This window comes from Dyadobacter sp. BHUBP1, from assembly GCF_050587785.1.
In the GTDB taxonomy this organism is placed as follows: domain Bacteria; phylum Bacteroidota; class Bacteroidia; order Cytophagales; family Spirosomataceae; genus Dyadobacter.
This window is the reverse complement of the sequence record NZ_JBOBIH010000002.1, coordinates 575,247-1,326,348: the sequence shown is the minus strand read 5'-3', so window position 1 is coordinate 1,326,348 and position 751,102 is coordinate 575,247. Positions and strand designations below refer to the sequence as shown.

Below are 751,102 nucleotides of genomic sequence, written 5' to 3'. Positions count from 1 at the left end.
ACAGTCCGTATGGCAAGTCTTCGACTCCGCTCAGACTGACATTCAGCAAAAAACGAGCCCGCATTGCTGCGGGCTCGTTGCTATCAGAAGGCTTGCTATTCTTAGTTGAAGATATAACGGATACCCAACTGCGCCTGCCAAACGTCGTTGATCGTTCTTGACTTCACAAATGCGTCACGCAAAAGGACTGTCTCGCCATTCACTACCTGCGTACCCATGCGGTAAGCAGGAACACCCTGCGCATTTACGCTTGCAAAGTTGAGCGGGTTAGATTGTGTACTGTTTGAAGAAGCGGTTACCTGGTTGGCTACACCCCACTTGTTATTGATCATATTACCTACGTTGAAAATATCGGCACGCAGGCGAATGATATTTTTCTTATCCTTCTTGCCCACTTTCACATAGAAATCCTGCTCCACAGTAAGGTCGAAACGGGTCAGCCATGGATAAGCACCACCGTTACGCTCCGCGTATTTACCTTTTCTTTCTTTCAGATAAGGATGGTTGTCGATGTATTTCTGAAATGCTTCTGCCTGCTCCTCTGGCGAGAACGTGTATGTTTTGCCGTTTGCAGTGGTAGTCAAAGTAGAGAAAGTAATGTCGGTTGCTTTGTTTGGAACAAAGATCAGGTCGTTGTTCTGACCATCGCCGTTCATATCGGTAGAGCTGATGTAAGAGATTTTAGTACCGCTTGAAGATACGCCACCCAATGTTACCATCGTAGCACCACCGAATTTACCGCCGTATTCTTTACGGTAAGAAACATAACCCACAAAGCGGTGACGAACGTCGTTGCCTGAATAAGCGAGATCGAGGTAGTTCAAGCCATTTACTCCCGGCACGTTACCTTCCACTGTTGAAGATACCGAAGCGATGTCCTTAGCCATACCGTAAGTATAACCCACCATTCCACCGAAGCCGCGTGTAGCAGGTTTTTCGAGTTTACCCGTCAAAGAGTAAGAATATCCCTTGTTGGTGTTGGTCAGCACGTAAGTGTTCGAAACCTGGCTTGAAATCATACGCGCTGCCGTTGCCGCACTGCCGCTAAGACCAGAAGCCGGGAAACGATCGCGGGTATCAGGACCTGCAAACTGAGCATTCGGCGCTTTCAGGTTCACGTCAATGTAACGAAGTGAATTGTAGTTTTTGTTGAAAATACCTTCCACGGTCGCTACGACGCCCCAGCCTAGTTGCTGGTCGATACCAATGTTGCTTTTCCAGATTTGCGGGAATTTCAGGTCTTCATCCGATGCATTCACCTGGTAGCCTTTAAGTGGTGTTGTAGTGTTCGTCGGATTGTAGCGCGATGGATCGAGTGTGAAAGGATATGCGGTAGTATTGTTTCCTACAATCGTTGCAGAGTTCACCCCATTGTTACCCAACTGGTTCGAAATCAACACATAAGGAATACGAGAAAGGAACAAACCGGTTCCACCGCGGACCTGTGTGGTACGGTCGCCTTTTACGTCCCAGTTGAAGCCTACCCGTGGCGAAAGGTAAATGCGTGATTTTGGAACATTACCTGTATTCACATTGTAAGGGTCACCATTCGGCGATCTGAATACAATGGTATCCACTACAGCATTGTAATACTGTTTGGAAGTGTTAGGCATATTGATGTAATCCGCGCGAAGGCCGGCAGTCAACTTGAAGTTAGGCGTAACCTGGAACTCATCCTGCGCATACAAGCTGATCGTTTGCGTTTTGAATGTCTGCCATGGAGCAGCGCCGCCTGGAAGCAATGAGTAGCGGTAGTTGAAACGAACTACGGTGTCAGGAGCGGTCGTCAGGTTAGGATTAGCCAGGTATGCATTCGCTGCATTCTTGAAATCCTGGATAGATTTGAATACCCAAACACCATTTGAAGTCGGGAAAAACAAGTTGTTCGACTTGAAGTGCTCGTATGACGCGCCTACTGTGAATGTATGCTTTCCTGCGAAATAAGTCAGGTTGTCTGTAATGTTGAAAGTCGCGTAATCCAGACGGTTGTTAGGTGTAAATGGATCCGAACCGATAGTGGTGTAAGTCGATCCGTCTTTCTGGATTTCGATCGTCGGGAAGATCGGTGCTTTGTATTTACGGTCTTCGATTTGCTTGTTGAAGGTACCGATCAGGTTGTTGGCAAATTTACCGCCGAAGTTCGAGTTCAACTCCGCTACGAATGAACGGGTGTTGTCCTGGATAATATAGCCGGTGTTTTGCGGGGAAATCGCCGAAAGCGAGTTTGTCCGGTTACCGAAACCTGCCGTGTTGGAGCTGTTCGACTGGCTGATCAGCACGTCCGAATCCGAATCGTGGTGCGAGTAACGCAATGTCAGCTTGTGCTTGTCGCTGATGTTATAATCGATGCGACCGAGGAATTTCTTGCTTTTGTTCTCATTATTAAAGCCGTCCAATGCACCCACATTGTAGTTGAACTTCTCTTGCATAAAAGAAGCCAGGTCCTGCATATCCGCCAATGTGGTGCGGGAAACGTTTCCACCCGATTGGCCGCGGTTCAGAACGAAGTCCAAAGCAGGGCTTGAACGTTTTACAAACTCGCCATTTACGAAGAAGAACAATTTGTTCTTGATAATCGGACCGCCCAGACGGAAACCGGTTGTTTTTTCGTTGAATTCGGCAACCTTGAATTCAGTACCGTCGATTTTCTTTCCTGCCAGGCTCTTGTTCTTAAAGAAGTGGAAAACCGAACCCGAGAATTCGTTAGTACCTGAACGAGTTACAGCATTGATACCCGCACCCGCGAAGCCCGACTGGCGTACGTCATAAGGAGCGATGTTGATCTGTACCTCTTCGATTGCGTCCAGGGAGATCGCCGTTGAACCCGTACGACCACCTGCCTGCGCTTCGTTACCGAGACCGAAACCGTTGTTGAACACGGAACCGTCGATGGTGAAGTTGTTATAGCGGCTGTCCTGCCCGCCGAATGAGCGGCCATTGCTGTAAGCATTGTACTTGGTGATGTCGTTCAGCGTACGTCCGAGCGTAGGCAGGCTCGTAATGAGGCCTTTGTTGAAAGTAGTGGCGGCACCGGTACGGTCGGAGCTGAAAATGTCGCTTCCCGCACCGGTAACAATCACTTCTGCAAGGTCTGTGCTGCCATCTTTCAGTTCGAAGTTGACGTTGGCAGCGGTACCGAGGTTAGCGAAAATGTTTTCCTGAGATTGTTCATTAAATCCTACAAAAGAAACGGTCACTTTATAAGGACCTCCCACGCGCACCGCGGGGATCGTGTAAAGCCCTTGCTCGTTAGTTACCGAGCCATATTTTGTTCCTGACGGTTCGTGGACCGCTACGACCGTGGCGCCTGGGAGCACCTCGCCTTTGCCGTCTGCAACACGTCCCGTAATCGCTGATGAAGTAACCTGGGCTTGTGCTGTCGGCCCCAATAGAGAGAATAGAAATGCGGTAACCGCGAGGCACACCGCCCGGAAGAGTAAACTTTTCCCGTTCATAAATTTGGTGATTTGGTTTGTAAGAATACTAGCGGATTCATTCAAGGAGGATGAATAATTGATGCAAAATAATAGCTTTTTATATTCACAAACAAAAGGCTAAATCCTACTAAAATGCAATACTAGTCTTCATAACTCTCTGATCTATTGAAATAATGCAGATTCCTGCACCAATACTTCAATATTTTTCATTTTATCAAATCATTAACAAATCCGGAGAAGGGCCAAAGGCTTTTGAAGAGCAGATTGTAGCCAAAAAAAAAGATTTTTTATCTAGGATAACCAGCAATTATTGTACCATGAGATAACCAGCGTTTAACAAATTGTTAAATTTTAGAAAGGCGGGATTTTTTTCCATACCGGAATTCCTTGCAACCTTTGTATGATTATGGCTTTCGGCTTTCGGCCATCGGCTTTCGGCTGTTTGCCTGTTGAAATAAACAGCTGACAGCCGACTGCCTACTGCCGAAGTACTACATTAACTAAACTATGCAACTCAATTTCAAACAAATAGGCGAAACGGGCAGACCCCTGATCATTCTCCATGGTGTTTTCGGTTTTCTCGACAACTGGCTTACCATTGGAAAAACGCTTTCAGAACAAGGTTACCGCGTTTACCTCGTCGACCAGCGCAATCACGGACGCTCCCCGCACGAAGGCCCGCTCAACTTTCCGACGCTTGCGGCTGATTTAAAGGAGTTTCTCGACCAGCAAAATATCGAATCTCCGATCCTGATCGGGCATTCGATGGGTGGAAAAACGGTAATGGAATATGCAGTGACCTATCCCGGGACATTCGATGCCCTGGTGGTCGTCGACATCGGGCCCAAAGCCTACCCCATTCACCATACCAAGATCCTGAAAGGCCTGAATGCGATACCGATTGATGAGATCGAAAGCCGCAACCAGGCCGATGAAATACTGAGTGAATACGAGCCGCTGCTGGGCGTGCGGCAGTTTTTGCTGAAAAACCTTTACAGAAAGGACGAGGGCGGGTTCGCATGGCGCTTCAACTTGCCGTTGCTCACGACCGACATGGCCAATGTCGGCGCACAAATTAAATCCAATGCGCCGGTAGAAACACCGACGCTATTTATGCGGGGAAGCAATTCCAATTATATTCTGGATGAAGATCTGGAAGGTATCCTCGACCTGTTTCCCAATGCACAACTGAAAACGATCGAGGGCGCAGGGCACTGGGTGCAGGCTGAGCAGCCGAAAGCGTTTGTCAGCACCTTGCTGGAATTTCTAAATAGTGCTATCTGACGTATTTCATCCTGGGCGAGTTGCACGTGCCTATAATAAGCTGATCATCACTGATCGATATTTCCCAGGTGGGGCAGGTAATGCAGTTCAGCAGTTCGCATTGGGGATTATTGGGCAACGCAGTTGCGGGTTTCACATCGAGGAGGGTACCATTGATAATCATCGTGGCGGGTGCGCAACATCGGGGCGTGCCGTTGGCGTTGAGCACCACACCGTCGGCACGAAATATCAACGAATCAGATTTGGCAGCTTCAATCGGCTCCCAGGTACTTTTATTATCCAGTGAAGACCTTTCCACTTCGATAGAATGCCAAATGCCTGACACCGTCGTGAAAGCGGAATTAGGCGAAAGGTCATTGAAGCTATCCTTTTTACAAGACAATAACCACACCAGGACCAGGGGTATGTATAATAGTCTTTTCATACTTATTAAATAATTTTATTTACTCCGTAGATTCACAATCAGGACTTTTGGTTGGAAAGGATTGAAAAATTGAGACACCTATGAACGATTCCGGGATTTCCCTGTACTTAATCCCCACAATACTGGCGGAAGGCACCCAAAACGACGCGCTCGCTCCCCAGGTCAGGGATGCCGTGCAGCATCTGGATGTTTTCTTCGTGGAAAATATCCGCACTGCCCGGCGCTTCATCAGCAGCCTGAAACTTGGCAAAGTAATCGACGAGCTGACATTCATCGAATTGAACAAGGATACGCCCGAAACGGAAACCGTTGCATCACTGCGAACCCTTTCAAAAAGCGCCGGTGTTATATCGGAAGCGGGTTGCCCGGGCGTAGCCGACCCCGGTGCAGTGGCAGTCCGCATTGCGCACGAGTTGGGGATACGAGTAGTGCCGCTGGTTGGGCCGTCGTCCATTCTGCTGGCTTTGATGGCTTCCGGGATGAGCGGGCAATCGTTCGCATTTCACGGTTACCTACCCATTGATAAAGTGCAACGCAAGAAGGCATTGCAAACTCTTGAAAGAAACGCAAGGCAATTTCAGCAGACGCAGATATTCATGGAAACCCCTTTCCGTAACAACCAGCTGCTGGAAGCGGTGATCGAAGCTTGCTCGCCCGACCTGGCATTATGCATCGCCGCCAACGTCACCGCACCGGACGAGCTGATCAAGACCATGTCCGTCAGGAAATGGAAGGCACAAAAGCATGATCTGCATAAAATTCCAGCTATTTTCCTCATCGGATAGGCTTTTGGTGAACACTCTTTTAATTTTGCCAGTTACAACGCAGAAAGATTTTCCCGGGTCTTTCGTTCTTTTTGCAAACTGTTATTCATCTTGAAAAAATATATTCTGATAGCCATCCTGGCCGTAGCCGGACTCTGGGGTTGTAATGAAGACAGCCTAGATGCGAACATTACCGTCGATTCCAATTTCCAGTCAGGAACGGCAGGGGAAAATGGCTGGACGGCCGAATATGCAGGATATGCATCAACCGCCGACTCTTCCCAACTGGATACGGTAGCTGCTACGGCGCTGCTCCCAAGGGGCCTCGACACTACGCAATATGGTTTCCGGATCCTGTCGAGGTATTCGAAAGGCAATATGTTCAGTTATATCAAAAAGCGTGTAACGGGTTTTAAACCTAACAAGCCTTATGAAATGACACTTCAAGTCGACCTGGCAACCAAGTATACCGCAAGCGCCATTGTCGACAAGGTGACGTTCAAATCGGGGGTATCCACAAATGAGCCTGTGACTAAGAAACTGACTTCCGGTATATACGCGTTCAATCTGGACAAAGGTACTGGCACACAAGTGGGCAAGGATGTGCTGCTCAGCGGGAGCATTGCAAGTACTAACCTCGACACCCGGTATTATACATTATTAAGGTATTCCAATGACGGGCAGCCCGTTACTGTAACCACCAACAACCAGGGCGAGCTATGGTTTTATGCGGGAACCGATTCGGATTACAAGGATACCACCATATTTTACTTCGACCGCATTATAGCACGGTTCAAAGAACTGTAAAGTGTTTTGTAAATTCGCGCCCATTCATTAACCCACATATCCCTACCGGAATGGTACAGGTACAGACATTTGTCTTCAATCCGTTTTCTGAAAATACCTATCTCCTATACGACGAAACAGGCGAGGCGATCATCGTCGATCCGGGCTGCTACGACCGATCGGAAGTAAATGAGCTCACGGATTTTGTGCAACAACACGGTCTGAAACCCGTGCAGATCGTGAACACCCACGCGCATATCGACCATGTGTTGGGCATCGCAGCGCTCAAAAGAAAGTATGGCATCCCATTTGTGCTACATAAGCTGGATGAGCCGCTTTTGAAGGCAGTCAAGACTTATGCTTCCAATTATGGCTTTTCAGCATTTGAAGAGCCGGAGATCGACGGCTTTATCAAGGAAGGTGAAAACATTGAATTTGGCAATACATCCCTGAAAATAATATTCGTACCCGGCCACGCGCCTGGCCACGTCGCGTTGGTGAACGATGCCGGAAAATTCGTCATCGGCGGCGATGTGCTGTTCCGCATGAGTATCGGACGTACCGACCTTCCTGGCGGCGACCATGCTACACTACTGCGGAGTATCCGGGAGCAAATGTTTACATTACCCGACAATTATACCGTGTACGCCGGCCATATGGAGCCCACCACCATTGGTTTTGAGAAAAGAAACAATCCCTTCTTCAAATAGCGCCTATGATCCGTCGCAACATCCCCAATGCCCTCACCTGCGGCAATTTGCTTTGCGGCTGCATTGGCGTGGTGGAAGCATTCCACAACAACCTGCTGCTTTCCTGCGTACTCATTGGCGTCGCATTGATATTCGACTTTCTGGACGGTTTTATCGCCCGTTTATTGAAAGTCACCTCCCCTATCGGCCGCGACCTCGACTCGCTGGCCGACGTAGTTACATTCGGTGTACTACCGTCGATTATTATGTATCAGCTGCTCATGCAGAGCATTCCCGACTTGTTCGGTATCTGGAAGGCCTATGCCGCATTCATCATCGCGATTTTCTCGGCGATCCGCCTGGCTAAGTTCAACAATGATCCACGCCAGTCCGATTCCTTCATAGGAGTGCCCACGCCTGCAAATGCGATGCTCATCGCTTCTTTGCCTCTGATTGTCCATACAGAGAGCGAGATGTGGAAAAACATCATTATCAATACGAATAACCTGCTCATATTAAGTGCGGTAATGTCGTACGCGCTGGTTATGGAACTTCCGCTGATAGCGCTCAAATTCAAAAATTTCGGATGGCAGGGCAATGAGGCACGCTTCATTTTGATCGGCGCCACCGTGATGCTGCTAGCTACGTTAAAATTCCTCGCTATCCCGGCAATACTGGTCGTCTACGTGCTTCTTTCGATAGCCGCTAACGTCAGGAAAAAGCAGGCGTGAATTGGTACCGAAGACTTTTTTTTGCATTTTTGCGGTCTTTACCGGCAACGTATGTTGCTTATTATTATCATTTTAGCATTAAATACCGTTCTTATCTACCTTTAACCCTCGGTAGTTTTGAACCATCCCCAATAGCATGGCATTCTCCCGCATTACAGGTTTAGGCTTTTACGTTCCCGACAATATCATCACCAACGATGACCTTACCCAATGGATGGAAACTTCCGATGAATGGATCCGCGAGCGGACGGGCATTCAGGAGCGTCGGTATTTCGAATACGGGAAAGATACCAATTACAGCATGGCAGCCGCAGCGTCCCGACAGGCGTTGGACAGGGCCGGACTTACGCCGAATGACATAGATGTGATCGTGTACGCTACTATCACTCCCGATTACTTTTTCCCGGGCTCCGCGTTTCTGATGCAGCGCGAACTGGGTATGGACGGAAAGCCGGTGATCGATATCCGGGAACAGTGCTCGGGATTTGTGTACGCGCTTTCTATTGCCGATCAATTCATCAAATCGGGGATGTACAAAACAGCATTGGTGGTCGGTTCGGAAATTCAGTCGTCGTGGATCGACAAGAGCACGGCGGGGCGTAATACAGCGGTTATTTTTGGGGACGGAGCCGGAGCTGCGGTGGTTTCCGCCACGGATGATCCCCAACATTGTATATTATCTACACACCTGCATGCCGACGGCCGGTTTGCTGAAGAGCTCTTTGTGAAAGATCCAGGCAGCAGCCGAGAAGGTCGTCCGGTGAGCCCGGAGGTGATCGAAGCAGGCGGGCACAATGTATATATGAATGGTAATGCCGTTTTCAAACATGCGATCGTACGTTTTGGCGAGGTGATCCAGGAGGCTTTGGAGGCTAATGGCTATACGGCCGGCGATATTGATCTACTGGTTCCGCACCAGGCGAATATCCGGATCAGCGATTACGTTCGCCAGCAACTTGGGCTCGCCGAATCACAGGTTATCAATAACTTACAACGTTACGGGAACACCACGGCTGCCTCTATTCCCATTGCTTTAACGGAAGCATGGGAAACCGGCAAAGTGAAAGAAGGCGACCTGATTTGCCTTGCAGCATTCGGGAGTGGATTTACATGGGCGTCGGCGCTGATCAGATGGTAAGGTACCCGGCTAGAATTGTCCGGTCGACAGCATTACCAAAGTGCACCCCTCTATTGGTATGATATTTTTATCGATTAAAATATCCTTAAATTCAGGATTCTCTGTACCAGGGTTGAAGATAACGCGTTTAGGATTTAGAGAAACGATGTAATCGTAGTATTCAGGTTGGTGGCTCGGATTGATATACAATGTGACGGTATCTACGTCTTTCCAGTCAGTTTTGTCTGTGTTGATTTCCTCTCCTAATGCAAAACCTTTCCTGCGTCCGATGAGTAAAATGGGATGACCATAGTGCCTGAGTTTCTGTGCCGCCAGGTAAGCGTATCTGGAAGGATTGGAAGTCGCTCCTATGATGAGTGTACGTTTCATGCCAAAATCAATTTAATAAACAAATAATGGCTGCAAAGCGGTATCCGCAACAGCCACACACACTTTTGAAACACCAAAAGATCGTTCCCGATTCCCGGTAAGGGGCCGGAAGGCATGATCAACCATACAACGTTAAGAAACTATAATAATAGCTTTTATCAAAATGAATGAATCAAATGTAAGCCGGAGCTTCTGGAATGAAAAGTGGGCAAAAATTATATTCGACGAGATCGAGAACGCTCCCCATTACGAAGTATCCAACTATGGCAGGTTGAAAAGTTTCCAGAACAACCCAAAGGAAGGCGTTGTAATTAAGGGATCTGTCATTCAGGGATATAGATCATTGAATATCCGCGTAGCGGGTGGCAAGACCATCAACCGCTATGTACACAAACTTGTTGCCGAGCATTTCGTGGAAAAACCGGACGCCGATCATAACTTCGTGATCCATCTGGACTTCGATAAGCAGAATAACCATTACGAGAACCTGAAATGGGTTACAAAAGCGGAAATGATCGACCATAACCGTGAGAACCCCGCATTCATCAACCGGGTGATCCCCCGCCGTACCAAAAATTACAAGCTGACGGAAAGCAAGGTGCGGATTATCAAGAAGCTTTTGAAAAACGATAATAACCGCTTAAAAATGATCGCAAAACAATTTGGAATTACGCATACCCAGCTCAATCGCATCCGGTCAGGCGAGAACTGGAAGCATGTAACCGTTGAAGATTGATCAAAGCACTTATTTGAGTTTTTCAGCGGCGGAAACCGTATAACCGCTGCCGTTCGCCCCCTCTTCAAAGTCCACCGACACGCCGATCACGTACATTAGATGGCGCTTGTCTATCAATACCTTAATTCCCTCGATAAGGTATGTCTGGTCATGCTCTGTGGCTGTGTCGAACCCAAGCAGAAAAGATCCGCTGCACGCACCCCCTCTTAACCCTACCCGGAGCCCATAAGTGTCGGGGATTTTGTTGGCTTCCAATGTCGATCTGATTTCCAGCCTTGCTGCTTCGGTCAATTGAATCGGGTTATCCATTCCTGCTCGTTGTTCTTGATTGCGATAAATCAGTTAACGCAAACTGACGCTGTTCCATTCGCGTTTTGAAATAAATATCCGCCAAATGCGGCTAATCCTTTAATTTTGTGCCTCATTTTGGCACAAAATTACAATTTCACACCATGGAATATATTTGGATATTGACAATTCTGGTACTCGGGGGCGTCGTGACATTCGGCATGTACCTCACCATTACGACCGTCGCTAACAAGATATTTGAGAAACAGCGGTGGGATATCCGGAGCAAAAACATCGAAATCACATTGCCCTTGCGCTTGCAGGCTTACGAGCGAATGTGCCTGTTTCTGGAACGTATTACCCCTAATAACTTGTTGCTTCGATTGGTGCCTTCGGCGACAAGCGCGCTGGAACTGCAACAGATCATCCTGCACGAGATCCGGGAGGAATACAATCACAATGTGGCGCAGCAGCTCTATGTGAGTACCCATGCATGGGAGCAAATCGTGAATGCGATGAATGAAACTGTGGCAATTGTGAATCAGGCTGCGGCAGAAGTCAGCGCTGAAGCCCCCGCAGCCGACCTTGCCAAAAAAGTTTTTTCGCACGTGATCGAGAAAGAAGCTCAGCCCTCGACGCACGCGTTGAAGGTTTTGAAGGAGGAGATCCGAAACGTTTTTTAGAACGGCAGTCGGCTACTCAGGATCCAAAAATATACATTAACTAACAGTGCTGACGGCTGATTTCCGACAGCCGATTGCCATTCAATTACAATGCTGACGGCCGATCGCCGACAGCCGATAGCCATTAAAAATGCTTTACCCCAATACATTAGAACAAAAACTGGGATTCGATAAGCTGAGAGAACGATTGAAGGAGCTTTGTATCAGCTCTTTGGGTCAGAGCTATGTCGAAAAGATCCGGTTCTCTGAAAATTTCGGCATGGTCGAGAAGCTCGTAAGCCAGACCGCCGAAATGCAGCGCATACTCGAACTGGGCGAGAATTTCCCTTCCCAGAATTACATTGACGCGACGCCTTATTTAAAGCGAGCTTCCATTGAAGGAATGCTGCTCACGCAGCCCGAGTTTTCGGACCTGAAAGTTTCGCTGTTAACGATCCGCCTCTGCCTGCGCTTTTTCGAAAGCCAGGAGGCAGATGCATTTCCTATTTTGGGGGAATATGCCAAAACGATCAAAGTTGAAAAGGCCGTTACCGACGCTATCGACCGCATTATCGATGATCGCGGCCAGATCCGCGATTCGGCTTCGCCGGAATTGTCGCGCATTCGCAAGCGACTGATCTCCGAACAGGCTGGTATCCGTAAAAAGCTCGATACCATTTTGAAATCGGCCAGGAGCAATGGATGGATTGGTGATGATGTCTCATTGACTGTCCGTAATGGCCGTATGGTAATTCCCGTGGCTGCCGAGCACAAACGGAAGCTACGCGGGTTTATTCACGACGAATCTGCGACAGGCCAGACCGTGTTCATTGAACCAACGGATGTTTTTGAATCCAATAATGAAATCCGCGAGCTCGAATATGAAGAGCGCCGGGAGATCAACCGCATTCTGCTCGAACTGACGGCCTATATTCGCCCGTTCGTACCTGATCTGCAAAAGGCCTACGGTTTCCTGGGGCTGATGGATTTCCTGCGTGCCAAAGCAAGATTAGCGGGTGAAATGGGGGCCATTAACCCGCCGTTTGAAAACCGCCAGTTCATCGACTGGCGCGAGGCGCGACACCCTCTGCTGCATTTGTCGTTCCAAAAGCAAGGGAAAAAGGTAATCCCTCTCAACATCGAATTGCAGGAAAAACAGCGCATTCTGATCGTTTCCGGGCCTAATGCGGGTGGTAAGTCCGTCGCATTGAAAACCGTCGGGCTGATTCAGTATATGTTCCAATGCGGATTGCTGGTACCAATGCTCGAAGGCTCATCCATGGGCTTCTTCCAAAATATCTTCATCGATATCGGCGACGAACAATCATTGGAAAACGACTTGAGTACTTATAGCTCGCACTTAACCAACATGCGGCATTTTCTGTCGATGGCGAACAAAAGGACGTTGTTCCTGATCGACGAGTTCGGTACCGGAACGGAACCGGGTCTCGGCGGGGCCATCGCGGAAGCCATTCTCGAAAACCTGACCAAATCGGGCGCTTTCGGAATGATCAATACGCATTACACTAATTTGAAAGTGCTTGCGGATAAAACCGAGGGACTGGTAAATGGAGCCATGCGCTTTGATGGTGAGCATCTGGAACCGCTCTATCAGCTCGAAATCGGCCGTCCTGGCAGTTCGTTCGCATTTGAAATCGCCTCCAAAATCGGATTACCGAAGGCGGTGGTGGCCCGTGCGAAAGAGAAGTTAGGTACGCAGCAGGTAAACTTTGAAAAACTGTTGAAAGAACTCGATATCGAACGGCGCGTATTTGCGGAGAAAAACATTGAAATAGGGATTAAGGAGCGTAAACTGACGAAGCAGGTCGCTGATTATACTGCATTGAAGGAGAAGCTCGAAAACAACGAGAAGAAGATCGTCAATGAGGCCAAGCAGAAGGCAAAAAACCTGCTTTCGGACGCCAATCAGCTGATTGAAAACACCATCAGAGAAATAAAAGAGAATAAGGCTGAAAAGGAAAAGACCAAAACAGCACGGACAACGCTTGAAAATTTTGGCAAAAACAACCTGAAACTAGCGGAGGTAACCGAAGCGCAGCCCATAGAAGAAGAATACGAACCGGAAGGCGGCGACATTACGCCAGGCAGCTACGTGCGTATCAGCGGGCAAACGGCCATCGGGGAGGTACTTTCGATCAAAGGCAAGGACGCTGAAATTCGCATCGGCGACCTGAAATCGAATGTGAAACTGAACCGCCTCGAAAAAGTCTCACGCAAGGCTTACCGGGCCGCTACCGGTGAAAAAGGGCTGAAAACGACTTCCAAAGGCGTGGATATGAACGAGCGGATGCTCAATTTCAGTTTTAACCTCGATATGCGCGGCAAACGCGGTGAGGAAGCGCTGGGATTGGTCGATCAGTTTATGGACAATGCCATCATGCTCGGCTATGATGAGCTACGCATTGTGCATGGCAAGGGTGATGGCATCCTGCGTACGCTCGTGCGCAACCACCTGCGCGGTTACAAGCAGGTAGCGGGTATGTACGACGAGCACGCAGACCGTGGCGGTGCGGGCGTGACGATCGTGAAGCTCAGATAATGTCTTCTGAAATACCACTAATGCAAAACGGGCGCCTTATAAGCGCCCGTTTTGCATTGATATATCAGCCAAATCAGTGAACTGCTGCCGAAGAAGTAGTTACTGTTTTACGTCCTTTCATCCAGAAATACAGGATACCGAATGCGACGATCAACACCGCCGGGAACATCACCATTGTGCTCAATGTGGCCTGGCCCGCTGCTAGCTCCATTTCATCACCGGTAAGGCCCTGCGCGATCTTTTCAGCCTTGGCATCGTCCAGCCATTTACCGATCACCGGTTGCCAGATAGCTGTCGAGAACATTCCGATACCACCGACAATCGACATCCCTAACGCGCCGCTCAAAGGCACGTTTTGCGCCACGAAACCAATCATGGTCGGCCAGAACAACGCCACACCCATTGCGAAGATCACAGCTGCCGCATAAGCCGCAGGACCAGTGACTGTGCTGAACAAGTAAATACCCGCTGCTGCGAGGATTGATGAGCCCCACAGGATACCGGTTTGGCCAATTGCAGCCACAATCGGGTGTGCGAAGAAACGTGTGATCGCCATCAAACCTGTCACCAATGCGAGGATCAGCATCGGGCTTGCACCGCTTTTGCTCATGATCAAGCCTGTCCATTGTTGTGGACCGAATTCACTGATTGCAGTGAAGGCCATACAAACGAAGATGAAGAGGAACAATGGTGTGAACATCGCCTTCACGTTTTCACCGAGTGAAGTTACACCGTCCACGTGTGGTTTAGGGAATGTTTGTCCCCAGAAAAGAAATGCATAGATCACAGTCGGGATAAGGATCACCCAGATCTGCGCCTGCCAGCCGAGGTTGGCGTCAGTCATGAATTTCGAGATCAACGAACCGACTACGATACCACCGGGGAACCACATATGGAAGCGGTTGAGCATTTTGCTCATCTGCAAACCTTCGTAAGAATCAGCGATCATAGGGTTACAAGCAGCTTCGGTACAGCCATTACCTACTCCGATCAGGAACGTGGAGATCAGAAGACCGGTGTAACCGCCCGAGTAAATCGTCATGATAATACCAATCGCGTGACAAACGAACGCAACCTGCATGATCGTTTTCGGACCGATGGTGTGATACACGAGCCCTCCGATGATCATCGCGAGCGGGAACCCGAAGAACCACATCGAGTTGATAAAGCCCAGTTGTTCGGCCGTGAGGTTGAACTCGGTGCCCAGCTGGGGCAGAATCCCTGCACGGATACTGAATGAGAATGCAGTGGTTATGAGCGCAAAACAACTTGCATTGAAGAGCCTGCCGCTGTTAACTGATTGGGACATGTGACTAAATGGGTTTGATTATTTGAATTAGATGATTGATTTCGGGATACTATTTTTATTCAAAGATTTCACAAAAAAAACAAACTCCGGGGAATTCTACTGCATTTCGCTATTCCTTAGCAATGTTTTTTATGTCTTAAATTTATATTTGTAGGAAGTAAGAGTCTTTCCAAAGGCACTTTCTTATCTGTATAATTATTACAAAAACCTTAAACCAACTGGAATGTCAAGAAAGATCAGAATGGGCATGGTAGGCGGCTCCCTGGATGCATTTATTGGTGGGGTCCATCGCCGTGCAGCGATCATGGATGGAGAAATTGAGCTGGTTTGCGGAGTTTTCAGCTCCGATCCTGCCAAATCTAAGGAAACCGGAAAAGCGCTATATCTGCCTGAAAACAGGGTTTATAACGACTTTGAGGAGATGATCCTGAAAGAAAAGCAACTGCCGGAAGGGGAACGCATGGATTTTGTTTCCATTGTTACACCCAACCATATGCACGCTGCACCTACGAAGCTTGCGCTGGAAAATGGCTTCCACGTCGTATGTGATAAACCGATTACACTCAATACCGAAGAAGCAGAAGAGATAGTGGCTGTGGTTGAAAAAACCGGTCTGGTCTTCTGCCTCACGCATAACTACACCGGATACCCTATGGTAAAGGAGGCGCGCCAGATGATCGCCTCGGGCGCCATTGGAGAAGTCAGGAAGGTAATTGTGGAATATCCGCAGGGCTGGTTGGCCACACTGGTGGAAGTTACCGGCAACAAACAGGCTGCATGGCGTACCGATCCGAAGCGCTCGGGAGCTGCGGGAGGCCTGGGCGATATCGGTACCCACGCCGAAAACCTGGCCGAATACATCACCGGACTCAAAATAACCCAAGTTTGTGCCGACCTTACAATATTTGTGGAAGGCCGTTTGCTGGATGATGATGCCAATATTCTACTTCGCTTCAACAACGGCGCCAAAGGCATTCTACAAAACAGCCAGATCGCCAACGGTGAGGAAAATGACCTCAACATCCGTGTGTACGGCGAAACCGGCGGCCTGCAATGGAAGCAAATGGAGCCTAATACGCTGATTCACAAAACCAATCAGGGCACACGCATCATCCGTACGGGCGTGGGCACCCTGTCCAAAGCCGCGCAGGTGCACACCCGCATCCCGGCCGGTCACCCCGAGGGCTATTTCGAGGCCTTCGCCAATCTCTACCGCAACTTCGCCATTCATGTAAGGGCCTACTGGGAAGGCAAAAAGGCCGATCCGGTGTACGACTTCCCTACTGCACAGGATGGGCTTAGAGGTATGAAGTTCATCGACGCCGTCATTGCTTCGAACAAGACGGAGACGAAATGGACCGATTTCTGATCCTGAATACTCAATCAATTACTGTACATCTCAATTTAACCCGCGAGAGCGGACTGTTTTTCACCAATCATTCCATACCCATTTATGAACAAAATCAAAGTTGGCGTTGTCGGAACAGGCTTCATTGGCCCCGCACACATTGAAGCACTGAGACGTCTTCCTAATGTAGAAGTTGCCGCACTTTGCGAAGTGACCGCAGAACTGGCCAAGGAAAAAGCTGACGCGCTTGGCATTGCACGTTCCTACACGTTCGATGAACTGTTGAAACAGGATGACATTCAGGCTGTCCACATTTGTACGCCTAACTTCCTGCACTACTCACAGTCGAAAGCGGCATTGCTCGCCGGAAAACACGTGATTTGTGAAAAACCATTGGCAAAAGACCTCGCAGAAGCGGAAGAACTCGTAGAACTGGCTGCAAAAACAGGTCTCGTGAATGCCGTTCACTTCAACCTGCGTTACTACCCGCTGGCACGCCAGATGAAATCGATGCGCGAAAAAGGTGAACTGGGTGAGATTTATTCATTCATCGGTTCATATCTGCAAGACTGGCTGTTCTACAACACCGACTATAACTGGCGCCTCGAACCAGACAAATCCGGCGATTCACGCGCCATCGCCGACATCGGCTCCCACCTGATGGACATTCTCGAATACATTACTGGCCTCAAAACCGTTGCCGTGCTGGCCGATTTCAACACCGTTCACAAAACCCGCAAGAAGCCTTTGAAAGCCGTTGAGACTTACTCGGGTAAATTGCTGCAACCGGAAGATTACGCCGATGTGCCTATCAATACCGAAGACCACGCGAATGTATTGCTTCGTTTCGACAATGGAAACAAAGGGGTCATCACCGTTTCGCAGGTTTCGGCAGGTCGTAAAAACCGCATGTCACTGGAAATCTCCGGTTCTAAAAAGACATTCAGCTGGTGCTCTGAGTCCCCGAACGAAATGTGGATTGGCAACCGCGACAAAGCGAATGAAATCCTTATGCGCGACCCATCGCTCGTGAACGAGGACGTACGCTCAACGATTACCTTCCCAGGCGGCCACAACGAAGGCTTTCCGGATACCTCAAAACAAATGTTCAAGGAAGTTTACGCGGCAATCGCAGCCGGCAAACAGCCTGAAAACCCAACATTCCCAACGTTTGCGGATGGGTATCGGGAGTTGCTGATTTGCGAGAGAATTTTGGAAAGCAATAAGAAAGAGGCTTGGGTTAAAATCTAATTTTGAATGATTGAATGACTGAATGATTGAATGGGCGTCTGCGCTTTTTTGCTAGCACACTATGAATATGGCTGATGATAAAAAGGATTTTGTTTCTCAGTTGCAGGGGCGCACTAAGCAATTTGTATTGAGGAGCATTAGAGTCTTTAAAGCATTGCCACCGACAGAGGAGGCACGGGTTGTTGGAAAGCAGTTTCTACGATCAGCGTCGTCTATCGGAGCCAATTATCGAGCTGTGTGTAGGGCAAGAAGTCAGAATGAGTTCTTCGCGAAGATGAGCATAACGGTTGAAGAAGCGGATGAATCACTCTTCTGGATGGAGATAATGTCCGAAGCAGGTATTCTCCCCTCAGAAAAGCTGAAAGCTCTGATGGACGAAGCAGAAGAACTCATCAAGATCCTCTCCAAGGCCCGCAAAAACGCCAAATAACTACCCACAGTCATTCAATCATTTTTCATTCAGTCATTCAATCATTCAGTCATTCAATCATTTAAAACATGAAAACAATAAAAGGCCCCGGTATCTTCCTCGCCCAATTCCTTGGCGACGAAGCTCCGTTCAACTCACTGGATACCATTGCCGACTACATGGCCGGGCTAGGCTACAAGGGCCTCCAACTTCCTACCTGGGACCCGCGCGTGATCGACGTGAAGCAAGCTGCGGAATCGCAGACTTACGCCGACGAGCTGAAAGGCAAGCTCGCTGACAAAGGACTACAAATCACCGAATTGGCTTCGCACATTATCGGCCAGCTGGTAGCTTCGCACCCGGTTTATGACGATCTGTTCGATGGTTTCGCCGTACCGGAAGTTCGCAAGAACCCAAAAGCACGAGCGGAATGGGCTGTTGAGCATTTGAAACTAGTGGCGCAAGCCAGCCGCAGATTAGGGCTGAAGGCCTCCGCGACCTTCTCTGGAGCATTGGCATGGCCTTTCCTTTACCCCTGGCCTCAGCGCCCGGCGGGTTTGGTAGAAACCGCATTCAAAGAACTGGCTGCCCGCTGGAAGCCTATTCTGGACGTGTATGACGAAAACGGTGTGGACGTTGCGTACGAATTGCACCCAGGCGAGGACTTGTTCGACGGTACTACCTTCGAAATGTTTGTAGACTACCTCGGCGGCCATACCCGTGCAAATATCAACTATGACCCGAGCCACTTTGTGTTGCAGCAGTTGGATTACCTCCAATTCATCGATCTTTACCATGATCGCATTAAAGCATTCCACGTAAAAGATGCGGAATTCAACCCTAGCGGGAAGCAGGGTGTTTACAGCGGCTTTGCAGGCTGGGCTGATCGCGCCGGACGTTTCCGTTCGCTCGGAGATGGCCAAGTGGATTTCGGTGGAATCTTCTCCAAACTGTCGCAATATGATTACGACAGCTGGGCGGTCCTGGAATGGGAATGCTGCATTAAGTCGCCCGTACAAGGCGCGGCAGAAGGCGCACCGTTCATCGAAAGCCATATCATCGAAGTGACTACAAAAGCATTTGATGATTTTGCAGGAACCGGTGCAGACGAGGCATTTAACCGCAAGGTGCTCGGTTTATAATTGTCGATCTTACAAGTATATTGAAAACCTATCTTCCTTATGGAAGGTAGGTTTTTTCTACGTTAACCAATACCAACCAATCTAATGAATGAATCCCCTTTTCGAAAAGTTTTAAAACGTTTCAGGGTTGCCGGCGTGACGGCCCTGGCATGTTGCGGTCTGGTGGCTACGGCCCAGACGGTGACGCCGGAAAAGCGTGTGCTGGTATTCTCCAAAACCGCCGGCTTCCGGCACTCTTCTATCCCCGCAGGGAAAACAGCCATTTTAAAACTAGGTAAAGAAACTGGCTTTGCGGTAGACACTACTGAAAATGCGGCTGTTTTTACCAATAAAAATCTGCAAAAATACAGCGCAGTCATATTCCTGAACACCACCGGTAATGTACTGAACGACAAGCAGCAGGATGCATTTGAGCGCTACATCCAGGCGGGCGGCGGCTACGTGGGTATTCACGCGGCAACCGATACCGAATACGATTGGCGATGGTACAACAAACTCGCAGGCGCACAATTCCTGAGCCACCCAGGCAACCCGAATGTGCAGGAAGGCGAAGCGTTTGTAGTGAATGATCAGCACCCTTCGATGGATGGTTTTCCAAAAAAGTGGAAGATCAAGGACGAATTTTACGATTTCAAAAACTTTAATGAGAAAGTGAACGTCCTTGTGAAGATCGATGAAAAGACTTACAAGGATGGCAAAATGGGCGACAACCACCCGATGTCGTGGTACCACGAGTTCGATGGGGGCCGTGCATTTTACACGAACTTCGGGCATGAAGATGCTACTTATACCAATCCCGTTTTTGTAAAACACCTGACCGGCGGGCTCAACTGGGCCATGGCGTCGAAGCTGGATTATTCCAAATCCCGCCCGGAAGAAAACCGCTTTACTAAAAAAGTATTGGCTTCCAAGCTCGACGAGCCGACCGAACTCGTCGTTCTCGATGACCAACGTGTACTTTTCACCGAAAGAAAGGGAAAGGTTAAACTCTACAATCCCAAAACCGGGAAGATTAAACTCGTGGGTGAAGTACCCGTTTATACCAAACAGGAATACGGGTTAATGGGCCTGAATATTGACCCTAACTTCAAAACCAACAAGCTGGTATACATGTACTATTCTCCCCCATCGTCGGAAAAAGATACCGCGCAGCATTTGTCGAGGTTCAAATATGACGATGTGAAGGACACGGTGCTGCTCAGTACGGAAGAAGTGCTTCTGACTGTACCAGTAAAACGCACAGACTGCTGCCATACTGGCGGTTCTATCGCCTGGGATGCGAAAGGGAACCTCTATCTGTCCACCGGTGACGACGTGAACCCGTTCCAATCCAATGGATATGGGCCAATCGACGAACGCCCGGGACGTGAAGGATGGGATGGCCAGCACACTTCTTCCAATACCAACTCATTGAGAGGAAAAGTATTGCGTATCAAACCCCGCTACGGCGACCGTCGTGCGAATATGCCGGGCGGCACTAACCTGTACGACATTCCCGAAGGCAACTTGTTCCCTCCCGGAACAGATAAGACCCGTCCGGAGATTTACGTAATGGGTACCCGCAACCCTTATCGTATTTCAGTGGATCAGCACACAGGCTATTTGTACTGGGGAGATGTAGGTCCCGACGCGTCTAACGACGATCCCAAGCGCGGACCGAGAGGTTATGACGAGGTGAACCAGGCCAGAAAAGCAGGTTATTTCGGTTATCCGCTGTTTATCGCCAACAACAGGCCGTATATCGATTTCAACTTCGCCGACAGCACTTCCGGCAAGCCGTTCGATCCTTTGAAACCGATCAATAACTCGCCGCATAACACCGGTTTACAGGAATTGCCGCCTGCTCAGCCTGCGTTCATTTATTACCCATATGCCGATTCACCGGAATTTGGGGCGATTGTAGGCAAAGGAGGGCGTAATGCTATGGCTGGCCCGGTATATTATGCTGCTGATTATCAGGATAGCAAGGTTAAATTCCCTTCCTATTACAATGGCAAATTCTTCGCCTACGACTGGATCCGCGATTACATTAACATCGTGACCATGAACGAGAAGGGCGATCTGCAAAGCATCGAGCGTTTCATGCCGGGCACCAAGTTCAGCCACCCGATCGACATGCAGTTTGCGAAAGACGGTTCATTGTATACTTTGGAATACGGCCCCAACTGGTTCGCACAGAACGACGAAGCCAGCCTGTCACACATCACCTTCAATGCAGGTAACCGCGTTCCAGTGGCTGTCGCGAGCGCTACCAATACCACCGGAGCTACTCCTTTGAAAGTAAATTTCTCTTCCAAAGGCTCGCTGGATTATGACGGCGATCCGATTAAATATGAATGGTCATTTGGCAAAGGTCTGCCTAAAAGCACACTGGCTAACCCAAGCTTCACGTACGCTAAGGCAGGTGAATACACCGCAACTTTGAAAGTGACCGACAATGCGGGCAACTCCAACACCTCGGACGTGGTCATACGCGTGGGCAATGCTATTCCAAAAGTGGATGTGACTATCAAAGGCAATAAGACATTTTACTGGAACGATAAGCCCGTAAACTATGAAGTTTCAGTTTCAGATAAGGAAGACGGCAGCCTGGCCAACAAAAAGATCCCGGAAGACGAGGTAACGCTGACCATCAACTACCTCGAAGGTTTCGACAAAACGCAACTCGCACAAGGCCACCAGGCAAACAGCGGCTTCGAAACCGGTAGGCGAATGATCGAACTGAGCGATTGTAAAGCCTGCCACTCGATTGATAAGAAGTCAATCGGCCCCGCTTACCGCGAGGTCGCGAAGAAGTACGCCAGAGAGCGCAATTCTTTGAAAACGCTTACAGACAAGGTTTTGAAGGGCGGTAGCGGCGTGTGGGGCGAGCAGGCAATGCCCGGCCACCCGCAACACAAGCCAGAGGAAATCGAGGAAATGGTGAAATATATTCTGGACCTCAATAATCAAAAAGCTGTTGACAAAAAGCCGTTGAAGAGCTCTTATATAACCGAGGCTAAGAAAAAGCAGGGTTCATACATCTTCACAGCCAGCTATACCGACAAAGGTAACGGCAACATGGGTCCATTGACAGGCTCGAAAACCGTAGCATTGCGCCCCGCGACCCTAATGGCAAACATGGCCGACACCACCAAAAACACCTTCAAATACAAAGGTGACAATGGCAATGAAATGGTGATCGGCATGAAAGATGGCGGTTTCATCGCTTTTGATGATATCGACTTGAGCGAAATTTCAAAATTGGCTGTTGCGGTTGGAAGTAATGCGGCTCGCTCTGCCGGAGGAACGCTGGAAGTCCGCCTCGATGGCGTTGCGGGAACCAAAATCGGTGAAGGTAAAGTAGATAAGTCGGAAACGATCAGCATTCCGGTGAAAGTGCCAGCCGATGGCAAACTGCACAATGTCTATTTTGTATTTAAAAATGCAGAAGCGGGTAGCAAACCCTTGTTCTCGATTGAATCGGTGCGATTCGAGAATGCTGCATTGTAAAACTGATTTTCAGTAGAAATGGTAAAAGCGGGTTTCCTCTCGGGAGCCCGCTTTTGCTTTTAATGCAATTATAGTGTCTTATTTCTGAACCACCATTTTCTTCACGCCATTGCTCTTTCCATCCGTTACCAGATCATAAAGAAAAACGCCATTCTGAAAATCTCCTGCCGAAATCGTCAGCTGGCCTTCACCCCGCTCCTTCACCGGATAGGAATTCACTTTCATACCGTTTACTGCATACACATCCACTCTTGCCTCCTTCACCGAGTGCGGAATAAAGTATTTAATCGCCGAACTTCCGGTAAATCCGTTCGGAACATTTTGTTCGAGAACTACTCCATTGGCATTCGGCTCCATCCTCGCTGCACTGCCATTCAGAGGTTTCGCGGTATTAGAAGCTACGATCCGCTCCAATTGTTCGAGCCGCTTCGACAAATCAGCTACCTGCGCATTCATTTCTTTCAACTCCGCATCCTTCTGCTCAATAACCTGCTGCTGCTCTTTGACGGAGTTAATTAGAATGTAGGTTACGGCATTCGCGTCGTAATCCAGGTATTCCGTTTTATTTCCTAATGAATCCTGATAAGCAAATGTTCCGATGGTATATGGGGCAATTTTTTGCATTTCCTGGGCGATGACGCCTACGAACTTCTTGTCGCCGGTTTCAATTCCGGCCTGCCCGTTGTATTGGAACCAGACGGGACGGATTTGTTTCAACAAATCGAGGCCGTCTGTGAAGTTGGAAATGCTCTTTTTGAGACGGCTATCGGAGGCTACGATCCAATCCGGCGATCCGGCTTTGGCAGCGGCGTCGGTGCTGAGGTGGAGTTGGAAGGACGGTGCAGAATAGCCTATACCTACTTTGGCGCTATTGCCTAGTACAACACTGTTGCTAGCCGTCACCAACGCATTCGCCCCTATCGCCGTGGCATTGGTAAGTGTGGCATTTCCCCCGCTCTGATAGCCCAAATAAGTATTGTTGCTTCCAGTAGTATTGAAAATTCCTGCTTGATAACCAAAAAAAGAATTACTGTTTCCGATAGTAGTTCCATATCCGGCTTTACGCCCAAAAAAAGCGTTGCCAGTACCGCTTGTCGCATTAAAGCCCGCATGTGTTCCGATAAAGGTATTATAAGAACCTAGCTTGACCTTAAATCCGGTTCCCTTTCCAAAAAATGCGTTCTCATTTCCTGTATTTTCAGGTCCTGCATTGTAACCAACAATCGTATTGTCATCGCCTTGATGACCAGCATAAAGTCCCATGTACGTGTTCCAATTTCCATATATGTTCCCATCGCCAGCTCCGAATCCTATAAAAGTGTTGGAATGCCCTTTCGTATTTTGCCCAGCGGTGTATCCGATAAATGTATTTATTTGCCCTGTGGAGTTCTCACCAGCCCGCGCGCCGATCATTGTGTTATAGTTAGAATTCGTCACTTTCCCCGCGTTAAATCCAACGTAGGTATTCTGATAGCCAATAGTTCCATCCCTCCCTGCCTCATGGCCTATGTAAGTATTTTCTTTCCCCACATTCATTTTTCCGGCATCGACGCCAAAGAAAGCATGGCCTACTCCTTGCGTCCCTGCACCTTGCCCGTAATGAGTACCTTGCGCTTGTACTTGTGAAAGCGTGTGAATCCCAAGTAACAATACTCCTGCCGTTCTGTACCATTTTTTCATGATCAATAATGTTTTAAATGATTGAGGATTTACCTCGATTGATTTTGTAACTAGTACAAAACTGGCTGGAAGCTCCGGGAGAACGGAAAAGCAATGACGCAGCGGATACTCAGGGTTAGTTATCGGAGGTCTGTGCATCAGGCATGCCCCGTTATTCGATCATACTATTGTTCATTAGGAAACAAAAAGAGAGCTTCGTTACCAAAGCCCTCTTGATTCTGCTAATCATATCTCCTATTCTACTACCATCTTCTTTGCCCCCAAACTCTTACCATCCATAATCAGGTCATAGACGTGCACCCCGCTCCGGTATTTATCTGCTGAAATCACCAATTCACCTGCCCCACGCTCTAATATCGTATGAGAGCTCACTTTTACTCCCGCCACTGTGTAAATATCGATTACGGCTGTGTTTACAGATTGCGGAATGAAATACTTAATGGAAGTCTTATTCGAAAAGCCGTTGGGAACATTTTGCTCCAAACTGCCAGCCTCTTTTCCAGCGCTGTTGAAACCCCCTGGCGTAGCGCTCACTAAGCGCTCCAACCTTTCAAGCCGACTTTCCAGATTCTGTATTTGGGCTTCCTTATCCTCGATAATGCGCTGCTGCTCCTTCACGGAGTTGATTAGAATATAAGTAACCGCATTGGCATCATAATCCAGGTATTCTGTTTTGTTGCCCAGCGAATCTTGGTATACAAATGTACCAACCGTGTAAGGCGCTATTTTCTGCATTTCCTGCGCGATGATGCCTACGAACTTCGTATCGCCGGTTTCAATGCCCGCTTTGCCATTGTACTGAAACCACACGGGTTTGATTTGTTTTAATTGATTCAAGCCATCTGTAAACTCCGTTACATTCCTCTTAAGTCTTGAATCTGACACTACCGACCAAGCCGAGGACCCTGCCTTAGCTGCAATGCTTTTGCTTAGTTGTAGTTGATAGAACGGGGCAGAATAGCCGATACCGACATTGGCATTATTTCCCAAAACCAGGCAATGACTGCCCGTGACCATTGCTGATGCTCCGACGGCAGTCGCATTTACCAAACCGGCATTACCTCCCGCGGCATAACCCAAATAAGTGTTCTTTTCGCCGTTTGTATTACTTAGGCCTGCCCCATGGCCGAGGAAAGTATTAAAGTTTCCGGTTTCATTGCTGGTCCCGGCCTTGGCTCCCATAAAGACGTTGTAGCTTCCAGCTTCATTCATCAATCCGCTTTCATTCCCCAAAAAGCAATTTTGTGTGCCTTTTGATTTCTGGCCAGCCCAGCGTCCAATGCCTACATTAAGACTACCGGACGTGAACATTCCTGCTTGATAACCCATGTAGATGTTGCCATCCCCATTAGTATGATTCTGCCCAGCGGAGCTTCCAATAAAGATATTCGAAGAACTGTTCTCAGCCTTTTCACCGCTAAAACTCCCCAAATAAACATTCCCAAAGTCCGTAACGCCCTTCGTTCCCGATCCATAGCCGATGTAAGTATTGTATAACCCATTAGCTCCATTTGATTTACCGGCGTAGGTGCCGATGAATACGTGTCCTCCCCCAACTGTACCAACCCCTTCTCCAAAGTGTGTTTGAGCATTTGCATAAGGCAAGTAGAGGGCTCCTGCGAACAACGTAATTACCATTTTGTAACTGTTTTTCATAATCGTGCATGTTTAAATTGAATGAAATGGTCTTCAAATCGCTTTTTGACAGCACAAGTTTGAAAGGGAAATTTTGAATTAAGAATTGGTTGTACCAGCGGAACAATGACGTTACTTAGCGGATTTAGAGCATTTTTTGCCTTGAATTAATTACAAAGTACCCATGATAAATTGACAAAATACTTTGGTTTAAACCCTAATTATCTGGAAGTCAAAAAGCTTTTCTAATTGGCAAACCCCTCAATCCCCAATCCAAACAATGCAAAGTCATACTTCACAGGATCATTGGGATCAAGAAACCGCAGCGATGCAGTAAGCTCGGTGGCAGTCTGCCAGTCGGTAACAGGGCGTTTGATGAGACCCAGGATGCGCGCTACGCGGTCGACGTGGACATCGCAGGGGCAAACGAGTTGTGCGGGGCGGAGGGTGTTCCAGATGCCAAAGTCGACGCCGTGGCTGTCCTTACGTACCATCCAGCGCAAGAACATGTTCAGGCGCTTGCATGAGGATTTCCGGGCTGGCGTAGCAATGTGCTTGCGTGTACGTGCGGGGAAGATTTCGGAGTTCGAAAATAGGTCGTGGAAGCCAATTAGCGCGTTTTCGATCGTAATGTCGGTCGGCTTCAAATGACCGCTGAATGCGTACTCCAGTGAGTCGTGGATTTTGTAGTACTCCTGAAAAAAATGCAGGAAATAGAGGGTATCGGTAGCGTTGAAAGTACGGTGTTTGAAATGCAGGAACGGTTTCAGGTCGTTCTCGTGATGATTGCGCACGAAGTCGTAGGGCGCATTGTCCATTAATGCGGCCAGTTCCAGGCATTTGTTGATAATGGTTTTGCGCTGGCCCCAGGCAAGTACTGCCGCCCAGAAACCCATGATTTCAATGTCCTGCTTTGCCGAAAACCTGTGCGGGATACTGATCGGGTCGAAGGCAATGAAATCGGATTTGTTGTATTGCGCTACCTTTTTATCGAGCAGCTCGGCAACATACTCAGGCGGATATGCGGTGGAATCAATGTCTGGCATGACTACCTCCGAACAAGTAGGCCAGCACGCGTGAGATACCTGAAAAAATCATTACAATACCCGAAAAAAGGAATGTAAATACGGCGATAAACGGGTACAGAAGCGTAAACATAACACTCCAAACCTTGTACCCGGGCGTGTTTTTGAGCGCTTCCCGTTCTTCTTCTCTTTTAGAACGAAACTGTGGTGCGTGTTTCATAATATGTCTCCGTAGTTATTCAAGGTAACTCACTACGGCCCTGAATCGTTTGCTGTTGGGGGAAACTTTTTCAAATGCGCGTGACGACAGTTTGATCACGATGTCGTCGTTTACGCTGGTGTCGGGAATGCGGCCGATAATTCGGACGATGATTTTCTCCTGGTTGTATTCATTCAAAACCTCCACCAGCGAGCCGATCGGCGCGGTACGGTGCAAGCCCAGGAATTTGCTGGTACTTTCGTCCGTTTCAATCACTTCTGCAAGGCCCGATTCCGACTTTTTCTTGCTTTTCACCACTTTCGGCGGAGCTACTTCCTCCACGGGCTTCACCACTTTTTCCGGAACCGCCGTTTTGGCTTTCACAGAATCTTTCACAACCGTTGTTGCCACTTTCGCAGGCGGTGCTGCCACCGGTGCAGCCGCTTTTTCTATTCCTTTCTCGCTTACAATCAGTTCTTGGCCATCTTTAAGGTTATCGTCTGTCAAATTGTTCCATTTACGCAGATCAGCCATCAGCACGCCGTATTTCACAGCTACACGATACAATGTCTGGCCGGGTTCTACTTTGTGAATGCCATTGTCGGGAAGTGCTGCGGCCGAAGATGCCGACGGCGCAGAAGTACTGGTAGCTACCGAAGGTATATCAGCAACAGGCTTGGTTTCCTTCACCTCCGCTTTCACTAATTCCTTTTTGTCTTCTTTCTTTTCGTCTTTTTTGGCCTCTTTCTTGGTGACCTTAGGCGTGTAAGGCACCCTGATCGTCTGCCCCGATTGGATTTGGTCGCTCATGCCTGGATTGGCTTCGCGCAAGGCGTGAATGGTGGTTCCGTATTGCCGCACGACGGCGAACATCGTCTGGCCCTGGTTAACCTTATGTATAATGAAGATCTTCCCTCCTACCTTTTCAACCCCCACAGAGTCAACAGCATTCAATCCCTCAGCCCGGGCACTTGTCAAACCTGTCATCAATCCCGCCAAAAGGGCCAGGCAAAAAATATATTTCATTTATTATGAAAGCGTTAAACTCGAAAACTCGTTGCTATTTTTTAGATAAACCAGTGTGGACGCTTTCAGCATCATTGTCGAGCGGCCTATTCCTTCCCGCTCTTCCGATAGTTTCTCGTGTAAGACCTGCTGCTTCTGATCGGTCACTATGAGGAGGTATTGCACTGTTTTATCTTGCTCGTAAATATAATAAGAAAAGATTATATAGGGTCTTTTCTCCAAATAATCAATGGCTGCGGAGTTGTGACCGCCGGTTGCGTTGCTAATAAATTGCGCGAGCCGCCCGAAGTATGTATTCCCTTCGATGTAACGAACGGGTTCGGTTAAAATTATTTCGTACGCCGGTTCCGGCAGTTCCGTATTTAATGGTAGCAGCTCGCCCGTAGCGGCATTGCAATGCAGGTGTTTAAATAAATCGCCCTGCTTGGTAGCCACTTCCAGCAAGCCGTTTCCTGCATTACTGACCAGTAAGTGGTTAGGTAAAATCCATGACAACAATCCGGTTTCCGCATTCACGGCAAGGAGGTCCGTCGGTTCGGGAATCTCGGGATAGCGGTAATTGTGTAAAAAAATATGGCCATCGGAAAAAGCCATCAGGGACGTCCACCAATCCGTACCTTCCACCTGCCGCTGCCATTTTACGGCGAAGTTATGGATATCGATCACTGCAAACGAGACTTCACGTCTTTCAGGGTTACGTAACTCGATGGCCCACAGAGAACTACCTGGATCGGCATCGGGCATTACCCGCCAGATGTTTTCCGAAAACCGGAACGAAAAAAGATTTTGCAATTTTTTACCTTTATTTTGAATTCCAATTTAACTGATAACGACCTCGTGCGCATTCTAGGAATAATACCCGCCCGCTACGCTTCTACCCGGTTCCCTGCCAAAGCTTTGGTGGATATCGGAGGGAAAAGCATGATCCAGCGGGTCTACGAACAAGCTTCCAAAGCTACTCAACTCGATCAGGTTATCGTAGCCACGGACGATGAAAGGATACTGAACCACGTCAGCGAATTCGGCGGAACTGCGGTAATGACCTCACAGGACCATCAAAGCGGCACCGACCGCTGCTTTGAAGCACTGAGCAAAACAGACGGCCAATACGATTACGTCGTCAACATCCAGGGCGACGAACCTTTTATCAGCCCGGAGCCGATTGATCACCTCGCCTCCGTCCTGAATGGTGAAACCGAGCTGGCCACGTTGGTGAAGGTGATCGACAATGACGACATTCTCTTTAACGTGAATGTGCCAAAGGCGGTTCTGAATAAGCGAGATGAAGTGATGTATTTCAGCCGACAAACGATCCCTTACCTGCGTAATGCGCAGAGCCAGGAGGAGTTTCTGAAATCCCATGTTTTTTATAAACACATTGGCATTTACGCATACAGAACCGATGTTCTGGCCGAGATTACCAAACTTCCCGTTTCCTCGCTGGAAAAAGCCGAGGCCCTTGAACAATTGCGCTGGCTCGAAAACGGTTACGCGATCAAGGCGGTAGTCACATCAGATGATTCGCATGGCGTGGACACACCCGATGACCTCGACCGGGTCACCCGAAAATTTTTGTCTTAACAAGCCTTTGTGGAATACATTTTTTACAAGGAAGGTTAACGTATAAGGATTAGCCGTATATTTCTTAAAAAACGTTAAAACCGTTTTACGTATACGACCAGCTTCTTCCGATGCGTTAGCCTTTTATTGTTTTAAACTAATTACCATTTGAAAAAAGAGCCTTATGCAATATAACATCCTTTGGGCCGATGACGAAATAGATCTTCTCAAACCACATATCATGTTCCTCACCAATAAAGGTTACAACGTTACGCCCGTAAACAGCGGCGCGGATGCGCTGGACCGTATTGAGAATGACCGGTTTGACATAGTCTTCCTCGACGAAATGATGCCGGGCATGACCGGTCTCGAAACGCTCGCGCAGATTAAGCAACAGCAGCCGAACCTGCCGGTAGTGATGATCACGAAGAGCGAAGAGGAACACATTATGGAGGATGCCATCGGTTCCAAAATCGATGATTACCTCATCAAGCCACTGAATCCCAACCAGATATTACTTTCGGTTAAGAAAATTCTGGACAACAAACGTCTGGTGACCGAAAAGACTACTCTCAGCTATCAGCAGGAATTTCGCAGCCTGGCCATGCAATACCAGGACCGCATTGGGCACGAGGAATGGGCGGATATTTACAAGAAACTCATTTACTGGGAGCTGGAACTTGAAAGCTCCGACGACCAGGGAATGGCCGAAGTTTTCAGCATGCAGAAAAGCGAGGCGAATGCCAATTTCTGCAAATTCATTGAGGATGAGTACGAAGAGTGGCTCAACGACCCGCGTTCGGATAAGCCGATCCTCTCGCATCAGTTGATGAAACAAAAGGTATTCCCGCATTTGAAAGGATCGAGCGAGCCGGTATTTTTCCTCCTGATCGACAACTTCCGCTATGACCAATGGAAAATGATCCAGCCGATTTTGCAGGAGTATTTCAATATCGAGGAGGAATCGTCGTATTACTCCATTTTGCCAACCACGACAGGTTACGCACGTAACGCGATCTTCTCCGGCCTCATGCCCAGCGAAATGGAGCGTAAGCACCCGCAATGGTGGGTAAGTGACGAAAACACCCCGGAAGGCGAGGAAGGCCTGAACAACCACGAGCAGGATTTTCTTCAAAAACAACTGGAAATGAATCATTTGAATATCAAATTTTCATATTCCAAAATCCTGAACACCAACCAGGGCAAAGCACTGGTAGATACATTCAACAATCTGCTGACCAACCAGCTGAATGTGATTGTCTACAACTTTGTGGATATGCTTTCCCACGCGCGCACGGATGTGCAGATGATCAAGGAGCTCGCGCCCGACGAAGCGGCTTACCGCTCGATTACCCGCTCCTGGTTCCAGCATTCGCCACTGTTGGATTTCATTCGTAAAGTAGCCGAGAAGAAAGGCCGCCTGATCCTCACCACCGACCACGGCATGATCCGTGTGCAGAAACCCGTGAAAATCATCGGCTACCGCGAAACGAATACGAACCTCCGTTACAAACACGGCAAAAATCTCGGCTTCGACGACAATCATTTGATGGTATGCCGCAAGCCGGAGCGCATTTTCCTACCCAAACCGCACGTTTCGACGTCGTACGTCTTTACCAAAGAAGATTATTTCTTCGCGTATCCGAATAACTACAACCAATACGTAAACCTTTACCGTGACACTTTCCAGCACGGCGGCGTATCTCTCGAAGAGATGATCATACCGATCATCGATATGAAGGCAAAATAGGAGTTTAAATATGCAAAAAGGGCGTCTGAGTGGATCAGACGCCCTTTTTGCATATTTAATATCTTATTCGCTTACTGTAACCCCGCCATTCTCGCATTTGATCACGCGGGCGGGGAAGCGCTTGAGAAAATCGTGGTTGTGTGTTGCCATTAGTATCGCGGTTCCCGCATTGTTGATCGTGCGGAAAACCTGCATGATCTGGTCGCCTACCTCCGGGTCAAGATTACCGGTTGGCTCATCGGCGATCAGGATTTGGGGCTCGTTGAGCATCGCACGGGCAATTACCACGCGCTGCTGCTCACCGCCCGATAGCTGGTGGGGCATTCTTTTCTGTGCCGTCCCCAAACCTACCTGCATGAGTACTTCGGCAATGCGTTTGGATATTTTGCCTTTGTCTTCCCAGCCCGTCGCGCGCAGCACGAACGAAAGGTTATCCTCGACAGAGCGGTCGGAAAGCAATTGAAAATCCTGAAAAACAATGCCTATGCGGCGGCGAAGGAAGGGAATATCGGCCCTTTTGATATTGTGAAGCTCATACCCGGCCACTTTGGCAGAACCGGTATGCAGCCATAAATCGGCGTATAGTGTTTTTAAAAGCGAGCTTTTACCACTACCGGTGCGACCGATGAGGTAAACGAATTCGCCCTTATTGATCTCAAAATGAACGTCGTTCAAAACAGGCCTCTCACCCTGATAAATATCTGCCCTTTCCAGTCTGATTATTGGCTCCGTCGAATCGGTGGTCATATGATTGTGCTAAATGAAAAATGTGGAGCGGGATGCTCGAAATGAATAGTGTGGTGTATTCGGCCGTGTCACGCTGAGCGGAGTCGAAGCGTCGAGGCGTCTCCGCCCTTATCCTTCGACTTCGCTCAGGATGACTTAAACGTCCATCAATTACGAATTTCCCTTTTTGTAGTCAGAAAGGAATTTCTCAAGACCGATATCGGTCAATGGGTGTTTCAGCAATGCTTCGATAGCGCTCAACGGGCCGGTCATAACATCAGCACCAACTTCCGCGCACTGGATAATGTGCATTGGGTGACGAACTGAGGCTGCCAGCACTTGCGTATCGAAACCGTAATTTCTGTAAATAGTCAGGATTTGCTCGATAAGGCCGATACCGTCTGTTGAGATGTCGTCCAGGCGGCCTACGAACGGAGAAACGTAGGTTGCACCGGCTTTCGCAGCTACGAGCGCCTGGCCGGGAGAGAAGATCAGCGTACAGTTGGTACGGATGCCTTTTCCTGAAAAATATTTCAAAGCTTTGATACCTTCTTTGATCATCGGAATTTTCACGACGATTTTCTCGTCGATCTCAACCAGCTCTTCGCCTTCGCGAACCATTCCTTCGAAATCAACCGAGATCACTTCCGCGCTTACATCACCATCCACGATATCGCAGATAGCCTTATAGTGACGCATTATATTATCCTTACCTGTAATTCCTTCTTTCGCCATCAAAGATGGGTTGGTGGTAACACCGTCTAATACACCAAGCGCCTGCGCTTCCCGAATTTCGTTCAGGTTCGCAGTATCAATGAAAAATTTCATATTGAAAATTTATTGGTTAGAATATTCCACAAAAGTAGAAAACCCTGAACAAAACCAAAAAGAAAGAAAGACGGAATAACCTGAGGCGAAGAAATAAAAAAAGGCAAACCGAGAATCTCACCGCATCGACCACCTACCCTTGCTTCCGTCAGGACCTGGGGGATTCGGAAGGAGCTGGTAGTTCCGATTTGCCGGGTGCAAAGATAAGGACATTTTATTCACAAAAAGAAAACATTCGTGTAACGTTTCCGCTTACTTTTGTGCGAATCAACTAGAAATGAACCAGTATGCCTCGATTATTTTTTTTATTTTTTCTGATTTTCCTCTACTCCTGCTCCCCATCTTCCGAAGCATTTCTCCAAAAAGGCAAAGAGCTCATGCAACAGGGCAAGACGCGCGAAGCCATTGAGTTCATCAACAAAGCGATTGAAAAAAATACCGCCAATGCCGACGCGTTCAATCTTCGCGGTGTGGCCTACTACGAGCTGAAAGAGAACGACAATGCATTATTGGACTTCGCCCAGGCCATTAAACTGCAACCCGGCTCTTACCGCCCCTATTTCAACCGCGCATTGCTCTATACGGACGAAAACAAACTCGATTCCGCATTTGCTGACTACAACAAATCGGCCGAACTCGCACCCGATACCGCCGACATTTTCCTCAACCGCGGCCAATTACTCGTGCTCATGGACAAAACGCCGGACGCTATTAAGGACTTCGAAAAAGCAACCCAACTCGACGCCAATAACAAACAAGCCTGGTACAACCTCGGCAATACCTACTACCGGACGCAGGATTTCAAAAAAGCGACATTGGCATTTCGCCAAACGGTGAAACTCGACGGACAATACGGAAAGGCATTTTACGGCCTGGGCCTCGCACAGTACAACGATGGCGAAAAAGACTTGGGATGCACCAGCCTGAAACAGGCTATGAACCTGGGATATAGCGATGCCGCGAACGCACTGGCGCAATTTTGTCAGTAAAAGATATGTTAAAAAGATAGCACCGACGGTTAATATGTGAGCGGTGACGCCTTTTTAACGTAGTCTTTCATTTTCTTATTTCTTAACCCACTTTGTCATGAGACTTTTAAAGATATTTTTCGGGATCCTTTTCGTGATCTTTGCCTATTTGCAGCTCAATGACCCGGATTCCGGCACCTGGATTGCGATTTACAGCTTCGCGGCCCTCGCCTGCTTCATGAGTATCCGGGAGCTTTGGCCTTCATGGGTGTTTTATGTACTTGCAGCAGGTTACCTGGTTGGAGCAATCCTGCAATGGCCGCCAGAATTCGAGGGCATTTTCTTTGGTGAAACTGCTATGAGAAGCCTCAACATCGAGCTCGCACGCGAGTCGCTCGGATTAGGCATTTGTGCAGTGGTGATGGCCGTTATCGGCAAATGGGGCTGATCAATCCCTGACCCATTCGATTTCCTTCAAACCAAATTCCAATTCTTCCGGCTCGGTAGCTAATTTAACCCGCAACTTCCCAAGTTCGGTCACATTGGTTACCGAGCCATTTATTATATTCCCTTTGTACAGGAACCTCACATCTTGCTGATAACCATACAAATGACTCAGATATTCGGCGCGGATCGCATCGTGCTGGTTTCCTGACCTCAACCGGACATAATAGGCATCCAGGCATTTGAGCAGCTTGTGAAATTCCTCTGTTAACACAAATGTCGACCCGGTTTCACAGAAAAGTGAGGTGGCATGGCTATTCCCGAATTGCGACTGATTGATATTGACGCCGATACCTACAATCGAATGCGCATATCGCATTCCCTGAAGCGAGTTTTCAATCAATACGCCGCAGGATTTCCGGTTGTTCATGTAAATGTCATTGGGCCATTTCACTTTGGTGTCGGGCACGTAGCTGCCCAGGTATGCGCGTATTCCCAGTGCCGTGATCTGGCTAATCAGAAATTGGTCCTGAATACGCAGAAAAGTGGGTTTGAGTATGACAGAAAATGTAAGATTTTCGCCCGCATTAGCATTCCAGACGGTCCCGCGCTGGCCTCTTCCCTTCACCTGATTATCGGTAATGACAACCGTTCCTTCCTCAAACAGCCCCGCATATACTATTTCAGCCGCTATGTCGTTGGTGGAATGACAAGTTGGCAGATATATAACTTTTTTACCAATTATTAGCGTGTCCTGTGTAGAGTTGTACAATTTTTTTGTTTTACTTTAGGGTTTTAGAAAAGGAAACAACAACGCATGAAAGAACGCAAAAATAAAGAACTATCCTCAAAAGATCTCACCGAACTGGTTGTGAAGGGCATGACAGAAAAGAAGGGTTTGGACATTGCCATATTAGACCTCAGAAAAGTAAAAAATTCAATAACTGACTTTTTCGTGATTTGCTCGGGGAACTCCGACACTCAAATAGATGCTTTGGCCAACTCGGTCGAAGAAGAAGTTTATAAAATATCCAAAACAGAACCCTGGCAAAAAGAAGGAAAGGCGAATGGAGAATGGATTTTGATTGATTATGTCGACGTGGTCGCGCATATTTTCAACAAAGAACGCCGCAAACATTACGATCTGGAAGAACTTTGGGGAGATGCAGAGGTGACATACCTGGAAGACTCCATGGTATAAAGGCCCGCCGGGCGAACATAAGGCCTGCCGGGATTGTTGTTTAATATATTTCCTCTTAATTAAAACGAACGAATGTCTGAAAACGATAACAAAAGGGGGCCACTCAACCCTAAAAGTCCTCAGAAGGGATATCAAGGTTGGATAATAGCCGCTCTGATCGCTACTATACTCGGAATCACGTACCTTAACCGCACATCGACAATCCGCGAAACCACTCAGAAGCGTTTCGAAAAAATGATGGCTGACAAGGAAGTGGAGCGTGTCACCATTGTGAATGACAAATCAGTGGAAGTGACGCTCAAACCCGAGGCGCTCAAACTCGACAAATACAGGGTTGTTGCAAAGGAAAATAACTATTTCGGCGGGGAAAGTGCTTCCCATTACCAGTTTCAGGTAACATCGGCGGAGACCTTCAAAAAGGATTTCGATAAGATGCAGGAAGGTGTGCCTGACGACGATAAGGTACCCTTTGTGGTAGACACCCGCAACGACTGGACCAGCTTCCTCGGAACCTGGGGTTTTTTCATTGTCATGATCCTGGTGATGTACTTCATCCTCGGCAGAATGTCGGGCGGTGTAGGTCCAGGCGGCCAGATTTTCAATATCGGCCGCTCCCGTGCGACGCTTTTCGATGCGGAAAACAAAGTTAAAATCACTTTTAACGATGTAGCCGGCCTCGACGAAGCGAAAGAAGAAATCAAGGAGATTGTAGAATACCTTCAAAGCCCTGACAAGTTCAAAAAACTGGGTGCTAAAATCCCGAAAGGTGCACTGCTCGTGGGCCCTCCGGGAACGGGTAAAACATTGCTGGCGAAGGCTGTTGCGGGTGAAGCGGGCGTGCCATTCTTCTCGCTTTCAGGCTCCGATTTCGTAGAAATGTTCGTGGGTGTGGGAGCAGCGCGTGTGCGTGACTTGTTCAAGCAAGCGAAAGAAAAAGCGCCTTGTATCATCTTTATCGATGAGATTGACGCCGTAGGTCGTTCACGTGGCCGTGGTGCGATGCCCGGTTCCAACGACGAACGGGAGAATACCCTGAACTCCCTGCTCGTGGAAATGGACGGTTTCGCAACCGACTCCGGTATTATCATCGTAGCAGCTACCAACCGCCCCGATGTCCTCGACCCTGCGTTGCTGCGTCCAGGACGTTTCGACCGCCAGATTTCGGTTGACAAACCAGACGTGATCGGTCGTGAGGCGATTTTCAAAGTGCATTTGAAGCCATTGAAACTAGCTACCGACGTTAATATCCAGAAACTTTCGTCCCAAACTCCTGGCTTTGCCGGTGCTGAAATCGCGAACGTTTGTAACGAAGCCGCATTGATCGCCGCCCGCCGCAACCGGGAGGAAGTAACGATGCAGGATTTCCAGGATGCTATGGACCGCGTAATCGGTGGTTTGGAAAAGAAAAACAAACTGATTTCACCGGAAGAAAAGCAAATCGTGGCATACCACGAGGCGGGCCACGCCGTAGCGGGGTGGTTCCTCGAACACGCCGATCCTTTGGTGAAAGTGTCGATCGTACCGCGTGGTGTGGCGGCATTGGGTTACGCACAGTATCTCCCGCGCGAGCAGTATCTGTACCGTACCGAGCAGCTGTTCGATGAAATGTGTATGACATTGGGCGGTCGTGCTGCGGAAGATGTAGTGTTCGGAAAGATCTCTACCGGCGCATTGAGCGATCTGGAACGCGTCACAAAAGTAGCGTATAGCATGGTAACCATGTACGGTATGAACGAGCGCATCGGTAACATTTCGTTCTACGATTCTAAACAAACTGATTACGCATTCACCAAACCTTACTCCGAATCCACGTCACAGGCAATTGATGAAGAAGTAAGAAAACTGGTGGACGAGGCGTACCAGTTTGTAAAAAATTTGTTGGTCGAAAAACGGGATGCATTGGAAGTACTGGCGAAAGAGCTTCTTGAAAAAGAAATCCTGTTCCAGGCCGACCTCGAAAAGCTGATCGGCAAACGTCCTTACGAAAAGGAAACAAGCTACCAGGCTTATATCAACCGCCGTTCGAACGAGGAAGCTGCGATCCACGAAGAAGTGGTAAAACAGACGCTCGAAAAAGACCGTAAAGAAGAAGAAATGGCGGAAGCTGAAAAAAGCGCCGATAATGAATAGGCACTTTTAAGTGAATAAAAACCAGATAGCCGGACAATTCAACCTGTCCGGCTATTATTTTTACAACATATAGTAATAAACCGTTTGACCCTAAACCTTCAAAGCATATGGCTTTTGAAATCTTCAAACAGCAGTTCGGCGACCTTACCGAATACGTGATCCATGAAACAACCACTGAGAACCGCTGCGTAGTCGTTCCGGAACTGGGCGGCATTGTCCGTCAGCTTTCGTTACGGAAAGGCCTCACGCTTTTTTCGGTACTGAAAACACCTCCTACCCCGTCGGCATTGGTAGCCGATACCAAAAGCGCCAGCGAGCTGCTGTTTCCATTCGCGAGCCGCATTCCGGCAGGGAAATACAAGTTTTTGGGCAAAGAATACCAGCTGCACAAGAATGAGGACGGAGGCCTGAACGCCATTCACGGGCTTGTGCGTAAAAAACACTTCCACCTCGATGAACAAGTCATTCACGAGGATTACGCGTCCATTCAGCTATCTTACACCATCGATAATGCGGAAGGTTACCCATTCCAGGTGCATTTTTCTGTCCGCTACACATTACATGCGGATGGCCGTTTCGAGCTGAAATATGAGGCAAAAAACAATGGGCAGTCACCTTGCCCGGCGATGTTTGGCTGGCACCCTTACTGGATGCTGGGCAACGAGGATGTCGAAGCCTGGAAGATTAATATTCCTTCGAAACGCCTGGTAACTTTTAATGAAAGCCTGATTCCCGTCGGTACTGAGCCGTTCGACATGGCCATGCCTGCATTGCTGCACCGGAAGGAATTCGATAATTGCTTCATCGTAGACTCCGTTGGCGGACGCGCGGTTACCGAGTTGATTTCGAAGAATCAGAATGTGACCCTGCGTATCGAGCAGGAGACCGGGGAAGGGAAGTTCAACTACCTGGTCGTGTACACGCCTCCTGCACGGGACTGCGTGGCTATCGAGGCGCTCACAGCGAATGTAGACGCATTTAATACCGGCGAAGGTCTAAATATCCTGGCGCCCGGACACAGCGTTGACGGCACGATCACGGTCAGCCTCATCTGACGGTCCGCTACGGTACCAGCTGATCTTGTGCCACAAAAGTCTCCAATGGGTCAAATACCCCAAATGTGCCGCGACAATGGAAAGTTTATCCGACCATTTGTCGCGGTACTTTATATTATACAGAAAAATACGCCAGGTTTTAGTCTTCAACGACGGCCGCTCATTCTCCCAATGGGTCAATATATCCTTTAAAAAGCGCTCCGAAGGGTAATATTTCACCGGGCTCGCATATTTGACATAATCCCTGCCACTGAGATACCCGGCCACGCCCAGCGATTCCAGCAACAGTTTATGGAAGCCCTTTGCTTTGGTGATCTTATTAATGTATGGCCAATCCATCGAATCCGCCGATTTATCGAGCAGTCTTTGCAAGTCCGCCATGTATTTCAGCTTGTCCCATTGCTCGACGCCACCGTGGTGGATCACCATCATGATCAGCTGGATTTCCATTCCGGGAACCAGTACAGGTTTCCCCATCATATTGAACGCTACCAGGTTCCCGGCCAATTCATCCCATGTAAAATTGTAGCAATAGCGTGGATAGGTACAATTCCATTGTATTTCCAATGACTGCAATACGTGCTCTGCTATGGGCGTCAGCGGAAGTTGGTAATCGGTATTCAGGTAATCTTCGACAACAGCCTTCTCTTTCAGCAAATAATGGCGGTACTTATCTGCGGCGAAGCCTTCGTTGAGAAGAATATCCAGACTTTTGGAAACATCTTCTCTACCAATAAAATAATCGATGTCACCAAATTCCCGCAAGACAGGCTTTTCATAAAGCATCCAGGCCCACAATGCTCCTTTCATTGGGAAAGCGTGTACCCCGTCATCAATCAGTCGATTATACAACCGGACGCAAATCCCGAGGAAAGCCATATTGGTCACTGCCTGCCCGAGCGTGAATTCCCGCAGCATTCTGAGAACACTATCGGGAAGCGTCAACGCCTTCGCCTGCACATATTCAAATGCCAGCGGCCGGATCTGATGCCAGCTCACAAGGGCCGAAAATCTTTGCGGATCAAAAGGTTTGTCTTCGACTTCGAATGACTGATGCCCCGACGGCAATACCGCCGCCTCGATCAGATATGCGAGTTCACGGGAAACTTTGGGCCGTTGCATCCTATTCCGCAATTAATTGTTCACGGATACTCGCTTCCACCCACTTTTCCAAGTTATCAAACCCCTCAGGTCTCCTTTTACGAAGCAGCTCGGCTGACCGGGCACATTGAATGCTTTGAAAAAAGTGTTTTTTGAGATTATCGCCACTCATAAGCTCTGTTGCCAGCGGAAAGTTGCGTAGCAATTCGCCGGGTATTTCAGCCAGATTCATTTGTTGAACAGCGGGCTTATTTCTGGCTTTGTGCAGGAAGAATACCTTTTTTAACGGAACTGGTTGCGCCGGAAAGCGATCCCGGGGATGATAAGCAAATTTCTTAACGCCCTCACTGACGGGTTCGAGGTCGGATTCGGCATATTGCAAACCACTGACTGTCTTTTCCCAGATTTTGAGCTGTGGATAGGCTGGGACAATTAACGGCTTTCCGGTTTCATCAAATGTAATGGCGGTGAGATCGTCACTCAGCAACCTGCAACCAGCTTTAATAAACGCCGCTGCCGTACTCGACTTCCCGGCGCCGGGCATACCTATGAAACACCAGGCGTCATCGCCTACCTCAACCGCACTGGCGTGAAGTAAAAAATACCCTTTTTGAAACAAAATAAGTCCTAATGCTTCACTCACGGTAAACAGGCTGATCAAATTAGGCTCCGAAGCCACAGGAGAAACAAGCAGTTCATGGCCGCCGGAAGCCTTGAAAGATGCTACACCAGCCCAATCCAGAAACAGCGCCTGCTGTTCATCCTGGCCGAAAAATGCCCTGATACCCCGTCTGTAAATGGTCGTTGGCCGCATGGAAGGGAGTTCCACGGCACCCTGGCGGATATAAACATCTGCAATTGAATGCGGGTTACCTTCGGCCAGTTCGGGCAGGGAAATTTCTGAATGGATATGGAGCCCGAAGGCGGTGTAATGGTGCATGTGTGTAAAGTACAAATTAAATCATTCCCAAACCCAGAGCCGTTTGTAGGAAACAGTGTCGGGCCAACGCCCGATGATAATGTTGCCGTTTTGCTCTACCCAGGCATGTGCCTCAAACCGCTTGGCGGGGTTGATCTCAATTCCTATTTCCAGGGTCAATGCCGGTGAATTACGAAGCAGGTACTTGGCGGCAAGGGCACGCGGTAGGCACAAAAATTCAAATGGCAGCAGGTTCGCCGCCGTATCCACCGCCCAAACAGTCTGTTCCATAGTTTCCCGTGTGGTTTCCTGAACCCGGCTCGGGCGACTTAGCCTATGGTACCATTTTCTGAATAGCGGAAAAGGAAGTAAAAGAAGTCCGGCCTTGATCCACACCAGACACCATACAGCCCGCAGGAATATCCATTTCTCCCGCCCGGACAAGCTCCGCCATTTCCCTATCAGCTTACCGATCTTACCCAAAATCTATTTGATTATTTCAACCAGTCTCTCGGATATCAAATCCTTCAACAACCCGTCGATGTCGCGCTTGGCAGTGTCTGCATCGACATCATACTCGCTGATGACCACATCACACAACGCTTCGATCGTCTGCGGCCCTTTCTCTAATGTATCCCAGATCAATACCCCCACTTCATCCAGACCATAATAAGCTCCTTTGCTGTGGTTGAGAATGACTGTTTCCCCTGCAACTTTGGACGATATCTGTTCTGATGTAAGCTGGTATTTCATTCTGAAAAATTAAATCTGAAAGTATAATGTGCAACCGAATTGTACAAAGTTAGGCATTTTAATCACTCAATCTCAAACTTTATTCCCTGCGCCAACGGCAATGCAGTGCCGTAATTGATCGTATTAGTTTGACGTCGCATATAAGCCTTCCAGGCATCGGATCCCGATTCACGCCCGCCGCCGGTCTCTTTTTCACCGCCAAACGCGCCCCCGATCTCCGCACCGGATGTACCTATATTTACGTTGGCAATGCCGCAGTCGGAGCCTCCGAATGACAGGAAACGCTCGGCATCACGCAGGTCGTTGGTAAAAATCGCGGAAGAAAGTCCCTGCGGCACATCGTTTTGTAACGCGATGGCTTCGTCGGTATTGCTATAACGGATCAGGTACAGGATCGGCGCGAATGTTTCGTGCTGGACGATCTCCCAATGGTTTTCGACCTCCGCAATACAGGGCGAAACATAACAACCCGACGCATACTGATCTCCTCCCGGTACGCCCGGCGCTACCACAAATGAGCCTCCCGCCTGTTTGATCTGTTCTACGGCATGCTGATATTGTGCTACGGCCTGCTTGTCAATCAAAGGTCCCACGTGAATATCCGGATCCAGCGGGTTGCCGATTTTCAACTGGCCATATGCCTTTGCCAAACGGCTCTTTACTTCCTCAAATATCGCGTCATGTACGATTAACCGGCGCGTCGATGTACATCGCTGGCCCGCTGTACCGACCGCCCCAAAAACAATCGCCGGGATCGCAACCTTCAAATCGGCCGTGGGAGTTACGATAATCGCGTTATTCCCGCCCAGTTCGAGCAGGGATTTCCCCAATCGCCTCGCCACCGCCTCTCCTACCGAGCGGCCCATCGGGATGCTGCCGGTAGCCGATACCAGCGCGATCCGCGGATCGTTCGAGAGCCATTCCCCCACTTCGCGTCCGCCGGAAACAATGCATGACACGCCTTCCGGCACCTCGTTGTCTTTCAGGACGCCCCGTATAATGTGCTGGCAGGCGATGGCTGTCAGCGGCGTTTTTTCCGAAGGCTTCCACACGCATACATTCCCACATACCCAGGCGACCATCGAATTCCATGACCACACGGCCACCGGAAAATTGAATGCCGAAATGATCCCGACCACACCCAATGGATGCCATTGCTCGTACATGCGGTGCTGCGGGCGCTCGCTATGCATGGTAAGGCCGTAAAGTTGGCGGGAAAGACCGGTAGCAAAGTCGCAGATATCAATCATCTCCTGGACCTCCCCCAGCCCCTCCTGTAAGCTTTTCCCCATTTCGTAGCTGACAAGCGTGCCCAATTCCTGTTTGTATTCACGAAGCTTCACACCCATTTGCCGCACAATTTCGCCGCGTTTGGGGGCCGGTATACTTCGCCAGGTTTTGAATGCTAGCGAGGCTGTTTCCACCGCGCGGTCGTAATCCTCACGCGAGGCTTGCTTTACCGCTCCTATTTTGCGGCCATCCACCGGAGAAAAAGATTCCAGCAACGCACCGCCGCCTTCCCAGCTCAGCTGTCCGGTAGTTACGCCGTGGTTAATGCCCTCGATGCCTAGTTTTTCAAGAATTAAATCGATCCCTTTCATACTTTTTCAGCCTATATTCTTAAAAAACTGTCCATTCATTGTCTTGAAAAAATCATCGAGCACAATGTCTTCCTGCCGGATAAACCCGGTTCCGGGCAGTACGCCATCAGCCACCATTTCCACCACCGACGCAATGGAGGCTGCCGTGGTCCAGGAAATGGCCCGCCAATGCTGGCCGTCAATCTGAATAGGATGATAAGCCTGATAAAATTCTTCTCTTTCGAGGTGATTGCCTTTCCAGCCCTCCACCACGGCATACACATACACTACGTCCTGCTGCACGGGGGGTTTAGCCTCAGTCAGGATTTCCTCCACCAATGCGCGTTTATCTTTCAGGCACAGTTCGTATAACACGAAACGCATCAGATTGCAATGCCCCGGGTAACGAATAGTCTTGTAGTTCAAAGTATCCACCTTCCCTTCCAGGGTCTCACACATAGTGGCGAGGCCCCCCGAAGTACTGAATGCTTCGAATTCCTGGCCTTCGATATTGATCATTTCAATACCTTCGAGCGATGGCACCATCTTACGGACCCCGTTGTGGATGACCTCGGCGTCGTTCAGATATTCGTTCACCACGCCCGCGGGCGACCACGTGAAGGAGTATCCCATCTGCCCGTTCGGATAGCGTGGTAATGCGCCTACGCGAAGCTCGATATCCCGGATTTTGGTAAAACGCCTGGCCAGGTCCATTCCTACAATGCCGATAAAGCCTGGTGCAAGGCCGCATTGGGGTGCAAGCACGCTACGACTATCTTTGGCCATTTCACGGATGGCTGCAGTGGTAGGGACGTCTTCGGTGAGGTCGAAATAATGGATGCCCGCCTTGTGCGCACGTTGCGCGATGGGTAGGTTAAGGTTGTAAGGCATACAGGACACCACCGCGTCGAAACCGGCCAATACCTTATCCAGAAATGCACCGTCGTTCACATCACCGGCCATGACATCGAAGGGCAATTGCACTGCCGGCTCGGCCTTGTCGACCCCGGTAACCTGAAAGCGTTTACTCAGCAAAGTCGCTACCAGCGAGCCTACTTTTCCTAATCCGATCACAAGTACTTTTTGCATGTATAGTTTAAAATGGTTTTAGTTGAAATTTTTGAAGCTATTTTGAAAGATAGAAAAAGAAATTGCAGTTTTTAAAACTTGCATGTCATTTTTGTAGGACAAATCAGGCATTATGACAATCACCATTGTGGGCGGCGGCGCTTCGGGTTTCATGGCAGCAATTACGGCAGCGGAGAGGTTTCCGGACGCCTGCATTACCATTCTTGAAAAAAGCAGGACAGTCCTTAACAAGGTCCGTATTTCCGGTGGCGGAAGGTGCAATGTTACGCACCGGCACCACGAGCTGCGCCATTTCATCAAAAATTACCCGCGAGGCGAAAAGCTACTCCGAAAACTCTTGCCTCATTTCGATGCCGACGCCACGGTGGCGTGGTTTGAGAAAAGGGGTGTTCAGCTCAAAACCGAAGCCGACGGGCGCATGTTCCCCACCTCCGACTCGTCGCATACCATTATCGAATGCCTGATCAAAACAGCCCGTAACCTGAATATAGAGATCAGGACGAGCGTGCATGTAGATTCCTTTGAGAAAACGGGGGACGCATTCCAGTTGAAGCTTGTCAACGGAGAACCCATTCTAACCGATCGGCTGTTGATCGCAACCGGGGGTTATCCGAGAGCAGAAAGTTTCGACTGGCTGGAAGAACACCGGCACGTGATCGTACCACCGCTGCCTTCATTGTTTACATTTAATACGCCTGATAACTACCTGCTACCGCTAGCTGGTGTAGCCGTAAAAGATGCATGGGTCAAAATATCAGGCACCAAACATGAATGGCGCGGGCCGCTGCTAATCACGCACTGGGGTTTCAGCGGGCCGGCAGTACTGAAACTCTCGGCCTGGGGCGCGCGCGACCTTGCCGAAAAAAATTACCATTTTACCTGTCGCATCAACTGGCTACCGGAAATGAAGGAACAGGAGGTCCGCGACTTTTTACTCGCCGAAAAAAACAATACTGCCAAACAGCAGATCGCCTCGCACGCCCGATTCGGCTTACCTTCGCGGCTTTGGAAAGCATTTACCGAAAAAGCGGAAATCCCCGACACATTGCGCTGGGGAGATGCGAGCCATAAAGTACTGAACCGAATGACCGAGCTACTCACCAACAGCCAATATGAAGTGAAGGGCAAAACCACATTTAAAGAGGAATTCGTCACCTGCGGTGGTATAGCATTGGCAGATATCGACCCGGAAACATTACAAAGCCGTTCCCTACCCGGCCTCTTCTTTGCCGGGGAAGTGATGGACGTCGACGGCATTACCGGTGGTTTCAACTTCCAGAATGCCTGGACGACCGGTTATATTGTGGGAAAAAATATTGGTCTTTAATCCCCCGCCATGGTGTCGAAATAGGCCCTTACCTTTTTCGCCCGGTCGAGACCGATCAGATCTGTGAGCGTTTCGATTGAACTCTCGCGTATAGCACGCACGGAGCCGAAATGCTTCAAAAGCTTCGTAGCCGTCACCTTCCCGACGCCCACAACGCCTTCCAGCTCGCTTACCAGGCTCGCTTTGCTGCGCTTATCGCGGTGGAACGTGATTGCAAACCGGTGTGCTTCGTCGCGGATCTGCTGGATCAGTTTCAGCGATTCGGACCGTTTATCGATATATAACGGAAGCGGGTCTTCCGGGAAATAAATTTCTTCCAGTCTTTTGGCAATACCAATAATAGGCACCTGCCCGTAAATGCCCAGGCTTTTCAATGCATCACAGGCTGCACCCAACTGCCCCTTGCCACCATCTATCACGATCAGGTCGGGCAATGGCTGTTCTTCCGCGATCAGTCGGAGATAGCGGCGGCTCACGATCTCGTTCATCGAAGCAAAGTCGTTCGGCCCTATTACAGTTTTGATATTGAAATGGCGGTAATCCTTTTTTGACGGCTTTCCATCCTTGAAACACACCATCGACGCCACCGGATTGGTACCCTGAATATTTGAGTTGTCAAAACACTCGATATGCCTCGGAAGCGTTTTGATCTGCAAATCAGCTTTGAGACGGATCAGTACCCGGTCCTTTTTGGAGGTGGTAGCAGACGCTTCCACTTCGCGGCGCTCGGTCCTCTCCCTTCTGAAATACATCACATTTTTCATGGACATATCCAGCAGCTTCTTCTTGTCGCCGATTTGCGGAACGGTCACTTCGAGCCGCATGTCGAGATCCGGTTTCAGATTTGAAACCAATTCCTTCGCCTCCGAACCGTACGTCGACCGCATTTCCACAATCATCATCGAAAGGATTTCCATATCGCTTTCGTCGAGCTTTTTCTTCACTTCCAGCGTCTGTGTCGCCACCATGTAACCCTCTTTTATTTTCATAAAATTGAGGTACGCGGCTTCCTCGTCAGACACGATTGTGAGCACATCGATATTACCAATACGAGGGTTGATCACCGTAGCCTTGCTCTGGAAGTTAGACAAATGCTCAATTTTCGTCTTCCACGCATGCGCTTTTTCAAACGCCATTTGCTCCGCGGCTTCGAGCATTTTCTCCTTGAAATACTGCTGCGGCGATGACAAATTACCTTTCAATATATTATGTACCTGCTCAATCTCCGCATTGTATTCATCTTCGGCTTGCAGACCTTCGCACGGCCCTTTGCAGTTGCCAATATGGTATTCCAGGCAAACCTTGAATTTTTTGGCCTCGATATTCGACTTCGTCAGTGGCAGCTGGCACGAGCGGATCTGGTATAATGCCTTGAACATGTCGAGCAGCGTGTGCATCGAGCGTAAATTGGCAAACGGGCCATAAAAGGTACCTTTGGTACGGTCCATATTCCGCGTCGGGAATACCCGTGGGAATGGCTCGTCGGTAACGCAAATGAACGGATAAGTCTTATCGTCTTTAAGCAGAATGTTGAATTTGGGCTGCAATTGCTTGATCAGCTGGTTTTCCAGCAACAGTGCATCCCATTCGCTCAAAACGATGGTAAATTCGATCCGGCGGATCTGGCTCACGAGCCGTTTGGTCTTACGGTCGTGTTGGTTGTTTTTCAAAAAATAGCTCGAAACCCGGTTTCGCAGGCTTTTCGCTTTTCCTACATATATCACCTCACCAGTTTCGTCGAAATACCGGTACACACCGGGATCGAGAGGAATTTTGGCGAGTTCTTCTTTATAATTGAATTCAGACATTGATTGAGATTTAGGACTAAACGGCGCCCCTGTTGAAGAAAAACAACCGCATCAATTGAAAAGTTGCGTCGCTCACAAGCTGGAATGCTTCACTTTGTGCGGCATTCAAATCCATAGGCCTGTTCAAAACGGAAACGGCGTAGGTAATACCCACGGCCCGGGCCTGTTCCGGCGTAATCTGCAAAGTGCCGCAAACAACGGCGAGCGGCACATGATGGCTCGTGCAAAGTCCGGCCAACCCTTTTACTACTTTCCCAGCCAGCGTTTGCTCATCCACTTTTCCTTCCCCTGTGATCACCAAATCCGCATTGGCAACGAGCGAAGCAATATTGCACTGCTCCATCACAATGCTGATACCGTCTTTCAGCTCAGCATTCAAAAACCACATGCACCCCGCGCCAAGGCCTCCCGCTGCACCTGCGCCCGGTACGAGGCTTACGTCCCTCCTGAACGCACGCGTTGCTACCTGTGCGAGGTTTTCCAGTCCGTGGTCTAGCTGCACCACCATTTCAGGGTCGGCGCCTTTCTGCGGGCCGTATACAAATGCGGCACCTTCCTTGCCAAACAACGGGTTGGTCACATCACAAGCCACTACCACCGAAACCAACGCAAGCCGGGGATCCGCATTATGCGTATCGATCGACGCGATTTTCGCAAGCGATTCGCCGTTTGGCAGCAATGTATGCCCCCCCGCATCTTTGAATGCGTAACCAAGTGCCTCTGCCATCCCGATGCCTCCGTCAGTAGTAGCGCTCCCGCCGATTCCGAGAATGATCTTTTTCACACCGCGGTCCAATGCATCGACAATGAGCTGCCCCGTTCCAAATGTGCTCGTCCGAAGCGGGTTGCGTTCTTCTGTTTTCAGCAGTCCGAGGCCCGAAGCGGCAGCCATTTCGATAAATGCGACCTGCTGATCCTGCGAAAGTCCATAAGTGGCTTTGATTGGCCGGTTCAGCGGATCCATCACGGTTACCGTCACTTCGAATCCACTGGCTTGTTGCGTCAATATCTTCGAAGTCCCTTCTCCTCCGTCGGCTAACGGTATCGCCGTTACTTTCGCGTTGGGATATGTCTTTACAATGCCATTGATAACGGCATCGCAAACTTCCGCAGCTTCCAGCGAACCGCGAAACTTGTCAGGGGCAACTAGGATATTCACGGGCAGGGATTTAATAGGATCAGAACAGAACGCCTTCGTCGTCAGATCGTGACGGCGGAATGTAAGTATCGGTACTGTCGGTCGCTACCCCACCGCATTCACGGACGTAATTTTCGGGTTTGTTGAATGGCATCTTACGATATTGTACCAATGTAGGATCAGCATATACCTTTTGCATAAACAATCCCCAGGCCGGCATCGCAATGCGGCCGCCCTGCCCGTAAGCAATGGTACGGAAGTGGATGCTTCGATCTTCGCCGCCTACCCAGATGCCCGACACGAGGTTTTGCGTCATGCCCATAAACCAACCGTCCGAATAATTCGAAGTAGTACCGGTTTTGGCTGCGATCTCATTCCCTTCGGTAACGCCGTACTGTCGCAACCGGCCGGCGGTTCCTCCCGGATCTTCGACCGCGCCTCGCATCAGATACAACATGTTATAAGCCATATTAGCACTGATCTCCTGGTTCTGTTTCTGGAAAAATTCCTGCAATACATTGCCGTAACGATCTTCAATGCGCAGGATCGTCATCGGTTCCGTTCTGTGGCCGCCGTTTGCAAATGCGCAATAGGCGCCTACCATTTCATATACCGAAACATCACTGATGCCCAGACAGAGCGAAGGTACCTCCTGTAATTTGGAGGTAATCCCTAACTTATGCGCATATTCCACCACCGCCTTCGGCTTTACCATTTTCATCAGGTAGGCACTCACGGTATTCACCGATTTCCCCAATGCCTGCCGCAGCGACAGCGATTGATAAGAGTACTTGTTATTGGAGTTTCTGGGCGACCATCCCCCAGGTACACCGTCGGAAAGCCCGAAATAAACCGGCTGGTCGGTCACATGGTCACATGGCGTGAGAAAGTTCTTATCCAATGCCGAAACATATACAAACGGCTTGAAAGTAGACCCCGGCTGCCGCGACCCCTGCTTTACGTGGTCATATTTGAAGTATTTGAAATTAATACCTCCTACCCACGCCTTCACGTGCCCGTTACGCGGGTCCATGGACATCATACCTGCACGCAGGAAGCGTTTGTAATAAGCAATGGAATCGAGCGGGCTCATGGTCACTTCTTTCTCTCCGTTCCAGGTAAAAACCTTCATTTTGTAAGGCTTCTTCATGATCCTCCATGCTTCCTCTTCGCCCAGGTCTCTTTTCAGCGATATGAAATGCGGGGAGCGCTTTGCTGCGGTGGTAATGAAGCCGGGGATTTCCTTGCCGTTATCGAAGGTCCATGGGTTACGGCCTTTCCAGTGCTCATCAAACAGCTTTTGCTGAACTTTCATGTGCTCAGTCAATGCTGCTTCCTGGTAGCGCTGCATGCGCGAGTCGATGGTCGTATAAATGCGCAGCCCGCTCGTATAAAGATCGAGATCCGTATCGTGTTCCTCGTTGTAGAGCTTCACCCAGCTTTTGAGGTACCCGCGCATCGACTCGCGGAAGTAGGGTGCCAAGCCGGTATTATGACTATCGACCGTAAAATTCAGCCCCAGAGACTTTTCTTTATATTTCTCAAAATCCTCTTCGCGGATGTAATCATATTTATACATCTGAGCCAGAACTGTATTTCTTCTGTTCAATGCATTAGTCGGGAAGCGCAGCGGATTAAACAACGTCGGGTTTTGCAACATCCCCACGAGCAATGCAGCTTCGGTGACGTTCAGGTCCCAGGGCTCCTTATCGAAATAAGTTTTGGAAGCTACTTTAATACCATAAGTATTGTTACCAAAAGAAACCGTATTGAGGTACATCTGCATGATTTCCTGCTTGGTATACTTTCTCTCCAATACCACTGCCAGGACCCATTCCTTTGTTTTGGCTATGACAATACGGACTACCGGTATTTTACCGAGCAGCCCCTCATATTCTTCCGAACGGGTATTGAAAAGGTTTTTGGCGACTTGCTGCGTGAGCGTACTGCCGCCCCCGGAGCTGGAACTTCCCGAGACGACGCCTTTGAATACCCTTAACAAACTCCGTGGATCGATACCCGAGTGGTTAACAAAACGGGCATCCTCGGTAGCTACAAGTGCATCGATGAGATTAGGGGATATTTGTGCGATATCGATGGGCGTCCTGTTTTCGAAGAAATATTTACCCAACGATTTGCCGTCCTCGCTGATGAGCTCCGATGCCAGTTCGCTTTTAGGGTTTTCGAGTGTTTTCAGGTCCGGCATGCCACCGAACAACCACAAAAAATTAAAACTGACGGCAACGATGTAGAATATGATCAGACCCAGTCCCAGGCCAACTATCCGCCAGAGACGAACAATGGTGCGCCGATACTTTCCGGGTTGCAATTCAATCATAGATGTGGGGTGATAGGTTACTGGAAAAGGCAAATATACAATTTCAGCCTATTATCTCTTGCCCATGGAGAGGGAATTGAATTCCTGCATTTCTTTCAGACGGGGCAGGTAAATGCTGGTAGGATACAGCCGCATGAACTCGGTAATAGCTTGCGCGTAGGCTTCCTTACCTCTCACTTTACCGATCAAAAATACGCGCAGCAATGCGAACTTGTCCTCCATGGAACTGCCTTTGTAGGACGGCAGATTTTTCTCGATATCTTCCAGCGCTTTCGTGTAATTACCATCTGCGTAGAGCTTGTACATGGCTTCGTACTCTTTCGTCGCATTGCCGGAAGTGCCTCCGGTATCGGTCGTTTTATTAACGAGGCGGGCATAAGTCGATGTAGGATATTCGCTTAACAACTTCGATTTCCAGGATTCTTTCTGAGCGGCATTTTCCTCATTGCTCAGAAAAAGCAGGTAATAGATTTCGTCTTTATATTGCGTTTTAGGATACTCCGCCAGCACCCGCTCGAACGCCGCAATAGCTCGATTGGACTCTTTAAGATCAAATCGATAGATCTTGCCCAGATTGTAGAGCGCATCCTCCTTTTTCTTTTGCGAAGCTGCAAATGCCGTATCCGACAACGGAACGTCCTTTTTCAACATTGCATGTATCTGGTCCCACTGCGGCGTGCCTTTTTTCAATCCGGTACTTTCCGGCGCTGCCTGCGCAACAGCGGTGCTATCCGTACCGCCCGCACTATTGTTGCCTGCGAGCGTACGCAGAGGACGGCTGCTCCGGCGCCAGTCGTCTTCCAGCGGGCGGTTGCCCCAGGTCCTTTTAAAGTCGATCTTGCCCTTGTTGACCAATGCAGGGTCGAACAGCTCGAAGCGGCGTTCTCCGCCCGCGACCAACGGATTTCCTCCGCCTTGCTGCAGACTCGCGTTCTGTGCCGCGATTTGCGCTTTTCTTGCCTTTTCCTCCTCTTCGAGGCGCTTCTTCTCTCTCGCTTCGATGATCTGGTCAATCTTATTATCCAATTGTGCGGGGTTCATTTTAGCGAGCCTCTGGAGGCTGTCCTCCACCGAAACAATGGTGTATTGCGTCACAAAATTGTCGAGTGCACGTTTCCTGTCGGCCACGAGCCGGTATTCAGGCGCCTCCTGCGGCAGAATGGCCAACGCACTGTCGTAATAGGCCTTGGACATTTCAAAATTTTCGAGCGCTTCGTATTCTATCCTCGCCAGTTGCAGATAAGTGTAGGCTTTTTGCTGCATATTTCCTTTGGACGCCGCTGCCGCTTTCTGCAAATAGCTTACCGCTTCCGGGATCTGCTTTTTGTGTTCAGCCAGTAAACCCATCGTGAAATACACATGGTCTTTCAGGTCGTCATTTTTCCGATCACGGAGCATTTTATCAAAACCTACATTGGTAAGGTCACGCTTCGGATCCAGCACCACCTCGTTTTGCAGGGAATTCATATTGGAATAAAAGCCGAGGTCGTAGTTTGGCTTGTTCCTGTTTACACTTTTATAATGCCGGTTAGCCAATGCATACTGTCCAAGACGGTCGTACATCTGAGCCGCTGCGAAATGAATGCGGGCTGTTTCCGTTGATTTCTTCAAAAGCGGGAATGTCTCTTCCAGGATCGCAACGGAAGTCAGGTATTCGCCGTTTTGCTGATGCAAATAAGCTTTGGTGAGGTAAAAATCACGTTGAGATACTTTGCTCAGTGGCTGTTGGCTTAAATATTCGGCCACACCCAGCGCATTGGAGTAATCCTTATGCTCGATATAGGCCCGCATCAGCAGGATCAGGGCATTATTTTTGTCGTTCTCGTCGCGTCCGTTAGCATATACGTAGCGCAATGCTTCCAGGCCATCCGCCCATTGCCCAAGATACAACCGCGATTTGCCCAAAAGTATATAGCTGTTGTCGATCCATTTACTGTTCTGATGCTTCTCAGCTACAATTGAGGCTTTTTTAATCGCATCCTGCAACTTTGGCTTCACCGGCTGGGCGAGAATCGAATCCATCGGAAGCAGTATCGGGAGTAGCTGGTTATAGTTTTCTTTATACGCCTTCTTCATTTCAAACTCCGCTTCTGCCATATCCTGCTCCGCCATAAAATAGGCATTATAACGCGCTGCTACGTTGTGAAAAGTGATGGCACCGGGCCGCGAGCTATACTGAGAACAGGCAGCCGCAACGATAATCATGACAAGTAGCGGTAATGTGCGTCGGATATGGGAGGTAAAACGGTCGATCACGAAATTGACTTTATGGGGTGTTCGTCTTTCTGTCAGGTTGCAAACCTAAAACGGTATTTTCAATAAAACCGTATCGAAGATAATGCCATTTGCAAAATTTGAAGCAATTTTACCTTTATATTCTACCATGATGGAAGATCCGAAAAAGACCGTGGACAAAAGCACGTCGACACGCTTCCTGAAATACTCGGGAATGGCGACGCAAATGCTGGGCACTATCCTGGCATTCACCTGGGGCGGCTACAAGCTCGACGAGTGGCAGCAAAATAAGGTACCAGTGTGGACGCTCGTGCTCTCGCTTGTCTCCATTGCCGCCTCGCTCTACCTTTTGATAAGAAGTTTTACCAAACAATAATTGCTCCTCCCCGACGCACGCGTATGCTACGTACCCTGATCGCTACTATTTCGCTCGGAATTGTATTTTTCCTTGCTCAAAGATTCCACGCCGATTCTTTCCTGCATCCTTATATTTGGTACATTCTCATATTCTTTTTCGGGCTCGCATTTCTCGTCCACCGGCTCATGGAGTTCGGAATGCGGAACAAGCGTGAGAAATTTGTCACATTTTACATTTCCAGCATTGTTGCGAGGATCATTCTGAGCATCATTTTCATCGGCTTGTTTTTGTATAATGGGCTAACTGATTCATTCCTATTCGTTATCAACTTTTTTGCACTCTATTTATTTTATACATGCTTTGAAATATATGGTTTGTATCGTAACTTGCGCCGCGATTGACAAAGCATAGTATTTCAAGCATTTATGTATACCCATCTGAGACGGTTTTTTACTATCGCCCTTATAGCGGCAACATGCGTTTTCAACCTCCCGGCCCGTGCCGACGAACCTACTCAGCACGAGACTGACAAGGTCGCTCAGGCTGTGAACGAGGAAGAGCATAAAATTGAACATAAGCTTGAAGAGCACGAAGAGGAGTTCAAGATCGGCGAGATGATCATGCACCACATTGCCGACTCTCACGAGTGGGAGTTCTCTCACGGCGTATCGATCCCACTTCCTGTAATTCTCTATTCGGAAGACCGCGGCTTGGAGGTTTTCCTATCGTCTAAGTTCCACAACGAACACCACGAATACAACGGTTACCACCTGGTACATGGTGAATCCGAACAAATCGTGCCTGTTGACGAATCCCGTAAAATCTACGACTTTTCGATCACCAAGAACGTCGCTTCGATGCTATTAAGCGCAGTGATCCTGATCCTCGTTTTCACAAGCGTTGCAGGCTGGTACAAAAACAGCAAGGGCAAAGCGCCGAAAGGTTTCGCATCTGCGATGGAGGTAATCATCCTTTTCATCCGCGACGAAGTGGTAAAGCCAAACGTAGGACCGAAATACGAAAAATACCTGCCTTATTTGCTCACGTTGTTCTTCTTCATTCTGATCAACAACATCATGGGTCTGCTTCCTGGGTCGGCTAACCTTACCGGTAACATCGCCGTAACCATGACATTGGCAGTGCTGACATTCATTATCGTTCACCTGAACGCGAATGGCAACTACTACAAACACCTTTTGAGCCCTCCGGGAGTACCTGCTCCACTGTTGCTCATTATGATCCCGGTTGAGATCGTAGGGGTGTTCATGAAGCCGTTCTCTTTGATGGTCCGGTTGTTTGCCAACATCACAGCAGGTCACATTATCCTGTTGAGCTTGTTCGGGCTGATCTTTATTTTCCAAAGCTTCGTGATCGCCCCGGTAATCTCTCTGTTCGCATTGTTCCTGAACTTCATCGAGATTATGGTAGCGTTCATCCAGGCGTTCATCTTCACACTATTATCGTCTATGTACATCGGAAGCGCCATTGAAGAGCATGGCCACGCCGACCACGGACACTGATTCGAATCTCTTTTTTATTAATTTATATTTTAAACAAACAAATTATGTTCGCTCAAATTTTGCTTCAAGCTGCTGAACAAGGTGGTGCAGGTCTTGCAGTTTTCGGTGCTGCTATCGGCGCAGGTCTTGCTGCTATCGGTGCGGGTCTTGGTATTGGTAAAATCGGTGGTAGCGCTGTTGAAGGTATCGCCCGTCAACCAGAAGCTGCTGGTGCCATCCAAACTGCTATGTTGATCATCGCGGCTCTTATCGAAGCGGTAGCGCTTTTCGCAGCGGTAATCTGTCTGCTTATCTCTTTCAAGCTTTAACAGAGCTTCCCGAAAGGGGAACATTGCCCCGGCGCGCTAGGCCCGGACGCGATGCCAAAACATTCTCGTGGGAGCATTAGGCTTCCACGAAATTTTAATAATAAGAAGAGAGAAGATTTAGATCGTTCTTACACTCAAAAACTCATTTAACTATGTCATTGCTTACTCCAAACCCAGGCCTTATTTTCTGGATGCTGGTAGTATTTTTGCTGGTAGTGTTTATCCTGTCCAAATTCGCATGGAAACCTATCCTCAAAGGTTTGAAAGACCGTGAAAACGAAATTCAGGGCGCGCTGGACCTCGCAGAAAAAACACGTGCTGAAATGGCACAATTGAAGTCGGACAACGAGAAACTGATCGCAGAAGCAAACGCAATCCGTGACCAGATCCTTCGTGACGCAAAAGACGCTGCCGACAGAACCATTGCGGAGTCGAAAGACAAAGCGGCTGTTGAAGCACAAAAAATCATCGAAAGCGCACGCGAAACGATCCGCAACGAACAAGCGGTAGCCGTGAGCAAAATCAAGAAAGAAGTGGCTACGCTTTCATTGGAAATCGCTGAAAAAGTATTGCACCGTGAATTGGAAGACAAAGGAGCTCAGGAAAAACTGATCGCCGACCTTGCTTCATCTGCGCGTCTTAACTAACCAGCATTTAAAATCTCATTCCGATGTCAGTAAGTATTGTAGCATCCAGATATGCAAAATCGCTGATCGAGCTCGCAAAAGAACAAAACGTTCTGGACACGGTTTATCAGGATATGCTGCTGTTCAAAGAAACAGCGGACCAGAACCGCGGCCTGATGCTTGCATTGAAAAGCCCGGTGGTGCGTCACGAGAAGAAATCAGGGATTTTGAAAGGCCTTTTCAAAGAGCGCGTAAGCCCGGTTTCATTCGCGATATTCGATATTATCACCAAGAAGAACCGGGAGGCTATCCTCGACGAAATCGCGGTGGAATTCATTAAAGCTTATAATGTTTACAAGGGAATTGAAAAAGCGACGGTGGTAACCCCTACCCCGCTGACCGACGAACTTCGTAAGCAATTCACCGATATTGTTGCCAAAGCAACCGGAAAAACGGTTCAGCTTGCCGAGAAAGTAGACAATACGTTGATCGGCGGATATGTGTTGACAGTGGGCGATCGCCAGATCGACGCTTCGCTGCGCAGCCGTTTGAACGAACTTAAATTACAGTTAGTAAACTGAAATTTTTATCTGCATAATTTGGAAGACCCGGCTGCTATGCGGCCGGGTCTTTTTTTTGCTATACTTTCATTTTCACTACATTCTTGTAGCTCGTCTCAATGGCTTGTACCGGCGGTACTTTCGCTACGTCCTGCTCCACGAAGAAATGCGTCATGCCTGCCAGTTTACGGTTCGCAAATATTTTAGCGAAATCGATAGAGCCGGTTCCTACCTCTGCAAATGAGCCGTCTTTCTTGTCGATATCTTTCACGTGCCACAATGGGAAACGGCCCGGATATTTCTTAAACAATGCCACAGGATCCATACCTGCTTTTACGGCCCAGTACAAATCCAGTTCGAGCTTCACGAGTTTCGGATCGGTTTTGCCAGCGATGTAATCGTAAGGCAACTCACCACCGATTTTCTTGAATTCGAAATCGTGGTTATGATAACCGAACTGTAGGCCTGCCTTCTTGGCTACTTCGCCTGATTTGTTGAACAAATCGACATAGCTTTTATACTGATCGATCGTCTTGCGCTCGGACTCGGTCAGGTAGGCGCAGTTTACATACTTCTGGCCCAGTTCTGCCGCATCGTCGACCGCTTTTTGCCAGCTGTTACTCAATGTGCCTTTGGCTGTTTTGTTCTCCACGCCGGCGCCGTAATGGCCGCTTACGGGGTTCAAGCCCAGGTCGCCGAGGATCTTCTTGAACTCTTTGGGCGTTTTACCGAAGAATTTACCGTCTGAATAGCCGTAAAGTTCCACTTCCTTATAACCGATCGCCGAGACCTTTTTCAGCGTGCCCAGGAGGTCTTTCGATATTTCGTTACGAAGCGTGTACAATTGCAAACCGATTGGCGAAGGGGCTTTCACGTCCAGGCTCAATTTGGAGAGCATGGGGGTAGCCAGCATGAATGCACCGGCTTTCAGGAACGATTTCCGGGAAATCTTTTCGTTGTAATCCATTGGTTAAGATTCGAAAAATTAAAAAATAAAACTACGGGGTAATATCAACGGCGCCGGAGGCGGAAAGCTTGCGCTTCGTATCGTCGTCCAGTTTCCACTCTTGCGTGAAATAGTTATCGATCAGCAGGTTGGCGGATGAATCTTTAAAAAAAATAATATCTTTAAATTCCGGAAGCTTACGATGCATCACCGATACAAAGGGGAAACCCTCGTCTTTCACCCCGGTCCACCAGGGCAACCCCGAACTCACAGCTACATAATGGCCTTCCATTGGCAGTATATAAAACAGCCCATGCGCTGTGTCGCCTTTCTTTAAATGCACCGGGAGCATATCAGCGTGTTTTGCGATCAACGCGTTCGTTTCCTTCGTACCAAACAGTATGAGGTTGGCGCTTTCGATATCGCTTGGGCGCACTTCTTTATCAGCCAGCACGCGCGGGAAGAACATGATTCGCCCCAAAAACTCACCCCGGTACTGCGACCAGCTCGCAGCCTGCGTAGCAATGTCTACGCGTTTTTTCAACTCTTCGGGTGAAGGATTATCCGCCGTCCCGTACACATACACATGACGCGAAGCAAATGCGGCATATATCGGCCCCTCAGCACCTTTTTTCTTGCCTGTGTAAATGGACATGATCGTCGCACTCTCCACAGCCCATTTGCCACTCGCCGACTCGCGGAACAAGGTTACCACACTGTCTGTCTTCGCATTCACATTCGAACCATCGATTTTCAATGCCAATGCAGCGCCCGGTTTGAATTTGGAGTGGCCTTTGAGATTTAAGGTAAACTTTTCAAGATTTTGCGTTTTGATGTCCAATGTATTCTCCTTCGTAAACTTCGCATCAATCTCTGCCAGCTTTCCGACAGCCATTCGGTTCAACGTTACCCAAAACGCCTTATCATATTTGTATTGCTTACTCACAAACCGCACGCGATCCGGGTGTGGGTTACGTTTATAGTCGTCGAACCACTGGAAAATGTATTCATTGTCATAGGCATTCACCCAGCTGTCGTGCTTTACATCCACAAACTCCTTATAACTTACTTCCGTGCCCAGGTCCTGCAAAGTCGATACCCATTTCTGCGTTCCTGCTACGGGTACCACCGGATCCGCATCGCCATGGAAGAAATGGATAGGAAAGTTGGTCGCATTAGGCGCGAGGTCGAATGTGCCCGCGGGCGGCGCGGGGCACACGGGCGCAATAGCCGCCCATATATCCGGGCGCGTAAGACCGATCCAGAGCGTACCGCCGCCGCCCATCGACAGGCCAGTCAGATAAGTGCGGTCTTCATCGATTTTAAAGCGCTTTTTCACATCTGCCAGCACGTCGTAAACATCCTGTTCAGGAATTCCCTGATAACCGGCCGTTCCGCGTGCGTAGGGTGATGCCACAATGTATTCGACATTCTCCCATTTCGGGAAGTAGCGCGTGGCTTCCACGTCGGTTTCACCTTCTGCATTGCTTTTCCCAAACACGCGGCGCAATGCCAGGCGATGATTGGACCCGGCGCCGTGCAACATGATCACGAGCGGATACTTTTTGTTTTCGTCGAAATTTGCAGGGAGATAAAGGCCGTAGGGCTGCTCGGTATCGTCGGCGTCGGAGAAAAATGTGAGGACCTGAGGGCCAGAAGGTAATTTTTGTGCAGAAACGTCGGCATTAATGGCTGCAAGACTGAGCGTTAGGCTCAGCACAGCGTTTTTCCAGTTAGGTCCCATTAGTTATACGAATTTTCGATGGCTAAATATAAATAAAAAAGGCAGGTCTTCCGACCTGCCTTTTAAGCTACTTGTGCTTTCGGAGCATTACAAATCTAGTTTGCGAGCTCTTCTTCCTTCTTGCGAACACTAATAACGAGTTGTTCACTCTTCTCTTCATGATCGGCTACCAGTACATCGCCTTCGCGCAGGTCGCCTTTCAGTATTTCTTCCGCTACGGGATCTTCCAGGTATTTCTGGATTGCCCGGTTCAAAGGACGAGCCCCGTATTGCGGATCGTAACCTTTATCGGACAGGAAGTCTTTCGCAGCGATAGTCAATTCGATTTCGTAGCCCAGACCTTTCACACGGCTGAACAGTTTGCCCAATGAAATGTCGATAATGCGGTGCAAATCTTCGCGTTGCAGCGAGTTGAACACGATCACATCGTCGAGACGGTTCAGGAACTCCGGAGAAAATGCTTTACGCAATGCACTCTGGATGGTACCTTTCATAATGTCGTCCTGGTTCTCGGCTCTTGCTTTGGTAGAGAAACCGATTCCTGTTCCGAAATCTTTCAAATCACGCGCCCCGATATTCGAAGTCATGATGATTATCGTGTTACGGAAATCGACTCTTCTGCCCAAACCGTCCGTCAGAATACCGTCGTCGAGTACTTGCAGCAGGATATTGAACACATCCGGGTGCGCTTTTTCGATCTCGTCGAGCAATACGACGCTGTATGGTTTGCGGCGGATCTTCTCGGTTAGCTGGCCACCTTCTTCGTACCCCACATATCCCGGAGGCGCTCCTACCAGACGCGATACGCTGAATTTCTCCATGTATTCGCTCATATCGATACGCACCAGCGAGTCATCTTTGTCAAACAGGTAAGTCGACAATACTTTCGCGAGCTCGGTTTTACCTACACCAGTTGGTCCAAGGAAAATGAATGAACCGATTGGTTTCTTAGGATCTTTCAAGCCCACACGTGTACGCTGAATCGCTTTCACGAGTTTCTCGATCGGCGGGTCCTGACCGATCACTTTCGATTTCAGTTCGTCGGCCATATTTAGCAATTTCTTGCCTTCGTCCATCGATACGTTCGTCACAGGAATACCCGTCATCATCGCCACTACCTCAGCCACATTCTGTTCTGTGACGGTATAGCGTTTCTGCTTGGTTTCTTCTTCCCATGCCAGTTTAGCTCTTTCCAGCTGATCGATCAGTTTTTTCTCACGATCTCTCAATTGAGCAGCTTCTTCGTATTTCTGACTTTTTACTACCCGGTTTTTCTCCTGTTTGATATTCTCGATTTGCTCTTCAAGCATCAAAATATCCTCAGGAACCGTGATGTTGCTGATATGCACACGAGCACCTACTTCATCGAGCACGTCGATGGCCTTGTCCGGCAGGAAGCGATCGGTAATATATCTTTCCGACAGTTTCACCGCCGTGCTAATCGCCTCAGGCGTGTAGTTTACGTGGTGGTGATCTTCGTATTTGTCCTTGATGTTGGTCAGGATCTGGATCGTTTCTTCGATCGAAGTCGCGTCCACCATTACCATCTGGAAACGACGAGCTAATGCGCCGTCTTTCTCGATGTACTGGCGGTACTCGTCCAGCGTGGTAGCTCCGATACATTGGATTTCCCCGCGTGACAACGCCGGCTTGAACATGTTCGAAGCGTCCAGCGAGCCTGATGCACCGCCTGCGCCCACAATCGTGTGAAGCTCATCGATGAATAGGATCACATCCGGTGATTTTTCCAGCTCGTTCATGACCGCCTTCATTCTTTCTTCAAACTGGCCGCGGTATTTGGTACCAGCCACGAGCGAAGCAAGGTCAAGCGTCACGACGCGCTTGCCGAAAAGCACACGGGATACTTTTTTCTGAACAATCCGCAATGCGAGGCCCTCTGCGATGGCTGTTTTACCAACACCAGGCTCGCCGATCAGGATCGGGTTATTCTTTTTACGGCGGCTGAGGATCTGCGCCACACGCTCGATCTCTTTCTCACGTCCCACGATTGGGTCGAGCTTGCCTACTTCCGCCATTTTGGTTAAATCCCTTCCAAAGTTATCCAGGACAGGTGTACGGGACTTTTCAGCACCTTTGGATTCTTTACCGGAAGAAGAGCCACTACCACCTCCAAACATTCCGCCTCTGGCTTCATCATCCCCGTCTTCGGTCTCCGGCCCCATATGAGGTCTGGATCCGGATGATTGATATTCTAACATTTCCTTGATGACTTCGTAGTTAACATTGAACTTATGCAATATCTGGGTACCTACATTGTCTTCGTCACGCAATATCGAAAGAAGCAAATGCTCGGTGCCGATGAGCGTGCTTTTGAAAATCTTAGCTTCCAGATATGTAATCTTCAACACCTTCTCCGACTGCCTCGTCAGAGGGATATTTTGTAAATTTTTAACGTTGTTTGTGGCTGCACCTTTCGTTGCCTGCTCGATCGTCTGGCGGACATCGTCCAGCGATACCCCGAGCTTTTTAAGCAACCCTATGGCTACACCATCACCCTCACGGATCATTCCTAATAACAAGTGTTCTGCACCAATGTAATCGTGACCCAGGCGGAGGGCTTCTTCCCGGCTCATTGAGATTACCTCTTTCACTCTATTCGAAAATTTTGCTTCCATTGTGTAGCAATAAAAAGTGTTTATGTATTCTAAACGCTACTTGATCTCCGTTTGTTCAAAGTAGCTTTTATTGAGACTTACAGGATCTTAACAAAACACTTTTTGCTTCCGGCCCCATATTAAACAGTAAATCAACAATACTTAAATTCCCCACAAAATCATTCCCGAAGGTCTGGTAATAAGGCGCAGGGTGGTAATATTTATGCAAATCAGGCTGTTTTCGGTTGTTAATGAGTGAAATAGCGTTTACAACCGCATTTTCATCCATTTTAACTCCTGACAAATTGTACTGAATGTCCTTTTTTATACCAGTCAATCTAAGACAAATTGTCAACAATTCATAGTTCAGATCGACGAGGTATGCCAGCTTCTTTTCGTAAACACGCTTGAACTCGTGAGCGTAATACTCGTAAAAAGGAGACTTTCCGTAGGCTGACTGCAGGCAACCCAGATGGCGCCGTGTCCAATCCTGGTTATAGTCGATCAAAATATCTTTCGTGGAGCTCGCTGCCTTATATCCTTTCACAGGAATCGTCAGCGTATCTATTTTATTGGTAGTGAGTACATTGCAGCGATTTCTATAAGTCTGCTTCACATACCTCTCCTCAACGTCAATGTAGACCCGGTCGTACTGTAATATACAAGTAAAATACTCTAAACAAGGCAGATACTGCAATTCAATCCGTACTTCCGTGGACTGATCCTCTTTAACTAAAAAATCCGACACTATCAAATATGGTAAAGGCTTATGATATTATCAAAAAATTTATAATAATTATTTTGCACAGTCAACAATGTTCAACAGCAACTTAAATCATTACAATTTTTGATCTCAAAGGAAGATACTTACGTCACCCAGGCCTTCCCGAATGATCTCAAAATCATCGCCATCCGCCTTCACAATGGTAGACGCCACGTTACCCCCGTACCCCCCGTCGACCACCATATCTACCTGGTGCTGGAACTTCTCGAAAATCAGTTCGGGATCGGTCGAATACTCGATGATCTCGTCGTCGTCCCGGATGGAAGTCGTCACGATCGGGTTCCCTAACTCCTTTACGATCAAACGGGGAATAAGGTTGTCTGGCACCCTTATTCCGACCGTTTTTTTATTCGTATTCAAAAGCTTAGGGACATTGCTCGTCGCTTCGAGGATGAATGTGTACGGCCCGGGGAGCACCCTTTTCATGGTTTTGAAGGCAGTATTGCCCACTTTCGCAAAGTCGGAAATGTGGCTCAGGTCGTAGCAGATAAATGAAAAGTCGTTTTTCTGTGGCTTGATGCCTTTGATACGCGCTATTTTCTCGACTGCGCGGGTGTTGTAAATATCGCAGCCGAGACCGTACACCGTATCGGTCGGATAAATCACCAAACCTCCGTCGCGAAGACAGTCCACTACCTGACGGATTCGACGCTCGTCAGGGTTTTGGGGATAAATTTTAACAAACTCAGCAGGCATAAGGGAAATTTTTACTTTTTGACCTAACAAAATCAAAATGCAAATCCTTCCTGCGGCGTCATTTTTTTTAAATTTTCGATGTAGAACCTGTAAGCGAAATTCACCGGCAAATGCAGCCTGCACATTAGTACGATCAGCTCTGTCTGCAAGCCCGGGTTCTCAATATAGTTCAATAACCGGCGAAAACGTACAGCGAGTTCAAACTCTTGCGCGTACAGACATTTACGGATAAATGTACGTATGCGCGCGGCTAAAAGATCGAACTCTTTCTGGTCACGGTTCAGATCATATGCTTTGTTGCAAACCGCATAGTACGACTGCAGCATTCCACTTCCTTTTTTGTAAACACCAGTTGAAAGCGAAGTTTTGAGCACCCGCTTTTTGGTCAGGATTTCGTCGAGGTAGAAGTATTTAAAACGGACCGACGACCGGACCCAGAAATCGAAGTCCTCAAATGCCAGCGTTTCGTCATAGCCACCCAGGAGCTGCAATGTGGCTGTCCGCATCATCATCGTGGGCGTACAGATGAAATACCGTTCGAGGATATTTTTGTAAACATCGCCCGACGGTACCTTACAGGCCGCCTTCCCCCGGTTATCGGTTTCATAATGGTAATGCAGCTGCTGCCCGGACTTTCCGATGTACCGTGCGTTGGTAAACACAACGGCATAGTCCTCTGAAAGCGCTTCGAAAGTTTCCACCTGTTTTTCGATCCGGTCGGCGATCATTACGTCGTCCCCGGAGAGATCAATCACATATTTGCCTTGCGCGATGGTTAAGCCCTGGTTGAATGCCCTGCAAAGGCCCAGGTTATGGCGATTGCGGATTACCTGAAAGGCGGGCGCCTTCCTTTTGAAACTTTCGATCACACCCAGCGTATTGTCTTTGCTTGCATTGTCGATGACGATCAGCTGAATGTACGGATAAGTCTGGTAGAAAACGGAAGTCAAAGCTTCCTCAATGTACTTCTCCTGATTATAGGTCGTCAGGATAACTGTAACGAGTGGTTTTTCCAAGTTTGTCATGTCGTGCGCTCCAAGCGGTCCCTTCATTTACGGTGTGTATTCGGAGGGGATAAGGGCACCGCACCACAAAATTACCAACAACAAACCGGAGATGCCGATAATGTTATTATCCGGCAAATCACCGCTTTACCACGCGCTTGGAAGTCAGCCGACCGCGCGCCCGGTTAATACTCGCATTGATTTCAAAACCCAGAATAATCACAAATGCAAGCAGGTAAATCCAAATCATCAGCGCGATCATGGTGCCAATCGAACCATAGAGCTTGTTGTAGGAGCTGAAACGTGAAAGATAGAAGGAAAATCCATAGGTAGCCGCGAGGATAAGAACGGACGCAATCACCGAACCTGCGTTCACGAACGTAAACTGGCGCCCGTGCGAGGGCGCGAACCGGTAGATAATCGAAATCGTCAGCATCAGCGAGCCAAAGCTGATCAAATAACGCAGAATATTAAGCAAGGCAATGAGCCAGTTATCACGGATAATGTGCCAGTCGCCTATGATGTTCATCACGGCATCTCCCACGATCAGCAAAACCACCGAAAGAAAAAGCACCGCGATAAGCAGTAGCGTAAGCATCATAGCAATGGCACGAATGGCAAGAAAGCCGCGCGTTTCTGTATCATCATACACCATATCGAACGCCCGCATGAGCGACATCATGCCATTGGTGGAGGCGATCATCGCAAAGATGAAACCGAGCGAGAGTACACCGGACCGCGGCCGGCTCACAATGTCCAGGATCGTCTGATCAGCGGCTTCAAACGTGCCACGCGGCATATTGTCGCGAAGCAATGCGAAAATCATTTGATCAAAGTTCTTGATCGGGATGTAGGGAATGAGCGTAAAGAGGAAGATTATTCCCGGAAATGCAGCCAATGTGAGGCTATAAGCCACCGCCGAAGCACGCTGATCGATCTCGTGCTTCCTATTGCTGTTGATCAGGTTCAGGAGAATATCATACAACGACACTGTTCCCCGGAAGAGCGTCGTTTGCTGCAACCAGGTAATAATGCGCTTGATGTGGCGGTTTATCAGCAGTTTTTCAAGCATAACCGGCCGCGTGTTATCCCTTTGGTTCAAAATAGGGTTTCAGTTTTTCCAGCAGTTTATCGGGCGCCGGGCATAGTTTGCCGGTGTCCATTCGCTGGAAAACCAATGTGGTATCCCCGGTATTGAGCAAAACACGTTCCTGATTGCGGATTTCATAGGCGAACCGAATACGCACACCGGGCAATTCCTCAATTTTAACCAGAATATTCAGCTCGTCGTCATAGCGGGCTGGTTTCAGGTATTTGTAATGGCATTCATAAACCGGCATCATCACACCCGAATCTTCCATCGCCTTATAATGGAAATCCAGGCTGCGCAATGCCTCTACCCTGCCGATCTCATAATACCGGGCGTAATTTCCGTAATACACATATCCCATCTGGTCGGTGTCGGCGTACCGCACCCTGATGCCCTTAACTTCGTGAACAAACATCCTACTTCATGATTTTCAACCGGTTCAACTCAGCCTGATAAAGACGCGCATTGTTGAGGTGGTCAGCGTAATTCGTGGCAAAAGCGTGGTACCCCGAGAGGTCTGCTTTAGCACACATATAAGTATAATCGTGCTTTTCGTAGTTCAAAACCGCATCCAGCGAATTGAAATCCGCGACACGGATCGGGCCCGGAGGCAAGCCGGTATTAATGTAGGTATTGTAAGGCGATTTGATCATCAACTGCTGATTGAGAATCCGCTTGATCGCAAAATCCTGCAATGCAAATTTGATGGTAGGATCAGCTTGTAATGGCATGTTGGCATGCAGACGATTGATATACAACCCAGCCACGCGCGGCCGCTCGTCTACTTTGCGCGCCTGTTCTTCCTCCACAATGGAAGCCAGAATCGAAACCTGAACGGGTGTCAATCCAATTTCTTTGGCTTTCGCGATCTTCTCGTCGGTCCAGAACTTCTTGTATTCGCTGTGCATACGATCGAGGAACTTCTCCGTGCCGGTAGTCCAGTATATTTCGTAAGTGTTAGGCAGGAACATCGAAACGATCGTCAGGGTATCGAGGCCATATTTATTGCAAACCGCCGGGTCGTTCAGTGCTTTGCGGAAGTTGTCCTCTCCAAACTCGAACCGGGAACCGATGCGTTTGATCAAATCTTCTTTCAGACGGATATTGTTAAATGTCAGCTTCACCGCATCCTGGCTCCCTGACGAGAGTTTTTTGATTACCTCATAGTTGTTGCTCTCCGGCTTGATCACGTACCGGCCAGGCTTCACTTTCTCGGTGTATTTCAAAAATTTAGCCAGAAACTGGAAAGAAATATGGTCATTAATTACCTCATGACGATTCAATGAGTCCAGCACCGTTTTGTAAGTAGCATTTTGAGGGACGAGCAACACGAAGCTCGATTTTTTATCGACCTGCAAATTCGGCGTCCGGAAGATCTGCCAGAAATAGAAAGAGAAGGTGGTGACGAGGATCGCGATTGTAATGAACAACCCTATTCTAAAATTGCGCGACATATGTTTTAGCTGTCGGCCTTCGGCAGTCGGCCGTCGGCTTTTGTTTTTTCTTGTTTACAAATTGATTTCAAATGGTATGCCGAAGCGCTTCGCCAGCTCATCAAGTGACAAAACTACCGGTTCGAGCAGTTTGATACCGTTCACACTACGTTCAGCTTCCATTTCTCTTTCCGGATCACCGGGAATAAGCACCTTTTCGCCATCGACGGCCCGCGCATTACGGAATGCACCGATCCACTTGTCCATATCCGCTTTAAACTCGTCAGCCGGACGAAATCCGTCCACACGCATTGCGCCGAGAAAATGCCCGGTACCAAGCCCGACGCTCTGCTGCACGCCCATGAAACCTGCAGTAGCGAACGGCGGCACCCACGGCCCAAAGTTAGCACCTGAAAGCACTCCGGAAAAAATATCCACTATCGCACCCAGTCCGTAACCTTTGTGGCTGCCATGCTCGCGGTCGGAACCTAGCGGAAGCAAACCACCGCCGCTTTTTACGGCATTGGAATCGGTGGTAGGGTTACCATCCGCGTCCTGAGCCCAGCCTAGCGGCGCCGGAAGGCCTTTTCTTTGTAATATTTCAAATTTGCCGTAAGCCACGGCTGTCGACGCGAAGTCTGCCACAAAGGCAGGTTCTGTCAATGCGGGCACTGCTACCGCAATGGGATTTGTACCTAATAACTTATCCAATGAAAAGGTTGGAGTAACGAGCGGTGCCGCATTCGTCATGGTCCAGCCGATCATATCCTTTTGTAATGCAAGCATGGCGTGATAGCCCGCAATGCCGAAATGGTTTGAGTTTCTAACAGACACCCAACCGGAGCCCACTTTCTCTGCCTTTTCCATTGCAATTTCCATCGCTTGCGGCGCTACTACCAATCCCAATCCGCGATCCCCGTCCACCACAGCCGTGCTGGGAGTTTCATAAGCGATGGTGACATTTGGTTTCGGGTTCAAACGCCCGTGGTCGTAAAGTCTTACATACCCTGCCAAACGGGCGATCCCATGGGAATCCACGCCGCGCAAGTCCGCGCTGACCAATACTTCGGAGGCCAGCCGGGCCTCGTCCTGGGGACATCCTATTGCCAGAAAAACCTGCTCGGTAAAATGTTTTAAATAACTGGCCTGATACATATACGTCAAATAATGAACTTCTTGCTAATTTTGCCCTACCGCCAACCAGCGCACCTTGCGTGCCGCAACTAGCCGTTCGCAACTAGCCGTTCGCAACTAGCCGCCCGCAACTGGTCGTCCACGCCCGGCGTGCAAATATGGAAATTAAAAACGCATTCCTCAAACGCATCATCAGCTACTTCATCCGGGGGCTTGTGCTGGTGGCGCCACTCTACGCGACCGTCCTCATTATCTGGTCGGGCGTCGAATATCTTGACAATATCCTCCCCATCGAAATCCCGATCTCAAACCAGCAGATGGTATACCTGCCAGGCCTGGGCGTGCTGATCATCATTTTAGGCATTATCCTGCTCGGTTTCCTGTTCTCCACGATCGTCCCGCAGTCGTTTTTCAAGTTCACCGAAAGCATTATGCGCCGCATTCCGCTGGTGAGTTTGATATACTACTCTATCAAGGACCTCATTCTTGCATTTGTAGGAGATAAAAAGAAGTTCAACCAGCCTGTGCTGGTGACGATGTATAAGGATACTGATATTAAAAAGATCGGTTTCATCACCCAAACCGACCTCAGCCACCTCAAAATCGCTGACCATGTGGCGGTATACATGCCGCTCTCCTACTCGCTTTCAGGCGAACTTTTTATTGTGCCCACCGAGCATGTAACGCCCGTTGACGCCAAAGCGACGGATGTGATGAAGATGCTTGTATCCGGTGGTGTATCTGTAAAGGTTTCAAAGGAAGAAACGGCTGAGGACGATTAGTTTAACCCGTTTTTAATGAGCAACAATGCAACAGTTGTGCCCGTTTAAGAGAATGATTCCCTATATTTGAACCATTCTTTTAGTACTATGAGACAACTCCTTCCCATTGTCGTTTTGCTGTTCCTGGGGAATATCAAAGCATGGTCGCAAGACCATTATGACCCTAAAAAAACCCTTTCCAGTGAAGAACTCTTTCTGAAACAGGGCAGCAGCAGCCGGGTAATCGCCACGCCGGGACAAAAATATCTGGTACTCGACGCTTCACCTGTCATCGGCGGCTTTCACCGATACCGGTTCTTTCCGGGAGACAATATCAAATTCCGGATGAAGAACGAAACCATCCGCTTCAACGAAACGATCGCTTCGGTAGACGATTCCGCTTTCACGATCGGCGTAGTGAACGAGGCCGTGGGCCGGATGGACTATCAGCGCATATTGCTCGAAGACATTCGCCTGTTGAAGGTTTCCCGGAGAATACCCTTCGTTTCACAGGCCGCCCCATTGCTTCCGCTGGCCGGTTTGATCTTTATCGGAGCCGATTTCTTCAACAAAGGCGTCGACAACAAACGCTATACAACCGACACCTCCACGCTCGTCATCGGCGGTTCGCTCATGGCTGCGGGGTATATTTGTTATAAATTCACGTTCGCTTCCCTGAAAATCAATTCCAGGAATAAGCTGAAAGTGCTTGAAACCTATTAATTGCGAAACACCATATCTGAAAAGTGAAATCCATTCTCGTTCATCCCCCCCAACAACCCATACGTGCTGAAATACAGCTTGCCGCATCCAAAAGTGAATGTAACCGCGCTCTGATCATCAATGCGCTCACCGGTTTCCAGTCCGAGCTCACCAACATTTCCGAAGCCCGCGACTCGCAAACCATGCTCCGCCTGCTCAATTCAAACGACGCCGTGGCGGACGTGATCGACGCAGGTACCACCATGCGCTTTCTGACGGCCTATTTTTCGGTTACAGGCCAAAAGAAAACCATGACCGGCACGCCACGTATGTGCGAGCGCCCGATCGGGATACTGGTGGATGCGCTGCGCAAGCTCGGGGCGGATATTACGTATGAAAAAGTGGAAGGCTACCCGCCGCTACAATTGAATGGTTTCAATTACTCGGGAAACAATGAACTGACCATGCGCGGCGACGTGAGCAGCCAATACATTTCGGCATTGCTGATGATCGCGCCGCAATTACCTGCCGGTTTGAAAATCAAACTCGAAGGCGAGGTAGGTTCAAGACCGTACATTGAAATGACTTTGAACCAAATGGCGCATTTCGGTATCGAATACATCGCCGACTGGGAACATAATATACTGACGATCCCCCCATTCAAATACCAGCCCAAACCTTACGCGATCGAATCCGACTGGTCGGGTGCGAGCTACTGGTACAGCATTGTGGCATTAGCTGAGGATGCGGAAGTGGAATTGCTGGGATTGAAGAAAAACTCGCTGCAAGGCGATAGCGCCATTGTCGACATTATGCGCCACCTGGGTGTGGAAAGCGTATTCACCGACCGCGGTGTGCTTTTGACCAAAATTCCCGCGAAAGCATCGCTGGGCTGGGATTTCACCAACTGTCCTGACTTGGCCCAGACCGTAGCCGTCGTGTGCGCGATCAAAAAGATACGTCTGTCGCTAACCGGCGTAGAAAGCCTTAAAATCAAAGAAACCGACCGCATTTTTGCATTACAGCAAGAACTTAAAAAGCTGGGTGCAGAACTGAAAGAGGTTGAAAAAGATCATTTATACGAGGTAACGACCCTTTCCGACATCCCGACCGATCCGGTACCGTCCATTCACACCTACGACGACCACCGTATGGCAATGGCGTTCGCGCCCGTAGGCATGGTGAGCGAAATCCTTATCGAGGAACCGGGCGTGGTCGTAAAATCTTACCCCGGTTACTGGAAAGACCTCGCAAAGGTTACCACCTGGGAAGAAGTTTAGAATATTCACCATCTGGAATTGTTTATGGAAACTGTCTGGTCGTTCCTGGCATCGGTGCCTGTCTGGCTTTATATTATCCTGGCCATCGCCATTATTATCGCCCTCAGGGATGTGTTACAGAAAAGGCATACCATTCAGCATAACTTTCCATTGGTAGGGCATTTCCGGTATATGATCGAGACGATCGGGCCGGAGCTGCGCCAATATATTGTAGCCAACAATCGGGAGGAGCTGCCGTTCAATCGCAGGCAGCGCTCCTGGATTTATGCTTCTTCTAAAAAAGAAAACAACTACCAGGGTTTCGGCACCGACCAGAATATGCAGGAAGCGGGTTATGTGCTCATTAAGCCCGCCATGCTTCCTTTCCGTGTGGATTCCACCCACAGCCACCACGTCAAAAACGGCAACGATCCGCACCATTACACCATTCCGAGTGCCAAAGTCATTGGCGCGTACCACCAACGCAAGCGCCCGTACCGCCCGCGTTCGGTTGTGAACGTGAGCGCTATGAGCTACGGCTCGCTTTCTGCCCGTGCGATTGAATCTTTAAATAAAGGTTCTTTCAAATTCGGCAACTACCATAATACCGGCGAAGGCGGACTTTCCCCTTATCACAAATATGGCGCGGATGTAGTTTTCAATATGGGGACCTCGTATTTCGGCGTGCGCGACGATGACGGTAACTTTGTAATGGAGAAGCTCGTGAAGCTGATGCAGAACAACCCGAGTGTGCGGATGATCGAGCTGAAACTATCGCAAGGCGCCAAGCCGGGCAAGGGTGGCGTGCTGCCCGCGAGCAAAATCACGGCCGAAATCGCTGAAATCCGCGGGGTACCGATCGGAAAGGACGTTGTTTCGCCTCCCTACCACAGCGCATTCTCGAATGTGCGTGAAATGATCGACTTCATCGAAGCGATGGCCGCTCAAACCGGCTTACCCGTCGGTATTAAATCCGCCGTGGGCAAAACGGAAATGTGGGAGGAGCTGGCCGACCTTATGGTCGAAACTGGTAAAGGACCCGACTTCATTACCATCGATGGCGGCGAAGGAGGTACCGGAGCAGCACCTCCGTCATTTGCAGACCACGTGTCGCTGCCGCTCGTGTTCGCATTCAGCACGGTTTACAAAATTTTCCAGAAACATAACCTGAACGATAAGATCACCTTCATCGCCTCGGGCAAACTTGGCTTGCCTGCGCAAGCCGTAATGGCATTCGCTATGGGGGCCGATATTATCAATGTGGCGCGCGAGGCCATGCTTTCCATCGGCTGCATTCAGGCGCAGAGCTGCCATACCAACCGCTGCCCTACCGGCATTGCCACCAACAACAAATGGCTGGAATCGGGCATCGACCCGGCATTGAAAAGCGAGCGGTTCAACAACTACATGAAAACCCTGGCGAAGGAGATCATCGAAATCACCCACGCTTCGGGCTACGAGCATCCCTGCCAGTTCGGGATGGCCGATATCGACATTTCGATGGGCGATAACAACCGCACCATTACATTGGCCGATAATTATGGTTATCTCAAAACCGTCGTACCTTTCCCCGGCATCAAAGCATTGCTCGAATGCGACCACCTCGGCGGTCGCGATATACCGGGCGAAAAAGTAGCCTAGCCACAGGATAACCGCCACAATTTTGCCTTTGGAGAAGTATATGGAAACAGGAGCGGCGAACGTTGCTTTCAAAAAAACGCGTCCATGAAAAAAACTTTACTGCTTACCGCATTCTCATTACTGCTTGCCCAAGCCACTGCTTTCGCTCAGAGCAATCCGAGATATCTCGTGCTATTTAAGGACAAAGCCAATAGCACCTATTCCGTCGATAAGCCAACTGAATTTCTATCCCAAAGATCCGTCGATCGCCGTAAAAAACAGAACATCGCCATTACTGCAAACGATCTTCCCGTCAATCCAGGCTACCTGACGGCCATCCGGCAAACAGGGGCGAAGGTCATTTACCCTACCCGCTGGTTCAATGGTGCATTGGTGGAAGCTTCCGACGCGCAGCTTACGCAAATCAAGGCGTTGGCATTCTACAAAGGTATTGAGCTGAACCTGCCCGTTGCCAATATTACTTCCAAATCACCCGGCATTGCCCGTACCGCAGCAACGCACCAAAAACTAGGTACAACCGCCGATATCGATTACGGCAAAATGAATACGCAGCTTGCCCTCATGGAAGTGGCTGACATGCACAAAAAAGGTTTCCAGGGTGAAAACATGCTTATTGCTATTCTCGACAACGGCTTTGCCAAGGGTGACGAAGTGCCTTATTTTAAACAGGTGCGCGATGAAAACCGCATTATCGACACCCATGATTTCGTGGCCCGCGACGGCAATATCTATAACGACGGCTTCCATGGGCTGAGTGTGATGTCGACCATCGCAGGTTACCTGCCCGGCACATTGGTAGGAACCGCCTTTAAAGCCTCTTTTGCATTGTATGTGACAGAAAACAATGCAGGCGAATCTCCTTACGAAGAAATCACCTGGCTTATGGCGGCCGAGCGTGCCGACAGCCTCGGCGTGGACGTGATCAATTCTTCGCTCGGCTACACGACATTCGAGGACGAGTTCGACTCCCCCGCCTACAACCACACCTATAAGGATATGGACGGTAAAACGACGATCGTGAGCCGCGCCGCACGTTACGCCACGCGCAAGGGTATCCTGGTTGTGAATTCGGCAGGTAATGATGGAAACAACAGTTGGCATTACATAGGTGCACCCGCCGATGTGGATTCGGTACTGACCGTCGGGGCGACGAACGCCGATCGCAGCTACGCCTCGTTAAGTTCGACAGGGCCCAATTCCGCAGGCGTTCAGAAACCCGACGTTTCGGCCGTCGGCGCCGGCGCCACTATCGGAGACCTGACAGGCGGCGCCTCCAGCGGTTACGGCACTTCATTTTCAGCTCCGCAAATTGCCGGTGTCGCCGCGATTTTCTGGCAGGCATTTCCAAACCTGACAGCGCAGCAGGTTATTTATGTATTAAAGAAATCGGGGCACCTGGCCGCAACACCAAACAATATGCTGGGTTATGGCGTCCCCAACCTGATTAAAGCACAAGAAATCGCCCAAAACGAATTTTTCCCGCTAGGTACCGAAAGCGAGCTCCTGAGCTCCGTCATTCTTTCACCCAATCCGGCACAGGATGAAGTGACGCTGACCATTCCGCAAACGTTGATCGGTAAAACGGCGAATGTGAGCGTGTATGCAGCAAGCGGAGCAACCATGCTTGCAGCCGCCACGCGCCTGACCGGCAAACACACCATTGCCACCGCCCGGTTCGCATCCGGCCTCTACCTGGTCCGGCTCAAAGTCGACAACCAGGAAAGAACATTGAAATTTATAAAGCGCTAGTCTTCCTTACCATCCGCATAATCGACTCGGAGTCGTTGGAATGCTGTACTTGTGAAACAGGTACCCATTGCACGTCTTTGGATTCGCTATTCAATACTATTTCCTGCCCTGCGGCTGCCTTGAATGCGAAACGGATATCGTAGTGGTAATGCTCCGGGACGTCTTTATTGGCAGGAATTAAATGCACATCGACGTCGAAAATCCCGTCTTTCAATGCTTGGAGGTCGGTGATACCGGTTTCTTCCATTACCTCTTTCATAGCCACCTCCCTTACATCGGGGTCGCCGTCACAATGGCCTCCGGGCTGGAACCAGCGGTCGAGCTTGCGGTGGTGCATCAGCAACACCGCATCCTTTCCCGGCGAAAGCACCCAGCCGGAAGCCGTAATGTGCCCGATCAGCAGACTGCGGTCGAAACATTCGGAATGTTGTTTCACAAAATCGACTGTATCATTGTGCATTTCAGCCTCTAAGCCCGGCTCCGGTTCGTACGATGCAAGCAATGCGAGCAAACTGTCCCTGTTCATTTAGACTATCTGGGTTTTTCGTTCTAATTTCACCACAAGTTTAACAACTGAAAGCAATAAACCACCTTATTCAAAAATGAAAAAGTATCTATTATCCATGTCCCTCGCTGCCCTCATGGCGACCAGCGTAATGGCGCAGCGTGTGCCTGCCCCCAGCCCCGCAGCCACAGTAATGCAAACCGTAGGTGTAACCGATTTCACTGTCAAATATTCGCGTCCGTTCATCAAAGGCCGCAAAGTATTCGCCGATGGCTCCGCACTCGCTCCATATGACCAGATCTGGCGCACTGGTGCTAACATGGCCACCGTTTTCGAATCCAGCACCGAGTTCACATTCGGCGGCAAAAAGGTTCCAGCTGGCAAGTATGCATTGTTTTCGATCCCTAACGGCACTGCATGGACGGTTATTTTGAATAAAAACTATGAGCAGGGCGGAACCGACAACTATAAAGAGTCGGAAGACGTAGCACGTACCATGGTCGTGCCTACTTCAAATGAATACAATGAGGCATTCAAAATCGAAATCGAACCGGTGACCGACAGCACGGCGTTCCTGAACCTATCGTGGTCCTCCGTCAATATCCCCGTTCCCCTTGCAGTAAGCACCGAATCACTGACTATGACAGCACTGAACAAAGCCGTAGCAGAGAAGCCCGAAGATGTAGCTACATTGCAAAGTACCGCGGCTTATATGCTTTCAAAAGGCAAAGATTTGCAGGTAGCATTGTCACTAGCCGACAAAGCGATTGGTTTGAAAGAATCATTCGGTGCGTTGTGGACCAAAGCGCAGATTTTGAACAAACTGGGCAAGACCACCGAGGCAATCCCCGTAGCGCAAAAAGCATTGACAGTAGGCGCAGCCGCGCCAGATGGCGCTTACAACTTCTACAAACCACAGGTTGAGAAAGCGATCGCCGAAATGCAGGCCAAAGCCGCACCAGTGAAAGAAGCTGTTTCCACGGTTAAAAAGAAGAAGAAATAATATGTCATGTCACGCTGAGCGCAGTCGAAGCGCGGTATAGTGCCTCGCTTCGACTGCGCTCAGCGTGACATTTAACTACATCTGACACTCCATTTTCTATCATCTGAAAAAGCGGGGGACGCTCCATCCATTACGTACCGCCAGGATGCGTAGCACGATGATTACAAGTGCCGAAACGATGAATGTCGTGTTCCGCTCTACGCCCAGCCCATCGAGGATCAGGTACACACACGCGCCGGTAAAACAAGCCGTAGCGTAGACTTCCTTCCGGTAAATGATCGGGATTTCGTTTGTCATCATGTCGCGGATCACCCCACCCATAGTGGCGGTGAAGACGCCCATAATCACGGCTATCTCCGGCCGCACGCCCAAATGCAAGGCTTTTTCAGTCCCTACCAAGGTAAACAGCGCAATCCCGAAAGTATCGAACAAGAACAGCGTTTTCCTGAGCCTGAGCAGGAATTTGTAAAAAATGAATGTGACGAGAATGCCCAGCATAATGGCGTGGATGATCGTGATATCGCTGATCCACACCAGCGGGTAACTGTCCAGCAGCACGTCGCGCAGGGTACCACCGCCGATGGAAGAAATAAAGGCTGTGAAGCTCGCACCAAACCAATCCTGGTGCTTCTGATCCTTCACAGCCAATGCGCCGGAAATCGCGAATGCGAATGTTCCGACGATCTCTAATATGTATTGAATGCTCATCCCGCGACGACTATTACACCGCTACCGGGGCCTTGATACCCGGCCACGGGTTGTAGTTCCGCAGTTCGAAATCCTCGAAACGGAAATCCAGCACATTCTTCACTTCCGGATTCAGTATCATTTGAGGCAGTTCGCGCGGTTCGCGGCTCAGCTGCGTTTCTACCTGTTCCAAATGGTTGAGGTAAATGTGCGTATCGCCGCCGGTCCACACGAAATCGCCCAGGTCGAGGTCACATTCGCGGGCGATCATCATCGTAAGCAATGCGTAGCTCGCGATGTTGAATGGCACGCCGAGGAACACATCCGCGCTGCGCTGGTACAACTGACACGAGAGCTTGCTTTTCGTTTCACCGGCCTCGGTGTCGGGCGGCGCCACGTAAAACTGGAACAATGCATGGCACGGATGCAGCTTCATTTGCGGCAACTCGGCCGGGTTCCAGGCCGAAACGATAATGCGCCGTGAGTCGGGCGAGTTTTTGAGTTGTTTCAATACCTCCTGCAACTGGTCCACTGATTTCCCGTTCGGTCCTTCCCAGCTCCGCCATTGCTTGCCGTAAACTGGGCCGAGATCGCCGTTTTCGTCGGCCCACTCGTCCCATATCGACACGCCGTGCTCTTTCAGGTAACCGATATTGGTATCGCCCTGTAAAAACCACAACAGCTCGTGGATGATCGATTTGGTATGCACCTTCTTGGTCGTCACCAGCGGAAAACCTTTTTTAAGGTCAAAACGCATCTGGTAGCCGAACACGCTGATCGTGCCCGTGCCGGTCCGGTCGGTTTTCCTGACACCCTCTTTCAGAATATGGCGCAGCAGGTCGTGGTATTGTTGCATGATTATTTAAGCTGTGGCGATTTCAACATCATAAGTAATGGTCGCCAGCGCTTCCAGCTGAGCGGTTGCGGAGCAATATTTCTCCATCGAAAGTCCGATCGCGCGCTGGATCTTGGCCTCATCGAGGTTCACGCCCGCGAATTTGAATGTCAAATGGATTTTCCGGAACGGTTTGCGCTGGGTATCTGGCTCCTGCTCGCGATCGCCATCGGCCACAATGCGAAAATCGGTGATTTCCTGACGCTGCTTTTTGAGGATCAGCACCACGTCGATAGCGCTGCAACTCGCGAGCCCCATCAGCAATAATTCCATCGGCCTCACGCCGAGGTTCTGGCCGCCGATTTCAGGCGAGCCGTCGGTATGTACTTTTACTTCGGAGGAACCGGTGCCTTCGAAATGGAAGGCGTCATCTACGCGGACTAGTTCTACTTTCATAATGTTTGCCTGCTGTTTCGCTGGCTGTCGTTAATTAATCAATATGGCGCGAAGCTCCTGCCTCGTGCCGACTATTCGAAGGCCTCTGGCCGACATGCCCACCGGCACGTATAATCTCTAAAGCTTTTAACCGGGGTCAAAGTTCAAATATACTCGATCGGTCTTGAAAGGGCTAAGCCAGCGTGTAATTTCACGAAGAATAGCCTTATATTCGGGTGCAGAAATCCAGCCTGCCGTCGGCAATGCGGCAAGCCCTGGCATAAGTATTTTGGCAAGACCAACTCAACAAAACACCGAAAACCATGTGGCAGGAAGAAGATAACAAACTCAAAAAGAGCTTTTCATTCAAGGATTTCCGGGCGGCTTTCGCCTTTATGAACAAAGTGGCCGATGTTGTCAACGAAATGGACCATCACCCCTACTGGACGAATATGTACAACAAGGTCCATATTGAACTGAATACCCACGATGCCGGTGACACCGTAACCGAAAAAGACCATAAGCTTGCTGCGGCGATCGACCGGATTTATAACGCATGAAACTTTACATAGTACCCACGCCGATCGGCAACCTCGAAGACATTACATTAAGGGCTATCAACGTACTGAAAAGCGTTGACGCGGTCCTGGCCGAAGATACCCGTACATCCGGGAACCTGCTCAAACACCTGGGCATTTCGAAGCCTTTACAAAGCTATCACATTCATAACGAACACCAGACCGTCGCTCGCGTCGTGGAGCGTATCCGCAAGGGCGAGACGCTTGCGCTCGTATCCGACGCCGGTACACCCGCCGTTTCAGACCCGGGCTTCCTGCTCGTGCGCGCTTGCATCCGTGAGGGCCTGCCTGTGGAATGCCTGCCCGGGCCTACCGCATTCGTGCCGGCGCTGGTTAATTCCGGCCTGCCAAGCGACCGGTTTACGTTCGAGGGTTTCCTTCCTCATAAAAAAGGAAGGCAAACCCGGCTGCAAAACCTAGCCAATGAAGAGCGCACAATGATTTTCTACGAATCGCCCCACCGGCTCGTAAAAGCATTGCAGCAGTTTGCCGAGCATTTCGGTACCGACAGGCAGGTTTGTGTTTCGAGGGAATTAAGTAAAATGTTTGAAGAAAACGTGCGCGGGACCGTAACAGAGGTCATCGCGCATTTTGGCGACAAACCGGTAAAAGGCGAAATCGTGATTGTAGTGGCTGGCAAAGCCGATGAAAAGAGAAAATCGAACGACGAAGATGAGGATTAAAAATTTAAGATTAGCCCTATTAATCTGCCTTGTCTGGCTTGCCATGCCGGTTGTCTCCCGGGCGCAGTTTGGCATTTTGAGTCCTTCGGCCAAAATCAGCCTGGTTACGGTGGCCCCGGGCCAGGAGCTCTACTCCGGCTTCGGGCATAGTGTGCTTTGGGTATACGACCCTATGACGGGCGTCGACCGCGCATTCAACTATGGTACATTCAGTTTTCAGGAAGGTAATTTTTATATCAAATTCCTGAGGGGAACATTGCCTTACAGCCTTTCTGTTTCGCCGCTCTCCTATCAGATCGCGCATTATCAGGAAGAAAACCGCTCTATTTCCGAGCAGGTGTTAAATCTTTCAATTCCCCAAAAACAAAGGCTCTACAACTTTCTCGAAAACAATTACCTGCCCGAGAATCGCGAGTATCAGTACAAGTTCTTTTACGACAACTGCGCCACCCGCATGACTGTCGCATTGAAGGCAGCCGTGGGCGATAGCCTGATTTACAACGGCTATACCAAAGAAAAACGGAGCTTCCGCCAGTGGATCGATCTGTACGCATTCAAACAAAATCCCTGGGCTGACTTCGGGATGGACCTGGCCATTGGTGCCCCTTCGGACGAAATCGCGACACCCGAGCAAGCCACTTTCCTGCCCGATAATCTAGCCGCAGCTTTTGCGGATGCGAAGGTGAAAACCGCTACCGGCACGGCACCATTGGTTTCGGAAACACGGGAGATTTTCAAAGCAGCGCCATTCCCGCCCCCTGGCCCACTTACGCCTACCGTCGTTTTCTGGTCGCTCGCAATCCTGACGCTCGCATTTACCTATTGGCAAATCCGCACCGAGCGGGTCAATTTTGTGTTCGACAAAGTGCTTTTCGGCATTGCGGGCCTTGCTGGATGGATTCTTTTATTGCTTTGGTTCGGGACAAACCACGGTGTTACCAGCTGGAATTACGATGTGTTATGGGCATTTCCACTGTGGATGCCGCTCATTTTTTCGCTTTCAAAAAAGCATAAACCGGGGTGGTTTCAATTTCTGTTGATTTTTTATGCATTCCTCTTACTTTGCGCAACGGGTAACCTCGCAAAGCATAATCTGGTGTTAATTCCCATCCTGGCGATGCTGATCATCAGGGTTTATTATATTAACAATTCACTCTCTAAAATTCCTCAAAAGGAAATTGCGTATGGATCTGGAGTTGCTGACACAAAAAACCATTGAAATAGTAAGGCAGGCGTCCTCATTTATTCAGCAGGAAGCTGCCCTTTTTTCTCGTGACAAAATCGAGTACAAAGACCTCAACAACCTCGTTTCCTATGTCGACAAGGAGGCAGAAAAGCTACTTGTGGCCGGTTTGAAAGAAGTTCTGCCGGAAGCCAGTTTCATTACCGAGGAAGGCACTACGGGCCTGGAACCTGACCCGGACGCATTGAACTGGATCATCGACCCGCTCGACGGCACCACCAACTTCATCCACGGCATTCCCGTGTATTGCGTGAGCGTGGGCCTCGCACGCGGAAAGGAACTGCTGATCGGTGTAATCCACGAACCGGGCCTGAACGAGATGTTCTATGGCTGGCAAGGTGGAGGCGCATGGCTCAACGGAAAAAGCCTCAAAATATCGACCGTGCCGCAACTGGCCGATGCGCTCATCGCGACCGGCTTCCCCTACTACCGATTCGAGAAACAAAAACGCTACATGTACATTCTCGAATTGCTCATGCAAAGAACGCACGGCATCCGCAGAATGGGCGCAGCAGCGGTAGATCTGGCCTATGTCGCAGCTGGCCGTTTCGATGGCTTTTACGAATACAACCTGAACTCCTGGGACATGGCCGCAGGAACGCTGCTCATTAAGGAAGCAGGTGGCATTGTAACGGATTTCAGTGGTGGCGACAACTACCTTTTCGGAGGAGACATCATCGCAGCCGCGCCCGGCGCCCATCCGGAACTCGTTCAGGTCATCAGCGAAAATTTCTGAACGATCAAAAGTCAGGAAGTCAAGAATTGTCATTTATAGTCATTTGTAGTCATGATTAGTATTCAAATTGAAACCCACACCTGATTATAAATGACTACAAATGACCATAAATGACTACACTTGACCATAAATACCCACCACTCATTCACTCATCGCACCGGCGACCCGGTCATAATTAATACCGCACCATGGACTTACACGAACTTAAATACCCCATCGGCGAATTTCAATCACAGGAAAGCTACACACCTTCCGAGATCAAATCCAATATTCAGATTATCAGCGCATTGCCTTCTAAGTTTATCAACCTACTGGGCAATTGGGACGATCATCGCCTGGATACCCCCTACCGCCCCGACGGCTGGACGGTACGCCAGTTGATCCACCACGTGGCCGATAGCCATATCAATGCCTACACCCGCTGCAGGCTGGCATTGACGGAGGACAATCCGACGATCAAACCCTATGAGGAACACTTGTGGGCCGAGCTGCCGGATGCCAAAACAGCGCAGGTCGAATTGTCGCTGCAACTGCTGCGTTACGTGCATTTGCGTTGGGTACTGCTCCTGAATTCGCTGGATGAAAACGACCTGGCCCGGACCTATTTCCATCCCGGTTCGGAAAAGTCGTTCCGCCTCGACGAGGTAATTGCAAACTACGCGTGGCACAGCGAGCATCATTATCAGCATGCATTCAGGCTGGCACAGCGGAACAATTGGCCGTGATTTTAGGTTAACAAACTATGGAGCAGCAAATCATTATTTGGGCATTATTCCTGATCGCGGCGGGCTACATGAGCTGGCGGATCTGGAAGTCATTCGACCGGCGCAACAGCGGCGGTTGTGCCAAAGGTTGTGGCTGCGCTGCCGATAAAGTGAGTTCGGTTAAAATCAAATAGATTCTCGTTCAGAGAAAATGCAAAAGGCCCCGATCGGGGCCTTTTGACTTATATGTACATCCAAATCTTACAACGCACCTGACTTGATCTCGTCAACAACCGCAGGATCGAGCAATGTCGAGGTATCTCCCAGGTTACTCACGTCCCCTTCCGAAATCTTTCTCAGGATCCGGCGCATGATCTTGCCTGAACGCGTTTTAGGCAAACCTGATACGAATTGTACCTTATCCGGCTTCGCGATCGGGCCGATAATGCGGGAAACAGTGGCAGAAATGTCTTTACGGAACATTTCGGGATCCTCAGGCGTATGCTCGGTGATCACATAGGCATAAATACCCTGACCTTTGATGTCATGCGGGTAACCCACTACCGCCGATTCTACTACGCCCAAGTGCATATTGATCGCATTTTCCACCTCCGCGGTTCCGATACGGTGGCCGGAAACGTTCAGTACGTCGTCGACACGGCCGGTAATGCGGTAATAGCCATCCTCATCACGCAAACAGCCGTCGCCGGTGAAGTACTTTCCCGGATAAGTAGAAAAGTAGGTCTGGCGGCAACGCTCGTGATCGCCGTACGTAGTGCGGATAATACCCGGCCACGGGAATTTGATACAAAGATTGCCGCTCACACCGTTCCCTTCGATTTCATTGCCGCTTTCATCCACCAATACCGGTTGGATACCCGGCAATGGCAATGTCGCGAATGTCGGTTTCTCGGGTGTGACGCCAGCCAGCGGGGAGATCATAATACCGCCGTTTTCAGTCTGCCACCAGGTGTCGACCAGCGGGCAGTGATCGCCACCGATATTGGTTTTGTACCAGTGCCATGCTTCTTCGTTGATAGGCTCCCCTACCGAACCCAGTTTTTTCAATGAAGAGAAATCATGTCCTTTTACATAGTCCAGCCCAAAGCCCATCAGCGAGCGGATCGCCGTCGGCGCAGTGTAAAGGATATTCACTTTATGTCTTTCAACGATTTTCCAGAAACGGCTTGCATCCGGGTAAGTAGGAACTCCTTCGAATACCACAGAAGTAGCGCCATAGCAAAGCGGGCCGTACACGATGTAGCTGTGACCGGTGATCCAGCCGATGTCGGCAGTACAGAAATGCACCTCTCCGGGCTCATACTGGAATACATTCGCAAAGGTGTAGGTCGCGTAAACCATGTAACCGCCACAGGTGTGCACTACCCCTTTGGGCTTGCCCGTCGAACCCGACGTGTAGAGAATGAACAGCATATCCTCGGCATCCATCGGTTCGGCAGGACACACGGAGTTTACCTGTTTTACCTCGTCTTCCCACCACAGGTCGCGGCCTTTCAGCATATGCACCGGGGTGCGGGTACGGGTTAGCACGATCACCTTTTTCACAGTCGAGCACTGCACCAATGCCTCATCGACGGTATCTTTCATCGGGATCACTTTGGATCCACGGAAAGCGCCGTCGGAAGTGATCACCATCGAACATTCGGCGTCATTAATGCGGTCGGCGATGGATTTCGCAGAAAAACCACCGAAAACCACCGAATGCACTGCACCGATACGTGCACAAGCGAGCACGGCAATCGCCAGCTCAGGTACCATCGGCAAGTATATACAAACGCGGTCGCCCTTCTTCACGCCGTGCTTTTTGAGCACGTTGGCGAAACGGCAAACCTGTTCAAACAAAACATGGTAAGTTAATGTCACCGCCTGATCTTCGGGATTGTTAGGCTCCCAGATAATCGCAGGCTGATCGCCTCGTTCGGCCAGGTGACGGTCGAGAGCGTTCTCAGTGATGTTCATCACACCGCCTTCGAACCATTTTGTACGCGCTTCCTGAAAGTCCCAGCTAAGCACTTTCTTCCACGGTTTACGCCATTGAAATTGTTGGGCTACTTCCGCCCAGAAACCTTCGGGATCGTCTACACTTTGTTGGTAAGCAACCTTGTACTCTTCAAAGGTCTTAATTCTCATGATAAATAAAGGTTTTAACAGGAAATTTAGGATTTGGCTGTGAAGTTATAATTTTCATTTGGTTAGTCCTACTTGCATAGAAACAGTATTAAGGATACTTGAAGGCCATTTTATTGATAATCAACCGATAACGGAAGACCAGTAATTGTTATCATTCTAATAATATTTCAAAATCGCTCCTCCGGACGCGGCTGTTACCGCCGCTGGGTAAAAAGATGTACTTTCGGGCTACGAATTAATTGAACAAATGAGCAACTGGCAAGAAATGGCTGCGGAAAGCAGTGCACACAATGGATTAACGGAAGCAGAGATCGCATTTATCCGCGAACATTTGTACGACAATCCGGGCGAGCTGATCCTGAAAGCCGGCAAGTTCAGGGGATTGGACGTAAAGAAGCTCGCGGGCCAGATTCAGTCGCGGCAGAAGGCGTTGAAAAAACTGCCGGAATGGTCGGCCAATGAAAACCTGATATTTCCGCCCGCCCTATCGGTGGAACAATGCTCATCGGAAGCCACGGCGCATTACAAGGCCGGTATTGTTTCCGGAAAAACGCTGATCGACATCACCGGCGGCATGGGTATCGACTGCTACTACATGAGTCGCAGCTTTGCCCAAACTCATTATTTCGAGCAACAACTCCAAGTCGCATCCACGGCCGAGTACAACTTCACACAGCTGGGCGCCACACGCATACATGTACACGCCGGGGAATCCCTGACCGCATTACGGAACGGTCTCACCGCCGACTGGCTCTACGCCGACCCCGCCCGCCGCGATGCCAACAAGGAAAAAGTAGTGCGCCTGGCCGATTGCACGCCCGACGTGGCCGGAAATGCAGCGGTGCTATTAAATGCAGCCCCCAACATTTTAATCAAAACCTCCCCGTTGCTTGATATCGACCTGGCTTCGAAAGAACTTCAAAAGCTGAAAGAAGTTCATGTGATGGGTTACGAGCAAGAATGCAAGGAGCTGCTCTTTATCCTCGACCGCGAAATGCGGGAGCCTGATTTCAAAATCAAAGTCCGTATTATCGACGCAGCAGGCCAACCCATTCACGAGCTCGATTTCGACCGGGAAGAAGAGCGGAATGCATTAGTGGATTATTCCAGGCCGTTGGGCTATTTATATGAACCGCACGCGGCAGTGTTGAAAGCGGGTGCATTCAAAACGCTTTGTGCGCGGTTCAATGTTCGGAAACTGGCCATGCACAGCCAGCTGTATACTTCGGAAGATTATAGCGCCCCGTTCCCCGGCCGTTGTTTCAGGATCGTGGCCGTTTGCAAGCCCGATATCCGGGAGATTTTACAGCACATTCCAGGCGATAAAGCGAACATCACCACCCGTAATTTTCCCGCCAAACCCGAAGAATTAAGGAAGAAGTGGAAAATCAAAGATGGCGGCGATCATTACCTGTTCGCCACCACCCTTGCCGATCAATCGAAAGTCGTGATCGTTTGTGTGAAACCTATTTGAGGTAGGTCTCTTCGTAAATTTTTTCGTTGTAGCCCAGCGTCAGCGCTTTGCCGTTTTCGTCTTCGATTACCGGGCGCTTAATGGCCGTCGGGTTTGATGACAACAGTTTTGCCGCAGATTTCGCGTCGGTCACTTTCGCTTTTTCTTCTTCGCTAAGCTCTTTCCAGGTCGTCGAAGCCTTGTTCAGGACCTTATCCCACGGAAATTCGCTGAACCAGCTGCTTACTTTCTCGGGACTGATTCCGTCTTTTCTGTAATCGTAAAACTGATACGCCACCTTGTTTTTGTCGAGCCAGGTGCGGGCTTTCTTAATGGTATCGCAATTCGGGATTCCGTAAAGGGTCAACATAAAAATTTACTCTGAAAATAACTGGATTAAACTTCGGTAGCTTCGGCTTCCTCCACAACTTTGTCTGAATTGTGCATTTTCTCATCATCGAGCTCGCCTTCCCAACGGGCAATAACAGCGGTTGCCAGACAGTTACCCGTCACATTCACCGAAGTACGTGCCATATCCATCAGTTCATCGATCCCCATGATGAGCAATACAGGCCATTCGGGCATACCAAAGTTAGCGATCGCGCCCAACAATATCACCAAAGTAGCCCGAGGGATACCGGCCACGCCTTTACTGGTAAGCATTAATAGCAATACCATTGTGAATTGCTGCCCGATCGACATTTCGGTGCCGGTCGCTTGCGCCACGAACACCGTCGCGAGCGCGAGGTACAAGGTTGAACCATCAAGGTTAAAGCTGTAACCCGTTGGCATCACGAACGATACGATCTGGCGCGGGACACCGAATTTCTCCATTTTCTCCATCGCCTTCGGCAATGCCGATTCCGAACTGGTTGTTGCAAATGCAATAGATACCGGCTCGAAAATAGCTTTCGCGAATTTGATCACCGGGATTTTCGCGATCATCGCCACCGGTACGAATACCACCAGGATGAACACGATCAATGCACAATACAATGTAGCAAGGAGCAACGCCAGGTTTTTCAAAACATCGATTCCCATGTGGCCAACCGTTTCGGCAATGGCCGCTCCCACCCCGATCGGCGCGAAGTACATGATGATTTTGGTAAACTTAAACATCACCTCCGCCAGCAGCTCCACGCCATGCACAAATTTCTCTTTCTTCGCAGAAGGCAGCAATGCGAGGCTAATGCCAAAAAGCACACTGAAAACGACGATTTGCAGCACTTCACCATGGTAAATGGACTTGGCAATGTTCTCCGGGAACGAATGAAGTACGATTTCCTGCCAGGTTTGCTGGTTTACTTTGGGTAATGTCGCGTTCAGGCTTTCAGGCGGTACAATACCCACACCCGGTTTGAACCAGTTGGCAAACACGAGCCCGATGATCAATGCGAATGTGGTGACGACCTCGAAATACAACAGCGATTTCCAACCCATACGGCCCACCTGTTTCAGGTCGGAATGGCCGGCAATACCGGTTACGAGCGTGGCGAAAAGCAGCGGCGCGATGACCGTTTTGATCATTTGAAGGAATATCTGCCGCAGGAAGTGCAGCTCGGTACCCATCTTCGGGAAATCGTAACCGATCTCCGTTCCTACGAGCATCGAGATCAGGATCGAGGTAGTGAGGTTCTTTTTCAGGATCGCATACACGATCAGGCTCGCCAGCGCAAGCCAGCGCAGGCCGATGAGCACACTATCAGATAACGGCAGGAGACCGTAAGCACTTAAAACGGAGGCTATCGCGGCAATGGTAACCAGCACGATATTGATAATGGTAATCTTGCTCTTCATAAAGGGAATTTGGTATCCTAGATTAGTTTGTAACGGTAAACTTATAAAAAATCAAATTAATGATTGTCAACACAACCAATGCATTTTATCCAAAACGCAGAATTTAATTTATGCTTTGAACAATAAGAGTGAATGTTTGTACTAAACAGAAGAGAAAAAATAAAATAACCAATCGTTTACTTCAAAACCATAAACCTATTGGACAAATACAAAATGTACTGAGAGTCGCCTGTACGGAACAGGCTGATAGCGGCTAATCAGCATACAATTTGGCACAAAATTTGAAACCTCCAAGATTACCCCCGCATTAAATCTCTCCTGCAACGCATTGGGACACCGCCTCAGATACAGTTGAGACCCTGCCGCGGCCAAAAGATGACAAAAATCCTTGATTCAGGTCACTAAAATCGATATGTTAGGACAATCCATACCCAAAACATAACCCAACCCGACATGAGAAGTATCCTGATTGCCATTGATTTTTCGGAGAATGCCGAGCGTGCATTGGCCGCAGCAAAACTGATCGCCGAAAAAGAAGCGACCGAATTGCTGGTCCTGCACGCCTATCAGCCTTATATAGCCGACGTAAACGTAACACCCGGTAACGTGATGCCGGGCGTCGGTGGTGCCGATTTTCTGGCAATGACCTCCGAGCTGGAAGGAGAGTTTCACAAACGGCTTGATGAATATGTCGCAAATCTCGTTACAGAAGGCTACAATGCGAAGGCAATATGGACGCTCGGAAGCGTGCAGTCGGCCATTGAAGAGGCAATTAACGATCATGTACCGGATATGATCGTGATCGGGCGGACAGGTACCGGCGGCTTCCTCGATAAGCTGATCGGCAGTTCGGCAACGCATATTGCGCTCAACTCGCCTTGTCCGGTGCTGGTAGTACCTCCTCAAACGGAGCCTACGAAATTCAAGAAAGTGGTTTATGCCACCCAGTTCGAATACGAGGAAAACAATATCCTCCGCGAAGTGTTCGTGCTGATGAACCACCTCGGTGCCGACCTTACTTTACTGAAAATCAACTCCGACACACAACCGGACATTCAGCCTGACAACCAGTATATTGCCGAAATCAAATCGCATTTCACGATCCGCGAAGGCCAGATTGTGATCCGGGAAGCGAAGCACGTGCTCGACGGTATTGAAGCGTATTGCGATGAAGTACGGGCCGATCTGCTGATCATGTCTACCCGCGAGCGATCATTTATTGAAGAATATCTGATCAATCCAAGCATTACACGCAAGCTCGTTGTGGATACACACGTACCTTTGCTGGTGTTTCACCTCAAATAGCAAATTGGTTTGAACGGCACAAAGCACGAAAAACCTGCCGGAACCGGCCCCCATAACACCCGGAACGGCGGCAGAAAATCCAGAAAGTACCGTAAGCGTGGCCTGCTCACTTCGCCGGGCACGCTTACCTATATCGGTCCGGACATTGGCTTGAAGACCAAAATCCGCAGGATCAGGTACAGCGAGCACATGTATAAGGAAGAGACCGTGAAATCGCTCGATGAATGCAGGTCTGCCGAAAATGGTGAAAATTTTACGACCTGGCTGAATATCGACGGCATTCACGAAATCCCGCTTATCGAGAAACTGGGGAAATTATACCATTTGCACCCGCTGCTGCTCGAAGACGTCGTGAATACCGAGCACAAGCCCAAGCTGGAATTGTACGACACCGGGCATTTGTTCCTGACCTTGAAAATGCTGCACGTCGATTCCGAATCACCGATCAGCATTTCCTCCGAGCACGTAAGTTTTGTGTTAGGTAAAAATTTCGTACTGTCGTTTCAGGAAGAGCTCACTTCCGACATATTTACGACCGTCGAAAACCGGCTGGAAGCGTCCGTCGGCAAAACCCGCAGAAACGGGCCCGATTACCTGCTGTTTGCATTGATGGACGTGGTAGTCGACAACTATTTTATCGTGCTGGAAAAACTCGGGGATGCCCTCGACGCTACTGAAGACCAGGTGATCCGGGGCGTGCAGGAGCTTTCGCTCAAAGATATGTACGCATTAAAACGCGAGCTTACCCTTGCCCGCAGGCAGATATGGCCTCTCCGTGATATGGTGAACCAGCTCATCCGGGAGGATAATATGCAGATCAGCAAGGAGGCAATCCCCTATTACCGTGACCTTTACGACCACATCATGCAGGTACTTGACACCATCGATTCCTACCGGGAACTCGTGGCGAGTTTAGTGGACGTCCATTTATCTACAATCAGCAACCGCATGAACCAGGTCATGAAAACGCTCACCATTTTTTCGGCTGTTTTCATGCCGCTAACGTTTATAGTGGGCGTTTACGGGATGAATTTCGAGTTTATGCCTGAACTGAAAGATCCCAATGGCTACTACTATGTGTGGGGATTGATGGTCGCCGTCACGATAGGGATGATATTTTATTTCAAAACTAAAAAATGGATGTAGATTGATACCTTTGTGCTCTGATTAACGAGCATTGGAATGAGTCTTACCGTCAATACATCCCCCATTGTAACCACACAAGCCCAGTACATCCTGACCGACAGCCGTCAGGTTTCTTTCCCAGGCCAGAGTATCTTTTTTGCCATTAAAGGTGAGCGCCACGATGGCCACCGCTTCCTGCCCGAGCTCTATGCCGCGGGTGTGCGGGAGTTTGTAGTGGAAGAAGCGGCATTTACCGGCGAGCTGCGAGAAACCGCTGCCACATGGGACGACGCGCAAATCTGGGTGGTAGCATCGAGCATCCGTGCATTGCAGCAACTGGTGGCTTCCAAAAGAAAGCAATTCGACATTCCGGTGGTGGGCATTGCGGGAAGTAATGGCAAGACGATCGTCAAAGAATGGCTCGTGCAGCTGCTGTCGCCAGGCCGGAGCATTGTCGCCAGCCCCAAGAGCTACAATTCGCAGATCGGCGTGCCGCTTTCGGTATGGAACCTGAGCAAAGAGCATTCGCTGGCGATCTTTGAGGCGGGTATTTCCAAAGCGCATGAAATGGAGTATTTGCAGCCGGTCATGCAGCCCACGATCGGCATTTTCACCAATATCGGCCCTGCACACGACGACGGTTTCCGAAGCCGCAAACAGAAAATTACCGAAAAGCTGCGCCTTTTTACTAAGGTCAAAAAGCTTATTTACAGAAAAGACTATCATGAGATCGACGAGGAAATCAGCCTGATCCTGAAACCGGTGAATGCATTCCTTGAAACGCTGAGCTGGGGAAGCAACTATTCAGGCTCGCACGTGCAGGTGACATACACTCCGCAAAAAGACAAAACCGTAATTTCCCTTACCGGGAAGCTCGGCAGTCATACTTTCGAGACCGGTTTCCGCGACGACGCTTCGCTCGAAAACCTGACGCATTGCATTGTTTTCCTGCTCGATTTCGGACTTGAACCAGCAGTGATCCAGGAGAGAATACTGTTGCTCAAACCGGTTTCCATGCGTTTGGAGCTCAAAGAGGGTATTAACCACTCCTATATTATCGACGACGCCTATAATAACGACTTGCAAGGTCTGTCGATGGCATTGAACTTTCTAGCACAGCAAGAGCAGCGAAACCGCAAGACTGTTATCCTCTCGGATGTGCTCCAAACCGGCCAGACGCCTACTGAACTGTACAAGATGGTTTCACGCCTGCTGAGCGAGAAAAGCATCGACCGCCTGATCGGTATCGGCAGGCAGATCAGCAGCCAGGCGTCGTTGTTCAATATCCCCGAGCAGGAGTTTTATGACGATACGGACACTTTCCTTAAAACATTTGCTTTCCACACCCTCGCGGACACGCTCGTGCTCGTAAAGGGCGCGCGACCTTTTTCGTTTGAGAAAATCGTGCACCGCATTCAGCAAAAAGCGCATGGTACCGTGCTCGAAATCAACCTCGATGCATTGGTACACAACCTGAACTACTACCGCGCAAAAGCCGGACAGAGCACCAAAATCATGGCCATGGTGAAGGCATTCGCCTACGGTAGCGGCAGTTCGGAAGTAGCCGCATTGCTGCAATACCACCGCGTAGATTACCTCGGCGTAGCCTACACCGACGAAGGTGTGATGCTGCGCCAAAGCGGTATTACATTACCTATTATGGTCATGAATGCGACGCTGCCTACTTTCGACTTGCTGTGGCAGTACAAACTGGAACCGGAAATTTACAGCCGCCGCATCCTCACCGACTGGCTCGAATACATTTCCAGAAAAAGTGAGCCGGCCAATACGCCATCGGTGCATTTGAAACTCGATACGGGCATGCACCGCCTCGGTTTCGTGAAAGATGATTACGAATGGCTGATAGCGCAGCTTCGCGCAAACCCCGCATTGAAAGTAGCGAGCATTTTCACCCATTTGGTGGGCGCCGATGAAGGTGTGCACAATGAGTTTTCGAGAAAGCAATACGCGCAGTTTATAGAAGGCACCGAGCTGATCGAACAGACCTTGGGATATAAAACCATTAAACATATCCTGAACTCTGCGGGAATCGTCCGTTTCCCGGAATACCGCCTCGATATGGTGCGGCTGGGTATCGGATTATACGGTGTAGAAGCGACCGGGCAGGATCAACGTTCTTTGCAGTCGGTGGGCACATTGAAAACCATTGTCTCGCAGGTGAAATACCTTACATCAGGTGAAACGGTCGGGTACAGCCGCAAAGGCGTCGTTGACCACGATTCAGCCATTGCCACGCTGGCGATCGGTTATGCCGACGGCTACGACCGCGGCCTGGGCAATGGCGTGGGTAAGGTGTGGGTAAACGGCACATTATGCCCCACAATCGGCAATGTGTGCATGGACATGACGATGATCGACGTCACGCATGCCCAGGTAGAAGAAGGGGATGAAGTGATTGTTTTCGGCAAGGAAGTTCCTATTACAGAACTAGCGAAAACCATCCACACCATCCCCTATGAGATCCTGACGGGTATTGGGGACCGCGTCAAGCGTGTATTTTTCAAAGAATAAAACCTTACTGGCCGGCTTCGGCTTGCTGCGCTACTTCGGCATCTGCACCGTCAGATTCGGGAGTAGCGCTTTTTTCTTTCTCCTTGTTTTCAATGCGGAGATCCTCTTCCTCGAACAAATGCGTAGCCATTACCTGATCCAGCGTAACATCATAGAATGCCTGATGCACATTCAACGGTTCGCTGCCTCCTTCAATCTCGCATTTCACGTAATTGCCGTCCTCTTGCAGTTCGTAGGCATTCACGTTGTCTTTCAGACTGTAATACAAAATATGGATCGCTTCCTGGCGCACACGCGGGTCGACGAGCTTGAAAAGCGACTCGATGCGTTTGTCGAAGCTGCGCACCATCGCATCCGCGCTGCCTCCATACACCAGCGGGTTACCGTTCTGATGGAAGTAGAAAATACGGGAATGTTCCAAAAAGTCACCTACCAGCGAGCGGACGGTGATATTTTCACTTAATCCCTTCCGCTGCGGCCGCAGGCAGCACATGCCGCGGACGATCAGTTTAATGGGTACACCTGCCTCGGAAGCCTTATACAGCTCATAAATGGTGTCGCGGTCTTCGAGGGAATTTATTTTAATACAAATACCACTCTTTAACCCCGCTTTTGCATTCTCCGCTTCCTGCTGGATGAGCTCGATCAGCTTCGCACGCATGTAGCGTGGGGCGGTGATCAGGTTTTGATATTCCGACGGGATCGAATGCCCGGTAATGACATTGAAGAACTCCGAAATGTCGTGAGTATATTCCTCATTGGACGTCAAAAGCCCGGTATCCGTGTACAAACGGGAGGTATCCTCGTTATAGTTACCGCTCGACAAATGCGCGTAACGCAATACCCGGTTGCCCTCGTTGCGAACAATAAGCAGCAGTTTGGTGTGAGTTTTAAGCAAACCAATACCGTAAATCACGAAACAACCCGCCTTTTGCAGACGCTGCGCTTCCTTGATATTGTTTTCTTCGTCAAATCGCGCCTTCACCTCGAACAGCACCGCTACGTGCTTGCCATTTTCGGCTGCGTGCAGGAGCGCTTCCGTCACGCGTGAGTTCTTAGCGAGGCGGTAAATCGTCAGTTTAATGGACAACACCTTCGGGTCTTCCGCCGCTTGTTCCAGCAGCTGCAATACCGGCTCGAAGTTGTTGTAAGGGTGGTGCAGCAGGATATCCCGCTCCCGCATTACCTCGAAAATATCAGGAATACGCTCACGTTCGAGCCCCAGCGGCGGCACAGGCGGGCGGGTCGGCGGAATCTGGTCTTTAAATTCCGGGTGCCGGATAATACCCCAGAGCGCGGTGTAGTCGATCAGCGCGTCAGTCATGAACACGTTATGATCGTCGATCTCCCAACGCTTTTTGATAAGGTTCAGCAGGTCCGGGTTCACATCGGGCTCGATCGAAACCTGCACTACCCTTCCTAAACGGCGGCTTTTGATTTTTTGCTTGATTTCGTCGATAAAATCTGCCTCTATATCATCACTTTCTTCCAGGGTAAAGTCCCCGTTGCGGATAATGCGGAACAGGTTCGCCGATACGATATCGACATTCCTGTACAACTTGTTGATATGCGCCTTGGCAATATTTTCAATAGGCAGGAATAACAGCTCGTCCTCCCGCTCGATTACATAGAAACGCGGCAAGTTGGGTGGAAGCTGTACAAATGAGAGTTTTCTGTCTTCCTCGGAAGTGGTGCCTTTCACCTGCGTGATCACACCCAGGATAAGCACTTTCGCGAGCAGGACAGGGAATGCGTGTGTGTAATCGAAAAGCATCGGCGTCAGCATCGGGTACACCGTACGATCGAAGTACTCTTCTACGGCAATGTGCTCATCGCGGGTAACCTCATCCATCCCGATAATGCGGAAACCATGGCTCGCAAAAAGCGGCATCAGCTGGTTCTTGTAGCATTCGTTCTGCCGGCGCACAAAGTCATGTACTTCCTTCATCAATACCTTGCGGAAAGGGATCTCGCGCAAACCCGAGTAATCGAGGCGCTCCTTGCCGAAATCGAGGTAATTGTAAAGGCTACCTACTCGTATCGTAAAAAATTCATCGAGGTTGGACGACGTAATAGCGAGGAATTTGAGTCGGTCGAACAGGTTACGTTCATCGTTGGTCGCCTGATCGAGCACACGGTCATTGAATTTCATCCAGCTGAGGTCCCTGCTGATCAGGTCGCTTTGCTGCATTTGGGTATTGGCTTTTTCCGACGAACTGACTGCCTTGGCGTCCTCTGCCGCCGCCGGTTCCTTCGGACTTTTGAACAATGCGAACAAATTAGTCAGCTTACTTCGTTTTTCATTGCTATATATATTGTCGGATGAGCCGGACATAACGTTATGCTATTAAAAAGGTGTTTCAGGATGGCAATAAAAATTCAACGAATCTAAACAATCTATTGTTTTCGGTCCGGTGAAGTTTGTGTTAAATTTTCGTTCCAAAAAGAAACGGATGGCCGTGTTTCACAGCCATCCGTTCCAATATTGCGGTTTAAGCTAATGACTACACGTCGACGCGGGCATATTTCGCGTTTTTCTCGATGAAATCGCGGCGGGGAGCTACCTCGTCGCCCATCAGCATCGAGAACAGGTGATCCGCTTCGGCAGCTGATTCCACAGAAACCTGTTTCAAACTTCTGCGCTCAGGGTTCATCGTCGTTTCCCACAGCTGCTCGGCATTCATTTCACCAAGACCTTTATAACGCTGTACGTTCACCGAATCTTCCTTACCGCCACCAATCTCACGTACTGCCTCTTCGCGTTGTTGTTCGGTCCAGCAGTAACGCTCTTCCTTGCCTTTTTTCACCAGGTACAATGGCGGCTGAGCGATGTAGATATAACCATTATCGATCAGGATCTTCATATAGCGGAAGAAGAACGTCAGGATCAGCGTACGGATGTGGCTACCATCGATATCGGCATCGGTCATGATGACGATCTTGTGGTAACGCAGCTTGTCGATATTCAATGCACGCTCGTCGCCGTCTTTCCCTATCTGTACACCCATCGCGGTGAACATATTCTTGATCTCTTCGTTTTCGTAGATCTTGTATTCTTGCGCTTTCTCCACGTTCAGGATCTTACCACGTAATGGCAGGATCGCCTGGAATGCACGGTTACGGCCTTGCTTGGCAGTTCCACCCGCAGAGTCCCCTTCCACGAGGTATAGTTCGCAGACATTCGGGTCGGTTTCGGAACAGTCGGAAAGCTTTCCGGGCAAGCCGGTTCCGGTGAGTACGTTCTTGCGCTGCACCATTTCGCGTGCTTTTTTCGCTGCGATACGGGCTTTGGCGGCAAGGATCACCTTGTCGATGATCACGCGGGCTTCTTTCGGGTGCTCTTCGAGGTAGCTTTCGAGCATTTCGGCCACTACCTGGCTCACCGCGCCGGTTACTTCGCTATTGCCCAGTTTGGTTTTGGTCTGACCTTCGAATTGCGGTTCGGCCACTTTAATGGAAATAACGGCAGTAAGTCCTTCACGGAAGTCGTCCCCGCTGATCTCCACTTTTTCCTTCGCCAGGATACCTGACTTTTCAGCGTAGTTTTTCAAAGTACGCGTCAATGCGGCACGGAAACCGGATACGTGGGTACCACCTTCGATCGTGTTGATGTTGTTCACGTACGAGAACACGTTCTCGCTATACGACGTGTTGTACATCATCGCCACTTCTACGGGAATAGCGCCCTTGTCGCTTTCCATGTGGATCGGCTCGGGGATCAAAGGCTGGCGGGTAGCATCCAGGTAGGTCACGAATTCGTTCAAACCTACTTCGGAGTAAAACTCTTCGCCGCGGAATTTGCCGTTTTCGTCCTCTTCACGTTTATCTTCCAGCGTAATGCGGATACCCTTGTTTAGGTAAGAGAGCTCGCGCAAGCGGGTTGCGATGGTTTCGTATTTGTATTCCGTTACGGAGAATATCGTAGCATCGGGCAGGAAGTGGATAATCGTTCCGGTATCCTCAGCTTCACCGATCACACGGGTCGGGTAAAGCGGCTTACCTTCGCTGAACTCCTGCTCGAATATTTTGCCCTCCCGGTGTACTTCCGCGCGCAGGTGCGTGGAAAGCGCGTTCACGCAGGATACCCCTACCCCGTGCAAACCACCCGAAACCTTATAAGTGTCTTTATCGAATTTACCACCGGCGTGCAATACCGTCAATACTACCTCCAAAGCAGACTTTTTCTCCTTGGGGTGCATTCCGGTGGGGATACCGCGACCGTTATCTTTTACAGTGATTGAGTTATTGGGCTCTACGGTGACGTTGATCGTATCACAATAACCCGCCATCGCCTCGTCGATAGAGTTATCGACAACCTCCCAAATCAAATGGTGAACTCCTTTGAAGCCAGTGTCACCGATATACATGGCCGGTCGTTTACGAACGGCCTCTAAACCTTCAAGAACCTGGATATTTTCAGCCGAATAGCTGTTTACTTCTAGCACTGCTTCGTTTGACATATAGTTTGTTTTACACTTGGATAAAAAGAACCATTATCTGGCTTTTTAAGCACGTAAAGATACGAATTTTTTATGGTTTTACCTAGCAAAACGTATGGCAAACCTGCCATCCGACGCGCCCTTCGAACCGAACACCGGCTGGCGGGCGAGAGACGCAGAAATATGATATTTCTATGTTGGGGAATAACAGCGTAAGCCTGTCAATACCTATTCTCCAGTGTCTCAGCCGGATGAACATCCGGCCCTCCGGAATTAGCGCAGCGAGTACCCGTCGCCGGTGCAGATGAGGTTCCTGTCGAGACGGTAAAAAGTCTTCCTGCCATCCCCGGATACGTCCAGGATGCCGAGCTCGTAGGTTCCGGGGCCGAGATCGTTCTCGCGCAGCATGGTATTGAAACCGCTCTTATAGTAGTGCCCCTTTGTGATGATGTTCTTGCGTGCCTCTATTTTGGGATTTGCACTGATCAGGTAAGTCGAGTCCGTAGCAGTGCTTTTTATCGCCAGGAACCGGTCGTCCCAAAAATGCTTCCGTTGTGGTGAAACATTGCTGGATACAAAATAGTGGGTCAGTTCTTCTACTCTTTCCCGTGCTACCCGATGGACTTTCCAGGTCTCAAGGTACAGCTCATTATCCTTTACCGCCCCCTTTTTACCAAACATTGCATCCAGTTCTTTTTTTTCTATCACCGGTTCGGGAAGCCGGAAGAACCCTTTTTCATATCCGGGAATCAAATAAAAACTTCCATAATTGACAATGGATTTCTCGACGGAGAACATACTCCGGTTGTTTTGCCAATTGTAAACATCTGCGAGTAGCGCAGTTCTCTGTCGCGCTACGTTCCCAGTGAACCGGTAGTAACAATAAGCCCAATAAAAAACACTGAAACCGAGAACGGTCGCAAAAACCCATTTTGTGCGCAACCAATTGGTATAAAACAACAGGAGAATATAAAAAACAGCCGTAGAAAGAGCCGCATACATCTGGAAGCGGCTGGCAAGTGTGCTACCCGCCCAGGACCGGAATAGCGCAACAACCATGCTTGAGATAAAAATGAATGCAAAAAACGAAAGCAATTCGATTGTACCGGGTTTGACCGGCATGGACTTCTTAAAATAAACACTGGCTACACGGATCGTAACCAGTACCATACACACGATGATCAGGAAACCCCAGATCGCCGAGAACAGCTCCGGCATCGCCCACAGCGACATCGAAGCACCCACAAAGCCGAAAAGCGATGAGAAGAACTGCAATCCGTTTTTAGGCAGATTCACCGCCTGGCCGGACTCATAACCCGACATATAGATCCAGAGACAAGCAAACATGAAAACGCCTGTCAGAATCGCGTTACGGAAGTCTTTGTGACATAGATAAAAGAAAATGATCGCAGGAAAGCTCAGAATCCCGTTACCATGTGTAAAAGTCGCCAGAAAACAGCACAGAATAGCCCCATAAAAGGCAGGTTTTGTCCCCCGGGAAACAAGCAGGATGGCAGCGGCAAGAAAGGCTGTCAGGAAAGGGTGCTGCAAACTTGTAAGTGCCCAGTTCGAAACCTCATAGTACATGGGTTGGAAGAGCACAAGCGGAACGGGAATAAAATAATAGAGCGGCAACCCTGCTTTACGAAAGTTGACGTAAAGAAAATAGCAAATGTAAGTCACGGCTAATGTCCCAAGAGCAATGTAAAACCGGAAATGCAAATGCCCTGTAAGTTCATAATCAATTAAAGAAATGAATCTTGGAACCGCCGCTTTATGGTCATTGAAAGTGCGGAACATTTCCTCAATCACTTTGCTGAAACTCGTATTGTCGCCTGTAATTGCTTCAATGAACTGAATAAACAAAAAATCGTCCTGATAGGGAAAATCGACCGAAAAATGGAGATTATAAAGAAAAAATAACAGAATAACGGTGAGGATGGCGACAATTGATAAAAATCGAAGCATAGTAAAGCCGTAACGTGTGTTATATGATAGATTCGGATGAGTTATAAGCAAATCTAAATCTTTATCGCCTCGATTCGTAAGATAGTTTGCTTTTCTTAGTAACCGAAAATCGACGAATAAATTGCGATAAAAACAGAGAGAGCGGAGAAAAAATCTCCGCTCTCAAAAAGTATAGCAATTATCGTACCAGCCGCATTACTTCTCCATCGGATGATCCTTCAAAAGTTGTTCAGGTGAATAAAAGTCTTTTTTAGCTTCAGTAGCAGCGCGTACCTGCTTCACTTTTTCGGGAGAGATAGCCGGCCCTTTGTTTCCAAATGAATTGCGGACATAGGTTAACACCGCCGCTACTTCATCGTCTTTCAGCAACCCTGCGAAAGGTGTCATAGGAACCTGGCCAGGGTACTTTTTGCCATTCACTTCAATCGGCCCGAGCAGCCCCTTCAATGCGATCTTGATCAATCGTTCGTCGCTTCCGGTAACCCATGGGCCCGAAAGTGGTGGGAAACCGGATGCTTCGAGGCCCTTACCGTCTGGTTGGTGACAAGTGCCGCAATAACCCTCTTTTGCGTAAATCTGTCGTCCCTGGTTGAACAGGACCAGGTCATTCCCTTTCAGACTGGTAGTAGCCACATTCTTCTTTTCCTGTTTCACATTTTCGCCTTTGAGGTGTGCCTCCGCAGCTTCCTGTGCGTGGATCATCCAGTCGTCGAGCGGCTTTTTCCTAGCCTCAGCCAGAATCGGCAGGCCTTTTTCTTTACCGATCCACGACGCTGCTACGATGCCCATCAGGCGTACACGGCTGTTCTCGTCACGGACCGCTTGCATAAGCAAATCCGCCTGGTCGGGTACCTGGTGGCCCGTGTAGCGCACCACCTGCACGGCTGCTGCGCGGGCATGATAGTCTTTTGCTTTCAATACCTGCTTCAAAAGCTTCTGATCCACTTTGTCCAGACCCCAGCTTACCCACAGAGCTTCCAGCAAATGATGCTCGTAACGCGGGTCCTTTTTGTCCAGGTTAGCCACCCAGGTATTCAGTTTGGCCAAAACCTGAGAAGCATCACGGCCGCGCAGCTCACGACGGGTGCGGTAGCGTGTCCGGTATTCGGGTAATTTGAGGTTATCGAGCAATTCTTCAATGCTTGCTCCGTCCACTTTCGCAGGCGTTACCAGCGGGCGTGAGGGATACGTAATGCGGTAAATACGGCCGTGCGAGTGGTCACGCAACGGGTCACGTGCATTGTGCTGCATATGCCCGATGAGGATATTATGCCAGTCGATCACATATAATGAGCCATCCGGAGCAAACTCCATATCCACCGGACGGAAGTTGCGGTCTTCACTCACGACGAGGTCCTGACGATGGTGGCTCTTATAGCCGGTGCCGTCGTCGGTCAGCGTGTGCTCTTTGGTTCCCAGGAAACCAATGGTATTGTTGATCAGAAAATCACCCTGAATATCATCCGGAAAATGCCGGCTCGATACAAATTCCAGACCGGACGTCGGGCGTACGCGATGCTTGTCTTCCACCAGCTGCACCGATTTGTGGGTAGCTTCACCGTAACGCGGCAAAACGCTGCCAGGGAGCATCCAGCGCACATCGGGGCTCGATGTCTCTGCAAAAAACGGCTGGCCCCAATCATCAAATGCGATACCCCATGGGTTCGGGATCGAAAGCTGGGCCGTACGTTCCAGTTTTTTCAACTGAGGAGCATAACGGTAAAAACCGCCGTTGGTAGCACGCACCGGGCCATACGACGTTTCCACGTTGGTATGCAGAAATACCCCTTCACCGGAATAAATAGCGCCGGACGGATCCACCGTAAATGCGTGGCTGTTATGGTGGGTATCGTGGTCGTCGAAGCCGCTCAATAGAATCTCTTCTTTATCTGCCTTGCCATCGCCATTCGTATCGGTCAGCAATTTCAGGTTGGTACCCTGCGAAACGTACACACCTTCTTTAGCAATTTCAAAACCCAACGGCAAATGCAGGCCATCTGCAAAAACGCTTTGCTTGTCGGCCTTTCCGTCGTTATCGGTGTCTTCAAAAATAATGATCTTGTCGTTCGGCTTCGAGTCGCCCGGCTTGTAATGCGGATAACTCGGCATTGTCGCTACCCAGAGGCGTCCTTTGTTGTCGAAAGACATCTGCATTGGTTTTGCCAGATCGGGGAATTCCTGCTCGGAGGCAAAAAGCTCAATTTTATAGCCAGCAGGCACTTTCAGTTTCGCTAATGCATCATTGCCGTACAGATACGTAAGGCTACCATTTTTATCTGGATTGAAATTAGTTTTTACCTGCGGCAATGTGCGGGTATTTTTGTCAGCCGCGGCCAGATCCATCTTCTCCCCCTTCGAAGCTGCCAGCCATATCGCCTGGTCACGAATATCGGTCAACTGGCGGATCTTCTCGATCTCCGCGGGATAGTTATCCGGACCAAAAGGATTGTAACGACGGCCATAGACGTGTACCCCGTTCGGGATTTTGAAATCGTTATGCCACATCCAGTTCTTTTCGTTGACAGCCGCATGTACCAACTCCCTGTTTTTAGCTTTTTCCGGGGCCTTTCCGAAAATTTTGTCTACCAGTAGGACGCCCAGTTTTTTATAACCTTCCGCATTCAATTGCGATCCGTCGATCGTCAGGTCTTCTTTCGTTTCGGCATACCACTTTTGAGATGGGGTGAAGGCGTCGACAAAGAGTACTTTGTTCTGATCAGCTACTTCTTTCATCGCTTTGGTGTACAACAGGAGATTTTCATTCTCCTTCTTGCCGTTCGGCAGGTCATACTTAGCCGAAAGGTCTTCAAAAGCGATCGGTGAAACGATTACCAGCTGCGGCGCAGAAGTACCGTTGTATTTCTGCTGTAATGTCCATTTGATGAACGCATCGAGTTCCGCCTTGTAGTTAGCCAGACCTGCCTTACCTTCAAACGACTCATTGTAACCGAAAAAAGAAACAATTACATCGGTTTTCAAGCGAGTGAGCCATTGATCGGGCGTTTCGAAATGTCCTTCGCTTTCGGAAGGATTGGCCAGCTCTGTCTGGAACTTCTCGGCTCCCGGGAACGCCCACGGCGTATTGCGGCTTGCATGCGGGCGGAAGCCGGGCGTGTCACCACCATCGCACATGTTACGGATAATAAGGTTCTCGTCCGGATAACGCATATACAACTCCGTTTCGAAGTTGTCGTAATTCATCATCCTGGAACCCAGATTATTACCGATTAGTGAAATATGCGTCCCCTTGCCGATTTTCACCGGCGCTGGCTGGTTCAGCTGGAACGCGCTGAATGCAATAACTGCCAGTCCAAAGGCAATGAGCGAAGAATAAACGCTGATTTTTTTGGGTTTAGACATTTGAAAACGTTTTAGGTTGGGTTTTGAGGTAGCGTTATGTAAAACTATTTGGCCTCTCGGTAAGGCACCTGAATATCCATTTTGCCCTTCCATTCCTTCGGGATTTTCAGCCCCAACTCATAATGGATCGCATTGATAACAAGTCGCTGGAAAGGTTCCAGCCGGAAATCTTCGGGGTGGCCAAGGGTCGTCATGAACACTTTTCCGCCGAATGAGTTGGTACCTGTCCAGGCCACGGGGTTCTCGATTGCCTCCTTATCGGGGTTCACCGATTTACCCATCAGCAGCCAGGTAGAGCCTTTGGTAGGATAATCAGGCAGCACGCGGTACAGCCACGAGCGGACATGAAACGGGCCCTTCACGCCGGTCAGGATCGGATTTTTGGCTTGCTCGGGAATGACTGTGACATCGGTACTGCTGTTATGGCCGTAATGCGTGTGCTTCGCCGCGCCGCCCCATCCCGGAGGCGCATTCAATGCAAACTCCCCGAAAGCATTCCATTTTTCGCTTTCATGCCCTTTGGGAAAATTGAATGCGTGCGTCGTGGTGCGAAAGCCCATTACCGGCTTACCGGTTTTCAGATATGCTTCAATTAATGCCAGCTGGTCGGGCGGTAACTGACGCCAGCGCAGGTAGAAAACCGCCAGATCCGCGTCCTTCAATGCTTCCAGACCGGGGATATTTTTCTCACTATTGTGATCAGGATAGGCTTTGAGAACGATGGTACGCATGCCGTAGTTTTTTTCGAGTTCCGCGGCAACAATCGGTAATGTTTCTTCGCCGCTGTACTCATGATCACCCGTTACGAAAACAACAAGGGGTTTCTTTTTAGAGGATTGCGCGGACGCTACGTGCACACCGGCCACCACTGCAAATGCCGCAAAAATGAAGCACATGCAGAACTGTTTCAATTTCATGATGAATGGATTAAGGTTCAAGCTTTGTGAGTAAAGGGGTATATGAGGAAGACTGTTTAATGCAATTTTTCCCCTAGTTAATTATAAACGAAATATAATGCATCCTGTGTTATCCTGTTTTGGGAGTATCGGCGGGGTGTTAGGTATAATTAACGAATAGATTCTATTTGCACAAATGCTGTTTCAATTCTTCTTTCAGTGCATACTAATACCTCAATTTATGCGCAACAATATCCTTCTCCGTAATTCGCGGCCAGGTATTGCGCGGCGGATCATAGTCGCCTCCGATCACCGTGATCTGAATCCTGTCCCCAGGTTGTAACGCTGCTTTTAACCGGTCCACATGCACGTCGTCAACGCTATTAAGCCCACTTATTGTAATGTTGAGTTCCTCTTCGGGACTATCTTTCCGACGCGTGGCATCTAAAATACAGATTATGATGTAGTTATCTACACCCAAACCGACCCGGATTGGCGAGAGTGTTCAAGAAAGTGTGTCAAGTTAGATTTAGTAACTTGATGACCATATGGGAAAAAAACAGGACAAAAAAGTATTCGATTATTCGGTCTTTCGCCAGCAGGCTATCGATCGGCTGCTGTCTGGCGATAAGGAGCTGGGCGGCAAGGACGGTGTACTTGCTCCGTTGCTGAAAGACCTTTTGGATGCCGTACTTTCCGGCGAGGCACAGGCCCATGTTGAAGAGAGCCGCCCCAACCGTCGCAATGGGAGCAAATCCAAGTGTGTCAAGACTGCGCATGGGCCGATCGAGGTGGAGATGCCCCGCGACCGGGATGGTTCTTTCGAACCTAAACTGATCGCCAAAAGACAGACTACCCTGGGTGAAGGCCTGGACAACCGGATACTGTCGCTTTACAGCAAAGGTATGTCTTACGAAGATATCCAATCGCATTTGGAAGACCTGTACGGCTTGGAAATCAGCACTGGCCAATTGTCGGCTATCACGGACAAAATCCTTCCAGTAGTCGAGCAGTGGCGCTGCCGTCCCCTGGAACCTATTTATACTTTTATGTGGCTGGATGCTGTCCATTTCAAGGTTAGGCAAGATGGTAAAGTAATCAGTAAAGCGGCTTATAATGTCTTAGCTGTTGACCTTCAAGGCCGTAAAGATTTATTGGGTATTTATATTGGGGACTCAGAGAGCTCCCGATTCTGGCTTTCGGTACTGAGCGACCTGCAAAATCGTGGCGTCAAGGACGTTTTGATTTGCTCGATCGACAACTTAAAAGGCTTTGCAGATGCTATCGAAACCATTTTCCCTTTGACCGACGTGCAGCTATGCCTTGTCCATCAGGTGCGCAATTCGCTCCGCTATGTGACCAGTAAAGATCAGCGGGCCATAGCGTCCGAACTCAAACCGCTTTACCAGGTAAGCTCAATATCGGCAGCCGAACAAAACCTGGCTGCGTTTGCCGCTAAATGGGGCGACAAATATCCCCTGGTCATCGAGAGCTGGCAACGTAACTGGGCCAGGCTGACCCGATGTTTCGAATACCCGGCAGCCATTAGAAAAATCATATACACAACTAATACTGTCGAGGCTTTTCACCGCCAGATCCGTTCGGTCACCAAGTCGAAAGGGGCCTTTGCCTCCGAAACTGCGCTCATCAAACTCTTATACTTAACCACCCAGCGCATTATCGAAAAATGGAAAATCCCACTAGCAAACTGGCCGGTCACAGTACAACAGCTGGCAATCTTATATGGTGACCGGATTAAACAATACTTGAAGGTTTAAAATATGACACACTTAAATGAACATAACCGGATTGGCTGCTCGTCATTTAGCTTGATTCCAAAACCATGTCCCATGTTTCTATTGATCAAATTCTTAACAAACGCTTAGTTTTTTGAAATGCTTGAAGAAGTCTGCGATTGCGACGAGGATCTGGTAAATTACCGAAGGAATGTTCCTTTGGATAGCCATTCCGAATTTCGAAAATATTTAAAGATGAGACTTCGATAACCAGAAAGTCACAACTGTACGATGAATAAGTACTCCAAAAATAACCATCTAGAACCGGCTTTTTGTCGACGGCGATCACGAAATGCCTTCCGCAGCAAACAGGAATATCAAGCTCCCTCAACCTATCCCTTGCGATATCATTGAACACAATTGAGTAGACAGGTTCACGGTTTGGATAGGATTGTACCATCTGATACCCCAAGATTTCGCTATTTGTAATAAATGGAAGGGCCCAATGATCGATACGGCTCTGAGATCGCTCAGCCTCAAGTATCGAGCTATCTAGCAGATAAATTTCAACCTCCCATTTTGCTACGCTCACAGAACTAGAATTTTGGAAAGCCAGAATCAACAATAATATCCATTTCAACATCCTGACAAAAGTGAATTGACCGAAACTCGTCCCAAAAGAATATGCATTGCCTGAAACGGAAATTACTTGACGAACGCGGCAATTCGTGGAAGAAATGAACTAATGTAAAGGCTGGATTACCAGGCGCATCACAAAAACCGGAATCCCAGCGTTAGCGAAAATCTCGACAGATCCACACTATCATCCTTCGATAAATGTAATGTCTCCGTACTGAATTCGGTTTTACGCTGAAGCCGGTAGATGGCGCCCATCATAGCAGTGCCAGTGATGTTGAGTGCGAATTTGGGGCTTATAGGCTGTTCGATACCCACACTGACGCCCCAGTTCATCGTTTTGCCCAAAAACGTGAATTGCTGTACGCCTACGGCACTTTTATTTTCGTAGGGCTGATAGCCGAGCAACAAGGAAGTGAGAATGGCGGTCTTGCCATTTTTTAAAAAGGAACGATGGATCAATGCGCCGCTCAAGTGTTGGATCATCACTTTTTCACTTTGCAGGCTGTCCAGGTTAGCCTTCGCTTTATACATTTCATAACGCAGGCCAAAGCCGACATGCTTCCAGGGAAAATACGCGATATCACCTCCAAACGCGATACCGGATTTGAGGTCTTTGATATACTCCTGCTCGTCGTGGCTATTCACTCTACCCACGCGGTATAACCGGTAAGCATATCCCCCATTTAAGCCAATGCTCCAACGCGGAAGGCTGGGCTCATTCGCTTTTTTTTCACGCAGTACGGATGCTGAAGGTTGATCAAACGCCTCTTCGCGGTCCTTCTTCCATTCAGTAATGGAAGCTTCCTGAGCGCTGGCGCTATGGCTGAGCATACCCAAAATCAGTAAGAAAGCGACAAAAGATCTGATCATTATCTGCGGAACGCGCGAGTTTTAAGAACTCAAAACTACTATTTTCGGGGCATATTCAGCTTCCGGCCATTCAGAAATTGTCAGATTGCCGCTTTGACACCCGCTTTTTTGAGTTTTCCAACATAAAAATTACTCTTTGAACCCCTAGTGCAAACTCAGCCATTTCATTAAAAGATCCGGCCCTACCATTATTAAACCATTCGTGCCCCTACTCGTATTTCCGCCACGCGCCCAGAATCGCGCCCGTAAGTGCGTACACGATCACGCTCACGCCCCCGTTGATCAGCGAGAGTGCCAGCGCACGCATGGAAAACATGTCCTTGACGATCGTTTCGAACAAAACGAAGACGGTACCGAATAGTAAGCCTATGAGAAAGCCCATTATGAGGGATTTGACGGGGACTTTGGTGAATATCCAGGCCATAGTGTAGGCCATGAAGGAAGTAGAAACAATGCTGGCAAGATAAGGGATCGGGCTGGTGGCTGACTTAATCTGCTCCATCGTGAAGCCATTCAAAGCCATCCATTGTTCTGAAAATGTGCTGTACCACAACGCTGGTACTATCTGACCTATCACTACGCATACTAGCACGGCCCAAAGATTGACAGATTGTTTTCTCATTGTATTGAGTGTTTTATTCAGTCATCGAAAGGAACTCCCCGGCCCAAATATAAGATGTTTCAGATATAATTGTGCTTTTTACCCATCGGATATGACAAATTCGATATTTCGCTTTAAACCGGCATATTTGGCCCTTTTTACAGGCGATCGGCGGAATATTTCACGAAATATTTCTTCCGTAATTTCCACCCAATCGCCGTTTGAAAAACCGGCAAGCTCCTGTGGTAAATTGAACTGCGGGGTTGTGTGCGGCCGAGCGAACCGATTCCACGGACACACATCCTGGCATATATCACAACCAAATATCCAGTTATTGAACTTCCCTTTCACGTCTTCGGGTATAGCATCCTTTAATTCGATGGTATAGTAGCTGATGCATTTGCTGCCATCAACCACGAATGGGCCGGTAATGGCGTCAGTCGGACAGGCGTCGATGCATTTAGTACAAGTGCCGCAATAATCGCCGGTGGCGTTGTCGGGCGCAAGGTCGAGGTCGCATATAATTTCCCCGATGAAGAAAAAACTGCCCATTTCGCGATTAAGCAGATTGGAATGCTTACCTATCCAGCCCAAACCGCTTTTGGCAGCCCACACCTTGTCCATAACAGGTGCAGAATCGACGAAAATGCGGCCATTGACTTCACCAACTTCTTCCTGAATGGCCGTTAGCAATGCGCCGAGCTTTTCCTTTAATACATAATGGTAATCGGTACCGTAGGCGTACTTGGAGAGTTTGAGATCATCCTCGCCTTCCGCCAGACGCTCTTCAGGGTAATAATTTAATAATACGGAAATGACGCTCTTCGCACCCTCCACCAGCTTGGTAGGATCGAGGCGCTTGTCAAAGTGGTTGGCCATATAGGCCATGGCGCCGTGATGGTTGAGGGACAGCCATTTTTCGAGGCGAGGGGCTTCGCTTTCGAGGAATTCCGCTTTCGATATACCACAAAAATCAAAACCGCTTTCAAGGGCTTTCGCCTTGATAAACCGACTCCTCTCCTGCCTTACGATATCTGCTGCCGTCATGGTGCAAAGTTACAAATTGATTGTAAAATGCCATCTTGTCAGTAATTTAGCCGTGGCAAAGTAATTTAGAAGAAGAATGGCTGTTGCAAAAGTCACGTAACCGCGAAGAATTATGCCGGAAAATACAGAATTCAACATAGATCAAGACAAAAATTACGAAATGAACGAGGATAAAGCGTCATTGGAAACTGACAATCTGGTAAACGAAGAAAATTCCGAAATTTCCAACAATGTGCCGTTAGATAATGCAGGCCAGGAGATTACCGGTGAGGCCCCCTCGGGAGAGGCACCTGCCGGTGACCCTCTGACCGCCGCAAAGGCTGAAATCGCTGAGCTGAAAGATAAATACCTGCGTCTTTACGCAGATTTTGAAAATTTCCGCCGCCGTACAGCCAAGGAAAAACTGGAAATGATCTCCGGAGCAAGTGCCGATATGGTAAAGCTTATCCTCCCGATTGTCGACGATTTCGAACGCGCCAAGGTTTCTTTTGATTCTTCCACAGATATCGAAGCATTGAAAGAAGGTGTAGACCTGATTTACAACAAACTTTATAAAGCCCTGGAATCCAAAGGCCTGAAAGCCATGGAATCAAAAGGCACCGACTTCGACGCTGAAATTCACGAATCCATCGCGCAGTTCCCTGCAGCGTCGGAAGACCAGAAAGGAAAGGTGATCGATGAAATTGAAAAAGGATATTACCTGAACGACAAGGTCATTCGTTACGCCAAAGTAATCGTAGGCGCCTAATGCTCTCAACCTTCCTTACAGGATACATCAGTAATTAAAAATGGCAAAGAAAAGAGATTATTACGAAGTCCTTGGCGTGGATCGTGGCGCCTCCGCGGATGAAATTAAAAAGGCTTACCGCAAGCTCGCGATCAAATTCCACCCCGACAAGAACCCTGACGATCCTACTGCGGAAGACAAGTTTAAAGAAGCGGCAGAAGCATACAGCATTCTGAGCGACGATAGCAAGCGTCAGCGTTACGACCAGTTCGGACACGCCGGTGTAGGCGGGGCTTCGGGTGGCGGAGCCGGCTTCGGAGGCGGTTTCTCCATGGACGATATTTTCTCCCAATTCGGCGATATTTTCGGGGATAGTAGCCCGTTTGGTGATATTTTCGGCCGTCAGGGCGGAAACGGCCGCAGGGTACGCAAAGGCTCCGACCTGCGGATCAAGTTGAAACTGAACCTCGAAGAAGTCGCAAACGGGGTTGAGAAGAAAATTAAGGTAAAAAGACACGTTACTTGTAACACCTGCGGCGGCAATGGTGCCAAAAATGGCACGTCGCTGACTAACTGTAACACCTGTAACGGAACCGGCCAGGTGCGCAAGGTGGTGAGCACGATGCTCGGACAGATGGTTTCAACCACTACTTGTCCTACTTGCAACGGTGATGGCAAGATCATCAGCGAACGTTGCGACTCTTGCGCAGGTGAAGGCCGCTTGCTGCAAGACGACCTGATCACCCTCAATATCCCGGGCGGTGTGGCCGAAGGCATGCAACTTTCGATGTCGGGCAAAGGAAACGTTCCTGCACGCGGAGGTGTTGCCGGCGACCTGCTGATCGTCATCGAGGAAGAAGAGGACGCATTGCTCAAAAGAGATGGTAACAACGTCGTATTCGATATGCATCTGAGCTTTATTGATGCCGCACTCGGTACTTCGGTCGAAATACCGACCATCGACGGTAAAGCGCGCATTAACATTGAATCAGGCACTCAGGCAGGCAAAATATTGCGTCTCAAAGGAAAAGGTATCAAAGACCTGAACGGCTACGGGAAAGGTGACCAGCTCGTGCATATTAATGTATGGACTCCTCAGCAGCTGACCTCCGACGAGCGTTCGACCCTCGAATCGCTCCGTCACTCGCCGAACTTCCAGCCGAAACCAGGCAAGAATGAGAAAGGTTTCTTTGATAAAATGAAAGATTTCTTCCATTGATCATGCCTGTTTAATAAACCATATTCCAAAAGAGCTGCTTCCTGACCGAAGCGGCTCTTTTTGCTTGACATCAGTCGCGGTATACCGCCATTCATCATCGTTCATTACTAACCAGAAACATTACGAAATGAAATCTCTATTGCTTTCCGTTGCACTATTTTGCACGGGGTTCCTCAACCCCGGGCCTCTTTCAGCACAAACCACGCCGGCGGCCGCCGGATCGCCGGCCGCCGGACCGGCGTCAGAAATCACATTTGCTACTTACAACGTGAGTATGGAGGCCGAAAACTACATCCCGCGTGGCACACCAGGTAATTCCGAGAAGGTACTGATCAAAGAACTGGCTTCTGGTTCGAACCAGCAGATCAAAAACATCGCCCAAATCATCAAGACCATACGACCCGATGTGATTTTGCTGAACGAGTTCGACTATGTCAAAAACCCGGTGGAAGGCGTTGAGCAATTTATCAAAGGGTATTTAAAAGAGGATTCGAATGGCGCGAAAGGCATCGATTATCCTTACTATTATTACTCAACCGTCAATACCGGCCAGCCAACGCCCTATGACCTGGACAGAAACGGCAAAACGGAACAATACGGCTCCGACGCCTGGGGATTCGGCAACTACCCGGGGCAATACGGCATGGTACTGTTATCGCGCTTTCCGATCGATACCAAGGCAGTACGTACATTCCAGCATTTCAAATGGAAGGACATGCCTAATGCATTAAAAACCACTACCGAAGACGGCTCCGATTGGTACGCCCCCGAAGCCTGGGCGCAATTTCCCCTTTCTTCCAAGTCGCATTGGGATATACCGATCAAAGTCGGTAACAAAACCATCCACGTCCTCGCCAGCCACCCTACCCCGCCTTCCTTCGACGGCAAGGAAGACCGTAACGGCAAGCGTAACCATGACGAAATCCGCTTCTGGAACGATTACATCACTGGTGGCAAAGGCAACTACATCTACGACGACAAAGGCAAAAAAGGCGGTCTCTCCTCAAATGCCTCGTTCGTAATCCTCGGCGACCAGAATGCCTCTCCCGACGAAGGCAATGCGATCGCGGACGGCATCCGCCAGCTCATTGCAAATCCGGCTGTAAACGGCAGCATCGCCCCGGCCAGTAAAGGCGGCGCCGAGCATTCGCCCACCAATGCATTTGCCAAGAACCACACCGCATTCTGGCGCATGCGCGCGGATTATGCGTTGCCCTCGCGCAAGGGTTTCCAAATCGTCGATAGCGGCGTTTTCTGGCCTGCGAAAGGTGAACCGATGGCTGAGTTAGTCGAGAAGCGGGAGTCCAGCTCCGATCACCGGTTGGTTTGGATTAAGTTGAAGGTTGAGTAATGCACTTTGCCTTCGGCCCAAATACTCGTTAAGACATTACATGAACACAAGCGGCCCGGACAACCCGAGCCGCTTGTGTGTTTAAAAGACCTTTGTAACGATTTTCAAATGACCCTTTTTAGCCGTTCCGGGTATATAGTCAATCCGGATTTTCCTATCATAGAAATCCCAGCGGCCTGATGAATCGATCCGCCCGGGTGGAAGCTCAAAAGTCCACACCCGGTGTATCGTATCGGGATAGTATATCTCTACCCTGGCTGTCCCGTCTAAATTTCCAGTGATGGACGCTTCCACGACGTCTGCATGGCGTGAGCGGGAAGAATCCTCGAACATATACGCCTGAGAAGGATTGGCCACTTCGAATACGCGCTCGTCTTCCATCCAGTACGGCCACATTAACAGGAAGAATGCCAAGCCAACGAAGAACAGGATAATCGCTTTGGCTATGTTATGAGCATTCAATGTGTTTTGCCATTTCATTTTAAAAGATTGAAGTCTTGATTGTGAGATTCCCTTTTTTCGCCTCCCCCGGGAAATATTTGATGGCTATCTTTCTATACTCATAGAGATCCTGATGCGACTTGACGTTTACCTTGCCCTTTGGCAAATGAATACTATCGTTAAGTCCTCCGATCAAATAACTCTGAACAACTATCACCGCAGGTGCGTCCAGTGTTCCGGTCACGGTGGTTGCGACACAGCAGCTGGGGTGAAAGGAAGCCGAGTCTGTGAAGTAGTGCTTTTTAGATACATCCGTTATGTGAAACTCGCCCTTTTCGAATGAGCAACCTACGGCTATATGGATGAACAGCAGGATTATAAATAACCTGCTATCCACATATCTCTTACTTTCCGTCTTCATTTACGCCATTTTAAAAGATCAACGTCCTAATTTTCAGACTACCCTTTTTCGCTTCACAGGGGTAATATTTGATTGCGATTTTTCGATACCAATAGAAATCTCCCTGTGAGTTCTCGATATGACCTTACCCTTCGGCAAATGCAGGCTATCGATAAATCCTCCGATTAAATAACCTTCAACGATTATTAAGGCTGGTGCATCCAACGTGCCGGTCACGGAAGTGATAACGCAACAATCGAGATGGAACGATGCTGAATCGGTAAATATGTGCTCTTTCGATACGTCTGCGATGTAAAACCCGCCTTGCTCCATTGAACACGCTGTGGCTATCCCGCTGAGCAACAAGCTCACCAATAGCCTGATGCTCAACGGCTTTCTTTACAGCTCCTAATGCCCCCATTCTCACTCAGTGACATCGATTCGCCCCGTTTGTCCAAAAAAAAGTTTGGGGTGTTCCCGGGCTTACATTCTCAGGACTAAGCCTCTTCCCTTGTCCAACCGCAATTTTTTTCAAGACAGTATCAGCTATTAGACCTAGTTTTAGGCCAGAGACATGCGTAGGCATCCCAGCCAATGAAGCACTAACGCTCTTGTATACTTTAACACCCAAATCATTGTTGAACAAATCCATTTCCTGCTGATTCGGCGGTGATTCCAACTCATGATTATTGGTGATTTGAAGTGCAGTTGAAACCCCAAATTCCATGCACAAGATTGCCGACCATACCGCGTGCTTGAATGCATTCCAGTTACCATCATCCGAAAGATTACAATAGAACCAATCTGCGAAGGACATTGCTGCCGCAGTTGCGGCGGCAGCTTGGGGAATCATCCACATTCTATATAGAAAATAATCTTTCTCTGTGTCATTAATTTGGCCCCAAAAACTAGATATATAAGGTAACTGCAGCAATTCGTCTAAGACGACATTGCTGCCGCCATTCAATGCAACGTCCAGAGAATTCGACCATACAGTCCCGGTTCCGCTAGAACCCGCGCTTACGTACACCATCTCACAAGTAGTCTCCTGATAAACCCAACCCGAACAACCATAGCCATCCACACAGCCCTGATGATACCAATCCGTGCAGACTTCTACCATATCGGATGTCCGGCCGCCTTTGTTAGGACCGAATGCGGCTACTCGCGTTCCTTGTTCGTAAATCAACCCATTGACCAGCTTGCCATTCATATCGAAAAAGTAAACTTTGCCTTCAAAATTGGCGGGATCGATTTGGCCATTCTTTACTCTTGGCTCGTAATCCGCATCGAATACCGTCCGCATTTCCAGCGCTTCGATCTTACCACGCACCTTGCGTACAATGAGACTTCGCTGTATCCTTCCAGCCACATTTTCTTCGTCGGGCTTCCGCTTATCCTTCCGGCCGTCTTTGATGCGGCAGCCTAGAAAATTGCCCGATAACACCGGCGCTACCACGATTTCATCGTCGGCCGCCATCTTCCGCTGACTCGCAGCCGCCCAAATGACTTTATCATCAGGCTGCCCGACAATGCGGGCCGATTTGAGGAGATCGGAATACCATTTCTGAGCTTGTCCGACCGTGAAGTCGTCGGAGGGTAACACATTTGCTTTTTCACCCGTGTCTTTGCATCCAAACACAAAGGCAAAAGCAATCACCAGCGCTACGCGCCGGATAGAGCGTTCTTTCATAAATTTGAAAGGTTTTAGTTAACAACTTGACTCAAACCACAACCCCGCCCGTCAGGTACCAAGCTTACGGCGGGGTTTTGATTTTCGTGAATGTTGGGAATTCGAAGGGAGATATACAAGCGCCATTCAGTTCGCAGACGCAAGTTCTCGAAAAGTCCAGCTATGTAAAGAATTATCTAACGGAAACTAGCATTTTAATTAACTGCCTTTCAATTAATTAACAACAACCACCGGCAACTAACTTATTTTGCTATTTGATAATTACTTGTCTCACTACATATAGAAGAAGTTAATCGACATCCAAAAGACACAAAAAAGAAAGGGCGGCATCTGCTTTCGCAAATGCCGCCCTTCGTATTTCTTATTCAAATACTACTGCCCTCCACCATACATATTAAACGCAGCTAGATGCTTCTGGAAAATCGCTTCATATTTCTTCGCGGCCGCCTCCTGCTTCGCGTCGCGGCATTCCTGGACGATCACTTGCATGATGTACAGGTACACGTTGCTGTCGCGGCGGCGTGTGGTCGAATTATTCTTCGCCCATGTCAGTACCTCATCTGCGCGGGTAGCCATTGTTTCGGCGATTTCAAGCGCTTTCTTCGTTTCGCCCAGATCGAACAATGGACCTATAAAGTTAGCCGAGAACTGATCGTACGGAATACTCTTATCCGGCATGGTGGTTAGCGAACGCTCGATAGCCTTCTTCGCTTCTTCCTTGCGGCCGTCAGCGATCAGCTGGCCGGTGAGGCGCAGGAATGCGATGCGTGCCGTTGCTACCGGTGACCCCAGGTAAGTGTTGTCGTAATACGTGTTCGGATTGTCGAGCTCGCGCCAGAACATCTTGTTCATCATATTATTGTACATCACATCCGCATTCACGTAGCCGTCGCTGGCACCTGGTACCTTCACTGGCAACAAGCGATAGGCGTAGCCTTCGAGCTGCATGTATTCTTTCAGGTTCAGGTAGCTCGATCCGCCCAGGGTCGACGAGAAGTAAATAGGGCGTTTCCAATCGTTGGAGGCTATGATATCGAGCATGATCAGGTCTGATTTGTACAAATCACCTTTACCGATTGTCCAGCTGATCGAATCGCTCACGAATGGAACGAGGTCGCTTTTGATGATATTCATCTTTTTCACAGCTTCCGCATCCACCGGCAGGAACAATACCGACGACGGCAGGATAGACGTCATGTCGCCGCTTGTCAACGGTACCTGAATAGCCTTGTTTTCCTGTTTTACCAGTCCAAGATATTCTTTCAGGTTGATACCCGATTTCACGCTCGGGATTTCATAGAAAGGCACGATATCGTTCTTACCGAATGCGTAGTTGTTCTTGTCTAGCGAGATCGGCAGCGCTTCTGATTTGTAGGTGCGGCGCTTCATCTGATCAATGTACCAATCGGTACCGAGGAGGCTCAGGTTACATACACGCACATCCGTACGGAAGCCTTCCACTTCCTGCACGTACCACAATGGGAATGTATCGTTATCACCACCTGTGAAAAGGATCGCATTCGGCGCACAAGAGTTCAGGAGGTTCTTCGCGAAATCAACCGAATGGTAACGGTGATCACGGTTGTGGTTATCCCAACCTTTGGTACCCATAATAACTGGCGCCACCAGTCCTAATGCAGTCGCAACACCAGCGCGCGCAGTGCCGCTTTTCACAAACTTGCTGATCGCATCCGCAATGGCAATAACACCATAGCCAATCCAAATACAGAAAATATAGAATGAACCCACATAAATATAGTCACGCTCGCGCGGCTCGGTAGGTGGAGAATTGAGATAAACCACCAGTGCTACGCCTGTCAGAATGAATAACAGACCCAATACGAGGAGGTCGCGCTTCTGACGGAAGTAGCAAATCACGATACCAAACAATCCAAGGAGGAACGGTAGCATATAATAGTTATCGTGAGCCTTATTATTGGCGATCGGCTCAGGGTATTTGGTGGAGACATCCCAGGGCGTCATATTACCGGCCCCTTCTTCGTCACTCTCACGACCTACGAAGTTCCACAGGAAATAACGCCAATACATATGCCCGATCTGATACGAGAACATGAAAGAGAGGTTATGCGCCATAGTGGGTTTCTGGCCTTCCGCCAGCCCGGTCATTTGCATATACAATTGCGGGTGACCTGGCTGCGTGCTGTACATACGAGGCAGCAGCATATTAGCGCCTGGCTCATACTCATACTCCGGACGATAGTCGTAAATGACATATTTACCATCCTGCTTACGGTACATCGGCGCTCCGCGTTTCTGGCTTACCGGACGTGATACGAACGACGGCCCGTACAACAACGGACGGCTGCCATATTGCTCGCGTTTCAGGTAAGAAACGAAGCTCAAAACGTCATTCGGATTGTTTTCGTTGATCGGCGGATTATACTCAGCACGGACGAGCACCATCAGGTAGCTGGCGTATCCGATCAATACAAATGCCAATGAAAGCAAGCTGGTATTCAACAGCACATTGCCTTTCTTCTGGGAAAAACGGATTCCCCATATCAGCGCGCCGATGAACAATATGATGAAGAAGATCACCCCTGATTTGTAAGGCAATCCCAAAGTATTTACAAAGAATATCTCAAATTTACCTGCAATGCTCGGCAAGCCCGGGATGATACCGGAGTTGATAATCCCCAAAACCACCAGACCACCCACGAAAGCCATAATGCCTCCGAAAACACTGACTTTCTGATACTTCTTGAAATAATACACCAATGCGAGCGCGGGAATCGTAACAAGGTTCAACAAGTGAACACCGATAGATAATCCTACCAGATAAGCGATGAGGATCAGCCAGCGGTTCTCCGTAGCAGGGTCCTGAATACGCTCCCATTTGAATACTGCCCAGATGACAATGGCCGTAAAGAAGGACGACAAACCGTAAACTTCTGCCTCCACCGCCGAAAACCAGAAGGAGTCGGACCAGGTGTAGGCCAGCGCGCCAACGATACCGGCTCCCATTACCAGAAGAGTGTCGGCCTGTGTCAGCTCTTCGTCATTTTTGGCAACCAGTTTACGAACCAGCAGAGTAATGGTCCAGAAAAGGAACAGGATGGTAAATGCACTGCTCAGCACCGATACCATATTGATCCAGTATGCCACGTTTTGCAAATCACCAAATGCAAAAAGGGAGAAAAGGCGACCGATCAGCAGAAAGAAAGGTGCACCCGGAGGGTGAGGAACCTGCAATTTAAATGCACAGGCTATGAATTCCCCGCAATCCCAGAAGCTGGCAGTACGTTCGACAGTAAGGGCGTAGGTGATGAATGCAATAGCAAAGACAATCCAACCCGTAAGGTTGTTGGTACGGTTGAAACGGGTCATCTGAAAGACGGTAAATTTGAAAAAGTTATATGCACAATGCGCAAAGATGGCGACTCTTTTTGAGCAGTTCTATCAATGATCGGCCAAAATTAGCAAAATAACCACAATGGCAACGGTTTGCGAATCTTAAAAAAAGTTAACAAGGCTGTCGGCAGTCGGCTTTCGGCTATCATACTTGGGCTCCAGACTTTTTCCTTACTAAAGCCGATTGCCGAAAGCCGACAGCCGATGTCACTTATAAAATATCCACTTCACCAACTCCTTATAACTGACTTTTTTACCGTACATGAGGATACCCACGCGGTAAATGCGGGCGGCGACCCAGGTGGTGCCCATGAATCCTAGCACCAGAAGCACCATCGACAATGCAATTTCCCAGGCCGGCACACCGAACGGAATGCGGACCATCATGATGATTGGCGAGGTAAATGGAATAATGGATGTCCAGAACGCCAGCGTACCGTCGGGATCGCGAAGGACGAATTGGGCAAATACAAAGGAGAAAATAATGGGCAATGTAATGGGCAGCATGAATTGCTGTGTATCCGCGTCGTTGTCGACGGCCGCTCCAACTGCACCGAATAACGCGCTATACAGTAAATACCCACCCAGGTAGTAGAACAGAAAACAACCGATAATCAGCGGGAGGTTCAGGCTGGACACTGCTCCGAGTACTTCCGCTACCGGATTATCGACATTGCCACCGGGTAGGCCTTGGTTCGGCATTTGCGCTTTCTTCATTTCCTCCGCCATCTGTGCCGACTCTTTAGACATTTTGCTGGCAATCACGGCCGATGTGGCGCTTGTCAAAGCGGTAGTCAGTAAAATCCAAAGCACAAACTGGGTGAGCCCGACCAGCGCTACCCCGATAATCTTGCCGAGCATGAGCTGGAATGGCTTCACGGAGGAAATAATCACTTCCACAATTCGGCTGGTTTTCTCCTCGGTGATCCCGCGCATTACTTGAGTTCCGTAGATGAATACGGACATGTAAATCAGGAATGCACAAATCCCTCCGATCACAGTGGCCGCGCCCGAGCTGCTGGTTTTCTCGCCTTCTTCGCTCAGGCTGATCGTTTCAGAATTGACATTGACGCGTGAATCTTCCAGGATCTTATGCGTAATACCCGCCTCCGCGAGTTTGATGTCTTCGATTTCCTTCTCGATCACCTTTTCGATCTCCGACTTCAGTTCTAAACTCACATTTTTGGCTGCGTAAATGCGGACGCTTTTGGGTGATTGGATCACATTGGCCGGAATATAAACCAACGCATTGGCATCGCTGTTTCGAAATGCAGCCTTGGCGGAATCAATACTCTTGTCGGTCAGCTCGAATTTTAAGGTTTCCGAATCCTTGAATTTGTTCCGGAACAAACCGCTTTCATCCAGTACCTGCACTGTTTTGATATCCACTGAGCTCACGGCGGCCCAGAATACCGTCCCATAGAAAGCCACAAAAAGCAGCGGGCCCAGCACGGTCATCACCAGGAACGACTTCTTTTTGACCCTTACCAGGTATTCTCTTCTAATAACCAGAAATATATTTCGCATGGGAATCGGATTAATAACTGTGAATGGAATGCGCCCCGGTCATGCCTCGGGCACTTCATTGACCGCCTTCATAAAAATATCGCTCATCGTCGGGATATTCTCTCCAAACGCACGGATCTCCACTTTCGACACGAGATTGAGCAACAATGCATTGGCATTCGCATCGCCATCCAGGTGGACATTGGAGCGCAGATAGCCGTCTTCCAGGATCTTCTGATCGAGGATTTGGTATATCGGATCCAGCTCATCCAGGTGGCCTTTGTATTCGACAAAATAGGTATGTGTTTTGAATTGCTCTTTGATCTCTCGTTTCGCACCGTCGAGCACTTTGCGTGATTTGTGAATCAAAGCAATATGATCGCAAAGTTCCTCCACGGTTTCCATCCGGTGGGTCGAGAAGATGATCGTGCTGCCTTTTTGCTTCAATTCAAGGATTTCATCCCGGATCAGGTTGGCATTAATCGGGTCAAAACCGGAGAAGGGCTCGTCGAGAATGATCAGGTCGGGCTCGTGCAAAATGGTCGAAACGAATTGCACCTTTTGCTGCATTCCTTTCGAGAGGTCGCCGATCGTTTTATCCCACCAGGTTTTAATATCAAATTTGATAAACCAGGTTTTGAGCTTTTCCATCGCCTCCTTCTGCGAAAGCCCTTTGAGCTGCGCCAGGTAAAGCAGCTGTTCCCCCACCTTCATCTTTTTGTAAAGCCCGCGCTCTTCCGGCAAATAGCCAATCCGCGAAATATGATCAGGATTGAGGGGAACGCCGTCGAACAGTACTTCTCCGCTATCCGGACCAGTAATCTGATTGATGATCCGGATCAGCGACGTCTTCCCCGCCCCATTCGGCCCCAGCAGCCCGAAAATGCAGCCCTTGGGAATAGAAATGCTGACATTGTCCAGGGCGGTGTGGCTGGAATATTCCTTCGTTACATTCCTTACCTCTATGATATTCATAAATTTCAAAACGGTGTAACCGCAAATATGCGAAGTAATTTTCCTGGTCGCAGTAACCACAAGTACAAAAGCCTCATTTGACTGACCAATGGCAAAAATAAAAAGCGGACGGAATAATCCGCCCGCTTTACACGGCACAGGCCGGTTTAATATTTAAGCGTATTTCTCGCGGATCTGGAAAAGAACCCAGAAGCCGATAATTCCGCCGATGATGAAGCCCAAAATGCTCAACTGAATCAGATTGCTAACCAGGCCGATCAGCAATGCATAGTAGAGCAAGTTCCAGCCGGCACGTTTGCGCGCTTTAAGCGGAGAAAACGCCATCAGGTACATCACCAGCGTAACGATCCCGAGCGCAATCCCAATGTAAGCATTGAATCCAATACCTGCCGTAAGTCCCCCGGCACCCAAAACCGCACCACCTACACCCAACGCCGTTAGCAAGCCCAACACTCCGAGAATCGAGAGTATCAGGATAATGTAAGGACCATACTGCACGAGAAATTCTTTGACGCTTTCGGAGAATGGCGGGAATTTTTGGAGGAAAATGGGTTCGAGTTCCTTTTCGAGAAGTAGTTTAGATTCCATAGACTGGGGATTTTTTAGCTGAATTTCAAACAATTAATTTCTAAAACTAAAATAAAATTCAGGAACCCGATCCCCACGACCTAGTAAGCGTTCCAACTCTTTATTAAGCGGCCTTACGCAACTTTCCACACGGCATTCTGCCGCTAATCTTCGGGATATGGCACATATACAAAACCCGAAAACTCGCCAATCAACGCGAACAGGCAGCAGAATTCTTCCGGGTTTTTATAGTTTTCCGTGAAAAGCAGCACCGATTCCGGACCGATCAGCTTGCGATCGACAAATTCCTGCATGTACGACGCCTTGTAAATATAACGATTTGTCAGTTCCGTTGCATCGATAAGCAACACACCCAGATCGATCTCATTGTTGGTAACCGCGAAAATCGGATATTCCGAAAAACCGCGTTTACGAATCTGGTACGAGGCTTCTTTCAGCTGGTCGGCGACCTTGATAAAATCCTGCGATATATAACCCATCAATTTCTGATTCAAATCCGGAGAATTTGCATCGTCCATCAGGGTGTTTTCATTGCTGTTGTTGATCATTTTTGTAATATGCTTTAAGCTATAAGCCATAGGCTAAAGCTGATTGCGCGCTAGCACACGTAGTTTAATTGTCAAAAATATAAAAAGCTTACAGCCTAAGGCTTAAAGCTTATAGCCCCCTACATCCTCGCCGCCAAAAGCAACGTCAGATCCTTATACCTCATGTTAAAGCTCCGGGCGATGTGGGAGTTGGTGAGCGTGCCTTTGTGGCAATACACTCCTTTCATAAACCAACGATTGGCATAAATCATTTCCTCAATGCCTCCTATTGTACCGGTTTGGAGCAAAAAGGGCAAAAATACATTGCTAAGCGCCGTACTCGCCGTGTGCGCCACGCGCGAGGGGATGTTGGGCACGCAGTAATGGATCACTTCGTTGTATTTGAATGTCGGGTTTTTATGGGTCGTCATCCGCGAAGTCTCAAACGACCCGCCCTGATCGATGCTGACGTCGATGATCACCGAACCTGGCTTCATTTTCGACACCATTTCACGCGTTACGACCATCGGACTCAGACCATTCTCGGCACGCATGGTACCGATCACGACATCCGCCCGGCCAATGGCTTCGGCCAGCGTTTCGGATTCAATAATGGATGTGTACAGATTTTGCCCGATTGAATATTTGAGCCTTTGCAGGCGGTAAATGTGCTTATCGAAAACCTTCACGTCCGCGCCCACGCTAAGGGCTGCGCGTGTGGCATATTCGGAAACGGTACCCGCACCGAGGATCACGATTTTGGTCGGTGGTACGCCCGTAATACCGCCCAGGATAATGCCCCGGCCGCCATTCGGTGTTGAAAGGTACTCGGCAGCGATCAGTAGCACCGTGCTGCCGGCGATCTCGCCCATAGCACGGATAATCGGCTTCCCTCCTACCTTGTCTTCAATCAGTTCGTAGCCTATGCCGGTTACTTTCAGTTCATTCAGCTTTTCAAAATATTGTTTTTCCAACGCTGGAAGGTTGAGTGCCGAGATGAGCGTTGTCCCGGCTTTCACGTAACGGAACTCCTCTTCTACCAGCGGCTCCACTTTCAGAATCACATTGGCCTGATACACTTCCTCGGGACTGTGGACAATCTTCGCCCCGGCCTCGCTGTATTCATGGTCCGACAGATTGGCTCCTTTGCCGGCATCTTTCTCTACCCATACTTCGTGCCCGTTCCTGACCAGGATAGCCACTGCGTCGGGCGTGAGCGCGATCCGGTTTTCCTGTAACGAAACCTCTTTCGGCAAGCCGATATGCAGCGAATTCTGATCCTTCCGGACAGCCATTAATGATTCCTGGGGATACAGCACCGACTGCTTGGCGAGCTCTTCAAAACCGGTAATCTGAGGTTGTGCCATTGACTAGCAAAATGAAAGTGAAACTGTAACTGACTAAATGTGACCTCTTATACCTTGGTGACTTCCAATATTCTCATGCCAGTTTCATCCGCTTCCAGATGCAGCTGCATATAGTTCAGCGGCCAAAGGTTTTCAATCTTCTGTGGCCACTCGACAAAACAAAGATCTCCTGAATCGAAATACTCCTCCACACCCATGTCCAGGGCTTCTGTTTCGTCCTTAATCCTGTAAAAATCAAAATGATAGATTGTTCTGCCCTCCGCATCGTACTCATTCACCAGCGAGAAAGTGGGGCTCTGTACATGGGTTGTAACCCCGAGATGGCTGCATAATGCCTTGATAAGCGTCGTTTTACCGGCTCCCATCTGGCCTTCGAAGAGCCAGACGGGCGTATCTGCACCGAGCCTCAGAAGTGCTTCGGATACATTTCCGAGCTCGTCGAGTTCCTTAAAACGAATAACCGTGGGCTGTTCAATCATGTTACAAAAATACACAATTTGGAAAAACCCATGACAATTTTATGTGTCCGACAACATCAGACTTTCCATTCTTTCCGCATCGGCCTGCCCAGCAGTTGACTGGCCTTTTTATCCCCTTCAAAATCCTCGTTCACCGGATCCCATTTCAGCGAACGCCCCAAACCGTACGCGATATTCCCGATGTTGCAAACCGACGCCGTGCGGTGGCCAATCTCCACATCGCAAATGGGCGGCTTCCTCGTCCGGATCGCATTCAGGAAATCTTTATAATGGTTGGTGCTCACGTAAACACCTGCGTCGCCTGCATTGAAAATCTTATCCTTCAATGGCTCAGGAGTGGTCTTTAACTCGCCACGGGCTACGAATACTTCGCCGTCGGTACCCACAAAATGGCAATGCTGTTTGCCTTCCATGGGACGATGAACAACTTCAACGCCATTGGCATATTTGTAAACCAAACCCTTACCCGGCTCGGAATATACCAGTTCGTCCGGCCCGCTGGCGTCCATATTCAGTCCCCATTGCGCAATGTCAAACATGTGTGCACCCCAGTCGGTCATACCACCGCCGCCAAATTCAACGTAATCACGCCATTTTGGCCAGAACTTAGCGTCCATAGCAGGCGCAAGTTCGTTGTTATACGGCCTTTGGATCGTATTCGGGCCCATCCAGAAGTCCCAATCGAGGCCTTCGGGCTTGGTTTCACTTTGCAAATCCCACACTTTCGGAGGGCCGCCTACATTGACATACACCTTTTTTATCGTCCCAATGGCCCCGCTTCTTACCAGTTGCACGGCTTTCTTAAATTCCGGCGCCGAGCGCTGCATACTACCCGTTTGGAACACCCGGTTATGATTTCTGGCAGCATTCACCATCGCCCGGCCTTCCTTCACCGTCAGTGAAAGCGGTTTTTCGCAATAAATATCCTTACCCGCCTCGGCGGCACGTACAGCCATGGCAGCGTGCCAGTGATCCGGCGCGGCGATCACCACGGCGTCGATATCTTTTCTTAATAATAATTCCCGAAAGTCCTTCATGCCGGCCGCAGCCTTGTAAGTGCCCTGTTCGAGTTTTTCGGAGTACCATGTATTAGTAGCATTCACGAATGTATCCTGCTTGACCGCGTACACATCCGAAGCCGCGATAATGCGTGTTTCCTGGGTATCGAGGAAGCGATTGCGTAGGCCTCCGCTCTGCCGCCCGCAACCGATGAAACCCAGTGCAATCATATCACTTGGCGCTTTGTACCCTCGCCCGAGCACGTGCCGGGGCACGATCATGAAGGAAGAGACAACGGCACCGGCTTTCAGGAAATCGCGGCGGTTCAGACGATCGACATTCATATTTTTTCAGGCATTAGTTCCAATTGAATAAATTAAAGGCCGAAGTAAGTGATTCTACTGGATAATGAAGTCTTATATTCGGTTACATTCAACTTCCTAAACCACAGCCGTTATGATCAGACTACTACTGGCAATTGCCCTGGCAATCGTGTTGGCCGGGGGCGCCCAGTCCGGGGGCGCGCAGGTCGCCCCACGCAACATCCTCGCGCAGAAGTACACAGAAAGCGCATTCAAAGAAGCCCTCATCCCGCTCGGTCAATGGGCGCCCTATCCCAAAACACCAGAAGAATGGCGCAGTAAAACCGACCCTGCCGAACTCGCGAAGATTATCAGAGCTGGTGAAGAGGCATTAGAAAAGCCTGTCCCGATGGTCACGGCGAGCCTTTTGCTTGATTTCACCCGTAGCGGCGACCGTGAGCGGCACGCGGCAGCGTCATTCGGAAGGAGAAACCAGTTGATGAACCTTGTCCTCGCCGAAGCCGTCGAAGGCAAAGACCGGTTCATGGAAGCCATTCTCAATTCGGTATGGGCCATTTGTGAAGAAACTTACTGGGGAGTGCCTGCGCATTTGAGTGTACAAAAAGCCCAAAACGGCCTGCCCGACGTACAAGATCCGACCGTCGACCTCTTCGGAGCCGAAACTGCGGGTGTACTGGCACTTACTGATTACTTCCTGGGAGCGAAACTGGATAAAATATCGCCATTGATCCGCCCTCGTATTTACCTTGAAACCAATAAAAAGATATTCGAACCGCTGAACGATCCTAAACGATACAGCTGGCTAAGCACGACCAATCCGGTCAACAACTGGAACCCGTGGATCGTATCGAACCTGCTTATAGCCGATCTTTTACTTGAAAAAGATGCACAAAAGCGTGGCGATAATTCCTATCAGTATATGGTGTACCTCGACCGGTATTTCAATAGCCTGGGCGACGACGGCGGCTGCGACGAAGGCCCGAGCTACTGGTTCGCCGCAGGTGCCAGTGCCTACGACGCCCTGGCGATTCTCGAAAGCGTCACCAACGGAAAAATCAATATTTATGACAATGATCTGATCCGCAAAATGGCCTCCTACGTGTATAAAGTCCACATTGCCAACGACTATTTCGTGAACTTCGCCGACGCCGATCCGAAACTAAAACCGGATGGATTAATGCTTTACCGGTTCGGTAAGGCGGTTCAGGACCCGGAACTGGTTGCGCTTGGCGAATGGGCTTACGGGCAGTTTGGCGCAGTTACCGGCGGTAATGGCTTCCAGCGCCCCAGAAAGGTCTGGAACCTGCTCACGACTGCTGAATTGAAGCAAGATCAATCCAAAACTTATAAACAGGTACCACAATCGTGGCTTTCAGACATTGAAGTACTCACCGCCCGCTCCGACAACGGCCTGTACCTCGCCACCCACGCCGGCCACAATGCGGAAAGCCACAACCATAATGACGTTGGTGATTTCATCGTATACGCCGACGGCGAACCGGTGATCGTCGATGCCGGTCGTGGCAACTATACTGCAAGGACATTTTCTTCCAAAAGGTATGAGCTATGGTTCACGCAATCTCAATACCATAACCTGCCTATTATCAATGGCCTCGGACAGCCGGCCGGAAAACATTTCAATGCGAGGAATGTCAAAAGCAATGTCTCCGAAAACGAAGTTTCGCTCGCGATGGACATCGCGCCCGCATATCCGCAGGAAGCCGGCATTCAAAACTGGAACCGGCTGGTAAAGCTGAACCGCAGTAAAAACACGGTGGAAGTTTCCGATAATTATACCCTGAAACAAAAGCCCGACTCGTTGCAGCAAATATTCATGACAGTCTGTGATGTCGATATCAGTACGCCGGGCAAAATCATCCTCACCACATCCGGTAAAAAAGCCGTCTCGCTCACTTATGATCCAAGGAGCTGGACGGTTTCCACAGAACTTCCCTCGACCGAAGGAATGGAATATAACAGTTTCAAAACCAAATGGGACGGTGCACCGGTTACGCGCATTATACTCACCAGCAAGGTATTGAAACCCAAAGGCAAACACAGTTTTGTTATCACTAAATCCTGATTATTCGTCATGAATCTATCCCGCAGAGATTTTCTCATCAATAGCGCTCTCGCAGGCAGCATCATTCCATCGCTGGCGCAAGAATCGTTTGCAAGCCCGGCCAACAGGGCGGCTGACGACCTGAAAGTCAACATTTTTTCCAAACACCTGCAATTCCTGAACTACCAGGACATGGCCGAAGTGGCCAAAGAACTGGGTTTCGACGGCATCGATCTTACGGTTCGTCCCAAAGGCCACGTATTACCTGAAAAAGTAGAAACAGATCTTCCATTAGCTGTGGAAGCAATGAAGAAAGTGGGCCTTGCGCCGCAAATGTTCTGCACGGCCGTGGAAGATGCCGGGAATCCGGTCGATAAAAAGCTACTTGAAACGGCTGCCAAGCTCGGTTTCAAATACTACCGAATGAACTGGTACCGCTACAATGAGCAAAAAGCGATCCCAGAACAACTCGGCGAATTCAGTACCAAAATGGCCGGTTTGAGTCAGTTGAATGATAAACTGGGCATTTATGGCTGCTACCAGAACCATTCAGGAAGAATGGTCGGTGCGTCGATGTTCGAGATCTGGCAAATCCTCCAAAAGGCCAACCCCAAAACCATGGGAGCCCAATATGACATCCGCCACGCTACTGTCGAGGGCGGCCTCTCGTGGCAAACCGGTTTCAACCTGATCCGTCCGCATATCAAAACCATCGTGATCAAAGATTTTTACTGGGAGAAAAACAGCAGCGGCAAATGGGCCGTGAAAAGCGTGCCGCTGGGTGAAGGAATGGTAGATTTCAAAACCTATTTCAAACTACTGAAAGACCTGAAAGTGGAAGTACCGATCTGCCTGCACCTGGAATATCCGCTGGGGGGCGCCGATCAGGGGGCATTTCAGATTACCGTGGATAAAAAAGTAGTTTTCGATGCGATGAAACGGGATTTACAAAAACTGAAAGAACTCTGGGCAGCCGCTTAACCACCGTCGCATTCGATGAAATTAACGCCCGTCCTCTTATCGGCGTCCTTTGCCGTGCTATGCGGTTTTGTGATCAGCACACATTCCACCGACCAGAACTGGCCTGAATATAACGGCAATGGCGCGCGCAGCCATTATTCTCTATTGAATCAGATCACAAAGGATAATGTAGCGCAGCTCAAAGTCGCCTGGACGTATGCATCGGGCGGCGCGGACACGACGCGTAACCGTACACAAATGCAATGCAACCCGATCGTGATCAACGGCATTCTGTACGGCGTGTCGGCAGGAACACAGGCATTTGCAGTGAATGCGGCCACGGGACAGCCTATCTGGAAAACTAATATCACCGACAATGGTGGTACCACAAGCCGCGGGGTCACCTACTGGTCCGACGGCAAGGAGAAATGCATCTTTTTCGGGGCGGGGAAATACATTTATGCATTGAATGCGACCGATGGATCTCTCATATCAACCTTTGGAGAAAACGGGCGCATTAACCTGAAAACCGGCATCGAGCGCCCCGGCGCAGATGATTACGTGACGTCTAATACACCCAATACGATTTACAAAAACCTGCTGATTACCGGAATGCGGGTTAATGAAAACGAAACCGCGCTACTCGGAGACGTGCGCGCGTATGATGTGCGTACGGGAAAACTGGTATGGACGTTCCGTACCATTCCTGCCAAAGGTGAATTGGGCGCCGAAACATGGCCCGCTAATGCGCGCGAGCATTTCGGAGGTGCCAATGCGTGGGCCGGTATGGCCATCGACCGTGGGCGGGGAATCGTTTACATCCCGACAGGCTCGGCCGCTTATGATTTCTACGGCGGCAACAGGCCCGGCAACAACCTTTTTGCCAACTGCCTCATCGCCCTCGACGCCGCGACCGGTAAACGCCTCTGGCATTACCAGCTCGTGCACCATGACATATGGGACCGCGACCCGCCCTGCCCTCCGAACCTCGTTACCGTCACGCACAAGGGCAAGCGTGTGGATGCGGTCGTGCAGGTGACCAAGCAGGGTTATGTCTTCGTGCTCGATCGCGTTACGGGAAAGCCGCTGTTCCCTATCAAGGAAACCGCATTCAATTTCCCGGCCATCGAAGGCGAAAAAGTGGCCGCCACGCAGCCTATACCCACATTACCGCTCCCATTTACCCGCCAGACATTCACGGCAAAAGACTTCAACGCATTCGTTGCAGATCGGGATTCGCTTGTGGATTTGCTTTCCAAGGCCAAAACAGGCAGCGCCTATATTCCCATCACTTCCAGCATGACCATCTTCTATCCGGGTACCGACGGCGGTGCACAATGGGGTGGTGCGGCGACCGACCCAGGTGGCATAATGTACGTCCCGGCCAAAGAAATACCTGTTTATACTTCTCTTATCAAAAAAGAAATACCCAAAAACGCCACGAGCGTAACCGGTGCCCAGCTGTACCAGATGAACTGCGCAGCTTGTCACGGAGCCGACAAGATGGGCAATCACGATGGCTCCTACCCTTCCCTCGCCAACCTCGAAAAACGTTTGAAACCCGCCCAAATAGAAACCATACTGCAAAATGGCCGCGGTATGATGCCATCATTTACGCATATCCCGGACATTGAGCGAAAAGCCATTATCTCATATCTGATCAATCAGGAAAGTAAGGAAAACATTAAAATCGATTCCAAAACGCAAGTTCCCTACCAGCACACCGGCTACAATCGCTGGTACGACCGCAACGATTACCCGGTAAGTCAGCCGCCCTGGGGCACATTAACGGCCATCGACCTCAACACCGGTCAAAGAAAATGGCAGGTACCACTCGGCGAATACAAGGAACTCACCGCCAAGGGTATTCCGCCCACCGGCACCGATAATTACGGTGGCCCGCTGGTAACCGCCAGTGGCTTGATTTTCATCGCCGGCAGCCGTGACGAGCAATTCCGGGCATTTGACAAAGAAACAGGTGAAATTTTGTGGCAAACTGCCTTGCCGGCGGCCGGCTACGCCTCGGCAAGTACCTATTCAGTGAATGGCAAACAATATGTCGTCATAGCCTGTGGTGGCGGGAAGTTGAATACCAAGTCCGGGGATAAGTATGTGGCGTTTGCATTGCCATAGTGTATTTTTTTACTTCGCCAATTTAAATGTAAGACTAACTTTGCGAGCATTAGAATAAGCTCATTACCTTTTCAATTTAAAACTATGCCTTCAAAAATTCTCAATGTCGGTTTAATAGGTTTCGGTTTGTCGGGGCGGTATTTTCATTCGCCGTTCCTGAGTACCAACCCGAATTTCAAGATCAAAACGGTGGTCGAAAGGACCAAAAACGAGGCGCAGGAATTTGACCCTACCATCGGCAATGCGCGATCGGTGGAAGAGCTGCTCGCCGACGAGGAAATCGACCTGGTTTTCATTTGCACGCCGAATGATACGCATTACGAGTATGCGATGGATGCGCTCCAGAATGGCAAGCACGTCGTGATCGAAAAGCCGTTTTCAGCCACCGAAGAAGAAGCCCGCGAGCTCGTGAAAGTGGCCAAGGAAAAAGGCCTGATATTGACAGCCTATCAAAACCGCCGCTGGGATTCCGACTTCCTGACCATTCAGAAACTGCTTGGTGAAGGGAAACTGGGCGATATTATCGAATACGAATGCCGATACGATCGCTACCGTGAGGCTGTGGCCGGCTCATGGAAAGAACGTGCCGTGCCGGTCGGCGGTAATGTGTACAACCTCGGCCCGCATCTGATCGACCAGGCATTGGTGCTCTTCGGCGAGCCACAAACGGTGACGGCCGATATACGCATCGTCCGTCCGAACAGCGAGATCGACGATTATTTCGACATTCGCCTGGGCTATGCCGACAAGTCGGTGATCGTGAAATCGAGCCTGATGGTGTATGAGAACCATTTGCGCTATGTATTGCATGGTACCAAAGGCTCGTTCATCAAAGGCGGCCTCGACCCGCAGGAAGAAACGCTGCGCAAAAATGTACTACCCAGCGAAAAGCCCTGGGGCGTGGAACCGGAAGACCGCTGGGGTAAGCTGTATAGCGCGGCATTTACCGGAATTGTGAAAAGCGAAGCAGGTGATTACATGCCTTTTTACCAGAACGTATACGATGCGATCGTCAATGGCGCCGAGCTGGCAGTGAAACCGGAAGAGGTGTTGCGTACCTGCCGTGTGATCGACCTGGCATTCCAAAGCAGCAACGAGAAGAAAGTTTTGGCCTACTAACCGCTGCAATAAAAGCAAAAGGCAGCCCGAAACCCCCGGACTGCCTTTTTTCTTGCCTGATCGGCCTATATTACTTAATAACAGCTGTTACCTGACGTTTTGTTTCAGTCGAGATCGCGAATGGCTTTGTCGAGATTTCGCTGCCATTGTTGATAATGAAGCCATAATTTCCGTCTGCCAGGTTCGACAAGTCGAAGATCTTAGTGTAGTTTTCAGACTTCGGGATCGATGTGCTGTAAACGATTGTCCCTGTGTAGTCTTTGATCACCAGTGAAGATCTTTCTTTTACGTTTTCAAGAGACAATTTGAATTTCAATTCTGCACCTGAAACCAGCTCGATAGAAGCGTTGTTTTCTTTTACTTTGTCAGCAGCGATTGAAAGATTTGCAGTTGATACTCCCACCAATACTGCGATTGCCAAGATAGTCTTTTTCATTTTATTCTTAAATGTTTAATGTCTGAATCAATGTTGCCAATTTGTACTTTTCAGGCATTTCCCTGATCAAGTTCTCTGAGCAGCTTTACGTTTCCGCTTTTTGCTCTTTGGACATTACAAAGGTATCCAACACTGTGATTAAAAGTCAATAAGAGCATTTCACACCTGCAAAAGTTCTTTTTTGAATGGTGTATTAATATTGGAATAATACTATGATTATAGGAAAAATACAGCAAGTCGTTTGAAATTTGCCAGTTCTATTAGAATAGTACAAATCACCTATCATTGTACTATTTTTATATATTTGAATAGTATACTTAGTTAGTAGAATTGCCACGAAGGCACGAATATTCACGAATCCGTTAAATTCGTGAATATTCGCGGTCCGCCGCTGCGGTGCCTTCGTGGCAAAAAACTCCAAGCCAGTTAAAGTATTTTCAATAGCCAGCCGTCTACCCATCTGTAATAGCATTAAAAGTCCGTTTGACGCAGAAAAAGCCAAATATCATCCAAACCGTCGCATCCTATGGTAAGCAATTGCTCGGATTCATCCGGCAGCGTGTGAATACCGATGAGGATGCGGAGGATATTTTACAGGATGTTTGGTACCAGCTGAGCACCGTGCCGGAGATTGAGGCGATCGAACAGATGAGCAGCTGGCTGTACCGCGTGGCCCGCAACCGGATCATCGATAAGTACCGCAAACAAAAGCCCGAATCGCTCGAAGATTTCGGCTACGAAGACGAAGACGGCGAGTTCCACTTCAAGGACATCCTGCTGGCCGACGACAATACGCCCGAAACTGCCTATTTGAAAGACCTCTTTTGGGAGCAATTGAACATTGCTCTGGACGAACTTCCCGAAAATCAGCGGCAAGTATTCATCTGGAATGAGCTTGAAGACCAGACGTTCCAGGAAATCGCTGACCGTACCGGAGAAAATATCAAAACCTTAATATCCCGTAAGCGCTATGCAGTCCGCCACCTTCGTGAACGGCTCGAATGCGTGTACAGGGAGTTTGTAAATTATTAAATTTGTTGACCATGATGAACCCGCACAACAGAGGTAGGAGATTTCGGTTTGCGCTACCGGTTTTTATCCTGATCGCAGCGCTCGGACTTGGAGCAGTCGTACAGTGGCTCTGGAATGCCATACTGCCTGGCGCCGCCAATTTTAATCCAATCAGTTATTGGCAGGCGGTAGGTTTGTTTGTTTTGTGCAAAATACTCTTCGGCGGCTTCCGTGGAGGGGCTGGCCAGCACCGGCATCATCACAAATGGCAGAAATTCAACCGACATTTCGGTCGGGAAGGACGCGAGGGGATGTTGGCGTGGAGAAATAAATGGATGCAAATGACCGACGAAGAACGCCGGCGCTTCCGCCAGGAAATGCGTAACCGGTGGCGAAAACCACCTGAGAATATGTAATTTATATCAAGCCCGGCCCGACAGCCGGGTTTATTTTTTGCATTTGGTTAAAGTATTTTTTCGAACTGCACGTCTGCATTATTGTAGGTGCAAACGACGCGCCAACATTCATCAAAACCAGACAAGATCATGTTCATCGTCATTCTAAAATCCATTGGGGCAGCAGTCCTGGCAGGTTTATTTCTGTTCGCACTCCCATTCCTGATATTCAAAGCCATATTTTTCTTCCTTTTTGTAGGACTGATTTTCAGGCTATTTTCCGGAAGAAGACGCTATCGCAGATGGCGGCACTACCATTCGGGATATTACGGTTATCCTGAGGCAGGCTTCGGCAGTCCGCAGCGGGAATACCTGGCTGACCCGTTTGGCCCGATGCCCCAAAAAGTTTAAACAGTCATTCATCCAACAAACAATCAAATACCATGTGTGATAACAGATTCGGACGTCGCGGCTTTGGAATGCGGCACGACCATTATAGCAGGCATTTCGGCCCGCAACGCGAGTTCCGAGTACCCGTGAACATCGTCAGAAACGACGACAGCTACGAAATGCTCATCTTCGCACCCGACCGTAATAAGGAAGATTTCAAAATCAATGTGCAGGGACTGGAGTTGACTATTTCCTATGAACTGAAAGACAATCTGGGCGAAAAGCGCAACTGGATCAGGCAGGAGTTCAGCAAAAGCTCGTTTCAGCGGACATTCATGATCGACAACACCGTCGATACCGAAAATATCAGCGCCCAATACACCAATGGCATCCTCCAACTGACGCTGCCGATCGTACCCGGCCCGGAGAAGCCTGCGCAGGAAATCAATGTCAACTAAGTGATTAAAAAAAACCTTCATCAACTAAGAAAGCCCCTGCATATCCGCAGGGGCTTTTCTGATTACAAACGCTTAACAAATACTGGTTTTAACTAACCAAAGTCATTTATACGCAGGGTCTTGTATGAGCGTAGCTGCTCCCGCCTTGTACGACCGGTCGATCGCTTCCTGTGGAATCGGGAAAAACTCGTTCTTGCCTTTGGTAAATACTGCACCCTTTTTGTAAACTCTTTTATTGGCTTCTACGGCCACATAGGCATTCAATACCTCAGCCGCAATTCCCCAGCGGGTCAAATCGAAGAAACGGTGACCTTCCATCGCGAATTCGAGGCGGGTTTCGAAACGCACTGCCTTACGCGCGGTAGCGGCATCGGTCCAAGCTTGGTCGTACGTTTTGATCACATAGTTTGCTGCCGGCTCATTCAGAACAGAATAATCATCCCTCGATTTGGGACCTTGAACCGCTTTTTTAACAAAACCAGCCGGGTTTGCGGCGCGTGTACGGATCTGGTTTACCAGCTTCCGGGCATTTTCAAGGTTACCCAGTTCCACTTCGCACTCAGCAAGCCAGAGCAGGATCATGCCATAACGCATAATGCGATAGTTGTTGCTTGAAAGGTTACCCCAGCCATTGATACCAAATCCAGCCTTTTCGGAAATGTGCTTCTTCGGCGAATAGGGTCCCGCATAAGTCTGGTCGCGGATAAAGTCGCTACCGTGAATCTTGAAATCCTTGAAAAGAATACCACGACGACCTACTGTCTGATCCAGACGGGGGTCCAGTGTTCCGGTATAAGGCTCAAAGGGGTCAGTGTATTTCAAACCCTGATCGTTTTTCACGTCGCTGTCATTGAAATTATCCAGCATGGGCAGGCCGGCGGCAGTGGTTTTAAATGCATTCACGAGGTTTTGCGAAGGCTGATAAAATCCGCAGCAGCCCCATGGGTCAATGTAAGGGTGCGCCAAACCTACGCCTGCATCCGCAGCGTCACCCGAGGCACTGGAAACAGCATACTGTATTTCGAAGATCGATTCGACGTTATTACGGGTCGCAATCAGAAAGTTATCTTCAAACTTGGGAGCCAGCGAAAACTTGCCCGATGCAATGATTTGTTCCAGAATAGGCTTCGCTTTTTGCAAAACAGCCACATTAGCTGCACCGGTGGAGATATTCCAGCCCTGGTACATGTAGGCTTTGGCCAGAAAAGCCAGCGCTGCCCATTTAGTCGGGCGCCCCACTTGCGATTGTGCTTCCGGAAGCCCTTCTGATGCCGCTTTGAAGTCGGCTTCGATCATCGGCCATACGTCCTTGTCGTTCGGAACTTTAGTACTTTCGAGATCATCGAGTTTGTAAATCGTCTCGTCGATATAAGGGATCATCTTCCACATTTTCTTTGCTTCAAAGTGGAACAACCCGCGCAGAAAACGCGCCTCGGCGATGATCTGCTTTCTCCGTGCATCGCTTACCTCCGGCACCTCGGCCAACGTGTTGATTACATCATTGGTCCGGGCAATGCCTTTATACAATCCTCGCCATTTGTTTTTGATGTGGTTGTTAGTAGGCTGGAAATCCCACTTCTCAATAAACGATTCCTCAGGCTGGTCACCGGCATCGGTACCCTTATAGGAATCGTCGGAAGCAATCCCGCCGAAAACCCAGCTCTGAATGTCGTTGTTCCACGGATCTTGTCCGTCGAGGCCCTGTCCGTCGATCATCGCATAGGCCCCAACGAGCAAGCCTTCTACGCCCGCAGGTGTCTTGAGGGCCGTCGGGCTGTATTGTCCCTGCGGGTCACGGCTGAGGAATGAGTCTTTGCAAGCCGAAACAATCCCGATTGCGAGACCCACCGATAGCATGTATTTTACAAGTCTTGAATTCATATATATCGAATTTTTAAGATCAGAAGAAAAACCGGTTATCAGAATGACACGTTAAGGCCGAGCAGGAACGTCCGCGACACAGGCATGTAACCGCCGTCGAAACCAAGCGTACGGTCCTCACCGGTCTGAATCTCGGGGTTCAGACCCGTGTATTTGCTGACCGTGAACAAATTCTGTCCCTGCACATAGATCTGCGCGTTGCTGAAACCGATCTTCGCAGCAAGCGGCTTGGGCAACGTGTAAGTGAGTTGCACATTTTTCAGACGGAAATAGGTGCCTTTTTCAACGAAATAGCTCGATGGGCGGCTACTGATCTGGTCATCCGCATCCATAATAGGTACGGTACCTTCTTTGTGATCCGGCTGCCATGCATCGTACAATGCTCGTTTCGCACGATTACCCTGGAAGGTGTTGAAGTCGGTAAAGTAGCGCAGGTAGCTGAAAATTTCATTGCCCACCACACCATTACCAAAAACGGTCAGGTCAAAGGCTTTGTAGCCGATATTCACGTTTACACCATAAACAAAATCGGGGTGCGGGTTACCGATAACGGTCCGGTCGTCATCCGTGATCTTACCGTCGTTGTTAATGTCCGCAATTTTGAATTTACCTGCTTTATTGTAGGAACCGTAAGGTGCCCAGGCTTTGGCTTCTTCGTCAGACTGGAAGATTCCCAGCACTTTATATCCGTAGTAAGACGAAATCGGCAATCCTGCCTGTGTGAGCGTCACCGCGGGCACACGCGAGCCTGCGCCAAAGTATTTGGTATTCTCGCTTTCATCCAGTTTATCGACCGTGTTGCGGTACATCGAGTAGTTGAACGACGCACCATAACGCAAATCGCCTTTCATGGCGGTGTTGCGGTAGGATAGCCCGAGGTCGATCCCTTTGTTCGTCATCTGCCCCACGTTGAATGAAGGCGCGTTCGCGTCACCGGCTGTAAATGTAATCGGCGTCGAGAAGAGCATATCGGTCGTTTTGCGGTTCCAGAAGTCCAATTCAAGGGTCAGCGCGTCGTTCAGGAATGTCGCGTCGAGACCGATGTTATTCGAAGTTGTAGTTTCCCACTTCGCATTGGGGTTACCGAATGAGGAGGCGTCATAACCGATAGTAGGCTGGCTCCCCGAACCGTCGATAGGATAACCTGCGTGGAAAATGTCGGCCCGGTAAGTAGTGTAGGCATTGTAGTCCCCGATTTTCTGGTTTCCGGTTTTACCCCAACCATAGCGAAGTTTCATATCGTTAATGAAGCTCACCGATTTCATAAAGCCCTCATCCGACAACCGCCATCCCAAGCTGAATGCAGGGAACACCGCGCTTCTCGAAGCCTGCTGAAAACGGGAAGAAGCATCGTTACGCAAAATGAATTGAAACAGGTATTTGTCTGCGAAAGCGTAGTTAACTTTCCCGAATTGTGAATAAAGGCTGTAATCCCTGTTTACACCACCGTAGTTGGTCGCCTTTGTAGCGTCACCGAGGTTCAGGTAGTTGATAATGGAAGGAATTTCAAATGCATAACCGGAACGGGAGGCACCGAATTCTTCGGCAAATTCACGAATTGCTTCAATCCCCACATATGCATCTACTTTGTGATTGGTGCCGAAATTGTGGGAATAGCTCAAAGTATTCGTCCAAACCCATTGATACGAGTAGTAATCGGTCGAAGTCGATCCGTTATTAAAGCTACCCTCGACATATTCAGGGTTAGCCCGACCAATGTAGCGGCCCCTTTGGCTTACACCATCAATTCCCAAACTTGTCTTAACAGTCAGATTAGGAATGATATCAAACTCGCCGTAAACATTCCCGAATGCGCGCAAACGGTAGGTACGGTTATCTTTCTCGCGGTACAACGTCGCGTACGGGTTCGAGTTGTTACCAAGGTTAGCACCGCGTGAACCGGCAAAATTACCTTTGATATCGTAGATGGGCAACAACGGGTGGTGCTTGTAACTACCCGATACCGCGTTTTGTTCCTGGTTATTACCAAAACCTCCCTTTCTGTTATCGAACGAAACCGCCAGGTTCTCGCCTACACGGAACCGTTTGTTAGCAGTGGAAAACTCAGTGTTAGCCCGGACAGTGTAACGATCATAACCGATGAATTTCACGACACCATCCTGGCTGAAATAGCCTACTGACAATGCATACCGGCTGTTTTCGGTACCGCCGGTTGCGGACAACTGATAATTTTGAATGGGTGCTGAGGCAGTCAATTCTTTCCACCAATTGGTATCTGCCGCCTTGGTGATGGCGTAAATATTTCCAGGGACGAGCGAGTATTTCGCTGGATCTACCTCCGGCGTCCCCTCCTTGCCTTTGCTTGGAAATACGTAATCCGGAACGGTAACTTCGCCATTCGGGCCGAAAGTATACTGACCGTGCGAAGGGGTTTTCCCCGCGTATTTGTCAGCCAGATACAGGTACTGGCCCAGCTCTTTGGCATTTAATGCTTCTACATCCTTGTAAGCTTTCTGCGTTCCGTAGTAAGCATTGAAGGAAATCACCGGCTTCCCGATTTTACCGCGCTTTGTCGTGATGATCACCACCCCGTTTGCCGCGCGCGAACCATAAATGGAGGCAGAAGACGCGTCTTTCAGGATCTGGATCGTCTCGATGTCGTTGGGATTAAGGTTACCCTGGTTTTCAGTCGGTACGCCATCGATAATGAAGAGCGGATCGTTGTTACCAATTGTACCGAACCCCCGTATCCGCACGGTTGCGTTCCCGCCCGGTGTAGCATCGTTTACAATGTTCAAACCCGACGCCCGGCCTTGTAATTGCTGCGCGAATGTAGTTGCCGGAACAGATTGCAGATCTTTCGCATTGACGGTTGTTACAGAACCGGTAATATCCCGACGTGACTGTGAGCCGTAACCCGTCACAATCACTTCTTCCAGGGCACTTACGTCACTGGTCATCGATACGTCGATAACCGTCCGATTGCCTATCGCTACCTCTTTGGCCGTGTAGCCAATAAATGAAAAAACGAGGACCTGAGCGCTGGAAGGAACTTTAATGGAATACTTCCCGTCTGCGTCAGTGGTAACACCAATAGTTGTCGAACCTTTTAGTGTGACAGAAGCTCCCGGCAGGCTTGAACCGGACTGTTCATCCACCACTTTGCCGGTGACAGTGATATCCTGTGAAAAAGCAGTTAGGGAGATGAGAAAAAGAAGCACGCAAAAAACCAGCCTGCTTCCCAGGTGAAGGTAGTTTTGTTTCATCGTATTTAGTTAGGTTAATATTATTATGCTATTCAAAAATATTCATTTAGAATCATTAAATAATCTAATATCCGCAAAATATATTCAATCAAATATTGAATTGTACTATTCCATTCACATAAACAGATGAGAATTGACATTTTCCAAGAATAGACAAGTAAACGAGCCCGATTTTAATCTAATTTTAATGTTGAAATAAATAAGTGTCAGGTTTACAAATAACACAAAATCAACGATTTATAGTAAAAATCGGGTTACAAACGGCCAAATCAGTGAAGGATTCAAAAAGATAAAATATCCAGAAATGGCTCATCGACATATTTGGATACAAATCTGGAATAATTTTATATAATTAACTTAAATATTTACATTTTCAATTACCCAAAATTAACCTCAAATGAGAAAATTTATATTTCAATAAAAAAGCCGCTGTAAACTCACAGCGGCAAAAAATACTATAATCCGAATTATCTGATATTCCGACGTTTATCACCTATTTCAATACCCTCTTAACTCCTTTTGAGTCAGTTACGGTTACGGATGAAACATAATCGGGCAGAAACAATGCATGACCGGACTGCGAGAGGAACGAAGATCCGTACCCCGGCTCTTCCCGCCTTGACTTTCCGTTTTTTAGATGCAGCAGTACGGACGTCTCGCCAGTCGCCAGGCCAATTCTTCGGGCAGGCTTCGCCGCGCGGTGGAACCGCAACAAGTCACGGTTCTGAGAAGTAACCGAAAGCCAATTACTGTTCGATGAAGCTACCCGCACGAGAGCCTTCATGTTTCCACCCGCCATATAGCCGCTCTCCGAAATACTGAGCGGATGAAAACCACCCTTGCCGTCACCTTTGAGAACAAGCCCATACATTGCATCATACCGTCCTATCGACACCTCGGAGCCGTAATCGTTCCCGGAAAGCATCAGATCGAGGTTGCCGTCCTGATCGAAATCCTCCGCCATCATTCCGAAAAGCGGGGCAAACTGCGCCTGAACAGGCAGCTCTCGCAGAGAGAACTTTCCTCCTCCATGGTTCTCAATATAGCTGCTTTTCATCCACGTAGCCGTCAAATGCAATGCGTCTTTCAGCTCTTCCGGTTTCAGAATATCCGGTAAGCCCGACTCCGCAAACTTCCCGTACTCCTGAAAGCGCTGGCGTACCTGGATCACCTGCTTACCCATGTCGTCACGCGTGTTGTAAGGAAACTCCTTGTATGTATCGTCTTGCGCCTTGTAAAACACCGTCGGTATCGCGTCGAAATAGCCGTCGTTGTTAAAATCCTTCGCATATACGCTCACGGGGCGGCTTTCCGAAGCCCTGCTGAGGGTATTTGTGCCCAGATTCCCGCCAATGTAGTCCATGTCGCCGTCGTTGTCAAAGTCACCCGCTACAAGACTGCCCCACCACCCTTTTTGGGCTTCCAATCCGGTGGTAACCTTCCTGAATTTGCCTTTTTCATTTTTGAGGAAAGTCAACGGCATCCATTCACCTGCCAGTAACAGGTCGGCCCAGCCATCGTTATCATAATCAGTCCAAAGCGCGTCGCATACCAGCCCAACACCGGCCAGCTCCGGCGCCACCGCTGCCGTGGCATTTGAAAAGCGCACCATAGTTCCACGAGAGTCATTCCGTAGAATGTAGCTTGAAACTGGCTTCGGATACTTTCCGGACTCTACCCGTCCTCCAACAAACAAATCCAGATCGCCATCGCGGTCGAAATCAACGGCTTTTACACATGAACCATTCACCAAAAACGGGGGTAATGCGGCTGTGTCGCGTGTAAAATGACCTTTGCCGTCATTGACATACAGTGCGTTCTTCAATGCATCCGAGCCTTCCTGAATTTCATAGCTACCGCTAACGATATACAAATCCAGGTCCTGGTCCTGGTCGGCATCAAAAAGCAGCACCCCCATATCCTCCGAGGTTTTCTCAAAGCCTTCCGGCCCGGGCAGCAAGTCCGCAACCGTGAATTTACCGTCGGGTTTTTGAAGTAAAAAACGGCCTTTATGCAAGTATGCGCCACCAACAAATACGTCCTCCAACCCGTCTCCATTCACATCCCCCACCGCCAGTGCAGGCCCGAATTGTGACATTTTATGCGGCAGCAGTTTTTGAACATTAAAATCGATAATATCCGTTTCCTCATGGCGATAAGGAACATTCAGATCGCTGGTAATATCCGTAAACAGAGGCATAACAGTTGCTTCGGCAGGAGCCGGGGCCAGCACCGCATCTTTCTCCCGAACGACCAGCAACTGATTAGCTTTGATATTTTTCAAAACCTGGCTTTTTCCACCCGGCCAGGTGATTTTCACTTCTTGCAAAACTTTCTCTTTTCCCAGCCCGAAATGCAAAACCGGCTCAACCGTTGACAAATAGCCGCGATATGGTGAATTTTCCCCTATCTGTTTTTTTCCGCCTCCATAAGTGACTTCCGCAATGGCACCGATTCCCGCGCCATTATAACGATCCCCCTTAAACGCAACGCGCAGATAATTGCTTTCTTCCGGTTTTAGCTGAATACTGTTATTGCGATAAACCATCGCCGAATCGTTAATATTATTGACGATGTAATCCAGATCTCCGTCATTGTCCAGGTCGGCGTAGGCTGCTCCGTTCGAGAATCCAGGGGTTTCGATTCCCCAGTCGTTACTGACATCTTCGAAACCGAGATTACCTTTGTTTTTGAATGCAAAATTCCTGATCCTGACGCTTGGAATGTAATCAAGCATCATCATCGGAGCCATAATGCTCGATACCTCGTTGCGGTAAGCGATGAAGTCGAGATCGGTAATGTCCCTGGGAAAGCCATTTGTAATGATTATATCGCGAAGACCGTCATTATCAAAGTCAGTAACCATCGGCGTCCAGCTCCAATCCGTCTCGGCAACGCCGCTAAGCAGCCCTATTTCACTGAAAACCGGAGACTTACCTTTCCCCGAAGCACTTCCCATATTGAGTTGCAACGTATTTCTGGCGACCTGATACTGGTAACCGAATAAATCGTTGTTCTGGTAGGTAACGTAGCTATTTGCAGGCGTCATCATCTTTTTACGGCGATTGGTTGCCGGCATCATATCCACTGCCAACACATCCACAAGACCATCATTATTCAAATCAGCCACATCGTTGCCCATCGCCGAGTGCGAGGTATGTTTGAAATAATTTGCGGCCTGGTCGGTGAATGTACCATTACCATTGTTGATGTAGAGGAGGTCGTTCGTGAGGTAATCGTTTGTAATGTACACATCCTTCCAGCCATCCTGGTTGACGTCAGTCACATTGAGACCCAGGCTGTAACCTTCGATCAGGATACCAGCCTCTTTGGATACATTAGTAAAAACCGGATGATTCAATTTGGTGTCCCAGTCGTTACGATATAGCCGGTCGGTGCGGCGCGACGAGCCATCAACGATCTTTTTATGATACTTGTTGGGAAAGTTGTTATCATCCATTTCATTGACAATCAGGAACAAATCCAGATCACCATCATTGTCATAGTCGAAAAATGCCGCATTTGTCGTGTGCGTCGTATCTGCGATCCCATACTCCTTTCCCATTTCCTTGAAAACCGGCACTTTGTCTTTCCCCAATCCCTGGTTTACATACAGCAGGTTCTCACGCTGCTGCGCCACCTCGCGTACGGATGCGCACACATAGATGTCCAGCAAGTTATCATTGTTGATATCCACCAAAGCCACACCCGTCGACCATTTGTTCTCCGGCGCTACCCCTGCTTTTTCGGTAACGTCTTCGAATTTGAAGTCACCCTTATTTAAATACAACTTATTAGGAGCAGTGTTGCCGGTAAAATATACATCGGGCAGGCTGTCGTTGTTAAAGTCACCCAATGCTACTCCCCCTCCATTGTAGACGTACTCGAATGCCAGAATATTCATAGTATCGTTTTCGGCAATGCGGTTCGCAAACCGGATACCCGTTTCATCAGCGGGCAGTTCGGTAAACGTTTTGAGTTCTTTTTTACAGGATGCAAGCAGGACTGAGCCCACCAAGACAGGGAGTAAGCGCTTAAAAAGCATTTGCAGGGTGCGATAAAGTTGACAGAATCAGGATATCTCGAAATTAACAAAAGGAGATGGTAAATACATACCATCTCCTGTAAATTAGTCAGGTTTGAAATGCTTAGAAACCAGGGTTCTGTTTCAGGACGTCGGCGCCCTGAAGGTCGATTTGGCTCTGTGGTATCGGTAACAATTCGTATTTGGCAGCGAATTTGGCACCACCTAATGCACCGGTAAGTTGCTTCGATTCGAACGTCAGGTAGGCATTGAGTTCCTTTTCGGCAACACCCCAGCGTACCAGATCGAAAAACCGGTGGCCTTCGAGGTTCAGTTCCAGTTTTCTTTCAAAACGCACAGCGGTACGGGCTGCTTCCTTGTCAGTCCATGCAGTTTTATAAGTTCCGATCACATATTTCGCTGCCGGAGCCCCTCCCTTCTTTACGAACCCGTCGGGATTCGCCGCGCGGGCGCGCACCATATTTACATATTCCCGTGCTTTTTCAAGCGTACCAGCTTCTATTTCTGCCTCTGCGGCCATCAGGAGTACGTCGGCGAAGCGGATTACGGTGTAGTTGATCGCCGTATAACCCGGTGTCCAGGAACTGTTGTCCTGCAACGAGCCTACGTCGGTTTTGTAATAAGCATACTTTTTAGGACTGTACGGACCGCCATTGGCCTGGTTACGAATCCAGTCGGCGCCTGGGTGATCGATCCAGTCAAGGAATGGAATTCCGCGACGGCCTACCGAGTGGTCGAGCCGTGGGTCAAGATTACCAGCATCAGGGGTAAATTTGTCTTTGGAAAGCAAGCCCATATCCGATACCACCGCATTTTTGTCTGAATTGTACGAACCATCCAGCAGTGGCAAACCATTGGCATCGGTACGGTGCGAGTTCACCATTTCGAAGCTTGGCTGGAAGAAACCGCAGCAGTTACCGGGGCCATTCGCACCGGTGTTGTAAGGCCAGTTGAGGTCAAACTCAGGGTTCGCATTATTTACGCTACCTGTGTTGGCCGCTGCCTGTACCGCAAAAACAGACTCTGAGTTATTGTCATTCGAAGCGCGGAATACATCGGCATATTTAGGTACCAAAGCATATTTCTTGCCATTGGTAGTCTGCCCGTTTGCAATGATCTGATCAAAAAGCGTTTTAGCCTCAGGAAATTTTTTCTGATAGAGATACGCCTTGGCCAGGTACGAGGCTGCTGCCCATTTGTTGGCACGGCCCACGGCATCCTGTGTTACCGGCAGGTTATCAAACGCAAATTTGAAATCCGCCTCGATTTTAGGCCAAAGGTCAGCATCGTTCTTCACCTTTTCGATACCGGTTCCATAGTCAACCGACTCGTCCACATAAGGTGTATTGCCAAATGCCTTTTTCAATTCGAAATAATAATGTCCGCGCAGGAAGCGGGCCTCTGCGCTAATGCGCGTCTTAGTCGCATCCGTGACATCCGGATCAGCCTTGGCTACGAGGCGCAGTACGGCGTTCGCGCGTGAAATACCTTCATAATTACCTACCCATTTATCAGAGATAACCCCCTGAGTACTCAGGTATTCATAGCGCTGGATCGGGTTGATGTCGCTAAAATCACCGGGGTCGGTACCTTTGTTGGCATCGCCTCCGCGGATGCTTCCCCAAACCCAGTTGCTCGGGCTGGCCATCCTGCCGCCCGCGCCCTTGCCGTTGATCTGGCCATAGACCCCGATCAGCACCCCTTCGAGCCCTTTTGTAGAGGTAAGAAGTTCTTCACTCACCGCGCCTGTGGCTGGCTTATCCAGAAAGCTTTCTTTACAGGAGAAAAACACCGTCATAACGCCGGCGATAATCACCATACTATTTGTTAATATCTTTTTCATCGATTCAGAATATTAATGATTCATTCAATGTAGAAACAGCCTGCTTAAAGATTAGAAACCAAGGTTCACACCAAAAACCCAGCTTCTTGTTACAGGATAGTTCCCCACATCGATCCCGAATTGCGTGTCCGCGTTACCACCTACACCAGGATCGAGTCCCTGGTATTTGGAGATTGTGAAAATGTTGTTCGCTGAGGCATACAATCTCAGTTTCTGCATTTTTAGCTTAGCCAGCAGCGTTTTCGGCAGGTTATAGCCCAGCGAAATGTTCTGCATTCTCACATAGTTGCCATTTTCCACATAGAAGGAATTGGCTTGTGTATTGGTACTGAAGTTAGAAGCGCTTTCAAAAATAGGAATAGTAGCGCCGGTGTTCGATGGTGACCAGGAGTCTTTCACCCTTTCACTGATGGCTGCACCGGCAAACGAAGGATAGAAATCAGTAAACCATTTGGAAGCATTGAAAATCTTGTTACCAATCGAAGTATACATATAAGTTTCGACCTCGAAATTCAGGTAAGTCAATTTCAGATTCAAACCGCCGGTGAATTTCGGAACAGGGCTACCAAGATACATGCGGTCGTCGGCATTGATCATGTTATCGCCATTGATATCTTGATAGCGGAAACGGCCGACACCCTTTCCGTCCTGTGCGGGTGCTTGCTTCACTTCTTCCTCAGTCTGGAAGAGGCCGAGTACATTATAGCCATAGAATGCCGAAAGCGAATGACCCAATTGGTTACGGATTGGCTGCAGACCGCGGTACCCCGGGTTGATACTTGTCAGGTATTTATCACCGCCAAGATCGCCGATTTCGTTTTTCAGAATGCTACCAGTCACATTCAGCTCATAGCCCAGCTTGCCGCCCGCCTTGCCTTTTGTAATGACCTGAAAATCGATACCCTTGTTGGTAATGGTGCCTGCATTCACGTACGGAGGCGTCGCACCCGAGCCTACAACGGCCGGCACCCCTTTCTGAAACAGCAGATCTTTGGAATCTTTCTGCCAGAAGTCAAGGATCACATCGAGTTTGCCATTAAACAATGTCGCATCAAAACCGATATTTTTGGTCACACTGGTTTCCCATTTCGCTGAAGCATTGCCTAGTTTGCTGCGGTAATAGCCTTCGACGGCACTGGTGTTGGAGCCGGTAATATCATATGCCGATGTTCCGATACCCGCCGAGTAGAGGCTGAATTGGTTGTCGGGACGCACCGGATTGGAATTACCCATGTGACCATAACCTCCGCGGATTTTCAAATCGCTTAGGAATGTAAGGCTCTTCATGAAGTTTTCGGAAGTGACGCGCCATGCCACCGACACCGCTGGAAATGTCCCATAACGGGTGTCAAAGCCAAAGCGTGACGCACCATCTCGGCGTAATACCCCGGACACAATATACCGGTCGTTGAATATGTAATTCAAACGCCCGAACAGTGAATACATCGTTACGCCATTAGCAAGTTGGCTGTTTACGACTTTCGAAGACACGTTCGACATATTCACATAATTTATGTCATTCGAAAACGGGTTCAAGCCTGATGCCTGTAAATCGCGACTTTTGTCTAGAGTTAATGATTCCTGACCTACCAAAAAGTCCACATTATGCAAACCGAATGTCTTGCGATATTGCGCGGTGTTCGTAAATGTCCACGAAAAGCGGTATCCCGAACCTTCGCCATAGCCTACTGCTGAGTTATTTTCGGAGTTTTCGTATTGACGGCGCGAATAGTTCCAGTAAGTATAGTTGTTATACTGGGCACCCAGGCTGGATCGCAACGTCAGGTTTTCGATCGGATCGAATTCCAAGTAGATGTTACCAGCTCCGTTCGCGTTGAAAGCGTTGTTGTTTTTCATACCATCCCTGGTCGCCACGGGGTTTCTCGGGTTGTTGAAACCCTTCGCCGCCGTTCCCGCATAACCGCCGAACTCGTCATAAACGGGAATGATCGAAGGCATACGGAATGCACTTAGGATGTCGTTCTCGTCGTTCGCTACCCCCTGGCCGTTATTCGCTCCGCCAATACCGAGCACCTGACGGTAGGTTCCCTGAATGTTCTCTCCGAATCTCAGGTTCTTAAGGATATTGAATTCGGTATTCACGCGGAAAGTGTACCGTTTGAAGCTGTTGTTCAAAAGAATACCTTTCTGATCCTGCAAACCCAATCCTACAAAGTAACGTCCATTTTCACCGCCTCCTGAGAAGCCCAGCGAGTGACGAGTAACAGGTGCTGTGCGGGTGATCGCGTCATACCAGTCGGTACCTGCGCGGTTTGCCCTTACCACCTGATAGACCGTTCCTGCCGTAGGATCTACATTGTATTTTTTACGCTCCGCAGCCAGATCGACGTTACCGGTAACGCCATACGTTCCCCCCACCATCAGGTAATCGGGTATCACAGGCGTTGCGCCTGTACCGAATTGCGGGTGCGTCCAGTTTTTATCGCCCGGCTTCCATCCCGAGTTGCGGAATGCATTCCAGGTCCAGTCCGCAAAATCCGTAGGATTCATCATTTTCTGACCGCTGCCCGGGGTTGTAAAACCGACCAACCCGTCGTAGGTAACGCTCAGCTTTCTGTTGCGGGTACCTTTCTTGGTTGTATAAACCACCACGCCCCCAGCTGCCCGCGCTCCATAGATAGAAGCCGTGGTTGCATCCTTCAATACAGTGGTCTGGTCGATATCATCCGGGTTAAGGAAATCCGTCGAAGTCACTTGCAATCCGTCCACGACATACAATGGTTCATTATTTTCAAAAGAACCGAAACCGCGTACGCGGATCTGGCTATTGGTACCAGGCTGACCGTTAGTAATGACCGTCACCCCCGCCACGCGTCCCTGCAACTGCTGTTCAACGTTTCCTGAAGGTACCGCCGTAAGGTCTTTCGCTTTTACGAGTGATACCGCCCCGGAAGTTTCGCGGCGTTTGTCGGTCGTATAACCGGTCACCACCACTTCTTCCAACGCCGCTACATCGTCTTCCATTTTCACATCGATCACCGTCTGGTTCCCTACGATGATCTCTTTCGTTTTGTAGCCGACAAAGCTAATGACGAGCACATCTTTGTCTGATCTGACATTTACTGCAAAACGTCCTTCCGCATCTGTGTTCGACCCGAGCTGCGTACCTTTTATCAGAATGGTAGCTCCGGGAATTCCTGTGCCCGCGGGATCTGACACAACGCCAGTCACTCTCCGATCCTGAGCAATAGCTGAAAAAACAGTCAGAAAAAGGAGGAGGAAAGTGAATAAATCCCGACCGGGACTTTTGTAGATTATTTTCATATTCCTTAGTTAGGTTAATAAATTATTAGGCACATCAAATTTATAATTATTTAAGCAAATATTTATACGTCAAAAAGACACTATTTTATTTTTTTATAGAATAGTACCATAAATTGATAAAAGAGCGCCACATTATATCACTATCGGTTACATATGTTTTTTAACACGAAAACACCACTTAATCGTTTAAGGAGCCTTATACTATACGATATTAGCACACTTTAATAGAAGATGAGTGACAAATACGCAGGGGACATATGCGTTTTAAGCACAATGCTATGTTCACTCACAAAAAGGTGAGTAACCCAATCATTAGCTACGGAGATTGCTATACGTAAAAAGAAGGATGATTATTCGTCACGCTTCCAGTCAGCGGGAAGAAGGTTCGAGAAACGGTCGTTGCCAAGGTCGCCGGCAATTTCAAAACCCATGGGCATTACAACCCATCCTTGCGGTGTTGTAACCATGTAACCTTGCGGAAATGTTATCTGTGTATAAGCATAGGACATATCCGAATAGGGCGACTTGCCGTGCTTGTTCATGTTAAATACTTCCAGCTGTGTCCGCGACACCACCAATCGCTCGGTGGGCAGCTCTCCCGGGCGCACCAGGCGCATACCGCGCACAGGCTCGATCCGATTGTGGATATGATTATTAATGGTGTTATATCCGTTGACGCTTCTGACCGATTTAAAAATGCGGAGAGAATCCGGAATTACCTGAAAAACCTTGAAACCCTGCTCCTGCAAACTATCGGACACCATGCTCGTCAGCAAATGTTTGAGGGAACCTTTATAAGCTTCTTTCTGATTGGCGCGCCATTGCTTGCGCTGCGCGTCATCTTTCGGGGTCAAAAGCTCGAAACGCGTGGCACCGCCATAGTAAACCTTTCCATTGAAATAATCGAAATCATCCAGATCCTGGTGAATGCGGTAACCCAATGCGTAGTTCTCTATAATCAGCGGCTTCGTTGTCTGCGCTCCAAGATGCCCATCGTCGTCTTCCGATATCCGCAATACCTCCGGGTTCAGCACTTTACACAACTTGCTGAATTTACCCCTTCCCAACAGCTCACGAATAATGATTTTCAAATGCCTCTCGCGTTTTTTATTCTTTTTGGCCACAATGGTCACGCCTTTCAGCTCCTGCCCTTCGCGTAATTTGAAAATAACTGTCTTGGTCCCCGGCTGTTCAAAGCGGAGCGTTTGCTTCATGGTTTCGTAGCCCAGGAACGATACCACCAGTTCGAGGTTACCCACCGCGAGGCCAGGCAAACGATAATTGCCGTTTTCGTCGGAATTGGTCCCTATGGTCGAATTATTAATGAAAACATTGGCGAAAGGCAGCGGTTTACCGGTTTTCTCGTCGGTAACCTTTCCGGTAAGCGTAACTGTACCATTCTGTTGCGCATACGTGCTTATGTGCGCGAGAACAGTCACTACCAATAGCAATAAATAACGGGTAAGGGATATGTGGTTCAAAAAGGGGTGCATCGGATATTCAAGCTTTAAATCTCAAAGATAAATGAGGAGTTTGTAAACTCTGACCCGATACCCGAAATACCCTCCGAACGTTGCATACCCTTTCACTTTCAGCTAAGGCTTTGTTTTTAATGTGGCCGTCTTTTGGGACGAGGCATATGAGTTTTCCGCAACAATCTCAGCAAAAATGATCGAAGTCACGTTTTTGCCTTTTGGCGCCGTAATGGGCACTTTCATAACATAATTGCGCAGCTCGGCATCGTACTTCTGAGCACCAGCAGGAACGGTCGCAATAAGTGTCTGCGAACCCGAGGCCGTCGGCGCGGAATAGATTTTGAATTCCTTAACAGCTACTTCCGAGGTATATTCGATATTCACATTCACGGTACTGAGCGAATCCACCGTGATAGTCGTTTGGAGCACGCCGGCCGCATTATAGACTTTCGCATCGCCAAGCCAGACAACGGCGATCTGGGCGACCTTCCCGTTACTGACCAACAACTCCTCGAACAAATCCGGCTCTTTATAGCAGCTGGTAAGTATCACCATGGAAACCAGGCAGGCAAGAATATATTTCAAGATCAGTTTCATATTATTTCTGTTTTAAAAGTCTATTTGTTGATCAGCCACATCTGCACTTCGGGATCTTTTTGGTTAGCAAGCACAGTTTTGGAGTTCCGGGTAATTTCCGAATCGGGGTATTTCATCCGTTGAATGCGTTTGCCCTGCAAATCCGGGTTCGGGTTGGCAGGCATTGGAAAATCCAGGTAGTCATATTTTCGGATATCCGTCCAGATATCACCGATAAGCAGCATGGATTTGAACTTTTCGGTAACGATTTGCTTCGCAGTCAGCCTGGAAGCACCTACATCGATCTTGGCGTCTTTCAGGAATTTGTCAATATCAGCCTGCTCAACACCTACTTTTTTCATATTAGCAGAAATCATCTCCTGATAAGCCGCATATCCGGCCGCCGAGGTACCTCCGCCTGCATTGCCGGTCAACCTCGCTTCCGCTTCGATCCCTTTCAGCTCGGAATAAGTCATCATAACCAGCGGTGAATTAATATTCGAATGCCAGGCTTTGTTATTCAGATCGACGGTGGATCCGCTGCCGGAGCCCGGTATCACGCCGGAATAGACCGTCTGGTTGTTTTTCAACCCAATCACTTTCGATAGGCGCGGGTCGGCAACGCCCTGAGTGGTGCCATTAAAAAGATCCACAATCGTATTGGAAAACGTGACCGAGAGGTTACCCGTCGTATTCGGAATAGCCACTTTACTATACCAGGGGCTGAGGTTTTTGGAATTATACTGCAATTGAAAATCATCTTCATTTCCCTTCATACCCTTTTCCAATGCCGCAAGCGCCCCCTGTGCGGCCTGTTGGGGATTCCGCAATGAACCATGCCAAAGGTAACGGGCGCGCAGCGAATAGGCCAACCGGGTCCATTTGCCCAGATCCCCCTGGTAAATAAGGTCGTCCTGGCCAGGTTTGGCACCGGTGCTACCACTGAGCTCGGTCACCGCCTCGTCGAGGAGTTTGTTAATGGTCGCATATATCTGTTCCTGCGTGTCGTACGCGGGAGAGAAATTCTTCTGATCGGCCTGGCTGTATGGCACGTTCTCCCAATTGACGGTCGCCAGGCCGAGATTGTAAGCCGTAAGCACTTTTGCAATACCTACATAGGCCGGCGAGGCTTCCTCCTGCCCTTTTTTGATAATAGCATTCAGTTGCGGCAATGCATAGAGATAAAGGTTTGACCAGCCCAGTGTATTATCCGTTTCGGCATACGTATCAATGCCGTTAGCACCCAGCGCACTGCCCAGTTGCTGCGCATACTGACAAGCCACATAAGCCTGCTGAAAACTCGCTTCGGCGGTGTAGAACTGGGCGGTAGGCAACAGCTCCTGCATAGTCGCGTCGCCTTTTAGAGTTCCGTCCGTATTGACGTCCAGGAATTTATCACAGGCCGTCAGCAACAGAGCCAGCAAAGGCAGCAGTTTGAATATGTATCTGATATTTTTCATATTTTCCTAAAAATTGACATTGATACCCAACTGAAAACTGCGTGTAGCCGGATTGTTCCGTCCCACAAAGCCAATAATGTTGGTCCCCGAGCCAAACGTGAGGGCTTCCGGATCATACCCGCGGAATGGTGTATTTAAAAAGAGGTTTGTACCAGTAAAATTGAATCGAACACCTCCCTTGAAAATCGATTGGGCCAGTGCCGCTTTCGGTATCGCATAGGAAAGGTTCACCGTCCGCAAACGGAACCACGAACCGTCCTGAATATTAAACTGCGCCGAGTTGCCCATATAACGCGCTGTCGACGGGTTGTAGAACGCATCATCGAGCACCACCGACTTGGTGTTGGGAACGTATGTTACCGAGTTGTCCGCCCCTTTTTGTTCGACAACGCCTTTAAATACTACCCGTTCATAGCGCCGGCCTGTAATCTCGATCGACCCTGCGCGAAATGCGTTGCGCTCGCCCAGATCGACCACATCACCGCCCTGCCGCCATTCCAGTAGGAACGAAAGACCCAGTCCGCGGTAGTTGAAGGTGTTGGTAAGTCCGGCTGTCCAATCGGGTAACGCATTGCCCCAGGGAACAGTCACCTGGCTGGTAAGCGGGAAACCGTTCGGCTGAATGAGCAACTGGCCATCCGGCGCACGCAGGTAGTCGAGCCCCCAGAGCTCGCCGAGCTTGCTGCCTTCCCGCACTTTCAGCACGCCGCGGCTGCCATTATCGAAATAGGAGATTTCTTCAAGCTCATCCGGCATCTCGATCACCTTACCCGACATTTTGGTGAAATTCAATGACATATCCCAGGTGAAACGGCCAGTTGTCACCGGCTTGAAAGTGGCCAGCAACTCGATGCCCTTGTTTCGGATCAGGCCAATATTGGTGTAATAAAATGAATACCCGGACACATTCGAGACCGGCGCTCGAACGATCTGATCCTTACTATCCATTGTAAAATAAGTCGCATCTAGCATGAGCCGGTTCCTGAAAAAACGCAGCTCGGTACCGAACTCAATGGAGGTGGTACGCTCGGGTTTGAGGTTGTCTGCCGCCGTGGTAGACCGGCGGACATAGCCGGGTACCGTGTTGCCGAACGGAAAGTTGTCGGCCAGCTCGTAATACACGCCTATCACGTACGGGTCCGTACCTTTACCCACCTGCGCCCACGATGCGCGGAGCTTCCCGTAGCTGAGGATACTATTTTTAGGAAGATTTTCGGTAAAAATGTACCCGGCGCTGAATGAAGGATAAAAGAACGAGTTATTGGCCTTGGGAAGCGTCGACACGATATCGTTACGCCCCGTCGCATTCAGGTAGAGAATGTCCTTGTAGCTCAGTTTGGCATCTGCGAAGAAGCTCACGATCCGGTATTGCAGCGGTGAGTAAAAACGTTTTTGCTGGTTACGGTAGCTGCTGATCTCGTCGGTAAAAGGTGCCTTCCAACCTTCACCGCGCTCGTAATAGCTGTCGGGCCGCTTGCTGCCTACCACCGAATTTCCCACCATCAGCGAGCCATTCCAACTTTCGTTGAGCTGCTTGGTGGCCGTCACATATAAATTAGAGTTGATTTCGCGGTAATTGATATTTTCCTTAATTAAAAAGCCCTTAACGGCCGTGCCTACATCGAAAGTACTATCGACCTGCCGCTTGCGGCGCTCGTTGAACGCATCCATCGTGATCTGGTATTTGGCGCTCAGCCAGTCGGTAATGTTGTAGTTCAAGGTGACGTCGGCGATGTAACGGTTGACGGCATCGATCCGCGGGCTCTTTCTGACGAGGTAAACGGGGTTGTCGGTGAAACCGGGCAACAGGTTCTTGTAAGATCCGTCGGGATTCAGATAGTCGTTCACATCATAGGTGTTCGGCCAGTAGGACAATGCGCTGAAAACCGATTTATCGCCGGCAGGCGGACGCTTTCCACCCGAGCGAATGTAATTGAACGAGCCCGACGCCGAAAAGCGCTTCGTAAAATTGTAGGTACCGGCGATTTTGGCGGAAGTCCTTTCAAAATAGGTAGCCGGCACAATGCCTTGCTGGTAATTATGTCCCGCTGAAACATAAATGTTGCCCTTTTCGCTTCCCTTGGCGAGTGTAATATTATTGTTGGTTCGAAAGCCCGTTTGGTAAAACCCTCGGAAGTTGTCATAAATGCGGTCGGTAGTGTTACCGATGATTGACGGACCGAACGACTGATAAGGCGTCCGCTGGCGTACTTCGGTTGGCGAGATAAACTCTCCGAAACGGCCTTGCAGGAAGCGCGTCTGGATATCCGGTGATTTGCCCAGCACATCCACCCCACCTGACAACGACAACGAGACGTTGAGTTTCCCCGACTTTCCGCGCTTGGTGGTGATGATAATGGCGCCGTTGGAAGCCCGCAAACCGTAAAGTGCCGTTGCCGCGGGGCCTTTCAGTACCGAAATGCTTTCGACGTCGTCGGGGTTGATATCGGCAGCTCGGTTGGTGTTGGCAAACTGCTCGGCAGCTCCGGGAGAGGCCGAACCAGCGCTGGGCAGCGGGTTGCCGGCCGTAGTAGCATTGCTGATGATTATGCCGTCGATCACAAACAGCGGCTGGTTATCGGCGCTCCCGCTGAGCGAAGTAATGCCTCTCAGAATGATGTTCACCCCTGCCCCCGGCGCACCGCCAGAGCCGGTGATTACCGCGCCGGCAATCTTCCCCTGCAATGCGCCCACCATATTCGGATTGCCCGACTCTTTGATTTCATCGGACCGGATCGACTGCACCGAATAGCCGATCGCCCGCTTTTCCTGCGTCTGCCCGAGTGCAGTAACCACGACCTCGTCGAGCATCGACACATCGGCTTCCAATTGCACATTCACATTGGAACGCTGATTACCCAAAACGACTTCCTGCTTTTTAAAACCAATAAAACTGAATACCAGTACAGCTCCCGGCCCGGCCTGCACCGAATACGCCCCCTTTTCGTTGGTGGAAGTGCCTTGCGAAGTCCCTTTGACGCTTACACTGACGCCCGGAATCTCGGTACCGTCTTTGTCCGTGACTATCCCCGTCACCGGACCGTTTTGTGCCCGAACGGCATTCCAGCAGAAAGCCATCGTCAGGTACAGCAACATTGCGTTGTTGTGAAGTAGTTTTTTCATCATGCGTTAGCTAGGTGTCGTTATATGATACATGTAATTTACAATTCGTTCTTTAAAAAGTATCACTTAGAGTCATCATAAGACAACAAAAGGTAACATATTGATTACCCAGCGGTGTATCTGGCCTTACCCTGTGCATGTATTTCTTTTCAAGTTTTCGTCGGGAAATACCATTACTAGAAAAATAGTTTGTTAACTATAAAAATAGTTTTAATATTTACGACATGGAACTTGAAAAGCTCACCAACAAAGAAGAGGAAGTCATGCAGGTGCTATGGAAGCTGGGCACCGCATTTGTTAAAGATATGCTTCCGCTTTTCACCGAGCCGAAGCTACATTACAACACCGTTTCGACCATTATCCGGAATTTGGAAGAAAAGGGTTATGTATCGCATAGGCAATTCGGGAATACCTATGAATACTTTCCGGTCGTGAAGCAGGAGGATTACCAGAATCATTTTGTCTTGGGCAAGGTCGTTGGCGGGTATTTCAACGATTCTTACAAGGACCTGGTTGCCTATTTCGCGAAGCAGGAAAAAGTGACGCCGGACGATCTGCGCGAGATCATCCGGATGATCGAAGAAGGAGAATAGAGTATTGATGTATCACATTCATCCGCCGACTTATGCTGATCCCTTACCTCATGAAAGTCAGCCTCGTGCTGGCCGTGCTCACGTTGGCCTATCGCTGGCTGATCCAGTTTGAAACGTTTTCGAAGCTTAATCGTGTGCTGCTCTGGCTCAATGTAGCCGCCTCATGGACATTACCATTGATCAGCCTGCCCAGCTGGGGTCCTGTGGGGGTACAAACCGACTTCCACCACAGCATTCCGAAAGTAGTGGGGAAGCTGCCGATGCTCAGTGCACCGATCGCGACCATTCAATCACAGCCTTTCGCGGCATCTACAGAAGCAACGTTACCGGCAATGAACGCCGCAGATTGGATTAGTGCCATTTACTTTTCGGGCATGCTCGTAATGGCAGGATATTTCCTTTTTCAGATTTGCCGCTTGTTCCTGCTGGTTGCCCGCGGCCGGAACTAAGAGCACCCCGACGGCCCTTCCGTCGTGCATGTGGCTGGCGTTTCACCTTTCTCGTTTTTCAAATGGATAATGCTCGACCTTTCGAAGCATTCCGATCGCGAGCTGCGCAATATCATCGCGCACGAGGCTGAACACGCGCGGCAATGGCACAGCGCCGATTTGCTGCTGGCCGAGATCCAGAAGATTTGTCTGTGGTTCAACCCGTTTGCATGGGTTCATCAAAAACTGGTACAGGAAAACCTCGAATACCTCGCCGACCGCGCTGTGCTGGATAGTGGCTTTGAGAAAAAGCAATACCAATACAATTTATTGAATGCAGTCTTGCAAGCGCGGGAATTGCCGCTGACCAACTCATTTGCCCGGTCGCTGCTCAAAAAACGCATTCAAATGATGAACCGGGAGCCTTCGCATTACCTGGTTTGGGGCAAATATGTAGCTGTGGTGGCATTGGTCTATCTTTCGTCGGCTTTCGTGGCCCCATATCGGGAACAAATTGTTGAGCTAGCGCCCGAGGTGATCAAGCCGTTAGTGAAGCCGCTGGTCGGAGAAGTGATCTTACCACCCGTTGTAACGCAAGATTCCGTTTCGAACTCGGTGAAAAACGAAGAAGCTAGTCCGCTTCCGTTACACGCAACGCTTGCCGATCAAGTGCTTGACACGGTTCAGAGCGCGAAACAGCCCAAAGTGAAGGGTGTACAGATCGTGGGTCAAACTTTGTATTGGGCTATCATGCCGATGATGACCTGGGATGATATCAATGAAATCAAAGCGGAGGTTCAAAAGTTCGGGCAGGAGTTCCAGATCAATCAACTGCAATTCGATCCATTACAAAAATACATTACCGCCGTATCAGTCCGCATTAACACCAAAAATGGATTTGGAACAGGAGAAGAACACGCCAACAGCGAGTTTGAGCCTATGAAAGGCTACTCGGGATATATCTCCGAACAGGGAAGCGGCATGGGACAACTCCCTCCCGACCCCCTCGGCAAGGAAATGGAACAAGATTACCAACAATCCCTCGCTATCGCAAAGAAAAATGAAGTAGCCTATTTCGAATACAAGCTCGGGCAAAGCCTTGGAACGCACACGGCAAGCACATTTACACGGCAAGTTCTGACCGGGGCATCCGCGGAGAATTTTTATAACAAAAACGGTTTCGGCAAATCAGCCGACAATACTTTACACGTATCGGAATACCATAAAAATGCCACTTTTTACCTGAACACAAACCCTTCCACATTTACCGAGCTGAATAACATCCCATTTTCCAGAGTCGAACGGATAACCTTACTGGAAGATAACGCCAGGCGAAAATACATTGTGGTTTACGCCCAATAAAATGCGAAGGCGGCCCAAACGAGCCGCCTTCGCATTTATTAAACTATCAATAAGGCATTATTTCAAATTCAGCTCCTCGCCTATCGCCTTCACCTTCTCTTTCAAGGAAGCATAAACACTGTCGAAATCCTCGTTCTTTTCCAGCGCAGCACGCACTCCTACATAAAATTTGATCTTCGGCTCGGTACCGGATGGACGGCAAGTGAATTTCGTGCCGTCTTCGGTGAAGAACTGCAATACATTCGAAGATTCGATACCCATTTCACCTGACGGAATCGCAACCGTATTACCCGATTTGAAATCCGTTGTGGTCAATGCCTTGTAATCGTCCATTCTCACAACCGGCGATCCTGCGATGGTTTTTGGCGGGTTAGCACGGAAATCGGCCATCATCTGCTGGATTTCGTCGGCGCCTGACTTACCCTTTTTGGTCAGTGAGATCAGCCCTTCGTAATAGAAACCAAACTGTTTGTAGATTTCCATCAGCATATCGAAGAGGCTCAGCCCTTTGTCTTTCGCATAAGCAGTAAGCTCCGCGATCATCGCGCAGGAAGCGATTGCGTCCTTATCGCGCACCGCGTCGCCGATGAGGTAACCGTAGCTTTCCTCGCCGCCGCCGATAAATTGCTCCTGTCCTTCTTTTTCGCGGATTACCTGGGCGATGTATTTGAAGCCGGTAAGTGTATTGTAGCATTTCACGTCGTAAGCGGCCGCCATTTTGTCGATCAGGTCGGTGGTAACGATGGTTTTACACACAAACTGCGTTCCCGTGAGCTTGCCCGCGTCTTTCCACGCATTCAGGAGATAATAAATAAGCACACTGGCAGTCTGGTTTCCGTTCAGGAGCTGGATTTCTCCGTGGTGGTTTTTCACCGCGATACCCACACGGTCGGAGTCAGGGTCGGTACCCATTACCAGATCCGCATCAATTTCCTTCGCTTTTTCCACCGCTTTGGACATGGCTTCGCTTTCTTCCGGATTTGGATAAACGACCGTCGGGAACTGGCCGTTACCTTTCGGTTCCGCCTGTTCTTCAATCACCGTCACTGCTTCGAAACCCATTTTGGCCAGCAATTGCGGCACCAGCGTCACTCCGGTTCCGTGCAATGGTGTATAAACGATTTTCAGATCTTTCTGGCGTTCCAATGCACCCTTCGAAATAGAAAGGGAAAGAATATGATTGATGTATTTTTCGTCCACCTCGGCACCAATTTTAGTAATTTTCGAGGCATCGCCATCAAATTTCACCTGGTCGATCGACGTGATCGCATTTACTTCGTTAATAATATTGGTATCGTGCGGCGCCACCACCTGCGAACCGTCGGTCCAGTACGCTTTGTAGCCATTATATTCTTTCGGGTTGTGCGATGCTGTCACCACTACCCCACTTTTACAGCCCAGCAGGCGGATTGCGAAAGAAAGCTCCGGTGTCGGGCGCAAGCCTTCGAAAAGGTAAACCGAAATGCCATTTGCCGAGAAAATATCCGCGATAATTTTCGCAAACTCATCCGATTTGATACGGCTGTCGTAAGCTACGGCCACACTTTTTGCCTCGTTCGGGAATGCCTTGTTGAGATAATTAGCCAATCCCTGGGTAGCCGTACCCACGGTATAGCGGTTCATGCGGTTGGAACCAATGCCTATGAGGCCCCTTAATCCGCCTGTGCCGAATTCGAGGTCTTTATAAAACGCATCCGTCAATTCAGTATCATTGCCTTCATCGATCAATTGTTGAATGGATTGTTTCGTATCGATATCATAATCACCGTTGAGCCAGCTGCTCACTTTGGTCATCACATTCGGTTCCAATTTTGCAGTCATAATCGAGTTAAATAGAATTAATTAAGAGAATTTAAAATGTATGTACCGTTCCTATTTGCTAATCTCCATCGGTTCCTTCTCAATTGCCGAGAACTGTTCCTTCGCGGTTTTATGGATCAATTCTGCAACAAGGCCCGTCCAACCGGTCTGGTGGCTCGCCCCGCATCCGCGCCCATTGTCACCGTGGAAATATTCGTAAAACAGAACGTGATCGTTAAAGTTAGGGTCTTTCTGCATTTTCTCATCATGACCATACACCGCGCGCTTCCCTTCCGAATCCTTCTTGAAAATATCAATCAGGCGACAGGCAATGGCCAATGCCGCGTCTTTGATCGTTGTAAGGTTGCCGGAATTCGTCGGGTATTCGATCATGAAATCCTCACCATAATAGGTATGGAATTTCATCAGTGAGTCAAAAATGAGGTAATTGAGCGGAAACCAGATCGGCCCGCGCCAGTTGGAGTTGCCACCCATAATGTCGGTCAAAGCTTCCGCAGGCGTGTAATCAACCTGCAAGACCTCCCCGTTGATATAAAACTTATAGGGATTTTCCTCGTGGTATTTGGATAATGCGCGCACGCCGTAATCGGACAAGAATTCGCTTTCGTCAAGCATCCGCTTCATGATCATTTTCATCCGGTGGCCGCGCAGGATCGACAGCAATCTGTTTTCTCCCTTACCTGATTCAAACCAGCGGGAAATCAAACGTGCCAGGTCCGGCCGGTTGGCCAATACCCATTCTACACGTCTTTTGAAGATCGGAAGCTTGTCCAGATTCTGCGGATCAAGGATTTCCACCGCAAATAGCGGTATCAACCCTACGATCGAGCGGACTTTCAGTAGAATGCTTTGCCCATTCGGAATATGGATCACGTCATAGTAAAACTGGTCTTCCTCATCCCAAAGGCTGATCGACGAGTTTTTACCTCCTATCGACTCCATCGCACCTGCAATGTGCAGGAAGTGCTCGAAGAATTTGGAAGCCATATCCTGGTAAACACCGTGTACCAGCGCCACTTCCACAGAAATGCGCAGCATGTTGAGCGTGTACATCGCCATCCAGCCCGTCGCATCCGCCTGTTGCAGCTTACCACCGAACGGCATGGGTGTCGAACGGTCAAATACGCCGATGTTATCGAGTCCCAGGAAGCCGCCGCTGAAAATATTGTTACCGGTATCGTCCTTCTGGTTGACCCACCACGTAAAGTTCAGCAGCAGTTTATGGAATATCTTTTCCAAAAATTCAATATCCCCTACGCCATTGTTCTGCTCCCGATCGATCTCGTAGACTTTCCAGGTCGCCCATCCGTGTACCGGTGGGTTTACATCGGAGAAATTCCACTCGTATGCGGGTATCTGCCCGTTCGGATGCATGTAGTACTCCCGCAGAAGGATTTCGAGTTGTCTTTTAGCAAAATCGGCGTCCACCCTTGCCAGCGGCACACAATGGAAGGCCAAATCCCAGGCTGCAAACCACGGGTATTCCCATTTGTCAGGCATTGAAATAATATTGGCCGCATATAAATGCTTCCAACCCGAGTTACGGCCCCACTTACGGCCCTGATTTGGCCCTGGCTGTGCAGGGTCGCCCTTCAGCCATTCGTATACATTGTAATAATAGAATTGCTTGCTCCAAAGCATCCCGGCATAGGATTGCCGCTGAATCGAACGGAGGTCGGCGTCGGTTACGTCTCGCTGCAAGTCATCATAAAATTCATCAGCCTCGCGGATCCTTTTATTAAAAAGATCTTCAAAACCACCGAAAGGCTCTGAAATGGAATGATTTACAAATCGCAAGCGAAAAGTAGCGCTTTCGCCGCCCTTAATTGTCCGGGTAAAACGGGCAGCTGCTTTTGTACCAATATTGTTCGGGTTAACCGTATTCGATTTCTGACCGCTTACAATGTAGTCGTTGATACCATCCTTCGGATAAGCGGTATTGTTCGCCGTACCGTAAAGCTTTTTGAAGTTCGTCTCATTCTCGCAGAAGAGCAATTCATCCGCACCGTCGAGGTAAAGGTTATATTTCCCGTGCTTCCGATGCGTTACTTCGATCAGGCGGTTTGAAATGCCATTCATGATCGGTTTGTAATTGAAAGCTTCGTAACCCCACGACCAGGTGTTCCGGAACATAATCTGCGGCAGCACGGTAATCGGCGCATCTTCCTTACCCCGGTTGAAAACCGTCACTTTCATCAGAATATCCTCTTCGTCGGCCTTGGCGTGCTCGATAAAAATATCGAAATACTCGTCGTTATCGAACACACCTGTGTCCATGATTTCGTATTCGGGATCTTGTTTGCCCCGCCGGCCATTCTCCTGGCGCAGTTTGTCGTAAGGAAACGGCTGCTGCGGATATTTATACAGCATTTTGGTGTACGAATGTGTAGGTGTGCTATCGAGGTAATAATACATCTCCTTCACATCTTCCCCGTGATTCGACTCGCGGTTAGTGAGACCAAAAATGCGCTCTTTCAGTATTTTGTCCTTATGGTTCCAGAACCCGAAAGACAGACATATATGTTGCTTGTTATCAGAAAAACCACCGATCCCGTCCTCACCCCAGCGGTATGCTTTGGAAAGGGCCATTTCATGGGTAATATAGTTCCAGGCATCGCCATTACCGCTATAATCTTCCCGTACCGTGCCCCATTGGCGCTCCGATAAGTAAGGTCCCCATTTCTTCCATCCCTTATTTTCTGTTTGAAGACTTAACCTAACTTTTTCAGCTCCTTGTGCCATTAATCCGTCAATTTTTCGAAAGGAATGAATTTCAATAATTACCCAATTTAGAAAACCGGCTTTCAAAAACACCAGAAACCGGAAGAAAATTGAAAAAATTTAACAATCCAGGAGACGGTTTCGAGCGGCTACAAAATGGCGCATAAACGGCTCATAATGAGTCGTAATAAGTTACCATCGAATACTTACTACTAAATTACAGGGTCAACAGTCTGCGTAATGTCGTAGGAAACTTCGCCCGCGTAGAAACGAGTGAGCGCAGCCGCTTTTTGCGAGGTTTCAACCAACAACGGGTCGCGTTCGGCGTGCAGCAATTCCTCCACATCCGAAATATACTCCTTGAACATCAATGGATTGGGTAATTGATAAAACAGGCCGTCGGAAGCTTTCAGTACAGGCACCGGCTTCACTTTTCCTCCGGCATTCAGCAGGCCATAACGACGGCGCGCTTCTACGTAGGCTTCATCGGTAGCGTCGAAAACAATGTGTTCAACCGGTTTTTGGGCTGCAACACCGGCATTAATACGTTCGTCGAGCTTCGCGAGCAGCGCGCGTAGCGCCCATGTGTGCTTGCCCGTACGTATGCGCTCGCGCAGGGACTGGCGGACGAGGTAGGTCAATGCCTGGGTTACGTTCAAACCGATCTCCGCCATTTGCTTGAAGATGAAGGAGGTAGGCGACATACCTGGGATCGTATTTGGATCATGGAGCAGGATGGTGCCATTTTCTGTCAGGAAGCCATCGATCCGGACACATGCATTAATGCCCAGCTGCTGGAACGTCGCGGCGATCATCTGCTGAATTTCCTGGTTCTTTTCGAGCGTAGTATCCACCGGAGTTCGCTTGCGGCTTGCGCCAGGCTTATATTTTGTATTGAAATCAAAAACCTGCACCATTTTAATCACCTCGCTCGGCGGCAATGCGAGCGGCGAACCGTCGTCAAACTGGATGCAGCCGCAGGAAAATTCCTGGCCGTTCACAAATTCTTCCACCAATACCTGGTCTTCCGCATTGGAACTGCTCAGTAACGCATGGTCATTGCCTTCAGAGAAGTAAATTTCCAGCTCGCTGATCAAGGTCGTAGGATGGTAGATCGTCTTTCCGTCCAGGATCACCGGGAAACCGATACCTTCGTCCAGGTTAGCGATTTTTTGCCCCCAGGCCAGTTTTTCGGCTTCATCCAGCTCCTTCCACGTCTCCGCATCGAGCTCAATCTGGAAAAAGCATTGATTTACAGCAGACACGAATTCTTCCAAAGAATCCTCCTTCACAATCGCAACGCCGATCGACGAGCCCTGGTGCGGGGCCTTAATGACCAGCGGCAGTCCCAAATGTTTTTTCAAAACCTGGAAAAGCAATGGATAATCTTTCGGAACCCACTGGCTGTATTTGAGCGTCCAGCTCTTTTTCTCCTGCCCGTTCACGAGGGCAATCATTTCATTTTGTAATATCTTATCAATTCCGACAGCCGACCCCATCAGACCGGGACCACTGTACGGGATTTTATACCATTCCAACAAACCCTGGATCGCGCCGTCTTCGCAGTCGGGGCCGTGCATGGCCAGGAACGCGAAGTCGAAATGCTCCTTGAATTCGGCAGGTGAAATCAATTTACCGATTTCAGCAGAAACACTGGCCGCGGCCAGTTCGGGGAAAGATTCAATATAGGTTTTGAAACCATCTTTTTGAATGCCCGGCGCGGGATAGAACTCCCGGATCTCAGACGAATACATCAATTCCTTTTGCAACAGAATGAACCTGCCGAAGCTGTCCACAAAAACCGGTACCGGCTCAAAAAGTGACTTATCGAGGTATTCAAATGCTGTTTTACCACCTGCAAATGATATCTCCCGTTCGCGGGAAGGACCTCCAAAAAAAATTCCGATACGCATGTTGATATTCCTGATTAATGCATCCCAATGATGCCCGCAATATAAGCGACTAATCGGGAGGAATCAATTTCTGCCTATTTAGCGCGCAGATTAAAACGCAAAAAGCAGCTTCCCGTTCAGGAAACTGCTTTTGATCAATATTTGATATCAATTTTCCGCTGTTATGCCAGCTCCGGCACATTCGAGGATACTACCTTGTTAATGTTAGGCACCGCCTTCCGGATCGATTCTTCCAGGCCTGCGCGGAATGTCATTGCGCTCATCGGGCAGCTTTGGCAGGAGCCTTGCAATTCCAGCTTCACAGTCATGTCGTCCGTCAGCTCCACCAATTTCACATCACCTCCGTCTGCATGCAGGTAAGGACGCACAGTTTCGAGCGCCTGCTCGATCAATTCTATGGTTTTTTCTTTTGAATCCATTTTAAAAAAGTCTGTCTGCTAAGATGCAAGATTATATCCAAAAAATCAAATCATTCAGTTACTAACTGCTAAACCTGGACTTCAACAGCTTTTGTCTTCTCACGTGATGCATTGCGGATCGCAATCTGCTGTGCCAATGCCTCAGCGGCATCCCTAAATGCCTCATTCACGATTGGATTGGTGTCCATTACCGCCGGACGGCCGTCGTCGCCTGCCTCGCGAATGCCTTGTACCAATGGAATCTGACCGATCAGCGGCACATCGAATTTATCTGCCAATGATTGCCCGCCGCCTTTGCCAAAAATATGGTATTTGTGATCCGGCAGCTCTTCCGGCGTAAACCAGGCCATATTTTCAATCACACCTAAAACGGGGACATTGATTTGCGGCTGTTTGAACATCGACAGACCTTTGATTGCATCGGCCAGGGCCACTTTTTGGGGAGTTGTTACCACCACCGCGCCGGTTACCGGAACGGTTTGTACCAATGTCAGGTGAATATCGCTGGTACCCGGAGGCAGGTCGATTAACAAGTAATCCAGATCGCCCCAGTCAGTATCCCCAAAAAACTGCCGCAATGCCTGGCTCGCCATCGGACCTCTCCACACTACCGCGCTGTCCGGCGGCGTCAGGAAGCCGATCGACATCATCTTAATACCATACTGGCGGATCGGGTTAATATAGTTTTTGCCGTCTTTCGGTGTAATCGTGGGCTGCATATTCTCCGCGCCAAACATCACCGGGATCGATGGACCTGAAATGTCTGCATCAATAATACCCACTTTCGCGCCCGAGCGGTGTAATGCCATCGCGAGGTTGGCCGTCACCGTCGATTTACCTACCCCACCTTTGCCGGATGAGATCGCGATCACGTTTTTCACGCCGGGAATCAATGGGCCTGTGTGCCGGGTAGTCGTCACATTCGCCGTCAGTTTGATGATCACCTCCACTTCCGGGCTCAGATGCTCGTGGATCGCATTTTCGCAATTCTTTCTGATCAGTTCTTTGAGGGGGCATGCCGGGGTAGTAAGCACTACGGTAAACCGCACCTGGTTCACCCCGATTTCTATATCCTGGATCATACCGAGCGTCACCAGATCCTTTTTCAGATCGGGCTCTTCCACAGTACTCAATGCCTGCAATACTTTTTCCTTATTGATTGTAAATTCTCCCATTATTATGGTTGGTACTTTGACTTAATATTATGCAACACGAAATACCGCTAATGAGTTTGTTACATTCCCGGAAATTCTCCGATCCTGCGTTCCACTTCCTCCATTTCGGCCGAAACGTCCAGATTTCTTGAAAGCGCATTCAGCTTGCTCCACAGCGATTTCAGCATTTTTAAATGCCCCGGTGTGAGGCCGTGCTGCGGCCTGTGCGCTAGCGTGTCCCGGACGGATGCCCATTCGCTCATGAATTTCAATGAGTCCGCTTCGATATAGTTGTTTGCAAATGCATTGAAAATGTATTCTTCCGCAATACTGCTCGGATGGATCATGTCTTCCTTATAAAACCGATAATCGCGCAATTCGTCGATCATGATCTCGTATGACGGAAAGTACTCCACATGCTTGTATTTCTCCGAAAGCCGGTGGGCTACCAGACGCAACGTCGACTTACTCACCTGGTTGAGCGGAAGCGTGTCGCGCGTGTGACGCACGGGGCTTACCGTGAGCAATATCCGCAGCTTGCGGTTATAGGGTATCAATTTTTGGATTAACTGTTCAAATGCAATCGCTATCTGATCGAAATGGAGAAGTTCCTTGATAAAACGATCGGCCGGCACTTTATGGCAGTTACCAACGATCAGATTCGTCTTCCTGTGGCGATAGGCGTACGCCGTGCCCAGCGTAATCACCAGTAAATCCGCCTCTGCGAGGAATTCACGGATTTCGTCCAGCTTATCTGAAAGTTGTGCATCCAGCGCCGCCTGACCATTCGCCCATTGCGAAGAATGAAAATCGTGGTGTAGCCAGATCTGATCCGGATTTTGAAGAAACAATGCGGGATTAGGTCTTTTTTCTTCCACCGCGCTGTCAAGGATCTTACAAATCGTCAGCGGATTGAAAACCGTACCCATCGGATTATTGAGCACATCGAATTTAAAATCAGCCAATTGCCCCCCCAACACCTCGGCAAAGCAAGAGCCGATGGTTAGTATTTTAGTTTGATGATCAATCTTCCAATCCGGGGCATCCAGGGCAACTTCCGTACTCAACTTTATTTCCTTCATTACATAAAAACGACAAGCGGGCTACAAAATTAAGCATGAAAACCACAGGATTTCACTAAATGCTGGGGTTTAGCAATTTATAATTTGGGTTATAGAAAAATTTAATATGTTTGACCGCATTTCAGAACACACTATAAATCGTTAATCTATGGATAAAAGGGGCTACCCGTTCGAAATCGACGTTGATGGGCTCATTTATAAATTTGAGAGTGTTAGTGAGAATAAAAAAATTCTAAAAACTGTTTCGTTTGAGCGGATTGGCAACACCAATATCTTCAACGTTGCGTTGCTCGATCCCGTAGAAAATGGCGAATTAAGTGATCAGGTAGAAAGCAGAAACGGCGATCTTCAGCTAGTACTAGCCACCGTTTTTCAAATAGTCTGTGATTTCTTAAACCAGTTTCCCGATTCCGCGGTCGGTTTTCGTGGAAGTGATGCCCGCAGGCACAGGCTATACAGAATTGCCATTACACGTGAACTAGCGAATGTAGCTGGGAAATATGAAGTATACGGCATCACAGCAAGTCTGGCTGTGGTTGTCTTTGAACCAAATGTAGATTACGACCACTATCTTATTAGAAAATCAAGGCTATGGACAAGCGACAAAACTTCAAATTGACCCCGGAGCAGCAGAAAATAGTTGACGAAAAAGTAAGGGACCTCGCAAGAGCTGTAAGAAACGTCGACTTGAATAATCTCCCAAAACGTGAAAGCGATCCGGAGACTTCCAAGTCAACAAATGGTCCAAAACATACCGAAAGAGCATAAAGGGGTAACTCACAACTATGCCAGAAACCATCATACCTCTTCGCCGACTTACATTAGCGATTGTTATCATCGCGATTTCCACAGTTGCTAGCTGCGCCCAGCCGTCAGAAAAGCCTAGAGCGGCCGCACCACAATACGAATTCGCCTCCACTCCATCCTGGCAGGATGAATTCAATACGCCCGGCAAGCCCGACGCGACCAAATGGTCCTACGACCTGGGTGACCATGGTTGGGGGAATAATGAGCTGGAAAACTATACCGATAAAATCGAGAACGCCAAAGTCGAAAATGGCAACCTCGTGATCACTGCCATTAAAGAACCGTCGGGCAAGCAGCAGTACAGCTCTGCTCGGCTGGTTTCAAAGGGAAAAGCGGATTTTACGTATGGCAAATTCGAGATCAGGGCGAAGCTGCCGAAAGGACGCGGGACCTGGCCGGCGATCTGGATGCTGGCGAGTGGGAAGGATTATGGCAACAAAGGCTGGCCGGATAATGGCGAGATCGACATTATGGAGCACGTCGGGTTCGACCAGGACCGGGTGCACGGCAATATTCATACAAAAGCATTTAACCACGCCATTAAAACCAATAAGGGTAACAATGTAATAGTAGCAGGTCTTTCGGAGGATTTTCATGTGTACACCTGCGAATGGACGCCGGAAACCGTGACAATTCTCGTGGACGGCAATGCCTATTTCACATTCAAAAAGGAGGCTTCCTACCAATGGCCTGAATGGCCGTTCGACAAGCCTTTTCATTTAATTTTAAACGTCGCCGTCGGTGGCAACTGGGGTGGACAAAAGGGCGTGGATGACAGCATTTTCCCGCAAAAAATGGAAGTCGATTACGTGCGTGTGTACCCGCTCGTAACGAAGTAACGACTTTGAAAATCCAGTGTACGGAAGTATCTTGCACCATGGATCATTTTGTTGTTTCGGCCAGGAAGTATCGTCCCGTCACCTTTGATTCGGTGGTGGGTCAATCACACATCACTACCACATTAAAGAATGCCATTCGCACCAATCACCTTGCACAAGCTTTCCTTTTCTGCGGTCCGCGCGGTGTAGGAAAAACCACCTGTGCACGTATTTTGGCCAAAACCATCAACTGCCAGAACCTCGGCGACGATGTGGAGGCCTGCGGCGAATGCGAGTCTTGCGTGAGCTTCCAGAACAACGCTTCCTTTAATATCCACGAGCTCGATGCAGCTTCCAACAACTCGGTGGAAGATATCCGTAACCTGATCGATCAGGTGCGATACCCGCCTCAGACCGGGAAGTACAAGATCTACATTATCGATGAGGTCCACATGCTTTCGCAGGCTGCTTTCAATGCATTTCTGAAAACACTGGAAGAGCCACCTTCGTACGCCATTTTCATTCTTGCTACGACGGAGAAACATAAGATCCTGCCAACGATTCTTTCGCGTTGTCAGATCTTCGACTTCAACCGCATTCAATCGAAAGATATCACGCACCACCTTGCCGATATCGCGAAAAAGGAGGGTATCAATGCCGAACATGAAGCCCTGGAACTGATCGGCCAGAAAGCCGACGGCGGTTTGCGGGACGCGCTTTCGATGTTTGACCTTAATGTCACGTTTTCTACCAACAATCACCTCACTTATGCGGCGGTGCTGGAAAACCTGCACATCCTCGACTACGACTACTATTTCAAAATCACGGACGCGCTTACGGCGGGCAGTATTGCCCGTTCGCTGGTGCTGTTTGACGAGATTTTAAGGAAGGGATTCGATGGCCATCTGTTTGTGATAGGGCTTCTCGAACACTTCCGAAACCTGCTTGTGTGTAAGGACCCGGCGACAGTAACACTGTTGCAAGTTTCCGAATCGGCTGAGCGAAAATATCTTGAACAGTCCTTAATGGCCGATCTCAGTTTCCTGCTCTCGGCGCTGAGCATTACCGGGCAATGCGATATCAATTATAAATCGGCAAAAAACCAGCGGCTGCATGTGGAGATTTGTCTCATGAAACTCGCCAATTTGCCCCAGGTTCTTCAACTTCACTCTCTTGCAGCCGTTGATGAAACGGCAAAAAAAAAAGTTGAGCCTCAACAATCCCTGAATAATTCGGCGGCGACATCAGGAGCCGGAACTACGCCGCAGCCTGTTGCACCCACTAGTGGACAGCCGTCAAACGGAGCCAGCTATGCGCAGCCGGCAATGCCGAAAGTGCAATCTACACAAGCAGCGCCCCAGCAGACGCCTCCGCAGCAGCCCGCTACTTCGCGGCTCAAAAATACGATCTCACTAACTCCGTCACTGACACCGCCTGGACCGGCAGCCAAAGAGCCGACTGCCCCGTCGGCAATTGAATATGCCGCTGTTCCAAATGGTGCAAAAAGGGAAGAACTAACATTGGCGAACCTGCAACGTTTTTGGTACGAATTCTCTCAAAAGCGCCTTCAAGCCGGAAATTCAACCACGGAGCAAATCACATTGAACCGTGAAATTCAGCTCAATGGTTCTACAATCGAAATCGCGCTCGATAACGACCACCAACAGGATGCGGTCATGAATATGCGATATGAGTTGCTGGGCTTCCTAAAAGCGAGGCTCGATGCCCCGAAACTGGATATTAACCCTCGTGTTGCGCCACAGGAAGTAAACAGATTGCCTTACACACCTGCCGAGAAATTTAACTTCTTGGCCGAAAAAAACCCCTACTTGCTCGAATTGAAGCAAGCACTGGGACTGGATGTGGACTTCTAGCTTTGGGAGGATTTCCTTTTCAAGAAAAGTTCGTGCAAATGCAGTACTTGCGGGATCAACTCAGAAGCGTCGTCGTTATTCACAATATAATCGGCTATTTCGCGCCTCGATTCATCGGAAACCTGCCGTTCAATGATCGCCCTGATTTCCTGCTCAGGTCGTTTGTCCCTTTCCAATATCCGTTGAATGCGTAGCGCTACCGGCGCTTCCACCACGACCACAACATCCACTGCATTGGCCTGCCCGGCCCTGGCCATAATTGCAGCCTCCTTCACTACATACGGTGCGCCCGCATGTTGAACGACCCAATTTTGAGTGTCGCGAAGTACAACAGGATGAATGATCGCATTCAGTTTTTTCAACAATGGCTCATTTTTGAAAACTTTGGAAGCGACAAACCGGGTATCATACATCCCATTGCTGTTGTAAGCCTCGTTTCCAAGCAATGCAATTACCTTCTTACGAATCTCGCGATCGTTGTTAGTAAGCCATTTGGCGCGACTATCGGCATAATAAATGGGAATATCCAGACATTCGAACAGCCTGCAAACCATACTTTTACCAGAACCAATACCCCCGGTAATACCTATCAGAAGCGGACGATCCATGTGGTTGTTGGTCAAGTAAAAGAATAAGACTATTGCTGAGGCGGTGCAGTCAGGAATTGTGCGACTTCGAAACTCACATAAACGTCACGATGGCTCACTTCCACCAACGGGGAAACCGGCAGCGGGATAGGCAAGCTCTCGTCATAGTTGTTTTGAATTTTAGGCGTCGGCACCCGAACCTTGATCGTATCCGGGAAGGTTTTGATGATTGAAACCGGCCCATCTACCGAAATAAGCGAAGGCGAGACGTTGATAAAGCTGGAAATCACATAGCCTTCACGTATATCAATACCCGCGCTATCCACGCGAATAGGGATAATCTTCCTGATTTTGGGCTCGAAATTAAGCTCAAAAGTATCCGCTACCACATAGTTGACGTGCAGGTTCGGGAACATTTCCGTGATCTGGTCGGTAAGCGTCGTAGAGTTGATAAAACTGGATACCGTCGGGTTCTGAACGCGATAAACCACGGGATTCGCATTGAAATTCAGCCAGGATTTTTGAAGCAAAGTCCAGCCATCTCCCGTCACATTCACCGAAATCCGCTTGGGTAGCGGCTGCATCGGTACATAGGCTGCATTATCGTACTCGATCGACAGCGGATAATTCAGTTTAAGGGAGTAATTGTCCTTATTGAGGACATTCATTAACCAAAAAAAGGATGCTGCAAGCAAGCATCCTATAAACGTTTTGATCTTGTTCTGGTTGGGTGGGACTTGACTCACAACAATTTTGAAAATGCATGCATTAGTGCGAATGCATGCCGTTCATGATTAGTTTTACCCGGCAATGGTACGCGAAATCGCCGATTTCTCGACCGTCAGTTTCACTCCTTTATCCAATTCAAGCGTAACCGTCGCCTCTTCCACTGTGTAAACTCTGGCATGGATGCCGCCGATCGTTACCACCTGGTCTCCTTTTTTCAGGTTGTTAAGCAATTCCTTTTGTTCCTTTTGCTTTTTCTGCTGCGGGCGGATCATGAAAAAATAAAATACCCCGATGATACCAACCCACATTACGACCTGGTAAATCATGCCTTGGGAACCGCCGGCTGCTTGTGCTAAAATAGAATAATTCATTGTAGTAGTTGGGTTGTATAAAATATTACTTCTTCGTCGTTACCGAATCCGCTGTGGCCGGCTTAGGTGCCGCATTGACAATACCTTTCAGCCTCAACTCGGTATTCGCCGGTTCTGTATTGGCATAAACAGTGATCGTTTTCACTTGCGGACCTGCTTTATGCTTACTATCGAAACGGACCTTGATACTCGAAGTTTCCTTTGGTCCGATCGGATCCTTCGGCCACTCGGGTGTAGTGCACCCGCATGATGAGCTGATATTATTGAGAATCAGCGGATATTCGCCATCATTGCGGAACTTGAATTCGTGTTCTACAATGGCGCCTTCCTGGATAGTGCCGAAATCGTATTCCGCACTATCGATCAAAGCAAAAACAGGCAGTTTTGAATTTGCCTGTTTTCCTTCATCACTCTTTTCATTTTTGGAGCACCCGGAAATAGCCATCGCTAATCCCAGAAACGCGAAAAGGGCTATTTTTTTCATAGGTCATTCGCTGGCCTGGCCCTTGATCTGTGCCATCAGGCGGTCTACGTCTTCCAGAAGCTTTTCGGCTTTTTCGCGCGCATCATTCACAACGCGCTCGCCCTCCGTCCGGGAAAAATTGTCTGGCAAGTCTTTCTTATCCACCAGGTCCTGAATCACTTCTTGCAGTTTTTCACGGTATTTGGACAGCCTGTATGTCAGCTGGGTACGGAGCACCTCTCCTTTGTCAGGCGCATAAAGGATACCCAACGCTGCACCGGTGGCAGCGCCTGTCAGAAATGCGATTAAAGTATTACTGGTTTTACTCATGGTTTTTGCTGTTTTGTGCTGCAAACGGGTGTCAGCTCATGTATTTATAATGGCCTCCAAAAATTGTTCCATTATACCCGGTCACAATTTCGGCAGCTTTTACTTATTATCAATCAATCCGCGCCCGCTTTTTCTGATCACGCCTTCTTTGGCCAGTTTCACTGAAAGCACGTCCAGGACGCCGTTCACAAACTTACCACTTTTTGGGGTACTGTACCTTTTGGCGATCTCAATAAACTCATTAATGGTGACTTTCACAGGGATACCCGGAAAATGGATGAGCTCCGCGAGGGCTGTTTTGAGGATAATAAGATCCACCAATGCAATTCTTTCCAGTTCCCAGTTTTTCAACTGGTCTTCCAGATAAATATCGTACTGGTCGCTTTCTTTCACCACGATCTTGCAAAGTTCTTCCACGAATGCCCGGTCCTCTTCCCAATCTTTGGTAAGCGGCGCAAGCTGGAATGTCTCGGCAAAATCGGCAGTACGCAAAGTTTTGATCGCAAGGCTGCGGATCAGTTCGCTGTGATCTGCCCAGTAAAGATCGCGCTGTTCGAGGTATTCGAGCGACACCTCGTGTCTAAGGATAATCTGACGCAGGACGTGCTGAATAATCTCCTGGTCTTCCTCCGGCGTGTGTGTCGCCGACTTGCAATATGTTTCGTAGGTTTCGTCCCTCCGCAGCCCCTCCCGGTAAATCTTCCGGATCAGGTTCATTTCGTTGGTCCAGTTGATGCCGCTGCGGATAATCTCCTCTTCCAGCGCCTTATCTTCCTGCAAAACCTTGATCACCCGGTTGGTATCCAGCCCAGAATCCTTGGGAAATGGTGCCTCCGGATCGTCGTACCTGCGCTCGCGGTCGATTTTTGCCTGGTGTGAAAGTTCGATCAGCATCGACAGGATTCGGATAAAATCGGCGTAAATCGTCTCCGTTTCATTCAAAACCCTTCTAACGAGTTTTTCTCCATCCGTATTAGTCTGCCGGTTATATGCTTCATAGGCTGTCTGGGCAACCCTCAGCACGCGCTCGGGAAGTTCTTCGTCACCGTTGGGCTTGCCGTTCTTGATAAATTCGTCGAGCGTCATGTTCGCCAGTCTTTTCATACCCGAAAGCTTTTTCTTGTCCTGAAACTCCATCGAGTTAAGGTCAGGAGCAAATGCTTCTTCAATCTGATCGAGTGCCAGTAAACGGTTCGCATCGGCTGTAAGCTGCCGTGCATAAAGTGCCTGAACCGCTTTGGTTCTTAGTAATCTTCTATTCAGCATATGCCGGAATACTATTTGGATAAAAGGTACAGTAAATCAAAGAACGTGTCTGCATGTATTGCAGGGCCATTCTACCTGGTACCCTGCATGAATTGTTTTTAAAATCGACCGCAAAATTAGACTATTTTGTTCACAATCGGAAAATTGGGACGCGTCGTTTTAATTTTGCAACGTTTTGGTAAAATAGGATGTTGGCTAGAAAGCGTCCAGCACGGCTGATCAAAATCTGAACCGGTGAAAGCATTAAAATCTCTCAACAAATATTTGTGGAAATATAAGTGGTACCTCATCCTCGGTATCATTTTTACAATCGTATCCAATCTTTTCGGCATTATTCCGGCGCAGCTCGTTCGTTACGCGCTCGACCTAGTGATCGAAACGCTGGACATTTATTACCTCTACAATGGCGTATCGCTGCAAAGCGGTATGTATGACATTTTTGCGTTCAGTATCCTGCTCTACGGTTTCCTGATCCTGCTCATGGCGCTGCTCAAAGGAATATTTCTCTTTCTGGTCCGACAAACGATCATCGTCATGTCGCGCCATATCGAGTTCGAACTCAAAAACGATATTTACCAGCATTACCAAACGCTTCCGGCTGCGTTTTTCCGTCGCCACAGCACCGGCGACCTTATGGCCCGTATTTCGGAAGACGTGAGCAACGTCCGCATTTACGTCGGCCCGGCACTTATGTACGGCATCAACCTCATTGTGCTATTCTTCCTGGTGATCTCCTACATGATTTCTGTCAGCCCGAAGCTCACCCTTTACGTGTTATTACCATTACCGGTGCTTTCGGTAAGCGTATATGTGGTCAACAGCATGATCATGAAACGCTCACAGGAGATCCAGAAGCAGCTTTCGGCGCTCTCAACTTACGTACAGGAAGCATTTTCCGGAATACGCGTGATCAAATCTTTCGTTCAGGAGGGCCGGTCTTATGCCAATTTTCAAAAGGAGGCAGAAGTTTTTAAAACCAAATCACTGGGTCTTACGAAAGTCGATGCGTTCTTCTACCCTATGATTGTCCTTTTGATAGGACTAAGCAACATCCTGGTCATTTATGTAGGCGGTCAGGAAATTATCAATGGCCGCCTTACTCCGGGCAATATCACCGAGTTCATATTGTATGTCAATATGCTTACCTGGCCTGTGATGGCATTGGGATGGACTACAAGCCAGATCCAGCGCGCCGCATCGTCACAACTCCGGATTAATGAGTTTTTGAACGAAAAAACGACGTTGGTATCCGAGGAAAACATCACCAAACCGCTGGACGGCAAGATTACCTTCCGCCACGTCGGATTTGTCTATCCGGATTCTGGCATTAAAGCATTGCATGATTTTGATCTGACGGTCGAAGCCGGCGAAAGCGTGGCGATTCTCGGCACCACAGGCTCGGGTAAAAGCACCCTCGCCCACTTATTATGCCGCCTCTACGACCCAACCGAAGGTCAGATCCTGATCGACGGCATTCCGATGAAAGATTACGATGTCCACGGTTACCGTCGGCAGATCGGCTACGTGCCGCAGGATGTGTTCCTTTTCTCGGATAGCATTGAGAATAATGTACGATTCGGCACCGAAGACATGCCATTTGAAAGAATCGAACAGGCCGTGAAAGACGCCGATCTTTACAATAATATCAAAGACTTTCCGCAAGGCTACGAAACTATGCTCGGTGAAAGAGGCATTACGCTATCGGGCGGTCAGAAACAGCGTCTTTCGATCGCACGCGCCATTGCCCGCGACCCGAAAATCCTCGTACTCGACGACTGCCTCTCGGCGGTAGATACCAACACCGAAAACATTATCCTTAACAATATGAAGCGGATCATGGACCAGCGGACCTCCCTGATCATTTCCCACCGCGTATCTTCTGCCAAGCTCGCCGACAAGATCGTAGTCCTCGACGAAGGCCGCATTGTAGAGCAAGGCACCCACACGGAGCTCATGGCGCTGAATGGTGCTTATAAGGAACTGTATGAGAAGCAATTGATTTCCGAAGAGGTGTAAAATACAACCTACGATTGAAATGCAATAGTGATTGATTAACTTTAAAAATCATAAAAGCTAATTCATCACACTATGCAACAAACCATAACAATCGACATTGTCGACGAAAAGGCACTGGATCTTCTAAAAAATCTCGAAAGTCTGAACCTGATCCGTCTGCACCAGGCAACAATACCAATAAAAGACACCAGCGCAATACGTCTCCTGAGAGGCAAGATGACCAAGCAATCCCCCGAAGAAATCGAACGTCAATTCAAGGAACTGCGGGGGTCGTGGAGTTAGCCTATCTTTGGGACACCAATATCGCTATCTATTATCTGCAACAGGAATTTGCGCCTGCTCCGGCCCAAGTGATGAATGATATTGCTGATACCACACGAATTTGCATTTCTGCAATCACCGAAATAGAACTGTACAGTTGGAAATCAGGAGCCCAAGTCGACTTCGATATAGTTCGCCTTTTTGTCGATCTTTCCCGTTCTTTCGGCCTTGAAGAGGAAATCAGGTTCAAAGCCGCAGACCTGAGAAGACAGCGTAGGATCAAGCTTCCAGACGCCGTAATTGCAGCAACAGCGATAGTTTATAACTTAACTTTAATCACCAACAACACAAAAGATTTTGCCGGGATTGAAAACCTTCGTATGCTTAATCCATTTAGCCAGAAATAGTCAGACACTATAATCAAAACCCTTATTTAGCCAGTTTCTTCACCTCCTGCCGCAACTCCCTCATTTCCTGGTACAGGCCTTGCAAACTTATTTCTGTCTTGTCCTCTTCCAGGTTGAAAGACAATTTACTGTTTACCTGCCATACTTCTCGGATCTCGTTGCGGTCCACGCGGATCGGCGCATAGTCAGGATTGAGCGATATCAGGTTCACAAAGGCGGAATCTTTTTCTTTCCGGACCTTTTTAACCAGGACACTGTCGATTGTGATAACGACATACATATCCTTATCATTTATCGCATCCCAGTCATCCACCGCGCGAGCCCAAATCCATTCACCTGACTGCAACGCCGGTGTCATACTATCGCCATCGACCTGAAACCCTCTGAACGTCGCATTACGGTATTCCGGCAACGGTATTGTAAAGGCAGGCAAAGCTTCAAACCATTGCGCATCACCGATATTGTTGGGATAGCCGGCCGCCGCTTTCGCGCTAACGAGCACAATATTGTCGTTCCCCGCCTGATCGACCGTCACTACTTTCGGATTGACGAATACTCTGTCCGTATATAGGTACTTCTGCGGACTGTCTCCAAACAGCCAGAGTGGATTAATGTGGTACTTTTTGAGCAGCTCCTTCACTACCTGCCCGGGTATGCGCGTACGCCCCCGCTCGATGTCGGCAGTGGTGGCACTGATACCCAACTCCTCGGCAAATGCCGCCTGGGTCAGACTGAGCTCTTCTCTGATCTGCTTGAAACGCCTGAATTCTTCATCAATAGCCATAAGCATGGTAATGTTACCGATTGACAATGTCTTGACCCTTCAAACTTACAAATATTTTGGAATATTTCCTTTTAAGAAATGGATTTGATCCATATATTTGGAATAAATCCATAATTTTGTAAAAACTCCAAACAACAGTGAACCGTGCGATATTACATTTTGACCTGGATACCTTTTTCGTATCCGTAGAGCGCAAGCAGGATAGCCGGCTTAAAAACAAACCTATACTTGTGGGCGGCACCGGCGATCGGGGCGTAGTGGCGGCTTGCAGCTATGAAACGAGGCAATTTGGCGTACATTCCGGCATGCCTATGAAAATGGCCCGCATGCTTTGTCCCGAAGCGACTGTTATCCGCGGGAATGGCGAAGCGTATTCCAAACAGTCGAAGGAAGTGAGCGAGATCATCAGCCAGAGTGTCCCCGTGTTTGAAAAGGCCAGTATCGACGAGTTTTATGCGGATCTGTCGGGAATGGACAAATACCACAGTTGCTATGGAATGGCCAGCGAGCTCCGGCAGCGCATTATCCGCGAAACCGGCCTGCCTATTTCGTTTGGGCTGGCTACTAACAAGCTGGTATCGAAGGTTGCGACCGGGGAAGCCAAGCCGAACAATCAGCTTAAAGTGGATGCCGGCCAGGAAAAGCCGTTTTTGGCGCCGATGGAAGTACAGAAAATTCCGATGGTAGGTGAAAAAATGAACCAGACACTCCACAACCTCGGGATCCGGTATGTAAAAACAATCCAGGAAATGCCTATGGAGATCATGGGGCAGGTTTTAGGCAAAAATGGCATCTCGCTCTGGAACCGTGCCAACGGGCTCGATAACTCCCCTATCGTGCCATTCCACGAGCGCAAATCGATTTCCAGCGAGCGGACTTTCGGTAGGGATACCGGCGATGTGAAGAAAATGCGTGAAATGGTGCGCGCGATGGCAGAAACGCTGGCTTTTCAGCTGCGAACTGGCGAAAAGCTTACGTCCTGTGTTTCGGTCAAGATCCGTTATTCCGATTTCAACACATTTTCCAGGCAATTGAAAATCGCCTACACGTCCGCGGACCATGTGCTGATCCCGCATATCGAACGGCTTTTCGACCAGCTTTATAATCGCCGGATGATGGTAAGGTTGGTGGGGGTCAGTTTCAGCGACCTGGTGACGGGGAATTATCAGATTAACCTCTTCGACGACACCGAAGAGCGGCTGAACCTTTACCAGGCCATGGATTACATTAAAACCAAATACGCTTATAACAAAGACGGCGACCAGATACTGAGCTGGGCCAGCACAATGGGTATCTCGGACATCGGCGCGATGGGAAACCCGTTCAACGGCGAGCCGCCCTTTATTCCGGCGCATCGAAATGCCTAGCGACGTTCCGATTTTCAAGTACTCATGTTACTCAACTGCCATTCTTATTTCAGCCTTCGCTTCGGGACGATTCCCGAGGATGAACTTCTTGCGCTTTGTCGTGAGAATGGATACGACTGCATTGCGCTGACGGACATTAATAACACCTCGGGCTGCCTGAATTTCATTCGCATGGCACCCAGGTTCGATATCAAACCCATCGTCGGAATCGACTTCCGCAATGGAGTGACGCAGCAATTTGTGGCATTGGCGAAGGATAATAACGGCTTTCAGGCCTTGAATGCTTATTTGTCGGCTCAGAAACTGGCGGGCACTCCATTTCCTGACAGCGCGCCGGAAATGGAACATGTGGCGTTTATTTACCCTTTTGAAAAACTGAACAAAGAACGCCGCGAGCAGTTCCGCCCCAACGAATACATCGGTATTTCGATGCAGGACCTGGATAAACTGCACTACTCGCCGCTGCATCGGTTCATGGACAGGCTGGTTATTCAACAGCCGCTGACTTTCCGAAACAAAAAGGACTTCAATGCGCATCGGTTGCTGCGGGCCATCGACGGCAACACACTGCTGAGCAAGCTCACGGTCGGTGAAACGGGCAAAGAGAATGAACAGATCGTGCAAGCGAAGGTCTTGGAATATCATTTCAAACAAAAGGACTTTCGGACTATCCTCGAAAACACACGTAAGCTGATGGACGAATGCAATATCCATTTCAGTTTCGGGAGCGAACGTGAACACCAGAACCTGAAAGTTTTCAGCCAAAACGAAGAGGAAGATTTCAAACGGCTGAGATCGATGAGCTATCAGGCACTTGGCTACCGCTATGGCGACAATATCACTGATGAAATTTTCGACCGCATCGCCAAGGAACTAGAAATGATCCGGCAGCAGAATTTCGTACCGTTTTTCCTGGTCAATCACGACATTGTGAATTATGCCCGCCGAAAGGGCTATTATTATGTCGGCCGGGGCAGTGGGGCGAACAGCATCATCGCCTATTTGCTCAATATTACCAATGTCGATCCGATTGAGCTGGATTTGTATTTCGAGCGGTTTATCAACCTTCACCGCAAAAATCCGCCCGATTTCGACATCGATTTCTCCTGGCGCGACCGTGAGGATGTGACGCGCTATATTTTTGATACATACGGCAAAAACGGCCAGGCGGCGCTCCTGGCAACTTACAGCACTTTTCAACACAGCTCGGCCGTGCGTGAGTTAGGGAAAGTATTCGGTTTACCCGCTTATGAAATCGATGCATTAAGCAATGGTAAATATGACCCGAAGAAACTCGATCAGCTTTCGGGGCTGGTCATCAGGTATGCCGACTACCTGCAAACCAACAACCAACCGAATCATTTGAGCATCCATGCCGGTGGTATCCTCATTTCGGAGCGCCCTATGCATTACTTCACGGCCACGGACGTCCCGCCTAAGGGCTTTCCTACCACACAATTCGACATGGTGATTGCCGAGGATGTGGGGCTAAATAAATATGATATTCTGGGCCAGCGCGGACTCGCGAAGATCAAGGAAACACTTGAAATCATCCGGTACAACCGTCCAGATGCCGCTGATTTTGACATCAACGACGTGCGGAAGTTCAAAATCGACCCGAAGATTAACGATCTGATCAGGGAGGCGCAATGCATCGGCTGTTTTTATGTGGAATCACCGGCAATGCGGATGCTGCTGAAAAAACTCGAAGTGGACAACTACCTCGGACTCGTGGCGGCCAGCTCCATTATCAGGCCCGGTGTCGCCAAAAGCGGCATGATGCGCGAGTACATTCTGCGTCACCGCCATCCCGAAAAGCGTAACGAAGCTCATCCGCGCCTTTTGGAACTGATGGAGGAGACTTACGGCATTATGGTATACCAGGAAGACGTAATCAAGGTTGCACATTATTTTGCCGGGCTCACGCTCGGCGAGGCCGATGTGATCCGCCGTGGCATGAGCGGGAAGTTTCGCGGACGTGAAGAATTTGAACGGGTTAAAAAGAAATATTTCAAGAACTGCCGGAGCAAGGGCTACGACGAGGACATGACTATGGAGATCTGGAACCAGATTGCCAGCTTCGCCGGATTTGCCTTCGCCAAAGGGCATTCCGCATCCTATGCCGTCGAAAGCTATCAGACATTGTTTCTGAAAGCTTATTTCCCGCTGGAATTTATGGTAGCTGTCCTCAATAATGGCGGCGGCTTTTACGCGCCCGAGTTGTACATACACGAGGCACGCATGCTCGGCGCACTCGTACATGCGCCATGCGTGAACCACAGCGAAGCCCAGGCGACCATCGAAGGGCATGAAATTTATCTCGGCATGCAATTCCTGAATGCATTGGAAGAAAAAACGATCGAAAGGATTCTCAGCGCCCGGAGGCAAGACGGCCCGTTCGCATCCCTCAACGATTTCCTCGACCGCGTTCCCATTTCGATAGAACAATTGACGATCCTGATCCGGATCGATGCATTCCGGTTTACAGGTATCGGGAAGAAAACACTGCTTTGGAAGGCGCATTTCCGGCTGAGCACCACGCCTGTCAAAGTGCCTCAAAAGCAATTGTTCCATACCGAAATCAAGGATTTTAACCTGCCGGAATTTCATTCCTCTATCCTGGATGATGCCTATGACCAGATTGAATTGCTCGGCTTTCCGCTTTGCAGCCCTTTCAACCTGCTGAAAAACCCGTTGCCCAAGAGTGTCATGTCGCGCGATCTGCACAAGTATGTAAACCAGGAAGTGGTGCAATACGGCTATCTGGTAGCCCTGAAAAACACGCGAACGAACCGGGGTGAGTCGATGCAGTTCGGAACTTTCCTCGATTACGAAGGGCAATTTATCGATACTGTCCATTTTCCCACGGCGGCTGCCAAAGTGAATGGATCAGTTAAAGGCGTTTACAAAATTCGCGGCGTTGTGACGGAAGAATTCGGCTTTCTCACCGTAGAAGTAGCGGAAATTACGCGAATGGAGTCGGCGGCGCGGTAGTCTCGGACTTTCCGAAGATAGCCTCGTCGTTGACACCGTTCCTTAGGGCGCATTGCCTCCGGGCGTCCGGCTCGCGACTGCTATGTATTTCAAACTGCCGAATGCCCTCCCAAGCCGCCATTGTAATGATTTTTTTCCAGGATGGCTGCGATTTCCTACGACTGCTGCCATACTGTTGTCAACTGGCAAGCATTAATTGCAGCATTAATAACCTGAAAACAGCCCGGTCATGGAAAAAATTGATCTTACCAAAGAATTCAAAACTTACTATTCGGCGAAAAGCGAACCGGAAATCGTTCATCTCACGAAGGCTCAATACCTGTCCATTCAGGGAAAAGGGGACCCGTCGGATAAAGGTTTTGCGCAGAAAATCCAGACGCTTTATCCCGTGGCTTATGCGCTCAAATTTGCATTCAAAGCACGAGATAAGGATTTTGTAGTTGCCAAACTGGAAGGCCTCTGGTGGTACGATGAGAGCCGTTACCGGCACGCGACCATCCACAATGCACCCCAAACCATTCCCCGTAGCGAATGGGAATACAGATTGCTGATCCGCATTCCGGATTTCGTTACCCGAAAGGACGTCGAATCAGCTGTAAATGAATGTTATACAGCAAAAGGCATCGTGGACATTAAAGACGTAACCTTCTTTGAACTGGAAGAAGGGAAAGTGGTACAAATGCTGCATACCGGGCCGTTTGACAGCGAACCGGAGTCTTTAGCCAAGCTAATGGAATTTATGACAGCCCGTAATTTGGAGCGTAATGGTCTGCATCATGAGATTTATCTGTCTGATTTCCGCAAGACGCCACCCGACAAATTAAAAACCATTCTGCGCGAACCGGTTAAATAGATTATTTCAATATCTTTCGCCCCTCCTGAATTTCATCAAAATTAAAAGTAGAAAAATGAAAAAGGCGTTCATAGCATTATGCTTGGCCGGATGGGGTGTGGTTTCTGTCGCAACGGTGCACGCACAGGACCTGAACACTCAAAAAATCCCTCTCGACCCCAGTGTAAAGACCGGAAAACTTAAAAACGGAATCACCTACTACATTAAGAAGAACGCAGAGCCCAGGAACCGGGCAGAACTTCGCCTGGCGGTTAAAGCGGGATCGGTACTCGAAACCGACGCGCAACAGGGGCTGGCGCACTTCATGGAACACATGAATTTTAACGGTACCACGCACTTTCCTAAAAACGAGCTGGTCAATTTCCTCCAAAAAACGGGGGTGCGCTTTGGAGCCGACCTGAATGCCTATACCGGTTTTGATGAAACCGTCTATATGCTGCCCATCCCGACAGACTCCGCGGGATTGCTCGAAAAAGGGATTCAGGTGCTCGAAGACTGGGCCCACGGCGCATTGCTCGATCCCTCCGAAATAGAAAAAGAACGCGGCGTGGTGCTCGAAGAGTCGCGTATGGGGCGCGGCGCGCAACAACGCATGCGCGATAAATTCCTGAAAGTGATCCTCAACAACTCGCGTTACGCCGAACGGCTGCCTATCGGGAAGGACAGCATTTTGAAAAGCTTCAAACCCGAGACGATCAAGGCATTTTACCAGGATTGGTATCGCCCCGATCTGATGGCCGTGATAGCAGTCGGTGATTTTGATGTGGCCAAAGTGGAAGCCCTCATTTCCCAGAAATTCGGCTCCATGAAACCGCCGGTCAACCCCAAAAAACGCATTCGCTATGATATTCCGCTGGATGGTTCTACCAAAGTGGCCATCGTAACTGACCCGGAATACCCGCAGAATCTCGTTCAATTAATTTATAAACAGCCTAATACGAAAGAAAAATCGTTGCAGGATGTGCGGAACAATTTTGCCCAGGAACTGTATAATGCCATGATGGGCCAGCGGATGCAGGAACTCACCCAAAAGGCCAATCCGCCGTTCCTCTACGGTGCGAGCCAGTATGGCGATTTCCTCGGGAACCTGGATTCCTACACTTCTATCGCGCTTGCGAAGGACGCGGCTTCGATGAAAACCGCATTGACGACGCTCCTGGAAGAAAACGCGCGGGTGCAAAAATTCGGTTTTACGCAACCTGAACTCGATCGCGCAAAGAAAGACTTTTACAATGCCGTCGAAGAAGATTACAAGGAGCGGGACAAAACGAAATCCGCCAACCACGTGCAGGAATATCTCAACCACTTCCTTCACGACAAGGCGTTTATGGGCGCCGATGCCTATTTCGAATTTGTTAAAAAGCACCTGGATGGGGTGACGCTGGCCGAAATCAACAAACTGGCTAAAAAATACATTACCGACAAAAACAGGGCGGTGGTGATCATGGGACCTGAAAAAAGCAAGGATGCTCTCCCCACAGAAGCGGAAATCCGCACATTGCTGAATGAAGCCGGCAAAGATGTGACGGCGTATGTAGACGACGTTGTAGATGCGCCATTATTGAAATCGGAACCTGTTGCCGGCAAAATCGCAGGTGAAAAGACGCTCGACAAACTAGGCGTTACCGAGCTTACGCTTTCGAATGGCGTGAAGGTGCTATTGAAGCCTACCGACTTCAAAAATGACGAAATCCTGATCAAAGCGACTGCCAAGGGCGGATATTCGCTCTTCCCGGGTGAGCGCGAGACAGGCATTTTCACGAGCTACCTCGTCCAATCCGGCGGCGTGGGGCCTTATAACCAGACGCAGCTGCAAAAGTTCCTCGCGGGCAAAACCGCCAGCGCAGGCCCCTACCTGAGCGAACTTACCGAAGGCATCGGCGGTAATACGAATCCGAAAGACCTCGAAACGACATTTCAGCTGATATATGCCTATTTCACAGAGCCCCGCAAGGATGCGGATGTCGTGACGGGTATATTGGCTAACCAGAAGGCCTACCTGGAAAATATGCAAAAGACTTTAACTCCTGAAAAAGTCTATTCCGATTCGTTAAATGCGGTATTGACAAGCCGCAATCCCAAAAGGCAGCCGCTGAAACCGGAGAGCATCGACAAAGTGAATCTCGACCGGGCATTTGAAATCTACAAAAACCGCTTCGCCGACGCATCCGACTTTGTGTTTACGATTGTGGGGGCATTCAAGCCGGAGACGATCAAGCCATTGATCGAGAAATACCTGGGTAGCCTGCCGTCGAGCGATCGGGACGATACGTTCAACCACCCCGATATTTTTCCACCGAAAGGACGCATCGAGAAGGTGATTTATAAAGGTTTGGAACCCAAAAGCAGGGTAACACTCGTTTCGAGCGGGGAATATGACTATAATCCCGAAAACAATGTACAGATTGAGGCATTGCAGGAGATTTTGCAGATTAAACTGATCGAATCACTTCGGGAAGAAGAAAGCGGCGTCTACGGTGTAAGTGTTTCGGAAGGTACCGATAAATTCCCCACCGGCCATTACCGCTTCTCCATTGGCTTCGGCTGCGCGCCCGAGAATGTGGATAAACTGGTAAAAAGGGCGCAGGAAGAAATCGACAAGATCAAAACAAACGGTGCAGATCAGAAGGATATCGAGAAATTCGTCGCAGAAACCCAGCGCAAAACAGAGACGGCACTGAAGACGAACGGCTTCTGGCTCGATTACCTCGACGATAATACATTCCTCGGCGACGATCTGAATGAAATTTTCGAGCAAGACCGGTTGCTGAAATCAGTAACCGTGGCCAGTACCAAAGCTGCCGCGCGGAAGTATTTCAATGATGACAATTTCATCAAAGTGGTGCTCATGCCGGAGAAGAAGTAACTGATTAATGTAAACAAATGGCCCGGTTCCGCATTTGGAACCGGGCCATTTGTTTATGCGACTTTTCGCAACCCCTGGATCAGAGACTCTAATCCGTTCATCTTGATTTCCAGCATTGTTCCCAGCAACATGCCCAGCTTGCCGGATGGAAAACCCTCCCGGTAGAACCATTCGAGGTAGGATACCGGGAGATCGGCGATCACCTGATCCTTGTATTTACCAAAAGGCATTTTGTAGCTAATCAGATCTTTGAGGATCTCGCTGTTCGGATGTGTTAACTCTTGCATACTCGTGTTTTCACGCCTGATTACCTGCGCGAAGTTTAAAAATCAGGTTCGTTTTTAAATCAAATAATTCCTTTTCAAGCCCTACCGGGTATGTGTGCGGGTTTACAAAGCGTTTAATTCCCTTATAAAAATGTGCCAGCTGCTGCTGCAAACGCTTCCGGGTATCGTGTACAGACGGCAATTTGTAGATCAGCTGACCCTTTGCGAAAACGGGGACGAGCAAATCCTCGTAATGCACTGACTCGTCGAATGACCTATTTTTTGTAAAATCATACGGGTCCACCATTGTAGCCTTGCCGATCAGCGGAGTTTCGATATCGAATATCATATCCGAAACAAAGCCGCTCGCATCCTTGAACCGCCTTACCTGCTGAATTCCCGGCGTCGATACTTTGATCGCCTGCTCTGATAATTTCAGTTTGTAGTCCCATTCGCCCGAGTCGGTCCGGATCGCCGCGAGCTTGAAAACACCACCCAATGCAGGTTGATCAAATGCCGTGACGAGTTTTGTACCGATCCCCCATACATTGATTTTCGCTCCCTGGATTTTCAGGCTGTCCATAATATATTCGTCAAGGTCGTTACTCGCCACAATGCTGGTTTTTTCAAAGCCCGCTTCGTCCAGAATTTTCCTCGCTTCGATACTCAGATACGCAAGGTCGCCCGAATCAAGACGGATGCCAGCGAGATCGTGCCCTTGGGTGCGCAACTGCTTCCCCACTTCTACCGCATGCCGGACACCATTTAATGAATCGTAAGTATCCACGAGCAAAGTCACATTGTTGGCCATGTACTTCGCATAAGTTTCGAATGCTTCCAGTTCACTGTCGAACGACATCACCCAGCTGTGCGCGTGGGTGCCTTTCACCGGAATATCGTACAATTTCCCCGCAAGCACGTTGGAAGTAGCATCGAACCCGCCAATATATGCGGCACGACTTGCTGTTACACCTCCATCGGGTCCCTGTGCACGGCGCAGGCCGAATTCAAGCAATGCATCGTCCTTGGCGACCAGTCGCATCCGGGCTGCTTTGGTAGCCACCAGTGACTGAAAGTTAATCAGGTTCAACAAGGGCGTTTCAAGGAGCTGGCATTGCAGAATCGGCCCCTGAATGCGCAGTAACGGCTCATTCGGAAACACTACCGTGCCTTCCGGAATGGCGTCGATGCTGCATTGCAGCTCCATTTTGCGGAGGTAATCGATGAACCCGTCATCGAAAAGCCTGTTCCCGCCCCCGCCGGTGAGCGATGCGATATAAGCCAGGTCCTGTTCATTGAAACGGTATTCCTGCAAGTACTCAATCACGCTGCTAAGCCCGCACGCGACGGTAAATCCGCCCTGAAATGGATGTTTTCTGAAATAGAGATTAAAAACAGCCTCTTGCTCGGCTTTGCCCGACTTCCAGTAGCCGTAAGCCATGGTGAGCTGGTACAGGTCTGTCAGAAGGCTCATCGAAGTATCGTAAAGCTGGTTGATCATTTCACTAGGGATTGGTGTCTTAAAACCGCCTAGTTACTAAATAATCGGCATTATAACTACCAAAACTGATTTACCTGCCCGGCTATCGACCAAAAGGTAAATGGGGTAACTGTTAAAATAAAAAAGCGGAGCTGCCATGGTAGCAACCCCGCTCAATAATCCTATTCAAACTGATCAGATTGCTTCGAGAATACGCTCGATCGCTACCTGATAACCGATTTTTTCCTTCAATTCGCTGATATGCACACGTTCCTGCTCCATCGAATCGCGGTGACGGATGGTAACGGTTTCGTCCTCCATCGTCTGGTAATCCACCACGATACAGAACGGCGTACCGATCAGGTCCTGGCGAGTATAACGCTTGCCGATCGCCGCATTGTCGTCGTAAACTGTACGGAATGACGATTTCAATGAGTTAGCCAGCACCTGCGCTTTTTCTGCCAAACCATCTTTCTTCACCAATGGCAACACCGCCGCTTTGAATGGCGCCAATGCCGGGTGCAGTTTCAGAAAGGTACGTTCCTTAGCGCTGTCGCCCTCGCCTACCGATTCGACGGTATAGGCATTACAGAACGTCGCAAGGAAAAGACGGTCGGCGCCAACGGAAGTTTCCACAACGTAAGGAATGTAGTTACCGTACGGCTTGCCGTTTTCATCCAGATCTGCGTCGAAGTATTGTTGTTTTTTCTTCGAAAGTTCCTGGTGGTTGCGCAAATCGAAATCCGAACGCGAGTGGATACCTTCGATTTCGCGGAAACCGAATGGGAATTCGAATTCGATATCAACAGCCGCTTTCGCGTAATGCGCCAGCTTTTCGTGGTCGTGGTATTTCAATTTTTCAGCAGGCAGTCCGATCGCCTTGTGAAACTTCAACCGCGCTTCTTTCCATTTGTTATACCATTCTTCTTCCGTGCCGGGACGCACGAAGAATTGCATTTCCATTTGTTCGAACTCGCGCATACGGAAGATGAACTGGCGCGCCACGATTTCGTTACGGAATGCCTTACCGATCTGTGCGATCCCGAAAGGGACCTTCATACGGCCGCTTTTCTGCACATTCAGGAAGTTTACGAAAATTCCCTGCGCCGTTTCCGGGCGGAGGTAAATCATATTCGCATCCTCAGCCACCGATCCCACCTGCGTGCTGAACATCAGGTTGAACTGCCGAACTTCCGTCCAGTTGCTGGTCCCCGATACCTGGCATTTGATGCCCTCCGCGATGATCAGGTCGCGAACGCCATTGAGGTCTTCGGCACTGAGCAGACGGCCCATTTCAGCCAGCAATGCTTTGGCTTTTTCGGGCTCGCCGTCTTTTTCATATTGTTCAGCTTTACCTTCCAGCAGCTGGTCGGCGCGGTAACGCTTTTTTGAATCCTTATTGTCGATCATCGGATCGTTGAAACCATCGACGTGCCCGGATGCTTTCCAGGTAAGCGGGTGCATGAAGATCGCCGCGTCGATACCCACGATATTGTCGTGGAGCTGCGTCATAGCCTTCCACCAGGCCGCTTTCAGGTTGTTTTTCAATTCAACACCGTTCTGACCATAATCGTAAACGGCTTGTAATCCATCATATATTTCGGAAGACGGGAATACAAAACCGTATTCCTTCGCGTGCCCAACAATGTCTTGCAGAGAGGTAGCAGGTGCCTGGCTCATTCTATTCGTTTAAAATCAATAAGAAAAAAGACTATTAAATCCATCAAAATCATGAATTTGGCAAAATTAGGGATTTTGGCGGCATTGCGCATTCTTCGCCTGACGGAAATCCCGCGTTAATTTTTCGCAATTGCGCGTGCGCCGCTGAACAGGGATGTCCGTTAGCGAACAACCAACGTACCATTTCCAACCGTAAACCGCTAATAATCAAGTTAAAATACTATTGGCATGTAATTTAATTGTTTAGGTTCACTGACTAACAAACCTTGACTTATGCTATTCAACTACCTCAAAATATCGATCAGGAACTTCCGTAAACAGCGGTTGTTCAGCGGGCTGAATATCCTTGGGCTCGGGATCGGCATCGCGGCCGTGTGGCTGATGGTGCTTTATGTGGCCGATGAACTGAGCTACGACCGCTTCCACGCCAAGGCCGACCGCATTTATCGTGTGACTCAAGAGGCCGAGTGGGAAACCGGGAGTTTCAAGCTCGCTCCTACTTCCGCACCATTCGCGCCGGCATTGCAAAATGAATATCCTGAAATCGAAAAAACCGTTCGCATCAGCGCCGAGGGCGGTGGTAAAATCCGGTTCGAAGAGAAGCAGGTGGATGCACCTGATATCTTTTTTACCGATGGATCCGTTTTCGACGTATTCTCCTACTCATTCCTGTATGGTAACCCGGCAACTGCCCTGCGCGAGCCCCAGAAAATCGTCCTGACAAAAACCCTTGCAACACGCATATTCGGCGATGCTTCGAAAGCGATGGGGCAAACTGTGTTTTTCTCCAATAATTATCCCAACGTCATTACCGGCGTCATGGAGGACGTCCCTGCAAACTCCCACTTGAATTTCAGCGCATTGCGGTCGCTTCCCGCAGACTATACCGGCGGATGGCAGGACGGGGACATTTATACTTACCTACTTTTAAAAGACGGTACCGATGCGAAGAAGTTGGAAGCCAAGTTCCCCGCTTTTTATGCCAAATACCTGCAAAAACAAATGGGTAATGCCGATTACCACCTAAACTTACAACCGCTGACCTCCATTCACCTGCATTCGCACCTGGATTACGAGATCGGTACCAATGGAAATATTAAAACAGTTTACATCTTCTCGGCTATCGCATTCCTGATCCTCGTGATCGCTTGCATTAACTATATGAACCTCTATACGGCCCGCTCGCTCAAACGCGTGCGCGAGGTAGGCGTGCGCAAGGCCATCGGGTCACAGCGTTTCCAGCTCATCGGACAGTTCCTGACGGAGTCGTTCATGACGACCATCCTCGCCGGTTTTGTAGGTTTTTTATTAGCAAAAGCCGCATTACCGTTTTTCAACCAGTTGGCCGAAAAGTCACTAAGTCTTGATTTTCAAAACAATGATATGCTGACAATCGGTATCGCGGGTACTTTTCTGCTGCTGATCGGCCTTCTGAGCGGGCTATACCCTGCGCTCATGCTCTCGGGCTACCGACCCGTTATTGCATTGAAAGGCCAGCTCGGCAGCCATACGGGAGGTGCGGTTTTCCGGCAATCGCTGGTAGTATTCCAATTTATAGCCACCGTGGTGATGATCGCCTGCTCAGGCATTGTGTACCGTCAGATTCGCTATGTTAATCATAAGGATCTGGGTTTTAACAAAGAACAGGTCCTGACCTTTCATATCGATAAAAACGAGGTCCGGACGCAGGTGGGCGCATTGAAAGAAAAACTGGAACAGAATCCGGTCATCGAAGGCGCTGCCGCAGCCAGTAACCCCATCGGCAACAACACCATCGGATCGGCTGCTTTTTTTATTGAAACCAACCATGGGGAAATACCTTCCAGTACCCAAATGACGCAGCGTTTCATGGCCGACGCCGATTATCTGCGCACGATGGAGATCAAATTGCTCCGAGGCCGCGATTTCATCAAAAACTCCCCTACCGACCTGGCCGGTTCAATCCTCGTGAATGAGGCATTGGCCAATAAGCAGGGCTGGTCAAACCCGGTCGGGAAGAGATTGCGCTACCCTGCAGATAAGGACGGTAAAGCGAAGGAGTTGACCGTCGTGGGCGTTATCAAAGATTTCCATATTTATTCGCTGCAACACAAAATTGAACCACTGGTGATCCAGCTCGCCCCGCCCCAGGAGCAGGATAATATGTATGTACGCATTAATGTCGCCAAAACGCCCGAAGCGCTCGCTTACATCCGCGAGGTTTACAAGACTTTCGATGCCGAAGCCCGCCCGGAGTTTCAGTTCCTCGACGAGAATTTCGCCAAACAATACCAGGCTGAGCAGCGCCAGGGCAGTGTGCTGCTGGCATTCGCGATCCTGGCCATTCTGATCGCCTGTCTGGGCTTGTTCGGACTCGCCGCATTTGCTGCCGAAGCCCGTACGAAGGAGATCGGCGTCCGTAAGGTGCTCGGTGCGAGTGTCCAGGACGTGGTACTGATGCTTTCGAAGGATTTTGTCAAACTTGTGCTCGTAGCCATTGCCATCGGTACGCCGATAGCCGTTTACGCGATGAGCGAATGGCTGCAAAACTTTGAATACCGGGAAACATTATCCTGGTGGATATTCGCCGTGGCAGGCGTCATCGCGATCGTCATCGCACTGGCAACCGTGAGTTCGCAGGCATTGAAATCGGCGTTGGCAAACCCTGTTAAAGCTTTAAGAGCGGAATGAAGGGGAAGATGGAAAAGTTTCCTATTCTCCATGCTGCTTCTTCCCTTTCCTTCCCTTTCTCCCGTTCCTCCTTTCCTTTCAAACCCCAAAACCTATGCTCAAAAGCTACCTTAAAATCGCCATCCGCAACCTGTGGAAGCACAAGCTGTTCTCTTTCATCAACATCGTCGGTCTTGGCCTCGCTATGGCGTTTTGCTTTATGCAGCTCATACAGGTGCAAAGCAGTTTTGAAAAGGATTCTTTCCATCCCTATCCGGAGCGTACATTCCGCATCCTTACCGACGCTACCGACAATGTCGGCGAAAAGCATTCACTTGCTTCAACGCCGTTCCCCCTCGGCCAAATGCTGGCGAACGGGCAGAGTGTAATCGAAAAGACGGTGCGCATTAACCGGTCGTTCGGCACAAATCTGAGCAACGGCATCAAAACGCTCCGCACATACGGAATTTATGTAGAGCCCGCGTACTTTGAAATCTTTGGATTCCCATTGGAAAAAGGGAAACCGGCCACCGAACCCTGGACGGCCGTGCTCACGCATGAGATGGCGGAACGCTACTTCGGCGACGCCGATCCGATAGGCAAAACACTTACAAACAGCGAGGTAGGGACATTCACCATTACCGGTGTTTTCAAGCCGCTCAAAAGATTCCGGACGCATTTGGATACCGACATGGTGATATCAATGGCTACGCTGCCGCTCATGCAAAAGGACTTCAAAGCCGAGGACTGGCTTAGCTATAACACCTACACTTTTGTATTTCTTACCAAAGGCTCTTCCCGCACAGACCTCGATCAGGCGCTGGCCCGCGTTTCCGCAGAGAACCAGAAGACGGTCCGTTTCAAGGATATTAAAATGCATTCATTCCGCAGCCAGGCGTTATCAGAAATTTCTCCGGACTGGGAGGGGCTGCTGGACAATCCTGGTGTGGAGCCGATGTGGAAAATGGGTGTAAGCCTGCTTATTCCCCTGGTGATTATCGTATTGGCAGGTTTCAACTATATTAACCTCACGCTCACGCGATCGCTCAGCCGAGCACGAGAGGTGGGAGTACGCAAGGTCGCGGGCGCAAAAAAATTTCAGCTGGTCAGCCAGTTCTTAGTCGAAACGGTCGTGATTGCCTTGCTCGCGTTCGGGCTTGGTTATCTCGGGCTGTTATTTTTGCAGGAATACATCCATGTGGGCTGGCTCACATGGGAGGTGGGCGACACGCGCATGCTTTGGGCGATCTTCATCGGCTTCACATTGTTTACCGGCTTCCTGGCGGGCATTCTGCCTGCGAGGATTCTATCATCCTACCAACCGGTCCAGATCCTGAAAGGCGAAATGGCGCCCACCGGGCTGGGCAAATTCGGTTTCCGGAAAACACTCACCGTTATCCAGTTCGTGGTAGCATTGGTCTTCATGACCGGCACCGGCATTATGAACAGCCAGTTTGAATACATGGCTACCGACAACGAGAATTTCAACCGGAAAAACATCCTGAACGTTTCGCTGGCACCCGACAGCGATTTCAAACTTCTGGCCAATGAGATGGGCAGAGAAGCGGGTGTCAAACGCGTAGGCCTTACCTCCGCCACCTTGAATGAAGGCGCGGGAAAAGCTAAACTTTCACCATTATCTCAGAAAGGCCAGGTTAATCCGGTAGAAAGCTTCATTTATGCATCCGACCGGAATTTTATCGAGAATATGCGGCTGCAATTCATCGCCGGTGAAAATGTCCCCGCCTCTACTGACACCACCATCCATTTCGTGGTCCTGAACCAAAGAGCAGCCCAGTCACTCGGATGGAAAAATCCAAAGGAGGCGGTTGGACAAACTATCCTGCTGAATGAAACGCAGGTGATCGTATCGGGGATTGTGAAAAATTTCTGCTTTATGCGTTACGAACTGCCGGTGGCACCACTCGTGTTCGCTTTCGATCCGCGTGAAATCAAAGTACTTTCTTTGGAAGTAGCCGCCGGGACCGATCGTGAACGCCTCGCTGCCGCATTGGGCAAGATCTGGAAACGGTATCATCCGCACGAGTCGTTTGTGTATTCCTGGTATGAAGACCAGCTTTACGAGGATTATCTGGAAAATGAAGATCAGAAGATCACCGATTTGCTGGTATTCGTCGTATTCACGATCGCGGCAATGGGTTTGCTGGGAATGGTCACCTATTCCACCGCCAAGCGTGTAAAAGAAGTGGGCGTGCGAAAAGTAATGGGCGCCAGTACAGCCCAGATCATGCAACTACTATCCGGCGCATTTGTGAAGCTGATCCTGGTCGCAGCGATCATCGCGATGCCGATCGGCTATGGGCTTGGGGCGCTGTTTCTCAATATTTTCACCTACCACCCAAGCCTGGGCCCAGGCGTATTTCTCACTTGCATGGGTAGCCTCGGGCTCATTGGCTTGCTCACCATCGGTATCCAGACATACAAAGCGGCCGTTACGAATCCGGCGGAGACTTTACGGAATGATTAAAGGGGAGGAAAGGGAGGATGGAGAACACCACTGTTAAAAAACGTTAAACAAACTACCACTGACAGTCAGCCAGTTGATAAACTACTAGTTTTGAAACATGCTGAAAAACTACTTCAAAATCGCTTGGCGTAATTTGCTGAAACGCCGCTTTTATGCGTTGATAACGATCCTCGGTCTTACCGTCGGGATGACGTTCTCGTTCCTGATGATGAGCTACATCTGGGGCGAGCTTCGCGTGAATGCCGATCTCCGGAATGCAAAGAACCAGTACATCATCCGCAGCCAGTGGACCGACCCGAATATGGGACTGGATCTCACCACCCTGGGGCCGCTTGGAAAAGCATTGAAAACCGATTACCCCAATCTGGTTGCAAACTACTACCGCTACGACGCCATTACTGTGGCCGTATCGCATGGCGACAAGCATTTCAGGGAGGATGTGCAGACGGGAGACTCGACCCTCTTGGCTATGTACGGTTTCCCGCTCCGGTACGGGCAGGCAGAAACTGCATTGAATGCGCCCAATTCGATCGTAGTCACCGAAAACAAGGCAATGAAATACTTCGGCCGGACAGACGTCGTAGGCGAGTCGCTTACGCTGCACAATTTCTCAGGCGGCAAGCAGGAGTATCAGATTACTGCGGTGATGAAAAACCCTCCCTTCAATTCCGTAACCCATTTGTTGAATACCGGGGCGGAAATTTTCTTTCCATTCAGCAGCCTTGAAGGGCGCAAGGGCTCGGAGGATAACTGGGGCTTTGCATTTATGGTTAATTATATCGAACTAAAAGATGGCGTTTCACCCGCCGACCTCGCCAAACCCATCGCCCGCGAGCTCGCGACAAATGCACCGGAGGCCATCCGGACCAACCTGAAAATACACCTGACCCCACTCGGCGAGTACTACCGCGAAGCAAACAATGGGATCGTCAACAAAATGCTCCTGACGCTTTCGGGTATTACACTGTTTATTTTGCTGATGGCAATTGTCAATTTCGTAAACATCTCCATCGGCAGCTCATCATCCCGTTTGAAAGAGATAGGTGTGCGAAAAGTATTGGGCAGCCTCCAACAGCAGCTTATCGGGCAGTTTCTGGCCGAATCTGTCCTCCTCGCACTTTTGGCGATGCTTATTTCGCTGGCGTTATATGTGCTACTGCGACCATTTTTCAGTGGTATTTTGGGCAAGGAAATAGCGTCGCTCTGGTCACTGCCACCTTATTTGTTGATAGCCCCGATATTTATTTCCATACTGGTGGGACTGCTGGCCGGTTTGTTCCCGGCACTGGTGCTCTCGCGGATTCCGTCGGTGGAATCGATGAAGGGAAAACTGAAATCCGTCCGGGACAATATCCTTTTTCGTCGCTCGCTTATCGCATTACAGTTCGTGATCGCATTGTTTGTCTTTGCCGGGGCTGGCATTGTGACACGGCAGGTCGATTACTTTTTCAATAAAAATCTCGGGTATAACAAAGAATCAATGGTAACCCTCGGTGTCCCGCGCGACTGGACGCCGACAGGGCAGGCTAAAATGGAACGGGTGCGCGACGGACTCTCCCGCCTGAAAGAGATCAAGCACATTTCACTTTCCTACGAAATTCCAAACGGCAATGGCGGCTATTTTGGCTTCTACAAACCCGGTCAGGATTCCACAGAAGCTGTTCTGACCACCGTACTACGCACGGATGTCGCCTATGCCAAAACATATGATATAAAACTGATAGCCGGTGAGTTCTTACAATCGGCGAACACCGCTTACCAACCCGACCGCATCGTCATGAATGAAACGGGTGTCAAATCCCTCGGGTATGCAAGCGCGCACGAGGCGCTCGGGAAGCAGGTACGGGTACATTTTTATCCAAAACCACTAACCATTGTAGGCGTGGCGCAGGATTTCCACTTCGAATCCATGCACCAGGCCATTAAGCCACTGGTGTTCGCCGACGTCCGGGGCACCAATACCTACCGCTACCTGAGCATACGCCTCAACCCTGGTAATATTGGCAACGCTATGGCCACAATCCAGCAAAAATGGCGCGAACTCATGCCGGATGCCCCGTTCGAATACGTATTTATGGATGAAACCCTGCAGAAATTATATCGATCTGAAATCCAACTTAAAAAGGCCTCCCGCGTCGCGACATTTCTTTCAGTGGTTATCGTCTTGCTGGGCATCCTCGGAATGGTTTCACTCAATGTCGCCCGCCGCACCCGCGAGGTAGGGATACGCAAAGTACTGGGTGCAACCAGCGCGCACGTGGTAATGCTTTTTCTCAAAGAATTTCTGGCAATCCTGGCCGGAGCCTTATTAATCGCATTTCCGTTGGCAATGCTATTGGGAAACCGATGGCTGAAAACTTACGCTTACCGCACAGAAATCGGATGGGAAGTATTTGCGGGCATCGCGACGATCTTTGGAATGATGATCACCGCGCTCGTCTGTGTGCAGACGTACAAGGCTGCGGTAATGAATCCCGTTGAGAGTTTGAAGAATGACTAGTTAGAATTTAAAGACTTCGTAAATATCAAAATCTGCACTTTGTACGAAGTCTTTGATCGCTTGCGCTTTCTCACGGAGCAGATCTGAAAGTACTTTTGTGGAACAATTTCCTGCTCTGATCCAGACAATTTTAGGAGGTTGTGAAAACTGATTGATAAGTTTGATGAAGTCTTCATCCGCTGTAATCACCGCCTGATAACCGTTGTCGCGGGCAAACATAAAAATCTCGTAATCATCTGCGTCTGTAAGACCCAACTGCCGTACATGGTTCAAAGTATCAAACTGATGTGCCAGCAATGGCAAAATCCGTTGTGAGATATTCTGATCAATCAGAACCTTCATGCAGCAACGTCATAAAGCGTCCTCTTCAGTTGGTCCGCGGAGAATTCCAAGGCAACAGTAATATCTTCTCTGGTCAACTCAGGGAAATCCTCTAAAATATCATCAAATGACATCCCCGAGGCCAGCCAGCGCAAAATATCTTCGACTGTGATACGCATACCTCTGATACAGGGCTTACCACTCCTTTTCCCAGGTTCCAGCGTTATGATATTTTTGTAGATATACATACTGAGTAGTCTGTCTGATGCTTAACAAAAATAACGATTTACCACAGCATAAACCAAAGTACTCACTAACTCAATTTAACCGAAAACAAATCCTTCGAACGCAAGTACACCCAGGAGACGACAACGAGCGTCAGCACGCCTCCCATCATGACGGAGGGAACAGTACCGAATGCCTTGGCCATGACGCCGGATTCGAACGCGCCAAGTTCGTTCGAGGAGCTGACAAATATGCCGTTGACGGCCGCCACACGGCCGCGCATTTCGTCGGGAGGATAGATTTGCAGGATCGTCTGACGGATGATCACACTGACGCTATCGAACACGCCGGTCGCGAAGAGTGCGCCGCAGGAGAGCATGAAGTTGGTAGAAGCCGCAAACACCAGTGTGAATATGCCAAAGCCCGCTACTGCCACAAGCATGTTGCGCCACGCATTATGCGTAGGCGGGAAATAAGCCATCGCGAACATGGTCAGCATGGAGCCGATGGAAGGTGCCGCTCGCAGCAGACCAAGCCCTTCCGGCCCGACTTTCAGAATATCCTCGGCGAAAATGGGCAGCAAAGCAATTACGCCGCCGAAAAGCACCGAGAACAAATCGAGTGTCATGGCATAGAATACAATGCGCGTTTTAAAGACAAACTTGAAACCTTCTTTCAGGCTTTCCATGATCGGCGTGACAATCTTCGGAAACTCCGGGCGCGTTTTGATCATGCCCAGCAAAGCCCAGCAAACCACGAAGTTGACGATGACGATCAGCAATGTTTGGGTAAGCCCAAGGTAAGCGTACATAAAACCCGCAGCAGCCGGGCCGATAATGGCGCCTGCCTGCGAAAAAGAACTGCTCCAGGTAGATGAGTTATGGTAGATCGTTCTCGGTACAAGGAAGGGTTTGAGTGAGCTTGCAGCAGGCGAGTAGAAGCCTTTTGCAAAACCTATTAATCCAAAAACAGCATAAATGACCGCCAGATGCTGCCACTCCGCCAGCTTGTTATAAATACCCGGCTGAAAAGCGGTGTACAAGATCCCGGACCCTAGCAAGATCACCACCAGACTAATATGCATGATGCTGATCTTGTTCTTCTGATCGGCCACATAGCCCCCAAACAACGAAGTAACAATGAACGGAATCGCCTCTGCCAGTCCCACGAGGCCCAATGCGAGCGGATCGTGCGTGGTTTTGTACAGTTCATAACCCACGATCACTTCCTGAACGCGGATGGTGGCAGAGAAAAGGAAGGAATTCGATACAAAAAACCGGAAATCAGAATAGCGGAGCGCTGCGTAAGGATCGTTGGATGCTACTGTTTTCAAGTGAGTGTTTGGGTGGTGTAAAAAAGTAACATCGGTGCCGTAAAAGAATGTTCTGCTTTAACTGAAAATTAATGCCTTTTACTGACCCAATCCTATAAAAGGCTGTTAAAGTGCCAAAATCAATGTTTTACATTTCGTTTACATTGTTTTACAAGCATTTGTTCGCGTGCTCCACGGTCATCGGTACTTTTGGCCAGCAGTCAAAATCATCAAAACACATTTAGATATGAACTTCAAAGCAATCAAAATCATCTTCCCGGCAACGGTCCTGTTATACTCGCTGCAAGCCACGGTGGCGCTGCCGAAGTCTGCCGGTTCGTCTGACGAAAATACCCTGCTCGTAAACGGTCGCGTAATCTCGCCAGAGCAGTTTGCACACGTCACCCGGGGTACGCTGACGCTCGTAAAAAGTAATTCGGCTTCCGGCCAGCAAGCAAACGTACCCTTCCTGATTTACCTGAAACGCGGCGGCATGATCGTCAATCCCGAATCCCATGCACACAACTTTGCAGTATGGAGCTCCGAAATTCGCGATATTCTGGAATTCGCCGAGGCCGGCGACCAGCTCATTATCGATCCCGTCAAACCTCAAAATACCTCTGCGAGAAAAGTTATAATTATCAAAAAGACGCAAATCATCCCGCGATTCCAGTGGTTTTATGTTTCGAAACAGAAAAAGGACAATTGCTGAAATTCGTTAAATTTGATGATTGGTCCGAGGCTTTATGATGCGGTATTTCAAAGCGGTTTTCACAGGGTTCCTGCTCGTAACATGCATATGTGCGGGACGTCCGCTCATGGCCAACAGCGACGCCGTTCGCTTTTCTGAAAATGTCAACCTGTCGCTCCGGCGGACGGTCGATCTACTGCTGCGAGCCAATGGAGATTCCCTCTCACAGATCCCGCCGGTGAAGCAAACGGATGCCAACACGTTTTCGGTGCAAATGGACCATATGTTCGACTATGACAAACTACCCGAAACATTGCAACGTTCATTCGATTCCTATCATATCGACCGGCCGTACAGTGTCGCCGTATTGAATTGCAAAACCGGCGAAGTAAGTCTCGGATACCAGTTCTTCGACCTGAACCAACCCGGCGGGGTGCCGTGTAGAGGGCGCTCGCGCGAGGCGGGCTGCTACATGCTGCAAGTCCGCTTCACGCCGGAAGCCGCCAAACCCCAGGCTACCGGCAATACCTGGCTGCTGATCACAGTGGGCGGTACGCTGGCCGGGCTGGGTTTTATCGCCTGGAACAGGTCGCGGCACAAAAAAACACCGGAAAATGTACCGCAAAATACGCCGGCTTCACATTCGCGCATTGCATTCGGTAACTCCTGGCTGGACACCACCAACCAATCACTCTTCAACAGCCAATCCACCCTGACATTGACGTTCCGCGAAGCAAAGCTGCTTAGCTTGTTCGCCCGAAACATCAACCAGGTCCTGGAACGCGATGCGATTTTAAAATCGGTTTGGGAAGATGAAGGTGTTACCGTGGGAAGGAGCGTCGACGTATTCGTATCGCGCCTCCGCAAAATGCTGGCCGCCGATCCGCAAGTTAAAATCACCGCCATTCACGGCGTAGGCTACAAAATGGAAGTCCATTCCTGAAAATCCATGTTCAAAACCTTTCTGAAAATAGCAGTGCGTCAGCTCTGGCAGGGACGGCTGTATGCGGTGATCAACGTCATCGGTCTGGCAATTGGCACCGCCAGTATGCTCTTCGCGGCCATTTACATCACCGATGAACGCAGTTTCGACGGCTTTCATCACCATAATCCCCATCTCTACCGCATTACCAGTTCCTACCGGGAGCGCGGCGAGCTCATTTCTTCGGGTGGTACCGGCCAGGTACAGGGCCCGGCATTTCAGGCGCGGATACCCGAGATCACACGTTATGCGCGCGTCATGGGCGGGGACATCCACGGAGATGTGCGGCACGGGCACAATGCATTCAAATTACAGCTGCTTTTTGTAGATGCTTCTTTTTTTGACGTGTTCACCTTTCCGTTACTGCATGGCAATGGCCGTACCGCGTTGCAAAACGTCAATTCGGTGGTCGTTACCAAACGTACAGCGATGAAATTCTTTAACCGCACCAATGTGCTGGGCGAGCTGCTGCAAATGGACGCCGACCCGTCGGCAATGCGGATCGGGAAACCGCTGGTCATTACGGGCGTGGCAGAAGATCCGCCTGCCAATTCCTCGGTTCAGTTCGACATCCTCTTTCCATTTGCGTTTATGAAAGTATCGTTCAACGACGCGAGCTGGCTGAATGCCTATCTGGGAACGTTTGTCGTGCTGCGCCCCGATGCCCAGCCAGATCAGGTTATCCGGAAATTTAACCACATAGCCGGCGCATTATCCCAAACCCAACGAAAAGACCATCCCGAAGCATTCATCATTACCTATGGCTTACAAAAAATGACCGACATTCACCTGAATACGCAGGAAATTCCCAACCAAAACGGTGAATCCGGCATTATGAACGCGAGCAGGCCTGTTTATTCCTACATTTTCATCGGCATAGCCGATTTTATCCTGATCATGGCCAGTATCAACTTTATTAACATTCACATGGCTTCTTCGATGAAGCGTGCAAAGGAAGTCGGGATACGTAAGGCCACCGGAAGTGGCAGCGGAGCGATCGTCGTGCAGTTTCTCGGCGAATCGGCTATTCTGGTAGGGATCTCAATCGTTCTTGCATTTATACTCGTGATGTTACTGCTGCCGGCATTTAATCACTTATCTCAAAAGCAAATCGCACTGAATCGGCTATGGAGCCCGGAAACGGCAGGTTGGCTGGCATTTATTTTCGTGATAAACATCGCTTGCGCCGCACTCTATCCCGCCTGGCTAATTTCCAGGCTAAATCCGGTTGAAACGCTCTATTCGAAAGCCTCGCTTGCCGGTAAAAATCCGACCGGGAATGTGCTCATGGTTTTCCAGTTTGCGATAGCGATGCTGCTGGGCATCGCGAGTATGGTATTTTACAGGCAAATGCACTTTATCAGGTCCAAAAACCTGGGTTATAATCCTGATCAGATCGTCAAAATAGCCATTCACGGTGTGCGGGATGTTCAGCGGGTGCACAAGCGCTTCCGGAACGAGCTGGCGGGCGACCCTGCATTCGGGGCGATCTCGCTTGCGGGTGAGTTTGGCAACCGTGATGTAGTGGTGAAGGGGCAAAAAATTCTTGCAAATGTGCGTACGATCGATGCCGATTATCTTCCGATGCTTGAAATGAAGCTGCTTCAAGGCCGCAACTTCTCCCTCGCTTTCGCTTCCGACGAAACTTTCGGGGTATTGGTCAATGAAGCGTTTATCAAAAAAGCAGGCATTACCGACCCGGTCGGGAAGACGTTAATGCCCGACGATTATTTTGGAAAGCAGGGCCTGACCATCCTCGGCGTTATCGGTGACTTTCATTTCAGCTCGCTCAAAGAGCGCATCCGACCTATGATTATGCCTATGAGCACACATTACGGAGGCGGGGAACTATGGATTAAAATCGCCCAAAACAGGGAGTTATATGCCATTAGTAAGCTTAAAACGACGTTTAAAAAGATTTTACCCGACGCTGTTTTTGACTACACCTTCCTGCACGACGCTAACGCACGTGCCTACGCAACCGAACTTCGCTGGCAGCAGATCATCACGGTGGCGACCATAGTGGCCGTGGTCATTTGTAGCCTGGGACTCTTCGGTCTCACGCATCTTGCCATCACGCAACGCCGGCGCGAAACGGGCATACGGGTCGTGCTGGGTGCGACGGGTTATGATATTGCGCTGGTTTTTTCCAGAAACTTCATCCACATCATCTTTATTGCCTTTTTCATCGCTTCCATCTCGGGCCACTACCTGATGCAATCATGGCTTGGTCAGTTTACCTACCATGCCGGCCTGCAATGGTGGATGTATGTCTGCCCGGGAGCCGTGGCAATGGGACTGGCATTGTTTACTGTATTCGCCCAGGCTTTGAGTGCCGCCGCCGCGGATCCGGTGAAGGTTTTAAGGTCCGAATAACGTCCATTTCACAATGGCAAGTCCCAGGTTCCGAACGCGTCCGATTGCGTACACATTTTGTACGGTATCGGACGCACGCCCGTTAGCATCATTTTAAAACAACATGAAAATCAATTATTTACACTTTTGGCAAGGCTTTTTAAAATAGGACTGGCATAAGAGACGAGGATGTAAGCATTTGTTTTTAAAACAGGTTGTCCGTAATTACATACCAAATCTCAAACATCCAATTTTTATGATCCAGTTAGAAAAGATATCCAAATATTACCCGGCAGGTTTTGGCAAAACATACGTATTGCGCCACATTGATTTGAACATTAAAGAAGGTGAATTTGTGTCGATTATGGGTCCGTCGGGCTCCGGCAAATCCACTTTGTTACATATACTGGGCTTGTTGGAAGAGCCGTCCGAAGGTGAATACCTCTTCCTCGACGAGCCGGTTCAGAAACTCTCCGAGAAGAAGCGTACCGAATTGCACCGCCACCACATCGGTTTTGTGTTCCAGGCCTATCACCTGATCGACGAACTGACGGTTTATGAAAACATCGAGACCCCGCTTTTGTACAAAGGCACATCGTCGTCGGAGCGCAAGAGCCGGGTGGCGGAACTGCTCGACCGCTTCAATATGGTTGCGAAGAAAGACCTGTTCCCGCACCAGCTTTCGGGCGGCCAACAGCAACTGGTAGGCGTTGCCCGGGCGATCGTACACAACCCGAAAGTGATTTTCGCCGACGAACCGACCGGCAACCTGCATTCGGAACAGGCGATCGAGATCATGGAATTATTTCAAAAGCTTAACCAGGAAGATAAAGTCACCATCGTTCAGGTAACCCACTCGGAAACCAATGCAGGTTACGGCAACCGGATTGTCCGGTTGAAGGACGGATGGCTGGCGTAACCTAACTCAATCTATTAGCCATGAAACGTTTTATTTTACTTTTCTGCCTGTTGCCATTACCCGGTCAGGCGCAATCCAAGTTGAGCCTCGCCGATTGCGTGGACCTGCTGGCCAAAAACAACCTCATTTACCAGCAGGGTACATTGCAGGCGGAAGCGGCGCAGGCACAGCTACGGCAGACAAAATCACAGATCTTCCCTCAGATCTACATTTCGGCAGACCAAAGCCTTAACCTCGGCCGCAGTATCGACCAGTACACCAATACGTATATAGACCAGCTTTACAGCTACAATGCGATCAGTACGGGGTTCCAAATGCCCGTTTTCCAGGCCGGAAAGTTGCAGAACCAGACCCGCCAGGGGACATTGCTGAAAGAGTCGGCGATGGAAAACCGCACAGCCGTGCTGAATGCGCAAACCATCCTGCTCATGCAAGGCTACGTGAATGTGCTCGCAACCAAGGCATTGCTCGAAGCTGCCAATGAGCAGGTAGCTTCTTCGCAGCAACAGGTAGATAAGGTACAGAAGCAGGTAAACGCTGGAACAGCCGGGAACAACCTTCTTGCCGAGATCAAAGCCCAGCTTTCGAACGACAAGTATTTGCAGGTAACGGCACTTAGCAATTACCGTACGGCGCGGCTTGCATTGTTTCAGCGGATGAATATCACGCCGGATGACAATGTGGAATTCGAGCCGCTATTACCCAAGGAAAGCGTTACTCCCGCGGCTGCCAATGCTACGGAACTGTACGAGAATGCATCCAAGTCTTTCCCGGAAATCCGCAGCGCTGAGTTGAACCGCCAGAGCTACAAGTACCTGGTGAAGTCGATTAAGGCATTGAACTATCCTTCGTTGAACCTTAGTACGAATGTGCGGGCATTCTACGCGTCGACAAACGACAACCTCGATTATTTCAAACAGCTGAATGCGACACGCAACGGCTATATTAACCTGGGTCTGAACATTCCGATCATGGGCCGTTGGGTTACCCGGCCACGCGTGGAGCTGGCGAAAGTGCAGGAGCGCCAGGCGCAGAACACGTTGGACATTACCAACCAGCAGCTCCGCCAGGCAATTGAAACCGCTGTACTAAACCTGAACGCCATGGCCGACAAACATGCAGCTGCAGAAGGCCAGGTCGAATCACTCGGAGCTGCATTCGCGGTGGTGGAGAGCAAATTCAATGCGGGTGTAGCCAGTATTTTCGAATACACCCTCTCCAAAGCGAAACTCGCACAAGCCCAAGGTATCGCTATTCAGGCAAAATATGATTACCTGATGCAACAGAGATTATTGCAATACTACCGTCAGGGCAACTGGCAAGGGGTGTTTTAGGCGGTAGGCTGTAAGCTTTAGGCTCTAAGCTGTAAGCAGTAAGACATAAAAGGGAGATCAGCTTATAGCCTAAGGCTTACAGCTTAAAGCCCTAAAGACTGTTAGGTTAAATTTGGTATCGGTAATTCTTAGAGGCAGCCAGGCGCATTGGCTGCCTCTTTTTGTTAAATAAATTTAAATCAGTGGGTGGTTACATTATGGTGCGTAAATTAGGTGCAAACTAAATTTATGGACCATGAAAAAACTTTTTCTATTGTTACTGCCGGGAATGCTGCTACTGGCAGGAAGTGCGGAGGCGCAGTTGCAGAAAGGCGTGAAATATTGGGGCGCGACGATTAATTTCCGCGGTGAATTTTTCCATGATATGGAAGATGGCAGTAATGTTCATAACCGCAAAACCAGCAATCCTTCCGTTATGCCCGAAGCACAGATAGGCTGGTTTGTTTCCGGTAAAACCATGCTAGGAGTCGGATTAAGATACAGTCTGAGCTACCAAAAGGATGACCAAAGCCCACTTGACTACGAGGTCAGGTCTTTCGGTCAATCTCTGCAATTACTTCCATTCATCCGACAATACTACACTCTGAACGACCGGTGGGCCATCTTTGTCCATGGGGAATTAGGACCGACCTATTCCTGGTCGAAAACCAAAAACGGAGGGCTAATACCGTCCACCAGCAAAAGCGATTACTGGCAATATGGGTTGAGTGTAAAACCCGGTGTGGTTTACACATTTCCTAACAAGAAGTGGTCGATAGAGGCGTATACCAATTTTCTCGCCCTCAATTTCAACTATCAGCCTTCTTATGACGGTGCTGACCGGCAATTCAAATTCGGAACGGGCCTGACCACCAGTTTTCCGTCCTATTTCTCTCTCCGCATTGCCCGGTACATCCAACCTAAAAACTGATCAGCCATGAAAAATATTAAAACCAGCATCCTAATTGTCATGCTTGTATTGGTGCATGCACTCGCCAACGCCCAGTTCAAGGAAGGAGAGTCATTCATAGACGGGGCTTTCCAGGTAAATCTTTTTGATTCCAAGGCTAAGGACACAGACTCCCAATACAGGCTCTATGGACACAACATCGATGTGTCGCTGGGCAAGTTCCGGAGTGGTACAAAAGCTGTCGGGTGGTCGTTGAGCAATAATCTCGCTATCCAAAAAGTCAAAAGCTTGACTTTCGAGCCGAAACCACTTCAGAATCTCGGTTTCAGCATTTCGCGCTTCTGGGAATTTTACAAACCTCTGAATGACAAGTTTTCATTGTATGCTCGGCCTAGAATTGGCTTGGGATATAATCTGGCAAATACCTTTGATAACGCCAATGGCAATATCACGACAGAAACCCGCCTTAATTCCATTTCGCTGGTGGCCAACATAGGTGCTGGTATTGCATGGCGCATTGCCCCGAAATGGGCCATTTATGGAGGTGTCGCATTCTCAAATCCGCTCGATGTCTCCTATTCATTTGGTCGGAGGCGTGACGTAGCCAACCCGCGTCCAGACGGACAATATCCCCAAAACAACTTGCGGGGATTCAGCTACCGCTTTGCACCGGATCTGTCGTCCGGTTCAATCGGACTCGGTTTCCGATACTTCTACTGAGCCAAAATTCGAAGATAATCGCTCAAAAATCATTAAAAACCCCTTGGATATGGCTTTTAAGGCCATATCCATTTTTTTAGTAATGAAAAAACACTTTCTAATTGTCCTTTTCGCTGCGTTCAGCGCTTGCCATAAACCACAAACTACCAACCTCGCCGGGCCGTGGGAACCCGATTACGACGTGACCCGCTCGGAAAGCGCTATCAAGGAATTCGAGAGAAAAGACGCGGAACACATGCCGGCACCAGGCGGAATAGTTTTCACAGGCAGCTCTTCATTTACCAAATGGCAGGATGCCGCAAAGGACCTTGCGCCCCTGCCGATCATCAACCGAGGCTTCGGAGGCTCTACCTTACCGGAAGTAATCCATTACTCCGATCGCACGATTACCAAATACAAGCCGAAGACGGTCGTAATCTATTGCGAGAACGATATGTTCGGCAAAAAACCGAAGTCGCCCGAACAGGTACGCGATGCGTATGTGACGCTGGTGAAGAAGCTTCGCGAGAAACAGCCCGATGTGCAGCTTTACGGGGTGTCGCTGAAACCTTCGCCTTCACGCTGGGCGAAGCGGGAGGATGTGATCAAGGCCAACAAGCTGATCCAGGATTACATTAAAAAGGATAAGAACCACCATTATATCGACGTGTGGCCGGTGATGCTCAAAAACGGCCGCCCGGACGGCGCTATCTTCGTGAGCGACAGCCTTCATATGAATGAGGAAGGTTACAAAAGGTGGACGAAAGTGTTCCGCCCGATACTGGAAAAATCAGTCTGAAAGTATCCTGCACTTTACGGTTTTTTACAAAGATTTTAAAAGAATACATAAGGGTATTGGTTTTAACGTAAAGTCACTATATTGACCGAAAAAATACATTTCCGGGTAAAAAAGTGATATTCCAGTAATGAAAGTAACAGCGGTTTTTGATATTGGCAGGACCAATAAGAAGTATGTACTTTTCAACGAGAAGTATGATATCGTTCATGAGTTTTCAGAATCCCTCCCAGAAACAGTTGACGAAGACGGCTTTCCTACCGAAGATTGTGAATTGTTAACCAAATGGGTGCAGGACCGCTGGGCCGAATTGCTGGCTAATCCGGAATTTGACATCAAAGCGGTAAACGTGGCTGGCTATGGTGCCAGCCTGGTGCATCTCGACGCCGCGAACCGTCCCCTTACGCCGCTGTATTCTTACCTCAAACCGTTCCCGGAAGATCTGTTAAAGCAGTTTTACAGCACCTATGGAGACCCTACCCGCATTTCGTTGCAAACAGGCTCTCCGGCAATGGGGATGCTCAACTCGGGGATGCAGCTGTATTGGCTCAAACATACCAAACCGGAGATTTACAGCCAGATCGCTACAACTTTACATTTACCTCAGTATATCCTGTATCTGCTGACAGGCCGCAAAGTGAGCGATTACACCTCGCTGGGCTGCCATACCGCATTGTGGAGCTTTGAAATGTGGGATTACCACGAATGGGTGAAGCAGGAAGGTATTCATAAGAAACTCGCGCCGGTACTCGCGTCGTCGTCGTTCATTTACCGCCATGGCGACAAGGGCATTCAGTCGGGCTTCGGGCTGCACGACAGCTCCTCGGCGCTGATACCTTACCGGATGGCCGTTAAAAAGCCGTTTGTACTTCTATCGACCGGAACCTGGTGTATCAACTTCAACTCTTTCGCATCGAAACCGCTGACTTCTTACCAGCTCGAACGCGACTGTATGAATTACCTCACGCCGGAAGGCAGCGGCGTTACCGCTTCACGTCTGTTCATGGGGCGCGAACACGATTACCAGGTGGCGCGCATTGCGGAGTATTTCAAAGTAGCTCCTGATTTTTATAAAAAGGTGGTGTTTGATGAAGATATATTAAAACAGGACACTCCGAAGTTCTATACCGCCTGCATGACTGGCAACGGGCCGTTCCCCGAACCAAACACCCAAGAATGGCAGATCAGCGCATTTGCTTCGGCTGAGGCCGCATATCATCATTTGATTAAAGGGCTTTGCGAGCTGCTTTACGTGTCGCTCGACCTCGTGAATATCAACGATGTACATGCTATCTATGTAGACGGTGGATTTGCCCGGAACGAAATATTCACAAGGCTACTGGCGCGGCATTATCCGAACCACAAAGTTTACGTATCGGATCTCCCGTACGCGACGTCCCTGGGGGCTGCGTTGCATGTGACGCGCCCGCAGACGTACGAGTTTGCCAACGAAATTCGTGAAATAAAACCTTGATCAGCTGATCCGGCTCCAGTTGGTTTCTTCCTTGCGCAGATTTTCAAGATGGTTGCGTATGGGATAATGAACCGGCTGGAGCAGATCGGGATCGGCCATCAGAATTTCCTCCGCAGACGCCCGCGCGGCCTTCAATATCTCCCCATCCTGGGCCAGATTGGCCACCAATAAATCCACCAATCCGCTTTGTTGCGTGCCCGAAATGTCGCCGGGGCCACGGAGTTGCAGGTCCACTTCCGCTATTTCGAAACCGTCGTTGGTGTTGCACATTGTTTCTATACGCAACTTGGTGTCTTTGCTGAGCTTGTAGTCGGTCATTAGTATACAATATGACTGCTCCGCACCGCGCCCTACCCTGCCCCGCAGCTGGTGCAGTTGCGAAAGTCCGAAACGCTCCGCATTCTCGATTACCATTACTGAGGCATTCGGCACATTCACACCCACTTCAATCACCGTCGTCGCGACCATGATCTTTGTCTCGCCACGCACGAAACGTGCCATTTCAAAATCCTTGTCCTGCGAACGCATTTTACCGTGCACAATGCTCAGCGGAACGCCCGGAAAAGCCCGTGCCACGCTTTCGTAACCATCCATCAAGTCCTTCAAATCCATTTTTTCGGACTCTTCGATCAGCGGATACACCATATAAACCTGCCGTCCTTTCGCAATTTCATCTTTCAAAAACCCGAAAACCGAAAGGCGATGTTTATCGAACCGATGGACCGTTTTAATGGGTTTCCGGCCGGCTGGGAGCTCGTTAATGGCCGAAATATCCAGGTCGCCGTACAATGTCATCGCGAGTGTGCGCGGAATCGGCGTGGCCGTCATCACTAGCATATGCGGGTTAATGCGCGAGTTCTTGGCCCAAAGTTTGGCCCGCTGCGCAACCCCAAAGCGATGCTGTTCATCGATAATGCAAAGGCCGAGGTTTTTGAATTGCACTGCATCCTCTATCAATGCGTGGGTGCCGACAATAATATGCAGCGTACCATTCAGCAGTTCGCGATGAATGACATCCCGCTCCTTTTTCTTTGTCGAACCCGTCAGTTTCGCAATGTTGACACCTAGCAGGTCGGCAAATTTTTTGAGACCCTGGTAGTGCTGGTCGGTAAGGATTTCCGTGGGCGCCATGAGGCAAGCCTGCGCGTCGTTATCCAATGCAAAAAGCATGGTGATGAATGCCACGATCGTCTTCCCGGAACCTACATCGCCTTGTAGCAGGCGGTTCATTTGCTTGCCGGTTTTGAGGTCTTCATGGATCTCGTGCAGTACGCGTATCTGCGCGCCCGTAAGTTTGAAAGGCAAATGTTGTTCATAGAACTCTTTCACCAGCATTGTTTTATCAAAAATCAACCCCGGGTATTCCGTCTTATGTAGCAGCTTGTTCTTGATGAGCCTGAACTGGTTGTAAAATAGTTCTTCGAACTTCAGCCGCCGCTGTGCCTGGTGCAATGTGCGGGCGTCCTGCGGCAAGTGGAAATGCCAGAGGGCCTGCGCTTTGGAAACGAGTCGGTATTTCTCAACCAATGGAGCGGGCAGTGTCTCACGTATATGCGGATGCGCGATTTCGAGCAGGCTCCGCATCATTTTGCTCAAAGCTTTGCTATCGAGAAATTTCTTCCGAAGCTTTTCGGTGAGCGGATAAATCGGTTGCCAATAGCCTGCCGACGCGTTTTCCTGCGTCAGCACTTCTATTTCCGGGTGGGTAATGCTCCATTTGCCGCCATACCGCACCGGAGTTCCGTAAACAATATATTCGCCTCCGCGTTTCAGCCACTTCTCATACCAGGAAATGCTCTGGAACCATACGAGATCCAAATCCCCCGTTCCGTCCTGAAACTGGCCAACGAGCCGCTTTTTACTGCCCTCACCGATCACCGTAAATTCGCGCAGACGCCCCTTTACCTGCGTGGCCGACATTTGCTCGTTCAATTCGCTGAGCCTATGAAAAACGCTGCGGTCTTCGTGGCGGAAAGGATAATGCTGTATAAGGTCGCCGAAGGTAAAAATATTCAGCTCCTGATTGAGCAATGCGGCTTTTTGCGGGCCTACGCCTTTCAGGAATTCGATCTTGGTATCGAAAAAGCGGGTTCTAACAGATGGGTTTGTTTCAGAAGTCATTATTCAAATATAAACCGAAATCATAAAAAACACGGTTTGGAAGTCTCAAATGTTAATCTCTGTTAATGGGGTAGCTATTCCTGCGATTTCGGCTACAACCCGCTTGATTCGCAACTTACGAATGCTTTACTTGCTGCTTCGTATATCTTAACCACCAATCATTTACTAAAATCTACACAACTTATGAAAACCATTTTGTTATCGCTTTTCCTCACCCTGATCGCATTCACCTGGGCATCCGCACAAAGCCCGCATGTAACCGCCAACGGCAAGAATTTGAGCGTCAGATACGGCCAACCCTCTAAAAAAGGCCGTGTGTTGTTTGGGAAAGCAGGAAGCGGCAGCCTTGAACCATACGGCAAGCCATGGCGGATCGGCGCTGACAGTGCGACCACGATCACCTTCAAAAAAGACGCTACATTTGGCGGAAAGCCTATCAAGGCGGGCACTTACACGTTGTTCGCGACTCCCAACGAAAAAGAATGGACCATTATCCTGAACAGCCAGCTCGGACAATGGGGCGCCTACGAATACGACAAGCACAAAAGCAAAGACGTAGCGCATATTACCGTTCCGAACAAGAACTATCCTACATCGGAAGAAAAACTGACTTTCACCGTAAAAGACACTTCCCTGGATTTTCAATGGGATAAGGTTGGGTTTTCGGTGCCTGTGAAATTCTGAAACACATTTGACTGCAAAGCAAAACGGGGTGCCACTTTGATAGCACCCCGTTCCTTTTTCCTGCCCTCCTCTCCCTTTCCTCCATTACAAATTCTGCTTAATCATATTCTCCAACACCTGCAAATGCTCCGTGAACGCCTTGTGCCCGTGTTCGGTAGCTTTATAGGTCGTGAGCGGTTTGCGGCCGTTGAATTGCTTCTGAAATTCGATGTATTTGATTTCTTCCAACGCCTTTAAATGCGAGGCCAGGTTGCCGTCGGTGAGCTGCAACAATTCTTTCAACTCATTAAAACTCAGGGAATCGTTGACCACGAGCACGGACATAAGCCCAAGCCTGATCTTGCTTTCAAATACCTTGTTAAACTTTTCTAACCACTCCATTACAAATTCCCTGTTACGCGGACGCCTGACCGTCGGGCGCGTTATTGATTGGCTTCCAGAAACAGCATGGCATCCCGGTTACGGATCCAAACTGCCTGATCACGTTGATTATTGGCGGCCATCGTAAATCCGGAACCTACCAGGCCCGTTGCGACCGATATCCAGAAAAAAGTCTTCAAATTATCGCGGTTGCCCGAAAGCAGCGATATAACGGAACCTGCCGATCCGGCCAGCGAAATAACCAGTCCGATGCTGCGCGTTCTCCTGGATTTCAGATAGAGACCGAGGCCTTCCGGCGAAACCATAAATTCGTTCCGCAATGCCTTTTGTCCGACGTGAATGACATTGTTTTTGACAAAACTATTCCCATTTCTCAAATAAATGGTCTCCTTATCGTACCATTTTCTCGCTTTTGACGCTGTACTGTCCGATGGCATCCGTACCTGTGCCGAGCAAACCGAGCCCAAAGTGAGTATTAACAGCACCACTGTAAGGCCCGATTTCCCGCCGGACCGCCGGCCGCCTGATAACTCTTCGCCAGGCAATTTCTCTCTTTCGTACCGGTTATACATGGTAAGACCATAAACAATGTGCAAAACACCAAAGCCTATTGCCCAGAATATCAGCGAGTAGCCCGTCAGGAACAATGCGATACAACCGATACCGATTTCCGAAATACCCATGTAAAACACTTCCGGGTAAGTAAACCGGCTCGCGTTTACCAGTGCCAGTCCGTAGAATAGCAATGTCACCGGAAAAACCAGCCAGATAAAGCCGTAATGCAGCATCGCCAGAGAGAATATACCGCCTGTCCCAAGCGGGATCAGCATCGCGATCAGCAACCGCTTTGAACTGCCGTTCCAAACCGTAAGGCCTTTTTTCCGACCCCGGCGGACCGTAAGAATGATTCCCACCGCAAGCGACGATACAAGCACGCAGAGTCCATCGACAAACAAAAACTCGATCACATCCTGGCGCGAATGCCCCTGATAGGTACCCAATGGAGCTAAAATATCGGTCAACCAGTCGGTTTTAAAACGAACGTATGCCGTCCCTGCGCCGATCAGCGCGAATATGCCGGCAAAAACCCCGCTCAAACCACTGAGGGATAAAAACTTGGACGAGCGCTCCATCAGGTCGCGGATCTCGTTCAAAGTATGCAAAGAATCCTGATTCGGGTTCATAAGCGTGTCAAAATGTAAAAGTAACGGTCAGTGATTGTCAGAAATAGTCAGGTGTTGTCAAGTGTGGTTAGGCGTGGCGCTAAAAGAGCAGCAGAATTTTTGGGATAAACACAATTCCTCCTACTATCGCCGCCGAAATCGCCAACAGCAATACGCCGGCGGCCGCCGTGTCCTTCACTACTTTGATTACCGGATGGTAATCTGCCGAAACGAGGTCGGCCAGTTTCTCAATAGCGGTATTGAATGCTTCCGCCGCCCACACGAGCGCGATCTGGATCACGATCAGACACCATTCGGCGGCCGATATATTGAAAAACACGCCCGCTATGGCCACCACCACGCAGGCGATCAGATGAATGCGCGCATTGTTTTCGTAGCGGAACAGGCTATAAATCCCGGCACCTGCGTAACGGAAGCTTCGGACAGCTTTAAGAATATCGATGGGTCCGTTCATGTTGTTTCATTTCGGCAAAAATATGGAACGCAAAGTACAACAACATGAGCACGAACGAAAACGTAATGGTGTGTTTGATCGCCAGCGGATCCCTCAAACTATGGTAGATACCCTTCGCGAGTGCGCCCGGCTGCGTGACGATGTCCCAGCTGTTCCAACGGCCATAACGCCCCAGGAAGATTCCGAAACCACTCAGTACCATCGAGTTCAGGATCGCAAACCATGCCAAACGCTCGTTCCAGCGGTGCGAAATAATCCGGTGAACAATGCGAATACTGTAAAGGCCTGTCAGGAAACCTGCCAGGGAAAATGTGAAAATCATCAATGCATCATACCAAAGCATGTTTTCGGGCACGCCACGAAGGTGTTTCAAATCGGTAATAATGTAGGGAGCATTAGGGAAAAACAGGAGCCAAACTGCCAGGTAGATCATTAAAACTCCGAATGGTGCCGACCGGCGCTTCTCCATCTCCCACACCCACTTAATAAAAAGCAACGGTATCCACGCCAGAAACAGGTTCCAGGTCAAAAAGACGAAGTCCCAGTTTTGCAGGGCAATCCTGACAGTCAATAATGCCATCGCAGCGGCGGAAACAAATGCGAGGAGTGCCACTTTCAAATTGCCCTCCAGATAATTAACCAGGTTTCTCAGCATCGTTTAAGTTTATTTTAAAGTACTTTGAATTACAAAGTTAATATAAAACGATTGGAAACCGCAATAGCAGGAAGTGTATTTAAATAAGAGATGGGTTACTTTTTATTATTTTCGGCGAAAGCTTTCATCATCGCCCATTCACGACCGGCAGTTTTAGCCCTGAAAGTTTCCAGACAGCCGCGGTCTTGCAAGGTAATGTAGCAGGTTTTCCCGTTTTTACCCCCGAAACAGATGTTCGAAACCTTCTTTCCGATGGTGTGAATGGTATGGATAACTTTTCCTTCAGGGGAGAGCACCGCTACTTCTCCCTTTCCGTGCCGGGTAATATAGAGGTTACCATGCACATCGCAGCGCATTCCGTCCATGCCGCCGTCTTCGAAACGGTGCAACAGCTTTTTATTGGATAATGTACCATCTGCCGCCAGGTCGAACACCCACACATTCCGCTGAACGCTTTCGTTAACGTACAGCTTCTTTTCGTCAGGGCTGACGTCGATGCCGTTGGTGGTTCCCATATTTCCAAAGGCAAGATTCACTTTTCCTTCGGGCGTGATGTGCCAGATTTGCCCGGTTCCGTCTTTCCAATTGGGGTCGGAAGCAAAAACGTGTCCCGACGCGGTTACGGCAAGGTCATTGGGCTGGTTCATTTTCGGTTCGTTCGCGAAAACGGAAACGTCCTTGGTAATCATATCCACTTTCAGGATGTTGTGCCCCGTAAAATCAGCCACATAAAAAGTGTTTTTGTTCACAAACCGGATTCCATTGCCCGTGCTGCCTTTCGGCAAGGTCACGAAAAAGCTCGTATTGCCCTTCTTGCTGAGCTGCGCGATCGTACCGTCGCGGGCAAAGTTCACGGCGTAGACATTTCCGTCTTCATCCACCGCGGGGCCTTCACAATTGGTGGTAAATTCCCCTTCATTGGAGAACTTTTTACTTTTTGTCTGAGCCACACTGATTCCCCGCGACAACAGCGTGACGGTGAGGAGGATTGCTAAGATTCGGGTCATAAAGGTAATGTCGTCAAAATCACTGATTCTTCCACTTGATGGCGCAGCCAACCGGCTTTGTAACGGTGATTACCACGGGTTTACCTCCCACGAGGTTGGTCACCGCTTCGTCCACATACAGTTTCGTCACACCGGTTGCGTCCTGCGGGTTGTCGTCGATCATCCCCATATAGCGTACCGCGAACTGTGCGCCGTTTTTCTGCAATACAAATGCCTGTGGCGTACGGCCGGCCCCGAATTTGCGGGCTACCTGCTGCGTATCGTCGACAAGATAAGGATAACCGTAGTTCTTGGCGACAGCACGCTCCTTCATTTTTTCGAAAGTATCGTCCTGGTGCGTTCCAGGGTCGCTTGGGTTGATGGCGATAACCGGGTACCCCTGTCCCGCGAACTTGCTATTGAGTGCGATGATACGGTCCTCATAAGCCTTTGCGAATGGACAGTGATTGCTCGTAAAGACCACGATCACGCCTTTCGAGCTGGCAAAATCCGTAAGCGATACCATATTTCCGTCGGTATTTTTTAAACGGAAGCTCGATACGGCATCACCCACCTGGTATCCTGCCTGCGCCTGCGCGTCAGACAGCCGTGCAAATACAGCAAGGAACACGACCATCAAAACCCACCCACTGAATTTTATCTTCATGTTTTCTAAATCTATTGTCTCTATGACCCCAATAATAGGTAAAAGTAAAAGCGCGACCTGTTAAATTTTGTTAAGGTACCTCTTTACACTCCATGTCTAAACGCGGGAGCTCACCTGAACTATATAAAGGTAACTTTTTGCGCATTTTTAACCACATGGGCCATTTATAATTCAACCGCATGCAAGCCCTGGTGATGACAACCGAATAACGCCTTACCCTGAATCCCGGGGCGGGTTCCTGCGAGATATTAAAAAAAACGGAATATTCCGCTTAATACATTGTAATTCTGTCACTCTCTTTTTATCTTTGCACCTCAAATTTTGAATCCAGTTTAATATAATTATTAACATGTACGCAATCGTAGAAATCGCAGGTCAGCAATTTAAAGTTGAAAAGGGTCGCGAAATCTTCACGCATAGGCTTGAAGGTGACGTGAACGCTGCACTTGTATTTGACAAAGTCCTTCTCGTTGACAACGGAGGCACAGTACAGGTAGGTCTTCCGACAGTAGCGGGTGCTTCTGTAAAAGCAACTGTTCTCGAACACCTGAAAGGTGAGAAAGTGATCGTTTTCAAAAAGAAACGCCGCAAAGGATACCGTGTTAAAAACGGTCACCGTCAGTATCTGACTAAAATCAGCATCGACGAAATCGTTGCCTAATCATTGGGGCGGAAGCCTGAAACAGTTCAAAACAGGAAACTACAATTTAAGTATAAGATATCATGGCACATAAGAAAGGTGTAGGTAGCTCGAAAAACGGACGTGAATCGGAAAGTAAACGTCTTGGCGTAAAATTATTCGGTGGCCAGTTGGCAAAAGCAGGTAATATCCTGGTTCGTCAGCGTGGAACCAAGCACAACCCAGGTAAGAACGTAGGTATCGGCCGCGACCACACATTGTTCGCATTGGTTGATGGTAACGTAGTGTTCCGTAAGACCCGTGAAAACAGATCTTACGTTCACATCGAACCGATCGCGGTTGAAGCTGCTGCGGAAGCGTAATCAACGTGCCGTCAGTACTTCCAAAGAAGTTAAAAGAACCCGTCAGGCATCCGTTTGACGGGTTTTTTATTGGCTAATGCGCCCGCCGCTAAACCAAAAGGCCGCATTCCGTGTTGTCTAAACCGGAAAGTTGTTTTACCCTATCATTATCGACCATCCCCATGTTGTCACGACCTATTTTTGTATATACCGAATTGAGCCCCAACCCCAACTCGATGAAGTTCGTCCTGAATTTCGAGCTGGTACCCGACGGCCTTTCGTTCGATTACCCTTCACTGGAAGCCGCGCTGGAAGAAGGTAAGTCATCGCCGCTGGCGGCCGACCTTTTCCAGTTCCCGCATGTGAAGCGTGTGTTCATCGCAAGCAACTTCATTACCATTACCAAGGGCGACGATATCGCCTGGGAAGAAGTATTGCGCGATACGAAACAGTTCATCAAGATCTATTTCGAAGAAAATCACCCGGTATTCGAGCAAAAAACGATCGATAGTAACACGCTGATCGTCGATGCGCGGGATTCTGATACGGTGCAGAAGATTAAGGCTGCATTGGATCAATACGTGCGTCCGGCGGTTGAATCAGACGGTGGTGCGATCAACTTCCATTCGTTCGACGAAGGATCGGGCGTGGTGAAAGTGCTTTTGCAAGGTTCTTGCAGCGGCTGTCCGTCGTCGACGCTCACATTGAAAGCGGGTATCGAAAACCTGCTCACACGCATGGTACCCGATGTGAAAGAAGTAGTAGCAGAAGGCGTTTAATGCTTCAAACATATGCATTGGAAACCCTGTCGCAGCCCGGCAGGGTTTCTTTTTTTGAGGCGTTTTGTTAGTTTCGGCGAATGAAGTCAACGCTGGAAAAGTTTATCGACCGCATTGAGGCATTACAATCGACCGGTAATGCATTGTTCTCCAAAGGCATCTTTCCGGCGCAGCGCTCCAATTCCATAATCGGTTACCGGCGGCCGGACACAACGATGTTCTTCTCGGCTATTACCGCATTCACGCTGCAATCCATCCGGAAATATTGCAACGCAGAAAGCCAGGCGCAGATCGACTCGATCATCGCATTGGTAACCGCCAATTATCCCGACTTTCAGAATAAGGACGGGTTAAAAACCTATAATTTCTGGAAAACCAAACCTTCCCGTCATTTCCCGAATGGCCGCTGGTTTCACCGTTTCGAGCATTTCCGCATTCCTGACGACATCGACGATACCGCATTTGCTTATCTGACGACCAATCCTTCGGAGGAAGAATTGTTTTGGTTAAAGGAAAAACTGGCGCTCCACGCCAATGGAACCAAGCTCTGGATCAAAAACACTTATTCCGAATACCGGTTGCTGCGCGCCTACTCTACCTGGTTTGGCAAGAATATGTACGTGGAGTTTGATGTGAGTGTGCTTAGTAACATGCTGTATTGCATTCAGCATTATAATTTACCACTAAATGTGCATGACGAAGCCAGTTTCGAATATATCCGTTCGGTCATTGAAACGCGCCGGTACATTACCGCTCCTTTTCGATGCGCGCACCAGTACCCGCGAACACCGCTGATCATTTACCACGTGTCGAGGCTCATCGCCGCATTCAAACCGGCCGCATTGCTGCCCGTTTGGGAACAGTTGGCGAACGATACCGAGAACCTTTTGAAGACTACCCGCCACCGCATGGACCGGGTTTTGCTGGCCACTTCGCTCATGCGGCTCGGGCGTGCCACGGAGCGAATTCCGGTCGAAGATTTTTCCAAAGAGGATTTCAACGGTTTTTACTTTTTTATAGCCGGACTGCTCACCGCTTACGAAAATCCGGTGCTTTACAGACTATCTGTCAATCCGCTCGTGCATATGCATTGGACGTGTGAGGCCCATTGCTGGACGCTTTTGGCAGAATATGAAGCACTTTGGAACCCGCAACAGCCCCGCGGCGCTTTATAATTACCCAACCTGAACCGGCAGATGGCAGATCACACAATATCATTAAAGCTCCGCGAAATCATCCGTGAAACCGACGACGCTAAAACTTTCATTTTCGAAACGCTCGACGGCAGCACACTGCATTACAAAGCTGGCCAGTTTCTGACCTTCCTCGTTGATATGCACGGCCACGAGGTGCGCCGCTCCTACTCGATGAGCTCCGCGCCGGATGTCGATGCATTCCCGGCTATCACCGTCAAAAGAGTGCCTAACGGGGAGATTTCACGGTTCTGGATCGATACGGTGAAGACGGGCGACACATTTATCGTGCTGGCGCCATCGGGCAGGTTTGTGTTGGAAAAAGAAGATACGGGTGCCCGTGACATCGTGCTCATAGGAGCCGGCAGCGGCATTACCCCGCTTTTCTCCATTTTAAAACAAACACTCACACAGGATCCGGAAAGTCAGGTAACACTGATTTACGCCAGCAGAAATGTGCGCAATACCCTTTTCTGGACCGACATTATCGAATGGCAAGAGCGCTTTCCCGAACGGCTGCGCGTAATCCACATCCACAGCCAACCCGCGGAAGATTGGACGGGCATTCAGGGGCGCATTAACAACACGCGCCTGGAACAGCTTATAAACAAATCCATTCGTTTCAAACCAGAAGATGCCCGCTTCTTTATCTGCGGGCCGTTTGAACTGATGCGTTCTGCCGGCATTACCCTGCATTTCATGGGTTTCCGCAGCGAGCAAATCCGAAAAGAAAACTTCGTGATCCCATCCCCGCCTCCGCCGCCGCCCGTCTCGAACCCACACCGCATTATGCTCGATTTCCGCGGCTCAATGTATGACCTGCTCGTTCCTGCCCACTCGACCATATTGGATGCGGCATTGGCCGAAGGCATACAGCTTCCATACAGCTGCAAAGGCGGGCGCTGCTCCTCATGCGCGGCCGTGTGCACGAGCGGGAAAATACATATGAGTGTAAACGAGGTCCTTACCGATCGCGATCTTGCAGAAGGCTGGATATTAACTTGTTCCTCTTACGTCGACAGCGACGATGTGGCCATCGAATTCAGACAGGAATAAAAACAAAGAAGCGCACAGACGATGCCGTACGCTTCATTTAGGTTTAGGATTAGAGGAAATCCAATGAATGAATTCCTGAAAAGGTTAAGTGTTAGGAATATTAAAGAATAAAATTTTCTTTCTTATCTTATTTACAAAATTACTTGTCAAATTGGTTTTTCCTAACAAAATTTAAAAAAGTGTTCGAGCACGCATTAAAAAACACACCCTGTGCTCGTGCACAATAGTTACCACAAATAGTAGTTTTTAGTCAGGTAAAACTAATCGGCAGCACCTATAATCTCAAATTTATTATAGAAAAAATTTGAAAAATTTTGTTCAGCATAGTTGCCTTTCACTAGAAACACGCTATTTAACCCATCTTCATAATTACTTGTTAGATTTGCTGAACGGAACTGAAAAATCCCTGAATAATAGTCGAGTGTGAAAAAGAAAATTGTCAGAATAAAAGATATAGCGGAAAGGGCACAAACCTCCAAGGGCACGGTTGACCGCGTATTGCACAACCGGGGCAGAGTGGCCGACGATGTGCGTGAGCGAATCCTTGCCATCATTAAAGAGTTGAATTACGAGCCTAACCTGATTGCCCAATCGCTGAAATCGCAACGCGCGTTCAACCTCGCAGCGCTTATCCCCGACCCCAACCTCGACTCCTACTGGGAAGCACCGCACAACGGTCTTGAAAAGGCCGAGAAAGAACTCCGGCAATACGGGGTGCGCATTACCAGGTTCATTTTCAACTCACATTCCGACACTTCTTTTATAGCCAAAGCAAAGGAAGTAGGCCGCGAGCATCCCGACGGACTGCTCATTGCGCCGATCTTTTATAAAGAAGCATTGCCGTTCTTTAAGGAGTGGGCCGAAATGGGCATCCCCTACGTGCTTTTTAACACGCAGATCGAACATGTAAAGCCATTATGTTACATCGGACAAGATTCGTACAGGAGCGGTTCGCTGGCTGCTAAAATCCTGCGTTTCGGGCTGCATTCACCGGGGACCGTGCTGGTTGCGCACGTGAATGAGGACATTTCTAACTCTGCGCATTTGATCACCAAGGAGGAAGGATTCCGCGATTATTTCAAAAGCGAGCAACTCGAAGATACGTTCAGGGTGATCAGTAAGGAAATTAACTTCCCGGATGAAGAAGGGCCTGATAAGCAACTCGACGAATTACGTAAGCAATACACCGATCTAAGTGCGATATACGTCACCAATTCAAAAGCATTTGAAGTAGCAGCCTATCTTGAAAAAAATGCATTGAAGGATATCAAGCTGATCGGCTATGACCTTATTGGCCGTAATCAGCATTACCTTAACAAAGGCATTATCGACTTCCTGATCAACCAGAACCCATTAGGCCAAGGTTACTGGGGCATTCACCAGCTCGCAAACCATTTGATTTTCAAAAAAGAGATCCCCGCGATCAAATTCCTGCCGCTCGATATCATCACGAAGGAAAACCTCGATTATTATCTTGATCCACAATGACACGGTGCTGAAATGTCAGGCGTTGTCATTTGTGGTCAGGTATTGTCAGGAGAAGTCATTTGTGGTCAGGAATAGTCATGCATTGTCATGAAAGTCAGGAATAGTCATTGGAATACAATAACTGCCTCTTGACCACACCTGACTACAAATGACAATCAATGACTACACCTGACAAGTTCTCCTCCAGGTAGCGATACCTCGGGGCGTTACAAATCCCCAAACTGGCTGTACATTTCTTTCAGCTTCGGCTCGGTTTCCTTCGCGCGGATGTCTTTCCTGAGTGCGGTTACGCCCTGAATGTCGGTGAGCAGCCCCAGCGCCTGGAATGCGCCGAAACGTACAAAATATGAAGAATTGTCGCGCGCAAGGCCTTCCAGGATCGGAATGCTTTTGCGCTGGATATCCTGCTTCGATTTGATCAGGTATTTACCAAAAACTTGCAGGAAGTTGTATTTCTCCGTCGGTTTCATCGCATTCATTTTCGCGAGGAACCAATCGAAGCGTTCGGGCTGGGCAAGGCCGGCGTAATAATTGCCTACCGAGGTGATAATGGCGTCATTAGGCGAATTCTCGAATTGCGCTGCTACTTCCGCCGCATCGTTGGGCTGACTCATAAGGTATTTCTCAATGGCTACCGATGCTACGAGGTAGGAACTGTCGGACAATGCCGCTTTGAAAATCGGGTCGCTGTTATTGTCACCGAATGAAGCGAGCGTAATGATCGCCTCCGAGCGCACCTGCGGGTGAGGGTCCTTTTGTGCACGGTTCTGGATCACTTTTTCAATATCCGCAAAACCTTCGCCGGCATATTCCGCGAAATTACTGATCGCCATCTGACGCAGCTTCCAAAAAGGATCGTCCATAGCTTTCACCAAAATTTTGCGGGCCGTGGTATCGGCCAAAGCGCCTTCCAGGGAGGATAACGCCTCATACTTATGCAGGAAACGGTCAGAATTGACGTATTGAAACTCCATTTCGGGCCTGTTCTTCTCATGCTCGATAACCGCCAGCAGGTTCGCGTCGGCATCGAATATCACAAGGTCGGGCTTTTTCGCGGCCGGGAACTCCAGGGTCTGGTTCACTTTATCCACCACCACATCGTAACGGCTCTTTTTGCCGGAAACCCACACATCCACTTTTGTCGGTAGGCGGTAGACCGTCGTAGCCAGCGTGTCCTGAGTTTGTTTTATTTTCAAAACCACTTTGGATTGTGCAGGCACATATTGCTGGTCGATCTTCAACACGGGATGTCCGGGACGATGGAACCACTGGTCGAAGAACCAGTTCAGGTCCTGGCCGGCTACTTTTTCGAAAGCAATACGCAGTTCATCGATTTCGGCCGTGCCAAATGCGTGCAATTTGAGATACAGTTGCAATGCCGCGAAGAATGCATCATCCCCTATCAGCGACCGCAGCATATGCAAAATGCGGCCACCCTTGGCATAGGAATGCGCGTCGAACATGTTCTCACGATCCTTATAAAAATAGCGGATCATCGGCACCTGCTTGGTTTCCGATTCCGCCAGGTATTCTTTCATTTCCTGCAAATTCCCCCAATCGGCCTCAAAGCGACCATCATTGTATTCACTCCAAAGATACTCGGCATAGTTAGCGAACGACTCGTTCAGGGGCAATTGCCCCCATTCCTCGGCAGTCACATAATCGCCGAACCAATGATGCGCCAGTTCGTGCGCGATCACAGCGTCGGAATTGCCGTCAACAAGCGAGCGGGCGTCATTTTGGACACCTTCCTCATGGACCGTCGCGGTGGTATTCTCCATAGCGCCTGCCACAAAATCGCGTACGGCAATCTGCGCATACTTCTCCCATGGGTATTCCACGCCGAAAATATTGGTAAAGAAGCCCATCATTTCCGGCGTGCGCCCGAAGATCGCGTGCGCGTCGGCACCGTATTTGGGCTCAACGTAATAGCTCAGTTCCAACCCATTAGGCATCATATCCTTGGCCACCGCGAAATCTCCGACGGCGATCATGGCGAGGTAAGGAGCATGTGGCCGGGTTTGTTTCCAGTGATCGGTGCGCAAGCCTTTTTTACCTTCCTCCTGCCCTACGAGCAAGCCGTTGGAAAGGGTTTTATAGGTACTGTCTACCGTAATGTAGATATCCTGGGTAAACTTCTGGTTCGGCGCGTCGATCGTCGGGAACCAGCAGGAACTTCCCTCGGTCTCTCCCTGCGTCCATACCTGACGCGGTTTGCCTTCGTCGAGGCCGTCGGCATTGATAAAGTACAATCCCTTATCGGATGCGCTGTCATCTTCCTTTCCTCTCGGCACATCGTTTGGCTTGGCGATGTAATCGATTTTTACAAAAAGCGTGTCTTTCCGGGTATATTCCTGCCCGAGTTTAATGGTGAGCTTACGTTTGTCGTAAGTGAATTCAAGCTTCTTTTTGACTTTTCCAGCAATTTCTTCACCGGTCAAGTCGCCATACTCGCCACCGGCATCCAGCATAGAAATACCTTTTATTTCAAACCCTTTTGCATCGAGTTCGAGCGTATTCTGCGGATAAAAATGGGGCTTGAACTTCAAAATCGCGGATGCGGGCACCTGCTGTTTGACCCAATCCAGCTGCACATCCAGCCGGGTATACAAAATATCGTTTTTGCGGACTCTTTCGGGCCGGTAAGGTCCCTGCTTGGTTACCGTACCTGGATTTCTTCTGTAAAGTGTGTCAGCATCTACACCAGCCAGGGCCGGAACACTGAATGAAAGAGAAAGTATGCCAAAAACTGTAAAGATCAATCGGTTCAAAGAAGGCCTTTTAATATCACCGGTCATATCCGCTTTCTGATTGATTGCTAGGAAGTAAGTCAATGTAAATAAGTTAATAAACGATTTTCTGGTGTCTTCGGACCATTACTACACCCGCAACAGCGCACCGGCCTCCGCGGCCCTTCTGGCCGGAATGTATGAAACAACCATAGTTATCATAACGACAATTACGCCCGTATAGAGTATGTCTTCCCAAATTAATTTAACCGGATAGGCATCCACAAGTGAGGTGGTCATTCCCATGGAAACTAAACCGTACTGCATTTGCAGCCAGCATATCACAATACCGCCCAAAAGTCCCGCAATGGCGCCCGAAAATGCCACAATCGCTCCTTCGGCTATAAAGATCCTCCGTACCAGCGACTGCGTTGCACCCATCGCGAACAGCATCGAAACATCCTTCTTCTTCTCGATCGCTAACATACTGAGCGAGAAAAAGATATTGATTGCAGCTACTAAAATAATCAGCGAAAGAGTGACTGCCACAAAAAGCTTTTCCATTTTTATTGCCCGAAGAAGGTCCGCATTCAGCAAATCCCGGTCTTTCACTACAAAAGCCTTGCCCAGCTTCGCGCCGATCTCCTCGCTCACGTCGTTCTCGGTATAGCCTGGTGCAATGTAAACCTCCAGCGCTGTAAGCTCTCCATTGTAGCCCATCAGGCTTTCGACCTGTTTCAATGGGGCAATGATGTAATCGTCGTAGCGCGACTCGATGGAGAACACACCGCCGGGGCGCAGGTTCAATTGGTTGAACGCCTCGGGGGATGCCAGGTTCAGCGTCTTCGTGCCGGTACGGGGATACAGGAGTTCAAGCGGCGTGAATATGTCTTCGAGGGATATGGATAATGCATTCCGGATCCCTTCCGCAATGATCGCGTAAGGCGTCCCATTGTCCCCGAGGAGCTTTACTGAACCCTCGATGATGGCGGTATCGAGCTGTTTTTGCTGTTCGAATGTACTGTCGACACCTTTCAGACGGATAATGGTTTGCTGGCTTCCATAACGGGCCAACGCATTGTCTTCAATCACCTTCGTGACGAGCTTCACCCCTTTAACCGCTTTCAGTTCGTTCATCAGCGCCGGCGTCATTTTGAACCGCTTGCCTTCCGACGGTACAATGCGTACATCCGAATCGAACGTCTTGAAAATCTTCCGGTTGAGGTCCTCCATGCCGTTGAACACCGACAATACCACCACCATAGCCATCGTCCCGACCGCCACGCCGGCCATGGCAATGCGTGCGATCAGACTGATAAAACTCCTTTTGTTACGCGAAAAAAAGTAGCGAACGGCAATCCGGTAGGAAATGTCCATGGGCTCGAACTTGAAATCAGTAGCTATCTTCCTCCTCGTCGGGCTGTGCTGGCGGGATCACCAGATCCGCGAACAACTGATCCATTTTAGCCGCGTATTCGGCAGTGTCGTCGATATAGAATTGCAGATGCGGAACGATCCTCAACTGGTGACGGACGCGTTCGGCGAGCTTCTGGCGGATGAAGCGGGTATTTTCCCGGATCGTTTCCAGCAGCATGGTTTTGTTTTTATCGGGCAGGAAGCTGAGATATGCCCGGGCAATGCTCAGGTCGGGCGTTACGCGCACGGCGGTGATCGTCACAAACGAGCCGTGGGTAAGGTGCTGCGCATCTTTCTGAAAAATCTCTCCCAGGTCTTTCTGTATTTGTCTGCCTACTTTTTGTTGTCTTTTCGATTCCATGTCTTGAATGTTAAACGGAGGGGTTTAGCCGGTCCTGACCGCACATCCTGGTTCACCAGTTAGGGTGATGTAAACTAACATCTCCTAAATCATTCCCTCTCTCCTTTCAATAAGTACAAATATCCATACTTATTTTGTTTTTGTAGAACGCGGCATTGTAATTTCGTGAAACTTATTCCCATAAGATACCTAATCCACCAGCCGCTTGCTTAGTTTTTTTCGCGTCAATGCACGGTACCAGACCATCAGTTTAGTAGTATTCTTTCTGCTGCTCCGTCTCCCCTTTTTCCTGGGTGGCGCGCCGTTGCTGATACCTGAGCTGAGCTGGATGCTCGTCGGCGAGCAAATGGGCCGCGGCTTTATGCTCTACCGCGATGTGTGGGACAATGTCAGCCCGTTCTCAGGCCTCACCTACTGGCTCATCGACAGCCTCTTCGGCCGTGCACAATGGGTTTATCAGCTTGCGGCCATGGGCGTTTCGCTCGTGCAGATATTGTATTTCAACTACGTTATCCATTCCCGTGACGTTTTCCCCGAGCGCACATTCCTGCCTGGCGCATTGTATGCGCTGTTTCTGAATATTTCCTTCGATATGGGCACATTGTCGCCTATGTTGCTGGCCAATACCTTCCTACTGTTTGCATTCGGTTCTATTGTTAAAATGCTGGTCAGAAGGGAGGTAACCACACAGGTTTTCGAGCTGGGACTTTACATCGGTATCGCTACGTTGTTCTACCTGCCGGCGTCACTGTTCATGGTGTGGGCATTTCTCGCATTGCTGTTCTATACGGGCTCCACTTTCCGCCATCACCTGCTGGGTCTCTTCGGGTCGATATTCCCATTGCTGATGGTGGTGCTGTTTTTCTACCTCAACAACGGCATGGAAAGCCTGAACCGGAACCTGCTCACCTCGGTATTCCAGGTAAAACAATACAACCTCAACGACTTTTCGTCCCTGCTTGCGTCACTATTGCTGCCGCTGGGTTTCGGGATCATGGGTTTTATGCGGATTTTCACGACGCTCCGGTTCGTGAACTATCAAACGCGCATTCAGCAGGTAATGGCGCTGTGGTTTATCGCCGCGGTATTTACGATCCCGTTGATGCAGTTCCTGGCACCCATGCAATTTGTGATATTCATTCCACCGGCGGCATTCTTCGCCACGCATTACTTCCAGAGCTTCAAGAAGAACAGCTGGGCAGACGAGTTGCAGTTCACGCTCATGGGCGCGATGATTGTTTTGATACAATACCAGGGATTAAGAGGAGTGTTACCCGGTGTCTCCATGGGTAAGCTGGAAAACCTGCGGGCCAAACCGGCCAGTTTGCCCGAGCAGATCCAGAACAAACGCATTCTGGTTCTAGGACAAAACTCAGGAGAGTACATTAATAATTTCACTGCCACTCCCTACCTCAACTGGGAACTGGCGAGCTACGATTTGCAGAACCTTGATAATTTCGACAGCGTGATCCATGTCTACGATAACTTCCGCAAAGATCCGCCCGAATATGTGATCGACAAGGTGAATATCATGCCGAAACTCCTGAACCGGGTTCCGGCATTGAAAAAGCAATATATCCTAAGCCCCTGGAAAGGTATTTATCAAAGGGCTTATTAGCACGAAATCTTGTCGACGCGCGTCTGGTGGCGGCCTCCTTCGAATTCGGTGCTTAAAAATGCTTCCAGGCTGGCCAGAGCAGTTTCCAGCTCGATAAACCGCACCGGAAAACAGATCACGTTCGCATCGTTATGCTGGCGGGCCAAAGGTGCGAGCGGCAAATCCCACACGAGCGCAGCACGCACGCCCTGGTGCTTGTTCGCGGTAATGCATACTCCCTGTCCGCTTCCGCAAAGCAACACGCCCTTTTCGAACTCCCTGCTTTCCACACCGCTAGCCACCGGATGCGCAAAATCCGCGTAGTCCGCCGAGTCGGCACTGTATGTTCCGAAATCTTTTACTTCGAATCCATTGGTGGTAAGCCAGTCGATAACCGGTTGCTTGTAGGGGAAACCTGCGTGATCGGAGCCGATAGCAATTTTTCTCATTACTTTTTTGTTAATTACAGTCCACCGTTCGTTAACGACAGCGGACAGAGTGAAAAGTTTTTTATTATTGGGTTAATGGTGCAAAGTTACCATTATACTGGTCAACAACTCAATTGAATGCTAAATATGAGTGAAGAAGTAAAACCTACCAACGGAGAATTAGTGGACGTTTCTCTCCTCAACCCGGCGGTCCCCGAAGACGAGAAAAGGATCAAGGAGGCGTTTGAAGACCGCAACTGGAACGAAATCAAGAGTGCCGATTCATGGGTTGTGTTCAAAGTAATGGCCGAATTCGTAGAAGGATTTGACAAGCTGGCCAAAATCGGCCCGTGCGTCTCCATTTTCGGTTCCGCCCGTACGCTGCCCGACAACCCTCACTATAAAACCGCGGAAGAGATCGCGGCAAAGCTTGTTCGTCACGGCTACGGTGTGATCACCGGTGGCGGGCCCGGTATTATGGAGGCCGGTAACAAAGGCGCATTCCAACAGGGCGGAAAGTCGGTCGGATTGAACATCAAACTGCCGTTCGAGCAGCACAGCAACCCGTACATCGACCACGACAAGAGCATTAACTTCGATTTCTTCTTCGTACGGAAAGTAATGTTCGTCAAATATTCGCAGGGCTTCATCGTCATGCCCGGCGGCTTTGGTACACTCGACGAACTTTTCGAAGCGATGACATTGATCCAGACTAAAAAAATCGGCCGTTTTCCGATCGTTCTCGTGGGCACCGCCTACTGGTCGGGATTGATCGACTGGATCAAAGGAACTATGCTGACCGAGCATAATATCAATCCGGAAGACCTGAAACTGATCAGTCTGGTAGATACTCCCGACGAGGCCGTGAAAGTGATCGATACGTTTTATTCGAAATACCTCCTGAAACCCAACTTCTAACGACCAATATTCTCCCAGCCGGGTTCTCCAAACGGGGCCATACCGTCAGAACGACAGGTATGGCCCGGCTTTTTGTATCATCACCTCATCCAGCACTTTTACATTACGCAATTCTTCCAGGGAACGAAATGGCCCGTGCTGTGCGCGGTAATTGACCACGACCTGCAACTGCTTTCGATTCCGCAGATACGGATGCCTGCTAAGTTCTTCCGCAGTCGCATTGTTGATGTTGATCTTTTTAACCCCGCTACCCACTTTCGCGAAGCGCCTCAGCTCGGATAAGGCGACGGAATCCAGTCCGTAAACTTCATTGAACTGCTCGAGAGAATGAAACCCTCCCAGCCCGTCGCGGAACTTCACAATCCGCAGGGCCAGCTTGCTGCCGATCCCTTTCAGACGGATCAGCTCAGTCGTATCGCATTGGTTAATGTCGAACACCTGAATACTGCTTTTAACCTCGTACCTACGCGTTGTGCCCGAATAAGGTTTTGAAGAACTTTGCTGGATTGCTTCAAAACCCGGTTTCTGATTCTGAATTACAATATACTTCTCCAACCGCGCATACAGATCCGGAGGGAAATCGTAGATCTTCATCAAGTCCTCCTTCCGCCGAAACTTTCGTCCCTTGCTTCTGAACCTTTCAATGCGCCCTGCCAGGAACCCGGAAATGCCAACACCCATCAGTTCGCGCTCCGAGGCTGTATTGGGATCAAACATGACGAGTTTTATTTGTTCGGGCGGCAATGCAGCCGGCTCGCTATTAGCAAAAGATCGCTTTCGAGGCTTGTTTTTTGTTACCTGCTGTTGTTCCAAAAGCAATGCAATACTGTCCAGCACCCGCCGTTCGGGAAGCGGGTTTCCGGCAGGCACGAAAGGCAGGACCCAGCGCCGGAAAATGAAGGGCGTCCAGATAATCATAGCGCAGCATACCATCATTGCCAGAGCACCGCGCGCTTCTTTCCGGGATATTCCGAAAAAATCTTGTAACCCATTTAAAATTCTCTGATACATACGTCTCTGGATTGTTTTCTCCTTTTGACGCTGCATCAGCGTTTTGGTAACAGGTTTTAAAACACAAATGAGCAGACGGTAAGCCGCCTGCCCATTTTGAACCTTAATCGTGTATGTAATTATTGATTTACGTAAACACCACCCGCGCTGGCCGACAATGTTACCGGAATACCTCCCCCATTCATTTTACCCTGAACGCGGTCTTTTTCCGCCGAGCCATCGAAGTTTTTAAGCGGGATGGCCACTCTGTTGCCCCTCAGGTTCAGGTCGACGCCTTTATCCAGCGGCATCGTCACGCGCACGCTGCCTGCCGATGTGGAAAGGTCTACATATTTACCCAGCGATTTCAGTTCCAGCTCGATACTGCCGGCACTGGTATTAGCGCGCACGCTGCCCGAAACATCGGCCAACCGCACCGAACCGCCCGAAGTTCCGGCGTCGAGCGAACCGTCTACACCCTCACCGCGAATGCTTCCGCCGCTGGTATGCGCCAGGATATCACCATTCAGTTTGTTCAACTCAATGCTTCCGCCGGAGGTTTTCAGTTCGATTTTACCTTTCAACTCATTGGCTTTAATACTTCCGCCACTGGTATGCAGGTTAATTTCCTTGCTGCAATGCGCCACATCGATGCTGCCTCCGGAAGTACGACCGTGGATTACTCCATCAAGATCGTCGATTTTCAGGCTGCCGCCGCTTGTCTGAAAGTTCTGCGGGCCGGTCAGGGAAGCAATTTTGATACTTCCGCCGCTTGTTTTAAGATTGGTCGCCACGTTGCGTGGGGCTGTCACTTTAAACGCAATGGAAATGTTCCGTTTCTCATTCCATTTCAGGTTGCTTTTTCTTTTTGCGGTGGCGATCACTTTGCTGCCTTCGGTGCCGATCAGGATATCGTAGTCTTCGAGACGGTCTTCAATCTCCTCTTTACTCAATTCCTTATTGCCGTTCCAGCCATTGCTGCGTATGTACATTTCTACTTTGAAACCGTCGGATTGCCCACCCAAAACCGAAATCGAGCCACCGGACGTTTCTACCTGCAATTCTTTCAGGGATGAACCGTTGAAGTTTTTTGTAACGTAAGGTTTGTCATCATCGCCTTGTGCATACGCGCTTACATAACACAGCACGGACAAGACGAAAGTTAGTAATTGTTTAATTTTCATGGGATCTGTGATTTGTTTGTTCAATGATGTAAAAGCCGGCACCCAGGTTGCATACAGTGTCTTTAAAACTTACAACCCGGTACAATTTTTGCTATTTTAGAATCAAATACGAGCGAAAACTATGAAAACATACCGCGTAAAGACCATCCTTGAGTCTGAGGAACAATCGGTGCTCGAAATCCTCCAGAACTTGCAACTAAAAGGCACCATTGTGTTCGAAGAAGAGCCCATTGAACCAAGGTCTAAAGCAACTACACCTGCCACAGAGGAGCAGGTGCAGGAAATTATTGATGAAGCGGAGTTGATACCTTATTATTCCGAACAGGAGGCCAAGAAAATCCTCCATTTGTAGGGACTATTTTTTGTGAATTTCGATGACGTTGATTTCATCATAAGTCCCGGTGCGGCCCCAACCGCATTGGACGGTACTTTTTGAGCCTGTCAGGCTGTATTTCAAGTGAACCGGCGTAAAGCTGTAATAGTCTTCGATCTTACCCAGTTCCTTCTCTATTTTAGCGCGGGACGCTTCGCTTGGCAGCACCGAATAGGTCGAATCCTTGGAGGTAATAGAGAAATGCCATGAGCAACCGTCAGTGGCCAGCATGTTTGTCCAGGTCGCATCTGCTTCATAAACCTGCGCATTAATGTCGCCACTTTCATCATGGCAGCCTATCCAGGCCAGCAAACCGAATAAAACAATCAGGACTTTCATGGATAAAGGGGTTTAAATATGACGGTTAGACACACCCTTTCCCGAATTAGTTGGAAGCGAAATTACTTTTCTGCCTTTTTAAGAAATCGGGCAAACCACTTCCCCGATTCTTTCACGGTGCGTTCCTGGGTTTTAAAATCTACAAATACCAGGCCAAAGCGGGCAGAATAACCGTGCGCCCACTCAAAATTATCCAGCAGCGTCCATGCGAAGTAACCGGTAATATTGACGCCCTCGTTTTTCGCGTTCCTGACGGCATCGAGGTAATCCTGATAGTAAGCCATTCGTCCCTGGTCATCCACCTTCCCGTCTTGCGGCTTGTCTTTGAATGCGGCCCCGTTTTCAGTAATCACCAATTCACGAACGCCCTGGTAGCGATGAAACTGCTTTAATATCTCGTACATTCCCGCCGGACTGATTTCCCACCCCAAACCGGTCGTAGGGACGTTCCTGAGCGTGGCCGGTACTTCTTTCAGCCACATAACCGGCGCCAGGTACGAATGCTGCACCACTACACTGAAGTAGTTCTGCAGCCCCCAGAAGTCAAAATCGAATTTCAACCTTTCACGGTCCCCCTCGCGCATGAACCGTTTGATATTGGACAAAAAAGGAAATGCGTCTTTGGGATAACCCAGTCCCAATGCAGGCTCGATAAAAAGCCGGTTCATAAGCGCATCCGCCCTACGCGCCGCACGAATATCCGCCGCACTCTGACTATTGGGAACCACATAAGAGCAAGAAATTGCGTTGCCAATGCGGGCCTCTGGCAACAGTCGTCGCAACACCCGTCCACCTTCCGCCTGACTGAGAGCCAGGTGATGCACCACAGGCAGAAAATTATGGATCCCCTTATTCCCGGGAGCATGCTCACCTGTGGTATAACCAAGCCCAGCCACAGCCATGGGCTCGTTGAGCACAATCCAATGCCGCACGCGGTCACCAAATGCATGGGCACATACAGCGGTATATTCCGCAAACCATTCCACAATGCGCCTGTTCTTCCAGCCGCCGGATTTCTCCAATACCTGCGGCAAATCCCAATGGTACAGCGTGATCCACGGCTCTATGCCCAGTGCAATGCACTGGTCGATCAGCCTGTTGTAATAGTCAATTCCCGCCTGATTCACGCGCCCGTGCCCGTCAGGCAATATGCGCGACCAGGAAATCGAAAACCGGAACTGCTCAAAACCCAGCTCCTTCACCAGTTCGAGGTCCTGTTCGTAACGGTGATAGAAATCACAGGCATGCCGTGCATGATCACCATTCCGGATCTTGCCTTTCTTCCTTGCAAAAACATCCCAGACGCAATCGCTCCTGCCATCATGATCCACAGCTCCCTCAATCTGATATGCCGCTGTCGCCACCCCCCATTTGAAATCACTTCCAAAATCCGCCCGCGAAAGTGGGCTTGCCGTCGATGGCCTGTACCCCGATTGCTTTGTATGTTGATTAATAACTGTTGCCAAGTCCGTGTACGGTTACTTTCTGGTACGAAAGTTAAAACTAATATGTAAACAAAAGCCCCTCGTCCGCAGTTTGCGGGCGAAGGGCTTTCAGGAATACCGATCCGGAACTTACCTTACTACAAGGATTTTGCGCATCAACGGACCATTGTTGATTTTCACGTAGTAGGTCCCCTGCGCCAGTTTCGTAAGGTCTACTTCGTTGGCCGAATCCGGTGCTGTGCTCAGTACCAATGCACCTGTCTGGGCGTATACCTTCACGTTCGTGATCTGCTGGTTGCTGCTCACTTTGATACGGTCCGCAGTCGGGTTTGGATAAACATTCAGTTGCTCCTGGCCGTCGAAGTTCAGGCTCTTGATTGCACTGTAAGCGAATGTCTCGTCCAGATCTACCATTTTCAACCGGTAAAGGTTCACGGCAAATGGATTAGTGTGGGTATAGGTGTATGTTTCGAGTTCCTTGCTTTCACCTTTTGCCTCCACTTGTGCGAGCACCGTCCAGTTTTTACCATCCTGGCTGTGTTGTACTTCAAAATAAGCCGAGTTGGTTTCAGACGTCGTAGCCCAGGCCAGCTGTGCAAGCGAACCTTCCTTTTTCGCAGAAAATGCAGACAATGTCACAGGCAATGGAGGACCTGAGAAAGTAAGACATGCGTTGTCCACGAGTAAATCGTTTCCATTAGACGAGAGCAACACCCGTACATATTTGCTGCCCGATGGGACTGTTCCTGCCAATGTATATTTCTCGAGGCCCCAGGTGCCGTCGGCAAGCGGTTTGGTAACATCCTTCGTAATCTGGCCGAGTTCTACCTGAGCTTCGTTGAGGAATACCAGCTGGATTTTCTGGCTATTGGAAGTGCCAAATGCTGCGTAGATATTCAGGGTAACCTGGTTTCCGGTAGTAGTCTGCAACTCCACATCCTGCCAGAACTTACCCGCTCCGCTCAATTTTGCTCCATTTACTCCGCACACCGCATACGTTGATTCAACTGTCAGTGTACCGGTTACGTTCCAGTTGTTCGTACCGTTTTCGAAACTTGGGTTTTGCAATGTGTTACCATTACATTCCTGGCAGGTGGCAGGCTGGGTAATGTTCGTACAGATCGCGTCTACTTTGAAATAATCACCCGATGAAACAAGTGAGAAGCGAACTTTCGTGGCTCCTGCCGGTGCAGTAGCTGAAATCGAGAACTGTTTCAGTTTGCTGTCAACCACCTGATAGTTCATATTCACCACCGCTTCACCGGCGTTGATCTTGTTTCCTGCGCCATCGTAGAATGTAAGTTTAAACTGGTGGGTTGCGCCTGTATTATGCGTGCCACCGTATGCAGTCACATCCACTTTCGCACCTGCTACGACATTAATGTCCTGCCAGATAGAACCTGCACCGGTAATCAAACCATTGTAGTTGCCGCACATTTTATAGGATCCATCGATACCGAAGTTTGTACCGCTCGATTTCGACCAGTCGGCAGTTCCATTTTCGAAACTTGCATTTTTAATATATTGGTTGGAGTTCACGCAGTCGCAGTCGACCGGGGTAGCAGGAGGTGTGACCTTCATACATGCGGCATCCACTTTAAAGTAGTTACCGCTTGAATACAGCAGAAAACGAACTTTTGCAGTATTCGCAGGAGCCGTTGCCGACATCGTGTAAAGTTGTAACTGATTCCCACTTCCCACGTTGTAGTTCATCGGTTTCACAACGGCATCACCGATCTGGCTCCCGCCCGATGTCAGGAAAATCAGTTTGAACTCGTGCGTCTTACCGGTATCGTGCGTTCCACCATATACGCTCAGGTTGATTGTGCTTCCGGGGGCAACGTTGCTAACGTCTTGCCAAACAGACCCCGCACCAGTGATTAAACCATTGTAGTTGCCACACATGTTGTATGCGCCATCGGTACCGAAGGCAGTACCGCTGGATTTCGACCAGCCGGTAGTGCCGCTCTCGAAGCTGGCATTGGTCAGGACGTTGTTGTCACAACCGCAACTGGTTGTGGCATTGGCCTGGGAGGCGAAGCCCAGGCTCAATAGTAAAAGGGTAAAGAGAAACGTAAAATTTTTCATAACGTATTTGATTTGTAATTGATTAGCCTCATCGGCTTGCCAACAAAATGTACGTCACAAAGGTAAAGATTAGATTGTCTCAAAATAGCACTTTTTTTATATGACAAATGCGAAGAAATTACGTTTATACCAAATTTTCAATTATTTCTAAATTAATTTTAGGAAATATTTCTACAAAAAAATACAGATTTATTTGCCATCAGGGAGCATTTTTAAGTAAAAAGAATTCTAGTAATATCGCAAACTGGTTACATATCCACTTAAAATTAATAATAGTACTTTTCCAATAATACCAAATAACCTTCCACACAATGGCATCATCGACCGGTTACATTAAAACAGAAGAATATTTTGTCAACTAGCCGGTCACAAAGGCTTTTGCCCACGGCTTCCGATATCATCTTCGCTCAGCCCGAAATCATCAGATAGTCACAATGGTGACGGCCTCGTCAGTAAAACTTCTACACCTTAAAATGAGATCTGAGTCGTTTTTGAAAGCAAAATGCCCGTTTCAATCAATTAACGGCATCCCTGAAAAACGACCGGATATGTGGAGAACAATGAGTTTTCACTGAAGAATTTCGACAAAACTTTTTTCTGACAGCGCCCCGGGTTCTACAAGATTTCTACCGGTTACGAACAAAATGTCATCATTTCATCACTGTATCACAGCGATTTAGCTACGTTCTATTCGGTTTCAACTATAATAACATCCAAATAAATAGAAGCTCAATGTCAGTTGTACGATAGAAAATACTGCCTGACTAATTCCATGGCAAAACAAACGTTGATAGAACCAGCCCGTCAACCAAATATCCCTCGATTTATTTTTACAAAGTAAATCGATCTTGAAATAGGATTCCAAGCCGCTTTTTATGCATTATAAAGCCCAAAACATACCGGATAACTTCATTAGGAGCGCCGGATGCCTCTATTTCCAGCGTTCACAACGGGTTTCCGAATAACCTGTGTATTTTAGTCCCATAAGACTCAACCGATGATATCATGCTTAAAAGATACCTTACTATACTCACGTTTGGAATGTTGGCTGGCTCGTGCGGTACACGCGAAACAGCCGATCATCATGGCAATCGCATCGACAGCATCGCCAGGGAATACGTCCGGCTCGGGCTCTCGATAGGCCAGTTCGACGGCGATTTTGTCGACGCTTATTACGGCCCGGATTCACTGCGACCGGCTAAAACAGATACCTCCCAGTTCCCGAAAGATGCCTTCCTGCAGAGGACCATATCCCTGAAAAAAGCGCTGGCAGCATCAGTAACGAGTACTCAAAACGAGACCCTCATACACCGCGCTGCCTGGCTGACCGCCCAATTAACAGCATTTGAAAGGCGCATACACCTGGTTTCAGGCACATTCGTACCATTCGACGCCGAATCCAAAGACCTGTTCGACGCCGTGGCACCGGTGTATGACGAGCAGCATTTCCAGGACCTTATTGCGAAGCTCGACCGGCTGCTACCCGGCCAGGGACCTATCCCAGCCCGCTACCAGAAGCTTGCTAATCAGTTCCTGATCCCGGCGGGTAAGATCGATACTGTATTCAGGACAGCCATCGCGGAGGCACGTAAACGCACACTGGCGCATTACACGCTGCCGCCGGGCGAGGATTTCAAACTCGAATATGTACGGGATAAGCCGTGGTCAGGATACAACTGGTACAAAGGCGATTACAAAAGTGTGATCCAGATCAACGTGAGTCAGCCGATTTACATCGAACGGGCCATCGATCTGGCCTGCCACGAGGGATATCCCGGACATCACGTGTACAATGCATTGCTCGAAAAGAACCTTTACCGCGATAGAGGCTGGCCCGAAATCTCCCTCTACCCGTTATTCAGTCCGCAATCGCTGATCGCAGAAGGAAGCGCCAATTACGGCATTTCCATGGCTTTCCCGGGCAACGAACAGCGGGAGTTCTGCAAAAATGTACTGATCCCGCTGGCGGGCCTCGATACCACGATGGCCAATACCTACTTTGAAGCCCTGGCGGTCCGCTCGGCATTAAATTACGCCCGCAACGAAGTTGCCCGCGGCCTTCTCGACCGCGGCATGAGCGAGCAGGAGGCCAAGCGCTGGCTTACCGATTATTGTCTGCTGCCTGAAAAAGGCGCATTGGATTATCTGCGCTTCATTCGCAAGTACCGGAGCTACGTCATCAACTACAATTACGGGCAGGACCTGATCCGGAAGTACATCGAAGCACAGGGAGGCACGGCTGTCGCTCCCGATAAGCGATGGAAGCTCTTTGAAACATTATTGAGCAACGAAAACAAAGCCAGCGACCTGTTCGCCCCGTGAAAAAACACTGAATTGAAAGGCTAAGTTATGACGGAAACCGGGTCGTCAAAACCCACGATTTTGCTTCAAAATGCAGGAAAAATGACCTATATTCCGCATTTTGAACTACTCCCTTTTACCTATCTTGAAAAATTTTAATTTACTCACTAAAAAGAACATTCCTAACATTTTACAAACCGGTGCCGTGCTGGCACTGGCCGCCATAATCACCGTCGGCGCACGGGCGCAAACACCGCCTTCTCCCAAAACCTACACTTGCTACCGCGCCGAAAAGCGCATTGCGATCGACGGCCATTTGGACGAGCATTCATGGAAGAAAGCCGCCTGGACTTCGTCGTTCGTGGACATTGAAGGGGGCAAAAAGCCCCTGCCGCTCCAAGAGACCCGCGTGAAAATGCTTTGGGACGATCAGTACCTCTTCATTGCCGCGCAAATTGAGGAAGAGCATATATGGGCATACCAGGACAAAAAAGACCAGATTGTGTACCTGGAAAACGATTTCGAGGTGTTCATCGATCCTGACGGCGATACCGAGAACTACTATGAACTCGAAATCAATGCCATCAACAACACATTCGACCTCTTTTTGCCCAAACCTTATCGTAAAGGCGGCAGGGCTCAACTCAAATGGGATATCAAGGGGCTAAAATCGGCAGTGTCGGTGATTGGCACTGTCAATAATGCAAAGGATAAGGACAAGCGCTGGACCCTGGAAATCGCCATTCCATTCGAATCATTGTCAACTGAAAATGTAAAACCGGTAATCCCTGCCGACGGCTCCGAGTGGCGCATCAACTTCTCGCGGGTGAACTGGCAGCACGAGATCGGCGAGGATGGCCGCTACAAACGCAAGCGTCATGCAGAAACCGGAAAGATCATTCCCGAATACAATTGGGTATGGTCGCCGCAAGGCATTATCAATATGCATTACCCTGAATACTGGGGAAAACTGGTTTTCAGCGGAACGAAGGCCGGGGAAATCAAGGAAGAAACCACCCTCAAAACTGATAAGACATGACAAGGCCCGCTATTTTACTTTTCCTCACGTTGTTGACAGCGACATTGTCCGCACAACCCCAGGCAACCGGTAAAACGGTGGTCGATAAAAAACTGACAGCCCAACTCGAAGCGGCGCTCGCGGGCTTTCGCGGACAGGCAGGCGTATATGTGCGTAACCTGAAAACCAACCGCATTGCCGCCGTCCATGCGGATTCACTCTATCCGACCGCCAGCATGGTGAAGGTACCGATTATGTGCGGCATTTTTGACAAAATCGAAAAAGGGGAAATCACATTCGGTCAGGAGCTCGTTTATCGCGATTCGTTGAAATACGACGACGGCATCGTGGGCTCTTTCCGCGACAGTACGAAAATCGCCCTGCCCAAGGTGATCCACCTGATGATCTCCCAAAGCGACAACACCGGCAGCTTGTGGCTGCAAGCGATGGCTGGCGGCGGAGCCGCAATCAACGAATGGCTCGACCGAAACGGGTTCCCGAACACGCGCGTGAACTCCCGTACACCCGGACGCAAGGAATTTCAGGCACGTTACGGCTGGGGCGTCACCACACCACGCGAAATGGCCGAGCTGGTAGCAATGATCCGAAATGGGAAGGCCGTAGGCCCTGCGGCAAGCGACAGGATGTACCGCTACCTCGGAATGCAGTTCTGGGATGGCGAGGCTATTTCCCAGCTACCGCCGAGTGTAAAAGTAGCTGCCAAAAGCGGAGCCGTGAATCAGGCAAAGTCGGAGGTACTCGTAGTGCATGCGCCGCACGGCGACTATATTTTTTGCATTGCAACCAAAAATCAGGAGGATCAGCGGTGGCAGAAAGACAACGAGGGCTATGCATTGATCCGCAAGGTCTCGGCGATCATCTGGAAACATTTTGAGCCGAAAAGTGAATGGAAACCAGTCGACGGCTCTGAAAAATTCTGGTTCTGAAAGATCCCGGCAAACACCAAACTTGCCGGGATTTTATCAATGCCCTTCGCTGGACTCGAAACCCAGGATAGCGAGCCGGTAAGGCGTGGCGGAGACTTTCACCTTATTGGTTTTGGACAAATTCGCCGCATTTACCACGAGCAGTTCACCCGTCTTGGGTTGGGTAATATAGATATAACGGGAGGTCGCCTCCAGTTGCGGCTTCTGCGTTTCGTCTTTGGCAGTAACACCTGTCACCGCGCCGCTTATTTTCAACGTATTGGTTTTCAAATCGTAGATTCGGACTTCACCGCTGTGCAGCAATATCACCACGTTGTTCCCGGCGTAATCCACCTTCGCCTGCATAATATCAGTGCTGGCCAGCACCGGCGTCACCGATTTGGCGGCAACATCAATGATATAAACGCCTTTTGCAGCTGTGTAACCCAGGAATTTGCCTGCGCCTTTCGCTTCCAGGATCGACCCGAACCATGCTTCGCCAAAATCCGCCGGATGTGGAATAAGCTGCTGATGGCCGGTAGGTTCCACAACTAGAATGCCGCTGGAAGAGCCGAACAGCGAAACGCTGCCATTCGTCGCATTGCCGTGAATACCTTTGGTTTGAATGGTAGAAGCGAAAAGCGTTTTACCTGAAGCATCGATGATCTTCACGCGCTCCGGCAATGTTCCTGCCGCTGATCCGTCTTTTTCGGTAATTGCATAGGTGCCATTGTCGAATTTCGTCATCGCCCCGTGGTGCGCCACATTCCCGGCATTGATATGTGTCATTTTCTTGCCGGCGGTGTGGAAATCGGCCTCTTTCGCAATGCTCAGGGTACCGTCGCCATCGTTGAAAGTGATGATCTCGTCCCCCTTGCTTTTAAAATGCGTGGGCTTGTTCCCATCGCCCGTCAACGCTCCGAACTTCGGCGTTCCTTTTACATCCACATGGTCGCCGTGGCCTTCAAAACCGGTATCGAAAAGTTGTACGAAATTGTTGGCCCCATTCAAAATAGCGCCAAAACGCCCACCCTGCGTGCCGTACAAACTCGATTTTGCATATTGGGCTTCAAATTTCTCAACGGTAAGTTTCACCGGATCCACCAGCGAGAGCTCCTTTGAAACTTCGTCGTTCACAATCACCCGGATGAATTTGTACTCGGTTTCCTCCACCGGTGTTACATCGTCTTTCTCCTTGTCGTCGCAAGCCAGCAGCAATGCGCCGAATGCCATCGATAGTACTACTTTGAATAAATGCTTTTTCATAAAAAAATCTTTACATGCAACAATGATGCAAATGTAGTTTCAGAAAAACCACAAATGCAACAATGTTGCATATAAAGATTAAAAAAGAATTAAAGAGCCTTTAAATCCCATCAGGCTATTGCCTCTCGTAACAGGCTCCGGCTCTCCTTTTTCACAAATGTGATGGGTACAAACTCGTCGTTAGGTGCGCCGATATAATACACGGTCCATTCCGGATCGTGATGCGCCAGCATTTCGCTGATACAGTCGGCACGGTGCGCAACCGGATTGGTACAATCTTCCCAGTAAAACAGCTCGACCCTGTAAAACAGGTTTTGCTTGATTCCGTTGATCGTTACCTCAACTTTGATCTCCTGCTTACCTTGAAGCGGCGGGATAGGGATTGCAATGTGGCTCATGGGATTATCTGGTTAAAATTCAAATCATTGGTGCTGTTTTTTGTTGGGAGGAAAGGGAGAATGGAGGAAGGAGAAAGGGAACGGCCTGACTCCGTCCTCCCTTTCCTCCACCCTCACATTCTCCCCTATTCCGCTCGAAGACTCTTAACAGGGTTCATCAATGCCGCCTTGATACTCTGAAAGCTGATCGTGAACAATGCTACGAGCACCGCCAGCGCGCCGGCCAGGAGAAACATCCACCATTCGATGTCGATGCGGTAGGCAAAATCGTTCAGCCAGCTCCGCACAGCCCACCAGGCGATCGGCGTAGCGATCAGGAAGGCTACGAGCACGAGTTTAAGAAAGTCCCTTGACAGCAATGCTACGATGCCCGCTACCGATGCACCCATTACTTTCCGGACGCCTATTTCCTTGATCCGCCTTTCCGCTGAATAGGAGGCTAGCCCGAACAGCCCGAGGCAGGATATAAAAATCGCCAGCCCCGCCAGGATGCCCACGATTTCGCTGACCTGGCTATCCGCGCGGTACATTTCGTTGAAATGCTCATCGAGGAATGAGTAGGTAAATGGCTGGCCCGGAACAAACTTGTTCCACGCCGATTGAATGGTTGCCAATGCCTGTCGCGCATTTTTGCCTTTAATACGCACCGACATCTCGGAATAGGACCAATCCTTCTGGTTGAACATGCAAAGTGTTTCAATTTTGTGGTGCAGCGAATTGAAGTTAAAATCCTCTGACACACCCACAATCGTCGACAGCGAATCCATCCCCGAGAAGCCGAACCGCTTACCGATCAACGTCTCCATGGTAAGTGTAGGCTCATCTTTCAAAAGCTCTTTTGCCAGCGATTCGTTGATGATGTAGGCTTTGGCATTGTCCCCGGCGTTGTGCGTGAAGTTCCGGCCCGCAATCAGTTTGATTTTGTACAGAGACAAATAATCCGGGTCGACAACCACCTGAGAAGAAGTAAGCTCCCGCCGCGCACCCGCTCCCTGGAACGCCACGCCCGTCTGGTGCAGGTTGTTACCGAGGCGCTGCTGCGAGGCTGTTACGGCCTCAATGAACGAGCTTGTAAGCAATTCCTGTTTCAGTGCCTCATATTTTGTATTGGACTCCGTGTTCAAAGGCATGATCACTACCTGTTCCCGGTCAAAACCAGGATCTTTGTTCACCATATACCGCAATTGCTTCACCGCAAAACCCGTTGCGATGATCAGGAATACCGCGCTCGTAAACTGTGCAATTACCAATGCATTACGGAAACTACTCTTCCCTGCACGGACCGTTCCTTTCAATACCTTCACGGGTTCAAAAGCCGATAGGAATGCAGCTGGATATAATCCCGAAAACAGCCCTACAAGCACTGTTCCCAGCAAAACGGGCAGCAACAAACCGGGATTCTGAAATATCGAAAATTCGAGCCACCGCTGGCTAAAATCGGCCACCAAAGGCATTACCAGTTTCACAATAGCTACTGCCAGCATCAGCGCAAACAGCGCAAGCAATACCGATTCGCCAATGAACTGCCCCGCCAGCTGAAAGCGCTGCGCGCCGATCGACTTGCGTATTCCGACCTCCTTCGCCCGTCCCGTCGAGCGTGCCGTCGACAGGTTCATAAAGTTTACACAGGCGATAATCAACACAATGGCCGCTATGATCGAGAAAACATAGGTATACCGTCTATCGAACTTCTGGTAATTCACGTAGTCGTGCGTGATATCCACCGATTGCGCGTGCACCTCGTCCAACGGCTGTAAAAAGAGCCCGTAAAACTTCCAGCGGCCTTCCTCCATATGTTTTTTGAGAAAAGCCGGGAATTTCTTTTCAGTTTTGGCGATATCGGTTCCGGGTGCCAGTTCGAGGTAAGTCACGAGCCAGTTCCCGCCCCAGTTCTTCATAAAATCGGGCTTGGCAATGGTGCTAAAAGAAACAAGCGCTTCAAATTGCAAATGCGAATTTGCAGGCGCATCCTGCGCAATACCGGTCACTTTCAGTGTGACCGTGTCGCTGCCATAGTGGTTAATGTATTTACCGATCGGATCGGCGTTGCCAAAGATATTTCTCGCCGCTTTCTGTGTCAGGACAATGCTGTTAGGTTCTTTCAACACACGCTCCCTCTCGCCTTCAAGCAGTACAAAATCGAAGAGCTGGAAAAAATTGGAGTCGGTCAGAAAGACCTGCGACAGGTCGATCGTTCTATCCTGGTATTTCATTGGAAGCTTTGCTCCGGTATTTATTCTGACAAACTGCCTGACTTCGGGAAACTCTTCCTGCAACGTGGGCCCCATCGGAAACATCGAAAGCGCCACTTTTTGAGGTGCTACCATTCCTTCGAACTTCTGTACCTCGTCGAGGCGGTAAATGTTTTTGGAATGCATTCCGTCGAAGCTGCGCTCGTAAAATACGAACAGCATGATCACGATACAGGCGGCCATACTCACGGCCAAACCCACGATATTAATAGCCGAAAAAACCTTGTTCTTCCAGATGTTCCGGAGGGCGATTTTGAGGTAGTTTTTGAGCATGCCGCTGTTCTGAATAGGGTTAAAAACACCCGGCAACAAATTTATGCCAGATCAAGCAACAGTTTAATATTCAATATTTTAACCCCCTAAAACAGCAAAACACTGTCCGATTCCGGACAATCTTGTTCACCGATGGACAATACGGAAAAATAACTTACAGAAGCCGTTACCAGTTCTTACGAATGCCGATATACCCACCGGTCCTTCTCGTAAAAACATCGCCCCGATCCGCAGCCACGCGAGCGATAATGCTGGTGCTTTTCAAACCGGGAACCGCATATTGCGCTCCCAAGACCGATGAAAACTGCCCCCTCGGTGGATCAAAATCGGCGCCCGGTGTCCCGAAATTTTTGCTGTAAGACAACCTCAGAGTAAGCGCCAGCGAATGACCGACTCTTCCCTGTGCCCCCAGGTAATATACGGCCACCCGGTTATTGGGAAAGTACCTGTAATTCCCGAGTTTCGACTGGTCCATATCCTTGCCGGGAATAATAAACGGAGTCCCCACCGTCCGGCCCTGGTACGACCACCCTTCCGAATACTGGGTATGGTTGAAATAATTGTCGGCCCCCTGGTATTTGCTTCCGGGAATATAGAACTCGGAGCCGGATTGGTCTTTGGTACTAAGGAATTCCAACGTGAGATGCGTGAGCGCTACGCTATTTTCCGGACCAGGTAGCAGTCTCAGATTTACGCCATAAAGCCCGTCAGGAATGTTCTTGAAAAGCATGCTCGAAACATCCTCGAAAGGATGCTGGTGGTATAAAAAAAGCCGGTACCGATCGAATTTCGTCTCGAAAGCAATATCATAACTCCCCAGATGGTTCCCAACCCGGTAGCTGTCAAACGCCCCATATCCATTTTTTTCGAACCAGTTTTTGGAAGTGAACGCCAGCACCACATTCGGGTAAATAGACCACGACGATGGCAGTTCGCCATTCACCGCCAGTTCAGGATGAAGTTTCAGGTAGTCCGAATGACCCGCCCACATCACATTGTGATTGAGACCGACGTAAAACTTGCCTTTATGTTTACCCAGCCTCACATACAGGAACTTCTGATGCAAGCGAACACCCTGGATGTAGTCAGTATGAAACCACCCATGCGCAAACCCCGCATGCACGGCCACGAAGTTCCCGGTAAATTTCAGCGGCGAGAACCCCACCGTCCCGATCTGCACTTTGGGTATCGGTAATGAATTCCCGGACACCGCATAAAAGCCCGACGACAACGTAGTATCGCCCAGCCCCATTACCTCGCGCCTGCGCCCTATCCACAGCTCCACACGCTTGAACCGCACGCTCGCGTGGGCCTCGGGAAGCAACAGTTCAAACTTGTTTGCTTTATTATATATCCCTACCGGGCTCACGCCGGCACTCCAATCGAATTTTCGTGGCCTATTGGCTAAACTGTCGTAGAAAACGTAACTCCGTCGTGCAATCGCCTGTAACACGCCTGCCGTAGCGCGGTCGGGAACCGCTCCGAACTGGTTAGTCTGAAGCCAGAACGGTGTTTCACCATTGGAAGACAAGTAAACCCCAGCCTCTGCATTCACTTCGAGATTGGACACAACCCTGTTTTTCTGGGCAAATAGCTGCCCCGAAATGACTGCAAAAACCGCAAAGGCACTGAAAGTAAAGGTTCTGCGCAAGTGACTCGGATCGATAAAAGTTTCCTTCTGCAAGATAGGAACGTGCAAAGGAATATTTATTACCGATGGCAGCGTTTTAACTTAACGTTAATCATGTGGAAGGAGGATGGAGGAAGGGAAGATGGAGCGACAAGAAGGTCTCGACGGGGTCTACTCCGCCCTGAGACTCCTGACCGGGTTGATCAGCGCAGCCCGGATGGCCTGGAAGCTGACCGTCAACAATGTGATCAACAGCGCTCCCACGCCTGTACCTGCGAAAATCCACCAGGATAGCTCGGTGCGATAGTAGTAATTTTGCAGCCACCTGCTCATAAAATACCAGGCGATAGGCCCCGAAATGACGCACGCTAGCGCTACCAGCATGATGAAATCGGTGGAAAGCAGTTGCCACAGGTTGGCAATGGAGGCACCGAGGACCTTTCTGATCCCTATTTCCTTCGTGCGCTGCTCAGCCACAAAAGATGCCAGTCCAAAAAGCCCCAGGCAGGAAATAAATATGGCCAGCACCGTAAAGAAGGAAGCCAGCTTCCCGATCCGCTCCTCATCGGCAAACTTTTTCGAAAACCGCTCGTCGACAAACTGATAGGTAAACGGGCTGTTGGGATCATATTTACGAAAAACAGCTCCTACTTTTTCCAATGCATCGCTTAACCCGGCCGAAGGTGAGAGCCGGATGTTGATCACATTCGTATTCCCGTAATTAACCACAAAAAATGCCGGGCTATTCTGGCTAAACGGCGACTCGCGCACCATGTCCTTCACGACGCCGATCACCCTGAATTCCTTTCCGCCCCAGTTCAAAATCGATTCAAGCGGCTTTTTAAGCCCCATTAGCTTTAATGCCGACTCATTGATAATCATCGCCGTTGAATCCGTCGGGTACGCGCGGGAGAAGTCCCGTCCCTGGACTAACTGCCATCCGGCCGTCTTGCCATAATCATGCGAAATGTTGTTGGACATCAGCAACGGCACCGCATCGGGAGCCTTGCCTGGCCAGGTCAGATTGGTGATCCCGCCAGCTTGTGTCGTCATCGAACCCGACGATTGTGAATAGCCGCTCACCACACCGGTATTCATCAGGTCGTTCTTCAATGCATCATAATGTCCGTAGAGCGCAGGGGTGGTCATAGCTACTTCTATCAACCCCTGCCGGTCGTAGCCAACCGGACGGTTTTTAGCATGCTGTATTTGTCTGAAAACAACCACTGTACCGATGATCAAAGTTACCGATACCGTAAACTGCATCACCACCAGCACTTTCCGCGGCAATGCGGCGAACTTGCCTGCCTTGAATGTCCCTTTCAGCACTTTTAAGGGTTGGAAAGAAGAAAGGTACAGCGCAGGATAACTTCCGGCAATGAATGCGGTGACTAAACTAAAAACAATCCCGACGACCCAAAACAGCGGGTTAGTCAGCGGCAATGTGATCTTTTTCTCCGCCACATCATTAAATGCGGGCAACGCAAGTCCTGCCAAAACCAGCGACAGCACAAATGCGACGATCACCACCAGCACCGATTCACTGAAAAACTGGCTCACCAGCTGTATCCGTACCGAGCCTATCGCTTTGCGGATACCCACTTCTTTGGCACGTTTTTCGGACCGGGCGGTGCTCAGATTCATAAAATTGATACACGCCAGCAAAAGCACAAAAACGCCGATGGTCCCGAACAGCCACACAAATGTGACCAGCCCGCCGGTATTCACGCCATTTTGAAAATCCGAATACAAGTGCCATTTATCCATTGGGTGCAAGAAAAATTCCGGCTTATACCCCGGCGGGTTTTCCCGTTTCATGCGCGAGTCTTTGATTTTTGCCGAAACCGCTTTAAAATCAGCTCCTTCGCGAAGCTGCACAAATATCTGATAGGAGTTTTCGTCCCAATTCTTTTCCGCTCCCCTCACCGATGGGTCGGTAGCAACGTAAAGGTCCCACGGCGCCAGTACCTGCGTATCCCTGAATGTGCTGTTATTGGGTATTTCTTCGAAAACCCCTACTACTCTCACATCGCGGTTGCTATTAAGCTTTACAATGCGGTTCACCGGATTCGCATTTCCGAAAAGCGAGCGGGCAAAGGATTCTGAAAGCAAGACCGAATTCACATCCCTCAGGTTATCGCTGCCGGCAACAATCCGTATCGACATCATTTTTGTGAATGAAGGCTCCACGTACTGCCCCGATTTCGAAAACATCTTATCTCCATTGGAAATGATGATGTTGCGGTAAACCGATTTACTGATCTCCTCAAAATCGGGATACTTCTCCCGCATATCGGCCGCCAGTGGTAACGGTACCACATTATAAGATGATTTCTCCGGACCGAATTGTACAAACTGCCAAACCTGGCCGATCCGTCCATGATTGCGGTGGTAATGGTCGAATGACACCTCGTCGTAGATCCAGAGCCCGATCAGCACAGCCACAGCCATCCCTACCGAAAGCCCGCCAATGTTAATGGCAGAATACCCCTTGCTTTTGAGCAAGTTCCTGAATGCGATTTTGAAGTAGTTGCGTATCATGTTTGTTGGGAATGGGAAGAAGGAGAAAATGGAAGAAAGGAGGAAGGGGAGGAAATGGAGGAAGGGGAAGAAGGGAAGGGATACTTGTTATCCTTGACTCCCTTTCCTCCATCCTCCCTTTCCTCCCTACTCCGTCCTCAGCGATTTAACCGGATTCATCAATGCCGCCTTGATACTTTGAAAACTGATCGTAGCGAGTGTAACGAGCACCGCGGCCACCCCTGCGCCCAGGAACACAAGCGGACTGATGCTGATATGGTAATTGTATTTAGCAAGCCAGTTTTGGAGGAAATAGTAGGCCAAAGGCGACGCGATTGCGCAACTGATTAGTACGAGAAACACAAAATCCCGCGAAAGCAGAAGCCAGAGCTGCGATATCGAGGCTCCTAGCACCTTACGCACGCCGATTTCCTTCGTCCGACGCTCGGCCATAAACGAAGCCAGTCCGAAAAGTCCGAGGCAACTGATCAGGATGGCCAGCGCGGCGAAAATCCCTGCCAGTTGGCCAATCTGATCTTCGCTGCGGAATTTCTGATCGTATTCGTCATCTACAAAACGATATTCGAACGGGTAAGACGGGTTATATTTTTCGATCACCGGCTGAATGGCGGCGAGCGCTTTCTTTAAATCGGCCCCGCTTTTGAAACGGATCAGGCTTTGGAATGTGAAATAGGGGCGCATGAGCATCACTGCGGGTTGCACTTCTTCGTACGGATTTTGCTGGATCACATTTTTGGTCACCCCTATTACCGTCATATCCTCATCACCGAACTTCACATGGCTGCCAACCGGGTTCTTGAAACCCATTAATTTCACCGATGCTTCATTCAAAACGATCGCATTACTGTCGGATAGCATTTTTTCCTCGAAAAACCTGCCTTCTTTGAGTTTGAGACCGGCCGCTTTGAAATAAGCAGGATCAACCATCAATGCCGAAAACAAAGGCTGACTCTGCGGGTCCTTGCCAGGCCACGAAAACCCTTCCCATTGATTGTAGACACCCGTCATCGGACTCGATGTTTTACTCACCGCTTCCACATATCCGCTTTCCAGCAACTCGTTCTTCATCGGAATGAAATTCTTTTGAAGGTCGCTGGAAAGGCTCATCCAGATCAGCTTGTCGGGATTGTAACCCATAGGACGGCTCTTTGCATGCTGAATCTGCTGAAAAACAATTACCGTCCCGATGATCAGGGCGATCGAAAACGTGAACTGGGTAACGACTAATATCTTTCGAGGCAAATTGGCTGCCCTGCCTACCTGGAAAGTACCCTTCAGCACTTTTACAGGTACAAATCCCGACAGGTATAATGCCGGATAGCTTCCCGCCAGCAAGCCCGTGACAATGCAGCCCGCTAATGCGACGACCATCAATGGAATATCGTCCAAACTAAACGTAACATGCTCAAAACCGACATTTCTAAGGTAAGGTAATGTGACCTTGACAATCACCAGCGCGATCACGAAACCCAGCAGTGCCGTGAGCAACGATTCCGTGAGGAACTGTGCAATGAGTTGCTGCCGTTGCGAACCGACTGCCTTACGAATGCCCACTTCCCGCGCCCGTTTCTCCGACCGCGCGGTACTGAGATTCATAAAGTTGATGCAGGCAATGAGCAGGACCAGCATGCCAATCACCGAAAAAAGCCGCACATATTCGATCGCCCCGCCGGTATTCACCCAATCCTTGAACTCACCAAACAAATGCCATTTGGGCATAGGGTGTACAAAGAGCAGGCTTTCGTCTTTATCGTTCATCTTCGTCCGTACCAGGTTGGCAATGCGGGCCGAAAACGCCTCAGGCGTAACGCCATCGTTCAGCTGCACAAAGGTTTGCAGAAAATTATTCCCCCACTGATCCTGTGCTCCGCGTACGAAGTCAGAGGTAGCGATATTCAGTTCGTAGGGCATCAGGTAGTCGAACTGCAACGACGAATTCTTCGGAATATCCTTCAACACACCCGTCACCATCACTTCAAACTGGTTGTCGACTCTGATCACCTTGCCGACCGGCTCCGCATTACCAAACAGCGCATGTGCGAGTGATTCCGTGAGTACGATGGAATAAGGGTTCTTCAAAACTTGCTCCGCGTTGCCTTTGACGAGCGGGAAAGTGAACATTTTCAGAAAGTCGGGATCGGCATAATGGCCTGGCCTGCTCAATTTTTGGTCTCCGGCTACCAGGCTATGCTTATCGCCCCAATCGAGCCGCGTGACATACTTTGCCTCGGAGAAATTCGTACGCAGCTCGGTCGCCAATGGAAGCATGATACCGTTTCCTATACCCTTCTCACCATTGAAATGGGTCTTTTTCATAACCCTGGCAATGTTTGCCCGATTTTTATGAAAATTATCAAAACTCCATTCGTACCGCACCCAAAGGCCAATCAGCAGCGCCACCGCCATTCCCATCGCCAATCCCAGGATATTGATCGAAGCATAACCCTTGTTTTTCACAAGGTTGCGGAACGCGATTTTGAGATAGTTTTTTAGCATTGTTTTATTTGTTTTAGAAGGAAAGGGAGGAAGGGGAGACAGGGGGAAGGAGCTGTTATCCCTTTCTTCCATCCTCCCTTTCCTCCTTCATTGTAATTTGATCAACATCTCTTTCGCATCGTTATATAACCTGTCCTTCGCCGTCACATATTCCTTGTAGCGTACGAGCCGTTCGAGCATCGCCTTGGCCTTAACGGGATTCCGGGCCATTTGGTACTTTGCGACTTTCATCATCGCGTCCAGCTTGTAGGACTGCTCTTTGAAATCGTCACCAGCGGCCAATGCATTGTAAAATGCCATTGCCTTTTCGGTTTCGCCATTCTTTTCCATTATCAACCCGGCGTAAAAGGATTTCGCGGGATGTACCTTGCCTGTCCGGGCAAAAGCGGCAACCATTTTTTCACCAAAATCCAGTACCGTCTTGTCGTCCGATTCCGCTACGATCTCGAACGGGGCGGTAGCCTGCCAAAGCGAATGAGCCGGGTATTTTCGGATCAACATTTTCAGCAGGTCAAGACTTTTCGCCGTATTACCCGGGATGGTTTTGCCCGAATACGAGAGACTCATCACCACTCCAAACGCTTCGTGCACCAATACATCGGCCACGTCCGTTGCCCTCCGCTTATCCAGGCTCGCTTCAATACGCCCCACAGCTCCCCCGAAGTCGATGGATTCAGGCGCATTTAAAAGATAATTCCGCACAAACGAAGCCACAACAGGCGACATTAGCGGATTCCCGAAGCCCAGGAGCGCCGCCGCGGAATGCGCACTGGCAGGCGACAGCAATATCAACGACAAGTTCCGCTGCGGCACGCGAAGCAGCAATGCCGAGCTGTTATCGCCGTAGCCATACGACCAATGCAGGTCTATACCCGCCACAGAATAGGTAAACCAGCCCATTCCTTGCGGGCTACCGGGGTAAAATGGAGTCGTGATCTTTCGATACCGTTCGTCGGACAGAATGCGCTCCTCACCGATCGCCGCCGAATAGCGTACCAGATCGCGCAAGCTGCTCATCATCCCGAAGCCCGGCCCGCTCTGCATCCCCACCGGGTTCACAGGCCGCGGAACGTATCGTTTCATCGCATCATCCCAGCTGTATTTTACAGCTATCCATTTTCTCAAACTCCCGTGCTCCCGCTCTGTGAAGCGCGTAAGTGTGTGGGTCATTTGAAGCGGATTCAGAATACCTTTCTCGATCTGTATCGTAAACGGACGCGTCATTTCTTCGGTAGAATCCATCGGGTTGATGGCTGCAAATGCATTGAAAACAATGTTGTATCTGCTCCCGTTGTACACAAATGCTGATCCCGCCGGCGTACTTTCCGAAGTATGGCTCACGAGGTGTCCCAAGGTAGTCTGAGCATTCCAGCGCTCTTTCGTAAAAAAGCGGTTCGGAAACTTATCGACCGGGTCGTTCAACGAAAGCTTCCCGGCTTCTTCCAGTTGTTGTAATGCAATGGAGGTAAGCGATTTTGTAACAGAAGCTATTTCAAAAATATGGTCTTGGGTGATAGGCTCCTTACCCGCCGAATCTGCATAACCTGCGCTTTTGAAAAACACCAGCCTGTCGCCCTCGGCCACGCCCAGCGCGTACGCGGGCAAACCTATCATGTGCGCGTAATGCTCGACATCCTTCTCAAAACTGCCTATGGCCTGCGACCAGGATCTCTGAAAAGAGCATAAAAAACAAAGAAGCGTCAGGATATATCTCATTCCCTTTTCAACGATTTCACCGGGTCCATCAAAGCCGCCTTCACACTCTGGAAACCGACCGTTAACAATGCCACAAGTATTGCGAAAAGCCCCGTAACCGGGAAAATCCACCATTGAATGCCTACCTGGTAGGCAAACCCTTGCAACCACTCTCGCATGCCCCACCACGCCACAGGGGTGGCGATCACGAGCGCAATACATACGAGCGAGAGGAACTCCCCCGAGAGCATCCCTGCAATGCTGCCCACCGACGCACCCAGTACTTTTCGGACGCCGATTTCCTTTGTCCGCCGTTCTGCGGAAAATGCCGCCAGCCCAAACAAGCCCAGGCAAGCTATGACTACCGCAACGCAAGTGAAATACAGTACGATACTGCCCGTCCGCCGTTCCTTTTCGTAATTCTTCTGAAAATCCTGATCGAGGAATGAATAGGTGAATGGAATGTCAGGATTCAGCTTCTTCCAAACTGTCCCTACCGATGTCAATACGCCGGCGTAGTCTTTGGTTTTAACATTCGCAATGAAATACTGGTATTTGTCGGTAATGCTGGTTGTAAGCGCATAAGGTTTGATGCCTTCATGCAGGCTGCGGAAGTTGAAATCCTTTACTACACCTACCACCTGCAAACTCCGGCGCTTGCCGGCCAGCTCGAAAAACACGTTTTTACCGACTACCGAGGTTACGTCGTAACCCAGCTCCCGAACGGCCGTTTCGTTCAGGATAATACTGCTGGAATCCCCGCTGAATGCTTTTGAAAAGGAACGGCCAGCGGCCATTTTGAGTCCCAGGGTTTCAACATAATCGTCGCCGACGGTTGCAAAATGAATGTCGACGGCGTCATGAACAGTCTTATTCTCTGCATAAAAAAGCAGGTCTTCAATATTCTCAATGCCCGGATACACCGATCCGCTGGTTGCGGTCTCCACGCCGGGAATGCGCAGCACTTCCTCCCGGAACGCATTGAAATTAGCCGTCGTCTTTTCGTTTCTGAACGGTACTACCAGTTTCTGTTCCTTGTCAAAGCCCAGGTTCTGATTTTGAAGAAATGACAATTGCTGACCGATCACAATCGCTCCGAGGATGAGGATAATGGATACTGTGAATTGGAATACAACCAGTCCTTTTCGCAGCAGCACCGCCGAGGCAATATTCACCAGCCAGCCTTTGAGGACGCTCACCGGCCTGAAAGAAGAGAGATAGAAGGCTGGATAAAGTCCCGCTATGAGCCCGGTAAACAGGGTAATGCCCGCCATCCAATACAGGAAGGCCGGATGCACAAACATATCCAGGTCTTTGCCCGTCAGGTTATTGAAATACGGTAAAAGCAGCTGTACCACGAGCACGGCAATGGCAAGTGCCAGGATGGCCAGGATCATCGACTCACCCAGGAATTGGTACACCAGGGCATTCCTGACTGCCCCCAGCACTTTCCGCACACCTACTTCTTTTGCCCGTTTTTCGGAGCGCGCGGTGCTGAGGTTCATGAAATTAATGCAGGCAATGAAGAGCAGGAATACCGCAATTGACCCGAAAATATACAGATAAGTCATGCTGCCGTTCGGAGCGATCTCGTTCCCGATATTGGATTTCAGGTAAATGTCGGTTACCGGTTGAATGAACAGCTCCTTGGAAATGCCCAGTGCTTTCAGGTCCGCTGCACCATGCCGGTTGAGGAATGGGGTCAGTTTGGATTCAAATGTGGCTGGATCGGTACCTTCCCGGAGTTTGACGTAGGTATGAAAAATGTTATTCATCGCCCAGTTATTCTGGCTCGCCACCCAGCCGCCCATATCGCTATTCTGCATGGATAAAAAGAAGCGGGCATTGATGTGCGACTTTTGATTGTTTCGGTAAACACCAGTGACCGTGTAGTCAAAATCACCGAACATCAGCCCGACACGGATCACCTTACCCACAGGATCCACGCTCCCGAACAACTTTTCAGCCACCTGCTCGGAAAGTATCAGGGTATTGGGCCGGCTGAGTGCCTGACGGGCATTTCCATATTTGAAGTCGTAAGTCAATACATCGAACAGCGTCGAATCGGCATAATAGCCATTGTTTTCATAGAATCGTGTGGTTTGCCGGCCGTTACGGTTTTCGAGCAGCATACGGTCCATGCCCGAAAATTTCAGGACCCGCGCCACCGATTCCACTTCCGGGAAATCGGATTGGAGACCAGCTGCCAGCGGCCCCGGCGTCCCCGCCCATTTCTCATTCCGCGCCTCCATCGCAACGCGGAAAAGCCGGTCGGCCGACCGATGATGTTTATCGCAACTCAACTCGTCGGAAATATACAGCACAATCAGCAGGCAAGTCGCCAGCCCCAGCCCCAGTCCGAAAACATTAATAGTAGTATACCCCTTGTTGTTCAAGAGATTGCGGAAAGCGATTTTCAGGTAGTTTTTTAGCATTGTTTTTTTATTTGGGAGGAAGGAGGATGGAGAAAAGGGAGGAAGGAAAGGTAAAAGAAACTTCCTCCATCCTCCCATTTTCCTCATTCCGACCTTAACGATTTAACTGGATCCAGCAGCGCGGCCCTGATTGCCTGGTAACTTACCGTTGCAAGCGTTACGAACAGCGCGCCGCCCCCGGCGGCGGCGAAAATCCACCACGGAATTTCAGTTCGGTACTCATATTTTTGAAGCCATCCGTTCAGGAAATACCATGCGGTAGGCGCCGAAATCAGAAAGGATATGATGACCAGCAATATAAACTCTCGCGACAGCAGTGCCCATAGGCTGGATACGGAAGCACCCAGCACTTTCCGGACGCCGATTTCTTTTGTCCGCTGCTCGGCGGTAAAAGATGCAAGCCCGAACAATCCGAGGCAACTGATAAATATCGCCAACCCGGCAAACACCGTTGCCAGCGTAGCAATGCGTTCTTCGGCCGCGAATTTCCGTGCATATTCTTCGTCCGTGAATTTGTAATCGAATGGCGCGCCGGGATTTACTTCACGAAAAACCGCCGCCACCTTTGCCAGCAATTGCCTTAAAGGAAGCCCCGGTTTGAGTTTGATGCTGATAAAGTTCGCCCATCCGTAGTTAACCATAAATAATGTCGGACGTACCGGGCTGAACGGTGAGCCCATCACCATATCACGGATCACCCCGACTACTTTGTAAGGGGTATCACCCCATTTTACCGTTTGGCCCACGATATCCGACGGTTGCCGGAAACCCATATATTTCATCGCAGATTCATTCATTACCATCCCCAAAGAATCGGTGGAAAACTGGCGTGAGAAATCACGACCGCCGATGAATTGCCAGCCGACCGCTTTGCCAAAATCATGGGAGACCCCGATGGTACCAAAGTTATCGTGCAGGTTCGGATCCTTACCCGGCCAGCTAAAACCGCCATTGTTGGAGCCCAGGAATGTCGATGGCGACGAGGATGTGGCCATTTCCTCCACCGCCCCGGTTTCCCGCAATTCTCCGCGAAGCCGGTTGTACTGACTATACAGCTCGGGCGTATTCATTTCGACGGTGATGAGTCCGTTCCGGTCGTAACCAACTGGCCGGTCCTTGGCGTACTGGATCTGTTTGTAAACGATAGCCGTACCGATGATCAGCGTCACAGACACCGTGAACTGCAACACTACCAACACTTTACGAGGCATTGAAGCAAACCGGCCTGCATTGAATGTCCCTTTCAAAACTTTCACCGGCTGAAACGACGAGAGGTACAATGCCGGGTAACTGCCCGACATAAGCCCTGTCAGGAAACAGAATGCAAATCCTGCCAGCCAGAAGTAGCCGTTTCCCCACGGAAAGCTGATCCGCTTGTCGGCAATTTCATTGAACGACGGCAGCACAAGCACGACGATCAGGATCGCGAGCACAAATGCCAGAAAGACCACCATGAACGATTCGCTGAAAAACTGGTTGATCAGCTGTCCTCTTATCGAACCGATCGCCTTTCGGATACCGACCTCTTTCGCGCGTTTTTCGGAACGCGCCGTGCTGAGATTCATAAAATTGATCGACGCCAGCAGCAATACAAACGCCCCGATGATCGTAAAAAGCCACACGTAACGAATACGCCCGTCAGCCTGACCGGCATCGTCCCAGGTACCGTACAAGTGCCATTTCGACATCGGCAGCAGGTAGTTTTGCGGTTTCAGGAACCGTGCCTCCGGCGTGTGTTCCATTTTAATATTTCTGATTTTCTCAGTAACGCCTTCGAAAGTCGAGTTGGGACGGATTTGCGTCAGCAACTGCCATGAGTTGTTGTTCCATTGCTCCTTATCCCGGGCGTCACGCACCCAATTCTGCGTCGCGACATACAAGTCCCAGGGCGCGACGAACGTCAATTCCCTGAACTCCGTATTGTAAGGAAGGTCCTGATAAACACCCGTCACCTTCATATCGAACTGGTTATCGAGCTTCACAATCTTGTCCATTGGGTTTTCCTTACCGAATAATGCTTCCGCCACCGATTCCGAGAGCAGGATCGAATTGCGTTCTTTGAGACCGTCACGCGACCCCCTGAGCATGTGCAGTGTGAACAAGTGTGGCGCACCCGTACTCATATACGCGCCTTTTTTGGTAAACTTATTGTCCTTGTAGGCCAGAATATGCTCGTCCGTCCATGACGATTGGACCACATATTCGAAATCGTCCATGTGGTGCTGCTGGAGATATTGGCCCAGCGGATATGAAGTATGCTCTCCGCCGTCGTAGGTCTTTCCTTCGAAAACACCCCGCTCCACCACCTTCGCAATGCGATCGTAGTTGGCGTGATAGCGGTTAAACGCGAATTCGTCATAAACCCAAAGGCCTATCAGTATGGCCACGGCCATTCCCACAGCCAACCCACCGATATTAATAGCCGAGTAGCCCTTGCTTTTGACAAGGTTACGGAATGCGATTTTTAGATAGTTTTTAAGCATGGTCGTATTTTTTGGGGAGGAAAGGAGGACGGAGGATGGAAAGTGGGAGAAAGTTTACAACCCCCTTCCTCCCTTTCCTCCTTCCTCCTTTATTCCCTTTTCAAACTCGTTACAGGGTTCACCAGCGCCGCCTTCACCGCCTGGAAACCTACCGTGGCGAGCGTGATGAGCGCGAGGCCGGCGGCAGCGAACAGGAAAATTCCGGCATCAAGGTCAATACGGAACGCGAAATTGGCCAGCCATTGGTACATTGCCCAGCCTACCAGCGGAAATGCAATGAGCAATGCAATTACCAGGAGTTTGATGAAATCCATGGAAAGCATCAGCACCACATTGCTCACCGAGGCGCCAACCACCTTGCGAATACCGATCTCTTTCTGCCTGCGTTGGGCCGTAAATGCAGCCAATCCGAAAAGCCCGAGACAGGAAATCACAATCGCCAGCCCGGCAAAATAACGCGAAAGCACCCCTACCCGCCGCTCCGAGGCATATAGCGCCTTGTAATTCTCGTCCAGAAACTGGTAATCGAATACCAGGCCCTTGTGACGATCCTGAAAGAGTTTCCGCAGACGGGCAATCGTTTGCTCCTCAGCGCCGTTCTGAATTTTCACCATTACATTCGGCATAATGGGGTACATCTGGAAGAAGCAGGGTTTCACGGGTTCATACAATGATTCGAAATTGAAATCCTTCACCACGCCGACGATCTGCCGTTCCATACCCCAGAATTTAACCGTCTTACCGACGGGGTCTTTAAGCCCCATACTTTTAATAGCCGACTCGTTGAATATGATTTCGTTCCGCGCATTCTGGTTTTGGGAGAAAAACCGGCCCTCGCGCAGCGTCATACCTACTGTTTCCATGAAATTGTAACCTACTTCCAGGTTCGAGAACTCGATATCCGTCCCGGCAGGCTTACCCGGCCATTCGAAACCGGAGATTGCGCCATGTTGCCCGGTGAGGTTATGGTAATAGCTCGAAGCATTCACTACGCCCGGCGTATTTTTCACTTCACCCAGAAACCCCTCTGCCGCTTTCAATTTCAGCGAATCCATTTCGAGTGGTATTTCAAAATGAATAATATGGTCACGGTTGTAGCCCAGGTTCCGGTTCTGGATAAACTGGATTTGCCGGTAAACGACGATCACCGAAACGATAAAAATCACCGACACCGCAAACTGGAACACAACCAACCCCCGCCGTACAAGCAATTCCCCCGCGGTGTTTTTCAGTCTGCCTTTCAAAACGGAAACCGGATCGAAACCGGATAAATACAAGGCCGGATAGCTCCCTGCCAGCAGGCCCGTGACCAGCGTGATAGACAATGCGGCTAAAATCAGCGTCGGATCGGCGGAAAGGGTGATCTGCTTGCCGGTAATGCTGTTGAATTCCGGCAACAGGAGTATGACCATACCCACCGCCACAAGCAATGAAACAAAGGTGAGCATCAGAGATTCGCTCAAATGCTGCACGACCAGCGAGCTCCGCAATGCCCCCACCACTTTTTTGATCCCTACTTCCTTCATCCGGCCCGAAGCTTTGGCCGTGGAGAGGTTCATGAAATTAATGCACGCGATTACCAGAATGAACACCGCTATCACCGAAAACAGCCTCACGTACGTAATACGCCCGCCTGTCTGCACGCCATTTTCGAATTGTCCATGAAGGTATTTGTCAGAATACCGAATCGCGAAAAGCTGGAAATCGTTGTCCTTATTCTTGGTTTTCAGAAAATGCCGGATCTTCTCGTTGAACGACGCCAGGTCTGTGCCATTTTTGAGGATTACAAATGTATTCGGATCGCTGTTGCCCCAGTTTTCCATACCCGGCCGCCGCGCCTTGAACTGCTCGAAATTGAAGAGAATATCGAACTGGTTGCTCGCATTACGCGGATTGCTTTTGAACACACCTCCCACGCGGTAAAGCCCGCTGAACTGCCCCTCGTCCCATTTCACAGTCTTTCCAACCAAATCCTGTCCGGTACCAAAAAGCTTTTCGGCCATTTCCTCCGACAGCGCCAGGGTGTTCTTGTCGCCCGTCACCGCGCTCGCGTCCCCCTGCTTGAAGGGGCAGGTGAAAACATCGAAATAGTCGTGGCTGACGAACTGCCCCCCGGCTTTCAATTGAGTTTCTCCGACCGACACCACGCCTTTGTTCGAAAACCATTCTGCGGGGACCACCGTCGTAGCCAACTCCACCTCCGGCATCTCCGCTTTCAATGCATCGGCCAGCAGGCCCGGCGTATGCTCTCCTGTGTTGATACCATCCTCCTGCGGCTGGTTCACCATGATCTGGAACAGATGCGCGTCCTTGTCGTTATGCTTGTCCACTCGCAGCTCGTCGGTCACCCAGAGGTAGATCAGCAATGTACAAGCCAGCCCGGTGGAAAGGCCCATCAGGTTGAGCAGCGTAAACTGCCGATCCTTGATCAGGCTACGCCATGCGATTTTCAGGTAACTTCTTATCATAATAGTATCTTGGTTTTATGGGAAGAGAGGAGGAGGGAGAAAAGGGAAGAAAGGGAGGAAGAATTCGTGGTCCCTTTCCTCCATCTTCCCTTATTCCCTTTTCAAAATCGTCACGGGATTCACCAACGCCGCCTTAACACTCTGAAAACCGACCGTCAGCAAGGCAATCCCGGCGGCCAGAAAGCCTGCCCAGACGAAAATGCCCCAATGGATGTCGATCCGATAGGCGAAATCCTGCAACCAGCGATGCATGAAATACCACGCGACCGGGCTGGCGATCACGATCGCGACAAGCACCAGTTTCAGGAAATCCATCGACAGCATAGCTGTAATACCTGCTACGGAGGCACCGAGTACCTTCCGCACACCTATTTCCTTGGTTCGCTGCTCGATGGCAAAAATGGCCAGTCCGAACAATCCGAGGCATGACAGGCAAACGGACAGCAATGCAAAAGTGGTCGTCAGGCGCGTCGCGAGTTCTTCGCGTTGGTAGAACTTCGCAATCTCTTCGTCATAGAAACTGTATTCAAATACATTTTCAGGAAACTGTTTCTGCCAAACGGCGCTAATACGACTGATGGTCGATGCATTCACGTGGCTCAGCTTCACCCCGGCCCAGCGGTAGCGCGACTGATCGGCGAATATGATCGTCGGTTCGATACCCGTGTACAGGTCGCCATTGTTGAAATCAGACAATACCCCTACAATGGTACCGGTTTTGCCCGCGTCGCCAACATGTAGGCGGCGGTTCAATGCGGCTTCGGGCGATTTCAATCCTAATGCCCGCACCAGTTTCCGGTTGATCAGCAGCTCATGGAGCGTATCCGAATGCACCGGAACACGGCCTGCAACGAGTTTCAATCCGTAGGTCTTTACAAAATGGTCATCCGCGGCTCGCGACCGGGCCACGAATTTCTCCCAGTCGCGGTTTTCGAATTTGATCGTTCCGCCGCCGCTGGTCTGAACGGATGGAGCACTTCTGAAAAACGAAAGATCGGTAACTTCGGGCAATGCCGACAGTTCGTTACGCAGGGCCGTCAGCTTGCTGGTTTCAGTTTCGGGCAGGTTCAGATGCAGGATCAGGTCCTTATCCATTCCGAGGTCTTTGTTTTTCAGGAATTCGGATTGCAGGATGATCAGCGTCGCTACGGCTATCAAGACGAATGAAATGCTGAATTGTGTCACAACCAGCCCTTTTCTGACCGAAAAAAAACTTCGGTTATTTTCCTTCAATAACCCTTTAATGGCTTTCACGGGATTGAACCTGGCAATCACGAATGCAGGATAAACGCCGGCCAGCACGACCACAAACAGCAACAATGCCGTAAAGAAAGCCAGTAGCGGAGGATCTTTGAGAATGTCTATGCGCACATTCAAGCCCAGCCACTGGCTAAGCATCGGTGCAAAAAGCCAAGCAAGTGCCAGGGAAATAGCACCCGCAGCAAACGTCAACAATGCTGTTTCTTGAATAAAAAGCCAGAAAACCTGCGTCCGGGAGACGCCCAGCACTTTTCTCACTCCCACTTCCTTGCTGCGCTTGAATGCTTGTGCCGTCGAGAGATTAATGAAGTTGAAACAGGCAATGAGCACGAGCAATAAGCCCACCGTCGCCAACACGATGATCGTGTTATACTTGATTTTCCCGCCATAAGCCACATTGAAATGCACGTCCGACAAATCCTGCAAATGGTAATGAAAAACCTTGCCGTCGACACCATAGTATTTGTTGGCGAATGCGGGCATTTGCGCTTCAAATGCAGCCTTATCCTCCGGCGAACGAAGCGTTATGAAAGTTTCACGACCGCCGTCGATCCAGCCCCAATCCTCATAACCATATTCGGGAACGATCTTTTTTAACGTGGGCAGCGAAATGAAAATATCCTGCTTAAAATCGGTTTGATCGGGATAATCGGCCACGATGCCTGCGATCACAATATTTTCCCGGTTATTCGCGCGGATTACTCTACCAATGGCATTCCCATTCCCGAAGTACTTCCGGGCATAACGTTCTGTTACGACGGCCTGGTTGGGCGCAGCCATCGCCGAAGGGCTGCCGCTAATCCACTTATAGTCGAATATTTTAAAGAAGTCCGGGTTCGTAAAAGCCAGATGGTCCCTTTCAATAAACTTGCGTGAAGTCCCTTCATGATCGACCCTGATCGTGAGCTCCTTACGCGCCAGGTAAGCGGCGTCCCGGACGTAGCTGAACTCCTTTTTCAATGTTTCATGCAAAACGTAAGCCGAGCCCCGCTCCTGCTCCACGGAGCCATCTTCGAGGTGCAGATCCACCACCACGCGATAGGTCCTGCCGGCGTTGGCATGGTAGCTGTCTACACTGAGATGGTACTTTACGAGCTGGAACAACACAATTGCGCCAGCCATTCCCACGGCCAGGCCAATGAGGTTGATACCGGCATATACCTTATGTTTTGCCAGGCTTCGAAGGGTAAATTTCAAATAGCTTCCCACCATATTACTCGCTTCTTAAACTTTTCACTGGGTTGACCAACGCCGCCTTGATACTCTGGAAACTAACCGTCAGCAAAGCCACGCTCACAGCCAGCACACCCGCAACGAGGAATACCCACCATTCAATGCTGACTTTATAGGCAAAGTCCGACAGCCACTGGCTCATCCCATACCACGCCAGCGGCGAGGCTATGACGATGGCAACGCCCACCAGTTTGACAAAATCTTTGGAAAGCAATGAGACAATACTCCATACCGAAGCACCCAGCACTTTGCGCACCCCTATTTCCTTGGTCCGCTGGATCGTCGTAAACGCCGCCAGGCCAAACAGCCCCAGGCACGCGATCACGACCGCGAGCGCGGCAAAAATCCCAAACAGCCTTCCTACTCGCTGCTCCGACTCGTACATGTTATTAAAACGCTCATTCAGAAACGAATACCCAAACGGGTTATCCGTTGTTGCCTTCCAGGTCTTTTCCAGAGTTTTGAGCACACCCGGAATATCGTTCGTTTTAATTTTGACAGCTATTTGATACTGGTCGCCTCCATAAAACATCACCAGCGGGGCAATACGCTCGTGCATGGAGCGGAAGTGGAAGTCTTTGGTGACACCTACCACGGTATAAAACCGCTTGCTTTCGGGCGTGCCGTTACCGATGGTTCTGATACGCTTTCCGATCGGGTCTTTCCAGCCGAATTGCTTTACCGCCGCCTCGTTGATCAGTACGGAAGCGCTGTCGCCACCAAAGGCTTTCGAAAAGTTCCGGCCAGCAACCAGGCCGATTCCCAGCGTTTTCAGGTAGTCTTCGTCCACCTGGTAAGTCGTGAAACGATATGGCGTAATATTATTATCACCATTTTCAGGCAGAAAGCCGTCCGTACCGTTATTGGAGTTTCCCGCAGGCAGGTAACCTGCCAGAGTCACGCTGCTCACCGCCGAGAGGCCTCTCAGCTGCTCCTTGAAGGTTTTAGCCTTATCTCCCAGTAGATAGGTATCATGCAGGATCAACACCTGTTCTTTATCAAAACCCAGATTCTTGTTCTGGATAAAACGGAGCTGCTGGTAGACGACCATCGTGCCGATAATCATCACAATGGAGACTACAAATTGAATGGTAACCAGCGTATTCCGCAGCCATCCGCTTTTTACGCCCGCCTGAATACTTCCCTTCAGCACAGCTACCGGCCTGAAGGTAGACAGGAAAAATGCCGGATAGCTGCCTGCGAGCAGCCCCACGATCAGACATCCGGCCAGGGCATAGCCGATCATCCGTGCATTCAGAATGGATTGAAGATCGAACTGTTTGCCGGCCAGGTCATTGAAACCGGGTAGAAGCAATACCACCAGCAACAATGCTAGCAGAAGCGCAAAAAACGTCACCAAAACGGATTCGATCAGGAATTGCGCCATGAGTTGCTGGCGCACCGATCCCATTACTTTCCGGACGCCGACTTCCTTCGCCCGCCCGGCCGAACCCGCGGTCGACAGGTTCATAAAATTAATACAGGCGATCAGGAGAATGAATGCCGCGATGGCGGTGAATATGTATATGTATTTGATGTTACTATTGCCTTCCAGCTCATTTTCGAGATTGGAAGTAAGGTGAATGTCGGTCAATGGCTGCAAACCGAAACCAAACTTGTCGCCTTTGCGCAGGTACTCGTCGTAACTCATGCCCAGGAACTCCTGGATTTCCGGCCCGATGTACTTCCGCACCATCTGCGGCATCTGAGCCGAAAGTTTTTCAACCGGATAACCGTTACGCAGCAGAATGTAGGTATGGGCGCCACTCGACAGCCATTTGTCCCCCAGCGTGACCGATTTCATCGATCCGAAGAAATTATAGTGGAAATGCGAATTGGATGGCACATCCTCACAAACGCCCGTGACACGGAACGCACCGCTATTGCCCATATCAAGACTTTTCCCGATCGGGTCCTGATTTCCGAAGTATTTCAATGCCATGGATTGGGTCAGAACGACCGTCTTCGGCTCTTTCAGCACACTGTTGGCATCACCCTTCAAAAGGGGTATGGAAAAGAAATTGAAGAAGTTGGAGTCGGTAAAAATGACACGCTCTTCCAAAAAGCGCCTTTCGCCATTTTTGACGAGAAAAGTACCATGGTTGCTGAGTCTCGTGTACGCCTCCACGCCCGGGTAATCGCGCAGGAGGGCGGGCCCTGCGGGAGCGGACGCACCCGCGATGTTGATATCGTTCCCGCCAATCCGGCCATGTAATGTAACCCTGAATATACGGTCTGCATTTCGGTTGAAGCGGTCGTAGCTCAGTTCGTGCTGCACGAAAAGGAGGATCAGCATGCAAGTCGCTAACCCGATTGCCAGTCCGAAGATATTAATGGAGGCGAAAGCCTTCTTATTCCAAAGGCTCCGGAGAGCGATTTTCAGATAACTGGATATCATAACTGCGCAGGTTACGAGGATTGACGGATGGATTCTTCAATTCGATAGTCAAATTATGCACCAGTCAATTATAATATCACAATTATCTGAAAATCAATTTTTTACATATTAATAAAACAAATCCGTGGTGTTCGGTATCGGACACGTCCCGTTCGATTTGGAACGGGACGTGATTATAAGTCTATTCGCTGCGCAAACTCTTCACCGGGTTCATGACAGCAGCCCTGATGCTCTGGAAACTGACTGTCGCGAAAGCGATAACCGTAGATAACACTGCTGCGATCACGAAAACCCACCAGTAAATGTCGGTCCGGTAGGCAAAGTTCTCGAGCCAGCGGTCCATTCCTAAATAGGCAATCGGTGACGCTACCACAAACGCGAAGAGTACCAGTTTTAGAAAATCCATCGAAAGCATTCCCACGATGCTGGCGACAGACGCACCCATCACTTTCCTGACGCCTATTTCCTTGGTACGTTGCGTGGTGCTGTACGACGCCAGCCCGAGCAAACCGAGACATGAAATGAATATCGCCAGTATTGCAAAGTTGAAAAACAGCTTTTCAAAACGCTCTTCGCTCCGGTACTGGCGGTCAAAAAATTCATCCATAAAATAATAATTGAACGGCCTTCCTGGAATAATTTCCCTCCATTTCTCCTCCACTGCCGCTACGGTTTCCTTCAAGCGGTTGCCTTCAATTTTCACCGAAACAAGCTCCGTTCCTCCCGGCTCGATGCGCATTGTAAGCGGTTTGATCGTTTCCTGCAAAGACCGGAAATGAAAATCCTTGATCACCCCGATGATCTTGCCTTCACGTCCCCATTGCTTAAACCGCCTTCCGAGCGCGTCTTCCGGTTTGGCATAACCCAGCAATTTCACCGCAGCTTCATTGATGACCATCGCCTGGGTTGTATCCGTCCCGAATTCCCGGGAAAACGGTCGACCGGCAGCCATTTTCAGCCCAAATTGCGGGATATAGTCAAAATCAACAAAATAAAGGTCGAGGTTGGCAATCTGCAATTCGCCGCTTTTGTTTTCGATTTCGGAATAGGCACTCCTGTTTCCACCGCCCGGAACGCTGGACGATGCGGCAGTGGATTGAACGCCCGTCAATCCGCGCAGCGACTCTTTGAATGTCTCACGCTTGGGATCACCCTCGGTACTCACCACCAGCATCTGGTCCTTACTGAACCCGAGATCACGGTTACGCATGTAGTTCATCTGGATGTACACGACCATTGTGGCGATAATGAGCGCGATGGAAATGGCAAATTGAACGGTCACGAGCCCTTTTCTCAACAAAATACCTTTAATACTGGTCGTAAAACGCCCTTTCAAAACCGTCACCGGCTCGAACGAGGACAGTACCAATGCCGGATAAATACCGGCCAGAACCCCGATCAGAATCGCTGCCAACAGCATATATGCAAGGAACGCAGGATCCGCAAATATGCCGGAAACGATCACTTTACCTGCCAGATTATTAAATAGCGGAATGAGCGCCGCCGAAAGTATGATTGAAAACGCAAATGCGATTAAACAAAGAAGCACCGATTCACTCACAAACTGCCTCGCCAGGAGCCCTTTGGCTGCGCCTACCACCTTCCGTATACCCACCTCCTTGGCCCGCTCCGCCGAGCGTGCGGTAGTGAGGTTCACGAAATTGATGCAGGCAATGAGCAGAATGAATGCCGCCACTATCGAGAATATATATACGTTGTTCATGCTGCCTTTCTCCGCCACATCCCGTTCAGATTTCAAATGCACATCCAGCAGCGGTTCGAGGAAGAGCTTGTAAGACATTTTTGACTCACGCATGAGCTTCCCCGCGCGACGCTCGAGGTACTCGGGCAGTTTCTTTTCCAAAACCTTACTGTCGGTGCCGGGTTTCAAAAGCAAGTAAGTCATCGCCCCGAAATTGCCCCATTGTTCATCAATTTCACGGTTGATACGTTGCGTCATCGTCGTCATCGAAACGAACATGTCGCCCTTGATCAGCGAGTTTTCGGGAATATCTTTCATCACCCCGGTAACCTTCGCCGGGAGACCCTCGCCCGACAATAGCAGCGTCTGCCCCACCGGATCGCTATCGCCAAAATACTTTTTGGCCGCTTTCTCGGTAAAAACCAGGCTCAGCGGCTCTTTGAGCGCTGTTTTAGGATCGCCCTGGATTAGTTTGAAGTCAAAAACCCGGAAAAGCGACGAATCCGCGAATACAGTTGCTTCCTCCTGAAATTTGATATCCCCCTTTCGTACCAGGAAACTGCCGCTATTAATGCGCGTATAAGCCTCGACCTCAGGAAAATCCTGTTTGATCGTCGGTCCGAAGGCCCAGGAGGTAATGCCTGCGTGGATAGTTTCTGATGGCGTGATCACGTCCGTCACAAGCCGGTAAATGCGGTTGGATTTGGAGTGGAATGCGTCGTAAGTCAGCTCGAAATTGACGTACATGGAGATCAGCAGACAGGCCGACATCCCGACCGTCAGGCCCATAATGTTGATGAATGAAAAAATCTTATGCTTCCACAAGTTCCGGAAAGCGATTTTGAAATAGTTTTTTAACATGGCTGTCAGGTAAGATATAGCTTTCAATGTTCACAACTATTAAATGCATACCAGAAATTAAATCAATTGACACTCAAACACATACCATTATAAAACAAAATCCGGCTGTCCGAAAACGAACAACCGGGCATGATGCCTGTGTGACACCCGGAATCTACCTAATCATTCCTTAATGAAGCCGCCGGGTTAACCGTCGCTGCATGGACGGCTTTGAAGCCCACCGTCAGAAGTGTTATGAGCAACATCAATGCGATCGTGAGCAAATGCACCCACAACGGAACGCTGATCCGGTAGGCAAAATCTTCCAACCAATGCGACATGAAATACCATGCGACAGGCATGGCTATTACCCCTGAAATGAGTACCAGTACCACAAACTCCCGGGAAAGCATTCCGACAATGCCCGCAGCCGACGCACCCAATATTTTACGTATGCCAATTTCCTTCGTCCGCGTTTCAGTAGTAAACGTGATCAACCCGAATAGTCCCATGCAGGCAATGAAAATGGCCAGTACTGTAAATACCGAAAACATTCCCGAGAGCCGCATTTCGTTTTTGAAGGTCTCGTTGAAAGCGTCGTCGAGGAAGTAATATTCGAAAGGCCTTTCCAGGTCGTATTTTTTGAAAAGACGTCCTATTGCTTTCACATTAGCCATAATGTCGGCTTGTCCATCCATTCGTACATACATAATCCCTCGCGTTGCGCCCTGCATGCGGAGCATATTGGTGGTGTCGCCCGCTACCGACAGCATCATTGCTTTACCGCCGTGTTGCACATTCGAAAAGTCAAAATCCTTTACAATACCATCCAAAGTCAGCCCTTCTCTTATCTCCTGCCCCAGCGGATCGCCTTTGATACCCAGTTCGGTGACAGCCATCTCGTTCAGCACAGTCAGGTTGCGGCCCGTAGTTACCGTCGGTAATGTTTTCCATTGAAGGCCTAAGGTCTTTACAAACTGATCATCCACCACCATTTGCACTACTGAAATGTCCTTTTTGGTGATTTTGTTAGGAATAAAAAACATATTGTACCCTTTGAAAAGGCCCGCGTTCGCAAATGTGGCGTTGGATACACCCGCCTGTTGCCTTACCGCATTGCGGAACGGAATGTAATTCGCGGCCATGGATGGTCCAACGGGAATGCTCAGCACTTGTTCCTTATTGAGTCCCAGTTCTTTCCGTTGCATAAAAGACAGCTGCTCCCGCACAATCAGACTGGCAACGATCAGTGCCATAGAAACTGCAAATTGAAAAACGATAAAAACGCGCCGCACTCCTACCCCGCCGATACTGCCGGTAAACCGCCCTTTGATCACTTCCAGCGGCGCAAAACCCGATAACACAAATGCCGGATAACTCCCGGCCACCAATGCTGTTAGCGCGAGCAAACCTACCAGAAACGACAAAAAGAAGGGAGATACAACAAAGGAAGTATCGATTGTAAGCCCCAGCAGCGTATAAAATGGCTGGCTCAGGTAAAATACCATCAAGAGTCCCAGCACAAAAGCCACCGCACACACCATGGCCGATTCCATGTAAAACTGGCTGCCCAGGCCGGCACGCGTAGCGCCCACCACCTTGCGTACGCCTACCTCACGTGCGCGCTGCGTAGCACGTGCAGTGGTGAGGCTCATGTAGTTGAAAAGCGCGAGCATGAGAATCGCTATCGCAGCGACGGCGAAAATCGGGATGAGCTTGCTGTTATCGGCGTCATTGAATGCACCGCCAAGGTGCATGTCATCGAGGCTTTCGAGTGTGTATTGAGGTTTAAGTCCGACTTGCCCCTCCTTCAATGCCTCAAGGCGATTGATACCCTGCGCTACCAATTCCTTTGATTCTCCGGCGTTCAGAAGCAGGTATACGTTAAATATCCCGCCACCATTCTCCCAATTCCTACGGTTGGATTCACCCAACTTCGGATATGTGCCGCTTGAAATCACAAAATCAAAATCCAGCGAAGAATTGGACGGCGGATCCTGAGCAACGCCTGTGATCTGTATGAGGTGCTTGCCTTCATACAACAGCGCCTTTCCGATCACATCGGTATTACCAAAATATTTCACCGCCGTACGCTCCGATATCACCATCGAGAAAGGCTTTTGTAATGCGTCCCTGGGATTTCCCTTTTCAAGCGGAAAGCTAAACACACTGAAAAAAGACGGATCTGCAAACATGATATTCTTTTCCAGGATCGCTTCGTCTTTCCGCGCCGGGTCCGCCATGGCGGCATTACTATACGTCGGTAAAACCCTAACGTAATCCGCTACCTTCGGTATCCCTTCGAGCAGCGCCGGTGCGAAACTGGCCGCAAACCTATTCATCTTAAATTCATTATCACCCATTTTTACCTCGCCCAACACGCGGTAAATATCCTGATGCCTGCTATGAAACCGGTCATAACTATGCTCATGAACCACAAACATTAGTATGAGTGTAGAAACGCATATCCCGGCAGCAAGCCCGAGGATGTTGATCAGAGAGTACGTTTTATGCCGAAAAAGGCTTCGGACGGCGATTTTGAGGTAATTTTTAAGCATAGGGAACGATGAAGCGAATGTGTTTGCTATTCCACGAAACAGTCAATAAATCCGTGCCAGGAAATCAAAACACTAATTATCAAGCATTTACCATAAAATCAATGTCCAAAACCGGACATCTGTCATATCCTCCGTTACTATCAAACAAAAGTGTCCATTAGTAATGGATAGTTTTGTTTGATAGCAAAATATAATGCTGTATATTTGAAAGAGATGATATTAAAAAGCACCATAGCGAGCGTTGCAGAGGCACAAAAGGCCAACCTCTCCGTCCTTGAACTGGGACTGGCGAGAACCGCATTGGATAAATTGCCCGACATCACTTCTCACGCGCTCATTGTTTCGGGCGTGAGACGTTGCGGTAAAAGCACGCTGCTTCATCAATTGCTGCGCGAAAAACACCCGGATGCTTTTTACCTCAACTTCGAAGATACCCGCCTATACGATTTCGAACCCTCCGATTTCGTCCGCCTCGACAGCCTCGTCACGGAAATGGGACACACTGTATTGTTCTTTGATGAAATCCAGATCGTCGACCGGTGGGAAACCTACGTCCGGCAGAAGCTTGATGAAGGTTGCAAAATTGTGATCACCGGCTCCAACGCCTCGCTGTTAAGCCGCGAACTCGGCACGAAACTCACGGGTCGGCAGATCACGAAAGAGCTTTTTCCGTTTTCCTATACCGAATTTTGCGCATACAGAAACATCGTGCCCTCTGCCGATGCCACCCGTGACTACATGGGAGCGGGCGGTTTCCCTGAATATGTAAAATCCGGGCTGGAAGAGATCTTGCATCACTTATTCGAGGACATTCTGATACGCGACATTGCCGTTCGCTACGGCGTGCGCGATGTGCGGACGTTGCAAAGGCTTGCCTTGTACCTCGTTTCGAATGTAGGCAGGCTGATCACCGGTAACAGGCTGAAAACAATATTCGAGGCAGGTTCTACGAGCACGATGATGGACTATCTCTCATATTTCGAATACACCTACCTGTTCCATTTCGTACCTAAATTCAGCTATTCCCTGCGCAAGCAGCTCATCAACCCGCGCAAGGTCTACGCGATCGACACGGGACTAGTGAATGCCAATTCAGGATCATTTACGGATGATTTCGGTAGTGTATTTGAAAACCTGGTTTTCCTACATTTGAGAAGAAACTATAAGGAAATCTACTATTTCTCCGAAAAGAGCGAGTGCGACTTCGTAATATCGGAAAAAGGCACAGTACGGCAGGTGGTACAGGTTTGCTATGACCTCAGTCATGACAATATGGACCGTGAATTAAAAGGCCTATTTGAAGCCATAACGCATTTTGGATTAAAGGAAGGGACACTTGTGACGTTTAATCAGACAGACGAGTTCGAACGGGACGGTTTAAAAGCCAAGGTCGTTCCCGCTCATCAATATCTGGCAGAATGACAAATGCCGGACTTTCCAGTCCGGCGTTGTTTATCAGTTACCTCCATTCTGCACATCGTCGTTGCGAATGCCTCGTTTGTTCTTTTTGATACCGTCTTTCAGTTTCCCGAATTTGTAGTTCAGACTAAAATTAAAAGACCGGAAGTAATTCCAACGGTCGGTGAACTGGTCGAAGTCCGGACCGAAGGTCACGTTGTGATATCTTCTATACTTCGTAAAAGGATTACTCACGGCCGCTGAAAACGACAGTTTATCTTTCACTACATCCTTGTTCACACTGAAAGAGGTACTTTGAATCGAATTGGTAGTGCCTTGCAGGTTCACGCCCGGACCATTTGCATTCAGGTTGGCATTCACGCGCCAGTCCTTAGGCAACTTGTAACCCGTTGAGAGCGAAAACTGATACATCACCCCACTGTTGGTCGTCTCGATCCCATTCACCATACCGGTCACTTTGCCATGCGCAATGCGGAGATTAGTGCTGAAATTCCACTTTTTCGTGATCGGATAATTTGCATTCAGGTTACCGCTAATGAGCCGTGCGCGGCCGGTATTGCCGTACGAAGTGCGTGTAATCTGTGTTTCGGGATTATAAACGGCAATTTGGAAAATCAGGTCTTTAAAATGCGTGTAGCCCACACCGAAGTTGATACTCCCTTTTTTTGACTTATTATAACTCAATTGAAGATCGTTCACATAGGCAGGTCGGAGGTCTGGATTACCGGTGCGCTCGAAGCTCGGGTTCGACCGGTCGACGAACGGGTTGAGTTGCCAGATGCCAGGCCGTTGAATGCGTTGGGAATACCCGAAGTTAATTCCTGCATTGTTTTTAAGCTTCCGGTTGACCGACACCGAAGGGATGAGGTTGAAGTAATTCTGCTTCACTTTCGAATCGGTGGAAATGAAATCCGCGTCGATGATCGTCTGCTCCACACGTGCGCCCGCTTTCACGCCCCAGTTTTTGAAATTATACGAATATGTATTGTAGGCGCCAAATACCTTCTGCGTATTGTTGTATTTGTTGCTCATCGCCGCGTCCAGCGTGTATGAATTGGTTTCCGAATCGAAGACTAAATATTGGAAATCGCTTTTATTGTCACGCATAATACCCTTCAAACCGGCTTCTATATTCAATTTCTTGACTGGATATACCAAGTCGACCTGGAATGTCTGCTCCGAAAAACTCTGGTCATTGACCTGCCGGTAATCAGGACGAGTGTAATTGATACGATCGGAGATGCCGATGTTGCCGTTTTGTTTGTTGTCGTAGCCATAGTAGCGATAAGAGAAAGTCAGCAGCCGATTTTTATCAGCTTTGAAACCTTTCTGATAGTTCACTGCCGCATCCCGGCCATTACCACGGTCGGAACTATTGCTGGTAACATTGTAGCGTTCCAGGATTTCTTTATCCGCATTCAGGAGCGATGACTGGTAACCATTTTGACTATTTCGGCCACCGTTGACGTTGAGTTGCGCACTCAACAAGTTAAGCGTGTCCACCTCATAAGTGATCTCGTAGCCGATATAGCCATTCTTGTTGTTAATCTCGGTCCACCCGCGCTGGTCGAGCTCCGTGGGGTTGGTCCCCGTAGTCGTGCGGTTGGTGATCGATTGCGTAGCCGGGTTTTTGTACTGGTTCAAACCTGCATTCAGCGACATTCCGATCTTCCCGAGCTGGGCCGAGAGCGAGCCACCGACTCCCGGTCCGCCCGTCGGGAAGCGTTCACTGACATTGAGCGTTCCGTTATATCCGTTATCGATTTTTTTGTTGGTAATGATGTTGATAATCCCGGCGAGGCCTTCCGCATCATATTTCGCAGGCGGTGTCGTAATGACCTCAATGCGTACGATAGAAGACGCCGGCATGCTCCGCAGCACATCCTTGTAACTCCGCTCTACCATACTGGACGGCTTGCCGTTGATCAGGATCTTGAAATCGGTATTGCCTTTGAGAGAAATATTATCTTCGGCATCGAGAGACAGGTAGGGTACCTTACGCATCATTTCGAGCACGCTGTAAATCTTGCTTTCGGGATCGGCTTCAAGGTCATAGCTGATCCTGTCGACCTCCTGTTTGACAATCGGTTTCAATGCAGTAACGGTCACCTCTTTCAGTCCGACGGCTTGCTGGCTGATCGTGATATTCCCCAGATCGACGTGCCGGCGTGTGCTATCGGTCAGATCCACGTCGATCATCTTGTTTTTATATCCTACCCCAACCAGCACCAGCGCATATTTCATCGGTTTCAGGTTTTGAAATGCAAATGAACCGTCGGCCTTCGAAAAATCAGCTTTCACTGCGGTATTCTTGTCTTTCATCAGATTAACAGTAATGAAATCCAGCACCTTCCCGGTCGCAGAATCGGCCACAGTACCTTTGATACTCCCTCCCCCGGATATGCCTGCGGCAGGCGATCCCGCGGCAGGCGATCCCGCGGCAGGCGATCCCGCGGCAGGCACCCCTGCGGCAGGCTCCCCTGCGCCAGGCGCAACTTGTGCAAACGAGTCCTGACAGCAAACCAATCCCGGAATCAGGATAGACATAAGTAGTTGAAATAGTGTTTTCATGGAGAAAAATTTCATGGCTAATAAATTTTGTACGGGCATAGGAATTCCGATAAGAGATTTTGAGCTCTTTCAGACAGTGATCAGTGTATCAATGAATTAGACTATACCATTCTATTGACGCACCGATGCAGGCTAACTTAATTTGGCATTACAAATGTATTGGAAGGTACTTTGCGATGCAAGGTACTAGGCCTGATTTTTCATATTAAGTGATGAACGGCCGAATAGCATGGATGACTGGCGAAGCCTGTGAGTTACTCGCGGGCTCTGGTGTTATTTAAATGTCTTTCGATGAGAAAATTGAGGATCAGACTTAGACCTCCAAAGAGGAATACCATTGCGAGATAGGCTACACCTTTACTGAAATCGTACGTTTTGTCCAACCAGTTTCCCAGCAAAATACCGAGTGCAATGCCCACGAAGAGCATCCCGAATTTCAGTGTAGGATAATATGCCTGGTTCTTATCCGTAAAAATGGAAGCATCGGCACCTTTCTCGATCAGCGCTATACGTTCACGATGCCGTGTCATCAGGAACACATAAACGATCCCGAAAATACCCAGAAAAGCTGCAACAGAAACAAGTACGGCATTCATGACTAAAAGATGGTTAAATTTCGAATGTTACCCATTGGACGGCATCCTGGTATCCCCGGTTACAGTTTTTCCAAAAAAATTCATCAAAATAAATTGCTGAAAATTGTAACCGGCATGCTTTCAACACAGTCATATGGGCACGCGAGCCATGAAATGCATGAAAAACCAGGACGACCTGATCTATATTGAAAACGTAAAGCAGGGCGATCTGACCTCCTATACTTATCTGGTCGAGAAGTATAAGAACATGGCGTTTACCATAGCCAAGAAAATCCTGCCCAACGCCCAGGACGCCGAGGACGCGGCCCAGGAGAGCTTTGTGAAGGCCTATATGCAAATCGGGAGCTTTGAAGGAAAGGCCAAATTCTCAACCTGGTTATACACCATCGTTTATCGAACGGCAATATCGAAATTGCAGCAACCGCGGCTCGCACTGCAAAGTATTGACGACGATTTGGAAGAAAATTACCATTACGCATACAGCCCGCCGCCATTCGAGGCATTACAAGCGCGTGAGCGCGAGCAATTTGTGAAAGATGCGATCAACCGGCTGCCGAAACTCGAAGCACTGGTGATCACTTTGTACTATTTGAATGACAGCACGATTGAAGAGATCGCACAGATAACCGGACTAACGAGCAGCAACGTAAAAATCAAGCTTTTCAGGGCCCGTAAAGTCTTGGGCAAAGAATTGCAGTTTTTGTTATAATGCAGGAATTATGGAGCAGCAAGACGATAAACAGGAAGCGCATTTCAAAAAACTGATCGGCGAAACTGGCACCGACGCACCTTCGGATGCATTTACGCGGACGGTCATGCGGCGTGTGCATGAGGAAGCGGCATTCCGTGCCCTGGTTCGAACGAATGTTGCGGAAGTCCCGTCCGCCTCGTTCCGTTCTGCCATTATCGCGCAAATTCAGGCCACCCAGCCAACCGCTACGCCAAAGCCGGTCATTTCCAGGCAGGTATGGTATTGGATCGCCGCAGCATGGGCGACGCTGATCACTGCCGCGCTTTTCGTCTCCGGCAACGAACAGTCGGAATTCTGGGGCAAAATGAATGGCATGATGGTATCGAATCAGGTTTTCACTCAGAAATTTTCCGACATTCCGCAGCCCGTTATACTTACGATTATCGGGTTGTCGTGCCTCATGCTGCTCGATTATTTTCTCCGGAACAAATGGATAATGTTAAATAAAACGGCCAGATCCTGAGACCTGGCCGTTCGTTCATGGCTATCTTTTCAATCGGTTACCCTCTGCGGTTGTAACGGTTGTCAAAACGGTGCTGATAAGCGAACAAACGTTGGCGTTGCGCGGGTGTAAGGACGTCCAGGATCTCTTTTTGCTTCTCTTCTTCCAGTCTCTTCATGCCCTGGTAGGTATGGTATCGCTGGTTTCTATCGATCAGGCGATCATATTTGTTTTCGATCTTTTTGATCTGGTTCTCCTGCTTGCGGGTCAGTTTTACGATCTCGTCCAGCTTATTGATCTTAAACTCTTCGGCAGCATTGTCGGCGCGGGCGTCGATCACGGCTGGGTTAGGTCTGTTATATCGCTGAGCGAAAGTATTTCCAGCGGTGAAAGTAACTATTGCGGCGATGGCGAAAATGATCTTTTTCATGGTTTCCAGTATTTAAATTGTTTGTTTATGTCTTTTAGAGGCACATTTCCCTCCCAAGTTTAACGCACTGGAAACACAATCTGCGAAATGTCACTGCTGGTAGATGACAGCGGGTTTTCAATCGACGAATAGCGTCTTACTCAAGACCTCATTCGCTCCGCAATGACTTCACCGGATTCATCAGCGCTGCTTTAATCGCCTGGAAACTGACGGTGAGCAGCGTGATCGCGACTGCCAGCAGCGCCGCTACAACGAATACGACCCAGCTCAGTTGAATATGGTATTGGTATTTATCCAGCCAATCGTGCAGAAAATAGAGCGCGATAGGTGAAGCAATGACACAAGAGATGACCACCAGGTATACAAATTCCTTGGAAAGCATCGCCCACATCTGCGCGACACTCGCTCCTAACGCCTTACGAATACCGATTTCCTTCGTACGCTGCTCAGCAGTATAGGCTGCCAGTCCAAACAACCCAAGACAAGAAATAAACACGGCCAGCACCGCAAATACCCGTGACAGTTTCCCTATCCGCTCTTCGGCACGGAATTTAGCATCGTACTCTTCGTCGGCAAACTTGAATTCAAATGGCGAGTCGGGATCGTGCTTTCGGAAAACGGCTTCCACCTTCTTTAAGGCTTTATCGACCGGTGCTCCCGGGGTTAATTTAACGTTGATCAGGTTCGCCCAATCGTATTTCAGCATAAAGATGGTCGGTACCGCCGGCTCGTACGGCGATTGCATGACCATATCCTTGATCACCCCTACCACGTGATGCGGCTTGCCATTATAACGGATCGTTTTCCCTACGATATTTTTGAGACCGGTCAGCTTGACGGCCGATTCGTTGAGAATGAATCCGGCGCTGTCGGTTGAGAACTCCCTCGAAAAGTCGCGGCCCTCGATGATCTTCCAGCCGATTGTTTTACCAAAATCATGGGTACAGGCGATCGTTCCGAACAATGGCACAGAGCCCGGCTCCAATCCCTCCCATTCGAAGCCAATCTGGTTGGAATAAATACCGGTGGTGGGACTCGACGATTCACTCATTTCATATACGCTGCCCGTTTTCAGGAGGTCATTACGCAACGGGTCATATTTACCCCACAAATTGGGAGAGATATTGATCTGTAAAAGCCCCTGACGATCGTAGCCAACCGGCCTGTCTTTCGCGTGCTGGATCTGCTGGAACACGATGATCGTCCCGATAATGAGCGTGATCGAAACCGTGAATTGCAACACCACCATCACTTTACGCGGCACGGCCGAGTATTTCCCCACCTTGAAGGTCCCCTTCAACACCGATAGCGGGTTGAATGAAGAGAGGTAGAATGCTGGATAGCTTCCCGCAACCAGCCCGGTGAAGAGCGCAAAGAAGATCAGCAACAGCCAGAACTGCCAATAGAAGAATGGAAACTTCACATGCTTGCCCGCGAGGTCGTTGAAGGCCGGTAACGAAACGAGTACGATGAGGATCGCGAGCACCAGTGCAAACATCACAACCAGGAACGACTCGCTCAGGAACTGGAATACCAGCTGACTTTTCAGCGAACCGATCGACTTACGAATCCCCACTTCCTTCGCCCGTTTCTCCGACCGCGCTGTACTCAGGTTCATGAAATTGATACAAGCCAGAAGCAATACAAATGCGCCGATAATGCCGAACAGCCATACAAACTGAATGCGCCCGCCGACATTCTGCCCATCCTTGAAGTCGGAGTAAAGGTGCCAGCGGCTCATTGGGTGGAGCATGTATTGCGGCTTGTCGGTTTTGGAGAATGCGTGCGGCATTTCCACGTCCCGGATTTTACGCGAAACCGTGGCAATATCAGCGTGATCGGCCACTTGCGCGAACCATTGGAAAGAGTGGTTACCCCATTGCGTCTGTGCATCCTTTACCCAGCCTTCGGCTTGCAGGTAATCGTTCCAGGGCAGGATCAGGTACAGCTCATTGAAACTCGAATTGAAAGGGATATCCTCATAAACGCCCGTCACTTTCACGTCCTTCTTGATGTCGAGTTTGAGCGCTTTGTTCATCGGATCCGCGTCGCCGAAAAGCGCTTTCGCCAGTGATTCGCAGATCACGATCGACCCCGGGTTTTTCAAGGCATCATAGTCGCCACGGATCATTTTCAGTCCCAGCATTTCCGGAAACGACGGTTGAGCCCACATCCCCGTTTTATTGATCTTCTTATCTCCATTAGCCAGCAAATGCCCGAAATTCCAGGAAGCCAGCGCAGTATGTTTAAAGTCTGCGGAATACTTGGTTGCCATTTCAGTGACCGACGGAATCGAAACCGCTGTACCAGTCCCGGTCTGGCCATTAAAAGTCTGGCTGATCCACGCCTGCACGACACGGTCGTAGCTCTTGTGGTATTTGTTGAAGGACAATTCATCCCATACCCAAAGCCCGATCAGCATCGTGATCGCGATTCCCACCGCTAGCCCGACAATGTTGATCAGGGAATAAACTTTGTTTTTAAGCAGGTTACGGAGTGCGATTACCAGATAATTCTTGATCATGGCCAGGATAGGTATAATGGGAGTTTAGAACGCATTTCGCGAAAGATGTAAAAACCAGTGCGCCGGTTGCATCGGTAAATTCCTGATTATTCACTTCTTAATGCCGTTACTGGATTCGTCATCGCGGCCTTGACACTCTGAAAGCTGATGGTTACCAGCGCAATCAGTACCGCAGCGACGCCCGCCACAGCGAAAAGCCACCAGCTAATGCTCACTTTATAGCTGAAATCCTGCAACCATTCATTCATAAAATACCAGGCGATAGGCGATGCAATCGCCAGCGCAATGACTACCAGCTTGATAAAATCGATTGAAAACAGGCCAAAAATGTTCATTGCCGAAGCGCCGATGGCCTTTCGGATGCCCATTTCCTTGGTGCGCGATTCGGCCATAAACGCAACCACACCATACAAACCCAGGCACCCGATGAAAATTGCGATGAAACTCAGGATTTTAAAGAGTGAGAAGAACTTGGCCTCCTTCTCATAAAAACTATCGAGTGTCTGATCGTAGAACGTGTATTTGAATAAATAGTCAGGGAAAGCAGCCGTCCAAAGCTTTTCGATGCGATTGATCTGTCCCAACCCGGCATTTTTATCCAGTTTCACACTTAATGTCTGATAATTGTTGCGCATGGTCGTCATTACGCATGGAATAATCTCCTGGTGAAGTGTGTAAGTATTGAAATTTTTCACTACACCCACCACCGGGAGTTTCGAACCTCCCCCGCCGATCGTCAGCCGCTTGCCAATAATGCCTTCCGGATCTTTGAAGCCCATTTTTTTGGCAAATGCTTCATTCACGACGTACTCACGGATGGTATCCGCTGGCAAATACATTCTCCCAGCGGCCATTTTAAGTCCGTAAGTATTGAAATAGGCTGTATCGGCGGGACGCATTACCACGGTAAAGTCAAGATCATCGGCATCATTTTCATATCTGAACCCGGTTTGCCAGTTGCTTCTCGACATCGGAGTGAACGCACTGTACGCAACAGACTTCACGCCGGGTATCGCCCGGACCTCGTCCCGTAATGCTTCCAGCTTGCCTTCCGGCTGATCGGGAATGGCAATGGTCACGATCTCGTCCTTTTCAAATCCCAGGTCGAGCGTGCTGAAATACCTCATCTGGCTGTAAGCGATCAGCGTCCCGATCAGGATCACCTGCGAAATAGAAAATTGAAGTACAATAAGCCCTTTACGCAGATTAGATTGACCGCTGCCCGCCGTGCGCATTTTTCCCTTCAATGCTAAAATAGGCTGGTATCCCGACACGACCAATGCAGGATAAAAACCTGCTAGAAAGGTGGTAGCGATGGTCAATGCGACACAACAAAGCAAAATCGACGGATCCTGAAAAAATATCACGTCGCGGGTCTGGATATTGAGGATATCCGCAATATAAGGCAGTAGCAACTGCGCCGAAACCAATGCCAGGAACACCGAAAACACGGTTATGATGCCGGTTTCAGAAAAATATTGGCGTAGCAGTTGTCCACGGGTACTACCCAGCACCTTCCGCACACCCACCTCGCGTGAGCGGCGCAGCGCCTGCGCAGTGGCGAGATTCACGAAATTCACACAGGCGGTAATCAGGATAAAAACTCCGACCAGCGACATGGCCCAGATCATTCCCTTACTGATCGAACGGTTGGTATAATTGCCTGTTTTTGTCGCGAAATGAATGTCCTTAACCGGTTGCAGGACGAACTTCACCCGCTTGTCCTCCTTCGGTTCTCTGTATTTTTTATTGAATGCCAATAGCTGCTGTTCAAACTGCGCTTCGCTCACATTTTCGGGTAACATCAGGTACACCTGGCCACCGCCATAGGTTGAAACCCAATCATCCCAGTTGGTAAATGCGCCAAATTCCTTCAAGGATGCGAAGGAAAGCATGGTAGTAAACGGCAGGTTAGTCGTGGCCAGCGGGTCTGCCACAATGCCTGTCACCACGAAATCCATCTGGTTCCTCACCCGGATACTCTTTCCAATCGGGTCAACTTTTCCGAAATAACGCAACGCCTGCCCCTCTGTCAGCACAACCGAACCGGGATTTTTGAGTGCTTGCGAAGGCGAGCCTTTCAGCCACTTGTAATCGAACATCCCGAAATATTCCGGGCCAATGAATGCGATGTTGTAGCCTGGATCCGAAAACTTCTTTTTCTCCGAGCCCTGTATGACCGTAATCAATGTCTCCCGCAGGCCGTATGTACACGTAACTTGATTGCGGATCTCGGGATAATCGTTGCGTAATGCCGCCAGTGCCGGAAGTTGAATACCTGCATTGAAACCCTTTTCTCCATCTTCCAAGCTATGATTGAGCAGGCGGTAAAGTCTGTCGGCGTTCTTATGATGGCTGTCAAAACTGAGCTCGTACCGCACCGTAAAGAAGATGAGCAGACAGCACGCCAAACTCAAAGTGAGACCAGTAATATTGATCAGCGTAAAATTCCAGTTGCGGCGAAGGTTTCTGAATGAGGTCGTTAGATAGTTTTTGATCATGGCACCTTATTTTCTATTTTTGAATACAATCAAAATGATATCGCTATGTTGACATCCATTAGCGGAGTTTATGAAAACGGGAAAATTACATTGGATGAAACCCCCGTGATAAAAAAGAAATCAAAGATTGTCGTCACGTTCCTGGAAGAAATGGAAGAGCCAATTCACCCAAAGCGCCGCTTGGGCAGCTTGAAGGGGAAGATCGGTACTCCCGATGACTTTAACGCTCCATTGGATGATCTAAACGACTATATGCTTTGATGAAATACCTCCTGGACACTCAAATCGCGATCTGGTCACTGGAAGACCACCCAAATCTCACGACACCCATACGAGCAATTCTCGAAAACCCGCTTAACACATTGCTCGTCAGCCCGATCAGTCTTATCGAAATATCGATCAAGTTTAAACTTGGTAAACTTCCCGATTTTGTCGTAAGCGTCGAGAAAGTTACCCGTCAACTCCTGAACGACGGATTCGAATTACTGCCGATCGGACTGGGTCAAATTTATTCCTACCAGTCTATCCCACTTTTCGAAGATCACCCGGATCCATTCGACCGGATGTTACTTGCGATCGCATTGTACGAGCAAGTTCCGGTCATTACTTCGGATGAAAAATTCGAACGATACAGACCACTTATTCCAGTACTCTTAAACTGAACGCTTATTCGCTCCGTAGCGACTTCACCGGGTTCATCAGCGCGGCTTTGATGCTTTGGAAACTGACGGTGGCCACTGCAACGAGCACGGCGGCGAAACCGACGGCTACGAATACGAGCGGGCTGATTTCGATGCGATAAGGATAGTTATCCAGCCAGAGCTGCATGAAATACCAGGCTGCCGGCGTGGCGATCAGGATGGCAATGAGTACCAGTTTTACAAAGTCCTTGGATAAAACGAACACCAGGCTCGTGATGCTGGCACCCAGTACCTTACGGACGCCTATTTCCTTCGTACGCTGCTCCATGACGATCAGCGCGACGGCGAACAGCCCAAGACACGACAATATTACCGCAACAGCAGAAGCCAGACTGAAAATCTGCGAAAGCCGTTCTTCTTCCTTGTACCAATTGTTGGTGTTTTCATCCAGAAACGAGCCGATAAACTCCGATTCCGGCGTAATCTCCTTCCAAACGTTTTTCAGTTTTTCCATTGACGTTGCCAGCCCCTGAGGCGTCACACGCACAAAAATATACCCGATGCCATCCGTGTGAGACAGATACATCGTAATCGGCTTTTTCTCCGACTTGGAAGAATACAGGTTGAAATCAGGGACTACGCCGATGATCTGATGCTTGATACCGGCAGTATCGGTCTGAAAGAACTTGCCGACAGGGTCTTTTTCGCCAATGGCTTTGGCCATACTTTCGGTAATGATAACCCTTCCCATCGAATCCGTCGGGTAGGCCGGATTAAACTCACGTCCGTTGATCAGTTTAATATTAAGCGTTTTGAGGTAATCGTAGCTGATATGCAGCCAGTCGGTAGTCACTTCCCGCTCCTTGAAAGTGAAGCCAAGCACGCTGCGGGAGGTACTTCGGTCGAGTCCAGTTCCCAGGTTCACACCGGAGCCAGTAATACTCACGACATTAGGGTCGTTGGCCAAGCGATTACGCATTCTGCGCAGCGCTGTCTGCCCATTGACCTTATTCCCAACCGGAATGCTGATTATCTCCTCTTTCTGAAAGCCCAGGGGCTGCTTCCGCAGGTGATCGACCTGCTGCACTGCGATGATGGTACAGCAAATCAGCAGGCTGGAAAGCGCGAACTGCGCGACGATCAGTGAATTGCGCAATATGCCCGGCTTTTTGAGCGACACCTTTCCCTTCAAAACCTCTACCGCATTGAATTTCGACATTTGGAGCGCGGGATACCCACCGGCTATGAGGGTAACAAACAAGAACAGTCCGACCAACATGGCGATTTTGTCGGGTTCGAAGATGTATCCGAGCGTCAGTTTGGATCTGAACGTGGCATTAAATAGCGGCAAAAGCGATATGGCGAGTACTACACCCATCAGAAAGCCCAGGAAGCAAACAACGCCGGCTTCCCCCCAGATTTGGAAGAAAAGCTGTTGTTTCAATGCGCCCAGCGACTTGCGCACGCCTACCTCACGTGCGCGGATAAACGAGCGCGCGACATTCAGGTTAATGAAGTTAATACAGGCAATCAGCAGAATAAAGATGCCAATGCCCATCAACGCGTAAATCAGCGATCCCTCCTTGCCCCCGGAAATTTCCCGGTTAAAGTGAACATCTTCCAGTTTCTGAAGACGGAGTGCGTAGAGGTCACCCCGCTCGTCGGGCTTGGCTCCCTTCTTTTTGAGCTTTGTAATCGTTTCCGCGAAATACTTAGCCGTAAATGGTTTCAGCTTTTTTTCAAATGCCAGCTTATCTACCCCTGGTTTCAGTTTCAGGAAAATATTGTGAGAAAACGCATCCCATTGGTCCTTCTGCTGCTGATAGCCGCTCATATTCTCACTGCGCACAAATGCGTCGAACTGCAGGGAAGAATTCTCCGGAAAGTCCGCAAGGACCCCGCTCACGACGTACTCCTTCCTGCCCCCCTCCAATCCCACCTGAATGCGCTTGCCCATCGGGTTTTCGGCACCGAAAACAGCCTTGGCCATATGTTCGGTAATCACAATGCTGCTCAGGTCCTGCAAAGCGGCCTGCGCACTGCCCTGTTTAAAAGGGAATGAGAAAATCCTGAAAAAATCCGGCTCGGTGAATTTGATATTTTTGTCGAGAAACTTCCCCTTATATTCTACCACATCCGACCCGTTGACGACCCTCGCAATAGCCTCGATGTCGGGGTATTCAGCCTTCAACGCAGGCGTGATAGGGAACGGCATCGAAGCGGTACGATCCACACGTTCGGGATCATTGGAAAAGAAATAAGGCTCGAAGATCCGGTCTTTATCGGCGTGGAAATCATCGTATGATAATGCGAAATAGGCCGTCAGGAACAAAAAAACGCTTACGCAAAAAGCTACCGAAAGACCAGCGACATTGATAAAAGCATAACCCTTGCTCTTCCAAAGGTTACGCAATGCGATTTTGATATAGTTTTTGAACATAAGAAGGTGTTTTTAGGTCTTCAACGATTTCACCGGATTCGTTAAGGCTGCTTTGATGGCCTGACTACTCACAGTAAGCAATGCGATGATTACCGCCAGCGCACCCGCGCCAGCAAACATCCACCATTGCAGGCTGATCTTATAGGCAAAATCATTCAGCCAGCGATTCATGAGGTACCACGTAAGCGGGGTGGCTATCACAATGGAAATAAGGACGAGTTTCACAAAATCTCCGGACAGCAATCCAACAATATTCGGCACAGAAGCACCCAGTACTTTTCGCACGCCTATTTCCTTGATACGCTGCTGAGCGGCAAATGCGGCCAGACCGAACAACCCCAGGCAGGAAATCAGGATGGAAATGATGGTGAAGGCATTGACCAGCCTGGAAGTACGCGCGTCGGCTGCGTAATTTTTCTGAAAATCCTCATCAAGGAATGTGTATGCAAAAGGTTCGTTGGGTACGAGAGATTTCCATTTGCTTTCTATAAACGGAAGCGCAGCGGCCGCATCTTTACCTGCGATATGGGCAATCAGGTAATTGTAGCTTGGATTCATATTCAGGAAAAAGGCATATGGTTCAATGACCTTGTGCAAATCCTGAAAATGGAAATCTTTTACGACACCAACCACCTCCACCGAGCCGGGTGTATCTCCTCCGTTGTTGAACAGAAACTTCTGCCCTACCGCTTTATGTAACGGGACATTGAATTTGCGGAGCGTGGCCTCGTTGACTACGATTTTATAATTCGTATCTGCCGGAAATTCCTTCGAAAACATACGACCCACAACCGGCTTGAAACCCATTGTCTCCATGAAATCCGGCGCTACCCAATTCGTTTTGATCAGATTATCATCATTCACCGTTTGCCCCGGCAAGAATACTGACATGTCACTGGGATTGAGAATGCCCGGATAATAGGCAGTTCCGGAAGCGGCCGTTATCCTGCTGTCCTGCAAAAGCTCATTTTTTAACGCCGTATAAGCCTGCCTCGCCTCCTGGCTCCTGAACGGGATCACTATCTGCTGGTCTTTGGTAAAACCGAGCGGCTGATCCTTCATAAAGCGGATCTGGCCTTGAATAACGATCGTTGCCACTACCAACCCGATCGAAATCACAAATTGGAACACCACCAGCCCCCGGCGCAGCGTGATCGCTGATACCGAGTTCACAAACCGGCCCTTAATCACATCCAGCGGATTAAATACCGACAAATAGAATGCCGGATAACTCCCCGCCAGCAAACCGGTAATCAATGCGAGCAATATAAACCCACCGACAATTTTCGGTTGCAGGAGTTCATGCAAATCCAGTGATTTATCTGCAAGCTGGTTAAAGAATGGTAGCAGCAACACCACAAGGGCCACGGCAATCACCAGTCCAATGAACGTCAGTACCATCGATTCACCGAGGAACTGGCCGACCAGGCTGCCCTTGTTCGCCCCCATCACTTTACGCATGCCTACCTCGGCAGCCCGTTTTGCGGAGCGCGCGGTGGCCAGGTTCATGAAATTAATACAGGCGATCAGTAATGTAAATACGGCAATACTGGCCAGAACGTACAGATAAGTCGAACTTGTAGTGGATGAGACAATCCGGTCAATCTGGCTGAAAAGGTGTATATCCCGTACCGGAAGCAACGCCAGTTTCTTATCATATCCCGCGATTTTCAGATCCTTCCGCGCATACTTATCGATGAATGCAGGCAATTTCGCCTCGAACGCTGCTCTATCCGTGCCTGGCCGGAGGCGCAGGTAATGATAAAACATGTTGTTGTTGGTGAAATTGAGGTCAGGCTGCCGCAGGTAATCCCCTATCCAGCCCACTTGGAACGTCACGAAATAATGTGCATCGATATGAGAACGGCCGCTTTCGTCACGGAACACGCCGGTTACTTTGAAATTCTCGTTGTGGCCCGTCTTGCCGCCCACTTTTACCGTGCGGTTCAATGCGGGTTCATTACCGAAGAGCTTTTGAGCAAGGGCATCGGAAAGTACGATGGAATGCGGATCAACCAGTGCCGTGCGCTGATCTCCTTCCAGAAATTGGTAGGTAAAAACATCAAAAAACGTCGAATCGACGTGTGTTCCTTTGGTTTCATAAAATGAGAGCGGGCCTTTTCCCGGCTGCTCCACCGTCAGCAATGCCTTATCTTCCAGGAAATTCTGCCAAAGGCGCGTCACCTGTACCACTTCCGGGTATTCGGCTTTGAGCGCGTGCGCATAAGGTGCCGGCGCGCGGGGGTTATCCATTTTCTCCCCGTTCGGCTGTACATTTTCGGAGCGGACCAGGTACAAATCATTAACATGCTCCTGATGCTTATCGAACGAGACCTCGCTCAGAATATACAGCAGCAGGAGCATGCAACAGGTCATCCCGACCGACAGGCCGAAAACATTGATAACGGAGAACATCTTGTTTTTCAAGACATTCCTCCAGGCAATTTTCAGATAGTTCTTGATCATGGCTAGGTCATTGGATTGCATTCCGGTTTATCTGAAATGAAGAATTGTGCCAGCACAATCACAATCGCAATAATTTATTAATAATCAGGGCATTACGCCCAATATTAAACAACAAAGGTGTCCACTATCGGACACCTTTGTTCAGTATTGGACTGGACTCAAAGAATTTAATGTGAAAGTGGTTCTTGCCTTACGCTCCTTACACGGATAATATTCACTTTACGATTGACGTCGTCGATCACATAGGTAACCCTTATGTTGTAGACCTCAAATGATCTAAACGCTTCGTCGCCATCGATCCTAAACTTATCGGGAGTATATCGTCTTGGTTCCGATTTAAGATTGGCAATGCATTCCGAAATCTTCTTTTTTACTTTCAATGCATTCTGATAGGAATCTTTGCGGATATAAATAAAAATCTCCTTGAACTGAATCAACGCCTTTGTATCCCAACGAATTTGGTAGTAATTATCTACCATCCGTTAATCTCGGCTTCTGCTTCCTCCTGCGTCAGATATCTTCCAGACTTAATTCTGGCCAAGGCCTCATCCAGCTCTGCATTGTATTGCTCAATGGAAACTCTTTCGCCATGGTCAGGTTGCTTCAACTTCAAAAAAGCCTCAATAATGCCGAGCAACGACCTTTTTTCGCCTTCTCCTAACAACGGCAGATAGCTTACAATTTCTGAATCTATTGTCCTTGTGCTCATTTCCGGAACATTTTAGTCAATAACATCACGACTAAATATCGTTTACATAATATTAAATGTAATCAATTTCCAGTAGTTATCCACTTACTCACTCCTTAGACTCTTCACAGGATCTGCCAACGCAGCCTTAATACCCTGAAATCCGACCGTCAGGACTGTGAGTGCCAATGCGCCCAATGCAACAAGTACAAAAACATACCAGGGCAGACGGACGTGGTATTCGAAACTCGCCAGGTATTTGATCACAAACATGTACGCCAGAGGCAATCCTACCAGCATTGCAATGACCAGCAAAATGATAAAATCACGGGAAAGAAGCATGGCAATCCCCTCCACACTGGCACCGAGCACTTTGCGGATACCGATTTCCTGGGTACGTTTGCTCGCGGCGAGTGATATGAGGCCAAAAATAGTTGACAGGGCGATGACAATGGCCAGGAACGTCACAAAGTTGACCATTTTCCAAATCCCGTCGAGGTCGTTGTACTGCCGGTGCGAGTTCTTCCTGCATATAGAAAAACTGGAACGGGCGTTTGGACGGTATTTTCTTCATTTCTCTTTCAAGCTCCGTTAAAACGCCTTTTGCCTGCAAAATATCGGTAAACTTCAATGAGAGGTAGCTGTTCAAGCTTGGGGGGGAAAGGAGGAAAGAGAGGAAGAAGGAAGGGGAGAAAAGGGAAAACCCATCCTCCTTACTCCGTTCTTAAAGACTTAACAGGGTTCAACATGGCCGCGCGGATGCTCTGATAACTTACTGTCAGAACAGCGATCGCAACTGCCAGCACCGCCGCCCAGGCAAAATAGGTCCACGACATGGGAATACGGTAAGGGAAATCCTGCAACCACAAATTCGCCCCGTAATAGGAAATCGGAAGTGCGATAACGATGGAGATGACGACGAGTTTCACAAAATCCATTGAAAGCAGCGCCGTAATGCTCGCTACCGACGCTCCAAGTACCTTGCGGATCCCGATTTCTTTCACACGTGTCTCGGCATTGAACGTCGCCAGCCCGAACAAGCCAATGCAGGAAACAAAAATCGACAATACCGCAGCGAGGGTGATCATCTGCTTCCATTTAGCCTCGGATTCGTAGCGTTTCAGGTTTGCCTCGTCTTCGAACTTGTACTCAAAAGGCAGATTTTTGATATGGTTTCTGAAAATTTTCTCAATCGCCCTGATCGTTGCCGGCGTGTCCTTGCTATCCAATTTCGCGATAATGGTGCCGACGCGATAGTTTGGATCCTGGGTCATCACCAAGGGGGCGATGGTATCTTTCAACGACGCATAATGATAGTCGCGAATCACGCCGATGATTTTCATTTTCTTATTTTTCCATTCGAAATTCACCTCCTGACCGATCGGTTTTTTAAGCCCCGCGCGCTTCACAAATGCCTCGTTGACCACAATCGCTTCCTCCGGATCGGTAGAAAAGCTCTTCGAGAAATTCCGGCCTTTCAGCAAGGGAATCTGCAAAGCACTAAGGAACTCGTCGCTTACACCAATGTAACCGAATCCAATCTCACGGCCGTCTATTTTCGCAACTGTTCCGTTATAACTCCCATTAAATGCAGCCACCGAGGCAATACCTGATGTACCTTTCAATTCATTTTGAACAACCTCCATAACCTCATTGCCCGGCCCCCCGCGCCCCAGACTGAAACTTATCAGGTTTTCGTCGTTATAACCCAGGTCTTTGCTGGTCAGATATTTGAATTGAGAATAAATCACGATGGTGCCAATAACGAGGCATACCGACAATGCAAACTGAAAGATGACCAGCCCTTTCGTCAGGTAGTTTTTCTGCGTAAGCTTCGTGCGGTTGTAAAGCGTCTGCACCGGGCTGAAACCGGAGAGTACCAGTGCAGGGTACATGCCGGCAACGAGGCCGGTCATGAGAAACAATGCGACATAACCCGATACGAGCCCGGTATCCAGCAAATACGAAAGCGCAAGCTGCTTGTTAGCCAATTCATTAAAAACCGGCAACGCGATTTGTGTGAGTGCAATAGCCAGCGCAAATGCAAGAAAGGAAAGCAAGAACGATTCGCCCAGAAATTGGTACACCAGCTGTTTTCGTAAACCGCCCACCACTTTCCGTACGCCGATCTCTTTCGCCCGGTTAAGCGAACGCGCTACCGTGAGGTTCACAAAATTGATACAGGCGATCAATAAGATAAAAATCGCGATACCCGACAAAATATAGGAATAAATAGGGCTGCTGCCATGGTCGAGGCCGTTGCGCAGGTCGCCGTTATTACTCTGCAAATGCATATCCAGGAAGGGCATCAGGTCGAAAGTAACATAATTTCTGATCTCCCTCCCCTGACTAGCCTCGGCAGTTACTTTGCTTTTCGAGACCTGATTCATTTTACTCACCACCGCATGGTAATCAGCCTTTTCATGTAGCAAAACGAATGTATTCATATAAAAGCCCATCCATTCGCTGTCGGTCCAGCCTTTTGCTTCCTGGTATGCAAAGGGCAGCACGGCATCGAACTGGATCGACGAGTTCTGCGGGCAACGCTTCGCCACGCCGGACACGATGAAGGGCTCAAACTCATCTCCGACTTTGAGGTGCATTGTGTGCCCCACCGCATTTGTTGAACCAAAATACTTTTCAGCCAGGTCTTCGCTCAAAACGATAGAATGAATGTCTGAAAGGACCGTTTTGGGATCGCCGGAAAGCAGCGGCATCGAAAAAACCGAGAAAAACGGGGCGTCTGCAAACAGCACATCCTCTTTCAATACCTCATTCCCCTTTTTAATCACAAAAGAATTGGTCTGCGCCCGGATTATCTCTTTAATATCAGGGATATCCTGTTTGAAAGTCGGCCCGTGAATAGCATTAGTGCTTCCGAATGTGCGGGTTTCATGCTCGTCCTTGCTCGTGACCATCACCCGGTACAACCGGTTCTTGTTCACCTGAAACCGGTCAAAACTCACTTCGTCTTTCGTGTACAGCACGATGAGCATGCAGCAGGTAAGCCCCAGCGACAGGCCGGCAATGTTGATCACCGAGAAAACCTTGTTCCTCGTGAGATTTCGGATGGCGATTTTGAAATAGTTTTTTAACATGGCTTTATTCAGATTTCAACGACTTCACCGGGTTCATCAGCGCCGCTTTAATGGCCTGAAAGCTGACTGTAAACAGCGCGATCACTAATGCGGCCACACCTGCGACGGCAAAATACCACCATTCCATTTCGATACGGAAGGCGTACTTTTCAAGCCAGCCCGTCAGGAAATACCAGGCAACCGGGAATGCGATGACCGCCGCGATGCCTACCAGTTTCAGGAAGTCTGCCGACAGCATTCCTACCAGGGTGGAAACACTGGCACCCAGTACCTTCCGTACCCCGATTTCCTTCGTTCGCTGCTCCGCGGTAAATGCGGCCAGACCGAACAATCCCAGGCACGATATAAAAATGGCCAGGAATGCAAAGTAGTTGGAAAGCTTACCGACGACCATTTCGGCTTTATAAAGATTGCCAAATTCCTCATCTGCAAAATGGTATTTGAAAGGCGTACCCGAGTTATACCGCCGGAAAACTCTTTCCAGGCTTTCTATCGCCTGCTTTGTCTTACCCGCCTCCGCACGTACCATGCCTACGCCCCAGGCTTCCTTTTTGGGTTGAAGGCTGATGATCAAAGGTTCGATCGCCACGTGTAGCGAGCCGATATGAAAGTCCTTCATCAATCCGATGATCTTGCCCTTTTTACCCCACATCGTCAATTCCTTGCCCACCGGATCTTTATAACCGATCTTCTTCGCGGCGGCCTCATTTACCAGATAATTGGAAGTATCTGTCCCGAATGAAGGGCTGAAATCGCGCCCGTCCAGAAGCTTGATTCCCATAGTTTCAATAAAATTGAAACCTACCGGGTTTACATTAAAAAGCAATTGCTTGGTAGTATCCTTACCGGGCCATTGAACCCCCATTGTAGAGCTGCCATACGCCAGCGGACTCGCCTGCGACCGCGCCACCGACTTGATACCCGGTTCTGCTTCGAGTGCTTGCTTGAATGCGTCGAAATTGGTACTCATGGTATTTTCGATATCGGGAATGTAAAGCAGGTTTTCCTGACTGAAACCGAGGTTCTTATGCTGAATAAAATCGATTTGCCGGTAAATAACAATCATCGAGAGGATCAGCAGGATCGACAACCCAAACTGAAATACCACCAGCCCTTGCCGGAAATAAGTAGCATTGGGCTTGAATTTCAAAGCCCCTTTCAAAATCGTAACCGGGTTCAGCGACGACATGAACAATGCCGGATAACTGCCGGCCACCAGGCCGGTGATTAATGTCAATGCTAAAAGCAGCAACAGGAAGGCCGGATCCAGGAAGTCTAGGGAGAGTTGCTTTTCAGTCAGCACGTTGAAGCCTGGTAACAACGCCAGCACAATCGCTATCGCAACCACCAGCGCAAGCAGCGTAATGAGGATCGACTCCCCCATAAACTGTCCGATCAGGCTTGTTTTATAAGCGCCCACTACTTTCCGAAGACCAACTTCTTTCGCGCGTTTCACTGAGCGGGCGGTGGCGAGGTTCATGAAGTTAATGCAGGCGATGATCAGGATAAATATCGCCACGACCGTAAACATTCGCACGTAGTCGATTCGCCCGCCGTTCTGCTTGCCCGCTTCCCAGTTCGAATACAAGTACGATTTCCCGTAATTGATCAGGAACAGGTCGACGTTACTGTCCTTGTTTTTAGTTTTGATATAATCCTTGATCTTCGCGTTGACCTTGTCGATGTCCGCATTTTTGGCCAGCAGCACCGCACAGCGTGGGCCGTTGTTGCCCCATTCTTTTGCCCATGGTGCACCTTTGAGCCACCTGTCGTAGCTCATCATGAAATCGAATTTCATGGACGAATACCGTGGGATCTCTTCCAATACGCCGGTAACCACCACATCATCCTTATTATCGACGCGCATGGCCTTTCCGATCGGATCCTGGCCTTTGAAATACTTGTCGGCCAATTTTTGGGAAATTACAATGCCATCGGGACGCTTCAGTGCCGTACGGGCATCGCCTTGTTTGAGCTTAAACGAAAACATCGTCAGGAAGTCCCCCTGCACATAGCGGCCCTTTTCATTGTCATACACATTGCCGACCTTCAAAACCGGTGATTGTTCCCATAGCACCTGACTGGCCTTTTCGATCTCCGGAATATCCTTTACGATATTCTCCGCCAAAATCCCGGGCGTAGCTGCGAAGGTGTTGATCTCCCCGGAATAATGCTGGTTTTCCATCACCGAGTATAGTCGGGCATCGTTCTCGTGAAACCGGTCCATTTTGATCTCGTCTTGTACCCACAGCATAATCAGCAAGCTGCAAGCCATCCCAAGTGCCAGTCCAAGGATGTTAATCGAACTGAACATCTTGTTTTTCAGCAAATTCCGCCAGGCGATTTTCAGATAGTTTCTAAGCATACCGTTTGTTCATTGGTGATGGAATAAATAGGATGTGCAATATGTTATTGGATATATTTGATTGTCTGTAAATACAAATGCTATGGAACTGGTCAGAAAAATTATCGTCCCGACGAGTACAACCTTTACTTTGACGCTTCCCAAAGAAATGATTGGGAAAGAAATCGAGGTGGTTGCTTCCGAAGTAAAGGCGCCACGGGTGCTAACCGAACTTGAAAAGCAGCAGCGCATAGAAGCTATCGAGGCTATTTTCAAGGACAGTCGCGTAGACCTCAGCAACTTCAAATTTGACCGCGACGAAGCGAATAACTATGACGACTAATATTGCGCTGGACACAAATATTTTACTGTATTTGTACGATGCAAATGATCACACTAAAAGACGTGTCACTGAAGGTATTGTCGCTTCCTCTCCAATTATCAGCACACAGGTGGTCTCCGAGTTTATTAATGTTACGAAACGGGCGCTAAAACTTCCAAAACAGGAAGTTCTGTATAAATGCAACCTCATTTTTGACCGCTGTCAGATTATTTCTGTTGATCAGGATATTCTCGATCATTCGTATTATCTGCTGAAAAAATATGATTTTCAGATCTTTGACAGCATCATAATATCTTCTACCCTTGCTGCCGGCTGCGACACATTGTATTCCGAGGACTTACAGCACAGCCAGCTCATCGAAGGGAAATTAACGATTATTAATCCCTTCCGTAAAGGCCGGTAACCTACTCCGACTTCAACGACTTTACCGGGTTCATCAGCGCGGCTTTGATGCTTTGAAAACTGACCGTAAGCAATGCGATCACGATCGCGAGCAAACCCGCGGCGGCGAACATCCACCAGGCCAGGTCAACGTGGTAGGCGAAATCGCTGAGCCAATGGTTCATACCAAACCAGGCGATCGGGCTACCGATAACGATAGCGATGACGATCAGTTTAATAAACTCTTTGGATAACAGGGCAACAATATTCACCACACTCGCTCCCAATACTTTTCGAACGCCAATCTCCTTCGTACGCCGCTCGGCAGTAAATGCAGACAGTCCAAACAGCCCAAGACAGCCGATGACAATCGAAATCACAGCAAAGGTGACAAATATCTGCCCAACCCGCTGCTCGCTCCGGTAGACGTTGTCGAAATCCTGATCCATAAACCGGTAGTTGAAAGGCTGGCCAGGCGCCATTTTCTTCCACAATGCTTCCACCTGCGCAACGGTATACGGAGCATCACCGCCCTTCATACGGAACACGACCGATCCCGAGCTTTTATAAAGAATCAGACTCAATGCACCTATATTTCTTCGTAGCGATTCGAAATGGAAGTTTTTCACTACTCCGATGATCGTATAGTCAACCCGTTTCGTTAATGCAGCATCTTCGTAACCAAATATCTTCCTGCCAATCGGATTTCCCTCGCCCAGCACTTTCGCGGCAGCTTCGTTGATGATAATGCCCGTGGAGTCTGATGGAAAAGCTTCGTCGAACGCGCGTCCGCTCGCCATTTGAAGCCCCATTGTTTTCACAAAATCGTAATCAACAGCCCATTTCTGCATGTTGATACCTTTATCCTGTTGCATTTGCCCAACCGGGAAAAAAGTATGATCGGTACGGGAAGAGGGTGTTGGGAGGAAGCTGGTAACCGTGGCGCTTTCCACATTCGGAAGCTGCAATACCTGCTCTTTAAATGCTTTCACCTGATTATTCAATGCGTAGGCGTCATTCACAATCAGCATTTGATCTTTATTGAAACCCAGTTTCTTGGTTTGAATGTAGTTGAGCTGGCGGTAAATGACGCCCGTGCCGACGATCAGCATTACGGAAATCACAAATTGAAATACCACCAACGCATTGCGCAGGTAACCATTCCCCTTGCCTTCCAGTTCGATCGTGTTTTTCAGGACCTTCAATGGCTGAAATGCGGACAGGAAAAATGCCGGATAACTGCCGGCCAACACCCCAACTATCCCTCCCGTAAGCAGCAGTATTGACCAAAACCACACATTCGTGATCGGGAACTGGATTTGCTTGCTGGCGAGGTTATTGAACAGCGGCAATGCGAGGTAAGCAATCAGCATCGCGAGTGCGAGCGAAAAAAAGCTGAGCATGATCGACTCGGTCAGGAACTGGCTCACCAGCGACGACCGCTCCGAACCTAATGCTTTGCGTACCCCTACTTCCTTCGCCCGATTGGCCGAACGAGCCGTAGCGAGATTCATGAAGTTGACACAGGCAATGGATAGCAGGAAAATCGCTACTACCCCGAAAATATACACGTATTGGATATTGCCATTCGCATTGATCTCGGCCGTACGATCCGAATGCAAATGAATGTCTGTAAGCGGCATCAATGTATAAACCAGGTAATTGCCCGATTTCCGGACTTCATCCAGCGTGGATCCCAGAAAGCTCTTGATCCACTTGGAAGTATATTTCTGCAAAACAGTTTCAAAATTCGCTTCAAACTGCTTCGCGTCAACGCCTTCACGGAAAAGAATGTAAGTATTGAAATTATGGCTACCCCATGCATTTTGCCTGCTTTCCTCGGTCGAGCTCATGGAGAGTAACATATTCACATTGCGCATGTGCGATTGTGCGGGTATATCACGCATGACGCCGGTAACTGTATACGTAGTACTATTATCGACGGTCAGCGCCTTCCCCATCGGGTTGGCGTCTCCGAAATATTTTCGGGCATCTGTTTCCGAGATGACGACAGTTTGCGGGTTGCGCAATGCCGTATTCGGATCACCTTGCAACAGGGGAACCGGGAAAACTTTAAAGAAGGTCGAATCAACGTAGAATACATGATCTTCTTTCAGATTATCAGTCGCATCGGCACGTCGCACGAGCTGGCTGCCGTTTTCACGCATGCGCACCACCTGTTCGATTTGCGGGTAATCTTTTTTTAGTGTAAATGCCAAAGGATCGGGCGCTACTGCGAGCGCCATATCGGCACCGCCGAAACGGATATCTGCATTGATCCTGTAAATACGGTCGGCGTTCGCAAATGAGCGGTCGTAACTTAGCTCGTCTACCACATAAAGCGTAATGAGCAGGCAACTTGCCAGCCCAAGCGACAAACCGAATATGTTCAGAAACGTGTAAAACTTGTGTTTACGCAGGTTTCGCCAGGCAATTTTCAGATAGTTTTTCAGCATTATTTCAAGCTATTACATTTCCATGCCGTTCCCTGGCAGGCCCATTTCACTTTCAAAATTTTCGATGATCCGCTGCCGTTCTTTCTCCGATTTCTCGGTAGCATTCACCGTCTTTTCGTAGATATACTCGTCACCATCCTTCATAAACCGGTACTTGATGAACATCTCGCCGGTTTCGGAATTGTAACGCACGTGTTTGGAGAAGTCTTTCGGATACTTCGAAGCAGATTCTTTCATAAATCCTTTCCCCGACGACACCATTTCGGCATTCACTTCATTGGAAGAAAATGCCATTGTTTCAGGACTTTCATCGGAGGCACCATCATCCGTCCATTCGCCAGCCGAAGGTTCAGGAGCAGCAGGCGGTACTGGTGGTTTGGGCTTGCGTTTAGACGAATGCGACGCGACGGCAACCGATTCCTTGCAAACGCCTTTGGGGGCAGGCAATTCCAGATTTCCCTCGGCTATCGAAGACAATACCTTGTCGCGCAGCGCCTCGCGGTCCTCCTGGCTCATCCCCTCCACATCGAACGTCTTGTCGATATCAACGTCTTTCCCGTCCAGTGTCCCGGATATTTTGATGGACAACTTTTTACCATCGTCGTCGATGCTTCTGCTCAGGTAAGCCCTTTTCTGGGCAATGGCCAGTGTACTCACGCCGGCCAACAGGATGGTTAGGATTTTTTTCATGGTTAGATTTGGCATATTGTTCAAACTAGCTCTGGCACCATTAGGGAGCCCCTCACTGCATTCCAGGAGGCGTCCGCCCCCGCATCAAATGTTCCTGCTATAAAGCCGCGCTAGTCGTCAATAGCCGGAGGAATTCTAAACATGTATTTTTTCAGTCACGATCTTGCCGTCGAACAGGTTCACCACGCGGTGCGCGAAACCGGCATCATACGGTGAGTGCGTAACCATCAGGATCGTGGTTCCGGCGGCATTCAACTGGCTTAGCAGGTTCATTACCTCTTCACCATTTTTGGAGTCGAGGTTACCTGTCGGCTCATCGGCCAGGATTGTCTTGGGAGTCGCAACTACGGCACGGGCAATGGCGGTGCGCTGCTGCTGCCCACCCGATAGCTGCTGCGGGAAGTGGTTGCGGCGGTGCATCATGTTCATGCGGGTAAGCGCAGCCTCCACTTTCTCCTTGCGCTCTGCAGGAGGTGTTTTGAGGTACAGCAACGGCAGCTCTACGTTTTCATATACCGTCAGCTCGTCGATCAGGTTAAAACTCTGGAACACGAAACCGATATTCCCCTTGCGGATCTGCGCGCGCTGGCGTTCCGACATTTTGGCCACCTCCGTGCCATAAAACTCGTAGGAACCTTCGCTTGGATTATCGAGCAACCCGAGAATGTTCAGCAAGGTCGATTTCCCGCAGCCGGAAGGGCCCATAATGGCTACAAACTCGCCATCCTTAATTTCCAGGTCGATACCGTTGAGGGCAGTTGTTTCTACTTCTTCCGTAGAAAACACCTTGTGCATGTTGTTAATCTTGATCATTTGTTTTCTGGCTGTCGGCTGTCGGCTTTCGGCTTTCGGCCTGGGTTATGATAAAAAGGTTTTAAACTTCGGCTGTCGGCGATCGGCCTTGGGCCCTGGTACTGTTAATTCATTAACTAAAGGTTCCTTCAAAAAGCCGGCTGCCGATAGCCGACAGCCGAAGTCTTTTTAAAATTCAAGTACTTCATTATCTCCAAAGTTCTCATACGAGCTGGTAATTACCTTCTCACCTGGCTGCAAGCCTTCAAGAACTTCGAAATATTCAGGATTTTTACGGCCTAATGTGATCTTGCGTTTCGCGGCGCGTTTGCCACCGTCGGCTACTACGTATACCCAGTTTCCGCCTGTTTCGGAGAAGAAGCCACCTACCGGCAGCAAGGTTGCCTGCGAAGGCTGGCCGAGTTGCAAACGGATCGGAGCCGACTGCCCTCTTTTAACCATCTCCGGCGCACCGTTGTCGAATTTCATGTCTACTTCGAAACGTCCGCTGAGGATTTCAGGATAGATCTTGATGATCTTCAAACCGTAGTCTTTTCCGTTGAACTCCATGGAGCCCGTCAACCCGACAAAAATCCGTGATAAATAGTGCTCATCCACGCTGACACGCATTTTGAAACCATTCAAATCGTCGATCTGGCCTATATTTTGTCCCTGGCTGATGTTGGAACCAACCTCTATATTCATAGATGACAGCAGACCGGATACCGGCGCTTTTACTACGAGGTTGTCTAGCGTCTGGCGCCACAGGCTTACGTTTTTCTGTGTACTGGCCAAGGTCCCTTCCAGCTGCGTAATCTGCATTTTGGCGTTCTCTTCCTGGTATTTCTGCGATTCGATCTCAATTTCGCGCTGTCTTACCAGTTTCTCGTAATCCCGTTTCGTTTTCAGGTAATCGGCCTCGGGGATCACTTTGTCTTTATAAAGCTTCACATTACGCTCATGCGCGTCTTTTGCCTGGTCGAGCTGGAAATCGAGGTCGCTTAATGTTTTTTGGAGTGTAAAACGCGCCACTTTCAAGTTCTGCCGCGTATTTTGAAGATCGTTTACCAACCGGCTGGCTTCCGTTTCCGATTGCAGGAAGCTCAGTTTGAGATTCTGGTTTTCGAGGCGGAGCAACACATCGCCCTGTTTCACCATATTACCGCCTTCAATGAGTTTTTCTGTCACATATCCACCCACAATCGCATCGAGCTGGATAGTTTTAAGCGGTTGAACCACCCCGGTCACCACAATAAATTCGTCAAATTTACCTTTTTGAACCGTCGATATCGTCAGTTTATCCTGTTCCACATTCAACTTGCTTCTTGTGTCGGCAAAAAAGAACTGGTATATCAGGAAAGCCGCCAGCAAAACGCTACCACCAATGATGCTGATGCGTTTGGTATTCCAGAATTTCTTGGGTTTGACTCGGTCCATTGATGATCCTCCGGAAAATCCGTTACTGGTGCTTGTCGAGTTAGGTGTCTTAACTTCCATTATATGCTAGTGATTGAGTTCGCTTTTGTATTTGGCTTTACTAATCCAATCACTATGCCAAAGAAGGCAATGCTATATAAGCTATTGAAAATCAATACTATTTAAATTCAGAACACCACTAAAATTGTTCGTTATCGGACAAATTTGTTCGGGCGCGGACAAGCCTTTCAAGCCGCCTTTTTAAGGTAAAATAGTGACATTTTAGCTTGTTAGGAAATAATATTTCAAATTGCGTCCTTATCTTGACAAATAATTGCGTTAAGTCCCTATCCGGCAGTGTCAACCCGCCTGCGCACCACAAGAAAGAACAGCCATGCTACTATCAGAAGCCAAAATCCTGATTATCGACGATGATGTTGATGTACTCAGTGCCGCCAAACTTTTACTGAAACGGCACGCCAAAGCAGTCGACATTGAAAAGAATCCCCAGAAACTGCCATTCCTCGTTACCAACGGAGATTATAATCTGATCCTGCTCGATATGAACTTCACACGCGATGTGAACAGCGGGCGCGAAGGTTTCCATTGGCTCGACCGCATCCTCGACATCAATCCAGCCGCGAAAGTGATCATGATCACCGCTTACGGCGACATTGAAATGGCGATCCGGGCGATAAAGGCCGGTGCCATCGATTTTGTACTGAAACCCTGGGAAAACGACAAGCTGCTGGCGACAATCAGCACGGCGCTGGAAGGCGGCAAGGACAAAGTGATGCCCGTGCCGGAAGAAAAGAAAGATGATAACAAGAAAAATAACAAACCCGTCGGTGACACCATTGTGGCTACCAGCGACAGCATGCGACAGGTCCTTGTTACCGCCGAACGTGTAGCCTCGACCGATGCTAATGTGATTATCCTCGGCGAAAACGGCACCGGTAAAACGCAGCTTGCCAGGCACATACACCAGTATTCCAAACGCGCCGACAAACCATTCGTGGCTGTGGATCTGGGGGCGATCAGCGAAACGCTTTTCGAAAGTGAGCTGTTCGGCCACGTAAAAGGCGCATTTACAGACGCGAAAGAAGACCGCGCGGGGCGTTTCGAGGAAGCTAAAGGTGGTACGATTTTCCTCGACGAGATTGGTAACCTTACATTACCGTTGCAGGCCAAGCTGCTCACCGTCATCCAGGAACGCAAAGTAACCCGTGTCGGCTCGAACAAGCCCATCGCACTCGACGTCCGCCTCATTTGCGCGACGAATATGAATATCGAAAAAATGGTGGCCGACAAAACTTTCAGGCAGGATTTGCTTTACCGGATCAATACCATCGAACTCGAACTACCGCCTTTGCGCGACAGGCCCGAGGATATCAGCGCATTGGCCGATTACTATCTTAAACAATACGCCAAAAAGTATAACCGCCCCGTTAACGACATCAGCAATGCATTGGTGAAGAAAATGCAGCAGTACAACTGGCCGGGCAACATCCGTGAACTGCAGCATGCCGTAGAGCGAGCGGTGATCCTTTCCCAGGAAAAAACCTTGCAACCTGATGATCTTTTCCTCAAAAGTTCCGCCGGGCAGCCTGCTACCGCCACCGGTTTCGACCTCGAAGACATGGAAAAAACGATGATCATCAAAGCACTGAAACGCTTTAATGGAAACATCACCGACGCCGCCCGTGAGCTGGGACTCAGCCGCGCAGCACTTTACCGGAGGATGGAGAAATACGGTTTGTAATCCATTTCAAACCGCGCGGAAGTACAAACTTGGCATGTTTTTTGGGTTTAAATTGAATATAAGACTCAACTGCGTTCCAATTTTGTATTTCCGATGACCCAATCACTCCCCATATTCATCCTCGTTTTCTGCACTCATTTCCTACTTGCCCAAACCGGCAGCATCAAACCGGTACCGCTCAAAAACGTTAAAACTACGCAAGGCTTCTGGCACGATCGCGTGGAACTGGCGCGAGCGGTAACGGTACCTCATGCATTGCACCAATGTGAAGAAAGCGGCCGGTTCGATAATTTCGCGGTGGCCGGCGGGTTGAAAAAAGGGGTATTCAAAGGGGCAAGATTTGATGATTCGGATGTATTTAAAGTAGTGGAGGGTGCTTCTTATGTACTTCAAAATCAATACGATCCTAAACTGGACCGTTACCTTGACTCGCTGATCACGCTTTTCGCCGCGGCGCAGGAGCCGGACGGTTATCTTTACACGATCCGAACCATTAACAAGGACACCACCGGATCCTACGACTGGATTGCCGGCCCTTATCGGTATTCGTTCGAGAATGGAAGCCACGAATTGTACAATGTCGGGCACTTGTATGAGGCCGCAGTGGCACATTATGAAGCCACGGGCAAAAAAAACTTGTTGAATGTGGCCATCAAGAATGCCGATCATTTGGTGAAAACAATAGGCCCTAAACCCGGGCAACTAGTCGTGGTACCAGGCCATGAGGAAACGGAGCTTGCATTAATCCGCCTTTACCGCGTCACCGGCAAAAAGGAATACCTCGAACTTTCGAAATTCTTCATCGACATGCGCGGCCGCTCTGACAAACGCACGCTCTTCCTCGACGAACATAAGCTCGGCCCAGCGTATTTCCAGGACCAGGTACCCTTCGTGCGCCAGCGCGAGGCCGTCGGGCACGCCGTGCGCGCGCAATACCTGTACACGGGTGTAGCCGACCTGCTCACCTTGCAGCCTGATCCGAGAAATGACGCTGCTATTCACGCAATCTGGGACGACGCCACATATAAAAAACAGTACATCACCGGCGGAATGGGCGCCCGGGAGGACGGCGAAGCATTCGACAAACCCTATATTTTACCGAACGACAACGCCTACGCCGAAACCTGCGCCGCCATCGCAAATATGCTATGGAACCACAAAATGTACTTGCTCACAGGTGAGGCAAAATACATGGACGTCTTCGAGCGAGTGCTTTACAATGGGTTTCTGGGTGGAATGGGCGTGAAGGGCAACAGTTTCTTTTACGTAAATCCAATGTCGTCCGATGGCAAAAACGATTTCAACAAAGGATCCGGCGCAGTGAGGCACGAGTGGTTCGGTACTGCCTGTTGCCCCACGAATGTCTCGCGTTTCCTGCCCTCCATGCCCGCCTACATGTACGCAACGCAGGGCAATGCATTGGTGATCAATCTATTTGGCGATACCAAAGCAAATATTACGCTTCCAAATACCCCGGTTCAGGTTACCCAGCAGACGCAATACCCGTGGCAAGGAAATATCCGCATCCAGGTCGATCCTGAAAAAAGCGGTGCATTCCCGCTGCACATACGCATTCCCGGCTGGGCGAATGGACAGGCTATCCCGGGGGATTTGTATAGTTATGAAGACAAGCTGGTCAAACCCGTCGTCTTGACCATTAATGGTAAAAGAACAGAAGCTGCCATTGAAAACGGCTATCTAAAATTGAGTCGTACCTGGAAAAAGGGCGATGTGATCGAACTAGTACTGGATATGCCGATACGCAAGGTAATTGCCAGCGAAAAGCTGAAAAGCAACCAGGGCAAGGTCGCGATCGAGCGCGGGCCGGTGCTTTACTGTGCCGAAGGGCACGACAATGGTGGAAAGGCGCTGGCAATCAAGATATCCGGAACAGAAGAATTTACACCTACTTACCAGAACGAAATGCTAGGCGGCATGAATGTATTGAAATCCAAAGAGCAAAACATTACATTGATCCCCTACTACGCCTGGGCCAACCGCGGCGCAAATGAAATGACAATCTGGTTTGACAGGCAATAATAACGGCCGACCACTTTCAACGGTCGGCTGTCAGAACATTATTTTCTCTCCAAATTCTTCTGAAACGCCTCCACATCCTTTAATTCCCCGTCCATTACCAGGTTAATCTTACTATCGTTTAGCACTTCACTTTGAGATTTGATTTTACTTTTAAAATAGAATGTAAACGGCAATTCTTTTCCTTTTCCGATCATTTGTGCCCCTGCCTTAATCACTTTTCCCAAACTCACTTCCAGCGGAATTTCATAAATGTCTTTAGTTTTTGCTTTCAGTTTGGTAATACCTTTCACAGCGCCTTCTGCGAAACGTTTTTGTTTACCCAGATCCATAGCATAAACCGGATCCTGAAATTCCAGCGAGAACGGGTTCATATTACTTACTTCCACTTTCACCACAATATCCGACTCCTTCAAACCCAACTTTTTGAATTCATAACCGGCCATTTTGACCACTGGCAGCCGGTAAAGCGGTAATCGCTTGTCCATTTCAAGCACGAGCGAATCCTTTCCCAGCAGCGGTTTTTCGAAATGCAGGATCGTTTTGAAATGATAATCGGCGCTATCCCGACCCTTGCCTGCCTCTTCGTCACCCTCCACCCGCAGGTTTCGGATTTTCACCTTGGCAGGCAATGTCAGCAAGGAGCTGGCGGCTGCATTCACTTCAAGGGGTTTGCTGTAATGATCCTCCACGATCGTCCGGTCATTCATTCTCACGACATAATTAATCGCTTTCAAATGCATCCCGATCGGAAGCGGATTGTGGACGAGTGTCTTGAGTTCCATCTTAATAGTGCTGTCAGTGATCTCGCCGATATGCGCTATGCTCATTTCCACGCGTGGTTTTAAACCGGAAACCGGGTCAGGATCGCTCTTTCTGAAAAAATACCAGATTGCAAATGCCGCCGCCCCAATCAATACCAGGATCAGAATCCATTTAAATACATTTCCGTTGTTCATGCGTGTCGTTCAGTTAATGGAAGCTCCCGTTCAAAAAGCATTCCTGTCATTTTCACGCCCGTGCCACACGTATATGTGTAGGAAACTCGTCATACCCGGTCGAAACATTTCAGATAAGCTGGTTTTCCACTTTGGTATGGGTTTTTAAAGAAAGGGCGGCAATTGAATGGTGAGTGCCATTCTTTTCATCCAAACCACGACCATTAAAAACCAGTATTATGAAAGCGACAAAAAGCAAAACTGCTGCCAAGCAAATCACCGAGACGGACAGTGAAAAGTTGAAAGAACTATTTGTAGACGGCCTGAAAGACATTTACTGGGCTGAAAAACAACTCGCCAAGGCCCTGACCAAAATGTCGAAAAATGCGACTTCGGAAGAATTGAAGGCTGCATTCGAACAGCATACAACCGAAACCGAAGAACACGCCACAAGGCTCGAACAGGTTTTCGAAAGAATTGGCGAGAAAGCGCAAGCCAAAAAATGCGCGGCTATGGAAGGGCTCATCGAGGAGGCTAACGAAATCATTGAAAACACCGACAAAGGTACCATGGTACGCGACTGCGGGCTGATTATGGCCGCTCAGAAAGTGGAACATTACGAAATCGCTTCGTACGGCACGCTGCGTAACATTGCGCGCACGTTGGGCCACAGCGACGTAGCGGATCTGTTGCAACAAACGCTTGACCAGGAAGGTGAAACCGACCATAAGCTCACCGAACTGGCGGAAGCCTATGTGAATGAGGAAGCAAGTGTAGAGTAAAGGCTTCTGCCTTTTATAAAGCAGAGAGGCGATCGGGATTCCCGACCGCCTCTTTTGCATTCAAAATATACATCTACACCAGATTCAATTTACCATGATCGCCGCCGTCGGGCGTGGAGCCCGTGATTACCGCTTTAAGCATCGAGAGGAATACGACCATTTTGGAAGAAGTGCTATCCCAATACGCAGCCTCTTGTGTGGTAACCCTCAGGACCGCCAGGTCGGGATCGTCTTTCCCGCCCGGAAACCAGGCTTTCGACATCAGGTTCCACAGCTCCTCCTTGCGGCGCTCGCTTTCTACGATGGACGCCGTACCGGAAACGCTCAGGTAGGTATTGTTTTTAGGGTCTGAGTAAATCAATGTCACGGTGTCCCCATATTTTGCATCCTTCACTAATCCGGTGTGACGGCTAGTGAAGAACCATACATTCCCCTCGGCGTCGATATCGAGCGTCGTCATCGGCCGCGACACGATCTTGCCGTCTTCGATGGTCGTGTACATGCAGAACCGGATGTCTTCGGCAATCGATTTCAGTTTTTTAATGGCCTGATTATCCTCAAAGTCCTTTTCCATAACCGTTGTTTTTAGATCTGTTGATATTTTGGTTTGAATCCAAACCTGTAAAACAACCGTTCCAAGGATTTGCCTAAAATTCGAGGCGATAGTTCAGGATCGGCAGCATGCCTGTCTGGGTTATCAGCTTCACCCGATCTTCTTTCTTGTTGTAGTATCGATCAAATGCGTTCAACCGGTTGGTCACATTCTGAATATCCAGCGAGATGGTCGAAGTCGTCCGCTTTTTGTTTTTGGTATAACTCACCCGCAGATCAGTGCGGAAGTAGGCTGGCAGTAGTTCCGAATAGCTCCGCGACCAGTCCCGCTCTGTACGGCCTTTCTCTCTTGATTTTTCGAGGTCAACCGGCGTGGTACGGTTGCCGCCTGCCGCGAGAAGCTTGATATTCGCTGCGAAAATGTTGGTTTTATTCTTGCTTACCCGCCATTCCTTACCTGCCAGTAAATTCTGCACATATTTCCCATTGAAGCGGCTGTCTCGCTCGATACCGTCACGGCCGGTGTATTTGGATTGGTACAATGAAGTCGTGCTCATAAGGTAGATACCGGCGGTGAGCGATTTTTCGACAGTCAATTCCAAACCGTAACTTCTTCCCTTGCCGTCGCTCGTCAGTGAATCGCTCACGAAACCGCTGATCTCGTTCAGCTGTGAATTATGAAGCAAATAAGGCGTGGTCGTATTCGGCGGACCGATCGGGATATTATAATGATGCTGGTAATACGTTTCCGCAAGCACTCGCCAGCTCGCCGACGGCCGGAACTCATATCCTGCCACCAAATGGGCCGATTTGGTCAGTTTCAGGTTTTTATTTAGCAAATCGGTTTTATCATCCGATACTTTCACCTGGGCAAAGTAGGTAGAAATAGACTCCGTTTTGCTATGCAACCCAGCGCCGAAACTCAGGGTTGAGCGCGGTGCGACTGCCCATCTCACACCCACGCGAGGTTCGATCGAATAACGGTTGTTGAGCCCCAGCAACATGCCGTGCAAGCCCGCATTCAGTGTAACGGTAGGCGTTAAACGCGATTTCCATTGCGCATAGGCCTGAAACAACTGGGTATTCCCTTTCCGATCCACATTGACTTCATACGGACCGTCTTCATTGTCTTTGTCATACAGGTTGAAATCCAGGTGGTTGATGATCACGCCCAACCGCACCGTGTTGCGTGCGTTGAGTTTGTAATTATATAAAGAGGAGAGCCTAAGTGCCTGGTTTACAAACTTCTGCTGGTAGGTAGCGTCGATATTTTTGTCGTAAAAATCACCTGTCTGGCTCGTGGCCGAATAGGAAACGATATTTTCCATGTAGGATTTGCCATTGATATAGCGGAGGTAATTCACGCCGACCATCCCGCGGTTGGACTTAAAAGTTTCCTTCATGTCATCGTCGTCGACTTTGGACGTGCTCATACCCCCTAACCCCCATACACTCACCACCACCTTGTCGTCGTAAGGAATATATACTTTAAAAGCGCCATCCTGAAAATCAATCGAAGCATCGCCGTTAAGGTTAACGCCGATCTTATTAAGAACGGACAGTGTAGAATAGCGGTAATTGGCCAGATAAGAAGCGCCGCCCTTCGCGCCAATGGGTCCTTCGGCAGCGAAATCGAGCCCGAGAATGCCGGCTTGCATCGCATATTCGCGTTTTTCATTGTTCCCTTTTCTGAGTTTGAGGTCAAAGACACCGGATGTTGCATTACCATATTCTGCGGGGAAGGCACCAGTCAGGAAATCGGAGTTGCCGAGTACGTTGGCGCTCAACGCGCTGATGCCCCCGCCACTTGCGCCTTCCTGCGCGAAGTGGTTTGGATTGGGGATTTCGACGCCTTCCATGCGCCACAACATCCCTTTCGGGCTATTTCCGCGGATAATAAGTTGATTACTACCGTCGTCGGTCGCAGCCACTCCGGCAAACGACATGGCCATTCGTGCCGGGTCATTCACCGAAGCAGCGAAACGCTTCGTCTGATCCACGGTAAATGAGCGGCCACTTACGCTCACCATGTCGTTCAAAGGTGCCCCGTTCTCCTTTTGTGCTTTCACAACTACTTCATTCAGAGCACGAAACGATTCAGTCAGTTTGATATTCAATTCAACTTCCTTGCCCGATCCTACATTGATTTCCTGCACGAACGCGTCGTCATAACCGATGCTGGTAATTTTAAATGAATGACGTCCGACAGGCACTTTCTCAATGCGGAAATTCCCGTCGGTATCAGTCACACCACCGATAATTGGCGTCACGGAAGTCACGATCACATTCGCCCCGATCACCGGCTGCTGAGATTCCGTATCGACGACCCGTCCTTTGACGGTCTGGGCAGGCTGGGCAAAGGCCAGGGCGCTCACGGCCCCGGCCATTAAGGTCAAGATAAATTTTTTCATGGCTGGTTGTTTTGTAATTCTGACAACTCAGCCTGACGCGCCCCTAAAAATTCATTGAAAAATTTTTCAGCAGTTATGGGAGCGGTTCCAGATTACCGGCAGGTCATATTGCTGGAACTGCTTATCGCAGGATACCATTGTTAGTTGTTCCATGAGACATTGAGAAATAATCATCCGATCAAACGGGTCGTTGTGATGCAACGGCAACCTTGCACTTGATAGGATATGATTCATCGTGACCGGTAGAAGTATAAAGCCCGATTTTTCAATGGATTCAAAAAGCACCTCGATCTCGGCATAAAGCGATAGTTTACCGATGCAGCTTTTTATACCAATTTCCCAAAGAGACGCAATGCTTACAAAACAGCTGTTCGACCGGTCATCAATTTGCTTTCGCAAAGACACGGGGAGCTGAGGATCCTCTCCGATGTACCAGAGGACCGTGTGGGTGTCCAATAAGTATTTCATGTAGCCCTATTTGAATTCAAGAGGATCGTCAAACCCCTCCTTAATTTCAAACATGCCTTTTGCCAGGCCAGCCACACGCTTTTTGGGCGGCTGCGGTTCTTTGGGAAGTGACTCAATAAATTTCAGAACCGCCTCTCTGTTTTCGTCAGACAGTTCCAATAGCGTGAGGTATAGTTGTATATCTGTCATAAGAATTTGTGTTTAACCAAATTTACAAAAATAACTCATGACTAACCAACCATCTCAAACCATCCAGTGCTCCAACCGATAAGCACTATCCCAGAACACATATTCCAGCTTCGAAGCCGTCACATAAGCCTCGATCATTTTGCCCCGCGTCGCTTCCGACGCATTCTCTGCCAGCCGGTCGCAAATGTCCAAAGCCTTTTGTACGGAATGTGTGAAATCTTCGCCTGCGTAGGCATTAATCCAGTTTTGATAAGGATTTGGCGTAGCTTGATTCTCGTAAATGTAGTCGCCGATCTGCTTGTAAATCCAGAAACACGGCAGCAATGCTGCGACTGTCACTTCATACGATTCAAATGCGCTGGTAGCCATCAGGTAGTTAGTATAGGCAAAACAGCCTGGCGCTTTCCCCGATTGGTAATCGATAACGTATTCTTTGAAATACCCTAAATGCAATGCGCGCTCCACGAGGATGGCGTTTTGGGCAAATTGCAGAAAATCGAGCAATTCATGACTATTACCGGCCCTGGTGCCCGCCACCGCCAATGCACGCGCGAAATCCGCCAGATAAAGGGAATCCTGGTAAATGTAGAATTTGAACTTTTCGAGCGGCAATGTGCCCTCTTTCAGTTCCTGGTTGAACGGATGTTGTCGTATTTTCTCGAATATCGGCAGCGCTTCGGCCCAGAGCAGGTCGGTGAATTTCATGATAAAATCTGCATCGAAAGTGGTGAAAATGAGTGGTTCAGCGGGCCAGGACCATGACCTGTAACGACGTCCTTGCCCTCCCGGATCGCTCCGGCGATATATTCCTTGGCGAAAATGATCGACTCGGCCAGCGAGTTGCCCTTAGCCAGGTAAGCGGCAATGGCCGACGACAATGTACAGCCCGTACCGTGGACATTCCGGCTCTCGATGTAATCCGATTCGAGGATCAACGGCTCCTGCCCTCTCTGCGCCAGCACATCATAAATCGTGGGCGCCACCAAGTGCCCGCCTTTCAGCAACACAGCTTTGCAGCCTTTGTCAACCATCTGAATCGCTGCGCCTTTCATCGTTGCCGCTGTCCGGATCTGTCCGCCGATCAGTATTTCCGCTTCGTCCAGATTAGGCGTAATGAGATCCGCGCGGGGAAAAAGCTCTTTCCAAAGCACTGCGACTGTTTCATCCTGAATGAGTTTGGAGCCGCTGGTAGACACCATTACCGGGTCAAAAACGACAAAAGATGGTTTGAAACGATCTAAAGCCTGCGCAATTACCAGCGCTACCTCCGCGGTATTGACCATCCCGATTTTAACGGCATCCACGGTAATGTCCTCAAAAACAGCCTCCAACTGCTCCTGCAAGAAAGCCGGCGGCACGGGATGGATGGCCCGCACGCCCTGTGTGTTTTGGGCAGTGAGAGCGGTAATGGCCGAAGTCCCGTAAGCCCCCAGCGCTGCTATCGTTTTGAGGTCGGCCTGGATGCCCGCGCCACCTCCGCTATCGGATCCGGCGATGGTAAGTACGGTTGGGTAACGGTTCATGGGAATGTGGTTGGTGGTGTTGGTCAGGTGTGATCAGGTGTAGTCAGGTGTTGTCGTGTTCGGTCAAGTATTGTCAGATGCTGTGGTCGTTGGCCACAGAATGGCATTCCGGATGGCTTTTTTGAGCTCTTTTGCCGCTTCACGAGGTGATGGGGCGCTGCAAATGGCTGATACCACGGCAATACCGTTCGCACCATTCAGCATGGCCTCGTGCGCATTACCTGTATGAAGCCCGCCGATTACCACCAACGGATGCCTGCTTTGCTGCCGCGCCCATTGCAGCCCTTCAAGTTCCCAGGGCTGCTCGGTATCGGTTTTGGTGGGTGTCGCAAAAAGCGGGCTTACAGCGAGGTACGAGAGGTTCCAATGCTCCGCTTCGAGGACATCTGATTGCTTTTCAGCCGATAGCCCGATGATTTTACCCTCGCCGAGCAACCGATGAGCTGTTTGGAAAGGCATATCGCTCTGTCCGATATGCACGCCATCCGCGTCCACAGCTAATGCTACATCCACCCGATCATTAATGATCAAAGGGACATTATAAGATTCCAAAAGGTTCTTCAAACGCTTCGCCCGATCGATAAATGCACGGGTCGAAAGCGATTTTTCCCGCAATTGCACCATCGTAACACCACCTTTTACAGCCTCTTCCACGACCCAGAAAAAATCGCGGCCCAGACATGCTGCTTCGTCGGTGACCAAATATAGTTCGAGATTCAACATTATAGATTTATTTAAATGCCGTCAGGCATGTAATATTGGTAGCAAGTTCTGTCACATCCAAATCTCCAAAATGCCCTTGGGCATGTAACAACGATGGCCACTTGTACGGTCGTTACATCCCTCACGGGATTTCAAACATACGATTGCAACCGTTGCTACCAATATTACATCGCTACGCGATTGATTATTATTCAAATTTCACCTTGCTCAGTTCCGCCAGATGTGCCGGACTAACCTCCGCCAATTTATCCAAAAACGCGATCTGGAACGAGCCGGGTAATTTCGCTTCGCGGTAAGCCAGTTCCCCACAAACACCCATGGCCGCCGCCGCCGAAACTGCGGCTTCGAACGGATCACTGCAAATCGCCGCAAATGCCCCTGCGATAGCGGTTGCCGAGCAGCCCATACCCGTCACTTTGGTCATCAACGGCACACCATTGGAAACCCAGCCGGTACGGCTGCCATGCACGATCACATCTACCGCGCCGCTGACACTCACCACCGAGCCGAAGCGCGCGCTCAATGCCTGCGCCGCACCAATGCTGTTCATCGAGTCGGCGGTACTGTCTACACCCTTTGTCTGGAAGCCCGCGCCCGCCAATGCGAGTATTTCGGAGCCGTTACCACGGATAATTGTGGGTGGGGCGGTTTCGAGCACCTCGGTCAGCACCTTGTTCCGGTACGGTGTAGCACCGGCTCCTACCGGGTCGAGAATGATCGGCTTGCCGAGTTCAGCTGCCTTTCTCATCGCCAGTTTCATCGCTGCCACCCAATGCGCCGAGAGTGTACCGATGTTGATCACCAACGCCCCCGCGATCGAGACCATATCCTCTACCTCTTCCACAGCATGAGCCATTACCGGCGACGCACCCACCGCAAGCAATGCATTAGCGGTGAAATTCATTACAACGAAATTGGTAATATTATGTACCAACGGCGCCGAGGCACGCAGTTTTTCGAGGTTTGCTTCTAGTTGAGTTGCCATTGGGATTGATTTTATACCTTTTTGAAGGGAGAAAGAAGGAAAGGCACGATACTCTTCCACGTCACGGGCGAATGTAGTAGTTTTGGGTGGTTATCAAAAATCCCCGCACTCACCTGATCATGATCAAAGCAGCAATTTTCGACATGGACGGCCTGCTCATCGACTCCGAACCGATGTGGACGGAAGCGGCGCGTTCTGTCATGCAAAAAGTCAATTTCGAACTCACCGAAGCACTTCGCCTGCAAACTACCGGGCTATCTATCAAGCTCTTTCTTGATTTTTGCCACCAAATACAGCCCTGGAATACGCCTTCATTCGAAGAGCTTGAAACTGAAATACTGGAAAAGGCCCATCATGACATTCTGGCCCATGCCGAAGCCATGCCCGGCGCCATTCCGCTGGTCAGGGAATTAAAAAAACAGGGCCTGAAACTCGCAGTCGCGTCGGCTTCGCATATGGAACTCATTGAAGGGGTATTAAAAAGACTGGAAATTATTAACTATTTTGACACCTGGCATTCTGGCGAACTGGAAAAACACACCAAGCCCCACCCGGCGGTGTATCTTACCACCGCTAAGAAACTCGGTGTCTTGCCCGAAGAATGCATTGCCTTCGAAGATTCTCACGCAGGCCTGCGCGCGGCACACGCGGCGGGGATGATCACGATTTCGGTACCTGCGGCGGAAGTTTTTGAAGATAAAAAATTTGACATGGCACATTATAAGATACCTTCGCTCGAAAAATATATTTTACGCGAAATGTCGGGTGTGCCGCAAAGTGTGATCGAAAACTAAACCTCGACCCTATTCCGCTTACCCCGTATGATCGGACTCCGGCATTTCAGTATTATGATTATGATCAGGATAATAGTGATTGTCCTGAGCGTTATTGCCCTCGCCTGGCTGGCGTCCAAGCATACCAATGAAACGCTGGTGTACATCCTTGGCACCATATTCATATTCATCCAGGGATCGCTGCTGTACCAGTATGTCACGAATGTCAACCGCAAACTGACCTACTTCCTCGAATCCGTGCGGTATTCCGATTTCACGATCAACTTCCGTTCGGACAATAAAATGGGCCGGACTTTTAAAGAACTCAACCAGCAGTTCAACGAAGTATTGCTCGCATTCAGGCAGGCGCGGGCGGAGAAAGAAGCCAATTTGCAATATCTCAATACCATTGTCCAGCATATCGGCACGGGGCTCATTACATTTGATGCCAACGGGCAGGTTAACCTCATCAACAATGCGGCACTGCGCATGCTGGGCATTTACCGCCTCCACCAGCTGATCGAGCTCAAAGAAAAGCACCCGCGTCTTTACGAACTGCTCTCGGATCTCGACACAGGCGTCCGCGACCTTTACCGAACGCCCAACGATCAACCGCTCGCATTACAGGCAGCTGCCATTCAATTACGCGGAATGTGGGTCAAGATTGTGGTATTACAAAACATTCAGACCGAGTTGCAGCAACAGGAGATTGAATCCTGGCAAAACCTGACCCGCGTGCTGCGGCACGAGATTATGAACTCCATGACGCCCATCGTGTCGCTCGTGGGCACCATGCGCCTGATCGTGAACGAGGACATCGAGAAATCGACAAACGACCAGGAAGCAGTCAATGACTTGAAAGAAGCCTTATCGACGCTCGAAAAGCGCAGCAAAGGCATGATGCAGTTCGTAAACGCCTACCGCGATTTCACTACGCTGCCCAAGCCGGTGTTCGCGAGCCTGAGCGTGGCAGAGCTTCTGCAGGAGGTACTACAATTGCTTCAAACCGACCTCACACAATCCGGCGTACTCTGGAAACTGTCGGTAAAACCGGAAACACTCACCGTAAAAGCCGATGCCAGCCAGATCCAGCAGGTATTGATTAATCTCATCAAAAACGCATCCGAAGCATTCTCGCATCAGACTAACCGGCTCATTACGCTCTCGGCTTACCAGGTCGACGGCACCGTGATGATCGAAGTGGCCGACAATGGCGACGGCATTGAGCCCGAGGCATTAGAGAATATCTTCATTCCATTCTATACCACCAAAAAAACCGGTTCCGGCATCGGATTAAGCCTCTCCCGCCAGATTTTGCAGCAACATAACGGCCAACTGAACGTTGAGTCCCAGGTGGGCAAGGGAACGGTATTCACATTGGTGTTTTAGGTATTTGAACGCCGTTACAACCTTCCTCAACCTATCGTTGTCTTCCCGAAAACCTAAATGACAACCCGATGAAAAAGTATGTTTTCGTGCTTTTTGCCGCCTTGGCGGTAGCCTGCAAAAGCACTGGTGTGGACAAGAGAGATGAGGGCATCAAATACAAAGAAACTGTCGTATTAAATGGCGTTCCGACGGCTACCTTGACGTTTTTTGACGTGGAAGACAGCCGGTGCCCCGAGGGCGTAATGTGTATTTGGGGCGGCCGTGCGGCAGTCGATCTGCTGCTATCGGGAGTTACTACCGAGGGAGGCATTAAAGAGCACGTCAAAATGTGCCTGGGTGAATGCGATGCCAAGACGGGCTCAGATTCTTTGGAGAAGACATTTGCCGGCGAAAAATACAAATTTGTACTTACCGCCGTAAACCCCTATCCGAAGTTCGGTGACTCTACCCGAACCAAGGAAAAATATTCGATACAGTTGAAAATCGAGAAAAAGTAACTTACCAGCAAGAGATATTCAAAAAGGGAGGCCCGGCAGCTTCCCTATTTTTGTGCCAGTTTGCTCTGCTTATACCCGTAACTAAAATAGATCACCAGACCAATGACAAGCCAGATGACGAAGATCAGCCAGTTGGAAGCCCCAAGCTCGGTCATCAGATACAAATTGGTGAGAATTCCTGCGACCGGCAGCACGGAGAAATTATACTGGTAACTCAAAATAGAAAGCGCACACCACGTGATCCAGAAAATGATGGTCAGCAACTTGTGCTCCATGATTTCGGCGAAACTGAGCATTCTCCATTCGACAATTACGCTCTTTCCGTAAGTAAGCAGGCCCACGATCGCGACACAAAACAGGATCCCCACCAGGTATTTACCATTAATATAAGGCACGCGAAATTTGGAGCGCGCCGAAATGCCTTTATGATCGAGGTAAAGCACGCCGCCGCACACGAGGATAAATGCAAAGAACGTCCCTACGCTTGTCAGATCGACAAAGAAATCCATCTTGAAAAACAACGCGGGAATCCCCACGACAAAACCCGTTACGATCGTCGCAAAGGACGGCGTCTGGTATTTGGGATGGATTTTGGCAAAACGTTTCCATAGCAGCCCGTCGCGGCTCATCGTCATCCAGATCCTCGGCTGGCCCAGTTGGTACACCAGCAATGCACTCGTGATAGCGATCACCGAGCTTACCGAAATAACGCCAGCCATAAAATCCAGGCCATTCTTTTGAAATACAAATGCCAGCGGATCGCTCACTTTGAGTTCGGTATAGTTCACCATTCCAGTGAGTACGAGTGTGATCAGCACATATAATATGGTACAAATAACCAGACAGTAAATCATCGCCTTCGGCATGTCCTGCTGCGGGTTGCGGCACTCCTCGGCGGTGGTTGAAATCGAGTCGAAACCAATGAATGCGAAGAATACTGCCGCGACGCCGCTTAGCACACCTTTAACGCCATTGGGGGCAAATGGAGACCAGTTTTCAGGCTTCACATAAAATGCGCCCGCGAGTATTACCAACAATACGACTCCCACTTTGAGCACCACCATAATATTACTGGCCGTTCTCGATTCACGTATCCCGATATAAACCAATGCCGTAATGAACAAGGTAACCAGACCGGCAGGCAGATTGAGCAGAATATGAAAGTCGCCGATCGTAGGTGCCGACTCGTAGGCCGATGCCGCAAAACGCTCGTAATCCGACAACTGTGCCGCGCCTACGCTCTGCAATTTTTGAAATGCTTCCCGCGCCGACTCGCTATTGATCGTAAGCCAGCCGGGCAGGGTAATACCAAAGCCTTTGAGCATACTTACAAAGTACTCCGACCACGAAATGGCCACTACCATATTGGAAACAGCATATTCGAGGATAAGCGCCCAGCCGATGATCCACGCGAACAGCTCACCGAAAGCTACATATGCGTACGTGTATGCACTGCCGGACACAGGTACCGTACTCGCGAACTGCGCGTAGGAAAGCGCCGTGAATACACAGGCAACAGCCGTAAATACGAAAAGTAGCGACACCGCCGGGCCGCCGTTGTAGCTCGCCAGACCAATGGTACTGAATATCCCTGCACCCACAATGGCCGCGATACCAAGCGACACCAGGTCGCGGACACCCAGCACTTTGGCTAAGCCTCCCTCACCTCCCGAATGGGCATCACTTAGAATCTGGTCAACGGATTTTTTTCGGAAAAGAGGAGAATTCTGGCTCATGCAGGCGCTATTTATCAGGTATCAGTTTGTAATAAGCAGGGCTAAAAATAATGATATTCTAAAATGATCCCGGCATCGGCTGAAAATTTGTTCCTTTTATCCCAAAAAATCCGTAGAAAATTCTTTGCAAGGGAAATCAAACAGGGAATGATTGCGTTATCGAACTAATCCCCGTTACTCCGTTCCACCAATTTGCCCATGAAAAAAATCGCTACATACTTCATCAGCTTCATCCTGTCCATTCAATTCATTGCAGCCCAAAGCGTTAAATCCTATTCCACCGCCCAGGCGCATTCCCACAATGATTATGAAAGGGCACGCCCTTTTGAGGATGCGTACGAGCAGCAGTTCGGTTCCGTCGAAGCCGATATTTTCCTCGTCAACGACTCCCTTTTTGTAGCCCATAACCTGAAAGACATTCGGCCCAACCGGACTTTTACTGCACTATACCTGCTTCCCATCCTTCAAAAAGTAGAACAAAACGGCGGACACATTTATACGCAGGACAATGTGCCGCTGCAACTGCTGATCGACCTCAAAACGGAGGGCGAGCCGACATTGGCAGCGTTGATCAAAGTGCTGGAACCGCATAAGCATATTTTGGCACCTACGGGCAGCGTCAAAGTGGTCGTGAGCGGCAATGTACCCGATCCCTCCCGGTTCGAGCAGTATCCGAACTTCATCTATTTCGATGGGCGCCCCGAAAAAGTCTACACACCAGCGCAACTCGCGCATGTGGGGTTGATCAGCCAGGCATTTCAGCAATATTCAAAATGGAACGGCGAAGGGCCTCTTCTGGAAAAAGACAAAAAGAAGATCCAGAAGATGATCAACGAAGTGCACGACCTGGGCAAAAAAGTACGGATCTGGGCGACACCCGACAATATCAATTCCTGGAAAACCATGATGGCCCTGGGCGTCGATTACCTCAACACCGACAAAGTTCGCGAGCTCGGCGACTATCTCCGTACTGCACCACGGTAGTTTTGCAAAACAAAATACGGCTCAGGATAATTTTTCAGTAGTATCAAATGGCTTTGGAAGAGTTATAGACTATATTGTACTGCCATCAATTAGTCAAACCTATCCTTCATGTCTGCTGAACAAACCGCTGCGCTCAAAAAAGTCCTCAAACCAATCCACCTCTGGGCCATCGCCGTGGGGTTAGTCATTTCCGGTGAATATTTCGGCTGGAATTACGGATGGGGCGTGTCCGGCACCATCGGCTTTCTGATCGCGACGCTCGTGGTGACGGTCATGTATGTGACATTCATTTTCAGTTTTACCGAACTCACAACCTCCATTCCGCAAGCAGGCGGTCCGTTTTCTTACGCCTACCGTGCATTTGGCTGGTGGGGCGGGCTCGTGGCGGGTTATGCCACGTTGGTAGAGTTTCTGGTGACGCCGCCTGCCATCGCCTTCGCGCTTGGCAGTTACACCCATTTCCTTTACCCCAACCTGCAAGTACTGGAAGTCGCATTTGCCTGCTATGCCATTTTTATTGTCATCAATTTACTCGGGATCAAAGAATCGGCTACTTTTTCGCTGGTGGTTACGCTACTGGCGGTGGTGGAACTGCTGATATACATCGGGATCGTTGCCCCGCATTTCTCTTACCAAACCTTTGTCTCCGATCCCATGCCTTTCGGATGGGCAGGGGTATTTGCCGCGCTGCCGTTTGCGATCTGGTTCTACCTTGCCATCGAGGGAGTAGCGATGGTAGCCGAAGAAGTGGAAGACCCTAAAAGGACGATCTCGCGCGGCTATATTTATGGTATCCTCACGTTGGTAGTACTAGCATTAGCGGTCATGATTTTTACCGGTGGTATCGCTCCGTGGCAACAACTGAGCGACATCGACTATCCCCTGCCCGCAGCATTGGGTATTGTGCTCGGCCGCGATAGCGGGCTCACCCAGCTCTTCGCGAGCCTGGGCCTCTTTGGACTTATCGCGTCCTTTCACGGAACTGTCATTGGTTATTCCCGGCAAATTTTTGCCCTCGCCCGGGAAGGTTATCTGCCATCATTCCTGGGAAATGTCAATGCACGTTTCCAAACACCGCATTGGGCGCTGGTGGCGGGCGGCATCGCGGGTTGTCTGGCACTATCACTCGGCACGACCGATCAGGTCATTATCCTCGCCGCATTGGGCGCCGTGGTAATGTACATTATCAGCATGGTAGCACTTTTTGCACTAAGAAACAAAGAACCGCACCTCGAAAGACCTTTTATCGTACCTGCATTCCCCTATTTCCCGGCCATTGCACTGGCGATTTCCGTGCTGTGCCTGATCGCGATCGTGTATTACAACTGGAAACTCAGTCTCTGGTTCTTCGGCGGGCTGGCCGTTGTTGCTGTGATTTTCAGCCTGACCGGCCGCCACAAAAAGCTTGAAGTTTTACAAGAAGAAGAACGTCACGCCTAACTACCGTCAGCCGTTGCGGGTCAGCTTGCTGGAATATCCTTACCGAGCGTCTTCATTCAATATTTTCTCGACTCCATCGTATTTGTCGGTGGTTCTGCAATCGCTTGTGCAATAGCGCATTTTGCCGTTATTTTAATACGAGGTTGCCGCGAACGTTCCTCCTGAAAGATAATTCGACAAACTCCGCAAATCTCACTTTGCAATTAATTCGTATATTATCATATTATTTGTATAACGCTGTGCATTGCCGCAGCGATTCCAAACGTAACCCATTTTAAAAATCTCTTTTAGGACGACCAAAGGCTGACTACTTATACCAAAGATGAATATTCTAATCGTTGAGGACGACTTTATCATAGCGAAACATCTCCAATTTCTGCTGAATGGTTTCGGTTACGACGCAAACGATATCGCGACTGATTATACAACTGCCACAGAAATTCTCCATAGCAAAGTTTTCCACCTGGCCGTGCTGGATATTAACCTCAACGGTTATCAAACCGGAATCGACCTCGCGCATTATATACGGGAGAATTTCAAGATTCCCTTTCTATTTCTGTCGGCGCACGAAGATATCGCCGTTGTAAATGCGGCATTGCAAGCTGCCCCTCACGCATTTCTGCAGAAGCCTTTTCAAAAAATCACGGTGTACACGGCTGTCAAGCTGGCATTGAAAAATTACCGCCTGGCGACGTTGGCGGGTGAAACTACTTCGGAAGAGAAAGAGGATACGACGGTGATCAAGGATGCGTTGTTCATCAAGGAAAAACACATGTTCACCAAGATCATGCTGACAGACATCCTATACATCCGGAGCGACGACAACTACCTTGAACTGCACACGACCAAGAAGAAATACACCATTCGCGAGACGCTGAAAAACATGCTTCAGCAGCTTCCCACCAACTATTTTTTCAGGGTACATAAGTCGTTTATCATCAATCTGAACGCTATTACAGCGATCGATTACGTGCACGTAATGATCAACGATATCGAAATCCCGATCACGAACGACAACCGGACTGAGCTGCTAAGCCGCATCAGAACTTTTTCCTGACAACGCAATGCAATCCGCTAAAAAACGGTTACTTACGGTTTCCCCAGCTACACCCCATAAAAGCTATACTTCACCACTTTGATTTGTTGAGGAGTTACATGCGAATTAATTTTATAGCACGTAAACACCCTCTTCTATTATTACATATATATTTTACCCCGACGGAAGGCCTGGGCTTCAATAAATTTTGAAATTTTTCTGAGGTCCAGGCATCTGTTTCACTCCAAAAAACGTAATTACGGTCGATTGAGCATAGCTGGCATGATACTGAGCATTATATGCACACATTTGCTTCTCAAACGCACACCATATTTGCCCATACCAAACCTAAACTAAATCGCTATCAGTTTTAATTAAATATCGTTGAGAATAATTGAACATCCCCGGGAGTTTTCCCTGGGATGTTTTGTTTTCAGTCGCTGATAGTCAAAGGCCGTCCGTTATTGTGAGGGATGGTCAAGAGTTGTCAGAGATTGTCAAGGATAGATCAGGTATTTTTTTCGCATTTCCTTGTATTGCCCGAGGCCGGGCTCCCAGCTTTTACGTATGTTGTCCTCCGATGTCCCGGCGATAATCTGCTTTTTGAGATTTTCAGTCCCTGCTAACTTATCGAAGTTACCCATTTGCTTGCTTTGGCTCATATCGAAGAACTTCTCTTTATCGGGATAGGCTTTGTAGAGTTCAATGAGCCATTTCAGATGGAGCTTCCCACTTTTGCGGATATCTTTCAGGTCATATTTCCGCAAATCGAGGCCGTAGCATTCTTTGTCCTGATGCAGCGGCGTTTCACTCATGCCTTTGATGCTATGCGGGGTGAATGAAAAATCGTATTTGCCTTTCAGCAACGGCGCCCCCAGTACAGTAAACGGCATGTAAGTGCCGCGCCCCTGGCTCAATATCGTACCTTCAAACATACAGATGTGCGGGTACAGCATCACCGATTGCTGTGTATTGAGGTTCGGTGACGGCATTACCGGCAACACGTAAGGCGTATCATGTGTGTAATTGGCCACTTTGATGATCTTCAACTTGCATTGCATTTTGTTGGGCAACCAACCTTCGCCATTGATCATCTGCGCGAATTCAGCTATCGTGAGGCCGTGCGAGATGGGTATTTTGTACATCCCGATTCCCGAATGCAGATGATCTTCCAGCACTGGACCATCGACCAGAAAGCCATTCGGGTTAGGTCTGTCGAGGATGAGCATTTCCTTGTTGTTCTCCGCACAAGCCTCCATCACGTGCCCGAGCGTGTTGATGTACGTGTAAAAGCGTGCGCCTACGTCCTGGATATCGAAGATCATCAGGTCAATGGCCGCCATTTGCTCTTTAGTGGGCTTTTTGAGCTTTCCATAGAGGGAAATGGCCGGGATACCAGTTTTTGGATCGACGCTGTCGCTTACCTTGTCGCCATTGCTGGCTGTACCGCGGAAGCCGTGCTCCGGGCCGAAAATCGTTACAATGTTTACGCCCAGCGCCACCAAACTATCTACAATGGGCTTCGTGCCGATAATAGAAGTTTGGTTAACTACGATACCAATCTTCTTGCCTTTCAGGTAATCCAGATATTGTGAAACCTGGTCTGCGCCGGTGATCGGACTTTTGGCTTTTGTAAGGTCTTCGGGTGCTACGGAAAGCGAATCCGCTATGGCAGGGCTTTTCTGGGATGTAGAATTGACGCAGTTGCTGTTGGTGGCTAATGCGGCTGTGAGGCTTAGAGCTAATGCGATTGTTTTCATGGGGTTGGGATTAGGACGACTAAAATAGGTTAATTATGCCACGAAGGCACGAAGTAACACGAATTTCGTGCTTGTTCGCGGTCATCCGCTGTGGTGCCTTCGTGGCATTAATCTAGAAAAGCTTCATCTGCCCCGCGCGCATAAACTGCGAAGTATCCAACGGGGGCAATTCACGGCCGGCAAGATATTTCCTGCAGGAATGATCGTGCAGCTGCCGGATATGCTCCGCGAAGTTACCCTCTCCCACCATCCTGATTCCAAACCGCGAATCGTTCACCACGCCGCCGTGGCATTCTTTGATCTGGCTCAAAACCTTTGCCGCCCTATCGGGAAAATGGTGATGGATCCATTCTTCAAAAAGCGTTGAAATGGCCCCGTTCAGCCGCACTACGGTGTAATGCGACCATATTGCTCCATTTTCGGCGATTGCCTGTATCAGCGAAGGTATTTCCTGGTCATTCAATCCTGGAATGATCGGCGCTGTCATCACGCCCATAGGAATGCCGGCGTCACTTAATGTTTTCAACACCTGCAACCGCCGCTTGCCCGTTACCGTCCGCGGTTCCAATGCACTGCGCAGCTCCTCATTGAGCGAAGTAATGGAAAGTGCCGCGTGTACAAGGTTCAGCTTAGCCATTTTTTCCAAAACATCGATATCCCTCAAAATCAATGCATTCTTAGTGAGAATGCTCACCGGGTTGCGGTACCGCAGGCAGATTTCCAGCAGCTGCCGGGTAATGCGGTATTTTTTCTCTCCGGGCTGGTAGCAATCCGTATTGCCGGAAATGTGAATATTGCGCGGCACCCATTTTTTGGAATTGAACAGCTTTTCCAGCAATTGCGGCGCGTTCTTTTTCACCACAATCTTGGTCTCAAAATCCAGCCCCGCCGAGAATCCCCAATACTCGTGCGAGTTGCGTGCATAGCAGTAAATGCACCCGTGCTCACATCCGCGGTAGGGATTAATGGAGTGGAAATTAGGCAAATCAGGGCTGTCCGACACGCTCATAAGCGTCTTGGATTCCTCTTCGATGAATTGTGTTTTGGGATTTACCTCCGGATCTTCCCACTGCTGCCAGTCTTCCGAAGTGTACTCGATCTTGTGCTTGAAGAATTTGTTGGGCGTGTTGATAGCAGCCCCGCGCCCGCGTGCCCTGTTATCCATTGCTTTCCAGTAAGTTGATGAAGTTATAAAGTATGCTAACGAAAGTGTGTGTGAAATGTCATCCTGAGCGAAGCCGAAGGATACTTGCGATATCGCATGCGCTTCGACTGCGCTCAGCGAGACAATCTATTTAATGTACCGGAAGTCTTCGTCGCCTTTCAGCGACAGCAGTACGTCGTACATCAGTTGTATTACATTCTGCACGTCCTCTTTGGAAACCATTTCCACCGTGGTATGCATGTATTTCAATGGCAATGAAATCAATGCGGAAGCGATGCCTTCTGTTGAGTAGGCAAATGAATCCGTATCTGTACCCGTCGAACGGCTTACTGCCTGGCGCTGGAATGGAATGTTCTTCTCCTCGGCTACGCTGATCAGAAGGTCTCGTACATTATTCTGTACCGCCGGGCCGTAGCAAATCACCGGTCCGCTCCCGCATTTCAGGTCGCCCTGCTCTTTTTTGTTATACATCGGCGACTGCGTGTCGTGTGTAACGTCGGTGCAAATCGCCAGATCGGGCTTCAAACGACGCGAGATCATTTCCGCCCCGCGGAGTCCGATTTCTTCCTGCACCGCATTCACCACATATAATGTAAACGGCAGCTTCACATTGTTCTCGTGCAGCATACGCGCTACTTCCGCGATCATATACCCGCCCATGCGGTTGTCGAGCGCACGGCCGAGGTAATATTTGCCGTTGAGTTCGTCGAGGCCATCAGCGAATGTTACCACGGTACCCACGTGAATGCCCATTTCAAGCACCTCGTCTTTTTTGGCAGCGCCCACATCGATGAAAAGCTCGTGCACTTTCGGGACCTGGTCCTTGGCAACGTCACGTACGTGGATCGCCGGCCAGCCGAAAACACCTTTTACAACACCCTTGGCGGTGTGCAGGTTTACACGCATCGAGGGAGCAATAGCTGCATCGGAACCGCCGTTACGGCGCACGTGGATGTAGCCATCCTCGGAAATGTAGTTTACAAACCACGAAATCTCGTCGGAATGCGCTTCGATCACCACTTTGTAATCCTGGCCCGGGCCGATAACGCCCACCGCCGTTCCGTACACATCGATAATCTGTTCTTCGATATACGGCTTGATATAGTCGAGCCATATCTGCTGACCGGTCGATTCGAAGCCGGTCGGCGAAGCATTGTTCAGGTACTTATAAAGGAACTCTGTGCTCTGATCTGACATACTTTTAATTTAAATAACCACTAAAAATTACGTTTTCGAAGGTACTTCCACCATGCACAGAAACGCCGCCTCCGCAGATAACCGAGGTCGTGCTCGTGGGTGTAGGCTTCCCTTTCAAACGAAATATGAAGATAGGCTAAATAATGGTTTCTGAATTGTACGAATCGGATTAAATATTCTATCAAATACCACACATAAAAGATAACCAGCCCCATTTCAAGCTGTTGCTTCAAATGAATGCGTTCATGATTGAGAAAAACCTCCGAAGGAGCCTTACGCTTCGATAAAATGAATGGAAACAGCGCCATTCCGTCGACGCGGAGCGATGGTATATTGAGGAGGAAGCCTTTGATACGCATAGGTGTGGGAATGTGGTGTCGGGTGGTCATCACAAATCTCTACAAAAAAGTTGGGTTGCGAAACAGCCAGTTCCGCAACCCAACCTATTATATCCCTTAAAGATTACTCCCCGCTGAAACGGCTGATATCGAGTACTTCAAACTCCATCATGCCGGCCGGAACCTTGATTTCTGTCGTTTCTCCCACTTTTTTACCCAAAAGTCCTTTACCGATCGGCGAACCTACTGAGATTTTGCCTGCTTTCAGGTCGGCCTCTTCTTCCGACACCAGGGTATAGGTCACTTCCATCCCGTTCTTACGGTTTTTGATCTTCACCTTCGAAAGTACCGAAACCTGAGACGTATCCATCGTCGACTCGTCGATCACGCGCGCATTCGACAGGATTTCTTCCAGTTTGGCGATTTTCATTTCGTGCATACCTTGCGCGTCTTTAGCCGCGTCGTATTCTGCATTTTCACTTAAATCACCTTTGTCCCGCGCTTCTGCAATTTGTCGTGCAATCTCCGTGCGGCCTTTGGTTTTCATCTCATTCAGCTCGTTCCTCAGCTTGGTAAGTCCTTCTTCCGTATAGTATGAAATTTTAGCCATGACCTTTATTTTGTTTATAAGTCTTTTAATTTTTGAAATTCTACATAAAAAAAAAGAACGGCTCAAAGACCGCTCTACAGAGTTAACGAAACTCTCGTAGAAGGCTAGAAGACCTTTTCTTTTCGGTTGATATATGATTTTGTGTTCACCATAATTTTCTGTTAAGAACGACAAAATTAACAATATTTGTGAATGGTAGCACCATTTTTATCCAAAAGCGCCATCTGATATGTCAAATCCGCTGAGAATTATTTTTATGGGGACGCCCGAATTTGCTGTCCCAAGTTTACAAAGTCTGGTCGAAAGCAATTCTAACGTTGTGGCCGTCGTCACTGTTCCCGATAAGCCAGCGGGCAGGGGGCAAAAGCAAACGGCTTCGCCTGTCAAAATATACGCAGAATCCCAGGGTATCCCCGTATTGCAGCCCGAAAAATTGAAGAACCCTGACTTCCTGGAAGAGCTGAAATCCTATAATGCCGATTTGCAGGTAGTAGTGGCATTCCGGATGCTGCCGGAAGTCGTTTGGAACATGCCTCCGAAAGGCACGTTCAACCTGCACAGTTCGCTCTTGCCCCAGTACCGGGGCGCGGCGCCCATCAACTGGGCCGTCATCAACGGCGAAACAGAAACCGGTGTCACTACATTCTTCATCGAAAAAGACATCGACACCGGCAAGATTATCTTCCAGGACAGAGAGCCCATTTCGCCGGAAGATAATGCAGGTACATTGTATGAGCGCCTCATGCGGAAGGGTGCGAACCTGGTCGTAAAAACGGTGCATGCCATTGAAGAGGGCAACTACCCGCAGGAACCGCAATCAGAACCCGCAGACATTAAAACCGCCCCAAAGATCTTCCGCGAAACGTGCGAGATCGATTGGAGCAAGCCAGCTGTCGAAATCCACAATTTTGTAAGAGGCTTATCGCCTTATCCCGCTGCCTGGACGACGCTGAATGGACTTTCGTGTAAGGTATTTAAAACAAAAATCGCGGAATCGGAAAACGACGCCCAACCTGGCGAATACCGCTCCGACGGCAAGTCTTACCTGCATTTCAAAACCGGAGATAGCTGGCTGGCTATTGAGGAATTGCAGATTGAAGGGAAGAAGCGTATGGCGATTGGGGATTTTTTGAGAGGGTATAAGCTCTGAGGTGCCGGCATCGTTGAAACCCGTCAACACAAAATGATCGCGATTAATGGCATGAACGATCACTTGCACATGCTTGTTGGTTTCCGCACGACTCAGTCTATCGGCGATTTTATGCAGGATGTGAAGGCCGATTCCTCGCAGTGGATTAACGATAATCGGTTTTGTGGCGGCAGGTTTGAGTGGCAGGCGGGGTGCGGCGTGTTTTCTTATTCCAGATCGCAGGTGCCCAATGTGATCCATTACATCCAGACACAAAAAGAACATCATCGCAAAGTGACGTTTAGGCAGGAGTATTTGTCGTTTTTGGAAAAATTTGAAGTTGAATATGATGAGCGATATATATTTCAATCGCCAGCATAGCGGCAGCAAATCGCGTTAGCGATGTAATATTGGTAGAAGCAGAATATTGTGGGATCGTCAAATCCCGCTAGGGATGTAACAACAGCGGGAATGCTATGCATTGTTGTTACATGCCCAAGGGCATTTCCCGGGCGCCGGTTCCATCTTTTGCTACCAATATTACATGCCTGACGGCATTGGTTATGGCCATTTCGACCCATCTTTGCAAAAAATACTAATCACCTGCATGAAAATTTCAATCATCGTAGCTGCCGCCGAAAACGGAGCGATCGGGAAGGATAATCAGCTCCTCTGGCGGTTACCTGACGACCTGAAACGTTTTAAACAACTTACATTAGGACATCCGATGATCATGGGTCGGAAGACGTTCGAGTCCATTGGAAAACCGCTGCCGGGACGGACCTCGATTGTGATCACCAGGAGTACCGATTTCGCATTCGAAGGCGTAGTAGTTGTACATTCTCTTGAAGAGGCATTGAAAAAAGCGGAAGAAATTGACGGAAAGGAAGCGTGCATCGTAGGCGGCGGCGAGATTTACCGACAATCGCAAGCCATTGCTACCCACATTTACCTTACCAGGGTACATACCAAAATCGAGGGAGATACTTTTTTCGAAATCGAGAACCCCGACGCCTGGACCGAGACCGAAAGAGCCTTCCACAAGCCTGACGAGCGTCATTTTTTTCCGTTTGAGTTCATTAATTATATTAAAAAAGCTGATAAATAAGTACTTTTGTGCCCTTATAACCCATAGTGACTCAATGAAAGTACCAGAGTAGAATGCAAGTAGAAGTTGACACCCTTACCATTGAACTAAGCACAGTACCTTTCGATAATCGTCCGGTCTTTATCACGGGTAATTTCTGCAAGTGGCTCCCCGACCTTGAAGCTTATCGGATGACCATGGTAAGCCCGGGGCACTACCGCTACCAGTTTGCGGAGGATGAAGAGTTGCCCGATCCGATCGAATACAAATATACCCGCGGGGGTTGGAACCAGGTGGAGCTCGACCGCGCCGGCCGGCCTTACGGCAACCGCTTCATCAAAGCCGGTGAGACGTTCGTCAAAGACAATGTAATCCGCTGGCAATCCGACATTTCGACTAAAACAGATCTTTCACCCCTTGTCGAAACGGTTTCGGAAGCATTTGAAATCACGCAGTTCAACCGCACCCGTCGCGTACGCGTGCTGCTTCCACACGATTATTACGAAAATCCCGACCAGCATTACCCCGTCCTTTACATGACGGACGGCCAGAACCTGTTTGGCCAGGGGTCGGAATATGGTAACTGGGAAATAGACAAAAGCCTCGCAGCGCTCGCGAAGGAACATAAGGCAGGCGTTATTATCGTCGCTGTCGACCATGGGGAAGAAGATCGCGTGCAGGAGCTCTCACCGTATGACAATGCCAAATTGGGCAAGGGTTATGGCGCCAAGTTCCTGCAATTCATCGCCGAACCGCTCAAAACGCACATCGACACCCAATACCGCACCAAACCAGACCGGTTGAACACCGGCATTGGCGGAAGTTCGGTTGGCGGCTTGTTAAGCATTTATGCGGCATTAATGTTCCCCCAGACTTTCAGCAAATTCATGGTATTTTCACCGGCCCTGTGGATTTCCGAAAAGATCTATTTCGACGCCGTGCATTTTTTCGAGCCGTTCGAAACACGCATTTACCTTTATGCTGGCGGCAAGGAAGGCACCCACATGATCCCGAATGTTGCCAAGCTCCAGGAAACGCTCGAAACGCAAAGCTTCGGTTACAGCCGCGTGAAAATCAAATCATCTGTAGACGCCAAAGGCGGACACGACGAAAAGCAATGGAACAAAGAGTTTCCGAAGGCTTTTGAGTGGTTGTTTTATTAAAAAGGAAGAAAGGGCGGCCCGCGCAGGGAGGATGGAGGAATGGAGAAAAGGGAAGTATCAAACCCGATTCTCCCTTTCCTCCATCTCCCCTTCCTCCTTCTTCCTTTTTCAAAGAATATACTGACTCAAGTCCCTGTTCTTCACCAGCGCCGACAACCTTTCCTTCACCATTTCCGCAGTGATGGAAATTTGTGATCCGTCGCCGATGACGTCCGGAATATCGAACATGAAATCGTTGAGGAGCGAGCTCATGACGGTTTGCAGACGACGGGCGCCGATGTTTTCGACCTCGCTGTTTACCTCGAATGCGATCCGGGCGATTTCGCGCAATGCACCGTCTTCGAATTCCAGTTCTACGCCTTCGGATTCCATCATAGCAGCGTATTGCTTCGTCAGTGCATTCTTTGGCGCTTTAAGAATTTGGTAGAAATCACCTTCCGTGAGACTGTTGAGCTCCACCCGGATCGGGAAACGGCCTTGCAGCTCGGGAATGAGGTCGGATGGCTTGGAGACATGGAATGCACCAGCCGCAATGAAAAGAATATGATCGGTCTGGATTACGCCGTGCTTGGTATTCACAGCGCTCCCTTCCACGATCGGCAGCAAATCGCGCTGCACGCCTTCGCGGCTGACGTCGGGGCCGCTTCCGCCGGAGCGGCTGGATGCCACTTTGTCGATCTCATCGATAAAAATGATACCCAGGTTTTCTGCTTTTTTAATGGCTTCGAGTTTTACCTCGTCCATATCGATCAGCTTCGATGCCTCTTCGTCCAAAAGCAGCTTACGCGCTTCCTCGACGGTTACCTTACGCTTTTTACCCCGGCGTGGCATCATATTGCCGATCATCTCCTGGATATTCATCATCGAAACATCGTCGACAGCCCCGCCTATCATGCCAACATTGGGCACCTGGTTTTGCTGAACTTCAATTTCGATTTTCCGGCTATCGAGCTCACCATTACGAATCTTCTCCCGGAAACGCTCACGGGTGCGCTGATTAAGCTCTGCATCACTTTGCGGCATATCCTCCGAACCGTTTTCAGTAACCGGCTTAACCGCCCCTGAGCCATGTACCGGCGGGATCAAGGCATCGAGGATGATGTCTTCCACTGCCTGCTCAGCTTTGATTTTCACTTCTTCCTTCTTCTGCATCCGCACCATGCCTACCGCCTGCTCCACGAGGTCACGGACCATGCTTTCGACATCGCGGCCCACATAGCCGACTTCCGTAAACTTGGAAGCCTCCACTTTCACAAAAGGTGCATCCGCGATCTTGGCCAGCCGGCGGGCGATTTCAGTTTTACCGACGCCGGTCGCGCCTATCATTAATATGTTATTCGGGATAATTTCCCTCTGAATGTCCTCCGGGCTGTTCATGCGCCTCCACCGGTTGCGCAATGCGATGGCGACATTGCGTTTTGCGTCATTTTGTCCGATAATATATTGGTCAAGCTCGAAAACGATCTGACGCGGTGTAAGGCGGTTAAGGTGTTCTGTCATTTTGTTTGCTATGGATTCGAAACTCTCTTTGCCGGATCCCCCTCTTTCAGAACGCGATGCGGTAAACAGAGTTTATGTGTGAAAATTTCGTAAAGGCGGTGTGTCGCCTCCGTTCGTCAACGTTAAAAAGAATTATGCCGGTACAAAATGGCAGAAAACCTGCCGTTGGGAAATCTTTGGCTCCATTACTTTTTGTTCTCTGCCCTTCGATTACTTTTGTCCCTGCATTTGAATTCCGAAACCAATATAAAAAAGAATTATCCCCGACATGAAAAAACTCCTGTCCTGCCTTTTTACCATTATTGCCTCATTGCAATTATCCTACGGGCAAGGAACCGCCAATCTGGTCGACTACGTAAACCCTCTGATGGGCACGCAATCGAAATTCAGCTTATCGGCCGGTAACACTTATCCGGCGATTGCTCTGCCCTGGGGAATGAACTTCTGGATGCCCCAAACCGGTAAAATGGGCGACGGATGGGCTTATATGTACGACGCCGAGAAAATCCGTGGTTTCAAGCAAACCCACCAGCCCAGCCCGTGGATCAACGACTACGGCCAGTTCGCGATCATGCCGATTACCGGCAAGCTGAAAATCGACGAAGAAAGCCGCGCCAGCTGGTTCTCGCACAAAGCCGAAACGGCAAAGCCGCATTATTATAAGGTATACCTGGCAGATTATGACGTCACCACGGAAATCGCGCCGACCGAGCGTGCCGCGCAGTTCCGCATAACCTTCCCGAAGGCCGATACTTCGTTTGTACTTTTGGATGCATTTGACAGGGGTTCTTATGTAAAAGTCCTCCCCAAAGAGCGTAAAATCATTGGTTACACCACCAAAAACAGCGGCGGCGTGCCTGCCAATTTCAAAAACTACTTCGTTCTGGTTTTTGATAAACCATTCACATTCTCCTCCGCATTTCACGGCAAAACTCTGGCGAAAGACACGCTGGAACTCAGTGCCGCCCATGTAGGTGCAGTAGTTGGTTTTAAAACAAAAAGAGGCGAGCAGGTGGGTATCAAAGTGGCATCCTCTTTTATCAGTCCCGAACAAGCAGAACTGAATCTCCAACGCGAGCTGGGCAGTGATTCTTTTGACGCCACCAAAGCAAAAGGCGAACAAGCCTGGAACACCGAGTTGTCGCGCATTAAAGTAGAAGGCGATAATATTGATCAGATCCGCACTTTCTATTCATGCTTGTACCGCGTACTGCTGTTCCCGCGGAAATTCTATGAAATGGACAAAGCCAACAAAGTGGTGCATTACAGTCCTTACAATGGCGAAGTGCGCCCGGGTTATATGTTCACCGACAATGGTTTCTGGGATACTTTCCGTGCAGTGTTCCCATTCTTCACGCTAATGTACCCGACATTAAATTCGCACATTATGGAGGGCTTGGCCAATGCATATGACGAAAGCGGCTTCCTGCCTGAATGGGCCAGCCCCGGCCACCGCGATTGTATGATAGGCTCCAACTCCGCTTCACTCATCGCCGATTCGTATATCAAAGGCATCCGCGGCTATGATATCAATAAACTGTATGAGGCTATTCTGAAAAACACACAGAATGCAGGTCCGGTAAGCTCGGTAGGGCGTTTCGGACATGAATATTACAATGAGCTGGGGTACGTTCCTTATGATGTAAAAATCAATGAGAATGCAGCCCGTACACTGGAATATGCCTATGCTGATTTTTGCATTGCCCAATTGGCGAAAGAGTTGAAAAAGCCGCAGTCCGAAGTTGATCTGTATCTGAAAAGAAGCCAGAATTACAAAAACCTGTTCGATCCTGAAACGAAATGGATGCGCGGTAAGAACAAGGACGGCAAGTTCCAGTCACCATTTAATCCATTCAAATGGGGCGATGCATTTACAGAGGGCAACAGTATTCACTACACCTGGTCGGTTTTCCAGGACGTGAAAGGGCTGATCAACCTCGTAGGCGGTCGCGAAGCATTTGTACAGAAACTGGATACGGTTTTTACATTACCTCCGGTATTTGACGACAGTTACTACGGCTTCCCGATCCACGAAATCCGCGAAATGCAGATCATGAACATGGGTAACTACGCGCACGGCAACCAGCCGATCCAGCACATGATTTACCTGTATAATTACGCGGGAGCACCTGACAAAGCACAATACTGGACAAGGCAGGTAATGAAGCGCCTTTACCAGGCTACGCCGGACGGCTACTGCGGCGACGAAGACAATGGCCAGACTTCAGCATGGTACGTGTTCTCATCACTCGGCTTCTACCCTGTCACTCCGGGCACAACGCAATATGTAATCGGCTCGCCGTTGTTCAAAAAAGCGACTCTGACAATGGAAGACGGCAAGAAATTCACCATCGAAGCCCCCGCCAGCAGCGACAGCAACCTGTACATCCAGGGGGCCAAGCTGAATGGCAAGGCCTACGACAAGACGTATCTTGAACACGGCGATATTCAGAAAGGCGGAAGCGTGCAGTTCGACCTGAGCGGCAAGCCTTCGAAAAGCTGGGGAACGAAGCCGGAAGCCGCACCTTTCTCGCTCACGAAATAACAATGGCGCGAAGCTCCTGCTTCGTGCCGCATATTCGCAGGCCTCCGGCCGGTCAGGTATGCAAGACCGGCCAGAGGCCTGCGAATAGTGTGTGCAAAGCAGGAGCTTCGCAGCATCTTAACCCAAACATCACCATGAAACTATTGCTAACACTACTCTCAACCGCCATTTTCTGCGCCGCGATTCCGCGCACGCAGGACGACGAACTTGCCAAAAGCATCGAACGTGGTAAAATGGTTTACTCCGAAAACTGCATTTCCTGCCATATGGGCACCGGCGAGGGCATTACGGCCACTTTCCCACCGCTCGCCAAATCGGACTACCTGATGAAAACGCCCGAGAATGCGATCCAGGCGATCAAGTTCGGGCTGATTGGAAAGGTGACGGTAAATGGCGTGTCCTATGATAATATGATGCCGGAGCCGGGCCTTGCCAACGAACAAATCGCCGATGTGATGAATTACATCATGAATTCATGGGGCAATTCATCGGAAAAAAAGATGATTACCGTGAAAATGGTGGAAGCGGTGAAACCCGCAGAAGAAAAATAGCGGCGACATTTCATGCCGTATGCAGCCGCATCGCCTAGTGGGACGATGCGGCTTTTTTATGGCTAAAATATTTATGTAACAAACAGTTGACTACTATTTTAAATAAATCTAAATAAAACCTTGCCTCATAAGGTTTCCCGACAGATATTTGCGGCTCGTTAACTATTTAGTCCAATTTTAGATAAATGAAAAAATTTTATATTTTCTTCCTATTACTGCTGATAAGCGTTTCCGCATTTGCGCAAAACGGCAGAATATCAGGACAGATACTCAGCTCGGATGGACAGCCGGCCGAGCAAGTTTCAGTCGGAATAAAAGGATCTGCCCGCGGCGCCGTCTCTGACAATCAAGGAAAATTCACAATTGAAAGAATTAAACCCGGAAGCTATACATTGCTCGTAAGCTTCGTAGGGCTTGCCACCGTTGAAAAGGATGTGGAAGTAGCGGCCGGAGAAACGGTGAGCGTTTCTTTCACCCTCGCCGAAAGCGCCAATGAATTGCAGGAAGTGATCGTCAAAAGCGGTACTACTTACAAATCGGATCAGTTCTCATCCAGTATGAAACTCCTCACCCCGATTCTGGAAACACCTCAGAATGTACAGGTTGTCACCTCAAAAGTACTGGCCGACCAGCAGGTGATCAGCATGAGTGATGGTCTGATCCGCAATGTCAGCGGTGCGGTCCGTCTCGAACACTGGGGTGATATGTACGCCAATATCAGCATGCGCGGCTCGCAGATCCAGGCTTTCCGCAATGGTTTCAATGTCGTAAATTCCTACTGGGGGCCGTTGACAGAGGATATGAGTTTCGTCGATCACATCGAATTCGTAAAAGGCCCTGCCGGCTTTATGCTTGCGAATGGCGACCCGAGCGGTTTGTATAATGTAGTAACCAAAAAACCTACCGGTCAGACCAAAGGCGAAGTTGGTTTCAATGTGGGCAGCTTCGGCCTTTACCGTGCTACCCTCGACCTCGATGGTAAATTGAGCAAGGATAGCAAATTCCTGTACCGCCTTAATGTAGCAGCACAAAACAAAGGTTCATTCCGTCCGTATGAATACAACAACCGTTACAGCATTGCTCCGGTCATTTCTTACCAAATCGACGAGAAGACTAAGTTGACGGCCGAATATACACTGCAATATGCGAAAATGTCGAACGTAGGATCGTTCTATGTATTCTCACCCGACGGCTACGCTACGTTGCCGCGCGATTTCACGACAATGGCTCCCGGCATCGCCCCGACCAGAATCAACGACCAGAGTGTGTTTGTGAATTTACAGCACCAGCTCAACCCCAACTGGAAACTGACTGCGCAGGTGGGCTATTTCAATTACAACCAGACCGGCAGCAGCATGTGGCCGGATTCTATCAAATCGAACGGTCTTATGTACCGCGGCGTAGGTCTCTGGGATGCGAAGAGCGAAATGACACTCGGGCAGGTGTTTATCAATGGCGACATAAAAACCGGTGCGGTAAGGCACCGTATTCTGGGTGGTATTGATGTTGGCAGCAAACACTACTTCGCCGACTGGTCGCAATCGTACGCGCTGGACTCTGCCGGTGCTGAATTCGACCCTAAAAACCCCTACTATGGCACGCCGGTAATGGGTTACCCCACATTCGATCGCTCCATGCCCCTTGAATCGCGCGCAGCAGCCGGCGGAGGCTTGCAGGACCAGAACTATACAGGTCTTTACCTGCAAGACGAACTCGGTTTCCTCGATAACCGCATTCGTCTGACACTGGCTGGTCGTTACACTTATGTGAAGCAGTCGGCATACGGCGGCCCGAACCAGGAAGCGAAGCACTTCACCCCGCGTGTCGGCCTGAGCGTTTCGCTGACGAGGAATACCTCATTATACGCATTGTACGATCAGGCATTCATCCCGCAATCCGGCCGTTTGATCGGCGGCGGTTCGGTGAAACCCATTACCGGAAACAACACTGAGTTCGGGGTAAAACGCGACTGGGCGGAAGGCCATTGGAATACGACTCTTGCATTCTACAGAATTTTGAAAAACAACGAGCTCACTGGCGATCCTACCAATCCGAACTCAGGCCTGAGCATGGTATTGGGCCAAAAAAGAGCCCAAGGCGTTGAATTCGACCTTCGCGGCACGATCATCAACGGCCTTAACCTAACCGCCAACTACGCTTACACCATTTCAGAAGTAACGAAAGTGGCCGAGGGTGTAACGGACATGAAAGTAGGTGATTTGATTCCTGGGTATGCCAAGCACACAACCAATGCCTGGTTGAGCTATAAGGTACAACACGGCTCGCTGAAAAACGCGGGTATCTCTGCGGGCTTCACTTATCTGGCAGGACGTGCTACCACCAACTGGTCGACTACCAATAGCAGCCTCAACCAGCCTGATTATTTCAAACTGGACGGAGGTGTGTTTTGGGAGAAAAACAACATCCGCCTGACAGCGAACGTGTTCAACATTCTGGACAAATACCTGTACAGCGGCGGCTATTACGATTGGTTAAAGGCCTACTACTGGCAAACCGATCCTCCGAGGAATTATCGTTTGAGCGTTACTTACAAGTTTTAATAGGATAGTTAGATTTATGCAAAGAGGCTTCCCGTCGGGAGGCCTTTTTTGTTTCCCCGCCCAATCACACCGCGTGGGCCATCATCAGGTGAGCTCCCTTTTTGAATTTCCCGGCGAGTGCATCATATTGTTCATGAATGTCTTTGTGTGATGCAAATGCTTGTCCTGCCCGTGTAAAAGCAGTCAGTTCTGAAAAGTCTTTCACGGCACCCAACGCCTTCAACCCCATCATAGCGGCGCCTACCGCGCCTGTTTCGACTGTTTCATTCAGTTTCACCGTCTTACCAAACACGTCCGAAAGCATCTGTACCCAGGCAGCACTCCGGGCGAAACCGCCATTGGCATAGATCGTGTCGATTTCCTGCATTTCCATCAATATTTTGGCAATACTGTAAAGATTCAGCAAAATACCTTCCATGACCGCCCGTGCGAAATGCGCGCGTGTATGCGTAATGTCAAGTCCCGAGAACCCGCCGCGCACAGAGGAACTCCAAAGCGGTGCACGCTCTCCCAACAGGTATGGGTAAAAGAGCAATCCTTCCGCGCCTGGTTTAATCCCCTCGGCTTCCTTGAAAACCGCCTCGTACGACTCCCTGGGGAAGAATGTATTCATAAACCATTCAAAAATGACAGCTCCGTTATTGGATGGCCCTCCTACGATATAGGCCTTCTCATCGAGCACGTAGCAGAAAGTCTGCATCAGCGGGTCGGAGAATGGCTTTGCTGAACATATGCGCACGGCTGCGCTGGTACCGATTGTGACGGCCATAGAGCCGTTCCTAATGGCACCGCTGCCGAGATTGGCCAGGCAACCATCGCTCGCTCCCATGATCAGCGGAGTGCCCTCCGGCAATTTTGCGGGATTATCGCCGCGTAACTTTACAATATGGTAGGGTGATACTGCCTTGGGCAGTTTTTCTACTTTAAGCCCTAACTTCTTTAATGTGTAATCATCCCATTGCAATTCGCGGATATTGAACATTCCGGTAGCGGAAGCAATGGAATAATCCACCAGAAACTCTCCCGTGAGCCTATACACGATATACTCCTTCACGCCTACGAAGTTGCTTGTCTTCCGGTAAATATCCGGTGCATTTTTCTTCATCCACAGCAACTTGCACACGGGCGCCATCGCATGAATGGGCGTTCCGTTGTTATAGTAAATCTTCTTGCCTACCTGTGACGCCCGCAACCGGGTAGCAATATCAGCACTGCGGTTATCAGCCCAGATAATCAGGTTGGTGAGTTGCTTTCCGTCTTTATCAAGCGCTAACACACCATGCATGGCGGCGCTGAAACAGATACCAACCGGTCCGCCATGGTCCTTGCATTTAGCCGTTACCTTTTTTAACGTCTTGCAGGCTGCCTGAAAAATTTGCTCCGGATCCTGCTCGCTCCAATCCGGGTGCGGATGCTGCATTTCATAACTTTCACTATGCGACGCGAGGATTGTACCCGAAACGGTATCGAAGGCTACCGATTTGACGTTTGTTGTGCCGATATCACAACCGATAATATAGGGCATTGGCAATTGTTTTAGAGGCAAAACCCGCATTCCCGCACGCGGGAAAGACGGTCAGTGATTACTAAAACAAAAGTATGGATTTTGGGGTAACGAACAACCCTACAAAGCCGTAGCCATACGCTCCGTCCTTGTCGCTATGACGAAAGTCTGCACAAACTTCTCATTGCCGTCGGTCAATTCGAAGGTGTATTTACCATCTTTCATCACCGACAAATCGAAATTCTTGTGGTAACGCTTATAAACGAGCGTCTTCTCAACAAAAATAACGTTCTGCTCTTCGTCCCTGATCCGCACCAGCACACGGTCGGTTTTAGGGTATTTGTAACTCAGCTCGAATTGCATCGGTTTGACCTGCATCACGTAAAAATCGGCGAAGTAGGCGTCAGGTTCGGCATTTGTTACCGTTTGGGCGCGGGCAGCAAAGACGCTGCATAAAAAAGCGAGTAAGAAGGTGAAAGAGATTTTCATAGGAGTGAGGTGCTAGGTTTATTAAAATATTTCTATTTCATTAAATCCTCGACTTGCAGAACATAATTCCGAAAATCAATACCTCAAAAATACTTTATACTAAAATAGCATTCAACTACCAAATATAGAGACACTTGAAAGTTATTTAAATAGCCATTTCCATTCTTAGCAGGATACCACGAAACTGTCCATCACTATGCACATTGTTTAAATAGTACAAACTATCTCTGACTCTCAGCAAATTGCACTCAAATCCCGAAATCTGCATTACCGCTGCGCACCAGAACAGATTTCTGAAACAGGACTAAAAAATACAGGTGAATGCGAGAAACTTAACCCCGATTTACTATTTTCGCAGCATCGAAAGCTATTAATACATTCCGAATATGTCTGAAACATCGCATACCGAATCTACTTCGCTGCCAACCTTCGCTTACATCGCAGCGTTCATTATCCTTTTCATCATCCTGGCAGTATTTGGTGACCTGTTCGTATTCATCCTCGGCACCATCGGTCTGGTTGTGACTTTCGCAGCGTTTTACAAAGACAAAAGCCACGACGATCATCACTGACAAGCAGCCCGCGAGGGCATGATCATATTCAACGGACGGCCAGCTCGGGAAGGACATTAATCACCTCCCATTCGAGTTGGCCGTTCGCTTTGTTTACGGTCCAGCTTTCTTCCATCACGCACGTATCTTCCAGGTCGCGGTACTCGGCGACGAGCTTCTCGTTCCGCAGCAGCAATCGCGCAAACCCGTTATACCCCAGCGCACGGCCTTTGATTTCCTTCCTCACCCGTGTGTCGTAATAGTCGATTTTAAATAATTCTCCCGCATCGGGTGGCCTGATTTCGACCGGAAGTCCGCCGTGTCCGATGCAGCGCCCGTAAGCCTGCGGCCCCTTACCATTCCGGTCGAACCGGTATGCTACCAGGCGGTGGTCGTGCCCCCAGATCCAGACAACCGGTCGCTGTGCGTCGCCCATAAGCTTTTGCAACTGCTCGCCGGGCCGGATGTATTCTTCCCGGAATGCCGACATATACGGATGGTGGCTCAGGATTACAATACCGCGCGTGTCGAGCGGATCGCCGATCTTCACCACGTCGCGCAACCATGCCACCTGCTCTTTCCGCAAATGACAATCCGGCGGAGAGAGTATTTCAAGAAAAGGCCTGCCTACCGAGGTATAGCCGGTATCAATGCCGATAATGCGCCAATGGTCGTTCTCCAGACAAAAAAAACCGGCCTGTTGTGTTTTGCGCACATCACCCACTTGCGCATACATCGCGGGAAGCAAATGCTGAAAGAATGCATTGCCATTGGAATACATTTCGTGGTTTCCCGACAACGCCAGACTGCCCGAAGCGCCGTAATACCAGGAGGCGTATGGGGCTGTGAAGTTCTCTTCCACTTCTTTGGGGGTTCCTACGAAGTAAATATCACCCATATGAACGGTGTAATCGGGTGCATGGCGCGCTACAAGGTTCGCAACCGCATCGGATTCGGCCGTATCACTGGCCCAATCCGAAAGCAATGCAATGCTGATCTCATCTCTCGAAGCAATGGAAGACTGCAGCGGGTAAACGCCCGTGTCGCCATTACGCGGGTACGCCTGGTAGGGATGCCTTGCGCCAAACCGGCTGCGCAGGTAATGCCAGGCAAAGCCGATCAGATTGGTTTTGAAAAATTCAGAAATGACATTGGTGACCGACGACGTCTGTTCCACCCGCTTTTCATATAGTTCGAGTTGGGTTTTGGCATGGTTCTCTGCCTCGCTGTGGCCGAGATTGAGGTATTTCTGCGCACGTTCTTCGGAAGTTCCGGGCATAGCGGTCCTTTACATAAATGGGTGTGGATAGTAAATAAAATAATAACCCGCCTAACCTCCGCGATTATAGTCCGATTTTCTTGAAACCCGCCCAGCCGTATGTCACCCAGCGACACATTACCGTTGCTTAAATATTTGATTCCCGTGTTGACAATCGCATTCCTTACCGTTACCTTTCGCGAAATTTATCAACCACCAAACACAAAAATCGAATGAAAAAAATTGCTATTATCTGTATGCTTTTAGTGGCGGGCAAAGTGGCATCCGCGCAAACCATGACGGCCAAGTACATTAAGGATTGGGAGCGCGCAAAGGAATACACTAAAGAATACCTGGATGCAATGCCGGAAGACGGCTACGCCTTGAAACCTACCCCTGAAATCCGGTCGTTCGCGGCGCAGATGGATCACCTTGGAGATGCCAACTACCTGTTTGTTTCGGCAGCAACCGGCAAAGCGAAGCCCGAAGGTTCTCTTGAAAAGCGCGCTGACCAGTCGAAAGAAGCTGTAACTAAAGGCGTGATGGAGAGCTACGACTTCGTGATCGCAGCATTGAAAGGAATGACCGACGCCGACCTCGCGAAGGATGTAAAAGTATTCGGTATGGATATGAAGGCCGGAACTGCATTTGAAAAGGCTTTCGAACACCAGACTCACCACCGCGGACAAACGACCCCTTACATTCGCATGAAGGGTGCTACGCCTCCGAAAGAGAAGTTGTTCTAAAACAAAAATGGCCGGTTCGAACCGGCCATTTTTATTGCTATCATTTACCCCGATAACTTGCTTTTCAGGTTATAGAAATTCAGGGCGAAAAAGCTGTATATTTTCATAAAAAACGGCGGAATGATGAAATCCCGGATCACCTCCTTCTTCCGCTCCGGCGATGGGTCGGCCATTGAAAGGTACTTCACCGCATATTTGACGCGTGGCCAGTAAGTGTCGCCATATTCTCTCGAAAACAGCATTTTATAGTAGTACGTAGCGATATTCTTAGTGAGCCGGTCGTGGTATTTGTATTTCAATTCCTTATCGATATTGGAATACATTTCAATACGGTTGAAAAGGAAATCCTTCCCGTAATGATTATCCGCAAAGCTCGCGCCTCCGCGCTGCTTCCGGTAGACCGACATTACTTCGTCAATATAGCCAATCGGCCCGCGCGTTGCGAGCATGATGTTACGGGGAATATCACCGCTAGTTGATCGGTTCGTCCATTCAGGATCCGGATTTTTAGCAAAATCCTCAGTCCGGAACATCAGGCTCGACGTCGCGATAAAGCAAAGTTCGTCCTCTCCGATAAGGTCATCAACCGTAAATTCTTTCTTATTAATCCAATTGACCAGGTGCGGTGGGGCTGCGTTATCGTCATAAATCACCCTTGCATTATGAAAACAAGCCGAGTAATGCGGATTCGCATCCATCATTTCCACCTGCTTTTGTAGCTTGTCCGATACGATTAGATAATCGTCGCCATCGAACTGGGCAATATATTCGCCTCTGGCAGCGGCAAAGGTCGCCAATGCATTGAATTTCCCGTTCAGGCCCAGGTTTTTCGGGTGCAACAATAGCCTGATTTTATCGGGGAAACGCTGCTGGTATTCGGTTAATATCGCCCGGGTGTTGTCTTTGGAAAAATCATCTCCTACAATAATCTCGAAATCAAATGTAGTCTGCTGCATCAGGATCGAGTCCAGCATTTTTGCTACAAATTTTTCATGGTTGTAGGTGACTACACACACGCTCACTTTTATCATAGTCACTGTTTCATTGAATAAGCGGAGTCGCTCGGCACAAATTTAGCTGAATTCTACTCAAAATCTGTACCCCGCTATTTTACGGTTCGTTTACGGGGAACTCCCGGGCGCATAACGGCAATGCCTCAAAATAAATTCGGCCCGAAATGAATCCGGCGGTGCGATCGTTTAATTTTGATACCGATTTCCACTAATTCCAGAAGAATGCTCGCTTTCTCCACGACCGACAAGCAACCGATATTCCGTAAACCACAGATATTTAACCAGTTCCCTGAATTGGTTGCCGCTGAAAGTACACGCCACGGCGGTGTAAGTACCGGCCATTACGCATCGCTGAACCTCGGCGGATTTCAGGATAGTCCCGAAAATATCATGCAGAACAACCTGATATTCTTCGGAGCACTAGGTATACCGTTTGAAAACGTCGCAAAAGCGAATCAGGTGCATGGCACCGATATTGTAACGGTTACATCTCCGGCGCGTTTCGAGGGATTCGACGCCCTTGTAACCAACGTAGCAGGCATTCAGCTCGCGGTTACTGTCGCCGATTGCACACCTATCCTGATTTACGACCCCGTAACGGGTGCGGTGGCGGCCATTCATGCCGGCTGGCGCGGTACAGTAGGCGGCATTGTAGAAAAGACCGTCGCTACCATGCAGAAAAATTACGGCACGCGAGCCGAAGATTGTTTCGGATATGTAGGCACCTGCATTGATGAATGCAGCTTTGAAGTGGGTGAGGATGTTGCGCAGCATTTCACCCCGGCCTATAAACGCCGGGACGAAGGAGCCGGTAAATTTTTCGTCGACCTGAAAGCCTCCAACCGCGACCAGCTGACCCGCAGTGGTATAAAGCCTGAGCAAATAGAAGTTTCGCCTTATTCGACCGTGATCCACAACCAGGATTACTTCTCACACCGTGCCGAGAAGGGCCTGACCGGCCGCCTGCTCGTTACGATAGGCCGAACCAGCTAATCTAAAAGCAAAACGACCAGCAACGGGATTCCTTTGCTGGTCGTTTTTCAGGCATCTACCTTTTGTTATGCTTTCTCAGGTGCAGGCGCAGGTGCCTCAGTTTTCGGAGCAGCTGCAGGTTTCGCGGCAGGCTTGGCGGGAGCCGCTTTCGGAGCAGCAGCTGGTTTTGCCGCGGGCTTCGGAGCACTAGCTTCTTTACCTACAGTAGGCTTCGCAGGGGCAGCCACAGGCACTTTGGATGAAGCAGCTGCTACCAGCGCTGCTACTTTTTCTTTCTTCTCCGCTTTACTCTTCTTGCCTTCTTTCTTATCCTTTACTTTTTTCTCCGCATTCTTGGCCTCTTTGGCTTTCTTTTTTAGAGTTTCCTTTTCAAACTTGGCTACTTTTTTTGCCAGTTTTGCGGCCGCTTTTTCGATCGATTTCTTTATTTTCTTCGAACCGGCAGTGACTGCTTCAATCTTTCCGGTAAGTGTCTCAGCAATCTCTGTCGATAACTTTTTGGTAGCGGATTTCATAAATCTGATATTAAGAATTTCATAAATAATACATGGAGCCCGGCCCTGTACGGGAGCTGTTTCAGGTCAAAATTGCCGTCAGACAATAACCTACAAATACCCATTATTAATTTATAAATAGCAAATTTTCCGTATTATTTTTATGTTATATTTCTCTTTACAAAATCCCACAATACGATTCCTGCCGATACCGAGACATTGAAAGAATGCTTCGTCCCGAACTGTGGGATTTCCAGACAACCGTCGGATTCTGCGATCGCGGCATCACTCACGCCTTCTACCTCATTACCAAATACAAAGGCATAAGGAACTCCCCTATCCGGCTCGAAATTCTGCAGCAGCATACTTCCCTCGGCCTGTTCTACACACCAGACTTTATACCCCTCCGATTTCAACATTTTAACGGCCTCTGCCGCACTCGGGCATTTCTCCCACGCTACCGACATTTCTGCCCCAAGGGCGCTGCGCGTGATCTCGCGATGCGGCGGCGCCTGGGTGTAGCCGCAGAGGATTATTTTCTCTGCCCGCAGCGCATCCGCAGTCCGGAAAAACGAGCCGATGTTGTTCAGGCTCCTGATGTTGTCCAGCACGATCACAAACGGGAATTTTTCCGACTCCCTAAACTCTTCGACCGACATCCGGTCCATTTCATCTACACTCAGCTTACGCATGAATTTCACTCGATTGATTTCACAAAAAAAGGTTTCTGCACCTGGCACAGAAACCTTTTTCGGTATGGTAAGAATAATTTACTTAATCTTGGTAATCAGCTCTACAATGTTCTTAACGCCCAGTTTTTCGAAAATACGGGCTTTGTAAGTACTGACAGTGGAGAGCTGCAAGTTCAGTTTTTCTGCGATTTTTGCGGTTCCTAACCCCTCCTTCAAAAGGTTCATCACGTCGGTCTCGCGCGGCGAAAGGCTCACGATCGGGTCCGGCATATATTCCTTTGGATTGATGAGACGGTTGATATTCATTTGCTGCATATCTTCGCTCATGTACTTCTTATTATTCAGAACGCTCATAACAGCGGTTTTGAACTCTTCTTCCGGTGCATCTTTCGACAGGTATCCGTCAGCACCTGCTTGAAGGTACATCAAGCCATAGAGTTGTTCGTCATAACTCGAAAACATAAGAATTCTGACGCCTGGCGATTTCGCGCGAATGGTTTCCACCATTTTGGTAGTGTTACCGCCCGGAATATTGATATCCAGAATCAGGAGGTCATAAGCTTTGGTCTCGAGTTCCTGAAGAATTTTATCAAAATCGTCAACGTCCGAAATTGTTGAATCCGGAATTAGTGATTTGAGGAGGTGTTTGGTACCGATTCTTACCACAGCATGGTCTTCGGCGATCAGTATGTGTTTCATGGATGGGTTGGGTCCAATGGATGTAAAAACTACTGGTGTCAAATTAATCCGGACAATCAATTTCCAGCATGATGATTGCCCTTGAACTGAAAATCCTGATTACCAACCAGTACAATTTTGTACATCCTGGTTGAACTGATTTGATGAATTAACAAAAATAGTAATCAGCATTGTATTAAACATAAAAAATATCAAATTAGTATATCAATTATTTATCAAAATCCTTGATCTGAGCACATTTAACACACATACTATAACTTTTGAGCCCGATCAGTAATAGTTTTACACGCACTTCTCTTTGCTCCTGGACCAGCAACGACAGCGTCGTGGATGTATTTCCAATGCAGGAAGCGCCCTTTCCTACGACCGTCCCATGGCTTTTTTTTGGGAAGGAACAACTTGCCATGCAGAGTTCTGACCTAATTTATTCATTTATTCTTACTTCCAAAGAATCCGGTCATATTTTGGCCGTATTTCACTGCCTGCCAGGCGCTCAGCAATGGACTTCCCCGCCGTTAGCCCCGTTCGGCGGCATCATGCCCGTAGCACACTGCCATGAGCGCCAGTTGACATTCCTGCTTTTCTGCATCCGCAAATGGGCAATCCGAATGGGATGCAAAACACTCACCGTGAAAACAGCGCCGGCATGCTACCACCCGCTTACCCACGAAATTTGCCATCGCAGCTACCTCGCCGCCGGTTTTTCTCCCAATCATACCTATTCTAATCATTATATTCCTATTACTGGTCAGCGTTTTGACCAGATTATTGAGCCAGCGGAGCGTCGGCGATTAGCCAAAGGCAAAAACACGGGATTACATATTTATCTGAAACAGGGGTTTTGTGACGAAACAACAGGAACCATGCTTCGCGAATGCGACCGTGCGCACGGCCGACAACTGCGGGTGGCGCCTGGAGAATTGAACCGGATCGTTAGTGCCTCACCCGAAAGCTACGTTACAGTAACGGCTAGAAACGGGGAACAAACCGTCGCCGCGGCGTTACTGGTGCGCGTCGCCAGCCACGTGCTTTACCATTTTCTGTCTGGTTTTCTTCCGGAATTCCGCACCATTAGCCCTTCACTCATGCTTTTTGAAACCGCCTATCAATATTGCGGAAATAACGGCATACAAATTCTGGACCTTGGCATTTCTCTCGACCACCTCGGTCATGAAAAGACATCATTAGCGAGCTTCAAGCGGCGCATTGGTGGCCAGGGATGTCCCAAAATTATTTACGAGGCGATGATCTGAATTTTTACGGGATCGGGAATCTCCGATTCTTTTCGGAAGTTAGAAAAATTACTGACCTTACTACCTCATTCACGTACATTTCCTAAACTATGAGCCTTATTCGTAGGGTTGCCTTCCTTCTCTCTATCATTTACGTTCATTCAGCTGCATTTGCCCAAATCGATCTCGAACGAGGGCTAGTTGGCTGTTACCCGTTTTCAGGAACTGCAGAAGATTACAGTCCGATCGCAAATCACGGAGTCGTATCGGGCGCCCAACTTACCGCCGACCGCTTCGGTAATTCCAATTCCGCCTATCAGTTCGACGGCTACGACGACAGGATTGAGATCGGCGCCGCCGATTTGCAACTTAACAATTTCACTTACTCCGTATGGGCCTATCCCGATTACGCTCCCTCACCCACAACTGCCATGTTTCTGTTCTCGGTCGGGAGCGACTACGGTGACCAGCACATCCTCTTCGGCGACCATTATTCCAATGACAGGCATACCGGCTTTTCACACGGGTCGTACCTGGGTGTTGCCGACAATATCCTGTGTTCAGGACCATCAGTGGAGCCGACCAACCGATGGTATCACCTCGTGCTGGTAAGGGATGACGACAATTACTATTTCTACGTCAACGGCCAAGTGGTTTGCTCCAACAGTGCGAACGGAAAAAACGCTTTCTATGGAGTCAATACCGTGCATGCGATGATTGGCGCACGCAATAATTACGGGCAGGCCTTTTTTGGGCGCCTGGACGACATCCACCTCTATAACCGGCCGTTGAACAAGGCGGAGATAGATGCATTGTATAATGGTCCCAATATTCCTGCAGATCCCATAAACGGTCAGTTAACCGTGGACAGAAACCAGATTTGCGGCGGCGAGCCTGTTTCGCTGAAAGTTGTTTCCGACAAACCAGGCTCTCTTTTTAAATGGCAAGTCGATGATGTGGCACAATCCGAATCGTCATCGGTGCTATTACTAAAAACAGAGAAAAAAACGTTCGACTATCCAATAAAAGTGAACGTGACTGTTGAGTTCGATTTGACGTGCTTCAGCCAACCTGCTCCGTTCGAATTAAGCAAAATACTGCAAGTCAAAAACTGTGTGGATCCACCGGAAGAAGCGTCCTCATTACTGGTTCCCGACATTTTTACACCTAACCATGACGGCAAAAACGATACCTGGAAAATTTACAATGCCGAGGGGGTGGAAACGTTGCGCATTTACATTTTCAACCGGTGGGGTGAGGTAATTTATTATTCCCAAGGTTACACCACCGAATGGGATGGCAAGTACAGGGACAAACTGGTGCCGTCCGGCAGCTACGCATTCCGCATTTTTTCGGGAGAAAAGCTGGTAAAACAGGGTAGCCTCATGATAGTTTACTAGATCCAGCCATCGGAGGGACGTGTCAGGAACGTTTTGCTTACAGGGGGCAAATAGCTACATTAGCAGCCAAAATCTGCCCGGCCTGGCATAAAACCTCGAACAGCCTGATGAAGTTAAAGACGATCAAGACCATACTGAGTCACCCTTTAAATCAGAAAAACAAACTCCCGGCCTTGATGACGTTCTTCAAAAGAGGGATTGTCATTCGCTTGCATCACCACCCGATGGTGTACCCATTTCTCGAAAACACTTCACTGGTAGTCGAAAAGGGAATGTCCAGTGCCGAACTTCAGATTTATACAGGGCTGTATGACCTTCACGAAATGCTCTTCCTTACGCATTACCTGCGTCCAGGCGACACGTTCGTGGATGTAGGCGCCAATGTGGGAGTATACACGATCCTGGCTGCGGGCGTAGCGGGGGCCAACACAATCGCATTTGAGCCGATCCCGTCGACGTTCTCGAAATTAAAAAGAAATGTAACCTACAATCAGCTGGAAAGCCTGGTTGACCTGCGCAACCTTGGGGTAGGTGATAAGGAGGGAAAACTGGTCTTTACCAACAATTTAGACGCCACCAACCACGTAATCACCAACAGTCATGAATCCGCAGGCGCTACTATACAAGTTCCCGTTGACACGCTGGACCACCTGTTGGCAGACAAAACGGCGAACTTTTTGAAGATCGATGTAGAGGGCTTTGAGGCCAATGTCATCAACGGCGCGCCCAATACCTTGTCCAATCCCAATTTGAGGGTGATCATTATGGAAACGAATGGCCTCTCAGATCAATACGAGTTTGGACAAAATTACCTCCATAACAAGCTGCTGGACCTGGGATTTGTTCCGCACAGCTATGATCCATTTAAAAGAATCCTGCAAAAACTGGAAACCACCGGCTCCCACGACACCATTTATTTACGCGACCTGGAATTTGTACAGGAACGCATCAAAAGTGCACGAAGAATCCGGTTCCGGAAAATGGACATTTAATTATGCCGCGCTTCGGATCATTTACCATTCACGTAGGGCAGCCGCTTTTTGGCTGTCTCAAAAAGCGCCCTTATCTCCGGCGAAACATCCAGTTTAAGTATCAAAATTGCGAAAGCCACGCATAAAAACGCCGACCGGAGCACGATCGCGATCATGGCCGACAATTTGGAAATAGTATATGCCGGTTCAAGAAAAGTGCATAAATACAACACAGCCAGCACCAGTACAACTTTCACGGTTCCCTGCGAGAAAGGCTGAACGCCAAATTTACGCCAGACCAGAAATAACCTCGACATTGAATAAAGAAACGTCGTGATCATGGTAGCTAACGCAGCCCCGATAAAACCATACATGGGTATGAACAAGACGTTCAATAAAAAGCCCAAAACAGCCGACCCCAGAATGAGGTACGTTGCATATTTATAAAACCTCGAATAGAGGATTATTTCCGTATTGAGCCCTGTTCCGGTATCGAATACTTTTACCAATGCCAGGAAAAGCACCACGAGCTTACCTTCGCGATAGGTTTCGCCTTTGGGAATGAGCAGGAAAATATCATCAATACTGCTCCATATCAGCAAAAAGAATAATCCTCCTGCGATCAATTGGTTCAATGCTGATTTGACGTTGATCTGACGAACAAATTCATAATCTTCCTTTCCCAGGGAGGTAGATAATAAAGGAATCGATATTTGTGAAATAGCTTTCTTGGGTATTTCAATTACCCCGGCTATATATGCGGCAATGATAAATATTCCTGTCTGAATAAGCCCCCGCTCTCCCGCCAGCATCGAGCGGTCGATAAAAAGCATCAGGTTTACGCCTATGCCGCCGAGGATTGAGAAACTTCCGTAGGCGAGCATGCTTCTGAATAATGGCCTGGTGAGTATTTCCGGATTGGGTTTAAACCAATACCATTTTCCCAACCTGTGAATATAAACGATTAGAGAGATCAGGGCCAGCCCATAAGACGCGATCAGCATCCAGAGCATTACCTGGAAGCTCACCCAACCGAATCCGAACATCAGAATGACCATTATGTTGGCCAATCGCAGGAAAACTTCACGGATAAAATTGGGAACTGCAATGCGCGAATTATTCCGGCAATAAGATTCCAATACAGCCAGGTATAGCCAGAATATCGTCAGAGGAATTACCAGAATATGGTATTTGATCAATAACGGGGAATTTTCGGAATAATACTCTTGTATCCATCCCGAACATAGCAGGTAAAGGATCGTGAATAATAAACCTCCCACAAACGGCAAACCTAAAAGGAGTGGCAATATGCCATTGTGCCCGGAATCGTCATCCCTGAAGTTTGCAAAAAACTTGTCCGCGATAAGCGGCGTACCCAAATGTGCAAAAGCAGCAAAAAGTAAACTGTTCTCGAAAAGCAGCCGGGTCAGCGCCAATTCTTCTACCGAAAGAAATTTGGTAGAAACATACATTTGATTAATAATTCCAATCCCAACCCCGATATAGGAGCCAATCCCCGCCTTTAAGCTTTGTCGAACAACAATTCCCACATCAATCTATTTTAAATACTTCTTTTGGATTATTTGCACAATACGGTCCGATGCAAGGCCGTCCCATAGCGCAGGCAAAGAAGTTTGGTTCTTCTCTCCGTTTATAACTTCACTTATAATACCCATCCCATAAGCCACGTCCAAATCACCCACAAGTCTGTTCGTCCCCTCCCGGATTGTCGATGGACGTTCCGTGGACTTCCTGAAAGTCACACAGGGCACGCCCAAAAATGTAGTTTCCTCCTGCACACCGCCAGAATCGGTGATCACAAGAGCTGCATTGGAAATCAGATTAATAAATTCCAGATAACCCTGGGGTGGCAGCAAATACAAATCGTTGCAATTTTCGAGCTGATTCCAGAATTCATGACTGATAAGGTTCGATTTTGTCCTGGGATGAACCGGAAAAACCACCGGCCTGAGTTTACACAAGTTTTGTATCAAATCCACCAGCAATGCCAGGCCTGCAGGCGAGTCTACATTCGACGGCCGATGCATCGTCAACGCCACATAACTACCTTTTTCCAATCCCAAATCTTTCAGCAATGCGAGCTCCGATATTTTTTCCCGGCAAGAAACCAGCGAGTCGATCATTACATTACCCACGAAATGGATCTTGCCCGGTGCTATACCTTCATTTTGCAGATTGCTCACAGCCGCTTCCTCTGAAACAAAAAGCTCGTCGGACATATGGTCGATCAAAATGCGGTTGACTTCCTCGGGCATGCTTTTGTCGCCGCTCCGCAATCCGGCCTCCACATGCGCCAGCTTTATGCCTTCTTTCGCCGTCACCAATGCGCAGGCCAAACTCGAATTGACGTCGCCGACAACCACCACGAGGTCCGGGGTTTCGCTCGAAAGCACCTTTTCGAAAGCCAGCATGATTTCTGCCGTCTGTCTGGTGTGGGAACCGCCGTGAATGCACAAAGAGAAATCCGGTTCAGGAAGGCCTAGCTGCGTCAGGAATACCTTGTACATGGCATCGTCGTGGTGCTGACCTGTATGAACCAGGCTGACGGAAAATCCCGGATATTTTGAGAAGGCTCTGTACAGGGCCGCTACCTTCACAAAATTGGGCCGCGCGCCCATCACGCATATTATTTTCAACGACTTCGACGACAGTTTTTCTGCAAAGGTAGTACAGTTTGGCCACCAAAACTCGCCGCCCCGACATTTTACTACTTTCGCATTTGTTGTGATTTAGAAACGATTCGGCCTACTTTTGCAACGATAACAGACAAATGAGCTCATGCGCGCCCATGCCCCGATCGTTCTTTTTTGCTATAACCGCCCCTGGCATTTGCAGCAGACCGTCAAGAGCCTGCAAATGAATGCGCTCGCTTCCGAAAGCGAATTGTATATTTATTCCGACGGGCCAAAGTACACGCAAGAGGCGGAAGCTGTGAAAGAGGTGCGCGAGTACATTTCGGGCATTACGGGTTTCAAAAGTGTAACGATCTTCGAATCTCCGCAAAATAAGGGTCTGGCGGTTTCTGTGATCGAGGGAGTCAGCTATGTGCTTTCCAAACACACTGATGTGATTGTACTGGAAGACGATATGCTGAGCACCACAGATTTTTTGTCATTTATGAACCAGGCGCTGGACGTCTATGCCGGGCGATCTGATATTTTTTCGGTAACCGGTTACACTCCACCTATCGACGTTCCGGAAAGTTACCCGCATGACCTGTACCTGGTACCGCGGGCAAGCTCCTGGGGCTGGGGAACCTGGGCACACAAATGGGCAAAGGCCGATTGGCAGATGCGTGATTTTCAAAGCCTGAAAAACGACGACAAAAGGCAAAATGCGTTTAACCAGGGCGGTGACGACCTGTGGCCAATGCTGGCCAAGCAACAAAAAGGCGTGATCGATTCGTGGGCTATCCGCTGGACTTATTCACAGTTCGCCAACGACGCGTATGGACTTTATCCGGTCCATTCCAAAATCAAAAATATCGGAACCGACGGCAGCGGCACTAATTTCACTTTCAAATCCGGGGAATACGGAGAAGAAATGGCGGAAGGAGACGTGGTTATGCCCCCCGATTTGAAACCTGACGCTGGTTTGATCACTGCATTCCGGCAATATTACCGGTTACCTTTCCTTTTAAAAATCAAAAACCGGGTCAAATACGGCATTTGACCTACTATACATATGTATTGGCTCCGTTACCTGCTTAAAGAACCTTATCATGCCCTCGGCTCGGCCCGGAACCGGGAATTTATGGCATTGCTGCTCAAATACGGCAACCGCACCCGCTACAAGCTGACGGACGTCGCATTCGGCGGATTCAAACTTAAAGTCCCCGATACCATGTCGTTCGTTTGGCAGCATAAGGAAATCTTTGCAGACGAGTTCTATTACTTTGAAACCAAGCAATCCCAACCGGTGATTTTCGACTGCGGTGCGAATATTGGAATGAGCGTTCTGTATTTCAAAAGACTGTTCCCCAAAGCCAGATTGCTTGCATTCGAGGCTGAGCCCGCAATTGCCTCGCTGTTACGCCACAACCTTGGAAGCAATGGCGTGAACAATGTCGAGATTATTGACAAAGCCGTGTGGATCAATGACGATGGCATTTGGTTCGGCAGCGAATCGGCGGATTCTTCTTCCATTTATTCGACCGCCCAAAAGCGAAAAATCGATTCCATTCGCCTGAAAGACTTTCTGGAAAAGGAAAGCCGGATTGATTTTCTGAAAATGGATATTGAAGGAGCTGAGATCGACGTATTGCATGATTGCCGGGACTCACTCGCGCATGTGCAAAACCTTTTCGTGGAATTCCACTCCTACATCGGCAATGCGCAGGGCCTGGCTGATGTGGTGAAGGTTTTTGAAGAGAACGGTTTTCGTTATTATGTGGATACCAATCAGCACCGGCTCCGGCCATTTGTGAACCATCGCTACCGTGGTAACGACGTGATGGATTTGCAGCTGAACATCTTCGGATGGCGGGAATAAACACCGGTCACAGTCTTGAATCGACCATATCTTGTGGTAATACTGATTTCAAATCGAATACGACCGAATCCGGGACGGTAAACTCGCCGAACTCCATTGTCTTGAACTCCTGATGCGCCACGGCCAGGACAACCGCCTCGTACGTGCCCGCGGGCTTGTCCAGCAATGCAATATTATACTCTTCCAGTACCTGCTCTCCCGACGCCCAGGGATCGTACACTTCCACCCGCATGCCGAAGTCGGTAAGCTCGCGGTAAACATCGATAACCCGCGTATTGCGGATGTCGGGGCAATTCTCCTTGAATGTAATACCAAGAATCAGCACACGGCTGCCTTCGATCTTATGCCCTTTGCGGATCATAAGCTTCACCAGCTTGTTAGCCACAAATACACCCATCATATCATTTACCCTACGGCCGGAAAGGATTACCTGTGGATAATATCCCAACGACTCTGCTTTGTAAGCCAGATAATACGGGTCGACGCCAATGCAGTGCCCGCCGACAAGCCCCGGTTTGTATTTCAGGAAATTCCACTTCGTAGCAGCGGCTTCAAGCACCTCCGTGGTATCGATATTCATCCGGTCGAAAATCAGCGCCAACTCATTTACAAACGAGATATTTACGTCCCGCTGCGCATTTTCAATTGCCTTCGAGGCCTCCGCTACTTTAATACTGGACGCCAGGTGCGTACCTGCATCAATCACCGACGCATACAGACTATCCACGAAACGAGCCGTTTCCGGCGTTGAGCCCGAAGTTACTTTTTTGATTTTTGTGAAAGTGTTAACCTTATCCCCCGGATTGATGCGTTCAGGCGAGTAGCCACAGAAAAAACCTTCATTGAATTTCAAGCCACTTTCCCGTTCCAGCACTGGCACGCAATCGTCTTCGGTACAGCCAGGATAAACTGTGGATTCATAGATTACCACATCGCCTTTTTTTAGCATTTGTCCAATCATTGCACTGGCTCTCAGCAGATGAGTGAGATTGGGCTTTTTGTAATGATCTACGGGCGTGGGGACAGTCACGATAAACACGTTGCACTCCTTCAATGCCTCATCATCCCACGAAAACGTCAGGTTAACAGCCTCACGCAGATCCTGACGGGATATTTCCTTGGTCGTGTCATAAGCATCTTTCAGCTCCTGAATGCGCCTTTTTTTGATATCGAAGCCGGTTACGGGATACTTTTTGCTAAAAGCGACGGCCAGCGGCAAACCGACATAACCAAGTCCGATAACGGCAATTCTCACATCTGATCCGAGTAACATGGAAGGTACTTTATTGAATGTTCGCCCATAAAACTAGGCATATTTCAGCCTACCAAAAAATTATCAACGAACGTGTGACCAAAGTGAAATGCGAGCGTATTTGAATAAAGTGGTCATAACTATTCTTGGTAATCTTTATGGAATTAATGGTTATTCAAAACAAAGTTCACACGCTTCGCGGATGCAAAATCATGTTGGACTTTGATCTCGCAGAATTGTATGAAATTGAAACAAAAGCTTTAAAACAAGCCGTTAGGAGAAACATCGAGCGGTTTCCTGACGATTTCATGTTCGAGCTAACACGGGAAGAGTACCTTTCTCTAAGGTCACAAATTGTGACCTTAGAGAAAGGTAAAGGGCGTCACGCGAAGTATCTGCCTTTCGCCTTTACCGAACAGGGAGTAGCCATGTTATCGAGCGTTTTGAACAGCTACAAAGCGATACAAGTGAACATCACGATCATGCGCGCATTTGTAAACATCCGGCAGCATTATATTGATTCAAAGGAACTTGGAGCTCGAATCGACAAGCTGGAAGATGAAATGCAAATAAAATTCAACGACATCCACCAGGCACTCAGCTACCTTTTAGAACCACCGCAGAAGGAAAGAAGGCAGGTCGGTTTCAGGCAGAAGTCAGCAAAATAAAATACGCACGATCACCGGTTCAATCTCAATGTGCGTACGGGTTCGGCGGGAAAATATGCACTTGAAAACCCTCCTTTTGCATAGCCTTCATAACTTGTTCGGAAGGCAGTTTCTTGAAGATAACAGCGCACAACACCTGCGAAGGCATTAGTGAAGCCTTTACAAGAAAGTTATGGAACGCAAGCTTTCGCTTGATCTTACGGAACGCCGGCGAAGAATCGTCCGCCTTTTCACGACCATAGGACGGATGATAGTAATTGTTGTTGATACCCTTAAAAGCGACCGCCGGTAAGCCAATCCCATTCGCAAGCTTATCCATTTCCCGCTCCGACAGCTTGAAAACGTAGTTCCCCACTGTTTCGAAAGAATACCTGTTTTTCCAATATTTTTGCAGCGCCTTGGTATCGAAGCGATCGAAAATATTTCTTAATGCCAACAAAAAGGGCATTTTCGAGATCGGATCATGCGGCTCGACCAGGATCACAGCCTCGCGTGCGACCCGCAGCATCTCGTATACGCCCAGGTACGGACGCGGGAAATGATGGTACGCCTCCTTGCAGAAAACATAGTCGAAGCTATTGTCGGCAAATGTCAGGTGCTCTACATTCTCTACCGCATATTTTTCAATGAATCCTCTTTCTTTCGATAACGGCAAAAATGTGCCTGCAATGTCGCTCGCGGTAGCATCCAATCCTTTTTTGAAAAAATGATTGGCATCAAAACCATAACCATCCCCGACCGTCAGCCACGACTTCTTTTCGCTCACAAACGGGTCCGTCAGGTCCAGCATGCGCTTGTGAATCCAATGGTTAATGGTATGATTCGCATTATCGTATTCCCACAATTCGATGACCTTGTTCTTCGCCTCCTGAGTTCCGAATTGCAACTCATACCATTCCGAATGCGCTTCGTGGCTTCGTTTTTCGCTTGACATTTTTACGGGTTACTGATTTGGCGATAAAGATAGTTTCATCGAATAAAAAAGTATTTAAAGGCAGAACTATTAATTTTACCCGAATGGAATGCCTCATGGAATACTGCCTGAAACAAACATCCGGCCAAAACACGAATTATCGATAGCGATCAAATGGTGCTTCAACTAAGTACTTTTCACTGGGAAGGAGGCGCCGGGGTCGCGGCGGCAAGGTTGCACCAGGCGTTACTTAATGCGGAGGTCGATTCGCGTTTGATGGTCTCGGAAATCTCCTGCCCCGGCCCGCAGACCACTGCCTGGGCGGATAGCCCCTGGAAATCCAAAAAGGCGTGGGCGAATTTCGTCATGGAAAGGCTAAGTTTCCTTCCCTATGAAAAAGACAAATCGGTCCGTTTTGCCTTTTCTCCCGCTGTGATCGGAGCCGATATTGCCGATCACCCGCTCGTCAGGCAAGCCAGCGTCATTCATTTGCATTGGATCAATTTTGGATTTCTTTCGCTCCAGTCGCTCGAAAAACTGTTTGCGCTTGGGAAACCGATCGTATGGACATTGCATGATATGTGGGCATTTACCGGCGGCTGTCATTATAACCGCGGCTGCGAGCGCTATCTTTCGCATTGTTGCTATTGCCCTTACCTCAAAAAGCCAGGCAGATACGATATTGCATTTGCCCAATTCGAGAAGAAATATGGTCTTTTTCAAGGAGTGCCTGTAACATTCGTTTCTCCCAGCCGGTGGCTGGATAGCCTCGTTCAAAATGCCGCTTTGACCAGTGGTATGCCCTCGCAGGCCATCCCGAATTGCATCGACACCGATTTTTTCAAACCCGGTAACCACAACGAAGCGCGAAAAGCATTCGGTCTACCCGCGGATAAGAAACTGCTCCTTTTCGCCGGAGCCAACACACAGGATCCACGCAAAGGGTTTACATACTTTCAGGAAGCAATACGCCACCCCAATCTCGCGGACACCGAAGTGATGATCCTTGGCAAAGGGAAGGCTGACGATTTCAGGGATATGCCGGTAAGGGCGCATTTTCTGGGCAAAATCTCAGACGCAAGTCAAATGGTACAAGCCTACAGTGCAGCCGACATGCTCATAGTCCCTTCGCTGGAAGACAACCTCCCGAACACGATTATGGAGGCCATGGCATGTGGAACACCGGTCGTAGGTTTCAACACCGGTGGCATTCCGGAAATGATAGATCATCTGGAAAATGGCTTCGTAGCCGCACCCAAATCTGCGCCTTCACTTTCGGAGGGTATCGAATGGGTGTTGAAACACAATGGCGATGGTCGCATTTCGGCGAATGCACGCAGGAAGGTTTTGGAGCATTATTCGGAGACAGTGGTCGCCAGGCAGTATTCCCAACTTTATGACTCCCTGCTTCATGGATAATAGCCCGCTGTTAACGATTATTACAGTTACTTTCCAGGCCGAAAAATTCCTCGCACGCACGCTCGACAGCGTGGAAAAAGCGCTATCCGCCGTGAAGAATTCGACGCAATTGGAATATTTGATTATAGACGGCGGTTCCCAAGATCGGACACTTGCTATTGCGGAGAAGTATCACTTCATCTCGAAAATCATCTCCGAGAAGGACAAAGGCCTCTATGACGCCATGAACAAGGGACTGCGGCTTGCCTCCGGGAAGTACGTCTGGTTCTTGAATGCGGGAGATGAGGCTTTTAATAGCCAGACTTTACAAAACCTTTTATCCTCTCTTGAAACCGGGGCTGACGTCTATTACAGCGACGCTATGATGGTCCGCGAAGACGGTACCGAAGTCGGCTTACGCAGCCATTTCACACCCCACACTTTGCCCACAAAACTTCACTGGAAGGATTTCGCATTGGGTATGAAAGTCTGCCACCAGGCATTCATCGCGAGAAAAGACATCGCGCCGTTTTACGAATATGCCAATCTCAGCGCAGACATCGACTGGGAAATAGAATGTCTGAAACGGGCAGAGACTGTACAATTTCTGCCGTTCACGCTCTGCCGGTACCTCTTGGGTGGCCTGTCGGTCAAAAACCATCGCCGATCGCTCACCGACCGGTACAAAGTGCTCAGAAAACACTTCGGTCTGATACCAACGCTGTTCAATCACGTGCGCATATTCTGGCGGGGATACTGGTTTGCACGGAAAAACGGCAAATACTGGTAAGGAACCCGCTATTCCCAGGTAATCCAAGACTTCGCGTCTTTCGCGCTTACCATATCGTAGGTTTCATCCGACGTCTGGATCAGGTAAAAACCGCTGGGATCGTAAAGCAACTTGGCTGATTCTGCCGCTGCCCCTCCCGCCGGAATCGTGCCATAGGTACCTGCCGGCGCAAATATTGCCCGGCCGTCAGCCGTAAATGTAGGCGGAGCCGGTGCATGTCCGTAATCGAGGAAAATGCTCGCGCCGTCATAAAAAATAGGCGCAAACAAGTCATTCCGGCTGCTGACGCCGGGTTGATAGATGTAAAACGCGAATATCGACTCATCCGATTTCAGGTCAGCGACCTTGAATGCGTCATCCACTCCGTTAACATGGAATCCCTTCCACGACCGCCAATCTCCGCCCGACTCGATGGGGGTCTGCCACCATCTTTTGGACGCCGCCAGATCCACCGATATAGGCTTGATCGCACTTACGACGGTGCCTGTTGCTCCCCCACCGGAGAAACCCAGCTGGGTCGTATTCGCATTCCAGGTAATATTCCCGAAACCTGTGATCGTCTGCGAGCCATTTACAAGAGGAGATACGAATGCAACGCCCGCGGGTGTGAGGTAGTAGTTCGTTGTGAAAGTCTTCGGCGTGCTTCCGTTCAGCCAGGTAAGTTTAATAGTCCTGGAATTTTGATTAACGGTGATTTCGTAGGTATTCGCTCCCAGTGTAACACGCTTGAAGTAGGGAATGTATTTACCAATGTTATTGAATAGCAACGCCTTAGCCAAGTCGCCATTCGCATAAGCTGTTGCCTGTGCCTGGGTAGCCTTAGTGAGTACCAGTCGGCTCTGGTTTTTGCGACCAACGAACGCCATACGGTCCGCTGTTAGAGAATCACCATAAATGCTGAATTCGAAATCGGATTTGAGGCCTTCTCCAAGTGTACCGCCGTTTACCTCGTCGTCGGGATCCGCCAGCACATGCAGGTAAGAGTAAGTATCAAAGATCAATGAAGGCGTTTGCATGGCTTTTAGCCGATAGCTGCTTTCCTTTGATTTGGCAGCCGAGGCATCCGAAAAGTCGGAGTACATCGTTACCCTGTTTTTATCGTCGAATTTGAAATAAAACCCGTAACTACCTCCTCCCCCCGGATAAATCACCGCATTCCAGCCATAAGGTGCTTCCACAAGTTGCTTTTCGTACGAGGCCAATGCCGCATTCAACCGCACGTCCGCCGATTCTTCAAAAACCGTATCGTCTTTGTTTTCGCAGGAGAAGAAAACGGTAGTCAGGAACAATAGGTATAAAAAAGATCTCTTCATCTGCCATTAAAAAAGTTTATTCATCGAAGTCCGCACTCTTTTTTGCAGACTGTAAAAATCAATTTTCCACGTATTCTTATAATAGGCTACAATAATAGCCTCTTTTTGCCGTAACGCGGCCTGCGCCTGCGCCTTTGTTACGCCGCTCGGACTTGTCCCTTCCGGTATGGAGTTTACAATCTTGTCGAAACCGGCCTTTCCTTCGGTGAGCATCATTGCGATCATCTCCACAAAATCCTCGTCAAAAGCCGAGGAGCTGTAAGCCGTAATAAAGCCATCGCGACGTGCATCGGCATCACTCCAGTTGATCCAGTTCCCACCTTGATAATATGCTTTTGAAATGTTCTTGTATTCAACGGGATAAAACACTGTCTGATGTAGAATATGGCCGAATTCGTGGTGAATCGTGTGCAGGAACCAGTCTTTTACAAAAGAAGAATCTCTTCCGGGATCATAGCCTGCCATTCCTTTAATCTTAAAAAGATTCACGCCGTACAAAATCACTTTCCGCCCCCCTTCTGCGGTTCCCAGCGTAATAGAACCCTCGGTATTATACTCGTTACTACCCGAGAGAATGAAAAATTTGGGCGAATATTTGTTATAAAAGACCTTTCCTGCTTCCTCCACGTAGGGATTTGTCCACGCTTTTTTGATGGTGCTAAGCAACGGGATCACTTGCGCTTCATCCGGCGGCACGAGGGTCTTCGTTAAATTCCCGAACTCGAACTGGTCCCACTTATATTTTGCGGAAATATTGTAAGGTACAACCAGACTGTCCTGAATCCACTTGTCAATCGGCCCCTCCGCCCAGACGTCGCCGCCCAATCCCGGAATATCGTCCACATTGCCCAGGCTTTCTTCCTTGCAGGACATCATGGTCGTGCCCGCCAGCAGGGCAGCAATAATGCAGTGGGTAAAACTTCTGAATATCATTTTCATGGTTGAATGGCTTTCTTACCTGGGATTCTGTGCTATGCCTGAAAGTGCTGCTGTCTGCGGAATCTGCAATACCCTGCGGTTGTCCCCCGCAGGAACCGAAATAACCGATCCACTGCGGGTTTCATGTGTCACCGTCGTATTATAACGCTGGAGATCAAACCAGCGCATTCCTTCCTGTACGAACTCGACGCGCTTGAATGCCAACACGGTTTCTATAATGTTGTTCCTTAGATTACCTGTCCGGAAATAGCTCTGCATACTGGCCGCAGTAACCTTATGTTGTGACGCGTCGTAGTTATCGACCCGTTTGCTGATGTAAGTATTCAGATCGGTAATGCAGGCGGCTGTATTATTGAGATAAGCATTGGCTTCAATCCTGTTGAAGAGCACCTCTTCCACAGTAAAAGCGGGCAACATCACATAGGGAAGTCCGATCTCGGCATTAACCGACTCGCGCACGAAATACTCCGTCAGCTTGGGAATAAAGTAATTGTTATCGCCCCGATAGTAAAGTGGATACGCCCATCCGGCTCCCCCTGTGATAATCCGTTCACTGTCCGAAATCTCCTGCCATTTCGGATAGGTCATGCCATACCTGTAATTGGCCACATACCGTCCGTACGTCGATGACGTTTCGATGAGCAGCAAATTGGCATTCTGGTTTGCACGGGAATAGAGCCTGAACAACTCTTCCGGCGACAGGCTGGAATAAGTAGTGTTCCATGGACGGAGATTTTCGGCAAAATTGTTGCCCGGAAATGCGGCATTTGTGTATTGCAAAACCTTCTGATAGTCTTTTTTAACCAGATAAAAACGACTCGCAAATGCATTCGCAGCGGCGATATTGAAATGGTATTTAGGCACGGTGTACGAACCGTCACTAATCAGCGGAAGCCCTTCCAGCAAGTCCTTTTCAATCATCTGGTACACGCCGGCTACCGTTCCCCGCTCATACTGCTTGATCACAACATCCTCAGGTACCGTTACATAAGGAACACCCGGGCTATCGTTGGCTTGCTGCGGGTCAAAAAACCTGCAATAGTAATTTACCAGCATAAAATGCGCATATGCCCGGGCCAGCAGCGCCTCCCCTTTCTGTGCGTTGTATTTTTCGGGGTCTGCAACTTTACTGATAATGTCCAGCGCTTCATTCGCTACCGAAATCGCCCGGTAACATTCCGCCCAGTACTGATCAGGCGAATCCTGTTCATCTACGGTTGCTTCCACGACTTCGAAAAGGAAAGAAGCACGGTTTGTTTTATCGTCCTGACCGGCTCCCTTATCGGCCACATTATCACTCATTCCTTCCGAGAATACAATGTAGCCAGCCTGCGGATAAGCGGTCGTAAGCAACTGGGACACCTGTTTGGGGGTATTGATAATCGCCCGGGTGCTGTCCGGTTCCTTCGAAAGAAAGTCCTCACAACCGGCCAGCGCCAGAAGTGGGAGGATCAGCACGATTGTCTTTATTTTTTTGATGGTAGTCATATTCTTCCTAATAGATCATCCTCAAACCTTACAATGTCAGTTTCAACGCAACGGTAAATTGCTTTTGAATCGGCTGCGCCACTCCACCCGAGTTAAAAAACTCAGGATCCTGACCTTTCAGTCTTTTATCCGAATAAATCAGCCACGGGTTGATCGACGATAGCTGTATGCTCGCCGCCTTAAATCCATAGCGGGAAATCACCTGCAACGGTAACTTATAGGCCAGCGATACCGACTTCAACCGCACAAAATCCCCCTTCGCAACACGTTCAGTTGAATAGTTATAGATGTTGTACGGATAAGTGCCCTGGAGATACAGCAATTCCAGCTGATCCGAAATCGAAGGTTTTGCAGGATACCTTTCATCACCGGGAATCACCCATCGGTCGTAAAATTCTTTTGGCATCGCATCCAGATCACTGAATGCACCCCTGAACAAGGGATTAAGCCTGATTTTATTACCCGCCTGATAAGTAAAGAACACGTTTAGTGTTAGCCCCTTATAAGTCAATGTATTGTTGAAGCCACCTGTAAATGGCGGATCAACCGGCCCTTCATATTTGAGGTACTGGACATTCTGATCCTGCAAATACACATCAGAACTTACTTCGCCTTTTTCGTTGATAAAGACGGGGACACCGGTTTTGGGGTTCAATGCATTATAATCGATCGAGTAAAGGCTGCGCACCGGCTTGCCCTGCACATTGGCACCTTCGGCTTTCACGAGGTCGAATATACCAGGGCTGTTGTCCACATTCGTAATAAGCGTGTGCGAGTAGCCGAATGTAATACGGGAACGGAAATCCCAGTCGCGGGTTTTGAGCAATACGCCATCCACAGAAAAATCGGCACCATAAGATTCCATATCTGCGTAGTTGGCAACCTTATAGATTTGCCCACCAATTCCGGAGGTCTTGATCTGGTCGATCAGGTCAAAGCTATTTCGGATATAGCCGTCCAATGTAAAATTGATGCGGTTAGCAAATAATCCTACATCCAATCCGACATTCCCGCTGTACAACTTCTCCCACGTAAGCTCCTTGTTTTGCAGCGCAGCTAGCTGGATCGCCGATTCTTTCTCATCCGCATATGGCCTGCGAGTGATGATGCTTTGCAGCAACACCGCGGCATTGGTCGCCGGACCCGTATCTGCCGAAAGCCCGTAGCTCAACCGCAGTCGCCCCATGCTCAGCCAGCTCAGGTTTTTGAAAAAATTCTCGCGGTCGAAGTTCCAGGAACCGGCAATGGTGTACGTAGGCAACCACCGTGCAATCGCTGACTTCCCGAAGCGGTTCGAACCATCGTAACGAACATAACCTGTCACGTTATACTTTCCATCCAGCGTGTAACCAAGGCTTCCATAGAATGCCGCGAAACGCTCATAATCCATTTGCATTCCGTAGTATTGGAAGTTGGTTTCAATCGTTTGTTTCAAAATGCGGTAGTCGACAAACGGCGTCCCCCCCTGATCGTATTGGAACCCGTAACCGGTGTTATTGGAATTCTGTCGATTGGTAAATTTTACTTCCTGCCCAATCAATGCATTGACTTCGTGCCTTTCCCCGAATTTCTGGTTATAGCGAAGGTTGTTCCTGACGTTGTAAAAAAGCATCTGGTCTTCATTGCGGTTATAGAAACCGCCACTCGGCAGAACCACCACCGGATTCGCATTCGGGTCATCCGGGTCAACATAGAGATACTTATTAGCCGCCGCGATGGTGGCGTTGTCGGCCGCCCGGTAAGCGTTTGCCATGTTGCTGTGCTCGGTGATAATGTGCTCACGGCCCGTCTGAATATACCGCAAAGCACCCAGGAAATCGTAGCTCAGGTTATCCGTGATCTTATAGGACAGATTACCTTGTAATTTAATGTCCGCCAATGTCAGGTTAAGCCTGTTATTGGCAAGCTCGGATATGATATTGAACGGAGCGAAATTTCTTCTGAAGAATTCAAGATTGCCGTTCTGGTCGTAAGCAGTGAGCGTCCGGCTGGTATTCAATGCATAACTGAATGGATTGATATCGAAATCGCGGTCAAACTTACCTTCTACCGGGTTGCTTCTTCTACTTAATGAGCCAGGTGCCTGTTGCCGCCGAACCGACGCCAGCGTTGTCAAACCAATACTCAGGCGGTCAGAAAGCTGGTAATTATTATTGAAATTGAGTGTATACCTTTTTACCTTATCTGCGATCGTCCAGCCATTGTCGTCCAGGTAACTGACCGACGCGTACGAATTGGATTTCTCCGTCCCGAACGAAACACTCAGGGAATGTTCATGGATAAAATTCTGCTTGAAAAGGACATCAAACCAGTCTGTATTGGCATTCGCATAGCCTAACAAAAATTGGCGCCTCTTTTCCGGGTTATTCATCAGATCAAAGTTCCCCTGGTCATTGCCCACCTGAATCAAATTGTACATTTTTCCATAAACGCCGTAGTCCGGTTTGGAAAGGATACCCGTGCCCAAATAACCGTCCCGCTCCAAATTCCCCAACACCGACATTTGCTGTGCCGAGTTCATGATATTGAAATTGCGGTAAGAAGGCACGAGTTGCGTACTAAAATTGCCCGAATAAGTGATCACTGGCTTACCGCTCTTACCCTTTTTCGTCGTGATTACAATCACCCCGTTCATTGCACGCGCGCCGTACAATGCCGCTGCGGCGGCATCTTTCAATATGTCGAAAGTCTCGATGTCGTTCGGGTTAAGGCCTGCCACGGCAGAACCAAGCAATGTTGTAGGGTCTCCGCTGGAAAGCTGGTCGTTGGAGATATTTACAATGTCTTCCTGCACAACGCCGTCGATCACCCAAAGCGGCTTATTGGCGCCATTCAGCGAGGTAGCGCCGCGAATACGGATCTTGGGAGCAGCTCCGAAAGTACCGGACACGTTCTGAATCGAAACCCCCGCCGCGCGGCCTTCCAGCATCTTGCTAACGTCGGGCAAACCATCGATTTTCACATCGTCGGTTTTAAGCGTTACCGCCGAACCTGTGAATTTATCTTTATTGATTTGTTGAAACCCGGTTACAACCACGTCCTGCAAGCCTACGGCGTCCTCTACAAGTTCAATAGTCAGGCTTCGGGCTGCTTTCACCTCTTTGGGCAGGAAGCCGATCATGGTAACCACAAGCGTGGCGTTGTCAGAAACGCCTTGCAACAGGAATTCGCCCTTTTCATTGGTTACGGTTCCTTTCTGCAAACCCTTCACGCGCACAGTCGACCCGATCAGCGGTTCGCCGGTGCTGCTTTTTACGACACCTTTCACGTCGATATCGGCGGTAAATGCAAACGAAGAAAACGGAGAAGCGAAAACGGACAGAAAGAAGATACCCAGGAGCAACGCAATAAGCCGACTCAGGCCACTGATCCGATAGAAAAGATTCATATAAATAAGTATAAGTCTAACCCCAAATAACTGTCCGTCCGCCCGAAGCGGGTTTAAAAATTAATAGATTCAATAATACGGATTATCGCACGAAAAGCGAAAACATTCCACCACCGGCGGTGACAAAAATTAAAGCAATGCTATTTGCGCAAAAGCAAAAGAATATACTCAATACGCACAAAATCCCGATACCGTTGAAGCCCGCAGTGTTATTTTGACAAATTATCTCTCTAAAAACACTGCAAAATCGCATATTATTGCCCGGGAAACACGATTTAAGCGCTTTTTACCGGATATATTTCTTCTTTTCCGTCAAAACCGAAGTAATCCGATTCAGTTCGTCGACCTTCGAGGCAAAATCGCCTTTCAGCATATCGCGGACCGCTTTGAGCTGCTCCATAGCCGTTTCGAGGTTGTCCGGCAGCGCTTCGCCAAGAACTTCTTTTAGCCGTTTGGCAAATGTGGGCGACATTCCGTTTGTAGAAATGGCCACTTTGAGGTTGCCTTTTCTGACGACCGAAGAGAGGTAGAAATCGCAAATGTCAGGCGTATCGGCTACGTTCGCGAGTATATGCCGGGCGCGGGCCGTTTCCCAGATCCTCTTGTTCTCGGACTTGTCGTTTGTGGCCACGATCACCAGGTCTTTTTCCAGCAGGTCGTCATCCTCAAACTTCCGCACAATTAGATTTATTCGGGAATTCGCTGCGGCAATCTCCCTTATTTCCTCACGGATTTCGGGGGCAACGAGCGTCACGCGAGCGAGCGGAGCGTTATCAAGGACCGCAGTAATTTTTTCCAAACCTACGTAGCCTCCGCCCACAATGAGCGTGTGCAGGTTTTCGAGTTTAAGAAATATCGGGAATAGATTGTTCATTGACCAAATTTACATAAATAACCTATTCATAATGACATCGCAAATGCCTTTATAACTATTCCAACATCGTGCTTTTTCTATCTGCTTCTTTCCCCGTACCTTTGCACTATGATCGCGATTACGAACCTCAGCTATTTTCTGGGCGACCGTGCATTGTACGACGGCGCCTCACTACATATAAAGCCAAAACAAAAGATCGGGCTTATCGGACTGAACGGTACCGGCAAGTCTACCCTCCTGCGCATGATCAACGGAGAATTCCAGCCCGACGGCGGCTCGATCTCCAAAGCCGGCGATTGTACGATCGGCTTTCTCAACCAGGATTTGCTTTCGTACCAAACCGAGGATTCGATCCTTTCGGTAGCGATGCAGGCATTTGAAAGACAAAATGTGCTCCAAGTGCAGATGGATAAAATCCTGCATGATATGGAGCATAATTATAGCGACGACCTCGTGGACAAACTTGCCCGCGTGCAGGAAGAATTCGAGGCATTGGACGGGTATTCGGTACAATCCAAGGCAGAAGCGATCCTGGAAGGCCTCGGCTTTTCGACCGCCGACCTGAACCTGCCATTGCGCCAGTTCTCGGGAGGCTGGCGTATGCGCGTCATGCTTGCGAAGCTGCTTTTGCAAAAGCCGTCGCTCCTCATGCTGGATGAGCCGACCAACCACCTGGACCTTCCGTCCATTCAATGGGTGGAAAAATACACGCAGAATTATGAAGGCGCCGTGATCGTCGTTTCCCACGACCGCCAGTTCCTCGACAATACGATTGATACGACTGTGGAAGTTTCAGGCGGGAAACTCAATTATTACGCCGGAAACTACTCCTATTACCTGGAAGAAAAAGCACTTCGCAACGATATTCAGCGCGGTGCCTACGAAAACCAGCAGGCCAAAATCCGCCAGACCGAGCGTTTTATCGAACGTTTTAAAGCCAAAGCTACCAAATCGCGCCAGGTACAAAGCCGCGTGAAAGCTTTGGACAGAATGGAAATCGTGGACGAGGTAATGGACGAGAATGCCAAAGTGCATTTCCGCTTCCAGTTTACAACCCAACCAGGCCGCCACGTCTTTCAACTGGAAGATGCTTCCAAGGCTTACGGCGACAAAGTGATCCTCGACGCGACCAACATCAGCATGGAGCGCGGCGACAAGATCGCGCTCATCGGTGCAAACGGCCGTGGGAAATCTACGGTCCTCCGCATTGTGGCCGGTACGGAGCCTATCGAAGGTAAGAGAAGGCTTGGACACAACGTATCGTTTACATTTTACGCACAGCACCAGCTCGAATCCCTCAATGTGGCACACAACCTCATTGAGGAATTGAAATATGCCAACCCTACGAAGACAGAAACCGAACTGCGGACCGTTTTGGGATGCTTCCTTTTTACAGGGGACGATGTTTTCAAGAAGATCAAGGTGCTTTCCGGGGGGGAGAAATCGCGGGTTGCGTTGGCAAAGGTGTTGCTTTCACAGGCGAACTTCCTGCTGCTGGATGAGCCTACTAACCACCTGGATATGCAATCAGTCAATATCCTGATCCAGGCATTACAGCAATATGAAGGCAGCTACATTGTCGTTTCGCACGACCGTTATTTCGTAGAAAATATTGCGAACAAGATCTGGTACATCGAAGACCATCAGATTAAGGAATATCCTGGTACTTACGAAGAGTATGAGATTTGGGTGGAAGAGCGTGGATTACAATCAGCGGTGAGCGAAAAAGTGCAGGTAAGCAGCGCGCCACCGCAGAAGAGCCAGCCTGCCGCTGCCAGCCAGAATAAAAACAATGGCAAACCTCAATCCAACGAGGATGCTCAGAAGCTGAAAAAGGCGAGAAAGAAGATCGAGGAACTGGAAGATACCATTAACAATCTCGAAGTAAGAAAAGCGGAAACCGAAGGCAAATTATCCGATCCCAAAATTTACAATGATTCTGTTGCATTAGCTGAAATGAACCGCTTTTATGCCGATATCAAGCAAAAGCTGGAACAGAGCACGGAAGATTGGGAAAATCTGATGCTGGAAGTGGAAGAGCTTTCCGGGAAATAGAACGAATGTGAAAGGGAGCTTAGTGGCTCCCTTTTTTGCTATAAAATTCCGATTGTTTGTTCGTAGATGTCCGACATCTTTATAGTCAGCCCGATGTGACCGATTTCGACACTGCCTTTAATGTCGTAGGCTTCAGACGATACAAACCAGACACCGTCACTACCTTTGCGATGCACCACCGCTCCCACTTCCTGAGAATCGATCAGGATATACTCGACCAGGGATTCCATACTACGGTAAAAGTAAAACTTCTTCCCCTGGTCATAACTTGCGGTGCTGGGCGACAACACCTCGATAATGACCGAGGGATTGAGCAATGTGTCCATATGCTCGTCCAACAAAATTGGCTTTCCGCAGACGATCAACAAATCCGGGTAAGTATATAAAGTATTTTCTGGAATATGCACACGCATATCACTCGACAAGCTGTTACATGATTTCCCTTTCAAAAAAAGCCCTATCGCGACGGAAAGATTCTCCTTAATGCGGTTATGATTAAACTTCGCTCCCGACATCGCAAATATCTCCCCGCGATAGTACTCGCTCTTGTACTCCGCGGCGCGTTCCAGTTCGAGATATTCTTCCTGTGTGTACATTTTGATCGCTACTGCAGTCATGGTTTCTAATCAAAAATAGTTAATAATGTTCAAATCACCTTTTCCAAACTATATGTACCTTACCGTAAAAAGAATCGTTACTCATTTAAAAATCCCGAGATGCGTTTAGTACTGCTGATAGCTTTTTCCCTCTTTTGCACACACACGTATGCGCAGCCTCAAGGGCTTCGCCTGGAAGACTTTATTTACCAGGATAAGATCAAAACTGTGCTGCTGTACCCGGCCCTCGACGACCCGGAAAACCCTACCCGCCTGCTCACACCGCCCATTACGCCACTGAACAACCCAGCCCCGCTGGTACTCGAATTCGACGATATGACCGGCCAGCCGGAAGGTTATCGCGCGAAAATCATTCATTGCAATGCGGACTGGACCAAATCCAATCTGAACGATATCGAATTCACCTACGAGTTCAATGAATACCCGGTAAATACCTACGACCAGTCGTTCAGTACGAAGGTACCTTACACGCATTACCGCTTCGAATTGCCCAAATTGAAGCTCCCCGGCAATTATGTAATCTATGTGTTTTCCGACCGTGACAGAAAACTAATGTTCAGCCGGCGGTTTATGCATTATCAGCCGCGCGTGAATGTTACCGCGAAGGCGCGTTTCTCTCAGGGAATCGAGCAGCAATTCTCGGATCAGCAGATTGACTTTTCGGTGGATTACAAAGGTTACCAGCTCAATGCCCCGCAAACGGACCTGAAAGTGGTGATCCGGAAGAACTTCCGGTGGGACCAAGCAAAGACTAACTATAAACCGACCAACGTACGACCGTTTGACCAGCTATTGGAGTACACCTTTTTTGACCTCGAAAACACTTTTCAGGGAGGAAATGAATTCCGGTACTTCGATAGCCGCTCGCTTACCGGTCGTGGCTATGGCGTGAATGAAATAGAACGGACGGATGAGTTTACGAAGCTGTTCCTCTTCCCCGATAAGCCCCGTGCTCACGTACCTTATATACAAATCGACGATTTCAATGGCCAATACATTGTAGATCAGAGAGAGTCAGGACGCGGAAGTGTGGAAGCTGATTACACGCCGGTGGTGTTTACCTTAAAAACAGAGGAAGATCCTGGCGCGACATTTTATGTAAATGGTGCTTTCAACCTCTGGCAGCTGACCGATCGCAACAAAATGACATATGATGCCACAGCCCAGGCATATCAGGTGGAAATGATGGTAAAACAGGGGGTGATCAACTATGATTACACCATGGTTAAAGGCAATCAGAAGCCCGACGAATCTTATATTGAAGGAAATTTCGCAGCTACCGAGAATGATTATGACATATTGATTTATCACCGTCCGCCTGCCAGCCGTGCCGACCTGCTCGTCGGCTACCGCACCGTAGAATGGAACCGGCGGCGTTAACTGCTTAACGTTATGAAGTCATCAGCAAACAGCGTGTACCTCACCTCCAATCTCTCGATCACCAACGACGAGAATTACATTATCGATTGCCTGGTTGATCATGACGAAATGCCGGTCAATTTCGAGGCAAGCCATGTGATCAGTTTTTATGTGCAGACCGACCTATATCTGGTCCTCTATTTCCCGCAACTGGACGACCGCGGCTTTCAAATGTACGTCGTAGAGGATTTTTCACAGAATATCGATGATCTGGTATTTCTCCGCGAGATGTTCATGCAGCTGATCAACGAAGGACATAATCCTGAAATCTTTAAGAAAGCGCATTACAAAGTCGACACGATCCTGCATATGGCCAAGACGCTTCGTGCCGTCATCCACAAAGACGCACCCGATTATTACGAGGATTGATACAAAAAGCAAAAGAGCGGCACATGGCCGCTCTTTTCATACCTGATGCATTAGTCAGAAACTAGACATTGAAACGGAAGTGCATAATGTCGCCATCTTCTACGACATATTCCTTGCCTTCCACAGCCATTTTACCGGCTTCTTTCACCGCTGGTTCTGTTTTGTAATGCTCGAAATCGTTGATTTTGATCACCTCTGCACGGATGAACCCTTTTTCAAAATCACTGTGGATCACACCGGCTGCTTGCGGCGCCTTCCAGCCTTTTACGATTGTCCACGCACGAACCTCCTTAACACCGGCGGTGAAATAAGTAATGAGGTTCAAAAGCGCATAAGAAGCTTTGATCAGCTTGCTGAGACCAGATTCCTTCAAGCCGTATTCGCTCAGGAACATTTCATGCTCTTCCGTATCTTCGATTTCTGCAATCTGTGATTCGATAGCCGCACAAAGAACGATCACATCGGCTCCTTCATGTTTTACGGCCTCTCTCAATTTCTCGGAATACTCATTGCCCGTCAGCATCGAACCTTCATCCACGTTCGCCACGTAAAGCACCGGTTTCGCGGTCAGCAATTGCAGGTCACCGATCACCGATTCTCTCGTTTCTGCATCGATTTCAACGCTTCTCGCATTCTTACCCTCTTCCAGCGTTGTTTTATATTTTTTCAGCCATTCCAGCTCGGCTTTCGCTTTGGCATCGCCGGCGCGTGCACCTTTCTCGGTTCGCTGGATCTTCTTTTCGATTGATTCCAGGTCTTTAAGCTGCAATTCGGCGTCGATGATTTCCTTATCGAATACCGGGTCAACGCGGCCTTCTACGTGCACAACGTTATCGTCGGAGAAGCAGCGTACCACGTGGACGATCGCATCCACTTCACGGATGTTGGCCAAAAACTTGTTACCTAGCCCCGCTCCCTGGCTCGCTCCTTTCACAAGACCTGCGATATCCACGAATTCGATGATCGTAGGGATCACCTTTTGAGGGTTCACCAGCTTGGTAAGGGTATCCAATCGTTCGTCAGGAACGGTTACAACGCCCACATTGGGCTCTATGGTACAAAAAGGATAATTAGCAGCTTCGGCTTTGCCGGTAGAGATGGCATTAAAAAGGGTGGATTTCCCAACGTTCGGCAATCCGACAATCCCACATTGAAGACTCATATATGAATGGTAAGCAGTGAATGGCGGCCGCATGCCTGATCAGTAATGCAAAGCATGCCCGCCTGCTGAATAATAATTTTCGCAAAATTACTATTTAGCAGGTACAAAAACCAAAAGCCTTCGTAATCGATTGCGAAGGCTTCTATTCAATATCTAAATTTCTTAATCCCACTTAAGGTCCGACTCCCCTACTACGTCTACCTCGTCTCCTTTGGATTCGAATTGCGAGAAGTCAACCTCTGGCATCAGTTCTGTCTTCACATGATCCACCGCTTCCTTCAATGCCTCCACGAACTTGTCGAAGTCCTCCTTGTACAAAAACATCTTGTGTTTTTCGTACGTAAACCCGTCTCCCTGAGGGTGGCGACGGCTTTCTGTGATGGTAAGATAGTAATCGTTAGATCGCGTTGAGCGAACATCGAAGAAGTAAGTCCTTTTTCCCGCCCTGACCCTTTTGGAGTAGATTTGCTCTCTGTCTTCCACTATGTTTAGTTTTAAATAGGTTTCCAAACGCTAAAATATAAAGTTTATTGCTGCTTCCAAAAAAACCGGAACATATTAGCATTTTGTTGGTTGCGAGTTACAAGTACGCTCACCAGTCGCATTGAAATTAACTGCGACTTTTGCTGGTTTGTTTAGATCTTTTTACTAGTTTTGAAATTCGTGGGTTTTAAAATTGACCTGAAACGCCAAAGGAAGATATGAGATAGGGGACTTTTACCTTATTATGTTTCACCTAAATCCAGAAAAATGACTTATCGTCGGATTCTGATTCTCACCATGTTAGCGTTTGTCGCGCTGTTACCGGAAGCCATAGCTCAGGTAAAACTCGGCAAAACGGAAACCGGAGCCGCCTCCTACTACGCAGCGCGCTTCCACGGCAGGAAAACCTCATTCGGGGAAGTACATAAAAGCAGTGAACTGCTGGCCGCCCATCGCAGCTACCCGCTCAATACCATGCTTGAAGTGACGAATCTGGATAATGATGAAAAAGTGATCGTGAGAGTCAACGACCGTGGTCCGTTTTCAAAGCACCGTGTGATCGATCTCAGTAAAGAAGCAGCCCGTCTGCTGGGCATTTTGGCCAAAGGCGTTGCCAATGTTTCAATAAGGGTTGTAGGAATGGAAGGAATGGTCCTCTTGTCGCCCAACGAAGAAATCGACCCGAAATCGGGCAAAGTCATTTCGATGAGAAGTAAGTAAGCCCCGATGCTAACATGAGTGTCCGCCAACTGGATCTGGCCAAAGTCAGAGAATTCGGGAATCTGGAATTTCTTGCAAAACAGTTGGTAGAAGGTTTCATCACCGGTCTTCATAAATCTCCTTTTCACGGCTTCTCAGTCGAGTTTGCCGAACATCAGCTGTACAACACGGGCGAGTCCACCCGGAATATCGATTGGAAGGTATTTGCTAAAACCGACCGGCTTTATGTCAAGCGCTATGAGGAAGAAACCAACCTGCGCTGCCATATTCTGCTGGATACTTCGTCTTCCATGTATTATCCGGAAGAGAATTTTGGAAAAATGACGTTCAGTGTCATGGCCGCGGCGAGCCTTACCTATTTGCTGCAACGGCAAAAAGACGCCGTGAGCCTGTGCACTTTCTCTGAACAAATTGAAGTGCAAACCGCTGTAAAGTCCACGCCCTCGCATGTGCACAAGATCATGCTCGAACTGGAACAGCAACTTCAGGCCAATCGACCGCTGCAGAAGACTTCGGTCGCCGACGTGCTGCATCAGATCGCCGAAAAAATCCATAAGCGCTCGCTGGTCGTTATTTTTAGTGATATGTTCGATAATATCAAAGAAGCTGATAAGATTTTCTCCGCATTGCAGCATTTACGACACAATCTGCACGAAGTACTGCTTTTCCACGTCACCGACCGCAAAACCGAGGAGAATTTCGCATTCGAAAACCGGCCTTACGAGTTTGTCGACCTCGAAACGGGTGAAAAAATCAAAGTCCAGCCCGAGCAGGTGCGCGAATCGTACCAGCAGTTTGTCGGCGATTTTTATCAAAAATTGAAACTGAAATGCGGGCAATACAAAATCGACTTCATCGAAGCGGATATTGCCAAAGGCTTCGACCCCGTATTACTCGCCTACCTGGTGAAGCATTCCAAAATGCGTTAATGCATTTTAGCCACCATTAATAGCTGTAAACCAGGCTATTGATTCAAAAAAAGCGACATAAAAAGTTCATCCAAATGCGCTACTGGAATCACTTCAATCTTTCCTCTTTTCAAATCCAGGCCTTTACTGTTGTATTTTGAAATATAAATTTTCTTAAAGCCCAGCTTTTCCGCTTCTGAAACACGGCTGTCGATGCGATTCACAGCTCTTACCTCTCCGCCAAGCCCGACTTCGGCAGCGAATCCAACAGACGCAGGTATGAATTTATCCTCATAAGATGAAACGAGCGACGCAATCACCGCGAGGTCAATCGCGGGATCCTCTACTTTCAAGCCGCCGGCGACATTCAGAAACACATCCTGGACGCCTAGTCTGAAACCTCCACGCTTTTCGAGCACAGCCAGCAGCATTTGCAATCGTTTTGCGTCAAAACCGGTACTGCTGCGCTGTGGCGTCCCGTAGGTTGCCACGCTCACCAGCGACTGGATTTCCACCAGCAACGGCCGATTCCCCTCCATCATCGAACCGATCGCGATACCACTCACGGGCTCATCGCGCTGAGAAATAAGTATCTCCGAAGGATTACTCACCTGCCGGAGACCGGTTCCCTGCATTTCGTAAATGCCCAGTTCGGAAGTACTACCAAAACGGTTCTTCATAGTTCGCAGGATCCGATAAGTATTATGGCGGTCACCCTCGAATTGGAGCACAGTATCCACCATATGTTCCAGTACTTTCGGACCGGCAAGCGAACCATCTTTTGTAATGTGCCCGATCAGGAACACCGGAACGCCCATTTCCTTGGCATATTTCATAAATTCCGCCGTGCACTCGCGCACCTGCGACACGCTGCCCGCCCCCGACTCGATGTAAGTCGACTGCATGGTTTGTATCGAGTCAACGATCAGGATTTCAGGTTGAAAATCCTCTATTTGTCTGAAAATATTCTGGGTTTGCGTATCTGTGAGAATGAAGCAATTATCGCTTTTGGCCGCCATGCGCTCAGCCCGCATTTTGATCTGCGCTTCGGATTCTTCGCCGGAAACATACAGTACTTTTTTATTCGAGAGCGTCAGCGCGATTTGCAGCATTAATGTCGATTTTCCGATCCCCGGTTCGCCGCCGATCAGCACCAGAGAGCCTGGCACGATACCTCCGCCGAGCACTCGGTTCAGTTCCTCGTCGAATGTGCGGATGCGCGGTTCATTTTCGTAGACAATTTCAGCAATCGCCCGCGGACGGTTGGCCAGGTTCACCGATTTCCACGAAACCGCCGTCTTTTTATCTTCCTTTTCAATAACTTCCTGCACGAAAGTATTCCACTCGCCGCATGACGGACATCTGCCGACCCATTTCGGCGAATTATACCCACATTCCTGACAAAAATATGCCGTCTTGGCTTTGGCCATAATAGAATAGTCTAATTTATATCCCCTTGGTGACTAACGTAATTCCGACGATATTAATCCAATTTTTGCATGTTTTGGCCATAAAATCAAAAAAAATGTAGGATGGGTATAGTTTTTTGCAATTTGGCGTTATTAACCTGTTTTACTTAAAAAATCATATTATCCATGAACATCCTGACAAAAGTGGCCTGCGCCTGTTTGCTCTGCATTTTCGCATTCTCAAATGTGCAGGCCCAGAAGAAAGGTTTTGCGTTTGGTATTAAAGGGGGAGTGAACTTGTCGCGGCTTACCATGGGCGACGTTTTCACGACGCGTTACGATGAGAATGGGAATCCGTATCTCGGATATGATGGCAAAGAGGTGAGAGACAACCTGAAAGAAAGTTTCAACACAAGGACCGGCGCAGTAGGCGGCGTTTGGATGCGCTTCGGCAAAACGATATTCATCCAGCCCGAAGTACTCGTTTCAACGAAGGGAGGTTCGTTCAAAATAATCCAGAATGATCAGGAAACACCGGTCGAAAAAACGATCAATGTCAAATACAGCAATATCGATGTGCCCTTGCTGATCGGCCTGAAAGGCGGCCCGTTCCGCATTCTCGCAGGGCCGGTTACGTCATTCCGCATCGGCGACAACCAGCGTTTGCGTGACGCATTTAAATACTACACCTCGGATTTGAACAATGCCATGTCGGAAGCAACATTCGGCTACCAACTTGGAGCCGGCCTGGATTTGGGAAATTTCAGCCTCGACGTAAGAAAAGAAGGCTCTTTTACTAACCTGGCCTCATTTCAGGTAAGCGGCCAGCCTATCAATGGCGGCGCCTCGTTGAAGCAGAAAGTGAGCTCATGGCAGGTGACGCTTGGACTAAAGTTGTTTTAGTTTTGAATGACTGAATGATTGAATGACCGAATAATTGTGATTGAGTCATGAAATTGTCAGGCCAACAACACCTGACCTTATGACTATACTTGACTTTTTATTCATTGATAACTTATTCATTCACTCATTCACTCATTCAAAATTCCGCTTCGCCGCCCATAAACAAAACGAGCAGCCTTCGATCGAGCGATGGCTGCTGTTTTTATGAATAACCCACTAATTTAATTCACCAAAATGTCTTTATGCGCTGATGCGGATGAGGTTGGTGTGATCCAGAAGACCAGATACCTCTTTGATTTTCCGGCGCGATACGACTACCTCTTTACCGCATGAAAGTTTCAGCATACGGTCGTCTTCGAGACGCTCTACGACGTAGTCGGCATTTACAAGATATGATTTGTGAACGCGAAGGAATTTGGCGCTCAACTGCTCCGCAAGAGATTTCAATGTTTTCGAGACCAGGTATTTCTTCCCGTTGTTCGTGTATATGAATGTGTAGTTACCTTCACCTTCAAGGAAAGTGATTACGTCGGGTGTCAAAAAGATTGTTCTTCCCATCGATTGAACCGAAATGTAAGAACGGCTGTCGTTGTATGATCTCTCTGACGAATTGGGGCGAGTAAAGCTTGGAAAATTTTTCATGGTAACTACGCTAATATTGTTGTGATTTCTTGTTTCAAAATTAGCACATCGCGTAGCGTTCGGAAAATACGTAAAAGTACGCACCGAGAATCAATAGATTGAAAATCAATTATTTAACAATTGAGTAACATATAAAATGACGTAAGCAAACTTAGTAAAATGCGTAATTTTACGTAGTCTCAAAAACATGGATTTTTCCAACAAACCAATCCAATAAACGTAACTACGCCATTTCACTTCCGCCTGCGAGCTAACTTTCCTTATCTTTGCAGGAATTTCGGGGCTCTCGAAAAGGGCCTCCTGCCGCAACAGAGTCGGCGTAAGTCACCAATAACAACAAGCTTTTATGATTACCGAGCGGGTAAAGGAGTTAGTTTCTGAAATCGAACAGGCAACCGTCAGCACCAAAGAGCAGCTGGAAGCCTTCAGGTTAAAATATATCAGCAAGAAAGGCGCAGTAACCGAGCTTTTTGATAATCTTAAAAATATTCCGCAGGAAGATCGCCGGGCCGTCGGGCAGGAATTGAATACGCTCAAAAACCTGGCGCAAACACGTTTCCAGGATTTTCAAACAGCGCTGGAAAATTCGGCAGGCAGCAATCCAGAAATGCTGATCGACCTGACCTTACCTGTAACACCCAATTTACAGGGAAGCCTCCATCCGCTAACTATCGTTCGCCGGAGGATCATCGAGATTTTCGAACGCATGGGTTTCAATGTGTCGTACGGACCTGAAATCGAGAAGGATTGGTACAACTTCAGCGCATTGAACTTTGCCGACAACCACCCGGCGCGTGAAATGCAGGATACCTTCTTTATTTCCAAAAGCGAAGGCGATGTAAAAGACGACGTCCTTCTGCGTACGCACACATCCAACGTACAGGTGCGCCTGATGGAACGTCAGAAGCCGCCGATCCGCTCCATTATGCCGGGCCGTGTTTTCCGGAACGAGGCTATTTCTGCCCGTGCGCATTGCGTCTTCCACCAGGTAGAAGGCCTTTATGTGGATAAGAATGTGAGCTTCAAAGATCTGAAAGATACATTATACCATTTCGCGAAGGAGATGTTCGGCAAGGACTCCAAGATCCGCCTCCGACCATCCTACTTCCCTTTCACCGAGCCCAGCGCCGAAATAGACGTTTCCTGCTTTATATGCGGGGGAAAAGGCTGCAATGTTTGCAAGCATACCGGGTGGGTTGAAATCGCCGGATCAGGGATGGTAGATCCGAACGTTCTCGAAAATTGCGGCATCGACAGCGAAGAATATACAGGTTTCGCATTCGGAATGGGTATCGAGCGGATTACGATGCTGCGCTACGGCATCAACGACCTTCGTTTGTTTACCGAAAACGATGTAAGATTCCTCCGCCAGTTCGAAGGAGCCTGATCAACAATATTCAAAAAGCGAAAGCCCTGGAATGTGATCATTCCAGGGCTTTCGCTTTTCCGAGCAATATCAAAATCTCGTTTCGAGGTAATAAGGAAGCATTTTCTTCCATGCCCACCATTCATGAGGAATGTCGCTTCCCCAGATATCCAGCTCGTGCGGTACGTTTTTAGAGGCCAGAATGGACGAAATGTGCCTCGAATAATCCGGCACCTCGTACGCGCCCGAGCCCGTGACGAAATGGATATGGCGACTGTCACGGTACATTTGCAGGTGCCATTCCGCTTTCAGGTTTTGCAGGTAATGCACCGGCGAGTTAAAATACACATTATCGTCGTAATAGCCGTCGGTATACACGCTCAGGTCGTAGCAGCCGCTCATTGCAATCACCCCGTGAATGTAATCGGGATGTTTAAAAAACAGGTTAGCGGCGTGCAATGCACCAAACGAAGCGCCAGCGGCAATGATCTCATTCGTCGGACTAGAATCTTCCTTAATAAAGGGCACTACTTCCTTGATTACATAATCGTTGAACGCCTGGTGCCGCACCGCTTTATCGTAGCCGTGCATATAAGGATTCAGCCAGCTTTCTCCATTAATACTATTGATACAATACACTTTTACCTTGCCGGAATAGATGTAAGGCTCAATAGCGTCGATTAATCCATTTTGTTCGTATTCCAGGTAATCGGAGGCCGCGGTAGGGATCATCAGGAGTGCCACTCCGTAATGTCCGTAAACGGCAATTTCCATCTCTTTGTTAAGCGCCGGACTGAACCATCCGGTTATATGGCGTTGCATTGCTAAATCATTTAAGTTACTGACTATTCCAATTCAGGCAGTTCAAACAAGGTTTATCAAACAAATACATAAACCGTTATCATGAACAGACTGCCAGTAACTGTTAATGATAACTTAATACAATACCCATGTATCCTTTCCTCCGCCCCCCTGCGATGAGTTCACCACGAGCGATCCTTTACGCAATGCTACCCGGGTAAGCCCGCCCGGAATTACACTAATGTCGTCGCCATACAATATGTAAGGGCGGAGGTCAACATGCCGCCCTTCCGCGTGTCCATCGACCATACAAGGGACTCTTGACAGAGAAATCGTTGGTTGGGCAATATAATTCCGCGGGTTGTCCTTTATTTTTTGTCGGAACAGTTCGTGCTCTTCTTCCGTCGCCTTAGGTCCGATAAGCATTCCGTAACCACCGGCCTCATTGGCTTCTTTTACAACCAATTGTGAGATATTCTCAAGAACATAGTGCATATCATCCTCTTCGCCGCAGATATAGGTCCTCACATTCGGAATAATCGCTTCTTCTCCGAGATAATATTTGATGATCCGCGGCACGTAGGCATACACTACCTTGTCATCGGCCACCCCCGTTCCCGGTGCATTGGCCAATGCCACGCGTCCCTTTTTGTATACTTCAAAAATGCCGGGAATACCGATCAGCGAGTCCTCACGGAACGATTCCGGGTCCATGAACGTGTCGTCGATCCGACGATAGATCACGTCGACGATCTGCAAACCATTGGTTGTCCGCATTTTAACATAGCCGTCGGAAACCACGAGGTCGCGCGCGTCCACGAGCTCCACGCCCATTTGCTGTGCCAGGTAAGAATGCTCGAAATAGGCCGAGTTATAAATGCCGGGGGTAAGCACAGCCACGGTCGGGTTGGGGCGGTCTGCCAAATGTTGCAGCATTTGCAGAAGGCGCGTCGGGTAGTCGGATACGGGCCGCACACCTGTACGCGCAAGGACATCCGGGAATATTTGCTTCGACAACTCCCTGTTTTCCAGCATATAGGAAACTCCTGATGGACAACGCAAGTTATCTTCCAATACCATAAACGTGCCGTCGTCACCTTTAATAAGATCGGTACCGGTAATGTGACACCAGATACCCTTCGGCGGTTTCAGTCCGATACACGGTTTGAGAAAACATTTGCTCGACTCGATCAACTCGCGCGGAACCACGCCGTCATTCAATATATTCTGCTCATTGTAAACATCGTCGATAAACATATTCAATGCCTTGATCCGCTGCTTCAGCCCTTTTTCAAGCCATTCCCACTCCGCGTTCGACAGCACTCGCGGAATAATGTCGATCGGCATAATGCGCTCGGTACCTTCGCCCTCGGAATATACATTAAAAGTAATGCCCATTGATAGCAGCGCGCGTTCAGTGGCAAGCTGGCGGTTGGTCAAATCTTCGTGCGTCAGGTTTTCAAATTTATTCTTTAAATGTTCATAGCCCGGACGTATTTCGCCCCCAGGAGTAAACATCTCATCGAAGAAATTTTCTATTTGATAATTAGAAAATGAAAAATTCATACAATTCAAAATTTGAATAAGTCAATACCGATAGTTCACAGAACAATATATGGTCAATGTATGAATTAACAAAACAAATACCAACAATCACCGGCATCTGACTTCATCTTTGCCTTCCCGGAAAAAGTCAAAAGTGACTTAAATCGCTGACCGTGACATTTTGCCAAAGAGCAACCGTTTGCGCATTTCCTTCGTATTAAAATCATGCCGCCCGACGTTATGGAATATTCTTTACCCATTCAGTAAACATTGTTGCAAGTCAGTGCCGTTAGCGTTTTCTTTGTAACCTGATTAAATCTCGGCTACCCCACCGAATCACGTTCCCTATGCAAAGAAGTTGGTTATCCATATTAGGAATGGTCTGCGGATTAACCATCAACGCCCAAGCCCAGCATTTGCCTGGTACCGCCATGAGCAATTTCGCCGGAACGAACGCATTGTACCATAATCCGGCATTTGTGGCCGACAGTCGTTACAGCTTATATGTAAACCTGGTCGGCACGCAGTTTTATACCGCCAACAACCACGTCAAATACGAAGCCCCCTATTCCTTCCTGAGCCTGCTCACCGGAACCGTGCCCGCCAAATACTATAATGAAAGAGGCATGTTGCTATTCCCCCGCTCCTACCTGGGCGAAAAACTGAATGGCAACAAGAAGTACCTGAACGCCGGTGGCGATACTCGCCTGCCGTCGATCATGTTCAATATGTTCAAAGGCCGGGTCGGAGTGGGAATTTCATCGCGGGCCCGTTACATCCTCAACACTACCCAGGTAACCGAGCCACTGGCGCGGTTAATCAGCAAAACCACGCAATTCAAGGATTTGCAGGATCAGGTGTACGAGCATCAGTCCGGCCAGTTGCATTTGAACGGGCTTGGCGAGATTGCGCTTACAGTAGGTGGCACTGTTTTCGACAATGAAACGGATTATCTTAAAGTAGGCGTAACGGTCAAAAGACTCATCGGCCTTTACAATGCCCACGCCATTATCGAAAATTCATCGTATGATATTCAGCCCGACCCCGCCTGGGAAAACAAGCGGCAGTATATCAATGTCAATGAAATCAATGTACGCTATGCGCTCACGCGCGACGAAGGGTTTCAGAATGTAAAACCATCGCCCGCCTGGCTCCTTGGCGGCGCGCCTCCCGGAAGCGGCTGGGGTTTCGATCTCGGGGCTGTTTATGAATACAGGCCCGACGTTCACAAGGCTACTTACCGTGAAAGAGGTGAGCGGAAACGCGACGCGTCGAAGAACAAATACCTGTACCGAATAGCAGTTTCACTGACGGACATCGGTCGTGTCCATTTCAAAAACCCGGCTTACATCCTGCAACAGGAAACCCATACGACCAATAAGGAATTCAGGTACGACACATTCCAGAAGCTGAAAGGCTCCGAAGGCATTTTCAATGCGATCAACTCTTCGCTGGACGGCGGGCAACCCATCGCACCGAATTTCAAATCGATATTGCCAATGGCATTCCAGGCGAGCGTGGATTATAACGTAAAGCCGAATGTATATGTCAATGGTCTCTGGGTCCAGAACCTGGTTCCGCAGGGCGCATTTGGCATGAAGGCAGAGTCATACATAGGTGTTACGCCCCGCTACGAGCACAAATGGTATGAAATTTCGGTACCACTGTCGCTCATGAACCGCTATCGCTCCCCGGCAATCGGGCTTGCCGGGCGCATTGGTCCGCTGTGGCTCGGCACCGACCACCTTACCGGGTTGCTGAACATCGGTAACCCGAGGGCGTTCAACTTGTATTTCGGCATTTCGGGAGGCCTTTTCCGCAGACCGCCCGAATCTCAAAATCAGTGCTGGCCACCACAGGATTCATGGCTTCGACGTATTTTTTCTAAACGATAAATTTCCCTTCAACGTTATCAAAGGATATGGTACGATTTTTCAAGACCATTCCTAAAACACAAATCCATGAGAGAAGTACAAAAGACCAGGGAAGAATGGCAGCAGGAGCTTACGGGCCAACAATGCTTCGTTCTGTTCGATAAAGGTACTGAACGCCCTTTTTCGCATCCGTATAACGACAATAAAGAAGAAGGTACTTATGTATGCGCGGCATGCGGGACACCGCTTTTCAGCTCTGAGGCAAAATACGATTCAGGTTCGGGATGGCCGAGCTTTTTCATGCCGGTAGCCAAAGAAAATGTGGAAGAAATAGTGGATAAAAGCCATGGCATGATCCGTACCGAAGTGGTTTGCAGAACTTGCGGCGGACACCTCGGACACGTTTTCAACGACGGCCCCAAACCAACCGGACTTCGTTACTGCATGAACGGAGCCGCCTTGAAATTTCACAAAGCTGAATAGAATAAATCTTAGAAAAAGCCGGATTGAATCATATCTATCCGGCTTTTCTTATCTTTGACACATTACGAACCAAAACGTTTGATGGAAGTTATCCGATCGTTTTTTACCACAATCAGAACGCTGTTCCGGACATTCCGGTCGCGCCTGGCCACACTCATCAACAGGATTGCATATAAAATCACTTCGCTTGTAACCGGCAAATCCAAAGCCGACGCGCTCTTTCAATCTTACCGGCAAAACAAAAAGTCGGTGCGCGGCTGGTGGGAGGATAATGTGGACGTCAATTCGAGATATTACCGCCCCATTGTAACAATCTGGAAAACCATCGTTTATGGGTTCGTCGCATTTGCGTTGTACATTTTCTGCGTTGAAACGAACTTCCTCTGGCTGATGGGCAGCATGCCGAGCGTGGAAGACCTGCAAAACCCGAAAGTGGCGCAATCATCCGAAATTTATACTGCCGACGGCATCATGATCGGCAAATTTTATACCGAAAACCGGACGCCTGTTCCTTATAAAAAGATTTCCCCCAACCTTGTCAAAGCATTGATCGCCACGGAGGACGCTCGTTTCTACCGGCACTCGGGTATCGATTACAAAGCCATGGCCAGCGTAGCCTGGGGGATCGCTACCGGCGCTACCGACCGCGGAGGCGGTAGTACTATTACCCAGCAGCTCGCCAAAAAGCTTTTCAAAACACGCAAATCGGGCGCTCGCGGACTACTTGGTTATATTCCCGGCCTGGGCACATTGATTTACAAAACCAAGGAATGGCTCACGGCCATTAAGCTGGAAAGAAATTTTACCAAAGAGGAAATCCTGACCATGTATTTCAACACGGTCGATTACGGGAACAATACGTATGGTATCAACACAGCCGCGAAATCTTATTTCAGCAAATCTCCCGACAGCTTGAATGTGCAGGAATCGGCGGTGCTGGTAGGTTTGCAAAAAGCGACCACAACCTACAATCCGATCCGCAACATGAAACGCTCGCTCGAACGCCGCAATGTGGTGATCGACCAGATGCGCAAATACGGTTACCTGAGTGCCAAACAAGCCGACTCGATCAGTGCCCTGCCGATCGAGCTGAAAACTAAATTCGAAACGCCTTACGACGGCAATGCCAATTATTTCAAGAATGCGGTGGTTGATTTTGTTAAAAAATGGGGAGATGAGAATGGTTATGACCTGTATACCGATGGCTTGAAGATCTACACCACCATCGACTCGCGCATGCAGGAGGACGCGGAAGAAGCCATGACCCAGAAAATGAAGCAGCTGCAACGTGTTTTTGAGGACCACTGGCGCAACCAGAACCCCTGGCGCGATGAGGACGGCAATGAGATTACCGATTTCCTCCAGACCGTCGTGAAACGTACCAGCAAATACCGTGCACTGGCTGCCAAATTCCCGAACAATCCCGATAGCGTGACCTATTACCTCAATAAAAAGGACACTATGACCGTCTATGACTGGAAAAATAGCGGGGAAATGAAGAAGTATTGGAGTTCGATGGACTCTCTCGATTACTATAAGCGCATTCTCCGCGCCGGCATGATGGCCATGAACCCGCAAACTGGCCAGATCAAGGCCTGGGTGGGTGGTCTGGATTACAATTATTTCAAATACGATGCAGTGAAGCAGGGAAAAAGGCAACCCGGATCGACATTCAAGCCATTTGTTTACACGACCGCGATCGACGATTCGTCATTTAATATGAACCCTTGTGACGAAATCGTTGACAAGCCATTTGAAAAAACTTACGAAGAAGACGGTGAAGAGAAAGTCTGGAAACCCAGAAACGCCACCGGAACTTACACCTACGCCCCTATGACGCTCCGCCGGGCATTGGCGCAGTCCATTAACTCGGTTACTGCAGAGCTTACCGACCAGGTAGGCGCCGCAAATGTGGTTCGTTACGCTAAAAAAATGGGTATTACAACACCGTTGAAAGCAGTTCCATCGATTGGTTTGGGGCCGTTCGACGTCTCACTTTACGATATGGTGGCGGCTTATGGTGTTTTCGCGAACAATGGGACTTACACCCAGCCTATCCTGGTAACCAAAATAGAAGATAGCAACGGCAAGGTAATTGAAGAATTCCAGCCCGAGCACCGTCAGGCGATCAGCGAGGAATCGGCATTCCTGATGCTGCAAATGCTGCGTGCCGGTGTGGAAGAGGGAGGTGGTACTTCGGGAAGTATCCGATGGAAGTTCAATGTGACCATGAACGGCAACCAGCTAGGTGGCAAGACCGGAACAACCTCCAACAACTCCGATGGCTGGTTCATGTGCGTCACGCGTGACCTCGTGGTGGGTGCCTGGGTTGGCGGCGACGACCGCAGTATTCACTTCCGGACGACCAACCTCGGTGAAGGTGCTAAAACTGCGTTACCAATCGTGGGGGCATTCCTGGAAAAGGCTTATAAGGACAAATCCATTGAGCCCGGGCCGTTCCCGAAGCCAAGCTTTAAAATCACTAAAACGTATAACTGTCCTACGCAATGGGCACCGGCTGTGAGTGACTCGCTGGGGATAGAAGGCGACAGCACGCCGGCCAAACGGAACGAAGAAGACGAATTCCTGATCGGCCCTCCGCCGATTCCTTTAGATACTAGTAAGAGGAATTGAATTTAGGCTATAAGCTGTAAGCCGTAAGCTATAAGCGCTGTATGCTTACAGCTTACAGCCTAAACATCTACAATGTCCCAATCTTATGCACCTCTTTATATTGAATACGATAAAGATTCGCATAAGCCCCATCTTTTTCCAGTAATTGCTCGTGGTTGCCTTCCTCGACAATCCGCCCTTTATCCACCACAATGATCTTATCCGCTTCCTGGATCGTCGATAACCGGTGTGCAATTACTATCGCCGTGCGGCCATGCATTAAATTCTCAATGGCGTGCTGAATCAATTCTTCCGTTTCACTGTCGACGGACGAGGTGGCCTCATCGAGCACGATAATCTTCGGCTCGTGCACCATCGCGCGCACAAACGAAATGAGCTGCCGCTGTCCTACCGAAAGCGTCGCACCGCGTTCCATTACATTATAGGTGTAGCCGCCCGGCAAGCGCTCGATAAAATCATGTACACCCACGAGTTTCGCAGCTTCGACGATTTTTTCATGGGTAATGCTTTCGTCACCGAGCCGGATATTGTTTTCAATGGTATCTGAAAAAAGAAAGACATCCTGCAGTACTACCCCGATATGTTTACGCAATGCATTCAATTCGTAATCGTGTACTTCGATGCCGTCGACGTAGATTTTCCCCTTGTTGATATCATAAAACCGGGTGAGTAGGTTGATGATCGAGGATTTCCCGGCCCCGGTCGCGCCTACAAAGGCGATGGTCTCTCCTTCTTTTACTTTAAAATTAATATCCCTTAAAACGTATTCCTCGTCGTTGTAAGCAAACCACACATTCTTGAATTCCACATTACCCTTGATGGATTCCGGCGCAAATGTGCCTTCATTAGCCGTGTATTCGTCGCTGTCGAGCAATTTCAGAATGCGGTCGGTGCTGACAATCCCCATTTGCAGCGTATTGAAACGATCAGCGAGCTGGCGGATCGGGCGGAAGAAAAGGTTGATGAACATCACGAATGCCGTAACAGTACCGAACGTAATTTCAGCATTCAAAATTTGTTTTGAACCATACCATACCACCAAACCGGTACCAGCTGCGGCAATCACATCCGCCACGGGATAATACACCGAATAATAAAGGATAGACCGGATGTTCGCATTCCGGTGCACTTTGTTAATCTCCCTGAATTTCTGGTACTCGATATCCTCGCTGCTGAAAATCTGTACGATACCCATTCCTGTAATATGCTCCTGTACAAATGCATTCAAATTTGAAACGGCAGCCCGCACTTCATTGAAAGAATCCTTGATCTTTTCTTTGAAAACATAGGTACAGAAAAGCATTAGCGGGATCATCGAAAGGCTGATAATCGAAAGCTTCCAGTCGGTGTAGAACATCACGGCGATGATGAGCACCAGTTGCAGAATATCCCCGGCAATGGCAGCCATACCGTCGCTGAACACGTTGGAAAGCGTTTCCACGTCGGAGATCGTGCGGGTCACCAGCCGGCCGATGGGCGTATTGTCAAAGAATTTGAGTCTTAAACCGATGATTTTCTGGTACAACTGCACGCGGATGTCGCGGATAATGTATTGCCCCAACCAGCCCGACATATAAGTATTCCAGAATTGTGCCAATCCCTGGGCCAGTGTTACGACCACCATCACGATCAGCATCATTGTCAGTTGCGAATAATCCCCGTTTGCGATCGGCGTATCGATCGTGTATTTAATCAGCAGGGGCGTCAGCGGCGCGAGGACCGCATTGAGCAAAATAATGGCTATAAGCAGGTAAAACTGCTTCTGGTAAGGTCGAACGAATGTGTATAGGCGCCTTAGGGTAGGAAGATCGAATATCTGGCCGCTTTTGGTTTCCTGGTTCACCGGGTAGCTATTTGGTAATACAGTGGTTGTCTTGGATCAACAATACAAAGGTAGAAAATGTCACAGAGGCGATAAAAAAACTACCAATCGGCACATATCTTTTTCAAATACACTACATTAACGTCTTAATGCCTCTAACTCATCAAAATGGAGCTGTTTCTGAGTTTATGTCTGGGAATAGGGCTGAGCGCAAGCTGCGGTTTCAGGATATTCCTGCCCATGCTGGTCGCGAATATTGCTGCTATGAACGGCTGGATTTCACCGGGAGAACAATTCGGCTGGCTGAGCACCTGGACGGCCTTCTTCGCGCTGGGCACGGCTACAATACTGGAAATAGCGGGTTATTATATTCCTTTTGTAGATAACCTGCTCGACACCGTTGCTACGCCCGCGGCCGTAGTTGCCGGCACATTACTCACCACTTCTTTCATCGAAATCGACAACCCGATGCTGCATTGGGGGCTCGGACTCATCCTCGGAGGCGGCACAGCCGGATTGGTACAGGCGGGTACGGGTATTTTGCGGCTTCTTTCGTCCAAAACAACGGCTGGCCTTGGCAACCCGGTGGTTTCTACCGCCGAGAATGTCGCATCTTTCGGTTTGTCGGGCCTGGCGGTATTTTTGCCGGTAATCGCCCTGGTGTTGGTAGTATTGCTGGCTGCGTGGCTTTTGAAACGGTTAATGAATTTGAAAAAGTCTTGATGCATGGTTTTCGTGTCTGATGCAATCCCGGTCCATTCGCTTCCCCAAACGCCCAGCCAGGTGCCCGCATTAAAGATTTTCAGGTTTAAAAACAGTACCCATATTCAGCAGGAAGGGACTGTCCAGTCGGGGACCATCCAGCCCGGCCCCGTATCGCTGCCCATTACCCCGCTCCCTACCGACGCACCGCACCGGCATACTTATTACGAAATCCTGTTTATCGAAGAAGGGCAAGGCTTTCACGAGATCGACTTCCATTCTTATAATATCCAAGGGGCAGGGCTGCATTTTCTGACACCGGGCCAGGTGCATTTGCTTACTTTTTCGAGCTCTTTCCAGGGTTACATCGTCGCGTTTTCGGAGGATTTTTACACATTTTATAATCCGATGAACCCGTCGCTTTCGCAGCTGCCATTCTTCCAGCCGGCACGCAGGCAGCCGATCATCACATTGTCGGGAAGCGACAAGCATTACTTCCACAACATCCTCGAAAATATGGTTACGGACCATTTAAGCGCCGAAACCGACCAGGCGCTCATCGGAAGGTATTTGGGATTATTATTGCAAAAATGCGCTTTTCTCGCCCAGAGCAATGCACAACCTGCCGATTCGCCGGCGCTCTCCGTACCCGAGCTCGCAGGCCGGTTTCAGGAATTAGTGGAGAAGAATTTCAGGCAAATGCATGAGGTGCAGCAATATGCCAGCCAGTTATCGGTTACACCCGATTATCTGAGTAAAATCATCAAAAAATACCTCGGCATTTCCTGCCAGGAATACATTCTTGACAAGCTGCTCCTCGAAGCCAAACGGCTCCTGGTTTTCTCTAATTTGAGCAGCAAGGAAATTGCCTACCACATCCACATGGACGATCCGTCCTATTTCAGCCGCATCTTCAAAAAGAAAACCGGTCTCACCCCGAATGAGTACCGCGAGCATGTTCGGAAAAGTACCATTTAATAGCAGATTTGTACCTTGCTATCGCTTTTTATCACAAATATCTTTGTATTATCCAAAATTAAAATGGCTAAATAATACTATTGATATAAGTTATGCAGATAAAAAACGAACTGACTGCCGCTTCACTCCAATCCAAAATCGATCGTTTCTGGGAGGTTTCTGGTGAAAAAATCAAGCTCATCAATAAAGAGTACGACAATTCAAAAGGGACTCCGGTTTTCACGGTGAATGGAAAATACACCCTTCGCGGCTGGACGGAATGGACGCAAGGCTTCCAGTATGGAGCGGAAGTGCTGCAATTCGACGCTACCCGCGACGAAAGCTACCTCTCAAGTGCCCGCAAGAACACGGTAGATTTCATGGCCTCGCACGTGGGACATTTCGGTGTGCACGATCATGGTTTCAACAATGTGAGCACGTATGGCAACCTGCTCCGCCTGATGAACGAGGGTGTGATTCCCGAAAACGAATGGGAACGCAACTTTTACGAGATCGCGCTGAAAATATCCGGGGCTGTACAGGCACGCCGCTGGACGCCAATTAAAAACGGCCACGGCTTTATCCACTCCTTCAACGGGCCGCATTCGTTGTTCGTGGATACGATCCGTTCGGTGCGCGCGCTGATGGTTTCGCATTTGCTCGGCCATAGTTACATGGGTGAAAATGATTTGAAAACCAGCCTGCTCGAACGCGGAACGCTACATTCGATTGCTACGGCTAATTATTCGGTTTACTACGGCGAAGGTCGCGACAGCTACGACCTGTGGGGACGCACTGCCCATGAAAGCGTGTTCAATACCAACGATGGTAACTACCGCTGTCCTAACTCGCAGCAGGGCTTCTCGGGCTTCACCACCTGGACGCGCGGCCTTGCGTGGGCAATGGTCGGCTTCGCTGAGCAGCTCGAATCCCTGGCCAGCTTCTCTGACGAAGAACTCGCGCCAATGGGCGGCCGTGCCGAAATTGAGCGCATTTACCTCAAAGCCGCACAAGCTACCTGCGATTTTTACATTGAGAATACAGCGGCAGACGGCATTCCTTACTGGGATACCGGTGCACCTCAACTTTATAAACTGGGCGATTATACTTCCAGAACTTCCGATCCTTACAACGACTTTGAACCGATCGACAGCTCCGCAGCGGCTATTGGTGCCCAAGGATTGCTCCGTTTGGGCAGATACTTGAACGAGAAAGGACAAACAGAAGCTGGAAACCGCTATTGGCAGGCTGGCCTTACGGCTGTGGATTCACTTTTTGCTGAACCTTACCTCTCTACCGACCCAACGCATCAGGGGCTGATCCTTCACTCGATTTACCACCGTCCGAATGGCTGGGACAATGTACCTGCCGGACAAAAGATTCCAAATGGCGAGTCGAGTATGTGGGGCGATTATCATGCGAGGGAAGTGGCTCTTTACTTGCACCGTATCAATAAGGGGCTGCCCTATTACACGTATCTCGGCGCGGTGAAGTAACGGTACTGTCTCCCTTCAACTCCGCTCAGGGTGACAAGAACGACTTCACACCTAACAAAATATCAGTATTAAATCCATAACCATTTCTCCGAATTGGAAAACATAACACTCGACCGGTGCTGTATCCACACCATTACTACCAAGCCCTGGGGACTTTCGGAGGCGGTAGAAAACTACGCTGCTGCCGGCGTAAAGGGCATTAGCGTATGGCAAAATGCCATAGAAGGGATCGGGCCGCACCGTGCGGGCGAGATCGTCCGCGCAGCCGGGCTGGAAATTGTCTCATACGTCCGTGGAGGGTTTTTCCCGCACACGAGCAGCGCCGGGCGTGCGCAGGCGATCGACCATAACCGCAAGCTCCTCGAAGAAGCCGCAGCTTTGGGAGCACCCATGATCGTGCTGGTATGCGGCGCTTCACCGGACCAGTCGCTGGAAACCTCCCGGGATCAGATCCGGGAAGGCATCGCTGCCATTCTGCCGCTGGCCGAAAAACTGGGCGTAAAGCTGGCGATCGAGCCACTGCACCCGATGTACGCCGCCGATCGCTCAGCCATTAACACCATGGCGCAAGCCAACGATATGGCTGAGTATTTCCAATCGCCTTTTGTGGGTGTGGCCGTGGACGTGTATCACTTGTGGTGGGATAGCGACCTTGAAAAAGAGATCGCGCGCTGCGGAGCGAATGGCAATCTGCTGGCTTACCATGTCTGCGACTGGAAAGTGACCACAATCGATCTTTTAAATGACCGCGGCTTAATGGGTGAGGGATGTATTGACCTGAAAAAGATCAGAGGCTGGGTGGAAGATACGGGTTTCAACGGCTTCTGCGAGGTAGAGATCTTCTCGAATATCCATTGGGCGAAAGACCAGCATTTGTTCCTCAGCGAGATTACCGAAGCGTTTCTAAGAACTGTGTAATCGCAAATGGCGCGAAGCTTCGCTTCGTGCAAACTATTCGCAGGCCTCTGGCCGGCATTAATATAAAGTAACGTAAATCAAGTCGGCCGGAGGCCTCCACATAACGGGCACGAAGCAGGAGCTTCGCGCCATTAATCAAAAAAACATAACAACAATGACAACACATACCATTGGCATTATCATGAACGGCGTAACCGGCCGTATGGGTACCAACCAGCATTTACTGCGTTCGATCAAAGCCATTATCGAGCAGGGCGGCGTGAAAATTTCTTCTGATGAAGTGATTATGCCTGATCCGATTCTTGTGGGCCGTAATGAAGCGAAACTACAAGCGCTTTGCAAGCAGTCGGGCGTGCAGAAATATACTACCGACCTCGATTCGGTCATGTCCGACCCGCATTACCAGATCTATTTCGATGCCCAGGTGACTGGTCGCCGTGCGGCGGCTGTGAAAAAGGCTATTGAAGCTGGAAAGCACATTTATTGTGAAAAACCAACAGGTACTACCACCGAAGAGGCATTGGAACTCTATGAACTGGCCACCAAAGCAGGTTTGAAAAACGGTGTGGTGCAGGACAAGCTCTGGCTGCCTGGTATGGTCAAACTGAAAAGACTGATGGAAGCCGGATTCTTCGGAAAAATACTTTCGGTACGCGGCGAGTTCGGCTACTGGGTTTTCGAGGGAACGAGCATTCCGGCACAGCGTCCTTCCTGGAACTACCGCAAGGAAGACGATGGCGGTATCATCGTAGATATGCTTTGCCACTGGCGTTATGTGCTGGACAACCTATTCGGCAATGTGAAAGCAGTTTCCTGCCTCGGTGCGACGCACATCCCCGAGCGCGTGGACGAGAATGGCAATACCTATAAATGTACTGCCGACGACGCTTGCTACGCGACATTTGAACTGGAAGGCGACGTAATCGCGCATTTTAACTCTTCCTGGACGGTGCGCGTACGCCGCGACGACCTGCTCACCTTGCAAGTGGATGGTACGCACGGCTCAGCGGTTGCCGGTCTGCGCGACTGCTACATCCAGCATTACGGAAACACTCCGAAACCCGTTTGGAACCCCGACATCCCACAACCAATCCCGTTCTTCGACGGCTGGTCCAAAGTGCCTGAGCAGGAGATCTACGACAATGCATTCAAGGCGCAGTGGGAGCTCTTCCTCAAACATATTGTCAAAGACACTCCTTTCCCATGGGATCTGAAAGCAGGTGCGCGCGGCGTGCAGCTCGCAGAAAAAGGTCTCGAAAGCTGGGAGAAACGCCAATGGGTTGATGTACAGGAACTATGAAAAAAACTGCATTAATCACCGGAGGAAGTCGGGGCATTGGCTTTGGTGTTGCCAAAGCCCTTGCCAAAGAAGGATATAACCTGGCCATCAACGGCGTCCGCGATGAAGCGGCCGCTGCCGATGCGCTTAACGAACTGCGTGACCTGGGTGCAGAAGTGGCCTATTGCCAGGGAAGCGTCGCCGACGCGGCCGATCGCGAGGCGATTATCGAAAAGGCCTATTCTGTTTTCGGGCAGATCAACCTGCTCGTCAACAATGCCGGCATAGCACCGCGTGTGAGGCTTGACATTCTCGAAACGACCGTCGAGAATTACCAGGAGGTAATGACGACCAACCTCGAAGGACCGTTTTTTTTCACCCAGGCCATCGGCAAGCGCATGGCGGCGACGAAACAGAATAACCATGCATTTGAAGCGGCTATCATTTTTGTAACGTCCATTTCTGCAACGGTGGCTTCCATTAACCGCGGGGAATATTGTATTTCAAAAGCCGGGCTTGCGATGACCAACCTGCTTTTCGCTGTGAGAATGGCTGAGTATAATATTCCGGTTTATGAAATCCGGCCGGGTATTATCTCCACCGACATGACTTCCAAAGTACAGGAGAAATACGACAACCTGTTCCGGAGCGGCATTGCATTGCAGCCCCGCTGGGGCACACCCGAGGACGTAGGCAAGGCAGTAGCTTCGCTCACAAGAGGTGATTTCCCCTACTCCACCGGCCAGGTAATCGGTGTGGATGGTGGAATGCTGATTGACAGACTGTAAAGTCGGTCAAGTATTGTCAGGTGTGGTCAGGTTCTGTCAAGCGTAGTCACTGATAGTCAAGTGTGGTCAAGTATTGTCAAGAAATTGCCAGGGGTTGTTAGAAAGAATATGTATTTCTCAAATGACTACACTTGACCACACTTAACAATACCTGACAACACCCGACAATAAATGACTACACCTGACTATCAGTGACTACACCTGACAACCTCCTGACCACCTGACTTGACAATTCAGCGGTTAAAAAAGAATTGATTGACATTTAATAACACAGGCCGACGGCCGAAAGCCGAAAGCCGAAGTAAAACCTAACCCTATGTCAACAACAACCAATAATCCTCAACAATCGCTGCTTTCGCAGTTATTGCAAGTGCCTGTAATAGTAGCTGCATTGGGCTACCTGGTCGATATGTACGACCTGTTTTTGTTCAGTGTAGTGCGGGTGCCGAGTTTAAAAGCGCTGAACGTCTCCGACGATCAGCTGCTGAATGAAGGCATTAGTTTATTGAATTACCAAATGGCTGGAATGCTGATCGGTGGTGTGTTGTGGGGGGTGATTGCGGATAAAAGAGGCCGGCTTTCCGTTCTTTTCGGGTCTATCATCATGTATTCCCTGGCCAACATTGGCAATGGTTTCGTCACATCACTTGACCAGTATGCACTTCTTCGCTTTATTGCGGGCGTCGGGCTGGCGGGGGAGCTGGGGGCCGGGATTACACTGGTTACGGAAGTATTACCCAAAGAAATACGCGGCTATGGTACCACATTGGTGGCCACACTCGGAGTTTTGGGAGCAATTTTGGCTTACTTCGTAGCCGATTTATTTGCATGGCGCATCTCCTATTTTGTAGGAGGTGGAATGGGTTTGCTGCTTTTGGTATTGCGTTTCAATGTTTTTGAATCGGGTATGTTCAAACATGCCAAGGAGCGTTCGGTGGATCGCGGCAATATTTTTATGATCCTGACCAACGGGAAACGCCTTGGCAAATACCTGATGGCAATCCTTGTCGGCCTCCCGATTTGGTTTGTAGTCGGGATTCTCATTACCTTTTCGCCCGAATTCGGGGCTGCGAAAGGCATTGAGGGAATCAATGCAGGTAAAGCAGTGATGCTCGCTTTTTCGGGGCAGGTGGCCGGAGATATCGTCAGTGGATTACTTAGTCAGTACATGCGTAGCAGGAAGAAAGTGATCAGGCTGTTCATCATGCTTTCGCTTGCAATGGTGATAGGCTATTTGCTTATTCCAATGCAGGACTTGTTCTCCTTCTACTTGATTTGTACCTTGCTCGGATTCTGCAATGGTTATTGGACATTGTTCATTACTATTGCTGCGGAATTGTTCGGAACCAACCTCCGGGCAACCGTCGCAACGACAGTTCCCAATTTTGTACGCGGCGCGACTATTCCGCTGGCGTCATTGTTTGTGAGTTTCAAACCTGACCTGGGAGTGATCCAGGCCGGGCTGGTAATAGGTATAGCGACAGCCGCAGTGGCTTTGCTGGCCTTATATTTCCTGGAAGAGACATTTACAAAGGATATGGACTTTGTAGAAAAAGAATAGTTTCGGTTTTAGTTTTAGTTAAAAGCGGCCCCCACAGATGGAGGGCCGTTTTTTTTAACAGTTATTAACACTTTCCCAAGCAACACTCCTACCCGACCCTACGTCTCTTGGTTACATTTTTGAAAAATAGCCATGAGATACCGTTCAATTGCTTATGCTGGGAATCAACCACTTGTCCCACCCGAAATTCCGCTCGTGTACTTTGATTCAGATCGTACACGGGCATGCTCTTACCTTTGTCATGTTCTTAAAACAGAACAAAATTTATAGCCATAAAAATAAAATAGCCATGAAAACATCCGTTAAAACCTTCATTTGCGCATTTGCGCTTGCAGCCGCTTCTTTCACCGCTCAGGCAGGAGACAAAGAAGCCAAAAAAGCATCCACTTTCGGAACCGGCATTTATGCTACCAAAACCGGTAAAATCAACGTCCTTGTAGACAAGGGCAACACCGATTCCAAAACAACATTACTGCTTAAAGACGCAGAGGGAATCGTGGTATACCGCGAAACAATTTCAAGAGATCACAAGAAATTCGGACGCACCCTGAACCTCGATGCGATGGAACCAGGCAAATACAAGCTGGACATCATCAGTGGTAATGAAGTTCAAACCAAAACTTTCGAACTGGCCGACCAAAAAGTAGAACGTATCCTGACAGTTAAGTAAGGTTCAAATACATAGTATCCGGGCGGCACCTTCCCATTGCGGGAGGTGCCGCTTTTTTTACCCCAAAATAATTTTCCTGTTACCTATTTCGAAACCGGCGTATCAATAGAAAGTTCAAAACCAAAAGTTCACTTTTTAGTAGAACTTTTCTTAAATTGTACTGCCGAAAGATGCATATTGAAGGTAAAAGGATTTTGGAAAGGCTTATAAGAAAGAATAGAGGAAACTCGCGGCTGGCAAAGGCTGTCGACCAACTTGTTAAGGACCTTAAAACGAATTCGATAGATGATATCGGAGATCTCCTGAAAATCAGGAACGATGCTGACCGAGTTCATAGTAAAGGGCTATATTTCTTCAACCTGCACATTCACAGGACTTTGGTCTTCATAGAATTTGAGAAGGATCAGGCCGAGATCCTCTGGGCTGGGACACATGAGGAATATGTAAGGGTTTTCAAAAACAACACAAACACGATCGAGAAATGGCTAAGAGCAAACACCACATGGAACTAAGCGAACCTAATATCAAAAAAATATTGGACGCAGGCCGGATTGAAACCGAGCTCGAATGTGAGCAAGTTACGCTCGCCAAACGATATTTAAGGCTTCACGAGGAAAATCTGCCGGATCTTGGCACGACCATACAGGCGTTGAGCAATTTGATTATCGAATTTGAAGACAGGTGCTGGTCAGACAGATCACTTATTACAGACGCCCAAGTTGAAGAGAGCGACGCCGCAGTAATCCAAGCCGAGAAAGAATATGTATTCATCAGACAACGACGCAAGCTAATTCTTGAAAAACTTCAAGCGCTTTCATTAAAACAAAAAGACCTTGCTCTCTTATTAAATCACAGCAAATCCTACACCTCCGAATTGCTGAACGGTATCAGGCCGTTTTCGACCAATGATTTAAAATTGATCCATTTACTATTCCAAATCCCGCTTACAGATCTCATTATCACCATTCCTTCACAGGAAACATTGAGCCGGTTGGAAACCGCGATAGATAAAATCTCTTCCTTAAATCCAAAAGCAAAGTTGCTGCGTGAAACGTTAGCGAATCGTCCGGTGGCGAAAGGTTTACTGCCGGATAATTGGGATGAGGATGATTTGCGGGAAGAAATTGAGCCGGAAGATCACGCCGGTGAACTGACACTTTCAAATAAATGAGTTACAAAATCACAAGGAGATCAACGGCGTAGCCCACTTTTTGCCTTTTGAATATTCAACTGAAAATCACTCATCAATATGGATACCCGTCGAGATTTCCTGCAAAAACTATCATTAGGCATTGGTGCAACCGCATTGAGCGACCTCCCTGCATCAGCTCGCGAGCTGTATTCCGGGCCGAAAGCAGACAAGCAACTGCGTGTGGCACTGATGGGGCTGGGCAGCTACGCAACCCGTGTGGCGGAAGCCATGAAAGATTGCAAAATGGCGACGCTCGTCGGGGCCGTTTCGGGCACGCCTTCTAAGCTGGAAACCTGGAAACAGAAGTATAACATTCCGGAAAAGAATACTTATAACTACGAAACGGTCAGTAAAATAAAGGACAATCCGGATATCGACATTGTATACGTCACAACGCCCAATTCCCTCCACCACAAACACGTCCTGCAAATTGCGGCCGCCGGGAAGCATATTATCTGTGAAAAACCCGTTGCCGACAATGCAAAGCAAACGCGCGAAATGATCGCAGCCTGCAAAAAGGCAGGTGTGAAGTTCTATATAGGCTACCGGATGCATTTCGAGCCGCACACGCGCGAGCTAATACGCATGCGTGAGGCCGGTGAACTGGGCAAAATCATGCATGTAAACAATTATATGGGCTTCAAATCCGGTGATCCGAACCAATGGCGGCTGAAAAAAGCCCTCGCAGGCGGGGGCGCGATGATGGACGTAGGCATTTACGCGCTCAACGGTGCCCGTTACGCGACCGGCGAAGAGCCGATCTGGGTAACAGCGCAGGAAACCAAGACCGATCCTGTGAAATTCAAGGAAGTCGACGAAACGATTATGTTCCAGCTGGGCTTTCCGAGCGGCATTGTCGCCAGCTGTGGCACGACGTACGCATTCAATAATTACGAGCGGCTTTATGTGGTTGGAGAAAAGGGGTTTGTGGAACTGAGCCCCGCATTCGGTTATGGCCCTATTAAAGGTCGTACCCACCTTGGCCCGATGAACCAGCCTGTGGTTACGCACCAGACACTTCAAATGGACGGCATCGCCGATATTATCCTCAACAACAAACCCGATCCGAATGTGACCGGGGAGGAGGGTTTGAAAGATATGATCGTGGTAGATGCGGTATACGAGTCAATCCGCAAGGGCGGGGCTAAAATTATGCTCGCAGGGAAATAACATATGCATCGTCCCAACATTCTGATCATTTGCGGCAAGAACAAGCGTCGCAGCCGTACGGCCGAATACATTTTCAAAAACGACCCCCGATTCAATATCCGGTCAGCCGGATTGAGCCCTCAGAGCAATAGGAAAATCTCTGAAGGTGACCTTAATTGGGCCGACATCACACTGGTCATGGAAAGCGATCACAAATCCAAGATTCGAAAACTGTACACCCATCTGGATTTGCCGCCCATTCAGGTGCTTGACATTCCGGATGACTATGAATTTATGGATGAAGAGCTGATCGAAATCCTTACAACGAAAATCAATAGTCTGCTGGAAACACATTTTGAAACCTGAAAAGACGAAGAACGCGACGTAATGGTGATCGTGAACAAAAGGCAACTGGTAGGATCCGGTTGCCTTTTGTTCCATTTTAAGTTAACTTTACATACCACACTATGCTTATGGAAAAGATTAGGGAAGTAATTTTATACAAGCACTATTTCAAGAACTTCTTCCGGGATTTGTCTCCGCTTGCGAAGAGCAAAGTTGATTATGTTCTATTCCTATTAACTCACATAGAACGCATTCCGGAGAAATTCCTCAAACATATTGAAGGTCACAAAGGTCTTTATGAACTAAGAATTGAAGCAGGAAATAACATATTCAGAGTATTCTGCTGCTTTGACAAGACCAAGATCGTTGTGCTATTAAATGCCTTTCAAAAGAAAACACAAAAAACGCCTTCCAGTGAAATTTCCCTGGCGATAAAACTCATGGATGAATACTTCAATAATATATAATTATGGCTGAGAACAAAGATATTACAACAGTGGAGCAGCATTTTACCGAACGCTATGGCGAGCCTGGCAGTGCTTCAAGGATTGAATTCGAAATAAAGGCGAAAGCATTTTTAATAGGTGAAATTATTCGTGAGGAAAGAAGGCTCGCGCACATGACACAAGAACAACTCGCGGAGCGGATTGGAGCAAAAAAGAGCTTTATTTCAAGGATAGAAAACGGTCAGTCCGATATTCAACTGTCTACATTGTACAGACTTTTGGAAATTGGACTGGGCAAGAAGCTTGAACTTGTCGTAACCTGAAACGTTTCTGGTTAACACGTTACGATGATCCTTACCAATCAGTAAAGCCCCAGCCGTCCCGACTTTAATAAATTGACCCGGTTCGAAACAACGCCGGGCGCGTTTAATATGCAAAAATCCAGAATCATTATCCCCATGCTGGCCGGCCTGACCGCGCTGTTTACTCCTATTTTAATGTCCGCACAAATCATGGATTCAAAATCAATCGTCGCGCCCGGAGCGCAGGTCGAGAAGCTGGGCGACGGGTATAAATTTACCGAAGGTCCCGTTGCCGATAAAGACGGTAACGTATTTTTTACCGATCAGCCCAACAATAAAATTATCCGCTGGGATGCCGAAACCGGCGCATTCAGCACGTTTTCCGATAAAGCGGGCCGTGCCAACGGCATGTATTTCGATAAAAAAGGAAACCTTATTGCGTGCTCCGATGAAGAGAACCAGGTTTGGTCCTTCGATAAAAAGGGCAATCCGACGGTGCTGGTGAAAGATTACGAAGGTAAGCTGCTCAATGGCCCCAACGATCTCTGGATCGACCCCAAAGGCGGTATTTACCTCACCGACCCGCTCTACAAGCGGGATTATTGGAAGCGCGATCCCGCTATGCAGCAGGATGGCCAGCACGTCTATTACCTTAGTCCCGATCGCAAAAAATTTATCCGGGTGGATGAAAAGCTGAAAAAACCCAATGGCATCATCGGTACCGCCGATGGCAAGAAGCTTTACGTAGCCGACATTGGTGACAATAAAACCTATGTTTACGATATTCAGAAAGACGGGACATTGGCTAACCGGCAGCTGTTTGTTTCCAAAGGCTCCGATGGTATGATCCTCGACGAAGAAGGTAATCTTTACATTACCGGCGACGGCGTGACAGTTTTTGACAAAACCGGTACGCAAATCGCCCATTTCCCCGTGCACAAAGGATGGACCGCGAATGTATGTTTTGGCGGCAAAAATCGTGATTTGCTGTTTATTACAGCCGAAACAGCCGTTTACGGGTTAAAAATGAAGGTTAAAGGCGTAAAGTAACCGATCCGGCTTTGGCGATGGCGGAGCTTCCCGGTTTAACGGGAAGTTCCGCCATTCTTTTTGTCACGGGTGCAACGGTTTTGAGCTGTATATCGTCATGGTCAAATACAACTACTTCATACTAGATCACCAACCGACTCGTTACTCAAACTAACCGCCATCTCGTCTATGCGTCTGATTTTTACGGCCTTTCTTTTTCTTTCCCATATCATTTCCATTGCACAGAGCCGCGTTACGATCAGTGGCTTTGTACGGGAGAAAGGCAGCCAGGAACAGCTTCCAGGCGTGAACGTATATATCGACAGTACCCCTTACGGCGCAGTGACGAACACTTATGGATTTTACTCCCTTACCGTGCCGGCATCAGATTCCGCGACGGTCTCCTTCTCATTTGTCGGTTATGAAAAACAGCAGAAGCGAGTGGCGCTCCGGACGGACACCGAACTGAACATTTTTCTTCCTACCATTACACAACTCGAAGAAGTGGTCGTGTCCGCGCGAAAGCAGGAGGATTATGTCAGCCGGACGGTCCAAATGAGTAAAATCGAAATACCGATCCAGCAACTGAAAAAAGTGCCGGCATTCTTTGGCGAAAAGGATGTGTTGCGTGTCCTGCAACTCATGCCGGGCGTGCAAAAAGGGACAGAGGGCCAAACGGGGCTTTACGTACGCGGCGGCGGACCCGACCAGAACCTTATTATCCTCGACGACGCGGTGGTTTACAATGCCAACCACCTTTTCGGCTTCTTCTCAATCTTCAATTCGGATGCGCTCAGGAGTGTGGAACTCACCAAAGGCGGATTTCCGGCACGGTATGGCGGTCGGTTATCCTCGGTGCTGGAAATGAATATGAAGGAAGGCAGCAAGGAAAAACTGCACGGAGAAGGCGGAATAGGCCTGATTTCCTCGCGGTTAACCCTCGAAGGGCCTATTTCGAAGGGTAAATCTTCTTTCCTGATCTCCGGCCGCCGGACTTACATCGATTTTCTGGCCGCGCCGTTGATCGCCCGGGAGCAGCGGGGCGAAGACAGCCAGGTGAAGCCGGGTTATTATTTTTATGATTTGAATGCCAAGATGAACTACGATCTCGGCAGTAAGGACAAACTGTATGTCAGCGGCTATTTCGGTCGCGACAAATTCCACGCCAACGAGAAGAGCAGCACCTCCGAAACCCGTGCCGGCCTCGACTGGGGCAATGCGACGGCGACCATGCGTTGGAACCACGTTTTGAACCAGAAACTGTTTGTCAATACTTCCTTCATTTTCAGCAATTTTAAATTCGGGGTTTCCAGTTATTCCAAAGAATTAAATAGTGATGGCTCCCTCGACGACGAGTTCAGCCTTGAATACGATTCGCGCATCCGTGACCTTGGTGTGAAAACGGATTTTGACTTTTATCCCTCCTCCAAACACGCGGTAAAGTTCGGAGGACAGGCTACTTTTCACAAGTTCGTCCCCTCGGCGCTGGCGATCGCGGGCACATTTACCGACAATCCCATCGAACGGTCGGTCAAACCGGTTCATTCGCTCGAAGCGGGGTTTTATATCGAAGACACCTGGCAGGCATTGGACGCGCTGAAAGTGAATGCCGGCTTGCGGTTAAGTACGTTTCAAACAGAAGTTAAGACCTATGTCCGCCCCGAACCCCGCATTTCAGCAGCATTGCGCCTCGCTGAAAACCTTTCTTTCAAAGCCTCCTATGCGCGTATGAACCAATATGTCCATTTGCTTTCCAATACAGGCCTTGGGCTTCCAACCGACCTTTGGGTACCTACCACCGCACGAGTTGCACCCCAGCAGTCGGAACAAGTTGCCGCTGGTCTGGCCAAAGACTTCGAACGCCCGGCACTCACGGTCACGCTGGAGGGATATTATAAAAAAATGAACAACATCCTCAACTATAAGGAGGGCTCGTCGTTTCTGAGCATCAATGGCGAGAATGCCAATGAATTGAGCTGGGAGGATAATGTAACCTCCGGCAAGGGCTGGTCGTATGGCGGGGAGGTTCTCGTTCAAAAGAAAACCGGGAGGTTCTCGGGCTGGATTGGCTACACATTGTCGTGGACCTACTGGAAATTCCCGGAGCTAAATTTTGGTAAAACATTTTTTCCCCGCTACGATCGCCGCCATGACCTTTCAGTAGTAGGGATATATGAATTGAGTAAAAGAATTACACTTTCGGCGACCTGGGTGTACGGTACCGGTAATGCATTGACGCTCCCGGTGTCGAGCTACCGGGCGGCGACGGATAACTTTGTGACACGCACCACGGGGGATGGTAAGCCTGCTATCAATTGGTTTGGCCCGACCGTCAGCGAATACGGGCAAAAAAACAGCTATCGCGCCGAGCCGTTTCACCGCATGGACATCGCCATTCAATTCCACAAAAAGAAGAAGCGGCATGAGCGCACATGGGAGTTTGGCGTTTACAATGCTTACAACCGCCGAAACCCGTTCTTCTATAACATCGACGAAGAGATAGTCATTCTCCCTAATGTGATGCCGGCTACACCCGTGCCGAAATACACGCTGAAACGCTATTCGTTGTTCCCGATACTGCCCTATTTCAGCTATAACTTTAAATTCTGATAGCAGCCATGTTCGCTAGATATATCATTTTTCTGTTCCTAACACTGTTCCTGACGGCATGCGAATCGCTTGTCACCGAAGTCGACAAGGGTAATCTTCCACAAGTAGCATCGAAGCTGGTAGTGCAATGCTTTATTTCGCCGCAGGCCGCGCGCATTAATGTGGTCGTGACGGAATCGGTACCGCTTTTTGCCGAGCCCGATTTGAAAGGTGGCGTGATCCCGAATGCGGTTGTCAAATTATCCAATGGCACCCAGGAGGCCGTCATCCCGTTCGATACTGCCAACCAACTTTATTCCGTCGACAAATCAGCACTCGCCATTCTACCCGGGAAAACCTATTTCCTTTCGGTGGTCAACGGTATTCGATCGGTAAAAGCAACCTGTACTGTACCGGCCACCGCCGTAGTTCCGGCTACCTACAAGATTGACACCTCCTATTCCGGGAGCCTGTCGGCACGCGATACTTCCCTGACCGTAAAATACAACTGGAACGATATCGCCGGACAAACCAACTACTACCGGGTCCACGCGTCACTCGATCTGGAATACAGCATTCCCGAAGAACTTTCCGGTAACGGCCAATTCAAGGAAAAAAGGATAAGAAACCGCTTCAATTTCAACTGGGACGACACTATCGGCCGGAACGATTTCCGTAGCGACGTAAATCTGGACGGTACTGAATTTAGTTCGCCGATCGGACGCGTAAATCTTCCCGACCCTCTTAGTTACAGTTCCAACGACACCGTGTATATCTCCTATCCCAAAAGCAAAATCATATCCATCACCATGGAAGTGTACAATACCGACGAGCATTATTTTAAATACCATCGTTCGGTGCAAACGCGGGGCGACTCGGATAATCCATTTGTCGAACCGTCGCTGATCTATACCAATATCGAAGGTGGGCTGGGATGTTTTGGAGCGTATAACTCGGGACAATTGGTGTATCGTCCCCAATAATCCCGTTTATGCACCATTCAGGTTCTACAAAATCTGGCAAACTGAGGTCAAAGTACCTCAATATGTACATCGCCGGATTGGCATTTTACCACGGGGAACGGCTGTTCAGCAAGGCATACTTTTTTCCCGAATGATGTTCAAAATCGCTATCAGTTGTTGATTCAACAAGATCATCCATTTTAAAAATAAATACTATGGACTTGCAAGGAACAGACCAGGATAAGGTTAAGAAACCCCATCCTTCCAACAAAAACATGAGCGAGCCCGACACGCTCATTGAAACGCTTGAAGATTTGCAGAAGCAAGGCTATACCTATGATTTTAACCTTACGGCCCATGCCCTGGAAGTACATAAGGATGATGGCATCTGCCTGACGTTGTCACCCGAGGATTTCGATATTGTGCAGGTTTATCGTTTCGAAGGAATGACCAACCCTTCCGATATGTCGATCTTGTACGCGATCGAATCAAAAGACGGACTAAAAGGGACGCTGGTGAGCAGCTATGGCGTGTATGCCGACGCGATGTCCAATGAAATGATTAAAAAACTGGACACGCGCAGCTCCCTGATCGTCCACCCGGAAGACGACGATATAGCGCATTGATTTGCTGATACTGATAACCTGAGATGCAATGTTGCTTTAACCTCCGGTGAAGCAACATTTTTTTCATTAAAGCGCACTGACCATGGAAATGATCGAACTGACCGAAGAACTTATTGAATCAGCCGAGCAACGGTCTGCCGGCCAGCCCTACCCGTTATTTGTCAAAAACCTGAAAGCCATCGGGGTCGACAACTATGAAGTGAAGGTAAAAAACCATAAACGTACCTATACGTCCATTAATGGCGACAAGCTGATCATAGCCGGCGACCTACCTGAATTTGAATGCGCAGAGACATTCGAACTGGAAGAAGTAAAGGCAGCCATTAAACGTAATCAAGACGGCCTTACCGACTACCCGACTTTCCTCCGCGAGATCGGCGCCGCAGGCATACACACCTACGTAGCCGATCTCACGGGCATGAAAGTGATTTATCAGGGTCCCAATTCAGAATATGAATACGAGGAAATGATCCCGGAAGTTTAGAATGTCCGCAGCCTGGTCCGCATGATATCCAGCAGGTCGTCGGTGAAGTCGAGGTGCGTTACGAACCTGACAAGCCCTTTCCCAAACGTCACAGCCAGGATTCCGGCGTTCGCCAGGCGGGTTACATATTCCTTTTCAGAGATACTGTCGTCAAGTCGGACAATGACGATATTGGTATCTACAGGGAAAACGTCGGTTACCTCTGCCCTGGCTGCAAACAGCTCCCCTATTATCCTGGCACGGTTGTGATCTTCCTTCAACCGGATGACGTGGTTATCTAGCGCATAAATGCCTGCCGCGGCCAGGAAACCTGCCTGCCGCCAGCCACCGCCCATTACTTTCCGGAAGCGGCGTGCCTCGCGTATCATTTCGCGGGTACCAAGCAGTAACGATCCCACCGGGCAACCAAGCCCTTTGGAGAGGCAAATGCTGATGCTGTCGAAGACCTGCCCATATTGCGCAGTTGTTTCACCGGTTTCGACCAGTGCATTGAAAAGCCTGGCGCCATCCAGGTGCAATGGGATATGACGCTCGCGGCAGACATCGCGGATCGCTTCGATCTCCTTAAAATCATAATAGCAGCCGCCGCCCTTGTTCATGGTATTTTCGAGTGAAACCAGCCTGGTTACGGTCGAATGCACGTCATTTTCGGGGCTGATCGCCTCGCTAACCTGGTGCGCCGTAAGCCTTCCCCGATCGCCGTCGAGCAGCTTTACCGACGAAAACGCGTTGAGCATAATGCCTCCTCCCTCGTACAGGTAAATATGCGAATGCTTATCGCAGATCACGTCGCTGCCGGGACGCGTATGCACGCGGATGGCGAGTTGGTTGGTCATAGTACCGGAAGGGCAAAAGAGCGCATCTTCCATCCCGAAAAGGCGGGCGGCCTTGTCCTGCAATGCATTCACTGTCGGGTCGTCACCGAAAACGTCGTCGCCCACTGTGGCACTCCACATGGCTTCCTGCATTTCCCGGGTGGGTTTGGTAATGGTGTCGCTGCGGAGGTCTATTTTTATTTCCAAAACATTCATGGGGCATTCGCTGCAATTTCCTGCCAAATTAATGCTTAAAGCTGATTTCCGGCCAGGCATTGCTAAGTTTAAACGGGTATATTGCAAGCAAATTCAAGCAGTATGGAATTCGAAGAATATCTGAAATCAAAAAAAATAGACGCCGCAGCTTTTAAAAAAGGCGATGTTTTGCGCTACCAGGAATGGAGTGGTCTTTTTGAAACCATGCATCCGGAGAGCTTCACGGCCCATAAGAAATTCCTGATCAACGAAATCCGCCGGCGCTATCTGCTCAAAGAGGATTAACCCCGCATTTCTTCCATCAGCTTCATGAGTATCCCTACGGTTTTCTCGGTCTGCTCTTTGCTCGGCGTCGTGTCCCAATTGCCAACAATGCCGTTGCTTCCGATGTAAATGCCGTCTTTGCGGGCAATGAAATTAGCTCCCTGCGTGTATAACTTGTAGTTCACATCCCCCTGCGGAATAAGGCACGAAAGCTGGCCTGAAATTGGCGTAAGCTCCTGATCGTTAAAAACCGGCTTGGCCCCCAGGCCCATACAGTTCACGACCACTTTTTCGGGCAATGCGTCGATATCTTCCAGTTTTTTGATCTCCTGAATTTTCACTTTTCCTCCGAACATCGTAAAATCCTGTAACTGATGACGCAGGTAAGTGGGGATGTTGAACATGATATTGGTCCGCCGCGTCACGTGGTCGGCTTTGAAAGGATGCTCCTTCTTTTCCAGCCGTACCCGCTCGGGTAGCAGCCCATGTATTTCAAAATCTTCGCCCCCCGCTCCTGGTGTATACACCGGTGCTTCTTTAAACACCCCATATTCTTCTGCCCAACTGGCTATGTCGTTCATGCCCAGCAGAAACTGGAACCTGCGGAAAGAGAACCGCGTCGCGTCTTCCCATATGGCCTGAAATTCAGGTTTCGCAATCTTCTTATCACATACGCGTGACGCTGGCGACCAGGTTCCGGTAGCCAGGTTGCTCGTCACATTAGGAGGCACGTCCTTAGTATAAATAGTGACCTCGCAGCCGCTTTCCTGCAACAACCGTGAAGTTGCAATGCCCACGGTTCCGCAGCCCAATACCGCGATCTTCTTTTCTCCGGTAGCCAGTACATTTTTCCGGGCAATGTTGCCCGTACCCCACGACAACGACCAGCCGCTGCCGCCGTGACCATAGTTATGGACGATCGTCTTGTTGCCCAATTGCTCCACATCCAACCGCGGGCCGGATGCACGGAAGGGCCGTAAACCGACCGTCTCCTTCACAATACGGTCCATCGAAAGGCGTAGTTTGGGAATCTGATGGTAACCCCGGCTGATGTGGAAATGCTTGTCGGGATATTTCAACTCGGTTCTCGGTGCACAGGACGACGCCACTGCGCCTAATGCGAAGCTCGCCGGAATGGCTTTTTCAAAGAAATCTCTGCGGTTCATTGGGTTGGGAGTGAATAGTAATGGAATTGTGGAATTTAGCTACCAACCGTTATGAATACAAATTTTATATGGTAGTCTTAAAAAATATCAAAACGTTCTTTCCTCAAATACAATTTTTGCAATTCAACAACCACTCCTAAGGGCTGTCAATTCTTAGTCAGTGAGAACGGCATGTCAGCTGCCTGTACACCCCATTCTCTATTCGGCCTATCCCCCATTTGCAGTACCAGGGAGCCTCCTTTCAAAAGCTCGCCGTGGGTAATGTAGGTCCGGGTGAAGGGTTTGCCGTTCAACGTCGCCGATTGAATGTACCGGGCATTGTCGGAAACACCTTTCACTTTTACGGTAAATCTGCGCTTCTTGCCTGTCTCTATGGAAATTTCTTCGAAAACAGGACTTCCGAGCACGTACTGGTCCGTTCCCGGCGCTACGGGGTAAAAGCCCATCATACTGAATGCCAGCCAGGCCGACATCTGTCCGCCGTCCTCGTTACCGCTCAATCCACCCACACTGGTATCATATTCGCTTCGGATGATGGTCCTCGTCCATTGTTGCGTCTTCCATGGCTGCCCTGCGAATGCGTAGAGGTAGGCGATCTGGTGATTCGGCTCATTGCCATGCCAGTAATGCCCCTGCTCGAACAAGGTATCGAGCTTGGCGGTGAAACGGTTCTTTCCGCCCATGATCTTTTGTAGTCCCACGATATCCTGCGGCACAAACCAGGTGTATTGCGCCGGCGACCCCTCGGTAATGAAGCTGGCCCGCTTTGCAAAAGGGTCAAAATTGGCAATCCAGCGCCCGTCGGCATATCGTCCGCGTGCATAGCCTGTCGACGGATCAATTACATGCCGGTAATTGAGCGCCCGGCTACGGAGCAGGTCGGCATCTTCTTTCTTTCCCAGGCCACTTGCCAGGGTCGACAGGCAAAAGTCGTCATACGCGTATTCGAGCGTGCGCGAAACCTGCTCACGCTTGTGGAACGCCTGCCACACACTGTCTTCCAACGGCACATAGCCGTATTGCAAATAGGATTTCAACGCCCGGCGCCCCTGTCCGGCCTCGTAGCTTTTAGCATTGGTGTTCACCTCGAATGCGTTTTTATGCAAAAAATGGTAGGCGCTATTCACATCGAAATTCCGCACATTCTTCGCATAAGCATCCGCAATAACGGACAATGCGTGGTCGCCGACCATGGCCGCCGTGTAATGGTTCCAGCAGGGAAAAATCGGCATCCAGCCACCTTGTTCCGCTTTTTTCACCAGCGATTGTACCATATCCCCTGCCCGTTTGGGTTCCAGCATTATTTCCAGGGGCATTGCCGCGCGGAATGTGTCCCACATGCTGAAATCGCAGTAGTAATCGAAGCCCTCGGCTTTTTGCAACGGGGTGCCGCCAGCAAACGACGGGTAGCTACCGTCCACATCGGAGAAGAGCCTTGGCGAAAGTTTGGTCCTGTACAAGGCACTATAAAAAAGTGTTTTATCATGTTCACTTCCGGCTACATTTACCTTACCCAATGCTTCATTCCACGCTTCACGCGCCGATTTCCGGACCGCCTCTAATGGTTTGGTGCCCAATTCCTTTTCAAGATTCGCCCTGGCACCCTCAATGCTCGTGAAAGAGGTGCCGATCCGCACGGTAACCACCTGTTTTTCATCCCCAAATCCTACATAGGCCCCGAGCCTCTCGCGGTTTCCCTTGCCGGTGAGTATCCTCCCCATCGGTGTAATGGTGTCACCCAGCCACACGCCCGACTGCATGAATTTCTTGTCGAACTTGATCACAAAGTATCCGCTGATCCCCGCCGGCTGCCCGGATCCCTGGTAAATGCGGTGAACAGGATTGTAGCCTACAATTTCGCCCCGCTCCCGAAGTACCTCCACGAAACCTTCCCCTTCGTCGCTGTTAGGTTCGATTATGATAAAAGATTCCTCGCCGCTCTCGAACTTGAACCGCATAAGAGCGGTCCGCGCCAGGGCGGTTACCTCTGCATTAATCTGATGGTCTTGCAGCCATACGCTGTAATAATCGGGCGTGCTTTGTTCCTTTTCGTGGCTGAACAGGCTGGCCCGTTTTTCAGGATTGGTAATGAGCTCGCCCGACAGCGGCATAACCGTCACGGAACCGTAATCCTGCACGCACGAGCCATTCAGCCAATGCGTCCCACGGAAGCCTTGAAACTTGTTATCGTTATAGTAAAACGGTGCGATGCATTTGGTTTCGGTGGAACGCGTCTGCGGTGTCCATTGCGTCATACCATTCGGAACGCCCACCGCGGGGATGGTTTGCCCTTTCAGCTCGCTGCCTGCCTCGCTGTGCGTTTTGGCACTCTCCGTGGCCGACGGGGCAGTGCCGATCATTGTTGCCACATAATCGACAGGCGTTTTTTGTGCATAGGATTGATTATCAACAAAAAAAGTCGACAATAGCAGAAAACTAACTGAGAGGAACTGTACGCGCATGGTTAGGCTTGTTATTAATTCACGTCGGAAGATCGAAAAAATAATGGTATGTTAGGTCGATAGAATGTTGATATTCCACTGATCAGGACGATTTAAATCCAAATAACCCTATGAAAATCCATATCATCGACACCGGTTTTTTCAAGCTCGATGGCGGGGCCATGTTCGGTGTGGTTCCGAAAGTGCTTTGGAACAAACACAACCCGGCCGATGAAAAAAACCTCTGCTCCTGGGCTATGCGATGCCTGCTCATCGAGGATGGTGCGAAACTGATATTGGTCGATACCGGGATGGGAAACAAGCAAGACGACAAGTTTTTCGGGCATTACGACCTCCATGGAGACGCTACTTTGCATTCATCTCTTGCTGAAAAAGGTTTCAGCCCGGCCGATATCACCGATGTGTTCCTGACCCACCTGCATTTCGACCATGTCGGGGGGGCCGTGCAATTCAGCCGCGACGGCTCACGCCTCGAACCAACTTTCCCCAATGCTACCTACTGGTCGAACGAAGCGCATTGGCAATGGGCCACTCACCCCAATCCGCGTGAGAAGGCCTCTTTTTTGAAAGAAAACATCCTTCCATTGCAGGAATCGGGGCAATTGCGGTTTATCCCAAAAGGTCAATCGCCCTTTGACGGCATCGGCCTCATCCACGTCGACGGCCATACCGAGCAAATGATGCTGCCCGTGATCCAACACAAAAACCAGAAGATCATTTACTGCGCCGACCTGTTTCCATCGTCCTTCCACGTTCCTATTCCCTGGATCATGAGCTACGACATGCGGCCATTGCAAACGATGGAGGAAAAACAAAGTGTCCTCCAACAAGCCGTCGACGAGCAATGGATATTACTTTTCGAGCATGATCCTGTGTATGAAGCAGCATTGGTGGAAAATACGGAGAAAGGCATCAGGATTCGCGAGCGGGGGTTGCTAAGAGATTTCCTGGTTGAGTAAATGCGGCTATTTCGTTATATTTGGATATGCAAACACAGGAAAACATATCATTCGATGAATTGATCAGACTGATTAGAGGCCTATCGGCCACTCAACGCGCCCAATTGAAAGCTGAGATTAACCGAATGGAAAATCAACCTCCTAACACCCAATTAGAAGAATTTTTGCTGTCAGCCCCAACGTTCTCTGAAAATCAAATAAAAACGATTGAAGAAACCAGAAAGGCAATTGACCAATGGCGAAAGAACTAGTGCTTGTTGACACCTCCATTCTCATCGATTTTTTCCGCAAATCGGACAAAACCAATTCACGGCTGCTGAAATTGGTGAAGGAAGAATTTAATTATTGCATTTCGGCGATTACAGAATTCGAAATTTACATCGGCACTACCCCAAATCAGACAGCGTACTGGGAGGATTTTTTGTTCAGAACTCAGGTACTGGCATTCGACAAAGAGATCGCACGAACGGCGGTCGATATCAATAAGGCACTCAAAAAGCAAAGCAGATTAATCGGCATGGAAGATCTCTTTATCGCTGCCACGGCAGTGCATTACCAGCTGCCGCTTGCTACATTGAATGTAAAACATTTCGAACGGGTCGAAGATCTGCAACTCCTGTAACAATCATGAAAACAGCACTAATCCTCTCAGGCGGGGGCGCGCGCGGGATCGCGCATGTAGGCGTGGCGCAGGCGCTATGGGAGCGCGGTATGCGGCCGGATGTGATCAGTGCGACGAGCTCGGGGGCTTTCGCAGGGGCGCTGCTGGGCTACGGATATGAGCCGCTGGAGATATTGAAAATCATTCGCGACACGAGCTTTTATCCTTATCTGAGATTTGGGATCGGCGCGAATGGCTTGCTGCATATGCGGAAGATGGAAGACGTTTTCCGCAGGTTCATTCCTGAAAATACTTTTGAATCACTGAAAATACCACTGATAGTGACCGCTACCGACATTGTTTCGGGCGAAGAAGTACGTTTCCGGAGCGGGGAGCTGGCTTTACCGGTACTGGCGTCCTGCTGCATTCCCGGGCTTTTCAGCCCAATTCATTACAATGGACGCGATCTGGTCGATGGTGGCGTTTTGAACAATCTGCCCGTCGAGCCGGTCCTCGACGAGGCAGATTACATTATCGGGAGCCATTGCAATCCTTTTAACCTGGATAAACCTTTGAAACGGACCACAGAGATCGTCTACCGAAGCCTCATTCTGGCAATGCACACCAAAACGAAGGCACGTTTCACGAAATGCGACCTGCTCATCGAGCCGCCAGCATTGAGCCGTTTCAGCATTTTCGATTTCCGGAAAGCGGACCAGCTTTTTGAAACAGGATACACATTCGCCCAAGGGCTCCTGAACGACCGCAAGGCACTACTTCCCTGATGCCGCCACTGCTTTGTTGCCTAGCGTCCTGATCACCCATTCTCCTACCTGCCTCCCTTGCTTCTGACCATTCTCGATCGCGTCCATAAAATGGATACCACCGTAAAAACGAGATATACCCGATTCCTCCGAGGCATGGAGAAACGATTTGAATGAGCGTGCTTTCAGGTTGAAACGCTCCTCCACCGTGTCGGTATAGGCAAAATTATCGCCGAAATAATGGGTAAGAATAACAGCAGCCGCTGTCGATATAACCGAGTGCCCGCTCAGGTACTCAGGGAACGGCGGTGTTTGGAGAAATGGCTTCCAAGTCGGATCGATGTATTTGCGGATGGCAGTTTCGGGGCGGATCCGGTTACTGCGGTATTTCTCGTCCCAGCAGGCCATGAAACCATCCATCAGACCGATCGCCACGGAGGTATTGATCAGCATGGTTTTAGAGAAATCGGTTTTCGCTTTCCGGCAGGCTATGTCGGTAATACCCATCCAGTGCGCACCTGGGGATATTTTCTTCATCCCTACCAGCAAATGCCCCTTGTTTTCCAGCGCAAACGGGTTACAATCCCAGAACGCGGCGATTACCCGGTGCTCTTCCGCCTTCTGATCGTCGTCGTAATTATGCTTCATCAGCTTGAAAAACTCCGAATCTTTCGACTCCGAGAATGCGACAGGCGGCGCGGGCTTGAACTGCGATGCCGAATCCAGCGTAAATGGCCGTACGGTTTTGAAATAAGGCTCTACCGGCGGGAAATAGCCCGGAGGCGTCGGATACCAGGTCCCCGGGCCGCCGTGCGGCTCATAACGCGGAAAGTTACTGATCTTGTTGTAACGGTCGGCTTTGGCATATTTGAGGATCTGCTTGCTGATCGCCAGCGCATATTCCTGCGATCCGGCCAGTACCTCGTCGGTAAACCCGATTTTCTTGCAGGAGTCGACCAGGCTTTGCTGAAACTTTTTGAGCAGTAAGCCTCCCGAAGGCTGCATTTTCTTCGCAGTTTCGAGCATCGCCAACGCTGCTGCCAGCTGATAGGAATACTCGGCCACCTTGGGCTTTTCGATTTCCGGAAAGTCATTCAGTATCCCGTACATGGAGGGATACGCTTTGTTGTTTGCCGCTACCACTTCGTAACCTGCCAGACATGCGTAGGAATAAAACCTCGCCCCCAGCGGCGGATTGGTAACGTCATGCACCATTACGTCGGTCATTTGCTGCGTTACCTGACCAATTACCGTCGGATCGATCTCCTTTTTTGACTCACTCTTTTTGCAGGCCGCCCACATGACAGCCAGCAGCATTCCCAGAAGAAGGTTACTGAACTTTACCAATTTGATATGCTTTTATTTCCTGTTGATTGATCCCGAATAGCAGTTTATTACCAAGCGGCAGCACGCTGCGCACGTCGCCTTTCAAGCCAAAACCCGATTTATCCTGATTGACGTATTGGAATTGCCCTTTACCATTGCCCCGCAAAAGGATACCGTAATTGGCATCGTACTTCCCGAAACGGAGCCGCGCCTTGCTGATGTTGCCGCAAACCAACAGATCCTTCTGCCCATCGCCATTGTAATCGAGCGAGGTAATGGTGTAAACCGGCGATACCTGTACCTGCAAGGGCAATGCCCTTTCTATGAACTTGCCGGTCGCGGTCCTTTCGAACAAGGCTGTTTTCAAATAGGTCGCTTTCAGTTCCTTTGCTCCTTCCAGTTCTTCCTTGGTAAAAATTTCCTTTACGCTCAGGTCTGCATAGCTCTTGTAATCCTGGTAACGGGTACGCATAATGCTCATCTGATCGAGCATTTCATCGCGGGTTACGTAAGGATAGCTCTTTCCCTGGATGTAAAAGCTCATAATCGGGTCAACGGAGCCATTGTCGTCGAAATCTTTATAAACCATTTCCACCGGCTCGCTATCGCTGGCCTTGCATTGGGTATTGGTACCCATGTTACCGATCACGAGGTCATCCTTGCCGTCTCCGTTCAGGTCTTCCACGAGGATTTTATTCCACCAGCCATTGTAAGCTTTGTCGAAATAATCGGCGGTTTTGTTTTCGAGCTTGCCATTGTTGTTGATCAAAACAGTAACCGGCATCCACTCTCCTACCACGATCAGGTCTGCCTTTTTGTCGCCATTCAGATCCGTCCAGGCGGCATCGGTCACCAAGCCGATATGTTCCAGTTCCTTAGATATGGCTGCTGTATGGTCGGTAAATTTACCTTTGCCATCATTCATCAATATATAGCTGCGGGGTATTTCCGGGTACCGACCCGGAATGACGCGACCGCCTACAAAGAGATCAAGCTTGCCGTCGCCGTTGATGTCCGACGCGCGCGCGCAGCTCGTGCTCGTGAGCATAGCGGGCAATGCGCCCGGGGCTTTGGTGAAATTACCTTTGCCGTCATTGATATATAACCGGCTCTGCAACAACGGATCATCCGGCATAAAGTTCGCATAACCTCCGCTAGCCACGAATATATCCCGCGCGCCATCGCCATTCGCATCAAAAAACAATGCATCGGTATCCTCGCTTTGCTTGTCGGCTTCAAAAGCGGGAACAGATTTTGCGATAAATGCACCGCCCTTTTGCTGAATGTACAACTTAGCTGCCTCGCCCGAAGTACCTCCGATAAACACATCATCCAGACCGTCCCCATTCACATCGCCTTTCCGCATGCACGGGTTAGAGAAAGAAATCGGGTTGATCAGCAAAGGTTGACGTTTGAAGTCATTCGTTTTTACCGCCGGGCTCTTGAACGCAATCGGTGAAGCAACCGGCTCGAACAACGGCACGACCGCTTTTTCGGCCTTCGCTTTCTCTTTGGCGTTCACCTCTGAAAGCGACAATGTGGTATTTGTTTTAGGATTGATCACCTTTTCCTGCTTGCCATTCAGCCAGGTTACCACCAGCGAATCCACAGCCGGTTCCTTACCCAATCCGAAATGCAACACCGGCGATACGCTTGACTGGTAACCGCGGGTCGGCATTTGTTCGAGGTATTGCTGTTGACCTTTCTGGTAGATCGTCACTTTCGCACCGAGCCCCAGCGTGTTCCGACCGGCCCCAGTCAATTTTACTTTGAGGTAATTGTTTTTTAAATGCTTATCCCCGTCATTCTGGTAAATGAATGCAGGCTTATTGATATTGTTCACGACCAGGTCGAGGTCCCCGTCGTTATCGAGGTCAGCATAGGCCGCGCCGCCGGAGTTAGATATCTCGCCCAGTCCCCAGCTATCGGCCACGTTGGCAAATGTCAGGTCTTTTCTGTTTTGGAAAAGGTAGTTTTTCATATTCGAAGACGGCATCTGGTACACCAGTTGGAGGACGTCTTCGCGCTTCACCTGGCCTTCAATGCGCTTCAAGTGGTCACCCATGAATTTTACAAAATCCATATTGGTGAAGTCCCGCAGGTTACCGTTGGTAATGAAAAGGTCTTTCCATCCGTCGTTATCATAATCGGCGAATAGCGACGCCCAGCTCCAGTCGGTATTGGAAACGCCCGAAAGCTGGCCGATTTCGGAGAATATCGGATGTTTGGTACCCTTGCCCAGGCCTTCATTCAATTGCAGCATATTGCGCATATACTGGTGATGAAAACCCATTTTGACATTAAAATCAAATAACTCGTAATTATCGAGACCTGTCAGCAACTTCTGACGGCGGTTATCCTCGGGAAGCATATCGAGCGTAAAAATGTCGGGCAAGCCGTCGTTGTTGAAATCGGCAATGTCGTTCCCCATCGACGAGTGCGACGTGTGGCCGATACTGGCGTGAAGCACGTCGGTGAAAGTGCCGTTGCCATTGTTGATGTATAAAAAATCCGGGACCGAATAGTCGTTGGAAATGTACATGTCCTGCCAGCCATCCTGGTTAATATCGGCAATGCCGATGCCCAGGCCGTAGGTCAGTTGCGAGCTATGAATGCCCGCTTTTTTAGTGATATCCGTAAAATGCGGGGTGCCATTCTGCGGATCGTTACGGAACAACCTTACGCCGGTTACCGGGTCTTCCTTTCCAAGAATATCAGCTGTGCTGGCCTCGTCCAGGATTGGCAAGGCTTTGGGATTATGGTTGAGCAGGAACATATCGAGGTCCCCGTCTTTGTCGAAGTCAAAAAATGCAGCTTGTGTGCTGTTGCTCATCACACCCAGGCCGTATTGCTCCGCCATTTCTTCAAACTGCGGGATGCCCTGTGCATTGTTGCCTTTGTTGATGAACAGCTGGTCTTTCAGGCTCTCGGGCGAAACCGCTCCGGAGTAGCAAACGTAGATGTCCAGTTTACCGTCCCCATTTACATCGGCCATCGTCACCCCTGTCTTCCACGGGCGCTCACGCCCTCCTACCTGCGCAACGGCCGTGATGTCCTCGAATACCATCTTGCCCTTGTTCAGATACAGCTTGTTGGGCACCATGTTACCGGTGAAATAAATATCGTCGAGCCCGTCGCCATTGAGGTCTCCGACCGCCACTCCACCTCCGTTATAGAAGTATTCATACATCAGCACATTGGTATTCAAACCCTCGGTGAGTGTATTGGAGAAATCTACTTTTGTCTGTTCGGGGGTCAGGAGCGTAAAAAGCTGCGGGCCGGCGGGAGCTTTCTTTTCTTCTTGGGAATCGGAGGATTTGTCACAACCGGAAAGTACCAGTCCAGCGATCAGAACAATGCTGCCTGCTTTCCAGGGCCATATTTGCTTCATGACAGGAATGAAGAGTTTTGAAGGAGTAAAAAAAGAAACTATGCCTTGTAAGCCAAGGCATAGTTTCAGTAAAATTAGTCAATAAAATATAACTATTTATCGTAACCCGGGTTTTGTACCAGTTTTGCGTTACGGTTAATTTCATCGCGGCTGAACGGACGGAAATACATCTTATCAACCCACGTACGGTTCTCATGTGATTTCTCTTCCACAGGAGTGTAAGTATAATCGTAAACCGTTGGATCGTAGTGATATGGCTCCTTCATCGATTTACCCGGCTTGAACTTACCGATTACGTTGATGTACTGCAATGAGCGTCCCAAAGTAGTCGGAGCGATCATCCAGCGGCGTGCATCGTGATAACGCTGCTCTTCGTAGGCCATTTCAATGCGTTTTTCGTGGCGGTAAGCTTCTTTCAAAGCAGCACCTGAAACTTTCAATGCAGGCATACCGGCGCGGAAACGGATTTTGTTCAGCCATTCCAATGCAATTGCTTCCTCTCCTAATTCAATGCTCGCTTCGATGTAGTTGAACACATTTTCAGTGACACGGAAGAACGGCCATGGAATGTTCTGACGATCCGTGTTGTCGTACAGCGACGGGTTCGGATCGATGAACTTACGCATATAGTAACCGGTGCGGCTACCGTTCCAGTCTTCGATCGAGCTGCTGCGGGTATCCAATCCTTTACGGTTGATCAATGCACCTTTGTCGTCCAGGAGGTCATATGCGCCTGTCTGGATCTGGTTAGCAGGGTCTTTCGCATCGGAAGGACGTGGTTTCCAGTTCGCTCCGTCGTACATGATCGTTGCATAGAAACGTGGGTCGCGGTTCACATACGGATTCGCTTTATGGGTAGGGTTAGTCCATGAGAACGGGGTACCGTCCATCATTTCATAGTCATCCACGAGCGTTCCGATCGGCGTGTTACCCGCCCAGTTGTGATAGCCGTTAGGACCGTTGTTCAAACCGGTCTGGCGTGCACCTTCGTTCTGGCTAGGCGTGAAGTAACGTCCGAAAACGATATCGTTCGCCGACGCATCCAGGGTTTTGTCCGCACTGGCACCAGCCATCGCCAAAGAGATGTAGTTGAGGCGGCCTTGTTCCGGAGTTACCGGTGCAGTCAGGTTCAGCTTATAACCATTGCCGCTTGCGTCCAAAGCAGCTTTCGCAGCAGCTTGCGCGGCGGCCCAGCGAGCTTTACGGTCCCCCGAAGTGTACCCAAGGAATTCAGGGTTCGGGAAATCGGCGATCACCGACGATTTTGTCTTAGCAGTCGGAATGTCATGCAGGTCGCTGGCAGCGTACAATAACACACGGGCTTTCAAGGCAAGCGCGGCAGCCTTGGTTGCGCGGCCCTTCGCCGGGTTTTTACCGTCCAGCAACAGCGCAGCGCTGTCGGCATCACTTACGATCTGTTTCACGCACTCGTCGTAAGTGCTGCGAGGTACGGAATAATCCTCGTTCAGCGCATATACTTTCTTGATCAGGGGAACGCTGCCGTAGTAACGTACCAGCTGCTGATAGTAGTAAGCACGCATGAAATACGCTTCTCCTTTGAGGCGTGCCTTCAATGTTTCGTCCGTAAACGTCGCAGTAGCCAGTTTGGAGATGGCCAGGTTCGAAGCGCGAATGTACTGGTACATTTGGCTCCAACCGTAGGTAGCATCCACCCAACCAAGGTTGGAAGGGCTCAAACTGCCTTCGTTTACTGTGTTAATGTTACGGCCCGTGTGGGTAAATACTGCTTCGTCCGTAAGGGAAGCCAGCATTTGCTCACTGAAACCACCCTGCTGCAAACCAGCATAAATACCTGTCACAAAACCTTCTGACAATGCACCGTCGCCCCATACGGCATCACCCGGGATCTCAGTTGGCGGCGTTACATCCAGGAAATCAGTGTCGCACGATGACAAGCCTCCCGTCATCAGTGCAGCAACCAATAAAAACTTATATGTCAATTTCATATTTCTGATTCGTTAAAATGCTAGACGTACACCTGCGCTGACAACTCTTGATTGCGGATAGTACTGACCACTGCCGGTAGTCGCTTCCGGATCCCAAACTTTGATTTTGTCGAAAGTCAGGAGATTCAATCCGTTCAAATAGACTCTCAGGTTGCTCAAACCGATTTTTGAACCGATTTCTGAGGGCAGGTTGTAACCAATCTCGATGTTTTTCAAACGCAGATAGTTGTTGCTTTTGAGGAAGTAGTTGTTGATACCTGCCTGGCCTGTGTTGGTGTAATAACGGTTGTTACGGTTGGTCAGACGTGGATATTTGTCGGTCGGATTGTCGATCGTCCACCGGTGATCGAAGTCGTATTTCAGGTAGTTACCAATGTCACCCGACTCGGTCAGACCTATGAGCTGCAAGCCGCCCAATGTTCCCTGGAACAACATAGCCAAATCGAACTGCTTGTAACCCAGGTTAATCGAGGCACCACCTGTAAACCATGGACGGGCCACTTTCTCAGTGCGGATACGGTCGTCGGCGCTGATTTTACCGTCACCGTTCACATCTTTGAACTTCATGTCACCTGGACGCAGGTTACCTGTGATCGGGCCATAATCGAGTGTTTTAGCATCGATTTCTTCCTGGCTCCTGAATACCCCGTCGAATTGGTATACAAGGAATGATCCATAAGGCATTCCGGTCGAACGCTGATAAGAAGGTGCTCCCGGAACTTCATCCCAGTATTTAATTTTGTTTTTGGCATAGCCACCATTCACACTCACAGAGTAGGTGAAGTCGCCCGCATTGCCGTCATAGCTCAGCTTGAACTCCCATCCTTTGTTTTGCAGTTTACCCAGGTTTTGAGGAGGAAGCTTGCCATCGATACCGGCCGACGACGGCGTAGAACCTGTTTTCGGAATCAGTATCTTCGAACGATTGTTCACAAAATAATCGAACTCAAATGCCAGCTTGTCATTGAACAACGTACCCTCGATACCGAAGTTGGAGTTGTTTGCAACCTCCCAGGTGAAGTTGGGGTTAGCAACACGGGTTTCAAGCAAAGTTTTCGCTACCTGGTCATTAACGATATAGGTTCCGAAGCCCATTGTCGACAGGTATTGGTATTCTGCCAAAGTTTCTGTTCCAAGGAAGTAAGGCTCAGCACCCATTTGTCCCCATGAAGCGCGGAGTTTTACATTGTTTACGTAACGCGAAATGTTGTTTTTCCAGAAACCTTCTTCCGAGATACGCCATCCGGCAGATACCCCCGGGAAGAAACCGGAGCGACCGTTTGGAGGGAACACGTAGGAATAATCTTTACGCCAAAGGAATTCAGCGAGGTATTTTTCCTTGAAGTTGTAACCTGCACGGCCGTAGTAGCTCAAACGTGCTCTTCTGAAAAGATCGAAGTTACCAAGGTCTTGCTCAGGCGTGCCACCCGCGAACAGCTGATCTACCACAGGCGAAATGAAGTAACGGCGGAATGCATAGAAACCATCACCATCCACTTTCTCGCGCTGGATACCGGCCATTACGTTGAAGTTATGCCCGTCGATTGATTTCTCGTAAGATACCTGACCAGTCAGCTGGATAGACAACTCCTGTGAAGAACTTTCTCTCAGACGCGGATCTTTGAACGTCGAACGAACGGTTCCAGTCAGGAATGGCGTTTTACCGTCCGCTTCGTAAGTCTTTTTGTCCCAGAAATACAATGTCCAGGGAGTTTCAAAGTTTTTCTGACGACGCATTTGCTTATCGATCGCAGCCATCGCGTTGACTTTCAATCCCGGAACGCCGGGGATCAGGATTTCCAGGCCACCATTGGTTTGGATGTAATCTCTTTTGTCGTTGTTATAACCAGTTGTGTTGGTAGTTATAACCGCAGGGTTCTGGCCGTTCTCGATATCAGGACCTGGACGTCCGTCCGGCCAGATTGCGATTTCAGTCGGCTTACCGCGCATCAACATCCGGAAAATAGCACCTGCGCTGTTACCACCGCTTGGGAAGTGGCGGAACTCTTCGCGAAGTGTAAGACCGAGGTTTGCGGTAACATATTTATTGATTTTCGTATCGAGGTTGATACGCATATCGTATTGCTTGTAACCAGTAGCGGAATTTACATAGTAACCGTCCTGATTGATGTGGCCAATCGAAGCAAGGTATTTCACGTTCTCGTTACCACCAGTCAATTGCAGGTTGTGACGTTGCTGTGGCGCCCATTTGCGGATCACCGAGCCATACCAGTCTGTATTCGGGTGCAGGAAAGGATCTGATCCGTCACGGAATTTCTTCATGTCGTCCGGCGTAAACACGGCGTTGACTACGTTTCCGTTGTCGGTTCTGGTATAGGATCCATTTGAGTTGAAGCCTTGCAGCGCACCTTGCCATTGCCCTACCGGCAGGTTGTCATAGATCTGCAATTCGTTACGGATAGTCGCATACTCAGCGGCATTCGACATTTCAGGTGTACGCGTAGGCTGCGACACGCCGAGGTTCATATCATAAGAAAGTTGTGGCTTACCTGTTTTACCGCGTTTGGTGGTGATAAGGATAACCCCGTTACCCGCACGTGAACCGTAAATCGCCGCAGCAGCGTCCTTCAATACTGAAATACTTTCGATGTCGGCAGGGTTGATACGGTCGAGACCACCGGAACGGTTGGGAACACCGTCCACAACGATCAACGCGTTGCTGTTACCCAGTGAGTTGGTACCACGGATACGGATTGCCGAGCCGTCATAGCCTGGCTCACCGCTCGATTGCACCGCCGAAATACCAGGCAAACGACCGCCCAGCGTGTTGGATAAGTTGGCAGCTGGGGCCTTCTGAAGTTCAGCGCCTTTTACAGCAGTAACCGAGCCGGTCAGGGTTGCCTTTTTGGCAGTACCATAACCTACCACGACTACCTCTTCCAGTGCTTTTGTATCAGCCAGCAGGATCACATCGAGAATGCTTTTGCCGCCTACGGGGATCTCCTGCGTGAGGTAACCGATGAATGAGAACACGAGCGTGCCGTTTCTCTCGGCATTCACGGTATAAAGCCCTTCATTGTCGGTTACTGTACCTGCGGTGGTTCCCTTCACGACAACGCTCACACCAGGCAGCGGCTGTCCCTGTTCATCTTTGATCTTACCCTTGATGGTATTCTGGGCGAATGCACCCATGACCGTCACCAGGGCCAGACAAAGAGAAAAAACACTTCGTGATACCGCACGAGGCGTCCATCCAGTAGAAAATCTCATAGATTAATAGTTAGATTAAAAAATGTTGTAGTAAGAATGTTTGCTTAACCGTATAAGCACGGAACGTTGCGTCAGGCATGATTTTCGTTCCGAAAATCTGCCGTTGCGAGTCAGAAAAAGTGTAGCCAGGAAAATTTTCTACATAGAGCAATTTTAGTGATAAGGGTGAGTACTTTCATCGATCAGAGTTCAGGATATCAAACAGTGTATATCATACACAATCTTATATGCATACTCCTGTTGTTTGTAAAAGAAGTACCATCAGATCTTATATACTCGTTTGATTGTACAAAAAGATATCAATTTTTTAACAAAAAAAAGGTTTCCCGATTAATGAATATGCATTCTTAAAAAATAACAATAAATAACTGTATCAATCGAACAATTTTTATGAATTAGTTATATATAAGTTACAATAAATCACTCTTTTGTACATTATTATCGCCAAATTCTCATTTCTTATTATATTCGTAGACATTTACAGTTACAAATTTCCTACTGATATCAATGAAGTTTCATTTACTCTCCCTCCTGGTTGCTTGCTTCTTATATGGGTGTAAAAAGGAGTCTTCCCCCAACGAGTATAATGCCAAGGCAGCCGATCCCCAGCTTTTTCATGAGACCGCGACGCATCTTACTGACGTAATTATTCACGACATATTCAAGCCCCCGGTCGCAAGTCGCATTTATGGCTATTCATTCCTCGCTGCCTATGAAGCACTTTCTCCCGGGAACAAAGAGTATCAGTCACTTGGAAATCAACTAGTTAAATTCAATACACCACCCAAGCCAGACACGACACTGACCTATTGCTTCCCACTTGCTAGCATCAAGGCCTTTACGGTTGTCGGGAGAACGCTTACTTTCTCAGGCAATATGTGGGATGATTATGAAAAGGGGCTTTTCAAGAAATTCCGGGAAATGGGTATTCCAGAAGACGTATATGAACGCTCCATCGCATACGGTGATACGGTAGCGAAGCATGTACTGGCATACTCGGCCAAAGACCATTATAAGGAGATACGCGGATACCGCTATACGGTAACCAATAAACCCGGCACGTGGGTACCCACGCCACCTGCGTATGCGGATGCGTGCGAACCTATGTGGAATACCGTGAGGACTTTTGCACTTGACTCGGTGACGCAGTTCCGCTGCCCGCCGCCGGCACCATACGACCTCGCCAAGAGCAGCAAGTTCATGCAACTGGCAATGGAAGTTTACAACATCGGTAACAATCTCACCGAAGAGCAGAAAGCGACAGCCTACTTCTGGGACGACAATGCGTTTGTGACCAATGTAGTTGGGCACGCCATGTTTGCCAATAAAAAAATGACCCCGGCCGGCCACTGGATGGCGATCGTGCGGACCGTCGCGACAGACAAAAAGTTGGACCTGATGCAATCGGTAGAGGCCTATACGTTGGGAGCGCTCTCCATTTATGACGCATTCATTGCCTGCTGGGATGAGAAATACCGCACGGTCCGCATCCGCCCGGAAACGGTGATCAACAGCAACTGGGATCCCAACTGGCGGCCATTCCTCGAAACGCCCGCATTTCCCGAATACGTAAGCGGCCACAGCTCCATTTCAGCTGCCTGCGGTGTGGTGCTCACGCATCTGATCGGAGATAATGTAGCTTTCACCGATACCACCGAAAAGAAATACGGACATGGTATCAAGTCCTTCAAATCCTTTGAAGAAGCTTATTGGGATGCGTCCATCAGCCGCGTTTACGGCGGTATCCACTATCGCGATGGCGTAGAGGAAGGTACGCACCTTGGCCAGAAAATAGGAGAAAACGTATGGCAACGAGCGGTAACCCGCCGTAGCCGGAACATGCTAGCCCAAGGTTCTAGGCTGTAAGCTTTAGGCTCTAAGCTGTAAGCTCTAAATTTGAGCTTTAAACTTTAAGCTTTGAACTCTAAGCATGCACATGATCGGCATTGTAATGCAGCCCGATGTTCTCGCGTCGGGCCATTGCCATTTTAATGATCAGGTAAGAAACCGAGATCATGTTCCTCAGCTCGCATATTGCCACCGATACTTTTGATTCGCGGTACAGCTGTTCGTGCTCCTGGTGCAGCAGTTCGAGGCGGTCATAGGCGCGTTTGAGACGACGATCGGTACGTACAATGCCCACATAATTGGACATGATACTATTGAGCTCCCGGGTCATTTCGGTTACCAACACCTGCTCTTCGGGATGGGTGGTGCCACTATCATCCCACTCAGGGATATTTTGCGCGATAATCGCATTTTCGAAATTGGCGATCGTACTTTCATAGGCCCGATGCCCGAAAACGACGGCTTCCAGCAGAGAGTTGGAAGCAAGGCGGTTGGAGCCGTGTAACCCCGTACAGGCGCACTCCCCTACCGCGTATAAAAATTCGATATTGGTCTTTCCCCATTCGTTCACGCGCACGCCCCCGCACATATAGTGCTGCGCAGGCACCACGGGAATCATATCCTTTCGCACATCGACGCCCTGTTGCAGGCAATATTCGGTGATGTTTGGGAAATGCTCGAGAAACTTCTCGTAATCGCAATGCCGGACATCGAGGTAGACATGGTCGACCCCGTTTTTCTTCATTTCGGAGTCGATAGCGCGGGCCACAATGTCGCGGGGTGCCAGCGAAAGACGGCTGTCATAGTTTTCCATGAATGTGCTGCCGTCCGCTCTTTTCAATATCCCTCCAAAACCGCGAACCGCCTCCGAAATCAGAAAAGACGGCTTCTGGCCGGGCTGGTAAAAGCTCGTGGGGTGAAACTGGATGAATTCCATATTATCGCAGATGCCCTTTGCGCGATACGCCATGGCAATGCCGTCGCCGGTTGCGATGGTAGGATTGGTAGTACTTTGATAAATATTGCCGATACCGCCGGTAGCGAGCAATGTCGTTTTAGCCAGAAACTTCTCCACTTCTCCCGTCTGGCGGTTGAGCACATAAGCGCCGAAGCATTTGATATCTTCACGGTAGCGATATACCGTTTCGCCCAGATGGTGCTGGGTGATCAGTTCTACCGCGTAGTAATGCGTGAAAATCTGGATGCTTTCATGGCGGTTTACCTCTTCCAGCAATGCGCGCTCGATTTCCGCCCCTGTAATGTCCTTGAAATGCAGAATGCGGTGGTCGGAATGCCCGCCTTCTTTTGCGAGGTCGTATTCACCTCCCTTTTCCTTATCAAAACGTGTTCCATAGTCGATGAGCTCCTGGATACGCTCCGGCGCCTCGCGCACAACGATTTCCACGATATTCCTCTTATTAACCTCATCCCCGGCATCCATCGTGTCCTGAATATGCTTTTCAAACGAATCGGACTCCGCCCATACTACCGCAATGCCTCCCTGGGCATATTTGGTATTGGTTTCATCGGCCTGAACCTTGGTGATCACGGCAATGGACACTTCCTGTTTCAGTTCATCGAAATGGCGGGCTAGTTTGGCTGCATAGCTAAGTCCGGCAATTCCCGAACCGATAATCAGAAAATCAAATTGGGGCATAATTTCAGGAATAGGGTTTTTATATCGGGTGTCAGATACCTTTGCTCAGTTCCAGCATGCGTGCTACGGAATCATATGCTTTCAGGCGGATATCCTCAGGCACAAAGATTTCCGGCTGCTCATACAGGAGCGCATTATAGACCTTTTCAAGAGTATTCATTTTCATATAAGGACATTCGGAGCAAGCGCAGGTGTTGTTATCTGAGCCGGGAGCCGGAATCAGCTTCTTATCAGGCACCGATTGCTTCATTTTATGCAAAATGCCTGCCTCGGTAGCGACGATAAACTTGTCGTGGCTCGATTCCTTAACGAATTTCAGAAGGCCGGTCGTAGAGCTTACGAAATCCGCCTGTTTCAGAATATCTTCCTTGCATTCCGGATGGGCTATCAGCAATGCATCCGGGTTTTCGGCGCGAAGCTGCGCGAGTTTTTCTCTTGAAATATCAATGTGTACAATACAGGCCCCATCCCAAAGCACCATATCACGACCGGTTTTATGGGCTACGTAACGGCCCAGGTTCGCATCCGGTGCGAAAATGATCTTCTGATCTTTTGGCAGGCTTTCCACGATCTGCAATGCATTCGAAGAAGTACAAACGATATCGGTGAGCGCTTTGATCTCCGCGGAGCAGTTGATGTAGCTGATCACGATATGATCCGGATATTGCGCTTTGAATGCGGCGAACTTATCGGCCGGCGCAGAATCCGCCAGCGAGCAGCCTGCATTGAGGTCGGGGATTACTACCTTTTTATTCGGACTAAGGATCTTTGCCGTTTCGCCCATGAAGTGCACGCCGCAGAAAACGATCATGTCGGCATCTGTAGCGGCCGCCTGCTGTGAAAGGCCGAGGCTGTCGCCGATGTAGTCGGCCAGGTCCTGGATTTCCCCATCCACATAATAATGCGCGAGAATAACCGCGTTCTTTTCTTTTTTCAGGCGGTTGATCTCCGCCACCAGATCGATATCTTCCGCGATCGCCTCCGTCACATAACCGTAGCGGTTAATCTGCGCTTCAATTGTAGTCATTATGGTGAATAATTGGCTTTTACTTAATACTAAAATCCATGCCGAATTTACGATATTAAACCAATGAAAAGCAAAGAAAGTGCGGCCGCCACGCTAAAACAAAAGCCGCCGGGAACGGTCCCGGCGGCTTTTTATACCTTTAAAATAGGAACTTTTACAATATCCAGCGGAAAAAAGCGTACAGCGTTCCCGCCAGCAACATGGTTACAGGCAATGTCAAAACCCACGCAATCACGATGTTACGAATCGTGCCACCTTGCAGGTTTTTTACCCCTTTGCTGGCCACCATCGAGCCCGCAATACCGGACGAAAGTACGTGCGTGGTACTTACCGGGAGTCCCAGGTAAGACGACACCCCTATTGTACTCGCCGCTACTAATTCGGCGGAAGCACCTTGAGCATAAGTCAAATGCTGCTTTCCGATTTTCTCCCCGATCGTCACCACGATCCGCTTCCAGCCGACCATTGTTCCAAGGCCAAGAGAGAGTGAAATCATCAGGATAACCCAGTCCGGCGCGTAGTCGGTGTATCTTCTGATACCGTGCTCGCTGCCCGATTGCTTTTTCAGGAATGCGAGGTCAGTTGCACTCAGGTTCGCGTTCCCATTATCCAGAATCGTCTTGATATTACGGCTCACCAGCAACAAAGAGCGACGCGCCTCCATACGCTGCTCTTTCGGCAAGCGGTGCTCGGGCAACGGGTTGTTGATCTGTGCCTGCAAATGCGTCAGCTCGGCTTTAATGGTATACAAATGTGCACGGTCGGAGATCGACAGGCGGGATGAATCGATGCTGTTCACAGCCCGCTCGATGCCAACGAGGTCGGCTTTCATTCCGACCGGGTCTTTGGAATTATCCAATGCGAAATGCGCCGGTACTATACCGATCAGGATGAGCATTACAAGTCCTACCCCTTTCTGGCCATCGTTGGAGCCGTGGAAGAAACTTACCAAAGTACAGGTAGTGATCAGAATGGCACGGATCCAGATCGGCGGTGCTTCGTTTTTCTTGGGTTCGCTGAAAACAATCTCGCGGAGCGGTTTGGACAGCGATCTTCTCAGAATAAACATAATAATGATCGCAAGTGCGAAACCGAAGATCGGTGAGGTCAGCAGCGACATAAACAACTCTTGTGCTTTCGACCAGTTCACGCCGGTGCCCTGTGTATTTTCAGGCATTAATGTAAATGCAAGACCCACGCCGAGGATCGAACCGATGAGTGTGTGCGAGCTGGAACTCGGCAAGCCGAAATACCAGGTACCCAGGTTCCAGATAATGGCGCTGAAAAGCAGTGCAAACACCATCGCTGCACTATGGTAGACATTCTGATCGATCAGCAATTCCACCGGGAGCAGGTTCACGATACCCATGGCCACGGCGATACCACCAAAAAATACGCCGCAGAAGTTCATGAAACCCGACCATATTACCGCCACATTCGGTTTCAGGGAGTTGGTATAAATAACCGTCGCCACCGCGTTGGCAGTGTCATGGAAACCATTAACAAATTCGAATGCGCAGGCCGCTAAAATACTAAACGCGAGGAGGATGAAAATGTCGGTTTCAAGACCAAACATAAAAGAAGTTGATAGGTTGAATTATTGACGCAAAACTACTTATAAACCGCCGACCCAATGTTAAGAAATTGTTAAGTCAGGTTAATCTCAGTTTGTTTCTTTGTTAGCCAGCTGCCCGCAAGCGGCATCGATATCTTTGCCTCTACTCCTCCTCACATGCACCGAAACCCCTCTATCTTCCAGGAAAGCGGCAAATTTATCCAACCTGTCCGCCTCCGTATTTTTAAAATCGGCCTCGGCGATCGGGTTATATTCAATGATGTTCACCCGTGCAGGAACACGCTTGCAAAACTCCCAAAGCTCTTTGGCGTCCTGCAGGGTATCGTTGAAATTATTGAAAACAATGTATTCGAAAGTAATGCGGTTGCCCGTCTTCTTATAAAAATAGTTCAAAGCATCAGCCAGGTTATCCAGCGAGTTCGACTCGTTGATCGGCATAATCTGGTTACGTTTTTCGTCATTCGCCGCGTGCAGCGACAATGCGAGGCGGAACCGCACCTCATCGTCGGCCAGCTTCTTGATCATCTTCGCGATACCCGCCGTGGACACGGTAATGCGCTTGGGCGACATATTGAGTCCTTCCGGCGAGGTGATGTATTCGATGGATTGGAGTACGTTGGCATAGTTGAGCAACGGCTCGCCCATTCCCATGTATACAATATTGGTCAGCGGCGCATTGAAGGTACTTTCGGCCTGACGTGCAATAGCTACTACCTGGTCGTAAATTTCCCCCGCTTCGAGGTTACGCTTGCGGTCCATATAGCCCGTCGCGCAGAACTTGCACGTGAGTGAGCACCCTACCTGGCTGCTCACGCAGGCGGTCATGCGGTCGGCAGCGGGTATGAGCACGCCTTCCACGAGGTTACCATCAAAAAGTTTGAATGCGGATTTAATGGTGCCGTCGTTGCTGTGCTGTTTCTTGGCAACGTCGAGTGAGTGGATCACGAAATGCTCGTTCATCAGCTGCCGTGTAGCGAGCGAAAGATTAGTCATTTCGTCGAATGAATGGGCCGATTTTTTCCAGATCCATTCATATATCTGTTTTGCCCTGAAAGCCTTCTCTCCGTGTTCGGTCATCCAGGTTTTGATCTGGTCGACATTGAGTTTACGGATGTCCTGCTTTTGCTGTATCGTGGTCATTTTCTTTTATAATCTGTCAAACACACAGGGCATTCAACTGTAATTTTCTGCAAAGGTACTGAATGTCAATGATGAAAGCTTAACCCGGGTCGAAATTCGAAAGTTCAATCTTCGAGGTAATCGCGTTTCCATTCGCGAATAATATCGGTGCCTTTGGGCATCAACGACAATCCTTTGGTAATCACCGTGGGGGCTACGGGCACCACAAGCGGGTACAAATAGGTATCATCGGTGCGGTGCGCGGGAATTTTCACGCCGATGGCATCTACCAGCCAGAAAAACACGCTGATCCCGAAAACCCATGTAAAAACACCCACCATGGCGCCGGCAAAACTGTCGAAAGTACCCAGAATAGAGTACCGCAGCGACCGCCGGATGGTGTAGCCGAATTGATTTAGGAGAAAGATAGTTGGAAAGAAAATCGCCGAAAAACCCACATAAGGCAGGATTTTCCGTGCGACGCCCTCGCTGAAATACGGCGAGAGGACCTCCATCCCCAAGCCCAGGAATTTGAAACCCAAAACCATGGCTACCACCATGCCCAGAATCCCGATGATTTCGATCAGCAGGCCTTTGCGGTAACCATGTAATGCGCCCCATAGCAGGGGAAGAAGGATGAGAACATCCAGTAATTTCATGCGAGCAATGCCTTAACCAGCGTAGAAACGACACGCCCGTCGGCCTGGCCGGCGAGCTCTTTGGTGGCGACGCCCATTACTTTACCCATATCCGATGGTCCGGCAGCGCCTACTCTTGCAATAATGTCCTGCAATTTGGCTTTCACCTCATCTTCGGTCAATTGTTTTGGCAAAAACTGCTCGATCACGGCCAGCTCTGCTTCTTCTTTTTCCAAAAGATCGGCGCGGCCTTGTGCTTTGTAGATATCCGCTGACTCACGGCGTTGCTTTGCGGCCTTGGTCAGCAGTTTCAATTCGTCGTCAGCGCTAAGCTCTCCGCTGGCGCCGCCTTTGGTTTCTTCCAACAAAATCAACGACTTGATCGCGCGCAACGCACGTAATGTATCCTGGTCTTTAGCGCGCATCGCGTCCTTAATGCCGGATTCTACTTGGGATTTTAGTGACATGTTTCTTTAATGTTGAATGACTGAATGATTGAATGACTGAATATTGTGCTCGTCAAAAAGTGTCTTTTGTTATTGAATTAGTGTTAAAAATGTCGATTTCGGTGTTTTTCTACACTCGAATGCTAAATTTGTAACAGACCGGCAAAGTTAGTGATTCACTTGAAAACTCATCTCTAAGAATCAAAACTCACACTTCGCTCCCACGACCTGATTGCACAACCATGACTCACTGGCCATACTGACAACACTTGACATACTACCCACGCACTCATTCAATCATTCAATCATTCAATCATTCAATCATTCAACATTAAAGTACCATGACCCGTCTAAGCGTCAACATCAACAAGATCGCCACCCTTCGCAATTCCCGTGGCGGTGACAATCCCAATGTATTGAAAGTAGCGCTGGACTGCGAGCGGTTCGGGGCGCAGGGCATTACCGTACACCCCAGGCCCGATGAACGGCACATCCGTTACCAGGATGTGTACGACCTCCGCGAATTCGTTACGACCGAGTTCAACATCGAAGGTAATCCGTCGGAAAAGAAATTTGTGGAATTGGTATTGGCCAATAAGCCTGACCAGGTAACGCTGGTTCCCGATGCATTGGGCGCGATTACTTCCAACGCCGGCTGGGATACGATCACCCACCGCGCACAACTTACCGATCTCGTCGGCACATTTAAATCGGCCGGAATCCGCGTTTCCGTTTTTGTGGATCCGGATGAAGAAATGGTGGAAGGGGCCAAAATCTGCGGCGCCGATCGCGTGGAGCTTTACACCGAACCTTTCGCAGCCGGCTACTTTGAAAACCGTCAGAAAGCGGTGTTACCGTTTATCAAAGCGGCTGAAAAAGCCAGGGAAGTCGGATTAGGCCTGAATGCCGGCCACGACCTTAGCCTTGATAATTTGCATTTTCTCAAACAAAGCATTCCCTGGCTGGATGAAGTTTCTATCGGCCACGCATTGATTTGCGATGCATTATATATAGGATTGGAGAATACGATCCAGATGTATTTACGGGAACTGGAACTTTAATGTGAGCTGGCACGAAGCTCTTGCTTCGTGCTGGCAAATAGCGTGTGCGAAGCAAGAGCTTCGCACTACCCGTATTTTTACCACCCCGTGCGATATTCCCGTTTCACAAACTGGTTCGCCACATCAAAGTTGGTGATCTTCATATTGGCCCCATCCCACATCAGCCGCTGGCGTCCCGGGAATGTAAATCCTTTACCATCCGCCTTCGCTTCGCGGTGCAGGTACGAACGCACAGCCAGGTTCCCCATGAGCACAATCTCCGTCAGCGGCCCCGACTGGTCGAATGAAGAGCTTGTATAAGCGCCATATCCCTTTTTACAGGCCTGCACAAACTGCTGCTGATGCCCTTGCCAGCCCCCCTGCACCAATGCACGCGGCTTGGTGGCGATCCGCACGTTCGCGAATTTCTTCTCCGGCCATAGCCGCGGATTTTCACCAAACATTTCAGCACTGATAATGCCTTTTGTACCTATAAATAAGATGCCGCCGTCGACACTGCCAAAAACGGCTTTGTAGTCACAGCCGTCGGGCAGTTGCGGACGCATTCCGCCATCGTACCAGTTCAGGTTAATTTCTTTGCCGGGTATTTTCGAAGGGAATTTCAAATGGATGCTCGCAGAAGGCGGAGCTACATCGTCGAAGAATGCCTGCTGGAAGAAATCGGTGTATACCGAACCCACGCTACATTCCACAGAGGTTGGGTAACCGAGTTTCAATGCACGAAAAGGCACATCCAGGAAGTGGCAGCCCATATCGCCCAATGCACCGGTGCCAAAATCCCAGTACCCACGCCAGCGGAACGGCATATATGCTTCGTGGTAATCGCGTTTCGGGGCGGTACCGAGCCACAAATCCCAGTCAACGCCCGGCGGAACGGGTTGCGATTCGCCTTTATCTTTCGGAGATTTCACCCCTTGTGGCCATACAGGGCGGTCGGTCCACACTTCAATAGTATGCACATCGCCGATCGCACCCGACTGCACGAGCGCTTCTGTGTTGCGTGTACCGTCGCTGCTGCTTCCCTGGTTGCCCATTTGGGTTACCACCTTGTATTTCCTGGCAGCTTCGGTGAGCATTCGCGCTTCCCAGATGTCTTTCGTTAATGGTTTTTCGACATAAACATGTTTCCCCAGCTCCATCGCGGCAATGGCGACGGGGTAATGCATATGATCGGGCGTGGTAACGATGACGGCGTCGAACGTCTTCGCCTCCTGCTCGAACATCTTGCGGAAGTCCTTATAATAAGGTGCGTTGGGGAACTGCTTGCGGTACTTTTCTGATTGCCGGTCGTCGACGTCGCAAAGCGCGACGATGTTCTCCGTACCATTATTGTAAGCCTGTTTGATATTGAAATCGGCCTTGCCGCCGCAGCCTACTGCGGCGATATTGAGCTTGTCGCTCGGAGGGGTGAAACCCCGCCCCAGTACGTGCCGCGGGACGATCATAAAACCGCCAGCCGCCAATGCACCGGCTTTGATAAAATTCCTTCTTTTGGTAGTATTTCCGGATGCCTTTTCGTGGTTTTCCATGCCTGCGCGATCGTTTATTGAAAACTGATGGTATCCAGAAAAAAGGCACCCGGCCTGAAAGCCTACTTCCGGCGACCGAAGGTTTCTGCGATCTTCATCGCAACGCCCATGTCGCCGTCTATTTTCAATTTCCCGGTCATAAGCGCCATCATCGCGTTCAGGTCGCCGTCAATCAGTTTCAATGCATTTTTCACCGAAACTTCGAACGTACAATCTGCCTCGGCATCTTTGTTGGAGACGCTGTTGGGTACGGATTTACCATCGACAAACAGGACTCCTTCGTCGGTCACAAATTTGGCTGTGGCATCCAGTCCGCTATCGGTCCCCAGGATATTTGCAATGCGTTCAGTCAAAATTTGAAGGCTCATAGGTACTGTTTGTTAGAAAGTTTGAGTTTTTATTGGATTAAAAAATGACAAATGTAGGCCGACGGGAAGAATATTCAAATGCCTTTGGTGTTTTCACCGAAAACGGCAAATTTTACATCCTTCATCAGAAAACCTGCTGATCTGTTATTAACTGAATGAGTGCACCTGTGAATCGCCCCACGTTCCTTACGATTTTGTGTTTTCTTACTTTCATGAGTGCTGTTTCGGGCCTTTGGACCCAATCGGAAAGGCTCTGGAACCCGGGCATTACCGCCGACAAAACCCGAGAAACGTTTGAAGCTGTCCGTGAAAACCTCGAACGTCAGGGCAATACCGCCGAAACGAAGACGATGGACAAGATGTTTGAAGCTGTAATTGAGCAAACTACCGCCGAGAATATCAAAACCGGCGCCATCATCATGCTTATTTTTGAATCACTTTCGCTGTATGCAGCCTACCTGATGTGGAATTTGCAACGGAGAGGATACTACCTCTACCTGGGCGGCATGGCCGTTGCATTTGCAGCGCCTTTGCTGATGATCGGCGGCTGGATGGGCGTCATTACCGCCATGGCTGGCGTATTTTTCAGCATTTTCATGGCGATCCTCTACGCTTTCAATCTGAAACACATGTATTAAGGCCACAAAAACGTCCTCTTGCTATCTCCGGTGCGCCGCGTAACGTCCGGATGTTACCAATAATTGTAAATACGGATGTAAGCTCTTGCATTCCATCAAGAAAACTTTTTATTTTGCGCACTAATTTGAATCGAGAAAATGGCTTTAATTAACAAAATCAGAGAAAAATCCGGGATAGCCGTCACGGTTATCGCTATCAGTTTAATTCTTTTTATGGTTGGAGGCGATTTGCTGGGCCCTAATTCCCTCTTGGGCGGCAACAACAACCAGATCGTGGGAGAGATTGCCGGGAAAGAAATTAATATCAAAGATTTTCAAAGCCGGGTGGACGGATTTCGTCAGAACTATGAGGCACAATCGGGCCGCAGCCTGAACGAAGGCGAGTTGGCTGGTCTGAGAGATCAGGCGTGGAACCAGTTCGTGGTGGACATCGCTTACAAAAAGCAATACGACAAACTGGGACTGACGGTAACCGACGAAGAACTGTACGACATGGTACAGGGTAACCACATCAGCCCATCGATTTTGCAAGCATTTTCAGATCCTACCACCGGCCGTTTCGACAAAAACGCGGTGATCAACTACCTGAAGAACCTCAAAACCCTTCCTTTGGAACAACAAAAGTCCTGGGAGAATTTTGAAAAGAGCCTTCGCGAAGAACGTACCCGTACCAAATACGAGAATATGCTTCGCCTCTCGACCTACACTCCGAAAGCACAAGCTGAGAAAGAGTACGTAGCGCAAAATACCAAAGCCAATCTCCGCTACCTGTATGTACCCTATTTCTCGGTTGTAGATACTACAATTAAAGTAACTGACGCACAGCTGCAAGATTATCTGAACGCGCACAAAAAAGAATACAAAGGAACCGACACCCGTTCGATCGAGTATGTAACGTTCCCGGTTCAGCCTGCGAAAGACGATAGTGCTGCATTGTATACCGAAATCAAAGAACTCGCACGCGGCCTCGCAACCGCACAGAGCGACTCTGCATTTGCTGCAATGAACAGCGACATTCCGGTGCCGATCAACCAGTCGTACGCTACGATGAGCGACCAGTTGAAAGAGGCCGTGAAAACATTCGTTCCCGGTGGTGTTTACGGACCTTACCGCGAAGGCAATACCTATTATATCTACAAATACGGCGGAACCCGCTCCGATACCGTTTCATCTGCAAAAGCAAGCCACATCCTGATCCGGGCTGAAAACCAGTCGGACTCTGCCAAAGCGGCTGCCCGCGTTAAAGCGGAAGGCATTCTGGCGCAGATCAAAGCGGGTGCTAACTTCGAGGCACTGGCTGCTACCTCCAGCGCAGACCCCGGCTCGGCACAACGCGGCGGCGACCTGGGTTATTTCCAGAACAACGGTGCGATGGTAAAGCCGTTTGAAGAAGCTGTTTTTTCCGCAACCGCTCCCGGCCTGATCCCACGTTTGGTAGAAAGTCAGTTCGGTTTCCACATTATTAAAGTAACTGCTCCGAAATCAAATACCCTGTACCGCATCGCTACCATCGGTAAGACCATTGCACCAAGCCAGGCTACCCGTGACGAAGCTTACAGAAAAGCCGACGAATTCGCCAACTCGGTAAAAAGCCGCGAGCAATTCGAAGAAGCCGTTAAGAAAAACAAAGCATTGGTACTCGCGAATGCAAACCGCATTCCTGAATCGGCAACCAATATCAATGCCATCCAGAATGCACGCGAAATCGTAAGATGGGCATTCAAAGAAGATACCAAGCCTTCGTCAGTATCACCCGTTTTCGAAACGGAAGAACAATATGTTGTAGCTGTTCTGACAGGCAAATCGGATGCGAAAGATGTGAAAGTGGATGATTTCCGCGACGAACTGACTACCAAAGTGCGCAACCAGATCAAAGCAGAACAAATCACTGCGAAGCTGAAAGGCGCAACCGGATCGCTTGAAGATATCGCAAAAAAATATGGTGCAGGTGCATTGGTTGAATCAGCGAACGATATCTCTCTGGCAACCGGCTTCCTGACCAGCGCAGGTTTCGACCCTATCGCACTTGGAAAAGCATTCGGTTTGAAAGCCGGACAGAAATCAGGTGTTTTCACCGGCGAAAACGGAGTGTTCATCATGGAGCTGTTAAGCAAGACAGATGCGCCTAAGATCGCTGACTTTACCCAGTACAAAACGCAGCTGACCCAATCATTGGAAAGCCGCATGTCGTACCTGGTGAACGAAGCCATCCGCGAAAACGCGAAAATCGAAGACCACCGCGCGAAGTTCTTCTGATCACAGAACCGCTTAAAAACTCACCGGGAGAGGAGCAGAAATTAAATCTGCTCCTCTTTTTTATGGGTGCTGCAAATTTTTCAGAAAAAAGTGATAGTATTGCAGTATGAAATGTCAATTTTACACTTATTAATTAAAATAGGGTAAAAAGGAGGATGGAAGGAAGGGAGGAAGCTGTTCTCCCGCAACTACATCAGCCGGTTTGTTTAAGCATTAGAAAAACGATTAACTACATTACAATGAGCATTCTACTCGGAGAACAGGAGTATTTTAAGGGTATCGGAAAGATCTCTTTCGAAGGCCCGGAAACCGACAACCCACTGGCTTACCGCTGGTACGATGAAAACCGCGTGATCGCCGGCAAGACGATGAAAGACCATTTGCGCTTCGCAGTGGCTTACTGGCATACGTTCTGCGGCGCTGGTCTGGATCCATTCGGCGGACCTACACTCTTTTACCCATGGGACAAAAAACCAGATGCCGTAGACCGCGCCAAAGACAAAGCGGATGCAGCATTCGAATTCATCACCAAGCTGGGCCTTCCTTACTACTGCTTCCACGATGTAGACGTAGTGGATTACGCCGACGACGTGCGTACCAACGAAAAGCGCCTGCAGGCCCTGACTGCTTATTTGGGTGAGAAACAAAAAGCATCGGGTGTGAAACTCCTTTGGGGAACTGCCAATCTTTTCGGTCACCACCGCTATATGAACGGTGCTTCCACGAACCCTGACTTCGACGTAGTTGCTCACGCAGGTGCGCAGGTGAAGATGGCTCTGGATGCTACTATTGCATTAGGGGGCGAAAACTACGTATTCTGGGGAGGTCGTGAAGGTTATATGAGCCTTTTGAATACCGACATGAAACGCGAGCAGGAGCATTTCGCACAAATGCTGAAAATATCGGTAGCCTATGCCCGTGCGAATGGTTTCAAAGGTAAGTTCTTCATCGAGCCGAAGCCTTGTGAGCCTACCAAGCACCAGTACGACTACGATGCGGCAACTGTGATCGGCTTCCTTCGCCAGCACGACCTGTTGGCCGATTTCAGCCTGAACCTCGAAGTGAACCACGCGACACTGGCAGGCCACACTTTCGAGCACGAATTGCAGGTAGCTGCCGATGCAGGCATCCTGGGATCGATCGACGCTAACCGCGGTGATTACCAGAATGGCTGGGATACCGACCAGTTCCCGAATGACATCGCTGAGTGGACCCGCGCATTGCTCGTGATCCTGAACGCAGGCGGTCTGCAAGGCGGTGGTATCAACTTCGACGCAAAACGTCGCCGCAACTCAACCGATGTGGATGATGTATTCCACGCGCACATCGGCGGAATCGACACCGTAGCACGTGCATTAGTAATTGCTGACAAGATTATCCAGAATGGAGATTACGACAAGATCCGCAAGAACCGTTACGCAAGCTTCGACAGCGGTAAAGGCGCCGATTTCGAAAAAGGTGCTTTGAAACTGGAAGATCTGTTTGAACTGGCTGCTACCAAAGGCGAACCGGCGACAACTTCGGGCAAGCAGGAATACCTCGAAAACCTGATCAACCGGTTCATTTGAGACTAACGCAATGTTACCTCAATATTAATTTTCAAAAGCCATTGATGTATTTCAATGGCTTTTGGCATTCATGCAGGCACGTCGCCGTAACTTGCGTGAAATTAACCCAGCGCTTTCTGTCATGCATACCGGCCGCGCCAAGAAGCATTCTCCCTCTCCTATCCTGCCCCGCATTACCCTGGTTGCGGCATGGATCATCTCGATATCCTGCTTATTTATCCAAACAACATTGGCCCAGGAGCCTGAACATACCATTCGCGCAAGTCCGCAAAACTCCGATTCTCTGCTGATCGGCTTAAAAGCGAATTATCATTCGGCCATCAGGAAGAACAATGACGTGGAAGCTGCGGGCTATTTGCAGCAGATTGGGCGGCTGCTTTTCATTTCGGGGCATTACCCGCAGTCGCTCGACTATTTGCTGCAAGCCGAGAAGCTATTTCGTAATAAGGATCAGCAAAAAATGCTGGCCGCGAACCTGAATATGCTAGGCGAGCTCTATTACCGCACCCGCAGGCCGCAACTGGCCCGGAAACAGTTCGACGAAGCATTGACCATCTACCAAAATCTCGGCCTGGAATCGGGTAAGGCAGAGATTTACGGGCGCATCGGTCACCTTTATGAAAAGCGCGAAATGTACGACAGCGCCTTCCATTTCCAGCGTAAAGCCCTGCAATCCTACCAGCTCGACCGTCACACCGACGGCGCCGCAAAGATTTACGAAAACATCGGCAGCATTTACGAAGACCTCGAAAAGTACGATTCGGCCTATTTCTATTTCAACAAAGCTTATACGCTCAACGCGCAGACTCATAATGCGAGGGCGCAGGTAGAAGTCGTGAATAACCTGGGCGACGTGCTGCGGAAAACCGGCCGGTTCCGCGAAGGTTTGGTTTATAGTATTCAAAGTCTGAAACTCGCCCAAACCAGCGGTGAGCGCTACCAGATTTCGAGCGCTTACAATGATATTTCCAAAGCCTATAACCTCCTCGCCCGCAACGACAGTGCATTCCACTACCTCACGCTGAGCCGCAGTCTGCTCAATGACATTTACTCCGAGGAAAGCAACAAACAGCTCGCATTACTGCAAACGCTGTATGAAATAGAGAAGAAGGACAACGAAATTGAACAGCTGACGCAGGCGCGGCGCATCGATACGCTTATCTCCATTGCAACAGGCATTGTGGTGGTATTGATTATCGTCGTGGCGGCATTGATCATCAGCCGGCAGCGCCTCAAAATCCGGAATGAGCAAAAGCTCCGCGCGCAGCACAAGCAGGTATACGAAGCGCAAAAGCAACTGATGGAGGTTGAATTAAAAAACAAAAAACTCGAAGAAGAGCACCTCAAACAACAGCTCGAAACCAAAACACAGGAACTAAGCAGCTACACCTTGCACGTAATCCGCAAAAATCAACTGCTGGAAGACCTGCGTGCGAAGCTCGATGAAATGATTAAAGACGATAAGCGCGACCAGCGGAAGCAGATTAAAGCACTGTCCGAACAAATCGGTGAAGGCTTGCAGGACAACCAGCATTGGGAAGAGTTTAGGGGGATATTTGAGCAGGTACACCAATCGTTTTTCGACCGCCTCCAACAGCAAACCGGCCCGCTCACTGCGAACGACCTCCGGCTGATCGCATTGATCAAAATGAACCTTACTTCTACCGACATTGCCACGCTACTCGGCATCTCGCAGGATAGTCTGCGTGTGATCCGCCATCGCCTCCGTAAGAAACTCAACCTCGCGGCAGGCGACAATCTTTCGGCCTATATCCAGTCCATTTAGCCACTTCACAATTTCTTAACAGTGCGGTAATGCAATCATAATGCCATGATCCAGGGATTTAAATCCCTGGATAACAAAATGTTGCATGGAAAATTTAACGCTTGTTGCCTTGATGTAACGCTTCACAATGGCCTGTTGCTCTTTTGTTAACGGGGCTGATTTGGATCACTGAGTTTGTTCTGCACACTTTCGCATTGTCAAAAAAACACGACCGCGGTCCGGCGACCCGGCGGTCCGGCGATCCGGCTAAATTTCAAAGCCGACTGCCGATTGCCGATTGCCAACAACAACTTTGATACGATGATCCGAAGTTACCTGTATATCCTCCTTTCGCTATTCACAATCACAAGCCTACAAGCCGGGACGCTGAAAGGCAAGCTCCTTGAAGCGGCCACCGGCGAACCTGCATTGGGCGTCGTGATCTCCATCGAGGGCACCAACCTGCACGATATTTCAGGACTCGACGGTTCATTCTCGATTCCTAACCTGCAAAAGGGCTCCTACCGCCTCAATATCCGCCACATTTCCTATGCACCCATACAAAGGGAATTTGCGGTCAACGGGAATGAGGTTATTCAAATGAATCTTTCGCTCGAAGCCGCTGCGGGTCTCAAACTTGAAGAAGTGGCCGTCACCGGCAAGCGCGACGGCGCGAGCGACAATACTGCCCGCTTTATGGAGCGCAATGCGAGCCAGGTTATGAATATCGTTTCCGGCAAAACCATCCAGATTTCCCCCGACCTCACCGTTGCGAACGTAATCCAGCGCATTTCGGGGATTTCCATCGAGCGCAACAGTAACGGCGACGGTCAACATGCGATCCTTAGAGGAATGGACAAACGCTACAATTACACACTCGTAAATGGCGTAAAAATCCCGAGCCCGGATAACAAATACCGTTACGTTCCGCTGGATATTTTCCCTTCCGACCTCCTCGACCGCCTGGAAGTGTACAAGGCCCTCACACCTGCCATGGAAGGCGACGCAATCGGTGGTGCGGTGAATATGGTCATGAAAGATGCTCCCGATAAGTTTACATTCTCCGCCAATGTTTCCACCGGCTATAATGAGCTATTTATGGACCGCAAATTCATGGGTTATGATTTCAGAAGCATTCAATCCAAATCACCCTATGAGCGGAACGGCAACCTGTACAATGCCACTCCGGCCGATTTTTCGACTGCCGCCGTCAATTACAAACTCAAAACACCTGCACCTAACCTGCTAGGCAGCATTGCGGTAGGCAACCGCTTCGCACACGACAAGCTCGGTATTTTGCTCGCCGGTAGTTACCAGAATACCCACCGGGGCAGCAACAGCCTCTTCTTCGATTCGGAAGCGGTGGATACCCTGCGCGGTGAAGCGCTCACAAAAATGAGCGAACGCCGGTATTCGGAGCAACAGATCCGCTACGGGCTGCATTCGAAAATAGATTATCGTATCAATGAGAAGCATAAAATCCAATTCTATAATGCATTCGTGAACCTGACCAACGTGCAGGTCAGGGATGTGAAAGCCACCCAGTTAACCATCGGGGGCTACGATCCCGCAGCAGGTAATGCGACCCTGAGCTACTCCACCCGCTCGCGACTGACCAGACAACAGATATTCAACAGCACATTGCAAGGTAAGCATCAGTTGGCAGAAGCACTCGCATTACAATGGTCGGCGGTGTATTCCAAAGCCACCAACGAGGTTCCCGACAATGTAACTGTCCCGCTGATCGGGGCGATGCAGAACTTCCAGGAAAGAAAAACAACCGTCGGTGATGCGTCGCGGCGCTGGGAGCACAATTCCGATCAGGACCTGTCGGCCTACCTCAATTTAACCTACCATACAACCATCGGCTCCACACAGATAGAATGGATCGCAGGCGGCTTGTTCCGCGACAAAACACGCTCCAATTTTTACAACAACTACCAGCTCCGCCCGGCCGACCCATTTGCAAAATACGGAAAGGATTTCACCGACTACACGCAGATCCGCTGGACGATCCAGAACCCACGTGGCTCGGTAGCGAGCGCATTGAATTACGATGCCACCGAGCAGATCAAAGCAGGTTTTGTGCAGTTCAAAGCCGAAACCAAGAACCTGCAAATACTTGGCGGCGTGCGTGTGGAAAATACCGACCAGGGCTATTCAATGCTCTTTCCGATTGGAGAAGACCGTCCTGACGGCAAGCAGCAATACACCGACGTGTTACCCAGCCTGCATATCAAATACAAACCGGAAGACCATGTCAACCTCCGTGCCTCGTACTTCCGTTCCATTAACCGTCCGGGCTTCTTCGAGATCGTGCCCTACCGCATTGTCAACGAGGAATACCAGGAACGCGGTAACCCCGACCTGAAACGTGCCATTGCCGATAACATCGACTTGCGCTACGAGCTCTTCCCGCGTGCTTCGGAGCAGTTTATGGTGGGTGCTTTTTATAAAATTATTAAAGACCCAATCGAATACACCCTCCAACGCGACGCTATCCGCGGACAGGACATTTACTATTCCCCCGGCAATTTCGGAAATGCGAAAAACTACGGCCTCGAAATCGACTATATCAAATACGTGAAGCAGTTCGGGATCAAAGCCAACTACACCTATACGCATTCCCGCATTACCACACCCAAGTCCAGGCGCATACGTAACGAGAGCGGCGATCTTGAAACCATCAATGGGCAGCAAACCCGGCCGCTCTACGGACAGTCGGCGCATGTGGCCAACCTTTCGATACTCTACAAAAACCAGGAGAACGGCATCGATGCACAACTGGCGGGTGGCTACACGGGCGACCGCATCAACACCGTTTCGCAGTTCCTCGACAACGACCTCTGGCAAAAAGGCTTCATTCAAATGGATGCCTCTGTGGAAAAAACCTTCCGCAATGGCCTCGGTGTGTTCCTGAAAGCCAACAACCTGCTCGACACACCTATGGAAGTTTATATGAAGAATACCAATACCGCCAATGTCAAAATCCCGAACCAGGATTTGAAAGGCAAAACGCTCATTCGCCGCGACCGCTACCAGCGTTCCTACCTGCTGGGTGTACGATACAAGTTTTAATCCGTCATCAAAATTTTTAATCTCATGAACCAATCCAAAATGAAACAGCTATTCATGCTTTCAGCCCTCGCCGCATTCCTGATCACCGGTTGCAGCGACGACAAAGACGAGCCTACACCGGTTAATCCTCAACCTACCGAACAATCCGTAACCGGCGAAGTTTCCGGTACCTGGACCAAAGGCAATACTTACAAAGTGACCGGCCACATTCAAATCCCGGAAGGCAAGTCACTGACTATCGAGGAAGGCGTAACCGTACTTTTCAGCGACTCGGTGATCAAGCCGGAAGTAGTTGTAAAAGGAAATCTTTACAGCCTGGGAACAGCAGCTGCGCCAGTCAAATTCACCGTGCCTGATGCCTGGAAAACCGCCGGTAACCAATTCGGTAACCTGTGGGGTGGATTGATCGCCGGCCCCAACTCGGCTGAATTCGTATTGAGCAACACCATTCTTGAATATGGCGGCGCTGTTACGACGGAAGAATCGCCGTCGGTAAAGGCAGGTTTGTATAAAGCCGAAGCCGGCGAACACGTGCCGGTTATTTACTATCCCAATGTGAATGGTAAACTCGTGGTAGTGAGCAGCATTATCCGCAATTTCAATGAAGATGGCTTCTACATCGAAGGCGGAAAGGTGATCATTGCCAACAATACCTTCAATACGACCGGTGTATCGGGCGGCGATGCGATCAATATCAAGTCGGGCGTGCAGGCCGATGTCGCTTTCAATGTAGTTTACAGCCCTAACACCAATGCACTGAAACTTTCAAACTCCGGCGACCGCTCTCCCCAGGCTTATATTGTCGGGTATAACAACACGATCATCAATGCAGGTTGGAGAAGGCCCACCACCAAGGGCGGCTCTATCTGGCTCGAAAAAGGCGTTCGTGCAGACCTTTACAATAACCTACTTGCCAACGACCGCTTCGGTATCAAGAAGGAAAATGTAGCTAAATCGGTAGACGACCGTTCGGTGATCAGCAACACATTATATTATGGTGCTACCGAAGAGGGTGTGAAGCAATTCCAACCGTCGGTTGAGATCCTGAAAGGCGCTAACGACCTGATTTCGGCCAAAGTGGGCGACAACGATCCCAAATTTGTGAACTACCCGTTGACCACCGACAGCAGAAACGCCACTTTCAACACAGCCTGGGATTTTCACCTGCAAGCCGGTTCACCAGCACTGGGCAAAGGTAAAACGAGCTTTACACGCCTGTATGCCGAGGGTCTCGTGATCAACGGCGTGACTTATAAATCGCCCGCACCGGCCGACTATATCGGTGCGTTTGGTACCAAGTAATCTCTTCTACATAAGTGTATCAAACATAACGGCAATGTCATGTTGAGCGGAGTCGAATCATCTTGCGTGATGCCTTCGACTCCGCTCAGGCTAACATATCATGCCTCTATACACGGAGTAACATCCTTTATTCCAACACCAGTGAAAGCATTCATAATCCCGGCCATTTCCGGCCTGGCCGCATTGGCTATTGCCTGCCAGTCCACCCAAAACGCCCCCATCCATTCCGCCAAAGCCGATCCGGCTAGCGCGGTCATCCAGCCGGTTTTCATTACCGACACCGTCGCCCATGATACCGACGATCCCGCGATATGGATTAATCCCGCCGATCCTTCCAGGAGCCTCATTATCGGCACCGACAAAGACCAGGACGGCGGATTGTACGTATTCGACCTGCAAGGCAAATTGCAGCGCGACAAAACCGTAACCGGCCTGAAACGCCCGGATAATGTAGATATCGAATACGGTCTCATGCTGGCTGGCAAGCCGGCGGATATCGCCGTTACCACCGAGCGTTTTACACACAAGCTCCGCATTTACAGTGTGCCCGACATGAAGTCGATCGACAATGAAGGAATAGAGGTTTTTGTAGGGGAAACCGGCGAGAATGCCCGCGATTTGATGGGCATAGCACTTTATAAGAACAAAACTGGGAAGATATATGCCATCGTCGGCCGCAAATCGGGGCCTACTGATGGGACCTACCTGTGGCAGTACCTGCTGGAAGACAACGGCAAAGGCGGTATAAAGGCATCGCTCGTCCGCAAGTTCGGCCAGTACAGTGGCTTGAAGGAGATCGAAGCGATTGCTGTCGACGACCAACTGGGTTATGTGTATTATTCCGATGAAGGCAAAGGCGTCCGCAAATACTACGCCGATCCTGAAAGAGGTAATGAAGAGCTGGCGCTTTTCGCTACCAATGGCTTTACCGAAGATCATGAGGGCATTTCCATTTACCAACTCACCGACAGCACCGGCTATATCCTCGTGTCGGATCAGGGCGCCAACAGCTTCCAGATCTTTCCGAGAGAAGGTACGTCCGGTAAACCGCATGATCACCCGCTTTTAAGGAAGGTCACCGTTCAAGCCAGCCATAGCGACGGCTCCGATATCGTTTCGATCCCCCTCAATGCCCATTTTCGCAACGGCCTGTTCGTAGCGATGAGCGATGACAAGACTTTCCACCTTTACCGCTGGGAAGACATTGCCGGAAAGCATTTGAAATCAATTAAATAAGCAAAGTCTTACAGCATAAAAAAGCCACCGGAAACCTCCGGTGGCTTTCATATTACTATCTACTATTAAACTTACTGAGTTTAATGATTAACCTGTTCTGCTAATATCCTGCGTTCTGTTTCAGATTCGTATTGTTACGTATTTCCGGCGTAGGAATAGGGAATAGCAACTCGCGTTCGGTCAAAGTAGGACCGTAAGAGAATTTGTGACCTACGTAGTTATCAAACTTCTTCGTAGTCACATTATACGCCTTCCGCAAACGTACCATATCGAACCAGGTGATATTCTCGAAGCACAGCTCATGCCAGCGCTCTGCCCACACAGCCTCGCGGAATGTGTCTTTGGTGAGCCCCGCAAGTGCAGGCAGCTGCGCCCGTGTACGAATTGCATTCACTGCTTCATACGCTTTCGCCGACGGCCCTCCTACCTCGTTGGCTGCTTCCGCATACATCAGAAGCACGTCTGCATAGCGGATTACAGGCCAGTTCAAATCACTGTTGGCAGTGCTTGTTTGGGCTACGTTATCAAAGTGTTTGTAGATAAAATAGCCGCCGAGATCCACTTCCTTGTTGCGATCGCTTTCATTAGTGAATTTGGTAAAGAAAAATTGCTTCTCTTTCGCGCGAAGGTCGCCTGTCTCGAAAGACTTCACGAAGTCGCCGGTTGCGTAAATACCGCCGGTTTCATCGGAGTAAGCCGAGATATTTTTGTTGTAAGGAATAATGGAAACCTGCCAGTTCGACGGGATCAGCTGGGTTTTGTACTGGATCATGAAGATATTTTCTTCGATGTTCTTCTTGGCGGGATTATGCAGGTCGTCGTAAGAAGTGAAGAGTTTGAATGCTTTCGAGTCAATTACCTCTTCTGCTTTTTTAGCGGCCAGATCATAATAGGCGGCGCCTTTTTGCAAAGGGTAGCCCGCCATGGTAAGATACACTTTCGCCAGCAAGGATTTCACCGCGCCGAGCGTCACCTTACCGCTGTTTTCGGTCATGGTGAGGCCGGATGCCTCAGCTGCCTTCAAGTCTTCCACGATCTGGTTGTAAACCGCTTCAGGGGTCGCAGCCGAGGGGCGCAACTGATCGGATTGTAAGTTCACAGGCTGCGTCACGAGCGGGATGTTGCCGAACATCTGCACGAGCTGGAAATAATAGAACGCCCGGAGGAAATAAGCCTCGCCGAGCACCTTCTTCATTTCGGCAGCATCCATGGTAATGCCCGGTATTTTCGCCAGCGAGAGGTTAGCGCCTGCAATGCCCTTGTAATATTGCGTCCAGTAGGTTTGTCCGTAGCCATTATCAGAAGTATTCCGTAGATCTTTGATAAAATAGCTGTTCACTGCCTGGCCGAGATCGGTTCCGGCCAAACCAGTCGCGAATTCGGGCATCATCCACGCACCTCCCCCGAAGCCGCTGCTCATAGGTTCACGTAACGGCGCGTAAATCGCATTGACGGAGCTCCTCGCATGCGCGGGCTGCGTGAAGTAGTTTTCTTCTGTGAAGTTACTCGGATCCGACTCATCCAGGAAGTCAGAGCAACTTGTTGCCCCAAATAAGCTCAGCATTGCGAGCAAACCGATTTTCTTTGATATGATTGTCATTGTTACTTTCGGTAAGAGTCAATATTGTTATAAACCGATGTTCAGGCCGAGCATGAATACTCTTGGCTTCGGATAGTCATACAAACCAAATCCCTGGTCGAACGGCGATCCGGAGTTGGAAACCTCAGGGTCATAACCTTTGTATTTGGTCGCTACAAAGAAGTTCTGAACGGATGCATAAGCTCTCAGGCGTTCCAGTTTCATTTTCGAAGCAATGTGCGACGGGAACACATAGGCGAGCAACAGGTTGCGGCCGCGGATAAACGACGCGTCGGTTACCTTGTGGCTGTCGTTGTTGGTCGTATAGTAAGCATTGATAGGGCGGATCTGCGCAATCGGCGTATTCTGGTTGGTCTCTGTCCACGCATTCAACACGGTTTTGTAGCTGTTCGCAATTCCCTGGCGGTCCTCAGCAGAGTGGATACTTCTGTCGAGCACATCGTTGCCGTACATGTATTGCAAGTCCACCGTCAGCGACCACTGTTTGTAGGTGAATGTGTTCAGGAATGTACCGAAGCCATCAGGAATACCTTTACCGATGATCGTGCGGTCATTATCGTTAATTGTACCGTCATTATTCAAATCCGCGTATTTCACGTCGCCGGGCAACATATTGTATTTTTTAGCCTGTTCCGCTTCTGCTGTCGACCAGGTGCCCTGATGCACACGTCCGAACATAGAACCGACCGGCTCGCCCACACGGATCACCGTTGCACCCGAGAAAATGTCGCTACCGCCCGAGAGCGCCAATACCTTGTTTTTGTTCACAGAAATATTGAATGTAGTGCTCCAAGAGAAGTCCCCCGCCTTGATATTGGTAGAGTTGATTGCGAATTCGAACCCTTTGTTCTCCATACTACCAATGTTGTCGAAAATGCTGCTATAGCCACTGCTTAAAGGAAGTGGTGCGTCCAGCAGCATTTCATTTACTTTTCTACGATACAAATCCAATTCGAAGTTAACCCGGTTTTGGAAGAGTCCCAGTTCAACACCGAAATCCACTTGTTGCGTTTTTTCCCATTGCAGGGTAGAATTCGGCATTCGTCCTACGCCGATACCGATATTACGGGTGCCGCCGAAGATCACGTCAACGCTCGAGAGTCCTGCCAATGCACGGTAAGGCAGGATTTCTGAGTTCCCCGTGGCTCCATAACTGGCACGGATTTTCAGATTGGAGATCGAATTCGAGTTTTTCAGGAATTCTTCTTCATTTACACGCCATGCCACCGCCGCCGAAGGAAAGAATGCATAAAGGTTGGATTCCCCGAATTTGGAAGAGCCGTCGACACGCCCGGTGAACGTCACAAGGTACTTGTTCATCAGGCTGTAATTGATCCTTGCGAAGTAAGAGTTCAGCCCGTATGCCTGCGCATTAGAAAGTGGCGTAAGGGCCGTGGCACCTGCTCCAAGGTTGTTAAACTGAAAATAGGTATCGGTAAAGCCCTGGCTACGAGCCGTATTATCGAAACGATCCACGTGCTGCCACGACAATCCAAGCATAGCATTGATCGAATGTATCTTGCCAAAGTCTTTAAAGTAAGTCAGATAATTTTCGAACTGCCAGGAATTGAACCGGCTGCTGGCAACCGACGCATCCCCCGTATTTGAAATGTATTGCAGTCCAGTGGCAGCAAAGTAGTCATTACGCTGGTTGATCACGTTCGCACCAACGGTGGAACGCAGTTCCAGCCCATCAGCCAGACGAATATTGGCGTACAAATTACCCAGCATTGTCTGCGTTTTCAAATAGTAAAGGCGTTCAGCCACTACACGAAGCGGGCTGTCGCCGCCTTCCATACCGGGGTAATCGCGGTTACTTGCCCAGCGGCCGTCGGGATATTTCACCGGGATGATCGGCAATGCTTCCAGTACCTGGCGCATGGCCGTGATACCGCCGCCGCCGAGCTGGTCGATCTGCTTTTCGTTCTGGTCGGTGTAGCCCAGCGTACCACCTACTTTCAGCCAGCTTTTGATTTGTGAATCAAATACAAAACGGCCTGCGAAACGTTTCTGCCACGAATCCTTGACGATACCATCCTCGTTGCGGTAGTTAAGGAACGCGCCGAAGCTGCCTTTTTCGTTACCGCCCGTGAAACCCAGTTGATGGTTTTGAGTAAATGCTTTCTGGAAAGTCTCTTTCTGCCAATCGGTGTCGTATAATGGGTTGCCGTTCGAATCGAAAAGCAATGGATTAGTCCGTTTCAGCTTTGGATCGGTGTATTTGGTACCGGTAGCCCAGCCGACGGGGTCATACTTGGCTGCATTGGCGTAAATGGTTTCCTCCACTTGCAAAAACTCTTTTGAATTCAAAACAGGCAGTTTCCTGGGTGCGACACCAATGCTAAAATCGGTATCGTAAGTCACCTTTCCTCCGCCAGCTGAACCTCGCTTGGTCGTAACGAGGATCACCCCGTTGGCACCGCGTGCACCGTATATCGCAGTGGATGATGCGTCCTTCAAAACTTCTATGGACGCAATGTCGTTCGGGTTAAGGTAATCGATCGGTGTACTACCGTTGGCAAGTTCCACCGCATTCAGGATCACCCCATCGATCACGTAAAGAGGGTTGTTGGAAACACTGATAGAGCTGGCTCCGCGAATACGTATGTTGGCGCGACCACCCGGGCGTCCCGAGTTGGACGACACGTTTACCCCGGTAATGCGGCCGGAAAGTCCCTGGTTCAATGAAGAAGCCGGGCGTTCCTGCAAAACTTCGGCTTTGAGGGTACCGACCGCACCGGTAAGATCCGACTTTTTAACAGTACCATAACCTACTACCACTACTTCTTCCAATGCGTTCTCGTCCGGGGCCATTTTCACTGTAAACGTCGACTGGTTTCCCACCGTCACCTCCTGCGATTTGTAGCCCACAAAACTGAAAACAAGCACCGGCTGGCCGCCATCCGGGATGTCCAGGCTGAAATCACCGGCGGCACCTGTGGAGGTTCCGCGCTGAGTACCTTTCAGGACCACGCTCACACCCGGAAGCGAAGCCCCTTTTTCGTCCGAAACCGTTCCCTTCACGGTCCTGTCAACGGCGACCTGGGTTACCTGTGCCGGTGCGGTCAGGTTTTCCTGCGTCATCTGCCCCTCCGGCAGTGCCATCGCCTCTTCCTTGCTTTCCCTCACCGGCATCGCTTCCTTTGCTTTGCCTTCGGTTATAACAAATGTGTTCTTTCTTGTCTTTTTATATTTCAAGCCGTTCTGCCTCAGCAGCATATCCAGGTTTTTCTCTATGGACTGGTTGAAATCCAGGTTGCTGGAAGCTACGTTCACGGAGCCTACCAATCGGTCCTCGAAAATGATTTCTACCCCGTAATGTCTCTGAAGATCGAGCAAAACATTTTTAAGCTTCATCTCCTGACCGAGCGAAGTATGCTGCTTGGCCGGCATCGACGCAAAGGCAATGACCTGTGAATGCACGACCCGGGAGGATTGTGTCATCAACACAATCCCGATCGCCACCCATTGCTTGGCTGATAGCGTTAAATTCATAATCAAGTGGTTTGGAATAATTAATTGTTCATTAAAAGGATGCTTGTGCCGTTCTGCTCGACCCGGAGATCAAGCACTTCCGAAATCGTTCTCAAAAGTTCGTCCGCATTTTTGGTCTTGAAATTGCCGGTTATTGAGCGCTGGGCGATGTTGGAATCGGAGAGCATTACTTTCTGTCCGAAATTTTCCTCAATCATCGCGAGTATTTCTTTTACTGGCGTTCCGTTGAACACGTAGCGCTGCTCCGTCCAGGGAGCGAATGTTTTGACATCCTGCTTTTTTTCGAGTTGCACCGCGCCTGCCTGATCGAGAAAAGCGAGGTCGCCCGGCTCCATCATGACTTCCCTGCGGCGGTTATCCTGCGAATAGTCGATGCGCACGCTGCCGGATTTCAATGCTACCTTCGTGCCTCTTGGCCGGGCAAACACGGAGAATGTGGTCCCAAGCACTTCCACCTGAAACTTCTCGGATGTCTTCACCACAAAGCGTTTGTGGTCAATCGTATGGCTTACCGAAAACTCGGCCTCGCCTTCCAGCACCACTTCCCGCACATCGCCCCAGAAACCCAGCCTCGGCACTTTCAGTTTGGAGTTCGAATTCAATGCTACGCGACTTCCGTCTTCGAGGTACACGTCGGTGGTCTGACCGTAAGCTGTCTGGTACGATTTGTATTGTATCGGCTCACGAAACCACCAACCGCAACTCACGAGCAGCGTTACCGACGCCGCCGCCACCCAAAACCGGTTGCTTCGCCTGGCAAACCAGGAAGGACCCCCACCATCATCCTCCCCTTCCTCCTTCTTCCATTCTCCTTCCTCTTCCAGCGTCGAATTCAGCCGGAGAAGCAGATTTTCGAGCGCAATATCCTGGTTGGGGACGAACTGGGGCGACTGGGTTTCATATTCCAACAGCCACCGGTGGAATGTTTCCGCGTTCTCTTTCCGCACGATCCATTCTTCCACGAGTTGCCTTTCGAGCGGATTAGCCCGCCCGCTCAGGTACTCGAAAAGTGTGTATTTCGATATAGTTTTTTCCATTTCTGTTCGGTTTACAACGTTGACAAGGCCCATTCGGAAGGGCCTCCTGACCGGCTTCTCCGGCCGGGTTTCAGAGGATACTCAAAATGGTCAGGCAAAGCGAGATCATCCATTCTCCGTGAAGGGCGGAGCGAAGGTGTTTCAATGCCTTGGAGATGTGTACTTCTACGGTTTTGGGTGAAATATGCAGCTCGTCCGCTATCTCATGGTATTTTTTGTTCTCGAAGCGACTCAGCAGGAACACTTTCTGGCACTGCATCGGCAGCCGGGCGATCACCTCGTTCACTTTGAGAAACAGGTTATTATAATGGATCTCAGCATCAGGCTGCTGATGATACGTGGAGATCGAATGCTCCTCGTTCACTTCGAGGGTGTCTGTCTTGCCAAACTCTCTACGCATATACGTATAGCATTCGTTACGTACGGAGCGGAACAAATAGCTGGTGTACGAAGTTGTGATGTTCTCGTAAGCCTTCGTGCGGTAAAACTGAAAGAACACCTCGCTCACCAGGTCCTCGGCGATTTGTTTGGAATACACAAACCGCACTGCATGACTGCAAAGGGGATTGTAATACCTTTTAAACAGCAGTTCCAGACCCTTTCCCGGGTTTTGCTCGAAAGCCGACTTCAGGAAGGTAGCAGAATCAATCTCACTTACGGGGGCCTTACCTTCGTGTGCAGGGGACACAAATGGCCCAGGGCGCTTCGTTTCCGGGTTAAGCAAAGGATCGTGCATCAGGTGTCTGTTCGTATGTAATAATTAAAAGACTTTCTTGTATTTAAAATCCCTTACCCTTGATTTAAAAAAACTAAAACTTTTTTTAATCATATCTTAACCCAAACCAACCGGATATTAAAAAAGCCGCTATCCTTGCGAATAGCGGCCATTATCAAAAACTAGTTATTTCGGGTTACAAATTCTTCGCCTTCATCTGTTTTACGGCATAGTCGGCCGCGCGGGCCGAGAGCGCCATATAGGTAAGCGAAGGATTTTGTGTCGCGGTCGAAGTCATGCAGGCACCGTCCGTCACGAATACGTTCTTGCAATGGTGAAGCTGGTTCCACTTGTTCAGCAGCGACGTCTTAGGGTCTTTACCCATTCGCACACCGCCCATTTCGTGAATGTCGTTGCCCGGATTACGATGGTTATCGTGTGTTTTTACATTGGTGAAGCCCGCTTTGGTGAACATCTCGCTCACTTGCTCCATATAATCCTTGATCATCTTTTCGTCGTTATCGTCATAATCGACAGAGATTCTCAGTTTCGGCATCCCAAACGGGTCCTTTTCATTCTTATCGAGCATGACATAGTTGCTCTCTTTGGGAATGGTTTCGCCCATCATGTGCGAACCTACGCTCCAATTGCCGTATTTCGTTTCGTGCAATCCGGCTTTCAATGATTCACCCAGGCCACTGCGGTCGTTGTAGGTGTTGCGATTGGCTCCGAAGCCGGCCGCATACCCTCTCAAAAAGTCGGTTTCCTGCTTGTAAACATTGCGGAAACGCGGAATGTAGCCGCTATTAGGACGGCGGCCATCGGTGGTTGAGTCCAGAAACCCTTCGTATTCTCCTGAAACCGTTGCCCGGTAATTGTGGAATGCGATGTACTTGCCCAGCAAGCCATTGTCATTACCCAGTCCATTGGGAAAGCGGCTGGAGACCGAGTTCAGCAATACGAGGTTCGAATTCAACGCGGCCGCATTCAGGAAGATGATATTGGCATAAAACTCGATCATCTGCTTCGTGTTCGCGTCGATCACGCGTACGCCCGAGGCCTTCTGCGTCTTGTCGTCGTAAATGATCGAATGCACCACGGAATGCGGACGGAGCGTCATATTCCCCGTCTTCGCCGCCCAGGGGATAGTAGATGCATTGCTACTGAAATACCCTCCGAACGGACACCCCCGCTCGCACATTACGCGATGCTGGCATTTGGCACGGCCCTGGTCGAGGTGGATCTGTTGGGGCTCCGTAATATGTGCCGCGCGACCGATGATAATGTGGCGGTCTTTATATTGTTTGGAAACTTGCTCTTTGAAATACTTTTCCACGCAGTTCAGGTCATGTGGGGGCAGGAACTCGCCATCGGGTAATGCGTCGATGCCGTCCTTGTTACCGGTAATGCCCGCGAATTTTTCCACGTGACTGTACCAGGGTGCCAGGTCGTCGTAGCCAATCGGCCATTCTACTGCAAACTGATCGCGTGCCGGCCCCTCGAAATCGTATTTGCTCCAACGCTGCGTCTGACGTGCCCAAAGCAGCGACTTGCCGCCTACCTGGTAACCCCGTAACCAGTCGAAAGGCTTCTCCTGAATGTAGGGATGCTCATTATCCTTCGCGAAAAAGTGCATCGACGATTCCTTGAAGTTATAGCAGCGTGCTGCAATCGGGTTCGCATCTGCAATTTCTTTCGGAAGCCGTTCACGGTGCTCAAACTCCCACGGCATCATGTTCGTCGTGGGATAATCCTTGATATGCTGCACATCGCGCCCGCGTTCGAGCACGAGGGTTTTCAATCCTTTTTCGGTCAACTCCTTCGCAGACCATCCGCCGCTGATCCCCGAGCCAATCACAATGGCATCGTAGGTGCGGGCTTTTTTACTATCAATATTAAAATTTGCCATAGTTCGGTTTGATGGAAATAGGGAGGAAGGGAAGAAAGGGAAGATGGAAGAAAGGAAAAAAACAATCAATGACCTAATGACTCAATGACTTATATCCTCCTTCCCTTACTCCTTTCATCCCTTCTTAACAGGTACACACCCATGGTAGCGAGCGGGGATCATTTCGTAGTGGGTAATGTTGGTCATCACGTATTCGGACGTCATATAGCCCTGGATCGTCAGGTTTTTGACCATACTGAAAAAGCCTTTCTGTGCCGTGTCGCTTCCTTTTTCGATATCCGACAGGATTTGCAGGCGCTGCTCCTTGCTCGCATCCACAAACGACTTGCCGAACCGCTGAATGCTCTGCTCATCGATATTCGAAACGCCGCTTGCGAGGCTGGCCTGCGCTTTGGAATCGTAGCAATCCTTCACCATCTTCTGCACAAAATCACCTACGCCCAGCTCTCCTGCGCCCGGTGTGTCGGTTTTGGGGATGATGGTTTCGACGATCATCGTAAGATTTTTAGATTGATCTGCCGATAGCAATCCGCTCTTCGCCACCGCACTCTTGTTCCAACCGGATGCCCAGGAAGGCAAACCCGCCATGGCACCCATGGCCATCGCCATGCTTTTAAGCGCTACGCGTCTCTCCATTTTCGTTTCTATTTTGTTTGAACGTCTTTACTTGTATTGTTTCTTGTCACTCTTTGTCAGGATTTGTCATTGATTGTCATTGATTGTCATTGATTGTCATTGTAAAAAATTTCTTTCTCTGACTATACCCGGCTACCATTGACTACACCTGACCATTCCTGACTACACCTGACTATTCTTGACCATACCTGACTTCTCTTGACTACTCATGACTAACCTTGACCACACCGGCCAAATCGTCACTCCTCGAGGAAGTCGAGATCGCGACCGTGCGTTTCGGGAATAGTGAGAATGCAGAAGATACCTATTGCAAAACAGATCAGTCCCACGAGCGCACCGGCCTGAATGACGGTGAAAGAACCTTTAAAAATAGCAAATAATGTAGTCATTCCCACTACCGTGCCGCGTACCATGTTAGGAACAGTAGTGGCCGCCGTAGCGCGCAGGTTAGTACCGAATTGCTCCGCGCCGATCGTCACGAACATAGCCCAATAGCCGATCCCGAAGCCCAGCAAAGTGGCGATTGTATAGAAAAGCGACGCTGATTTAATTCCCGCAAAAAGGTAAACCAGGCTGAATACCAGTGTAAATAGCATGAGGTAGAAGACCGCCTTCTTGCGCGATTCGAGCCAGTGGCTGATGAACCCGCTGCAAAGGTCTCCGATCGACAAGCCAACGTAGCACCACATAATAGAAAGCCCCGGCTTGATAGGTTCATCGATGCCCAATGCCTTGCCAAACTCGTTGCTGAATGTAGCCAGGATACCGATCACAAACCAGGTAGGCAAACCAATGCCAATGCACCGCAGGTATCGCCCGAGTCTGTCCCTATTGGTAAACAATGCAAAGAAGTTGCCCTTCTCGATATGCTCTTTTTCCTTCAAATCCTTGAAAATCCCCGATTCGAAAACACCGATCCGAAGCAAAAGCAGCGAAATGCCCAACCCTCCGCCGATGAAATAGGCATAGCGCCAGTCGAAGAACTCGACCGTGAAATAGGCCACCACAGCACCCAGCAACCCAATACCGGCCACCAGTGACGTCCCGATTGCACGCAAATGCTTGGGAAGGATTTCGGAAACGAGCGTGATCCCCGCGCCCAGTTCACCCGCGAGGCCAATGCCCGCAATGAAACGGAGCGTTTTGTAAACCGTCACATCCTGCACGAAGCCGCATGCGATGTTAGCGAGGGAATAAGTGATAATGGATCCGAATAGTACGGAAAGGCGCCCTTTCTTGTCTCCGAGCACGCCCCACAATATCCCGCCAATGAGCAGCCCGGTCATCTGCCAGTTCAGAATACTGGCGCCTGTAATGGAAATGTCCGCTTCGGAGAGGCCTAATGCAGCCAGACTAGGCAGGCGCACGATCCCGAAAAGGAGCAAATCATAAATATCTACGAAGTAACCAAGGGCAGCGACAATTACGGGAGCACTGAAAAGGTAGGAAGCGTCTGAGCGCGTTGCTGTGACGGATGACATTTGATTTTCTATGGATTTCATCAGAATAACTTGCAATATTATGCAAATAGCCGGACATAAGCCCGGCTATTCGTTGGTAAATTAATAAAATTTAAAGAGAAAGTTTTGTTTGAACGTTGCCGACTTTCTCTTGCTTTCATTGTCTATATCTTCTTAAATACGATGGTCATTTTGTATTTGACACCGTCTTCCTCTTCCATGGTCGACCATTTCATTTCGGTCGCGCCGGTTTCGAGGTCGAACTCGGTAACATCCGAGCCCTCGGTGAGGACAATTTTTTTATCCTTCACTGCCCATTTCGATGCGTCGTCCACGACGTCAGCCTGGTCGAAGATGTCGTCGCAGCCGACAGGCACTTTCGCGCCGACCGTGCCATTGCTTTTGAAAGTAATTTCGGTTTCCGACAGGCACTTTTTGCCCGTCAATGCTTCGAAATACGCGAGTACATCGGTGATGCCGTTCTGCGCCGGGTCGACATTCATTGCCTTGATTTTCCAGGTACCTTCTACGACATTGCCAGAGGGCGCCTCGGGAGCCGGATCGTCGGAGTCTTTGCTACACGCCAGCATCGCTGCCGCGAACAGAAATAGCATCAGGTAATTGGCCAGATTTTTCATGGATGGAGTTTTCATGGTTGCCTTTTTTAAGTGATAATAATCACGAAATTATGCACTCATTTTTCCATCCGGACATATTACCGAGTGACCGGTAGATTCACTGAGTGACCGGTCACTCCCCGCCTCAAAGTTCCAGTTTCTGCTTGTCTTTCAAAAGCTGCTCCTTCAATTTGGCATAATCGATGTCCTGCACCGCCACTTTATCGTCGATCGCCTGCACCGCAGCAGTGGCCGCACTCTGGCCGAGGATCATGAACACCGGCTCCATGCGGATGGACCCATAGGCAATATGTGAGGCCGAAACGCACACGGGTACCAGCAGGTTTTCACATTCGGCTTTTTTAGGAACAATGGAACCATATGAAATGCTGTAAGGCGTTTTGGGATGCACGCCGATATCGCCCTCATTCTGCACGAAACCATCCTCCTTCACATAGCGCTGTGCATTATGCGCATCGAGCGAGTACGAACCCATACCTACGGATTGTTCCACTGCTTTTTTACCCAGCGTTTCATTCTCGGTCATTACACTTTTCCCTAGCATTCTGCGCGCTTCGCGGACGTAAATCTGGTGCGGCCAGCCGCCATTGTCCTTGAACTCGTCTTTCGGTAAACCCCATTCACTCATCTTGGCGCGCACATCTGCCGGTACCGCCGGGTCGTTGGTCAGGAAGTACATCAGGCCTTTCTGATATACCTCATGCTCCTTGATGATCTCCTTGCGGCGCTCGTACGAGGCATCGGGATAATCGTAGTTCTGCCCAATGAAATCCGTGCTGAACGGGCCGTGGTTGTTCGTATCGGTCTTGCGGTTGGGAATCGGGTCGTATTTGTCAAAAGTTTCGGTCCAGCCAGCCTTGTACACGCGGGCGAGGAGCTCGTATTTGCCTGGGTCGTAGCCTTCCGGTTTAGCAAACGGAATGCGATTATCGGGGTGCGACGAGAGGCACATACGGAAGCAATAGGCCTGGATCTTGTGGTCTCCCGATCCATTTTCAGCGATCTTCTCAGCTGTTACGTAAGGCAGCAGGCCGCTTTTAGGGTCACCTTCCACTTTGTATGGACTAATATTCTTCGCGAAATAATGCCGGTGCTGGAAAACGCCCGCCTGGACACCATTCCATTCTTCATTGTAAACACTGTTCGCTTCGCGTCCCACGTGATACTTTACACCGGCGGCGGCCATGAGGTCGCCTTCGTAAGTAGCGTCGATGAACATTTTGCCTTTAAATGTCTTGCCGCTAAGTGTTTTGAATGAAGTAATGCGCCCCCTCGTTTTCTGAACACCACTTTTGCTCCGGTCGAGCCATTCGTCGCGGTAGATTTGGATATTGTTTTCTTTCACAAAATCCTCGAAAACCTGCTCGGCCACGTGCGGTTCGAAAATCCACATGGTGCGCTCGGCACCGTCCATGGCTACGGTACCCTGCCCTTTGTTGCCGTATTCTTCCTTTTTCTGCCAGTGCCAGCCTTCGGGCTTGTCATAATGCAGGTAAACGCGGTGGTAGAACTCTCGCGCAAGACCGCCGATCACCGATTTGTTGCCGGTATCGGTGAACCCCAGCCCACCCGAGGAAAGTCCGCCTAAATGTCTATCGGGTGAAACTACAAGTACCGTTTTGCCTGATTTGACTACCTGCACCGCCGCCGTAACCGCCGCGCAAGTGCCGCCGTAAACGATCACATCGGCTTCGTATGACTGCGCGAAAGCCGCCCGCGGCATGAGGTAAGAAATAATAATTGCACCCAGTAAGAGTAATTTTTTCATTGAAATTTTATGTTGATTTTAAAATGTTGACAGCCGACTGTTTAATGAACAGGCTCGTCTTTACCTTTATTCGCTGAATGCGAACCACCGTCACTGTTCACCCGTCGGTACAAACAGCACTGCATCGGCCGCCACTGCTCCCGAAGCTCCTTCCGACGAAATGTTGACCGAGGAAGCATCGCCTTTGGGCAGATCGAACTTGCCTACATGGTACCATTCACCCGAAGTTTGCCCTTCGACGACGATGTCCTTTTCCAGCACTGAAATGTTCTTCACCTGGCCGCCCGACTTCACCGAGAGTTTGATTTCCGAAGCCGGTTTGGCCACTTTGGGGAAATAAACGTAAATCTGGTAACTGCCAGGGGCTGTGATTTGAGGCGTAAAAGTAACCGTACCGCCGTTCCGGTCGTTTTCATAGGTTGCCAGGAACGACGGACCGTAACCTCCTTTTTTGACCGGCTGCCAATTTCCTTTAACAGAAACGTTGCTATCCTCATTATCGACGAGAATTTCAGGCGTCTTGCCATTCACGAGCGGGTCGGTTTTGAGCCTCGCCTGCAATTTGGCGATGTCGATCTGCTGCACACTTTTCTTCGAATCGATCGCCATGACGGCCGCGATGGCTGATGACTGCGCAAGTACCATAAACACCGGCTCCATACGGATAGAACCATAGGCAATGTGCGTCGCGGAAAGGCATACCGGCACCAGCAAATTGGTACATTCCTTCTCCTTGGGCACCAGCGAGCCGTAAGCGATCGGGTAAGGGCCGAATCCGCCGACCTCGACATTCCCTTCGTTTTTAGCCATGCCATTGATCACAATGCGCTGGATATTGTGCGAGTCCATGGTGTAAGCCGCCATTCCCACGCCGTCTTTCACCACTTCTTTGCCTTCACAATTCGCCTGGGTCATGACATAACTGCCGATCATCCGGCGTGCCTCACGTACATACAGCTGCGGCGACCAGTTGCCGGTTTCTACGTATTCGTCTTTGGGATACCCCCATTTCAGCATAGCCTCGCGCAACTCCGCGGGTACCCGCGGGTCGTGGCCGAAGAAATAAAGCAGGCCCTTGGTGTAGGTTTCATGCGCTTTGATAATCTCCGCGCGCTTCTTATAATCGGCGTCGGGGTACTCGTGGTTCATGCCGATCATATCGGTCGAGAAACCGTTACGATTGTTAATGTCCGTTTTATTGTTCGGCATTTTACTCCAGATGAAGTAGTCGTTCAGCGCTTTCCGTTCCGGCTGTTTCGCGATCAGGCGTGCGAGCAGCTCGAAATGCGTTGGATCGTAACCTTCCGGTTTGGTGATGGGTACCATATTGTTCGGATCGGAGGTGAGGCAAATGCGGTAGTTGTAAGCCTGCACCTTTTTATCGCCCGTGCCGTTCGGTTCCAGTTTAGCAGGTGAAACACCCCACAGCAGGCCACTTTCTGGCTTCCCTTCGATTTTATAAGGATCAATTCCATCCGGCAACTGGTGTCCTTTCATGAGCTGGACCCCGTTGATCGTTTCGTTGTACTCGCTGTTCGCTTCGCGGCCCACGGTATAGGAAACGCCGGCTTTCGCCATCAGGTCGCCTTCGTAGGTACAGTCGAGATACACTTTGGCAGTAACGGTCCGATTGGTTTTGGCATCCGGCCGAATACTGTTCTCCAAAACAATGGATTTAATCTCCGCTCCCGATTTGGTGGCGCTGATCACCCGGTTTTGGTAGAGAACCTTGATACCCGCTTCGTCCAGATATTGCTGTAAATACTTTTTGGCTACACTCGGCTCGAACGTCCATTGCTCAAACTTACCGTAATGCGTGCCAATGCGACGGTAAAAGTCCCTGGAAAGGCCGGTAATGGCATATTTGTTGCCGATATCGGTGTAGCCCAGTCCACCGGAGGTCATACCGCCCAAATGCCCGCCCGGCTCGATGAGTACCACCGACTTACCCATTTTCCTGGCCGTGTAGGCCGCGATCACGCCGGCTGCTGTCGCGCCGTAAACGCAGACATCCGCCTGCACCGCGGCTCCCCCGGTCGGCGTTCCGGTGGCCGCTTGCTGTCGAACTTCCGACATCCGGAACCCTGACAATACGAATGCAAACAGACAAGCGAACTTAGCTATTGCTATCTTTTTTCTCATTGTTTTTGAAATGATTAAAAATGCTTAATAACCCGGATTCTGATCTTTGGCGGTAATGGCCTTGTTATACAAAATCTCGGAATTCGGGATCGGCCACAGCATGTGCTTTTCCGCGACAACAATGTTTTTTACTTCCAAAATGCGCTGTTTGGCGATCCCTAACCGTTTCAAGTCGTTCCAGCGCTTACCTTCGTACATGGTTTCGTAGCCCCGCTCCTGCACTACCTTGTCGATGTAGCTCTGTAATGTGGCAAAATCAGCGAGTTTAAAATCGACCGTCGAAGCTGTTTCGGCAGGCTTTCCGTAAGCGCGGCGGTGAACCTTGTTGAGGCTTTCGAGACCGTCGCCCGTCGGCTTGCCGTTCGCACGGGCATCCGCTTCTGCGTGGAAAAGGAGCAGATCGGCGTAGCGGTACCATGGGTAGTCGTTGCCGGCACCTCCGGTAGCCAGCGGATCACGGTATTTCCGGTACAACATGGAAGTCGATCCCAAGCCAATATCCACGTTATACAGCATATGATTTTTACGCAAATCCTTGAAATCCCAATTTTTAATCACCGAGTTGGAAACCGAGTCGGTATACTGTGCGTACACGCCGCCCGGGCCATAGTAATTGTACTGGCCAATCTTGCGGTGCGCGTAGCTTACCAATCCGAAGCCTTGCTGGCGGGAATATTTGAAATAGAAAATCTCCTCGCTCGTATTCACCACCTCGGGTCCGTAGATCTTCTGAAAATCCTCCGAAATACTCACCCCTACCAACGAGTACTTCCTGGAATCGATCACCTCTTTCGCCTTCGCCCGCGACTCTTCCCATTTTTCGAGGTACAGATATACTTCGGATAACATGGTTTTCGCAGCCCATTTGGTAGGTCGCCCGATTTCGGAAGGGTTGTCGGGAAGCCCCGCTTCGGCGGCCAGCGCATCTGCGACAATCAGCTTGTAAACATCTTCAACACTCGACCGCGGAATATCGGCTACCGTCATGTTCTCTTCCGTGCGTAGGGGCACGCCCGCCCAGTTACGTACAAGCGCGAAGTAGATCAGTGCACGCATATATTTCGCTTCTGCTACAAATGAGGTTTTTTCCGCGTCCGTCATGCTCGTTCCCTTCGGTACATTCGCAATTACCAGGTTCGCATTCCGGATGGATTGGTAAAAGTTGTCCCAAATCGTAGCTACGCGGTTGATGTTCGTATTATCAAGGCCCTGGTACAAGCTCACGGGCGTTTGCGTACCTCTTGAATTACCATAATCCGCAAGGCCTTCCAGCTGCGCGGGGTAGTTGGTCGACAATGCGGCGTCCAGGCGCATCGGACCGTAGATCGCGTTGACAGCGGCTTTGGCTTCCGCTGCCGTATTATAAAAATTTTCGGAGGCCAGCGACTTGGGCTTCTCTTCCAGAATATCGGAGCAACTCATGCAAACCGCCGCGAAAAACAAACTCGTGAATATCTTTTTCATAATGATGACTTCTCTTTAACCGGTGATTAAACTGACCTTAAAACCCAATTCTAAGCCCTACTGTGGTGGTTTTGGCGACGGGGTAAACATAGTGGTCCACGCCCTGCACGATCGAGTTGCTGCCTCCATACGAGTTCACTTCAGGGTCGTACCATGAGTATTTGGTAAAGGTGATCAGGTTCTGGCCGCTCACATACACTTGGCCATACTTCATCCATTTGATGTGCAGTTTGGTAACCGGCAGATTGTAACTCAGCTGGATGTTCTTAAACCGGAGGTAAGAGCCATCCTCCACGAAGCGGTTGGACATTTGCGCCTGTGAGGAAGTTTTGATGACCGGATATTTCGCATTGGTATTCTGAGGCGTCCAATGGTCGAGATACACCTCGCGCGGCATATTGAGTGCCTGGCCGTAGTCATAGCCCTGCCCTTGCGCACTCAGGTTGAAAATATCGTTACCCTGCGACCCCTGGATAAAGAGTGTCAATTCGAAGTTTTTGAATGACATATTCGAGTTCAGTCCATAGGTGAACTTAGGATTCGGATTGCCAATGATCTGCTTGTCGCCCGCGTCGCGGCTGCCGCTGTTGTTGTAATCTTCATAGGCGATGAAACCTTTGTCGTCGTACCCTTTTTCGACATAACCATAGAACGATCCAAGCGGATAACCCTCGCGGAGGATGTTGACGTTGTCATTCACCGCCGCACCGATGGTTGAACCCAGAATGTCATTTCCGCCATACAGTTTTACAACCTTGTTTCTGTTGACGGACAAGTTGGTCGACACATTCCATTTAAATGCGCCTTCCAGCACTGCCGCATTGACACCGAATTCGAAACCCTTGTTTTGAATTTTTCCGATATTCTGAATGGTGAATGTATAACCCAGCGACGAGGGCAAGGCTACGTTGTTCAGCAGATCTCGGGTGTTTTTGATATAATAATCGGCCGTCACATTCACGCGGTTGTTCCAAAGTCCGAGGTCGATACCGAAGTCAGTTTGGGCTGTGGTTTCCCATTTCAACGAACCCGCGAGCCGCGTACCGGGCGCGTAGGAAGTCATGAAAGCATCGCCAAACACCACCTGTCCCGAGTTCAGTTGGTTCAATGTGAAATAGGGCTGAATGGAGGTGTTACCGGTTTCTCCATAACCGGCCCGCAATTTTAGGTCGGAAATGAATGGGATATTTTTGATAAATTCCTCCTCAGACAAACGCCATGCAAGCGCACCGGAAGGGAAAAAGCCCCATTTTTGCCCTTCACTATACCGCGAGGAGCCATCCGCGCGGAAGCTGGCTGTGGCGAGGATCTTATTGTTGAAAGTATAATTTACGCGCGCCAGGTAGGAAAGCAGTGACCATTTGAGATAAGATGAGCCCGGAACACCCTGGGTAGCCGCTGCACCAATGTCATAAGTTTCCTGATTATCACTGATGAAACCGCTCCCGGAAGCCTTCAAGCCGGTTTGTGTAAAGTTTTGATAAGTAAAACCAGCTACTGCCGATACGCTGTTCTTGCCAAAATCTTTGATATAGCTGATCGTATTTTCACTCAGAATGCTGGTAACCCGCTGCGTTTCGATGGTCGCACTGCCTTTCGAGTTCACGAACTTGGTAGTCGTGTAGGTATCAGTCCGGTCGTCGGTACTTTCGATGCCGGCCAGGGTTTTAATCTGCAATCCTTTGAAAGGTTCGTAGGTGATCGCCCCGTTAGTCAGTATTTTATTCGATTTGATCACATCCGAAAACTGGTACAGGAAGTTCAACGGGTTAGTGATCACATTTGAGCCCCAAGCGTAAGCCTCGGCCAATTTCGAATAGCTGCCATCGGGAAGCGTGGAAGGAATGGTAGGATAACCGGAAAGCATGGCCGACATCAGCGTTCCTCCGCGGTTTCCCCTTTCAGAATTTTTGCGATCGGAATTAATACGGCTCAGCAATGAACTGAGGTCGAACTTGAATTTCTTGCCGATGTCGGAGCTCAGGTTAATGCGCAATGCATTGCGAACATAGTCGCTACCGATCACAATTCCGTCCTGACTGAAATTGCTCGCTGCTACCGAGAAACGTGTTTTTTCATTTCCACCACTTACGGTCAATGCGTGGTTCTGGACCGGCGCTTTCTGAAATACAAGATCCTGCCAGTCGGTACCTTTGCCGAAACCCGCTATCTGATCCGCGGTGAAATGGGGCGCCAGACCGTCATTAGCTGCCTGTTCATTGTAAAAATTGGCATATTCGGTCGCATTCATCAGGTCCAGCTTCTTACGGATGGTCTGTACCCCATAGTATCCATCGTAATCGACACTCACACGACCAGCCTTGCCCTTTTTCGTGGTAATAAGCACCACGCCATTCGCACCGCGCGAACCGTAAATGGCGGTGGCTGAAGCGTCTTTCAAAACCTCAATGGATTCAATATCCGCATTATTCAGCAACGTAGGGTTACCTGAATACGGGAAGCCATCCACTACATACAATGGCTCATTACTTCCCTGAATGGAGTTGATACCCCGCACACGAACGCTGATGGGGCTACCCGGCGCACCGGTGTTTTGCGATACATACACACCTGCGGCACGCCCAGCAAGCGATTGCACGAGGTTAGTGGCCGGATATGCATTCAATTCCGACGATTTAATGGAAGAAACCGAGCCGGTAAGGTCACTCTTCTTGATTTGGCCATAACCGATCACGACGATTTCCTGTAACGATTTATCTTCCAGCATCATGCTCACAGTCAGCTCCGTCTGGCTGCCCAGCACAATTTCCTGCGATTTATAACCTACAAAACTGAAAACCAGCACCGAGTTAGGAGCGCTTGTTTCAGGAATTTCGAGCTGGAAGTTACCGTCGGGATTGGTGGTAGTACCTGTCTGCGTTCCTTTCAGCACAATGCTTACGCCCGGTAGCCCTGTATTCGACTCCCCGTCGAATACTTTACCCGAAACCGTCCTTTTGGGAGCGTTGGCAGGCAAAGGCTGCCCCGCGGGAGCGTCGGGTGTGGCGTGTTCCAGTCTTCGCAGGATGATGATCTTTCCGGAAACTTCGTAGTCGAGCCCCAGCGGCGTCAGAATATGGTCAAGCGCTTCGTACAATGGCTTGTCTTTCAAGGAAACTGTCACTTTCCGGGCCGACTTGATCAGCTTGGAGCTGAACACGAAGCGTACATCGACCTGTTTTTCCACCTGGCTGAGCACCTTTTTAACTTCACTGCCGTTTGCCGTCACCGAAATTTTCTGGCTGAGAAGGGATTGCGCGCTACCTTCACGTGCGTAACCCGTGACGATAAACACCAAGGCAAGCATGAGTTGAGTAGCGGTTATTCGCATGGTCCACAGTAATACCCTACGGTACTTTAAAGGTTTTTTCATAGATTTGATTGTTTTGTAGAATAGGAAATTTGGCAAAACGATCCCTGCCTCCCACCGGGGAGGGTAATGGCGACCAACCTGTCAGGGAATTCTCGGAGCCGGTGATGCGGGAACATTGCCGGCTCTTTTCTAGGATAAGCTTTCTGTTTTTTCTTGTGCTGGTTTAAAGGGTTACGTGATTGTTTCGGGTTAATTCCTGCATCCTTTGCTATGGATGATCACCTGGCCATCGACGATCTCGTAGCTCGATTCTACGGCCTTGCAAATGATACTGAGTTTATCGTGAAGTGTCTGATTATCCAGGCGTGCGGTGAGCGGGCAATCTTTTAACAACGCCTCATCGTATAGAATTTCGATTCCGTACGCCCTAGCGATCGTGTTGAAGACCTCGCTCGCAGGCGTATCCTCAAATTCAAACTGGGGTATTTCGGCTTTTGAAACGACCATTTCAGGCTTCTCGACCAACGTTTTCACCATTTTTACCTCGTTGCGGGCGTAGATGATTTTCTGGTTGGGCGTCAACACAACGCCCTGGAACTGCCTGTCAGCCACTTTTTCTTTCAAATGCGGGTCCGACTGCGCGAATACGGCCACTTTTCCGGTTTTCACTTCCACCGTCACTTCCCGCGAATCGCCATATGCCTTAATGCGAAAACTGGTTCCCAACACTTTCGTAACCAAGCCATTGGCATACACCAAAAACGGATGTTCAGGATCTTTGGCAATGTCAAAAAATGCTTCACCTTCCAGAAAAACCTCCCGCCGTTCCCCGTCAAATCGTTCGGGATAGCGAATGCGGCCTTTCGGTGCGAGGCTGATTTTACTGCCGTCGCTCAATGCAAGTTCGATGGCTTGGGAAGTTGAATTGTTTTTTTCCGTCAAAGCTCTTTTGTGTTCGATCATGTTATCCTGTTGCCCAAGCTCTGGTTTTTCTTCCCTCTTGATCATCACCGAATACACAGCCCAGCCCATCAGCATGATCAATGCGACCGAGGCCGCAAATTGCATCCAGGGAATGGAAAACGCCGGTATCAGCCGACGCGGCGCCCGGGCCGAATCTTCAATGGTTTCCGTAATCCGGCCGACCGTTCGCTTCACCACCTGGTTAATCTCCGAATCGTCGATGTCCGGCTCGTGCAGGCGGAGGGAAAGCACAATGGCCTTGGCCTGTTCCACTTTTTCCAGCATCTCGGGGTTGGCGTCAATCCAGTCATCCCAAAGCGCTTCGGTTTCAGAGGTGGGCGACAATGTCCATTGGCGAAAGAAATCGTCCCAGACAAAGTCTTCAACAGAAAAATCGTTGTAGCGGTCCATACCAGTTCATTGTGTCTAAATGTGTATAGACAAGGCGCGGCACGGGATACCAATAATTTTTAAATTATTTCTTCAAAAAAGAATAAAAACTAACTGAACGGCTGACAGAGTGCGGGTTAGAACAGGAAATGCAGCAGAAAAAATATAAGAAATTCTGCTTTCCAATGCGTTTTCAAATGCCGGATCGCGATTTGGAGCAGATTAGAAACCGTCTGCGGCGACACGGCCATTACCTCGGCGATCTGCTCGCGGCTGAGCTCCTGGAAAAATTTGAGGTAAACTACTTCCTTCTGGCGACGGGGCAGCGCATTGATCAGTTTCTGTAAATGATGCGTGCGGAAATAGGTCGCTTCGTTGCGGATATAATCGTCTTCCACCGAAAACTCGATCTCGAAATAATCGTCATCTTCCTGCAATGCTTCCCCGCCTACCCATGAGCGTGAGGACACCTGCCTGTGCATCAGGCGACGGAGCGACGCCATCAGGTACGGCTTCACGGCTGCGTTGGGATTGAGGTTATCCCTTTTTTCCCACAATATCAGAAACAAGTCCTGAATGCTGTCCTTTACCAGCTCGCGGTCTTTGGAAAACTTGCTCCCATACCTGAAAAGCAGGCGGAAGTTGTCGGACATCAGCTTTTCAAATGCACGCACCTCCCCCGCCAGGAAATCCTGCCAGAGCACGCGATCTTCCGGAAAAGGGGATGTTGAATTCATAACTTGCTGAAAGGGACGACTAAATAAGTCAAACTTAACCGCAAACTCAATTTATTTTACAAGATTAGTTTAATTGAATCAGGTTATCGTCCTATCCAAACAGTTACTCGATCATGACTTTAACTGCCTGTTTCCGACCATCCTGGTTTTGAAATTGTAAAATGTAAATACCCGACGCAAGCGGGTTCAGCGGTTTCAGGCTTAACTTACCCGGCGCTTCTACCACCGTTTTCGATGGCAGTATCCGGCCATTCAAATCGATCAGACCAACTGAGGAGGCACTTACTCCTTTCGCGGAAAGCGCAATCCGGTCCCTGCTCGCCGGATTCGGAGCTACGATCGCATTGTCGGCAACAGGGTTCGGTCTCCCGTCGTCTATGGATATTTCATCGATCCGGATCTTTCCCACGCCATTGCGGTAGCGCATTTCGAAATTGGAAAGTTTGGTTTTGGAATAGGCCGATGTACCTGGGTAAGCCTTCGCTGCCCTGGCAACCGGCTCATCGTCTACCCACAGATCGTATGTCCCGGGCATCGCGGTTTCCTCAGCAGACGTTGCATTCAGGCGATAGGACAAGGGCTCTTTCGAGTTGTTCAATACCCAGGTGAGGGTGACCGGCTTCTTTTCGGTGTAAGTTCTGCTCATTTGCCGGGTTTCGAGGTCTTTAATATTGAACCCGTCTTCGAGGAAGTTCACCGAGCATTTTGCGAACATTAACCCATTGCCCGGAAAAGAATTGTTGACCGGATTAAAGTCTTCTCCCACATAAAGATACATCGCATTCAGTGCAGGCGCCTGAATCTCCTCCACATTCAAAGTAATGCGAACGACAAGGGTCTCAGGATTGGGCCTGAATGGGGTGGCGCGTATGGCACGTATAATCCCCCCTGTTGCAGAATCCAGCCGGCTGCGGGTGAGCTCCATATAGCCTTTATGAAATTTGTGGTAAGAAAGCGCGGGCGCCGTGAGTATGACGTGGCTGAATTGGCCGGTATCGGGCTGCGGGTTGATCAGGCCGGTGGTTTGGCTGAAATCCTGATGAAAGTAGATCATTTGAGCGCTGCCGGTCAATGATGCCAGCAGCGCTAGTGCGGAGGTGAGGTATTGTTTTAGCATAAACTGGTTTGGAGTTTATGCTTTTAGACGTCGGCGGTTTGGAATGGTAACGGATTGTAGTAGTAAATTTTTTAAATGCCACCGGCTGCGGTGGACCACTAAGGCACGAAGTTACACGAATGTCTCTTCGCGAAAATTCGTGTAACTTCGTGCCTTGGTGCATTAAGACTAATGGCTACGCCCAGCTTCCCGAACCTTTTCAAGTTCCGCAGCCATCGCCTTCACCTTCGCCGGATACTTATCTGCCACATTGTTTTTCTCACCAATATCCTTACTCAAATCATACAACTGAGGCTTTGGATTAGCCCCCGTTTCGATATTGGTCAGCTCTGCAACTGCCTTCCCTTCCCGCGGCTCGATGTACTTCCAGTTGCCCTGCGTGATCGACAATGCCCCACCCTGTTTGATCAGCCAGCTGCGGCCGGTTTGGCTTTTGCCCAACATGGCATCTATTACATTAAAACTATCCACAGCCTCCTCGCTTCCTGTCTTCTGCTGAAAGAAATTGGCGAACGAGGCCATCATATCGATCTGGCAGATCAATGCGTCTGACACCATACCGGGCTTGATAGCCTGCGGCCAGCGCGCCAGCCAGGGTACACGTGTACCACCCTCGAAGGCACTGTACTTGCCTCCGCGCAGTGGACCGGCAGCGCTGTGGCCTTTCGCCAGCTCTACGGCGCGATCGGCGTAGCCGTCGTCGAGTACCGGGCCGTTATCACTTGAAAAGATAACCAGTGTATTTTCTGCGATTTTAAGCTCGTCGAGTTTCTTCAATATCTCGCCCACCGTCCAGTCCATTTGCAGGATTACATCGCCACGCAAACCCATTTTACTCTTGCCTTTAAACTGCGTGCTGGGCATCCTGGGAACGTGAATGTCGTTCAACGAGAAATAAAGAAAGAATGGATTTTTGCGGTTATCCTCAATGAATTGCTCTGCCTTGCTCAGAAACACGTGTGCTACTTCCTCATCGGTCCAGCGAGCCTGCTTACCGCCCGTCATCCAGCCGATCCTACCGATGCCATTTACAATCGTATTGTTATGCCCATGATTGGGCGAAGCAGGGAGTTTCAGTAATTCAGGATTTTCGAGCCCCGTCGGTTCATTACCTATTTTTTTGGAATAGTCCACTTCAATAGGGTCATTCGGATCGAGATCCTGCACGTCGTGATTTTCCACGAAAACCGTCGGAACACGGTCAGAAGTCGCAGGGAAAAAGAATGCATAGTCAAAACCAACTTCATTCGGGCCTTTGGTAATGGGTTTATTCCAATTGATTTGCTTGTTGGTTTCGCCCAGGCCAAGGTGCCACTTACCCACCGATCCGGTTTTATAGCCTGCGTTTTGAAAAATGGCCGGTAAGGTCAGCTGATTCGTCGGGATGATCAGCGACGCATCGCCCGGGAGCACGCCTGTACCCTTTTGTCGCCAGGGATATTTGCCTGTCATGAGCGCAAATCGCGAGGGCGTACACGTAGCCGAGCTCGCATGTGCGTTCGTGAAGCGGATACCTTCCTTCGCCAGCCGGTCAAGGTTGGGCGTACTGATTTTCGTGGCGCCGTAGGCACTCAGGTCGCCATAACCGACATCGTCGGCGTAAATGAAAATGACATTGGGTTTGGGTTGTTTTTTCTGCGCTTTTACCACAAATGGCAAAAGCATGGTCGCGGCGAACAGCCACGACGTCGTCAGAGAGTACTTTAATTTCATAAGGTTGGGGTTAAGAATTCCGGCTGTGAAGATATTCATTCAACTCGACTTTGCCGGTTGAAAAGCGAAAGTTTACCCTTATCTGCATTCTTGAAAATAAAGTAACCGCCTGATAAACGGATTTGGAGAGGGCCAGGTGGAATGCGTAATGTTGTGGTAATACACCGCTATGTTATGGATCAATCCGTTTACGATGTCAAAGTTCTTGAAGATGGTTGCCGTTTTGACTTTATGAGTATCGGATATACAGCAACCCATAAAGCCATACTTTATCAAGAAACCGAAATCCCTTTTTTGTATACTCTGATATTAGCAGAAGTCCAGTGGGATGGGAAACTTTCGGCGACTATTAATAATAGTAATGCAGACGTGAAACCTACCATGGCGACTATATCTAAAACAATTGAAACTTTTACGGCTGCACACCCGAGGGCTGTTGTTGGATTTATGGGAAATACTGATGCCAAGACCCGATTATACAGAATTGCGATTTCGCGAGACCTCGATAAGTTTTTGGAAAAATACCTGATTTGGGGAGTCAGAAGCGATAACGGCAAACGCGAGCTTTTTAAACCCAATCAACCTTATCAATATTTTTTCGTCACCAGTCGATTTGTAACTTAAAAAATGATCACAATGAAAACACAAGCAAAGAAAACGAATGACTTCAAAGCGCAGCCCCCCAAAGGCATATATGCCAATTCCGAAGAGTTGGGCAGAGATATGAACCGGTTTTTCCTGGAAACTCTTTTAGAATCAGCTTACAATGAGATACGAAATAAGCAGCAGCAATAGCAAAACAGCCCGGAAGCAATTCCGGGCTGTTTTGCTATTTAACACTAATAGTAGCTCTTTTTCTCGCTGGTCAACTTCTTAATCAAATCCACCTCAGCCTGCTTGTAAGGCGTTCCGTCTTTCCTGAAAATGTCGTGAAACCACAAGTCGGGTTCCTTGGTATAGGTCTTTTTCCAGCTGTCCCAGGGATAAATGGTCTGGGATTTGCCGTCCACGAGGCCCCAGTTAATGGCGCCTACATTGTATTTCTTGGCAACAGGCAAAGATGTTTCGAAGAAGCTGCCGTTTCCGCGTGACATATATTCGGTACAGATCATCGGGCGGTCGTATTGCTGCAACCATTTGATGCGCTTTTCAAACTCCTGCGCATTCTCGTAATTATGGAATGTGATCACATCCGACTGTTCGATCTGCGCTTTTTCGATCGGTTTCAGCTTTTCAGGTGATGACCAGTCACCTGCCCATACGCCTGATGACAGGGGCTGTGAAGGATTCACCGAACGTGCCCATTCGAACGATTTTACCATGAGCGGCAATACGTAGTCCACTTTGTTGAGCAGTTCCACTTTACCGTACGAGCTGTTGTTCGTGTTATCCGGTTCGTTCCAGATATCCCACATCAACACCCGGTCGTCGTTCGCGAATGCACCAACGGTGCCTTTCACGTATCTTTCCAAACGCGGATATTGCGTACTGTCCTTCAAAGCATTAAAACCCGGATTTTGTACCCAGCCGGAGTTGTGCACACCGGGTTTAGGGTCGCGCTGCTTGCCCAGTTTCGGGAACGGGTCCCAGCAGGAATCGAACAGTACGAGTACAGGCTTAATGTTGTGCTTTTTCGTAATGTTCAGAAAGGTATCGAGGCGCTTGATAAATCCAGCGGAATCTTGCTGATAAAGCAGGTCGTGCAGGTAAACGCGCATGGTGTTCATACCGATATTCTGCGCCCAACCGAGCTCTTTATCGATGGTGGCAGTATCGAACGACTCAGCCTGGAACATTTCGAGCTGATTGATGGCCGTGCTGGGCAGGAAGTCGGCACCGACGAGCCAGCCTTGCTTGGCATACCATTCCTTGGCTTGCTCTTTAGTCCATATTTGGCGACCAGCAGCGGCTTGCTCCTGTGCCGGGGCTTCTTCTTTTTTCTCGTCGGCTTTCTTGGCGCAGTTCTGCAACATGAGGCAGGCCGCAACAGCCCAGATCGTCGTTTTTAACAATTTCATTAGGTGTTTAGAATTGGTTTGGTTATTTAAAAAGCGGGGCAGGCCGGTTTTCTATGCTTGGCTCTGCATTGGAAATTTCGGGCCAGCCGTTTTTCCAGGTTAATTTATCCAACATTAACACGCGGCGGTTGGCGCCGCTCGATACCCTTGGTTCGGCCTTGCCGATAGCGTGGTACAAGAGCCAGTCGGCACCCGCGTCGTCGGTAACCCAGCGTGCATTATGCCCCGGCCCCGCGTACACGTCATTTCCGTGGAGTAACAGGGTGCCGGTTCCGCGCTCTTTCAAGTCCTTGCCCTCCTGGTCGAGGAACGGACCGAAAATGGATTTGGAACGGCCCATTCGCACATGGTACTTGCTTTTCTCAAACTCGCAGCAGCTCTCTTTCGAGCCCAAAAAGTAATAGTAATCCCCTTTCTTCTGGATCATCACCGCCTCGAAATCGCCCGCAGCTACTTTGAACTTCTTCGAGAGGTCGGGAACAGATTTGCCGTCCGCAGATAATTCCACGCCATAGGTCCCCTGCGCAGGCTTGTCGCTGAAACTGCCCCAGAAAACATACTTTTTACCGTCGGCTTCGAGGTAAAACGGGTCGATCGAGTTGGGAACTTCAACGTCCCGGCTATCGAACAACTTTCCCTGATCCACGAACGGCCCCGATGGCGAATCAGCAATCGCAAGCCCCACGCCCGGATTCACATCTCCCCAGGTCGAATAAGCGTAGTACATGTGGTATTTACCATTCACTTTCACGACGTCCGGCGCCCATATGCCGCCCTTTTCTTTCCAGGCAGGTTTGACAGTGAATGCCTCTTTGACATAATCCCAATGCACGAGGTCTTTGGAACGCACAATGGGTATCAGCCGCGAACCGTGGCCATCGCCCCAATCGTCCTGTGTTCCATAGGCATAAAAATAACCGTCGTCGGCTTTCACGACACTCGGGTCGGCGAGAATGGGTTCAAAAACCGGGTTTTTATACTCCTTATCCCCGGGGCCATCCAGTCGGGAACCGTCCAGTCCGGGACTGGTCAAAATCAATGGGAATAGCAGTGATAAGAGTAGTTTGATCATTTCAGGTTTGGTTAATATCGTTATTCGAGCCAGATAATCTGGGTAAATGCGCCATTCGCAGCCACATCCCAGAGTTCAACCCGTAGCCATCTCCGGCCTTTAAGGTTTTGGGTAAATTTAAAACTCTTCTGACCGAAAGCCTGTGTGTCGTTCAAATTAATGATATCGTGAAAAACTTCCTTGCCATCGCCGGAGATCACTTCCGCACGGTTGAGCGGAAAAGTCCATTTCGCATCGAGACTAATCTCTACATTCCCTTTCGCGTCCGGCTTTGCTATTTCACCCACGACTGCATTGTTCACTTTAAATGCCGGGATCAGCACTTCACCGGTAGTGACGAAGAATTTACCTTTTCGCATTGCGTCCAGTACGGGCTGCCAGCCATCTTCGAAGCGGGGAAGCTGGTCGAGTTGGAGGTAATTGACATTCAAATGGCCATACAATTCATAATTCGGCTCAATGCGGAAGAGATCTGCCTCTGCCAGGACATTCTTTTTATAACCCCAGTTGGCCATATCGTCCATCAGGTCGAGCACGCGTTTGCCAAGTTTGGGTTGCGATAAATCGGCCGGCATGGCCTTCCAGGCAGCACCCAGAAAATGGTTGGATTTATAAAAAGCCTCTTCTTTATGCTTGTCGGGAAACCCGGTAGAACCCTTCGTGCGCGCATGCGCAGTCCACGCGAGACCATCTTCCATTTCCAACAGTTTCAACATTTCGTCCTTGTTGCCGATTCGGTAAACTTTGCCATATTCGGGATGGTCTTCCACGAATGGCTGGTCTTTTTCTCGCGACATCAGCCAGTAAACCGGTTTGGGAAAAATATTCATCCAATGCCCACCGAAGAAGTTATTAGGTTCTTCACCGGGTAACAACAGAAAATTGCCACCCGAAAGCCGCGCGCATTCCGCAAACATCATTTTCAGTTCGGGCCAGCGCTTAGCTTCCGGTCCGCGCGGGCTACCCGGACCGTGAAATTCGGCGAGATGCACAATATTCACGCCCGTATTCCTGAATGCTTTGACAAAACCGGGCATCTCCGGCAGCGGCTTGCGCGTGAGCACATCGTCCACATGCTCCTGATGGAAATGGCTGGACATCGTGTAATAACCCGGAAGCGGTTCATACTTATCCGAATGCGTAAAAGCTTTCACATTTTCGAGCACCTTACCATCCTTTTCGCGGCTTAGCAGACAGAAGAAATTGTAACGCTGCTGCGTTCCCGGCGGCGCATTAAACCACGGCACCCACCGACGGTCGCCGAGCAAATCGTGGCGGATACCGATGCCAAAGCCCGGCAGCAGATTACGGTAATTCTCGCCGTACCAGATATGTTCGAGGTTGTAGCAATTATCCAGCGGATAGAAATACTGGTGCGGCGCAGAGAACACCGCGAGGTTACCTTCCTTACCCTGACCGATGATCGTCCGGTATTTCACGGCCATCATTTCGACGGTATCCATTTTGGTCACAACCACATTACGCATAAAATCCTCGGTATCAGCCCAGAAAAGCTTATGCCAGGGCGTTTCACGGGAGGTAAGGCCTATGTCGTAAATCACAGCCAGCGAATCGGCGTTAGTCGACATGACTGCTGCAACGTTCATCAGCGGGCTGCCATTATAGAGTGTAAATTGAATGGAGCCTGAAAACGGGCCTGCTTTAGCCCCATTGACGGTAACTTCCGTGCGGGAGCCATTACTGGTCACTTTTACATCCGTTTTATCAAGTTTTACGGCATAGCTCTGGTATTTCAGATAAGGGGTTTTATCAAAGAAGATATTCCAGCCATTCTGCGAAACGAGGTCGCGCTTGCCTATGGTAAGGATGATGGCCGGGTCGAGGTTACGGGCAATGGTGTATTGCCTTTCCCCGGTACCAATGCCCAGGCTACCGATCAACGGGTTGGATTTACTTAAATCAATGGAAACCTTCCCGGTCTCCGCGTTGCCGGCGGGCCATTCTATGTTCAGCATGGCCTCGCTGACGCTCGCCCGAACGCCGCTCTTCTTGTCGAGCCCTTTTAAATCGACAGGTACCTGCGCGTACAGCGCAGCGGAGATGGTCAACAAGAAAATAAGCAGGATCTTCTTACGCATTGATAGCAGAGGGTGTTGGAACAAACAGTTTTTGGTAGAAGGATAGCCCTTCTTCGGCCAGCTCATCGGCGCTGTTTGCCAATGGCCGCCAGATGCAGGCCGCGCGGGCCAGTTCTTTGGAGGGTTGTCCGAAGGTTTCGATCACCACCGCGCCATCATAACCAATATCGGTAAGCGCTTCCCGAATGCCTTGCCACTCCAAATGGCCGGTCCCCGGTGTGCCGCGGTCGCTTTCGTTGCCTTGTACATGACAAAGCAAATCTTTCCCGATTTTCCTGATCGAAGCGGGAATATCTTTTTCCTCGATATTGGAATGGAAGGTATCGAGCACGATTTTCAGGTTCGGATTTCCGACTTCATCCAGGATCGATAACGCCTGATCGACCGTATTGACCATATCCGTCTCAAAACGGTTCAAGGGTTCCAAACCAAGCGTTACCCCATAATCTCCGGCGATTGGGCTTACTTCTTTCAAAATGTCCACACACCATGCACGCTCCTGCTTTTTTTGCTCCGCCGACACAATGCGGGTTTTGCCTACTGCCGAGTACAATGGCCCTCCGAAAATCGGGCTATCCATTTGCCCGGCGATGCGGATGCAGTCGATAATATACTGTTTCCCGATCTCGCGAAATGCGGGATCGGTGCTTGAAATATCCCGCTCGGGGCCGAATGCACCACTAATGGTGATTTTCAGGTCGAGATCGCGGGCGGTGTCTCTGATGTGCTTCCAATCGATAATACGGGTATCTTCCACGGCTATTTCAATGACGTCGTAACCCATGTTTTTGACCTTGGCGAGCAGGTCTATGTTAGCCGTCGAAAACGGGGATACCCAAATGAACGTGCTGGCTCCAAATAGCATAAGGGTTCAGGTTTAGCAAAAAGCCAGATTTTGAGGCCTGGCTTTTATTAATAGAATGGCTTATTCTTCAAAACTCGGTACATTCACACGAATACCGCCCTTCATAGCCGACTCGTGTGCGCAAATGCCCGCGCAAGTGTAGTTGGCAGCCAATGCCGCATCCACCGCCGAATCGCGGCCTTCGACGATCGCAGCCACGAATTCCTGTACCAAATGCGGGTGCGAACCACCATGCCCTGCACCTTGAAGGAACGATACGTGGTTCGGATCGTCAATCTTCTCGCGTTTGGTGAAATGCTTGATCGGCTCGATCAGCAAATGATCGGTATCAGGCACATTGATGCGCGATGCATTCTCCCCCCCATCGAATATCACGTGCTCCTCGTCCTGCAACTGTTCCCATTCGAACGACATTTTAGTGCCGTACACGTCGTAGCTCTCGCGGTACTGGCGCACTACGTCGAACAGCGAACGGGTCGCTTCGGCTACCACATCGGTACCTTTCAGGGTAAATGTGGCTGTTTCCACAGCAAATGGCGATCCATAACGGCTGGCGAGGTCGTCGCTCAACCGGCCCGAACCGTGGCAAACCACGGTTTCAGCAATCGTATTGTTGATTTTCAAAAGGGGGGAAATCGCGTGGGTGCCATTCAGCATCGGCGGGTAACCTTTCCAGTATTCTCCCCACCCTTCCATGCTCATATCCTGAATATGCGAGCCGCGCACGAACTGGATACGACCGAGTTGGCCGGTTTGCGCAAGGTTGAGGCCATAAAGGAATTCGCGGGTGTACAATGCGGTTTCCATCATCATATACACCTTGCCCGAGCGGCGCTTGGCTTCGACAATGGCTTTGCAATCCTCGACGGTCATCGCCATCGGAATGGTGCAGGCCGTGTGCTTACCTGCATTTAGGGATGCCAGCGTCATACGCGCGTGGTCGGGCACGGGCGTTACTACGTGTATCGCGTCCACGTCTTCGCGCTTGGGAACGTCTTCAAAATGCTCGAAAACAAGGTTAGGGTCGAGATTGAACTTGGCTGTCAGCTCGTCGCGGGTTTGTTTGCTGCGGGTACAGATACCTACCGCCTTAATGTTCGGGTGGCTTTGATAAATAGGGATAAACTCCTTCCCGAAACCCATACCCACAATAACTACTGTGATTTGCTTGTCGCTCATTGCTACTTTGGTTAGTCTCCGGGTTAAAACCCGGGGTTAAGAAATGGATTGATTTGCTTTGTTTTTTGACCTCCGGCTCTATTAATGCTTGCTCTCAAATCTTTCTCTTTGATCCCCGGAATAAAGCCCGGGGCAATAGATTAGGGGATTTTATTTGATCATCGGCAAATTTGGGCAATTCTGTTATCATCTTTTCAAATCCCATTGCCGTCGATTTTAATCGACGGACAGAGTGAGCAAATGAGTTTGTTGGAGCAAAGAATTATTGAATGAAAGAATGAATGATTGATAGCATTGTCTATCTGTCAATCAATTTAATTTATCTATTTGCCAGCCGCCCACTGAACCGCATTGCGCAGGAGTGTCTGATAGGGCTCGATCGTATGCGATTTAGCATCATGCCCCAGTGCTATGCCTACGATCCTCCCCTTGGGATACTTCACAATAAAAATACTTGGGAAAACATTGTCCGATGTTTCGGCTTTGGCAGTTGCGAGCACTTCAATGGGTGTTCCGGCCGCGTCGGGTTTGAAATAATACAGCTCATCATCCAGCTTGAAGCTCGTTGCCACACCCTTGGTCACCGGGTGCTTTCTAATGATTGTTACCTCAAACGGCCCGTATTTGTCATGTCCTTTGGAGCCACCGCCTACCAGCTTCTGGTTGTATTCCGGCCAATCGGCCCAGTTGTACCAAAGCGCGGGATGTGCCAGTACGAGGCCTTTTCCGGCATCCACAAATGCAAAAATGGCTTCCCGCGTCGCTTTGTCAGCGATGGGCTGGTTATTTGAAAGATAAAGCACATCGACGTCTTTCAGCTTGCCCAGGATCGTCGAAGGGTCGCTGGTGTATTCCACCGTTGCCAGGCCTCCCTTTTGAAGCGTTTGCACATCTTCCTGCTTGTACCACCGGTCGAAATCGTGTGAGGTACCGCCGCCGACGAGCAGCACGCGGATAGCCTTTTTCCTTCCGGGGTTTTCCGCTATCGCACTATTGGAAATCATGGCTAACAGAAGCAATAATGCAGCAATGGTTTTCATTTTTGAGTTCAAAGTTTCTGAGTGTAAGGTTTATGAGTATAAAGTCTATGATTAGGAATCCTTAGTTTAGAGTTTGCAGTTTGTGAATTGAAAGTTGGGGGCAGGCATTAGGTTTCAACTCATAAACTTTAAACTCTCAAATTCACTTCGTTACCCGCAGGATGCCGTTCATTCCTCGCCAGTGGCCTGGGAATGTGCACACGTAGGGATAATCGCCAGGTTCGTTAGGCACCGTTATTTCGAGCGTAACCGTCTCACCCGAATTCACCAATCTTGTCGCAAACAACACTTCCGGAATTTTTGGAACATACTGCATTTCAGCGGCTTTTGGGTTGCTAAGAAGCTCATCCGCTGCCTTACCTACTTTCTGCAACGTTCCCGGTTTGATGATCAGCAGGTTATGCTGCATTCCGTCGGGGTTTTCAAGGTTAATTACCACCTTTTGCCCTGCCTTCGCGGTGATCAGCTTTTTGTCATATTGCATAATTTCCTTTTCCACTTTCAGCTCAATCACAGTTGCATTGGAAGCAACGGCCTTTGAACCCGATTGGGTCGATGAAACTGCATTGCTCTCCCCTTCATTCGGGCGGTTCAGTTCGAGGGAGGCTTTTTGGAAATTACCCACAAAACCGAACCGGCCTTCGTAATCCCCGATTTTGTCCTCGCCTTCCATATCCTCGCCCGAGCGTACCGAATTGCTCAGCGGCGCGTTGAAAAGCATGTGCGCTTTGCCGGTGGCCGCTTCCTTTCCATCGATTGCAATACGAATGTTGCCCCCTTGTGTAAGCCTTGCTACGACGTCAAACTTGTCGGGCAGCGGCTCTGTGGTGGCTGCTTTGCTTAGCATTCCGTGCTGTTTGACGGCCATGATGAGCTTGCCATCCTGGATGTACAATGCATAACCACCATCTTTCCCGCCCTGACCAGCGATGAAGCCTTGCAATGCCCGGTCGCGGCCCTTGGTAACGGTTGCACGGATGGTGATTTCCTTGCCCGAAACATCCGGCGGGAATTGCAACGTGTTCCTTCTCCCCAGTGGATAAATTTCTTTGCTTAGTGCCTCAGTAACCTGCGCCGTCAATGCGGATGGTTGTGATTGCTTATCTGCCGCTCCGAGAAAGCCCTTCTCATGCTGAATAGCCGCTGCGAGAATAGCTCGTGACAGCCAGGGGTCTTTGGCATTCTGCTCATCGAGGGATGCCTGGTAAATGGCTGCCCCGGCTTTTTGGGAGGCTGGCAGTTCGGCAATGGCCACGAATACGCTCAGGCGGGTGTTCAGGTTGGCATCCTTCATGCTCTTTTCGAGTATTTCAAAACTTTGCGCCTGTTTGGGTAACACGCTCGCCGCTGCTTTACGTACGCCCGGTGCCGGGTGGCTCAATGCCTTGCTCGCTACTTGCAATGCTTCTGCATTCGAGCCGTCGAGTGCCCCAAGGCCGTGCAATGTCCACAATGCGTGTACGGCAGGGCTGTTCAAGCCTATTTCATCCACTTTTGGATTATTAATGATTTTATACAAATCCGGCAGCACCGACAGTTTTTTCGATTCCACGAGCAAACGCTGGGCGGTCATACGCCAGAACATATTATCATTCTCCAATGCTGCCACCAATCCCGGCAGGTCGTCTTTAGAAAGTTTCAATGCAGGCGATTTCTTGCCGTTTTTGTAAACAATCCTGTAAATGCGGCCGTGGTTCAAATCGCGCATCGGGCTACTGAATGCATTGCCCGGACCATGCGGTTGCTCTTCGAACGGAAGAATGAACTTCGAAGGCGATTGCGCCGGTACGAACACATTGTGCTGGATAATAAAGTTGTACCAGTCGGCTACCCATACCGCCCCGTCCGGGCCTACCTCGGCTTGTACGGGGCCGAACCATTCGTCGGAGCTGGCCATGAAGTTCCAGCCGTCTTTTTCCTTAAAACCTGCGCCGTCCGGTTCGAGGATGGCTTTATGAATCAAACGGATTGTCGGTTCGGTCACTAATGCGACGCGGTTCCAGTATTCTTTCGGGTAGTTCCGGGCTGTGTAAAAATGGTGACCGGCCGCGGAAGTGAACCCTCCTACCACGTCTACCTGGCGAAGGTTGGGCGTGACGGCGTGGGCGTCGTAATGCCCGTCTATTTTCTGAATGGCTTGTACCGTCGGTTGCTCTTCGCCTAATGTGCGTTGCATTAACCGGCCGGGCATTGAAAAGAATGCGCTGTGAGTGTTGTTGGCAGTTGAAAGGAATACGTTGTTATCCTCGGTGAAGCCCAGCCCCCAGGTGTTGTTGCTGCTGCTGCCGAGGTATTCAAATTCTTTTCCATCCGGCTTGAAATTGTAAAGGCCCTGCGAGAAGCTCATCTTCTTACCATCAATGGTGCCGTTGAATGCCGAGTAGCCCAGCACGCCCCAGATTTTGTTGTTAAACCCATATTGCAGGTTCGATGGCCCCGCGTGGGTGTCGTTTTTGCCCCAGCCGGTCATGATCACCTCGCGTACATCGGCCACATCGTCGCCGTTGGTGTCTTTCAGAAACACGAAATCCGGTGCCATAGAGACGATCACGCCGCCATTGGAAAAAACCATACTGGTAGGAATGTTCAATTTATCGGCGAAGACAGTGAACTTGTCGGCCTTGCCATCGCCATTGGTATCCTCACAAATTTTAATGCGGTCGTTGGAAGCGCCGTCGGTCTCCTTGAACGTATTAGGGTAATCGACCGACTCCACGACCCAAAGCCGCCCACGCTCATCCCACGACATGGCAATCGGATTAGTAATGTCCGGTTCGGATGCGAAAAGTTGTATTTCAAAATCCGGCGGGACCTGCGTCAGCTTGTTCGATTCGGCCGGTGAAAGTGACTCCTGCATTTTCGGCACCACATGTCGCCTGGTGTAGTGCGAAATGGTATCGGAGTTGTAAATGTCCACCTCGGGCAGGTTCAATGCGGCGATTTGCGCTTGTACCCGATCGCCAATGGCCCATAGCACGCCGTTTCTGACCAGATCGAGAAAGCCTTTGTTAGTCCAGGTGCTGTCCTCGTGCCCGTATGCGGTGTAGAATACACGGCCTTTACCCTCGTTGCGCACCCACGTGTAAGGCTCATGCACGTCGCCTTCTACCCGCTCGCCCAAGACGGTTTTGTCGGGATTCAGGTTTTTATGCACATAAGTTTCATCCCAGGTCTGAAAGTCCGTAATGCCCTTCATGACCTGGTGTTCCGGTTTTAGAATAGTATTTTTAAATGAGCCCGTCTTATGGGAAGCAAACTGGCCGCCTATTGTTTTGATATACCAGGAAGAATTCCTGAAACAACCCGAAGCCGAATGGATCGGGATAAGTCCTTTGCCGCCTTCCACGAATGCCTTCATGGCGCTTTCCTGCGAAGGAGAGAGCGAATCATGATTGGCGTAGATGATCAGCCCGTCGTACTTCGCCAGGTTTTCGGGGTTAATATCTCCGGGATTAGTGGTGTACGACATGTTAATGCCGCTTTTGAACAGCTTGACCGACAGCCAGGGTGCGTACTTACCCGAATCGTGATGCTTGCTGTTGTGCCCCAGGAACAATACTTCGGCCCTGCGGCCTTTGGAAGCACTGGCCTTAACGGCCAATGCCCCGACGGTCGGCCCCGCCGTTTTACTTTTTGCACATGCCAGCCCCATGAGCCCGACAAGCAGAAGTGCAATGTAATTCCTCATTCAAATTGGTTTTAAAGAAAAGTTTCGGTTTTAGTATTGGGATCAATCCTTACAAATTGACTTTCTGAACCGGTGAAAAAACCATGTCCTCCACATCTTTGATCTTCACACCTACCCTGGCAAACACGTAGTTCTGGGCGGGCGAAAGCGTAGGTACGGTGGCGCTGAGGTTGATCGCGTTCAGGTCTTTAATGTCGGCCCCGGGTACGTCGGTCACAGCCACGTTGGTAGCGCGCGCAACAAAATCGGTTTTGTTCACATATAATGAGACCCTTTCGATGTCTTTACCCTCGGCACCGGTCAGGATTTTTTCAAGTTTGAGGGAAACGTTCACCTTGCTCTCCCCCCCCGAAAACTGCGGCGTGCGAATCATGTAGTACGGCATTACCTCCACATCGAGCGCCTGGTTACCTGCCAGCTTCACGAACACAGTATCTTTGGCAGCGGCGTCTTTCACGATCGTCTTGAATGGCCCGCGGTTTTTGGGGAAAACCAGTTTGTAATTTCCGTCAAACAAAAGGGCTGAATAGGACCCATTCTGCGAAATAGGCGCATCGATGGCCGCCAGCTTTCCAAAACCCGGCTGCCAGAGTTGCAGGCGAACCTGCCCTTCCTCCACGCCCACCGGCTCGCCCTTGTAGACGATCTTGCCTGAAAGCACGGATTTGGGCTCGGTATAGTTATCCTTTTCGCAAGCCGACACAAGCGCTAGCATCGCGACAAGCGGCATAATATGAAATCTGATCTTCATGATATCGTATCGTTTGAATGTGATGGTCTATTGGTTCGGATTTCTGACGAGCTTGGGATTGTTGCTGATAATGGCGTCGTCTATGTACGAATAGTAGTTTCCAAGTTGGAAGCGGTCTGCTCCGGTTACGCGGCTGAGTTTAACCTGCTTGTAAATCCATTTGCCATTATTGGGCGAGCCCGGGTCGTAGATTTTGTACGACCACAATCCCCATGGTTGCGTATTGCGCTTGGTAGCTTTTCCAAGGTCTTTCGAAAGTTCCGCAGCAGTAATTGCATTGCCGTCCAGGATCTGGTGTGCGATGCGCCATCTTTTCATATCAAACAAAAGGTGCCCTTCGAATGCGAACTCTACGCGCCGCTCGTGCACGAGGCGGTCGAAATTAATTTCTGACGCTTTCAAAGGCGTTACCAATCCGGCGCGTGCGCGGACCTGGTTCATATAACCCGCCGCTTCTGCTGCCTGGCCTAATTCAAATGCGGCCTCAGCGGCATTCAAAAGCACTTCTGCAAAACGATAGCGAACGAGCCACACCTCGCTGTTCACCCCGCGTTGGCCAGAGCCTACGACGGGATCGAGGTACTTGCGAAGGTAAAAACCCGTTTGGGCAGTGAATTCAAATCCGTCGATAGGGCCGTCGAAACCTACGACTTGCTCGGGTACTGTCTTGCCGGGCAGCGTTTTTTGCGCACCGCGGTCGTCCCCGCTGATAATCGTGCCGTTTGCCAGCTGGTAACCTGCCCAAATATCGACTTTGCGACCTTTGAAAGTAGTTCCCGGCAGCATTACCGTTCCGGCGAGGCGGGCGTCGCGTCCAGCGAAGATGTCAGTTTGCTCATTATAATAGATCGGCGTTCCGTTTGCATTGTTAGTCGGGATCGGTGCGAAGGTATTATCCAGTTTTTCAAATGCTTCCACTAATTGCAGCGACGGGTTAATGCGGCCGCCTTCCTCTTCCTCAGCACCGTAGCGGGGCTGGTTCCAACCGGTGAAGTAATGCACCTTTCCGCTCTGCAATTTGAAATCCTCTACAAAAATGACCTCGGGGTTATTCGCCTTGTCGTAAAAAATGCTGGCAAAGTTTTCGGACAGATCAGGCTTTTTGGTATACAAAGCATAGGCCCCCGCATTTCCAGAGATAATCTCTTTCGCAGCCGCCAGCGCTTTGGTGTAATAACCATTGGCCATGTTCGCCGGAATACCGACCTCGCCGCCAGGCAATGAAACCTGAGGAGTATTCACGCCATATTTTGCAATAGAACCCGCGTAAATAGCAGCACGAACCTCCATCGCCAATGCCGCAGCTTTGGTAGCACGCGATTTCTCAGCCACGCTGGCCGGCAATTTGTCTTTAATTTCCTCAGCCTCTTTAATTACAAAATCATAAATCTCCGATTCCTTCGCACGCGGATGTTGCAGGTAAGAAGGATCGCCGCTGAAATCGTACACCATCGGTTCGAGAATCAGCGGCACGCCACCCATTCTTTTCACGAGTTCGAAATAGTAGGATGCTCTCAAAAAGCGTGCTTCGGCCAGGTAGCGTTCCCGAACGGCCGGGGCTAGCTTTTCGGCCGCAGTACATTTCTGGATAAACAGGTTCATCTCGCGGATGTAACCATAATCCCATGCACTCCATGACCGCACATCCCAGCCGCTGTTCTGGAAGTTGTTATAACGGCCTGCTTCTGACCAGAATGCCTCATTGAAGTCACTCACAGTCATCCAGCCGGGCACGTCGTTAATGGTCTTGAAAGTCGAAAGATCCACATAACGGTTGTACAAATCGCCCAGTACCGACAGTACCTGCCCTTCGTCGGTCCAGATCTGATCTTCGGAAAGCTGGCTGGTAGGCGGACGGTTCAGGAATTCGTCGTCGTTACAGCTCCAACCCAGCGTCAATACAGCAATCGATAGTATTTGAAATATCTTTTTCATGTTGAATTCCAATCGGTTTAAATAGATAGGTTGATGCCTACATTCACGAATTTGTTCTGCGGATACTGTAATCCGTTGTCATCCTGGATTTCGGGGTCAACACCAAACTTCTTCAAGTTGTCGATAGAAAACAGGTTATATCCATTGATGTAGAACCGGGCACGCGACATTTTCAGTTTTTCCAGCACCGACTTCGGCAGCGAATAGGAGAGCTCGATCGTTCTTGCACGGATGTATTTGACATTGTGCACCCAGAAAGTTGAATTCCTGTTATTGCTATGGTCTTTGTCGTTGTAGCGCAGCGCCGGGTATTTGCCCGGAATCCACTGGCTGTTCACATCGAACGGATCGGCGCGGTGCCATCTGTCAAGGAAAATGCTGTTCAATGCGCCCTCATTCTGGTATGGCCAACGTTGTTCGTAGTTCTGGTTCCAGGTGTACATGCCGCCGCCTGAGAAGTCAGCCACGAAGCCAATGCCTTTCCAGCTTACGGAGAAGTTCAACCCGAAATTGACATTCGGCTGGCCGGTAGCATTGTATCCGATAGGGCGCTGATCGTATCCGTCGATCACATTATCGCCGTTGAGGTCTTTGTAAATCAAATCACCCGGCAGCAATGTACGATTGCCTTGTCCGTCGATGTTGACAGGATATTCTGCAATTTCCTGCGTCGACTGGAACTGACCAATCGCTTCGAGTCCCCAGAAAATATTGGTGTAACGATCTTCGCCGGAAGCCCGGTAACGGTCCCACGAGTTGTTGAAGATCGGCTTGTATGACGACACGAATTTGCTTCGCGAGAACGACACATTTCCGCCGATGGAGTAGTTGATATTACCCGCCTTGCCATTGTAAGTAAGCGCGCCTTCCCATCCCTGTTGCGAGTCGCTGTTCACGTTTTCGTCCGGCAATGAATAGCCCAACTCGCTCGGCACGAGGATGTCGTACTTGCGGCCCAGCAAGCCAGTGCGCAGGCGGTAGAAATAATCGACGCTACCGGTAATTTTGGTGCCAAGGAAAGAGAAATCCGCGCCGACATCCGTGATCTTACTTTTGAACCAGGAAATGTTATTGATGATCTGGCCTTTATCACGGCTTGTAACCACCGCATTACCGCTCAGAATTACATTGCCCTTATTATAATCATAACCAGGCAGGTAAGCATACGGGCTTAATGGTCTGTTGGGATCATTGTTGAAAAGAATGTTGTCATCCCCAAGGATGCCATAAGACCCTCTGAATTTCAAGTCATCCAGGATGCTGCGCTCGCCGATCAGCTTTTTGAAAAAACCTTCTTCCGAAATTCTCCACCCCACCGACGCCGATGGAAAGTACCCCACGCGACGATCCGGAGCGAACTTCCAGGAAGCATCGCGGCGAGCCGAAACTTCGAGGTAATATTTGCCGGCGTAATCATAATTCATTCTACCGATATACCCTATACGTGCAAGTTCCGTATCGCTGTCATTGTAGGTATCCACAGTCGGGAAGTAGATCAGCGGGAGGACATTTGTTTTAGGAACCGCGTGTACCCACTGGTCCTGCACGCGCTCATCCTGCCATTCGGAAACGAAGGTTGCGCCTACCGTGTGCTTGCCAAAAGTGTTGTTGTAAGCCAGTTGTCCCTGGTACACATTGCGCATCACCTTACGGGTGCCGCGTTCGCGCCATGGGTTGGTACTACCACCTGTGACGGTGTAGGTATCGTCCGTCGGGTTGTAGGTATAAGCCTTGTAGGTATACTCGTGGCCATTCATCACACGGTCGGCAATGTAGTAGGAGTACATCCCTCTCGCACTAAGCCCTTTCACACCCGGAATCTGGTATTCAGCGGAGAAATTGGTTTGCAAAACACGCCAGTATTCGGTCCAGTAACCACCTAATTTCTTATTGTTATAGGCCCAGTTAGTCTCATTGTGCTTGATATCATTCAGATACTCAGGGTTATCATTCGCATATGGGCGCTCGAAGGGGCGGTTACGCAGGATAGCGAAACGTGGGAGCCAATAGTCGTCACCGCCAGGGATACCAGGCTGATCACGCTTCTCGATACGACCGTTGATCTGCACACCCAATTTCAGACGGTCGGTGATTTTCGCATCGACGTTACTTTGGATGTTGGTGCGGTCAAAAGTGAACTCGCGGCCCAATACCGAGTTCTGATGTAGTCTTGTTGCTGAAATGTAATAGTTGATCTTGTCCGAACCGCCGGTCATGTTCAGGTTCACCGAGTTAAGCGGAGAGTTCTTCTGAACAATAAAATCCTTCCAATTAAACGTCTGATAACCACGCTCGGTACCTACGCGGTACTTTTCAAGTTCAGCCTGGGTGATGGACGTTTTGCCGTACTGGTTCATTTCCGCTTCGGCTTTCCCTAACATCCATTGGTACGAATCGTTCACCACGTTTGGGAACCGCGACCAGTTCTGCCAGCCCATATAGGCATCCAGGCTCACTGTATTCTTGGCTCCCATTTTACCACGTTTGGTCGTGACAACCACTACGCCATTCGCCGCGCGGACCCCGTAAATAGCCGCAGAAGCGTCTTTTAATACAGAAATACTTTCAATGTCATTAGGAGAAATGTTGTTGAACTGGCCCGCGTCCTGTTGAATACCGTCGATTACGAACAGCGGGTTGCCCATGTTACGGATCTGAATGTTGGCACTCGCACCCGGACGGCCATCCGGCATCCGGAATGTCACACCGGGGATCTTACCCGCCAGACCCGAACTGACCGTCGAGCCGCCGTGAACGCGCTCGATATCTTTGCTCGTCACCGTGGCGATCGCGCCCGTCAGTGACTCCTTCCTTTGCGTACCATAACCCACCACTACCACTTCTTCCAGCGCCTTGTCATCCACTTTCAGCGTGATATCCAATACGCTTTGGCCGGATGGAACCGTCACTTCCTGCGACAGGAAGCCCACAAAAGAGAATATCAGAATATGCTCGCCGTTTGGGACCGTGACTGAGTATTTACCTTTTTCGTCCGTCGATGTACCGGTTTGCGTGCCTTTTAAAACAACGCTCACACCCGGTAACCCGGCACCGGTTTCATCTTTTACCACACCTGAGATGGCCTTATCCACCGCAGCAGAACTGAATTCCACCACCGGAACTTCTTCTGAAGCCATTTTGGCAGCCTGTTCGGGATGATCGGGTTTGATCACGATAAGGTCATTCTTGATCCGATAATTCAGTTCCAGTGGTTTCAGCAAGGCGTCCAAAACAGCCGATAGTGAGCCATTTTTAACCTTCACTGAAGCCCGGCGGTCGGATTGGATCAATTTTGAGCTAAATATGAATCTGGCATTGGTCTGCTTTTCCAGCTGCGCGAAGATCGTCTTGATCTCCTCATTCCGGATGTCAACGGTAACCTTCTGGCTCAATGCGGATTGAGCTCTCCCGTCGTTCGCCCACGTGATGCCTGCAAACAGGCCAGCCAGGATACATTGCATTAATGTGATTCGCATGAGCTTGATGAGAAAGTCTTCAGGTCGTCGAACTTTTTTCATATTTTTGAATGAATTTGTTGTTTAAGGAGATTATTCAACGAAGTCTTCCCCGGTTCATCCATCGTCCAAATGGATGTGCAGTAATGTCCGTTACTGTTGGGGAACCCGGATCAGTCATGCTGGAACATGGCTGGTCTTTTTTATTTTCAGGCAATACGGTAGCGTTACGTCATAGGCGGCGTTCAGGGTAAAATGTTAATATGTCGGGTCTCTAAACTACTTACATCCTTTTCCCAGGATCGTTATCTGGTTATCGGCCACTTCGAACTGCGCATCCAGCGCATTGCAGATTACTTCGAGCTTTTCTTTCAAGGGCTGCCCGATCAAAGTCGCGTTCAGCGGGCAAGTGCCCATCTTTTCCCGGTCGTAAACGATCCGGACATTGTAGGCGTTTTCCAGTATCCGGAACACCTCCGACATCGGGGTTTCATCAAACACGAAATGCTGTTTTGAAACGTCTTTGTCCGAAACCACCGCCGCAGCAGCAGGCAATGGAATGATCTTACCGTTCTCCTTCGAGAACGCGATCCGCTGATCATGATTCAGCGTCACGCCCTCCAATTCGGGCTTATCCAGCACGGCTTCCTTTTGACTGTTATCCAAATTATTGATCGAAAATACCGAAACTGTACCCGTTCGCACTTCTACTTTAATATCCTTGCTCTCCGAAGAAGCATCAATGGTGAAACTTGTGCCAAGCACTTTCGTAGCCAGGCCGTAGCTGTACACCAGGAATGGCTTTTGTTTGTTTCTTACGATTTCAAAAAATGCCTTTCCGGTCAAAGTAACCTCTCTTCGCTTTTTGTTGACGCCTTCCGAGTAGCTAATCTTGCCGCCAGGCTGCAATACAACCGAGCTACCGTCTTCCAGCAATACCGTCATTGGCTTGTCGGTGTCATTGTGTTTCTGGATCGTATTGGGCAGTTCAGTTTCCCCGCGTACAGCTACCTCCTGCAATGGACCGTCTGCCTTTTTGTAATAGAACCAGTAACTCACCGAACCAATGCTCAGGATCAGTGCCGCCGACGCTGCCACGCGTGCCCAGCGCCATCCCTGCCCGCGGCTCGTTTTGAAAACGGCCTCTGGTTCCTGGGTTTTCGGTGCCTCATCGTGCATGTGACTTTCGACGATACTCCACATTCTGTCGCTTTGTTTCTGGGTAGGCTGGTGCCTGCCGGTATCTTTCGCCAACAAAATGACATACTCCCGTGCGGATTCAACGGTTTTACGCTTCCTCGGATGCTTTTCCAGGAACGCCCGCCATTTGCGGTCGCTGAGTTCGTCGGGATGCATTACCCAGGCGATAAACTCTTCATTTCTGATCAGTTCGGTCAGAGAATAAGGATCATGCTTCATGTTTCGCGGGATGCAGTTATCGTCGTTCAATAGTACAGAGCGACGAAATGCGGATTTGACCTCTTCAAAATGAAATTTTTTGAAGAAAAATTTTAAAAAAATAGTAACATCCAGAAAATCAGGGAAGAAATCAGTAGTATTTCCCGGCTCTGGCGAAGGGATGTCAATGCTTTGTAGATGAAATTACGGACAGACTTCTCATTGACGCCCATGATCTCCGCGATTTCATCAATGCTGAATTCATCGAAATAGCGCAGCGTAAGCGCTTCAAGCTGGCGTTCGGGCAATTGCGCAAGCAACTCCTGTATACGTTGCGCCCGTGCGAAAGAGGATTCCGCCTCGATCAGGATTGCTTCCGAATGGGTGTGGTTTGCGGGCGTATCCTCATCATCCAGTTCGCTGATTTCCTCCGTTGAAGGAAACTTGTCGAGCGCCACGTGAATGCGGCGACGCAATGCGCGATAGAGGTAGAATTTAACCGAGGTAACGTTCTCTGTGAGATTGTGCCGTAACCGCCAGATATCGATGAACACATCCTGAACCGCGTCTTCTACCAATGAGGAATTCGTTGAAAGCTTGCTGCCGTAATTGTAAAGTGTGCGGTGGTATCTCTCAAAAATCGCGGTAAAGGCCTGCTCATCGCCCACGCGAATCCTTTGCCATAGATCATGATCTTTGGTTTCCCCTGTTGAGGTAGCAATCTGCATCACCGCTTCTGTCTGTTTTCGTAAGAAAGCATAAAGCTAAAAATTTATCCTTAAAATACCATTAGAACTTCGGCTGTCGTACCTCGGCTATCAGTTATTTATGAAAAAAGCTGCCTGGTGGGGCAGCTCTGTATATTAATCATACTCAGGCCATGTCCCTTGCACAAAGCCCTGGACACATTTTAGCGGGACGTCCGCAAGCCGCGCGATCTCCTCATGGCTGAATTGGGTTTCACGTAGAAGGTTTTTAATGAAAGTTACGTTTCGTTCCTCCTTTGCTTCCTCCTTTACAATGTACAAAACAGCTTCTTTAATTGTCATAGGTTCTGGATTTGGATTTATAACTTTATTTAAAGTCTCATTGAACTCTTCATCAAGCTTATCGTTTCCCAGATGGACATAAAATTCAAAAAATGCAGCAATCTTCCAACTTTCCACTTCGAAAAATCCCGCTTTAGCAGCCTCTTAGCCAGATCAATTTTCAAACGGTAAAGTTCATTGGGCGAATAGCACTTTCCCGTCAGAGCCAGCTTTACCGCCAAAACAACCTGTGCAAACGGGTTATCACTGGCCTCTAACTCCGCCTCCGATTGATCCCGCACCTTATAACTATTAAACCGAAAACAAATGCTCGTACCCAGGCAAGCCTGCTCAAACTGGGCAGGTAGGAAATGCCTGCAATCGTCCGTGAGGATCGCAAATGCGGTGATGGGTTTACGGTGCTTGTCCCAGATGCGGTAGTAATAGGTAAACATCCGGTCGGGGAAAGTTTCGTCGCGGTAGCCTTGTACTTCAATGTGCACCAGCAGCCAGGCTTCGGCGCCGGAGCGGCAATGCACTTTTACCAACTTATCTACATACCGGGTCGTAAATGTGTCCGCCTCAGGCGGGAATAGTTGATCGAGCTCCTGGTCGAGGTACTCGAAACCTTTTTCGAAGTCGAAAAGGATTTCAGCATTGGGGAAAAAGAATTTGAGGAAATCATCAAAAATGTCCTCCAATATCGATTTCCATAGTATGTCGTTACGCTTCATTGTAAAAAAGAAAAGGGTGGCCGAACATTGTTACGTTCTGCCACCCTTTTGGTAACGCTATTCTACAAGCTATTTTTCAGAGCTTGCCGAGCTCGTGGATCAGCCTTTCGGTTTCTTCCAGTGACGTCGCAGGGAAGTTGGCGATGCGGAGCTGAGTTGCCTTGCCAGCGCCATAACCGCTGCCGATCACCATGCCTTTTTCTTTGATAGCCTTGATAATATCGGCCGAAGGAGCCTCCGTATCCGTCACGACCACAGTTTGCGAACGGAGCGCTTTCTCTTTTACGAATGCAGAGAAACCGGCTGTCTTTTCTATAAACTTGTAAAGCAAATCTGCTTTGTGCTCAGTCTCTTTACGGATATTTTGTATACCGACCCGATTGAAATCTTCTGCGATTTTACCCAGCAGGTAAATGAGCATCACATTCGGCGTCGCGGGTGTTTCGTTGTTCAGCGCGTTCTTCCAAAGCGTTGGCAAATCGTTGTGCGCGCCGATGGAATAGGTATTCCGAATGTTCTTTGCTTTTTCCAGGCATCGCTCGCTTACGATCCAGACGCCCAGGCCAGCCGGCAAACCAAATGCTTTTTGTACAGAGAAAAACGCCGTGTCGATAATGCTGTAATCCAGCGCCGGGTAAGGCGCGGACGACACCATGTCCACCGCGATAAACTTCGACGGGTTGTTCAGCTTCAGTTTATGGATCTCTGCCACCGGCATCTGAACACCCGAACTGGTTTCGTTATGCGTAGTTGCGATCAGTTCTGCATATTCGGGAACTTCCACATCAACCGCCAGGAATCCTTCTCCCATTGGTTTTTCAAACTTGTGGGCATACTTGTTCAGCGCACTTGAATATTCACAGAATTTTTTGGAAAACGAGCCATTTACCAGGTGAAAGCTTTCCAATTCCACCGTACTGAACAGAATGCGTTCAAAAGCTTCAGAAGCAGAACCGAGGAAAAGGATCGCATGCGTATCGGGCACGTTCAGGAGCGTACGCAGCTGATCGACCGTGAATTTGTGCAAGTCGCGGTACTGCTGGCTGCGGTGCGAGATCGAACCGAGTTGGTTTTCGACGAAAGTTTTTAAATGCTGCTCGAATGTCGGGTACAGAGCCGCCGGACCAGGAGTGAAAAATGTTAATGACATGGATAATGACCGGAACACCGGTGAAATAAGTGAGTAGGTGAATGAATCGCCGTGAAATTGAAATGGTCAGCCGCGAACCGGCTGACCATCCCAATCATTTCTTAGTAAAGCATCCGGAAACGGATCGTTCCTTCGACCTCTTTCACTTCCTGAATAAATTCTTCTGTATAATCTTTGGCAATATCCACGATCACGTAGCCGATATGCTCATTGGTTTTGAGGTATTGCCCAGTGATGTTGATATTGTTTTTGGCAAAAATCTGGTTCAGTTTCGCCAGCACACCCGGTACATTCGCGTGGATGTGCAGGAGGCGGTGCGAATCTTTCAACTTCGGCAGTTGTACTTCAGGGAAGTTCACGCTGCCGTAAGAGCTACCATTGTTCATGAATTCCAGCAATTTGGAAGGCACGAAATGGCCGATGTTTTCCTGTGCTTCCTCGGTACTGCCACCGATGTGCGGTGTCAGTATCACGTTTGGCAGGCCCATCAGCTCGCTTTCGAACATTTCATCGTTCGTTTTCGGCTCTTTCGGGAAAACGTCTACACCTGCTCCGGCCACTTTACCGCTCTTCACGGCATCGGCCAACGCTTTGATGTCGACCACGTGCCCGCGTGAGAGGTTCAGGAAGATCACACCGTCTTTCATGAGGTCAAACTCGCGTTTGCCGATCATGTTGGTGTTTTCCTTACGGCCATCCACGTGCAAGCTCAGTACGTCGGACATTGCCAGAAGCTCTTCAAGTGTATTCACTTTCTTCGCATTTCCGATCGACAGTTTTTCAACCGCATCATAGAAATATACATCCATACCCAGCGCCTCGGCTACGACCGAAAGCTGTGTACCAATGCTGCCATAACCTACCATCCCGAGCTTCTTTCCGCGGATCTCGAAGCTACCGTTCGCAGATTTGTCCCAGATACCTTTATGCATGGAATTGCTTTTGCCAACGATATTACGAATCAGCAAAATCATCTCGCCTACTGCCAACTCCACCACAGAACGGGTATTGCTATATGGCGCGTTAAATACCGCGATACCTTTTTTAGCAGCCTCGTCGAGGTCGATCTGGTTGGTACCGATACAGAATGCACCGATCGCCATCAGACGGTTCGCGTTTTCAAGAACGCGCTTCGTAATAGTCGTTTTAGAACGGATACCTATAATAGATACGTCCTTGATACGCTCGCATAATTCGTCCTCATCAAGGGCGCCTTTTACGAATTCGACATTGAAACCTTCTTCCTCAAATGCCTTACGCGCTACCGGATGCACGTTTTCAAGGAGCAATACCTTGATACGGCTTTTTGGATAAGACTGGCTTCTGCTGAATTTATTATCATAAAGAAAATCGTCGAATGAAGTAGCGATGTGGTCCGCTACCGCGGTTACTTTCGGGCGCTCGACGTTTTCTGTAAATGCATAGAAACGATTGGCAAGGCCGGAGGCCTTCAATTCATAGTCCGTATAGCCATCACCGATCGCGTACACGTCTCCTGAAAGGTTCAGAGCAGAAAGGATTTTGATCTTTCCGCCGTCCATCGACAACACGTTCTCCTCGTCGATCCCCACGATATTTCCTTCCTCGTCAAACACGAACTCATTGGCGTACACATGGTCGGCCAGAATGCCGAGCTCAGTAGCCACGGGAACGATAAACTCCTTAAACCCGCTGGAAACGATAAAAATCTGCTCCGCATTCTCCCTCAGAAACTGCGTATTACGCTTGAATGAATCCGAAACCTTGGTTCTCAAAAAGGAAACCAGTTCTTCGATGTGCGAACGGTTAGCTTTCAGTAAGGCGATTCGTTGGCGCAGACCATCCGCAAACGACATTTCGCCATTCATACCCTTGTTGGTCAGATCAGAAATCTTCTGAACAATCTGATCACGCTCCGGATGGCCTTTGAGGGCGATCGCGGCCAATTCGTCGAGCCCTTCCACTTTCGTGAACGTGCTGTCGAAATCAATGATAATGTACGGTGCTGGATTGAGAGTTAATGTGGACATGAAACGGGGAATAACTGAAAAATGATCGAGTTAACGGAATTTTAATCGCTAAGGGTCCGACCTGTTTGAAACAGGCCACAAAATTACCAAAATCTATTGGTATATGTTGCTAACAAAATAATGTTTGGAACAGTTTTCTTACTCGACGAAGTCGGGGCGAATGTGAACGGCTTGCTCGAATTAGTCAGGTGTGGCCAGGAGATGGTCAGGGATTGTCAGGTGTAGTTAGGGAATGGTGACAGGGTAGTTAGAAAATGGAGGGCGTATTTTTCTGACCAATAGAACTCGTCGGTAAGGCGGGCGGGGCGAAAGCCGCAGTGCCCGCCGTCTTTTGTGGCCAGCAAAGTCACATTAGGATGAGACCGGAGCATGTCGAGAGGCAGGCTTTCGAAAGGGACGATCGGGTCATTTTCTGCATTCACGATTATCGTCGGCACGAAAATCGGTTCGATGAAAAACTTCGAGCTGCATTTGGCATAATAGTGATCGGCGCCTTTGAAGCCGTGCAGCTTCGCCGTGTAGATGTCGTCAAAATCATATAGCGTCCTCACCAACTGATGGTCGTCCAGGCTGATTTTTTCCGGGAAGAAACGTGCCTTTTCCACCACTTTGGGTTTTAATGTATTCAAAAAACGGCGCATATAGATCTGATTACGGGGCTCGATAATCGACAGGCTGCATGCTTTGAGATCCATCGGTACACTGAATACGATCGCACTTTTAATGCGGCTATCAATCGAAGCGCCCTGTTCGCCGAGGTATTTCAAGGTCAGATTTCCTCCCAGGCTAAAACCCATCAACCGCAGATCAGCATAGCCCTTTTCAAATGCATTCTGCACCACCGCGTCCAGATCTTCCGTAGCACCGCTGTGGTAAAATCGGGCCGTCTGGTTCATTTCACCGCCGCAGCTCCGGAAGTTCCAGGCGAGGCAGTCGAACCCGTGGCGGTTCAGGAGTTTAACCATGCCCGTTATGTACTGGCGCGTGGTGTTTCCTTCGAGCCCGTGAGAGAGGATCACGAGTGGTTTCGAGCCGTCGTTTCCGGCATATGACCAGTCCAGATTCAGGAAGTCATCATCAGGAGTTACAATTTTTTCACGAAAATATTTTATACCGTTTATCTGCCGGAAGAGCGCAGGGTAAATGCTCTGAAAATGCCCGTTTGGAAGCCAGTAAGGGGATATTTTTGATTTATAGTGGACTAGCGGCATGATATAAAACGCATTCTGATATATTGGAATAATTCTAAGGTAAAGAAAGTTTAATGTTGTATATCTGCTTTTTATGTCTAAATTTGGTCTTTACAAATAATAAGATCAATTCTAATGGCAGAAGGTACAGTTAAGTTTTTCAATGAATCAAAAGGATACGGATTCATTCAACCATCATCAGGAGAGAAAGACATTTTCGTTCATGTTTCAGGTCTTCAGGACGATATCCGTGAAAACGACAAAGTGTCTTACGAAGTAGAAAATGGAAGAAAAGGCCTAAACGCAGTTAACGTACGCGTTATCTAAGGTTAGTTCATAATAAAGACATTTCGAAAGCGCGCCCCTCAAAGGCGTGCTTTTTTAATGCGCTATTTCTTGCTTTTTGTCAATGCTTCATAGGCCTGCTGCGCTTCCTTATCCGACGGCTCTTTTTGCATAAGCGAACGACGCTCACTTACATCCTTAACCCATCGGTATACCCACGAGAAGCCCCAGTTTCCATGATAATGTAATGGCAACTTGTAAGCCGGATCAGCCATCGCTTCGTCCAGGCTGACCATCCGGTATTGCTTTTCTTTCAGTTTTTGAACCAGAACCGGCAGATAATCCGTGTTGAGCTGGTTGTCGTGGCATAGGTAAATTTGTTTGATCGGCTTGCCTGTCGCTTTGATTGCTACGCCCTCGAAGTGGTCGAAAAGTTTCAGGCTCAAATCTACATAACGGTTGCCGATCGCCTTTGCTTCTTCGAATTTACCTTCTTTCAAAGCCTTTTCGTAAAGCTGTGTGAACAGCCAGTCCTCACTTTCGACGGTAAATGGAGTTGAAATGTATTGATGTTCAGTCAGAAAATCCCGCATTCTCGCCTGTTCGGTACTGTCCTTACCCATGCCATTAAAAGGAAACCGGAAGTACTCCAGTTTCTTCCCCACATCCCCGGCCATCTTTCGTGACAGTTCCTCTCCCTTTAAAACGTCTTCTTTGAATGCATCGAAGCCTATTTCACCATAATTCGGATGCGAATAGCTATGATTCCCGATGGTCATGTAAGACTTTGAAATCCAGCTTTGGAGCAGTCTTTTATTTTGCTCTAAATCCTGGTTTTGCTTCAAATGTCCTTCATTGATAAAAATCGCAATTGGCAGGTTTAAAGAGTCCAGCTTTTTCAACAACCTGGATGAATGACCATCCGCTTCATATAAATGCACATTCGGTACATCGTCGATGGTAATGGCAACGCTTCGCTCCTGCGCGTGAGCAGGTAATGCGAGCGCATAGGCGACTGTGGCGAGCAGGCGCATACATATGTTTCGCAGGTGCTTCGTCATGGCTTACCCGGAATGCGTTCGCGCGACTGCCGTTCGATCATCCATTGCGGATATTCGGGTTTCAATGCGCTGATTTTGTTCAATTGGTCCAGCTCGTCGGCGGCCAGTACCACGTTCGTAGCGGCGATATTGTCAGCCAATTGTTCCGGCTTTTTTGCTCCGATGATCACGCTGGTCACAGCTTTCTGATGAAGCAGCCATGCCAATGCGATTTGCGCCACGGAAACCCCGTGCGTCTGCGCGATGGGCTGAATAACATCGATGATGTCGTAAGCCTTCTCTTTATCCACCGGCGGAAAGTCGAAGTTATCGCGGCGGTTTTCACCGGTCGATTCACTGTTGCGGGTATATTTCCCGGACAAAAAACCGCCTGCCAGTGGGCTCCAAGGCATTAATCCCAGGTTCTGATCTTTCATCATCGGGATTAGCTCGCGTTCCAGGTCGCGGCCGGCGATGGTGTAGTAATGCTGGCAAGCCACAAACTTCGTCCAGCCATTTTTCTCGGCAATGCCATTGGCCTTCATAATCTGCCACGCCGCATGGTTGCTCACGCCCAGGTAACGCACCTTGCCCGAGCGCACGACGTCTTCCAGGCCACGCATGGTTTCTTCCAGGGACGTTTCCGCATCCACGCCGTGAATATAGAACAGATCGATATGGTCGGTACCGAGGCGGACCAGACTTTCATTCACCGAATCCATAATATGCAGCCGCGACAGCCCCACCTGATTCGCGCCAGGCGCCATCCGGCCACGGGCTTTGGTAGCAACAACCACATCGCTGCGTTTCACACCCAGCGTCCTGAACGACTGCCCCAGGATCTCCTCCGATTTGCCATAAGAATACACATTGGCGGTATCGAAAAAGTTGATCCCAGCATCCAGAGCCGTCTTCACCAGTACATTCGCCTCATCCTGCTGCACTTTTCCAATTACTTCAAAATAACCATCTCCACCAAAAGTCATCGTCCCGAAACAGAGCTCGGAAACGAGCACGCCGGTGTTGCCCAGGAAGTTGTATTTCATGCGTTGTTGCTGTTATGTGTGACGTTTTTATCAAGTCAGGTGTGGCGAAGTGTAGTCAGGTGTTGTCAAATGTAGTCGAACGTAGTCAAGTGTTGTCATTGATAGTCATGTGTTGCCAAGGTGGCTAATGAAATTTGAGAGAGATTTTTTAACAATAAATGACCACACATGACAATACTTGACTACATCTGACCACACTTGACCGCGTCAGACTATTCAAACAAATCCTCCGACCGCTCCAACATCAGTATCGACGACTGCGGAACGATCACGTACTTCTGCCCATCGTATTCGAGGTCGATGGCGTTGCGTTGGAGGTAAATAGCCAGGTCGCCTTCTTTGGATTGCAAAGGCATATATTTTACTTTTTCTTCGGTCTCTTTCCAGGGCTCGTCCTCCACGGCCACAGGAATAGGGTAACCCGGGCCAACCTTGATCACGTAACCGGTTTGCACCTGTTCCTTTTCGGTTACGGTCGGAGGCAGGTAGAGACCGCTGTTGGTACGGTCGCTGGGGCTTTTGGGGCGGATCAAAACACGGTCGCCTACTACGATCAGGCTTTTGAGTCTGTTGTCGGATGTCACTTCGTACATTGTAATAAATACTTAATCGGTAATAAGAACGTCAGGTAGTTCCTCAAAAATTGAGTAACAAATAAATAAGTGCAAATGTTGCGGCAATCTTTTCCTTTAGAATTGGAAGTAAATGAACTGGTTTTCGGATACCACACCCAAAAAGTAGTTCGCCAGCAGGATCAGCGGAAACAATAGGAAGAATACGGTTGTGTTCCGCGTAGGGATTTTCAGGTAGTAATGCTCTTTAATCAATAGGAAAATGATCAGTAACACGCAGAACCACATTTCCAGATGGTTCATAGGCGTTTGCAACGGTTCCGAGAATGAGAAGCCGGCCATTTTTTTCAAAATCATGAATGAACGTCCTACCGGCGCTTTGTCGTTCCGGAAGAAAACCCAGGTAATAGTCACCAGCGCGAATGTAAAAACGACACTCAGCGTGTTAGTAATCCGATTTTTGGGTATTTCAATGCCCGCTTTTTTCAACCATTTATCGCGCAGGGATGCTGCTACCTGATAAAAACCATGCAATGCGCCCCAAATTACGTAGTTCCAGCTCGCGCCATGCCAGAGTCCGCTCACGAGGAACACGATAAACTGGTTGCGGTATTTCATCCACTCGCCTTTGCGATTGCCGCCGAGAGGAATATAGAGGTAGTCCTTAAACCACGAAGAAAGCGAAATGTGCCATCTGCCCCAGAACTCTGAAATGGATTTGGAAACATATGGCGTTTTGAAGTTGTCCATCAACGTGAAACCCATCACACGAGCCGCACCAATGGCAATATCGGAGTACCCCGAGAAATCGCAGTAGATCTGGAATGCGAAGAAAATTGTCGCTACGATGAGCGTTAGCCCATTATGTTCCGCCGGATTTTGATACGCTGCATCCACGATCATCACCAACCTGTCGGCGATCACCATTTTCTTGAAAAAGCCGAAGGCCATTTGCATCAGCCCTTCCTTCACCTGCTCGAAATCATATTTAAAAAACGAGTGGTACTGGAACAGCATGTTCTGCGGCCGCTCGATAGGTCCGGCCACAAGCTGCGGGTAAAACATCACATACAATGCGTAAATCCCGAAATGCCTTTCGGCCTTTTGGTTGCCGCGATACACCTCAATGGTGTAGCTCATCGCCTGGAATGTGTGAAATGATAAACCGATGGGCAACAGCAACTTACCACTCCCGGTAGTCATCCACTCGGCGATCGGGCCGGGAACGATGCGCGTGAATGCAGGAAACATCGGCCGTAGGTCCAGGTTACTGAGAATGGTATTCACCGAATCCTGCACGAAATCGTAGTATTTAAAGAAAGCGAGGATACCGATATTGGAGATCAGACTGATGATGAGCAGCAGTTTCTTTTGCTTCTGCTCCTGTGATTTCTCAATCCAGATCCCGGCAAAGTAGTCGATAACGATGGTTCCAAACAGGATCAGGATGAATACCGGTTTGAAAACCATATAAAAATAGCAGCTGGTGAGCAGCAAAAGCACCCAACGCCCGGTCCACGACAGGCTGAAATACGCCAGTGTGACTACTATAAAGAAAACTGCAAATTGAATCGAATGAAAATCCATCAGGTCAAATGTACTCCCGGTTGACTATTTCCTCTTTGATAATGAACAGGGGACGGTTTTTGGATTGAAAGAAAATCCGGAGCACATATTCTCCAATAATGCCCAGCGCCAGCAACTGCACCCCGCTGAACAGAATGATGACAAATAGCAGGGCTGCAAAACCCTCGATCACGTGGGCGAAAAACAACTTTTTGACTACGACGGTCGCGAAATAGATCAACGAAATTACAATGGCCGTCATGCCCACCCGGCTCATGAATTTGATGGGAAATTCACTGAAATTGAAAATTCCATTGTAAGCCAGCCTGAAAAGCTGTTTGAAAGTATATTTGGATTCCCCCGCGATGCGCGCGTCGCGCTCGTACTCGTATCCGATCTGCTTGAAACCGATCCAGGAACGCATTCCGCGCAGGTAGCGGCTTTCCTCAGGCATTTTATTCAAAACATCGACTACCCTTCGGCTGATCAATGCAAAATCACCGCTGTCGAGCGGAATATCTACATAGGAAATCGAACGAAGAATGCGGTAGAACCAGTAGTAACCCATCCGTTTGACAAAGCCCTCCTTTCGTTTCTTGCGGACAGCGTAAACGACGTCATTTCCTTCCTGCAACAATTTGTAAAATTCCGGCAATAGCTCCGGCGGGTCCTGCAAATCGCCATCGATCACAAAGAGCGCCTCCGTGCCGCGTGCGGCAGAAATACCCGCTGTCAATGCAAGCTGGTGACCATGGTTACGCGATAGAAAAACACCATGATACCGCTCGTCTGTCAAAGCTACCTGCCTGATTTTAAGCGCCGTGTCATCCTTACTTCCATCATCGATCAAAACCACTTCAATAGCAAGCGGGCTGGCGTCCATTAACGCGTTGATACGCTGTATCAGAAGCGGAAGCGTCTCAGATTCATTATATAGCGGCGCGACGATTGAAATTTGAGGAGTTTTCAATATGCTGAGTTTTTCAATGACCAATAGAGGCAAAAATACACCTTTCGGTCTATTATCGAAACATTCTGTTATTTAAGGTATTGTCACTTTTCCAAGAACACCGCCATTGAGAGCGGCACCTTCCACGTTCACGATTCCCAGATCATACGTTCCGGGTAACAGGGATGAATGCGGTATTTCAATGTCAAAACCCTTGTCGTACTGCTTGAAAAAATTGCGGCCGGTGTACTTATGCGGCTCCATTTTGAAAAAATACAGGCGTTCTCCATTGCGCACGAATGCATATTCGCCATTCGAACGCGACGGGGAGATCGTTCCTTCCGGATCGTTCACATAAATACCCTTTTCGCGATGTGTGACGGTTATCTGCCTTTCAACCGGGAATGCCGTCGTGAGTGCATTCACCTGCCGACCGAGCTCATTCCCTTCTTCCGGGTATTTGTAAACACCGGCTTTTACCAGGTACTTCATCACATTATCCACATACCGGGCGCCTTCCGAATAAGGAACATGGCCCAGTCCGAAACCATTATGCTCCTGGTTGTAGCCATTCACAGTATAGTATTTCCTGCGCTCCGAAATCACCGGCAAATACGAATAAATGGATATGCCCCAAATCACCAAGCCTATCGCAGCAGCCCCTCGCAATGCAAGCTTGCGCATGTTTTGATTTTGAGTTGAAACCACAAACGACAAATAGGTAACAATCAGGAACAGAGCCGGATATATCTTGTAGTTACTCACTATCATGACAAAAAAACCGAACCGGGGACGTAACAGGCCGATCACCAGCGCCTCCACGAGCAGGAAGCTCAAAATACCGAGTAAAAATGCATTCAGATTGCTGGTACCTTCACTCTGAACAACGGCCGGACCGCTTTTGAACCAACCAAATGTACGGGCGAGCCAGGGTGTAACTTGCCGCCAAAGCCAGATTACCACCCAGATCATAACCGCGAAGGCCATCATCACCGGTAATGCCGAGCGCACAACAATGTCTTTTTCAGGAAAGAAATCGAACAAGCCGCCCAGGAATGTAAAAAAGCCGAGAACCGATAAATGCGGATTTTTGACAAAAAACGCGAAGCTCGACTCGTTACCCTGCGCCGACATGCCGTAGAAATACAATCCTACTGCCACGGCACCCACCAGAATCCAGACAGCCAATTGTTTGTACTGCGACCGGAGCAGAAGTACCGCTACACCCGCCGGCCAAACGAAAATCCCACTGCTCATCGCGTACGTAGCGCACACACCTGCAAGCAGTGCACCCGCATAGCGCTTGCCCGAGAGTAAAAACATCGATAGTACCACAAAGAAAACGACAGGCTGATGCTGCCAACCGCATATAGCCCAAAGGAAAATCAAATGGTATTGAAGCTGGAAAAGCAAAAACGGCACGGGCAGGAAATACCATATGCTCAGAGTGGAGCGCTTGAACGCGCGCCAGAACACCGCCAGGGTACCCAATGTAAAAAGTGCCGCAGCAATATGCAGGAAACTAAAATCGAGATGTCCTGTAACCCAATAGTAAACGAGTGTAGCCAGCTTACCCACCACCATCCGGTGTTCGTTATTGGGCTGAAAAAGTAGTTTCAGACGTTCCGGAAATGAATTACTGGTGATCCATTTGTGCAGAAAATCGGGGAACGGGTCAAAATCGTCGTACCAGGGCAGGTTTACTGAGTAGTACAGGATCACTCCTATCCACAATACCACGGGCACCGCCGTTACCAGGAAGAAAAGCGGCTTTTTATTGCTGTTGTCCACCTTCAGTGTCTTTCATGTAAATGGCTTCCTTCCCAAAATAACCCGCGGTGCATTTGTTCCACCAGTGGGTAGGGTCGGTTTTAATGTCGTCGTCGAGGAAAATCGTCATCGGTTTCGAACGGATGGGCGGCAGGTACAAAATGTCGTCCTGCGAGTTCTTGATCAATGCATAACGCTGGTACATTTCCTTGTCGAATGCGGCCGCTTTGCCTTTCAGCAGATCGGTATACATCATTTTCACATTGCTGCTGCGGACAAACGAAAGCACCACCGACGCCACTAGTATCGCGCAAACGATGCCATACCGCACGGCGGTCAGAGTCAAAACGGTAATCTTCCGCTTTTTGAAATAATGAAAAAGCACTCCGATGACATAAAACCAACCGATCAGAAAAAAGAAGTACACGCAGTTGATGACACGCGGCGTCGGCTCGATCCCCACTCCGTAATAGGAAGGAAACAATTGCGCCGACAACACGCCGATAAAGAGCAATACGGCATACCACACCGGAATGGAGAAGTAATTTCGCGCACCTTCCGAAAGCCGTGAAAGTACAAAAAGCCAGGCCAGTGTAAAGAATATCAACGGCGTCCGGAAAACCCAGTCAAAACCCAGGTAGGCCAGTTTTTTAAATGAAGAAACTACCGAGAAAGGAATGTTACCACCCAACGGGTTACCGCCGATACGCGCTGCATTACCCGGCGATGCAAAGTAAAAATAACAGGAAAGCGCCGTTATCACAGCCATCGAAACCATAAATGCATCGACTTTCCGGTGGAAAAGCACTCGGTAAGCGAGCCACGCGCCTACAAGCAGCACCATGATCAGCAGGTTTGTTTCGCTGCTACCTATTACCGCAAATATCAAAAAGCCCGAAAGCGCACCGACAAACAGCTTCGCAGGCTGCGTGTCCTGGCGGTACCAGCGGAGCACAAGTACAATCCAGAGCAATGTGAGGATATTCGGAACCGTGTAGGTCACAAATGCCGCCATCCAGTAGAATGCTTCCGAAATGCTCATCATTTTGAGGATATACAGGAAGAAAACCACACCCGCAAACCCCAAATGGGCCAATCGCGATAATGTGGGCGTTAGGTGCCGGAAGAGGCTGTACAATGCGAAAACCATCCCGAGCAGCAGTATGACCGGCAATACTTTAAAACCGATGATCGAATGGAAGAGCAGCGGGCTCGTGTGGTTGAGGAATATTCCAAAGTAGCGGCCTGTCCACTCGGTATAGTACAGTTTCATGGCCTCGAACCAGCCTATTTTGAACACTGTAAAAATGTAACAGAAATCGTCCGCCGGCGACGGATGGTTGAAGTACGAAAGCGCCAGCAAAGGCACCAGTACGGTCAGCATCAGCAGGATATTCGCCCAGTTGCCGACAACCCGGTATTTTCTATAAAATCTATTCATTGACAATTTTTTCTATGATATAGCGTGGACGGCCTTTTACTTCTTCATAAATCTTACCGATATATTCCCCGATCAGGCCAAGCGCCATCATATTAAATCCACTGAAAAATGTGAGCGGCAGCATAGTCGACGTCCACCCCGCCACTGTATGACCGATCATGTATGAAAAAAGAATGTACACGACGATCAGCATCGCGATAAAGAAATTGGCAAACCCGAAATACAGCACCAGCCGCATCGGAAATGTAGAAAACGAGGTAATGCCGTTCCAGGCAAAAAGCAGCATTTTGCTGAGCGGGTATTTGGTCTCGCCCGCCTCACGTTCCAGGCGGCTGTAAAACACCTTTTCGTTTTTAAAACCGATCAACGGCACAATGCCCCGGAGGAACATATTGATCTCCCGGAAGTTTCCAAGTTCTTTGAGCACCCGCTGGTCCATCAAACGGAAATCCGCATGATTGAATACCACCGGGACGCCCATTTTTTGCATGAGCACATAAAAGCCTTCGGCAGTAACCCGCTTGAACCAGCTATCAGAACTGCGGTCGCCGCGCACGCCGTACACGACCATCGCGCCCTCGCGGTGCTTTTCGATCATGGCGGTAATAGCGTTGATATCGTCCTGCAAGTCGGCGTCGATCGTGATAAAACAGTCGTAATCATTCACATGCTGCTCCAAACCGGCCATAATGGCGCTCTGGTGGCCGAAATTCCGGGAAAGCCCGACACCGATGATATTGGAATCCTTGCTGCAAATGTCTTCGATGATCGACCAGGTTTTGTCCCGGCTGCCGTCATTCACAAGACAAATGCGGCTGTCCTCAGCAATGAGGCCCTGCTCCTTGATGCCGTTGTAGTAGGTGTTTAATTTAGCGTACGTCCGATACAAGATTGCCTCTTCATTGTAGCATGGCACGACTAAAAGTAAACGAGCTGGATTCATATGTCACCCTGTTGGTTGAATCGACAAAAATAGTAGTAATAAGTTAATAAGCTCCCTTTCCCGGCAACCGGCAGCTCAATATGATCTATTTACCGGCTTCAATTACCTTACGGTTATTCTTCTTCATTACGGTGGTGGTCAGCAATGGATACAGGATCACCGCCAGCAAAATCAGCAGCGTACCCATGTAAAAACCTTGCGTCATCCGCTCTTTTTCTCCGAAAATAAAAAAGGCCAATGCGATGCCGTAAACCGGCTCCAGATTGATAGTCAGGTTAATGAGGTAAGCAGAAAATTGCTTCATCAGCTGAGTCGCCATCGTGCTCGCGTACACGGTACACACGAGCGCGAGGAACAATATCCAGACCCAATCGCCCTGCGCCGGAATGAATGGCGCTCCGCCATTCCAGTCTTTGTTTTCAGAAATCCCGAGAAACAGCAGCGAAAACAATGACGCCCCCGACATTTCATAAAAAGTGATCACCCAGGCATCAATCCGCTGCACGAGCCGGCTGTTGGCTACTGTAAAACTCGCCGCCAGCATGGCAGAAGCAATAGCAAGCCCCAGGCCTAATGCATGGTCAAATTCAAATCTAAAAACCACGTACAAGCCCGCAAATGCGAGAATACCCAACCCCACTTCGAGCGGACTGATCTTCCGCTTATTAACTAATGGCTCCAAAAGGCTCGTCCAGAGGGAAGTAGTAGCCATTCCTGCCAGGCAAACCGAAGCGGTAGAAATCCGGGCCGACGCGAAAAACAGCATCCAATGGGCAGAAAGCAAAAAGCCCACACCCAGTATCCTCAACAGATCGCGCCCCGCAACCGCAAAGCTCTTTTTTGACAACAATATGACAACGCTCAGGCCGATAGCCGCAAAAAACGTCCGGTACAAAACCAATGCAACCGGCGAAATAGAGACCATCAGCCCCACAATGGCCGTGAAGCCCCAGATCATCACCAGGAAATGCAAGTGCAGGTACGAGCGAACGGAAGTGGAAGAAAGCATACTACCTCGGTAATGTTTTATAAAGCAACACCCCGATCAGTGAAAATACGATGTTAGGCAACCACACGGCAAAAAGCGTATTGATCGTACCCGCTTCGGCCACACCTTTGGATAATAAAAAGAAAAGGATGTAAACAAATGCCAGCATAAAGCCCAGGGCAATCTGCCAGCCTACCCCGCGGCGGCTCTTCCGGGCCGAAACAATCACGCCGATAGCCGTCAGGATCAGGATGGCGAACGGTTGGGTGAAGCGGATATATTTTTCGATCAGATATACCTCCAGACCATCCGCGCCACGACTTTTCAACAGCTCTATGTAAGCGTTCAGCTCAGGTAGCGTAAAAGTTTCGTAGAGGTTATAATCGCTTTCGAAGTCTTTGGGAGAGAGGTTAATAGTCGTATCAATCTCCGTTCCGCGGCTCAGCCGTTCGCCGAGACTATCGAGCGTCCGCACCTGATAATTTTGTAGCGTCCATTTCTTCTTTTTTGGCTGCCAGACGATTTTCTCCGCGTAAAACTTTTGAAGCAGTTTCGTGCCTTTAATCGTCTCCATCGTGAATTTATTCCCGGTCTGCGTGGTGGTATTGTAGCTTTCCAGGTAGGCATACACGTCGGGCGCGATGGTGATATGAACGTTGTGCCCGCTGAAATAGAACTCGTTTTTTACATAAGTTTTTTCAAAACCAACCCGGATCTTGTTGGCTCTGGGCAAAACCCATCCTACCTGAATGAACGTCAGAATCCCGAGCACAACCGCCCCGGCCATGTAGGGCATCAGCATCCGCGTAAAACTGATCCCGCTGCTCAGCATGGCTATGATCTCCGTGCGTGCCGCAATACGCGAGGTGAAGAACACCGTTGCGATGAACACCATCAGCGGGCTGATATAGTTGATCCAGTAGGGAATCAGATTAAGGTAATAATCGACGAGTATCTCCCTGAGCGGCGCTTTTTTGTCGAGGAAGTCGTCCACCTTTTCGGTGTAGTCGATCATACAGATAATCAGTACGATGACGAACGCCACGAATACGTAGGTAATCAGGAAGTTTTTGATCAGGTACCGATCGAGGATTTTAAAGTTCATGGCTGGTTATGGTCTCATCGGCGCTGTACCAGCAGGTTTTTGGACACTTCGAGACTGATAAACAACGTCGGACCGCCATTAATCTGTACGGACGCCGATTTATCGTATTCATTAATTTCCTTCACTTCTATCACCGCACCAAGCGTAATCCCCGACCGATCAAGGTGTTGCAAGAAAGAAGGGGCATGATCGAGCACCCCCATCATTAACACTTTTTCACCAACGTGCACGTCAGTAAGAATTAAATAGTCGGGTTCCGTAAGGTTCCCTTTCGCGTCTGGAATAGGGTCACCGTGCGGATCAAACTTCGGATGGCCCAGGAATGCATCTAGCTTTTCCACCAATACTTCCGATGGAATATGTTCCAGTTCTTCGGCAATATCGTGCACCTCGTCCCAACCGAAACCCAGCTTTTCAACCAGAAAAACTTCCCAGAGGCGATGCTTGCGGATCACCTTGATCGCCACTTTTTCCCCACTTTCCGTCAGTGTTACCCCCTGGTATTTTTTATAATGGATCAATCCCTTCTCGGCCAGCTTGCGCAGCATGTCCGTTACCGACGCGGCACGCGTAGACGTACTCTCCGCAAGCGCGTTCGTGCTCACTTCTACCCCGTCGCGTCCGGAAAGCGCGTGGATGATCTTTAAGTAATTTTCTTCTGTGAAAGAATTCTGCATGCTTTGTAAGCCCCGGTTACCAATCTTAGATATCCGGCAAAAGTACGATTTACTATCTGTAAATTAAAAAATTTAGACTAACCTAAAAATATATTCAGAATTTCCTTATCTTTGTTTTCAGAGAACTAAATTGTTTATTTCGGAGACTAAGGAAATGATTGACGATTTAAAAATAGATAAGTCTTTGCAAGAGAAAACACCGGGCCATGGCGAGCAGCTCCGCTCGCTATCCGAAGTTCACTCTTCGATTTCGGTGCCGGAAGGAGCTGGTTTCTGGAAAAAAATGGCTGCATTTGCTGGTCCGGGCCTGATGGTGGCTGTAGGCTACATCGATCCGGGCAACTGGGCTACCGATATCGAGGGCGGCTCGCGGTTTGGCTACACGCTGCTTTCCGTGATCCTGATCTCAAACCTCTTTGCCATGCTTTTACAGCATTTGTCGCTGAAACTTGGCATTGCATCCGGCCGCGACCTTGCGCAAGCCTGCCGTGATTACTACTCCCGTCCCGTATCATTTGTACTCTGGTTGCTTTCTGAAATCGCCATCGCCGCCACCGACCTCGCCGAAGTGATCGGTTCTGCCATTGCTCTGAACCTCCTTTTCGGGCTTCCGTTGCCCATTGGCGTCCTGTTTACGGCATTCGATGTGCTTATTGTCTTGTATTTCCAACAAAAAGGATTTCGCATTATCGAGAGCATTGTGGCCGGGCTTATGAGTATTATCCTGCTGAGTTTTTTATATGAAATGATCGTTTCGCAGCCATCGCTGGCTGGTATTATGGGTGGATTGGTACCTAAAAAGGAAATCGTGACCGACCCGGGAATGCTCTATATCGCCATCGGTATCCTCGGAGCCACCGTGATGCCGCACAACCTGTATTTACATTCCAGCATCGTCCAGACCCGCAATTTCAAAAAAGACGAGGCAGGCAAACGTTCCGCGATACGCTTCGCGACCATCGATTCGACCGTTTCGCTGGCACTGGCTTTCTTCATCAACGGCTCCATCCTTATTCTGGCCGCGTCGGCATTCCACGCCAACGGCCATTTTGAAATCGCCGACATCACCGACGCCTACCATCTCCTCGATCCTGTGCTCGGCGTGAGTCTCGCGGGCATATTCTTCGCCCTCGCATTACTCGCGTCAGGACAGAGCTCCACACTCACAGGCACCCTCGCAGGGCAGATCGTGATGGAAGGCTTCCTCAATATTCGCCTGAAACCCTGGCTACGCCGGCTGCTGACGCGCGGTATCGCCATTATCCCTGCGCTGTTCGTGTCCTACCTGTACGGCGAGCGCGGAACAGCCGAACTACTCGTGCTCAGCCAGGTGATTCTGTCCCTGCAACTGAGTTTTGCCGTGGTACCGCTGGTATTTTTCACTTCGAACAGCAAAATCATGGGACCGTTTGCCAATTCACGGCCATTAACGGCTATCAGCTGGGTCATTGCGCTGATTATTATTGGGTTGAATGGCTACCTGCTTCTCAACACTTTTACCGCTTAGTGTCGCACTGACAAATTAAATTTGTATTTTGTAATACCTTCTTTGCAAGCGGTTTCCTAACTTTCGCCGTTTTTCAGAAAAGGTGGATGGAATCAAAACACAAAGTTGACAAGGTAACGGCCGCCGGGCTTCTGGTGGCGTTCGGCATTATCTACGGTGATATCGGTACGTCGCCACTTTATGTAATGCAGGCGATTATCGGCAGCGAGGTGATAACCGAAGAAATTATCTACGGCGCACTGTCTTGTATATTCTGGACACTTACCCTTCAGACGACCGTCAAATATGTTATTTTGATCCTCCGGGCCGATAACCGGGGAGAAGGAGGCATTTTCGCTCTATACGCATTGGTGAGAAAGCATGCGCGGTGGCTCACCGTTCCCGCTATCATCGGTGGCAGTACCCTTCTTGCCGACGGCATTATCACCCCGCCTATTTCCGTTGCCTCGGCAGTGGAAGGGTTAAAGCTACTGTATCCGAATATCCAGACCATTCCCATCGTCCTCGGCATCCTGACGGCCATCTTCCTGATCCAGGCATTTGGCACCAAAATCGTCGGCCGGACATTTGGCCCTTTAATGGTAACCTGGTTTGTGATGCTGGGCGTTCTGGGAATTTATCAGATCATGGGACACCCGGGCATATTCAAGGCATTCAATCCGATTTATGGCTATCAATTGCTAACACAGCATCCGGGCGGCTTCTGGATGCTTGGCGCGGTCTTTCTCTGCACCACGGGGGCCGAAGCACTCTACACCGACCTTGGACATTGCGGCAGGGGAAATATCCGGGTGAGCTGGGTACTTGTCAAATCCTGTTTGATATTGAACTACTTTGGTCAGGGCGCCTGGCTTTTGTCCCAAACCGGCAATTTGCTGAGCGGACGTAAGCCTTTCTATGAAATCATGCCCGAATGGTGGCTTCTGCCCGGTATCGTCATTGCAACCTCTGCAGCGATTATCGCCAGCCAGGCATTAATATCAGGCTCTTTTACGCTTATTTCAGAAGCGATACGGCTCAACTTCTGGCCGAAAGTGAGGCTTATCTATCCCAGTGACCAAAAAGGCCAGCTCTACGTACCAAGTATTAACTGGCTGCTCTTGCTGGGCTGTACGGCAGTCGTACTTTACTTCAAGGAGTCGGCCAATATGGAAGCCGCTTACGGGCTCGCTATCACCCTCACAATGATCATGACTACCATCCTGATGTCGTATTATCTATACGTAAAACGGGTGAATTTATGGATCGTAATCCTGTTCATGCTGGTATACCTTTCAATTGAAGGTGCGTTCCTCGGCGCTAACCTGCTGAAATTCACTCACGGCGGCTGGTTCACGATTATGGTCGGCACAATGGTCGCAGGTTTGATGGCGGTGTGGCTCAAGGCGTTCTATATCAAACTCAGGCTCACCGAATACACCAAGCTCGAAAAATACCTGCCCGCATTGCAGGAGCTGAGCCGCGACATCAGTATTCCCAAGTACACCACCCACCTCGTTTTCATGACGAACGCCTCCCGCGCAACGGAAATCGAAACGAAGGTTATTTACTCTATTTTCCAGAAACGGCCGAAACGCGCTGATGTGTACTGGTTCATCCACGTCGACATTACGGATGATCCCTACACAATGGAATACAAGGTACTGTCCGACGAGGACCACCACGATAATGTCATTAAAATTAACTTCCGGCTCGGTTTCCGCGTCGACCAACGGATCAATATGTTCTTCCGGAAAGTCGTTGAGGATATGGTTTTAAACAAGGAAGTGGACATTACTAGCCGGTATGAATCACTGAGCAAACAGAACATTACGGGAGATTTCCGTTTTGTAGTATTAGAGAGGTTCCTTTCGTTTGAAAACGACCTGCCCTTCCTGGAACAGCTCGTAATGAAGACTTATTTCTTTGTCAAGGATTTCACAACACCGGAAGACAAGTGGTTCGGGCTCGATAGCAGTTCCGTCAAAATAGAAAAAGTACCGCTTATTATCCGGCCGGTTGAAAACGTCAAACTAAGGCGTGTTTTCCATTAGTTTACAGTCGTTTTGATGCCACCGCAGCGGCGCTGCGGTGGTATATATCATTTTAAATAAACCCCCTCTTCCTCTGCCCTGCTTAAAACCACTTCTACATGCTCCATGAGCGTGGTACTCAACGAATACCCCACATAGTCGGCGTGAATCGGGAATTTGTGGTGGCTGCGGTCGACGATTACCGCCACCTGAACCTTTTTCATCGGTACTTTCAGGAACGGCTCCAAGGCGAATGCGAGCGTACGGCCTGTATTAAGCACATCATCCGCGACGATTACTACCTGATTTTCCACATTCAGTTCGCGATCGAACAGAATCGGGCTTTGCTGGTGGATGTTTTTGTCGAAACGGAGCTCGATCAATTGCGCGTCCAGCGGGGATATTGCTGTGAGTTCGGCTACCAGTCTTTGAGCGAATGCAAAACCTTCACCTGCGATTCCGGCGACAATAATGCCCTTTTCTTCAAAATTCTGCTCGTATATTTCAAAAGCGATCCGGCGTATTTTCTGGCCTGTCTGGTGGGCACTCAAAATCTGACGCCTGGATACCTTGCTGTTCTCGGTCATTGCGGGTAATGGTAAGTTAAAATCTTAGCAGCGGTAAAAATAGCAAACCGCCATGCCACTTCATAACGCGGCGAAATTCTTTAACCAATTCGCAAAAGTCAACTCATGAAGCGGCAATTCCAGGCTCACGACGCCCATTTCGACCTTCGCCTGACCAATGCGATCCGTTCGGATTTCCATCAATGCTTTTTCATAAGCCTTCGGAAACTCGGGATGAGCCTGTATCCCTACCATGTTTTCCCCGACCGTGAACATGCCGATCGGACAATCCTGCGACTCGGCCAGCAGCTTGCTGTCCGGCGGCAGTTCCATCACCTGGTCCTGGCACATCATCAGCAAATTGAACGACTGTCGCGCCGGTTGCATCCATTCCTGCTGGCTCAACACCTGGAAATTATGCACACCTACGCACCAGCCCACAGCCGATTTTTCCACTTTTCCACCCAATGCTTCGGCCAGCATCTGATGCCCGAAACAGATCCCCAGATATTTTTTACCCGAATCACGGATTTCACGTACAAACTCCTTCAACCGATGAATCCAGGGCTCATCATCATAAACCGAGAACCTGGAACCGGTGCAAACGTACACGTCACACTCATCTGCGGAAGCCGGAAAATATCCGTTGCAAACATTATAAAATGTAAACTCCCAATCCGGTGCAACCTGGGAAAACAAAGCCGGGAACATCTCCCGGTAATCTCCCGCAATCGGCAACAGCTCTTCGCGTACATGGTCGCATTCCAGCAATCCGACTTTTGTCATATTGTTATTCTACTTTTTATCAAAAAGCTGGTTTAAATCGATGGTAAAGTCAGGTAACGTAATCGAAGTAAGCGCCTGACCTACGGTATACGGCTTCAATCCAATAAATCTCCCTTCTTCAATTAATACGTACACGAAAATCACTTCATCATTTGGCTCTACCAACCAATATTCTTTCACACCGGATTCCTCATACACATCAAACTTGCTGTCCATTTCCTTTCTGGTGTTGCCAGGGGATAGTATCTCGATAATCCAGTCGGGCGCACCAAGACAGCCTTTTTCATCTATTTTACTTGGATCACAAATCACTGAAATATCGGGCTGAACAACTGTGAGAATTTCCTTGTCGGATTGAACATCAAACCTTGGAAGTCTCACATCAAAAGGAGCTGCAAAAACCTGGCAGTCTCTGTATTTAAGCAATTGCCATATTTCGGATAAAAGCAATGCCGAAATTCGTTGATGCCGGGTAGCAGGCGCGGGCGACATTTTGAAAATCTTTCCCTTGATTAGTTCAAGGCGCTCTTCAAACTCCCATTTCAAATAATCCGCATAGCTGTACGTGCCATTTAAATCAAGTGTGTCGATGCTTTTCATACCTCACATTAGCTGGTTTTCACATTAAAGATAGCCGAACAAACCATGTTACCCTATTTTCAAATGAAAAGACTTAGGCCGCGTTAATGCTTCGTAACCTACGACTGACAGCGTACAACCGCGACCGGAATTCTTAACACCCGTCCAGGCCAATGCGGGATCAAGGTAGTCGCAACGGTTCATGAACCAGGTGCCTGTTTCGACCTGCTCGCCGATCTGCAATGCCGCATCGACGTCTGAAGTCCAGATGGAAGCGGTAAGACCGTATTGGCTGTCGTTCATGAGCCGAATGGCCTCCTCGTCGCTCGCGACGGGCATAATACCTACTACCGGCGCGAAAGTTTCCTCCGTCATAATGTCCATCGAATGGTTTACATTCACGAGCACTTGCGGCGCGAGGTAGGGCGTACCCGACTGGTGCGCAGGAAACAATGCAGGGTCGATCAACGCAGTGGCACCCTGAGCAATAGCATCATCAATCTGTTTTTGTGCAAAGCTGGCTGCTGAGGTCCTTACCATCGGCCCTAATGTCGTTTCAGTGTCACGCGGATCACCCAGGATATAAGTCTTGGTCAATTCTTCAAAACCCTTTATAAATTCATCATAAACGTTTTGATGTACATAAATGCGCTCGATTCCGCAGCACGACTGTCCTGAATTGAAGAAGGAGCCGTCTACCAGGTTTTCGATCGCGTCGGCCAGGTTCGCGTCCGCACGTACGTATGCAGGATCCTTTCCGCCGAGTTCCAGCCCGCCGACTATAAACCGCTCATTAATGGCTTTCTGCACCGCATGACCGCCTTCCACCGAACCCGTAAATGCCACATAGTCGACCCGCGCGTCGCCAATCACCTGCGCCACCTGGTCGTGACTTAAATGCAGATATTGAAACACACCCTCCGGCAAACCGGCGTACTCGAATGCGGCGGCGTAACGCTCTGCACAAAGGGGTGTCTGCTGTGCATGCTTCAAGATCACCGCATTACCCGACATAATAGCCGGTATCACTGAGTTCACGGACGTCAGATAAGGATAATTCCACGGCGCCACTACGAATACTACACCCAGGGGCTCCCTTTTTACAAATCTTTTAAAGCCAGGAATTTCATCGACTTCCACATCCGCGAGTGCCTTTTCAGCTACGGAAATCATGTAGTTAGCGCGCTCCTGAAACCCGCGGCGGATCTCATTCGCCGTGTAGCGGATCGGCCGCCCCATTTGCCAGGTCAGTTCCAGACCGATTTCCTCTGCATTGTTCAGGAAATACTCCACCGCTTTCCGGCAAATAGCCTCACGTTGCGCCAATGTCGTCTTTTTCCATTCTTTTTGGGCTGTTACCGCTTTTTCCAAAGCAGCTTCCACTGCCTCGGCGTTCGCCAATTCGCGTTCCACATACACGGAGCCGTCGATCGGGCTTATCGTTTTTTGAATCATATTTAAAGTGAGAAAGGGAGGAAAGGGAGGAAAGGGAGGAAGGAGGAAGGGGAACCTGAATGGAGCCTCCTCCATCCTCCCTTTTCTCCATCCTCCTTTATCCCAAATTACAATGGAGTTACATATGCCGAAGTAATACCGCCGTCAACGAGGAAGTCGGTGCCGGTAACGAACGATGCCTCATCCGAAGCGAGGAACAATGCAGCGTAAGCCATTTCTTTGGCTTCGCCGAAACGGCCCATCGGGATGTGTACCAGGCGACGTTGTTTCTTTTCTTCGGTATTCAAAAACTTCATCAGCAGCTCCGTTCGCAATGGGCCCGGGCACAATGCATTCACACGGATGTTCTCACGTGCGTGGATGACCGCGAGCTCACGCGTAAGCGCGAGAACCGCTCCTTTGCTCGCCGTATAAGCCACCTGCGGCGTAGCGGCACCCAAAATAGCTACAAATGAAGCGGTATTAATGATCGAGCCGCCCCCTGCACGCTTCAATGCCGGTATACCATATTTGCAGCCCAGGAAAACGCCTTTTGCATTGATGTTCATTGTCAGGTCCCAGATCGCTTCTTCTGTGGTAACGGCGTTATCATCGTCGCTGTGCATGATCCCCGCGTTATTGAAAAGGATATTCAGTTTTCCGAATTTTTCTTCGGTAAATGCCACAGCCGCTTCGCAGTCCGCTGCTTTAGAAACATCCGAATGTAGAAAGTAAGCCTCTCCGCCGTTTTTCACGATCTCATCGGCAGTCTCCTGACCAGCGGCGTCGTTCACATCCGTCACGATGATCTTAGCTCCTTCTTGGGCAAATAAAATAGCAGTTTCACGACCGATTCCGCCGCTTCCACCTGTAATAAGCGCGACTTTGTTTTCTAAGCGCATGGGGTTTGATTGGTTATGTTTTTTTGGATAGTAACGAGTGATTAAATCTGTTCAAAATACCGCTTCCGCTCCCAGTCTGTCACGGACGTATCATATGCCCGTTGCTCGGTTTTGAAAAAATGCGTGTAATGCTCCACCACTTCCTCGCCGAATACCTCTTTGGCAAACGCGCTGTTTTCGAACAGTGTAACGGATTCCGCGAGCGTGTAGGGTACGCGAGGCAAATGCGCGGCGGCATAAATATCGCCGATAAAGCATTCGGGCGGTTCAATACGGTTCCGGATGCCGTCGAGGCCCGAGGCCAGTGACGCCGCAAATGCGAGGTAGGGATTACAATCGGCCCCGGGAATTCGGCATTCGATCCGCAGACTGGCTCCGTTGCCTACGACCCGGAAACCGGCTGTGCGGTTATCATAGCTCCACGCAAGCCGCGTAGGTGCCCAGGAGCCGTCAACGAAACGTTTATAGGAATTAACGGTCGGTGCGTAGAACGGCATTACGTCCGGCACATGTTTGATCCAGCCGCCGAGGAACCAGCGGAAAATATCGGAGCCTTTCACCGGCCCGAACTGCTGGTCGCCGTCGAAGATATTCTTGCCGTCTTTCCACAGACTCATGTGAATATGACTGCTCGAACCCGCCTGATCAGTTGCGAATTTGGCCATGAACGTTACGGAAAGACCCATTGCATCGGCCACTTCCTTCATGCATTGCTTGTACACAATATGGTTGTCCGCCATCGAGAGCACGTCGGCATATTTCACGTTCAGTTCGTGCTGCCCCAGCCCCCATTCGCCTTTGGAAGTCTCGACCGCAATACCCGAATTTTTTAAATATCTACGGACCGCCGAAGTATACTTTTCGTTCCGCGTGCCCTGCATAATATGGTAATCTTCTAGGTAATATCCCGCCGGACTCAGGTTCTGGTAGTTTTGCTGAAATGCCTGCTTATAGCTGTTTTCGAGCAGGTAATATTCCAATTCGGAGGCTGCGAAGCATTCGACGCCGTCGCTCGCGAGCGAGGCCAGTTGTTTTTTTAACAGTGACCTCGGCGCAATCGATTCCAGCTGGTGCGACTTGTCGTTATGTACGTCGCAAATCACCAATGCGGTTTTATCGAGCCAATCGGCGATGCGCAGGGTAGCAAGGTCGGGTACCAGATGGAAATCGCCGTAACCGAGCTCCCAGTTGGCATACCGGTAGCCGGGTACCGGGTCCATGGCCATGTCGGTCGTGAGCAGATAATTGCAGCCGTGCGTGCCCGATTTAGCTACCGAATCGAGGAAATAATCGGCGTCTACGCGTTTGCCCATGAGCCGGCCGTAATGGTCCGTAAATGCAACTACAACGGTTTCAATCTCCCCTCCCCCAATCTTGCCCGAAAGTTCATCCAGTGTCAGAAATCCTTTTTTACTCATTAGAAAGGGTTGGTTTAGCGCAGTTTATATTATCGCAACTTATCTACTTTGGCATTCATCGGAAATTTCAGCACCACCTTTTTACCGGAAGCTTTTTCCAGCATCGGGGTCAGTATTTTTTGGGCATTCTCCTTAGTCTGGTCGAGAATACCCATGTCCAGAGCCGACTTCTGTATTTGTTTTTCGGCCTGTTTATAAGCCTCCTGCACTAGTTTCGCCTCGTCGGTAAAGGCATATTCAGTATTATAAACCTTTGATTTACTATGGTCTATTTTAAAAACACATAGCTCGGGCTCGGGCATATTGATCACGAGCGTTTCGGCGTCGGAGGTAATATCTTCCATTGAAATTTTGGCTAAATCCACACAACCAATCGCTTCTCCCTGTACGATCAGGATCGCCTTGGCATTGGGCAGCCACATTTTCACAAGTTCCTGCTCCACCACATCCTTGAAGTTGTATTTCACGACTTCGAGCTTACCCATCGAGCTGATCTCCTGCAAAACCACGGTATGCATCGCCTCGACCTTATCTTCCCCGCCGAGCCAATCGGGCATCCAGCTTCCGGTTTTAAAACCCGACCACAATGCGTTAATCCCTGCCAAAAGCAAAATCAGCACTAACAGCCTCACCAGCCATGATATGATGCGCATATCCTATTTTTTAAGTACAAAATCCTCCGCTATTTCCGGCTCCCGGGCCATCCGTTGGGCGATAATGCTCGCCGCAATCAGTTGCAATGCATGGTAAAGCATAATCGGCAGCAGCATTAAACCCGCTTCCGGCCCTGCAAAGAGCACTTTCGACATCACCGCACCTTGCACCAGCGACTTTTTAGAACCGCAAAATACCGCCGTAACCTTATCTTCCCTGTTGAAATGCAGCAAGCCGCTAATAAACGTCAGCAAGAAATAGATCCCGAAAAACAGCGTGAGCATTCCTATCCCTAAAAATACAATTTCTTTTATTCCAAGCGAATCGAAGAGGTGTTCCCCGAACGATTCACAAAAAGAAGTGTAGACGATCAGCAAAATCGACGACTGATCGAAATAGCGGATGTACTTTTTGTGGCGCTCCGCGAAATGCCCCCAGCGACTGTTGAGGGCAATCCCGGCAAATACCGGAAGTAGTACTTGCATGGACAGTTTTCCGACTACCGAAAGCAGATCAAAATGTCCCGGACCGGATGGTCCCGGACTGGATGGTCCTGAGCCGGATTCCAGCACGAGGCCCATCCACAATGGCGTGATGAAAACGCCGATCAAACTCGAAATACTAGCATTGAATATCGCCGCCGGAATATTTCCCCGCGCGATGGATACCATAACTACCGACGACGAAACCGTAGACGGCAGGACGGTCAGAAAAAAGATTGCCAGCCACATCACCTGCCCCTCTTCGCTCTGAAAAAACGACCGGAATGCGAGCGCCAGTACCGGAAAAAGTACAAATGTCGATAAATGCACCATCACATGCAGGCGCCAGTTTACGAGCCCGGCCTTCAACTTTTCGGGACTCAGGCGAAGGCCGTAAAAGAAAAATATGACTGAAACCGCATAGGTTGAAACGGTAGAGAGGTGCAGCGGACTATCCTGCATCCCCGGCGCGGGCCAGAGCCAGGCAAGCAGGATCATGCTGAGTAATGCAAGCATGAAACCGTCCAAACCGGCTTTTTTAGCAGTATCAATAAATTTACGCATATAAAAATCAACAAAGGCCGGCAATAGCGACGCCCAGCCGTTGTTTACAAGAAAAAGGAAAACCGCCAGAAATAAAACCCGGTACAACTATTTATAGTGTCAATTCTTTTCAATTTGGCATTTCGGGTAAAAGAGCAGGCGCCACATCTTTGCACAATGATCTCGGAAGCAACGAATAACAAATCACGACAGACCGCTCACAGCAATACTCGACAACCCATGACAACTCCTGACAAATTACTATTAACGATCATCCTCACGGTTATGAGCTCCCTCCCCGCGACCGCACAATACAAGCTCGTATGGGCCGACGAATTCGATTACGACGGTGCGCCGGACCCGAATGTGTGGCAGCCCGAAAAAGGCTTCACGCGTAACCACGAAGATCAATGGTATCAGGGTGATAATGCCTACTGCAAAGGCGGTTATCTGATTATCGAAGCCAAAAAAGAACGGGTCAAAAACCCGGATTACAAACCCGGCAGCAGTAATTGGAAAGAAAGCCGCGAATACGCTGAATACACCTCGGCGAGCATCATTACCCGTGGCAAAAAGAGCTTTCAATACGGCCGCTTCGAAATGCGGGCCAAAATTGACACGCGCTCAGGCATCTGGCCGGCATTCTGGACGTTGGGGGAAAAAGGAGAATGGCCGGACAATGGCGAAATCGACATTATGGAGTTTTACCGGGGAACGTTGCTCGCAAATCTCGCCTGGGGCTCGAATGAACGCTATAAGCCCATTTGGAATACCAACAAAAAGCAGATCAGTACCTTCAACGACCCGGATTGGTCATCGAAATTCCACGTCTGGCGGATGGATTGGGACGAGAATTCGATCAAAATCTATGTGGATGACATGCTGATGGCCTTGCAAGATCAAGCCAAAGCCATTAATGCCAAAAACAAGGACATTACGCCTTTCAAGCAACCGCATTACATTCTGCTGGGCATGGCATTAGGCGGTGATAATGGCGGTGATTTGTCCAAAACGGAATTTCCCGCCCGCTTTGAAGTGGATTACGTGAGAGTTTACCAAAAACAATAAGGCTTTCCGGCTCTTGGCTATACACCCGTGTCCGAGAGCCTCGACCGCCCCTATCGAAACACTGTTTTCATTATGGTGTCGCCAAGACTGGAACACTCTTTTTGACCTTTTTTGGCGCTTTCTTCCTTCTTCCCCACCAAATCACAAAACCGGTGATAGGCAATGAAGCGCAGACCAGGCTGGCGCAGAACATGAGAATTTTGCCCGGCAAACCCAGGATAGCACCCGTGTGAATGTCGTAATTCATACGGCGCAGCGTGTTAGCAAAGCTGGCTTCACTGTATTTGCCGGTATAGGGTCCCGTCGCATTGATCTTTTTGACCGAATATTGGTCAAAATAATTGTAGTCGACATTATAATAGGTGCCTTCCCGAAAGTTTACGTACGAAAATATCGATTCGGCCTTCTCGGTGGGAAACGAAATATTGAGGGTTGCATATCGGGGGTATTCCTTTTGTAATTGAAACCAGGCCTTGTCCACAGCCTGCATCGGGCCCGCTACCTGAGCTGTGGATACGGTGTCGGAAGGCGGGTTATAATACATATCCGAACCCTGCCCGCCCGTAGCCGTGTAAAGCCCCTGCGAAAACCACTGAAAGCCCCAAACCAAGCCTGTAACCGCCAGGATCACACCGATCGACATAATGTAAAAGCCTAGTACATTGTGCAGGTCATAGTTCTTACGCCGCCAGGCTGCATTCCATTTGATCGAAAACCGCTGTTTGGCAGCCGATTTGTTTTTGGGCCACCAGAGCACCATTCCGCTGATCATCATGAAAAAGAAAACCAGCGTCGCCGAAGCCACGACTGTCTGACCATATTTCTCAGGTAGCCACAGGTAGTAATGACCATGGAGAATGAAATGGAAGAAATCATCATCCTCATTCCAGATATGCTCCAGTTTCCCGGTGTATTGATTAATGTAGGCGACGTAATAATATTCAGGATCGAGGTTGTAAAAACCGACTTGTGCATTACGGTCAGGCGTGTCGTAAAGAACCCCTTTCGCAATTTTACCAGGTAATGCTTTTTTGGCGATCCCGGCGAGTTCCGACGGTGGCAGCACTTTCCCGCCCGTCGGGCCTTTCACGAACATGTAGGGTTGCGTAATCGCTTTGATTTCCTGCTCAAATGCCAGGATACATCCCGTGATGGAAATAATAAACACCATAATGCCCGAGACAAGTCCCAGGTACAGATGTAGCTTTCCGATCAGTTTTTTCATCGCTTCACCGCCAGTTTATCTTATTTAGACTCAATTAAGACTACGAATATAGGGCGTACGATTTTAACTACCAAAAAGGGAGGAAAGGGAAGAAGGGGAGGAAGGTACTTTAATGGGGTGGCGCGAAGGTGAACCTTCGTGACCGCCTATTTGCAGGCCTCCGGCCGGTCCATACCGCTATGGCGCTTCGGTATTGACCGGCCGGAGGCCTGCAAATAGTGCGTACAAATCAGGAGATTTGCACAAACCTATACTAAAAATCGTAGCGGTAAATACCTTCCACTTTGGTCGTCGGCGGCATATGTGCGAGGGTTTTAAGCTGTCCATCGTGCAAGCCGAATACCCAACCGTGCAAATGCAGCTCCTGCCCCTGGTGCCATGCGCCTTGCACAATGCTCGTTTGCGCGAGGTTATGCACCTGCTGGATCACATTCAATTCCACCAGACGGTCGAAACGCTTTTTCTCGTCTTCGATCGCATCCAGCTCGGTCGCAAACTTGTCGTACACGTCTTTGATATTATGCAGCCAGCGGTTAATCAGCCCCAGGTCCTTGTGCATCATCGAGGCCTTCACACCCCCGCATTGGTAGTGCCCAACTACGAGAATATGCCGCACTTTCAGCACCTCCACCGCATATTGCAGCACGCTCAGCATATTCATATCGGTATGCACCACGAGGTTGGCTACATTCCGGTGAACGAACATTTCGCCCGGTTGCGAACCCGTCAGGTCTTCGGCAGGCACGCGGCTGTCGGAGCACCCGATCCAGAGGAAGTCCGGCTTCTGATCTTTGGCCAGGTTATCAAAATACGTATCGTCAACTTCGAGCTGCCTGGCTGCCCAGGATTTGTTGGCGGTTAACAGGCGGTTAATAAGTTCCATTTCGTGATTGATGATTGAAGTAACAAAATAATACAATCTCTCTCAGATTCATTCAAAAGCGTACATCCTTTTAGCAGAAAAAAATCCGTAATTTTGCACTCTTAAAATCCGGAGAGGGTTATAAATAGTGCTATTTACATGATCGGCCAGGGCCAATGCCCGACGCTAACAACCCATATGAAATACAACGAATATAAAAATCTGAGTTACCCGCAAATCGGGGACGAAGTACTGAAATTCTGGAAAGACAAGAAGATCTTTGAAGCGTCGGTAGAAACCCGTGAGGGCGCTCCTACTTTCACATTTTTTGAAGGACCTCCCTCGGCCAATGGCACGCCGGGTATCCACCACGTGATGGCACGGGCGATCAAGGATATTTTCTGCCGGTATAAAACGCTGCAAGGCTTCCAGGTGAAGCGTAAAGGCGGCTGGGACACGCACGGTCTGCCGGTAGAACTACAAGTTGAAAAGGAACTGGGCATTATCAAGGACGATATCGGGAAGAAGATCTCGGTAGCGGATTATAACGAGAAATGCCGCCAGACGGTCATGAAATTCACCGACCAGTGGAATGACCTGACTGAGAAAATGGGTTACTGGGTCGACCTCGACGATCCTTATATTACTTACAAAAGCGAGTACATCGAAAGCCTCTGGTATCTGCTCAAAAAGCTGTATGACAAAGGCTTGCTCTATAAAGGCTACACGATCCAACCCTATTCGCCGGCTGCCGGAACAGGTCTGTCGTCGCACGAACTGAACATGCCTGGCACGTACAAAGACGTGAAGGACACCACCATCGTGGCGATGTTCAAAGTGAAAGATGCATCGAAATGGCCGGTCCTGGCCGACTCGGCGAGCGAAGACATCCGCATTCTCGCCTGGACGACTACTCCCTGGACGCTTCCCGCGAACTCGGCATTGACAGTGGGCGGCAACATTGATTATGTATTGGTTAAAACCTTCAATCCCTACACGCACGAGCCCGTTGCGGTTGTGCTTGCGAAGGATCTGGTAGGCAAATATTTCTCCGAAAAAGGTCACGACGGCGATTTCGAGGGCTACGCGGCGAGCGATAAAAAGGTGCTTCCGTGGACTGTTTTGAATGAGTTCAAAGGCAAGGATCTCGAAGGCATCGAATACGAGCAGCTTCTGCCCTACATACAGCCCGAAACTCCCGCATTCCGCGTCATCCTCGGCGATTTCGTGACTACCGAAGACGGTACCGGGGTAGTACACACCTCTCCTACCTTCGGCGCGGACGACTTCCGGGTAGCGCAGGCGAATGGCATCCCGCCCATTATGGTGAAGGACGAAAACGGCAAAGAAGTGCCTATCGTCGACCGCCAGGGCCGTTTCGTGAAAGAGATCACGGATTATGCAGGCCGTTTTGTAAAACCTGAGTATTACTCGCAAGCTGAGCAGGACGATCCGGAATTCCGCCCGACCGACGTGCTGATCGCCATCAAACTCAAAGAGGAAGGTAAAGCATTTAAAGTTGAAAAGTACGAGCACCCGTACCCGCATTGCTGGCGTACCGATAAGCCGGTGCTTTATTACCCGCTCGATAGCTGGTTTATCCGCACTACGGCGGTGAAAGACCGTTTGGTGGAACTGAACAAAGGCATCAACTGGAAACCCGAAAGCACCGGTACGGGCCGGTTCGGTAACTGGCTCGAAAACCTGGTCGACTGGAACTTGTCGCGCTCGCGCTACTGGGGCACGCCGCTGCCAATCTGGCGGAACGATTATGGTGATGAAGTGTGCATTGGTTCGATCGAAGAACTGAAAGACAAGCTGGAAGAAGCCATTATCTCAGGTCATTTGACCCGCGAGCAGGCGTTGCATAACTCGGATTACCTGCAAAAACTCGAACATGGCGACTACGACCTGCACCGCCCGTACGTAGACGATGTGGTGTTGGTAGGTAAAACCGGCCATATCATGCACCGCGAGCCGGACCTGATCGACGTTTGGTTCGACTCGGGCGCGATGCCGTATGCACAATGGCACTATCCGTTCGAGAATCAGGAAATCTTCAATCAGGCTTATCCCGCCGACTTTATTTCAGAAGGCGTAGACCAAACCCGCGGATGGTTCTTCACATTGCATGCTATTGCGGGCATGTTGTTCGATTCAGTGGCATTCAAAAATGTAGTATCGACTGGTTTGGTACTCGACAAGAATGGCAACAAAATGTCGAAACGCCTCGGTAATGCGGTGGATCCGTTTGCGACGTTGGCACAATACGGTCCCGACGCGACCCGCTGGTATATGATCACCAATGCAGAACCTTGGGATAACCTGAAATTCAACATCGACGGCATCGGCGAAGTGCAGCGCAAATTCTTTGGAACGCTCGTGAACACATACAATTTCTTTGCATTGTATGCGAATTTGGACGGTTACGAATTCCACGAAGCGAATTCGGTGCCCATCGAAAAACGTACCGAGCTGGACCGCTGGATCCTTTCGAAACTGAATACGTTGATCAAAGAAGTAGGCGAGCAATTCGACGATTACAACCCGACCAAAGCGGGCCGTCTCGTACAGGATTTCGTGACGGATCAGCTTTCAAACTGGTACATCCGCCTCAACCGCCGCCGTTTCTGGAACCCGTCGGCTGAACAAGGCTCCGGTTTGACGGACGATAAAGCGGCTGCATACGAAACTTTGCACCACTGTTTGGTAACCGTGGCGCAATTGATGTCGCCTATCGCCCCATTCTTTGGTGAGTGGTTATATAAAAACCTTACAGACAGCGACCGCGAAGCTTCGATCCGGCACAATGCCCCATTTAAATACGACTCGGTGCATTTGACTTACTGGCCAAAAATCGAAGCGGAAGTAGTGGATACCGACCTGGAAGAGGCTATGGATCTCGCGCAGCGTATCAGCTCGCTCGTACACTCGATCCGGAAAGGGCATAAGCTGAAAGTTCGGCAACCATTGTCTAAAATCCTCATCCCGGTTTTGAGCGAAAAAACGAAACGCCAGATCGAGCAAGTGGCTTACATTATTCTTTCGGAGGTGAATGTGAAACATATCGAGTTCGTACATGACGATAGCGGCATTTTGAAGAAGAAAATCAAGCCTAACTTCAAAGCCCTTGGCCCGAAATTCGGACCGAAAATGAAGGAGGTAGCCGCCGCAATTTCTGCTATGGACGAAGCTCAGATCCGCGAGATCGAAGCCAGCAGCGCTATCACGCTCTCGGCAGCCAGCGGCCCGATCGAGATCGCATTGACCGACGTGGAAATCATCGCAGAAGACGTTCCAGGATGGCTCGTAGCCAGCGAAGGCGGCCTCACCGTTGCCCTTGACATCACGGTAACTGAGGATCTGCGCCTGGAAGGCATCGCCCGCGATTTCGTGAACCGCGTCCAGAACCTGCGCAAAGACAGCGGTTTCGAAGTAACTGATAAAATCCGTATCACATTACAAAACAACGACGGCCTGCTCGCCAGCGCAGTAACCGCCAACAAAGACTACATCTGCCAGGAAGTACAAGCCCTGGATCTCGACCTCGTAGGCGACCTGAACGGGGAGGCTACGGAGATTGAGATGGATGAGTTTTTGCTGAAGGTGAAGATTGAGGTGATTGGCTGATGGGACAATTCCGGGCTTATCCATATACAGCTAATGAAGCAACCGGTCACTTTAAGTTCCAAAGTGTGGGTAAGCGCGGCATTATTGACAAAGCAATAGAACTAACCCAGATAGCACCAGACATATACAATCTTGCGTTGCTGGATTTCGATCCAGTAACGCAAGATTATGTTGACGACTCAATCACAGACAACGGTGACATGCCGGAGGTTCTCGCAACCGTAATGGCTGTTATCTTAGATCATCTTTCTCAGTTTCCAAGGAGCAGCATTGTTATAACCGGCAATAGTCCTTCCAGAACTCGTCTCTACAAAATAGCCATTAGTAAGATTGGCGATGACATCAAACATCAACTTAAAATACTTGGTTACCAACGCTCAGGATGGCGGATATTTGAACCAAATCAATCCTATGAAAGTTTTTTGATAGCAAGAAATTTAGTAGATTAGTAAAAACAAGCCGGTTGGAGAAATGAAAGTCCTGGAAGAAAAATTAAATATTCCTGCAAATTTATCACCTCGTAAGACAATCGATAGCTCTTTGCCAAATCTATCCGACCACCCGGTAGTAAAAGCAAAAATAGACCGGGCGCGAAAACTCCTCGAAGAAAACCCCATTCCCGAGCATCTGCTAAGGAACAAATAACACCTTATGCAGCTATCCACCTCCACTGCCATCATCACCGGCGGCGCCTCCGGCCTTGGAGAAGCGACTGCGCGGCTATTTGTAAGTCAGGGCGCAAAAGTTGCTGTTCTTGATTTAAATGAAACGGCCGGACAGGCACTTGAAAGCGAATTCCCCGGGCAGATTAAATTTCTTAAAACCGACGTCACCAGCGAAAGCGAGGTTCAAAACACATTAGATGCTGCATTGCAGATCTTCGGCAGCATTCAAATCGTGGTGAATTGCGCGGGCATTGCGCCTGCACGTAAGATTGTTGGTAAGGTCGACGGCATTTACGGCCCGCATTCATTCGAACTTTTTGAGAAGACTATCCGCATTAACCTGATTGGTACATTCAATGTAATGCGCCTGGCAGCTTTTGCCATGGAAAAGAACGAGCCGAATGCAGAAGGCGAGCGCGGTGTCATTATCAACACGGCATCGGTGGCTGCCTATGACGGGCAAATGGGCCAGGTCGCCTATGCGGCCAGTAAAGGCGGCATTGTGAGCATGACGTTACCGGTGGCACGCGATTTGGCAAAATCCGGCATTCGTGTGATGGCTATCGCCCCCGGACTTTTCGAAACGCCATTATTGATGGGGCTGCCGGAAGAAGCCCGAATATCGTTGGGACAACAGATTCCTTTCCCTTCCAGGCTCGGAAAGCCTTCGGAATATGCATTACTCGCCAAATCCATTGTGGAAAACCCGATGCTGAACGGCGAGGTGATCCGCCTGGATGGCGCGATCAGAATGGCCCCCAGATAGTTGAAAACTTGGCGGTTATGAAAGGAAACTACTTCTTTAAATGGCTATTCCTGACGGTATTGTCCGTCAGTGTCCTCCATTTTCGCGAAAGCAATTCCCTTGGACATTGCCAGACTGAGCAGCTATTCTCCGCGCATAACATTGTTCAAAAGCGCATCCCAGGTTTCGAGTATTGCCAAAAGCTTTCCAAAGCTCGTGCCGCAGGCTCTGTTTACTTCAAAAACCCACAACACTGCAGGCTCGCCGATCTTTCCAATTCACTAACCGCTTTCAGACATCCCGAGTTTTCGTTTAATCAGGCTCTTGCTGAACTTCACGTTCAAAATCAACATTTCCGGAGCCGTTCACTTTCATCCGACGACCATTCCATTTCCCATTCTTAACCCGGCCTCTGCATTTCGCAGGTGCCTGTGTTTTATGCGCAAAACGCGCATCCGGGCTGTGCTATGCGCACAAGCCTCTACACCTTATTAAAGTCAAATAGGAAATGGGAGTCAAACGCATGATTTTCTTCCTGCGAAAATGGCTTCTGCGGATCGCAATTTCGTTCATGCTCGGTTTTTCGAATGCCATTAATCAGGATACGAAGAGCATCGACGATACTTCTTTCAAAATGGAAGAAACAACCAAAAAATGAATGGAACTGAGGAATCAGACCAAACTGATTCCCAGCTTTCTGTAAACATCAAACTCCCCTATATCAGGGTCTTTGTCCGTAACAATCACCGATAACCGCTCCGTCGGGCAAACATAGTAGGCTTCCGCGGTACCGAGCTTTTCAGTCGTTGCCAATGCGATCACTTCCTTGGAGGACTCGATCATCGTCCGTTTGACTTCGCTTTCTTCAAAGTCAGGTCCGGTTACGCCGAGATCCGCATGGATACTGCAAATACCCAGCAGGCAAACATCCGCCCGGAATTTTTTAAAGAACTGAATAGCATCATTGCCGATTGTCACGAACGAGTCTTTCATCAAACGCCCCCCGGCGAACAACACTTCAACGTGCTCGTGCTCTTCCAGGATGGAGGCTATGGGGAAGCTGTTCGTAATGACAGTCAATTTCAGGTCTTTGGGAAGCATTTGGGCAATCAGCATCGCCGACGTACCACCGTCGAATATCACGACCTGACCGTCTTTGAGAAACTGCAACGCTTTCTTTGCAATAATTTGCTTCTGGTCATTATCGTATTTGATCCGGTCGCGAAAATGGTGCGGACCGGGCGAATGCGGCACCGCTCCGCCGCGCACCGATTTGAGCAACCCCTGATCGGCTAACTCCTTGATATCCCTTCTTACCGTATCCTCGGATACATTCAAAAGTGTGCTCAGATGTCCCAGATAGACTTTCTGTTCATGTCCCAGCTGATCCAGTATGATCTGGAAACGTTCTTCTTTTAACATTGGTATCCTGATTATGCCTGCAAATTTAACAAACATTTTAAATTTAATATTGCAAAATATTGCATCAAATAATTACATTTGTTGCAAATTATTGCAAGCATTAATGAACTACATCATGAGAAAATCGATTGCAGTGGACATGGACAATGTTATTGTAGACATTGAAGCTAACTGGATCAACCACTACGAAGCGGCATTTGGCGTAACGGTCACCAAGGAAGCCATGCATGGTATACCGGAAGATCAGGCATTCCCCGACCCCCTGGCAGCGCGGAGCCTCCTCTACAAACCCGGCTTTTTCCGTTACGCACCGCTGATACCCGGCGCTCAGGAGGCCATTATCAAATTACAGGAAAATTACGACGTCTACATCGTATCGGCAGCCATGGAATTTCCCAATTCGCTCCCCGAGAAGTATGACTGGCTCGCCGAGCATTTCCCGTCCATCACTTGGAGAAACATCATTTTCTGCGGCGATAAAAGTGTCATTAACACCGACTATCTCATCGACGACCACTTCAAAAACCTGGATTTTCACAAAGGCAAGCCTATCTTATTCACCGCAGGGCATAACAGAGGAGTAGAGAGGCATACGCGTGTGAATAGCTGGGAAGAGGTATTGGAGCTGCTCGAAAAATTAGAGGAGCCTTAGCAAATTATTGCACAATCTTGATAATCGTCTGCGTAACATCATTGATTGTCTTCGCCCGAATTAATCCGGCCTTTTTGATCACGATGTTTCTGTCAGCGGTAAAAAGACGTGTTGGTCTGATGAAGCTATTTACCGGCAATGTTCCGTTCAAAAAATCATTTACCAGCAATGGAATAGCAAAAATGTCCTTGGAGCTTTGCGAGGTGATTTGGCATAACAACAGATCATCGCCTGGCAAATCGGCTAGTACAAGGGCTGGCCGCCGTTTCGAGCAGCACAAGTCAGAGAATGGGAACGGTATAACTACAACTTCGCCTTTTACAAATTTTGCCATGCTTCATCCTCCTCGTCAGTCAGCCAGTCCTTTTCAAGGTACTTCTGGCTGGCATAGTGTGTTAATATGTAGTTCTGTTCAACGCTTTCGTCTACGGATTCTTCGACAGTGAACGCAATTATCTCCACCTGCTTTCCCACGAAAGAAGCAGGCACCACCAGTGAAACACGGGTATTTTCCGGCGTAATCATTGTTTTGATCATGAGATAGTTGACAAGCGTTGAATAAATTTAAACAATTATCTGCATTTCACAATCTTAAAGTCTGGCTCACGCCTGCTCCTGCACCCGTGCCTTCAACTGCATCAATTCATCCCGTAGCCTCGCAGCTTCGAGGAAGTCAAGATCCTTCGCAGCAGCTTCCATTTTTCGTTGGGTTTCGGCCATGAGCTTTTGCAGATCGGTTTTACCCATATATTGAACGACCGGGTCAGCGGCAATGCGCACTTCTTCCGGTTCCACGTACACTTTGCGGACTTTGGAATCCGCTACCGAAGTCTGCTCCATAATGGCTTCTTTGGATTTGCGGACGGTTTTCGGCGTGATGCCGTTGGCAAGGTTATAATCCATTTGAATGCTGCGGCGGCGGTTGGTTTCGTCGATCGCGAGTTGCATCGAGCCGGTGATAGTATCGGCATACATAATTACCTTCCCACGGTCGTTACGCGCCGCACGGCCGATGGTCTGGATCATCGAGCGGGTATCACGCAGGAAGCCCTCTTTATCAGCGTCCATAATGGCAACGAGCGATACTTCGGGCAAGTCGAGACCTTCACGAAGAAGGTTAACCCCCACCAGTACATCGAAAAGGCCCAAACGAAGCTCGCGAAGAATTTCTACCCGGTCGAGCGCCTTTACTTCCGAGTGAATATAACGGCATTTAATGCCGACGCGGTCCAGGTATTTGCTGAGCTCTTCCGCCATCCGCTTGGTCAAAGTAGTGACCAAAATGCGATCACCCAGCTTAATGCGTTCGGTAATTTCTTCCAGCAGGTCGTCTATCTGGTTCAGACTTGGCCTTACTTCGATTTCAGGGTCCAGCAGGCCGGTAGGACGGATAATCTGCTCAACTACCACACCTTCCGACTTCCGCAACTCATAATCCGCAGGCGTCGCGCTCACAAAAATGGTTTGCGGCGTCATGTCTTCGAATTCCTGAAAAGTTAACGGCCTGTTGTCCAATGCCGACGGCAAACGGAAACCATATTCCACCAATGCCTCCTTGCGCGAGCGGTCACCGCCCCACATGGCACGGATCTGCGGCATTGTCACGTGGCTTTCGTCAACTACCATCAGGAAATCTTCCGGGAAATAATCGAGCAGACAGAATGGCCGCTGACCGGGCAACCGTCTATCAAAATACCTTGAATAGTTCTCAATACCAGAGCAATAGCCTAGCTCCCGCATCATTTCCATATCAAATTCGGTCCGCTCCTTCACGCGCTCGGCTTCGGCAAGTCTGCCTTCGGCGATAAAGTACTTGATCTGCGTCTGCAGGTCGTCCTGGATCTCTTTAATAGATTGGTTCAACACGTCGCGACCAGTCACAAACAGGTTCGCCGGGAATATGGCTATTGCTTTTTCAGACGATAGTTTCTTTCCCGTTTCCGGCTCGATACGCTGAATTTCCTCGATTTCATCCCCAAAAAAGATAAAACGGTAAGCGAAATCCGCATAACCCGGGAATACATCGACCGTGTCACCCTTCACACGGAAAGTACCGCGGTTGAACTCCACTTCCGTCCGGCTGTAAAGGATTTCCACCAGCCTGAACAGAAACTGGTTACGGCTCACAATATCTCCGAGTTTAGCGCTTACAATGCTCTTTTTGTATTCCAATGGGTTACCCGCACCATAAATACACGAAACCGACGCCACCACGATCACATCCCGGCGCCCGCTCATCAGCGACGAAACCGTGTGCAAACGTAGCTTCTCAATCTCCTGATTGATCATCAGGTCTTTTTCAATGTAGGTATTGGTGCTGGAAATAAATGCCTCCGGCTGGTAGTAGTCATAGTAGCTGATAAAATACTCGACGGCATTGTTTGGGAAAAACTGCTTGAACTCGCCGTAAAGCTGCGCGGCCAACGTTTTATTGTGGCTCAATACGAGCGTCGGCTTATTCACGCGTGCCACCACATTGGCTACTGTAAATGTCTTTCCGGAACCGGTCACCCCAAGTAAAGTCTGGGCGGGCTCTCCGTTTTCAATTCCTTGTACTAATTGGTTGATGGCCTCCGGCTGATCGCCCGTCGGCTGGTATTGTGAAGTGAGTTCGAAGTTCATAGCAGGTCGTGAAGCAATATAAAAGGAACGCATTTCAAAGATAGATTAGTTTCTTTGAAATGCGTTCCCGATTGTGGACGCCAAACGCCCAGGTCCGATTTCTTATGCCTGCTTTTGCAAAAGCTCCTGCGCGTTTTCGACCGCTTTCTTCTCTTTCCAATGCTGCCAGTCGAGGCCGAGCAGTTTAGTCATGCTTTTATCTACAAACTGATGCCGAACGAGGTTCATACCGCCGCGGACTGCCGTAAAAATAGAGTTGTTCGCACGCAAAGCCAGACTGAAACCGCCATCGACATAGCGGATATAATGCCACCAAAGCGAAGGAATGAAGATCGTTTCGCCATGGTAAAGGATCGTTTCATAGCCGGTAGCCCCTTTCAGTGCCGGGAATTTTTCGTAATCCGGTTTGAGCGGGTCCACTTTGCTCATCACCGTGAACGGGTGATGGTACAAGCGGCGGCTTTCCTCAGGAGAGAACAAAATAAGTTGCTTGCGGGTCTGGAACTGCGTCAGGAACACGTTCGAGCAGTCCATGTCATAATGCAGGTTGGTTATTGAGCCCTCGCCTCCGAAAAATACAAATTTGTAGGACTTCAAAAAGCCATCCATGATCGTCGGGAAACGGATATCGTCCGCCAGTTCAGGAATCTTCTTGAAAATGTCGAAAAGAAAAATACGAAGGTCGGTAGGCCCTTTTTCGATGAGGCTCAGGTAATCCCCAAACTTCATAGTCTTGGCGATCTGGAAGTATTTGTCAGCGTCGTGAATGTGGTTGTCCACCAAAGGCACATCCAGGTTACCATGGTTTTCCCGCAGCCATTCAAACGTCCATTTCTGAACCGCAGGCCAATCTTTTGCCAGATCGGTAAACACCACCGGGCGACTTGGTTTTAAGTAATTTTCGATGAATTCTTCGCGCGTAAGTCCGGTGCGCTTCTCTATTGGCACTAATTTCATAGCAAGAAACTGAGTAGGTAATCGACTATTTAATGGAATACCGTTACATTTTCAACTATAACGGGAGGATAACGGCCAGAGTTTAAAACCCTTCGAAATATCCGGTCAAATGTATTAAACAGATCGCAAAAATATAAATTTCACAAAATATAATAAAAACATACCCTTAATACAGATAGACTAAATAGGTTACGCATGAAATATTTCACAATACTTCCTTCCGCTGACCTTGCCCGGTATGTCCGGTTCTTCTGGGTGCTGGAACATAACCTGACCGACAATGAGCCCTACTTTCATAAAACAATGGCCGACGGCTGCGCGGAAATGGTATTTCATTTCAAAGGCCGCTTCGACGAAATACTGAAAACCGACGAATCGGAGCTTTCCTTTCGCTCGGGCATTCACGGGCAGTCGCAGTCCTTCCGCCGGTTCCGCATCGGCGAAGATTTCGGGATTTTCGGAGTGTATCTCTACCCTTTTGCCATTCCGGCGCTTTTTGGGGTTACCGCTACCGAACTCAGTAATCAAATGCCAGACCTTGCTACATTTCTGGGTCAAATTGGGACCGAATTGGAAGAGCGTGTCATGCTCGCGGCCGACCATACGGAGCGTATTCATATAGTTTCAGAATTTTTAAGGAAACGCATTCGCATTCATGAAGTGCACGAGCCAGCAGTTTTCTCGGTGATCAGCAGCGTGATCCGCTCCAACGGCCTGGCTAAAATCCCGGACCTTGCAGCACAGAGTTTCCTCTCTACCCGGCAATTTGAACGGAGATTTCTGGCATTCTCCGGTTTCACGCCCAAGCTGTTCAGCCGCATTATCCGGTTCCATGCTGCCCTCAATGAATATGGTAACAAGGATAAATCGCTCACGGAAATCGCTTACGAATGCGGGTACTATGACCAGTCGCATTTCATCCATGATTTCAAGGCATTTTCCGGCGATCACCCGAAAACCTATTTTTCCGGCAATGCGGAGGGCATGGGTTACCGCGATGTATGATGTCGTTTTTTTCCAATTCCAGGGCTGATGGCCAGGTTACTTTTGTTTAAACCAAAAGCAAAAAAGACATGAGCAATGTAAAAATCCCGAATGGCCATCAGGCCGTAATCCCCTACCTGATGCTGGACAGCGCTGTGCGCTTCAAGGAATTTACTACCAAAGTATTCAACGGCACCATTTCCGCTACACACTATCAGGAAGATGCCCCCGACATGATCAAACATTCCGAAGTTTCTATCAACGGAAGCGTCATCATGTTCTGCGACGCGCGTCCCGAATGGCCCGCACAGCCGGCAAACTTATTCGTGTATGTAGAAAATGCGGATGACAGTTATCAAAAGGCGCTCGACGCCGGCGGGTCGAGCGTAATGCCTCCCGCCGATCAGGATTACGGCCGGAGCTGCGGCGTGTCGGATCCGTGCGGCAATACCTGGTGGATTACTTCCGTTATTTGATCAAATGCCGTCTTAATACCTATATTTAGCGCATTAAGACGGCATTTTTTCTATGATCAATTATAACAACAAAGTATTCGTACCATTGTCCAATTCCGAGAACGGCGAGGTGGATTTGGGCATGCAATTTGTATATCAACAAACGGGTAATATCGTCACGTCCACGTACACGGGTGGGCGCATTCGCAGCGGGCACCTGATCGCGCTCGTGGACGAGCAGGGGAACCTGGATATGCGCTACCACCAGGTGAACGATCAGGGCGAGATCACGACGGGAATCTGCAAATCGACACCCGAGCAACTTCCGAACGGCAAAATCCGTATGCATGAAAAATGGCAATGGACTTCCGGCGACCGTTCGGAAGGAGAATCGTTGCTGGAAGAACTGTGATATTTCATCCTAACTAAAACAGAAATGCGATTCCAACTTACATTGTGGATTGTCCTTGCCACTTTCGCCGGCCAGGTATCCGCTCAAACTTCCAAAATCGTTTCCGGCTCCACGAAATTCAGTGTCAAATTCATTCTCGGCACTTGCAACGGCACGTTCGACGCTCCGCGCGGCGAGGCCGTTTTTAATGAGAAAAATCCGGAAAATGCTTCATTCGATGTCAGGATCGCGGCTAATACTTTCAAAACCAACAACAACACGCGGGATAAGGATATGAAAAGCGACAAGTATTTCTGGGTCGAGAAATATCCTGATATCCATTTCAAATCGTCCAAAGTCGAGAAGAAAGGTGACAAATACCAGGCTACCGGCACATTAACCATGCGCGACGTTTCCAGGACCGTCACGCTTCCCTTTGACGCCAAAAAGAATAACGACGGCGGTTACTCGCTCACGAGCACTTTCGATATCAACCGTCTAGACTACAAAATCGGCGAAAAAGACTGGAAGCTGAAAGACATCGTCACGGTCAATCTGCAAGCGACAATTAAGTAGCTCGAAACGTTACGCCTGGTTGTGACTGGTCAGGTGTGGTCAGGCATAGTCACGTATAGCCCGGCGCATTCACGTATTTCCGCATCACGAAGCCATTTTCATGGCCTATTTTCTCATTCAAAAAATAATTTTATTTTAATTGTAATTAGTCTAAATAATATTTTCCTTTGCGATTATAATTAGTCCAATTAAATTTTTCCGTGAGATATTCTTTTACCATCACCCTGATATTGCTGGTAATGAGTCGCCTGATGGCTCAGGATGGCGGCGACCCTGCCATGGCCGGTCGGGAACTCTCGGACTCGTTATCGCTTAACGAAGTAGTGATTACCGGCCAATCTGAGCCGCAATCACTTCGGCATTCGGTATACCAGGTGCGTACGATCGACAGCGAACGCATTCGCCTGCGCGGCGCGACTAATTTGCAGACAATTCTCAATACCGAGCTCGGGATACGATTTTCAAATGATTTGACGCTCGGCACCAGCGATATTCAGTTAATGGGCATGTCGGGGCAAGGTGTTAAAATCCTCCTCGATGGCATTCCGATGGTCGACCGCGGCAGCACGCGAGAGAGCCTGGGGCAGATCGATATCAATACTGTCGAACGCATCGAGATCGTCGAAGGCCCGATGTCGGTCATCTATGGCACCGATGCGCTGGCAGGGGTGATCAATATCATTACCAAGAAGGGGCATAGCGGCCACTCTCTCTCTGTCAATGCACGGATACAGGAAGAAACCGCCGGCAATGAATACAACGCGTTAACCAAAGAAGGCACGCACAATCAAGGCGTGGGCCTTACCTGGCAAAATGAACATTTACAGTTCTCCGGCAATGTAACAAGGAACAATTTCGGCGGCTGGCAGGGAGCCTCCACCGGCCGCAAAAAGGACTGGATGCCCAAGGACCAAATGCTTTATACTGCCAGCACCCGCTTTACCCGCAACCGATGGAATGTCTGGTACCGCTTCAACGGCACCGATGAAACGATCAAAGACCTCGGCAACCGGAACCCGAACACGGGCATTGCCTCCGATCAGGACTACATTACCAAACGCTGGTTTCACCAGGTTCAATCAGAAATCAGGCCGAATGACAAGTTGAACATTACCGCGATTGGCTCCTATACCGATTATTCCCGCAGGACCCTGAGCACAAATGTCGATATCAACGACCACCGTACGCTCTCTTTGGAACCAGGCTCGCAGGATAAGTCGATTTTCAAAACTGCATTTTTCCGCGGGACTGCCTTTTATAAAGCCAGCGACCACCTTTCGGTTTTGGCCGGGGTCGATTTTTCGAGTAATAATGCATCCGGGGCACGCATTTCCGGTACTCCGACCATTAATGAATATGCATTGTTCGTAGCACCGGAAATCTGCTTCGGACAGTTTTTCAAACTCACGCCTGGTTTGCGGTTTCTAAAAAACTCGGTGTACGATGCCCCTCCGGCGATTCCCTCATTAAACGGCAAACTCACTTTGAGCAAATCGCTGGATTTCCGCTTCGGGTATGCGCGCGGATTCCGCTCACCTGCGTTACGAGAGCTGTATTTCGATTTTCATGACACTTCACATTCCATTAATGGCAACGTCAACCTGAATGCGGAGTATTCCAACAGCTTCAACGCTTTTCTCGTGTGGCAGGCCGTCAGCCGCGAAGGGCTGCGCATTAGCTCCACGCTCGGCGGTTTCTATAATATATTCCACGACCTGATCGACACCGGCATTGACCCGAACGACCGCACGCAGACTACCTACCTGAACATCCATTTATTTAAAACCACCGGCTTTTCCCTTGAAAACAAGTTGTTCTGGAAAAACCTGCAAGCCACACTAGGCGCCACTTACATTGGCCGCTACAACGAGTTTTCCCAAGCTCCACAAGATTTTGGCTCCCTACCTGAGTTTATGTGGTCAACCGAAGTCAATGCAAACGTGCTTTACACTTTCAAAAAAGCCGGTGCGAGCATTAATTTATTCTACAAATTTTCCGGGAAACGCCCTATTTATGAAAGTGTCGATCAGGTCAATATCCACCTCGCCGAAACCGAGGGCTTTCACATGGCCGACCTCACGCTCAGCAAAGCCCTGGGCAAATACGTGAATCTCCTGGGAGGCATTAAAAACCTTTTCGACGTGACTAACCTGCGGAATACCTCCACCGACACCGGCGCCCACAGCACAGGCGGTCCGGTTCCCATGTCGTTCGGCCGGTCGTATTTCCTCGGCCTCAGTTTTCAATGGACAAAGCTTTAACAATCAAAATACCCTTTCATTATAACTCCAATAACTATGAAAAAAATAGTCCGGTCGCTACTACTGGTTGCATTCCTGGGAACATTCAATGCTTGCAGCGACGACGAGCCACCACTACCGGATAACCTGGCAGCCTTCGAAGCGACCGAAAAAGGTTTTGAAGGGGAAGAAACCGAGATCAAGATTTCGCTTACGAGAGCGGTCGACGCTGCCACATCTGTTTCGGTGACATTAACCCCCACACAGCTTACTTACGATACAGAGTTTACCACCACTCCTGCGGCAGCCAACAACACCATCACCTTGTCGGTACCTGCCGGACAGTCGTCTGTTTCATTCAAAGTGAACAAAAAATCGGGTGTGCTCCTGGATGGCGACGAGAGTATCGCATTCAAAATTGCCTCAGTGGGCACACCAGTGCTGGTTGGCACCAATTCCGCACTGAAACTGAGCTTCAAAGCGATCATTTCCGAAGGCACCAGCATTCAGCTGAATGGTATAGCGGGCTCCGAAGCCGGTAGCAGCGCCGCCAATTCGGTGTTCCTCGACCTTAGCACCAGCGTGCAAACCCCCGTGCTGCGCAGCAGCTGGGATCTTGGGTTTTACAATGGCTCCGATTTCCGCGTGACCATCAACGGCACCAATGGCGCTTCGGCATTAGCTATTAATAAAACAGATATCAATGCCGTTTCCGACAAGGATTTCAAAACGGATTCACTGGCTGTCGGCCAGGGAGTTGGTAAACTCTCGCTCGTAGACGATGCCGCCGGCGACATTACCAAAACGGTAATTGCCGCAGTATCGGCCACTGATGCTGACAACAAAGTGTATATTCTTAACCGCAAAGGCGGATCGATGGACGTTCTTCCGGTGGCAGATCTGTACAAAATACGTATTCTGCGCAAAGGATCGGGTTACACATTGCAATACGCCAAAGTGAACGACACCACTTTCAAAACCATCGACATTACCAAGGATGCTGCCTATAACTTTGAATTTGTTTCCCTCGAAAAAGGGGCGACCGTCGACGTTGAGCCTGCCAAAGAGCGTTGGGACCTGAAATGGGGTTACAGGATGTATTTCACCAATTTCGGTTCCGGGCTCATTCCATACGGTTTCTCCGACCTGGTGTTCACCAATAATCTCGGCGGCGTGGAAGCGGCGGAAGTACTCACCACCACTGCTACTTACGATGCATTTGCTGAAAGCAATCTTACGGGCATCACCTTCAGCAAAGCTGCGGATGTAATCGGCTCGAAATGGCGGGTTACGCAAGGCACAATCGGCGTTAAAACCGATCGTTTTTACCTTATCAAAGATCCTGCCGGCAATATTTACAAGCTGAAATTCATCAGTTTCCATGCCAGCGACGGCGGCGAGCGCGGCAAACCTAAATTGGAATACAAACTTGTGAAGAAAGGGGCCTGATTATGCTATTGAAATCCATCATCCTCTCGGCATGCACGCTCGTTGCATTGCCGCAAACCACAACGCCTGTTCATGAGATGCATTTCACAGCCGTTGCTAATCCGGAGATCACGGTGATCAAAGATTTGAATGCGAATACCAAGTCTTACGTTTATTTCAGCCTGGCTACCGGCAAGGAGGTACCTGCCACCAATGCCAGGACAAAAAACTGGGACATTGCATTCAGCAAAACTACGATTGCCACCAACAGCGGCACCAGCGGTCCGGGCGAGGGCGGCGCAATTGTCCTCGAAAAGCCATTTGACCAGGTAAGCGAAGCCCCCAAAGACGGCTATAAAATGGATGGCGACGCAGGTTTCGCTATTCCCGGCGGGAGCGGCAACAGCTGGTACAAGTACGACATGAGCGTCCACGCGATCCTGCCGATTCCGGGCAGGACGCTGCTCGTCAAAACCGCCAACGGTAAAGTCGCCAAAGTGGAGATTATCAGCTACTACAAAGGCGCGCCGGAAGATGTGCCTACCGAAGAATCGAGCTACTACACTTTCAGGTACGCGATTGCGGAAGAGGACGGAAAGTTTTAGGCTTTGAGTTTTAGGTTTATAGTTAAAAGTTAAAGCCCTGCGGTAAATGAAACCGGAGGGCTTTGATTTTGCTATTTTATGTATTTCCAATTCCTCACCTTGCCTTCCGCGAGCCATTCAAGCGCCTGGGTGATCCGCTTCGAGCGCGTGGCTTCGGTTTTGGCATCTTCGAACCATTCGACATATTCCTTTTTATTGGAATAGCTGAACCCCTCAAAAACCTTCTTTGCGGCTGCATTGCCGGCCAAGGCTTCGGTAACATAGGCGGGAACGACCAGTTCCTTCGTTTCCGGCGGTTTGTTATCCTTTTTCAGTTTTACGCCGCTATCGATCAGGCGCATGGCTTCGAGGATAAACCCGCGCAAATGTTCCTCCGCCGGAAGATCTTCGATACGGGCAATTTTCCCGAGACTGCCCATTCCTACCCGCTCCCCATTCACCGCGAGCAGATTATTCGGATCACTCAGACGTGATTCCAGCCAGAAGCCGAATGCACAATGTTGTTTGAAAGAAGCCATGCTGCACAGGATGCTTCCCTTGTATTCAAAATGAGGAAAGCTCCATTTCATCGTCTCCTTCACCTCCGGGCATGTCTCATGCACGAACGCACGAAGATATTCGAGGATGGGAATCGCGAAGCTGGCAGATTTGACTATATAAGCGTCAATACGTGGGTCGGTGTGACTCATTGTTTTTCGAGTATTCCTTTCAGATTGGTTAATCCTTCCTGGAAATCTTTTCCGACAGATTCATCCATATTTAAAAAAGGAAGCATGACATTCATCGGAATGGGCATTTTACCTGTAAACCCCCAACGGACACGAGTGGACGTCGAGTCGATACCCTCGGTGATCATATATGCGTCGCTGGTACTCTCAAACGGTTTCAGGAAGCGCAGCTGGGTATCGATGCGATTTCCTTCGTCAATTTTAGTAATTTCCTGTTCGCCTTTTCCGACCTCATCGTTACCGTCCCACATCGATACGAAGCCCACAGTACCGTCCGTACCGGAGAAGGTCTTGATCATCTTGGGATCTTTGCGTCCCCAGACACTCCAGTCGTTCTGTTTTTTGAGGGATTTCAGGTATTCAAAAACCTCGGCTTTGGGTTTGTTCACGACGATCTCACGCTCAACGGCATAGTCTTTCGGCATGATGAAAGCGGCAATCAGGACGAGCGCAATGAGTCCAAGGATAATGTAGAGCACTTTTTTCATAAGGGGGGTACTTTTTGGTGAATAATTAAACCTGTACTTGACTTCATCAAGATCTTCGATCAATTCGGTATTGGTCATTCCGGCCTTTTCCAATACGCGGATAGACGCGGTATTGTTGACATTCACAAATGCGATCACATCCCTGGCTTTCAGCACATTTTTGGAAAAGCGGATCAGGCCCCTGGCAATTTCCGTTGCTACCCCTTTCCCCCAGTACTCCTCCATAACCCGGTATCCGATCTCGATAGCCGATCCGATCTTATCCAGCTTGGCCGCCCCCACCAACTCACCCGAAAACCTGTCTTCGATCAGATATCTGCCCAGGTACGTATCCATCCCGTACTCTTCCAGGAAGCTTTTGAGCATGTCGTCCGACTCCTCGCGGGTAAGCGAATAACCGGTGACATATTTCATCACATTGGCATTATTGCTTAGCCTGAAATACTTGTCACCGTCTCCGGCCGTCATTTTGGTCAGTACAAAATGCTCTGTATAAATAGGTGTAACGACCATTGTAGGCAGCATTGAGCGTTTCGCGTGAATCGGATAGGCTTGTTAATATACACTTTTATTCAGAAAAGGCACATCATTTCCAAGTGTCGGTTTTCATGGGGTTAAGTTCTCTGTTTGAACGGAAAAACACAAGTTTAAAACTCACTATTCATTGCCCCAATTATCCTCGCAAAATAGCGGTTTGGGATTCATTACCAGCTAAATATTTCCCGTTAACGTTCATTAACAATCTTTAAAATTTGCAATCTACATTTGAAACGTTATATTTGGAGTATTGCCCGTTTAGTATCACAATTCCGTTCCAATAGTTCCACTCATTCTTGAATTCATTATAAAAGTATGAATTTTTCAATGACCTGATCATCATCAGCATCATGACAAAAAGAACTTTTGTATTGTTTTTCTGGCTCGCTCAATTCGCCGTTTCGTTGCTCCTGGGGCAACACAGGGCTATTGCGTGTAAAATTGACATCGGAACCGAGGCCTTCTCCCCCTTTGAAATTGCTGAAAAGCCCGGTACCCGGGACATTGTGATAATCGACGATACGATCTGCAAAAATGAGACGATCGTAAGGGCCGATGAAACCAAATGGAATGAGTCCCTTTCCAAACTTTTCAACCGCCGGCATTCTACTTACCGCTTCCTGACGCTCATCTCGCAGGCGGTTCCGCAGTGTGAAATCACCCGGACTTCCAGATATATAAGGGAGTCTACCCAACCACTTTATGCCAGCAATGGAGGCATCAAGCTGCCCGACTATTACAGCTTTCTCCATCGCCTTTGCCCTTTTTGAATTCGCCGCAAGCGTTCTTTAATCCAAAATTTTCGTAGCTGACGGATCGTCTCGCTGTGCGTATACGCGCATGTATGAGCCGCATCCGACATTCATGCTATTCCTTTTGCTGCACGGCATTCCGCGCGGCAAAAGGGCTATTCCTATACCCTTGCATTACCGCCAACCAATTTATACAAACGCATCATGATAAAAGACCTAAAATGGCCGCTCCTTTTAATCGTCAGCATCTTCACTTACAGCTGTGCTTCGAAAAGTGAAACGCTGACAGAGACGAAAGACAGTGTTCCTACCATCCCCGTAACGGAACTCAGGCCCCAGAAAACCGAACTGCACCGCGAATACGTAGGCAATATTCACGCCCTGCGGAACGTCGAAATATATGCCCGTGTGAAGGGTTACCTTGAAGAAGTGTATGTGGACGAGGGTAAAGAAGTCAGAAAAGGACAGGTCCTGTTCCGCATTAATAATGAAGAATATGAAGCCCAGTTGGCCAAAGCGAAGGCTAACCTGCAAAGTGCAATTGCCGAAGCGAAAGGTGCCGAACTGGAAGTGAAGCGCGTGAAACTGCTGGTTGACAAGAATGTAGTTGCAAAAAGCGAGCTCGAAGTCGCGCAGGCAAAACTGGCTGCTGCTAATGCGAAAATCGAAGAAGCAAAGTCCGAGAAATCGAATGCGGCCATTCAACTCGCGCATACGGTAATCAAAGCGCCATTCGACGGCGTAATCGATCGCCTGCCGACCAAAATGGGTAGTCTGATCGACGAAGGCACATTGCTCACCACGCTTTCAGACATCAAAACGGTTTATGCCTATTTCAACGTATCGGAAAACGAATACCTCGAATATGTAAAAGCCCGTGACAAAGCCGCGACCAAACAGGCGGTTGTGGAATTGGAACTGGCCGACGGCTCGTTTTTCAAACACAAAGGTGTGATCGAAACCATGGAAGGCGCATTCGACGAAGGCACCGGCTCCATTGCATTCCGTGCGCGGTTTGCGAACCCGGAAAAGCTGCTCAAACACGGCTCCACCGGCACTATCCGCCTCACCAACACGGTCGAGAATGCGCTCCTGATCCCGCAGCAGGCTGCGTTCGAAATTCAGGACAAAAACTTTGTGTACGTGCTTGGCAAGGATAACAAGGTCAAGACACGCAGTTTTGTGCCGCAATCCCGGCTGTCTACTTTTTATGTTGTAAAATCAGGTCTCGAGCCAGGCGAAACAATTGTTTGCGAAGGGCTTCAATCCCTCCGCGACGGCGCAACGATCAACCCGAAGAACGTCGCTTCCGATACGGCGTCGACCGAAAAAATCGAGCTTAGCGCGCGGTAGTATTCCTTCTATCACCTGAATTGTAGACCATGTTTCAAAAATTCATCGAGCGGCCAGTCTTATCGCTGGTCATCTCCATATTTATTACCCTGCTGGGTATCCTGGCAGTGGTACAATTGCCTGTTTCCCAGTTTCCCGACATTGTTCCGCCATCGGTAGTCGTAACGGCCACCTACACGGGCGCCAACGCGGAAACAGGCGTTGACGCCGTAGCCGTTCCGCTTGAAAAAGCCATTAATGGTGTACCCGGAATGACTTATATGACCAGTGTTTCCGGTAACGACGGCGTAACGACGATCAATATTTCCTTCAACGTAGGCGTCGATCCTGACCTCGCCGCGGTGAACGTCCAGAACCGCGTCCAGACGGTGATCGACGAACTTCCCGAAGAAGTTATCAAGGCCGGTGTAAAGACTGAAAAAGAGGTAAACAGTATGCTCATGTACCTTGATATCATGAGCTCCGATACCGCCGTGGGCGAGGATTTTGTATACAACTTCGCCGATATCAATATCCTCAAAGAGCTGAAAAGAATCGATGGCGTGGGCCGCGCACAGATTATGGGTAGCAAGGACTACTCGATGCGTGTATGGCTCCAGCCCGACCGTATGAACAGCTACAATGTTTCCGCCGACGAGGTGATCCAGGCCATCCGCGACCAGAACGTGGTAGCCGCACCCGGTAAAACCGGCGTGAGTTCCGGCCGTGAAAAGAATGTTTTGCAATATGTATTGAAATATACCGGTAAGCTCTTTGAACCGGCGCAATATGAGAACATCGTCCTGCGCTCAAATCCCGACGGTTCCATTCTAAAACTGAAAGACGTGGCCAAGATCGAGTTCGGTACACTGGAATATGATATGGCTTCCAAATCGAACGGAAGGCCCTCCGCTTCGATCATGATCAAGCAGCGCCCGGGGTCCAATGCCCAGGAGGTTATTCAAAATATCAAGGACAAAGTCGCTGAGCTAAAAAAGACCACATTCCCTCCTGGAATGGACTATTTCGTTTCCTACGACGTTTCCCGCTTCCTGGATGCGTCTATTCATGAGGTAATCCGTACGCTCATTGAAGCATTTATATTGGTAATCCTGATCGTGTATTTGTTCTTGCAAGACTTCCGTTCCACGCTTATCCCGGCCCTGGCGGTGCCGGTGGCGCTCGTGGGTACGTTTGCCTTCATGCAGATGTTCGGGTTCTCCATTAACCTGCTGACGCTTTTCGCATTGGTACTGGCAATTGGTATTGTCGTCGATAATGCCATTGTGGTCGTCGAGGCGGTACACGCCAAGATGGCCGAAAAGCATTTGGACGCGAAGGAAGCGACCATCGAATCGATGAAGGAAATGAGCGGCGCGATCATCGCGATCACGTTGGTGATGTCGGCAGTATTTGTTCCGGTAGCATTTATGTCGGGACCCGTCGGAATCTTCTACCGGCAGTTCTCCATTACCCTCGCGATTTCCATTGTTATTTCCGGGATCAACGCGCTTACGCTCACGCCTGCGTTATGCGCGCTCATGCTGAAAAACACTCACGGCCAACCCGTGAAGAAGAACCCGCTCACCAGGTTTTTCGATGGTTTCAACAAAAGTTATGACGGTCTGCAAAGTGGCTACCGGAAGCTCCTTTCATCCATTGTAAGCCGCCGGATGATCACCATCGGGCTGCTGATCGGATTCTGCGTCGCCACGTTTGGCATTAATACCATCCTTCCAAGCGGCTTTATCCCGACCGAAGACCAGGGGGTGATTAACGTAAACGTCACAACGCCCGTAGGCGCTACCGTAGAGCGGACCGAAGTGGTGTTGGATGAAATTCAAAAGGTCGCCCGAAGCCTGAAACCCGTCGAATCTGCTTCTTCACTATCAGGTTACAGCTTGCTTACTGAATCGGCCGGTTCGTCGTACGGGATGGCGATGATCAACCTGAAACCCTGGGATCAGCGGACAGCTTCGGTCCAGGATGTGATCAAGGAAATGGAGGCCAAAACTAAGCATATTACCGACGCCGAAATCCAGTTTTTCCCGCCTCCTACCGTGCCTGGCTTTGGTAATTCCAGTGGTTTCGAGCTGAGGGTTCAGGACCGCTCGGGTAATGAGGATTTGCAGAAAACAGCCGAAATCACCAACAAATTTGTAAAGGATCTCGCTGCTACTCCCGAAATCGCGGCCGCATTCAGCAGTTTCGACGCCAGCTTCCCGCAATATATGATCCACGTCGATTCCGACATTGCCGCCAAAAAAGGCGTTTCGATAGACGTTGCAATGGGCACGCTCCAAACTATGATCGGTAGCTACTATGCCTCGAACTTCATCCGTTTCGGACAGATGTATAAGGTGATGGTGCAGGCCGATGCGAGCTTCCGCAAAAACCCCGAGGACATTCTCAAATTGTATGTGAAAAACAACCGGGGCGAAATGGTACCGTTCTCAACTTTCATCAAGCTGGAAAGGGTGTACGGCCCGGAATTGCTGACACGCTATAATATGTACACGTCAGCGATGATCAATGGGGATGCGGCGCCGGGTTACAGTAGCGGCGACGCGATCAAAGCCGTCGAGCGCGTGGCGGCAACGAGCTTGCCGAAGGGCTTTACCTACGACTGGTCGGGTATGACGCGGGAGGAAATTCTTTCCGGAAACCAGGCCGTGTTCATCTTCGCAATCTGTCTCATATTCGTGTACCTGCTGCTCGCAGCGCAATATGAAAGCTTCCTGTTGCCGCTGCCGGTTATCCTGTCGCTTCCCACCGGTGTGTTCGGTTCATTCTTGGCGTTGAAATTAATGGGTCTGGAAAACAACATTTACGCCCAGGTTTCACTCGTCATGCTCATTGGCTTGTTGGGTAAAAACGCGATCCTGATTGTGGAATACGCCATTATCCGCCAAAAAGAAGGTCGGACGGTCATAGAAGCCGTGCTGGAAGGCGCCACCGAACGCCTACGCCCGATCCTGATGACTTCTTTTGCATTCGTGGCGGGGCTTATCCCGCTCGTAATGGCGTCCGGTGCCGGCGCGATCGGTAACCGGTCAATCGGCGCCGCCGCGGCGGGAGGTATGCTCATCGGCACCATTTTCGGGGTGATCATCATTCCGGGCTTGTATGTCGTGTTTGCCAGCATGGCCAAAAAGAAAAAGACACCTCCTCCGGTAGTGGCTGCGGAAGAGGAAGCATTGCTGCACTAAGCCCCCTCGAATCCAGTTTCGGCCGCGGGGATGCCCGCGGCCTTTCAAATCAGATTTTATATTGATGAAAAGAAATAAAAAGTTTGCTTCCGGCTTGCTGTTTGGCGCCATCCTGATCTCCGTGACAGGATGTAAACTGACGCAGCCGGTGGAGCAGCGAGCAAAAATCAAAGCCCCGTCAACATTCGTGGGTCAGGCCGACTCGGCGGGTATCGGGGCCTTACAATGGAAGACCTTTTTCAACGACCGTCACCTCGTCGCACTCATCGATACGGCATTGCAGAACAACCTCGACCTGAAAATGGCCGTTCAGCGCATTGAAATGGCGAGGAGCAACATTATGGCGGCCCACGGCGCCATGCTTCCGGTCGTAACCGGCGACGTATCCGGCGGTGGCCGCAAATTTGGCGACTACACTATGGATGGCGTAGGTAACTACGACACCAATTTCTCACAGAACCTCGACGACGACAGACGCTTGCCAGCCCCTTTCTTACCCGATTACTTCCTCGGCTTACGAAGCTCGTGGGAGATAGACATTTGGGGCAAACTCAAAAACCAGAAGAAAGCCGCTTACACCCGTTTCCTGGCAAGCGAAAAAGGCCGCCAGGCGATTATCACCGGCCTCATTGCCGAAATCGCACGCTCGTATTACGAGTTGATGGCGCTCGATACCGAACTGGACATTATCCGGAAGAACATTGCATTGCAGGAGTCGGCCGTGGAAACCATTAAAATCCAGAAGGAAGCAGGTCGCGCGAACGAGCTCGGGGTTCGTCAGCTTACTGCCCAATTGCTCAACACCCGCAGCCTGGAATTTGAAGTACAGCAAAAGATCATTGAAATTGAAAACAATGTAAACCTGCTCACAGGGCGGTTCCCTCAGCCCATCACAAGGAGTACCACGCTGGACCAGGTAATGCCGCCATCCATCAGCGCCGGTATACCTGTGCAAATGTTGCGAAGAAGGCCGGACATTCAGCAGGCACAACTCGACTTGCTTGCCAATTATTCCGAGCAGCAAGCCGCGCAGCTGGCATTTCTGCCTTCTTTGAATATCACCGCATTCCTTGGCTTCAATGCATTTAAAAGCAACCTACTCTTCTCATCCGGCTCACTCGCATATAGCGCGTTGGGCGGGCTCACAGCTCCGCTCGTGAACCGGAAGGCATTAAAAGCGAACCAAAAACGGGCCGAAGCCGCGAGCCTGGAAGCGCTTTATGCCTACAACAAATCGGTCCTAAACGGCTTCCGCGAAGTGAGTACCAGTCTCAAAAAGCTGGAAAACACCCGGCAGATTGGTGATCTGAAAAAACAAGAAGTAGAAGTGCTGCAACAAGCCGTCGCAACTTCGAAAGACCTCTTTTTAACCGGTTACGCCTCTTATCTGGAAGTAATCACTGCGCAACGCAGCGTTTTGCAAGAGGAACTGAATTTGACCAATGTTCAAAAAGAGCAATTTCTGGCATTGGTTGAGTTGTATCGGGCGCTGGGAGGTGGTTGGGAATAACCGTTTTAAATAGTCACATAAAAAAGAGCACGGACATTGCTATCCGTGCTCTTCACATTTATAAGCATTTCAAATGCTACTACTTCTTCTTAGTGCCAGCCAAGCTAGGCTCTTTCGAGATCACGATCAGGTCTGCCAGCATTCTGCCAGTTTCTGTGAGATAGATGTCTTTTTTCTTCTTCGCATCCTTGGGAGCTTCGGCTACTTTTGAATCTGCTTCGTCCTCATCGTCGCCGTCGACATTGTCCTCGCCGAGTTGCTTCATAGCCGCACGTTTCTTTTCAGCTTCGTCGCGTTCAGCTTTGCGTTTAGACTCCTGCAACGAAACGATTTTGTTCTCGCGCGCTTCTTTAAAGTCGTTCAGCGTTTTTACAAGTGTTTTCAGTTCCTCGTCGGTTTTAAGGCGGTGCTTGTATTTGTCGCGAAGCTGCTCAATGACTTTCGGATTGATATTGCTCGTTGCTTCATAACGCGAAGAAGCGATTTGGTCCCAAGGCAATGCGCTCGGTTGTGACCCTTCGCCATACTCATTTACCTTAAATGCAGTAGGCAATTCCAAATCAGGCGTCACACCTTTCAGCTGCGTGCTGCTGCCGTTAATGCGGTAGAATTTCGCAACGGTCAGTTTCACTTGTCCAAGCTGATCCTGCTCTTTCGGTACCCACTGGTTCAGGTCGATCAACGTTTGGACGGTTCCTTTTCCGTAAGTCTGCTCACCCACAATCAGGCCGCGTTTGTAGTCCTGGATCGCTGCCGCGAAGATTTCGGATGCGGATGCACTGAAACGGTTCACCATTACAGCAAGCGGTCCGTCATAGGCAATGCTAGGGTCGTTGTCGGACTGTACTTCGATTTCACCCTGGCTTTCTTTTACCTGAACGACCGGTCCACGGTTAATGAACAAGCCGGTCAATGAAACAGCTTCCGTCAATGAACCACCGCCATTGTTACGCAGGTCGATCACGATACCGTCCACATTCGAGGCCTGCAAATCGGTAATCAGTTTCTGAACGTCGCGAGTGGTGCTAGAAAACTCTTTCTCACGGTGCTGAGCGCCCTCAAAATCGCGGTAGAACAACGGGATATCGATTACCCCTATCTTGTAATCTTTATTGCCATTATTAATGGATACGATCTCGCTCTTCGCACGCTGTTCTTCAAGTTTGATCTTCTCGCGCACAAGACGGTATTCTTTCGGAGCAGATCCCGGCAATGCATCGGCAGAAATTACCTGCAAACGCACCACGGTCGACTTAGGACCTTTGATCAGCTTCACGGCATCATCCACAAACCAGCCGACGATATCCACAAACTTACCTTCGTCGCCCTGCGCTACCGCTACGATCTTATCCTCTTTTTTAAGTTGCTTTCCTTTAAATGCAGGGCCGCCAGGAATTACTTCAACAATCTTGATATAGTTATCTTCCTCACGAAGCAATGCACCGATACCTTCCAGCGACTGGCTCATTTCCTGTTTGAAACGATCGGCCGAAGTAGGCGCCATATAGCTCGTATGCGGGTCAAGCGACTCCGCATATGCATTCATAAACATCTGGAATACCTGCTCAGTGCGAATGCGGCCGAGCGCGCGATCGCGGCTTTTGTATCGGTCACGCAGCGTACTGATCACCGCAGTGTCCGCTTTACCCGACAATTTGAGGTCTAATGCCTCGCTTTTCAGGTACTTGCGCCAGGTATCGTTCAATTCGTCGGTGTTTTTAGCCCAGGCCGCTTTTTCGCGATCCGTATTCATCGATTCGTCCTGAGTAAAGTCAAACGGCTTCGCTTCTTTCAGCAACGTCTGGATATACTCGCTTCTTTCTTTATAGCGCTTTCTGAAAACGTTATACATCTGGAACGGGACATCCAGTTCTCTTTTTTGCAAATAGTCGTCGAAAGAGTTCTTATACTGCTCAAAATCCGCAAGGTCGGAGGCCAGGTAATAGAGCTTACCGTGGTCGATCGCATCGATGTACTTATCAAAAATCGCTGCCGAAAGGGAATCATTCAGCTTTGTTTTTCTATAATGATAGCTGGATAAGATCCTCGTTGTCAGCTCTTCCGCTTTGTATTGCGCTGGAATTGGCTTGATATCTTCATCCATGGAGGCGGCCGCTGGTGCCATTACCCCCACTCGTTCCTGAACAGGGCCCCGCTGCCAACCCAGCAACACAACCGGAATAAGAGTGATAAGATACTTTTTCATTTGCACGTTTGCTATTTTACGATTTCCAATAATTCAACCTCAAATACGAGGGCTGAATAAGCCGGTATCTGAGGTCCTGCCGCACGCTCACCGTAAGCCAGCTGATATGGAATGAAAAGTTTCCATTTCGATCCGACAGGCATTAACTGAAGCGCCTCGGTCCATCCTTTGATCACGCCATTGACCGGGAATTCGACTGGCTCGCCTCTGTCGACCGAGCTGTCAAAAACCGTTCCATTCGTCAATGTGCCATGGTAGTGTGTCTTCACTTTGTCCGTTGCTGTCGGTTTAGGACCGTCGCCATTTTTGATAATCTGATATTGCAGACCGCTCTCGGTGGTCACTATACCTTCCTTTTTCTTGTTTTCTTCCAAAAACTTCTCGCCTTCCTTGCGCACTACGGCTCCCTTTTCCTCCATCATCTTAGTGAAATACCCCTGGATGAACATATTCGCTTCATCGGACGTAAACGCGGTTTTTTCACCTTTCAAGGCTGCTTTTACGGTTTGTGTAAGCAAGTCTGCATTCAGGTCCTTGATGCCTTGTGACGATATCGAGTTTGCGAAGCTCACCCCTATTGCCGCAGACAAAGAGTCAGCCGATGTTTTCAATGTTGCAGGGGCTGCTGATGTTTTTGCAGGTGTTGCCGCTGATTTCTTTACAGTTGCGGCGGGTTTGGTTGTTTTCTTGATAGTCTGTGCGTTGCCTTCCGCGGTTGCCAATACTCCAAATGCCAGGGCTACTAAAATGGTTTTTTCTAATTTGTACATTATACTAAAAGACGTTCGAAAAGATTAGAATTTATTAGATAAGTGTTATTAACGATCTCAATTACAACAAAAACACAATCAGTACCTAAAAAAGTTTTAAAAATGTTATTAGAAGCTGATAAACGGTAAATTTGCGTCCGGCGACGCCCTTCTGCCCCGTTCCTTGGAAAAATCTAATTTTATATCGCAGGTTTTGGTTAAATCATTCTGTTTTTACCAAAATAAAACTCTACCTTTGCGGCAGTTTTCAGAAAACTTACTACTATACTCTAAATAAGTCAATTATACTATGGTATCTGTTAGACCGGATGAAGTTTCGGCCATCCTGCGCGAACAACTTGCAGGCGCTAGATCAGAAGCAGAACTCGAAGAAGTAGGAACAGTCCTTCAAGTTGGTGACGGTGTTGCCCGCATTTATGGTCTTTCCCAGGTACAGGCAGGTGAGCTGCTTGTTTTCGAGAATGGCCTTAAGGCTCTTGCTCTTAACCTCGAAGAGGACAATGTGGGTGCCGTATTGCTGGGGGATTTCAGTGACATCAAAGAAGGTGCTACTGTAAAACGTACCAAAGAAATCGCTTCCGTGAAAGTGGGTGACGGAATCGTTGGCCGTGTGGTGAACACGCTGGCTGAGCCGATCGATGGAAACGGACCTATTACTGGTGAGACTTTCGAGATGCCTATCGAGCGTAAAGCGCCGGGGGTAATCTACCGTCAGCCGGTAACCGAGCCGCTCCAAACCGGTATCAAAGCGATCGACGCGATGATCCCCATCGGACGCGGACAGCGCGAGTTGATCATCGGTGACCGCCAGACAGGTAAAACTGCGGTGGCGATCGATACAATCATTAACCAGAAGGAGTTCTATGACAAAGGCGAGCCCGTATTCTGTATCTACGTAGCCTGCGGACAAAAAGCTTCTACCATCAAAGGTATCGAAGCGACTCTTCGCAAATACGGCGCGATGGATTACACCGTAATCGTGGCTGCTGCTGCTTCGGACCCTTCTCCAATGCAATTCTACGCTCCGTTTACAGGTGCTGCGATTGGTGAGTACTTCCGCGACACCGGCCGTCCTGCACTCGTAATCTACGATGACCTTTCGAAACAGGCGGTAGCTTACCGCGAGGTTTCCCTGCTCCTTCGTCGCCCTCCGGGCCGCGAGGCTTACCCAGGTGACGTGTTCTACCTCCACAGCCGTCTTTTGGAGCGTGCGGCGAAAGTAATCGCTGACGACAGCATCGCTGCGAACATGAACGACCTTCCGCCTTCATTGAAGGGTAAAGTAAAAGGTGGTGGTTCACTCACAGCCCTTCCGATCATCGAAACACAGGCTGGTGACGTTTCGGCTTACATTCCTACGAACGTAATCTCTATCACCGATGGCCAGATCTTCCTTGAATCCAACCTGTTCAACTCGGGTATCCGTCCTGCGATCAACGTAGGTATCTCGGTATCACGTGTGGGTGGTAACGCGCAGATCAAATCGATGAAGAAAGTTTCGGGTACCCTGAAACTGGATCAGGCGCAGTTCCGCGAGCTCGAAGCATTCGCGAAATTCGGTTCCGACCTTGATGCCGCTACCAAGCTGGCGATCGACCGGGGACGCCGCAACCAGGAAGTTTTGAAACAAGCGCAATACGCACCGGTTCCTGTTGAACTGCAAGTGGCGACTGTTTACGCATCCACCAAAGGTTTGCTGGATACGGTAGACGTAGCACGTGTGAAAGAATTCGAAAAGGATTTCACGACCGTATTGGCCAGCCAGAATAAAGAAGCACTCGCTGCTTTGCGTGCCGGAAAACTGGACAACAGCGTAACAGACGTTATCGAGAAAGTAGCTAAAGAAGTTGCTGTAAAATATCGTTAACCGGTAAAAATGCCGGAGTGGTACTCGTTCCGGCATTTTCCTAGTACATATATAATAGGATCACCGGATCGCTTAAAACACCCAGAAAATGGCAAGCTTAAAAGAAGTACGTAACCGTATCGTTTCGGTTAATTCCACACAGCAAATCACCAAAGCCATGAAAATGGTGGCGGCAGCCAAGCTGCGTCGTGCACAGGACAGCATTCTGCAAATGCGCCCTTACGCACAGAAGCTTGGTGAAATGCTTCTGACAGTTTCGTCAGGATCGGAAAGCGCTGCCGACAGCCCATTGAAAGCCGTTCGCCCGGTGGAAAAGGTGCTCGTCATTGTCGTAACTTCCGACCGTGGATTGTGCGGAGCATTCAATACCAATATTATTAAAGCTACAATCCAGCTGATCGAGTCGAAATATGCGGCTCAGGCAGCGAAAGGGAATGTAGAGATTTTTGCCATCGGTAAAAAAGGAGCAGAAACGCTCGTCCGTCGTGGCTTTACCGTGAACACGGCTTACACCGATCTTTTTGGCCGTTTGAGCTTTGTAAACGTAAAAAATGCGGCAGAAGAGATTATGAGAGACTTCTCGGAAGGTCGTTACGACGCCGTGGATATCGTGTACAACGAATTCAAAAACGTAGCTACGCAAATCATCCACACCGATCCGTATTTGCCGATCGTAGCTGAAAACAAATCGACCAAGTCGAAAAAGACCGAGGTTAACTACATTTTCGAACCGGCCGAAGAAGAAATCCTTGCAGAACTGATTCCTAAGTCGCTGAAGATCCAGTTGTACCGTGCCGTTCTCGAATCCAATGCATCGGAACAAGGAGCACGTATGACTGCGATGGACAAAGCAACGGAAAACGCGCAGGAATTGCTCAAAGAACTGCGCCTCGTGTACAACCGTACACGTCAGGCAGCGATTACGAAGGAAATCCTCGAAATCGTAGGTGGTGCCGAAGCATTGAAAAACTAAGGTTTACCCAACCCATATTCCAAACGGCCGGATTACAACAATCCGGCCGTTTTTTTGTTTATTTACTAATATAGTCTGTCATTTAAATGAACGAATTATGGCTGATTTGATTGAAAGGATTACGGTTAGTCCTGATTTATGTAATGGGAAGCCGACGATCAGGAATAAAAGGATTACCGTGCAAACGATATTAGAGCACTTGGCAGGCGGTGATGACCGGGAAACGATTTTATTTCAATTCCCCTCACTGGAAGATGCCGACATAGACGCGTGCCTACACTTTGCCGCACAAATGGCCGGAAGAAACTTCGCAAGTTATCCGACCGCAGCCTGATATGCGTAAATACCTGATCGACGTGAATTTGCCCTATCACTGCTCGTTGTGGAATAGCGCAGAGTTCATTCATCAGAAAGATCTGGACGATGAATGGCTTGATTCCCAAATTTGGGATTATGCCCATGAAAATCATCTAACTATCGTGACGCGGAACGCGGACTTTTCCATCCGCATCAGCACCAGCGAGCGCCTCCCCACGGATCATTCATTTCCGCCTTGGAAATATCAAAGCATCGGAACTTTTTGAAGTTTTGTACAAAAATTGGCATAACATTGCCGAGCTCAGCAGCGAACACAAGCTAGTAACCGCTTATCGTGACAGAATTGAAGTTTTGTCGTAAAACCAACCAACCACACCATATGCAACATTTCAAAAGCCTTTTCAAACTACTCGTATTCCTGATCGTCGCAGTTTTTAGCAACTCCGTAAGTGCACAGACAGTTGACGACATTGTGGCCAAACACGTGAAAGCCATGGGCGGCGAGAAGCTGGGCAAGCTGCAAAGTATGAAGATCTCGGCGGAAATGGACATTATGAATATGAAAGTACCCATTACTACGATTATCGTGCAGAACAAAGGTTTCAGGAGCGAATCAACCGTACAGGGAATGACTGTCGTACAGGCCGTGAACGGCAATACGGGGTGGACGATCAACCCGATGGCCGGCAATACAAAACCGACCGCATTGCCGGAAGATGCAGTCAAATCCCTGGCCAATGAAACCGATCTGACGGGTCTTTATAATTACAAGGAAAAAGGTTATAAAGTCACGTTGGACGGTGAGGAAGACCTGGCCGGCGCAAAGGTTTATAAGGTAACCATGACTTTACCGAATGGCGTACGGAGAATCAATTATATCTCAAAAGACACCTTCTACATTTTGAAAATTGTTGCCCAAACCTCCATGAACGGGCAAGATATTATGTCAGAAAACGTGCAATCGGATTTCCGTGCGGTAGACGGTATTTATTACCCGTTCGCGTCGGAAGTGACAACCTCTGCAATGCCAGGCACCAAGATGGGGCTTAAAATTACAACCCTGGAAGTCAATCCACAGGTCGATCCTAAAATTTTCGAAATGCCTCAATAGACGCTCTCAAAGCAGTTTTCGAAATCCCGGAATAATTTTTTCGGGATTTTTCTATGCATTTGAAACTAATATTCACAATTAGATGTATATACATTAAATGTAAATACACTTAAAATAACAAAGACAATGGCTACTACTAAATGGGTAATTGACCCAACACATTCAGAAATCCAGTTCAAAGTGAAACACCTTGTGATTTCCACTGTAACAGGTGCATTCAACAGCTTCGAAGGCGGTGTTGAAACAACTAGTGATGATTTCGACGGTGCGACCGTCCATTTTTCTGCTGACGTAGAAAGTATAGATACCAAACAAGAACAACGTGACCAGCACCTGAAATCAGCTGATTTCTTCGATGCCGAGAACCACCCAAAACTTTCGTTCACAGGCAAATTGGCTAAGAAAAGCGGTGATAACTATAACCTGACAGGCGAACTGACTGTGAAAGGTATTACCAAAACTGTTGACTTCTCAGCGGAATTCGGTGGTAACATGACCGACTTCTATGGAAACAACAAATCAGGCTTCGAGATCAACGGTAAAATCAACCGTAAGGATTTCGGCCTGGCATGGAGCGCTGTTACCGAAGCAGGCGGCGTCGTGGTAGGTGACGAAGTGAAACTGATCGCGAACGTTCAGGTCGTGAAGCAATAATATCAATAAACCGTTCCTCTTACGAAAAGCGTGGGTTTTTTATCCGCGCTTTTTTTGATTCCAGCCGGTTCATTCATAGATTTCAAGCCGCATTGGGTAAAAATCTCAAGCACCTGCTTATAAGGGCAAAATGGTATTTTATCGTCCAGATAGTTATTACATCCGGCTAAACACGCATTTACATTGATCATTGAAACACGCGCCTATGCCCGTGCGGGGCTTTTAGGCAATCCTTCTGATGGCTTTTTCGGCAAAACGATTTCCATATCTGTAAGAAATTTCGGAGCGTCCATCTCGCTTTACGAATCGCCCGAGCTGCATATCGAGCCGCAACCACAGGATTTGAACACATTCCGCAGCATTTTTCACCTGCGCGATTCGGTGAATATGCTGGGCTATAATGGCGGTATTCCCCTTATTAAGGCCGGTATCAAGAAGTTTGGCGACTATTGCGAGGAAAATAATATCAAGCTGCCCAACAAGAATTTCACAGTCCGTTACCGCTCGTCGATCCCCCGCCAGGTAGGTATGTCAGGTTCCAGCGCGATTATCGTCGCATTGTTCCGGGCGCTCATGCAGTTTTATAAAGTTGAAATACCCCTCGAAATATTGCCACAGCTTGTCATGGTGACCGAAACCGAGGAGCTCGGCATCACCGCCGGCTTACAGGATCGCGTGATCCAATGCTACGAAGGCTGCGTCTATATGGATTTTGATAAAACCATGATCCAGACACAGGGCCACGGCCGCTACGAGCGCATCAACCCCGAATTACTGCCAAAACTGTACGTCGCTTACAATACCAACCTTAGTAAGGTCTCGGGCAAGGTACATAATGATGTGCGGACGCGCTATGACCGCGGTGAGCAGGAAGTGATCGATGTGCTCGGTCAGATCGCCCAGAAAGCCGAAGACGGCCGCACCGCATTGCTCGAAGGCCGCCCGGACGATCTGCATTCGCTGATGAATGAAAATTTCGACCTGCGCTGCAAGATTTATAATGTACCCGAATCCAACAAAAAGCTGATCAATGCGGCACGCGCATGCGGGGCATCCGCTAAATTTGCCGGTTCCGGTGGCACTATTATCGGAATTTACAAGGACGACGATATGCTGAACCAACTGTTTGTGCAGTTGAAGAAATTCAACGCGCGGGTGATCAGACCGTTTGTGGTTTAGCGGCTGTCGGCTGTCGGCTGTCGGCTGTCGGCTGTCGGCTGTCGGCTGTCGGCTGTCGGCTGTCGGCTGTCGGCTGTCGGCTGTCGGCTGTCGGCTGTCGAAAGGGAAAATAAGTAATAGAATTATCATACTCATATCAAAACAAAAAAGGCCGGCGGCCAAAAGCCGAAAGCCGAAGTTCACCAAGACATGATTCGCAAAGCCGTTATACCCGCAGCCGGACTTGGAACCCGATTCCTGCCGGCAACCAAATCGATGCCGAAGGAAATGCTCCCGATTATCGACATCCCTACTATTCAATATGTGGTACAGGAAGCCGTAGATTCAGGCATTGAAGATATTCTGATCATTTCAGGAAAAGGCAAGCGTGCCATCGAAGACCATTTCGATCGCAATGTAGAGTTGGAAAGCCGCCTGGAAGAGAAAGAAGATCTGCTTTGGTTCAATGAAATGCGCCGCCTGGCGGATATGGCAAATGTGCATTTCGTGCGCCAGAAAGAAGCGAATGGTCTGGGCGATGCGATCTACTATGCGCGCCACCACGTGGGTAACGAGCCATTTGCAGTACTATTGGGCGATACCATTATGGATTCTGTGATCCCGGTGACACAGCAATTGATGGATACTTATGAGCAATACGGCGGCTCCGTGATCGCGGTAGAAGAAGTCCCCGCCAATAAGGTGAACCGATATGGTATCGTAGGCGGAAACTCGCTGAGCGACTCGATCATGGAGCTGAGTACGCTGGTAGAAAAACCTGCGATCGACAAAGCGCCTTCCAACCTCGCTATTGCCGGCCGTTACGTGCTGACGCCTGAAATTTTCAACACGATCGAGCAAACTCCAAAAGGTAAGAACAACGAAATTCAGCTTACCGACTCGCTGTTGCTCCTTCTGAAACGCGAGAATATCTTTGCACACCATATCGAAGGCAAGCGCCACGATATCGGCGACAAGTTGGATTATCTTAAAACAACCGTCGAGTTTGCATTGAAAAGAAAGGAATTCGCTGAACCATTCCGGAAATTCCTGGTTGATATTCTAAATAAATAAGCACTTTAAAAGCCATAACCATGCCCAAACAAGTCATCGTAACCGGAGCCACAGGAAACCTTGGTAAAGATGTTGTGAAAAAATTGACGAAGCTTGGTTATGGCTTGCATATCAATGTCCGGCAAGGCAAAACTGATGCTTACGCCGACAATGCGAGTGTTTCGAATTACCTCGCCGACCTGGCCAGCGGAGAACAAGCAGAGCAATTTGTCGCCGAGGCAATCACTAATGCAGGCCACATTGATGCCGGCATATTACTCGCAGGCGGTTTCGCCATGGCCAAATTGACCGACACCACCGACGCCGACATCGAGCAAATGCTGACGATGAATTTCAAAACAGCATTCCACGTCGTGAAGCCGTTAATGAAGCATTTCGAAGCGAATGGAGGCGGGCAGCTCATCTTCATAGGCGCGCGCCCGGCGCTCGTGCCTGAGGCGGGCACGGGAAGTTTTGCCTATACGCTTGCCAAAACATTGATTTTCCAAATGGCTGACCTGATCAATGCGGAGGGGAAGTCGAAGAATATCACCGCAACGGTAATCGTCCCCAGCATTATCGACACGCCCGGCAACCGCGCGGCAATGCCCAATTCCGATTTCCGCAAATGGGTCCCCGCCGCAGATATGGCCGAGGGTATTGCGTTTGTTTTAAGCGATACAGGGAAAAAATTGCGTCAGACGGTTTTGAAGCTTTATAACGAGGCTTGACCGGGTTGGCTGTCGGCAGTCGGCTATCGGCTGTCAAACCTCTCCTGACTACACTTGACTTCCCTGGCCAAACTTGACAATTCCTGACCTAATGGCACATCGACAGTCGGCTATCGGCTGTCAAACCTCTCCTGACCACACTTGACCTTCCTGACCATACTTGACAATTCCTGACCACTAACTGTCCAACACCGCGATCTTCACCTGCGAAATCGTGCTGCGCTGCTTTTTGAGTACAGTAAATTCGTAGTGTTTCGTGTTGAGCTTCTCTCCCACCGCCGGAATACGCCCGAACTTCCAGATGAGATAACCGGCCAACGTTTCATAATCGGGGCGTTTGGTAATGTCGTGCGGCAACCGCTCGTTCAAATCCACGATGGAAGCAGCACCCTGCACAGTATAGGTATTATCCGCTTCGTTTTTGACGACCGGCGCTTCGTTGTCGTACTCATCCTGAATCTCCCCAACGAGCTCTTCCAGGATGTCTTCCATCGTTACAATACCATCCACCCCGCCATATTCATCGACGATCACAGCCATTTGCTGGCGGCTCACCTGAAACTCGCGTAGTAATGCGCCAATGGGTTTCGAGCCGTGGACGGTTGCAATAGGCCTTATCAGCTCGCGGAGCACGATCTCCTTGCCTTGCCGCATTTTAAGCAAGAGGTCTTTTAGATGCAAAACACCGATTACCTGATCCAACGTATCTTCGTAAACCGGCATTCTGGAATAGCCTTCTTCTATAACTTTTTCAAGCTTGGCATCGGTGAAGTCGTTTACATCAATGCCCACAACTTGCGGCCGTGGGATCATGATTTGCCTTGCTACCCTTTCTGAAAAATCGAATGCGTTCTTGATCAGGTCGTAATCTGCCGCTTCGATCATGCCACTTTCTTTCTGTTGCTGAACCAGATAGCGTAACTCGTCGCTGCTGTGCACCTCGCTGCCGTGTGATGGCGTAATGCCAACGCCTTTCAATATCACGTTGGCGATGCCGTTCAGCAGCCACACCACTGGCCTGAATATCAGAAAAAAGCCGTGCAGCGGATAAGACAAAGCCAGGGTTGTCGACTCCGGCCGCTGGATCGCGATCGACTTAGGAGCGAGCTCCCCGAACACAATGTGCAATACTGTAATAATCGCAAATGCGGTAGGTAATGCGATATGGTGCGCCACTTCCGGATCGATCGAAAGACCCACCAGCTCCATTGCACCGATAATCATTTTCGAAACGACCGGCTCCCCTATCCAGCCCAATCCAAGGCTCGCGAGCGTAATACCAAATTGGGTAGCAGCCAGATAGCCGTCGAGATTAGACACAATTTGTTTGGAAAGAATGGCCATCCGGTTCCCTTCCTGGGCTTTCTGTTCGAGCTGCGAGGCGCGGATTTTGACTATTGCAAACTCGGCAGCGACGAAAAAACCATTGAGCAGAACGAGTACAAGGGTAATGATAACCTGTAAAACCATGGAGGCCGGTGAATCCGTTTTTGAAGTGAAAATGCGTTTTAAAGCTGCATTTTAACAAAAAATCGGGCCATTGGGAAACCGAAGCCAGCATTAATGCATTTCAGGTTACCTCTTGCTACCCCGAATTTTCGTAAATTGAATTCTTATGAAAAGTGGTCACGCCGATTTACCCCTGCATTACGGGAAAGTTCCTGTCTGGCTTGCTCAGCGAATGAGCGCGCTCGGTGGCGCTATCGTAGAAGCGATCGTAATGGAATATGGCCGCGACGCATTGCTGCAAAAGATGAGCGATCCATTCTGGTTTCAGTCTCTGGGCTGCGTGCTGGGAATGGACTGGCATTCGTCGGGTATTACCACGTCGGTCATGGGTGCTTTGAAACAATCGGTGAACCGGAGGTCGTCGGACCTGGGCATTTACATTTGCGGCGGCCGGGGCAAATATTCCAGGCAAACGCCCGCAGAACTGCTAGCGATAGCAGATAAAACAGGATTGGACGGGAACTTGCTCGTACATCATAGCAAGCTTTCTGCCAAGGTTGACAATACCGCTATTCAGGATGGCTTCCAGTTGTATCTCCATTCATTTGTCCTTTCCAAAGAAGGCAATTGGGCGGTAATCCAGCAAGGCATGAACACCGACGACCGCCTGGCCCGTCGTTACCACTGGCATTCTCCGAGTATCCAGTCGTTCATTGAAGAACCCCATACATTCATTTACGGGCAAAATCAGGGCAATATCCTCAACCTGACCGCCAAAGCCGCCGCTCCAACCCGCACCGGCATTCTGGATCTTACAAAGGAAAACCCCGACAAGATCATGCGGGAAGTTTCGAAGCTCGTCATGCCGGATCACCACGACGTCCGCGCGGAAGACGTGAACCTGAAACGGCTTGGAGCAGTACTCGCATTGGCGCACGACAATCCGGTCGATAATATGGAGTCGCTCCTCATGCTCGAAGGCGTAGGCCCGCGCACGATCCAGTCGCTCACGTTCGTGAGCGAGATTATCCATGGCACGCCGTCGCGATTCAGTGATCCGGCGCGCTTTTCGTTCGCCCACGGCGGTAAGGATGGTCACCCGTTCCCGGTGCCGATCACCGTTTACGACGAATCTATCCTCACCCTCGATCGGGCTATTCAACTTGCTAAAATGGGTGACAAGGATAAATCCGACGCCTTGAAAAACCTCTCCAAAGTGTCGGCACAACTCGAAAAGGATTTCCAGCCCAATAACCGCTTCAACGATATCGTTCAGCACGAACGCGACACCTCCTGGAAGTACGAGGGCCGGACGGTGCAGGGTAAGGCGAAGAAACCGAAAGGCTGGGACGGACAGTTGGAGCTGTTTTGATTGTGAAGGTTTGATTTAGTAATTTAGAATAGCCTTTGTAACTGAATATCAAGTACAATAAATGATACCCGAGCTATGATACTCCGTTCCACATCTTCGATTTTGCCCCGCACGCTGGATGAATTTATCCAGTGGGAGACTGCCGATGGGTTTAAATATGAATGGAACGACGGCAAAATCATCAGATTCGGGAAAGTGAAGAAAAAACACCTCTTCATCATCAGGAGACTTCAACAACTATTCTTCGGTACCACGGCTTTCTCTAAAGGCGGCGCGCTGATCATGGAACAGGACGTCATGCTCAGCGGCATTCAAATGCGCCGACCTGACTTAGCTTTCTTCTCCGGCGAGCAAATCGACGTCTCCGCCACATCCGATGAAGAGCCCGTTCCTGAATTTCTCATAGAAGTAATCTCACCGACCGACGACGCCGAAAAGGTTGAAGAGAAGCTGGCTGAATATTTTAATTCCTCCGTCAAAGTCGTTTGGCACATTTACCCCGACAACGAGGTAGTATACGTTTATTCTTCACGAAAAAATGTCAAAATCTGCACAGAACATGACATTTGTTCGGCATATCCGGTGATGGAAGATTTCGAAATTTCCGTGCGGAATCTGTTATCGAACCAAATTTCCAAATAATCATCTTTCCAAGTTATATCTGCATCCTTTACAGAAGGCAAAAGCAGATTTTAACGCTATTTTTAATTCCTTTGTACCCGGTTCGCAACTGAACCTGAATAATCTGCATCAAGCAACGTCCTCAATGATCTCCAAAAAACATCTCAAAACACCTCTAACCCTGATGGCGGCTACCACCGTGGCGGTAGTATCGTGTATGAAAATGGCCCCGATGTCGTCCGGGCCGGTCGTAAAAACGAATAGCACCAAAATGGTGGTGAAAGAAGACGCCGTAGCCGGTAAAGCAAGAGCCAAAGAAATCCGCGAAAAAACGGTAGTTAAACTGGCCGACGGGTTGAAACTCGATCTATGGGCATCGGATTCACTCGCTCCGGACCCGGTAGCGATCGCGATGGACGACGCCGGAAGGGTGTATCTGAACCGTACCAACCGCCAGAAAAACTCCGAATTCGATATTCGCGGGCACCGCAACTGGATCACCGAATCCATTGCATTGCAGACGGTGGAAGATCGCCGCAAATTCCTGCACAAGACATTTGCTCCCGAAAAAAGCAAGGAAAACAACTGGCTGAAAGACCTCAATGGCGACGGCTCACACGACTGGAAGGACCTGGCGGTTGAAAAAGACGAAGTATGGCGTATTGAGGACACCGATAATGACGGCATCGCCGACGTTTCCATGCGTATCCTTGACGACTTCTTCGACGAAGTTTCCGACGTGGCGGGCGGCTTGCTCGTACGTGCAAAAGACATTTTTGTGACCATCGCTCCCGATGTGTGGCGTTTGAGAGATACCAATGGAGACGGCGTACTGGATGAAAAAACCTCGATCAGCCACGGTTACGGTGTGCACATCGGTTTCAGCGGGCATGGAATGTCGAACCCGATCGAGGGGCCCGATGGCAAAATTTACTGGAATATCGGCGATATTGGCGCCAACATTACCACTGCCGAGGGCGTGAAACATGAGCACCCCAACTCGGGTATCATTGCACGCTCCAACCCGGATGGCAGCGACTTCGAGATCTTCGCGCATGGGTTGCGTAATACACACGAGTTTGTATTTGACGAATATGGTAACCTCATCAGCTCAGATAACGATGGTGACCACCCCGGCGAAAGCGAGCGTCTGGTGCACGTAGTGGAAGGCTCCGATGCGGGCTGGCGCTCCAACTGGCAGTACGGCAAATACACTGATCCTAAAAACAACAGCTACAAAGTGTGGATGGACGAAAAACTGTTCAAACCACGCTGGGACGGTCAGGCGGCATACATTATTCCTCCTATCCAAAACTACCACAATGGGCCTACCGGCATGCAATACAATCCCGGAACGGCATTGGGTAAAGAATGGAAAAACAAGTTCTTCCTCGTTGAATTCGTTGGGAACCCTGCGCGTTCGCCGATCTGGTCATTTGGTTTGAAACCAAAAGGTGCTTCGTTCGTGCTGGATGGTGAGAAAAACATCCTGACGGGTATCCTGCCAACCGGTATCCGTTTCGGTCCCGACGGCGCATTATACGTTGCCGACTGGATCAACGGTTGGGATACTAAAAACTATGGCCGCGTGTGGAAACTTGACGTTACCGACGAGAAAAATGACCTGAAAGCGGTCCGCACCGAGACCAAACGCCTCATGCAGCTGGATTATACTAAACAATCCGACGACGCATTGCTACCGTTGCTTTCTTATGAGGATATGCGCATCCGCCAGAAAGCACAGTTCGAACTCGCCTCAAGAGGAGCAAAAGGTGCCGCTGTATTAAACAAAGCTATCGAACAAAAAAGCAACCAATTCGGCCGCATTCACGGGATTTGGGGACTAGGTCAACTGGCGCGCCAGGACAAGTCATATGCCAACGTGCTGATGACCTTGTTGAAAGATTCTGACGAAGAAATTACAGTACAAGCCGCAAAGGTGCTGGGCGACGCCAAAATCGCGGAGGCCGCACCGATGCTGATCCCGATGCTGAAAAGCAAAAACCCACGGGTGCAGTTCTTCGCGGCACAGGCATTGGGCCGCGTAAAAGACAAGAATGCTGTGCAGCCATTGATCGAGATGGTGAAAGCGAATAATGATCAGGACGTGTACATCCGCCACGCAGGTGTGCTGGCGCTCTCGCGCATAGGAGAAGTAGCGCCTATTGTTGCCTTAGCCAACAGCCCTGAAAAACCACTCCGCATTGCAGGGGTACTTGTGCTTCGCCGCATGAGAAATGAGCAGATCAGCGCATTCCTGAAAGATAAGGATGAATACATTGTAACAGAAGCCGCCCGCGGTATTAACGACGACCTTTCTATTCCTGCGGCATTACCTGCATTGGCTGCGGTGCTGAACGAAAAAGGCTTTACCTCGGAGCCATTGCTACGCCGCGCCATCAACGCTGCATTGCGGGTAGGCGGCGAAACTCAGTTGAACGACCTCATTGCATTTGCGAAACGTAAGGATGTTAGCAAAGAAATGCGTGCGGAAGCATTGGCAACCTTGGGAACCTGGGCCAGCCCATCCGTAACCGACCGCGTGGATGGCCGTTACCGCGGCCCAATGGAGCGTGATCCTGCCGGTGTGAAAGCGAAGATCAAGCCGATGGTGGCCGACCTTTTGCAAGAGAATGAGCCCGCGATCCTGATCGCGACCGCGCAAATGCTGACGAACCTTAATGTAAGCGATAATAACGCGGCCCTGGCCAAAATCCTGAACGACAGCAACGACGCGAAAGTACGTACTGCTATGCTCCTAGCGTTGAACGATCTGAAATACGCGGATATGGAAACCGTCATGAAAAAAGGCATGAGCGACTCCGACGCCGATGTACGTACGGCCGCATTAGGTATGGTAGGAAGCGTGAATATGTCGAAAGAGGCATTGGCCGACATTTCCAACACCATTTTCGAAAAAGGCAGCGTGCGCGAGCAGCAGCAAATCCTGAAAGTTCTGGGTAGCCTGCCGGTTGCCAAAACGGAAACCATTTTCAACGGCCTGATCGGCAAGATGGCGGATAACAAGCTGCCGAACAACCTGCTTCTAGATCTTGGCGAAGCGGTCGATTCGACCAAATCCAGCACGTTGATCGCCAAAATAGCGCCGCTGCGCAAGCAAGGCAACACCGCAGCCGACTACCAGGATGCATTGTTCGGCGGAAATGCCCAGGCGGGTCGCCGCTATTTCATGACAAGTTCAGCCGCTGAATGCGTACGCTGCCATTCCATCGGCGGCCAGGGCGGAGAGGTAGGCCCTAACCTTTCAAACATCGGAAATGTTCTTACACGCGAGCAAATCCTTCAAGCGCTCATTGAGCCCAGTGCACGCCTGTCGCCGGGATTTGGAATGGTGATGCTGACATTGAAAGACGGGACTTCCGCGGCTGGCATCCTCGCCCAGGAAAACGAGCATGAACTGGTACTGAAAACCTCGGAAGCAGAACCGTTGAAAATCGCCACCTCTCGTATTGCGAAACGAGAAAACGTACCATCAAGCATGCCTCCGATGGGTAACATCATGTCGAAAAGAGAGATCCGTGACGTGGTGGAGTTCCTTTCGAATTTGAAAAAGTAATTAGATTTTGATGGATATTTCAACCCCCGGTATTAATCGTCCCGGGGGTTATTTTTTTGGATTCCGGACAAATTCCCAGCACGCGTTGTTATATAGCTGATTTGGGTATATTTGAAAAAAGTTAAGACATGACAACTTATTTGACCGAACGAATCGCCATTGATCCGGAAATTTGCAATGGTCGGCCGATTATTAGGGGAATGCGAATTACCGTTCAAACGGTTCTGGAATTCCTTTTCGCGGGGACAAGCAGAGAAGAGCTGCTATATCAATATCCGGTACTTGAAAACGAAGATATTGATGCATGTTATGAATTTGCAATTGAGATGATGAACAAGAATTACTTCATCAAAGAGATTAAGCATGTCGCATAAATATTTGATTGATGTCAATTTACCATACTACTTCTCGCTTTGGAACAACCCAAATTACGTTCATCAAATAGATATTGCGAGAATAGCGAAAGACTCTGATATTTGGTCATACGCAAAGGACTCAGACAAAACCATCATTACCAAGGATTCCGATTTTGCCAGCAGAATCCTTATCTCTCCTCCTCCTCCACGGGTCATTCATTTTCGGACAGGTAACATGTCAATGAAGGAATTTCATTCACTGGTTTCAAAAATATGGCACGAGGTAGTTGATTTAAGCAACACTTATAAATTGGTCGTCATCTTCAATGACAAAATCGAAGCATTCAATTGATATAGTCAAGGCACGATTTTAATTCATCAACACCAAAATATTTGAATGGAACTCGACAAAAAAGAAGCTGAAATCGTAAACCGGGCTATTCAGACCTGGGAGGATGAGGCGCGCATTCCGAAGGAGCTGGCCACGGAGCTACGGGGCAGTTACAGCGTACGCAATGCGAATGTGGATGCGATCGCTATTTATGCTTTGATTTCTGCGGTGTCGTGTGGATTACTCGCATTCGGGGCATTGGTACTGGATGAAAAATGGATCGAGCTGCTTCGCAAGCGCTGGGGCTTTTCGGAGAATATCGTCGGCATACTTTTCACTTTCGTTGCAGGCCTTTTTGTGTACCTCGCCAAACGGCGCATGAATAGTTCCGGGGGAGCGAAGGCTAGCAATGAAGTTTACAATATCGCCATTATCCTGACGGTCGCGATTGCAATTACTTACTGGACACGCGGGTTACTTGATGGGCCGGGTAATTATGCATTACCGCTGCTGTTTGCAGCGATCGCCTACGCGGGCGTCGCTATTTTTCTCCGGTCTACCTTGCTTTGGGTTACGGCTATCCTCGCGCTTGCCGGTTGGTGGGGTGCGCAAACCCACTACTGGTCGGGAGGCAATTTTCGGTTCTTGGGGATGAATTATCCACTGCGTATGACGGTGTTCGGGCTGGTGATATGGGCTTCCTCGTGGATAATCGGGCAAATCCGTGCACTGGCTTTTTTGAAGGACGTTACTTACACGGTTGGGCTGTTCCTGTTTCTGGTAGCCGGCTGGACGCTCTCTATTTTTGGCAATTATGCCGATTACGAAGGTTGGAAGGCCCTTAAACAAAGCCATTTCTGGTTTTGGGCACTGAGTTTTACGCTCGTACTCGCCGGAATGATGTATTATGCATTTCAATACAAGCAGGAAACATTGCGCGACCTGTGCCTGGTTTTCTTCCTGCTCAATATTTACACCCGTTATTTCGAATATTTCTGGGATCGTACCAACGCGGGGATTTTCTTTGCATTACTGGCGTTATCCTTCTGGTTTGTGGCCAAAAAAGCCGAGCAATGGCGGAGCAGAACGGCAGGGTGACTTTTTTTTAGTACAAATACACTATCATGAGCAATATCAGACCCATCCGCGGCGAAGAGCTGGATCTTATTCACTTCCTTCTTGAAAAACTGAACCTGGACCCGATCGATTTTCCGGTTTCGGAAATGGTGGACGAATACGAGGGCGGCAAAATGGGCAGTATCAGCCTCGGTGGCGATATGAATGCCTACGCCGGCGATCTTATCCAGGCCGAATACGTGGATATCGACGATACGCCGGTGGTGATTACCTTGACACAAGATACCAACGGCCAGTTACTCGACCTGGATTTCTGGAAAGTGGATTTTACCAAACTTTTGGAATATCCTACGCCAGACAAGCTGATATTCGGAAAAGCGCCGGAGGAATAAACTGCTAGTCCTCTTCGTAATCCAACTCTTTGCCGTAGGTCTCCTCCATGCGCCACAGCGAGAGCAATGCCAATGAGAAGCACAATGCACCGACGATCGCGCCCGAATGCAATACGCCTGAGTCTTTTTTAAGGAATTGGAATAGTGGGAGCGTAAGCAGTACCGTTGCCCGGACATTGTTGGCCACCGAGGTGGTAACCGTCGCGCGGAGATTGGTCCCAAATTGCTCGGCTGTGGTCGTCAGGAACATGGCAATATAGCCGATCGAGAAACCCAGCCACACGTAGCAAATATAGAGTGTAGTGGCGTTGTTGATACCTCCCGAGAGCAGCCAGGCTACACCGGCGAGCGTCATCAGCATCATTAGTAGTATCGCTTTCCGGCGCGAGCGAAGCCATTGACTCAGGATTCCGCTGAAAAAGTCGCCCGTAACCACGCCTATGTACGTGTAGAGCACGCAGGTACCTGCCTGAATTTCCTCCGCTATGCCCAATGCTTTCGCGAACTCGTTGCCAAATGTGGCGTAAATGCCAATGACCATATAAGTAGGTAGCCCGATTCCCATGCAACGCATGTAGCGCACGAACCGCGACCAGCTCGTGAAGATCGTCCACCAGGGCACCGGTTTGGAGCCCCGTTTTTCCAGACTCTTATTAAAAACAATGGATTCCAGCACATTCACACGCAGGATCAACAATATCAAACCCATTCCACCGCCGATGAAATAGGCCATACGCCAGTCCGTGAGCTTTACGGCGAAGAATGCGGCAATGGCCCCTGCGAGTCCGACGCTGGCTACTACCGAGGCTCCGTAACCGCGCAGTTCTTTGGGCAGGATTTCGGCGATTAGCGTAATGCCAGCGCCCAGCTCGCCTGCAAGACCAAAACCGGCGATAAACCGCAGAATCGAGTATATTTCAACATTTTGGGTGAAACCGCAGGCGATATTGGCGAGCGAATAGGTCAATATTGAGCCAAAAAGGACAGAACGGCGGCCGAGCTTGTCCCCCAGAATTCCCCATAAAAAGCCACCGATGAGTAACCCCGCCTGTTGCCAGTTGTAAATATTGGCGCCGATCTGCGAGATTTCTTCCTCCGAGAGACCCAGGTCTTTCAGGCTCGGGACGCGCACGATATTGAAAAGCAGCAGGTCATAAACATCCACGAAATAGCCGAGGGAGGCTACGATAACAGGCAATGTAAAAACGGCACTGAGTTTGGGCTGAACAGGAGTGACGGCGGTCATAAGGGTGTTTTCGTTTATTCTTCAAAAGGCTTCCGGCGCATTGATTTAACGGCGGCCGTGCGTTGCTTGGCTTTCAATCTTTCCAGCTTCGAAGCCAGTGTAGGCTTGGTCGCTTTACGATCTTTCTCTACCGTAAGCGCCTGACGGATAAGCCGGTCGAATTTCTCGACGACCTTTTCCTTGTTGGCCAGTTGCGAGCGCTCGGTTTGGTGGTATAATACGAGCACTTTACCGTTCGTTAATCGGTTGGATAATTTTTCGGTTAGCTTTTGCTTGTCCTCGCCGGTCAGGAATTGCGAATTCGGAATATCAAAACGCAGTTCTACCTTTGTTTCGACCTTATTTACATTTTGCCCGCCCTTACCACCGCTCCGGGCCGTCTGAAAGACGAGTTCGGGATGCAGGATTTCAGGATCAATCATTTGAAATAGAAGTTTTGTTAACACGTGTTAATGTCCGGCGGGCCATTAAACCAGAGTCTAAAAGTAACGTCCAAGAATCGATTTTTAAACAACAGGAAAACAATTAACAACATAAAGCAATGGGCACCATGCGTACACTAAGAATAATCGGCCTGTTCATTTTCATGTTCGTCGGAGTTTCAGTGTCCAACAAAACCGAGGCACAGCCCGGTTTCAGGATTACGTTCGAAACTTTTTATGACGAGCTTGCTCCTTATGGCCGCTGGATGCGTAATCCGCAGTATGGTTCCGTCTGGATCCCTGACGTTCCCCGTGGCTTCCAGCCTTACTCCACGGCAGGTTACTGGGAACAGACAGAATACGGAAATACCTGGGTTTCGGAATATGATTGGGGATGGGCGCCGTTCCACTACGGTCGTTGGTCGTATGACGATTACTACGGCTGGTTTTGGATCCCCGATTACGAATGGGGCCCTGCATGGGTAAACTGGCGCTCGGGCGGCGGCTATTACGGCTGGGCACCGCTTGGACCTGGGGTGAGCATCAATGTTTCCGTCAATATTCCATCTTTCTGGTGGGTGTTTGTGCCGCAACGTTATATCCTCAGTCCCAGCTGGCATTCATACTGCGCTCCGCAAAGACGGGTATCGCATTATTACAACAACACGGTAGTAATTAACAACTACTACCGCAGCAACAACCGCACGTACGTATACGGCCCGCGCCGTGACGAGATCGAGCGCGTTACCCGCAGAAGCGTACCTATACGTACAATCGACGCCAGCCCCAGAGGCCGCGGACGTGTGATCATTGCCGACCGTGGAAACGGCCGCTACGACTACGGTACCCGCGATCATGACCGTGGAGGCCGCGTTATCGACGCCAACCCGCGCATTGACCGCAGCAATCGCAACGACGACAACCGCATTGAACCGGGTGATAATTCAAGACGTGGCGCGCGCAATCCGTATGAAGAGCGCAACGGCCGCTATGAACGCAACCGTGACGCGATTGAAAATCGCAACGATCGCTACGAAACGCCGAATCCAGGCCGTAATGATCGTTATGAAGCACCAAACCGCTCGGAACGTAACCGGGAATACGGCAACCCTGGCAATGGCCCGGAACGTAACCGTGACTTCGGCAACCGTGCGGAACGTGTGGAGCGCCCGAACATCGAACGCCCCGAAAGACAGGAACGCAGTAACCGGTCATTCGAGCCCGCACCGCGTATAGAACGCCAGGAAAGAAGTGCACCGGAGCCTCGCGGCAACGACCGCGGTAATCGAGGTGGCGACAATGGCGGGGGTAACCGCGGCGGCGGCGACAACGGTGGTGGTTCCAGCGAACGCAGCGGCAGAGGACCGAGATAATTTCAACCCTTAACATAAAAACAACCCGGCGGGATAGTAGTATTTTCCATCGGGTTGTTTTTGTTTATGAAGACTTTCGATTTACGCTTCGAAAACAGATAAAAATGTTATTTTTAGCCTGACCCCCAACCCACGGCATTGAATGGAAATACAATTTGACATTGAATTCAAGGAGAGTGCACCCAAGTACATGCAGATTATCAAATCGCTGTTGCAGGCGATTAGTAAAGGAAAGCTGAAACGAGGCGACAAGATCCCCTCCATTAACCAGTTAAGTGAGGAATACCTGCTTTCGCGCGATACCGTCGAAAAGGCTTATAAGCACCTTATTAAGGACGGCGTGCTGATTTCAGTTCGCGGAAAAGGCTATTTTATCAACCGCGTGGATATTGAAACCTCACTGCGTATCCTACTGGTTTTCAACAAAATAAGCAATTATAAGAAGCAGGTTTACAATGCATTTGTGGAGAATATCGGCCCCAATGTGAACGTCGACCTGCATATTCATCACTCCAATACCAATATTTTCAAAAACCTGATCAAGAACAGCCTGGGAGAATACGACTACTACGTGATCATGCCGCATTTCTACGAAGAGATGGATGAGGCGATCGAAACGCTGAAAATGATCCCGCCGGAGAAACTGATTTTGCTTGACAAGGACATTGAATTCACGACCAAAAAGCATTCAGCCGTCTACCAGAATTTCGAGAAGGATATTGTACACGCGTTGAACGAGGCGGTGGACTTGCTGAAAGTTTACAAAAAACTCGTCCTCATTTTCCCAACGATGATCCGCTATCCGAAGGAAATCCTCAAAGGCTTCCGCATTTTTTGCATTCAGCACGAGTTTGAGCATGAGATCATGTATGATTTTCATGAAAACAGCACGGCGGTGAAGGATACGGCCTATGTGGTCATAGAAGAAAACGATCTGGTAAACCTCATTAAGCAATGCAAAAAGCAGCAACTCGTCGTGGGCAAAGATGTGGGCATTATCTCGTACAATGAAACGCCATTGAAAGAAATCCTGCTCGACGGCATTACGACCATTTCCACCGACCATGAGCAGATGGGTAAAACCGCGGCGGAGATTATTAAGGAAGGGAAAAGGGCGCTGGTCAAAAACCCATTCACATTGATCCGGCGGAAGTCGCTTTGATAATGTCAGTCCGAGCGCACGGGGCCGCCCCGTGCGCTCAGACTGACATTTTGCATTAAAGCCCTGTCGCTACGGTCAGTTTGCCGCGTTCGTTCAACAATTCGTTGCGGACGCCGAGGTGACGATACAAACCGATCGGATCGAGCGAGCCGCCGCTCAGGCGCATGGCCTCGCGTACGAGCGGGCGCACGTCGGTGCGGAATGCATTTTGCAGGATTTGCTGGGCCACCACCACGTCGTTTTCGTTGCGGGCCTCTTCCAGTTTCTTTCTGTCGACGAGCAACGCCTGCGCTTGCGCTATCAGAATCGCTTCCACCGATTGGAGCAAATCTTCCAGCGGATCTTTCACATTATGGCTGGCGTCGATCATCCAGGCATAAGTATCGCTGGCGCGGTTGGCGCGCTTCATGCCTTCCACGAGCTCTACGAAGATCAAAAACAGCTGGTATGGACGGATAGCCCCTACTGTGAGATCATCATCCCCATATTTCGAATCGTTGAAATGGAAGCCTGCAAGGCGGCCTTCCATCATCAATGTAGCTACGATCTGCTCAATGTTTGCATTCGGCAAATGGTGTCCCAGATCCACCAGCACGTCCGCTTTCGGCCCGAGTTTCTGGCAGAAAAGCAATGAGCTGCCCCAATCCTGGATTACGGTGGAATAGAAATTAGGCTCGTAGGCTTTGTATTCCACATAAACCTTCCAGTCGTCCGGCAACGCTGCGTAAATTTCCTGCAAAGATTCGAGCGTGTTCTGGAATGCTCTCACAAAGTTCGACTGCCCGGGGAAGCAGGAACCGTCCGACAACCAGATCGACAATGCTTTGGAACCAAGATTCACACCATGTTTGATCACCTCGATATTATGCTCGATCGCCTGCTTGCGCACCTTCGCGTCCACGTGAGAGAGCGAGCCGAATTTGTAGGACAGCTCCTGGTCCTTCTGATCCTGGAAGGTATTGGAGTTAACCGCGTCAAATTTCAAATCCAGCGAAGTTGCCAGGTCGATGATCGGCTGTGCTGCGCCGGGAATATCCCAGGGAATATGCAGTGAAATGGAGCCGCTCGAACGGTTTAACGCATGCAGCAAGCCCACATCCTCTATTTTCTCTTCCAGTGAACGAGGCTCTCCTACTCCCGAGAAACGCCCGAAACGGGTGCCGCCGGTGCCCAATGCCCAGCTCGGGATCGCCACCTGGAACGCTTCGAGCGATTTTACAATGTCTTTTGCGTTGATACCCTGCTCGCCCAACTGCTCTTGCAGGAAGATGTACTGGTTGTTATGCCGCGAAAACAGACTGTCGTTGTGCTGATCGATCTGATATTGTTCAATTTTCATCTGGATAGAATTAAAAAGACTTGGCAAGTCACTACAACCCGCCAAGTCTGATTTAACATATTTTGATCATTAGCGAAGGAATGCCGCAGGAACACCACCGTCGACGTTGATCACGTTTCCGGTGCTCTTATTGAGCAAGCCGCTCACGAAAATATACACGCCGTTTGCAATATCGTCCGTATGGATTTCTGCATTCAATACGGTTCTTTTCGCGTAGTAAGCAGGCAGTTCTTCCACTTTAATACCGTACGCCTTGGCACGTCCGGCAGCCCATCCGCTCTCCCATATCTTGCTTCCGGCAATTACCGCGTCGGGATTCACCACGTTTACACGGATCTTGTCAGGGCCGAGTTCCGCAGCCAACAGGCGCGACATATGTTGCTGAGCAGCCTTAGCCGTTCCATAAGCCACGTTGTTCGGGCCGGAAACGATACCGTTCTTGCTCGCGATATTAATGATATCACCGCCCAGGCCTTGCTGACGCATGATCGCCACCGACTCCTGCGATACCAGGAACTGGCCTTTTACCAATACATCCTGCAAAATATCCCAGTCTTTGATAGTAGTCTCCGCCAATGGTTTCGAGATCGACAAACCTGCACAGTTCACCACTATATCCACACCACCATATTTCAGCTTGGTCGCATGCAATGCCGCTTTGATCGCCTCGTCGTCGAGTACGTTCGCTACGGTTGTGTCGGAGAAGTCCTTCCCAAATTTCGCATCGAACTCCGCTTTGGTTTCTGCCAATGCTTTTTCATCTATATCTGAAATCACCACGCAAGCACCTTCCTGCAACAGTTTCTGAGCGATAGCCTTACCGATACCGCCCGAGCCGCCGGTTACGAATGCAACTTTACGGGATACCGATTTTTCTTTTGGCATACGCTGTAATTTCGCTTCTTCCAGCAGCCAGTATTCGATATCGAATGCTTCCTGCTCCGGCAGCGAAACGTAAGAAGAGATCGCCTCGGCGCCTTTCATTACATTAATCGCATTGATATAAAACTCGGCCGCAACGCGTGCAGTCTGCTTGTCTTTCGCGAATGAGAACATACCTACTCCTGGCAACAGGATGATCACCGGATTCGGGTCACGCACTGCGGGGCTGTTGGAATGCTTGCAGCGCTCGTAGTAAGCGATATAATCCGCGCGGTATGCTTCGAATTGCGGACGGATGTGCTCCAGGATTTCCGCATCAGTTGCTTCCAGTTTCTCAAATGGCAGATCCAATACCAACGGGCGAATTTTTGTACGCAGGAAGTGGTCGGGGCAGCTGGTACCCAGCGGCGCTAGTTTGTCCAGGTCATTACTTGCGATGAATTCCAGTACGCGCTCGTCGTCGGTAAAGTGACCGATCATGGCCTGCTGCTCGGAAGCCAGACCGCGCAAATAAGGCGCCAGCTTACCAGCGATCGACGCGCGGCGTTCTTTAGGCTCGCTTTCCAGGCGTGCGCCACCGAAAACAGGGCGTTTTTTGCCATAGTTTTCAGCCAGGTATTCCGACGCTCTTTCGATTGTGTCGAGCGTATTGATATAAGATTCGTAAGCAGTATCCCCCCAGGTGAACAAGCCATGACCGCCCAAAACGATACCACGAATGCCCGGGTTGTCTTTCAATGCCTGTTCCAATTGCAGGCCGAGGTCGAAACCTGGACGCTGCCAGGGTACCCACGCCAGCTCGCCATTGAACAATTCTTTGGTGATGGCCTCACCTTCTTTCGATGCTGCGATCGCGATCAACGCATCCGGGTGGAGGTGATCGATATGTTTGAAAGGCAGTAAGCCGTGCAGCGGTGTATCGATGGACGGGGCCTTCGATTTCAGGTCGTAAATGCAATGATTGAACAACTCTACCATCTCATCTTCGAATTCCAGCCCGCGGTAGATATTTTTTAAACTATGCAGGCGGTCGACGTACAAACCAGCCAGTCCGCTTCTTGTTAAAGTACCAATATCGCCCCCTGAGCCTTTGATCCACATCACCTCGACAGGATTGCCTGTCAGCGGATCTTTTTCGATGGTTTTACAGCTTGTGTTTCCACCAGCATAGTTGGTCAGGCGTAGATCGGCACCCAACAGATTTGAACGGTACAGAAGAAGTGCAACCTGATCATCACCCAGGGAAGCGGCTTTCTCTTCATCCCATAAATAGCTTACGTACCTGTACTGGCTTACTTTAGAACTGCTCATATTTGTTTCCTGATTATTTATCATTTTTGAGGTAAAAGTTCTTCTTTCCTGAAAGTATTTTAACAGATTAATACTACTCTGAACGTATGTGCAAGATTAGGAAACTTAGTAATGCACACCGTCCTGTTGTATCCTGCATGTTGAAATAAATCGAGAATTAATGTGAGATTTGGAAGTTTCAATATAAAACAAATGGTCTGAACCATTCTTGTAACAGTTCAGACCACGAAAAGAAAAAATAACCTTACTGACTTACCGCTTTATTAACAATTTCTTTGCGACATCGCCGATTTTAATGGTGTAAATGCCTTCTTTCAAGTCCTTCACATCGAGTTTGCCCGCCGTCAGTTTCGCGCCCGCAATCACCAGACCGCCAGTGGGCGTAAATACTGAAACCAGCTCGTTTTCGGCAGCACCTTCGACGGTAAGTTCCGTCTGCGCAGGATTCGGGTACATTTTGAGGGTTCCCGTGCCAGCCTTCACGGCAATGACTTTCGAATATTCAAATTTCCCGCCATAATCCAATTGCTTCAACCGATAATAACCTGTTACTAACGGATTGAGGTCGGTAAAGTGGTAAAACTGTTTCTCTTTCGTATCGCCGCTGCCATCTACAAAACCAATCTTCTCGAACCTACGCGCATCGGCGCTGCGCTCGATTTCGAAGCCTTTATTATTGGTTTCGGAGGCTGTTTTCCAAGTGAGTTTGGTTTGGTTGTTTTCGGACTTGCCTTCGAAAGACACCAGCGCGACCGGAAGTTGCACGTTTCTATAATTGAAACTTACCAGTGTCAATCCGGTCATCACACTATTGGTCACCTCCACACGGTAGGTCGAAACGTCAGTTACCGTCAGTGAGTTATTCCCCACAATGGTCGTAAAAAGCACATTATCCCTATACCATTTATAAGTATTGTTGCTCGACGTACCGCCGGCGTGTACAGTCAATAGCGCCCCACCTGGCACCGGCTGCGCGCTGATCACAATTTTCTCTTGAGGCGAATACTGATCCAACGAGGTAAAATTGGATTCCATACCTTCGAACGTAAATGCATTATTGGAAAGATCGACCAGCCCTGACGCAGGAATATGCGAAAGATCAGGTATCGGGCCGCTAAATGCATTGTATTTCAGATTTAGGACCGTTAGATTGGACAAGCCGCTGATATCCGGCGGGATGCCCCCGTCAAAGCTTGCATTGTTTATGATGATCTTATTCAGTTTCGTAAGATTACCTATCCCGGTCGGTAGTTTTCCAGCGAAGTAGCTATCATGCAGTTCCAGTTCTTCAAGATTTAACAGGTTGCTCAAAAATGTAAAATCGCCCAATCCCTCATAACGACTGATATACAATCGTTTTAGTTTCGACAGATTACCGAGCTGTTGTGGAATTGCGTTTGGAAAGCCATTGGTATTAAGCTCCAATACTTCAAGATTCGAAAAACTGCCAATTGCAGCCGGGAATTCACCTTTTACCCAACCCTGTAAATACAATTCCTTCAACTTGGGCAGGACCGAGAGGAAGGATGGAAAAGAAAAATCAGAGAACCCACCCATCGGGTCGCCCGATCCCAGATATAAAGTTTCCAGGTTGACAAGATTTGTAAAATTAGCTGGAATTTCGCCAGTCGGAGTCAGGGACAACCCCTTCAACTTGGTCAGGTTCCCAATCACTGCCAGGCTGGTACTTCCAAATGCCTGGTCAGCGATATACAGATATTCCAGGTTGGTCAGATTACCCAACTCGACAGGCAGATTCCCCGTCAGATTACCCATCCACATCCCCGTTTTCGAAAGATCCAAGGTAGTTAAAGCCGTCAGATTACCCACTTCGGATACAAGCTGCCCCTCTAACAGCAACTCCTTTAAAACCAGTTTCGTCACACGCCCTCCTTCACACGTAACGCCATACCAGCCGCAAGGACTGTCACCAGTGTTACCGGGTATGACCCAATCGGATAGTTCCGGATAGTTTGCGCCCGCAAAACCATTATAAAGTGCTACCAGGGACAAACGGTCGTTCTCCAACGTCTGGCCAAATGATCGGAATGAAACTAACAGGAGAACCAGTAAAAGTTTACGCATGGCTATTCCAATTTATTTATGTTAATCACCTGTGAATAAGCAAACTGCTACTCTCCTCACCTACTCTTATCACATACCGGCCACTTATGAGGTTCTTGATATTAATCTGCTGCTTGTCTGCGATCAGGCCGTCCAGGACGATACGTCCATTCCCATCGACGATCGAAAATGGTCGCTTCTCTGTGACGCCTGAAACGATCAGGTGATCGTACGCAGGGTTTGGATAAACCTTCACGATCGCGGCATCACTCTTTACCCTGATGACTTTCGAGTACTCAAATTTACCATCGTAATCCAATTGCTTTAATCGGTAATAGCTTATTGAGAATGGGTTGACGTCAGTAAAGTGATAAAACTGCTCCCCTCTCGCATCCCCGCTGCCGTCTATGAAAGCAATCTTTTCAAATGTCCTTGCATCGGCACTGCGCTCGACTTCGAAACCTTTGTTATTGATTTCCCCAGCAGTTTTCCAGGTGAGTTTGGTTTGGTTGCTTTCTGACTTACCGTCGAAAGAAACAAGCGTTACCGGCAGCTTAACTACCACGTAATTCTTTGTCACCAGTGTCAAATTCGGAACAAAGCTATTGGTTGTTTCAACGCGGTAAATTCCTTCTCCGTCAAGGTCCACGCCATCAATACCGCTCACTGTTTTGATTAACACATCATTTTTGTAAAGTTTGTGTGTCAGGTTCGCCATCGTGCCTCCTGTGTAGGGCATAATCCAAGTTGGGAGACAACCAACACACATCGGACCGATCAATCCTGCGTCGATCAGTGCTTGTGGTGCGTATTGATCGAGGCGACTAATGTTAGACTCCATCCCGCTGAAATTGAATTTATTGTTATTGATTCTTACATCAGCGGCAACAGTAATTCCCGAAAGGCTCGGAATTGGACCAGTCAGGTTATTATATGACAAATCCAGTGTCGTCAGGTTAGTCAGATTATTGAAAGATGACGGTATAGATCCGGTGAGACCATTGTATGAAATATTCAGACAACGCAAGTTTGTCAGATTACCAATTTCAGCAGGAATCTCCCCCACACTAGCGTAGGAAGCAAGCGCATAAGGGCGGGTTCCGGTTAGTTCCAATGTATCGAGCGTCGTGAGGTTTCCTATCTGGCCTGGTATCGGAGTTGAAAACACAACGCCGCCCATACGAAGCATTTTAATTTTTGGCCATTGACAGACAACGTCAGGGAATGCTATCGTCCCGATTGCCAGCAAAGGCGAAAACCTGCCCATCACACAACGCTCAAGATTAACCAGGTTCGCGAAACTTGCAGGGACATCGCCCGAAAGAGTGATGTGCAGTTCTTTCAGGGTTGTAAGATTGCCGATTTCGGACATACTACTTGAACTGAAACCATTTCCCAGAAAATTCAGATATTCCAGCTTGGAGAGATTACCAATTTCTGCGGGGAGAGTCCCTTCAAATCCCGGTCCCAGATAACCCGTAGAGAGGTCAAGGTGCGTCAGTTCCGTAAGATTCCCGATTTCAGATGGCAATATTGCAGGCTCGGAGGTGTTGCTGATACTAAGACGTGTAACCCGGCCGCCCGCACAAGTCACGCCGTCCCATCCGCAAGGGCTATCGCCGACATTGCCCGGTACAACCCAATTGACCAGCCAGGTAGGACCATTAGCCTGGTTATAGATTGCAACAAGTGCCTGGCGATCACTTTCCAGCGTCTGCCCTATTGATTCTATGGAAATAAACAGAAGAAGTAGTAAAAATTTACGCATATCATTTCTTATTTAAGGAGTCAATCACCTGACGATCAATAATCTACTAACTTCTTCATCTACTTTTACAACATAACTGCCGGCTCCCAGCTTTCTCACATCAATCTGATCCTTGTCTGTCGCAAGCCCTTTCAGCACGACACGCCCGTTCTGATCAACAATCGAAAACGGCAGTTTTTGCGTACTGCCTGAAATGGTTAGATATTCCTCTGCCGGATTAGGGTAAACCTTCACCATTGGAGCATCGCCCTTTACTTCAATGATTTTTGAATACTCGAATTTGCCGTCGTAATCGAGCTGCTTCAAGCGGTAGAAGCCTCTTACCAGTGGGCTAACGTCGGTAAAATGATAGGTATTGACTTCCTTTGTGTCGCCATTCCCGTCTACAAACCCGATTTTTGCGAAACTCCGCGCATCCGCGCTGCGCTCTATTTCGAAGCCTTGGTTGTTGGTTTCAGCGGAAGTTTTCCAGGTAAGTTTAGTTTGATTATTCTCCGACTTTCCGTCAAAAGAGATCAGCGTTACAGGCATTCCCACGAGAACGAACTCCTCACTGACCATAGTAAGTCCCGATACCAGGCTATTTGTTACTTCCGCCCGGTAAATCCCGTCTGCGGTACTGAAATACTGGATGCCCACGGTCGTAGCAACCAGCACCCCACTTTTGTACCATTTATAAGTATTGTTGGCCGCTGTTCCACCAGCGAAATCCGCGATCAACATTCCACCCAAAGCTCTTGTTGTCCTCAAGTTATTAGCGGTTCGCAGCGGAACAATGGCTGTCAACTTAAATTTTTCCTGATTACCATAGGAATCCAGCCTGCTGATATTCGTTTCCATGCCCGAAAACGTGAAAGCATTATTATTGATTCTTACGTCAGCTTCGATAGGAATCCCCAGAATGTTCGGAACCGGACCATTCAGGTTGTTATTAGACAAGTCCAGTTTAGTCAGTTTGGTCAGGTTGTTAAATGACGCAGGAATAGCGCCCGTCAGCTGATTTTCACTTAGATCCAGTACTTCGAGATCTGTCAAACCACCGAGACTCGACGGGATAGTTCCTGTAACACCTCCGTGCCGCATGATCAGCGTTTTGAGCCTGGTAAAATTTCCGATATATGCCGGAATAGCGCCTACTGACCCCTCCGCTTGCATAGCGGCGTCCTCCACCGCAAGACGCAGATACTCCAGATTGATCAGATTTGCGAGCGATGGCAGGACAGGCCAGTTTGGATAAGGAGTCAATGAGAGATGTTTAAGTTTAGTCAGATTATTTATGACAGAAACATTAACCCCTGTCAACTGATTGCCGCTTAAATCCAGGTATTCAAGGTTAGTTAGATTCCCGAGTTCCACAGGTAAATCGCCGTAGAAATAAAGAATCTCGCCGCCAGGACCTGAAAGATCCAGATGCTTCAATGCAGTAAGGTTCCCCACAGCCGCCGGAATAGGCGCAACGATATCTTCTTCTTCCAGAATCAGACTGGTAACCCGCTCATTCTCGCAAGTAACTCCGCGCCAGCCACATGGATTATCGCCAGGGCTTCCCGGGACGGTCCAGCCGGTATTGTCGTGCCAATTGTTTCCGCCGGTGGCTTGATAAAATGCCACCAGCGCCAGCCGGTCACTTTCCAGCGTTTGGCCAAATGAATATACAGAAGCAAAAAGGCAAACAAGCCCCAGTAGACATCCTTTCATAGCGTCACAGAAAAAGGTTAAGTAATTCCTAAAAACGTTGAGCGGGTGCCACGGTGACAGAACAATGCTGCCGGTACTGTAAGAATGTTGTATATACAAATGTAACCGAATGTGCAACAAAATTGCACACCGGTTACAAAAATTTTATTGAAGCTTAATATAGTAGTCTTTGACAGACCGAACTACTTCCAGGTGAGGCCCATATTCCGGAAGAGGAATGCATAAATATCCGCCTGGGTTTCCAGCGCTTTTTTGGTGTTACTCGCGCCGTGGCCGGAGTTGGTATCAATCCGGATCAGCAATGGATTGGCGGAAGAGCTTCCCGCCTTTGCCTGCAATGCCGCGGCATACTTAAACGAATGCGCCGGTACCACGCGGTCGTCGTGATCGGCCGTTGTAATCATCGTAGCAGGATAATGGCCACCCTTTTTGATATTATGAAGCGGAGAATATCCGTATAAAACCTTGAATTCCTCCGCATTATCGCTGCTTCCGTAATCGGCAATCCAGTTCCAGCCGATCGTGAATTTGTGGAAACGGAGCATATCCATTACACCTACGGCCGGGAATGCCACTTTGAAAAGCTCTGGGCGCTGGTTCATCACGGCACCGACGAGCAAGCCGCCATTGGAACCTCCCTGAATGGCCAGCCGCTCCGGCGAAGTATATTTCTCACGGATCAGGAATTCCGCTGCAGCAATGAAATCATCGAACACATTCTGCTTTTTCAGCTTCATACCCTGCTCATGCCATTTCTCACCGTATTCGCTTCCGCCACGCAGGTTCGCTTGTACAAAAACGCCTCCCTGGTTGAAAAACGGGATACGGGTAGGACTAAACGCAGGCGGCAGGCTAACGTTAAACCCGCCGTAACCATAAAGGATCGTGGGATTGGTCCCGTCCAGCTTCAATCCTTTTTTATAGGTAATGAATGCCGGAATGCGGGTACCATCTTTGCTTGGGTAAAACACCTGCTTCGTTTCATAATCCGACGGCTTGAACGTCACTTCGGGTTCGCGGAAAACGCTGCTCTTTCCGCTCGCAATGTCATAGCGGAAGATCGTCGAAGGGTAGTTGAAGGAAGTGTATGTATAAAAAACAAAGGTGTCCTCCCGGTCCCCTCCAAAGCCCGATGCCGAGCCTGGTCCGGGCATTTGGATCTCGCTTTCAAGCACACCCGCGGGCGTGTATACATACGCGCGCGAGGTCACATCTTTCAAATAGGATACAAACAATTTCCCGCCTGCCAGTTGAGCAGATTCGAGCGGTTCCTCACGCTCCGGCAACACGGTTTCCCAGATCCGGCCAGCCGTTTTGAAAAGCATTACCTTGCCATTCGGCGCGCCGTCGTTGGTTTCGATCAGAAAATCATCGCCAATGTTTTCGATAATGCGAAAACTGGCGTCGGTGATCTCTTCGCGTATAGGTACAAAACGGCTTTCGCCCCTCTTCAACACCCAAACCCCATTACCGTCTTTACCTTTTCCCCGGTCGCTTACGGTCAGGACAGCGTACTGTTCGTCTTCGGTCGTGCCCATGGTATGGAAGCGTTGCGGATTTGCGGGATCTTCAAATACCAGTTTGTCTTGATCCTGCTCCGTACCAATGCGATGAAAAAACACCTGGTGATTCTCGTTTTTCGCGGCCAATGCGCTGCCATCCGGTTTTGGGTAGCGGCTGTAATAAAAGCCATCACCCTGCCAAGACGCGCCAGAGACCTTCACCCATTCTACTTTATCGGCCAGCATGGAAAGGTCTTTCATATTCATGACCTGGTATTCCTGCCAATCGGAGCCGCCTTTCGAAAAGCCCAGAACCGCGTAAGCACCGTCTTTCGACAAGCTGAAAACGGTGAGCCGTGTGGTTCCGTCGGGCGACAGCTTGTTCGGATCGACAACGACTTCTGGCGTTCCGCTAAGCCCCTTCTGGCGGTACAATACGGCCTGGTTTTGCAGGCCGTCGTTTTTGTAGAAATAGAAATAGTCTCCTTTCTTTCTGGGAGCCGAATATTTGGGATAATTATAGGCCTTTTCCAAATCCTGGAATATTTTTCCCTTGAACGGAATCGCATTCAGGTAACCAAATGTAACCTCGTTCTGCGCCTTCACCCATGTCGCCGTTTCCTCGGAACGGTCGTCTTCGAGCCAACGATAAGGGTCAGCGACTTTTACGCCGTGATATTCGTCAAAATGTTCCTGCTTTTTGGTTTCGGGATATTTCAATTGCTGTGCATTGCCGGTTCCCGACAACGCCGATGCTGTCATTAAAGTCATCAGAAAAATTTTTGAATCCATACTAAAGGCCGTCATTTAATGATCTCCACTTCCAATGCACTCGGAGCGTCGGCCTGATGATAAATAGTGTGTTTGGCAGTAGTGAAATCGGAATCCTGTGCTTTGTAAATATTCTCGACATACTTCTGCGGATTACGGTCAAAAAGCGGGAATGCCGTGCTTTGCACCTGCACCATAATACGATGCCCTTTTTTGAAAGTATGCAGCACATCCTGCAAGCGGAATTTCAGGTCGGTCACTTTACCTGCTACCACAGGTTCGGGTTTTTCAAAGCTGTTGCGGAAGCGGGCGCGCATTACTTCGCTCCTCACCATTTGCTGGTAGCCTGCAAGCACCACTTTCGAATCGGGCATATAGGCGTGGTTCTTTTCGTCGTCAGGATACACGTCAATCAGTTTTACGAAGAAATCCGCATCGGTACCAGTAGTACTGAATTTCAGCAATGCATTAATCTCCCCGCCCAGCGTAACATCTTCGGTCAGTATATCTGTTTCAAAAACCAAAACATCAGGGCGTGTAGCAGCGAAACGCTGGTCTTCCGACATATATTCAAAGGGCGTAAAGCCCGACATTTGCTTGTAATTAGCTGTATAAGGCACGGGTTTTAAAGGGTCGCTCACATATGCAGTCGCCGATTTGCTTTCTTTCGGTGCATTGAAATCCAGTTTACCTTTTGAATGGAAGTACAGTTTGCGTTTCTCAGCATTCGCTACCGGCCATTTATCAAATGTCCTCCATTCTTTTTTACCGGTGTCAAACAAATAAGCTTCCGGCAAACCGGTCTTTCCGTCGCCAGCCTCTTTCAGAAAATGCTTGAAAAATTTCGCTTCGATATTGTTCTGGTAAAAGGTAGCAATACTGTCGCCGAAATAAATGTCGTTGTGCAAAGTATGCCCGGTTTCGCGGCTCCAGCGACCGTGACCAAATGGCCCCACCACCAAGGTATTGTATATGGAAGGGTTGTTCTTTTCCAGGGTCTTATAGGTATTCAGAGGGCCATACAAATCTTCGGCATCAAACCAGCCACCCACGGTCATGAATGCGTGTTTCACCCCTTTCAAATGGGGCAGGATGTCACGTTTCTTCCAGAATTCATCCTTATTCGGGTGGTTGACCGTCTCCTGCCAGTAAAAGTTCTGTGAATAGTATTTATCAAAATTCTTCAAAGAACCTATTTCCAGGTTGAAAGTGTAACCATCCGGCCTGGGCGTGAACATTTCACCTGCAAACCACGAGTCGGTCGTAGGCTTCGGCGGCTTGATACCAAAAACCGGGAATGTGAGATAATAGCCTTGCGTAAACGCACCATTGTGATGAAAATCATCGAAAAAGAAATCGGCGATCGGGGCCTGTGGTGAAGAAGCTTTCAATGCGGGGTGGCCGGCCAATGCGCTCGCTGTGGTGTAAAACCCGGGATACGAAATGCCCCATTGTCCTACCCTACCATTATTATTCGCCACATTTTGGAGCAGCCATTCAATGGTATCGTACGTATCCGAAGCCTCATCGACGTCGTTCTTGCCTTTTTTCTGATCAATATGCGGGGTCATGTTCGTCCAGGTACCCTCGCTCATGTAACGTCCGCGCACGTCCTGGTACACGAATATAAATTTGTCACGCATCAATGCCGGGCTCGGTCCCAGCCGCGGCGGATACTTGTCGGCACCGTAAGGCGCCACACTGTAACAGGTACGCTGCATTAAAAAGGGATACTTTTTATCGGCGGAAGCATCCTTTGGAGAATACACGATGGTATGCAGCTTCACACCATCCCTCACGGGAATGTCGTATTCCGCTTTGGAATAATTTTCACGGATGTACTGCTCGTCGGAAGCAATCTGCCCATAAGCATGCTGTGCCAGCACGAAAAGCGCTGCGCGTAGTAGATTTTTGATCATAGTTTGTGATTATTTTCTCTTGTAGTAATTCAATGATGCACTGGCAACAGTCCCCTTCTCGCTCAGCGTATAAAAACCCTTGCTTTCGTTTTCAAAACAGATCGCCTCACCCTGCGGTTCAAGCGCAACGGTCAAAGTTTTGCTGGCAGATTTAACGAGCGTCTGGCCGACGGATTCTCCATTGCCTCTTTTCCAATAATAAACGCCAAGGTAGGTACGAACCACCATTTCGTTCCCGTCCTTGGAGATACTTCCCGCAGTTGCTGTCGCGACGCCCGGAACGGTGCCTATCTTTTCGGCAATCATGGTTTCGCTGGTCGACTGCGGGAATGGCAACCTGTAAATATTGGTCTGCGCTTCCTTTGATAATACAAAAATGTCCTTCGTCACCGGATCGACGATCAGCGCTTCCGCATCTCTCGGGCCGTCGGGATAGCTGAAAGTGATCCTTTGCAATGCGCTTTGGCTGAAAGAGGCATCCGCACCTTTGATTTCAGGAATACGGTAAATAATGTTGGTAGAGGTTACCGGTTGGTTATTGTTGCCAATATCAGCTATGTAGGCATACGATACGCCATTATCCGGGCCCGGACCCACTGCTACTTCCTCCCAGTCGTGGTTATTGCTGCCAGGTACATTATATTCTTTGATGCTTTTGCCGTCTTTGCTGATGAGGTACAAGGAATTCGGCTGGCCTGAATCCTGGATCGTCCACAAGTAACCGCGCATGGTAGCACTGGCTGCCAGACCGGATGCTTCATCAATAATACCGGTAGCAATCGGGAACCGCTCGGGCGTTGTTTCAAACTGGTCCGATAAACCATTCCCTCCGGGGGAAGGCTCGGGGTCACCGCATGAACAGGTTACGCAAAATACGAGTGAAGCCAGGATCAATCCCACTCGTCCGCTCACGCCGTCAGATATTTTCATAAAAAACACTTCATGTTAGATTTGCTAAAAATACGTACTTTTGCCGCATTTATTATCAGCGACTTTCATTATATCAGTATTAAAATAGTTATATGTTACGTACACATACCTGCGGGGAATTAAGCTTAGAACATGTAAATCAAGACGTTGTATTGTGTGGTTGGGTTCAGCGCGTCCGCGATAAGGGAGGCATGATCTGGCTCGATCTGCGTGACCGTTACGGCATCACCCAACTGCTGTTCGAAGAGGGCAAAACCCCCGCAAATGTGTTGGAAACTGCCCGCTCTCTGGGCCGCGAATTCGTAATTTCGGCCAAAGGTGCGGTAATCGAGCGTCTGTCGAAAAATGACAAGATTGCAACCGGTGATATCGAGATACGCGTGTCGGAACTTACCATTCTGAACCCCGCAAAACTGCCTCCGTTCCTGATCGAGGACGAAACCGACGGCGGCGACGACATCCGCATGAAATACCGCTACCTCGACCTGCGCAGAAATACGGTCCGCCAAAACCTGCAATTGCGCCACCAGGTAGCGCGATACACCCGTGCTTACCTCGATAACCTGAACTTCATCGAAGTAGAAACCCCGGTATTGATCAAATCCACTCCTGAAGGCGCCCGCGATTTCGTGGTACCAAGCCGCATGAACCCGGGCGAGTTTTATGCATTGCCACAATCCCCGCAGACCTTCAAGCAGTTGCTGATGGTAGCTGGTTTCGACCGTTACTATCAGATTGTCAAGTGTTTCCGCGACGAAGATTTGCGCGCCGACCGTCAGCCTGAATTTACGCAAATCGACTGCGAAATGTCATTTGTGACGCAGGAAGATGTGCTGAACACATTCGAGGGCATGATTCGTGAGCTTTTCGCGAAAGTGAAAAATATCGACTTACCCGAAGTTCCGCGCATGACCTATGCGGATGCGATGCGCCTGTACGGTTCCGACAAGCCGGATATTCGTTTTGGTATGCAATTCGTAGAACTGAAAGGCGATGACCGCGACCTTACGTCCGGAAAAGGTTTCGGCCTATTCGACGATGCGGGCCTTGTAGTGGGTATCAACGCCACCGGGTGCGCGGCTTATACAAGAAAGCAAGTCGACGAACTGACCGACTGGATTAAACGTCCGCAAATCGGAGCGAAAGGTCTGGTGTATGTTCGTTATAACCCCGATGGATCGATCAAATCGTCCGTTGACAAATTTTATACCGAAGAAGAGCTTAAAAAATGGGTGGAAGCGTTTGACGCAAAGCCGGGCGATCTGCTATTGATCCTGTCGGGCCAGGGCGATAAAACGCGTAAGCAGCTCAACGAGCTACGTCTCGAGATAGGTTCACGCCTGGGGCTGCGTAATCCTGACGAGTACCGCGCATTGTGGGTGATCGACTTCCCGCTTCTCGAATTTGGGGAAGAAGAAAACCGCTGGTTTGCGATGCACCACCCGTTCACAAGCCCGAAACCGGAAGATATCGAACTCCTGGATAAAAATCTGGGGCTGGTAAGGGCCAACGCATACGATATGGTGATCAACGGCGTTGAAGTTGGCGGAGGTTCAGTACGGATCTTCGAAAAAGAGCTTCAACGGAAAATGTTTGAGATCCTCGGATTCTCGGCCGAAGAAGCGCAGGAGCAATTTGGCTTCCTGATGAATGCATTTGAATTCGGCGCCCCTCCTCATGCCGGTATTGCATTTGGTTTCGACAGACTTTGTTCTATTTTTGGAGGCGCGGATTCGATCCGGGACTTCATAGCATTCCCTAAGAACAATTCGGGTCGCGACGTGATGATCGATTCGCCTTCGGCGATCTCGGATGGGCAGCTTAAAGAGCTGGCAATCCGCGTGGAAGGCGCCAATTCATGATCCAAACGAGATAGATCTGACAGATCATTTAAATAAAGTAAGATTTTGTAGATTTGCCCCGGGCATCATTTAAATTTAACCACAGGACCATCCGGAAACGGAGCGGTCCTGATTGTAATTAAACTACACTGCATGCATTATCAATCCTTTGTAAGATCCTGTTTCAGGAACACCTTCTTGTTGCTACTCCTTTTGACCAACATCGGGGTTTTCGCTCAAAATAATACTTCTCCCCAGCTTCCGACGGACCCGACACAACCCAAAATCGACCCTTCGCAAGTGACCAACCAGCAAGCCGTCGACTTTTACAACCAGGCTAAATCCGCCGGGATGTCGGATATGGACATCGAAAAAGCAGCATTGCAGAGGGGCTACACTTTGGATCAGATATCTGCTATGCGCAAACGGCTTCAGCAAAAGCCAAATGAAAAGCAAACCAATGATCCCAATCGGGACGAACTGGATGAAACCAGGGACCAGGACGATGCGGATCAGCTCGATGAGGAAGCCAACAACGAGCGTGACTCCACCAATGCAAGAAGCGCGCGAAACCGCCGCCTGAGCCGTACTTTTGGCTCTTCTTTCTTTGCACGTTCGACTTCTACCTTCGAGCCTAACCTTCGCATCGCCACCCCACGGAACTACATTCTCGGGCCTGAAGACGAAATCGTTGTGGATATTTACGGAAATGCAGTGGATAACTTCCGCATGAAGATCAGCCCGGAGGGAACCGTAAAAATGCTCAACCTGGCTCCTGTGTATGTCAACGGGCTGACCATCGAACAAGCAAGCGAGCGCATTGTAAACCGCTTGCGCCAGGCTTATTCGACACTCAACCGGCCCGGTTCGGGAACCTATTCATCCATAACACTTGGCAATGTGCGCAGCATACACGTGATGATCACAGGTGAAGCCGCACGGCCAGGCACTTACACAGTCTCCTCGCTCGCAACAGCATTTAATGCGTTGTCGATATCCGGCGGCCCAAGCCTTAACGGTTCTTACCGCAATATCGAAGTGATCAGGAACAACAAGGTGATCAGAACTATTGACCTCTACAAGTTCCTGGTAGATGCCGACCTGCGCGACAATATCGCTCTACAAGATCAGGACATTATCCTGATCAGGCCATTTGAAACAAGGATAGAACTGAACGGCCAATTAAAACGCCCCGGCATTTTCGAAGCCAAACCAGGCGAAACCCTGGGGAGCCTTATCCGTTATGCAGGAGGTTTCACGCCGGAAGCCTATACGAAGACCTTCACCTACCAGCGCAACACCGGGACCAATTATATGATTGGTAGCATCGATTCGGTTCAAATCGAAACTTTCGCTCCTAGAAACGGGGATATTTTCAACATAAAACGGATACTGGACGTTGTAGCTAACCAGGTGGAAATACGGGGTGCTGTTACGGTGCCGGGCCCGTATGCGTTGGAAGAGCGTTGCAATTCCGTTCTGAAATTGATCCAGATGGCCCAGGGACTTAGCCCGCGTGCTTTCCTGAACCGCGCCATTCTAGAAAGATCCAGCGGCGAAACCCAGACAGGTATTGTGGCGATTGACCTTCGTAAACTTGTAAACGGTGAAATAGCGGATATTCCATTGCTCGCAGGCGATATCCTGACAATCAAATCCGTGGAAGACCTGAAAGAATTTACCTACCTGACCATTTCGGGATCTGTAATCAACCCGGGTAACTATTATTATTACAAAGACATTACCATCGCCGACCTTATTTTCCAGGCTGGCGGTTACACGGAAGGTGGTATCCCCTATCGCATTGAAGTGTCACGTCGTGTAAAAAACGATACGCTTGACCTACCTTCTTCGCAGAACGTCCGCATTTTCTCGATCGACGTGGCCGACAATCTGGTGTTGAACCCGGACGACCAGAAATTCAAGCTCCAGCCGCAGGACATCATCGTGGTGCGCAAGTCGCCGCGTTACGAGCCGCAGAAATCTGTAACCGTCATTGGTGAAGTGCGGTACCCAGGGAATTACACCATTATCAACAATTTCGAGCGGATTTCAGACCTGTTCGGTAAGGTAGGCGGTCTGCGGCCTGAGGCATACCTGCCCGGTGCGCGCTTCTACCGGGGCCAGGAACTGATCGCGGTCGACATTGAAGCGATCGTCAACAAGCCCTCGCTTTCTTCGAATCTATTGTTGATGCACGGCGACACGCTGGTAATCCCGAGACGCCTCGAAACAGTCAGGATTCAGGGCGGTGTACACAATCCTTCGGTTATGAACTTCGATTCTAAGTTCAGCTACGATGATTACATTTCCCAGGCCGGTGGCTATACTGAGCAAGGTTGGAAGAAGCGCGTGTACGTGTCATACCCTAATGGCCGGACGCACAGAACCAAGAATTTCCTCTTCTTCAGATCCTATCCCAAAGTTGAACCTGGTGCGGTTGTGACCGTGCCGGTGAAAGTTGCCGAGCCCGAGCGTCAGAAGACACCTGGTGAGCGCATCGCATTGTTCTCATTCATAGCATCGATGGTTAGTACACTCACATTGGCGGCAATTACCCTGAGCAGAAATAATTAACCATGATATCCCATCCAGAAAAAAAGCCGGTAGTAGCCGACAGCAAGGAGAGTTCATTCAATGCTTCGGAAATACGTTTTATTGATATCATCCTTTTTATAGGGAAGTATATCAAATTGCTGATACTGGCCGTGATCATATCCGTGGTAGCTGGCGTCGCTTACAGTTTCACACTTAGAAAGAAGTACGAAGCCAAGGTAAGCCTGTTGCCGGAATATGGAACATCGAAGAGGGGGTCGTTCTCCTTGCTTGGTGCAGGCCTTAATGGTGACGGCGCCGAAAAATTGCAGCCGGACCTCTACCCGACCATTATGCAAAGCTCGCCGTTTGGCGAATACCTGCTCAAACAGCCGGTTGTGGATCAGGACAACAAGCCTTATAAGACGCTCCTGGATTTTATGAAAGCACAGGCTAAACCAGGGTTATTCTCGGGCTTGTTCTCTTCTTCGCCCAAAGCCCCTGCAAAAGAAGTTAAGCTCAAAAGGGATGGAATTCTTTCCTACTCGCTTTCGGAGCAATCCAATATCGCGAGTGCCATTTCCCTCCTTTCAGCAGAAGTGGATCAAAAAAGTGGTGTAATCCAGATCAGCGCGGAAACGGTCGACCCATTTGTCTCGGCGATCATCGTGGAAGCGGCACAAAAATACCTGATCGATTATGTAGAAGACTATCGCTCATCCAAAGCAAGCCAGCGTGAAGGCCTGCTTGCCGACCGGGTGAAAGAGGCCAAAGCCCGGCTCCGTACTGCGGAGTATGCGCTCCAAAGCTACCGCGACCAGAATAGAAATATCTTTTCAAACACAGCCAAAATTGAGGAGCAACGGTTACAGGCGGAATACATATTATCAGAATCACTTTACAGCGACCTGGTGAGACGGTATGAGCAAGCCAAAGTCACTGTGAAAGAAGAACGCCCGGTATTTAAAGTACTCGAACCTGTAAAAGTTCCATTATTAAAAAGTAGCCCAAAAAGACTGCGCATAGGCCTGATATGGGGCTTCCTCGGTGGCTTTTTCACTCTTTTATACATCCTCCTTATTAAAGAAAAAGTGGTTCAGAAAATCGTTTCGGGCGCTAATGAGTAGGATGCAGTGCTTTCACACTCAACTTTTTATACATACTTGATCGCCCGGTTTACCTCGCAGGTATCTGCACGGTTCATTGCCAACAATCTGAATCTGCTTCAATTTAACTGGTGATCTCAGCCTTCATGTTCCGCTGATCGGGCCTTATGTCAAGAAGCTGAGCCATTTGAAAAGTAAGTAATGAGGACCGATAAAAAACCTAAAATATTGTCATTCAGTCACTATGGTACACTTTACGGTGCAAACAGGTCCCTTTTAGCTTTACTTACTGCTACCCGACACAGGATAGACTGGTGGGTAATATGTCTGGAAGACGGCGATTTTGCGAAAGAGCTGGCCAGGAACGGCATCGAATACAAGATTGTGGCGTTTGCCAACGACATTCATAAAATCCCGAGATTCCCGCAATGGTTTCACAGCGTTAAAAGGTTTACGTTCAATGTTCTTGCCGCGTTTTATATTGCTATATTGGTTGTCAGAAAACGGATCGATCTGATCCATACCAATTCATCGGTGATCTTCTTTGGTGCGCTCGTTGCCTTCTTTTCGGGCCGGAAGCACTTGTGGCACATCCGCGAGTTTGTATATGAGGACTATCATTTAAAATACAACTTTGGTAAATCATCGTTCCGGTTCTGGGCCAACAAGGCGGCATGTATTATCTGTATTTCAAAAAGCATTGCTCAAAAAAGGGTTATCGAGGCGGGTGTTACCGCGCCATATGTCGTAATCTACAATGGACTGGTCGATGCGCTTCCGGAGACATCGCCTCGTATGCTTTCTGAAACTCCCCTCGCAGGCATAGTGGGCATCATCAACCCCGCCAAGGGCCAGATGACGGCCGTAAAAGCGGTGAATGCACTCGTTAAAAAAGGAGTCGCCATAAAATTGGAAATTGTAGGCGAAGTTGGCGATCCGGCTTATTATGAGGAAATTGCAGCCTATATCAGGGAACAGGATATTAGCGAACATATTCAGTTTACCGGGTTTACCAAAGATATTCAAAGCATTTATCGTCGTCTGGACGCATTGCTCATGTGCTCGCCGAACGAGGCGCTTGGGCGCGTGACGATCGAAGCCATGATGTACGGTGTTCCCGTAGTCGCATTCGATTCGGCCGGCACCAGTGAGATCGTCCAGCACGGGCAGACCGGCCTGCTCTTCCGGTCCGATGAGCATAGTCTTGCCACTGAGTTGGAGAGATTACTCAACGACCATTCCCTTTATGCCGACATAGCCGGACGCGCAAGGGAGCATGTTCTTCAAAATTTCACGATTACAAAATATCGCGACAATTTTCTCAGGGAAGTAGAAGGTTGCCGTCAAAGCTAAGTTATGCAGTACCCCAAAATTTCGATCATCACAGTTGTAAGGAACGGCGAGAAAGACCTCGAAAATGCCATCAAAAGTGTCGTTAACCAAAGTTACAGGCATATTGAGTACATTATTCTGGACGGACTTTCGACTGACGGGACATTGGATATCATCCGGAAATACGAACATGAGATCGCCCTTTGGAAAAGTGAGGCCGACCGCGGGATATTCGACGCTATGAACAAGGGACTTGATTTGGCCACGGGCGACTGGGTCTATTTCCTTGGATGCGACGATGTGCTGGTTTCGCCGACAATTATTGAAGAGGTTGTTGCCGAGATGACCGAAACCGACGGCATTTATTACGGAAACACCTATCTGAAAAAAAGTAATCAGATTTACACCGGTAAAGTCAGCAAATGGAATATCGCGTTGCGGAACATCTCGCATCAGGCCATTTTCTATCCAAGGTCAATTTATAAGCAAAAGAAGTATAACTTGGACTATAAATTAGCGGCCGATCACGTCTATAATGTGGAGTTATACAGTCGCTTTGCTACTCATTTCGTTTACATGCCTAAACTGATATCCATTTACAACGATCTGGGTATGAGCTCTGTAAATATCGACTATCAACATAAAAAGGATATTGTCGGCATAGTGTACGATAATCTCGGCAGTGCGGTGGGTTCCTACTATTGGTTCCGTGTGAAGGTTTCGAATTTTAAAAACAGTTTGAAAGGTGGGAAATGATTTTTTCGTAAGGGCAATCCTGGATAACTGGCTCTATTACGGGGCTATTTATGGAGCATTGTTGTGCTTTTATCTGCTTCTCTACCGAAAAATCTACTGGGGCATTCTCGACCCCATCCTACTCACGGTCATTAACCTCACCGGAGGGGCATTTTGTGTGTACTTCCTATATTCCGACCAAGCCCTCAAACCTATATATGGCTGGTCTTTCCTGGGTACCGAAATCGCATTGTTCGTAGGATTAACAATCGCAGCATATATACCGGCAATCAAACTCGGAGGAGATACGAATAGACTTGAAATCCCAACCCAGGGCATCAGCGAGTTCGATCTGTTCGTTTTTGTCGTTTGTACAGCTTACGTTTTTGTTGAAGCAATCAATTTGAAAACGGTCGGAATCGTACTCCTCGATAGCGAACACAACCACGTCTCGGCTTATGAGGGTCACGGAGTTATCCGGGCATTTCTGGTGTCTTACCGGTCATTGGTGATTATGTCGCTGTACTACAAGATCCTCTATCTCAAAAAGAGGCTCAATCTGTTCGAGCTATTCATCTGTTTCGTGCTACTGCTAGACCTTGCTACCAATGGGTCCAAATCGGGCATTGTGGTTTTCTTCGTCATGTACTTCCTGATTACCTATCCGATGGTCGTCCAGGGACGAATGAGCACAATTAAAATATCCTGGCCACTGATGCTGGTTCTGTTGAGCTTTCCCGTTGGTATCGTAATGATCTCCGTAGGTGCCGATGCATCGTCGGCGGTACAACAGGTAGGCTTGCGGCTCATGGCTAGTGGAGATATTTTCCTGCTCGGGTATTACGACGACGTCATGGACAGCATCCAGGAGTCCTCCTTCTTCAAGTATGCGTTTTATCCGGGCTGGGGGACAATCCTGAAAAACCTTGGTTTCGAGATTACGCCGCCCGAGCCTGTCGGCGTAGATGTGTTTGCGTTTTATTCGGGTCGCCGAACATCCGGGGCAAACGGAAGATACAATTATCTGGCTTACCATTTCTTCGGACTCTGGGGCGGCATCTTGTATGCGCTGATCATCGGCCTCCTGGTAGGCTATTTGCGTAATATCTATAAAAATCTTAACCCATTGAATATGAACTACTACTCCTTCCTATTCATATTGGTGCTGATCGCTTGCTCAACCCGCTTGATTGACGATATTCTGCTATTCGGTAACACAAGCTTCTGGGGCCTCCTATTTCTGACATTATCTTATGTGGTAGCCAAAATCCTGTACATGGTGCTCCAAGTGATCACCAAATCAAAATCGTATGCCTGATATTGTTTTCTTTACCTATAATATTTCGGCGGTTGGCGGAACGGAACGCGTGGCTTCGGTCATTATCAATGAACTTGCTAAAAGAAATTATAATGTTCACGTATTAGGCCTTTACGGCGATCCTGAAAAGGTTTTCTTCCCTTTCGAGCCGAATGTAAAGGTTACCAGCCTGCATATCGAAAATCTGAAAGGCGTCCGGAAAATCCTGTATTCGCAACATAAAATCCGGCAATTCATCAACAATAATCATATCGATACATTTGTGACGGTCGAATCAATCATGGCGACGTATTCGATCCCGTCTCTTGCCTTTACTGGCATCCGGCATGTGGTGTGGGAGCACTTTAATTTCAAGGTAAGCCTGGGCATAGCGGCCCGATCTTTTGCGAGACAGCTTGCACTTTTCTTTGCCGACAAAATCGTAACGTTAACGGCCCGTGATATACAGTTCTGGAAAGAGGGAGCCTGGTACCGACGCGCACAACTGGTGCACATTCCGAACCCCATGTTCCTGGAAGAGCAAAAAGTCAACGAAAGTCCCTCTAAAACGGTCATTTCCGTGGGAAGGATTACTTTCCAGAAAGGCTTTGACTTGCTGATCGACGCCTGGGGGCAGCTCCCCGCGAAACTTCGGAATGAATGGAAGCTGCTCATCATCGGCGATGGAGAAGACAAACCGCTTCTTGAAAAGAAAATAACAGAACTCGGGATTGGGGAGTCGGTCGAACTTGTGGGTACTACAAAAGCAGTTTTTGCTTATTTTGAAACAGCATCCATCTACTGTCTAAGCTCGCGGTTCGAAGGGTTGCCCATGGTGCTCCTGGAAGCTCTCGCGTTCCATTTGCCCGTTGTGGCCTTCGATTGCGACACCGGACCGGAAGAACTGATCGAACAAGGGCGAAATGGCATCCTGGTAGAGGCAGGTAATGTGAGCAAATTGTCGCAATCATTAGCTGTGCTGATGAATGACGATGTCCTCCGTGAGCGTATGAGGAATTACAAATCACAAAAACTCGATACACTCGAACTCGGGCGAATTATGGAACAATGGAGCCGCGTATTGAAATAAAACGACCCTATGTAAGAACACACTAGCTTTGAAAAAACAAAAACTACTTTACATACTGCACGACGTGCAGATCGGCGGCGTTGAGGTAGCCATGCTATCGGCATTGCCTGAGCTAAACAGGCAGTTTGACCTGAAAGTGATGGTTTTGGGGAGTATCGATGCAAATATAACCAGCCACCTCTCAGCTACGGAAAAAGCTTGCATGGTCACGTTCGACTATAAGCTAGGTATGTATCCGTTGGTCATTCCCAAAATGATCCGCTTCATTCTGCATTTCTCCCCAGACGTCATGATCTGCTCGCTATGGCGGGCATCCTTGCTCGGTGTCATAGCTAAAAAGCTCAGACCCCAAATAAGGTTCATCTCTTTCATTCATAATACCGCTTTTTTTCATGGCTTCGACCGGCTGTTCAGCCAGGCAGCCATCCGTCATGCCGATTCGATCTTCACAGATTCTCAGGCTACGGCCACATTTGTGACCGGGCAATTCGAACCTCCCGTACCTGTTGAAGTCATTTCTTTTTTTACGAGTCATTCGCCGGATTTTAAACCAGCCCCGCCCTTCGATAACCAAAATGTGCGGTTCATGTTTCTCGGACGGATCAATTCCGTAAAAAACTTACCTTTGGCCGTCGACACCATCCGACACCTGACAGATCGCGGATACAATGCATCGCTGGATATCTATGGCAGGGATGATGGGATGCTTGAAACGGTAATAGAATATATCCGCAGGCATCAGCTGGAAAGCCGGGTGCGGTTTAAGGGAGAAGTGAACGGTAGCGAGAAGCTGGAACTATTTGGAAACTATAATTTCCTGATTCAGCTGAGCACCAACGAAGGGATGGCCATGAGCGTAGCGGAAGCGATGCAAAACGGGCTCGTCTGCTTCGTAACCGCGGTAGGCGAAATTCCCAACTATGCTGAAGATATGAAAACGGCGATTTTTGCTGATATTAGCACAACCGAAGCATTCGGCCATTCTTTGCAAAAACTGGAATCCGTGATTGCCGATCCGCAGCTTTACAACCGGATCTCGTTAAATAGTTACGAGGGATTTAAAACGGTGGGTACGTACTCTGAATCCTTGATACGCAATATCGGGACAGTCGTGCGAGCAAGTAAAACCATCGGCAGCGATTAATATCACATTTAACAGAAAGCGGTTTCTCTGGAGTTGTTATTGAGATTATGAAAATATTACATGTCATCACGCTAGCGGAACTCGGGGGCGCTCAATCCGTGGTGATCAATCTGGCGCGCGAATCTGTCAATGACGGTCATGAGGTAATGGTTGCGTCGTCGGAGGACGGAGAATTGTGGAAGGTGCTTCCCTCGGAAGTAGGCCAATGGAAGATCAACCCGTTGCAGCGCTCCATCAGCCTTTCGAAAGAGCATAAGGTGGTAAACGAATTGCGGCGACTTTACCAGATTTTTAAGCCTGACGTCGTTCATTTGCATTCTTCCAAAATCGGGATTCTCGGCAGACTGGCCTTTCCACGGAAAAAGATCGTTTACACCGTTCATGGCTTTGATTCCATTCGGGTCGCATTCAGAAAGTTTCTCCATCTGGAACGCCTTCTGCAGATCAGGGCCAAGCATATTGTCGGAGTGAGCAAATACGATTACAATAACCTGCTGAGCGAGGGGATCAAAAAGAATGTCTCCTACATTTATAACGGCATTACGGATTACTCCACCGACGTTCCTGAGAATCACAGCGAAAGTTATCGCCGCCTGGCCGAAATGATCCGGTCAAAGTCGGGTTTCAAGGTGATGTGTATTGCGAGGATTTCGCCGCAGAAGAAGTTTGAACTTTTTTGTGAAGTGGCAGAAATGCTCGCTGGCCACAATATTCATTTCTTCTGGATAGGCAACAAAGATGAAATGGCCGACCTTCCGGCGAATGCCTACTGCCTCGGAGAAGCGGAAGATGCACATCGTCTGCTGAAATACGCCGATCTGTTTATGCTTCCTTCCAATTACGAGGGTATGCCTATGTCCATTCTTGAAGCATTATGCTACTCGGTTCCCGTGATTGCCTCTGATGTCGGCGGCATTGGAGAAGTCCTTAATGGATTGAATGGCAGGGCAGTAGCCAATACCGCAAGTGAATTTGCAGACCAAATACTGTATTACGCGAGCAACCCGGCCGAACTCGCCCACGCAAGAGCCGAAGCCAGAAAGTCGTATGAACAGTATTTCACCGTCGGGGCAATGTACCGGATGTACCTTTCCCTCTACAAATCGATAGCCTGAACTTCACCGTGCGGACACTTACAGGCAGGAAATGATTATGGGAAATGTGATAAATCGATCGAATCAGTCGAAAATGCCCGGAGCACTAAAAAAACGGAAAAATTCTTTACAGTAAAATAATATTTTGTGCCAAAACCTTCCTTATATTTGCCGGTACTAATTTCATCCCTTCTCCGCCAAATATTAATTTTTAGCGCAAAAGCCCTTCTCTGCCAAAAATTATATTTGATTTGACCATATTGATAATTTCGTATTTCAAAAGTTTATTCCTAAACTTGTAGCTTTAACACACGTATATTCTACAATCACACTATTTTTTAGTTCATAAAATACACACATATGGGCAACACTTACGTATCTGACCGCAAGTATATTCACCGGCTTCTAAGCAAAACCGCCGTTTCGGAAGAAGTCCTGATTGTCACCAGCTACGACTACTTTCTTCAAAAAAAAGATCTGGCGTTACTTCTCAAAAGATACAAGGAGATTATCCTGATACCGCACTCAGATAACGACGATTATCTTCTCAATCACACGGTAAGGCCACTACTCGACAGATTTGAAAAAATACACCTGGTTACTAATCCCCAGTATGACCGACGTAACAGGGTGATCTACGAACTGGTTGTCCGAAAAAACAAATCGATCCGAATCACCACCGTTTACGATTTCTGCGAGCGAGACCTCAAAAAAGTGTACATTCCGGACGACGTCACCGAAATCAATCCCAATCTTCTAACAGTCCCCACTTTCGGCAGAAGGGTTCGTTACCCCAAGAAGATCATCGATATAACGATCTCAATCATATTGTTCCTTCTTACATTCCCGATCTGGATTCTCAGCTATTTCCGAATCAAACTGGAATCCCCAGGGCCTGTATTTTACTTCCAGGAACGTGTGGGCATGAATAACAGGCCGTTCAATTGCATCAAATTCAGGTCGATGGGGCTGGATGCAGAACAAAACGGAGCATCATTCTCAAAAAAGAACGATTCCAGGATATTCTCGTACGGTTCATTCATGCGCCTGACACGCATTGACGAATTGCCTCAAATCATCAATATCTTCAGACGTGACCTATCGTTGATCGGCCCGCGTCCGGAACGCCCCGTGTTTACTGAAACATTCGACGAAATTATTCCCTATTACAACCTCCGCCACAACATCAAACCAGGCATCACCGGTTACGCGCAGGTAATGTATTCGTACGGAGCCGGTGTGTACGACGCGCGTCACAAGCTCATGTATGATCTTTATTATATCAAAAACTGGAACTTGTTCCTGGAATTGAAAATCATACTCCTGACGGCCGTAGTTATTTTCGGCAAGAAGGGCAGGTAATCCCTCTGACACTTCGTAAATTCTTAATAGTCCTGGAATGAGGAAATTCTTTTATGTGCTGCTTTTCTGGGCAGCACTTTGTGCTGAAAGCTACTCACAGGATTCTACGTTTTTCTATTCCGCCGGGATCAACGCTGCCGGCTCGACTGCCGGTGTACCGTTTTGGCTATACGCCAATCAGAATGCATCTACGCCCGAAAAAGGCTCCTTCGTGCAAGGTGCCGCCAGTTTTCACCGGGTCTACAATCGAAACAATCCCCGCTTCTTTCAGTGGTCGGGAGGAGCAGAACTGGTAGGTTTCGCCGGCAAGAAATCCGACGCATTCTTTACGGATCTGTTCATAGCCGGTAAGGCAGGGCCAGTGGAACTCAGTATTGGGCAAAGAAAGGAGTTCATGGGACTGGGCGATAGTTTGCTTACCATGGGGCCTATTGCTATGTCCCCCAACTACCGCCCCTATCCCAAGATCCAACTTTCGACACCGAACTTCGTAAGCCTGATTCCTGGCAACGACATTTTTTCTTTCAAGTTTTCTTACGGAGACGGGCTTCTTGGCTCGGCTGGAGTGCATTATGGCAACGTCACCAGCGTTCCCGACGTCTATCTGCATCAAAAATCCCTTTACCTAAAACTCGGTAAGCACACGCATCGGCTCAATCTGTTTGGAGGTTTTAACCATCAGGCTATGTGGGGTGGCGAAGACAAAATCTTTACCGGTGGCCTCAAAAAGGCCAAAGCCTATGAATATGTCATCTTTGGCAAACCATGGAGTCATAGCCGTGTAGGCAACCATTTCGGAACGATCGACGTAGCCGCAGAGTGGAAGGGGAAACGATGGGACATTTTTCTCTATCGCCAAACGATCTACGAGGACGGCTCACTTAGCAATTTGTCCACCGTATCCGACGGTTTGAGCGGATTACGGTTTAAAAGAAAGCAAAGAAGTGAAAACGCCCCCGCATTCCGTTTCAATACCCTGCTGTTTGAATTCCTCTATACTAAGAACCAGGGGGGCGCGATATTCGACTACCTGAATGGAATTTTCGGAAAAGACAATTACTTCAATCATTACGTTTACAACCAGGGATGGTCGTACCGCGGAAGAAGTCTTGGCACTCCCATGATCGCTCCTCAGACAACCACCCGGGACAACCTGTTTACCACCGGAAACCTTTTCACTGCGAATAACCTGATCGTTGCCTATCATTTGGGCGCCGAGGCTTCATGGAAGAAGTTTAATTTTTTACTAAAAGGCAGTTTTTCCCAGAACTCGGGCACTTACGATAACCCGATCAGACCGGTTGCGAACCAAACTTCCTTGCTATTAAGAGTTGAAGCCCCGCTTTTAAACTCTAAAAGAGATATTTTCGGTTTAAGTCTAGCCTCTGACTTTGGCCAATTGTACACACAAAACATGGCAGTGCTGATCAGTTGGCGGAAATCCGGCTTTATCTGGTAACTTTAAGCTTTTGCATACACGGCTGAACTATTTCCCTGTTTTACTAAATGTCGTCCCTATTTTCCCTGATACGAGTTTACCTACCCCTTTATCTGTTACTCATCGTTTTCAAATTACAAGCTCAGGATTCGACAGTATACTATAAAGCATCGGTAATGGCGGCCGGGGCAACGGCCCAAACTCCTTTTTGGCAGCACGCCAACCAAAATGGTAGTATTCCGCTAAACGGCAATTTTGGCATTGTCGATGCCGGAATATATAAGGTTTATAATCCACATAACCCGCGACTGATTCAATGGAGCGCAGGCATTCAGGGAATCGCCAGTTACGGTAAATCGGCAAATGGTTTCCTGTCTGATCTATATGCCGCTATAAGAATCGGGAAGGTTGAAATTCTCGCGGGGCAAAAAAGGATGACCGCCGGACTTGTCGATACGACCCTTTCTTCCGGCTCACTCGCTATGGCTGGTAACGCTAGGCCCTACCCCCGGGTCCAGGTTGCCATTCAGGAGTACTTGCCGCTTTACTTCACCAACAACTTCGTCGCGCTGAAATTTACTTATTCGGATGGATACCTGGGTGCCAGCGGCATTAATTACGGCAGCGTTCCCCACATTTCGGACACCTATCTGCATCAAAAACAACTCTATTTTCGACTCGGCAAAAAATCCCACCGTTATCGCGTCTACCTGGGAGCCAATCATCAGGCTATTTGGGGCGGCGAGAAAGAAATAATGCCGCTGTACCAACTCGACATGCTTAAAGCTTACTGGCATACGATCTCCGGGAAAACCCTGGATTATCGAAAGGTTGGTAACCATTTCGGAACATTTGACATCGGTGGCGAATGGCATGGAAAAGACTGGAATTTCTTCTTATACCGCCAGAATATCTACGAGACCGGGTCACTCTTCAGAGTTACTAATTTTGAAGACGGGCTGAACGGGCTGAGCGTGAAACGTACCAAACCGCTTCCGAACGGCTCTTCCTATCTGGCATTTCACTCATTTCTGCTGGAAGTGATCGGAACACGCAATCAGATCAACCGTTATCCGATATCTGAACTGTCACTGTTCGAAAGGGCGAACTATTTCAATAGCTACGTATATCAGCGTGGCTGGTCTTATTATGGCTCTGGCATCGGCTCACCCTTAGCCCCGGCATCAACCACTACCGATCGTGATTTACCGCGCAATAATTCGGAATTTACGAATAATAATCGTTTCTGGGCGTTTCATACAGGGGTAACCGCCACCTGGCTGCATTTGAAATTGTCATTCCGCGGTACTTATTCGCGTAATTCAGGTTCCTTCCTCACACCATTTGAGGGAGTCAGGCAGCAAGTATCCTTATGGCTGGGTGTTGAGAAAAACTTAAATATCTTCAAAGGATGCAGTGTTTATTCCGCATTATCGTCGGATATTGGTAAGCTGTATCCTAACACCTACGGGTTAGCCATCGGCTTGCGGAAAAGCGGATTCCTGGATTAACCCGTTTTGCAATCAAGCGACGCATATGTTCAATATGATAATAGAAAAGTTATACTTATTTTTGTTGGCTATTATACACATTATGGACAATGCGTGAGGGCACACCTATGAGATTTCTTTTATTCATACTACTATTAGTGCCCATCCTTGGCTTTTCCCAATCTGAGATCAAGGAACCTGTTATCTATACCGACTCAACCACGAATTACGCGGAATTCGTGGGAATGGGCAGCACCAATGGGTACACGCCGTTCTGGATCCAATCCAATCAATACGGGATCGTGCCGAAAACAGGCCCCAACCTTAGCGTGCGTGCGGGGCTAGAACGTTACTGGACAATATCAGAGAATAAAACCCGGAATGAGTGGCGTGTCGGCGCGGGTATAGAAGCAGCGGGAAATTTTGTCCAAACCAAGAATCTCCTACTTCCCCAGGCGCATGTAACATTGCGTTATAAGAACTGGGAATTATATGTGGGACGCAAGAAACAGGCACTTGGCCTGGCGGACTCTACCATCGGTTCAGGCTCTTACGCCTGGTCGGGTAATGCACTGCCGATTCCCAAGATCTACTTCGGAACCACCCGCTTCGTGCCGGTACCGCTCACAAAAGGCTGGCTCTCCTTCCAGGCATTCTATTCCGACGGGCTTTTTGAAAACAGCAGGCCCATTACCGAGAATTTAAAATTTCATCAGAAGGCGTTCTACCTTCGTATCGGAAAGGCGAATTCGTTGCTGAAACTTTACGGAGGCTTCAACCACCAGGTCCAATGGGGCGGGAGACTTAAGAAGAATCTGGGCCTTACGGGCGACAGACTGCAAATGCCTACCGGATTTAAGAACTATATCAATGCCGTCATAGGATCCATCGGCGGGAGTGGTGACGACATAACCTATTTCGATAGCACGAGCCGCATAGGAAATCACCTCGGCTCGATTGATCTCGCGATGGAGGTCGAAACCTACGAGACCAGTATTTTTCTATACAGACAGTTCATTTACGAGGATGGCTCGTTATTTTATCTGACGGGGCTCAAGGACGGCTTGTACGGCGCCAGAATCAAGCGTAAAAACTCTTATGGGGCTAATTTCGAGATCAATGCGGCTGTCCTGGAGTTTTTATATACCAAAGACCAGGGAGGTAACGATTTTGTATTGACCGATGGTAAAAAGCGAGGCCACGATAATTATTTCAACAACCAGCAGGTTCGTGACGGCTGGGGTTATTATGATAGGACTATCGGAACGCCGTTTATTCCTCCCACTTCGCAAACCAAATGGAAGTGGCCGAATTATGCCGACAATTTCACGAGCAACAACCGCGTCATGATGTTCCACCTGGGACTGGAAGGAACATTGCTCCGCAGAATCCAGTGGATGGGCAAATTCTCCTTCTCAGAGAACAGTGGCGCCTGGCTCGAACCATTCCTTGGCTCACCCAGGCAATTCTCCGGTATGCTCATGATGCAATCCAAGCTCGACGTGCTCGGCGGTTTGACCGTGAAAGGGGCCTATGCGGCGGATATCGGCGACTTGTACCGTAAAACCTACGGATTCATGCTGGGTGTGCGAAAAGACTTCTCATTTTATTGAACCCTACAAATTACTTCTGATTTTTTCAGCCAATGTCGCGAGTTCTTCTTGCGACATTTTTATTTTCTTACTGAAATCGGCATCAGCCATGCTGTTGAGCGGAAGCAGGTGCACATGCGCATGGGGAACTTCCAGACCAATTACGCTTACACCAATGCGCAGGCAGGGAACCGACTTCTCCAATGCAGGAACAATACTTTTAGCGAACTGAAACAAGCCTGTGTACAGATCGTCATCAAGGTCGAAAAGGTAGTCCACCTCTTTCTTCGGGATGACGAGCGTATGTCCTTTCGCAATAGGAAATGCATCGAGAAAGGCGAGAAAATCCGCTGTTTCGGCGATTTTATGGCAAGGGATCTCCCCCGCTACGATTCTTGAAAATATAGAAGCCATGTGGATAGATATCGGATTATTTTGAGCTACTCCCAAAAATAGGAGCCTCCAACTTTCGATCCAAATATGCCTTTGAAAACTCAAAAAGTACTTAATATTGTGGACTAAAACTTTAACAAGCGAAACATGAATTTCACAAAATGGAAGGCTTTCGGAAAAGTATCCGTTATCGCCCTGGCTGCTTTGGCCTTTTCAAATGATGCAGAAGCGCAAAAAGGGAAGTGGGTTACCCTTTTCGACGGCAAGAGCCTGAATGGCTGGCATAGCTGGCAACAGGACAAAGTTCTGCCCCAATGGAAAATAGAAGACGGCGCGGTAGTATTGGCCGAAAAAGGCGGCAAAGACCTCGTTACCGACAAAGAATATGGTGATTTCGAACTCGAACTGGAATGGAAAATCTCCGAAGGCGGTAACAGCGGAATCATCTATCATGTGGTAGAAGACAAAAAGTATTGCTGTCCTTATTCTACCGGACCGGAAATTCAGGTACTCGACGATGCGAAACATCCCGATGCGAAAGCTGGTAAAGACGGTAACCACAAAGCCGGTTCACTGTACGATATGCTTCCGCCATCCAATTTCTCTGCGGTAAAACCTGCCGGAGAATGGAACAAGGCAAAAATCGTGATCAAAGGCGGTAAAGGCGAGAGCTGGCTGAACGGCAAAAAAGTAGTTGAATTCCCTACGCAAGGTGCTGAATGGGACAAACTCGTTGCCAACAGCAAGTTCAAAACCTGGCAGGGATTCGGGGCATCCTCCAAAGGAAAGATCGCATTGCAGGATCACGGCGACAAAGTTTCCTACCGCAATATCCGGATCAAGGAATTATAATACGTCGTTTTTTAGGTTTCCCGACCAATATTCGCGGCTGTAAACGCGCCTGAACGGCCAGTTTTTCAACCGCAACAAGAGGGGCAAATAAGCGTGAGGCTCTTTGGACGATTTACTGTAATGGTAAAGATCGTCGTCCGTAAGTACCAAGCCCTTGTAGGCCCCTTCTTCTTTTACAGTAATGTCGCCAAATGGAAGTTCTTTTTCAAATGCCGGATTTTGCCGCACCAGCCGTTCTTTCAGCAGCCAGTCCGAGCGAAACTGCCCGGTAGCAAGCGGCGCAGGTTCAAACTTGCCTTCCGACACCTGCAATGCATAATCCATGTAAGCCCTGAGTAATTTCGGGCCTTCATTCGCTGTCTGCTCCGTCTGCAGCTGCGACGGCCAGAGGCTGGTTATAAAGTAAATCTTCTCCCGTGCACGCGTGACGGCCACATTAAGGCGGTTCTCGCCTCCCTGCATATTCAGCGTACCGAACTGCATAGAAATGCGCCCGTTCTCATCCGGCGCATAGCCCATCGAAAAAATGATAATGTCGCGCTCATCGCCCTGGACATTCTCGATGTTCTTTACAAAAAGGCCCTCAGGCAATGCGGTTTCTTTTTCCAATGCGTCTTGAACAGCCGCTTGTTGGTAAAAATTGAACGTCACCACGCCAATGCTCTTTCCGCTGCCTGCAAGTTCACGGATAAGCCGCAATACTTCCTCCACTTCCATGGCATTGGTATTGTTCTTCCAGACACCCTCCGTTTTGATGTACTCAATCCCCGGCTCACGGTCGTTGATCTTATGAAAATCGGGCAGCAGTTTAAGGCTCTTTTTATAAAAATTCCGGTTAGAGAAATCAATGAGATCGAGAGACAAACTCCTGTAATGGCCTGTCAGCTGGTAATGATCCAGCGATTGGCCGGCAAGGTCGAGCAAAGACTCGATTTCGATGGCGGCCGAATACTCCTCATCCTCCGACCGGTCTTCGAACCTTACGCGGTAAAGATCGCTCGGTGAAAGCTGTTTACTGTCACCGGTAACCACCCATTGTTTCCCTCTGAATGCCGCCGGCAAGCTGTACTCCGCATAGCATTGTGAAGCCTCGTCAAAAATAACCAGGTCGAACAAACCGCTTTCCATTGGAAAAATGGCCGATACTGCCTCGGGAGAGGCCATCCAGCAAGGTATGAGGGCAAATACCTCGCCGGCGTAGTTTTCGAGCAATTTACGGATCGGCCAGATTTTACGCTTTTTCGTCACCTGGTGCCCGAGTTCGCGGTATGTCACGCGGTTCCCCAGGCGGTTTTTTTCCACATCCTCATAAGTGGCCTCCCGTAGTTTAATGTTCGTGATATCAGCACTCAGCTTTTGTTTCAAGGTAATGCTGCCCTGCACCTGGTCCTCCCACTGTTTCATTTTAAGCGACGTCACCGATCGCAGTGCGGGGTATTTACTCTCGATATGTTCGATCCAGACTAGTTTAATGCTATTTTCAAACAGGCCCAGTACCTCGTTTGCATTAGTGAAGCTGAGCTCTACTCCTTTCGCTAAAATCACCTGCGTAGCACCCCGCTGCGATTCCGTCATTTCTTCCCACAGGCGGTCCATATCAGCCAGCGAGTCAAAATCGTTGCGCAAGGCTCCCAACAAAATACCGCTATAACCAGCGGGATTGTCGGTCAGCTGGGCAATCTGCTCCGGTAGCAAATACGGCAGCATCGCATTCTCCATTCTATCCCATATTTGCAGCCATTGTCTGAGGTTTTGAATGGTGTCTGTAAACTGTCCGAGCTGGCTGTTCGCAGCGACAATTTCGTGAAAAACCTTCGTCCACGCACCCGCATCCATACGTGCTACTGCATCCGCAGCACGCTCGGCAGATTTGAAAAACGACAGGTATTCCCCTGCCAGGTCTGCCGAAAAACCATCGGCAAATCCAGGATCAAAACCCAGGCTTGCATTTTGTAGCCAGGATTCCAGTTGCCTGCGGTTTTTTAATCGCTCTTCAAGTCGGACCAGATGTTGCAGGGAAACCGTAAGGCCATTGGCCGTCGCTACTCGCTCGATTTCTTTTTTCTCTTTACTAAAAACATCCCAGAAAAAACCTGAAACAGCCGATTGCTTCGTTTCGAGTGACTTTTTAAGCATTACCTCAAATGCATTCAATTGCGACGCCGGTAACGACATCTCAATGCCTCCCTCAGCAATGAATCCCTCCATTACATCCACAGCCTGGCGTACAAACGCGAGTCGCTCGTGCACATTTGCCGGCGCGCCCGTGTATTTCCCTACCAGTTTCCATGAGGCTTCGTCCGAAACCAGCTCGATAATATCCGTAAGGCGTTCTGTGATCTCTTTTCTGTTTCGGATGAATGCTTTTTCGAATGATACACCAGTTATTTGCTCAAAACCACGGGTTTGCTTTTCAAAAGCAGCAGGCCATTCCGACAACATATTTTCCATTGTCCTCAACTCCGCCATTCCAAATGCGGCAAAACCCCGCCGGTTCCGCCACGGATGTGCGGGATGAATGAGAAATGCGTAATCAGAATAGGTTTTCAAATGCCGCTTGAACTCATCCCATGTGTCTATCCTGAACTGCCGGTAGTAAGGCCGCATATCGGCATGTGGCGCGTTGGGATCACTCGTGAGGTAAAGTTCTTTAATACTCACACCACACTCCTTTTCATCAAACAATGCGGAGCGAAAGCCATTCAGTTCATCCACCGTCTTATCGATCGCGCGGCTTTCCTGGGTAAACTGTCTTTCCAGAAACACTGAATCGAGGCTGTAATTCTGCTGACGGTATGCCTCTACTTTTTCTATCTGAGACGCGATCTGGCCGTATAATGTCGAGCGATCGTTTTTAAAATCGTGGATGAGACCGGTAAAATCCTTCATACCGGTAGTTGCCAGACGTTGATAGACCACATCCAGCGCCGCTCTTTTTTGGCATACCAACAATACCCGTTTCCCTTTCGACGTAAAATCGGCGATCAGATTACAGATTAACTGCGATTTCCCGCTTCCCGGTGGGCCCTGCACTACAACCGAACGACCTGATTTGACGGCCAGGATAATCTCTTCCTGCGATTCGTCCACCGGAAAAGGAGTAAGTACATCCTCTTCCCTCGCCTGCCTACTTTCTCGCACGGGAAGTTCCGGCGCGAAATGGCTCCCGTCTACTGTTTCCTCAGCCGAGTCAATCAGCGGGAGCTTGATATGCGGCTCCCTTTCAAGAAGGTCCAGGAGTCTGTTATAATCCGGAACCAGGTAGGAACCCGCCTGCGGGAAAATACCAAGAACAGCCTCGGGGTAAAGTTTCAGTTCCCCGTTGCGCTCATTTACTATGAGATCCGAACTCTTTTCGCCGCTGAATGCAACAAGTTTATCCTCAAAAAGTTGTTGATTAAAATTAATTTTGAATGGCGTCGATTTCAGCCACTCGTAGAGCTGTGTCCTGAATTCGAGAAAGTCTTTCGGGAAATCCTCGAATGACTTTTCTAATATGTCATCGGGTATTTGCGCTTCATTAAAATGCCCGTAAGCCAGCGCGAAACTCTGATTTAAAGCAACGGTACTGTCGTCGCGTTCGAAGAGACACCATTGCTCGCGGTCCATCCGCAGCGTCACAGGGAAAAACAGCAATGGGGCATGAATTGGCGTGCCGTCGGAAAGCTTGCCTTTTACAAACGGGTAACCCACATACAGGTCGCGAGAGCCTCTTTCCTCTTCGATAAAGCGCTCGGTGCGGGCTATTTTGCGTAACCGCTTGCTGGCCTCATTCACCTTCTCGAACCGCGGATCGGCTACGTCTGACAATGCGACGCGGTTGTTCCCCTGGATCACCTGTTTCAGCACATCGATAGACGGCTTCGACAACAGGAAATCCGTATCGTGGAAGTCCAGGAACTGTTCGGCAGACAAGCTTGTGAGCAACAGCGACTTGTTGCGGGTACTAAGATTGGTAAGTCGTTTTAGATAGGCTTTAAGAATCCGGCTCATAGTTACTCAAAACGCTGCCCCACGCCTAACTATTGGATAAGACCTCGTCTTCGACCTCCTTTTTTTCAGGAACGATCACCGACGCCAGAATGCTCACCGCCAGGATACCGATGATCACGTACAGCGAATACACCGTTTTAAACCCGATAGATTCGAGGTAATGGTGGGCCAGCATTTTGCTGCCGATAAAAACGAGCAATACGCCCAAACCGTATTTGAGGAAGCGGAAGAGTCCCATAATGTTACTCAGGAAGAAGAACATCGAGCGCAACCCCATGATTGCGAAGATATTCGAGAAGAATACCACGTAAGGATCTTTGGTAACCGAGAATACCGCCGGCACCGAATCCACCGCGAAGATCAGGTCGGTAAATTCCACAATCAGCACCACCACAAAAAGTGGCGTCACGAGCCATTTACCCTTTTTTAATACAAAGAAATGCTCATGCACGTAGCGCGGGAACACGGGCAGGTATTTGGAAGCGAATTTTACAACAGGGTGTTTCGCAGGATCGATTTTCTCCTCTTCTCCTCCTTCGAAGAATATCTTACCTCCCTGATAAACCAGCAACAGGCCGAAAATGTAAATGATCCATTCGAAACGCTGCATCAGCGCCGAACCCACGAAAATGAATATGAAACGCATGATAATCGCCCCCAAAACGCCCCAGAAAAGCACTTTTTTGAAGTATTTAGGCCGGACACCAAACGACGAGAAGATCAGGATGATGACAAAAATATTGTCGACTGAAAGCGCATATTCCAGCAAATAGCCGGTAATAAATTCCAGCGACATGTTTTTCCGGTAAAGTTCGAGGCTTTCCTGAAAATCGCCGGGGATGAGTTTCAAGTGCGGCGCGTACTTGTTTTTTATGGTTTCGAGCTGCTCATAATTGTCCATGCCATGCACCAGGTCGCCATGTGTATTGATGACCAGATAGAAAGCCAATGCGAGCGCTATCCAGGCGACGGTCCAGGCAGCCGCTTCACCAAACTTGACCACATGGTCTTTTTTGTTGAAAACGCCCAGATCTAACAGCAGCATTACACTGATCACCAGAATAAAACCTCCAAAAAACAGCACTTCGTTGGAAAACATGAACAAGCAAATTTAGTTTGAAAGAACCGGCCGACTCTTACCAAAACCGGGCCATCCCAGCGGAGCAGCCCCAGCCTACGCGGGTTAAAGGAGGCAAAGGTAAGCAAAATATGAAGTGGATAGGCGAAAACTGACGGACGGTAAATGAAGCATACATTACATCTGTTTCGGAAGGATAAACACTTTTGAGAGGCAAACCGCTTCCATCCACCTCCTGCGCCGTTTTGGGGTCAGAAAAAATTTCAGCAATGACTTATTGATTTACAATTTGTTAATGTTTCTGCGCATTTTTTTTACGAAATATTTTCTTCAAAAGCTTGCGTCAAATACCAGACGTCCCTACATTTGCACCACAATAATCGGGAACGGTTATGAAAAATACGCGAAAGTAGCTCAGCTGGTAGAGCGCGACCTTGCCAAGGTCGAGGTCGCGGGTTCGAACCCCGTCTTTCGCTCAGAGAGAACAAAGCACCGGAGACGGTGCTTTTTTTCTCTTCACTGGTACCGGTACCTGGCTTTGCCGGGGTGGTGGAACTGGTAGACACGCAGGACTTAAAATCCTGTGGGCCGAAACGCCCGTACGGGTTCGATTCCCGTCCCCGGTACTGAATTTCCCAAGGAGCTACGAGCAATCGCAGCTCCTTTTTTGTTGCGCTCCCTACTCATGTGCGCTATCTTGCAGCATGCACCAGGAATTTGGACCACCCGAGGTACTTCGGGATACCATCAAATGCTTTTGGTATGATCATCGCCAATTTGGAGACCAGGAAGCTACATTCCAGGTCCAGCCGGATGGATACGCGGAGATCATCTTCTATTTTGGAAATCTTCACTACATTTCCGTAAGTGGCAACTTGCAACCGCTCCCTTCCCCATTTTTGATGGGCCTTCTCAATCAGCCTGCTGTTTTTCAAACAAAAGGCCGCTTGGAGATCATTGGCGTAAGGTGCTTCCCCTGGACGGTATTCGATTTGCTTGGTTTCCCACCCTCCGGAAAAAACGGTGTACATGTCTTTGTGCATTCCATAGCACAGCTTCAAGCCAGGCTTGCTCCTCTGATGGCCTCGGGGCGGATCGACGGGATCATGGCTGAATTGGAACAATACTTCCTCCACATCCGATCGCAAATTGCTGTGGACAGTATGCTGGCCAAAGCGGGCGCGGCGATGCGGAACGCAAATGGCACCATCCCGGTAAGCCATGTGGCCATGGCCGCACATTCAACAGTCCGCACATTGGAGCGGAAATTCAAACGCTCTTCCGGTTTTTCGGTGAAAGACGTCTCCGGCTTAATACGATTTGAGCAGGTTCGAAATCAGCTTTGGCACCATCCAGAGTCCAACCTCGCCGGCCTGGCTCACGAACTGGGATACACCGACCAGGCGCATTTGAGTAGGGAATTCAAAAGGTATAGCGGCACGACGCCTGCTGCATTCGCCCGAAATGCGAAAGAACGGAAACACGCCGCAGGCAATGATTTTGTCGCGTTTGTACAAGCCTGAGCAGCGGGCATTACTGAATTTTGTAGCTCAATCATTCAAATATGAAAGCTACAACCAATCACCCCATACACGACGTAATCATTTCCGGCGCAGGACCTGTAGGCCTGTTCCTCGCCTGCGAGCTCGCGTTAGCGGGATGCTCGGTTCTAATCCTTGAAAAGACCGAAAACCCTCATTCACGGCTGAAACAGTTGCCTTTCGGGATACGAGGGCTCTCGGCGCCCACTATCGAGGCACTCTACCGCCGCGGCCTGCTCGCGGAGCTGGAAATCCGCAAACGCCTCAAAAATCCGCATACCGCGCCTGAACAAGGAGTGCAACGCCAGGCTGGGCATTTTGCCGGCATTCCATTTTACGAGGGAAATATCGACACCTCCCAATGGAAATACCGCCTTCCTGGCTCACCTGAAACAAGTCTGATCTCCGAAATAGCAGAGCTTGAAATGATCCTGACTCGACGTGCTGAAGCTTTGGGTGTGAAAATCAGACGCGGACTTCCGGTTACCGATCTCCTTCAAACAGACGAAAATGTAACAGTCTGGTCGGCTAATCAATCCTTTCGGGCGAAATGGCTCGTCGGCTGTGACGGAAGCCGCAGCATTGTCCGTAAAATGGGCGGCTTTGAGTTCGCCGGTACCGAACCGGAGTTCACGGGCTACACCACACTCATTGACATCTCAGATCCTGAAAAACTCCGTCCTGGCCGTAATGTAACCCCCACTGGCATGTACATGCAGTCGCAGCCAGGATACGTGCTCATTCAGGACTTCGATGGCGGCGCGTTTCACAGCTCCGAAACGCCAATCACGCGCGAACATATTCAGGAAGTGCTGCGGCGCGTCTCGGGCACCGACGTAACGATTAATACCTTGCACACCGCCACTACCTGGACAGACCGCGCCCGCCAGGTCACCCGCTACCGCAACGGCCGGATATTGCTAGCCGGCGATGCCGCACACATTCATTCTCCGTTGGGCGGCCAGGGGCTTAACCTGGGACTGGGCGACGCCATGAATCTCGGCTGGAAACTCGCGGCCACCGTTCAGGATCAGGCAGCGGAAGGTTTGATCGACACTTATCACACCGAGCGCCACCCGATCGGCACACAGATTCTGGATTGGTCGCGCGCGCAGGTAGCCATTATGCACCCCGCCCCCCATGCACGCGCACTGTACGCGATTTTCCGCGACCTGATCAATACCCGTGATGGTGCTACTTACATGGCGGGCAAGGTCTGGGGCATTCATATGCACTACGATCTTGGCGGTGACCATCCCCTCGTCGGCCGGAGTGTTCCGAATTTCGAGTTTGAAAATGGTGTTAAAATCGGTGAACTGATGCACGACGGCCTGATGATATTGCTTGATTTTAATGCAAATCCTTCGCTCCAAACACTGGCAGACGAATACGGCGGACGGGTCTGGCACATTTGCGGCCGCGTCAAAGATCAGCTTGATTTAAGCGCCCTGCTGATACGCCCGGACGGTATTCTCGCGTGGGTCTCCAATAGCAGCGCCAATAGCACCGTGCATTTAACCCAAATTCTCCGCCAGTATTGGAATGTTACAGTACATTGATTTGTTCCTTTTCATACAATTACCGCTCTTTCACCCCTTGTATATTTACCTGCCTGCGATGTGTTCAAAAAGGCAAAATGACCCAGTAAATAGGTATCCAAATGGAATTCCAGTATTTCCAGCCGGCAAAGGCGCTGGCCCCTTACATCCGGCATTACTACCAGTTTGCCTCCTCGGATAATGCGGCTTATGAGGATACCGTGTTCCCCAGCGGCAATACGGAGGTGATCTTCAACCTCGGCGGTGGAATCTGGGAATCTTTTCAGGATAATGCTTTTCGTAAAAACCCGGCCATCGAACTTTGGGGACAAATTACCCGGCCGCTGGCGATCAGATCGTCGGGGGCTCATCTAATGCTCGGAGTGCGCTTTTTCACTCATGGCACCCCGTTTGCGATCGATGACGAGATCGGGATTTTCAACGATCAGGTTTCCGACCTGACGAATGTGATGGGCGGGGATATCCGCGATTTGCACGGCCGATTACTGGAAGCGCAGTCGATAGACATGCGCATTACCCTGCTCGACAACTTTTTCGCCAGCAAGCTCACTCGGGCCTCGCGCCGGCAAGACCGGCTGGATAAAGTAGCCCGCATTCTGACGAGCATTGCCAAAGATCCTACAGAGAACAATATCGGCCGGGTTGCCGGCACGTTCGGAATTACAACCCGGTATCTGCATAAACTGGTTTACCAGCACACCGGTCTTTCGCCAAAGTCGTTCGACAAGATCCATCGTTTCAAAACCAGCCTCAAACTGATCGGAGAAAACAAATTGCCGCTCACATCCATTGCATACGACGCGGGCTACTTTGATCAGTCGCATTTTATTAGGGATTTCAAATCTTTTACCGGACTTACGCCATCGGCCTACCTGAACAATCTTTCGGCCGTCAATCAAATGTTGATCAATTAAAATCAGGTCGTTCCGGTTTGTACAATTTCCGGCCTGACAGCTGAAATACCTTTGTGCTATCAATTCATTTCAAACAAGGGCATTTTCAGATTATGAACACTTTCGAAACATTCTCGCAACTTCATCAACAAACAGAACCATTCTTATTGGGCAACATTTGGGACGTCAACAGCGCACATATTTTTGAGGCCGCCGGCTACAAGGCCATCGGGACTTCGAGCCATGCCCTAGCCACCGCATTCGGCTACGACGACGGTGAGAACCTTCCCTTTGATATGATCCTCCGGGTAGCCCGGCGTGTTATCGAAACCGCTAAAATCCCTTTGACGGTCGATATTGAAGGCGGTTACGGCGACAGCGCCGCGGGAATAGCCGAGCGTATTAAAATGTTGTACGAAGCCGGCGTGGTTGGCGTAAACCTGGAAGACACGCTGCCTAAACCCACACGCCAGCTTCGGCCAACCGAAGAATTCAGGCAACTGCTGACTGAAATCATCGACCGGCTTGAAAGGGAAAACGTCAAAATTTTTCTCAACATCAGGACTGACGCATTCCTGCTAGGGTTACCCAATGCACTCGATGAAACCATCAGCCGCATTAATATCTATGAAAACACTGGGATACACGGAATTTTCGTGCCGTGCATCACATTGGCCGAGGATATTCAGGCTGTTACCCGCGAAACCATCCTGCCCGTGAATGTCATGTGTATGCCTGCATTGCCCGATTTCAATACATTAAAATCGCTGAATGTTAAAAGGGTCAGTATGGGACCGTTCCTTTTCAATAAGGTAACCGCCCAAACAAGCATCCTGGCAAAGAATGTGGTGGAAGCCCAGAGTTTCGCACCGCTTTTTTCCTAGCATTACTTTCATGCACCTTTTAAATTAAACCAAACAGAGGCAGCGCCGGAGTGTAGAAAACATTTTAACTCCGGCGCAAATTTATTCTATACTATTTTTTTGGAAATGGCGAAATGGGTCTTTCTTTTCGGGTTGTTTTAAATTATATTTGAAGTTTCCCAAATCGAAAGATCCCTGCTGATTTACGGAAGGGCTTCTTCGGCATCAACACGAATCTTAGCCAACGATATCCTAATGAAAGTTTCTCCCTCAGAGCCGTTTAAAATTGTCTATTCAATTCTTAACCATGAGTATCTGGGGTACATCTTCGAAGCCTTTGTCGTCCAGCTTACCAGCCAGGGCGATTTTTCGTTTCAGGTCCAGAACATTTCCTCCAAGAACATCAAGGAGTTCCGCTCCGGGCTGGATACCAGGGATTTTGAGCTCGTCAAGCTGATCGACGACATTCAGCAGGACGCAGTGCTCAAAAAATACAATCCGAAGAAACTGAATGCGGTAGATTTCTTCCTGAAAGTTTACGACCCCCAAAAAGGCGACAAGGCCATTCAGGAAACAATCGCCGGCTATCTCGAGAGTTGTAAATCGCGCATCCTCGAAAGGCTGGCGGGTAAGGACATTTTCATCATGGGTAACGACGGTAACCCGCTCTGGAAGCCCGTCACCTGGGAATCTGAAAAAGCGACGATCCGCTTCCATTTCATCCGGAACGAGGATAATACCCATTACTTCCCGACGATCCGGCACAAGATGCAGAAGCTGGAATTTCAGTACAAAAATGCTTTCCTGATCTGCGAAGATCCCGCCTGGCTGGTACTCGACGGGCATCTTTACCATTTCGAGGGTAATGTCGACGGGAAGAAAATCAAGCCTTTTCTTTCGAAGAAATTCATTGCCATTCCAGGACAGGTCGAGGAGCAATATTATGGCCGTTTCGTGGCGCCGCTCATTGCTTCCTATGATGTAGTAGCACGCGGGTTCGAGATCCGGAACGTGTCGTCCGTACCGAAAACCATTCTTACGATTTCAGAATATTCGTCTAATCCGAAGAAATCCGCCGTGCTCTTCCAGGATAACGAGGATGTGGAAGTGCTGGAGGAAGAAGACAACGACGTCGCATTCGAATTATCGTTCCAGTATGCGGGCTTTTCTTTCCATTACGACAGCTTTGCGCATGCGTCAAGCGTACACATGGAGAAGAAAGGCAATGAGTATTTTTTTAATAAAGTTAAAAGGAATATCGAAGTCGAAGGTGCCCATGTACGCACTTTGAAAGATATGGGCCTGAACATCCGTAACGGAAAGATCCAGATGCCCAAATCGGAAGCGTTTGGCTGGTTGCAAAGTAATGCGATCGCATTGGCTGAGCACGGTATCACGGTTCGGCAGAATACCGCCGATACCAAGCGCTATTTCCTGGGATATTCATCGCTGGATATCTCCATACAGGAAGGCCGCGACTGGTTTGATATCAATGCCAAAGTGCTTTTCGGCGAGTTTGAAATACCATTCATCCAACTGCGGAACTACATCCTTCACCGAAAAAAGGAATTTCTACTGCCTAATGGCGAAATAGCGGTGATCCCTGAATGGTGGTTCACCAAATATTCGGAGTTCTTCTCTTTTACAGAAAGTAGCCATGAAAACGATCAGCTGCGCCTTCGAATGCACCATCTGGCATTGGTACAGGAGCTGAAAGAGGACAATCTTGCTACGGCGGTAATCAGCCGCAAGCTCGAAAACTTGCGGAACTTCCAACATATCGAACCGGCAGAATCGCCGGCGCATTTCCAGGGATTGCTGCGCCCTTACCAAAAAACGGGTTATGACTGGTTGCGCTTTTTGAAACAATACCGCTTCGGAGGCTGCCTGGCCGACGATATGGGTTTGGGAAAAACGGTGCAGACGCTCGCATTGCTGCAATCCGAAAAAGAAAGCGGTGCGGATCGCCCGTCGATCCTCATCATGCCTACCTCGCTGCTCTATAACTGGCAGCTGGAAGCCAGCAAGTTCACACCCGACATGCGTGTACTCCTGTACACGGGCACGAACCGCGAGAAAGACACCGCTCAGTTTGATAATTATGACCTGATATTGACTTCTTACGGGATTGTCAGGCTGGATATCGAGCTCATGGAGGATTACCGTTTCAACTATGTGATCCTCGACGAATCGCAGGCCATTAAAAACCCGGGCTCGATCATTACAAAGGCAGTAAGACGCCTCAATTCGGCGCACAGGCTCGTGCTGACCGGTACGCCCATTGAAAACAATACGCTTGATCTCTGGTCACAAATGTCGTTTGTGAACCCCGGATTGCTCGGTAGCCAAACGTTCTTCAGGGACGAATTCCAGATCCCGATTGAAAAGAAAGGGGATGAGGAAAAGACCAAGCGGCTTTATAACCTCATTAAGCCATTTATATTAAGGAGATTAAAATCGCAGGTTGCAACGGATTTGCCCGAAAAAGTCGAAAGCATTCAATATTGTGACATGTCGGACGAGCAGGAGAAGGCATACGAGGAAGCGAAAGCCTATTACCGCAACCTCATCCTCCAAAGCATCGATTCGGAGGGCATGTCGAAATCGCAACTGGTGGTACTGCAGGGCCTTACCAAGCTCCGGCAGCTTGCCAACCATCCGGTGATGGTCGATCCGGATTATGCCTATGATTCGGGCAAATTTGAAGACGTGCTGTACAAGTTACAAACCGTCATGAGCGAAGATCATAAAATATTGATTTTCAGCCAATATATTAAACACCTCGATCTTTTCAGGCATTACCTGGATGAAAAGGGAATCAGCTACGCCTACCTCGATGGCGCCACGCGCGACCGCCAGGAGCAAGTGGAATCTTTCCAGAACGACGAAAATATCAAGATTTTCCTCATTTCCCTGAAAGCCGGCGGGTTAGGTCTTAACCTTACAGCCGCGGACTACGTTTTCATCCTCGACCCTTGGTGGAACCCGGCTATCGAAGCACAGGCAGTAGACCGCGCACACCGCATTGGTCAGGACCGGACAGTATTTACTTATAAGTTCATTACCAAAAACTCGGTGGAGGAGAAGATTCTCGCATTGCAGCGCTCGAAGAAGCAGCTGGCCGATGATTTGATTTCGAGCGAGGAAGGGTTTATCAAGTCGCTGACGCGGGAGGATGTTTTGAATCTGCTGTCTTAAAACGACTGTCAGCCTGAGCGGTCCGGGCCGCTCAGGCTGACAGTACCATATTCTATCTTTTCGTTCCTTACGCTTCCGCAGCAGCAGCTTCACGGCTGATCAGCGCTTCGCGGTCAGGGCCGGTTGAAATAAATGTAATAGGCAGGTTCAACTCCGCTTCGAGGAACTTCACGTATGCGTTCAGCTCCGCAGGGATTGCGTCGAAATCGCGTACGCCGTCGAGCGATGTTTGCCAGCCTTTGAAATCTTTGTAGACCGGTTCAACGGATTCGTCGCAGAGGTCGTAAGGAACCTGATCAGTCAAAGTACCATCCGCGAGGCGGTAATGCGTACAAACTTTGATGTTATCGAAAATGGTCAGTACGTCTACCTTCATCATGATCAGTTGCGTTACACCGTTGATCATGATCGCATACTTCAATGCAGGCAGGTCGAGCCAGCCGGTACGGCGCGGCCGACCGGTAGTAGCACCGAATTCACGTCCTTCCTGACGGATCTTCTCGCCTACTTCGTCATTCAATTCAGTAGGGAACGGTCCGCTTCCTACACGGGTGCAGTAAGCCTTGAAAATACCAAACACCTCCCCGATCTGACGTGGCGCGACGCCTAATCCGGTCGAAGCGCCGGCGGTCATGGTCGTGGAGCTGGTCACGAATGGGTAAGAACCGAAGTCGATGTCGAGCAATGAGCCTTGTGCACCTTCTGCAAGTACGGTTTTGCCTTCGTTTAATGCGCCATTCACGATGTATTCGCTGTTCACGAGCGTGAACTGCTTCATGAACTCGATCGCATCGAAGAACTTCTCTTCGGCAGCAGGCAATGTTTCCGAGTAATCGAATGAATAGAAATCGAGGATTACTTTGTGGGCATCAACGAGCTTTTTGTATTTGGCTGCGAAATTCGGAGAAAGAACGTCTCCTACGCGCAAGCCCAGGCGGGCTACTTTATCCTGGTAAGCAGGGCCGATGCCACGCAAAGTCGAGCCGATCTTGGAATCACCTTTCGAACGCTCGTAAGCAGCGTCGAGCAGGGCGTGGGTTGGCAGGATCAGGGATGCCTTTTTCGATACAAACAAATTGCTGATCAGGTCCAGGTTATATTTCGCGAGACCTTCGATCTCTCTTTTGAACACAACCGGGTCGAGCACGACACCGTTTCCGATGATATTCTGAATATCGCTGCGGAAAATCCCCGACGGGATCTGGTGCAGAACGTGTTTGATACCGTCAAACTCCAATGTGTGTCCGGCATTAGGCCCACCCTGAAAACGGGCTACGACCTGATAGCGTGGCGCCAGGACATCCACAATTTTTCCTTTTCCCTCGTCTCCCCATTGAAGACCAAGTAGTACGTCAACTTTCATTCAAATATTGGATTACTGAAACTTAATATGGTGTAAGTGGCCCGGCAATGGGTGCATTACCGGGCCTGATCGTGATAATTATCTGTCTTCGTAAACGGCAGTCTCCCGCGGTGCCTCCGTGCGGTTCTGGCAGTTTTCCTTGTTGCAGTTTCCGTAGAAAATAAGCGAGTGGTGCATTACGCTGAAATTCAGCATCTCTCCTACCATGTTCTGGATCGATTGAATGCGCGGATCGCAGAACTCCATTACTTTATGACAATCTGTACAAATCAGGTGGTCGTGCTGCTTGTTGCCGTACGATTTTTCGAATTGCGCGAGGTTTTTGCCAAACTGGTGCTTGGTAACCAGGTCGCAATCCACCAGAACGTCGAGCGTGTTGTAAACCGTAGCACGGCTCACGCGGTAACGTTTGTTTTTCATGCTGATATACAGCTCATCTACATCGAAATGATCCTCCCTGGTGTAAATCTCTTCGAGAATCGCAAAGCGCTCCGGCGTTTTACGAAGTCCCTTGTTTTCCAGGTAAGCCGTTAAAATTTTCTTAGCGGCCTCGAAATTTGGTTTGCTGGCTTGTGGCATATCTCTGATAATCTTGCGCGAAAATACGCTTTTTTACTTAAATCACTCTCACATTCGCAAGCATAGTGCTGCTAACCTCATTAATTACCAATTCAATAACACTGTGGAGCGGCAATGGTTCAAATTGGCTACTTGCCGTTCAGGTTGGTATCGAAACGCTGCACATTGTACACGCCTTCGACCTCCTCCAACTTGGCAATCAGAATGTCCAGGTGCCTGGTATCCTGCACGTAAAGTTTAATGTCGCCATTGAATACACCGTCCTTGGTATCGATCGTAAGCCCGCGCATGTTGATGTGCAGCTCGTTCGAAATGATCCGCGTGACGTCGTTCACCAAACCCACGCGGTCGGTACCCGAGAGGTAGAGCCCGGCCAGGAATGCTTCATCCTTGCCCGACCATTTGGCCTTGATAATGCGGTTGCCATGCTTTGACATCAGCTCGGCAGCATTCGGGCAGGTGGTGCGGTGTATTTTAATGCCCTCATTGATCGTCACAAACCCGAAAACGTCGTCGCCCGCGATGGGGTTACAGCACTGCGCAAGTTTGTAGTCGATTTTGTCCATATCGTCGCCGATGAGCAGCGTGTCGCTGTCCGCACGGTCGCCGTGGATTTGTTTCAGGTATTTGGTCAATGCCTTGCCATCCGTACCTGTGGCCGGCGGCGCGTTGTTGGCGGCGCTATTCTCAGCGGCTTTCTTCTCCTTCGCTTCGCGGTCGCGTTTGAAGCGTTTCAGGTCATCGACGGGAATATACCCCTTGCCGATGCGGTAGAAGAAGTCGGTCGTGGTTTTGCATTCGAAAAACGCACGGAGCTGGTTCATTACCTCTGCGGTAGCGTCCATTCCGAGTATTTTAAGTTTTTTCTCAACCAACTGGCGCCCGTCGGTTTCGTACCGGCGGTTTTCTTCTTTGAGAAAATCCTTGATCCGCGCCCTTGCCTTGGAAGTGACCACAATGCGCAGCCAGTCCTCGTTCGGCTTCTGTTTGCTCGAAGTAATGATCTCGATCTGATCGCCGTTATTCAACACGTAACTGATTGGCACGAGGATGCCACCTACTTTGGCTGCCATGCAATGCGCGCCTACTTCGGAGTGAATGTCGAATGCAAAGTCCAGTGCCGTTGAACCAGCCTGCAATACCTTCAGCTCGCCCTTGGGGGTAAATACAAATACCTCTTCATTGAAAAGGTTGCTGCGGAATTCGTCGAGAAACTCAATAGCAGCCGTTTTATCTCCAAACCCATTCTCCAAAGTCTCGCGCACCTGCGTGATCCACTGCTCAATATTGCCCTTAACTTTTGTATCATTTCCCTTGTACTTCCAGTGCGCCGCGTAGCCCTTTTCCGCGATCTCGTCCATGCGCGAGGTTCGTATCTGCACCTCCACCCATTGGCCACTCTTGCTCATTACCGTCGAATGCAGCGACTGGTATCCATTCGCGCGCGGCGTGCTCAGAAAGTCTTTCAGCCGGTCGGGATTGGGCTTATAATGGTCGGTAACGATGGAATACGCCTGCCAGCAGATTGCCTTTTCGCGGTCGCTTTCCGGCGGCGATTCAAGTACGATCCTGATCGCAAACAGGTCGTATATCTCCTCGAAAGGTTTGTTTTGCTTCCGCATTTTGTTCCAGATCGAATAAATCGACTTGGGGCGGCCTTTAAGGATAAAATTCAGCCCGGCCGATTCCAGGTCCTGCGCAATCGGCTCCATAAACTTCGAGATGAAGCGGTCACGAATGTTTTTCGTCTCGCGCAGCTTTCTGGCAATGGCACGGTATTCCTGGGGCTCGGTATATTTCAAATAAAGCTCTTCGAGCTCCGACTTGATGCTGTACAACCCAAGCCGGTGCGCGAGCGGCGCATAAATGAATATCGTTTCGGAAGCGATTTTGAGTTGCTTGTCGCGCGGCATACTGTCGAGCGTGCGCATGTTGTGCAGGCGGTCGGCAAGCTTGACAAGGATTACCCGTACATCGTCCGAGAGCGTCAGCAACATCTTCCGGAAGTTCTCCGCCTGCTGCGACGAGCCATATTCGAACCGACCTGAGATTTTGGTCAGCCCGTCGATAATCTTGGCGACTTTTTTACCGAACAGCCGCTCAATATCGTCGATACCCATGTCGGTATCCTCCACCACGTCATGAAGCAATGCTGCCACGATACCGGTGGTACCGAGCCCGATTTCTTCGACTACGATTTGCGCTACTGCGAGGGGGTGATAAATGTATGGCTCTCCCGACCGGCGACGCATATCCTTATGCGCATCGACGGAAGTATAAAAGGCTTTTTTGATTAATTTAGCATCATTATCCTTCAAAAATGGCTTAGCTGTTCTTAAAAGCCGGCGGTATTTTTTGAGGATATCCTTACGCTCCTGTTCCAGGTCAATGTTGAGGGATTCAACCAGTTGCTCCACTGCTATTTTCTAATTGGTATGCTTCACCAAAATAACAAATTTTAGCGACATTTTTCAATACGCTTTTACCCAAAGATAAAATTTTGAAAATAATTTGCATGTTTTGGAAAAATAGAAATACCTTTGCACTCCCAATTCGACAAACGTGTTGAAAAACGGGAGTAAGTGAGCGGGCGTGGCGGAACTGGTAGACGTGCTAGACTTAGGATCTAGTGCCGCAAGGCGTGGGGGTTCGATTCCCTCCGCCCGTACGAAATACAAGGGAATGACGGGGCGTCAGATTCCTCATCTAGCTGGGAAAATGAGTTGCTCCGTAGTATTGAAACCCGTCAAATGCCCTCAGGACTTCGTTTTGAGGGCATTTTTGTTTTTTTCTGTTCAAATGTAACAAAGGTATTTACCAATAGCTTAGCGACACATGGAAGTTTTGTTAGAAAAGAGTTCGCCGACCTTAGCCTCTCTGAAAGTAACGTTGACCAAGGAAGATTATCAGCCAAAAGTTGATAAAACGATCAAGGATTATTCGAAACGCGTGAACCTGAAAGGATTTCGTCCCGGCAAAGTACCATCCCATGTGATCCAGCGCATGTATGGTAAGAGCATTCTGGTTGACGAAGTGAATAACATCCTCAGCAACGCAGTAAGCAGCTATATCCGCGAAAACAAATTGCAGGTAGTAGGTGATCCTGTGCCTGACCGCGACAAAGCGGCAGAAGTGAACTGGGATACTCCTAGCTCATTCGAATTCAGCTACGACCTGGGTATTGCATCGGATTTCGACGCTGACCTGAGCGCATTGCCTGCCATCAAGCGTTACACGATCAATGTGGACGACAACGAACTGACGAAGACGATCGACAGCCTTCGCGAGCGTTTCGCCGACAGCATTCACCCGGAAGTAAGCGAAGCAGGGGACATGATCTTCGGTGAGCTGAAACAGGAATCGACCGAATTCACAACCCGCACTGCGATCCCTACCAAACAAGTTAAGGAAGAAGCTGCTGCGAAATTCATCGGCGTAAAAAAAGGCGATGTAATCGTTTTCGACATTCAGGATACATTCTCTGATGAGTCGGCTATCGCTCACGTAACCGGTAAGAAAAAAGAAGATATCGCTGATCTTTCAGGCGAATATACATTGACAGTTGAAGACGTAACGCGCTCTGCCCCAGCCGCATTGACGCAGGAGTTCTTCGACAAAGTATTGGGACCAGGCCAGGTTGAAAGCGAAGAGCAGTTCAACGAGAAGGTTCTTGAAATCATCAAAAGCAACTACGAGCGCGAAACCGAAGCATTGCTCCGTCGCGATATCGAGAATGCATTGCTGGATGCTATCTCCATCGAATTGCCTGAGGAATTCCTTAAAAGCTGGTTGGAGCGTACCAACGAAGGCAAGTTCACCCGCGAGCAAATCGACGAGCAATTCGGTGATTTCGCGAAATCTTTGAAACTGAGCCTGATCAAAAACAAGATCGCCGACAAATCCGAAGTAAAAGTAGAATACCCTGAAATTCTCGCATTCACACGTGAAATGGTGAAAGGACAATTCGGTATCTACGGCGACGACGAATCGATGCGTGAAACGATCGACCGCGTGGCACAAGGTTACCTTGCCGACAAAGAACGGGATAACTATACGAGCGTGTTCAACCAGGTGTTTGACAACAAAGTTCTCGAAGTAATCCGCGGCCAGGTAAGCACCGACGAGCAGACCGTTGAAGTATCAGAATTCGAAAAACTGGCGAAAGGCGAAGTGGAAGCCGAAGCTTAATTTCAGAAAATATAAAAAACATTTTTTTCACCGTCCCGGGTAACCGGGCGGTGTTTTTTTTGTTCCAATGCATCCTAGAAACCAATGCGCTGTCGCTCCTCTCCTATTTGCCGGACAATGCCGTCGCCGAACAATTGCCGGAATTTCAGTTTCCATTGATCCAGCTCATTTTGCAGCCGACGGTTCTCAGCTAATATGCGGGTATTCTCCTGCCGGAGCCATTCGGTTTCTGACATGGACACATCAATGCCGAGCAATTCGGGCAATGGCACGTCAAGCAGCTTGGCTACATTTTCTAACCTTGAAACCGAAAGCTCCGTGCGGCCGCGTTCGATATCTCCGTAGGCTGTCGTCGATAAGCCAAGCATGTCTGCCATATTTTCCTGCGAAAGGCCTTTTTGCAGCCTTATCTGCCGTATTTTCTCTGATAAATTGGATGTGACGTTCATAATGTCCGATTATTAAGCGTGGTATAACGTTTTTATGCTGCAATCTAGTCATTGAACAGGGCTGATGACTGTCGCATTTTTCGATAATTTATCGCCGAAATTGACAAGGATTATTCGGTGAAATGGTCAAATTTGTGCCATGCAACCGGGAAACCTGCGGCGATATAAACAGAAACTAAGCTATATTGCTTTTTGTTCTCGAACTCAGTTGCCCTTTAACTATTGATAAATTAAAAATTAATTTTTTCGATGAATTACGGAAATGAATTTAGAAAATATGCCGTTCACCACCTGGGAATGAATGGTCTGACCGTGGACGGTTACATGAACCACTCTGTTGAAAACATGACCCGTTCGGTAATCGAGGAACGCCCTATGAACTTCCGCGAGGTCGACGTGTTCTCCCGTCTGATGGCCGACCGCATTATTTTTATGGGCACAGGCGTGGACGACAATATCGCCAACATTATTGTAGCCCAGCTACTCTTCCTCGAATCGGCAGATCCCAAGAAGGATATCCTGATGTATATCAACAGCCCCGGAGGCTCGGTTTATGCCGGTTTGGGTATTTACGACACCATGCAATACGTCCGTCCGGACGTAGCGACCGTATGTACCAGCCTCGCGGCCTCTATGGGCGCGGTGTTGCTCGCAGGCGGCGCGGCAGGCAAGCGCTCGGCGCTCCCGCACGCACGTGTGATGATTCACCAGCCATCCGGCGGCGCGCAGGGTACTTCGGTCGATATCGAGATCACCACCCGCGAGATCGTGAAACTGCGTCATGAGCTATACGAAATCCTTGCACACCACACTGGTCAGACGCCGGAGCAAATCGGCCTGGATTCCGACCGTGACAAGTGGTTGAAAGCAACGGAAGCAAAAGAATACGGCTTGATCGACGAGGTGCTTACCCGCGAAAAATAAGTTGAACGACCTTTCAACATCGCCCCGCAGCCTGCTGTCGGGGCGTTTTTAGTATATGGCTTAACCTTGATTTGGTAACCCGGTCAAAAAACCGGAAATTTGCATTAAGATAACCGCTAATTGTCAATTGTAAGGAAGATTGAACATTACACTCCGTCTTCTTGTTACTTTGACTCACACGTTTGTTTACCATGGCTTTCCGAAGCCTGAAACATTCACAAAACTGCTAAAATCGAATCGATGGCACAAGTAAGTTGTTCGTTCTGCGGACGTAAAAAAAGCGAAGTGGATTTGCTTCTATCCGGGATTGACGCTCACATTTGTAACCACTGCATTGCCCAGGGGCATCAGGTAGTTACGGAAGAGCTAGGGCCGAAAGAGGACAAGAAAGAGAAGAAATCGAAGCTTCCGAAATTAAAGCCCATTCCTCCCGCTGATATCAAGCATTTCCTCGAACAATATGTCATAGGCCAGGACGAAGCGAAACGCTCGCTGGCGGTGGCGGTATATAATCACTACAAGCGTCTGAACCAGGCAAGCACCGAGGACGACGTTGTGATCGAGAAATCCAACATTATTATGGTAGGCGAAACCGGTACCGGTAAAACCTATCTCGCTAAATCCATTGCACGCATTCTGCAAGTACCTTTCTGCGTAGCCGATGCAACAGTCGTGACCGAAGCAGGTTATGTCGGTGAAGATGTGGAAACGATCCTGACCCGCCTGCTCCAAGCTGCGGATTATAATGTGGAAGCGGCAGAGCGCGGTATCGTATATATTGACGAGATCGACAAGATCGCCCGCAAGTCGGACAACCCTTCCATTACCCGCGACGTAAGCGGCGAGGGTGTACAGCAGGCATTGTTGAAACTCCTCGAAGGCTCGATCGTGAACGTGCCGCCGCAAGGAGGCCGCAAGCACCCGGATCAGAAGATGATTTCTTTGAATACCGAAAACATCCTCTTCATCTGCGGCGGTGCATTCGATGGCATCGAGCGCCACATCGGAAAACGGATCAACACCCGCCCGATCGGTTTCAATGGCGACAACCGCATTATCGAGATATTTGATAAAGGTAATTTAATGCGCTACGTGACGGCCATGGACCTTAAATCATTCGGGCTCATCCCCGAATTGATCGGTCGCTTGCCTGTACTCACGCATTTGAACCCGCTCGACCGCGAGACATTGCGCCGCATCCTGACCGAGCCGAAAAATGCTTTGGTAAAACAATACAGCAAACTTTTCGCGATGGAGGGCATTACCCTGCATTTCGAAGACGCGGTGCTCGATTACATTGTTGATCAGGCGATGATCTACAAACTCGGCGCCCGCGGTCTGCGCGCCATCTGCGAGTCGATCATGACCGACGCGATGTTCGATCTGCCTTCTCAAAAAGATGTGAAAGAATTCACGCTCTCGCTTGATTATGCGAAAGATAAATTCGAAAAATCTTCGATGGCATTGCTTCGCTCAGTCGCCTAGTAGCCATCACATTAGCATTTTTGCAAGCGCCCTGCCTCTTTCAAAGGAGCAGGGCGCTTCTTTTTTCATCCCAATAGTCCTATTTTTACACAAAAACACTATACTATTTTAAATGGAGAACTGGCTCATAAATAAATCGATCGTCGTTATCGGAGGAACCACCGGCGCGGGCTTGTCCGCAGCACAAGCCTTTGTCCGAAACGGCGCGAACGTGGTGGTAGTGGGGCGCAATCCGGAGAGTTGCCTGATGGCAGAATTGAACCTGGGGAGCAATGCAAGAGCCAAACAAGGTGACGCAACGCAGCCTCAGACGGCGCTGGACGCCATCCAGCTTTGTATACGAGAATTTGGAAGTTTTGACGCATTGTATCACGCTCCGGAAGAGCATGAGGACCCTGCAACCGATGGTCCGCTACATAGTCTAAGCCTGGAAAGCTGGCGCAGGACACTGGACCAGAGCCTGACGTCACTCATGCTCTCTAACCAGGCGGCAGTACGGACATTTATGGGAATGAACAAAGGTGGATCCATTTTGAATCTGAGCCCCGAAGCCGCTCCGGCAGAAGGCGACCCGCGCCACGCAGGCGCAACGTCCAAAGCCGCGGTAATCGGTTTCTCAAAATCCATTGCGGCAGCTTACACAGGACACGATATTCGTATCAACGTAATTTCCACCGGCACCTCCATGCCAGCAGACCTTGACGGTGCTGCCGTGTACCTGTTGTCGGACCACGCCCGCTTTACCAACGGACAGGTACTCGTGGTTGACGGCGGCAAAAGTGTGCTGGAAGAGCAATACTAGCAGCACTTAAACGGTTGTGTTGTGAAGAAATTGCTGCGAATGCAATACGAACGCAGAGAGAATCGCTTTTTTTCTTTTATTCGCGTAAAATAGTTCACCAGACACCGTACTCCTATGGCTACCGGACCGATTGTAACCCTTACAATAAATCCCGCGCTCGACAAAAGCTCCAATGTGCCGCGCATCGTCCCCGACAATAAACTGCGTTGCGACGCACCCAATTTCGAAGCAGGTGGCGGGGGAATTAACGTAGCCAAGGCCATTCACCGACTGGGAGGTAACCCGATCGCTATTTTTACTGTGGGCGGCCCTACCGGCCAACGCCTGCACAAGCTTGTGAAAAGTGAAGGCGTGGAAACCATGGTGATCGAAACCAAACAGTGGACAAGGGAAAACTTTCACGTATTGGAAACCAGCACCGGCTTCCAATATCGCTTCGGAATGCCCGGCACCGAAATGATGCCTACCGAAGTACGCTCGATCCTCGAAACCATGGAGGAACTTGACCCGAAACCGTCTTACATTATCGCCAGCGGTAGCCTTCCTCCGGGAGTACCTTCCGATTTTTATGGGCAAATCGCCAAAATAGCCCATAACCAGGGCGCGCGGTTCATTGCCGATACTTCCGGCGATGCGCTTCGTTATGCTACCGAAGCAGGCGTATATCTTTTGAAACCGAATATTACTGAGCTCAGCGAACTGGTAGGCGTCGATAAGCTGGAAATGGATGAAGTCGACGATGCTGCCCGTGCGCTCATCATACGCGGGCAATGCGAGATTGTGATCGTATCCATGGGCGCGATGGGCGCGATGCTCGTCACCGAAGACCAGGTAGAGCACATCCCCGCCCCTCCCGTACAGCCGAAAAGCACCGTGGGCGCCGGCGATAGTATGCTGGCGGGCATTGTATGGACATTGTCGCAAGGCAAATCCTACCGCGAAGCAGTCCGGATGGGGGTTGCGTGCGGTACCGCCGCCACCATGAACTCTGGCAGCGAGCTATTTAGAATGCAGGACGTCAACCGCCTGCTCGACTGGCTGAACCGCTACGGAAAACGCTACTCTGCCAGTTGATCAAAACTATGTATGAACAAATAGTAAGAAATCGGGAGTCCGGTCTTTTTTCAAAAAATTAAAAAGATTCGTCATGTCCGAAACACATTCCCGCCGTCAGTTTGCAAAGATTACCGCAGCCACTGCCGCCGCCCTTACTTTTAAACCGTTCTACATTCTACACGCCGAACCGAGGGTGGATGGCGAGGTGATCGGCCATGGTAGCCACCGTTATAAGGTACACCAGGGCTGGGGTAACCTCGACGCGTCCCAGTTCCCGGTCAACAACTGCCACGAAATGGTGCAGGACAGCAAAGGCAGGCTGATCATGGTGGGTGACGAGGTTAAAAACAATATCCTTATCTACGACCGATCGGGCAAGCTGCTGGAAAGCTGGGGGCATGAATTTCCGGGCGGGCACGGGCTTACGCTATGGAATGCAAACGGGGAAGAATTCCTGTTTATAAGCGATCCCAACATCGGTAAGGTCTTTAAAACAGATTTGAAAGGCAAAATCCTGCTCACGATCGAACATCCGTCGAAGGTAGGCGCCTATAAAGAAGCGGATCCGTTCAAGCCTACCGAAACGGCCATTGGCCCGGATGGTACCATTTACATTGCCGACGGCTATGGCTCGCAATGGATTTTGAGATACACGCCCAAAGGCGAGTTTATCGATAAGTTCGGCGGCTCCGGCGACGGCGATTCTCAGTTCTCTACCGCTCACGGCATCGCGATCGATTACCGCGATAAAGCAAACCCAACGCTCATCGTCACTTCGCGCGCGCACAACGCATTCAAGAAATTCACTTTGGATGGCAAATACCTGAGCACCATATTCCTGCCCGGCGCATTCGTTTGTCGCCCGGTTTTCAAGGACGACACGCTTTACGCGGGTGTGTGCTGGTCGCGCCTGCGCTACCTGAACCAGACGCCGAACTCGGGCTTCGTAACGATTATTGATAAAGCCAATAAAGTGATTTCAAACCCGGGAGGTACCAAACCCGAGTACCGAAACGGCGAGCTGCAACTGATGGTGCAGGAGAAACCAATATTCATGCATTGCCACGATGTGTGCGTCGATAACGACCACAATATTTATGTGTGCCAATGGAATGCTAAGAAGACTTACCCGGTAAAGCTGGAAAGAGTTTAAGCAAAAACATAAGACATACTCAAACGAATATCTGATCCGTTGGCGGCGCTAGCGGATCAGTTTTATTGTAACCCCATTCACGATCATCGTCGAAATCGTCAGAATGCCGTAGGCAACACCGATGGGCATCTGTGGCACTAACCAAGCCACGCCCACCAGGAACGCGACGAACCCATAACCCGCCAGCAGCAAGCCGTACAATATCCTGATCGCGGCGTCCGAGCCCTGCTGTGAATGCGTAAAGACCGCCAGCGTCGAAGTCATGATCGGAAAGGGCGTCAATATCCCGCTCCAAGTCGGGCCAAGGTGATCGGCTGCTTGTGTGAGAGCGACCACGAAGAGCGTCGCCACCAACATTCTCAATGGAATATCCCAGGAAGGTTGTTTCTTGAACTCTGCTTTTGTTTTAGGTTTTGGGAAAAAATATAACACCAGCGTCAGCACCGCCAAGTTCAGCCCGACACCTGCTGCGAGCGGAACATCCCTGCCCAGCGAAAGCAATGCAACCACAAAAAATGCGCCGTAGCTGAGCAGCACCGTCGGTAACCAGCTCATCCGCCGGGAAAGCGTCGCATATACCAACGCGAAGAGCATCGTACCCACCGACCCCAACAATGCCGAAGTGATCGTTGAAGCCGCGAACGCAGCTCCGTGCTCCAATGCGATGAAGAAAGAGATCGGCCCCGCCACCCAGGGGAACCCGCCGATCCAGCCGCCCAGCCCCTCGCCCCATTTGCGAACGGCCATTGTTACCCCGGCAATCAGCGGGGGCATCAGCATGATTTTGGTTAAAAGAATATCCGACAACGATTTTAAGCGGCAAAATGGAGCACAAATTTACGCCTAAGACCCTAATCCGCTGAAAATTTGACAAAATACTTCCCGATTTTAATTGCAACACAGTTGCAATGATCCTATTTTTGCAACGTTGTAACAAAAAGACGTAACCTGCTACATGCCCGCTGCCCGATTTTCGCTCCTCATCCTTTTGCTATCACTGTTTTCGCCGACAGCCATGGCCCAGAAACCGGCGTGCGAATGCTTTGTGAAAGGTATCGTGAAAGACCGGCATACCGGCCAGCCGATTATCGGCGCCACCGTGCTGATTGTCGGACAGAGCGACGGCGTTTCCACCGATGTAAACGGGCGTTACGAGCTCCGCAACCTTTGTCCAGGAAATTACACCCTCGAATGCCGCATTGTCGGCTACACGCCATTCCAGCAAAAAATCGACCTGACGGCCGGACATGAAGAAAACTTCAACCTGCTCGAACAGGAAGTGCATTTAAAGGATGTCGAGATTACCGCGTACCGCACGGATGCACCTTCTTCTCAACCATTAACTACTCTTTCGGGGGCGGATTTAGACAAGACACGTGGCCAAACACTGGGCGAGAGCCTCAAAGGTGTCACCGGTGTGACCACACTGCAAACAGGCTCTTCTATTGCCAAACCCGTGATTCACGGTCTGCACAGCAACCGCGTACTGATCATGAACAACGGCATTCGCCAGGAAGGCCAGCAATGGGGCTCAGAGCACGCGCCGGAAATCGATCCGTTCATTGCAACGCGCATTTCGGTGGTAAAGGGCGCTGCGGGTGTGCGCTACGGTTCCGATGCCATCGGCGGGGTGATATTGGTGGAGCCGGAAGAACTGCCGATCGACAAGCCCATTACCGGTGAATTGAATGCAGTAGGCTTTTCCAATGGCCGCCAGGGCGTATTGTCGGGCACCATGCAGGGCGGGCTGAACTTCGTAAAAGGCTTTGGCTGGCGTGCGCAGGGCACCATCAAACGCGGCGGCAACATTCGTACACCCAATTATTTCCTCGATAATACGGGCATTAGTGAAAATAACTTCTCGCTCGCGGCTGGTTACCGTCATAAAGGTTTGGGGATCGACGTGTTTTACAGCCGTTTTGACACCCAAATAGGTATTTTCTCCGGCTCGCACATTGGTAGCGTCACCGATCTGCTGAATGTGATCAAGAACGGCGAGCCGTTCGTTAAATCGGGGTTCAGCTATGCTATTAACCGACCCAACCAGAATGCGACGCATGAGTTGCTGAAAGCCGAAACACACTACCACTTCAATGATGGTAACCGGCTGCAATGGACGATAGCGCGGCAATACAATAACCGCAACGAGTTCGACCTGCACCGCCCTCGAAACGACAGTATAGCGGCCCTTAACCATCCCGAACTCACATTTAAACTCACTTCATTGACAAACGACGTGGTCTGGGACCACAAACCCATTGCCGGGAAAATCAGCGGGCAAATTGGTGTGAGCACATTATACCAATACAACCTCATGAGCGGCCGCCCGCTGATTCCCAATTTTAACCAGTTCAACATCGGGCTGTTTTGGATCGAACGGTATGTGACCAGTAAATGGGAGCTCGAAGCCGGCCTTCGTTATGATTACCGGACCCTGAAAACCTACCGGATCGTGAACCGTGAAAAGATCGCCGACCATTTCGATTTCAGTAATTTCTCGGGAACGGCCGGGGCCACACGTAACTTTTCCGAACGCCTTTCTGCACGTGTGAACGTGGGTACGGCCTGGCGCGCACCTAACGTGAGCGAGCTGTTCAGCGACGGCGTGCATCACGGCGCAGCCGCGTATGAGAAAGGTGACGCCACTTTACAACCTGAAAAGGCCCTCAATTCGATAGCGAGCGTGAAATACGCCGCGCCAAAATGGAGCGTGGAAGTAGGCGGTTATTACAATTACATTTTTGATTTCATATACCTGAAACCACAACCGGAACCTATTCTGACGATCAGAGGCGCATTTCCCTATTTCAAATACACTCAAACCGACGCTTCTTTCAAAGGGTTGGATGTATCAGGAAGCTGGGAGTTTATGAAACGCACCACCATTTCGAGCAAGCTCACCTACCTGCGCGTGTACGACGAACGCAGCGACGGTTACCTGGTGATGATCCCGCCCAACCGGCTCGATAATGCATTGAAATACCAGCTCGCCGACCGCGGCAAATGGAAGGACGGGTTTATCTCAATTGGTAACCTGCTCGTGGCGGAGCAAAAACGCGTTCCCGTGAACAGTGATTTTATGCCGCCTCCGAAGGGCTATTCCCTCTGGAGCCTGCAAGCCGGCGCGACACTGAAAGTTTCTGAAAAACAGCAATTGGAAATCGGTGTCAATGTTCAGAACCTGTTCAATACCGTTTACAGGGATTATCTGAACCGATTCCGCTATTACGCCGACGACATGGGCCGCAACGCGTCGCTCCGCCTGAAATGGAAGTTTGGCACTTGATAAAATGAATTTTAATACAATACTTAAACCTATTACGTATGAAAATGAACCGTAAGCTGACCTGGATGCTGCTCGCCGCGATGACAACCGCCTTTGTGCAATGTAAAGACTCGGGGGACGACGTGGAGCCGGACGATGAAAACGAACTGATCACTTCCGTAACGTTGAAATTTACCGAGCAAGGCACCTCCAACGTCAGCACCTTTTCCTACAAGGATGCCGACGGCGACGGTGGCAATGCACCTACGAAATTCGATACGATTTCGCTGAAACCGAATACGACTTACACATTGGCCATCGAGTTGCTTGACGAGAGTAAGTCGCCCGTGGATGATATTACCAAAGAAGTGGAAGAGGAATCGGACGAGCACCTGTTTGTGTACACACCCAGCCCTGCTGCATTGCTGACCTACACTTACGGCGATAAAGACAAGAATAACTACCCGATCGGCATCACCGGTTCCGCAAAAACCGGCGCGGCAGGTCACGGCACATTGAAAGTACAATTACGCCACCAGCCCGGAGCTAAAAACGGCACCCCTACGCCAGGTAGCGATGATGTGAACCTGGATTTCCATTTGAAAGTCCAATAAAACAAAAAGGGATCAGCCGTGCTGACTGATCCCTTTTACTAGTTGCATTTGGGACAAACGCCCTGTATCAGCAGATTGAAATGTTCAGGATGGTAACCTTCCGGTAGCTGGACCGCCGGAATGTGCAGGTTTTCGAGGCAGTTGGTTTCGCCGCATGAGCTGCATTTAAAATGGATATGATCGTGCTGGTGTTTTTCTTCCGAACAACTGTGCGAGCACAATGCATAGCGTAGCCCTTCATCATCGAGCACCTTATGTATAATGCCTTTTTCGAGGAACGTCTTGAGTGTCCTGTATATGGTTACACGGTCGTAATTCTCTCCCAACTCCCCTTCCAGGTCCCCGTGCGATAATGCGTTTTTCCGATTGATAAATGTTGAAAGCACGTCCTCGCGGCACGTGGTCGTGCGCAGGTGATGTACTTTCAGCGTTTCTCTTAACTGGTCCATTGTTTCCAACAGTTTAATAATTCCTCCCTTCTAAAACCTTTCCCGTCAAAGTTAAGTTCTAACCGGTTCAAATTCCAAGCATTCCGATTACACTTTCATGGATCGGTCGACCGCACCCCAAAAATATTCTGCAACCCCGTTGCAAGTTCAAGCCAAGGGTGTTATTTTTGCAACATTATTGTATGTAGGAAATGAAAGCAGTACACTCACATGGCAGGGCCGACTATATAGGGATTCTCGGATCCGTGTTGTGCATTATCCATTGCATACTGGTCCCTGCATTGGCCCTCGGTTCGTCGGTAGCGACGCATAACCACGCCCATATCGGTCTTATTTCGCTGGATTACCTGTTTATTCTCATTAATGGTATTGCGGTTTATTATGCCACACGCGACCACCGCTCTACCGGCCTGCGCATCTTCCTTTGGAGCGCATTGGCCGTCTTCGCGGTCTCACTGATCTTCGAAGGACGTCATCAAGCTTTCTCCTGGCTTGGTTATGCAGGTTCAGGTTTATTGATCATCGGCCATCTCATTAACCTCTACATTTGCCAGATCGCCCCGCGGTTGAAGTTTCGCACCCGCTGATCACTTATCGTATTCCACTTCGAAGCGACTTAAATCCGGACGGTTCGGACGTTTGCGGTCGAGCTCGTATTCAAAAATCGTTTTACCGAGATTGGCCATGAATGGAAAACCTACGGTGTCATAATCGTATTTGTCGTCATTGAAAATACCGTCCTCGTTGCAATAGATTACGGCTGTTACCATAAATTCTATTCCTTTTTCAAAATCGGCGATATAGGCATTGTCGAGCAGGAAACCGTATGCATCCCCGCATTTGTTAAAAAGCCTGATATGGCGCGGAAGGCGCGTTTTGGTGGCCCCGAAGAGCAGGAATTTCACATAGCCATCGTAGTAATCATCGGTATAGCTCGCTGGATAGCTCGTTTCGACGGGAAACTGCGACATATATTGGTACATAAACCGGTAATCCTCGTCTGTGAGGTTAAACCGCTGAGACACCGGCACCTGGTCAGGAAAGAAGAGCGTTTTCAGAAGTCGGTGCTGTTCTTCAAGCGGGAAGAAGTTCTTTTTGGTAAAATCAAACGGCTCGTTCACCAATGTGCCGTCTTTCATATAACCTTTACCTAACCTAATCGGCCCGGGCGCATTGTATTCCTTCTCATTATACTTCGCAGGCTGTTCAAAGACAATCCTGCCATCTTTTTCGAAGCGGATCGGGTTCGTGTAGCGATTATTCTCCGGTCCGATCGGCGAATCGAGGCGGTGTAAAATGCGGGCGTCCTTAAAACCCTTCCTATGCAGGCTGTCGTTAAACTCCTGCTGACCTATGAACTCATACAGCCGGTTGAATGCATCATTATCACTCGCCAGCAATATCTTTTTGGCATAATGCGCCACCGAGGGCAGCCCGTCTTCCGAACTCGTATCCGCTTTTACGGCCGTCTGCTCGGGCCTCACTGCGTCCGTAAACATCGGCGTGTATTTATCGATCCCCAGGTTGTTCAGCTTTTCGAATGCGAGTGCCACCGCCGGTAACTTAACCGTACTGGCCGGATAAAAATATTCGCCGGTATTCACCCGGTAGCCATGCGTGGTAAAATGCGGAACGTTGTTTTTATTTCGGTCGATCTTCGTGTAGAGGATCTGCACCCTGTATTTTTCAGGATTTTGCAGGATCGCCGAAAAGCGCTCGGGATGCTTTTTTAATAATTTTTCAATGAAATTATCCGAATGGTACTGTGCGTGAATGGGCAGGGCTGCCAGCTGTAAAGACAAGAAAAGCAACAGTTTATGATTTCTAAAAAAAAGCATGGAGAATACCGGGCACGTGTTAGCCGAATATACGATTTTTATTTTAAAGGGTACCCGGAATTAGTTTTTACTCCCCGGCTCCTTTTCTGGTTAGACATAAAAAAGGCGAATAATGGAAGAAAACAAGTTGCGCAGCAGGGGCTGGTTTGGTAAATCGGGTAAGGACGGTTTCATTTACCGTGCCTGGATGAAAAATCAAGGCTATCCCTCTGATGAGTTTGAAGGACGGCCGGTAATCGGTATTTGTAATACATTTTCGGAGCTGACACCTTGTAACGGGCATTTCCGCGAGCTGGCGGAATCGGTGAAACGCGGAGTGTGGGAAGCAGGTGGCTTTCCGCTCGAATTTCCCGTGATGTCGCTGGGCGAAACACTCATCAAGCCCACGGCGATGCTGTACCGCAACCTCGCAAGTATGGATGTGGAAGAATCCATCCGCGCCAATCCGATCGACGGTGTGGTTCTACTTTGCGGCTGCGACAAAACAACGCCTTCGCTCGTCATGGGCGCGGCAAGTGTGAATATCCCTACGATCGTGGTTTCCGGAGGACCGATGCTCACCGGCCGCTACCGCGGAAAAACGATCGGTACGAGTGACGTGTGGCGTTTTAGCGAGCTGCACCGTAAGAGCGAACTCACGCAGGAAGAACTTTACACTGCCGAAGCCTGCATGTGCCGCTCCGACGGCCACTGCGCGGTAATGGGTACAGCCTCCACCATGGCGTGCATGGTTGAATCGCTCGGGCTTACATTGCCTGAAAACGCTGCAATACCTGCCGCAGACTCCCGCCGGAAAGTCCTGGCGCATTTGTCGGGCCGGCGCATTGTGGAAATGGTGAAGGAAGATTTGAGACTGTCGCAAATCCTCACGCGCGAGGCATTCGAGAACGCGATTATGATCAATGCGGCAATTGGTGGTTCTACCAACTTTGTGATTCACTTGCTCGCCATCGCTGGCCGCATTGGCGTGGATTTGAGCCTGGATGATTTCAATGATCTTTGTAAAAAAGTACCGCTATTGCTCAACCTGCAACCTTCGGGCGGGTATTTCATGGAAGACTTCTACTATGCAGGAGGTTTGCCGGTCGTGATCAAGGAGCTTAGCAGCATCTTGCACCAATCGGTAATCACTGCCAATGGCAAAACCATGGCCGAAAACTCGGCGAGCGCGGAATGCTTCAATCCGGAAGTGATCGGTACGATGGAAGAGCCCATTAAAGACCTAACCGGCCTCGCGGTGGTGCGCGGAAACCTTTGCGAGAATGGCGCGGTGATCAAGCCATCGGCTTCTCTGAAACCGGAACTGATGCAGCACCGTGGCAAGGCGATCGTATTCGAGGATATCGACGATTATAAGCTCCGCCTCGACGATCCGGACCTGGATGTGGATGAAAATAGTATATTGGTATTGAAAAATGTAGGACCGAAGGGCTACCCGGGCATGCCGGAGGTGGGTAATATGTCGTTACCTAAAAAGCTGCTAGCTCAGGGCGTGATCGACATGGTACGCATTTCCGATGGACGGATGAGCGGTACCGGTTTTGGAACGGTTGTTTTGCACGTGTCCCCCGAAGCAGCGGTGGGCGGTAACCTCGCCCTGGTACAGGACGGCGATTATATTGAACTGGATGTGGAAAACAGAAGGCTGCATCTGGAAGTGTCGGACGAAGAGCTCGCACGCCGGAGAACGCTCTGGAAGCCACTTGACCTGGGCTATAACCGCGGTTATGTGAACCTGCACATCGCCCACGTAACGCAGGCACACGAAGGCGCCGACCTCGACTTCCTCAAAGGCGGTTCGGGCGATAAAGTAACGAGAGATTCGCATTAACAGGCTGGTAATGCGTTAGTCAGATGACCAGCAGCCCCGCGGCTGACGGCCCGGCGTATTACCCGCTTTCAAATTAGCATTACAATGAGTAGCCAACTTTTTGATAACCATGTCGCTATCGTAACCGGCGCCGGACAGGGAATCGGTTTCGAGATAGCAAAACAACTGGCCTGCCAGGGCGCTGGGGTTATCCTGAACGATACCAACAAAGCACTGGCCGCAGAAGCAGCCAAGAAAATACGCAACAAGGAAGGCGAATGCGTGGCCTTCGCTGGCGACGCCTCTCAGCCGGAAGTAATCGACGCGATGGTGGACGAAGCCGTGAAATGCTTCGGCAAACTCACATTGACCGTCTGCAATGCCGGTATTACGCTATTTGGGGATTTCTTCGAATACCCTGCCGAAAATCTGCGCAAGGTACTTGAAGTGAACCTCATGGGCTCCTTCCTGCTCACCCAAGCGGCTGCGAAACAAATGCGAAAGCAGAAATCGGGCGGAAGGATATTGCTCATGTCGTCGGTGGTAGGGCACCAGGCACATCAGTTTCTCGGGGCTTATGCAATGACGAAGGCAGGATTGGAAATGCTGGCCAAAAACCTTGTGCTTGAACTTTCCCCCCATGGCATTACCATCAACGCCGTGGCGCCTGGCGCGACGCTCACCGAGCGGACATTAGCAGAAGACCCCACCTATCCCAAAACATGGTCGGCGATCACGCCTATGGGCAGGCCCGCCATTTGTGAAGACATTGCCAACGCCGCATTGTTCCTGTTATCACCGCATTCGGGACACATTACAGGACAAAGCCTGATCGTCGACGGCGGCTGGACATCCGTGAGCCCCCTGCCCGATCTAAGCAATATGAATGTGAAATAGCTCCTTATTCTCCCGAAAAAAGCTGCGCTTCCAGGTCATCGATGCTGCCGTCTTTCGAAAAGAACAGCTCACGTGGCTTGGCAGCGGCGCTCGGGTTGACGGTCATGAAACTGCGGTATTGATCGTCCGAAATGATTTTCAGATTCAATGCCCTTTTCAACACCATAGGGAACGGCACCTTGAAGAAATTGGCTATATCCGATGCCAGGAATTCCGGGATTTTGGAGATATCATTTCTGAAAAAGCTCTCCACTTCTTCGAAAGGCAGTAACGCTTCAAAAATCAGCTGCTCCGAACGCGCTGCGAGCGAGGCCGTGTTGGCATAAATCGTATGCAGGCCGAGCGAAACTGTGAGCAAATGAATGTGGTAATTGCGTTCGTTGATATCCGACGCGGCATTCACAAAAACCCATCCTTTTTGGTGATAAATTGCAGAGAATCCTTTGAAAAGCGGATCTACGTTATGCAGCTGCGCGATTTTGATGCCGTCGGGATACGGCAGCTTATGCCCGATCTGATGCACGATATCCTGCGCGTAGGAAATATCGGCTACCTCACCCGCCGGTTCGATCATCCAGTCTCCGTTCACCAGCCCTTCGAAGAGATGATCCGCAATCCGCTGGCTTTCTACCTGGCCCAAATGGAGGACAATGCGGTTACCGCGGACAGAGTAATCAAGAAGGAGTTGGTTTTTGGGCTGTTTCCGGGCCATATCGAGGTCGTTGTTGAGGTGTTAACTTTCAAAGATACGTCCTTCCGATTTCCGCCGCAACAGCAGGCTGGTAATATTATCGCCACTCCAACGTGTTGAGCAATTGCAACATATCGGCCTGTAAATAATCGATCACAGGCGCCAGTGAATCATTTTTAGTAGCCGTAGGAAAGTAAATAGCCCCCCTCAGAAAGTGCCCGGTACTATCCGTCGTGTAAAACTGGTAGGGGCTCGGCACGTCGCCTTCAATTTTAAACAGCATTGCAGTACGGCCAGTCTTGCCCAAAACCCGCTGCTCCTGGATCGACGACGCCCTGATCTGGTGCTTGCTGGCAAGCTTGTAACTGTCATCAATAAAGGCTTTCAGCAATGCCGGATTGTTGTTGAGGGCCTTGTAGGTAATCTGGATATTGGCTTTAAACTGGGGGTAAGTGATGAAAATCCAGTCCTTCCCGGCTGTTTTAAATGTATCCGGTTCCACGACCGCATATTTGGAATACTCAAATGTGTAAGGATGTGCCTCGGTCAATCGGCGGTAGCTATGTTTGGGCAGATCAATGCGATTATAGCCTTTGGGTTTGGGGATGTAGGTCTGCTCCCCTTCTTTTTTACAACCTGAGATAAGCAGCAATGAAACAGGCAGGAAAATCGCGAAAATGAATTTGTACATATAACAGGTCCCGTTGGCAAACATGCGCAAAACTAACGAAAACGTTGGAACATTATTTTTGCCTATACCCTTGAAAACAAAAAAGCGAAACCGTCGATGACAGTCTCGCTCTCCGGCTCCCTCCTCCGCTACTCGACGGTAACAGATTTGGCAAGATTTCTTGGTTGATCCACGTTCCGGCCCCGCATTACTGCAATGTAATACGATAGCAGTTGCAGCGGGATCACGGAAACAAGCGGTGTCAGAATTTCATGGGTATTGGGCACTTCGATCACAAAATCGACCATGCCGGGGATTAATGTATCGCCTTCGGTCACGATGGCAATCACGCGGCCTTTACGAGCCTTTACTTCCTGGATGTTCGACACGATTTTCTCGTATGAACTGTCTTTGGTGGCCAGGAATACCACCGGCATATCCTCGTCGATCAACGCGATAGGGCCGTGCTTCATCTCTGCCGCGGGGTAACCTTCGGCGTGGATATAGGAAATTTCTTTCAGCTTCAATGCTCCTTCCAGTGCCACGGGGAAGTTCAGACCGCGCCCCAGGTAAATGAAATTGCGCGCATAGGTGAATATGAATGCGATTTCTTTGATTTTGGCAGCATTCTCAAACACTTTATCCACTTTGGCCGGGATCGTTTCGAGCTCGATCTGCAGTTGGCGGTATGTTTCCTCCGAAATCGTGCCTTTACGCTTCGCTACGGCAATGGCCATCAGCGTGAGCACAGTTACCTGGGCGGTAAATGCCTTGGTACTGGCCACGCCGATCTCCGGGCCTGCGTGTGTATAAGCGCCTGCATGTGTAGCGCGGGCAATGGATGAACCCACCACGTTACACACGCCGAATATCGTCGCCCCTTTCGACTTCGCCAGTTCGATCGCTGCGAGCGTATCCGCCGTTTCGCCCGATTGCGAGATAGCTATTACGATGTCGTTTTCCTTGATTACCGGGTTGCGATAACGGAACTCCGAGGCATATTCCACTTCCACATTGATGCGCGCCAGCTCTTCGAACATGTATTCGGCCACTAATCCGGCGTGCCATGAGGTACCGCAGCCGACGATCACGACGCGGTCTGCTTGTGCAAGTTTGTCGAGGTAGTCGTTCAGGCCGCCGAGTTGCAGGTGCGCATCGTCCGCACGGAGGCGTCCGCGCATGGAGTCGGCGATGGAGCGGGGCTGCTCGAAGATCTCCTTGATCATAAAATGGTCGTAACCACCCTTTTCGATGGTTTCGAGCTCCATTTCGAGCTTTTGAATGTATGGGGTGGTTTCTTTGGTGCTATCCAGGTGCTGAATGCTCAGCTTGCCTTCGTTGATCACCGCCACTTCATAGTCGTCGAGATACACCACATCTTTAGTGTACTCAATGATCGGCGTGGCATCGGAAGCAAGGAAATATTCGTTTTCACCTACACCAATCACCAGCGGGCTGCCTTTCCGTGCTGCAATGAGCTGGCCGGGGTGGTCGATCGACATGACCACGATCGCATAAGCTCCCACCACTTCCTTCAATGCCAGCCGCACGGCAGCTTCCAGCGTAGCGCCGGTTTCCTTCTGAACGTCCTCTATGAAGTGGACCAGCACCTCGGTGTCGGTATCGCTCAGGAATTTGTGGCCTTTGCCGATCAGGTTTTGCTTGATCGAAGCATAGTTTTCGATAATGCCATTGTGGATGATCGCAAGCCGGCGGTTGTTGGAATAGTGGGGGTGGGCATTCACATCGTTAGGCTCGCCATGCGTGGCCCAGCGAGTATGTCCAATGCCGATCATCGCCGGAAGTTGCTTGCCGTTCAGCTCCGATTCGAGGTCGGAGACTTTCCCCTTCTTCTTGTAAATATTCAATTCGCCATTTTCCAGCAGCGCAACTCCCGAGCTGTCATAGCCGCGATATTCCAGACGTTTCAGCCCTTTTAAAATCAAAGGATATGCCTCCCTGTTTCCAACATAAGCCACAATTCCGCACATATTCTTAAAATATTTTAATTTTTGTGTATGTCCTAGACGGGGCAAATAAATGGCAAATAGCGGTCGTTAGCAAGCCAATTTTTAATTAAATACTAAAAAATATCCAATTTATGGACAGTGCTCGAACACACGAAACATTCTGAAAAAACACAGAAAAGCCGGCGACTCCGAGAATCGCCGGCTTTTCTGCCCTGTGAAATCTATCTGTTAGCTTACCAGATCGTTGTAGAGATTGTAGTAAGACTCCGAGAAATTCTCATCCTGCTCGTCGAGCTGCACCCGTTTCGGCGCGTTATTGAAAATTTCGTTGAGACTCGCGCTGCAATGCTCTTCGGCTTTCAGCACCGCATCGGCATAAGCGCATCCGATTTTTACAAAACCTTCGAAATCGGCAGAATGCAAATGTGCCAGCGCCTCATCGCTCACGTCCATGGCCTTGGCTTTGTTCTGCAAATCCGCATCGAATTTGTAGTCAAATGCATTATTGTGTACGGTAAACACACTTTTCGTGTCCTTAAACATCGGATCGTTACGGTAAGTCGTTTTCAGGTACAATGGAATCAGAGCCGTCATCCAGTCATTACAGTGCACCACGTCCGGGGCCCATCCCAGTTTCTTAACTGTTTCCAAAACACCCTTGCAAAAGAAGATCGCACGTTCGTCGTTGTCGTCGAAGAAGTTGTTTTCCTTATCGAAGAAAACGGATTTGCGATGGAAGTAATCGTCGTTATCTATAAAATAGACCTGCAACTTCGCATTGGGAATCGAAGCTACTTTAATGATTAGCGGCTTTTCTTCATCTCCTACGGTAATATTGATTCCTGACAGTCGAACTACTTCATGAAGCCTGTTTTTGCGTTCGTTGATCAACCCGAAACGCGGAACGAGTATCCTGATTTCTGCCCCTTTTTCCTGCATTGCCTGAGGAAGTTTTCTCACGTAATCGGCAACATCAGTGGTTTGGAGGAAGGGATTGATTTCACTGGCTACATACAAAATTCGTAGTTTCTCCATAGATCTTTTAGCAGTTTGTGAAAAAAAGTTTTGCAAAATTATACAAAAAAAATGGCAATTTCAAAAGATATTCCAAACTAATTGTCATATTGCGCCCAGTTTGGGATTTCTCTGTCCTGATGTTTCCATAATCTGCTTTACGGTTGATGCTATCTTGAAAAAGCAATCGTAGCCCGCAGGTTACTCCCTCAGTTTTCGAATTTTACATGGAAGTATTCACTTCGGTCAAAAGCCTCCGCCAATACCTGGATCAGCAAGTTTTACAGCAGAAAACCATAGGCCTCGTGCCCACGATGGGAGCCCTTCACAAAGGCCATATTTCGCTGATTGAAGCCGCAAAAAAAGATACTGATATCGTCGTTTGCAGTGTGTTTGTGAACCCGACGCAGTTCAACAACCCAGAGGACCTGGCCAAATACCCGAGAACGTTCGAAGCCGACTGCATTATGCTTGAAAATGCGGGCTGCTCCGCTGTTTTTGCGCCGTCGGTGGAAGAAATGTATCCCGAACAGCCCGTCGTTAAAATGAACTTTGGTGCATTGGAAACGGTGATGGAAGGCGCTTCGCGGCCGGGGCATTTCAATGGCGTCGGCATTGTCGTTTCGAAGCTGTTCAATATCGTAAAGCCGCACCGTGCGTATTTTGGTCAGAAAGACCTGCAACAGGTATCGGTAGTGCGGCAACTGGTCAATGACCTCGCATTCGGGTTCGAGCTGGTGGTATGCCCTACCGTTCGCGAAACGGATGGGCTGGCGATGTCCTCGCGTAACACGCGCCTGAGCGCAGCCGAGCGCGCGCTCGCGCCGCATATATACCGCATACTCGCCACCGCTGGTGAGGACCTGCGCGCGGGTAAGCACGTGAGCGAAGCCGTCGGCTGGGCGAAGAGTGAATTTGAAAAGATCAAGGAATTTACCCTCGACTATTTTGAGGTAATTAATATCAAAACCCTGCTACCGGTTGAAAAAATCGGTTCCGCAGGCTCCAATGCGATCTGTGTAGCGGCATTCCTCGGCCCGGTAAGGCTGATCGACAATATTATCTTTTGACAAATAGAACGTCGTTCTGAATCTTTTAGGAATGTCACGCTGAGCGGAGTCGAAGCGCGGTACTGCAACGCGCTTCGACCGCCGGGCGGCCCCGTCCGCTCAGCGTGACAACAATTATGCCAATTTCCAGTCGCCGCGGTATTTGCGCTGTACAAACTGGTTCGCTTCGTCGAAGTTGGTAACCTTCATATTCTTGCCATCCCACAGGAGCTTCTTGCGGCCCGGGTAGTCGAATCCTTTGCCGTCGGCCTTCGCGGTGCGGAGGTTGTAGCTGCGGATACCGAGGTTACCCATGATCACCGTCTCTGTCAATGGACCCGCGTAATCGAACGATGAAGTAAGCGCTTTATGCTCTTTGCTGTTGAAACCCGCTTTGCAAGCATCGCTCCACGACACGTGATGACCAAACTCCGGCATGGTCGTGTATTTGTTACCAAAATCACCTTGCTTGTATTCCAGCTTGGTGCCGTCTTTGAGGTACACTTTCGGTGCGATACCGTAGGTTCCGCAAGTCATAACGCCTTTTTCACCGATCAGAAGCACGCCATTACTGCTATCCGGCTCGCCTAGCGGATCGTTTGCCGGAATCAGATCCGGGTGGAACGGGCGCAGGCCGCCATCGTGCCAGGTCAAAGTCACTTCCGACTTGTTGATTTTGTTCGCAGGGAACTTCAATTGAACACGTGATGACGGCGGGCAGCCTTCGGGAATGTATTCGGCGGTCCAGTCTTTAATGAACACCTGGCCTACCGAGCATTCAACTTCCGTTGGGTAACCCAAGCCTAGCGTACGGAACGCCGGGTCGATCAAGTGACAACCCATGTCGCCCAATGCACCGGTACCGAAGTTCCACCAGCCTCGCCATTTGAATGGGTGCCATGCCGGGTTGTAATCCACCCATTCGGCGCAGCCTACCCACAGTTCCCAGTCGATATCCGCAGGCACTTCGTGCTTGCCTGTTGGTACAGGAATACCTTGCGGCCAAACGGGACGGTTGGTCCAAACGTGTGCTTCGTGGACGTTACCGATGAGGCCTTTGTTAAACCATTCCTTCATCTGGTTCTGCGCAGGATTGGAAGCACCCTGGTTACCCATTTGAGTTACCACTTTGTACTTGCGCGCAGCTTCGGTGAGCATACGTGCCTCGTAAATATCGTGGGTAAGGGGTTTTTGTACGTACACGTGCTTGCCTCGCTGCATAGCCGCCATCGCGATGATCGCGTGCATGTGGTCGGCCGTCGAAACCGTTACCGCATCGATGCTCTTGTCCATTTCGTCAAACATCTTGCGGAAGTCTTTGTACTTCTTCGCGTCGGGATGCAGTTCGAAGTTCTTCTTCACTTGCGGCTGTCCCCAGTCTACGTCGCAAAGTGCCACCAGGTTTTCGGCGCCTTTGTTCCATGCATTGTTGGTATCAGAAAAACCTTTACCACCCACACCGACACCGGCGATATTCAGCTTGTCGCTGGGTGCTTTATATCCTTTCCCCAGCACGTGGCGGGGTACTATGAAGAAACTTCCAATGGCCGCCGCGGAGGTCTTCTGGATAAAATCCCGGCGATTAACGTCTTTCGGTTTGTTTTCTGTACTCATCGGTTTTGGTAATGAAAAAATAAAGTAGATTAATATAGATTAAAGGAATAAGTTCTTATTACAGATCGAATACTATTAAATCCCGCTTAAATATAATAATGTTCTCATGAAACCCACCAAAAGGGTCATTTCAATTATTACTTCCAATACGCCGGATCGTTGCATTTCAGGCTATTTACGGGAATAAGTCTCCCGCGTACGTGCGCGGGAACCGTCCCACCGGCGACTATGTTTTGATGGCTGGGTATTATTCCTGTAACTTTGCGGGGTAATGCATTTCAATTAGACCAATACCACCGGGTAATGCAAATCACAGTAATGAAATCGAAGATTCACCGGGTTAAGGTGACTCAGGCGGAATTGAACTACGTTGGCAGCATCACGATCGACGAGGATCTGATCGACGCAGCGGGACTCATAGAAAATGAACAGGTTCACATTGTGAATAATAACAATGGCGAACGTTTTGTCACATATGTTATCAAAGGTGAGAGGGGTTCGGGCATGATTTGCCTCAACGGCGCGGCTGCGCGCAGGGTGCAGATCGGCGACATTATCATCATCATCGCATACGGCAGCATGAGCCAGGAAGAGGCCAAGACGTTCAAGCCGATGGTGGTTTTTCCAGACCACAATAACCATTTGGTAGGCTAACTTCCGGCATTCCCTACACGATACAGCAATTTAGCATAGCATGAAAAATATACTGCGTTACACGATATCGCTTGTCCTGGCAGGCGGTCTGCTCTGGTTTGTATTCAAAGATATCAACCTGGGCGAAATGCTCGACCGTTTTGCCCAATCCGACTGGCGGTGGATCGCCGTATCATGCTTTTGTCTCCTGCTCGCGCACATGGTGCGTGCATGGCGCTGGGGGATGCTTATCGAACCGCTGGACCATAAGCCGGGCATTGTGAACAGCACAATGTCGGTGCTGACGGGATACTTTGCCAACTATATCGTGCCCCGCATGGGCGAGGTAACGCGTTGCGGGACACTTTACCGTCTCGAACGCATTCCGGTGAGCCTGACCTTCGGTACCGTGGTGGCCGAGCGCATTTTCGATGTTATCATATTGGTGTTGATGATTGGATTGAATTTCATCCTCGAATTCGACCGGCTCAGCACTTTCTTCACCGATTTTTTCCAAAGTAAAATAGGCGGAAGCCAAGGCGGCGGCTCGGGTAGCGGTATGCTGCTTAGCATTCTGATCGTCGGCCTGCTGGCGATTGCGATCGTGAGCATTATGATTTTCAAAAATGCCTCACTGCGTAACAAATTGCAGCAAAATGCGATCATCGCCAAGGTGATCGGCTTCGCGCAAGGGATGCTCGAAGGACTTTTGAGCGTGCGCAAGCTCCGTAATCCTAGTCTTTTCATTTTTAGCACCATTCTGATCTGGGTGCTTTATTACCTGGTCTCCTACGTGCTTTTTTTCTGTATTCCCGAAACTTCCCACCTCGGCCCGTTGGCGGGTCTCACCTTGCTCGTAGTCGGTGCGATTGGTATGACGGCACCTACGCAGGGCGGGATCGGTGCTTACCATCTGCTCGTCGGTAATGTAATGGTACTTTACGGACTTTCGCAGAACGACGGCATCACATTGGCGACATTCATCCACGGCGCGCAAATGCTGTTCATGCTGGTGATCGGTGCATTGGCATTTTTGTATGTGCTGATTGTGAACAAAAACAAAGTTGAGGAGCCCGAGCAAGTATCTGCGGCAAACTAATTGTAACTTTAATAGTCCTGAAAAATGGAAATGGAGTATGTTACGTTATTCCATTTCTTAAATCCATATTGTCTTTTACAATGAATTTGACAGAAAGCAAGATCCTGAGACTAGAAGAAGCGATTCCGACCGTAGAAGCATGGCAACGCGCCGGGCAAAAAGTTGTATTCACCAACGGATGTTTCGATATTGTGCATCTCGGGCACATCGATTACCTCGAAAAAGCCCGCGCATTAGGCGACAAAATGGTGCTCGGCCTCAACACTGATGCCTCGGTAAGTCGCCTGAAAGGGCCATTGAGACCGGTCGTCAATGAGTACGCAAGAGCAAGGCTAATGGCCGCATTATCATTCATCGATGCTGTCATTTTGTTCGACGAACCGACGCCTAGTCAGTTGATCGAGGCCGTAAAACCTGACATTTTGGTCAAAGGTGACGATTATAAGATCGAGAACATTGCTGGCGCGGATTTTGTTTTAGGTAGAGGAGGTGAGGTAAAAACGATCGCTTTGGTACAAGGCTACTCAACTACCGCACTGATCGAGAAAATAAAACAAGGATATAAATAGCAATAACTATGGGACTTTTGATTGCTTTGATCGTAATGGGCGTGAGCTTTTACGTACAATGGCGCTTGAAGAGTAAGTTTGAAGAATATTCACAGGTAGGATTGAGCAATGGCATGAGCGGTAAGGAAATCGCCGAAACGATGCTCCGGGAAAGCGGCATTTACGACGTAAGAGTGGTGTCCGTAGAAGGCCGGCTGACCGACCACTACAATCCGCAGGATAAGACAGTCAACCTCAGTCCCGATGTATATTATGGACGTAGTGTAGCCGCTGCGGCTGTGGCGTCCCACGAATGCGGCCACGCTGTGCAGCATGCTACCGCATATAGCTGGCTGCAATTTCGCTCGCAAATGGTACCATTCCTGAGCATTGCGTCGCAGTATATGCAATGGATCATCCTGATCGGTGTGCTTTTGATCAATACCACAATCATTCCGCTGACTATCGGTGTGGCATTGTTCGCAGTAACCACATTGTTCAGCTTCATTACATTACCGGTTGAATACGACGCGAGTAACCGCGCATTGGCCTGGATTCAGAAAAACCGCATTGTGAACGAACGCGAGTACGTAATGTCAGCCGATGCATTGAAATGGGCGGCTCGTACTTACCTCGTAGCCGCAATCGGTTCATTGGCCACATTGCTTTATTATGTGAGCCTGCTGATGGGGCGTCGGGATTAGAATAGTTTAGAGTTAAGAGTATAAAGTCTAAGTTGATATTAATGTCAGTCTTCGTTCGCGGGGACTGACATTTTTTTGCCCCTCATTTCACCCTAAACTCATAAACTCTAAACTCATAAACCCTGGACTCATTTCTTCCGCTGATTCCAATACACGACCAGGTTATGCGTCGCACGGCCGGCGGCGATAATGTCCAGGTCTCCATCGCCGTCCAAATCGGCAGGCAACAAGTCTTCGCACGCGATTTTGATGCTCTCATCCAAAGTATATTCCGTCCATTTCTTGCCTTCCGGATCGGAGCCCACGTAAATCCGTACGCCGGTTTCGCCAGTTACATTCGGGTTACGCCAACCCATTACCACCTGGTCGCGGCCCTGGCCGAAGAAATCAGCGCAGGCTAGTGCATGGCCTTCCTTCATACGGTCGGTAAGTACGGTGCGGCTGTCTTTGGTATAAACTACCAACGCGGTCCCGTGCATAGGTTCAATGGTGGCCGTAAACAACTGTTTTTTACCCAGACTGCCGGTTCTGATCTCCCCTACCCCGCGCTCTGGTACCATCCAGTTGCCCGAAGCCGCCCAACCATCCGCTCCGTTGAGGAACACCTGCACGCCTTCTTTGCCCGCAATGGATAAACCGGCCATTCTGCCGGGAATTTCCATGGGCTGGAAATTGTGGGTCATATGCATATTGGTTTCAACCAGATGGTAGGGCCAGATTCCTTTTTTGTTTTCGGGCACATCAAAAACAATCAGCTTTACGCCCGCCCCGTTCCCGCCTGTATTCCCTTCGCCGTGCAATGGCAGCACAGCCAATTGAAAAGGGCCGTCCGCGGTTTTGACCCAATGCATTCGGTGAATGGTTACTTCATGATGCAAGCGCACAGGCTCCCAGGGTTTCGTCCGATCGTCCGACGCTATCATGTAGAACACGGCGCCCGAGGTCTTCAAATCCTTCGTTTCGGAAGGGTTCCAGCCCGCGCCTACTGCCACTTCCACCTTGCCATCGCCGTCGATATCACGGGCGGCAATGCAGACGTTGTCCTGCTCGGTAAGGTCTTTCGCAATCACGTAGCGCGTCCATGCGCCGTCTTTTTTCCCGGGGTTTTTATACCAGACTATTTCCTTCTTATCTGCCAGCAAAATATCCAGCTTACCGTCGCCATCCACGTCACCGGAAGCTACGCCGTAGCCGATACTTATCTTATCGTCGATCGTCTCGCCTTTAAAAGTCGCCGTCTGTGCAAATGCACTGCCCGCTACTGAAAATGCGATCGAGAACAATAGTCGTTTATTCATATTCCTGAAAACCGGTACCCGCCGGTGGATAAAAGTTTTAACCTATTTTTTAACAATATACTTCAAAATACACTGTGCAGACATTGAAAAAACAGTTTTTTGTGTCGCTTTGCCCTGCATTCCCTACTTTTGTGAATTATTGTAAAACCAGATATCCTTCATGAAAACAGTCCCTTTACATCAGCTTCACATCCGTCTAGGCGCAAAAATGGTCCCGTTTGCAGGTTTTGAAATGCCTGTCCGTTACTCGTCGGATCTGGATGAACATCACACCGTAAGAAACGCCGTGGGTGTTTTTGATGTATCGCACATGGGCGAATTCAGCGTAAAAGGGCCTGGTGCACTCGCATTGATCCAGAAAGTATCCGCAAATGATGCTACGGCATTGTATGACGGAAAAGTGCAATACAGCTACCTTCCCAACGCCACCGGAGGCGTGGTGGATGACCTGCTTGTATACCGCATTGCCGAGGACGATTATTTTCTGGTAGTAAATGCTTCCAACATCGAAAAGGACTGGAACTGGATCCAGAGCCAGAACACGGAAGGTGTGGCGATGGAAAACCTGTCCGACTCGCTTTGCCTGCTGGCCGTGCAAGGACCAAAAGCAACTGCCGCATTACAGAAACTAACCGACGTGGACCTCGCGTCGATGGAGTATTATACCTTCAAAATTGGCGAGATGGCGGGGATTAAAGACATTATCATTTCCGCAACCGGCTACACCGGCGCGGGAGGTTTTGAAATATATGTAAAGAATGAGGATGCGGAGAAAATGTGGGACGCCGTTTTCGAAGCGGGTGCAGAGTTTGGTATCAAGCCAGTAGGCCTGGGCGCACGCGATACGTTGCGGCTGGAAAAAGCATTCTGCCTCTATGGTAACGATATCGACGACGAAACGTCACCTTTGGAAGCCGGCCTGGGCTGGGTGACCAAATTCACCAAAGACTTTATCAATGCCGGTGCATTGAAGGCACAGAAAGAGGCCGGGCTGAAAAGAAAACTGGTCGGTTTCGAGATGATCGACCGCGGCATTCCGCGCGGGCATTACGAACTGTGCGATGCGGAAGGCAACAAATTAGGCGAGGTAACATCCGGCACGCAGTCACCTACCTTGCAAAAAGGCATTGGGTTGGGTTACGTACCTACCGAATTCAGCAAAGTAGGCACCGAAATTTTCGTAAAAGTGCGCGACAGACTGTTGAAAGCACAAGTTGTGAAAACACCTTTTGTTAAAAACTAACCCCTCCTATTCAGCACGATTGCATTTTTATGAAACAACTTGACGTTTGTCTTACTCCGGATTTACTTCATTTACACAAACTGGATAATTCAATAGTGGTAGTGGCCGATATTTTCAGGGCCACCTCCTGTATGGTAACCGGCCTCGCTTACGGCGTAAAAAGCATAACTCCGGTCGCTAGTGTAGAGGAATGTAAATTTTTGCAAGACAAAGGATATATAGCTGCCGCCGAACGTGATGCCCGGAAAGTGGAAGGCTTCGATCTGGATAATTCGCCGTTCAGCTATATGCACGAAAGCCTCATCGGGGCGCAGATCGCGATGACGACGACCAATGGGACATTGTCTATCTCCCAGGCGAAATCGTCGGCGGTGAAAGTGATGATCGGTTCATTCCTGAACCTGGGGGCATTAGCCAATCATTTGAAAACCGAACCTTATGACGTGCTCGTGCTATGTGCGGGCTGGAAAGGTCGTCCCAACCTCGAGGACACCCTGTTTGCAGGGGCATTAGCCGAAGCATTGAAGGATCAATTTATGCTGCTCGAAGACGGAACCCTGATGGCGCAGCGTTTATACCAGCAAAGCCGCGATAACCTGCTGGCGAGTGTAGCCAACTCCTCGCACGTACGGCGCCTGCAACGCCTGGGCATTCAGAAAGACATTTCTTACTGTCTGCAAACCGACCTGTACGACGTAGTTCCGGTTCTCAGAGGCGGCACGCTGGTTTCCATGAATTAATATTTACTCAATCCTAATTGCATGTTCCGATTCGTCTTTGTCATTTTTCTAGGGTTATTTTTAATGGCTGGTCACGCTGAGGCCCAGCGCAGGACCGCTTCTCCAAGAAAACAGCTCATTACTCCCAAGAAAAAAGCCCCCGAACCAGCCAGGCCACAGGCACCAGCTGCAAAGGACACGACAAAAGCGCAGGTTCCCGCGGTGGCAGCTCCGGCTGGCGACACAGCTGTGGCGGATACCACCATGCCCAGCGGAATATCGGCCAATGGTGACACGCTCACCGAAGCAGCGAACGAGGCCAAGCTCCCCGTCGAAAAGGCCGACAGCATGCATGCCTACAAGATCACAATCGAGGATATTTCATACCTCTCAGTCTGCCCCGGTACTAATGTGACCATCCCATTCAAAACCGATGGACCGTTTGACGAGGACAATACATTTATTGTACATATTATAGATGCCACCGGTAAGTCGGTGCCTATCTCGCTTCCCGTGAAGAAAAGTCCTGCCAAGGCGGTGATACCTTCCTATAAAGTCGGCGGCGAAGTATACCGGCTTCAAATCGTCTCTTCTATTCCGGTTATAAAGAGCCAGGAAGTACCGTTGAGGCTGCTGCAAGCGCCCGCAGCGAAGATCGACATGATCGACGGAACGCAGACTGTGCGCATCATGCCCGGGCAGGAGGCGCATTTGCGCATAAACCTCACAGGTGCTGCGCCATGGTCGTTCCGCCTTTCGGACAGTACCACGGTTTTGCAAACGCTTTCGAACCCGCATTACATTACTGTTAAACCGACAGACGTAAAAGCATACCGGGTAACGGGCGTTTCCAATGCTTGCGGAAGCGGTACCACTTCCGGCGAAGCTATTGTGAACGTAAACAATAACCCGGAGCCTAAACTGGAACTGAAAGAAGTTGAGAAGATTGCGAAGCTTTGCGCGGGCGTACCATTTCAGGTACCTTTCAACGCAACAGGCAAGTATAAGGAAGGGAATAAATTCGTTGTTCAAATCGCGGAACGCAGCGGTGCATTCAAGAACATTTCAACACCTGACTCGTCGGGTTATATTACCACCCAAATCCCCGATAGCTACAAACCCGGTGAGTATCGCCTGCGTGTGACCTCCACCGCGCCTTACCTAGTAAGCCAGACTACGAACGTTTCCATCGTATCGCCTACCGTGGCGACTCTTCAAAAGGATTCATTGAGATTAGGCGAAAATGAATCGGGTGAACTGACGGTGAAATTCACTGGCGGAGGCCCCTGGTTCGTGCTGCTTTCGGACGGAACCTATGAGAACAATATTCAGGAATCCCCGCATAAGATCAAGGTAAAACCATTTTATGATACCAACTACCAAATTAGCTCGGCCGGTGGTTTATGCGGTGTAGGTAAATTCTCAGGCTCCGCGAAAGTCACTGTGAAAGCCCCGCCGGCGAGCATTACGCTCGACAAGCTGCCGCAAAATATGGTGTGTGCAGGTTCTACCATTGATATTCCGTACAAAACGGAAGGCCGCTATAATCCCAACAACAAGTTTACAGTTCAGATGACCGATAAATCCGGCCGTTTTGTAACGCTGCCTACCACGGTAACGCCGACCGTCATGCAGGTAAAAATCGCTGCGGCGGCACCGGGAGACACTACCAAAATTCAGAAAATCCGTATCGTTTCATCCTCTCCAGCGGTTTCGAGCGCCATTGAAGAGCTGGAAGTGGTTGCCCCTGACAAGGCTATTGCGGAGGTTTCCGGGCGCGGTACGATTTCTGCCGGACGCTCTACCCGCATTCAATTGAGGTTCAAAAACGGGCTTCCGCCATGGTCGTTCACACTTTCGGACGGCACGGCGATCAACGGGACATTCCTTAACCCGTACCTGATTTCCGTCTCACCTTCTACTACCACAGAATACACCATCCGTTCACTGAAAAGTGGATGCGGAGCCGGAACCGGGCGGGGCTCTGCCGTCGTGACGGTAGAAAACTAGCATATAACCATGCGCAAAGGGAAGATATTGTTTTTCTTATTGGCTGCCGCATTCGACCCTTCGCGCATTCTCGGACAGGCTTTGCCGCTGTACCAATGGCAAAGCCATTTCAATTACCTCTCTGCCAAACAGGTTGTAAATACCGGTCCATTAATCTACTGCGCCTCCTACAATGGCCTCTTTGCTGTCAATCCTGAGAACGGGGAGACCAGAGCGTTCTCCAAAGCGAACGGTCTCAGCCATACGGGTATCAGTGTAATGGCCTACCTGCCCGAAGCTCAGCTTCTTATGCTGGCTTATCGCAACGGCACCATCGATTTTGCATACCTTAATGGACAAGCAGAACCTGACCAGATCGAGACCTGGGATCTATTGAATGAAACGCAGGGTTTGCCGGCCGATAAGGCAGTCCGACGCATCGTTTTCAGGGAAAAATTGGCCTACCTGGCAACCAGTTTCGGGGTGCTCGTTCTGGATACACAACTTCGGCAGGTAGAAGAAACCTATCGTTATATCGGCCCCAATGGCACGCAGCTCGCCGTGAGCGATCTCGCATTTTCGGGGGACTCCCTTTATCTCCTAACCTCCCAGGGCATACTCGGCACGTCTATGCTTGGGAATGTAAACAGGCAATATTTTGGAAATTGGAAGCCGGTAGCGAGCCCCGGCAGCGTTTCCGGCATTGCGTTCTTTGCAGGATCAATTCATGCAGCCGTTCCGGGAAAGGGAATTTTGAAATATGAAAAGGGAGTTTGGAAACTGGTTTACGCTTCCAATGCTCCCGCCTTGAGAATCCTTGACACGGACGATTTTCTGACAATCAGTACCCAAAATACGGTTCTCACATTGGACACCCTTTATACCGCTCAGACTTACAGTAGTCCATTATGGAGTAACATCCGGTCCGGTATTCGTAAAAGTCCCAAAGCACTGTGGGTCGCCGATCAGATAAATGGTCTGGTCACCAATCAGTTTTCCGACTTCAGACAGATTTCTCCTGCTCAGGGAGACACAACCGTTTCACCCCGAACCGATTCGACGATCACCGACCACAATGGCTTATCATGGACCCGCCTGTCCGAAACGCTGGGCGGAGGCATTATGGTAAGCAGCAAGGACGGTTCGCGGAAAAAAGTCCTCTCAACGTCGATAGGCACCGGTACTTTACCCGCTTCGAAGATCAATAGCCTCGCATTGGACCAGGACGGCTTTGTGTGGTTTGCCAGTGCAAAAGGCACAGGCTATTTTATTCCGGATGACGTTCTAAATGCAACCCGCGTAGATGCGATCTTACCCATTTACGGTCAACGAAGGCTCTTCAATAATGAAGAATGCACAGCATTGGCCGTTGAACCGGGGAACCGGAAATGGATCGGCACACGGACAGGACTTTACCTTTTCAATGCCGACGGTACCGAGCTGATCCGGAAATTCACATCTACCGACAGCCCGCTGCCAGCGGATGTAATCAACGCGCTTCGGTTTGAAGCGGAAACCGGTTTGCTGTTTATCGACACGCCGGCTGGAATGGTTTCTTACCAAAGCGATGCCAAAGCGGCGACCGAAAACATTAGCCGTATCACCATTTTCCCAAACCCCGTCCGGCCAGGTTATTCGGGCAATGTGGGCATCAGCGGCCTGACCGCCCAAACGACCATTAAAATCACCGACCTCACGGGCAGGCTCGTATTTGAAACGCGTTCAGAGGGCGGGCTGGCTTCATGGAACCTGAACGACTACACGGGACGCCGGGCGCGGGCAGGAATCTATATGGTGTTCGTTGTATCGGCCGACGGCACTGAGCAACAGGCCGGTAAGTTGGCAATTATCAATTAAAATCATAAATTAATCCAGGCGTTCCGATTATTGGGCGCAGCAGACTGTATGATGTCGAATCAGGAAAAAGCACCTTACATTGTAGGAATTACCGGCGGAAGTGCGTCCGGCAAGACCTATTTTATGAAAAACCTCATCGACGCGTTTGGTACGGACGAGGTTACGCGGATTTCGCAAGACAATTATTACCGCCCCATCCATGAAATCCCGCGGGACGAAAACGGGGTTGAAAATTTCGACCTACCCGAAACTATAGACCATCATCTCTTCGCGGAGCACATTGCCGTACTCCGGGCCGGTCGTTCCGTGCAGCAAAAGGAATATACGTTCAATAATCCGCTCATTACGCCCGAGATATTACATTTCGAGCCAAAGCCGATTATCATCGTGGAAGGTATTTTTGTTTTTTATTTCCCCGAAATTGCCCGGCTGATTGATTTGAAAATTTTCGTAGATGCGAAGGAGCACGTTAAAATAAAACGGCGGATTATTCGTGATAATAGCGAGCGCGGCTATGATCTCGATGATGTCCTTTACCGTTGGGAACACCACGTCGCCCCTACTTACGATAAATTTATACTTCCGCTGCGCGCCGAAGCAGATATGATCATCAACAACAACTCCCGGTTCGATACTGGTTTACAGGTGCTGATTGGGTTTTTGAAAGGAAAACTAAAAGAGCAATACAAACATTCGTCATAGTCATCAAAATTTAACCGAGTTAATGAAGAATTCTTTACAGACGATTGGCGGGATTTTCGCTAAACACATTACTATTCTTGCAATTGCTTCAATCGCTTTTTCCGCTTGCGACGACACAACCGAATCGCTTAATCCCAACGAATATTATCCACTTGAGATCGGGCACTATATTGTCTACGATGTCAATCAGGAGGTTTATTCCGCCGGTCAGGCAGCGCCCGTTGTCACCAAGTGGCAAGAAAGGGACGAAGTCGATCGAATTGCGTCCGACTCGGCTGGGATTGTCACTTACATTATTGCCAGATTAACCCGCAATTCATCAACGGACTATTGGCAAAAGGTAAAAGAATACATCATTCACAAATACCCGGACAAGTTGGTTACCAATATAGATAATCAGCCATTCCTGTCTCTTACGTTCCCGATCGATTCACGCACAACCTGGAACGGCAACAGCTACAACAACCTCGATAAACAGGATTGTTATTATGAGCCCGGGTTCAAATCGGTTAAAATCGGGGAACAGTCGTTCGATAACGTACTGACGGTTGTTGAGCGGAACGACACCTCGATCATCAACAAATATGTAACTATCAAGCAATACGGCTTAGGCGTGGGACTTATCTCCGATGATCAGACCGCCTTTGAATTTTGCCAAAGCGACGACTGCATCGGATCTGGGAAAGTAGAATCAGGTAACCACAAAACGCGGAGAATCGTAGAATTTGGCAGCCGGTAACTAGCTAAACAGGCCCGGTTCAATCAGCCAAAACTTGTTTTTTTCATATTCGCTTGCAATAATGTTTGCAAATTCAATTTATCTATCTAAATTTACGACGGATACTGGTATTAATCATTCATTAACCGATAAACAATGAAAACATTGACATCGCACTCTACACAGACAAAAAAGTCTTACCGCAAGCCGGTCCTCGTTCAGCACGGAAGTGTTAGCAAGTTGACTAAAGGTAAATTAGGTAGCCAATTGGACGATGCTACGAACGAAATGGACTACGCACCAGATGCTTGATTTAAAGTGATCTGAGGCCTTGCCTTTTGAATTTGTCCTAAATGCTGATTCAGGGTGTTATACTACTAGGAGCAACTTTTCAGCTAGAAAAATCAAAATCAGGCCTGTCAATCAACTGGGAAACTGGGGTTCTAAAATATCCAAGCGTCTCAAATCAGCGTCTATTCCGCGAGACCACAATTGTTGGTTTTGAAGGATATCATGAAAACGATGTTAAAATATGGAGTTCAGACACTCCTTTTTTGACATCGTTTTTTGATTTTAAGACTTATCTCAAATCCTCTGGAAGCAAGCTGGGAGTAGGGATTTGGTATCAGGAAACTGAAAAAACTCTCCACCTTGCAAGGAATATCTTTGGCACTCACCCACTATACTATCTATTCATACCCGGCCAATTCTGTTTATTTTCTACCGACTTACATTCACTCCTGATATCAGCCAAAAGCGGAGGTGCAAGCGTCACTCCAAGCGATAGTCGTCTTCACTCCTTTCTTACTTTTAGGCGGGATCAGTCCATAGATTACAATGGTGAAACGTTCTACAAAGAAATAAAGAGCGTATTGCCCGGGCATATACTGTCAATAACACCTCAGGGATGTTCTTCCGCTCCGTACACTAAGTTTCAGCCTCCACAAAATGCCGGTACACTGCCTGAATATGCGGAGCAATTCAAGGCATTTCTCAAGAATTCAGTACACAATTCTCTCCCTTTCGACACCGTACCTATTGGCTCTCATCTAAGTGGAGGCCTGGACTCCTCATCCGTTAGTACATTTGCCAAGATACTAGCACCTGAAAACCACTTGTATACCTTCTATTACGACACCCAGGGTGCAGGTTCCGACGATAGAAATTATGCCTTAGAAGTTGCCAGAAATATCAAATCGGATCATAGGGAAATTGTGATATCGGATGACCCACTTGGAGCCCTCGCATCTCACACCAGAATACTTGGGTACCCTCAGGCTGCATTTGTTGCACCTACATTTTATGACGGCGTTTTGAAACTTGCTTCGCAACTCGGATGCCAGACCGTTTTAAATGGTAACGGAGGCGACTCTATCGTGGGTAGTGGCTTCGAATACCTCACGGTGCTTTTCAAAGAGAGAAAATGGGGTCTTTTGAAGGAATTACTTTCTAAACGCACTCAATACTATTCCAAAGCCGATCAACACAAAAACTGGGATCAGCTAAGCTTTGAGCAGCGGAACAATATTGTGGAACAAAACTTTTTTTATCGCAGGCTTTCCACTTCGATCAAGACCATGGGCTTCCGCGAATTCTGTGCCTTATACCGTGAAATTTCTGCTCATTTCGACCTTGCCCCAAGTTACTTCGCAACCCGTGCCCTTTCGTCCCTCGTTAAAAAGTTTAAAGGAGATACACTTCCAGCCAGTTCTCTCTTAAGGCAGGATTTTCTGAAAACCGCCAACGACTTAGCAGGTGACTTAGATGTGCTTTCTACATCGTTACGGGGTGATCTCCCAGCTATTTTTCGACAATCATTTGAGGAGATCTTTAATCAACACGCTGTATGTGAAAACGAGAGCAGGTTCATCTTTGGGCGCCATTACGGGTTCGAGAACCGCTCCCCATTTTTAGACAAATCGCTTTTTGAATTGTGTATGTCCATTCCAGAGGCCGTCAAATTTGGCGATGGTTCAGGACGAACGCATTTCCGCGAGGCCATGAAAGGCCTGTTGCCCGAGAAAGTGAGACTCAGGTCACAAAAAGCGCATGTCGGGCAACGGGGGAAAAGTGCCACCCTTCAACTTTATGCACAGGCGAAGGAAATGCTTTATGATACAAACGAGGTCTGGCGATACATCGATAGAAGGAAGTTCGATGATACAATCAGATTCCTCCGGACGGAACATCTACCAATCGAAAACTACAACCGAAGCATGTTTCATGTAACAAGAACAGTTTCGGTTGCAGCCTGGTTTGAATGGCTTAAATCAGAAAAACTCCTGCAATAGCTCCAGGAAAATTTCTCTAACGAAGTATATTCACTCTTCCTGTGATTGTTTGCTTTGAACCATCACTCTTACTCACAATAGCCTTGTAAACATACATTCCCGATCCTATGTCTGACGTCCAATACCAGTCGGAAAGAGTAGAAACCGGTTTAAAGCTATGGTCCAGGAGCTTGATGCCACGTGAATCGTAAATGATATACTGAACCTGCTGAACAGTTTCCAGCTTAAAGCCCTTTATGCGGAATCGTACATAATCAGTTGCCGGATTTGGTGAGGCTATGAGCGCTAACCCCTCGTCTCCTTCGCCTATTCTGAACTTAATCTGATATGGGTTTGCGGCCGCATTGCCTGAATTATCCTGCGTATTAACAAGAAGTTCATAACCACCGACCAAAGAAAGATCTGTGCGGTATTCTACCTGGATCACGCGGTCCCCCAATTTGGTAACTACCAGATTCTTGTAACCCAATTTCTTAAAGTCACAAGTATTATCGAGGCATGGTTTAATGAAAATATCCATTAGATTAGTATCCGCCGACATCAGACGATCATCGGTCAATACGAACTTAATCGTCGGCTTAGCGCCCACATCTTCGCCATCCTCTATCACCCGCTCGTTAAAGGTTACATTCAACACCGGTGCTATGATGTCTTTTACTCTTTCAGCAGGGTAAATATGCTGCGTTTTCGCTATTTCCCAATCGACCGTAAGTTCGGTAATATTATTGGACTCATTTATTTCCTGGATCACATTGGCGCGATCCAATCTCACTTGTACGAACTTCAGTGCTCCTTTATTAGGGAATGTAATCCTAATTGTGTCGGAATAAGGTATTGCAGCCACAGTCTGGCTCTTCACTTCGGTAGTGCCGTCTTGAAAACCATAGGTGAGCTCCACAGGCAGTTTTTCGCCTGCATTGTATTTACCTTGATTCTTAATGGCGATCGCAGCAGTCAATGTCGCCGACTTTTCTATTGTCTTATCAGAGGACTCGGAATAGATCAGGATACTTTCGTCGGGATCAACCGAGTAGTCGGGTGAAGCGACGTATATCATTTTTAATGCAGGATCTCCCTGTAACAATGCCTGATGAACATTAGCAACGTCATATGCATTATAGCCGTCTGCAAAAATACGTTTGGCAACTTCCAACTGAACTTTCCCAATCGATTGCTTTGAGGTGTTTGCATCAAGAAACAGCGTCGTATAAAGCTTATCGAGATAATTGCTGGTGGAAGAAACATACGTATCAAACGTATTTGCGATCAATGCTACCGTTCCCCTCTTTGCAGCTAAAATCCAGTCGAGCGACAATGCAATCCGATCCGAAGATGAAGGGCTCGTATTAAAACGTGCACTAAACACATTCCCAACTCCGCAACCATTGAAATACAGCAATGGATATTTTCCTTGATTATTATAAGCACGCGCCGCGTCCGTGATGTAACCAATGTCCAGGTCCGTAACAGTAGTGGAACCGTGCCCGAAATAAGTCAAAAGCCCTACACCTGCATTAATTTCCGGCGTAATATTAACCGATTCGACCTCACCTATTCCTTGTTTTTTTACGAAGGGCGTAACTTTTGCGCCGATATATCCCTTTTCGGCCTGAGGAGCCAAGCCTGCAAGGATATTCTTGAGCTGAGTGATTTCCGACGACGATTTGCCCCCATTCAAATGCAGGATGTTCTTTTTCCAGCTTACATCCTGGACATTGCTATGCTCATATTCCTTAACTTTGGCCAGATAGTCATACACGTGTTGATTCGTTAACGCGGAAAGCCTTCCGACGGGGATTGCCGGCACTTCCCTGGGAGCTCCTGCCAGCCCCTCTACCAATAGTACGTCCGATCCGGGAAACCCGATCGTCGGAACTTCTTCCGGAAGTTCGCGTACCATTCTTTCGTTAAAGGTGATCGATTTACCCATCAGAAACAGGTACTTTTCACGGTTATTATCCGAAAGCATGTAGTCAACAAAGCGCCGTATTCCCACCGGGCTCGGCTCTCCGTAGTTGAATTGATCATAGATGTCAGTGATCCTGATAACAAGAGGAACAAATGCTCCGCCCTCTGTCGAGGCACGATAAGCTGCATAAGTTTTGGCACCTTCTTCCAGCGTCTGATTTGTAACGATCAGATAATTATATTTCTTAACGTCCGGTTTAATTAGCGTGACTGAGTTGATCTTATTAGCACTAATGCTCAGCACTTCATTCGTCAAGAGTAATTTTAGTGCCTTGTCTTTGATGCGAGGCACTGTAAAATCAGCTCCTGTACCGGGAATAATTCTTGGAATATCCGGATTAGAAATGTCGTAGAGTTTGCTGGTAGGTAAAGTCCCCGCAATTTTTGCGTGTGTGGTAGCATCCGACGTCTTCGGAAAATTAAATTCCAGGCTCTTTTCAGTACCAATACTTGATGCCTGGTTATAAGTAATAGCATAGTAAGCCAATGAAAACCTATCACGTGAATCTGAGGACACAGATTTTAGAAGAAATATGCCGCTACCGTCTGCTGTGAGGTCGGCCTCTTCGAGTTCAAATGAATATACGGAAGCTACAAAGTTCGCATTGGGAATGGCTCCAACTTTCCGAACGGCGCTTTCCGTTTTACCCACATACACTTCAATCGAGCGTGAGTTGTTGCTACGCCCATGTACCATCAGTTTTACCTGCGGCTTTGTTCCCGTCACGCGTTTGGTCAATTGGAAGTTGTAAGTGACAGATTTCCCGGGCAGGACTGTAACACCGGTTTTACTTGCACCATTTTCAAAAAAGCTATTAAAAAAATTGGCCCTGATGGCGCTTAGCGTACTAAGGGAATATTCGTTGGCAAAAGCCTTCACATCCGTTTGCATATGCGACTCTACCGCCACACCACTTCCGGACGCAGACCCGACAGTTTCAGCCCGTAACCCGTTGACCTTTCCTACGGTAAGGAAATACGAACTTTCATCGGAATATAGGCTCGTATAAGGATTTAACCGGCTGCTCATCGGCCGGTACAAAAGCGAATCGAGGGCACCATCATTGGGGATACCGTAAAACAGAATTTCATTATTTGCTACGCTGAGAATCGCAACTTGAGTGCCTCTATGCCAAAGTTGAAGCTTTTCAGGCTGGTTAACCGGAAAACCCGCCGGCAAGGCCGAAAACGGCACCCTGTAAACGCCCTTCTGGGATACTTTCAACTTAACATAAGGCTGATCGTATGTGATCCATGAGTTAGTGTATGGTGCTCCCCATTGAGCAAAGGCTCCCTCGCACACTCCCATCATAAGCAACAGAACAAGTTGCAAATACCGTAAAACTCTCAGTGACATAGCTCAAATAAAAAATTGGGGCATGAGTATGATACCCATGCCCCCAAATATTACAGTTTGATTACTTTCTTGATGTATTTATCGCCATTGACGGTAACAACTTCGATAATATATTCACCCGGAGAGAGGTTCGAAAGATCCACCCGGCTGCCGGTCCCGTTGTCTTTTACCAACCGGCCATTGATATCGACCAGTCTCCACTTGCTGATCTTCGTCGGAACGTCGAGTTTGATTTCAAAGTACTCTATCGAAGGATTCGGCGCAACCGACATTGCAGAGGTTTTATCAAGTTCCACTGAAACGATTCTTGACAACGTCTCTTCTCCCTTTTGAACAGAGCCTTCTACCACCGAATCAAAATCAACCTGCTTCAAACGATAGTAACTCGTGCCCGCCAAAGGCTTTGAATCAGTAAATGAATAAGAAACTTCGGAATTTGAATCTCCTTTACCTTCAACTCTACCGATTTCCTCAAAGTTGCGGGCATTGTAACTTCTCTCGACTATAAAGTGGCTGTTATTCCTTTCAGAAGCAGTCTTCCAGGTAACTTCCACCTTGGTTCCCGCAGCCTTCGCATTGAACGAGATTAAATTAACCGGTAGCGGAGCTTCATTAATCAGAATCTTAAGAGCTGGATCACCTTGTAGAAGCACCTGGTGGATGTTCGCGCGATCCGCATCGTAGAATGCCGCTACACGGCTATTCTGCCCTGGGTTGTAGGTATAACCCTTTGCTATTTTAGTTTGCAGTGCAACTTCCTTCAGGATCTCCCCGATCGTTCCACGCGCTTTATCCGATTTCGAGAAAATCAGCGGGTAAAGACGATCAAGGTATTCATTCGAAGTGCTTGCATAGGCATCCCAGGTATTTCCGAAGACAACAATGGCTCCTTTACCTGGCGCAATGAGCCAATCGAGTGAAAGAGGACGTGAAGTACTGGTATTCGGTGTACTTCCAAAAAGGTTGCTGAAAATGTTATTCACACCACAACCGTTGTAAAACAACACCGGGAATTTCGTCGTGTTGTTATAATTTTTGGCGGGATCAGTTACATAGCCAGGGTTGAGGTCCGTGCGGTAAGTTGAACCATGCCCAAAATAACTGATCATACCGAGCCCGGCGCCATTCAATTCAGTCCCGATATTCACCTCTTCGATGACATCAGCCGCCTGTGTCTTGATTTTCGGGATTACGGTCCCATTAAAGGGAGAAGTATTAACGATATTACCGATTGTCGAAAGATAGCTCGCGAATTGATTGATTTCCCCTGTGTCTTTACCACCGCTCACGTGCATTACATTCTTTCTCCAAGCAATGTCCTTTTGAGCTTCGTAGTCCTTCACCTTCTGTAAATAGCCATTTACTTCAGCGTCGGTCAGAGCGGAAATACGGCCTACCGGAATTGCCGGAACATCTTCCGGAGTACCAGCAAGACCATCCACGAGTAGTAGGTCGGAACCTGGGAAGCCGACGGTTGGAACTTCGTCGGGCAATTCTTTCACAATTTTGTCGGGACGTGTAATTGATTTACCGATCAGTAATAGAAACTTTTCCTTGTTTCCGTCTGAAATCATGTAGTCAACAAAGCGTTTGATAGCAACAGGGCTTGGCTCACCGTAGTTAAACTCATTGTAAAGATCCTTAGCCTTGATCACAAGTGGCGAATACTTGACGCCCGGAGAGTCATTTTGGCGATAAGCACCAAAAGCCTGTGCTGAACCAAGAAGGTTATCGGCTGCTATAATCAGATAGTTATACGACGCGGGATTAATGTTCTGAAATGTTACAGTCGATATGTTCCCGGCTTGAACATTGATGTTCTGGCTATCATTTGTCGTCAGCAATTTTAAGGCGTTGCCATTGCGACTTACCATCAAGTTGGCCGCAGCCCCTTGAATAATACGCGGGTTATCAACACTTGATATGTCATAGAACAGCGCATTGGCCGGTGGGTTTGCGATGGGAATTCTTGATTTTGACCCGGCCGAAGCAGCAGGAAAATTGAACTCATACGAATTTAACCCCTGGGCATCGATCGTCTGATTGTATGATACCGTGAAGTAGCTAACTGAAAACCAAGCCGACGGGATAACACTCTGAAAACCGAGGGTACCCCCGTTAGCATCATAGTCTTGCGCCGGATCAAGGTCGAAATTCACCTCCAACGGACCAAAATCAAATGTGTTGGCAGTAGTAACTTGCCGCAGGGCAGAAGAATTCTTACCCACTTTGATCTGAACCTGTGCACTTCCTCCCCGCCCACTCAGTAGTATTTTAACCTTTGGAATGGAGCCTCCATAAACATTTTTAGCTGCAAAATTAAAATTGGAAGCAGGAGTAGCCGGTTGCGCACTCGATACCGGGTTGGCTGTATAAACCGGGCTGGTAGCCTGGGCACCAACCGGAAGACGCGTTCCCGTTCCGGTTTTCCCATCTTCAAAGAAGCTGTTAAAAGTAGCCGGACGTGTCGAATAGAAAGTAAAGTGAGTATACTCGGTCTGATAAGTTTTTAACTCAACCTGATTATGAAATTCAGATGCAGGTACGCCGTTATCAACGGGTGTATTCTCCACTTCTGCACGCAAGCCGTTATCGGTCCCAATGGTTAGAAAATAAGCACTTATGTTCGAATAGGTGCTAAAATATGGGTTCTTTCGTGAAGTCGGCAAGCGGTACAACAATTCATCGGACGCACCGTCATTGGGCACACCATAAAAAAGTATTTCCGTATTGTCGGCTTTCAGAATGCTGACCTGATTTCCGCGGTGCCACAGCTGAAGCTTCGCTTTGTCGGCAGACTGGAACGCTGCAGGCAATGAAGAAATGGCAATGCGATGAATTCCCTTAGTGGAAACACTTACACGCACCCACTGCTGCCCATACTTACCCGCAAGCCATTCATTCCCATTAGCTCCGCTCCATTTTTGGGAAAATACATTGGATATGCCAAGACCGAAAAAAAGTAAAAGCACACCAAAAAGTGAAGTAAAATTTTTTAACCTCATAAGTTCAAATTTAATAGTGCATAAATTACACGGTAGTATATATAATAAACGATAAACTCTTTAATGATTGCAACGTGGGAATTGGAACTGTATTATAGTTAAACAAAAATACAACAATTTCAAAATAGAACAATGAACCGCAAACCTCCCGATTTAAAGAACGAATCATTTCGACAACCGCCGAATGATGTTGCCGCAGGCATGATTTTTTCAACCGGCGAATAATTTCATCCTTATATTTGTCCACAACAAGTACTCTAATATTCTAACCAAACCAACGATCAGTATGTTGAAACGACTAATTTTCTTTGCTTCGGTTGTCTTAATCGGCATGTCACTAGTAAACTGTGAAGGCGAAAAAGGCGATGTGGGGCCAGCAGGTAAAGATGGGGCCACCGGGCCCCAGGGCCCGAAGGGCGACACAGGCGTAGCTGGTAAGGACGCGCTCGGTGCGAGAGTTATTACTACCGGTCCTCTCAAAACAGAACCTGATGGCGGTTATACATTCGGTATCAGCAACCTGACACCCGCAGACACACTGATGCTTGACGACGCAGGCATATTTGTCTACATCAAAAGCCAGAACTCGTGGTGGTCTATTCCTGGACCGGTAGGCTTCGCAAGCGGTGATAGCACCACATTCCATTTTCGTTATGCACTTCGCAATGGCCGGACTTTCTTCGTCTTCATAAAGCCCACCAGCTGGACGACTGACACACCGAAAGCACCAGCAAGAGATCTGGAATCCGTAAGGGTTGTTATCGTTCCAACGGAGAAATTCAGACGTAGCGCAGCTATCGACTGGAAAGATTACAATGCAGTTGTGAAAGCCCTGAATCTTAACGAATCTGACGCGATCAGTGCTGATCTTTAATCGTTAACCATCGTATTGAAAAAGCTGCCGCCAATCGGCAGCTTTTTCTTTTTTGAACCCCTGCTTTTGCAACATAGAAAGTTTTAATTGCCCCCTGCCAAGAACTTACACCGCGTCATAACTTTTATTTTTGAAATTATACTATTTTCGAAACAAATATTGTTAGGATGATTGTTACCTAATAGCAATTTGTACTTTTCCGGGCTTAGGCCTTCTTACCATATTTCCTTTTTTCGTGATGAATACCAAAAAGTCTTCAAAAACGAGCTCACCTGACGTGGTTTTGATTGGGGCAGGCATTATGAGCGCTACGCTCGGGGTTCTACTGAAAAAGCTTAATCCGTCCATTACTATCTCCGTTTTCGAACGTCTTGACCGCGTCACGGCGGAGAGCTCAGACCCGTGGAATAATGCCGGTACCGGCCATTCCGCTTTCTGTGAGTTGAACTACACGCCACAGCTGGCCGATGGTTCCGTCGAAACCAAAAAGGCTATTAAAATCGCTGAGTCATTCGAAGTTTCGAAGGAGTTCTGGGCATACCTGGTCGAAAATGGTGTAATTGACTCGCCTGATGAATTTATCCACAATATTCCTCACTTGAGCTTTGTATGGGGAGAGGAAAACGTGGAGTACCTCCGTAAGCGTTACAAGGCCCTAACCAGCCACCATTTGTTCCACGGAATGGAATACACCGAGGACAAGGATAAAATCCAAAGCTGGATACCGCTGGTCATGAACGGAAGAGATGCAAGCGAAAAGGTAGCAGCGACCCGCATGGAGCTTGGCACCGATGTAAACTTCGGCGCATTGACCAAAGCGATGTTCAACTACCTTGAAAAGCAGGATGGCGTAAATCTTTTCCTCAACTATGAGGTTGATGACCTTTCGCGCAAGAAGGATAACTCCTGGCTCATCGAGGTTAAGGACCGCGCCACGAAAAAAGAAAGCAAGATCACCACTAAGTTCGTATTCATCGGAGCAGGCGGCGGCTCGTTGCCATTGCTCGAAAAATCGAATATCCCGGAAGGTAAAGGATTTGGTGGTTTCCCGGTGAGCGGACAATGGCTGGTGTGCAACAAGCCGGAAATCATCGAGAGACATCAGGCAAAAGTGTATGGCAAAGCGTCGGTTGGTTCACCGCCGATGTCGGTTCCCCACCTCGACACCCGCATTATCGACGGGAAGAAAGCATTGCTTTTTGGACCATATGCTGGTTTTTCAACCAAGTTTCTGAAAAACGGCTCCTACCTGGACCTCCCGCTTTCCATTAAACTGAACAATATCAAACCCATGCTGGCAGCAGGATTGCATAACATTCCGCTGACCAAATACCTGATCGATCAGGTTCGGCAATCGCCGCAAGACCGGCTGGAAGCGCTGAAAGACTATTTCCCTGAAGCGAAACTCGAAGATTGGGACCTCGAAACAGCCGGCCAGCGTGTTCAGGTGATCAAAAAAGATAAAAAAGCAGGCGGCGTACTCGAATTTGGCACCGAAATGGTGACTGCTGCGGATGGTTCGCTGGCTGCATTACTCGGTGCCTCCCCGGGAGCTTCGACCGCCGTATCGATCATGCTGGAATTGATTCACAAATGTTTCGCAGAAGCCAAATCCCCCGAGTGGCAGCGCGAATTCAAGAAGATCATCCCTTCTTTCGGCAAATCGCTTTCCAAAGAAAAAGATCTGGCCGCTAAAACCCGCGCCTGGACTACCGAGGTACTGCATTTGAGCGCCTCGCGTTTGGAAGAAGAAGTGACTGCCTAATTTTTGGATTAGCATTATAAAACAAAAGCCCCGGGAAAGTCGCGGGGCTTTTGTTTTACTCTGAAAATACTTCGGAAAGATTGATAACAAGTTCCGGAAAAACAGTAGAGCGCAGCAATTCTCCGTTATTCTTAGGATGTTGGCCTATAAATTTGCCCGATTCATCCAATAAAAAGATATTGACGTGGCTATATTCCGGATAAACGACCCAATATTCCCGCACGCCGCTTTCTTCATAAACATTAAACTTCTGATCTATTTCCCCCAGTGAATTGCCGGGTGACAGCACTTCAATCACCAGATCCGGAGCCCCTAGGCACCCTTTGTCGTCTAATTTTGACAGATCGCATATTACACAGATATCCGGCTGCAAGACTGTTGTAATTTCCTGGTTACTTTTCTTATCCTTAACGGGTAATCTTACATCAAATGGGGTTGAGTAGGCTTTACAAGAGCACCCCTTAATATGGTTACCTATCTCCACGTTCAGGTTCCACACAACATCCTGGTGCCTACGCGACGGAGCAGACGACACCTTATAAATATACCCCTTAATCAACTCCAAACGTTCCTGGAACTGCCATTTCAGGTAATCAGCGTAAGTATACTGCTTAGTGGGATCCAGCTGGTCAAAACTTGTGATCATGAGCCGGTTCGTTTTTACAATATTACCAAATCCCCGTGCCTATTCCCACTAACCGAGGCCAATCGAGTGGTTTCAATGTGCAAAAACATCGGCTGAAAGACCGGACGTTCAAAACGCCAGCGACCGCAAAAATCGCAGCCCTTCTACCGCAATAGCCTCGCGCGAGGGCTCGACCTGCCGCCAGATGGAAGCGGCTTTGGCAATGACCTTCACATCCGGCGTGAATGACTCAATCACGATGTCTCCCTGGTAATGGATGTGGTCCAAGGCTGCGAAAATGCGATCCCAGTTGATCTGGTCGCCGCCTGGCGTGCCGCGGTCGCTGCCGGAGGCATGCAGCAGTCCCAGCTTGTCTCCCGCCTTCCGGATGGCGAGCGCCGGGTCCTTTTCTTCCAGGTTCATATGAAAAGTATCGAGGTGTACCTGCAATGCATCGCTACCAACGGTTTCGATCATCCGCAACGCTTGTTCGCAAGTGTTGATAAAATCGGTTTCATAGCGATTCAGCGGTTCTATTGCCAGCTTAACATCGTGATCGGAGGCGAAATCCGCCAGCACTTTCAGGTTGCTGGCAACCAGATCCCACTGTTTACGTTTCTGATCATCGGGTACCAGCTCCGCACGGCCTACCGCAGAATAAATAGGTCCCGTCACCAGATCGCTTCCCAGTACCGGTGCAATACGGATAAGTGCCTGCACATATTCGATGGCCGTCACCTGGTCCTTACGCGTACCGCGCAGGTCGCGCCCCGGGCCGGTAGCCGCGCACACGGATCTGCATTCGAGCCCGTTATCGTCTAAAGCCTTCCGTACAAGCACGGGGTCGATATTCGCAGGATCCTCCAACGCAATCTCCACAAAGTCAAAACCCCAGTTTTTAAACTGAGAAAAAAAAGAGGTGCTTTCGTTCGTGAATGGTGAAGAAAACAGGTAGGTATTAATGCCAAACTTCATCCGAGCTTACTTCCCTTTTTGCTGTGTAAAAATGCGTACGCCTTTTTTATTGCCGGTAACGATGTCGAGCAGGCCGTCGCCATTCAGGTCTTCGACGGTCACATGCAGGCCTACACCCGAATTGTCATCAATATCATGCCTGATCCAGGTCGGTACTTTACCGGGTTTGTATTCAAACCATGATATGAATGCAGGCTCGAACTCGCCGGGGTCGTTTCCATTGTGTGCGAAATAGCGTTTACCCGTAATGAAATCGGGATGACCATCGCCGTTCATGTCTTTCAGTGCCAAACCATGCGTCTGTGAAATCGTTTTGTCGATGTCGTGGTGGATCCAGACGGTTTCATTACCCTCCTTCCGCTGCTCATGCCACCAGATGCCGTAGTTATGCGCAGAGGCGCTGAGTACGTCATTCAGACCGTCACCGTTTAAATCCAAAACATACATTTGGGAGCAATCCTGTCCCAAATCGGCCGGATGAAACTTCCAGTCTTTGTCTTTGGGATACTTGGCAGGCCCTTCCGCTGGTCCCTCCCACCATCCGTTCCGCACAAGCACATCCTTCCGGCCATCACCGTTAATGTCGCCATAGCCGATTCCGTGCGTATACATATGCGTAGAGTTATTGGGATCATTGCTGATTATGTATTTCTCCCAGGTCGTGTCGCCTTTTTTGGACGGGCATTTCAGCCAGATCACCTTCTTACCTGTCGGGTCATTGCAAAGCAAATCCAACCGGCCGTCACCATCGATATCCACCAGCTGCGGTGACTCATTCCCAACCGAAGAATAAATGGTATGCACCGGCCAATGTCCCGGTTTGTTTTGCGGGTTCTCGTGCCAGGCAGCGGCCTTCCCCGGCCAGTCGATACGAATGAGGTCTATCCATCCATCCTGGTTCACATCCATGGCGAAATCCAGGAAAGAATCGCTATAACTGCCATTCACAATAAATTCTTGCGGCTTGGCAAGTTCATGCTCCTTCCAGTCAGGCGCTTCGAACCAATAGGCGCCGGAAAGGATGTCTTTTTTACCATCTTTATTCACATCGCCCATCGCTGCACCTTCCGCAATGAATCGTTTGGTAAGCTCCGTTTTTTTAAATGTGAGCGCAGATCCGCTCTTCGCTTTCTTCTGCGCCGACACATTCGTCCAGGCAAAAGCAATTATATTGATCAAACAAAAACATTTCAGAATTCTTCCGGTTAACAGCATCGGATTTATGGGTTAGGATTAATACTCAAATATCATTTTACCCCCAGTAGGTAGTCGAGCAATGCATAAAAGTCTTTTTCAGGAATGATATTCCGAAACTGGTCGGGCATTAGCGTGTATTTGGATGCCCGGTATTCTTTCATATCGCCTTTCGCCACCGAAAACTCCTGTCCTGTCATGTCCGCGAACACGATCGTCTCGCCTTCTGTCCTGCGGTACAGGCCCGTGAGGGTCTTTTCATTTTTCAACGTGATATTATAAGTACGAAACGCCTCAGTTATATTCCTGTTAGGATCAAGGATTTTTTGGGTCAATGCCTTGTGCCCCCAGTTTCCGATTCCGTCGAGCTGCGGGCCAACGAGCCCTCCCGAGCCCTGGATCTGATGGCAACCGCTGCAATTTTGCATGAAAATGACTTTTCCCGCATCCGAAAACGCAGTAGCCGGTTTGAAATTTGCGATGCGCGCATCAATTAGCTTCTGGCGCTCCTCGCGCTCGGATGCGCCGGCTTGGAGCAACTGCCGCATTTGTGTTTGCTGCGAAGCGTCCGCGTTATTGGTAAGCCGCTCCTGCACCGCCACCTCGGTAGCAATATCCGCTCCAAGCTCTTCGTCCTTGAATGCGTTCAGCAAATAACTGATACCTTCCGAAGTATTTGCCAGCACACTCGCGATCACGATCTGAAGGTTTCGCGCCCCACTCGCTAATTGCTTTTTCAATGTCTGATAAACGGAAGGAGACGCCGCTTGCCCCATCGCCACAGCCAGTTTCTCGCGCAAAGTCGGCAGCTCCGACGGATCATTGAACACCTCCGAAAGCACGTCCACATTTCCTTTCGGATCCATGTTCATCAGTGCACTCGCTGCTGCGCTTCTTACAGAATAATCCATCCATGTGGTTTGCAAAATACTCCTCAATGCAGGTTGAAGGGATTGAATGCGATACTCCCCGGCTATTTCCGCCGCTGCAATTCTTTGCTCTGAAATAGTAGACGGCCCCTGCGCGGGAATCGGAATCACCGCCGGCTCAAATTGTCCGATTCCCACGGAGCCCGTCTGCGAGCTATCCACCGCCTCGATATACCCCATTTGCCCTTCATACCCGGCCAGGTTGAACGTCGCATTGCGAATCAGCTCTTTGAACTGCATTACCTCCGTCTGGTTAACCCGATACTCCGCAACCATCTTTCCGCTATCCGCCAGACGGATTTTAACCGAGTTTTTCGAAATGCCCTTTTTCTCCGCCCGATTATGAACATCATTGTCAAACACATTCATTTTCAATGTCGCCGGCAGTTTGAATGGCACCGAGTACAATGCCGATTGCGGCCCATACCCTCCTTTTTCACTTAAAACAATGCGGAATGCGGGCACTACATCCACGAGAAAGTGGTCCGACACAGTCCAGGAATTCACCGGATGGGCATTCTTGTTAACCTTCCTGATTTTCCAGGTCTCAGCCGAGGGAGATATATTGTTCAAAAACTTCCCGGCCAATTGCTCGCCCCACGCGACCATCTTCGGGCTTGGTGCTACCCCGCTTTGCCGGATCCCAGCCTGAATCGTCTGGTACAGCGAAAGTTGCTTTTCCGGTTCATTCGCAAACTTCGTATTGATCAGACCAATGGCCTTTTCGATCTGGTAAGGCGCCGCGAGCCGGGCAATGTATTCAAGGTTGCTTAAAAGTTCTTTGGAATCCAGTTCGTGCGTAAGCGTATAGTCGAGCACGAATGCCGCGCCCGCGGACGACGGCACGTCGAGTAGTACCTTGTTCAACAAGGCCAGTTGCGCATCCGTCCATCGCATGGCAGGGATGCGCCACATTACGCTCGTATTTTTGAGATTATTCCGGACACCCAGCAATGCGGTATAGCGTAAATGCGTATCCTCCACCGGTGTTTTTTCATACAGATCCATCAACAACGCCAGGTTTTCAGGTCTGGGAAAGCGCGTCAAGACTTCCGCAGCCCCTCGCCGGATAAATGGGTCACCGGTCTTTAATGCTTCGGCGACCCTTTGGAAGTGCGCATCGGTAATGGTATGTCGTTCTCCCAGAATACGCAATGCATGAACTTTCACAACCTGTTCGGTACTGGAAAGCGCATTGTCGAGCATGCGGTCATCGAGCGCATTCAGGCGATACAATATCCACAATGCGTGCAGCTGAGTAACGGCATCTGCGTTGGCCAAAAGACTTTTTACCGGTATAATCGCCTTCTCTTTCCAGGTATCCACGAGCCGGTCGGCTACTTTGAGGCGCGTATTCAGTTGCGAATGCCTCAGTCCGTCCAGCAATTGTGCCACGGAAGCTTTCGACCAGTCAGTAACCGGCATGTTCTCATGCGGCTCATTGCCTTTGTAGGTAACCTTCCAAATCCGCCCGCTAATCCGATCGCGGCCGGGGTGGTTTAAGGCAACTTCATAATGTCCGATAATCCGGTTGTAGAAATCGGCGATATATAACGCTCCGTCCGGCCCGACTTTGATATCCACTGGCCTGAACCACGGGTCTTTGCTAACCAGAAGCGGCTCTTCTTTTTTTGAAGACGGTGTGGAACCATTGAAAGTAACGGTATTCCGGTCAATGCGGCAAGTAACCACGTCGCCGGTAAAGAAACTACCTCGGTACTTTTCCGGAAACTGTTTTCCCGTGTAATAAACAAGTCCCGCCAATGCGGTCGAACCCAGGTCGTAAGTCATCATCGCCGGCGCGAAACCCAGGCCGACAGGGGCCTTCTTACCAAAATGCGGATAATCCCCGCCAAAAATGAGCTGAGTAATGGGTTTGGTATGACAATCCACTGAATACAAATAGCCTTTCTCGTCATACGCATAGCCAAACGGGTTCACGCGTCCGAAGGTCGTCTGTTCCACATGGCTTCCATCCATTTTCACTCTGAAAGTATTCCCTGAATTCATGCGTATCGAATCGCCATCCGTGCCGGCGACATGCGAAATATTGGAAAAACCGTGGCATACATGCAGCCAGCCGTCGAATCCGCGCATCAGGTTATTCACCATTCCGTGCGTGTCTTTATGCCCGAAGCCGCCGAGCAATATCTCTCTGCTATCGGCCTTGCCGTCGTTATTGATGTCTTTGAAATAATAAAGATTAGGAATACTGTATCCGATTGCCCCATCTGCAACCGGCATAATACCGATCGGGATATTGAGATTGTCGTCGAAATGCGTGAAAGTGTCGGCCCGGCCATCGCCATTTTTGTCTTCCAGGATCGTAATGCGATCCTTTCCATCGCTTTCTCCCGCCGCCACCGGGTACTCCGACGATTGCGTTACCCACAACCGGCCGCGATCGTCGAATTCCATATTCATCGGCTTCGTAATGTCAGGTTCGGAAGCAAAAAGCGTTACTTCGAAACCTTCGGGCAGTATGAAGCTCAGGCGTTCTTCTTCCGGCGTTTGGAAACCGGTTGTCCGGATATGTTCTGCATAAATGTCGGTCTCAACCTTTTGAGGCGCATTGGCCACGGTCACATTCTGGCCTGACTTATTTTGGGGAGGTTTACAACTTTGGGCACTGAACAGCAGGGAGGCGGTCAGCAATGGCAGACCGATTCTGAAACTACTTCGGAATGGCAGCATACGATCGAACAGGAAAAGCAGGGTTAAGGAATCTCGTTGAATAAATACTGGTAACTAAACCCGGCAAGCCGGTGATTTTACTATGAAAATTAGGATTAAAATCAGAATCCAGGCTACTGTGTGCGTTACCAATCACACCATAGCCCGGATCAGATTACTATCAATACTTAACAAAATGCGTACGTTCAGAACTTCCGTCGCGGTACTTGATTTCCAGAATGTAGCTCCCCGGTTGAAAGCCAGTTAGCAGAATGTATTTTTCCTTTGCCCCTCTTGGACCGGCGGTTTCTTTCACAATGCTACCTCCGGCATTCAGTACGCTTATTTTCGTCACTCTTGACCAGTCTTTCACATTCATTTCAAGCCTCTCGCCTGCAGGGTTTGGAAACACAACCAGGTCCGTTCCGTCCCACGACACTTTTCTGATCTGGCTGAATGCAAAAGTCCCATCACGGTCGACCATTTTTAACCGATAATAGCCTATACCGGCAATCGGATCCGCGTCTGCATAGGCGTAGTCTACCTGCTGACTACTTTCCCCTGCCGAGCTCACATGATCCAACACTTTCCAACTCTTCATATCCCGGCTTCGCTGGATTTCAAAGAAATCGCTGTTATACTCAAAAGAGGTTCTCCATGTCAGCTTTACACGCCTTTCATCCTTTTCGGCATCGAACGTCACCAGCTTAACCGGCAGTGCGCTCTGCGCATTCACGAGTGTAAGCAGCCTGATGTCCAGGTCCGCAACATCCTTGGATACGAAATGTAAGCCTAAATCACGCGTGGAGCCCGACAACGTCACGAACCCCGACTCATCCGACCACGAATTCGCCAATTCCAGCATCGATTCCGTGTTACCATTCAATTCTGCCGGATCATAAATAATACCCACGTTTCCATGAAAATTGACCGGATTATTGAAAACGTATTTCTTCTTAATACTTGCAGTCGGGTTACCGGGCACAGCCGTATGCTCTACTGTTAGCGAGTAGTTGTTGCCGAGGTTGAGATCTTCAGTGGGTACGAGTACGAGGCTGTCGACCGAAAATACCGTACCTATTTTCACATACAAATCACTGCCGGTCACAATCTGCGATTTGGCCTGTGCTGCGCACAAGACGAGCAGTAGGCCTGTGATTAGTTTATTTCTTTTCATAATCTTGAAATGATTTTTCTGGTTGGAATACTTTCCTAGCGTTTCGTCAAAAGCACTTTTCTTCGCTTCCGCGTCGCTGGGCTTGGCTCATTGTTTGCGAGTTGCGTCTTAATGCTTTCGATTTCCAGAAGCAACTCACGATGTTTCTCCCTCAACTGTTGTGTCCTTTTAACCAGCGCCTGAACGGCGATCAGGTTCACACCTTCCAGGTCCGCCTGGTTGATTGTCGTATCCGTACCGATTGTGCCATAGCTGTCATACCCGAAAGCTTTGAAAAAATCCTGCGCCATCGGACCATAATGTCTAAACTGTTTCGGATCCTGCCCGATGTAATTCCAGGATGACAAAGGCATATCGCCGATCTTTTTCAGGAACGCCTCTCCATCAACCGGGCTGAAATTCTCCTTTCTATTTACATCGGATAAGATTTGCCAAGAATTTCCGCCAGGGGCCAGGCTCACACCTGTATTGAGCAAACTGTTCGTAAAAAACTGATAGCCCCCGGAGAAGCGCATCGATATCTGATTATCGGAACTGCTGGCTAATTGCAAATTTTTGGTATTGTCTCCGAATACAAATGCGCCCGCTTTTCCATTGGTGGAAACCAGTGTGCCTAGCGCCACTGAATTGACGCCGCTGGCGATGGCCGACTCTCCGTGTGCAAACGTGCAGAATGCCGTGGCAGACGAATTCTCACCACTTGCAAAAGAAGCTCGTCCGGATGCCAGCGTTTTTAAACCGAAAGCCGTCGCTCCGAGACCGGTTGCAAAACTTTCGAAGCCTGAGGCAAACGAATACTTTCCTATAACCTGCGGATCGAAGCCGCCATTCCCCACGCGTTCTCCAATGGATCGGAATGCTCCCTTGTCATGAAACCATTTCATTTTGAATTCCACCGGATCGGGAAAGGCAGGATTGTAATATGGATTGTTGTCCGGAGCCAACTGTGGCGTAGTGGATAATATAGAACCGTCGTGCACGTGCAACATCGCCTGCGGCTGTGTGGTGCCGATACCCACCTGCGCATTTGAAATACTTGACGATAGAAAAAGGACCATTGCCGCGCCAACCACGATGGCCAGCTTGTGCCTCGATGAAAATTTCATAGTGTGATTTTTGTTAGCCTGTTATTTGCGTTTGTTTGCCATCGACGCATATCTCCTCTCGCGACGAAACTTCATACTTCCTGAGACCGCCTTACGAAGTCTCACAAGCTGCATTTCCAACTCATCATTCATTCTCGCAAGCTCGTCGGTCTCCGCTACCAAAGCCTGAACGGCCATGAGCGTTACACCGTCGAGGTCCGCCTGGTTGATCGTCGTATCATTGCCGATCGTTCCGTATGTATCTTTTCCAAATGCCGCATAGAAATCCTGCGCCATTGCACCATAATGCCGGAATACCCTTGAGTCCTGTCCTTTATAATTCCAGGAAAACAGTGGTAAATTTGCGATCTTTTGCAATATGTCTTTCCCATTTACCGCTTCGAAATTTTCCTTTTTCCGGACATCCGAAACCGAGCTCCATGCGTTGGCACCCGCAGGCAACAGCGCCCCAGACACGAGAACATTGCTTGTGTAAAAACGATAGCCCCCATCGAAGATTAACTTGATTTGATGGTCATTTGAATTCTGTGCGTTGAAGTTCGTATATCCCATGATAAATGCACCCGTCGAATAGTTATTACCCAGATGAGTCCCCATTACCACACAGTTAGGCCCGTTCGCTTCGGAAAAATTTCCTTGGGCAAATGAAAAATCATCGCCGCCAATCGCGCTTTGCCCTATTGCAAATGCCAGCGAACCGCTAACGTTCGACCTCATGCCAAACACCGATGGCGCAAAACCGAAAGCGGCGAAAGTGTCAAATCCCGCAGCAAATGAATATTTTGCCACGTTTGCCGGATCGAAGGCAAGCGAAGGGGCGCCGGTACCAGACGCCCGAAACGCCCCTTTTTCATGGATCCACTTAAATCCGTGATACACCGGATCATCATCAAAATTGACCGGATCATAAAATGGACTTGTCTGCGGATCGAGCGCTGGCGTCAACGAAAGAAACGTTCCGTCGTATACGTGTAACCTGGCATGGGGTAAGCTCGTTCCGATGCCTAGCTGGGCCAAGGCCATACTGCAACCGGTCGCATACACGAGCCCCAGCAAACCGAATTTGAATAGTAAACTTTTCATCGACTGCATCAGTTTGAACTCAATACTATCTCTTGCCGACAAACTCGCGTTTATTCTTCCGTCGCAACGCAGACTGAGCATCGGCCAGTTGCGCTTTAATCGTCGCAATCTCCGCAAGCAGATCACTGTTCATCTGTTCCATTTTTCTCACCAACGCCTGAATCGCAATCAGATTAACACCATCAAAATCAGCCTGGTTAATCGTCGTATCCGTCCCAATTGTGCCAAAAGCATCCTGCCCGAATGCCTTGTAGAAATCCTGCGCCATTGGCCCGTAGTGCCGATATTGCTTAGGATCCTGGCCTTTGTAGTTCCAGGATGTCAGATTCATTTTGCTGATCTTTTGCAGGAAGTCCTCGCCATTGACGGGAGCAAAGTTTTCCTTTTTGTTGACATCGGAGATCATAGCCCAGGCATTACCACCTCCTAGCATTACAACACCGACTGTGCTAGTACTATTTGTAAAAAGCTTATATCCTCCTGCAAATCGCATTACCATTTCGTTGTTTGCATCGTTCATTGAGCTGCCACTGTCGTCACCAAAAATAAACGAACCAGTCTTACCATTAGTTGAAACCTGATACCCCAATGCGACCGACCTGTCTCCATTGGCGTTGGCGAATGTGCCGTGTGCGAATGATTGCAATCCGGTTGCGGAAGAATTGTAGCCGGATGCAAAAGAGGCACGTCCACTGGCATTTGTTCTGATTCCAAGCGCTGTTGAGCCGGTGCCACCCGCAGCTACTTCAAAGCCCGCTCCAAAGGAGAAAAGACCTATTTTGGAAATATCAAAACCCTGATTGATAATCTCTTCATTCAAAATTCTGAATGCACCCTTGCTGTGAAACCATTTGGCTCGGTAATGTGTGGGTTCGGGAGCAGACGGATCGTAAAATAGGTTTTCCGCAGGATCGGGCGTTTCGTTAGTAAACAGTACACCCCCGTTATGAACATGTAGTTTTTCTTGCGGCAAGGTAGTCCCAATTCCCACCTGCGCTTCGGAAATATGCGTAATCAAACTCAGGGCCATTGCACCCAATGCAATGCGCCGTGCATTTTTTAAGTGTTTCATCGTGCGTGATTGTAAAAGTTAACATTTGACATTTTTATGCCTAATGTCAGCCAATTACCTTACAGTCACACAGATCGATACCCAAGTGGTACTGACCATTTATTTGCCGGAATTAAGGACGGTAATGATAGTTTCCCCGCCCCGCTGGCGCCGCATCACCATTCAGCCAGAAATCCATTACATCTCCGTCATTTTGCATATTATCACTCCATTTAAATTCAAAATCAGGTTCGCCGGAAATACCCAGCAGCGATTTCGGAACTTTGATTTCCAGCTTGTTTCCTGAAACAGAGTAGTCGACTTCCGCGGCCTTTTGCCAGTTCCAGGCAGCATCCGTTTTTTCCACAATGGCTTTCTGCTCCGGGTTAATGCGGTTAATCACGATATCATAGCCTTCCCAGCCGGTATTCTTGTCCCGATCGGTGTTGATAAAGAGCCGCATCCAACCCGGATCAGTGGGCGCGCTGAGCGGTTTCGCCGTTTCAACATAAAAATAAATGTGGTCCTGGTCGCGGGCGATTTTGGAAAGGACAATATCATTGCGCCCCGTGGTATTGCGGTAGAGCATACTTCCCCAGCCGGGGCTATTGCGGTGGAGCGTACTGCCTTTGTGGGCCTTGAATGCCGGCAAAATATTTTCCCATTCTTTGAACTGCCCATCTATTTTAACGGTAACCGCCTTTGAGGATCGCTGCGGCGCAGGCAAACCCTTGAAACGCCGGATATTGGCAACCATCTGGTAGTAATAGTTATCGCCATGCCCGCCTTTCATCGGCTCGATGTCGCGGCTGCCCTCCTGGTCGAACTCGTCAGGGAATGCATTGGTTTGCTGCTGCCATACTTCGTAGCGGCCGGCGATCCATTCGTTCCAGCCGGTAATGAATACCAGTTCGGGGTTGATTTCCAGTGCGCGGTCCCACTGTTCCTGGAAATTATGCCCGTAATTCACCGCGCCTGCATCGGTAATGTGCCCTCTCGCATGCGTATAGCTGCGCCCGAAAGAGCCGGTGGCATTCAATGCAGTAAGGCCGCGTTCTTTGGTCCAATTTTGCGCGACGCCCACCGTGGCCTGCTCGAAACTGCCATCGGCATTCTTTTTAAAACCATGCTGCGGATAAATTTCCAGCCATCCCCAATGATCGGGTTTCTCGGGGCCTTTGTTGTACACCGGCTGGCCGGGGCGGAATGTAAAGAACTCCCGCATTTCTTTTTCAAGTTCCGGCTGCGCCGATTGACCTTTAATCGTTTCGGTAAATGCCGGATCGGCCATGATGAAGGGCTTTCCTTTCCATCGGAACCACAGGTCCTTGTATTTACCGGGCTTGTAAAGGTCGCGGTAGATTTCGCGGATGATCTCTTTACCGCCGTCACTCACCCAAAACGGCAGCATAAATGCAATTTGCGGGGTATTCACCCCATCTTTTCGTGCCTGCGTGAATACCTCGCATAGCTTCATGTAAGACTCCTTCCAGGTGATATTGCCATTGGTACAATCAAAAATGATCATATCCACGCCAGCATCGGCTAGCATTTCGGCGTGTTTGCGCAGTACCCATTCGTCGGTGTCGATGTAATAGCCAAACAGCGGCTCAGCCCAAAACCACGGACTGTTGCGTTTCGGCCATATCGGGTTCTTGAAATCGTGAACTGCCTTCGGATCGCGCGCAAGGTATTCGGTCACGTTCAGCGGCGGGTTATTTTTGGCCTGCTGCGTGTGCCAGGTCCAATAAAAAAGCCCTACAAATTTATCCTTTTTCAAATCGCCTACTTCGGCGTGGTCCGGCAGTTTGCGGTCCACGGCGTCGGTGGCGGTCACGTCGGCGGTGTAATTCTGGGCAAATGCATTCGGAATAAAAAAAACCGAAAATAATATCCACACTATTTTACCGTATCTGATTTTCATGTTCAACAATTCTTGCGGTGCGCTGCACCTTATTGCGAATGTTATTTTCCTGATGTTCTACAATTCTTGCGGTGCGCTGCACCTTATTGCGAATGTTATCTTCCTGATGTTCTACAATTCTTGCGGTGCGCTGCACCTTGTTGCGAATGTTATCTTCCTGATGTTCTACAATTCTTGCGGTGCGCTGCACCTTGTTGCGAATGTTATCTTCCTAATGTTTCACCGTGCTCCTATTGATTTACAATAAAATTAAACCGCCCTCCCGGCGCGGCATCCCCATTGACATACCAGTCGAGCGGGTTACCGTCTTCCTGCATATTGTCCGACCATTTGAATTCCAGGTTCAAAGGGGTTTTCAAATTGGTAAGATAAGCGCGTGGGATGGTCACCATCATCCGGTTTCCCTGTACCTGATAGGTCACTTTCTTCACATCGTACCAGTTGCCGCCGCGGTATTGCTGCAAAGTATTCCCTGCCACAATGCGGTAATCGTAACCTTTCCAGCCGGTACTGGGCCTGCGGTCGGTATCCAGGTAGAGGCGCATCCAGTCGTCACCGGAGTTAGGCGTTATTTCAGCGGTGGTTTGGGCGTAGAAATAGAGGTTTTTAGCGTCATGCGCCACTTTCAGCTGGTCGAAATCGTTCCGCCCGGTTTGGTTCACGTATGTATGCGCGGGCTCGGTTTGCGCGCCTGGGTGGTTACGCGCCTGCGTGTCGCCGATGTAATCCCGGTAGGTAAGCGTTATGGTCTTCCAGTCGTCGAGTGCTTTGATGGTTTGGCCATTACCCAGCGCGGCATTAGCTTCCACCCCCTTATACCGACGAATATTCCCCACAAGCTGCATATAGTAATGATCTTTCAATCCGGCTGTCAGCGAAGGTTCAATATCACGGCTGTACTCCGGACTGGCCTGATCGCAGAACCACGAATGCTCCGGGTTCTTGTCGTGGCTCGGGAATTTGCCGGCAATCCATTCGTTCCAGCCCGTTACATAGATAAATGGCGTGTTTTGTTTGATGGCGTAGTCCCATTGTTCCTGCACATTGTAGCCGTAAACAATATCCTTTTTGGGATCGCCGTGCGAGCCATTCCGGTAGCTGCGGCCCCAGTTATCCATGTTGCCATAAAAGGCGGAGCCGCCCATTCCGGCTGTCGGGTTCGGGTGCTGGGCTACCGACACGTTGATGATCTCCCCTTCTCCTTTTGTATTATAATGTACCTTCTGCGGACGCGTGAACGAAATCCATGGCCAGCCATTCACCTTCTGTTTCTCGGTGGGCCATTGCGATTCCCGGAAAGTAAAGAACGATTCGAAATTCTTGCCTTTGGCTTCACTGGTAATGCCGATGATCAGCGGTTTGCCGTCGAGCAGGTACCAGCAATCAGGATGCCGGTAGGGAGCACCTTCTTTGTAAAACATATCATAGGCCTCCTGCATGGTTTCACCCGATTGTGTATTGGTATAAAACACAATTTTAGGCGCATTACGCCCCTGCGCACGCACGGCATCCACGGCTTTCATAAGCACATCGGCTTGCTTGGGATAGGTAAGCCGGTTGGTAGCATCGATAACGAGGAAATCTACCCCGGCATCGGTCAGAAGTTGGATGCTGCGAAGGTGGACCCAGTAATCGTCGGCCTTGTAATATCCGTAAATAGGCTGTCCCCAGTAGTACATTCCCACGTTATTCTTTGGATCGCCGCCCCAATTGGGATGGTCGAAATCTTCGAGCACTTCGGGGTGTTTGGAAACGATTTCGCTGAGGTCCCAGGCTCTGGCCGGTGCCACATCATGCCACAAAAAATAGAACATACCCACTTGCCGGTTGGCTTTCGGATTGCCTACGGCATCGTTTTGCGGTAAGGTACGCCCAAGATCGTCCGTACCAGCAAGCGGCTGGGCCTGCACGGTACGGATCACCAACAAAAGAAAAATGAAGAAATATAGCGTTACGTGTTTTTGCATTGATTCAGTCGTCTTGATGAGCGTTTGAGACATTACTGTGGCTTTTGCCGTTACGGGCTATCAAGTTGTCTGACCGCCGATAGCTAATGGCCGACAGCCGACTGCCTTTTTCTCAATCCAGCCAGCCCGGGTTCTGCCAGTCGCTGCCCGAGAGGCCGATGATCTTGTCGACTTCGCTCTGGTCGATCGGGTACATCAGGTACTTATCCGAGAATGCGTTGCGGTTCTGAAATTTAAAGCGCTTGTAGACAAAGCTGGAGCCGCTTTTGGTAATACGCATGCCTGTTACGAAGCGGTCGGTCTGATCGAGGATTTTCCAGCGGCGGACGTCGAAAAAGCGGTGTTCCTCAAATGCCAATTCAATGCGGCGCTCATTACGGTATTTTTTCTCAAATGCCTCCTTGCTCATACCCAACGGAAAGCCCGGCATTCCTGCACGGGTACGCACGGCATTCACCGCTTCCCGGGCCGACATGGAGAATACACCCGCCTTCACAGGCACATCCGGCCCAGCCGACTGGTATGCCGACTCCGCGAAATTCAGATACAGTTCCGCCAGCCTCAGCAAACGCACTGCCCCGTCGGCGTCATTATCCTGTCCCGACCGGAAGTTGTTGAATTTCCTCAAATAGTAGCCCGTACGGGTATGCTTCCGGTTGATATCCGAAATCTCTTCGGCACCGCCCACGAATGTCTCCACTTTCTTCCCAGCCGGCTGATCCAGGTTACGAACAGCGCCATTGTAATAAATAGATGCGTAAAAACGCGGGTCACGGCCTGCATAGGGATCATCTTCTTTGTATCCCGATTTTGCATTGACTATGGGGACTGTCCGGCTTTCGTCGGAATAACCGGTAATCGGCGCTTCGCCGTTGGCCATTTCGTAGGCATCCACGAGATCCTGCGTCGGGCACGGACCGGTGCGCTCCATACCCGGGTTGGTAGGCATGCCTGCATAGCGCCACACCTGCATTTTGTCACCTACATGGTAAATGGTTTCTTTGTCGGTAGCACGCTGGTCGTTAGAGCTGGTGAAGAAAAAGAGTGCATAGGCATTCTGAGCGATATTAGCAGCCGGTTTCTCGTCGAAGAGCCGGTAGCCGTTAGCCAGGCATTGCGACAATGCCTCTGCATTGATCTCCGTCGCCTTTGCCCAGGTGTAAGTGCCATCGCTCCAGAGCGGGGAAGCGGCGTAGGTCACAGCCTGGCTTTTGACCGCATAAGCCACGGCCCGCGTCATGATACCATATTGATTGTCATAAATCTCCCAGGGCAACCCCTCGCGCGTAGCCGGGTAAGACAATGCTTTATCACAATCCGACAAAATGAATGTCACTACCTCCGAAAATTTCGCGCGCTTGTCGGTCGAGAAATCATGGTCGATGCCCAGCGGCTTATCAAAAATCGGGACGCCGCCGTAGCGCTTGATCAGTTGCAGGTAATATAATGCCCGCAGCGTGTGCGCCTGCGCTGTCCAGGCATTTTTCTCGCCCTCGCTCGCATACACTGGAGCAGTTTTAATGTTTTCAATAAACACATTGCATTTGCGGATGCCCTCGTACAAATTCCCCCACGGACTTTTATCGGCAGAGTGTTGGGCGTAGGTGTTGGAGGTTACATTGCCTCCGTACCACACGATATAGCGCGAACCGGGTGTAATGTCGTCGGCATCTTGAGCCTCGTCGGTAAACGAGGCGCGATCCATGTAGGGTTTGGGAACGGAGCCATAGCACGAATTCAGGTAGCCGCGGGTCCGGTTGTAATCGCTGAAAACCTGGTCCATGGTAATGCGGCCGTCGGTAGGCAGGTCAAGCTGCTCGTTGCAGCCCGCCAGCAGGCCGGCGATCGCCGAAGTGAGCACAAGTAGTTTATATTTTTTCATATCCAAAAACCTGATTTAGAAAGTCACACTGATACCCGCATTGAAAACCCGGTACACCGGAAAAGCCAGATACCCATCGCCTTCGGGACCGAAATCGCCGGACTTCATTTTGTCCCAGGTAATGAGGTTCTGCCCGCTTACCAGCACCCGCAATTTATCCGCCCGGATGAGTTTAGATATGGAAAGCGGCAGGGTGTATGAAAGCTCGACATTTTTCAACCGTATATACGAACGGTCGTACAGGTAGTAATCGCTCCCTACGTGGTTCACGGTCCGTGCCAGCGACAATGCCGGCGAGGTAATCTTCTCCCCTGCCGCATGCCGCTCCGCCGTCCATGCATTGCGGTGCAGTGAGCCGAACACGCCGTCGTAATCGGTTTCGAAAACGCCCGTCCCGCCATACATGGCAGAATAGTTTCCCACGCCCTGGAACAGCACGCTCAGGTCGAAATTGTGATAAGTGATACCAGCTGAAATGCCATAGACCACGCTGGGTAACATGCCCGTACCGATCGGCGCCTTGTCGCGCTCGTCGATTTTGCCGTCAGCATTGAGGTCCTGGTATTTCAAATCGCCGGGGCGGGGCGTCCCGAAACTGTATGCGAGGTTGCTGTTATCGATTTCCTGCTGCGAATTGAAAAAGCCGTTTCCATTGCTGTAATCCACGCGGTAACCGAATGCCTGCCCGAATGCGTAACCTTCTTCCCATTTACGATAGGCATAATCCTCCGTTTTACGCGCCTCGTTCCAGCTGACGATCTTGTTTTTGGCATAGCTCAGCATCAGCCCCGCGTGGACGGAAAGGTCTTTATTAAACCTTTTTGCATAACTCACATGGATATCCATGCCCTTGTTCTCGAAAATCCCCGCATTGATCTTGGGGTAATTCTCCAAAGGAATGCCCTGGTAAAGCGGGATCGTCGACAGCGCCCCTACGACCATATTGTCCATCCGCTCCCTGAACACATCCACCGACACCGAGAATGCATTCAGCAAGCCGAGATCCATTCCGAAGTTCTGCTTTTTGGAAACTTCCGCACGGATATTCGGATTCCCCACCTGTCCTTCCTCGACCAGGTATTGCAGGGAACCGATCGGCCCGCCGCCCTTGACGGTCACATTGTCCAGGTAGGCGAAGCGCATCAGCCCGCTTTGGTCGTTGGCGGTTTTGCCGTACGAAGCGCGGAATTTCAGGTTGGTCAGGAATGCATTGTTCTTCAAAAACGGCTCGTTGGACACCACCCACGCCGCCGAAACTGCGGGTGTGCTGGTATAGCGCACATTCCGCGCATATTGCTCCGAACCCGAATAACCGAGGTCGAGCTTCACCAAATAGCGATTATCGAACCCGTAAGAAATCTCAAATCCTGAGCTTACGCGGTTGTAGGGAAGCAATCCGGGCGATGAATTATCCGCCTTTGTCAGGTTTTGATAAAACATATAGGCCATTCCACCTACCCGGTGCCGTCCGAAATCGCGCTTGTAGTTTGCCGCAATGTTGTAGGTAAGATGATAATAGTAGGAATGACCTTTGGAATAAGCCAGCGGCGTGTTGTTCTGCGCACCTTTTTTGGTGAATATCAATGCCGAATCGCTCGTTTGTACCCAGCGTTCATAGTCCTGCTTAGTGGAAAGGCTGCCCACCGAATTGGTCTGGTAAGCCATGGTACCCGTCAGGTTGAGGCCTTTCGTGAGAAAACCCATATCGAGATCTAAACCAAACTGGGACACGATATTGGTGACGGTATGCCTCGTGTACCCCGTGCGATTGAGCATACCGTAGGTTGGTGATTCTACCCGTTCGGTTGTAATCACTTTCCCTCCGGCATCTAGCACTTCGCCCGATGTGCTGGTTACCGCCGGCGTCACCGGGCCGTAAACGGTCGGCGGGATCTGGAAAATACTGCTGTAAACCTCCGCATTGCTTGCGCCGCCCGGCGTGCGTTCGCGCTTCACATTACCCGCGAGACGGATGAACGCTTTCAAATAACGGTTCAGGCTCATATCGATGTTGGAGCGGTAATTGACCCAGATATTGTTCGCATTTGGATCGTAGCGAGGTTGGTCGGTTTTGAAATAACCGCCCTGGTGCATGAAGTTGATGTTCGAGAAAAACTGCACCTTATCGTTGCCGCCCGTCACATTCACACTCGCACGCTGCATGGCCGCGAAGTTTTTGAGATAGCGGTCATACCAGTTGTTATTCGGGTACAAATCGCGGTTTTGTCCTGAGCGGTAACCTTCGATCTGCTGCTGACTGAACAGGTAATTCGCCCCCAAACCATCGTTTAATGCGGCCTGGTTGCGCATTTCGGCATATTCTGCGGCATTGTAAAAGGCAGGCTTCGTCGTAACCTGCTGCATGGATTGGTCGAAGCGCGTTTTGATTTGCAAAGGGCCCCTCCTGCCGCGCTTGGTTGTGATCACCAACAGGCCATTTGCGCTCTGAATACCGTACAATGCCTGCGTGGAAGCATCTTTCAGCACCGTAATGGATTCGATTTCATTGGCGGTGATGTATTCCAGTGTCTGGTTACTGTTATAAGCATTGATAATGCCATCGATGATCACCAGCGGGCCGGATGTGCGGGCCGCCGACAAGCCTCGGATGGAAAGGTTCGTCGTTGCACGCGAAAGTTCGGAGAATGCCTCCTGTGTGGTAAGGCCCGAAAGCCTGCCCGCCAAAGTTTGTGTCAGATTCGCGACGGGCGACTTTTCGAGCTCCTCTCCCTTCACAGTCGATATCGCGCCGGAGAGTTCGCTGCGCAGCTGAGAAGTGTAACCAAGCTGTACCACCTCGTCTTTGAAATGCGCGTCCCATTTCAAACGCACGTCCATTTCCTGCTTTCCCGAAAGGGCGACTTTCTCATTACCGTAGCCGTACAGCGAGAATACCAGCGCACGGCTACCATCGTCGACCGACACAGTAAATTCTCCTTTGATATTGGTAGACGTCCCGTTTTTGCCGTTTTCAGAAAGGATGGTCACACCCGCAAGCGGCTGACCGGACTCGTTCAGCACCGTACCCGCCACCGTCGCGGTAATTTCCTGCGCGTAGAGCGGCAGACCGGCCAGCAGGCAAGCCAATACCATGATTAATTTCGATTTGATAAAATGTATCATATTCTTGAAGATCTAGTCTTTGAATCCATTGATTACCAACCTGCATTTTGCCAGTCGGCCCCGGTAATGGAACGGAGGCGGTTCGCTTCGTTCAGCGGGATGGGCACCCACAGGAACTTGTTGGTATAGTTCTTGCGCTCGGTGGCGCGCACCGGCCTGCGGGCGTATGTGAAGGAGCCGTCGGCATTGCGGGTGATTTCCATAGCAGTTACCCAGCGGTCCGTTTTTGAGAGATCATCGGCCGGTTTCGACCAGCGCCGGAGATCGAAATAGCGATTTTCCTCCATGGCCAGCTCCACCCGACGCTCGGCGCGAATGCGCCTGATTAAATCCGCTTTCGAAAGTGAGGCGGGTAGTGCAGGCATGCCGGCCCGGGCGCGGATCTCATTCACGGCCTTCGCGGCATCGGCCAGCTGGCCGGCCTCTGCGGCGGCTTCGGCAAAGTTGAGGATTACCTCACCCAGGCGGAACAGCTTCCAGTTGGCCCCGGCAATGGGGTTATCCCCACCGGAATTCGGATGGAGGAACTTCCGCTCGAAGTAGCCTGTGCGGGTAGCCTTGCGTGTGCTCGGGTGAATGCCCGTCTGCGGCTCGTTTTTGTAAGTAGCGATCACGCGGGTACGGTTTCCGATCGGGGCAGGGTAATTTTCAAAAGACTCCGGCGCCTCGGCAAAGTTCCACATGGCTTTTCTTTTGGAACCATTGTAATAAATGGAAGCGTAAAAACGCGGGTCCCGTTTGGCATAAGGGTTTTTCGGATCGTAGGTTTTGTTGCCCGTGTTATAGTTCGGTTGCAAATGCTGCTCGTCGAGGTAGGGCTTATCGAGGTCGAGTACCGGCTGACCGTCGATGGTCTCATAGGCATCCACGAGCTCCTGTGTAGGACAAGTACCCGATTTGTAGCCGTCCTGCGAGCCTATTCCGTCGATATTCCAGATGTTCCCCTGGTTTTCGCGGCTCTGAAAAATCGTTTCACGGTCCACCGGATTGGGCGCGTACTTCATCGTTTGGGTGAAATACTCGTTGTAAAGCGCCGTTTTCTCGTTCTTATCCGGCCCGAGGAATGCCACGTCCGACAAATAGGTCTGTGGCAGGTTCACTTTGTTATACAGCTCGTAGCCATTGGCCCGCAGGTTTTCCAAAGATGTTTTATTCACCTGATAAGCCTCCTGCCAGTAATCCTTGCCTGCATTATTGAGTGGACTTGCTGCAAAAAGGATCATTTTGGATTTGATCGCCTCCGCCAGCGCCTTGTTCACGCGGCCGCCTTCGCTGTCGGTCGTAATACGCCAGGGCAGTTCAGCAGTGCTTAATGCCACGTCGCAATCTTCCATGATGAACTTGACAACCTCATAATAGCCGGCTTTTGTGACATTCGAAAAGTCCTGCTGAAAGTCGTATGGCTCACGCTCGATCGGCAGCACGGCACCAAACCATTTCAGCAGTTCGGAATAATAATAGGCGCGAAGCAAATGTGCCTCGGCTTTCCAGCGGGCCCGGTCGGCCGGGTTGCGGACCGTGGCCTTGTCAATGCGGCTGATGAACAACGTACAGTTGCGGATAGCACTCCAATAGCGGGCCCAGTACTCCCCATTTCCGGCATCCGCGCTGATGTTGGTGATCGGGTGGTTGCCGGCGGAAGCGTCGCCGTTATACATCCGTCCTGACATAATCCAGGATTCGGCCTCGGCGTCAGTATCCCAGCTCTCGTCGCTCCAATTCACAGGTCCGCGGCTCCAAAAGAAGTAGCGCGTACCTTTTACGGGGATATTGGCATAGCAGCTGTTCAGGAATGCACCGGTTTTGTCGTTATCGGCGAAAATCTCGTCCATGGTCAGTTTGCCATCCGGGGCCATGTCCAGCACGTCCTTGCAGGAAGTGACCGTGAGCATCACCAGTATCAATGCATATCGTAAAGCTCTCATTCTCATATTGCGGCGCTATTAGAAAGTGATATTCAAACCGAAATTGGCCATTTTCGTAACCGGGTAACCCAGCGAAGCATCGTTCTCGGGGTCGAGGTGGCCCATCTTCAAGTGCGCCCAGGTGAGGTAGTTCTGCGCGCTCACATACAGTCGCATTTTACTCACACCTACCGCCTTTAGCGAGCCTGCGGGCAACGTGTAGCCCAGTACCAGGTTTTTCAGGCGTGTGAACGAGCGGTTCATGACGAAAAAGTCATTCGCATTGTGGTTGGTATTGCTATGCGTGCTGAGGGCCGGATAGGTGATCTTCTCGCCGGCGGCATACCTTTCGGGTGTCCAGGCTGTTTTGTGGTAGTCAAAATAGGTTCCCCGGATAATGTACTCATACACCCCCTGCTGGGAATAGTTGCTGGAATATTTGCCTACCCCCTGAAAGAATGTCGTGAGATCGAAGCCCTTGTATTCGAAAGTGAGCGAGAGGCCGTAGATCACGCGCGGGATGTTGGAATAGCCAATCGGCGCCTGGTCTTTGTCGTTGATCACGCCATCCTTGTTCAGGTCGATGTATTTGAAATCGCCTACCCTCGGTTCGCCGAAACCATAAGTGGTCGTTTTGAGGTAGCTGTCCAGCTCTTCTTTTGAATTGAAATACCCGTTCCCATTGCTGTAATCAATTTTATAACCCCACGACTGGTTGAGCGAAAAGCCGGTGGAACGATAGCGGTAGGCATAAGTTTCGTCCCGCGCCGACTCGTCGAGAAACTTCACGGTGTTGTGGTTGTAACCGTAGTTTCCGGAAACCATCACCCTGAAATCCTTGGAGAATGCCTTGTTATAGGACAATTCCAGTTCAAACCCTTTATTATCCACCAAACCCATATTCACTTTGGGGATATTACCGAGGGGCACTCCCTGGAACTCCGGCACCGTTCCGCGGGATATCAGAATATTGCTGCGGCGTTCTTTGAATATATCCACAGAGAGATTGAGATCGCGTAAAACCTGCAAATCGAGTCCATAGTTCTGTTTTTTGGCGATTTCCCACGTGATATTGGGATTACCCAGCAAGCCCTGGTTGATCGTCTGCCCCAAGCCAAGGCTGGCCAGCGGTCCGTCCCCGCTCAGCGTGATGTTGCTCTGGTAAAGAAATCGCGCACTACCCATTTTATCATTTCCCACTTTGCCGTAGGAAGCCCGCAGTTTCAGATTGGTGATGTAGCGGTTGTTTTTGAGAAAATTCTCGTTGCTAATGATCCAGCCGGCCGAAAACGCGGGAAAAAAGCCGTAGCGATGCCCCGGCGCAAACTGCTCCGAACCATTGTAACCCATATTAACCTCCGCCAGATACCGCTCGTCGTAACCATAAGTGGCCCTCGCCGCAACACCCAATACATTGAACGGGATTTCGCCGCCGGTCGATTCCCAGGTATCGCGCTGGCCGAGGATCATGCCCGTCACATCGTGCTTACCGAACGCCCGGGCGTAATTGATGGAACCCTGCACATTGATATTGTAACGCGAATCAGCTCCTTTCGTAAGCGTCAGCAGCGATTCATCGGAACGCTTCACGGCATAGCTCAATTTATCGTTCACCATATCCACCTCAGCCAGGTAAAGCCTTTCCGATTTCCTGCCCTGCATAGCCGTGGTAGCTTTTGAATCGTATGAAAGCATCCCTTTCAGACTCAAACCTTTTGTAACAACATCGCTTAGGTCCCATTCGGCCCCGAACGACGCATTCAGGTTCGACCGGACTTCGTTGCGGGCGCCCATGCGGTTCATGATCTCGAATGCGGAACGGTCCATATAACCCGGGTCGACGATCTGCCCCGGCGCTACGCCGAAGCCATCGATGGTCGTGGGGCCGGGCGTAATGGGCAATATCGTTTGCGCCTGGTAAATGAGGTCGCTCATCATCCAGCCGGTATCACTGTTGCCATAAAGCCACGCGGCGGGCATATTCACCTGTTCAATGTAGCTGCCGATGTTCAGGAAGGACTTCAGCGAATTGGTGACCTTATAATCGAGGTTCGCGCGGAAGTTGTAGCGGTCCATTTTAGCAGCGGGATCATAGCCCAGTACCGATTTCGGCTCGGTGTTGAGGTTACCGCCCTGATGCAGGTAGCCGCCATTCACAAAATAGGAAACCTTATCGGTGCCGCCGGTCACGTTCATGTTGACGCGCGTCTGGGGCGCGTACCGTGAGATGTATTCCCGGTAATAGTCGTGATCCGGGTAAATGTATTTTCTCACCATCGCTTTCCGGGCATAATCCGGATCGTTCGGGTCGAGGCCGGCGAGCGGATTGGCATATTTGGCCATTACCTCCGCGGAAAAAGGTAGCGGTGTAATTCCGTCATTTTTGGAAGCCTCATTGCGCAGCGCCATGTATTCGAGCGAATGCAGGCGTTCGGGCTCGCGGGTAAAAGAGGTGAAACTTTGTTCGGCATTGATCGTCAGCTCATTCTTGCCTGCCGTGCCGCGTTTGGTAGTGATCAGGATCACCCCGTTGGCCCCTCTCACGCCGAAAACGGCTGTCGCGGAAGCATCTTTCAAAATGGATACGGAGGCTACCTCGTTAGCGTCGAGCGTGCGGATATTGTCGCGCGGGACACCGTCGATGAGGATCAGCGGACTGCGCCCATTGGTCGTGGCTGCGCCCCGGAGGTACATCGTCGCATCATCGCGTCCCGGCTGGCCCCCACCCGATTGGATGGAGGTCAGGCCCGGTAAGCGTCCCGACAAAGAATTGGCCAAGCTTGCTGATGAACTCTGCTGCAATACTTCCGACGTGACCGACGATACCGAGCCGGTCACTGATACCTTTTTTTGCTCGCCAAAACCTACGACGACCACTTCCTCCAATGCTTTTTCGTCCACTTTCAGGGTAATATCCATATTCGCAGCATTGCCGATGCGGATTTCCTGGCTGATATACCCCACAAAACTGACTATCACAATATCTTTATCCTCGGGTACCGAAAGCTGGTAAATACCCTCGATATTGGTGGAAGTCCCCACCGTTGTCCCCTTTACTACCACGCTCGCGCCGGGAATGGGTTCGCCCTTTTCGTCGAGTACTTTGCCGGTAATATCGCGGTCTGCCTGCTTTCTCGGGATGCTATTTTCAAAGGGTTCTGTCTTTAAAGACGTCTTTTTCTCCACCGCTTTTCGCAGGAGAATGGTCTTTTTAGAAACCTTGTATTCAATCCCCAGCGGGCTGAGCAGCGTTTCGAGTACCGTATCCAGCCGCTGGTTCTGGTAATCGAGCGTCACTTTGCGTTCGGCATGGATTACTTCGGCGCTGTAAATGAAACGGACCTTGGTCTGGCTTTCTATTTTCTCCAACACTTTTTCCATATCCATTTCAGTAACGGATATTGATATACGCTGGCTTAAAATCTCCTGTGCACGCAGGTCTTTGGCCAGCGAGAACTGCATACAGAGCATCCAGAGCAAACACGGGACAATGCTGATTTTCATGATCTGCCAAATGATCTCCTTGTAATGTTTTCCCATAAGTAAAAAGGTTAAGTAATGCTATTCGCAGCCTTCCGAAGTGATAGCCACCGTGCTTCCCCGCGTCTCATACCGCGCATTCACGACCGCGCATATGAGGTCAAGCTTTTCGTGCACGGGTTCGTCTCCGAGTTTAGCGGTGAGCGTGCAATGCTGAATCGACCGCGCGTCAAACTGGATATCGATGCCATAGGTTTTTTCCAGCTCGACAAATACCTCGGCCAGGGGCGTTCGTTTGAATTCAAAATTCTGGCTTTCGGCCGGCAGGTTGAGCAGCACCGGCTTCTGCACCGTTTTTGTAATCATATTCAGGCTCTTGCGGTTGAAAGTAACCTGCTCGTTCGGCTTCAAAATCAGCTTTTTACCCGCACCAACCTGGCTTCTTCCTTCATTTTCCAATGCCGAAACTTCTACCACACCCGTTTTCACCACCAGCTCCACATCGTCGTCGCCATCGTTGGCCTTGATACTGAAACTTGTGCCTTTGACCTTGGTAACCATCGAACCTGCGAACACAAAAAACGGCTGTTCCGGATTTTTTACTATTTCAAAAAACGCCTCCCCGCGCAGCGTAACTTCCCGGCGATCGGCTGCAAATACGGCTGGATAACTGATCCGTGCCTGCTTTTTGAGGATTACCGAACTACCGTCCGGCAGGTTCACGAGCTGTATGGCATTGGTTTGATTATAAATTTCCAACTGTCCCGGCTTATTACCGTCGCCGAGACCGGCTACAAAAGTTTGCAGGCTTTGAAGGTTTTCTTTTTCCTGGAATAATGCCGTCACAATACCCAATGCAAGCAACAACATGGCCGCTATTTTGAGCCAATTACTTTTCCACCAGGGCAATGCACGCAGTTTCTCATCCGGAATGGCATTCAGGATTTCGCTCACACGCAGCTTCACTTCCGAATCGGGCAACGCATCGAGCTCGCCGCGGACGACCAGTAATAGCTCGCGGGCCTGCTCGATGTTGGCTTGCTGCTCCGGATGGTTGCGGATAAAGTCTTGCCAAAACACATCCTGCTCACCATGGTACACCCAACGCTGAAACGCGAGGTCATCGAGCCAATCCTTCGCCTGGAAATGACTATAATTATTCATGGATTTTCTTTAACTATTTGCTTTGATACGATGAGTAGCGTGTCTGCAAATAGTACCCATGGGTTTCAAAAAATTTTCAGAAATTTTTCAGTGCCAGGCAATTTCGGAGCATAAGGCGAGAAAAATAGTGACATGCTGCCAGTAATCGCGCAGTTTCTGGATGCCGTATTGCAGGTAATTGGCCACAGCCTGCCGTTGCAGCCCCATGACGGTCGCAATCTCTTCATAGGACAGATTTTCGTAATATTTGAGGTAGAGGGCTTCTTTCTGGCGTTTGGGCAGTGCGTCGATGGCTTGTTTCAGGCGGTGGCTCGTGAGTTGGTCCGTTTCCTGAATGATCCAGTCGGATTCGGGAGAAATGTCGTCCTGAACGTCGTCGTCGCGGATGTCGGAGAAAACCGATTGCCTGCGGATGCGGCGGATGAGGTTGTTCCGCAGCGATTGAAAGAGGTAGGGTTTGATGGCGGCGATGTAGGAGAGCGCTTCGCGTTTTTCCCAGATTTCGAGAAAAAGGTCCTGCAAGCAATCCTTGATCAGGTCGCGGTCGGGTGTGAAACGCGTGCCGTAATGGTAAAGCGCGGCATAATTCAGTTCGGTGAGCTCACCGAACGCAGTTTTATCCCCCGCACAAAACTGCTGCCAGCGTGTGATCAGATAGGTTTCTGATGGACGTTCTGAATTTTTCACAGGATAGGAATAGTCAGCGGTCTGAAATACGCTCCTTGATGTCCGGCAAACGCCTGGCATCAGTACGTAAATATCTGTACTGACTATCCCTCAACTATCCTGCCCTGTCATGGTTTATTTAAAAAATTTCTCCGATTTGGTCAATATTTACTCCAAGTACTTTTTGTGCAATGGCATTCAATGCCGCTTTATCGCCTTCGAAATGGAACGTGCTCTGCCGATGGGTAATGGCTTCGCCTTCCTTCAACGCTTTCACCGATGAGTTGGATTCCAGTTCGTAAAAGGGTCCCATTTGTGTGCCGTCGGCCAGTTTACCATCGTTGTAGGCATTTAAAGCATCGCCGTTGTACGGATCTTTATGCAACTCCCAGGTCGACTTCATGTACTGGCCCTGTGGGTCGAGGTCGAATTGAATGATGGTAAGAATGCCCTTTTCAGCGTCATAACTTCCGGCCACATTTCTGGCCGATTTCGGTGCGATACCGATCTTGCTGCGGTGTTTTCCGTCGGCTTTGAGAAACAATACCGAGTCTTTGACAACGAGCCTGTCGGCAGGTATCCGACCAAAATAATCGTCGGTAATGAGCGGCTTGTCGGATAATGCTTTCGAAAACGGTGCAATGATGGTCGTCTGGTCCGATGGCCGGAACATCCCCAGCAGCCAAATACCCAGCATTCCCGTTTCAGGCTTCCAGGTTTCATCTTTATTGGTCACGACGTTGGTGGAACGGTACGCAACCGCCTTGATGCCGCTTAATGCAGGCAAATCGAGCAAGTTGACGATCTCCTCCTTTGCCAGCATCTGAATTTTCCGGCTGATCTCTATCACGAACATCTTGCCCGAATAATTCTCTATCATCGCATCGATCTGAAATTTCACCGAAGAGCCATCTGATTCCACCACTTGATAGGCCACCGTGTCGATCAGCGCCGGCGTTTGCCAGTTTTCGAAATCAAAGCTTTGTCCTTTTTTGAAATACACCGAAAACTGACCGCCTTCGGGCGACAGCCAGAAACGCTCTTCCCCACCAAAGCCATTCATATGCTGCTGGTACTGACCGTTTTCGATGAGCTTGTAATTGATCCAGCCATAGCTGTTGCCGCCGTCGCCATTGGCAGTACTGGTCATCACCCTGCCCTGGTATGCCGGAATGACAATAGCCTGTGCCTCTGCATTATCCGGTGCAGCGAGCACGACGGCGTCCTTATATTTCTTCAAAAATGCCAGGTCGTAGCCGAACGTGCCGGCCGCCTGTGTTTGTGTTGTTTCCAATTGCTTCTGATCACTTTTATGGTTCGACGAACAGCCTATGGCCGCCATTATCGCCATCAGGATTACCGGGTAATGCGCTTTCATAGGCTATTCTTTCAAATAGTTACCATAACCGACGATCAGCACCGAGAGGATAATCACCAGAATGCCGATGACGATCGAGGAAATGGTCTTTTTAGTTACTCCTTTCCACTCTTTCAGGACTAGTCCCCACGAGTTGGCAACGAGGATAATGAATGCCATGTGCAGGATCCACGAGCTCGGGCCATTGCCCAACTTGCTCTCTCCCATGCCATAAAAGAAGAATTGCAGGAACCACGTAGTACCGGCTAATGCAGAAAAAATATAGTTCGACAACAACGGCGTCGAAGAATCGGTATAGTTGCCGAATGTTTTGTTGCGTGCATTGAGGAGCATACACCAGATGAAATTGGTGGTAAGCCCGCCCCAGAGGATCACGACGTAGGTCACATTGTTTTGGAACAAAAATTCTCCCTGACCTGGGTTGGCCGCTTTCCAGATTTCGTTCGCCTCCTGGGCCATTACCTTGCCAGCGTCGATCCCGAATGCGAAACAAGCGCTAAGAATACCCGAAATGATCGATACCGTCAAACCAAGCCCGATTTTAAACTCGGTATTATCCGCTGCGACGTGACCGGTTTTACGCAAATCGGCGTCCTTCATCGCTCCGGCCTTCCCGCAGATAACGATACCAATCACACAAACGAGCAAACCGATAAGCACCCATTGGCCCCAGGTGTTGCTGAAAAGCATTGAAATTGTATCCTTGCCTGGCTGCGGGTTGAATTCGTAGTAAACCGATGGGATCAACGCACCAAAAACAGAGCAGAGCCCGAGGATGATCGAACTCCCGAGCGCCACACCCAGGTAGCGCACGCCCAGCCCGTACGTGAGGCCGCCTATGCCCCAGAGCACCCCGAAGAAGTAGGTCAGAAAGAGAATGCCGCCGTGGGTATGGGCGATGATTTCAGTATACCCCGGAATGGTGAGGTAAGCCGCGAGCGGCGGGACGATCAGCCAGGAGAAGAGCCCTCCGACGATCCAGTAAGATTCCCAGGCCCAGCCTTTGACCTGCTTGTAGGGAATATAAAAACTGCCGGAGGCGAAGCCACCGATGAAATGGAAGATAACACCCAGAAGAGCTTGCATGAAATAAAATTAGAATTTTATCATGTAAGAGCGATCCTCCGGGTATCTACTGACAGGCCATGGAAGTCTTTAAAATTGATATGCAGCTCAATCGCCGACAACAACCTTCCTGACAACCCGGCTGTTACCCGCTTTGAGCTCGATCAAATATAGTCCCGCGGGCCATTGCGCGGTGGATATTTGCTGCGTTTCACTGGCACGGATGCTGCGGTTCCGGAGCATCCGTACACCGCCTGCCGAGAGCACATCAAATGTGCCGGTTTGGGAAGAATATACTTTGAAAAAGTCGACCGACGGATTCGGAAAAACCTTCACCTCGCCCGCATCACCGGGCTCCACGCCCGTGACGGAAACGGGCAGTATGTTGGTCAGCAGCCGCACGCCACCGGCATTGTTGCCGATCGCGACGTCCGGCTTTTTATCGCCGTTCAGGTCAGCTACGGCCAGGGAGAGGTAGTTTCCGAGATACGGATTGCCCGCCCTGCCATTGATGCTGATGATGGCGCTGGCGCGGTCGGTCCATTTGCCCCAATCGGCGTTGTTGAACACGCGAATCGTGCCGGTGTGATCGACGGTCGCGAGATCGGGTTTACCGTCGAGGTCGAAATCAGCCACAGCTACCTGCGAAAAGCGGCCTGCAAAATTGATACCCACACCTGCGAAAGAGTCGGTTTCGAGTTTGAATGTGTATTGCTTACTGCTGCCGGTGTTGGTGTAGGAATAAATATTACCCTGCGTTTTACCGATGAGCAGGTCGAGGTCGCCATCGCCGTCGGCATCGTAGAAATAGGGCGAATCGCCTATTTGCAGTTCGGCAGGTAATGCAATGGTGACCGCGTCGGCCAAGTTTAGCTGCGCTGCGCCGCCATTGGTGCCTTTGTTAGGAATGTAGCGATATTCGAGTTTCAAGGTAGAAGAAGCTGTGGCTGCAAAACCAAGGTCGGGAACGCCATCACCATTAAAATCCGCCCATTGGGGTTTGATATTGTAAACCGAAAGTTTGGGAAGGAGTTCGAGGTAATCCTGCGATTCGAATGTAAAATTCGGTTCCGTGGCCGTTCCGGTGTTTCTCAAAAGCCAGAAGCTCCCCTTGAATCCGCCCGCATACGGCATTCCGCCCGTGCCGATGAGCATATCCAGGTCGCCATCACCGTCGATGTCAAAAAAGGAGGGCACTGCATTCTCCCCTACATCAATCATCTGGTCCTGCAAGAAGTTTTTGCGCACGAGTTTGAAAATGGGTTTATCGCTCGTGCCTTGGTTGTGATAGTACCAGCCCGAGGATTTGAAATCGGTCATATTCGCGTCGCTCGCGGGCAGGCTTGGCGCGATGAGCAGGTCTTTGACGCCGTCGAAATCCACATCTTCGTAAAAACCCGCTGGAAAAATGTGCAGCGCTACGGGATCCACAGCCGGATAGGTGTTGGTGAAAGCGGTAAAATTGGCCATGATGCCTTTGGCGGAGTTGGTTAAAAATGAAATGTGGTCGTTGCTCACGTGGCCGGCGAGGAGGTCTTTGGTACCATCGCCATTCAAGTCATGGAGAAGGATCGAATTTCCCGCGTGCCGGATGCCCAGGGGCGAGGCCACGCGCTTGGATGGATCGGTTACCACGCCGCAATCCACGCCTACCACGAAATCTTCGGCACCTCCTTTATGAAAATTCCCCCAGCAATCGCCATTGCGCTGAAAAACCGGGCTGGCCTGTGTGCCGAGGCTGTCGCGCACCCCGAATTTCTCCACACTCAGGTTCTGGTGGAGTTCAATGTAATTTCCTGAAAAATCGAAGGTGAGCAGATCGAGGTCGCCGTCGTCGTCGATATCGGTAATGGCCGGAATGTCGGTACCCGACACCTGCATATTGATATTACCCGAGAAGCCTTTGGTATACAACACATCACGAACCTTTTTCCACGACCACACATTCCCCGTTTTGACCTGCTGATAAACCACAATACCCAGCGACGTGCTCGCAAAAAGGTCTTTCAAGCCGTCGCCGTTGTAATCGGCGAGGATCATCCAATTATCCACCTGCGGAAAAAGCGTTTCGTAATAGGGCGCGTGGATGAAGGTCTTTTTACCTGCATTCAGCGGATCAGGCCCTGCCAAAAACGTGGTAACCTTGCTGTTGGTACGATCGTACACGACAAGGTCCTCGTCGGCGTCGTTATTCAAATGCATTTTCAGGAACTGCGAGGCATTGAGCCCCCCACCCCAGGGATTCGTCATTTTCACGCCGCCGGTCGACACACTTGTAAGCGTATCCAGCTTGAACCAGGCTTGCTGGGCCAGCAGGTGAGAAGGTTTATAAAAGCAAATCAGGCACAGGATGAAGGAGGTAAATTTGGTTCGCATCGTTGAGGAATAATCTATTAGTTTTGCAGGTTTCCGGCGGTCCGCCGCGGTTTAGTTTGTCCTAAACCTAACGAAATAAGCCTGCATAACTTTATAACGAGCCAACATTTCATGTATACTTCCATAGAAACACTTTACGATATATACCGCAAGGGCGCCAAAGTTTCCACCGACACCCGGCAGATCAGCGAAGGCTGCATTTTCTTCGCATTGAAAGGCGATAAATTCGATGGTAACCAATATGCCGTTGAGGCATTGCAAAAAGGCGCCGCCTATGCCGTGGTGGATGACCCGAATGTAGTCGCCAGCGACCGTTTTCTGCTGTTCGAAGACGGCCTAACGGCCTTGCAGGACCTGGCGCGGCATCATCGTAAAACTTTCGAATTCCCGGTAGTGGCATTGACCGGTTCAAATGGCAAGACCACCACTAAAGAGCTCATTGCGAAAGTGCTTTCGATGAAGTTCAATACCTACGCTACGCGCGGGAATCTGAATAACCACATCGGGGTACCGCTCACGATCCTGAGCATTGATCCCGCGAAGCATGAAATGGCGGTGATCGAAATGGGCGCCAACCACCAGCAGGAGATTGCATTGCTCGCCAGCATTGCGCAGCCTACCCACGGGCTTATTACCAACATCGGCAAGGCGCATTTGGAAGGTTTCGGAGGTGTTGCGGGCATTATCAAAGGCAAGGGTGAGCTGTTCGACTATCTTTCCAAAAAGAAGGGGACCGTGTTTGTAAACTCCACGCAGGAGGTGATCATGGACATGGTAAGCAAGCGTCGGGCATTTGGTGAGATCGTATTCTATTGCTCCGAAAACAGCCCGGTGAATCCGACGCTGATCGAAGAGAACCCGAACGTCGTATTCAGCAACGGCGGCAAGGTCGTAACCACGCATCTGCCGGGAAGGTACAATTTCGACAACATTTGTGCTGCACTTGCCGTAGGAAAGCATTTCGGCGTGGAAGATGCCGATGCCTATGAGGCCGTTGCTACTTACGAACCCGACAATAACCGTTCGCAAATCGTCAAAAAGGGCACAAATACGGTGATTATGGACGCTTATAATGCCAATCCGTCGTCGATGGCGGCTGCCGTGGCCAATTTTGCCAGGATGGAAGCACCCAGAAAGATCCTTATTCTGGGCGACATGTTCGAGCTGGGCGATGCCGCGCCGGAGGAACATTTGGCATTGGGAAAACAAATTGCCGGTGAGAAGTTCGACGTCGTAATACTTGCGGGGAAACTCATGCAACACGCGCTGCCCGCATTGCCAAAGGCTTACTATTTTCCCGATAAATTCTCGCTGCATAACTGGATTATGGATAATCCGCAAGAAAATACATATTTCCTCATCAAAGGCTCACGCGGCATGTCGCTGGAAACGGTACTCAGTGTTATGCCCGATAAATAATTTATAATTACAGTTATTATCAGTATAATTATATTGCAAAAATTGATGACAATATAAACGCCATCTATAACAACTCCGTTCCCATAAATAAAACTAAACTCATTGGATTAAATCAACTCTTTCCTGGCATAGTACCAGGTTAAGGTTTGACCCATGTACTCATCGTTCGTAGTTTTGTAACACCAAAAAATACAATTTATAAACAAACGAGCAATCATGGCTAATAGACTGTTATCAGTGGGATCGGTTTTCCCGGAATTCAAAAAGACATCCGTAGTATCGCTTGAAAAAGGAAACGAATTCTACGATATTACCTCAGAAGACCACAAAAATGCTGAGAAATGGATGGTCATGTTCTGGTGGCCAAAAGACTTCACTTTTGTGTGCCCTACCGAGATTGCAGAATTCAACAAACACACTGCAGACTTCGCTGACCGTGACACGATCCTGATCGGTGCTTCTACCGACAGCGAATACGTACACCTGGCTTGGCGCAAAAACCACGACGACCTGCGCGACCTGCAATTCCCGATGCTGGCCGATACTTCGAAATCATTGGCAGAAGAGCTGGGTATCCTCGAAGCGAACGAAAAAATCGCTTACCGCGTGACTTACATCGTGGATCCCCAAGGTATCATCCGTTGGGTATCTGTAAACGACCTTTCAGTAGGCCGTAACGTACCGGAAGTTTTGCGCGTACTCGATGCGTTGCAAACCGACGAACTTTGCCCTTGCAACTGGCAAAAAGGCGAAGCTACCATCGCGTAACCACCCATTGAAAGCAGTTCGCAGCGGTTAGTCATTCGCACGCCGGTTCTGTGAACTGCTTTTTTACTACCCACGGGAAAGCCTTCCCACCCAAAATTCAAACCAACATGTATCCATTTGCAGCCACAGGGAACACGAAAGAGTCCCTGTATAAAGAGGTCAATTTGCCTGCGGAATTCGAAAGTGTACTGATCAACAAGCTCGCGGCGCTTGACCACCGTTACCTCAAAGACCTGAAAATCAATGTGGGTAATGTATTGAAATCACAAACCTTGAACCGTAAGGAAGCATTGCTGCTCGCATTGTCAGTTGCGGTGAACGAGAAGAATGCGGCGCTGATCGCGGCCCTGGAAGAACTCGCGGCACAGGAAGGTGCTGACGAGAAGGAAATCGCGGAGGTAACGGCCTGCGTGTCATTGATGAATGCGAACAACGTGTTCTACCGTTTCCGCCACTTCATGCACAAGGAGTTTTATGATAATGCACCTGCGGGCATCAAAATGAGCATTATGGTGAACCCGGTGCTCGGCAAAGAATTTTTCGAACTTTTGAGCCTTGTCGTATCCGCATTGAACGGTTGCGAAATGTGCGTGACTTCGCACGAGCAGTCGGTATTGAACCATGGCGGTTCTCAGGCACGCATATTCGATGCAGTAAGGCTCGGAGCGATCTTCAAGAGCTTTTCTGTTTTGATATAAAACAAAGCTAGCCAGGTCTTTAAGATCTGGCTAGTCCCAAATTATCCATCCTATTTCTCTATTGTTTCTCTTTTGAATGCGGCGACAAATGATGTATGCCGCCGACAGCCCTACTCAACCTTGCGCAGCTCGGTAGTAGATGTGCTCTCCTCCCCTTTTTCGATCGACTTCACAACCCCTACACCCGGTGCAGTCCAAAGCGTTACATTGACCACCTCCGTGGTGATCTCCGGCTGCGTCACCTCCGTTTCGAATTTGGTATAAACTTCGTAGGAATACTCCCACTTAGTGCAATTGAAATTACCTGCCGGCGTAGTTACTGATTCTTCGGCAACCGCCTTGCCGTTTTTATACGTCAGCCGTGATTCGAGCTTGCCAAGGACCGAGCCTTCATCTTCAATCGGAATTTCGAGCTCCATCAACACCTTGATAGGGTCGCCTTTGAATGTAAGAGCGCTGTTGACCTTTCCGTTATTTTCCAGAAACTGGTATTGAGGGAAACCGGTAACCTTGAAATCCGAGATGTAAGCGATGTCGTTGATTTCATTAACCAGCGCTTTCATGGCTGTCGGATAAGGCAGCTCGTTGGTAGTGGTACCGCCTTTGGCATATGCCTTCGACACCAGCGTCATTTCCTCCTCATTTTCCCGGATCAGGTTGTGGATCGTATGCACATCCATTCCGGCCGAGTCTTTGGTACTGACGATCTTCGTAATCATATCGCCCATGGAACCGTCGGAGTCGGTAATTTTGTAAGTATAACTTTTGTCTTTGGTTGGGATAAATGCCTTCTCCGTCCCGCCGGGATTACCGCCGTCCGGATCGGGGTTCTTATCGTCGTCCTTACAGGCAGTGAATGACATAGCCAGGACGGCCAGGGCCAAAGCAGATTTCGCGAATCGGCTGATAGCCAGTGAGGGTGCTTGGATTTTCATTTTCATGGCAAATTTTAGATTTGTTTAGATTTCAATTGATTTCATAAAGTTTGATCGCCGACTGGCCGGTCGTGTCTTTTTCCAACTCCTTCCGGAGCCTTTCATTCAGGGATTTTCTAACTGAAAGTTTCCTGACATCCAGCACTTCCGGCTCGGTGGTTTCTGATACGAGGTGATTACTATGGGCATAGTACCGGACGATTGTCGATTTCTTTTCCGAGGAGATTTCCACTACCCAGAAGCCCCGTTCGGGGAATGGCTGCCTTGCCGAACGCGTGGCTTTGGATACAGCCTGATGGCGAATGCCCGCTGCGACCAGGAAGCCCGCCAGCATATAATGTGTTAGGATGTTCATGGCTACATTTCATTTCAACTGAAAAAATGGTTGATCACCGTCCGCCCCGAACTCATAAACTTGGGCTCCTGCCAATGCGCCTTCACGAGGTTACGTATCACGACCATATGCGCGCACAGGAGGATTGGCATCACGACGCCGAGCAACAGCACAAACGGGAACTGCAACACCAGCACATTGGGTTGGTCGAGACCGATCGACTGGAATACGAACGGTACAGACAATATGGTACAGAATATTTCATTGACCAGTAATCCCAGGCACAGGAAGTTCCAGAGCACCATCAGCCGCCATTTCATTCCGTTGCGCATGGCGCCGAGGTAGTAAATGCAGGGCGTCGAAAGTCCGGCCAGGATATCGGGGTTACCACCTCCGAAAGTCATTTCATGCGGCACCATTTTGTCGATAAAAGCCCAGTAAAGTACCACCTCGATCGGCGCCCTTACGACGTGGATCATTGTAAGCAAGTCTACATTCATCCGGTCGATAAGCGCTTTCCCGGGCCCACTCAGAAAGAGCCAGGCCATCAGGAGAGCGGGTGGGACCACCAGTAATAGCAGTCTTGGAAAAATGGTATCGGTAACTTTGAAATATCCCGTCAGGGCGGTCCCGCATTGTATCGCTATCCAGAGGGCGACCAGCGCGGCGAAGAGCCGGGAGCCTCTCACAGCCTGGTGGAAAGTAAATACCACCAGGAGTGTGATCAGGCCGAATATGATACTGGTACAATACGTGGAGCTGTCCATTACCGCTACCTACTCTTTCAGCAGCTTCGCTTGTGCGTTGTCCTTAAAAGTGTTGACGGCTTCGACGTCGGCGTTGATGGTTCCCTGGTAGTTGACGAAGATTCCGTAGCCACCGCTGTTGGAAATCACCGACTTACGGATCGCCATACGTGACTGTCCACCGTAGATCGCGATGTTGGCCTTCTTGCCCGACACGATGGCAATGTTACCGCCTCCGGATACTTCCGCATTTTCGATCACGTTTTTGTCGCTGGTCGAGAAGCAGAGCAACCCTTTCCAGTAAGCGGCGGTGTTTTCAGCGCCACGGATGATGATCTTGTTCGTTTCGGTTCCTATTGCGTTGAAATAGCCGTCCTCAATGGTAATATAGCCCGCGCGGCCTACCTCGATGATCACGCCCGGCAAAAGCTTCCAATTGGCGTCCGAAGCAATGTTTTCAAGAATGCGGTAAGGCGTTTTATCTTTGAAGCCCTTCCAAACTACCTCCGTCGTAGCGTTTTTAGGCAGGGATGATCCGAAAATCTCTACCACGTTGCGTCCATTCCCGTTCGTGAATTTAGAATCCGTATCGAGGTTTTTCACGTTTTCCGCGCCCATGAGGATGCCCGCTTCGGTATTGTCCTTGAAATTGTTCTTTTCAAACGATGCCAGAATTACCGAATATTCGAGGTAGAGGCCATAACCTGCATTCTGCTCGAAAAGACAGTTTTTAATATTCACTTCGGCACGACCGGCCCCGAGGACCGCCATACCTGCTTTGATAGTCGCGTAAAGCGGCTTGCTGCCCGCATGCATTACCTGCACGTGTTCGAGCGTGTTCGCACTGCTCGACGAGCGGAATACGATACCCGACCAGAAACCTTTGGTAGCTTCCTTACCGATAAAACGGATCGGTTTCGCCGAATCGCCCTTGGCGAGCAACACACCGCCGCCGTCGTTGATTTCAATGCGGGTATCCCGCGCAAATGCAATCACCACGCCCGGCTTGATTTCAAGCTCCGCATTCACCGACACATTCGCATTCACGATGTAATCCGGAATGGCCGGATTGTTGATGCGGTCGGTAAGGGTGAGTTTAGCACGGATATTCGCGTCGATCACAATCGGTTCAATCACGGTGGCGGTGATCAGGACTTTGTCTTTACTCTGCCCGTTTGCATTGCTGATGGTCAGTTCTACTTCGTACTCACCAGGAAGGTCGGCCGTGAAGGTTGGCTTGGCGGTGGTAGCCGAGGCCAGATTGGCGGTACTACCCGCCGGTTTTTTACTGAATGCCCAACTGAATTCGAACGGCTTGTTCTCGCTGTCGGTAGATGCGCTACCGTCGAGGTTCACAACAGAGCCTGCGTTTACATTCTGGTCCGCACCTGCTTTGGCGGTCAATGTGTTGGATGGTGTTGGATCTTCGTCCTCCTTGCAGCTACCCAGCAACAGGGCAAAGGACAAGGCTGCCCAAAGAATTCTTCTTGCTTTTAACATGGCTAATAATCCAAATGATTTAAATGAATTTCACTTCCATTTTTCAATGGCGGTGCAATTTTAAACCGATTTGGCGAGCCTGGGAAACGCAGCAAACCGAGTGTCGATCAACAGCGGGTTTTGTCGACAAACGCCATTTGCAGCGCCATTTAAAAGGTCAGCTTGAAGCGGCGCTGGCAGTCGTTGCGGAAATTACGCCCGATAGGCAGCTCCTTTCCGGCGATTTCAAGCTTATGCGAATGGTAGCTTTCCACCTTGTCCACCGACACAATGAACGACCGGTGAATGCGAATGAACCCGTCCTCGGGAAGGAGTTCTTCCAAAAGGCTGATTTTCTGTTTCGAAATGAGGGCCTTATCTTTCAAAACGACCTTAATATAGTCTCTTAAACTCTCGATCCAGTAAATGTCGTTGACGTTCACCTTCACCATTTTACGGTCCACTTTTAAATACAAAAACACATCCTGGCTAGCCGGTGTAGCCTTTTGCGTTATGGAAACGGATTGGTTAGAAATGTTTAAACCTGTAAATACCTTGTCCATTGCCCTCAGGAAACGCTCGAACGGAATGGGTTTCATTAAGTAATCAACCGCATTGAGGTCGAAACCTTCCACGGCATAATCCTGGTATGCGGTAGTGAAAACGACTTTCGGCGGGTTTTTAAGGCTTCTCAGCAGATCGGTGCCTTTCAGTCCGGGCATTTTCACGTCGAGGAACATCAGGTCGATCTTCTGCTGCTGCAATACCTGAAATGCCTGGATCGCATCCTGGCAGCGCGCCGCGACTTCTATTTCCGCAAAATTGGCGAGGTAGTTGTCCAACACCTCGATCGCATGGGGTTCATCGTCCACCAGAATGGCTTTCAACTTCATAATTCAAATTTCCAATCGTTTGTCAAGGTCAATTTCCAGGATCACGGCAAATACATCTTCTTCGTCCATGATTTTGAGGTTATGGGCCGAAGGATAGAGGATTTCGAGCCGCTTGCGCACGTTCGCGAGGCCTATGCTGACGTGATGCGGGCGATCGTCCGGCATGGCGGTCTCGGGTTTACTGTTAGATATTTTGAATTTCAATGCATTGCTCTTCACCCGCAAATCCATATTGATCCACGCCTGCCCGATCTGCTCGCTGGCGCCGTGCTTGAATGCATTCTCCACGAGCGGCAGTATCAGCAGCGGCGCTATCTTATATTCCGGTGCCATGCCATTGATACTGAAATGGATATCCAGCCGATCTTCGTACCGGATCTTTTCCAGTTCAATATAACTTTTAAGTATACTAATATCCCTTTCCAGCTGCACCACCTCGGTATTGGCCTCGTAAAGCATATACCGTAAGATCTCCGCCAGCCCCATCACCACTCCGGGCGACTGCGGTGATTGTTTGAGGGTCAATGCGTACAGGTTATTAAGGGTATTGAACAAAAAATGCGGGTGCAGCTGACCTTTGAGGAAATTCAGCTCGGCCTCCATCGCCGCCTGCCGCCTATCGAACCACATTTTGAAAAACTTCACCGACAAGGCGATCCAGACGAAAATATTGGTCTGCTCGAATGCGCTGATCAGGTATGTAGGCTTGGCAAGCTGCTGTTCGAACGTCCCATCGAGCTTCCGCCAGACGAACGTCGGGTCGTTCTTTTTCACCGCATTATAAATAATCGGATCGGCGACGAGTATTTCCATCAACCTGAAAGCCAGCGTGGAACTGATGACGATCAGCAAAAAGAACAGTACAAACTGCACATATTTCTTGCGATCGAAGTACCGAGGGATGATGACGTAGGCGATCAGGTAAAAATAGCCGATGTGTATAGGCATGAACAGGGCCACAATGCCGATCGTGAGCCAGTAATCGGGCATACCTGCACCATAAATAATCGTCAGGATCGTCAGCACGGCGAGCCAGAACAAAATGTGCAGTAAAATTCTTTGATGTTGGGTATTATTCAGGACCGGGAAAACAGGGCGCATAGGAACAAAGATAACGATTTCGGAGGCCAATACCGGGTTAGAAAAGCATTGTCGACCAATGTCATACTATTGTCGACGAACAGCATCGATTGGGTAATGGACTGCTGTACAGACAAAATATCTTCGCTAACCGGTGAATCACAGGGCCGTCACTTTCTAATGTGGCCATATCAAGCCTTTGGAAGATAAAATATCCAAATTAAGCCCCTAAATCAGAATTTGTATCTGCATTTATTCCCTCCGGTGGTTTTTCTACTTAGTTTTGTGGTAAAATCAAGATATTAACTAAACTGTAAAATAATGGCAACGTCAACCGAAACGTACATTCCGTACAAGGTAAAAGACATCTCGCTGGCCGAATGGGGCCGTAAAGAAATCACATTGGCAGAAGCTGAAATGCCTGGTTTGATGGCGATCCGTGCCGAATACGGTCCATCACAGCCTTTGGCAGGTGCGCGTATCGCAGGTTGCTTGCACATGACGATCCAGACTGCGGTTTTGATCGAAACCCTTACAGCATTGGGTGCAGAAGTTACCTGGTCGTCATGTAACATCTTCTCTACCCAAGACCACGCGGCAGCGGCCATCGCGGCAGCGGGCATCCCTGTTTACGCATGGAAAGGAATGAACGAAGAGGAGTTCAACTGGTGCATCGAGCAGACTTTATTCTTCGGCGAAGAGCGCAAGCCGCTCAATATGATTCTCGATGACGGCGGTGATCTTACCAACATGGTATTTGACGAATATCCCGAGCTGATCGACGGCATCAAAGGTCTTTCGGAAGAAACTACAACCGGTGTGCACCGCTTGTACGAGCGCTACAAAAACGGTACGCTCCACCTGCCTGCCATCAATGTAAACGACTCAGTTACAAAATCTAAATTCGACAACAAATACGGTTGCCGCGAGTCACTGGTTGACTCTATCCGCCGCGCGACTGACCTTATGCTGGCTGGTAAAGTAGCAGTTGTAGCAGGTTACGGCGACGTAGGTAAAGGTTCTGCCGAATCGCTTCGTGGCGCAGGCTGCCGCGTACTCGTTACTGAAATCGACCCGATCTGCGCATTGCAGGCTGCTATGGACGGTTTCGAGGTGGTAACGATGGACGAAGCTGCTGATCGCGCTAATATCTTCGTTACTGCGACCGGTAACTACAAAATCATCACCGAGCGTCACTTCCTCAAAATGCGTGACAAGGCAGTAGTTTGTAACATCGGCCACTTCGACAACGAAATCGATATGGCTTGGTTGAACAAATCTTACGGCCACACCAAATCGCAGATCAAACCACAAGTGGACATCTACAACGTGGAGGGCAAAGACATCATCGTATTGGCAGAAGGCCGTCTGGTGAACCTGGGCTGCGCAATGGGCCACCCATCTTTCGTTATGTCATGCTCATTCTCGAACCAGACTTTGGCGCAAATCGAGCTTTGGACTAACACCGCTGCTTATGAGAAGAAAGTATACGTTCTTCCAAAAGCATTGGACGAGAAAGTAGCTGCATTGCACCTCGCACACGTAGGCGCGAACCTCGACAAACTGACCGAAGAGCAAGCTGCTTACATCGGTGTAACTGTCGCAGGTCCTTTCAAAGCGGAGACTTACCGTTATTAATAATAGGATTGATATTGAAAAGACCCCGCTGCACATTTGTGGCGGGGTCTTTTTTGTGCTCCTTATTTATCGTCCGGCTTCGTCGAACCAGGCGGAGCAAGGTCTGCAGGCCTTGCCGGTGTCGGAAATGCGATATTGTTTTCGTCAAAAATCCGCTTCACAACTTTCATCGCCGCACTTTTGGCCGGACCCGGGCCGATCTTATCCTGCCGGATCCAAAAGAGTATTTCAAAATCAATGCTTTTTTCCGTGAAACGGGTGAAATTGAATTCGATCGCTTTCAAAGGATCGATAAAATCCAGTTTTTTAATAACGCTTAATGCAAGGTTCTCGACGATCGCAAGGTCGTCTTTATACCCTATACTACCTTCCATGCGCACACGTCGCTCGCCCGAATGCGTAAAGTTCACGATAGGCTTCTGAAAAATATCCTTGCTCGGCAATTCCACCTGCTGACCTTCGAAGTTATCCAGCTTTACGGAGCGCAATCCAATCGACAGCACCTTACCTGTAAAACCGTTTGTCTCGATCACGTCACCTACCTGAATCGGCCGCTGAATCGCGATGAATGCACCCGAGATGAAGTTGGTCGTCAGATCCTGGAATGCAAAACCGAGCGCTAGTGCCAACACACCCGCCCCCGCGAGCAGGGATGTCACTGTTTTATCCAATCCCAGAACGCCCAATGCGAAAAAGAAGCCGGTGGTGATGATTGTAATGCGCGTAATGGTCGAAATCAGCCCGACCAAGGCTACGTTTTGCGACGCGTGCCCCAATATCCGCTCGATAAACTTCCCTCCCAACCTCGACAGAATCCTAAAAACGACGAGGATAATAACGGCAATCAGCAAGTTCGGTAACAGCCGATAAGCTTCGACCGTCCAGCGGTCGACCTTCACGGCGATGGGGTCAACAATTTTGGAAATTTGTGCGAAAATCATGAGTGCTATTAATACGGCCAGCCAATCGAATTAATAAGCGGCCGGCCTTTTATAAACAAGGCAAAACTCGCAAATGTTATGTGGTTTGCAAAAATACGTCCCGTGAAATTCGGGACCCTCTCCACCGGCGATTTAACCGAAGGCTCTTCGGCCCCCGCCTTTTGCCCATCGCTTTTCCTGGCATTCCGACGCTGCCTTATGTTTGGACCCGTTCAAAATCAATTCATTCACAATCAAAAGGATACTTATGAAACTACTTCGAAACATGGCTATTGTAGCCAACGGAATTCTGGTCGCCGGAATGCTGGGAGCTTGCCAGCCTGAAAACGGTGCGGTACCTACACCGCAGACACCGGAACCAACCAGCGACCGTAACGCAAAGACCACTCAGGCGGCGGGTCTTCTAATTAAAGATGGTCAGGTTGATTTGTCTTACAATGGATCGGGCGTTTTGTGGAAGGAAATCTATGCCACCGCTTACTCTGAATTTATCTATGCACCACAACTGATCACGGCTAAGGGTTATAAATATGGCACCCTCTCAGCGGAATACAAATATACCCTCAATGCCTCCGGCCGTTGTGTCCAGTCTGTCACAAACAAGACCTACATATACGAATACAATGCTGACGGGCAGCTCTCCAGATGGTACAATAAAGACAAGCCCAACGAGCGACGGGAATTTTCATATACAACGGATGCCAGTGGTTGGAAAAAATCCCTTAGCAAGGTGACATTCTATGATGAGTCTGGCACGAAAACCAAAGAGTTAAAGTTTACCTACGGTTCGGCAGCAACAGGGACGCTTCTCCTGGACAAATATCCAGTAACCCCGGATCTACTCCCTGACGGAATCAGCAGGTATCTACCGATATTCGGTATTTTCAACACATATCTTGTTCAAACAGTAACTGAAGACAAATACCTTTTGAACGGTCAAAAATTATCCAGTACCCAATACCTGTATAATTATACGCTGGACTATGCAGGTAAGGCCAAAAATATTACATTGAAGAAAATCTATGGTGCAATTGTCTCCTCGACGGACAGAACATACTCTGTACCAACGTATAACTTTTAGCACTTGCACAACCCGTGATATTCGGGGCATGCAAGTGCCCCGAAGTTTCCTTCATATTCTCTCGAGCAACTCCTTCTTCTTCGCCTTAAATTCTTCCTCGGTGATATGCCCCTTTTCAAAGAGTACATTCAACTTTTCGATGGTTGCAATAATGATGTCCTGAGGCGTTTTGTCCGTGGGCAATGCCCCTGCATTCGAGGTAACGTCGTAGGCTATTTCAGGCGTAGGCTGCTTAGGCGCATCCGGGTCCGACACTACTTCCAATGCCGACAAATCCACCTGCCCCTCCTGGCTCGTAAACCGGTAAGAACTCGTCGTGCCCTGTTGCTGCGAAACACCCGTAATCTGGTGGTGTTTGGTGTCGTAGATCGTTCGTTTACCACTATCCTCGATCACCAGCCTGTGCACCGGCGCAAAGTACGCATACCGAAAATTGTTCTGCGAACCACTCGATGTCGGATTCCCGAATATCGCGGGCCAGGAACTACTTGGCTCGCTGAAAAAACCATTTCGCGTGCCTGGTTGCTCGCGCTCACCCTCGCGAACGGGAGAATCGCTTAGCGGATCATCGTTTGTCTCAAATAATACCGTAGTAGTAACCAGTTCCGAAAGCTCGTTACAGAGCTTGTCGACCGTGCTGCGGAGTGAGCTATTGAACATATCGCCCACCATCGTCATCCCGCCCTTCATCCATTGCCCCTGCCCTCCGAGCTCAGGCAGGTTGAACTGGGCCATCGTACCATTGCCGTGGATGATCGCCTTTAAAAGCGATACCACTGTTTCCGGCCGTAAGTTATATCGGTCAGCGATCTCGGTCGCTTGCTGCTGTCCGCTTGTGCTTAATGTTTTCATGATATCCAATTTTGAAAAACAACCATAAAAACAGTGCCATCCGGTCATTCCAAACCGTAAACAAACCGATTCCTGCCACTCACGCATTGGATTTCCTGGGACTTCTACACAGCGACTATGTTTGAATCGAGACTTGTCAATTTTTAAACATTTAAACACGAAACGTTATGAAAAGAATTACGCTGACCGGAAATCCGCTGAAAGTATTTGCATTAGTTGCAATGCTTGCCGGCTGCCGGAATGAAGATGTTGTGACACAACAATCTCAATCCGATATCACAACTAATGATCATAATGCTAAAATTACTTTTACACCACAATTATTAAAAGAGGGTGCAAATGAATTGGAATATTATGGCGATTACGACGTGAATAGAGGAAAATTGAAAAAAGTAACAAATACCGATGAAAATGTTTACACAGAATATAAATACAATGGATCGACAATTGTAGCGCAAAGAAAGAATATTTTCACAAACGCATTGATTTATCAGATCACCTATCAGCTTGATGGCCTTGGACGTTGTGCTGAAAGCCTAAGTACCGAAACTAACAAGTCCCTTAAATATGAGTACGGGCAACTAAGCAGGTTAGTGAAAGTCTATAATAAGGCAAATCCAAACGAGCGAATGGAATTCGGATACGACCAGAGTGCCATAACCTCCCTAAAAAGTGTCAATTTTTTCAACCAGGCAAATGCTGCGACGAAAGAAGTTAATTTCAATTATATCGTCCAGGGCGGAAACCCAATGCAAAACAAGTACCCGATCAACCCCGATGTGCTTGGAATAACGAGTAAATATCTTCCTATTTTTGGAGCTTTCCATTCTTTTTTGCCAACCTACGAATCAACAAAAATTCTGCCGTGGAATGGCGATCCATTTGCCGGATATAGTTTAACCTATTTATTCAACGCAGGTGGATATCCTAAAACCATTAATTCAACAAACAGCATAAACGGCATGACCATCGTTACAAGCCGAACATACACGTCACCTAAGCTGTAATAATAGCTTTATAAATTCTATCAAATTTCTAATCATCCATTCTATCTAATCGCCCATCCGATAAATGGCACGCTCTATCAGTGGCTGTGTTTAAAATGAGTTTAAACAATCGCCACATATTTAATTAAAGAATGTTATGAAAAAATTACACATTTCCGGAAACCTATTAAAAGTATTACTACTTGGCGCACTTCTGACCGGATGCCAAAACGACGACGTGATGTCACCACAACAGACTAGCGACGTAAACGTTAATGACCCGAATGCCAAAGTAAATGCAGAATTGAAACTAATAAAAGATGGCACGGCCATACTTCAATATGTCAAACAGGGACGCTTTACCGGCCAACTTTCCAAAGTTTCCGAAACGGGCTCCTATGTGCAGTACTCCTATGATGACAGCACAGGTGACCTCTGGATCACCAGCAAGCGTTACAATAAGAGTACCAACGCTTTGATAGATGAAATAAAATACAAAATTGTTAACGGACGTTGCGTTACCAAAATCAATCTCACTACCAATTGGACATCGCAATTTGTTTACAACGAGGTAGGTCGACTCAACGAAATCAATTTATCATCGGGAGCGCTTACACAGAAACAGGTGTTTACATATGATTACAACTCAGTCACCGGTGTGGAGCGATTAAAACAAGTTGTATTCTCTACTCCGACCGGCGCTTATAAACAGGTCAATTTCACCTATACATACGGCCTTGTTGCAGAGAAGAAGGACAAGTACCCTCTGAACAGCGAACATTTGGGATTGGACCCATACCTACCCTATTTTAGTAAGTTCAGCGATGTACTAATTCAGCAGGTACAGATAACGCCTCTTCCTTATACCAATCAGGCAAAACCTTACTATCGCTATTTTTACAGCATCAATGCGGATGGCTATGTTGTTGGAAGAAATAAAGAGTTTTTCCCACTTGGCTATGGATATGAAGCCGGAAAACAAGCGTCATACAGTGGACTAGATTACTCGACCGGCTGGGGAGGAATTTAGTATAGTGTTAATTTACTCAAAACCGGCAGTCGGATAGATTGCCGGTTTTTTATTTTCCAAGAGCACAAATAATTCAAAATCTTCAACCAAATACTTATTAATCTATGCCGTTAGGCAATCGAATTTTCAGCACTTTACACTTCCTGCTAAGTTTGATATGATTTTATTTTCATTCAACCTATTAATAGCTAAAATTATGAATTCATTTCAAACAGTAGGCAAGGCACTGAAAGGGTTGGCACTCGCTGCATTGTTAGCGGGGTGTCAAAATGACTCACTCGTTCAGCCTCCCGGCATCCCAAATATCGAAAATACCAATCAAAATGCAAAAATAACAGCGGATGTATTTTTAGTAAAACACGGAGATAACTCGTTGCAATATTTAAAATTTGGGAAATTCGCCGGCAAGCTATGGAAGGTACATGACCCCTATGCTTACACCGAATACACTTACGATGACAGCTCGGGCGACTTGTGGATTACTAGCAAAAAATACGCCAAATCCAACAACAAACTTTCAAGTCATAAAACCTACCATATAGTAAACGGGCGATGTGTGGCAAGCATGGATTTGACCTCCAAATTTTCTTATGAGTACAAATACAACGCGCAAGGATCGCTGATTGAAATTAAGAGGTACTTTGGAGCACATATTCTCACACAGCAGTTTTCCTATAAGATAATCTTACCAAACGCTCAACGGCTTGACAAGATCACATATATTGGCGAATCGGGCCCGTTTATGGAATACAAGTTCAGCTATTCTGCATTTCAGGACAAATATTTTCTAAATCCCTATCATACTCAGCTTGATAAATATCTCAGGATCTTCGGAACATTTAGCGATAAACTAGTAGAGTCCGTTATTACGGATTATTTAGATGGAACGGCATCCTCTGACAACTATACCTACACCCTCAATGGTGACGGGTACGTTACCACGAGGACTGACACATATTATCCCAACATATATGAGCCGGCATTTGATGTTTCGACAGATAGTCTAAGCTACATAACAAGTTGGCCGGGACTATAATGCATTCTATTTCAAGCCGGGTAGTTTTGTTACTATCCGGTTTTATTTCAATACAGCCTCAATCTTTTTCCGATCCAATTTTATTAAAACACTTCAAAAATATGTAACCAATTCAACGGCTCACACTATCAGTTTTATTACAATAAAATTCCCAACTCACATCAAAATAGAAGCTCTGTTTTCACCGATTTGTCATTCGATCAACAATACTATCCGTTAGTTAAATAATTCCAATACGTTTTACGGTTTCAGGTAATTTTGAATCGAAAATTATTTTATCAACTTTAATTTCAAATTTTATGAAACTATTTAAAATTGGCGGTAATGTATTTAAATATCTGTTGCTGATTGGAATTTTGACTGCTTGTAATCATGATGAACCAGTTAGTCCGGCATCTAATTCCACGACGGGGGTCAATGAAGAAAACGCTAAAACAAATGCCGCTCTAAAATTGGTAAAATATGGAGATGACGGAGTTCAATATATAAAAAGCGGAAAATTCATGGGTATGTTATATAGGGTGAGTAATGCAACAACGTACAGGAAGTATACTTACAATGACAATAATGGAACCACTAATCTATTTATCACTTGCACCTCCTATTCGCAAGCAACAAATGCTAAAATAGGTGAATCAATATATGAAATAGCAAACGGTCGCTGTATTGCAGTCACAGGATCGAATGGTGACAGTTGTCAATATAAATACAATGCATCAGGCCTATTGGACGAGGTTACTATGTTTTACCAAAGCTCATGGGCTAAATGGAATTATTCTTATATATTCAATGCCCCGACCAATGCTTACCGGCTCGATAAAATTGTGGCTATCAACAACGCCGGACCGGTTCAGGAAGCTAAATTTACTTACACTGCAATAGCAGATAAATACCCGTTAAATCCTGAGAATATCAATACTGAGCCGTTGTTGCCTTTTTTCGGTAAGTTTAGTGACGTACTCATAAAAGATATTGAAATTAAGTCAACCTCAGGAACGCAATGGACAAATTTTAGGGAGTATAATTACGTATTGGACAATGCTGGTTACGTCACATCCAGGACACAAGCCTATCACCCATTTGGCAAAGGGAGCAACCAATCACTGTCAACTTCTACCATGAATTTCAAGTACTCACAATATTGGCAGGGGATCTGAGATCACGTTGGATAGGTTTCACAGTTAAGCTCACTCTACTATGGCGGGCCGTCTTACCAACGGCCCGATTTTCATTTCAATTCATTCTCAATCGCCTCCCACTTCCGTTCCAAATCACCATTATCCTTCACCACCCCCTGCCCCTTCACCATCTCCTCTGCCGCACGCAACCGCTCGGCCGTCAATGGATGGGTACTCAGTAGTTTCAGGCTTTCCACATCGTCGTGCGCGCTTTTAAGCGCGGTAAACAAACCCACAAACCCTTTCAAATCCAGCTTGTTTGCCTTAAAAATTACCATCCCTTTGCTGTCGGCTTCGGTTTCCAGCTCACGAGAGTAAGTCAGGTTTGCAAGGGCATTGGAGTTGTCGGCCAGGACGGTAACGACGCCATTGACATCATTAAGCAGCAGCGAGAGGAACAAATAACCGCCCAAACTGCGGAAAATGTTGCGCAATGAGTGCCGGTAATGCACATGGGAGACTTCATGCGCCAGCAATGCGGCAAGCTCCTCCTTCGTATGCATTTTCCGGAGGATGCCGTCGAATACCACAATACGCCCGCCTGGCAAGGCAAATGCATTGACCTCCTTATCCTTCACGACGGTTATGCGTATAGGGTAATGGGTTTTGAAATCAATGGCCTTCGCAAAATCATCGGTGACGGCTGTCAGGCCCTGATCCACCTCATAAGCGCGGATCATATTTTCATACATCGTATCACCCATTCGCACTTCGGTGCCTACGGGAAAACGCGACGCGACGGCCCCCGCCAGCCAGGGAAGTCCAAACCAGTAGCCCAGGCCCATCAGCATCAAAACAGCCAAAGCAACCCCTACAATAGTGGCATTGTTCAGTTTAAAAATATCCGTAACACTCTTTTGAAAAAACACCTTCTCCGGGTAGCGCTTTTTAAGCGTCTCGGGTAGGTTGTCCTCTTTACATTCAATAGTTTGCTGCGGAAATTCTCCGTACCTGAAAATGTATAGGTTACTGAAATTCTCGTCCGTCACGATACCGGGTATCGTCCATCGGACCGAAGTGAGCTCGCCCGAGGGATCACGGTAATGAATGAGCCAGTGATCGGGCATGAGGGTGAGCGTCGCGTCGTGCGTGATGGACAGTCGGCCGTCGTGGTAACGGACACTAAAATTGTACATGAAGCCAGCAAGGTCGGTTAAACAATCCCAATATCGATCATATCCGCGAGATCTTCACCGGTTGCATCGGTATAATCAGCCTCGGTTTGAATGATTGCATCGACATCCAGCGGCCCGTCGATATGGATATTTGAAAATACAAACTGCATGGTACGCACAATTGCCCAAGGTGTGGCCAAACCGAGACTCAGAACGATGATCAGCACATTGACGATGAGAAGCTTAAAATACCCTCCCGCAGTGGCCGTCGAGCGGAAAGCCAGCCGCGTTTCGCCCTGATACATGCGGATATTATTCACGTAGTAATTGAAAAGGTCTTTTACCCACCAGAAAGCGTAAATCCCCAAAGTCAGCAGTGTGAGGAAATACCCCTTTATATTCAACCAGAAAAAAGCGCCGCCTTCCCCTTCGTATGAAAATGTAATGTTGCCGAACCGCAGGTTCTTGAAAATGTATTTTCTAAGTTCAATAATAAGCCATGCGCCGTAAATACCGAATGTAATGAGGGTAATGATGCTCCCGATAATGAACGTATTCAATAACTCCTTTCTGTCACCACGGTAACCAAAATGAATGCCCCGCCAGGATGATCGCGAAGCTCTGTAACGAAGCGCGCCATGGATAGCAATGGGGATTAGCAACAGAAACCCGATGTAGAAAACGGCAAGACCGATCATCATTAGCGTTGGTTTTTGTGTCGCGATTCCACCGAGCAGAATGCAATAAAGCACCACGAAAATCCCGATCGCCTTGATAAAACCGATAAACATTTCCTTACCCGTCCCATGAAATGTAAAACGGCTTCCTTCGAACTCGGACTCCTCATACATGTATTTCAACAATGCAGCCCTTGCCCACGGGTAGTAAAGCCCGAACGTCACGATGGTCAAAAGAATATTGACGATGTAAATTCCGAAGAGTTTAGCTCCCTCTCCATGAAAGGTAAGCTGGCGGGTTTCTTGCTGTTCCATTTAGTTAGATTTGAATTTGGAGAAGGTCAAATATAAAGATTTCAACGTGCTATTATATGAATCGTACGTTATCGGGCACAAAAACTGCGGCGACATTTACCTTTCGGCACAGTTATTTTAGTCATTGACTGACATTCATTTCATCAAAACAACTGGAAATCATGGATATTTATCAATTGGCAAACGAGTACCTGGACGCTATGGATGGCGGTGGCGACCCCAGTGACCCGCGTGAAACGCCTCCATTCGATCCCCGACCTGAGGTACCCTCCCCCGATATACCTGAGGAAACTCCTCCTTATGAGAAGGAGCCGGAGACGCCTCCGGTAGAACCACAGCCCGAGCTACCACCAGTGGAACCTATCGTCCCCGAAGTGGAGCCCTTGCCTGGGGAAGAGCCTGGCATACCTGCATTTAAGTAACCCAATTTTACAAAGTGTATTATTTTGAAGTTTTTCATAATAAAGCAGTTATCTTTCATATTACCCCCACAAAAACTACTACAAAAATTGTAGCCGGAATTAAATTCATCGTATCTTCACTCAAATTTATTTGTAGACCCGACGAATGGCTAAAATTTTTACACTCTGTTTTTTACTCATCTCCTTCTCTATTCAGGCACAGTCATATAAGCTACTCCCCGGAAAGATTGAAGCGGAAGAATTTACGGCAATGAATGCTGTTGGCACCGAGAACACTTCGGACGCCGACGGAGGCCAGAATGTCGGCTGGATTCAGGATGGAAGCTGGATGGATTATGCCGTCCAGGCGCCCTCGGCGGGCTACTACACGTTCAGGTTCCGCATTGCGAACGGGTACAGCCCCGAAGCAACGCTGGTTTTGAAATCCACAACAGGCACCTCGCTTGGCCGGATTGTGCTTCCGCAAACCGGAGGCATGCAAGGCTGGCAAACGGTTTCGATAGTCACATTACTTCCACAAGGAGATCAAGTAATTCGCGTTTTCGCTGAAAAAGGCGGTTGGAACTTCAACTGGTTTGAAGTAAACACCTCGCGCCCCCTAGCGGATGGAAAAATTGAAGCGGAAAGCTTTGATGCGATGTACGAGGTGCGTACGGAAGTTACGGGCGATGAAGGTGGCGGCCTCAATGTCGGTTATATCGATGATAACGACTGGATGGACTACAACATCAGTCTCCCAAACGCACGTGATTATGAAATTCAGTTCCGGGTCGCCAATGCCTACGGAAACGGCGTCATCGAGATACAGAATGCAGCAGGTACCGTGCTCGGACAAGTAAATGTGCCCCAAACAGGGGGCTGGCAGAACTGGGTGACCATTACTACCACCGTTCCCCTGCCGGCCGGCAGTCAGGTGATCCGGCTTTTTGCACGAAATGGTGCGTTTAATTTTAACTGGTTTGCATTTGTTTCTGCCAGCGCACCTATCACTGGTACAATCCTTCCCGCGAAAGTAGAGGCGGAAAGTTTCAACGATTTTTATAGCGTACAGCTTCAAAATACCGAGGATACCGACGGCGGCCAGAATGTGGAGTGGATCCAGGATAACAGTTGGATGGAGTATGATGTACATGTTCCGACAGCGGGCATTTTTACATTCAGCTACCGCATCGCGAACGGATACAGCCCTGAGGCCATGCTTGCCCTGAAAAACAGCGATGGTGTGGAGCTGGGCAGCATTCTATTGCCGCAAACGGGTGGAATGCAGGGCTGGAAGACCGTCAGTATGCTGGCATCGCTCCCCGCGGGAAACCAGAGGCTAAGGATTTTCGCCACAAAGGGCGGATGGAACTTCAACTGGTTTGAGGCCAAAGAATCCCGGGCATTAACGAACCGAATTGAAGCCGAGAGCTTTGATGTGGCGTCGGACGTACGCACGGAGGCTACTGGCGACGTGGATGGGAACATCAATGTGAACTACATTGACGACAACGACTGGATGGATTACAACGTGAATGTACCAACGGCTGGCACCTATACCGTCAATTTCAGGGTAGCCAACCAGTGGGGTAATGGGCATATTCAATTCAAAAACACCAATGGTACTATACTCGGCAGCGTGGATGTGCCCCAAACCGGCGGTTGGCAGAACTACACCACCGTTCGCACGACTGTTCAGCTGGAAGCCGGCAGCCAGATTTTCCGCATCTTCGCCAACCGCGGTGCATTCAATTTCAACTGGTTTGAAGTAATACCCGGCTCTGTTCAGGGGCAGTCGGTGATTACATTTGAAGCGATTTCAGATAAAAACCTCACCGATGGTTCATTCAACCTGACCGCCAGCAGCACGAACCCGGAAACACCTGTTTTGTTTACTTCTTCCAATCCTTCGGTCGTATCCGTCTCGAATGCAACCGGTATCTGGAAAGCAACCATTCATACTGCCGGACAAGTGACCATTACCGCCTCCCAAGTCGGTAATAACAACTATCTGACGGCCGACAACGTGGCCAGGACATTCATTGTTTCCGACAATTCGAACCCCAATAATCCGGCTCTCGGCGCCAGAATCCCGATCGATCCGAAACGCTGGTACCAGCTCACCAATGCAGCCAACGGCCTCGACGGACTGTTTGACGGCAATACCCAGGAGAATGTGCTCACTGGCTGGGGTAAGGTGATCAACAATTATGAGGCCTATTATCCGCTGAAAGAAGGGGAACAGATTACGCTCAATGGTGTCAAATTCTTTGATTTCACAGGTACCGCACAGGATTTTCCGCTGGTACTGTCCGTGATCACGGATCAATGGGAGCGCATTCCGGTGGCAACATTCACAGGCGAGATTTATAACGGCTGGGTAGGCCCCTACCCCGATCGCCAACTGTCCGGCGACGCCCAGTTCAAACTCGATCAGCCAATGAGTAATATCCGCTACCTGGTAATGACGATGTCGAACACATTACCAACGGAAATCGAGTTCTACGGAAGTTACACGCCTGGAACCGAAACTCCAAAACCTGCCCGTACCAAACATATTACACTGAATGACATGCTCGGCGTGAACGGTTATGAGTGGTATTTCCAGGATGGGGTACATACCGAGTCGCTCGTTGAATCGAAAGTACAGGTCGCCAAAAACTTTACTGGACTGCGGCATTACATGGACTGGGAAAAGCTGGAATCTTCGGAGGGCGTTTATTCCTACAATCCGACATTAAGCGGAAGCTGGAATTATGACCTGATTTACGAACGTTGCAAACAAGAAGGTATTGAGGTGCTAGCTTGTCTCAAAACACAGCCGGCCTGGATGCGCGAGACTTATCCCGAAGACCAGCGCGACCCCGAAAACGTGCCGGTACGCTACGGAAAGAACTTCGCAGATCCCCTTTCTTACATCGAGCAAGCCAAAGTTGCATTTCAATATGCAGCGCGTTACGGAAGCAATACCAATGTCGACCCTTCGCTGCTGAGCGTTTCAACAACTCCTAGATGGACCAACGACCCGGTTAACACGGTCAAAATTGGCTTGAACCTTATCAAATACATCGAATGCGACAATGAGCGCGACAAATGGTGGAAAGGCCGTAAAGGTTATCAGACAGCCCGCGAATATGCGGCGAACATGTCGGCATTCTACGATGGCCACAAGAATACGATGGGCGCCGGCGTAGGTGTTAAAAATGCCGATCCTAATATGAAAGTGGTGATCGCGGGACTTGTTACCGGCCCCGATTTTGTAAAAGGAATGGTAGACTGGTGTAAGGAGTTCCGCGGCTATAATGCCGACGGCACCGTAAACCTCTGCTGGGACGTGGTGAATTTCCACCTCTATACCGACAATGCATCATCAAGCCAGAGCGGTACCTCCACCCGCGGCGCGGCACCGGAGGTCACCAATGCAAAAGAAATCCTCGAAAACTTTGTCAAAGTAACCCGCGAAGTGTCTAATGACCTGCCAATCTGGAACACGGAAGCCGGCTATGATGTACATCAGGACAGCCCCTTGAAGGCGATTCCTATCGGCAACAAATCTGCATTGCAAACGCAGGCCGACTGGATCCTGCGCACTTCGCTGTTCACCGCCCGCAATGGCGTTGAGAAATTGTTTTTCTATCAAATGTATGACGACAACGGCGGCGGTGGAATGTTCGCGTCCGCAGGGTTCATTAACAACGACCAAACCCGCCGGCCAGCTGCCGACTACTTTCTGCAAACACAGAAACTGTTCGGACAATACGAATACAAGGAAACGATCAACAACGACCCGATCGTTGACCGTTATGAACTGAACGGCAAGTCGCTTTTCATTCTGACAGTCCCCGATGAAATAGGTAGAACCGCCGAATATACCGTAAATCTCAACCAGTCGGGTACAGCCCGGATTTACACACCTACCGCCGGCGCAGATAACATGGCCATGACCGAACTGCCGATTGTGGATGGTAAGGTAACCGTTACCGCCGGGGAAACGCCGATTTTCGTCCTCGCTGCCGACAGCCAGAATGCGAGACAGGCAGCCGTAGAAATGGCAGCACCCGTTGCAAAGGAAGAGGTATCACTCCACGCAGAAGCAAAAGTCTATCCCAATCCCACTTCCGACTTCATCAGCATCGACCTCGCCAACGAAAAAACCGGCCGAATCGAAATCCGCATTTTTGACGCGAAATCGGGAACGCTTTACAAGAATATGCAAGCGAATAAAACGGCGAACCGCTTTTCGCACCAAGTAAACATTACACAGCTGCCTGCCAGCATTTACGTTGTCGAAATCCAGCAAGGCGGTGACCGTGCATTCCGCAAGATCGCCAAGGTTAATTGACAGCGGAATGTCATAGCAATCAAAAGCCCGGGTCGTTATGTCCGGGCTTTTGGTTTTAATCGAGGTAAGCGGCACCGCTCATGCGCCGGTTCCAGCGCCCGCCGGTTTCCAGTCTGGCTATATTGAACTTGTCGCGATACTCCTTCGGTGTTACGCCCGTACTTTTTTTGAACAACTGCCGGAAGGATTTTAAATCGTTATAACCCGAATTCAGCATTACTTCGAGTACGCTCTGATCCGTTTGCGCCAGCAATTTCTTGGCCGCCTCGATACGTGTCCGCTGCAAATACTCGATGGGCGTCACGCCGATTGCCTGCTTGAAACGACGTACCACATTTCTGCGGCTTGCCGGAATATCCTGAATGAGTACTTCGATGGTACTGCCCTCCTGGTATTCCTTTTCGATTTTCCGCTGCGCCATATTCACCAGTCCGTCGCCATGGTTCTGGGGCGGCGAAAACGTGCCGAAATAGGTTTGCTGCTCGCGATCCATATCTATGGCAAACATTTTGGCGGTCCGCAAAGTGAGGTCCTTTCCGCAAAAGCGCTGTATCAGGTAAAGCATGAGGTGGAAACTGCTGGTAGCCCCGCCGCTTGTGAAAATGCCTTTGTCTTCAGTCACCACTGCATCGCTCTTCATGATGACATCCGGGAAATTGGAAGCCAGCACCTCCGCTGCGTCTATATGCGTGGTGGCATGCTTGCCGTTGAGCAGGCCCGCAGCTGCAAGCAGGAACGCGCCCGTGCAGAAGCTGGCCAGTTCGGCGCCATTTTTATATTGTTCCCAAAGCCAGGGAATGCATCCCTGGTTGCTCATAATCGAAAGCTGCACATCACCCGAGCCGAATGCCGGCACGAGGATAAGGTCCTGCTTGGTAAACTCATTAATCGATTTCATCGGATAAGCTCCGTAGAACTTTTCCGGCTCGGGATCGGGCGAGAATAGTGTAATGTTGAAAAAATGAGGCTGGTTAGCCCGTTCGTAGAAGCTGTTCACCGATTCGAATACATCGAGGATCGCTGCTACGCTCAATAAGCGGTGCCGGTTGGTAATTAATAGTCCTAGTTGTAACATGTTGTTGATGGTTTAATCTTTGACATTCAGGTCAAAGCGGGCACCAATATAGAAATTTTGTCCCAAATACCCCTCTCGATTGTCGTTTTAAGCAGTTGCTTCCCATCTCATTTTTCTTAAATTTTGAATGGTTATATTAACAATTATTTGCCACGAAGACACGAATGAGCACGAATGCGCTCGTATACCTTTCGTGGCAAGCTAAATCTGAATCCTTATGAGCAAAAGTAAATTTGAAACATCGCTGGAATCCGGAGTACATCACCAGTTGCAGGCGCTGACCGGCAGCTGGCAAGGGCTCACTAAAACCTGGTTTGAACCGAACGTCCTCGCCGACGAATCCGAAATGAAAGGAACCATTAAAGCCATCCTTGGTGGCAGTTTTCTACTGCATGAATATGAGGGCAGCATTAATGGCAAACCTTTCCAGGGCATCGCCATTTACGGTTTTGACATTCCCAACAGCAATGCACAGGCATTCTGGATTGACAGCTTTCACATGGGTACCGGCATGATGCTCTCCAACGGCACGCCTACCGGAAATGGCTTTTCGGTTTTGGGACAATACAGCGTCCCCGAATACCCCGCCCCCTGGAATTGGCGTACCGTTGCGGAGCTGCAAGACGCCGATACGTTGGTCATAACCGCTTATAACATCTCGCCGGAAGGGCAGGAAGACAAAGCGACAGAGACCGTTTACAAACGCGTGCGTTGATCATGCATTTGGGTCAGTTCATTCTGGATAAAGTTCTGTAATTGCTCATTACTGGGAAGATTCACGACATATTTGCTGACAAACAACTGCGTATCGCTGTCGGCTACTGCATATTCAACCAGTGCCCGGTTCTGATCCGTCACCAGTAATAATCCCACTGGCGGATTATCGTCCTGGGCCATTATTTCTTTCTTGTAGTAATTAATGTAAGTTTTAAGCTGCCCTATGTGTTCGTGCCTGACTTCATTGGTTTTCAGCTCAATTAAAACATGGCATTTCAAAATACGGTGGTAGAACACGAGATCGACAAAAAAGTATTCATCCCCGATGATGATCCGCTTCTGCTTGGCTTCAAAGCAAAAACCATGGCCCAGTTCAATCAGGAATGCTTCCAGGTTATCAACCAGGGCTTGTTCCAGATCGTTTTCGTAAACTACATCCTTGGCTTTTAAACCAAAAAACTCGAAAGTGAAGGGGGATTTGATAATATCGGTGATGCAGGGGCGCTCTGCGTGCTCCTCCACACTCCGAGCCAATGCTTCAGGATCGAGGCTAATACCAGAACGTTCGTAATAAAGGGTATTGATTTGCCTTTTCAGTTCGGCTACGCTCCAATTGCTTTTGATGCATTGTCGTTCGTAGAATGCCCGCTTTTCAGGCTCACGGAGGGGAAGCAGCAGGGTGAGGTGTGAGAATGACAGACGGGAATACTCCTAAGCGAAACGTTAAGCTGTGCCATTCCAATACTTCCCAATTGTGCAGACAGCGTCTGCATAATTTGAGGATAGGTCAAATAGAATTGCCTGAACAGTTTCAAATTTCTGCCACCGAGGCCGGCCATGTTTAATGCATCGGCCAAATCATCGACCAGCCGCTGGCCATACCGCGCGCGATCTTCGCCATTCTGTTCGAATTCCACAATGTGAAAGCCAATCAACCAGTTTCGAATGGTCAGGTACCTATTGATAGCCTTGGAAGCACTTTGTTGAAGGGTAAAATTGGTATCTTGAATCGTCGACACCAGCGAATCAAAGTTTGTCATGATTGATGAAGTTTTTATGAGAAGGCCAGAATATCTGACACTTTCCCTTACTCCACCAAATCCAATTCTCAAATGGTATGAATTTATTCTCAAGAGGCTTTCAAAGCGATCAGCGAGGCTGAGCTACCTTCGCATTTGAAAGCTTTGAGATGAACAAAAAAAGATGACCACCGGTCGAGCCAATGGTCATCTGAGAATTTTAAGCGACTGCGGCAGTCGGCACTGCCACAGTAGTGTTTGTTGCAATATCAGGTTGAAGCGTAATGGGTTCCGGCGTGTCCGGTACCGCGTCACCAACAACCGGTCCATTGTGCGACAGCTCACTACCTTCCTTCTTGGATTTGAAAATGGGCCACATAAACTGCGCGTACCATTCTTCCTCCTGGTAATGTTTAATGCCGTACGATGACGGGTATTTGCGGGTGATGATGCCGGTCCCGAAAATGATATCCCAGAGAAAGAACATATTACCGAAGTTTCCTTTGTAATAGCCTATCCCGTCGTCGGTCGTGTCGGCGTGGTGTGCATGGTGTGTGGCGGGCGTGGAAATCAGTCTTTCCAATACCCAGCCGATCGGTTTCAGCCATTTAATTTCATAGAAAGGCTTGTCCCAGGGAATGCTCGAATGCGCGCCGGTAGTAATGAACGATTTGATCACTTTCACAAATAAGGCGGCATAACCCAGGCCCAGGTAAGTCAACGCGATGGTGAGGTAGGTTTGGGAGAAAAACAGCGTGTAGATTACGTTCTGCCTGCTCGCCATGGCCATTCCCATGTAGTTGGCGGAATGATGCGTGCGATGGAAGCGCCACAACCAGGGCACCTGGTGGTGCAGGCGGTGGTACCAGTATTGCGTGAGGTCGTCGGCCACAGCGATGATCAGGAATGCCCACCAGAAGGGTACCCATTCGAATGCATTTTTCGCATCAGGCAAGACCAGCGGAAGGAATTTCAATCCGAAATAGGCAACAAACGGCCGGATAATCAGCTTAGGAACCACAAAGCAGACAATATCCAGAATCCGCTCGTTCTTGGTCCATTTGTTTTCATATAAGCCGGCCGCAAATTCGATCACGCCCAGCACGAGCACGATCACGGGCAACCCCCAGCTACTCAGGTTTTTGAAAACCGCCTCAACAAAAGCAGGCGCTTTGAAAGGAAACTGGTTGCTTCCTTCCCACGGCCGGTAATCGAAAATCTGGAAGCTGGCAAACATCAAAACGATGGGCGCGAGGTAAAGCACCACGCTGATCAGGCCGTCGCGGGTAATTTTCCGGGCCAATGCATTATCCACTTTCATGCGTGACTAAATTTTTATGGTGAAATGAGCGATCAGATAAAGAATTTCCACGCCAGCCAAATGCCTCCGGCGATCAGTACAAAGGGAATTAATGTAAGCAGTATGCCGACGGCGATCTTCCTCGCGAGCAGCACCACGTCTGAGAATGTGAACATATTGCAAGTAGTGTAGTAGTACCGGTCCAGTATAAACGCAGCAGATAATATGGGTGCGGAAATACCCCGGGACAGCACAGCCGGCAACTGAAATCGCCAACCACCGAAAATTTCAGATGATCAGCCATGACTGTCAGGCGGGATATTTCCGATAAATGTCAGGGATGGATCGCCGTTTCAACAACAGCAACCGGAATGAAAACAAAGCGTGAAGGTACACCCTACCACTTCCCTCAATGGGGCCTTACAAAGTAAATTAACCGCGCTCATATTATAAGATGCCTGCATTAATACTCAGCTCAGGGTGGTTCAGGAGCTTTGTTTTTTAATAGTATACTTATTTGATAGACAAAGTAAGTTTAATGTTTTTTAAAATGCAATAGCTTTGCCTAATTTTCTTGAAAAATAAAAAAATCCGTGGCGACAGTAACGCGCTGCCGGCCACGGATCAGACAGAAAAGGAGCCAGTAGCACCTTTCTGTACATCCTTATATAAACCAATTTATTTCAATTCGGTAAGCCACTGCTGCGCGAATGCACGGGCAGTATTGGTGGGCGTAGCGCCCATGCGGTAACAGAACTTCCATACATCGCTTTTACCTTCGTAGGCCGCATTCACAAACTTCTTACGACCGTTCATTTCTTTCGTCTGCGCCGCGAAATCCACACCTTTGCTTTGGTTCAGGAAATCTGTCAGCCGTGCAGTAAGTACCTTTTTCGGATCTTTCAGTTTCTCGTACTCGTCGGCATTGCTTTTCGCATTGCGCGCCAGCGTCTGCTCCGACTGCCTGATCTCGTCGGCGGCCAGGTACTCGGCATATTGCTTTTTAAATTCCTCCATATTGGTTTTCAAAAGCGGTTTGATCTTCTTGAAGAACGCAGCATTACGCTTCCCATCCTCGATCTGCTTCTTGAAATCCGCGCGCTGTTCGGCCGGAATACTGCTGAGCATGCTTTCCATACCCACAAATGTCTCTGCCGACTGGATCTGAATATCCACCACCGGCTCCATATCCTTCGCCTGCAACCCTTGTACACCTTTCAATCGGTTTGCCCTGATTTCTGCTTTGCGTTGTTCGCTCACGGTAGTTTCCAGTTTCGGGTATTTCTTCGAGATCGCGTCGGCGTAACGCTTCTGAAAATCCTCGGAATTGAAATAAGTCTTCACAAAAGCGCCAGCCTTCTTAATGGCCGTCGCCTGCGCCTCGGGTGCCAGCGAGCGGCACGCCGATTTCACCGAACTCCCCAAGTACGGCACACTTACCGACGGGGCCTGTAAAACGTTCCAGAGACGATTCTGAATATCCTTCTGGCTGATTCCGTATTCTTCAAACTCATCGCTGAAGGTGAAGTTCAGGAATGCAATGCAAAACGCATAGAGGAAAAAAGGGATGATTTTATTTTTCATGGCTGTAATTGTAATCAAGGGTAATCTGCATTGGTAATGCTTATTGCTTTGTCGCGATCATCTCAACTTCCTGTCCTTCGAATACCACGAAAATATTCAGTTTATCATCTTTCAGGTTCCCTACTTTCTCCGTGTTTTCGTAAATATCGATGCCTGTGCTGCCGGCATTTTTCAGGTTCAGGGTTCCAAGGTCTTCGTCCGGCTCGCGGTCGCCGTCGAGCGTTACTTTCATTTTTCCCGTCACTACTTCCGAAGAAAACTTGTCGAGCTGGATCGTAATGCTGGCCTTGCCTATTTCGAGCGGATAATCATCGCCGTCGACAGTCAGCTTGGTTACTTTATAAGTCCCTGCCACTTTTGAGCTTAGTTCCGGGGATACGTCTTTGTCCTTGTCTTCACAAGCGAACATCAATGTAGAGAGCAACAACAGAGCAAAAATGTTTTTCAAGAATGTAATTTTTTTCATGGCTGTATTGAATTTGAAATGGATAATGGATGAGATAATTTTCTGCCTTTCGACGTGACAAAGGTAGCCTGTCCGGAAGCCGCAGATCAATCCTATAAAAGCATGATTTTTCGAAAATCATATGTTTATAGGATATTATTAAAAGGTTTTATTTCAGACTTTTGCCACCGTAATTTTCCCATCCATTCTACTCTCCGGGTCCGATGAAATTATATTTGCGAACACTTTTTATATTCTTTTTATGCATCCCGGCGCTTGCTCAGAGCCCCGATCCCAATGCGATTCTGAAACGCATTCAGACCAGCAAGCAGGATACCAACCGCGTGCTCGCGTATATTGAGTACGGGCAGTATCTCGAAAACCAGAACCTCGATAGCGCCGCTAAATATTACCTGAAGGCGGATGCCCTCAGCGAACAATTGAACTATGATATCGGCCGGTTCAAGTTCCGATCGAACTACACCTATATTCTCAATTTGCAGGGAAAATTCGAGGAAGGGTTGAAATTGAACCGCGAGAGCCTTGAAATAGCGAAAAGGATGAAACACCAGGTGAATATTGGCAAGAGCTACGCCAATATCGCAGCCAGCTACACTTATATGGGCAATTTCACCGAAGCGATCAAATACTACCAGCAATCGGCCAGCCAGTTTGATAAATTGGGAATGAAGGAATTTCTGCCCCGGCTTTATATCAGTATCGGAACGGCTTTCGAGCATGCCAATCTTTTCAATAAGTCGGTGGTTTACAAGCAAAAAGCATTACAGCTCGCCCGGCCGATGAAGGACAGCCTGCAACTAACCGATATTCTGACCAATATCGGGGGTTGTTATTTCAACCTCAAAAAATACGATGAAGCCCTCGCCCATTTCAAAGAAGGACTGGTAGTTGCCGAAAAAATCCATTCCGATATCTTTATCACACAAGCTTACGCGGGACTTTGCCGCACCAATCGCCTGCTTAAAAATCTGGATGAAGCATGGATTTACGGGCAGAAAGGACTTGACCTCGCCCGTAAATCAGGAAATGTATTTCTGGAACTCGATTGCCTGAGAGCGCTGATGTTCCTCGCCGAGGATGCCAAAAAAATCGACCTGTCGGCCAAATACACCAAGGAAGCACTCACCATCGCGGAGGCCAATAATATGACCGACCATTTGGTGGAACTTTACGAAGATTACGCGACAGACCTCGCCCGCCAGAACAACTACAAAGGCGCATACGACTACCTGATGAAGTACTCGATCCTGAACGACTCCATTCAGGGAATCGATATTCAAAAACAATTGCAGGAGCTCGACACGAAGTACCTGACAGCACAGAAAGAGAACCAGATCGTAACGCTTGAAAAAGAGAAGCAAACACGCACCACGCTGATTTACGCCCTCATCGCCGGGCTTGTCGGATTGCTCATAATCGCAATATTGGTTTACAGGAACATTGCATTCCGCAGGCGCGTGGCCGAGCAGGAAGTACTGCAATTGCAGCAGGAAAAACAATTGGTAGCCACCAATTCTATTTTGAAAGGACAGGAAGAAGAACGCACCCGCGTAGCCCGCGACCTGCATGACGGTCTGGGCGGACTATTATCAGGCATCAAACTAACTCTGAACTCAGTGAAAGGAAATGTAATCCTGCCCGAAGAAAGCGCCATGACGTTTACAAGGGCTCTAACCCAATTGGACGGCGCAATCAGCGAAATGCGCCGCGTAGCCCATAGTATGATGCCCGAATCGCTTGTACGGTTCGGATTAATCGACGCGCTAAGCGACTTTTGCGAAGGCATCAGCGCCTCGGGCAGGTTGAAAGTACACATGCAGGCCTTCGGTTTCGACGATAAGCGCCTCGACTCACAGGTGGAAGTGGTCCTTTACCGGATCATCCAGGAGCTGCTCAACAACGTGCTCAAATACGCCGACGCCAGTGAAGCACAGGTACAACTTACCTGGGTCGAAAATCACGTGAGCGTAACTGTGGAGGACAATGGCAAAGGTTTTGACATTAAAAACCTCGAACAGAATAAAGGTGCCGGCCTTCGTAATGTGCAAGCCCGTGTGGATTACCTGAATGGTACGCTCGACATCCAGTCGAAACCGGGCGAAGGCACATCGGTACTGGTTGAAATTGTACTTTAATGACTGATATCAATGCCAGAAATGGCTTTAACCTAAATAAAAAAGAAATTATGAGTGTCAGAATCCTCATCGTGGATGATCATCCGCTGGTATTGGAAGGATTAAAATCGCTGCTCGCCGACTCGGAAGGGGTGCAGGTCGTCGGAACCGCGACCAACGCCATCGATGCCATCGCATTCCTGAAAAACAACGAAGTGGACATTGCATTTCTCGATATCAACCTGCCGGACATTAGCGGCATTGACCTTTGTAAAAAGGTAAAAGACCAGTTTCCGGAGGTAAAGACACTTGCATTGAGCACATTCAACGAGCGCGCCTACGTCTCGCGCATGATCCAGAACGGGGCATCGGGTTATCTGATCAAAAGCTCGGGGAAGGAGGATATCCTCGAAGCTGTCGCGCAGGTGCAGGCGGGCGGCTATTTTATGAATGTCCAGTTCGACCAGGTAACCCCCGCCACCGCACCTAAAACGGTGCCATTTCTAACCAGGCGCGAAAAAGAAGTGTTGCTACTGATTGCCGAAGGACTCACCAATCCACAAATCGCAGAGCAGCTGTTTATTAGCGTTACCACTGTGAACAGTCATCGGCAGAACCTTCTGATCAAATTTGAAGTTTCGAATACCGCTTCGCTGATCAAACTTGCCGCGGGGTTGGGGTTGATTTGAAAAGCCTTTTATTGCAAAGAAGCCCTGATCATCGTCATATGGTCAGGGCTTCTTTGGCTTAGTTAGTCGCCAAACTCCCGAACGGGAAAATGGCCGACGAAACATGCGCCCGGTTCATAATCTGACCGAGTTCTTTCGCCTTTTCGGGGAACTGCGGGGTCAGGTTGTTTTTTTCCTGCGGGTCTTTCGAAAGATCGTAGAGCTCTACCAGCGCGTCGGGATTGCCGGCTGCCTTTAAACGCACGGCCTTCCAGTTACCCTGCCGCACAGCTTGTCGGCCGCCCTGCTCGTGAAATTCCCAATAGAGGTAGTCATGTTTTTTCTGGGTAGGCTTGCCTTTCAATGCATCTGTGAATGAAATGCCGTCGATATTACGGGGTGCTGACGCATTAGCCAGCTCCGCAAAAGTGGGGAGTATGTCCCAGAATGCGCCGATGTAATCGCTTTTAGAACCGGGCTTGATAACAGCAGGCCAACGCGCGGCAAATGGCTCGCGGATGCCGCCTTCATACAAATCCCGTTTTACACCCCGAAACCCGGCGCCGCTGTTGAAAAAATTCGGATCGGCGCCGCCTTCGATATGCGGACCATTATCACTTGTGAAAATAATCAGCGTGTTTTTGTCAAGACCTTTCTCTTTCAACTTATTCACAACCTGCCCTACGTACAGATCCAGACGTGCCACCATCGCTGCAAAGGTAGCATGAGGGAATTCCTGCGACGCATATCCGCCACCGGTAGCACCCGGGCCATAGTCGGCCCCTTTGTATGGTTTTTCTTCAAATTTACCCTTATAATATCTGAACAGGCTATCATCCGGCACCATCAACTCCGCGTGTGGAAGTATATAAGGTAAAAACAAAAAGAAGGGCTGCTTGCCATCCTGAGCATCTACGAAGCTGAGCGCTTTTTTCTGGATCAGGTCAGGCGCGTATTCCTTATTATTGACCAGTCCTTTGTTTCCTTCCAGCAGGATTTTCTTGCTATTATCCCAAAGGTGCTCAGGATAGTAACGGTGTGCCAGGCTTTGGCAGTTGTAGCCATAAAAACGGTCGAAACCCTGCATATTCGGATCGCCTTCCGAGCCGACAGGCCCCAGGCCCCATTTCCCGAAAGCCGCCGTCACATATCCCGACTTTTTAAGAACTTCCGCAAGCGTTACAACAGAGTCGGCGATCGGTTGCTGTCCCTCGGGTTCAACACTTTTGTTCCCGCGTATATAAGTATGCCCTGTATGCTGGCCCGTCAGCAACGACGACCGCGAAGGCGCGCATACGGAGGTACCTGCGTAAAACTGGGTAAAAATCATCCCTTCCCTTGCGACACGGTCGATATTGGGTGTCTTGATAAGTTTTTGTCCATTGAAACCTACATCACCATAGCCAAGATCATCGGCCAGTATGAAAACGATATTCGGGCGCGCCGGTTTCGGCGACTGGGCTTGGGAATGGTGGCAAAAGAACGGTGTGGCAAGGAGGGAAACCAGAAAACGATACTTTTTCATTATAGAGTAGATTAATACACTTCAGAAAGACATTGCAACCCTTGGATTACTTGAATTCAACGTGGGTGACGCCTTTAAAATTGGGAAGAACAGCCTGTTTCGGCAATGGTAACCAGATTTGTAAATTGCGGTGTATCTTTGTTCCCGATACCCTACGACAGCCCGGACGACCGGCATGAATTGACAACCACCGAAAATTCCGGCAAGTCGAGCCTGGACTGTCTCTTAGGGTATCGGAAAGCAGATACGTACTGAATATTGCGAAGCAGAAGCTTGATATAATCTACTTGTTTGATAGACAAAGTAAGAATAAATACTTCGAACAAGCAAATGCTTCGGGAAACAATTTGTGTTTTTTTGACGGTTAATGTTCTCTGCTATTTGAGTAGCTTAACCGAATAGTGGTCAAACTTACTATCGTCGGTCAATAACCAAGAAGTCCTCCACCTGCGATTGCGCAATAAGTAACCGATCGAAGGGATCTTTGTGTATCAGGGGAAGCTCCTGATATGCACCCAAATGTGGGATTTTGATATCAACCAACTGCACTTCCGCCGGCACCAGGCGATCGATGGGGCTCGGGATTGTTAATTTCAATAAACCGGCTTTGATGGCGATTTCCCAAAGTGATCCAATGCTGAAAAAAAGCTCGTTTTGTTTATTTTCGATCAATTCTATTTGCGTTTGGCTCAGCCTTTCGTCATCAGTCAGAAACCAAAGAAGGATGTGAGTGTCAAGAAGTATTCTCATTCAAGTGCATTAAAATCCGTTAGTTCATCCGTAAAGTTGTCGGGAACGCGAGATATAATGCTTTTGCCTGAGCCTCTTTTCAATTCAAGTTTCGACGCATTCGGGGATTCCTGAAACAGGTGATAGGCCCATTCCAGCTTGTCTCTGAATTCTTTATCATGCAAGGCTTCCAATTGCTTTTTAAGCAATTCGTTTTCCCTTTTCAATGCGTCAAACTCTTTTTGAGAAATTACAGGAGTACCCATGGCTTGAATTACATGTTAAGTAAATTTAAGATAAGTACTCCTGAAATGCAATCCTTATTTACGAACGGTACGCCCTATCTCCCGAATGTTTTTACCCGTCTTTTGCTGCAAGTCGTCTCCCATATCGTCACGTGCCGCGTCGGCGATTTTTTCGAGTTCGGCTACGATTTCCGGGTTTTGTTCCAGTACATCGTAGCGCTCGCTTGGGTCGCGGGCGAGGTTGTAGAGCGCTTTCGGGAACTGATGATCCTCCGGCGCCGGACCCGGCTGACCGTTTTTGCCTGGCAATGAGCCTTCATAGGTGCGTCCCGGATGGGCGAAAACGAGCTTCCAATCGCCTTTACGGACAGCTTCGAGGCTGTTTTTACGATAATAGTAAAGGAAGCTTTCGCGCGGCGTCTGGCTTTCGTCCCCTTTGAGCAATGCGGTAAAATCGAGGCCGTCTATTTTCTCCTTCGGCAATTTTGCGCCGGTTAGCTTGGCAATGGTAGGCAGAATATCGAGCGTCGAGAGGAGTTTGTTGGAAACCCTGCCTGCGGGAATTACGCCCGGCCAGCGCATAATGCACGGCTCGCGTTGCCCGCCCTCGAAAGAGGTGCCTTTGCCTTCCCGGAAACCGCCCGCAGAACCAGCATGATCGCCATAGTTGAGCCAGGGGCCATTGTCGCTGGTGAAAATTACGAGAGTATTATTATCTAATCCCTGCGCTTTGAGCTCCTTCATGATCTCCCCTACCGACCAGTCGAGCTCCATCATCACATCCCCAAAAATACCTCGCTGACTTTTACCCCGGAACTTTGCCGAAGCAGCCAACGGCACGTGCGGTAGCGGATGTGGTACGTACAGGAAGAAAGGTTTGTTTTTGTTTCTTTTGATAAAGGAGATTGCCTTTTCGGTAATTACCGGCGTCAGTTCGCTGGCGTCTTCGAGGTTTTTAATCTCCTTCACCGGCTTGTTTCCGTCAATCCAGTGCAGTGGCGGATATTTCGCGCGTTCCTGCCATGGGTGCAGCGGCCACATGTCGTGCGAATAAGGCACACCATAATATTCGTCGAAGCCCTGCTGCAAAGGCAAAAACTCCTGATCGCTGCCCAAATGCCATTTACCGAAAATACCCGTCGCATACCCCTGCGCCTTCACGAGCTCGGCAATAGTTTCTTCTTTGGGATTGAGACCCACACCAGCATTGGGCCCGAACGCTCCTGAAATGCCCAGACGGTTGGGATAACAACCTGTAAGCAAAGCGGCACGGGACGCACTGCACACGGCCTGCGCGGCCATGAAGTTCGTGAAACGCGTCCCTTCTGTGGCCATTTTGTCGAGTTTGGGCGTTTTATAGCCCAATGCGCCATTGACAGACAGGTCGCCGTAACCGAGGTCGTCTATAAAAAAGAGAACGATGTTGGGTGTTTTCGCTGCCGGCTTTTCGGACTGGAAGGCCATCAAAAGGCACAGGCTCATTGATACCAGCAATAGAGAAAGTACTCTAAACATGTTTTTAAGGTGGTTTTAGGTAAAATGGCGCCAAGCTCTGGCTTGGCGTTAGTATTTGCAGGCCTCTGGCCGGAATTGCGTCTGCCAGCCGGAGGCTGAATAATAGTAGGCACCAAGCAGGAGCTTGGCACCATATTGCTCAAAAGTAATTACCAGTTCGGATTTTGTTGCAGGTTCGGATTCAAATCACGCTCTTTTTGCGGTATGGGCCAGAGATAATGTCTGCCCGCATCGAAAACCCGATCGGAGGATGCGGCTTGCACCGTAACCAGTTTACCCGTAGCATCCGGATAAGTGATGCCAAACACCGGCCCGTTCATCACCTGCTCGCCAATTTTCCAGCGGCGGATATCATACAACCGCTGACCTTCAAATGCCAGCTCCACTGTCCGCTCGCGGCGCACGATCTCCCGCAATGCCGCTTGCGTGGTAGCCGTTACCGAAGGTTGCTTCACGTCCGCACGGCCATTTCTAACCTGGTTAATCGCTGCCAATACAGTGGCATCGGTTTGACCCAATTCGATCTTCGCTTCGGCGTAAGTCAGCAATACTTCGGCGTAGCGCAACAAGATAATGTTGATACCGCTGTTCGTCGGGTTAGCGAAATCCTCGGTATTGATATACTTTTTAATATTAAAACCAGTCGTAGAGGCAATGTAGGTACTTCCGATCGCGTCCGCGGTGGTGCTCGTCGGGCGAGGCTGGAAAGTAATGCCGCTCGGCAATGCGTCGCCTTCAAGGAATACCGAGAATTTCAGACGAGGATCGCGATTGGCATAAGGCTTAGCCGGGTCATACCCACTCGAAGGATCGGTTATTTTCTTACCTTCGAGTGTTTCATAAGTATCCACCAAAGCCTTTGTCGGCACATAGGTACTCTGCGCATTCTTCTGGCTATATGGTGCGAGCAAGTTGAAGACGTTGTTTTGATACACGTCTTTCAAATACTGTTTATCCAAAAGCACTTCCTTGTTATTCTCCGCGGCATAACTGTATAGCTTTTCATAAGAATCATACAAACCATACACCCCGAGCTTGATCACCTGGTCGGCAGCATCGGCGGCCTTCTGGTAACGTCCCGCATACAGGTCCGCACGCGCGAGCAAGCCCAATGCGGCACCTTTGGTAAACCGACCTTTGTCGGCAGCGCCATAGGTAGTCGGCAGCAGCGCCGCAGCTTCGGTCAATTCTTTTTCTACAAAATTCCAGATTTCCTCCACCGGCGTGTTCACCAATGTGCGGCCCTCATCAATGCTGATCGAAGACGTCACCAGCGGCACCGGACCAAACAAACCGGCCAGTTTCAGATAGTGGTAGGCACGCAAGGCCTTCGCCTCGCCTTTCAGCTGATTGATCAATGCCGCATTGGTGCTCGGCACTTTATCGACATTTTCCAGAAAATAATTCACGCCACGAATGCCTCGGTAGACCCGTTTCCATTCGTCGTAAATCACCGAACTAGTCGCATCGTAACTCCCCGCTTCAATATACGCGGCCACGTTGAAGCTCTGGTTGGTATGCGCCAGATCGGTAATGCCATCTCAGGTGACGGCCGTGGTGCTGTCCAGGTCGGTATAAAGTGAGTTAACGGCTAGTTTGGCATCGTTTTCGGTTTTCCAGAATAAATCTTCGGAAAGACGGTCGTTAGGAACGGTTTCCAGCAGGCCGGAGTCACAGGAAGCAAGACCCAGCGTTAGCACGGCGATACCTGCGTAAATGGTATGTTTGAATGTATTTGTTTTCATAAAATCAATGCGGTCAGAATGAGAGGTTCAACCCAAATGTGTACAAGGCTGTCTGTGGGAAATACACCGCGCGGCCGGAGGGAACTTCGGGGTCGAGGTTCCATTCATTCAGTTTCGAGAACGTGAGCAAGTTCGTAGCCGATGTATAAACACGAATACGGCTCACGCGCAGTTTGCTCACGATTTCGCCCGGGATGTTATAGGCCAGCTGCACATTTTTGAGGCGCAAATAGGAGCCATCGATTACCAGACGATCGGAAGTAGCCACGTTGCGGAGGTCGAACTTCACCGGGCGCGGGAAGCGGGCACCCGTGTTTTCGGGTGTCCAGTAATCATTGGTATAAATCTCGTGGGTGAAACCTTCCTGGTTCCCCATTTCGGCCAATGCCCCCGCGAGACGCGCATCCACCTTCGCTGTGCCCTGGAAGAGAATACTCAGGTCGAAACCTTTGTAAGAGAAGTCGCCATTCAAACCGAATGTGTATTTCGGGAACGAGTTACCGATGGCCGTCATATCGTCGGCATTGATCTTCTTATCCCCGTTGCGATCGACATACTTCACGTCGCCGGGCTTGGTATTAGCCGCATAGGTGGCCTTATACTCGGTAATTTCCTGCTGGGTCTGGAACAAACCGTCGGTCTGGTAGCCCCATAGCGTGTTGATAGGCAACCCTTTGGCAATAATATAACGAGGGTCGATATCCGAACCGGTGATATACGGGCCGGTACCTTTCAGGTCCACCACTTTATTTTCATTAATACTCAAATTCCCGCCGAGCGTGTAACGGAAGCCGGAAGCATTGGCTGCACCACGGTAATTCAAACTGAACTCCCAACCTTTGTTTTCTACGGATCCTGCATTCTGCGGCGGCGCTTTCAAACCGATCGTCGCAGGGATATCGAGGTTCAGGAGAATGTCGTCGGTCAGCTTGCGGTAATAATCTGCGGTGAATGTCAACCGTTTGTGCAGGAATGTCGCGTCGATACCCAGGTCAAGTTGGGTGGTCGATTCCCAGCCCAGGTTGGTATTGGCCAGGGTCGTAGGGCGGTAGCCTTGCACGGGCGTACCTCCGAAGCTGTACCCGAGGGCGGTCAATGCGGAGTAGTAGCTGTACAAATCCACCGACTGGTTTCCGGTAATCCCCCACGAGCCGCGCAGTTTCAGGTCATTGACAGTCTTTTCCAATCCCTGCCAGAAATTCTCCTTCGAAATGCGCCATCCCGCCGAGAATGAAGGGAAAAAGCTGTATTGTTTGGGACCTGTGAATTTGGAAGAACCATCATAGCGGCCGTTCGCTTCAAAGAGGTATTTCTCTTTATAATCGTAATTCACACGACCAAAATAAGAGCGCAGGCCATACTCGGCATCATTACCTGCATTGCTTTTGGTACCATCGTTCGCACCCTGACCAATCGACCCGATATCATTGTTATAGAACCGCTCGCGATAGGCGGAAAGGAAAGTCTGCGTATTCCCGATTTGCGAGTAACCCACCAATGCCTTTAAGCCATGATTGCCAAAACTCTTTTCATAAGTCAGCAAGTTGTTGATCGTGTATTCCCGTAACGTATTGCGGACTTCGGTAAGCGAGTTGATCGCCACCGTTTTCGTGATGTTGGTGTTCTTATCGGTATTGGTATAGGCGTTGGTGTAGTTCTTCTGATTCGTGAATGTCCCCCGGCCTGCGATTTGCGTGGAGAATGTCAGCCCCTCCGCAATATCAAATTCCGCCTTGACATAACCCGCCAGGTAATCGGTCACCTGCCGCGACTGCCCGCCTATTTCATTGAACATCAATGGGTTGTTACCCTGCGTGCTCAATCCGTACGTCCCATCCGCATATTTAGGTACCGCCCACAATGTACCTTGGAAGAAGTTGTTCAACGGCTGCGGGTTGTTACCCGTGTTGTTCACGGTCGGGTTCAATGCGCGGGCGTAACGGTAGTTGATGTCTCCGCTCACGCGTAAACGTTTCGAAACCGTGTAATCGGTATTGAGGCGGAACTCTCCTATTTTATTGGAATAACCCGCAATGACACCCTGCTGGTCCTGGAAACGGGCGCTCAAGCGTGTACGGATCACATCCGTGCCGCCCGCTACCGAAATGGTATGGTTCTGCTGGGGAGCCGAGCGGAGCATGGTTTCAAACCAGGTGTTGGGCATCGGGTACTTCTCACGGTCGGTCGCATTTACATATGCCTGGATCGACTCCTCCGTAAAACGCGCCGGCACCGGCAGGCCCGCATTCGTGTAGGCGGCTACCTGCTCGCGCATGTAAGCCTCGATCCCCATCATTTTGGGCACATTATTCGACTTCTGAATGGCGTAGTAACCATTGTAATCCACTTGCACTTTGCCTCCTTTGGCACGTTTGGTGGTAACGAGGATAACCCCGTTTGTCGCGCGGGAGCCGTAAATGGCGGTTGAGGAAGCATCTTTCAAAACCGAAACCGACTCGATATCGTCCGGGTTAATATCGCTCAAACGCTGCTCAATACCATCCACGATCACGAGCGCATCGTTTTTACCCAAATCATACCCGCTGGTGCTGCTGCCATTGATATTAAAAGTAGTAATACCCCGAACGCGGATGTTGGTATTCGACTTACCCGGCGAACCGCCCTGGTCGAGCACGGTTACGCCCGGCATAAGGCCCTGCATCGACTGCTGGATATTCGATACCGGCCGTTTGGTAATGGCTTCGCCACTGATCTGCGACACGGAATTGGTCATGCTGTTGCGCTTTTGCGTACCGTAACCGACCACCACCACTTCTTCCAGCTGCTTTGTATCCGCAGCCAGTTTGATATCGATCGTGGCCCGGCCATTCACAGGCACTTCCTGGGTAACGTACCCGATTCCGGAGAAAACGAGGGTGCCATTCGATGGCGCATTGATCTCGAACTTGCCATCGGCGTCGGTCGATGTGCCGGTAAGCGTGTTTTTAACCACAATGTTGACGCCTGGCAGCGAACCGTTGTCGGTTGCGGACGTCACGGTGCCCTTCACGGTGACGTTCTGGGCTAAGGCGCTGAGGCCGAAGAGCGACAAGGCCACAAGTAACCGGCCTCTGTTCAAAAGAGCATTTCTGGATAGATTTTGGAACATAGTAATTAGTAAAAATGGGGCTGGATTCTGGTAATCAGGAGATTCAACTACGTCGAGATTCTTGACAGCCGACCGCCGATTGCTACTGGCCTTCGGCTGACAATGGACGATAAGCCATAAACCTGTTTTTTGAAACAGAGCTGTCGGTCCGTCGGGCTGGCGCGAATCGCCGGTAAGTAAAAGAAGAACGTTTAAACAAAACTGTTGCCGGTTAACAACAACAGCAGAATGGGGATGATCGGAAAAGGTTCATGCGGCAGTTTGGGTTGGTGGTTATCAGTGGGTGGTCAATAAACTATAAATCCTATTAAATTGATAGGCAAAGTAAAATACAGAAATTTCAACAAGCAACCGGAGTTTAGTTATTCTTAACAAATAAACCCAGTTTTAACATATACTTATATTTTTCGTATAAAAAATCCAAATAAAGGTCTATCATCTGCCGTAGATCGTGTGCAGATATTGCTTTTGAAGCGTTGAAAAGTATAGCACACCTCCGATAAGTACTGCCCAAATTAAGAACAACAGCGTGGGATGCGGGAAATAATGGTAGGCTGTGACAAAAATCAATGCACCGCGCGCGAACTCGAGGTAGAATACCCAACGACGCTGTTCGAGGATGGCACCGCAGTTGATGAGCGTCACAAATATCACCAGCGCGACCATTACTTGCAGGAATGTTTCTTCCTGATGCTCGAAAAGGAGCAGGAAGAACAGCGTGATGGCCGTCACCGTAAATTGTACCAGCACGTACCGCCGGAACTTCTGCGAGCGTACCCGCACTTTGTTTTTGGATAAAAACCGTCTTTCCACGATCCGTCGCACGGCCGGGTCGAAGTCCTCGGGACTGCCGAAAATAACTTTCAGTTTTGCCCGAATGCCCTTTTGCTGCTGCGCCGAGTACCAGATCTCCACCAGGAAATGGAAATGCTGCCAGAGGAAACTGTAACTGTCGAGCTGCTTGGTAAGACCGAAAACGGGCTGCTCCCTTTCCTCGGCGAATGTGCCGAAAAGCTTGTCCCAGATGATAAACATATCCCCGAAATTCTTGTCGAGGTAAGCCTCGTTGCTCGCATGATGCACACGGTGGTGCGAAGGCGTTACCAATATATATTCGAGAATGCCCAGCTTACCGATCACCTGCGTATGCGTGAAAAACGGATAGAGACCGTGCACGATGAGCATCGTCGTGATCATCGGGGCCGGGAAGCCGATCAGCGGCAACACCGACCAGAAAGCCGTCCTTACCGCCGCCTGGAAGATCGTGATGCGCGTTCCGGCTGTGTAGTTGAATTCTTCGCTCGTATGGTGCACCACATGAAATCCCCAGAAGAGGTTGATTTTATGTCCGGCACGATGGTACCAATACCATATAAAGTCGGTCGCGAGCAGCAATGCGATCCACACCAGTAGCGTCGGCCGGATCTCGAACAGCCCGTAATTTTTTTGGAGATAGTCGTAAAAAAAGAAGAACGATCCGGCCGTAAACATATCGATCAGCCGCTCGGCCACCCCCACATTCATATTGGCGATAGAGCTGTTGAAATTGAACAATTGCCGTCCCAGGCGCTTTGAAACCCAGTATTCTAGCCCAATCAGCAAGAGGAACAATGGAACGGCCAATGCCATGTAGTTCAGCGCCATAACCGATTCTTTTACTATATTTAATTAATAGATTATATATACAAATATTAAATGCGGGATTGTATTTGCCAAAAATTTGAGGGAAAACCATTAAATAAAATCTAAAACCCTTTTATTCGTGATTTTACAGCGCAGGTATATCAGCTTGCGGGACTAACCACTGATACCAAACCTCCCTTTTCCGGATGGAAAAAGAAAATACCTACTACGGCGTGAAAGAAATCGCCCGCCGTGCCAACGTCTCCATCGCGACGGTCGACCGCGTATTGCACAACCGCTCCGGCGTTTCGGAAAAGACCAAGAGGAAGATCAACGACATCATCAAGGAGCTGGATTACCAGCCAAATATCCTCGCCAGCCGCCTCGCTTCGAAGAAAATCATTTCGCTGGCCGTGCTCATTCCGCGCGTTTCGGAGGAAACCGATTTCTGGGAAGCGCCCATGAAAGGCATTTCCCGCGCTGATTCCGAAATCAAAAAGTACGGCGTGCAGGTTACCACGTTTTACTTCGACCTGAACGATCCCGCGACATTCAACGAACAGGCCGCAGCTATTCTCGACGGTCATTTCAAGGGCGTATTACTGGCCCCATCGTTCATTGAGGAATCCCGAAAGTTCGTCCGTGCGTGCCGGGAGAAAAAAGTGCCGTTTGTGTTCATCGACTCCGACGTGCCCGACGAGGATAACCTTTGTTACATCGGCCCGCATTTGTTCCAGAGCGGCTATGTAGGCGCTAAACTTTCGACTTACCGACTGAAAGAAAAGCACAAAGTAGCTGTGGTGAATATTTCCAAGGAGACCGATAGCTATAATTATCTGCAAATCGAAGAGGGTTTCCGCAGCTATTTCAAGGACCGCAACCTGCCCATCGAGATCGTCCGGATCGATATTAAGGATACCGACAGCCTGTCCGTCACCCGTGACCTCACGCGCGCATTGCATGAGCATGACGACATTGAAGCCATTTTCGTGACCAATTCCCGCGTTTTCTCCGTCGCCGCATTCCTGGAAAAGAACAAGCGTTCCGACATTTCGCTGATTGGTTATGACTATTTAAAAGAAAACATCGACTACCTGAACAAGGAGCTCATCGATTTCCTCATCTGCCACAAACCCGAAGAGCAAGGTTACCGGGGCCTCATGGCGCTTTACCAGACGCTCGTGCTCGGCGCGCCGGTGGAAAAGACGCATTTCATGCCGATCGATATTGTAACGAAGGAGAATCAGGCATTTTATCAGAACTAATGGTGCGAATAGTCCGTGCGAAGGTGGACCTTCGCACGGACTATTCGCAGGCCTCCGGCCGGTCAATATCGCGAAAAAGATATAGCATTTCAGCGGTCCCGTACAGCAAAAACGATATTGCATGCCCGACCGGCCGGAGGCCTGCAAACCGTGGGTAGAAATCTTCAGATTTGCACCAGCGTCCTCGGCACAATAAATGTTGCATTGACACCCAACAGCAACATTTAATGACCAGAATTAGCATCCGAACAAAATTTCCTGTAAACAATATCGCCGATTACTTGTAAATTAAAATATGTGTGTATATTTACGGGTACGTACCCGAAATTCAAAACGGGCTGGCTATTCCTGAACTCTTTTCCCTTTGTTTTATGCATTCGCTTAACAGACGAAAGTTTATTTTTCAATCGGCAACTGCCGGTATCGGTCTGGGCTTAATGAATCCATTACCTGCATTGGCGCGGCCTGCATGGGCCAGCGCCGCTGATGGTAAGCGAGTCGGAATTATCGGGCTCGACACCTCGCACGCCATCGCATTCGCGAAAGCGCTGAATGCCGAACAGCCTAATGCGGTTTATGATGGCTATAAAGTGGTGGCCGCTTATCCTTACGGCAGTAAGGACATCGAATCGAGTGTAAAACGCATTCCCGGTTACATCGAAGAAGTGAAGAAAATGGGCGTCGAGATCGTCGGTTCGATCAAGGAGTTGCTCGGCAAAACGGATGTCATATTGCTTGAAACCAATGACGGCCGTCTGCATTTGGAACAGGCGCTGGAAGTTTTCAAGGCAGGTAAAAAAATGTTTATCGACAAGCCTGTCGCCGCTTCGTTGTCGGACACTTTGAAAATTTACGAGGTATCTAAAAAGTATAATATTCCCATTTTTACGGCATCATCGCTACGCTACATTAAAGGTATCGAGAGCATCGATAAGAAAAAGGTACTGGGCGCGGACACGTATAGTCCGGCCGTTCTGGAAAAAACACACCCGGACTTCTTTTGGTACGGTATCCATGGTGTAGAGACGCTTTACACCGTCATGGGCACCGGCTGCAAGAGCGTGACACGCGTGAGCACGCCTAACACGGACATCGTGGTAGGCATTTGGGCCGACGGCCGCACAGGCACGTTCCGCGGCACGCGCACGGGCAAGCACGATTACGGCGGCACTGTCTTCACCGAGGATGGCAACAAAGTTTTAGGCCCGTACGGCGGTTACGAGCCACTTCTGGTCGATATTATCAGGTATTTCAAAACCGGCGAGGTACCAGTGACACCCGAAGAAACCATTGAAATATTCACCTTCATGGAGGCCGCCGATGAAAGCAAACGCCAGGGCGGCAAGAGCGTGACGCTGGAAAGCGTGCTCGCCAAAGCCAGTAAGAAATAAGCTCCCAAATCAACCCTTAATCCATTGTCTCATGAAAGCATTCAGCTCCCGATTGTCGCGAAGAACGTTTCTTAAACAGAATTCACTGGCGGGGCTGGGTGTGGCCCTCACTTCCTCATCCGTACCCGCCCTGCCGGTCATGGGCTCGAAGTCGGCGCAGGTGCCGGCGATATTGGGAGGGCCGTCGGCCTGGGCGGAGGATAAATGGCCGGTATGGCCGCAATGGAACCCTGCTACGGACGAAAAACAGCTCCTGGAAGTGGTCAGGAGCGGGATTTGGTCGCGGGCAAATGTGGTAACGCAGTTTGAGAAGGAATGGGCGGCGGCTTTGGGTGTTAAAAGATGCCTGGCTGTCGTAAACGGCACCAATGCGCTGGTAACCGCCATTCATCAGTTGGGTATCGGGGCTGGCGACGAGGTGCTGGTACCGCCTTACACATTTATTGCGTCGGTCTCTTCGATCCTTTCCAATGGCGCAATGCCGGTTTTCGTGGACATCGACGCCGAAACATTCCAGATCGACCCGACGAAGATTGAAGCCAAAATCACGTCCCGTACCAAGGCTATCATGGCCGTGCACATCCTCGGCCTGCCCGTGGATATGGACCGCATTATGGCGATCGCCAAAAAGCACAAACTACTCGTGATCGAGGATGCCTGCCAGGCACATTTGGCCGAATATGATCAAAAGAAAGTCGGTACCATTGGCGACGCAGGTTGTTTCAGCTTTCAAAATTCCAAGAACCTGCCTATCGGCGAGGGCGGGGCGATTGTAAGCAATGACGACCATTTCATCGACCTTTGTTTCTCCTATACCAATTTCGGGAACCCCTACGGAACCGCTGTCGGCGCGGTGAGTACCGGAAGCGTCATACAGGGTACCAAGCTTCGTTTTTCGGAATACCAGGCGGCGATAGGTATTGCTCAGATGAAACGCCTTGATGCGCAAACCACCACACGCAACGAAAACGCCGCTTACCTGAAATCGCTGATCAAGGATATTCCGGGCATTGTACCTTATAAATTGTACGACAAAGTCACCCGGGGCGCATTTCACCTGTTCCCTTTCCGTTATCAAAAGGATGGTTTCAAGGGACTTCCGCGGGAAGCTTTTCTCAAAGCGCTGAAAGCAGAAGGTGTTCCGTGTTCGAGCGGATATGCCACTTTAAATACTCAACCATATCTGAAAGACACGTTTGATTCGGTGAACTATCGAAGAATGTATCCGAAGGAAATGCTGGATATCAACAAATACAATGAGCAGAACAAATGTCCGGTCAACGACAAGGTTTGCAATGAGGAGGCCGTTTGGTTTACCCAAAATATGCTGCTTGGCACGAAGGATGACATGAAAGCGATCGCTTCGGCCATCGAAAAGATTCACCACAATGTCGATAAGATCAAAACACTCGGACAAAAATGAGGATAGTCGCCGTATTGTCTCTACTTCTATGGCCCTTTCTCCCCGCCGCAGCGCAGGGGTGGAAAGCGGGCGTAGCCAGGGTTGCGATTACGCCGACTGAGCCCATGTGGATGGCCGGCTTCGCGGCGCGCACGCACGCGTCCGAGGGCAAGCTGCACGATATTTGGGCAAAAGCTTTGGCTATTCAGGATGCGAATGGTAAGCAGGCGGTGCTCATCACTACGGATCTGCTGGGTTTCCCAAAGGCAATGTCCGATGAGATCAGGGCGAAAATCAACGACCGCTATAAACTCACCAAAGCGCAGATTATCCTCAACAGTTCGCACACGCATTCCGGGCCGGTGCTCGGGACCGCGCTGTCGGATATTTATCCTATCAATGAAAATGACCAAAAGAAGATAGATCAATACTCGGCCAAACTCATCGGGCAGATCGTAACCCTGACCGGAGATGCATTGAAAGCATTGCAACCCGCCACGATCGAAACCCGCAATGGCGTGACGCGCTTCCAGGTGAACCGCCGGAACAACGATGCGGCCACCTTGGAAAGGTTGACCGAAATCACCGGCCCTGGCGATCCGGCCGTGCCGGTGCTGAAAGTAAAGGATGCGAAAGGTAAAATCATCGCCATTGCATTCGGGTATGCCTGCCATCCTACTGTGCTGGATGGTTACCAATGGTCGGGCGACTACCCCGGCTGGGCACAGATCGAGCTGGAAAAGCTGTACCCCGGCGCCACCGCATTGTTTTTCCAGGGTGCGGGAGCGGACCAGAATCCGTTGCCGCGGCACACCGTACCGCTCGCGATTCAATATGGCAAAACGCTCGCAGCGGCTGTGGAGCGGGTTTTGAGTGAAGAAATGAAGCCATTGACACCGCAGCTTTCGACGGCCTATAATGAGGTAACGCTGGCATTAACCACCGCCCCCACCCGGGAGCAGCTATCGACTATGGCCGAAAAGGCAACCGGTTTCCAGCAAAGATGGGCTAAACGGATGATCGCACAGATCGACGAGAAGAAACCGTTCCAGACTTCCTACCCTTTTCCATTACAGGTATGGAAACTCGGCGACCAGTCCATAATGACACTTGGCGGTGAACTCGTAGTGGATTATGCGATTAATTTGAAGAAAATATTCGGCCAGGACACGTTCGTGATGGGCTATTCCAATGATGTAATGACCTACATTCCCAGCACAACCATCCTGCGCGAGGGCGGGTACGAGGGCGAGGTGGCGGCCATTGTGTACGGCCTTCCTGCCACCTGGGCATCAGACGTCGAAATTGAAATTTTGAATGGAATGGTGCAACTGGCAAAACAAGCCGGTGTCGTCAAACCGGAATCGAAGGTTATTAAAAATTAGTGTTTACCAAAGTGTACCTCTACCCGTGAACAGTATCGATTATTCCATAGCCTTCGAGCCGCTGACCGACCCGAAACCATTGATCGCCAAACATTATTACTCCGGTTTCTCGCGCGCGCACGACACGTACAATGCGCTCTCGACTGCCAGCGACGGGAAGATTTACTACCTGCTGTCATCGGATAACCATGAAATCGGTGGGCAGATGTTTGTATACGACCCGGCCAGCGAAAGCATTACCCACCTCGGAGACCTGACTGAAATTTGTGGTGAAAAGGATTTGAAAGCTATTCCACAGGGCAAAAGCCACGTACGTTTTTACGAAAGAAATGGGAAGCTCTATTTCTCCACGCACGTAGGTTACTACCAGCTCATAGATGGTATGGATCGGCTACCCCAACAAGCGCCCGAAGGTTACGCATTATATCCGGGCGGGCATTTTCTTTCCTATGACCTGCAAACCGGCGCATTTGAAGACCTCGCTACGGTTCCGAACGGCGAAGGAATGGTATCCATGACGATGGACCGCGACCGGGGACATCTGTATGGCATTACCTGGCCTTACGGCAATTTTATCCATTATGATACTGAGCAAAAAGTACTGAAAAACCTCGGTCCCATTTCGCACAAGGGCGAAGCGGGCACGCCTGGCACCGATTTCCGTTCGCTTTGCCGGTCGCTGTTTGTAGATGCCGAGCTGGGCGATGTTTATTTCTCAACCGCTGACGGGGATATTTTGACCTACAATCCTGAAACCCAGATCCTGCATAAACTCGAAAACGTGGACCTCCGTCTGGACTATTTCGGCAAATACGACCCGACGCGTCCCGGCAGCATGTGCTACAACTGGCGGAAGATATTCTGGCATCCCAAAGAGCAGGTAGCTTACGGCGTGCATGGCAACTCGGGTTATCTCTTCCGTTTTGATCCTCGCACGGAAAAAATTGAACTGGTGGAGCGCATTACTTCCGAACCTTCACGCAAAAGCGGTATGTTCGATCAGTTCAGCTATGGTTACCTCGGTTTTCAGCTCGGGCCGGACGGCAAAACGATCTATTACCTCACCGGCGGACCGATTTATCAGGACGGCAGACGCGTGAAAGGCGAGGATCAAATCGCCAAAGGTGCCGCGCGCGGATTGGAAAATCTGCATTTAATTACCTATCATTTACCTACCCATACTTATAAAGACCACGGGGCGATCTTTTACGAAGACGGCGAGCGGCCTACCTATGTGAACTCCATCGCCGTGGGCGCCGACGGTACTGTTTACACACTGGCCCGCTTCGAGCATGAGGGCAAGATTATCCAGGACCTCGTCAGGATTCCGAACCCGTTTCAATACTAAACCAGATATTAACTTTTTTTCTCAATGGAAAATCTTAACTCAAATAGTCGCGATAACGACCGTCGTGACTTTATTAAAAAATCACTGGCCGGAAGCGCATTACTCACTTTCGGCGGGGTATTACCCGGTTTCAGTCCGAAAAGCTATGCCAAAATCATCGGCGCGAATGAAAAAGTACGCGTGGGCATGATGGGCGTGAACAGCCGCGGGCTCGCATTGGCGACCAACTATGCATTGCAACCGAATTGCGAAGTGGTGTCCATTTCCGACGTCGATACCCGTGCAGCCGAGAAATGCATCGGTATTGTAAATGATACTCAAAAGTCTAAACCCGCCAATATCCCCGACTTCCGCAAGGCGCTTGAAAACAAGGATATGGATGCGCTCGTAGTGGCCGCACCGGATCACTGGCATGCGCCGGCGGCTATTCTGGCTTCCAAAGCAGGTAAGCATGTGTATCTCGAAAAACCTTGCAGCCATAACCCGCACGAGGGTGAACTGCTGGTAGCCGTCGCGAAAAAATACAAGAACGTGATTCAAATGGGCAACCAGCGCCGCTCCTGGCCGAATGTGGCGGCGGGTATTAAAGAGGTGCATGACGCCGTAATCGGCCGGGCGTATTTTGCCAAAGGCTGGTATACCAACAACCGCGCTTCCATTGGAATAGGTAAAGAAACGGCCGTCCCTTCCTGGCTGGATTACGAACTATGGCAAGGCCCCGCGCCGCGCCGGGCATTTAAGGACAACGTCGTGCATTACAACTGGCATTGGTTCTGGAACTGGGGCACCGGCGAGGCACTCAACAACGGCACTCACATGCTCGACCTCATGCGCTGGGGCCTGCAGGTGGATTTCCCCACACGCGTGACTTCTTCCGGCGGCCGATTCCGGTATAAAGACGACTGGGAAACACCCGATACGCAGGTGATCAACCTCGAATTTGCGAACAATACCGGTATGACCTGGGAGGGTCGCAGCTGCAATGGCCGCACGATCGAAGGCAGCTCTGTGGGCGTGGTGTTTTATGGTGAAAAAGGCTCGTTACAAATCGGGGAGGGTAATAACTACAAGATTTACGACCTGGACAACAAGCTGGTGAAGGAGGTAAAAAACGACCTCGTGATCGACCCGCGTAATAAGATGAACCCGTCGCAAAGCCTCGATGCATTTCACATTCAGAATTTCTTTGACGGTATCAAGAAAGGTACTCCGCTGGCAGCTGAGATTGTGGGCGGGCATCAAAGCACGTTGTTGGCGCAGTTGGGAAATATTGCGATTCGCTCCGGCGAGACGTTGAATATCGATCCAAGCAACGGGCATATCAAAGGCAGCAAAGCGGCAGAGAAATTCTGGAAACGGGAGTATCAAAAAGGCTGGGAACCGACGGTTTAAATGGAACAATTACCGGCCTCCCCGTCGACTCAAGTCGACGGAAATAAATTAATTACCGTCGACTTTAGCCGACGGTAAAAGACTAGAAGATCAAGTACCGTTGGCTTAACCCGCGGAAAATACCAGCCAAGGCAAACCTATTTCCTAACCCAGGGTTTCAACCCTGGGTCTTAGCCAAACCCAAAAAGCTCAATGAAAAGCGAAGCGATTGCTATCAAAGTAGAAAACCTGACGAAGCGGGAAACGACGATATCCATCTTCCTGATCGGCCTGATGTTCTTTATTTTCGGTTTTGTGTCGTGGGTCAATTCCATATTGATCCCCTATTTCAAAATCGCCTGTGAACTGACGAGCTTTCAGGCGTACCTCGTTGCATTTGCATTTTACATTGCCTACTTCGTGATGTCGGTGCCTTCGTCGTATTTATTGAAGGCTGTGGGTTTCAAAAAGGGCATGATGATCGGTTTCTGGGCGATGGCCTTGGGCGCATTCATTTTCGTACCTGCGGCGATGTCGCGGACTTACGAGATATTCCTGATAGGTCTTTTCACGATCGGAATCGGCCTTGCGATCCTCCAAACGGCCGCCAATCCTTACATTACCATCCTCGGTGCCAAGGAACGCGCTGCGCAGCGGATCAGTATGATGGGTATTTGCAACAAAGCCGCCGGCATTCTCTCGCCGATCGTCTTTGCGGCTGTGATATTGAAACCCACCGACACCGATCTTTTCGCCCAGCTCGGCACCATGAGCGACGCCGAACGCGGCGCTGCATTGGACGAGCTGATCCGCCGGGTGATCAATCCTTACATTGGCTTGGGCACATTCCTCTTTGCATTAGGCTATTTAGTATTCAAATCCCCATTGCCCGAAATCGATACCGAGCATGAAAGCCAGGAAATAGCCTCAGCCAATGCAGGTAAGAAAAGCATTTTCGACTTCCCCCACCTGATCCTGGGCGCGCTGGCGATCTTCCTGCACGTAGGCACGCAGGTAATCGCGATTGATACCATTATTGGTTATGCCAATTCAATGGGTATTGACCTTTTGGAAGCGAAAGTATTCCCTTCTTACACACTTTTCTGCACCATTTGCGGCTATTTGATTGGGATTACAGTTATTCCAAAATTCATCAGCCAGGTAAATGCGCTGCGGATCTGCACGATTTTAGGGACCATTTTTACATTGCTCATCATCTTCACGCATGGCCAAGTGACGTTCCTCGGACATACTACCGACATTTCTATCTGGTTTGTCGTATTGCTCGGCCTCGCCAACTCCCTCGTGTGGGCAGGCATATGGCCGCTTGCGCTGGATGATCTGGGGAGGTTTACCAAACTCGGTGCGTCGGTAATGATCATGGGGCTGTGCGGAAATGCCATTATGCCACTTTTTTATGGGCATTTCGCCGATGTGGTGAATGTTAGGGAGGCATATTGGGTGCTGCTCCCGTGTTATTTGTATCTGGTTTTTTATGCAGTAAAAGGGCACAAATTGCGCAAATGGGGCTTTTAAAAACGGGACCACCAAAAATGCCCGCCATTAATTTTATTACGGTGCGCTGCACCTAACTACCAATTATTGACTATCAACCATCTACAAATCTTTCGGTGCTCTGCACCTTGACGTTAAGGTGCAGAGCACCGAAAGATTTGTAGACGCAGTGCACGGCAGTATGTATAGGTGCAGCGCACCGAAAGATTTGTAGAATACGAATGAAATTAAAAATCATAAACGGAACCATTATCACCCCCTACCGCTACATCCGTAACGGGACGGTTTTGGTTGAAAACGGCGTGATTGTGGGCATTGAAACGGGGGATGTGGGTTTTCCCGATTCCGAGGTGATCGACGCGGAAGGCCATTACGTCGCCCCAGGTTTTATCGACCTGCATATCCACGGTGGTGGCGGGCATGATTTCATGGACGGGAGTGTGGAGGCATTTTTGAAAATTGCCGAAACACATGCCCAATATGGCACCACCGCGATGGTACCCACCACATTAACGGCCGAGAAAGAGGATTTGCTCGAAACGCTGGATTTCTATGAAAAGGCCAATGCAGCCAATGCAAATGGCGCGCAATTCCTTGGAATGCATTTGGAGGGTCCTTATTTCGCATTAAATCAGCGGGGTGCGCAGGACCCTCGGTACATCCGCAATCCCGATCCTGCCGAGTATGAGGCAATTTTGGCATACTCCAATTCCATCACCCGTTGGAGCGCCGCGCCGGAGCTGCCGGGGGCCATTGACTTTGGGAAAAGATTAAAACAAAAAGGCATTCTGGCCGCGGTGGCGCATACGGATGCTATTTATGAAGATGTGTTGGAAGCGTTTGAAAACGGCTACACGCTCGCGACGCACCTGTATTCGGCCATGTCGGGCGTGACGCGCAGGAATGCATTCCGGTATGCGGGCACGATCGAGAGCGCC

606 protein-coding genes, 3 tRNA genes and 1 pseudogene (1 of these 610 running past the window's edge) are annotated in these 751,102 nt (G+C 49.3%); 282 read left to right on the top strand and 328 right to left on the bottom strand.

All coding sequences use genetic code 11. The features are described from left to right. Positions 1 to 101: 101 nt before the first annotated feature. Entirely contained in the window at positions 102 to 3,455 is a 3,354-nt protein-coding gene (locus ACQ4MZ_RS12245) for a TonB-dependent receptor (RefSeq protein ID WP_430845341.1), read from the bottom strand. A 489-nt stretch (positions 3,456 to 3,944) separates the two neighbouring features. Between ACQ4MZ_RS12245 and ACQ4MZ_RS12240 the strand changes: the two genes are divergently transcribed. Continuing rightward, on the top strand, positions 3,945 to 4,721 hold the full coding sequence (locus ACQ4MZ_RS12240; protein WP_430845340.1) for an alpha/beta fold hydrolase: 777 nt from the start codon (positions 3,945 to 3,947) through the stop codon (positions 4,719 to 4,721). Here the strand turns inward: ACQ4MZ_RS12240 and ACQ4MZ_RS12235 are convergent. Continuing rightward, the gene (locus tag ACQ4MZ_RS12235) at positions 4,714 to 5,145 is read right to left on the bottom strand and encodes a hypothetical protein (protein WP_430845339.1); all 432 of its coding nucleotides are present in this window, start codon (positions 5,143 to 5,145) and stop codon (positions 4,714 to 4,716) included. The two genes, ACQ4MZ_RS12240 and ACQ4MZ_RS12235, sit on opposite strands and share 8 nt — an antisense overlap. A gap of 80 nt (positions 5,146 to 5,225) precedes the next feature. On the opposite strand from ACQ4MZ_RS12235, the gene ACQ4MZ_RS12230 reads away from it, so the two are divergent. The 5 genes from ACQ4MZ_RS12230 (at position 5,226) to ACQ4MZ_RS12210 (ending at position 9,253) form a co-directional block, all read left to right on the top strand. Beyond that, positions 5,226 to 5,930 carry an SAM-dependent methyltransferase gene (locus ACQ4MZ_RS12230; protein WP_430845338.1) on the top strand — a complete coding sequence of 235 codons (705 nt, stop codon included), beginning with the start codon at positions 5,226 to 5,228 and terminating at the stop codon, positions 5,928 to 5,930. Positions 5,931 to 6,020: 90 nt separating this feature from the next. Continuing rightward, positions 6,021 to 6,716, top strand: a complete 696-nt coding sequence (locus ACQ4MZ_RS12225) for a hypothetical protein (protein ID WP_430845337.1) — start codon at positions 6,021 to 6,023, stop codon at positions 6,714 to 6,716. Between the two features lie 50 nt (positions 6,717 to 6,766). Further along, positions 6,767 to 7,405 (top strand): MBL fold metallo-hydrolase, encoded by a 639-nt coding sequence (locus tag ACQ4MZ_RS12220; protein ID WP_430845336.1) that lies wholly within the window; start codon positions 6,767 to 6,769, stop codon positions 7,403 to 7,405. A gap of 5 nt (positions 7,406 to 7,410) precedes the next feature. Continuing rightward, the gene (gene pssA, locus ACQ4MZ_RS12215; protein WP_430845335.1) at positions 7,411 to 8,115 is read left to right on the top strand and encodes a CDP-diacylglycerol--serine O-phosphatidyltransferase; all 705 of its coding nucleotides are present in this window, start codon (positions 7,411 to 7,413) and stop codon (positions 8,113 to 8,115) included. A gap of 136 nt (positions 8,116 to 8,251) precedes the next feature. Continuing rightward, complete coding sequence (locus ACQ4MZ_RS12210) at positions 8,252 to 9,253, top strand: 3-oxoacyl-ACP synthase III family protein (protein ID WP_430845334.1); 1,002 nt, start codon at positions 8,252 to 8,254, stop codon at positions 9,251 to 9,253. Between the two features lie 9 nt (positions 9,254 to 9,262). On the opposite strand, the gene ACQ4MZ_RS12205 is transcribed toward ACQ4MZ_RS12210, so the two are convergent. After that, positions 9,263 to 9,622, bottom strand: a complete 360-nt coding sequence (locus ACQ4MZ_RS12205; protein ID WP_223401342.1) for a CoA-binding protein — start codon at positions 9,620 to 9,622, stop codon at positions 9,263 to 9,265. Positions 9,623 to 9,785: 163 nt separating this feature from the next. Between ACQ4MZ_RS12205 and ACQ4MZ_RS12200 the strand changes: the two genes are divergently transcribed. Next, positions 9,786 to 10,358 carry an NUMOD4 domain-containing protein gene (locus ACQ4MZ_RS12200; protein WP_291199099.1) on the top strand — a complete coding sequence of 191 codons (573 nt, stop codon included), beginning with the start codon at positions 9,786 to 9,788 and terminating at the stop codon, positions 10,356 to 10,358. Positions 10,359 to 10,367: 9 nt separating this feature from the next. Here the strand turns inward: ACQ4MZ_RS12200 and ACQ4MZ_RS12195 are convergent, their stop codons facing one another. After that, positions 10,368 to 10,667, bottom strand: a complete 300-nt coding sequence (locus ACQ4MZ_RS12195; RefSeq protein WP_430845333.1) for a HesB/IscA family protein — start codon at positions 10,665 to 10,667, stop codon at positions 10,368 to 10,370. Between the two features lie 143 nt (positions 10,668 to 10,810). On the opposite strand from ACQ4MZ_RS12195, the gene ACQ4MZ_RS12190 reads away from it, so the two are divergent. Continuing rightward, positions 10,811 to 11,329 carry a hypothetical protein gene (locus tag ACQ4MZ_RS12190; RefSeq protein WP_430845332.1) on the top strand — a complete coding sequence of 173 codons (519 nt, stop codon included), beginning with the start codon at positions 10,811 to 10,813 and terminating at the stop codon, positions 11,327 to 11,329. Positions 11,330 to 11,459: 130 nt separating this feature from the next. After that, a complete protein-coding gene (locus ACQ4MZ_RS12185) occupies positions 11,460 to 13,868 on the top strand; it encodes an endonuclease MutS2 (protein WP_430845331.1) in 2,409 nt (802 codons plus the stop codon). A 73-nt stretch (positions 13,869 to 13,941) separates the two neighbouring features. Here the strand turns inward: ACQ4MZ_RS12185 and ACQ4MZ_RS12180 are convergent, their stop codons facing one another. After that, on the bottom strand, positions 13,942 to 15,177 hold the full coding sequence (locus tag ACQ4MZ_RS12180; RefSeq protein WP_430845330.1) for an MFS transporter: 1,236 nt from the start codon (positions 15,175 to 15,177) through the stop codon (positions 13,942 to 13,944). Positions 15,178 to 15,418: 241 nt separating this feature from the next. Between ACQ4MZ_RS12180 and ACQ4MZ_RS12175 the strand changes: the two genes are divergently transcribed. The 5 genes from ACQ4MZ_RS12175 to ACQ4MZ_RS12155 all read left to right on the top strand — a co-directional run bounded on the left by ACQ4MZ_RS12175 (position 15,419) and on the right by ACQ4MZ_RS12155 (position 22,819). Continuing rightward, positions 15,419 to 16,546 carry a Gfo/Idh/MocA family protein gene (locus ACQ4MZ_RS12175; RefSeq protein ID WP_430845367.1) on the top strand — a complete coding sequence of 376 codons (1,128 nt, stop codon included), beginning with the start codon at positions 15,419 to 15,421 and terminating at the stop codon, positions 16,544 to 16,546. A gap of 84 nt (positions 16,547 to 16,630) precedes the next feature. Then, a complete protein-coding gene (locus tag ACQ4MZ_RS12170; protein WP_430845329.1) occupies positions 16,631 to 17,776 on the top strand; it encodes a Gfo/Idh/MocA family protein in 1,146 nt (381 codons plus the stop codon). Positions 17,777 to 17,843: 67 nt separating this feature from the next. Next, the gene (locus ACQ4MZ_RS12165; RefSeq protein WP_430845328.1) at positions 17,844 to 18,206 is read left to right on the top strand and encodes a four helix bundle protein; all 363 of its coding nucleotides are present in this window, start codon (positions 17,844 to 17,846) and stop codon (positions 18,204 to 18,206) included. A gap of 68 nt (positions 18,207 to 18,274) precedes the next feature. Continuing rightward, complete coding sequence (locus tag ACQ4MZ_RS12160; RefSeq protein WP_430845327.1) at positions 18,275 to 19,327, top strand: sugar phosphate isomerase/epimerase family protein; 1,053 nt, start codon at positions 18,275 to 18,277, stop codon at positions 19,325 to 19,327. Between the two features lie 84 nt (positions 19,328 to 19,411). Then, positions 19,412 to 22,819, top strand: a complete 3,408-nt coding sequence (locus ACQ4MZ_RS12155) for a ThuA domain-containing protein (protein ID WP_430845326.1) — start codon at positions 19,412 to 19,414, stop codon at positions 22,817 to 22,819. 78 nt (positions 22,820 to 22,897) lie between these two features. On the opposite strand, the gene ACQ4MZ_RS12150 is transcribed toward ACQ4MZ_RS12155, so the two are convergent. From ACQ4MZ_RS12150 to ACQ4MZ_RS12125, 6 genes are all read right to left on the bottom strand, one after another. After that, complete coding sequence (locus ACQ4MZ_RS12150; protein WP_430845325.1) at positions 22,898 to 24,499, bottom strand: tail fiber domain-containing protein; 1,602 nt, start codon at positions 24,497 to 24,499, stop codon at positions 22,898 to 22,900. A 234-nt stretch (positions 24,500 to 24,733) separates the two neighbouring features. Next, positions 24,734 to 26,155: a tail fiber domain-containing protein gene (locus ACQ4MZ_RS12145; RefSeq protein WP_430845323.1), complete on the bottom strand. Its 1,422-nt coding sequence runs from the start codon at positions 26,153 to 26,155 to the stop codon at positions 24,734 to 24,736. Between the two features lie 224 nt (positions 26,156 to 26,379). Next, on the bottom strand, positions 26,380 to 27,180 hold the full coding sequence (locus ACQ4MZ_RS12140; RefSeq protein WP_430845321.1) for a TIGR02757 family protein: 801 nt from the start codon (positions 27,178 to 27,180) through the stop codon (positions 26,380 to 26,382). Further along, positions 27,167 to 27,379, bottom strand: coding sequence for a hypothetical protein (locus ACQ4MZ_RS12135; RefSeq protein ID WP_353721444.1), 213 nt, complete (start codon positions 27,377 to 27,379; stop codon positions 27,167 to 27,169). Before ACQ4MZ_RS12135 ends, ACQ4MZ_RS12140 begins: the two co-directional genes overlap by 14 nt. 15 nt (positions 27,380 to 27,394) lie before the next feature. Then, a complete protein-coding gene (locus tag ACQ4MZ_RS12130; protein WP_430845319.1) occupies positions 27,395 to 28,384 on the bottom strand; it encodes a LysM peptidoglycan-binding domain-containing protein in 990 nt (329 codons plus the stop codon). Between the two features lie 3 nt (positions 28,385 to 28,387). Continuing rightward, positions 28,388 to 29,176, bottom strand: coding sequence for a DUF4905 domain-containing protein (locus ACQ4MZ_RS12125; protein ID WP_430845318.1), 789 nt, complete (start codon positions 29,174 to 29,176; stop codon positions 28,388 to 28,390). A gap of 45 nt (positions 29,177 to 29,221) precedes the next feature. Here ACQ4MZ_RS12125 and kdsB point away from each other — a divergent pair, with 45 nt between their 5' ends. Together kdsB and ACQ4MZ_RS12115 are read left to right on the top strand one after the other, a co-directional pair. After that, positions 29,222 to 29,965: a 3-deoxy-manno-octulosonate cytidylyltransferase gene (gene kdsB / locus ACQ4MZ_RS12120; RefSeq protein WP_430845366.1), complete on the top strand. Its 744-nt coding sequence runs from the start codon at positions 29,222 to 29,224 to the stop codon at positions 29,963 to 29,965. Between the two features lie 163 nt (positions 29,966 to 30,128). Next, on the top strand, positions 30,129 to 31,694 hold the full coding sequence (locus tag ACQ4MZ_RS12115; protein ID WP_430845316.1) for a PglZ domain-containing protein: 1,566 nt from the start codon (positions 30,129 to 30,131) through the stop codon (positions 31,692 to 31,694). Between the two features lie 63 nt (positions 31,695 to 31,757). Here ACQ4MZ_RS12115 and ACQ4MZ_RS12110 read toward each other — a convergent pair whose 3' ends face one another. Together ACQ4MZ_RS12110 and fsa are read right to left on the bottom strand one after the other, a co-directional pair. Next, a complete protein-coding gene (locus ACQ4MZ_RS12110; protein ID WP_430845314.1) occupies positions 31,758 to 32,441 on the bottom strand; it encodes a cell division ATP-binding protein FtsE in 684 nt (227 codons plus the stop codon). A 150-nt stretch (positions 32,442 to 32,591) separates the two neighbouring features. Then, positions 32,592 to 33,248, bottom strand: a complete 657-nt coding sequence (fsa, locus tag ACQ4MZ_RS12105; RefSeq protein WP_430845312.1) for a fructose-6-phosphate aldolase — start codon at positions 33,246 to 33,248, stop codon at positions 32,592 to 32,594. Positions 33,249 to 33,535: 287 nt separating this feature from the next. Between fsa and ACQ4MZ_RS12100 the strand changes: the two genes are divergently transcribed. Continuing rightward, on the top strand, positions 33,536 to 34,237 hold the full coding sequence (locus ACQ4MZ_RS12100) for a tetratricopeptide repeat protein (protein ID WP_430845310.1): 702 nt from the start codon (positions 33,536 to 33,538) through the stop codon (positions 34,235 to 34,237). A gap of 97 nt (positions 34,238 to 34,334) precedes the next feature. Beyond that, a complete protein-coding gene (locus ACQ4MZ_RS12095) occupies positions 34,335 to 34,664 on the top strand; it encodes a transmembrane 220 family protein (protein WP_430845308.1) in 330 nt (109 codons plus the stop codon). Here ACQ4MZ_RS12095 and ACQ4MZ_RS12090 read toward each other — a convergent pair whose 3' ends face one another. Next, positions 34,665 to 35,432: a biotin--[acetyl-CoA-carboxylase] ligase gene (locus ACQ4MZ_RS12090; protein ID WP_430845306.1), complete on the bottom strand. Its 768-nt coding sequence runs from the start codon at positions 35,430 to 35,432 to the stop codon at positions 34,665 to 34,667. 45 nt (positions 35,433 to 35,477) lie between these two features. On the opposite strand from ACQ4MZ_RS12090, the gene rsfS reads away from it, so the two are divergent. From rsfS to ACQ4MZ_RS12075, 3 genes are all read left to right on the top strand, one after another. Then, positions 35,478 to 35,861 carry a ribosome silencing factor gene (gene rsfS / locus ACQ4MZ_RS12085; RefSeq protein WP_015814482.1) on the top strand — a complete coding sequence of 128 codons (384 nt, stop codon included), beginning with the start codon at positions 35,478 to 35,480 and terminating at the stop codon, positions 35,859 to 35,861. 72 nt (positions 35,862 to 35,933) lie between these two features. Beyond that, complete coding sequence (gene ftsH, locus ACQ4MZ_RS12080) at positions 35,934 to 37,991, top strand: ATP-dependent zinc metalloprotease FtsH (protein WP_430845303.1); 2,058 nt, start codon at positions 35,934 to 35,936, stop codon at positions 37,989 to 37,991. Between the two features lie 107 nt (positions 37,992 to 38,098). After that, a complete protein-coding gene (locus ACQ4MZ_RS12075) occupies positions 38,099 to 39,046 on the top strand; it encodes an aldose 1-epimerase (protein ID WP_430845301.1) in 948 nt (315 codons plus the stop codon). Here the strand turns inward: ACQ4MZ_RS12075 and ACQ4MZ_RS12070 are convergent. The 6 genes from ACQ4MZ_RS12070 to ACQ4MZ_RS12045 all read right to left on the bottom strand — a co-directional run bounded on the left by ACQ4MZ_RS12070 (position 38,987) and on the right by ACQ4MZ_RS12045 (position 44,488). Further along, a complete protein-coding gene (locus ACQ4MZ_RS12070; protein ID WP_430845299.1) occupies positions 38,987 to 40,168 on the bottom strand; it encodes a nucleotidyltransferase domain-containing protein in 1,182 nt (393 codons plus the stop codon). The genes ACQ4MZ_RS12075 and ACQ4MZ_RS12070 overlap by 60 nt on opposite strands. A gap of 1 nt (position 40,169) precedes the next feature. Continuing rightward, a complete protein-coding gene (locus ACQ4MZ_RS12065) occupies positions 40,170 to 41,087 on the bottom strand; it encodes a serine kinase (protein WP_430845297.1) in 918 nt (305 codons plus the stop codon). Between the two features lie 21 nt (positions 41,088 to 41,108). Beyond that, complete coding sequence (locus tag ACQ4MZ_RS12060; protein WP_430845365.1) at positions 41,109 to 41,510, bottom strand: lasso peptide biosynthesis B2 protein; 402 nt, start codon at positions 41,508 to 41,510, stop codon at positions 41,109 to 41,111. 42 nt (positions 41,511 to 41,552) lie between these two features. Continuing rightward, entirely contained in the window at positions 41,553 to 41,819 is a 267-nt protein-coding gene (locus ACQ4MZ_RS12055) for a PqqD family protein (protein ID WP_430845295.1), read from the bottom strand. A 62-nt stretch (positions 41,820 to 41,881) separates the two neighbouring features. Further along, positions 41,882 to 43,420: an L-piperidine-6-carboxylate dehydrogenase gene (gene amaB / locus ACQ4MZ_RS12050; protein ID WP_430845293.1), complete on the bottom strand. Its 1,539-nt coding sequence runs from the start codon at positions 43,418 to 43,420 to the stop codon at positions 41,882 to 41,884. A gap of 6 nt (positions 43,421 to 43,426) precedes the next feature. Further along, positions 43,427 to 44,488: a saccharopine dehydrogenase C-terminal domain-containing protein gene (locus tag ACQ4MZ_RS12045; protein ID WP_430845291.1), complete on the bottom strand. Its 1,062-nt coding sequence runs from the start codon at positions 44,486 to 44,488 to the stop codon at positions 43,427 to 43,429. Between the two features lie 112 nt (positions 44,489 to 44,600). Here ACQ4MZ_RS12045 and ACQ4MZ_RS12040 point away from each other — a divergent pair, with 112 nt between their 5' ends. Then, positions 44,601 to 45,815: an NAD(P)/FAD-dependent oxidoreductase gene (locus tag ACQ4MZ_RS12040; RefSeq protein WP_430845289.1), complete on the top strand. Its 1,215-nt coding sequence runs from the start codon at positions 44,601 to 44,603 to the stop codon at positions 45,813 to 45,815. Here the strand turns inward: ACQ4MZ_RS12040 and uvrC are convergent. The 4 genes from uvrC to ACQ4MZ_RS12020 are packed head-to-tail and all read right to left on the bottom strand — an operon-like array spanning position 45,812 to position 53,304. Continuing rightward, positions 45,812 to 47,623, bottom strand: a complete 1,812-nt coding sequence (gene uvrC / locus ACQ4MZ_RS12035; protein ID WP_430845287.1) for an excinuclease ABC subunit UvrC — start codon at positions 47,621 to 47,623, stop codon at positions 45,812 to 45,814. The genes ACQ4MZ_RS12040 and uvrC overlap by 4 nt on opposite strands. A 16-nt stretch (positions 47,624 to 47,639) precedes the next feature. Continuing rightward, the gene (locus tag ACQ4MZ_RS12030; protein ID WP_430845285.1) at positions 47,640 to 48,782 is read right to left on the bottom strand and encodes a glycerate kinase; all 1,143 of its coding nucleotides are present in this window, start codon (positions 48,780 to 48,782) and stop codon (positions 47,640 to 47,642) included. Positions 48,783 to 48,801: 19 nt separating this feature from the next. Beyond that, positions 48,802 to 51,099: a transglycosylase domain-containing protein gene (locus tag ACQ4MZ_RS12025; protein WP_430845284.1), complete on the bottom strand. Its 2,298-nt coding sequence runs from the start codon at positions 51,097 to 51,099 to the stop codon at positions 48,802 to 48,804. A 51-nt stretch (positions 51,100 to 51,150) separates the two neighbouring features. Next, on the bottom strand, positions 51,151 to 53,304 hold the full coding sequence (locus tag ACQ4MZ_RS12020) for a tetratricopeptide repeat protein (protein ID WP_430845282.1): 2,154 nt from the start codon (positions 53,302 to 53,304) through the stop codon (positions 51,151 to 51,153). Between the two features lie 178 nt (positions 53,305 to 53,482). Between ACQ4MZ_RS12020 and ACQ4MZ_RS12015 the strand changes: the two genes are divergently transcribed. From ACQ4MZ_RS12015 to atpH, 6 genes are all read left to right on the top strand, one after another. Further along, positions 53,483 to 53,710, top strand: a complete 228-nt coding sequence (locus ACQ4MZ_RS12015; RefSeq protein ID WP_430845281.1) for an AtpZ/AtpI family protein — start codon at positions 53,483 to 53,485, stop codon at positions 53,708 to 53,710. 23 nt (positions 53,711 to 53,733) lie between these two features. Then, a complete protein-coding gene (locus ACQ4MZ_RS12010; protein ID WP_430845279.1) occupies positions 53,734 to 54,093 on the top strand; it encodes a hypothetical protein in 360 nt (119 codons plus the stop codon). Positions 54,094 to 54,117: 24 nt separating this feature from the next. After that, the gene (gene atpB / locus ACQ4MZ_RS12005) at positions 54,118 to 55,212 is read left to right on the top strand and encodes a F0F1 ATP synthase subunit A (protein WP_430845277.1); all 1,095 of its coding nucleotides are present in this window, start codon (positions 54,118 to 54,120) and stop codon (positions 55,210 to 55,212) included. Between the two features lie 44 nt (positions 55,213 to 55,256). Next, positions 55,257 to 55,520, top strand: a complete 264-nt coding sequence (gene atpE, locus ACQ4MZ_RS12000) for an ATP synthase F0 subunit C (protein WP_090150806.1) — start codon at positions 55,257 to 55,259, stop codon at positions 55,518 to 55,520. A 152-nt stretch (positions 55,521 to 55,672) separates the two neighbouring features. Continuing rightward, on the top strand, positions 55,673 to 56,167 hold the full coding sequence (atpF, locus tag ACQ4MZ_RS11995; RefSeq protein WP_430845275.1) for a F0F1 ATP synthase subunit B: 495 nt from the start codon (positions 55,673 to 55,675) through the stop codon (positions 56,165 to 56,167). Positions 56,168 to 56,190: 23 nt separating this feature from the next. Further along, on the top strand, positions 56,191 to 56,727 hold the full coding sequence (atpH, locus tag ACQ4MZ_RS11990) for an ATP synthase F1 subunit delta (RefSeq protein ID WP_309981385.1): 537 nt from the start codon (positions 56,191 to 56,193) through the stop codon (positions 56,725 to 56,727). Between the two features lie 58 nt (positions 56,728 to 56,785). Here the strand turns inward: atpH and ACQ4MZ_RS11985 are convergent, their stop codons facing one another. The 10 genes from ACQ4MZ_RS11985 to ACQ4MZ_RS11940 form a co-directional block, all read right to left on the bottom strand. Next, positions 56,786 to 57,673, bottom strand: coding sequence for a sugar phosphate isomerase/epimerase family protein (locus tag ACQ4MZ_RS11985; RefSeq protein WP_430845273.1), 888 nt, complete (start codon positions 57,671 to 57,673; stop codon positions 56,786 to 56,788). Between the two features lie 31 nt (positions 57,674 to 57,704). Beyond that, positions 57,705 to 59,396, bottom strand: coding sequence for an alpha/beta hydrolase-fold protein (locus ACQ4MZ_RS11980; protein WP_430845271.1), 1,692 nt, complete (start codon positions 59,394 to 59,396; stop codon positions 57,705 to 57,707). Between the two features lie 95 nt (positions 59,397 to 59,491). Then, positions 59,492 to 62,032, bottom strand: coding sequence for an ATP-dependent Clp protease ATP-binding subunit (locus ACQ4MZ_RS11975; RefSeq protein ID WP_430845269.1), 2,541 nt, complete (start codon positions 62,030 to 62,032; stop codon positions 59,492 to 59,494). Positions 62,033 to 62,099: 67 nt separating this feature from the next. Then, positions 62,100 to 62,759, bottom strand: coding sequence for a WbqC family protein (locus ACQ4MZ_RS11970; RefSeq protein WP_430845267.1), 660 nt, complete (start codon positions 62,757 to 62,759; stop codon positions 62,100 to 62,102). A gap of 105 nt (positions 62,760 to 62,864) precedes the next feature. Then, the gene (locus ACQ4MZ_RS11965) at positions 62,865 to 63,491 is read right to left on the bottom strand and encodes an L-threonylcarbamoyladenylate synthase (protein ID WP_106596006.1); all 627 of its coding nucleotides are present in this window, start codon (positions 63,489 to 63,491) and stop codon (positions 62,865 to 62,867) included. A 32-nt stretch (positions 63,492 to 63,523) separates the two neighbouring features. Next, on the bottom strand, positions 63,524 to 64,516 hold the full coding sequence (locus ACQ4MZ_RS11960) for a glycosyltransferase family 2 protein (RefSeq protein ID WP_430845364.1): 993 nt from the start codon (positions 64,514 to 64,516) through the stop codon (positions 63,524 to 63,526). Positions 64,517 to 64,634: 118 nt separating this feature from the next. Next, the gene (locus tag ACQ4MZ_RS11955) at positions 64,635 to 65,567 is read right to left on the bottom strand and encodes a YihY/virulence factor BrkB family protein (protein ID WP_430845265.1); all 933 of its coding nucleotides are present in this window, start codon (positions 65,565 to 65,567) and stop codon (positions 64,635 to 64,637) included. A gap of 13 nt (positions 65,568 to 65,580) precedes the next feature. Beyond that, positions 65,581 to 66,000 carry an acyl-CoA thioesterase gene (locus tag ACQ4MZ_RS11950; RefSeq protein WP_090373563.1) on the bottom strand — a complete coding sequence of 140 codons (420 nt, stop codon included), beginning with the start codon at positions 65,998 to 66,000 and terminating at the stop codon, positions 65,581 to 65,583. A gap of 1 nt (position 66,001) precedes the next feature. After that, positions 66,002 to 67,039: an endolytic transglycosylase MltG gene (mltG, locus tag ACQ4MZ_RS11945; RefSeq protein WP_430845263.1), complete on the bottom strand. Its 1,038-nt coding sequence runs from the start codon at positions 67,037 to 67,039 to the stop codon at positions 66,002 to 66,004. Between the two features lie 54 nt (positions 67,040 to 67,093). Then, positions 67,094 to 68,173, bottom strand: coding sequence for an Ldh family oxidoreductase (locus ACQ4MZ_RS11940; RefSeq protein ID WP_430845261.1), 1,080 nt, complete (start codon positions 68,171 to 68,173; stop codon positions 67,094 to 67,096). Positions 68,174 to 68,310: 137 nt separating this feature from the next. On the opposite strand from ACQ4MZ_RS11940, the gene ACQ4MZ_RS11935 reads away from it, so the two are divergent. From ACQ4MZ_RS11935 to ACQ4MZ_RS11915, 5 genes are all read left to right on the top strand, one after another. After that, positions 68,311 to 68,934, top strand: coding sequence for a DUF502 domain-containing protein (locus ACQ4MZ_RS11935; RefSeq protein ID WP_430845259.1), 624 nt, complete (start codon positions 68,311 to 68,313; stop codon positions 68,932 to 68,934). 87 nt (positions 68,935 to 69,021) lie between these two features. Beyond that, on the top strand, positions 69,022 to 69,636 hold the full coding sequence (locus ACQ4MZ_RS11930) for a hypothetical protein (RefSeq protein ID WP_430845257.1): 615 nt from the start codon (positions 69,022 to 69,024) through the stop codon (positions 69,634 to 69,636). Positions 69,637 to 69,659: 23 nt separating this feature from the next. Beyond that, positions 69,660 to 70,895, top strand: a complete 1,236-nt coding sequence (locus ACQ4MZ_RS11925) for a 3-phosphoshikimate 1-carboxyvinyltransferase (protein ID WP_430845255.1) — start codon at positions 69,660 to 69,662, stop codon at positions 70,893 to 70,895. Between the two features lie 24 nt (positions 70,896 to 70,919). Next, positions 70,920 to 72,515, top strand: coding sequence for an FMN-binding glutamate synthase family protein (locus tag ACQ4MZ_RS11920; RefSeq protein WP_430845254.1), 1,596 nt, complete (start codon positions 70,920 to 70,922; stop codon positions 72,513 to 72,515). A gap of 84 nt (positions 72,516 to 72,599) precedes the next feature. Then, positions 72,600 to 74,264, top strand: coding sequence for a S8 family peptidase (locus ACQ4MZ_RS11915; protein WP_430845252.1), 1,665 nt, complete (start codon positions 72,600 to 72,602; stop codon positions 74,262 to 74,264). Here ACQ4MZ_RS11915 and ACQ4MZ_RS11910 read toward each other — a convergent pair. Beyond that, the gene (locus tag ACQ4MZ_RS11910; protein ID WP_430845251.1) at positions 74,251 to 74,790 is read right to left on the bottom strand and encodes an NUDIX hydrolase; all 540 of its coding nucleotides are present in this window, start codon (positions 74,788 to 74,790) and stop codon (positions 74,251 to 74,253) included. The genes ACQ4MZ_RS11915 and ACQ4MZ_RS11910 overlap by 14 nt on opposite strands. A gap of 76 nt (positions 74,791 to 74,866) precedes the next feature. Here ACQ4MZ_RS11910 and ACQ4MZ_RS11905 point away from each other — a divergent pair, with 76 nt between their 5' ends. Then, entirely contained in the window at positions 74,867 to 75,772 is a 906-nt protein-coding gene (locus ACQ4MZ_RS11905; protein ID WP_430845249.1) for a DUF2911 domain-containing protein, read from the top strand. 99 nt (positions 75,773 to 75,871) lie between these two features. On the opposite strand, the gene ACQ4MZ_RS11900 is transcribed toward ACQ4MZ_RS11905, so the two are convergent. Genes ACQ4MZ_RS11900 through ACQ4MZ_RS11890 form a run of 3 tightly spaced genes read right to left on the bottom strand, consistent with a single transcriptional unit; the run spans position 75,872 to position 77,750 of the window. Further along, complete coding sequence (locus tag ACQ4MZ_RS11900) at positions 75,872 to 76,480, bottom strand: trimeric intracellular cation channel family protein (protein WP_430845248.1); 609 nt, start codon at positions 76,478 to 76,480, stop codon at positions 75,872 to 75,874. A gap of 13 nt (positions 76,481 to 76,493) precedes the next feature. After that, on the bottom strand, positions 76,494 to 77,315 hold the full coding sequence (locus tag ACQ4MZ_RS11895) for a thymidylate synthase (protein WP_430845246.1): 822 nt from the start codon (positions 77,313 to 77,315) through the stop codon (positions 76,494 to 76,496). Between the two features lie 6 nt (positions 77,316 to 77,321). After that, positions 77,322 to 77,750 carry an OsmC family protein gene (locus ACQ4MZ_RS11890; protein ID WP_430845245.1) on the bottom strand — a complete coding sequence of 143 codons (429 nt, stop codon included), beginning with the start codon at positions 77,748 to 77,750 and terminating at the stop codon, positions 77,322 to 77,324. 287 nt (positions 77,751 to 78,037) lie between these two features. On the opposite strand from ACQ4MZ_RS11890, the pseudogene ACQ4MZ_RS11885 reads away from it, so the two are divergent. The 6 genes and pseudogenes from ACQ4MZ_RS11885 to ACQ4MZ_RS11860 form a co-directional block, all read left to right on the top strand. Continuing rightward, positions 78,038 to 78,289, top strand: a pseudogene (locus ACQ4MZ_RS11885) (4a-hydroxytetrahydrobiopterin dehydratase); the annotation flags it as partial. Next, positions 78,286 to 78,990, top strand: coding sequence for a 16S rRNA (cytidine(1402)-2'-O)-methyltransferase (gene rsmI, locus ACQ4MZ_RS11880; RefSeq protein WP_430845243.1), 705 nt, complete (start codon positions 78,286 to 78,288; stop codon positions 78,988 to 78,990). The pseudogene ACQ4MZ_RS11885 and the gene rsmI, both read left to right, overlap by 4 nt. Next, positions 78,980 to 80,209, top strand: coding sequence for a DUF4105 domain-containing protein (locus ACQ4MZ_RS11875; RefSeq protein ID WP_430845242.1), 1,230 nt, complete (start codon positions 78,980 to 78,982; stop codon positions 80,207 to 80,209). The genes rsmI and ACQ4MZ_RS11875 overlap by 11 nt, the downstream gene beginning before the upstream one ends. Further along, the gene (locus ACQ4MZ_RS11870) at positions 80,175 to 80,969 is read left to right on the top strand and encodes an inositol monophosphatase family protein (RefSeq protein ID WP_430845240.1); all 795 of its coding nucleotides are present in this window, start codon (positions 80,175 to 80,177) and stop codon (positions 80,967 to 80,969) included. Before ACQ4MZ_RS11875 ends, ACQ4MZ_RS11870 begins: the two co-directional genes overlap by 35 nt. Positions 80,970 to 81,157: 188 nt before the next feature. Continuing rightward, positions 81,158 to 81,694: a YfiT family bacillithiol transferase gene (locus ACQ4MZ_RS11865; protein ID WP_430845238.1), complete on the top strand. Its 537-nt coding sequence runs from the start codon at positions 81,158 to 81,160 to the stop codon at positions 81,692 to 81,694. 17 nt (positions 81,695 to 81,711) lie between these two features. Next, positions 81,712 to 81,867: a FeoB-associated Cys-rich membrane protein gene (locus ACQ4MZ_RS11860; protein WP_430845237.1), complete on the top strand. Its 156-nt coding sequence runs from the start codon at positions 81,712 to 81,714 to the stop codon at positions 81,865 to 81,867. A gap of 67 nt (positions 81,868 to 81,934) precedes the next feature. On the opposite strand, the gene acs is transcribed toward ACQ4MZ_RS11860, so the two are convergent. After that, positions 81,935 to 83,824, bottom strand: a complete 1,890-nt coding sequence (gene acs, locus ACQ4MZ_RS11855) for an acetate--CoA ligase (RefSeq protein WP_430845235.1) — start codon at positions 83,822 to 83,824, stop codon at positions 81,935 to 81,937. 247 nt (positions 83,825 to 84,071) lie between these two features. Between acs and ACQ4MZ_RS11850 the strand changes: the two genes are divergently transcribed. Continuing rightward, on the top strand, positions 84,072 to 85,298 hold the full coding sequence (locus ACQ4MZ_RS11850) for a THUMP-like domain-containing protein (protein WP_430845234.1): 1,227 nt from the start codon (positions 84,072 to 84,074) through the stop codon (positions 85,296 to 85,298). On the opposite strand, the gene ACQ4MZ_RS11845 is transcribed toward ACQ4MZ_RS11850, so the two are convergent. Next, positions 85,291 to 85,647 carry an ArsC family reductase gene (locus ACQ4MZ_RS11845; RefSeq protein ID WP_430845232.1) on the bottom strand — a complete coding sequence of 119 codons (357 nt, stop codon included), beginning with the start codon at positions 85,645 to 85,647 and terminating at the stop codon, positions 85,291 to 85,293. The two genes, ACQ4MZ_RS11850 and ACQ4MZ_RS11845, sit on opposite strands and share 8 nt — an antisense overlap. A gap of 26 nt (positions 85,648 to 85,673) precedes the next feature. Then, the gene (locus ACQ4MZ_RS11840; protein ID WP_430845230.1) at positions 85,674 to 87,074 is read right to left on the bottom strand and encodes a dicarboxylate/amino acid:cation symporter; all 1,401 of its coding nucleotides are present in this window, start codon (positions 87,072 to 87,074) and stop codon (positions 85,674 to 85,676) included. Between the two features lie 453 nt (positions 87,075 to 87,527). Here ACQ4MZ_RS11840 and ACQ4MZ_RS11835 point away from each other — a divergent pair, with 453 nt between their 5' ends. The 3 genes from ACQ4MZ_RS11835 to ACQ4MZ_RS11825 are packed head-to-tail and all read left to right on the top strand — an operon-like array spanning position 87,528 to position 92,036. Continuing rightward, positions 87,528 to 88,379 carry a universal stress protein gene (locus ACQ4MZ_RS11835; protein WP_430845229.1) on the top strand — a complete coding sequence of 284 codons (852 nt, stop codon included), beginning with the start codon at positions 87,528 to 87,530 and terminating at the stop codon, positions 88,377 to 88,379. 9 nt (positions 88,380 to 88,388) lie between these two features. Further along, entirely contained in the window at positions 88,389 to 89,525 is a 1,137-nt protein-coding gene (corA, locus tag ACQ4MZ_RS11830; protein WP_430845227.1) for a magnesium/cobalt transporter CorA, read from the top strand. 36 nt (positions 89,526 to 89,561) lie between these two features. Next, positions 89,562 to 92,036: a bifunctional UDP-N-acetylmuramoyl-tripeptide:D-alanyl-D-alanine ligase/alanine racemase gene (locus tag ACQ4MZ_RS11825; protein ID WP_430845225.1), complete on the top strand. Its 2,475-nt coding sequence runs from the start codon at positions 89,562 to 89,564 to the stop codon at positions 92,034 to 92,036. 4 nt (positions 92,037 to 92,040) lie between these two features. Here the strand turns inward: ACQ4MZ_RS11825 and ppk1 are convergent, their stop codons facing one another. From ppk1 to ACQ4MZ_RS11800, 5 genes are all read right to left on the bottom strand, one after another. After that, a complete protein-coding gene (ppk1, locus tag ACQ4MZ_RS11820) occupies positions 92,041 to 94,371 on the bottom strand; it encodes a polyphosphate kinase 1 (RefSeq protein WP_430845223.1) in 2,331 nt (776 codons plus the stop codon). A gap of 169 nt (positions 94,372 to 94,540) precedes the next feature. Beyond that, complete coding sequence (gyrB, locus tag ACQ4MZ_RS11815) at positions 94,541 to 96,496, bottom strand: DNA topoisomerase (ATP-hydrolyzing) subunit B (RefSeq protein WP_430845222.1); 1,956 nt, start codon at positions 96,494 to 96,496, stop codon at positions 94,541 to 94,543. A 252-nt stretch (positions 96,497 to 96,748) separates the two neighbouring features. Continuing rightward, positions 96,749 to 98,443 (bottom strand): hypothetical protein, encoded by a 1,695-nt coding sequence (locus tag ACQ4MZ_RS11810; protein WP_430845220.1) that lies wholly within the window; start codon positions 98,441 to 98,443, stop codon positions 96,749 to 96,751. Between the two features lie 195 nt (positions 98,444 to 98,638). Continuing rightward, on the bottom strand, positions 98,639 to 101,803 hold the full coding sequence (locus tag ACQ4MZ_RS11805; protein ID WP_430845219.1) for a PVC-type heme-binding CxxCH protein: 3,165 nt from the start codon (positions 101,801 to 101,803) through the stop codon (positions 98,639 to 98,641). Between the two features lie 44 nt (positions 101,804 to 101,847). Further along, a complete protein-coding gene (locus ACQ4MZ_RS11800) occupies positions 101,848 to 102,720 on the bottom strand; it encodes a ThuA domain-containing protein (RefSeq protein ID WP_430845217.1) in 873 nt (290 codons plus the stop codon). A 527-nt stretch (positions 102,721 to 103,247) separates the two neighbouring features. Between ACQ4MZ_RS11800 and ACQ4MZ_RS11795 the strand changes: the two genes are divergently transcribed. Then, a complete protein-coding gene (locus ACQ4MZ_RS11795; protein ID WP_430845216.1) occupies positions 103,248 to 104,477 on the top strand; it encodes an IS256 family transposase in 1,230 nt (409 codons plus the stop codon). A gap of 85 nt (positions 104,478 to 104,562) precedes the next feature. Here ACQ4MZ_RS11795 and ACQ4MZ_RS11790 read toward each other — a convergent pair whose 3' ends face one another. From ACQ4MZ_RS11790 to queG, 4 genes are all read right to left on the bottom strand, one after another. Next, positions 104,563 to 105,027, bottom strand: a complete 465-nt coding sequence (locus tag ACQ4MZ_RS11790) for a hypothetical protein (RefSeq protein ID WP_430845214.1) — start codon at positions 105,025 to 105,027, stop codon at positions 104,563 to 104,565. A 179-nt stretch (positions 105,028 to 105,206) separates the two neighbouring features. Further along, positions 105,207 to 105,905 carry a hypothetical protein gene (locus ACQ4MZ_RS11785; RefSeq protein WP_430845212.1) on the bottom strand — a complete coding sequence of 233 codons (699 nt, stop codon included), beginning with the start codon at positions 105,903 to 105,905 and terminating at the stop codon, positions 105,207 to 105,209. Positions 105,906 to 106,152: 247 nt separating this feature from the next. Continuing rightward, positions 106,153 to 106,566 (bottom strand): DUF1761 domain-containing protein, encoded by a 414-nt coding sequence (locus tag ACQ4MZ_RS11780; RefSeq protein WP_430845210.1) that lies wholly within the window; start codon positions 106,564 to 106,566, stop codon positions 106,153 to 106,155. A 78-nt stretch (positions 106,567 to 106,644) separates the two neighbouring features. Next, positions 106,645 to 107,592 carry a tRNA epoxyqueuosine(34) reductase QueG gene (queG, locus tag ACQ4MZ_RS11775; protein ID WP_430845209.1) on the bottom strand — a complete coding sequence of 316 codons (948 nt, stop codon included), beginning with the start codon at positions 107,590 to 107,592 and terminating at the stop codon, positions 106,645 to 106,647. 112 nt (positions 107,593 to 107,704) lie between these two features. Here queG and ACQ4MZ_RS11770 point away from each other — a divergent pair, with 112 nt between their 5' ends. The 3 genes from ACQ4MZ_RS11770 (at position 107,705) to ACQ4MZ_RS11760 (ending at position 110,889) form a co-directional block, all read left to right on the top strand. Next, on the top strand, positions 107,705 to 108,340 hold the full coding sequence (locus tag ACQ4MZ_RS11770; protein ID WP_430845207.1) for a nucleotide exchange factor GrpE: 636 nt from the start codon (positions 107,705 to 107,707) through the stop codon (positions 108,338 to 108,340). Between the two features lie 40 nt (positions 108,341 to 108,380). Next, positions 108,381 to 109,538, top strand: a complete 1,158-nt coding sequence (gene dnaJ, locus ACQ4MZ_RS11765) for a molecular chaperone DnaJ (RefSeq protein WP_430845205.1) — start codon at positions 108,381 to 108,383, stop codon at positions 109,536 to 109,538. A gap of 127 nt (positions 109,539 to 109,665) precedes the next feature. Further along, on the top strand, positions 109,666 to 110,889 hold the full coding sequence (locus tag ACQ4MZ_RS11760) for an endonuclease/exonuclease/phosphatase family protein (RefSeq protein ID WP_430845203.1): 1,224 nt from the start codon (positions 109,666 to 109,668) through the stop codon (positions 110,887 to 110,889). 81 nt (positions 110,890 to 110,970) lie between these two features. Here the strand turns inward: ACQ4MZ_RS11760 and ACQ4MZ_RS11755 are convergent, their stop codons facing one another. From ACQ4MZ_RS11755 to ACQ4MZ_RS11705, 11 genes are all read right to left on the bottom strand, one after another. Beyond that, positions 110,971 to 111,369, bottom strand: coding sequence for a hypothetical protein (locus ACQ4MZ_RS11755; RefSeq protein WP_430845201.1), 399 nt, complete (start codon positions 111,367 to 111,369; stop codon positions 110,971 to 110,973). 1 nt (position 111,370) lies between these two features. Beyond that, positions 111,371 to 111,751: a hypothetical protein gene (locus ACQ4MZ_RS11750; RefSeq protein ID WP_430845199.1), complete on the bottom strand. Its 381-nt coding sequence runs from the start codon at positions 111,749 to 111,751 to the stop codon at positions 111,371 to 111,373. 406 nt (positions 111,752 to 112,157) lie between these two features. After that, positions 112,158 to 113,423, bottom strand: coding sequence for a DUF6973 domain-containing protein (locus ACQ4MZ_RS11745; protein ID WP_430845197.1), 1,266 nt, complete (start codon positions 113,421 to 113,423; stop codon positions 112,158 to 112,160). Positions 113,424 to 113,795: 372 nt separating this feature from the next. Then, positions 113,796 to 116,771: a protein O-mannosyl-transferase family gene (locus ACQ4MZ_RS11740; protein WP_430845195.1), complete on the bottom strand. Its 2,976-nt coding sequence runs from the start codon at positions 116,769 to 116,771 to the stop codon at positions 113,796 to 113,798. Between the two features lie 231 nt (positions 116,772 to 117,002). Then, complete coding sequence (locus ACQ4MZ_RS11735) at positions 117,003 to 118,322, bottom strand: ABC transporter permease (RefSeq protein WP_430845194.1); 1,320 nt, start codon at positions 118,320 to 118,322, stop codon at positions 117,003 to 117,005. Between the two features lie 39 nt (positions 118,323 to 118,361). Then, on the bottom strand, positions 118,362 to 119,276 hold the full coding sequence (locus tag ACQ4MZ_RS11730) for an ABC transporter ATP-binding protein (RefSeq protein WP_430845192.1): 915 nt from the start codon (positions 119,274 to 119,276) through the stop codon (positions 118,362 to 118,364). 153 nt (positions 119,277 to 119,429) lie between these two features. Beyond that, positions 119,430 to 119,864 carry a hypothetical protein gene (locus ACQ4MZ_RS11725; RefSeq protein ID WP_430845190.1) on the bottom strand — a complete coding sequence of 145 codons (435 nt, stop codon included), beginning with the start codon at positions 119,862 to 119,864 and terminating at the stop codon, positions 119,430 to 119,432. A gap of 143 nt (positions 119,865 to 120,007) precedes the next feature. Next, complete coding sequence (locus ACQ4MZ_RS11720) at positions 120,008 to 120,412, bottom strand: hypothetical protein (RefSeq protein ID WP_430845363.1); 405 nt, start codon at positions 120,410 to 120,412, stop codon at positions 120,008 to 120,010. Between the two features lie 119 nt (positions 120,413 to 120,531). Beyond that, positions 120,532 to 121,758: an alanine dehydrogenase gene (locus tag ACQ4MZ_RS11715; RefSeq protein ID WP_430845188.1), complete on the bottom strand. Its 1,227-nt coding sequence runs from the start codon at positions 121,756 to 121,758 to the stop codon at positions 120,532 to 120,534. 47 nt (positions 121,759 to 121,805) lie between these two features. Next, positions 121,806 to 122,237: a tRNA (adenosine(37)-N6)-threonylcarbamoyltransferase complex ATPase subunit type 1 TsaE gene (gene tsaE / locus ACQ4MZ_RS11710; RefSeq protein WP_430845186.1), complete on the bottom strand. Its 432-nt coding sequence runs from the start codon at positions 122,235 to 122,237 to the stop codon at positions 121,806 to 121,808. A gap of 56 nt (positions 122,238 to 122,293) precedes the next feature. Continuing rightward, positions 122,294 to 123,580, bottom strand: coding sequence for a Gfo/Idh/MocA family protein (locus ACQ4MZ_RS11705; protein WP_430845184.1), 1,287 nt, complete (start codon positions 123,578 to 123,580; stop codon positions 122,294 to 122,296). Positions 123,581 to 123,692: 112 nt separating this feature from the next. Between ACQ4MZ_RS11705 and ACQ4MZ_RS11700 the strand changes: the two genes are divergently transcribed. From ACQ4MZ_RS11700 to ACQ4MZ_RS11685, 4 genes are all read left to right on the top strand, one after another. After that, positions 123,693 to 125,642: a heparinase II/III domain-containing protein gene (locus ACQ4MZ_RS11700; RefSeq protein ID WP_430845183.1), complete on the top strand. Its 1,950-nt coding sequence runs from the start codon at positions 123,693 to 123,695 to the stop codon at positions 125,640 to 125,642. A gap of 9 nt (positions 125,643 to 125,651) precedes the next feature. Next, on the top strand, positions 125,652 to 126,602 hold the full coding sequence (locus tag ACQ4MZ_RS11695) for a sugar phosphate isomerase/epimerase family protein (RefSeq protein WP_430845182.1): 951 nt from the start codon (positions 125,652 to 125,654) through the stop codon (positions 126,600 to 126,602). Positions 126,603 to 126,617: 15 nt separating this feature from the next. Further along, positions 126,618 to 128,714: a PQQ-binding-like beta-propeller repeat protein gene (locus tag ACQ4MZ_RS11690; protein ID WP_430845180.1), complete on the top strand. Its 2,097-nt coding sequence runs from the start codon at positions 126,618 to 126,620 to the stop codon at positions 128,712 to 128,714. A gap of 84 nt (positions 128,715 to 128,798) precedes the next feature. Continuing rightward, positions 128,799 to 129,833, top strand: a complete 1,035-nt coding sequence (locus ACQ4MZ_RS11685) for a Gfo/Idh/MocA family oxidoreductase (protein WP_430845178.1) — start codon at positions 128,799 to 128,801, stop codon at positions 129,831 to 129,833. A gap of 70 nt (positions 129,834 to 129,903) precedes the next feature. Here the strand turns inward: ACQ4MZ_RS11685 and ACQ4MZ_RS11680 are convergent, their stop codons facing one another. Beyond that, positions 129,904 to 130,269 (bottom strand): hypothetical protein, encoded by a 366-nt coding sequence (locus ACQ4MZ_RS11680; protein WP_430845177.1) that lies wholly within the window; start codon positions 130,267 to 130,269, stop codon positions 129,904 to 129,906. 483 nt (positions 130,270 to 130,752) lie between these two features. On the opposite strand from ACQ4MZ_RS11680, the gene ACQ4MZ_RS11675 reads away from it, so the two are divergent. From ACQ4MZ_RS11675 to ACQ4MZ_RS11660, 4 genes are all read left to right on the top strand, one after another. Next, positions 130,753 to 131,301 carry an RNA polymerase sigma factor gene (locus ACQ4MZ_RS11675; protein WP_430845175.1) on the top strand — a complete coding sequence of 183 codons (549 nt, stop codon included), beginning with the start codon at positions 130,753 to 130,755 and terminating at the stop codon, positions 131,299 to 131,301. Positions 131,302 to 131,312: 11 nt separating this feature from the next. Continuing rightward, positions 131,313 to 131,696, top strand: a complete 384-nt coding sequence (locus ACQ4MZ_RS11670) for a hypothetical protein (protein WP_430845173.1) — start codon at positions 131,313 to 131,315, stop codon at positions 131,694 to 131,696. Positions 131,697 to 131,825: 129 nt separating this feature from the next. Then, the gene (locus ACQ4MZ_RS11665; protein WP_430845171.1) at positions 131,826 to 132,086 is read left to right on the top strand and encodes a hypothetical protein; all 261 of its coding nucleotides are present in this window, start codon (positions 131,826 to 131,828) and stop codon (positions 132,084 to 132,086) included. Positions 132,087 to 132,118: 32 nt separating this feature from the next. Then, positions 132,119 to 132,523, top strand: a complete 405-nt coding sequence (locus ACQ4MZ_RS11660) for an Hsp20/alpha crystallin family protein (protein ID WP_430845169.1) — start codon at positions 132,119 to 132,121, stop codon at positions 132,521 to 132,523. A gap of 102 nt (positions 132,524 to 132,625) precedes the next feature. On the opposite strand, the gene ACQ4MZ_RS11655 is transcribed toward ACQ4MZ_RS11660, so the two are convergent. From ACQ4MZ_RS11655 to ACQ4MZ_RS11615, 9 genes are all read right to left on the bottom strand, one after another. After that, positions 132,626 to 134,404 carry a RagB/SusD family nutrient uptake outer membrane protein gene (locus tag ACQ4MZ_RS11655; RefSeq protein WP_430845167.1) on the bottom strand — a complete coding sequence of 593 codons (1,779 nt, stop codon included), beginning with the start codon at positions 134,402 to 134,404 and terminating at the stop codon, positions 132,626 to 132,628. Positions 134,405 to 134,442: 38 nt separating this feature from the next. Further along, on the bottom strand, positions 134,443 to 137,631 hold the full coding sequence (locus ACQ4MZ_RS11650) for a SusC/RagA family TonB-linked outer membrane protein (protein ID WP_430845165.1): 3,189 nt from the start codon (positions 137,629 to 137,631) through the stop codon (positions 134,443 to 134,445). A gap of 493 nt (positions 137,632 to 138,124) precedes the next feature. Further along, positions 138,125 to 141,676, bottom strand: coding sequence for an FG-GAP-like repeat-containing protein (locus ACQ4MZ_RS11645; protein WP_430845163.1), 3,552 nt, complete (start codon positions 141,674 to 141,676; stop codon positions 138,125 to 138,127). A 103-nt stretch (positions 141,677 to 141,779) separates the two neighbouring features. Then, positions 141,780 to 143,519 (bottom strand): RagB/SusD family nutrient uptake outer membrane protein, encoded by a 1,740-nt coding sequence (locus ACQ4MZ_RS11640; protein ID WP_430845161.1) that lies wholly within the window; start codon positions 143,517 to 143,519, stop codon positions 141,780 to 141,782. A gap of 51 nt (positions 143,520 to 143,570) precedes the next feature. Then, positions 143,571 to 146,804: a SusC/RagA family TonB-linked outer membrane protein gene (locus ACQ4MZ_RS11635; protein WP_430845159.1), complete on the bottom strand. Its 3,234-nt coding sequence runs from the start codon at positions 146,802 to 146,804 to the stop codon at positions 143,571 to 143,573. Positions 146,805 to 147,154: 350 nt separating this feature from the next. Further along, a complete protein-coding gene (locus ACQ4MZ_RS11630; protein WP_430845158.1) occupies positions 147,155 to 148,285 on the bottom strand; it encodes a carboxypeptidase-like regulatory domain-containing protein in 1,131 nt (376 codons plus the stop codon). Positions 148,286 to 148,399: 114 nt separating this feature from the next. Beyond that, positions 148,400 to 148,876: a hypothetical protein gene (locus ACQ4MZ_RS11625; RefSeq protein WP_430845156.1), complete on the bottom strand. Its 477-nt coding sequence runs from the start codon at positions 148,874 to 148,876 to the stop codon at positions 148,400 to 148,402. Between the two features lie 20 nt (positions 148,877 to 148,896). Further along, entirely contained in the window at positions 148,897 to 150,315 is a 1,419-nt protein-coding gene (locus tag ACQ4MZ_RS11620; protein ID WP_430845155.1) for a SusD/RagB family nutrient-binding outer membrane lipoprotein, read from the bottom strand. A 6-nt stretch (positions 150,316 to 150,321) separates the two neighbouring features. Continuing rightward, on the bottom strand, positions 150,322 to 153,441 hold the full coding sequence (locus ACQ4MZ_RS11615) for a SusC/RagA family TonB-linked outer membrane protein (RefSeq protein WP_430845153.1): 3,120 nt from the start codon (positions 153,439 to 153,441) through the stop codon (positions 150,322 to 150,324). Between the two features lie 221 nt (positions 153,442 to 153,662). Here ACQ4MZ_RS11615 and ACQ4MZ_RS11610 point away from each other — a divergent pair, with 221 nt between their 5' ends. From ACQ4MZ_RS11610 to ACQ4MZ_RS11600, 3 genes are all read left to right on the top strand, one after another. Continuing rightward, positions 153,663 to 154,031: a BlaI/MecI/CopY family transcriptional regulator gene (locus ACQ4MZ_RS11610; protein ID WP_430845152.1), complete on the top strand. Its 369-nt coding sequence runs from the start codon at positions 153,663 to 153,665 to the stop codon at positions 154,029 to 154,031. Between the two features lie 32 nt (positions 154,032 to 154,063). After that, positions 154,064 to 154,480, top strand: a complete 417-nt coding sequence (locus tag ACQ4MZ_RS11605) for a hypothetical protein (RefSeq protein WP_430845151.1) — start codon at positions 154,064 to 154,066, stop codon at positions 154,478 to 154,480. 69 nt (positions 154,481 to 154,549) lie between these two features. Then, positions 154,550 to 155,821, top strand: coding sequence for a M56 family metallopeptidase (locus tag ACQ4MZ_RS11600; protein WP_430845149.1), 1,272 nt, complete (start codon positions 154,550 to 154,552; stop codon positions 155,819 to 155,821). Positions 155,822 to 155,878: 57 nt separating this feature from the next. Here the strand turns inward: ACQ4MZ_RS11600 and ACQ4MZ_RS11595 are convergent, their stop codons facing one another. The 6 genes from ACQ4MZ_RS11595 to ACQ4MZ_RS11570 form a co-directional block, all read right to left on the bottom strand. Further along, positions 155,879 to 157,642 carry a phospho-sugar mutase gene (locus ACQ4MZ_RS11595; RefSeq protein WP_430845148.1) on the bottom strand — a complete coding sequence of 588 codons (1,764 nt, stop codon included), beginning with the start codon at positions 157,640 to 157,642 and terminating at the stop codon, positions 155,879 to 155,881. A gap of 51 nt (positions 157,643 to 157,693) precedes the next feature. Further along, positions 157,694 to 160,384 carry an MGH1-like glycoside hydrolase domain-containing protein gene (locus tag ACQ4MZ_RS11590; protein ID WP_430845147.1) on the bottom strand — a complete coding sequence of 897 codons (2,691 nt, stop codon included), beginning with the start codon at positions 160,382 to 160,384 and terminating at the stop codon, positions 157,694 to 157,696. Positions 160,385 to 160,575: 191 nt separating this feature from the next. Further along, complete coding sequence (locus ACQ4MZ_RS11585; protein ID WP_430845145.1) at positions 160,576 to 162,276, bottom strand: D-alanine--D-alanine ligase family protein; 1,701 nt, start codon at positions 162,274 to 162,276, stop codon at positions 160,576 to 160,578. A gap of 161 nt (positions 162,277 to 162,437) precedes the next feature. After that, entirely contained in the window at positions 162,438 to 162,695 is a 258-nt protein-coding gene (locus ACQ4MZ_RS11580; protein WP_430845143.1) for a NifU family protein, read from the bottom strand. A 68-nt stretch (positions 162,696 to 162,763) separates the two neighbouring features. Further along, positions 162,764 to 163,870 carry an Mrp/NBP35 family ATP-binding protein gene (locus tag ACQ4MZ_RS11575; RefSeq protein WP_430845141.1) on the bottom strand — a complete coding sequence of 369 codons (1,107 nt, stop codon included), beginning with the start codon at positions 163,868 to 163,870 and terminating at the stop codon, positions 162,764 to 162,766. 59 nt (positions 163,871 to 163,929) lie between these two features. Further along, complete coding sequence (locus ACQ4MZ_RS11570; RefSeq protein ID WP_430845139.1) at positions 163,930 to 164,931, bottom strand: GSCFA domain-containing protein; 1,002 nt, start codon at positions 164,929 to 164,931, stop codon at positions 163,930 to 163,932. Positions 164,932 to 165,079: 148 nt separating this feature from the next. Here ACQ4MZ_RS11570 and ACQ4MZ_RS11565 point away from each other — a divergent pair, with 148 nt between their 5' ends. The 3 genes from ACQ4MZ_RS11565 (at position 165,080) to ACQ4MZ_RS11555 (ending at position 168,430) form a co-directional block, all read left to right on the top strand. After that, on the top strand, positions 165,080 to 165,550 hold the full coding sequence (locus tag ACQ4MZ_RS11565; RefSeq protein WP_430845138.1) for a DUF6934 family protein: 471 nt from the start codon (positions 165,080 to 165,082) through the stop codon (positions 165,548 to 165,550). A 166-nt stretch (positions 165,551 to 165,716) separates the two neighbouring features. Beyond that, positions 165,717 to 166,577, top strand: coding sequence for a glycoside hydrolase family 16 protein (locus tag ACQ4MZ_RS11560; protein WP_430845137.1), 861 nt, complete (start codon positions 165,717 to 165,719; stop codon positions 166,575 to 166,577). 38 nt (positions 166,578 to 166,615) lie between these two features. Continuing rightward, positions 166,616 to 168,430, top strand: a complete 1,815-nt coding sequence (locus tag ACQ4MZ_RS11555) for a DNA polymerase III subunit gamma/tau (RefSeq protein ID WP_430845136.1) — start codon at positions 166,616 to 166,618, stop codon at positions 168,428 to 168,430. Here ACQ4MZ_RS11555 and coaE read toward each other — a convergent pair. The 6 genes from coaE to nusB form a co-directional block, all read right to left on the bottom strand. Further along, entirely contained in the window at positions 168,427 to 169,038 is a 612-nt protein-coding gene (gene coaE / locus ACQ4MZ_RS11550) for a dephospho-CoA kinase (RefSeq protein WP_430845134.1), read from the bottom strand. The genes ACQ4MZ_RS11555 and coaE overlap by 4 nt on opposite strands. Positions 169,039 to 169,067: 29 nt before the next feature. Beyond that, positions 169,068 to 169,685, bottom strand: a complete 618-nt coding sequence (locus tag ACQ4MZ_RS11545) for a hypothetical protein (protein ID WP_430845133.1) — start codon at positions 169,683 to 169,685, stop codon at positions 169,068 to 169,070. Between the two features lie 132 nt (positions 169,686 to 169,817). Then, a complete protein-coding gene (gene yajC / locus ACQ4MZ_RS11540; protein ID WP_090151062.1) occupies positions 169,818 to 170,117 on the bottom strand; it encodes a preprotein translocase subunit YajC in 300 nt (99 codons plus the stop codon). A gap of 25 nt (positions 170,118 to 170,142) precedes the next feature. Next, positions 170,143 to 170,601 (bottom strand): DUF1573 domain-containing protein, encoded by a 459-nt coding sequence (locus ACQ4MZ_RS11535; RefSeq protein WP_430845131.1) that lies wholly within the window; start codon positions 170,599 to 170,601, stop codon positions 170,143 to 170,145. 3 nt (positions 170,602 to 170,604) lie between these two features. Then, complete coding sequence (locus ACQ4MZ_RS11530) at positions 170,605 to 170,910, bottom strand: YtxH domain-containing protein (protein WP_106596093.1); 306 nt, start codon at positions 170,908 to 170,910, stop codon at positions 170,605 to 170,607. Positions 170,911 to 171,009: 99 nt separating this feature from the next. Then, the gene (gene nusB, locus ACQ4MZ_RS11525; RefSeq protein ID WP_430845129.1) at positions 171,010 to 172,176 is read right to left on the bottom strand and encodes a transcription antitermination factor NusB; all 1,167 of its coding nucleotides are present in this window, start codon (positions 172,174 to 172,176) and stop codon (positions 171,010 to 171,012) included. 234 nt (positions 172,177 to 172,410) lie between these two features. On the opposite strand from nusB, the gene ACQ4MZ_RS11520 reads away from it, so the two are divergent. From ACQ4MZ_RS11520 to ACQ4MZ_RS11510, 3 genes are all read left to right on the top strand, one after another. Beyond that, complete coding sequence (locus ACQ4MZ_RS11520; protein ID WP_430845127.1) at positions 172,411 to 174,192, top strand: ABC transporter ATP-binding protein; 1,782 nt, start codon at positions 172,411 to 172,413, stop codon at positions 174,190 to 174,192. A gap of 72 nt (positions 174,193 to 174,264) precedes the next feature. Continuing rightward, the gene (locus tag ACQ4MZ_RS11515; RefSeq protein ID WP_430845125.1) at positions 174,265 to 174,474 is read left to right on the top strand and encodes a hypothetical protein; all 210 of its coding nucleotides are present in this window, start codon (positions 174,265 to 174,267) and stop codon (positions 174,472 to 174,474) included. Then, positions 174,465 to 174,860 carry a type II toxin-antitoxin system VapC family toxin gene (locus tag ACQ4MZ_RS11510; RefSeq protein WP_430845123.1) on the top strand — a complete coding sequence of 132 codons (396 nt, stop codon included), beginning with the start codon at positions 174,465 to 174,467 and terminating at the stop codon, positions 174,858 to 174,860. Before ACQ4MZ_RS11515 ends, ACQ4MZ_RS11510 begins: the two co-directional genes overlap by 10 nt. 22 nt (positions 174,861 to 174,882) lie before the next feature. Here ACQ4MZ_RS11510 and ACQ4MZ_RS11505 read toward each other — a convergent pair whose 3' ends face one another. Further along, positions 174,883 to 175,650 (bottom strand): XRE family transcriptional regulator, encoded by a 768-nt coding sequence (locus ACQ4MZ_RS11505; RefSeq protein WP_430845122.1) that lies wholly within the window; start codon positions 175,648 to 175,650, stop codon positions 174,883 to 174,885. 131 nt (positions 175,651 to 175,781) lie between these two features. On the opposite strand from ACQ4MZ_RS11505, the gene dinB reads away from it, so the two are divergent. The 4 genes from dinB (at position 175,782) to ACQ4MZ_RS11485 (ending at position 183,724) form a co-directional block, all read left to right on the top strand. After that, positions 175,782 to 177,011, top strand: coding sequence for a DNA polymerase IV (gene dinB, locus ACQ4MZ_RS11500; protein ID WP_430845120.1), 1,230 nt, complete (start codon positions 175,782 to 175,784; stop codon positions 177,009 to 177,011). 24 nt (positions 177,012 to 177,035) lie between these two features. Further along, positions 177,036 to 180,005 (top strand): DNA polymerase III subunit alpha, encoded by a 2,970-nt coding sequence (locus ACQ4MZ_RS11495; RefSeq protein WP_430845118.1) that lies wholly within the window; start codon positions 177,036 to 177,038, stop codon positions 180,003 to 180,005. Between the two features lie 229 nt (positions 180,006 to 180,234). After that, positions 180,235 to 180,858: a GyrI-like domain-containing protein gene (locus ACQ4MZ_RS11490; protein ID WP_430845116.1), complete on the top strand. Its 624-nt coding sequence runs from the start codon at positions 180,235 to 180,237 to the stop codon at positions 180,856 to 180,858. 55 nt (positions 180,859 to 180,913) lie between these two features. After that, on the top strand, positions 180,914 to 183,724 hold the full coding sequence (locus ACQ4MZ_RS11485) for a M16 family metallopeptidase (protein WP_430845114.1): 2,811 nt from the start codon (positions 180,914 to 180,916) through the stop codon (positions 183,722 to 183,724). Between the two features lie 53 nt (positions 183,725 to 183,777). Here the strand turns inward: ACQ4MZ_RS11485 and ACQ4MZ_RS11480 are convergent, their stop codons facing one another. The 3 genes from ACQ4MZ_RS11480 to ACQ4MZ_RS11470 all read right to left on the bottom strand — a co-directional run bounded on the left by ACQ4MZ_RS11480 (position 183,778) and on the right by ACQ4MZ_RS11470 (position 187,150). Further along, a complete protein-coding gene (locus ACQ4MZ_RS11480) occupies positions 183,778 to 184,011 on the bottom strand; it encodes a DUF3820 family protein (protein WP_106596107.1) in 234 nt (77 codons plus the stop codon). A 10-nt stretch (positions 184,012 to 184,021) separates the two neighbouring features. Continuing rightward, positions 184,022 to 185,491 (bottom strand): nicotinate phosphoribosyltransferase, encoded by a 1,470-nt coding sequence (locus tag ACQ4MZ_RS11475; RefSeq protein ID WP_430845112.1) that lies wholly within the window; start codon positions 185,489 to 185,491, stop codon positions 184,022 to 184,024. A gap of 174 nt (positions 185,492 to 185,665) precedes the next feature. Next, positions 185,666 to 187,150, bottom strand: coding sequence for a glycine--tRNA ligase (locus tag ACQ4MZ_RS11470; RefSeq protein ID WP_430845111.1), 1,485 nt, complete (start codon positions 187,148 to 187,150; stop codon positions 185,666 to 185,668). 273 nt (positions 187,151 to 187,423) lie between these two features. Between ACQ4MZ_RS11470 and ACQ4MZ_RS11465 the strand changes: the two genes are divergently transcribed. The 3 genes from ACQ4MZ_RS11465 to ACQ4MZ_RS11455 all read left to right on the top strand — a co-directional run bounded on the left by ACQ4MZ_RS11465 (position 187,424) and on the right by ACQ4MZ_RS11455 (position 194,787). Continuing rightward, positions 187,424 to 189,820: an ABC transporter permease gene (locus ACQ4MZ_RS11465; protein ID WP_430845110.1), complete on the top strand. Its 2,397-nt coding sequence runs from the start codon at positions 187,424 to 187,426 to the stop codon at positions 189,818 to 189,820. A 94-nt stretch (positions 189,821 to 189,914) separates the two neighbouring features. Beyond that, entirely contained in the window at positions 189,915 to 192,287 is a 2,373-nt protein-coding gene (locus ACQ4MZ_RS11460; protein ID WP_430845108.1) for an ABC transporter permease, read from the top strand. Positions 192,288 to 192,384: 97 nt separating this feature from the next. Continuing rightward, the gene (locus tag ACQ4MZ_RS11455) at positions 192,385 to 194,787 is read left to right on the top strand and encodes an ABC transporter permease (RefSeq protein WP_430845106.1); all 2,403 of its coding nucleotides are present in this window, start codon (positions 192,385 to 192,387) and stop codon (positions 194,785 to 194,787) included. Here the strand turns inward: ACQ4MZ_RS11455 and ACQ4MZ_RS11450 are convergent, their stop codons facing one another. The 3 genes from ACQ4MZ_RS11450 to ACQ4MZ_RS11440 all read right to left on the bottom strand — a co-directional run bounded on the left by ACQ4MZ_RS11450 (position 194,788) and on the right by ACQ4MZ_RS11440 (position 196,666). Further along, complete coding sequence (locus ACQ4MZ_RS11450; RefSeq protein WP_430845104.1) at positions 194,788 to 195,129, bottom strand: DUF5615 family PIN-like protein; 342 nt, start codon at positions 195,127 to 195,129, stop codon at positions 194,788 to 194,790. Next, positions 195,126 to 195,356 (bottom strand): DUF433 domain-containing protein, encoded by a 231-nt coding sequence (locus ACQ4MZ_RS11445; RefSeq protein ID WP_430845103.1) that lies wholly within the window; start codon positions 195,354 to 195,356, stop codon positions 195,126 to 195,128. Before ACQ4MZ_RS11445 ends, ACQ4MZ_RS11450 begins: the two co-directional genes overlap by 4 nt. A gap of 65 nt (positions 195,357 to 195,421) precedes the next feature. Continuing rightward, positions 195,422 to 196,666, bottom strand: coding sequence for an MFS transporter (locus ACQ4MZ_RS11440; protein WP_430845102.1), 1,245 nt, complete (start codon positions 196,664 to 196,666; stop codon positions 195,422 to 195,424). Positions 196,667 to 196,892: 226 nt separating this feature from the next. On the opposite strand from ACQ4MZ_RS11440, the gene ACQ4MZ_RS11435 reads away from it, so the two are divergent. The 9 genes from ACQ4MZ_RS11435 to ACQ4MZ_RS11395 all read left to right on the top strand — a co-directional run bounded on the left by ACQ4MZ_RS11435 (position 196,893) and on the right by ACQ4MZ_RS11395 (position 206,784). Then, positions 196,893 to 197,357, top strand: coding sequence for a hypothetical protein (locus ACQ4MZ_RS11435; RefSeq protein WP_430845101.1), 465 nt, complete (start codon positions 196,893 to 196,895; stop codon positions 197,355 to 197,357). Positions 197,358 to 197,376: 19 nt separating this feature from the next. After that, positions 197,377 to 198,279, top strand: a complete 903-nt coding sequence (locus ACQ4MZ_RS11430; RefSeq protein WP_430845099.1) for a winged helix-turn-helix domain-containing protein — start codon at positions 197,377 to 197,379, stop codon at positions 198,277 to 198,279. A 6-nt stretch (positions 198,280 to 198,285) separates the two neighbouring features. Then, the gene (locus ACQ4MZ_RS11425) at positions 198,286 to 200,694 is read left to right on the top strand and encodes an ABC transporter permease (RefSeq protein WP_430845097.1); all 2,409 of its coding nucleotides are present in this window, start codon (positions 198,286 to 198,288) and stop codon (positions 200,692 to 200,694) included. A 235-nt stretch (positions 200,695 to 200,929) separates the two neighbouring features. Further along, positions 200,930 to 201,592, top strand: a complete 663-nt coding sequence (locus ACQ4MZ_RS11420; RefSeq protein WP_015814340.1) for an ABC transporter ATP-binding protein — start codon at positions 200,930 to 200,932, stop codon at positions 201,590 to 201,592. 20 nt (positions 201,593 to 201,612) lie between these two features. Next, positions 201,613 to 202,926 (top strand): TolC family protein, encoded by a 1,314-nt coding sequence (locus ACQ4MZ_RS11415; protein WP_430845096.1) that lies wholly within the window; start codon positions 201,613 to 201,615, stop codon positions 202,924 to 202,926. Between the two features lie 235 nt (positions 202,927 to 203,161). Continuing rightward, positions 203,162 to 203,836, top strand: coding sequence for a hypothetical protein (locus ACQ4MZ_RS11410; RefSeq protein ID WP_430845094.1), 675 nt, complete (start codon positions 203,162 to 203,164; stop codon positions 203,834 to 203,836). A 6-nt stretch (positions 203,837 to 203,842) separates the two neighbouring features. After that, on the top strand, positions 203,843 to 204,535 hold the full coding sequence (locus tag ACQ4MZ_RS11405) for an outer membrane protein (protein ID WP_430845092.1): 693 nt from the start codon (positions 203,843 to 203,845) through the stop codon (positions 204,533 to 204,535). Positions 204,536 to 204,617: 82 nt separating this feature from the next. Continuing rightward, the gene (locus tag ACQ4MZ_RS11400) at positions 204,618 to 205,313 is read left to right on the top strand and encodes a GDSL-type esterase/lipase family protein (protein ID WP_430845090.1); all 696 of its coding nucleotides are present in this window, start codon (positions 204,618 to 204,620) and stop codon (positions 205,311 to 205,313) included. A gap of 127 nt (positions 205,314 to 205,440) precedes the next feature. Beyond that, positions 205,441 to 206,784, top strand: a complete 1,344-nt coding sequence (locus ACQ4MZ_RS11395; protein ID WP_430845089.1) for an FGGY-family carbohydrate kinase — start codon at positions 205,441 to 205,443, stop codon at positions 206,782 to 206,784. Here ACQ4MZ_RS11395 and recG read toward each other — a convergent pair whose 3' ends face one another. Continuing rightward, a complete protein-coding gene (recG, locus tag ACQ4MZ_RS11390) occupies positions 206,785 to 208,905 on the bottom strand; it encodes an ATP-dependent DNA helicase RecG (RefSeq protein ID WP_430845087.1) in 2,121 nt (706 codons plus the stop codon). Between the two features lie 183 nt (positions 208,906 to 209,088). On the opposite strand from recG, the gene ACQ4MZ_RS11385 reads away from it, so the two are divergent. Beyond that, positions 209,089 to 209,589, top strand: a complete 501-nt coding sequence (locus ACQ4MZ_RS11385; protein WP_430845086.1) for a DUF2911 domain-containing protein — start codon at positions 209,089 to 209,091, stop codon at positions 209,587 to 209,589. Between the two features lie 84 nt (positions 209,590 to 209,673). On the opposite strand, the gene ACQ4MZ_RS11380 is transcribed toward ACQ4MZ_RS11385, so the two are convergent. From ACQ4MZ_RS11380 to ACQ4MZ_RS11355, 6 genes are all read right to left on the bottom strand, one after another. Beyond that, complete coding sequence (locus tag ACQ4MZ_RS11380) at positions 209,674 to 209,970, bottom strand: winged helix-turn-helix domain-containing protein (protein WP_430845085.1); 297 nt, start codon at positions 209,968 to 209,970, stop codon at positions 209,674 to 209,676. Positions 209,971 to 210,011: 41 nt separating this feature from the next. Beyond that, complete coding sequence (locus ACQ4MZ_RS11375; RefSeq protein WP_430845083.1) at positions 210,012 to 211,154, bottom strand: hypothetical protein; 1,143 nt, start codon at positions 211,152 to 211,154, stop codon at positions 210,012 to 210,014. A gap of 79 nt (positions 211,155 to 211,233) precedes the next feature. Next, complete coding sequence (locus tag ACQ4MZ_RS11370) at positions 211,234 to 211,608, bottom strand: diacylglycerol kinase family protein (protein ID WP_430845082.1); 375 nt, start codon at positions 211,606 to 211,608, stop codon at positions 211,234 to 211,236. After that, positions 211,583 to 212,263, bottom strand: coding sequence for a DUF1361 domain-containing protein (locus ACQ4MZ_RS11365; protein WP_430845081.1), 681 nt, complete (start codon positions 212,261 to 212,263; stop codon positions 211,583 to 211,585). Before ACQ4MZ_RS11365 ends, ACQ4MZ_RS11370 begins: the two co-directional genes overlap by 26 nt. Before the next feature lie 95 nt (positions 212,264 to 212,358). Next, the gene (locus ACQ4MZ_RS11360; protein WP_430845080.1) at positions 212,359 to 213,270 is read right to left on the bottom strand and encodes an SMP-30/gluconolactonase/LRE family protein; all 912 of its coding nucleotides are present in this window, start codon (positions 213,268 to 213,270) and stop codon (positions 212,359 to 212,361) included. A gap of 19 nt (positions 213,271 to 213,289) precedes the next feature. Then, positions 213,290 to 213,916: a thioredoxin family protein gene (locus tag ACQ4MZ_RS11355; RefSeq protein ID WP_430845077.1), complete on the bottom strand. Its 627-nt coding sequence runs from the start codon at positions 213,914 to 213,916 to the stop codon at positions 213,290 to 213,292. Between the two features lie 349 nt (positions 213,917 to 214,265). Here ACQ4MZ_RS11355 and rplU point away from each other — a divergent pair, with 349 nt between their 5' ends. From rplU to ACQ4MZ_RS11325, 6 genes are all read left to right on the top strand, one after another. Then, a complete protein-coding gene (gene rplU / locus ACQ4MZ_RS11350; RefSeq protein WP_015814326.1) occupies positions 214,266 to 214,577 on the top strand; it encodes a 50S ribosomal protein L21 in 312 nt (103 codons plus the stop codon). A 62-nt stretch (positions 214,578 to 214,639) separates the two neighbouring features. Next, positions 214,640 to 214,918 carry a 50S ribosomal protein L27 gene (rpmA, locus tag ACQ4MZ_RS11345; RefSeq protein ID WP_015814325.1) on the top strand — a complete coding sequence of 93 codons (279 nt, stop codon included), beginning with the start codon at positions 214,640 to 214,642 and terminating at the stop codon, positions 214,916 to 214,918. 161 nt (positions 214,919 to 215,079) lie between these two features. Continuing rightward, a complete protein-coding gene (locus tag ACQ4MZ_RS11340; RefSeq protein ID WP_106596132.1) occupies positions 215,080 to 215,676 on the top strand; it encodes a NifU family protein in 597 nt (198 codons plus the stop codon). A gap of 80 nt (positions 215,677 to 215,756) precedes the next feature. Beyond that, positions 215,757 to 216,851, top strand: a complete 1,095-nt coding sequence (locus tag ACQ4MZ_RS11335; RefSeq protein ID WP_430845075.1) for a hypothetical protein — start codon at positions 215,757 to 215,759, stop codon at positions 216,849 to 216,851. Between the two features lie 21 nt (positions 216,852 to 216,872). Beyond that, complete coding sequence (locus tag ACQ4MZ_RS11330) at positions 216,873 to 217,925, top strand: 2Fe-2S iron-sulfur cluster-binding protein (RefSeq protein WP_430845074.1); 1,053 nt, start codon at positions 216,873 to 216,875, stop codon at positions 217,923 to 217,925. 423 nt (positions 217,926 to 218,348) lie between these two features. Beyond that, entirely contained in the window at positions 218,349 to 219,413 is a 1,065-nt protein-coding gene (locus ACQ4MZ_RS11325) for a LacI family DNA-binding transcriptional regulator (RefSeq protein WP_430845073.1), read from the top strand. A 206-nt stretch (positions 219,414 to 219,619) separates the two neighbouring features. On the opposite strand, the gene ACQ4MZ_RS11320 is transcribed toward ACQ4MZ_RS11325, so the two are convergent. The 3 genes from ACQ4MZ_RS11320 to rbfA are packed head-to-tail and all read right to left on the bottom strand — an operon-like array spanning position 219,620 to position 223,919. Then, positions 219,620 to 222,247: a M1 family aminopeptidase gene (locus ACQ4MZ_RS11320; protein WP_430845072.1), complete on the bottom strand. Its 2,628-nt coding sequence runs from the start codon at positions 222,245 to 222,247 to the stop codon at positions 219,620 to 219,622. A 45-nt stretch (positions 222,248 to 222,292) separates the two neighbouring features. Further along, positions 222,293 to 223,519, bottom strand: coding sequence for an FtsX-like permease family protein (locus tag ACQ4MZ_RS11315; protein ID WP_430845071.1), 1,227 nt, complete (start codon positions 223,517 to 223,519; stop codon positions 222,293 to 222,295). A 16-nt stretch (positions 223,520 to 223,535) separates the two neighbouring features. Beyond that, positions 223,536 to 223,919 (bottom strand): 30S ribosome-binding factor RbfA, encoded by a 384-nt coding sequence (rbfA, locus tag ACQ4MZ_RS11310; RefSeq protein WP_106596137.1) that lies wholly within the window; start codon positions 223,917 to 223,919, stop codon positions 223,536 to 223,538. A 205-nt stretch (positions 223,920 to 224,124) separates the two neighbouring features. Between rbfA and ACQ4MZ_RS11305 the strand changes: the two genes are divergently transcribed. Then, positions 224,125 to 225,537, top strand: coding sequence for a hypothetical protein (locus tag ACQ4MZ_RS11305; protein WP_430845069.1), 1,413 nt, complete (start codon positions 224,125 to 224,127; stop codon positions 225,535 to 225,537). On the opposite strand, the gene rpiB is transcribed toward ACQ4MZ_RS11305, so the two are convergent. After that, positions 225,534 to 225,965 (bottom strand): ribose 5-phosphate isomerase B, encoded by a 432-nt coding sequence (gene rpiB, locus ACQ4MZ_RS11300; protein WP_430845067.1) that lies wholly within the window; start codon positions 225,963 to 225,965, stop codon positions 225,534 to 225,536. The genes ACQ4MZ_RS11305 and rpiB overlap by 4 nt on opposite strands. Before the next feature lie 126 nt (positions 225,966 to 226,091). Here rpiB and ACQ4MZ_RS11295 point away from each other — a divergent pair, with 126 nt between their 5' ends. Further along, positions 226,092 to 226,862, top strand: coding sequence for a TIGR00730 family Rossman fold protein (locus tag ACQ4MZ_RS11295; protein ID WP_430845066.1), 771 nt, complete (start codon positions 226,092 to 226,094; stop codon positions 226,860 to 226,862). A gap of 45 nt (positions 226,863 to 226,907) precedes the next feature. On the opposite strand, the gene ACQ4MZ_RS11290 is transcribed toward ACQ4MZ_RS11295, so the two are convergent. After that, positions 226,908 to 227,873: a ComEA family DNA-binding protein gene (locus ACQ4MZ_RS11290; RefSeq protein WP_430845065.1), complete on the bottom strand. Its 966-nt coding sequence runs from the start codon at positions 227,871 to 227,873 to the stop codon at positions 226,908 to 226,910. 119 nt (positions 227,874 to 227,992) lie between these two features. Continuing rightward, positions 227,993 to 229,036: a DUF4097 family beta strand repeat-containing protein gene (locus tag ACQ4MZ_RS11285; protein WP_430845063.1), complete on the bottom strand. Its 1,044-nt coding sequence runs from the start codon at positions 229,034 to 229,036 to the stop codon at positions 227,993 to 227,995. A 121-nt stretch (positions 229,037 to 229,157) separates the two neighbouring features. Here ACQ4MZ_RS11285 and ACQ4MZ_RS11280 point away from each other — a divergent pair, with 121 nt between their 5' ends. Further along, the gene (locus ACQ4MZ_RS11280; protein WP_430845062.1) at positions 229,158 to 229,388 is read left to right on the top strand and encodes a hypothetical protein; all 231 of its coding nucleotides are present in this window, start codon (positions 229,158 to 229,160) and stop codon (positions 229,386 to 229,388) included. 3 nt (positions 229,389 to 229,391) lie between these two features. Here ACQ4MZ_RS11280 and ACQ4MZ_RS11275 read toward each other — a convergent pair whose 3' ends face one another. From ACQ4MZ_RS11275 to ACQ4MZ_RS11265, 3 genes are all read right to left on the bottom strand, one after another. Beyond that, positions 229,392 to 229,748 carry a hypothetical protein gene (locus tag ACQ4MZ_RS11275; RefSeq protein ID WP_430845060.1) on the bottom strand — a complete coding sequence of 119 codons (357 nt, stop codon included), beginning with the start codon at positions 229,746 to 229,748 and terminating at the stop codon, positions 229,392 to 229,394. A 62-nt stretch (positions 229,749 to 229,810) separates the two neighbouring features. After that, on the bottom strand, positions 229,811 to 231,214 hold the full coding sequence (locus ACQ4MZ_RS11270) for a GH1 family beta-glucosidase (RefSeq protein ID WP_430845059.1): 1,404 nt from the start codon (positions 231,212 to 231,214) through the stop codon (positions 229,811 to 229,813). A gap of 108 nt (positions 231,215 to 231,322) precedes the next feature. After that, on the bottom strand, positions 231,323 to 233,281 hold the full coding sequence (locus tag ACQ4MZ_RS11265) for a T9SS type A sorting domain-containing protein (protein ID WP_430845057.1): 1,959 nt from the start codon (positions 233,279 to 233,281) through the stop codon (positions 231,323 to 231,325). A 1,005-nt stretch (positions 233,282 to 234,286) separates the two neighbouring features. On the opposite strand from ACQ4MZ_RS11265, the gene ACQ4MZ_RS11260 reads away from it, so the two are divergent. The 3 genes from ACQ4MZ_RS11260 to ACQ4MZ_RS11250 all read left to right on the top strand — a co-directional run bounded on the left by ACQ4MZ_RS11260 (position 234,287) and on the right by ACQ4MZ_RS11250 (position 237,547). Next, the gene (locus ACQ4MZ_RS11260) at positions 234,287 to 235,603 is read left to right on the top strand and encodes a hypothetical protein (protein ID WP_430845056.1); all 1,317 of its coding nucleotides are present in this window, start codon (positions 234,287 to 234,289) and stop codon (positions 235,601 to 235,603) included. A 124-nt stretch (positions 235,604 to 235,727) separates the two neighbouring features. Beyond that, the gene (locus ACQ4MZ_RS11255) at positions 235,728 to 236,621 is read left to right on the top strand and encodes a carbohydrate-binding family 9-like protein (RefSeq protein ID WP_430845054.1); all 894 of its coding nucleotides are present in this window, start codon (positions 235,728 to 235,730) and stop codon (positions 236,619 to 236,621) included. Beyond that, positions 236,618 to 237,547: a serine hydrolase gene (locus ACQ4MZ_RS11250; protein WP_430845052.1), complete on the top strand. Its 930-nt coding sequence runs from the start codon at positions 236,618 to 236,620 to the stop codon at positions 237,545 to 237,547. The genes ACQ4MZ_RS11255 and ACQ4MZ_RS11250 overlap by 4 nt, the downstream gene beginning before the upstream one ends. A gap of 36 nt (positions 237,548 to 237,583) precedes the next feature. Here the strand turns inward: ACQ4MZ_RS11250 and ACQ4MZ_RS11245 are convergent, their stop codons facing one another. The 14 genes from ACQ4MZ_RS11245 to ACQ4MZ_RS11180 form a co-directional block, all read right to left on the bottom strand. Continuing rightward, positions 237,584 to 238,792 carry a hypothetical protein gene (locus ACQ4MZ_RS11245; protein ID WP_430845050.1) on the bottom strand — a complete coding sequence of 403 codons (1,209 nt, stop codon included), beginning with the start codon at positions 238,790 to 238,792 and terminating at the stop codon, positions 237,584 to 237,586. A gap of 110 nt (positions 238,793 to 238,902) precedes the next feature. Beyond that, positions 238,903 to 239,190 (bottom strand): hypothetical protein, encoded by a 288-nt coding sequence (locus tag ACQ4MZ_RS11240; protein WP_291038095.1) that lies wholly within the window; start codon positions 239,188 to 239,190, stop codon positions 238,903 to 238,905. A 125-nt stretch (positions 239,191 to 239,315) separates the two neighbouring features. Beyond that, positions 239,316 to 241,715 carry an ABC transporter permease gene (locus ACQ4MZ_RS11235; protein ID WP_430845048.1) on the bottom strand — a complete coding sequence of 800 codons (2,400 nt, stop codon included), beginning with the start codon at positions 241,713 to 241,715 and terminating at the stop codon, positions 239,316 to 239,318. Positions 241,716 to 241,881: 166 nt separating this feature from the next. Next, complete coding sequence (locus ACQ4MZ_RS11230; RefSeq protein ID WP_430845047.1) at positions 241,882 to 243,366, bottom strand: capsule assembly Wzi family protein; 1,485 nt, start codon at positions 243,364 to 243,366, stop codon at positions 241,882 to 241,884. A gap of 150 nt (positions 243,367 to 243,516) precedes the next feature. After that, positions 243,517 to 245,886: an ABC transporter permease gene (locus tag ACQ4MZ_RS11225; RefSeq protein WP_430845045.1), complete on the bottom strand. Its 2,370-nt coding sequence runs from the start codon at positions 245,884 to 245,886 to the stop codon at positions 243,517 to 243,519. Positions 245,887 to 246,012: 126 nt separating this feature from the next. Then, entirely contained in the window at positions 246,013 to 248,382 is a 2,370-nt protein-coding gene (locus ACQ4MZ_RS11220; protein ID WP_430845043.1) for an ABC transporter permease, read from the bottom strand. Between the two features lie 87 nt (positions 248,383 to 248,469). After that, positions 248,470 to 250,098 carry a serine hydrolase domain-containing protein gene (locus ACQ4MZ_RS11215; RefSeq protein ID WP_430845041.1) on the bottom strand — a complete coding sequence of 543 codons (1,629 nt, stop codon included), beginning with the start codon at positions 250,096 to 250,098 and terminating at the stop codon, positions 248,470 to 248,472. After that, a complete protein-coding gene (locus tag ACQ4MZ_RS11210; RefSeq protein ID WP_430845040.1) occupies positions 250,095 to 252,512 on the bottom strand; it encodes an ABC transporter permease in 2,418 nt (805 codons plus the stop codon). The genes ACQ4MZ_RS11215 and ACQ4MZ_RS11210 overlap by 4 nt, the downstream gene beginning before the upstream one ends. Before the next feature lie 83 nt (positions 252,513 to 252,595). Continuing rightward, entirely contained in the window at positions 252,596 to 254,995 is a 2,400-nt protein-coding gene (locus ACQ4MZ_RS11205) for an ABC transporter permease (protein WP_430845038.1), read from the bottom strand. A gap of 89 nt (positions 254,996 to 255,084) precedes the next feature. After that, complete coding sequence (locus ACQ4MZ_RS11200; RefSeq protein WP_430845036.1) at positions 255,085 to 257,463, bottom strand: ABC transporter permease; 2,379 nt, start codon at positions 257,461 to 257,463, stop codon at positions 255,085 to 255,087. Between the two features lie 90 nt (positions 257,464 to 257,553). After that, a complete protein-coding gene (locus tag ACQ4MZ_RS11195) occupies positions 257,554 to 259,920 on the bottom strand; it encodes an FtsX-like permease family protein (RefSeq protein ID WP_430845034.1) in 2,367 nt (788 codons plus the stop codon). Positions 259,921 to 259,936: 16 nt separating this feature from the next. Beyond that, positions 259,937 to 262,354 carry an ABC transporter permease gene (locus ACQ4MZ_RS11190; RefSeq protein WP_430845032.1) on the bottom strand — a complete coding sequence of 806 codons (2,418 nt, stop codon included), beginning with the start codon at positions 262,352 to 262,354 and terminating at the stop codon, positions 259,937 to 259,939. 181 nt (positions 262,355 to 262,535) lie between these two features. Next, a complete protein-coding gene (locus ACQ4MZ_RS11185) occupies positions 262,536 to 264,917 on the bottom strand; it encodes an ABC transporter permease (protein ID WP_430845030.1) in 2,382 nt (793 codons plus the stop codon). A 158-nt stretch (positions 264,918 to 265,075) separates the two neighbouring features. After that, positions 265,076 to 267,454: an FtsX-like permease family protein gene (locus ACQ4MZ_RS11180; protein ID WP_430845028.1), complete on the bottom strand. Its 2,379-nt coding sequence runs from the start codon at positions 267,452 to 267,454 to the stop codon at positions 265,076 to 265,078. 213 nt (positions 267,455 to 267,667) lie between these two features. Between ACQ4MZ_RS11180 and ACQ4MZ_RS11175 the strand changes: the two genes are divergently transcribed. Beyond that, entirely contained in the window at positions 267,668 to 268,876 is a 1,209-nt protein-coding gene (locus ACQ4MZ_RS11175) for an ATP-binding protein (RefSeq protein ID WP_430845362.1), read from the top strand. Between the two features lie 33 nt (positions 268,877 to 268,909). On the opposite strand, the gene ACQ4MZ_RS11170 is transcribed toward ACQ4MZ_RS11175, so the two are convergent. Next, on the bottom strand, positions 268,910 to 271,420 hold the full coding sequence (locus tag ACQ4MZ_RS11170; protein ID WP_430845026.1) for an outer membrane beta-barrel family protein: 2,511 nt from the start codon (positions 271,418 to 271,420) through the stop codon (positions 268,910 to 268,912). Positions 271,421 to 271,698: 278 nt separating this feature from the next. Beyond that, positions 271,699 to 272,040: a DUF6249 domain-containing protein gene (locus ACQ4MZ_RS11165; protein WP_430845025.1), complete on the bottom strand. Its 342-nt coding sequence runs from the start codon at positions 272,038 to 272,040 to the stop codon at positions 271,699 to 271,701. 157 nt (positions 272,041 to 272,197) lie between these two features. Here ACQ4MZ_RS11165 and ACQ4MZ_RS11160 point away from each other — a divergent pair, with 157 nt between their 5' ends. Together ACQ4MZ_RS11160 and ACQ4MZ_RS11155 are read left to right on the top strand one after the other, a co-directional pair. Further along, positions 272,198 to 272,749 (top strand): RNA polymerase sigma factor, encoded by a 552-nt coding sequence (locus tag ACQ4MZ_RS11160; protein ID WP_430845024.1) that lies wholly within the window; start codon positions 272,198 to 272,200, stop codon positions 272,747 to 272,749. 10 nt (positions 272,750 to 272,759) lie between these two features. After that, positions 272,760 to 273,254: a hypothetical protein gene (locus ACQ4MZ_RS11155; RefSeq protein ID WP_430845023.1), complete on the top strand. Its 495-nt coding sequence runs from the start codon at positions 272,760 to 272,762 to the stop codon at positions 273,252 to 273,254. Between the two features lie 37 nt (positions 273,255 to 273,291). Here the strand turns inward: ACQ4MZ_RS11155 and ACQ4MZ_RS11150 are convergent, their stop codons facing one another. From ACQ4MZ_RS11150 to ACQ4MZ_RS11140, 3 genes are all read right to left on the bottom strand, one after another. Continuing rightward, on the bottom strand, positions 273,292 to 273,663 hold the full coding sequence (locus ACQ4MZ_RS11150; protein ID WP_430845021.1) for a hypothetical protein: 372 nt from the start codon (positions 273,661 to 273,663) through the stop codon (positions 273,292 to 273,294). A gap of 148 nt (positions 273,664 to 273,811) precedes the next feature. Then, the gene (locus ACQ4MZ_RS11145; RefSeq protein ID WP_430845019.1) at positions 273,812 to 276,187 is read right to left on the bottom strand and encodes an ABC transporter permease; all 2,376 of its coding nucleotides are present in this window, start codon (positions 276,185 to 276,187) and stop codon (positions 273,812 to 273,814) included. Positions 276,188 to 276,273: 86 nt separating this feature from the next. Continuing rightward, positions 276,274 to 278,688, bottom strand: a complete 2,415-nt coding sequence (locus ACQ4MZ_RS11140; RefSeq protein ID WP_430845017.1) for an ABC transporter permease — start codon at positions 278,686 to 278,688, stop codon at positions 276,274 to 276,276. A 45-nt stretch (positions 278,689 to 278,733) separates the two neighbouring features. On the opposite strand from ACQ4MZ_RS11140, the gene ACQ4MZ_RS11135 reads away from it, so the two are divergent. Both ACQ4MZ_RS11135 and ACQ4MZ_RS11130 read left to right on the top strand, forming a co-directional pair. Further along, positions 278,734 to 278,949 (top strand): hypothetical protein, encoded by a 216-nt coding sequence (locus ACQ4MZ_RS11135; protein WP_430845015.1) that lies wholly within the window; start codon positions 278,734 to 278,736, stop codon positions 278,947 to 278,949. Continuing rightward, the gene (locus ACQ4MZ_RS11130) at positions 278,949 to 279,350 is read left to right on the top strand and encodes a type II toxin-antitoxin system VapC family toxin (RefSeq protein ID WP_430845013.1); all 402 of its coding nucleotides are present in this window, start codon (positions 278,949 to 278,951) and stop codon (positions 279,348 to 279,350) included. The genes ACQ4MZ_RS11135 and ACQ4MZ_RS11130 overlap by 1 nt, the downstream gene beginning before the upstream one ends. A 4-nt stretch (positions 279,351 to 279,354) precedes the next feature. Here the strand turns inward: ACQ4MZ_RS11130 and ACQ4MZ_RS11125 are convergent, their stop codons facing one another. The 7 genes from ACQ4MZ_RS11125 to ACQ4MZ_RS11095 form a co-directional block, all read right to left on the bottom strand. Beyond that, positions 279,355 to 281,769, bottom strand: a complete 2,415-nt coding sequence (locus tag ACQ4MZ_RS11125; RefSeq protein WP_430845012.1) for an ABC transporter permease — start codon at positions 281,767 to 281,769, stop codon at positions 279,355 to 279,357. A gap of 12 nt (positions 281,770 to 281,781) precedes the next feature. Beyond that, complete coding sequence (locus tag ACQ4MZ_RS11120) at positions 281,782 to 284,235, bottom strand: ABC transporter permease (RefSeq protein ID WP_430845010.1); 2,454 nt, start codon at positions 284,233 to 284,235, stop codon at positions 281,782 to 281,784. Positions 284,236 to 284,402: 167 nt separating this feature from the next. Beyond that, the gene (locus tag ACQ4MZ_RS11115) at positions 284,403 to 284,714 is read right to left on the bottom strand and encodes a type II toxin-antitoxin system RelE/ParE family toxin (protein ID WP_430845008.1); all 312 of its coding nucleotides are present in this window, start codon (positions 284,712 to 284,714) and stop codon (positions 284,403 to 284,405) included. Beyond that, positions 284,708 to 284,944: a hypothetical protein gene (locus tag ACQ4MZ_RS11110; protein WP_430845006.1), complete on the bottom strand. Its 237-nt coding sequence runs from the start codon at positions 284,942 to 284,944 to the stop codon at positions 284,708 to 284,710. Before ACQ4MZ_RS11110 ends, ACQ4MZ_RS11115 begins: the two co-directional genes overlap by 7 nt. 84 nt (positions 284,945 to 285,028) lie before the next feature. Then, on the bottom strand, positions 285,029 to 285,403 hold the full coding sequence (locus ACQ4MZ_RS11105) for an ABC transporter permease (RefSeq protein ID WP_430845005.1): 375 nt from the start codon (positions 285,401 to 285,403) through the stop codon (positions 285,029 to 285,031). A gap of 233 nt (positions 285,404 to 285,636) precedes the next feature. After that, complete coding sequence (locus tag ACQ4MZ_RS11100; RefSeq protein ID WP_430845003.1) at positions 285,637 to 288,021, bottom strand: ABC transporter permease; 2,385 nt, start codon at positions 288,019 to 288,021, stop codon at positions 285,637 to 285,639. Positions 288,022 to 288,025: 4 nt separating this feature from the next. Next, positions 288,026 to 290,386, bottom strand: coding sequence for an ABC transporter permease (locus ACQ4MZ_RS11095; protein WP_430845002.1), 2,361 nt, complete (start codon positions 290,384 to 290,386; stop codon positions 288,026 to 288,028). Between the two features lie 82 nt (positions 290,387 to 290,468). On the opposite strand from ACQ4MZ_RS11095, the gene ACQ4MZ_RS11090 reads away from it, so the two are divergent. Then, on the top strand, positions 290,469 to 290,708 hold the full coding sequence (locus tag ACQ4MZ_RS11090) for a hypothetical protein (RefSeq protein ID WP_430845000.1): 240 nt from the start codon (positions 290,469 to 290,471) through the stop codon (positions 290,706 to 290,708). Beyond that, positions 290,698 to 291,111, top strand: coding sequence for a PIN domain-containing protein (locus ACQ4MZ_RS11085; RefSeq protein ID WP_430844998.1), 414 nt, complete (start codon positions 290,698 to 290,700; stop codon positions 291,109 to 291,111). Before ACQ4MZ_RS11090 ends, ACQ4MZ_RS11085 begins: the two co-directional genes overlap by 11 nt. Position 291,112: 1 nt before the next feature. Here the strand turns inward: ACQ4MZ_RS11085 and ACQ4MZ_RS11080 are convergent, their stop codons facing one another. The 4 genes from ACQ4MZ_RS11080 to ACQ4MZ_RS11065 form a co-directional block, all read right to left on the bottom strand. After that, on the bottom strand, positions 291,113 to 293,545 hold the full coding sequence (locus ACQ4MZ_RS11080; RefSeq protein WP_430844997.1) for an ABC transporter permease: 2,433 nt from the start codon (positions 293,543 to 293,545) through the stop codon (positions 291,113 to 291,115). 12 nt (positions 293,546 to 293,557) lie between these two features. Next, positions 293,558 to 294,235 (bottom strand): hypothetical protein, encoded by a 678-nt coding sequence (locus tag ACQ4MZ_RS11075; protein ID WP_430844995.1) that lies wholly within the window; start codon positions 294,233 to 294,235, stop codon positions 293,558 to 293,560. Positions 294,236 to 294,370: 135 nt separating this feature from the next. Then, positions 294,371 to 295,048 (bottom strand): ABC transporter ATP-binding protein, encoded by a 678-nt coding sequence (locus ACQ4MZ_RS11070; protein WP_015814280.1) that lies wholly within the window; start codon positions 295,046 to 295,048, stop codon positions 294,371 to 294,373. 168 nt (positions 295,049 to 295,216) lie between these two features. After that, on the bottom strand, positions 295,217 to 296,464 hold the full coding sequence (locus ACQ4MZ_RS11065; protein WP_430845361.1) for an efflux RND transporter periplasmic adaptor subunit: 1,248 nt from the start codon (positions 296,462 to 296,464) through the stop codon (positions 295,217 to 295,219). Positions 296,465 to 296,837: 373 nt separating this feature from the next. Here ACQ4MZ_RS11065 and ACQ4MZ_RS11060 point away from each other — a divergent pair, with 373 nt between their 5' ends. Both ACQ4MZ_RS11060 and ACQ4MZ_RS11055 read left to right on the top strand, forming a co-directional pair. Continuing rightward, a complete protein-coding gene (locus ACQ4MZ_RS11060) occupies positions 296,838 to 298,205 on the top strand; it encodes a sigma-54-dependent transcriptional regulator (RefSeq protein ID WP_430844994.1) in 1,368 nt (455 codons plus the stop codon). 93 nt (positions 298,206 to 298,298) lie between these two features. Continuing rightward, positions 298,299 to 300,245 (top strand): glycoside hydrolase family 127 protein, encoded by a 1,947-nt coding sequence (locus ACQ4MZ_RS11055; protein WP_430844992.1) that lies wholly within the window; start codon positions 298,299 to 298,301, stop codon positions 300,243 to 300,245. Between the two features lie 38 nt (positions 300,246 to 300,283). Here ACQ4MZ_RS11055 and ACQ4MZ_RS11050 read toward each other — a convergent pair whose 3' ends face one another. Continuing rightward, positions 300,284 to 301,201 carry an LEA type 2 family protein gene (locus ACQ4MZ_RS11050; RefSeq protein WP_430844990.1) on the bottom strand — a complete coding sequence of 306 codons (918 nt, stop codon included), beginning with the start codon at positions 301,199 to 301,201 and terminating at the stop codon, positions 300,284 to 300,286. 218 nt (positions 301,202 to 301,419) lie between these two features. Here ACQ4MZ_RS11050 and ACQ4MZ_RS11045 point away from each other — a divergent pair, with 218 nt between their 5' ends. Beyond that, positions 301,420 to 301,962 carry a ferritin-like domain-containing protein gene (locus ACQ4MZ_RS11045; RefSeq protein ID WP_430844988.1) on the top strand — a complete coding sequence of 181 codons (543 nt, stop codon included), beginning with the start codon at positions 301,420 to 301,422 and terminating at the stop codon, positions 301,960 to 301,962. 73 nt (positions 301,963 to 302,035) lie between these two features. Here ACQ4MZ_RS11045 and ACQ4MZ_RS11040 read toward each other — a convergent pair whose 3' ends face one another. From ACQ4MZ_RS11040 to thiM, 8 genes are all read right to left on the bottom strand, one after another. Further along, complete coding sequence (locus ACQ4MZ_RS11040; RefSeq protein WP_430844986.1) at positions 302,036 to 302,536, bottom strand: pyridoxamine 5'-phosphate oxidase family protein; 501 nt, start codon at positions 302,534 to 302,536, stop codon at positions 302,036 to 302,038. Positions 302,537 to 302,609: 73 nt separating this feature from the next. Further along, a complete protein-coding gene (locus tag ACQ4MZ_RS11035) occupies positions 302,610 to 304,925 on the bottom strand; it encodes a TonB-dependent receptor (protein WP_430844984.1) in 2,316 nt (771 codons plus the stop codon). 66 nt (positions 304,926 to 304,991) lie between these two features. Next, on the bottom strand, positions 304,992 to 305,393 hold the full coding sequence (locus ACQ4MZ_RS11030) for a type II toxin-antitoxin system VapC family toxin (RefSeq protein WP_430844982.1): 402 nt from the start codon (positions 305,391 to 305,393) through the stop codon (positions 304,992 to 304,994). A 6-nt stretch (positions 305,394 to 305,399) separates the two neighbouring features. Then, positions 305,400 to 305,582 carry a DUF2281 domain-containing protein gene (locus tag ACQ4MZ_RS11025; RefSeq protein ID WP_430844981.1) on the bottom strand — a complete coding sequence of 61 codons (183 nt, stop codon included), beginning with the start codon at positions 305,580 to 305,582 and terminating at the stop codon, positions 305,400 to 305,402. A 54-nt stretch (positions 305,583 to 305,636) separates the two neighbouring features. Then, positions 305,637 to 306,287, bottom strand: coding sequence for a thiaminase II (tenA, locus tag ACQ4MZ_RS11020; RefSeq protein WP_430844979.1), 651 nt, complete (start codon positions 306,285 to 306,287; stop codon positions 305,637 to 305,639). Then, a complete protein-coding gene (gene thiD, locus ACQ4MZ_RS11015; RefSeq protein ID WP_430844977.1) occupies positions 306,284 to 307,105 on the bottom strand; it encodes a bifunctional hydroxymethylpyrimidine kinase/phosphomethylpyrimidine kinase in 822 nt (273 codons plus the stop codon). The genes tenA and thiD overlap by 4 nt, the downstream gene beginning before the upstream one ends. 63 nt (positions 307,106 to 307,168) lie before the next feature. Next, the gene (gene thiE, locus ACQ4MZ_RS11010; protein WP_430844976.1) at positions 307,169 to 307,828 is read right to left on the bottom strand and encodes a thiamine phosphate synthase; all 660 of its coding nucleotides are present in this window, start codon (positions 307,826 to 307,828) and stop codon (positions 307,169 to 307,171) included. A 187-nt stretch (positions 307,829 to 308,015) separates the two neighbouring features. Beyond that, complete coding sequence (gene thiM / locus ACQ4MZ_RS11005) at positions 308,016 to 308,813, bottom strand: hydroxyethylthiazole kinase (RefSeq protein WP_430844974.1); 798 nt, start codon at positions 308,811 to 308,813, stop codon at positions 308,016 to 308,018. 119 nt (positions 308,814 to 308,932) lie between these two features. Between thiM and hxpB the strand changes: the two genes are divergently transcribed. From hxpB to ACQ4MZ_RS10990, 3 genes are all read left to right on the top strand, one after another. Then, positions 308,933 to 309,607 carry a hexitol phosphatase HxpB gene (hxpB, locus tag ACQ4MZ_RS11000; RefSeq protein ID WP_430844972.1) on the top strand — a complete coding sequence of 225 codons (675 nt, stop codon included), beginning with the start codon at positions 308,933 to 308,935 and terminating at the stop codon, positions 309,605 to 309,607. A gap of 54 nt (positions 309,608 to 309,661) precedes the next feature. Further along, positions 309,662 to 310,975: a sensor histidine kinase gene (locus ACQ4MZ_RS10995; RefSeq protein WP_430845360.1), complete on the top strand. Its 1,314-nt coding sequence runs from the start codon at positions 309,662 to 309,664 to the stop codon at positions 310,973 to 310,975. Positions 310,976 to 311,043: 68 nt separating this feature from the next. Beyond that, positions 311,044 to 311,472: a hypothetical protein gene (locus ACQ4MZ_RS10990; RefSeq protein ID WP_430844971.1), complete on the top strand. Its 429-nt coding sequence runs from the start codon at positions 311,044 to 311,046 to the stop codon at positions 311,470 to 311,472. A gap of 44 nt (positions 311,473 to 311,516) precedes the next feature. Here the strand turns inward: ACQ4MZ_RS10990 and ACQ4MZ_RS10985 are convergent, their stop codons facing one another. Further along, positions 311,517 to 313,208 (bottom strand): amino acid permease, encoded by a 1,692-nt coding sequence (locus ACQ4MZ_RS10985; RefSeq protein ID WP_430844970.1) that lies wholly within the window; start codon positions 313,206 to 313,208, stop codon positions 311,517 to 311,519. Between the two features lie 198 nt (positions 313,209 to 313,406). On the opposite strand from ACQ4MZ_RS10985, the gene ACQ4MZ_RS10980 reads away from it, so the two are divergent. The 3 genes from ACQ4MZ_RS10980 to ACQ4MZ_RS10970 all read left to right on the top strand — a co-directional run bounded on the left by ACQ4MZ_RS10980 (position 313,407) and on the right by ACQ4MZ_RS10970 (position 316,689). Then, positions 313,407 to 314,192: a phosphatidylinositol-specific phospholipase C/glycerophosphodiester phosphodiesterase family protein gene (locus ACQ4MZ_RS10980; protein ID WP_430844968.1), complete on the top strand. Its 786-nt coding sequence runs from the start codon at positions 313,407 to 313,409 to the stop codon at positions 314,190 to 314,192. Positions 314,193 to 314,300: 108 nt separating this feature from the next. After that, positions 314,301 to 315,632: an ethanolamine permease gene (gene eat, locus ACQ4MZ_RS10975; protein WP_430844967.1), complete on the top strand. Its 1,332-nt coding sequence runs from the start codon at positions 314,301 to 314,303 to the stop codon at positions 315,630 to 315,632. Positions 315,633 to 315,954: 322 nt separating this feature from the next. Next, on the top strand, positions 315,955 to 316,689 hold the full coding sequence (locus ACQ4MZ_RS10970; RefSeq protein ID WP_430844966.1) for a LytR/AlgR family response regulator transcription factor: 735 nt from the start codon (positions 315,955 to 315,957) through the stop codon (positions 316,687 to 316,689). Between the two features lie 476 nt (positions 316,690 to 317,165). On the opposite strand, the gene ACQ4MZ_RS10965 is transcribed toward ACQ4MZ_RS10970, so the two are convergent. The 5 genes from ACQ4MZ_RS10965 to greA form a co-directional block, all read right to left on the bottom strand. Continuing rightward, positions 317,166 to 318,428 (bottom strand): exo-beta-N-acetylmuramidase NamZ family protein, encoded by a 1,263-nt coding sequence (locus tag ACQ4MZ_RS10965; protein ID WP_430844964.1) that lies wholly within the window; start codon positions 318,426 to 318,428, stop codon positions 317,166 to 317,168. Between the two features lie 112 nt (positions 318,429 to 318,540). Beyond that, the gene (locus ACQ4MZ_RS10960) at positions 318,541 to 319,593 is read right to left on the bottom strand and encodes a PA0069 family radical SAM protein (protein ID WP_430844962.1); all 1,053 of its coding nucleotides are present in this window, start codon (positions 319,591 to 319,593) and stop codon (positions 318,541 to 318,543) included. A gap of 126 nt (positions 319,594 to 319,719) precedes the next feature. Then, complete coding sequence (locus tag ACQ4MZ_RS10955; protein ID WP_430844961.1) at positions 319,720 to 320,790, bottom strand: M42 family metallopeptidase; 1,071 nt, start codon at positions 320,788 to 320,790, stop codon at positions 319,720 to 319,722. Positions 320,791 to 320,810: 20 nt separating this feature from the next. Then, positions 320,811 to 321,149, bottom strand: coding sequence for a hypothetical protein (locus tag ACQ4MZ_RS10950; protein ID WP_430844959.1), 339 nt, complete (start codon positions 321,147 to 321,149; stop codon positions 320,811 to 320,813). 103 nt (positions 321,150 to 321,252) lie between these two features. Then, on the bottom strand, positions 321,253 to 321,738 hold the full coding sequence (gene greA / locus ACQ4MZ_RS10945; RefSeq protein ID WP_106596207.1) for a transcription elongation factor GreA: 486 nt from the start codon (positions 321,736 to 321,738) through the stop codon (positions 321,253 to 321,255). A 229-nt stretch (positions 321,739 to 321,967) separates the two neighbouring features. Between greA and fmt the strand changes: the two genes are divergently transcribed. The 4 genes from fmt (at position 321,968) to ACQ4MZ_RS10925 (ending at position 325,117) form a co-directional block, all read left to right on the top strand. After that, positions 321,968 to 322,888, top strand: a complete 921-nt coding sequence (fmt, locus tag ACQ4MZ_RS10940) for a methionyl-tRNA formyltransferase (RefSeq protein ID WP_430844958.1) — start codon at positions 321,968 to 321,970, stop codon at positions 322,886 to 322,888. Between the two features lie 9 nt (positions 322,889 to 322,897). Next, positions 322,898 to 323,248 carry a transposase gene (locus tag ACQ4MZ_RS10935; RefSeq protein WP_430845359.1) on the top strand — a complete coding sequence of 117 codons (351 nt, stop codon included), beginning with the start codon at positions 322,898 to 322,900 and terminating at the stop codon, positions 323,246 to 323,248. Between the two features lie 226 nt (positions 323,249 to 323,474). Further along, on the top strand, positions 323,475 to 323,975 hold the full coding sequence (locus tag ACQ4MZ_RS10930; RefSeq protein ID WP_430844956.1) for a dihydrofolate reductase: 501 nt from the start codon (positions 323,475 to 323,477) through the stop codon (positions 323,973 to 323,975). Positions 323,976 to 324,028: 53 nt separating this feature from the next. Next, a complete protein-coding gene (locus ACQ4MZ_RS10925) occupies positions 324,029 to 325,117 on the top strand; it encodes an alpha/beta hydrolase-fold protein (RefSeq protein WP_430844954.1) in 1,089 nt (362 codons plus the stop codon). Positions 325,118 to 325,225: 108 nt separating this feature from the next. On the opposite strand, the gene hslU is transcribed toward ACQ4MZ_RS10925, so the two are convergent. Then, complete coding sequence (gene hslU / locus ACQ4MZ_RS10920; RefSeq protein WP_430844952.1) at positions 325,226 to 326,617, bottom strand: ATP-dependent protease ATPase subunit HslU; 1,392 nt, start codon at positions 326,615 to 326,617, stop codon at positions 325,226 to 325,228. Positions 326,618 to 326,885: 268 nt separating this feature from the next. Here hslU and ACQ4MZ_RS10915 point away from each other — a divergent pair, with 268 nt between their 5' ends. The 3 genes from ACQ4MZ_RS10915 (at position 326,886) to ACQ4MZ_RS10905 (ending at position 332,274) form a co-directional block, all read left to right on the top strand. Beyond that, on the top strand, positions 326,886 to 329,162 hold the full coding sequence (locus tag ACQ4MZ_RS10915) for a GH92 family glycosyl hydrolase (protein WP_430844950.1): 2,277 nt from the start codon (positions 326,886 to 326,888) through the stop codon (positions 329,160 to 329,162). A gap of 134 nt (positions 329,163 to 329,296) precedes the next feature. Next, positions 329,297 to 329,713, top strand: coding sequence for a c-type cytochrome (locus ACQ4MZ_RS10910; RefSeq protein WP_430844948.1), 417 nt, complete (start codon positions 329,297 to 329,299; stop codon positions 329,711 to 329,713). 185 nt (positions 329,714 to 329,898) lie between these two features. Then, the gene (locus ACQ4MZ_RS10905; protein ID WP_430844946.1) at positions 329,899 to 332,274 is read left to right on the top strand and encodes a TonB-dependent siderophore receptor; all 2,376 of its coding nucleotides are present in this window, start codon (positions 329,899 to 329,901) and stop codon (positions 332,272 to 332,274) included. 64 nt (positions 332,275 to 332,338) lie between these two features. Here the strand turns inward: ACQ4MZ_RS10905 and ACQ4MZ_RS10900 are convergent, their stop codons facing one another. Together ACQ4MZ_RS10900 and ACQ4MZ_RS10895 are read right to left on the bottom strand one after the other, a co-directional pair. Further along, positions 332,339 to 333,799 carry a gluconokinase gene (locus ACQ4MZ_RS10900; protein WP_430844945.1) on the bottom strand — a complete coding sequence of 487 codons (1,461 nt, stop codon included), beginning with the start codon at positions 333,797 to 333,799 and terminating at the stop codon, positions 332,339 to 332,341. A 99-nt stretch (positions 333,800 to 333,898) separates the two neighbouring features. Next, positions 333,899 to 334,267 carry a hypothetical protein gene (locus ACQ4MZ_RS10895; protein ID WP_430844943.1) on the bottom strand — a complete coding sequence of 123 codons (369 nt, stop codon included), beginning with the start codon at positions 334,265 to 334,267 and terminating at the stop codon, positions 333,899 to 333,901. A 386-nt stretch (positions 334,268 to 334,653) separates the two neighbouring features. Between ACQ4MZ_RS10895 and ACQ4MZ_RS10890 the strand changes: the two genes are divergently transcribed. Further along, complete coding sequence (locus ACQ4MZ_RS10890) at positions 334,654 to 334,839, top strand: hypothetical protein (protein WP_430844941.1); 186 nt, start codon at positions 334,654 to 334,656, stop codon at positions 334,837 to 334,839. 28 nt (positions 334,840 to 334,867) lie between these two features. Here the strand turns inward: ACQ4MZ_RS10890 and ACQ4MZ_RS10885 are convergent, their stop codons facing one another. After that, complete coding sequence (locus ACQ4MZ_RS10885; protein WP_430844939.1) at positions 334,868 to 336,097, bottom strand: metallophosphoesterase family protein; 1,230 nt, start codon at positions 336,095 to 336,097, stop codon at positions 334,868 to 334,870. 212 nt (positions 336,098 to 336,309) lie between these two features. On the opposite strand from ACQ4MZ_RS10885, the gene ACQ4MZ_RS10880 reads away from it, so the two are divergent. Then, positions 336,310 to 336,822 (top strand): DinB family protein, encoded by a 513-nt coding sequence (locus ACQ4MZ_RS10880; RefSeq protein ID WP_430844937.1) that lies wholly within the window; start codon positions 336,310 to 336,312, stop codon positions 336,820 to 336,822. Positions 336,823 to 336,866: 44 nt separating this feature from the next. Here the strand turns inward: ACQ4MZ_RS10880 and ACQ4MZ_RS10875 are convergent, their stop codons facing one another. After that, positions 336,867 to 337,853: a glycosyltransferase family 2 protein gene (locus ACQ4MZ_RS10875; protein ID WP_430844936.1), complete on the bottom strand. Its 987-nt coding sequence runs from the start codon at positions 337,851 to 337,853 to the stop codon at positions 336,867 to 336,869. A gap of 204 nt (positions 337,854 to 338,057) precedes the next feature. Between ACQ4MZ_RS10875 and pgeF the strand changes: the two genes are divergently transcribed. Next, positions 338,058 to 338,828 carry a peptidoglycan editing factor PgeF gene (pgeF, locus tag ACQ4MZ_RS10870; RefSeq protein ID WP_430844935.1) on the top strand — a complete coding sequence of 257 codons (771 nt, stop codon included), beginning with the start codon at positions 338,058 to 338,060 and terminating at the stop codon, positions 338,826 to 338,828. A gap of 65 nt (positions 338,829 to 338,893) precedes the next feature. On the opposite strand, the gene ACQ4MZ_RS10865 is transcribed toward pgeF, so the two are convergent. The 3 genes from ACQ4MZ_RS10865 to ACQ4MZ_RS10855 form a co-directional block, all read right to left on the bottom strand. Then, a complete protein-coding gene (locus ACQ4MZ_RS10865; RefSeq protein WP_430844934.1) occupies positions 338,894 to 339,343 on the bottom strand; it encodes a histone H1/H5 family protein, HCT subfamily in 450 nt (149 codons plus the stop codon). A 140-nt stretch (positions 339,344 to 339,483) separates the two neighbouring features. Then, positions 339,484 to 340,014: an RNA methyltransferase gene (locus tag ACQ4MZ_RS10860; protein WP_430844933.1), complete on the bottom strand. Its 531-nt coding sequence runs from the start codon at positions 340,012 to 340,014 to the stop codon at positions 339,484 to 339,486. A 78-nt stretch (positions 340,015 to 340,092) separates the two neighbouring features. Then, a complete protein-coding gene (locus tag ACQ4MZ_RS10855; RefSeq protein WP_106599727.1) occupies positions 340,093 to 340,713 on the bottom strand; it encodes a response regulator transcription factor in 621 nt (206 codons plus the stop codon). A 260-nt stretch (positions 340,714 to 340,973) separates the two neighbouring features. Between ACQ4MZ_RS10855 and ACQ4MZ_RS10850 the strand changes: the two genes are divergently transcribed. From ACQ4MZ_RS10850 to ACQ4MZ_RS10840, 3 genes are all read left to right on the top strand, one after another. Then, on the top strand, positions 340,974 to 341,966 hold the full coding sequence (locus ACQ4MZ_RS10850) for a GNAT family N-acetyltransferase (RefSeq protein WP_430844932.1): 993 nt from the start codon (positions 340,974 to 340,976) through the stop codon (positions 341,964 to 341,966). An 89-nt stretch (positions 341,967 to 342,055) separates the two neighbouring features. Further along, positions 342,056 to 343,345: a LamG-like jellyroll fold domain-containing protein gene (locus tag ACQ4MZ_RS10845; RefSeq protein ID WP_430844931.1), complete on the top strand. Its 1,290-nt coding sequence runs from the start codon at positions 342,056 to 342,058 to the stop codon at positions 343,343 to 343,345. A 107-nt stretch (positions 343,346 to 343,452) separates the two neighbouring features. Further along, positions 343,453 to 344,337, top strand: coding sequence for an FkbM family methyltransferase (locus ACQ4MZ_RS10840; protein WP_430844929.1), 885 nt, complete (start codon positions 343,453 to 343,455; stop codon positions 344,335 to 344,337). Between the two features lie 17 nt (positions 344,338 to 344,354). Here ACQ4MZ_RS10840 and ACQ4MZ_RS10835 read toward each other — a convergent pair whose 3' ends face one another. Together ACQ4MZ_RS10835 and wecB are read right to left on the bottom strand one after the other, a co-directional pair. Continuing rightward, complete coding sequence (locus ACQ4MZ_RS10835) at positions 344,355 to 345,788, bottom strand: polysaccharide biosynthesis C-terminal domain-containing protein (RefSeq protein WP_430844927.1); 1,434 nt, start codon at positions 345,786 to 345,788, stop codon at positions 344,355 to 344,357. An 84-nt stretch (positions 345,789 to 345,872) separates the two neighbouring features. Next, positions 345,873 to 346,973: a non-hydrolyzing UDP-N-acetylglucosamine 2-epimerase gene (gene wecB, locus ACQ4MZ_RS10830; RefSeq protein WP_430844926.1), complete on the bottom strand. Its 1,101-nt coding sequence runs from the start codon at positions 346,971 to 346,973 to the stop codon at positions 345,873 to 345,875. A gap of 142 nt (positions 346,974 to 347,115) precedes the next feature. On the opposite strand from wecB, the gene ACQ4MZ_RS10825 reads away from it, so the two are divergent. Together ACQ4MZ_RS10825 and ACQ4MZ_RS10820 are read left to right on the top strand one after the other, a co-directional pair. Continuing rightward, the gene (locus ACQ4MZ_RS10825; RefSeq protein ID WP_430844924.1) at positions 347,116 to 348,009 is read left to right on the top strand and encodes a glycosyltransferase; all 894 of its coding nucleotides are present in this window, start codon (positions 347,116 to 347,118) and stop codon (positions 348,007 to 348,009) included. Between the two features lie 12 nt (positions 348,010 to 348,021). Then, on the top strand, positions 348,022 to 348,828 hold the full coding sequence (locus ACQ4MZ_RS10820) for an FkbM family methyltransferase (RefSeq protein WP_430844922.1): 807 nt from the start codon (positions 348,022 to 348,024) through the stop codon (positions 348,826 to 348,828). 7 nt (positions 348,829 to 348,835) lie between these two features. Here the strand turns inward: ACQ4MZ_RS10820 and ACQ4MZ_RS10815 are convergent, their stop codons facing one another. Beyond that, a complete protein-coding gene (locus tag ACQ4MZ_RS10815) occupies positions 348,836 to 350,101 on the bottom strand; it encodes a nucleotide sugar dehydrogenase (RefSeq protein ID WP_430844921.1) in 1,266 nt (421 codons plus the stop codon). A gap of 137 nt (positions 350,102 to 350,238) precedes the next feature. On the opposite strand from ACQ4MZ_RS10815, the gene ACQ4MZ_RS10810 reads away from it, so the two are divergent. Further along, a complete protein-coding gene (locus ACQ4MZ_RS10810; RefSeq protein ID WP_430844919.1) occupies positions 350,239 to 350,748 on the top strand; it encodes an ORF6N domain-containing protein in 510 nt (169 codons plus the stop codon). A gap of 25 nt (positions 350,749 to 350,773) precedes the next feature. Here the strand turns inward: ACQ4MZ_RS10810 and ACQ4MZ_RS10805 are convergent, their stop codons facing one another. Beyond that, complete coding sequence (locus ACQ4MZ_RS10805; RefSeq protein WP_430844917.1) at positions 350,774 to 351,682, bottom strand: class I SAM-dependent methyltransferase; 909 nt, start codon at positions 351,680 to 351,682, stop codon at positions 350,774 to 350,776. A gap of 153 nt (positions 351,683 to 351,835) precedes the next feature. Between ACQ4MZ_RS10805 and ACQ4MZ_RS10800 the strand changes: the two genes are divergently transcribed. Both ACQ4MZ_RS10800 and ACQ4MZ_RS10795 read left to right on the top strand, forming a co-directional pair. Next, on the top strand, positions 351,836 to 353,080 hold the full coding sequence (locus ACQ4MZ_RS10800; protein WP_430844915.1) for a glycosyltransferase family 4 protein: 1,245 nt from the start codon (positions 351,836 to 351,838) through the stop codon (positions 353,078 to 353,080). Beyond that, on the top strand, positions 353,073 to 353,849 hold the full coding sequence (locus tag ACQ4MZ_RS10795; RefSeq protein WP_430844914.1) for a glycosyltransferase family 2 protein: 777 nt from the start codon (positions 353,073 to 353,075) through the stop codon (positions 353,847 to 353,849). The genes ACQ4MZ_RS10800 and ACQ4MZ_RS10795 overlap by 8 nt, the downstream gene beginning before the upstream one ends. Before the next feature lie 8 nt (positions 353,850 to 353,857). Here the strand turns inward: ACQ4MZ_RS10795 and ACQ4MZ_RS10790 are convergent, their stop codons facing one another. The 5 genes from ACQ4MZ_RS10790 to ACQ4MZ_RS10770 form a co-directional block, all read right to left on the bottom strand. Beyond that, on the bottom strand, positions 353,858 to 355,162 hold the full coding sequence (locus ACQ4MZ_RS10790) for a DUF4302 domain-containing protein (RefSeq protein WP_430844913.1): 1,305 nt from the start codon (positions 355,160 to 355,162) through the stop codon (positions 353,858 to 353,860). Positions 355,163 to 355,168: 6 nt separating this feature from the next. Further along, a complete protein-coding gene (locus ACQ4MZ_RS10785; protein WP_430844912.1) occupies positions 355,169 to 356,101 on the bottom strand; it encodes a zinc-binding metallopeptidase in 933 nt (310 codons plus the stop codon). A 15-nt stretch (positions 356,102 to 356,116) separates the two neighbouring features. Further along, complete coding sequence (locus tag ACQ4MZ_RS10780) at positions 356,117 to 357,589, bottom strand: RagB/SusD family nutrient uptake outer membrane protein (RefSeq protein WP_430844910.1); 1,473 nt, start codon at positions 357,587 to 357,589, stop codon at positions 356,117 to 356,119. 28 nt (positions 357,590 to 357,617) lie between these two features. Further along, positions 357,618 to 360,977, bottom strand: coding sequence for a SusC/RagA family TonB-linked outer membrane protein (locus ACQ4MZ_RS10775; protein WP_430844909.1), 3,360 nt, complete (start codon positions 360,975 to 360,977; stop codon positions 357,618 to 357,620). A gap of 286 nt (positions 360,978 to 361,263) precedes the next feature. Continuing rightward, positions 361,264 to 361,851, bottom strand: coding sequence for a precorrin-2 dehydrogenase/sirohydrochlorin ferrochelatase family protein (locus tag ACQ4MZ_RS10770; protein WP_430844907.1), 588 nt, complete (start codon positions 361,849 to 361,851; stop codon positions 361,264 to 361,266). Positions 361,852 to 361,959: 108 nt separating this feature from the next. Between ACQ4MZ_RS10770 and abc-f the strand changes: the two genes are divergently transcribed. Beyond that, positions 361,960 to 363,906: a ribosomal protection-like ABC-F family protein gene (gene abc-f, locus ACQ4MZ_RS10765; protein WP_430844905.1), complete on the top strand. Its 1,947-nt coding sequence runs from the start codon at positions 361,960 to 361,962 to the stop codon at positions 363,904 to 363,906. 38 nt (positions 363,907 to 363,944) lie between these two features. On the opposite strand, the gene ACQ4MZ_RS10760 is transcribed toward abc-f, so the two are convergent. Continuing rightward, positions 363,945 to 364,523 (bottom strand): Uma2 family endonuclease, encoded by a 579-nt coding sequence (locus tag ACQ4MZ_RS10760; protein ID WP_430844904.1) that lies wholly within the window; start codon positions 364,521 to 364,523, stop codon positions 363,945 to 363,947. Between the two features lie 99 nt (positions 364,524 to 364,622). On the opposite strand from ACQ4MZ_RS10760, the gene ACQ4MZ_RS10755 reads away from it, so the two are divergent. Both ACQ4MZ_RS10755 and ACQ4MZ_RS10750 read left to right on the top strand, forming a co-directional pair. After that, on the top strand, positions 364,623 to 365,903 hold the full coding sequence (locus ACQ4MZ_RS10755; protein WP_430844902.1) for a DUF5103 domain-containing protein: 1,281 nt from the start codon (positions 364,623 to 364,625) through the stop codon (positions 365,901 to 365,903). A gap of 12 nt (positions 365,904 to 365,915) precedes the next feature. Continuing rightward, positions 365,916 to 366,311 carry a hypothetical protein gene (locus ACQ4MZ_RS10750; RefSeq protein ID WP_430844901.1) on the top strand — a complete coding sequence of 132 codons (396 nt, stop codon included), beginning with the start codon at positions 365,916 to 365,918 and terminating at the stop codon, positions 366,309 to 366,311. A 61-nt stretch (positions 366,312 to 366,372) separates the two neighbouring features. On the opposite strand, the gene ychF is transcribed toward ACQ4MZ_RS10750, so the two are convergent. Together ychF and ACQ4MZ_RS10740 are read right to left on the bottom strand one after the other, a co-directional pair. Further along, a complete protein-coding gene (gene ychF / locus ACQ4MZ_RS10745; RefSeq protein WP_430844900.1) occupies positions 366,373 to 367,473 on the bottom strand; it encodes a redox-regulated ATPase YchF in 1,101 nt (366 codons plus the stop codon). Positions 367,474 to 367,635: 162 nt separating this feature from the next. Continuing rightward, entirely contained in the window at positions 367,636 to 367,983 is a 348-nt protein-coding gene (locus tag ACQ4MZ_RS10740) for a DUF3276 family protein (protein ID WP_019942161.1), read from the bottom strand. 240 nt (positions 367,984 to 368,223) lie between these two features. Here ACQ4MZ_RS10740 and ACQ4MZ_RS10735 point away from each other — a divergent pair, with 240 nt between their 5' ends. After that, positions 368,224 to 368,676 carry a septal ring lytic transglycosylase RlpA family protein gene (locus ACQ4MZ_RS10735; RefSeq protein ID WP_430844898.1) on the top strand — a complete coding sequence of 151 codons (453 nt, stop codon included), beginning with the start codon at positions 368,224 to 368,226 and terminating at the stop codon, positions 368,674 to 368,676. 14 nt (positions 368,677 to 368,690) lie between these two features. Further along, positions 368,691 to 369,605: a DUF58 domain-containing protein gene (locus ACQ4MZ_RS10730; protein ID WP_430844896.1), complete on the top strand. Its 915-nt coding sequence runs from the start codon at positions 368,691 to 368,693 to the stop codon at positions 369,603 to 369,605. Between the two features lie 35 nt (positions 369,606 to 369,640). Here the strand turns inward: ACQ4MZ_RS10730 and radA are convergent, their stop codons facing one another. Then, positions 369,641 to 371,014, bottom strand: a complete 1,374-nt coding sequence (radA, locus tag ACQ4MZ_RS10725) for a DNA repair protein RadA (protein ID WP_430844894.1) — start codon at positions 371,012 to 371,014, stop codon at positions 369,641 to 369,643. 165 nt (positions 371,015 to 371,179) lie between these two features. On the opposite strand from radA, the gene ACQ4MZ_RS10720 reads away from it, so the two are divergent. Beyond that, the gene (locus ACQ4MZ_RS10720; RefSeq protein ID WP_430844893.1) at positions 371,180 to 371,896 is read left to right on the top strand and encodes a porin family protein; all 717 of its coding nucleotides are present in this window, start codon (positions 371,180 to 371,182) and stop codon (positions 371,894 to 371,896) included. A gap of 240 nt (positions 371,897 to 372,136) precedes the next feature. On the opposite strand, the gene ACQ4MZ_RS10715 is transcribed toward ACQ4MZ_RS10720, so the two are convergent. Beyond that, positions 372,137 to 372,454 carry a LytR/AlgR family response regulator transcription factor gene (locus ACQ4MZ_RS10715; RefSeq protein ID WP_106597933.1) on the bottom strand — a complete coding sequence of 106 codons (318 nt, stop codon included), beginning with the start codon at positions 372,452 to 372,454 and terminating at the stop codon, positions 372,137 to 372,139. Between the two features lie 430 nt (positions 372,455 to 372,884). Between ACQ4MZ_RS10715 and pheS the strand changes: the two genes are divergently transcribed. Then, positions 372,885 to 373,925, top strand: a complete 1,041-nt coding sequence (gene pheS, locus ACQ4MZ_RS10710) for a phenylalanine--tRNA ligase subunit alpha (protein ID WP_430844891.1) — start codon at positions 372,885 to 372,887, stop codon at positions 373,923 to 373,925. A gap of 69 nt (positions 373,926 to 373,994) precedes the next feature. Here pheS and ACQ4MZ_RS10705 read toward each other — a convergent pair whose 3' ends face one another. Next, positions 373,995 to 374,726: an esterase family protein gene (locus ACQ4MZ_RS10705; protein ID WP_430844890.1), complete on the bottom strand. Its 732-nt coding sequence runs from the start codon at positions 374,724 to 374,726 to the stop codon at positions 373,995 to 373,997. A gap of 114 nt (positions 374,727 to 374,840) precedes the next feature. Further along, the gene (locus ACQ4MZ_RS10700; RefSeq protein WP_430844889.1) at positions 374,841 to 376,271 is read right to left on the bottom strand and encodes a circularly permuted type 2 ATP-grasp protein; all 1,431 of its coding nucleotides are present in this window, start codon (positions 376,269 to 376,271) and stop codon (positions 374,841 to 374,843) included. Between the two features lie 326 nt (positions 376,272 to 376,597). Here ACQ4MZ_RS10700 and ACQ4MZ_RS10695 point away from each other — a divergent pair, with 326 nt between their 5' ends. From ACQ4MZ_RS10695 to ACQ4MZ_RS10685, 3 genes are all read left to right on the top strand, one after another. Continuing rightward, positions 376,598 to 378,145, top strand: a complete 1,548-nt coding sequence (locus ACQ4MZ_RS10695; RefSeq protein ID WP_430844887.1) for a DUF5723 family protein — start codon at positions 376,598 to 376,600, stop codon at positions 378,143 to 378,145. A gap of 66 nt (positions 378,146 to 378,211) precedes the next feature. Further along, on the top strand, positions 378,212 to 378,607 hold the full coding sequence (gene msrB, locus ACQ4MZ_RS10690; protein ID WP_223402720.1) for a peptide-methionine (R)-S-oxide reductase MsrB: 396 nt from the start codon (positions 378,212 to 378,214) through the stop codon (positions 378,605 to 378,607). 81 nt (positions 378,608 to 378,688) lie between these two features. After that, complete coding sequence (locus tag ACQ4MZ_RS10685) at positions 378,689 to 381,241, top strand: penicillin-binding protein 1A (protein ID WP_430844886.1); 2,553 nt, start codon at positions 378,689 to 378,691, stop codon at positions 381,239 to 381,241. 67 nt (positions 381,242 to 381,308) lie between these two features. On the opposite strand, the gene ACQ4MZ_RS10680 is transcribed toward ACQ4MZ_RS10685, so the two are convergent. Next, positions 381,309 to 383,084 carry an ABC transporter ATP-binding protein gene (locus ACQ4MZ_RS10680; RefSeq protein WP_430844885.1) on the bottom strand — a complete coding sequence of 592 codons (1,776 nt, stop codon included), beginning with the start codon at positions 383,082 to 383,084 and terminating at the stop codon, positions 381,309 to 381,311. 147 nt (positions 383,085 to 383,231) lie between these two features. On the opposite strand from ACQ4MZ_RS10680, the gene ACQ4MZ_RS10675 reads away from it, so the two are divergent. From ACQ4MZ_RS10675 to ACQ4MZ_RS10585, 19 genes are all read left to right on the top strand, one after another. After that, positions 383,232 to 383,786 (top strand): DUF4126 domain-containing protein, encoded by a 555-nt coding sequence (locus tag ACQ4MZ_RS10675; RefSeq protein WP_430844884.1) that lies wholly within the window; start codon positions 383,232 to 383,234, stop codon positions 383,784 to 383,786. 3 nt (positions 383,787 to 383,789) lie between these two features. Further along, the gene (locus ACQ4MZ_RS10670) at positions 383,790 to 384,743 is read left to right on the top strand and encodes a helix-turn-helix domain-containing protein (protein WP_430844882.1); all 954 of its coding nucleotides are present in this window, start codon (positions 383,790 to 383,792) and stop codon (positions 384,741 to 384,743) included. A gap of 92 nt (positions 384,744 to 384,835) precedes the next feature. Next, positions 384,836 to 386,218, top strand: a complete 1,383-nt coding sequence (locus tag ACQ4MZ_RS10665) for a glycosyl hydrolase (protein WP_430844881.1) — start codon at positions 384,836 to 384,838, stop codon at positions 386,216 to 386,218. 93 nt (positions 386,219 to 386,311) lie between these two features. Beyond that, on the top strand, positions 386,312 to 387,136 hold the full coding sequence (locus ACQ4MZ_RS10660) for a sugar phosphate isomerase/epimerase family protein (protein WP_430844880.1): 825 nt from the start codon (positions 386,312 to 386,314) through the stop codon (positions 387,134 to 387,136). A 154-nt stretch (positions 387,137 to 387,290) separates the two neighbouring features. Further along, positions 387,291 to 388,436: a Gfo/Idh/MocA family protein gene (locus tag ACQ4MZ_RS10655; RefSeq protein ID WP_430844879.1), complete on the top strand. Its 1,146-nt coding sequence runs from the start codon at positions 387,291 to 387,293 to the stop codon at positions 388,434 to 388,436. Then, on the top strand, positions 388,433 to 389,203 hold the full coding sequence (locus ACQ4MZ_RS10650) for a 3-ketoacyl-ACP reductase (protein WP_430844878.1): 771 nt from the start codon (positions 388,433 to 388,435) through the stop codon (positions 389,201 to 389,203). The genes ACQ4MZ_RS10655 and ACQ4MZ_RS10650 overlap by 4 nt, the downstream gene beginning before the upstream one ends. Before the next feature lie 316 nt (positions 389,204 to 389,519). Continuing rightward, on the top strand, positions 389,520 to 390,764 hold the full coding sequence (locus ACQ4MZ_RS10645; protein ID WP_430844876.1) for an MFS transporter: 1,245 nt from the start codon (positions 389,520 to 389,522) through the stop codon (positions 390,762 to 390,764). 289 nt (positions 390,765 to 391,053) lie between these two features. Continuing rightward, complete coding sequence (locus ACQ4MZ_RS10640; RefSeq protein ID WP_430844875.1) at positions 391,054 to 391,434, top strand: DUF3244 domain-containing protein; 381 nt, start codon at positions 391,054 to 391,056, stop codon at positions 391,432 to 391,434. A 170-nt stretch (positions 391,435 to 391,604) separates the two neighbouring features. Beyond that, positions 391,605 to 391,946 (top strand): type II toxin-antitoxin system HigB family toxin, encoded by a 342-nt coding sequence (locus ACQ4MZ_RS10635; RefSeq protein WP_430844873.1) that lies wholly within the window; start codon positions 391,605 to 391,607, stop codon positions 391,944 to 391,946. Beyond that, the gene (locus ACQ4MZ_RS10630) at positions 391,916 to 392,605 is read left to right on the top strand and encodes a helix-turn-helix domain-containing protein (protein ID WP_430844872.1); all 690 of its coding nucleotides are present in this window, start codon (positions 391,916 to 391,918) and stop codon (positions 392,603 to 392,605) included. Before ACQ4MZ_RS10635 ends, ACQ4MZ_RS10630 begins: the two co-directional genes overlap by 31 nt. A 78-nt stretch (positions 392,606 to 392,683) precedes the next feature. Continuing rightward, positions 392,684 to 393,796, top strand: coding sequence for a Gfo/Idh/MocA family protein (locus ACQ4MZ_RS10625; RefSeq protein ID WP_430844870.1), 1,113 nt, complete (start codon positions 392,684 to 392,686; stop codon positions 393,794 to 393,796). A 3-nt stretch (positions 393,797 to 393,799) separates the two neighbouring features. Continuing rightward, positions 393,800 to 394,141, top strand: coding sequence for a low molecular weight protein tyrosine phosphatase family protein (locus ACQ4MZ_RS10620; RefSeq protein ID WP_430844868.1), 342 nt, complete (start codon positions 393,800 to 393,802; stop codon positions 394,139 to 394,141). 107 nt (positions 394,142 to 394,248) lie between these two features. Next, positions 394,249 to 394,587, top strand: a complete 339-nt coding sequence (locus ACQ4MZ_RS10615; RefSeq protein WP_430844866.1) for a type II toxin-antitoxin system RelE/ParE family toxin — start codon at positions 394,249 to 394,251, stop codon at positions 394,585 to 394,587. A 2-nt stretch (positions 394,588 to 394,589) separates the two neighbouring features. Then, complete coding sequence (locus tag ACQ4MZ_RS10610; protein WP_430844865.1) at positions 394,590 to 394,889, top strand: helix-turn-helix domain-containing protein; 300 nt, start codon at positions 394,590 to 394,592, stop codon at positions 394,887 to 394,889. Between the two features lie 108 nt (positions 394,890 to 394,997). Beyond that, positions 394,998 to 395,918, top strand: coding sequence for an SMP-30/gluconolactonase/LRE family protein (locus tag ACQ4MZ_RS10605; protein WP_430844863.1), 921 nt, complete (start codon positions 394,998 to 395,000; stop codon positions 395,916 to 395,918). A 168-nt stretch (positions 395,919 to 396,086) separates the two neighbouring features. Next, positions 396,087 to 398,507: a TonB-dependent receptor gene (locus tag ACQ4MZ_RS10600; RefSeq protein ID WP_430844862.1), complete on the top strand. Its 2,421-nt coding sequence runs from the start codon at positions 396,087 to 396,089 to the stop codon at positions 398,505 to 398,507. Between the two features lie 8 nt (positions 398,508 to 398,515). Beyond that, complete coding sequence (locus ACQ4MZ_RS10595; RefSeq protein WP_430844861.1) at positions 398,516 to 399,469, top strand: DUF4249 domain-containing protein; 954 nt, start codon at positions 398,516 to 398,518, stop codon at positions 399,467 to 399,469. Between the two features lie 194 nt (positions 399,470 to 399,663). Then, complete coding sequence (locus tag ACQ4MZ_RS10590; protein WP_430844860.1) at positions 399,664 to 400,074, top strand: hypothetical protein; 411 nt, start codon at positions 399,664 to 399,666, stop codon at positions 400,072 to 400,074. A gap of 82 nt (positions 400,075 to 400,156) precedes the next feature. Continuing rightward, on the top strand, positions 400,157 to 400,558 hold the full coding sequence (locus ACQ4MZ_RS10585; protein WP_430844858.1) for a DUF1398 domain-containing protein: 402 nt from the start codon (positions 400,157 to 400,159) through the stop codon (positions 400,556 to 400,558). On the opposite strand, the gene ACQ4MZ_RS10580 is transcribed toward ACQ4MZ_RS10585, so the two are convergent. Then, complete coding sequence (locus tag ACQ4MZ_RS10580; protein ID WP_430845358.1) at positions 400,555 to 401,574, bottom strand: threonine aldolase family protein; 1,020 nt, start codon at positions 401,572 to 401,574, stop codon at positions 400,555 to 400,557. The genes ACQ4MZ_RS10585 and ACQ4MZ_RS10580 overlap by 4 nt on opposite strands. 117 nt (positions 401,575 to 401,691) lie before the next feature. Here ACQ4MZ_RS10580 and ACQ4MZ_RS10575 point away from each other — a divergent pair, with 117 nt between their 5' ends. Continuing rightward, positions 401,692 to 401,874: a hypothetical protein gene (locus ACQ4MZ_RS10575; RefSeq protein ID WP_430844857.1), complete on the top strand. Its 183-nt coding sequence runs from the start codon at positions 401,692 to 401,694 to the stop codon at positions 401,872 to 401,874. On the opposite strand, the gene ACQ4MZ_RS10570 is transcribed toward ACQ4MZ_RS10575, so the two are convergent. Together ACQ4MZ_RS10570 and ACQ4MZ_RS10565 are read right to left on the bottom strand one after the other, a co-directional pair. Next, positions 401,871 to 403,019, bottom strand: a complete 1,149-nt coding sequence (locus tag ACQ4MZ_RS10570) for an FAD-dependent oxidoreductase (protein WP_430844856.1) — start codon at positions 403,017 to 403,019, stop codon at positions 401,871 to 401,873. The two genes, ACQ4MZ_RS10575 and ACQ4MZ_RS10570, sit on opposite strands and share 4 nt — an antisense overlap. Positions 403,020 to 403,165: 146 nt before the next feature. Continuing rightward, entirely contained in the window at positions 403,166 to 405,481 is a 2,316-nt protein-coding gene (locus tag ACQ4MZ_RS10565; RefSeq protein WP_430844854.1) for a GH92 family glycosyl hydrolase, read from the bottom strand. 110 nt (positions 405,482 to 405,591) lie between these two features. Between ACQ4MZ_RS10565 and ACQ4MZ_RS10560 the strand changes: the two genes are divergently transcribed. The 3 genes from ACQ4MZ_RS10560 to ACQ4MZ_RS10550 all read left to right on the top strand — a co-directional run bounded on the left by ACQ4MZ_RS10560 (position 405,592) and on the right by ACQ4MZ_RS10550 (position 407,826). Further along, positions 405,592 to 406,440 carry an MBL fold metallo-hydrolase gene (locus tag ACQ4MZ_RS10560; RefSeq protein WP_430844853.1) on the top strand — a complete coding sequence of 283 codons (849 nt, stop codon included), beginning with the start codon at positions 405,592 to 405,594 and terminating at the stop codon, positions 406,438 to 406,440. 235 nt (positions 406,441 to 406,675) lie between these two features. Continuing rightward, positions 406,676 to 407,062, top strand: coding sequence for a type II toxin-antitoxin system VapC family toxin (locus ACQ4MZ_RS10555; RefSeq protein WP_430844851.1), 387 nt, complete (start codon positions 406,676 to 406,678; stop codon positions 407,060 to 407,062). A gap of 5 nt (positions 407,063 to 407,067) precedes the next feature. Next, a complete protein-coding gene (locus ACQ4MZ_RS10550) occupies positions 407,068 to 407,826 on the top strand; it encodes a patatin-like phospholipase family protein (protein WP_430844850.1) in 759 nt (252 codons plus the stop codon). On the opposite strand, the gene ACQ4MZ_RS10545 is transcribed toward ACQ4MZ_RS10550, so the two are convergent. The 4 genes from ACQ4MZ_RS10545 to ACQ4MZ_RS10530 form a co-directional block, all read right to left on the bottom strand. Next, the gene (locus ACQ4MZ_RS10545; protein ID WP_430845357.1) at positions 407,815 to 409,122 is read right to left on the bottom strand and encodes a vanadium-dependent haloperoxidase; all 1,308 of its coding nucleotides are present in this window, start codon (positions 409,120 to 409,122) and stop codon (positions 407,815 to 407,817) included. The genes ACQ4MZ_RS10550 and ACQ4MZ_RS10545 overlap by 12 nt on opposite strands. Before the next feature lie 13 nt (positions 409,123 to 409,135). Further along, positions 409,136 to 412,522 carry a VCBS repeat-containing protein gene (locus ACQ4MZ_RS10540; protein WP_430844848.1) on the bottom strand — a complete coding sequence of 1,129 codons (3,387 nt, stop codon included), beginning with the start codon at positions 412,520 to 412,522 and terminating at the stop codon, positions 409,136 to 409,138. Between the two features lie 92 nt (positions 412,523 to 412,614). Continuing rightward, complete coding sequence (locus ACQ4MZ_RS10535) at positions 412,615 to 414,489, bottom strand: RagB/SusD family nutrient uptake outer membrane protein (protein ID WP_430844847.1); 1,875 nt, start codon at positions 414,487 to 414,489, stop codon at positions 412,615 to 412,617. A 12-nt stretch (positions 414,490 to 414,501) separates the two neighbouring features. Beyond that, positions 414,502 to 417,642: a SusC/RagA family TonB-linked outer membrane protein gene (locus tag ACQ4MZ_RS10530; RefSeq protein WP_430845356.1), complete on the bottom strand. Its 3,141-nt coding sequence runs from the start codon at positions 417,640 to 417,642 to the stop codon at positions 414,502 to 414,504. 585 nt (positions 417,643 to 418,227) lie between these two features. On the opposite strand from ACQ4MZ_RS10530, the gene ACQ4MZ_RS10525 reads away from it, so the two are divergent. Then, positions 418,228 to 419,586, top strand: coding sequence for a vanadium-dependent haloperoxidase (locus ACQ4MZ_RS10525; RefSeq protein ID WP_430844845.1), 1,359 nt, complete (start codon positions 418,228 to 418,230; stop codon positions 419,584 to 419,586). 58 nt (positions 419,587 to 419,644) lie between these two features. Here the strand turns inward: ACQ4MZ_RS10525 and nadB are convergent, their stop codons facing one another. The 6 genes from nadB to ACQ4MZ_RS10495 all read right to left on the bottom strand — a co-directional run bounded on the left by nadB (position 419,645) and on the right by ACQ4MZ_RS10495 (position 426,052). Beyond that, positions 419,645 to 421,225, bottom strand: coding sequence for an L-aspartate oxidase (gene nadB, locus ACQ4MZ_RS10520; protein WP_430844843.1), 1,581 nt, complete (start codon positions 421,223 to 421,225; stop codon positions 419,645 to 419,647). Positions 421,226 to 421,256: 31 nt separating this feature from the next. Then, a complete protein-coding gene (gene nadA, locus ACQ4MZ_RS10515; RefSeq protein ID WP_430844842.1) occupies positions 421,257 to 422,252 on the bottom strand; it encodes a quinolinate synthase NadA in 996 nt (331 codons plus the stop codon). Positions 422,253 to 422,406: 154 nt separating this feature from the next. Continuing rightward, a complete protein-coding gene (locus ACQ4MZ_RS10510; protein WP_430844840.1) occupies positions 422,407 to 423,828 on the bottom strand; it encodes an inorganic phosphate transporter in 1,422 nt (473 codons plus the stop codon). A gap of 87 nt (positions 423,829 to 423,915) precedes the next feature. After that, positions 423,916 to 424,968 (bottom strand): 23S rRNA (adenine(2503)-C(2))-methyltransferase RlmN, encoded by a 1,053-nt coding sequence (rlmN, locus tag ACQ4MZ_RS10505; protein ID WP_430844838.1) that lies wholly within the window; start codon positions 424,966 to 424,968, stop codon positions 423,916 to 423,918. Positions 424,969 to 425,072: 104 nt separating this feature from the next. Further along, positions 425,073 to 425,606 carry a CvpA family protein gene (locus ACQ4MZ_RS10500; protein WP_430844836.1) on the bottom strand — a complete coding sequence of 178 codons (534 nt, stop codon included), beginning with the start codon at positions 425,604 to 425,606 and terminating at the stop codon, positions 425,073 to 425,075. Then, positions 425,603 to 426,052 carry a GatB/YqeY domain-containing protein gene (locus tag ACQ4MZ_RS10495; protein WP_223402651.1) on the bottom strand — a complete coding sequence of 150 codons (450 nt, stop codon included), beginning with the start codon at positions 426,050 to 426,052 and terminating at the stop codon, positions 425,603 to 425,605. The genes ACQ4MZ_RS10500 and ACQ4MZ_RS10495 overlap by 4 nt, the downstream gene beginning before the upstream one ends. Before the next feature lie 320 nt (positions 426,053 to 426,372). Here ACQ4MZ_RS10495 and ACQ4MZ_RS10490 point away from each other — a divergent pair, with 320 nt between their 5' ends. Next, a complete protein-coding gene (locus tag ACQ4MZ_RS10490) occupies positions 426,373 to 427,092 on the top strand; it encodes a pyridoxine 5'-phosphate synthase (RefSeq protein WP_430844834.1) in 720 nt (239 codons plus the stop codon). Positions 427,093 to 427,169: 77 nt separating this feature from the next. Here the strand turns inward: ACQ4MZ_RS10490 and ACQ4MZ_RS10485 are convergent, their stop codons facing one another. Together ACQ4MZ_RS10485 and ACQ4MZ_RS10480 are read right to left on the bottom strand one after the other, a co-directional pair. Continuing rightward, positions 427,170 to 428,621: a Gfo/Idh/MocA family protein gene (locus ACQ4MZ_RS10485; protein ID WP_430844832.1), complete on the bottom strand. Its 1,452-nt coding sequence runs from the start codon at positions 428,619 to 428,621 to the stop codon at positions 427,170 to 427,172. A gap of 62 nt (positions 428,622 to 428,683) precedes the next feature. Then, positions 428,684 to 428,989: an SCP2 sterol-binding domain-containing protein gene (locus ACQ4MZ_RS10480; protein ID WP_430844830.1), complete on the bottom strand. Its 306-nt coding sequence runs from the start codon at positions 428,987 to 428,989 to the stop codon at positions 428,684 to 428,686. Between the two features lie 212 nt (positions 428,990 to 429,201). Between ACQ4MZ_RS10480 and ACQ4MZ_RS10475 the strand changes: the two genes are divergently transcribed. From ACQ4MZ_RS10475 to ACQ4MZ_RS10445, 7 genes are all read left to right on the top strand, one after another. Next, positions 429,202 to 429,627 carry a hypothetical protein gene (locus ACQ4MZ_RS10475; protein WP_430844829.1) on the top strand — a complete coding sequence of 142 codons (426 nt, stop codon included), beginning with the start codon at positions 429,202 to 429,204 and terminating at the stop codon, positions 429,625 to 429,627. Positions 429,628 to 429,765: 138 nt separating this feature from the next. Next, on the top strand, positions 429,766 to 431,883 hold the full coding sequence (locus ACQ4MZ_RS10470) for a peptidylprolyl isomerase (protein ID WP_430844827.1): 2,118 nt from the start codon (positions 429,766 to 429,768) through the stop codon (positions 431,881 to 431,883). A gap of 239 nt (positions 431,884 to 432,122) precedes the next feature. Beyond that, positions 432,123 to 433,451, top strand: a complete 1,329-nt coding sequence (xylA, locus tag ACQ4MZ_RS10465) for a xylose isomerase (protein WP_430844826.1) — start codon at positions 432,123 to 432,125, stop codon at positions 433,449 to 433,451. A 121-nt stretch (positions 433,452 to 433,572) separates the two neighbouring features. Further along, positions 433,573 to 435,237 carry a tetratricopeptide repeat protein gene (locus ACQ4MZ_RS10460; RefSeq protein ID WP_430844825.1) on the top strand — a complete coding sequence of 555 codons (1,665 nt, stop codon included), beginning with the start codon at positions 433,573 to 433,575 and terminating at the stop codon, positions 435,235 to 435,237. A gap of 300 nt (positions 435,238 to 435,537) precedes the next feature. Continuing rightward, the gene (locus ACQ4MZ_RS10455) at positions 435,538 to 438,294 is read left to right on the top strand and encodes a TonB-dependent receptor domain-containing protein (RefSeq protein WP_430844824.1); all 2,757 of its coding nucleotides are present in this window, start codon (positions 435,538 to 435,540) and stop codon (positions 438,292 to 438,294) included. 39 nt (positions 438,295 to 438,333) lie between these two features. After that, positions 438,334 to 439,596: a right-handed parallel beta-helix repeat-containing protein gene (locus ACQ4MZ_RS10450; RefSeq protein WP_430844822.1), complete on the top strand. Its 1,263-nt coding sequence runs from the start codon at positions 438,334 to 438,336 to the stop codon at positions 439,594 to 439,596. 141 nt (positions 439,597 to 439,737) lie between these two features. Continuing rightward, positions 439,738 to 440,832, top strand: coding sequence for a phytase (locus ACQ4MZ_RS10445; protein ID WP_430844821.1), 1,095 nt, complete (start codon positions 439,738 to 439,740; stop codon positions 440,830 to 440,832). A 100-nt stretch (positions 440,833 to 440,932) separates the two neighbouring features. Here the strand turns inward: ACQ4MZ_RS10445 and ACQ4MZ_RS10440 are convergent, their stop codons facing one another. The 16 genes from ACQ4MZ_RS10440 to ACQ4MZ_RS10365 form a co-directional block, all read right to left on the bottom strand. Further along, entirely contained in the window at positions 440,933 to 442,432 is a 1,500-nt protein-coding gene (locus tag ACQ4MZ_RS10440) for a RagB/SusD family nutrient uptake outer membrane protein (protein WP_430844819.1), read from the bottom strand. 27 nt (positions 442,433 to 442,459) lie between these two features. After that, positions 442,460 to 445,927, bottom strand: coding sequence for a SusC/RagA family TonB-linked outer membrane protein (locus tag ACQ4MZ_RS10435; RefSeq protein WP_430844817.1), 3,468 nt, complete (start codon positions 445,925 to 445,927; stop codon positions 442,460 to 442,462). A 20-nt stretch (positions 445,928 to 445,947) separates the two neighbouring features. Continuing rightward, on the bottom strand, positions 445,948 to 446,964 hold the full coding sequence (locus ACQ4MZ_RS10430) for a FecR family protein (protein WP_430844816.1): 1,017 nt from the start codon (positions 446,962 to 446,964) through the stop codon (positions 445,948 to 445,950). 70 nt (positions 446,965 to 447,034) lie between these two features. Further along, positions 447,035 to 447,700, bottom strand: a complete 666-nt coding sequence (locus ACQ4MZ_RS10425) for an RNA polymerase sigma-70 factor (protein ID WP_430844814.1) — start codon at positions 447,698 to 447,700, stop codon at positions 447,035 to 447,037. Between the two features lie 175 nt (positions 447,701 to 447,875). After that, positions 447,876 to 449,588: a GMC oxidoreductase gene (locus tag ACQ4MZ_RS10420; protein WP_430844812.1), complete on the bottom strand. Its 1,713-nt coding sequence runs from the start codon at positions 449,586 to 449,588 to the stop codon at positions 447,876 to 447,878. A 114-nt stretch (positions 449,589 to 449,702) separates the two neighbouring features. After that, positions 449,703 to 450,224, bottom strand: coding sequence for a gluconate 2-dehydrogenase subunit 3 family protein (locus ACQ4MZ_RS10415; protein ID WP_430844810.1), 522 nt, complete (start codon positions 450,222 to 450,224; stop codon positions 449,703 to 449,705). A gap of 239 nt (positions 450,225 to 450,463) precedes the next feature. Then, positions 450,464 to 451,705, bottom strand: coding sequence for an MFS transporter (locus ACQ4MZ_RS10410; protein WP_430844809.1), 1,242 nt, complete (start codon positions 451,703 to 451,705; stop codon positions 450,464 to 450,466). A gap of 143 nt (positions 451,706 to 451,848) precedes the next feature. After that, entirely contained in the window at positions 451,849 to 452,337 is a 489-nt protein-coding gene (locus ACQ4MZ_RS10405; protein ID WP_430844807.1) for a lipocalin family protein, read from the bottom strand. 109 nt (positions 452,338 to 452,446) lie between these two features. After that, the gene (locus ACQ4MZ_RS10400) at positions 452,447 to 454,090 is read right to left on the bottom strand and encodes an FAD-dependent oxidoreductase (protein WP_430844805.1); all 1,644 of its coding nucleotides are present in this window, start codon (positions 454,088 to 454,090) and stop codon (positions 452,447 to 452,449) included. 90 nt (positions 454,091 to 454,180) lie between these two features. Next, positions 454,181 to 456,232: an FAD-dependent oxidoreductase gene (locus tag ACQ4MZ_RS10395; protein ID WP_430844803.1), complete on the bottom strand. Its 2,052-nt coding sequence runs from the start codon at positions 456,230 to 456,232 to the stop codon at positions 454,181 to 454,183. 24 nt (positions 456,233 to 456,256) lie between these two features. Then, on the bottom strand, positions 456,257 to 457,696 hold the full coding sequence (locus ACQ4MZ_RS10390; protein ID WP_430844801.1) for a RagB/SusD family nutrient uptake outer membrane protein: 1,440 nt from the start codon (positions 457,694 to 457,696) through the stop codon (positions 456,257 to 456,259). 37 nt (positions 457,697 to 457,733) lie between these two features. Beyond that, entirely contained in the window at positions 457,734 to 461,069 is a 3,336-nt protein-coding gene (locus ACQ4MZ_RS10385) for a TonB-dependent receptor (RefSeq protein WP_430844799.1), read from the bottom strand. 189 nt (positions 461,070 to 461,258) lie between these two features. After that, positions 461,259 to 462,383, bottom strand: a complete 1,125-nt coding sequence (locus ACQ4MZ_RS10380) for a FecR family protein (RefSeq protein ID WP_430844798.1) — start codon at positions 462,381 to 462,383, stop codon at positions 461,259 to 461,261. A 116-nt stretch (positions 462,384 to 462,499) separates the two neighbouring features. Beyond that, the gene (locus ACQ4MZ_RS10375; protein WP_430844796.1) at positions 462,500 to 463,099 is read right to left on the bottom strand and encodes an RNA polymerase sigma factor; all 600 of its coding nucleotides are present in this window, start codon (positions 463,097 to 463,099) and stop codon (positions 462,500 to 462,502) included. A 103-nt stretch (positions 463,100 to 463,202) separates the two neighbouring features. Beyond that, complete coding sequence (locus ACQ4MZ_RS10370; RefSeq protein ID WP_430844794.1) at positions 463,203 to 464,216, bottom strand: T9SS type A sorting domain-containing protein; 1,014 nt, start codon at positions 464,214 to 464,216, stop codon at positions 463,203 to 463,205. A 168-nt stretch (positions 464,217 to 464,384) separates the two neighbouring features. After that, positions 464,385 to 465,929, bottom strand: a complete 1,545-nt coding sequence (locus ACQ4MZ_RS10365; protein WP_430844793.1) for a sulfatase family protein — start codon at positions 465,927 to 465,929, stop codon at positions 464,385 to 464,387. 174 nt (positions 465,930 to 466,103) lie between these two features. Here ACQ4MZ_RS10365 and ACQ4MZ_RS10360 point away from each other — a divergent pair, with 174 nt between their 5' ends. Both ACQ4MZ_RS10360 and ACQ4MZ_RS10355 read left to right on the top strand, forming a co-directional pair. Next, positions 466,104 to 466,553: a DUF6934 family protein gene (locus ACQ4MZ_RS10360; protein WP_430844792.1), complete on the top strand. Its 450-nt coding sequence runs from the start codon at positions 466,104 to 466,106 to the stop codon at positions 466,551 to 466,553. 12 nt (positions 466,554 to 466,565) lie between these two features. After that, a complete protein-coding gene (locus tag ACQ4MZ_RS10355; protein ID WP_430844790.1) occupies positions 466,566 to 466,724 on the top strand; it encodes a hypothetical protein in 159 nt (52 codons plus the stop codon). 44 nt (positions 466,725 to 466,768) lie between these two features. Here ACQ4MZ_RS10355 and ACQ4MZ_RS10350 read toward each other — a convergent pair whose 3' ends face one another. The 17 genes from ACQ4MZ_RS10350 to ACQ4MZ_RS10270 all read right to left on the bottom strand — a co-directional run bounded on the left by ACQ4MZ_RS10350 (position 466,769) and on the right by ACQ4MZ_RS10270 (position 491,561). Then, positions 466,769 to 467,947: a cellulase family glycosylhydrolase gene (locus ACQ4MZ_RS10350; RefSeq protein ID WP_430844789.1), complete on the bottom strand. Its 1,179-nt coding sequence runs from the start codon at positions 467,945 to 467,947 to the stop codon at positions 466,769 to 466,771. Between the two features lie 22 nt (positions 467,948 to 467,969). Beyond that, positions 467,970 to 469,019, bottom strand: a complete 1,050-nt coding sequence (locus ACQ4MZ_RS10345; protein ID WP_430844787.1) for a family 43 glycosylhydrolase — start codon at positions 469,017 to 469,019, stop codon at positions 467,970 to 467,972. A 20-nt stretch (positions 469,020 to 469,039) separates the two neighbouring features. Continuing rightward, positions 469,040 to 471,118 (bottom strand): hypothetical protein, encoded by a 2,079-nt coding sequence (locus ACQ4MZ_RS10340; protein WP_430844786.1) that lies wholly within the window; start codon positions 471,116 to 471,118, stop codon positions 469,040 to 469,042. Continuing rightward, positions 471,111 to 471,983, bottom strand: a complete 873-nt coding sequence (locus tag ACQ4MZ_RS10335) for a sugar phosphate isomerase/epimerase family protein (protein WP_430844784.1) — start codon at positions 471,981 to 471,983, stop codon at positions 471,111 to 471,113. Before ACQ4MZ_RS10335 ends, ACQ4MZ_RS10340 begins: the two co-directional genes overlap by 8 nt. Before the next feature lie 60 nt (positions 471,984 to 472,043). Beyond that, on the bottom strand, positions 472,044 to 473,162 hold the full coding sequence (locus tag ACQ4MZ_RS10330; RefSeq protein ID WP_430844782.1) for a Gfo/Idh/MocA family protein: 1,119 nt from the start codon (positions 473,160 to 473,162) through the stop codon (positions 472,044 to 472,046). 323 nt (positions 473,163 to 473,485) lie between these two features. Further along, the gene (locus ACQ4MZ_RS10325) at positions 473,486 to 474,202 is read right to left on the bottom strand and encodes a ThuA domain-containing protein (RefSeq protein ID WP_430844781.1); all 717 of its coding nucleotides are present in this window, start codon (positions 474,200 to 474,202) and stop codon (positions 473,486 to 473,488) included. 142 nt (positions 474,203 to 474,344) lie between these two features. Beyond that, the gene (locus tag ACQ4MZ_RS10320; RefSeq protein ID WP_430844780.1) at positions 474,345 to 477,890 is read right to left on the bottom strand and encodes a PVC-type heme-binding CxxCH protein; all 3,546 of its coding nucleotides are present in this window, start codon (positions 477,888 to 477,890) and stop codon (positions 474,345 to 474,347) included. 49 nt (positions 477,891 to 477,939) lie between these two features. Beyond that, positions 477,940 to 478,641, bottom strand: coding sequence for a DUF3823 domain-containing protein (locus ACQ4MZ_RS10315; RefSeq protein WP_430844779.1), 702 nt, complete (start codon positions 478,639 to 478,641; stop codon positions 477,940 to 477,942). A 27-nt stretch (positions 478,642 to 478,668) separates the two neighbouring features. Beyond that, on the bottom strand, positions 478,669 to 480,576 hold the full coding sequence (locus ACQ4MZ_RS10310) for a RagB/SusD family nutrient uptake outer membrane protein (RefSeq protein WP_430844777.1): 1,908 nt from the start codon (positions 480,574 to 480,576) through the stop codon (positions 478,669 to 478,671). Positions 480,577 to 480,593: 17 nt separating this feature from the next. Continuing rightward, positions 480,594 to 484,094: a TonB-dependent receptor gene (locus tag ACQ4MZ_RS10305; RefSeq protein WP_430844775.1), complete on the bottom strand. Its 3,501-nt coding sequence runs from the start codon at positions 484,092 to 484,094 to the stop codon at positions 480,594 to 480,596. 216 nt (positions 484,095 to 484,310) lie between these two features. Then, the gene (locus ACQ4MZ_RS10300; protein WP_430844774.1) at positions 484,311 to 485,450 is read right to left on the bottom strand and encodes a FecR domain-containing protein; all 1,140 of its coding nucleotides are present in this window, start codon (positions 485,448 to 485,450) and stop codon (positions 484,311 to 484,313) included. Between the two features lie 92 nt (positions 485,451 to 485,542). Continuing rightward, positions 485,543 to 486,157, bottom strand: coding sequence for an RNA polymerase sigma factor (locus tag ACQ4MZ_RS10295; RefSeq protein ID WP_430844773.1), 615 nt, complete (start codon positions 486,155 to 486,157; stop codon positions 485,543 to 485,545). Between the two features lie 135 nt (positions 486,158 to 486,292). After that, complete coding sequence (locus ACQ4MZ_RS10290; RefSeq protein WP_430844772.1) at positions 486,293 to 486,478, bottom strand: hypothetical protein; 186 nt, start codon at positions 486,476 to 486,478, stop codon at positions 486,293 to 486,295. 29 nt (positions 486,479 to 486,507) lie between these two features. Continuing rightward, complete coding sequence (locus ACQ4MZ_RS10285; RefSeq protein WP_430844771.1) at positions 486,508 to 487,191, bottom strand: Rpn family recombination-promoting nuclease/putative transposase; 684 nt, start codon at positions 487,189 to 487,191, stop codon at positions 486,508 to 486,510. A gap of 76 nt (positions 487,192 to 487,267) precedes the next feature. Further along, the gene (locus ACQ4MZ_RS10280) at positions 487,268 to 488,341 is read right to left on the bottom strand and encodes an aminotransferase class V-fold PLP-dependent enzyme (protein ID WP_430844770.1); all 1,074 of its coding nucleotides are present in this window, start codon (positions 488,339 to 488,341) and stop codon (positions 487,268 to 487,270) included. Between the two features lie 101 nt (positions 488,342 to 488,442). Beyond that, the gene (gene serA, locus ACQ4MZ_RS10275) at positions 488,443 to 490,350 is read right to left on the bottom strand and encodes a phosphoglycerate dehydrogenase (protein ID WP_430844769.1); all 1,908 of its coding nucleotides are present in this window, start codon (positions 490,348 to 490,350) and stop codon (positions 488,443 to 488,445) included. A 215-nt stretch (positions 490,351 to 490,565) separates the two neighbouring features. Next, positions 490,566 to 491,561: a YheT family hydrolase gene (locus ACQ4MZ_RS10270; RefSeq protein ID WP_430844768.1), complete on the bottom strand. Its 996-nt coding sequence runs from the start codon at positions 491,559 to 491,561 to the stop codon at positions 490,566 to 490,568. Between the two features lie 114 nt (positions 491,562 to 491,675). Between ACQ4MZ_RS10270 and ACQ4MZ_RS10265 the strand changes: the two genes are divergently transcribed. Then, the gene (locus ACQ4MZ_RS10265) at positions 491,676 to 491,867 is read left to right on the top strand and encodes a cold-shock protein (protein WP_090386381.1); all 192 of its coding nucleotides are present in this window, start codon (positions 491,676 to 491,678) and stop codon (positions 491,865 to 491,867) included. A gap of 62 nt (positions 491,868 to 491,929) precedes the next feature. Here ACQ4MZ_RS10265 and ACQ4MZ_RS10260 read toward each other — a convergent pair whose 3' ends face one another. The 11 genes from ACQ4MZ_RS10260 to ACQ4MZ_RS10210 form a co-directional block, all read right to left on the bottom strand. Further along, a complete protein-coding gene (locus tag ACQ4MZ_RS10260) occupies positions 491,930 to 492,886 on the bottom strand; it encodes a polysaccharide deacetylase family protein (protein ID WP_430844766.1) in 957 nt (318 codons plus the stop codon). After that, complete coding sequence (locus ACQ4MZ_RS10255; RefSeq protein ID WP_430844764.1) at positions 492,883 to 493,911, bottom strand: aldo/keto reductase; 1,029 nt, start codon at positions 493,909 to 493,911, stop codon at positions 492,883 to 492,885. Before ACQ4MZ_RS10255 ends, ACQ4MZ_RS10260 begins: the two co-directional genes overlap by 4 nt. A 212-nt stretch (positions 493,912 to 494,123) precedes the next feature. Continuing rightward, a complete protein-coding gene (locus ACQ4MZ_RS10250; RefSeq protein WP_430844762.1) occupies positions 494,124 to 494,504 on the bottom strand; it encodes a co-chaperone GroES in 381 nt (126 codons plus the stop codon). Between the two features lie 96 nt (positions 494,505 to 494,600). Then, on the bottom strand, positions 494,601 to 496,070 hold the full coding sequence (locus ACQ4MZ_RS10245) for an MBOAT family O-acyltransferase (protein ID WP_430844760.1): 1,470 nt from the start codon (positions 496,068 to 496,070) through the stop codon (positions 494,601 to 494,603). Between the two features lie 4 nt (positions 496,071 to 496,074). Next, a complete protein-coding gene (locus tag ACQ4MZ_RS10240) occupies positions 496,075 to 497,019 on the bottom strand; it encodes a glycosyltransferase family 2 protein (RefSeq protein ID WP_430844759.1) in 945 nt (314 codons plus the stop codon). A 72-nt stretch (positions 497,020 to 497,091) separates the two neighbouring features. Continuing rightward, complete coding sequence (locus tag ACQ4MZ_RS10235) at positions 497,092 to 498,789, bottom strand: hypothetical protein (RefSeq protein WP_430844757.1); 1,698 nt, start codon at positions 498,787 to 498,789, stop codon at positions 497,092 to 497,094. Then, complete coding sequence (locus ACQ4MZ_RS10230; protein ID WP_430844755.1) at positions 498,773 to 500,209, bottom strand: DUF6056 family protein; 1,437 nt, start codon at positions 500,207 to 500,209, stop codon at positions 498,773 to 498,775. The genes ACQ4MZ_RS10235 and ACQ4MZ_RS10230 overlap by 17 nt, the downstream gene beginning before the upstream one ends. After that, a complete protein-coding gene (locus ACQ4MZ_RS10225) occupies positions 500,202 to 501,152 on the bottom strand; it encodes a glycosyltransferase family 2 protein (protein ID WP_430844753.1) in 951 nt (316 codons plus the stop codon). Before ACQ4MZ_RS10225 ends, ACQ4MZ_RS10230 begins: the two co-directional genes overlap by 8 nt. A gap of 85 nt (positions 501,153 to 501,237) precedes the next feature. Beyond that, on the bottom strand, positions 501,238 to 502,161 hold the full coding sequence (locus ACQ4MZ_RS10220; RefSeq protein ID WP_430844752.1) for a DMT family transporter: 924 nt from the start codon (positions 502,159 to 502,161) through the stop codon (positions 501,238 to 501,240). A gap of 1 nt (position 502,162) precedes the next feature. Next, the gene (locus tag ACQ4MZ_RS10215; protein WP_430844751.1) at positions 502,163 to 503,245 is read right to left on the bottom strand and encodes an LptF/LptG family permease; all 1,083 of its coding nucleotides are present in this window, start codon (positions 503,243 to 503,245) and stop codon (positions 502,163 to 502,165) included. A 14-nt stretch (positions 503,246 to 503,259) separates the two neighbouring features. Continuing rightward, complete coding sequence (locus ACQ4MZ_RS10210) at positions 503,260 to 503,922, bottom strand: metal-dependent transcriptional regulator (RefSeq protein ID WP_430844749.1); 663 nt, start codon at positions 503,920 to 503,922, stop codon at positions 503,260 to 503,262. Between the two features lie 154 nt (positions 503,923 to 504,076). Between ACQ4MZ_RS10210 and ACQ4MZ_RS10205 the strand changes: the two genes are divergently transcribed. Both ACQ4MZ_RS10205 and ACQ4MZ_RS10200 read left to right on the top strand, forming a co-directional pair. Continuing rightward, positions 504,077 to 505,429 (top strand): Nramp family divalent metal transporter, encoded by a 1,353-nt coding sequence (locus ACQ4MZ_RS10205; RefSeq protein WP_430844747.1) that lies wholly within the window; start codon positions 504,077 to 504,079, stop codon positions 505,427 to 505,429. An 86-nt stretch (positions 505,430 to 505,515) separates the two neighbouring features. Beyond that, positions 505,516 to 507,462, top strand: coding sequence for a KUP/HAK/KT family potassium transporter (locus ACQ4MZ_RS10200; RefSeq protein WP_430844746.1), 1,947 nt, complete (start codon positions 505,516 to 505,518; stop codon positions 507,460 to 507,462). A 47-nt stretch (positions 507,463 to 507,509) separates the two neighbouring features. On the opposite strand, the gene ACQ4MZ_RS10195 is transcribed toward ACQ4MZ_RS10200, so the two are convergent. From ACQ4MZ_RS10195 to ACQ4MZ_RS10160, 8 genes are all read right to left on the bottom strand, one after another. Continuing rightward, positions 507,510 to 508,028 carry a phosphoribosyltransferase family protein gene (locus ACQ4MZ_RS10195; RefSeq protein WP_430844744.1) on the bottom strand — a complete coding sequence of 173 codons (519 nt, stop codon included), beginning with the start codon at positions 508,026 to 508,028 and terminating at the stop codon, positions 507,510 to 507,512. A 60-nt stretch (positions 508,029 to 508,088) separates the two neighbouring features. Next, positions 508,089 to 508,793, bottom strand: a complete 705-nt coding sequence (locus tag ACQ4MZ_RS10190; RefSeq protein WP_430844742.1) for a glutamine amidotransferase-related protein — start codon at positions 508,791 to 508,793, stop codon at positions 508,089 to 508,091. A gap of 9 nt (positions 508,794 to 508,802) precedes the next feature. Beyond that, the gene (locus ACQ4MZ_RS10185) at positions 508,803 to 509,393 is read right to left on the bottom strand and encodes a Uma2 family endonuclease (RefSeq protein ID WP_430844741.1); all 591 of its coding nucleotides are present in this window, start codon (positions 509,391 to 509,393) and stop codon (positions 508,803 to 508,805) included. Positions 509,394 to 509,441: 48 nt separating this feature from the next. Next, positions 509,442 to 510,827, bottom strand: coding sequence for an aldehyde dehydrogenase family protein (locus ACQ4MZ_RS10180; RefSeq protein ID WP_430844739.1), 1,386 nt, complete (start codon positions 510,825 to 510,827; stop codon positions 509,442 to 509,444). A gap of 107 nt (positions 510,828 to 510,934) precedes the next feature. Next, a complete protein-coding gene (locus ACQ4MZ_RS10175) occupies positions 510,935 to 511,708 on the bottom strand; it encodes a glucose 1-dehydrogenase (protein ID WP_430844737.1) in 774 nt (257 codons plus the stop codon). A gap of 41 nt (positions 511,709 to 511,749) precedes the next feature. Then, on the bottom strand, positions 511,750 to 513,126 hold the full coding sequence (locus ACQ4MZ_RS10170; protein WP_430844735.1) for a glutamine synthetase family protein: 1,377 nt from the start codon (positions 513,124 to 513,126) through the stop codon (positions 511,750 to 511,752). 29 nt (positions 513,127 to 513,155) lie between these two features. After that, positions 513,156 to 513,779 carry a DUF4230 domain-containing protein gene (locus ACQ4MZ_RS10165; protein WP_430844734.1) on the bottom strand — a complete coding sequence of 208 codons (624 nt, stop codon included), beginning with the start codon at positions 513,777 to 513,779 and terminating at the stop codon, positions 513,156 to 513,158. A gap of 3 nt (positions 513,780 to 513,782) precedes the next feature. Then, the gene (locus ACQ4MZ_RS10160) at positions 513,783 to 514,826 is read right to left on the bottom strand and encodes a bile acid:sodium symporter family protein (protein WP_430844733.1); all 1,044 of its coding nucleotides are present in this window, start codon (positions 514,824 to 514,826) and stop codon (positions 513,783 to 513,785) included. A gap of 219 nt (positions 514,827 to 515,045) precedes the next feature. Between ACQ4MZ_RS10160 and ACQ4MZ_RS10155 the strand changes: the two genes are divergently transcribed. Further along, complete coding sequence (locus ACQ4MZ_RS10155; protein ID WP_430844732.1) at positions 515,046 to 515,873, top strand: glycoside hydrolase family 16 protein; 828 nt, start codon at positions 515,046 to 515,048, stop codon at positions 515,871 to 515,873. A gap of 70 nt (positions 515,874 to 515,943) precedes the next feature. Here ACQ4MZ_RS10155 and ACQ4MZ_RS10150 read toward each other — a convergent pair whose 3' ends face one another. Both ACQ4MZ_RS10150 and can read right to left on the bottom strand, forming a co-directional pair. Next, positions 515,944 to 517,098, bottom strand: coding sequence for a PepSY-associated TM helix domain-containing protein (locus tag ACQ4MZ_RS10150; protein ID WP_430844730.1), 1,155 nt, complete (start codon positions 517,096 to 517,098; stop codon positions 515,944 to 515,946). A gap of 253 nt (positions 517,099 to 517,351) precedes the next feature. Beyond that, a complete protein-coding gene (can, locus tag ACQ4MZ_RS10145; protein WP_430844729.1) occupies positions 517,352 to 517,981 on the bottom strand; it encodes a carbonate dehydratase in 630 nt (209 codons plus the stop codon). Positions 517,982 to 518,158: 177 nt separating this feature from the next. Between can and ileS the strand changes: the two genes are divergently transcribed. The 6 genes from ileS (at position 518,159) to ACQ4MZ_RS10115 (ending at position 523,658) form a co-directional block, all read left to right on the top strand. Continuing rightward, positions 518,159 to 521,590: an isoleucine--tRNA ligase gene (ileS, locus tag ACQ4MZ_RS10140; RefSeq protein ID WP_430844728.1), complete on the top strand. Its 3,432-nt coding sequence runs from the start codon at positions 518,159 to 518,161 to the stop codon at positions 521,588 to 521,590. After that, the gene (locus ACQ4MZ_RS10135; protein ID WP_430844727.1) at positions 521,590 to 522,039 is read left to right on the top strand and encodes a DUF6934 family protein; all 450 of its coding nucleotides are present in this window, start codon (positions 521,590 to 521,592) and stop codon (positions 522,037 to 522,039) included. Before ileS ends, ACQ4MZ_RS10135 begins: the two co-directional genes overlap by 1 nt. Before the next feature lie 22 nt (positions 522,040 to 522,061). After that, positions 522,062 to 522,235 carry a hypothetical protein gene (locus ACQ4MZ_RS10130; RefSeq protein ID WP_430844726.1) on the top strand — a complete coding sequence of 58 codons (174 nt, stop codon included), beginning with the start codon at positions 522,062 to 522,064 and terminating at the stop codon, positions 522,233 to 522,235. 6 nt (positions 522,236 to 522,241) lie between these two features. Then, positions 522,242 to 523,021 carry a 3-hydroxyacyl-CoA dehydrogenase gene (locus tag ACQ4MZ_RS10125; protein ID WP_430844724.1) on the top strand — a complete coding sequence of 260 codons (780 nt, stop codon included), beginning with the start codon at positions 522,242 to 522,244 and terminating at the stop codon, positions 523,019 to 523,021. Between the two features lie 17 nt (positions 523,022 to 523,038). After that, on the top strand, positions 523,039 to 523,404 hold the full coding sequence (locus ACQ4MZ_RS10120) for a hypothetical protein (RefSeq protein ID WP_430844722.1): 366 nt from the start codon (positions 523,039 to 523,041) through the stop codon (positions 523,402 to 523,404). Positions 523,405 to 523,508: 104 nt separating this feature from the next. Further along, the gene (locus ACQ4MZ_RS10115) at positions 523,509 to 523,658 is read left to right on the top strand and encodes a hypothetical protein (protein ID WP_430844721.1); all 150 of its coding nucleotides are present in this window, start codon (positions 523,509 to 523,511) and stop codon (positions 523,656 to 523,658) included. Between the two features lie 14 nt (positions 523,659 to 523,672). Here the strand turns inward: ACQ4MZ_RS10115 and ACQ4MZ_RS10110 are convergent, their stop codons facing one another. After that, on the bottom strand, positions 523,673 to 524,422 hold the full coding sequence (locus ACQ4MZ_RS10110; protein ID WP_430844719.1) for a DeoR/GlpR family DNA-binding transcription regulator: 750 nt from the start codon (positions 524,420 to 524,422) through the stop codon (positions 523,673 to 523,675). 115 nt (positions 524,423 to 524,537) lie between these two features. Here ACQ4MZ_RS10110 and ACQ4MZ_RS10105 point away from each other — a divergent pair, with 115 nt between their 5' ends. Next, the gene (locus ACQ4MZ_RS10105) at positions 524,538 to 525,074 is read left to right on the top strand and encodes a 5' nucleotidase, NT5C type (RefSeq protein WP_430844717.1); all 537 of its coding nucleotides are present in this window, start codon (positions 524,538 to 524,540) and stop codon (positions 525,072 to 525,074) included. A gap of 4 nt (positions 525,075 to 525,078) precedes the next feature. Here the strand turns inward: ACQ4MZ_RS10105 and ACQ4MZ_RS10100 are convergent, their stop codons facing one another. The 4 genes from ACQ4MZ_RS10100 to ACQ4MZ_RS10085 all read right to left on the bottom strand — a co-directional run bounded on the left by ACQ4MZ_RS10100 (position 525,079) and on the right by ACQ4MZ_RS10085 (position 528,653). Next, positions 525,079 to 525,408: a type II toxin-antitoxin system PemK/MazF family toxin gene (locus ACQ4MZ_RS10100; protein ID WP_430844716.1), complete on the bottom strand. Its 330-nt coding sequence runs from the start codon at positions 525,406 to 525,408 to the stop codon at positions 525,079 to 525,081. Then, complete coding sequence (locus tag ACQ4MZ_RS10095) at positions 525,393 to 525,611, bottom strand: hypothetical protein (RefSeq protein ID WP_430844714.1); 219 nt, start codon at positions 525,609 to 525,611, stop codon at positions 525,393 to 525,395. The genes ACQ4MZ_RS10100 and ACQ4MZ_RS10095 overlap by 16 nt, the downstream gene beginning before the upstream one ends. A gap of 66 nt (positions 525,612 to 525,677) precedes the next feature. Next, a complete protein-coding gene (gene uvrB / locus ACQ4MZ_RS10090; RefSeq protein ID WP_430845355.1) occupies positions 525,678 to 527,696 on the bottom strand; it encodes an excinuclease ABC subunit UvrB in 2,019 nt (672 codons plus the stop codon). A 102-nt stretch (positions 527,697 to 527,798) separates the two neighbouring features. Beyond that, entirely contained in the window at positions 527,799 to 528,653 is an 855-nt protein-coding gene (locus ACQ4MZ_RS10085) for a cupin-like domain-containing protein (RefSeq protein ID WP_430844712.1), read from the bottom strand. A 195-nt stretch (positions 528,654 to 528,848) separates the two neighbouring features. On the opposite strand from ACQ4MZ_RS10085, the gene ACQ4MZ_RS10080 reads away from it, so the two are divergent. The 7 genes from ACQ4MZ_RS10080 to ACQ4MZ_RS10050 all read left to right on the top strand — a co-directional run bounded on the left by ACQ4MZ_RS10080 (position 528,849) and on the right by ACQ4MZ_RS10050 (position 535,332). Further along, entirely contained in the window at positions 528,849 to 529,658 is an 810-nt protein-coding gene (locus ACQ4MZ_RS10080; RefSeq protein WP_430844711.1) for an AraC family transcriptional regulator, read from the top strand. A gap of 68 nt (positions 529,659 to 529,726) precedes the next feature. Beyond that, the gene (locus ACQ4MZ_RS10075) at positions 529,727 to 530,113 is read left to right on the top strand and encodes a VOC family protein (RefSeq protein WP_430844710.1); all 387 of its coding nucleotides are present in this window, start codon (positions 529,727 to 529,729) and stop codon (positions 530,111 to 530,113) included. Between the two features lie 52 nt (positions 530,114 to 530,165). Beyond that, positions 530,166 to 530,504 (top strand): n-acetylglutamate synthase, encoded by a 339-nt coding sequence (locus ACQ4MZ_RS10070; protein ID WP_309981038.1) that lies wholly within the window; start codon positions 530,166 to 530,168, stop codon positions 530,502 to 530,504. Between the two features lie 24 nt (positions 530,505 to 530,528). Then, the gene (locus ACQ4MZ_RS10065; RefSeq protein ID WP_430844708.1) at positions 530,529 to 531,059 is read left to right on the top strand and encodes a YceI family protein; all 531 of its coding nucleotides are present in this window, start codon (positions 530,529 to 530,531) and stop codon (positions 531,057 to 531,059) included. Between the two features lie 200 nt (positions 531,060 to 531,259). Then, on the top strand, positions 531,260 to 533,320 hold the full coding sequence (locus ACQ4MZ_RS10060) for a TonB-dependent receptor plug domain-containing protein (protein WP_430844707.1): 2,061 nt from the start codon (positions 531,260 to 531,262) through the stop codon (positions 533,318 to 533,320). Positions 533,321 to 533,356: 36 nt separating this feature from the next. After that, positions 533,357 to 534,748, top strand: coding sequence for an HmuY family protein (locus ACQ4MZ_RS10055; protein WP_430844705.1), 1,392 nt, complete (start codon positions 533,357 to 533,359; stop codon positions 534,746 to 534,748). Positions 534,749 to 534,750: 2 nt separating this feature from the next. Further along, positions 534,751 to 535,332 (top strand): HmuY family protein, encoded by a 582-nt coding sequence (locus tag ACQ4MZ_RS10050; protein ID WP_430844704.1) that lies wholly within the window; start codon positions 534,751 to 534,753, stop codon positions 535,330 to 535,332. Between the two features lie 71 nt (positions 535,333 to 535,403). Here the strand turns inward: ACQ4MZ_RS10050 and ACQ4MZ_RS10045 are convergent, their stop codons facing one another. The 3 genes from ACQ4MZ_RS10045 to ACQ4MZ_RS10035 form a co-directional block, all read right to left on the bottom strand. Beyond that, positions 535,404 to 536,021, bottom strand: a complete 618-nt coding sequence (locus ACQ4MZ_RS10045) for a YdeI/OmpD-associated family protein (RefSeq protein ID WP_430844703.1) — start codon at positions 536,019 to 536,021, stop codon at positions 535,404 to 535,406. Then, the gene (locus ACQ4MZ_RS10040; protein WP_430844701.1) at positions 536,018 to 537,061 is read right to left on the bottom strand and encodes a GNAT family N-acetyltransferase; all 1,044 of its coding nucleotides are present in this window, start codon (positions 537,059 to 537,061) and stop codon (positions 536,018 to 536,020) included. The genes ACQ4MZ_RS10045 and ACQ4MZ_RS10040 overlap by 4 nt, the downstream gene beginning before the upstream one ends. A 329-nt stretch (positions 537,062 to 537,390) precedes the next feature. Beyond that, the gene (locus tag ACQ4MZ_RS10035; protein ID WP_430844699.1) at positions 537,391 to 537,837 is read right to left on the bottom strand and encodes a hypothetical protein; all 447 of its coding nucleotides are present in this window, start codon (positions 537,835 to 537,837) and stop codon (positions 537,391 to 537,393) included. Between the two features lie 207 nt (positions 537,838 to 538,044). Here ACQ4MZ_RS10035 and ACQ4MZ_RS10030 point away from each other — a divergent pair, with 207 nt between their 5' ends. The 3 genes from ACQ4MZ_RS10030 (at position 538,045) to ACQ4MZ_RS10020 (ending at position 543,888) form a co-directional block, all read left to right on the top strand. Then, entirely contained in the window at positions 538,045 to 539,190 is a 1,146-nt protein-coding gene (locus ACQ4MZ_RS10030) for an efflux RND transporter periplasmic adaptor subunit (RefSeq protein WP_430845354.1), read from the top strand. A 29-nt stretch (positions 539,191 to 539,219) separates the two neighbouring features. Then, positions 539,220 to 542,378 (top strand): efflux RND transporter permease subunit, encoded by a 3,159-nt coding sequence (locus ACQ4MZ_RS10025; RefSeq protein ID WP_430844697.1) that lies wholly within the window; start codon positions 539,220 to 539,222, stop codon positions 542,376 to 542,378. 64 nt (positions 542,379 to 542,442) lie between these two features. Further along, positions 542,443 to 543,888 carry an efflux transporter outer membrane subunit gene (locus ACQ4MZ_RS10020; protein ID WP_430844696.1) on the top strand — a complete coding sequence of 482 codons (1,446 nt, stop codon included), beginning with the start codon at positions 542,443 to 542,445 and terminating at the stop codon, positions 543,886 to 543,888. 79 nt (positions 543,889 to 543,967) lie between these two features. Here the strand turns inward: ACQ4MZ_RS10020 and ACQ4MZ_RS10015 are convergent, their stop codons facing one another. Continuing rightward, a complete protein-coding gene (locus ACQ4MZ_RS10015; protein WP_430844694.1) occupies positions 543,968 to 546,094 on the bottom strand; it encodes a carboxy terminal-processing peptidase in 2,127 nt (708 codons plus the stop codon). Between the two features lie 11 nt (positions 546,095 to 546,105). Further along, entirely contained in the window at positions 546,106 to 546,864 is a 759-nt protein-coding gene (locus ACQ4MZ_RS10010) for an FKBP-type peptidyl-prolyl cis-trans isomerase (protein WP_430844692.1), read from the bottom strand. Between the two features lie 289 nt (positions 546,865 to 547,153). Here ACQ4MZ_RS10010 and atpA point away from each other — a divergent pair, with 289 nt between their 5' ends. The 9 genes from atpA to ACQ4MZ_RS09965 all read left to right on the top strand — a co-directional run bounded on the left by atpA (position 547,154) and on the right by ACQ4MZ_RS09965 (position 554,729). Beyond that, on the top strand, positions 547,154 to 548,731 hold the full coding sequence (atpA, locus tag ACQ4MZ_RS10005) for a F0F1 ATP synthase subunit alpha (RefSeq protein WP_430844690.1): 1,578 nt from the start codon (positions 547,154 to 547,156) through the stop codon (positions 548,729 to 548,731). Positions 548,732 to 548,819: 88 nt separating this feature from the next. Continuing rightward, positions 548,820 to 549,704, top strand: coding sequence for an ATP synthase F1 subunit gamma (gene atpG, locus ACQ4MZ_RS10000; RefSeq protein ID WP_430844689.1), 885 nt, complete (start codon positions 548,820 to 548,822; stop codon positions 549,702 to 549,704). 97 nt (positions 549,705 to 549,801) lie between these two features. Continuing rightward, positions 549,802 to 550,038 (top strand): DUF433 domain-containing protein, encoded by a 237-nt coding sequence (locus ACQ4MZ_RS09995; protein ID WP_430844687.1) that lies wholly within the window; start codon positions 549,802 to 549,804, stop codon positions 550,036 to 550,038. Between the two features lies 1 nt (position 550,039). Further along, the gene (locus tag ACQ4MZ_RS09990; RefSeq protein WP_430844685.1) at positions 550,040 to 550,288 is read left to right on the top strand and encodes a DUF5615 family PIN-like protein; all 249 of its coding nucleotides are present in this window, start codon (positions 550,040 to 550,042) and stop codon (positions 550,286 to 550,288) included. Between the two features lie 113 nt (positions 550,289 to 550,401). Next, the gene (locus ACQ4MZ_RS09985; protein WP_430844684.1) at positions 550,402 to 551,133 is read left to right on the top strand and encodes an outer membrane lipoprotein-sorting protein; all 732 of its coding nucleotides are present in this window, start codon (positions 550,402 to 550,404) and stop codon (positions 551,131 to 551,133) included. 126 nt (positions 551,134 to 551,259) lie between these two features. After that, positions 551,260 to 551,787 carry a YceI family protein gene (locus ACQ4MZ_RS09980; RefSeq protein ID WP_430844682.1) on the top strand — a complete coding sequence of 176 codons (528 nt, stop codon included), beginning with the start codon at positions 551,260 to 551,262 and terminating at the stop codon, positions 551,785 to 551,787. 183 nt (positions 551,788 to 551,970) lie between these two features. After that, positions 551,971 to 552,966 carry a mevalonate kinase family protein gene (locus ACQ4MZ_RS09975; protein WP_291204169.1) on the top strand — a complete coding sequence of 332 codons (996 nt, stop codon included), beginning with the start codon at positions 551,971 to 551,973 and terminating at the stop codon, positions 552,964 to 552,966. A gap of 189 nt (positions 552,967 to 553,155) precedes the next feature. Next, the gene (gene galU, locus ACQ4MZ_RS09970) at positions 553,156 to 554,019 is read left to right on the top strand and encodes a UTP--glucose-1-phosphate uridylyltransferase GalU (protein ID WP_019942004.1); all 864 of its coding nucleotides are present in this window, start codon (positions 553,156 to 553,158) and stop codon (positions 554,017 to 554,019) included. Positions 554,020 to 554,039: 20 nt separating this feature from the next. After that, positions 554,040 to 554,729, top strand: a complete 690-nt coding sequence (locus ACQ4MZ_RS09965) for an SDR family NAD(P)-dependent oxidoreductase (protein WP_430844680.1) — start codon at positions 554,040 to 554,042, stop codon at positions 554,727 to 554,729. A gap of 177 nt (positions 554,730 to 554,906) precedes the next feature. Here the strand turns inward: ACQ4MZ_RS09965 and ACQ4MZ_RS09960 are convergent, their stop codons facing one another. Beyond that, entirely contained in the window at positions 554,907 to 556,199 is a 1,293-nt protein-coding gene (locus ACQ4MZ_RS09960; protein ID WP_430844678.1) for a hemolysin family protein, read from the bottom strand. A gap of 145 nt (positions 556,200 to 556,344) precedes the next feature. On the opposite strand from ACQ4MZ_RS09960, the gene ACQ4MZ_RS09955 reads away from it, so the two are divergent. The 7 genes from ACQ4MZ_RS09955 (at position 556,345) to ACQ4MZ_RS09925 (ending at position 563,904) form a co-directional block, all read left to right on the top strand. Then, positions 556,345 to 557,550: a DUF763 domain-containing protein gene (locus ACQ4MZ_RS09955; protein ID WP_430844677.1), complete on the top strand. Its 1,206-nt coding sequence runs from the start codon at positions 556,345 to 556,347 to the stop codon at positions 557,548 to 557,550. Positions 557,551 to 557,625: 75 nt separating this feature from the next. After that, positions 557,626 to 558,192: a Uma2 family endonuclease gene (locus ACQ4MZ_RS09950; protein ID WP_430844676.1), complete on the top strand. Its 567-nt coding sequence runs from the start codon at positions 557,626 to 557,628 to the stop codon at positions 558,190 to 558,192. A gap of 124 nt (positions 558,193 to 558,316) precedes the next feature. Then, positions 558,317 to 561,748 carry a PVC-type heme-binding CxxCH protein gene (locus ACQ4MZ_RS09945; RefSeq protein WP_430844674.1) on the top strand — a complete coding sequence of 1,144 codons (3,432 nt, stop codon included), beginning with the start codon at positions 558,317 to 558,319 and terminating at the stop codon, positions 561,746 to 561,748. A 128-nt stretch (positions 561,749 to 561,876) separates the two neighbouring features. Then, positions 561,877 to 562,122 (top strand): DUF433 domain-containing protein, encoded by a 246-nt coding sequence (locus ACQ4MZ_RS09940; protein WP_223402452.1) that lies wholly within the window; start codon positions 561,877 to 561,879, stop codon positions 562,120 to 562,122. Continuing rightward, positions 562,112 to 562,456 (top strand): DUF5615 family PIN-like protein, encoded by a 345-nt coding sequence (locus tag ACQ4MZ_RS09935; protein WP_430844672.1) that lies wholly within the window; start codon positions 562,112 to 562,114, stop codon positions 562,454 to 562,456. The genes ACQ4MZ_RS09940 and ACQ4MZ_RS09935 overlap by 11 nt, the downstream gene beginning before the upstream one ends. A 45-nt stretch (positions 562,457 to 562,501) precedes the next feature. Continuing rightward, entirely contained in the window at positions 562,502 to 563,533 is a 1,032-nt protein-coding gene (locus ACQ4MZ_RS09930; protein WP_430844670.1) for a hypothetical protein, read from the top strand. Positions 563,534 to 563,559: 26 nt separating this feature from the next. Continuing rightward, positions 563,560 to 563,904, top strand: coding sequence for a DUF6984 family protein (locus ACQ4MZ_RS09925; RefSeq protein WP_430844669.1), 345 nt, complete (start codon positions 563,560 to 563,562; stop codon positions 563,902 to 563,904). A gap of 4 nt (positions 563,905 to 563,908) precedes the next feature. On the opposite strand, the gene ACQ4MZ_RS09920 is transcribed toward ACQ4MZ_RS09925, so the two are convergent. Then, complete coding sequence (locus ACQ4MZ_RS09920) at positions 563,909 to 565,150, bottom strand: MFS transporter (protein ID WP_430844667.1); 1,242 nt, start codon at positions 565,148 to 565,150, stop codon at positions 563,909 to 563,911. A 14-nt stretch (positions 565,151 to 565,164) separates the two neighbouring features. Next, positions 565,165 to 565,572, bottom strand: coding sequence for an alternative ribosome rescue aminoacyl-tRNA hydrolase ArfB (arfB, locus tag ACQ4MZ_RS09915; RefSeq protein WP_223402442.1), 408 nt, complete (start codon positions 565,570 to 565,572; stop codon positions 565,165 to 565,167). 128 nt (positions 565,573 to 565,700) lie between these two features. Here arfB and ACQ4MZ_RS09910 point away from each other — a divergent pair, with 128 nt between their 5' ends. After that, positions 565,701 to 566,945, top strand: a complete 1,245-nt coding sequence (locus ACQ4MZ_RS09910) for a DUF6600 domain-containing protein (protein WP_430844665.1) — start codon at positions 565,701 to 565,703, stop codon at positions 566,943 to 566,945. 142 nt (positions 566,946 to 567,087) lie between these two features. Then, complete coding sequence (locus ACQ4MZ_RS09905) at positions 567,088 to 568,107, top strand: GntR family transcriptional regulator (RefSeq protein WP_430844664.1); 1,020 nt, start codon at positions 567,088 to 567,090, stop codon at positions 568,105 to 568,107. A gap of 55 nt (positions 568,108 to 568,162) precedes the next feature. Here ACQ4MZ_RS09905 and ACQ4MZ_RS09900 read toward each other — a convergent pair whose 3' ends face one another. From ACQ4MZ_RS09900 to ACQ4MZ_RS09865, 8 genes are all read right to left on the bottom strand, one after another. Beyond that, positions 568,163 to 569,446, bottom strand: coding sequence for a sugar isomerase (locus ACQ4MZ_RS09900; RefSeq protein ID WP_430844662.1), 1,284 nt, complete (start codon positions 569,444 to 569,446; stop codon positions 568,163 to 568,165). A 69-nt stretch (positions 569,447 to 569,515) separates the two neighbouring features. After that, positions 569,516 to 571,639, bottom strand: coding sequence for a bifunctional aldolase/short-chain dehydrogenase (locus ACQ4MZ_RS09895; RefSeq protein ID WP_430844661.1), 2,124 nt, complete (start codon positions 571,637 to 571,639; stop codon positions 569,516 to 569,518). A gap of 252 nt (positions 571,640 to 571,891) precedes the next feature. Further along, complete coding sequence (locus ACQ4MZ_RS09890) at positions 571,892 to 573,724, bottom strand: T9SS type A sorting domain-containing protein (RefSeq protein WP_430844660.1); 1,833 nt, start codon at positions 573,722 to 573,724, stop codon at positions 571,892 to 571,894. A gap of 25 nt (positions 573,725 to 573,749) precedes the next feature. Further along, entirely contained in the window at positions 573,750 to 575,471 is a 1,722-nt protein-coding gene (locus ACQ4MZ_RS09885; protein ID WP_430844659.1) for a leucine-rich repeat domain-containing protein, read from the bottom strand. A gap of 24 nt (positions 575,472 to 575,495) precedes the next feature. Then, complete coding sequence (locus tag ACQ4MZ_RS09880; RefSeq protein WP_430844658.1) at positions 575,496 to 577,169, bottom strand: leucine-rich repeat domain-containing protein; 1,674 nt, start codon at positions 577,167 to 577,169, stop codon at positions 575,496 to 575,498. A gap of 182 nt (positions 577,170 to 577,351) precedes the next feature. After that, positions 577,352 to 579,442, bottom strand: coding sequence for a prolyl oligopeptidase family serine peptidase (locus tag ACQ4MZ_RS09875; RefSeq protein ID WP_430844657.1), 2,091 nt, complete (start codon positions 579,440 to 579,442; stop codon positions 577,352 to 577,354). Between the two features lie 32 nt (positions 579,443 to 579,474). Then, positions 579,475 to 581,361 carry a CocE/NonD family hydrolase gene (locus ACQ4MZ_RS09870; RefSeq protein WP_430844656.1) on the bottom strand — a complete coding sequence of 629 codons (1,887 nt, stop codon included), beginning with the start codon at positions 581,359 to 581,361 and terminating at the stop codon, positions 579,475 to 579,477. Positions 581,362 to 581,370: 9 nt separating this feature from the next. After that, entirely contained in the window at positions 581,371 to 582,291 is a 921-nt protein-coding gene (locus tag ACQ4MZ_RS09865; RefSeq protein WP_430844654.1) for a PE-PGRS family protein, read from the bottom strand. Between the two features lie 92 nt (positions 582,292 to 582,383). Between ACQ4MZ_RS09865 and aspS the strand changes: the two genes are divergently transcribed. From aspS to ACQ4MZ_RS09800, 13 genes are all read left to right on the top strand, one after another. After that, positions 582,384 to 584,153 carry an aspartate--tRNA ligase gene (aspS, locus tag ACQ4MZ_RS09860; protein ID WP_430844652.1) on the top strand — a complete coding sequence of 590 codons (1,770 nt, stop codon included), beginning with the start codon at positions 582,384 to 582,386 and terminating at the stop codon, positions 584,151 to 584,153. Positions 584,154 to 584,285: 132 nt separating this feature from the next. After that, complete coding sequence (locus ACQ4MZ_RS09855) at positions 584,286 to 586,709, top strand: SLBB domain-containing protein (RefSeq protein ID WP_430844651.1); 2,424 nt, start codon at positions 584,286 to 584,288, stop codon at positions 586,707 to 586,709. Positions 586,710 to 586,711: 2 nt separating this feature from the next. Beyond that, on the top strand, positions 586,712 to 587,794 hold the full coding sequence (locus ACQ4MZ_RS09850; protein WP_430844650.1) for a lipopolysaccharide biosynthesis protein: 1,083 nt from the start codon (positions 586,712 to 586,714) through the stop codon (positions 587,792 to 587,794). Positions 587,795 to 588,001: 207 nt separating this feature from the next. Beyond that, the gene (locus ACQ4MZ_RS09845) at positions 588,002 to 589,126 is read left to right on the top strand and encodes a glycosyltransferase family 4 protein (RefSeq protein WP_430844648.1); all 1,125 of its coding nucleotides are present in this window, start codon (positions 588,002 to 588,004) and stop codon (positions 589,124 to 589,126) included. 3 nt (positions 589,127 to 589,129) lie between these two features. Next, a complete protein-coding gene (locus tag ACQ4MZ_RS09840; protein ID WP_430844646.1) occupies positions 589,130 to 589,861 on the top strand; it encodes a glycosyltransferase family 2 protein in 732 nt (243 codons plus the stop codon). Next, positions 589,851 to 591,158 carry an O-antigen polymerase gene (locus ACQ4MZ_RS09835; protein ID WP_430844644.1) on the top strand — a complete coding sequence of 436 codons (1,308 nt, stop codon included), beginning with the start codon at positions 589,851 to 589,853 and terminating at the stop codon, positions 591,156 to 591,158. Before ACQ4MZ_RS09840 ends, ACQ4MZ_RS09835 begins: the two co-directional genes overlap by 11 nt. Beyond that, a complete protein-coding gene (locus tag ACQ4MZ_RS09830) occupies positions 591,151 to 592,227 on the top strand; it encodes a glycosyltransferase family 4 protein (protein WP_430844642.1) in 1,077 nt (358 codons plus the stop codon). Before ACQ4MZ_RS09835 ends, ACQ4MZ_RS09830 begins: the two co-directional genes overlap by 8 nt. A gap of 28 nt (positions 592,228 to 592,255) precedes the next feature. After that, positions 592,256 to 593,371 carry a glycosyltransferase family 4 protein gene (locus tag ACQ4MZ_RS09825; protein ID WP_430844640.1) on the top strand — a complete coding sequence of 372 codons (1,116 nt, stop codon included), beginning with the start codon at positions 592,256 to 592,258 and terminating at the stop codon, positions 593,369 to 593,371. Positions 593,372 to 593,418: 47 nt separating this feature from the next. After that, a complete protein-coding gene (locus ACQ4MZ_RS09820) occupies positions 593,419 to 594,486 on the top strand; it encodes a glycosyltransferase (RefSeq protein ID WP_430844638.1) in 1,068 nt (355 codons plus the stop codon). A gap of 339 nt (positions 594,487 to 594,825) precedes the next feature. Further along, positions 594,826 to 595,827: a sugar transferase gene (locus ACQ4MZ_RS09815; protein WP_430844637.1), complete on the top strand. Its 1,002-nt coding sequence runs from the start codon at positions 594,826 to 594,828 to the stop codon at positions 595,825 to 595,827. Between the two features lie 37 nt (positions 595,828 to 595,864). Further along, positions 595,865 to 597,286, top strand: a complete 1,422-nt coding sequence (locus ACQ4MZ_RS09810; protein WP_430844635.1) for a capsule assembly Wzi family protein — start codon at positions 595,865 to 595,867, stop codon at positions 597,284 to 597,286. A gap of 47 nt (positions 597,287 to 597,333) precedes the next feature. After that, positions 597,334 to 598,776 (top strand): capsule assembly Wzi family protein, encoded by a 1,443-nt coding sequence (locus tag ACQ4MZ_RS09805; RefSeq protein WP_430844634.1) that lies wholly within the window; start codon positions 597,334 to 597,336, stop codon positions 598,774 to 598,776. A 107-nt stretch (positions 598,777 to 598,883) separates the two neighbouring features. Next, positions 598,884 to 600,368 carry a capsule assembly Wzi family protein gene (locus tag ACQ4MZ_RS09800; RefSeq protein ID WP_430844632.1) on the top strand — a complete coding sequence of 495 codons (1,485 nt, stop codon included), beginning with the start codon at positions 598,884 to 598,886 and terminating at the stop codon, positions 600,366 to 600,368. Between the two features lie 3 nt (positions 600,369 to 600,371). Here the strand turns inward: ACQ4MZ_RS09800 and ACQ4MZ_RS09795 are convergent, their stop codons facing one another. After that, positions 600,372 to 600,761, bottom strand: a complete 390-nt coding sequence (locus ACQ4MZ_RS09795) for an HIT family protein (protein ID WP_430844630.1) — start codon at positions 600,759 to 600,761, stop codon at positions 600,372 to 600,374. A 126-nt stretch (positions 600,762 to 600,887) separates the two neighbouring features. On the opposite strand from ACQ4MZ_RS09795, the gene ACQ4MZ_RS09790 reads away from it, so the two are divergent. Continuing rightward, positions 600,888 to 601,592, top strand: a complete 705-nt coding sequence (locus ACQ4MZ_RS09790) for a 3-keto-disaccharide hydrolase (RefSeq protein WP_430844629.1) — start codon at positions 600,888 to 600,890, stop codon at positions 601,590 to 601,592. Here ACQ4MZ_RS09790 and ACQ4MZ_RS09785 read toward each other — a convergent pair. Together ACQ4MZ_RS09785 and ACQ4MZ_RS09780 are read right to left on the bottom strand one after the other, a co-directional pair. Beyond that, positions 601,587 to 605,585 carry an AAA domain-containing protein gene (locus tag ACQ4MZ_RS09785; protein ID WP_430844627.1) on the bottom strand — a complete coding sequence of 1,333 codons (3,999 nt, stop codon included), beginning with the start codon at positions 605,583 to 605,585 and terminating at the stop codon, positions 601,587 to 601,589. The genes ACQ4MZ_RS09790 and ACQ4MZ_RS09785 overlap by 6 nt on opposite strands. 25 nt (positions 605,586 to 605,610) lie before the next feature. Then, positions 605,611 to 606,684 carry a TerC/Alx family metal homeostasis membrane protein gene (locus ACQ4MZ_RS09780; protein ID WP_430844625.1) on the bottom strand — a complete coding sequence of 358 codons (1,074 nt, stop codon included), beginning with the start codon at positions 606,682 to 606,684 and terminating at the stop codon, positions 605,611 to 605,613. 382 nt (positions 606,685 to 607,066) lie between these two features. Here ACQ4MZ_RS09780 and ACQ4MZ_RS09775 point away from each other — a divergent pair. The 7 genes from ACQ4MZ_RS09775 (at position 607,067) to ACQ4MZ_RS09745 (ending at position 614,717) form a co-directional block, all read left to right on the top strand. Further along, positions 607,067 to 607,139: transfer RNA gene (locus tag ACQ4MZ_RS09775), tRNA-Gly, on the top strand. Positions 607,140 to 607,203: 64 nt separating this feature from the next. Next, positions 607,204 to 607,289: transfer RNA gene (locus ACQ4MZ_RS09770), tRNA-Leu, on the top strand. A gap of 78 nt (positions 607,290 to 607,367) precedes the next feature. After that, positions 607,368 to 608,186, top strand: a complete 819-nt coding sequence (locus ACQ4MZ_RS09765) for a helix-turn-helix domain-containing protein (protein ID WP_430844623.1) — start codon at positions 607,368 to 607,370, stop codon at positions 608,184 to 608,186. Between the two features lie 41 nt (positions 608,187 to 608,227). Then, positions 608,228 to 609,763, top strand: coding sequence for an FAD-dependent monooxygenase (locus tag ACQ4MZ_RS09760; RefSeq protein ID WP_430844622.1), 1,536 nt, complete (start codon positions 608,228 to 608,230; stop codon positions 609,761 to 609,763). Between the two features lie 101 nt (positions 609,764 to 609,864). Further along, positions 609,865 to 610,677, top strand: coding sequence for a helix-turn-helix domain-containing protein (locus tag ACQ4MZ_RS09755; protein WP_430844620.1), 813 nt, complete (start codon positions 609,865 to 609,867; stop codon positions 610,675 to 610,677). A 92-nt stretch (positions 610,678 to 610,769) separates the two neighbouring features. Then, positions 610,770 to 611,540, top strand: a complete 771-nt coding sequence (locus ACQ4MZ_RS09750; RefSeq protein WP_430844618.1) for an isocitrate lyase/PEP mutase family protein — start codon at positions 610,770 to 610,772, stop codon at positions 611,538 to 611,540. Positions 611,541 to 611,774: 234 nt separating this feature from the next. Further along, positions 611,775 to 614,717, top strand: coding sequence for a DEAD/DEAH box helicase (locus tag ACQ4MZ_RS09745; RefSeq protein WP_430844616.1), 2,943 nt, complete (start codon positions 611,775 to 611,777; stop codon positions 614,715 to 614,717). 67 nt (positions 614,718 to 614,784) lie between these two features. Here the strand turns inward: ACQ4MZ_RS09745 and ACQ4MZ_RS09740 are convergent, their stop codons facing one another. The 3 genes from ACQ4MZ_RS09740 to ACQ4MZ_RS09730 form a co-directional block, all read right to left on the bottom strand. Further along, a complete protein-coding gene (locus ACQ4MZ_RS09740) occupies positions 614,785 to 616,080 on the bottom strand; it encodes an adenylosuccinate synthase (protein WP_430844614.1) in 1,296 nt (431 codons plus the stop codon). Between the two features lie 78 nt (positions 616,081 to 616,158). Then, positions 616,159 to 616,659, bottom strand: coding sequence for a Fur family transcriptional regulator (locus ACQ4MZ_RS09735; RefSeq protein ID WP_291204066.1), 501 nt, complete (start codon positions 616,657 to 616,659; stop codon positions 616,159 to 616,161). Positions 616,660 to 616,787: 128 nt separating this feature from the next. Beyond that, positions 616,788 to 619,076, bottom strand: a complete 2,289-nt coding sequence (locus tag ACQ4MZ_RS09730) for a RelA/SpoT family protein (protein WP_430844612.1) — start codon at positions 619,074 to 619,076, stop codon at positions 616,788 to 616,790. Between the two features lie 169 nt (positions 619,077 to 619,245). Between ACQ4MZ_RS09730 and ACQ4MZ_RS09725 the strand changes: the two genes are divergently transcribed. Both ACQ4MZ_RS09725 and tig read left to right on the top strand, forming a co-directional pair. Then, positions 619,246 to 619,327: transfer RNA gene (locus tag ACQ4MZ_RS09725), tRNA-Leu, on the top strand. A 167-nt stretch (positions 619,328 to 619,494) separates the two neighbouring features. Continuing rightward, on the top strand, positions 619,495 to 620,847 hold the full coding sequence (tig, locus tag ACQ4MZ_RS09720; RefSeq protein ID WP_430844610.1) for a trigger factor: 1,353 nt from the start codon (positions 619,495 to 619,497) through the stop codon (positions 620,845 to 620,847). 74 nt (positions 620,848 to 620,921) lie between these two features. Here tig and ACQ4MZ_RS09715 read toward each other — a convergent pair whose 3' ends face one another. Next, positions 620,922 to 621,296, bottom strand: coding sequence for a helix-turn-helix domain-containing protein (locus ACQ4MZ_RS09715; RefSeq protein ID WP_223402371.1), 375 nt, complete (start codon positions 621,294 to 621,296; stop codon positions 620,922 to 620,924). A gap of 249 nt (positions 621,297 to 621,545) precedes the next feature. Here ACQ4MZ_RS09715 and ACQ4MZ_RS09710 point away from each other — a divergent pair, with 249 nt between their 5' ends. From ACQ4MZ_RS09710 to ACQ4MZ_RS09690, 5 genes are all read left to right on the top strand, one after another. Further along, a complete protein-coding gene (locus ACQ4MZ_RS09710; protein WP_106597724.1) occupies positions 621,546 to 622,220 on the top strand; it encodes a ClpP family protease in 675 nt (224 codons plus the stop codon). Positions 622,221 to 622,460: 240 nt separating this feature from the next. After that, entirely contained in the window at positions 622,461 to 623,705 is a 1,245-nt protein-coding gene (gene clpX / locus ACQ4MZ_RS09705) for an ATP-dependent Clp protease ATP-binding subunit ClpX (RefSeq protein ID WP_106597723.1), read from the top strand. Positions 623,706 to 623,817: 112 nt separating this feature from the next. Continuing rightward, positions 623,818 to 624,507: an SDR family NAD(P)-dependent oxidoreductase gene (locus ACQ4MZ_RS09700; protein ID WP_430844608.1), complete on the top strand. Its 690-nt coding sequence runs from the start codon at positions 623,818 to 623,820 to the stop codon at positions 624,505 to 624,507. A gap of 114 nt (positions 624,508 to 624,621) precedes the next feature. Further along, entirely contained in the window at positions 624,622 to 625,581 is a 960-nt protein-coding gene (locus ACQ4MZ_RS09695) for a 1-phosphofructokinase family hexose kinase (RefSeq protein WP_106597721.1), read from the top strand. A gap of 73 nt (positions 625,582 to 625,654) precedes the next feature. Then, positions 625,655 to 626,716 carry a 6-bladed beta-propeller gene (locus ACQ4MZ_RS09690; protein ID WP_430844607.1) on the top strand — a complete coding sequence of 354 codons (1,062 nt, stop codon included), beginning with the start codon at positions 625,655 to 625,657 and terminating at the stop codon, positions 626,714 to 626,716. A 48-nt stretch (positions 626,717 to 626,764) separates the two neighbouring features. On the opposite strand, the gene ACQ4MZ_RS09685 is transcribed toward ACQ4MZ_RS09690, so the two are convergent. Next, on the bottom strand, positions 626,765 to 627,490 hold the full coding sequence (locus ACQ4MZ_RS09685; RefSeq protein WP_430844605.1) for a hypothetical protein: 726 nt from the start codon (positions 627,488 to 627,490) through the stop codon (positions 626,765 to 626,767). A 181-nt stretch (positions 627,491 to 627,671) separates the two neighbouring features. Here ACQ4MZ_RS09685 and ACQ4MZ_RS09680 point away from each other — a divergent pair, with 181 nt between their 5' ends. Next, positions 627,672 to 630,002: a TonB-dependent receptor gene (locus tag ACQ4MZ_RS09680; protein ID WP_430844604.1), complete on the top strand. Its 2,331-nt coding sequence runs from the start codon at positions 627,672 to 627,674 to the stop codon at positions 630,000 to 630,002. A 38-nt stretch (positions 630,003 to 630,040) separates the two neighbouring features. After that, complete coding sequence (locus ACQ4MZ_RS09675) at positions 630,041 to 630,595, top strand: hypothetical protein (protein ID WP_430844603.1); 555 nt, start codon at positions 630,041 to 630,043, stop codon at positions 630,593 to 630,595. 38 nt (positions 630,596 to 630,633) lie between these two features. On the opposite strand, the gene ACQ4MZ_RS09670 is transcribed toward ACQ4MZ_RS09675, so the two are convergent. Then, a complete protein-coding gene (locus tag ACQ4MZ_RS09670; protein WP_291204040.1) occupies positions 630,634 to 631,044 on the bottom strand; it encodes a Fur family transcriptional regulator in 411 nt (136 codons plus the stop codon). A gap of 191 nt (positions 631,045 to 631,235) precedes the next feature. On the opposite strand from ACQ4MZ_RS09670, the gene ACQ4MZ_RS09665 reads away from it, so the two are divergent. Beyond that, complete coding sequence (locus tag ACQ4MZ_RS09665) at positions 631,236 to 631,631, top strand: MerC domain-containing protein (RefSeq protein ID WP_430844601.1); 396 nt, start codon at positions 631,236 to 631,238, stop codon at positions 631,629 to 631,631. Here the strand turns inward: ACQ4MZ_RS09665 and ACQ4MZ_RS09660 are convergent, their stop codons facing one another. Further along, on the bottom strand, positions 631,632 to 632,846 hold the full coding sequence (locus ACQ4MZ_RS09660; RefSeq protein WP_430844599.1) for a serine hydrolase: 1,215 nt from the start codon (positions 632,844 to 632,846) through the stop codon (positions 631,632 to 631,634). A 148-nt stretch (positions 632,847 to 632,994) separates the two neighbouring features. On the opposite strand from ACQ4MZ_RS09660, the gene ACQ4MZ_RS09655 reads away from it, so the two are divergent. Both ACQ4MZ_RS09655 and ACQ4MZ_RS09650 read left to right on the top strand, forming a co-directional pair. Beyond that, positions 632,995 to 634,713: an IlvD/Edd family dehydratase gene (locus ACQ4MZ_RS09655; RefSeq protein WP_430844598.1), complete on the top strand. Its 1,719-nt coding sequence runs from the start codon at positions 632,995 to 632,997 to the stop codon at positions 634,711 to 634,713. Between the two features lie 84 nt (positions 634,714 to 634,797). Then, positions 634,798 to 635,589, top strand: a complete 792-nt coding sequence (locus tag ACQ4MZ_RS09650; protein ID WP_430844596.1) for an SDR family NAD(P)-dependent oxidoreductase — start codon at positions 634,798 to 634,800, stop codon at positions 635,587 to 635,589. A gap of 4 nt (positions 635,590 to 635,593) precedes the next feature. Here ACQ4MZ_RS09650 and ACQ4MZ_RS09645 read toward each other — a convergent pair whose 3' ends face one another. The 4 genes from ACQ4MZ_RS09645 to ACQ4MZ_RS09630 all read right to left on the bottom strand — a co-directional run bounded on the left by ACQ4MZ_RS09645 (position 635,594) and on the right by ACQ4MZ_RS09630 (position 639,955). Next, positions 635,594 to 636,301, bottom strand: coding sequence for a hypothetical protein (locus ACQ4MZ_RS09645; protein WP_291204025.1), 708 nt, complete (start codon positions 636,299 to 636,301; stop codon positions 635,594 to 635,596). Positions 636,302 to 636,377: 76 nt separating this feature from the next. Next, entirely contained in the window at positions 636,378 to 636,971 is a 594-nt protein-coding gene (gene gldD, locus ACQ4MZ_RS09640) for a gliding motility lipoprotein GldD (RefSeq protein WP_430844594.1), read from the bottom strand. Between the two features lie 128 nt (positions 636,972 to 637,099). Then, positions 637,100 to 638,941, bottom strand: a complete 1,842-nt coding sequence (gene glmS, locus ACQ4MZ_RS09635; protein WP_430844593.1) for a glutamine--fructose-6-phosphate transaminase (isomerizing) — start codon at positions 638,939 to 638,941, stop codon at positions 637,100 to 637,102. 207 nt (positions 638,942 to 639,148) lie between these two features. Then, the gene (locus tag ACQ4MZ_RS09630) at positions 639,149 to 639,955 is read right to left on the bottom strand and encodes a glycogen/starch synthase (protein WP_430844591.1); all 807 of its coding nucleotides are present in this window, start codon (positions 639,953 to 639,955) and stop codon (positions 639,149 to 639,151) included. 206 nt (positions 639,956 to 640,161) lie between these two features. Here ACQ4MZ_RS09630 and panC point away from each other — a divergent pair, with 206 nt between their 5' ends. Beyond that, positions 640,162 to 641,004 (top strand): pantoate--beta-alanine ligase, encoded by an 843-nt coding sequence (panC, locus tag ACQ4MZ_RS09625; RefSeq protein ID WP_430844589.1) that lies wholly within the window; start codon positions 640,162 to 640,164, stop codon positions 641,002 to 641,004. A 114-nt stretch (positions 641,005 to 641,118) separates the two neighbouring features. On the opposite strand, the gene ACQ4MZ_RS09620 is transcribed toward panC, so the two are convergent. Next, on the bottom strand, positions 641,119 to 642,597 hold the full coding sequence (locus tag ACQ4MZ_RS09620; protein ID WP_309980962.1) for a Gfo/Idh/MocA family protein: 1,479 nt from the start codon (positions 642,595 to 642,597) through the stop codon (positions 641,119 to 641,121). A 303-nt stretch (positions 642,598 to 642,900) separates the two neighbouring features. On the opposite strand from ACQ4MZ_RS09620, the gene panD reads away from it, so the two are divergent. From panD to ACQ4MZ_RS09600, 4 genes are all read left to right on the top strand, one after another. Then, positions 642,901 to 643,251 (top strand): aspartate 1-decarboxylase, encoded by a 351-nt coding sequence (panD, locus tag ACQ4MZ_RS09615; RefSeq protein WP_106597708.1) that lies wholly within the window; start codon positions 642,901 to 642,903, stop codon positions 643,249 to 643,251. A gap of 40 nt (positions 643,252 to 643,291) precedes the next feature. Further along, positions 643,292 to 644,329 carry a lysylphosphatidylglycerol synthase transmembrane domain-containing protein gene (locus ACQ4MZ_RS09610; protein WP_430844587.1) on the top strand — a complete coding sequence of 346 codons (1,038 nt, stop codon included), beginning with the start codon at positions 643,292 to 643,294 and terminating at the stop codon, positions 644,327 to 644,329. Positions 644,330 to 644,409: 80 nt separating this feature from the next. After that, complete coding sequence (gene rfaE2 / locus ACQ4MZ_RS09605; RefSeq protein WP_430844585.1) at positions 644,410 to 644,898, top strand: D-glycero-beta-D-manno-heptose 1-phosphate adenylyltransferase; 489 nt, start codon at positions 644,410 to 644,412, stop codon at positions 644,896 to 644,898. A gap of 8 nt (positions 644,899 to 644,906) precedes the next feature. Continuing rightward, positions 644,907 to 645,581, top strand: a complete 675-nt coding sequence (locus tag ACQ4MZ_RS09600; protein WP_430844584.1) for a zinc metallopeptidase — start codon at positions 644,907 to 644,909, stop codon at positions 645,579 to 645,581. Positions 645,582 to 645,709: 128 nt separating this feature from the next. On the opposite strand, the gene ACQ4MZ_RS09595 is transcribed toward ACQ4MZ_RS09600, so the two are convergent. Continuing rightward, complete coding sequence (locus ACQ4MZ_RS09595) at positions 645,710 to 646,879, bottom strand: FG-GAP repeat domain-containing protein (protein ID WP_430844582.1); 1,170 nt, start codon at positions 646,877 to 646,879, stop codon at positions 645,710 to 645,712. A gap of 160 nt (positions 646,880 to 647,039) precedes the next feature. Here ACQ4MZ_RS09595 and gcvT point away from each other — a divergent pair, with 160 nt between their 5' ends. The 8 genes from gcvT (at position 647,040) to ACQ4MZ_RS09555 (ending at position 656,398) form a co-directional block, all read left to right on the top strand. Then, positions 647,040 to 648,122, top strand: a complete 1,083-nt coding sequence (gene gcvT / locus ACQ4MZ_RS09590) for a glycine cleavage system aminomethyltransferase GcvT (RefSeq protein ID WP_430844580.1) — start codon at positions 647,040 to 647,042, stop codon at positions 648,120 to 648,122. Between the two features lie 29 nt (positions 648,123 to 648,151). After that, on the top strand, positions 648,152 to 648,862 hold the full coding sequence (locus tag ACQ4MZ_RS09585; protein WP_430844579.1) for a 2-phosphosulfolactate phosphatase: 711 nt from the start codon (positions 648,152 to 648,154) through the stop codon (positions 648,860 to 648,862). Positions 648,863 to 648,883: 21 nt separating this feature from the next. Further along, positions 648,884 to 650,851 (top strand): hypothetical protein, encoded by a 1,968-nt coding sequence (locus tag ACQ4MZ_RS09580; RefSeq protein ID WP_430844577.1) that lies wholly within the window; start codon positions 648,884 to 648,886, stop codon positions 650,849 to 650,851. Between the two features lie 9 nt (positions 650,852 to 650,860). Further along, complete coding sequence (locus ACQ4MZ_RS09575; RefSeq protein WP_430844576.1) at positions 650,861 to 652,687, top strand: T9SS type A sorting domain-containing protein; 1,827 nt, start codon at positions 650,861 to 650,863, stop codon at positions 652,685 to 652,687. A gap of 48 nt (positions 652,688 to 652,735) precedes the next feature. After that, on the top strand, positions 652,736 to 653,389 hold the full coding sequence (locus tag ACQ4MZ_RS09570) for a uridine kinase family protein (RefSeq protein ID WP_430844574.1): 654 nt from the start codon (positions 652,736 to 652,738) through the stop codon (positions 653,387 to 653,389). Between the two features lie 22 nt (positions 653,390 to 653,411). Continuing rightward, positions 653,412 to 654,128, top strand: a complete 717-nt coding sequence (locus tag ACQ4MZ_RS09565; RefSeq protein ID WP_430844572.1) for a hypothetical protein — start codon at positions 653,412 to 653,414, stop codon at positions 654,126 to 654,128. Positions 654,129 to 654,263: 135 nt separating this feature from the next. Further along, positions 654,264 to 654,419, top strand: a complete 156-nt coding sequence (locus ACQ4MZ_RS09560) for a lasso RiPP family leader peptide-containing protein (protein WP_430844570.1) — start codon at positions 654,264 to 654,266, stop codon at positions 654,417 to 654,419. 41 nt (positions 654,420 to 654,460) lie between these two features. Further along, positions 654,461 to 656,398, top strand: a complete 1,938-nt coding sequence (locus ACQ4MZ_RS09555; protein WP_430844568.1) for an asparagine synthase-related protein — start codon at positions 654,461 to 654,463, stop codon at positions 656,396 to 656,398. Positions 656,399 to 656,414: 16 nt separating this feature from the next. On the opposite strand, the gene ACQ4MZ_RS09550 is transcribed toward ACQ4MZ_RS09555, so the two are convergent. Together ACQ4MZ_RS09550 and ACQ4MZ_RS09545 are read right to left on the bottom strand one after the other, a co-directional pair. Beyond that, the gene (locus ACQ4MZ_RS09550) at positions 656,415 to 659,723 is read right to left on the bottom strand and encodes a C25 family cysteine peptidase (RefSeq protein WP_430844567.1); all 3,309 of its coding nucleotides are present in this window, start codon (positions 659,721 to 659,723) and stop codon (positions 656,415 to 656,417) included. Between the two features lie 50 nt (positions 659,724 to 659,773). Continuing rightward, positions 659,774 to 662,728 (bottom strand): C25 family cysteine peptidase, encoded by a 2,955-nt coding sequence (locus ACQ4MZ_RS09545; protein WP_430844566.1) that lies wholly within the window; start codon positions 662,726 to 662,728, stop codon positions 659,774 to 659,776. Positions 662,729 to 663,059: 331 nt separating this feature from the next. On the opposite strand from ACQ4MZ_RS09545, the gene ACQ4MZ_RS09540 reads away from it, so the two are divergent. Together ACQ4MZ_RS09540 and ACQ4MZ_RS09535 are read left to right on the top strand one after the other, a co-directional pair. Continuing rightward, the gene (locus tag ACQ4MZ_RS09540; RefSeq protein WP_430844564.1) at positions 663,060 to 663,602 is read left to right on the top strand and encodes a hypothetical protein; all 543 of its coding nucleotides are present in this window, start codon (positions 663,060 to 663,062) and stop codon (positions 663,600 to 663,602) included. A gap of 220 nt (positions 663,603 to 663,822) precedes the next feature. Further along, positions 663,823 to 665,367 (top strand): malate:quinone oxidoreductase, encoded by a 1,545-nt coding sequence (locus tag ACQ4MZ_RS09535; RefSeq protein ID WP_430845353.1) that lies wholly within the window; start codon positions 663,823 to 663,825, stop codon positions 665,365 to 665,367. 55 nt (positions 665,368 to 665,422) lie between these two features. Here ACQ4MZ_RS09535 and ACQ4MZ_RS09530 read toward each other — a convergent pair whose 3' ends face one another. The 20 genes from ACQ4MZ_RS09530 to ACQ4MZ_RS09435 form a co-directional block, all read right to left on the bottom strand. Then, positions 665,423 to 666,013: a Uma2 family endonuclease gene (locus ACQ4MZ_RS09530; RefSeq protein WP_430844562.1), complete on the bottom strand. Its 591-nt coding sequence runs from the start codon at positions 666,011 to 666,013 to the stop codon at positions 665,423 to 665,425. Positions 666,014 to 666,121: 108 nt separating this feature from the next. Beyond that, positions 666,122 to 666,967, bottom strand: a complete 846-nt coding sequence (locus tag ACQ4MZ_RS09525) for a sugar phosphate isomerase/epimerase family protein (RefSeq protein WP_430844560.1) — start codon at positions 666,965 to 666,967, stop codon at positions 666,122 to 666,124. 6 nt (positions 666,968 to 666,973) lie between these two features. Then, entirely contained in the window at positions 666,974 to 668,146 is a 1,173-nt protein-coding gene (locus ACQ4MZ_RS09520; RefSeq protein WP_430844558.1) for an FG-GAP repeat domain-containing protein, read from the bottom strand. Between the two features lie 68 nt (positions 668,147 to 668,214). Continuing rightward, positions 668,215 to 671,784: a PVC-type heme-binding CxxCH protein gene (locus ACQ4MZ_RS09515; protein ID WP_430844556.1), complete on the bottom strand. Its 3,570-nt coding sequence runs from the start codon at positions 671,782 to 671,784 to the stop codon at positions 668,215 to 668,217. A gap of 160 nt (positions 671,785 to 671,944) precedes the next feature. Continuing rightward, positions 671,945 to 672,940, bottom strand: a complete 996-nt coding sequence (locus ACQ4MZ_RS09510; protein WP_430844555.1) for a T9SS type A sorting domain-containing protein — start codon at positions 672,938 to 672,940, stop codon at positions 671,945 to 671,947. A gap of 35 nt (positions 672,941 to 672,975) precedes the next feature. Then, on the bottom strand, positions 672,976 to 674,046 hold the full coding sequence (locus tag ACQ4MZ_RS09505) for a tail fiber domain-containing protein (RefSeq protein ID WP_430844554.1): 1,071 nt from the start codon (positions 674,044 to 674,046) through the stop codon (positions 672,976 to 672,978). Between the two features lie 21 nt (positions 674,047 to 674,067). Further along, positions 674,068 to 675,129, bottom strand: coding sequence for a tail fiber domain-containing protein (locus tag ACQ4MZ_RS09500; RefSeq protein WP_430844552.1), 1,062 nt, complete (start codon positions 675,127 to 675,129; stop codon positions 674,068 to 674,070). 25 nt (positions 675,130 to 675,154) lie between these two features. Further along, the gene (locus ACQ4MZ_RS09495; protein ID WP_430844550.1) at positions 675,155 to 676,201 is read right to left on the bottom strand and encodes a tail fiber domain-containing protein; all 1,047 of its coding nucleotides are present in this window, start codon (positions 676,199 to 676,201) and stop codon (positions 675,155 to 675,157) included. 112 nt (positions 676,202 to 676,313) lie between these two features. Then, positions 676,314 to 678,104 (bottom strand): hypothetical protein, encoded by a 1,791-nt coding sequence (locus tag ACQ4MZ_RS09490; RefSeq protein WP_430844549.1) that lies wholly within the window; start codon positions 678,102 to 678,104, stop codon positions 676,314 to 676,316. Then, positions 678,085 to 678,294, bottom strand: coding sequence for a hypothetical protein (locus ACQ4MZ_RS09485; protein ID WP_430844547.1), 210 nt, complete (start codon positions 678,292 to 678,294; stop codon positions 678,085 to 678,087). Before ACQ4MZ_RS09485 ends, ACQ4MZ_RS09490 begins: the two co-directional genes overlap by 20 nt. 40 nt (positions 678,295 to 678,334) lie before the next feature. Beyond that, positions 678,335 to 680,104: a hypothetical protein gene (locus ACQ4MZ_RS09480; protein WP_430844545.1), complete on the bottom strand. Its 1,770-nt coding sequence runs from the start codon at positions 680,102 to 680,104 to the stop codon at positions 678,335 to 678,337. Positions 680,105 to 680,183: 79 nt separating this feature from the next. Then, a complete protein-coding gene (locus tag ACQ4MZ_RS09475; RefSeq protein WP_430844544.1) occupies positions 680,184 to 681,953 on the bottom strand; it encodes a RagB/SusD family nutrient uptake outer membrane protein in 1,770 nt (589 codons plus the stop codon). 15 nt (positions 681,954 to 681,968) lie between these two features. Continuing rightward, positions 681,969 to 685,046 (bottom strand): SusC/RagA family TonB-linked outer membrane protein, encoded by a 3,078-nt coding sequence (locus tag ACQ4MZ_RS09470; RefSeq protein ID WP_430844542.1) that lies wholly within the window; start codon positions 685,044 to 685,046, stop codon positions 681,969 to 681,971. A 62-nt stretch (positions 685,047 to 685,108) separates the two neighbouring features. Continuing rightward, the gene (locus ACQ4MZ_RS09465) at positions 685,109 to 687,007 is read right to left on the bottom strand and encodes a RagB/SusD family nutrient uptake outer membrane protein (RefSeq protein ID WP_430844540.1); all 1,899 of its coding nucleotides are present in this window, start codon (positions 687,005 to 687,007) and stop codon (positions 685,109 to 685,111) included. A gap of 12 nt (positions 687,008 to 687,019) precedes the next feature. Continuing rightward, entirely contained in the window at positions 687,020 to 690,520 is a 3,501-nt protein-coding gene (locus ACQ4MZ_RS09460; RefSeq protein ID WP_430844539.1) for a TonB-dependent receptor, read from the bottom strand. 21 nt (positions 690,521 to 690,541) lie between these two features. Further along, positions 690,542 to 691,624, bottom strand: a complete 1,083-nt coding sequence (locus ACQ4MZ_RS09455; protein WP_430844537.1) for a FecR family protein — start codon at positions 691,622 to 691,624, stop codon at positions 690,542 to 690,544. A gap of 87 nt (positions 691,625 to 691,711) precedes the next feature. Further along, positions 691,712 to 692,311 (bottom strand): RNA polymerase sigma factor, encoded by a 600-nt coding sequence (locus ACQ4MZ_RS09450; protein WP_430844535.1) that lies wholly within the window; start codon positions 692,309 to 692,311, stop codon positions 691,712 to 691,714. Between the two features lie 118 nt (positions 692,312 to 692,429). Then, positions 692,430 to 693,668 (bottom strand): DUF6786 family protein, encoded by a 1,239-nt coding sequence (locus tag ACQ4MZ_RS09445; RefSeq protein WP_430844534.1) that lies wholly within the window; start codon positions 693,666 to 693,668, stop codon positions 692,430 to 692,432. Between the two features lie 3 nt (positions 693,669 to 693,671). Continuing rightward, positions 693,672 to 694,754 (bottom strand): L-rhamnose/proton symporter RhaT, encoded by a 1,083-nt coding sequence (gene rhaT, locus ACQ4MZ_RS09440; protein ID WP_430844532.1) that lies wholly within the window; start codon positions 694,752 to 694,754, stop codon positions 693,672 to 693,674. Between the two features lie 87 nt (positions 694,755 to 694,841). Next, on the bottom strand, positions 694,842 to 697,109 hold the full coding sequence (locus tag ACQ4MZ_RS09435) for an FG-GAP-like repeat-containing protein (protein WP_430844531.1): 2,268 nt from the start codon (positions 697,107 to 697,109) through the stop codon (positions 694,842 to 694,844). 111 nt (positions 697,110 to 697,220) lie between these two features. Between ACQ4MZ_RS09435 and ACQ4MZ_RS09430 the strand changes: the two genes are divergently transcribed. From ACQ4MZ_RS09430 to ACQ4MZ_RS09420, 3 genes are all read left to right on the top strand, one after another. Continuing rightward, positions 697,221 to 698,528 (top strand): UDP-N-acetylmuramoyl-tripeptide--D-alanyl-D-alanine ligase, encoded by a 1,308-nt coding sequence (locus tag ACQ4MZ_RS09430; protein WP_430844530.1) that lies wholly within the window; start codon positions 697,221 to 697,223, stop codon positions 698,526 to 698,528. 216 nt (positions 698,529 to 698,744) lie between these two features. After that, on the top strand, positions 698,745 to 699,296 hold the full coding sequence (locus tag ACQ4MZ_RS09425) for a peroxiredoxin (protein WP_223402263.1): 552 nt from the start codon (positions 698,745 to 698,747) through the stop codon (positions 699,294 to 699,296). A 107-nt stretch (positions 699,297 to 699,403) separates the two neighbouring features. Further along, positions 699,404 to 699,994, top strand: coding sequence for a carboxymuconolactone decarboxylase family protein (locus ACQ4MZ_RS09420; protein ID WP_430844528.1), 591 nt, complete (start codon positions 699,404 to 699,406; stop codon positions 699,992 to 699,994). Positions 699,995 to 700,104: 110 nt separating this feature from the next. Here ACQ4MZ_RS09420 and ACQ4MZ_RS09415 read toward each other — a convergent pair whose 3' ends face one another. The 6 genes from ACQ4MZ_RS09415 to ACQ4MZ_RS09390 all read right to left on the bottom strand — a co-directional run bounded on the left by ACQ4MZ_RS09415 (position 700,105) and on the right by ACQ4MZ_RS09390 (position 705,482). After that, entirely contained in the window at positions 700,105 to 700,929 is an 825-nt protein-coding gene (locus tag ACQ4MZ_RS09415) for a TapB family protein (protein ID WP_430844526.1), read from the bottom strand. Between the two features lie 31 nt (positions 700,930 to 700,960). Continuing rightward, positions 700,961 to 701,284 carry a hypothetical protein gene (locus tag ACQ4MZ_RS09410; protein WP_430844524.1) on the bottom strand — a complete coding sequence of 108 codons (324 nt, stop codon included), beginning with the start codon at positions 701,282 to 701,284 and terminating at the stop codon, positions 700,961 to 700,963. A 14-nt stretch (positions 701,285 to 701,298) separates the two neighbouring features. After that, the gene (locus ACQ4MZ_RS09405) at positions 701,299 to 702,030 is read right to left on the bottom strand and encodes a hypothetical protein (protein ID WP_430844523.1); all 732 of its coding nucleotides are present in this window, start codon (positions 702,028 to 702,030) and stop codon (positions 701,299 to 701,301) included. Positions 702,031 to 702,039: 9 nt separating this feature from the next. Further along, positions 702,040 to 703,509 carry a right-handed parallel beta-helix repeat-containing protein gene (locus ACQ4MZ_RS09400; RefSeq protein ID WP_430844521.1) on the bottom strand — a complete coding sequence of 490 codons (1,470 nt, stop codon included), beginning with the start codon at positions 703,507 to 703,509 and terminating at the stop codon, positions 702,040 to 702,042. A gap of 149 nt (positions 703,510 to 703,658) precedes the next feature. Further along, positions 703,659 to 704,381 carry a LytR/AlgR family response regulator transcription factor gene (locus ACQ4MZ_RS09395; protein ID WP_430844519.1) on the bottom strand — a complete coding sequence of 241 codons (723 nt, stop codon included), beginning with the start codon at positions 704,379 to 704,381 and terminating at the stop codon, positions 703,659 to 703,661. A gap of 3 nt (positions 704,382 to 704,384) precedes the next feature. Then, the gene (locus tag ACQ4MZ_RS09390) at positions 704,385 to 705,482 is read right to left on the bottom strand and encodes a sensor histidine kinase (protein WP_430844517.1); all 1,098 of its coding nucleotides are present in this window, start codon (positions 705,480 to 705,482) and stop codon (positions 704,385 to 704,387) included. A gap of 300 nt (positions 705,483 to 705,782) precedes the next feature. On the opposite strand from ACQ4MZ_RS09390, the gene ahcY reads away from it, so the two are divergent. Continuing rightward, positions 705,783 to 707,099 (top strand): adenosylhomocysteinase, encoded by a 1,317-nt coding sequence (gene ahcY, locus ACQ4MZ_RS09385; RefSeq protein ID WP_430844515.1) that lies wholly within the window; start codon positions 705,783 to 705,785, stop codon positions 707,097 to 707,099. A 62-nt stretch (positions 707,100 to 707,161) separates the two neighbouring features. On the opposite strand, the gene ACQ4MZ_RS09380 is transcribed toward ahcY, so the two are convergent. Beyond that, entirely contained in the window at positions 707,162 to 708,040 is an 879-nt protein-coding gene (locus ACQ4MZ_RS09380; RefSeq protein WP_430844513.1) for a mechanosensitive ion channel family protein, read from the bottom strand. A 265-nt stretch (positions 708,041 to 708,305) separates the two neighbouring features. On the opposite strand from ACQ4MZ_RS09380, the gene ACQ4MZ_RS09375 reads away from it, so the two are divergent. Beyond that, positions 708,306 to 709,121 carry a hypothetical protein gene (locus ACQ4MZ_RS09375; RefSeq protein ID WP_430844511.1) on the top strand — a complete coding sequence of 272 codons (816 nt, stop codon included), beginning with the start codon at positions 708,306 to 708,308 and terminating at the stop codon, positions 709,119 to 709,121. 51 nt (positions 709,122 to 709,172) lie between these two features. Here ACQ4MZ_RS09375 and ACQ4MZ_RS09370 read toward each other — a convergent pair whose 3' ends face one another. Next, a complete protein-coding gene (locus ACQ4MZ_RS09370) occupies positions 709,173 to 709,973 on the bottom strand; it encodes an SHOCT domain-containing protein (protein WP_430844510.1) in 801 nt (266 codons plus the stop codon). Between the two features lie 167 nt (positions 709,974 to 710,140). Between ACQ4MZ_RS09370 and ACQ4MZ_RS09365 the strand changes: the two genes are divergently transcribed. The 4 genes from ACQ4MZ_RS09365 (at position 710,141) to ACQ4MZ_RS09350 (ending at position 714,182) form a co-directional block, all read left to right on the top strand. After that, positions 710,141 to 710,980 carry a hypothetical protein gene (locus ACQ4MZ_RS09365; RefSeq protein WP_430844508.1) on the top strand — a complete coding sequence of 280 codons (840 nt, stop codon included), beginning with the start codon at positions 710,141 to 710,143 and terminating at the stop codon, positions 710,978 to 710,980. Between the two features lie 136 nt (positions 710,981 to 711,116). Further along, positions 711,117 to 711,989, top strand: coding sequence for a hypothetical protein (locus ACQ4MZ_RS09360; protein WP_430844507.1), 873 nt, complete (start codon positions 711,117 to 711,119; stop codon positions 711,987 to 711,989). A gap of 196 nt (positions 711,990 to 712,185) precedes the next feature. After that, a complete protein-coding gene (locus ACQ4MZ_RS09355; RefSeq protein WP_430844505.1) occupies positions 712,186 to 713,025 on the top strand; it encodes a hypothetical protein in 840 nt (279 codons plus the stop codon). A gap of 299 nt (positions 713,026 to 713,324) precedes the next feature. After that, positions 713,325 to 714,182 (top strand): hypothetical protein, encoded by an 858-nt coding sequence (locus ACQ4MZ_RS09350; protein WP_430844503.1) that lies wholly within the window; start codon positions 713,325 to 713,327, stop codon positions 714,180 to 714,182. 71 nt (positions 714,183 to 714,253) lie between these two features. On the opposite strand, the gene ACQ4MZ_RS09345 is transcribed toward ACQ4MZ_RS09350, so the two are convergent. After that, positions 714,254 to 715,339, bottom strand: coding sequence for a M48 family metallopeptidase (locus tag ACQ4MZ_RS09345; RefSeq protein WP_430844501.1), 1,086 nt, complete (start codon positions 715,337 to 715,339; stop codon positions 714,254 to 714,256). A gap of 17 nt (positions 715,340 to 715,356) precedes the next feature. Continuing rightward, on the bottom strand, positions 715,357 to 716,310 hold the full coding sequence (locus ACQ4MZ_RS09340) for a YjgN family protein (protein WP_430844500.1): 954 nt from the start codon (positions 716,308 to 716,310) through the stop codon (positions 715,357 to 715,359). A 161-nt stretch (positions 716,311 to 716,471) separates the two neighbouring features. Between ACQ4MZ_RS09340 and ACQ4MZ_RS09335 the strand changes: the two genes are divergently transcribed. After that, positions 716,472 to 716,732 (top strand): filamentous hemagglutinin, encoded by a 261-nt coding sequence (locus ACQ4MZ_RS09335; protein ID WP_430844499.1) that lies wholly within the window; start codon positions 716,472 to 716,474, stop codon positions 716,730 to 716,732. A gap of 145 nt (positions 716,733 to 716,877) precedes the next feature. Further along, complete coding sequence (locus ACQ4MZ_RS09330; protein ID WP_430844497.1) at positions 716,878 to 721,053, top strand: carbohydrate-binding protein; 4,176 nt, start codon at positions 716,878 to 716,880, stop codon at positions 721,051 to 721,053. Between the two features lie 55 nt (positions 721,054 to 721,108). Here the strand turns inward: ACQ4MZ_RS09330 and ACQ4MZ_RS09325 are convergent, their stop codons facing one another. Further along, on the bottom strand, positions 721,109 to 722,128 hold the full coding sequence (locus tag ACQ4MZ_RS09325) for a GlxA family transcriptional regulator (protein WP_430844496.1): 1,020 nt from the start codon (positions 722,126 to 722,128) through the stop codon (positions 721,109 to 721,111). A gap of 217 nt (positions 722,129 to 722,345) precedes the next feature. Here ACQ4MZ_RS09325 and ACQ4MZ_RS09320 point away from each other — a divergent pair, with 217 nt between their 5' ends. Further along, complete coding sequence (locus ACQ4MZ_RS09320; protein WP_430844495.1) at positions 722,346 to 722,843, top strand: DUF1579 domain-containing protein; 498 nt, start codon at positions 722,346 to 722,348, stop codon at positions 722,841 to 722,843. Here ACQ4MZ_RS09320 and ACQ4MZ_RS09315 read toward each other — a convergent pair. The 3 genes from ACQ4MZ_RS09315 to ACQ4MZ_RS09305 form a co-directional block, all read right to left on the bottom strand. Further along, complete coding sequence (locus ACQ4MZ_RS09315; protein WP_430845352.1) at positions 722,825 to 723,520, bottom strand: PDDEXK nuclease domain-containing protein; 696 nt, start codon at positions 723,518 to 723,520, stop codon at positions 722,825 to 722,827. The genes ACQ4MZ_RS09320 and ACQ4MZ_RS09315 overlap by 19 nt on opposite strands. Continuing rightward, complete coding sequence (locus ACQ4MZ_RS09310) at positions 723,448 to 723,885, bottom strand: DUF1016 N-terminal domain-containing protein (protein ID WP_430844494.1); 438 nt, start codon at positions 723,883 to 723,885, stop codon at positions 723,448 to 723,450. The genes ACQ4MZ_RS09315 and ACQ4MZ_RS09310 overlap by 73 nt, the downstream gene beginning before the upstream one ends. Before the next feature lie 199 nt (positions 723,886 to 724,084). Next, positions 724,085 to 725,185, bottom strand: a complete 1,101-nt coding sequence (locus ACQ4MZ_RS09305) for a sterol desaturase family protein (protein WP_430844492.1) — start codon at positions 725,183 to 725,185, stop codon at positions 724,085 to 724,087. A 24-nt stretch (positions 725,186 to 725,209) separates the two neighbouring features. Here ACQ4MZ_RS09305 and ACQ4MZ_RS09300 point away from each other — a divergent pair, with 24 nt between their 5' ends. Then, positions 725,210 to 725,356, top strand: a complete 147-nt coding sequence (locus ACQ4MZ_RS09300) for a hypothetical protein (protein WP_430844491.1) — start codon at positions 725,210 to 725,212, stop codon at positions 725,354 to 725,356. A 486-nt stretch (positions 725,357 to 725,842) separates the two neighbouring features. Here ACQ4MZ_RS09300 and ACQ4MZ_RS09295 read toward each other — a convergent pair whose 3' ends face one another. Both ACQ4MZ_RS09295 and ACQ4MZ_RS09290 read right to left on the bottom strand, forming a co-directional pair. Next, complete coding sequence (locus ACQ4MZ_RS09295; RefSeq protein ID WP_430844489.1) at positions 725,843 to 726,748, bottom strand: hypothetical protein; 906 nt, start codon at positions 726,746 to 726,748, stop codon at positions 725,843 to 725,845. Positions 726,749 to 726,788: 40 nt separating this feature from the next. Beyond that, complete coding sequence (locus tag ACQ4MZ_RS09290) at positions 726,789 to 727,214, bottom strand: hypothetical protein (RefSeq protein ID WP_430844487.1); 426 nt, start codon at positions 727,212 to 727,214, stop codon at positions 726,789 to 726,791. A 203-nt stretch (positions 727,215 to 727,417) separates the two neighbouring features. On the opposite strand from ACQ4MZ_RS09290, the gene ACQ4MZ_RS09285 reads away from it, so the two are divergent. Both ACQ4MZ_RS09285 and ACQ4MZ_RS09280 read left to right on the top strand, forming a co-directional pair. Then, positions 727,418 to 729,349, top strand: a complete 1,932-nt coding sequence (locus ACQ4MZ_RS09285; protein WP_430844485.1) for a tetratricopeptide repeat-containing sensor histidine kinase — start codon at positions 727,418 to 727,420, stop codon at positions 729,347 to 729,349. 50 nt (positions 729,350 to 729,399) lie between these two features. Next, positions 729,400 to 730,017 (top strand): response regulator, encoded by a 618-nt coding sequence (locus ACQ4MZ_RS09280; protein ID WP_430844483.1) that lies wholly within the window; start codon positions 729,400 to 729,402, stop codon positions 730,015 to 730,017. Between the two features lie 58 nt (positions 730,018 to 730,075). On the opposite strand, the gene ACQ4MZ_RS09275 is transcribed toward ACQ4MZ_RS09280, so the two are convergent. The 8 genes from ACQ4MZ_RS09275 to ACQ4MZ_RS09240 all read right to left on the bottom strand — a co-directional run bounded on the left by ACQ4MZ_RS09275 (position 730,076) and on the right by ACQ4MZ_RS09240 (position 740,508). Beyond that, entirely contained in the window at positions 730,076 to 731,521 is a 1,446-nt protein-coding gene (locus ACQ4MZ_RS09275) for an arylsulfatase (RefSeq protein ID WP_430844482.1), read from the bottom strand. A gap of 414 nt (positions 731,522 to 731,935) precedes the next feature. Continuing rightward, positions 731,936 to 732,271, bottom strand: a complete 336-nt coding sequence (locus tag ACQ4MZ_RS09270; protein WP_430844481.1) for a type II toxin-antitoxin system VapC family toxin — start codon at positions 732,269 to 732,271, stop codon at positions 731,936 to 731,938. Then, positions 732,268 to 732,516: a hypothetical protein gene (locus ACQ4MZ_RS09265; protein WP_430844479.1), complete on the bottom strand. Its 249-nt coding sequence runs from the start codon at positions 732,514 to 732,516 to the stop codon at positions 732,268 to 732,270. Before ACQ4MZ_RS09265 ends, ACQ4MZ_RS09270 begins: the two co-directional genes overlap by 4 nt. A gap of 54 nt (positions 732,517 to 732,570) precedes the next feature. Continuing rightward, a complete protein-coding gene (locus tag ACQ4MZ_RS09260; protein ID WP_430845351.1) occupies positions 732,571 to 733,959 on the bottom strand; it encodes a sulfatase family protein in 1,389 nt (462 codons plus the stop codon). Positions 733,960 to 734,159: 200 nt separating this feature from the next. Then, on the bottom strand, positions 734,160 to 735,509 hold the full coding sequence (locus tag ACQ4MZ_RS09255) for a RagB/SusD family nutrient uptake outer membrane protein (RefSeq protein ID WP_430844477.1): 1,350 nt from the start codon (positions 735,507 to 735,509) through the stop codon (positions 734,160 to 734,162). 42 nt (positions 735,510 to 735,551) lie between these two features. Then, on the bottom strand, positions 735,552 to 735,755 hold the full coding sequence (locus ACQ4MZ_RS09250; protein ID WP_430844475.1) for a hypothetical protein: 204 nt from the start codon (positions 735,753 to 735,755) through the stop codon (positions 735,552 to 735,554). Positions 735,756 to 735,768: 13 nt separating this feature from the next. Further along, complete coding sequence (locus ACQ4MZ_RS09245) at positions 735,769 to 738,864, bottom strand: SusC/RagA family TonB-linked outer membrane protein (protein WP_430844474.1); 3,096 nt, start codon at positions 738,862 to 738,864, stop codon at positions 735,769 to 735,771. Between the two features lie 435 nt (positions 738,865 to 739,299). Further along, positions 739,300 to 740,508, bottom strand: coding sequence for a sterol desaturase family protein (locus ACQ4MZ_RS09240; RefSeq protein ID WP_430844472.1), 1,209 nt, complete (start codon positions 740,506 to 740,508; stop codon positions 739,300 to 739,302). Positions 740,509 to 740,693: 185 nt separating this feature from the next. On the opposite strand from ACQ4MZ_RS09240, the gene ACQ4MZ_RS09235 reads away from it, so the two are divergent. The 8 genes from ACQ4MZ_RS09235 to nagA form a co-directional block, all read left to right on the top strand. Then, positions 740,694 to 741,752 (top strand): LacI family DNA-binding transcriptional regulator, encoded by a 1,059-nt coding sequence (locus tag ACQ4MZ_RS09235; RefSeq protein ID WP_430844471.1) that lies wholly within the window; start codon positions 740,694 to 740,696, stop codon positions 741,750 to 741,752. Positions 741,753 to 742,123: 371 nt separating this feature from the next. Then, complete coding sequence (locus tag ACQ4MZ_RS09230; protein ID WP_430844470.1) at positions 742,124 to 743,143, top strand: Gfo/Idh/MocA family protein; 1,020 nt, start codon at positions 742,124 to 742,126, stop codon at positions 743,141 to 743,143. A gap of 31 nt (positions 743,144 to 743,174) precedes the next feature. Next, complete coding sequence (locus ACQ4MZ_RS09225; RefSeq protein ID WP_430844468.1) at positions 743,175 to 744,566, top strand: DegT/DnrJ/EryC1/StrS family aminotransferase; 1,392 nt, start codon at positions 743,175 to 743,177, stop codon at positions 744,564 to 744,566. Continuing rightward, a complete protein-coding gene (locus ACQ4MZ_RS09220; RefSeq protein ID WP_430844467.1) occupies positions 744,563 to 745,930 on the top strand; it encodes a neutral/alkaline non-lysosomal ceramidase N-terminal domain-containing protein in 1,368 nt (455 codons plus the stop codon). Before ACQ4MZ_RS09225 ends, ACQ4MZ_RS09220 begins: the two co-directional genes overlap by 4 nt. Before the next feature lie 25 nt (positions 745,931 to 745,955). Then, the gene (locus ACQ4MZ_RS09215) at positions 745,956 to 747,278 is read left to right on the top strand and encodes a hypothetical protein (protein ID WP_430844466.1); all 1,323 of its coding nucleotides are present in this window, start codon (positions 745,956 to 745,958) and stop codon (positions 747,276 to 747,278) included. 24 nt (positions 747,279 to 747,302) lie between these two features. Further along, the gene (locus ACQ4MZ_RS09210) at positions 747,303 to 748,670 is read left to right on the top strand and encodes a Gfo/Idh/MocA family protein (RefSeq protein WP_430844464.1); all 1,368 of its coding nucleotides are present in this window, start codon (positions 747,303 to 747,305) and stop codon (positions 748,668 to 748,670) included. A gap of 192 nt (positions 748,671 to 748,862) precedes the next feature. Then, the gene (locus ACQ4MZ_RS09205) at positions 748,863 to 750,185 is read left to right on the top strand and encodes a sugar MFS transporter (protein ID WP_430844462.1); all 1,323 of its coding nucleotides are present in this window, start codon (positions 748,863 to 748,865) and stop codon (positions 750,183 to 750,185) included. 200 nt (positions 750,186 to 750,385) lie between these two features. Further along, positions 750,386 to 751,102, top strand: partial view of an N-acetylglucosamine-6-phosphate deacetylase gene (gene nagA, locus ACQ4MZ_RS09200; RefSeq protein ID WP_430844461.1) — the 5' portion only. Its footprint extends 474 nt past the window's final position; 717 of the gene's 1,191 nt are visible here — the first part of the coding sequence; its start codon is at positions 750,386 to 750,388; the stop codon falls past the right edge of the window.

Bases quoted from the DNA above. Each gene is read 5' to 3' on its own strand.
- ACQ4MZ_RS12245 (WP_430845341.1), bottom strand. From the start codon at position 3,455: ATGAACGGGAAAAGTTTACTCTTCCGGGCGGTGTGCCTCGCGGTTACC.
- ACQ4MZ_RS12240 (WP_430845340.1), top strand. From the start codon at position 3,945: ATGCAACTCAATTTCAAACAAATAGGCGAAACGGGCAGACCCCTGATC.
- ACQ4MZ_RS12235 (WP_430845339.1), bottom strand. From the start codon at position 5,145: ATGAAAAGACTATTATACATACCCCTGGTCCTGGTGTGGTTATTGTCT.
- ACQ4MZ_RS12230 (WP_430845338.1), top strand. From the start codon at position 5,226: ATGAACGATTCCGGGATTTCCCTGTACTTAATCCCCACAATACTGGCG.
- ACQ4MZ_RS12220 (WP_430845336.1), top strand. From the start codon at position 6,767: ATGGTACAGGTACAGACATTTGTCTTCAATCCGTTTTCTGAAAATACC.
- pssA (WP_430845335.1), top strand. From the start codon at position 7,411: ATGATCCGTCGCAACATCCCCAATGCCCTCACCTGCGGCAATTTGCTT.
- ACQ4MZ_RS12210 (WP_430845334.1), top strand. From the start codon at position 8,252: ATGGCATTCTCCCGCATTACAGGTTTAGGCTTTTACGTTCCCGACAAT.
- ACQ4MZ_RS12205 (WP_223401342.1), bottom strand. From the start codon at position 9,622: ATGAAACGTACACTCATCATAGGAGCGACTTCCAATCCTTCCAGATAC.
- ACQ4MZ_RS12200 (WP_291199099.1), top strand. From the start codon at position 9,786: ATGAATGAATCAAATGTAAGCCGGAGCTTCTGGAATGAAAAGTGGGCA.
- ACQ4MZ_RS12195 (WP_430845333.1), bottom strand. From the start codon at position 10,667: ATGGATAACCCGATTCAATTGACCGAAGCAGCAAGGCTGGAAATCAGA.
- ACQ4MZ_RS12190 (WP_430845332.1), top strand. From the start codon at position 10,811: ATGGAATATATTTGGATATTGACAATTCTGGTACTCGGGGGCGTCGTG.
- ACQ4MZ_RS12185 (WP_430845331.1), top strand. From the start codon at position 11,460: ATGCTTTACCCCAATACATTAGAACAAAAACTGGGATTCGATAAGCTG.
- ACQ4MZ_RS12180 (WP_430845330.1), bottom strand. From the start codon at position 15,177: ATGTCCCAATCAGTTAACAGCGGCAGGCTCTTCAATGCAAGTTGTTTT.
- ACQ4MZ_RS12175 (WP_430845367.1), top strand. From the start codon at position 15,419: ATGGGCATGGTAGGCGGCTCCCTGGATGCATTTATTGGTGGGGTCCAT.
- ACQ4MZ_RS12170 (WP_430845329.1), top strand. From the start codon at position 16,631: ATGAACAAAATCAAAGTTGGCGTTGTCGGAACAGGCTTCATTGGCCCC.
- ACQ4MZ_RS12165 (WP_430845328.1), top strand. From the start codon at position 17,844: ATGGCTGATGATAAAAAGGATTTTGTTTCTCAGTTGCAGGGGCGCACT.
- ACQ4MZ_RS12160 (WP_430845327.1), top strand. From the start codon at position 18,275: ATGAAAACAATAAAAGGCCCCGGTATCTTCCTCGCCCAATTCCTTGGC.
- ACQ4MZ_RS12155 (WP_430845326.1), top strand. From the start codon at position 19,412: ATGAATGAATCCCCTTTTCGAAAAGTTTTAAAACGTTTCAGGGTTGCC.
- ACQ4MZ_RS12150 (WP_430845325.1), bottom strand. From the start codon at position 24,499: ATGAAAAAATGGTACAGAACGGCAGGAGTATTGTTACTTGGGATTCAC.
- ACQ4MZ_RS12145 (WP_430845323.1), bottom strand. From the start codon at position 26,155: ATGAAAAACAGTTACAAAATGGTAATTACGTTGTTCGCAGGAGCCCTC.
- ACQ4MZ_RS12140 (WP_430845321.1), bottom strand. From the start codon at position 27,180: ATGCCAGACATTGATTCCACCGCATATCCGCCTGAGTATGTTGCCGAG.
- ACQ4MZ_RS12135 (WP_353721444.1), bottom strand. From the start codon at position 27,379: ATGAAACACGCACCACAGTTTCGTTCTAAAAGAGAAGAAGAACGGGAA.
- ACQ4MZ_RS12130 (WP_430845319.1), bottom strand. From the start codon at position 28,384: ATGAAATATATTTTTTGCCTGGCCCTTTTGGCGGGATTGATGACAGGT.
- ACQ4MZ_RS12115 (WP_430845316.1), top strand. From the start codon at position 30,129: ATGCAATATAACATCCTTTGGGCCGATGACGAAATAGATCTTCTCAAA.
- ACQ4MZ_RS12110 (WP_430845314.1), bottom strand. From the start codon at position 32,441: ATGACCACCGATTCGACGGAGCCAATAATCAGACTGGAAAGGGCAGAT.
- fsa (WP_430845312.1), bottom strand. From the start codon at position 33,248: ATGAAATTTTTCATTGATACTGCGAACCTGAACGAAATTCGGGAAGCG.
- ACQ4MZ_RS12100 (WP_430845310.1), top strand. From the start codon at position 33,536: ATGCCTCGATTATTTTTTTTATTTTTTCTGATTTTCCTCTACTCCTGC.
- ACQ4MZ_RS12095 (WP_430845308.1), top strand. From the start codon at position 34,335: ATGAGACTTTTAAAGATATTTTTCGGGATCCTTTTCGTGATCTTTGCC.
- rsfS (WP_015814482.1), top strand. From the start codon at position 35,478: ATGAAAGAACGCAAAAATAAAGAACTATCCTCAAAAGATCTCACCGAA.
- ftsH (WP_430845303.1), top strand. From the start codon at position 35,934: ATGTCTGAAAACGATAACAAAAGGGGGCCACTCAACCCTAAAAGTCCT.
- ACQ4MZ_RS12075 (WP_430845301.1), top strand. From the start codon at position 38,099: ATGGCTTTTGAAATCTTCAAACAGCAGTTCGGCGACCTTACCGAATAC.
- ACQ4MZ_RS12070 (WP_430845299.1), bottom strand. From the start codon at position 40,168: ATGCAACGGCCCAAAGTTTCCCGTGAACTCGCATATCTGATCGAGGCG.
- ACQ4MZ_RS12065 (WP_430845297.1), bottom strand. From the start codon at position 41,087: ATGCACCATTACACCGCCTTCGGGCTCCATATCCATTCAGAAATTTCC.
- ACQ4MZ_RS12055 (WP_430845295.1), bottom strand. From the start codon at position 41,819: ATGAAATACCAGCTTACATCAGAACAGATATCGTCCAAAGTTGCAGGG.
- amaB (WP_430845293.1), bottom strand. From the start codon at position 43,420: ATGAAAGGGATCGATTTAATTCTTGAAAAACTAGGCATCGAGGGCATT.
- ACQ4MZ_RS12045 (WP_430845291.1), bottom strand. From the start codon at position 44,488: ATGCAAAAAGTACTTGTGATCGGATTAGGAAAAGTAGGCTCGCTGGTA.
- ACQ4MZ_RS12040 (WP_430845289.1), top strand. From the start codon at position 44,601: ATGACAATCACCATTGTGGGCGGCGGCGCTTCGGGTTTCATGGCAGCA.
- uvrC (WP_430845287.1), bottom strand. From the start codon at position 47,623: ATGTCTGAATTCAATTATAAAGAAGAACTCGCCAAAATTCCTCTCGAT.
- ACQ4MZ_RS12025 (WP_430845284.1), bottom strand. From the start codon at position 51,099: ATGATTGAATTGCAACCCGGAAAGTATCGGCGCACCATTGTTCGTCTC.
- ACQ4MZ_RS12020 (WP_430845282.1), bottom strand. From the start codon at position 53,304: ATGATTATCGTTGCGGCTGCCTGTTCTCAGTATAGCTCGCGGCCCGGT.
- ACQ4MZ_RS12015 (WP_430845281.1), top strand. From the start codon at position 53,483: ATGATGGAAGATCCGAAAAAGACCGTGGACAAAAGCACGTCGACACGC.
- ACQ4MZ_RS12010 (WP_430845279.1), top strand. From the start codon at position 53,734: ATGCTACGTACCCTGATCGCTACTATTTCGCTCGGAATTGTATTTTTC.
- atpB (WP_430845277.1), top strand. From the start codon at position 54,118: ATGTATACCCATCTGAGACGGTTTTTTACTATCGCCCTTATAGCGGCA.
- atpE (WP_090150806.1), top strand. From the start codon at position 55,257: ATGTTCGCTCAAATTTTGCTTCAAGCTGCTGAACAAGGTGGTGCAGGT.
- atpF (WP_430845275.1), top strand. From the start codon at position 55,673: ATGTCATTGCTTACTCCAAACCCAGGCCTTATTTTCTGGATGCTGGTA.
- atpH (WP_309981385.1), top strand. From the start codon at position 56,191: ATGTCAGTAAGTATTGTAGCATCCAGATATGCAAAATCGCTGATCGAG.
- ACQ4MZ_RS11985 (WP_430845273.1), bottom strand. From the start codon at position 57,673: ATGGATTACAACGAAAAGATTTCCCGGAAATCGTTCCTGAAAGCCGGT.
- ACQ4MZ_RS11980 (WP_430845271.1), bottom strand. From the start codon at position 59,396: ATGGGACCTAACTGGAAAAACGCTGTGCTGAGCCTAACGCTCAGTCTT.
- ACQ4MZ_RS11975 (WP_430845269.1), bottom strand. From the start codon at position 62,032: ATGGAAGCAAAATTTTCGAATAGAGTGAAAGAGGTAATCTCAATGAGC.
- ACQ4MZ_RS11965 (WP_106596006.1), bottom strand. From the start codon at position 63,491: ATGCCTGCTGAGTTTGTTAAAATTTATCCCCAAAACCCTGACGAGCGT.
- ACQ4MZ_RS11960 (WP_430845364.1), bottom strand. From the start codon at position 64,516: ATGACAAACTTGGAAAAACCACTCGTTACAGTTATCCTGACGACCTAT.
- ACQ4MZ_RS11955 (WP_430845265.1), bottom strand. From the start codon at position 65,567: ATGCTTGAAAAACTGCTGATAAACCGCCACATCAAGCGCATTATTACC.
- ACQ4MZ_RS11950 (WP_090373563.1), bottom strand. From the start codon at position 66,000: ATGTTTGTTCACGAAGTTAAGGGCATCAGGGTGCGGTACGCCGACACC.
- mltG (WP_430845263.1), bottom strand. From the start codon at position 67,039: ATGTCGCGCAATTTTAGAATAGGGTTGTTCATTACAATCGCGATCCTC.
- ACQ4MZ_RS11940 (WP_430845261.1), bottom strand. From the start codon at position 68,173: ATGTATCAGGCCAGTTATTTAAAACATTTTACCGAGCAGGTTTTTCTG.
- ACQ4MZ_RS11935 (WP_430845259.1), top strand. From the start codon at position 68,311: ATGGAAATTAAAAACGCATTCCTCAAACGCATCATCAGCTACTTCATC.
- ACQ4MZ_RS11930 (WP_430845257.1), top strand. From the start codon at position 69,022: ATGAGACAACTCCTTCCCATTGTCGTTTTGCTGTTCCTGGGGAATATC.
- ACQ4MZ_RS11920 (WP_430845254.1), top strand. From the start codon at position 70,920: ATGGAAACTGTCTGGTCGTTCCTGGCATCGGTGCCTGTCTGGCTTTAT.
- ACQ4MZ_RS11915 (WP_430845252.1), top strand. From the start codon at position 72,600: ATGAAAAAAACTTTACTGCTTACCGCATTCTCATTACTGCTTGCCCAA.
- ACQ4MZ_RS11910 (WP_430845251.1), bottom strand. From the start codon at position 74,790: ATGAACAGGGACAGTTTGCTCGCATTGCTTGCATCGTACGAACCGGAG.
- ACQ4MZ_RS11905 (WP_430845249.1), top strand. From the start codon at position 74,867: ATGAAAAAGTATCTATTATCCATGTCCCTCGCTGCCCTCATGGCGACC.
- ACQ4MZ_RS11900 (WP_430845248.1), bottom strand. From the start codon at position 76,480: ATGAGCATTCAATACATATTAGAGATCGTCGGAACATTCGCATTCGCG.
- ACQ4MZ_RS11895 (WP_430845246.1), bottom strand. From the start codon at position 77,315: ATGCAACAATACCACGACCTGCTGCGCCATATTCTGAAAGAGGGTGTC.
- ACQ4MZ_RS11890 (WP_430845245.1), bottom strand. From the start codon at position 77,750: ATGAAAGTAGAACTAGTCCGCGTAGATGACGCCTTCCATTTCGAAGGC.
- rsmI (WP_430845243.1), top strand. From the start codon at position 78,286: ATGAAACTTTACATAGTACCCACGCCGATCGGCAACCTCGAAGACATT.
- ACQ4MZ_RS11875 (WP_430845242.1), top strand. From the start codon at position 78,980: ATGAGGATTAAAAATTTAAGATTAGCCCTATTAATCTGCCTTGTCTGG.
- ACQ4MZ_RS11870 (WP_430845240.1), top strand. From the start codon at position 80,175: ATGGATCTGGAGTTGCTGACACAAAAAACCATTGAAATAGTAAGGCAG.
- ACQ4MZ_RS11865 (WP_430845238.1), top strand. From the start codon at position 81,158: ATGGACTTACACGAACTTAAATACCCCATCGGCGAATTTCAATCACAG.
- ACQ4MZ_RS11860 (WP_430845237.1), top strand. From the start codon at position 81,712: ATGGAGCAGCAAATCATTATTTGGGCATTATTCCTGATCGCGGCGGGC.
- acs (WP_430845235.1), bottom strand. From the start codon at position 83,824: ATGAGAATTAAGACCTTTGAAGAGTACAAGGTTGCTTACCAACAAAGT.
- ACQ4MZ_RS11850 (WP_430845234.1), top strand. From the start codon at position 84,072: ATGAGCAACTGGCAAGAAATGGCTGCGGAAAGCAGTGCACACAATGGA.
- ACQ4MZ_RS11845 (WP_430845232.1), bottom strand. From the start codon at position 85,647: ATGTTGACCCTTTACGGAATCCCGAATTGCGATACCATTAAGAAAGCC.
- ACQ4MZ_RS11840 (WP_430845230.1), bottom strand. From the start codon at position 87,074: ATGAAGAGCAAGATTACCATTATCAATATCGTGCTGGTTACCATTGCC.
- ACQ4MZ_RS11835 (WP_430845229.1), top strand. From the start codon at position 87,528: ATGAGAAGTATCCTGATTGCCATTGATTTTTCGGAGAATGCCGAGCGT.
- ACQ4MZ_RS11825 (WP_430845225.1), top strand. From the start codon at position 89,562: ATGAGTCTTACCGTCAATACATCCCCCATTGTAACCACACAAGCCCAG.
- ppk1 (WP_430845223.1), bottom strand. From the start codon at position 94,371: ATGTCCGGCTCATCCGACAATATATATAGCAATGAAAAACGAAGTAAG.
- gyrB (WP_430845222.1), bottom strand. From the start codon at position 96,496: ATGTCAAACGAAGCAGTGCTAGAAGTAAACAGCTATTCGGCTGAAAAT.
- ACQ4MZ_RS11810 (WP_430845220.1), bottom strand. From the start codon at position 98,443: ATGCTTCGATTTTTATCAATTGTCGCCATCCTCACCGTTATTCTGTTA.
- ACQ4MZ_RS11805 (WP_430845219.1), bottom strand. From the start codon at position 101,803: ATGTCTAAACCCAAAAAAATCAGCGTTTATTCTTCGCTCATTGCCTTT.
- ACQ4MZ_RS11800 (WP_430845217.1), bottom strand. From the start codon at position 102,720: ATGAAATTGAAACAGTTCTGCATGTGCTTCATTTTTGCGGCATTTGCA.
- ACQ4MZ_RS11795 (WP_430845216.1), top strand. From the start codon at position 103,248: ATGGGAAAAAAACAGGACAAAAAAGTATTCGATTATTCGGTCTTTCGC.
- ACQ4MZ_RS11785 (WP_430845212.1), bottom strand. From the start codon at position 105,905: ATGCTCAGCCATAGCGCCAGCGCTCAGGAAGCTTCCATTACTGAATGG.
- ACQ4MZ_RS11780 (WP_430845210.1), bottom strand. From the start codon at position 106,566: ATGAGAAAACAATCTGTCAATCTTTGGGCCGTGCTAGTATGCGTAGTG.
- queG (WP_430845209.1), bottom strand. From the start codon at position 107,592: ATGACGGCAGCAGATATCGTAAGGCAGGAGAGGAGTCGGTTTATCAAG.
- ACQ4MZ_RS11770 (WP_430845207.1), top strand. From the start codon at position 107,705: ATGCCGGAAAATACAGAATTCAACATAGATCAAGACAAAAATTACGAA.
- dnaJ (WP_430845205.1), top strand. From the start codon at position 108,381: ATGGCAAAGAAAAGAGATTATTACGAAGTCCTTGGCGTGGATCGTGGC.
- ACQ4MZ_RS11760 (WP_430845203.1), top strand. From the start codon at position 109,666: ATGAAATCTCTATTGCTTTCCGTTGCACTATTTTGCACGGGGTTCCTC.
- ACQ4MZ_RS11755 (WP_430845201.1), bottom strand. From the start codon at position 111,369: ATGAAATGGCAAAACACATTGAATGCTCATAACATAGCCAAAGCGATT.
- ACQ4MZ_RS11750 (WP_430845199.1), bottom strand. From the start codon at position 111,751: ATGAAGACGGAAAGTAAGAGATATGTGGATAGCAGGTTATTTATAATC.
- ACQ4MZ_RS11745 (WP_430845197.1), bottom strand. From the start codon at position 113,423: ATGAAAGAACGCTCTATCCGGCGCGTAGCGCTGGTGATTGCTTTTGCC.
- ACQ4MZ_RS11740 (WP_430845195.1), bottom strand. From the start codon at position 116,771: ATGACCCGTTTCAACCGTACCAACAACCTTACGGGTTGGATTGTCTTT.
- ACQ4MZ_RS11735 (WP_430845194.1), bottom strand. From the start codon at position 118,322: ATGCGAAATATATTTCTGGTTATTAGAAGAGAATACCTGGTAAGGGTC.
- ACQ4MZ_RS11730 (WP_430845192.1), bottom strand. From the start codon at position 119,276: ATGAATATCATAGAGGTAAGGAATGTAACGAAGGAATATTCCAGCCAC.
- ACQ4MZ_RS11725 (WP_430845190.1), bottom strand. From the start codon at position 119,864: ATGGAATCTAAACTACTTCTCGAAAAGGAACTCGAACCCATTTTCCTC.
- ACQ4MZ_RS11720 (WP_430845363.1), bottom strand. From the start codon at position 120,412: ATGATCAACAACAGCAATGAAAACACCCTGATGGACGATGCAAATTCT.
- ACQ4MZ_RS11715 (WP_430845188.1), bottom strand. From the start codon at position 121,758: ATGGCACAACCTCAGATTACCGGTTTTGAAGAGCTCGCCAAGCAGTCG.
- tsaE (WP_430845186.1), bottom strand. From the start codon at position 122,237: ATGATTGAACAGCCCACGGTTATTCGTTTTAAGGAACTCGACGAGCTC.
- ACQ4MZ_RS11705 (WP_430845184.1), bottom strand. From the start codon at position 123,580: ATGAATGTCGATCGTCTGAACCGCCGCGATTTCCTGAAAGCCGGTGCC.
- ACQ4MZ_RS11700 (WP_430845183.1), top strand. From the start codon at position 123,693: ATGATCAGACTACTACTGGCAATTGCCCTGGCAATCGTGTTGGCCGGG.
- ACQ4MZ_RS11695 (WP_430845182.1), top strand. From the start codon at position 125,652: ATGAATCTATCCCGCAGAGATTTTCTCATCAATAGCGCTCTCGCAGGC.
- ACQ4MZ_RS11690 (WP_430845180.1), top strand. From the start codon at position 126,618: ATGAAATTAACGCCCGTCCTCTTATCGGCGTCCTTTGCCGTGCTATGC.
- ACQ4MZ_RS11685 (WP_430845178.1), top strand. From the start codon at position 128,799: ATGCCTTCAAAAATTCTCAATGTCGGTTTAATAGGTTTCGGTTTGTCG.
- ACQ4MZ_RS11680 (WP_430845177.1), bottom strand. From the start codon at position 130,269: ATGAAAAAGACTATCTTGGCAATCGCAGTATTGGTGGGAGTATCAACT.
- ACQ4MZ_RS11670 (WP_430845173.1), top strand. From the start codon at position 131,313: ATGATGAACCCGCACAACAGAGGTAGGAGATTTCGGTTTGCGCTACCG.
- ACQ4MZ_RS11665 (WP_430845171.1), top strand. From the start codon at position 131,826: ATGTTCATCGTCATTCTAAAATCCATTGGGGCAGCAGTCCTGGCAGGT.
- ACQ4MZ_RS11660 (WP_430845169.1), top strand. From the start codon at position 132,119: ATGTGTGATAACAGATTCGGACGTCGCGGCTTTGGAATGCGGCACGAC.
- ACQ4MZ_RS11655 (WP_430845167.1), bottom strand. From the start codon at position 134,404: ATGAATTCAAGACTTGTAAAATACATGCTATCGGTGGGTCTCGCAATC.
- ACQ4MZ_RS11650 (WP_430845165.1), bottom strand. From the start codon at position 137,631: ATGAAACAAAACTACCTTCACCTGGGAAGCAGGCTGGTTTTTTGCGTG.
- ACQ4MZ_RS11645 (WP_430845163.1), bottom strand. From the start codon at position 141,676: ATGCTTTTTAAGCGCTTACTCCCTGTCTTGGTGGGCTCAGTCCTGCTT.
- ACQ4MZ_RS11640 (WP_430845161.1), bottom strand. From the start codon at position 143,519: ATGAAAAAGATATTAACAAATAGTATGGTGATTATCGCCGGCGTTATG.
- ACQ4MZ_RS11635 (WP_430845159.1), bottom strand. From the start codon at position 146,804: ATGAAAATAATCTACAAAAGTCCCGGTCGGGATTTATTCACTTTCCTC.
- ACQ4MZ_RS11625 (WP_430845156.1), bottom strand. From the start codon at position 148,876: ATGAAACTGATCTTGAAATATATTCTTGCCTGCCTGGTTTCCATGGTG.
- ACQ4MZ_RS11620 (WP_430845155.1), bottom strand. From the start codon at position 150,315: ATGAAAAATATCAGATACATATTCAAACTGCTGCCTTTGCTGGCTCTG.
- ACQ4MZ_RS11615 (WP_430845153.1), bottom strand. From the start codon at position 153,441: ATGATGAAAAAACTACTTCACAACAACGCAATGTTGCTGTACCTGACG.
- ACQ4MZ_RS11610 (WP_430845152.1), top strand. From the start codon at position 153,663: ATGGAACTTGAAAAGCTCACCAACAAAGAAGAGGAAGTCATGCAGGTG.
- ACQ4MZ_RS11605 (WP_430845151.1), top strand. From the start codon at position 154,064: ATGCTGATCCCTTACCTCATGAAAGTCAGCCTCGTGCTGGCCGTGCTC.
- ACQ4MZ_RS11600 (WP_430845149.1), top strand. From the start codon at position 154,550: ATGCTCGACCTTTCGAAGCATTCCGATCGCGAGCTGCGCAATATCATC.
- ACQ4MZ_RS11595 (WP_430845148.1), bottom strand. From the start codon at position 157,642: ATGACTGCAAAATTGGAACCGAATGTGATGACCAAAGTGAGCAGCTGG.
- ACQ4MZ_RS11590 (WP_430845147.1), bottom strand. From the start codon at position 160,384: ATGGCACAAGGAGCTGAAAAAGTTAGGTTAAGTCTTCAAACAGAAAAT.
- ACQ4MZ_RS11585 (WP_430845145.1), bottom strand. From the start codon at position 162,276: ATGCGTATCGGAATTTTTTTTGGAGGTCCTTCCCGCGAACGGGAGATA.
- ACQ4MZ_RS11580 (WP_430845143.1), bottom strand. From the start codon at position 162,695: ATGGATTCAAAAGAAAAAACCATAGAATTGATCGAGCAGGCGCTCGAA.
- ACQ4MZ_RS11575 (WP_430845141.1), bottom strand. From the start codon at position 163,870: ATGGGAGAATTTACAATCAATAAGGAAAAAGTATTGCAGGCATTGAGT.
- ACQ4MZ_RS11570 (WP_430845139.1), bottom strand. From the start codon at position 164,931: ATGAAGGAAATAAAGTTGAGTACGGAAGTTGCCCTGGATGCCCCGGAT.
- ACQ4MZ_RS11565 (WP_430845138.1), top strand. From the start codon at position 165,080: ATGGATAAAAGGGGCTACCCGTTCGAAATCGACGTTGATGGGCTCATT.
- ACQ4MZ_RS11560 (WP_430845137.1), top strand. From the start codon at position 165,717: ATGCCAGAAACCATCATACCTCTTCGCCGACTTACATTAGCGATTGTT.
- ACQ4MZ_RS11555 (WP_430845136.1), top strand. From the start codon at position 166,616: ATGGATCATTTTGTTGTTTCGGCCAGGAAGTATCGTCCCGTCACCTTT.
- coaE (WP_430845134.1), bottom strand. From the start codon at position 169,038: ATGGATCGTCCGCTTCTGATAGGTATTACCGGGGGTATTGGTTCTGGT.
- ACQ4MZ_RS11545 (WP_430845133.1), bottom strand. From the start codon at position 169,685: ATGAATGTCCTCAATAAGGACAATTACTCCCTTAAACTGAATTATCCG.
- yajC (WP_090151062.1), bottom strand. From the start codon at position 170,117: ATGAATTATTCTATTTTAGCACAAGCAGCCGGCGGTTCCCAAGGCATG.
- ACQ4MZ_RS11535 (WP_430845131.1), bottom strand. From the start codon at position 170,601: ATGAAAAAAATAGCCCTTTTCGCGTTTCTGGGATTAGCGATGGCTATT.
- ACQ4MZ_RS11530 (WP_106596093.1), bottom strand. From the start codon at position 170,910: ATGAGTAAAACCAGTAATACTTTAATCGCATTTCTGACAGGCGCTGCC.
- nusB (WP_430845129.1), bottom strand. From the start codon at position 172,176: ATGCTGAATAGAAGATTACTAAGAACCAAAGCGGTTCAGGCACTTTAT.
- ACQ4MZ_RS11515 (WP_430845125.1), top strand. From the start codon at position 174,265: ATGCAACAAACCATAACAATCGACATTGTCGACGAAAAGGCACTGGAT.
- ACQ4MZ_RS11505 (WP_430845122.1), bottom strand. From the start codon at position 175,650: ATGCTTATGGCTATTGATGAAGAATTCAGGCGTTTCAAGCAGATCAGA.
- ACQ4MZ_RS11495 (WP_430845118.1), top strand. From the start codon at position 177,036: ATGTTACTCAACTGCCATTCTTATTTCAGCCTTCGCTTCGGGACGATT.
- ACQ4MZ_RS11490 (WP_430845116.1), top strand. From the start codon at position 180,235: ATGGAAAAAATTGATCTTACCAAAGAATTCAAAACTTACTATTCGGCG.
- ACQ4MZ_RS11485 (WP_430845114.1), top strand. From the start codon at position 180,914: ATGAAAAAGGCGTTCATAGCATTATGCTTGGCCGGATGGGGTGTGGTT.
- ACQ4MZ_RS11480 (WP_106596107.1), bottom strand. From the start codon at position 184,011: ATGCAAGAGTTAACACATCCGAACAGCGAGATCCTCAAAGATCTGATT.
- ACQ4MZ_RS11475 (WP_430845112.1), bottom strand. From the start codon at position 185,491: ATGATCAACCAGCTTTACGATACTTCGATGAGCCTTCTGACAGACCTG.
- ACQ4MZ_RS11470 (WP_430845111.1), bottom strand. From the start codon at position 187,150: ATGAGCCAGGCACCTGCTACCTCTCTGCAAGACATTGTTGGGCACGCG.
- ACQ4MZ_RS11465 (WP_430845110.1), top strand. From the start codon at position 187,424: ATGCTATTCAACTACCTCAAAATATCGATCAGGAACTTCCGTAAACAG.
- ACQ4MZ_RS11460 (WP_430845108.1), top strand. From the start codon at position 189,915: ATGCTCAAAAGCTACCTTAAAATCGCCATCCGCAACCTGTGGAAGCAC.
- ACQ4MZ_RS11455 (WP_430845106.1), top strand. From the start codon at position 192,385: ATGCTGAAAAACTACTTCAAAATCGCTTGGCGTAATTTGCTGAAACGC.
- ACQ4MZ_RS11450 (WP_430845104.1), bottom strand. From the start codon at position 195,129: ATGAAGGTTCTGATTGATCAGAATATCTCACAACGGATTTTGCCATTG.
- ACQ4MZ_RS11445 (WP_430845103.1), bottom strand. From the start codon at position 195,356: ATGTATATCTACAAAAATATCATAACGCTGGAACCTGGGAAAAGGAGT.
- ACQ4MZ_RS11435 (WP_430845101.1), top strand. From the start codon at position 196,893: ATGAACTTCAAAGCAATCAAAATCATCTTCCCGGCAACGGTCCTGTTA.
- ACQ4MZ_RS11425 (WP_430845097.1), top strand. From the start codon at position 198,286: ATGTTCAAAACCTTTCTGAAAATAGCAGTGCGTCAGCTCTGGCAGGGA.
- ACQ4MZ_RS11420 (WP_015814340.1), top strand. From the start codon at position 200,930: ATGATCCAGTTAGAAAAGATATCCAAATATTACCCGGCAGGTTTTGGC.
- ACQ4MZ_RS11415 (WP_430845096.1), top strand. From the start codon at position 201,613: ATGAAACGTTTTATTTTACTTTTCTGCCTGTTGCCATTACCCGGTCAG.
- ACQ4MZ_RS11410 (WP_430845094.1), top strand. From the start codon at position 203,162: ATGAAAAAACTTTTTCTATTGTTACTGCCGGGAATGCTGCTACTGGCA.
- ACQ4MZ_RS11405 (WP_430845092.1), top strand. From the start codon at position 203,843: ATGAAAAATATTAAAACCAGCATCCTAATTGTCATGCTTGTATTGGTG.
- ACQ4MZ_RS11400 (WP_430845090.1), top strand. From the start codon at position 204,618: ATGAAAAAACACTTTCTAATTGTCCTTTTCGCTGCGTTCAGCGCTTGC.
- ACQ4MZ_RS11395 (WP_430845089.1), top strand. From the start codon at position 205,441: ATGAAAGTAACAGCGGTTTTTGATATTGGCAGGACCAATAAGAAGTAT.
- recG (WP_430845087.1), bottom strand. From the start codon at position 208,905: ATGACTTCTGAAACAAACCCATCTGTTAGAACCCGCTTTTTCGATACC.
- ACQ4MZ_RS11385 (WP_430845086.1), top strand. From the start codon at position 209,089: ATGAAAACCATTTTGTTATCGCTTTTCCTCACCCTGATCGCATTCACC.
- ACQ4MZ_RS11380 (WP_430845085.1), bottom strand. From the start codon at position 209,970: ATGGAGTGGTTAGAAAAGTTTAACAAGGTATTTGAAAGCAAGATCAGG.
- ACQ4MZ_RS11375 (WP_430845083.1), bottom strand. From the start codon at position 211,154: ATGAACCCGAATCAGGATTCTTTGCATACTTTGAACGAGATCCGCGAC.
- ACQ4MZ_RS11370 (WP_430845082.1), bottom strand. From the start codon at position 211,608: ATGAACGGACCCATCGATATTCTTAAAGCTGTCCGAAGCTTCCGTTAC.
- ACQ4MZ_RS11365 (WP_430845081.1), bottom strand. From the start codon at position 212,263: ATGCTGAGAAACCTGGTTAATTATCTGGAGGGCAATTTGAAAGTGGCA.
- ACQ4MZ_RS11360 (WP_430845080.1), bottom strand. From the start codon at position 213,270: ATGACCCGAATCTTAGCAATCCTCCTCACCGTCACGCTGTTGTCGCGG.
- ACQ4MZ_RS11355 (WP_430845077.1), bottom strand. From the start codon at position 213,916: ATGAAGATAAAATTCAGTGGGTGGGTTTTGATGGTCGTGTTCCTTGCT.
- rplU (WP_015814326.1), top strand. From the start codon at position 214,266: ATGTACGCAATCGTAGAAATCGCAGGTCAGCAATTTAAAGTTGAAAAG.
- rpmA (WP_015814325.1), top strand. From the start codon at position 214,640: ATGGCACATAAGAAAGGTGTAGGTAGCTCGAAAAACGGACGTGAATCG.
- ACQ4MZ_RS11340 (WP_106596132.1), top strand. From the start codon at position 215,080: ATGTTGTCACGACCTATTTTTGTATATACCGAATTGAGCCCCAACCCC.
- ACQ4MZ_RS11335 (WP_430845075.1), top strand. From the start codon at position 215,757: ATGAAGTCAACGCTGGAAAAGTTTATCGACCGCATTGAGGCATTACAA.
- ACQ4MZ_RS11330 (WP_430845074.1), top strand. From the start codon at position 216,873: ATGGCAGATCACACAATATCATTAAAGCTCCGCGAAATCATCCGTGAA.
- ACQ4MZ_RS11315 (WP_430845071.1), bottom strand. From the start codon at position 223,519: ATGGACATTTCCTACCGGATTGCCGTTCGCTACTTTTTTTCGCGTAAC.
- rbfA (WP_106596137.1), bottom strand. From the start codon at position 223,919: ATGGAATCGAAAAGACAACAAAAAGTAGGCAGACAAATACAGAAAGAC.
- rpiB (WP_430845067.1), bottom strand. From the start codon at position 225,965: ATGAGAAAAATTGCTATCGGCTCCGATCACGCAGGTTTCCCCTACAAG.
- ACQ4MZ_RS11295 (WP_430845066.1), top strand. From the start codon at position 226,092: ATGAGTGAAGAAGTAAAACCTACCAACGGAGAATTAGTGGACGTTTCT.
- ACQ4MZ_RS11290 (WP_430845065.1), bottom strand. From the start codon at position 227,873: ATGTATCAGAGAATTTTAAATGGGTTACAAGATTTTTTCGGAATATCC.
- ACQ4MZ_RS11285 (WP_430845063.1), bottom strand. From the start codon at position 229,036: ATGAAAATTAAACAATTACTAACTTTCGTCTTGTCCGTGCTGTGTTAT.
- ACQ4MZ_RS11280 (WP_430845062.1), top strand. From the start codon at position 229,158: ATGAAAACATACCGCGTAAAGACCATCCTTGAGTCTGAGGAACAATCG.
- ACQ4MZ_RS11275 (WP_430845060.1), bottom strand. From the start codon at position 229,748: ATGAAAGTCCTGATTGTTTTATTCGGTTTGCTGGCCTGGATAGGCTGC.
- ACQ4MZ_RS11265 (WP_430845057.1), bottom strand. From the start codon at position 233,281: ATGAAAAATTTTACGTTTCTCTTTACCCTTTTACTATTGAGCCTGGGC.
- ACQ4MZ_RS11260 (WP_430845056.1), top strand. From the start codon at position 234,287: ATGCTTAAAAGATACCTTACTATACTCACGTTTGGAATGTTGGCTGGC.
- ACQ4MZ_RS11250 (WP_430845052.1), top strand. From the start codon at position 236,618: ATGACAAGGCCCGCTATTTTACTTTTCCTCACGTTGTTGACAGCGACA.
- ACQ4MZ_RS11245 (WP_430845050.1), bottom strand. From the start codon at position 238,792: ATGAAAAAGCATTTATTCAAAGTAGTACTATCGATGGCATTCGGCGCA.
- ACQ4MZ_RS11240 (WP_291038095.1), bottom strand. From the start codon at position 239,190: ATGAGCCACATTGCAATCCCTATCCCGCCGCTTCAAGGTAAGCAGGAG.
- ACQ4MZ_RS11235 (WP_430845048.1), bottom strand. From the start codon at position 241,715: ATGCTCAAAAACTACCTCAAAATCGCCCTCCGGAACATCTGGAAGAAC.
- ACQ4MZ_RS11225 (WP_430845045.1), bottom strand. From the start codon at position 245,886: ATGATACGCAACTACTTCAAAATCGCATTCAGGAACTTGCTCAAAAGC.
- ACQ4MZ_RS11220 (WP_430845043.1), bottom strand. From the start codon at position 248,382: ATGCTAAAAAACTATCTCAAAATCGCGTTCCGCAACCTTGTGAAAAAC.
- ACQ4MZ_RS11215 (WP_430845041.1), bottom strand. From the start codon at position 250,098: ATGAGATATATCCTGACGCTTCTTTGTTTTTTATGCTCTTTTCAGAGA.
- ACQ4MZ_RS11210 (WP_430845040.1), bottom strand. From the start codon at position 252,512: ATGCTAAAAAACTACCTGAAAATCGCTTTCCGCAATCTCTTGAACAAC.
- ACQ4MZ_RS11205 (WP_430845038.1), bottom strand. From the start codon at position 254,995: ATGCTTAAAAACTATCTAAAAATCGCATTCCGTAACCTTGTCAAAAGC.
- ACQ4MZ_RS11200 (WP_430845036.1), bottom strand. From the start codon at position 257,463: ATGATAAGAAGTTACCTGAAAATCGCATGGCGTAGCCTGATCAAGGAT.
- ACQ4MZ_RS11190 (WP_430845032.1), bottom strand. From the start codon at position 262,354: ATGATATCCAGTTATCTGAAAATCGCTCTCCGGAGCCTTTGGAATAAG.
- ACQ4MZ_RS11185 (WP_430845030.1), bottom strand. From the start codon at position 264,917: ATGTTAAAAAACTATTTCAAAATCGCTTTCCGGAACTTGTGGAAGCAT.
- ACQ4MZ_RS11180 (WP_430845028.1), bottom strand. From the start codon at position 267,454: ATGCTTAAAAATTACCTCAAAATCGCCGTCCGAAGCCTTTTTCGGCAT.
- ACQ4MZ_RS11175 (WP_430845362.1), top strand. From the start codon at position 267,668: ATGATATTAAAAAGCACCATAGCGAGCGTTGCAGAGGCACAAAAGGCC.
- ACQ4MZ_RS11170 (WP_430845026.1), bottom strand. From the start codon at position 271,420: ATGTCTATCCTGATTCCGGGATTGGTTTGCTGTCAGGACTCGTTTGCA.
- ACQ4MZ_RS11165 (WP_430845025.1), bottom strand. From the start codon at position 272,040: ATGAATGCCGTACTTGTTTCTGTTGCAGCTTTTCTGGGTATTTTCGGG.
- ACQ4MZ_RS11160 (WP_430845024.1), top strand. From the start codon at position 272,198: ATGAAAAACCAGGACGACCTGATCTATATTGAAAACGTAAAGCAGGGC.
- ACQ4MZ_RS11155 (WP_430845023.1), top strand. From the start codon at position 272,760: ATGGAGCAGCAAGACGATAAACAGGAAGCGCATTTCAAAAAACTGATC.
- ACQ4MZ_RS11150 (WP_430845021.1), bottom strand. From the start codon at position 273,663: ATGAAAAAGATCATTTTCGCCATCGCCGCAATAGTTACTTTCACCGCT.
- ACQ4MZ_RS11145 (WP_430845019.1), bottom strand. From the start codon at position 276,187: ATGATCAAGAATTATCTGGTAATCGCACTCCGTAACCTGCTTAAAAAC.
- ACQ4MZ_RS11140 (WP_430845017.1), bottom strand. From the start codon at position 278,688: ATGATCAAAAACTATCTAACGACCTCATTCAGAAACCTTCGCCGCAAC.
- ACQ4MZ_RS11135 (WP_430845015.1), top strand. From the start codon at position 278,734: ATGTTGACATCCATTAGCGGAGTTTATGAAAACGGGAAAATTACATTG.
- ACQ4MZ_RS11130 (WP_430845013.1), top strand. From the start codon at position 278,949: ATGAAATACCTCCTGGACACTCAAATCGCGATCTGGTCACTGGAAGAC.
- ACQ4MZ_RS11125 (WP_430845012.1), bottom strand. From the start codon at position 281,769: ATGTTCAAAAACTATATCAAAATCGCATTGCGTAACCTTTGGAAGAGC.
- ACQ4MZ_RS11120 (WP_430845010.1), bottom strand. From the start codon at position 284,235: ATGATCAAGAACTATCTGAAAATTGCCTGGAGGAATGTCTTGAAAAAC.
- ACQ4MZ_RS11115 (WP_430845008.1), bottom strand. From the start codon at position 284,714: ATGGTAGATAATTACTACCAAATTCGTTGGGATACAAAGGCGTTGATT.
- ACQ4MZ_RS11110 (WP_430845006.1), bottom strand. From the start codon at position 284,944: ATGAGCACAAGGACAATAGATTCAGAAATTGTAAGCTATCTGCCGTTG.
- ACQ4MZ_RS11105 (WP_430845005.1), bottom strand. From the start codon at position 285,403: ATGGTCAACTTTGTGACGTTCCTGGCCATTGTCATCGCCCTGTCAACT.
- ACQ4MZ_RS11100 (WP_430845003.1), bottom strand. From the start codon at position 288,021: ATGTTAAAAAACTATTTCAAAATCGCCATCCGAAATCTCACGAGGAAC.
- ACQ4MZ_RS11095 (WP_430845002.1), bottom strand. From the start codon at position 290,386: ATGCTTAGAAACTATCTGAAAATCGCCTGGCGGAATTTGCTGAAAAAC.
- ACQ4MZ_RS11090 (WP_430845000.1), top strand. From the start codon at position 290,469: ATGGAACTGGTCAGAAAAATTATCGTCCCGACGAGTACAACCTTTACT.
- ACQ4MZ_RS11085 (WP_430844998.1), top strand. From the start codon at position 290,698: ATGACGACTAATATTGCGCTGGACACAAATATTTTACTGTATTTGTAC.
- ACQ4MZ_RS11080 (WP_430844997.1), bottom strand. From the start codon at position 293,545: ATGCTGAAAAACTATCTGAAAATTGCCTGGCGAAACCTGCGTAAACAC.
- ACQ4MZ_RS11075 (WP_430844995.1), bottom strand. From the start codon at position 294,235: ATGAAAAAAATCCTAACCATCCTGTTGGCCGGCGTGAGTACACTGGCC.
- ACQ4MZ_RS11070 (WP_015814280.1), bottom strand. From the start codon at position 295,048: ATGATCAAGATTAACAACATGCACAAGGTGTTTTCTACGGAAGAAGTA.
- ACQ4MZ_RS11065 (WP_430845361.1), bottom strand. From the start codon at position 296,464: ATGGACCGAGTCAAACCCAAGAAATTCTGGAATACCAAACGCATCAGC.
- ACQ4MZ_RS11060 (WP_430844994.1), top strand. From the start codon at position 296,838: ATGCTACTATCAGAAGCCAAAATCCTGATTATCGACGATGATGTTGAT.
- ACQ4MZ_RS11055 (WP_430844992.1), top strand. From the start codon at position 298,299: ATGACCCAATCACTCCCCATATTCATCCTCGTTTTCTGCACTCATTTC.
- ACQ4MZ_RS11050 (WP_430844990.1), bottom strand. From the start codon at position 301,201: ATGAACAACGGAAATGTATTTAAATGGATTCTGATCCTGGTATTGATT.
- ACQ4MZ_RS11045 (WP_430844988.1), top strand. From the start codon at position 301,420: ATGAAAGCGACAAAAAGCAAAACTGCTGCCAAGCAAATCACCGAGACG.
- ACQ4MZ_RS11040 (WP_430844986.1), bottom strand. From the start codon at position 302,536: ATGGAAAAGGACTTTGAGGATAATCAGGCCATTAAAAAACTGAAATCG.
- ACQ4MZ_RS11035 (WP_430844984.1), bottom strand. From the start codon at position 304,925: ATGAAAAAATTTATCTTGACCTTAATGGCCGGGGCCGTGAGCGCCCTG.
- ACQ4MZ_RS11030 (WP_430844982.1), bottom strand. From the start codon at position 305,393: ATGAAATACTTATTGGACACCCACACGGTCCTCTGGTACATCGGAGAG.
- ACQ4MZ_RS11025 (WP_430844981.1), bottom strand. From the start codon at position 305,582: ATGACAGATATACAACTATACCTCACGCTATTGGAACTGTCTGACGAA.
- tenA (WP_430844979.1), bottom strand. From the start codon at position 306,287: ATGAAATTCACCGACCTGCTCTGGGCCGAAGCGCTGCCGATATTCGAG.
- thiD (WP_430844977.1), bottom strand. From the start codon at position 307,105: ATGAACCGTTACCCAACCGTACTTACCATCGCCGGATCCGATAGCGGA.
- thiE (WP_430844976.1), bottom strand. From the start codon at position 307,828: ATGTTGAATCTCGAACTATATTTGGTCACCGACGAAGCAGCATGTCTG.
- thiM (WP_430844974.1), bottom strand. From the start codon at position 308,813: ATGGCAACTCAACTAGAAGCAAACCTCGAAAAACTGCGTGCCTCGGCG.
- hxpB (WP_430844972.1), top strand. From the start codon at position 308,933: ATGATCAAAGCAGCAATTTTCGACATGGACGGCCTGCTCATCGACTCC.
- ACQ4MZ_RS10995 (WP_430845360.1), top strand. From the start codon at position 309,662: ATGATTATGATCAGGATAATAGTGATTGTCCTGAGCGTTATTGCCCTC.
- ACQ4MZ_RS10990 (WP_430844971.1), top strand. From the start codon at position 311,044: ATGAAAAAGTATGTTTTCGTGCTTTTTGCCGCCTTGGCGGTAGCCTGC.
- ACQ4MZ_RS10985 (WP_430844970.1), bottom strand. From the start codon at position 313,208: ATGAGCCAGAATTCTCCTCTTTTCCGAAAAAAATCCGTTGACCAGATT.
- ACQ4MZ_RS10980 (WP_430844968.1), top strand. From the start codon at position 313,407: ATGAAAAAAATCGCTACATACTTCATCAGCTTCATCCTGTCCATTCAA.
- eat (WP_430844967.1), top strand. From the start codon at position 314,301: ATGTCTGCTGAACAAACCGCTGCGCTCAAAAAAGTCCTCAAACCAATC.
- ACQ4MZ_RS10970 (WP_430844966.1), top strand. From the start codon at position 315,955: ATGAATATTCTAATCGTTGAGGACGACTTTATCATAGCGAAACATCTC.
- ACQ4MZ_RS10965 (WP_430844964.1), bottom strand. From the start codon at position 318,428: ATGAAAACAATCGCATTAGCTCTAAGCCTCACAGCCGCATTAGCCACC.
- ACQ4MZ_RS10960 (WP_430844962.1), bottom strand. From the start codon at position 319,593: ATGGATAACAGGGCACGCGGGCGCGGGGCTGCTATCAACACGCCCAAC.
- ACQ4MZ_RS10955 (WP_430844961.1), bottom strand. From the start codon at position 320,790: ATGTCAGATCAGAGCACAGAGTTCCTTTATAAGTACCTGAACAATGCT.
- ACQ4MZ_RS10950 (WP_430844959.1), bottom strand. From the start codon at position 321,149: ATGCGTATCAAAGGCTTCCTCCTCAATATACCATCGCTCCGCGTCGAC.
- greA (WP_106596207.1), bottom strand. From the start codon at position 321,738: ATGGCTAAAATTTCATACTATACGGAAGAAGGACTTACCAAGCTGAGG.
- fmt (WP_430844958.1), top strand. From the start codon at position 321,968: ATGTCAAATCCGCTGAGAATTATTTTTATGGGGACGCCCGAATTTGCT.
- ACQ4MZ_RS10930 (WP_430844956.1), top strand. From the start codon at position 323,475: ATGAAAATTTCAATCATCGTAGCTGCCGCCGAAAACGGAGCGATCGGG.
- ACQ4MZ_RS10925 (WP_430844954.1), top strand. From the start codon at position 324,029: ATGCAAGTAGAAGTTGACACCCTTACCATTGAACTAAGCACAGTACCT.
- hslU (WP_430844952.1), bottom strand. From the start codon at position 326,617: ATGACAGAACACCTTAACCGCCTTACACCGCGTCAGATCGTTTTCGAG.
- ACQ4MZ_RS10915 (WP_430844950.1), top strand. From the start codon at position 326,886: ATGAAAAAACTCCTGTCCTGCCTTTTTACCATTATTGCCTCATTGCAA.
- ACQ4MZ_RS10910 (WP_430844948.1), top strand. From the start codon at position 329,297: ATGAAACTATTGCTAACACTACTCTCAACCGCCATTTTCTGCGCCGCG.
- ACQ4MZ_RS10905 (WP_430844946.1), top strand. From the start codon at position 329,899: ATGAAAAAATTTTATATTTTCTTCCTATTACTGCTGATAAGCGTTTCC.
- ACQ4MZ_RS10900 (WP_430844945.1), bottom strand. From the start codon at position 333,799: ATGCCCTATATTATCGGTTGTGATATCGGCACAACAAACGTCAAATCG.
- ACQ4MZ_RS10895 (WP_430844943.1), bottom strand. From the start codon at position 334,267: ATGAAAATCTCTTTCACCTTCTTACTCGCTTTTTTATGCAGCGTCTTT.
- ACQ4MZ_RS10890 (WP_430844941.1), top strand. From the start codon at position 334,654: ATGTCTGAAACATCGCATACCGAATCTACTTCGCTGCCAACCTTCGCT.
- ACQ4MZ_RS10885 (WP_430844939.1), bottom strand. From the start codon at position 336,097: ATGCCCGGAACTTCCGAAGAACGTGCGCAGAAATACCTCAATCTCGGC.
- ACQ4MZ_RS10880 (WP_430844937.1), top strand. From the start codon at position 336,310: ATGAAAAAAATTGCTATTATCTGTATGCTTTTAGTGGCGGGCAAAGTG.
- ACQ4MZ_RS10875 (WP_430844936.1), bottom strand. From the start codon at position 337,853: ATGATAAAAGTGAGCGTGTGTGTAGTCACCTACAACCATGAAAAATTT.
- pgeF (WP_430844935.1), top strand. From the start codon at position 338,058: ATGCTCGCTTTCTCCACGACCGACAAGCAACCGATATTCCGTAAACCA.
- ACQ4MZ_RS10865 (WP_430844934.1), bottom strand. From the start codon at position 339,343: ATGAAATCCGCTACCAAAAAGTTATCGACAGAGATTGCTGAGACACTT.
- ACQ4MZ_RS10860 (WP_430844933.1), bottom strand. From the start codon at position 340,014: ATGCGTAAGCTGAGTGTAGATGAAATGGACCGGATGTCGGTCGAAGAG.
- ACQ4MZ_RS10855 (WP_106599727.1), bottom strand. From the start codon at position 340,713: ATGAAACACATACTGATCGCCGAAGACCATGCTGTGGTAAGAATCGGT.
- ACQ4MZ_RS10845 (WP_430844931.1), top strand. From the start codon at position 342,056: ATGAGCCTTATTCGTAGGGTTGCCTTCCTTCTCTCTATCATTTACGTT.
- ACQ4MZ_RS10840 (WP_430844929.1), top strand. From the start codon at position 343,453: ATGAAGTTAAAGACGATCAAGACCATACTGAGTCACCCTTTAAATCAG.
- ACQ4MZ_RS10835 (WP_430844927.1), bottom strand. From the start codon at position 345,788: ATGTATGTTTCTACCAAATTTCTTTCGGTAGAAGAATTGGCGCTGACC.
- ACQ4MZ_RS10825 (WP_430844924.1), top strand. From the start codon at position 347,116: ATGCGCGCCCATGCCCCGATCGTTCTTTTTTGCTATAACCGCCCCTGG.
- ACQ4MZ_RS10820 (WP_430844922.1), top strand. From the start codon at position 348,022: ATGTATTGGCTCCGTTACCTGCTTAAAGAACCTTATCATGCCCTCGGC.
- ACQ4MZ_RS10815 (WP_430844921.1), bottom strand. From the start codon at position 350,101: ATGTTACTCGGATCAGATGTGAGAATTGCCGTTATCGGACTTGGTTAT.
- ACQ4MZ_RS10810 (WP_430844919.1), top strand. From the start codon at position 350,239: ATGGAATTAATGGTTATTCAAAACAAAGTTCACACGCTTCGCGGATGC.
- ACQ4MZ_RS10805 (WP_430844917.1), bottom strand. From the start codon at position 351,682: ATGTCAAGCGAAAAACGAAGCCACGAAGCGCATTCGGAATGGTATGAG.
- ACQ4MZ_RS10800 (WP_430844915.1), top strand. From the start codon at position 351,836: ATGGTGCTTCAACTAAGTACTTTTCACTGGGAAGGAGGCGCCGGGGTC.
- ACQ4MZ_RS10795 (WP_430844914.1), top strand. From the start codon at position 353,073: ATGGATAATAGCCCGCTGTTAACGATTATTACAGTTACTTTCCAGGCC.
- ACQ4MZ_RS10790 (WP_430844913.1), bottom strand. From the start codon at position 355,162: ATGAAGAGATCTTTTTTATACCTATTGTTCCTGACTACCGTTTTCTTC.
- ACQ4MZ_RS10785 (WP_430844912.1), bottom strand. From the start codon at position 356,101: ATGAAAATGATATTCAGAAGTTTTACCCACTGCATTATTGCTGCCCTG.
- ACQ4MZ_RS10780 (WP_430844910.1), bottom strand. From the start codon at position 357,589: ATGACTACCATCAAAAAAATAAAGACAATCGTGCTGATCCTCCCACTT.
- ACQ4MZ_RS10775 (WP_430844909.1), bottom strand. From the start codon at position 360,977: ATGAATCTTTTCTATCGGATCAGTGGCCTGAGTCGGCTTATTGCGTTG.
- ACQ4MZ_RS10770 (WP_430844907.1), bottom strand. From the start codon at position 361,851: ATGAACAATCTATTCCCGATATTTCTTAAACTCGAAAACCTGCACACG.
- abc-f (WP_430844905.1), top strand. From the start codon at position 361,960: ATGATCGCGATTACGAACCTCAGCTATTTTCTGGGCGACCGTGCATTG.
- ACQ4MZ_RS10760 (WP_430844904.1), bottom strand. From the start codon at position 364,523: ATGACTGCAGTAGCGATCAAAATGTACACACAGGAAGAATATCTCGAA.
- ACQ4MZ_RS10755 (WP_430844902.1), top strand. From the start codon at position 364,623: ATGCGTTTAGTACTGCTGATAGCTTTTTCCCTCTTTTGCACACACACG.
- ACQ4MZ_RS10750 (WP_430844901.1), top strand. From the start codon at position 365,916: ATGAAGTCATCAGCAAACAGCGTGTACCTCACCTCCAATCTCTCGATC.
- ychF (WP_430844900.1), bottom strand. From the start codon at position 367,473: ATGAGTCTTCAATGTGGGATTGTCGGATTGCCGAACGTTGGGAAATCC.
- ACQ4MZ_RS10735 (WP_430844898.1), top strand. From the start codon at position 368,224: ATGACTTATCGTCGGATTCTGATTCTCACCATGTTAGCGTTTGTCGCG.
- ACQ4MZ_RS10730 (WP_430844896.1), top strand. From the start codon at position 368,691: ATGAGTGTCCGCCAACTGGATCTGGCCAAAGTCAGAGAATTCGGGAAT.
- radA (WP_430844894.1), bottom strand. From the start codon at position 371,014: ATGGCCAAAGCCAAGACGGCATATTTTTGTCAGGAATGTGGGTATAAT.
- ACQ4MZ_RS10720 (WP_430844893.1), top strand. From the start codon at position 371,180: ATGAACATCCTGACAAAAGTGGCCTGCGCCTGTTTGCTCTGCATTTTC.
- ACQ4MZ_RS10715 (WP_106597933.1), bottom strand. From the start codon at position 372,454: ATGGGAAGAACAATCTTTTTGACACCCGACGTAATCACTTTCCTTGAA.
- pheS (WP_430844891.1), top strand. From the start codon at position 372,885: ATGATTACCGAGCGGGTAAAGGAGTTAGTTTCTGAAATCGAACAGGCA.
- ACQ4MZ_RS10705 (WP_430844890.1), bottom strand. From the start codon at position 374,726: ATGCAACGCCATATAACCGGATGGTTCAGTCCGGCGCTTAACAAAGAG.
- ACQ4MZ_RS10700 (WP_430844889.1), bottom strand. From the start codon at position 376,271: ATGAATTTTTCATTTTCTAATTATCAAATAGAAAATTTCTTCGATGAG.
- ACQ4MZ_RS10695 (WP_430844887.1), top strand. From the start codon at position 376,598: ATGCAAAGAAGTTGGTTATCCATATTAGGAATGGTCTGCGGATTAACC.
- msrB (WP_223402720.1), top strand. From the start codon at position 378,212: ATGAGAGAAGTACAAAAGACCAGGGAAGAATGGCAGCAGGAGCTTACG.
- ACQ4MZ_RS10685 (WP_430844886.1), top strand. From the start codon at position 378,689: ATGGAAGTTATCCGATCGTTTTTTACCACAATCAGAACGCTGTTCCGG.
- ACQ4MZ_RS10675 (WP_430844884.1), top strand. From the start codon at position 383,232: ATGGAGCTGTTTCTGAGTTTATGTCTGGGAATAGGGCTGAGCGCAAGC.
- ACQ4MZ_RS10670 (WP_430844882.1), top strand. From the start codon at position 383,790: ATGGTTTTCGTGTCTGATGCAATCCCGGTCCATTCGCTTCCCCAAACG.
- ACQ4MZ_RS10665 (WP_430844881.1), top strand. From the start codon at position 384,836: ATGCAGATAAAAAACGAACTGACTGCCGCTTCACTCCAATCCAAAATC.
- ACQ4MZ_RS10655 (WP_430844879.1), top strand. From the start codon at position 387,291: ATGACAACACATACCATTGGCATTATCATGAACGGCGTAACCGGCCGT.
- ACQ4MZ_RS10650 (WP_430844878.1), top strand. From the start codon at position 388,433: ATGAAAAAAACTGCATTAATCACCGGAGGAAGTCGGGGCATTGGCTTT.
- ACQ4MZ_RS10645 (WP_430844876.1), top strand. From the start codon at position 389,520: ATGTCAACAACAACCAATAATCCTCAACAATCGCTGCTTTCGCAGTTA.
- ACQ4MZ_RS10640 (WP_430844875.1), top strand. From the start codon at position 391,054: ATGAAAACATCCGTTAAAACCTTCATTTGCGCATTTGCGCTTGCAGCC.
- ACQ4MZ_RS10635 (WP_430844873.1), top strand. From the start codon at position 391,605: ATGCATATTGAAGGTAAAAGGATTTTGGAAAGGCTTATAAGAAAGAAT.
- ACQ4MZ_RS10630 (WP_430844872.1), top strand. From the start codon at position 391,916: ATGGCTAAGAGCAAACACCACATGGAACTAAGCGAACCTAATATCAAA.
- ACQ4MZ_RS10625 (WP_430844870.1), top strand. From the start codon at position 392,684: ATGGATACCCGTCGAGATTTCCTGCAAAAACTATCATTAGGCATTGGT.
- ACQ4MZ_RS10620 (WP_430844868.1), top strand. From the start codon at position 393,800: ATGCATCGTCCCAACATTCTGATCATTTGCGGCAAGAACAAGCGTCGC.
- ACQ4MZ_RS10615 (WP_430844866.1), top strand. From the start codon at position 394,249: ATGGAAAAGATTAGGGAAGTAATTTTATACAAGCACTATTTCAAGAAC.
- ACQ4MZ_RS10610 (WP_430844865.1), top strand. From the start codon at position 394,590: ATGGCTGAGAACAAAGATATTACAACAGTGGAGCAGCATTTTACCGAA.
- ACQ4MZ_RS10605 (WP_430844863.1), top strand. From the start codon at position 394,998: ATGCAAAAATCCAGAATCATTATCCCCATGCTGGCCGGCCTGACCGCG.
- ACQ4MZ_RS10600 (WP_430844862.1), top strand. From the start codon at position 396,087: ATGCGTCTGATTTTTACGGCCTTTCTTTTTCTTTCCCATATCATTTCC.
- ACQ4MZ_RS10595 (WP_430844861.1), top strand. From the start codon at position 398,516: ATGTTCGCTAGATATATCATTTTTCTGTTCCTAACACTGTTCCTGACG.
- ACQ4MZ_RS10590 (WP_430844860.1), top strand. From the start codon at position 399,664: ATGGACTTGCAAGGAACAGACCAGGATAAGGTTAAGAAACCCCATCCT.
- ACQ4MZ_RS10585 (WP_430844858.1), top strand. From the start codon at position 400,157: ATGGAAATGATCGAACTGACCGAAGAACTTATTGAATCAGCCGAGCAA.
- ACQ4MZ_RS10575 (WP_430844857.1), top strand. From the start codon at position 401,692: ATGGAATTCGAAGAATATCTGAAATCAAAAAAAATAGACGCCGCAGCT.
- ACQ4MZ_RS10570 (WP_430844856.1), bottom strand. From the start codon at position 403,019: ATGAACCGCAGAGATTTCTTTGAAAAAGCCATTCCGGCGAGCTTCGCA.
- ACQ4MZ_RS10565 (WP_430844854.1), bottom strand. From the start codon at position 405,481: ATGCGCGTACAGTTCCTCTCAGTTAGTTTTCTGCTATTGTCGACTTTT.
- ACQ4MZ_RS10560 (WP_430844853.1), top strand. From the start codon at position 405,592: ATGAAAATCCATATCATCGACACCGGTTTTTTCAAGCTCGATGGCGGG.
- ACQ4MZ_RS10555 (WP_430844851.1), top strand. From the start codon at position 406,676: ATGGCGAAAGAACTAGTGCTTGTTGACACCTCCATTCTCATCGATTTT.
- ACQ4MZ_RS10550 (WP_430844850.1), top strand. From the start codon at position 407,068: ATGAAAACAGCACTAATCCTCTCAGGCGGGGGCGCGCGCGGGATCGCG.
- ACQ4MZ_RS10545 (WP_430845357.1), bottom strand. From the start codon at position 409,122: ATGCTGCTGGCTGTCATGTGGGCGGCCTGCAAAAAGAGTGAGTCAAAA.
- ACQ4MZ_RS10540 (WP_430844848.1), bottom strand. From the start codon at position 412,522: ATGAAGCAAATATGGCCCTGGAAAGCAGGCAGCATTGTTCTGATCGCT.
- ACQ4MZ_RS10535 (WP_430844847.1), bottom strand. From the start codon at position 414,489: ATGAAATTGACATATAAGTTTTTATTGGTTGCTGCACTGATGACGGGA.
- ACQ4MZ_RS10530 (WP_430845356.1), bottom strand. From the start codon at position 417,642: ATGGGTGCATTCGCCCAGAATACCATCAAGGGTAAGATCAAAGATGAA.
- ACQ4MZ_RS10525 (WP_430844845.1), top strand. From the start codon at position 418,228: ATGAAGTTTCATTTACTCTCCCTCCTGGTTGCTTGCTTCTTATATGGG.
- nadB (WP_430844843.1), bottom strand. From the start codon at position 421,225: ATGCCCCAATTTGATTTTCTGATTATCGGTTCGGGAATTGCCGGACTT.
- nadA (WP_430844842.1), bottom strand. From the start codon at position 422,252: ATGACTACAATTGAAGCGCAGATTAACCGCTACGGTTATGTGACGGAG.
- ACQ4MZ_RS10510 (WP_430844840.1), bottom strand. From the start codon at position 423,828: ATGTTTGGTCTTGAAACCGACATTTTCATCCTCCTCGCGTTTAGTATT.
- rlmN (WP_430844838.1), bottom strand. From the start codon at position 424,968: ATGACCACGATACAGCAAAAGCAGGACATCCGTAAACTCAATGTCGAC.
- ACQ4MZ_RS10500 (WP_430844836.1), bottom strand. From the start codon at position 425,606: ATGAAATTACTGGATGTTCTCATCCTTCTTCCCCTGCTATGGGGCGCA.
- ACQ4MZ_RS10495 (WP_223402651.1), bottom strand. From the start codon at position 426,052: ATGTCACTAAAATCCCAAGTAGAATCCGGCATTAAGGACGCGATGCGC.
- ACQ4MZ_RS10490 (WP_430844834.1), top strand. From the start codon at position 426,373: ATGACCCGTCTAAGCGTCAACATCAACAAGATCGCCACCCTTCGCAAT.
- ACQ4MZ_RS10485 (WP_430844832.1), bottom strand. From the start codon at position 428,621: ATGGAAAACCACGAAAAGGCATCCGGAAATACTACCAAAAGAAGGAAT.
- ACQ4MZ_RS10480 (WP_430844830.1), bottom strand. From the start codon at position 428,989: ATGAGCCTTCAAATTTTGACTGAACGCATTGCAAATATCCTGGGGACC.
- ACQ4MZ_RS10475 (WP_430844829.1), top strand. From the start codon at position 429,202: ATGAGTGCTGTTTCGGGCCTTTGGACCCAATCGGAAAGGCTCTGGAAC.
- ACQ4MZ_RS10470 (WP_430844827.1), top strand. From the start codon at position 429,766: ATGGCTTTAATTAACAAAATCAGAGAAAAATCCGGGATAGCCGTCACG.
- xylA (WP_430844826.1), top strand. From the start codon at position 432,123: ATGAGCATTCTACTCGGAGAACAGGAGTATTTTAAGGGTATCGGAAAG.
- ACQ4MZ_RS10460 (WP_430844825.1), top strand. From the start codon at position 433,573: ATGCATACCGGCCGCGCCAAGAAGCATTCTCCCTCTCCTATCCTGCCC.
- ACQ4MZ_RS10455 (WP_430844824.1), top strand. From the start codon at position 435,538: ATGATCCGAAGTTACCTGTATATCCTCCTTTCGCTATTCACAATCACA.
- ACQ4MZ_RS10450 (WP_430844822.1), top strand. From the start codon at position 438,334: ATGAAACAGCTATTCATGCTTTCAGCCCTCGCCGCATTCCTGATCACC.
- ACQ4MZ_RS10440 (WP_430844819.1), bottom strand. From the start codon at position 442,432: ATGACAATCATATCAAAGAAAATCGGTTTGCTCGCAATGCTGAGCTTA.
- ACQ4MZ_RS10435 (WP_430844817.1), bottom strand. From the start codon at position 445,927: ATGAATTTAACGCTATCAGCCAAGCAATGGGTGGCGATCGGGATTGTG.
- ACQ4MZ_RS10430 (WP_430844816.1), bottom strand. From the start codon at position 446,964: ATGGAAAAAACTATATCGAAATACACACTTTTCGAGTACCTGAGCGGG.
- ACQ4MZ_RS10425 (WP_430844814.1), bottom strand. From the start codon at position 447,700: ATGCACGATCCTTTGCTTAACCCGGAAACGAAGCGCCCTGGGCCATTT.
- ACQ4MZ_RS10420 (WP_430844812.1), bottom strand. From the start codon at position 449,588: ATGGCAAATTTTAATATTGATAGTAAAAAAGCCCGCACCTACGATGCC.
- ACQ4MZ_RS10415 (WP_430844810.1), bottom strand. From the start codon at position 450,224: ATGGAGAGACGCGTAGCGCTTAAAAGCATGGCGATGGCCATGGGTGCC.
- ACQ4MZ_RS10410 (WP_430844809.1), bottom strand. From the start codon at position 451,705: ATGTCATCCGTCACAGCAACGCGCTCAGACGCTTCCTACCTTTTCAGT.
- ACQ4MZ_RS10405 (WP_430844807.1), bottom strand. From the start codon at position 452,337: ATGAAAACTCCATCCATGAAAAATCTGGCCAATTACCTGATGCTATTT.
- ACQ4MZ_RS10400 (WP_430844805.1), bottom strand. From the start codon at position 454,090: ATGAAAAAATTACTCTTACTGGGTGCAATTATTATTTCTTACCTCATG.
- ACQ4MZ_RS10395 (WP_430844803.1), bottom strand. From the start codon at position 456,232: ATGAGAAAAAAGATAGCAATAGCTAAGTTCGCTTGTCTGTTTGCATTC.
- ACQ4MZ_RS10390 (WP_430844801.1), bottom strand. From the start codon at position 457,696: ATGAAAAAGATATTCACGAGTTTGTTTTTCGCGGCGGTTTGCATGAGT.
- ACQ4MZ_RS10385 (WP_430844799.1), bottom strand. From the start codon at position 461,069: ATGAAAAAACCTTTAAAGTACCGTAGGGTATTACTGTGGACCATGCGA.
- ACQ4MZ_RS10380 (WP_430844798.1), bottom strand. From the start codon at position 462,383: ATGGACCGCTACAACGATTTTTCTGTTGAAGACTTTGTCTGGGACGAT.
- ACQ4MZ_RS10375 (WP_430844796.1), bottom strand. From the start codon at position 463,099: ATGAATTCAACATCCCCTTTTCCGGAAGATCGCGTGCTCTGGCAGGAT.
- ACQ4MZ_RS10370 (WP_430844794.1), bottom strand. From the start codon at position 464,216: ATGCTAAAACAATACCTCACCTCCGCACTAGCGCTGCTGGCATCATTG.
- ACQ4MZ_RS10365 (WP_430844793.1), bottom strand. From the start codon at position 465,929: ATGAAATTAAAGTACTCTCTGACGACGTCGTGGCTGTTCGCCGCGACC.
- ACQ4MZ_RS10360 (WP_430844792.1), top strand. From the start codon at position 466,104: ATGGATCAATCCGTTTACGATGTCAAAGTTCTTGAAGATGGTTGCCGT.
- ACQ4MZ_RS10355 (WP_430844790.1), top strand. From the start codon at position 466,566: ATGAAAACACAAGCAAAGAAAACGAATGACTTCAAAGCGCAGCCCCCC.
- ACQ4MZ_RS10350 (WP_430844789.1), bottom strand. From the start codon at position 467,947: ATGAAATTGTTAAAAACGACGATCTGGGCTGTTGCGGCCTGCCTCATG.
- ACQ4MZ_RS10345 (WP_430844787.1), bottom strand. From the start codon at position 469,019: ATGATCAAACTACTCTTATCACTGCTATTCCCATTGATTTTGACCAGT.
- ACQ4MZ_RS10340 (WP_430844786.1), bottom strand. From the start codon at position 471,118: ATGCGTAAGAAGATCCTGCTTATTTTCTTGTTGACCATCTCCGCTGCG.
- ACQ4MZ_RS10335 (WP_430844784.1), bottom strand. From the start codon at position 471,983: ATGCTATTTGGAGCCAGCACGTTCATTTGGGTATCCCCGTTTTCGACG.
- ACQ4MZ_RS10330 (WP_430844782.1), bottom strand. From the start codon at position 473,162: ATGAGCGACAAGCAAATCACAGTAGTTATTGTGGGTATGGGTTTCGGG.
- ACQ4MZ_RS10325 (WP_430844781.1), bottom strand. From the start codon at position 474,202: ATGAAAACCATTGCTGCATTATTGCTTCTGTTAGCCATGATTTCCAAT.
- ACQ4MZ_RS10320 (WP_430844780.1), bottom strand. From the start codon at position 477,890: ATGAGGAATTACATTGCACTTCTGCTTGTCGGGCTCATGGGGCTGGCA.
- ACQ4MZ_RS10315 (WP_430844779.1), bottom strand. From the start codon at position 478,641: ATGAAGATCAGATTTCATATTATGCCGCTTGTCGCGATGCTAGCGCTT.
- ACQ4MZ_RS10310 (WP_430844777.1), bottom strand. From the start codon at position 480,576: ATGAAAAAGATATTTCAAATACTATCGATTGCTGTATTGACGCTGGGT.
- ACQ4MZ_RS10305 (WP_430844775.1), bottom strand. From the start codon at position 484,094: ATGAAAAAAGTTCGACGACCTGAAGACTTTCTCATCAAGCTCATGCGA.
- ACQ4MZ_RS10300 (WP_430844774.1), bottom strand. From the start codon at position 485,450: ATGAAGCATGATCCTTATTCTCTGACCGAACTGATCAGAAATGAAGAG.
- ACQ4MZ_RS10295 (WP_430844773.1), bottom strand. From the start codon at position 486,157: ATGCAGATTGCTACCTCAACAGGGGAAACCAAAGATCATGATCTATGG.
- ACQ4MZ_RS10290 (WP_430844772.1), bottom strand. From the start codon at position 486,478: ATGACAATTAAAGAAGCTGTTTTGTACATTGTAAAGGAGGAAGCAAAG.
- ACQ4MZ_RS10285 (WP_430844771.1), bottom strand. From the start codon at position 487,191: ATGAAGCGTAACGACATACTATGGAAATCGATATTGGAGGACATTTTT.
- ACQ4MZ_RS10280 (WP_430844770.1), bottom strand. From the start codon at position 488,341: ATGTCATTAACATTTTTCACTCCTGGTCCGGCGGCTCTGTACCCGACA.
- serA (WP_430844769.1), bottom strand. From the start codon at position 490,350: ATGTCCACATTAACTCTCAATCCAGCACCGTACATTATCATTGATTTC.
- ACQ4MZ_RS10270 (WP_430844768.1), bottom strand. From the start codon at position 491,561: ATGCCGCTAGTCCACTATAAATCAAAAATATCCCCTTACTGGCTTCCA.
- ACQ4MZ_RS10265 (WP_090386381.1), top strand. From the start codon at position 491,676: ATGGCAGAAGGTACAGTTAAGTTTTTCAATGAATCAAAAGGATACGGA.
- ACQ4MZ_RS10260 (WP_430844766.1), bottom strand. From the start codon at position 492,886: ATGACGAAGCACCTGCGAAACATATGTATGCGCCTGCTCGCCACAGTC.
- ACQ4MZ_RS10255 (WP_430844764.1), bottom strand. From the start codon at position 493,911: ATGAAATACAACTTCCTGGGCAACACCGGCGTGCTCGTTTCCGAGCTC.
- ACQ4MZ_RS10250 (WP_430844762.1), bottom strand. From the start codon at position 494,504: ATGTACGAAGTGACATCCGACAACAGACTCAAAAGCCTGATCGTAGTA.
- ACQ4MZ_RS10245 (WP_430844760.1), bottom strand. From the start codon at position 496,070: ATGGATTTTCATTCGATTCAATTTGCAGTTTTCTTTATAGTAGTCACA.
- ACQ4MZ_RS10230 (WP_430844755.1), bottom strand. From the start codon at position 500,209: ATGAATAGATTTTATAGAAAATACCGGGTTGTCGGCAACTGGGCGAAT.
- ACQ4MZ_RS10225 (WP_430844753.1), bottom strand. From the start codon at position 501,152: ATGAATCCAGCTCGTTTACTTTTAGTCGTGCCATGCTACAATGAAGAG.
- ACQ4MZ_RS10220 (WP_430844752.1), bottom strand. From the start codon at position 502,161: ATGCTTTCTTCCACTTCCGTTCGCTCGTACCTGCACTTGCATTTCCTG.
- ACQ4MZ_RS10215 (WP_430844751.1), bottom strand. From the start codon at position 503,245: ATGAACTTTAAAATCCTCGATCGGTACCTGATCAAAAACTTCCTGATT.
- ACQ4MZ_RS10210 (WP_430844749.1), bottom strand. From the start codon at position 503,922: ATGCAGAATTCTTTCACAGAAGAAAATTACTTAAAGATCATCCACGCG.
- ACQ4MZ_RS10205 (WP_430844747.1), top strand. From the start codon at position 504,077: ATGATTGACGATTTAAAAATAGATAAGTCTTTGCAAGAGAAAACACCG.
- ACQ4MZ_RS10200 (WP_430844746.1), top strand. From the start codon at position 505,516: ATGGAATCAAAACACAAAGTTGACAAGGTAACGGCCGCCGGGCTTCTG.
- ACQ4MZ_RS10195 (WP_430844744.1), bottom strand. From the start codon at position 508,028: ATGACCGAGAACAGCAAGGTATCCAGGCGTCAGATTTTGAGTGCCCAC.
- ACQ4MZ_RS10190 (WP_430844742.1), bottom strand. From the start codon at position 508,793: ATGACAAAAGTCGGATTGCTGGAATGCGACCATGTACGCGAAGAGCTG.
- ACQ4MZ_RS10185 (WP_430844741.1), bottom strand. From the start codon at position 509,393: ATGAAAAGCATCGACACACTTGATTTAAATGGCACGTACAGCTATGCG.
- ACQ4MZ_RS10180 (WP_430844739.1), bottom strand. From the start codon at position 510,827: ATGATTCAAAAAACGATAAGCCCGATCGACGGCTCCGTGTATGTGGAA.
- ACQ4MZ_RS10175 (WP_430844737.1), bottom strand. From the start codon at position 511,708: ATGCGCTTAGAAAACAAAGTCGCGCTTATTACAGGTGGAAGCGGCGGA.
- ACQ4MZ_RS10170 (WP_430844735.1), bottom strand. From the start codon at position 513,126: ATGAGTAAAAAAGGATTTCTGACACTGGATGAACTTTCGGGCAAGATT.
- ACQ4MZ_RS10165 (WP_430844734.1), bottom strand. From the start codon at position 513,779: ATGCGCATCATATCATGGCTGGTGAGGCTGTTAGTGCTGATTTTGCTT.
- ACQ4MZ_RS10160 (WP_430844733.1), bottom strand. From the start codon at position 514,826: ATGCGTAAATTTATTGATACTGCTAAAAAAGCCGGTTTGGACGGTTTC.
- ACQ4MZ_RS10155 (WP_430844732.1), top strand. From the start codon at position 515,046: ATGACAACTCCTGACAAATTACTATTAACGATCATCCTCACGGTTATG.
- ACQ4MZ_RS10150 (WP_430844730.1), bottom strand. From the start codon at position 517,098: ATGAAAAAACTGATCGGAAAGCTACATCTGTACCTGGGACTTGTCTCG.
- can (WP_430844729.1), bottom strand. From the start codon at position 517,981: ATGGAACTTATTAACCGCCTGTTAACCGCCAACAAATCCTGGGCAGCC.
- ileS (WP_430844728.1), top strand. From the start codon at position 518,159: ATGAAATACAACGAATATAAAAATCTGAGTTACCCGCAAATCGGGGAC.
- ACQ4MZ_RS10135 (WP_430844727.1), top strand. From the start codon at position 521,590: ATGGGACAATTCCGGGCTTATCCATATACAGCTAATGAAGCAACCGGT.
- ACQ4MZ_RS10130 (WP_430844726.1), top strand. From the start codon at position 522,062: ATGAAAGTCCTGGAAGAAAAATTAAATATTCCTGCAAATTTATCACCT.
- ACQ4MZ_RS10125 (WP_430844724.1), top strand. From the start codon at position 522,242: ATGCAGCTATCCACCTCCACTGCCATCATCACCGGCGGCGCCTCCGGC.
- ACQ4MZ_RS10120 (WP_430844722.1), top strand. From the start codon at position 523,039: ATGAAAGGAAACTACTTCTTTAAATGGCTATTCCTGACGGTATTGTCC.
- ACQ4MZ_RS10115 (WP_430844721.1), top strand. From the start codon at position 523,509: ATGGGAGTCAAACGCATGATTTTCTTCCTGCGAAAATGGCTTCTGCGG.
- ACQ4MZ_RS10110 (WP_430844719.1), bottom strand. From the start codon at position 524,422: ATGTTAAAAGAAGAACGTTTCCAGATCATACTGGATCAGCTGGGACAT.
- ACQ4MZ_RS10105 (WP_430844717.1), top strand. From the start codon at position 524,538: ATGAGAAAATCGATTGCAGTGGACATGGACAATGTTATTGTAGACATT.
- ACQ4MZ_RS10100 (WP_430844716.1), bottom strand. From the start codon at position 525,408: ATGGCAAAATTTGTAAAAGGCGAAGTTGTAGTTATACCGTTCCCATTC.
- ACQ4MZ_RS10095 (WP_430844714.1), bottom strand. From the start codon at position 525,611: ATGATCAAAACAATGATTACGCCGGAAAATACCCGTGTTTCACTGGTG.
- uvrB (WP_430845355.1), bottom strand. From the start codon at position 527,696: ATGAACTTCGAACTCACTTCACAATACCAGCCGACGGGCGATCAGCCG.
- ACQ4MZ_RS10085 (WP_430844712.1), bottom strand. From the start codon at position 528,653: ATGAAATTAGTGCCAATAGAGAAGCGCACCGGACTTACGCGCGAAGAA.
- ACQ4MZ_RS10080 (WP_430844711.1), top strand. From the start codon at position 528,849: ATGAAATATTTCACAATACTTCCTTCCGCTGACCTTGCCCGGTATGTC.
- ACQ4MZ_RS10075 (WP_430844710.1), top strand. From the start codon at position 529,727: ATGAGCAATGTAAAAATCCCGAATGGCCATCAGGCCGTAATCCCCTAC.
- ACQ4MZ_RS10070 (WP_309981038.1), top strand. From the start codon at position 530,166: ATGATCAATTATAACAACAAAGTATTCGTACCATTGTCCAATTCCGAG.
- ACQ4MZ_RS10065 (WP_430844708.1), top strand. From the start codon at position 530,529: ATGCGATTCCAACTTACATTGTGGATTGTCCTTGCCACTTTCGCCGGC.
- ACQ4MZ_RS10055 (WP_430844705.1), top strand. From the start codon at position 533,357: ATGAAAAAAATAGTCCGGTCGCTACTACTGGTTGCATTCCTGGGAACA.
- ACQ4MZ_RS10050 (WP_430844704.1), top strand. From the start codon at position 534,751: ATGCTATTGAAATCCATCATCCTCTCGGCATGCACGCTCGTTGCATTG.
- ACQ4MZ_RS10045 (WP_430844703.1), bottom strand. From the start codon at position 536,021: ATGAGTCACACCGACCCACGTATTGACGCTTATATAGTCAAATCTGCC.
- ACQ4MZ_RS10040 (WP_430844701.1), bottom strand. From the start codon at position 537,061: ATGGTCGTTACACCTATTTATACAGAGCATTTTGTACTGACCAAAATG.
- ACQ4MZ_RS10035 (WP_430844699.1), bottom strand. From the start codon at position 537,837: ATGGAGAAAGCTGTAATAGTCGGGCAGCTTGATGCCTCCATTGCTGGC.
- ACQ4MZ_RS10025 (WP_430844697.1), top strand. From the start codon at position 539,220: ATGTTTCAAAAATTCATCGAGCGGCCAGTCTTATCGCTGGTCATCTCC.
- ACQ4MZ_RS10020 (WP_430844696.1), top strand. From the start codon at position 542,443: ATGAAAAGAAATAAAAAGTTTGCTTCCGGCTTGCTGTTTGGCGCCATC.
- ACQ4MZ_RS10015 (WP_430844694.1), bottom strand. From the start codon at position 546,094: ATGAAAAAGTATCTTATCACTCTTATTCCGGTTGTGTTGCTGGGTTGG.
- ACQ4MZ_RS10010 (WP_430844692.1), bottom strand. From the start codon at position 546,864: ATGTACAAATTAGAAAAAACCATTTTAGTAGCCCTGGCATTTGGAGTA.
- atpA (WP_430844690.1), top strand. From the start codon at position 547,154: ATGGTATCTGTTAGACCGGATGAAGTTTCGGCCATCCTGCGCGAACAA.
- atpG (WP_430844689.1), top strand. From the start codon at position 548,820: ATGGCAAGCTTAAAAGAAGTACGTAACCGTATCGTTTCGGTTAATTCC.
- ACQ4MZ_RS09995 (WP_430844687.1), top strand. From the start codon at position 549,802: ATGGCTGATTTGATTGAAAGGATTACGGTTAGTCCTGATTTATGTAAT.
- ACQ4MZ_RS09990 (WP_430844685.1), top strand. From the start codon at position 550,040: ATGCGTAAATACCTGATCGACGTGAATTTGCCCTATCACTGCTCGTTG.
- ACQ4MZ_RS09985 (WP_430844684.1), top strand. From the start codon at position 550,402: ATGCAACATTTCAAAAGCCTTTTCAAACTACTCGTATTCCTGATCGTC.
- ACQ4MZ_RS09980 (WP_430844682.1), top strand. From the start codon at position 551,260: ATGGCTACTACTAAATGGGTAATTGACCCAACACATTCAGAAATCCAG.
- galU (WP_019942004.1), top strand. From the start codon at position 553,156: ATGATTCGCAAAGCCGTTATACCCGCAGCCGGACTTGGAACCCGATTC.
- ACQ4MZ_RS09965 (WP_430844680.1), top strand. From the start codon at position 554,040: ATGCCCAAACAAGTCATCGTAACCGGAGCCACAGGAAACCTTGGTAAA.
- ACQ4MZ_RS09960 (WP_430844678.1), bottom strand. From the start codon at position 556,199: ATGGTTTTACAGGTTATCATTACCCTTGTACTCGTTCTGCTCAATGGT.
- ACQ4MZ_RS09955 (WP_430844677.1), top strand. From the start codon at position 556,345: ATGAAAAGTGGTCACGCCGATTTACCCCTGCATTACGGGAAAGTTCCT.
- ACQ4MZ_RS09950 (WP_430844676.1), top strand. From the start codon at position 557,626: ATGATACTCCGTTCCACATCTTCGATTTTGCCCCGCACGCTGGATGAA.
- ACQ4MZ_RS09945 (WP_430844674.1), top strand. From the start codon at position 558,317: ATGATCTCCAAAAAACATCTCAAAACACCTCTAACCCTGATGGCGGCT.
- ACQ4MZ_RS09940 (WP_223402452.1), top strand. From the start codon at position 561,877: ATGACAACTTATTTGACCGAACGAATCGCCATTGATCCGGAAATTTGC.
- ACQ4MZ_RS09935 (WP_430844672.1), top strand. From the start codon at position 562,112: ATGTCGCATAAATATTTGATTGATGTCAATTTACCATACTACTTCTCG.
- ACQ4MZ_RS09930 (WP_430844670.1), top strand. From the start codon at position 562,502: ATGGAACTCGACAAAAAAGAAGCTGAAATCGTAAACCGGGCTATTCAG.
- ACQ4MZ_RS09925 (WP_430844669.1), top strand. From the start codon at position 563,560: ATGAGCAATATCAGACCCATCCGCGGCGAAGAGCTGGATCTTATTCAC.
- ACQ4MZ_RS09920 (WP_430844667.1), bottom strand. From the start codon at position 565,150: ATGACCGCCGTCACTCCTGTTCAGCCCAAACTCAGTGCCGTTTTTACA.
- arfB (WP_223402442.1), bottom strand. From the start codon at position 565,572: ATGATTGATCCTGAAATCCTGCATCCCGAACTCGTCTTTCAGACGGCC.
- ACQ4MZ_RS09910 (WP_430844665.1), top strand. From the start codon at position 565,701: ATGCGTACACTAAGAATAATCGGCCTGTTCATTTTCATGTTCGTCGGA.
- ACQ4MZ_RS09905 (WP_430844664.1), top strand. From the start codon at position 567,088: ATGGAAATACAATTTGACATTGAATTCAAGGAGAGTGCACCCAAGTAC.
- ACQ4MZ_RS09900 (WP_430844662.1), bottom strand. From the start codon at position 569,446: ATGAAAATTGAACAATATCAGATCGATCAGCACAACGACAGTCTGTTT.
- ACQ4MZ_RS09895 (WP_430844661.1), bottom strand. From the start codon at position 571,639: ATGAGCAGTTCTAAAGTAAGCCAGTACAGGTACGTAAGCTATTTATGG.
- ACQ4MZ_RS09890 (WP_430844660.1), bottom strand. From the start codon at position 573,724: ATGCGTAAACTTTTACTGGTTCTCCTGTTAGTTTCATTCCGATCATTT.
- ACQ4MZ_RS09885 (WP_430844659.1), bottom strand. From the start codon at position 575,471: ATGCGTAAATTTTTACTACTTCTTCTGTTTATTTCCATAGAATCAATA.
- ACQ4MZ_RS09880 (WP_430844658.1), bottom strand. From the start codon at position 577,169: ATGAAAGGATGTCTACTGGGGCTTGTTTGCCTTTTTGCTTCTGTATAT.
- ACQ4MZ_RS09875 (WP_430844657.1), bottom strand. From the start codon at position 579,442: ATGACTTTAATGACAGCATCGGCGTTGTCGGGAACCGGCAATGCACAG.
- ACQ4MZ_RS09870 (WP_430844656.1), bottom strand. From the start codon at position 581,361: ATGATCAAAAATCTACTACGCGCAGCGCTTTTCGTGCTGGCACAGCAT.
- ACQ4MZ_RS09865 (WP_430844654.1), bottom strand. From the start codon at position 582,291: ATGAAAATATCTGACGGCGTGAGCGGACGAGTGGGATTGATCCTGGCT.
- aspS (WP_430844652.1), top strand. From the start codon at position 582,384: ATGTTACGTACACATACCTGCGGGGAATTAAGCTTAGAACATGTAAAT.
- ACQ4MZ_RS09855 (WP_430844651.1), top strand. From the start codon at position 584,286: ATGCATTATCAATCCTTTGTAAGATCCTGTTTCAGGAACACCTTCTTG.
- ACQ4MZ_RS09850 (WP_430844650.1), top strand. From the start codon at position 586,712: ATGATATCCCATCCAGAAAAAAAGCCGGTAGTAGCCGACAGCAAGGAG.
- ACQ4MZ_RS09840 (WP_430844646.1), top strand. From the start codon at position 589,130: ATGCAGTACCCCAAAATTTCGATCATCACAGTTGTAAGGAACGGCGAG.
- ACQ4MZ_RS09830 (WP_430844642.1), top strand. From the start codon at position 591,151: ATGCCTGATATTGTTTTCTTTACCTATAATATTTCGGCGGTTGGCGGA.
- ACQ4MZ_RS09820 (WP_430844638.1), top strand. From the start codon at position 593,419: ATGAAAATATTACATGTCATCACGCTAGCGGAACTCGGGGGCGCTCAA.
- ACQ4MZ_RS09815 (WP_430844637.1), top strand. From the start codon at position 594,826: ATGGGCAACACTTACGTATCTGACCGCAAGTATATTCACCGGCTTCTA.
- ACQ4MZ_RS09810 (WP_430844635.1), top strand. From the start codon at position 595,865: ATGAGGAAATTCTTTTATGTGCTGCTTTTCTGGGCAGCACTTTGTGCT.
- ACQ4MZ_RS09805 (WP_430844634.1), top strand. From the start codon at position 597,334: ATGTCGTCCCTATTTTCCCTGATACGAGTTTACCTACCCCTTTATCTG.
- ACQ4MZ_RS09800 (WP_430844632.1), top strand. From the start codon at position 598,884: ATGAGATTTCTTTTATTCATACTACTATTAGTGCCCATCCTTGGCTTT.
- ACQ4MZ_RS09795 (WP_430844630.1), bottom strand. From the start codon at position 600,761: ATGGCTTCTATATTTTCAAGAATCGTAGCGGGGGAGATCCCTTGCCAT.
- ACQ4MZ_RS09790 (WP_430844629.1), top strand. From the start codon at position 600,888: ATGAATTTCACAAAATGGAAGGCTTTCGGAAAAGTATCCGTTATCGCC.
- ACQ4MZ_RS09785 (WP_430844627.1), bottom strand. From the start codon at position 605,585: ATGAGCCGGATTCTTAAAGCCTATCTAAAACGACTTACCAATCTTAGT.
- ACQ4MZ_RS09780 (WP_430844625.1), bottom strand. From the start codon at position 606,684: ATGTTTTCCAACGAAGTGCTGTTTTTTGGAGGTTTTATTCTGGTGATC.
- ACQ4MZ_RS09765 (WP_430844623.1), top strand. From the start codon at position 607,368: ATGCACCAGGAATTTGGACCACCCGAGGTACTTCGGGATACCATCAAA.
- ACQ4MZ_RS09760 (WP_430844622.1), top strand. From the start codon at position 608,228: ATGAAAGCTACAACCAATCACCCCATACACGACGTAATCATTTCCGGC.
- ACQ4MZ_RS09755 (WP_430844620.1), top strand. From the start codon at position 609,865: ATGGAATTCCAGTATTTCCAGCCGGCAAAGGCGCTGGCCCCTTACATC.
- ACQ4MZ_RS09750 (WP_430844618.1), top strand. From the start codon at position 610,770: ATGAACACTTTCGAAACATTCTCGCAACTTCATCAACAAACAGAACCA.
- ACQ4MZ_RS09745 (WP_430844616.1), top strand. From the start codon at position 611,775: ATGAAAGTTTCTCCCTCAGAGCCGTTTAAAATTGTCTATTCAATTCTT.
- ACQ4MZ_RS09740 (WP_430844614.1), bottom strand. From the start codon at position 616,080: ATGAAAGTTGACGTACTACTTGGTCTTCAATGGGGAGACGAGGGAAAA.
- ACQ4MZ_RS09735 (WP_291204066.1), bottom strand. From the start codon at position 616,659: ATGCCACAAGCCAGCAAACCAAATTTCGAGGCCGCTAAGAAAATTTTA.
- tig (WP_430844610.1), top strand. From the start codon at position 619,495: ATGGAAGTTTTGTTAGAAAAGAGTTCGCCGACCTTAGCCTCTCTGAAA.
- ACQ4MZ_RS09715 (WP_223402371.1), bottom strand. From the start codon at position 621,296: ATGAACGTCACATCCAATTTATCAGAGAAAATACGGCAGATAAGGCTG.
- ACQ4MZ_RS09710 (WP_106597724.1), top strand. From the start codon at position 621,546: ATGAATTACGGAAATGAATTTAGAAAATATGCCGTTCACCACCTGGGA.
- clpX (WP_106597723.1), top strand. From the start codon at position 622,461: ATGGCACAAGTAAGTTGTTCGTTCTGCGGACGTAAAAAAAGCGAAGTG.
- ACQ4MZ_RS09700 (WP_430844608.1), top strand. From the start codon at position 623,818: ATGGAGAACTGGCTCATAAATAAATCGATCGTCGTTATCGGAGGAACC.
- ACQ4MZ_RS09695 (WP_106597721.1), top strand. From the start codon at position 624,622: ATGGCTACCGGACCGATTGTAACCCTTACAATAAATCCCGCGCTCGAC.
- ACQ4MZ_RS09690 (WP_430844607.1), top strand. From the start codon at position 625,655: ATGTCCGAAACACATTCCCGCCGTCAGTTTGCAAAGATTACCGCAGCC.
- ACQ4MZ_RS09685 (WP_430844605.1), bottom strand. From the start codon at position 627,490: ATGCCCCCGCTGATTGCCGGGGTAACAATGGCCGTTCGCAAATGGGGC.
- ACQ4MZ_RS09680 (WP_430844604.1), top strand. From the start codon at position 627,672: ATGCCCGCTGCCCGATTTTCGCTCCTCATCCTTTTGCTATCACTGTTT.
- ACQ4MZ_RS09675 (WP_430844603.1), top strand. From the start codon at position 630,041: ATGAAAATGAACCGTAAGCTGACCTGGATGCTGCTCGCCGCGATGACA.
- ACQ4MZ_RS09670 (WP_291204040.1), bottom strand. From the start codon at position 631,044: ATGGACCAGTTAAGAGAAACGCTGAAAGTACATCACCTGCGCACGACC.
- ACQ4MZ_RS09665 (WP_430844601.1), top strand. From the start codon at position 631,236: ATGAAAGCAGTACACTCACATGGCAGGGCCGACTATATAGGGATTCTC.
- ACQ4MZ_RS09655 (WP_430844598.1), top strand. From the start codon at position 632,995: ATGGAAGAAAACAAGTTGCGCAGCAGGGGCTGGTTTGGTAAATCGGGT.
- ACQ4MZ_RS09650 (WP_430844596.1), top strand. From the start codon at position 634,798: ATGAGTAGCCAACTTTTTGATAACCATGTCGCTATCGTAACCGGCGCC.
- ACQ4MZ_RS09645 (WP_291204025.1), bottom strand. From the start codon at position 636,301: ATGGCCCGGAAACAGCCCAAAAACCAACTCCTTCTTGATTACTCTGTC.
- gldD (WP_430844594.1), bottom strand. From the start codon at position 636,971: ATGTACAAATTCATTTTCGCGATTTTCCTGCCTGTTTCATTGCTGCTT.
- glmS (WP_430844593.1), bottom strand. From the start codon at position 638,941: ATGTGCGGAATTGTGGCTTATGTTGGAAACAGGGAGGCATATCCTTTG.
- ACQ4MZ_RS09630 (WP_430844591.1), bottom strand. From the start codon at position 639,955: ATGGAGAAACTACGAATTTTGTATGTAGCCAGTGAAATCAATCCCTTC.
- panC (WP_430844589.1), top strand. From the start codon at position 640,162: ATGGAAGTATTCACTTCGGTCAAAAGCCTCCGCCAATACCTGGATCAG.
- ACQ4MZ_RS09620 (WP_309980962.1), bottom strand. From the start codon at position 642,597: ATGAGTACAGAAAACAAACCGAAAGACGTTAATCGCCGGGATTTTATC.
- panD (WP_106597708.1), top strand. From the start codon at position 642,901: ATGCAAATCACAGTAATGAAATCGAAGATTCACCGGGTTAAGGTGACT.
- ACQ4MZ_RS09610 (WP_430844587.1), top strand. From the start codon at position 643,292: ATGAAAAATATACTGCGTTACACGATATCGCTTGTCCTGGCAGGCGGT.
- rfaE2 (WP_430844585.1), top strand. From the start codon at position 644,410: ATGAATTTGACAGAAAGCAAGATCCTGAGACTAGAAGAAGCGATTCCG.
- ACQ4MZ_RS09600 (WP_430844584.1), top strand. From the start codon at position 644,907: ATGGGACTTTTGATTGCTTTGATCGTAATGGGCGTGAGCTTTTACGTA.
- ACQ4MZ_RS09595 (WP_430844582.1), bottom strand. From the start codon at position 646,879: ATGAATAAACGACTATTGTTCTCGATCGCATTTTCAGTAGCGGGCAGT.
- gcvT (WP_430844580.1), top strand. From the start codon at position 647,040: ATGAAAACAGTCCCTTTACATCAGCTTCACATCCGTCTAGGCGCAAAA.
- ACQ4MZ_RS09585 (WP_430844579.1), top strand. From the start codon at position 648,152: ATGAAACAACTTGACGTTTGTCTTACTCCGGATTTACTTCATTTACAC.
- ACQ4MZ_RS09580 (WP_430844577.1), top strand. From the start codon at position 648,884: ATGTTCCGATTCGTCTTTGTCATTTTTCTAGGGTTATTTTTAATGGCT.
- ACQ4MZ_RS09575 (WP_430844576.1), top strand. From the start codon at position 650,861: ATGCGCAAAGGGAAGATATTGTTTTTCTTATTGGCTGCCGCATTCGAC.
- ACQ4MZ_RS09570 (WP_430844574.1), top strand. From the start codon at position 652,736: ATGATGTCGAATCAGGAAAAAGCACCTTACATTGTAGGAATTACCGGC.
- ACQ4MZ_RS09565 (WP_430844572.1), top strand. From the start codon at position 653,412: ATGAAGAATTCTTTACAGACGATTGGCGGGATTTTCGCTAAACACATT.
- ACQ4MZ_RS09560 (WP_430844570.1), top strand. From the start codon at position 654,264: ATGAAAACATTGACATCGCACTCTACACAGACAAAAAAGTCTTACCGC.
- ACQ4MZ_RS09555 (WP_430844568.1), top strand. From the start codon at position 654,461: ATGCTGATTCAGGGTGTTATACTACTAGGAGCAACTTTTCAGCTAGAA.
- ACQ4MZ_RS09550 (WP_430844567.1), bottom strand. From the start codon at position 659,723: ATGTCACTGAGAGTTTTACGGTATTTGCAACTTGTTCTGTTGCTTATG.
- ACQ4MZ_RS09545 (WP_430844566.1), bottom strand. From the start codon at position 662,728: ATGAGGTTAAAAAATTTTACTTCACTTTTTGGTGTGCTTTTACTTTTT.
- ACQ4MZ_RS09540 (WP_430844564.1), top strand. From the start codon at position 663,060: ATGTCACTAGTAAACTGTGAAGGCGAAAAAGGCGATGTGGGGCCAGCA.
- ACQ4MZ_RS09530 (WP_430844562.1), bottom strand. From the start codon at position 666,013: ATGATCACAAGTTTTGACCAGCTGGATCCCACTAAGCAGTATACTTAC.
- ACQ4MZ_RS09525 (WP_430844560.1), bottom strand. From the start codon at position 666,967: ATGAAGTTTGGCATTAATACCTACCTGTTTTCTTCACCATTCACGAAC.
- ACQ4MZ_RS09515 (WP_430844556.1), bottom strand. From the start codon at position 671,784: ATGCTGCCATTCCGAAGTAGTTTCAGAATCGGTCTGCCATTGCTGACC.
- ACQ4MZ_RS09510 (WP_430844555.1), bottom strand. From the start codon at position 672,940: ATGAAAAGAAATAAACTAATCACAGGCCTACTGCTCGTCTTGTGCGCA.
- ACQ4MZ_RS09505 (WP_430844554.1), bottom strand. From the start codon at position 674,046: ATGAAATTTTCATCGAGGCACAAGCTGGCCATCGTGGTTGGCGCGGCA.
- ACQ4MZ_RS09500 (WP_430844552.1), bottom strand. From the start codon at position 675,129: ATGAAAAGTTTACTATTCAAATTCGGTTTGCTGGGGCTCGTGTATGCG.
- ACQ4MZ_RS09495 (WP_430844550.1), bottom strand. From the start codon at position 676,201: ATGAAACACTTAAAAAATGCACGGCGCATTGCATTGGGTGCAATGGCC.
- ACQ4MZ_RS09490 (WP_430844549.1), bottom strand. From the start codon at position 678,104: ATGAAAATCAGATACGGTAAAATAGTGTGGATATTATTTTCGGTTTTT.
- ACQ4MZ_RS09480 (WP_430844545.1), bottom strand. From the start codon at position 680,104: ATGTCTCAAACGCTCATCAAGACGACTGAATCAATGCAAAAACACGTA.
- ACQ4MZ_RS09475 (WP_430844544.1), bottom strand. From the start codon at position 681,953: ATGAAAAAATATAAACTACTTGTGCTCACTTCGGCGATCGCCGGCCTG.
- ACQ4MZ_RS09470 (WP_430844542.1), bottom strand. From the start codon at position 685,046: ATGGTATTGGCTTGCCTGCTGGCCGGTCTGCCGCTCTACGCGCAGGAA.
- ACQ4MZ_RS09465 (WP_430844540.1), bottom strand. From the start codon at position 687,007: ATGAGAATGAGAGCTTTACGATATGCATTGATACTGGTGATGCTCACG.
- ACQ4MZ_RS09460 (WP_430844539.1), bottom strand. From the start codon at position 690,520: ATGGGAAAACATTACAAGGAGATCATTTGGCAGATCATGAAAATCAGC.
- ACQ4MZ_RS09455 (WP_430844537.1), bottom strand. From the start codon at position 691,624: ATGAATAATTATAGTCATTTCCAGGCGAAGGATTGGCTCGATGACCTC.
- ACQ4MZ_RS09445 (WP_430844534.1), bottom strand. From the start codon at position 693,668: ATGAAAGCGCATTACCCGGTAATCCTGATGGCGATAATGGCGGCCATA.
- rhaT (WP_430844532.1), bottom strand. From the start codon at position 694,754: ATGCAAGCTCTTCTGGGTGTTATCTTCCATTTCATCGGTGGCTTCGCC.
- ACQ4MZ_RS09435 (WP_430844531.1), bottom strand. From the start codon at position 697,109: ATGCGAACCAAATTTACCTCCTTCATCCTGTGCCTGATTTGCTTTTAT.
- ACQ4MZ_RS09430 (WP_430844530.1), top strand. From the start codon at position 697,221: ATGTATACTTCCATAGAAACACTTTACGATATATACCGCAAGGGCGCC.
- ACQ4MZ_RS09425 (WP_223402263.1), top strand. From the start codon at position 698,745: ATGGCTAATAGACTGTTATCAGTGGGATCGGTTTTCCCGGAATTCAAA.
- ACQ4MZ_RS09420 (WP_430844528.1), top strand. From the start codon at position 699,404: ATGTATCCATTTGCAGCCACAGGGAACACGAAAGAGTCCCTGTATAAA.
- ACQ4MZ_RS09415 (WP_430844526.1), bottom strand. From the start codon at position 700,929: ATGAAAATCCAAGCACCCTCACTGGCTATCAGCCGATTCGCGAAATCT.
- ACQ4MZ_RS09410 (WP_430844524.1), bottom strand. From the start codon at position 701,284: ATGAACATCCTAACACATTATATGCTGGCGGGCTTCCTGGTCGCAGCG.
- ACQ4MZ_RS09405 (WP_430844523.1), bottom strand. From the start codon at position 702,030: ATGGACAGCTCCACGTATTGTACCAGTATCATATTCGGCCTGATCACA.
- ACQ4MZ_RS09400 (WP_430844521.1), bottom strand. From the start codon at position 703,509: ATGTTAAAAGCAAGAAGAATTCTTTGGGCAGCCTTGTCCTTTGCCCTG.
- ACQ4MZ_RS09395 (WP_430844519.1), bottom strand. From the start codon at position 704,381: ATGAAGTTGAAAGCCATTCTGGTGGACGATGAACCCCATGCGATCGAG.
- ACQ4MZ_RS09390 (WP_430844517.1), bottom strand. From the start codon at position 705,482: ATGCGCCCTGTTTTCCCGGTCCTGAATAATACCCAACATCAAAGAATT.
- ahcY (WP_430844515.1), top strand. From the start codon at position 705,783: ATGGCAACGTCAACCGAAACGTACATTCCGTACAAGGTAAAAGACATC.
- ACQ4MZ_RS09380 (WP_430844513.1), bottom strand. From the start codon at position 708,040: ATGATTTTCGCACAAATTTCCAAAATTGTTGACCCCATCGCCGTGAAG.
- ACQ4MZ_RS09375 (WP_430844511.1), top strand. From the start codon at position 708,306: ATGGCTATTGTAGCCAACGGAATTCTGGTCGCCGGAATGCTGGGAGCT.
- ACQ4MZ_RS09370 (WP_430844510.1), bottom strand. From the start codon at position 709,973: ATGAAAACATTAAGCACAAGCGGACAGCAGCAAGCGACCGAGATCGCT.
- ACQ4MZ_RS09365 (WP_430844508.1), top strand. From the start codon at position 710,141: ATGAAAAGAATTACGCTGACCGGAAATCCGCTGAAAGTATTTGCATTA.
- ACQ4MZ_RS09360 (WP_430844507.1), top strand. From the start codon at position 711,117: ATGAAAAAATTACACATTTCCGGAAACCTATTAAAAGTATTACTACTT.
- ACQ4MZ_RS09355 (WP_430844505.1), top strand. From the start codon at position 712,186: ATGAATTCATTTCAAACAGTAGGCAAGGCACTGAAAGGGTTGGCACTC.
- ACQ4MZ_RS09350 (WP_430844503.1), top strand. From the start codon at position 713,325: ATGAAACTATTTAAAATTGGCGGTAATGTATTTAAATATCTGTTGCTG.
- ACQ4MZ_RS09345 (WP_430844501.1), bottom strand. From the start codon at position 715,339: ATGTACAATTTTAGTGTCCGTTACCACGACGGCCGACTGTCCATCACG.
- ACQ4MZ_RS09340 (WP_430844500.1), bottom strand. From the start codon at position 716,310: ATGGAACAGCAAGAAACCCGCCAGCTTACCTTTCATGGAGAGGGAGCT.
- ACQ4MZ_RS09335 (WP_430844499.1), top strand. From the start codon at position 716,472: ATGGATATTTATCAATTGGCAAACGAGTACCTGGACGCTATGGATGGC.
- ACQ4MZ_RS09330 (WP_430844497.1), top strand. From the start codon at position 716,878: ATGGCTAAAATTTTTACACTCTGTTTTTTACTCATCTCCTTCTCTATT.
- ACQ4MZ_RS09325 (WP_430844496.1), bottom strand. From the start codon at position 722,128: ATGTTACAACTAGGACTATTAATTACCAACCGGCACCGCTTATTGAGC.
- ACQ4MZ_RS09320 (WP_430844495.1), top strand. From the start codon at position 722,346: ATGAGCAAAAGTAAATTTGAAACATCGCTGGAATCCGGAGTACATCAC.
- ACQ4MZ_RS09310 (WP_430844494.1), bottom strand. From the start codon at position 723,885: ATGACAAACTTTGATTCGCTGGTGTCGACGATTCAAGATACCAATTTT.
- ACQ4MZ_RS09305 (WP_430844492.1), bottom strand. From the start codon at position 725,185: ATGAAAGTGGATAATGCATTGGCCCGGAAAATTACCCGCGACGGCCTG.
- ACQ4MZ_RS09300 (WP_430844491.1), top strand. From the start codon at position 725,210: ATGAGCGATCAGATAAAGAATTTCCACGCCAGCCAAATGCCTCCGGCG.
- ACQ4MZ_RS09295 (WP_430844489.1), bottom strand. From the start codon at position 726,748: ATGAAAAATAAAATCATCCCTTTTTTCCTCTATGCGTTTTGCATTGCA.
- ACQ4MZ_RS09290 (WP_430844487.1), bottom strand. From the start codon at position 727,214: ATGAAAAAAATTACATTCTTGAAAAACATTTTTGCTCTGTTGTTGCTC.
- ACQ4MZ_RS09285 (WP_430844485.1), top strand. From the start codon at position 727,418: ATGAAATTATATTTGCGAACACTTTTTATATTCTTTTTATGCATCCCG.
- ACQ4MZ_RS09280 (WP_430844483.1), top strand. From the start codon at position 729,400: ATGAGTGTCAGAATCCTCATCGTGGATGATCATCCGCTGGTATTGGAA.
- ACQ4MZ_RS09275 (WP_430844482.1), bottom strand. From the start codon at position 731,521: ATGAAAAAGTATCGTTTTCTGGTTTCCCTCCTTGCCACACCGTTCTTT.
- ACQ4MZ_RS09270 (WP_430844481.1), bottom strand. From the start codon at position 732,271: ATGAGAATACTTCTTGACACTCACATCCTTCTTTGGTTTCTGACTGAT.
- ACQ4MZ_RS09265 (WP_430844479.1), bottom strand. From the start codon at position 732,516: ATGGGTACTCCTGTAATTTCTCAAAAAGAGTTTGACGCATTGAAAAGG.
- ACQ4MZ_RS09260 (WP_430845351.1), bottom strand. From the start codon at position 733,959: ATGGCCTTCCAGTCCGAAAAGCCGGCAGCGAAAACACCCAACATCGTT.
- ACQ4MZ_RS09250 (WP_430844475.1), bottom strand. From the start codon at position 735,755: ATGAAAACAAATACATTCAAACATACCATTTACGCAGGTATCGCCGTG.
- ACQ4MZ_RS09245 (WP_430844474.1), bottom strand. From the start codon at position 738,864: ATGTTCCAAAATCTATCCAGAAATGCTCTTTTGAACAGAGGCCGGTTA.
- ACQ4MZ_RS09240 (WP_430844472.1), bottom strand. From the start codon at position 740,508: ATGGCGCTGAACTACATGGCATTGGCCGTTCCATTGTTCCTCTTGCTG.
- ACQ4MZ_RS09235 (WP_430844471.1), top strand. From the start codon at position 740,694: ATGGAAAAAGAAAATACCTACTACGGCGTGAAAGAAATCGCCCGCCGT.
- ACQ4MZ_RS09230 (WP_430844470.1), top strand. From the start codon at position 742,124: ATGCATTCGCTTAACAGACGAAAGTTTATTTTTCAATCGGCAACTGCC.
- ACQ4MZ_RS09225 (WP_430844468.1), top strand. From the start codon at position 743,175: ATGAAAGCATTCAGCTCCCGATTGTCGCGAAGAACGTTTCTTAAACAG.
- ACQ4MZ_RS09220 (WP_430844467.1), top strand. From the start codon at position 744,563: ATGAGGATAGTCGCCGTATTGTCTCTACTTCTATGGCCCTTTCTCCCC.
- ACQ4MZ_RS09210 (WP_430844464.1), top strand. From the start codon at position 747,303: ATGGAAAATCTTAACTCAAATAGTCGCGATAACGACCGTCGTGACTTT.
- ACQ4MZ_RS09205 (WP_430844462.1), top strand. From the start codon at position 748,863: ATGAAAAGCGAAGCGATTGCTATCAAAGTAGAAAACCTGACGAAGCGG.